Genomic DNA, 922,746 nt, shown 5'->3' with positions numbered 1-922,746 from the left:
ACGACAAGAAAGTTGAGCCTAATAGTAGGCTTGGACAAGCTATGAAATATTGGATAAATAATAAAGAAGGTTTGACCCAATTTTTAAAAATCCCAGTTAGCAATCTTGATAATAATTGGGCTGAGAGATCACTGCGTACCATTATTTTACAAAGGAAGAATTCATTATTCTTTAAAACAATCAATAGTGCTGAGATACATAGTGGTCTGTATAGTATAGTAAAGACTTGTAGTGAGAACGAGATCAATGCCTTTAAATATTTAAATTGGCTACAAGAGCATAGTAGCAAAGCAAAGAAGCATCCTGAGGATTATACGCCTTTTGCCTATGCAAGATATATGAATAATACGGAATTAATCGAGACAGCAGCTTAAACGACAGGAAGCCAATCATTAGAGAATTTGGCAGAACTAGGATCGCCATTATGAATAAGAATGTGTAAGGTTCTATAACAAATTTGGTAAGATGAATTATCAGATGGGAAAAGTTTTGCCGTAAATTTACCTTTGGATAGGCGTTTAGAGCATAGCCAAAAGCCTTGACCGTCAAAGGACAAAATTTTAATGGCAGTTCTGTTTTTATTATAGAATAAAAACAAGGAACCATTAAGAGGGTCAGAAGAAAGTTTTTGTCTACAAACAGCGATTAAGCCATCGATACCCTTGCGAAAATCGATGGCAATAGTGGCAACAAAAATAACTGACGCCGGGGTTAGTTGCAGCATAAAAATGTCTGAATTATAGTTTTTGGCTCTAGTGTTTGGATAATAAGCTTGGTACCATTTGGTTTAATAATGTGACAAGTATAGTGATTTTGCTTGGGAGCAGCTACAGGATCGGTATCTATAGAATTTACTAGTTGAAATGGGAGAAAATTAATATTTTGTTGTAGGGATTGATTTGAAGTTGAGACAGAAGAAGTTTTGATGGTAGGTTCATGGGCTTTTTTAGTTGAACTAATTGTTGCTTTATTAATATTAAGATGTTTAGCTATCTCTTGGTAAGAATAATGATGGAGTAATTGGTGAACTAATTCCTTTAGATGGTTTGGTATAGGATCAAACTTATTAGTTTTAGTTTGACGCCAAGCTTTAAATTGCTGAGCTACTTGCTCAATAGTAATCGATGGTATTTGCATAGTATGAAACCCAAATGTATAAAAAATTCATACTAACAAAAAAATTAGATAAAGTTATGCAGTTTTGCTGCAAGTATACGAAATGGGAGAAAATTAATATTTTGTTGTAGGGATTGATTTGAAGTTGAGACAGAAGAAGTTTTGATGGTAGGTTCATGGGCTTTTTTAGTTGAACTAATTGTTGCTTTATTAATATTAAGATGTTTAGCTATCTCTTGGTAAGAATAATGATGGAGTAATTGGTGAACTAATTCCTTTAGATGGTTTGGTATAGGATCAAACTTATTAGTTTTAGTTTGACGCCAAGCTTTAAATTGCTGAGCTACTTGCTCAATAGTAATCGATGGTATTTGCATAGTATGAAACCCAAATGTATAAAAAATTCATACTAACAAAAAAATTAGATAAAGTTATGCAGTTTTGCTGCAAGTATACGAGAAAATTAATATTTTGTTGTAGGGATTGATTTGAAGTTGAGACAGAAGAAGTTTTGATGGTAGGTTCATGGGCTTTTTTAGTTGAACTAATTGTTGCTTTATTAATATTAAGATGTTTAGCTATCTCTTGGTAAGAATAATGATGGAGTAATTGGTGAACTAATTCCTTTAGATGGTTTGGTATAGGATCAAACTTATTAGTTTTAGTTTGACGCCAAGCTTTAAATTGCTGAGCTACTTGCTCAATAGTAATCGATGGTATTTGCATAGTATGAAACCCAAATGTATAAAAAATTCATACTAACAAAAAAATTAGATAAAGTTATGCAGTTTTGCTGCAAGTATACAAACTTTTTATAAAATTAGATAAAGTTTCAAGGAAATCACTGCCTCTATTACTCCTTAAATCTGATTCATCTACCACCAGCACAAATTTTAGTTGATCTGTAATCTCAAAAAGCCTTTTAATATAAAAGATGTTAGCAATTTCCTGAACAAGATCAGTATCATTAAAGCCAGGGCAATCCCAAATGGTTAGGTCTTTAGCCAAACATTTATTAGGAATTTTGGTTTCGGAAGACATTTTATGACCAATGACAATATCACTAAGTGGTTGTATTGCGTCAATAACCAGCTCGCTAGTTGCATCATCCCTAATAGCTTGCAGTTCATTACCACTAAGAACGTGAACCAGCGTACTCTTGCCAGCCCCAGTCTTACCAACCACCAGTACCGCTTTTTTAACATTCTCCTGTAGGTGGTCGTTACCATCTCGCATTAAATCTGATACTTGCTGGATAGTAGCCTGATCATCATTATCAAACTGATTATCCCTACCTGCTACCTCAAATAATTTTACAGCCGGTATATTGGGGATATATTCTTTTATTTTTGCTTCCTCTATAGCCTTTAATTCAGCTGCTTCTTTTGCCGCCTTGGCTTCCTCTTGCTCTCTAAGCTTTGCCTGTTGCTTAACTCTTTCAGCTTCTTGCTGCCTAACTTGTTCAGCTATGTATTTTTTTACTAGAGCCTCTTGTCTAGCTTGTTCAGCTGCCTCTTGCTCTCTAAGCTTTGCTTCCTTCTCAAGTCTCTCAGCCTCTTTTTGTCTTGTCTGTTCGGCTATTTGTTTTGCTAGAGCCTCTTGTCTAGCTTGTTCAGCTGCCTCTTGCTCTCTAAGCTTTGCCTCCTTTTCAAGTCTTTCAGCCTCTTTTTGCCTTGCCTGTTCAGCTGCTTGTTTTGCTAAAGTTTCTTGTTTGGTCTTTGCAGCAAGTTCGTTATTAATCTGTAAGGCTGTTTCTATCTCTTTCTTTACAATATTTCCTATATTGTTAAAAGCAGTGCCAAAAGTAACAATAGATTTATTGATCTTTAAGGCATCTGCTAGATACTTCACTCCCACAGATCCTATCGGATTACCACGATCAATGTAAAAACTAGTAATAGATTTATTAACTTTTAAGGCTTCTGCTATAGCCTGTGCTCCAGCATCTCCTATCTGGTTACTACGAATGTGAAGATAATTAATAGTGTAATTAACCTTTAAGGCTTCTGCTACAGCCTGTGCTCCAGCATCTCCTATCTGGTTAGTATGAAGGTAAAGAGTAGTAATAGAGTGATTATCCTTTAAGGCTTCTGCTATAGCCTGTGCTCCAGCATCTCCTATTTGGCTATTATAAAGGTCAAGAGTAGTAAGAGAGTGATTAATCTTTAAGGTTTTTGCTAGAGCCTGTACTCCATCATCTCCTATCTTGTTATAGTAAATCAAATTGAATTAGGTGATAAGATGTGGTATAAATAAAGGAAAAAATGTCAACAAGTCCATATAGTCAAGATTTAAGAGAAAAAGTAATAAATTATATAGAAAAAGGTAATAGTCAAGAATCTGCTGCTAGAATATTTGCTATACATAAAAATACAATTAGCCGTTGGAACGTAAGGAGAAGAAAAGAAGGAACAGTGCTGGCAAGAGCTAGACTAGGATTTAAAAGTAAGATTGATAAAAAAGCATTGGAATATTTCGTAACAAATAACCCTAATAGTAAGCTACAAGAAATTGGTAAGAATTTTGGAATTACAGGTTCTCAAGTAGCTAATATATTAAAAAAGTTAGGATTTAGTTATAAAAAAAAACCTTTAGCTATTTGGAAGCAAGTGCAGAGAAACGATCTGATTATTTAGAAAAGATCAGTAAATATGATAAAGATAAAATAGTATATCTTGATGAAAGTGGGATAGATATGACAATTTGCCAAGATAGAGGTTGGGGTAAGATAGGAGAATTATTGATTGGCAAGAAGAGTGGGAAGCATTATCAAAGGACTAATATAATAGCTGGTTTAGTAAATAACAAACCAATAGCCCCTTTTGTTTTTAATAAAACTTGTAATACAGAACTATTTAATAATTGGGTTGAAAAATTTTTGATTAAAGAGTTAACAGCAGGACAGGTTGTAGTGATGGATAACGTTAGTTTTCATAAATCTCAAAAGACAAAAGAGCTAATAGAATCAGTTGGTTGTGAAGTTATTTTTTTACCCCCATATTCTCCAGACTTAAATCCAATAGAAAAATTTTGGGCTAATATGAAGCGATGGATTCGAAACAAAATAGCGGAAATTGGTACATTATCTAAAGCTATTTCTGCATTCTTTGTCACCTAATTCAATTTGATTTACTATATAACGAAGCTCAAGATAAGTAATAGAATAATTAACCTTTAAGGCTTCTGCTAGAGCCTGTACTCCATCATCTTCTATCTGGTTATCAGTAAGCGTAAGCTTAGTAATAGAGCGATTATTCTTTAAGGCTTTTGCTAAATCTCTCATTCCAGCATCTCCTATCTTGTTACGCAAAAGGTTAAGATTAGTAATAGATTTATTAATCTTTAAGGCTTTTGCTAAATCCTTTGCTCCATCCTCTCCTATCTCGTTATCCCCAAGGTAAAGAGTAGTAATAGAGTTACTTGTTATTTGTTGTACAATTTTTTCTTCTAACGGCATTGTTTTTCTCTCTTTTATTTATAGTTAACTAGATTGGTATGACGTCATTGTAAGGGGCTGCTTAGCGGTGACGAAGCAAGCCTGTTTTGTGTAATACCTGCTTCGGTGCGGGATCTAAAATAATGTCCAAAAAACCCTGAATATTATTATAGATACCTGCCTTCGCAGGGATGACATAAAAATGGATTGCTTCGTCGGCTTATGCCTTCTCGCAATGACGTAGTGTTACAAAGCATCTCCTCGCAATGACATTCTTTAGACTCACACGAGTTCTATTCTATGGCATAATAAAATAATCTTTACTATTAAAGTCTAATATACTTTATATAATATTAATATATTTTAACATGTAAAGTGATTTTTAAAGAAATTTGTGGAATATCAAATTTAGTGGTAATTATACAATTAAAAACACGAGGTAAAAATATCACAAAAACGGCACTGAAATTATAACATTTTCTAAGGCTGCATAATTATATCGTCTGGGTGTTAATTCAGGTTAATTCACTATAAAAAAACAAAAAATTATAAAAATTTTGCTAATTAGCTATTAGTGGACAATAAAAAAGTAGTATAATGGATATTATAGTTGGAAGGAACAGATGAGAACAATGATAGAAGAAAAAAATAAAAATAATGTTGATGATCAACCAACCATGTTAGTTGGTACTGATGACTTCAAGACATTATTGCTAAATAGTGATGTATTTGTTGATAAGAGTCTAATGATCAAAGAATTATTAGAAGATAGTGGGGCAGTCACACTCATTACTCGCCCAAGGCGTTGGGGGAAGAGCTTGAATATGGATATGGTGCGAAGATTTCTAGAAATAGAAGTGGATGAGTATGGGATACAATTGCCGCAAGAACAAAGAGTTAATCATAAGCTGTTTAGCGGAGGAGAAGTGGATTTAGGATTTGATGAGACTAAAGAACTAAAGCCATTAAAAATTGCTAGTGTAGCAAACTCTATGAAACGTCAAGGTCAATTTCCAGTTATTCTTATAAGTTTTAAGGGTGTTAGGGGAAGTAGTTATGAGGAAATTGAAAGTAAAATCAATTATCAAGTAATACAGTTATTTAGTAATTATCGTTATTTGGAGACTTATTTAACAGATAAGGAAAATTTATTAAATGATGCACAAAAGAAACAATTAACTAGATATTTTTCTGGAGAATTTAACAAAGTAGAGCTTGAGAATAGTTTGAAATTTTTAAGCGATTTACTTTATAAACATTTTAATCAGAAAGTTTACATACTAATTGACGAGTATGATACGCCAATTAATAGTTCCTATATGGAATTTGGTCATAAAGAAGAATTTAATCAGGTACTTAAACTATTCCGGGCAATATTTGGCAATAGTCTTAAAACCAATGATTCATTACAAAAAGGCGTTATTACCGGCATATTACGGATTGCTAAGGCTAATTTGTTTTCAGATTTGAATAATTTAACTGAATGTAGTCTATTAGACAAAAAATTTGCTAGCAGTTACGGCTTTACCCAAGCAGAAGTTGATGAATTATTGACCATCGTCCCAACTAATACAGATCCAGAAAAGATTAAAAATTGGTATAATGGCTATAATTTTGGTGGAGAAGTCATTTATAATCCATGGTCAATTATGCAATGTTTGGCAAATAAAGGTAAGTTGGATCATTATTGGATTGATAGTGGTGGGACTGATTGGATTGATCATGTATTGCTCTCAGATGAGATGCAAACAGATATTCAGGCTTTAGCCGCAGGAAAAGCTATTACTTCTCCTATTACCAAATATATAAGTTTTGCTGATATCAGTTCACGCGGAGGTTTGTTTAGCTTATTATTATTTAGCGGCTATTTAAACCCAACAACTATTGACCAAGAAGAAAGTATCTATAAATTATCTGTGCCTAATAGAGAAGTAAAAAATATATATAATGCACGATTGCTACAATGGGTTAGTAAACAAATACAAATGGATAGTTCGTTATATTATTCATTAGTTAGCTTACTGCCAGATGGTAAAATTGAGGAGTTTAAAGAGAATATGCAAGAGTTACTACTTAACTCTACTAGTTTTCATCAAACTGGCGAGAAGAAGGCAGAATTGTTTTATAGTGGCTTTATGTTAGGACTGATCAATACTCTATCTTTTCGTTATATAATATCAAGTGAACAAGAATCAGGCGATGGTCGTCCAGATATGATGATGATCCCGAAAGTGGGCAAAGGTGATAAAGCGATGATTATCGAGTATAAAATCGCTAAATCCTCAGAAGATTTAGCAGATATAGCTAAATCTGGCTTACAACAAATTATAGATAAGAAATATGATACTAGGATAAAAGAATATCAGCATGTAAAACAAATACTCAAAATTTCGATGGCATTTTGTGGAAAAAATATGGAGTTAGAATATGAAGTAACGAAGCTCTAATAATAGAGCGTAAGCACTTGTATAATAAGCAATTTGGTATCTGGTTGGGTTCGGAAATTGTTCACTACGCCCCGCCAGTTACTTATTACTCTTTCAGGGATTTTGTAATTTTACTAGAGAATAGTACTCTACAATTTTTTATTTATTTCCTTATGATCAGTAAAAAAGCTGACTGCTAAGAGTCATGGCTTAGAGCTACTTTAGCAGCGACAAAGCAATCCATGAGAATTAGTATAGATACATCAAGACTATATTGCTTCGTCGACCTACGGTCTCCTCGCAATGACGCTGAGGCTAAAGCTATAGCTAACTCTGTTTAATCTTCACATCAGCCATTCTAATATATAATGGCTCGATAGAGTTAGAAAAATTACATTTTTCAGCTATTTTATCAGCTATATATTGACATATATGCCATGCCTTAATTTTAGTGAAACGCGGTAAGATTATTACATTTTCTAAATCCTTAATCTTGTCGTATATCATCTCTAACCCACTACCAGCACAGACTTTAATAATATTATCTTCTGTATTTAATAACTGCCCAACTTGGTCATAATTTATCAATAAAGGAATAGATGACTGTCCATCTTGATCAAAAACCTGGCTATATAATTGCTCTCTATATGCATTAAGAAAAATAAAAAACTTAAAATTAACCTTTTTATTATGGTTATTTACTTGCCTAGTGGCTCTCCGCCAGGAATACTCAAAATTAGATATAGTAGTACCTATGATATTGGTACTTAGCAAAATGCCTTTTGCTACTGACAACCCTACCCTAATACCGGTAAAACTACCTGGACCATTTGTAACGGCTAGGTAATTTAAGTCATGGTAAGAAAGCTTTGCTATTCTCAGAGCTTCTTCAATCATTGGTACTATTGTTTCAGCCTGCATAGAGGGTCTTAAATCCTCGATATAGGCCAAAATAACTTTATCTTCAGAAATCGCAACAGATGCACTATTATTTACCGTATCCAATGCTAAAATTTTCATTTATACTATCAACTCTTTAAATCACTTAATTAGACCTATTGCATAACCTAATCTAATTGGTAATTTTGTTGTCAAAACTCGTCTCCGTTCCTCACGTACATCTTAGTACGCTGCGGTACTCGACTTCGTTTTTCCTAAAAATTCCTCAATTATCTTTAGGTTATGCAAGAGGTCTATTATACTAAAATAGTAATGACAATGGAAATAAATAGAACAATTTTTAGATTGTACGATATTCGTGGAAGCAGTCTGCTGGATATTAATACAACTATTGCTTATAAAATTGGATTTTGTTTTACCAAACTAAATATATCTAAACAAGGGAACAAAATATTGATAGGGCGAGATGGTAGATTAAGCTCCCCTGCCCTTTACCATGCTTTGGTTAATGGCATTATCTCAGCTGGTGGACAGGCTATCTCAATAGGAGTCGCCCCCTCTCCTATGCTATATTTTGCTGATAAGATATTTAAACCACAAGCTAGTATAATGATCACAGGTTCACATAATCCCAAAGATGATAATGGTTTTAAGATGTTATCGCAAGGCAAGTCTTTTTTTGACCAACAAATACAACATTTACTAAATAGCATTCTAAATACTGATTGGTCTATAGCTAACTCAATTAACATTACGCCGTCATTGCGAGAAGCTACTGTAGTAGCGACGAAGCAATCCAAAAGAACGATTAAAAATGGATTGCTTCGTCGGCTTACGCCTCCTCGCAATGACGCCAGTTTACTATGGCTAAATGCTAATCGGATTAGCTATAGTATGGCTGATAAGTTTATAGCCCCAGCTAATGTGCAAAAGTTAAATATCACAGCTCAATACATAGATCGGATTTTACAAGAAATAACTATAGAACCTAAAATAAAAGTAGCATGGGATCCAGCTAACGGTGCGGCTGGAAATATTACTGATCTATTAGCATTAAGGTTACCCAACAAAAATATCGTTATCAATTCGGAAATTGATGGTAATTTTCCTAATCACCACCCAGATCCCACTATTGCTAAAAATCTAGAACAACTAATAGAAGTAGTGAAAACCCAAGATTGCGATATTGGTATTGCATTTGATGGAGATGCCGATCGTATAGCCATTATAAGTAAGAAAGGACGAATAATTTTAGGCGACCAGATTCTTTGTATATTAGCAAAAGATATAATTGACCAAAATCCACAAGCAACTATTATCATGGATATTAAATCAAGTAGCGCCATATTTAATCAGATTAAGTCATATGGTGGAAGACCGATAATGTGGAAAACAGGTCATTCCTTTATTAAAGACAAGATGCAAACAACTAAGGCATTACTGGGCGGCGAAACTAGTGGTCACATATTTTTTGCTGATAAATATTATGGATACGATGATGCAATTTACGCTGCTCTACGGTTTCTTGATTTATTATCAAGATCAGAAAAAACCTTGGACGATATGATAGATGAGCTACCTAAATGTTACAGCACTCCTGAAATTAGCATCCCGGTACCAGATGATCTCAAATTTGATATTATTCAGCAAATAAAAGATGATTTAATTAGCCAAAATATCGCTTTCAATGACATTGATGGTATAAGGATTGACTCATCAATTGACTCTAATGCATGGTGGTTACTCCGAGCCTCTAACACTGAAGCCAAAATTATTGCTAGATATGAATCAGATAGTTTGGAAGGAATGAATAGTATAAAATCTGAACTTTCCTCTTTACTAGCTAAATATGGTTTGAACATATAATTAACCCACCAGCGTAGGCGGGAATCTAGACCTCTACCTTCACAGGGGTGACACTAATTCTAGCAGAGATGACACCTGCCCCTCTCGAGTTAACTATAGGTTATTATCCATTTTTCTATAGTTTAGTGCTTCGGCAATATGTATCTTATAGACATTGCGAGAACCTTCTAGGTCAGCTATAGTTCTTGCAACTCGTAAGATTCTATTATATGCCCGCATTGATATACGAAATTTTGTAGCGGCTTCGTTAAGTAAATCTTTTCCATCATCAACTGGTAGTGCATATTCAATAAGCAGTTGCCCATCCAAACGGTTATTTGTTTTGTATACTTGCAGCAAAACTGCATAACTTTATCTAATTTTTTTGTTAGTATGAATTTTTTATACATTTGGGTTTCATACTATGCAAATACCATCGATTACTATTGAGCAAGTAGCTCAGCAATTTAAAGCTTGGCGTCAAACTAAAACTAATAAGTTTGATCCTATACCAAACCATCTAAAGGAATTAGTTCACCAATTACTCCATCATTATTCTTACCAAGAGATAGCTAAACATCTTAATATTAATAAAGCAACAATTAGTTCAACTAAAAAAGCCCATGAACCTACCATCAAAACTTCTTCTGTCTCAACTTCAAATCAATCCCTACAACAAAATATTAATTTTCTCCCATTTCAACTAGTAAATTCTATAGATACCGATCCTGTAGCTGCTCCCAAGCAAAATCACTATACTTGTCACATTATTAAACCAAATGGTACCAAGCTTATTATCCAAACACTAGAGCCAAAAACTATAATTCAGACATTTTTATGCTGCAACTAACCCCGGCGTCAGTTATTTTTGTTGCCACTATTGCCATCGATTTTCGCAAGGGTATCGATGGCTTAATCGCTGTTTGTAGACAAAAACTTTCTTCTGACCCTCTTAATGGTTCCTTGTTTTTATTCTATAATAAAAACAGAACTGCCATTAAAATTTTGTCCTTTGACGGTCAAGGCTTTTGGCTATGCTCTAAACGCCTATCCAAAGGTAAATTTACGGCAAAACTTTTCCCATCTGATAATTCATCTTACCAAATTTGTTATAGAACCTTACACATTCTTATTCATAATGGCGATCCTAGTTCTGCCAAATTCTCTAATGATTGGCTTCCTGTCGTTTAAGCTGCTGTCTCGATTAATTCCGTATTATTCATATATCTTGCATAGGCAAAAGGCGTATAATCCTCAGGATGCTTCTTTGCTTTGCTACTATGCTCTTGTAGCCAATTTAAATATTTAAAGGCATTGATCTCGTTCTCACTACAAGTCTTTACTATACTATACAGACCACTATGTATCTCAGCACTATTGATTGTTTTAAAGAATAATGAATTCTTCCTTTGTAAAATAATGGTACGCAGTGATCTCTCAGCCCAATTATTATCAAGATTGCTAACTGGGATTTTTAAAAATTGGGTCAAACCTTCTTTATTATTTATCCAATATTTCATAGCTTGTCCAAGCCTACTATTAGGCTCAACTTTCTTGTCGTTAAATAATTCGTCTATTTTGTTATATATGTTTTCTATATATTTACTGCTATGTTCCTGATGATACCCAAGTTTCTCTTCAGGACTCATCTCTTTACATTGATGTTCATTGTGGTAAATCCCACGTGTTTGTTTGAGAAAATATCCGCATTCTTCAGGGTAATATAGTTCATTTTCTGTAAATTTTCTCTGACCATGTGACAAACAATTGATCATCACTATTATTGCCAGTAATTCTTTATCTGCTTCTGATAATACCGGGTTATTATTGTTACTTGCGTCAGTCATTAATTGGATAGAATCTGTTCTATTCTTACGATTCTTTAGTACGTTACCTATATTTTCTCCACCATGCCTATTACCGGTAAAATATAAAACTATTACCTCATTATTTGCAGTCTTAGCACATATTGTAGTAGTATAACAGCTGCGTCCTTTCTTATTTTGAGTACGTAATTTTTTATTGGCTATAGTAATTTCTAAAATCCTAGCTCTAGTATCATCAAGGTTCAGTGAACTACATTCGGCAGCCATTTCCAATAATACCCCGTAAATTTCAGCTCCACCACCTTCTTGCCAAACATCTAAATATTGTTGCCAGAGCGAGCTGTATGCTATAGGAACCCCGCTTAAACTCTGTAGCCTAGATAAACGGTAGAAAGGAGTACCATAGGTCTTTTGTAACACTATTGCACTTCTGCTACTATTTGTCCATTTGTTGATATTTTTATTGTTCATAACTGTATAATCGCAAGCATTACAGCGTAACGTTTTCTTTACATATCTGTTGACTGTAATTGGAGCATTACCTGTAAATTGTAGCAATTTTCTAGCTTCACTATTATATAGTTTGCCATTATAGCAGTGAGGACAGCTATCACCACTACAAAAATTCTCAGGAGTTAAATAGCTGGTATTCGCATCCTTATAATCATCAAACCCATATTTACCTTGCCAATTACTACGATCTATCTTTTTGGGCTTATCGCACTCTCCTTCATTACCACCATTCCCGTTATCAGATTCACCTGGCGGTTCTTTTAATGAATCTGAACTATCTTTTTTTTGTGATCTGCCTTAAAACCAATCAGCATTTCCTTAAGCTTATTTATACTGATATTTGATGATGCTAGCTTGTCTATTAGCTCGTTACAAAATTTCACAAGCTCTACTATCGTTTGCTGTTCATCTCCCGTTAATGAACTTTCCTTGACATGCTGTATTAGTTCTTCTCGTTCTTCAGCACTTAAGGTCGCTACTTTTGGTTTTTTCATTTGATTAATTATCATTATTATTAATATTTCAAATATTATAATATGACTGCTACTTTTTCAACTAGTTTTTTTATTAATCTGTTTTTTATTAATCGGTGATATTTGCATAGTAGAAATCCAAATTTATACAATAAATTCATACTAGCAAAGAAATTAGATAGTGTTACGCAGTTTTGCTGCAAGTATACCTTCGTTAAGTAAATCTTTTCCATCATCAACTGGTAGTGCATATTCAATAAGCAGTTGCCCATCCAAACGGTTATTTGTTTTGATATTATATCCTTCATATCTAGTTTGTTGAATATTGCGAGCTATTTCGACCCTATTGGCTATTTGTTCAGACCCTTCTTCTGTATCATCTCCTATTAAATTATAATTATATGAATCGATAGAGCCTACATTTATATGTAGATCAAATCGATCCATGATTGGACCAGAAATACGCATCTGATAATCACTATAGTAAATCAAATTGAATTAGGTGACAAAGAATGCAGAAATAGCTTTAGATAATGTACCAATTTCCGCTATTTTGTTTCGAATCCATCGCTTCATATTAGCCCAAAATTTTTCTATTGGATTTAAGTCTGGAGAATATGGGGGTAAAAAAATAACTTCACAACCAACTGATTCTATTAGCTCTTTTGTCTTTTGAGATTTATGAAAACTAACGTTATCCATCACTACAACCTGTCCTGCTGTTAACTCTTTAATCAAAAATTTTTCAACCCAATTATTAAATAGTTCTGTATTACAAGTTTTATTAAAAACAAAAGGGGCTATTGGTTTGTTATTTACTAAACCAGCTATTATATTAGTCCTTTGATAATGCTTCCCACTCTTCTTGCCAATCAATAATTCTCCTATCTTACCCCAACCTCTATCTTGGCAAATTGTCATATCTATACCACTTTCATCAAGATATACTATTTTATCTTTATCATATTTACTGATCTTTTCTAAATAATCAGATCGTTTCTCTGCACTTGCTTCCAAATAGCTAAAGGTTTTTTTTTATAACTAAATCCTAACTTTTTTAATATATTAGCTACTTGAGAACCTGTAATTCCAAAATTCTTACCAATTTCTTGTAGCTTACTATTAGGGTTATTTGTTACGAAATATTCCAATGCTTTTTTATCAATCTTACTTTTAAATCCTAGTCTAGCTCTTGCCAGCACTGTTCCTTCTTTTCTTCTCCTTACGTTCCAACGGCTAATTGTATTTTTATGTATAGCAAATATTCTAGCAGCAGATTCTTGACTATTACCTTTTTCTATATAATTTATTACTTTTTCTCTTAAATCTTGACTATATGGACTTGTTGACATTTTTTCCTTTATTTATACCACATCTTATCACCTAATTCAATTTGATTTACTATACCACATTTTGGAGCCCTTGAACATGCTTTATGCGGATCGCTTAAATAACCGCATTTACAAGGATTCATTGCGGCTATTAGCTGAAAGTTAGCTGGATATTTAATATGCGAATTTGATCTAGCAATTAGTATTTCCCCAGTTTCAATTGGTTGCCTTAGAGATTCGATAACATTAGGTGGAAACTCTGGTAATTCGTCTAAAAATAATACCCCATTATGGGCTAATGAAATCTCACCTGGCTTTACTCTTTTACCCACACCACCACCGACCATTGCTGCTATCGAGCAGGAATGGTGAGGAGCACGAAAGGGTCTAACCCTTGATAGTTTGCCATTTGCTAACTTGCCAGCAACACTTGCTATAGTACTGCACTCTAATATTTCTTCGGGTCGCATTTTGGGTAATATCCCAGGTATACATTGTGCCAGCATCGATTTCCCAGTACCAGGTGGACCAAACATTAATAGATTATGGCTACCTGAAGCTGCTATTTCTAAAGCTCGCTTGGCTGTTTTCTGCCCTTTGATCTCTTTAAAGTCAGGGTAATTTATGATGCTAGTGTCAATTTCCAATTCTGGTGATGATAATATTTGCAGACCTTTAAAATGATTAACTAACTCTATTAAATTACTTGCTACCAAAATATTATTATTGCCAGACCAGGCAGCTTCCTGACCATTCTGTTTTGAACAAATTAGCCCTTTATTTCTAGCTGCAGTACCAATAGCAGCAGGCAAAGCTCCACTGACAGGTAATATAGAACCATCTAGAGATAATTCCCCTATTACTAGATATTCTTGCATTTCTCCAGCTGGTAAAATTTTCATACTGCTAAGTATAGCACAAGCAATAGCAAGGTCAAAATGACTACCCTCTTTAACCAAATCGGCTGGAGCTAAATTTATAAGTATTTTCTTGGCAGGTAGGGCAAGACCTATGGAAGACAGAGCTGCCCTAACCCTTTCTTTAGACTCACCAATGGTTTTATCCGCTAGCCCTACTATAGTAAAATTAGGTATACCTGGCGATATCTGTACTTGCACATCGACATCAATAATGTCTATACCACTAAAGGTTAAACTGCCAAGATGAACTATCATTTACAAAATAAATTTTACTAAATCCAGATTTTTGATAATTTTTGATAATTGCTGGTCGACAAAATGCTCCTCCATAACTACCTTTTTTTCTTTCATGTCACTTGCATTAAAACTTATATCCTCCAATAAATTTTCTAAAATAGTATGCAATCTTCTTGCTCCAATATCTTCAATTTCTAAGTTAACTTTTGCTGCATAAGTAGCAATCTTATCTATTGCCTTATCAGTAAATTGTAATTCTACCCCTTCGGTGCCAATTAAGGCTGAATATTGTTTTATTAAACTTGATTCTGGTTCAACCAAGATTTTCACCATATCTTCCTTAGTGAGTGAGTTTAACTCTACTCTAATAGGTAGCCTTCCTTGCAACTCGGGCAATAAATCAGATGGTTTTGATAAATGAAAAGCCCCTGATGCTATAAATAATATATGAGCAGTTTCTACAGGACCATACTTAGTATTAACTGTTGTACCCTCAATAATAGGTAATAAATCCCTCTGTACTCCTTCTCTACTAATCTCTGAGCTTTTTCCCTCAGGTCTTGAAGTGATTTTATCAATCTCATCCAAAAATACTATACCATCATTTTGTACTAGCACTAATGCATCTTGAGTAATTTTTTCTTGATCAATCAATTTATCTGACTCTTCAGCCAAGATAGTTAACATAGCATCTTTAACTAGCATTTTTTTGTTTTTTGTTTTACTAGTACCGATGACTTTGCTGATCATATCAGAAACATTTAACACACCCATAGCCGCTCCTGGCATACCAGGAATTTCAAAATTACTACCAAATATGCTACCTGAATCTGCTATATTGATCTCAATTTCATTATCATCGAGTTCACCTTTTTCAAGCTTAAGACGAAATTTCTCTCTAGTCTCAACTGATGCCGATTTGCCTACTAAAGCGTCCAATACTCTTTCTACAGTTTTTAAAGTTGCATTAGCAATAACTTCTTTTTTAGCATTAGCTTTTTGGGTATTAACAGCTATCTCCACTAAATCTCGTATTATTGACTCAACGTCTCGTCCAACATATCCTACTTCAGTAAATTTAGTGGCTTCTATTTTAAGAAAAGGTGAGCCGCTAAGCTTAGCAAGCCTTCTAGCGATTTCAGTCTTACCTACGCCAGTTGATCCAATCATTAAAATATTTTTTGGAACGATTTCTTGACGAAGTGGCTCGGCTACATTTCTACGCCTACAGCGATTGCGTAAAGCGATCGCCACAGCTTTTTTGGCCTTATATTGTCCAACAATGAATCTATCAAGCTCAGCTACGATTTTAGAAGGAGTTAATCCCATAGATTTAGCAGGAATTTCCACTGATTTAGGTGGAGTTCTTACAGGTTTAACCGAAGTTTTAACAGATTTAGCAGGAGTTCCCGCGGATTTTTTCTTAATACTAGTACTCATATAACTTTTTCTAAAATAATGTTATGATTAGAGAAAACACAAATGTCAGCTGCAATATGCATTGATTTTAAAGCAATCTCTTCTGCAGTTAGGTTATTATCAAAAGACATTAATCCCCTAGCACTTGCCAGGGCATATAATCCACCAGAACCAATGGCAGCAGCATCCCCGTCAGGTTCAACTACATCACCATTACCAGTTAGAATTAATATATTTTTTTTATCTGCAACAATCATCATTGCTTCAAGTTTACGTAAATATTTATCGCTACGCCACTCTTTTGCCAATTCTACTGCACTTCTCAGTAACTGGTATGAATGTTTTTCTAGCTTTAATTCTAGTTTTTCAAATAAAGTTAAAGCATCGGCAGTAGAGCCAGCAAAGCCTGCAATAATACTATTATTGAACATAGTTCTTAATTTTTTGGCTGTCGATTTTAAAATTGTATTACCAAGGGAAACCTGACCATCAGCGGTAATCACGACTTCTCCGCCTTTTCTTAAGCACAGTATAGTAGTCCCGTGTAATGAGTTGTCTGACATAAATAATCTTCTAAATATTGATGTTTAGCTATTGATGTTTAGTTGTTTGTTTATTATTATGATGTTTAAGTAATCATTCAGTATCATAATTACAAGACTCTCCTATGAATATTTATTCAATATATGTTAATCCTCAAAAAAAAGATAATGATTTTATTATTATCAAACAGGGTTTTTCGTTATTTGCTGCATTTTTTAATATATTTTGGGCATTATATCACAGAATGTGGTTAGCACTAATAATTACTTTAATAATAAGTGTAGCTATATCAAGCTTAGGTTTTACTTATCTTACCTTTGCCAGTCGAATAGCTATTATGTTAATATTTGGTTTTTTTGCTGCTGACATGAGAGAATATGATTTGAAACAAAAAAAATACCGACTAACAGAAATAATATTAGCAAAATCTGAGATAGAAGGTATACTTGCAGCAAAACTGCGTAACACTATCTAATTTCTTTGCTAGTATGAATTTATTGTATAAATTTGGATTTCTACTATGCAAATATCACCGATTAATAAAAAACAGATTAATAAAAAAACTAGTTGAAAAAGTAGCAGTCATATTATAATATTTGAAATATTAATAATAATGATAATTAATCAAATGAAAAAACCAAAAGTAGCGACCTTAAGTGCTGAAGAACGAGAAGAACTAATACAGCATGTCAAGGAAAGTTCATTAACGGGAGATGAACAGCAAACGATAGTAGAGCTTGTGAAATTTTGTAACGAGCTAATAGACAAGCTAGCATCATCAAATATCAGTATAAATAAGCTTAAGGAAATGCTGATTGGTTTTAAGGCAGATCACAAAAAAAAGATAGTTCAGATTCATTAAAAGAACCGCCAGGTGAATCTGATAACGGGAATGGTGGTAATGAAGGAGAGTGCGATAAGCCCAAAAAGATAGATCGTAGTAATTGGCAAGGTAAATATGGGTTTGATGATTATAAGGATGCGAATACCAGCTATTTAACTCCTGAGAATTTTTGTAGTGGTGATAGCTGTCCTCACTGCTATAATGGCAAACTATATAATAGTGAAGCTAGAAAATTGCTACAATTTACAGGTAATGCTCCAATTACAGTCAACAGATATGTAAAGAAAACGTTACGCTGTAATGCTTGCGATTATACAGTTATGAACAATAAAAATATCAACAAATGGACAAATAGTAGCAGAAGTGCAATAGTGTTACAAAAGACCTATGGTACTCCTTTCTACCGTTTATCTAGGCTACAGAGTTTAAGCGGGGTTCCTATAGCATACAGCTCGCTCTGGCAACAATATTTAGATGTTTGGCAAGAAGGTGGTGGAGCTGAAATTTACGGGGTATTATTGGAAATGGCTGCCGAATGTAGTTCACTGAACCTTGATGATACTAGAGCTAGGATTTTAGAAATTACTATAGCCAATAAAAAATTACGTACTCAAAATAAGAAAGGACGCAGCTGTTATACTACTACAATATGTGCTAAGACTGCAAATAATGAGGTAATAGTTTTATATTTTACCGGTAATAGGCATGGTGGAGAAAATATAGGTAACGTACTAAAGAATCGTAAGAATAGAACAGATTCTATCCAATTAATGACTGACGCAAGTAACAATAATAACCCGGTATTATCAGAAGCAGATAAAGAATTACTGGCAATAATAGTGATGATCAATTGTTTGTCACATGGTCAGAGAAAATTTACAGAAAATGAACTATATTACCCTGAAGAATGCGGATATTTTCTCAAACAAACACGTGGGATTTACCACAATGAACATCAATGTAAAGAGATGAGTCCTGAAGAGAAACTTGGGTATCATCAGGAACATAGCAGTAAATATATAGAAAACATATATAACAAAATAGACGAATTATTTAACGACAAGAAAGTTGAGCCTAATAGTAGGCTTGGACAAGCTATGAAATATTGGATAAATAATAAAGAAGGTTTGACCCAATTTTTAAAAATCCCAGTTAGCAATCTTGATAATAATTGGGCTGAGAGATCACTGCGTACCATTATTTTACAAAGGAAGAATTCATTATTCTTTAAAACAATCAATAGTGCTGAGATACATAGTGGTCTGTATAGTATAGTAAAGACTTGTAGTGAGAACGAGATCAATGCCTTTAAATATTTAAATTGGCTACAAGAGCATAGTAGCAAAGCAAAGAAGCATCCTGAGGATTATACGCCTTTTGCCTATGCAAGATATATGAATAATACGGAATTAATCGAGACAGCAGCTTAAACGACAGGAAGCCAATCATTAGAGAATTTGGCAGAACTAGGATCGCCATTATGAATAAGAATGTGTAAGGTTCTATAACAAATTTGGTAAGATGAATTATCAGATGGGAAAAGTTTTGCCGTAAATTTACCTTTGGATAGGCGTTTAGAGCATAGCCAAAAGCCTTGACCGTCAAAGGACAAAATTTTAATGGCAGTTCTGTTTTTATTATAGAATAAAAACAAGGAACCATTAAGAGGGTCAGAAGAAAGTTTTTGTCTACAAACAGCGATTAAGCCATCGATACCCTTGCGAAAATCGATGGCAATAGTGGCAACAAAAATAACTGACGCCGGGGTTAGTTGCAGCATAAAAATGTCTGAATTATAGTTTTTGGCTCTAGTGTTTGGATAATAAGCTTGGTACCATTTGGTTTAATAATGTGACAAGTATAGTGATTTTGCTTGGGAGCAGCTACAGGATCGGTATCTATAGAATTTACTAGTTGAAATGGGAGAAAATTAATATTTTGTTGTAGGGATTGATTTGAAGTTGAGACAGAAGAAGTTTTGATGGTAGGTTCATGGGCTTTTTTAGTTGAACTAATTGTTGCTTTATTAATATTAAGATGTTTAGCTATCTCTTGGTAAGAATAATGATGGAGTAATTGGTGAACTAATTCCTTTAGATGGTTTGGTATAGGATCAAACTTATTAGTTTTAGTTTGACGCCAAGCTTTAAATTGCTGAGCTACTTGCTCAATAGTAATCGATGGTATTTGCATAGTATGAAACCCAAATGTATAAAAAATTCATACTAACAAAAAAATTAGATAAAGTTATGCAGTTTTGCTGCAAGTATACGATAGAAGCTGAATTAAAATTTTTAAAACACTTAATGTAGGTAATAAGAATTAGAGTATAATGAATATGTATGACAAAAATAATGTTTTTGCAAAAATTATTGGCAAGTATCTGCCAGCAGAAATAATATATGAAGATGAGAATCTAATAGCGTTTAAAGATATAAATCCTGTAGCTCCGGTACATGTAATAGTTATACCGAAAAAAGAGTATATTGACTATAGCGACTTTATCCTCAAAGCTTCTGGTGATGAAATTAAAGATTATTTTACCAAACTATCTTATATTGCATCTCTAGTAGGTTTAGAGCAAGATGGCTACCGTTTAATTACCAATAAAGGTGTGATATCCGGACAAAGTGTGTTTCATTTTCACTTCCATATTATTGGTGGAAAAACTATTTCTAAGTTGATATAGCTTAAAACTCGATAATCAAGTTTTTTGCAGAGCTTATAAATAGTAGAAGTAAATTGTCATTCCCGCTTCGGTGCGGAATCTATAATATCTCATGGCATTTTTAGATCCCTGCCTTCGTAAGGATGACAACCATTATTCTATATTTTATTCAAATCTACAAAAAAACTTGATTATCGAGTAAAAGCTATATCTATAGCCGAGTAAGCACCCATCATGCTGTCTATTAGAAGAAGGCATAAGCCGACGAAGCAATCCAGGAAAATAATTAAAAATAAGATTGCTTCGACCATTACATGGTCTCGCAATGACGTATATACAACCCAAACGTCATTGCGAGGGGGCGGAAGCCAACGAAGCAATCCAGAAAAGCAACAAATGGTGCTATAATTACTCCTCTTAACTATAACACACTTTCTTCACAGCACTAATAACATCTTCGATAGTTGGTAAGGCTAATTTCTCTAAATTAACAGCATATGGTAGAGGAACATCCTTACCCGAGATAATTTCTATGGGAGCATCTAGATAATCAAATGCCTGACTCATCACCATGCTAGCTATAGTTGCCCCAACCCCGGCAAAAAACCAACCTTCTTCTATAATAACCAATCGGTTAGTCTTTTTGACTGATTGTAATATAGTTTCTATATCCAAAGGCTTGATCGTTCTAAGGTCAATCACCTCACAGTTAATGCCATTATCCTGCAAACTATTTGCCGCATCTAAAGCCAACTTAACTTGCAAGGAAAATGTTACTATGGTAGCATCATCACCTTCAATAAGTTTCTTAGCTTGCCCAAAAGGAATAGGCTCGATTATTTCTGGAACTTCAAAACTATGCCCATAGAGAATTTCATTCTCTAGAAAAATCACTGGACCATCATCACGAATAGCCGTCATTAACAACCCTTTGTGATCTTCTGCACTATAGGGAGCTACTACTTTTAACCCCGGAATATGACTATAACAAGCTGTATAATTTTGACTATGTTGTGCAGCAACTCGACTTGCTGCTCCATTTGGTCCACGAAATACTATTGGACATTTAATAATTCCACCAGACATATAATGAGTCTTAGCTGCAGAATTAACTATTTGATCCATTGCTTGCATAGCAAAATTAAATGTCATAAATTCAACAATTGGACGCAACCCCGAAAAAGCTGCACCAATAGCCACCCCAGCAAAGCCATGTTCTGTTATTGGTGTATCAATTACTCTTTTTGCCCCGAATTGCTCTAACAATCCTTGGGTTACCTTATATGCTCCTTGATACTCGGCAACTTCCTCTCCCATAATAAAGATGCTATCATCCTTCAACATTTCTTCCTGCATTGCCTGACGCAAAGCTTCCCGTACTGTTATTTGTAACATCTTCCTACTCATTCACAACATAAATATTAGTATATAGTTCTTTCTCATCCGGTAAGGCTGAGCTTTCTGAAAACTCAACTGCTTCTGCAATAATATCTTTGACCTCTTTGTCAATTTCTTTCAACTGCTGCTCACTAGCATATTTGTTATCCAGGATTATATCCTTCACTCGCGATAAGGGGTCTTGTTCTTTATAGATATCAACTTCTTCCTTACTACGATATTTAGCTGGATCAGACATTGAGTGTCCTCGATAACGATAACAATCCATTTCTAATATTATTGGTCCGCCACCATTTCTTGTAAACTCTGCAGCTTGCCGAGCATAATCATAAACCAATTCTAATGACATAGCATTTACTTTAAAGCCGGTAATACCACACGACTCCCCTTTTTTGTAAAGGTCAGTCATAAAGGTCGAACGGGCTACTGAGGTACCCATTGAATATTGATTATTTTCAATAATATAAATTATCGGTAAATGCCATAATGCCGCTATATTAAAAGCTTCATATACTTGCCCCTGATTAACTGCCCCATCTCCTAAAAAGGTAAAACACACATTATCAGTATTTCGATATTTTTCAGCAAAAGCCAGACCAGTACCTATCGGCACCTGGGCTCCTACAATGCCATGTCCACCGTAAAATTTGTTTTGTACGTCAAACATATGCATTGAACCACCCTTGCCTTTCGAGCAACCAGTTTCCTTACCCATTAGCTCTGCTAACACATATTTTGCTTCAGTCCCGGCTGAAATAATATGAGCATGATCCCTATAACTGGTAATAGTATTATCACCAGCCTGTTTTACTAAATCTATACCAGTAATTATCGCTTCTTGTCCAATATATAAGTGACAAAACCCACCTATTAGACCCATACCGTATAATTGTCCACATTTTTCTTCAAATCTTCTAAGCAACAATATCTTTTTATAAGATTCGAGATATTGAGTACTATTTAGTTTATATTTCCCAGGAACAATCATCTATGACTCCTCTATATTCTCAACTATTTACAAACTTTATGCCATCCCCTAAAAAACGTTATCCTAACTTTTTTGTCATTCCCACGTAGGCGGGAACCTTAGACCCCTGCTTTCGCAGGGGTAACACTAAGTCAAGTAGGAATGACATCCTACACAGGAATGACAGTAAATCAAGGATTAACTGTCAATTTATGTTTTAGATTTACTAATTTTATATGACAATTAACGCTACATTTAGGATTGGCTACTTTTCTTTGGGCGATACAATTTTCCTTAGGTCTTAAAGCAATATTATGCAAAAATTCTTTAGTATCTTTAGGCATATATTGCACTCTAACCTTTGTTATACCACGTCTTTTAAATCCTAAAATCTCAGCAGATTTTTCTGAAACATCTATAATACGGTTCTTTTTAAAAGGTCCACGATCATTAACCATCACAATCAGGGACTTATTATTACTTAAGTTAGTAACTTTGACCAAACTAGGCATCGGTAAACTACGATGAGCTGCACTTAGCATATGTTTATTATAGATATCACCATTGGCTGTTTTTTTCCCATGAGTATTATCCTTGAAACCATACCAAGATGCCATACCTATTTGATCACAATTAACATCTTCCTTAGGCTGATAAGTTTTACCTTTGATAGTATATTTTTTGCCTATCTTATAATGTCCCTTGTAATGAGTATTTTTAGGATCTTCCTGAGATAATTTTTTATATACGCTAGTCTTTGATGAAGTAGAACAAGAACTAAGCCCCATACAACAAACTATCAACAAAAGAATATATCTAAACTTCATTTTCATTTATATCATGTTCATTATTAATCTTTTTAGTTTCCTTCATTTTAACGTGACAGATTACTCTTTCCACTCCATTAATCTGAGAAGCAATAGAAGTGACCATTTCTAGCTCTTCTTCAGACCTTGCTATACCAAATATATATACTATATTATTAACTGTAATAATGGTGTAATTTACCCACTTTATATCTCTCTTAATAAAAAGCCGAGCTTTAATCTGACTAGTAATCATAGCATCTTTAGTGTATTGCACTAAGTCAAAATGATCACTTTTTTTATCTATTATCAGTTCATTAATAACTTCACTAACTCCTGTTATATCCCAGACAAGTTCTACAGCTTTTAATGCATCTTCTTTTTTATCTATGATTCCAGTCAGTAGCACCCTACCCTGTTCTACCTCAACCTTAATCTTAGTATATAATTCCCTGAAACTATTTTTTATAAAAGAAGCTTTGATCTTTGCCGATATTTTTACGTCATCAATTGTTTCAGTAATGGACTGATCTTTTGCAGCAGCGATAGTAGAACTAGTGGCTGCAGTAAAAATAGCTGGAAGACAACCTGTAAGTATGAAAGATAAGATTATAATAATAAAGTTAATTCTATACATAACCCTCCTTAATTTACGTAATATCTGCCCTTTAAGATAAATCTAACCCTTTAATGTTCTAGATAACATCTTCGTCATTGCAAGACCACGTAGTGATCGTGGCAATCCATTTTTAATCAATGTTTGGATTGCTTCGTCGGCTCACGCCTCCTCGCAATGATGGGATATCTAAAACTTATTCGGATTAGCTACAAAGCTTTCTAAAGAATTTATTATAGTAAATATAATAGTAAGCACAACTAATTTTTGCCCGAAATTCTAATTGCCATGCCCACATAGACACATAAGCGTTAGTTTAAGGAAATAAAGTAGAAAAGTCGTCTATAGTCAATTGATGGGAAGTTGGTGACGTCGTAGCTCAATGCTCGCCTATTATTTATAGGCGTCGCTCCATCGTTCCTGCTACCCAATTCCCCTGAATTGACTATATTAGCAAGCCACCATAGGTAGCGTGGCAATCCTTTCTAATCACTTTTCTGGATTGCTTCGTCGACCTTACGGTCTCCTCGCAGTGACGTTATCTGTCATTGCGAGACCACATAGTGGTCGCGGCAATCCACACTTATTGGATTGCTTCATTCCGATTTCCGCAGTTTTTATTAAGAAAGAGTCCTGTAAGCCTTAATTTATAAGGGTTACAGATTTTTAGGCACAACATTATTTGCTTATTTTAGATATATTTCTGTAGAATTTGAGCATTTAAGATTGAAGATTGAAGATTTTATAAAAATCTTCCTTGTCTCATTTTGTTAGTTAATTTTTGACTGTCAGATAGCTATTCAATATATATCTTAAGCAAAGAGGATGGTGACATATACTTGCAGTTTTACTGCAAGTATATGTTAATGATCTTAAGGACAAAACTAGAATTTAAGCCTTGCACCAATAAGAGCAACAGTACCTCTAGTCTTTTTCTTAGGAGCTTCAACAAAATAAACTGGTCGACCTTTAGCTTGGAAATAAGATATTTCAGCATAAGGCAATAACCCTGGTGTTACTAAATATTGAGTACCAACACTTACTGAATCGACAGTATTTTTATATTTCAACGATCTAAAATAAGAAACACTTGTTTTCATAGGACCCTGCCCATAAGCAATTGCTCCATTATAATATTGTGTGTTACGACCAACTTTATGATAAATTTTTGAAGTCAAACTTTTACCTAAACTACCATAAGAAGCTGCACAAGAAATATTACCATAAGTAAAGACTGCCCCTAAATTGTAAGCAGTTAGATTTGATAGCTTATTTCTAGATAATACATTGCTATCTGGATCTAACACTATAATCTTATCGGCTGGTTTAGCATACTCTCCTGTAACAGCCACCTGTACTGATACATCATCTATAATTTCATATTTATAGGATATCCCAGCAGAGATCGCATCTTTGACATTCTGATTTACAATTATCTGATTGCCTTTGGCACCATTTACGCCTTGTAAATCTACTTTAGTTACCCCAACCCCTAATTTACTCAAACCCTTATCGTCTAAGTTTTTTAGACTACGATTACCACCAGTATTTGCTGAATCAGGAATATAAGAAATACCAAATTGAAAACCTTTCATTTCCGGGGTATAGTAAGAAATTTTTCTAGATGCCTCAGTTCCTTTGCTTATATCATCAAAACTATTGGAGTATGAACTTATCTGAAAAGTATCAGGAAAAGTAATAAAATCTGGTAGCTGACCTTGATACTTCATATTGTCATCATTTAATACGGCAAACTTAGACCAACCACCAGCCCCCGCCACAATTGAACCTGGACCAACACCCATGTTAGAACTAGCATCATGAGGAGTCCCTAACTCTACTTTACCATAGTCTGTTTCTAAGAAAATATGAGAACCATTATAAGCTGCAGAAAGTTTTGGTTTAGTGGTTGTTAGTAAAACTATTTTGGCTCCAACTGTCACATCATTCAATTCTTGTTTGGCAGTAGCCATAAAAGCAGCTTCCGTATAAAATGCAAGATTTTTCCTATTATCAGTAATATTTTTACTTGTTCCTGACAATTTTCCTTGATTTCTATAACCAGATTGGAAACCAAAAAAACCTTCTAATTTTATTTCCGTATCTGAAGCAGCAGCATCAGCTGGAGTAGTGCAACCACTAGCAAATGCTATGCTTGAAAAACAAGAAAAACACAGTAACATTATTAATTTCTTCATTGTAACACCTAAATTTCAATTCTATATTTGCATTTATCGTTATACTTAAAGTACAGACCTATTTTCTTATTATTGAATTATAGCATAAGATAAATCCTTATGTAACTAATAACTTGCAAATAATTGCAATCGCTACCTAAATATACTAGCTTATCATGGCAAAATTACCATTATCATTAGACCTCTTGCATAACCTAATCTAATTGGTAATTTTGTTGTCAAAACTCGTCTCCGTTCCTCACGTACATCTTAGTACGTTGCGGTACCCGACTTCGTTTTTCCTAAAAATTCCTCAATTATCTTTAGGTTATGCAAGAGGTCTAATGATAATTTTTAACTCACTTTACGCATATAGTCAATTAACCTGAATTAATGCCGAATAAGCATCCATCGTGCTGTCATTGCGAGGAGGTGTAAACCTTACAACTGTTGAAAGTTAGAAGAGGAAGCGGTTTTAGACCGGATAGTTTAAAAGTCGTATGTGGTCAACGTCTATTAGCGAGAAAGACCGCAGGTCGACGAAGCAATCCATAAAAGTAACCAAAGATGGATTGCCACGACCACTACGTGGTCTCGCAATGACAGAAAACCTATCTAAAAACCGCTTCCTCTTCTAACTTTCAACAGTTATGGTGTAAACCTCCGAAGCAATCCATTTAATAGTTTTTTTAGATTGCTTCGTCGCTACTTAAAGTAGCTTCTCGCAATGACGCTAAGCTATTTTCTATATGACTTTTAAATGCCATACGTAAGGTGAGTTTTTAATTGTTGCTAATATCACAAAAATATTGTATTTATATGAATAAGTTGATTGTTGTGAAGAGCAAAGGTGGGGTTAACCCACCTTTTTTATTAACGCCTTTAAATATTTTTATTTTGTAATGAAAACTATAGAGCAACAAATTATTAATGCTATCCAGGATAACTTAAAAGACCTTGGTTTTGATTTAGTAAAAGTAACTTTAAAGGGTTCAAGCCATAAAGTACTTGAAGTATTAATAGATAGATTAGATGGCAATAAGGTAAATATAATAGATTGTCGTAATGTTAGTAGAAATATCTCGGCACTCTTAGATGTTGAAGATATAATTAGTGATAAATATTTTTTAGAAATTTGTTCAGCAGGTATCGAACGCCCATTAATAAAATTTGAAGATTATACTAGATTTATCGGTAGAGAAGCTACCATAAAATTAAAAGAATTACTAAATGGTCAAACTCGATATCAGGGAAAGATAATTAAAGCTGAAAATAATAAAGTTTATCTGAATAGTAACGGTAAAGATATAGTATTTTCATTTGATATGATAAAAAAGGCTTCTTTGGTATTAACAGATGAAATGTTCAAAAATTTAATGAATAAAAAATCTTAAAAGGCAGTGACATTATGGTCAATATTGGTAACATAGAAATTTTACAGATTATAGAATCTGTAGCTAGAGAAAAGAACCTTCCTAAAGAAGCTTTACTTTCGGCAATGGAACAGGCTGTACAGGCTGCAGGACGTAAAAAATATGGCAATGAACATAATATAAAAGCTGAAATTAACCGAAAGAATGGTAATATTAGTCTTTTTAGAGTCCTGAATGTAGTAGATAATGTAGAGGATCATTTTACTCAAATTTCTTTAAATGATGCTATCGAAAAGAAAGATGATGCTAAAATTGGCGATGAGATTTATGAACTCTTACCACCTATTGATCTTGGACGTGTTGCAGCTCAAACAGCTAAGCAGATAATAATACAACGTGTTAGTGAAACGGAAAGAGAAAAACAATATGAAGATTTCAAAGATAAGAAAGGTGAGATTTTAAACGGCATTGTTAAGAGAATAGAGTTTAATAATATTATAGTTGACCTTGGTCGTGCTGAGGCAATAATTAAAAAGGATCAGCTAATTAGAGGAGAAAATTTTAAGGTTAATGACCGTATTAAAGCTTATGTACAAGATGTAAGATTAGTGTCTAAAGGTCCGCTAATTTTTCTATCTAGAAGCGATGACCAAATGCTAATAAAATTACTTGAATTAGAGATTCAAGAGATTTATGATAATGTAATTGAGTTGCGAGCTATAGCCCGTGATCCTGGGTCAAAGGCAAAAGTTGCAGTCTTCGCTTCTGACTCCAGCATTGATCCTATAGGTTCATGTGTAGGAATTAAAGGTAATAGGATTAGGGCTATTACTAATGAGCTTAATGGTGAAAAGGTAGATGTAATATTATGGAGCAAGAATATTGCCCAATTTATTATGAATGCACTGGCTCCTGCAGAAATTGCAAAAATCGTCATCGATGAAGATAAGAATATGGTTGACGTAGTCGTATCTCAAGATAATTTGAGTCTGGCAATCGGTAGAAGAGGTCAAAATGTTCGTCTAGCATCTAAGCTTACTGGCTGGAATATTAATATAATGACCGAAGATCAAGAATCTAAACGAAGAAGTGATGAGTTTCGTTCTGCTACCGAGTTATTTATGGAATCATTGGATGTTGAAGAAGTTATAGCCCAACTATTATCTGCTCAAGGTTTTACTTCTTTAGAACAGTTAGCTTCTAGTAAAATTGAAACTTTAATGAATATTGAAGGATTTGAAGAAGAATTAGCAGCTGAGATCATTGAACGATCAATAAATTATGTAAATGCTAAGAATGAAAAAATTATTATTAAGCTTGAGAATCTAGGTGTTGAACAAGAATTAATTGATATATTGGATTTACAACCGGAATTTATATTAAAATTAGCTGAATATGGTATAAAAACTATAGAAGATTTGGGAGAATTAACAGTTAATGAGTTTAAATCATTAGTTCCTAATTCTAATATGGCAGATAACGATATCGAATTACTAATTCGTACGGCTCGTATTGCTGATAATGAGCAAGTTGTTTGAAGTTGGGAAATTATATCCAACAGCGTTATTGCGAGTAAGACCGCATAAGCGTCAATTTAAGAAAACAATAATAGACCGCTTGCATAACCTAAAGATAATTGAGGAATTTTTAGGAAAAACGAAGTCGAGTACCGCAGCGTACTAAGATGTACGCGAGGAACGGAGACGAGTTTTGACAACAAAATTACCAATTAGATTAGGTTATGCAAGAGGTCTAATTGAGAAACCGTTATTGCGAGAATATCTTAGGTCGACAAAGTAATCCAGAAAAGTGATTAGAAATGGATTGCCACGCCACCTACGGTGGCTCGCAATGACAGAGGTGCTTTTACCCAAAAGATGTAATTGTGAGAAGTGCGTAAGCTTTAGTCGTCATTGCGAGGAGACCATAGGTCGATGAAGCAATCCATAAATTGTCATTCCCGCGTAGGCGGATATAAAGTTCTGTACGAAGTAAGAACGACACATTTTTGCTATAGTTAATTCAGGAGAATTTGGCGCTAGGAACGATGGAGCGATGCCTATAAGTAATAGGCGAGCATTGAGCGACGACGTCACCAACTTCTCCTCAATTGACTATATTATGAATAATTTTGCAAATAATTTAATATTAAGTATTAGTGTTAAGGATTTTATTGATATAATTAAAATACTACCAGTAAAGCATTAGCAACAAGATTAGCTAATTCAGAATTAAGGTATATAGTCAATTCAGGGGAATTGGGTAGCAGGAACGATGGAGCGACGCCTATAAGTAATAGGCGAGCATTGAGCGACGACGTTACCAACTTCTCCTCAATTGACTATATCTGATGATTATTCAGATAGCAAAACTATTTACAAAACTTTAGCATATATAATTGCTATTTAAAGGTTTAATATTTATGACGTATGACCAAGAACCTAAACCAAAGAAATTAACACTTGGTGGTTCAAAACTCTCACTTAACAAGCCCTCTCAACCTACTAATGTTACTAGGGGCTTTGTTAGTTCTGCAAAAACCATTGTAGAAGTCAGGAAGAGTAGCACTGCAACTGGTGCTTTATCTTTTAACAAACTTTGGTCTAATAGTTCTACTGCTCAGAGTGGAGAATCTGCTGCTGGGGAGGAATTTAATAGACGGCTAACTATTTTAAAAAAAGCAGCAGAAGATGCAAAATCTAAGATTATTGATACTAAGATTAGTACTCTTAGTAAACTGGCAAGTATCAATCAATCTAAGTCACAAGACGATTTAGAAGATACTATAGAAAATATCCAGCCAGAAAATATTCATTCCCAAACTCCGCAAAATGAGTCACAAAATATTGAAAAGGATTCTGAGGTACTTCCTACGTTAGCAACTCCATCTGTACAAGATAAAAACCCATCTAAGCCATTTGTTAGATCACCAGTGATTGGTTCTCAGAGCCATTTTGGTGTTGCACTTGAAGATATTTCTTCAACAGATAAAGCTGGCGATAATAAAATAGTAGTACCAAAGGTTAAAATTGAGGAGCCTAAAAAATTAAAAAAGGCAGATATTTTCAATATGCTTGATGCAGACGGAAGTGATAATGCCGGTAAGACTAGAAGCCTTGCCTCAATAAGAAGAGCAAGGGAAAAAGAAAAACGTAAAGCTTATCAACAAACACCCGACAAAGTGTATAGAGAAGTTATCATTCCTGAAGCCATTTCTGTCGGAGATCTAGCCAATAGAATGTCTGAGCGGGCAACCGATGTTATAAAAGAATTGATGAAGCTTGGCATCATTGCTACGACCAGCCAAACAATCGATACAGATACAGCTGAACTTATTGCTACGACCTTAGGGCATACAGTAAAAAGGGTACAAGAATCTGATGTTGAGAATATATTGATTAGTGAAGCTGATAAAGAAGAAGATTTAAAACATAGAGCTCCTATTGTAACGATTATGGGACATGTCGATCACGGTAAAACTTCGTTACTTGACGCTTTAAAATCAACTGATTTGGCAAGTCAAGAGGCAGGTGGCATCACCCAACATATTGGTGCTTATCGGATAACATTGCCTGATGGTAGGGCTATTACTTTCATTGATACTCCAGGGCATGAAGCGTTTTCAGAGATGAGGACTAGAGGTGCTAAGGTAACTGATATAGTAGTTATAGTAGTTGCAGCAGATGATGGAATCAAGCCGCAAACGATTGAAGCAATTAATCATGCTAAAGCAGCAAATGTCCCGATAATTGTTGCAATAAATAAGATCGATAAGCCGGATATTAATCTTGACCGAATTAAAAATGATCTGTTAATGTACGATTTAGTTAGTGAAGAATTAGGTGGCGATATTATAATTGTACCGGTTTCTGCTTTGAAGAAAACTAATTTAGATAAGTTAGAAGATGCTATATTATTAGTGGCAGAAATGCAGGATCTTAAGGCTAACTTTAGCGGACTCACTGCTGGTGTAGTTATAGAAGCAAAAGTTGATAAAGGTAAAGGAGCTGTGGCTACTATATTGGTACAACGTGGTACTCTAAGAAATGGAGATATAGTAGTTGCCGGAACAAAATACGGTAAAATTAAGAGAATGAATAATGATAAGGGAGTGGATATTACCGAGGCAGAACCAAGTTTACCAGTAGAGATTTATGGTTTAAATGAAGCTCCGCGTGCAGGAGATCAGTTTAATGTAGTACAGAATGAAAAACAGGCTCGGGATATTATAGAATATCGTGAACGATTGGCAAAAGAAAAGAAAATTTCTGTTACTCAAAGATCAAGCTTAGAAGAATTGTTCCTAAAAGCTTCTGGCAGTGCTGGTATGATAAAAGAGTTACCAATAATTGTTAAAGGTGATGTACAAGGTTCGATTGAAGCAATTGTTACTAGCCTATTAAAGCTACCAAATGATGAAGTTCGTGTAAGAATTTTACACCATGCAGTAGGTGGAATATTGGAGTCAGATGTTACCTTAGCTAAAGCATCCAATGCTATTATTATTGGCTTTAATGTTAGAGCTAATAATAACGCTTTTGCTATGGCTGAAAAAGAAAAAGTGGATATTAGATACTACTCTCTTATTTATAATTTACTAGACGATGTTAAATCAATACTCAGCGGTATGCTTTCACCAATTATTCGTGAGCAATATATTGGTACAGTCGAGATCAGGCAAATATTCACTGTCTCGAAAGTTGGAAAAATTGCTGGGAGTTATGTTACTAAAGGTACTATTAAAAGAGGTGCTAGGGCTCGCTTATTACGAGACAATATCGTTATTCACGAGGGAAAACTTAAAACTCTCAAACGTTTTAAAGATGATGTCAAAGAAGTTCATGAGGGCTTTGAATGTGGTATCGCTTTTGAAAATTATGAAAATATCGAACAATTTGATATTGTAGAAGTTTTTGAAATTATTGAAGAAAAAAAACAATTATTGTAAATGCAAAAAGTTTCTGATAGAGAAAAATCTTCAAGACAAAAAAAAGTTGCATCATTAATAAATGCAGCATTAGTGGAAGTACTAAGACGTGGTAAAATGTTAGATGAACGGTTGATTAATTGTCCAGTAACTATTACCAAAGTCTTAGTTACGGCTGATTTAAAAGTAGCAGATTGTTACTTTTTACCGTTCAATACGGTTTTTAATAAAATACAACTTACTGAATCTTTAAATAATTCGAAATATGCTATAAGAAATTTTATAACTGCTAAAATTAATTTAAAATATTCACCAGAAATTCGTTTTCATTATGATCACGGATTTGATAATGCTGATAAAGTTGATAAATTATTGAAGCAAGCTGAGATTAATCGAACTGATTAGGAAAATGAACTCAAACCTTACCGATCGCAAAGCAATAATTACTGATTTAATAACAATTATTAACTTTTTTTAAAGAATGATTGACTTTAATATGAATATATCTTAAATTTATTTACTCAACGCTTTTTATTAGGAGCAATTATGTCAAAAAATACAAACTGGACAACAGCCCAAATGCAAGCTATTGCACGGCTTAATGCCCACAGAAATGCTAAACTTCTTTATTCCAATCCTGCTAATAGTGACAAAAAGAGCTTAGCTCAGTTGGATTATCCAAAATATCCTGGTTATGATGATGATTTAAAGTTAGTTAAAGGGGATGCTAGTTTTTCTTATTCCATTGATTTTGTCGCAGGTGGCTTTTGGGCCGCTGGAATTCACTTAACTTTCACTGCTAATGGTAAGGCTTTCAGCTATGCTGGAGGAGGTGGAGGTAATATAGTTGGTGGTGCTGCTGGTCACACTTGGTTAAACTCTGATATTGATATTACATCTTTAGTGGATCAATCTAATGCTATTCGGTTTGAATGTGGTTTTGGTGGTCTTGGAGCTGGTGCTGCCCATGTTAATCTTTATCATACTGATGCTGCTGATACGTGGTTTGCTGGTACTGGAACTTTTTTTGTTACTACTACTGGTTGGGGTGAAATTGGAGGAGTTGGTACTCTATCTTACGCTTGATGGTGAATTTGCAGGAGTTGGTTATTCTACGCAGTTTCGCTGCCTTTAGTATATAGTTTTCCCTAGAGGATGATAATAGTATTGTTAAAAATCTTATGGATTATTTGATTTATGCCAATAGAAAATATAAAAAACCTCAAAGACATGGACAAGTTTTTGATTATCAACTAGGGAGAGTTCATGACTATATAAAAATTAATATGATTTACTTTAATAGAGATATGTCTTAAAATTTTACTCAACGCTTTTTATTAGGAGCAATTATGTCAAAAGATACAAACTGGACAACAGCCCAAATGCAAGCTATTGCACGGCTTAATGCCCACAGAAATGCTAAACTTCTTTATTCCAATCCTGCTAATAGTGACAAAAAGAGCTTAGCTCAGTTGGATTATCCAAAATATCCTGGTTATGATGATGATTTAAAGTTAGTTAAAGGGGATGCTAATTTTTCTTATCACGTTCATTTTATCTTGGCTGGGGCTGGATACACTTCTGTTAGTTTATCTTTTTATGATTATCAGAACAGTGACGGTGACTATTTGAATTATACGGCACCAGGAGGTGGACTCAATGTTGGTACCGCTGGTGGTCAAGCTTGGTTAAACTCTAGTATTGATATTACGTCTTTACTGAATCAACATAATGCTATTCGGTTTGAATGTGGTTTTTTTGCTGCTCCATTTGGTGCCGCCCATGTTAATCTTTATCATAGTAATGCTGCTGATACGTGGTTTGCTGGTACTGGAACTTTTTATGTTTCTGGTATTGGTAGTGGTGAATCTGGAGGAATTGGTACTTTAGCTTACGCAAAATGGGTTTAAATTAATATAACTCGATAATCAAGTTTTTTGTAGAGCTTATAAATAGTAGGTTGCTTGAAGGAAACTTGAATGTATCCGAGTTACAACATCTATCTTTAAATGCCAAATTTGTCATATATGGACGAGTGAATTTGTCAACAAAGAAAATAAAAAAATAGAGCCACAAAGGAAGCGGTCATATATTCGGCATCGAGTGCCATAATGGTTTCTGCATTCTTATAAATATCCTTGAGTGACCTCTCATTCCCACGGCTTCTAGAGCCTCGACATAATTACGGATTTTATTCAGAATACTTATTCATTAACTCTTTAACTTTCGTTCTCTTTATTGTTACTATTCTTTACTCACAATATTTATCAATTACCAATTTTTATTTAGTTGACATAGTTTCTTCTTTTTTTCCAACTAAACTAATTTGCAACATATTCGCTACCATTGGTGACTACTGCATAAGCAATCCTTGCTAACTTATTTGCTAAACCAACACATATAATATTATATGATTTATTTTCAGCAAATTTCTTCACTGCCCACTGCACTAGTTTATCTTTTGATTCCTTATCACTTTTTGCTCTTATTGCTATTGTCCTTGCGGCTTGAATCAACATAGTTCTGGCATATCTATCTCCTTGTTTGGTAATCCCTCCTAAAACTATCTTATCTCCTGAGCTATGTTGCTTTGGTACCAAACCAAGCGAAGCAGCAAAATCCCTCGGGGTTGGATAACTTTCTATTGGGGCTACACTCAAACAACTAGCATTGATTGCTCCAATGCCAAAAATTGTCTGCAACCTAGTAGCTTTCTCACTTTGCTTATTATTGCTGATAATCAGCTTTTCTAAAGTTTTTTCTTTGTTACATAAATCCTCAATTTCTTTACATTCTAAAAGTAAAATTGACCTTATCCCAGAATTTATATAACCTTTACTATACGCTAACTCTACCTCCAGCCTACATGATTTGCAAAATTTATTTTTACTTAATTTTGTATTATAGCCATATTCACATAAACTTGATATTGTAGAATTAGTTTTTTGCACACGATCTCTGATCGTATTACTTCTAATTTTATGCAAGAATTTTATATCTTGTTCCTCCTTGCTTTTTAGTAGCACAGTTTTTAATTCTGGATCACGAGCCGCTTTGCATATTGCTAACGCATCGTTATAATCATTTTTCTGTTTCGATGTAGCATAAACTTTTACATCTTTTGTTTTCATTAGTTTGACTTGCAAACCAAGCTTAGCAATTTCCTGTGACCAATAATTAGCTCCTCCACATGCTTCCATAGCTACCAATGAACTTTTATCGAGATTGCTTAAATAGGCTATTAACTCATCTCTTGTAACTTTTTGGTAACCTATTTTTTTGCCATTTTGATCGACTTGCACCAAGTGCATACTATTTTTTGCTAAATCTATTCCTATTATAGTATTTTTTATGCTATTATTTATCATGGTATGGACCTATTAATTAAATTATTATTTAATTTGGAGCAGCTGAAAACTATTTTTCAGCTGACTCCGTACAAGTAAAGCATATTTCGCTTCACTCGTCCATACCATCATTCCCGCTTTGGTGCGGAATCTATAATACCTCAGGGTATTTTTAGATACCTACTTTCGCAGGAATGACAACCATTGTCCTATATTTTATTCAAATCTACAAAAAACTTAATTATCGAGTGAAATGCCCAAAAAGCCTGAGGTATTATAGATTCCGCACCGAAGCTGGAATGACAAATTAGACGTGGGGATGATAACCACAACTGTTGAAAGTTAGAAGGTAAAGCGGGTTTTAGATAGGTTTTCTGTCATTGCGAGACCACGCAAGTAGGTCGTGGCAATCCATCTTTGGTTACTTTTATGGATTGCTTCGTCGACCTGCGGTCTTTCTCGCTAATAGACGTTGACCACATACGACTTTTAAACTATTCGGTCTAAAACCTCTTCCTCTTCTAACTTTCAACAGTTGTGGGATGATAACCTTCGCAGGGATGACACAAAACAGCATTGCCTCAATGCCACTAAAGCGACTCCTCGCAATGCTCTCTGAATTTGGCTTAACACTAATTAGGTTAGCTATAAATCCTCTAAGCTCCATTTTGCTCTAGGGCAGAAATCGAGTGAGTTAGTAAGATTATTTTGCAGCCGTTCTAGCCCAGCATAAGCAATCATAGCCGCATTATCGGTGCATAAATGTGCTGGTGGTACTAAAAGTACATATCCTTGTTTTTCCACTTGATGCTTAAGTATAGTTTTTAAATAACCATTAGCGGCAACTCCACCAGCAAGTACGCAGGTTTTTTGTGGTAATGCCGACTTACTGATAAATTCCTCATACATTTTAAAGCTATTAAGCATTTTTACTGACAAGATTTCTCCAACTACATATTGAAAACTGGCGGCTATATCATTAATTTCTTGTTCACCTATAGGCTGTAATTTAGATATTAATATGCGTACTGCCGTCTTTAAACCTGAAAACGACATGTCACAGCCAGCTTGATGAATAATGGGTTTTGGTAAAACATACTTAGATGGATTGCCAAATTTTGCTCTTTTCTCAATTTCTACGCCTCCAGGAAAAGGCAAATTTAGCATTTTAGCTACTTTATCAAAGCACTCCCCTACCGAATCATCGATAGTCCGTCCTAAAATTTTATATTTACCCAATGCTTGGACTGCAACAAATTGACAATGCCCACCTGAAACTAATAGAAATAAATATGGGTATTCCGCCTTATTAGTTAATCTAGCAGTAAGTAAATGCCCCTCTAAATGGTTAACTGCAATAAACGGCTTTTTTAAGACGCTAGCAACTATTCTGCCAAACATTGAGCCAACTATTACTCCACCTATTAAGCCAGGACCGGAAGTAGCGGCGATTCCATCTATATTAGATAGTTCCAGATGAGTTTCATCTAAAACATACCTAACTGCTTTTTCTAAATTTTGCAAATGTGACCTAGCAGCGATTTCCGGTACCACCCCTTGAAAAGCCTTATGCTCTTGGTATTGGGAAATAACAATATTTGATAAAATCTCTTTATCTGAGGTAACTATTGCTACGCCAGTATCATCACAACTTGATTCAATACCTAATATTTTAATTATTGCAATTTCTCCTTTAATAAAACATTCACTAGGTTAGGATTTGCCTTTCCTTCAGTTTTTTTCATTACCTGTCCAACGAAAAAACCAAATAATTTATCTTTACCACTTCTATAAGAATCAACAGAGTCAGGGTTTTCCAACAATATTCCGTCAATTATAGCAGATAGTATACCACTATCTGACATTTGCACTAAGTCTTTTTCTTCAATAATTTTTTCCGGTTCTTGTCCAGTTTCAAACATAGTTTCAAAAACTACTTTGGCAATTTTGCCGGAAATCACCCCATCTTCTATTAGCTTTACCATTTGAGCAAGCATTTTTGGGGTAATTTTACAGTCACTTAAGCTAATGGAATTTTTATTAAGCTGACCAAATAACTCACTAATAATCCAATTAGCAAGTATCTTTGGATTACATAAGCTAACTGCTGCTTCAAAATAACCTGCCACCTGTTCATCAATTACCAAAACTTCAGCATCATAAGCATTTAAACTATACTCTGTCATATATCTTTGAATTTTTGCATCCGGTAATTCTGGTAGCTCTTGAGCTAATTGTTCTATTAGCTCCTCAGATATAACTATTGGCAATAAATCTGGGTCAGGGAAATATCGATAATCATGAGCTTCTTCTTTTAGACGCATCGTTCTAGTCTCTCCAGTATCTCCATCAAATAATCTAGTTTCCTGTATTATTGTCTGCCCATCTTCAATTAAATTTACTTGCCTATTTGCTTCAAACTCTATTGCTCGCATGATATTACGAATCGAATTGATATTCTTGATCTCACACCTTGTGCCAAGTGGAGCCCCAGGAAGCCTAACCGAAATATTAGCATCACAACGTAATGAGCCTTTTTCCATATCACCATCACAACTTCCTATATATCTCAACAAAGTCCTGAGTTTACGAACAAATTCTGCTGCATCTTCCGGCGAATCAAGGTCTGGCTCAGTAACAATCTCCATTAATCCTACACCAGAACGGTTTAAATCAATGAAGCTATAATGAGCTGATTGATCATGAATGGACTTACCAGCATCTTGTTCTAAATGCAAACGATTAATTCTAATTCTTTTGGTTGTTCTCTGTTCAGTTACTATATCCAAATAGCCCTCTTGGACAATTGGATGATAAAATTGGGAAATTTGATAACCCTGCGGTAGATCAGGATAAAAGTAATTTTTACGATCAAATCTTGAATTAAGATTAATTTTCGCATTAAGTCCAAGACCAGTTTTAATTGCCTGATGAACACAATATTCATTTAACATTGGTAACATTCCAGGCATTGCTGCATCAATCAAAGATACTTGTGAATTAGGAGGAGCGGCAAATTCGTTAGAACTACCAGAGAAAAGTTTGGATTTTGAAGAAATTTGGGCATGTATCTCGACGCCTATCACATATTGCCATTTACCTGTATTACCAATAATATAAGCCATTTAAAATCTCTTTAAGTTTACTAAATATATAACTTTTACCTAACATCATTAGCCGTCATTGCGAGCGAACATATGTGAGCGCGGCAATCCATGCAGCTTGTCATGTGGATTGCTTTGTCAGCTACGCTTCCTCGCAATGACGTATGTACATGTACACCTATAATTGTCATTGCGAGGAGCTACTTTAACAGCATTGATGCAATCCATACAACAAGCTACATGGATTGCCACGCTCACGTATGTTTGCTCGCAATGGCGTATGTAAATTTGGTACAATGCTAATCGGATTAACTGCACATAAGTGTTTATCATATTTTCAATAAAAATTGTAGTTTTTTATAATTTTTTATTTTCTAAAGAACAATTAAGCAATTCACAAAAATATTGAAATTTAATTACTTTTTCGCTTAGTGGAAGAAATTTTTGATATACACTATAGAAATATTAAGAAATTTTATAGTCAATTGATAAGAAATTGGTGACGTTGTCGCTTAATGCTTGCCTATTACTTATAGGCGTTACTCCATAGCTCCTAGCCTCCAATTCTCCTAAATTGACTATAGTTGAAGAATTCTAGAGCTTGTAAAAATATCATAAATTACAGAAAGGTTACTAATTATTGTCTATATTTTAAGAAAAAGTGTTTAATATTACTTGATTATTAAGTATAAATCTGTCTTAATTTAAATTATAGGTTCTTTAGTATAGCTAATTTGTGAGAAAGAAATTTGAAGAAAAAATTAGGCAAAGAACTTCCACTAATAAAATATTTAGTACTATTCTCTGCTTAATTTTAACAACAAAATTACTTTATAATTAAATAAGTTATGCAAGAGTCTGTTACTAAATAATAATTATAATGAATATATGAGAGGATATTATGTCTAAGACCCAAAATGAGACCCCCCTTCAAAATGATAGTGTAGACTCAGCTTCTTTAACAGCCAAAATAAAATTATTAAATACCGAACTTACTTTTTTTCAAGATGAGGGTAATATAAATATAATTAATACCCCTCTAAACAAATCGGAATATCCTAGAATCCTGAAGAAATATAATGACTTAAGTAAAACTGCACAAAAAACTACCCAATTTTCATCAGATAATGAGAAAAATGCATTTTTGTTTGAGTTAAACAAATCTCTAGCTATTATTGCTATTCGGGCAAATGAGAAAAAATCACTAGATACATACTTATCAAATATGCGAAAAAACAACAGCCATAGCACAGATGAGTTTATAGTAGGAATAGAACAGATATTATCTAAACTTCCACCTAAACCTAAAGATACAGCAGAAAATAAAGGAGCAACAGAAAATAATATTAATATACTACACACAGCTTTGTTAGATAATGCCATAAAAGAAGTGGAACAGCTCATTAATAAGGGGAAATATAACGATTCTTTTGAGAAGATAAAGTATTTGCAAACTCATTCCCTCAGTCCTAAAATAGTTGAGACATACATTAAAATTTGTATAGCAGAAGGTAATTCTTTGAAGGATCCAGCAGCAAAAGAAGCTGCATACGAAAAAGTCTTTACAGAGTATGAGTCAATACTACTCGGAAAATTTGCCCCTGGAAAACATAGTGGGCTGTTTAATATATTAACAGAATTATCAAAAAAGTTTGAAGAAATTAATGATTACGAAAATGCAAAAACAGCTACTAACATTGCCGCAAGGTACAACACACCTACTGCTGAAAAAGCAGCTGCAGCTGTGCCTGCAAGCAAGGGTGCACAAAAAGCTCTAGAAGAGAAACAAAGAAAGGAAGAAGAATATAGGAAAAAGGAAGAAGAACTTAAGAGAAAGGGAGACGAATTACAGATTGCTACAGTTAATGCCGAAACAGCAGAAGAGAGAGATGCAGCTAAATTGGCATACGAACGTAATTTAGCAGAAATTGAAGCTAACCGGAAGCTTAAGTTAGCTTCAACTCAAGATACTGTCCCTCAAGCCAGTGCCCCACCTCCATATACTAATAAAATGTCCCCTGATCTTTCTAACTATACTCAAGATACTACAGCTGAGCTTACAGCTAAGCTTACAGCTAAGCTTACAGCTAAGCTTACAGCTGAGCTTACAGCTAAGCTTAAAGCCGAGCTTAAAGCCGAGCTTAAAGCTGAGCTTACAAATACTACAACTACATCCAATATATACCCTAATCTTTCTAGCTATATTTCAAAAGATACTACAGCTGAGCCTTCAAAAGATACTACAACTATAACTACAGATGCTACAGCTGTAACTACAAATACTGCAGCTGTAACTACAGATATTGCAGCTGCAACGACAAATAATACAGCTGTAACTACAGATACTACAACTGTGCCTACAAAAGATACTACAACTGTAACGACAGATACTAATCTCAATACTATTGCCGCTGAAAAGCTAGTACGAGAGGTAACAGATTTGCTTAATTCAAACGAAGAAGATCCTAAAAATCAAGCTATAGTTCTTTGTAATAAAGCTATTAGGACTAATCCTAATATAGATCAAAATATTAAAGATAGCACCATTTTGAAGTTTTTGGCTCTTAGATATTTCGATTTAAATCAGCAGGAAAAAGCTGAAGAAATTTACGATAAAGTTACCCTCACTTCTGATGATGTACCAGCTATGGTGTGTTTAGTTTCTAGCTATTTATCTTCAAATAACTTGAAAAAAGCTCAAGAAATTTGCGATAAAATTATGGCTATAGACCTTAATGCATATATGAGCATTAAGGATCGTAAAGTTTTGGATTGCTTAGCTAAGGTCTATCGTGCTGAAGGACTCTATACCAAGAGTATTGAAACTTGTGAACAATCATATAAGTTAAAAAGTACACCTTCTCTAGAGAATTATCAGTTATTAAAAGAAATAGCACAAAGGTTAGAAAATACCGATACCGATCTTGCTTTGAAAGCTTTAGCACAGGCTGAACTCCAAGCACTCAACAACAAACAGAAAGCTGAGGTTTATGTAGCTAGAGCTAAAATTTATTCTTCTTTAGGAAAGAATACTGAAGCTACAGAAGATTATAAGAAAGCTGTTACGACGGATCCTAAGATATATAAAGATGTTGATATGGAATCTCTAGAGATGTTAAGTAAATATTCAGGAAAGCCTATAGTATCGTATCACTACTTATCTAAACAAAGCAATAATAATTCTGTTGATCTAAATTTTGATCAAAAATTCTTAGATCTTGGCACTAATGTAATGGAAAAAGGGTTTCTTTATGTAGAAACTGTACTGTGTTCTATGAAAGCTTATTTTCTTTCTCACAATAAATATTTATTGTCAACTATTGAAACACAAATAAAATCACTAAAATCTTGTGACGCTTCCTACAATCCACAATTGCAAAAATATTTAGCAGCCCTAAATTTGCCAGATGAAGCACAGAGGGATACGGAGATCATGAAGATAGCTGGAGAGCTTGAACATTCTATAGATTATATATAAAAAACAGCTATATCACTCTCTAAAGCTACCTAAAGCCGGGCGGTATCAACTAATGGTTTAAGTTTTAAAATCATTAGTTGGTGCTACTGACTTATAGTCTATAGCTAACCAGAATAGCATTATAGTCAATTGCTGAGAAAGCGTAAGCCGGTGAAGCAATCCTGTTTTGTGTCATCCCTGCTTTGGTGCGGGATATATTCCTGACTCCTTGTCATTCCCGCGTAGGTGGGAATCTAGCCCCCTGCTTTCGCAGGGGTGACGCTAAATCGAGCAGGGATAACAATTTATGCATTGCTTCATCGATCTACGGTCTTTCTCGCAATGACGACAATTTATTATGGCTAAATGCTATTCGGGTTGCTCTAAATTCTCACTTTCCCAACAAATAAAAAAATAACCAATATCACAAAAATAATGAAAACAGCTATTAGTGGAGCATAAAAATCTGCTATACTTGTATAGTTAGCTATGAGGTACCCCTACGTAGGCAGGAGCCTAGTACTACAGTTGTAGATTGAATGTGAGTGTTCACGGAAAAAAGGTTAAAGTATAAGATGTCATTGCGAGGAGGTTGCCAGACCGACGAAGCAATCCAGGAAAGTGATTAGAAATGGATTGCTTCGTTGACCTTACGGTCTCCTCGCAATGACGCTTGGTGATCAGGTTTTTTTATTCATCACAAAAAAATCGTGAATGCTCATACCAAATCACTATCTAATTAACAAGATACTATCCAATTCCAAGCACATATAGATTTGACAATTGCAGGATTATTTTCATAATAATTACATGCTGTGATTAGTTGATTTTCTATAGCATTCATTGAATCAAAAGCTAGGTTATAAAAGAATTTTTCCCTCATATCATCCCATATATTTTCTTGTGGGTTTAATTGTGGGCTATATGGTGGCAAGTAAGCTAGTTTAATATTATTAGGTAATAATTCTTTATCGAGTTTATGTGCAGCAGCTCCATCGCATACTACTAAAAGAAAATTATCCTTATAACGCTTTGCCATTTCTTGTAGCATTAACATCATCCAATCTTGGTTCATTAAAGGCAAAATAAGGAAACAACTAGCACCGTCAAATGGACAAATTGCCCCATAAGTATAAGTATATTCACGAATAATTTGTTTCTTAAGTAAAGGCCTGATTCCAGCCGGAACCCAGCAACGCCTTAATGAATCGTATACTTGCAGCAAAACTGCGTAACACTATCTAATTTCTTTGCTAGTATGAATTTATTGTATAAATTTGGATTTCTACTATGCAAATATCACCGATTAATAAAAAACAGATTAATAAAAAAACTAGTTGAAAAAGTAGCAGTCATATTATAATATTTGAAATATTAATAATAATGATAATTAATCAAATGAAAAAACCAAAAGTAGCGACCTTAAGTGCTGAAGAACGAGAAGAACTAATACAGCATGTCAAGGAAAGTTCATTAACGGGAGATGAACAGCAAACGATAGTAGAGCTTGTGAAATTTTGTAACGAGCTAATAGACAAGCTAGCATCATCAAATATCAGTATAAATAAGCTTAAGGAAATGCTGATTGGTTTTAAGGCAGATCACAAAAAAAAGATAGTTCAGATTCATTAAAAGAACCGCCAGGTGAATCTGATAACGGGAATGGTGGTAATGAAGGAGAGTGCGATAAGCCCAAAAAGATAGATCGTAGTAATTGGCAAGGTAAATATGGGTTTGATGATTATAAGGATGCGAATACCAGCTATTTAACTCCTGAGAATTTTTGTAGTGGTGATAGCTGTCCTCACTGCTATAATGGCAAACTATATAATAGTGAAGCTAGAAAATTGCTACAATTTACAGGTAATGCTCCAATTACAGTCAACAGATATGTAAAGAAAACGTTACGCTGTAATGCTTGCGATTATACAGTTATGAACAATAAAAATATCAACAAATGGACAAATAGTAGCAGAAGTGCAATAGTGTTACAAAAGACCTATGGTACTCCTTTCTACCGTTTATCTAGGCTACAGAGTTTAAGCGGGGTTCCTATAGCATACAGCTCGCTCTGGCAACAATATTTAGATGTTTGGCAAGAAGGTGGTGGAGCTGAAATTTACGGGGTATTATTGGAAATGGCTGCCGAATGTAGTTCACTGAACCTTGATGATACTAGAGCTAGGATTTTAGAAATTACTATAGCCAATAAAAAATTACGTACTCAAAATAAGAAAGGACGCAGCTGTTATACTACTACAATATGTGCTAAGACTGCAAATAATGAGGTAATAGTTTTATATTTTACCGGTAATAGGCATGGTGGAGAAAATATAGGTAACGTACTAAAGAATCGTAAGAATAGAACAGATTCTATCCAATTAATGACTGACGCAAGTAACAATAATAACCCGGTATTATCAGAAGCAGATAAAGAATTACTGGCAATAATAGTGATGATCAATTGTTTGTCACATGGTCAGAGAAAATTTACAGAAAATGAACTATATTACCCTGAAGAATGCGGATATTTTCTCAAACAAACACGTGGGATTTACCACAATGAACATCAATGTAAAGAGATGAGTCCTGAAGAGAAACTTGGGTATCATCAGGAACATAGCAGTAAATATATAGAAAACATATATAACAAAATAGACGAATTATTTAACGACAAGAAAGTTGAGCCTAATAGTAGGCTTGGACAAGCTATGAAATATTGGATAAATAATAAAGAAGGTTTGACCCAATTTTTAAAAATCCCAGTTAGCAATCTTGATAATAATTGGGCTGAGAGATCACTGCGTACCATTATTTTACAAAGGAAGAATTCATTATTCTTTAAAACAATCAATAGTGCTGAGATACATAGTGGTCTGTATAGTATAGTAAAGACTTGTAGTGAGAACGAGATCAATGCCTTTAAATATTTAAATTGGCTACAAGAGCATAGTAGCAAAGCAAAGAAGCATCCTGAGGATTATACGCCTTTTGCCTATGCAAGATATATGAATAATACGGAATTAATCGAGACAGCAGCTTAAACGACAGGAAGCCAATCATTAGAGAATTTGGCAGAACTAGGATCGCCATTATGAATAAGAATGTGTAAGGTTCTATAACAAATTTGGTAAGATGAATTATCAGATGGGAAAAGTTTTGCCGTAAATTTACCTTTGGATAGGCGTTTAGAGCATAGCCAAAAGCCTTGACCGTCAAAGGACAAAATTTTAATGGCAGTTCTGTTTTTATTATAGAATAAAAACAAGGAACCATTAAGAGGGTCAGAAGAAAGTTTTTGTCTACAAACAGCGATTAAGCCATCGATACCCTTGCGAAAATCGATGGCAATAGTGGCAACAAAAATAACTGACGCCGGGGTTAGTTGCAGCATAAAAATGTCTGAATTATAGTTTTTGGCTCTAGTGTTTGGATAATAAGCTTGGTACCATTTGGTTTAATAATGTGACAAGTATAGTGATTTTGCTTGGGAGCAGCTACAGGATCGGTATCTATAGAATTTACTAGTTGAAATGGGAGAAAATTAATATTTTGTTGTAGGGATTGATTTGAAGTTGAGACAGAAGAAGTTTTGATGGTAGGTTCATGGGCTTTTTTAGTTGAACTAATTGTTGCTTTATTAATATTAAGATGTTTAGCTATCTCTTGGTAAGAATAATGATGGAGTAATTGGTGAACTAATTCCTTTAGATGGTTTGGTATAGGATCAAACTTATTAGTTTTAGTTTGACGCCAAGCTTTAAATTGCTGAGCTACTTGCTCAATAGTAATCGATGGTATTTGCATAGTATGAAACCCAAATGTATAAAAAATTCATACTAACAAAAAAATTAGATAAAGTTATGCAGTTTTGCTGCAAGTATACAATGAATCTATACGACCAAAACGTGCCTCATCTTGGAAGAATATCTTTAATTCCTTGCCTTCAGTTGCTGCTGATACTCTTGCTTCTTTAACCATATCAGGCCACTTTTTTTAAAAGTTTCTACCGCATCCTTCTTTTGTTTAGGATGGTATGGTCTTGGTGCAATTTTACGCCACCCATGCCTATGAAGCAGCCTATAAGCTGTGTAACGTGCTATTTTACTACCAACCGTTTCCTCAAAAATCTTATGCACCTTGCTAATTTCTACTATCCCACCATTAACGGCATTCTGTTCTATCTTTTTAAGCATCTCACGTTCTTGCTCTTGAGTTAGATAACTTCTGTATCTCCCACCTTTCTTCCTGCTACATAGTGCCTTTAAGCCTTTTTTCCGACATTGACTATGGGTTCTGTGAACATGACTTTCTGATAATCCTGTAACTTTAGCAATCAATGATGTCGGCATTTTTTCACTCACTCTTAGATAGATTGATTGATAACGTCTAAATTCTTCTTTAGTCTTTGCTTCATTCATTAATTGTTTCACTTCTTCTACATTAACGTATACTTGCAGCAAAACTGCGTAACACTATCTAATTTCTTTGCTAGTATGAATTTATTGTATAAATTTGGATTTCTACTATGCAAATATCACCGATTAATAAAAAACAGATTAATAAAAAAACTAGTTGAAAAAGTAGCAGTCATATTATAATATTTGAAATATTAATAATAATGATAATTAATCAAATGAAAAAACCAAAAGTAGCGACCTTAAGTGCTGAAGAACGAGAAGAACTAATACAGCATGTCAAGGAAAGTTCATTAACGGGAGATGAACAGCAAACGATAGTAGAGCTTGTGAAATTTTGTAACGAGCTAATAGACAAGCTAGCATCATCAAATATCAGTATAAATAAGCTTAAGGAAATGCTGATTGGTTTTAAGGCAGATCACAAAAAAAAGATAGTTCAGATTCATTAAAAGAACCGCCAGGTGAATCTGATAACGGGAATGGTGGTAATGAAGGAGAGTGCGATAAGCCCAAAAAGATAGATCGTAGTAATTGGCAAGGTAAATATGGGTTTGATGATTATAAGGATGCGAATACCAGCTATTTAACTCCTGAGAATTTTTGTAGTGGTGATAGCTGTCCTCACTGCTATAATGGCAAACTATATAATAGTGAAGCTAGAAAATTGCTACAATTTACAGGTAATGCTCCAATTACAGTCAACAGATATGTAAAGAAAACGTTACGCTGTAATGCTTGCGATTATACAGTTATGAACAATAAAAATATCAACAAATGGACAAATAGTAGCAGAAGTGCAATAGTGTTACAAAAGACCTATGGTACTCCTTTCTACCGTTTATCTAGGCTACAGAGTTTAAGCGGGGTTCCTATAGCATACAGCTCGCTCTGGCAACAATATTTAGATGTTTGGCAAGAAGGTGGTGGAGCTGAAATTTACGGGGTATTATTGGAAATGGCTGCCGAATGTAGTTCACTGAACCTTGATGATACTAGAGCTAGGATTTTAGAAATTACTATAGCCAATAAAAAATTACGTACTCAAAATAAGAAAGGACGCAGCTGTTATACTACTACAATATGTGCTAAGACTGCAAATAATGAGGTAATAGTTTTATATTTTACCGGTAATAGGCATGGTGGAGAAAATATAGGTAACGTACTAAAGAATCGTAAGAATAGAACAGATTCTATCCAATTAATGACTGACGCAAGTAACAATAATAACCCGGTATTATCAGAAGCAGATAAAGAATTACTGGCAATAATAGTGATGATCAATTGTTTGTCACATGGTCAGAGAAAATTTACAGAAAATGAACTATATTACCCTGAAGAATGCGGATATTTTCTCAAACAAACACGTGGGATTTACCACAATGAACATCAATGTAAAGAGATGAGTCCTGAAGAGAAACTTGGGTATCATCAGGAACATAGCAGTAAATATATAGAAAACATATATAACAAAATAGACGAATTATTTAACGACAAGAAAGTTGAGCCTAATAGTAGGCTTGGACAAGCTATGAAATATTGGATAAATAATAAAGAAGGTTTGACCCAATTTTTAAAAATCCCAGTTAGCAATCTTGATAATAATTGGGCTGAGAGATCACTGCGTACCATTATTTTACAAAGGAAGAATTCATTATTCTTTAAAACAATCAATAGTGCTGAGATACATAGTGGTCTGTATAGTATAGTAAAGACTTGTAGTGAGAACGAGATCAATGCCTTTAAATATTTAAATTGGCTACAAGAGCATAGTAGCAAAGCAAAGAAGCATCCTGAGGATTATACGCCTTTTGCCTATGCAAGATATATGAATAATACGGAATTAATCGAGACAGCAGCTTAAACGACAGGAAGCCAATCATTAGAGAATTTGGCAGAACTAGGATCGCCATTATGAATAAGAATGTGTAAGGTTCTATAACAAATTTGGTAAGATGAATTATCAGATGGGAAAAGTTTTGCCGTAAATTTACCTTTGGATAGGCGTTTAGAGCATAGCCAAAAGCCTTGACCGTCAAAGGACAAAATTTTAATGGCAGTTCTGTTTTTATTATAGAATAAAAACAAGGAACCATTAAGAGGGTCAGAAGAAAGTTTTTGTCTACAAACAGCGATTAAGCCATCGATACCCTTGCGAAAATCGATGGCAATAGTGGCAACAAAAATAACTGACGCCGGGGTTAGTTGCAGCATAAAAATGTCTGAATTATAGTTTTTGGCTCTAGTGTTTGGATAATAAGCTTGGTACCATTTGGTTTAATAATGTGACAAGTATAGTGATTTTGCTTGGGAGCAGCTACAGGATCGGTATCTATAGAATTTACTAGTTGAAATGGGAGAAAATTAATATTTTGTTGTAGGGATTGATTTGAAGTTGAGACAGAAGAAGTTTTGATGGTAGGTTCATGGGCTTTTTTAGTTGAACTAATTGTTGCTTTATTAATATTAAGATGTTTAGCTATCTCTTGGTAAGAATAATGATGGAGTAATTGGTGAACTAATTCCTTTAGATGGTTTGGTATAGGATCAAACTTATTAGTTTTAGTTTGACGCCAAGCTTTAAATTGCTGAGCTACTTGCTCAATAGTAATCGATGGTATTTGCATAGTATGAAACCCAAATGTATAAAAAATTCATACTAACAAAAAAATTAGATAAAGTTATGCAGTTTTGCTGCAAGTATACCATTAATTGTTTCACTTCTTCTACATTAACTTCTAATACCTTATACCCTCTAGACATCTTAATTAACACTATACTATCTTAAATAACACACTATAGCATCTATATTATTAAATAGATAGTGATTTGGTATCACATCTAAACTACAACTGTAGTACTAGATTCCCGCCTACGCGAGAATGACAATAGTGGACGGGAATGATGCCTATGCCTCATTGCGAGCTGATATATCCCCACGAAATTGTTGCAAAATAGCAAGAATTGATAGAATATCATCATTATTTAATGATGATGGAGATAGTAGGTTATGGATGTAAAAACAGTATTAAATGAAGTGTATACTTGCAGCAAAACTGCATAACTTTATCTAATTTTTTTGTTAGTATGAATTTTTTATACATTTGGGTTTCATACTATGCAAATACCATCGATTACTATTGAGCAAGTAGCTCAGCAATTTAAAGCTTGGCGTCAAACTAAAACTAATAAGTTTGATCCTATACCAAACCATCTAAAGGAATTAGTTCACCAATTACTCCATCATTATTCTTACCAAGAGATAGCTAAACATCTTAATATTAATAAAGCAACAATTAGTTCAACTAAAAAAGCCCATGAACCTACCATCAAAACTTCTTCTGTCTCAACTTCAAATCAATCCCTACAACAAAATATTAATTTTCTCCCATTTCAACTAGTAAATTCTATAGATACCGATCCTGTAGCTGCTCCCAAGCAAAATCACTATACTTGTCACATTATTAAACCAAATGGTACCAAGCTTATTATCCAAACACTAGAGCCAAAAACTATAATTCAGACATTTTTATGCTGCAACTAACCCCGGCGTCAGTTATTTTTGTTGCCACTATTGCCATCGATTTTCGCAAGGGTATCGATGGCTTAATCGCTGTTTGTAGACAAAAACTTTCTTCTGACCCTCTTAATGGTTCCTTGTTTTTATTCTATAATAAAAACAGAACTGCCATTAAAATTTTGTCCTTTGACGGTCAAGGCTTTTGGCTATGCTCTAAACGCCTATCCAAAGGTAAATTTACGGCAAAACTTTTCCCATCTGATAATTCATCTTACCAAATTTGTTATAGAACCTTACACATTCTTATTCATAATGGCGATCCTAGTTCTGCCAAATTCTCTAATGATTGGCTTCCTGTCGTTTAAGCTGCTGTCTCGATTAATTCCGTATTATTCATATATCTTGCATAGGCAAAAGGCGTATAATCCTCAGGATGCTTCTTTGCTTTGCTACTATGCTCTTGTAGCCAATTTAAATATTTAAAGGCATTGATCTCGTTCTCACTACAAGTCTTTACTATACTATACAGACCACTATGTATCTCAGCACTATTGATTGTTTTAAAGAATAATGAATTCTTCCTTTGTAAAATAATGGTACGCAGTGATCTCTCAGCCCAATTATTATCAAGATTGCTAACTGGGATTTTTAAAAATTGGGTCAAACCTTCTTTATTATTTATCCAATATTTCATAGCTTGTCCAAGCCTACTATTAGGCTCAACTTTCTTGTCGTTAAATAATTCGTCTATTTTGTTATATATGTTTTCTATATATTTACTGCTATGTTCCTGATGATACCCAAGTTTCTCTTCAGGACTCATCTCTTTACATTGATGTTCATTGTGGTAAATCCCACGTGTTTGTTTGAGAAAATATCCGCATTCTTCAGGGTAATATAGTTCATTTTCTGTAAATTTTCTCTGACCATGTGACAAACAATTGATCATCACTATTATTGCCAGTAATTCTTTATCTGCTTCTGATAATACCGGGTTATTATTGTTACTTGCGTCAGTCATTAATTGGATAGAATCTGTTCTATTCTTACGATTCTTTAGTACGTTACCTATATTTTCTCCACCATGCCTATTACCGGTAAAATATAAAACTATTACCTCATTATTTGCAGTCTTATAGTAAATCAAATTGAATTAGGTGATAAGATGTGGTATAAATAAAGGAAAAAATGTCAACAAGTCCATATAGTCAAGATTTAAGAGAAAAAGTAATAAATTATATAGAAAAAGGTAATAGTCAAGAATCTGCTGCTAGAATATTTGCTATACATAAAAATACAATTAGCCGTTGGAACGTAAGGAGAAGAAAAGAAGGAACAGTGCTGGCAAGAGCTAGACTAGGATTTAAAAGTAAGATTGATAAAAAAGCATTGGAATATTTCGTAACAAATAACCCTAATAGTAAGCTACAAGAAATTGGTAAGAATTTTGGAATTACAGGTTCTCAAGTAGCTAATATATTAAAAAAGTTAGGATTTAGTTATAAAAAAAAACCTTTAGCTATTTGGAAGCAAGTGCAGAGAAACGATCTGATTATTTAGAAAAGATCAGTAAATATGATAAAGATAAAATAGTATATCTTGATGAAAGTGGTATAGATATGACAATTTGCCAAGATAGAGGTTGGGGTAAGATAGGAGAATTATTGATTGGCAAGAAGAGTGGGAAGCATTATCAAAGGACTAATATAATAGCTGGTTTAGTAAATAACAAACCAATAGCCCCTTTTGTTTTTAATAAAACTTGTAATACAGAACTATTTAATAATTGGGTTGAAAAATTTTTGATTAAAGAGTTAACAGCAGGACAGGTTGTAGTGATGGATAACGTTAGTTTTCATAAATCTCAAAAGACAAAAGAGCTAATAGAATCAGTTGGTTGTGAAGTTATTTTTTTACCCCCATATTCTCCAGACTTAAATCCAATAGAAAAATTTTGGGCTAATATGAAGCGATGGATTCGAAACAAAATAGCGGAAATTGGTACATTATCTAAAGCTATTTCTGCATTCTTTGTCACCTAATTCAATTTGATTTACTATAGCACATATTGTAGTAGTATAACAGCTGCGTCCTTTCTTATTTTGAGTACGTAATTTTTTATTGGCTATAGTAATTTCTAAAATCCTAGCTCTAGTATCATCAAGGTTCAGTGAACTACATTCGGCAGCCATTTCCAATAATACCCCGTAAATTTCAGCTCCACCACCTTCTTGCCAAACATCTAAATATTGTTGCCAGAGCGAGCTGTATGCTATAGGAACCCCGCTTAAACTCTGTAGCCTAGATAAACGGTAGAAAGGAGTACCATAGGTCTTTTGTAACACTATTGCACTTCTGCTACTATTTGTCCATTTGTTGATATTTTTATTGTTCATAACTGTATAATCGCAAGCATTACAGCGTAACGTTTTCTTTACATATCTGTTGACTGTAATTGGAGCATTACCTGTAAATTGTAGCAATTTTCTAGCTTCACTATTATATAGTTTGCCATTATAGCAGTGAGGACAGCTATCACCACTACAAAAATTCTCAGGAGTTAAATAGCTGGTATTCGCATCCTTATAATCATCAAACCCATATTTACCTTGCCAATTACTACGATCTATCTTTTTGGGCTTATCGCACTCTCCTTCATTACCACCATTCCCGTTATCAGATTCACCTGGCGGTTCTTTTAATGAATCTGAACTATCTTTTTTTTGTGATCTGCCTTAAAACCAATCAGCATTTCCTTAAGCTTATTTATACTGATATTTGATGATGCTAGCTTGTCTATTAGCTCGTTACAAAATTTCACAAGCTCTACTATCGTTTGCTGTTCATCTCCCGTTAATGAACTTTCCTTGACATGCTGTATTAGTTCTTCTCGTTCTTCAGCACTTAAGGTCGCTACTTTTGGTTTTTTCATTTGATTAATTATCATTATTATTAATATTTCAAATATTATAATATGACTGCTACTTTTTCAACTAGTTTTTTTATTAATCTGTTTTTTATTAATCGGTGATATTTGCATAGTAGAAATCCAAATTTATACAATAAATTCATACTAGCAAAGAAATTAGATAGTGTTACGCAGTTTTGCTGCAAGTATACAATGAAGTAATAAAAGAACATTGTCCTTTTATACATAATAATCGTTTAAATGCGTTACTTGATGTTGCAGAAGACTTGACAGTAAAAGATAAAAAGATTTATTCGTATTTTACCCTTGGGAAATTTATTATTGAATTTAATTATTTGCATGCCATAAAACCATTGGTAGAATCCCTGGCATCTATTATAAAGACGGAGCTTTGTCGTGCTTAATTTCGTGGGGATACATCAGCTCGCAATGACGGTTTTTCAGTTATTGTTTTCTTAAACTAAAGCTTATGTGAGTAGGCGGGAATCTAGACCCCTAACCGAAGCAGGGGTGACATTAAGGTAAGCAGGGATGACATTCTACATAGGGGTGACAATCATTGTCTTATATTTTATTCAAAATAGCTGTGAAATAAAAATATGGCTAATCTGAATAAATACTATAGCTAATTCAGAAGAATTTTGTCTGGTAGCGAGGGAGGGATTTGAACCCCCGACATGCGGATTATGATTCCGCCGCTCTAACCAACTGAGCTACCCCGCCATGATGGAAAGAGCTTCAATACAAAAAAGTAAGCCCCTGTCTTCCTCGCAATGACGTTAACCACATACGATTTTTAAAATGTATGCCTAGTATAGTCAATTGATGAGAAGTTGGGGACGTCGTCGCTCAATGCTCGCCTATTACTTATAGGCGTCGCTCCATCACTCCTGCTACCCAATCCTCCTGAACTGACTATATCTTTAACGTTTAGAGAACTGAGTACTTTTTCTAGCTTTATGCTTACCATATTTTTTCCGCTCTACAACTCTTGAATCTCTTGTTAAGAAGCCAGATTTGCGTAGAATACTGTGAAATTCTGGGGCAATTTTATCAAGAGCTCTAGCAACGCCATGTAATACAGCCCCCATTTGTCCTGATTTTCCGCCACCTTTGACAGTACATATTATATCATATTGTCCAGAAGTTTTGGTTACAACGAATGGTTGTAAGAGAGATTTGGTATGAGATTCACGAGTAAAATATTGCTCAACATTTTTTTTGTTAACAATTACTTTACCACTACCACTTTTTAACCAAACTCTAGCAATCGCATTTTTCCTTCTGCCTGTACCGTAAACCTTGTTATCACTGTTTTCTGCAGATGGTTTTTGCTTAACTAACTTACTCTGAACTGGACTATTCTTAGTGTTTTCACTTTGAAGCTTCAATGTTGTCATAATTCACTATTTTTTATTCTTGGTATTTTTGCTTGCAAAATCATAAAATTCTGGTTGTTGAGCTTTATGCGGGTGTTCATTCTCTGCGTAAACATATAGATTACTCATTTGTTTTGATCCCAGAACATTTCTTGTGATCATTCTTTTTACAGAGAGTTTAATGACTCGTTCAGGGTGCTTACCAGCCAGGATTTTTCCGGCAGTTGTATCTTTTATTCCACCCGGGAAACCAGTATGACGATAATAAATTTTACCATCTTTAAGAGCTGATTTTTTACCTGTCAAGCAAATATGTTTGGCATTAATTATTACTACATAGTCCCCACAATCTAAATGAGGAGTGAAGGAAGGTTTATGCTTACCGCGTAAGATTTTAGCCACCTCACTAGCAAGCCTACCTAATACAAGGTCTTTAGCATCTATAACCCACCACTTCTTTTGAATTTGTGATGGTTTTGCAGAATAAGTTTTCACGTTATATATCTTTATTAATTACAATTATACTTGAAAATAGCAAAAAATTGCTGTTTTCACTATCCAAGTAGTGAGCTATATTAAATAGCATTATAACCAGTATTTTGTCAAGACAAATTACAATAAATTATACCATAATATAGCCTCTTGACTAATCTACTAGTATAATTTTTTTATCAGTAGTAAAATACATAGTACCACAGCAGGTTTTGCCATAATATTCAATATTTTTAGTAATTTTACTAATTACCGGAGTGGTGCTTAAATTACCATTAATATCTGATTGGAAAGTATATAATTCACCTTTAGCAGAGATAATATTTAAATTCCAATCTTTTTCTTCTCCCTCTTTTTCCCCCGTTGTTTTAGCAATTATCGGGGCTAAAAATGATGAAGCTTTAACTTTTTTGATATCTTTTCCATCGTTTAAATCTGCTACAAACTTAACTTTACCAAATTCAGTGCTTATAGCAGCTACTTGTCCAGCATTATTTGTTACAAATAAACTATTGCCAGCTAAAGACATTGATTGTACATCATAAGCTTTAATTTGCCATAGGATATTACCGGTTATAATATCTAGCTTTATTATCTTGCCGGCACTATTAGCTATATATAGGTGAGAGTTATTGACAACAGGTTTGCATAATATAAAAGCTGCCTCAAAATTTGGTAAACCTATTTCTTGCTGGCTAGATAAATCGTTAGTCCATAAAATTTTACCACTATTAGATTCTAAAGCAAGAATTTGTCCTGAATTATAGTTTACTATCACATAACCATTTTGTACTATTGGAGCCACATGATAACTTGATGATAAAATTTCAATTATACCTTCATGTTGCCAAACAAAATTTAATCTCTCAGTATTAATCGCTAATATTTGATTAGTTACTGTTTGAACTACAATAGTATGATTATTAATTAATATCGGTTTTATTCTGGTAATATCAGGTAGTTCTTTTCTGATTATTTCATGACCTGATTTACTATCTAAAACTACCAAGAATCTTAAACCATAGGTAACGTATAGTTTATCATTATGGTATAATATTCCGCCACCAACATAATGATCATTTTTGTTGGTGCTTATATTATATGACCAAATAATAGCTTTGTCTTTCATAGAAAAGGCAGAAACATTACCTTTGTTATCGATGGTATAGACAACAGCTTTCTTAAAAATTGGCTCGGCTATTATTTTGTGTTTTGTAACAGTATATTCATTATTCTGAAGCATCTCAGGGCTAAATATATCGGTTTTAGCAGAATCCACTTGAATTGCTTCATTAGTTTCTACAGATAATCTAGGAGTTAATTCTACAATATTTTTTGTTTTTTTACTTATTAGATCACAAGAAGTTAACATTAAAGGTAGTAAAAAAATAATTAATCGTTGTTTTGTCACAAGTTGTTTTGCCATAATCTAGACCTTTATTATTGTAAATTTGCAAGTAAAGCTTTAGCCTGCTCTTTAACTGTTTGAGTTGTACTTTCTAGTGATATCAACTTTTTTAAAGTATCTTCGGCTAAATCTTTTGAGTTGTTATTAATATACCAAATTGCTTTGATAATATTTGCTGTCCCAAAAAATGGTTTATTTTCATCATCAAAATAATTTAAATATTTCTCGATTTCATTAGTGTTTACATCAGATGAATTTGGTTCATCTATCATTAAACTCAACCAAACTAGATGGGCATAGGCATTTGTTAATTCATCATAATTGTTGTTATCGATAACTTTTTTTAATAAAGTTCTTGCTTCAATAAAATCTCCTTGGTGTATTTTGATACTAGCTTGCTCGATAGCAGCTAAACCACTTACTTTATTAGTACTTGTTGTCATTAAATTATCCAAAGACTTTATAGCAAGCTCTTTGTTATCATTAATAAGGGCTATAGATTTAGCTAAAATATCACCTGTCTTTTGGTTATTCTCTATTGCCTTTCTATCACGCCAATTATTTATTAACATAAATAATATTACTATAAGTGTAAGGATTATAGTGATAGGAAGAATTTTTTTAAAGTAATAAAGTTTTTTTTCTTCATTTTTATCACTTAAAACTTCTTGCAAAATGTCAGTCATGATTATTTACCAATTATTATTCATATATCCTAATGTTTACAAGCAAATTTAATTCTTGCCTCCTTAGCTCTTTTTATTGAGGTCGCTGGTCTATTTGGAAACTCTGCTTCAAGTTTATCAAGAATAGAACATGCCTCTTGTCCTTTTTTAAGCTCTCCAAGAGATAATGCTAATTTTAGCAATGAGTCAGAAGCTTTGATCCCTTTTGGCGATTGTTTATAACCTTTTAAATAATTTATTGCGGCTTTATCAAACATCTTACGTCTAAAAAAAGATTCACCATACCAAAAATAAGCATTACTTAACAAAGGACTCTTAGAGTAATTTTTTAAGAAATTTGCAAATTTTTCTTCAGCCTCTGTTAATTTATTATCTTTTAAAGCGGCAAGTGCTAAATCATAAAGTTGTTTATCTGCTGTCACTCCCGAAATAGGTTTTACAACATCAGTAGCAACAACTTCTTTCTCCACTTTTTTAGTAGATGGTATATCAAAGACATCATTAGCCACAGAATCATCTACTGAATTTTTTGATGTATCGCTACTATCTTGGGAATTTGTTACCTCTTGTTTTGTCGAGTTTAAAATTTTCTCTAATTTACCAATAGTATGCTCAATTATTTCAATTCTGCCAAGTAAATGTTGATTTTCTTTTTCTAAACCATCTAATCTTTCCGTATAATCATTAGAGGTATCAAATTTCAAATTTTTTCTAGTAATTTGATTCTCAGCCAATACTTGCGTAGCAATCAAAATAATCAATAAATATATAGAAATTATTTTCATACGTTAATATTTTATTTAAAAGTTATAAAACCAGCTGAGTATACTAGAAATTTTATAGTAATCTATAACTTTTCAGTTCAACTTGATTTTTTATAGTTAACTCAGTTAGCATTTCTTCATAATAAACTGCTGTCATTGCGAGAAAGACCGTAGGTCAATGAAGCAACATAACCTTACGTCCTCAAGCCGTCATTGCGAGAAGGTGTAACTATTTTTCAACGCAAGTGTCATTGCAAGACAACATAGTGGTCGCGGCAATCCACACTTATTGGATTGCTTCGTCGGCTTATGCCTCCTCGCAATGACGCATAGGCATAATTCCCGTCCACTATTGTCATATATGGACGAGTGAATTTGTCAAGAAAGAAAATAAAAAAATAGAGCCACAAAGGAAGCGGTCATATATTCGGCATCAAGTGCCATAATGGTTTCTGCATTCTTATAAATATCCTTGAGTGACCTCTCATTCCCACGGCTTCTAGAGCCTCGACATAATTACGGATTTTATTCAGAATACTTATTCATTAACTCTTTAACTTTCGTTCTCTTTATTGTTACTATTCTTTACTCACAATATTTATCAATTACCAATTTTTATTTAGTTGACATAGTTTCTTCTTTTTTTCCAACTAAACTAATTTGCAACATATTCGCTACCATTGGTGACTACTGCATAAGCAATCCTTGCTAACTTATTTGCTAAACCAACACATATAATATTATATGATTTATTTTCAGCAAATTTCTTCACTGCCCACTGCACTAGTTTATCTTTTGATTCCTTATCACTTTTTGCTCTTATTGCTATTGTCCTTGCGGCTTGAATCAACATAGTTCTGGCATATCTATCTCCTTGTTTGGTAATCCCTCCTAAAACTATCTTATCTCCTGAGCTATGTTGCTTTGGTACCAAACCAAGCGAAGCAGCAAAATCCCTCGGGGTTGGATAACTTTCCATTGGGGCTACACTCAAACAACTAGCATTGATTGCTCCAATGCCAAAAATTGTCTGCAACCTAGTAGCTTTCTCACTTTGCTTATTATTGCTGATAATCAGCTTTTCTAAAGTTTTTTCTTTGTCACATAAATCCTCAATTTCTTTACATTCTAAAAGTAAAATTGACCTTACCCCAGAATTTATATAACCTTTACTATACGCTAACTCTACCTCCAGCCTACATGATTTGCAAAATTTATTTTTACTTAATTTTGTATTATAGCCATATTCACATAAACTTGATATTGTAGAATTAGTTTTTTGCACACGATCTCTGATCGTATTACTTCTAATTTTATGCAAGAATTTTATATCTTGTTCCTCCTTGCTTTTTAGTAGCACAGTTTTTAATTCTGGATCACGAGCCGCTTTGCATATTGCTAACGCATCGTTATAATCATTTTTCTGTTTCGATGTAGCATAAACTTTTACATCTTTTGTTTTCATTAGTTTGACTTGCAAACCAAGCTTAGCAATTTCCTGTGACCAATAATTAGCTCCTCCACATGCCTCCATAGCTACCAATGAACTTTTATCGAGATTGCTTAAATAGGCTATTAACTCATCTCTTGTAACTTTTTGGTAACCTATTTTTTTGCCATTTTGATCGACTTGCACCAAGTGCATACTATTTTTTGCTAAATCTATTCCTATTATAGTATTTTTTATGCTATTATTTATCATGGTATGGACCTATTAATTAAATTATTATTTAATTTGGAGCAGCTGAAAACTATTTTTCAGCTGACTCCGTACAAGTAAAGCATATTTCGCTTCACTCGTCCATACCATCATTCCCGCGTAGGCGGGAATCTAGGCTCCTGCCTACGTAGGGACACCTCCTAGCTAACTATACAAGTATAGCAGATTTTTATGCTCCACTAATAGCTGTTTTCATTATTTTTGTGATATTGGTTATTTTTTTATTTGTTGGGAAAGTGAAAATTTAGAGCAACCCGAATAGCATTTAGCCATAATAAACTGTCGTCATTGCGAGAAAGACCGTAGATCGATGAAGCAATGCATAAATTGTCATCCCTGCTCGATTTAGCGTCACCCCTGCGAAAGCAGGGGTCTAGATTCCCGCCTACAAGGGAATGACAGGGTAAAAACGTCATTGCGAGGAGCTACTTTAGTAGCGACGAAGCAATCCATGAGAATTAGTATAGATACATCAAGACTATAGTATACTTGCAGCAAAACTGCGTAACACTATCTAATTTCTTTGCTAGTATGAATTTATTGTATAAATTTGGATTTCTACTATGCAAATATCACCGATTAATAAAAAACAGATTAATAAAAAAACTAGTTGAAAAAGTAGCAGTCATATTATAATATTTGAAATATTAATAATAATGATAATTAATCAAATGAAAAAACCAAAAGTAGCGACCTTAAGTGCTGAAGAACGAGAAGAACTAATACAGCATGTCAAGGAAAGTTCATTAACGGGAGATGAACAGCAAACGATAGTAGAGCTTGTGAAATTTTGTAACGAGCTAATAGACAAGCTAGCATCATCAAATATCAGTATAAATAAGCTTAAGGAAATGCTGATTGGTTTTAAGGCAGATCACAAAAAAAAGATAGTTCAGATTCATTAAAAGAACCGCCAGGTGAATCTGATAACGGGAATGGTGGTAATGAAGGAGAGTGCGATAAGCCCAAAAAGATAGATCGTAGTAATTGGCAAGGTAAATATGGGTTTGATGATTATAAGGATGCGAATACCAGCTATTTAACTCCTGAGAATTTTTGTAGTGGTGATAGCTGTCCTCACTGCTATAATGGCAAACTATATAATAGTGAAGCTAGAAAATTGCTACAATTTACAGGTAATGCTCCAATTACAGTCAACAGATATGTAAAGAAAACGTTACGCTGTAATGCTTGCGATTATACAGTTATGAACAATAAAAATATCAACAAATGGACAAATAGTAGCAGAAGTGCAATAGTGTTACAAAAGACCTATGGTACTCCTTTCTACCGTTTATCTAGGCTACAGAGTTTAAGCGGGGTTCCTATAGCATACAGCTCGCTCTGGCAACAATATTTAGATGTTTGGCAAGAAGGTGGTGGAGCTGAAATTTACGGGGTATTATTGGAAATGGCTGCCGAATGTAGTTCACTGAACCTTGATGATACTAGAGCTAGGATTTTAGAAATTACTATAGCCAATAAAAAATTACGTACTCAAAATAAGAAAGGACGCAGCTGTTATACTACTACAATATGTGCTAAGACTGCAAATAATGAGGTAATAGTTTTATATTTTACCGGTAATAGGCATGGTGGAGAAAATATAGGTAACGTACTAAAGAATCGTAAGAATAGAACAGATTCTATCCAATTAATGACTGACGCAAGTAACAATAATAACCCGGTATTATCAGAAGCAGATAAAGAATTACTGGCAATAATAGTGATGATCAATTGTTTGTCACATGGTCAGAGAAAATTTACAGAAAATGAACTATATTACCCTGAAGAATGCGGATATTTTCTCAAACAAACACGTGGGATTTACCACAATGAACATCAATGTAAAGAGATGAGTCCTGAAGAGAAACTTGGGTATCATCAGGAACATAGCAGTAAATATATAGAAAACATATATAACAAAATAGACGAATTATTTAACGACAAGAAAGTTGAGCCTAATAGTAGGCTTGGACAAGCTATGAAATATTGGATAAATAATAAAGAAGGTTTGACCCAATTTTTAAAAATCCCAGTTAGCAATCTTGATAATAATTGGGCTGAGAGATCACTGCGTACCATTATTTTACAAAGGAAGAATTCATTATTCTTTAAAACAATCAATAGTGCTGAGATACATAGTGGTCTGTATAGTATAGTAAAGACTTGTAGTGAGAACGAGATCAATGCCTTTAAATATTTAAATTGGCTACAAGAGCATAGTAGCAAAGCAAAGAAGCATCCTGAGGATTATACGCCTTTTGCCTATGCAAGATATATGAATAATACGGAATTAATCGAGACAGCAGCTTAAACGACAGGAAGCCAATCATTAGAGAATTTGGCAGAACTAGGATCGCCATTATGAATAAGAATGTGTAAGGTTCTATAACAAATTTGGTAAGATGAATTATCAGATGGGAAAAGTTTTGCCGTAAATTTACCTTTGGATAGGCGTTTAGAGCATAGCCAAAAGCCTTGACCGTCAAAGGACAAAATTTTAATGGCAGTTCTGTTTTTATTATAGAATAAAAACAAGGAACCATTAAGAGGGTCAGAAGAAAGTTTTTGTCTACAAACAGCGATTAAGCCATCGATACCCTTGCGAAAATCGATGGCAATAGTGGCAACAAAAATAACTGACGCCGGGGTTAGTTGCAGCATAAAAATGTCTGAATTATAGTTTTTGGCTCTAGTGTTTGGATAATAAGCTTGGTACCATTTGGTTTAATAATGTGACAAGTATAGTGATTTTGCTTGGGAGCAGCTACAGGATCGGTATCTATAGAATTTACTAGTTGAAATGGGAGAAAATTAATATTTTGTTGTAGGGATTGATTTGAAGTTGAGACAGAAGAAGTTTTGATGGTAGGTTCATGGGCTTTTTTAGTTGAACTAATTGTTGCTTTATTAATATTAAGATGTTTAGCTATCTCTTGGTAAGAATAATGATGGAGTAATTGGTGAACTAATTCCTTTAGATGGTTTGGTATAGGATCAAACTTATTAGTTTTAGTTTGACGCCAAGCTTTAAATTGCTGAGCTACTTGCTCAATAGTAATCGATGGTATTTGCATAGTATGAAACCCAAATGTATAAAAAATTCATACTAACAAAAAAATTAGATAAAGTTATGCAGTTTTGCTGCAAGTATACAGACTATATGGATTGCTTCGTAGGCTCACGCCTTCTCGCAATGACGTTTTTATGCTGTTTAATACTTATAGAATAAAAATTGTTATGGCCCACAACCACCTACGTTCGCTCGCAATGACCTCTTACACTTTTCTGGAATTTTTGAATTGTCATGGGGTTTATGCGTAAGATGAGTGAATTAACTATATCTAAATTAACCATAGACATCTCCCCTACTCTGAATTTTAATTATATTAACTCTTTTAATTCCTTTAGATTACCAATTGGACAAATTAGGTTACTACTCAGTTTTTCAAGTTTGGAGCAAATTAATTTATTGAATCCTAATTTTGTCGCTTCTTTTATTCTGACTTCTGCTGCAGTTACTTTCCTTATTTCGCCAGATAAACCAATTTCTCCAAAGAAAATACTATGTTCTGGCACAGCTTTATTTTTTGCAGCAGAAATTAAAGCAGCTGCAACAGCTAAGTCTGAAGCTGGGTCTGAAATTTTAAGCCCACCAGCAACGCTCAAATATACCTCATGAGAAGATAAATTAAGACCAAATCGTACATTTAATACAGCTATTATCATTGCTAGCCTATTCAAATCCCAGCCTACAACCGAACGTCTTGGCATTGGTATATTTGACGGAGCAATTAATGCTTGAATTTCGATTAATAAAGGTCTTGATCCTTCGATTCCAGCAAATACTGTTGTACCGCTAACGTTTTTGTCTCTTTTCATCAGAAATAGTTCAGAAGGGCTAGAGACTTCAATAAGACCGCTAGCAGTCATTTCAAAAACACCAATTTCTCCTACTCCACCAAACCTATTTTTAATAGACCGTAAAATCCGAAAATGACTATTATGATCACCCTCAAAATATAGTACGGTATCAACGAGATGCTCAAGTAACTTAGGACCAGCTAATTGCCCATCTTTTGTCACATGACAACTAAGCAAAATAATAATATTATTATGTTTAGCATAGTTAACTAATTCATTAGCACAGGCACGAATCTGGGAAATAGTACCAGGGGGCGATGATAATGTACGAGTTACCATCGTTTGAATTGAATCAATCACTACCAAATCAATATTGTTCTTATCGGCATCAATAGTTGAGATAATATCTTCAATGCTAGTGGCGGCTAAGATGGAGGTTGTTTTATTAGTAAGTCCTAGTCTTAAAGCTCGGAGTTTTATTTGGTCAATAGATTCCTCTCCAGTTACATACAGACAGCACTTCATTGTAACACAAGAGGAGGTTGCCACTAAGTGTAATAATAAAGTTGATTTCCCAATTCCAGGGTCACCGCCAATTAAAATTGCAGAAGAGCATACCAACCCGCCTCCCAACACCCTATTTAATTCCTTTATAGGCGTAGGGATACGTAACGAATCCACTACCACCCCATCCAGCTTTTGTATTTCTTGTTTATTACCTAACTTAACTTGCGTTTGACTAATTATCTCTTCTTCAATCCCTCCCCATAAGCCACAATCAAAACATTGCCCTGTCCATTTTGACGTACTATTACCACAATTTGTACATATATATTGTTTTTTAATTTTGCTCACGCTGCTAATAATTGTTCTAACAAACTATTTGTTTCTTCTATAATATCCTTTCCTACCAATATTTTGCTAAATATTAATTTAGTATCCGGTTTTATTTTGGTTTGCTGAGGATGTTTTATAACAAAATTCATAACCTTACCAACTATATCCGCTTCTTTGTAAAATTTTAAAACAAATCCTCGTTCACCAGAGTCTAAATTTTCAATATTAAGTTTACTGCATTTATGTTTTATTTTCACTATATCAAGTAGATTATTAAACTCTAATGGAATAGGACCAAAACGATCAACCATTTCATCCTTAAAATTTTCAATATCTGTATTGTCAGTTAAATTGCCAATTCGTCTATACAAACTTAGTTTAAGAGAAGAATCTGCAATATAATTATCGGGAATGAAAACAGGTAACCCCAAATTAATTGTCGGAACAAAAGATTTTGGATTTTCAGTAACTTCACCCTTAAAAATTGCTATTTGTTCATCTAACATTTCCTGATAAAGCTCTACCCCTACTTCTTTAATCTGGCCTGATTGTTCCTCCCCTACTAAATTACCAAAACCACGTAAATCCATATCATGGCTAGCAATAGTAAACCCGGAACCAAGAGTGCGGCTACTCTGCATTATTTCTAGACGTTTTATTGAATGGGCAGTCATCTTTTTATAATTTGCTAAGGTTAGATAGGCATAACCTCTGAATTTACTTCGCCCTATCCTCCCCCTGAGCTGATATAACTGACTTAGACCAAGAGTATCAGATTTATGAATAATCATCGTATTAGCTTCGGCAATATCTATACCGGATTCAATTATTGTAGTAGAAACTAGTATATCAAATTTACCATCACAAAATTCACCCATAATCTCATCTATTTTACCAGCTGGCATCTGACCATGAGCAACTTTATATTTTAATTCTGGCACAATTATTTGTAAATATCTTTCTATATCTGGAATATCCTTAATTCTAGGTACCACATAGAAGCTTCTACCACCACGGAAACGTTCTCTAAGTAAAGCATCTCTGATAATTACTTGGTCAAATGGCATCACTGTTGTTCGAACTTCTAACCTATCCATTGGCGGGGTGGCAATGATGCTAAGATCTTTAAGACCAACCATTGACATTTGCATTGTACGAGGAATTGGTGTTGCTGAAAGAGATAGAACATGCATTGTAGCTCTGAGACTCTTTAAATATTCTTTTTGAGCAACACCAAAATGTTGTTCTTCATCAATTATTAATAATCGGAGATTATTAAATTCTATATTTTTACTTAATAAAGCATGCGTGCCAATTATTATATTAGCTGTACCATTTTTGATTTGTTCTTTAATAATTTTAGCATCTTTATTGCTAACCAGACTGGATAATTGTACTATATTTAAACCAAAATCTTTAAATCTTTTAACAAACCTTAAATAATGCTGCTTACCTAGAATAGTAGTTGGTACGATGATCGCTACTTGAGAAGTCATCGTAATTGATTTTGCTACCATAAAGGTTGCTCGTATAGCTACTTCGGTTTTCCCAAAACCAACATCTCCGCAAATTAATCTATCCATTAAAATACCAGAGTCAAAATCTTTTTTAATGTCGTTTATGGCATTTAATTGATCTTCAGTTTCAGTATATTTAAATCTATGACAAAATTGCTCATACTCTGTATGATCAAATTCTATTGGATTTGCTACAGTTAACTTTCTCTTCGCAGCTATCTTTAATAATTGTTCAGCAATTTCTGTAATACGGTTTTTAAGCTTGGCTTTACTTCTTTGCCATGCACTACTACCCAATTTGGCAAGCTGTGCTTCACCACTGCCATATTTTTTAATTAGTTCTATATTTTCAACAGGAATATATAATTTATCATTATTTTCATATAGAATTTTTAGGAAATCATGAGCTTTGCCTTTAACATCCAGTGTTTCAACGTTAAGAAACTGACCAATACCATGATCCTTATGAACAATTAGCTCTCCTTCAGTTAAATTATCTAATTCCATTAAAATGTTTTTGAGCTTACGTTTAGCACCTTGCTGACGAAAATTCACCGCACTTTTTCCTAGAATATCATGAGCGGCAATAAACAAATATTTATCACTATAAAACCCTTGGCTAAGTTGAACATAGGCAAGATTTATAACTGCAATTTTTGCTTGTTGTAAATTGTCTATCTCGATATATTTTCGTGAGTAACTATCTATTAGGCTTTTAAATCTTTCTAAATTACTTTTAGAATGACAAAAAATAATCGGTATTTTATTTTTATTATTTTCTATAATTTCGAATAGCTTATTAAAAACTGTCTTATCCTCCATAAAACTAGTTACCGTAATTTTTTCTAATGAATGGGCATAAGACGAATCTTCTGGTGTAATTAAAATATTATTATCCTGTTCCAAGAACTTTTGTATTTCCTGGCTGGTAAAATAAACTTGTTCGGGAGGCAATGCAGGATAAAAGGTATTTAATTTTATTTTGTTAGACTCAATCCGCGATCTGTAAAGATCCGTATAATTATTTTCCTGCTCAATAATTGATTGCAACGATAAATTATCGTAAATAATAACAGGATCATCCAAGTAATTAATTAGGCTACTGAAAGAATTATAAAATAAAGGAGACAAATGTTCATATCCTTGGAATTTTTTCCCCTCAATCACTGATTCATATAAAGGGGTATTGACATAATTAACTCCAAAAACTTTTAAATAATTATCTCTAAAATTCTTTATTGTTTCTGGATTTAATATCACCTCACTAGCAGAATTAAGTATTAGCTCTGTGCAATTATTAGTAGAAATCTGACTATCAATATCAAATTCTTTTATTGACTCTATGTGATCCCAACTAAAATTAATACGATAAGCTTTAGAACCAGGCAAGACTATATCTACTATCTCTCCTCTTACCGAAAATTCACCACTATCAATACTACTGCTACTCCTAGTAAAACTATTATGTACCAAGAATTCCGCTAATTTATCGGCTGAGAGCTGCATTTTATTATGTAATCTTAAAAAAGACTTAACCAATAACTCTGGAGGAGGTAATTTTGTTAGTAAATTTATAGCACTAGTCACTACCAATTTTGTATCGTTATTACTTGCCAAGTAACTCAATATATTCGCTCTTTCTGATAAAATATTTTGATTTGGCGAAATACGATCATATGGTATAGTATCAAGACTAGGAAAATATAATATGTTGCTAGTTTTAATATTTTGTGCCATAAATAATAATTGTTTATGGCTATTGATTGCATCATCTTCACTGGCAAAGATAAGTAAAATATTCTTGGTACGTTTATTTGATAAATGTTTATTTGATAAATACTCACTAGCAAAAAAACTTTTTGCACTGAGCGGAAGTGGTTGTTGTATCATTATTTACTAAGCTTCTATGTTGTTAATATCAAAACTAAGTATTTGTAACATTACTTTTGAGTTTAAGTGACAAGGAGGAGCAGTTTTACTGGTAATCCAATCATAAATATCTATGTCATTTTGGTTAAGTATTAAAGCAAAATCTGCTAAATTAGCTGCATCCATGTTAGCAAGAAATTTTTCAGCAAATTTACCCAATATTAAGCCAATTTCTTTGCAACCACGATTTTTGCTTTGATATAACAATTTTTTGGTTAAAGATGTTTTGTTAAAATAATCCATATTTACAATATTACAAAAAAACATCATAATATAATTCAGATAGTTTGACAATTACCAAATATAAAATAAAATGTAAACTGTAAAAATGGTGCTAGAACTTAATTGCTCCAAATCTTCTTTATCCAATAATATTTAATATTATAGTGAATTAACTTGAATTGGTAACGTTATAAATCCGATTGGTATTTAGCATCAGCGTCATTGCGAGGAGCCACTTTAGTGGGCGACGAAGCAATCCAAAAAAAACGATTAAATGGATTGCTTCGGAGGCTTACGCCTCCTCGCAATGACGGCACAATTGGTGCTTATTCGACACTAATTTAGGTTAATTTAATATATCAAAGAAACGCTAAACTTTATGAGCATTAAAAATATATCTTCCTTAAAAGCTTATAAGTTGCTAGAAATAGATAATAACAACATGATAATTGATGTTAGGACTGGTGAAGAATGGCAACAAGTAGGCATTCCAAAGCTTGATAAAGATAAAATAATTTTTATTAGTTGGCGTTTATTGCCTAATATGTCACTAAATAACGAATTTAAGAACCAGTTGATGTCGAAAATCAGTAATAAACATACACTATTATTCCTTTGTCGCTCCGGGGGTAGATCCTATGAAGCCGCACAATTTGCTAGTACTCTAGGTTATAAAGAGTGCTATAATATAATTGATGGTTTTGAAGGAGGAACTAATGGAGCTGGTTGGAAACAAAATAATTTACCATGGCAAATTCTGTGAATACTAACCATAATCAATTGACTATAGCAAAGGAAGTGACTTATCATAGAGATATTTGGCAACAAGTTTGCTCTGACCTTAATAAACATTACGGCGATGCCTTATATAAAAGCTGGTTCAGTAAGATTAACTTTTTAGAAGCTGCTACTAATACTGTTATACTTTCTACCCCAACAAATTTTATTCGAGATTGGGTGGAATCTAGGTATGCAAGGGCTATATTGCAATCTTGGCAATCTTATGACAAAGATATCAAATCCATTGAGATCATTACTAAAGAATTATCAGAGCAAAACCAAAATATACCTGAATATTTAGCAAAAGTTCCATCAATAAAAGAAGGAATGGATACCAATTCCGAAGGCATTTTTTCAGCCTTAGACTTACGATTTACTTTTGAAAATTTTGTGGTGGGTGGACCAAATGAATTAGCCTATGCAGCATCTAGAGCAGTTGCTGAGTCGGAAGGAGCCGTAGCTGAATCTAACCCTTTATTTTTATATGGAGGGGTCGGTCTTGGCAAAACCCACTTAATGCATGCCATTGCTTGGTATATAAAACATAATAATCCGACTCGTAAGGTAATTTACATGTCGGCAGAAAAGTTTATGTATCAATTCATCAAGGCACTCCGTAATAAAGATGTTATGTCTTTTAAAGAAGAATTTCGTTCAGTTGACGTATTAATGATCGATGATATTCAATTTATATCAGGTAAAGATAGCACCCAAGAAGAGTTTTTTCATACTTTCAATGCTTTGATTGATAATAATCGTCAAATGGTTATATCGTGTGACCGTTCCCCGTCAGATTTAGATAATATCGAAGATCGAATTAAATCCAGACTTGGCTGGGGATTGGTTGCCGATGTCCACAGTACTACTTATGAACTAAGATTAGGAATCTTAGAATCTAAACTTGAACAAATGAATATCCATATACCTAAAAATGTTGTGGAATTTTTAGCAGCTAAAATAACATCAAATGTCAGAGAGTTAGAGGGAGCTCTTAATAAAGTTATCGCTCATTCTACCTTAGTTGGTAGGGAAATAACTTTAGAAAACACCCAAAATATCTTGCGTGATTTGCTACGTTCCAATGAGAAAATTATCACCATTGAGGATATTCAAAGAAAAGTAGCTGATCGTTATAATATTAAATTTTCTGATATGTCTTCTCCTAGGCGTATTCGCTCAATAGCTAGACCAAGACAAGTAGCTATGTATTTGAGTAAAACATTAACGCCAAAAAGCCTGACTGATATCGGTAAGAAATTTGGCAAAAAAGATCATACTACAATAATGCATGCTATCAAAAAGGTAGAAGAATTATGTGAGATTGATATAGAATTCCGAGAAGAACTTAGTCTATTAATGAAGATATTGCAAAATTAAACTTTTTACAACAATGTCATTGAGGTGCTTATAGGCGTTGCTTATCGCTCCTGCTACCCAATTCTCCTGAGTTGACTATAACCTAAAGAAAATCCTTTTTTATAATATATAGGTAATTTTGAAAATATATTAGACTTAGCTAAATAACTTATCTATATTTATACTTACATAAGATAATATTAAAATCACAAATTAAAGAAGCAGAATTATGACAAGTGGTGAAGTCGAAAGAAAAGAATTAAACTGTTCTTTTTGTGGTAAAAATCAATATGAAGTAATAAAATTAATTGCTGGACCAACAGTATTCATTTGTAATGAATGTATTGAACTTTGTCTTGATATTATAAAAGAAGAAACTAAAGTAGCACTTAAGAAAATTTCATCTTCAATCCCAACACCACAAAAGATTTTTTCTACTCTTAATGATTACGTAATTGGTCAGGATCAAGCAAAAAAAGTCTTATCAGTCGCGGTATATAATCACTATAAACGATTAGAATATATCGAATCAGGTAATAATGATGTCGAATTAAATAAATCAAATATCCTGGTTATTGGCTCTACTGGCTCAGGAAAAACTCTTTTGGCACAAACCTTAGCAAAAATTCTTGATGTACCTTTTACTATGGCAGACGCCACTTCTTTAACCGAAGCTGGTTATGTTGGTGAAGACGTTGAAAATATCTTGCTAAGATTATTACAAGCAGCTGATTTTAATATAGCTAAAGCCCAACGAGGCATTGTTTATATAGATGAAGTAGATAAAATCGCTAGAAAATCCGAAAACCCTTCTATAACAAGAGACGTCTCAGGAGAAGGAGTTCAACAAGCGTTACTTAAAATCATGGAAGGAACTGTTGCATCTGTACCACCACAAGGCGGTAGAAAACACCCACAACAAGATTTTGTGCAAGTAGATACTTCCAATATTTTATTTATATGTGGCGGGGCTTTCATGGGAATAGATACTATCATTAATGCTCGTACCGCTCAAAGTTCAATTGGTTTTGCAGCAAATGTCCAGTCAAAACAAGAAAGAAACCACAGTGAAACACTAAAATCATTAGAAATTGAAGATTTAGTAAAATTTGGATTAATTCCCGAATTTATTGGTAGGCTTCCAGTAGTAGCAACTTTAGATGACTTAGATAAAGCATCCTTAGTGGCAATTCTAACCCAACCAAAGAATGCTGTTATCAAACAATATCATAAATTATTTGAGTTAGACGATGTCGAACTATCAATTGATAATGATGCTTTAGAAGCAATAGCCGAAAAAGCACTAACACGAAAAACCGGTGCTAGGGGACTCCGTTCTATAATCGAAACACTTCTACTTGACAGTATGTATAATGTTACCAATTTGAAAAAAATGCACGTACATATTTCAAAAGATGTGATAGATGGCAAAGCTCAGCCGATAGTCACTCCAAAAAATTATGTAAAAGCTACTAAAAAACGTATAGCGGGTTAGAATAACTTAGTAACAATTAATAGAATATTTATATGTTTCACAATAAAGAATTTATTACTACAGAAGTTGAAATAGCAAAAGCTAAAATAGCAGAAGTTCAAAGAACAGCAAAAGCTAAAATAGCAGAAGTTCAAAGAACAGCAAAAGCTAAAATAGCAGAAGTTCAAAGAACAGCAGAAGCTAAAAGAATAGCAGAAGCTGAATTTGTAGAAGCTAAAATGGCAGCAAAAGATGAAATAGCAAAAGCTAAAATGGCAGTAGAAGCTGAATTTAAACTAGCAAAAACTAAAATAGCAGAAGAAACTAAACTAGCAAAAACTAAAATGATAGCAGAAGCTAAAGCTAAAATGGCAGCAGAATTTGATTTAACCAGTAATGGCATTTATCCATTAAATGAGCTTAAAAAGATATCTTCCGAGGGGGCGTCATCTTTCGATGACAATTCTTCCCATTTATTGGGTAATGGGTCTGAAGAACATCATACAGAGTAATATAGTCTGATACTTACTTTTAGGGATTGATAGATGGCACAGCTCAGACGATAGTCACCAACTTCTTATCAATGACTAAGAATTACTTTAGTTATTTCCGACCAGTCTACTAGTCATGCACAAATGTCTTTAAAAACATTATAACATTAGCGATATCTTGAGGTTTATTTAAACCAGCAAAAGACATTTTTGTACCTGGTATATATTGGTTAGGCTTATGCAGGAAATGAAATAAACTTTCTTCATCCCATATCCCACCTTTGCTAGATAGAGCAGTTGAATATTTATAATTCTCTGCTTTAGCTTTTTCCGTCCCAACGATATTCCATAAATATGGTCCAACCTTATTAGCTTTACTATTGTCAAAGGAATGGCACATTAAGCATTTTTTTGCTATTTCCCTTCCAGCCTCAGCATTAGCAGTTTTCATCAATTCCTCTATATTCACTGGTGCTTCCGCAATCGCGTTCGCATCAGATCCATTAGGCGAATCTTCTGTTACTTCTACTTTGTAGCCTCGAGATTCAGGATGTAAAACTGGCTTATACAGAATATCTGTTATAAACCCTACCATCATTGCAATTAAACTGGCTAATAAAATAGAAGCAGCAATTTTATTTAACTCTATTCCAGACATATTATTAGTGTCGTCTCCGTAGAGAGAATATGTATTACTAATTAGGACAATTTTTGTACTGGAGCGGGTGAAGGGATTCGAACCCTCGACTTCGACCTTGGCAAGGTAGCGCTCTACCCCTGAGCTACACCCGCTTTTAACACACTGCAAATTGTGAATAAAAACAATTATTCTTATCCCAAATTGATGTAAAAAGGCTCACTTGCACAAAAAACAAACCCTAAATATAGGAGATACTATAAAAATATCAAGAAGAAATAGCATCAAAAAAAATTTAATTTTAAATTTTATTTACAAAACCTATAGCTAACCCGATTAGCATTACTCCATGAAGACAACTAATTAATTATCTATCCTAAAATAATATAAAAACATCTTGCTTAAAAGCACTAAATCAACTAAGAATCATTATTTTAATATTAATTTAGTTGGAACAAATTATGGGTCAAAAAAGCAATCCTAATAGTTTAGCAGAGAAGCAAACAAATAATATTAACTATGATGATTTTCCTTACGAAAGCTTTCCTTTTACTTATACAAGACCGGAGCATTTAAGAACTATAGGTCTAGTATTTGGCATGCAACCTCCTATGGTAGAGAATGCTAGGATACTTGATATTGGTTGCGGTGAAGGCGGTAATATGATCAATTTTGCTGAAAGTTACCCACAATCTTATTCTTTAGGTATTGATTTGTCAAAAACACAAATTGATAATGGACTAAAAGTAGTAAATAGTTTAGGTCTAAAGAATATTGAGCTAAAACACTTATCGATATTGGATCTTGATGAATCATTTGGTAAATTTGATTATATAATCTGTCATGGGGTAATCTCTTGGGTACCGGACGAGGTTCGTGAAAAGATTTTTGCCATATCTAGTAAATTATTAAGTCCTAACGGTATTGCCTTTATCAGCTATAATACTCTACCAGGCTGGAATATGCAAAAAACTATTAGAGATATGATGATGTTTCATAGTGCTATCTTTACTGATAAGCATGATAAACTACAACAAGCTAAATTATTATTAGATTTTGTTAGTGATTCTCTAAAAGAAAAAGAGACTCATTATTCTAAGTTTTTACACCATGAAACTAACGCTCTTAAAAATTTATCTAATTCATATTTGTTACATGAATATCTTGGAGAAGAAAATATAGCTTTTTACTTCCAAGAATTTATAAGTAACGCTAGAAAGCATAATTTAAATTATCTTGGAGACTCTTCACTTGCTGCAATGTTTGTCGGTAATTTGCCGGAAAAGACTGCAGAAAAATTACAATCGATAAATGATATTGTAAGAACTGAACAATATATGGACTTTATTAGTAATCGTAAATTTAGAACTACTTTGCTATGTCACGATAATGTCAGGCTCAATAGGGCAATTGAACCAAGTAAATTATCAGACTTTCATACTACTCTTGATATCAGACCAGCCACACCGGAAAATGAAGCAGATATTAGTAATGCAGTAGAATTGGGGTTTTACTGTAGCAATTCAGAATCTCCTGATATTTCAACGTCTTCCCCTATAATGAAAGCAGTTTTCTATACCTATGCTGATAATATTGGTAATCCTTTGACTTTAGATCAAATTACTACATTGGCTATGAAAAAGTTAGAAAAATTGCAGCTTAAAGATTTTAAAGAAGAATTAGATTCTGTAATTATCCAACTGGTGCTACAAGGATATGTACAAATATTTGCAACAAAACCTATTTCAATATATAATATTTCGTCAAAACCAAAAGTAAGTGACTTTGTAAGATATCAGGCTCAAAAATTAGGCGAAACTAATTTGTTTGTGACAAATCGGATTAACCATTTTGTTCCATTGCAGTTACATGAAAAATATATTATTGAATTATTAGATGGTACAAATTCTATCCAGCAGATTGAAGAAAAAATATTTGAAAAATTTGCTTCTGGACTATTAGTGGCGTCTGATAAAAATGGTATAGTAAGTGACGAACAGCTTATAAAGCCATATATTACCCATTGTGTAAATGTTTGCTTACAAAAATGCAAAATGAATTATTTATTAATTGGATAAAATAATGTTAGTTGAAAAAATTACTACCCTAGCTAATAATTCTGAAGAGATAAATGTAATTATCGAGATTCCAATGCAAAGTAATCCGGTAAAATACGAGATGGATAAAAAATCAGGGACACTATTTGTTGATAGATTCATGCAAACTGCCATGTTTTACCCTGGTAATTATGGATTTATCCCACATACTCTGTCAGAAGATGGTGACCCAGTAGATGTATTGGTCATAGCACATTATCCTGTTGTACCTGGTTGCGTAATTAGATCACGCCCCATTGGAGTTTTAATGATGGAAGATGAATCTGGATTGGATGAAAAAATTATTGCTGTGCCTAGCTCTAAGCTAGATATTACTTTTGATTCAATAAAAGATTTAGATGATCTTTGCCCAATGTTAAGACAACGAATAGTACATTTCTTTGAACATTATAAAGATATAGAAAAAGGTAAATGGGTGAAGGTAATTGGCTGGGAAAACGCTCAAAAAGCTAAAGGGTTAATTGATACAGGTATATCAAGGGCAAAGAGTTAGCTTTGATATAGTTGCATATACTCAAAATTGGAATAACAAATGAAAGGCGAGGGATATACATTATTTCGTTCTGGAATTATAATAGCTTTATTTACCTTAATTTCTCGTATATCTGGTCTTGCTAGAGAATTATTTGTCGCTTCATTATTTGGAGCTGGTAGTGTTGCTGATAGTGTTAATGTTGCTTTTAAATTACCCAACCTATTTAGGCGTATTTTTGGCGAGGGGGCTTTATCAGTCGTTTTTGTCCCTATTTTTAATACAAAAATCATAGAATCTCGTGAGGCGGCACGCCATTTCACCGGCGTTATATTTACTATTTTACTAATTACTTTAGTAATGGTAGTAGTACTAATGCAACTTATGATGCCTTCCTTAATGTTTATTATTGCTCCTGGTTTTCATGAATATCCAGAGAAATTTAATTTAACAATTGCTCTGTGCCGTATCACTATGCCATATTTGGTTTTTATTTCGATAGCGGCGATGCTTGGGGGTATTCTAAATTCAGTAAAGAGGTTCGCAGCTTTTGCTTTTTCTCCGATTATTTTAAATATTCTTGTGATTATTACAACGGTAGCGTTACAAGAACGTATATCTGCCCCTATATCGATTAGTTTATCTCTGGTGATTGCTGGCTTATTACAAATCATTTTTATGTTTTATTGTGTCATTAGAGTTGGTTTATCGTTTCCACTAGTTTTTGATCCATATAATAGAGATGTCAAAAAGTTTTTGTCCAATATGGGACCGGCGGTTGTTAGCTCAGGATTTCAGCAGCTTAGCTTATTTATCTCGCAATCAATAGCTAGCTTCATCGAAGGGGCGATTTCAATATTATCTTATGCAGATAGAATATACCAATTTCCTTTATCAATAATAGGGGTAACTTTTGGTACTATATTATTACCAGAATTATCGAAAACCTATCAAATGAATGATTTAAAGAAAGCGGCAAATATCCAGAATAATGCTATTAAAATTGGGCTGTTATTATCTTTACCAGCTACCTTTGGTATTATCGTGCTATCAGAACCAATCATTCATATAATATATCAGCGGGGGGCTTTTACTTATGCTGATACCATTAAAACTGCTGAGGCTATTTCTGCTTTTTCCCTTGGTTTACCAGCTTTTATACTAGCCAAAATTTTAATGCCGATTTTTTATGCTAATCATGATACGAAAACTCCTTTAAAAATAACCTTATATTCCCTTACAGTGAATACTATATTAAATATTGTTATGATGAGGCAATTTGGTCATCTTGGTATAGCTCTTGCCTGTTCTATTACCGCTTGGTATAATGTTTGGTTGTTATACGTACACACAAAGAAATATGGTCTTTCTTTTATTGATGCAAAATTATACACATTTTGTGGCAAGATTTTATTAAGCTGCATAATAATGACACTAGTAATTTGGGTAATTAAACATTATTATGCCCAATATTATTATGCCGAATTCTTATTAGTAAAAGCTTTTATGCTAGCAGCAACAATTATAGTTGGAATAGCAACGTTTTTTCTAATGGTTTTTTGTTTTAAGCTTTATCCAAAGAAATGTATTAATGATGAAAACTGAGTCTAATTATCAAGATTTTTTGAAGACTATAGCCATGATAACTATGGTAATAGATCATTTGGGGTTATATTTTTTTCCTGAGTACGAAATAATGCGAGTTATTGGTCGTACTACTATGCCGATTTTTTGCTTTTTTGCTGGCTATAATTTTCATACAAAACCAAAAATTAGAATTTTGGTAGTTGGAGTTCTGCTATATATTTTTACTACCATATTATTTAGGGAATTTACTGTAACTAATATACTTATCCCTATTTTTTTAGGACAATGCTATCTTTATTATTTTCGTAATAGCTTAAATAATTTTTTCTATAAAGGCTATTGTCATGTTGTTTTCCTTGGCTCTCTTTGGTTCTGTAGTTGGTTCCTTATTGATTACGGAACCTTATCTATGGCTATCATGCTACTTGGCTATATTGCTAAGCATGATCTAGGTAATCTCAGGCTTACCATTGCAATATCTATAATTTTGTCCATAATGCATACCATATCTATTTTTCAGTTTTCGTATATTTACGTATTTATAGTCATTATATTCGGGGTTTTAGGATATATATTTATGATCGCAAGAAATTTTGAGCAGAAAATTGCTGTAAATTTACGGATTATCAGTCATAATGCTTTATATATCTATGCTATACATCTAACAATTTTACAGTTTTTATTTTTTAAACTCTACTTATATAATTAAATCACCTTATGCATATACCTGATCAACTTAGTGTCATCCCTACGAAAGCATGTATCTATACTAGATTCCCGCCTACGCGGGAATGACAAGGGACGCGAGAATGACAATAGTGGGTGGAAATGATGGATTGCCACGCTCACATACATTCGCTCACAATGACTGATATGTACTCCAAAGGTCATTGCGAGAGGGCGTAAGCCGACGAAGCAATCCATAAATTATATTCAATTCAGGAGAATTTTGGGCTAGGAGCGACGACATCACCAACTTCTCATCAATTGACTATATATATAAATCAATTTAAACAACTACTATATGCAAGATATTCCCACTAATATTGAACAGCTTTCTGAATTAGAGGCAAAAGATTTATTAAAACAACTAGCAAATAAGATAGAAGAATATAATAAAGCCTATCACCAAGAGGATGCTCCCCTGATTTCTGATGCTGAGTATGATCAATTATTTAATTTAAATCTTGAACTTGAAAAAAAATTTCCTCATCTGATACTAGAAAATAGCCCAACTAAACAAATTGGTAGTTCTGTAGCAGAGAAATTTTCGAAAGTAACACATATCCATCCGATGTTTTCGCTTAGTAATGCCTTTGATAGTGAAGATGTATCAGAATTTATCAATAGAATAAAGAATTTTCTACGACTTGATGGTTTTCCGGCTATTTTTTGCGAACCTAAAATAGATGGTTTGTCTTTTTCTGCTACCTATGAGAATGGGATACTTACAAGGGCTGCAACAAGGGGTGATGGCTTGATTGGGGAAGATATAACGGAAAATATCAAGACTATCAAGAATTTTCCTCATGCAATAGTTGCGACATCAGCAATTTTAGAAGTAAGAGGAGAGGTTTACATTAATAAGCAGGATTTTCTATTATTAAATCAAGCTCAAGAATTATCCAAAAAAGATAAATTTGCCAATCCGCGTAACGCGGCTGCTGGGTCATTAAGACAGTTAGATTCAAACGTTACGGCAACTAGACCCCTACAATATTTTGTCTATGCTGTGGGGAGTAGCAGTAGCAAAATAGCTGATTCTCAAGATATTTTATTAGATAAGTTAAAAGAGTTAGGGTTTATCGTCAATAATATAGGGAAATTAGCTTGTTCTGAAGATGAGATGAAATCTTTCTATGAATATTTGAATTCATCTAGAGAAGAATTACCTTATGAAATTGATGGTGTTGTATATAAGCTAAATGATTTTGCTTTGCAGCAAAGAATGGGCTTTATTGCAAGGAGTCCAAGATTTGCTATTGCTCATAAATTTCCGGCGATTATTGGTCAAACTAAACTAATTAACATTACTCTACAAGTAGGTAGAACCGGTGTATTAACTCCAGTTGCTGAGTTAGAGCCGCTTTCTATTGGTGGAGTTAGGGTATCACGAGCTACCTTACATAATTATCAGGAAATTATCAGAAAAGACATACGAATCAATGATTATGTATTTTTGCAGAGAGCCGGTGATGTCATACCGCAAATTACTGCTGTAGATTTTACTAAACGTTCTAGTGAATCGTCAAAAATCGATATGCCGAAGCTTTGCCCATCTTGTGGCTCTCAGTTACATTATAATCAAGAAACTATAATTATTCGTTGCGATAATGGTTTAAATTGTCCTGCTCAAAATTATGAACGAATTTGCCATTTTACATCTAAAAATGCTTTAGATATAGATGGTTTGGGGAAAAAGCAAATAGAATTTTTGCTGGAAAAATCTTTAATCGAAAATCCTGTGGATATTTTTTATTTACAAAATAATAATGAAAAAAACTTAGTCAAGCTTGAAAATATGGTAGGATGGGGGCGAAAATCTGTAGAAAACCTATTTGCCAATATTGACAAAGCCAAAACCGTTTCCCTAAATAGATTCATTTATTCCCTAGGAATCAGACATATTGGTGAACAAACCGCCAAATTACTTGCTCGAGAATTTCAGAATTATAATAATTTCATAACAGCTATGGAATCTTTGTTAAAAGGTGAACAGCCAATTTACCAAAGGTTAAATGATCTGGAAGGAATAGGCGATAAGATTTTGCTAGATATTATCGACTTTTTTGATATTAAAGAAAATTTACAAACTATTCAGCAACTGAGTAAAATTCTAAATATTCAAGACCATAATCAACAAACAACTAAAACTGCATTATCTGGCAAGATTGTGGTATTTACTGGATCATTACTAACTCTCTCAAGAGCAGAAGCCAAATCTCAGGCAGAAAAATTAGGAGCTAAAGTAGCCAGTAGCGTTTCGTCTACCACTGATTTAGTAGTGGCAGGTAGCGATGCTGGTAGTAAACTCAAGAAAGCTAAAGAGCTGGGGATTAACATTATTGATGAAGATGAGTGGCAAAAATTAGTACTCTTACGCCCTACTCTATAGTATAAAAAGAGCAAACATGGATTGCTTCGTCGGCTTATGCCTTCTCGCAATGACATCATCTGTCATTGCGAGACCACATAGTGGTCGCGGCAATCCACACTTATTGGATTGCTTCGTCGGCTTATGCCTTCTAGCAATGACGTCATCTGTATTGCGAGACCGTGTAATGGTCGAAGCAATCTATTTCTAATTATTTTCCTGGGTTATTTCGTCAACCTAAAATTTTCCTTGCTAATAAACATTGACCACATACAACTTTTAAACTATCCGGTCTAAAACCCACTTCCCCTTCTAATTTTCGATAGTCGCCACTAAAGCAGCTTTCTGCAATGATACTTTTTAGGAAAAAAATCATCATAAGAAAATAAAATTATTTTACGCTTTATAAGTTGGTTAAGTTGTCTATAATCCGATTTAATTAAATTAATTTGATAAGATCTAGATGAGTAAACCTAAGTCCGTTTTTTTATCAGCAATTTTAGGAAATATACTAGAATATTACGATTTCACAGTATACTCCATATTTTCACTAATGATTGGTCGTACGTTTTTTTCTGAAAGTTCAGAATTTATACAAATAATGTTAAGTCTTTGTGTATTCGCGGTGGGGTTTGTTACTAGACCAATAGGCGGTATATTTTTTGGTTATATTGCAGATAAATATGGTAGGCGGATATCCTTGATTATTTCTATGCTTGGTATGACTATACCCACATTCACTATAGGGTTAATCCCTTCTTATTCTAGTATAGGAATTTGTGCACCTATAATATTGATTATAATGCGTCTCTTACAAGGTTTGTGTATTAGTGGTGAAGGTGCTGGAGCGGCTATTTTTATTCTAGAGCATCATCAAAATTTACGTCCGGGTTTTACGGCTGGTTTAGTGAATGGTTCAAATATTGCTGGTACATTAATTGCTGCTTTTGTCGGAATTATTATTGAGCAATATTTTTATCATCTTGATTTTGCCTGGCGTTTCGCATTTTTATTAGGTGGAGTTCTGGGGTTGGTTGGCTTTTATTTACGCCTTCGTATATCAGAGACTCCCATTTTTAAAATGTTAGCTGAACAGAAAAAAACTTTAAAAGCTCCTTTTATCAACGTAGTCAGGACAGCTTGGAAGGCAATGTTTTTAACATTTTGTATTGGAGCAGTTGCTAGTAGTATCATATATTTAATAAAAACTTATATCAATGTGTATTACCGCAATGTTATGCATTTTGATAATACAACTGCTCTTATTTATTTATTATATGCCAACTTTATATCAATGATATCTATGCCATTATTTGGTGGATTAACTGATATTATAGGAAAATTTAAAGTGCTAGTTTTAGTAAGTATAGCGGTCTTAATACTAATTTTACCTACTATATTATCTATGTCATTACCGTCCATATGGCAACAAATTTTTGCTCTGACTATCTTGGGCATTCTTGGTGGGGCAATAGCTGGAACAGCCTATAGCGTCATTATAGTATTATTTTCTCCTGAACAAAAATTTTCTGGGGTAGCTTTTAGTTACAATTTGGGTATTGCCATGTTTGGTGCCACTTCTACTGTTATTTCGCGTTGGCTTGTTGAAGAAACAGGCTTGTTTTATGCTCCTGCCTTTTATATTATAACTATTTATAGTATATTTTTAGTTATCATTTATTTTATGAGGAATGAAATAAGACGATTAATTAAGGCTAATAACTACAAGAGAGATATTTAAAAATTGTATAAACGTCATTGCGAGGAGACCCTAGGTCGACGAAGCAATCCATTCTAACCACTTTCCTGGATTGCATCAATGCTACTAAAGTAGCTCCTCGCAATAACGCCTGGAATATCTAAAACATTAATAGGTTAGCTATATAAAAAAATTATTTTTTATAAAAGTATTAGTGGAAGAAAATTTTGGGGTATAATGTAAATAAATTGGAAAAATTATGACAACTGATAAAGAAAAAACGATAACATGGTTTAGTGATTTACGCGATCAAGTATGTAGCAAATTAGAAGAAATTGAGCTTGAATATAGTAAGGCGAAAGGTTTAGAACCAGCAAAATTCATACGAACACCCTGGGATAGAAAAAGCGGTGGTGGTGGAGTAATGTCTATAATGCGTGGCAACTTATTTGAGAAAGTTGGGGTAAATATTTCTACAGTTTTTGGAGAATTATCTACAGAATTTAGTAAAAATATACCAGGTACAGAAAATAGTAGGCAATTTTTTGCTACTGGTATTTCTATCGTTGCTCACCTTACTTCTCCATTAGTACCAGCAGTGCATTTCAACACCCGCTATATTGAAACTGCTAATCGTTGGTTTGGCGGTGGTGGCGACCTAACACCATTTTATCCTGATAAGAATGAGACAGCAAAATTTCATACTGCTTTTAAACAAGCTTGTAATAAACATGATCCAAATTATTATCATAAATTTACAAAACAATGCGATGAATATTTTTACTTAAAACATCGGAATGAACCAAGGGGAGTAGGAGGTATATTTTATGATTATTTAAATACCGGAAATTTTAATAATGATTTTTCTTTTACTAAAGACGTAGGACAAGCATTTCTAACAGTATATCCTGAAATTGTTAGAACAAAAATGCTTCTACCCTGGAGCAAGGAACAAAGAGATTATCAATTAGTACGTCGAGGTAGATATGTTGAGTTTAACTTACTATATGATCGTGGTACATTATTTGGCTTAATGACAGATGGTAATGTTGAGGCAATATTAATGTCCCTACCCCCAGAAGTACGTTGGTAGACTGGGTTGCGTAAACATCCCTCCTTAATGTGGAGATTTAAAAGAGGGAGGTTCACGGCAACCTAATCTCTCCTAGCCAAGTAGGCATAGTCATCGTGTTTTAGTAAATCAATATCATACGAAAAGCTTTTATTCGTTATATAATATTCTAGTAATCGTATCATACCTTGTTTATGCCTAGCCAACTCTTCTTTAGTGAGTTCTATCTCTAAAGTTTGGATTATTGGTTTTGAGCTAGAAATTTTTACGTAAACAACCTGTTTAACGTTATGGATTTGCATACCAAAACCACCTTCTTGTAACATTAACGCCTCAATTATTAACTGCGGGGATAACCCAGTTTCTATATCTTTTCTACTCGGTAAGCTACCGGTTTTATAATCGATAATGCTCGCTGCCCCAAACTCATCTATCTCAATTCTATCAGCCACTCCAATTATTGTTAATTCTTGCCCAGCAATATTTAATGAAATTGCTCCTCTAGTTTCAGAATAAATATATTTACAACCATTTCTACGTTGTTCATCAAATTCAACAAAAGACTCAGCAATAGGCATAAATTTTATTTGCCAAATTTTTTGCGTATAGGTTGGTAAGATAACATCTTGTAACAGATTATTACTAATATCCAATATTAAGCCAATTTTGTTATTCTCTAACTTGTTATAATTTTTCGAATATTGCTCTAAAACCTTATGAACAAAACTACCAAATTCAGATATTTTAGGCTCCTGCCCTACCCTATCTCTACTCCTGACATTCAAAATCTTCTTAGCGTAAAAACTATAAGGATTCCGTATTAACATTTCTGTATCAGTAACTGATATTGTATCAGGAAAAATGGGGCTATACACATTATTACTACGATTAATTGACTCAACCATATTAATATTAACATTATTTTGTACATCCACTAAGTCACTTTCTGATAAATATGTTAAATAATTTTCTGAAATCAAACTTTGTTGTGCAATAAGTTGCAATTTTAGTAACAAATTCGATGGTAACAAACCAGATTTACCATCCTGTCTTTTTGATCTAGTAATTATTACTTGGGCATTATGCAGAAATAAATAAAAATAATATTGATCGATAGAAGTTCCAACAACCATATGTAATTTTTTTAACGTTTGCTCATTAATCCATTGCCTGATAGATGAGGATGATGACCAGCATCCTTGATTAAAGTCAGTTAAAATTACTAAATCAAATTTAAGTAATATTAAATCTTCTGCTTTACCAATAATTATATTTTTAGAATAATTATTATGAGCAAAATACTTACAATTAGACATTAAACCCTTCAGTAACTTTGGAAAATCTTTTTTATTATCTAAGGTTAAATTACAATTAGTATTTATTAACTCCGATAAAAAATTTGATAATTCAGCAGCTGACTGCTCATGCCAAATATCTCGGTAAAGTTTTTCAGCAATGCTAATCGAGGATTTTAATATTTTAGCAAAATTATTGCCACTATTGCTATAAAGTAAGTTTATTAGCTTCTTAGACCATTCTATTAATTCATTATCATTGGTTTTTTCTACTAAAAACAGCATTTGGCTAGATTGCCGGATAAAGCGGTTTTTACCACTCGTTAAAATCTCTAATCTTTGAACTAATTTATGATTAATCAAAGGATGCTTTAATAGTAAAAATAACTTTTTTATATCAAAATCATTACATAATATTTCACTAATGGCAATTATTAGAGAGCTAATTAACGTTTCTGATAAATTATTACCTAGCAAATCTTGGAATTCTAGGGAATATTTGGTCAAAAAATTACAATAAAAATTCTTGGTTGTTTGATTATTGACAATAATAGCTATTTTCTTATCACTAGATTGTTGGCAAATCAGACTTATTTGCTTTGCCTCTTGAAAAATATCTTCAAGCTCATAATATTTTATATGATCTACGGCTAATCGTTTAGGCTCATCAGGTATACTCGAATGCTTTGAAGAATTGGCTCCGCAAAACTTCGGGGCATTCGCGTGCTCACGTAGTTCATCTACGCCTAGCCCACTCACCCCTTGTTTTACGTTCCAATTCTCCAGATCATCCGAGTATATATTGTTACAAATTATCCGATCGAAAAGCAAATGATCTGACTGCTGATCACCCAAAAGTTGGGAATCTAATAAATTTTTATTGAGAATTGTCAGTAATTTTTTAAAGTTATATAAGCAATCTTCTTCAGGATTATAGCTATAGTCAAGTTCTCCTAAATTGACTATATCTAGATTCCCGCCTACGCGGGAATGACACATACTAATAGGCGGTAAAATTATAAAACCATCCGGTAAATTAGCAACATTCTTTAAAAAATTCCATGATATGGGATTATGCCCTACTATACCGGCTATTATCAAACTAGTATCAGCTCTTTTCAGCCTTGCTATCTCTGCATCCATCATAGTGACCTGATAATTTAGCCGATCTTGCTTTCCTAACAATTTTATCTTCTCTTGCCATTCAGAATGGACGTATTTAAGAAATTGATAAATAACACTCCAATGTTGCGATGGATTGATTTTTTCTATTTCATTTACCGAATCTATCGATAAATTATTACCAGCTAGCTGGTAAAATAACTCAGATATTGTTGAACAAAATTGCAAAGATTGGGTTATACTGAATTGTAAATCATGATAATTATGAATGATTTCTGCCAGGATAACTTTTTCTTGCAAAAACTTTATTGGCTGTAAATTTTCTGATGCGATAGCAAAAATTTCTTCACCTTCAGCCATAATATTAGACCAAGGAATAATATTTGGCAAAATCGCAATATGCTGTTTGTTAATCAAAATATTTTGTAAATTCCAACAATCGAAACCACTAGGCAATATAACCTTAAGATTGCTAATAGAATTCTTCTCACTGAAATTATCTAAAATAAAATCAGCTAATATATCTAAAAACGATAATGACGGGTTAATTCTATAGAGATTCATTAATTCCTTATTAGTTATATTATATAAATGCTATATATAACCTGGATTTGATATAACAAGTTATACCAATTCCCGAAATTAATTTATGTTGGTAATTTGTGCGTCGATCCGGTACTCGCATCACAACTGTTGAAAGTTAGAAGAGGAAGCGGTTTTAGACCTGATAGTTTAAAAATCGTATGTGGTCAACGTCTATTAGCGAGAAAGACCTTAGGTCGACGAAGCAATCCATAAAAGTAACCAAAGATGGATTGCCACGACCTACTTGCGTGGTCTCGCAATGACAGAAAACCTATCTAAAACCCGCTTTACCTTCTAACTTTCAACAGTTGTGGTACTCGCATCCTCACGTACACTTGAGTACGCTCCGGTGCTGCGTTCCGTGTCTCCTACAAATTTCTCAACCTAAATTAATTTCGAGAACTGGTATTATTCCAAATTAGGCTATATCTATAAATATAACAGATTTTTTTGCTCCACTAATAGCTGTTTTCATTATTTTTGCGATATTGGTTATTTTTTTATTTTTTAATAGTAACTTAATATTTATTTAAGTTTTTGTAATATAAAAAATTTCCCCAGACTGTTTAAGCTTTGTTAATCTTTATGTGAAATTGTTAATTAAAATTTAGTATTTCACTTTTAATATTATTTTTTTTTGTTATCATTAATAACCAAGCTATTGATGGTAAGAAAAATGATAGGCTACCCTCAACAACAAACAAGTTTAAACATAGAACAAAAAGAAGCTTTGGGGTTACTATCAATAGGAACCTTCCTTGAATATTTTGATTTGATGGTTTATGTTCACATGGCAGTATTTCTTAACCCCTTATTTTTTTCCGAAACTGATCCACACACTACTGCTTTGTGTTATGCAGCTACTTTTTGCTCAACTTACTTACTTAGACCATTAGGGGCTTTAATATTTGGATGGATAGGTGATAATATAGGGCGTAAGACCACAGTTATCATCACAACCCTTACAATGGCTTGTTCTTGTGTTGTTATGGCTAATCTGCCTACTTACGAACAAATAGGAAATGTAGCGACTTGGGTAGCGATTATTTGCCGGGCTGTGCAAGGTATTTCTTCTATGGGCGAAATAGTAGGGGCAGAACTTTATCTAACTGAAATGCTTAAACCCCCGGTACAATATGCAAGTGTAGGGTTGATGGGAGCTTTTGCTATCCTAGGAACATTAGCGGCTTTAGGAACGGTCTTACTTGTTACTTTGCATATTTTTAACTGGCGTACAGCATTTTGGATTGGGGCAATAATTGCCTTTGTTGGATCTGTTGCCAGAACCAAACTTAGAGAAGCACCAGAATTTGCCGATGCTAAACGTCGAATAAGAAAAATTTTTAAAAGAACTAATACCGATATAACTATTTTACAAGACCGTCCTATTTGGCAAGAAAGAGTTAATAAAAAAACCGTACTAGCTTTCTTTTTATTACAATGTGCTTTACCAGTATGCGTTTATCTTATTTATATATATTGTGCTAATATTTTAAAAACCACCTTTGGTTACACACTATCTAAAGTTATTCAGCATAATTTTCTTGTCTGTTTTATGGAATTGTTAACCACATTAGTATTATGTTATTTAAGTTTAAAAGTATCTCCATTATTAATCATGAGAATTATACTGATAATATTTTCTATTTTTATGATATTTTGTCCGTATTTATTAAATAATCTTAATTCGCCTTATCAGTTATTTTTCATTCAATTCTTTATAGTCTTATGGAAGAAATGCATAAGCCCTGCTACTCCCATTTTTTTAAAAAGCTTTCCTGTATTTAAACGTTTTACCTGTGCTAGCATGACATTTGCTGTATCTCGTGCTTTGATGTATGTTATTAGCTCTTTTGGTTTTGTCTATCTTATTGAGTGTTTTGGCAATTGGGGAATATGGTTTATTATGATTCCGACAATGATCGCTTTTGCTTATGGATTATCTCATTTTGAAAAGCTGGCAAAACCAGCTAAAAATTATCAATACAAGAAACTTCATAAGTTAGAGTTAGATGGAGCCGTTAGTAGATAAATTTTGGTAACATAGCTTTGTTAATTGTCGCTCGGCTATTGGTATTTCCAATTGGACACAAAGAGTTATAAAATATCCTACAGTCTCTTTAACTATTTTCAGTGCCTTTTCTGATGACTTAGCCCTTAGTGTTTGTAAATTATGAATACGATCAAATAATTTAATTAATATCACATCATATCGTTCTTGTTGGAATAACAAATCTAAAGTTTCTTTGGCACTAATCTTGCCATAAGGCTTAATCCTTGTTAAACCTTCAACTTGGTTAGCAACAATACTCCCAAAAATTCGAGCTATCATCTCTTCGGTAAGGGCTGTATCTTCGATCGTGTCGTGCAATAAACTGGTAACGATCATCTCAGTTTTAAATAATGTGGGAATTTCTTGGGCTGTGTACTGGGCAACCATGTATGCTACTTCTATTGGATGAGAGTAATAAGGTTCACCGGATTGCCGCCTTTGACTACCATGATATTTCTTAGTATAGTAGATAGCTTTGATAATTTCTCTGATATCTACTGGATAAGGTACCTTGTTGTTTAGTAAAATCAATTTATTAAGTAACTTATCAGAATAGTCACAACACTCAAACTTTGACTGCCAATTGCCAATATCTTCCATAAATACCTCTCTAATTAGTTTAATTGTACATTAAATTAAACTAATATTGCCAATAAATTTTGGATATCTTTTTCTCGATAATCAAGTTTTTTGCAGAGCTATCTTTAAACGCAAAATTTGTCATATATGGACGAGTGAATTTGTCAACAAAGAAAATAAAAAAATAGAGCCACAAAGGAAGCGGTCATATATTCGGCATCAAGTGCCATAATGGTTTCTGCATTCTTATAAATATCCTTGAGTGACCTCTCATTCCCACGGCTTCTAGAGCCTCGACATAATTACGGATTTTATTCAGAATACTTATTCATTAACTCTTTAACTTTCGTTCTCTTTATTGTTACTATTCTTTACTCACAATATTTATCAATTACCAATTTTTATTTAGTTGACATAGTTTCTTCTTTTTTTCCAACTAAACTAATTTGCAACATATTCGCTACCATTGGTGACTACTGCATAAGCAATCCTTGCTAACTTATTTGCTAAACCAACACATATAATATTATATGATTTATTTTCAGCAAATTTCTTCACTGCCCACTGCACTAGTTTATCTTTTGATTCCTTATCACTTTTTGCTCTTATTGCTATTGTCCTTGCGGCTTGAATCAACATAGTTCTGGCATATCTATCTCCTTGTTTGGTAATCCCTCCTAAAACTATCTTATCTCCTGAGCTATGTTGCTTTGGTACCAAACCAAGCGAAGCAGCAAAATCCCTCGGGGTTGGATAACTTTCCATTGGGGCTACACTCAAACAACTAGCATTGATTGCTCCAATGCCAAAAATTGTCTGCAACCTAGTAGCTTTCTCACTTTGCTTATTATTGCTGATAATCAGCTTTTCTAAAGTTTTTTCTTTGTCACATAAATCCTCAATTTCTTTACATTCTAAAAGTAAAATTGACCTTACCCCAGAATTTATATAACCTTTACTATACGCTAACTCTACCTCCAGCCTACATGATTTGCAAAATTTATTTTTACTTAATTTTGTATTATAGCCATATTCACATAAACTTGATATTGTAGAATTAGTTTTTTGCACACGATCTCTGATCGTATTACTTCTAATTTTATGCAAGAATTTTATATCTTGTTCCTCCTTGCTTTTTAGTAGCACAGTTTTTAATTCTGGATCACGAGCCGCTTTGCATATTGCTAACGCATCGTTATAATCATTTTTCTGTTTCGATGTAGCATAAACTTTTACATCTTTTGTTTTCATTAGTTTGACTTGCAAACCAAGCTTAGCAATTTCCTGTGACCAATAATTAGCTCCTCCACATGCCTCCATAGCTACCAATGAACTTTTATCGAGATTGCTTAAATAGGCTATTAACTCATCTCTTGTAACTTTTTGGTAACCTATTTTTTTGCCATTTTGATCGACTTGCACCAAGTGCATACTATTTTTTGCTAAATCTATTCCTATTATAGTATTTTTTATGCTATTATTTATCATGGTATGGACCTATTAATTAAATTATTATTTAATTTGGAGCAGCTGAAAACTATTTTTCAGCTGACTCCGTACAAGTAAAGCATATTTCGCTTCACTCGTCCATACCATCATTCCCGCGTAGGCGGGAATCTATAATACCTCAGGGGATTTTTAGATCCCTGCTTTCGCAGGGATGACAACCATGATCCTATATTTTATTCAAATCTGCAAAAAAACTTGATTATCGAATTTTAAAAATTCTTTTGGAATTTATGCCAAAGATTTTCAATTATCTGCTCATAAGCAACAAGCTCTGATATAGTCCAATTAAATTGGTTAAAAATATCATATGCCTTATTTATCTCAGTATTAATAGCAGCTGTATTAAGTTTCTCCTCATATAATAACTCTCTTAGTTTTTCTTCCTATATCTTTTTATAGTTCTTATGGTTAGCGCTACCAGATTCTGCCATATTATGCATCCTGTTAGTCCGTATTTGTATTTCTATGTTACAGTCATAGGTATCTGCTATAACTACGATATGCAAAGAACGGTAACCATTATCCTTAGGGTTAGCAATATAGTCTTTGCTCTTCGCCATATTAACAGGATATATCTTGTAAAGAATAGTCAATAATTTATAACATTCATATTGCTTATTAACTATAATCCTAAAACCAATTAGGTCAGTCAATTCTTTCACAGTAATACCCTTCCTTAGCATCTTCTTTAAAGCAGAATAAGGATCTTTTAATCTGTAACGTATTTCAGCTTCTATATAATTTTTACGCAGATTATCCCTAATATTAGCTATAATCTTGTGTAAATCGTTAGTAGTGGTATCTTGCATAATTAATATCACATGAAAAGGAATCTTTGATATGTTAACAAGTAGTAATTAATTTGTCAATTATCAGAAACTAATTAGTTAATAAATCAATAAAAATTTATCATAAAAAACTCCCAAGCTAAATAATGTAGAAAATTAGATATACTTATAAATATGAGCGTATTATACTAAGAATAGAAACACTAATACTGTTTTATATTTTAAAAAGAATGTTCTAATTTATTTTTTCACATGAGGTAAATGTTATGAATACACTAAAAAAAATTATTGAAGACTTGAAAGCTAAAAAAGATATTAAGGAAATAGATTTGACTTGGTGCTTTGGTATTAATCAGATAGATGACGAGGAAGCGAATCTACTAGCCCAAGCCTTAAAACACAATAACACTGTGACAACAATAAATTTGAGTTGTCACAATATAGGCGATGAGGGAACTAAGGCACTAGCACACATCTTAACAAACAATAAATCTATAACAACAGTAAATTTGGATAGCAACAACATAGGCGATGAGGGAGCTAAGGCACTAGCTCAAGCCTTAGCGAATAATAGCACTGTAATGAAAATAGATTTGAGCTGGAACAAGATAGGCAATGATGGAGCTAAGGCACTGGCTCAAGCCTTAGCAAGTAATAGCACTGTAATGAAAATAGATTTGAGCTGGAACAAGATAGGTGGTGAGGGAACTAAGACAATAGCACAAACCTTAACGAGCAATAGCACTGTGACACATATAGACTTGAGTCACAACAAGATAGGCGATAAGGAAGCAAAGCTACTAGCCCAAGCCTTAGAGAACAATAGCACTGTAACGCAAATAAATTTGAGTTACAACGATATAGGTGGTGAGGGAGCTAAGGAACTAGCTCAAACCTTAAAGAACAATAAAACTGTAACACACCTATATTTGGAAAGTAACAAGATAAGCGATGAGGGAGCTAAGGAACTAGCTGATGCCTTAAAGAGCAATAGCACTGTGACACACATATATTTGAAGAACAACTATATAGGCGATGAGGGAGCTAAGGAACTAGCTCAAGCCTTAGAGAGCAATGATACTGTAACGCACATAGATTTGAAGGACAATAAAATAGGCGATGATGGAGTGAAATCACTAGCTCAAACCCTAGAGAACAATAGTACTGTAACAAAAATAAATTTAAAATACAACAAGATAGGCGATGATGGAGTGAAATCACTAGCTCAAGCCTTAAAGAATAACAAAACTGTAACGGACATAAATTTGAATGAAAATTGCATAGGTGATAAAGGAGCGAAAGAATTAGCAGATACTTTAGCGAACAATAGCACTGTAACAAAAATAAATTTGAACAGCAACCAGATAGGCGATGAGGGAACTAAGGCAGTATCTCAAGCCTTAGAGAACAATAAAACTGTAACGCATATAGTTCTGGGCGGAAACCAGATAGGCGATGAGGGAGCTAAGGCACTAGCACAAGCCTTAAAAAACAATAGTACTATAACAGAAGTGCATTTGTGGGGCAACCAAATAAGCGATGAGGGAGCTAAAGCACTAGCTGATGCCTTAAAGAGCAATAGCACTGTGACAGAAATACATTTGTGGAACAACCAGATAAGCAATAAGGGAGCTAAGGCACTAGTACAAGCCTTACAACACAATAACACTTTGACAATAATGAATTTGTGGGACAACAAAATAGGAGATGATTTACTAGAGAATATAAATAAACTATTAAAGAAAAACGTATTACAAGCAGAAGAATTCAAGGGAAAGCCCTCAATACAAGAAAAACCAACAAATGAGACAGAACATAACTCAGAAATAAAGATTGTGAATGAACATGATCAGGAATTAGCTGTTATAAGTACCGTCGATGCTTTGCCTAAAGATGTGGAAGTTATACCTCTTGGTGCTAATGTTTATCCAGTAGAAAACATTTAAGGTTGCAAAAAAATTCTTTTTATATATTACAAAAACCTGAGGAAATATTAAGCTAATTGTTGTTATTCAGGTTTTTGTATTTATTAGAGATAATAGACCTCTTGCATAACCTAAAGATAATTGAGGAATTTTTAGGAAAAACGAAGTCGAGTACCGCAGCGTACTAAGATGTACGTGAGGAACGGAGACGAGTTTTAACAATAAAATTACCAATTAGATTAGGTTAGGCGAGAGGTCTAATGTTAAACATAGCCCCCTGCCCAATATAAATAAAGATTTAAGGATGTATAATTAATGATTGTAATATTTTGTATTTTTAACTCCCAAAAGTTGTGAGTGTTAATTCACTATAAAAAAACAAAAAATTATAAAAATTTTGCTAATTAGCTATTAGTGGACAATAAAAAAGTAGTATAATGGATATTATAGTTGGAAGGAACAGGTGAAAACAATGATAGAAGAAAAAAATAATATTAATTACCAACCAAGAATGTTTGTTGGTACCGATGACTTCTACGATTTGTTGATTAATAGCGACATATTTGTTGATAAGAGTCTAATGATCAAGGAATTGTTAGAAGATAGTGGTAAAGTCACCTTGATCACCCGCCCAAGGCGTTGGGGTAAAAGTCTGAATATGGATATGGTGCGGAGATTTCTAGAAATAGAAGTGGATAAGTATGGGATACAATTGCCGCAAGAACAAGGAGTTAATCATAAGCTGTTTAGCGGAGGAGAAGTGGATTTAGGCTTTGATGAGACTAAAGAACTAAAGCCATTGAAAATTGCTAATGTAGCAAACTCTATGAAACGTCAAGGTCAATTTCCAGTTATTATTATAAGTTTCAAGGGCGTTAGGGGCAGTAGTTATGAGGAGATTGAAAGTAAAATCAGCTATCAAATAACTAAGTTATTTAGTAATTATCGTTATTTAAAACGTTATGTAAGTGAGAAAGAATATTTATTGGAAGAAGCGGAAAAAGAGCAATTAACTAGATATTTTTCTGGAAAGTTTAACAAAGTAGAACTTGAGAATAGTTTAAAATTTCTAAGCGACTTACTTTATAAACATTTTAATCAAAAGGTCTATATATTAATCGACGAATATGATACACCAATTAATAGCTCCTACATGGAATTTGGTCATAAAGAAGAGTTTAATCAGGTACTTAAACTATTCCGGGCAATATTTGGCAATAGTCTTAAAACCAATGATTCATTACAAAAAGGTGTTATTACCGGCATATTGCGTGTTGCTAAGGCTAATTTGTTTTCAGATTTGAATAATTTAACTGAATGTAGTTTACTAGATGAAAGATTTTCTAACAGTTACGGGTTTACTCAAGCAGAAGTTGATGAATTATTAACTAAAGTACCAACCACTACAAAGCCAGAAGAAATTAAAAATTGGTATAATGGCTATAATTTTGGCGGAGAAATCATTTATAATCCATGGTCGATTATGCAATGTTTGGCAAGTAAAGGCAAGCTTGATCACTATTGGATTGATAGTGGTGGGACTGATTGGATTGATCATGTACTGCTCTCAGACGAGATGCAACAAAATATCCAGGCTTTAGTTGCAGGTAAAACGATTACTTCTTCTATTACTAAACATATAAATTTTGCTGATATTAACAAACCAGAAGGGTTATTTAGCTTATTATTATTTAGTGGTTATCTAAATCCTGCAGCCAAGATGTCAGAACAAGATATTTACGAACTATCTATCCCTAATTATGAGGTAAAATATATCTACCAAAAAAGAATGGTGCAATGGGTTAGTAAACAATTAGATATTGATAATTCTGGCTATTATTCTTTCGTTACTTTATTACCAGATGGTAGAATAGAGGAGTTTAAGGAGCGTCTGCAGGAATTGTTACTTAATTCTACTAGTTTTCATCAAACAGGAAAGAAAAAAGCTGAATTATTTTATAGTGGCTTTATGCTCGGCTTTATTAATATGCTAGGTTCTAATTATATAATATCGAGTGAACAAGAATCAGGGGATGGCAGAGCTGACGTTGTAATGATTCCAAAAATTGGTAAAGGTGATAAAGCGATGATTATCGAGTATAAAATCGCTAAATCCTCAGAAGAGCTAGCAGATATAGCTAAATCTGGTTTACAACAAATTATTAATAAAAAATATGATAGTAAAATAAAAGAGTACTCACATGTAAAACAAATATTAAAAATTTCTATGGCATTTTGTGGAAAAAATATGGAGTTAGAATATGAGGTAACTAAGTTCTAATAATAGAGCTTAGTTACTTGGATAGTAACTTTTATGATTCCTCTCCAGTGCATTCTACTTCATCATCAGGATAATCTTCTGTATTAGTAAAATAATCTTCTGGAAAGATATTGGGCTTTAAAATATCATCCTTTTCCTGTGTATAGGCAGCACCAGAAACTGGTATAACCTTAATGGTATTAAGCTGAAACTCCTTCTTTACAGCAGTATGATTACATTCTTGACCAAATACCATTAAAACAGCCCCATCCTTGTTTTTATAAATTTTTTCTGCCAATAACCTACTATCTTTATTTATTTTAAGCTCTGGTAAATATTTTCCTAATATTTTAACTCCATTATGATTAGAATCTTTTGCAATACCTTTCTCTAAAGCAGTAATAAATGCTTTCTGTTTAAAGATATCTAATGAACCTAACAAATCAGGATCAATTATAGCATAAATATTATGGTGTTTCTTACTACCAATATTTACAATATTTTTATTCTCTGTTGTATATTCTCCCTTGTTAGGAATATTCCAAAGTTGATGTTTTTCTTGATGATAATCAGAAGTCTTATCTTGAGAAAATCGAGCATTTTTTTTAAGATTTTGATAATATTGATGTATAATTGTCCAATGGTTTAAACATTTTGTAACAAAATTTTCTTTATATAAGGAATTTTCTTTAATATCAGCAATATTACTTGCCTCAGTTTCAAACTTTTTTTCAGAGCTATATTCTTCTGAATAAGAATTAGACGAATCAACATCATCGCTCATAGAAGTAACGATTTGTTGTTCTTTACTAACAGTTTGATTTATAATTTCTAAAGAAAAAGTAACTTCATCATCTTCAGCGATTTTATTAATAACGCTTTTAATCTCGTTTTGTAAGTTTGGGGTTGTTGCAGACTCTATTAATAATAGATGATACTGACATATATCCATTATTGTTTGAAAATCACTTAAAAACTCTTGCTTTATGGCATTACATGCACTGTAGGTTTCTTTTATATAACTCAAATTTTCTTTTAAAAATTCTTTATTATTCTCCGCAAATGCCTTTAACACTAACCCTAATTTAACCTCATTAAGGTAAATTTTAGGGCTTATTTCATATTGAGAGGCTTTATAGAATTTTAACGATTTTTCTGCCAAATCTAAATAATGTTTAGTTTGAGCTAAATCTTCAATCGTTAAATATAAATCCGCCACTTTTATGATAGTTATAAAATCTTTTCCTAAATTATCCTTTTTTAAAAGCTTATCTAAAACTTTTTGATAATTTATTTGTTCTATCTCATTTTTAGACCAATATTTTAAACAACTTAAAACCCTCAAGGCAACCTCAGACCCGCCACTCTCAAAGTTCTGGTCATCAACTATCTCTTTGATCGTGCTAACACTACACTCCCCTGTTTGCATGAGGAATCCATCTAAAAACTTTTTAATAGTTACCTGGATTTCTTTGCTTTGTTTTGAAAAAGCTTGCTTAATTATTTCTAGATGGTCCTTTATCCTTAGGACAAACTCTCGATCAAAACTAGGATATAAAAACAAATTCATGAATATTTCTTTAGCTTCGCCAGATAATTCAGATTTATTAACTAAATTATTAACTATCCCATCTTTAAATGTACTACTCTCTATATTATGTAAAGCTATTAGTAGACTATAAAAATCTTCCTCTATCTCAACACCATTAGCATATTCGATTAATTTTAATGATAATTCAATTATCTCTTTAAAATCTGCCTTATACTTACAATAGTTAAGGCGTAGCCTTAAAGCCTCGTGTTTTCCCTCGTTGAGTACATTATTCTCATCAGCCAAGCTTAATTTAACTAGTTCACGAGTATACTCATCTAATAATTTTTCCTCTTGGGCTGTTAATCCTCTCCCGAACCTCTTTTCATATATATTTATTAACTCTTCATAGTGAAACATCTTTAATGAATCTAATGGTATATACTCTATAATAGACTCTATTATTTTTATATAATCAGGATTTGTCTTATCATAACATTTCTTTAGAAATGCATCCATAACCCAAATATCGTACTCTTTATTCCCATGACGTAGAAAAAATAATTTCATGCATCTAGAAATTTCATCTACTCTGTTATTTAAGATAACATAGAAACATTCTAAAAGTTCTACTGACGTCCCTAAAAGCTCTGCTGACTTCTTTTCTTTTTTGGATACAACTGAACATCCTCCTATTTTTTCTGTGGATATAGAGGAATGTTCTTCTAATTTTTGCTTTAATTCCTTTATATTTTTATCGTAGCATTCTTTATTGAAATCTTGCTTTAGTATTTCTGAAGCTTTTTTAGCCCCTTTTTCTTTTAGCCATTTAATTAATTTTTTATTTTTATTTATGTCTGGTTTATTGTTTAATGTCTCATGTAAAGATTCAACCCAATCTAATAATGTTAATCCATCCTTTAATCTATTGGGATTAAATAAATCCTCAGCCCAAATACTCTTCAATAAATATTCGATAATACCTTCTTCATCTTCTTCGCCTTTTTTGCATTTCTTTAAATGCTCACGAGTGAGTATAAAATTATATAATGTCGTCTTACATAATTTAAAGATTCCTGTAGTTTCGTTTGTTTTTGCAGTCCCATCTGTTTTTTTAATAAAACCCAACAAAAATTGCTCGATAAGCTCTACATATTTTATTTTTTGTTTATTAGTTATATCATCTGCACCAAGGGAACATAAAATACGTTCCACTATAAAATCTCCTATAGTAAAATTATCACGCCCCTTTATAGGTGTACATAAAATTTCTTTTAATCGCTCAGAGTGGTTTTGTGCAATACTACTATTATCTGCTGAGCTAGTAGTTGCTGAGCTGCTAATTGATAAGCTAGTAGTTACAACAGTTTTTTTAGAAGTTTTTTGAGGGGGTTTATATTTTTTGGGCATATAAATAAACTTAATAACCAAGGATTAATGATACTATTTAATTTAGAGTCAATTGATGAGAGGTTGGTAACGTCGTCCGCTCACCTATTACTTATAGGCGTTGCTCCATCGCTCCTACTACTCAATTCTCCTGAATTGATATAGCAGCTTGAGAATGTAACGACAAAGCTTACTATCTTACCATATTTAAATAAATTACACAATAAATTCATAGAACAACCAGATTCCCGCCTACGCGGGAATGACAAATTTTACATTTAAAGGTAAATGTTGTGACTCGGATATATTCAAATTCCCTTCAAACAACCTACTAAAATTCATGCAACTGTTGATGCTTTAGGAAATCCTACAGCTTTTCATTTAACCCCTGGTGAGTCTATAAGTATTAAACAGCATAAAACGTCATTGCGAGGAAGACCGTAGGTCGACGAAGCAATCCACAAAATTAACCAAAAATGGATTGCCACGACCACTACGTGGTCTCGCAATGACGAAAAAGCTATCTAAAATCCGCTCCACCTTCTAACTTTCAACAGTTGTGGTATACCGTGGAGAGACTTACCAGAAAGATTTGGAGATTTTAGAGTAATTCATACAAGACATACACGTTGGAGCCAAAAAGAGGTATGGAAGAAGGTTTTTGAACTACTTACACAAGATGCAGATAATGAATATAGTATGATTGATTCAACGATTGTTAGAGTACATCAACATAGTGCCGGAGCTAAAAAAAAGCCATAGTAGATGACCAGCAATAGGTCGTAGTAAAGGCGGTTTATCAACTAAAATTCATGCAACTGTTGATGCTTTAAGAAATCCGGCAGCTTTTTATTTAACCCCTGGTCAGTCGCATGATTTACAAGGCTCTGATGCTTTAATGGAAACTTTGACAAAAGCGGATACCGTAATTGCAGATAAGGCTTATGATGCTGAGGCAAGAATGAGGAATAAGATAAAAGATAAGAATTACACTCCTGTAATTCCATCCAAGAAGAATCGTAAATTTCCTATAGAATATGATATAGAGCTTTATAAGTATCGTCATTTAATTGAAAATTTCTTTGCAAAACTTAAACAATCTCGAGGCATTGCTACGCGTTATGATAAACTAGCTCAGAATTTTCTGGGAGTAATTTATTTGGCTTCTTCTGTAATATTACTTAATTGATGACACGCCCTAGTTTGGCAATTAAAAATATATTATTTTAAGAAACATGTAATAAATGCTTAGCGATGATTCAATTTATGGTATAATATCTAGATATGATATAATGATAAGGAAGATTTTTATGACAGATAGTACTAAATGGTCGTCAAAATATGCAGATTGTAAATATGCTACTAAGTTAATCAATAGATTAGAAGAGCTAAACCAACAAGTAATGCAACCAGTAAATATGAATGAGGTTAAGAGGGCTATCTATTATACCAAAAAATATCATGGTAGCCAAATGCGACTATCCGGGACTCCCTATTACTCCCATCCGATAGAGGTAGCACACATGGTTGCCGAATATACAGGATTAGAAATGCCCAAATACTTCAGGACTGATATGATCATTACCAGTTTACTGCATGATGCTCTTGAAGATACGGAATTAACCGAAAATATTATCTCTCAAGTTTTTAGCAAACAAATTGCCAACCAAGTGCTAGACTTGACTAGGGTTAAAACTCATGAAAAGATCAGCTCAGCAGAAACATTAGAGCTATTATTTCACCAAAAAAAATATGATATAGTATTGATTAAATTATTTGATCGAATTCATAACTTACAAACCATAGGAGCTAAATCACCAGAAAAGGCAATAAAGATCATTAATGAGACAATAAAGTACTTTTTAATTATTTCTACATACTTAGAAGCGCCCCAAGCCGAGCAACAATTAATAAAATTATGTCAAAGCTTTTCGACTAACCAACCAAGTACCAATGAGTTTAAGAATAATCCCCAGACGCTTTTACCAATTCTTCAAAATGCAATAGCCCGTATGCAGAAGATATAATTGACTCAAATAATTGTTTTTTGCGGCTAATTAGCTACTTCCTCTTCCTTATAAACAGCTATGTCCCTATGACTTATAGGATAACCACCACACTCTTTTGTCAACTTTTCAAAATAAAATAGTCCGTAAGTAAAACCAATAATTATCGGAACCATAATAAACCATAATCCCCAATGACCAAAATGGTCAGTAAGGTAGATAAAACCAAAAGCAGTTATTATATACATCAAAGCCCGAGATATAGCAGCTGTAATGCTAGCACAGGTAAAACGTTTAAAGACCGGAAAGTTTTTATAAAAAATGGAACCAGCGGGATTTACGGATACAACTAATAAAATCATAACAAATTGCATTAAAAATAACTGATAAGGAGCATTAAGATGATTCAATAAATACGGACAAAATATGATAAAAATAGAACATATTATGAGCATAATTTTTATGATTAATAATGGATATATTTTTAAACTTAAATAACATAATATTAATGCGGTTAAAAGCTCGATTAGACAGACAATAAAATTATGATGAATAATTTCAGCCATGGTATAACCAAAGTTAGTTTTTAAAATATTAGCACAATATATATAAAGAAAATAAAAACATATTGGTCCAAAACATTGTAATAAAAAAAACGCAATTACGGTTTTTTTATTAACTCTCTCTTGGCAAATAGGATGGTTTATTAAGCTAGCTGTATCAATATTAGTTTTTTCAAAAACTTTTTTAATTCGACGTTTGGCATCAGCAAATTCTGGTGTTTCTCGTAGCTTTGTTCTGGCAGCAGTGCCAATCAATGCCACTGCTGCACCCAGCCAAAATGCCAAACGCCAGTTAAAACCATGCATCGTGACAAGTGAGGCAATACCTAAAGCCCCTAACCCTCCTAAGGCAGCAAAAGCTCCTAATGATCCTACAGTTGCATATTGGATTGGTGGCTTAAGCGTTTCCGTTAAATAAAGCTCTGCCCCTATTATTTCATTCATAGAAGAAATACCTTGAATAACACGGCAGATAGTTAATATCCAAGTAGCTGTCACCCCTATCTGAGCATAAGTAGGTAGATTAGCCATGACAAGACATGAGGTAGCCATCATAAAAGTTGTCATGATTACTGTTGATTTGCGTCCTATAGTATCGCCTAACCAACCGAATATTGCTGCCCCAATAGGTCGAAAAACATAAGTGGAACAAAAAGAAAAAGATATCATTAAAGAGGCGGTCTTAGGATCAGACGGTTCAAAAAATAATTCATTAAGAACTCCTGCCATATGGACATATAGCAGCAGGTCAAAATATTCGAGGAATGTGCCAATTGATAGCAGCCCAACGGATTCTTTTTGTTCTTTGGTAAGGTTAGTCTGCTGATTAGGGATAATCCTGGTATTTTCTTGAACAACTTCACTCATAATTGACCTGGTGTTGTTGTTGACTTCTGATAGCTCATATTTCTCCAGTGATTAATTTTTATATTTTGTGTTAATATATTTAGTATATAACATTTTATCGCTGCACTAAGTGATATAAGAAAAATAAATTTTATTCTGGCGTCATTGCGAGACCACATAGTGGTCGTGGCAATCCACGCTTATTGGATTGCTTCGTCGGCTTACGCCTCCTCACAATGACGTCTTTAACCTTAATAGTTACAATTTTAATTAAATATAACTCGTATTAAATAGTCAACTAGATTTTATGTTAATTTAATAAAAATATGATTTTTTAAATATAAATTAAAATTAGAGGAAAAAAGCTTATGAATACTAAAATTTTAAGAGTACAACCCAGTAACGGGGATAGTAACGTTGCAAAAGTACAAATTTCACTCTACATTCCTCGCAATGACGTTGACCACATATGACTTTAAACTACCTGGTCTAAAACTGCTTCCTCTTCCAACTTTCAACAGTTATGCACGGTATACCAGCACGATATCTATATAATACAGCTTCTACGAATAATCTATTATCTTTGGCACTTGCTCCTACGTCTCCTTCTTTTCCAGGTAAAATATCCTTTATCCTTTCCCATTGATTATCTCTTAAAGCATATCTGTGCATTGGTCACCTTCTTATTTTTTTACCAATATCTAATTGGCCTCATCCTAATATTTATGTCAACTTAATTGATGACACGCCCTAGTTCTCTTGCTATTTCTGTAAGTGTTAACGAGCTGCCTTCTTCTACTAAACGACGAAACGCCAATAAACCAGGTATTTTATGACCATACCCTTTCTGGTATCCCTCCTTTGCCTTTATATCTCCAGTTTCTTTCTTTAATCTAATCCAGTCATAGATTATTGATCGACTAATTTTGAAGGTCTCGCATGTAAGAGCTATTTTCTTATATTTCTCATAATGTTCTATAACTCTAGAACGTAAATCTTAACTGTATGCTGTCGCCCATAGTACCCTACAATTTTTGTAACAATGTAGGGAAGTAGGGATCAAAATCGGTAATTGAGTCATACTCCAAAATTCTTTTTAATACCGCTTTTGCCTTGTTACTTGCCTGTTTCAAGCAGTTCCTTAAATGATCCAATCCGTATGTAAAAAATGACACTAATTGTTTTGGATAAGTTTTCTGAGTTCTAATTCTTATGGGTTTTATCTCGTTTTGTATTAGCCCATTTTTTATTATTAAAGCCGATGCAATAGCACAAACTGTAACTAATTTCACGAATCTATCTGGGTTTGTTATATGACTTTTTTCAATATCAAAGCCACCGCTTTTGAGATGTTTAAACAACCGTTCTATCTTCCATTATTAAAACATCTATAAGTTTTAATTTGACAAATTTAGAACAATCCCCGACACTTAACAAATCAGTATTGCTAAACTTGGTTGATTGGGTAAGAAAATATCATGCAAGGCATTCCTATATTGGAACCAATGAAATGGGAGAGAATCCCCAAAGAGAATCGTCATCGCCTAATAACTCTATTAGCAACATTATCATTGAAAAAATTGCCAAAATCGATAATAAATATGGAGAAGGCAAATGATAGACAAGGAGAAACAATCAACTCAGAGAATATTATCAAGTGGCAAGATTCAAGCCTATCACCACGATCGTCTGGCGATAGTGTATATAAGGCAGTCAACGCTGCAACAAGTAGAACGGCATAGTGAATCTACTAAATTGCAGTATAATTTAGTAGAGAGAGCTTATGCTCTAGGCTGGAGTGCTGATAAAGTACTTATAATAGATGATGATTTGGGGCGGTCTGGTGCAACTGCTGAAGGTCGTCCTGGATTTCAGCGTTTAGTTGCTGAAGTTGGATTAGACCATGTTGGTATAGTACTAGGAATAGAAGTATCGAGGTTAGCACGATCATGCAAAGATTGGTACCAATTACTAGGTTCTGTTGACAAAATTTTTAACGTAACCATATTAAAGCTCCAACAAAATTTAGAAAGGCTAAAAAGGTGGCTGGGGCTTTATCAAACCTAGAAAATATACGCCTAAAATGTTTGATTTTACCAAAGAAACATTCAATTAAATGGCGTTCTTTATAAATATGTTTATCATATTCACGTTGTACTTTACGATTAGATTTTGGTGGGATAACAACCTCGCACCCCTTATTTTCTAAGCTTTCTACAAACGCACTACTATCATATCCTTTATCACCTATCACCGTCGTATTCTGAACATCTTTAGTAAGATTTTCAGCCTGAGTGATATCATTTCTTTGCCCAGCAGTTAGTATAAACTTCAGTGGGTTACCCAATGCATCAACGAGGGCATGAATTTTAGTACTAAAACCACCTTTGCTTCTACCTAAAGCTGCTTCCTCTTGATTACCTTTAATATATCCAGATGAGCAAGCATGTGCTCTTACAATAGTTGCATCAATCATCATTGATTCCATATCTACATCTACTTTAACATGATCCATTAAAGCTTCCCATATACCTTTGTCAACCCATCTCTTAAATCTGCGATAAACACTGTACCAACAACCATAATAATCAGGCAGAAGACGCCATTGACAACCTGTTCTAGCAATAAACCATATTGCTTCAATAAACTGTCTTATTTTTTCCTCATTCTTGTTGTGTATAGCTTTTTTTTTCTTAAAAAATGATAAAATTGCTTCCCATGCTTGGTCTTCTATGTAATACTTCATATCGGTAGTTTCTTGGTTTCGATAACTAGAAACTACCATTTCTTCTTACTATTGCAACTTCTTTATTCTACTCTGATAACTTAACATAAAATTTTGTCAACAGAACCTAGAAGTATGTGCACTTTTTAGAACCATTATTGCTGATACTGATGGTATTTATGATCCGGTATCCTATAATGATCGACTATTATTAGGTCTTAAAGGTACAATGTCTGAAGCAGAGTTACATATAATTAAGCAACGCATGCTACAAGGGAAGAAAGCAAAAGCACGTCGAGGTGAGTTAGGCATGCAAGTTGCTATGGGATATGTTAGACGACCATCTGGCGAAATTGTTAAAGATCCAGATGAGCAAGCACAGGCAACTATTCAGATGGTATTTGAGTTATTTGAAAAATTTTCTACAATTAATGCAGTATTAAAATACTTAGTCAGTCATAAAATAAAAATGCCTTATAGAGAGCGTAGCGGTTTGCAAAAAGGTGAACTAACCTGGCATCGTCCTAATAGGAATACTTTAGGAAATCTATTACATAATCCCATATATGCAGGTGCTTATGTATATGGACGCAGACCAACAGAGGCACATAGAAAAAAACCTGGCAGACGATCTACGGGGCGTATTGTTGCTAAAATGTCAGATTGGCAAGTATTGTTAAAAGACAAAGTTCCTGCTTATATTAGTTGGCAACAATATGAACGTAATGGCAGACAATTATTATCTAACTCCATACAAGGAATTGGTGTAGCAAGGCATGGTAATGCACTATTAGCCGGACTTGTTGTTTGTGGTCGCTGTGGTTTACGAATGGCAACTTGCTATACAAATAATGGTAATAAATTGCGTTATAGTTGTAGCAGAATGTCTGTAGATTATGGTGAAGATGTTTGCCAATCATTGGTTGGCAATGTTTTGGATGAACTAATTGCTAAGCAGGCATTAGAAGTGTTAAAGCCAGAAGCTTTGGAAGTTAGTTTACGAGTGGCAACAGACCTTGAAACCGAACATAATAATTTACAAAAATATTGGCAAAAACAATTAGAGAGAGGACGATATGAAGTTGAGAGGGCATATCGGCAATATAATTCTTCAGAACCTGAGAATCGTCTTGTCACAAGAACTCTTGAGAAAAAGTGGGAAGAATCATTATCTGCAGAAGAAAAGTTAAAACAGGAATATGCCAAATTCTTAGCTGAACAATCAAAAATTCTGTCTGATGTTGAGCGTCAAACTATATATAAATTAGCTTCTGATATTCCTGCTTTATGGTCATCGTCAACTACTACGGTAGAAGAACGCAAAGAAATTTTACGTTTACTAATAGAATGTGTTGTTGTAAAAATAGAAGGTGTAACAGAGAAAGTCTTGGTAGAAATACATTGGGCTGGTGGATATAAAACTAATACTAATCTTGTTCGTCCTGTGGCAAAATTGGAGCAACTTAGTTATTATGGTAAACTGCTTGAACTAGTAGCCAGTCTCAAAAGCCAAGATATGACATTACAGCAAATTGCTGATATTTTAAATCAACAAGAAGGGTGGCGTCCAGCAAAGCTGTTAAATATTTTTAATGAGAACACGGTTAGTAGCCTACTTATACGTAGTGGTGTAACAGCTACTAACAAAAGAACATTATCAGGAGAAATTAATCGTAGGCAAAATGAATTTACTTTTCGTGAATTATCGCAAAAAATCAATATACCAGAACCAACTTTATATAGATGGATGCAAAGAGAGCAATTAAAAGTCAGGAAAGTTTACAACTCATCACAACGTTGGATTTGGCTAATTACAGCCGATGAGCAAGAGATTAAAAGGTTGATCTCATTAAGAGAACAACCGAAACAGTGGATTTACCATTCCAGGGTAAAAAAGGTAGAATAATAAACAAATAACTATTACAGAGGCATTATGACTGGCAAACTTCAATTGACCAGCGAAATTTATATAAAGCAAAAATTTTTACATCAATATCACCACTAGCTGCAACAACCATTAGTTCGCTTTTATCATTTCTATATGCAGATAATGTAACTACATGTCCCCATAACATGCCTTTAATTTCAAGGTATTCAAGGGGTTTTACATTATTAAAACTTTTTCCCACTGGTTTAATTTGCAAAGCATTGATAATTCGAATCAGCATATCTTTTCTAAGAGGAATCGCAAATTTAATTTGTTTGCTATAGTAAATCAAATTGAATTAGGTGACAAAGAATGCAGAAATAGCTTTAGATAATGTACCAATTTCCGCTATTTTGTTTCGAATCCATCGCTTCATATTAGCCCAAAATTTTTCTATTGGATTTAAGTCTGGAGAATATGGGGGTAAAAAAATAACTTCACAACCAACTGATTCTATTAGCTCTTTTGTCTTTTGAGATTTATGAAAACTAACGTTATCCATCACTACAACCTGTCCTGCTGTTAACTCTTTAATCAAAAATTTTTCAACCCAATTATTAAATAGTTCTGTATTACAAGTTTTATTAAAAACAAAAGGGGCTATTGGTTTGTTATTTACTAAACCAGCTATTATATTAGTCCTTTGATAATGCTTCCCACTCTTCTTGCCAATCAATAATTCTCCTATCTTACCCCAACCTCTATCTTGGCAAATTGTCATATCTATCCCACTTTCATCAAGATATACTATTTTATCTTTATCATATTTACTGATCTTTTCTAAATAATCAGATCGTTTCTCTGCACTTGCTTCCAAATAGCTAAAGGTTTTTTTTTATAACTAAATCCTAACTTTTTTAATATATTAGCTACTTGAGAACCTGTAATTCCAAAATTCTTACCAATTTCTTGTAGCTTACTATTAGGGTTATTTGTTACGAAATATTCCAATGCTTTTTTATCAATCTTACTTTTAAATCCTAGTCTAGCTCTTGCCAGCACTGTTCCTTCTTTTCTTCTCCTTACGTTCCAACGGCTAATTGTATTTTTATGTATAGCAAATATTCTAGCAGCAGATTCTTGACTATTACCTTTTTCTATATAATTTATTACTTTTTCTCTTAAATCTTGACTATATGGACTTGTTGACATTTTTTCCTTTATTTATACCACATCTTATCACCTAATTCAATTTGATTTACTATAGTTAGAAAATTAAGCCATTCTTTACTCATAAATTCGCGATCAGCCAATAAATATTTAATTTTATGAACTCCAAAATTATTGATAAATCGCTCTAAAATTTCCTCCATCAACCAGCTAGAACAAGCACCCCCGTGATCTAATGGATACCAATAAATAGGCACAGAAATTTTTCCGAAAACTATAACCAAAAATAATATATTAATATCACTTGTGCCAAATTTCCAGCAAGTTCTATCCAGAGCAATAATGTATTTGTCATTAGCAAAAATATTCAAAATAAACTTAGCAATTTGGTCATAATTAAATATTTGATCCCTAAACAGCCTATATATTCTTTGAATTCTAGAGCTATGTTTAGCTTCACTCTTAATTCCAAGTGCCATGTTTTTACCGCTAACGGAGCAATTCTCAATTAGACTCATAATCATTCCAGAAAGACATTCTAGCCTTGATTTTTTCCAAGAAAAGTTTAGTATCAGTGACTGAAGTAGTATATTGTGCATAGTCAGAAAATACACTCTTATACTACTTCAACCTTCCATATACAATACCTTTGCAGAGTATTTATTACAAAAATTGTAGGGTACTATGGATCGCAAGGACACAAGCTATTTTCTATATGACTTTTAAATGCCATGTGTAAGGTAAGTAGTAAGAAACTATAGGAGATAATGTTTTTCCTTAGCAAGTTAGGCAGAGCTATAACTTGATAGCAACGGAATGACAATCAAAGAAAGAGCTGTTTTTAAAAATTTGATAAACAATCAGTTAAAGGTAGTGACAGCGAAAGTCGAACTTAGGCAAATATTACAAAAGTAATACTTGCTATATTAAGTCTTTAAAGGAGGTAATCCAGCCGCAGGTTCCCCTACGGCTACCTTGTTACGACTTCACCCCAGTCGCTAATTTTACCGTGGTTGGCTGCCTCTTACGTTAGCTCACCACCTTCAGGTAAAACCAACTCCCATGGCGTGACGGGCAGTGTGTACAAGGCCCGAGAACGTATTCACCGCGGCATGCTGATCCGCGATTACTAGCGATTCCAACTTCATGTTCTCGAGTTGCAGAGAACAATCCGAACTGAGATATCTTTTAGGGATTTGCTCCACGTTACCGTATTGCTTCCCTCTGTGGATACCATTGTAGCACGCGTGTAGCCCAACCCATAAGGGCCATGATGACTTGACATCGTCCCCACCTTCCTCCGGCTTATCACCGGCAGTTTCCTTATAGTTCCCGGCATTACCCGCTGGCAAATAAGAATGAGGGTTGCGCTCGTTGCGGGACTTAACCCAACATCTCACGACACGAGCTGACGACAGCCATGCAACACCTGTGTGTGGTCCAGCCGAACTGAAGGGATGCATCTCTGCTTCCCGCGACCACCATGTCAAGGGTTGGTAAGGTTTTTCGCGTAACATCGAATTAAACCGCATGCTCCACCGCTTGTGCGAACCCCCGTCAATTCCTTTGAGTTTTAATCTTGCGACCGTACTCCCCAGGCGGAGTGCTTAATGCGTTAGCTACGAAACCGAAAGAATTTCTCCCGATATCTAGCACTCATCGTTTACGGCGTGGACTACCAGGGTATCTAATCCTGTTTGCTCCCCACGCTTTCGTGCATCAGCGTCAGTTGTAGCCTAGATGACCGCCTTCGCCACCGGTGTTCCTCCTAATATCTAAGAATTTCACCTCTACACTAGGAATTCCATCATCCCCTACTACACTCTAGATTAGTAGTTTTGAAAGCAGTTCCGAGGTTAAGCCTCGGGCTTTCACTTCCAACTTACTAAACCGCCTACGCACTCTTTACGCCCAGTAATTCCGAACAACGCTAGCCCCCTCCGTCTTACCGCGGCTGCTGGCACGGAGTTAGCCGGGGCTTTCTTGGTCAGGTACCGTCATTATCTTCCCTGCTGAAAAGGGCTTTACAACCCTAAGGCCTTCGTCACCCACTCGGTATTGCTGGATCAGGCTTTCGCCCATTGTCCAATATTCCCCACTGCTGCCTCCCGTAGGAGTCTGGGCCGTGTCTCAGTCCCAGTGTGGCTGATCATCCTCTCAGACCAGCTACAGATCGTTGGCTTGGTAGGCCATTACCCTACCAACTACCTAATCTGACGCGGGCTCATCCATCAGCGATAAATCTTTCCTCCGAAGAGAATATACGGTATTAGCATTTATTTCTAAATGTTATTCCGTACTGATGGGCAGATTCCCACGTGTTACTCACCCGTCTGCTACTAACTAATTTAGAGCAAGCCCTAAATTAATCCGTTCAACTTGCATGTGTTAAGCATACCGAAAGCGTTCGTTCTGAGCCAGGATCAAACTCTCAAGTTTGATTCTGTCTACTTTTTATTCAAAAAATTGACAGGTTTAATTTATCACTTTAAGTGATAAGTACATTTTGCTGTCACTACCTATATCTGATTATTTACTTTTAAAAACAGCTTACGAGTTGATGAGTAATCATCTTTTCGTGTGGTAATCATATGCAAAATCTACTATGCTGTCAACTGCTATTTTGATTTTTTTTACAATAACATTCTAATTTTTAAGATTAAACCTTTTACCCATAGCATATTGTTTTAATAAATTCTTAATCGGATCTATATTATCAATAGCTTTAAGCCCTAAACGTCTTAGGTACCATAAGGGTTTTGAATGATTTGAGAAAATACTATTTAGACTCTCAGTAATCATATACATATTACAATTATCATTTTGTCTTAATTTTTGATATCGTTCTAGTACCGCTGCATTTGTACCACTACTTGCAACTAACCCAGTTAAAGTCTCAATATCTTTGATGCCCTGATTTAAGCCTTGACCAGCTAGCGGATGAATTACGTGTGCACTATCTGCCACTACTACTATTTTATTATGAAAATATTTACTAGTTACACGAGCTTTTAAAGGAAAAGAACTAATATCACTATCCACCGCAATAGCTCCTAGAGAATTGCCACAATTTCTACTTACCAAATACTCAAACTCTTCACTCGGCAAACTGGTCAATAACGCCGCCTGCTCTTGGCTGGTAGTCCATACTATCGATGAGGTTTTTTGATCCTTGAGAGGCAAAATGGCAAAAGGACCAGATGGCATAAAATGTTCAATAGCACAATTTTCATGATTTTTCTTATGCCTAATATTAAATGTCAAGGCAGTTTGATTATATGATTTTTCTATTTTATTGAAGAAATAATATTGACGGGCTTTAGAATTATGCCCATCACAAACAATCAATAAGTCACTATTTATAGTTTTCTGATTATCTAAATAGATGATCGAATGATCAGCTTTACTATCGATCTTTTGATAACCACACTGATCAATTATGTTGATTAATGAGTTTTTTTTAACATTTTCTAGTAATATTTGCTTAAATTCACTGTTTTTTACTATATAACCTAATGCATCATTACCTTTGATATTTGGCAAACACAACATTTCTGGTGCCTTATTATCCACAACATAAATTTCCAGCATTTTGCCAGCTACCTGTTCAATCTCAGACCACAAACGAATAGCTTCTAGGAATCGTGAAGAAGCAGGAGTTAAGGCTGTAGTCCTGATATCAGCACAAAAGCTGCTAGAGTTTATTGATTGACACTCAAGGATCGTAGTTTTAATATTCTTCCTGGCAAATGATAATGCCGTAAGCATACCACTTAAACCACAACCTAATATTACTATTTCTTTTTTCATTACATTACATTATTAGACTGACCAATAAAATACTTTAAATATGCTCCGCTTGCTATAAAGCTTAACAGAAAATAAATCAGAGCAATATCTAAATAACAATTATTCATTTTAAATGACCCAAGGAAACAAATGAATAAAGTCATTATACTAGTTAAACTATTCAGCACTAAGAGTTTTACAAAAATATTTCCATTTTTAAGCAATAAATAAATCATTAAAGCAACAAATAAAATATTAATGATTAAATAAAGATTTATCATAGACCTAATTTAAATTAATTAAAAATGGATTGCCACGCTCACATATGTTCGCTCGCAATGACATGTACGACCTCAAACGTCATGGCTCAGAGCTACTTTAGTGGCATTGATGCAATCCAGAAAAATGATTAAAATAGATTGCTACACTCACATACATTCGCTCGCAATGACGTGTATACGCCTCAAACGTCATTGCGAGGAGTGCGGAAACCGCACGACGAAGCAATCCAGATTTATTATAATTTTTGGATTGCTTCGTCGACCTTACGGTCTCCTCGCAATGACGGTTTCTCAATTATTGTTTTCTTAAACTGACGCTTATGTGCCTACGCGGGAATGACAAGAGGAAGCGGGAGTAACAACTTACAATTGCTTCGTCAACCTACGATCCTCCTCGCTAATAGACATTGACTATAAAGTATTTCTATATTTATGGTGCCGATAGAGGGAATCGAACCTCCGACCTACGCGTTACGAATGCGTCGCTCTGCCAACTGAGCTATACCGGCGAGATGTTTATAAACTTGCGTTAGTTTAACATTTTTGACCATTCTGGGTCAGAAGCATCTTGAGGGGTGATAATTTCTCTTTCATTATAACCGGTTAAATCAATGGAATATATACGATTTCTCCCAGCTACTTTGTTTCTAGGAGGCCAACCTTTAGCAAACATAATTATCCTACCATTGGTTGACCAGCAAGGACTTTCAACCAGATACCCGCTAGTTATAATTCTTTCACTATTTTCCTCACCATTAGCAAGAGCTTTCATCACCCCAATGGTAAACCCCTCTCTAGAAATCTTAGTAAAAGCTATATAATCCCCTCTAGGTGACCAACTTGGTGCATAATAATTTCCCCCGCCAAAACTTATACGTTCAACATTTGAACCATCAGAATTCATAATATATAATTGCTTTGATCCACTTCGATCAGAGTTAAAAACTATTTTACTACCATCCGGTGAATAGCTAGGAGAAGTATTAATACCAATACCATTGGTCAATTGTTTAGTCACCATACTATTCAAATCAGTTTCAAAAATATGGGTAGCTCCATTTCTTGCCATTGACATTATAGCCTTATCCCCCTGGGGTGAAAATCTTGGAGCAAAGGACATACCAGGGAAATTACCAACCAATTTTTCTTTACCCGTTTTAAGATCACGAATGTAAACATGTGGTTTTTGCTTTCGTGCATACGATAAATACATAATTTTATCTGCTTGCGGCGAAAATCTTGGAGTAAGAACTAGATTTTTACCATCTGACAGATATTTGTGATTAGCACCATCATGATCCATCATAGCTATTTTCTTTACTCGCTTTAGATAAGGTCCACTCTCTGACACATACACTATTCTCGTATCAAAGTAACCTGAATCTCCAGTAATTTTTTCATAAATTTTATCAGCTATTTTATGTGCCACCCTACGCCATAAATTTGCTGACACTTCAAAAACCTCACCTATAAGATCTTTTTCTAAACTTACATCCCATAATATAAAACTAACCTTTAGCTTGCCAGAAGATAGTTTGATAACTTCACCATTAATTAGCAGATTAGCATTAATTTGTCGCCAAGCAGCAAAAAGAGGCTTATGTTTTATTCCTAGAGTCTGTTCTATAAAAGAAGCAGTAGAAATAGGACGAAACATACCAGAACTTTTTAGGTCATTAGATACTACGCTAATTATATCAGCACCAATTACACTATTGCCACTATTATCTGCATCAAATTTATTGATGGCTATCGGCATTGGATCAACATGTCCACGCTCTATAACTATAGTTTCTATTGCATAGCTATTAAAGTTAGCAACTACTAATAGTATAACAAATAAATACTTGATCACTAATCCCACCTAGATCATTTTTTAACAAATTATATCAATTTTTTTACTAGCTATATTTTATTAGCTACACTATAGCAGATAAATTGTAAAACACTAAGTATTAGAATGTAAAAAATAATAAATTTTGTAAAAATAATGAAGAGATGCTTATACCTTGTTATCGACAGCAAGAATACTAATATTTGACATTCATAAATGATCAAGATACAATCAACATATGTGGCATAAAATGTTATATTATGCACAAATTGCTAGCATGGATATTATGGAAGTTATACGTACAAAATTAGGGGATGGTGGCAGAGTCATTATTCCATCAATCTTTCGTCACAATCTTAATCTAATGGCAGGAGATGACATTATATTACATATGAAGGATGAGACAATTTATATTACCACTCCTAATCAAGCTTTATCCAAACTACAAACAAAGGTGAGAAACCATATTAATGCCACTAATCAAAATGTTTCCCTTGTTGATGAGCTAATAGCCATGAGACGTTTAGAGGCAAAGCGTGAATAATACCGCATTACTCATACCCATATACACTGCTGATAGGGTTTGGACTCAACTACAATTAAATAATGCAGATATTAAATTAATTCGCTGAATTCCTACAAAAATATATCCAGACAAGTTGTAACTGGACATTAAATTAACTTATCTTCTATTCTTTCTAACTGCCAAAAGAATATTTAGTTATTGGAGTATAAAACAGCACTTAATTAATTATCTCCGACAATCAATTAGTCAGATTAGCTATAATTTCGAAAGAAATCCAATGTTAAAAAAATACTGAAAAGATAAAATATTGAATAGGCAAATAATTTCTTAGCCTGTTTATTATCTTTATCACGAAACAAAGAAACAGCATAATATAGAAAAATTAGACCTAATATAAATGCCGTAAGCAAATATAAATGATTACTTATTCCTAAGCAAAATGGCATAAATGTAGTAATAAACATAATTATACTATAGGCAAGAATTTGCTTCTTAGTATAATAATCTCCCTTTACTACCGGCATCATCGGAACATCACAATTTTTGTAGTCTTCTGAACGAAAAATTGCCAATGCCCAAGAATGCGGTGGTGTCCAAGTTAAAATAATCATAAATAAAGAAAAAGAGCCAAGAGAAATCTCATTAGTCACCGTTGCCCAACCAATCATAGGCGGTAATGCACCCGCCACCCCACCAATAACTATATTTTGCATGGTTGAACGTTTTAGCCACATAGTATAAATGAAGACATAATATAATATGGTTATTAATAACAATAAAGCCGATAGCAGATTAACACAAAGACCCATCAGAAAAACTGAAAAGAAGGCAACAACCACACCAAAAGCTAAAGCGTCCTGTGGTTCTATAACCCCGGTAACTAGAGGTCTATTTTGCGTACGTTTCATTATGGCATCAATATCTCTATCATACCACATATTAATAGCTGCACTACTACCAGCTCCAAGCGTAATACAGAGCATAGCAATACACGCTATAAATGGATGAATTACGCCTGAAGCAAGCCATAGACCAGAAAAGCTGGTAAATACCACAAGTGCCATCACTCTAGGTTTCATCAGCATAATATAGTCCATAACCGAGCTATTATAGTCAATTGATGAGAAGTTGGTGACGTCCTTACTCATGCTCGCCCATTACTTATAGGCGTCGCCCCATCGTTCCTAGCACCAAATTCCCCTGAATTGACTATACCGGACTCTAAACTGAAGGGGGGGATTAATATTTTACTCATAACAACCTTGATACTCTGTGAACAAAATTATAGTCAATTGATGAGAAATTGGTAACGTCGTCGCTCAATACTCACCTATTACTTCATAGGCGTCGCTCCATCGCATAAGCGTCAGTTTAAGAAAATAAAGTAGAAAAGTAGTCATTGCGAGACCACGCAAGTAGGTCGTGGCAATCCATCTTTGGTTACTTTTATGGATTGCCACGACCTACTTGCGTGGTCTCGCAATGACTACTTTTCTACTTTATTTTCTTAAACTGACGCTTATGCACTCCATCACTCCTGCTACCTAATTATTATTGCTTTTATTCACTTTTATCAACTAATGCTATAATAGCTAATAAGGTTGAAAGCAAAATAAGTCCTACGCGTAGCCAATGCATCAATTCCCATAGTTTTAATTCATAAACTACTTGCAAAGGATCAATTGTACTATGAGCAAATCCTGCATTTGCTTTGACAAAATATACAAAAAATAACACAAATGTCATACCTAGCGATACTGCAGATGTACACCATAAGTTACGTCTCTTGCCAATTTTATTTTGCATTAATGCCAATATTACAGAGCATTGAGCTATTAGTCCAATAGTTAACATTGTAGCACCAATTGTAAAAGACCAACTGGAAAAATATGACAAAAAATCGGTAGGATTCATACTTTGCCAAAATGGTACTAATACTAAACCAATAACAATACAACCACCGGCAAAGATACTTATTGCTATTAATGCTACTAGCTCTATAATTTTTGGCATGATACCCCCTTTTTTAGTATTTTTATTTAATTAAAACAACTTCCAGACCTCTATATACCTAAGATGTAGCGATTGCAAACGCTACGGAAGTTGGGTAATCATCTGAAATAGACAAATGAATTTTAATTTGTTCAAAATTTTGTCCAGAATTTTGTCCAAATTTGCTCTGATTTTCATGATGATAAATCGATACAAATGGCTTTCCTAAATCATCATTTAATACAGAGATATTTTTAAATTGTAAATTTCTGCCAATCCCAACGCCAAGGGCTTTGCTAATTGCTTCTTTTGCTGCAAACCTTCTTGCCAAGAAACAACCATGTTGATCTTTACTTAGAGAACTTAGCTTTTGTACTTCCTTTTTAGAAAGAATTTTATCTATAAAACGTTGACCATATAGGTTTAATATCCTCTCTATTCTTGGAATTTGTACTATATCTGTACCAATGCCAAGAATCATTTTTGTTCATTATCACTTATATTATCATCAAATACTTGATCATCTAAATCAGAATAATCTTCAGTAATACTGATATCTGCACCACTTGGTAAATAGTCAAAATCTTCTGCAACAGCATCAAGAGAAGCATCGGGATTTTCTTCATCAATAGGATCGACTCTATTTTTTGTTCGAAGGCGTTTTAGTAACTGAGATTTTAAAGAACAAACTGTTACATAACCAGCCGCTATTTCACGTAATGCCAGCACAGTTGCCTTATCACCTTTAACGTTATTAATAGTCATCTTACTGCCAGAATTTATATCATTTGCTCTTTGAGACGATAGAGCTACCAACTCAAACCTATCATGAATTTTCCCAATGCAATCTTCAATCGTTATCCTAGCCATAACCCTCTCTTTTTATTTTATAAAATCCAACTAATTGTACTAAGTATACTAAGTAACTAAGTAGATTTCAAGGATAGAATTTTTATTTATTTACTCACCTTACGCATGGCATTTACAGATCATATATATCTCGTCATTGTGAAGAAGCTTATTTTTGGCAAGTGGCACAATAAAAACTAGCCCTACCGGATTGCTTTATTTTCCTTATTATTCCCTGGCAGTTCAAACATTTCTGATTTTCTCGGGCATAGACCTGTAATTCTTGTTGGAAATAACCAGGTTTACTATCACCGCTAACAAAATCCTTGAGAGTTGTCCCGCCTGCTGATATGGCTTTTGTTAAAACATGTTTGACGGCTAACAACAAATTACTTATTTCGTTATTTGATAAACTACTACCCAGTCTACCTGGATGTATTCTAGCCACAAAAAGACTTTCAGAGGCATATATATTCCCAACACCGACAATAATCCTATTATCCATTAGCAGGTTTTTTATCGGAACAGAGCGATTCAGCAATTTCATTTCTAGATACTCATACGACATATCCTCTGACAAAGGTTCTACGCCTAAATTTGCTAAAAATGTTTCTTCAAGGAGCTTTGTTTGCCCGGTATAAATCATACCGAAACGTCGTGAATCATTAAAAACTAATTTTTTACAACTCCCCAAAAAGAGAATAATATGATCATGCTTTTGTATCTGATAATCGCTAAGTTGTAGTGTTAACCTGCCAGTCATACCAAGATGGACAATAATCGAGTAATAATTATCTAGATCAATTAGCAAATATTTTGCCCTACGCCTTAGGGCGATAATTTTTGCTGATTTTACATCTGACTCTAACTGCTCGCTCAGTCTATAACGTATATTATCCCGCCTTTTATCCAGCTTATTAATGGTAGCCCCTATTATTCGTTGTTCTAGGCAGCGTCTTAATGTTTCAACCTCAGGAAGTTCTGGCATTTTTACATTTTATTACTATTTTAATTTATTATGTATATCACATAAACAACTTAGCACTAATAGTCGAAATAAAATATTTGACAATGGCTGTCATCGATCCTACTACCTAATTCTCATCAATTGACTATATTTGTCACTGATCGACGTAATAGTAATTTAAGCAAAATAATCGCCCCAAAGGCACTGCAAACCCACCATACTTGCCAAATATTAAATGAGATCATACCTATTATATAATAATTTATAAAGCAAGCATAGGCAACAGACTTATAATTTAACGTATCTATATCTATTTCCTTACTTGCTAGATTCATCTTATCATATTTAGAGGACTGCACTAAGCTTATATTACTAATTTTTTGAATATATTTATAAATTAAAGATAAAAATAGTATCAAACCTATTAAGCCCGTTTCAAATAAAATTTGCATTATATTATTATGTGGGTGTAGAGGTAATGGTGACCAAGTCCATTGATGATAGCTAACCATTTGTTCTTTATCAACTTTAAAATTTCTTGACGAAGCAAATCCATAGCCCAAAATTGGTTTCTTGATAATTTGCTTGGCAACAAAGTGCCAAATAAACACCCGATGCTTAGCAGTATCAGGTAGAAATTTAGCATAGTTCTCTAATGCATAATATGGTTGTATTTTATAGCTAATTATCGGCATCATTATCGAACCGATGAGCATAGCCAAGGTAAATAATTTCAAAAAAATAGATTGCAATGCTTTGGTTGCTAACAGCCTATTTGTTAAAAATACTAACCCACCTACGGTAAATGCTAAAAAGCTTGCCAAACTATCTGAGATAAATAATAAATAAAAAATTAACAGATAATATATTAGTGCCAATAGATATTTATGATATAGTATCAGTATAGCAATGAGTAACCAGGAAAGAACTGACAATAAAGAACAGCCCCGATCAAGAAGGAATAAAAAGAACTGACCGGAAGAATTTGGCTGAAAAATAGTACGAAAGGTTCTTGTTATAATACCATGAGATAGATATTCTATAAAGAATAGAGCAATTGCTGCCACTATTCCTATAATAAAATATATTTTTATTTTGGTTGCATTGATCGGTAATTTATCAATATTGCTATTTACGATAAACCCTATTAGAATAACTAAAGAAACTTGTAGATAATTAACTAAAGAGGAAGGATAGTTATGTGAATAAAAATTTGTTACAAGACACCAAAGACAAAATAGTAACTCCAATTTCCAATTGGATAGCAAAGTTTTTTTAACAGCAGCATATTGCAAATTAACAAAAATTTTACCTCTTAAAGTGGTTAATATAGTTAATAACCAAATAGGAACTATTACTGCTGCAGAGAAACCGGAAATTAATCCAACTGCTTGAAATAACATTACTAACACGTAAATCATGGATTGTATCATTCTTAAATATCCTTATAAACAATCTTTAGCAAAAATTTCATAAATTGGATGCTCAAAGGTGGAAACTGAAATGCTTGATGAGATAAGCCATCCTTGGAAAATTAACATAGGGTCTTCATCAATCTTATGTTCTGTAATGGTTAATAGCATGTAATTATCTCCATTGTAAGAATCAAGATTTTTTATACATTTATGCAATTTAATTTGAATGTTACCAAAATATTGTGGTTCATTAAGCTTTAATAACATTTCCTTTGATGTTGCGGTAATTTTATTTAAAGCAATAATTTTGCCCTGCTGGCAAATTTTTAATTCTGAATTTTCAGCATTATTTGGTATATTGGATAAATTATTGTCGTTAACTTGACGGTCTTTAATTTCTAAGGCTTTAATTTCTAACTCGTTACTATCTTCATCGGTAGTATCGAAGAATTCTACATCTTGAACGACGTCTTCGGCTTGTCCATAAGGAGAGAGAACGCATAAAAAACCGATTATACTAGTAAATATAAGACGTTTCATCAATTTTTGTAGCATTCGGAAATAATAATTCTTTGAGTTATATTGGAGTGGTAGTTATACTACCTTGTAATAAAATTGTATATGTAAAAATTTACATTTTTTTATTGTAATTTATTTTTCTATACTCCATATTGGTAGAGTAACTAATATATAATTAGAGTCAATTGATGAGAAGTTGGCTATATCAAGACTTCTTTTAGAAGTCACTTATGTTGAGGAATTTGAAGGAAACTATCCATCCCAAACCAGATTATGGATAAATTTTTCCTGAATCACCTAAGAACCTAATACATTTGAGTAAGACTTAATGCAAGCTATTATCCAACTTATATTAACCAATCCACAAATTAAATCTAAATTTAGGACTGGTTTTTCGTACTTGTCTATATTTATTTTTATGGGCTTTGCTACTTTTGTATCTTCATCGATCAATAAATTCGTTAATGATACTATGTCAATTACCATAGCGGAACCAGAAATAGTTGACCCCTTAAAAGAACTATCGGATGAAATATCCCAAATTGTTACAGTCAAAAAAGGTGATACATTAAAAGCAATACTTTTGCATCAACAAATTCCAAGTAAAGAAATAACCCAAATTATAAAAATAGCAAGAGACAAAAATATTGGATCATCTTTAAAGATAGGGCAACAACTGGTTTTTGATTATGAAACAAAACTTATCGAACAAGATGATCAAGACCTTGCTTCCGAGTCACGTACATTGAAAAAACTAACTATAGCGTATGATAAAATCAAATCTCTAGAAATTATTAGAGAAGGTGAAGACCTTCTTGCGAAAGACGTAACCAAAGTTTTCAATAAGCTCCTAACCAAATCGTCGGTAGTTATTAATTCAAACTTTATGTCAGCTTTAAAATCTTTAGGGTTATCAAGTAATAGTATAAGTGAAATGATTAATTCGTATAGTTATCAAATTGATTTTCAACGTCAAATTAAAAATGGTGACACGGTAACTGTTATCACTGAGAAATTTGTTACCAAAGATGGTAAATTTTCCCATCATGGTAAGGTTCTATATGTATCACTTAATTTATCCGGTAAGGAGTATAATATTTTTCGATATTCTCCAAATAATACAGCAAATAATCATGATTTCTTTTCCGAAGATGGTAAAAGTGTTAAAAGAAGTTTGCTTAGAACCCCTATCAAATTAGTTAGAGTTTCCTCACATTATGGTAATAGACATCATCCTACTTTAGGTTATACCAAAATGCATAAAGGAGTTGATTTTGCAGCTCCAACTGGTACGGCAATTTATGCGGCAGGTAATGGGGTGATAACTGAGATAGGCTGGAAATCTGGTTACGGGAAATTCATACAAATTAAACATAGTCAGAATTTATCAACTGCTTATGCCCACGCTTCTAATTTTGCTAAAAACCTTAAACCAGGAAGTATAGTGAAACAAGGGCAAGTAATTGCATATGTCGGTAGTACTGGTAGGACTACTGGAGCACATTTACATTATGAAGTTAAAATAAGTGGTAAAAACGTAAACCCTATGCATGTTAAATCTACCCCTGGTATAGAACTTAGCGGCAAGCAATTGGCACAATTTAAGCAATTTAAAAATAGTATAAGGTCTTTAAGTAGTGAACTTGATAGTAAATCAGAAATTACTGAAAATTCAGCAACGAAATTTCTTTAAAATTTTATCAAAGAAGCTCTATAATTTAAGTTATTATGACTTCAGACAAGCCAAAACATGACGAAATCTTTCGCAAATCTATGGAGAATCCTATAGTTGCTAAAGAGTTTTTGGCAACTCATTTGCCGAAAGATGTGTTGGCTTTAATCGATAGCACATCTTTAAAATTAGAAAAAGATAGTTTTATTGAGCCAGACCTTTCTGAAACTATTTCAGATGTATTATTTTCTGTTAAGTTTAATGATCAGGATGGCTATATTTTTTTGTTATTGGAACATCAAAGTACTGTTGATAAAATGATGGCATTTAGGTTATTTAAATATATGATTAATATTTGTGATCGATATTTAACTACTAATCCTAAAGCTAAACGCCTTCCAGTAATTTATCCCCTAATAATTTATAATGGCAAGAAGAAATATAACGCATCGCTCAATATATGGAATTTATTTAGCCATCCAGATTTAGCCAGAGGCTTTTGGACAAATGATTATCAGCTTATTAACGTACATGACATCCCCGATGAAGAACTCAAGAAAAAAGTATGGTCTGGAATTTTGTTATTTTTCCTCAAACACATCCACGAACGTCAATTACTGAAAAGATGGCAGGAAATTTCTCATCTCTTGCCTAAATTGAGTAAAATAACAATAGGCCATGACCACATAAGAAATCTATTGAGCTATACTTTGACCTTTATTGAGCAAAGTGATAAAATAGAGTTAGAAAAAATATTAAAAAATAGTTTAACTAAAGAAAAAGGAGAAGAACTTATGCCTAGTATAGCTCAAGTATGGAAAGAAGAAGGGATTCAAATCGGAGAATCTAGAGGTAGAGCCGAGGGTAGAGCCGAGGGTAGAGCCGAGGGTAGAGCCGAGGGTGAAGCTAAATTAATAAAAATGATGATAAACAATGGTAACTCTATTGAGGAAGTAGCAAGAATGACTAGATTATCTATTACAAGAATCAATGAATTACTGAAAGTACAATAAGTAATGAATTATTAGATTAGCTATATAAGCAAATTTTATTATGACTCTAGACAAGCCAAAACATGACGAAATCTTTCGCAAATCTATGGAGAATCCTATAGTTGCTAAAGAGTTTTTGGCAACTCATTTGCCTAAAGATGTACTGGCTTTAATCGATAGCACATCTTTAAAATTAGAAAAAGATAGTTTTATTGAGCCAGACCTTTCTGAAACTATTTCTGATGTATTATTTTCTGTTAAGTTTAATGATCAAGATGGCTATATTTTTTTGCTATTGGAACATCAAAGTACTGTTGATAAAATGATGGCGTTTAGGTTATTTAAATATATGATTAATATTTGTGATCGATATTTAACTACTAATCCTAAAGCTAAATGCCTTCCAGTAATTTATCCCCTAATAATTTATAATGGCAAGAAGAAATATAACGCACCTCTTAATATATGGAATTTATTTAGCCATCCAGATTTAGCCAGAGGCTTTTGGACAAATGATTGTCAGCTTATTAACGTACATGACATCCCCGATGAAGAACTCAAGAAAAAAATATGGTCTGGGATTTTGTTATTTTTCCTCAAGCACATCCACGAACGTCAATTACTGAAAAGATGGCAAGAAATCTCTTATCTCTTGCCTAAATTGAGTAAAATAACAATAGGCTATGACCATATAAGAAATCTATTGAGCTATACTTTGACCTTTATTGAGCAAAATGATAAAATAGAGTTAGAAAAAATATTAAAAAATAGTTTAACTAAAGAAAAAGGAGAAGAACTTATGCCTAGTATAGCTCAAGTATGGAAAGAAGAAGGGATTCAAATCGGAGAATCTAGAGGTAGAGCCGAGGGTAGAGCCGAGGGTGAAGCTAAATTAATAAAAATGATGATAAACAATGGTAACTCTATTGAGGAAGTAGCAAGAATGACTAGATTATCTATTACAAGAATCAATGAATTACTGAAAGTACAATAAGTAATGAATTATTAGATTAGCTATATAAGCAAATTTTATTATGACTTCAGACAAGCCAAAACATGACGAAATCTTTCGCAAATCTATGGAGAATCCCATAGTTGCTAAAGAGTTTTTGGCAACTCATTTGCCTAAAGATGTGCTGGCTTTAATCGATAGTACATCTTTAAAATTAGAAAAAGATAGTTTTATTGAGCAGACCTTTCTGAAACTATTTCTGATGTATTATTTTCTGTTAAGTTTAATGATCAAGATGGCTATATTTTTTTGCTATTGGAACATCAAAGTACTGTTGATAAAATGATGGCATTTAGGTTATTTAAATATATGATTAATATTTGTGATCTATATTTAACTACTAATCCTAAAGCTATAGTCAATTCAGGAGAATTTGGGGCTAGGAACGATGGAGCGACGCCTATAAGTAATAGGCGAGCGACGAGTGACGACGTCACCAACTTCTCATCAATTGACTATAAAAGCCTTCCATTAATTTATCCCTTAATACTTTATAATGGCAAGAAGAAATATAACGCATCGCTCAATATATGAAATTTATTTAGCCATCCAGATTTAGCCAGAGGCTTCTGGACAAATGATTGTCAGCTTATTAACGTACATGACATCCCCGATGAAGAACTCAAGAAAAAAATATGGTCTGGGATTTTGTTATTTTTCCTCAAACACATCCACGAACGTCAATTACTGAAAAGATGGCAAGAAATCTCTCATCTCTTGCCTAAATTGAGTAAAATAACAATAGACCATGACCATATAAGAAATCTATTGAGCTATACTTTGACCTTTATTGAGCAAAATGATAAAATAGAGTTAGAAAAAATATTAAAAAATAGTTTAACTAAAGAAAAAGGAGAAGAACTTATGCCTAGTATAGCTCAAGTATGGAAAGAAGAAGGGATTCAAATCGGAGAAGCTAGAGGTAGAGCCGAGGGTGAAGCTAAATTAATAAAAATGATGATAAACAATGGTAACTCTATTGAGGAAGTAGCAAGAATGACTAGATTATCTATTACAAGAATCAATGAATTATTGAAAGTACAGTAAACTGGCACTTATTAGCAAGGCATTACTTTAGTAGCAACGAAGCAATCTAATGAATGTGGATTGCCACGACCTAGTTGTGTGGTCTAGGTAAAAAACGTCTTGTACTTTTCTGAAATTTTTTAATTGCCACGGTGTTTAATGCTAATCAAGTTAGCTATAATTTACAAACAACTAAGAACTCTATAGGTATCAAAATTATGTTTAAGCAATTAACTAACTTAATCGTATTAGTTTTATCGATTAATACAACAACAGGGTATGCAGAAGATAATCCAACTAAAGTTAATGAAAACGAAATGAACAAAACAATAAGAATACCTGCTCCTATTAAATTTCCTTTATTTAAGGAAGATAAAAAAGATATAGACAGACTTATAAAGAAGTTTAATAACAAGAAAAAACGAGAAATTGTTTTTTCAATATCTAGTGAAGAACCGTTAAATAAATGGCGTCCAGATTTAACTCAAACTATTCATGACACTCCGCGTGTTAACTGTTTTAGTCAAACCCCATGTATTAACCCAGATTATATACCTATTGGCATTAGAATGCCTGAAGATGATGAATATTTTTATGTAAGAAAAAATGAAACTAGTCCGGTGAGACGTTATAAGAAAACCTTAAGGCAAAAGATGGAATCGAAAATTAAATGCATATACTATTAGACCTCTTGCATAACCTAAAGATAACTGAGGAATTTTTAGGAAAAACGAAGTTGAATACCGCAGCGGACGAAGATGTACATGAGGAACGGAGACGAGTTTTGACAACAAAATTACCAATTAGATTAGGTTATGCAAGAGGTCTAATGACATTGGTTATTTTTTACAACTTTTAAGCTACCACAATGACTTCTAAAACTGCTTCCTTTTCTAACTAAGTATATAGAAAATACCTGAATAAAAATAATAAAAATATTTTTCATAAAATACTTAGTGCATATCATAATTAGTATATACTAAAATTATCTAAGGATAAGAGTATAGTCAATTCAAAAGGATTGGGTGCTAGACGTCACCAACTTCTCATTGACTATAGCTACCAAAAAAATAACCTATTGTAAAAAAGATGATTGATATAAACCAGCAACAAATACTAAATAAAATTTCCAGTATTACCTTTAGTGACAATACGAAATTAATCGATATTATATCTAATATTGTAATTAAGGATAAAAATATTGGATTTGCAATTGATATTTTTGGCAAGGATCCTAAGGAAGTTGATGAAATAAAAATTAAAGCTATCAATAAATTAAATGAAATAGCTAATATTGGCAAAATCACTATAGTTTTAACTAGTAGCAAAAATTTATCTAAAAAATCAACTAGTCCAAAAATTAGGCATTTCATTGATGGAGTAAAAAAGGTAATATTGGTGGCATCTGGTAAAGGGGGAGTTGGCAAGTCTACTATAACCGCATTGATAGCCGAGCAGCTAAATCTGGAAGGATATAAGGTAGGAATAGTAGATGCTGATATTTATGGACCATCAATTCCACAAATATTTGGTATTAGTGATGTGCCAGAAATAGTGTATAATAAAATGACCCCTTTAAAATCGCGGGGGATTGAAATTATTTCTATTGGATTTCTTATTCAGAATAATTCTGCTATTGTGTGGCGTGGTCCAATGGCTAGCAAAACCATTTACCAGCTATTATCTCTCACTCATTGGCAGGAGTTAGATTATTTAATTATTGACATGCCACCCGGTACTGGTGATATTCACTTAAGCATTTTAGAGAATTATCACTTAGATGGAGTAATAATAGTAACTACTCCGCAAAAGATGGCGGCAATAGATGTAGTTAGGTCGATTGATTTATACAAAAAATTTAATTTACCAATTTTAGGTATTATAGAAAATATGAGCTATTTAGTTGAAGCAAGTTCAGGAAAGAAAATCGAGATATTTAGTGGCAATAGTGGAGAAAATTTTGCCAAAGAATATAATATACCCTTAATCTGTAAGATTCCTATTGAACCAAAATTATCCTATAATTGTGACAATAGTATTAGTCTTACCGATATAATTAAACTACCAATAAAACAATTTGTTTAATAAGTAGGATTATATGTCAAACATAATCAAAATAGAAGAAGTGCCAGCTATAAAAAGACCTGATTGGATAAAGGTTAAAGCACCAAATTCGTATCAATATCATGAGACAAGAAAGATAATTGAAAATTTAAAATTAAACACAGTCTGTCAAGAAGCAGCCTGCCCTAATATCGGAGAATGTTGGGCAAAAAAACACGCTACAGTTATGATTTTAGGCTCTGTTTGTACTCGTGCTTGCCGTTTTTGTAATGTTAAAACTGGTCGCCCTGATTTACTCGATCCGCATGAACCACAAAGATTAGCTCAAGCTGTGATGAAATTAGGACTTGAACATGTGGTAATTACTTCAGTTGATCGAGATGATTTAGATGATGGTGGAGCTGAACATTTTGCCAATTGTATCAAAGAAATAAGATTAGCTTCACCTAGTACCACAATTGAAGTTTTAACACCCGATTTCCTTAAGAAAGAAGGAGCCGCTGACATAATAGCATCAGCAAAACCTGACGTTTATAATCATAACGTAGAAACAGTGCCTTCTTTATACAAAACTATTAGACCAGGAGCTAGGTACTACAATTCACTAAGTCTTTTGCATAATGTAAAAAAATTAGACCCTGAAATTTTTACTAAATCAGGTATGATGGTTGGTCTTGGAGAGTCGAACGATGAAATTATGCAAGTAATGGACGATTTAAGAGAAGCTAAAGTTGATTTTTTAACTATCGGGCAATATTTACAACCAACCAAAAATCATGCTATAGTTGATAGATATGTTTCTCCAGAAGAATTTAAATATTTTGAAAGAGTTGCCAAAGTTAAAGGATTCTCAATGGTTTCTGCCAGTCCATTAACTCGTTCTTCTTATCATGCTGGTGAGGATTTTCAAAAATTGAAGGATAATATTAGACTTCCCGCATAAGTCTATCAAATCCAAAAATTACTGTAAACATTATAGAAAATGAAAAAAATATCTAAAAAGCATAATACAAAATTATCAGTGATAATATCATTTTTACTCGGTATTGCTACCGGAGTAGGCTATAATGAAATAAATGATACAGCTTCTTGGCATAGTTTTCATACTGAAACTGATAATTTGAATGTCTGCTTTACCCCTCCATCCGGTTGTGGCTCATTAATAGCAGAAGAAATATCTAAGGCTAAGGATAGTATCTATATTCAAGCATTTGGCTTAACTTCGCAAAAGATAGTTGATAAATTAATTAAGGCGAAACAAAACGGTGTTGAAGTAAGGATATTATTAGATCGTAGTAACTTACATGATAGATATTCTAAAATGCATGAATTAAAACGAGCTGGTATTGATGTATCAATAGATAAAGTACCAGGTATAGCTCACAACAAAATTATGATTATTGATAAAAGCAAGGTGATTACCGGTAGCTTTAATTTTACTAACGCAGCTGATAATAGAAATGCTGAAAACGTTTTATTAATAGAGAATAGCGATATTGCAGAAACTTATCTGCAAAGTTGGCTTAGTCGTCGAGCAAAGAATTAATAGGCTCTGTCAATGGCGTCTTTTATAGTCAATTCAGGGGAATTGGGTAGCAGGAGCGACGCCTATAAGTAATAGGCGAGCGACGAGTGACGACGTCACCAACTTCTCATCAATTGACTATAGTAAACCATCTCCATCAGTAAAGTAGAAAAAAAATAAGTGTTTGTAACAGAAATATTTTGACATACTAAAATTATAAACTATAAGAAGACATTAATAATGGAATCTATAGATCAATAATGATCATTGACCATAAATATCCACCAAATAAAAACAATATAGACTAAGAGAACGATTATGAAATATAACCTAGACATACAATATGATGCTATAATAAATGATGAAATGGTACAAAGGCTCGAACAAAATAAAAATATCATAAATTATTTGGAAAATGAAGAGGTTGTTAATGTAACTGTAGATACTAGGAAAGTACCAGAACATTTTACAAAAATAATAATAGCTGCATGTTTAAGTGATCGTTCTCTAACAACTCCTAATTGTGAGTTAATAAAAGTGCTAGGTCTTAGCAATAATAATCCTGCTTTAGAATATATTCACAAGAATGAAGATTTATTAAATTACTTTAAAAATGAATCAAGAGAAGATATTGTTCCTAAATATGGTTCAAATTTAGGAATGTTGATTTTAATGGATAGTCATCATTCGCAAGAAGTGCAAGATGTGCAACTAGAGTGCATGTCTGTAAATAGTTCTATGCAACTTAGTACTTTCTCTCGTAGTAACTTTTTCACAGCTGTTCCAATAAAAGATGAGGAATTAAGTGCAATGATAAATCTATTGTCTGGTAATTCAGGTAATTCAGAAATTGGTTGTACAGCAGCTATAATAGCCCAAACGCTAGTAGAAAATCTAAGTCAAAATCATATATCTTTACAAAAGGGCGATCTGCCTCTCATAGCATGTATGGTATATTATAGGTCTAATCACTCTGAATATCAAAAATTTCGTGATCAGGCACAACAAAAGCTTTCATTAGGTTCAGACAATATATGGCAATTGTTCAGCGTTATTGACGCAATTTCAGATGATCCTGATTTATTAAAGCCAGTAGGTAAATCCAGTATAGAAAGGAAAATTGTAAATGATTTAGTGGAAAAGATTAATTCATCTGTAGGTATTTTAAAAGACCAAGGAAACAGTAGTGGTACTGTCGAAACTCTAGCAAGGTTGCATGATTATTTAAGCAAACTTTATTTTGACCATAATCAAAATATATTTAACATACATTTTCCCCAGGAGACTATTGATTTCTTAGTACAAAATGGATTTAATGAGATATATCCAATTGGAGAGTCTATGACGCCTAATGATTACTAACAAAAAGGCATTATGTCAAGTGGTTGTTATACAGAAGGTAAAAAGAAAAAAATATCCTGTAGGACGTGAGCTTTTAACCAAAAAAGACTTTAACGGTGATACTCCTTTGGAAATTGCTAATAGACGTGGCAACAATTTAGCAGTTAATATTCTAGAGAAAGAATATTTTGAATCAGCTAAAGAACAATTAGCAAAATATTTTAAAACACAGATGGAAGGTAAGGAAGTTATTACTACGGCTCATCAGAATGAAATGAAAAAGGATGTAATAGCGATATTATCTCCTATGATTACAAAAAATGGAAAGTATTATGATATTACAGAAGTTGCCGGATCGATAGTTAGAAAGTCCGCTAAAATTGCTGATAAAAAATTAGATTGGAAACAGAAAATTGCAGAAATAGGTGATATTATAAAGGGCGCATTGCCAAAAATCTTTTTTAACAAGAGAGAACAAAAATTTAAAAATATATTAAATGACAAGAATATTATAACTGAATTACAAAAACTCCGCAAAGATTATCAAGTAAAGAATGATAATAGTAATATAAAAAAAATAACTCCAATATCAGCAGTCAAAACTATAAAAAATAAGGAAGATCAAATCATTAAATCGTGATAGATCATGATTATGATTGCTTTTTGTCCTCCGAGTTTATATCCTAAAATATTTGGGTGGACGAATAAAATTCGTATGATATTTTTACTTACTTGCAATCTTTAATTCCGGTTTACAAAATGTCCTCTGAAAATGCAATATTTTTAGGTAACCATGAAAATGGCAAACCTCTATATGCCGAAGGTTATCAACCTATTTTATTACTAGCACCACATGGCTCTGGTAAAGGGGTATGCTTTGTCCTTCCTACTTTGTTAACTTATTCCGAGTCATGTGTTGTTCATGATATAAAGCTCGAGAATTACCAACTTACAAGTGGATACAGAGCATCGATTGGACATAAGATTTTTGTCTTCAATCCGCTCTCGGGTAAAGACAAAACTCATAGATATAATCCGCTGGATTATATTAATTCGGATTCCAGAGAAATAATCAATGACATTCAAAAGATTGCTGATTTATTGATCAAAGATAATGCTAGTAGCAAAAGCTTATTTACTGGATTGGTTCTATATCTTTGCAACGATACTACCAAAACAAGATCGTTAGGTGAAATAGCAAGAATGTTACAAAGGAATTTAGCTCAAGAACTATCAGATGGAATTGATAAGGCGAAAGTTACAATTCATGAGTATGGTCTTGAAATAATCTCGTCTTTTTTGAGCAAAACTACTAAAGAACAAAATGCTATAATCAAGGAGCTAAGTCATTATCTATATCCATGGACTAACCCATTCATTGATTATGCTACTTCAAAATCAGACTTCGATATTGCCGATTTAAAAGTAAGCAAAATGACTCTTTATGTCGGAGTAAACCCTGCAGACATTAAGAGGCTGCAACCAGTATTGCAATTATTCTACAACCATATGGCAGATAGGTTGATAAATACCGCCCAAAATCTTGGTCATACTGAGAAAAACGTAGGAGTATGCTTATTGATGGATGAGTTTTATTCAGTTGGCAAATTGGAAATGTTTACATCATGTTTACCTTATTTTCGTGGTTACAAAATTAAACTATTCTTGATATCGTCAAATATTGGCAAAATAGAGGAAGTTTATGGTGAAAATGAAACTGAAAATATTATATCAGACTGTCCGTGTAAAATAGCATTTGGGGCTAATAATTATAAAACGGCAAATCTTATATCTGAAATATGCCAAGATCGGGAAAAAAATACAGAACTGCTATCCTGGGAGCAAGTCATGAGTTTGCCAGTAGATTCTCAAATTATTTTAATGGACAAAGAACAACCTGTAATTTTAAAAAAAGTTTTCTATTATGATGACGAGGAAATAAAGAAAAAAATTATTGCTCCAGCGGTGTTGTGGTGATTTGTAGAGCTAACCTGGTTGGCATTATGCCGTCATTAGCGGGAGCCACTTTGTGGTAAAGACAAACAGGCTCTTACTATCCCAAACGTCATTGCGGATCACGCAAGTAGGTCGTGGCAATTCATTTCTAGTCACTATGAACTCTAAAGCGTCATTTTCTAACTTTCGACAGTTGTATCACCTAGAAGGCTGTCTATGATAATTAATTAAACATAAGTGGCAAAACATGAAAAAGTTATTATTTCTAATCTGTTTGTGTTCTACTATTGCTATAGCAAGTGAACCTAACTATTATCCTAATAGGCTTAATTGCTGTAAGATTACTAAGAGTACAATAAATGATTATGAACCGCTAGAGTTTCAATCATCCAATAACTTACTTAGAAGCACAGGTCAACAATCGGTCTATCGTGGTACAAAAATTATAGTGAAGGGTATATTGTTAGACCAGCATTGCGTTCCAGTATCAGATGCAAAAATATATTTATGGCAAGTTGGAAGTGATGGAAAATATCCCTATATACCACTTCGTACTCGTATCAATAAAAAAATGCTAAATCTTGTAAGTAAATCAAGTTTTACCGGGTCTGGTACGGCTACTACCAATAATAAAGGAGAGTTCTATTTTGTTACTATATACCCTAGTAAAATTGGTCGTGAAACTGCTAATGTAAACATTAGAGTTGAGCATTTGGATCTTGGGCAATTACAAACTAAGTTATATTTATCTAACTCAATGGTTGATTTAGATAATTGCGGAGAAGTTAGCCATGTTCTGACTAGTGTTCATAGTGGCATCAAAACTTATGAGTTTAAGGTTGTGATGCCAGGACGAACATTCAAAAGATATTAAAGGTTGGATTATTTACATCCGCAACAATCTTCTACAATGGGCTTTTCTAATGGCTTTTTTAGTCCACAAGAAGTTAAAATTAAGCAGCTTAATAATATTAGAGGTAAAAAAATATTGTTTTTCATGATAATTAATAAATTAGTTGGCAATAATTCTATTGTTTATAGGTATATTAAAAAATATAGTAAACTGTTTTTTTTGATTGTAGCATACTTATTGTGCATCACTAATAGTTTTGCATTAGATTATAGCAAGTCAGGCGTAAAAATGCTTGATTCATCTCCCGTTCCAGATACGGTATTTTTTTTCGATGATAAAGGTGGAAAATATTCTCTTGATAATTTTGAAGGAAAAACGATATTATTGGTATTTTGGGCAACATGGTGTGCGTCTTGTGTTAAGGAAATGCCAGATTTAGATATATTGCAAAAAGATTTTAGAAAGCTGCCATTCGCCATAATTCCTGTATCACAAGACTACCAAGGCATAGAGGTTATACAAAAATATTATAAAAATTATGATATAAGATATTTACCAATCTATCATGATTTTAGGAATCAATTATTTAAAGCTCTTTCAATAGTTGGTATACCAACTGCTATTCTAATTAGTCCAGATGGAAAAATGTTAGCAAGTTTTGTTGGTATTATTAATTGGTACGATACAGAAATTCGGAATATTATTTTGTCAAACATTCCTGGAAATCATCCAGAACCTAAGAATAGTTACCGTGAACAAACGATTAATCAACCGATTAATAAACAGTTAGCACCTAAAGAACAGAAAGATAAAAAACTAGAAGTACAACAAAACATAAAAGAAGATCATAATGCTTCTGAAGAAACAAAAAAGGAGTAACCAATGCGTAAAGCACATAATAAAAATTCAATTGCCGACACGAAATTTGAACAGGTAATTGCTAAACGTCAAGTAGGTAAGTTAGAACAATTATTTTCCTTGTTACCTATAATAGGTTCTGGGGCATCAAAGCCAGTAGTTGCGGTTCTTCGCCTTAGTGGAGTTATCGGTAAAGTAAGCTCAATAAAATCAGGGCTAACTATTGAGTCACTACATGAGTTAATTGACAAGGCTTTTGAAATCAAAAATCTTGAGGCTCTATGTTTAAGTATAAATTCTCCAGGTGGTTCACCTGTGCAATCTGAGCTGATTAGTAAACGTATAAGGTTGTTAGCTCAGGAAAAGAAAATACCCATTTATAGTTTTGTAGAAGATGTAGCAGCATCTGGTGGATATTGGCTTGCCTGCATTGGCGACCAAATATATGCGTCTAGGAGTTCAATTATTGGTAGTATAGGAGTTATTTCGACTGGTTTTGGGTTCCCCGCTGCTATCGATAAGCTTGGTATAGAAAGGAGAGTCTATGCAGAAGGTAAAAATAAATCTATCCTTGATCCATTTCAACCAGTGCAAAAGGAAGATATTAAAATTATTAAGCATCTACAAAAACAGATTCATCAACATTTTATAGATTATGTTAAAGAACGTCGAGTCAGTAAGTTAACTCAAGAAGATGATATTTTATTTAATGGAGAATTCTGGTCTGGACAAACTGCTGTTGATTTTGGTTTAATTGATGGTATAGATGATATGTATAGTTTTATAAAAAAGAAATACGGGGATGTCACTATTAAATATGTAGCTAATAAACAATCATGGATTAAGAGAAAGCTTGGTATGGTAAGGCATGATTTCGTGCAAGAATTTTCTGATAGCTTGATTGAATCGATAGATAATAAAATTACCTATGATAGATTTAATATACGGTAATATAACTAACCCTACAATTTTTATGCTATACTTTAGTTGCTCGTGAAATTATATAGAATAAACAATAAACCATAGTATTTATTACAGTAATTATTGGGGTAATTGGTACATCAAGATATAATGATGCTGTTAAACCAAGGAAATTTACAATTAAAGCCACGATAACTGAATTGATAATCATTTGAGCAGGGTTACTAGAAATCATCCTAGCCGTCATGGTTGGAATCAACAAAATACTAGTGACAAGTAGTGCTCCAACAATTTTAATAGTCGAGAATACTGATAAAGATAAAAGTAACAAAAATGCCAATTCAATGGTTCTTACTTTTATCCCTTTAATTTGAGCAATATCTCTATTAATTACAATTAGAATAATCTGACGGTAGAAATAGCAAATGAAAAAAATAACTAACAGAAATATGACTGATAAAATTAATATATCATTTAAGGAGCTAGATAAAATATCGCCAAATAATAGGCTAGTAATCTTAATCTGTAGTGGATACATATAACTTATTACCAAAGCCAAAGATAACATAAAATTTGATACCAAGATTACCACATTACTACCACCTGATCTATTTTTTAAGGTAAATACTAAGATAGCAAAGATAATAGCGACAATTAATCCCGAATAAACAACAGGCAAATGGATTATAAGGCTAATACTCCCAGCCAGTAAACTAGCATGCGACAAACCATCACCAAAATAAATATATTTTTTCCATAAACTTAGACAACCAAGAGGAGCAAAAATTAAACTAATTAGAATTATAGTTAATATTATTAGAGTCATTTATACGATTTTTAATAAATAAATTGAGAATAGCACTTAGTGCTTAATTATTTTTATGGTTATATATAGCCAATTCAGGAGAATTTGGAAACGTTGCACTCGTTGCTCACCTATTACTTTTATAGGCGTCGCTCTATCGTTTCTACTACCCAATTCTCCTGAATTGACTATAGGCTTCTGGATTGCCACGCTTACGTACGTTCGCTCGCAATGACGTAGGCATCTATAACCCGTCAGTCATTGCGAGGAGTGCAGAAACTGCACAACGAAGCAACCCATATAGTCTTGATGTATCTATACTAATTCTCATGGATTCAACTATGTTACAATATCACCAAACTCATCCCTTAAAAAAGATAGTTTGTCCAAAGCTTGCCATTTTTGAGTAAATGTATCTTTAATCTTATTTGAAATCTCTAAAGTTTTATTTCTATCTAATGGAATAGGTATTAAAAGTTCCTTCCATCTATCTCCTATATTTGGTAGAGTTGTGTCTATGAATATTTTGTTATATAGCTGTTTTTGTGTAATTGAATGAGACATAGCAAATAGAAAATAATACGATGTAATATTGTAAATGTTATGTTGATTAATAATTCTAAAAGTTGTAATTTCATTAGTCAATAAAACATTCGTATCAAATTTTGAAATCATTGCAACAGACCCTATCCTATAACTTCCTCTACGAACAAAGACTACATCCTCTTGTTGTAAAGACAAACCATTCTTACCTTTGATTTTATGATATATATGTTCTGGTACTAATGCAGTTGGGTTCTTGTAAATTTCCCAATTAATTATATCAGCCACTCTAACATAAGGGACTGTTCCAGTCCCTTTATACTCGCTTGGCGGTGAACCGTGTCCGTTAAATGCTTGTAAAATATTTTGCTTTAATAATTCGTTAATTGTAATAAGTTTAAATTTTTGATTATTAGCTATCTCTTTTATTTCTTCTTCTTTTTTTTTCCAGTAATAGCGTGGTACATAAACGTTATTGGTGATATCAGAACTTGAAGTTATAAAGGTATTTTTATTGAATTTTTTAGATAACAACTCATTTCTTATGGTTTCTGTATCGTCCCAAATTTCTTTTGTAAATACCTCATTTGTACTATCGTACCTATAAATTAATCTTCCAGTATGATCATGCCCCATTTCTTCTGCAACAGCCATGATAATATCACTATTTTGTCTTTTGCCTTTTTCTAATACTAATAAACAAGTTTTCGCATTACAATAAGGTCTAAAAGTATTATGAGGTAGGTCTATAACTGCAATAATATTATTTTCTTTAACTAAAAAATCTAGAACGTGTTTTTTAGAAGGGGCATGAAGGTAAGTCTCTGGTAAGACTATTGCAAGTTTACCTCCATCTTTTAATAATTGCAAACATCTTTCTATAAATAACTCTTGAGGTTCAGTTTCTTTTACTTTATTAGTTCTTATAAAAGAATTACCTTCTTTTTTATATTGATGCCCTAGTTCAAAATATTTACAGTCTTCTTTTAGAACCTTGATTTTGCTACCAAATGGAGGATTTGTAACAACAAAATCAAAAGTGTTTAGTTCAATTTCACCGTCTTTTTGAGTTGTAATTAATTCTTTTGTTTTTACCTGGAATTCATGAATTGGATGCAATGTATTTTCTTGAACAATTTTACTCTTACCATCACCTATAATTGTCATATATGCTTTGCATATCTTAACTAAATCTATTTCTTTCTCTAATCCATAAAAACACTTTTCGGCTATTTGCTTTTTTAACCTATTTATATCTGTTGAATTTTTATATGTTCGATCATGATCCATTTTTTTCCAAACATGTTCAAGTGCATATATTAAAAAACCACCACTACCACAAGCAGGGTCTATAATGGTCTGATTTGGGGATGGATCCAAAATTTGCACTGCAAGCTTTACAATTTCTCTAGGTGTAAAAAATTCACCTTTTTCACCAACTAATTTACTTTCTGCAAAAGTTTCAAAAGCCTCCCCTACTATATCTTTTTCAGTTTTTAGTAATGCGATTTGCTCTAGTTCTCCAACTACATAAACAATTGATTTTGCATCAAGTGTTATTTCTTCATTTGTAATAAAAATTCCATCATCTTCTAATTCTTCTTTTACTTTTATAAACAATTTTTGTATTCGTTTTTTAACTTTACCATATTGTGCTATCTTAATTTCTTCATTTTCACTTTTATCATTATTTATTGTCTCCATTTCTTCTGTTGTTATTCTAAAATTTGGCAAACTATCAAGTTCATATTTCTCATCAATAATCTTACAAAAGATTAGTTTAATCATTTCGCTTCCAAGCTTTTCTTTCCTACTAATATTTGTATTAGAATATAAAGTATTTAGTATACGCCTAAAAACAGGTTTTAGATTTTTAACAGGTTTTAATTTATCTTTTGTTATATTACCTATTGCTTCTATCGTTTCTCCTTTTTTCGGTATGTTAAATAGACAATCTTTCTTTACTTCTCCTTTAGAATTTTTATATAAATATTCAATTTCTTCTCCATTAGTCCAAACTCCGAACAAAGCAGAAGTAGCTTGCATATAACTCGTCAGTTGTTCTAAACCGTCTTTTCTACTTTTCTTTTTAACCTCAACAATACCAAGTATATCGCTATATTGATTTCTATTTTTTGATTTATTTTTATATATTACAATATCTGCTTTTTTTACAGCACTACCCATTTGTATTGAAACTTCAATATCTAATTGCTCTTTGTCATAAAAATAGTCGTCATACAATATCTTTTCATATTCTTGTCGTACTTTTTCTTCAGGCTTTTTTAAATCTACAGCTTTGTTTGTTGCAAAGTCATTAATGTATCCATCCTTTAACATACTAATTTTTATTGATTACCCTAACTTATACTTATATTATTCTCATTTGCCATCAGTTGATTTACCATCACTATCGTTAGAATTGTCAGGAGAGTCATAAGGATTGCGATAAGGGAGCATTTCCGGCACAGTTCCATCTTTAGGCAATAACTTCTTTAATCCCTCTTCTAAAGCTTTCTCACCGGTTTCTTCTCTAACCTCATATTTTGGTGGATCTCCTAAACATTTCCAAAAATTGGTTAAATTTTCAAAGTTGGGACCTAATTTTGGAGTACAATGTTGAGCAATTGATTTTGACGTATCAAGAATTTCAGTGGTAGCAGTTGTTATATAGCTGATAAGTCCAATTTGTTCGAGTCCTTTAGCTACCCAAAATAATATTACCAGAGAAGCAACAGCTATCATAACGTACCATTTGGCTATGATAGTCCATAAAAACATTCCCATAGGGTTAGCTGCTATTAGTCTTCTTAAAGCTTGCCACATATATATAATTACCGAAAAATAGTTAAAAAATCTACGAGTAGAAATTACATGAATTGTAAAAAAATAACAATTTTTTTATTAGTGCAAGGGTCAGTATAGTGTATAATTAAAATTAAATGTTGTAAATATTCTTAATTAGATAGGATGAGAGATAAAATATTATTGGTACAAGGACCATATTGATACCAATCATAACAAAAATTAGATTGATATTATCAAAATTTTGTAAAACAAGACCGCTAAGTATGATGTTGGGTATTAGTAGCGGCATGATTAATATTGCTAATAGATTAGTATTTGACCTAAAATAGCTTTGAACAGCTCCAATTAAAACTAATAGGCTACTGGACAAAATTAATAATAGAATTAGATTGATCAAAAGATAGCTTACTGTTAGCATGTCAAGATCGAAGATAATATAAATTATTGGCATATTTAATAAAGCACTGGTGAGGGAACTAACAATTATGGTAATTAATTTAGCGGCAATAATTTCACTCTCATTGAAGCTAGATAATAGTAACTCTAAACTTCCGTCCTCAACATCTTGCTGAAATATTAGACTAGAAAAGCCAATTAGAGCTATCGGTAAAACAATTACTGAAAAAATAATTCCAAATTTTTTAATATCTGTTTGGTCATTAATTAAAGCAGTACTGAAAATACAAAATAAAAAGAATATAAATAGATATTTACTAAGATTATTAATACGATTTTGAATTAAATATTCCCATTTGATCAGCTGTATTAGTTTATGCATATAACTATAGTAGAATTGATTGAATTAAGAGTGGTCTTGGCTCTGTCTGCATATGTTTTCTAATGGAGCTATTATTCTGGTTAATTATAACAAACATAATAATGACTGCAACTTAAGACTTTGGAAAAATTTTTAAATATATAGTAAATTGATGAAAAGTTGGGGACATTGTCACTCGTCACTCCTACTACCCAATTCTTCTGAAATGAAATGACTATAACAAATAATGGAGATATAACTATGCTCAATAATACAGGTGATGGTTTGTCAAAGGATAATAGTTTCTTGAATAGTAAATGGGGCTATTTTACTAAAGGGTTCGGGAGCGTCGTGGTAGTAGCAACTGGATTACTTGTTTGTTTAGGCATACATAAGGTGCTAAAATGTATGATGCCGGATCGTTATTTTAATACTGAAGCAGGGCTGGATCAGTTAGCAGAAGTTCCCTTACAACTTATAAATGGCGGTGTAATAAATGGTGATATACCAACTAATCAAAATAATGATGTAGATGTTCCATTAATGGCCGAAAATGCACTATAAAGAATTCTGTTCACTATCTTATTATGTTTCAACAGTAATAATAGAATATATCAAACACATAACCGATGCAACACAAAGTCCAACACCAATCTCAATGGTAAAAATACCAATATGTTGAGCCAGTTAGCTACATTTTTGTAAGTGACTATAAATGATGCGGCTGACTCTCAACTTTTAACTGGAGTCCTAAAGCAGTTAATAAGGAGCCAATATTATCAAAACTAGGATTTCCTTTACTAGATAATATCTTATATATATGTTGTCTATTTATATGAGTATCTTTAGACATTTTCGTTATCCCCCCACTTGCAATAATAGCTTCTTTTAAAGTAGACAAAAATAATTCCTTATTACGATCTAGAAAATATTGTTCTAAAGCAGCATTCACATACTCCGTAACTTCTGCCTTATTTTCTAATTGTTCTCTTAAGTAATTGGTAAATTTTTCCATATAATCATTCTCTAATTAAGTATATCTATTATTTCTTGTGCTTTTTTGATGTCCCTACTTTGCGTGCCTTTATCGCCTGCATTTAATAAAAGAATTATTTTATTATCCTTTTCAAGAAAATATATTCTATATCCTCTTCCGAAGAAGAACCTTAATTCATATAGATTGTCCTTAATATGCTTATAGTCTCCATATACACCGTATTCCAATCTAACTAGCCTATTATTGATTCGTCCTCGTATTTGAATATCTAGTTTCTGTAACCATTCTTTAATATAGCATTTTCCATTCTTTGTTACAAAAAAATGTATGTCTTTAATTTTTAGCATTAGATTAATTACTTCCGTTATCGTAGGCAACCTCCTAGTATACACAACTTTATTGTCGCACAGAGAAGGCTTCTTGTCTAATGATTTTTAATCTGCTCACTTTTAATAATATTACTTGCAGTAATAATAGAATATATCAAACACATAACCGATGCAACACAAAGTCCAACACCAATCTCAATGGTAAAAATACCAATATGTTGAGCTAGCAATTTATCATCTGCCAAAGAATAATAATTTAAATAATTATCGTCAAATAATATTGATACCATACCGGTTAGGGCATAGATCAATACTCCGATAGTAGCCATACCAACTAGTAAATCAGTAGAGAAATATTGCCGTAATTTAAATTGACCATAAACTAAATCAAAACCAATTATCGTAGAAGCAAATATAGTACCAGCCTGAAATCCGCCCCCTGGTGATGCATCACCATTAATTTGAATATATAGACCGTATAAAAATATATAGGGTAAGATAAAAAGAGTAGAATGTTTTATAATAATAAAATTTCTCAGTATTATTTTAAGCATCTTTAGTAATTTTTTGTGAGAATAGTAATAATACCGATATTCCAGCAATTAAAATGACGGCAGTTTCTCCAAGAGTATCATACCCTCTATAGCTAGCTAATAGGGCTGCAACAAAAGATGGAATACCAATGTCACTTTTAGTATGTTCAATATAATATTTGGTTAGATGGTTTTGCAATGGAGAATCTATCGCTCCATATTCTAATAAATCAATCCCTGCAAAGGTTAATACTACTATAAAAATTATGCATATAATTGCTGAACTTATTACTCGTGTTGGTTTAAGATTAGACCTCTTGCCTAACTCTACTTCTGCTGGTAATTTGGACAATGATGCGGTACTCGAATCCTCACATACACTTAAGTACGCTGCGGTTCTGCGTTCCGCGTCTCCTTCAAATTCCTCAGCATAAGCGAGTTTTGCAGGAGGTCTATTACTTTTCTGTACGGCTGACAGTTTGCTTAGAAACCCTAAAAATACACAGCTAGATAAACAGGCTCCCAGAGCTACTTCAGTCATTGCCACGTCGGGAGCATCCATCAGTAGATAAGATAAACCAATAAGTAAGCTAAACATAGAGTTTATTATCACTGTTTCTAATAAAGAGTTACAAAATATCAGCTTAATTGATACGACAACAAGTAATATCAAGATTCCCACAAGCAACCAGCTAGCTAGTTGGAAATTTATTATGTCTGGTATAACAAATAAGCGATCAATCATTTTAATCCTTTTTGGTTATTTGGGCTTAATAGGGAAGCCTTACCAATTGCATGAGTAGATACCGGATTTAATATTAAAATCAATATAGCCGCAAAAAGCAATTTAAAAGAGCTAGTAAAATCATGTTGTAAAAAAGCAAGCCCAACAAGTGATAAAGGTACTCCACAACATTCAATTACACTGGCAGCATGAATTTTTGTATAAAAGTCAGGAAATCGAAAAAGTCCAACAATGCCAGAAAATATTGCTATAATTCCAAGTAGGGTTAATCCATAACCAATAATAAATATCATAACTATCCTCAAAAATTAAATTTATAACTAACCAGGGTGCTATGGTTAGCTATTCTCCTTGAGCAAGTGAATACCCTGCTTTCCCATCAAATTCAAAAAGATTCTCAATTTTAATAAAATCTATTTCTGCCTGGCTAAGTAGTTCAAGTAAATGGGCTATAGATAAATGGGTTATTCTTTCTCCATCCTTCTTTGCCATAAAGCGACAACACCAATGATCAGATAATAATTCAAATCTCTCATCTCTGGACCATAATTTAAGTCCCATGGAAGATACGGTTTTTAATTCTAAGTCACCTAAACTGATAGTTTGAATTTTTTCTGCTACCTCATGGGCAGTCAATGCCACCATCTGTATGAATACATCACTACCTACCAATTCTTTAACTTCTTTACTATTAATCGAATATATATATTCAATAGTTTGTTGTTGAGCAACTACTGAGGAATATGCGGCTACTTTGAGGGTAGAAGGTTCAGTACCTAGTCTTTTCACTACTTCATCGGCAAATTCCGTAGTACCAACTTTTTTGCTAGATATTTTGTCATTGTAGATATCTCCAGTATGAACCCCATCCTCAATAGTTTTTTTCCAGGCATTCTCTACTAATGCAGCAATATCATGTTGTCCGATGTGAACTAGCATCATAATTGCGGCGTTAAGCAAACCAGAAGGATTAGCTATATTACGACCAGCAATATCTGGGGCAGAACCATGTACAGCTTCAAATAAAGCATAATTCTGCCCTATATTAGCAGAGCCAGCGAGTCCTACTGAACCAGAAATTTCTGCAGATACATCAGATATAATATCACCATACAGATTTGAAGTTACAATGACATCAAATAATTCTGGCTGGGCTGCTAGCCTGGCAGTGCCGATATCTATAAGATAATAGTCACCTTGAATCTGCTTATATTCATTAGCAATTTCCTCAAAAACCTTATGAAAAATCCCGTCAGACATTTTCATAATATTATCTTTACTGAAACATGTGACCTTTTTACGATTATTTTTTATTGCATACTCAAAGGCATATCTAATAATTCTTTCGCTACCAACTCGGCTGATTAGCTTAAGAGACTCATAAACATTGTGAGTTTGGCGATATTCAATTCCTGCATATAAATCTTCAACATTTTCCCGTACTATCACTACGTTTAGATGTGGATGTAGTGTTTTAACAAAAGGAGCATAAGAAATAGCAGGGCGAACATTAGCATAAAGAGATAGGGCTTTTCTAAGAGTTACATTTAGGCTTTTATACCCACCACCTAGAGGGGTGGTAATAGGTGCCTTTAGAAGTATCTTAGTTCTTGCCAATGATTGCCAAGTATCTTGTGCTATCCCTGAAGTATAATGCTTCTGGTATAATTTTTCTCCTACTTCCACTACTTCTATACGTATTCTAGCAGAAGCTTCCTTTAAAATATATAATACCGCTTGCATGATTTCTGGACCTATACCATCACCATAAGCCACTGTAATAGGCGTGAATTCTTTCATTATAGCCTCAAAATTATTCGTATTTAATTATAACATGTTTTAATTGATTATTTAGCTCCGCTATTACTTCTTGGGTAATATTTAAGGTATTTTTAGCAAATAAAATTTGAGTATTAGGTATAACCAAATCAAGATTATGCTTTTCGGCTAAATCATTTATAATTTTTATGATTGTTTCTTGTACCTTACCTATGCCTTCAGCATGAGACTGTTCAAGGCGGGCTTTCCTATCTTGTATTTCTTTTTGTGCTATATTTACTTTTTTATTAAAAGCATTAACTTCTTGCTCAAAAGCTGACTCACTTACAGAATTACGTTTTTCCATTAATAAATTATCTATTTTTTTAAGTTCTATATCCTTTTTTGATAAATCTTGTCGAATTTGTTTACCTATCTGCTCTACAGTCTTTCTTATAGACTGGATTGCTGCAGAATGTTCTAAAACTGATTGTACGTCTACAATAGCAATTTTTGCGTCAAATCTATTATCAACGTTAGTATCAGACGCATAAATAGTTGAGCAGTAGTTAATTACTAAACAACTTATGATTGTTAACCAAATATAATGTTTCATATCTTTAATTTACTAATTCTATAAACCGCTTCGCCACCAAAAAGTGGTTCCTTGCCATGACAATTTATCATTCTCGCTTCCCATTGTCATTCCCGCTTCGGTGCGGAATCTAAAAAAAGTTTGAGGTATAGTCAACTTCTCATCAATTGACTATACCAAAATATTACTAGATTTCAACATGGTAATGGATTATTATTATCCGAGGTTACTCATTATAAATAATTATTACATATGAAAATAACATGTAAGGCTACTAACAAAAAAACCCCAATACAAGAATTCTCATCTTTTATCTTTGTAATATTTTTGGCACTGATGATAAGGTTTTTTGTAATGGAGCTTTTTTTTGTGCCAACAGGTTCAATGAAAGCAACAGTGCTGGAGCATGATTATATTTTTGCAACAAAATATTCTTATGGATATAGCAATTATTCTTTTCCTTTCTATCCTAATATTTTTAATGGTAGAATATTGGCATCGCCGCCACAAAGAGGAGATATAATAGTTTTTCGCCCACCCAATAATATGGATATTCGATATATAAAAAGGTTAATTGGGCTACCTGGAGATAAAATACAATTAATCAATGATGTAGTATATATAAATGATAAAGCTATAGATCGTACTGAAGTTGAGACATATACAAGTGAACAAGGCAGAAATTATATAAAATATAAGGAAATATTACCTAACGGCATAAATTATTTTTCTTATAAATTAAAACAAGATAATCATTTATTAAAAAATCAATATGGTAATACAGAAATCTTTTATGTACCAGAAGGGAAATATTTCTTTCTTGGCGATAACAGAGATGAATCGAATGATAGTAGGATAGATCTAGGATTTGTACCATTTCAAAACTTTATTGCCAAAGGACAATTTATTATTTTTTCGACAAAAGAACAATTATGGCACAGTGATATTGGGATAATTAACCAAATACTCCGTGTTGGTACTTGGCTGGCATCTATTAGATTTAACAGGCTATTTACCTCTCTTTATGCAGATAAAATACAAGAATGAGTACAAAAGAATTAACCCTCTCTGCCCCTGAAAAGCTTGAGCAGGATATAGGATATAGCTTTAATGATAAAAATTTTTTACTGGAAGCGTTAAGCCATCCTTCTTTAAAGCAAAATACCCTAAAGCATGGAATACAAAAGAATTACGAACGTTTAGAATTACTTGGTGACACAATAATTAATTTCGCTATTACTGAAATTTTATTTAAAAATTTCTCTACTTATAATGAGGGCAAATTAGCAAAAATTAGAGCTTATCTAGTCTGTAAAGAATTACTTTGTAAGGTAGCTGCCAAGATCAATTTGTCAGACTATATTATTATGACTTACGGCGAAGAGCTATTAGGAGGAAGACAAAATCCTAATAATATCGAAAATACTATGGAGGCATTAATTGCTGCCATTTATCTTGATAGTAATATTGATACCGTAAAAAAAATAATATATGATTTATGGTATGAATTTATAGATATTATTGATTTAGCTGATTATGATCCTAAAAGTACTCTTCAGGAATTAGCCCAAAAAAAGGGAAGTGAAAAGCCGGTATATCAAGTGATTAAAAGAGAAGGATCCCCTCATGCCGCCATCTTCACTGTATTAGTGCAGATGGATGAATATCAACAAACTGGTACTGGTCATTCAGTTAAGGAAGCAGAAAAAGTCGCTGCTCGTAAATTAATGAATTACCTCAACAATTTATAAGTTGTAAGGCTAGTCCATGGAAATATTTCAAAAGACAATATCCATATCTATCATTGGAAAACCAAATGCTGGTAAATCATCATTATTAAACAAACTTATTGGACAAAAAATATCGATAGTTACTCCTAAAGTTCAAACTACCCGCTCTATTATAACCGGAATAGTTACCATAAAAGATACACAGCTGATAATACTAGATACACCGGGTATATTTGAACCAAAGAAACAGCTGGAAAAAGCAATGGTACGGTGTGCATGGTCAAGCTTACATGGTGTAGATTTAGTATTATTGATCATAGATAGTACGAAACCTATTGATCAATTTACTTTGCAAATACTCAAAAAATTGCAAACTCTTAAAATAAATTTAATATTCTTATTAAACAAAATTGATATTCCTTCTGAATATCTAGAAGAAATAGAAAATACTCTAAATTCTCAGTTCGTAGATAGTTATATATTAAAACTATCCGTTTTATCCGGTAAAAATGTCAATAAATTACTCAATTATATCCAAAGCCACGCTAAAGAATCGCCTTGGCTATACGAAGAGGACGATGTTACTAATCTGCCTATGCGATTTTTAGCAGCTGAGATAACTAGGGAACAATTATTTTTGAATCTCCACCAAGAATTACCTTACAATTTAACCGTCCAAACTGAAATGTGGCAGGAAAATAACGATAAATCTATCAAAATTCATCAAGTAATAGTTGTTTCAAGAGATTCTTATAAGACTATTATTCTAGGAAAAAATGGTTGTAAAATTAAAGAAATAGGTTCTAAGGCAAGAATAGAAATGCAGATATCTTTTGATTGTAAAATTCATCTTTTTCTTTTTGTAAAAGTACGTGAACTTTGGCAAGATGACCCAAACTCATATAGCCATATGCGATTACAACAGACTTGAATATGAATTTTAAAGATATAGGAATAATAATTGGCAAAAAACCATTAAAAGAAAATTCGGCTATTATTACAGTTTTTACTAAAAATCATGGCTTATATTCTGGGGTAATACGAGAAACATCTAGAAAATCTGGCACTATAAATCAGCAAGGTAATATTGTTGATTTTTTTTGGCAAGCTAGATTACACGAGCATATAGGAATGGCTAAATGCGAGTTAATAAAATCTTACGCTGGTCTTTTAATAACTAATAAAATTAAACTATATGCCTTTAATTCAATTATTAGCCTTATTAAAATAGCCTTTCATGAAAGAGAAAATCACAATAATTTTTTCCCAATTTTTGCAAAATATTTAAACAACCTAGCAAATAATTTTATTTTTGAAGAGTATACTAGGTTTGAATTAGCCATACTCCAAGAATCGGGATATGGTCTTGAGTTGGATAAATGTACAGTAACAGGTAGCCAAGAAAATCTGAAATATGTCTCACCAAAATCTGGAAAAGCTGTCTGTTTATCAGCAGGGCTGAAATATCAAGACAGGCTTCTAATCTTACCACAATTCTTAACCTCCACTAAGTGTGAAATTACTAATAATGATAAAAAACAAGCTTTTGAGTTGACTAGCTATTTTTTTAATCGATATTTCTGTACCAAACAGCAACAATTATATGCACGAGATAATTTTATACAATGTATACTAAATTCAAACAATAGGAACGTAACTTAAATGTAACAAAGTATAAAAATTACCATTGTTTAAAACTAATATCTAATAAACTATTGCAAAAATTTTTATTTTTAGTTATTATTTATTTTATTGTTAAAGCAATGTAGTGGATATTTAAATGGAAGATATTAATAATTGGGAAATAAAATATACAGATTGCCAATATACTAAGAGGCTACTAAATAAACTATCCGAGCTAAATCAGCAAGTAACTATACCAGTAAATATTAATGAAATTATAAAAGGTATCTATTACGCCAAGAAATATCATGGTTCGCAAATGCGACAATCCGGCGATCCATATTACTCCCATCCGATAGAGGTAGCATATATGGTTGCTGAACATACAGCATTAAAGGTACCAAAATACTTCAGGACTGATATGATCATTACCAGCTTACTGCATGATACTATTGAGGATACAACTCTTACCGAAGACATGATCACTATGATCTTTAACAAGCAAATCGCTAGGCAAGTGGAAGGTTTAACCAGGGTTAAATCTTATGGAAAAATCAGTGCAGCAGAAACATTGGATATATTATTTCAACAGAAAAAATATGATGTCTTATTGATCAAACTATTTGACCGGCTGCATAATATGCAAACTATTGGTGTAAAATCGCCTGAGAAGATTAAGAAAATTGTAGAAGAGACTTTTAAAAATTTTATAAGCATTAGTATGTATTGTGGAACAAAACAGCTAGAAAATACATTAACTAATTTATGTTACAAACATTTGTTAGGTACTGAATCTCCGTTAGAACCTACAACAATTATTCAACATAAATACCAGCTTCCTTCTCTAATTTTTGAAAATGACGTAAACCAAAAGCAAATCCTACACTTATTGGAATCATAATAATTAACAACCCCCAATGACCAAAATATTTTGTTAAAAATAAAATTCCAAAAGAAGTAATAACATACATCAAAGCCCGTGATACAGCATATATCATACTATTATAAGTATAACGTTTAAAAACTGGGAAATATTTGAAAAATATTGGAACAGCTGGTCCAATATCAATAGCAAACAGTACAAGAAAAATTTGAAATAAAAATAAGTAAAAAGCCTCAGTTATATTATTCAAAATATAAGGGGAAAATAGCACAAAAATAGAAAATACCACTAATTGCACTTTTAGAATTTTCATTGGATATATCTTATAACTTAAATAACTCACAAATAATTTGCCAGCCAACTGTATCATTGATAGAATAAAATTCTGATGTATTACTTGTTCCGCACTATAGCCAAAAGAACTTTTTAGGAGACTGCCACAATGTACATAAGAGAAATAAAAACATACTGGCCAAACGCAATTTACTATAAATAAGTATAGCACTGATTTTTTATTAACTTTTTCATTAACAATGGGATTATTAGCAAGTTCCTTGATATCAATATTATAGTAAATCAAATTGAATTAGGTGACAAAGAATGCAGAAATAGCTTTAGATAATGTACCAATTTCCGCTATTTTGTTTCGAATCCATCGCTTCATATTAGCCCAAAATTTTTCTATTGGATTTAAGTCTGGAGAATATGGGGGTAAAAAAATAACTTCACAACCAACTGATTCTATTAGCTCTTTTGTCTTTTGAGATTTATGAAAACTAACGTTATCCATCACTACAACCTGTCCTGCTGTTAACTCTTTAATCAAAAATTTTTCAACCCAATTATTAAATAGTTCTGTATTACAAGTTTTATTAAAAACAAAAGGGGCTATTGGTTTGTTATTTACTAAACCAGCTATTATATTAGTCCTTTGATAATGCTTCCCACTCTTCTTGCCAATCAATAATTCTCCTATCTTACCCCAACCTCTATCTTGGCAAATTGTCATATCTATCCCACTTTCATCAAGATATACTATTTTATCTTTATCATATTTACTGATCTTTTCTAAATAATCAGATCGTTTCTCTGCACTTGCTTCCAAATAGCTAAAGGTTTTTTTTTATAACTAAATCCTAACTTTTTTAATATATTAGCTACTTGAGAACCTGTAATTCCAAAATTCTTACCAATTTCTTGTAGCTTACTATTAGGGTTATTTGTTACGAAATATTCCAATGCTTTTTTATCAATCTTACTTTTAAATCCTAGTCTAGCTCTTGCCAGCACTGTTCCTTCTTTTCTTCTCCTTACGTTCCAACGGCTAATTGTATTTTTATGTATAGCAAATATTCTAGCAGCAGATTCTTGACTATTACCTTTTTCTATATAATTTATTACTTTTTCTCTTAAATCTTGACTATATGGACTTGTTGACATTTTTTCCTTTATTTATACCACATCTTATCACCTAATTCAATTTGATTTACTATAGCTTTCTCACATTTCTTTTTTAGTCTAAGTTTTGCATCAACAAAATCAGGTGTTTCTCTGAGAGTCGTTCTGGAAACCCCACCAACTAAAGCAATTATTGCTCCTATCCAAAAAGCAAGACGCCAATTCAAGCCATATGATGTAACGAGAGAAGCGACTCCAAGTGCAGCTGTTGTTCCGATAACAGAAGCAACGGCAACAAAAGCTACTGTTGGATATTGTATAGGAGGTTTTATAGTCTCTGTTAAATAAAGTTCTGCTCCTACTAATTCTCCTACTGATGACATACCTTGTAGTACACGACAAACCGTAATTATTATAGAAGCGGTAATACCAATTTGAGCATAAGTTGGAACATTTGCCATTATGACGCATGAAATTGCCATCATAATGGTGGTAATAATAACCGTTGCTTTCCGCCCTGCTCTATCCCCAATATAGCCAAAAATTAATGCACCAATTGGACGAAAAATAAAAGTAGAACAAAATGCAAAAGCCGTTAACATAGATGCGGCAAAAGACTCATATTTAGGGAAAAACAACTCGTTTAATAATACTGCTAAATGCACATAAAGCATCAAATCAAAATATTCTAAAAATGTTCCTATTGAAAGCAACCCCACAGCTTCTTTTTGCTCTCTGGTAAGGCTAGTCTGCCTATCAGGAATAATCCTGGTATTTTCTTGAACAAGCCCACTCATAGTTGAACCAGTTTTGTTATTGATTTCTGATAGTTCATATTTCTCCAGTGATTATTTTGTTAAACATAATTTCCTATTATATATAGTCAATTCAGGAGAATTTGGGGCTAGGAGCGATGGAGCGACGCCTATAAGTAATAGGCGAGCGACGAGCGACAACATCCCCAACTTCTCATCAATTGACTATAGGATTGTCAAATTGAGCAGAATCCGCACCATACTTCTTATTCCATTTATCGCCATCAAAATCATCAGGCATATTATTATGTTTTCACCATGTTTACACTTTATTAGCAAAATTTCGTTAGCAATAGTTACAATTTTAATTAAATATAACCTACACTAAATAGTCAATTAATTTTTTATTTTTTCTTAATAAAAACAATATTTAATAATTCCCTGGCATGGAATAGCATTTTAATGGTTAATAATTCCTTAATCTCATGTGATATTTTAGCAATATCTCTTTTACTCAATAATCAAGTTTTTTGCAGAGCTTATAAATAGTAGGTTGTTTGAAGGAAATTTGAATATATCCGAGTCACAACATCTATCTTTAAACGCAAAATTTGTCATATATGGACGAGTGAATTTGTCAACAAAGAAAATAAAAAAAATAGAGCCACAAAGGAAGCGGTCATATATTCGGCATCGAGTGCCATAATGGTTTCTGCATTCTTATAAATATCCTTGAGTGACCTCTCATTCCCACGGCTTCTAGAGCCTCGACATAATTACGGATTTTATTCAGAATACTTATTCATTAACTCTTTAACTTTCGTTCTCTTTATTGTTACTATTCTTTACTCACAATATTTATCAATTACCAATTTTTATTTAGTTGACATAGTTTCTTCTTTTTTTCCAACTAAACTAATTTGCAACATATTCGCTACCATTGGTGACTACTGCATAAGCAATCCTTGCTAACTTATTTGCTAAACCAACACATATAATATTATATGATTTATTTTCAGCAAATTTCTTCACTGCCCACTGCACTAGTTTATCTTTTGATTCCTTATCACTTTTTGCTCTTATTGCTATTGTCCTTGCGGCTTGAATCAACATAGTTCTGGCATATCTATCTCCTTGTTTGGTAATCCCTCCTAAAACTATCTTATCTCCTGAGCTATGTTGCTTTGGTACCAAACCAAGCGAAGCAGCAAAATCCCTCGGGGTTGGATAACTTTCTATTGGGGCTACACTCAAACAACTAGCATTGATTGCTCCAATGCCAAAAATTGTCTGCAACCTAGTAGCTTTCTCACTTTGCTTATTATTGCTGATAATCAGCTTTTCTAAAGTTTTTTCTTTGTTACATAAATCCTCAATTTCTTTACATTCTAAAAGTAAAATTGACCTTATCCCAGAATTTATATAACCTTTACTATACGCTAACTCTACCTCCAGCCTACATGATTTGCAAAATTTATTTTTACTTAATTTTGTATTATAGCCATATTCACATAAACTTGATATTGTAGAATTAGTTTTTTGCACACGATCTCTGATCGTATTACTTCTAATTTTATGCAAGAATTTTATATCTTGTTCCTCCTTGCTTTTTAGTAGCACAGTTTTTAATTCTGGATCACGAGCCGCTTTGCATATTACTAACGCATCGTTATAATCATTTTTCTGTTTCGATGTAGCATAAACTTTTACATCTTTTGTTTTCATTAGTTTGACTTGCAAACCAAGCTTAGCAATTTCCTGTGACCAATAATTAGCTCCTCCACATGCCTCCATAGCTACCAATGAACTTTTATCGAGATTGCTTAAATAGGCTATTAACTCATCTCTTGTAACTTTTTGGTAACCTATTTTTTTGCCATTTTGATCGACTTGCACCAAGTGCATACTATTTTTTGCTAAATCTATTCCTATTATAGTATTTTTTATGCTATTATTTATCATGGTATGGACCTATTAATTAAATTATTATTTAATTTGGAGCAGCTGAAAACTATTTTTCAGCTGACTCCGTACAAGTAAAGCATATTTCGCTTCACTCGTCCATACCATCATTCCCGCTTCGGTGCGGAATCTATTATACCTCATGGCATTTTTAGATACCTGCTTTCGCAGGGATGACAACCATTATCCTCCCTGTTCGATTTAGTGTACCCCTACTCGACTTAGTGTCATACCTGCGTATGCAGGTATCTAGATTCATAGCTACAATTTTTATTCTATAAGTATTAAGCAACATAAAAACGTCATTGCGAGGAGGCGTGAGCCTACGAAGCAATCCATATAGTCTTGATGTATCTATACTAATTCTCATGGATTGCTTCGTCGCTACTAAAGTAGCTCCTCGCAATGACTCTTAGCAATCAGCTTTTTTACTCATCATAAGGAAATAAATAAAAAATTGTAGGGTACTATGATCTAGATTCCCGCCTACGCGGGAATGACAAAGAGAAGCGAGAATGACAAACATTATCCGGTTAAAATCTTCTAGGATTAGCTATAGATGGAAATGTAAATCATATTTTTTGAATATGATTATTCAATTGTTAATTATTTCCAGGCAATTCTGATTTTATTAAAAATAAGTAATAGACATTTAAAAATTATTATTATACTCTTAATAATAATATTAAAATATTCATGTAAATTATTAATAATAGTATGAAGATTTTTATATAAATTAACTGGATTGGTGGGCATAAAATATATAGTAAACCAAAATCGGATAATTATTTAAAGTGTTATTAATCCAATAACATTCAATTTACAAGTGGAGTGATTCAGTAAAAATTAGGGCAAATTATACTATTATCAACAAAGCCATTCAATATATGGGGGTTATATATGAGTTTAAGAATAAGCATATTATTCAATATTGGGTTAACACAACTAGTATTAATCAGTACATGTAAAGCCGAAGGTGGTATTTCACCACATGCAAAATTTGATGAATCTAGATTATCACCGAAAATTCTTACTAATAGCAATATTGTAAATACTAATACATCATTTACTGATAAAGAAATTGATTTAGAAAACATCTTCTCCAAAGAGAATACTCCACCACTTAAAGATTCTGACAAATCTAACTCATCATCGGAAATTCTTGCTAGTAGCAATAATACTAATGCATCATTTACTGATGAAGAATTTGATTTAGAAAACATTCAACCACTTAAAGATTCTGATAAATCTAACTCATCATCGGAAATTCTTACTAGTAGCAATATTATAAATACTAATGCATCATTTCCTAATAGAAAAACTGACTCAGAAAATATTCCACCATTTAAAGGTTTCAGTAAATCTAAATCATCATCGGGAATTCTTACTAGTAGCAATATTGTAAATACTAATGCATCGTTTCTTAATAGAAAAACTGACTCAAAACATATTCTCTCTAAAGAGAACACTCCACCACTTAAAGATTCTGATAAATCTAACTCATCATCGGAAATTCTTGCTAGTAGCAATATTATAAATACTAATGCATCATTTACTGATAAAGAAATTGATTTAGAAAACATTCAACCACTTACAGGTTTGGGTAAATCTAAATCATCATCGGAAATTCTTACTAGTAGCAATATTATAAATACTAATGCATCATTTCCTAATAGAAAAACTGACTCAGAAAATATTCCACCATTTAAAGGTTTCAGTAAATCTAAATCATCATCGGGAATTCTTACTAGTAGCAATATTGTAAATACTAATGCATCGTTTCTTAATAGAAAAACTGACTCAAAACATATTCTCTCTAAAGAGAACACTCCACCACTTAAAGATTCTGATAAATCTAACTCATCATCGGAAATTCTTGCTAGTAGCAATATTATAAATACTAATGCATCATTTACTAATAAAGAAATTGATTTAGAAAACATTCTCTCTAAAGAGAATACTCCACCACTTACAGGTTTCGGTATTTCAAATCGAAATCAATCTAGATATTTTGCATTTGGAGCAGATGAGAATAGAAGCCCGTCATTATTAACCCAAGAATCTAAGGAATCAACGCCAGAGTTACCTACAATTGCTCGACGGAAAGTGTATAGAGTAAGACTTCCATCTCAAAAAGGAAATCAATCATTAGAAGAAAAAAAGCAAATGGAAATAATAGCACAGAATCCTAACACAATGGTAAGTGAATCATCAAAAGAGGATGTATTAGGTACTGTTACAGCAACATCTAGTACAGAAGTAAAACAATGGGATGCAACTAGTCCATTGCCCTCACATCAAAGTAGCGGCACTAATCTTGGTGGTTCTCCAACTACTAATCTTGCTAAATACGCTACATCAACACCTACTGAAGTTCCAGCAAATCTTGTACTATCACCTTCTAATAATTCTAAATCAGATACATTTAGAGATTATAGAGATGGTCGTGATCCTGTCCTTAAATCTCCTATTAAGGATATAACGAGTACTTCTAATAAACAAAACAATCCATCTAATATAAGTAGAGAATTAAAACCATTATTCGATAATAATGGCTTAAAGAATACAGATTTACTGAGTACAGATAATCAGCTTCAAAAAATACAACCTTGCGAGGATGAAGAACAAGGATTAATTTCTGAATTCAAAAATCTTAGTATTACTGATTTTCCTGATTTAGAAGCATCAAGCTCAGGGGCAACCCAATTGACATTGCCAACAACAGCAACGATGTCCAATACCACCAATCACCGGAATAAATTGAAGAAATTAAAGCAAAGGCATAAAGATAATGAGTTTAAACAAGCAATGAAAAAACAAGAACAAAGGAAGAAAGAAGAAGCTAAAATAACAGCAGATAAGAAGCAGTTGTTGGATATGGTAAAACAAATGAATAAGGAGAGGAGACAGCAGGCACGAGCTGAGCAAAATAATAGAGCAATTGAGCAACAGTCTGTTGTTCCGAAGTCAATATCTCAAGAACCATTAGCTCCTGAAGGTAATAAAATTCCTGATTATACATTTGCTCAAAATAATATGAAATCAAGCACAGTGTTAGATGGAAATGAAGGAGAGTGGCAGGAAGTAGTAAATAAAAGGCAAAAGAGACTCAACAAGAAGAATATTGCTAAATCACTAGAAGTACATACAGAGTTAGTAGTGAAGCAAAATAATGGAATAATTGATCAACAGTCTATTGTTCCTAAGACATTTACCCAACAACCATTAACTCTTGAAACTAATAAAATTCCTGATTATGCATTTGCTCAAGACAAAATTGAACAAAGCATAGTGTCAGATGAAAATGGAGGAGAGTGGCAGGAAGTAGTAAGTAAAAGGCAAAAGAGACTCAACAAGAAGAATATTGCTAAATCAGTAGAAGTGCAACCGGAACCGCCAGCAGTGAAGCCGAAACCACCAGAAATGCAGCCGGAACCGCCAGCAATGAAGCCGAAACCACCAGAAATGCAGCCGGAACCACTACAAATGCAGCCAGCACCACTAGCAATGCAGCCGAAACCACCAGAAATGCAGCCGGAACCACTAGTAGTGCAGCCAGCACCACTAGAAATGCAGCCAGCACCACTAGAAATGCAGCCGGAACCACTAGTAGTGCAGCCAGCACCACTAGCAATGCAGCCGAAACCACCAAAAACAAATTTAGATTTAGAAGGGGAAGAAGACTATGGACTTACTGTACTTTTTAATGATGAAGAATCTGCAACATCGCAAACGTTAAGCCCAGTATCAGTGCCAACATCAACGTCAACTTCAACACTATCAGGAGCAACACGATCTTCAAAATTAAGAACAAGTTCTTTAGCTAATTCATCAAGTACACAGTCAAATTCAACACTAGAAAACTCAGACTCAAATTTAGACTCAGAACTTAACAACAACAAAGACTCAGATCAAAATTCAGAATTAAAAGAAAAAGAAGAGCAAAAACCAAATTCAAAATCAGAACTTGACAACAACCAAGACTCAAAATCAGAAACACCATCGAGTCCAGTATTAAAGCCAAATATATCAGCTGACAACGATATTGCCTCCCGCAATAACAGTGATGCATTAATATTGCAAGAACAGGTAAAAGCATTAGAACAACAAACAGTAGAGGTACAAAAACAAGTAACTTCAGCAACAATAAATTCAGTAGCATCAGTTTTTGATTTTATAGAACAGTCTGTTCAATCAAGATTCCACCAACTTGATCTTGCAGCTCTTGCTTCTGGTGATGAAGATAATATTGTGTCTAAAAATGTCTGGGTTAGTGGTACGATTGGTGTGGCTAAGTATGAGGGGGGTAACATATTAAGTAGATATACCGGCAGAACTAGGGCTGCAACTATTGGGGGTGATATAGAACTGCAAGGTGGTAGCATTATAGGAGGAGCTTATAACTATGTCATTTCTAACTTTAAATACAAAAATCGTACTGACAAAGTTGCTGCCCACGCCCATGTAATATCTATATATGGTCAAACTAATTTGTCTGATAAATTAATACTACAAGGTGTTTTTTCCTTTGCCCTTGGTAATGTTTCTGCAAAAATACCAGTGCAAAACCAGATAGCTAAGGCTAAATTTGATAATACTTCATATAGTAGTAAGATAGTAGTTGCTCACAAGTCACAATTTGGTAAAGTACTAATCACCCCAAATATTGGGTTAAAATATGGAGGATACAATATTGCTGGATATAATGAAAGATTTGAAGCACAGAGTCTATCGGTCGCTGCTACTAATGACAGAAGAGCTTCTGGAATTATAGGATTTGAAGCAGTTATACCAATAAAGATTAGTGATACTACCCAGGTGATTCCTGGATTGCACATGGAAGGTGAGAAATTTTTGCATAATAGGCAACAGAAGGTTCGTATGCAGATAGCGTCAGGTTCCAACAAAAGAGAAGAAGTATTGCTACTTGAAAAACCGGCTAAATATAACTACAAAGTTGGTGGGACTATTACTATAAAACGTGGAGTGACAGAAATTATGGCAGTATATGATTATTTAGCTTCTAATAATAAATACTCTAGCCATCAAGGTTCGATAAAATTGAGAGTATCGTTTTAATTCCGACTCCTAATAAAGTACACCACATAGTAAAATATTGGGGTAGTTGCTATGGTGAAAAACAGTTTGAATAAATAGCTGTTAAATATTAAAGATATCATTTGTTCATAAGGTACAACCCCAATAACTGTAACAAAAATAACTACAATCGATGTATCAATAAATAACGATATGGCACTACTCAAATTTCTTAGAAAAAGGTATTTATTGTTAGTAAGTTTGCGAATTAGTAAATAAAGCCTTATATCTATCATCTGAGCTGTATAACTAGCTGTTATTGAACCAAATAGTGATACGCTATATGCCCCAAATACCGAGTCAAAAGTATTATTGTCAATTTTTGACCAGGTAGTAGCTTGTAGATAACCCATGAAACTGATAATACATAATACCAAAATATTTATACTAGTTGCCAATCTAACGCAAAATTGTGCTTTCTCTTTACCATAAAACTCGGATATTAAGTTAGTTATTAGAAAAGTGACCGGATAAAAAATCGCCCCAACCGATAGTTCAAAGGTATAAATAGAGAAAATAGGTAAATAAACAAATTTCTGATATACTAAGTTACTAACTACTATTAGCACAACAAATAAAGCACATAAAAAAACATAAATTTTTTCTTGTAACTGCATATATAGATAGCCCTAATAAGTTCTTAATATTGAGTTGTAAATTGTCATTTCTTCCCACTATTGTAATTCCCGCATAGGCGAGAATCTAGTACTACAGTTGTAGTTTAGATGTGAGCATTCACGATTTTTTTGTGATGAATAAAAAAACCTGATCACCAAGCGTCATTGCGAGGAGACCGTAAGGTCAACGAAGCAATCCATTTTTAATCACTTTCCTGGATTGCTTCGTCGGTCTGGCAACCTCCTCGCAATGACATCTTATACTTTAACCTTTTTTCCGTGAACACTCACATTCAATCTACAACTGTAGTACTAGATACCTACTTACGTAGATATTACATACTACGCAGGAATAACACAAACAGTATAGATAAATATTAATCGGATTAAGAGTCTATTACACCTCTGAATCATAGTCAATATGCTTTCCTGATACATCAACATTATGTTTTCCTGATGAATCATCAAGACTATCTAAATACTTTAGATTTGTAGCAAGCTGAGTTGGCGTTAACTCACTCAGCATATTTGAGTAGTCATTCCCAGTAACTGTAAGGACTGGCGAGTACTCATACTGCAACTTCTGTAATGCTATTAGAGCTGTATCGATAGTATCATATTTTTCAAAATTAATACATAGTACAGGTACATTAGCTTTTTTAAAACAATCAAATATTTTGTTAATACTAATATTTGGATTCTTCAAGAGCTTAACTACTATAGACTTATAATTATTGATTGCTGCCTTATCAACATTTATTCTGGATGAGTTAAGCTCCTGCTTAAATAAAGCTTCAACTTTCTTATTAGTAAACTCATTAGATTTAACGAGCTGATAAAGGTCGAATTGCAGTGTCTGAGACACATTATTAAACAGGGAACCTATGGCGACAGGGTCTTTATCTCTTATAGCTGCAAGTATCGTAATAGAGTTGCCTATTTCAGTGGGCAACGTCTTTAAAAAAAACCTAACCGGGACGGGGGGATTTTCATCTGATTTATATTGTGTATAAACTTTTTTTCTTTTCATAATTATAATCTATTTTAGTTAAAATATAGGTCATTGCGAGCGAACGCCCGTGAGCGTGGCAATCCACAATTGCTACCTCCTAGCAATGACAGTTTTTAGTTTATTGTGTTCACATCCATATTTGAAAATTCTCCTAATGCGACTACAGCATTTTCATCAACTACATCACTAGTATTTGAATTGGGTGATAGATACGTATGCTCCAAGCTATCTAATTTTTCCAAAGCTTTAGTTATAGTACATTTTTTTCCAAAGTTAGTATATACAGATAAGTTACTATCTACAGATTTAGCTTCGTTAAGTGTTGTGCATATATCGTTAAATTTTGCAAGTTTATTAGTAGAACAATAATACAACACCTGCAAACAATTTTTGATTGCATCCTTGTCATTGTTCTTGGATGATTTAAGCTCCTTCTTAAATAAATCCTCAATTACCTTTTCATCAAAACCCCCCTTAGTAGATGCAAGTTTACATTGTATTTCCTGAGATACACCAAATATATTGCATATTGACCAAATATCTTCAGCAATCTTTTTATTGTTTACAGCTGCAAGTATCGTCTTAGTGTTGTTTATTTCAGTGAGGCGCATTAAATTGGGATTACTGCCGATATAGTGATCTCGAGTTGCTGTATGTTTTTGTTTTGCCATAATTATAATCTTTTTTAGTTAAAATCACTAGGCTATGTGAAGGAAATTTGAATAGATCAGAATAATGATGAGCATCCCTGCTCGACTTAGTGTCATACCTGCGTAAGCAGGTATCCAGATTCCCGCCTACGCGGGAATGACAAAGTAATCAATGTCACCCCTGCTTTGGTGCGGGGTCTTAGATTCTGCACCGAAGCACAAATAACAAAGGGACGAACGCGAATAACAAAGATGCAACCATTATCCCATCGTTCAAGCTTTTACTTAGATATCCTTCACATATCCTAACAAAACGGCTTGTACTACTATTTTAGCTAGGACGCAACAAAAATTTCACAAAAGTAAACAAAGATTTACTTTTATTTAACAATTCAGTGATGTTTTTTTAGCAAATAATTAAATTCTGCACCATATATAAAAATCATGTTAATAATATAAAAGAACATTAGGGTTATTATTATACCACCAAGTGAACCATATATTATGCTTAATTGGTTATAACTTCTTATCCAAGTAGATAATAAATATCCACTTATCACCCATAAAATTACTGTTAATAAAGCTCCAGGAAATACCTCTGTAAAATTTAATGTTATATTAGGGACGATATAATATAATGATGATGAGGTAATAAATAATGAACAAAAAATTATAACATATCGTAAAATAGTTAGAGCTAGCATATGTTCTTCCATTATTTGTAAAATCATCGGCAGTTTTGTCAATATTATTGGCACTATAATTAGAATGAACATAGCAAAAGTAACGAATATGCTGATTACTAAGAACTGTACTATGCTAAGTAATCTTCGTCTTATGTATGGAGGGGGTGATTTTATTTCATATACCCTATTTAAGATTGTTCTTAAACATTCAACAAAAGATGATGCGGTCCATATACTTCCTACTATCGCTACGGTCATTAGACTTTGAGGTGGAGTTTTACTAAGTTCATTTATCCTAGTTTTTATTGAGTCAGTAGCCAGTTCTGGCATACTCTCAAGAAAGATAGTTATAAAGTTCTGCCCGAGTTCTGAGGCACCAATAAAACTTGTTAATGCTAATAAAAAAACTAAAAAAGGAAAAAATGCCATGAGTATCATAAATGACATATACCCTGAATGTTCAACACCATCATGTTCAATTGTTTTTAAAATTGCCTGATATAGGCATCTTATAATTCTTTTCATCAACTGACTTTATTTTGCTTTATATAGTTAAAATAATAACACTCACCTTAATGTTACCCCTGCTCGCCTTAGTGTCATCCCCACAACTGTTGAAAGTTAGAAGAGGAAGCGGGTTTAAACCGGATAGTTTAAAAATCGTATGTGGTCAACGTCTATTAGCGAGAAAGACCTTAGGTCGACGAAGCAATCCATAAAAGTAACCAAAGATGGATTGCCACGACCTACTTGCGTGGTCTCGCAATGACAGAAAACCTATCTAAAACCTGCTTTACCTTCTAACTTTCAACAGTTGTGGTGTCACCCCTGCGTAGGTAGAGGGGTCTAGATTCCGCACCGAAGCGGGAATGACAACTTATTACTCCCCTCACCTATTATGATCATTATTTATGACTGTTAGCAAATAGTTTTTTAAAGCAAGAGCATTTTTATTATATTTTCTAATAAACTCCGGTAGTTTGGAACGTATCATATCAATATTTTGTTGAACCTTTTCTATTGCTTTAAATATGGTCAGCGGACAATCAACGCGATTAACAGTTAACATATCACGTAAAAATTGATCATCATAAATATCTGCTGTAGGACCAACTAAGCAAGGCACTCCTAAACTTAGACTCTCTAAAACTATCATAGGTGAACATTCTGAATTAGTAATGTATAAAGTTAAATTAGTATTGGCAATAAGTTTTATTAGTTCTTGATGTGGTAATTGCTCTGGAAAAACTTTAAGCTCTACATCCTGCATCATCCAACAAGCATGTTTATTGTCATTAAAATGGCAATTAGTGTAACAAGAAACCTTATCTTTCAACATACTTATTGCGGCAAATTGAGGATAGAGATTTTTTATCCATATGCTAGAAGCACTCCATATACCAATTGTAAATTTACTATTCTCTATAGCTATCACCTTTTTTTCAGGCATTGATGGTATGAAGTTTTGTAATAAATAAGATTGAATACCATTAGCTATCAAAAATTGTTCTAGACCTTTCTTCAGGGTGATAATAGCCTTAATCTTATTTTGTTTATATAAATTTAACCATTTATAAAAATCTTGGCAATGATGAGAATCTACCCATTGGGCAGGAGAACCATGCCATAAAAAGTAAATATCTAAATAATTATCAGCCTTAAGCTGATGCAACTTTTCTACTAATTGAGCATGAACATCAAGCCCACCCGATATAACTAATTTTTTAATGCCTGTTTTGATAATTAACTGAGCTATTTTAGTGATAATTTTGTTGGGTAAATATGCATTAATATAATTTAGCAAAATATTTGCTTTGCCTATAGGAAAAGGAATTATTTGGTCAAATAATTCTTTAGTGGAGTTAGCGACTCCAGGAAAAGTACTAGAATATATTACGTAGATATCGTCAATAGACCTCTTGTAAAACTCTACTTCTGCTGGTAATTTGGACAATGATGCGGTACTCGAATCCTCACATACACTAGAGTACGCTTCGGTTCTGCGTTCCGTGTCTCCTACAAATTCCTCAGCATAAGCGAGTTTTGTAAGAGGTCTAATATCCTTTTGCTGTCCTTGGTATTTGATTATAAAATTTTTAAAATTATCATAATCATTTTCTGAAGAACAAGAATAAAGCATTGTAATTATTCGTCTAGCAAGCAATCTAACCCAATAATATCTTAGAAGAGGTTGTGCTATCTTTTTTAACAAACGAATAGAACGGATTTTATCAATTATCGATGGAGCTTCGCCCTTATTAACAAGGTTGATATCTCTTAAAATTTGTTGCTTTATTTGTAAATTTTGTTTTTTGTTATGATTTTTTACTGAAATATCTATAAACGAAAGCCATAAATTTTGCAAATGGGCTTTATCGGCAAAGATTTTTTGATAAGCAAGAAAATTTTGCTGTTTAATTTTTGCTAGTAAATCTCGGTCAACATCTAATTTTTTTATTGCCTCCGTAAGATACGAATGATTTCTATTGATTATAAACTGATGTTGTATATCAGGTAGCACCTCCCGGACAATCCCCACGTCAGTAGTAATAATTGCACAACCAAATGCCATCGCTTCAATAAGCGTCAACGGTGTTCCTTCTTGCACTGAGGCTATTAGCAAAATGTCTGTTTCTTTTAGAGTATCCCAAACTTCTTGTTTTGAGTGTAGTCGCTTATTTTTATCTATTATACATTTTTTGATATGAATTTTCTCATGCTCAAGCTGTTCTAGGGCTGGCATAATTACTGTTTTTAGACCTTTGTAATCGTCAATAGTACTATACCAACTTTCCCAAGCACTATTACCAATCCATGTGATAACTAGCTGACTAGAGGCTAAACCAATTTTAGGATCAAGGGGAATTTGTGAATCTGGAATTAATACATTATCATAAATTACTTGCCACGGTTTTGGATATTCTGGGATATTTGCATAAATATCATACAATCTTTTAGAGCTAGTGTAGTAGTTGTCAATAAATCGGAAAGTTGGTAGATTTTTTAGTATGTCAGATTCATTTTCAATAAATAAATGATCAGGTATGCTAATGGTAATGGCAATATTTAATAATTTTTCAATATTACTATTAGTGTTAATACCATTATCTGCTATAATTTGCAGTAAGTGCGTTAAATACCCGCGATGAAAAAAATGTATTAATTTAATAGAATTATATTGGTTTAAATTAATTAAAAACTCCTCCGATGTTTTATAATCACAACTATAAATTATATGACAATCATATTGATCATTTAACAAAGATTGAACAAACGAAGCAACGTTATCAAAAGCCCACCCCCTAATATCCGCTACTAAAATCAGGGTTTCTTTGGAATTCATAAATTTACGCTAAATAACTCTAATAATCCAGTTGCTAACTCATATGTTGCTTTATAATTTAACATCTGCTGAGCCAATTCTGGGCTGCCAACAGAAGTATTTATACTACCAACTTGAGGTGGTAGATATTTTATTCCTTTGATAACAGCGATTTTATCAATTAATTGAATAAGTTCATTTATAGAATAGGCACGTCCTGTGCAAACATTTAGTACTGGTGCCGATGATGCCACCATAGATAAGGCTCTAACACACATATTTGTTACATCTGAAACATGTATAAAGTCCCGACTTTGATTTCCATCACCAAAAATCACCAACTCTTTACCATCTTTCACTTGTTCTCTAAATATTGATATTACACCAGAATAATCAGAATTTTTAGGTTGTCCTGTACCATAAACATTAAAAAAGCGTAAACCACAACTTTTAAGAGATTTAACCTCGCCAAAAGCCTTAGCTTGTAGCTCGCAGGCATATTTATCCGCCGCATAAGGAGAAAGTGGACTCACTTTGCCATTTTCTTGTAGAGGAAAATCACTGATCTTGCCGTAAACAGCAGCAGATGACGCATATACCACAGGAATATTTTGTTTACTTGCCTGAAGGAAGATATTAATGGTTCCTGTTAAATTTACTTGATGGCTATAGTGCCAATTATTAATTGATTCCTGCACACTTGCCACTGCTGCAAGATGAAAACAACCCTCGATATTTCTAAATACTTTCTTCACAATATCTTGATCTAAAATATTTCCTTGAATAAACTCAATATTTTTATCAAGTGAACTATTAAAGGTACCAGTTGAAAGATCATCCAATATGACAACTTGGTGTCCTTCTTTGGTTAATAATTTAACAAGGTGCGAACCAATGAAACCAGCTCCACCAGTGACTAAATATCTTGACATATACTATATAATAAGTTTAATTCAATTATACTAAAATGATTTGAAGAGTTTGCTCCGCAAGACTGTAGGTAATTCGCGTACTCACCCTTTGGTTATTGTCCCCATTTCCCAAATCATTTGAGTATGATTTTATGTTATAGAGTTATTATAAAGAAAAATAAATGAAAAAAATCATTATTTTTACAAATACAGATTGGCACTTTTATAACCATCTTCTGCCAATTGCTTTGACTGCTAAAATTAAAGGATATGAAGTTAAAGTACTAACAGATATTAGTGAATTTAAAGATAAAATAGAACAGCATAATTTACCAGTAATTCCAATTTCAATAAAGCGTGGAAGTATTAACCTTTTTACTGATTTACTATTATTAATCAAGCTAATCAGAATATTAAATAAGGAAAAACCTGATATATTACATAATTTCACTATAAAACCAATTTTTTATGGAAGTATCAGTGCTTTTCTGTGCAATACACCACAAATCATTAACACTTTTGTTGGTATGGGTTTATTGTTTATCAGCAATAAATTTTTACTAAAATGCCTTAGGAAGATCATAGTTAAAATATTATCCCTAATAAGCTATTATAAAAGTATGTTATTTGTTGTACAAAATGATGATGATTTAGCTTTAGTGGTGAAATTAGGTATAGCAAACTCTATTAGCATTACAGCAAATTCACAAACGTCATTGCGAGGAGCCGCTTTGCGGCGACGCGGCAATCCCAAAATGGTCAGGAATGGATTGCTTCGTCGGCTCATGCCTTCTCGCAATGACCCCAGTTTGCTATGGATAGGTACTAATCAGGTTAGCCATATTGCTCCACCAAATTTAGTCATTAAACAATGTAGTGTCGGTATAGAAACCAAGAAATTCCCTCTCCTACCAGAACCGTTAGGTAATAAAATAGTAGTTGCCTTAGTAGCTAGAATGCTTATTGACAAAGGTGTATATGAATTTATATATGCCGCAAAAATATTAAAACAGAAAAATATCGATGCTGAATTCTGGTTAGTTGGTCAGCCTGAACAAAATAATAAACAATCAATAGCACAATCCATATTGGAAGACTACCAAAATCTAGGATATATCAAATATCTTGGATATCAGAAAGATATAGAAGAAATATGGAAAAAAGCCCACATCGCCGTATTACCCTCCTATCGTGAAGGACTAAGCCGCTCCCTTTTAGAGGCTGGGGCATATGGTAGAGCGATTATTACTACTAACGCTCCAGGTGGCAGAGAATTAATACAAGACAAAATAAATGGGTTATTAGTCAAACCTCAAAATATAGAAGATTTAGCAATAGCTATGGAGCTGCTAATCACTAGACCTTCGTTACGAAAACATCTTGGTGTGCAAATTCGACAAGATATTTTAGAAAAATATGATAACCAATTAATCTCTGAGAAGATGGTTAATTTTTATGGCTAACCCTTAGGCTTTATAGCAAAATTACGTTATTGCAAGCGAATGAATGTGAACGTGACAATAACCTATATTTTAACTAAAAAGATTATAATTATGGCAAAACAACAAGATACTCGATCATTTAGAATTCCTGAATCATTAATGTACGCTGAAATACAAAATTCTAAGATGATACTTAAAACTGTAAAAATTTTGAATATTACAAATCCCAATGTTCTAGAGATACTTGATATATTTGAACAAAATAATATAGCTGTATATACTCGATAATCAAGTTTTTTGCAGATTTGAATAAAATATAGGATCATGGTTGTCATCCCTGCGAAAGCAGGTATCTAAAAATGCCATGAGGTATTATAGATTCCGCACCGAAGCAGGAATGACAAATTTTGCGTTTAAAGATAGATGTCGTGACTCGGATATATTCAAATTTTCTTCAAGCAACCTACTATTTATAAGCTCTGCAAAAAACTTGTTTTCTACTTTATTTTCTTAAACTGACGCCTATGCCCTCACAATGAACATCTGTGAATTTGCTGTAACACTAATTGGGTTAGCTATATTTAATCTCCCTTTTAAAACTTTGATATAAAACTGGAATAACAAATATAGTAAATAGAGTACCAATAGTCATACCACCCACTATTACTAAACCAATAGACTTTTGAGCTTCGGCTCCTGCTCCTGAGGCGATAACTAATGATACTGCCCCAAAAATGGTTGCTAAAGTAGTCATTAGAATTGGTCTAAGCCTTAAGCTAGAAGCTTTAGTTACAGCTTCTCTAATATTTAATCCTTGGCTTCTTAAGTTATTAGTAAATTCTACGATCATAATAGAATTTTTTGTGATCAAACCAATTAAAGTGAGCAAGCCAATACCACTATACATATTAAACGTATTACCAAATATCCAGAGTGCTAATACGCCACCAGTAAATGAAAATGGTACAGCAATAAGGATTAATATCGGATCAGTAAAACTTTCAAATTGTGCTGAAAGCACTAAGTAAATAAACAATAAAGCAAATAAGAACGTAGTAGTCATAGTACCTTCTGATTCAGCCTTTTGCTTAATTTCGCCAATATATTCTAGAATAGTGGTATTATTATCCAATAATTCATTAGCTATGTTATTCACTTGCTTTATTGCATCGGTAATTTTTTGGTTTGGGGCTAAATCTGCCGAGATGGTTACTGATCTAGCATTATTATAATGATTATAAAATTTGATAGATACTTTCTCAACTATATTAGCCACGACATTTAATGGTAATAAATTATTAGTTGGTTTATTGGTTGGTATCAGTATCTTACTAAAGTGATCGATATTACTACGATGTTTTAAATTATACTGCATAGTTATATCATACAATTCATTGCCCATTCTAAAATCACCAAGCTGCTTTCCTGCTAGCAAATATTGCAATGTTAACCCTATATTTTCTAAACTCACACCATAAAGGTAAGCTTTATCTCGGTTAACAATTACGTCAATGATCGGAGAGAAATCTACATTACTATAAACATTCATATTCATAAAAGCTGGTTTTTTCTTCATAGCCTCCACGAATTTCTCTGATATTTGAACTAATTGCTCATATTCAAGCGAGGATTGCAAAGTAAATTCCACAGCATGTCCAGCATTACCACTAATTAATGAACGGTGTGGTCTTGCAAAAGCCGATATTCCAGTTATTTGTTGAAATTGCTTATTAAGTAAGTTTATTATAGTTGTTTGTGACATTGACCTTACCTTCCAGTCTTTAAGAGGCACAAAACCATGACTACCTTCTGGATACGTCATCATCAAATAACCTAATATATCTTTGTAAGAACTAAGTATTTTCTCAACTTCTATTACTGCTTTTTCTGATTGTTCACTATTAGAGCCTTGAGGACTAGAGAAGGAAATCTGCACTAAACCATCATCTTCCTGAGGGATAAACACCTTTGGGACAAAGATAAAACTAACGACCAGCGCCACTAAAGATAGGGCAATAATAAGTGAGAATTGCTTTTTATGATCAAAAGCAAGATTTAAATAGACCAAATACTTGCTTTGGACTAATTTAATAAACTGGTCAAATTTAATTAAAAACCCTAAGGAAGGTTGATCATTTTTGCCAATCATGCGACTTGCCATCATTGGCGTCAAAGTTAAAGCAACAAAACCAGAAACTAACACACAGAATGCTAAGGTCCAAGCAAATTCAATGAATAACTTGCCCATAAATCCATCAATAAAACCTATTGGTAAGAATACTGAGGCAAGTGTTATAGTCATTGCTATAATAGCAAAACCAATTTCCTTAGATGCCAGAGTGGCAGATTCCATAGCAGAATGCCCCATCTCATTGTATCTAAAAATATTTTCCAACATTACTATTGCATCATCTACCACCAAACCAATAGCCAATATCATTGCTAAAAGGGTAAATATGTTAATAGAAAACCCTAAATAATACATGAAAATAAATGTACCAATCAACGATACAGGAATAGTTACAAGTGGTATCAAAGTGATTTTTGCTGATGCCAGGAATAAATATACTACTATTATAACTAAAATTAATGCTTCAAAGATCGTGAAGAATACTGATTTGACTGAGGCATTAACTGGAATTGACGCATCATAAGCTATATCAATTGTTATATTTTTAGGTAGATTATTTTTAATTTTATCTAGTGACGACCTAACTTCTTTAGATAAATCAAGAAAGTTTGCCTTTGATTGTTTTTTTACTGTAAGTGCTACCGAGCTTTTGCCGTTATATCTAAAAGTTACATCATCTTCTAGAGAAGCTAAATATATTTTAGCAATATCTTGTAACCTTAATATACTAGTATCGTTCACTTTTAATATAATTTGTTCAAACTGTTCCGGTTTACTTAAAGAACCATCTAATCTTATATCAAAATCACGACTGGCGGTTTTAATAGTTCCCGCCGGATAAGAAATAGTTTGTTTTTTTATAGCATTTTCAATTTCCAACACCGACATTTTATGCTGATATAATTTTACCGGATCTGGCTCTATCCGCATAGAATAATCTTTACCATGTACTTTAACTTCACCTATTGTTTCAAGCTTATCTAAAACGCTTTTCACACTCTCTTGAACAATTTTAGTTAATTGTAAATCACTATATACATCACTACTAACAGTTAAGATCAAATCAACAAACTTATTTCCATCTTGCTTACTAACACGAGGTGCTTGCATATCTTTTGGCAATATACGACTTATCGCAGCAATTTTAGACCGAACATCGTTTAAGGATACTTCGATATTAGCCGATGATAAAAATGTTAAAAAGATATAGCTACTACCTGTCGCACTTTGGGAAGTGATAGAATCAAGATTTTTTATAGTTTTTAGAACTTTTTCAATACGAGTGGTAATTTCTTTTTCCATATAAAGAGCATCCGCCCCAGGATAATCTGCATGTACTGTTATTACAGGAAAAGAGATATCGGGAATCCCCCTAATTTGCAGTTTAGTAAAAAATACAGCTCCTAAAATAACAATTACTAGGCTCAGAACTGTTGCAAATACTGGACGCTTGATGCATATTTCACTTAAATACATATAAACAAATCTTATTCAATACCAATTGTTAATTTTTTCTCAAGAATTTTGGCTAAGTTACTAATAATTATTACCATAACATAATAACAAAGCCCTGCTATTAACAAAGGCGTAAAATAAGTATAATGTTCCTGTGATACTAGCTGAGCTCTCCGCATTAAATCCATTCCACCGATCATTGATATAATCGATGATTCTTTGATGAGGTTAATAAGCTCATTAACCAGTGAAGGTAAAATATTTCTTATAGCTTGCGGTAAGATGATATCTTTGATCATTAATCTTTCAGGTATGCCTAACGCCTTAGCCGCTTCAATCTGCCCCTTGTCAACAGCATTCATTCCAGCTCTAATTATTTCCGAAACATACGCCCCTGAATTTAATGAGAAAGCTATGGTACCTGCAGCGAATACTCCAAGCTTAATACCAATTACCCCAGGCAAACCAAAATAAATTATGCTAAGTTGGATAAGTAGTGGTGTACCACGAAAAATTGATGTATAAAAATTAGCAAATAACCTTAAGGCATGACTTTTGCTTACCTTACAAATTGCTAGTAAAGTACCGATAATCAATCCAAATAACACTGAAACTAAGCTATATTTCAGTGTTACTACCATCCCTTCTATAATATATAATATAGAAGAGAAATCAAGTAATTGCTCAAACATCTAATATTTCCAACTGTCGGTACAACTAATCCATTCCTTAGTATTACCTATCCGTTCATCTGCTAATTTATAGTCAATTGATGAGAAGTTGGTGACGTCGTCACTCGTCGCTCGTCTATTACTTATAGACGTCGCTCCATCGCTCCTGCTACCCAATTCTCTTGAATTGACTATAGCTAATATTTTCTCATCTAAAGACACTAATAATCGTTTAGCTACCACAAGATCACTCCAATTTATTTATTATTATTATTTAATTGTACCACATTTGTAACTCGATAATCAAATTTTTTGCAGAGTTTTGTCAATTTGTTTTATTTATCATTATAAATTCATTTGCTATAATGTAAACTTTATAATAATTTAAAATTAGTGAAAAATTTTAAATTAAGCTATAGAGATTACGATGAGTAAAAGATTAAACGAAAAAAATACAATTCTTTGTATTTCAGGTGGTGGAGTAAAAGGAATAGCTGCATTAGTTATCCTTGCAAAAATAGAAGAGATTACAGGGCTACCTATATCTAAATTATTTAACATTATTTCTGGTACTAGCGTTGGTGGGTTAATTGCTGCGTTGTTAACGCTCCCTAAAGAACAAGGGTCGAAAGAGCCTCGTTATTCAGCCAAAGAAGCGTTAGAATTATTTGAGAATAGTGCTGCTGAAATCTTCCCTAAAAGTTGCTTTAACTGTGGAATAATAAAACACAAATATAGCCCCGAACCTTTGGAAGAAATGTTGGAAAAACATTTAGGGGACAATAGATTAATCGATACTCTCTGTCGTCTTATTATACCAGTTGCTGATTTGAACGAGGGAAGAGATAGTATCAAGGTCTTTGATAGCAAGGATAAGCATAGCACACATGTTAGAACAAAGTATGTACTTCTTGCAACTACTGCAGCACCGACCTATTTTCCAGTAGTTGCTAATAGTGAAGCTGTACGCGATTATGACTACGCTGCTGGCACGCCTTATGCTTTGGCTGATGGTGGTCTTGGGGCTAATCGCCCAGCTGCTATAGTGCTACAGATACTTAAAGAAGGTCATACTTATCATGAACAAGCAGATATTTTACAGCGTACCACAATTTGTTCTATCAATTTTGTTGTAGATGACAAGGTAAAAGCTCAGATACCGTCAGCTAATTTTGATGGAGTATTAGGGTGGTTGCTTAATGGCTTAGTTGATATGATTATGAAAAATGATGAAGAAGGTGATGCAACTGAGGTTAGGTTAGATTTAACAGGTGAAGGGCAAAATACAGAAATAATGCTGCCTATTACCAAAGAATGTAAAAATTTAGATGATGCTAGTGAAAGTAATATAACAAAATTAAAGCTAATCGCTGAACAATATTTAGCAAATAATTCTAAATTGATGCAAGATCTATGTGACAGATTAGTGGCTAATTACAAAGCTAATCTTGAAGAGGATGAAGGTTTAAATGCAGATTCAAACGCAATGGTAGATGATAAAATTAATGACGAAGGATATGGAAGTGGTGCTATAGTCAATTCAGGGGAATTTGGGGCTAGGAACGATGGAGCGACGAGTGCCAACGTCAGCAACTTTTCATCAATTGACTATATCTCATTTCCCTATGCTCAAGAAATGATGGAACTTGAAGGGGTAGAGACCGACTATATCTCCCAACATTAATCTGATAGTTATGCATTAAGCTATTTTATAGTCAATTCAGGAGAATTTGGGGCTAGTACTACAGTTGTAGTTTAGATGTGAGCATTCACGATTTTTTTGCTATTTTTTTGTGATGAATAAAAAAAACTGATCACCAAGCGTCATTGCGAGGAGACCGTAAGGTCAACGAAGCAATCCATTTCTAATCACTTTCCTTGATTGCTTCGTCGGTCTGGCAACCTCCTCGCAATGACATCTTATACTTTAACCTTTTTTCCGTGAACACTCACATTCAATCTACAACTGTAGTACTAGGAACGATGGAGCAACGCCTATAAGTAATAGGCGAGCGACAAGTGACAACGCCCCAACTTCTCATCAATTGACTATAGCATAAATATAATAATCTCTATGTATTCCTTGCACAATCTCATATTTTTTGAGCAATCCCTCTTTAACAAAATTACATCGTTCCAAAACCTTAATTGAGCGAGTATTGTCAGTTATAACAGTTGCTTGGGTGCGAACAATTCCAGCATATTCGATAAACCTTAAAATAGCTTTGATAGATTTCAGCATAATTCCTTTACCCCAAAATTCCGGATCAAGATCGTAACTTATTTCTGCTTTGAGATGCATTGCAGAAACACTATTAAACCCAACAGTCCCTATAAGTTTATTAGTATCTTTGAGGGAAATAGCCCAGTAAAATCCCCGATGATTATGAAATAAGCTGAACCAATATCTTATCTCATCAGTAGCTTGAGCCGTGTCCGATGGACAATTTTGTTCGGTCAGGAATGGTAGCATTTCTGGCTTATTCATATAGGTAAAATAGTTTTCGGAATCATCACTAGTTAATTCCCTAAGCACTATATTACCTAGGTCTAATACAGGAAATTGATGATATATAGAGTGGTTCAGCATATGTTAAAAAATAATTTATTTTTTATAATTAGTGGGGTCAGTTACGTTATTCTCTTCAAAGGCTTTAAGTCTAGTTAAGCATGAAAGACATGTGCCACAAGATAGCCCATCATCTGATGGATCATAACAAGAAATCGTTTTGGAATAATCTACCCCTAATTCTAGACCGGCCTTGATAATTTCTCCCTTTGACATATTTATTAAGGGAGCATGAATGGTAATTTGTTTACCTGAAACTCCTACAGCAGTTGCCAGATTTGCCAGATTATTAAAAGCTGCTAAATATTCCAGACGGCAATCTGGATAATTAGCGGAATCAGTTGCATGCATCCCTATAAAAATATCAAAAGCTCCTATTATTTCACTAAATCCTAAAGCATAACTTAAAAATATGGTGTTACGTGCTGGTACATAAGTAACTGGTATACTCTTCTGCTTTGAAGAATTGGTTTCGCAAAACTTCGGGGTATTCGCGTACTCACGTACTAAGTGTACGCTCCGCTCGCTCACCCCTTGTTTTACGTTCCAATTCTCCAAATCATTTGAGTATATAATCTGCTGCTTTGAGTATAGATCATTCTGTAATTCACTATGATCTTTATATTTTGGTACGTCTATGGCATTGTCAGTAAGAGCTGATCCGCCAAAGTTACGTAAATCAATATTTACAATTTTATGCTGTTTGATGTTATAGTTGTTAACTAATTGCTTAACCTTCTCCAGTTCAACATTATTGCGTTGAGAATAGTTGAAACTTATGGCATAAATTTCGTAATTCATTTTTTCCATCATGGCTAGTACGGTAGCTGAATCTGCACCACCACTAACTAAAGCTACTGCCTTTTTCATAATAATCTGCATCCGTTTATCATTAATATATATAGCTAATCCGATTAGCACTACTCTGCCTATTAGCGAGCCGTAGTATCACTCGACTAAGCACTTGCAAGTTATCATTCCCACTTCCCTTTGCCCTTCCCGCTTCCCATTGTCATTCCCGCGTAGGCAGGAATCTGGATACCTGCCTACGCAGGTATGACAAAACAGCATTGCTTCATCGCTACTAAGTGGCTTCTCGTAATGACCTATTGGACTTCTATATCTTTGAGTATATAGCAAAATTTTTTTCCACTAAGCTAATTATAGATAATTTTTTAAATATTTTCCAGTATGGCTCTCACTGCAAGCCGCAATATCCTTCGGAGTTCCAGTAACTACTATGCTACCACCTTTATCCCCTCCCTCAGGACCAACATCTATAACGTAATCCGCTGTTTTTACAACATCTAGGTTATGCTCAATAACTACCACCGTATTACCCATGTCAACTAATTTATGTAATACTTTAAGCAATTTATTAATATCATCTATGTGTAAACCTGTTGTTGGTTCATCAAGTATGTATAAAGTTTTACCAGTTGAGCGTTTTGATAATTCCTTAGCTAATTTTATCCTTTGTGCTTCACCCCCAGACAAAGTAGTAGCCGATTGACCAATTTTTATATAACCAAGTCCTACCTCATTTAAAGTAACCAGTTTTTCGTAAATTAATGGTACTTTCTCAAAAAAGCTCATAGCATCTTCAACTGTCATCCTAAGAACATCAGATATAGACTTATCCTTATATTTAATTTCAAGAGTCTCTCTGTTATATCTATCGCCATTACACACATCACATTTTACATAAATATCAGGTAAAAAATGCATTTCTATTTTAATCAGACCATCACCTTGACATGATTCGCATCTTCCACCTTTAACATTGAATGAAAACCTACCAACTTTATAACCCCGAGTTTTTGCAGTTGGTAATTCAGCAAACCAGTCTCTAATATGGGTAAATGCCCCTGTATAAGTTGCTGGGTTTGATCTTGGTGTACGACCTATTGGCGACTGATTGATATCAATAACCTTATCAATATATTCAAGACCAGTAATTGATTTATATTCTCCCGGAAAGACTTTTGAAGATGGTTCTAAAAACTTTAAAGCGGCTTTATATAAAGTATGAATTATTAAGCTTGACTTTCCTCCACCGGATACACCGGTTATTGCTGTAAAACTACCCAAAGGGATCGTAATATTAACATTTTGTAAATTATTAGACACAGCTCCAGTTAAGGCTATTACCTTACCGGAAGAGGGTATTCGAGTATTTGCTGGTACTTCAATAAATTGTTTACCACTTAAATAGCTGCCAGTTATGCTATTTGCACATTGTTTAATTTCCTCAATTGTTCCTCGGGCTACTATATGTCCACCATGAATACCGGCACCTGGTCCAACATCAATAATGTGATCCGATTCATACATTGTTTCTTCATCATGCTCAACAACCAGCACTGTATTACCAAGGTCTCGAAGATTTTTGAGAGTTTCTATTAAGCGAGCATTATCACGCTGATGTAAACCAATTGACGGCTCGTCAAGTACATATAACACCCCACTAAGTCCTGAACCAATTTGTGACGCTAAACGAATACGCTGGCTTTCTCCACCAGATAAAGTACCTGACCCTCTAGACAAAGCAAGATATTCAAGACCAACATTCATAAGAAATTGTAACCTTTCCTTGATTTCCTTTAATATACGCTCGGCAATAGCTACTTGTCTTTTATTAAGCTGTTGGTCTAATTGATTAAACCATTTTTGTAGTTGTAAAATACTCAAGGCAGATACTTGTCCTATATGCATATCAGCAATTTTAATACAAAGAGACTCTGTCTTTAATCTATAACCTTCACAAGCTGTACATTTGTGTTCTGCTTTGTATTTTAATAATTCTTCTTTTACTAAAGAGGAATCAGTCTTACGCTCTTTTTCTTGTAAGCTAGGTATTATTCCGGCAAAAGGCTGCTGAATAATCTGAGATTTAGAACCATCATGATATTGAAAATCTATAACTTCATCACCAGACCCATGGAGCAATATTTGCTGTATCGTATTTGATAATTCTGTAAAGGGCGTGTCTAATGAAAATTTGTAATGAGTTGCTAAGGCTTTTAATGTTTCTAAAAAGAACTTTGAGGATATTTTACCCCAGGGGGCTATAGCTCCATCCTTAATACTAACTCTGCTATCGGGAATAATTAAGTCTTTATCAAGAAATAATTCTTTGCCAAGACCTTCACATTTAGGACAAGCACCAAATGGGCTATTAAAGGAAAAAATTCTTGGTTCTATCTCAGTAATCTGGAAACCAGAAACTGGACAAGAATATTTTTCTGAAAAAATGATTCTCGAGCCTTTAGTAAGGGTGGTATCTACTCCGTTTGGTAAATCAACAATCTCGACATATACTATACCATCTGCCAATTTAAGAGCTATTTCCAAACTATCTGCAAGTCTATTGCCTAAATCACCTTCTAGAGAAATCCTATCAACAATTACTTCAATATTATGTTTTTTATTTTTGTCAAATTTTGGCAGATTATCAATCTCATAAATTTCATTGTTAATTACCAATCTGCCAAAACCCTGTTTTCTAAGATCAAGAATTTCACGTCTAAACTCACCCTTCTGTCCTCGGACAATCGGAGCTAAAATGTATAATTTACTTGCTTTAGGAAAGGCAAGAATGGCATCTATCATCTCTGATATAGTCTGATTCTTGATAGGTAGACCTGTTGCTGGAGAATATGGGACTCCTACTCTTGCATATAGTAATCTCAAATAATCATAAATCTCAGTTATCGTACCCACTGTAGAGCGTGGATTTTTAGATGTAGTTTTTTGATCAATAGCTATTGCCGGCGACAAACCAGAGACTGACTCAACATCAGGCTTATCCTGAAGATGTAAGAATTGTCTAGCATAAGAAGACAGGCTTTCAACATATCTACGTTGCCCTTCAGCATAAATAGTATCAAAGGCTAATGAAGACTTACCAGAACCACTAAGCCCAGTAATTACCACAAACTTATTTCTAGGAATATCAACATTTATATTTTTTAAATTATGCTCCTTAGCACCACGAACTTTAATATATTCTTGCATAATAATTTGTTATAAATTTTTAAGGAACTTTCAAAAAACTTGTAGCATTATAGGTCGTTTTGGATTACTATTGCAATAATAAATTTTTAAATAAATTAGGTAATGATTTGTGGCTGGTAGTTTAAATAAAGCAATATTAATAGGTAATTTAGGACGTGATCCAGAAATTAGGCATACGGCTGACGGTAAAGAGATAGCAAGTTTTAGTGTTGCTACTTCTGAGACATGGAAAGATCGTACTACTGGAGAGAAGAAAGAAAAAACCGAATGGCATAGAGTAGTAGTATTTAGTGAAGGTTTGGTATCTGTTGTAAAGAATTATGCCAAAAAAGGAACTAGAGTTTACTTAGAAGGTATTTTACAAACTAGAAAATGGGTAGATAACCTTGGGCATGAAAAATATACGACAGAAATAGTGCTGCAGAATTTTAACTCACAATTTATATTGTTAGATTCTAAAGGTGTTGGCATTCAAACATCAGATACTGTTGTACCCAAAAATACGGTTACTAACTTTGACCATAGCGATCTAGATGATGAAATACCTTTCTAGAGTTGCGATAGTTTCTTTATCTCTGGCTCTTTCTTCTTGTGTTTCGTCTATAGAAACAAGGGTTGAGGAAGCAGAAAAACTAGCATCAATAAACAGGTTTGAGAAAAAACTTGTTAAGGCTGGGGATTTTGTCATTACAACTTACCAACATATCTCGGATAAAGATAGCCCTTATGTATTTTATATTGAGGGTGATGGAAGTATTGGACGTTATGCCGTCGCTAGCAACCCAACTCCTTCCAAGATTATGTTGTTTAAGCTTGCTACTCTTGATACTAGACCTAATGTAGTTTATATAGCTCGTCCATGCCAATATACACCAGTAGAGCTTAATCCTAATTGTAATCAAGTCTATTGGACAGACAAAAGAATGGCTGAAGAGGTTATAGAATCAACAAACATAGTATAAATAATGATAAGCCAGCTAGTTTAGTTGGTTTCTCTGGTGGGGGAGGTGTTGCTATCTTGGTGGCAGCAAGAAATAAACATATTAAGGATATAATAACTGTAGCCGGTAATCTTGATATTAAAAATTTTAGTGAACATCATAGAGTATATGCATTAAAGAAATCATTAAATCCCATAGATTATGCCATAAAAATCAATAATATCCCACAATTACATATTTCAGGAAGCAAGGATAAAATAGTACCTAGCAGTATTATGCATGACTATATAAAAGCTAGTTCTTCAAATTGTATACAGCAAAAGATTTTTCCTAATATTACTCATACCAAAGGTTGGGATAAGGTGTGGCAGAATGTGCTGAAAATTAATCTTACCTGCAAATATAATAGACCTCTTGCATAGCTTATAAACGCAAAATTTGTCATTCCCGCGTAGGTACATAGGCCACAACTGTTGAAAGTTAGAAGGTAAAGCGGGTTTTAGATAGGTTTTCTGTCATTGCGAGACCACGCAAGTAGGTCGTGGCAATCCATCTTTGGTTACTTTTATGGATTGCTTCGTCGACCTAAGGTCTTTCTCGCTAATAGACGTTGACCACATACGATTTTTAAACTATCCGGTCTAAAACCGCTTCCTCTTCTAACTTTCAACAGTTGTGGTACATAGGCGTCAGCTTAAGAAAATAAGTCGTCATTACGAGCCACCGTAGGTGGCGTGGCAATCCATCTTTGGTTACTTTTGTGGATTGCTTCGTCGACCTAAGGTCTCCTCGCAATCTGATATATCCCCACGAAATTGTTGCAAAATAGCAAGAATTGATAGAATATCATCATTATTTAATGATGATGGAGATAGTAGGTTATGGATGTAAAAACAGTATTAAATGATTTCGCATTGTACTCTTGGGAAATTTATTATTGAATTTAATTATTTGCATGCCATAAAACCATTGGTAGAACCCCTTGCATCTATTATAAAGACGGAGCTTTGTCATGCTTAATTTCGTGGGGATATATCAGCTCGCAATGACGGTTTTTCAATTATTGTTTTCTTAAACTAACGCTTATGTGAGTAGGCGGGAATCTAGACCCCGCACCAAAGCAGGGGTGACACTAAGTTGTAATTTGTCATTCCAGCCCATTTTGCAAAAAAAACTTGATTTCAAGTATTAGTGTAGTTGATTTTTATGATATATTATTATATAGGAAGGATGGAATTTAATAAAAAGCCTATTGCCTAATGTGGATATATTTTATATATCTATATACTTAGATCGCTTGGGTATAGAAACAGAATAAATATGTTGAGTAAAATGCATAAATATAGAACGCATAATTGTAATGAATTGCGATTGAGTGATGTCGGAAAAAGAGTAAAATTATCTGGCTGGGTACATAGAAGAAGGGATCATGGTAATTTGGTATTTATTGATCTTAGGGATCATTTTGGTATCAGCCAATTAGTATTTACTGATCAAGACCCAAGTTTAATGGATGCTGCTAGTCGGTTAAGGTATGAATCGGTTATAACTATTGTTGGTGAAGTAGTAGCAAGGCTTGATGACACAATAAATGATTCATTAACGACCGGTAAAATTGAAATATTGGTAAGTGAGTTTATAATTGAGTCTAATGCCGAAGCTTTACCATTATTGGTGAATTCTGAACAAATTTCTCCCGAAGAAACTAGGCTAAAATATCGTTTCCTAGATCTTAGGCGTGAAAAGTTGCATAATAACATTATGCTAAGATCGCAAATTATTGCTCATCTACGTCAGATTATGACGCAGGGTGGTTTTACTGAATTTCAAACACCAATCTTAACTGCCAGTTCACCAGAAGGGGCTAGGGACTTCTTAGTACCCAGCCGATTACACCCTGGGAAATTTTATGCTTTACCGCAAGCTCCTCAGCAATTCAAACAATTGCTTATGGTATCAGGATTTGATCGTTATTTTCAGATAGCTCCTTGTTTTAGAGATGAGGATGCAAGAGCTGATAGATCGCCAGGTGAATTTTATCAATTGGATATAGAAATGTCTTTTGTTACGCAGGAAGATATATTTAATACTATTGAACCGGTGATGTATGAAATATTTAGCAAATTTTCTGATAAGACAGTATCAAATACCCCTTTTGTCCAGATTCCATATGAAGAAGCAATGTTAAAATATGGTACTGATAAGCCAGACCTTAGAAATCCGCTAATCATTGCCGATGTTACCGAATTATTTAGAGAGTCTAATTTTACTATCTTTAAAGAAAATATAAAAAATGGCTATGTTGTAAGAGCGGTACCAGCTCCTAAAACTTCTACTTTACCGAGAAGCTTCTTTGACAAAATGGCAGAATTTGCAATTTCCGAGGGGGCAAGTGGGCTTGGTTACATCCAGTTTCTAGAAGATGGACAAGTTAAAGGACCTATTGTTAAATTTTTAACAGAGGAGCAACTATTAAATTTAAAGTCTTTAGCAAATCTACAAAATGGTGACACTGTCTTCTTTACCTGTGATAAAGTTGATAAAGCCTCTAAACTTGCTGGTAAGATTCGAACTAAATTAGGCGATGATTTAGCTTTACTTAAAAAAGATTGTTTTGAGTTTTGTTGGATAATAGATTTTCCATTTTATGAATTAAATGACCAAACTAAAAAAATAGATTTTAGCCATAATCCATTTTCTATGCCCCAAGGTGGTATGGAGATATTAGAGTCAGCTAAAACAGTAGATGATCTACTTGCCATTAAAGCATATCAATATGATATTGTTTGTAATGGTATTGAATTATCTAGTGGAGCAATTAGAAATCATAAACCGGAAATAATGTATAAAGCTTTTGAGATTGCTGGATACCCTCCAGAAATTGTTGATAAAAGATTTGGCGGAATGATCAGAGCGTTTAAATTTGGTGCTCCGCCACATGGTGGAATAGCCCCTGGCATAGATAGAATCGTTATGTTATTAACCGATTCAACCAATATTAGAGAGGTGATAGCTTTCCCACTAAATCAACAGGCGGAAGATTTATTGATGAATGCTCCTGATTATATTGATGAAAAAGCTTTAAAGGAGCTTAATATTAACTTATCACCTTCAGTCAGAAATAAATTACTAGCTGAAGGAGCTTAAATAAGATGAGAAGTGAAAGAAAAAACAAAAAATAAAATTATAGGAGCATTCCTAGGAACAATAGTTGAATATTACGACTATAGTTTATACGGTTTTTCTGCTGGAATTATTGCTGTTAAATTTTTTCCAAATACTGATTATATAACTAGTCTAATAAATACTTTTGCTGTTTATGCGATGGCATATCTCTCAAAACCTATTGGTTCGCTAATTTTTGGACGTATAGGGGATATTTATGGGCGTAAGACGGCGTTAACTATTACTATAATAGGAATTGTGATACCTACTATGATTATAGGATGTTTGCCAGACTACTCGTCTATTGGGGTTTGGAGTACGGTAATTCTGGTTTTGTGTCGTATTATACAAGGTATTTTTGTAGCTGGAGAATATGACGGAGCAGCTATTTACGTTATCGAACATTTAGGAGAGAAATATCGATATACCGCTTCGGCGATAACTCGTTGTACTGGAGTTTTAGGCTTATTACTAGGAATTGGGGCAAGCAATTTTTTTAGTTCCCATATTTTTCCAGATTGGGGTTGGCGTATTCCTTTCTTAATTAGTTTACCTTTAGCTTTAGTTACTCTATATTTCCGTCGTAAATTAGATGAAACACCGGAATTTAAGAAAAATCAAGCAAATGGAATAAGGGTTCAAAGCCTAGCTACTTTAGTTAACAAACAGTGGCGGATTATTTTGATGGTAGTATTTCTTGCTGGTGGATTTGGTGTGACTTATCAACTATCCATTATGTTTATGAAACAATATTTGCCTATGATTCTACCACAAACTAGTTTCATTATGAGTGTTTTTTCAGTTCTGATAACTGTGTGTTTTGCAATTGCTATGCCTATTTCTGGCTTATTTGCTGATCGATTTAATCAAATGATAGTGTTTAAGATCAGTCTATTTGGTACACTTGTAGCTAGTTTATTATTTATTATTTCGGTTAATTATCAAATGGTTAATTTGGCTTTAGGTTCTTGTTTAATGCTTGCATGTTTTGTTGCCCCTTTCAATGCTCTTGCCCATGGTACTATGATAAAAGCTTTTGCTGTTAATGATCGCTACCGGGCAATAAGTCTTGGTCATACTATGGGGGCAATGTTGATGTCTGGCAGTGCAAATTATGTATGTCTAGTATTAATGAGATATCTAAACTTTAAATTATTCCCCATGATATATCTTATTTTCTTTGTGATATTAGCCTATTTGATGGTAAAGCGTTTTGAGAAAGATTATAAAAGAAAAATCAAATTACAGCCTGATATTAGCATACAGCTATAAACTCAGTTATATTATTCTATTTCATCACAAAATACTGTACTATCAGTGTTTATATTACGGAGTATAGCTGTTTTATTTTTTGTATGCCATTCATATTGATTTGCCCCATATAGTACTCCACTAGCTGATACCCTACCAGTAAAAATTAAAATTTGATTTTCTTCTGCAATTGGAATAATCGCTAAAGTATTAGCTCCCTTATTCAAATACCGTATATTTATTTTCCTTCCATCTATACAGCTATAATTTACATTCTCAACTTGTAAATTCCCATTCCCAGGAATAATTAAATTTTCTTGATCTTTATAACTTTTGCAAGAAACAAGAATTATAAATATAATTACTAAAAAAATAGTAATTATTATCAGATTATTTTGAAATAGTTCTAAACTAGTTTTATTTATTTTCATAATTTTACCTTGTTTTTCTGTTATACTCGATAATCAAGTTTTTTGCAGAGCTTATAACTGAGGCTAAATACTAATCGGATTTATAACGTCACCAACTTCTCATCAACTGACTATATAATAACATAATTTTATAACACCACTAATAGCTAAAACCCTTATAAAATTTATTTTAGTAAAGCCGGCAATTAAAGGAATGAATTTTCCCCATAATGGTATGAATATAAGCCATAATATCAATATGTTATATTTAAAAAAAAACTGAGATAATAATTGCTGGTTAGTATGAATCTGGGTATTTTTAGAAAAATAAAAAATTCTCCATAACATTATACCAAAAAAATAATTTATACTAGTAGCAACTAATGAAGCAATAGTTGCTACCACCACTATTATTAAATTATTATAAACACCAAACATTTTCATAGAATGAACAATTAGTTCACTATCTAAACTTATAACTAAATTACCTACTAAACTATCGGTAAATAATAACGAATAGGCTTCAAACTGCTCCATAATTCAAACTAGTCTCAGCAATTATAAATTCAAAAATGACAGAGCCTAACAATTCGAGGGTCAGTCATTTTACTCTCTCGATTTGCTCTGCCTTATGTTTAAGTAGCATAGTTTTTGCTATAGCTTTCATTGCTTCGGTTTTACCTTCGACTCTACCTTTGGCTTCAGTCGCTACTAAAGTAATGCCTTGCTAATAAGTGCCAGTTTACTGTACTTTCAGTAATTCATTGATTTTAGTAATAGATAGTCCAGTAATTCTCGCTATTTCTTCAATAGAGCTACCATTATTTATCATCATTTTTATTAATTTAGCTTCTCCGATTCTAATACCATCCTGTACTCCGATTTTAATACCATCTTGCACTCCGATTTGAATCCCTTCTTCTTTCCATACTTGAGCTATACTAGGCATAAGTTCTTCTCCTTTTTCTTTAGTTAAACTATTTTTTAATATTTTTTCTAACTCTATTTTATCACTTTGCTCAATAAAGGTCAAAGTATAGCTCAATAGATTTCTTATGTGGTCATGACCTATTGTTATTTTACTCAATTTAGGCAAGAGATGAGAAATTTCCTGCCATCTTTTCAGTAATTGACGTTCGTGGATGTGTTTGAGGAAAAATAACAAAATCCCAGACCATACTTTTTTCTTTAGCTCCTCATCGGGGATATCATGTACGTTAATAAGCTGACAATCATTTGTCCAAAAGCCTCTGGCTAAATCTGGATGGCTAAATAAATTCCATATATTGAGCGATGCGTTATATTTCTTCTTGCCATTATAAAGTATTAGGGGATAAATTAATGGAAGACGTTTAGCTTTAGGATTAGTAGTTAAATATCGATCACAAATATTAATCATATATTTAAATAACCTAAACGCCATCATTTTATCAACAGTACTTTGATGTTCCAATAGCAAAAAAATATAGCCATCCTGATCATTAAACTTAACAGAAAATAATACATCTGAAATAGTTTCAGAAAGGTCTGGTTCAATAAAACTATCTTTTTCTAATTTTAAAGATGTATTATCGATTAAAGCCAACACATCCTTCGGCAAATGAGTTGCCAAAAATTCTTTAGCAACTATTGGATTCTCCATAGATTTGCGAAAAATTTCGTCATGCTTTGGTTTGTCTGGAGTCATAATACCATTTCCCTATTAATTACTTTAGTTATTTCCTACAACCTCCTAGTTTATAAAGGTTTGACAAAATACTATTTAATACTATAATTTAACACCTTAAAATACAACGTTATTATAATTTAAATTTTTTATGAATACAGCTCTATCCTTGAAAAAACCATTTTTATTATGGTCTCTTGCCAGCATGTTTTTTGCCTTTCAATTTATATTAAGACTTTCGACTGGAATTCTTAGAGAAGAAATTATGCAAAAATTTGCCATTGATACCATAGCATTTGGTACAGTTGCTGGATATTATTATTTAGGTTATGCAGGGATGCAAATACCAATTGGCATAATGCTCGATAAATTTAACTTTAGAATTGTTACATTCATATCTATCTTGGTTACTTCTCTTGGTACTTTAACTTTTGTTGCCAGCGAAAATTTCAATTATTTACTCATTGGTAGATTTATGATTGGAGCTGGTTCTGCTGTTGGGTTTTTATCAGTAGCTAAAATTACTAGAAGCTGTTTTCCAGCTAAATACCACTCCGTAATGCTAGGGCTTTCTTTTACTTTTGGCTTAATTGGAGCAGTATTTGCTATTACTCCAATGAAACTATTATTCACCCATTTTGGTTATGACGTAACTTTTAATAGTTTAGCTGCCATCGGATTTATTATTGGACTAATGATTTTATTGATAAAAAATGATGATGTAAGTAGCAATTCTACTACTACTCTAGATTCCGAATTATCGATATTGAAACTCTTATTAAACCCTACTATTCTGTTAATCGGGATTTTTGGTGGTTTAATGGTAGGAGCATTGGAAGGTTTTGCTGATGTATGGGCTATTCCATTTTTCAAACAAATTTATCAAATGAATGATATGGATAGTAACTTAGCTACCTCATTTGTTTATATAGGGATGTGTCTTGGCGGTCCAATACTTGCTCTTATTGCTAATTTAGTAAAATCATCTGATGCTATAATAACTATCACTGGATTACTGACAATAGTAATTTTTATCATTCTATTATATTGTCCTTCATTAAATTTCTTTACTAGTAGTTCTTTAATGTTTTTATTAGGAATTTTTTGTTGTTATCAGGTTCTAATCTTTACCATTGTCAGTAACCTTGTTACGGAGAAATCTATTGGACTTGCCGTTGCGATAGTCAACTGTATCAACATGTCTTTTGGGCATTTCTTTCACAAAATTATGAGTTATTTAATCTCTTATAATTGGGACGGCTTACTGAGTGAATCTGGCACTCCTATTTATAGTCACTATGATTTTATTGTGGCAATTTCTATAGTTCCCATTTGTTGTCTTATCGGAATTATCGGCTTTTGCTGTTTGTCTAAAAAGTCAAATAAAATATCAATCAAGGGATTTGTGGAAGAACCTGTTTCAGCCTAACAAACGTCATTGCGAAGAGGCACAAGCCGACGAAGTTGATCCAGGAAATTAGTACAAATAATTTAACCTCTTAAAACTTGTTTTACAATTTCAGGTTCCTTTTGAATAATCTTAAGAAGTACCTTTGCTGCCCCAGTTGGTGATCTACGCCCTTGTTCCCAATTACGTAGTGTTGCAATGCTAATTCCAAATGCTGCAGCAAATTGTTTCTGAGTTAGTTTGAGGTGATCTCTTGCCTCATATACATCAATATTTGGTAATGAAATATTGTGTTTTTTTGCTTTTAGCCGACCTTTAGAATATAGGATCGCTTCTTGCATTCCAGCTAGAATACTTTTTTCAGTTCGATTAAATTCTTTTGTACTCATATTTTTTTCCTAATTATATAATTTTATTAAAGTCTTACTCAGGTTTTTTAATTCGTTACAAGTATCCTGACTAATATTCTCCATTTTGCTTTTTATAAAACCAGTTATTAAAAAGACCGGCATATTTTCATTATGATAAAAATAAATTATTCTCATTCCTCCAATTTTACCTTTATTGTTAGTTAGAGCAAATCTTAATTTTCTAATACCACCAGTACCTCTTATTATATTTCCCTGATTAGGATTCGCTGCTATATAGTTAATAATTTCCATACATTCTTTTTCACTCAAGTAATCCTTAGCAAATTTTTGAAATTCTGGAAGTTCAACAATTGAAATAAGTTTTGTATCCATAAAATACACGATATGCCATTGGCATACTTATGTCAAGAGCTAAGTAAGGGAACTGTAAATATTTCTGCAAAGATTTCGCACAAGGCTGTATTTTAATATCTATGTGGGTATAGCCTCATCGGCGTAATCTGTACGAACACGCATAAGCGTCAGCAATTAAGAAAACAATAATTGAGAAACCGTCATTGCGAGGAGACCGTAAGGTCACGAAGCAATCAAGAAAAGTGATTAGAAATCGATTGCCACGCCACCTACGGTGGCTCGCTAATAGACGACTTTTCTACTTTATTTTCTTGCTGACGCCTATAAGTAATAGGCGAGCATTAGAGTGACGACGTCACCAACTTCTCATCAATTGACTATAAATCGTAGGTAGCTTCCTAGAATGGCACAACTGTCGAACATTGGTATTTCTTTTTTATTATTTAAATTCTATTTCCTTAGCATGTCTGATATGAACTACATAAATAGTATCATCATATATTCGATATCGTAGTATGTAACCTGATAAGCCAAATCGAATATATAAATCCCTATAATCTATTAGATTAGTCACAGGTTTACCTATTAAAGGAAATTCTATAAGTTCGATAACTGCTTTCTTTATTACTTCTGCCACTCTCTTTGCAGCATTAGGATTATTTTTATCAATGAATTTTCTTAGCCGTACCAAATCTGTAATTGCCGATTCCAACCATACTAATCTTTCCATTAAGGTCTTTCCTCTTCTTTATCACTTCCCCATCTATCAAGCCACTCAGTTATTTTGTCATTTCCTAAAAATTTACCTTCTTGCATTTCTTGCCAACGCTTTATAGTCTCTTGTTTTAATTGTTCCTCATGTTCCTCTAATTTAAGATAATTAGTAATTGCCTCCTTCATCAGCCAGTGTGTTGAACGTTGCTTAATTTTACCAAGTACTTGCAACCTCTTCTTAATTTGCGGGGCAATTTTAACGCTTACTACAATATTCTCATCAGCTCTTTTCATACGAATTCTCCTTTATAGTATTAAGTATTTATAGGTAATACTATACATTACTTGTTTTGTGTTTGCAATCCATGTTATAGTCAATCGATGAGAGACAACGTTACCAACTTCTCATTATTTATAAAATTATTACTAATAAAGCTTAGTGCAGATTATAATTGTTGTATACTATACTCAAATGATTTGGAGAATTGGAACGTAAAACAAGGGGTGAGCGAGCGGAGCGTACATGAAGTACGTGAGCACGCGAATACCCCGAAGTTTTACGGAGCCAATTCTTCAAATCATTTGAGTATACATAAATATAACAATTTGACCTAATAACAAAATGACTAATAAAAATACTTTATTAATAATTGATGGCTACGGATTTATCTTTAGAGCCTACCATGTTCAGCCACCATTAACTTCTCCGAGTGGCTTAGCTGTTGGAGCACTTTATGGTTTTACTTCAATGTTGTTAAAGCTATTGAATGATTTTAAGCCAGAACATGCTATTGTAGTTTTTGATTCTGGTGGTAAGAATTTTCGTCATCAAATTTATCAGCAATATAAAGCAAATAGACCCCCTATACCAGAGGATTTAAAGAGTCAATTACCACTTATTCGCCTTGCAGCAAATAGCCTAAATTTTCCAATGATTGAGAAAGCTGGTTATGAAGCAGATGATATAATTGCCACTTTAGCCCATAAAGCTTCTGCATTACAACAAAATACTATCATTATTTCTTCTGATAAAGATTTAATGCAATTAATTAATTCGCATACTAAAATGTATGACCCAATAAAAGCAAAATATATTTCCGAAGATGACGTGATAGAGAAATTTGGTGTAGAACCAAGTAAAATCAGGGAAGTAATGGCGTTGATCGGCGATAAGTCTGATAATATACCAGGCGTGCCAAGCATTGGTCCTAAAACTGCAGCAACACTTATTAAACAATTTGGTTCATTAGCAGAGCTATTAAATTCACTCGATCAAATCACTAACGATCGCCAGAGAGCAATCATCAGCTCCTCAAAAGATTTAGCCTTAATTTCCTGGCAATTATTTAGTCTAGATTATAATGTTGATATCGATTTAGATTTTAGTTTATTGCAGTATACCCAACCTGATAGCAAACAAATATCTGATTTTCTGGTAGAATATGGTTTTAAATCTCTAAATAAAAGAGTGGAGAACTTATTCCAAATACAAATTACCAACGAATCTTTACCTACTAAGCAAATTATAATTCAAGAAGTTGCTTCTCAACAACAGCTTGATGCTATGCTAACTAAGGCAGAAGAATATGGGATTGTCAATATTCATTTATCCGATTACCCTGGGCAAACTCCTTCTATAATTTTATCAATTGATGGTAAATGCTACAATATTAAGTTTATTGCTAAAATTTCTGGCAATATGTCTGATTTACTTGCTTACGATTTTCGTCAAAATTACCTGGAACAATGGTTTATGGCTGATATTCTTCAATTGCTAAAGAATAAATCTATTAAGAAAATCACCTATAAGGTTAAATCATTATTAAAATTCTTTATCGATAATGAAGTATATTCATGTGAAGATCTTGAACTAATGCAATATCTAATTTCTGCTGGCAAGCCTCAGAAGAATCCATTTGATGGAATACAGCAGGATAGTTTAGACAATTTAGCGAGAGTAGTTACTGGCTTTAGTGATAATTACCAAAAACTGTTGCTAGAACTAAAAGATAACCATGCCTTAACACTATATCGAGATATTGATTTACCTTTATGTTATATAATAGATAAAATGGAAAAAATTGGGGTTAAGGTCAATTCACCATATCTTAAACAATTATCGGATGAATTTGGCAGTGAAATTACTCAATTAGAACATAATATTTTTGCTATTACCGGAACAAAGTTTAACATCGCTTCACCAAAGCAACTGGGGGAAATTTTATTTGAAAAAATGCAATTACCCTTTGGCAAATTGTCATCAAAAGCAAAATCTTATTCTACTAGTGCAGAAATTCTTGAAAAAATTAGCGAAAGTGGCTTTGCTATTGCTGATTTATTGCTAAAATGGCGTCACTTTACTAAATTAAAAAATACCTATACGGATAGTTTACCTATGCAAGTAAATCCGATAACTCATAGGGTGCATACAACATTTTTACAAACTTCAACTAGTACTGGTAGGCTTAGTTCTCAAGAACCCAATTTACAAAATGTACCAATTCGCTCGAAAGAAGGTAATAAAATCAGAGCAGCTTTTATTGCAGAAGATAAGCATAAATTAATTTCAGCAGACTATTCACAGATTGAACTGCGAATATTAAGTAGCATGGCAGATATACCTTCTTTAAAACAAGCTTTTGTTAATGGTGAGGATATTCATAGTAAAACCGCTTGTAATATATTTAAAATTACTAAAGAGCAGTTAACTTCCGAACATCGGCATAAAGCAAAAGCTATAAATTTTGGCATTATCTATGGTATTAGTGCTTTTGGACTAGCAAAGCAGTTACATATTAGCTCTACACAAGCAGCTGAATATATAAAGAAATATTTTGAAGAATATCCAGAAATTCAAAAATATATGGAATATACAAAAAACTACGCCAGAGAGCATGGTTATGTCCTGAATCTCTTCGGGCGAAAGTGCTTTATTCCCTTAATTTATGATAAAAAACATTCTTTACAGCAATTTGCCGAAAGGGCAGCAATCAACGCTCCAATCCAAGGGACTAGTGCCGACATAATCAAAATAGCGATGATTGATCTTGACCGTAAAATTCAACAACTAAAATTGAAAACCAAGCTAATCTTACAAATCCACGATGAATTACTTTTTGAATCGCCCATTGATGAAGTAGAATTAGCGACACAACTAATTAAAACTACTATGGAAAATTCATCTAAATTAATGGTTCCGCTCATTGTCGAAACCAAGGTAGGAGATAATTGGATAAATATGCATACTATAGTCAATTAATTCTGTCTATTAGCTAGGAGGCATAAGCCTACGAAGCAATCCATATAGTCTTGATGTATCTATACTAATTCTCAGATTTAAGAGATGGGTTGACAAAGGCATATGGAAAGCTTTAATGGATCATGTTAAAGTAGATGTAGATAGGTTATTATACCACCAAAATCTAATCGTAAAGTACAACGTGAATATGATAAACATATTTATAAAGAACGCCATTTAATTGAATGTTTCTTTGGGAAAATCAAACATTTTAGGCGTATATTTTTTTCTAGGTTTGATAAAGCCCCAGCCACCTTTTTAGCCTTTCTAAATTTTGTTGGAGCTTTAATATGGTTACGTTAAAAATTTTGTCAACAGAACCTAGTAAAATAATTTCTTATTAATCCTTTCCAAACAAATCTTTTCCTTCACTACTTTTAATTTAAGCAGACATGTGAAGTAATATTTTAATATGAGAAACATCAATATTTTTTTTGGCATTCCAAATATCATACTGTTGTTGAAGATTAAGCCAGTATTCAGGGCTTGTGTTTGGAAATGCGGCAGATAAACGAATAGCCATAGAAGAACTGATACTAGATTTTTCGTTGATCAGGAATGATAAAGTTTTACGGGTAACTCCAAGCGATATAGATGCTTCAGTGACAGTTAAATTTAAAGGTTCTAAATACAACTCTTTTAATATACTACCTGGGTGTGGAGGATTGAACATATATACCTTGCTTTAATGATAATCTAAATATCAACGTCATAGGCATCTCCATTACTAAAATGAAATATCAGACGCCAATTACCATTAATTTTAACTGACCAGAAGTCTTTCATATTGCCTTGCAGCTTGTGCAGTCCGAGTCCTGGTAAATTCATGTTTTCTACCTTAGTTGCAGCATTTAAGTTAGCCAATAACAATCTGAGTTTTTTTATATGATCACTTTGTATTTTTGTAGTATCACCATAATTAAAGAAATTGCTTAGACCTTTATGGCTGAAAGTTTTGATCATATCATAAATAATATTGCCTTATCATAATTGTAACATATAACGTTATAGTTATCAAGATAATTATCGTCTGGTTAATCTCTCACTCAATAATCAAGTTTTTTGCAGAGCTTATAAATAGTAGGTTGTTTGAAGGAAATTTGAATATATCCGAATCACGACATCTATCTTTAAACGCAAAATTTGTCATTCCCGCGTAGGCAGGTATCTAAAAATGCTCTGAGGTATTATAGATTCCCGCCTACGCGGGAATGACAATTTACTTCTACTATTTATAAGCTCTGCAAAAAACTTGATTATCGAGTCTCATCTCCCAAATCTACATATTCTAGTTCACTTTCTACCCATTTATTCATATCAATACCAACTTTATGATTTCCTTAATTGATATTATTAAACTATTTTTCCACCTCTTGCAACTTATGGGTAAAGATATGCATCTTAATAAGCTGCGGTACTCGACTTCGTTTTTCCTAAAAATTCCTCAATTATCTTTAGGTTATGCAAGAGGTCTAATAAACTGTCTTATTTTTTCCTCATTCTTCTTGTGTATAGCTTTTTTTCTTAAAAAATGATAAAATTGCTTCTCATGCTTGGTTTTTTATGTAATACTTCATATTGGTAGCTCTTTGGTTTCGACAGCTAAAAACTACCATTCCTTCTTACTGTTGCAACTTATTTATTCTCCTCTGATAACTTAACATAAAATTTTGTCAACAGAACCTAGCTCTCTTTTATCATTTTGGCGTTATTTAGTACGATAAATGATCCCATACATCCTGAGTCCATAAAACCATTTGACCAATTATCCCTACATTCTCTTCTTTGACTTCTGGCATTGGCGGTATTATTGCAAGGTCTTGACGAGTTTGAAACAATAATTGCTCGATAGAATGCCCCGCTTCATTAGAAACTAGTAGATTATGATTTTTCCATAGCTCTGCTATCAAGCACGCCAGTTCAGAATGAATAGTTGGGACATCCTGTTTGGAACTAAAACCTACTCCTTCGACTTCAATATGATAACCTTTTTTATCTAATCCATATTTTTGTAATATTTTATCAACTTCTCTTTGAGTAGCAATTGTTTGGCGTTGAATGTAAGGGTTATTGCTGATAAATAAAATAACATAATCTTTTTGCTCACCAAGCCCCCCACTCAAAATCTTATCAACAAGAGTAACTGCAGGCATCATAAGCAGTAGTAGCGGTATTAGGTCTTGAGTTATTGTTGCCCAGTTCGGTATTTATTACTTCAGCTGAGCTTCTCTGCTCCTTATTAAGGAAGTTATTTAATAAATCCTCACTCATCAGGCTTTCTGTGAGCTTTGTTTCATCTGTAGTTGCATAATTAGGATAGACTCTTCCAGGAAAGAAACCTGCAGGACATTCTTCTTTTGTGGTATATTGAATGAAGGGTTGTGTTAGTTCTAAAACAATATTATAACTTTTAGCAAGTGACCCCATATATTCCTTCCCTTCCTCTGTACGAGCTGAATCTTCTCCAACTAATAAAGAAGCATCTAATTTATTGATATCCCCCTTATCTTGCCATATTTTTAGTAATTTATCGTATGTCTCTGGGTTAATACCATCAATATTAGCCCATAATGGTCTTGCTCCGGCTAATACTAATACTGATCCATTAATTTTAATTTGTTCTATTATTTTATTATAGTAAATTATCCGTGCCAATAAGCCAATTCTAGAGGCTCCAGCAATCCAGCTTTCAGCATATTCCTGATGTTGGGGTGGTATTTCATCAATAAGCCCCAATTGTTTGGCAGCATCAATATATTGAGAGGCATATTTAATCATCCAATTTTCATTGGTTAGTTCATTACGTTCCTGACCAACTTTACGATTAAATGCATTCTGAGCAACATATAGTAACCAATCTTCAACATCTCGTACACTCAATTCATTAGTAGCTTTAAATAAATTTTTACGCAATAATTTAGCATCGAATTGATCAGGAGCATCTTGAGTAGCTCGAGATTTAATTAAACTTCTAGAAATTGAAGCAAATATTTTTTCTGAATTACCAGTTTTATCAAAACATGCTAGATCACGCCATAATTTTTCTGGTTGTAAATATCCGGCTAGATGAAGAATCTTTAACAAACTGTCTTGCTGAGTTGGGGAAGTGAAACCTAATCCCTTAGCAGCTATCTCAAATTTAGAAAGTTCTGACGAGCGTTTATAACCTTCATATGTTACCCCAGTAAACATCCCTGTTACTATAATAGGTAGCATCATTTTTTGTAAGAGTTTAGCTTTAGACATATTGTAAATCCTGTAGTTTAATTATTGTGTTATCCATACTAATACTATATGTCACCACTACTCATCTTGTCATACCTACTCTCTTGTCATACCTGCGTAAGCAGGTATCTAGATTCCCGCCTACGCGGCAATGACAAAAAGTCAGGTGTCATGTATGGACGGTTATTACTACAATCCCAGATTTTTTGGATTTTGGTATTTAATCCAAATATCAATTAACAATTTAGTAATAATAATCGCAGAAAACATCGATGATATTATACCAATAGTTAGTGTTACCGCGAAGCCTTTTATAGCACCAACACCAAACATAAAAAGTAAAAATGCCGCTATCAAAGTTGTCACGTTTGAGTCAAGAATTGTCGCAAAAGCTGATTCAAACCCTGTCCTTATAGCATACAGGTTAGATGCACCCTTTTTAAGCTCTTCCCTTATTCTCTCATAAATGAGTACATTGGCATCAACCGCCATGCCAATCGTTAATATTATACCAGCAATTCCCGGTAGAGTTAATGTCGCTTGGAAAAGTGACAATAAAGCTAGAATATAGAGTAGGGCTAGACTTAATGCTATATTGGCAAAAATTCCAAGAATTCCGTACGACCAAATCATAAATATCACCACACTGGCAAAACCAATCATCCCTGCTTTCTTACCTGCCTCTATTGAGTCTGCCCCAAGATTTGGCCCTATGGTTCGTTCCTCTATTATCTTTAAAGGAGCTGGTAACGAACCAGCTCTAAGTAATAAGGCTAATTCATTGGCTGATTCAACAGTAAAATTACCTGAAATTATACCGCTTCCTCCAAGAATTGGTTCATTAATTACTGGAGCACTTAATAATTTATTATCAAGCACGATCGCAAGCCTTTTACCAGAATTATTTTTGGTTATTTCCGCAAATAATTTGCTACCAAGATTATTAAAGGAAAAAGCAACGGCTGGTTGAGTATTTTGGTTAAAAGAAGCTTGAGCAGTTATTAGCTGCTCACCACTAACAATAACTTTTTTCTTAACAACTACATAATATTCTTTTTTATCTGAATTTTCTCCTTTAACTAAGATTGAGCCAGAGGGTAAACGCCCATTTATTGCTTCTTGTATGTTGGCATTTTCGTCAACTAAATGGAAGGTTAATTTTGCAGTTTTACCAAGAATATTTTTCAGTTGTTGTGGGTTTTCCTCACCTGGTACCTGGAGCAATATATGTTTATCGCCTTGCCTCTGTATGTTAGGCTCTTTGGTACCTGTACTATCCACTCTCATTCTAATTATTTCGATTGATTGAGCAATTACTTTTTGCCTTAATTCGGCAAGTTTAGAGTCACCATAGCTAAGCTTAATATTAGAATTATCTTGTTCTACAGTAATTTCTCGGTCAATTTTACCTAAAATCTTTTTTATTGTTTTGTAATCTTCTGGGTTTCTTAATTCAAACTGTACCATGTGATTTTTAGCAATAAGATTTTTATAGCCTACCTTATCTTCCCGTAAATATTTTCGTAAATGGTCAGTCAAACCTTCCATTACATCATTTAAATAGGCGTCAAAATCGACATCTAGCAATAGATGAGCACCACCTCTTAAATCAAGACCAAGATTTACCCTATAATTGGGTAATATTTTTGAATCTATAGTTGTAAAATTAGGTAAAGCACAAATAAATGCTCCTATTGTACATAAAATAGACAAGAATATTTTCCATTTAGCAATATTATGCACAGCTATTTTCCTTTGTCTTTTTTACTTTTATTAACAGCTATAGCTTCTTTTTTATGACGACTTGTAATATCGAGTATTGCAGATTTTAAAACTTTGATTCGTATATTTTCAGATATTTCAAGGTCTATTGTGTTGTCAGTATCGTTAATCTTGCTGACTATACCAAAGATTCCGCTATTAGTTACTACCTCTTCGCCCTTTTTTACGCTACTCACCACACTTTCTTTCTCCTTACGACGTTTTTCTTGCGGTCTAATTAGGAAAAAATAAAATACAATGAAAATTAATACCATCGGCACCATGCTTGTTAATACTGACTGCATAGATGATTCAGGTGCTGCTGGAACTACTTCTACAGTTTCTTTGATTGATATTGTATCGTCATCTGCATAGGCATTTTCTATAAACATAATATATCTCCTGATGTTTATCTTTTACTGTAGTAAAAGTAGTTGTGTTAACTAGCAAACTACGTCATTGCGAGGAGTGTGTAAACACGACGAAGCAATCCATATGATAAGCTTCATGGATTGCCACGCTCACGTACGTTCGCTCGCAATGACAGAAGCGCCTTACCCAAACCTCATTGCGAAGAGCCGCTTTACGGCAACGAAGCAATCCAGGGAAACGATAAATTTGGATTGCTTCGGGCTTTACCCCTCCTCGCAATGACGGTAATGTTAGCTATATAATGACATACTTACTCAAAACAAGCTAGTAAAGATTCGTATCTAGCTATATCTAATTTTATAATATCATTCTTTGTCTCACCCTTTTCTTCGCTTATTTCTTTTTTTAACAATACTATCTTTTCAGCTATTTCATGGGTTTGTAAGTTGTTGGTATCAACAGCAAATTCAGTTACTATATTAACGTTGGTCTTAGTAACTTCAGCTAATCCCGAATAAACAAAATACTTTAATACAGAATTACCTACTGTTATTTTTGTTAAACCAGCTTTTAAACTAGAAATCAGTAACTCATGACCAGGTAAAACACCAAATTCTCCTAATTCTCCATGCATTGTTACTTCTTGAGCTTCCTGGTCAAATACAATACTTGTAGGTGTTACAATTTTAACCCTAATTATTTTGTTCATTTATGCAATCCATTTATGCAATTTTCTCTTTAAGCATTTCAGCTTTCTCTACTGCTTCATCAATACTACCTATCATATAAAAAGCTGCTTCTGGTAAATGATCATATTTGCCAGAAACCAAACCTTGAAACCCTTCAATAGTATCAGCTAAACTGACAAACTTTCCAGACATACCTGTAAATACTTCGGCAACATGGAAAGGTTGCGATAAAAATCGTTGTATTTTCCTGGCTCTGGTAACAGTTAATTTATCTGCTTCCGACAACTCATCCATTCCTAAAATGGCAATTATATCTTGCAGCGACTTATAGGTCTGTAAAACTTTTTGTACCTCTCGAGCCACTGAGTAATGTTTTTCTCCAACAATTGCTGGACTTAGCAATTGTGAACCGCTATCGAGTGGATCTACTGCCGGATAAATACCAAGCTCAGCAATTTGTCGACTAAGTACAGTCGTTGCATCCAAATGAGTAAAAGAGGCAGCAGGAGCAGGATCAGTTAGATCATCGGCTGGCACATAAATAGCCTGTACCGAAGTAATTGATCCAAACTTTGTTGAAGTAATACGTTCTTGCAACTCACCCATATCAGTTGCTAATGTTGGTTGATAGCCCACTGCCGAAGGTATTCTACCTAAAAGGGCTGATACCTCAGAACCAGCCTGAGTGAATCGGAAAATATTATCGACAAAAAACAAGACATCCTGTCCGCCATCTAAATCCCTGAAACTTTCGGCTATAGTGAGTCCAGTTAAAGCAACTCTAGCCCTTGCACCGGGCGGTTCGTTCATTTGCCCATAAACCAGAGCTACTTTAGATTTTTCTGGATTTTCTAGATCAATTACATTGGAATCAATCATTTCATGATACAAATCATTGCCTTCTCTAGTCCTTTCTCCAACTCCAGCAAAAACCGTATATCCTCCATGAGCTTTGGCGATATTATTAATAAGCTCCATAATTAATACTGTTTTTCCTACCCCAGCACCACCAAATAACCCAATCTTTCCTCCTTTTGAATAAGGAGCTAACAGATCAATGACTTTAATTCCTGTAACCAAAATGTTTTTTTCCGTTGATTGATCAACAAAACTGGGAGCTGAGTGGTAAATTGAAGCAGATTTAGTTGAAGTAATGTTACCTCTTCCATCAATCGGCATACCAATTACGTTCATTATACGCCCAAGTGTTGCCGTGCCAACAGGTACCTTAATGGTATCTCCTGTATCTACCACCTCTTGACCTCTTACTAACCCCTCTGTTGGATTCATAGATATGCATCTAACAATATCATCTCCGATATGTTGCGATACTTCTAATATCACCTTTTCTCCATTATTATAGCATTCAAGTGCATTAAGAATTTTCGGCAATTTACCATCATTAATAAACTGTACATCAACCACAGCTGAGATAATTTGCACAATCTTACCAATAGTCTTGCCAATAATTTTTGTCATATTTTACCTTACATTATATTTGTCTATCTATAGTAAATTAGACCCTAATTGTCATTACGAGAAGCTACTTTAGTAACAACAAAGCAATCCATTTCTAATTACCTTTATGGATTGCCACGCTCACATACGTTCGCTCGCAATGACGGAACTGATTTACCAAACGTCATTGCGAGGAGGCGTGAGCCGACGAAGCAATCCATTCGCTCACAATGAGCATCCAGCAACCTAATTAATTTATATAGCTTCTGCTCCTGCAATAATTTCAATTAAATCCCGAGTAATTATATCTTGTCTAGACCTATTCAGCGTTAATGTTAACTTATTAATAAGCTCATCAGCATTTTTTGTGGCATTATCCATCGCTGTCATTCTAGCTCCTTCTTCACTAACTCTACTTTGTAGTAGAGCATAATTAATTTGTGCGGTTACATAAAGATTAATCATATTCAAAACAAGCCCCTCGCCTTCATATTCATAGCTTAAATACTGCTCACTTGAGTATTGCTCACTTGAAGATAGCTGCTGTTCAATTGGTAATATTTGCTGTTTAGTGGCAATCTGGGTTATAGCATTTTTACATTTATTAAAATATATCTGACAACTGCTAATTTTACCACTATCCACCATCTCCGTTATTTTATCTTTAATCTGAAATGCCAAATTATTATTATGATATTTGGGAAAATCATAATAATTGTCAATATAATGGGAATATTGCCATTTGAATAGATCGTAGCCTTTTTTACCAATAATAATAAGCCTTACTTGTTTACCAGCATTTTCCAAATTTGCAATATCAAATTTCACCTGTTTGAACACTGCAAAATTGAAAGAACCACATAAACCGCGTTCCGAGGTAACTACTACCAATAAATGAGGCTTATTTATATTCACATCACTTGAAAAGAATTTTTTTTCTTCTTCAGTCATATTTTGCAAATTATTCCTAGATGCTACATTAGACATTGTATTCCGCAAAATCTCAATATAATCTTCTGAGTCCTTAATTTGGCTTTTGGCTTTGGTAAATTTGGTAGCCGAGACTATTTGCATAGCCTTAGTAATTTTTTGCGTTGATTTAACACTTTTAATACGAGATCTTAATTGTTTTAAACCTGACATAGCTACCCAACTTTATTGTCAGTAAGAAAGTTCTGTACAAATTTTTCTAAGAAAAATTTTAACTTTTCTTCCGTTTCTTTAATGATTTGCCCCTGATTTTTAATGGATAATAAAATATCGTTTTCTTTAAGCTTTATTTCTTGGAGTAATTTAAGCTCAAATTCTTTTACTAACTCAACAGGAATATTATCGAGATAATTTTTCACCCCAGCATAAAGACTTACTACCTGTTCTTCAACAGAGAAGGGAGCATATTGATCCTGCTTCAATATCTCACTTAACCTTGTACCATGTGAGATAAGCTGCTTAGTTGAGCTGTCTAAATCTGAACTAAACTGAGCAAAAGCGGCTAATTCCCTAAATTGGGCTAATTCAAGTTTGACACTTCCTGCTACTTGTTTCATAGATTTTACTTGAGCGGCTGATCCTACCCTACTCACTGATATACCAATATTTACCGCCGGTCTGATACCTTTATAAAATAGTTCATTCTCTAAAAAAATCTGTCCATCAGTAATTGATATAACATTGGTTGGAATATATGCAGAAACATCACCTGCCTGGGTCTCAATAATCGGCAAAGCCGTAAGAGAACCCCCACCATCTTTATCCGACATATTTGCTGCTCGTTCCAGTAACCTAGAATGTAGGTAAAATATATCTCCCGGATATGCTTCACGCCCTGGTGGTCTTCTGAGCAATAGAGAGATTTGTCTATAGGCAACAGCATGTTTACTCAAATCATCGTAAATAACTAATGCATGCATGCCATTATCACGAAAATACTCACCAATACTACAGCCAGTGTAAGGTGCCACATATTGCAACGCAACAGGATCAGAGGCGGTGGCTGCAACAACTACTGTATATTCCATAGCCCCTGAATCTTCCAATTTTTTTACTACCTGTGCGACAGTCGACCTTTTTTGACCAATAGCTACGTAAATACAATAAATCTTATTTTTTTCATCGCCATCAAGATGAGCTTGTCTTTGGTTAATAATCGTATCGATGGCAATAGCCGTTTTTCCTACTTGCCTGTCACCAATAATTAACTCCCGCTGACCTCTACCAATAGGAATTAGGGAATCAATCACTTTGATACCCGTTTGCACCGGGTCTTTAACACTTTGTCTAGAAATGATCCCCGGAGCCTTTTCTTCTATATTCCTGTAGCTATCAGTTATAATTTCACCTTTACCGTCAATAGGACTTGCCATACCATCAACGACCCTACCAAGCAATGCTTTACCGACTGGTACTTGTATAATCTTACCAGTTCTTTTGACCGAATCTCCTTGCTTTACTTCGCGATCGTCACCAATCAATATGATATTTACCGAGTCTGTTTCAAGATTAAGAGCAAGACCTTTCACCCCCGAGGCAAACTCAACTACCTCACCAGCTCCTACATTATCGATACCGTATACTCTAGCTATACCATCTCCAACTGTTATAACTTGCCCTACTTCTTGTAAATCGCTAAATTGTTCAATATTAGCAATTTCTTTTTTTAGTACTTCAGCAAGTTCAACAGCCTTTAATTTTTGGGAAGAACCCATAATTATTTACCTCGTAAATCTTATTTAATAATTTTTAATCCAAACGTCATTGCGAAACCATATAGTGGTCGTGGCAATCCATTTCTAATCACTTTCCTAGATTGCTTCGTCGCCACTAAAGTGGCTTCTCGCAATGACGAAAAGATTTTACCAAACGTCATTGCGAGACCATATAGTGGTCGTGGCAATCCATTTCTAACTATCTATATAACCTAAATCTTTGTAGTTTTTAAGGTTTTTATTATCTTTTTTAACATTCCATCAATAGAGTAATCCCTAACTACGCTATCATATTGTATAATAATACCACCAATAATTGACTGATTCTGACTAAATTTTATCGCAACTTTCTGCTGAAAATCAGTTTCTAAATGTTTTGTTAACCATTGTTTTTCTTCACTATGCAAAATTTTAGCAGAAGTGATTGTTACCATCTTAATATTTCTACTTTTATTAAGTAATTGTTGGTACAATACAACTATATTGGATAAAATAGGCATACGTGAATGTTTTAGTAATATTAATAATAACTGCTTAACTGTAGATTCAACATTAAAGTTTTTTGCAATTAATTCAATTATTTTACATTTATCAATATTTTTCACTATAGGAGAAAATATCGCCTCCTTGATTTGTGCATTATCATTGATAAGCTGATCAATAATCTTAATCTGCTCAAATATTTTATCTTCCAAAGCATTAGCTAGTGCATTATTAAATAACGCAGAAGTATAATTTTGTACTAATTTATTATTGATCATTATACTGTTACATCCATAAAACTCTAATAAGCCAAGCAATAATAAACCACATAAAGCCATGAAAACAAACCATGTAAGACTGCCCATAACACAGAGTGGTTGATGTTAAATGAAATAGCCATAGCCAATGCCGAGCCAAATGATACACCATGCCGCATAACGATATTTATTCGCCGCTTTCGTGGAAAAGTTTCATAATCCTCAGCATTCATCTTACTCATTGCCTGTACCTCATATTTAAATTTAATTGCAAGTTGTTATTCTTGCTCTCTTGTCATCCGCCTCTCTTGTCACCCCTGCGTAAGCAGGGGGCTAGATTCCCGCCTACGCGGGAATGACACAAAACCTTCGCGGGAGTAACAAATAGTACTTATAACACAATCTATCCTTACCACTAAGTATATTTAGAAAAAAATAAATCAAATATGAATGGCTCTACCATAGGCCTGCAATACTGACTCACTCATCATTTCCGATAAAGTTGGGTGAGGGAAAATGGTATTGATTAAATCAAGCTCTGTACCTTCCATAGTTCTAGCAATTACATAACCTTGAATTAGCTCGGTAACCTCTTCGCCTATCAAGTGCGCCCCTAGCAATTCCCCAGTTTTTGTATCAAATATTGTTTTAATCATCCCTTCAGTACACCCATCAACCAGGGCTTTCCCATTAGCGATAGATGGGAATTTGCCAATTTTCACTTGGTAACCAGCTTTTTTCGCTTGTTCTTCAGTAAGCCCTACACTAGCAATCTGCGGTGAGGAATAAGTACAACCTGGAATATTACGATTTTCTAGAGGATGAGCTTTAAGACCGGCAATAGTTTCTACAGCAATAATACCTTCATGAATTGCCTTGTGTGCAAGCCACGGGGGAGATGTGACATCACCTATTGCATAAATTCCTTGTTCATCAGTTTGCATAAACTGATTGGTAACAATATGACCTCTATCTATTTTTATATTAGTTTTTTCTAAATTAAGATTTTCCGTATTGCCAACTATACCAACTGCCATAAGCAAAGTTTCAGCTTGTATTTTGTGGTTCTTACCTTCTATCTCAACTTCAATCATAACATGATCTTGTGTTTGGCTATGATTTAACAACTTACTATTAGTATGAATTTTTATACCCTTTTTCTCAAAAATTTTTCGTGCCATTAAAGAAATTTCTTCATCTTCAGCTTGTAAAATCCTATTTTGTACTTCAATTATGGTGACGTTTGTTCCTAAAGAGTTATAAAATGAAGCAAATTCTATACCAATCGCTCCTGATCCAACTATAATCATAGATTTTGGTAATTTATCCAAAATCATAGCCTCCTTAGAAGTAATAATTTGCTTACCATCTGGTTTAAATCCATCTAAAATCCTAGCTCTTGCACCTGTAGCAATTATTATATCTTGTGCTTTAATTGAAATTTTTTGACCGTTACTATCAATATTTACCACTTTGCCATCTCCAAGTACAGCAGTGCCATCAATTACCGTAACCTTATTTTTCTTTAGTAAGGACTTAATGCCAGATGTTAACTGCGTCGATATATCTCTAGAACGCTGTACTATTTTTTTTAAGTCAAAGCTTGGTTCATTGACTATAATACCATAATCTTGAGCATGCTTAATTTTCTGAAATAATTCAGCTGATTTAAGTAGTGCTTTTGTTGGTATACATCCCCAATTTAAACAAACCCCTCCTAAATGCTCTCTCTCAATCAACACAACTTTTTTATTTAGTTGTGCCGCCCTAATTGCCGCAACATAACCACCAGGCCCACCGCCAATAATTGCTATATCATAATTTTCCATTAATATTTCCACTTATTCATTCATTGCTATTTTTAATGCTTTATTTACTCCAACCAGATTATAGTGAATTAACTTGAATTAGCAACGTTATAAATCCTATTAGTATTTAGCTTCAGCGTCATTGCGAGAAGCCACTTTAGTGGCGACGAAGCAATCCAAAAAACTATTAAAATGGATTGCTTCGGAGGCTTATGCCTCCTCGCAATGACAGTATGATGGGTGCTTATTCGGCACTAATTCAGGTTAATTGACTATAACTTATAACCAGTGGCTAATTGCAGTTAATCTAAGAAAACCTTTTGAAGAGATTTTTTTGCTAATTTTCCTTCAGTAAGAAAGTCCTTATTTAAATGAGTAACTTTATTATTTAATAACCTTAATTGTAAGTAATCACTAATTGCCTGGGTAAATTCACCAATTTTGTTCCGAAAAAAATGATCGGCTCCATGGATGAGCTTATAGTCGACAGTTATATGTTTCTGCTTAGACAGCTTTCCTACCAGTTCAAGTACTGATTCTTCTGACACAATACTATCATTGTCCCCTTGTATTACAAAACCGGAAATAGGGCATTGAGACAAGAAGGAAAAATCATATTTATTTACTGGTGGGGATACCATAATAAAATTATTAATCTCTGGTCTTCTCATGATAAGTTGCATGGCTATCCAGGCTCCAAAAGAAAAGCCTGCTATTAAATTTATACTACCTGTAGGATTGTTAAGCTGCAACCAATCAAGTGCCGTCGCCGCATCAGTCATTTCCCCAATACCATTATCAAACTCTCCTTGAGAGCGTCCAACTCCTCGGAAATTAATTCTGAGTACTGTGAATCCATTCGATACTAGTGTTCTATATACATTATAAACCACTTTGTTATTCATAGTGCCACCGTGAAGTGGATGTGGATGTAATACCAAAGCAAGTGGAGCCTTAGAATCGCTAGATTTAGTATACAGCCCTTCAATCCGACCAGCAGGACCATTAAAAAAAACTTCAGCCATAATTATACACTATCATATATTAATTTATATCGATCGCTAAGCTATATGAATAATTTAAATTTTGTTACATAGCCTAAGAACAATAAGTGAGAATTATAGCACGCTACTTGATATATTTCAAGATAACTAATGTATTCTATTATTTTGGTTTCCTTAAAAAAGCTGGAATATCATGGATATCAACGTCTACATCGCTCTTTTGAGAAATTGGAGGAATATGGTTTTTGATTTGCTCTTGATTTTGATTAGTATTGGATTTTAGTGAATTCCACATTCTACTGAGTAAAGATGCTTTGGCATCATTGCTACTTATAGTTGGCTGATTTGGTATATTAATTGATGTCGCCTGAACGTTTAAGTTTAAAGGCTGTACTCCAGAATCTACTAAACTAGCTTTTTCACCAGTATATTGGGCAAAATCTGGAATTTCTTCTAAAACTGTTGTCTCTATTAAATCATGGTTATTAGCTACTTGTTCACAACTTGTAGGACTACTAGTTACTGATTCAATAGGTTGGGGTTTGTTGCTTATAACTTGATCAGCATCAATACCAGTAGCAACTACCGATACCCGAATAACGCCATTTAATTCTTGATTAAACGTCGAACCAAAAATAATATTAGCATCGCTATCCCCTACTTCTTCTCTAATTCTATTAGCCGCACTATCAACCTCAAATAAGGTCATATCCGCACCACCAGTAATGTTAATTAACACCCCTCTAGCACCACGCATTGAGTTATGATCTAATAGTGGATTAGAGATAGCCGCTTCAGCTGCCTTAACCGCCCTATCCTCACCAGATGCTTCTCCCGTACCCATCATAGCTTTACCCATTTCGCTCATCACTGTTCTAATGTCAGCAAAGTCTAGGTTAATCAGACCTGGCATGATCATCAAATCAGTAACCCCTCTGACTCCGGCATGTAATACATCATCTGCCATTTTAAAGGCATCGGCAAAGGTAGTATTTTCATTTGCTATACGAAATAAATTTTGATTCGGTATTACTATCAAAGTATCAACAAATCTTTGTAGTTCTAGTAAACCTTGTTCAGCAGTTTTAATTCTATGCTTTCCTTCAAAATGAAAAGGTTTAGTAACTACCCCCACAGTAAGAATTCCTAGCTCCTTAGCAATCTTTGCCACAACCGGAGAAGCACCTGTACCAGTACCTCCACCCATACCGGCAGTGATAAACACCATATTGCTACCTTCTAAATGCCCCTTAATCTCGTCAGCTGATTCTTCAGCTGCTAAAGCCCCGATTTCTGGAGACGCACCAGCTCCAAGACCTTTAGTAATCGCAACACCTAACTGTATTTTGTTGTCGCATAAGGAATGTTCGAGTGATTGGGCATCAGTATTGGCAACAACAAAGTTTGCTCCTTGCAATTTGGCAAGTAGCATATTATTTATTGCATTACCACCAGCTCCTCCAACACCAAATACTGTGATAATTGGTTTAAGAATTACATTTTCTGGTGCTTTGAGATGTAAAGCCATAATAATATTTTACCTGTTAAATATAAATTGTTTTTAGTATAATAAAGAATCTGAAAATTTCTACCATAAAATATATTTCATAAAGAGCATCAGTCTAATTATACCATATTTTTTGCTACCACTAAGCGATCAAACTCCTCACCTGATAAAAAATTTAATTTTATAGCAGCTTCTCTTAAAGTTATACCTTCTTGATAGGCTTTTTTTGCAACTTTTGCCGCATTATCATAACCTATATGCGGATTTAAGGCTGTCACTAACATCAGCGATTGCTCTCTCAGCTTATTAATACGTTCTATATTCGGCTCTAAACCTTCAATACAATGCGTAACAAAACTATTGATGCTAGCAGAAATCAACTCTATTGACTGCAAAATATTATATATTATAACCGGCTTAAAGGTATTTAATTCAAGATGACCGTTTGATCCGGCTATAGCTACTGCAAGATTATTGCCCATAACCTGCACGCAAACCATAGTCAATGCTTCAATTTGTGTTGGATTAACCTTACCTGGCATAATTGAAGAACCAGGCTCATTTTCCGGTAAATGTAATTCACCAAAACCACATCTTGGTCCCGATCCTAATAGCCTAATGTCATTAGCCATTTTCATTAAACTTCCTGCTATGGTATTTAGAGTACCAGAAAATTCTACTAATGCATCATGAGTAGCTAATGCTTCAAATTTATTAGCAGCACTTTTGAAAGGATAGTTGGTATATGCAGCAACTTGATCAGAGAATCTTACAGCAAATTCTTTACGACAATTAATACCAGTCCCCACTGCAGTTCCACCTTGGGCTAAAAAATATACTCTTTTTAGTGACTCCTCAACTCGTTCTATGGCATAGGCTATTTGCGTTACATAACCAGAAAATTCTTGCCCAAGCGTTATTGGCGTAGCGTCCTGCAAATGAGTGCGTCCTATCTTAACTATATTATTCCAAGCTGTAGCTTTGGTATTTAACGCCGAATGTAGGCTGGTTAATGCTGGAATTAATTGTTGTTTACTAGCGAGTATGGTTGCGATATGCATAGCAGTTGGAAACGAGTCGTTGGATGATTGTGCCATATTTACATGATCATTTGGATGAATTGGCGATTTACCACCCTTCTTGCCTACTAATTGTTCATTACCAATAGAGGCTATTACCTCATTGATATTCATATTAGTCTGAGTACCAGAGCCAGTCTGCCATACTACTAAAGGAAATTGATCATCAAATTCCCCTTTTAATATTCTAGAGGTAGCTTGATCTATTGCTTCTGATATCTCAGGCTTAAGATCGCCTAATTCTTTATTGACCTTTGCTGCACATTTTTTTAAAATTGCTAGTGCCTTAATCAACTGAATAGGCATTTTTTGCTCGCCTATCTTAAAATTCTCAAGAGACCTTTGAGTTCCCGCCCCCCAGTAAAATTGATCGTCTACTTTGATTTCTCCAAATGAATCGGTTTCAATTCTATAATTTTTCATATAAATTTTTCTTTTTCGCTTTTATTATATTTATAACTAATCCGACTGTCATTGCGAGGAGGTCGCCAGACCGACGAAGCAACCCATTTCTATTCACTTTTTCTTGGATTGCCGCGTCGCCGCTTTTAGCGGCTCCTCGCAATGACAAGTTATAGAAGTATACGTCATTGCGAGACCACATAGTGGTCGCGGCAATCCACACATTATTGGATTGCTTCATCGGTTTACGCCTCCTCGCAATGACGGCTTGAGAACGTAAGGTCTTCTCGCAATGACAAGTCGGGTTAGTCAATTCACTCATCATCAACAGGGTTACCTGAATCATCAGTATTCAAAGATTGTTCATCAAACATGAAGAAAAAGGCTTTAATACTATTATTAGGGGTTTCTATGAATATAGCCCCATCTTGATAAATGCCATTATCTTTACTGTGTGGGTTATAGTTCCCCTGATTCAGATGTATATCATGTATACCTCTAGGAGGAAGTTGAGAATGTTGTTGTTTTAGCTGTAATCCATAAGGTACTACTTCCCTTGTTTCAGTATCATCATAAGACTCACCTAAAATACATATCTTTGTACCACGGATAATATGCATGTCTAGCAAAGATGAAATTTCTTGCCATGATTTTGCTAAACTATTCTTTAAATAATCTACTGGCAAAATTCCACTGCGAAAATAATCAAGTCTATAGGCTTGATTTAACTTATCTAAGCGAAATAATCCCTCATTTCCTAGTTTAGCTAAATTAGTTAACAATTCATTATTATTCAACTGATCGACATAGTATAGTTTAACATTAGCTCTAGAATCAGACTGAATATCTATATTTACTTGATAGTCTAGTTGGTTAGCTTGCACTATAAAATTATGGTGAGTCATTGTGTGTTTTGTACTATCTTCTAAATCCTCTAACACAGTACCTTTTACACATGTATAGTTTTTTAGCATAATAATACCTCATAAGCTTTAATTTATATTATATTAACTTGTTGGTGAGTCAATCTTTTTATAACTATAGTCAATCAGGGTAGCTATATCACTCATCTCCTATTCTAAGAGCAGCTATAAAAGCCGATTGCGGAATTTCAACATTACCAATATTACGCATACGTTTTTTGCCAGCTTTTTGCTTTTCCAATAATTTACGTTTACGAGTTATATCTCCACCATAGCATTTAGATAAAACATCTTTACGCATTGCTTTAACGGTTTCTCTAGCGATTATTCTGCTACCAATAGCAGCTTGAATAGCGATCTGAAATAATTGCCTTGGGATTAAATCGCTAAGGCGTTTACACAATTCTCGACCACGATATTCTGATCGTGATCGATGTACTATAGTAGATAGAGCATCAACTGGCTCGCTATTAACCAAAATAGATAATTTTACCAAATCACTTTCCTCATAACCATCCATTTCCCAATCAAAGCTAGCATAGCCTTTTGTGTAACTTTTTAACTTATCGTAAAAATCAAATACTATCTCATTTAACGGTAATCGGTAAATTACCATAGCCCTACCACCGACATAAGTTAATTCAATTTGTACTCCTCTTTTATCAGTACACAAAGATAAAACATTACCTAAAAACTCATCTGGCACTAATATTGTTGCCTTAACCCAAGGCTCTAACATTGATTCTATATTTTGAGTAACAGGTAAGTCAGCCGGATTATGTATTTCTAATTGATGTCCATCACGCATATTAATCTTATAAACCACACTAGGAGCAGTAGTTATCATATCAAGATCAAATTCACGCTCCAGTCTTTCTTGCACTATTTCAAGATGTAGTAACCCCAAGAAACCGCAGCGAAATCCTAATCCTAAGGCAGTTGAACTTTCTGCTTCAAATTCAAAGCTAGCATCGTTAAGCCTTAATTTAGCTAAAGAATCTTTTAGATGCTCAAATTGTGAAGCGTCTGAAGGATATAATCCACAAAATACTACCGGTAAATGTGGCTTAAAACCAGGCAAAGGCTCCTTACAAGGTCTTTTTTCATCAGTTATTGTGTCACCAACTTTACAGTCAACAACTTGCTTGATTGAAGCAGTAAAAAACCCTATTTCTCCTGAATATAAAATATCTGATATATGTTTCTTAGGAGTAAAATACCCAACATTCTCAACATTATAACTACAATTGCTAGCCATCATTCTAATACGCATATTTTTGCGTAAAGTTCCATCGATAACTCTAACCAAAATTACTACTCCTAGGTAAGAATCGTACCAACTATCAACCAATAATGCCTTTAAAATATCTGTTTGATTAGTTGCAGGACAGGGTAGTCTATTAACAATTGCTTCAAGTACTTCTTCTATTCCTATACCACTCTTTGCCGAAATCAATAATGCATCGCTTGCATCTATACCAATTACGTCCTCTATTTGTTGTTTGACTTTATCAGGATCAGCGGCTGGTAGATCAATTTTATTGAGTACAGGAACAATTTCATGCTTATTATCAATCGCTTGATAAACATTTGCGAGAGTTTGTGCCTCAACACCCTGGCTACTATCTACCACTAATAACGAGCCTTCACAAGCAGCGAGTGACCTACTAACCTCATAAGAAAAATCCACATGACCAGGAGTATCCATTAGGTTTAGATAATAGGTATTACCATCTTTGGCTTTATAAACTAATCTAACAGTCTGTGCTTTGATAGTAATTCCCCGTTCTTTTTCTATGTCCATTGAGTCAAGTACCTGCTGACTCATTTCTCGAGCTACCAATCCTCCACAATATTCAATTAACCTGTCTGCTAAAGTAGACTTACCATGATCAATATGAGCGATGATTGAAAAATTTCTGATAAACTTTTGATTATTCATTGTATATGCGATATAATGTTAAAATTAGAAAAATGCTAACCCGACTGGTCATTGCAAAAAGTAGCAAAGCTCGAACGAAACGATCCAATTTAATAAATAGTGGATTGCCACGACCTAACTTACGTGATCTCGCAATGACGCATAGGCATCAGTTTAAGAAAATAAAGTAAAAAAGTCGTCTATTAGCGAGCCACCGTAGGTGGCGTGGCAATCCATTTTTAATCACTTTTTTGGATTGCTTCGTTGACCTTACGGTCTCCTCGCAATGACAGTTTCTCAATTATTGGCTTCTTAAACTAACACTTATGCACAATGACGTCGGTTTATCTTATCTTTATATAGTAAAATTCCATTTTATAGTAGGAAATAATAGTGCGTGCTGAAATTGAACATTATGTAAAAAAAATCGAACAGTCTTTAGAGCTGCTCAGGAGGTCACTTTGATTTTGATAACGCAACCAAAAGGCTTGTAGAGCTGGAAAATATATCAGAAGATCCAACTTTGTGGGATAATCAGGAAAAGGCTCAAAATATTCTGAAAGAAAAAAGACTTCTAGAGACTAAACTTAATTCGTTTAAACAACTTCAATCTAATCTTACGGAATGTTTAGAACTTGAGGAATTGGCGTTTGTCGAAAATGACCAACAAGTTCTAGAACAAGTTCAAGAAGATTTAAGAAAACTATCTATTATTGCCGGAAAATTTGAGACTGAATGCTTATTTTCTGGGGAATTTGACAGTAATAATTGTTTTCTTGAAATCAATGCTGGAGCTGGCGGTACGGAGAGTCATGATTGGGCATCAATTATGATGCGTATGTATTTGCGTTTCGCGGAAAGGCAGGGTTTTAAAAGCGAAGTTATTCATCTTATTAACGGTGAAGAAGCAGGAATAAAATCATGTACTATTAAAATTAATGGCTACCAAGCATATGGTTGGTTTCGAACAGAATCAGGAGTGCACCGTTTAGTACGGATATCGCCTTTTAATGCAGCGGGCAAAAGGATGACTAGCTTTGCTAGTAGTTGGGTATATCCAGAAATTGATGATAGTATTGCAATTGTAATAGATGAAAAAGACCTTAGAATTGATACTTACCGTTCTTCCGGAGCTGGGGGACAACACGTAAACACTACTGATTCTGCCGTAAGGATTACCCACTTACCTACTAATATCGTAACACAGTGCCAAAATGATAGATCACAGCATAAGAACAAAGCACAGGCTATGAAAATGCTTAAAGCAAGGCTTTATGAACTAGAGTTAAAAAAACGTACTGAGGATATTCAAGAACAGAATGCATCAAAAACTGAGAATGGCTGGGGACATCAAATAAGATCTTATGTATTGCAACCTTATCAAATGGTTAAGGATTTACGTACCAATCATGAGACTTCTGATACTAAAGGTGTACTTGACGGAGATTTAGAAAAATTTGTTTCAGCTAGCCTATCAATTAGTGTTGGTAATATATATAGTTAATTCAGGAGAATTTGGTGCTAGGAACGATGGAGCGACGCCTATAAGTAATAGGCGAGCATTGAGCGACGACGTCACCAACTTCTCATCAATTGACTATAGTTAATTTAGGATAGATTGGCTATATATAATTAAGAAACGTGCTAAAATGTCTATATTTCAAAGAGAAATATAAAATCTATGGATATTTTCTTATCCTTTGTTGACAATTATCAAAAAAAGGAGTACCATGTTTTTTGGGTTTAATAATTAACTCTTTAATAGCATGAAAGCCTTATTTCTGCCTGTCAGTTATTGGGTTTAATTTCTACGGGAGAGTTCGAATTAAGTTCAGATAAGTAACTCTATACTAAAAGGTTTTTATGACTACTAAAGTAGGTAAGGTCAAATGGTTTAATACAACCAAAGGTTTTGGTTTTATTCAACCAGACGATGGTGGGAGCGACGTTTTTGTTCACATCTCAGCTGTAGAGCGTGCCGGGATCCGTAATCTTAATGGAGGTCAAAGTGTAGGCTTTGATCTAGAAGACAATAAGGGAAAAATTTCTGCTGTTAATCTGCAAATAAAATAATATTTATTTAAAACTACAAGCAACTACTCAAAATTTATGAGTGGTTATTAAACTAGTGAATTTTGGGTAGTATCATCTTTTTATACACTCTGTGCATTATCTTTTATAATTCAGTGTTCACTGTAAGTAAAGCTGTAATTTTATTGGACTATTTTAAGTATACTCGAATGATTTGGGGAAATGGATTTTCAAAGCAAAAGAGTATCTATGATAGGATTGTATTTATAATTACAACCGCTTTTACTATACAACAATTAATAACCCGCTTTATAACATAAGAACTTAATCATAAATTTATTTTTTAAGGTATAGAATATATGTTTGCTCAAATGCTTTGAAGATTTGGAGTTTAATTGCATTTAACCTTTCAATTCCTTAAAGCATTTGAGTATTTTTAATTTACGATAAATAACATTGGATTTAATAATGAAAAATTTTAATTTACCAAACGAAGTGATTATATCACTTGAACAGATGAACATCACCTCTCCTACAGAAATTCAAAGAGAGGCTATACCGATTGCGATGCAAGGTAGTGATATTCTTGCTTCTAGTCAAACTGGTTCAGGTAAAACCCTTGCCTATTTACTACCAATCGTCAATTCTTTTATACAGACAAAATCAATGGCTTTGGTACTTGTACCAACTCGGGAATTAGCTAGCCAAGTACGCACTACTTTAACCAATGTAACTACTCAAATTAAGCTTCCTAGTGCGGTTTTAATAGGTGGTGAACCAATGCATAAACAATTTACGCAGCTAAAGGCAAATCCTAAAGTGGTGATTGGAACCCCTGGTCGTATTATAGATCATTTACTACGTGGTACCTTAAAATTAAACACAGTACAATTAGTGGTACTTGATGAGATGGATAGGATGCTTGATATGGGCATGAAAGAACAGTTGGAAGAAATAAATAAATATATACCTGAAAAAAGACAGGTTTTAATGTTTTCAGCTACTATGCCAAAACATATTATTGCACTATCGCAAAAATATGTGATTAACCCTAAACGCATTACTATTGGCTCAACTACTCAGGCTGCTTCTCAAATAAAACAAGAAACTTTGCGAGTTTCTGATAAAGAGAAATTCCCTGAGCTTATAAAGCAATTAAAACAACGTGATGGTTCTATAATTATTTTTGTGAAAACTAAGCGTGGTGCCGATCAGTTGGCAAAAATGTTAAAATTTGAAGATCACAAAGCTGAAGCTATCCATGGTGATTTAACACAAGGTAGAAGGGATCACGTAATTGCATCGTTTCGCTCTTCTCGTCACAGAATTATGGTGGCAACAGATGTTGCGGCTCGTGGCTTAGACATACCACATACACAGCATGTTATCAATTATGATTTGCCAATGTCTCCAGAAGATTATTTACATAGAATAGGTAGAACTGGTAGAGCAGGACTTTCAGGTTGTGCATTATCCTTCATTTCGCCAGAAGATAATATTAGGTGGAAAGCTATTGATCGCCTAATGAACCAAGGTGAGAGTACTTCAAGAGAAGAAATGACCGGAAATAAGAATCGTAGAAGACCATTTAATGGTAATAATAGCAACAATAACAATAATGGTAGAAAAAGTTATTTTCCTCGTAATAATAACGATAAAAAGCCTTATTCTGGTCGCTCTAGAAATAGCCAAGCGTCCTAATTTAGTAAAAGCAGTTATGTTATACCCGATTAGTATTTAGCATCAGCGTCATGGCTCAGAGCCACTTTAGTGGGCGACGAAGCAATCCTGTTTGTGTCATACCTGCGTAGGCAGGTATCCAGATTCCCGCCTACGCGGGAATGACAACTTACAATTGCTTCGAAGGTTTACGCCTCCTCGCTAATAGACAGCACGATGGGTGCTTGTTCGGCACTAATTCAGGTTAATTGACTATAACAAACTTACTATAGCTAAATAACTATAAAAGGAAAAATCAAAAAATTCATTAGACCTTATATCTTGAAAATGTGATATAAGGTCTATTATTTAAGGATAAAAATACAGTGAAAGTAATTAAGATCGCACCTTCATTGCTATCAGCCGATTTTGCTAATTTACAAAAAGAAATCAATTCTTTGGAAGAAGCGGGGGCTGATATGATCCATATAGACGTTATGGATGGTCATTTTGTACCTAACTTAACATTTGGACCTCCTATAATAAAAGCCTTAAAATCTCATACTACCTTGCCGTTTGATATACATTTAATGATTAATAACCCAGAATATTCGATTAAAGAATATGCTAGTAGTGGGGCAGATATTATCACTATCCATCCTGAAACAACTATTCATCTTGACCGAACTTTAGACATTATTCAAAATTTAGGAGTAAAAGTCGGAGTGGCACTGCTTCCTTCCACCAACCCAATTTCTATAGATTATATTATTGATAAAGTAGATTTGATTTTAGTAATGACTGTAAATCCCGGGTTTTCTGGTCAAAAATTTATAGAGAATCAGTTAGAGAAAATCAAAATTATTTCAGAAAAAATCAAAAATTCCAACAAAACTATATTACTTTCTGTAGATGGAGGAATAAATAATATTACCGGTAAAAATTGCATCAACGCAGGAGCTGATATTTTAGTATCAGGTAATTTTATTTTTCAATCAAAAAATTATCAAAAACAAATAGATTTACTAAGACATTAACTATCTCACCTTACGCATAACCCAGAATAATTTAAAAATTGCAAGACGTCTATTAGCAAGGAGCTACTTTATTAGCATTGAAGCAATCCAGAAAGCGACCAACATGGATTGCCACGACGACCACTATGTGGTCTGGCAATGACGCCACAACTATTGAAAGTTGGAAGAGGAAGCAGTTTTAGACCAGGTAGTTTAAAGTCATATGTGGTCAACGTCATTGCGAGGAAGACCGTAGGTCGACGAAGCAATCCATAAAAGTAACCAAAGATGGATTGCCACGACCACTACGTGGTCTCGCAATGACGCATAAGCGTCAGCAATTAAGAAAACAATAATTGAGAAACCGTCATTGCGAGAAAGACCGCAGGTCGACGAAGCAATCCATAAATTGTCATCCCTACTCAACTCAGTGTCATCCCTGCGAAGGCAGGGATCTATACTAGACTCCCGCCTAGGCGGGAATAACAACTTGCTCAACTTTATGTTGATTAACTATAAAGAACAATAATATAAACAAAAAAGGCTTCCTCTTGGAGAAGGAAGCCCTTTTTGTAGTAATAGATAAGTAAACTTAAATGATTAGTTTAGAAGTTTACACGAACTTTTAAAGTACCTTGATGAGCAACATAGTTCTTAGCTAAATTTGCGTCATAACCAGCTCCATACTCCATAACACCAGCTTTAGCAATAACGCCTAAACCAACATTAAATGATGTTTTTGCAGCTTTTTCAGACTTAGTAATAAAGGAATCAGTCATACCCTCTAATCTAACATCAACTTTCCCTGATTTATCACCACCTAACTTTTGTGAAACAAAAGCATGTAATTCAGGAGTCACTACAACACCATCAGTATCTATAGAGGTTGAAACTTTAGCACCAATTATAGCCTCAATGTTATTAATGCCTCTCTCACCAACAATCTTATTTTGATTTGTTGTACCAGTTTCCTTATAACTTTCATCGTTAAACCTTGTATAACGAACTCCAGCCATCGGAGTTAGTAATGCTGAGTCAGCTATTTTAGCGTTGTAACCAAATAACACCTCTCCGCCGTAAGACATAGTGCCATAATCAGCTTTAGCAGTTTCCTGACCACTAGAATGAGTCTTAGTAGAAACTATTCTAGGATCAGTACCTTTAATTTTACTTGAACCCAAAGAAGCCACAGCTTGTACAAAGAAATTTTGAGGAAGTGATTGTGCTGCATAAATAGAACCCATGAAAGTACCTATTTCAGTTTTTCCAGCGTAATCACCTTTGTACTTCATGTCACTCTTAACAAAGCTAACAGCAGCACCAATTGTTAGATCATCATTGACTAAAGTATCAAAACCAACGACTCCACCAAAAGATTTTACTCCATACCCAGCATCATCACCGCTCTTCTTTTGAGTAGCTTGACTATAATATGGCATAGCCCATGCACCCATTAAAGTATCATCAGAACCAGCAGAAACTGCAGCAGCATTAGCTTTAAGCATTCTGTTACGAAGAGCAGCACCAAACATTTCACCAACCTTTGCAACTTGACCAGTTACTTTAGAATTGTCATTTGATTCCATTTTTTCCATTGCAGCAAAACGTTTCTTCTGGCATTCTGATTGCTTTTCCTCGTCATCCTGATCCTCTTGGTCTGGATAAATAAAGCTTATGTCATTCATAAACTTTTTCGCCTTAACAAAGTTATCAATATTTGCTAAATATTTATCACTAGCACCAGCCTTTTTCATGTCCTCTGTAATACCAGCTTTTATATCAACCTTACGCTCAAACACTAATTTGTCACCTTCAGTTTTAATAATCCAATCTATATATGCCCGATCTTTTATTAATCCGTCTTTTACTAGATTGACTGCACCACCCTCTAGAACTAAGTTATTAGTACCATCTATAAGTACAAATTTCTTGTTACTAAACTTGTCTAAGTCAGCTTTGTCAGAAATTCTAACAACAATTCCCAAACCGCTATTAACAGTAACTTTGTCCTTAAGAACTATATTACCAAATGAACCTTCTTCAGTTAAGTCAGTATGAATACTAGTTTTTTCTCCCCAAGTTCCAGATTTTTCAAAGCTCAACTGATTAGATTCTAGATCAATATTTGCATTATTCTGTGAAATACCATGAAGTGCTACCTTGCTAGCAGCAATTTTAATATTTTCATTACCAAAGTTAATATTTTTCGCATGCAAATCAGAAGATTTCAAAGTTGCAGTATGTGTTTCATCACCAGTAAAGTTAATCGTCTCAAAGGCATTTTTAGCTGTACCAAAAGTCTTGCTACTAATTTCAGCATTACCTGCAAAGGCGATGGTATTTTTAGCTCCCACACTGGTCATATCAGCTTTCAGAATAACATTATCTCTGAATTCAACAGAAGCAACACCACCAGCGTCAGTTTCAGTATGACCAAGCTGTATTGCCCCGTCTACTGTTCCACCAGCTGCATAATATACATTATCATGAACAACAACATTATTAGCAAAGGTATCGCCATAGTTTGTGACTTTTGATTTTAAATTTACTAGTTTTAAGTTGTAATTCTTACTACCGAAACCATAAACAACACCATCAACTCCTTTACCCAAATCATAGTTAACAGTACCTTTCTCTTTAACTCCAGTAGTTACACCAATAAAGGCTTTTTGACTCTTAACATCTAAAATAGTATCTGCAGTAAATTCTAAATTAACAGGATGAGCATCACTCCCAATATTTTGACCTGAGATAATTTCATCTTGATTTATTGCACTTGCTAACCGAATTGTAGGTCTTTTTTCTGCAGTACTTTCAACCTCTATCCCACTAAGTTTCATATCATTAGGTAAAATTAAGGTTGAATCCTTGCTAAAAGCAATTTTTTTGAATTTAAAACCATTACCTTTTAATGTAACATTACCACCCTGTAACTCTAATGCCGCTAGTGCCTTAACACCAACAGGAGTACGAACACGACCAGCAGGAGCAGTAATAGTCTTTGTTTCGAATGTTGCTGCACCATTATTGGTAAATCTTAGTATTCCACTACCATCAGTTTTAACAGCAAAGTTTTTAACCTTATAGTCATTATCTACAACTAATACAGAACTATCCCCCAAGGCTATATTTGTGACGTAGGCTTTACCAGATGTAGTTGCTTCAACACTATCATTTACTTGAAGCGTGTTAAAAATCTTACTATATGTTCCTATATTTCCTTTCAAAGCACCAGTTTCAGCAAAAACTATCTTACCTTGATTATCCTTGTGAGTTGTTATAGAGCCAACAGTAATATCCATACCCCCTTTAAGAGTTAAAGTCTTATCTCCTTTAAAATTAATTTCCTCTAGCTTATCGTCACCGGTTGTTTTGGTATTAAGTAATGAGACATCTTCAGAAATTTCAATTTTCGCTTTATTCGCCTTCTTTAATTCTCCCAAAGCATAATCAACACCAGCAGTTTTTAAACCAATTGTTGAAGCTTTTTCATTAAATTCCATTCCAACAATATTAACCGATTTTCCATTTGCAGGCTGTAAATTAAGATTTTGTCCACTCAGTAATATTTTATCTAAAGGCATACTATCATCGATAGCAGGATCAGTCCCTATATTACCAATAATCGTTAAAGTTTTCTTATCTGCCATTTTAGTTGCATCAATATTACCACCAAATGTACCGATTTGCACGGACTCAATGGTTACGTTACCTGCTGAATTAAGAGCCAATGTTCCTTTCGCATTACCAAATACTATAGTATTAGCCTGAATATGAGTACCGCCTACCATTAATGTTTTATCCTGTGCAATATTAATCTCATTAACATTTATAATATTACCAGCAACTTCAGCGTTTTCGAAATTTAAGGTTTGAGCACGTTCAATATTACCAATTAATTTATAATCGTTAACAAACTCAAATATGCTACCACCACCACCAGCTGCTCCCTGTATTTTAGTGACAATATTAGCACCAGCTTTTGTGAATTTCAAAGTACCAGCCGCCGTATGATCAATCAAAGCCAAGTCAGTTACAGTACCATCGAATTCACTATTACCGCTAAAACTCAGTGTTCCGATTTTGTTTTTGAGTCTTTTATTAGCATCACCATAAAAATTCCCAGAAAGATTTTTGCCAGCTCCCACGGTAATTGTACTATTAGCCTTATTCTGGAAGTCTACTTTACCAAGATTAGCATCATCATCAAAAGTTACTGTTGATGCAGCAGTAAAATTCGTGATTCCATCATTACCAACATAAACTGCATCGGTAAAAGTACTTGCTCCACCGTTTAATTCAAGCTCCTTAGTATATACTTTACCTTGAATTGTTGCAGCCCGACCAGCAGTAGCGGTAACTTTGAATTTCTTGGCTCTATTATTTTCATCACGACCTATCACGGTTTTATTAACTGCACTAAGAGTACCATGTTCTAATGTAGTGTTAAAATGGATTACACCATAATCGTCAATAGCACCACCAAGTGAACCATTCACAACTTGAAAGCTAGCAGCACTACCATTACCCCCAGCCTTAGAGGTAAGTAATAATCTACCTGTACCATTATCACCAAAATTGATAACATCCTCACCTTGTTGTTGGAGCTGTAATACAATATTACCAACAGCCATAGACTCAGAATCAAATTGAAGAGTACTGCCATCATTAATATTGATTGTCTTAGCTGTGGCAACTGATGCTTTGTTAAATGTTGTAACATACCCAGTATTAGTAATATCCAATGTCGCATTTTGACCATTATTTATTACAAATTTAGCAAAAACGATATCGTTTGGACTAGTAAGATTAATATGCACAGTAGCTGCACCTGCCGCAAAATCAATTTTACCTAAGCGACTATAATCGTTCTTAAGAACATTAACACCAACATCAAGATGATTCTTAACAGTACCCCCAGTACCGGTTAAATTCAAAGTTGCACCATCGTCCATCGCTATTTCAAGAACATGATTAGCAGAACCACCATCTCTATTAGTTGCAATGATAGAACCAATATTTGCCCTTTGTCCAACCCTTAATGTACCAGGAGCATTACCAGGCGCAGCAGGATCAGACGTCATATTAACATCAATTACCTTAATGGTTACATTATCCATGTCAACGAAAAGTGTATGTGCAGCAGCATGATCATACTGGAGAGTTGAACCTGAGACAAATGGAACATCGGCGGCACCGCCCATCCGATGTAAACCTGCCCCGGTACTAAGAACAGCATCACCTGTTACCCGTCTATTAGCAACACCAAACGCTGAACTACTTGCCCCAACTATTACCGAAGCAACAGAAGCAGTAGTCAGCAAACTTCTTAAAAAATTGCTTTTTTTTCTTTCTTTATTCATAAATTTTTCCTAATTTAAGTTAATTTTTTAAATCGGTTTTTATGTCATTCCCGCGTAGACGGGAATCCAAGACCCCCTACCTTCGCAGGGATGACACAAAACCTTATGCCATTCTTGTGTTCTAATCACACCCTTCCTACCCGAGTCTTTGGTCATTTTTCCTCATCTTATGTCATTGCCGCTTCGATGTGGAATCTAAGGTTTTTTAGCTCCATACCGTTGCCAGGAATGACATCATTTTTGTGGAAATGACGCATTTTTCGTGTAGATGACAGCCTTTTACAGGAATGACATACCTATTCTATATAAAACCTTTTAGAATATCTAGCACGCAGAATACTATATATGCAAAACTAATTAATTACAAGCTACTTAGACTATTTTTTTTGATAAATCCTTATCTATTGTGTTATATTTGAAACAGTACTAATTTAGATAGGTTGTAAAAGCAATCAAAAATGGATTGCTTAGTCGGCTTACGCCTCCTCGTAATGACGTATAAACCTCTCGTCACTGCGAGAAAACATAAGCTTACCACTCGTCATTGCGAGCAAACGTATGTGAGCGTGGCAATCCATCAGACTTGTCATATGAATATACCTACAGCTCCTAGGAATAATATCAATATTACAAGGTATTTTAAATTATTAGTTGACTTATTAGAGATTTGGTATTGTAATAGGTTATAATTTTGTGTATCATAATAAATGTTTTTAATCATTATTAATTGGAGAATTTTAATGCAAGTGTTCGTTGGAAAAGCTGCTCCGGATTTTACAGCTAAAGCTATTATGCCTGATAATAGTATAGAATCTGAATTTAATCTTAGAAATTATGCTAAAAATCATAAAGTGGTATTATTTTTTTACCCGCTTGATTTTACTTTTGTTTGTCCATCAGAAATTATAGCTTTTAATAATAGGTTAGGAGAATTTACTGAGAGAAATACAAAATTAGTAGCAATAAGTGTTGACTCGCATTTTTCTCATTTAGCTTGGAAAAATACCCCTTACAATAAAGGTGGGGTTGGTAATATCCAGATTCCTATGGTGTCAGATATTAAAAAGAGTGCGTCACATAGTTATAATGTACTACATGATGAAGGAATATCGCTGCGTGGTACTTTTGTTATTGATGAAGCATTTATAGTACGGCATTTGCTAGTTAACGATTTGCCAATTGGTAGAAATATTGATGAAGTAATAAGAGTGATCGATGCTATAGACTATAACACCAAACATGGCGAAGTATGTCCAGCTGGCTGGCATAAAGGTGATGAAGGTATTACTCCCTCACATAAAGGAGTGTCACATTACTTAGCTTCTAATGCAGAAAAGTTATAGCTGTAGTCAATTGCTGAACTAGTGCCGAATAGGCACCCATCGTGCTGTAATTGTGCATAAGTGTCAGTTGACGCCTATGTGTCATTGCGAGAAGGCGTAAGCCTTCGAAGCAATCCACTCTTTTATGGATTGCCACGCCACCTACGGTGGCTCGCAATGACGCATAGGTGTCAGTTATTGAGAAACCGTCATTGCGAGGAGACCGTAAGGTCGACGAAGCAATCCATTTTAATCGCTTTTTTGGATTGCTTCGTTGCCACTAAAGTGGCTCCTCGCAATGACGCTTATGTGCAATGACGCTGATGCTAAATACTAACCGGATTTATAACGTTGCCAATTAAAGTTAATTCACTAATATATAGTCAATTGATGCTGAAGGAGCTATTTTTGGATACTAAACCAGTATCTTACACAAAAGAAACTATTGACATCCTAAGATTGATTAGGAGTGAAAATGTTGGCTCAAGAACTTTTTGGAGCTTAATAAAGCTATTTGGTAATAGCAGTGCTGCAATTGACAAAATACAAGAATTTTCTCTGAGGGGTGGGCGTTCTAAGCCCGTAAGGGTATTTTCTCAGAGCGATGCAAGTAAAGAACTTGAATTGTTGCAAAAGCATAATGCTCAGATTATTACCTATAAATCTCCAGGATATTCAAGGTTATTGTTAGAGATTTTTGATTGCCCGCCAATATTAAGTTATAAGGGCAATATTGGGTTATTAGCACACGAAAGATGTTTAGCAATTGTTGGAGCAAGAAATGCTTCAGTAAATGGTCGTGCCTTTGCTGCTAAAATTGCTAAGGAATTGACTGATGCAAATTATATAGTGGTTTCTGGACTTGCCAGAGGTGTTGATACAGCAGTGCATCAAGTAAATACCTCTAAAACAATAGGAGTTATAGCTGGAGGAATTGATTATGTTTACCCCCCAGAGAATGTTAGATTATTTGAGCAAATCCAACAAAATGGCTTGATAATTGCTGAATTACCAGTAGGTTCAAAACCACTTGGGCAACATTTTCCACAGCGTAATCGATTAATTTCTGGTATATCTCTTGGAACAGTAGTGATTGAAGCAAGTCTAAAATCTGGATCGTTAATAACAGCCCGGTTTGCTTTAGAACAGAATAGAGAAGTATTTGCTGTACCAGGATTTCCGCTGGATCCTAGGTGTCAAGGTACTAATAAACTTATCAAGGAAGGAGCTCATATGGTGGAATCTACTGAGGACATAGAGACTAATTTACCACCTTTTAGCAAAATTATCAGTAAATCTAAGGATGTAGCAAATGATTCAATCGAAAATAATCAGTTTAGAACGTTAGATATCAAATATGATAATGTAATTACCAATGATATGCGTATGAGGGTTAAGGAGCTTTTATCTTCAACTCCTATAGATTTTGATTGTTTACATCAAACACAGCTACCTTTGCCGGCTATATATATGATAATATTAGAGCTAGAATTGGCTGGAAAAATAACCAGATATCCTGGCAACAAGATATCTTTAATTTATAAATAAATATGAAATTAGTAATAGTAGAATCGCCGGCAAAGGCGAAAACGATAAATAAGTATCTGGATAGTGATTTTAAGGTTATTGCTTCGTTTGGACATATTAGAGATTTACCATCTAAAAATGGTTCAGTTCTGCCAAATGAAGATTTTTCTATGAAATATGTTATATCAGATAAAGCAGAAAAATATGTTGAAGCAATAACTAAGGATGCTGCCAAAGCTGAAATGGTTTATCTAGCAACAGATCGAGACCGAGAGGGAGAAGCAATTGCCTGGCATGTTGCAGAAATAATAAAAGAAAAAAACTTGATTAAATCTAATGATTTCTTTAAGAGAGTAGCATTTGATGAGATTACCAAAAAAGCTATTTTACATGCAATGGACAACCCAAGAAATATTGATATTGATTTGGTTAATGCTCAACAAGCAAGGAGAGCATTGGATTATTTGGTAGGATTTACTTTATCACCGATATTATGGCGTAAATTACCGGGATGTAGATCAGCAGGTAGAGTTCAGTCTGTAGCACTCCGACTTATTTGTGAGCGAGAAGATGAAATTGAACGTTTTAAATCGCAAGAATATTGGGATATTACCCTTAATGTTCTGAATAGTAATAACGAGCCGTTTTTAGCGAGATTAACTCATGTCAATGGTAATAAATTAGAGAAATTCTCAATTATTAATCAATCGGCAGCTAATGATCTAGTCAAAGAAATAAAATCAAAGAATTTTCATATTGCATCTTTAGAAAAAAAGCAGCAAAAACGTCAGCCTCAACCGCCTTTCATTACTTCTTCGTTACAGCAAGAAGCAGCTCGAAAATTAGGGTTTACTGCTAAAAAAACTATGCAAATTGCCCAAAAACTTTACGAAGGCATGGATATAGGTAATGAAACGATAGGTTTGATCACCTATATGAGAACTGATGGTACTACCCTTGCTAGTGAGGCTGTTGAACAAATACGTCAGTTGATACATAAGAATTTTGGTGATAAATATCTACCAGCTAGCCAGCGAGTTTATAAATCTAGAGCCAAGAATGCTCAAGAAGCTCATGAAGCTATTAGACCAACTGATGTTACTCTATTACCAGAAAAATTAAAGGATACACTAGATAAAGATTATTATAGGCTTTATGACTTGATTTGGAAAAGGACGATAGCCTGCCAAATGGAAAATGTTATTATTGATTTGGTGGTCGCTCAGCTTGATACAGCAAATAAAGAATTCACCGCCAGGGCAACTGGTTCAATTATTGCCTTTGATGGTTTTTACAAAATTTATCGTGAGGGTCTAGATGATGAAACGGAAGAAGAAAATAGGCTTCTACCATTACTACAAGAAGGAGAAAAATTAACTACAACTTCAGTGAATCCAGCACAGCATTTCACCGAACCACCACCAAGATATTCTGAAGCCAGTCTCGTCAAGAAGCTTGAAGAACTTGGAATTGGTCGTCCTTCTACTTATGCTTCTATTATATCAGTATTGCAAGATAGGAACTATGTGGTTGTTGAAAAAAAACGTTTCTTTCCAGAGGAATTAGGGCGTTTAGTGACAACATTTCTGACAGGGTTTTTCAAAAAATATGTTGAATATGATTTTACAGCTGATCTGGAGAATGATTTAGATGAAGTGGCAGAAGGTAAAATAGAATGGAAAAATTTACTAAAAAAATTCTGGGATGGGTTTAATAATAACGTAGAAATAGTTAGTGATAAGAAAATATCTGATATAATCCTTTATGTTGAACAAGCATTAGATTATCACCTATTTGGAGAAAAATCAGAAAGTAACAATTCGAAAAATTGCCCATCCTGTTCTACAGGGCAATTAGGGTTAAAGCTTGGTAAGTTTGGAGCATTTTTAGCTTGCAGTAACTATCCTGAATGTACTTTCAAAAAACAAATTACTTCGAAGAATAGTGATATTGTTGATATGGCTGAAGAGAACAAATTATTAGGAGTAGATAAAGAGGGTCATGATGTTTTATTAAAGAAAGGTCCATATGGTTTTTATGTACAGACTAGCAAACCAGTTGCCAAGGGGGAAAAACCAAAGCGTGTGTCATTGCCACCGTCAGTAGCACAAAATGACGTGACTCTTAGTTTGGCTCTAAGGCTTCTTGAGTTACCGGTTAAGTTATGCCTGCACCCTGAATCTCATCAAGAGATTATACTGGGTATAGGTAGATATGGTCCGTATCTTAAATATCTTGATCGGTTTATTTCAATACCTAAAAGATACGATCCTTTTACCATCACATTAGAAACTGCTGTGGAAATAATTGAGGCTAGTAATAATAGGCTGAAGAATAAACCGGAGAAAGATACTGATAAGCCAGGAGTAGTGGTAACAACAATTCCTAAAAAGAATATTAGGACAAGGACTGGTGCTGCAAAAAAAGTAACAAAAAAGAAAAAAGCAAAATAAGCAGTTAGAAAATTATGAGAAAAGTTATCACAAGATTTGCTCCCTCACCAACTGGTATGTTGCATATAGGTAATACTAGGACAGCTCTGATAAATTGGTTATATGCTAGAAAGCATAATGGCATATTTATTTTAAGGTTTGATGATACTGATCTTGAACGTAGCAAACAACAATATAAACATGCCATTGAAGAGGATTTTAAATTTTTAGGACTTAACTGGGATCAAACTTTTTGCCAATCTGATAGATTTGATAAGTATGAAGCAATAAAAGCATTATTATTACAAAAAAATAAATTATATCCTTGTTTTGAGACCCAGGAAGAGCTGGAATTAAAGCGTAAGTTACAACTATCTAGAGGGCTTCCTCCGATATATGATCGTGCGGCTTTGAACCTTACTGAACAACAAATAAATGACTATATTAGTCAAGGAAGAAAACCGCATTATCGATTCTTGGTATCGCATACTCCAATTATTTGGCAAGATATGATTAAGGGTGAAGTTAAATATGAAGGCAAGAATATTGGTGATCCGATAGTTATCAGAGAAGATAACAGTATGACTTATATGCTTTGTTCGGTTGTTGATGATATTGATTATGGCATTACCGATATTGTTCGGGGCGAGGATCACGTAACTAACACTGCCATTCATGTGCAAATGTTTGAAACTCTAGGGGCAAAGGTACCAAATTTTGCTCATCTTAGTCTAGTTATCAGTCGGGATGAAAAAATATCTAAAAGAACAGGGGGATTTGAGATTGCTGCTCTAAGGGATAAAATTGGATTAGAACCAATGGCAATTAATAGTTTCTTTAGTTTGCTTGGCTCATCATCGCCTATTATACCATTTAAAAATTTAGCTGGGCTAATAAAAGAGTTTGACATTAATAATTTTTCTAAAAGTCCAACAACTTATTTACCAGAAGAGCTAGAGCGTTTAAATCATAAATTACTAATTAGCTTGAGTTTTGATGAAGTAAAAGATCGCTTAAAAGAGATTAAAGCTGAACAAATAAATGAGCAATTTTGGTTGGCAGTTAGAGGTAATTTACAAAAATTATATGAAATAAAAGATTGGTGGAATATTTGTTATTCCCCCTCTAAAGTTGAAGGATTAGATAAAGAGTTTTTAAAACAAGCAGCTACCTTATTAATAGACGAACCAATAACCATCGATAGTTGGAGCATATGGACTAAACGAATTATGGAAATAACTGGTAAAAAAGGTAAAGAAGTATTCCTACCTTTAAGACTTGCTATAACAGGAATGACATCTGGACCAGAAATGTCAGTAATATTACCTCTGCTCAGCAAAGATGAAATTATAAAAAGATTAACAAGTTGATTTATGCAAATATAGTCAATTCAGAAGAATTTGGGGCTAGGAGCGATGGAGTGCATAAGCGTCAGTTTAAAAAATAATAATTGAAAAACCGTCATTGCGAGGAAACCTTAAGGTTGACGAAGCAATCCAGAAAAGTGATTAAAAATGGATTGCCACGCCACTTACGGTGGCTCGCTAATAAACGACTTTTCTACTTTATTTTCTTAAATTAACGCCTATAAGTAATAGGCGAGCATTGAGCAACAACGTCTCCAACTTCTCATCAATTGACTATAGCTCTTCTAATTTTCAACAATTGTGCCTAAGATACCTGAGCTATTTGGTATTCTAGAGCCACTTCTTTACCACAAAAAGCCATAGCAATTTTGATAATTTTCTGAACATGAGAGTGTTCTTTTATTTTAGTCTCATATTTTTTTCTCATGATTTGATCTAGCCCATCTTTTGCGATAGATTCTAGAGTATCAGGAGATTTGCATATTTTATATTCAATAATAATAGCATTATTCTGCTTCCCAGCCTTAGGTAGCAATATAATATCAGCTCTACCACTGCCTGTTTCTCTCTCACTATCTATGACATAGCCAGGAGATAAAGTGTTAATTAAACCTAGCATAAAGCCGCTATAAAATAACTCGGCTTTTTTCTCGCCAGTTTGATGAAAACTAGTAGCATTTAGTAATAACTCTTGTAATTTCTCTTTAAATTCTTCTATTTTACCTGCCGGCAGCAAACTAGCAAAAGAATAATATAAAGAACTATCCATTTGTAACTTGCTACTCACCCATTGTAATAGCCTGGTTTCATATATATACTCTACTTCCTTATTAGGCACTGATAATTCGTAGATATCTTTTGCAGGTTCAACAGCTGTTGGGTTTAAATAACCACTAAATAATAACAAACTAAATAACCCACTTCGTGTATTAATATCGCTGAAACTGATTTGTTTGGTAATAGGTGCGATGATACTTTTACCGCTAGCTAATTGTTGGATATCAATTTGTATTTCATCTGATAACAATGCTTTATCAACAAGCCCAGTGCCACCGCTATCAAGCCAATAATGATCAAGCTTACCTCTAGTATCTAGGCATAACATAATTGACCATGGATTATAGATGATTTCTCCGCCAAAACTATAGCCATTATACCAAGCTTTAATTTGTTCAGGACTTGTGTCAAGTGGTACTTTGGTTAATAACTCATCAACCTCTGCTTGAGTGAAACCATAAAACTTAGCAAATTTTTCATCTAGCAGAGTATATTCACGAACATTATTCAAATCCGAAAATAAATTAGCCTTAGCAACCCTTAATATGCCGGTTATTACCCCTTTTTCTAAATAAGGATTAGTTTTTAAACTACTGCCAAACATCCCGCGAAACATTTCAAGTACCTGTTCAAACTCTTCTGGTTTGTTACCAAACTTAATGTATGAACTATTGATCGGCGTATCGTATTCATCGATCAATATATAAACTTTTTGACCAAAATGTTTGTACAATACTTCACTCAAAACCCGTAAACTATCTTTTAAGTCATTTCTCTCAAGTTTCCCATCAAAATATCTCCTTAGTTTTTCTTTTTGGGCATTATTTAATAGTCCTGTATCTTCTGTTACATGATGATTTAAGTAATGATGACTTGCAAATAATTCTATAATTTGATCCTTTATACCTAGTTCTATTTCCTGATAACTACTACCTTTAACATCTTTAAGATTGAGCAAAATCACCGGAAATTGACCTTGACGTTTCATGCTACTTGCATCACTCACAATTTTCAAAGGTTTTAGCTCTTTAGTTTCGTCAAATCCTAAATCTACTGTACCACCGGTAAATAGCTTGTTATTTACTCTATCCTCTTCAGGTAAAGGCTTACCTCTCTCATCCACCTCTATCTCAAAAAATTTCTGTAGCATGTTCATATTCAAACTTTTACCCCACCGCCTTGGTCTGGTGATTAGGATGACATCTCCACTATCTGCCAATAACTCTTTAATCATTAAGCTTTTATCAACAAATACGTTGCTATTAAGCAATAATTTCTTAAAATCATCAGTACCAACTAACATGGTTGGTTGATCATCAACATTATTTTTTCCTTCTATCATTGTTTCCACGTATTCCTTCCAACTATAATATCCATTATACTACTTTTTTATTCTCCACTAATAGCTAATTAGCAAAATTTTTATAATTTTTTGTTTTTTTATAGTGAATTATAGTAAATCAAATTGAATTAGGTGATAAGATGTGGTATAAATAAAGGAAAAAATGTCAACAAGTCCATATAGTCAAGATTTAAGAGAAAAAGTAATAAATTATATAGAAAAAGGTAATAGTCAAGAATCTGCTGCTAGAATATTTGCTATACATAAAAATACAATTAGCCGTTGGAACGTAAGGAGAAGAAAAGAAGGAACAGTGCTGGCAAGAGCTAGACTAGGATTTAAAAGTAAGATTGATAAAAAAGCATTGGAATATTTCGTAACAAATAACCCTAATAGTAAGCTACAAGAAATTGGTAAGAATTTTGGAATTACAGGTTCTCAAGTAGCTAATATATTAAAAAAGTTAGGATTTAGTTATAAAAAAAAACCTTTAGCTATTTGGAAGCAAGTGCAGAGAAACGATCTGATTATTTAGAAAAGATCAGTAAATATGATAAAGATAAAATAGTATATCTTGATGAAAGTGGGATAGATATGACAATTTGCCAAGATAGAGGTTGGGGTAAGATAGGAGAATTATTGATTGGCAAGAAGAGTGGGAAGCATTATCAAAGGACTAATATAATAGCTGGTTTAGTAAATAACAAACCAATAGCCCCTTTTGTTTTTAATAAAACTTGTAATACAGAACTATTTAATAATTGGGTTGAAAAATTTTTGATTAAAGAGTTAACAGCAGGACAGGTTGTAGTGATGGATAACGTTAGTTTTCATAAATCTCAAAAGACAAAAGAGCTAATAGAATCAGTTGGTTGTGAAGTTATTTTTTTACCCCCATATTCTCCAGACTTAAATCCAATAGAAAAATTTTGGGCTAATATGAAGCGATGGATTCGAAACAAAATAGCGGAAATTGGTACATTATCTAAAGCTATTTCTGCATTCTTTGTCACCTAATTCAATTTGATTTACTATAACCTGAATTAACACCCAGTACGATATAATTATGCAGCCTTAGAAAATGTTATAATTTCAGTGCCGTTGGTAGTTGTTATGTGCAACTCCGCTTTATCCACCTGGCTCGGTATAAAAATCTTTCCGCCCAAATGAAATTTATAGTCAATTCAGGAGAATTTGGGGCTAGGAGCGATGGAGCGACGCCTATAAGTAATAGGCGAGCGACGAGTGACGACGTCACCAACTTCCCATCAATTGACTATATATTCAAATTTCTTTTGAACAACCTACTATTTATAAGCTCTATAAAAAACTTGATTATGGAGTATTACTATTTCATCTATTTTTACCCTGCATTCGTGCCTTGAGATGCTACTATTGACCCAATAAGCTCAACTATTTTTTGTCTAATTTGCGGATTTTGAATTTTGCTAAATACTCTAACAAGATAGGATACTTCCTCTTCTGCATCGTATTTTAAAGGGGCTAAATATTCTGCTCTATCTTCCGCAATAATATCATTCAAAAACTTATGATTGTCTTGTATCTCAAATAAGTAACCATCTGATGCATCAGTAATTTCAGTTGTATCAAGAAAATACTCAATAGATACATTTAATAATTTTGCAAAAAAATACAATATACTACTAGCTATTGGGGTAGTAGCATCTTCATATCTTTGTATCTGCTTTACACTAAGATTAATAGCTGTACTTAATTCTTGTTGGCTTATACCCATCATTATACGACGCTGTTTTAAACGCATACCTATAATCAGGTTTATTCTTTCTTTTGATTTATTAGATTTATTCATTGTTATAATAATTTAATTTTCACTATTTATTTCAACTAATAATAATCTAGTGTCTTAGCTTAATCAAGTAATTTTTCATCTATATTAATAAATTTGAATAATTGGCAAAAATAGTTGCAATAGCATTACAATACAACTCTTTTAGTTGTGTAATTTAAGCAAGGAAAAAAGGGAGAAAGGAAATATCAAGTATAGCTAATCCAAATAGCATTACGCCAAATTCACAAAAGTCATTGTAATTCCCGCTTAAGTGGGAATCTGGATACCTGCTTACGCAGGGGTGACATAAAAAAGTAAATTGTCATTCCCGAGTAGGCGGGAATCTAGTATATATCCCTACCTACGCAGGGATGACACAAAACAGGATTACTTTGTCGGATTACGCATCTTCGCAATGACGCAAGTTTGTTATGGATAACTAATCAGATTAGCTATATACTGATTAGACCTGTTGCATAACCTAATCTAATTGGTAATTTTGTTGTCAAAACTCGTCTCCGTTCCTCACGTACATCTTAGTACGCTGCGGTACTCGACTTCGTTTTTCCTAAAAATTCCTCAATTATCTTTAGGTTAGGCAAGAGGTCTATTAAATTAAGTAGGGTTATTATGTTTAATAGATACAAATTTGCAGAATTTATTGTAACTTTTTTCTATATAGGTAAAATAAAATATTGTCCTGGTACATTTGGCTCTCTGGCTGCTTTCCCTTTGTGCTACTGGATATTATATCTTTCCATGCAAGTAGAACTTATTAGTATCTTTATTATCGCTTTTTTGATTTGCCTGTTACTATTTATATTAGGCACATATTTTTCCTCAATATACATACACTATAGTAAGCGAGAGGATCCAAGAGAAGTGGTGATTGATGAGGTAGTGGGTCAAATGCTAACATTAATATTAAGCTTTCCTTCCGTTTTTTTTATGAATTATTCAGGACTTACAAAATATTTAAGTTCACCTGTACTAAATTTTATCTTTTTATTGGCTTTACCTTTTGCTCTGTTCAGGTTCTTTGATATTATCAAACCATGGCCAATAAATTGGCTTGATGCCAATATTAAAGGTGGTATTGGCGTTATGGTAGATGATATTGCTGCAGCAGTTTTTGCTTCAGTTATGCATTATGCTATCACTTTTAGTCTAATAGATTGGTTTGGTTAAAGCATAAGAGTATACTCCACTGAATCGATTAATGGAGTGACCAATAACTTATAGCCATACTCTGTAATTAAGTAGTAAGTGTAATATTCGTGAACATTTTCTATAGTTATACTGGAATGATCTGAAGAGTTGGCTCCTGTTCCAAGCAAAATATCTGTTTTATTCTGATCAAATTTGAGATTTGTGGCTATTACTACAATTTTCATACCAATAAATTTATCATGTTGTATCTCCAGCTCAACTTTAATAATAGCATTTTTGGATAGATTATTAGATGCTACAACAATTAAACAGATGATAATCTGGGCTATATGGTCATTGATATCTATGCTATATAACCTTGTAAATATTAGTTCAATATTATGATTTTTTGATTTTAAAAAATCAGTAGCTAATCTATTAATTTCTGCAATAGAAATTTTGTTACCCTCAGAAGGCAGAGAATATAAATAACGATAAAACTGTAAATAGCTTATAAGTCTATCGGTACTATCCTGAATCAGTTTAATAGCCTTTTTTTTATAAGCTATAGTTTTTATTAAGCCAATACTATTATCTATAGCACCTATTGTTCCTGCAAAATCGTGACATATTTTTTCATTTAAAGCTTGGCTCAGCCTTATTAAACTTGGGCTTATTGAATTTAACATAAACTGTATTTTTAATAAACTCGTTTAGCTGGCGGAATTGCCGCTACTTCGTCTGTTAAGGTTGTAAGAGTTACCGGTTTATAATCTAGTTTGACATTACCTTGTTCGTCAATCCAAGCCAGTGTATGTTTCATCCACTCCTCGTCGTTACGTTCTAAATAATCTTCTCTAGAATGTGCTCCTCTGCTTTCCTTTCTATTGGCAGCAGAATGCATAGTAATTACTGCTTGGTCTAATAAATTAGCTAATTCTAATGCTTCAACTAAATCACTATTCCATATTAATGATTTATCATTGATCTGAATATCAGCATATTCCTTTCGTGCCTGATCAATCAGCTCTATCCCTTGATCTAGAACTTCTTGAGTTCTGAATACTGCTGCGTGATTTTGCATAATTTTTTGCATTTTGAGTCTTAGATCAGCTACTGGTATTTCTCCTTTAGCATGACGTATACCGTCAAATCTGCTAATTATTTTATCCAATATTGATTGAGGTAGAACCTTATGTGGTTGACCCACTTTAACAATTTCAGCAGCTTTTTTTGCTGCCGCCCTACCAAATACCACTAAATCAAGCAAAGAGTTCGATCCTAATCGATTAGCTCCATGTACTGAAACGCAGGCAGCCTCACCAATCGACATTAATCCAGGAATAATTTTATGATGATTATCCTGATCTTTATCAATAACTTGCCCATGGTAATTTGTTGGTATTCCCCCCATATTATAATGTACTGTTGGTAATACCGGTATTGGCTGGGTGTTAACATTAACCCCAGCAAAAATCTTTGCTGTTTCGGAAATACCCGGTAAACGTTCGTGAAGAATTTCCGGCGACAAATGATCTAAATGTAGGAATACATGATCTTTATGCTCACCTACGCCTCTATTTTCTCTGATTTCCATGGTAATAGCTCTTGAAACCACATCTCTTGAAGCAAGGTCTTTAGCGGCTGGAGCATATCGTTCCATAAATCTTTCACCATTGGCATTTACTAAATAACCACCTTCTCCCCTAGCACCTTCTGTAATTAAGCAGCCAGACCCATATATACCAGTTGGATGGAATTGAACGAATTCCATATCCTGCAAGGCAATGGAGCTTCTTGCCACCATTCCCCCTCCATCACCGGTACAAGTATGAGCACTTGTGGCAGAAAAATAAGCTCTACCATATCCGCCAGTAGCTAATACTACTAAGTGAGAATGAAAACAATGTATTGTCCCGTCATCAAGATTCCAAGCAACTACCCCTACACATTCTCCATTATTCATTAACAAATCAATGGCAAAATATTCAATAAAAAATTGAGCTTTATTTTTTAAAGCCTGTTGGTATAAAGTATGTAATATGGCATGACCCGTACGATCTGCTGCAGCACAAGTTCTTTGGGCAGCTTGCCCCTTGCCATAATTTGTCGTCATACCACCAAAAGGACGCTGATAAATTTTACCTTCTTCTGTTCGTGAAAAAGGTACCCCATAATGTTCAAGCTCTAGTACCGCGGCAGCTGCATGTTTACACATATACTCAATCGCGTCTTGATCACCTAACCAATCCGAACCCTTTACGGTATCATACATATGCCAACGCCAATCATCTTGCCCCATATTACCAAGAGAGGCACTGATACCACCTTGTGCCGCTACAGTATGGCTTCTAGTGGGAAAAACCTTGCTAATACAAGCAGTACTCAACCCCTCTTTTGCCATACCAAAAGTTGCCCTAAGACCAGCTCCTCCAGCTCCAACTACCACTACATCAAATTGATGGTGGACAATATTATAAGATTTAGTAGACATTCATAAATTCCTTTTATTCCAAATAATACTCAAATAATTCTAACCTATAGCTAATCCGGCTAATATTATTCAGTCTATTAGCAAGGAGTAGCGAAACACGATTAAGCAATTACTTTCATGGATTGCCGCGTCGCCACTAAAGTGGCTCCTCGCAATGACGATTTATAAACCCAAGCGTCATTGCGAGGAGACGAAAGCCGACGAAGCAATCCATTTAGCTATAGTATAGCATAAAATAATGCTACCACTAAGAATGCAATCGTTATAATACAAAATATTTGCAAAAATATAATTAACCCAATACGAAGCTTGATACAACTAATATAATCCTCAATTACCACTCGCATACCAAGCATGGCATGATAGAAGGTGGTAATAATCAATATGCCCAAAGGCACAATATTGTAAGGTTTCTGTAAAGTACCAACAAAATGAGTTAAGTCCTTGCCAATATTACATTTAATAAAAACTATTAGCCAAATAGAGCAAATTGCCAAAATAATAGCAGTGATTCTTTGATGTAACCAGTGACTAGAGCCACTTTTTGCCGAACCAACTCCTTTAGCTTTTGCTAAATCTGTCCTTAAATTAGTATTCATATAGAGACCATAAATTAAATTGACTATAACAACCAAAAAGCTAACGTCATAACTATTGAGGCTATTACAACAAACCAGCCTGTGAAGTTAATAGCTCTTATTGAAAAGCAACGCCCACTATCCCAAATTAAGTGACGCACCCCATTACATAAATGGTAAAACCAGGCAAAACTTATAAATATTAGAGGGATTTTAAATAAACTACATTTAAAGAACTGTAAATATTCAGGATTAAATTTGCTAAAAGACAATAAAATAAAACACCATATCAATACTGATAGTGCAAAAAATAATCCTATCCCCGTCATACGATGCAAAATAGACAAAACAGAGCTTATCTGTTTTTTATATATCGTTAAATGAGGAGAAGTTGGTCTGCTATTATAAATTTCCTGCTTTGTTTTTGTCATATATTTTGTCATAAATTACATTTTATATTAGAGAGACCTAAAATGGAATATAACATAATAGGAATAGATGATAAATACTCTTATAATTTATTTTTATGAGTTTGTTCAAATAATATTTGCTTTTCGGTATTAATCACCTGTTCTATCTTTTCAGTAAGGTCTCTAACATCAGATTGTTCTATTTCCTCTACCGAGATAACATCAATTATCTTTACTTGAATTATCCCTGGTTTCTTAACCCAAAAGCCCCTTGGCCAATATACCCCTGCATTGTGTGCCATCATCACTATCGGTACTTTTGCCAATGAAGCTAATTTTACTGCACTAGGTTTAAATTTAGCGTTTTGTTCTGGTTTAAATCTGGTAGATTCAGGAAAGATAACCAACCATAAACCACTTTTTATCTTTTCCTGTCCTTCTCTTAAAATTTGACCAACCGAGATATTAGCGTTACGGTCTACAGCAATTGGCTCAACCATTTTCAACCCCCAGCCGAATAACGGGATATTAAATAACTCTTTTTTTAATACCCAAGAATGTTCAGGTATAATTAATTGTACAAATATTTGTTCCCAGCATGATTGGTGATTAGACAATACTATGGAAGGAGATGAAGGTAATTTGTCTAGACCAACAACTTGGTATTTTAAACCACAAAAGATTTTAACCAGCCAAATAAATACATGAGAAAAAATAAACCCTATCCTGTATCGTATATAATAGTTGACATTGAAAAATGTTACGGGTATGTAACATATAAGGAAGAATGTAATGGTAAATATAGCAAGTAGTGCATAAAATGTTAATACTCTTAGACGCCAAAACATAGTTGGTTAACTCATTTGTTAATAATGAATAGATATATAACAGATATATAATAAATATATAGTATAAGATTACTTTTACATAGCTATAATTAGTAACTATTCGGAGAAATTCAATGAAAAAAACAGCTCTATCCGGATGTCAAGTGACTGGGGATCTACATTTAGGGAACTATCTCGGAGCAATTGTTAATTGGTCTAAGATTCAGGATGAGTATAATTGCTTGTTCTTTTTAGCCGATTTACATGCTATTACTATAGATCGCTCACCCATAGAACTAAACTCTTCTATATTACAAACTGTTGCCATATATATAGCAACAGGGCTTGTGCCAGAGAAAACTACCATATTCGCACAAAGTATGGTGAAGGAACATACGGAACTTGCTTGGATATTAAATTGCGTTACCCCACTTGGTTGGCTTAAACGTATGACTCAGTTTAAAGACAAAGCAGGAAAAGACCAGGAAAATGCTGGCTTAGGATTATTGTCTTATCCAGTATTGATGGCAGCTGATATATTATTATATAATGCTGACATAGTACCTGTTGGTGATGATCAAAAACAGCATTTGGAACTTACCAGAGATATTGCGGCTATTATCAATAGGAAATTCAATCAGGATGTCCTAAAATTACCTGAACCATTAATTCAAGGCTCATCAAGAATAATGAGCTTAAAAGACGGTCGTAAAAAAATGAGTAAATCTGATCCATCTGATTTATCTCGTATTAATTTAAATGATAGCCCAGATCAAATTTACCAAAAAATTAAAAAAGCTAAAACAGATCATTTAGCGGAAATCAGTTATGATCCTCAAAATAGACCAGAAATTAGCAATTTAATTGACATTTATTGCAGTTTATCTGGTACTAATGTTGACAAAATAGTTGATCAGTACCAAAATGCCGGTTTTGCCAAATTTAAGGAGGAGCTAGCTGATATTATCATCACGACTCTAACTCCCATTCATGGTAAATATACAGAGTTAATGAAAAACCAAGATTATTTGATAACTACATTATATAACGGAGCGGATAAAGCTAGAATGACCGCTGCTAAAACTCTGATTGAACTCAAGAAATTAATGGGCTTTGTTGTGTAAAAAACCAATTATGATCTACTAATTTCTATATATAGTAAATTCAGGAGGATTTGGTGTTAGGAGCGATGGAGCGAGGCCTATTACTTATACTCGATAATCAAGTTTTTTGCAGAGCTATCTTTAAACGCAAAATTTGTCATTCCCGCGTAGGCGGGAATCTATAATACTTCAGGGCATTTTCAGATACCTACTTTCGTAAGGATAACAACCATTGCCCTATATTTTATTAAAAACACGTTAGCTATACATAAACTTAACGAGTCCTCTCATTCTTATTATGAGCTAGCTTCTTTGTAACAGATAGGACTCTAGGAGTCACTGGAGGTTTTGTAACTTTATATGCTGGAAGCCCCCTACTTCCGCAGTTTTTATTAAGAGAAAGTCGTGCAGACCTTAGTTTGTAAGGGTTGTAGATTTTTAGGCACAACATTATTTGCTTATTTTAGATATATTTCTACCGCATCTGAGCGTTTAAGATTGAAGGTTTTATAAATCTTCCTCGCATCATTTTTCATGTTGCCTGGTAGCCTATACAAATCTCCTGTTGTTGTATGCCTTAAAATTGAAGATTGTACTCCCATTAACAACTCAACTATATTAGTTATACTGATTTTTTGGGTAAGTGCTACTTTATATTCTATTTGTTTAAGCACAGCAAAACTCATATAGCACATACCAATATGTGCTTCAATTCTCTTACTTGTCCAATGAAAAATTGGTCGCATTTGCAAATTATGCTTATTGATTCTAAATTGTTCTTCAATTACCCATAATCTGCCATATTTGCCAATCGCTTCTTTGGCATTAATGCTTTTATCGTTGGTGATTATTCCATGTAAACCATCCCATTCACTATCTTGTTGGATTTTATCTTCATCAAGATAACTTTTATTATTCTCACTTGAAGTATATTTTTTAACTCCACTATTAGAAATAAGCTTTTTAGTACTTCCAGATTCTCCTATAGTTTTTTTGATTTTATCCAAAATATTTTGCCTTTCTTTTGCATCATTCCTCGCTCTCTTGGCTTTATAGCTAGTGATCAAACGTTTGCCCTCATGCTCAAATTCAGCAATCCATGCAAAATCATTGCCTAATACAGTAGGTACATAATTATCTTCCGCTAAAATCTTTTCCTTTAACTCGTTCTTTAGTGACTTTAACTTTGCTGCTACAATATAACGATAACCAGACTCATCAAGAGCCTGTAGATTAGCTTTACTAAACATTGCTCGGTCAGCTATAAAGCATACATCCTTAACTTTTAAAAAACTTTGCCAACTATTAATAGCTTGCAATAGGGTCTTAACTTCGGCGGTATTACCACTAAATAGCTCATAGCCAAGCGGTAATCCATCTTCATTAGTCGCAAGAGCCAGCACTAATTGAGTAGTATTAAAGCGATGGTCTTTACTATAACCAAACGCCCGGAGTTCATCGACTTCTGTTGATTCAAAATATAATGTTGTAACATCAAAAAACACTAAACTCACCTGCTTGTTGGGGATTAGAGCCAAGGTATTTTTAAAGCATAATTCTTTAATTTTAGGTATCTGCTCCTGCAATTTATCCATCATGCGATATATGGCGTCTAAATCATGGTTTTTGTCAAATTGTTCGCTTAAATATTGTGCTAGACCACGCTTGCTATCCGGCTTTACCATACGGGCTAATACCAAATCACGAAGCATCTCAGAATCACGTTTACGTTGCATTAGTTGGTTGAAATCCATTTGATCGTAAACATATCCGCCTACCTCATGCACCCCTTCTACAAGCCGAGCAGTCTCAACTATTTCGTCTAATTTAACTTGATTAACAGGGATAATATCCGATAGTTGCTTTTTGACTGGGCAACCTTTTTTGTTAGCTAAGCAATCATCAGCAAAGAAGCTACCATGACCGGAAGCTGCTGACCGTTCAGCTTTAATCTTTACAATTAAATCCTCTGCTAATGCAACTAATTTGGCTTCTTCTGCATCATCGAAGAATACCCCTAAATGTCGGACAATACGTTGTTTGACATTACCTTTGCTATCTCGGTATCCTTCAACCACTTGTATTGATTGCCTTGGACTATTTGGTGTTTTTTACGACGTATGTACATGTAGATAATTGTAGAATTAATATGTAATAATATATTTATATCATAACAAAAACCAAAGTCAGCAATAAATTACTCGCTAGGCACAACAGACCGCCTGAAAAAATCATTTCTCAGCTCTATGGCTCCTCCATATCCTCTCTTCCCATCTTTCAACATTTTTTTGCGGAAGTCGGGAGGCTGTATAATCACCAATCGTTGATAAAATTTATCGGCAAAGAAAAAATCAAGGTTTGTGATATTTCTCAATCATCCAATCTATAAATGTATTATCAACAGACTGCTTTTTTAGAGCATATTCGTATACTTCTTTGATTAGAGCCGTAAGATTAGCAAATGAAAAGTTTAAATTCTTCTCAACTAACATATTAATGGTTAAATTAGTGGATTTGCTAAAAATTTTCATCTGATCAACAGTTAGCACCTCAGTGCTTACTTCGCTATCAACAACAAGAGCTGCCAAATTAATATCTAAGGCTTTGGCAATTAATTGTAAATTAGTAGCACTAGGATTTTTTGAACTACCATATAAAATGCTATAAACAGTATTTCTGCTTAATCCAGTTTTTTTCTCTATCTCTATAGCATTGATATTTTTTTGAGTCATTAATGAGTTAAGTTTGGTTTGTAAGTTTACCATAAATAAAGCTTTTTTTATAAAATTAATGTTTCTAAATATTAAGGTATTTTTATAAAAAAGTAAACAACTAATAATTAATCCGATTAGTATTTATCTATAGTAAACTTTTGTTTATCTAGATAGATTAATTTTTGCTACTTCAATAATATTTGATTTTGCAACTTGAATAGATCAGAGGTTGCACTTCTTGCCAATTGTAGCATAGCATAAAATTGTTCTTCAGAAAAGGGGGTTTTTTCAGCTGTACTTTGAATTTCTATTATATTTCCATTGTCGGCAAAAACAAAATTGGCATCTACCTCAGCATTACTATCTTCTAGATAATCAAGATCAACTATTGGCTGCCCTTTATATATACCACATGAAATGGCTGCTACTTGGCTAATTAAAGGGTTAGTTTTAATAATCTTCCTAGCAATTAATGCTCTAATTGCTAAATGAAGTGCAATATAGCTACCAGTAATTGCTGCTGTTCTAGTTCCGCCATCAGCATTAATTACATCACAATCAAGGATGATTTGTTTTTCTCCCAAGGCTTTTAGATCAATTGCCGTACGCATCGATCTGCCAATTAGCCTTTGAATCTCCTGAGTCCTACCTGACTGCTTTCCTTGCGTTGATTCACGCTTCATACGCTGGTGAGTTGAACGTGGTAACATACCATATTCAGCACTTATCCAACCTTGATTTTGCCCTCGTAGAAATGGCGGAACATTTGTTTCATAGGTTGCACTACATATTACATGGGTATTGCCAAACTTAACAAGACACGAACCATCAGCACTAAGCAGAACTGAAGGTTCAATTGAAATGTTACGTAATTGATTATTTTTTCTATCAAAAGCTCTCATAGGTTATTACTTAGTTAAAATTGACTTGAAAATACAAAGATTTACACTATATGTTAAGAAAGTAGATTTTTGCAAGAAAAAAGGCTGTAAATATGGAAAAACAACAAGAGAACAATAATAATCAGGAAATTGGTGCTGACACTGATGAGAAACTAATAAATGAAGTAGAAAACCAGCTTTCCGATGATACCATAATGTTACAAGATAGTTTGCAAGAGATTGCTAGTTTAAAAAACCAAATTGAGATTTTGCAGGATAAGTTGCTAAGGACAATAGCCGAATCTGATAATACTAGGAAACGCCTAGAAAAATCAATTGAAGAGGCAAGAGATTATGCAATTTTTTCTTTTGCTAAAGATTTGCTCAGTGTTAATGATAATCTTTCTAGAGCTTTGGAGCATAAGCCACAAAATATGGAAGGGGATATAGCTAATATTATTACTGGAGTAGAGATGACTAAGGGGGAGCTGACTAGTATACTACAAAAACACGGTTTAGAATCAATAGAACCATTATTAGGGGAAAAGTTTGATTACAATATACATCATGCAATTTCACAGATAGTATCAGAGGAATATGATCAGGATAGTGTCATAGCGGTTATGCAATCAGGATATAAGATAAAAGATAGGTTACTTAGACCTGCTATAGTACAAGTATCGAAAAATGGGTGATTTGCTTTGTTGCTACTATACTCACTTTACGCATTCATTGGATTGCTTCGGCGCCACTAAAGTGGTTCCTCGCTAATAGTGTCAGGTTGTTTTTCCTGTGACTTTTAATGCCATACGTAAAGTAAGGTACCGAATCAGGAAATAAAAAAATAAAATATCGCAAAAATAATGAAAACAGCTATTAGTGGAGCATAAAAATCTGCTATATTTATAGATATAACCATTTGTAAAAAATAAATATAGAGTTAGATTTATGTCAAATATTAGTCCTAGGGTTGATATTGCCTTTAAAAAAATCTTCGGAGTTGAAGAGAATAAGGATTTGCTTATTTCGCTGATCAATTCGATTGTATCTAGAGAAGACCAAGTAACAGAAGTACAACTTCTCAATCCATATAATCCAAAAAATTTCAAGAGCGATAAATTGTCAATTTTAGATATTAAAGCTCAAGGAAAAGATGGCAAAAGATTTAATATCGAAATGCAAATTACTGATGCGGATGATTATGACAAAAGAGCTCTATATTATTGGGCAAAGTTATATACTGAGCAATTAAAGAATGCAGAGGATTATGCTACTTTATCGAAAGCCATTGGTATTCACATATTAAACTTTACCTCTATTTTACATGAAAATAAATATCATAATGTGTTTCATATAGTAGAAAAAGATAGTGGTTTGTTATATTTTAAAGATTTAGAATTGCATACTATTGAGCTAAATAAGTTTACTAATAATCCGAAGGAACAGCTGACGGACATAGTAAAGAAGGTAAAAACCTCTCTTGATAGATGGAGTACTTTTTTAACTAGACATGATTTGCTGAACAAAGATAATTTACCTAAAGAGTTAAATGATGCTAGCCTAAAAAAAGCCCTGACAGTTCTGGATGTGATGAATTTCACTAAAGAAGAACGTGATTCATATGAAGAACACCTGAAATGGCTATGTATTGAAGCTAACACTCTCAAGAAAGCACGAAGGGAAGGCAAAGAAGAAGGTAGAGTAGAAGGTAAAGCTGAATTAATAAAAATGATGATAGAAAATGGCAGTTCTATTGAGGAAGTAGCGAAAATAACCAAACTATCTGTCGCTAAGATCACTGAACTACTGCAAACCCTAAATGGCGGACTATCAGATAAGTTATGATTACTAATTAAATAAATATGAGTTAGCCTTCAAAAAAATCTTTGATGTAGACAATCTCCTAGGAGTGATGGAGCAAAGCCTATATGTAATATGCGAGCAACGAGTAACAACGTCACTAATTTCTCATCAATTGACTATGATATAAGGAAAAGCTATAATTTGCAGTAATTGATAAAAGAAAAGGAACCATCTTGGATAAAACTATTTTTTGGGTTATTGTTGTTGGCACTATTATAGTAACTTTGACTCTGATCTCTAATATATTGATGCCATTTTTTATAGCTGGAATAATATCATATATATTACAGCCTATAATTGATAATCTGTCGTTACGATATAAATTATCTAGAACTATAGTGGTTTCAGTAATTTCCTTTCTATTTTTTAGCATTTTTGCTATAGTAATGGTAGTGTTGCTGCCTATCATATATCAACAAACAACTTTGCTAATTAGTAAAATTCCAGCTTATAAAGATTATTTACAAACTGAATTAATACCTGTTATTACGGCAAAATTTTATTCAATAGCTCCAGATATTGCTGATAATATAAAAAATTCTATTAGTAACTTTGTTAATGGTATATTTTTGTTGATCACAGGGCTTGCTAATAATATTTGGCATGTTACTATGGTAACAATCAATTTATTTGTATTGATTTTATTAATACCACTTATATTATTTTATTTTTTACGAGATTGGTTAACAATGTCAGAAAATATAAACCTTTTACTACCTTTGAAAGGTAAAAAGAAAATTCTAAAAATATTATCAGCCATTAATACTTCCCTGTCTGCTTATATAAGGGGACAGCTAAATGTTTGTTTATTATTATCAATATATTACGGAGCTTCTTTGTCGATTCTTGGTGTAGATTTAGGATTATTGTTAGGGGTTTTGTCTGGTTTTTCAATAATTATACCATTTGTTGGCATCTTAATATCCTTTTCGCTTACCATGATTGTTAGTTATTTTGCTTTTGGTATGGTCAGTACATTATTTTATATAATCATTATTTATTTGGTTGGCACAATAGTTGAAGGATATATTTTATCACCGAAAATTATAGGTGATAAGATCGGTCTACATCCCCTTTGGATAATATTTGCAGTTCTTGCATTAGGTAATATATTTGGTTTCTTGGGTATATTATTTGCTATACCAATTGCCAGTATAATAAAAGTTTTGTTTTTAGCTGCTATCGATTTTTATAAATCTAGTAAGTTTTATAAGAGTTAAAGATTATCTATTAATTATGCGAGATTCCCAGCAATATATATTACCATTATTTGGTAATGATCGATATATTCTAGATAATTTTATTAATTCACCTTCTAATCAAATCGCATACAATTCAATAAAAAATTGGTCGAGAATTTGGGGCAGTAAACCCTATGAGTTTACAATTTTGCTTTATGGACCTCCTTCCTCTGGTAAAACATATCTTAGTAAAATATGGCAAAATTTGTCGAATGCATTTTTTATAAAAAAAGATTCAGATATACTTAGTGCAGAGCATGTTATGAAGTATAATGCTTTTATTATGGAAGATATAGAATTTTGGCAGGAAAGAAATATCCTCCATTGTTTTAATTTAATAAGTGAGTGTCGTAAATATTTGTTGATGACTACAGGAAGTTTAGCTAATAATTTTGCATTACAGGATTTATCATCAAGAATCAATTCTGTTCTAAGGTTAGAAATAAATCAGCCAGATGATGAATTGATGAGCAAATTAATCTTTAAATATTTTTCCGATCAGTCGGTTAAGGTATCTGACTGTGTAATTGAATATTTATTAATTAATTTACCACGACAATTTGATCAAATAATCAAATTATTGGATGTAATAATGCACTATGCATTAGTTCGTAAGCAAGCTGTTACCATCTCTCTCATCAAACATGTACTTAAATAGGAAGTTGGGGTACTCAAATGATTTAAAGAATTGTTTTTTTGAAAATATCAGGGACTCGCATACCATAGCACTATACAATTTTGTGAAAATACTAAAGGTTGTTTGTTGATTATATGAATATGTAAATTTATTAGCTAGGCTAGCTTGTTTGTGTTATGATTTACTTAATAAAGTTTATAATATATTCTTAATATGACAGTAGAATTTTTTGATAATATATCAACCAAAGAAACTAATATTGTTAAAGATAACAATAAGCCACCAAGAATGAGGGTAGGTACCGATGAATTCTATGACCTGCTAGTTAATAGTGATGTCTTTGTTGATAAAAGCTTAATGATCAAAGAATTATTGGAAGATAGTGGTAAGGTTATATTGATCACCAGACCAAGGCGGTGGGGTAAGAGCTTGAATATGAACATGCTCCATAAATTCTTTGAAATAGAGGTGGATGAGAGAGGTAAGCCTTTACCTGAAGAGGATAGAGTAAATAGTAAGCTATTTATCGGGGGTGAAGTAGATTTAGGACTAGTAACAGGTAGAAAGAAGTTACTTAAGAAGTTGAAAATAGCTCAGTACTCAGATGTAATATCTGAGCATCAAGGTCAATTTCCAGTCATCTCTATAAATTTTAAAGATGTTAAAGGCAGTAACTACCAGGAAATTGAGAATGGAATAAAAAATCAAGTAACTAATTTGTTTACAAACCATCGATATTTAAAGCGTTATATAACAACAGATGAAAAATTACTAGATGAGGCACAAAAGGAAAAGTTAAATCGATATTTTACAGGAAAGCTTGATAAGGAAGACTTAAAAGATAGTTTACGGGTTTTGAGTGAAGTATTGTACAAACATTTTGGTCAAAAAGTTTACATATTAATTGATGAATATGACACACCGATCAATAGTTCATACATTGAATTTGGTGATAAATTAAAAGAATTTGATGATGTACTAAAAATATTCCGTGGGATGTTTGGCAGTAGTTTAAAAACTAATCCTTATTTAGAAAAAGGCGTAATAACTGGCATATTACGGGTTGCTAAAGCTAATTTATTTTCGGATTTGAATAATGTTAGTGAGTATAGCTTGCTTGATGAAAAATATTCTAAGTTCTATGGTTTTACTCAAGCAGAAGTTGATGAGTTATTAACCAAAGTACCAACAGCAACTAATCCTGAAAAAATTAAAGCTTGGTATAATGGCTATAGTTTTGGTGGGGAGATCATTTATAATCCATGGTCGATTATGCAATGTTTGGCTCATAAAGGCAAGCTTGATCATTATTGGCTTGATAGTGGGGGGACGGCTCTTGTTGATAAAGCATTATTGTCAGATGGAATGCAACAAGATATTCAGCTACTCGCTAGTGGCAAAAATATTATCTCCCCTATTACCAGACAAATTAGTTTCAGTGATATTAACACACGGTCAGGGCTATTTAGTCTATTACTATTTAGTGGTTATTTAAACCCAATGGTAATCGAGTCAGAAGAGGATATTTATCAATTATCTGCTCCTAATAAAGAGGTAAAACACATATATAATGCAAGATTATTGCAGTGGGTGAGCAACAAGTTACAAATGGATAGTTCTTTATATTATTCATTTGCTAGTTTGCTGCCGGCAGGTAAAATAGAAGAATTTAAAGAAAGGCTGCAAGAATTATTACTAAACGCTACTAGTTTTCATCAAACTGGCGAGAAAAAAGCCGAGCTATTTTATAGTGGCTTTATGCTAGGTTTAATTAACACGTTATCTCTTGGCTATATAATAGACAGTGAAAGAGAAACCGGTAGCGGTAGGGCGGATATTGTGCTACTACCCAAGATAGGTAAAGGTGACAATGCTATTATTATTGAATATAAAATATGTAAATCTCCTGATATTTTAGAATCTGTTGCCAAAGAAGGGTTAGATCAAATCGTGAGAAAAAAATATGAGGCTAAAATAAAAGAACACTCTCATGTTCAGAAAATTATCAAAATTGCTATGGCTTTTTGCGGCAAGGAAGTGGCACTAGAATATCAGATAGATACGATTGCTTAAAGCTTAGTTTAATGTCTTATAGACCAATCACCCAACGCAAAAACCTTTACTTATCGCTGTATTATTGCATAGTATAGTCAATTGAGGAGAAGTTGGTGACGTCGTCGCTCAATACTCGCCTATTACTTATCACACTACTGGACAAAAATGCTAAGTTGATTGTAAATCATATAATTTAAGCAATTTTATAATAACTATCCCAAATGATAAGCCACCGCTTTCAGCGTTGGAATCATAGTGTTTGACATATACTAAAGATATCCCTAAATGATTTTGCTCTCTCTAAAATATTCTATTTGCTAGCCTTTTCAACCCTTGATACATTTTTGTCCAGTAGTGTGATTACTTATAGGCGTCGCTCCATCGTTCCTGCTACCCAATTCCCCTGAATTGACTATACTATAATGTAAAATTTTTAGTTATATCATCATATCTCTTCAATCTAGATAATATAGGTTCTAAATCAGACAGCTTAATCATACAAGGTCCATCACTTGGAGCATTATCTGGCTCTTGATGAACTTCCATAAAAACACCAGCGACTCCAACGCTAACAGCTGCTCTTGCCAGTATTTCAACATATTTCCTCTCGCCACTACTACTATTGCCTATACCACCTGGCTGCTGAACCGAATGGGTTGCATCGAAAATTACTGGAGCCCCAGTTTCTGCCATAATTGGCAAACTACGCATATCTGATACTAATGTGTTGTAACCAAAACATACTCCCCGCTCGGTAAGCATGATATTCTTAGCCCCAAAGCTTTCCAGCTTAGCATGGACATTCTTCATATCCCAAGGAGCAAGAAATTGTCCTTTTTTCACATTAACCACCTTATTGGTCAGTGCGGCAGCCCGCAATAAATCTGTTTGTCTACATAAAAAAGCGGGAATTTGGATTATATCAACAATTTCAGCAACCCTAGCACATTGACCCTCTGTATGAACATCGGTAAGAATGTGACAATTAAAGGTTGATTTTACCTTATACAAAATTTCTAGCCCTTTGTCAAGTCCACTACCACGAAGACCATTAATTGAAGTTCTATTTGCTTTGTCAAATGATGATTTGTAAATAAATGGTATGTTAAGTTTAGCCGTAAGAGTCACAAGCTTGTCTGCCATAAATAGTGCATGATCTAGAGTTTCTATTTGGCATGGGCCAGCAATCAAAATAAATGGTAGAGCATTGCCAATTTTGATATTATGTAAGTCAATTATTTTTTGCATAAGTACATTGGCTCCTTAAATTCTATTTCGCAATAGGCAAGCTAGATTCTTGTTGCTTATCATCAACTTGCTCTATTTTCTTAATTATTCCCGAATTCTTCTTAGAAGACAGATTAGCCAGAATAACAGCGTTAATCATAAATAACGTGGCAAGTACTACCGTAGTTCTAGTCAAGAAATTAACCACCGTCCGACCTGCAACAACACCCATAGTCCCATTACCACCACCAATACCACTTAATCCATCACTACCAGTCTTTTGCATCAAAATTACAATAATTAGCAATATTGCTATCACAATATGAACAAAAAGTAATATATTTATCATTTTTTAAAAACCCTATAATTTAACATTTGAACTAGCATTTGATAATCAAGTGAGGATTTGCCAACCATAACCCCATCAATATTCTGTATACTTAATATCTTTTCTATATTATCTAAATTTACAGATCCACCATATACTAAGCTGATATTATTTGCAACTTGCCTTTGCTTGAGATAATAATTAAGAGCATCAAATATTTCTGTTAATTGTTCTTGTCCAGGAGTAATTCCTGTTCCTATAGCCCAAATTGGTTCATATGCTACTATTAAATTTTGTTCACCTACTATATTTGGTAAAGATTCCTCTAACTGCTTTAATAAAAAATCTTTATAATTATTGTTTTGTCGTATAGCTAAATCCTCTCCAATACAAATAATAGGGGTGACTTGAGACTCCAAACAATTTTCTGCTTTTTGTCTTATTAATGCATTAGATTCTTGTAAGAAATTTCTTCGTTCACTATGACCAACAATAGAATAATTAATTTTACTCAGTTTTAATAGTAAGCTAGAATATTCTCCAGTGTAACTCCCCTGCCCTACAAATCGACTGACATTTTGTCCACAAAACTCTAAAAATTTGAATTTGTCAGATAGATAAGCAAGATAAGGAACAGGAGGAGCTATAATAAGCTGATTATTATACTGTTGTTCTGTAAGCTTAGTACAAAATTTAAATGCCTCATCTAAGCTCATATGCATTTTCCAATTAACAATAATAAGTTTTTTCATAAAAATTACTTGCAGATATTAGTGGACGAACTATTTTAGTGTATTATAAACACTTAAAGAAGAAAAATTTTATATTTATGTTAAATAATATTAGAAACGCTGCTGATAGTTTTGTAATGCGTATTCTACTTGGCGTAATTGCCTTCGCCTTTGTTGGATGGGGAATTAAAGATGTATTACATACTAGCAATAATTTTGATTTGATTACCTTTTCTGATGCAAATAATATTAGCCAAGAAGATTTTCTAAAAGAAAAAGCCGAACAAATTCGGGCTATTCAAAGACAAAGTGGCACAAATCTTAGTGAAGAAGATATAAAACAGTTAAATATTGATAATTTTATTATTAAAAAACTTATCAATAACCGTATTATCAACTATTTAGTTAGCTATTATAATTTAGATTTAACTGATGATACTGTGATCGAGTTAATTAAGGAAAATCCTAATTTTAAGAATGAACAAGGTCTATTTGACATAGAGCGATTTAAAGGTTTTTTAAAAAATTCTTACATTAATGAAGAAGATTATTTGTCTGACATTAAAGAACATACTTTAAAGAATCTTCTAATTAGTATTTTTATAGAATCATTTCCTACACCAAAGATAATGGTCAAAAATATTGTAGATTACATAGCTGAAACAAGAGATGTAGAACTTGTACAAATTGATCTACGACGTCAATCTAAAGACTTAGTAATAACTCCTCCAACCATATCGCAGTTAGAAGATTTATACCAAAACAACCTAACATTGTTTGAAGTACCGGAAAAACGTAATTTGTCTTATGTAAAAATATCAAGTGAAATGTTATGCCAAAAAATTCATAATAATGATAAGGAGTTATTAAATTTTTATCAGGACAACAAAGAAGAATTTGCTAATAAAAAGTTTAGCGAGGTCAAAAAACAAGTTAATGAATTACTGCAACAACAAAAAGCAGAAGAATTGAAACTATTAATGATTAAAAATCTAGAAGATGACGTTGCATCTGGCTCAAGTTTAACAGAAATTGCTGGGAAATATGAATTACCCATACAAAATTTAGAGTCTATAAGTTATCGGGATTTAGCGGTTAATAAAATTGATATTGCCCAAAATGCAGACAGTATTTTCGATCTTGCAGAAGGGGAATTATCATATCCAATAGAATTAACTGAAAAAGGAGCTTTTATATTGGTTGAGATTAAGTCTATTCAACCAAGCAAAGTGCAAGAATTCTCGGTAGTTAAAGAGCAAGTGCAAAAACTATGGGATGACCAATATTTAAAAGGTCTAAATTTAAAAACCATAGAAACTATTGCTAAAGAGTACACCCCAACTAAGAATAAAGAATTTTTGAAAATTATTACTAGCCAATCTACAGCTTTTTCTAGGTCGGAAATTCATAATAATCATCAGCTACCAGCAGAATTATTATCAGCAATTTTCCGGACTAATATTGGCTCCAATACTCCAGTTTTTCAGTCAAAAGATAAGGCGTATTTTGCTTATATAAAATCAAGGAAAATTGATAAGAAAAAAAACCAGGAAATTCAGAAAAAAAATGAGAAGGATATTGCAAGAACCATACAAAACAATGTTATTGATGAGATGATTAGCTATGCTATCAAGAAAAACAAAATGAAACAAATGGGGTCGTGAACTATGCAATAATGAAGATAGATATTTTTGCTTAGGTAAAAAACATATTTTAACTGTTCTATTTACCACTAGAAGGCTGCCTGCAATAACTAATTAATTAGTTATCGTAGGCAGCCTCCTAGCCCCAATTTTTGCTGAATTTACTATATATATGAAAATAATTGATTGCCTAACCATTGCTGTCCTCTAATTGACAGTAGGGGATAAACTTGTTGTTTAATTTTTTGATAATATTGTTTTATATAACGTATTTCATCTTCATTTAGCATTTTATAATCTATTAACTCCTTTGCATAAGGAACCATGGTAAGAGTATCAAACTCTAAATAATTTACATCCTGTAAGCTATTTCTGATATACATCAAATTTTCTATTCTAATACCAAATTCGTTGATTTTATAGTAACCAGGCTCATTAGACACAATCATACCTGGTTGTAAAATCACGTTACTACGTAAATTAATATTTTGTGGTCCTTCATGGACATTTAAAAAGCTACCAACCCCATGACCTGTACCATGCGGATAATCTTGCCCATCCCTCCACAAAAATTGTCGAGCTAATACATCTAAATGGCTTCCTGTAGTAATATTGACCGGAAACTTAATCATCGATAGAGCAATATGTCCCTTAAGAACTTGAGTATAACGTAATTTTTGCTCCTCGGTAGGGTCACCTATAGCAAAGGTTCTGGTTACATCAGTAGTACAGCCTTTATATTGTCCACCAGAATCAATTAATAATATACCTTTACCTAAGATTTTTTTTGCTTGATGGCTTGTTGCTCGGTAATGAATTATCGCACCATTTTCCTTAAAACCACATATAGTTGGGAAACTATTCGTAACATATTGATCTTGCTTAGATCTAAATTCGGTTAATATTTCTCCTAAATCATACTCAGTTTGATCTTGTAAATTTGGTAGCTCAAACAAATATGCCAAGAATTCACATAGTGCCACCGCGTCATTAATATGAAAATTAACTGCGTGTTTAATCTCAATATCATTCTTAATTGCTTTCGATAGTTGACAAGGGTCGTTAATTTTTTCTACTAGTTTATTATTGAGCAAATCCATAATGTAACTTGAGGCAAAATTTTCATCAACGAGAACCTTATTAGCCTGACCCAATATACCGGCAAATCTTTCTTCCGATAAAATAGTTATGTCAGGGCGAGCAATCATAATTTCTTGATTAGCTCTATTCGGGTTAGTAAATAAATATAGTTGGTCTTGAGTGATTAGAACTATAGCGAGCATCAATGGTGAATATGGAGTGTCACTTGCTCTGAGATTTAATAGCCAGCATATTGAATCTGTTGAAGTAACAATCATCGCATCGGCGGAATATTTAGTTAGTAGATTGCGGCATATGGCAATTTTATTACTATATGATTGACCAGAAAATTTATCATCATGAATATATATTTTTGATGATGGCTGATCAGGTTTATCATACCAAATTTGGTCTATCAAATTATCAGATATCTTCTGTAAACGGGATCTTATTTTAGCAAATGTTTGTAACTTAACATTAGTAAAGAGTTTCGAATCATATCCCAATATACCATCATTACCTAAATAGTCATCCCAAGGAAAATGTGCTAAATCTTTAATATCAAAAATCTTAAAAATTTCTTGATCTAGTTCATGTTTACTTTGTTCTAGATAACGACCATCTGTAAAAAATACCGCCTTACCTTTGCAGATCACCGCAATACCATTTGATCCGCTAAAGTTAGTTATATATTGCAGTCGCTTAGCACTTTGATGAACATACTCATTAAGATATTGATCGTTACATGGTACTATATAGCCATCTATTTTATACTTAGCAAATAGTCCTCTAATATTACGGTTACGTTCTTGCATCAAACAACCTACTATTTACCCAAAAGAATTATCTGCTTCTTTCACTATGCGGTTTCTTAGTTACAGAGCTAACATGGCGGGGTGCAGCTTTTTCATCAGCCGGAACCTTAGATATATCATTTTTGATAGATTTGCCGATAAGTTGAGCAGCTTTTAGAACTTCAGGACTTAGGTTTTTTATGTTATCTAAAGGTTTTTCTATCTGCTGTTCTCTTGCGAGATTCGGAGTTCTACCAATCATCCCATCAACAGACACTTTAAAAAAATCGGCAAGAAGTACCAATGTAACACTAGATAGCATTTTTTGAGTATCATCTTCTTTTAAAAAAGGACGTAATGCATCTTCACTAAGACCAAGTTTTTTCCCTAACTCAGACTGAGTTAAATCGTTTTTGCTTAGCTCCTTATTGATAAAACTCCTTAAATTAGCACTTAATTCTTCAGGAGATAGTTTAGCATATTGTTGTTTTTCTCCAGAGTCAAATTCCTCTCTACCCAACAATTCATTGACAGAGCATTTAAAATAATCAGCTAGTTTGAGTATGTTTTTTATCTCAGGACGCCGATTATCTAGCATCTTCCTCATAGTAGTTTCAGGAACATCTGAAGCCTCAGCTAGTTGACCTACCTTTAGCCCTTCCTCCTTCATTTTTTTATTAAGGAAATCCTTTATATTTTCAAACCAACCCATTAAACATAATCTTTTATAAATTTATCCGTGAAAAACGGTTTTTTTCTTGACAGAAAAAAAACCTTATAGTAAAGTTGTTTGTCTTACCAAATAAATTTAATAAATTCTTTTAGTAAGATAAACTTTAGGAATCGTAACCATTTTATATATAAATTCAACCACTTGTCAATATGTATAAGTTGAATATAAGAAAAATGTTACTAACCCTAAAAAACCCAATCATAAAAGGAAATGCTTTATGAATATATACAATATTTATCTGATAATCAAATATATTATTGCTTATTTAGCAACTTTTTTATTAAAAATGCAACCTAATTTATTATTTTACTCAACAATTAATAGGAATATTTTTCCTATTATCATAATCAGGGGGTTTTGTGCAAAATGATCTTGACGAAAAAACATTCGATGCAAAATATGACAAAGATCTAAAACAACTATATAGTAAGATTATAGCTATATCAGGTTACATAATTGCTATGAGATCAGATTGTCTAAAAGAAGCCAGAAAGACTGAGGCTACTCTAAAGATTCTAGTCAGACGTACGTATGACATTAGAGGTGGACTTTGGATATGTTTGATTACTATATGGTTTTTAGTTGTACTTTTTTTGCAAAAAAACTTTTAGCTAATATAGTCAATTTAGGGGAATTGGGTAGCAGGAGCGATGAGGATGCCTATATAGTCAATTGATGAGAAGTTGGTGACGTCATCGCTCAATGCTCGCCTATTACTTATCACACTACTGGACAAAAATGCTAAATTGATTGCAAATCATATAATTTAAGCAGCTTTATAATAACTGAATCAAGAGAATATTTAAAACAACTATAAGATTGTTTAATTAATTTTATTCCTAATTGAAGTACGGAATAAGCCCTGCACCCTAATGCTTTCTTCATTTTGACTGGTTGTTTTAGTTCTTCAATTGACCCTATTTTTATAATTATCGCATAAGCTATAAATATGCATTTAATAAAACTTTCAAATCTCACTTTGTCCTTTATATGGCTATCCTCCATTCGAAACCCATTACTCTTGCATCCTTTAAATGCCGTCTCTATCTTCCATTATTAAAACATCTATAAGTTTTAATTTGACAAATTTAGAACAATCCCCGACACTTAACAAATCAGTATTGCTAAACTTGGTTGATTGGGTAAGAAAATATCATGCAAGGCATTCCTATATTGGAACCAATGAAATGGGAGAGAATCCCCAAAGAGAATCGTCATCGCCTAATAACTCTATTAGCAACATTATCATTGAAAAAATTGCCAAAATCGATAATAAATATGGAGAAGGCAAATGATAGACAAGGAGAAACAATCAACTCAGAGAATATTATCAAGTGGCAAGATTCAAGCCTATCACCACGATCGTCTGGCGATAGTGTATATAAGGCAGTCGACGCTGCAACAAGTAGAACGGCATAGTGAATCTACTAAATTGCAGTATAATTTAGTAGAGAGAGCTTATGCTCTAGGCTGGAGTGCTGATAAAGTACTTATAATAGATGATGATTTGGGGCGGTCTGGTGCAACTGCTGAAGGTCGTCCTGGATTTCAGCGTTTAGTTGCTGAAGTTGGATTAGACCATGTTGGTATAGTACTAGGAATAGAAGTATCGAGGTTAGCACGATCATGCAAAGATTGGTACCAATTACTAGAAGTATGTGCACTTTTTAGAACCATTATTGCTGATACTGATGGTATTTATGATCCGGTATCCTATAATGATCGACTATTATTAGGTCTTAAAGGTACAATGTCTGAAGCAGAGTTACATATAATTAAGCAACGCATGCTACAAGGGAAGAAAGCAAAAGCACGTCGAGGTGAGTTAGGCATGCAAGTTGCTATGGGATATGTTAGACGACCATCTGGCGAAATTGTTAAAGATCCAGATGAGCAAGCACAGGCAACTATTCAGATGGTATTTGAGTTATTTGAAAAATTTTCTACAATTAATGCAGTATTAAAATACTTAGTCAGTCATAAAATAAAAATGCCTTATAGAGAGCGTAGCGGTTTGCAAAAAGGTGAACTAACCTGGCATCGTCCTAATAGGAATACTTTAGGAAATCTATTACATAATCCCATATATGCAGGTGCTTATGTATATGGACGCAGACCAACAGAGGCACATAGAAAAAAACCTGGCAGACGATCTACGGGGCGTATTGTTGCTAAAATGTCAGATTGGCAAGTATTGTTAAAAGACAAAGTTCCTGCTTATATTAGTTGGCAACAATATGAACGTAATGGCAGACAATTATTATCTAACTCCATACAAGGAATTGGTGTAGCAAGGCATGGTAATGCACTATTAGCCGGACTTGTTGTTTGTGGTCGCTGTGGTTTACGAATGGCAACTTGCTATACAAATAATGGTAATAAATTGCGTTATAGTTGTAGCAGAATGTCTGTAGATTATGGTGAAGATGTTTGCCAATCATTGGTTGGCAATGTTTTGGATGAACTAATTGCTAAGCAGGCATTAGAAGTGTTAAAGCCAGAAGCTTTGGAAGTTAGTTTACGAGTGGCAACAGACCTTGAAACCGAACATAATAATTTACAAAAATATTGGCAAAAACAATTAGAGAGAGGACGATATGAAGTTGAGAGGGCATATCGGCAATATAATTCTTCAGAACCTGAGAATCGTCTTGTCACAAGAACTCTTGAGAAAAAGTGGGAAGAATCATTATCTGCAGAAGAAAAGTTAAAACAGGAATATGCCAAATTCTTAGCTGAACAATCAAAAATTCTGTCTGATGTTGAGCGTCAAACTATATATAAATTAGCTTCTGATATTCCTGCTTTATGGTCATCGTCAACTACTACGGTAGAAGAACGCAAAGAAATTTTACGTTTACTAATAGAATGTGTTGTTGTAAAAATAGAAGGTGTAACAGAGAAAGTCTTGGTAGAAATACATTGGGCTGGTGGATATAAAACTAATACTAATCTTGTTCGTCCTGTGGCAAAATTGGAGCAACTTAGTTATTATGGTAAACTGCTTGAACTAGTAGCCAGTCTCAAAAGCCAAGATATGACATTACAGCAAATTGCTGATATTTTAAATCAACAAGAAGGGTGGCGTCCAGCAAAGCTGTTAAATATTTTTAATGAGAACACGGTTAGTAGCCTACTTATACGTAGTGGTGTAACAGCTACTAACAAAAGAACATTATCAGGAGAAATTAATCGTAGGCAAAATGAATTTACTTTTCGTGAATTATCGCAAAAAATCAATATACCAGAACCAACTTTATATAGATGGATGCAAAGAGAGCAATTAAAAGTCAGGAAAGTTTACAACTCATCACAACGTTGGATTTGGCTAATTACAGCCGATGAGCAAGAGATTAAAAGGTTGATCTCATTAAGAGAACAACCGAAACAGTGGATTTACCATTCCAGGGTAAAAAAGGTAGAATAATAAACAAATAACTATTACAGAGGCATTATGACTGGCAAACTTCGATATCCCATCTTCGTCGATATATTTTAGCCCCGTTGCTCATATTTCTCTATATACTACCGATAAATATTCTCCGCTCTCTAATTTGATATGAGCTAATTTTATTGATATGGAATAAAACTGTGTTTCTAGTACTACAGTTGTAGTTTAGATGTGAGCATTCACGATTTTTTTGTGATGAATAAAAAAACCTGATCACCAAGAATCATTGCGAGGAGACCGTCAGGTCAACGAAGCAATCCATTTCTAATCACTTTCCTGGATTGCTTCGTCGGTCTGGCAACCACAACTGTTGAAAGTTAGAAGAGGAAGCGGTTTTAGACCGGATAGTTTAAAAGTCGTATGTGGTCAACGTCATTGCGAGAAAGACCGTAGGTCGACGAAGCAATCCATTTCTAATCACTTTCCTGGATTGCTTCGTCGGTCTGGCAACCACAACTGTTGAAAGTTAGAAGAGGAAGCGGGTTTTAGATAGGTTTTCTGTCATTGCGAGACCACGTAGTGGTCGTGGCAATCTATCTTTGGTTACTTTTATGGATTGCTTCGTCGACCTACGGTCTTTCTCGCAATGACGTTGACCACATACGATTTTTAAACTATCCGGTCTAAAACCCCTTCCTCTTCTAACTTTCAACAGTTGTGGTCTGGCAACCTCCTCGCAATGACATCTTATACTTTAACCTTTTTTCCGTGAACACTCACATTCAATCTACAACTGTAGTATTAGTCGCTACTAAAGTGGCTCTGAACTATGACGTTAAGGCTAAATACTAATCGGATTTATAACGTTGCCAATTCAAGTTAATTCACTATAGTCAATTGATGGGAAGTTGGTGACGTCGTCGCTCAATGCTCGCCTATTACTTATAGGCGTCGCTCCATCGTTCCTGCTACCCAATTCCCCTGAATTGACTATATGTCATCAGCTAATAATGTTACATCATTATTATGCACATTGTCGCATAAAGAATTATCAATAGTAATATCACTCAAGTAATCCTTTATTACTTCAAGTAAGGAGCCTGCATTTTTAGTGAATTCTTTTAAATTACTACTTATCTTAGGTGACAAATGCACTTGTTTATTGGCTAATAGATCGTGCATAGTGCCTATCTCATTATTCCGCAGTACATACCATAAATCTGTGTTTGTTATTTTGGCACCATTATCTAACAGTGTTTTTCTACAATTATGATGGTTGTCTGCAGAGGCCATATTTAATGGTGTCATACCATTATTATTAGTTACATTTGGGTTTGCCTCCCATCCTAATAACATTTCAGCTATACCAGAATAATTATTTTTTATAGCATAGTGTAATGCAGTATTGCCATTTTCATCCTGATTATTTACATTAGCTTTAGTAAGTAAATGATTTGTTAAATCTATATTACCTGTTTTTACAGCGTGAAATAAGCCCTGCTTTTTAAATAACGCTGATACACCACCGTAATATCCTTTATAAAAAAATTGTTTCAATAATTGCATATTTACCTCTTAATTATTAATGATTGCTTTTTTATTCTACCAAAACAACCGTTTAATACGGTTATTTATTGGTGTTATACAATAGTTTTTCACCTTATGCAAGCACTTATTTTAATAATTCTATATTTTTTTGGTTTTTAGCGTATTCTTTATTATTTAAAATCTCTCTTGCTTTAGCGAGTCTTATAAATCGTCCAAAAGCAAGAATCATAGAGTCAACAAAACCATCAAAACCAAATACCCAATATCGTCTTATAAAGAATGATTTTAGAAAATAAAAAATAATTTCTGTAGCAATTCTTATTTTTGATGGATTCCTACCTAGTTTGACGAAATCTTCTGCCTGCTCGGAAGAATAAAAATTTGCCTTAGCTACCATTTGCTCAATTGACATGCCAGACCTATGATAAATTATACCATTTAACTCATAGATTTTGTCTTGTGGGTTAATATCTGGGTTAAATAACACCGAATCATGAGTAGTAGTACTCATATTATTAGAAAAACTACTATATTTACGGTTATATAATCTGATGAATTTATGATAAGGAGCAAAGCGACGAACTTTATGATCGTTACGGTGCAATATAACATTTTTAGTACGATAAGCTAAATAATTATCTTGAATATTTGAAGCAAATATAAATTCTATTTCATCCTGTAATTCTTTTGACAACTCTTCATCAGCATCAATATTTAATATCCAATCATTCTGACATAAACTCTCACCAAAAGCTTTTTGTTTAACATAACCACCCCATTCGTTAAAAATTACTTTGGTTCCTAAATCTCTAGCAATTTGTACTGTATTATCAGTGCTACCACTATCAACAACAATAATCTCATCGACAATGCCCTTAACACTGTTGATAGCTCTTGTCACTCTAGCGGCTTCATTTTTTGTGATAATAAAAGCTGAAATCTTTAGCATATGACCCCTTATACTCGATAATCAAGTTTTTTGCAGAGCTTATAACTATAGTCAATTCTTCTGAATTGACTATAACAATCTACTTAACTGTAAAGGTAAAGACTAGTTCATGTTTTTAATTTTTTGAGATAATTTACTGATTTTACGTGAGGCGGTATTTAACTTGATAATATTCTTTGTTACGCCTTTCATTATTTCAGATTGTGCAACAATCAACGCTAATCTGGCCGATTCTTTTGAACCGCTAGCAACTTCTTGCAAAACTTTTTTTAAATAGGTTTTAATTCTACTCGCTCTATTCTTATTTATTAAAGTTTTTTTAATTGTTTGTCTTATTGCCTTTTTTGCTGATGAATGATTAGCCATATTTATTATTTTCCTACAGATTCATTAATTTTGTTCTTCATGATTATGACTTTCTGCTTGTGGAGTCATACAACCTTTACTATTTACATCTCTATCAACGAACTCAATATAAGCCAGTGGAGCCATATCGCCATAGCGAGAACCAGCCTTTATTATCCTAGTATATCCACCTGGACGTTCACTATATCTTTTACCTAAAACGCTAATAAGTTTTTCAGTTGCCACTTTATCTTTGATTTTAGCAAGCACCATTCTTCTAGTGGCTAAATCAGACTTCTTAGCCTTAGTTACTAGCACCTCAATATAAGGTCTAAGCTCTTTAGCTTTAGGTAAAGTTGTTTTTATTTGCTCATTCATCACAAGTGCCACAGCCATATTAGCAAACATCGCCTGCCTATGACTACTTGTTCTGTTGAGTTTTCTACCCTTAATTTTATGTCGCATATTGTTACCTTAAATTAATATGGATCTTCGTAACGCTTAGATAAATCCTGAATATTTTCAGGAGGCCAGCCTGCTACGTCCATACCAAATTTCAAGCCAAAAGTGGCTAATATATCTTTGATCTCATTAAGAGATTTTCTACCAAAATTTTGAGTTCTCAGCATTTCTCCTTCCGTTTTGATAACAAGATCTCCTATATAAATTATATTATCATTTTTCAAACAATTTTGAGATCTGACAGATAATTCTAATTCCTCAACTTTTTTCAACAAGGCTGGATTAAATGATAATTCTTCTAATTTATCCTGCTTATCTTCCATTTGTTCTTCAAATGTAATAAATAATTGCAACTGATCCTGCAAAATTCTAGAAGCAATGGCTATAGACATTTCAGGAGAAATACTACCATTAGTTTCAACGATCATAGTTAGCTTGTCATAATCTGTAACCTGACCAACACGTGTATTATCAACTTTATAAGTAACCTTCCTTACAGGACTAAATAACGCATCTATTGGGATTACCCCAATAGCAGCTTCTGAATCAACATTACTCACAGCAGGAACATAACCTTTTCCTGTCTCACACACTAGTTCCATTTCAAGCTGGGCTCCTTTTGCCAAGGTACAAATCATATGATTAGGAGTTAATATCTCCACATCATGACCTGCCCCAATCATACCGGCAGTCACCACACAAGGTCCAGTAGCACTTAATCTTACAACCTTCTTTTCGGAAGAATGCATCTTAATGACTAAGGACTTAAGATTTAAAACTACATCAACTAAATCTTCTTTAACACCAGGTATAGCAGAAAATTCATGCACCACCCCTGGTATTTTTATCGAAGTTATTGCAGCACCCTGAAGAGAAGAAAGCAAAATTCTCCTCATAGCATTACCTATTGTTAGCCCAAACCCTCTCTCTAAAGGCTCAACTACAACCTTTACTATATTAGCATTCTTATCAGGACTGTCATACACGATCTTCGGCTTGATCAGTGAGTTCCAGTTTTTATTTAATAATAACATTATTTACTACCTATCTATACTCTTCTTCTCTTTGGCGATCTAACACCGTTATGAGCAACGGCGGAAACATCCAAAATTGAGGTAACTATAAAATTTTGACTAAACACTGCCCGCATAGCCGATTCTCTTTGCGCCCCTGCCCCTTGCACTCTAATTGAAACAGTTTTAAGACCATGCTCTTTTGCTGCTTCTGAGGCTTTATCAACAGTTATTTGAGCAGCATAAGGAGTAGCTTTTCTAGCCCCTTTAAAACCATGTGTACCGGCTGTTGAGAACGCTATAGCATTACCTTGCACATCTGTAAAAGTCACAATAGTATTATTAAAAGTTGTTTTTATATGAACAACACCAAGAGTGATATTTTTTCTTTTTTTCTTGATCTTAGTATTAGCCTGACTCATTATTATACCATATTACTTTGTAACTTTTTTCTTACCGGCAATTGCAATAGCTTTGCCTTTTCTTGTTCTAGCATTAGAATGAGTATTTTGTCCTCGCACAGGCAGTTTTCTTATATGCCTGAGACCTTGGTAACTTCTAATATCTTTTTTCTTCTTGATGTTAAGAGTTACTTCTCTTCTTAAATCACCTTCTACTTTATATTCTTTTTCAATAACACTACGTAAAACAATAAGTTCTTGATCAGTTAAGTCTTTAACCCTTTTACTCTCAGATATCCCAGTCTTCTGACAAATTTTTCCTGCAGCAGAAGAGCCGAGTCCATAAATATATGTTAAACTCACTACTAATCTTTTGTTTGCTGGAATGTTAACACTCGCTATTCTTGCCACAAATAATCTCCAAATTTTGATAACAACCAAAAGGGAATAATATAAAAATATCCCTTAAAGTCAAATAATTTCTAACATTTTATCTAAAACATCTTCTACTTCTTGCTTATCCTTACTTGCATCAACAACATAGAATTCACTATTATCTCTATAATAGCTAAGTAACGGATAAGTTTCTATCTTATATTCTTCTATTCTATGTTTAATAGTCTGTTCATCATCATCTTGTCGATGAATGAACTTATCCGATCCACAAACATCACAAACATTATCAATCTTAGGCTTAATAAAGTAACTATTATAAATTTGTTTACAATTTGCACAACTAAATCTACCCAAAATCCTCTTAATAATTACTTGATCGTCTATCTCAAAAAACACCACTTTAATCTTTTGACTAGCAAATTCTCTAAGAAAGCTAGCTTGCTCTAGATTACGAGGATAACCATCTAGAACATAACCATTTTTATATATATCCTGAGTTAAAAACTTTTTAACTACATTATTTACCAATTGATGAGGGACAAGTTTTCCTTGTGCCATATACTGTTGAATTAACAACCCCTCTTCATTATTGACCTTTACCATTTGTCTAAATATATCGCCTGTAGACACATGAGGTAAATTTAACTTTCCTGCCAATAACTGCCCTTGAGTTCCCTTCCCTGAGCCAGGAGATCCTATAAGCACTATAATCACTTTAAACCCATCTTTAGATATATAACATAATATATACTTACCACTAAGTATAAAAGTACATTATTTTAAGAATTAGCTACAAAAACTCTAAAATATTCACAAAGCAATTTAAAAATCGCAAAAAACAGTCTACAAACCCAAAGAGTCTATTACTCAATAATCAAATTTTTTGCAAAGCTTATAAATAGTAGGTTGTTCGAAGGAAATTTGAAAATTTGAATATATCCGAGTCACAACATCTATCTTTAAACGCAAAATTTATCATTCCAGGCTACTATTGTCATTCCCGCTTCAGTGCGAAATCTAGATACCTGCTTACGCAGATATGACACTAAATCAAGTTTTAGTTTTTTAATTTCATTTTTTTTATTAACCCCTCATATCTATTGCTAAATAAATGAGTTTGAATTTGGGCAAATGTATCTAAAACAACATTAACAACAATTAAAAAACTTGTTCCCCCTAAAGCAAAAGATACAGAATATTTATTCATTAACATTTCAGGAACTATACATATAAAACTTAGATATATACCACCTATGACAGTTAATCTAGTTAGCAAATAATCAAAATATTCCGAAGTATTTTTACCAGGTCTTTTTCCAGGAATATATGCCCCATATTTCCTCAAATTATTTGCTGTTTCTTCTGAATTAAAAACTATTGCTGTATAAAAAAAGCTAAAAAACATTATCAACGCAACATACAACAAAATATATAGAGGTTTTCCATGCCCTAAATGGAAAGTTACTAAATTCATAATTTCCGAATTATTGCTAGAAAAATTAGCTATTGTTACCGGAAACAATAAAATTGCACTAGCAAATATTGGTGGTATTACCCCAGCAGTGTTAAGCTTAAGAGGCATATGAGTTGAATCACCACCATAAATCTTATTACCAACCTGTCTTTTTGGATATTGTACCAAAACTTTCCTTTGAGCCTTCTCAAAGAAAATTATCATGGCTATAATCAAAATAACTCCTAAACAAATAGCCATCACCACGATAGGAGACAATCCTCCACTTCTTGACAACTCAAACATACTTATAATAGCACTTGGTACTCCAGATACTATACCTATAAATATAATCAATGAGGATCCATTACCAATACCTCTACCAGTAATCTGTTCACCAAGCCACATTAAGAACATGGTACCTACAACTAAGGTAATAACAGTAGTAACCTTGAAAAAAAGCCCAGGTATAATCACTACAGGTCCAACATTAGTTACAACATGTTCCAAACTTATTGCCACACCATACGCCTGAAAAGAAGCTAATAAAACAGTTAAATATCTAGATAACTGATTGATTTTTCTTTTACCAGCCTCGCCTTCTTTTTTTAAATTCTCTAACGGCTTGTAGGCTATTGACATCAATTGAATAATAATTGATGCAGTTATATATGGCATAATTGCTAAAGCAAAAATAGACATCCTACCTAGAGAACCACCAGATAGCATGTTAAACATACCAAGTAAACCAGATTGGTTTTGTTCAGCCACACTGCTCAACGCAACCGAATCAATACCCGCTATAGGAATAAATGAACCAAATCTACATATTATAAGAGCTAGAATAGTAAAAATAACTCTATTAGCTAAGTCTTTATTAGATTTTTGTGTGGATTTTAAGCTCATAAATTACAATATTTGACCACCAACTTGCTCAATTATCTTTTTAGCAGATGCCGAATAAGCATCTAATTGAAACGATAAGGGACTATTAAATTCACCGCTGCTAACAGATAATAATTTAACCAACAACTTACTATTCTTAATTAACCCTACTTCAACTAACTTATCTTTTGTGATAACTTCCGTTGAATTCAAACAACTTTCTGATATTAAAAATTCTATATCGGCAATATTCACTACATTATATTTCTTAGAACTAGGACAATTAAACCCTCTCTTTGGTAATCTTTTAATCATTGGCATCTGCCCGCCTTCAAAACCCTTGATAGCTACACCAGATCTAGATTTTTGACCCTTAACACCTCTACCGCATGTTTTGCCTTTACCGCACCCAATACCGCGTCCTACCCTTTTTTTATCTCTCTTGGCACCAAAATTGTTAGATAACTCATTTAACTTCATTTTATAAACTCTAATTTATATTTTCTACTTTTAATAAATGTTGTACCTTTCTGATCATCCCTCTAATAGAGCTTGTATCTTTTAAAATAACAGATTTATGCATTTTATTTAAACCCAAGCCTATCAAGGTTTCTTCTTGATCATATTTACGACCTATAGTACTACCAATTTGGGTAACTTTAACTTTTGCATCATTCATTTTTTCTTTATCACTATTCATAGATTTCTACAACCCAATTATTACTTATAACATTACTTTAACAAGAAACTATAGCTATAGTCAATTGATGAAAAGTTGGTGACGTCATCACTCACCGCTCGCCTATTACTTATAGGCATCGCTCCTAGCACCAACTCCTTCTGAATTAACTATAATGCTTCCTGTCACTAAAATAACTCACTCTAAGTGACTGCTCAATAATAGCCCAGTTTGATTCGCCTCATCCCAGATTTCACTGGTCTTCCACAATTGCGATATCTTTTTATCAGCCCCCTAAAGAATATAGCTCAAATTATTCTGATATTACTTCTTGTTGCCCTTTTATAGACTGAGTCGATATCTCATTTAAGTTCTTCCCTCTCCTTTCAGCAATATTCTTTGGAGAAGAAAGTTGAGATAACGCATCAAAAGTCGCAGCAATCATTGCATATACATTACTAGACCCTAAAGATTTAGCAACAATATCATGAACCCCTAAAGAATCAAAAATAGCCCTCATAGCACCACCAGCAATAACACCAGTACCCGCCTTAGCTCTTCTTAAAATGACCTTTGCTGCTCCACTTTTACCAATAACATCATGGTGAATGGTTCTACTCTGATAAAGAGGAACCCTAATCATATCTTTCCTTGCTTCTTGGGTAGCCTTAGCTCTAGCCTCTGTTACCTCTTTCGCCTTACCATGACCATAACCAACCTTACCAGATTTGTCACCAGCTACAATACAAGCAGAAAAAGAGAATTTTCTTCCACCTTTTACTACTTTAGTAACTCTGTTTACATCCACCAAAGTTTCGGTTAATGCTTCACCCATATTTTTTTTAGCTTTAGCCATTTCTTAAACCTAAAATTAGAAATTTATTTTCTTTCTTGCTGCATCAGCCAATGCCTTAACAACACCGTGATATTTATAACCACCCTTATCAAATACAACCTCTTGCACTCCTTTAAGCGATGCTCTTTCTCCTATCAACTCACCTACTTTTGTAGCTGTACCAACATTACAGCTAGATTTTTTTAACTGTCTAATTTCTTTATCCAAGGTTGAAGCAGAAGCAATAGTAATTGACTGTTTGTCATCTATAACTTGTGCATATATATGCTTTCCAGATTTAAAAATAGACAATCTGATTCTGTTTGATACCCTTGATATCTTAGACCGTACTCTAGCCTTTCTTGTCTCAAATCTTAACTTTGAACTACGCATACTTAACTTTTAACCCTTAAATTTTAGTTTTTCTTACCTTCTTTTCTTTGAACATACTGCCCCTTACGTTTAATACCTTTACCCTTATATGGCTCAGGCGGTCTCTGCTTTATAATAATTGATATAAACTGACCCAGTTTTTCTTTATCAACACTTTGCAATATAATCTGATTCTGTTTAGGAGCGGTAACTTTTATATTCTGAGGTATCTCGATTTTAGTATTATGACTTTTAGCGAGCATTAAGTTTAAATATTTATCTTTCACCAAAGCCTTATAACCAACACCATTTATTTCAAGCTCCTCTGTAAAACCTTCACTAACACCTTTCATCATACCATTTATTATACTTCGTGCCGTACCCCACATCGACCTAGCACTTTTAGTCTCTGCTAATGGTTTAACAACAAGCTGATTATCTTGCAATGAAATTGCTATATTACCGGCAAAAGTCTTTGATAATTCTCCCTTAGGACCGACAACATTGACTTTCAACCCATCAAGCTCAACTTTTACCCCTTCAGGTACAGGGACTGGCAATTTTCCAACACGTGACATTTTTATACCTTAAAACACTTTACAAATTACTTCACCGCCAATCTTTTGGCTATGTGCTTCTCTATCAGATAACACGCCTCTAGAAGTAGAAAGAATATAAATACCCATATTGTTATAATATCCTTTTAATTTATCAATGGAAGAATAAATCCTCTTACCTGGTTTTGAAACTCTATTTATTTCACGTATAGCAGGTTTTCCATTAACAGAATATTTTAAATCCACCTCAATGTGACTTATATTATCATTCTTAACAACTACATACTCTTTGATATAACCTTCCTTTTTTAAAACATCCAAAATGGCACATTTTATTTTTGAAGAAGGTAGAGATATACTCATCAATTTACTTTTTTGACCATTTCTAATTCTAGTCAACATATCTGCTATATTATCTGTCATTGACATACGATAAACCTACTTTTTACCAACTTGCTTTAACTAAACCAGGAACCAATCCCTTACTACCAAGCTCTCTCAGCTTATTTCGTGATAAACCAAATTTACTGTACACTCCTCTTGGACGCCCAGTAAGTTCACACCTATTTCTAACTCTATTCATAGCTGAATTCCTAGGTAACTTAGCCAGAACCATCACTAGCGAAAATCTCTCTTCTAAAGATAAGTTTTTGTCGTAAATCTTGTCTCTTAACTTAGCACGCTTATTATACAAACTTTGTGCCATCTTTCTTCTTCTATTATTCTTTTTTATAGAACTTACTTTAGCCATCTTCTTTCTTCAAAAATTAATTATAAAAAGGCAAATTAAAGCCTGAAAGTAATGATTTACCCTCTTCATTATTTGTAGCACTTGTAACAATCGTAATATCCATACCACGAATTACATCTATCTTATCGTAATTAATCTCTGGAAAAACAATTTGCTCTTTTATCCCAAAAGTAAAATTACCTCTACCATCAAAACTTTTACTTGAAAAGCCTCTAAACTCTTTTATACGTGGTAGAGCAACAAGTACTAGCCTTTCAAGAAAATCATACATTCTATCTTTACGCAAAGTAACTTTGCAACCAACTTTCATACCTTCACGAAGTTTAAAAGTAGCAATAGACTTCTTTGCCTCAGTTACCAAAGGCTTTTGCCCTGAAATTAAAGTTAGATCATTAACAGCATGATTAATTATTTTAGAATCAGCAACCGTTTCACCAACTCCCATATTAACAACAATTTTTATAACCTTAGGTATCTGATGTTTATTATCATAAGCAAACTTTTTTTGTAAGCTTGGGACAATCTCTTTACCGTATAAATCTTTAAACCTGAACAACATTACTTACCTTCCTTACTGATAATTTCACCAGACTTCTTAGCTACTCTTACTTTAGAACCATCATCTAGAAATTTAAAAGCAATTTTTGTACCAGTACCTGTCTTAGGGTCTACATGAGCAACATTGGATATATGTATTGATAATTCCTTTGAAACTATGCCACCTTCACTTGCTTTACTTGGCTTAACATGCTTGCGTGCAATATTTACCCCTGAAACAATGGCTCTATTCTGTTCTGGGAAAACTTTTAACACTTTACCCTTTTTTCCCTTATTTTTTCCGGTGATAACAATAACTTCATCACCTTTCTTGATTTTTAACTTAACCATTACAATACCTCTTCTGCCAGCGACATAATCTTAACGAATTTTTTTGCCCTTAATTCTCTAGTTACAGGACCAAAAACCCTCGTACCTATCGGCTCTCCCTGTTTATTCAAAAGTACTACTGCATTGGAATCAAATTTAATTGTACTACCATCTGCTCTTCTAACACCCTTCTTTGATCTAACAAGCAACGCCATATATATCTCACCTTTCTTTACTTTGCCATTTGGTGACGCTTCTTTTACAGAGACCACAAAGAAATCTGCAAGGTATGCTATCATGCGGTGTGAACCACCAAGCACTTTAATACACATAACTTTTTTAGCACCAGAATTATCAGCAACATCTAAGATGCTCTGCATCTGAATCATAACTTACTCCCACTTGAGAATTTAATAATGCCACAAGATAAACAATCTAAACAACAAAGTCAAAGGATAAAAACTACCTTTCTTTTAGATTTTCTAGAATATTTTTCTAATAAGCATATTTATAAACATTACCATAAGCAAAGAACCGTAACGTACGGAAATACATACGAAAACAGATTTACCAACAAAATAATAACTAACCCTAAGAGGCTGCCCGCGATAACTAATTAATTATCGCAGGCAACCTCCTAGCATTAAAGAGGTATATTTATACCCCTAATACCACCCAAGACTTAGTCTTAGATATAGGGCGACTTTCAACTATACTAACCTTATCACCATCCTTATACGTATTTTCTGGATCATGAGCAGCGTATTTCTTAGAAACTTTTACAATTTTTTTATACATAGGATGCTTAAACCTACGCTCCACTTTAACCGTAATAGTTTTATCTGTTTTTGAACTTACAACAACGCCCTGCAACACTCTTTTCGGCATTTCTCTATTCTCCAGTTTTTGATCTTGTGGTTAATTCTGTATTAATACGAGCTATTGTTTTTTTTACAAAAGAAAACCTACTAGTATTTTCTAATTCACCTAAAGTTTTTTGAAACCTTAGATTAAAAAGCTCTTTTTTAAACAAAATTCTTTTTTCGTGGAGTTCCTCCATGGTTTGTCCAACCAACTCCTTTGGTGATAACCCCAATTTACTCATAACGCCTCACTATCCTTGTTCTTACAGGCAATTTGGCACTAGCAAGCTCAAGTGCCCTGGTAGCTACATCATCTGTAACCCCTTCAATTTCAAACATAATTCTGCCAGGTGATACCCTTACTGCAAAAAATTCAGTAGAGCCTTTTCCTTTACCCATTCTAACTTCCGCCGGCTTCTTTGACACAGGCAAATCAGGAAAAATCTTAATCCATAACCTACCCTGCCTTTTCATACAACGAACAGCTGCCTTTCTTGCAGCCTCTATTTGCCTTGCAGTAACCCTTAAGCCATCCAATGACTTCAAGCCAAAAGAACCAAAAGCTAGCATAGTACCAGATTTTGCCTTTGAGGAAACTCTTCCTTTATGTGCTTTTCTAAATTTTTGTTTTTTTGGAGCTAACATTATCTTACTTCAAAATTAATTATGTTTCTTTCTATTTTCCACATGATCACCCCTATAGACCCAAATCTTTATACCTATAACTCCATAAGTTGTCATAGCTTCAGCAGTCGCATAGTCAATATCAGCTCTCAAAGTATGCAAAGGCACTCTACCTTCTCTATACCACTCTGTTCTCGCTATTTCAGCTCCAGCCAAACGTCCAGAACAAGCCACTTTTATACCTAACCCTCCTTGCTTAAAGCAAGCTTGGATAGCAGTTTTCATAGCTTTTCTAAAAGACACTCTTTTTTCAAGCTGTACAGCAATCGTTTGAGCAATAATAGTAGCGTCTATATTAGGTTTCTTTACTTCATGTATGTTAATATATATTTCTTCTAAACAGGTAATTTTTTGGACATGTTTTTTTAATTTATCAATGTCGTTACCACTTTTACCTATAATAACACCAGGCTTTTTAGCAAAAATATTAATTATAACACTTTTATTAGAAGGTCTTTCTATTAACACTCTACTAACTTGTGCTTGCATATAGTTTTTATTAATCAGATTTCTAACCTCTAAATCTTGAATAAAAAGAACTTTATACTGCTTTTCAGCATATAACACCGAGTCCCAACCTTTAATTAATGTTGGACCAACTCTAAAGCCATGCGGATTAACTTTTTGCCCCATATTTTACTTCCCCTCAACTTCAGTAACTGTAATATATAAATTACTAAAAAATTTATTAATCCTTGTTGCTCTTCCTTTAGCTCTTGGCATAATTCTTTTCATTACCAATGCCTTACCTACCGTTGCAGAAGTAACAAACAACGCATCAATATCTAAACCAAAGTTATTCTCAGCATTAGCAACAGCAGACTGTAAACATTTTTTTACATCTTTAGCAATTCTTTTCGGGGAAAAGGTAAGCTGAACCATAGCTTCCGATACTTTCATATTCCTAATAGAAGTTGCAACCAAATTCAATTTTCTTGGACTCACTCTAAGAGACTTAGCAATTGCTGTAGTCGAACCTTTATTCACCTTTACCATATTTATTTTCTCTTAACTTTTTTATCTGCCCCATGACCATGGAAAGTTCTAGTTGGAGAAAATTCACCTAATTTTTTACCAACCATTTCTTCACTAACAGTGACAGGTATAAATTTATTTCCATTATGCACAGCAAATGTTACTCCAACAAAAAATGGTAAAATTGTTGACCTCCTAGACCAAGTCTGAATCATTTCTGATTTACCGGACTCAATCAATTTTTGTACTTTTTTTATCAGATAACCATCTACAAAAGGTCCCTTCCAAACTGAACGTGCCATAATTACTACCTAATTATTTTCTTCTCTTAATAATAAACTTTGATGTAGACTTATTCTTACGGGTTTTCTTACCCTTAGTTGGGAAGCCCCATGGAGTCACCGGATGACGACCACCAGAAGTTTTTCCCTCTCCACCACCATGTGGGTGATCAACTGGGTTCATTGCAACACCACGAACATGCGGTCTCCAACCTAACCATCTATTTCTTCCAGCCTTACCCAAATTTGTATTTTTTTGATCGGGATTTGAGACAACACCCACCGTAGCTTTACAATCTAACGGCACCAACCTAAATTCTCCAGACCGAAGTTTGATCTGAGCATAACCCGAATCCTTACCTACTAAATTAACCGAAGTCCCCGCCGATCTTGCAATCTGACCACCTTTGCCAATTTTCATTTCCACATTATGCAAAGTAGTCCCAATAGGGATAGATTTCAAAGATAAACAATTTCCAACTTTTATGTCAGCATTATCGCTTGACACTATTCTATCGCCTACAACAAGCTTTTGTGGTGCTATAATATAAGAATACTCACCATCATCAAATTTAATCAAAGCAATGAAAGAAGTTCTATTAGGATCATACTCTATTCTTTCAACTGTAGCGAATATATCTTGCTTATTTCTTTTAAAATCAATTATACGATAAAGCCTTTTATGCCCCCCTCCTCTATGCCAAGAAGTGGTTCTACCAAGATTATTTCTACCACCAGTCTTACATAAACCTTTAGTCAAAGGTTTATGAGGTTTACCTTTCCAAAGATCAGATTTATCAACCTGTATTAATTCTCTAAGAGATGGAGTAACTGGATTAAACTTTTTTAAAGCCATTTTATTTAATACCCCCAGTAAAATCAATAGTATAATCTTTTTCTAGTGTCACGATAGCTTTCTTTTTATCTGATTGTCTACCGTTAACACCTTTGAATCTCTTTTTCTTACCTTTTACATTCATGATGTTAACTTTTTTAACCTTAACCTCAAAAATTTTCTCAATAGCTGTCTTGATAGAAGCCTTTTCAGCACTATCAGCAACATGAAAAGTAAACTTATTTTGTTCAGATAAAATATTGCTCTTCTCAGTGATCACAGGATTCCTAATAAGATCATAATGTTTATAAGATTTCACTTCAACCTCTTTTCTAAAGCATCTACAGCTTCTCTTGATAACAAAACATAATCATGGCGTATTATATCATAAACATTTGTACCAATTTGTGGTACCGAAATAGTATTAGGAATATTTTGTACTGCCAAAGAAAAATTAGTATCAACTTCATTACCACTAACAATAAAATAACTCTTACCATGAAAATTATTTAATAATTTTGCAAGATTAGAAGTTTTTGATTCATCTAATTTTAAAGAATCTAATATTAACAATTTCCCTTCTGTCAATTTTTCTGACAATGCATGTTTTAAACCAAGTTTTCTAACTTTCTTTGGTAATTTTGTAGCATGACTCCTTACTACTGGACCGTGAGAAACCCCACCGCCCCTCATTTGTACAGATCTTAAAGACCCCTGCCTTGCATTACCGGTACCTTTTTGCTTAAAAGGTTTCTTTGTAGTACCAGATACTTGCGATACTGTCTTCGTTTGATGTGTACCAGCCATAGCTTTCGCTCTTTGCCAATCAACAACAAGCTTGATAATATCTTGTCTAACAAAGTCTATGGCAAATACTTCATGATCTAAATCAACCTCACCAACAACTTCATTTTCAAGATTTAATAATTTAGCTTTCATATAGTTTATCCTGCAGCTGTAATGGTTTTCTTAATAGCATCCTTAATGTAGACATAAGATCCTTTCGAGCCTGGGACATTACCACTAACTATGATTATACCTTTTTCTATATTAGTATCAACTATCTTCAAGTTCTGAATAGTAACTCTTGTACTCCCCATGTGTCCGGCCATTTTCTTATTCTTAAATACCTTACCAGGGTCTTGTCTACCACCAGTAGAACCATGTGAACGATGAGACACAGATACACCATGTGAAGCTTCAAGCCCTCTAAAATTGTGCCTCTTCATACTACCAGCAAAACCTTTACCAATAGTAGTACCTACAACATCTACAAACTGCCCAACAACAAAATGATCAACTCGCAATGTAGAACCTATATCAATGAAAAAAGAAGCAGAAATTCTGAATTCCTTCAATTTTTGTTTTGGTGCAACGTTAGCATTAGCAAATACTTGCCTCATTGGCTTTGTTACTTTAGATAATTTCTTATCCTTTACCCCAACAACCAAGGCGTTATAACCATCCCTTTCTTGGGTCTTTTGTCCCACTACTTGACAATCTTCAACTTGCAGAAAAGTAACGGTAGTTCTCTCTCCCTTTTCATTAAAAATTGAACTCATGCCAATTTTTTTAGCGATTAAACCGGTTCTCATCACTCAATACTCTCTAACTTAATCTCAACATCAACACCAGCAGGCAAATCAACTTTCTTTAAAGCATCAACAGTCTGAGGGGTTGGATAACTTATTATTAAAAGCCTTTTCTGAATTCTAATCTCAAATTGCTCCCTTGATTTTTTATTGACATGTGGAGACCTATTAACGGTAAATCTTTCAATTGTCCTTGGAAGCGGAATTGGACCAATTATATCTGCACCAGTTCTTTTAACAGCCCCTACTATCTCTCTAGTACCTTGCTCAAGCGAACGGTGATCAAATGACTTTAGACGAATTTTAATTTTTTGATTATTTTTCATTAACTAAACCTTTTTATAAACAGCCCGACCATCCAAAATACGCTTCTTTAACAGACTTGCTCAAATTTTTTGTAAACATAACTTGAGGCAAGTTCAATTAAACGTATTTTGCCTAGCCATTAAAAAAAAGTAATCATCTTAAATTATTTTAAGATGATTACTCCTCTGTTATTTTATAATCTTTGATACTACACCAGCTCCTACTGTCTTACCACCTTCACGTATAGCAAAACGGACACCTTCTTCCATAGCTATTGGAGAAATCAGGGTAATATTTAGATTCGCATTATCACCTGGCATAACCATCGTTTTACCATCTTTTAAAGCAATCTCCCCAGTCACGTCAGTAGTTCTAAAATAAAACTGTGGACGATACTTATCGGTAAACGCTGTATGACGACCACCTTCTTTAGTGGTAAGCACATAAACCTCAGCTTCAAATTCAGTATGCGGAGTTATACTACCAGGCTTAGCTAATACTTGTCCTCTACACACATCTTCTCTTTTAGTTCCACGTAGCAATATACCAACATTATCACCAGCTTCACCTTGATCCAATAGTTTCTTAAACATTTCCACACCAGTACAAGTAGTTTTTTGAGTATCTCTTATACCAACAATTTCTACCTCTTCACCAACTTTTACTACACCTTTCTCAATTTTACCAGTAACAACTGTACCTCTTCCAGAAATAGAAAAGACATCTTCTATTGGCATTAAGAATGGTTTATCTGTATCTCTCTTTGGTTGTGGTATATATTCATCAATAGCATTCATCAATTCTTTAATTGCAGCTTCTCCTTCAGGCTTTCCTTCTAAAGCCTGCAAAGCTGAACCCCTGATAACTGGTATATCATCTCCAGGAAAACCATACATTGACAGAAGCTCTCTGACTTCCATTTCTACTAAATCAACTAATTCTGGATCATCAACCATATCAACTTTATTCAAGAAGACAACCATTGTAGGCACACCTACTTGCTTAGCAAGCAATATATGCTCCCTTGTTTGAGGCATTGGACCATCACAAGCAGATACTACCAATATTCCAGCATCCATTTGGGCTGCACCACTAATCATATTCTTTATAAAGTCTGCGTGTCCAGGACAGTCAATATGAGCATAATGCCTTTTTTTAGTTTTATACTCAACGTGAGCAGTAGCAATAGTTATACCCCTTTCTTTTTCTTCCGGAGCAGCATCAATTTCATCATAGTTAGTAGCCTTAGCACCACCTTCTTTTGACAATACTAAAGTTATTGCAGCTGTTAAAGAAGTTTTCCCATGATCTACGTGTCCTATAGTACCTACATTACAATGGGGCAGATCCCTCTCAAATTTTACCTTTGCCATAATTCATTCTCCACAATTTAAGATTTATACAAATTTAACAATAAAAACAACAAATTTATCCAATTTCCAATTAACACCAATATTTTGGAGCGGGTGATGGGAATCGAACCCACGTGGCCAGCTTGGAAGGCTGGAGCTCTACCATTGAGCTACACCCGCGTATTTCACCTAACCAATCTGTGGTGGAGGAAGAAGGATTCGAACCTTCGTACGCTCACGCGGGCGGATTTACAGTCCGCTGCCATTGACCACTCGACCATTCCTCCAAAGAATTTACGCAAGCATTAAATAGCCTAATTAAAAGTAAAGCACAACATAAATTTACTGTAAGTGCCAACAAATCTTCTTTGCCATTTTCTTGAGCCTTTTAGATAAGCTAATATTAAACTTATATATTTGATGCAAATCAATAAATAATAAAAGTATAGATAAAAACCTATACAAATAGTTTCTATTAAAATTTACAACAACTTAGAACGTTTATCTAGTTGTAACTTTCTATAATAAATAGTAGTTTGTGTCAAGAATAAATTACTATAGGTTCTAATAAGATGATAAATAAATCTAATATTTCCAAAGATTTCTACTACCTATATGGGAAACATCCAGTACTTGCAGCTTTAAGTAACCCCAAGCGTTATATTCAAAGAGTTTTCTGTACAGAAGATATTTTTAATTTGAACAAAAATTTAATATCTAACCATCAATATGAGATTACCAATACAGATTCCCTAACCCGTCTTCTTGGTGCAAATCATAATCATCAAGGAATAGCCGCTAACGTTAAAAGCATTTTCTCTAATCATATTGAAGATATTGACATAACTACTGCCAATTGTAAAGTAGCTATTTTAGATCAAGTAACCGATCCACAAAATATTGGCGCTATTATTCGTAGTGCGGCTTCTTTTGGTATCACAGCCATAATATTACCCGCCGATAATGCCCCAGATGAAAATGCCACTATAGCAAAAACAGCTTCTGGAGCTTTGGAACTAGTACAAATGGTTAAGGTAACTAATTTAAGGCGGTCAATAGAATATCTAAAGAAACATGGGTTTTGGATTATTGGTCTGGATGGCAAAGCAACCCAATCCTTAGATAATAAAATATTTTCAGATAAAATGGCAATAATACTTGGGTCTGAAGATAAAGGAATAAGGCGGCTAGTTAAAGAACAATGCGATTATCTGGTTAAAATCCCAATTTCCAGTAAGGTAGAAAGCCTAAATGTTTCAAATGCTGCGGCAATATTGTTTTACTTGACTTCATTAATAAGATAGTACCCTACATTTTTTCTACTATTTTTTATGATGAATAAAAAATCTTGTCACCAAGCGTCATTGCGAGGAGATCGTAAGGTCGACGAAGCAATCCAAAGAATAACCAGGAATGGATTGCTTCTTGGCTTAAGCCTTTTCGCCATGACGCTAGGAAACTGCCTGCGATATAGTTAATTCAGGAAAATTTGGTGCTAGGAACGATGGAGCTACGCCTATAAGTAATAGACGAGCATTGAGCGACGACGTCACCAACTTCTCATCAATTGACTATAACTGATTAATTACTTATCTCTATACTGCATAACTAATATCTTAATCTTCTACAGCTTCAACCGATGCCACCTCAGGAATAAAGTGCTTAAGCATTGACTCAATACCATTTTTTAAAGTAATACTCGAACTAGGACAGCCATGGCAAGCTCCGCGAAGCTCTAATTTTACCACCCCATTTTCAAATCCTCGATATATTATATCACCTCCATCCATGGCAACCGAAGGACGTACACGTGTTTCAATAATTTCTATAATCTGCTGTTCGATTTCAGACATCTCGTCCAAATTATTTACACTAGATTTGTCAATAGATATATTATTTTGCACATCAAACACAGTAAAACCAGAAGTAAAATGATCCATCATAATCATCAAAATTTCAGGTTTTAAAACCAGCCAATCACTTTCTTCTTCCTTAGTAATAGTAATAAAGTCACTACCAAGAAACACCGATTTTATGTTATTTACACCGAATAATTGAACTACCAAACTGCTTTTACCTTTTGCCTCATCAAGATTACTAAAATGAAAAGGTTGATTAGGGCTAATGGGTATATTAGGAAAAAATTTTATCGCATTAGGATTAGGAGTAATTTCAGTTTGAATAAACATATACATCTTCCTTGATAAAAAATAAATGGTACCCGCGGCCAGACTTGAACTGGCAAGGGCTTGCACCCCACGGATTTTAAGTCCGTTATGTCTACCATTCCATCACGCGGGCAAGGTAAGTTAGTTCAATCCTAATTGCTTACACAACTAATACATATTGGAGTAACTTGCTATTCCAAATTCATGTAGATTATGCTAGGATTGCACAGACTAATAAAAAAAACATTAAAAAGCAAGTGTTTTTATAAATTACCAGAATTATAAATTCAAAATGTAAAATGCAGTATAGTCAATTCAGGGGAATTGGGTAGCAGGAACGATGGAGCGACGCCTATAAGTAATAGGCGAGCGATGAGAAACGACGCCCACAACTTCTCATCAATTGACTATAATATTAACTTAACAGATGTTAATTTAGATCAATAAGCATCTAATAACATATTAGACAAGTACAGAATGTTAAAATTAATGTACGAACCTATGTGTTAAGTACTATATGATATTGACATAATAGAAGTTTAAGGATATATTGTGGTCTTTCTTAAAGATTTCACTTTTTAGACACTTATAAAAATAAGCACAATAATGTCATCCAAACTCCAGCACAAGGCATGATATAAGGCACCCGTAGCTCAATTGGATAGAGTATATGACTACGGATCATAAGGTTGGGGGTTCGACTCCCTCCGGGTGCGCCAGACTTCTCAAGGCTTACAGGATTTTTCAATTTCTCAAAAGCATTTTTATTTTGGTTTTATTTTGGTTTCCCACCAAAACTCCCCATACTTAACCTACAAAACAGTCTGTTTTTGACCGTTTTTCACGGGGAGGGAATATGACAGAATCGTTAATTTTTTCCGGCGGTTTAGCTGAAAATTCCGATACTATCTTTTATAATATAGTCGGTAATTTCGTCCCACCTGAATGGCGAAACCTTACTAATAATTGTGGTAAGCAATTAAGTAAAACTTCTCGTCAACTTCTATCTTTAATAGTTTCTCGCCTACAGATTTATCAAAAAGATAAACTATCAGAAGAATTACAAGAAGGCTATCATTTTTTCGAAAAAGAGTTAGGTTCTGTTGACAAAATTTTTAACGTAACCATATTAAAGCTCCAACAAAATTTAGAAAGGCTAAAAAGGTGGCTGGGGCTTTATCAAACCTAGAAAATATACGCCTAAAATGTTTGATTTTAGGGGAGTAGACTTAATAGTCACCTATTACGCCCCTCGTTAGAACCACATCGCGCCCTATTAAGGCAATGGACTCAAGATATTACCATAAATAAGAATAGCCTGATTGACTAATAATTTTTTGCTCAGCTAGGGCGTGTCATCAATTAAGTAATATTACAGAAGAAGCCAAATAAATTGCTCCCAGAAAATTCTGAGCTAGTTTATCATAACGCGTAGCAATGCCTCGAGATTGTTTAAGTTTTGCAAAAAAATTTTCAATTAAATGACGATACTTATAAAGCTCTATATCATATTCTATAGGAAATTTACGATTCTTCTTGGATGGAATTACAGGAGTGCAATTCTTATCTTATTCCTCATTCTTGCTTCAGCATCATAAGCCTTATCTGCAATTACGGTATCCGCTTTTGTCAAAGTTTCCATTAAAGCATCAGAACCTTGTAAATCATGCGACTGACCAGGGGTTAAATGAAAAGCTGTCGGATTTCCTAAAGCATCAACAGTTGCATGAATTTTAGTTGATAAACCGCCTTTACTACGACCTATTGCTTGGTCATCTACTATGTTTTTTTAGCTCCGGCACTATGTTGATGTACTCTAACAATCGTTGAATCAATCATACTATATTCATTATCTGCATCTTGTGCAAGTAGTTCAAAAACCTTCTTCCATACCTCTTTTTGGCTCCAACGTGTATGTCTTGTATGAATTACTCTAAAATCTCCAAATCTTTCTGGTAAGTCTCTCCACGGTATACCAGCACGATATCTATATAATACAGCTTCTACGAATAATCTATTATCTTTGGCACTTGCCTCCTACGTCTCCTTCTTTTCCAGGTAAAATATCCTTTATCCTTTCCCATTGATCATCTCTTAAAGCATATCTGCGCATTGGTCACCTTCTTATTTTTTACCAATATCTAATTGGTCTCATCCTAATATTTATGTCAACTTAATTGATGACACGCCCTAGATACCGCATCAAAGCAGGTATGACACTAAGTTGAGCAAGCATAACACCAAGTTAAGCAGGAATGATATTAAATCGAACGGGTGTAAGGCAAACAGAAGCTTCGTTGACATTCATAAATTCTACACGGGTTTACGAGGTTTTCGAAATTTATCCAAAACTATTATATTATCTACTGAATTAGATTTACTTCTAGAATCAACAGTTCTCTTAATTATTTCTCTTTTTTTTGCGTCTGATAATTGATTAGATTTGATTATTTCTGGCTTAAATTTTAGGCTATAACCACTATTAGGATCAATAAAACTGATCAGAGAATCAAATGGTACATTAATCGTTTCTTTGATGCCATCAAAACTAACTGTTACGGAAAAGCCATTATCCCCTACAGTTAAATCCTCAAATTGATATTGCATTACTATAGTTATTTCTTCTGGATAACGTTCTTTTATCCTAGAAGATAATACTACGGCAGGATTGTCAGTTCTATAAGAGATATACAAGAGTTGATTCATCTGCAACTTATCTGTACGAATTCTTGCAAGAATCTTTTTTACAAACTCAAACATGCATTCGTTAAGAAATTGTTGATATGAGATATTCATAGTTATAAAATAAATAAAATAAAACTAATAGTAAAATCTATTGAATTAGATTTTCAATATTTTTGAACATCCTAAAACTAAGTTCAGGATGGTTTGCCAATACTCAATCTAATCTAATTAAATTACTAAGCGGGGCTTTTTCTGTTGCCCGGTTAAGCCCCCAACCGCGTAGGATTAAGCAGCTAGTGCTTGATTTCCTACGAAACGTTCATTATCATTTGCGTTTCTTTTTTTTAACCCAATGACACAAGGTCCGGCGGAATTATACCGAGTAAAAATAATTTTTTTATTAAGCACGTCGATCCTATTTCGCCCCCATAAAGCATTGTTCACAAATATACCACAACTTTCTGGTGGAAGCGCCGGGTACCGCCCCCGGGTCCGCAACCTCTATTCTAAATCACGTTTATTACCATATCTGCAAAAGCAGCAATTCTATGATACATCAATTATAACGGAGTGTAAAGGCTAATTTCAACCAGGGCTATCTGATATAGTCAATTCACGAAAATTTGGGGCTAGGAGCGATGGAGTATATAGGCGTTAGTTTAAGAAAATAATAATTGAAAAACCATTATTGTGAAGAGACCTTAGGTCAACGAAGCAATTCAAAAAAGTGATTAAAAATGGATTGCCACGCTACCTAAGGTGGCTCACAATGACTATTTTTCTACTTTCATTTTCTTGCTGACGCTTATGCGATGGAGCAACTCCTATAAAGTAATAGGCGGGCATTGAGCAACAACGCCTCCAACTTCTCATCAATTGACTATAGATGTCAAGGTTACATTTCATTCACTACCCTTATAATTTGGCAGGATTTTTGCTGTAGCATAGATTTTTAATATATTGTATTTTTCAACTCTTTGGTATACAGTTTATCTGTAAAGATTAATTTTTATTTATCTTTGAAATCATAAAATATCACTATAAGGTTAGCAATTATATCCAGGATAAAAACTGGATTAAATTACTAAAAACTATTTAGAATAATTAAACATTTTTTAATTTATGAGGTAAATAATTATGGCTACACTTGAAAAAATTATCCAAGATTTGAAAAACGGAGAGCAAATTAGTGAAATAAATTTGTTTTACAGAGTTATAGGTGATAAGGGAGCCGAGGAACTAGCAGAAGCCTTACAGAACAATACCACTGTGAAAAAAATAGATTTGATGTCAACCGGCATAGGTAATAAAGGAGTATATGCATTAGCAAAAGTCTTACCGAAGAGTGCTGTAAGAGAAATAGATTTGTCTCACAACAATATAGGTAATGATGGAGTTGAGGCACTAGCAAAAGCCTTAAAGAACAATAGTGCTGTGACAGAAGTATATTTGTCTCACAACCAGATAGGCTATGAGGGGGCGAATGAACTAATAAAAGTCTTACAGAACAGTCATGATGTAACGGAAGTATTTTGGCATGAATACTCATACCATGAAGAAAAGTTAAAAGTATCTCAAGCCTTAAAGAACGATAAGACTGCAGTGATAATAGATTTGGCTAGAAACCAGATATCTAGAAGTGAAATGGGAAAGAAATGGCTAAATAAAGCCTTAGAGCAAATTAACACTGTGCCGGAAATACATTTGATACACAGCTATATAGGTGATGAGGAAATAAAGACACTAGTGGAATCCTTAAATAACAATAGCACTGTGAAAGAACTAAAATTGGGCTGCAATCAGATAGGCAATAAGGGAGCGAAAGCACTAGCAGACTTCTTAAGAAATAACAAAACTGTGGTAAAAATAGACTTGCTTTGCAACCAGATAGGTGATAAGGGAGCCAAGAAACTAGCAGAAGCCTTACAGATCAATAACACTTTGCAAGAACTAAAATTGGAGCACAATCAGATAAGCAATAAATTATTACAGGATATAAATGAACTATTAAAGAAACACGAATTACAAGCCATAGAAGAATTACAAGCAGAAAAATATAATTTAGAATTAAAGGTTGCCAATGATCATACTGAGGTACCGTTTCTTGGTGATGAAGATTATTCAGCAACATTAAACATGTAAGAATTTTTTAAGTAAAATTTCCATATATTACAAAAACCTGAAGAAATATTATGGTAATTTTTATTCTTCAGGTTTTTGTATTTGTTATATAGTCAATTGATGAAAAGTTGGTGACGTCGTCACTCATCGCTTGCCTATTACTTATAGGCGTCTCTCCTGCTACCCAATTCTCCTGAATTGACTATATTTGCCTTTATAATAGGTAATTTACTTTGTAAATAGTTGACTTCGTAATAATATACCATTGCTAAAATAAATTCCCTATAGGTTGCTAATGAAAAATCATAGAAAATGATAACGAAGCCATGCGGTTTTCAAGGAGAAATTTAGTCATTTTTTATAGATGCGACAAAACCAGGAAAAATTATTGATTCATAATTACTTTGTAGTATATTTTTTCCTTTAATAAGGAATAATTAATAGCTATATGAGAATTTTTATTACTATTTTTACATTAATATTTTGTTTTTCAACTTATACTATTGCTGATAGTTCAAGTAGTGCAGTGCTAGTTACTGGATCAACTGGTGCATTTGGAGAGGCAATTTGCTTATCTCTGGCATCAGAAGGATATAATTTATTAATCACTGGCAGAAATGAGAAAAAATTAAAATCTCTCAAAAATAAGTTACAAACAAAATATCCAAGTACAAAAGTTGAAACACTAAAAATAGATTTTTCTGATTTTAAAACTATTAAAGCTGCAGCAAATAAAACAGACGGAGTATCACTCAAAGCAGTTGTGCTGATTGGTCCAAGACCATCATTACGTAAAAATGGTTTTCCAAGTACACAAGAATGGTCTGAAGAATTTCAAAAAACTTTTATTGCTCCACTTGAAGTAGTGCGTATATTTGGAGAGAAGATCGAAAATAATGGTAGTATTGTTATAATATCAGGTAGTAGTTCTAAAAATTATTTGCCTAATTATCAGAATACTAATGTATTACGGCTTGCTTGGATAGGTGAAGTAAAAAACCTTGTACAATTCTTTGCTGTTCGTAAAATTCGTGTTAATGCAGTCTCTCCAGGTATAATTTTAACTGAGTATCACAAAAAGAGAATTGAGGAAAAAGCTAAGTTGAATAATACCACTTTTCAAGCACAGCTATCTTTGGACACAGCGGCTATACCTCTTAGATCATATGGGCATACCGACGATGTAGCCAATTTAATATCTTTTTTAATTTCAGATAAGTCTGTACACCTAAATGGCTCAAATATTCTACTTGATGGGGGTGAATCTACTGCTTATTAGGGATAGTAAATATTTTTAGTGATAATATTTCCTGGTTCTTTTGCGATTCTAGGAGGCTACCTAGGATAACTAATTAATTATATTTTGAGCTATAGTCAATTGATGAGAAGTTGAGGACGTTGTCACTCATAAGTGGCAGTTTAAGAAGGTAATAATTGAAAAATCGTCATTACTAGGAGACCGTAAGGTCACGAAGCAATCCATAGGTTATCATTCCCGCGTAGGCGGGAATCTAGACCCCTGCTTACGCAGGGGTGACATCTCTTTCGCAAGGGATGACACTAAGTTGAGCAAGGATAACAAGAAAGCACAGAAATAACAATTTATGGATTGCCACGCCACCTAAGGTGCATACCCTACAATTTTTTATTTATTTCCTTATGATGAGTAAAAAAGCTGATTGCTAAGCGTCATTGCGAGGAGCTACTTTAGTAGCGACGAAGCAATCTAATGAATGTGGATTGCCACGACCACTTAGTGGTCTCGCTAATAGCGTTTTATACTTTTCTGGAATTTTTAAATTGTCATGGGGTTTATGCGTAATGACGCTGATTGATGGGCTGATTATTCAACGTCAAAATCAAAATACTGATCTTTATAAGGCTCGTCTTGTAAAGTATAATGCCACCATTCAGGAGAATATTCCTCAAAATTATGCTTTTTCATTTTTGCCCGTAAATAATTACGATTTTGTAAGTAACGTGGATCAATTAGGTCACTATCATGACAAGATACTGAATCCATAAGGTCTACAGAACTATACATGTCAACCGTATTATCATCAAAATAAGGTATAGAGCGACCATCATTTGTGATTCTTTTTCTCATTTTAGGCTTGGTATGTAATTGTTTCCCAAGCTCAATAATAGTTAAATCTACCGTACTTCCACGACTATGAGGTGATTGCTTAGCAACATAACCTAACAGAAAAATTTCAGTTTTATTGATATACGGATAATAATACTCTTTCATTTTTTGATCAACATGATCCTCTCCCCAACTAACGAAATGTTGCACAGCTTTTTTGGGTCTATAAGCATCATAAATTACCAAAGAGTAATTATCATTTTTTATATCTTGCTGAACATTCTTTAGGGCAATTGCTGCTTCCTTAGTTAGCACAGCTCTAGGAGCTTTATAGCCCCTGATCTGTTCTCCTATAAAATTATTATTACTATAATACATCATATGTTGTATTATAGTCGGGTCTATTTGATCCAGATACTCAAAGCCTTCAGGCAAATTAGTTGTTTTGTTTAACATCGGTATATTTCTCAATTAACGGCTTTGTAAATATTTCTCTTTAATGGACGATTTTTTTTTGCTGTTTTTGTCCTAGGAGTCTACCTGCAATAACTAATTAATTATATTTTGAGCTATAGTCAATTGATGAGAAGTTGGTGACGTTGTCCATAGCAGTTATCTTTTTTATAAAAACATCATTGCGAGGGGGTGTAAGTCTCCGAAGCAATCTAAAAAGTGACCCAAAATGGATTGCCACGACCACTATGTGGTCTCGCAATGACAGATAACGTCATTGCGAGGGACGTAAGAGCCTCCGAAGTAATCTTTTAATAACTTTTTTGGATTGCTTCAAGATAATTACTATTTTAAAGCTTTTAAACCTTCTTCAAGACCTTTCGTGGAAAATGGCAAATTTACCTGTTGACCGGCTGAATTCATAAAACCTACAATAGGATTACCATCGCTTGATAAAATGGTTTTAAGATCAGTGTCTGATATATCAGCAACAGCCTGGCAAGAATCTTTTGTGCAATTAACGTACTTACCTGGAGCAACTAATTTTTTGGAACTGATAATAGACGTACCTGGAGCAACAGAAACGTCAGGAGGAATTATTTGTATCATTTTTAAATTTCTTTCCTTACCGCTACCAAAATAGCCTATTTGATATATAGCCAACACCTGTTGTTTATCATCTTTAGTAGAATTAAGAGCCTGATTTAAAAAACAAATCCGTTTTTTATCAGCACTTGTGGTGCATTTAACTACCCAATCTGAAAAGGCTTGCCCTTCTTTAACCGCAGCTTCAACTCTGATAGGATTACCAAAAAATAACCCTAAACCTATTACAGCAAGACCGGCTGTAACAAATAATGATTTTTTAACACATTTTGTCATAAATTTTACTAATTTATTATTGGTATTTAAGAGCAAAATATATCTGAATTTAATATGTTTGTCAATCATCCGTGATAAAAAATGTCGATAAGGGGGTATATTTCATGCTTTCAAATTCTATAGTCAATTGATGAGAAGTTGGCGACGTCGTCGCTCAATGTTCACCTATCACTTATAGGCGTTGTTCCACATAAGCGTCAGTTTAAAAAAACAACAATTGAGAAACTGTCATTGCAAGGAGACCGTAAGGTCGACGAAGCAATCCATAGGTTGTAATTCCCGCGTAGGCGGGAATCTAGACCCCTGCTTACGCATTTTCTTAAACTGACGTTTATGCGTCACTCCATCGCTCCTAGCATCAACTTCTTCTAAATTGACTATATAACTCATGACTTCCAAAATTCTTCATGGCTAATACATTCTTCTAGTGGTTCGTTACTAGATTCAAGTATTGATTCCACTAATTTAGGTACAGAATAAATAGCCAGAGTTTCTTGTAATCCTTCGTAGTCTTCTTCTGATATGATGACTGCATTGTTATGTTTTCCTTTTATGTAGATTGGTTCATGTGTTTCGTTTGTCTCTTTGATCAGGGTAAATAGTTTTGCTCGTGCTTGAGTACTAGTGTAAATAGCCATAATATATTCTCATTAATTTATACTAAAAAAGTACACTATATTACGTATATTAAGTCAAACTGACAATATTATGTATTAAAGCATAACTTGTATTGTAGAAAGATTTTTAATATGCTACAAAGACAAAGTAAAATTACGTATTTATAACACTATGTCCATTAGGTTGATATTAGCCCTATATTTGTTTTGCCTTTTTCCTTTATATTCATATGCTAATATGGATGCGGAAATTGCTGAATCACATAAATGTTCAAAGATGTTTCCTTACTTCGAAAAAATATACCAAATTCCTCCTGATATCCTACACTCAATAGCTTTAAAAGAATCTGGTAAAAAACATACTGTACATAAAATCATGGTGGTTTGGCCTTGGACTGTCAATGTTGAGGGGAAAGGGTATCATTTTAATACTAAAAAAGACGCGATAGCTTTTGTAAAAAATCAAATTATTCAAGGCAAAGAAAAGATGGATGTAGGATGTATGCAAATTAACCTAAGACACCATCCAGATGCTTTTAACTCCTTAAATCAAGCTTTTGATCCTGAGCAAAACGTTGCTTATGGTGCTAAATTTCTCAAAGCTAAATATGATCAGTTAGGTAGTTGGCACAAAGCCATCGCCTATTACCATTCAGCTACTCATGATCTTGGCTATAAATATAAACAAGATGTTATCAAGATTGCTAACAATATGGACTTGTATAAAAATTCTGTTAATATGTATAGTGGGAATTACCCTAATAATATAGCTACAACGACCTCAACAAATAAACGAAGATCTTCATTTGTAAGTAATATTAGAAAATATAAGAGTGGTATTATGGTAGCACTACCACGAGCTGGCTAGATTTAGGTAACAATTATATTTGATCGTGATAAGTTAAAATTTAACCGTGAAAAAGTTATTCATAATATCGCTAAATGTTGGTTTTTTCAACATGCAGCAGAAGATATTATTGAACGTTTGAGTATTATTGATAAAAAATTTCCCCATATTCTAGATTTAGGGGGGCGTACTGGTCAATTAACAAAACTATTAGTGCAGAACTATAACTATGCTATAATTGTAGTGACTAATGCATCTAATACTATGTTACAATCCTTTGAGCATAATCCAAAATTGCTGCTTGATGAAGAAAATTTACCTCTTGAAACAGCTAGTTTTGATCTAGTAACTTTTTCCCTAGGTTTACATTGGATCAATGATGTACAAAATTTTCTGTCACAAATAAAACGTATTTTAAAACCAGATGGTCTATTTATTGCTAATTTTATCGGTGGTAACAGCCTAAAGGAACTACGAATGAAATTTATCGAAGCTGAAATAGCAACAAATCGCCCTCACTTCCAACATGTTTCCCCTTTTATACATTTTGATCACGTCACACCTTTGTTACAACAGGCAGGATTTACAGACATTATCGTTGATTATGAAAATATTCAGTTAAGCTATAATAGTCCTTTAGATTTCATTAGAAAGCTAAAGAATATTGGAGAATCTGGGGCATTACGGCAAAACCCTCATAACCTAATATCAAAGCAAATGCTTTCTATTCTAAGTAATACTAAGTCGACTTTCACCGAACAAATTAATATAATTAGTTTCATTGCCTCTCCGACTAAGAATAGCATAAAAACTTGTTACCTCCTAAATTGACATTTATAGCTCAGTACACGACAAGAAGATTAAGGAGAGGATAACGTCTAACCAATTGTCGATTTTTAGAGCAGTAACAGTTTGAAGATCGTAAGTCATTTTAGATTTTCTATTTGAGATTTACTTAACTTAGTGTATTTAATAATTTTTTCCATCGACTCATTGTTTAATAGCATTTCTTTTGCCATAGATATTCTTTCTTCCGCTCTACCTTCTTCTCTACCTTCCTCTTTACCTTCCGCTCTACCTTTATCCTCAAATTTCTTGATAGTATTAGCTTCGATACGCAGCCATTTGAGATGGCCTTCATAAGCCTCTCTTTCTTCATCAGTAAAGTTCATAACATTTAGCACTGTTAGAGCTTTTTTTAAGGCAATGTTGTCCAGTTCTTTAGGCAAATTATCTTTGTTAAGTAGGTCATGTCTTGTTAAAAAAGCTAACCACATATCTAGAGAGTCTTTTACTTTTTTCAGTATATCCGCTAATTCCTCATGAGAATTATCAGTAAACTTATTAAGCTCAATAGTATGTAATTCGAGGTCCTTGAAATATAACAAGCCACTATCTTTTTCGACTATATGGAAAACATTGTGATATTTATCTACTTTAGGAATAGAAGTAAAATTAAGTATATGAATACCAATGGCTTTGCTTAAGGTCGAATAGTCCTGAGCTACCTTTAATTGCTCAGTATATAATTTAGCCCAGTAATATAAAGCTCGCTTATCATAATCAGCTTCGTCGCTAATTTGAATCTCAATATTGAACCTTTTGCCATCAACAGATTTGGCTTTAACGTCTAATATTGACAGTTTATCATTCTTAAAATTTTTAGGGTTATATGGATTAAGCAAAGTTACCTCTGCCACTTGATCCTCTTGTCCAACGATAGAATTAATCAAGGATATCAGCAAATCCTTATTCTCTTCTACACCAAAGATCTTTTTGAAAGCTAAATCCACGCGAGGAGTTATTTTATCCATATATATGCTGCTATTAGTAGTTATTAGTACCTAAGAAACAGTATAGCACAAAAACTATAAAGCACTAAGTAATATAATGTGAAAAATAGACAATTGGTTAGGCGTTATCCACTCTTTTTTCCTCTCCTTAATCTTTTTGTCGGGTACTGAGCATTTATAGTCAATTCAGGGGAATTTGAGGCTAGGAACGATGGAGCGACGCCTATAAGTAATAGGCGAGCTACGAGTGACGACGTCCCCAACTTCTCATCAATTGACTATAGCTAACTAGGATAAATATTATTGCTAATAAAGCACATATATCGCCATATTGGGAGTATAAAGTTTCATATTTCAGCTTATTTGGTAATAAACTATCTATATAACCTACTTCATTGAGAGTTCGTTGTTGAATAATTCTACCTACCGGGTCTATTACAGCCGATATACCATTATTAGCTGTTCTAAGCATAGGAAGACCGTTTTCTATACTACGCATACGACTAATTTGTAAATGTTGGTATGGACCAGAAGAGTTTCCATACCATGTATCATTAGTGACGTTAATAATCACATCTGAAAGTTTATTACTCGTTTGAACGAGATTTGGAAAGATTGCTTCATAACAAATAAGAGGTTTTATGGTTATAGCAGGTTGGTCAATACTAACCAATTGTTTGCTTCCTTCAGTATAATCTAATAACCCAGGGGTTAATTTCTTCAATGGTAATATCCATTTAAGAGGCATATACTCACCAAATGGCACTAAATGAGATTTATGATATTCAAATAATTTGTCCCCTTCTTTTGTTAAAGCGTATAAACTTGTATAAATTTCAAAATCATCTCCCTGTTTACCATTATTTGTTATACCACCAGTAATTAAAATGGTCTTTTTATTTTCTAGCATCTTTAATATTTTCTTTTTGATTGGTTTATAGTCATATGGTACTACCATAGCAGCTTCCGACCATATAATTAGGTCTACGTCACCTGGTTTTTCAGACAATGCAATATGAAGATTTAAATTTTTCCAAAATTCTTCAACGTCCCATTTAGCAATTTGTGGAATAGTTGGCTGAACTAATCGAACTTTTATATTTGAGAAATCGCTAGGATTGTTATGTAGCCTTAATAAACCGTAGGAAGTTATTAGAGAAAATATTATTAATGAATTCACTAATAATATTTTTAATAGATTATATTGTTTAGTAAATAGGTGATAAAAACTAGTTGATATATATATTACAATAAAACTTAAACCATATATTCCTATAATACTAGAAGACTGGATGAGAGTATCGGAAAATGAAAAAGCGTATCCAAGTAAATTCCACGGCAATCCGGTAAATATCCATGATCTTACCCATTCAAAAAATACCCAATAAAGGCAAAATATAAACTGATATAAATTATTATTCTTCGCTAAAAACCCTAAACCGCAGGTTATAGCGATGAAACAAGCAAGAATAACTGGTAAACCAAATAACGCCAATGGTATCGCCCACCAAAATTCATCAATATAAACAGTGACCCCTATACTAATCCAGTACATATTGACTAAAAAATGCCCAAAACCAAATATAAAGCCTAATATAGAGGCTTCTTGCCAACTATTAGCAATTTGTACTTGATAACATAGTAGTGCCAAGAAAAATAACCCAGGTACGAAGAAAGTTGGAGCAAAAACTAAACCGCTAACCATACCTGAAATAAGTAGAAATATTTTGGATAAAAACATTAGTGCTATCTATTATTAGTGTTATACTTTGGTTATATTTTAAAAGTTATTTACAAAAATATACATAATGCTATTGTTTGAGCAAGGTCTAATTATAAAGTATGGAGAATATATGCAAATTGTGGGTTTACTTGATGGTAAAAAAGGACTAATTACAGGCGTCGCTAATAATTTGTCAATATCTTGGGCTATTGCTCAAATGACCAAAGAACATGGTGCAGACTTAGCCCTTACCTATCAAGGAGAAATGCTTGAAAAACGCGTTAAGCCCCTTGCTGAGGAAATTGGTTGTAATTTTGTTGCTCCATGTGACGTAACCGATGAACAGTCACTTGATAATTTATTTAAACTTATTGAACAAAAATGGGGAAAGCTTGATTTTTTAGTTCATTCTATAGCTTTTTCTGATCGAAATGAATTAAAAGGTAGATATATAGATACCACATTACCTAATTTTCTTAATAGTATGAATATATCATGTTATTCTCTAACTGCTATGGCAAAGCGTGCAGAACCTTTGATGAAAGATGGAGGGAGTATCCTGACTCTAACTTATTATGGCTCCCAAAAGGTGGTTCGTAATTATAATGTGATGGGACTTGCTAAAGCTGCATTAGAATGCAGTGTAAGATATCTTGCAACTGATATGGGGTCAAATAACATCCGAGTGAATGCCATATCAGCTGGACCTATTAAAACTCTAGCATCTAGCGGTATTAGTGATTTTAAAACTATGCTCGCTTCCCATGAGGCTACTTCACCGTTACGCAGAAATATTTCGCCTAGTGATGTTGCAGGGTCTGCTTTATACCTGCTAAGTAGCTTATCATCGGGAGTTACCGGTGAGATACATTATGTAGATTGTGGGTTTAACACTATAATAGGAACTGTATTAGCCGAGTAACTCATTGCTTCGTCATTGCGAGGAGGTCGCCAGACCACAACTGTTGAAAGTTAGAAGGTAAAGAGGGTTTTAGATAGGTTTTCTGTCATTGCGAGACCACGTAGTGGTCGTGGCAATCCATCTTTGGTTACTTTTATGGATTGCTTCGTCGACCTGCGGTATTTCTCGCAATGACGTTGACCACATACGACTTTTAAACTATTCGGTCTAAAACCTCTTCCTCTTCTAACTTTCAACAGTTGTGGTCGCCAGACCGACGAAGCAATCCACAAAAGTAACCAAAATGGATTACTTCGACCATTAAATGGTCTCGCAATGACAGCATGATGGGTGCTTATTCGGCACTAATTCAGGTAAATTGACTATAAACAAAAGAGTTGTAATTTCCACGTTATAAATTGTCATCCCTGCTTAACTTAGTGTCACCCCTGCGAAAGCAGGGGTCTAGATTCCCGCCTACGCGGGAATAACAAATTTTGCGTTTAAAAATAGATGTTGTGACTCGGATATATTCAAATTTCCTTCGAACAACCTACTATTTATAAGCTCTGCAAAAAACTTGATTAGACCTCTTGCATAACCCAAAGATAATTGAGGAATTTTTAAGAAAAACGAAGTCGAGTACCGCAGCGTACTGAGATGTACGTGAGGAACGGAGACGAGTTTTGACAACAAAATTACCAATTAGATTAGGTTATGCAAGAGGTCTATTATCGAGTTAAACACTCTAACTTGATAATATGGGCTGCCACATTTGAAGAACTATTAGAGTCAATTGATGAAAAGTTGGTGACGTCGTCGCTCAATGCTCGTCTATTACTTATAGGCATCGCTCCATCGTTCCTGCTACCCAATTCCCCTGAATTGACTATAGAACCTTGAAAGCCTAACTCCCTTAAGATTTTTTGGCTTTCTCTTAGTTGTTCATCTGTTTTTTTTTCATCAACTAATAATGATGTAAGCCTTGCTGCTATATTTGATTTAGTACAGTTAAATTGAATTAATTCTGGTAAAATTTCCTTATTAGCAACAATATTAATCAAAGAAATGTAAGGTATTTTTATTAATAATTTTATTAGAAAAAAACTTACGATATTTAATTTATATGCAACAACCATTGGCGTATTACAAGCAGCAATTTCTAAAGTATTAGTACCAGATTTTGCTAAAGCAAGGTCAGAGGCAGCAAAAATCTTAAGCCGATCACTTGAGAACTGGTAATTGAATGCTGCATCTGATAAAAACGCTTTAATTAAAGACTGATGACTAGGATCGGCCAGGACAAATATCACTTGAATATTAGGGAACTGCTTTGCTAATAAATTAATTGCTTCTATAAAGATAGGGGCATGCCTTATTATCTCACCTTTACGACTACCGCAAGTAACACATAATAATTTTGAATGAATAGGTATTTGTAATTTCTGCTTTAACTGTTGTTTATCTTTATCATCATAAAAATACTGTTCTAATATTGGATGACCAATATACCGACAATCTAGCCCAACTTTTTGGAAATATGGCGGCTCAAATGGCAGCAAAGCTAACAAACAATCGTAAATTTTAGCGTATTTCATAGCTCGAGAAGGTTTGTATGCCCAGACTGATGGGGCAACAATATGCATGATCTTTAAGTTAGGTCTAATTTCTCGAACCTTCTTTGCCACCCTATAAGTAAAGCCTGGTGAGTCTATGGTAATTAATAAATCTGGATTATGTTGAATAATATCGTCAATAGTTTGTTGAATTAACTTAGTGAGCCTAAAAATATGTGGTATAATTTCGACGAAGCCCATAAGATTTATTTGACTAATCGGGAAAAGGCTATGGTGCAATCCCGCTTGTTGCATCTTATCGCCGCCAATACCAACGAACTCTAATTGCATTTCCTCCAATTTATAGAGATTTTTTAGGCTTTGCATCAAACGACTCCCTATAAAATCTCCTGATATTTCGCCAGCAATTAGATAAATCTTAACCATTTGACTTCTTACTACATAGACTTAAGTTCTTTTCAATCACTGCCGAACGGATACCAACACAATCAAGAATCGAATGAAATACATAGTCATGACTAATCTCAGTATCTAAATGACTGGCTATAGAATTCACTAAGTCAGGATGTTTTTTTTTAAATTCATCTGATACCCAAACTAAGAAAGGCACAGTAGTTTGTTCTGGAATCATCGGACCACCGTGACCATAATAACCATGCTCGCCTAAAGATTCAGCGTGATCAGAAACATACATTAAAATAGCGTTGCTATTTTTTAATAAATCTATCACGCTATATAAAAAAAAATCAGTATATAAAATAGTATTATCGTAATCATTAACTAACTGTATAGGATCACAAGTGCTTTGATCTACCATAGTAGTAGAATTACATTTAGGAGTAAATTTTTCGAATTCTTTAGGATATCTAGCAGAATATTTCCAATGACTACCACTTGTATGAACAATTAAGACATCTTTAGTAGCAGAAGAATCTACAATATTTTTAATATAAGGTAACATTTTCTCATCATGATCCAGCCTTGTTAATAGAACCGAACCACCAGGGAGCATACTAAACTTAGCCTGATCATAAATTGTATATGGGTCTTTACTTTTAAAATATTGCACCAAACTTTGAGTACCAATCCAATTAGTATTAAAGTCAAGCATGGTAAAAATTGATAAAAAACTTGTATCTCCTGTAATTTTGTCTATATCCTTAGCAGGATGGCGGGACATAAGAGATGGAACTGAGATACATGTATGATTAGATGAGGATTGTGCTTTAAATGAAAAAAGATTTTCAACAGTGCTTAAATATGGTGTAGTGTCCCTGGAATAACCATTAATACCAAAATGATCAAATCGTGCCGATTCTCCTATAACAACTACAGCTACAATATTTTGATCAGATTGATCGATAAAAGAAAATTTTTCTCTTATATTCTCACGCATGCTGCTTTTGTTGTTACTATTGGATAAGTATAAATATGTATTATGTAGATATTGAATAGGAAAATAACTATTTAGCAACTTGAATTTCGGAGCAATAATATTATTAACAGAAATTAAAAGACAAATTGCTGATAGTAATTTTGTGACAAATAGTTTACTATCTAAAATAGAGAAGTGTTTCATTGTATAAATACAGCTAAACAAACTAAAAATTAACCATACAATCAGCCTGATGCTGATTATTTCGTATAGTTCATTCAAGTCAGTGGAGAAAAAACTACCCATCATTTCTTTTGTAGGAGAAATTTTAAAGAAATATAGGTAATAACTAGCAATTGCCCCTGTTATAAATAAAAATATCGCTCCAATTATAAAAACAAGCCGATGGATAGTTAAACCAAAAAAAATGATAAAGCAAGTAAAGTAAATATATAAAAAGTCTTTACTCAACTCCAATATCGCTTTCAAAAAAGTTATCTTGTAGTAGCTGAATTTGTAACAAGAAACTACTGAATTAAAAAATATGAAATAAATAAGGGCAAAAACTAAAGATAGTTTTATTAATTTACTATCTAGGTGTTTTTGAATTAGTTCTGACATAATAAACACGTACTTTGTATAAATTGTAATTTAGGTATCATGATAATAGCAGTATTGCAAGAATTTTTTCAGCTTCTACAAGCTAATAGACCAATTATTGCCATAGATTATGGAATACGGAAAACAGGCATCGCTATTTCAAATCAAGAACAGACTATTGCTATGCCACTAAAAACTATTTATGAAACGATAGAAGAAAAAAAGATTAAGTCAATATTAGATTTAGTCGCAACTTATTCTATTTGTGGTATAGTCATAGGTTTGCCTATTAGTATGAATGGTAACTCTAGTGAGCAAACTATAATTGTATTAAAATTCAGTGCAACATTAAGTTCTGCAACAAATCTTCCTATATATCTACAAGATGAAAGGCTTACTTCCCTTGCTGCCAATAACTTATTAAAATCGTTAGGAGTTAAAAGACGAGAACGTAACCAAAAAGATGACTCAATTGCAGCAAGTATGATTTTAGAGACTACTTTAGATTCTATTAAGAAACTTCAATAGACCTCTTGCATAACCTAATCTAATTGGTAATTTTGTTGTCAAAACTCGTCTCCGTTCCTCACGTACATCTTAGTACGCTGCGGTACTCGACTTCGTTTTTCCTAAAAATTCCTCAATTATCTTTAGGTTATGCAAGAGCTCTAATAGTATATTGATGAGAAGTTGGTACTAATGGAGTACATATACGTCATTGCGAGACCACGCAAGTAGGTTGTGGCAATCCATTTTAATCGTTTTTTGGATTGCTTCGTCGCTACTAAAGTAGCTCCTCGCAATGACGCTGATGCTAAAATACTAATCGGATTTATACCGTTGCCAATTCAAGTTAATTCACTATAATAGGCGAGCATTGAGTGACGACGTCACCAACTTCTCATCAATTGACTATACATGGTCTTGCAATGACAAAAATCTACCTAAAACTATTTATCTAGTTCAAATAGTTGATGCAAGCAACGTATAGTTTTTTCAGTGTCAAGGTCTTTTATTAGCAGAGAAATTTTAATTTCTGAAATTTGTATCATTTTCACTGATATATTTTGTTTTTCCAGTTCAGTTAATACCATATCAAGAAAATTATGGTCATTTTTAATGCCGTGACCAATAATCGATACTATAGAAATTTGGCTATCGATAATAAAATTATTTATCTGATTAGCATTCTTTAGATCATCTAGCAAATGCTGTAATTTATTTTTATCGGATAATTGGATAATAAAGCTATATTGTCGATATTCCTCGATATTTTCCATTAATTCTAGGTGAATATTATGGTTAGTGATCAGGTTGCATATCTTAGAAAAATTTAATTGAGTGGAATTTACTACTAATTTTAATAAATTTTTGTTGGAAGTAATGCCGGTAATTTTTTTATTTTCCATAATTTTTTCTCTAGATGTTATTAGTGTACCACTATCTTCATGGTATAATGGTAGTGAGAACGACGATAAAACGCGTATGGGTACGTTATATCTAATAGCCGCTTCTAAGGAGCGTGGATGCAACACTTTCGCTCCACAAGATGCAAATTCCAGCATTTCCTCAAAACTAATCTGTGATAATTTCTTTGCTCCAGGAACAATTCGTGGATCAGCAGTAAAAACCCCTTCTACATCAGTGTATATATCACATCTATCAGCTTGCATAGCAGCTGCAATTAACGAGGCAGTAGTATCGGATCCTCCTCGACCAAGCGTTGCTAACCTATTATTATTACTGATACCCTGAAATCCAGCAACTACCGGGATGATGTCTTGTTTAATACATTCTGTTAATAAACTAGTAGAGATTTGCTCAACCAAAGCTTTGCTATAATTATCATTGGTTAAGATTGGTAATTGCCATGCTAGCACAGACCTTGCATCTATGCCTTGTTGTTGTAGCTCAAGGGCAAGTAAGGAGGCTGTTACCATCTCTCCACTACAAAGGGCAGCATCATATTCTGCCAGTTGTGAACTAGTCTTAAGACTAGAAACCTCATTGCATAAAGTAACTAGTTGATTGGTAACACCAGCCATAGCTGAAACTACAATTATTACTTGATTACCATGCTGCTTTTCAAGCTTAATAATGGGAATAATTTCTTTTATTCTTGCAATGTTAGCAACAGAAGTTCCGCCAAATTTTTGAACTATTATGGACATAAATTGAAGAGATGTTGTTAAAAGGTCATTGCAAAAAGGCGTGAATCAAAGAAGTAATCTAACAAATATGGATTGCCACGACCACTATGTGGTCTCGCAATGACGTTTGGCAAAATATTTTCGTCATTGCGAGAAGCCACTTTAGTGGCGACGAAGCAATCCAGATTTATTCTAATGTTTGGATTGTCACGACCACTATGCGATCTCGCAATGACGTGACGTTGAAAGATAAAAACAGTCATTGCAAGAAGGTGTAGCCAACGAATCAATCGACAAGTTAGTATAGACTTAGATTGCCGCATCACTGCAAAGCGACTCCTCGCTAATAGACGCTTGGCGAACAGATTCTTATTCATCATTTTCAAATCCCATTCTTTAAATCATTTGAGCAGACAGGTCTATTTAATAACCTTTGGGATAGCAACTGTACGAGTATGCCATAAAGTATATATACCCTTAGCTATATTCTCGCTAGCAGAATAATACTTAGCTCGTGTATTATTAGGTAAATGAAGATGCATATTCTCATCAATAATTGATACTCTTCCTTCATTAAACTCGTTTTTTATGTGTCTTTTATGGGTTTCATTCATTGTAGAGTTATAATACACTGTAACAGTTTTAGCAGGTAACATATCTACGGTTTCTGAGACCATAGAAGTAGATTCACCTGGTACTATAATCAAGCTATGCTTGTTGTATAAAACAGCTCCAAGAATAGCCTTATACATACTTGGTTGCCCTTTCTTGAAGTCAAATAATTTAAATGGCACACGATTTTTTTGTAGAATTTCTTGGAAACTTGACGTTACCACATCCATTATACTATCTTTTTCATGTACACTAAGTTCTTTATTATGTTGACAATCATATTTTCCTGTACGTGGTCCATTAGATACTAATACAAAATAATTGTTTTTTAGTACAAGATTACTAACATATTCAGCTAACTTCTTTGCTTCTTTACCTGTATAGCAATGATATGTACCATTTTCTGGTACATCCCCTGCTAAAATCACTGCTAAAAATTTATCAGAGGGCTTATCGAAGGAAGAGAACATAGATTTAAATGCAGCATATTCTGATTCAATATCAGATAGTTGCATATTGTGTGCTACCCCATTAGTAGTAAGGAGTATAGTGTTCACACCAGTAAGCTTAGTATTTTGCTTATCTAATGCATGGCTAGGTAAGGCTATTATGTCTGCACCAAAGAAATCATCACGTTTTTCTTGGACAAGTTGCTTGTGTGATAAAGTACCATTATCTAATAGTTGGTGAGAAAGATGTACTGCGATAATCTTCTTTGCCAGTTCAGGATATGACTTTAATTTAGTTATTAATTCTATGCCGTAATAACCAACTGAAACTATAATAGTAAGATTTTTGTTATTGCTAATTTGATCCTTAACGGTTTCTAATTGCGATTTATCGTACTCCTCAACATTTAGTGTAATAGACCTACTTTTAAAGTACTTCTCACTTTCTCTTGCTACTCCTAGTAATTGACTACGATCCCCAACAAAAGCTTTATCGCTTATGATATACAAATTAGCTTTCTTTGTTTCAGCTGCGTGGGTGTGGAGCATAAAAGATGATATTATTAAACCTATAAAAAAAATGTAGCAAGAATATGTTCTAATAATCATAATATCTCAAATATTAACCTTAGATTTGCTTATAAGAAAGAAAAAATGTCATTCATGCTTCAGTACGGGATATAGATTCCACACTGAAGCATATAAGCTTCATTGCAAGGAGACCAGACCTTAGGTCGACGAAGCAATCCAGATTTATCTAATGTTTGGATTGCCACGACCACTATGTGATCTCGCAATGACGTGACGTTGAGAGATAAAAACAGTCATTGCGAGGAGGCGTAGCTAACGAAGCAATCCAAGAACATTAAGCTCGCTTAACCTTCCATCATTTGTTTACGAGCAACTTTTCTCTTCCTTCTTTCTGTTTCTTGATCCTTACGGACACGTTTTACTGAAGGAGGTTCATAGAAACGAGACATTTTCATTGAACGAAAAACAAGCTCTCTTTGCATTTTTCTTTTCAAATTTTTAATTGCTTGCTCACCATTCCCAGCATGAACATTTACTAGTATCACTTTTAATTACCCCCTTTTCGTGCAAATTAGATTGTTGAATGATATGAACATTATCTATATACTAAATGTATATGTCAAGATATATGTCAATATTAAAAGATGCATTTATGACTATTGAAGAGAAATATCATAGTTTAAAAGTACAATTTGTACAGACTTTAGCAAAACTGCTAGTTTTTAACGAGTGGAATGATAAATTATTAGCAGATACGGAAACAGAATGTGGTTTTGTTAAAGGATATTGCCATATAATTTTTCCTGAGGGGATAAGGGAAATAGTTGATTTTTTTGAAAGCTGGCAAGACCAGAAAATGCTGGAGTTATTATCTCAGCAGGAAACTCCGATTAAAATAAGGGATAGAATTGATTTAGCCTTAAAAATCAGAATAAAAGATGGTATAGCTAAACTTGTACATTTGAGGAATCGTAGTTATTTTGCCGTACCATCAAACAGCATATTCGCAACAAAAACAGCCTTTCGTACTTGTGACTTAATTTGGCGTTATGCAGGCGATAAGTCTATAGATTATAATTATTATACTAAGAGAGGTCTGTTACTCAGTGTTTATATAACTTCAATACTCTATTACATTCAAGATGAGTCAGAAGATAATATAGATACTGATAAATATATTACTAAATCTTTATCCAATATCATAACTATATCCTCTAAATGTAAGAATATGTTAAAGCTACCAAACCCTGTCGATATACCAATTATTCGACTATTTTTATAATATACTTTCTGTAATCGAGACTATAATGACTAAAAAACACTACCCAGATATTCAATCTAATGTTGATTTTCCAACAATTGAGAGAAAGATTTTAGCTTATTGGCAAAAGCATAATATTTTTCAAAAAACTATAGATGCTAGACCATCAGTAAAAAATGATAAGAATAACGAATTTATATTTTATGATGGACCCCCTTTTGCCAATGGACTCCCACATTATGGACATTTGCTAACTGGGTTCATCAAGGATGTTTATGCACGTTATCAAACCAGTAGAGGCAAAAGAGTTGAGCGACGCTTTGGTTGGGATTGTCATGGACTACCTGCCGAGATGCAAGCAGAAAAGGAGTTGGGTATTTCTGGTAGAACTGCCATTATCAATTTTGGTATTGATAAATTTAACGAGCATTGTCAATCATCGGTGATGAAATATGCTGATCAGTGGCAGAAATATGTTAATAGGCAAGCAAGATGGGTGGATTTTGACAATTCCTATAAAACTATGGATAAAGCCTTTATGGAATCTGTTTTATGGGCTTTTAAAGAATTATACAATAAAGGGCTTCTTTATGAATCAATGAGGGTAATGCCTTATTCTTGGGCATGTGAAACGCCTTTATCCAATTTTGAAACTAGGCTAGACAACTCATATAGAGAGAGAACTGATAAGGCGGTTACGGTAAGTTTTGTACTTAATGAGAAATTGCCAGGTTCTGTGCAGTATAATGAGTATAGAATGCTGGCATGGACTACGACGCCATGGACTTTGCCGGCTAATTTGGCATTAGCCATTGGAGCAAATATTGAATATGCTTTAGTGCCAAATGGTCAGGTTTGTTATATTTTGGCAAAATTTGCTTTAGAAAAATATCACAAAGAATTAGGGCTTAGTGCTGACACAAATTATGATATAATTGAAGGTAAGTGCTTATTAAACATGAATCTTACTTACCAACCATTATTCGATTATTTTTCCAATCATCCAGGTAGTTTCAAAGTACTTTCTGGAGATTTTGTCGTCGAAGGAGACGGTACCGGTATCGTACATATGGCTCCCGGTTTTGGTGAGGAAGATCAAATTCTTTGTCAATCGCAAGGAATAGAACTCGTTTGTCCTGTAGATAATGCTGGGAAATTTACCAAAGAAATTTATGATTTTGTCGGTTTGCAAATATTTGATGCTAATGATCAAATTATTATTAAGCTAAAAAATCAGGGAAATTGGTTTAAAACTGAGCAATATATTCATAATTATCCGCATTGCTGGCGTACTGATACCCCTCTTATATACAAAGCAGTTCCTTCTTGGTATGTGAAAGTTACCGAATTTAAAGACAGAATGGTTGAATTAAATCAGCAAATTAACTGGATACCCTTGCATATTAGGGATAATCTATTTGGAAAATGGTTAGAAAATGCTAGAGATTGGTCAATTAGCCGTAATAGATTTTGGGGGACGCCTCTCCCAGTCTGGAAGTCGGATGATCCGGCTTATCCTAGAATTGATGTGTATGGTTCAATAGAAGAGCTAGAGAAAGATTTTGGGGTAACAATCGTTGATTTGCATCGACCTTTTATTGATCAGCTAACTAGAAAAAATCCAGACGATCCAACCGGTAAGTCAATGATGCGTCGAATAGAAGATGTATTTGATTGTTGGTTTGAAAGCGGCTCTATGCCTTATGGACAAGTACATTATCCATTTGAAAATAAAGATTGGTTTGAAAAGCATTTTCCTGCTGATTTTATAGTGGAATATTCAGCACAAACACGTGGTTGGTTCTATACTTTAATGGTATTGTCAACTGCCTTATTTGACCAACCACCTTTTTTAAATTGTATTTGCCATGGAGTTATATTAGATAGTACCGGACAAAAATTATCAAAGCGTCTTAATAATTATGCTGATCCATTAGAATTATTTGATAAATATGGTTCTGATGCTCTAAGAGTCACTATGCTTTCTACAAACATAGTTAAAGGTCAGGAATTATTGATCGATAAAGACGGAAAAATGGTTTTTGAGAGCTTACGTTTATTTATTAAGCCTATTTGGAATGCCTACCATTTCTTTACTATGTATGCTAATGCTGACCAAATCAAAGCTGAACTAGACTTTAATTCTCAAAATGTGCTAGATCGTTATATTTTATCAAAACTAAAAATATCAGTACAAAAAATTCAGCATGGGTTAGATAATTTTGACAGTCAAATAGCCTATAGTAACATTGCCGATTTTTTTGAAGTATTAAATAATTGGTATATTAGAAGAAGTAGAAATCGTTTTTGGAAAAGTGAGAAAGATCAAGATAAGAAAAATGCTTATAATACCTTATATAGTTGTATTAAAATAATGTCGTCCGCTCAATCTAGTTTATTGCCATTAATTTCTGAGGAGATTTATTTGGGACTCACCGGGATAGAACCGAAAGGTGAGAGTAGACTTCCTGCAAAAGAGTTTTGTGGGAAGTCTAGTGTTCATTTGACAGATTTTCCTACACTAGATAAGATAGAAGTGGATGATGATTTGGTTAGCACCATGGATCAAATATTAGATATTTGTAGTAATGCTTTATTCATTAGAAGTAGCGAGAATATTCGGACTAGACAACCATTGAGCAGCTTAACAATCATTAGCAGCAATAATGAGCTATTAATAAAATTTGAAGAATTGATTAAAGATGAAATCAATGTTAAAAAGGTAATTTATAAAGATGATGTAGAAAATTATGCCGATCATAAATTATCGATTAACTTTCCTAATTTAGGTAAGCGTCTACCTCATAAGGTCAAAGATATCATAGTAGCTTCTAAAAAGAATCAGTGGCAACTTACTCCTGAGCATCTAATAATAGCCGGAGAGAAGCTGAATAATGATGAATTCTCTCTAGCCTTACAACCTAAAAATGCTAAAGGTACAAAATCTTTAGCTAATAATCAGGGGCTAATATTGCTAGATTTGGAAATAACACAGGAATTATACGAAGAAGGTATAGCGAGAGATTTAATACGCTTTATTCAACAAGCGAGAAAAGATGCTAATTTTGCTATAAATGACAGAATTTTCCTAGAGATTATTGGTAAGCCAGATTTTATGCTAATAGTCCAGCAACATAGTAAATTCATTCTCGAACAAACCTTAAGTGAATTTGCTAGCAATTTTACGCCAGACTATATGACCGATATTGAATTAGATTCAAATACGATAAGCATAAGAGTGTCAAGAGTTTCTAAGCACATAAGCTAACTTTAAACGGAGAATCTGTCATTCCTGCTTCGGTGCGGAATCTATTATACCTCATGGCATTTTTAGTTCCCTGCCTTCTTAGGGATGACAACCATTGTCCTATATTTTATTCAAATCTGCAAAAAACTTGATTATCGAGTAAAAGTTGATTAGAAATGGATTGCTTCGTCGACCTTACGGTCTCCTCGCAATGACATTTGGGGTGCATATACGTCATTGCGAGACCATGTAATGGTCGAAGCAATCCACTCTTTAACCAGTTAAGCTAAATCATTGTCATCCAAATTAGAACCAGTTATAGGTACAATATCCAAAGTATTATCCAAAATTTGCAATATCTGCTCGGTTATATTAGATACAGCTTTTTCTTCTGGTAATTCTTTATCGCATATCTCAATAGTAGATTCTTGTTTTCTCGGAATATCTGTTATGATAATCTTTTCCATAGATTCTTGGTAAATAGGATGTTCTACGAATTGCTTAAAACCAAGGAAAGTAAATAACACTTCTTCTTCAATTGAAGATTTGTCTGTTTCTGGTATTTCGCTAAAAAAAGCATTAAAATCTTCTTTCTGTACATTATTCAGACACCCTTTAGTTGCTGCTATCCAAGTTTTGAAAGACTCATTAATATCAGAATTACCATAATTACTGTTTAGTACTACTTGGAGTTTAGTTTTCAGTGCATCAAAGGCTGTTATAAACTTGTCTGTATCAGGTTTGCTGTGTTGTTGTAGATATATATACGCTGCGTGTTTTGTCTCCTCCCTGTTGTTGCTGGAACCAGAAAGATTTTTGCTCTGTATTTGATACTGTTCGATCAGCTGATAAGCAGCACAAAAATACTGAGCCAACTCCAATACGCTAGATTTTTTGATTTCCTCTACTGACTTTTTCTCAAACTTTGCTCGGATATCTTCTAAAGGGGCTAAAAATTCCTCGCATTTTTGTGTTTCTGCTTCTGTGTTGATAATTTTTTCCAAAATTGCTTGGTAATCAGGAGACTTTAATAATTGCTCATAACGAAGAACAGCAGTAAACAGCTTGTCTCCAATTGAAGAATTAACATCTGATATTTTTTCAAAGGAAGATAAAAGTGTTTCTGACTGTAAGGAATTCAGACTACTTTTTATATCTTCTGCCCAATAAGTAAATGGGACGCTAGGAGCAGTTTCATATGATGTTAACAATTTTAAAGTCTTAATTTTGAGTTCACCAAAAGCTGTTATGAACTTGTCTATGTTAGATTCAGTGTGTTCGTCTAGATAGCTATAAGCTTTCTGTTGTTCTTCCTCACTGCTTTGGGGATCAGAAAATTTCTCGCTCTGTTTTTGATGTTTTATGATAAGCAAATAATCATTACAAAAATACTTAGCCAACTCTAATATGCTAGATTCTTTGATTTCCTCTACTGACTTTTCCTCAAATTCTGCTCGGACATTTTCTAAATATGCTAAAAATTCTTCATGTTTTTTTCTTTCTGCTTCTGTTGTTTCATCACTTATTAAAGAAGCATTATCTTGATTCTTAGACATGGGTTACTCTCCATTTTAAAATTTATAATATGATTATTGATTTATTAATTATCGCAAACAACCTCCTAATAAGTAAAGTTTAGTTACCAATTTCGCTACTGTCAATTGGATTTTTTTGTTAATAGAATACTTGACTAAATTAGTAGGATATTATAAGATATATGTTATAATGGTGGAGTCGTTTGTATGCAATTAACTACAAAAGGGCGATATGCGGTGATGGCAATCTTAGAAATTGCATCACAAATGTCGGATACGCCTGTTACCTTGGCTGAAATTTCAGCAAAACAACATATACCGGTTAATTATTTGGAGCAAATTTTTGCAAAACTGAAGAAAGCTAACATAGTTAGATCAGCTAAAGGTCGAAAAGGTGGTTATATCATTAATGAAAAATTAGATAAAATCAGGATTACTAATATTATTGATGCGGTAGATGAGAATATCGAAATGACCAGATGTTTAGGGAAATCTGGAAATAGTTGTGTACCTAATAAAGTGCAATGTAACGCCCATCATTTATGGTTGGGTTTAAGTCGGCATATAAGGGATTATTTTGATACTATTTCGATAGCTGATATGCTTTAGGTATACTTGACTTCCTATATTAACTAATATAAAAATTATTTTTTTACAACTTTTGTATTAGTGGGCTGAAAATTTATGTTATATTTAGATCATAATGCTACTACTAACATTCATCCTAAGGTTAAAGAGCTGATGGAGAATTTGATGATAGAGACCTATTATAATCCGTCTTCTATTCATACAAAGGGGCGTTATGCTCGAAGTTTAGTAGAAATAGCTAGGCAGCAGGTTGCGAAATCTGTTGGAGCTGATATAAATTCTAGGGAATATCAGGTAATTTTTACTTCCTCTGGTACAGAGAGTAATAATTTGCTGATGAATAATTATTATGATGGAGAAATTTTTGTTTCTAGTATAGAGCATTTATCGATCTTTGATCACACTAAATATCGGGATAATATTAAAATTATCCGCGTTGATAGTGATGGCATTGTTGATATTGAACATTTAGAGCAATTATTATCAACTAGTCAAGCTAGTAAAAAGCTAGTCTCTGTGATGTTGGCTAATAATGAAAGTGGTGTTGTACAAAACATACAGCAGCTAGTTAAAATTGCCCAAAAATATGGAGCGGTATTTCATAGTGATTGCGTGCAAGCAGTTGGCAAAATACCGGTCAATATTAAAGAACTAGCTGTTGATTTTGCTACTATATCAGCTCACAAATTAGGAGGAATGCAGGGTAGTAGTGCGTTGATTGTTAAGGCAGGAAATACGCTTAAAGCGATGATGATTGGCGGAGGGCAAGAGAGGAATATTCGCTCAGGTACAGAAAATGTGCTGGCAATTGCCTCGTTCGGGCTTGCATCATCAATAGTTACTAATGAGCTAGCAGATAGATATAATAAAATGAAGAAATTACAAACATATTTGGAGCAGAATTTACTTAACTATAAAAATGTTAAAATAGTGTCAAAGAATGTTGAAAGACTACCTAATACTACCTTGATGATTGTGCCAGAAACTGATGCACAAACTAAGTTGATAGCTTTTGATTTAAGGGGTATAGCGGTGAGTTCCGGCTCTGCCTGTTCATCAGGAAAAGTTGGCAAGTCACATGTGTTATCTTCTATGGGGGTTAGTGAGGAAGATGCTAGGTCTTCGATTAGAATCAGTTTCGATTATCAACAAACTATTGAAGATGTTGTGACATTTATTAAAGCGTTTGAAGAAGTATACTCAAATGGATAAATTAGAAAAATTAAGACAACAAGTAAAATTAACTGGTAAATCGCTACCAATTTATATGGATTATCAATCAACAACCCCTATGGATCCAAGGGTTCTAGAATGTATGTTGCCGTATTTTACTACTAAATTTGGTAATCCGCACTCTAGGAGTCATTCCTTTGGTTGGGAAGCTGAAGAAGCTGTAGAAATGTCAAGAGAGAAAGTGGCAAGGCTTATTGGTGCTGATTCTAAAGAAATTGTTTTTACTTCTGGTGCTACTGAATCTAACAATTTAGCGATAAAAGGTATTGCTAAATTCTATGGTAGTAAGAAAAATCACATAATAACAGTGATAAGTGAACATAAATGCGTTTTAGATGCTTGTCGGCATTTAGAAAATGAAGGATTTAAGGTAACATATTTGCCAATTCAGGCAAATGGCTTGATTGATTTACAGCAATTAAGAAATGCCATAACCGACCAAACTATGCTGGTATCGGTGATGGCGGTAAATAATGAAATCGGTGTTATTCAGCCAATTAAAGAAATTGGCAAAATTTGTCGGGAATTAGGCGTATTCTTTCACTCAGATATTGCCCAAGGATATGGTAAAATCCCCATAGATGTTAATGATTGTAACATTGATTTGGCAAGTATTTCTGGGCATAAAATTTATGGTCCCAAAGGTATTGGAGCTTTATATGTAAGAAAAAAACCTAGGGTACGATTAGTGCCAATTTTAAATGGTGGTGGACAGGAAAGAGGTATGCGTTCTGGAACTCTCCCAACTCCTTTAATTGTTGGACTCGGGGCAGCAGCTGAATTAGCTCTATCGGAAATGTCGCAAGATTCTAAACTAGTAGAAGAGCTTTTTGATAGATTTTATAATAATATTACTAAACAAATTGCTGATGTCTATTTAAACGGTGATATGCATAAGAGATATAAGGGAAATTTAAATTTAAGTTTTGCTTATGTCGAAGGGGAGTCAATGATATTGGCTATTAAGGATTTAGCCGTTTCATCTGGTTCAGCTTGTACCTCATCTTCACTGGAGCCATCATATGTGTTAAGAGCTATGGGGGTTGACGAAGAAATGGCACATACATCGATTAGGTTTGGTATTGGTAGATTTACCACTAAAGAAGAAATAGATTATGCTGTAGAGTTAATAAAGTCAAAAATTAACAAGTTAAGAGAACTGAGTCCTCTTTGGGAGATGGTTCAAGAAGGTGTTAATTTAAAGCAAATTAAGTGGGCAATACACTAGACTCCCTGCATAAGGCAATCTAGGAGGCTGTCTGCAATCTGCTGGTAATTTGTACGTCGATGCGGTACTCGAATCCTCACGTACGCTAGAGTACGCTGCGGTTCTGCGTTCCGCGTCTCCTTCAAACTCCTCAGCATAAGCGAGTTTTGAAAGAGGTCTAATAACTAAAGTAATGATTTTTTGGATTGCCACGACCACTACGTGTTCTCGCTAATAGATTTGGGTAAGGTGAATATATAAGTAAATTTTATTATGACTCTAGACAAGCCAAAACATGATGAAATCTTTCGCAAATCTATGGAGAATCCCATAGTTGCTAAAGAATTTTTGGCAACTCATTTGCCGAAGGATGTGTTGGCTTTAATCGATAGTACATCTTTAAAATTAGAAAAAGATAGTTTTATTGAGCCAGACCTTTCTGAAACTATTTCAGATGTATTATTTTCTGTTAAGTTTAATGATCAGGATGGCTATATTTTTTTGCTATTGGAACATCAAAGTACTGTTGATAAAATGATGGCATTTAGGTTATTTAAATATATGATTAATATTTGTGATCTATATTTAACTACTAATCCTAAAGCTAAAAGCCTTCCAGTAATTTATCCCCTAATAATTTATAATGGCAAGAAGAAATATAACGCATCGCTCAATATATGGAATTTATTTAGCCATCCAGATTTAGCCAGAGGCTTTTGGACAAATGATTGTCAGCTTATTAACGTACATGACATTCCCGATGAAGAACTCAAGAAAAAAATATGGTCTGGAATTTTGTTATTTTTCCTTAAGCACATCCACGAACGTCAATTACTGAAAAGATGGCAAGAAATCTCTCATCTCTTGCCTAAATTGAGTAAAATAACAATAGGTCATGACCATATAAGAAATCTATTGAGCTATACTTTGACCTTTATTGAGCAAAATGATAAAATAGAGTTAGAAAAAATATTAAAAAATAGTTTAACTAAAGAAAAAGGAGAAGAACTTATGCCTAGTATAGCTCAAGTATGGAAAGAAGAAGGGATTCAAATCGGACTCCAAGATGGTATCAAAATCGGAGAGGCCAGAGGTAAAGCTAGAGGAGAAGCCATAGGAGAAGCTAGAGGAGAAGCTAGAGGAGAAGCTAGAGGTAGAGCCGAGGGTGAAGCTAAATTAATAAAAATGATGATAAACAATGGTAGCTCTATTGAAGAAGTAGCGAGAATTACTGGACTATCTATTACTAAAATCAATGAATTACTGAAAGTACAGTAAATAACGAATTATTAAATTAGCTATAGTCAATTCAGGAGGATTTGGTGCTAGGAGCGATGGAGCGACGCCTATAAGTAATAGGCGAGCGACGAGTGACGACGTCACCAACTTCTCATCAATTGACTATAAAAGCCTTCCATTAATTTATCCCTTAATACTTTATAATGGCAAGAAGAAATATAACGCACCTCTTAATATATGGAATTTATTTAGCCATCCAGATTTAGCCAGAGGCTTTTGGACAAATGATTGTCAGCTTATTATAGTTAAACCCATAAAATTAGGTGACAAAGAACATAGTAATAATTTCAAATAATTTGCTGGTTTCTGTTACCTTATTTTTAATCCATCGTTTCATATTAGCCCAAAACTTCTCTATGGGATTTAAGTCTGGTGAATATGGCGGTAAAAAAATAAGCTTGCAACCAACTGATTCTATTAATTCCTTTGTTTTCTTTGATTTATGGAAACTAGCATTATCCATCACTACAACTTGTCCTGCTTTTAACTCTTTAATTAAAAACTTCTCAACCCAATTATTAAATAACTCTGTATTGCACGTTCCATTAAAAACAAAAGGAGCTATTGATTGATTGTTTACCAAGCCAGCTATGATATTAGTTCTTTGATAGTGTTTCCCACTCTTCTTTCCAATCAGTAATTCTCCTGTTTTACTCCAGCCTCTATCTTGGCAAATACCTGTATCTATACCGCTTTCATCAATATGCACTATTTGCCCTTTATCATATTTATTGATCTCTTCTAAATATTCAGCTCGTCTGTCTACACTTGACTCCATGTAGGTAAAGGTTTTTTTTTATAACTAAAACCTAGCTGTTTTAATATCCTTCCAGTTTGAGACCTCGCAATTCCAAACTCTTTACCAATATCTTGTAATCTCATATTTGGATTATTTCTTACAAAATTTGCTAACTTTTGCTTATCAACTTTACTTTTAAAACCTACTCTAGCTTTTGCTAATATCGTTCCTTCCTTTCTCTTCCTTACGTTCCAGCGACTAATTGTATTTTTATGTATATCGAATATCTTGGCAGCCGCTCTTTGACTATTACCTTTTTCTATATAACTTATTACTTTTTTTCTTAAATCTTTACTATATGGGCTTGTTGACATTTTTTCTCTTATTTATACCATATAATGTCATCTAATTCAACGGGTTTAACTATAACGTACATGACATCCCCGATGAAGAACTCAAGAAAAAAATATGGTCTGGGATTTTGTTATTTTTCCTTAAGCACATCCACGAACGTCAATTACTGAAAAGATGGCAAGAAATCTCTTATCTCTTGCCTAAATTGAGTAAAATAACAATAGGTCATGACCACATAAGAAATCTATTGAGCTATACTTTGACCTTTATTGAGCAAAATGATAAAATAGAGTTAGAAAAAATATTAAAAAATAGTTTAACTAAAGAAAAAGGAGAAGAACTTATGCCTAGTATAGCTCAAGTATGGAAAGAAGAAGGGATTCAAATCGGACTACAAGATGGTATCAAAATCGGAGAGGCCAGAGGTAAAGCTAGAGGAGAAACCATAGGAGAAGCTAGAGGAGAAGCTAGAGGTAGAGCCGAGGGTGAAGCTAAATTAATAAAAATGATGATAAACAATGGTAGCTCTATTGAAGAAGTAGCAAGAATTACTGGACTATCTATTACTAAAATCAATGAATTACTGAAAGTACAGTAAATAACGAATTATTAAATTAGCTATAGTCAATTCAGGAGAATTTGGGGCTAGGAACGATGGAGCGACGCCTATAAGTAATAGGCGAGCGACGAGTGACGACGTCCCCAACTTCTCATCAATTGACTATAAAAGCCTTCCATTAATTTATCCCTTAATACTTTATAATGGCAAGAAGAAATATAACGCATCGCTCAATATATGGAATTTATTTAGCCATCCAGATTTAGCCAGAGGCTTTTGGACAAATGATTGTCAGCTTATTAACGTACATGATATTCCTGATAAAGAACTTAAGGAAAAAGTATGGTCTGGGATTTTGTTATTTTTCCTCAAACACATCCACGAACGTCAATTACTGAAAAGATGGCAAGAAATTTCTTATCTCTTGCCTAAATTGAGTAAAATAACAATAGGTCATGACCATATAAGAAATCTATTGAGCTATACTTTGACCTTTATTGAGCAAAGTGATAAAATAGAGTTAGAAAAAATATTAAAAAATAGTTTAACTAAAGAAAAAGGAGAAGAACTTATGCCTAGTATAGCTCAAGTATGGAAAGAAGAAGGTATAGAGATAGGGCTACAGGATGGTATTAAAATCGGAGAAGCCAAAGGTAGAGCCGAGGGTAGAGCCGAGGGTGAAGCTAAATTAATAAAAATGATGATAAACAATGGTAACTCTATTGAGGAAGTAGCAAGAATGACTAGATTATCTATTACAAGAATCAATGAACTATTGAAAGTACAGTAAACTGGTGCTTATTAGCAAGGCGTTACTTTAGTAATAACACCTATGTATAGCATAATACCTTAAAATTTTTGTTATTTTCATAATAATAAAAAAATTGTAGGGTATAAAAAAATAAGCAATATTGCAAAAATAATGCAAATAACTATTAGTGGGTCAAAAAAATCTGTTATATTTATAGATATATACTCAAATGATTTGGAGAATTGAATTTGAAAATAATGGGCTAGGAGGCAGGCTCCTAGACTATGGCAGCGTATGTTAGTATGCGAGTCCCTGATATTTTCAAAAAAACAATCTTTCAAAGCAGGAGAGTATAGACGTATTAAGGTAGAATAATTATTAATATAGGAATAACATGGGTTATAGTTTAAAAGTACTGGATCATTACGAAAATCCGCGTAACGTTGGATCATTAGACAAAAATGATGCATATGTTGGGACAGGTCTTGTGGGAGCCCCTGCCTGTGGTGATGTAATGAAGCTACAAATTAAAGTTAGTGCAGAGGGAATTATTACAGATGCAAAATTTAAAACATTTGGTTGTGGTTCTGCTATTGCTTCAAGTTCTTTAGTAACGGAATGGGTTAAGGGTAAATCTCTTGACGAGGCTGGTAGTATAAAAAATACAGAGATAGCCAAGGAATTATCTTTGCCACCAGTAAAACTCCATTGTTCTTTATTGGCAGAAGATGCCATAAAAGCAGCAATACTTGATTATAAAACTAAAAACTCATAGTAATTATTATGAAAAATGTTATGTCATTGACTGAGGCAGCAGCTCAACAAATAAAGAGATTGATAGACAGGCGTGATAAACCATCTTTTGGTATTAGGATTGGTGTGAAATCTGGTGGTTGTTCCGGTCTATCTTATTATGTAGAATATGCTGATATCAAAAATAAGTTTGATGAGGTGGTAGAAGATAAAGGTGTACGAATATTAATTGACCCAAAAGCTCTAATGTATCTTTTAGCAAGTGAAATGGATTATGTAGAAGGTAAGTTTAAATCTGGCTTTACTTTTAACAATCCGAATGAAAAAGGTAGTTGTGGATGTGGGAAGTCGTTTAATGTTTAATATGCAATTACTAGATTTTGTTAATAAAAAAAACTATATAGATGGAAATTGGCTAGATTGCCAAGAACAGTTATCAGTTTATAATCCTGCCAATGATAAAGTGGTTGGGTCGATACCAAATTTGCCTAATGATTTAATTATTAGTGCTATTGACAGTTCTGTTAGAGCTTTTAAAATTTGGTCACAAACTTCTTTTGAACAAAGAATAACTATATTAAGAAAATGGCATTCTTTAATATTAGAGAATATTGATCAACTAGCCTATATAATTACCTTAGAACAGGGGAAAATATTAGAAGGTGCAAAGCTTGAGGTATTATATGGTGCGTCTTTTATTGATTGGTTTGCTAGTAACATTCATAACATTCAAGGTAAAATAAAGCCTGGAAAATCAATAACTCACAAGATTATCACCGAATTTGAGCCAATTGGTACGGTTTGTTCAATTACTCCATGGAATTTTCCAAATGCCATGGTAACAAGAAAGGTTGCTCCAGCATTAGCTGCTGGTTGTAGCGTTATACTTAAACCATCGGAATTCACACCTTTTTCTGCATTGGTTTTGGCTAAATTGGCAAATGATGCTGGGATACCAGCTGGAGTACTAAATATTATCACCGGTGATGCCAATAATATTGGACAAATATTTTGTAATGATTTTAGAATTCGTAAATTATCATTTACTGGTTCTACGAGGGTAGGAAAGATGTTATATCAGAATTCTAGTGCTACTATTAAGCGTTTATCTCTAGAACTTGGCGGTAATGCTCCATTTATTATATTAAGTGGTGTTGATTTAGATAAGACTGCCAGTGAGCTTATATTAGGAAAGATAAGGAATAGTGGACAATCTTGCACTTCGCCCAACAGAATATTAATTGAAGAAGCAATTTATGATGAATTTTTACAAATTCTTACTACAAAATTTGCTAATCTGAAAATAGGGGATGGTTTTGATTCTGAATCAGTTATAGGACCGTTGATTAATAAAGCAGCTATAGATAAGATTTTAAAATTGATTGAAGATGCTAAAAATAAAGGTGGAGAAATCTTATGTGGAGGTAAAGCTCATGGTAATTTTTTTGAGCCAACAATTATTAGTAATTGTCAGGATAATATGGAGATTTTTAGCACAGAAATATTTGGTCCCGTTCTTGCATGTTATAAATTTGGCAGTATACAAGAAGTTATAAATAGAGCTAATAATACGGAATATGGTTTGCAAGCTTATATATATTGCAATAATATAGCCATAGCTCAAATAATGGCAACAAAACTTGATTTTGGTATGGTATCAATTAATGATTCGCTGCCTGCTAATTGCAAGGCAGCATTTGCTGGGCGAAAAAATTCAGGGTTTGGAGTGGAAGGTTCAGATGAGGGAATATTTGAGTATTTAAATAGTAAATTTGTAAACTTGCATAATTATGCAGATTCAAGTCAATTAACTTTATTATGAGAAAGATTACCCTTGGTTTAATAGCTGAGTATGTAGCTATTATTATTTACAAAATTAAATTTTATCAAATTCTATATCATCGTAAAAGATATTATGTTGGCGAAATTGATATTATTGCTCTGCGTGGTAAACAACTTGTTTTTATAGAAGTAAAAGCAAGATGTTCTGACGTTGATGATAGAATATTATCAACTCATCAACAGATGAGAATAAAAAGAGCTACCAGTATGTTTTTAAGCTCTAACCCTAAATACCAAAATTATCAGGTTAGATTTGATCTAATAATTATTAAACCTTACAGTATACCCATTATTATTGAGAATGCTTGGTAATTGAGATAAATATATAGCTAACCCGGTTAGTATGATGCCTAATTAACAGACGTCATTGCGAGAAAGTATAAGCCAACGAGGCAATCAAGTTTTTTGTCATTCCCGCGTAGGCGGGAATCTAAACCCCTCTACCTACGCAGGGGTGACACTGAGTTGTAAATTGTCATCTCTGCGAAAGTAGGCATCTAGGATGCAGCCTCCTAGGCTATACTTAAATTGTAGAAATTATGCAAAAACTATTTGATAATAAAATTATCTCTCAGATGAATTCTTGCAGTTTGTGCTGTGACTCTAGACTAGCTAAAGCTGGCGATATATTCTTTGCGATTAAAGGAGCAAGCTCTGATGGTAATAAATTTATCGATGATGTAATAAATAAAGGGGTGAAATTCATTATTACAGATGATGCTGAGAGCTTAAACAACCCCAATATTACCACCAATGATGTACATATAAATCTTGTGAGTGATGCACGGTTGGCACTGAGTCAAGCTGCTAATATTCTCTACCCATTATTACCATCATATATGATAGCTGCTACTGGTACTAACGGTAAAACCTCGGTAGTATCATATTGTAGGCAACTATATACATTATTAGGAGTACCAAGTTGTTCTATTGGGACTATTGGCGTAGAATGTGCCAGTGGTTTGGATTTAAGTGTTCAAGACATTTTAGACAAATCCCCGGCTCTCACTACTCTTGACCCTATAACTTTTAGACATATTTTACATAAGCTAGCTGAGAATAACACAAAATATGTAGCTTTTGAGGCTTCTAGCCATGGTTTAGATCAACAAAGATTATGTGGTGTAAAAGTAAATGCTGCTTGCTTTACTAGTTTTAGTCAAGATCACCTTGATTATCACCAAAATATGGCTAATTATCTTTTAGCCAAACTAAAATTATTTACAGATAATTTATTGCCAACAGGAACGGCTGTGTTAAACTCAGAAATAGCACAATTAGATTATATTAAACATTATTTACAACAACGTAATATAAAGTTTTTAACAGTGGGTATGAATGGCGATCTGAAAATTATCGACAGTACAATTCCTGGACATAAGGTTCCTGGACATAAGGTTTGTGACTATAAAGGGCAAAAATATAATTTTACTACTGATATAGTTGGTAGTTTTCAAGCTAGTAACTTACTGATTGCCGTTATGATGGTGCATTTGACTGGCTTTCCTTTGGAACAAGTTATATCGAAGTTATCGCAAGTTAAAGCAGTTAAAGGGCGTTTAGAGAGAGTAGGTAATAGTAATGTGTTTATCGACTATGCTCATACCCCAGATGCTTTGGAAAAAAGTTTACTGGAGTTAAGAAAAATAAAATCAGATAAGGGGTTATTAAAAGTAATTTTTGGCTGTGGTGGTGATAGAGATAGCAGTAAAAGACCATTAATGGGGCAAGTTGCGGCGAAAATTGCTGATGAGATTATTATTACTGATGACAATCCAAGAAATGAAGATCCAAAATTAATACGGCAGCAAATTATACCAGCTATTATAGCGATCACTAATAGTTTTATAGAAATAAAAAATAGAAAAATAGCAATTACTGAGACGATACATAATTTACAAAAAGATGATATTTTGCTAATTGCCGGCAAAGGTCACGAAAATTATCAGATAATCGGTAATAAAAAACTACCCTTTAACGACTTCGATATAGCCAATAAAGCTCTAGGAGGCTGCATACAATAACGAAAGTAATTCTATATTTGGCTCTTTTTGACTGCGAATAAACATGATTTTTTTGAAATAGGTACACTATTCCTACAAAAATCATATATATTCTCGCCGAAAAATAGCTCAAAATATAATTAATTAGTTATTGTAGGCAGCCTCCTAGAAAATAAACTTATTGACAATTAAAGCAAAATTGGGGTAAGAATTGTCTTGAATGTGAGCGTTCATGGAAAAAGTTAAAGTATAAGCGTCATTGCGAGGAGGTATTTTGCTACACACCGTCATTGCGAGGAGTGGCTAGCGACGAAGCAATCCATAAAAGTAACAAAAAATGGATTGCTTCAACCATTACATGGTCTCGCAATGACATGACGTCTTGTACTTTAACTTTTTTCTGTAAACTCTCACTTTTGAACTTTACGTAAGATATAATATAATGATTTGGTCAGCAAGAGACTTGAATAATGCATTGAATATAGAGGTACATCCTGATATTCATGGTGGACAAGTTCAATTCAATTCTAATTCCGTTACAGATGGTGATTTGTTCATTGCTCTTAAAGGAGCTAATGATGGACATAATTATGCGTTACATGCTCTAGAACGTGGGGCAAATGCGGTAATTATTAGTCAGGAAATAGCAGGGCTGCCTGATGAAAAAGTAATTATGGTTCCTGATACCTTAACTGCTTTGCATCAGATGGCAGAGTATAAACGGCAGAAATCCCAGGCAAAGTTTATTGGGGTTACTGGCAGTAGTGGTAAAACTGGAACTAAGGAAGCAATCAAAACTGTACTAAGTCACTTTGGCTCTACTTTTGCTAGTCGAGGAAATTTCAATAACCATCTTGGTGTACCTATAAATCTTGCTTCTCTACCGGATGATATAGAATATGCTGTTTTTGAAATGGGTATGAATCATCCAGGAGAAATAAGAGCTCTAACAAAAATGGTTAGACCTGATATATCAGTCATTACTACAATATCAGAAGCTCATCTTGAATTTTTTCAGTCTCAACTGCATTTGGTTGATGCTAAATGTGAAATTTTTGAAGGAATGTCAAAAGATGGTATAGCTGTTATAGATTTAGATAGCCCATATTATAACCAAGTTTTACAAAATCTTAAGCAATTATCGATTAATAATATATATAGTTTTGGCACATCACCATATGCAGATTGTAGCTTAATATCATATGAATATCAACAAATTACCCAACAAGTTCGTTTACGTTATTCGATTCATAATACTAAAATAGATATCGAGATTCCCCTTGTACCAGAACATTATGCTAGAAATTATACTATCGCTCTTCAGATGTCAGCCATATTGAACTTAGATATTAATGTAGCAGCAAGACAATTAAACAAAATATTATTAATGGATGGTAGGGGTAAGCTAATCAATGCCAAATATCATGGTCAGGACTACCAAATTATCTGCGATTATTATAATGCTAATCCAGAATCAGTAAAAGCTGCTTTATTATATCTAAAACAGCTTAGTGGTAAGAAAAAAATTGCTATAATAGGTGATATGTTAGAATTGGGAGACAATTCGATAAAATTCCATAAAGATTTAATACCAGCAATTCTCGATTCTGGTGCTAACAGAGTTTTTTTAGTAGGCAATAATACCCAATATATCTATCAATCTTTGCCAGATGAAATAGAAAAAATACATTTTGATAATGTTGATCTGTTAATAGAAAACTTAAGTAAATTACTTAAGGGTAATGAATTAATCTTAATAAAAGGGTCAAATAGTACCCAACTTAGTAAAATCATCCAATCTTTTGAGTTACACTAGTGATATACAACCTCCTTGCCCCCTATATACATAAGTTGCATGTCGCAAATTTATTCCACTATATTACTTTTCGTATCGGACTTGCCATATTATTTAGTTTGACTATTTCTTTTTTGATAGGACCTAGGATAATTAGAGTTTTACGAGATTTACAAAAATATGGTCAACCAATTCGTAATGACGGGCCAGAAACCCACAAAGCAAAAGTAGGGACACCAACTATGGGTGGGATAATGATTATCCTCACCGTTTGTCTTTCTACTCTCTTATTTTCTGACCTTACTAATAAATATATATGGATAGTGTTATTTGTCTTTATTAGCTTTGGTATACTTGGTTTTATGGATGATTACGCTAAAGTAACAAAAAACCACCATAAAGGAGTTAGTGGTAAGAAGAAATTATTATTTCAGTTTACTATTTGTCTAATTGCTTGTTTATTGTTAAGGGATGCCAATAATCAAGGAAATAACCTGCTGACTATTCCATTTTTTAAGAATTTATTGATTGATTTGGGATTATTTTACATTCCTTTTAGTATGTTTGTTATAGTTGGGGCATCAAATGCGGTGAATCTAACTGATGGTCTTGATGGTCTTGCCATCGTGCCGATTGCTATTACTGCAGGTTCTTTTACCTTAATTATTTACTTGGTGGGTAATAGTTTCTATGCAAATTATCTGCAAATTATTTATGTAGCAAATATTTCTGAATTAACTATCTTTTGTGCTTCAATTGTTGGTGCTAGCCTAGGATTTTTATGGTTTAATGCTCAGCCAGCAGAAATCTTTATGGGAGATACTGGTAGCCTAAGCCTCGGTGGTGCTCTTGGTGTTGTTAGCGTTATTGCCAAACACGAATTTGTTCTAGCAATTATTGGTGGATTATTTGTTATTGAAACTTTATCAGTAATTATTCAAGTATATTATTTTAAAGCTACTCGTGGTAAAAGACTTTTCAAAATGGCTCCGTTGCATCACCATTTTGAGAAACATGGCTGGTCAGAGTCAAAAGTTGTGATACGTTTCTGGATTATAGCTATAATATTTGCTCTAATTGGTTTGTCTTCGCTAAAACTAAGATGAAAAACTGCTACGTATAGCTCTACTAGGCATAGATAAGTATTAAGCAGCATAAAAACGTCATTGCGAGAAGGCGTAAGCCTACGAAGCAATCCATATAGTCTTGATGTATCTATACTAATTCTCATGGATTGCTTCGTCGCTACTAAAGTAGCTCCTCGCAATGACGTTTTTACCCTATCATTCCCGCTTCGGTGCGGAATCTAAACCCCTGCTTACGCAGGGGTTACACAACAATAGATTGCTGCGTCACCGCTTTTAGCGGCTCCTCGCAATGACTCTTAGCAGTCAGCTTTTTTACTCATCATAAAAAAATAAAAAAGATAATTGCTATGAAGCAGGGGTCTCAGATTCCGCACCGAAGCGGGAATGATGGTATGGACGAGTGAAGCGAAATATGCTTTACTTGTACGGAGTCAGCTGAAAAATAGTTTTCAGCTGCTCCAAATTAAATAATAATTTAATTAATAGATCCATACCATGATAAATAATAGCATAAAAAATACTATAATAGGAATAGATTTAGCAAAAAATAGTATGCACTTGGTGCAAGTCGATCAAAATGGCAAAAAAATAGGTTACCAAAAAGTTACAAGAGATGAGTTAATAGCCTATTTAAGCAATCTCGATAAAAGTTCATTGGTAGCTATGGAGGCATGTGGAGGAGCTAATTATTGGTCACAGGAAATTGCTAAGCTTGGTTTGCAAGTCAAACTAATGAAAACAAAAGATGTAAAAGTTTATGCTACATCGAAACAGAAAAATGATTATAACGATGCGTTAGCAATATGCAAAGCGGCTCGTGATCCAGAATTAAAAACTGTGCTACTAAAAAGCAAGGAGGAACAAGATATAAAATTCTTGCATAAAATTAGAAGTAATACGATCAGAGATCGTGTGCAAAAAACTAATTCTACAATATCAAGTTTATGTGAATATGGCTATAATACAAAATTAAGTAAAAATAAATTTTGCAAATCATGTAGGCTGGAGGTAGAGTTAGCGTATAGTAAAGGTTATATAAATTCTGGGGTAAGGTCAATTTTACTTTTAGAATGTAAAGAAATTGAGGATTTATGTGACAAAGAAAAAACTTTAGAAAAGCTGATTATCAGCAATAATAAGCAAAGTGAGAAAGCTACTAGGTTGCAGACAATTTTTGGCATTGGAGCAATCAATGCTAGTTGTTTGAGTGTAGCCCCAATGGAAAGTTATCCAACCCCGAGGGATTTTGCTGCTTCGCTTGGTTTGGTACCAAAGCAACATAGCTCAGGAGATAAGATAGTTTTAGGAGGGATTACCAAACAAGGAGATAGATATGCCAGAACTATGTTGATTCAAGCCGCAAGGACAATAGCAATAAGAGCAAAAAGTGATAAGGAATCAAAAGATAAACTAGTGCAGTGGGCAGTGAAGAAATTTGCTGAAAATAAATCATATAATATTATATGTGTTGGTTTAGCAAATAAGTTAGCAAGGATTGCTTATGCAGTAGTCACCAATGGTAGCGAATATGTTGCAAATTAGTTTAGTTGGAAAAAAAGAAGAAACTATGTCAACTAAATAAAAATTGGTAATTGATAAATATTGTGAGTAAAGAATAGTAACAATAAAGAGAACGAAAGTTAAAGAGTTAATGAATAAGTATTCTGAATAAAATCCGTAATTATGTCGAGGCTCTAGAAGCCGTGGGAATGAGAGGTCACTCAAGGATATTTATAAGAATGCAGAAACCATTATGGCACTTGATGCCGAATATATGACCGCTTCCTTTGTGGCTCTATTTTTTTATTTTCTTTGTTGACAAATTCACTCGTCCATATATGACAATAGTTCGCAGAAATGACAAGAATGGGCAGATTTTTCAAATACTAATCAGGTTATTTTAACCCATCCCAACGTTTTATTAAACCAGCATCAATGTCAAAAATATCAAGCACTCGAGTAATTGAGTGATTTATTATATCATCCAAGGTTTCTGGTAAGTTATAAAAAGCAGGCACTGGAGGAGCGATTATCCCGCCATAACTCGTTACTTTCAACATATTCTCTAAATGCCCCCTATGTAAAGGAGTTTCTCTAATCATTAAGACTAATTTTCTTTGTTCTTTCAGTATAACACCTGCTGCTCTACTAATTAAATTATCCTCAATGCTGCAAGCAACTGAGGCGAGAGTTTTCATGCTACATGGAGCTATGATCATACCAAATGTCCTAAAAGAACCACAAGCAATCCTACAACCAATATCAGAAAGATTATAATAATAATCTGCTAGCTCTTGCACTTGTTGTATAGAGTAATCTGTTTCATGTAGTATAGTCAAATGGGCAGATTTTGAGATAATTAAATGACTTTCAATATTTAACTGCCGTAAAATCTCAAGTAACCTTATACCATATATGGCTCCAGAAGCTCCAGAGATTGCCACAAGCAATTTTTTTTTATTATTAGCAGTCATAGTTATATTTTTTCCTTTTAAAATATATTATATTGTATTAAAATAGTATTTGGTTTTATAAAGTTGACCTTATAGAAATCCTAGTTTTTAACTGATTATGGAGTTTAAAAATGAATATCAATAATCATATACAAAGCTTACAAAAAAAACATGACGATTTACAAAGACTAATAAACGCTGCATTTTTACATTTGCAGGATGATACTAAAATCAAACAGTTGAAGAAACAAAAATTAATGCTAAAAGATAAAATTTTGTTGTTATATAAGAACATCACCAGCAATTAAATTTATTGATTCTTTATAAAGCAGAAGGCTGTAATTAAAAAGATTTGTGTACAAACAATTTTTTAGTAAGGGTAATCTGTTTACTTTTTCGTTTCAATCAAAAGATTATTCGAGTATATTCAGAGTCACTGTTATAAAAGAATAATAAATATGGTACTATCTCTGAAAAGTAAAGGATTAACTGTTATTTTATCTTCCCCCTCGGCTGCTGGTAAATCCAGCTTAGCAAGAGCAGCTTTAAAAATAGACAGTAATCTTAGATTATCCATCTCTGCAACCACCAGAACACCTAGGACAGGTGAGATTGATGGAGTAAGTTACTATTTCAAGACCAAAGAGGAATTTAATAAACTAATTGAACAAGATGAATTCCTTGAATATGCAAATATTTATAATAATTATTATGGAACGCCTAAAAAAGTTGTAGAAGAGCTACTAAGTCAAGGGCTAGATGTTTTATTTGATATAGATTGGCAAGGTACAAAATCCATAAAAAAAATCTTATCAAATGTGATTACAATTTTTGTTCTGCCACCAACTCCTAGTGTTTTGCAGCAACGAATTCAAAATAGAGGGCAAGATAGTAAAGAAGCGATAGAGTTGCGTATGAAATTAGCAACCAAGGAAGTACAATATGCTAAATATTATGATTACGTGGTTATTAATGATGATTTTGAGATCACTCTTAAAACAATATATTCGATAATCATCGCTGAACGCGTAAAAAGAATAAGGCTTAATTTAGATAAGTTTTATAGTAATTGGCAACATGCGTTATTATAGAATATATGAATATACGTAATAAGAATCAATAAACTTTCTGCATAAGTTAATCTATAGCTAACCCAAAGCAAATTTATAGTCAATTCAGGAGGATTTGGGACTAGGAGCGACGAGTGACGACGTCACCAACTTCTCATCAATTGACTATACTATGGCTAAATATTAATGTGGTTAGCTATAGGTTATGTTAATAAAATTTAAATATAACTTGTTATATCAAATTCAGCTATGTAAAATGTAAAATTTACAGGAGTTATCGATTATAGTCAATTCAGGAGAATTTGGGCTTAGGACGCCTATAAGTAACAGATGAGCATTGAGTGGCAACGTTACCAACTTCTCATCAATTGACTATATCAGGGCTTCGGTATAATAAATAGACTGTTGCTGATTAAAGGACAAAAATTACTTATTTAAAGAATAATGTTCACAACAGCTTAATATATTTGTAATTTATTTTAATAAAATTACTTGCTCTTATGGAGATAAAATGAGAACATAGCGTGTAACAAAAAGAATAAATTACTAAAGAAAAATTTGTTAAGGAGAAAGACGTAATGAGGGTATTGTTAGTAGAAGATAATAGTGACATAGCTAGTTCTATTGAATTAACGTTAGCTTCAGAGGGAATTATTTGCGAAGTGGTCGAGTTTGGTACAGAAGGAATAGAGATAGCTAGAGTTTATAATTATGATTTGATTATCTTAGATCTTATGCTACCAGACATTAGTGGATTCGAAGTATTGCTAAGATTACGTTCTGCTAAAGTAAAAACGCCCATATTGATTTTATCAGGTATTACTACAGTTGATCAGAAAATCAAAGGGCTTACATGCGGGGCAGATGATTATATCACAAAACCATTTAACCGCGAAGAGTTAATTGCTCGTATTTATGCAATTGTTCGTCGTTCTAAAGGACATTCTGAGTCAGTGGTTAGGTTTGACAAGGTAAGTATTCATCTTGATACCAGAATTGTAGAAGTGGATGGAAAAAAGGTTCATTTAACAAATAAGGAATATGCCATTTTAGAATTATTAGTTTTACGTAGAGGAACAGTATTGAATAAGGAGATGTTCTTAGATCATCTGTATAGTAGTGTTGATGAACCAGAGATTAAGATTATAGATGTATTTGTTTGCAAATTACGTAAGAAATTAGCTGATGCTGCTGGTGGTACAAACTACATTGATACGGTATGGGGGCGTGGTTATATGTTAAAAGAATATGATGAACAAGATCCAATATTACATCATTTTTAAGGAGAAGTTATTAGACCTCTTACCTAATCTAATTGGTAATTTTGTTGTCAAAACTCGTCTCCGTTCCTCACGTACATCTTAGTACGCTGTGGTACTAGACTTCGTTTTTTCTAAGAATTCCTCAATTATCTTTAGGGTTATGCAAGAGGTCTATTGAGCCATCTAGAAACCAAGATAGAAGATTATGATACCTAGCACGATAGAACTAACCGGTAAGGTCTATATTAAATATGTTGATCATATAGTAAATTCATATGTTGGGGATGTTAAGCTTTTGTTAAATGACGATGCATTAAGCCTTAATAAAGGGGATTATGAGAATTTAAAGTCAAGCGGTTATATTAAAGCAAAAATTTTTGATGGACTTGTTTGGCAGAATATTAGTATAAGTGAGTTATGTTCAGAAAAAGAATACAAATTTACTAAAAGACAAAAAGCTATTGACTCAGCCTTATTATGCAAAACTATAATTGAAGAGCGTCGAGGAATTATGTTATATAGAACTTATAGAGGACACTTTACTACTCAAGAATGATTAGCTAATCCTTTCCCTGGATTTGCTTAGTTTGAGTAATTGGTAAATAGGAGGCTAACAAATGGAAACAGATAACAAAAAACCACAAGATTCTAGAAAATTAGCAGACCAAATTAAGGATGCATTGGCAGGTATCACTAATGATGATGAACTTGGATCCGATGAGGCAATGGAAATTTTCAATGAGTTAAGTGCAAACGACGCTTTTGAGCAAGAGATAGAACAAATATTAGCTTGTCTTAACGAACAAACAATGGATCTAACCAAATTACAGACACAGATTATCATATTAATACAAAAATATTTAGGTAAACTCAATAACAAGAAATTAAATCTTAAAGTTGATGAACAACTTATCAGTAAGAATGTTACGGAAGTAAGTAGTTACTTGATGCAACAACATTCACAATTGGTAAAAGAAGCTAACCGAGGCTTGATAAAATCAAAAGACAATCTACATGGTATAAGTCGTCAATCTAGATTGGAAGCAAGGCGTTTAGTTAAAAATTTTGCTTTATACCAAGTTTATAAATTTATGAATCCTAAAAGAATAGCTGGAGAAACAAAAAAAGAAAATTTTGCTTATAATATGATTAAAGGCGGGATGGATTTAGCTACAAAATATGAAGGTGGAGCAAAAAGTGATATTAAATCATATTCTCCAGAATTTCTTAAAAAATTAAACAAGGCTCATCAAAATTTTAAAAGTGGTGGGAAGACAATTTATTGATTAATAATATTTACTTACAAAAATTAAAACTACTAAATTATCGTAATTTTCAGGATTTAGAGATTAATACTGGTAATAACCCTATTATATTAATAGGAGCAAATGGTAGTGGTAAAACTAACATCCTAGAATCAATATCACTATTTTCTCCTGGTAAAGGTTTGAGATCAGCAAAATTAGATGATGTTTGTCAAAGAGGGGCAGAGCATTGTTCGGCTTATGGGCTACTACACAGTAAACTTGGACTAGTTGAAATTTCAACAAATTTAAAACGTCAATCTAATAGGCGACTTACAGAATTTAACGGTGCTAAAATACAAAATAATGAATTGAGCAAGTTCTCTGCTATGATTTGGCTTACTCCCCAAATGGATGGTATTTTCTCTTCTGGTGTTAGTGATAGACGTAAATTCTTTGACAGGATTGTCTATAATTTTAATCCATCGCATGCAGGGATAGTGACTAAATATGAATATTATATGCATGAACGCAGTAAAATCCTATTACAAGATCAAGTTGATACAAATTGGCTTGGAGTAATTGAAGAGAAAATGGCAGAATTATCAATTCAAATTGCTATTAATAGGTTGAAAATTTTAGAACATATTCAAAAAACCATTGATGATTTGGATAATGACTTCCCTAAAGCTATTTTATCAATTAATGGGGTTATAGAAGAAAAAATATCAAAAAATTATGATATAGATGTAGATTTTATAAAAAATGAATTAGTGGGCTGTCGTATTCGTGATAGAATGTCTAATCGTACTAATTTTGGAGTTCATAAAAGTGATTTTATAGTTATTCATAAAGAAAAAAATGCCCCAGCTAAACACTGCTCTACCGGTGAACAGAAGGCTATGCTCATTGCAATAATACTTGCCCAAGTTAATTATTCTATTAAAGAAAATATCGCTATGCCTATTTTACTGTTAGATGAGGTTTTTGTCCATCTTGACAAGAAAAGGCGAGAATATTTAATTGATCTTTTCCTAGAATTAGGATTACAACTATGGGTAACTGCTACTGACTTAAATGGCATAGAATCCTTAACCAAAAAAGCAGAGCTAATAAAACTATAGAACAAAAATAAACAACACGATAGGTGCTTATTCAGCACTAATTAAGGTTAATTGACTATATCATATTCTTGGCAGCTTTTATGCCAGAATTTTTAGCATCTTTTGAATCGGAAGTTTCGCTATGAAAAACTATTTTACTGCCATCAAAATTGGCAAGCATAAACTCCGTATGAATAACCTTATCACGTATACTTAAATCATTTGAGTATACGTATGTTGAATAAGCAGCTATAGGGGTTTTACAATCTGCATCTAGATATTCTAAAAATGCTCTTCCCGCCTTCATTAGTTCCCATGTTTCAAGATGGTTAATTTTATTACATATCTCCTGCATTTTGTTATCATTTTTTCTTATCTCTACCGCTATAACTCCCTGCCCTACAGATGGCAACATCTCTTTTATATCTATTAAGTGGCAATATTTTTCATCAAATAGCCCCAATCTTTTCAAACCACTATAAGCGAGAATGGTCGCATCAACATCACCTTGCATTAATTTTTTTATTCTTGAATCAACATTTCCTCTAAAAGTAACAATTTGTAAATCAGGTCTTTTTCTTTGTATTAGGATTTTTCTACGTACTGAGGATGTACCAACTATACTGGCAAAAGGCAATTCTTCTATTGATTTATAGTTCAAGCAGACAAATACGTCTCGTGCATCTTCTCTCTCAAGTACAGCACATATCATCAATTCTGACGGTAATTTACAAGGTACATCTTTAAATGAATGTACAGCTAAATCAATTTCTTCATTTATAAGAGCAGCTTCTATTTCTTTTAAGAATAAAGCCTTCCCACCTATATCATACAAATTTTTATCCTTAATCAAATCGCCAGAGGTAACTATTGGGACTATTTCATAATTTATCTGTGGATAATGAATTTTAATTTGGTCAATTACTAAACCTGTCTGAATCAAAGCCAGAGTACTTCTTCTTGTACCTATTTTTATTACCTTCTTCATCGATGATTTATTGTCAGTATATTATATTAACTACAACTTCATCATTCTTTAAAACTTGATTTGTTGATGAAAATTCCTCAACAAATTCTATTTTATGAGAAGATGTAACATTTTTAAGGTCTATCGTTAAGTCATTAGGAAGTTTTTCTCCTATAATTTCTAGTACCTTAATATTAGCTTTAACTGACAAATTCTTTTCTGCTTTAGCTTTTCTAACCAAATCTAGTATTTTAATAAGCCTATCAGGTTGAATTTGCTCTACCGGGAAAGAGAATTTTTTGATTTGAGACCAATTACCTCGACTATGGATAGATTTTGTACTATATAATATTTGCCAAATTTCTTCTGTTATATGCGGTAAGAAAGGAGCTAATAATTTGAGTAAAATTTTTATCGAATAATATAAAGTGATTATAGCACTATACTGCCCTCTATTGTCTGAGCCATCCATGTTATAAGCTCGGGTCTTAGTGATTTCAAGATAATTATCACAAAATACTGACCAAAAAAACTTTTCTATTGACTCCATAGCATCGGTATATTCATAATTATGCATATCTGATTCAACTTTATCTACTAACTCAACTAGTTTTACTATTAACCATTGGTCAAACTTGTGACAAATTTTGCTTTCTATATCAGGAATCTGGACATTTTTATCTAATGGATCTAATTTGTCAAAATGAATAGCCGCAAATTTGCAAGCATTCCATAATTTATTAACAAGTCTCTTCCCATTTTTCATTACCTCTTCAGAGTAAACAGTATCAGCTCCAAGCCTAGATTTAGAAGTCCAATAACGCATTACATCAGCCCCATATTGCTCAAGTAATTTTTGTGGTACAATAATATTCCCTTTAGATTTTGACATTTTGCTACGATCGAATGCCAGGCACCACCCACTAATCATAATGTTTTTCCAAGGTAGGGTATTTTCATGCAATTGGGCTTTAAGTACTGTGTAAAAAGCCCAGGTTCTAATAATTTCATGAGCTTGTGGACGCAAATCAGCTGGAAATAATTTGTGGTGACGCTCAGCATCTACGTTAAACTTTTCAGATATACCGTGACTACTTAATTGCGGTGAGATTGCACTAGTAGCCCAAGTATCCATAACATCATAATCTGGCTCTACCTCTTCTCGCGAATAGCCAATTGGCAAATCTTTGGTTGGGTCTACTGGCAGTTGTGTTATATCTGGAAATATAGCTTTGCCTACTTCTCCAACTCGTTTAGAATACCAAACAGGGAATGGCACGCCAAAATAGCGTTGACGACTTATACACCAATCCCATGATAAACCATTTATCCAGTTCTCAAGCCTAATTTTCATATTTTTGGGGTGCCAATTAATTTCATTCGCTCGTTGCATTAAAACATCTTTATGTTTTATCGTGTGAACAAACCATTGCGGTATGGTAAGTATCTCTAGTGGAGCTCCTGAACGTTCAGCACATTTTACTGTTTGAGTGATTTCTACTTGTTTAACTAATAAATTTTTCTCTTTTAAGATTTCTATAATTTTACTTCTAGCATCTTTTATTTTTAAGCCATTTATCTGATTATAAGAAGATGAATTTGATAATTCGTCTGATAAATCTATGATACCTTTTTTATCTATAATAATTTTTATAGGTAAATTATGAACTCTCCACCAAGTTATGTCGGTTACGTCACCAAAAGTACAACACATAACAAGCCCGGTTCCTTTATCTATTTGAACTAAATCATCTGCTAAAATAGGTACTTTAATATCAAATAGCGGTGTTATGGCAAATTGACCTTGCAAATGTTTGTATCTATCATCATTTGGGTTATAAAATACCGCAACGCAAGCTGGTAACAATTCTGGTCTAGTAGTAGCAATAATAATCCTCTCGCCCTTACTGGTCTGAAAAATTACATCATTCATCATTGAAGTTTTTTCTTGGTCTTCGATATCAGCTTGTGCTAAAGCCGTTTGATCAACTGGATCCCACAATATTGGTTGATTATTGCGGTAAACTTCTCCTTTATTTACTAAGTCTAAAAATGACATTTGTGACATTTTTCGTGATAATGGATTAATTGTCTGATATTCCAAAGTCCAATCAACCGATAAAGCCATTTGATTAAATAATGAACGAAATTTTTCTTCTTCAGAAATAACAACTTCTTTACATATTTCAACAAATTGCTCTCTTGCCATATTTGTTGCTTTTATCTGCTTTTGCTTTTCAACTAAACGTTCGGTAGGTAAACCATTATCATCAAAACCGATTGGATAAAAAATATTTTTACCTAGCATCCGTTTGAAACGAACCATGAAATCAGCCTGGGTATAACTATAAACATGTCCTATATGCAGTTGCCCTGAGACTGTTGGTGGTGGAGTATCTACTACAAAACTATTTTCCCTTGTTTCATTTTTATCCCAAAGATAAATTTTTTGTTCTTGCCAAAATTTTTGCCATTTTCTTTCGCTTTCACTAAAGCTATAATCTTTTGGAAATTCCGTCATAATAAGACTATTATAATTAAATTAAACCAAGATATATCATAATTAATAGTAATGCCAAATAAATTTTTCCTAAGTCTCAGTTTAATGAGGCTGCAAAATCCTACTGGATATCTGTTAGTATTCTTCTCAGCATGCTTTGGGGTACTTCTTACCAATATTACAATATATAATTTAGTAAAATTATTACTATTATTCTTTATCGGAAGTGTCGTTACCAGAGGAGCTGGTAGCGTTCTTAACGATATTTTTGACAAAGATTTTGATAAATATGTGTTACGAACAAAAAATAGACCTTTGGCTAATGGCTCATTGAAAGTAAGTGACGCGATGATTTTGTTAATTATATTATCAATTATTTCCTTAGCCATTTTATTATCATTAAATAAAACAGCCATTTACTTAGGGTTTTTCTCCTGCATCATGATCATTTTATATCCACTAATGAAGAGAATTACTTTTTTTCCACAAATATTTCTAGGGCTAACATTTAACGGAGTCTTGATTGGTAATAGTGCAGTAATCGATAAAATATCACTAGAAGCTGTTATTATGTATATTGCCTGCTGTTTTTGGACTATCGGTTATGACATTATTTATGGCTTTATGGACATAGAGTACGATAAAAAGATTAATCTCAAATCAATGCCATTATTTTTAGAAAAGAAAAACTATAAACTGCATCTATATGTTTATTATACCATTTTCATAATATTATTCATAATTGCTAAAATTATAGCAGCTCATCACCTTAACTATATAGCTATCCTTTGTGCTTATATGATGCTGATTTGGCAGGTAATAACATTAGAAATTTCAGACCCACAAAACTGTCTTACTAGATTTAAAAATAACAATTATGTCGGTTTGATTTTGCTCTTAGGTTCGTTAGACTTAGCTATGTGAGTGTTTACGGTTTTTTTTCTTATGATGAATAAAAAATCTGATCGCCAAGCGTCATTGTGCATAAGCATCAGTTTAAGAAAACAATATATTGAGAAACCGTCATTGCGAGGAGACCGTAAGGTCGACGAAGCAATGACGGTTGTGAGGTTAAATTGCTTCTAGGAGGTTGCCTGCGATAACTAATAGGAATCTTGTACTTTAACTTTTTTCTCTGAACGCTCACAATTAATCTTGCTGTCAAAATTACCGATGCTTATTTACCCAAAGATTTCTGGGACTGAGAATGGGCTTGTTGTTCAATATTTGCAGCTCTTGATGTAATTTGTTGCTTAATACCAAGGTCTACTACATGCTCATACTTCATACCGTTATTTAACAATGTGTGACCAAGATGATTTACTAATTCTACATCCTCTTTAGAAAATTTATTAACAATTGATTCTGTAATTTCATATAAGAACTTCCACGATAGCTCAACCTTTTCTTTTAGAGTTAGCTTCTTGATATTATCTGCTTTATTAAATGGTGCATTAAGCTCTTGTGCATTATTAGTATCCTTGATAAGCATACTAACAGACGCATTTTTGCTCTTCTTATAAACAAAGAATATAATAAATACTACAAGTAGACCTACTGCAATGATTATCAAATTAGTATTTTGCATAAGATCCTCCATCTAAAATTAAATCTTAGAAATTTAATCAACAACGTATGAAATTTCTAAATTATCTAACCTTGCTTAGCTTTAAACCTTTTAATTTTCTTGTTTATTACAAGAATTTTACCTTTTCTTTTTACAACCTGGCAATCTTTATCTCTTTTCTTTAGAGATTTTAACGAACTTACAACTTTCATATAAAATTTATCCTTTGATATTATTTAACAAAAACTTTAAAAGTGATAAATCAATTTTTAAAATTTTTCTAGCTTAAATTAGAACTCTTGCATAACCTAAAGATAATTGAGGAATTTTTAGGAAAAACGAAGTCGAGTACCGCAGCGTACTAAGATGTACGTGAGGAACGGAGACGAGTTTTGACAACAAAATTACCAATTAGATTAGGTTATGCAAGAACTCTATTAAAAACAGCAATAGTACTACCTTCCTCAATTTTGTCAACAAAATTTTTCATAGAAGCTGTTTATGCTTATGGTAAGAATCTTGACAAGTAATGATATTATTTTGATAATGGCTCCTTTTCTAATTATAAAAGGTAGATTGTGATAAAAAGAATAATTTTTGCTATTATAATAAATTATATTATTTGTTTATCTTCCTATGCTGAACAGGTTCTTCATACAGTATGGGGTGATTCTATAGTTAATGATCCGATAATAGAGGAATTAATACAAAGTAAAGCTATGCAAAGAATAAAAGAAATTGATCAATCTGGCCCACCCCCTTATTTGGAATTAATGCCATTTTTTAGTCGCTATGATCATAGTATAGGAGTATTTGTTTTATTACAAAAAGCAGGAGTGTCAAAAATTGAACAAATAGCCGGCTTGTTACATGATGTTTCTCATACTGTTTTTTCTCATTTAGGAGATAATTTATTTTATCAACCAAATAGCAGACATTCTTATCAAGATACTATCCATTTATGGTTTCTAAAGAAAATGGATATTGAAAAAATTATCAGTAAATATAACATTTCTATTAGTGAACTAGACCCTGATAATCCCAAATACATAGCATTAGAATCCCCCTTGCCTTCACTTTGTGCAGATCGAATACAATATAATATTCACACAGGCGTTATTCTTAACAAAATTTCAGAAATTGAAGCAAAGGAAATGGTCGAAAATTTACAATTTAAACATAATATATGGTTCTTTACAGATCCTGTGCTTGCTAAACAATTTGCTATGCTTTCTTTAGATTTTACTTGGGAATTTTGGGGTAGCGAATGGAATGCTGTAGTATATGACTGCTTCGTTAAGATATTAAAACGTGCTGTAGATATAAATCTTATTACTAAAGATGAATTACATTTTGGTATAGATAAGCAAGTTTTAACAAAGCTTCAAATGAGTAAAGATGTTAAGTTACGAAAATTATTTAAGGAATATTCTCATAAAGTTAAAACATTTTCAATAGTGGAATTTGGCAAAGGGCAAATAAACATTAAACCAAAATTTAGAGGTATAGACCCTACAGTATATTATGATGGAAAATATCAACTATTATCAAAGATAGATAAAATTTTTAATCATAAGTTTAATCTGGTTAAAGAGTGGTGCCAAAAAGGTTATGGAATTAGTTATAGTAATAAGGCTCCTAATAAGATAGTCCTACCTTATAAACGGGTAGGATAGGTTTATCAGCTAAATCCTATTCCGGTTAGTTATAGAATCTAACTTAACTTGTATAGGAAAATTATTATTGTATTATAGTTTTTTCTTATTAGATATTTATATGTTAACTCCTTCAAAATTGTTCATTATTTGGTTGTTTGGTTTAACTAGCGGATTTACCTTAATGATTACAGGCAATACCTTAAACTATTGGCTTGCTAAAGAAAATATTGATTTACAATCTATTGGAATGTTTGCTGTTATCGTAATACCTTATTCTATCAATTTTTTATGGGCTCCTATTTTTGATACTGTAAAGTTAGGTTGGTTAAGTAAACTACTTGGTCATAGATTATCTTGGATTTGTCTGATTCAAATTTTGTTGGCATTGGCTATTTTTCTTTTAAGTACCATGGATCCTCATCATAGTCTAATATTGTTTGCACTGGTAGGATTGATAATATCATTTTTAAGTTCAGCTAAAGATACTGTCTTAGGAGCATTTAGAACTGAAATTATTGCCAAAGAATCTCAAGGGGTAGCTTCTGGAATTTATATTTTTGGCTATCGTATCGGTATGCTAATATCAGGTTCCGGTGCTATTTATCTATCAAGCTACTTGGGATGGAATAATGTATATAAAATCTTTGCCATTTCTGTACTTGTTTGCTCTGCTATTTTAGTTGTGAGTATCTTACGATTAAAGCATGACTTAATTTCCCAAACTTATCAGGATTATAAGGTAAATAGTTCAAACTTTATACAAAATATCTTGAGACCTGTAGGATCTTTTTATTTAATCTTTTTAATAATAATCTTCCTTATTTTATATAGATTACCAGATAATTTTATTTGTATGATGATTAATCCTTTTCTGATACATATTGGTTATAACGAATTTGAAATAGCTAGTGCAGGGAAATTTTTCGGCATAATATCTGCAATAATTGGTGGGCTAATAGCTAGCTCAGTGATGAGAAAAAAGAATATCTTGGATAGCTTGCTGATATTTGGAGTAATTCATGCCATAGCACATACCTTATTTATTCTGCAAGAGATTTATGGTAAAAATCTACCCTTATTCTTTATTACGACAGGTTTTGAGAGTATAACTGGTGGAATGACTATGACAGCCTACATTGCTTTTATTGCTTCAATTTGTCAAGGTAAATTTCGTGCTACACAATATTCGTTTTTCACTTCTATGATGGGATTTTCACGATCGATTTTTCCAGCTCTTTCAGGATATATTGTTGTACAATTCGGATGGCAAAACTTTTTTACATTTATTATTATCACAACAATCCCCTCCCTCCTTCTGCTACTAAAAATCAGCTCATTACTAAAAGTAAAAATGAAGTGAATGACCTATAGTCAATTGATGAGAAGTTAGTGACGTTGTCCATAGCAATTACCTTTTTTATAAAAACGTCATTGCGAGGGGGCGTAAGCCTACGAAGCAATTCAGTGACCCAAAATGGATTGCCACGACCACTATGTGGTCTCGCAATGACAGATAACGTCATTGCGAAGGGGCATAAGCCACAACTGTTGAAAGTTAGAAGAGGAAGCGGTTTTAGACCGGATAATTTAAAAGTCGTATGTGGTCAACGTCATTGCGAGAAAGACCGTAGGTCGACGAAGCAATCCATAAAAGTAACCAAAAATGGATTGCCACGACCACTACGTGGTCTCGCAATGACAGAAAAGCTATCTAAAACCCGCTTTACCTTCTAACTTTCAACAATTGTGGGGCGTAAGCCTACGAAGCAATCTATTTTTATCGCTTTTTGGATTGCTTCAATGCCACTAAAGTGGCTCTGAGCCATAACGCTTAGGCTAAATACTAATTGGATTTATAACGTTACCAATTCAAGTTAATTCACTATATTCAATAATTAGTAACAAAATTATTGTTAATAAAAAATAATAATTTATTATGCGTTTTTCTACAAACAATGCAATATCTTATTATTGAATTGTTGTGCGATAATATTGTATGTTATTTTAAAATTTTATAAAGAAAATTAGTAACTAATTATGAATGAAATCCTATCAGTACCAAATGGTGAAAATAAAGTTCTATTACATTCCTGTTGTGCTCCATGTTCAGGAGAACTTATGGAGAAAATGTTGATGTCTGGTATTGACTTAACTATTTTTTTCTACAATCCCAATATTCATCCTAAAAAAGAGTATGAAATTCGTAAGAATGAAAATATTCGTTTTGCTGAAAAAATGGGTATCAATTTTATTGATGCAGATTACGACGTACAAAATTGGTTTGCGAGAAGCAAAGGTATGGAATGGGAGCCAGAAAGAGGCAAACGTTGTTCTATGTGCTTTGATATGCGTTTTGAACGTACAGCCCTTTATGCCTATGAGAATGATTTTAAAGTTATTACCAGTTCTCTTGGCATTTCCCGCTGGAAAGACATGAATCAAATTAATGAATCAGGCATTAAAGCTGCCTCTCATTACGATGGAATAACTTACTGGACTTATAATTGGCGAAAATCAGGCGGGAGTAGTAGAATGTACGAAATAGCTAAACGTGAGAATTTTTATAAGCAAGAATATTGTGGCTGTATCTACTCACTAAGGGACAGCAATAATTGGCGTAAGTCAAATAACCGGGCTGAAATTGAAATTGGAGAAGAATATTATAAGGAATAGGAGTTTTTTATATATGCACTGTAACAATTATCTTGATTATCGATAGTAGTAGGGGTAGTTTATAGCTAAGTCTATCTATTAGCGAGAAGTAGTTTTGCTGCGACGAAGCAAAGCCCCTCAGACGTCATTGCGAGAAAGACCGTAGGTCAACGAAGCAATCCATTCCTGATTACTTTTTTGGATTGCTTCGTCGCTACTAAAGTAGCTCCTCGCAATGACGAAGGAAGGGTACCCTAAAATATTGTCGGAAATAACTCTCTATTGATAGGGGGAGTAATTTTTTTAATTATTTATCTTAAAAAGTATTAGTGGTCAATTAGTTATAGTGTATATTATATTTATGAACAATTTTAGAGTTTTATTGGTAGTTTTTTGTCTGTTTTGTACTAATAATTGTGTCTTAGCTTCGCAAAAAACAATAAGAATTGGTTCTGGTTCGATTTTGAAAGGTTATTACTCTATCGGATTGGATTTGTGTAGAACCATGACTTTAGCTGATAAAACTGTAAATTGTGAAGTAGTACCTACCAATGGAGGTGTTGAAAATTTAAATTTGCTAAGAGAAGGTAAGATAGATTTAGCTTTGGTGCAATCCAATATAGCATTGGAAGCGTTTGAAGCTGTTGGGCATTATGCCAATACAGAGAAAATGCAAGAAATGCGTCAGGTGCTTAATTTATATGACGAGCTTTTTACTGTTTTAGTAAAAAGTCAGGATAAGGATAAAATAAAAGGCTTTTCAGATATTGAAGGGAAGAGAATATCAAATGGTTTGTCATTGTCTAGTAATACCATTACTTACGATGCTATCAGGAAGTTATATAATTTTACCAAAGAGCCAATAGATTGCGATGAAATGAGTTACGAAGAGTCAATAAAACAATTTTGTAATGGTAAAATTGATGTGATGATTATGACGGTAGGTCATCCTAATGCTTTAGTAGGATTTACGGCTAATAGTTGTGGGATTGATTTTATACCTATGGAAAATGATAAAATTGAACAATTACTAGCCACTAATAAAGCTTTTCATAAGGGATTGCTGGATAAAAGATTATATCCTGGAATCACTGCAGATTTGAATACAGTGGCAGTAACGGCAATTTTAGTTACTAACAGTAGTATGGATGCTAAATTATTGGATAAATTTATTGGTATGTTTCATAAAAATGTAAAACATTTTAAACATTCTAATTATATGTTATATAATATCGATATTAATCATTTTGCTGATACTAATAACTTTATTTTGCCAAAACATTCAGCAGTCAGAAATAGATAAATCTAAAACACGTCATTGCGAACGAACGTATGTGAGCGAAGTAATCCATTTTTAGTCACTTTCTGGATTGCTTCGTCGACCTTACGGTTTCCTCGCAATAACGTCGTAGGTAAATCTAAAAGCGTAAAATAAATAGATAAATAGATAAATATCGGAGTAGTTGTTAATTGTGTTTAAAAATATAATAATACCATTAGATTTGTCGGATAAACAATCGGTTAAGGCAATATTACCAAAGGCTTTAAGTTTTGCTACTATCTTTAATGCCAAATTACATTTTCTTTATATCATTTCGGATTTTGGTATGAAAATGGTCGAGGATTATTTGCCTAAAAACTGGGCAAAAGACCAAAAAGAAAAATATCGGGTACAGGTAACAGAGCTAATTAGGCAATATGTGCCTGAGGAGATCGAAGTTGAATTACATATTGGTCGAGGGGCGGTCTATGATGAAATAATACAATATGCTAATGAAGTGAAAGCTGATTTAATTATTATTTCAGCAGTACGACCACAGCTTAGAGATTATATGCTAGGTCCTAATGCGTCGAAAATTGTGCGGCATTCTGGGGTGTCTGTTTTAGTTGTCCGAGAATAGTTGGAATATGTATATACAACTTCTTGAAAAATTGATTAGTTTTCAATCAGTAACGCCTAATAGTAGCGGTTGTATTGAATATATTAGTAATTTATTAGAAAAAAATGGTTTTAAGACTGAAACCAAAATATTTGGTGAAGATAATTATAAAGTAACCAACCTTTATGCTGTTTATGGTACTGCCCGTCCTAATATTTGTTTTGCTGGACATGTTGATGTTGTGCCAGCAGGTGATAGAGCATTATGGCTTAATGATCCTTTTATAGCAAGTAAAGTGGGTGAGAAGATTTATGGTAGGGGAACTGTCGATATGAAGGGAGCGATAGCATGTTTTTTGGCTGCTAGCTTGCAGTTCATTGAATGTGTTAAAGTTCCTAATGGTTCAATTAGTTTTCTAATTACTAGTGATGAGGAAGGAAGTGGCAAATATGGCACTGTAGAAATGCTAAAATATTTGCATCGAGATCTAGTCAATTTAGGAGAATTTGGGGCTAAGAGCGATGGAGAGACGCCTATAAGTAATAGGCGAGCGACAAGTGATAACGTCCCCAACTTCTCATCAATTGACTATGATAATAATTTGATCGATCTTGCTATTGTAGGCGAACCAACAAATGAACAGCAAGTAGGGGATACCGTAAAAATTGGTCGACGTGGAAGTATTAACTTTAACTTAGCTCTATATGGTACAGCTGGGCATGTAGCATATCCATTACAAGCCAATAATCCGATTCATCCTTTAGTTCAAATACTTAATGAATTGATTAATTATCGATTAGATGAAGGGAGTAAATTTTTTCAACAGTCAAATTTAGAAATTACTTCTATTGATGTAGGCAATGATATAACTAATGTAATAGCAGGGAAAGTTACAGCAAAGTTTAATATTCGTTTTAATGACGCTCATTCGTCATCTAGCATAACAGATTTGATAGAGCAGATAGTTACCAAATATTGTGCTAAATACCAATTTAAATATGAATTAAGTAGTGTATCTTCAGCTAATTGTTTTATTCAAGAACCAACAGGGTTAATTGCTGATTTTGTTCAAGTAGTATCTAATACAACTCAAATATCTACAAAATTATCTACTAGTGGTGGCACTTCTGATGCGAGGTTTATCAAAAATTATTGTCCTGTTGTGGAATTTGGTTTATTATCTGATACAGCACATAAAATTAATGAATATACAAAAGTTAGAGATTTACAAAGCTTATATCATGTGTATTATAATGCTCTGACAAAATTTCTAGCTAAGACTAGTTGATAAATAGTCAAGATACACTATGCGGGTGTGACGGAATTGGCAGACGTACTAGATTTAGGTTCTAGCGCCGCAAGGCGTGGGGGTTCAAGTCCCTCCATCCGCACCACAAATAAATAAGCAAAAATTGCAGTGATTGGTTTAGCAATTCTTCAAGTTTTTGCATGATATTTTAATATTGCTAATGAGTTTTTAGTATGCAAGTCACAGAACTTAAAAATGAAGGTCTAGATTTTGAAGTGAAAGTTGTCCTTCCTTCTTCTAAAATTGCCAATAAAGTGCAAAAAGAATTAGATAGTTTATCAAAAAAAGTTAAACTTAATGGATTCCGTGCTGGAAAAGTGCCGATCAACATTGTTAATCAAAAATATAGGCAGTCTGTTAGGTCTGATGTGGTAAGCCATGAAATTAATCACGCAGTACAGCATATTATAAAAGATCATAAACTAAAAACAGTAGGTAATCCTCAATTAGAAGATTTATGTGATAAAGATAATGAGGATCTAGAATTTACTCTAAAATTTGAGCTACTACCTGATGTTGAATTACCAGATTTTAAAAAAATTAAAGTTATTTATCCAAAATTAGTAGTTGAGGAAGAGGATATTAATAAGCAAATAGATAAACTTGCATCTATGTCAAAAAATTATACTAAAGAAAATAAAGGGAAAGTAGAAAAATGGCAGGAAGTTACTATTGATGCGATTGGTTATGTCAATAATGAGCCTTTTGAAGGTGGTAAAGTTACAGATTACAAATTAGTAATTGGTAGTGGAACTTTTATTGATGGGTTTGAAGATCAGCTTATTGGTAGTAAAGCTGGAGATGAGGTAGAGGTTAATGTTACATTCCCAAAAGAATATCATATGGAACAAATTGCAGGTCAGCCTGCTAAATTTATTGTTCAGGTAAAGGCGGTACATTCTGCTGATGAAATAGTCGTTGATGATGAGTTTGCTAAGAAATTTAATTGTAAGACAGTTGAAGAATTGCGTACTAATATTTCTAAAAGTATAGCAGATGAATATAGGGAGAATATACATACTTTAATGAAGATGAGATTATTTGATCAATTAGAAGAGATATTAACGTTTAATGTTCCCAAATCTTTAATAGCCCAGGAAGTAAATACTTTAAAATCTCAAACGGAGAAAAGTAACGACTCAGATTCAATATTTAAAGATAAATCAGAAGCAGAAATTAATGAGTACTATAATAAGCTAGCCTTACGTCGTGTTAGAGTAGGTCTGATGTTATCAGAATATATGCAAGTTAAGAATTTACGTATTGAACAGGATGATATTAAAAATGCTATTATAGCTCAAGCAAGGAGATTTCCAGGTCAAGAAAAAGCAATATTAAAGTTCTATCAAGAAAACCCTCGATCTATTGAGCACTTAAAAGGTCCATTATTAGAAGAAAAAACAGTACAACATATTTTTGACAATGAAGTAATCTTAGAAGAAAAAGATTACACAAGAGAAAAGCTGGAGGAATTTTTAACACAAGAAGAAGATCGGGTAGTATAGCTAATCAAAGCTTGTATAGTCAATTGATGAGAGATTGCTGACATTGACGTCGTCACTTTGTTTCGTCTATTACAGGCTTTGCTCCTATGCTCTCTTATCATTCCCGCCTACTATTGTCATTCCCGCGTAGGCGGGAATCTAGACCCCTTCTTACGCAGGGGTGACACTGAGTCGAGCAGAGATGACTAAGTTAAGTAGGGATGGTCTCTAAAACCCTCTCCCTCTTCTAACTTCCGACAGTCTCCTAATCCCAACTTCTAATCAATTGGCTATAGTATTTTTATTTTACTTTCCTTGTTTCTCGTAATTATTAATTTTATTAGTCGTATTTCTATTTAAAGGTACGTTTAATCTATAGTTATAACTTTTTACAACATATAACAACTTAATTTCCTAAGAATAAAACTATAATTGCACTTTTTACTTTGTATTGCTGTGACAACTACGTTAATATTAATTAATTTTTAACAAATAAATTAATTGATAGGTAATGGAATGGTTATATTTAGCATGTTACAAAATTATTTTGTTAATAAATATTTAGTAAAAAAGTATCTAGTTTTTATTTTTTTATTTTTCTTATTGCAAAAATTTGACGTATCTGATGTCTTGGCAGTAGGATTTAATGAAGAAACAGGACAATTTTCTCCCCCACTCCCAATTACTTATATACAACACCTAAAAAATGAAAGAAAAGCAACATGGAGTACTATTGATAAAGTCAGTGATGAATTAAAAGAATTAGAACAAGAACATTCCCAAAAAATAAAATTATTGAATGATCGCAAAAATTTGGAAGAAGAAATTAATTCGCTAGAAATAGAGTATTCATCATTACTTGATCGGCAATACAAATATAATTTAGAAAAACAAAAGAGTGAAGAAATGCTCTCAATTTTACAGCAACAAGAGATCAAAAATTTGCCATTATATAGTAAAGAAACAGAACAAATTTCTTTTGCTGAATTTAAAGAGAACATGGAACAAATATGGTTTATTGTTAATGACACTCATGAGAAATTGAAAAAAGTAGACCCAGAAAACATAATAATAAAACCATCTGAAGATGGAAATAAATTAACGGAAATGCTTGATTTACTAGAAAAAGATTACCTAGCATTACTTAATCCTAAAGAAGACTATAATAGTCAAAAAACAGAACAAAAATTTTCTGTTAAACTTCAAGAAATACAAGGGAAGTTTTTTGATAGAGTTGCAGAAGCAGAAGAAACTTTTTCTGTTAAACTTAAAGTAGCAAACGAACAGTTGAAAAATTTACAGGGAAATATAAGTGACATAGAAGAGCAAATGCCATTGCTCGAACAAAAACTCGACGAACACAACCAACTATTAATTTCTATTGATAAAAAAGCAAATAAAATTACTGAATTAAAAGAAACAAGAGATGACCTTGAATCTAAGTTACATGCTCTAGATGATAATATTAGGTCACTACTCTTAGCTCAGTCAGAAAGGAGAAATATACCTAATGAATTTGAAGAGTTTGTACCGGTAGAGAATGATAAACAGGTGAAACCTAATAAACCTGTGCAACAGTTGAAAGATGAAGGATATGCTTCTTTGGATAATTTAGCAATAAGAGATACTCCATCACCTACAATCACAGAATCTAATCAAACTGCTCCACAACAAATATCTAGAAAAAGAAAAAGGGTAGATTCTGAAGATGAGTCATTAGATGATATACCTCCTACAACAAGAAATTCGTTATCATTGAGAGATGAGTTAGAAGCGGCTAAAAAGGGTATTGTTGGGCATGCAGCTATTGTTCTAATAACAGAACCATCTCCAGTAATGGAGAGAGCTACAGATATGCCCCCAGCAACAAAGACAGCTACGGCTACAGTAACAGTAACCTCTCCAATAACACAAAAGGCTACAGTAATGCCAACTCCAGTAATACATATGGCTCCAATAATCGAGGAAGTTTCAGTAATGGAAATTGCTACAACAACAGATATGCCTCCAGCAACAAAGACGGCTACAGCTACAGTAACAGTAACCTCTCCAATAACACAAAAGGCTACAGTAATGCCAACTCCAGTAATATATATGGCTCCAATAATCGAGGAAGTTTCAGTAATGGAAATTGCTACAACAACAGATATGCCTCCAGCAACAAAGACGGCTACAGCTACAGTAACAGTAACCTCTCCTGTAACAGAAAAGGCTACAGTAATGGCATATCCAGTAATATATATGGCTCCAATAATCGAGGAAGTTTCAGTAATGGAAATTGCTACAACAACAGATATGCCTCCAGCAACAAAGACGGCTACAGCTACAGTAACAGTAACCTCTCCTGTAACAGAAAAGGCTACAGTAATGGCAGATCCAGTAATATATATGGCTCCAATAACCGAGGAAGTTTCAGTAATGGAAATTGCTACAACAACAGATATGCCTCCAGCAACAAAGACGGCTACAGCTACAGCTACAGTAACAGTAACCTCTCCTGTAACAGAAAAGGCTACAGTAATGGCAGATCCAGTAATATATATGGCTCCAATAATCGAGGAAGTTTCAGTAATGGAAATTGCTACAACAACAGATATGCCTCCAGCAACAAAGACGGTTACAGTAGATGCCCATCCTACCCTAGTATCTGAATACACAAATACCGCAGATACAAAAACAGTAGCTACACAAACAGATATAGTAGATGAAGAACAAACCTCAGTAGCTATACAAACAGATGTAGCAGCTGAGAAACCTGGGCATGAAGTAATTCAACAAGCTGCAGTATCTGTAGACGATAATGCAGATGTTGATCCATATGAAATATTTGGAGACAACCTAGGGTTAGAAACATTGTTTGCAGAAGAGGAGCCAATAGCAGCTGAACCTACGGCTCCAGTAGATGACCCTCCGTCTTCAGTAGTTAAACAACCAGACCAAGCAGACGAACAACCAACTTTAGTAGCTAAACAAGCCAATTCAGAAACCGAGCAAATCAATTTAGAATCCGAACAACCAGATTCAAGCACTGAGCAAACCAATTTAGAATCCGAACAACCAAATTCAGTAGCAATTCCATCTTCTCAAACATTAGCTGAAGAAAATAGTTATATTTCACCTATTAACCCTGATGTTGAGCAAGATATATCGAAATATACTACATATATAGAATTTGACTATTTGGATACGATTTCTAATGCTTTAACTAACCATACATTAACAGATAATTCTACGGTAAATGTGGTAGCGTCAGGAGATAATGATTATATTAAAAAAGGAGGATGGATTCAATTTATCAGCTCTATTACCAAACAACAGCAACAAGGAAATATTTTAGCCTTTAAAAATAATCAGCAAGGTTTTATTTTAGGTTTTGATACACGACCCCTGGATAGTTTTATTATAGGAATCGCATATGCTCTTGCAAATTCGTATACTAAATTGCAAACCATCTTTAATGATAAGCAAAATACTATTTTACATGTAGCGGCAATTTATACCCAACATACATTATCACCAAATATATATCTGAATTCTTATCTCAAATATGGTAAAGCCTTTATTAAAAACAAAGGGGGACGGAATAATATTGCAATTAATAGCAAGACTAACGGTTATGTAACACGTGCAAAACTTGAAACTTACTATAAAATGGATTTAGATAAATTTCTGTTCAAACCAATAGTAGGAATAACATTTGATCATTTTTTAATAAACAATTTTACAGAATATAGGAAAGAGTTTAACATTAATGTACCAACTAAGAAAGGCAAAAGAATATTACTTGAAACTGGAATAAGTTTAAGTAAAAATATTTTGGTAGAAAATATTTCAATTATTCCGGAAATTCACGTCAAATTAGACAATACTCTTTTACTAAATAATCCCACAGGCATAATTACTTTTACTAACACATCACATCAAGCCCCAATAGTAGTTCCCATCATAAAACCTGTAGGATCATCTGCAAAGAATGTGAAATATACTTTAGGAGGTTATGTAAACGTACAATCTGTCTTACCATTTAAACTAGGTGCTGGTTATGATTATAGTTTTAAAAAAGACCTTATTACCCACTCTTTCTATTTTAATGGACTAATTAAATTTTAATTCAGGAGAATTTGGGGCTAGGAGAGACGAGTGACGACGTCACCAACTTCTCCTCAATTGACTATAACTAGATACTTCTTTGATGGTTCTTTACTGTTTGATATTATTTCTCTATCTAATAATTTTACAATTACCCCAAATGTGCTATGTTTGTATATGGCATAAATCCTTTAAATTTAGCTATAGATCAAACTAATAAGAAAATAAATTGTAAAACATACTTAGTGCTACAAATTTTTGGTGTATAATGAAATGAAAATAATTAATTACCTGAAGTCTTTTTTGTTATTTGAAATAGTATCAGGGCTTAGTCTAACTTTGAGGTATTTCTTTAAACCTAAAGTAACGATAAATTATCCCTATGAGAAGGGGCGGATAAGCCCAAGATTTAAGGGTGAACATGCATTAAGGCGTTACGCTAATGGTGAAGAGCGTTGTATTGCCTGTAAGCTTTGCGAAGCAATTTGTCCAGCTCAGGCTATTATTATTGAGGCAAAAGAAAGAGCAGATGGTAGTAGGCGTACTACTAGATATGATATTGATATGACTAAGTGCATTTATTGTGGTCTATGCCAAGAAGCATGCCCAGTTGATGCGATAGTGGAAGGTCCTAATTTTGAATTTGCTACTATTAGTCATCAAGAATTGCTTTATGATAAAGAAAAATTATTGAAGAATGGTGATATGTGGGAGCAAGAATTAGCAATTAAGCTACATAATGATTATAAATATAAATAGTTACGGGTAGATAATTATGGAAATGTTTTTTTATTTATTTGCCGGACTAATGGTTATAAGTAGTGTTTTGGTGGTCATGAGTAAAAATCCTGTTTATTCTGTGTTATGGCTGATCTTTACTTTCTGTAACGGTTCAGGGCTAATGATTCTATTAGGAGCAGAATTTTTAGCAATGATGTTGGTTGTAATATATGTTGGAGCGGTAGCAGTATTGTTTTTGTTTGTTATAATGATGTTGAATATTCGTTTTGTGGATATTATTGTACAATTCAAAAAAAACTTATTGATCAGTATGACTGTAGCACTCATTATGTTTGCTGATCTTGTTTTGATAATTTGCTTAGGTGTACAAGGTATAGTGTTAGATAATATGGACTATTCAGAGATAGCTAACCATACTATAGTCAATTCAGGAGAATTTGGGGCTAAGAGCGATGGAGCGACGCCTATAAGTAATAGGCGAGTGACGAGCGACAACGTCTCCAACTTCTCATCAATTGACTCTAATACTCATGCTATTGGGCAGGTACTATATACTGAATATATGTTACCTTTCCAAATTTCAGGTATTATTCTATTTATGGCAATGATATCTTGTATTACTCTAACTATTAGGCATCGTAGTGGAGTTAGGAGGCAGGATATTGCCAAGCAACATGCTAAAAACAAGGATAATTGTATATTAATGGTTAAACCGCGTTTAAGTGAAGGAGTGGAAGAAATTCAATATGATTAGTACTATTACTTTGGAACATTATTTAATTTTGTCGGCACTGATTTTTAGTATAGGAATGGTCGGTTTGTTTATGCATCGTAAGAATGTCATAACAATTCTGATGTCGATTGAATTGATGCTGCTAGCTGTCAACATCAATTTTGTCGCATTCTCTGCTTATGCCCATGAGATATCGGGTCAAATTTTTAGTATAATAATCTTAACAATAGCAGCTGCCGAAACTTCTATAGGTCTTGCAATATTATTAGTTTATTTTAGAAATAAAGGTTCGATAGAGCTGAGTGATATGAATCAGATGAAAGGGTAATTTTAGGAATTGGTATGGTAAATGCATTAGCAATATTCACGGTAATGTTACCATTAATATCTGGTATGATTAATGGTTTGTTTTGTCAGTGTTTTAGCAAGAAGCAAGCAGCTTGCATTGCCACTATTGCAATAAGTTTAGCGGCAATATTCGCTAGCTTTATATTTTATAATGTGGCAATAAACAAAGCCATTATTCATCTAATTTTAGCAAAATGGCTAGTAATTGGTGAGATGAAGATAGATTGGGCAATTTATGTCGATCAGCTGACCGCTATTATGTTTATAGTGGTTACTTGGATTTCAGCGGTGGTACATATTTATTCTCTTGGCTATATGGCAGATGATGAAGGGTTACCTAAATTTCTATCATTTTTATCATTATTTACCTTCTTTATGCTAGCTTTGGTATCAGCCGATAATTTTGTCCAATTATTTTTTGGTTGGGAAGGTGTTGGTTTATGTTCATACTTATTAATTGGTTTTTGGTATCAAAAAGAAGCGGCAAATAAAGCAGCAATTAAAGCCTTTATCGTCAATAGGATAGGGGATTTTGCCTTTATAGTGGGGATTATTACCATTATTGTTTATTTTGGGGTAGTTGATTTTGCTAGTGTATTTGATAAAGCCCAATTATTGTCTAATATACAATTGAGTATATGGGGTTTTACAGTATCGATAATTGACATAGTCTGTTTGCTATTATTCCTTGGATGTATGGGCAAGTCGGCTCAAATTGGCTTGCATATATGGCTACCAGATGCCATGGAAGGTCCAACGCCAGTCTCAGCACTTATTCATGCTGCAACTATGGTAACAGCTGGAGTATTTTTAGTAGCTAGGTGTTCTTATTTATTTGAATATAGTGTAGGGGTATTGAGCTTTATTGCTATTATTGGCGGTATTACCTGTATATTTGCGGCAACTATTGCCATAGTGCAGAATGATATAAAAAAAATTATTGCCTATTCCACTTGTAGCCAGCTTGGCTATATGTTTCTTGCTTGCGGTGTATCAGCTTATAATGCTGGTATTTTTCATTTAGTTACTCATGCATTTTTTAAAGCTTTATTATTTTTATCAGCTGGTAGTGTTATTCACGCTTGTCATCAGCAAGATATTTTTAAGATGGGTGGTTTGAAAGATAAAATGCCAGTTACTTACTGTAATTTCTTAATCGGCTCACTGGCGCTGATCGGTATTTATCCTTTAGCTGGATTTTATTCAAAAGATGCTATTTTAGAGCTAGCATATAGTAGCGGTGGGGTCATAGGTACTACAGTGTTTATTCTTGGAATTGTGGCGGCAATTTTGACTGCCATTTATTCTATGAAAATTATCTTATTAGTATTTCATGGCAAAACTAGATTAACTATAGAGCAATTTAATCACGCTCATGAATCACCCAATATTATGAATCTGCCACTTAATCTTTTAGTGGTAGGTAGTTTTGTTGCGGGGATGATAGGTCATTATATTCTTGCTCTTGACAAACCAAATGGTTATTTCCTTGATAGTATATTCAATATTCATATTTATCAAAGATTAGCAAATCACCCACCTATTTATATAAAATTATTGCCAATGGTTGTGGGATTAATGGGTATTGTTTTGGGTATTTATTTGTATAAGAATATTATTGATAAAGTGAAAATAACATTTATGAGGAAATTGTTAATACATAAATATTATTTTGATGAAGTGTATGACTTGCTGATAGTAAGATTAGTTGCCAACTTAAGTAAGCTATTGAATTTGATCGACCAAAGAGTCATTGATAGATTTGGTCCAAGTAATTTTGCCAAAACAGTAAATTACTTTGGGATTTTGGTAAGTAGATCGCAAACAGGCTACATATTTAATTACACTATGTGTATAGTTTTATTTGTAGTTGCCTATATTACTTTTTTTATAGTTTTTAGGGTGGTTTGAAAGTAAATTGTCTTCCCGCTTCCCATTGTCATTCCCGCGTAGGCGGGAATCTAGACCCCTGCTTACGCAGGGGTGACACAAAACAGGATTACCACGACCAGTATGTAGCCTCGCAATGACGTTTTAGCAAATCATTTAAGTATATTTTTAAGTTATCTCTAACTCATTAATAGAACAATGTAGTATCTGACAAGCATCTACCCATGTTTTTATTACCTGCTCATGAGTTACTACTATTACATACTTATAGTTTAGATATTTTGTTAAAACACCTTCTGTTCTATCTTTTATAGAACTTTTTGATTCCCACGTTTTAAGAATACCTTCTGGGTATATACCATCATTTCTTTTATAATCATCTATTGCACTTTTTAGCTGTAGTTGATTGCTAATTTCTAACCTTAAGTCTGGTTGCCATTCTCTTAAGTCAAATTCTACAGTGATGTTTAAATTAATGTTTTTTGAAAGAATTGCTGCGGTTTGCAACGCCCTAGTATATGGAGAAGATAGAATTAGTTCTGCATGTTCTAATCTCAGATTTTTAGATAGCTCATTGGCTTGTCTAATCCCATTTGGCGTTAAACATGGCAAGTCCCTATATTCACCTTTTAATTGATGTTTTTCATTTAAAGACCAATCTGTTTCACCATGTCGTATTAAAAAGAATATTGTCACAAAAATAACTAAGGATATATTTAATTTAAGTTAGTTCTTCTATTAATGCTATGGTACTAGCTCTTAAATCTAGGTCATAATCTATAGTATTATTTATTATTCGCTTAACATTAGCAAATTTTGTTACCAACCAATCAGGTGAATTGGAAGGTAATTGATTAAATATTTTATTCTCTAATTCATTAAATTCAATATTGATATTGAGCGATTTCTTAGTAATCCTATTAACTAGATATAGCATGCTATAAGCAAAATCTCCCCATAATTCTTTGTTTTTACTGGTAAATTCTTCGATAATATTTAACCTCACTTCAGGGTTTGAACAATTAGCAATATATGTAATGAATTTAACATATATTTCACTCCCCACTAAGCGATTTTGTGATTTTATATTAATTTTAGCACATCTAGATCTTATAGTGCTTATTATGCCAGCAGCTCTTGAGGTAATTAAGAAAATAAAACTATCCTTTGGGGTATCTTCTAAAAGTTTAAGGCAGGAATTTGCCGCATTAAGATTCATTAGATCGGCTTGATAGATAACAGCTACTCTATATTTAGATATTGACGATGTTTTATAAAAAAATTGCTGTAAATCCCTAATTTGGTCAACAGATATGTCTTTGACATTAGCGGAACCAGAATTATCCCTTGCTACTAACCGATAATCTGGATGATTTTTTAATTGAATTTTATCTGCAAACAAACTGCTTTCTATAAATATTAGTAAATTTTCTAAAGCTTTTGCCGTATCATCAACGTCAATCAACCAACTATTATAAAGCCGACCTTGTTTAAATCTATCCTCAAGATATTCTTTGATCATTCTATTTATTCCACTTGTCAATTGCTTATCTTTTAGCTACCCAAAGTAGGGATTATAGTTAGTTCAGGAGAAATTGACTATATCAGCGATTAACCCTGTTATGTTATTATACATGTTAGGTCTTTCATCTTCAGAATCTAACAAATCGCATAAATTTACTAAATCAACTAATTTTGCTTTTTTTTCCCAATCTGAATCTAGTGACTTTGATACTTTTGAGTATCCAGAAGCAAAACTCTCTTTTAGCTGTTTATCGAATAAATGTTTAAACCTAAATAAAGTTGCAATATCACCATATACTGAACCAGAATAAGCAAATTCCCAATCTAATATCCCTGATAAAATTAATGTTCCATCGACATTCTTAACTAAAATATTAGAAGGTTTAAAATCACCATGCACCAATTGATTATTACCTTCCTTTGGAAAAAATTTCTCATATGAAATAATTTTATTTTTTAAACTATCAGAAAGTTGTTTACCTAACTTATCTTTCACTCTGGGCTTAGTTATTTTATCTAAAATATAATTTATAAATACATTATATTCATTATGTTTGGTAGTAATTTTGTTGATTGATAAATTTGCAGTGAGTAAACCACTTTCTTGAAACTTATAGGAGTTCAAATTCCCTAAAAATTCACCAAGTTTACTATATATTACTAGTATTGAGTCTAAAAGCGAAGGATCAGTTAAAAAATCTGATAATAAATTACCTTCACGATATTCTATAAAACTGCAAAAATAGTTTGTTGTTTCATTTATAGGATTAAAACTAAGAAATTTTGGAACTAAAGGTTCATTATGGAGTAAATGTGAAAGTTTAAATTCTTTTTTACCTAACTCTATATCTCGAACATTAATGCGTAATATAAATTTATCTCCATTCTCGAATTCAATAATATAATTTGTATTCGCAAGCCCATGTTTTGCTTTAGTAACAATAAACTTATCTTCCCTAATTAAAAACTTTTTACATAAATTTTTAATTTCTTCAAATTCAAGATCGAAAAACTTACTTCGGCGTTCCCATTCTAACAATTTTTCCATATATTCTTCTTTAATATATAAGAACCTAGAGGATACTGCTGACAATAACTAAAGTAATTCTATATTTGGTTCTTTTGGGCTGCGAATAAACTTAAGGGTAAATCAAACTCAATGGCAAAAGCAGATTTTTCATCAGTAGTGAAACAGCCTTCTGAGACTAATGAACGCTTCCAAATTTCAAGAAACAGTTCAGGTGAACAAGCTTCTTTAATATCTTGTAAATAAGTGCGTTTTTCAAAAAAATTTAAAACCGGGAAGAAGCTCGAGCTATCTAATAAAACCTCTTCAGGCAGACCTTTATAACTATCTATGGTAACCTGCTGCAACTCTTTATCCGAATAAAGCTTCCATAATTCAGGCATTAATATGTTTTCTTCTTGATAAAAATGCAGAAGATTGTCAGACAGAAACTCATCATATGAGGAGCAGATATGGCGACCCTGCACAACTCGCTCTTCATCATCCACGGTTTTTATCGCAGTTTCAAAAAGCCCCTGAAAGACCACCAACTCATTTTGTTGGCTGAAATGTGCTTGCTCAACTTGCTTATGCACGATTGATTGTTTTTTTTCAAATAGTGGGGTAAAATATTTTTCTTCTTTTTGTGCATGCATTTTTAGATCAAATACAATGTTATCAAAAGAATCTTTAATACTAATTATAGCTAATATTTTTCGAAAATCTGTTGTGCCTAGCTTCCCTCCAAACTGGTATAGCTCCTTACGAATGAATTTATGTACACTTCTATACAAATTATATCTTACTATCATTTTATTATACTCATCATTTTTTTGCAATAAGATATACTATTTCCTGCAAAAATCATAATTATTGCAAGCAACCCCTATCGTTTAACCACAGTAAATTAACGTCTATTAGCAAGGAATTGCTTTAATGGCAATTGTAAGTTGTCATCCATAAATTGTCATTCCCACGTAAGTGCATAGGCGTCAGTTTAAGAAAATAAAGTAGAAAAGCTGTCTATTACTCGATAATCAAAATTTGTCATTTCCGCGTAGGCGGGAATCTAGACCCCTGCTTACGCAGGGGTGACATAAAAAGTAAATTGTCATTCCCGCGTAAGCGGGAATCTATATCCCTGCTTTCGCAGGGATGACAACCTTGCAGAGAGACAACCCTTAAAGGGATGGCACAAAACAGGATTGTTTCGTTAGCTTACGTACTCCTCGCTAATAGACAGAACTATATAATCGAACTAGCTCTAAGAAAAACAACTTAAGAATTATTACAAGCTTCTTTCATTTTCTTACCAGCTCTAAATACTGGTTGCTTATAAGCAGCAATATGCATTTTTTCGCCAGTTTTTGGATTACGACCTTCACGTGCGGCTCTACTTTGTATGTGAAAAGAACCAAATCCCACTAGATTAACGTCCTCACCACGACTAAGTGCTTTAAGTACACTATCTACAACCCAAGTAAGGGCTTTTTCTGCATCAGTTTTTGAATGACCCGCTTCAGCCATTAATGCTACTAATTCTCCTTTATTCATATGATCAGCTCTCCAAATAGATTGTTAACATTATCAGACATTAATGTATTTATTATACCAGATGCCAGCAAGATTTATTAATCTCGTTGCATAGATTATATCAAACACTAAATTGACTGCAACTGAGACTTATTCAGAATTTTTGAATATAATTATTTTTATAGTCTAATTACAAAAAATTGTATCTATTTTACATCAAATTAGCTTCTTATCCCGTAATTAGCAAGTAGTTTAATAAGTCTCTATTGGCAATTAAACTCCAAAATTTGGTAAAAAACAACTTTTAAAGTTAGTTTTTAGCATATTTTATGCTGATTAAATGAAATAATTAGTTGAAAATCTAATTGGTTTGTATTATCATGGTTATAAATTAATAGACACTAAGGTAACTTTTATGATCACTAGGATATTATACATATTATTTATTTTAATTTTCAACTTAAATGTTAATGCTAATCCGTCTCCTTTAGGTCTTGAATTAAATAAAGCAACTATCTCAGACGTAGAAAAATTATATCATATCACCAAAAAAGAAAATAACCATTGGGAGGGATATAATTATTATCTCAATGTTGGAGATGTTAAATTAGAGGGACTTACTAAGCTACTAATAATATGTAATGACGATAATATTATTCAAGCAGTAATCTTAACAATAGATAAAAGTAAATTCACAGAGTTTTACCAGTTGCTTTCAGAAAAATACAAACTTACCTATAACCAAAACCCTAGGTTAGGCGATAAAGAAATTAGATTTGCAGATAGTGATTGTACTATAATATTAGAGGCTCCTCATCTTAGCTTTAGTATGGTTCTTATATACATAACAGATGAATTCTTAACAAAATTTAAAGGTAAGCAAAAAGAAGAAGAAAATTTGAAAAAGACAAAAGACAAAGAATTGCTGTAGTTCAATTGGTGATACCAAATCACTATCTAATTAACAAGATACTATCCAATTCCAAGCACATATAGATTTGACAATTGCAGGATTATTTTCATAATAATTACATGCTGTGATTAGTTGATTTTCTATAGCATTCATTGAATCAAAAGCTAGGTTATAAAAGAATTTTTCCCTCATATCATCCCATATATTTTCTTGTGGGTTTAATTGTGGGCTATATGGTGGCAAGTAAGCTAGTTTAATATTATTAGGTAATAATTCTTTATCGAGTTTATGTGCAGCAGCTCCATCGCATACTACTAAAAGAAAATTATCCTTATAACGCTTTGCCATTTCTTGTAGCATTAACATCATCCAATCTTGGTTCATTAAAGGCAAAATAAGGAAACAACTAGCACCGTCAAATGGACAAATTGCCCCATAAGTATAAGTATATTCACGAATAATTTGTTTCTTAAGTAAAGGCCTGATTCCAGCCGGAACCCAGCAACGCCTTAATGAATCTATACGACCAAAACGTGCCTCATCTTGGAAGAATATCTTTAATTCCTTGCCTTCAGTTGCTGCTGATACTCTTGCTTCTTTAACCATATCAGGCCACTTTTTTTAAAAGTTTCTACCGCATCCTTCTTTTGTTTAGGATGGTATGGTCTTGGTGCAATTTTACGCCACCCATGCCTATGAAGCAGCCTATAAGCTGTGTAACGTGCTATTTTACTACCAACCGTTTCCTCAAAAATCTTATGCACCTTGCTAATTTCTACTATCCCACCATTAACGGCATTCTGTTCTATCTTTTTAAGCATCTCACGTTCTTGCTCTTGAGTTAGATAACTTCTGTATCTCCCACCTTTCTTCCTGCTACATAGTGCCTTTAAGCCTTTTTTTCGACATTGACTATGGGTTCTGTGAACATGACTTTCTGATAATCCTGTAACTTTAGCAATCAATGATGTCGGCATTTTTTCACTCACTCTTAGATAGATTGATTGATAACGTCTAAATTCTTCTTTAGTCTTTGCTTCATTCATTAATTGTTTCACTTCTTCTACATTAACTTCTAATACCTTATACCCTCTAGACATCTTAATTAACACTATACTATCTTAAATAACACACTATAGCATCTATATTATTAAATAGATAGTGATTTGGTATGAGAAGTTGGTGACATCGTTACTCGCCTATTACTTATAGGCGTCGCTCCATCGCTCCTGCTACCCAATTCCCACAACTGTTGAAAGTTAGAAGAGGAAGCGGTTTTAGACCGGATAGTTTAAAAATCGTATGTGGTCAACGTCTATTAGCGAGAAAGACCTTAGGTCGACGAAGCAATCCATAAAAGTAACCAAAGATGGATTGCCACGACCTACTTGCGTGGTCTCACAATGACAGAAAACCTATCTAAAACCCGCTTTACCTTCTAACTTTCAACAGTTGTGTCCAATTCCCCTGAATTGACTATAAAATAAAAAATTTTTAATTGCTAATTTTTATCACAGAGTTGTATAAATAGCACATAAATTGATAAATCGAAGAAAAAAGGGGAATGTAATTAAATATAATTACTATTCCCGATTTTAAATATAATTTAATTATTTTCTTTCTTTGTATCTTGACTACTATCGATGGTAGTTGATTGTTGTTGTTTCGCCAACTTGCTCTTTTCTTCTATGGAATTAAGGAAAAAATAAGTAAATGTTAGGAATCCAATTAACATCGGAATAAAAACAAATATAATAGCATTGCGTTTTCTAATAGATTCTTCACGATCTAAACGAGCCTCTTGCTCCTCATATGTTTCCCCTAATTCATTACGCCATATATCTTCTTGATCTGAATTATCTTGTTCTGAACTGTTTTCTAGCATTTTATACCTTTTATTAAATATTATTTATATAACTTAGAGATTAAACTATAAAAAAATTATATACAAGCTTCAATTAAATTAACGTTAAATCCTTGATTATATTAATTTAAATTAAATCTGTTGTAAAGATTATTGAATTTCCAATTAGTTGTAAAATTTTGATAAATCGATAATTTTGTTGATTTATCATATCACAATGGTAGAAAAAGTATATTACTAAAATGCTATAAAATTAATTTTTCTTAGATATATACTTAATTAGTTAAAAATCTACTAATATATCTGTTTATTAACTTAAATTTAATTTTACTAAATTTATAATAAGTTGTATTTTAGTAATTTAAACTATTAGTTGCTGTTTAAGTGAAAATAACAATCATTTTTATATTATTATTTATAATTTCTATAGCAAATAAGGTTTATGGATCAGCTTGGTTAATCGACTCAGGTAGGTATAGATATCTAGCTACTACTGCTACTATCGATAAAAATTCTGAAAATATTAAGCAAATAAGAGCCGATCTCTTTTTACAAATTCAGCGTAAACTAGCCCATTTAAGAGAACGTATCAAGTTGGTTAACAATTCATCAGCTCTGTATAATAAGTTATTTTGCCAAATTCAATCTTTAGAACGTAGCTCAAGAGAAATATCTTCATACCAAGATCAATTAATGAGAATTTTTACTATCGAATATGGCATTAATAATAACCAAAATTTAGCTATTCAATTGCTTTATAAAGAAAATAAATTTCAGGGAAGTAATGATATGAACTACCTATCTAATAATAAAGAAATTGGTATATTTTATAAAATTAAGCTTTTTCAAAATATTCATCGGGTAGTCTCAGTTCAGCCAAGAATATACATAACTCAAGATGGGTGTGAGCAGCAATTTTCTTATGAATTATTATTGTTATCAGCAATATCCAAAAAAATGCGGACAATTTTAGGTGAAACTTCAGTATTTGCTCAAGGTATTTTGAGTTTTGGGCAGAACCTAAATAATCCATATGGCAAAAGAAACCATTATAGTTTTTCCATGTCTAAGGGAGTTGAATTTCAAAATGGCATTATGTTAGTGAGCTTTACCAAATATTATAATAGAAGAAATTATGGTAATATTTATAATAAAACTTTATATAAGCAATTTTCAATTGCAAAAAAGATTAAGTTTGGTAATCTAAAGAAAAATAGTATAACAACACAAATAGGGTATTTTTCGGATAAAAGCCTTATTAAACAGCGTTATAAAATATCGGGAGTAATATTTTCAATATGGATGGATATATAAGGAGCCTGAATATAGAATTTTTAGATATTCTAGCAAAAGAACAGCTAGTTACTGATTTACAAATATCTCATATTAAGCTCAAATTAGCTGAGAATGATTTTTTTAACACGATAATCGAAGAAGGGATTATTAATAATGAGATGATTATAGAAATTTTATATAAGTATAAACTATTACCACTATTAAGTGTCCAGGAATCTCAGGTTAAGATTTATGATTACTCAAAAATTGATCAATATGTCAGAAATGGTTATTTCATTTATGAAAATGATGAAAGTAATGAGGTGCTTGCTATAAATGACCTAGCCTATTTAGGAAAGTTATCAGCCATACATTATAACGTGCAAATTAAGTTGGTTAGAAAGAATGATTTTTATCAATTACTTGAACGAAATTTCAGTCATTTAAATATCATAAAATCCAAATATTTTCTTGAATTTCTCTCATTATACATGATAGCAAAAAACATCAATTACACTAAGTCAATTATCATATTTTTTTTGATATATTTTGCCATATTACTTAATTTTAAACATCTTTTTCATATAATTAATATTATCTGCTATTTTTCACAAAATATTTTAAAAATTATACTATTTAACCAAGCAGCAATTACGCCAGATACCATATTTAAAATTAGTGATCTATATTCCAATGATTCCCTACCTATTTATACTATCTTACTCCCATTATATCAAGAATCAGGCAAACTAAAGTCAATAATTAGTTGTATCACTAATATTAATTATCCTAAACATAAATTAGATGTCAAAATCATTGTTGAAGCAGATGATTATTTAATGATCAAGGAAAGCATTCTATATGAATTACCCTCTTATATACATTTGATTAAAGTACCATTTACTCTACCTAGAACTAAACCGAAAGCTCTTAACTATGCCATGCAATATTGTAAAGGAAAATATGTAGTAATATATGATGCGGAAGATAGACCTGATACTGATCAACTCCTTAAAGCAGTAATAGCCTTTGATAGTTTACCAAAAGAATATGTATGTTTGCAAGCTAAACTTAATTTTTATAACGAGAATGAAAATTTACTCACTAAGCTTTTTAGTATAGAATATTGTTTATGGTTTAAATATCTTCTGAAAGGCTTAAGTTTAATGAACTTACCGGTGACTCTTGGAGGAACTAGCAATCATTTTAAGGTTGATGCTTTACAAAAAATAGGCTTCTGGGATGCTTATAATGTTACTGAGGATGCTGATTTAGGGATTAGGCTATATTCATTTGGCTATAAAGTTCATATGATCGATTCTTATACTTTAGAGGAATCGCCTATAGATATTATCAATTGGATAAATCAAAGGTCTCGTTGGATAAAAGGATTTATCCAAACATTTTTGGTATTCCTTGCCCAAAAAGACAAATATAAAAGGTTTAAATTCTATCAAATAATTACTATTTTCATTTTTATTGGTTTTTCTTCTTATGGTTTTTGTTGTGTACCATTTCTAATAATAACTATTAAAATTAATAAATTGGCTGTAGTTAATTATTTGTGGATAGTTAATAGTTTTTTTGCTTTTTCGTACCTTTATGGTAGTGCTTTTTTTATTTTACTGAGCAAAAAAGGCAAAATAACTAATTTTCGAGTATTAGATGTTGCTGCCTTGTTAGTATGGCCTTTGTATTTTTTGCTACACACGATAGCAAGTTACAAGGCTATTTGGCAGATTGTTTTTATGCCCTTCAAATGGGATAAAACTCAGCATGGGATTAGCACCATAGACCTTGAATAGACTCAGATTAAATTAATTTACAACTGTAGCACTAAAATACACAGCAAAATAGTCATCAAATTTCTATATTTATTCAATAAGCACAATAGTTTTAATTTAACTTGACAATGAATTTTAAATGTATATATCGCATCATGTAAACCGGACAAAACGGAGGACGGTCTAAATTAAGTGAAGAATGGTCGATATTCTGTTTTCTAGCCTGGATATTTCATGAAGGAGGTATTTATAAAAATAAAATGGCAATATCGCTTATAAGTGGTCATGGATATGTTAATTTTCACTTAAATTATGTCTAGATATGCAATTTTTCCTGATTTAAGATAGAATCCACCCTTACCCCCATTTTTTATTGTACCGGGGACAGTACCCTATTATAGTAAATCAAATTGAATTAGGTGACAAAGAATGCAGAAATAGCTTTAGATAATGTACCAATTTCCGCTATTTTGTTTCGAATCCATCGCTTCATATTAGCCCAAAATTTTTCTATTGGATTTAAGTCTGGAGAATATGGGGGTAAAAAAATAACTTCACAACCAACTGATTCTATTAGCTCTTTTGTCTTTTGAGATTTATGAAAACTAACGTTATCCATCACTACAACCTGTCCTGCTGTTAACTCTTTAATCAAAAATTTTTCAACCCAATTATTAAATAGTTCTGTATTACAAGTTTTATTAAAAACAAAAGGGGCTATTGGTTTGTTATTTACTAAACCAGCTATTATATTAGTCCTTTGATAATGCTTCCCACTCTTCTTGCCAATCAATAATTCTCCTATCTTACCCCAACCTCTATCTTGGCAAATTGTCATATCTATACCACTTTCATCAAGATATACTATTTTATCTTTATCATATTTACTGATCTTTTCTAAATAATCAGATCGTTTCTCTGCACTTGCTTCCAAATAGCTAAAGGTTTTTTTTTATAACTAAATCCTAACTTTTTTAATATATTAGCTACTTGAGAACCTGTAATTCCAAAATTCTTACCAATTTCTTGTAGCTTACTATTAGGGTTATTTGTTACGAAATATTCCAATGCTTTTTTATCAATCTTACTTTTAAATCCTAGTCTAGCTCTTGCCAGCACTGTTCCTTCTTTTCTTCTCCTTACGTTCCAACGGCTAATTGTATTTTTATGTATAGCAAATATTCTAGCAGCAGATTCTTGACTATTACCTTTTTCTATATAATTTATTACTTTTTCTCTTAAATCTTGACTATATGGACTTGTTGACATTTTTTCCTTTATTTATACCACATCTTATCACCTAATTCAATTTGATTTACTATAGCTTATTCTATAGCTAATTTTTTCATAACACTATCCCATATATGTTGGTAAGGATAAGATGAAGACAACAAGAATTTAATGCTCCTAGTACTACAGTTGTAGATTGAATGTGAGCATTCACGATTTTTTTGCTATTTTTTTGTGATGAATAAAAAAACCTGATCACCAAGCGTCATTGCGAGGAGACCGTAAGGTCAACGAAGCAATCCATTTCTAATCACTTTCCTGGATTGCTTCGTCGGTCTGGCAACCACAACTGTTGAAAGTTAGAAGGTAAAGCGGGTTTTAGATAGGTTTTCTGTCATTGCGAGACCACGCAAGTAGGTCGTGGCAATCCATCTTTGGTTACTTTTGTGGATTGCTTCGTCGACCTAAGGTCTTTCTCGCTAATAGACGTTGACCACATACGACTTTTAAACTATCCGGTCTAAAACCGCTTCCTCTTCTAACTTTCAACAGTTGTGATCTAGACCCCGCACCGAAGCAGGGGTGACATTTGTCTTCTTTTTATGGATTGCCACGCCACCTACGGTGGCTCGCAATGACGCCAATTATTTTTTTGCAACTTTTAAACTGCCATGATTACCTCTAAAACCTGCATCCTCTTCTAATTTTAACAATTGTGCCTATTACCTTTCCCGTCCTGTGCTTTGGGCTTTGTTATTGCTATTTCCAAGAGCTATTTTCATAGCATTACCAATTTGCACTAGTGTGGATAGCGGTTTTAAAGTAGTTTTTAATGATGTCATATCTTGTAAAAAATGTGCAGGAAGGATATTTTTTGTTTTATCTTTAACTAAATTTACAAAAGTTGAAACGATTTTTTCTCTGTTTGGTGTTAATTTGACTGCTTCTTGTATTTGAGATGTGATAGTAAATATATTTTTTGTTGCTTTATAACAACAATCTAATTTTTCAATGATGCTTTTATTAGGATTTAATGTAGCGAGGAGGTTTTCTTTTATAGCGGATAATTATGGTTCGATTGAATTTTTTAGAGCTTTCTCTTTATTTGGCGTATATCCAAGGATTTTACCCACGCCGTCAGATATGGCACTAATAACCCCAATTATACTACCTTTACTATAGGGAATTTCTTCAGACAAGTCAATAAGTTTTTTAAAAGAATCTTTTTCTTTTGGATCTTGTGCAACCGATTTTTTAACTTTGTTCAAAGAGTCACTATCCAACCCTAATGCCGCTACAGCTACAGGTGAAGCTCCAGTTATCTCTGATATTTCAGCAATTTGTTTTGCTTTGCAGCATTTTTCTTTAAGATCTGGATGCTGTTCTATTTTTACTAATTTTTCTTCAACTGTTCCTAGTTTTGCCTTCCAATTATCTACTGTCTTTGTTAGATTTTCCGTACTGAGAAAAGATTTTACCGAATCTAACAAGCCACTTCCTTTGAGTACCAAACCAACTATCGGCATTTGTATAGATATTAAAGCAATTAATAAATTTCCACAAAAATCGATAATCTTTTCTGACGCTCCAGGATACGAGGCATTTAGTTTATTTTGAAACTGTAAAATGCTTTCAAGAATGTTTATTATGTATTCAATAAAAGTACTTTCAAAAAACCACATTTCCTCTTTTGTTTGTTCTTGTTCGTCAAGATATTTATCTAAATCATCTAAGGAGTTGCCGACTGTTTTTTTAAAAGCTTCAGCTATTTCTCGGGTTTGTTGTTGAGCATGTTGTTGATCATTCGAATCTGAATCTACAAATATGTCATATATATAACCAGCTCTTTTCTTTATGTTTTTTAAGTTACTAGAAAACATTTTGAATGTATTCGTAGAATCAAACTTTAATTGCTGTACAGTAGAAGCAATTGAAGGGTTTGATAAGATACTAGGTAAAGCACTTTTTGCAAGGAAAGAATATAAGTTAGGCATAATAAATTTAATTTAAATTTTTTAATTGATAATCTACCATCTTGTTTAAAGATAATACAAATAAAAACTATAGTTTAACACTGTTATGTTGCTCTTAAGGTTAGTTTTTGATATGTTACATATTAGCTATAATATGTTAGCTTTTGCAATAGGTCAATTTTTAGCTCAATGATAGCTTTAACTTGTTGCAGAATCTACCAATTTTTTAACATAAACATATTTAGAATCAACTATGTATAAATTTACACGTTTTGTTACGCATTTTTCCATTATCATTTTGTTCAATTGTTCAGTTTTGGCTGTCGACTTACCTAGTGCTTTATCTAGTGCGTATGATAATAATGGTGATTTAAATACCCTTAGACAGAATTTTTTAGCTGAGGTTGAGCAATTTTCTGCAGCTTTCTCAGGTTTTATGCCTAGCATATCTTATAATATTGATTATAATGTTAGTGGTAGTAAACCGGATAGTCAATATGCTCATTCTTCTAAAAGAGAGGTAAGATCAAAACAAGGAGCTTTTATTTTAGAACAGCCTATATTTAATGGTGGTAGTAGTGTTGCAGCTTTGAAATCTGCCCAATCAGCTTTCAGGGCATCGCGTGCTAAATATTATGAGGGAGAGCAGAAGGTTCTTTTAAGCTTAATAAAAAATTATCTCGAATGTTATGAAGCAAAAGAAAAATATGAGATTTCTGAAATTAGTGTAAAAACTAACAAACATCAATTAGCAACCATTCAAGAAAAACTAAAATTAGGTGAAGCAACATCAATAGATTTCGCTAGTGCCAAGGCATCTCTTGCAGCATCTGAGACTAATAGATTAAACCTATATGCTAATTATCAAGCAACAAAAGCAAACTTCATTCGTCTGTTTGGTATAGAAGCTGATGATATTGCTATGCCTTCTATGCCGGACAATTTGCCTAATTCATTAGAGGATTTAATACAGAGAGCGGTAAATGTTAATCCTAGCATAGATAGTACAAGACATAGTGTTAGAAGTCATAAAGCTGCCGAGATAGCAGCAAAAGCTGAACTTTTGCCTAAGGTAAGTTTTAAAGTTCAATCTGGTAAAACTTACTATATTCCAGAAAAGCCAATGGATCGCCTCAATAATAGAAGCACCACATCAACCTTATCAGTTAATATACCTATTTATTCTAAGGGTACTGAATATTCAAAAATTAGGAAAGCTAAAAATAGTACTAGGAGCGCTGTTATTCAACTTGATGATACAATAAAACAAATACGGGCAAGTGCTATTGGTAGTTGGGAAGGATTTGAAGCAGCAAAATCTAGAATTATTGCCGCATCGCAAGGGGTAGAAGCTGCCCAAATAGCTTATGATGGGACAATGCAGGAAGAAGTTGTTGGCTCTAAAACAGTCTTAGAAGTTTTTACTGCTGAAGAAAAATTATATAATGCTAAGATAGCAAAAGTTGATGCACATAAAGACTCTATCTTAACGGCTTACCAAATTAAATCTTTATTGGGAGAATTGACGGCAAAAAGCTTGAATTTGAAAGTTAAATATTTTACTCCTGAAGATGAGTTTAAGGGACTTAAGAAAAAGCTTATTATAGGTTTTTAATTATGAGTAAAGATCATAAGAAAAATCAAGATATGTCAATTGAGGAAATATTGAAATCAATTAAAGGGATGATTGATAATCGTAGTGGCAGCCAATCTAATGATGACGATATATTAGAATTGACTAATATAGTAGGTGAGGGGGAAGTCTTGCATGAGAAAATCTGGGTTAAGGAAGACGGACTAGAGGATAATCCCCAGAGCCAATTAACAGAAGAATTATTGCAGGAATCGTTGATATCCGATAAATCGGCAGCAGAAACTACTAAGATTTTTCAACATTTCTCGAAAGCAGCTCAAGAGATTAACGCAAATGCAAACTCTAAGGTTAAAACGTTAGAGGAGCTAGTTGTTGAGATGATAAGACCGCAACTGAGACAATGGTTAGATAAAAATTTGCCTTTATTAGTAAAGCAGGTAGTAGAAAAAGAGATTCAAAAGTTATTGCCAAATGATCAAGCTAAATGAGAGATAGCAAAAATAACTTAGTGCAGGAAGTAAATTATGTTACAATAGACCTCTTGCATAACCTAATCTAATTGGTAATTTTGTTGTCAAAACTCGTCTCCGTTCCTCACGTACATCTTAGTACGCTGCGGTACTCGACTTCGTTTTTCCTAAAAATTCCTCAATTATCTTTAGGTTATGCAAGAGGTCTAATTACAGTGATGTCGTAAGGTTAGTTGAGTTAGCTATACTAATAATATAAAATAATGTGAGAATTCTAATGTACTTTAATAGAACTCTTGAAAATGAGAGTAGGAGTTTTGTCATTCTAAAATTATTAGCTAGATTAAGTTGTAAAAAATTTCTGGTAATATTTCTAATAACTATTTTTTTGTTTACAGATAAGGTTTATTCTGCCCCACCACCTCTTCCTCCAGCATTACCACAATTAGAAAATGATAAAGTCAATAAACATCAAGAAGATTCAGGAGAGACAGATTCTTTGCTGAAAGAAATACAGCAGTTTAAGCACTCCGAGAAAGATGCTCAAATACCAGAATCAGTAAAACCAATACCCACACCACAAGATAGCAGTAAGGAAGAGGGCGAAACAGATTCTTTCATTGATTTAGGAGATAATAAATTACCAATTCTAGAAAATACTCTAGATGATAAAAAAATAAATAACCTAAAAGAATCAGAACAATTAGATAAAATTCCATCTCAGAAAATTGAGCCAGAAGAGTCCAATAAAAACAATAATAATATTAATAACCATTCTACCCTACCACCAGCTGAAAATCATAATACAGAGAGTCAAGATACTGTGCCGCCTATAACTATGCCTGATAAAGAGAAAAATTCAGTAGAGTTGCAGCAAGTAGGTAGTGAAGATAAAAAGGAAGTGGTTACGCCTAATTTAGATATATTACCTTCTTCACAAGAAAAAAAGCCGACTGAGGCTCAAGCAACTCCCCATATCATACCAGCAATATTACCTAAGGAAAGTACTGAACCTAAAGTGACTGAACCTACCATTGTACCTGTTATTCCTAAAGGCTCTCCAGTTTCTGTAATACCGCAAGCTCAAACACCTGTACCAGTATTCGTAAAAGATAATAAGCCATCAGAGCAATCTAGTAAGGTTGTTAAAGAGAGAACAGTAAATAACAAACAGCCTGATAAATCTACTCCAATTGCTAAAAGTTTAACTAGTAGTATTAAAGAAATATCACCGGAAATGGCTCTGTTCATAGAAGATGAAAAACAAATGTTATTTTTGCCAGATGATGATATAGTATTGGGAGAACTTACAGAAGAGGCAAGATTAAATCAAATGGCGATGTATGCATTTATTCAAATGTTTAAGAGAATTTATGATAGTGAGCATAGAGAGAATCAAAGAAAGATAATAAATAGGTTTATTGATAATTATAATAGTGATGTGCATGTTGCTAGTAGTATAGTAAATGATGCAACAGATAGAGCTTTTGAAGCAGTTAGAAAAAATAATTTATTTGCTCTTAGGGTTCTTTTGGATAATTACTCAATCATTCAAAAAAGGGGGAATGATAATTACACTCTTTTACATGAAGCTGCAGAAATTGGCAATTATTATATGGCAAAATTTTTGATTATGCGTGGGATAAACATTAAGGCTACTGATTATCATTATAGAACAGCATTAGGAATTTCTGATGAACAAAATAATAATGTTAGCTGTTTGATAAGGAAGGCAACAGCAAATTAGTTTCGAAAGAAGGAATCATAAAAACTATTACTTTCCCTATCATGTCTTTTTGTGTTTTTTTAAATTTAGATTTTTCCTAATAGTTCGAACATAGTTTTACCGATATCAGCTGGCGATCTAGTGATAGTGACCCCTGCACTCTGTAGTACCTCCAATTTATGTTCAGCTGACCCTTGTCCATTAGAAATAATCGCACCAGCATGCCCCATCCTTTTTCCTTCAGGAGCAGTAATACCAGCAATAAAACTAACTATTGGTTTTTTAATCTTTGAACTTTTTATTAATTCAGCAGCTTTTTCTTCAGCATCTCCACCTATTTCACCAATCATAATAATCGATTCTGTTTCATCATCTTTTAAAAACATTTCAATACAATCAACAAAATCAGTACCATTAACTGGATCCCCACCAATACCAATACAGGTGGATTGACCAAGACCAATAGCTGTAGTCTGTGCTACTGCTTCGTAAGTTAAAGTACCTGACCGAGATATAATTCCAACTCTTCCTCTCTTGTGAATATAACCAGGCATTATACCAATTTTACACTCATCAGGAGTAATAATACCTGGACAATTAGGCCCAATTAATCTAGTTTTTGATCCTACTAATGCCCTTTTGACCTTTATCATATCAAGTACTGGTATACCCTCTGTAATACACACTACTAATTTAATACCTGCATCTATAGCTTCCAAAATTGAATCAGCCGCAAATAGTGGTGGAACATAAACAACGCTGGCAGTAGCCTCAGTTTTTTCAACTGCTTCATGTACTGTATTATATACAGGTAGATCTAAATGAGTATTATCACCTTTTCCAGGTGTCACTCCTCCTACCATCTTAGTGCCATAATTGATGGCTTGTTCAGAATGAAAAGTCCCTTGGGAACCAGTAAAACCCTGGCAAATTACTTTTGTGTTTTTATCAACTAATATTGACATATATACCTTTTCCGTATTTTTTAAGATAATGATTAAAATAGACCTCTTTTGAGACTAAAAAGCTGTAATAAAGTACCCTTTTAATTTTATAAAACATCTTGGGTTATAACAGAACCCAATCTTAATTAGTTCCTAGAAATTAAAAAATTATTTTGTTACAATGATTAATTTAATAATTTACTGTAGTTTCAGTAATTCATTGATTTTAGTAATAGATAGTCCAGTAATTCTCGCTACTTCTTCAATAGAGTTACCATTGTTTATCATCATTTTTATTAATTTAGCTTCACCTCTAGCTTTACCTCTAGCTTCTCCCCTAGCTTCTCCGATTTTAATACCATCCTGTATTCCGATTCTAATACCATCCTGTAGCCCTATCTCTATCCCTTCTTCTTTCCATACTTGAGCTATACTAGGCATAAGTTCTTCTCCTTTTTCTTTAGTTAAACTATTTTTTAATATTTTTTCTAACTCTATTTTATCACTTTGCTCAATAAAGGTCAAAGTATAGCTCAATAGATTTCTTATGTGGTCATGGCCTATTGTTATTTTACTCAATTTAGGCAAGAGATGAGAGATTTCTTGCCATCTTTTCAGTAATTGACGTTCGTGGATGTGCTTGAGGAAAAATAACAAAATCCCAGACCATATTTTTTTCTTGAGTTCTTCATCGGGGATTTCATGTACGTTAATAAGCTGACAATCATTCGTCCAAAAGCCTCTGGCTAAATCTGGATGGCTAAATAAATTCCATATATTAAGAGGTGCGTTATATTTCTTCTTGCCATTATAAAGTATTAAGGGATAAATTAATGGAAGGCTTTTATAGTCAATTGATGAGAAGTTGGGGACGTCGTCACTCGTCGCTCGCCTATTACTTATAGGCGTCGCTCCATCGTTCCTAGCCCCAAATTCTCCTGAATTGACTATAGCTTTAGGATTAGTAGTTAAATATCGATCGCAAATGTTAATCATATATTTAAATAACCTAAACGCCATCATTTTATCAACAGTACTTTGATGTTCCAATAGCAAAAAAATATAGCCATCCTGATCATTAAACTTAACAGAAAATAATACATCAGAAATAGTTTCAGAAAGGTCTGACTCAATAAAACTATCTTTTTCTAATTTTAAAGATGTGCTATCGATTAAAGCCAACACATCCTTCGGCAAATGAGTTGCCAAAAACTCTTTAGCAACTATAGGATTTTCCATAGATTTGCGAAAGATTTCGTCATGTTTTGGCTTGTCTGAGGTCATAATTTCCCAGGATGTTTGGCACTAAAGTTAAAAAATTATTTCGTAATAATGCCTAAGTTCATACAATTACTTTACCGCAGCGACAATTTTAACAGCAGCATCACCTAAATCATTTGCAGCGATTATTTTTAAACCAGAATTTGCTAAAATATTTTTACCTAATTCAAAATTGGTGCCGGCTAAACGTACAACTAGTGGAACTTTAATACCAATCTCTTTTACTGCAGCAATAATCCCTTCAGCAATTATATCGCAACGCATTATACCACCAAAAATATTAACTAAAACTCCCTGTACATGCAGGTCTGATAAAATTATTTTCAGAGCCTCCGTTACTTTTTCACGATCAGCTCCACCGCCAACATCCAAGAAATTTGCTGGTTCAGCCCCATAAAGCTTAATAATATCCATTGTTGCCATAGCTAACCCAGCACCATTTACCATACAACCAATAGTACCATCCATCTTGACATAACTAATACCAAGGCTATTTGCTTGCATTTCAAGAGCATTTTCTTCATCATTATCTCGCATATTTAAAATATCAGGATGTTTAAATAATGCATTATCATCAAAGTTAATTTTAGCATCAAGTGCCAATAAACTACCATCAGGTTTGGTTATTAATGGATTAATTTCAATTTGGTTAGCATCAGTTGCTATAAAAGCCTGATAGGTTGATTCAACAATTTTCATCATTTGTTTAGCTTGTTCATTTTTAAAGCCAAGCTTGTATGCTATTTGACGACAATGAAATGGTTGTATACCCGTTGCCGGATCAACTGATATTTTGATAATTTTCTGTGGGGTATTATGAGCAACCTCTTCAATATCTACACCACCTTCAGTAGAAGCTATAAAAGTTACTTTACTATTACTACGATCAAAAACAGCACTAAAATAATATTCTTTTAGAATATCACAGCCAGATTCAATATATAAACGACGAACCTTTTGCCCAGCAGATGATGTTTGATGAGTTACTAGGTCAATTCCAAACATCGCGTGAGCTGCCTTCTTTGCCTCTTCTTTGCTTTTTACAACTTTTACACCCCCAGCTTTTCCCCTACCGCCTGCGTGAATTTGGGCTTTAACCACATATATTTCTGCCTCTAAATCATCAATTAGTCTATCGATATCTTCTTTTTGCGATATCACAACTCCCTTAGAAGTAGGTATACCATATTGTCTCAAAATCATCTTTGCTTGGTATTCATGAATATTCATTTTGATAATTTTTTAAATAATTTAATCCTATATTCTTATACAATAAATGTTACCCATCTGTAAAGCATCATTTAGTTTTGTCATTATCCCACATCCGCTAATCTAGGAGACTACAGTCAATTGATTATTAATAATTCTACTTCTTCTATTTCTTAGTTGCACCTTATGGTATTTATCATAGTCAGTCAATAATATTGACACACCTGCCAGTACAAAATATAATATACTTTAATATTGTGAGATGTATCCAATTCGCACTTGACATATTATCAAAATAAATCATTATGTTGTAATTTTTAAAATTTATTTAACCCGAATTTATGATTATATACGATTATATAATAGTTGGTAGTGGTTTTGCTGGCTCTATTCTTGCAGAAAGAATAGCCTCGCAACTTAACCAAAGGGTGTTGGTCATAGAGAAAAGACCCCATATCGCTGGTAATATGTATGATTATAAAGATGTTAATAATATATTGGTTCATAAATATGGTCCCCATCTATTTCGCACCAATGAAGATAAAGTAAAAAATTATTTAAGTAATTTTACTCATTGGTATCCATACCAACATAAAGTTTTAGCTAAAATAAACGATCAATTAGTGCCAGTACCATTTAATCTAACCTCTTTAGAACTTCTATTGCCAGTTGAAAAAGCCCTGTTATACAAAGATAAGTTAATTGTAAACTTTGGTATGGAGACTAAAGTATCCGTTTCTAAGCTAAGAAATTTTGATGATGGTGATATAAGAGAGTTAGGGGACTTTATATTTAAAACATTATATTTGAACTATACAGTAAAACAATGGGGCGATAAACCGGAAAATTTGGATTTTGAGACCATAACGGCTAGAGTTCCTGTACATATTTCCTATGATGATAGGTATTTTCAACAAAAATTTCAAGCTTTACCAGTTGAAGGTTATACGGCAATGTTTGAGAAAATGTTAAGTCATGATAATATTGATATTCTACTAAATACCGATTCTAAAGATTTATTGAAAATAGACCTTAATAATAAAGCCATCCTTTTTAAAGGGCAAAAATATGAAGGTAATATAATATATACTGGTCCTATAGATGAATTGTTTAATTATCATTTAGGGGAGTTGCCGTACAGATCATTAAAATTCACAACTGAAACACATGATGAAGCTTTATTACAACGGGTAACTACTGTAAATTACCCCAATACCGAATTATATACTAGGATTACTGAGTATAATCATACTATGAGGGTACCTAATAACAAGAAGACAGTACTGATGTATGAATACCCACAAGAATATGATAGAACTAACCCTGAGAAGGATATACCTTATTATCCAATACCCAAAGATTGTAATAGTGAATTGTTTAATAAATACAAAGAAATAGCTAAAAATTTTTCTAGTCTAAGGCTGATCGGAAGACTAGCTGAGTATCGATATTATGATATGGATGATATAATATTAAGGGCTTTAAAGGAGTTTGAAGATATAGAATCATTAACTAAAATAACAGCTTTATAATTATTTGAGAATGACCCTCCCCATAGACCTAAAACAAAAAATTATTACGTTACCAACTAATAAACTTAATGGTTTATATGTAAAACATAATAAAGAAGATGATAATATCACAATCATTAACTCATCAAATGAACTAAGATCTATAACTATAGATAGGCAGTTTGTCCTATTTAAGGGGGAACAATTTATTAGTTTGCTTAATAAAGGAACTTTGGTTAAGGGTGAAATATCCTTTACAGTTGCTAGAAAATTGACGTTTTTAAATTCAGAATTAGAAGTCCCTTTATCTAATTTAGAATGTTTTAAAATTGTGCTTACCTTAAAAGCTAACACGGAAGTTAAAATAAAACAATTTACTTATTACATAACTAAAAAAAGTAAATTTGACAATCCTGTTTCTACAGCTGATACATTGATAATTTCTCCTGGATATCCTAGTTCTGCAAACCTGTATAATTTTGGTTTTGTTCATACTTCTATTAAAGCTTTTACCAATCATAATATTAAGCCAGAGGTTTTTTGTCATGATGATAATAATAGTTTTGTAAATGAATTTGATGGTGTAAAAGTTTATTATAATAGTTTAAGTTTTTTAAAAAATATAATAACTAATTCTAATTTTAAGAGAGTTATAATTCATTTTATTAATGAGAAATTACAAGATATTATTGATAGTGTAATTTTTTATCATGGTATAAAAATTTATTGTTACATTCATGGTGCGGAAGCACTTTACAGATATCAAGAATCATTTTGTGTGGCGTATGATGGGACATATAATCCCTATATTACGACTTGGCAAATGAGAATAAAAGATTTAATGTATAAAAAATATGCAAATAATAAAAATATAAAATGGATATTTGCAAGCAATTGGTTAAAGGCAGAATCTGAGAAATATATAAATACCAATTTCAATAATTTTGCCATAATTCCAAATGGTATAGATACTGATATATTTAAATATGTTAAAAAATCTTCAGATGATAGGTTAAACATATTTACTTTAAGAAAATTCGATAATTACAATAACTATGCTTTAGATCTAGTAATAGAGACCATCAATATTCTTCAGAATAAAGAATTTTTTAATCAACTAAACTTTTTTATTTATGGAGATGGTTTATTATTTAAAGATTTCTCAGAAAAAATACGATGGTCTAATGTGCATTTTATTCAAGGATTTCATACTCATGCTCAAATTAGCGAGCTTCATAAAAATTGTGGTATAATATTCCATCCAACAAGACTTGATAGTATGGGGGTTAGTTCTTTAGAAGGAGTAAGTTCTGGTTTAGCGTTAGTTAGTTCTAATGTTTGTGGCGTTCCAGAATTTATCAATCCTTCTTATGGTACTTTAAGTAATGATATAGAAAATCCGCAGTCTTATGCCAATATTATTGAGGATTTATTTTACAATCCAGATAGATTTTTAGAGTTAAGCGAGAAAATGTCTTATGATGTTTCTTCTAAATTTTCACGTAAAATGATTTTGGAAAAAGAATTACAATTATTTCAAAATGAACAAGAATTTTATATTAAACCTATAGAACATGAGCAAATAAAATTATTATGTATATGTGTTCCTGTTTACAATATTGAGCGTTATTTACCAAGATGCTTAAATTCTATTTTATCTTGTGAGAATAAGCATTTACTAGAAATATTAGTCATAAATGATGGCTCAACTGATAACACTCAATCAATTGCTGAAGAGTACCAAAATAAATTCCCAACTATTGTAACACTTATAAATCAAAGCAATAAGGGGCATGGTGGAGCAGTAAATACTGGTATTAAACATACTAAGTCAAAATATTTTAAAATAGTGGATGGAGATGATTGGGTAGATACTCAAGGGCTAGATAATTTCCTAAAATATTTAAATATGTTCGATGTTGATTTAATCTTACATGAATTATCGTATGACATGTTAGCTAATAGTACTATAAGAAGTGAGGATTGTTATACCCATCTTCCGTCTAAACAAATCTTAATTCTTGACCAAATAAAATTTGATTATTGGGGACCAATTTTATCAACTTCAACTTATAAAACTGATATTCTTAAGAAATCTAATATTATACTAACTGAAAAATGTTTTTATGTAGATATGGAATATAATGCGAAAGCTATACAATATGTTAAACAGGTTCTGTATTTAGATATACCACTTTATAAATATTATATAGGCAGACCTACCCAATCCATTGCGGCAACAGGATTTAAAATCCATGATCATGAAAAGATAATTCTCAATATTCTAAATTATTTGCAAACTAATGATGCCACCTTATACAATAAGCGATTAATAATGAATAAAATGTTATTTCATATGCTAAAAGGTCATAGAGATCGTATTTTGCAAGTCAGTCCTCTTAGCAAGGCTAATTTAGAATTTTTTAAAAAAGTTAAAGATATTAATAATATAATTAATTGGGATATTAATTCTCATGATATCAGTAGGGAATTAGATAATTACTTATCAAAAATGAGACTCGTTACAATAATAGATATTAAATTTGATAAATGTTTTAGTTATATCAAATTATTTATAAAAAACTTATTAATAACACCTTATACTCTAGGGTTTTTTACTTATAAAATACTAAACACTTATGATATCTATTATTTTAATAAGTATGCAAAAATATTAGCGAATATACTTATGCTACCAAAAAAAATAGCCAGTATAATATTAAAAAGATAATGAAGAAGGAATGAGTTGATCCTGATTAATTTCTTGAATTTACCATTGAATAATTTAGTATAAAAGATATATAGTCAATTAACTTGAATTGGCAACGTTATAAATCTGATTAGTATTTAGCCTTAACGTCATAGCTCAAAGCCACTTTAGTCACAACTGTTGAAAGTTAGAAGGTAAAGCGGGTTTTAGATAGGTTTTTTGTCATTGCGAGACCACGCAAGTAGGTCGTGGCAATCCATCTTTGGTTACTTTTATGGATTGCTTCGGAGGCGTACGCCTCCTCGCTAATAGACAGCACGATGGGTGCTTATTCGGCACCAATTCAGGTTAACTGACTATAGAACTGGTTAGCTACACTTAATTTTTTAACATAATTTATAGTGATTGGATATTTGTATGACCAATAAAGCTCTTGATCTCTTTTTAAGATACTATCTTTTTATAATAGTTGCATTATTAAATGCTGGCTGTTCTCATAAAAGAGTGGAGGCTTTATCTAAGCCGCATCCTGATATTGCAAGCTTTCAAAATGATTTTGCTCATTTACAAAGAGAACTTCCTGTATTGCAAAAGAAAAACTTACTTTTCCTAGCCCCTGTGCCAGTTGCAAATTATGGTGACAGAGAAGGTAAAAAAGTATCAATGGTTATAGTTCACCATACTGGTATATCAACATTAAAAGATACAAAAGAATTGCTAAACAAAATAGGTCTGTCTGCTCATTTTATTGTAGATAAGGATGGCAGTATTACGTTAACGGTTCCTTTAGAAAAGCGAGCATACCATGCTGGTATTAGTTATGCTAAAATTAAAATGGGTGAGCAATTTGAAGAATTAACTGCTTTAAATAATTATTCTATCGGCATAGAAATAGTGAATACTGGGCGTGAATTGTTTTCACAACAGCAAATGGAATCTGTAAAAGAATTACTCCTATATCTTATGAAACGTTTTAAAATAAGAAAAGATATGATATTTAGTCATTCTGAAATAGGAACAATATTGTACAGTAAAGCATTTGATAGTTATGTGCTACGTAAAGTTGATCCGCATAGATTATTTGATTGGGAGTTATTGGAAAGAAATAATATAGGTCTTCATATAAATAATAGAATAGAATCCAACGAGGCTAAACGTTTAATGAATAAAGTATTATATAAAATGGGAGATAAAAACACAGATATTCTAAAATTAAAAGAAAGACTGAATAGATTTTTTTATAAGATACGACCTTGGAATGATAAAGAAGGTAAGGTAGTTTTGCCTGATGATCGTATCAATTATTCAAATGAATTTGATGAGAGTTTTATGTGGGTAGTATATCAGTTTTCGATACATAATCTACCAATAGAAATTAGGAAGGATTTACCCTTAAAACTTGAGCAACAAGATGTATTTCCTAAGTTTTTAGATAAGTATCGAGATAGTATTTATAGTGAATTCAATAATTTACACTCCAAAATTCATATGCTTGTTAAACCACGTGATTTAAATGAAAAAGACTATAAATATTTATTAACTTCCCTTACAAATTATGAACAAGAAGTATCACGTAATACGTTTAATAGCTTAATATATAAAATGGAAATATATTATAATTCTGATTTAAGGTATGATATAATCTTGCCATATAAGACCTTTAAAAACAATTTATTAAATAAAATAGATGTTTTACAACAAGATATTTTATCTTTGAAATCTTTAGATAGTCATAAAATTACTGAGGTTTCAAATTTAATAGCTATGTTCAAAACAAATATTTCTTCTGAATTTCAAAATCTTGAAAGAGAGTATTCTCAACAATATATAAAAGTATGGAAGAAAGAATTCCTACCTCTTATGAAAAAACAAGTTAAATGGACTGCCTTACATGAGGAAATATTAAAATACTTAGAGAAATCTAAATCACAAATTAATGAGACAAACTAAATATAGTCAAATTTTTTAAATAATTTGCATATATCTATTAGCGTAATGAATTTTTGTGATAAAATGTATATATTTATTCACTACGAAATAAACAATCGGATTGTGAGTTATTAGCAGATTGGTTGCTCAACTCAACAAATCTACCATAACTCACAAATTGCGTAACATAAATAAAATTTTATATATGTTTTATCTCACCTAATCTTCTTTAATCAAAGAACGTATCAATGCATTAACAGCTTGTTGATGTGCAGGGTTACGAATCTTCATAAAGTTTCTTGATACTTCTATGCACATACGCTGATGTTGAGTATGTACAGGCTCGACATTATCCGCTCCTTCTAAACCATCATAAAAATAATCGATATTTTTTTCTAGTGCTTTAGCAATAAGAATCAGCCTACCCATTGGTATTCTATTAATGCCCTTTTCATATTTTTGTAACTGTTGATGTGTTACTACTATTACCTTTGCAAGTTGTTGACGTGACAACCCCTTAGCAAGCCTTAAAGAATAGATCTTTTCACCTATAAATTTGTCAGCTTTTTCTATAAAGTCATTCTTTCGTGCCATAGTTAACTCCTTTATGAATGAATTATTAAATTTTTGCAAATATACTTATTAATAAATGCAAAGATTACTGTCATATATTATATAACCTAGAAAGGCAACAATTAAATTAAAATAGGTTTATTTCTATGTAAACTAATCTACTATCAGTAAATATTGATATGTCGTTTGTTTACGCACAAGTAATACTTAATATTTTTTAACTTTTATATAATTATAATGATATTATAGATACTTGCCCGTCTTGTAAATCTATATTTTACAAAGTACAAGATGTCATTGCAAGGAGACCGTAAGGTCGACGAAGCAATCCAGGAAAATGATTAGAAATGGATTGCTTTGTCGACCTTACGGTCTCCTCGCAATCTGATATATCCCCACGAAATTGTTGCAAAATATCAAGAATTGATAGAATATCATCATTATTTAATGATGATGGAGATAGTAGGTTATGGATGTAAAAACAGTATTAAATGATTGGGTTATAGGTGTGGTAGGCTATAGCCAAGGTATGCAAAGAATTTTCCAACCTAACACAGTAAAAGATAAAAAAATTTATTCGTATTGTACTCTTGGGAAATTTATTATTGAATTTAATTATTTGCATGCCATAAAACCATTGGTAGAACCCCTTGCATCTATTATAAAGACGGAGCTTTGTCATGCTTAATTTCGTGGGGATATATTAGCTCGCAATGACGACTAAAGCTTACACATTCATCTCAATAACGCTAAGGCTAAATACTAATCGGATTTATAACGTTGCCAATTCAAGTTAATTCACTATAATTTTAAAAAGCTGGAAAAACTAACTAAAATCACTTAATCAAATAAATTTATAGTTTAGGAGGCTCAGGGTCAATAGATAAGTTTTGGTAACATAGATTTATTAACTGCTGCTCGGCTATTGGTAGTTCCAAGTATGCACAAATAGTTACAAAGTATACTTGCAGCAAAACTGCATAACTTTATCTAATTTTTTTGTTAGTATGAATTTTTTATACATTTGGGTTTCATACTATGCAAATACCATCGATTACTATTGAGCAAGTAGCTCAGCAATTTAAAGCTTGGCGTCAAACTAAAACTAATAAGTTTGATCCTATACCAAACCATCTAAAGGAATTAGTTCACCAATTACTCCATCATTATTCTTACCAAGAGATAGCTAAACATCTTAATATTAATAAAGCAACAATTAGTTCAACTAAAAAAGCCCATGAACCTACCATCAAAACTTCTTCTGTCTCAACTTCAAATCAATCCCTACAACAAAATATTAATTTTCTCCCATTTCAACTAGTAAATTCTATAGATACCGATCCTGTAGCTGCTCCCAAGCAAAATCACTATACTTGTCACATTATTAAACCAAATGGTACCAAGCTTATTATCCAAACACTAGAGCCAAAAACTATAATTCAGACATTTTTATGCTGCAACTAACCCCGGCGTCAGTTATTTTTGTTGCCACTATTGCCATCGATTTTCGCAAGGGTATCGATGGCTTAATCGCTGTTTGTAGACAAAAACTTTCTTCTGACCCTCTTAATGGTTCCTTGTTTTTATTCTATAATAAAAACAGAACTGCCATTAAAATTTTGTCCTTTGACGGTCAAGGCTTTTGGCTATGCTCTAAACGCCTATCCAAAGGTAAATTTACGGCAAAACTTTTCCCATCTGATAATTCATCTTACCAAATTTGTTATAGAACCTTACACATTCTTATTCATAATGGCGATCCTAGTTCTGCCAAATTCTCTAATGATTGGCTTCCTGTCGTTTAAGCTGCTGTCTCGATTAATTCCGTATTATTCATATATCTTGCATAGGCAAAAGGCGTATAATCCTCAGGATGCTTCTTTGCTTTGCTACTATGCTCTTGTAGCCAATTTAAATATTTAAAGGCATTGATCTCGTTCTCACTACAAGTCTTTACTATACTATACAGACCACTATGTATCTCAGCACTATTGATTGTTTTAAAGAATAATGAATTCTTCCTTTGTAAAATAATGGTACGCAGTGATCTCTCAGCCCAATTATTATCAAGATTGCTAACTGGGATTTTTAAAAATTGGGTCAAACCTTCTTTATTATTTATCCAATATTTCATAGCTTGTCCAAGCCTACTATTAGGCTCAACTTTCTTGTCGTTAAATAATTCGTCTATTTTGTTATATATGTTTTCTATATATTTACTGCTATGTTCCTGATGATACCCAAGTTTCTCTTCAGGACTCATCTCTTTACATTGATGTTCATTGTGGTAAATCCCACGTGTTTGTTTGAGAAAATATCCGCATTCTTCAGGGTAATATAGTTCATTTTCTGTAAATTTTCTCTGACCATGTGACAAACAATTGATCATCACTATTATTGCCAGTAATTCTTTATCTGCTTCTGATAATACCGGGTTATTATTGTTACTTGCGTCAGTCATTAATTGGATAGAATCTGTTCTATTCTTACGATTCTTTAGTACGTTACCTATATTTTCTCCACCATGCCTATTACCGGTAAAATATAAAACTATTACCTCATTATTTGCAGTCTTAGCACATATTGTAGTAGTATAACAGCTGCGTCCTTTCTTATTTTGAGTACGTAATTTTTTATTGGCTATAGTAATTTCTAAAATCCTAGCTCTAGTATCATCAAGGTTCAGTGAACTACATTCGGCAGCCATTTCCAATAATACCCCGTAAATTTCAGCTCCACCACCTTCTTGCCAAACATCTAAATATTGTTGCCAGAGCGAGCTGTATGCTATAGGAACCCCGCTTAAACTCTGTAGCCTAGATAAACGGTAGAAAGGAGTACCATAGGTCTTTTGTAACACTATTGCACTTCTGCTACTATTTGTCCATTTGTTGATATTTTTATTGTTCATAACTGTATAATCGCAAGCATTACAGCGTAACGTTTTCTTTACATATCTGTTGACTGTAATTGGAGCATTACCTGTAAATTGTAGCAATTTTCTAGCTTCACTATTATATAGTTTGCCATTATAGCAGTGAGGACAGCTATCACCACTACAAAAATTCTCAGGAGTTAAATAGCTGGTATTCGCATCCTTATAATCATCAAACCCATATTTACCTTGCCAATTACTACGATCTATCTTTTTGGGCTTATCGCACTCTCCTTCATTACCACCATTCCCGTTATCAGATTCACCTGGCGGTTCTTTTAATGAATCTGAACTATCTTTTTTTTGTGATCTGCCTTAAAACCAATCAGCATTTCCTTAAGCTTATTTATACTGATATTTGATGATGCTAGCTTGTCTATTAGCTCGTTACAAAATTTCACAAGCTCTACTATCGTTTGCTGTTCATCTCCCGTTAATGAACTTTCCTTGACATGCTGTATTAGTTCTTCTCGTTCTTCAGCACTTAAGGTCGCTACTTTTGGTTTTTTCATTTGATTAATTATCATTATTATTAATATTTCAAATATTATAATATGACTGCTACTTTTTCAACTAGTTTTTTTATTAATCTGTTTTTTATTAATCGGTGATATTTGCATAGTAGAAATCCAAATTTATACAATAAATTCATACTAGCAAAGAAATTAGATAGTGTTACGCAGTTTTGCTGCAAGTATACGATGCAATAGCACAAACTGTAACTAATTTCACGAATCTATCTGGGTTTGTTATATGACTTTTTTCAATATCAAAGCCACCGCTTTTGAGATGTTTAAACAACCGTTCTATCTTCCATTATTAAAACATCTATAAGTTTTAATTTGACAAATTTAGAACAATCCCCGACACTTAACAAATCAGTATTGCTAAACTTGGTTGATTGGGTAAGAAAATATCATGCAAGGCATTCCTATATTGGAACCAATGAAATGGGAGAGAATCCCCAAAGAGAATCGTCATCGCCTAATAACTCTATTAGCAACATTATCATTGAAAAAATTGCCAAAATCGATAATAAATATGGAGAAGGCAAATGATAGACAAGGAGAAACAATCAACTCAGAGAATATTATCAAGTGGCAAGATTCAAGCCTATCACCACGATCGTCTGGCGATAGTGTATATAAGGCAGTCAACGCTGCAACAAGTAGAACGGCATAGTGAATCTACTAAATTGCAGTATAATTTAGTAGAGAGAGCTTATGCTCTAGGCTGGAGTGCTGATAAAGTACTTATAATAGATGATGATTTGGGGCGGTCTGGTGCAACTGCTGAAGGTCGTCCTGGATTTCAGCGTTTAGTTGCTGAAGTTGGATTAGACCATGTTGGTATAGTACTAGGAATAGAAGTATCGAGGTTAGCACGATCATGCAAAGATTGGTACCAATTACTAGGTTCTGTTGACAAAATTTTTAACGTAACCATATTAAAGCTCCAACAAAATTTAGAAAGGCTAAAAAGGTGGCTGGGGCTTTATCAAACCTAGAAAATATACGCCTAAAATGTTTGATTTTACCAAAGAAACATTCAATTAAATGGCGTTCTTTATAAATATGTTTATCATATTCACGTTGTACTTTACGATTAGATTTTGGTGGGATAACAACCTCGCACCCCTTATTTTCTAAGCTTTCTACAAACGCACTACTATCATATCCTTTATCACCTATCACCGTCGTATTCTGAACATCTTTAGTAAGATTTTCAGCCTGAGTGATATCATTTCTTTGCCCAGCAGTTAGTATAAACTTCAGTGGGTTACCCAATGCATCAACGAGGGCATGAATTTTAGTACTAAAACCACCTTTGCTTCTACCTAAAGCTGCTTCCTCTTGATTACCTTTAATATATCCAGATGAGCAAGCATGTGCTCTTACAATAGTTGCATCAATCATCATTGATTCCATATCTACATCTACTTTAACATGATCCATTAAAGCTTCCCATATACCTTTGTCAACCCATCTCTTAAATCTGCGATAAACACTGTACCAACAACCATAATAATCAGGCAGAAGACGCCATTGACAACCTGTTCTAGCAATAAACCATATTGCTTCAATAAACTGTCTTATTTTTTCCTCATTCTTGTTGTGTATAGCTTTTTTTTTCTTAAAAAATGATAAAATTGCTTCCCATGCTTGGTCTTCTATGTAATACTTCATATCGGTAGTTTCTTGGTTTCGATAACTAGAAACTACCATTTCTTCTTACTATTGCAACTTCTTTATTCTACTCTGATAACTTAACATAAAATTTTGTCAACAGAACCTAGAAGTATGTGCACTTTTTAGAACCATTATTGCTGATACTGATGGTATTTATGATCCGGTATCCTATAATGATCGACTATTATTAGGTCTTAAAGGTACAATGTCTGAAGCAGAGTTACATATAATTAAGCAACGCATGCTACAAGGGAAGAAAGCAAAAGCACGTCGAGGTGAGTTAGGCATGCAAGTTGCTATGGGATATGTTAGACGACCATCTGGCGAAATTGTTAAAGATCCAGATGAGCAAGCACAGGCAACTATTCAGATGGTATTTGAGTTATTTGAAAAATTTTCTACAATTAATGCAGTATTAAAATACTTAGTCAGTCATAAAATAAAAATGCCTTATAGAGAGCGTAGCGGTTTGCAAAAAGGTGAACTAACCTGGCATCGTCCTAATAGGAATACTTTAGGAAATCTATTACATAATCCCATATATGCAGGTGCTTATGTATATGGACGCAGACCAACAGAGGCACATAGAAAAAAACCTGGCAGACGATCTACGGGGCGTATTGTTGCTAAAATGTCAGATTGGCAAGTATTGTTAAAAGACAAAGTTCCTGCTTATATTAGTTGGCAACAATATGAACGTAATGGCAGACAATTATTATCTAACTCCATACAAGGAATTGGTGTAGCAAGGCATGGTAATGCACTATTAGCCGGACTTGTTGTTTGTGGTCGCTGTGGTTTACGAATGGCAACTTGCTATACAAATAATGGTAATAAATTGCGTTATAGTTGTAGCAGAATGTCTGTAGATTATGGTGAAGATGTTTGCCAATCATTGGTTGGCAATGTTTTGGATGAACTAATTGCTAAGCAGGCATTAGAAGTGTTAAAGCCAGAAGCTTTGGAAGTTAGTTTACGAGTGGCAACAGACCTTGAAACCGAACATAATAATTTACAAAAATATTGGCAAAAACAATTAGAGAGAGGACGATATGAAGTTGAGAGGGCATATCGGCAATATAATTCTTCAGAACCTGAGAATCGTCTTGTCACAAGAACTCTTGAGAAAAAGTGGGAAGAATCATTATCTGCAGAAGAAAAGTTAAAACAGGAATATGCCAAATTCTTAGCTGAACAATCAAAAATTCTGTCTGATGTTGAGCGTCAAACTATATATAAATTAGCTTCTGATATTCCTGCTTTATGGTCATCGTCAACTACTACGGTAGAAGAACGCAAAGAAATTTTACGTTTACTAATAGAATGTGTTGTTGTAAAAATAGAAGGTGTAACAGAGAAAGTCTTGGTAGAAATACATTGGGCTGGTGGATATAAAACTAATACTAATCTTGTTCGTCCTGTGGCAAAATTGGAGCAACTTAGTTATTATGGTAAACTGCTTGAACTAGTAGCCAGTCTCAAAAGCCAAGATATGACATTACAGCAAATTGCTGATATTTTAAATCAACAAGAAGGGTGGCGTCCAGCAAAGCTGTTAAATATTTTTAATGAGAACACGGTTAGTAGCCTACTTATACGTAGTGGTGTAACAGCTACTAACAAAAGAACATTATCAGGAGAAATTAATCGTAGGCAAAATGAATTTACTTTTCGTGAATTATCGCAAAAAATCAATATACCAGAACCAACTTTATATAGATGGATGCAAAGAGAGCAATTAAAAGTCAGGAAAGTTTACAACTCATCACAACGTTGGATTTGGCTAATTACAGCCGATGAGCAAGAGATTAAAAGGTTGATCTCATTAAGAGAACAACCGAAACAGTGGATTTACCATTCCAGGGTAAAAAAGGTAGAATAATAAACAAATAACTATTACAGAGGCATTATGACTGGCAAACTTCAATTGACCAGCGAAATTTATATAAAGCAAAAATTTTTACATCAATATCACCACTAGCTGCAACAACCATTAGTTCGCTTTTATCATTTCTATATGCAGATAATGTAACTACATGTCCCCATAACATGCCTTTAATTTCAAGGTATTCAAGGGGTTTTACATTATTAAAACTTTTTCCCACTGGTTTAATTTGCAAAGCATTGATAATTCGAATCAGCATATCTTTTCTAAGAGGAATCGCAAATTTAATTTGTTTGCTAGTTAGAAAATTAAGCCATTCTTTACTCATAAATTCGCGATCAGCCAATAAATATTTAATTTTATGAACTCCAAAATTATTGATAAATCGCTCTAAAATTTCCTCCATCAACCAGCTAGAACAAGCACCCCCGTGATCTAATGGATACCAATAAATAGGCACAGAAATTTTTCCGAAAACTATAACCAAAAATAATATATTAATATCACTTGTGCCAAATTTCCAGCAAGTTCTATCCAGAGCAATAATGTATTTGTCATTAGCAAAAATATTCAAAATAAACTTAGCAATTTGGTCATAATTAAATATTTGATCCCTAAACAGCCTATATATTCTTTGAATTCTAGAGCTATGTTTAGCTTCACTCTTAATTCCAAGTGCCATGTTTTTACCGCTAACGGAGCAATTCTCAATTAGACTCATAATCATTCCAGAAAGACATTCTAGCCTTGATTTTTTCCAAGAAAAGTTTAGTATCAGTGACTGAAGTAGTATATTGTGCATAGTCAGAAAATACACTCTTATACTACTTCAACCTTCCATATACAATACCTTTGCAGAGTATTTATTACAAAAATTGTAGGGTACTATGGCTCACGCCTCCTCGCAATGACGTTTTTATGTTGCTTAATACTTATAGAATAAAAATTGTAGGCTACTTATATCCTATTTCATCAAGTTTTATATCTATCGTTTTAATAACATTACCATTATCAATATTCATAATATTTTTAACATTCTCAAGCAATAATATTAATGGTTTATGATATTGTTCAATTCTAATTATTTCATAAAATAATTTACCATTTATATCATGTAGACCATTTTGTTTACCCGAGATACTAAAAGGTTGACAAGGAAAACCGGCACATAAAATATCATGTTTTGGTATTTTTTGCTCAGAAATCTCAGAAATATCACCCATGGGCTTTTCTCCAAAATTCCTTTTATAAGTTTCTTGCACATCTTTATCAATATCTGATGAAAAAACACACTCCATCCCTTTTTCTTCAAGAGCTATACGAAAACCACCAATATCACAAAATAAATCTATAAATTTGTACATATAGGAGACACATTAATTATATATTGGCATAGGATAAACATTATACAATGATAAAAAAATATTACTCCAAATTGATATCTATAAGTTGTAATTAGAACAATATTACTGTCATTTACATTTTGAATTTATAATTGCTGGTTTGTAATTAAGTTACTTGACATTTTGCCAAATTCTATTTTTAGAAATATAAAAGAAAATTGTAAAAATTACTAAAAATATCATTACCTTCAAACCCATAGATTTACGGTTTTCCATTTCAGGTTCAGCAGCCCATTGTAAAAATACGGTAACATCCATAGCCATTTGTTCTACCGATGAATTTGTTCCGTCTATATATTGTACTTGTCCATCTGTTAGTGGAGCTGGCATGGCAATTTGACTATGCGGAAAGTATGGATTGTAACTTAATCCTGGCATTAATTTAAAATTCTCAGGAGGATTAGTATAACCAGTAAGTATAGAATATACATAATTTGCCCCATCAGGTCTTGCTTTAATGATCAATGATAAATCAGGTGGGTCTGCCCCGTTATTGGCTGCTCTTGCTGCTTGTTCGTTAGGATAGGGGCGAACAAATGGATCAGATGGTAGAGCTGGTCTTTCAAACATTTCTCCTGCATCATTGGGGCCATCTTGCACCGTATAATTTTTGGCTATTTCTTTAATTTCTTCATCTGAAAATCCTATATCTTTAAGATTACGATAATATAAATTATAAAGACCATGACACACACTACATACTTCTTTATAGACTTGAAAGCCACGTTGGGCAGCTTTTCTATCAACGCTAGCAAAAATTCCGTCAAATGACCAAGCAATCTTTTTTGTAGGTAATGCTTCGTTGGCAGTGATAGTATTGGATACTAACAAAATTAACAAACACAGGTAAAATTTGATATAAGAGGTAATTTTATTATCTTTCATATAGAATCCGGTAATGGCAAAGTTTTCTCATACTTGCTAATTAGTGGTACTGCAACGAAAAAATGAAAGAAATAGTAAGTAGCAGCAAATCTACTTAAGGTAATATAAGGGTCTTCGGCTGGTTTTCCTCCAAGATATCCAAGTACCAAACAATCAGCTATGAACAGCCAAAAAGCTATACGGAACATTGGTCGATAATTGGCACTTCTAACTTTTGAGCTATCAAGCCAAGGTAAAATAAATAATAACAAAATACTAGAAAACATTAATATTACCCCACCTAGCTTTGACGGTACTGCCCGTAAAATAGCATAAAATGGCAAAAAATACCATTCTGGAACTATATGAGTTGGCGTAACCAAAGGATTAGCTGGTACGTAATTGTCAGGATGTCCTAAATAATTTGGTTTGAAAAAGACAAAAAAAGCAAATATTAGAAAATAAACACCAAATCCAACAAAATCTTTTACAGTATAATATGGATGGAAAGGAATAGTATCTTTAGGGGATTTAACATCGATACCCTTGGGGTTATTTGAACCATGAACATGTAGGGCTACTAAATGAAGTAAGACTAAAGCTACTATAATAAAAGGCAATAAATAATGTAAAGCAAAGAATCTGTTAAGTGTAGGGTTATCAACTGAAAAACCTCCCCAAAGCCAGGTAACTATCGATTTGCCAATGACAGGTATAGCTGAAAATAAATTGGTGATTACAGTTGCTCCCCAGTAGCTCATTTGTCCCCAAGGCAGCACATATCCCATAAAGGCAGTAGCCATCATGATAAGAAAAATTATTATGCCTATATGCCATAATAACTCTCTAGGTTTTTTGTACGAGCCATAATATAACCCTCTACAGATATGTAAATAAACGACAACAAAAAACATTGATGCCCCAACTGAGTGTATATAACGTATTAGCCAGCCATAATTGACGTTACGCATAATTTTTTCAACACTCTCGAAGGCGTAATCGACGTGAGGGGTATAATGCATAGCCAAAATAATGCCAGTGATTATCTGAATTACTAAGGCAATACCAGCTATTGACCCTAAGTTCCATAGGTAACTCAAATTTTTGGGTGTTCGGTATTCGCCTAGATGTTTAAAGAACGAGAAAATAGGGAGTCGGTAGTCGATCCATTCTATGATCGGATTGGATTTGTTTGGATTGGATTCTTCAGGATAATTACTTTCATTCATAAATAATTATCCGATTTTAATTTTTGTATCGGAAATAAATTCATATGGTGGAACAGCCAAATTTAAAGGAGCTGGTCCTTTGCGTACTCGACCAGATGAATCATACTGAGAGCCATGGCATGGGCAAAACCAACCGTCATAATCGCCTTGGTTTGCAAGTGGTACGCAACCCAAATGGGTGCAAATGCCTATAGTCACCAACCATTTATCATGCCCAGATTTAACTCTATCTTGGTCAAGCTCAGGATCCATTAGCTCGGCGAGATTTACATTTCTTGCTTCAGCGATTTTTTCTGGAGTTCTATTAGTAATAAAAACCGGCTTGCCTTGCCATTTAACAGTAACAGTTTGCCCTGGTTGGATATGAGATAAATCCACTTCTATTGAAGATAGGGCAAGAACATCTGCTGAAGGGTTAAATGAACTAACAAGAGGATAGGTAGCACATGCTGCTCCAACCACAACCATACTGCTAGCAGTTAAGGTTATAAAATCTCTACGAGTTGCCTTATCATAACAATTAGTATTTGACATAAACTGATCAGTATAATTTATAGATATCTACGTAATATGTTACTATAAAAGTAATAAAATATCAAGCATCTCTTCAGCAATTTAATATAAGAATACTTGACACTCCCAAAAAAACAAATATAGTACCGTTTGTTACGATTAGCTAATTTTTGTTAACTAATTACTAAAATCTCAACAAATAATTAAAGGAATTATTTATGCTCTTCCTAAGATCACTGGTATTACCTTAAGATTTAGTGTATACTTGCAGCAAAACTGCGTAACACTATCTAATTTCTTTGCTAGTATGAATTTATTGTATAAATTTGGATTTCTACTATGCAAATATCACCGATTAATAAAAAACAGATTAATAAAAAAACTAGTTGAAAAAGTAGCAGTCATATTATAATATTTGAAATATTAATAATAATGATAATTAATCAAATGAAAAAACCAAAAGTAGCGACCTTAAGTGCTGAAGAACGAGAAGAACTAATACAGCATGTCAAGGAAAGTTCATTAACGGGAGATGAACAGCAAACGATAGTAGAGCTTGTGAAATTTTGTAACGAGCTAATAGACAAGCTAGCATCATCAAATATCAGTATAAATAAGCTTAAGGAAATGCTGATTGGTTTTAAGGCAGATCACAAAAAAAAGATAGTTCAGATTCATTAAAAGAACCGCCAGGTGAATCTGATAACGGGAATGGTGGTAATGAAGGAGAGTGCGATAAGCCCAAAAAGATAGATCGTAGTAATTGGCAAGGTAAATATGGGTTTGATGATTATAAGGATGCGAATACCAGCTATTTAACTCCTGAGAATTTTTGTAGTGGTGATAGCTGTCCTCACTGCTATAATGGCAAACTATATAATAGTGAAGCTAGAAAATTGCTACAATTTACAGGTAATGCTCCAATTACAGTCAACAGATATGTAAAGAAAACGTTACGCTGTAATGCTTGCGATTATACAGTTATGAACAATAAAAATATCAACAAATGGACAAATAGTAGCAGAAGTGCAATAGTGTTACAAAAGACCTATGGTACTCCTTTCTACCGTTTATCTAGGCTACAGAGTTTAAGCGGGGTTCCTATAGCATACAGCTCGCTCTGGCAACAATATTTAGATGTTTGGCAAGAAGGTGGTGGAGCTGAAATTTACGGGGTATTATTGGAAATGGCTGCCGAATGTAGTTCACTGAACCTTGATGATACTAGAGCTAGGATTTTAGAAATTACTATAGCCAATAAAAAATTACGTACTCAAAATAAGAAAGGACGCAGCTGTTATACTACTACAATATGTGCTAAGACTGCAAATAATGAGGTAATAGTTTTATATTTTACCGGTAATAGGCATGGTGGAGAAAATATAGGTAACGTACTAAAGAATCGTAAGAATAGAACAGATTCTATCCAATTAATGACTGACGCAAGTAACAATAATAACCCGGTATTATCAGAAGCAGATAAAGAATTACTGGCAATAATAGTGATGATCAATTGTTTGTCACATGGTCAGAGAAAATTTACAGAAAATGAACTATATTACCCTGAAGAATGCGGATATTTTCTCAAACAAACACGTGGGATTTACCACAATGAACATCAATGTAAAGAGATGAGTCCTGAAGAGAAACTTGGGTATCATCAGGAACATAGCAGTAAATATATAGAAAACATATATAACAAAATAGACGAATTATTTAACGACAAGAAAGTTGAGCCTAATAGTAGGCTTGGACAAGCTATGAAATATTGGATAAATAATAAAGAAGGTTTGACCCAATTTTTAAAAATCCCAGTTAGCAATCTTGATAATAATTGGGCTGAGAGATCACTGCGTACCATTATTTTACAAAGGAAGAATTCATTATTCTTTAAAACAATCAATAGTGCTGAGATACATAGTGGTCTGTATAGTATAGTAAAGACTTGTAGTGAGAACGAGATCAATGCCTTTAAATATTTAAATTGGCTACAAGAGCATAGTAGCAAAGCAAAGAAGCATCCTGAGGATTATACGCCTTTTGCCTATGCAAGATATATGAATAATACGGAATTAATCGAGACAGCAGCTTAAACGACAGGAAGCCAATCATTAGAGAATTTGGCAGAACTAGGATCGCCATTATGAATAAGAATGTGTAAGGTTCTATAACAAATTTGGTAAGATGAATTATCAGATGGGAAAAGTTTTGCCGTAAATTTACCTTTGGATAGGCGTTTAGAGCATAGCCAAAAGCCTTGACCGTCAAAGGACAAAATTTTAATGGCAGTTCTGTTTTTATTATAGAATAAAAACAAGGAACCATTAAGAGGGTCAGAAGAAAGTTTTTGTCTACAAACAGCGATTAAGCCATCGATACCCTTGCGAAAATCGATGGCAATAGTGGCAACAAAAATAACTGACGCCGGGGTTAGTTGCAGCATAAAAATGTCTGAATTATAGTTTTTGGCTCTAGTGTTTGGATAATAAGCTTGGTACCATTTGGTTTAATAATGTGACAAGTATAGTGATTTTGCTTGGGAGCAGCTACAGGATCGGTATCTATAGAATTTACTAGTTGAAATGGGAGAAAATTAATATTTTGTTGTAGGGATTGATTTGAAGTTGAGACAGAAGAAGTTTTGATGGTAGGTTCATGGGCTTTTTTAGTTGAACTAATTGTTGCTTTATTAATATTAAGATGTTTAGCTATCTCTTGGTAAGAATAATGATGGAGTAATTGGTGAACTAATTCCTTTAGATGGTTTGGTATAGGATCAAACTTATTAGTTTTAGTTTGACGCCAAGCTTTAAATTGCTGAGCTACTTGCTCAATAGTAATCGATGGTATTTGCATAGTATGAAACCCAAATGTATAAAAAATTCATACTAACAAAAAAATTAGATAAAGTTATGCAGTTTTGCTGCAAGTATACGATTTAGTACAAGTTTTAGAGTTTCCACAAAATTATTCTTTCTTAGAAGTTCATGCCGCACTTTCTGACCCGAGGAATATATTAAAAAATGATTATTTAAATAAAGCCACAAATCCTGATGTACCTGCAACGTATAATGATAAAGTAAAATTCCTACTAGGTGCATTGCATATGAAAGGACTAGGAGCAAAAGGAGATGAGTTACACCATATCTCAAATATTACTAAAATTTTAGCAAATGGGTTTAATCCAGAAGACTTACCAGAGTTATATATGGACGTAATCCAAAAAGCAAATGACGAGGAAAGAGAGTTGATTTTTAAGCAATGTAAAGATACTACTCATGCTGCTTCAATTTTTGTGCTACTCTATCCAGAGTTTAACACCCCTGAAATAGTAACGCTCTATCCAGATGTTAATGACGCCCCTGAAAATGCCTGTTCAGCCATTGCTGGTGCTGATACCCCACCAATAAGTGCAGAAGATAAATTAAATGAAGATGAAAAATGGCAAATTTGGAATAGTTTTGTAGATAATGAGAACGATAAGGAAGAACTTTTTCAACAGCCCTTCCCGGAAGATGTAAAACCTTCTGGCGATGTATCAAATGCATCTGCATGTATATGATTATTAACCTTATAGCTAAACCTGTATACTGCCTCCTAGACAAATGGGAGCAGTATACTTAGTTATAAAAATTTTGGAAATATATAAGTCATTTGATTATAGCTGATTTTAGCGGATGGCGATCTAAGGCAAGTTTTAAATGCTTTGTTTGGATATGGGTATATATTTGGGTAGTGCTAATATCAGCATGTCCAAGCAGTTCTTGAATCACCCTAAGATCCGCACCACCTTCTAGCAAATGGCTAGCAAAACTGTGACGTAAAGTGTGAGGTGAGATATTATCTGGATTTAACCCAGCCTTAATAGCTGCTTGTTTTAACAGAATTGCAAAATTCTGTCTAGTCATATGACCACTAGCGGCAGAAGAGCAAAATAAGTAAATTTGACTTTTTAAATGTTTTTTGCTGATAAAGTTACTGCGAATAGTTAAATAATCTAGCAAACTGAGGGCAGCCTGTTCATTAATGATCACCATTCTTTCTTTATTGCCCTTACCAGTTATAGAAAATATCTTTTTAATATTTTGCGACATTTTATCTTGCAACATTTGATTTGCTAAAATATCAGTTAGCTTGATACTGACAAGCTCAGAAACGCGTAATCCACTTGCATACAATAAATGAATCATTGCTTTTAGGCGTATGGAATCAGTATCTTTATCTTGTTCGCAATATAAAAGTAAAGTTTTGATTTGATCAATCGATAATGTAGCAGGAAGTTTAGTTTGGTATTTTGGTAAATCTACCATCAAAGTAGGGTTATAATTGGTATGTTTTTCACTAATTAAAAATTCATAATAGTTTTTTATAGTTGATATCTTCCGATTGATCGATCTTGCTTGCAAGCCATTTTCTGCTAAATATTCTACCCAATCTCTAATATTTTCAGCTTTAATATTTAGTTCTGATAATTTATTTTGTAATAAAAATTTTTGAAAATCTAACAGATCACATTGGTAGCTAAGCTTCGAATTATTAGCTACTCCACGCTCAGCTATCATCATTTCTAGGAATTGCTCAATAAACCCCATCATATTAGTATATTTTTTGTGGAGGCCAGGGTCGGAATCGAACCGACGCATTGAGGATTTGCAGTCCACGGCATTACCACTTTGCTACCTAGCCCAAAGATTGTAAATACTATAGTCAATTGATGAGAAATTGGTAACGTCGTCACTCGCCTATTACTTATAGGCATCGCTCCATCGTTTCTAGCCCCAAATTCTCCTGAATTGACTATAATCAATATTAGAGGAAAAGGCAATTAAATTTTATCAATCTGATATTCTAGAGCCACTTCTTTACCGCAAAAAGCCATAGCAATTTTGATAATTTTCTGAACATGGGAGTACTCTTTTATTTTAGCCTCATATTTTTTTCTCACGATTTGATCTAACCCTTCTTTGGCAACAGATTCTAAAATATCAGGAGATTTACATATTTTATATTCAATAATAATAGCATTGTCACCTTTACCTATCTTGGGTAGTAGCACAATGTCCGCCCTACCGCTACCGGTTTCTCTTTCACTGTCTATTATATAGCCAAGAGATAACGTGTTAATTAAACCTAGCATAAAGCCACTATAAAATAGCTCGGCTTTTTTTTCGCCAGTTTGATGAAAACTAGTAGCATTTAGTAATAATTCTTGCAGCCTTTCTTTAAATTCTTCTATTTTACCTGCCGGCAGCAAACTAGCAAATGAATAATATAAAGAACTATCCATTTGTAACTTGTTGCTCACCCACTGCAATAATCTTGCATTATATATGTGTTTTACCTCTTTATTAGGAGCGGATAATTGATAAATATCCTCTTCTGACTCGATTACCATTGGGCTTAAATAACCACTAAATAGTAATAGACTAAATAGCCCTGACCGTGTGTTAATATCACTGAAACTAATTTGTCTGGTAATAGGGGAGATAATATTTTTGCCACTAGCGAGTAGCTGAATATCTTGTTGCATTCCATCTGACAATAATGCTTTATCAACAAGAGCCGTCCCCCCACTATCAAGCCAATAATGATCAAGCTTGCCTTTATGAGCCAAACATTGCATAATCGACCATGGATTATAAATGATCTCCCCACCAAAACTATAGCCATTATACCAAGCTTTAATTTTTTCAGGATTAGTTGCTGTTGGTACTTTGGTTAATAACTCATCAACTTCTGCTTGAGTAAAACCATAGAACTTAGAATATTTTTCATCAAGCAAGCTATATTCACTAACATTATTCAAATCCGAAAATAAATTAGCTTTAGCAACCCGTAATATGCCAGTTATTACGCCTTTTTCTAAATAAGGATTAGTTTTTAAACTACTGCCAAACATCCCGCGGAATATTTTTAGTACATCATCAAATTCTTTTAATTTATCACCAAATTCAATATACGAACTATTGATCGGTGTGTCATATTCATCGATCAATATATAAACTTTTTGACCAAAATGTTTGTACAATACTTCACTCAAAACCCGTAAACTATCTTTTAAGTCTTCCTTATCAAGCTTTCCTGTAAAATATCGATTTAACTTTTCCTTTTGTGCCTCATCTAGTAAATTTTCATCTGTTGTTATATAACGCTTTAAATATCGATGGTTTGCAAATAAATTAGTTACTTGATTTTTTATTCCATTCTCAATTTCCTGGTAGTTACTGCCTTTAACATCTTTAAGATTGAGCAAAATCACCGGAAATTGACCTTGTTGAATCATGGCATATTCATTACCGTTAATCTTTAAAGGCTCTAAAGTTCTTTTTCCCTTAATGCCTAAATCGATTTCTCCACCGGTAAATAGCTTGTTATTTACTCTATCTTCTATAGGTAAAGGAACGCCATTTTGATCCACCTCTATCTCAAAAAATTTCTGGAGCATGTTCATATTCAAGCTCTTACCCCAACGCCTTGGTCTAGTGATCAGGATTACTTCTCCACTATCTTCCAATAATTCTTTGATCATTAGGCTTTTATCAACAAATACATCACTATTTAGCAATAACGTCTCAAAATTATCGGTACCTATCCTCATTCTCGGTGGTTTATTGTTATCTTTAACAATATTAGTTTCTTTGGTTGATATATTATCGAAAAATTCTACTGTCATATTAGAAATATATTATAAACTTTATTAAGTAAATAATAGCACAAACAAGCTAGCCTAGCTAGTAGATTACAGAAAATAAATTACATCGCATGCAGGGTTTTTAAATTGTTGCACATTAATTTAAACTATAATAGTGAACCAATTCAGGAGAAGATTTAAATTTTAAACATCTAAATTAATTACATTCAAGGCATTTGCTTGAATAAATTGTCTTCTAGGTTCAACAATATCTCCCATTAATGTTGAAAAAATTACTTCAGCACTATCTTGTTCATGTACTTTAACTTGCAATAAAGTTCTTCTTTGAGGGTCTAATGTTGTCTCTCCTAACTGATCAGAATTCATTTCTCCAAGACCTTTGAAACGCTGAATAGCTATACCTTTTTTTCCGCTTTCCAATATATAATTCATCAGCATACTAGGCAGTGTAATAATATGTTCCTGGTTTTTAATTAATAACTTTGTTGGCTCAATAAATAAATCTGCAAGCGGAGTAAATGATTTGGCTAGCTGAATAAATTCAAAAGATTCAAGCTGTTCTTTTGATAAAATTTTACTTTCTTTTTGTCCCCGAACAAAGCGGAAAAATTCTATTTTATTGGTGCTAACTACAAATTGCCAATCTGTTTTATCAGGTGATATATCACCAAGATTTAAAATATTCAAAGCCTGGTTTATTTCATTTGTCTTATCTGCCGCAAATATTTGATTACCTAACAAGTCTTTGATAGCTAAACATTCTGCAATTTGTCGATTAAATTTTTTGCCAACTTGATCAAGTAATGTAACGAACCGGATAGCTTTCTTGATTATCTCCTCAAGATCAGAACCACTGATCTCTCGTCCATTATACAACATAATTGTTGCATCACTAATAGTATTTTTTACTAAATAATCTTGCAAAGCTTGTTCATTTTTCAAATAAAAATCGTTATTGCCTTTTTTTACCTTATATAAAGGCGGCTGAGCTATATATAAATATCCTTTATCAATTAATTGCCGCATATGTCGGTAGAAGAAAGTAAGCAATAAAGTTCTGATATGCGAACCATCAACATCAGCGTCAGTCATAATAATTATTTTATGATATCTTAGTTTATCCAAAGAAAAATCTTCATTACCAATAGCTGTCCCAAGAGCTGTTATTAACGTTCCTACTTGCTCAGAATTTAACATTTTATCAAATCTAGCTCTTTCAACATTCAGGATTTTACCTCGTAATGGTAAAATTGCTTGGAACTTTCTGTCTCTACCCTGCTTTGCTGTACCGCCAGCCGAATCTCCTTCAACAATAAACAACTCCGAAAGAGCCGGGTCTTTTTCTTGACAATCAGCAAGTTTTCCAGGCAAGTTTGAAATTTCCAGGGCTGATTTTCGACGAGTTAATTCCCTTGCTCTTTTGGCTGCTTCTCTAGCAGTTGCCGCTTCAATAATTTTATTAATAATTATTTTTGCGTCACTAGGATGCTCTTCAAACCATTCTAAAATCTTAGTATATACAGCATTTTCTACGATAGGACGGACTTCAGAACTAACTAATTTATCTTTAGTTTGTGATGAAAATTTTGGGTCAGGTACTTTTACTGATAAAATACATGACAATCCTTCTCTAGTGTCATCCCCTGTGAAGTTTACTTTACTTTTTTTATTGAGTCCAATATTCTCGGTATAAGTTGTGATAACTCTGGTAAGAGCTGCTTTAAAGGCAATAAGATGCGTACCGCCATCACGTTGTCTTATATTATTAGTAAAACATAAAATATTTTCATGATATGAATCATTCCAATTCATTGCCAATTCAAAAGTAATCCCTGTTGCCTGATTATTAGTATTGAGTGATATACATTTATGTAATGAAGTCTTGGCTTTGTCTATATATTTGACATAAGCTTCTACACCACCAGTAAAGCAAAATTCTACTTCTTGCTGTTCAGCAAAACGGTGATCCTTTAATAATATCCTAACCCCAGAATTTAAAAATGCTAATTCTCTAAGTCTATGCTCTACAGTAGCAAAATTAAACTCTATCATGCTAAAAGTGGTAATAGATGGGAAAAAAGTAATCTCTGTACCGCTTTTTTCTACTGACTCCCCTTTTAGTGTGAGTGATGTTTCAGTAGCTCCATCTCTAAATTTTATAAAATATTCCTTATTATCTCGCCAAATTCTAAGCTCTAACCACTCTGATAGGGCATTTACCACAGATACACCAACACCATGCAACCCACCAGATATTTTATAAGAGTTTTGGTCAAACTTACCTCCAGCATGCAATTGGGTCATAATAACCTCAGCTGCTGATATACCTTCTTCTTCGTGGATATCAACAGGTATCCCACGTCCATTATCACGCACTGTTACAGAGCCGTTGGCATTTAGGATTACTTTAATTAGATCACAGTGACCAGCTAAGGCTTCATCGATGGCATTATCAACAACCTCGTAAATCATATGATGTAATCCTGAACCATCGTCAGTATCACCAATATACATACCAGGTCTTTTCTTAACTGCTTCAAGACCTTTTAAAACTTTGATGGAGTCAGCCCCATATTCTAATTCTGCTATTGATTTTTGTTGATTATTTGACATATCCTACATAAATAATAAAGATAAAAGATAACTATACAGCAAAATTACAGCAAGTGTATATTTTTCAAGTAGTTTATTAACAAATATTATTTTACTAAAAATATTTATTGTTTATTATTCAGTCTAACGTTAAATTATCTTATATAGTCAATTGATGAGAAGTTGATGACGTCGTCGCTCAATGCTCGCCTATTACTTATGGCTTTGTTGCATGAATCAGATTTTGAAAGTGTTGTTTAATTTTTGTCAAAAATCAGGCAAATTTTTTGGTATCCGGCATGCCGAGTTTTGTCATGATATTAAGAATATTAGCAGCTACTTTACTTTCGGTTTTTTGGTTTAAAAAAGTTCTAGATTTTAATTTGTTTCCTATAATTGATTTGTAACGGTAGATAGCGTTTTCTGCTTTGGCTCGCCTGCCGTAGTTGGTATGTTTTTGCCATCGCTTTCGTCCTTGTTCCATAAGACGAATATTGTCTAATCTTAATTTAGAGTCATCGGGCATTTCTGCTCTGAACCCTAAGTTTGGCGGTACTACTGCTTTTATAGGAATTTCATTACCATGTTGATTCTGATGGGCGATTAATGCTTTGTATGTAGAGGGTTGGTCATATGCTCCGTCAGCTAGTACGGTATCTATTGGACTATCAATTTCCTCAAGTAATGTGCCTATCGTAGCACAATCACTAATATTGTGAGTCGTTAATTCAGAGCTTGCAATATATCCGTTTTCATCAACAGCGATATGAAGCTTTCTCCACGATTTCCTTGCTTTCAGTGCGTATTTTTCTTCCTGCCACTCCTGCTCGCCGTAAATCTTTATACCGGTACTATCGACGCAAAGCGTTACGGGATCACGATTTGCCCTACGGTGCCGTGACACTTTAAGTTTTTTTGTTCTTCTTGAAATAGTAGTATAATCAGGCGTTTTGAGCTCGAGATTCAGCAGTTTTATAATTGATTCTACAAAACCTTCGGTTTGCCGTAAATGCTGTTTGTATACTAATCCAAGCCTCACGCATGTCTCAATAGCAAGATCGGAATAGATCGCTTGACCGCCCCGCTTCTTATGTACGGATACGGGATTATTCCATTTTGCTACCGCTTCCCCTGAAAACCAAATTATTAGACTACCACGATTTTTTAATGATTGATCGTACTCACGTGAATTACTGATTTTGTATTTAGCTCGGGCAAATTTATGACGATAAGGATATTGGTGTTTGTTCGGCATATTTACCTTAAAAAAAGAGGATATCTTAACTCCTTAACTTTACTATTTCCACTGCTTTTTTTATTTATTCAAAAACTCGATTTACTCCAAATTCCGATTCATGCAACAAAGCCGCGGGTTTAGACCGGATAGTTTAAAAGTCGTATGTGGTCAACGTCTATTAGCGAGAAAGACCGTAGGTCGACGAAGCAATCCACAAAAGTAACCAAAGATGGATTGCCACGACCTACTTGCGTGGTCTCGCTAATAGCAGAAAACCTATCTAAAACCCGCTTTACCTTCTAACTTTCAACAGTTGTGGATACCGCACCGAAGCATGGATAACACAAAAATCGATATCTATGAGTCCCCTCGCGAATAGACATCTGTAAATTTGGCATAATGCTATAAGGTTAGTTCTAAGTTAATTCAAGAGAATTTTGGGCTAGGAACGATGGAGCGACGCCTATAAGTAATGGCTTTGTTGCATGAATCGGAATTTGGAGTAAATCGAGTTTTTGAATAAATAAAAAAAGCAGTGGAAATAGTAAAGTTAAGGAGTTAAGATATCCTCTTTTTTTAAGGTAAATATGCCGAACAAACACCAATATCCTTATCGTCATAAATTTGCCCGAGCTAAATACAAAATCAGTAATTCACGTGAGTACGATCAATCATTAAAAAATCGTGGTAGTCTAATAATTTGGTTTTCAGGGGAAGCGGTAGCAAAATGGAATAATCCCGTATCCGTACATAAGAAGCGGGGCGGTCAAGCGATCTATTCCGATCTTGCTATTGAGACATGCGTGAGGCTTGGATTAGTATACAAACAGCATTTACGGCAAACCGAAGGTTTTGTAGAATCAATTATAAAACTGCTGAATCTCGAGCTCAAAACGCCTGATTATACTACTATTTCAAGAAGAACAAAAAAACTTAAAGTGTCACGGCACCGTAGGGCAAATCGTGATCCTGTAACGCTTTGCGTCGATAGTACCGGTATAAAGATTTACGGCGAGCAGGAGTGGCAGGAAGAAAAATACGCACTGAAAGCAAGGAAATCGTGGAGAAAGCTTCATATCGCTGTTGATGAAAACGGATATATTGCAAGCTCTGAATTAACGACTCACAATATTAGTGATTGTGCTACGATAGGCACATTACTTGAGGAAATTGATAGTCCAATAGATACCGTACTAGCTGACGGAGCATATGACCAACCCTCTACATACAAAGCATTAATCGCCCATCAGAATCAACATGGTAATGAAATTCCTATAAAAGCAGTAGTACCGCCAAACTTAGGGTTCAGAGCAGAAATGCCCGATGACTCTAAATTAAGATTAGACAATATTCGTCTTATGGAACAAGGACGAAAGCGATGGCAAAAACATACCAACTACGGCAGGCGAGCCAAAGCAGAAAACGCTATCTACCGTTACAAATCAATTATAGGAAACAAATTAAAATCTAGAACTTTTTTAAACCAAAAAACCGAAAGTAAAGTAGCTGCTAATATTCTTAATATCATGACAAAACTCGGCATGCCGGATACCAAAAAATTTGCCTGATTTTTGACAAAAATTAAACAACACTTTCAAAATCTGATTCATGCAACAAAGCCGCTTGACTAAACATAAAACTTACTAATACTTGTAGTCTTTCGATAATCAAGTCTATCATCCCATTTTTATCTTTTTCAGCTAAACCATAAGCTTGGCAGAATAAACATGCTCTTATAATTTGCTCATCTATAGAACCAAATCCATCTTTATTATTGGGATTTGTCAGTGGAACCCATCGGTAAAGGGCATAAGCAACATCCCATAAGCGTGACCCTGGGTGACAAGTGTCAAAATCAATTATTCCAACTGCTTGTTCTCCATTCAAAACAACATTATAAGGAGCAAAATCACCATGACATATTACTTCTTTTGGGTGTCGAGATGGCAGCTGCCAGCATTTTTCATCGGAAACAACTTTAATTAAGAAATTTTGTGATGCATCATGATATTTACGTAGAAGACTAGCAGCAGATGTAAGGGCTTTTATCGATGCAGCATTATTGCTGAGGGGATAGTTACTTACCTCTCCTTTTAAAAAGCTAACTATTTCTCGTCCTGAATTATCAAATCCCACAGGCTTGGGAGCCGAAAGAAAACCTTCACTACGAATATGATCTAGAAGATTGTGAACTTGTTTAGTCCAGAACCCAGCGGGACGGTAAATATAATCGCCAATATTAACTATTTGCTCTTCACGTCTTAGGTGTTGCGAATATTTTTTTTTAATGTGGATAGTACTCACAACAACCTAGATATTTTGATGACAAAACTACCCTAAATATAAGAACTTAGCTAAGTCTAAAGAAATATATTATTACAACTGAGCCTTAGCTTTAGCCACTATATCTGCAAAACCTTGCGGGTTGTTAACTGCCAATTCAGCTAGCACCTTACGATCAATATCTATTGCAGCTTTTTTAAGCCCACCCATAAATTGGGAATATACTAAATCATGCTCACGCACTGCTGCATTAATTCTTTGTATCCAAAGCCCTCTAAAATCACGTTTACGATTTCTACGATCCCTATAAGCATATTGTAGAGCTTTTTCAACTTTCTCAATTGCTACCTTAAAGCAATTATTAGACCGCCCTCTATAACCTTTAGCAAGTTTGAGAATTTTTTTATGGCGATTTTTTGAAATTTTTCCTGATTTTACGCGTGACATATCTCACCTATTTCCTTAGTTAAATTGTTAAATTCCATATGGAAGGAAGAATTTTTTTAAATTCTTTGCATCTTGAGTACAGAGAATCGTTGTTCCTCTAAGGTTACGAAGTTGAGCTTTTGTCCGACGTCTCATGAAGTGTTTTTTACCAGCTTGAGTGGCACAAACTTTACCAGTAGCGGTAAGTTTAAAGCGTTTTTTTACAGCTGATTTGGTTTTTAATTTAGGCATTATAGTTCCTTTATTTGGTATTTTAAGGCTGTATAGCAAAACTAGGCATACCAAAGCCATATTGCTATATGGTGAAATATAATATTTTTTATGAATTATTGCAAGTTAATTTTTATATTATAGTCAATTTAGGAGAAGTTGGTAACATCGTCACTCTTAGGCGTCAGTTTAAAAAAATAAAGTAGAAAAATCGTCATTGCGAGCCACCATAGGTGGCGTAGCAATCCATTTCTATTCACTTTTCTGGATTGCTTCGTGACCTTACGGTCTCCTCGCAATGACGGTTTCTCAATTATTGTTTTCTTAAACTAACGCTTATGCGTCACTCCATCACTCCTGCTATCCAATTTTCCTGAATTAACTATACATTGAGAAAATTTAGCCTATCGAATGTACTTCTTAATATGGGAATGTAGGATTTAATATTATTATAAATTTTATCTGCTAGCTGCTCATCATAAGTATGCGAAGTGATATTTCTATCTAGAAGCATTTTTAGCCATTCTTGTTCATGATCAATCAGATGTCCTTTAAAAGCCTCTCTTAAAACATCTTTAGGATATTGTACTTCTACTCCTTTGCTCTCAAGAATCGCCCTTAATAATTTCCAAAATAATTCTATTGTAAATTCAAATCTTTGAATGCTAGCGTCTATGTTACTTCGATCTTCTTGCTGAGGTTTAGATGCAATATCCTCTAAAGAGGTTAAAGCTCTACTTAATTTTGAGAACCCTAACTCTATTTTAGGATTTTTCATATAATTTCACTCCTTCTCGTATTATAGATAATTTTAAGTCTGATGAATCATCCAATTCATCAAATCTTACACAATCTATTTTTAAAAGTGTATCAGCATTATCAATAATTTCTTGCAACTTTAACCAATCCTTAATGGTAGCATTAGGGCATATTATAGCTAAATCAATATCTGCTCTATCCTGATTATCGTTCCTTGCTCTAGAACCAAATAGCCAAATTTCTTCAACCACATTCTGTGATATTAAATCATTATAAAATTTATAGTCTTGCACTTTCACTTATTTATCCATTCGAGATATATTTTAATTTTCCTAATGACTCCACATTCTGAGTAGTTTTACTATTTGCCTATTCTCATCAATTGACTATAATGCTGTACATAAGTGAGCGACTTATTTATGCAATAGGTCTATTAACCTTTAATTTTAATTCATCAAGGTTAAATGTTATATTGATAATGGCACCACCTTCTAATCTGTTTGCTAACTCTAATGTTGCACAATGATCTTGTGCTATTTTTTTGATAATAGCCAGCCCTAGACCAGTTCCTTTAGATCTAGTTGTTATATAAGCTTCCGTAACCCTATCAATTAAATTTGCTTGGAAACCTACCCCATTATCATCTACTGTAATAATAATCTGATGGTCAGATTTAGTTATAGAAACAGTAATAACACCTTCTTGCAACTTAGTAAGCCCTATAGATTCTTCAGCATTTTTTAATAAATTAACCATAATTTGATTAATTTGAGTTGTGTCACAAATAAAATCTATATACTGATCAGTTGTAATAAACTTATATAATATTTTGTCATTAATTAATTTTCGTGATTCAACCATATTTTTTACAAGAATTACTAAATCACAATCCGTAAATACTGGGGCTGGTAATCTTGCAAAATTAACAAATTCAGAGACAATCTTCTTAATATCTTCAGTGTGACGTACTATCATATTTATGTATTTGTTAAATTCTGCTTTATCTTCAACTTGATTACTGAATTTCCTCAATAATCTTTCAGAAGCAAGATGAATAGGTGTTAAAGGATTCTTAATCTCATGTGCGACTTTCCTGGCAACATCAGACCAAGCAAGTGCACGCTGAGCTATAACTAAATCTCTTTGTTGACGATCAATTTGTTTAATCATCCTATTAAAGGCTGAGGATAAAACGCTTATTTCATCTTTATTAATAACGTCTTCTGGTACCTGGATAGTTAGATCGCCATTTTTAACTTTTTCAGCAGCACTCACTAACTTTCGAATAGGGCTTACTATTTTTATAGCAAAAATCATCCCCCAACTTATTGCAGCTAACAGTAATAATAAAGCAATAAAAATAAATACTATAGAGAATTTGATCTGCATACTGGATATATGCTTTTTAAGACGATAATACTCTTCAGCTGCTCCATTAGTTTTATTAATATGATCGGTAATTTTAGCATCAATCAATCTACCTACCAACAAATATACATCATTCTGCTCTTTAAGTTTTATAAGCATACGAATCTTTGCTGGATCAGATTTTATCTCAACAATCTCTCCTATTTCGGCTCTTTTCATTAAATGAGATGGAATAGTAGCAAATGAAATTGCAAAACTTAAAAAGGTGTTAGCAATAACAGTATTAGTAGGCTTATGTAAAACTATAACTTCGTCAAGAGAACGCATCTCAGCTTCAGAATTTAATGTCTCATTAAATAAAATGGGATTATGTATTAAGTCATAATACATTTCACTTAAATCATAAGCAACAGATAACGCTGTTTCTCGCAATTGCAGTTTATGCTCATTGATATAAGATTCTGCTACTATTATCGATTGATCAAGTACAGCAGAAATCTTTTTATCGAACCAAGACTGAATACCAAAGTTAAAAAAATATGCTGAAAATACTGAAACAATAATCGTTGGAATTGTAGCAACCAAACTAAAGGTAATGATGATACGATTTTGCAATTTTGAAGATTTCTCACCATCTCCTTTATCAACAAAATCTCGTAAAAATTTACGAGCTAATAAAATACCTAAAAATAATAAGATAGTAAGATCTACTAATATCAGCCCTATAACTCTACTTGGGTCTGGACCAAGAGACTTTGGCTCAATCGAAATCACGTAATAAGTTGAGCAAGCCAATATGACGGCTATAATTATTAGGATAAATACTAATTTACCGCTATCACAATATTTTTTAAGATTTTGGTAAAAGTGATTCAACATTTTCAACCTAAACGAACTCTAGTAATACTTGACCACTAACCACCAGATCCTTTTCATTAACTAGGATTTTAGCAATTTTCCCATTACGCTCAGCAACAAGTATATTTTCCATTTTCATAGCAGTTAAAACCATAATCTCTTGACCAACAATTACCTCACTACCTTCCTGCACTTTAATTGCAATAATTTGTCCTGCAAGCGGAGCTTGCATCTCTGTTTGCTCTTCTTGGATATTTTTGGTAATCATCAACGCTTCTAGTTCAGACATCCTTGGAGAACGGACATAAGCTTTAACAGTAATGCCTGAATGCGATAACATATAACCTGTTACGATATTTTGAATTTTTATATTGGCTTTTCTACCATTTACAATACAGGAAAAAAGCCTACTACCTAAGTTCCAATTACTGCGTATGTAGATTCTATCATTTTCTTGTCTTATGTTATAACCGTAATCTACTGAGGTAATTAAAATTGGAAATAGTTTGTCATCAATTGACACAACCCATCGAGTGCCAATTTTATTAGTTTGATCGATTATTTGACCAGAAATTAATGAGGCACGTTTTTGCTCGGTAATATAAACAAAAATGGCCGTAGCGAGGAATATTTTAGTAATTTCAGAAGTTAAACTTGCTCCAGAAAAACCATCTGGATATTCTTCTTCTATAAACGCGGTATTTATATCACCTGCTATAAAGCGAGGATGGGATATTACCGCTTCCAAAAAACTAATATTATGAGAAATGCCTTGTATTATGTAAGAACTTAAAGCAGAACGCATAACTTCAATAGCTTGCTTTCTAGTTTCTCCATAAGTACAAAGTTTGGCAATCATTGGATCATAAAACATACTGACTTCTCCTCCAAGCCCTAAACCAGTATCCACACGAATATTAGCATTTTTTGGCGGTTCTGAATATTCAGTAATTCTACCACTAGATGGCAAAAATCCACGCATTGGATTTTCTGCACAAATTCTCGATTCAAATGCATGCCCCTTTAATTTTATATCTTCTTGGGAAAATGATAATTTTTCACCAGCCGCTATTTTTATCATCTCTTCTACTATATCAATACCAGTTATCAGCTCAGTTACTGGATGCTCAACTTGTAGTCTAGTATTCATTTCAAGAAAATAAAAATTCTTATCTAAATCAACTATAAATTCAACTGTACCGGCAGAGTAATAACCTACTTTACTAGATAAAGCTATGGTTTCTTTATACATTTTCTGCCGTATTTCCTCGGTAATAAAAGAACTTGGAGCTTCTTCAATCACTTTTTGATGATAGCGTTGAATTGAACATTCTCGCTCACCGAGGCAAACACTATTACCATACTGATCAGCTAATAATTGTATTTCAATATGCCTTGGAGATTTTATTAATTTCTCAATGAATAACCTACCATCACTGAAATTATTTACTGCCTCAAGCTTAGCTGATTCAAAGGCATTAGCCATTTCTTCAGAGTTTTTTACCACTCTCATGCCACGCCCACCACCGCCAGCTGTTGCCTTGACTATAACAGGGAAACCTATTCCTTCTGCAATTTCTATTGCCTGATTTATATTGCTAATAGTACCAATATAACCAGGAACTGTACTAACTCCGGCTTCCAAAGCGATTTTTTTTGCTTCAATTTTATCGCCCATTTTCTTAATGGCAGAAGCATTTGGACCTATTAAGGTAACTCCTTCCCTTTTTAAAATATTCGCAAAATTGGAATTTTCCGATAGAAACCCATATCCCGGATGTACTGCCCCAGCCCCGCTCGCTCTAATAGCATTTATAATATTTTTAATTGACAAATAGCTCTCAGTAGCAGGGGAATTACCAATATAATAAGCCTCATCAGCATATTGTACATGCATTGAGTGTGTATCGGCTTCAGAATATACAGCAACTGATTTAATACCCATCTTTTTTAGTGTTCGCATTATTCTTAAAGCTATTTCACCACGATTGGCGATTAAAATTTTATCAAATAATGGTTTGGTCATAAAATCTCGTGCTTAAATATAATATTAGACATTATAACAGATGTTTTGCTCCTCACTAATAGATAATTAAAGAAAATTTTACTAATTTTTATATATAGTCAATTGATGAGAAGTTGGTGACGTCGTCACTCGTCGCTCCTAGCACCAAATCCTCCTGAATTGACTATAAGTCGTCATTGCGAGCCACCGTAGGCATAGTACTCTACAATTTTTTATTTAGTTCCTTATGATGAGTAAAAAAGCTGACTACTAAGCGTCATTGCGAGGAGGCGTAAACCGATGAAGCAATCCAATAATGTGTGGATTGCCGCGACCACTATGTGGTCTCGCAATGACGTATACTTCTATAACTCGTCATTGCGAGGAGCTACTTTAGTAGCGACGAAGCAATCCATGAGAATTAGTATAGATACATCAAGACTATATGGATTGCTTCGTAGGCTCACGCCTTCTCGCAATGACGTTTTTATGCTGTTTAATACTTATAGAATAAAAATTGTAGGGCTATGCACCGTAGGTGGCGTGGTAATCTATTTTTAATCACTTTTCTGGATTGCTTCGTGACCTTACGGTCTCCTCGCAATGACGGTTTTTCAGTTATTGTTTTCTTAAACTGATGCTTATGTTAGTATGCGGGAATCTAAGCCCCCTGCTTTCGCAGGGGTGACACTGAGGTAAGCAGATATGACACTTAAGCTATTCAAAAAACTTGATCATCGGGTAATATGTATATTGTTAGTATCTCAAAAAAGGAACTTCTTGCTATTCTTCGCTCGTCTCTACAAAAATTGTACGAACTATAACAGACATTGCTAAGTCTTTTTTGATAAGATATTTGTGGATAATGTTTAGTAAAGACAACAATATTGTTGTGGTTGGTTGCGGGGGTTGGATTTGAACCAACGACCTTCAGGTTATGAGCCTGACGAGCTACCAGACTGCTCCACCCCACGATAATATGCATAGTCAATTGATAAAAAACTGGTGACGTCGTCGCTCCACATAGTTAAGAAAATAAAGTAGAAAAGTCGTCTATTAGCGAGCCACCGTAGGTGGCGTGGCAATCCATTTTTAATCACTTTTTTGGATTGCTTCGTTGACCTTACGGTCTCCTCGCAATGACGGTCTTTTAATTATTGTTTTCTTAAACTAACGCTTATGCGTCGCTTCATCGTTCCTAGTCCCAAATTCTCCTGAATTGACTGTAAAATACAGCCTAAAAATCTAAAGATTATCCTGCTTGTTAGCAAAAAATTTCCAAAACAAGCAAAACTTGGTTAAACCTTCTTGCCAAAACTAAGCCCAGCAAATTTTTTGTTAAAGTCACTAACATTTTTGTTAGATTGGTTAACAATATTTCCAGATTCTTTAGTCCATGCCGGATGTTTCCTGTAATCAACATCCATCAAAATCTCTTCTGCATGACCACCGGAATTTGTCTCAAAAACATCATTACTAATGATAATTTTGAACTTTTTATATTTCGGATGTATTCCAGCTTTCATAATACAGCACCAACTTTTTTCTCAGCTATCTTTTTTTTAATCACTTGGGCTTTGTCCGAAAGTATATCACTTGATATTTTAAGCATATATTCATCAAAACCACCTACCTTCTCGACAGAACGTAGACATTTAGCATTTACCGAAAGCTTGTATTCCTGCCCAGTAAGCTCACTTGCAAACCTTACCACTCTTAGATTCGGCTCAAAGCGTCTTCTAGTTTTTCTTTGCGAGTGCGACACTTTATTACCGTGTAAAACACCAACTCCACTAAGCTCACATCTACGAGACATCGTGACTCCTATAATTATTCATCAATATTACATAATTATACTACTATTAAGGCTTTATGTCAATATCTACAGCTGTAAATAATACAAATATTTGTTAATTGTTAAAACTTTTGAAGAGATGGCAACATATCGCTCATTGAATAAAGAGCCGGTGGTTTATCAGATATCCAGATTGCCGCCTGAATTGCCCCATCAGCAAAGGACTCTCTTGACCCATGATGTTTCAGAGTAATGGTTTGGTTATCTCCTAAAAATAATACTTCGTGTTCTCCATGCAAACGCCCACCTCTAATAGAAGTAATGCCAATTTCACCAGCCTGTCTTTGTCCTTTTACAGTACGATCAAAGATCGCACATTGATTAAAATCTAAATTTCTAACTTTTGCCACAGCCTTACCTAACATTATCGCCGTACCAGACGGAGCATCCTTTTTCATACGATGGTGACAATCTAAAATCTCTATATCGTAAGTATTATCTAGAATTTCTGCCGCCTTTTTCGCTAGCATCGCTAGTAAATTTGCCCCTAAACTCATATTAGCTGAATAAAATATTGCTAGACTTTTGGAAACTTCATGTAAACGATCAAGTTGATAGTTAGTCAGACCAGTAGTACCAATAACTAATTTGTTGTTGTACATAATGGCATAATCAAGCAGTTTGTCCAATATCTCGCTACTAGAAAAGTCAATAATCACCTCAGAATTTTGACAAAATTCAGCAAAATCCCTTATGCTATTTTTTCTAGAAAATGTAGCAGAAAGCGTACAGCTATTTAATCCATGCATTTTTTTAATTATCATCTGCCCCATTTTACCGGTAGCACCACAAATACCTATAGAAATCATTTTAACTCTCTATATTGCCTTAAACAATGCACCAATGGTTTTAAATTACTTTTTACCATAGTACTTATCACTTTACCAACCAATATAACATGATCCCCCACTTCATATTGACTAAATTTGTTGCACTCAATATGGCAAACTGCTCCTTCAATCAAAGGGCAATTAGTAATTTGTCCTAAATTATATGAAATACCAGCAAATTTATCAGTATTAAACTTAGAAAAATGTCTAGAAATATCCTCTTGATTTTCAGCTAGAACACTAACAGCAAAATACTCACTACCAGTAAAAGCACTCATACTAAAGGATTTTTTATTAATACAAAACAATACCAATGGCGGTAACAAGGAAACCGAGGTAAAAGAGTCTGCCGTAAAACCAAATAGCTTGTTATTGTATAAAGTAGTAATAATAGTAACACCCGTAGGCAAAGTGCTAAGAGCTTGTTTAAATTGTTCAGAATCCACTATTGCAGCCATTTTTTAGTAATGCGACTAATTGTACCATCTTTTTTTAATTCACTAATAGCTTTATCAATATTTTCAACAAGTTTAGAATCTTTTGGCATAGCGATAGCAAGCTCAGATGAGAATTCTGTTAAACTAAAACTAGCAAGATCAGGATTATTCTCAATAAATTTCTTAGATTGCGATTCCTCTAATACTACCACATCTACAACTTTCGATTTCAATTCTTCGACTAGCATTAAATTATTTGACAAATAATTTGTTCTAATATTAAACTGTTTGGCTAAATCCTGAACTATCACTGCCCATGTTGTACCAAGTTGCACACCAACAATTTTATTATCCAAATCTCCAACATTTTTTAAATCATCTGCTGTTCTATATAATACTGATACGTTAGTTGTTACATAAGGGGCTGAAAAGCTAATGTGTTTCTTACGTTCTTCAGTCACTGTTAATCCAGCAATTACTATATCAACATTTTCACTAGCTAAGGATGCAAGTAAGCCATTAAAATCAAAATTTTTAATTATAACTTTCTTCTCTAATTTTTCTCCTATAGCATTAATAATATCAATGTCAAGTCCCACTATTTGCCCATTTTGAATAAATTCGTAAGGGGGATTATCTGCGGAAGTCGCAACTATTAAGTTCTTTTCCTGAGGCTTGTTATCACAACCAACTATCAAAAAAGAACATATAATAAGGAAGAAAAGCTTTATTAATTTCATAAAATTAAATAACTATTTTAATTATTACTATATTATCGCACTTCTTGCACTCATATACAACAGACTTTTTAAAATTAATAACATGATTCTATACCAAAAAGGTATAAGCTAAAGTTAAGAAGGTAAAGAATGCAAATGAATCGGTTATGGTGGTCAGAAATACACCCGAACCAGTGGCGGGATCAATATTTAAATAATGTAGAGTAATTGGTATTGCCGAACCAAAAAGACCAGCAATTAAGAAAGTTAGGATAACAGCTACGGAAAAAATTAAGCTAATCTGTGGATCAGAAAGCATTACTAAGATTAACAATGCCCCAACTAATGCTAATATAGAACCATTAAATCCACATACAACTACTTCCTTAAGGATTACTTTCAGTACGTTACTATGGTGAATATCTTTGTTGGCAAGGGCTCTAACTGTTACAGTCATGGCTTGGGTTCCAGCATTTCCTCCCATAGAAGCAACAATAGGCATGATAGCTGCTAGTGCTATAAATTTAGCAATGGTCATACTGAATTGGTTAATGATTATCGACGTCATACAGGCGGTAATTAGATGGAGAAATAACCAAAGAAATCTATGCCTTACAGTATAAAATAGATTGTAGAATGTATCTTGGGTATGGACGCCCCCAAGTGACATTATATCTTTTTCTGTTTGCTGTTCAATGATATAGAGCATATTGTCTATTGAAATGGTACCTATTAGCTTACCGCTTTTATTGACCACTGGTACAATTGTTAAAGCATATTGTTTGAAAATAAAGCTTAATTCACTTAAGTTGGTAAAGAGATCGGTAATTTTAAACTCAGGGTTCATAAGCTCTTTTACTAATTCATCCCCCTTATGCTTAAGTAAAGTGCTTAGGAGTATACTACCTATAGGGCGATATTTACTATCTATCACAATAGCAGCATGAAAATCTTGGGCTATATGTTGTTCTCTAATAAAATCTATAGCTCTAGCTACTGTCCAATCCTCCTGAAATGATACAAAATGTCTTTCAATTACTCTACCAACAGTATTTTCTGGATAAGTACACCCTTCGATAATTTGTTGTCTTTTTTCTACTTTGAGGTTATCTAAGATCATTTCTTTGGTTATATCATCAAGATCTTCTATAACTTCAACAGCGTCTTCTATAGCAAGTTGATTAATTAAATGTACAGTTTTTTCTATACCCAAAATTTGGATTATTAGGGGTTTTCTACTTACACTAAGCTGCACTAAAGTCTCAGGTTTTAGTGTATCCTGTAATAATGGAAGAATTATTTTATATGTTTTCTGATTTATATTATCTAAAAAATCTGCAAGATCTGCATAATGGAGATTAGCCATAATCTTCACGGCTTTACCAACCTCATCATTATTCAGGAGATTATTAATTTGTTCAAATGTTGCATCAAATTGGTTTTGATGGATCGGTAACATATTTTTTGGTAGATTCTGCATAACTCCTCGTTAGCACAAATTTTTGTCGGCTTACGCCCTCTGCAATTGACGGGCAATGGCAACTGGGTTATAGTCAATTGATGAGAAGTTGGCGATGTCGTCGCTCGCCTATGAATTGACTATAATTGGTGCGGTCGAGAAGACTTGAACTTCCACTCTGTTAAGAACAGCCCCCTCAAGGCTGCGCGTCTACCAATTTCGCCACGACCGCATTAATATAATTGCTTTAGTTATTGCAGGCAACCTCCTAGGAATAAGGATAGTACCTAATTCAATCACTTTTACTACAGTTTGGATTTTGCCTATATATAGCAAATTATTCTATTAATATCAACATATATAGCTAACCTGATTAGTATTTATTCATACAAACTTGCGTCATTGCAAGGAGTGCGTAAACCGCACAACGAAGCAATCCATATAGTCTTGATGTATCTATACTAATTCTTATGGATTGCTTCGTCGTTGCTAAAGCAACTTCTCGCAATGACGCTTAGCAGTAAGCTTTTTTACTCATCATAAGGAAATAAATAAAAAATTGTAGGGTATGAACTCCATCTTTGCTATATGTCTTACATAATAGCCATAAAACTGGCATCTTCTAGCCATAAAATTTTGCAAATAATTTGATTGTCAGGATACAACTTGGCTACTAGATGTCGGTAAAAATTCAATTGATCAATATAAGACTCCTTAACTAGTTGACAATTTTTAGGTGGATTAGCATCGGATTTATAATCAATAATGGTTAACTTTCCCCTATCGATGGCAAGTAAATCAATCCTTCCTATCTTAACATCATCATTTAGACTTATCCCTATCGGTACTTCAGTTTTTAGCTCTTGAGAAATAAGTGCCATAAATTCTAAATTATTCAGTAACTTGTCAATATTTTTGTGAATTTTCTCTTGTAACATTGTTGGTAATTTATCAATAAATGGGTGGGTGTTCATACTAGAAAAATCATTAATCTTTACGGCATCTTCTAGAATCTTATGAAATATTCTACCATATTCCAAATGATCATTAACTATAAGAGGAGAATTGACCGAATAATTTTGTTTGGTATCTTTGGTGATTTTCTTAATAAGAAAAAGATTTGGTAGCCATTTAATGTCATTCTCGCATGGGTGCATTGGTGTCCTGATGAATTTATCCATATAAGCCCCTACCTCTCATTGTTTTAGTCTCTTCTACCCATTCTGACCTATAGTCAATTCAGGAAAATTTGGGACTAGGAGCATTGAGCAACAACGTTCCCAACTTCTCATCAATTAACTATAGCTCAAAATATAACTAATTAGTTATCGTAGACAGTATCCTCTATTGGATTTCCTAAACTGTGGAAACCATATGTCTCTTCTTTTGTTATTATAGTAGGTCCTTTCTTTATTAAATCTATAATATAATAAGTGGCACTGCCAAATATAAAAACATAAACTATCACAAAGGCAATTAATGAAGTAAAGATATATTGCCCTAGTACTGGTGAAGATGCTTCAGATGTTCTGATTATATTATATACTATATAAGGTTGTCTACCAATTTCCGTAACAAACCATCCGGACAACACGGCTACAAAGCCAGTTGGCGTCATCAACATACACCAATATTGGAACCATTTAGTATCAAACAATCTTTTACGTAAATATAAGACTACGGCAATCACCCCAGTAATTATCATCAACATACCGATTCCTACCATTATTCGGAAACATAAAAATACTATTAATACTGGGGGGCGATTTTCTTTTGACCATTCTTTTAGCCCTTGTACTTCTCCATCTAAGCTATGGGTCAGTATTAAACTAGCAATTTTTGGAATATCTATCGTATATTTTGTTGTTTCTTCTTGAGCTGATGGCCAGCCAAAGACCCTAAGGGCAGCACCTTTTTCTGTATCCCAAATACCTTCCATAGCAGCAATTTTTGCAGGCTGATGTTCTAGGGTATTTAACCCGTGTTGGTCGCCAATAAAAAGCTGTATTGGAGCAACAAATACTGCCATCAACATTGCCATACCAAACATGATTTTAGCATGGGCAACAAATTTTCTCTGTACAAGATACCAAGCAGCGACGCCACCAATAACAAAGGCTGTAGTTAAGTATGATGCAACAATCATATGACAGAAACGATATGGAAATGAAGGATTAAAAATAATTTCTAACCAATTTGTTGGATATAAAATATTATCGGCTCGTACTTCATAACCAGTAGGAGTTTGCATCCAGCTATTAGCTGACAGAATCCAAAAGGCAGAGATAATTGTACCAATTGCCACGATTAAAGTAGCAGCAAAATGCATTTTCTTACTAACTTTATTCCAACCAAACAACATCACTCCAAGAAAAGACGATTCCAAAAAGAAGGCAGCAAGCACTTCAAAACCGAGAAGTGGTCCAAGTACATTACCTACCTTATCAGAGAAACCTGACCAATTAGTACCAATTTGGTAAGATAGAACAACGCCGGATACTACCCCCATACCAAAGGTAATAGCAAAAATCTTAATCCAAAATTTATATATTTCTTGGTAAATATTATTGCCAGTTTTGAGCCATAACCCTTCTACTACAGCCAGCCAGCTAGCAAGACCAATTGTGAAGGACGGGAAAATTATATGGAAGCTTACAGTAAAAGCAAATTGTATACGAGATAGTAGATTAGGATCAAATTCCATATTATAAATTAGTTGATTTTGTTGCTATTTTTATCTTTCATTCTAACATATACTATTTGTATAGTATACTCAAATAATTTGAAAAATGAGGACAATAAATAATAGGTAAGCGAGTTTTAGGCAAGAGATATAGTCAATCAACCTGAATTAGTGCCGAATAAGCACCCATTGTGCTGTCTATTGGCTTTGTTGCATGAATCAGATTTTGAAAGTGTTGTTTAATTTTTGTCAAAAATCAGGCAAATTTTTTGGTATCCGGCATGCCGAGTTTTGTCATGATATTAAGAATATTAGCAGCTACTTTACTTTCGGTTTTTTGGTTTAAAAAAGTTCTAGATTTTAATTTGTTTCCTATAATTGATTTGTAACGGTAGATGGCTTTGTTGCATGAATCGGAATTTGGAGTAAATCGAGTTTTTGAATAAATAAAAAAAGCAGTGGAAATAGTAAAGTTAAGGAGTTAAGATATCCTCTTTTTTTAAGGTAAATATGCCGAACAAACACCAATATCCTTATCGTCATAAATTTGCCCGAGCTAAATACAAAATCAGTAATTCACGTGAGTACGATCAATCATTAAAAAATCGTGGTAGTCTAATAATTTGGTTTTCAGGGGAAGCGGTAGCAAAATGGAATAATCCCGTATCCGTACATAAGAAGCGGGGCGGTCAAGCGATCTATTCCGATCTTGCTATTGAGACATGCGTGAGGCTTGGATTAGTATACAAACAGCATTTACGGCAAACCGAAGGTTTTGTAGAATCAATTATAAAACTGCTGAATCTCGAGCTCAAAACGCCTGATTATACTACTATTTCAAGAAGAACAAAAAAACTTAAAGTGTCACGGCACCGTAGGGCAAATCGTGATCCCGTAACGCTTTGCGTCGATAGTACCGGTATAAAGATTTACGGCGAGCAGGAGTGGCAGGAAGAAAAATACGCACTGAAAGCAAGGAAATCGTGGAGAAAGCTTCATATCGCTGTTGATGAAAACGGATATATTGCAAGCTCTGAATTAACGACTCACAATATTAGTGATTGTGCTACGATAGGCACATTACTTGAGGAAATTGATAGTCCAATAGATACCGTACTAGCTGACGGAGCATATGACCAACCCTCTACATACAAAGCATTAATCGCCCATCAGAATCAACATGGTAATGAAATTCCTATAAAAGCAGTAGTACCGCCAAACTTAGGGTTCAGAGCAGAAATGCCCGATGACTCTAAATTAAGATTAGACAATATTCGTCTTATGGAACAAGGACGAAAGCGATGGCAAAAACATACCAACTACGGCAGGCGAGCCAAAGCAGAAAACGCTATCTACCGTTACAAATCAATTATAGGAAACAAATTAAAATCTAGAACTTTTTTAAACCAAAAAACCGAAAGTAAAGTAGCTGCTAATATTCTTAATATCATGACAAAACTCGGCATGCCGGATACCAAAAAATTTGCCTGATTTTTGACAAAAATTAAACAACACTTTCAAAATCTGATTCATGCAACAAAGCCATTACTTATAGGCGTCGCTCCATCGCTCCTAGCCCCCAAATTCTCCTGAATTGACTATAGTGCTGCTCTAAATCAGAATTAAATAATGTATGGTATCAATGATGCCGTTGGCTCTTCTGTTCCCAGTAATTGGGGGTCTAATTCTTCAATTACATTACTGTAATTATGCACTTGTATTGGTTGCATACTTACGTGAAGATATTTTTGTACTGATTTAGGAATTTCAGAATCTAATATGTTCGAGTTATCTTCGATTTGATTCGATTGATGCGCCTTAGATATATTATTAAATTCTCCAGTATCAGTAACTTTTTGATACTTTATCCCTTTAATAAGTGATAACATATTGCCTTTAATATCTGAACCTACTAAAATAGCATGCACACCTATTTTTTGTGCTTCATTTAAATTACGTACATCATCATCTACTAATACTACATTGAAGTAGTCTGTAATACCATTAAGCCTCATTGCCTCTTCAATATGTAAGTTCTTTCCCATTTTTATTCCGCCTGTGGGAACGCCTGTTATTATATCGATTTTTTCAATTTGTTTCTCAGTTAAGCCCATTTTTTTTAATGCTGGTTTAATTGTATCAGGATATCGGGTATGAGAAGTAATAGCCACTTTATAACCTTTGTTTAATAAATAATTAAACGTATCTTTTAATTGATCACGGTGGTTTAATCCAAACTTATCAGAACGTAATAATGGTTTCATTATCTCTTGAATTTGATGTGGATCATAAGTACTATTTATTGTATACCCTTCTTCTATGCTACCGTTTATAATAAGGCAATTTTCATATGTTATAGGTTGAAAATTTTTATGTTTTAATAAAGAATGAATATGCCCGTTTACTACAGTGCAATCAAAATCCCAACATACCAGTATAGTATTTGCTTTATTTTCTTTTTTGGAAAAAACTTTGTATATACAATTTTTTAATTTTGACATTGACTATATTATTTTTCTTGTAACTAAAACTTATAATATATTTTGAATATAATTCAACTATGTTTTTGTTGTTTCTTATGTATAACCCATTAACCCGAATATTATATGAAAGGATTATTAATTCGGGCAAGAAAGCTAAAACGTCCTAGGAGGCTGGCTGCGATAATGAAAGTAATTCCATATTTGGCTCTTTTTGGCTACGAATAAACATGGTTTTCTTGAAATAGCTACACTATTCCGGCAAAAATCATATCTTTTTAATCACTTTTCTGGATTGCTTCATCAGCTTAAGGCTTCCTTTCAACGATGGTTTTTCAATTATTGCTTTCTTAAACTGACGCTTATGTGCTATAGTCAATTTAGGGGAATTTGGGGCTAGGAGCGATGGAGCGACGCCTATAAGTAATAGGCGAGCATTGAGTGACGACGTCACCAGCTTCTCATCAATTGACTATAAGTCTACAAAAAACTTAATAGACTACTTCCCCGCCTTATTTGCCAATACCCAGTTACTATCTAAGTAATCATTGCTATATTTAGCTAAATATTCCTGATATTTACCTTTAAAATCAGTAATAGTTTGGCGGGATAGTGCAATAATCCTTGTGGCTATACTGCTAGCAAAATCTCTATCATGAGTTACCAATATTAGAGTACCTGGGTAGTTAATTAGTGAATTTTTTAGCATATGCTTAGATTCAATATCTAAGTGATTGGTTGGTTCATCTAATACCAATATATTACTTTCTTCTAAGATAATTTTGGCTAATAATAAACGAGCTCCTTCTCCACCACTCAAATTTAAAATATTCTTAGTTACTTCATCTTTACGGAATAATAATTGACCTAATATACTACGCAACGTATTGTCATTCTCAGTAGGTATTTGGTTGGATAACCAATCAATAACGTTGATATTTTCATTGAGTAATTCATGATGATCCTGAGCAAAATAAGAAATTTGAGTTTCGTATCCCCATTCATAACTTCCCAAATCTGAGAATATTTTACCAAGAAGGATTTTTAGTAAAGTAGATTTACCAATACCATTTGGACCAATAATAACAATTTTTTCTCCTCTTGTTACAGTAAAACTTACATTATTTAATATTTTTTTATTCTCATAATTTTTAGAAATACCCTTAACTTGTAGCGCTAATTTTCCAGATGGTCTTTTTTGCTTAAAATTAAAATACGGGCTAATACGTGAACTTTTTTGTATATCAGGTAATTCCATTTTCTCTATTTGCTTTTCTCGTGAGCTACTTTGCTTAGCTCTGTTAGCGGAAGCCCGGAATTTATCAACAAAAACCTGCATAGTAGCAATTTTTTTCTCTATATTAGTAAGATCCTTAAGCTTTTGATCGGCAATTAGCTGTTTATCACGAATAAAAATATCATAATTACCAGTATAAGTTTTGATGGTACCGTAATCTATATCCAAAATATGGGTAGAAATATTATTAAGAAAAGTCAAATCGTGCGAAATAAATACTAAAGCACCTTTGAATTTTTGTTTTAGATAATTTTCTAGCCAATAAATCGATACTATATCAAGATGGTTGGTCGGCTCATCAAGTAATAATATATCAGGATTGTTGAATAAACTTTGGGCTAGTAATACTCTAAGTTTGTAGCCGCCGGATAAAACGGATAATGGTTGATGATGATATTTTTCTTGTATCCCTAAACCTAGAAGTAGCTCAATGGCAAAAATTTCTGAGATATATCCATCATTATCAGCAATAATTTGTTCCAATTCACCTAACCGATAACCGCTTTCCTCATCACATTTCTCCTTCCCTAATATTTTTTCCTTTTCTTGTAGAGCCTGCCATAATTCGCTTCTACCAGCAATAACAGTATTAATAATTGAAGTATTTTCATAAAGAAACTGATCTTGTTTCAAGCAACCAATACGAGCCTTCTTAACTATATTGACTTCACCAATGCTTGCTTCCTCTTCTTTAATTAGAACTTTAAAAAAAGTAGATTTACCAGCACCATTCGCTCCAACAAGCCCATATCTATTACCATTTTTGATATGAACATTTACGTCGGTAAATAATATTTTTGCACCATAACTCATGGCTAAATTAGTTGCGATAATCATAAGGTATAATTAGGTAATAATGCACCATTTTTTAATTTTAATTTAACCTGCTTAAGTGATCTCGGATCTGCCTCGATTACTTCAAGTTCAACCTGTTCCTCAATATCAATTTTAATACCAACCGAAGGCACATTACCTACTTTTGCTAAAACTAAGCCACCAATTGTATCGAATTCATCATTTTCTGTTTTTAACTTCACTCCAAGAGCCAATTCAAGCTCCTCAACCTTCACTCGAGCATTTGATAAAATGGTATTATTATTGATAATTTTGAAATTATCATTATCCGACTTTTTATCATGCTCATCATCTATTCTACCAACTATCTCTTCCATAATATCTTCAATGGTGACAATACCATCAGTTCCACCATATTCGTCAACAACTATAGATATCTGCACACGATCTCTTCGCATTTTCGCTAATAAATCTATCAATTTCATTGAAGGGGCAGAAATGATAGGTTTACGAATTATTCCTTTCAACGATATATCTTGCTTAGTAACAAGTATCTTAAACAAATCTTTTATATGAATAAAACCAATTATATTATCCAACGTTTCATCATAAACTAACGTTCTAGTATGAGGTATTTTGCTATTAAGTATTTTGCTTAACTCCTCCACGCTAGTGGTTAATTTTACTGCCTTAATATCAGATCTAGGAATCATTACATCTTCTACAGTTTTATGACCAAATTTCAAAAGATTCATAAAAATCTTTTTTTCTTCCAATGCCATTTTCTTGCTGTTAGATTTTAGCTTTTTAATAGTATAATAAAAATTATCCTCTATCTTTTCTTTAAGAAACAGACGAAAGAACCAAGATTTAAAAATATCAAATTTTGAAGGATTTGTAAGCATAGCCTTTTTAGAGTTAATAGAGGAAATATCTTCTTTTTTCACATAACCTAGCATAATTGTTAATATGGAGAAACAATAGCAAAATCCTTTAATATTTCTATTTCTAAATTTTCCATAATAGTTGCTTCTTCGTCATTTTGGTGATCGAAGCCAAGTAAATGCAAAATACTATGTACCAAAAGATGTATAAAATGATCCCTAAAGCTTTTATTTTGACTTATCGCTTCACTCTGAATTATTTCATACCCAAAAGCTATGTCTCCCAAATACATATAACCTACATTAGGAGTAAATTCAAGTAAATGCCGAAAGTCTAATTCTATATCAGGAAATGATAGCACATTTGTAGCTTTCCCCTTACCACAAAATTGGCTATTCAAATTTAACATTTCATTATTATCAGTTAGTAATATCGCTAGCTCAAACCTTGCAACTCCTTTAAAATTCTTATATCTACTTAATATAGCACACGCAACCTTCTTGACTAATAGTTTATTGATAAATTTATGATTTTTCCAATCTTGATAAGTGCGAATAATTTCCACATTGATTTTCATAATATAATTTGTTGTTGAATATGGCTGAGCAAATATAGCTTCTGCAGTTGATTTAAGTAGATTTAATTATATAGCTTTATAATAAATTTACACCAAATTTATTTAAATTTTTATTGCGAAACATAGTTGATCCATATTATAGTCAATTCAGGGGAATTTGGGGCTAGGAACGATGGAGCGACGCCTATAAGTAATAGGCGAGCATTGAGCGACAACGTCCCCAACTTCTCATCAATTGACTATACGAGCTTTATGGATTGCCACGCTCACATACGTTCGCTCGCAATGACGCTTAGAGAACAGCTTTTTTCAGACAAAATCTTTAAAAACGTATAAGATATTGCGTAAAAAATTAAATTATATATAATGCACAAAATAATTTTTAAATAGGAAAATATTATGACCGCCCCTAATATACCAAATACCCCAAGAATATTGAGAACAGAAGAAAGAATAGAAGCAGCAGAACCTGCTGTAGTTGTTAGAGATTCGACTTTTGGAGAATCATTAACTGTAAGGGCAGGAGGGCATACTATCTATTTTAGAGGGCATGATTTCCATATCACCGATTTCTCTTTTGCCCCTAATGGTCATGCAAACCTTTACTATAATGGTTCTCATTATAGCATAAACGTTCTAGGGGACATGTATGTTACTTTTATTGGTAATGGCATAGAATTTACAGACGCAGCATAGCACCTAATTCAATAGGTTTTGCTATAGATAAATCTAAGCATTGAAACATAGGCAACGAAGTAATTCAAAAAGTAACTAGAAATTGCTTCGTTGTAGCAAAAATACTATAGTCAATTGATGAGAAGTTGGTGACGTCGTCGCTTGCCTATTACTTATAGGCATCGCTCCTAGCCCCAAATTCCCCTGAATTGACTATACTCGCTAATAAACGTCTTATTCTTGATAATCAAGTTTTTCTCCAAATAGTTGATCCATCTGGTTTATCTTCTAGAATAATGCCATCTTGCAATAAATCTTGGCGAATTTGATCGGCTAATAGCCAATCTTTTTGTAATTTTGCTTGTTGTCTTTGGGCAATAAGCTGCATAATTAATTGATCGCCCTGTTGATCATTTATTGCATAATCGAACCACACGCTAGCTGGCTTGGTCATTAGACCGATAAAATTGCTGCAAGAAAGTAAGTAAGACGCATATTGGTATTTATCTTCTTCTGTGGTACTGGCAAAAACCAATTTGGCATAATCGTTGATTATTTTTATGGCAAGAGGGGTGTTCAGATCATCAAATAAGCTTGAGCAAAATTCTTCTGGAACATTCTGAACATCAAGCTTGTTAATATCTAAATTTTCTATCGCTCTATACCAATAATTTATTGTTTTTTTAGCATCTTCTAAAGCCTTATCGTTGTAATCTAATGGTTTGCGGTAATGGCTGCTCATTAGCAATAACCTAATCACGTCACCTGGGATTTTCTTATCTATCAAATCTTTTACCGTAATAAAATTATTGAGCGACTTACTCATTTTTTCACCATTACAGGTTAAGAATCCATTATGCACCCAATATTTAGCGAAGTAAGAGTTCGGGAAAGCACATGTACTTTGTGCTATTTCATTAGTATGATGAGGAAAAATTAAATCTGCTCCACCACCGTGAATATCAAAATTTTCTCCTAGATATTTATAGCTCATCGCTGAACATTCTATATGCCATCCTGGTCTACCTCTTCCCCAAGGACTATCAAAATTTGCCAATATTTCTTCATCTTTATTGGCTGGTTTCCATAAGACAAAATCATGGGGGTGCTTTTTTGATAGATTATTTTCAATACGTACTCCTTCTAGCATTTCATTAAGATTACGATTTGATAATTTTGTATAATCTGGAGAGGTAGAAATATCAAAATAAACATGGTTATCTGCCATATAAGCATGCTTTAGGTCAAGTAATTTTTGAATAATCATCACCATATCATCAATATGCATAGTAGCTTTTGGTTCGATATTTGGTGTTTTGCAACCTAGATATTGCATATTACAATGAAATTCTTCTGTAATTTTGGCTGTTAAGTCAGCAATAGTTATTTTGAGTTCTCTGGCTCTATTTATTATTTTGTCATCAATGTCGGTAATATTACGGACATATTTTATATGATTTTTACCAAATATTTTACTTAGTGAGCGATATAAAATATCGTATACTACTACGGACCTAGCGTTACCAATATGGGGGTGATCGTAGACAGTTGGACCGCAAACATACATTTTCACTAGATTATTATCTAGCGGTACAAAAACCTCTTTATTGCGAGTTAGTGTGTTATGTAATAATAATTTCATGTTCTTTATCGTTGTGTTAAACTTTGTAGCTAATCCGACTAACATTACACCGTCATTGCAAGGTAGCAAAGCAATTTCTAATTATTTTTTGGGATTGCTTCGTCGCTACTAAAGTAGCTTCTCGCAATGACGTTGGGTAAAAATACTTCCGTCATTGCGAGCGAACGTACGTGAGCGTGGCAATCCATGAAGTTTGTCATATGAACAATTGCTTCGTTGCCACTAAAGTAGCTTCCCGCAATGACTGAGTAATATTATTGGGTTAGCTCTAAAGAGCATAATTATATAATATTTATTATTGTTTTATAGTTAATTTTTATGGATATCTACCTAAAATGTCAATTCAAGGAAATTATTTTGAAAAACTAAAAAAACTACCGATTACTTTAATTATTCTTATTAGCATAATTTGTAGTATTGGTTTTGTTGTACTATATTCCGCTTCGGATAGTAATATTCAACCTTGGGCATATAAGCAGATGATGATTTTTTTTCTGTTTATACCAATTGTGATAATTATTACGATTATTGACATAAAATATATATTTAAGTTTTCATATATATTTTATATTGCAGTTATTATCTTATTAGTTAGTGTTGAGCTTTTTGGCTCTATTGCTATGGGAGCAAAACGTTGGATAGATTTAGGAGTTGTCCGCTTGCAGCCTTCTGAACCGACAAAACTAGCAATAGTGTTAATGTTAGCTAGGTATTTTCATCAATTAAAAACTGAAGATTTTACCAGATTTCATAAGATTTTATTGCCTATAATAGCTGTGATAGTACCAGTTTTACTGATAATAAAAGAGCCGGATTTAGGTACTGGAGTGATTACTATCATTATTGCTAGTGTTATTTTCTTTGCTGTTGGTTTTAGAGTAAGAAATTTTATGATAATTGGTATTATAGTTGTTACTTGCGTACCGGTTATTTGGCAAGTGATGCATGATTATCAAAGAAAAAGAGTCATGGTTTTTTTGGATCCTGAGAAAGATCCGCTTGGAGCTGGCTATAATATTATCCAATCAAAAATCGCTATTGGCTCTGGTGGGTTATGGGGTAAAGGGCTTACCAAAGGTAGTCAAAGCCATCTAAATTTTTTACCAGAGCATCAGACCGATTTTATCTTTGCTACTTTTGCTGAAGAATTTGGTTTTGTTGGTAGTTTGTTTCTATTAATTCTTTATTCGGCAATTATAGTAATTTCATTGATGATTGCTACTAATTGTCGAACAACATTTAGTAAATTGATGGTAATAGGCATAACATCGATCCTATTTAGTCATGTATTTATAAATATAGCTATGGTGATGGGATTATTACCAGTAGTGGGCGTACCTTTACCATTTATATCTTATGGTGGTACAATGATGGTATCAATGCTTATTGGCTTTGGATTGGTAATGAATGCTCAAATACACCAGCATAGTATAGTCAATTGATGAGAAATTGGGGACGTTGTCACTCGTCGCTCGCCTATTACTTATAGGCGTCGCTCCATCGCTCCTAGCCCCAAATTCTCCTAAATTGACTATAGTAGTTTTTAATAGACTTATGCAGGAAATATAATTTTTTTTTAGAGAAAAAACAAGAAAACACTAGACCCTAGACAAAAGATTTGTTATAAGGGTAAGGTAAATGTTCCTCGGTAGCTCAGTGGTAGAGCAAACGGCTGTTAACCGTTCGGTCGCTGGTTCGAGTCCGGCCCGGGGAGCCATTTTAAATATAATTTAATTTAAGTTGTAATGACCAAAGAAGAGCTAATTAATTTTGAAGGGGTTGTCCTTGAGCTTTTACCTAATGCAACTTTTAGAGTGAAGCTAGAAAATGGTCATTTTATTATCGCCCATACTTCTGGTAGGATGCGTAAAAATCGTATTAGGATGCTTGTTGGGGATAAGATAACAGTGGAAATGACTCCTTACGACTTAACAAAAGGTCGTGTTATCCATCGTCATTAAGATTTTTCATATTTATGTCAAATGTAGAAGATACTTCTTTAAAACAACATAATATAGATGTAATTCTAGCATCACAATCACCGGCAAGGCTTGAATTGCTAAAAAGAATCAAAATATTTCCCACCCAAATTATTCCTGCTAATATCAATGAAACAGAATATTTGCGAGAATTACCAAATCAATTAGCGATAAGATTGGCACAGGAAAAGGCAAAAGTTGTTGCCCAACAAATAACTGGTGAAGCTATAATTATAGCAGCTGATACTGTTGTAGCTCGTGGCAGAAAAATATTACCCAAAGCTTTAACAAGTGAAGATGTTAGATATTGTCTTAATATTTTATCTGGAAGACGTCATAGGGTTTATACAGGGGTCTGTATAATAAAAAAAACTTCCGAACAACTCTTAACACGACAAAAAATAGTGCAAACTATAGTCAAGTTTAAAAAACTGAGTCATCAAGAGATAGAATTTTACTGTAGCCTAGATGAAGGAATCAATAAAGCAGGTGGTTGCATGATTCACGGCTATGCTGAAGCTTTTATTCCTAGCATATACGGATCATACTCCAATATTATGGGATTACCACTATTGGAGACTATGCATATGCTTACTTCTTTGGGTTTTAAAAATAATCCTATATAAACAATTCTCCTGAATTGTTTATACTTGCTCCCGCCAAAATCTTTCAATACAAAATATTTTTTAAAATTTTTCATTTTTTTCTATTTTACTTCTTAGTGGTAGCCTATTTGTGTATTATAATATTCCTTAAATATAAAATATCTTACTAATTATGGTGCAATTTGTTACCTTATCAGGTCTTTCAGAATATGAAGATACGGTAAAATTAATGGAAGATAAGGTTGCTAGTTTAATTAATAAATCCTCGAAAGAGGTTGTTTATTTAGTTGAGTATAAGGATATCTATACCGCAGGTACTAGTTTTAAGGCCAATGAATTGCTAGACCCTGGAGATATACCAGTAATTTATACTAATAGGGGGGGGAAGTTTACTTACCACGGTAGCGGACAAAGAGTTATATATCCTATTGTTGATTTAGCATCAGAATGGAGACAAAAAGATTTAAAGCTATATATTAAATTATTGGAAGAATGGATTATAAATAGCCTGTTATATTTTGGAATCAAAGCTTTTACTATTAATGGTATGGTAGGAATATGGGTAAAAGAAAACGGTGTACCGGCAAAGATTGCCTCAATAGGCGTTAGGGTTAGAAAATGGATTGCATATCATGGTATTGCTGTAAATATTTCAACAAATCTTGATATGTTCTCCGGAATTATTGCTTGTGGATTAAGGGATGTGCCGGTAACCTCGTTAAAGAAACTTGGTGTTGATATAACATTAGAGCAATTTGATGAAGTTATTAAGGATAAATTTTTTGAGATTCTAGATAGAAAATGAAAATATTAAGTGTACTATTATGAGTTCAATTTATCATATACTCGATAAGGTTCCTGCTATCTATCCTGAAGATATGCAGATAGAATATGAACAATTAGCTCAGCAATTAATTAAATCGGGTAAACTTAGGATAGATACCGATAATAGTTGTAATTTTGCAAGATTTTCTGATCCCAAATTCAATATTAGTTTGATGGTAAGTAAGGAAGAAATAACAGACCCAGATTTAATTGAACAAACTAATCAGTTATTTAGGTCTTTATATAAATCTTCTATATCCGATAAAAAATTGGCATTGATTTATACAGATTTGAAAAAACAAATTCAAAAATTACAACCAGTTAACCCATTAGTTACTGAAAGATTAACAAGGATTTTTGTTCAGTCAGCCCATCCTATAGTTATTAGGTGGTTACTGCATGATCAGGTTCAAGTATTTATTACTTACTCCCATAATATTGGCGATATGATGGATATAGTTGATTGGCAACGTTCTGGCTCCAATAGTGGTATGCAAAGTACTGACGGCAAGAATGTTGCAGTCTTTGTGTCCTGTGGTGGCAATCCATTTGCTGAAAATGATGAAATTCATCCAACTTATGGTGATGGATGGGCAGCAGTTGCTAGGTTACAAATTATAGCTGGACAAGAGCTTGGGCATTTTGCCGATATTAAAAGAGATGCGAGTGGTCGTCAAATAAGTCGTCATTCAGAAAATTTCTCTGGAACAAAAGCAACGCCTCATGTAAAACAGGCGAGGCAGGATGATATTATTAATTGTAATAAATTATTAGCCAATCTTCTCTCGATGGGGATGAGGCAAATGATTAATTATGAAGAGAAGGTAGAATTTTATAATAAGAACAAGGTTCATGGCATAAGGGTTTATTGGGCAAGATTACTTGCATTGATTTATAAACAGAAATTTTTATTTTCTGTTTATAGGAGAAAATTACTTTTTATTAAGAGGTTCGCAAAAGAACAATATATGGGGCTGATGATTAGAGCTATGATCGAAGATATGAAGTTTAATTTGGCACCAGTCGCAGATGTTTATAAGAGTAGCGACCCTGAAGTCGAAGAAACAATTGCCTGTATCGAAGCTCTAGCCAGAGTACCTCAACAGGTTATGAAATGGGGATATTTAACAACTATGGAAACAATGAAAGGATTATATAAAGTATATTACTATGAAGTTATACCCTCTTTAATTTCTAATTATGTATCAATGACTAAACAAAGCTACAAACGTGATATGTCAAAGCCGCGATCTCTAGCTAATTTTCTTCATAAAATAAACATATTTAGAGAAAAAAAGTTAATATTTAAACAAATCAGGGAGATATAATGGAATAGTTATCGCAGGCAATTTCCTAGCTTCAACGCATCCTTGCTATTTAAAGGTTCTTGCTACGTTATGTTCTAAATTTTAATAGTTTACATATTGTAGCGGATCAACAGCTAGCTTTCCCTGGCGAATAGCAAAATGCAGCTGAGGGTATTCGGCATCTCCAGTACCCCCTACATGTCCTATTACTTCTCCTTGTGAAACTGTTGCTCCTTTTTGAACAATTAGGTCTTGTAAATAAGCATAAGCAACATAAAGGTCGCTATTATCTAATTTTACTATTAGTAAATTACCAAACTTTGTATCATTGCCTGCAAACATTACTTTACCTGAGGCAATAGATTTTACATTAGCACCTTCTTTTGCAGCAATATTAATCCCTTTGCTTTTTCCTTTAGATGTTTGTTCACCAAATTTGATAGTAATTTTACCATCAATTGGTTTGATAAATTTTGTCGCATTTTCCGTTTCTCTTATAGTGCTTTTTCTTATTGATCTTTCTTGATTTTTTTTATTTAACAGCTCAGTATTAACTTTTATCATGATAATTTGAGATTTGCTAAGATGGTATGGGGCAGACATGTTATTTAGCTCAGCTAATTGCTCAACCGTTTGACCATACTCATTGGCTATCGATTCTAACGTTTCTCCTGATTGAACCTCACGATAGATTATCTTATTATCATCTAGTTTTACTTTTGGGACTATTATTATATCGTCCTGATTTTGAGGCTTTATAGCATGGCGTTCTTGTAAGAAACCAGTTGGAGCATCAAACTCTTTTTCTTTCTCGTCAATCTCTCTACCTATTATTTCGCCTTCATCACTTTCTGATATATGGTTATTTTCAGAATATGTGGTAGTTGGTGGTTTTGTAGTTGTAGCTTTTTGGGAAAAATTCTTTCCACGATTATATTCAATAGGAGCTGGAAGTTGAGTAGCACATCCAGAAATCATAAATATTACAAAATAGATAAAAAATATATTGTTTTTCATAACTAACCAAAAAATTTGCAATTTTATTATGCAATAAACTAACTTTAATGTACAATTAATTTTAGTATTTTTTTCACCAAGATTACGTAATTATGAAAACTTACAGCGTTCTAATAGCCAGTGACCATTCCGGATTTTCACTCAAGAATAAAATTATCAGTTATTTAAACAATAAAAATATATCTATCCTTGATTATGGTACTTATAACCAAGAAGCAGTCGATTATCCAGATTATGCTAAAAAAGTTGTTGATGGAATTTTAGAAAATAGAGCTCCTTTAGGAATTTTAATTTGTGGAACTGGTATAGGTATGTCAATTGCTGCAAATCGTACATCTGACATAAGGGCTGCTTTATGTTTTGACTTATTTATGGCAGAAAGATCAAGAGCCCATAATGATGCTAATATAATAGTGTTAGGAGCTAAGATACCAAACGAAGAATTGGCATGTCAAATGGTCGATAAATTTTTAACCACTAAATTTGAAGGTGGGAGACATAGTACTAGATTATCAAAAATAAACTAGGAGGTATATATATAGTCAATTCAGGAGAATTTGGGGCTAGGAACGATGGAGCAATGCCTATAAGTAATAGGCGAGCGACGAGTGACGACGTTACCAACTTCTCATCAATTAGTATTTAGCATCAGCGTCATTGCGAGAAGCTACTTTAGTAGCGACGAAGCAATCTAATGAATGTGGATTGCTTCGACCACTTAGTGGTCTCGCTAATAGCGTTTTGCACTTTTCCGAAATTTTTAAATTGTCATGGGGTTTATGCGTAAGGTGAATTATTTACATAAATTACTCATTAATAATTAAAAAATTTTCTTTTATCCCTTGAACTGTTACAAAATCAAACATATATAGAATACACAATGTGTAAGTATTAATTTTATGGAGGTAAGAATGTCTTTTAGACCGTTACATGATAGAATTGCGGTAAAACCAATTCAACAAGAAGAAAAAACACTCGGGGGAATTATTATCCCTGATACAGCTAAGGAAAAGCCTATGCAAGGGGAAGTAATAGCTGTAGGAAAAGGAGTGAGAGGGGAGAATGGTACTATCCACTCATTAGAAGTTAAAGTAGGCGATAAAGTACTATATGGCAAATGGGCTGGTACTGAAGTTAAAGTTGATGGTTTAGATCTGATAATCATGAAAGAAAGTGATGTCATGGGCATAATTAGTTAATAATTTATCTAAATTATTATAAGAATTATTTAATTTGTAAGGAGAATATAATATGGCAACAAAATTAATAAGACACGGCTCAAATGCACGTGAACAAATGCTAAGAGGTATTGATATTTTAGCTGATACCGTAAAAGTAACATTAGGTCCAAAAGGTAGAAATGTTGCAATTGAACAGTCATTCGGAGCACCAAGATTAACCAAAGACGGTGTGACAGTGGCAAAAGCCATTGAACTAAAAGACAAAGCCCAAAATTTGGGAGCCCAATTAGTAAAATCTGTGGCAAGTAAAACATCTGATGTTGCTGGTGATGGAACAACTACCGCAACTGTTCTAACTCAAGCAATAGCAAGGGAAGGTAACAGATCGGTAGCAGCTGGCTTGAATCCTATGGATATAAAACGTGGTATAGATTCAGCCGTTAATTTAATAGTTGAAGAAATTAAGAAAGCTAGTAAGAAAATCAGCAGCCAAGAGGAGATTGCTCAAGTTGGTACTATTTCATCAAATGGTGATAAAGAAATTGGTGAAAAAATTGCCGTAGCAATGGAAAAAGTTGGTAAAGAAGGGGTAATTACCGTTGAAGAAGCTAAGAATTTTAGTTTTGAAGTAGATGTAGTTGAAGGTATGATGTTTGATAGAGGTTATCTATCACCATATTTTGTTACTAATTCCGAAAAGATGGTAGCTGAATTAGAAAATCCTTTTATCTTATTATTTGAAAAGAAATTATCAAATTTACAGCAAATGTTACCAGTGCTTGAAGCCGTAGTGCAATCAGGACGTCCTTTATTAGTAATTGCTGAAGATGTAGAAGGAGAGGCACTTGCTACCCTGGTAGTGAATAAATTACGTGGTGGGTTAAAAGTTGCTGCAGTTAAAGCTCCTGGATTTGGCGATAGAAAAAAATTCATGATGGAAGATATCTCTATTTTAACAGGTGGTCAGCTTATTAGTGAAGATCTTGGTATGAAGCTTGAAAATGTTAATATCAAAATGCTAGGTACTGCTAAAAAAGTTACTATCTCCAAAGAAAATACTGTCATAATTGATGGTGCTGGTAGTAAGGCAGATATCGCAGCTCGTTGTTCTCAAATTCGAGTACAAATTGATGAGTCTAGTTCAGATTACGATAAAGAAAAATTACAAGAGCGTTTAGCTAAACTTGCTGGTGGCGTAGCTGTCTTAAAAGTTGGTGGTGCTACTGAAGTTGAAGTAAAAGAAAGAAAAGATCGTGTAGAAGATGCTTTGCATGCTACTAGAGCTGCCGTGGAAGAAGGCGTTGTTGCTGGTGGCGGTGTTACTCTTTTCTATGCGGCAAGAGCTTTAGAGTCACTAAAAAGTGCTAATGAAGATCAACAGGCTGGTATTAACATCGTTAAGAAGGCTCTGCAAGCTCCAGTAAGACAAATTGCAGAGAATGCTGGTATGGATGGAGCTATTGTAGTTGGGAAACTTACTGATAGCAAAGATAAAAACTTTGGCTTCAATGCTCAAGATATGACTTATGTTGACATGATTAAAGCTGGTATTATCGATCCAACTAAGGTCGTGCGTACTGCTTTGCAAGATGCAGCATCAGTTGCTTCTTTGATTATTACTACCGAAGCATTTATTATTGATGAACCAGCTGATAAGGATGAATCTGCTATGCCACGTGGTGGTATGGGCGGTGGTATGGGTGGCATGGGCGGTATGGACTTCTAACCGCTTCTTCCCATATTATAAGTTCTAATGTCACCCTTACCCTTCGTAGGGGTGACATTAGAACTGTTGAAAGTTAGAAGAATCAGTTTTAGACCGGGTAGTTTAAAAGTCGTATGTGGTCAACGTCATTGCGAGCTGATGTATCCCCACGAAATTGTTGCAAAATAACACGAGTTGCCAATTAATTGATTTTAGTAAACCCTAGACTTCACAAGGTTTGAAGAACATTTAATCAGGTCAAAAAATGCAATAAATTCTCAAAATTAGAAATTTTTTAAAATACATAGCGTTTTGATTATACTTTTCACGTGTCAAATAGTTCGTAAACTGCTTGACATCTAGGTTTTATGAGCTAACTTAATTGGCAACTCGCGTAAAATAGCAAGAATTTCGTGGGGATACATCAGATTGCTAGGAGCCGCTAAAAGCGGCAACGCGGCAATCCATTTTTGTGTCACCCCTGCGTAAGCAGGGGTCTAGATTCCTGTCTACGCGGGAATGGTAAACTAGATGGATGATTTAAATATCTCTTTATTTTTGATAGCTAAATCAATGGAAAGATCAAAAAGCTATATTGTTCATAAAGCAATTGAAAGCTACATTAAAGAGCAATTACAAGATATAGAGGATGCTGAAGATGCTTTAGCCAGAATGAAAAATCCAAATAGGAAATTTTATACTTCTGAAGAAATGAAGCAAAAATTAAAAGAAAGATATCGTGCAGAGCCTAGTTTATAAGGCTAAATGGGAAGATACAGCTGATACGGATTTAGCAAATAATTTAGTAATTATAAATAAAATAGGGCATAGAAGTAATATTTATTAGAAAATACCACTATATTCTGTGTAGAATAACCTTAAGCAAGGGGTATATATGTCTGTTGTTTATCAGAATAAGTAAAAATTTGCCCTGTTTTTATATCAAAAAACCATAGATGAATAATTAGTTCTTTTCTGCTTACTTGTTCATTGATCCATGGAAACATCATACAATTTTGATATGATTGTTTAAGTGCTAATTTTGTATAATCATCAGCGTTATGTTGTCTAAAATTAGGTGTTTTTATTAGAGAAACCCAGTTGGTTATGAAATCATTGTGCTGTGAATCATCATTAGTTAATAATTCCTGGATTCCTCCACATTGACTATGTCCCAATATAATTAAGTGTTCAACTCTTAAAAAACAAACTCCAAATTCTAAGGCGGCACTCGTACCATGATGATATGTATCTTTTTCATAAGGGGGAACAATATTTGCCACATTACGGACAACAAATAAATCTCCTGGATCACACTGTAATATTAACGCTGGGTCTACTCGTGAATCACAACAAGCAACTACCATAATCTTTGGTTGTTGACCATCACGGGATAGGCTATGCATGACAGATTTATTACCATCCGCATATTTTTTCCTAAAAACTTGATAGCCTTTTAGTATTTTGTTAAAACTTTGTTGCATATGTCAGCCCTAAAAACGTCACTATAACTATAGTTGATTGATGAGAAGTTGGGGACGTTGTTGCCATAGTACCCTACAATTTTTATTCTATAAGTATTAAACAGCATAAAAACGTCATTGCGAGAAGGCGTGAGCCTACGAAGCAATCTATATAGTCTTGATGTATCTATACTAATTCTCATGGATTGCTTCGTCGCTACTAAAGTAGCTCCTCGCAATCTGATGTATCCCCACGAAATTCTTGCTATTTTACGCGAGTTGCCAATTAAGTTAGCTTATAAAACCTAGATGTCAAGCAGTTTACGAACTATTTGACACGTGAAAAGTATAATCAAAACGCTATGTATTTTAAAAAATTTCTAATTTTGAGAATTTATTGCATTTTTTGACCTGATTAAATGTTCTTCAAACCTTTTGAAGTCTAGGGTTTACTAAAATCAATTAATACCAATTGAAATAGTTAAGGAGGTATATTATAATATGGGAATATAAACTTGAGCAGGTACTAAAATGGCAAGAACATTAATATTACCAAAAGGTTTTCATGAGCATGATTTCATATGCCTAATGAAAAACGAGTCGCACGGAAGAAATCGCATACGCTTATTAGCAATGCATCACCTGCAATCAGGCAAGTCATTGAAAACTGTATCGATAATAGTTGGATCGCACTGGAAAACAGTACAATCTTGGCTTAGAAGATTTAGAAACTCTAGCTTTGATGGATTATTTGAATCGCATAGGAGTGGTGCGTTTAGAAAATTCAATAGCTTACAAGAATCTTTTTTGTCTGATAAAATAAATATGTTGAGTGAAAGTAAGACAGGTGGTTATATAACAGGAAAGGAATTACATAATATGTTATTTGAAACATATGGTATTAAATGTAGTTTAAAAACAGTTTATAACACTATACATCGACTTGGTTTTAGCTGGATTACTTCTCGTTCAGTACACCCAAAATCTAATCAAGCAACTCAAAATACATATAAAAAAACTTCGCCAATATGCTATAGTAAATCAAATTGAATTAGGTGATAAGATGTGGTATAAATAAAGGAAAAAATGTCAACAAGTCCATATAGTCAAGATTTAAGAGAAAAAGTAATAAATTATATAGAAAAAGGTAATAGTCAAGAATCTGCTGCTAGAATATTTGCTATACATAAAAATACAATTAGCCGTTGGAACGTAAGGAGAAGAAAAGAAGGAACAGTGCTGGCAAGAGCTAGACTAGGATTTAAAAGTAAGATTGATAAAAAAGCATTGGAATATTTCGTAACAAATAACCCTAATAGTAAGCTACAAGAAATTGGTAAGAATTTTGGAATTACAGGTTCTCAAGTAGCTAATATATTAAAAAAGTTAGGATTTAGTTATAAAAAAAAACCTTTAGCTATTTGGAAGCAAGTGCAGAGAAACGATCTGATTATTTAGAAAAGATCAGTAAATATGATAAAGATAAAATAGTATATCTTGATGAAAGTGGGATAGATATGACAATTTGCCAAGATAGAGGTTGGGGTAAGATAGGAGAATTATTGATTGGCAAGAAGAGTGGGAAGCATTATCAAAGGACTAATATAATAGCTGGTTTAGTAAATAACAAACCAATAGCCCCTTTTGTTTTTAATAAAACTTGTAATACAGAACTATTTAATAATTGGGTTGAAAAATTTTTGATTAAAGAGTTAACAGCAGGACAGGTTGTAGTGATGGATAACGTTAGTTTTCATAAATCTCAAAAGACAAAAGAGCTAATAGAATCAGTTGGTTGTGAAGTTATTTTTTTACCCCCATATTCTCCAGACTTAAATCCAATAGAAAAATTTTGGGCTAATATGAAGCGATGGATTCGAAACAAAATAGCGGAAATTGGTACATTATCTAAAGCTATTTCTGCATTCTTTGTCACCTAATTCAATTTGATTTACTATAAAAGTATTATTACCAAAAGATATTGATTGGAGTAAGGTTGACATTTGGTCACAGGATGAAACTTGAATTGGGCAGCAAGGTAGTTTAAGTCGCATATGGGCTAAACGTGGGAGCAGACCTAGGAAAGTAAGGCAACAACAATTTATCTCAACATACATCTATGGGGCTGCTTGCCATGATACGGGCGAATCTTTTGCGTTAATTTTACCATATACCAATACTGATTCAATGAATAAGTTCTTAGATGAATTTTCTTTGACTATTGATTCTGGTAGGCATGTTGCATTATTAACAGATAATGCCGGGTGGCATGCAGCGAAAAAATTAATTATTCCAAGTAACATTACCTTGGTACCGCTTCCGCCATACGCACCGGAATTAAATGCGATGGAACAAATTTGGCAGTGGATCAAAAATCACTTCCTATCTAATCAATGTTACGGTGTATACGAAGATATCGTTGCTAATGCTTGCTATGCCTGGAATCAACTTAGTAAAAATGTAACTTTAGTAAAATCAATTATGTATAGAGAGTGGATTAATATACCGCGTTAATTATTTCAATTGGTATCAGCCATACAGAAGCCAAGCTGATTGATGGTAAACGTAACCATTTAGCAATTGAAGCTATCGAAAAGTTTAAGATTGCTACTTATGATAACCCTGAACTTTATAGTAGTAATTTACAAGATAGCATAATAGCTATTAGCTCTTTATCATTACTGCCGCAAGAAAAAGAACAAATGCTGATGAATGCTAAACAAGCTTTGGCATTTGCTGCAGCACAAGGTACTTTAAAGCATTCGTCGGATGCTATATTAAATCCCAATATAGTTGCTGAATGGAAAGAAGATTTGTCGCTTGAACAGCGGGTTAAGCTAGAGGGGCAAGCAAATAATCTACTACATCATCAGCAATTAATGAGACAACATCAACTTAGTTCGCTTACCAATGCCCATTTGCACAGTATCCTAAATACTGGCAAAGGTGTTGATGGTATTGAAAATCTACTACAAGCCAGCTTTAATATTGATGATCCACGATTATTGCAATTCAGAACCCAAGAAGCTTTGTATAAGCAGGCTTTTATTGTCTCGCAACAATTAAAATACCTACCATTCAACCAATGTCAGGAAATATTACAACAAATTGCTCCAAAGAGCGGAGATGTTGATTATGACAAAAAAGAGCAAATATATCATATTTTACTAGAGCAGTTTAACAAACAGCTTAAATTGGCTCAACAAGACCCAGCTAGATTGGTTGAGGAGAACGGTGAAATACCTAACAACATACCATTGTTACAACGTTTATTGCTTAGGAAACAATTGCAAGAACAAAAAGGCATTCCTAGTTACGATCAGAGATATTTAATGAACAAAGAACGTGATGAGTATTTAAAAAAGATTGATACTAAAGATGTTAACCAAATTAAACAAGTCACCGATAGTATAATTAGTCTGCGAGATGATGATACAGAAGGCGGGGAACAATATGGCTTGGAGATAATGGACGAAATCTTAAGGGGTAAGGGAGATTTAGAGTGTTTGACTCAATTCTATGCTGAAAGTAGACTTTACGACCGTAAGACTGCGTCAGCCTTTATGCAAATGATCGCACTAGTTAATGAGCTATCATTAAAAAGTCAGCCATTATTTATCAATCATGAAATGACAGAATTTAACAAAGAAATTGACAGAAATGATATATTAAAGCAATGGAGTAAGGATTTAGCTAAAACTGATATTCAAAACGAGACAGAGATTAACCAAACACGGCAAGCCATAAAATATTTAGCTAAATACTACCAACGTACGGAAGATTTACCAATTGACAAAGCAGTAAAAAAAGCAACCCAAGAATTGATTAGTAAGGTCTATATGCGACTAGATAGTAAGAATATAATAATACCCCGTCAGGTGGTAGCACAACGTATGATTATTGATTTGAATGCTGATTACATAGAAAGTAGTCTAGCAGAGCTGCAACTTGCTATTATTAGCGGTAATATCGCTTGTGATTATGGTACTATTGTAGCTAAGGGTAGTGGTAGCCATATTATCGATAATATCAATGACCCAACAGGACAATATGCCGCTGTAAAAGTACGAGAATCTTTACAACAAGGCAGATGGAAACTAACGCCTGACAAAAAGAGTGTCTATTATACTTTCCTGACGAAAGACGGTCAGTATATGCCAGTTATGACAGAAAATGGTAATATATTAAAATTTGATTTGATAGAACTCAACAAGCCTCAAGCTTTAGAGCGACAAAAGCAAAGATTATTACAAGGTATCTCTGAATCATATTCAATAGATTAGTATGATGAAAAATAATGACAGCTTAAATAATTACTTAGATTATCAGGTAAATAGCAAACCAATTCACCAACGTTACTATTCGACCTTATTACCGGAGCGTATATCTTATAATAGTGTCTTTGATTTGTTAGGTAGCAGCAAAATGGATGTTTGGCGGGCAGTTAGTAGCCAAGCTTATGCAGATAGCCCAAGCCTATTAACCTTACTGCAAACTTTTAACCCACAAAATATTATTGATCCTGAATTACAGGATATTGCTGAATATTTTAAAAATTATAATAACAAATTAACCAAGGAAGAATTTGAGCAAAAATATAGTGAATCAGGTTTAAAGTATGACCCTAATTTTACCAATCAACTAGTAGAAGATATTTTAGAGAGGAAAAAACAGCGAGAAATTAATGACTATATTATTGCGGCAGGTAAAGGCGGATTAGTTGAGGCTATTGGCAAATTTGGAGCTGAGATAGTATTTGGTAATTTGTCACTAATTAACATTGCGGCTAGCTTCGTGCCTATTGGTAAACCTGCAATGTGGGCGGCAACTGCTGTAAAATATGGCAAACTTCCAACAACCTTAGCTAAGGGCTTGGTCGGTGGGGCGGTAGGTCAGGCAGCTATCGAACCATTTCTTTATAATGAACGACATACTGAACAAAGACCTTATGACTTGTCAGATAGTTTGGTTAATATTATAGAAAGTGGTTTATTTGGGGCAACGTTGCACGGTGTTGGTTATTCGGCTAAATATTTACGAGACAGATTATACGTGTATTCCAATAAGTTACGTCCGGAAGTTGAGACTTTACATCCGATAGTTGATAGTCAGTTAAAAGATAATATTGATACTGTACTAAAAGAGTCATCTCCTCAATCGATGGAGAAAATAGTGGAAACTGGGCAAGTTGATAGTCAGGTACCAACAAGTAACAGTACCAATATTGAAAGTTCTTTATTAAGTTTAGCTGAGTTGCAAGCAAAGAAGTTACAATTAATTACGGTAGCCGAGCAACAATATCCTTTATATTTTGCTCAACTGCGGAAAATAGCAGAATTACAACAACATATGCAAGACCAGTTTGGTACTAATGGCAAGATTGAGCAAATATATTCGAATGATCTGGAGAATTGGAACGTAAAACAAGGGGTGAGCGAACGGAGCGTACAACTAGTACGTGAGTACGCGAATCCCCCGCAGTTTTGCGGAGCCAATTCTTCAAAGCATTTGAATATACCGAAATGGTTCTTGGATATTTTATTAGAAGAAAAAGGCAAATTACAACAATTACATCAGGAACATATTAATAATCCAGAGTTTCAGGAATATTTGGCAGCAGAAAAACAACTAGATCAGCAAATTATCAATAATTTACAACGTCAACAATGGGAAACTAAAGGTTATGATTTATCGCCAGAGGACTCATATATAGCAAGAAAGCAGCTAGAGGAAGGCAAACATATCAATCTTGATAATCCACAAGAAGCTAAATCTTTTTACCACGGCGATGATGAGAAATTTGATACTAATAATGCCACCCCTAATCTACAAGAGCATCTAGCTTCCTTAGAAGTTGATATAGCCAATCTACCTGAACAAAAAAAGGTTACTTATCAAGCAGAATCCATCCAGCAAGATGTTATTTACCAACAAACCGAAGAAATTTTACGTAAAGTTAAGCAAGGGGCAGCCCCTTCAGAATTAGAGGAGTTATTTAAAACTCTAGCTGTTGTTGATCAACAATTAGTAGATGAGCTAAAAACTATCCATAAAGAGTTTGTCGGACAGGAAAGATTAGATTTGTTAGAAAGAGATAAACAAATAGATAGGTTCATTGATGATTTTAAAAAAGAACACTTTGTAAAAAAAAGAAATAATGCTTTAAACTTAATCAAGATGGCTACCATAGAGAGATTTATTAGAAATCATCTGAATAAGGTTGCTGCGATAAAAGAATATTTACGGCAAACTGATTTACGGCAACAAACTATTGCTAAAGAGCTGTTATATGGTCTTACAAGAGATTTAGAGAAAGCTGGTGTGGTACACGAGCTTGGAGATATTGCTTATGAAAAGGACGTAATACAAGAATTATGGAATATTAGCCATCCTGATAAAAAGCCGACTGGTAGCGAAAGGGCAATGTTAGTCGCTCAAATAATCAATAAATGGCAAATGATTGCTATCAATAGAGCTAATCTAGCAGGTGGTTATATAATACCGCTGGAAGGTTATATTACTCACCAAAGTCACGATAGCTTTAAAATCCGAGAAGCTGGTTATGATGAATGGCTGAAATTTATCTATCCACTACTTGATCACCAAAAGACTAATAAACTAAATGATAAAATAGATTATAAGGCAATATTTAATAATCTTGCCAGTAACATTCATTTAAAAGATACTGACCAATATTTAAATATAGCATTTACTCAAGTTAGAGGTGGTAACCTAGCTGATGTGGCGTCGGCTAGTAGGAAATTACATTTTAAATCGCCAGAAGCTTGGTTAGCATATCAGAAGCAGTTTGGTAATTACAGACAAAATGACTTTGTTGACAAAATCATTAGCCCTCTAATTAAAAGCCGTTCTTTTATTGCTGATTCGATAGTTAGTAACCTTAATATATTAGGTCGAAGCATTGGGGTAATGGAGAATATGGGTTGTAATCCTGAGTTAATGCTACAATCGATCAAAGGTACTTTTACCAGGGAGCTACAAGAGTTAGCGACTAAAGACCCAACTATTTTAGGGCAACTGGCAGTGCTTAGTAATCCAAACAGTTTTATCAATCAGTTAGACCTAATGCTAGGAGTTAAACCACAAATACCCTCAGTTGACCGCATCCTTGGAGCTTATCGCTCTTGGAAATGTATGGCAAATCTTGGCAAAGTGGTACTTTCTTCAATTCCTGATATGATAAGTTTTGTCAGTGAGTTACAGAATAATGGCATACCACTACTGCAATCTTATGCGAATATCTTACAAGTGGCGACGAGAAACTTTAATGGTGAAAAGAAAAAAGAACTTGCTAATTTGCTTGGTGTGGCGGTAGATTCACTGCTTGGTCATAGTCATTGTCGTTTTGCAGGAGAATACCCAGTATCTGGGAGCATATTTAAACTTACCAATGCATTTTTTAAACTAAATTTCATGGAATGGTGGGATAATAGTTGGAAATCGACAATGGGTAATTTGTTATCGCATAATTTAGCGTCACAAGTCAATCAGCCCTTTAGCTCGCTATATCATAATTTACAGACTTTGCTTAATAGATATGGAATTAATGAAAATAACTGGTATCTTTATCAACATTTAGTTCAACAAATAGACAATAAGCCATATTTAATACCCGATATGGCACTATTACCTGATCATTTACTAGACCAACATTTACAACAACAAAATATTCTCAATAGGACTAGGTTCTGTTGACAAAATTTTATGTTAAGTTATCAGAGTAGAATAAAGAAGTTGCAATAGTAAGAAGAAATGGTAGTTTCTAGTTATCGAAACCAAGAAACTACCGATATGAAGTATTACATAGAAGACCAAGCATGGGAAGCAATTTTATCATTTTTTAAGAAAAAAAAAGCTATACACAACAAGAATGAGGAAAAAATAAGACAGTTTATTGAAGCAATATGGTTTATTGCTAGAACAGGTTGTCAATGGCGTCTTCTGCCTGATTATTATGGTTGTTGGTACAGTGTTTATCGCAGATTTAAGAGATGGGTTGACAAAGGTATATGGGAAGCTTTAATGGATCATGTTAAAGTAGATGTAGATATGGAATCAATGATGATTGATGCAACTATTGTAAGAGCACATGCTTGCTCATCTGGATATATTAAAGGTAATCAAGAGGAAGCAGCTTTAGGTAGAAGCAAAGGTGGTTTTAGTACTAAAATTCATGCCCTCGTTGATGATTGGGTAACCCACTGAAGTTTATACTAACTGCTGGGCAAAGAAATGATATCACTCAGGCTGAAAATCTTACTAAAGATGTTCAGAATACGACGGTGATAGGCGATAAAGGATATGATAGTAGTGTGTTTGTAGAAAGCTTAAAAAATAAGGGGTGTGAGGTTGTTATCCCACCAAAATCTAATCGTAAAGTACAACGTGAATATGATAAACATATTTATAAAGAACGCCATTTAATTGAATGTTTCTTTGGTAAAATCAAACATTTTAGGCGTATATTTTCTAGGTTTGATAAAGCCCCAGCCACCTTTTTAGCCTTTCTAAATTTTGTTGGAGCTTTAATATGGTTACGTTAAAAATTTTGTCAACAGAACCTAGGTTGCTGTGTACCTAAATAAAAGAATGCATAAAAATTAGTAAACAAAAAGGTTAAAAAATGATAACGTTTTGATGGCTCAACAAAAGAAATATTACCATAGACAAGTATTACGTATATTTGTGATAATATTGAGGTCATCCTCCTCATCCTTAAGTCTAATAACGTAGATAAATAAAGTAAAAGTAATAACAGGAAAAAATGGAAGAAAAATGAAGGGTAAGTAGACCTGCCATTAGTTTATTATCGTAAAAGATAATTGATTTTACAATAGTTTGATCATTATAGTACATTACTGACAGTTATTTATTATAGTATCCTACATTTTTTATTCCATTGTAAAAATAACAAAAATTTATAAGGCATTATGATACATAACCTCAATTCGGGATAAGAATAAGCCTTTTAAAGAATGATAACAGTAATGTACTGAGTTAGAGAATAAAAAATAAGCAATATCACAAAAATAATGAAAACAGCTATTAGTGGATTAAAAAAATATGTTATAGTAAAGATTATTAAATGAAGATAAGTAATAAAATGTTACAAATATTAATGTTTTCTATAGCACTCTTAATAAATAGTAATGTTTTTGCTATAGATTTTAAAACAGAAAAGGAAAAAGGTGTGTGGATTAAGAATTTCTTTAAAGATAAAGAAATGGCTCCAATAGAATACCCGATGAAAGCTACTGAAGAGGAGAAAAAGTTTGAGCGACAACTAATAAAAGACTTTATTAGTCAAAATGGCATTGAACATATTGAGCCAATCGCAAGAGGCAAAACACTTACAGACCCAGAAATAGCTCAATATAACAAAGCTTGCCCAGGTAAGAAACCTATTGATATGCATAAATGGTGGCCTACCGTGGTTCTTGAAGGAACAGCTGAAGAAATCGAAGAGACCCTGGAAGATGCAGGCGATGAGTTTGCAAGTGCTATTGATATAAAGCGATGTAATGGCAAAATGAAGATTTATCGATTTAATTTATTCAATACTAGTGATAACAAGCAAGAATATATTCTGTATTGTGATGATTATAGGGAAGTTAGAATGAATGGTAAATTATATGATATAAACAGGCAAATGGAAGATTTTAGTATATTAGGATCTTACCTACATTTTGACCCTAATAAATGTTTATATAGTCAAGAAATATTTGTTACCCATCCTTTATGGGGAGAGGCGGCAAGCGGTATTTTTAAGTATCAAGGTAAAAATTATTTGTATGAAATAAGGACAACCAATTTTAGACCAAAAGGTGAAGTAACTAATATTTTCTTGAAGCGTAAAGAAGGTGTATTAAATGCTAAATTTTTTAGTGCAAAAACCAAAGGGAGGTTAAAATGATTACAGAAGAATTTAATAAGAAATTTGCTGAGTTTGTAACAGAACCTGAGGGGGGCGAAAAGCTCAAAATCTATGATGATGGTTATGGAGTACCAACCATTGGTATTGGTTTTGCTCTAATTAATAAAGTACCAAATGGATGGCAAGCATATTCAGAAAATGAATTAAAGGAAAGAGGAATTAATTTAACTTCTGAGCAATATGATATTATTGTAAATTATGCAGATGCGAAATCTCGAGGTCGTGATACATCGCATCTGAAGAAGCAGTTAGATGATCTAGATTTCACCATTGACACTACAATTTCTCAAAGTTTATTAGAATACTCCATTGAACAAAAATATAAGGAGATTAAAAAACAAATAGGAGAGGAATGTTGGGATCGGCTTAATCTAGCACGTCAAGTTGGAGTAATGGATCATGCTTTCCAAAAAGGCAATATTGTAGCATTAAAAGAATCTTTGATTGCTGGGGATTACGTTCAAACAGCGAAAATAATGAGAAATGCTGAGCCTGCTTGGAAAGATAGGGCAGAGCTAAGAGCTGATTTCGTAGAATGTGGAAAAATGGAGTTTGAAGGAATTTATATAGTAAAAAGAAAAGATACCTTTGGTACTATTGCTAAAGCTCATAATATGTCAGCAGAAGAGTTAAGGACGTTAAATCCAAATGTTAAAGATCCAAATAAAATCTCTGTATTACAGAAAATAAATGTACCTTTACCTCTTGTTACTGAAGAAACTCTGATTGTAGATGAAGATAATTCAGTATGTCAGCCTGACTCTGACAGTATCCTTAATAAAAATAGTCTATTTAAAAGTATATTCTATCATTATAAGTATGATTATTTCTTAAATATTCATCATAAGAGTGCTGATGCTTATTCGTATTATACATACTCGGATCATGCAACAAATTTTTCTCTCCCAGCATCTTCTGGATATTTTTATATTAGTTTACAGTCACCTGGTAATCCAGTGTCTTATTTTAGTGGATATCCTTATAACCCAGAATTATATAATTCTGGGTTACCTCAATCTATGATAATGTCATCAGAACAGAAGAAAGCACATTTTGATCTGCAACAATCATCAAAAGATAGTGGTATACAACTTCTTCATACAAAGCGTATAGGGATAACTTCAGAACAATATTTTCTAGCTTGGAAATATGCAATGAAACAAACAAATGGTGCATTTGTGGATAGAGTATATTCTCTTAAAGTACAAGATTGGACGGATTTTGTTCAATCTGTCTATCATGTTGCTGGTCTACCACTCTTTTTTTCTGTTGTTTATAGCTCATCAGAGTTAAGAAGCTTAAATACTCCTGCTGCTTATAGTGTTTTAACAAAATATGGTAGTAAAGATACAGTTGAAGAATATTTTAGTAATGTACAGGCTAATACATCAAAGGAGTTAACTGAAAGATTGAATGTAAGAATTGATCAAGTAGTACAATTATCGAATGGAACAACGCCTTATTTTAAGGTATCAGTAAAAGATTTGTTGTTACCAGAAGATCTTAGTAATATACCACCTATTACACCAAGTGAATGGGCATCTATGTTAAATGATGCCTTCTATAAGCATTTTACTCCTAATCCATCATTACCAAGAATACTATTAACAGGAGCTATGTTATCACAAAATTCCGGATCTTTTATAGAACTATTATATGAACCTATAGAAAAACATATAGAAATTGCACAATTTTTAAAAATGGTAAAAGAATATGAACAATTATTAGCCCAACGGGATGAAATGCTAGCTTATATAAATTTTATAAAATTTAATGATATCATGCAACCTATGAAGTTAAATATTGCTCTATTTAAAATGCAGTGCAAGAATTTATTAGAGAATTCCCAAAATAAATCTTCTGTAGAATGTCAAAAAAAACTTCTAACAATTAATATTAATAACGCAATCGAAGATTTTGGTAATAAAATCAAGCAGTTTAGTGATAATAAAGCCAGGAGTTTTGATTATTTAACAGAAATCTTAAATCAAGATTGGCAAGATGATGTATTAACATTTTGTAAAAATATTACACATCAGGAGAAATTATTCTTAAAAAGAATGGAATTGTTACTAGCAGTGAACACATCTGATCTAGACTTAGATAATCAGAAACATCCTCATCATCATGGAGAGAATAGTTCACATCACATAGTACGTAGAGATAATGGGCTTTGTTGCATGAATCAGATTTTGAAAGTGTTGTTTAATTTTTGTCAAAAATCAGGCAAATTTTTTGGTATCCGGCATGCCGAGTTTTGTCATGATATTAAGAATATTAGCAGCTACTTTACTTTCGGTTTTTTGGTTTAAAAAAGTTCTAGATTTTAATTTGTTTCCTATAATTGATTTGTAACGGTAGATAGCGTTTTCTGCTTTGGCTCGCCTGCCGTAGTTGGTATGTTTTTGCCATCGCTTTCGTCCTTGTTCCATAAGACGAATATTGTCTAATCTTAATTTAGAGTCATCGGGCATTTCTGCTCTGAACCCTAAGTTTGGCGGTACTACTGCTTTTATAGGAATTTCATTACCATGTTGATTCTGATGGGCGATTAATGCTTTGTATGTAGAGGGTTGGTCATATGCTCCGTCAGCTAGTACGGTATCTATTGGACTATCAATTTCCTCAAGTAATGTGCCTATCGTAGCACAATCACTAATATTGTGAGTCGTTAATTCAGAGCTTGCAATATATCCGTTTTCATCAACAGCGATATGAAGCTTTCTCCACGATTTCCTTGCTTTCAGTGCGTATTTTTCTTCCTGCCACTCCTGCTCGCCGTAAATCTTTATACCGGTACTATCGACGCAAAGCGTTACGGGATCACGATTTGCCCTACGGTGCCGTGACACTTTAAGTTTTTTTGTTCTTCTTGAAATAGTAGTATAATCAGGCGTTTTGAGCTCGAGATTCAGCAGTTTTATAATTGATTCTACAAAACCTTCGGTTTGCCGTAAATGCTGTTTGTATACTAATCCAAGCCTCACGCATGTCTCAATAGCAAGATCGGAATAGATCGCTTGACCGCCCCGCTTCTTATGTACGGATACGGGATTATTCCATTTTGCTACCGCTTCCCCTGAAAACCAAATTATTAGACTACCACGATTTTTTAATGATTGATCGTACTCACGTGAATTACTGATTTTGTATTTAGCTCGGGCAAATTTATGACGATAAGGATATTGGTGTTTGTTCGGCATATTTACCTTAAAAAAAGAGGATATCTTAACTCCTTAACTTTACTATTTCCACTGCTTTTTTTATTTATTCAAAAACTCGATTTACTCCAAATTCCGATTCATGCAACAAAGCCATAAGTAATAGGCAAGCATTGAGCGACGACGTCACCAACTTCTCATCAATTGACTATAAAGCATCATCAAGACCATCTAGCCTACGACTCAGAGAAGATAAAATGAGTCTATAGCAACCTGGTTAAATCTTGTCAACAGACCCTAGCTAGCAAAATATGATGCAAGTGGCAAGATAATTGTGGAGCTAGGAAAGAAGGTTGATAGCATTAGTGCTACTGCTAAAACGAACTAGTTTCTGAGGATAGCAAGCTTAGCGGGCTGTGGATTTAGGGATAATTTCTAACGAAGTTCTCCACAATTCCACAGCCACAACTACAGCAATCTAAATTTTAAAAATATTTAAAACACCCAATTATTGTATTTTCAGCAATTCATTAATTTTACTAATAGACATACCTGTCATCTTAGCAATTGACCCCACGGAATTGCCATTCTTTAACAACAGCTTTACCAATTCAGCTTTACCCTCAGCTTTACCTATATAGATACCTCTAGCTTCACCTCTAGCTTCACCTCTAGCTTCGCCTTCTTCGATATATTTTTGTGCAATAGTTCTCATAATAACACCTTGTTCTTCTTCTGATAAATATTTGGCTAGTACTTCCTCCAATTCTGATTGCTTTGCCTCAGGAAGCTTAGCGTCAGTGTACCATAAAAACGATTTTATGTAAATATAGCCTTTTTCCTTATCTATTAATATCTCTAATTTAAACCTTTGAAGAAATTCTTCCCAAAGCTTTATCATATCTCGTTGATGAATATGCTTGAGCATATATTCTAACATCCCAATATGCTTTTTCTTCATTATTTCATCATCAGACATGCTTTGTAAATCGACCAATTGATAATCTTCTGTCATTAATTTCTTGGCTATAATTGCATCGGTAAATAAACTCCATAAATTCCTAGGGGCAGTATACACTTCTTTACCATTATAAATTACTAAATTATATACTAATGGTAATTTCTTTCTTCCTTTCTTATGCCTTTCGCATAATAACAATGTGTATTTCCATAATCGTAGAGCTGTCCAATAATCAACGCTCGACTGAGCCTCAATCAACACATACACAAAAGCCTTACCCTGATTCTTGCTAGCAACTCCATATACTATATCACTATATTTCTTGTTTAACGATTCCTCTATGTAACTTTCTTTTTCTACTGTTATTTTTGATAAATCTACTAAACTCTTAAAATCATTAGGCAAATAATATTCCAAAAATTCTTGAGCTGCCACAGGATCAGCCATTATTGTTTTGACTAATGAATCATGCTTTAACTTTTTTGTCATTTTTATACTTACTTATTAAGCTATTGTTTAGCTAAACTAGTACCTATAATACCTTGATCATGATATTCCAGCAATTGCTTTCTATCAATCTGTCAATAACATTTTAAATTCGAATAAATAATTTGTTGTGCCTGGAAATTTTATCATTCCCTGATCTCTCAGCCACTCTTTGCCACAACAACACTGAAGTCGGGAAACTTAGTTGGGTTAGCTATAGCAGATCATTTAATACATTCTCACTATTTTCACTCCAAGTAGCTAATATCCCTCTGGCATCCTTATTACTAGAATTGTTCCATAATATATCCCATTGTTCTCTGAGAGCAATATTATTTAAAATATCTCCCGTATAATGGATATTAAAAGCCAACATAGCTGATATGGTGCCTTCATCTAATAGACCTAGATTTGAGTTATCTGCTTTTATAATTGGATAACCAAATTTCTCAAGTAATTTCTGTACTTCTTCAATCTTATTCCTATCTTGCTTTGTTTTATCATTATAAGATATTATAACTTTAGGGTTCTCTTTTCTTGAGACAAAAGAATAAAGTCCAAGAGATGCTTTAGCAAAGCTCTCCCAAGGGAAATATATACCAGGATCTATTTTTCTACCTGGAGCCCAATCACTATGACCTATTATTAATTTTGGATTTATTTCATATTTGGATACTAATGTTTTAACTAACTCAATACTGGCATCTATTTGCTGATCAGTAAAAGGTTCCTTACCAGAAGCAATGTGTTCAATACCAATAGACCAGCTGTTCATATCATTATCAAGTATTGAAGTCGCAATATGGGGATTAAGAGTACTATTTTCTTTTAAATTATTTGTTTCATCATCTGATCCATGAACCCCACAAAATTTTGAATTCATAAATGTTGGATCAGCTGGGTCAAGATCACTATCTGCTTCTAATTTTCCTCTACCAGCATGCCAAGCCCTATACTGATCTGGTACAAGTCGATAAATGGTACCATCAGTATTTATTACATAATGAGATGAAACATTTGATGTATTCCTGGTAAATAATGCGATAGTTTCAGCAAAATTACACTCCGTATAATGCATTACTATCCATCCAGCAGTACCATTATTCTTTCTCAAGTTATAATTATTACATTTCCCTGCCTCAGGTTCTACTTGAGGATCAGGTGGGATTTCAAAATTTGTACGTAAATAAGTATTATTAATATTGTTATTGCTCATATTACTATTCCTCTGGTTAAATTAGTTAAAGTATAGTCAATTGATGAGAAGCTGGTGACGTCGTTACTCGTCGCAGTCCAAATTCTCCTGAATTGACTATATTTGTTGACTTCCAATATAGCCCATGATTATTAGTATATAATATTTTATGGTTTGACTAAGGATATTAAGAGAAAATAATGTAAAAAATTGGAATAATAAATTTGAGGGAGGTAACAATATCACATCCGACAGCTTCCTAAGGGAGTTGAGACAGAAAAACTTTAATAGACCTCTTGCATAACCTAATCTAATTGGTAATTTTGTTGTCAAAACTCGTCTCCGTTTCTCACGTACATCTTAGTACGCTGCGGTACTCGATTTCGTTTTTCCTAAAAATTCCTCAATTATCTTTAGGTTATGCAAGAGGTCTAATAACTCATCTTACGCATAAACCACATGGCAATTTAAAAATTCCAGGAAAGTGCAAGATGTCATTGCGAGACCACTACGTGGTCGTGGCAATCGACATTTATTAGATTGCTTTGTCGCTACTAAAGTAGCTTCTCGCGACGCCAAGCTATTTTCTATGTGACTTTTAAATGTCATGCGTAAGGTGGTTTTAAATTCCTAATGGCACTTAAGTTTGTTGTAATATGGTTAAAAATAGACTATTTTGTAGGCTAAATTTTGGGACTTTTGGAGAGAAACCAAAATAAAAATGTTTGAGTGAAGTTGTAGAACCTCGAGAAGGTGGGGCGAATAACGGGACTTGAACCCGCGACCCTCAGATCCACAATCTGATGCTCTAACCAACTGAGCTATATCCGCCATATAATCTGTGCTAAAGTAATTTATTATCACTTGTAAGTCAAGTATATTTAACTTACCTTACGCATGGCATTTAAAAGTTATATAGAAAATAGCTTGGCGTCATTGTGAGGAGCCGCTAAAAGCGGCGACGCGGCAATCCATTTTTGTGTCACCCCTGCGTAGGTAGGGGTTTAAAGATTCCCGCCTATGTGGGAATGATGGTATGGACGAGTGAAGCGAAATATGCTTTACTTGTACGGAGTCAGCTGAAAAATAGTTTTCAGCTGCTCCAAATTAAATAATAATTTAATTAATAGGTCCATACCATGATAAATAATAGCATAAAAAATACTATAATAGGAATAGATTTAGCAAAAAATAGTATGCACTTGGTGCAAGTCGATCAAAATGGCAAAAAAATAGGTTACCAAAAAGTTACAAGAGATGAGTTAATAGCCTATTTAAGCAATCTCGATAAAAGTTCATTGGTAGCTATGGAGGCATGTGGAGGAGCTAATTATTGGTCACAGGAAATTGCTAAGCTTGGTTTGCAAGTCAAACTAATGAAAACAAAAGATGTAAAAGTTTATGCTACATCGAAACAGAAAAATGATTATAACGATGCGTTAGCAATATGCAAAGCGGCTCGTGATCCAGAATTAAAAACTGTGCTACTAAAAAGCAAGGAGGAACAAGATATAAAATTCTTGCATAAAATTAGAAGTAATACGATCAGAGATCGTGTGCAAAAAACTAATTCTACAATATCAAGTTTATGTGAATATGGCTATAATACAAAATTAAGTAAAAATAAATTTTGCAAATCATGTAGGCTGGAGGTAGAGTTAGCGTATAGTAAAGGTTATATAAATTCTGGGGTAAGGTCAATTTTACTTTTAGAATGTAAAGAAATTGAGGATTTATGTGACAAAGAAAAAACTTTAGAAAAGCTGATTATCAGCAATAATAAGCAAAGTGAAAAAGCTACTAGGTTGCAGACAATTTTTGGCATTGGAGCAATCAATGCTAGTTGTTTGAGTGTAGCCCCAATGGAAAGTTATCCAACCCCGAGGGATTTTGCTGCTTCGCTTGGTTTGGTACCAAAGCAACATAGCTCAGGAGATAAGATAGTTTTAGGAGGGATTACCAAACAAGGAGATAGATATGCCAGAACTATGTTGATTCAAGCCGCAAGGACAATAGCAATAAGAGCAAAAAGTGATAAGGAATCAAAAGATAAACTAGTGCAGTGGGCAGTGAAGAAATTTGCTGAAAATAAATCATATAATATTATATGTGTTGGTTTAGCAAATAAGTTAGCAAGGATTGCTTATGCAGTAGTCACCAATGGTAGCGAATATGTTGCAAATTAGTTTAGTTGGAAAAAAAGAAGAAACTATGTCAACTAAATAAAAATTGGTAATTGATAAATATTGTGAGTAAAGAATAGTAACAATAAAGAGAACGAAAGTTAAAGAGTTAATGAATAAGTATTCTGAATAAAATCCGTAATTATGTCGAGGCTCTAGAAGCCGTGGGAATGAGAGGTCACTCAAGGATATTTATAAGAATGCAGAAACCATTATGGCACTTGATGCCGAATATATGACCGCTTCCTTTGTGGCTCTATTTTTTTATTTTCTTTCTTGACAAATTCACTCGTCCATATATGACAGGGTAAAAACGTCATTGAGAGGAGTGCTAAAGCACGACTAAGCAATCCATTAAGTGTGGATTGCCGCGACCACTATGTGGTCTCGCAATGACAGATAACGCTACCCAATTCCCCTGAATTGACTATATTACTTCACTAATTCATCTAGTTTACCTGCTTTTTCAAGTTCATAAAGAGCGTCGCACCCACCAATATGCTTACTATTAATGAATATTTGTGGTAATGTACGTTGTCCACTAGCTTTATGCTGTAGTTCTAATCTTTGCCTCTCATTATAATTATCTACGATTATTTCTTCGTAAGATATATTTTTTTGATTAAGTAGCTTTTTGGCCTTAGTGCAATAGGGGCAATGTGTTAATGTATAAATAATGACCGTGACAAATATGTTTTTCATAAAAGTTATCCTATTTAATTGGTTATAAAACTATTATCTACATATAATAACAAACTAGCAAGTTACAAATTAATGATAAATAATTTTTCGATAGTATCTAAATATAGTCCAGCTGGCGATCAGCCAAAAGCAATTAATGAAATCATTAAGGGGCTTGAATCGGGATTGCCTTCACAAATACTTTTTGGCATTACTGGTTCCGGTAAAACCTTTACTATGGCAAATATTATTGAGAGAACCGGTCGACCGTCACTTATTATGGCTCATAATAAAACGTTAGCTGCCCAAATTTATTCAGAAATGAAGGCGATTTTTCCAAATAATGCCGTTGAATATTTTGTATCATATTATGATTATTTCCAACCCGAAGCATATATTGCAAAAACCGATACTTATATAGAAAAAGATTCTTCGATAAATGAACAGATAGATTTATTAAGACACTCTGCTACTAGGTCTCTTTTAGAACGTAGGGATGTAATTGTTGTATCTTCTGTTTCTTGTATTTATGGTCTTGGTTCACCGGGTCTTTATTATCAGATGACTATAAGTCTTAAGTCTGGGGAAATTTATGCTAGAGATAAATTGCTCAGTGACCTAGTAAGCTTACAATATAAGCGTAATGATGTGGGATTTGAGCGTGGTACGTTTAGGGTAAAAGGTGATAATATTGATATATTCCCAGTACATTATAACGATAAAGCTTGGCGATTATCATTTTTTGATAATAAACTGGAATATATCAGCGAATTTGATCCGCTTACAGGTGAAAAATTAGCTAAATTGGAGCAAGCTGTGATTTATGCTAAATCGCACTTTGTAACACCTAAAGAAGTAGTACAAAACGCCATATCACAAATTGAAGAGGAGTTACAACGACGTTTAGAATTTCTTAATACACATGGTAAGTTAGTAGAAGCTCAAAGGTTAAATCAACGTACTCAATATGATATGGAAATGATGATGGAGACTGGCAGTTGTAAAGGTATTGAAAATTATTCTCGGTTTCTAACTGGTAAAGCAAATGGACAGCCACCACCAACCCTATTTGAATATTTACCTAAAGATGCTTTATTATTTGTTGATGAAAGTCACGTATCTGTTCCACAAATTAGAGCAATGTATAATGGTGATAGGGCTAGAAAAACCGTACTAGTGGAACATGGGTTTCGTCTTCCGTCAGCCTTAGATAATAGACCATTAAAATTTGAGGAATGGCAAGATTTTAGACCTCAAACGGTTTTTGTTTCAGCTACACCGGGATCTTTTGAATTGGACGAAACAGCAGGGGTTATGGTTGAGCAAATCATCAGACCCACAGGGTTACTTGACCCAGAATGTATTATAAAACCAGCAACTAACCAAGTTGAAGATTTGCTAAGCGAAATTCAATCGACAATAAATAAAGGATTTCGTATCTTAGCGATAACATTAACTAAAAAAATGTCAGAAGATTTAACAAATTATCTCCAAGAACTAGGGTATAAAGTATCATATTTGCACTCTAATATTCATACTCTTGAGCGTATTGAAATCATCAAAGATTTACGCCAAGGTACTATAGATATTATTGTTGGTGTTAATCTATTACGAGAAGGTTTAGATATTCCGGAATGTGGACTTGTTGCCATACTCGATGCTGATAAAGAAGGCTTTTTACGCTCGGAAGTTTCGTTAATTCAAACTATTGGTAGAGCTGCAAGGAATAGTCAAGGAAGGGTAATACTCTATGCAGATCGTATTACCAACTCTATTGACAAGGCAGTAAGCGAGACATATAGGAGAAGAAAAATTCAAGAAGAATATAATAGACAGCATTCTATAATACCCCAAACAATTAATAATCATATCCATGCACTAATTAAATTAGAAAAACTGGATAGTAAGTTAGGTAATAAAAAACAAGCTCATATATTATTGGATAATCCAGTAAAATTAAAAGCTCATATCAATAAATTAAAAAAAGAAATGTACTCAAAAGCTAGCAATTTGGAATTTGAACAGGCAGCAAAAATACGAGATCAAATTAATACGCTAGAAGAAGCCGCTTTAGAGCTAACTTAGTTTACTCACCTTATGCATAAACCCCACAACTGTTGAAAGTTAGAAGGTAAAGAGGGTTTTAGATAGGTTTTCTGTCATTGCGAGACCACTACGTGGTCGTGGCAATCCACATTCATTAGGATTGCTTCGTCGCTACTAAAGTAGCTTCTCGCAATGACGCCAAGCTATTTTCTATATGACTTTTAAATGTCATGCGTAAGGTGAGTTAGTTTAAAGTACCTCTCTATAATGTGATGAGTTAGGGGATGAAAAAATAAGCAATATTAGACCTCTTGCATAACCTAAAGATAATTGAGGAATTTTTAGGAAAAACGAAGTCGAGTACCGCAGCGTACTAAGATGTACGTGAGAAACGGAGACGAGTTTTGACAACAAAATTACCAATTAGATTAGGTTATGCAAGAGGTCTATTATAAAAATAATGAAAACAGCTATTAGTGGAGCAAAAAAATCTGTTATATTTATAGATATAGCCGAGAATTTGACATAACTTGGTGAGTATTCACGATTATCATAAATAAAAGGTAACTTATATGTATAAAATTAATCCGGTACACCCTGGCGAAATACTTAAGACTGAATTCCTGGAACCTTTTGGTATTTCGGCTTATAGATTAGCTAAAGATATTGAAGTACCAATTAATAGAATAACAGAGATTGTAAACAAACAAAGAAATATTAGTACTGAAACTGCTCTGTTATTGGCAAAGTATTTCAGCTTATCAGATAGTTTTTGGATTAGGATACAGTCAAGATATGATGAGGCAGTTACTAAGGAAAAAATATTTAACCATCTTGCCTCTATTCATCCTTTAGTTACCATGGGGAAAAGGCATCATATACTCTAATAGGTGGTTTGAATTAGATTATTTGACATAAAGCAAGGAATTGCATACTATACCGCCATTATAATGTCTCTGGAGAAAGCATGTCATCAAATCGGTTATATTTATTTCGAGATACGCGTTTTTTGCCTATCTTCATAGTACAATTTTGTGGTTGTATGAATGATAATATACTAAAGAATGCGTTAATTATATTAATTACCTATAAACTATCTAGTCAATTGGTGGAATCAGCCCAATTACTTGTACTCGCTGCTAATACTATCTTTGTATTACCTTTTGTAATATTTGCAAGTATTGCAGGGCAAGTAGCTGATAGATATGAGCGATCAACTTTAGTTAAAATCATTAAGTTATTTGAACTAATCATAGTGCTTTTTGCTACTTATGGATTTTTTGATAATAGTTTAGTAATACTGTTTTTATCTATATTGTTTATGGGTATACACTCGACATTTTTTGGACCAATCAAATATAGTGTTTTGCCAGATCATTTATACCGAGATGAGTTGTTGGGAGCTAATGGATTCGTTGAGGCGGGAACATTTATTTCCATTTTAGTTGGTACTATTATTGGAGGATACTACACTATAAGTGGCAATTTAATAATCACTATTCTGATAATGATTGCGGTAATTGGCGTTATTGCTAGTTATTTTATGCCAAAATCAAATAATTCTAATTGTGAAATTAAAATAAAATTAAATTTATTTCGCGAAAATATAGAAATGATTAAATATGCCAAATCTAAAAAGCAAGTATATTTAGCAATTCTTGGCATATCTTGGTTTTGGTTTATCAGTGCGGCAATACTTGCCCAAATTCCAGCTCTTGCTAAAAATACTTTTGGAGCAGATGAAAATGTTGCTAATTTGTTTCTTGCGACATTTTCAATTGGAGTAGGGGTTGGTTCTTTTTGGTGTAGTAAGATTTTGGGGAATGAAATTACCACGAAATATGTTTTTGTTTCAGCGATTGGTGTCAGTATATTTGGTATTGATTTATTTTTTGCCAGTCGAATTAGTGCAGTTCATTATGAACCGGAGCAATTAAAGAGTATATTTGTCTTTTTATCTAAAAAGCATAATTGGCGGATTATTATAGATTTATTTTTTATAGCTGCTATTGCGGGGTTATATATTGTTCCGCTTTTTGCAGTATTACAATATCTTAGCTCCTCAGCTCATCGTAGTAGAATAATTGCTATAAATAATTTTGCTAATGCTGTGTTTATGGCTGGGTCTACTGCAATACTTTCGTTGTTATTCTATTGGGAATATTCGATACCATCGGTTATATTATTTATTAGCATACTTAACATAGTGGTAGCTTATTATATTTATCAATTAATTCCTGAAGTAAAAATAGTACCTTTTGCTGTTAACCGAGCTATTTTAAAATTTATTTTTGATTGCATGTACAGAGTGGAAGTAAAAGGTATTGAAAATTTTTATAAAGCTGGCAAAAGATCAGTAGTTATCGCCAATCATATTTCATATCTTGATCCTGCATTACTGGCAACTTATTTACCTGAAGAAATGACTTTTGCCATTAATACAAATATGGCTAAAGTGTGGTGGGTAAAACCATTTTTAACGATGGCAAAAACTCTACCAGTTGACCCCGCTAATGCAATGGCTATAAAGAGTTTGATTAGGGAAGTGCAAAAAGATAAAAAAGTTGCTATCTTTCCCGAAGGAAGAATAAGTATTACTGGTTCCTTAATGAAGATATATGAAGGACCTGGCATGATCGCTGAAAAAGCTGATGCAACAATTTTACCTGTAAGAATAGATGGTACACAATTTACTAATTTTTCCAAACTTAAAAATATACTAAAAACACGGATATTTCCTAAGGTTACTATCACTATTTTACCACCAGTAAAGTCTCCTGCTAATCAGAATATGGATAATAGGGAAAAGCGTAAATATATAGGTCAGGCTCTTTATGATATTATGACTGACATGATATTTGAAAGCTCTGATTACCAGAATACTATATTTCAGTCTCTCCTTGAAACAGCAAAAGCTTATGGTTTTAACAAAACAATAATACAAGATATTGATGATAAGTCTGTTACCTATCGTCAATTAATATTACAATCTTTTACTTTAGCAAATTTAATAAAACAGGATACAGAAGTAGCTGAATATATAGGTATTATGCTACCTAACATGGTTGAAACGATTGTTACTTTTTATGCTATGCAAGCCTGTTCCCGTCGACCGGTCATGATTGATTATATGAGTGATGTTAGCAATGTAGTGACCTCGTGCAAAACAACGTCAGTAAAAACCGTCTATACTTCAAAACAATTTGTTGAAAAAGCTGGATTGCAAGAAATGTTGGCAAATATCTTAGAAGTTAATATAAAAGTCATTTATCTTGAAGATTTAACAACAAGAATTACTTTATATTTAAGAATTAAGGCTATGATAGCTAGCTTTTTCCCACAGAGTTATTATAGTAATATGTGTGCTAGTTATGATGACAATGATCCGTCGGTTGTAGTATTTACTTCAGGCACTTCAGCTTCCCCTAAGGCTGTAGTATTGTCGCATAGAAACCTGCAAGCTAATAGATGCCAGGTTCTAGCTAAGTTACATTTTAGTCTAGATGATTTTGCCTTTATGGCTTTACCATTATTTCACTGTTTTGGTTTATCTGGCACAATAATGATGACGCTTAACGGTATACCAGCCTTTCTTTATCCTTCTCCTTTGCATTATCGGAGTGTTCCTGAGGTAATATATGACATCGGAGCAACAATTATATTTGGTACAGATGTATTTTTATATAATTATGCTACCTGTGCTCATCCTTATGATTTTTATTCTATAAGATACGTGTTTGCCAGTAGTGAGAAACTTAGGAAAGAAACAACGCAATTATGGCTCGATAAATTTGGTATAAGAATTTTTGAAGGATATGGGGCATCTGAAACAGCTCCAATAATAGCGTGTAATACTCCCATGCATTATCGTGGTGGAAGTGTAGGTCGTTTGATGCCCAAAATAGAATATTATATTAAACCAATTAACGGAATAGAAGAGGGGGGGCAATTATTTATTAAGGGACCAAATATCATGCTTGGCTATATGCACTCTAATAATCCTGGAGTTATTCATCCAACATCATCAGAAAATTTGGGTCTGGGCTGGTATGATACTGGGGATGTTGCAAAAATTGATAAAGATGGTTACCTTACCTTATTAGGTCGTGTTCAACAATTTGTTGCAATAGAAGAAGTAGTCTCGTTGGTATTAATAGAGGAATTGGCTAATATGATTGATGTTGATAGTAAAAATGTGGCTATTTGTTCTGATGATGGTATAGTCAATTCAGGGGAATTGGGTAGCAGGAGCGATGGAGCGACGCCTATAAGTAATAGGCGAGCATTGAGTGACGACGTCACCAACTTCTCATCAATTGACTATAATAAAGACAGACAAATTTTTCTCTTTACCACCAGTCAGATTATTAATAGGGAAAATTTTATAGAAATGATGGCTAAAAATTCGCTATATTCGAGACAAAATACTGAATTAACAAAATATTTTCCAGAGATTATCCATGTTAAAGAAATACCGATTCTACCAATAGGTAAAGTAAATTATCGGCAAATAACTAAAATGCTTGAAAATTATGGAAAAGCAACTAGAATGCTGGAATGAGGTAAGGAACCTATATTTAATAGAAAAGAATTATGCATAATGTTATTAGTAAAATATTATTGATTATCGTCGTTGTCCTAATAGCATTATTTGCTTATAAAACTATGAAAACTCCTAATGCTGTCTCTGCTACAGTTTCGATTAATGCTGCAGATCAGTACTCATTAGATAAAAAAGAAAACATAGAGAAAACTGAAAAAATTGTAAAAGAATATTTACTAAATAATCCTGAAGTAATAATTCAGTCAATAGAAGGTCTTCAACGACGTAAAATGCAGGAAATGGAAATAAAAACTGGTGAATATATCAGAGATAATAAATCTGAAATAGAAAATTCTCCTACATCTCCAGTACTTGGTAATCCGAATGGGGATATAATCATTGCTGCTTTTTATGATTATAATTGTGGTTATTGTAAAAAAGGTAGTTATTTTATTAATCAGTTAATTAAATCAGATACGAGCGTTAAAGTCGTTTTGCAACTATATCCACTTCTTGGTGAGGCGTCTAATTATGCAGCAGCTATTGCTTTAGCTGTTTATAAGACCACTCCTGATAAATTTCAGGATATTCATAACGGTTTAATGGAGCTAAAACCTATCACCAAAGAATCTGTAGAAAAATTGCTTCTCGCAAATGATTTAAATATTGAAGTAATCACAGAAGAAATTAATAAGGGGGAGATACAAAAGCTTCTCGAGAAAAATGTTAAATTAGCAAAAGGTTTAAAAATACAGGGAGTTCCTGCCTATATTATTAATGGTAAATTAATTGCAGGAATGATGGATATGGAACAATTGCAAAGAATAATTGCCGATATAAAAAGCCAAAATAAATTATAATGGTATCCTAATTCAGGAGAGGTTGGTGACGTCGTTGCTCAATGCTCATAAGCGTCAGTTCTGGGTTTCCGTTGTCATTACCGCTTCGGTGCGGAATCTAATACTACAGTTGTAGATTGAATGTGAGTGTTCACGGAAAAAAGGTTAAAGTATAAGATGTCATTGCGAGGAGGTTGCCAGACCGACGAAGCAATCCAGGAAAGTGATTAGAAATGGATTGCTTCGTTGACCTTACGGTCTCCTCGCAATGACGCTTGGTGATCAGGTTTTTTTATTCATCACAAAAAAATCGTGAATGCTCACATCTAAACTACAACTGTAGTACTAAGACCTCTGCTTACGCAGGGGTGACACCTAATTTTTTCGCCATCTCCCCGCTTCTTCCCGTTGTCATTCCCGCTTCGGTGCGGAATCTAATACTACGGTTGTAGATTGAATGTGAGTGTTCACGGAAAAAAGGTTAAAGCATAAGATGTCATTGCGAGGAGGTTGCCAGACCGACGAAGCAATCCAGGAAAGTGATTAGAAATGGATTGCTTCGTTGACCTTACGATCTCCTCGCAATGACGCTTGGTGATCAGGTTTTTTTATTCATCACAAAAAAATCGTGAATGCTCACATCTAAACTACAACTGTAGTGCTGAGTCCCCTGCTTACGCAGGGGTGACACTAAGGCAAGTAGGGATGATACAAAAATGGATTGCTTCGAAAGCGGAAACCTCCTCGCAATTACACTTAGCGATCAGCTTTATAGACAACCCCAATTAACACGCCGTATCAACAGCATAATAATGTGCCATCTCTGACCCCCTTCCATCACAAGCTACTTCTTCTGCAGCACGGTATTGATCAGCACAGCTAATAGCTTCATTAATAATATTATCTTCATGTTCAAACATTGAACTGAAAAATTTAAGAAATTTATTCTGAAAATGACTAAGTTCAGATATATTGATATTTTTAAAATTGCCATCAGCAATTAAAGGCAGGTGAGCAGACAAAGCTTCAAGCTGTGCGTCATTTAATCCTTTTAAGAATACTTGCAGAACATCATATTCTTTGGGTGATAATTTCATCAAGCCTTCTTTTAAAGACTCAGCTTGTTTCTCAGTTAAGTTTATCGCTAATTTTGCTTCAAATTCTTCTGATATTACGTGAGTATTAACAGTATCCTTATCTTGTCCTTTTTTGTCAATATTATCGTTCTCTTTATTCTCGCTAAGAACACTAGACTCCTCAACACTTTGTGCCTCATGAAGCTTTAAGCTTTCCTCTCTAGCTTGCACATTCTTAACCAATGTTGCACATAGCTTTTCAATCAATTCTTTATTATCTTCGACATATTTCTTACCAACTTCTTTTAATTTAGCTATATTAGATGGACTAACATTATCTAACTTCGTACATCCTTTTGGCAGATTAAGTACAATTTCTATAAATTGTCCATCTTCCGATAGGTCTCGCCTAACTTCATCCGTAGCATCCTTTTCATTAGCTCTCAGAATTTTATTCACCAGGTTTCCCTTAGTTACCCAACCTATCGAACCATCAAGTTTTTTTGATGGTATCTCTCTTGGTATATCCGGTGGTTCAAAATTAAGAGCACAAATTGTCGTGTTTTTTAGCATTTCTCTTTGTTGCTCAATATTTAATCCTTCTTTAAGCTTTTTTAGGACTGACGCAGCCGGACGATTAGCCCCTAACCCTCCATCAACAAAAGCAGTACCATTATCTTCGTCAATAACAGGTTTAAAATAGGTAGGAGCAGCTGCACTACAACGAGCTGCCCATTTTGCAAGAATACCTTTGTCAGCAGGGTTATCACTATCCCAAAGCTTATTAGGATTATCTTCTTTACCACTTACGTCAAAAGCAGAAATAAAAACACGAGTTACACTATCTCCCAAAGTAGTATCACCTGCATATTCTTCTAGTGCTGCTTTAAGAGGTTTTTGACTATATTGATGCTTAAATATTTTAAGAAACCCTCCTCCAAACTTTGGTGGAAAAATTTCAGCTGCTTTATTTTCAAACATCTCTAAAACTTTTTCTGCTGAAAAAAGCGGTTCTGTTGAGCCTGGTTCTTTAGGGCGTGTCAATGCAACTGTAATTATTGCACCGACACTAGTACCAGCAATACAGTCAAATAATTTACATATAGGCATGCCTGTAATTTTTTCGATTCTTTCAAGCACCATCAACTGAGAGACTCCTTTGATCCCGCCTCCTGAGAGCGAGAGAATCATCTTTTTTTGTAATGTTGGCATGATAACAACCTCATAAAATTTAAGTTTAATAATAAATATTATATAGCTTATTACAGTATAGTAACTATCTTGTTTAAGAAAATCAAGCAATAGATGAAATAAGTTGCTAATTATTAGATAAAAATTAATTATATAGTAACATAATTGTTACTATATAATTAATTATAGTCAATTGATGAGAAGTTGGTGACGTTGTCGCTCAATGCTCGCCTATTACTTATAGGCGTCGCTCCATCGCTCCTGCTACCCAATCCCCCTGAATTGACTATAGTTATCGTAGGCAGCCTCCTAGTTTATTATAATAGTCTTAATAAAAAATCTATCTTTAAACGTAAAATTTGTCATTTCCGCATTCCATTGTCATTCCCGCTTCGGTGCGGAATCTATATTAAATGTCATATGTAAGGTTAATCATTAACTATAGAAACCGCCATAATTTTCAACTTCATCGATAATTCCTTGTATTTCTACTGTTAAACGAGATAATTTCATGGAGATAATCCTAATTTGATATTGATAATTCCGATAATACAATAAGACAAAATCCCCCGGTTGATATTTGATAAAATTTGCCGGCATGATAAATCTTAAAATTTTAGTTTCAGTAGCAGCATTTTTTAGGATTAGCTGCCCTAATCTTTCCGCTTCCAGGCAAGATAGTATAATAGGTAGCCTTAAGACTGGAATAGCTCTATGTGAAAAATTCTCACTATTTATTTGGCAAAAACCATTATTATAATTATCACATCGATCAATAAAGTTTAGCCCTAATTTACTAATAATGCTAGTTTTAGAAATTTCCATTTGTTCTAAATAACTATTGCTTGATAATTTAACCAATATTTTTGAACTAACCTTACAGAGAGGTGAATATCCACGCTTGGTAAATTTAATTTGTTCCTGATAAGCTATGATATCAAAGAAATATATAATCCTTAGAGAGTTAATAATATCAATGCAAGATAACGCTTTATTTAATACCAACCCTTCTACCGCTTCATCAAGAGTAGATATGTCGATGTTCTTTAGTGGAATATTGCATCTATAAGACAATTCAAGAATTATTGCCGCTAAATTACAAGCCCCAAACTTATTATTCACCCAATGTCCTTTTGCCCATAAGTTACCATCTCGCCAAATATTATTATGGGGCCAAGCTGGATAAGGTCTGGCATCCCAAGTCCATAAAAACATTTGTTCGATATATTCTTGTGTTTGCCAATATTCAATAAATCCCCGTATAGCTTTACGCTGAATGGAAAAATCAACTTCACCAGTAGAATATTTTGGTACTCCGCCATCAATACATAAAGGATCAAAGAATATATTAGGTTGATTAGTTGCTTTATCAATAGAAGGGAAACCAAACTCTGTAAACCAAATTTTCTTCATTTTTGGTTGCCATTCTGTTGTTATCCCATCAGGATTGCGATGATAATTCTCCCACCAATATCTTAAATTCTTCCAAGCATAATCTTCTGATAATTGACGTTGACTATTATTGTCATCTACAAAGTAATCATATCCTTCGCCTGATTGCCAACCTTTAATGATTTCTTCTGACGAAATTCTGGAATTTACCGTTCTTGTTACAGGAAAATAAGCATCAATACCAACAAAATCTATATATTCTGAGGCAAATAACTTATCTAAATTATACCATCCGTCTTTGGTATGGTGATATTCTGACCAATCTGCGGCATAAGTCACAAGTACATTATCACCAACGATATTTTTAACTAATTTTGCTAGTTTTATCAGTTCCATAACAGCAGGAAAATTATTATGTTGATCTCTGATACTAGTTAAACCTATTAACTCAGACCCGATTACAAAACTATCAATATGATCCTTAACTAACTCAGCATAATGTAGAATGAAATCATTATAACCTTGATCTTTATTAAAAAAATCTACTACCGAACTTATCGAACCTGTCAAATGACCCCGCCATGGCTTTTGCCAAATATCCAGAAAAAACATTGGATAAAACATGATTTTAAAGTTTCTACGTTTTAATTCCTGTAAGTAACGTATGATACTCGCATCATTGACTGTACCACCATATTTAGGGAAGTTATCTGCATCTCGTGATACTAATCTTGCCGTATCACGTGAATATTTACCAACTTGCCATTGTTCTGAGTATTGGGTATGCGGATCATTAAATTCTACGGCAGGTTTGATAATACAATTTTTAATATCCAAACTATCGCCAAACCAGCATACAACTGGTGCAACCCATTTGATATTAGGACATATAATTTTCATTTGATCCAGACTATAAACACTATCAGCAATGTTATGATAATTATTGGAATTTATTGGTTTTTTATTGATCACACCCCCCAAAGAATTGGTAATGGTTTTATACTGTATTAGGCAATCATAAACAAATTCCCCTGAACCTGGGATAATGTCAATCGCCTCAACCAAATCTTCTACGCTCTTGCCTTCAATATTATCAGGAATATTAGCCTTTCTGGTTACTTCAAAGGAGAAATTTGGTATAGAATTATTAAAATCAGCTAATGGTAGCTCTTCAAATACCGCGTAGCTTAATCCACGGAAAGCTGGTACTTGCCCTTGAGGATCAGTTGCAGCAATTAAAGGATCGGCTATTTGCTCTTCTGACCCTAAATAAAGCCTGAATGTATATTGTTCAAGATTGAGCAACTGATCATTAGCCCATACTCTACTAATTTCAGCAATTTCACCTTCACATATACCAACTGCAAAGGATAAATAATATTCGCATTCTGTTAAATTATGGATGGCGACAGTTCCCTGAGCATCTGATACGCCTGGCTGTGCAACGCTGGTAATCTGCACTTCCTTAATTTGGTTTGCCCAAATTATTTTACCATTGACCCTTGCTGTACCAAAAACTAACGCTATTGGATGTCCATAAACGGCTTTTGATAGAACAAAACTTTCCCTAATATTTTTAAAATGATAATATTCCTCGGGTTGATGATTTAAATATTCTAAATAATCACCTAATGTCTTACCTGCAAATCGTCCAATAGTTGATAATATACCTCCACCAAAAACACCACCTATGCTACTTCCTATGTTACCTAGAATCTGACTAAACATATTAATATCTTATATTTTTTAGTTAATATAAGATACTATATCACATAATATCTCTGCACTAAGTGTATCGACTCATTTAATTTATATTTTTTTGTTAAAACTAAAATTTACCTCTTAACCCTTTACATACATCAATTGACTATAACGACTCATTAAGAGCTTGTAGATTAGCTTTACTAAACATCGCTCGATCAGCTATAAAGCATACATCCTCTATATTATCTTATTTTTATGCATTTAGGATTTGTGAGAAAATATCCATCTTTGAACCTTGCTCAACATAATTTTTTATAATAGTTTTTAGACTTTCTGGCAGAATAACTATATTATCAATTTGGTCTATGGGCTTCCAAATGAAACTATGGAATTTATGATCCATTGCTACAGGTGGATGAGATAAATCTAACCCCTTAATATCAATATTATATACAATATTTAATTCATGATAAATTGATCCTTTACGCTTCCAACTGCATTCCAATATACCGGCAAACTCTGATTCCTCTATCTCTAGATTCATTTCTTCCCATATTTCTCGTTTCAAAGCTTGTAAAGATGGTTCATTATATTCAACATGTCCACCTGGCAAGAAAAAAATATTTGGTGGAAAATTTGGATTATCAGATGTAGCAGTAGTAAGCAATATGTGATTATTATGAATAATTATTCCACGTACTATTACATTGATACCAGTATCAATGTGTTTTGTTTGTGATAATTCTAATTTTTGTACACATGCTGTATGCTTTTCACCAGTGAAGTTTTCTGTAACAAATTTTTCAATTATATCCTGAGATTCTTCTAAAGAGGAGTTTTGGCTACCTAAACATACAACATTTGCATTAAGCTTTTGCCTAGTTTGTATAGAGTCTTCCGTTGATCGTGATATAATTGCCCTTATATGGGTAAATCTATTGAGTGCAATAGCTACTTCTTGACCACTCTCGCATATCATCACCCCTATGTCTTCTGTATTTCGGAGCCTATCTGCTAACAATCTAGAAATATCAACATAATCTAGTGGAGAATCATCATCAATACCTAAATCCTCAGATTCAAAACCACTTAAATTATGCTGATCTATCAGAGCTTTACGCAATTCTATGCCACGATAATCGCTAGCATATACCAACTTTCTACTCATTACAAATTCTCCTAGTATTAATCGATTTATCCTTCAAATCCTTAACTATAGGTGACGTCGTCGCTCAATGCTTGCCTATTACTTATAGGCATCGCTCCTAGCCCCAAATTCTCCTGAATTGACTATATATTATCTGGTATATTGCTATTAAAAAAACCAGTCTATAATATATATTTGGTATTATATCTTAAATTATCTAAATTTTTGTCTAGACAAAGAGAGCAACCTTAGATAATCTTAACATATGGTTAAGTATAGTCAATTGATGAGAAGTTGAGGACGTTGTCACTCGTCGCTCGTCTATTACTTATAGGCGTAGCTTCATCGCTCCTGCTACCCAATTCCCCTAAATTGACTATAATTATAAGTATATATTACAAAATTAGATGCAACGTTTACTTGGTAAAAAATTAACTCCACATATTATCGCTATCTTTATATTTATGGTTTATAATATTAGTATATATCAATGTCTGCAATATAGCCAAAAAGAACAAGATAAGTTGGCTTTGGAAATGGTTCAACATAATATAATCACTTTATTAGCAACAGATATAGAAACAGCTTTAAATTCAAGCGTATTTGATAAAACTTTTTTCATTCTTAAGAAATTTACTAGCCAAGATAGTAATCAAATACTAAACCAAAGTGGATTAGTTAATTTTATTGGTTCTAATAATTCTTTTCTTTATGTTAATAATTTCCAAGATATGTTAGTCTTTGATTTGCAAAATTTAAAAGAAACAATTAGCAAAATACTACCAATTTACCTTATTTATCAGATTGAAATTAATGCTAATGATATAGCAACAAATAATATTGATAACAATGATTATTTAACGAAAAGACACTGTAAAATTAATAATATAAATCTTTTGATTAAATTAGGTATTAGACCTAATTCTGATTATTATTTAAATAATGTTAGCAAGCTATACAAATGTTTATATCTAAATATAGCAATTTCTTTTGTTATCTGCTCGATAATTCTTTACATATATCTGCAAAGAAAACAACGTTTTACTTACAATATAGAACAATTAGAAGATAATTTATTTGCAGCAAATAAATTGAATAATGCCTTAATTTTACATAAAAAATCCAGTAGAAACTTAAATGCTTTTTTTATCAAAAAAGCCACTGAGGAATATATAAGGCAACAATTAGAATTGGATTCTAACCAAAGAATTAAAATGGATAGAGTAGCTCCCAGTAACTATTTATTTCCTATATGTTTCACTAATCATACTCAAGCAGAGATTAACATAAAAGAGTTAATTAATTATTTGGAAAACTATTTTGCTGAACATTTTTTAGATATAGCAATAAAATATGAATATAAGACTGATAAATTGATAGTGGATTGTGGTCAACATGTCTTGTATCAAATAATTTTTAGCTTAATGTATAATTTAATCCATTTTATGGAAGACCAAAGTAGTTTACCTAAAACTTTGATAGTCACGTTTAATGTAAACAATATCATTATTTCTTATGATAGTTTTTTACTTACTGAACAAATGATGATAAATTTATCAAACAGTATGCTTTTAGAAATTATAGATCCATTTTTACTAAGTTGTAATAAAATATTTCAATCTTTAAGAGAACATGGGTTGAACTATAAAATATTCAGTAAAAATAAAATAAATATAATAACAATTACATTACGTAGAACTGTAATTATCAATAAAGAGAAAGGTAAAGTAATAAGTTTTGCCAAATATACACCAAATAAATAAAGAGTTACTTAAATTGAGGTAAAAAAGATGAAAAGATACTTATTAATAATAATGTTGCTAGCTATGCCTTATAATTCATTTGCTCAAATACAAGTATCTAATCTTGTTATACCAGTCAACTATTTTGTTAATCACATTAAGCAATTAACTTTTGTAAAGAGTAATTTAGTTAAATATAGACAAGCAAGCCTTGTTGGTATTAGTGGTATGGGCAAAACTCAGCTTGCTAGAATGTATGCTTATGAGAATAAAAATAATTATAATGTGATTTGGTTTATTGATTGCAATTTAGACATCAATGAAGAATTTGTAAAATTGGCAAAATCAATTAATGCAGTTAGTAAATCTAACCTAATATCAGAAGATGTATTATCCGCAAAGAAAGAGGTGATGTCTTATTTATCCAGTAAAGATAAATGGTTGTTAGTGTTTGATAATTTAAAGATCAAAGAAAATGAAAAAGTACAAGAATTTGTTAACTGGGAACATAATGGTCATATTCTCTTTGGCTCGCAGGATAGTGAATTATTACCTAATATAGTCAAAATGACTGCCTTTGAAAAAAGTGATGCGATAACTCTTGCTAATAATATTTTAGAAAAAGAGAATAATGATGTTAAACTATCAGAGTTCTTAGCCCAAGAATTTGCCGGTTATCCTATATTGATAGTACAAGGGGCTCAATTGTTAAAACAAATACCGGGTTTAGATAAAAAGGAATATAAGAAAGGGCTAGGAAAGTCTACTGATAAAATTAAGTTAAACATTACCTTAGCTATCAAAGAATTAAAACCAAATGCTAGAGAGCTATTAAATAAGATAGCTTTAATTAATAACCAGGCTTTTTCTAAAGATTTACTACGAATTATCACTAATGATAAGAACAGCCTTGATGATGATATTTATCAATTATCTAAATTTGCCTTGATATCTAATATTGATACCAATGAAACTAATTCTATCTTTGAAATGCATGACGTGATTGCTCAGAAAATCGCAGAGATTAATGGGGACAAGAACAATAAGGCTTATTTAGAGGATATTGTTATTAAATTAGTACACTCTATACCACAGGAGCTAGTCAACTCTTACATGTTATTCAGTAAAAAAACTGTCAGAGATAACTTAGAAATAATTACTGAAAATGCACAAAAATACAATATAAATACATACAAACTTTTGGATTTGAATTTACAGCTATTAATGCAATATGTTAATCACTTAGATTTCTATAATGCTAAAAAATTGGTCAATTGGTTCAATAGAAATGATCCAGAAAAAAAATTTACATCATGGATAATAAATAATAATGAAAAATATTTATATGCAGCTTATTTACAAGTAATAGGGTGGTATTATGGAAACCTAACACAGTATAATACAGCTCTTAACTACTACAGAAGAGCTGAAAAGATATTATTTAGTCTTGATGGTTATAATGATTTTAAGTTTAATCTTATATCTCATATAGCAGAATCAGAAGCTTATTTAGGGAATACGAAGGGTGCAGAAGAAAGTCTCAAAAGAATAGAAGATTTGCTTCAAGCAATTAATGAACCTGATTTAAATAAAAGGCATTACATTTATGCTATAACATACTACGCTGAATCGATATTATTATTGACACAGGGTAAGTATGATAAAGCACTGAAAGTCATTAATAAATCTTTAGAGTCATTTATTAAGGGTGGATTAAATCAAAATGATTTTGCTCTTGTAGATCATTATATGATAAAAGTTAGTATATTTAATACTTTAGGTAAGTATCAAAAAGCATATAGCCAAATCCAAAAATTATATGATATATCGGGACATTTAAAAAAAGAAGAGCATGTAGTTTTTGGCAAGATATTTACTCAAATATCCATATTAGAACTAGGTTTAGGCAATGCTAATAAAGCCTTAGAATATGCAAAAAAAGCAAAAATGATCTTTATTAACGATCCAACCAGACTTAATAATAGTAAAGAAACTGTCCTATCACCGGATATATATTTAGCCAAAGCCTTTGTTGCTGAAGCAAATGCTTTAGCATCTCTTGGACAAAATGAGCAAGCAGTTAAATCTTATGCTGATGCAGAAAGCTTATATTGGAATAACTACCAAGAGAATATGGGGAATGTTGATGAAATAAGTATTATGTATTTAAATGCAGCAAAAGCTAGTTGTCATTTAACAGAAAAAGCCTGGTATATTAAGTTTCATGATCAACATGTGAAAAAATTTGGTTCAACTCATCCTAGAAGTATTGAAATATTAAAGATGGATTCCATATGCTATCCTGCATCTCAACGTTGATTGTATTTGTGTTTCAGTACCCATTTAATGAATTTTTCATCAGGGAGAGTTAATTTAGATTCAGAAGAATAATTAAACACTTCGTTAATTATTAAGGTCGCATCATTACAAGAAACACTTAGTTGCTGAGCTTTAATTTCAATTATTACTTGTTCTGCAACTTTAATAAGTAAGTCTAGGTCTTCGGAGGTTAGAAATGGATAACTTTCCGTTGGCATAGTAAAAAGGTCTTTTACTGTTAAGCCGAATACATCAGCTACAGCTTGTAACAATTCTGCAGAAGGTTTTCTTGATATTCCCTTAATAATATTATAAACATTATTTTTTCTAAGCCCCGCCTTTCTTTCTAAATCGGCTATTTGATAATTATGATCTTTAATTAATTTCTCAAGATTTTTTTGTAATGCATTATAAGACATGTAATTACAACTAATTTAGTTTATAAATATAACTTATTATATGCAATATTTTAATTTTTTCAGTAAAAATATATTGATATTAATTGCTTGCTATAATATAGTTACATATATATAGCGTAATAACTGTAATTATTTATAGTAAAGATCGAATAATTAGTTATATATAAATACTAAAATTAAATAAGTGTAAATTCAGTTTTGGGTTTTCACAAATATAGTCAATTCTCCTGAATTGACTATATTCAGCAGAATTATCAACAAATAATCAGACGATGTTGGGCTTGAACAAATTATCAATTAGCAGGTATATCATATGAGTAATAATAATCATGAGCAATGTGCAGCAGAACTCAAAGAGATCAAGAGCAAACTTTTTGCATTATCTGGTATGGTGCAATCTTTGCTATGGACAGTTGGTAACAGTGATTTTAAGCAAGAAAGTTATATGAAGATGCTAATTAAACAACAATCTGATTTGCAACAAAAGATCGATTATATCTGTTGCTATATTGAAGTTAAAAAACAATGGGATGAAGAAGACTATCCTCAAAATTAGTTGAGAATCAATAATTAGTTGAGAATCAATCATAAATTGTTATTCCCGCCCACTATTGTCATTCCCATTTTGGTACGGAATCTAGACCCCACACCAAAGCATAAGCATCAGTTTAAGAAAACAATAATTGAAAAACCGTCGTTGCGAGCCACCATAGGTGGTGTGGCAATCCATTTCTAATCACTTTTCTGGATTGCTTCGTCGACCTTACGACCTTCTCGCAATGACGGTTTTTCAATTTAGGAAGAATTGGGAAATTTGCTATTAATTCTCAAAATGACCATCTTTCATTTCTCTCCAAGCTTCAAGAATCTCTTTTAACACCTCTTTATTTGGTTCAATTTCATGATCGTCAAAATCACTTAATGATTTTATTAAGTCTTCAAGGTCTTTTAGTGTTAATTCAGATATATCTTCATCCGGATAATTTTCTTCTAAACTCATAGCAATTTCGTCAACATCATTCCAATGCATTATTTTCCCCTATATTATTTTTATAGCCAATTACTATTACCATTTAATCAACTCTACCAATAAATAATATATTAGTGCATGTTTATAATAGTATATTATTAAAGGGGGTGAGATTATTATACAACTAATATGCTGTTTTGCTTTGAAGAATTGACCTTGCTTGTTTTTTAGTTTAAACTGACAGCCATTGGATATTATAGTTAATTAGAGGTACATATGTCATTAGCAAAGGAAGGAGAAAATAATGTAGTGTTATTTAATATTGGCGGTAGCCATGAAAGCCAAGAAACTCAGCATAGTACCAATATGTCTAAAATTAGCTCAGCAATATCAACTATTGAGCTTAAACCCTACATGCAAGATGGTAAACTAGATAAGAATCATATAGTAAATGAAATATTGGATAAATCTGAGGATTTAGAAAAAACACCCATACTTAATATACAATTTAATTCAAATATGGAAAAACCATTATTTGATGAAAATGATTTAACGAATTTAAAAAACTTAGGGGTTAAGGTTTGTTTGACCTTTAGTAATTATAATGCACAAGCTCAAAATCTACAATCTAGTTGGCAACCTCTTCTTTCTAATGTTGATCATGTGTTTTTTGCCAATGCTAATGACCAAGTTAGGGCTGTAGATAGAAAACATATAGCTAAAGAAAAAACTTCGCACATCCAATCTATGCCAGTTAGCAATTTAATAGAGTCAGAGATTCTAAACAGACCTCCTAATATATTATTGTCAGGGGGATTACCTAATAAAGAGAGATTAACTGAGGTAGTAAAAGCAGCAAAAGACTTAGGTAATACTAGGGTAATTATAGCCAGCAATCCTTCATCTATCGATGACGTAGCTAATATTATTGCAAACAAATTTGATATCATTAACCAAGATCAACAATTAGGTATTAAGTTAGAAGTTGAAGAAATTTTACAAGATAAAGTTGGTGGTGCTAGAAAACTAGAGAATTATATATCGCAATTATCTCAACAATTCCAAAAAGATATTGGTAGAACAGAAATAAATCCTATTGATATATATTTTGACCTATCTGAGCCGCAAAAACTTCAGAATCTTGCCAAGCAAGCTAAATATACTGTACCGCTTCAACAGGGATACACCATTGAAAATTTTACTAATGGTTGCATCCCATTAGGTCAAGGTCAGGGAAGAAGTTCTGATATTACTGCTGAAGTTAAACAAAGGGAAGATGTTCCTGGCATTAACAGCGTAACTGTTCATTATATGCAAGAGAATCTAAATGAATATAAACCAGAGAATGTCCTTAAGAGAGTTATCAATGCTTTTAAACAAATGGCAAATGAAGGGAGAAAAGCAATACCGATACCAACAAAACAAAACAAGGTAGAATACTCTCAGGAAAATAATCTAACAAAAGAGAATTATTGGTATAATGATTTGGATATATCCAATTTACTAAAAGCCTCATTAAACGAAAATGTTTCTATCCAACCAGCTGTATCACTAGCTTCTGAGCAGTATAACAATGAAATGTTACGACATGTTATGCTTGAAGCTATCGTATCGGTAAATAGTGGAAAAGACTATGCTGTTATGCCAATTAATACGGGACATGAACACTGGGTTAGTTTAGCAATCACTAAGGATAGGGATAATAAGATAGTATTTACCTATAATGATCCTATGGGAACGCCTATAGATCAACGACAGGAGTTACTAGATATGATTAAAGAAGTTTGTCCTGATAATGCTGAAATCGTTGATTTAAAGACTAAACAACAACAAAACGATAAAGATTGTGGACCTTTCATTGTAGATAATTTAATTAAAATGGCAAAAGGCAAGAAGATTCTTACTACTGAACAATCTCAAGATATGGGAGCAAAATTACGTGAGGGGCAAGCAGAAACAATGAACATCGAAAAAATCAAGAAAAAAGCTCGTAGTATGAGAGAAATAATTGGTAGCACATCTAAAACTCTTTCCACTACATCTTGCCGTCCTTCTACATCTCTTGCTATTAAAAGCAATAGCCGCCCTAGAGGGAATAGTATTGCTTAGGGAATTATATAACTGTAGTCAACTGATGAGAAATTGGAAACGTTGTCGCTCAATGCTCGCCTATTACTTATAGGCGTTGCTCCATCGCATAGGCGTCAATTTAAGAAAACAATAATTGAGAACCGTCATTACGAGCCACCGTAGGTGGCGTGGCAATCCATTTTTAATCACTTTTTTGGATTGCTTCGTTGACCTTACGGTTTCCTCGCAATGACGGTTTCTCAATTATTGTTTTCTTAAACTGACGTTTATGTACTCCATCGCTCCTGCTACCCAATTCTCCTTAATTGACTATAATACTCCTAAGAAAATTTATTGTTTTTAGGGAATCCACTAGGAGGGATTTTGCCAACAGAGCCTCGTCGTCCACGAAATGGTAAAAGATCTTTCTCTACCCTAGTCTTTTCTCCTATTTTCCAGCTTAATCCTAAACTACTATCAAATATCTTAACATCCATCAGTTTGGCATCTTTAAATTTTTGCAGAGTTACGCCTTGTCCTCGTTTCATTATTGGTACTTCATTGAGATTAAATACTAATAATTTCCGGTTTTCACCTATACAAGCAAGACAATCGCCATCTACTGGTAAGCAAGTAATACAATAATGATTTTCAGGAACTTGCATAATTTGCTTGCCTAGTTTAGTTTGTGCTACTACTTCATCTGAATCAATAATAAATCCTTTGCCAATACTACTGGCTAGTAAAAGTTTTTGAGTGGGTTGATAAACAAACATACTCACTATTTCTTCATTACCAATATCTATAATCAGCTTTATCGATTCTCCATTGCCTTTCCCTCTAAATATATTATCACCTAGAATAGTGAAAAAACGCCCTGATGCACTAAATATAAGGATTTTGTCAGTAGTATAAGCCTCAAGAATAAAGTTTTCTGCATCGCCTTCTTTGTATTTTACAGTTGATAAATCATTATTATGACCTTTCAAAGAACGAATCCATCCCATTTTGGAACATATTATGGTGATAGGTTCTTTGGTTATGAAAGCTGAAATATCAACAATCTGAGCGACAATATTAGCCTCTTCAAAACTAGTTCGACGCATGCCTAATTTAGTAGTAAAACCAAACTTTGTTTGCACCATTTTTACTTCTTTCTTAACTATTTTCTTTAACTCATTCGGATCCTGTAAAATTTTCTGCAGATTTGCATGTTCTTTTTCTAGCGAAGTATGTTCGTTAATAATTTCTTGTTCTTCCAGTTTTCTTAAAGACCTCAACCTTGTATTGAGAATTGCTTCAACTTGCAGATCAGTTAAACTAAATTTAGCGATCATTATTTGTTTAGGCTCATCTTCTTCACGAATAATTTTGATTATTTCATCCAAATTTAGGTAAGCTATTCTTAAACCTTTAAGAATTTCCAATCTATGTTCAATTTTGCTAATAAGAAATTTGGATCTACGAGTAATAATATTTTGTCGGTGTAATAAAAATTCCTGCAATATTTCCAGTATATTAGCTACTTTAGGAATATTATTTGAACCTATAACATTCATATTAAGCTGGATTCTATTTTCTAGAACAGTTAATTTAAATAATGACTCCATAATTACATTAGGGTCACAATTACGATCTCTAGGTTCAATAATTAACCTTATATCTTCTGTCGATTCGTCCCTGATATTACCGATCAAAGGAATTTTTTTGTCTTTTAACAAGCCAGCTACTTGTTCGATAAGTTTAGATTTTTGTACTTGATAAGGTATTTCAGTAATTACTATCTGATATAAACCATAACTTAAATCCTCTTTGACCCATCTTGCCCTTACTCTAAAACTACCACGTCCTATACTATAGGCTTGATGGATTGAATCAATTCTATCCACAATTATGCCACCTGTTGGAAAGTCAGGGCCTTTGACAAATTGCAAAATATCGTTGACCTTTGATTCAGGATGGTCAATTAAATATATTAGCGCATCACATAATTCATGTAAATTATGAGGGGGGATACTGGTTGCCATGCCAACTGCTATACCTTCTGAGCCATTAGCCAATAAATTAGGAAACATAGCAGGCATAATTACTGGTTCAGTATCTGAATCATCATAGGTAGGACGAAAATCAACAGTATCTTGATCTATATCTGACATTAATAAAGTACAGATTTCTGTCATTCTTGATTCCGTATAACGCATAGCTGCTGCATTATCGCCATCAATAGAACCAAAATTTCCCTGCCCATCAATTAATGGATATCTGAGAGAAAAACTTTGGGCAAGACGTACCAATGTATCATAGACTGCACCATCACCATGTGGATGATATTTACCGATTACATCACCGACAACTCTTGCACATTTCTTATAGCCTGAGGCTGGTTCTAACCTTAATTGCAGCATAGCATATAATAATCTACGATGGACTGGTTTTAACCCATCACGAACGTCAGGCAAGGATCTTGACATAATTGTTGATAGAGCATAAGAGAGATAACGCTCTGATAATGCATTACCAAAATCTATATGTTCTATTTTAGCATCATTGGTCATAAAAAACTTTTTCTTATATTTATTTCCGATAGTATAATACCTTAAATATATACTCACACTAATACAAAAATAGTATTAAATAGTAAAAATTATACTTTTTATTTTAATGGTTCTATTGTTACTCCCCGTTTCGGTGGAGCATCCATAACTGCTGGAGTTAAAAAGAAAGCTAAATTACAACTAAGGGTAATTACCATACAAATCCGTTATTGCTAGGAGGTTGCCAGACCGACGAAGCAATCCATAAAAGTAACCAAAGATGGATTGCCACGACCTACTTGCGTGGTCTCGCAATGACAGAAAACCTATCTAAAACCCGCTTTACCTTCTAACTTTCAACAGTTGTGGTCTGGCAACCTCCTCGCAATGACATCTTATACTTTAACCTTTTTTCCGTGAACACTTACATTCAATCTACAACTGTAGTACTAGTTAGTTATAACTCTTGCACTATACAGATAAATTACTGTACTGAACAATATTAGTAATAATAACATAAAAAATCCTAGCACTAAGTATATTGAATTAAAATATTGCCATAATAACATACAAAAAAATGGCGTTGTCGATGAAAGTATCATTCCACCAAGTGAATGAGATAGGCTACACATTCTAGCCCTAATATTAGTTACAAACATAGATTGGACAATAATTTGTAATGGCACTACGTAAAATGGAGCAAGTCCGATAAGTATTACCGGAAAGTAAATTATCGAGATTTTTATATATAATAGCAATTGGACAATAATTATAACTAGCAAACTTAATGATAATGAGATAATAATTTGTTTTTTGGGATAAAACCTATCGGCTAAAAAACCAGACAATACTGACATAATGGCATAAATGCTTATTAAAACTATATTGATAATTTGAGATTGACTGCTACTCATCACCAATACACTTTTTACGGCAAAGACTCCCCAAAAATAAATGAGAAAATGGTAAATACCCCCTATACAACCACTGATTAATATTGCTAAAATAAATTTGCTAGGCAAATTTTTGATAATCTTTGCCAAATAAAAAAAGTTATAATCAGCAGATTTATGATCTTTTCTAGATTTTAAAAATTCTTCGCTTTCATGAAAATAGTGCCTCAAAAATATAATAATTAAGCCAAAAATTCCACCAATAATAAAATTCGCTCGCCATAAATAAGCAATTGACTCAAACTCTGTAGAAAAATGGTAAATTGCTGCCGCAAGCAATGCTCCAACCTGACTACAAAATGATACAATACCACTAGCACAATTTTTACTTGCCTTACCCACTTTTTCTACAACATAAATTTTTATTGCATCACTTTCTCCTGCTAAACTCATTAAAAATGTCATACGACAAAATATTAAAATTATTGTCGCTACTATACCAATTTTATCAAAATTAGGAGTTAACCCTATAAGAATTGTCGAGATAGTGGCTAAAAATACCGAAATTCTCACTGAGACAACTCTACCATATTTATCACTAATAAAACCAAAAATGATAGAACCAATGGGACGAGCTATTACAGCTATACTAAATATAGCAAAAAATAATAATATTTGTTGATCATTTGATCCTAATGGTAAAAAGTTTTTGGATAAAATAGTTGCTGATAGTCCAAAAAGAGCATAGTCATAATAACGAACAGTTGTTGTAAAAAAAGCAATTAGGAACGCCGGTCTTGTCATACATCTAGACCTATTATTTTTCTCATGGTATAATTTTTTTATCTTATTTGTGCATTGTTGATTTTTTATTGTTGAGTATATACATTTAATGCAAAAAAAGAAAATGTTAGTTATATGCGGACCTACTGCTAGTGGTAAGTCTTATTTGGCACATTATTTAGCCAAAATATATGATGGCGAGATAGTTAACAGCGACTCTATGCAGATATATAAGCATATCCCTATTATTACTGCTTCACCATCACCAATATACCGAAACGAGATACCATATCATCTTTATAACTTTTTATCCGTAGATCAAGAATTTTCAGTAATACAATATGTCAATCATGCTCTTGAGAAAATTACAGACATCCGTAATAGAGGTAAGCTACCAATAATTGTTGGTGGTACGGGGTTATATATTAATTCACTGCTTTTTGGTTATAATGAAATACCGACAATATCTCCAGAGATTAGGCAATATGTTAGAGAATTGCACTCTAAGATTGGCTCATGTCAATTCTTTAATCAACTAAAAGAGCTTGATGTATTGGCTAGCCAGAAATTAAATAAGCATGATAGTCAGAGGGTTATAAGAGCCTATGAAGTATTTATGCAAACCAAGCAATCTATATTTACTTTCCAAGCTACACAGAATATACCCATTCTTCCAGAATTTGACTTTAAAGTAATTTTTCTACATCCGGAGCGAGAATTTCTTTATCAAACATGTAATACTAGGTTAGAAAAAATATTTAATGAAGGAGCAATTGAAGAAATAGCTCTAATTAAAGAAAACTTTCCCGATATAATATCTTCTGCAATAAAAACCATTGGTCTGCGAGAAATATTATCTTATCTAAATAATGAAATTACTTTACAAACTGCCTTAAATCTAGCACAAATTAAAACCAGGCAATATGCAAAAAGACAAATTACCTGGTTTAAAAACCAAATAAAAGACAAGATTACTCTAGAATATTCCAATAATCAACAATTTGAAGAGTTATTAATAGACTTACCTAAATCTATTGATTTGAAAAAAAATTTTAATTTTTTTAAATCTATCTCTTAGTGCTGGAAAATTTTGTGCTATACTAAAAATTATAAAGAACATTAATTTTAAAACAGGCTATATTGAAAATATAAGCTTTTTATGCTAAATATGAGGAAATTATGATATATTGCAACCAATCTAACCAAAAATCCTATCCTTTTGTTTTGCCGGAATTGCCTTATGGTAAAGGGGACTTCGTGCCACATTTTTCCCCTGAAACGTTTGATTACCATCATGGGAAACACCACCAAGCATATGTAACTAACTTGAATAATTTGTTGCAAAATAATCAGGAATTACAAAAGAAGAGTTTGGAGGAGTTAATAATTTACGCAAGTACCAAACCAGATGAAGCCGCCATATTTAATAATGCTGCACAAATATGGAACCATAGTTTCTTTTGGCATTCTATTAAGCCTTCAGGCGGTGGAAAACCTACTGGTATGATGTTAGAGCAGATAAATAAAGATTTTGGTAGTTATGAGAATTTTGCTACTGAATTTAAACAAGCGGCAATAAGTCAATTTGCTAGTGGTTGGGCATGGTTAGTCTCTAATAATGGTAAATTACAGATAGTAAAGACTAGTAATGCTGAAACGCCTATTACTAAGTCTATGAAACCGTTGCTTAACTGTGATGTTTGGGAACATGCCTACTATATAGATTATCGCAATAAGCGTCCGGACTATATTTCAGTTTATATAGAGCATATGATTAATTGGCAATTTGCTGCCAGTAATATTTGAAATTACCAAATATAGAATTACTTATTATTGCAGGTAGCCTCCTAACTTTATGCTCCAATATTTGGTTTATGAAATTAAAAGGTTGTTTAAAGCTTTTTTAACTACTCCATTTAAGGTGTCTCCATGCTGTATAGCATATAAACTTGCTTCTTTGTGTAATTCAGGATCAATTCTAACATTAAAACTACCCTTGAATGGTTGGTCAGGAGCTTTTCCAATATTATTGCAATCTTCTAAATAACTATCTACTGCTTCATGAAAAGCTTTTACCAGAGATTTGGCTTCGAAAGCCTCATAATTTACTAAATCTCTTATAAATTCTATTTTCCCAAAAAAAAGCTCTTCTTGTGAATCAAAATGAACTGATCCATAATAATTTTTGTAACAAATTAAATCAATTTTTGTCATATCAACCTCTCTTTTTCTAGTTTTTTAATTATAGTCAATTGACTATACTTTTTACAAATTTATTGATTGTTCTTGGCAGATTATTTTATAGATTTCACTTTTTTCTAACAATTTAACATGAGTATCCCGAGCAATTAACGTTCCATGATCAATTAGCAAAATTTCATCAGCCTGTTCTATACTTGAAATACGATGAGCAATCGATAATATAGTTTTGCCTTTCATTATTTGTTGCAATTTACTCAATAATTTTTGTTCATTTTCGCTATCTAAGGCACTCATTGCTTCATCTAAAAGTAAAATTTCTGGGTTATATAGAATTGCCCTACTGATAGCTATTCGTTGTTTTTGTCCTCCAGATAATCTAATACCCTTCTCACCAATTTCAGTATCTAATCCTTCTTTAAGATTCTGGACAAAATCCATTATACCGGTGTTATTAGCTGCTTCTATTATTTCTTCCATACTTGCATCAGGTTTAGCAAAAGCAATATTTGACCTAATTGTACCAGAAAAAATACTTGAATCTTGTGGAACATAGGCAATCTTGCGTCTTATCTGATGATCTTGAGTTTTGGATATATCTTGACCAGCAATTCTAATTGTTCCTTTCTCAGGAAAATAAAATTTTAACATTAATTGCATAATAGTACTTTTACCAGCACCCGATCTGCCAACTATACCAATAAACTTACCTTTATCTATCTTAAATGACAGATCATCTATAACTAAATTGTCTAATCTTGATGGATAGACAAAACTTACATTGTCAAACTCTATACTCAAAGAAGATTTATTATCTTGATAATCACCCATTGGAACATTAGTTAGTTGATTTTTGCAAGTATAATCTATAAGAACAAAAACTCTTTCCGAGGCTACAAGAGATGAGTGGACTTCAGTTAAAAGCTCAAAAATACCCCCACTACTTACACCAGCGATGATAGCATAATAAATAAATGATATCATCTGACCTGATGATAAATGCCCCTGCACTATGTCTCTGCTACCTACCCATATAACTATAGTGATGGAGAATAATATAACTGAAATAGCCAAAGCAAAAAATACTGAACGGACTTTTAAACGACTTGCCGCATGTTGTAAATAATCAGAAATTTGCTTATTGAAAGCCGCTACTTTATTTGCCTGCTGATTAAAGGCTTGTATTGCACAAATATTTGATACGCTCTCTTCTAAATTAGCGGTAATATTGGCTTGTGATTGGAGAACATTTTTTGATAAATTTCGTACATATTTACCAAATTTTATTAGTGGTAGCAATAATAATGGTATAATAATAATGACAATCGCAGCGAGTTTAGGACTCTGGCAGAACATTAAGATAATTCCACCAATTAGCATTATTGAGTTACGAACAAAAAAAGAGAGAAAATTGACAATCAACTTATAAATAAGTTCTATATCCACACTCAGGCGAGAAATGATATCACCAATTTTGAGATCCTCAAAACAAACAATATCGAAATTAATTATGTTACTGTAAGCCTCTTGCCTAATTTGACTAACGATTTTTTCAGCAATATTATTAATGAAATAAGAACGGAAAAAACTACCCGTACTAAAAATTAATATTAAAATACTAATATATAATATTGATTGGTTGATTGATTGTAGATAATTTCCTTTCAAACCGCTATCGATTAACTGCCTAAAAGCTCCACCTATTGCTAGCAAAGAAATTGACACACATAATAATGCCAACATGACAATTGCAAGATCTAATTTATAGAACTTTAAATAGTTGATAAATCTACAAGGAATTGTCTTATGCATTACAAAGATAATTTTGTTACTTGCTGTGGTGCCGGATGTCGGATTTGAACTGACGACCTACCGCTTACAAGGCGGTTGCTCTACCACTGAGCTAATCCGGCAAATAAGAAAAAGCTCGTGTGACCTTTAATGTCATTGCAAGGAGATATTTTGCAACACATCGTCATTGCGAGGAGGTGTAAACCTCAATCCTTTCTAATCACTTTTATAGATTGCCACGTCGCCGCTCTGCGGCTCCTCGCAATGACGTTTTTTAGACTTATATTACTTTTTCAGCTTACGCCTTTTCGCAATGACGTATGTATCCATAACCGTCATTGCGAGACCATGTAATGGTCGAAGCAATCCATTTTGGTACCTTTATGGATCGCCACGTCGCCGCTTTGCGGCTCCTCGCAATGACGTTTTTTAGACTTATATTACTTCTTCAGCTTACGCCTTTTCGCAATGACGTATGTATCCATAACCGTCATTGCGAGACCATGTAATGGTCGAAGCAATCCATCCTGGTACCTTTATGGATCGCCACGTCGCCGCTTTGCGGCTTCTCGCAATGACGTTTTTTAGACTTATAATTACTTTTTCAGCTTACGCCATGTTATTTAAGCTTTTTTGGACTCTTTCTTAGGAGGCTTTATTTTACGATTCTTAATTTTTATTTCCATTTTCTTTTTGATCGAGGCTGGGAGTGCTATACCTACTTCTTCAATAAACCTAGCAACACGATCTGTAGGTTGAGCACCAGTACTTAACCAATATTCTATACGATCAGATTTTAGAATTACACGATTTGCATCACCTTTGACAAGCATAGGATTATAAGTACCTACCTTCTCCAAAAAGTCACCATCTCTAGGAGCTGTTTCATTTGCTACAACCACTCTATAATGAGGACGTTTCTTGGTTCCACCTCTTGCCAAACGAATTTTTGTTGCCATATATTCCTACTATTTCACTACTTAATCTTTTCTTCTTTAAAAGGAACGTGTTTCCTAACTACCGGATCATATTTCTTAAATGCTAATTTCTCAGTTTGGGTCTTAGGATTACGTTTCTTTACCAAAAAATACCCTGTACCAGCTGTACTAACAAGTCTTACCAAAACATTTTTATTTTTTTTAGCCACAACTATCAAACCTTTTAGTATTATTTTATAAATTGCCAGTCATCATAAAACTAAGACAACAAATAGTCAAGAGTAAAATAGTTTTCTTACGTCAACTATTGTGCTAGGCTTTTATATCACATTTTCAAGATATAAGAGCCTAGGAGTCTACCTAGGCTTTTTCTTTATCATTACTAGTACTCAACGTCACAAAACGTTGGGCTGAAGTATCTAAAGCACGGCAAGCAATTGATTGAATTTGTTGCGTTGCCATATCGGCTTTTGCAGTTAGTTCTTTCATTAAAATTTCCTGCTTGGTAATTTTATCTTCAAGATAACTAATACTTTGTGCTTGCAATTTTAACTTGCCTTCATATTCCTGCTGTTTAAGTTGCATGTCAAAATCATATTGCTGTGACAACTTACCACGAAGCGATTCTTCTGCATTATTTACCGCCTCTTTTATTATATTTGGAATTTGCCCTACTTGAATTTCTAAGGATTCATAATCACCCTCTTTTTCTACTAAATCAGCTTCTCGTTTTAATAGATTATCTCTTAAATCCGATAATTCTTTCTCCATAATAGCTTTCTTACTATTATATTCATCAATTTCCTTACGACGTTTTAATTCTAATGTATAAATATATTCTTCTTCCTCACGTTTCTTGGTCTTTTCAAGTTTTTCTTTTTGCTCTTTATAATCCCGCTCAAGTTGCTCACTTTGCTGTTGCCACTGAGATTTTTTGGCTGTCATTTCTTGAGTAAAAGTTTGTTTTGTTTGTTCCATTTCTAATTTAAACTGTTCTTTTTGCCCAATTTGGGTTTGTAATAAGGCAGATAAAGTATTAGCTGTTTCATTAATTTGATATAATTCTTGTAAATGTTTTTGCTCTAAATTAATTGCTTCCCGTAAATTTACCAATTTTTCTGATTCTTTAAGCAATTGCTCTGATAAATTATCGATTTGTTTAATTATCTTGGATTTTAAGGCACTAAGATCAGTTAATATAGCATCTGATGAATTGCTAACAGCTTTTGTTATAACAACTTGCTCATCTTGTCGTTGCTTTTGTTCTTGGGGACTAGTTACTTGCTTTTCAGCTAACTGCACTAGTACCTCATTATAGGCTGATAAAATTTGCTCCTTGGTACTTTTAAGCGATAATTGTTCCGGGGTATTGGGTTTTTTCATTATTACCTCATCTCTTACGTAAAGTTTAACAGTCTAGGACGCTATATTAGTGTATTCTTTATTCAATTCTCTAATCACCCACATCCATATAATACAAATTATACCAAATACTATCATTAAATATATAGAAATAGATTGATAAGTTGCACAAGGTAAAATAATAAATATTAAAGACTGGAGAAGAGCACTCGTTGACTTTCCAAGTTTAGTACCAATTACGTCAGCAGCTGCTTTACCTTTTGTCTTAAGCTCAGTATCTAAAGGAACATATGACATTTCTTTAGTAGAATCAAATAGAGTATATTTACTTGATTTACTCAACACGTTGTTGATTAGTCCCATTGTAATAGCAATTGAAGAAGGATCAGTGAGCATAAAGCTAACCACGATTATAGCAGACAATCCATCAAAATTAGATACTAAGAAAAATAGCATGCCAGTTATAAAAACCATTATTGGCGTTATACTTGCTGCGGTAAACCAGCCCAACCTCCTGACAATATTGGAGCCAAGAATAACAAACAAAATGGTAAATATGCCAGTAATACTTAGATAATTGCCAACAAAAGCAGCAAATTCCGTCGGTGTTTTATAAATCTTTGAAGCTGATGCTTTCCAAGGTCCTTCAACTAAGTTTATAGCTATACCATAACAGACAAGCAGTGTAGCAATTAGCCTAATATATCTTGAAGCAATAACCATTTTAAAACTTTCTATAAGGGTTAGCGATTGTTTCTTGACAGAAAATTGCAGTTTTTCTACCTGAGATTTATCTAATATTTTATGATTCAGTATCCAAAAAGTTGCTAATGCTATTGAGCCAAATATCAGTACGCAGCCCAATATAATTTGCACTGAAAGCTCAGTCTCTGTATGTTGCAAACCAAACTTATTAATTAACAATTGATTTAGATAAGATAAGTTTTCTAAAAACTTACCTGATATATAAAGCCCCGTTTGAGCAAAAAGTCCAAATAAAGGATAGAATCTTTTTGATTGTTCCACCGAGGTTATATTATTAACAAACTGCCAAAAAAGTAATGCAAATATCACACTTGGCCATAATTCTGCTATAATATAGAACAAAGAGAAACTCCAATTAGATAAAAGTAATATAAACCATTTTAAATTGGGATAAGACTTTACTAAAATACCAGCATGCTCACTACTCAAATGCAATGCCAAATGATTAGGAAAAATATAAAATGCAAATAAAGCAAAAAATAGTAGAAAAATTGATAATATAAGGTAGAATATATACTCCCCTTTTATGTTATTTACTAATTTCACATAGATTATCGACATCAAAAATGCCGAAGGTAAAACCCCCCAAAATTTAAGAAATGATACAGTTTCGGTACCAATCATGGTATTAATCAGACTGTCTTTTAAGGCTCTGATAATATTTTGTATAAATAAAATACAGAACATCAATAATGTTACATATAGAAATTTAGATAATTCATGCCTTTTGATAGGAAAGATATATTCTGACAATCTATTTGTTAATTTTGAGGTGGGTGATGTATTGTGAGTTATAGAGAGATACGAAAAAACTTTAGAAATTACTGCCATATAAGGCTCTAACCTACTTATTACTTGGTTAGAGCCACATACTAAAGCTTTTTGTCTTGATAGTCAAGGATAATATTTATTAATCAGCTAAATAGACGAGTAATATGGCTCTGAGCAAGCTTTATTTATTATTTTCTCCCTCATTAATCTTATTATCATGCACTTTGTGAACTAAATATAATCCGGCAAATATACATATATAAGCTGCTAATGAATATAGACATTTAAATAATACTTCTTGATAAAAAATCGACAAAACTCTACTTGTAGAGAATATATTTATGAAAAATCCTAACATCACAACACCATCTACAATGGCACACACTATCAAACTAATAAAATTCCTAGTATTAAAAGAATATGCTGATGCTGACTTGAGATGTAAAAATACACTTGTACTACAATATGTTGACAGCAATACAGAGACAGAAGCTGCAAACACAATTCCCTTAATAGCATAACCATTAATATAATAATCTAAATTCCATAACAAACCAAAGCTTACTATTGTACTCAACACTACAGCAATCATAGCTTTTTTCTTGCCATATAGCTCGGATATAATATTGACAGTTAACGTTAAAAAGACAAATACTAAAGAACATTGAGCTATTTTATTAAAGAAATTTAATAAATAAGTAAATATACAAAGTAACGTCACTAATGGCATGTAAAATTTATTATTAATATGGTGCATATTCCTTTCCTCTTTTTTTGGTCTAGTTTTTTGATTTATAATCTTAGATTATAACATAGTTGAATGATTTAAAGAATTGAAATTGAATGACAAGCGTGAAGTTTTAAATACACTCAAATGATTTAGAGAATTAGATTTGAAAATAGACCTCTTGCACAACCTAAAGATAATTGAGGAATTTTTAGGAAAAACGAAGTCGAGTACCACAGCGATGTACGTGAGGAACGGAGACGAGTTTTGACAACAAAATTACCAATTAGATTAAGTTATGCAAGAGGTCTAATGAATAGCAAGCACACGCAATAGTCATGGCACGTGGCAATCCATATAGTCATTGATGAGAAGTTGGTGACGTCGTCGCCCAATGCTCGCCTATTACTTGTAGGTGTTGCTCCTAGCCCCAAATTTTCCTGAATTGACTATAAATTGTCATTTTTAGCAACGGTGGAAATCTAAGATATGCACCAAAACAGGTATGACACAAAACAGGATTGATAACCTTCATAAAAAAATTTGTATTGCAAGCTTGGCAGTGACTTACTCTCCCATGCCTCAGGGCATAGTACCATCAGCGCTACAAGGTTTCACGTTCGAGTTCGGTATGGGATCGGGTGTTTCACTTGTGCTATAACCACCAAGCTAGCAATACAAATTTTTTACATCATAAGTCAACAAATATCTTTTACAACTCTACTTCTGCTGGTAATTTGGACAATGATGCGGTACCTGAATCCTCACATACATTATAGTACGCTGCGATTCTGCGTCCGCGTCCCCTTCAAATCCTTGCACATAAGCGAGCTTTCAAAAGGTCTAGTTGGTAATTTTGGCGTCAAAACTCACCTTCGCTCCTCACGTATGTTTATATACGCTGTGGTACTCGATTTCGTTTCTCCTAAAAATTCATCAACTATCTTTGACAGCCTCCTAGAAGGCAAATAAAAAAATTTAATGTTGATAAAACTAAAAACTTGGTATGTTTTTTACAGAATTAATGCTGCACACAAAGTACAACCTCAGCAAAGTAAATCAATCGAGCTATTAGTACCAGTTAGCTACACACGTTACCGTGCTTCCACACCTGACCTATCAACGTGGTGGTCTTCCACGGCTCTGATAGGGAAGTCTAGTTTTGAGGTAGGTTTCCTGCTTAGATGCATTCAGCGGTTATCCTTTCCGTACTTAGCTACCCAGCTATGCCGCTGGCGCGACAACTGGTCCACCAGAGGTACGTCCACCTCGGTCCTCTCGTACTAAAGGCAGATCCTCTCAAACTTCCTACACCCACGGCAGATAGGGACCAAACTGTCTCACGACGTTCTAAACCCAGCTCACGTACCACTTTAATCGGCGAACAGCCGAACCCTTGGGACCTTCTCCAGCCCCAGGATGTGATGAGCCGACATCGAGGTGCCAAACGATTTCGTCGCTATGGACGCTTGGAAATCATCAGCCTGTTATCCCCGGAGTACCTTTTATTCGTTGAGCGATGACCCTTCCACTCGGGATCACCGGATCACTATGACCGACTTTCGTCTCTGCTCGTCTTGTCAGACTCGCAGTCAGGCTAGCTTATGCCATTGCACTCTAATAGTTGATTTCCGACCAACCTGAGCTAACCATCGCGCGCCTCCGTTACTCTTTGGGAGGCGACCGCCCCAGTCAAACTACCCACCATGCATTGTCTCGGATCCTGATTCAAGGATCGCGGTTAGATATCAAGAATCAAAAGGGTGGTATCTCAAGGGTGACTCCACAGTGGCTTGCGCCACCGCTTCATAGTCTCCCACCTATCCTGCACATCTAATTCCTAATACCAGTGCAAAGCTATAGTAAAGGTTCACGGGGTCTTTCCGTCTAACCGCGGGAACTCCGCATCTTCACGGAGAATTCAATTTCGCTGAGTCGATACTGGAGACAGCGGGGAAATCGTTACGCCATTCGTGCGGGTCGGAACTTACCCGACAAGGAATTTCGCTACCTTAGGACCGTCATAGTTACGGCCGCCGTTCACTGGGACTTCAATTCAGAGCTTGCACCCCTCCTCTTAATCTTCCAGCACTGGGCAGGCGTCAGACCCTATACTTCGTCTATTGACTTTGCAGAGCCCTGTGTTTTTAATAAACAGTCGCTACCCCCTAGTTTGTGCCACCTATAAATGGTTGCCCATTCACAGGTCATCCTTCTCCCGAAGTTACAGATGCAATTTGCCTAGTTCCTTCAGCATCGTTCTCTCAAGCGCCTAGGTATACTCTACCTGTCCACCTGTGTCGGTTTGGGGTACGGTCTTTAACGAGGGTGTTATTTCCTGGAAGATATTCACCGCACACGCAATCCAATAAGCGTATACAATTTACTATCTCCGTCACATCCCTCAGGTTCAGGAATATTAACCTGATTCCCATCGATTACGCCTTTCAGCCTCACCTTAGGAGCCGACTAAGCCTGCGCAGATTAACTTTACGCAGGAACCCTTGGACTTTCGGCGAGAATGTTTCTCACATTCTTTATCGCTACTTATGTCAGCATTCTCACTTCCGATACCTCCAGCAAACTTCACAGTTCACCTTCACAGGCTTACGGAACGCTCCGCTACCATCTGCACTATTAAAGTGCAAATCCGCATCTTCGGTACATGACTTGAGCCCCGTTACATTGTTGGCGCAGGAAAACTTATTTAGACTAGTGAGCTATTACGCTTTCTTTAAATGATGGCTGCTTCTAAGCCAACATCCTAGTTGTTTTGGTTTTCCCACATCCTTTAACACTTAGTCATGATTTAGGGACCTTAGATGGCGGTCTGGGCTTTTTCCCTCTCGACTATGGACCTTAGCACCCACAGTCTGTCTGCTATGCTGTACTCGTCGACATTCGGAGTTTGGTTGAGTTTGGTAAGTCTGTAGAACCCCCTAGCTCATCCAGTGCTCTACCTTCGACGGTAATCGCTATAACGCTCTACCTAAATAGATTTCGCGGAGAACCAGCTATATCCGAGTTTGATTAGCCTTTCACCCCTAGCCACAGCTCATCCCCTACTTTTTCAACAGTAGTGGGTTCGGTCCTTCAGCGGATATTACTCCACCTTCAACCTGACCATGGCTAGATCACTCGGTTTCGGGTCTAATTCATCTAACTAAAATCGCCCTATTCAGACTCGCTTTCGCTACGCCTACACCTAACGGCTTAAGCTTGCTAGATAAACTAAGTCGCTGACCCATTATACAAAAGGTACGCCGTCACAGAACATAAATGTCTGCTCCGACTGCTTGTAAGCATTCGGTTTCAGGTCTATTTCACTCCCCTTGTCGGGGTTCTTTTCACCTTTCCCTCACGGTACTTGTTCACTATCGGTCACTAGAGAGTACTTAGGCTTAGAGGGTGGTCCCCCTATGTTCAAACAGGATTTCACGTGTCCCGCCTTACTCAAGGACTCCAAAACTTTTTACCTATAAGGGGCTATCACCCTCTATGGCCAACCTTTCCATGTTGTTCTAGTTTTTATTCTGAAGCCACTGGCCTGGTCCGCGTTCGCTCGTCACTACTAACGGAGTCTCGGTTGATGTCCTTTCCTCCAGCTACTAAGATATTTCAATTCGCTGGGTTTGCTTCGCATAGCTATGTATTCACTATACGATACCTGCTAAGCAGGTGGGTTTCCCCATTCGGAAATCTTCGGATCAAAGCTTATTCGCAGCTCCCCGAAGCTTATCGCAGCGTATTACGTCCTTCATCGCCTTCTAGTGCCAAGGCATCCACCAAATGCTCTTATTTTATTTACTTTAATTTTTTCAAACTTGAGATTGTACGATGTGTACAGAACTAATTCTGCACCATTACAGTATCCACTCGCGATCATAGAATTTTTATTAATCGCAGTGTGTATTTAGTTTTCAGCTTTATCAACTTGTCAAACAGCTACAGGATTTATTTACCCTGTGTGAAGTTTTATACCGATTATTCAAAACAATGTCAAACATTATTTTATAAATAATTCCGGAGGCAGGCTAAAGTTATAGTCATGTATAGACTTACCCGATAATGCAAGAAAAAAATAATATATAACAGCAAAAAAATCGAATGCAGTCATGTATCCGGCTTATAGTTAATCAATTACTTTAAATTTACCCTATAGCCCTGATGGAATTCGCTGGCTTACAAACTTATACTTATCATTTCTTCGACTTCTAACGAGCCATTGGATTGCTCAGTTTTTTCGTAAGCTAAGGTTAGTCTTATTTACCATCAATATTATCATTCTTTCGCATATTCCAGATTAGAATCTATTAAATTTCTATTTACCTATAATATTATCTCGTCAACAACTAGTTTGTACCAATTCTTTAGCTACAAACTTTACTCTCGGTATAATCATTGCCTGAACTGAGTACCGCAAACACCACCCTTGCTAGTTTGTTAGTTACTGCAACAGTTGTTTTATTATGCCCATTTCGTTCAGATAAATTAATTGTGGAGCTATTAGTTTTACAGTATGACCTAATTTTGTTAATTCTCTTGCCCAATAGCTAGCTCCACCGCAAGCTTCCATGCCTACTAGACATTTTGGTAAGTTAGCCATAAAAGTTAGAACCTGCTCTCTTATTAATTTTTTCTTTAATATTGTCTTACCATTTTTATCTACACCGTGAATTTAAAAAATTCTTTTTGCAATATCTATACCAATTGTGGTAACTTCCATATGAACCTCCTTATTGTTGTTTAGGATTCATTTCCTATCCTAGAAGATTAGCATATGCTTCTCATTCTGTATATAGGGTAGGTCCATACCATTATTTCAGGAGAATTGGGTAGCAGGAATGATGGGACTCGCCTATAAGTAATAGGTGAGCGACGAGTGACTACGTCCACAACTGTTGAAAGTTAGAAGAGGAAGCGGTTTTAGACCGAATAGTTTAAAAATCGTATGTGGTCAACGTCTATTAGCGAGAAAGACCTTAGGTCGACGAAGCAATCCATAAAAGTAACCAAAGATGGATTGCCACGACCTACTTGCGTGGTCTCGCAATGACAGAAAACCTACCTAAAACCCGCTTTACCTTCTAACTTTCAACAGTTGTGGGACGACGTCCCCTACTTCTCATCAATTGACTATATATAAAATAAGAGGTAAGAATATGAGTACCATACCTTTTTGTAAAACCAATTTGCAAACTATTCTACAAAATAGTTTGAGTATTCCTAAAGTTGTTATATATACTGATGGAGCTTGCTCAGGTAATCCTGGACCAGGCGGTTGGGGGGCATTGTTACAATTTAATGGAGTTTGTAAGGAGATATTTGGTCATGAGCTACACACCACTAATAATCGCATGGAAATGACAGCAGCAATTGAAGCGTTAAAAGTTCTTAAAAAATCATGCTGTGTAGAACTTTATACAGATAGTAAGTATTTACAGCTTGGAATAACTCAGTGGATTAACACCTGGGTAAAAAATAACTGGCATAAAAACAACAATGATCCTATCAAGAATGTTGATTTATGGAAAAAATTGTACGACGAACTAGGTAAACACTCTATTATCTGGAATTGGGTTAAAGGTCATGGTAATAATAAGGGAAATCAGATAGCCGATAGTCTGGCTGTCAAAGGAAAAGAAACTGCTATAAAAATGCTCAAATGTCATTCATAGATAATTTTTTTATATCTATTTTCTCTAAGGAAATTGGGAAAGATCAATTTGGTAACAAATATTACGAAAGTAAAAAGCTTGATTATTTAGGTCAAACTAGAAGACAGGTGGTTTATAAAGGTAAAGTAGAAGCATCAAAAGTTCCGCCTATGTGGCATGCTTGGCTGCACTACATGATCAATGAAGTGCCAATCAATAATGATAAATTTGACTGGCAACAAGATTATCTCCCTAATATCACTGGTACTAGCTTGTCGCATAAGATAGTAAAAAATAAGACAACCAAAGCCGAATATAGTAGGTGGCAACCTTTAGACGAATCAAATTTAGGTGAATCAAAATAATGAAACAGAATGTTATAGAAACTTTAGTTGGCTTTATAGTAATATTAGTTGCTATAGGTTTTTTTATTTTTGCTTATAAAATTGGCAACTCATCAAGAGTCGAATCTGGGTATATGCTTAAAGCAAATTTTCAAAACGCTGAAGGGATAGTCAGGGGAAGTGACGTGATGTTAGCTGGTGTAAAAATCGGATCAGTAATTGATATAACTTTAGATAAGACTAGTTTTTTTGCCTTATTAACGATTTGCATCAATAACGATATAAAGTTACCTAAAGACACTAGTATAGCAATAGTTACAGGTGGAATACTTGGTAGTAGATATATATCCGTAACTCCAGGTTCGTCTGAAGAAAATTTGGCGATAGGTGAGCAGATAAAATACACTCAGTCGGCGGTTAATATTGAATCCTTGATAGGTAAATTAATTTATTCCTTTGGTAGTGGTAAGAAGTAATATTAAATTTTATTCAAAATCCTATTAGTGTACATTGCAAATTAGTGTATAATTGTAGTGACAAGGATTATTATATTAACTAGTTATGGAATAAAAAATAAGCAATATCGTAAGAATAATGAAAACAGCTATTAGTGGAGCAGAAAAATCTGCTATATTTATAGATATAACAGATTTTGCCATAACTTGTTATATCGAATTCAGGTTATATTACAAAATGAAATAAGTTATAATCACAATGTTTAAATTAGCTAATATATTAAATACACTGAAATCACCTACCGATTCTACGATAGAACCTAAAAATGTTCAGTCTGGTAACTCTGTTAAAATTACTAGGAATTGGTACGAAGAAAGATCTGATAAAATCATTGTACAGCGTAATATCTTGTTGGTAATATCTATATTACTGATACTTTTAGTAATGGCATCTATAGCAGCGGTAACTATAGTAATAAATTCAAGAGAATTTAGCCCTTTTGTTATCCAAATTGATAATAGTACAGGTATGGCAACGATTGTTAATCCAATATCTTCGGAGATATTAAGTGGCAATGATGCTCTTTCAAGATATTTTATTAAAAAATATTTAATAGCTAGGGAAACATATAATCCTGTTGATTTTGATACTGAAGCACGTAGAAGGGTTAGGTTATTATCTTCAAATTCAGTATATTATAACTATCTTGGCTACATAAAAAATAAAGATATAGATCCAGTTTTAATGTATGGTCAAAATAACACAACTTTCTTACTAATTAAATCTTGGTCAAAATTACAAGAAAATTTACAAGAAAATAAAAATAAATATATGATTAGGTTTTCTATTAATGAAACAGCAGGTGATAGAAAGGTTTTTAATAAAATAGCAGTGGTAAGTTTTGCATATATTCCAATGGAATTAACAGATATAGACCGAGATATTAATCCAGTAGGCTTTCAAATTAATGATTACAGGGTAGATGATGATAATAGCTAGACTTCTTTTTACAGCAATAATATTATTGCATTCGGTTATTGCCAATGCTGATACAAGTAATATGCATGTAGGTAATGATTTAGATGACCTGGCAATAACTACTGATAACAGAATTAAAACTTATATACATAATCCTAATGAGGTTTATTTATTAGTTCTGCATTTTGGGTTTCAGTCAAGTATAGAATTTGCCAAAAATGAGGAAATACAAAATATTGTTCTTGGAGAGTCATATGCTTGGAAAATGACTCCGTTGGCAAACAGATTGTTCATTAAGCCGTTGGAAAAAAACATTAGAACAAATATGACTATAATAACTAATAAAAGAACTTACCAATTCGATGTGGTATCCAAAGAATTGGAAGAAGGACGCGAAAAGGATTTAGTGTATGTAGTTAGGTTTTATTATCCTAAGAAAACCTTTAGTACTTTACAATAAATTTATTGTTAGTTCTAATCGATTGGCATTTAGTTATAGTAAACCTTGCATCATTGTGAGGAGTGCTAAAGCACGACGAAGCAATTGTAAGTTGTCATTCCCGCGTAAGCGGAAATCTATAATATCTCAGAGCTTTTTTGGCTCTATTTTTAGATTCCCGCCTACGCGGGAATGACAATAGTAAGTAGGTGTCACCCCTGCTTCGGTGCGGGGGCTAGATTCCACAACTGTTGAAAGTTAGAAGGTAAAGCGGGTTTTAGATAGGTTTTCTGTCATTGCGAGACCACGTAGTGGTCGTGGCAATCCATCTTTGGTTATTTTTATGGATTGCTTCGTCGACCTACGGTCTTTCTCGCAATGACGTTGACCACATACGACTTTTAAACTATCCGGTCTAAAACCGCTTCCTCTTCTAACTTTCAACAGTTGTGGGCTAGATTCCGCACCGAAGCGGGGATGACAAACATTATCCAGCTAAAACCTTCTTGGGTTAGTTATAGATGATTTTTTTTATAAATTGATATTAATTTAACATGTCAGAACAAGATAATACTACTTCTCAAGTCAATGCAACTGGTGCAGAGGAACAAGATATACCAGAAGTTCAAAATGAGCTATCAAAAGTTGCCACTAATCCTAAGCAAAGTATTGCGATTTTGCTTGTCATTTCTGCGGTTTTTATATTTATTTTTTTTAAACTTTTTATTAGTGATAATAAACCAGAGGAGGTAGTAGTAGCTCCGTCAGCACCTACCGATATTACTAAACCGACACAAGATAACTCTAAAAATATACCAGAAATTCCAAAATTACCAGAAGCCCCTAAGCTTGAAGCCCCTGCGGAGCGTCCACCACCACCACCACCTCCTCCTCCACAACCTATTCTCCCTCAAGTTGCTTTACCTACTGGAGAGAATAATAGTGCTGACAAAGTTACTCTTCCTTCCGTTACGCCAACAGCTCTTCCTGGGAAATTAACTGAAAGTGAGGAGGAAAAGAACCGTCGTGAAGCAAAGAGAAAATCTGCTATAGTATTAATTGCAGGAGTCCCAGAGAAAAAAACACCGGATCAAATTGCCGAAGAAGCAAATTTCCAAGATCGGGGAAATATGGCATTTGTTCTTGCTCGTGGCAAGATAATGGAAGCAGTATTAGAGACCGCTATTAATAGTGATTTAGGTGGAGAAATAAGAGCAATAATTAGCAGAGATGTATTCTCTGAAAAGGAGAAAATTATTTTAATTCCTAAAGGGTCAAAGATTTTTGGTGTTTATGCAACTGGTACTGATGGAGCGTATGGTCGAATTTCCATAATATGGAATCGTATTGATCTATCAAGCGGTTATACCATTAATTTAGATGCTTTGGCTGTTGATAATCTTGGAAGACCAGGCGAACAAGGAAGAGTAGATAATAAATTTAAAGAGCGGTTAACCAATGCTGTATTATCATCAGCATTTAATATTGTACTTGCCAATGCTCTTGACAAAGTGGTAGCTCCGCCAGTTAATGCACAAGCTACTGCTGCTAATACTGCTATCGCTGTTAATATACAGAATTTGGCACAAAGTATTAATAATAGTTCCGGTACTGAGGATGTTAAAATTGCACAGATATGTACTAATGTGATGAATGCCATTACTGATAAAAGCTCAACGGCATATATTTCAATGATGCAGGCTTGCAATATTGCTCGTAATCCAACTGGCTCGCAACCTGGTCAAAGACTTATAGCATTAATGAGTGCAGTAACTAGTGCAGCAGCTAGTTTGTTATCTAGTACGGCAAATGCTAGCACTCCAACTCAGGCACAAGCAGCTTCAAAACAAGCATTTACGGATGTTAGCAATACTGTGAAAGATATGATGAAGCAACAGGCATTTAAACCAACTATTACCATAGATCAAGGTACGTTAATAAAAATTTATGTTAATAAAGATTATAAATTTCCTCAAGCTGTACTAAGAAAATCAAGATTAATAAAATGAGTGATAATTTTGCGGCATTAGAGACTTTTTTATTACCATTTAAAGAATTATTTGCAGAAGATGGTATTAATGAGATCATGGTAAACAAACCAGGAGAAGTATGGGTTGAAAAGAAAGGAGATCAATTTTGTAAATTGGTACCTGAGCTTGATTTCGAACATCTTATATCACTTGGTAGGTTAGTAGCTCAGTCAACTGATCAGATAATTTCCGAAGAAAGACCTTTACTTTCCGCCTCATTACCCAATGGTTACCGTATTCAAGTAGTATTTCCTCCTGCTTGTGAACCGGGTTATGTTGGCTATGCTATCAGGAAAGGTAGTGCAATGAGTCTTACGCTAGATCAATATGACAAGATGGGAGCTTTTGATTCAACATCTACAGGGGAATTGATTGACGAGAATGAAGAAGTATTAAACAACTATCTGAAAGAAAATAAAATTAAAGAATTTATTCGGCATGCGGTAATTTCTAAGAAAAATATTATTATTAGTGGTGGAACATCAACTGGTAAAACAACCTTTACTAACGCTGCCTTAGCAGAAATTCCAAGTAGTGAGCGATTAATTACTGTGGAAGATGCACGAGAGGTAATTCTAACAAGCCATCCTAATAAATTACATCTCCTAGCTTCAAAAGGGGGGCAAGGTCGTGCAAAAGTTACTACTCAGGATTTGATTGAGGCGTGTTTACGTCTAAGACCTGATAGAATTATTGTTGGTGAACTTAGGGGAGCTGAGGCATTTAGTTTTTTACGAGCCATTAATACAGGGCATCCTGGTTCTATATCTACTTTACATGCTGATACACCAGCCATGGCTATAGAACAACTTAAGTTAATGGTTATGCAAGCTAGTTTAGGTATGCCACCGGATGAGGTAAAAAAATATATATTAGCGGTCGTCGATATTGTGGTACAATTAAAGCGAGGTAGTGGCGGTAAAAGATATGTCTCAGAAATATACTATAGTAAGAATAGGCAAGGCTAACGATGGAATGGCATAAAATACAAAAACTTACTCGTAACATTTTAGGGCATGCTATAATACACCCATTGGTAATATTTTGTACGATATGGGTAAGTGGAGCGATAGTTGCATTTATTACTAACGAAACTAGAGTCCTAAATATTGACTTAGTAGCCATAGACATAGCTTATAAGTGGTTTTATTGGTTAGTTAGTGTATGGTCACAATTAGATCTTCAAGCATATAATTACTTGAAAATTAAGTTAATACTAGCCCTGACTATGCCAACAATTATAGTGATCATATTCTACTGGAAGAATTTCAAAAGAATAAAAAGTTTACAATTTTTTACTCAGGCAGAAAAAGTTTATGGTGATGCTAGTTGGGCTACTGAAGATGATGTAAGTAGAGCTAATTTACGTGCAAAACATGGTATGTTACTTGGTACTAATAGTGGTGGATATTTTGTTGCTGATGGGTTTCAACATGCTTTACTTTTTGCTCCAACCGGTTCAGGTAAAGGTGTAGGATTTGTTATTCCCAATTTATTATTTTGGGAACATTCTATAATAGTGCATGATATTAAGCTAGAGAATCATGGTCTTACAAGTGGGTGGCGGCAAAAACAAGGGCAACGTGTTTTTGTTTGGGAGCCATCAAATCCTGATGGGATAACTCATTGTTACAATCCGATAGATTGGGTAAGTACCAAACCAGGTCAAATGGTGGATGACGTACAAAAAATCTCAAATCTGATTATGCCTGAAAAAGATTTTTGGAATAATGAGGCACGCAGTTTATTTCTCGGTGTGGTACTATACTTAATTGCTGATCCGACAAAAACTAAATCTTTTGGCGAAGTGGTAAGAACAATGCGTAGTGATGACGTAGTGTATAATTTAGCAGTAGTTCTAGATACTTTAGGCAAAGTAATACATCCTGTTGCCTATATGAATATAGCAGCATTTTTACAAAAAGCAGATAAAGAACGTTCAGGTGTTATCTCAACAATGAACTCCTCCTTAGAATTATGGGCAAATCCCCTTATTGATGCTGCTACTGCCTCATCTGACTTTAATATACTTGAGTTTAAAAAGATTAAAACAACAGTGTATGTTGGTCTAACTCCTGATAACATACAACGTTTGCAAAAACTGATGCAGGTTTTTTACCAGCAAGCTACAGAATTTTTAAGTCGTAAAATGCCTGATCTAAAAGAAGAGCCTTATGGTGTGATGTTCTTACTTGATGAATTTCCTACTTTAGGAAAAATGGAAACATTTAAGGCTGGTATCGCGTTCTTCAGGGGATATAGAGTTCGCCTATTCTTGATTATCCAAGATACTCAACAGCTCAAAGGAACTTATGAGGATGCTGGTATGAATTCGTTTCTGTCAAATTCTACATATCGTATTACTTTTGCAGCTAATAACTATGAAACAGCTAACTTAATATCTCAGCTAGTTGGTAATAAAACAGTTGAACAACGATCATATAGTAAACCAATATTTTTTGATCTTAATATTTCAACAAGAACGCAGAATGTATCACAAGTTTCAAGAGCTCTGCTTTTACCTCAAGAAGTAATTCAGCTGCCAAAAGATGAGCAAATCGTGTTAATTGAATCTTTCCCGCCTATAAAATCTTTAAAAATTAAGTATTATGAAGATAAGTTCTTTACAAATAGGCTATTACCCCCTACATTTATTCCAACTCAAAAACCTTATGATCCAAATAAAAATAATGTAAATGAGGAACAAGAGAATGTAGATTCTAGCAATACAGATGCTACTACTATAGAAGATTAATTTTTTAAGTAAGAAATAAGATAAATATCTATGCGTTCAGCTATTATTGATATTGGGTATAATGCCGTAAGAGCTGTAGTTTATGAATGTGATAGACTTGGAGCTCCAGAAATTTTTAATGATAAATTTAAAAGTGATATTATTAATTTACTTAATCTAGATAATTTGGAAGTAAAGCATCAAGCATATTTGTCACTACAATATTTAGTACATATTTTTGATAGGTTATCAGTCACAGATGTTAAATGCGTTGCTACTGCTGTACTTAGAGGACATCCAAGAGCTGAAGAATTTAGGGAGATAGTTAAGAGAGAGTTTAATATTGATATTGAAATTATTTCTGGTGAACGTGAAGCTTATCTTACAGCTGCTGGGTTAATTTCTGGTATTAATGATGCTTGTGGTATCGCAGCAGACTTAGGGGGTGGCAGTCTTGAGCTTGTCCAAATCAAAGATAAAAAGGTGGGTATTTTAAAGTCTCTACCTTTAGGCACTAGCCTAATCACTACTAGCATAACCACTAATTTAGTCACTAATACTCACTTTGACAATATTGATATAATTAGTCAAATGATTAAGAAAGAGTTTGAAGGATTACATTGCCCAAATTTATATTTAATAGGAGGGGCTTTAAGATTAATGGGGCGTTCTTATATGGAATTTATTCATTACCCTCTTAAAAACTTACATAACCTTGAAATAAACCGTAAGGAATTTGAGCTATATCTTGAAAGATTGGCTCATGTTAATATGTTGAAAACACAATACAAGTCAAAAATTCATGGTAATGCAATTTTAGTGGCACAATCTATGTTAAATGTCTTTTCACCAGAAAAGGTAATAATTTCAAATTATGGTTTAAAAGAAGGTGTTAGATTTGATTGCCTTCCTGAAGAAGAACAGCAAAAAGATATTATTTATGAACGAATCAAGACATTAGTAAATTTTGACGAGGCTAGTTGCAATATCAAAAATTATACAGAAGTTATTAGACCTATCTTAATTCAACCAGATACCACAACAATTAGTATAATTGCTTTGGTCGTAATGCTTGCACAATATAATAAGAATATTGATAGAACACTGCGTTCTAATTTTATTGTTGAATTTATTCTATCTTCAGATATTCCTTTTACTCATCGTCAACGATTGATGATGAGTAACGCTCTTGCACTTAGCTATACATCCAAAAGTGATACATATATTAATAGGCTGGCAAAAAGAATGATTGATCAGTATGATTATTGTAACAGTCATGTAATAGGTAATTTTATAAAAATTGCTAGGGAAATTGATGGACCAAGATTTCAATCACCATCTTTTTCTTTTGAATTAAAAAATGATAAATATATTGAAATTTCTACACTAAATATTTTACCAAAACCAGTTTTTACCAAACTATGCGAATATCTAAAAGCTATAGGTTTTGCTCGAAAGAATATTTGTTGAATTTCTAAGTAACTTATCTAATACTAAATTAACTTATAAAAAACTTTAACTTTCTAGAATATGGCACAAGAAGCAATTAGAGTACCTGAAATACAGGAAAAGAATTATAGTTTTAGTGAATTTGTGAATAAATTGCCTTGTCAAAAACAAGAACATAATATCTTAAAAAATAGTTTTGATTTAAATAATCAAGCAATTCTATTTGAAGGTGATTGTATGAAATTATTAAAACAGATTTCAGATAACAGTATAAATTTAATAATAACATCACCGCCATATAACATAGGTAAGGAATACGAAAAAAAATTAGATATTAATAAATATTATAATTGGCAAAAAGAAGTCATCAATGAGTGTTATAGAGTGCTAAAAGATGATGGACATATTTGTTGGCAGGTCGGTAATTATGTAGAAAATGGAGAGGTAATACCTTTAGATATTTTATTATATCCTATATTTTCAGAATTAAAAATGAAAATGAGAAATAGGGTTATTTGGCATTTTGGACATGGATTACATGCTTCAAAAAGATTCTCTGGAAGACATGAAACTATTATGTGGTTTAGTAAAACCGACAATTATTACTTTGACTTAGATGCTGTTAGGATACCTCAAAAATATCCTAATAAAAAATATTTTAAAGGTAACAAAAAAGGGGAATTGTCTTGCAATCCAAAAGGTAAGAACTCATCAGATGTTTGGGATATTCCAAATGTAAAAAGTAATCATATAGAAAAAACGGAACACCCGTGTCAATTTCCCGTCGGTTTAGTTGAAAGGTTGGTTTTATCAATGACAAAAAAAGATGATATTGTTTTAGATCCTTTTGTTGGTTCTGGTAGTTCTTTTGTTGCAAGTCTAAAAAATTCTAGAAAATGTATAGGGGCAGAAATAGATGAGAAATATATAAATATTTCAAAAAAAAGAATTAAAGAAACATTAAGCGGAACTAGTAGGGTTAGAGAAATGAATAAACCCGTCTATGAACCTGAAACAGTATGATATGAAAATAGTTTATGAATATTCTCATCTTGGAGGAAAGCAAATTTTACAAGTTGATTATCCTAAAATTTTTCAAGAAGTTCATGAATCAATAAAAGCGATAAATGATATAAAGAAAAACAAAATCAGCAAAGAGAAAGCAAATAAAGGAAAAATGCTTTATTCGCCAAAAGAATTAAATAATGCTTTTGCTCATATTTTTTTAATGAAGATAAGGCTGATGTAGGAATAGAAATAGTACCATGTCATAGTTTACAACAACAAATGTCAACAGGTGTTTCTTATGGAGAACAGCTTGTTTACGATATTGAAAGATTAAAAAGGCATTTCCCTGCTGTTCCTGTTTGTGTAATCCTGGTTGATATAGGGGAAAATATATAATCACCAAAATTACTATAAATTTGGATTGCTTTGTCGCCACTAAAGTGGTTTCTCACAATGACGTTTACACCCTTGCTGACAAAATATTTTTGGGTAATATAAGATACTGAAGAAGAAATTATGATAAAATGTACTCGCAAAATTGAATTTGATGCAGGTCATAGGGTGATCGGGCATAAGAATAAATGTCAATTTTTACACGGTCATCGTTATGTCCTTGAAGTTACCGCTGGATCTGATGTTACCAATAATCTTGGTATGGTTGTAGATTTTAGTTACCTAAAATCAGTAATAAAAAACTGGATAGATGATAATTTTGATCATAATATTATATTACATCAAAATGATAAAGAGATAGGAGATAAAATATGTGATTGGACTGGTCAGAAAATATATTATATGCAACAAAATCCAACGGCAGAAAATATAGCATTACACTTAAAGTTGGATATATTGCCAAAATTATTTACTAATAGTTCCTTTTTTATTACAAAAGTCAAATTATTTGAAACACCTAATTGCTTTGTTGAGGTATAAGTGGTACAAAGATGTTGTGTAATTTTAACTACGACCGATGACCAGCAAGTAGTAGACAAACTAACCATTAGTTTGTTGGAAGCAAATCTAGCTGCTTGCATACAAGTAGACAATATAGTCAGCTATTTTAAATGGGAAGGTAAGATATCTTCTGTACCAGAATTTCGTATTGTAGTAAAAGCCAAGTCTGATAACTACAATGCAATAGAAAAGATGATTATTGATATACACAATTATGATCTTCCTCAAATAATAAAGCTCGACATTCAAGATGGGCTACCGGCGTACTTAAACTTGGTAACTCAAAGTATCTAATTTTAAGAGAGTGTTTATTAGAATTAAGATTTACTCAATTATGGTAAAAAGAGTTGTAATTAGTTAGTACAGCTAGTTTTTATTATAGATATTCACCTGAAATCAGCAAAATAAGTTTAAAACACTCTTTAATTTAATTAAGTATAATAATGAAATTATGGAAAAAAGTTACATTGGGGTTAATCTTAGGTATAGTGTTTGGTATATATTTTCCTGAATATGTATCTTACATAAAACCGCTAGGAGATATTTTCCTGCGTTTGATAAAAATGATTATTGCTCCTTTAATATTTTTTAGTTTAGTAGCGGGTATAACTAGTATGAATGACCCTGCTTCTCTTGGTAGAGTAGGGTTAAAGGCGGTTGCAGCTTTCTTAGGCACGACCTTCTTTGCCGTAGTTTTTGGTATTACAGTTGCTCTTATATTAAAGCCAGGGCATGGTGTACATATTAACTTTGATGTTGCACAAACTATACCGCAAGAAAAATCCTTTAACATACTTAACTTTTTTGTAAGTATTGTGCCTGAGAATGTAGTAGGTTCATTTGCCAATTCTAATGTTTTACAAATTGTATTCTTTGCAATATTTTTTGGACTTGTGATAAATAAAATGGGTATTAGTGCTGAACCAATTAAGAATTTATTTCATATATTATCAAAAGTGGTGTTAAAAATGATCTCAATGATCATTCAGCTTTCTCCATATGGTGCATTTGCTTTAACGGCTTGGATAGTTGGTACTCAGGGCTTTGATGTAATGATTAGTTTGTCCAAATTAGTTGTTGCGGTAGTTATTGCTATGATATGTCAATATGGTATTTTTGGCATGTTAATTTATCTATTCTGTCGAATATCACCATTACCTTTTTATAGAAAAAGTCTAGAATATCAAGTGCTTGCCTTTTCTACTTCTAGTAGTAAAGCAACGCTTGCTACTACTATGCAAGTTTGTCGTGAACGACTAGGTATATCTGAATCTAGCACTTCTTTTGTATTACCACTTGGTGCATCGATAAACATGGATGGGTTTGCAATAAATTTAGCTCTTACCACTATATTCTTTGCCCAAATGATGGGTGTAGATTTAGCATTGCATGATTATTTAGTAATCATTATTACCTCAACTCTCGGGTCTATAGGTGGAGCTGGCATTCCTGGAGCTTCTTTAATAATGCTACCTATGGTACTGTCTTCGATCAATTTACCGATTGAAGGGGTTGCTATAATCGCTGGAATTGATAGGATATTAGATATGTTACGTACGACCATTAATATTACAGGGGATGCAACAATTACCTTGATTATCGATAATAGTGAAGGTACTCTGGATAAAGATACATATAACTCAATATAATTAGAATTTTGGTATTAGTGGACAATAAAAATATGATATAGTAACATGATGGTTAACCCGAGAAGGTGTTAGCAATAGTAAATTGGCATCATTATGAAAAAATGAAGGATATATGAAAGTAGAAAATGTTGAACTAAAAATAGGAGATAAAACCTTTAATTTACCAATCAAAAGAGCCTCAATCGGTCAAGATGTTATTGATGTTAGCAGTATATATTCATTAACAGGCTATTTCACTTACGACCCTGGATTTATGTCTACAGCAGCTTGTAAATCAGCTATGACATATATAGATGGTGATCAGGGGATATTGAGATATCGGGGATATGATATTAAAACATTAGCAGAAAGAAGTAATTTCTTAGAGGTATCCTATTTGCTATTAAATGGTGAATTGCCGACTATTGATCAATATAAATCTTTCTCTCAGAAAATTACTTATCATTCTTTGATTAATGAGCAGCTTAGAAATTTATTTATGGCTTTTTGTCCATCAGATCATCCTATGGCAATTATGCTGGCGGTGGTAGGCTCTTTATCTGCATTCTACCCGGATTTTCTAAATGTAGAAGAAAATGAACGTGAATTGATTTCTATTAGAATGATCGCCAAAATGCCAACTATTGCGGCAATGGCATATAAATATTCAATAGGACAGCCTTTTATCTATCCTGATAATAGTCTAGATTTTACTGAAAATTTTCTCTATATGATGTTTTCAACCCCTTGTGAAAAATATAAGGTGAATCAGGTAGTAAAGAATGCCTTAGATAAAATATTCATCCTTCATGCTGATCACGAGCAGAATGCCTCCACTTCAACAGTACGTTTAGCCGGGTCGTCCGGAGCTAATCCATTTGCTTGTATCAGTACTGGCATAGCTTCTTTATGGGGACCAGCCCATGGTGGAGCTAATGAGGCAGTAATTAACATGTTGAAAGAGATTGGCACCATAAACCGTATTCCGGAATATATCGCACGGGCAAAAGATAAAAATGATCCATTTCGATTAATGGGTTTTGGTCACCGAGTTTATAAAAGTTATGATCCAAGAGCAATTGTACTTAGAGAAACTTGCAAAGAAGTATTAGATGAGTTAGGGAACCGTAATAACCCCTTATTACAAATTGCTACTGAGCTTGAAAAAATTGCTCTCAATGACCAATATTTTATCGATCGCAAGCTTTATCCGAATGTTGATTTTTATTCTGGTATTATTTATCAGGCTATGGGTATACCATCACAGATGTTTACAGTATTGTTTGCTATGGCAAGAACTGTCGGCTGGATGGGGCAATGGAAAGAGATGCATGAAGATCCAGAACAAAAAATTAGCAGACCTCGGCAATTATATACTGGGTATGTACAAAGAGAATTTATGCCTTTTGATAAAAGATAAAAGAGTTTATGTAGCTATTAAGTCAATTGATGAGAAATTGGTGACGTCGTTGCTCCATTGCTCCTTCTACCCAATTTTCCTGAATTGACTATATCCTAACCTAAATTTCTTGTAACTTCCATAATTTTTTGTATAGACTATGTTTATTACGAATTAATGTAGTATGTGTGCCTTCTTCAATAATTACCCCTTTATCTAGCACAATTATCCTATCCATATGTTTTAAAGTAGATAAGCGGTGGGCAATTGCAAGCACAGTCTTTCTTTTATCTTGAATTAGGAAGTTAAGACTATCTTGGATAAAACGCTCGGTTTGACTATCAAGTGCAGAAGTTGCTTCATCTAAGATCAAAATAGGTGCATCTTTTAGAATAGCTCTCGCTATTGCTATCCTTTGCCGCTGTCCACCAGATAATTTGATACCTCGCTCTCCAACATAAGTATTATACTCTTCTGGCAATGTTGTAATAAATTCATGGATATGTGCCTTTTTGCTTGCCTCAATTACTTCCGCCTCAGTTGCTTCTTGGTTCCCATATCTGATATTTTCCATCAGCGTTCGATGAAATAACAAAGTGTCTTGAGGGATTACCGCGATATTTTGTCGTAATGAATCCTGAGTAACATTGTCAATATTTTGTCCGTCTATTAAAATTTGACCATTTGCCACTTTAAAATAACGTAACAAGAGATTAATAAGTGTTGATTTGCCGCTACCAGAATGACCGACTATTCCTACCTTTTCACCAGGACTAATAGAAAAAGTCATATCTTTAAAGATCAGCTCTTTGTTATAACCAAAATTGATATTTTTAAATTCAATAATAGCTTTATCAACTATTAGCGGACTTGCACTAAATTTATCCAAATCCTGCTGGTTGATAGTAACTAGTGACAAAGCACTTTTCAGCTCACCCATTGATCTGGTAAAATTCTGCAATGAAACTGTTGCATCCCAGATATCTTGTGCAACAATCAAGGCAATACCAAAGACAAAAGCAAAATCTCCAACAGAAATTAAGCCATGTATTCTCAAATGCAGCATATAGAATGGAATAAAACCAATTAAAGCAAAATAGAAGCACATAGCTACTATTTGAGTCTTAAAGTTATATTTGTATGCTTTTACCTGTTTGGGAATAAAATCATTTAATATATTATTATCTAGTGCCTTTAATTCTCTTGTCCTAGAAGCAAAAGAAAAAAGTGAAATAATATTAGTAATTTTATCGGCAACTTGTCCAATTATAAAATGCTTACTTTCTGATTCTAAGCAAGATAGTTGGTTTAATTTAGTTGAGAGTTTATACATAATTGGTATGTAAAAACTACACCATATTAGTACAAATATGCCAAGATTTGTGTTAACAAGGCTAAGGGCACAAAAATTTACAACACATTTAAAAAACTTTTGCAGCAATCCGTAATGCATTTCCGCCCAGAATTTATCATATCCATCCAAAATGCCTTTGATTTTGCTGCTGATAGCTCCTGTAAAATTTTCTTGGAAGAACGGATAAGAATGATGCTGAACATAGTCATATGATTGAAGCAATATAGAACACCGAACATAAGGTACCGCTTTCCATTCAGATATGTTACTGATACGCCAAACCAAATCTAATATCACTTGTGCAGACATGAATATTACAATCGGCAGTAGAACTAACTGGTAAGTTAAATTTTCTTGCCCAGCTATTGTATCAAGAAATAATTTAATCGCATAATAATTAGCAGACGGGTAAAAACTACTTACAGTAGGAGCAAGTAGCATAGCCATATAAAACCATTTATATGGTTTTATATGGTGCCAAAAAAATGTAATAATAGATTTATTTTGCATGAGTTATTTTTTGTTTAAGAATTAGAATAACTAATTATTCCAAATTCGGTTATATCTATATATAACAGATTTTTTTGCTCCACTAATAGCTGTTTTCATTATTTTTGCGGTATTGGTTATTTTTTTTTATTCCTTAACTCAGTACATTACTGTTGCAACACATCGTTATTGCGAGAAGGCGTAAGCCGCACAACTGTTGAAAGTTAGAAGAGGAAGCGGTTTTAGACCGAATAGTTTAAAAGTCGTATGTGGTCAACGTCTATTAGCGAGAAAGACCGTAGGTCGACGAAGCAATCCATAAAAGTAACCAAAGATGGATTGCCACGACCTACTTGCGTGGTCTCGCAATGACGTATATGCACCCTAAACGTCATTGCGAGGGGTGCTAAAGTACGACAAAGCAATCCTGTTTTGTGTCACCCCTGCGAAAGCAGAGGTCTTAGATTCCCGCCTACGCGTGAATGACAATGGAAAGCGGGAATGAAATAATTTGTCGGAGAGGTTTATTCATTACTTCCATGACAATATTTATATTTCTTACCGGAACCACAAGGACATATCTCATTTCTAGCCACCTTTCCCCAACTTGATTGATCTGATGGTATTCTATCCTGTGGATTGACTTGAGTTTTAATAGGTTTAAGCTGAGTTTCAATACTAATCCCTGCATTATATTTACTAAAAGCAGGGTCTTCCCTAGTTTCTCGCATGGTCTTTTGCAGTGTTTTGTTTGCCAAAGACATTGATTCTTTTTTAATGTGGCTAGTATCCATATGAAGATGACAAACTTTCTGGATAAATAGCTCCTTCAAATTATCAAGCATTTGTTCAAATAAATTGAACGCTTCTCTTTTATACTCGTTAAGTGGATCTTTCTGAGCATAAGCCCTTAGTGATATACCTTGTCGTAAATGATCTAAATTATGTAAATGATCTTTCCATACTTGGTCTAAAGTTGTTAGTAGAATATATTTAATTGCGTCATTCATCAAGTCAACGCTATATGCTTCATTCTTTGCCTGGTATAGGTCATTTACCATTTGCACAACATTAGATGTCACCTCTATTTCGGTGACATTAGCCTTGGTTATAGATTCTTGATTTAGTTTTACAGCAAAAATACGTTGCAACTCTCCTGTTAAAGCATTTACATCCCAGTCTTCCCTATAAGAACCGGGGGGAATGAAAGTTAATACCACTTTTTCTACTAGTTCTTTTGTCATGCTAGCTAAAAAATCATGGGCAGAGTTTGATGCAATGATATCAGTGCGTTGTTCGTAAACTATCTTACGTTGATCGTTCATAACATCGTCAAAACGTAATAAATTTTTACGTATCTCGTAATTATGTCCTTCAACCTTCTGCTGAGCCTTCTCAAGTGAACGGCTAATCATAGGGTGATGGATTGCTTCACCATCTTTTAAACCTAACGTTCTTAGGACTCCAGAAATACGATCTGAAGCAAAAATACGCATAAGGTCGTCTTCTAGAGACAAGAAGAATTTTGTACTACCTGGATCACCTTGTCTACCGGCTCTTCCTCGCAACTGGTTATCTATTCTACGACTCTCGTGTCTTTCGGTACCTATAACAAATAACCCTCCAGCCTCTATTACCCGCTGCTTCTCTTCAGATATTTGCTCCTTTATTTTGATCATTTCTAATTGATACTGTTCCTCAGGTAGGTTTTGTAGAGAAAGTTGCTCTATTAGCATTTCCGGATTACCACCAAGCATAATATCGGTACCACGACCTGCCATATTTGTCGCAATAGTCACAGCTTTAAATCGTCCAGCTTGAGCTATAATAAACGCTTCCTGTTGATGAAATTTTGCATTTAAAACATTATGGGTTATTTTATTTATGGTAAGTAACTTAGAAATTTCTTCAGACTTCTCTATACTAACCGTTCCAACCAAAACAGGTTGACCGCGATCATAACACTCTTGTATTAATTTTATAATAGCTTGATATTTATCGTGTTTATTGCCGTAAATTTCGTCATCATAATCAATCCTAGTGATTGGATTATGAGTAGGAACAGCTAGTACATCAAGATTATATATGTCCTTTAACTCTGTAGCTTCGGTCATTGCCGTACCAGTCATGCCTGATAATTTGGGATAATTCCTAAAATAGTTTTGAAAAGTAATAGAAGCCAAAGTTTGATTTTCGTTTTGAATTGGCACATGTTCTTTTGCCTCTAGTGATTGGTGTAACCCTTCAGAATAACGTCTACCTTCCATCACCCGCCCAGTAAATTCATCAATAATCATCACTTTACCATCACGCACCAAATAATCAACATCACGATTGAAGAGAATATGGGCTCTCAATGATTGATTGACATAATGAACCAAACTTAAATTCTCAAAATCATAAAGGCTTGAACCTTGTTCAATAAGATTATTGGTCACAAGCATTGATTCTACATGAGTTATACCATCCTCAGTAAGATTAACGGTTCGTAATTTCTCATCTTTTTCGTAATCTTCATCTTTAAATTGACAAACCAATTTATCAATCTTAGTGTATAAATCCGAGCGATCATCTACTGGACCCGATATAATTAGTGGAGTTCTTGCTTCATCAATTAAAATTGAGTCAACTTCATCAATAATAGCGAATTTAAAGGGACGAAGTACCTTAGAGTCTTCGCTATATTTCATGTTATCTCTGAGAAAATCAAAGCCAAGCTCGTTATTAGTTGTATGAGTAATATCTGCTCTATAGGCATCATGTCTCTCTTTGTCACTGATATTAGCAACGATACACCCAACAGATAATCCTAAGAAATTATATATCTTCCCCATCCACTCAGCATCACGTTTTGCTAAATAATCATTTACCGTAACAACATGTACTCCTTCACCAGTAAGAGCATTCAAATATGCCGGTAATGTGGCAACTAAAGTTTTTCCTTCCCCTGTACGCATTTCAGTAATCATCCCACGATGCAATATCAATCCACCAATTAGCTGAACATCAAAATGCCTCATTCCATAGACTCTTCTTGCAGCTTCTCGTACGACAGCAAAAGCTTCATAGGTTAGGTCATCTAATGACTCCCCATTTTTTAATCTTTGCCTAAATTGCTCTGTTTTATTTCTCAATTGATCATCAGAAAGCTTTTGTATCGATGGTTCAAGCAAATTAATCTTTTCAATTTCTAAAAATAGTTTTTTGATATTTCTATCGTTTGCTGTGCCGAATAATTTTTTAAGTAAAGAAAACATTTATATCCTAAATTCTGTAAATAACCTTATAAAATAGGGTATTTTATAATATTTATCAAACAAATTGTAAATAGCTATTGACGTCAGGTGGTTATCATTATAAAATCTAGCCATAATAATAAATATAAATGGATAACAAATGAAAAGAATATCTATAGCTTTTTTATCTGCTAGCTTACTTGCGAGCAGTGCTTTCGCTAACGAAGATAAAGTTGTTGCTACTTATAAAGGTGGCGAAGTAAAAGAATCGCAGATTATGCAGCAATTCCAGTCTTCTTTAGATAACCAACCAAGTGCTAAAGGTAAGAAATTTTCTGATCTTAATGCAAATATACAGAAAATGTTAGTTCATGGTTATATCGATACAAAATTGCTTGAGCAAGAAGCTAAAAATTCTAATATTGAATCTTCAAAAGAATTTCAAGCTAAATTGAATATAGCGAAAAACCAAATGATTCAGCAAGAATTGATGGAGCGTTATGTAAAATCTCATGTTGATGAGAAGATGATTAATGCTGAATATGATAAACTAGTTGCTAGCTTAAAAGGAAAAGAAGAAGTAAAAGTAAGCCATATTTTGCTTGCAACTGAAAAAGAAGCAGTAAATATAAAAAATAGGCTTAATAAAGGAGAAAAATTTGCTAAGCTTGCTAAAGATTTGTCAAAAGATGAAGGTTCTAAAGAAAATGGCGGAGAAATAGGCTATATTACTTCTGGACAATTAGTACCTGAATTTGAAAATAAAGCATTATCAATGAAAGTAAATGAAATCTCTTCTCCGGTTAAAACTCAGTTTGGTTGGCATATTATTATGGTTCTTGACAAAAGACCTGCACAGATACCTTCTAAAGAGGAAGCTACCGCTAATATAACCAATAGGCTTAGTAGGGATGCTATATTAAAGTATGTCGCTGATCTTGAGAGTAAAGCTGATGTCAAAATAATGTTACCACAGTCACAAGTAACAGATGAGACTAAAAAATAGCCTAGTATTATATTCAAAGATGTGCTAAGGGTAGAGATCATGCTTTAAAACAAGTTTTGGTCTCTTTACCTCTTTGCAAACGCTAGACCTTTGTAGTCAATTCAGGAGAATTTGGGGTTAGGAACGATGGAGCCTATAAGTAATAGGCAAGCATTGAGCGATGACGTCACCAACTTCTCATCAATTGACTATAGACCTTTAGTAAAAAACGGCCAGATAGCTCAGTTGGTAGAGCAAAGGATTGAAGATCCTTGTGTCGCTGGTTCGATTCCTGCTCTGGCCACCATCTTTAACAAATGAAATTTGCCAAAAAGCTTCTTGGTCTATTTAGTGACTCGCCTTGCAAATAACCTTCATGGCAATTTAAAAATTGCAGAAAATAATTGATATCATTGCGAGCCATCGTAGGTGGCGTGGCAATCCATAAAAGAGTAGAGATTGCTTCGTCGGCTAACGCCTTCTCGCAATGACAACTTTCTAATTATTACCTTTTTAAACTAACGTATGTGTACGTAAGGTGAGTAACTAATTAATTGAACTATAACACTAATCGGGTTAGCTATATTTAAGTATACGTCTTGATTTGCAATAAAACTCTGATATTATGCAAATTGAAAAATTTAATTGTAACGCATAATTTACAGCTAATTGCATGACAATTAGCAATTGGGATAATCGTCGACTGATGAATGATATCTTCTCTAGTACATTACCTATTCTTTTAATTCCATTACTTGGTAGTATTATCAAAAGGAAATGGTTAACTTCTGAAGAATTTTGGAGGGGGATAGAAAAATTATCGTATTTCTTTCTTTTTCCTATCATGCTTTTCAATAGTATATCCGTAGCTGATTTAAATGCATCTTCTATAATAAGGCTGGTACTTGCATTAATCATCTCCTCTTCTATTATTGCTGTTGCTTTAATTATTTATCAGAAAAAAACCAACTTTGATAAAATTCAGTTTACTTCAACCTTTCAAGGGGCAGTACGCTATAATAATTATATCTTTTTTGGCGTTAGTAGTCCTCTTTTGGGGCAAGAAGGACTTGCTATAGTATCGGCGATTGCATCCTATATGATTATTTTTACCAATATCATATCAGTAATGATTTTCTCACATTATGTTCCTGATAGTTCTGTAGCTCAGAGTTCTAAAACTAGCTTTATATGGACACTTAAATTAATAGTACAAAATCCCTTGATTATCGCTAGTATTATTGGGTTCCTTTTTAATTATTCTAATTTAGAATTACATCTTATCATAAAAAAAACCTTATCTACCCTATCTGATTCTGCTTTAGCTATAGGTATGCTTAATGTTGGAGCAGGTCTTAAATTCTTTATGCGTGGTACGATTCTGAAAAATGTATTATTTACTAGTTTTGTTAAGTTAGTGGCTTTTCCTATTGTTACAATAATAGTATTGTCATTAATGTCAATTACTGGTACTGCTAAATCAGTTGGGGTTCTATATAGTTGTTTACCATGTGCCAGTACCTCTTATGCTTTATCACGTCAGCTTGGTGGAGACCCAGAATCTATGGCATCAATTATTACTTTCACAACACTTTTTTCAATAGTTTCATTGTCAGTTCTGATGTGGATAAATATCTAATAGTAGAAAACTTGAAGTAATTAAGGAGTAACATTTATGGATGAAATGAATAAAATAAATTATCTCAAAGCCTTAGAATATCATAGCAATGGAAAACCAGGCAAAATTGCTATTGCTGCAACTAAGCCTTTGGATACTCAACAGGACTTGGCTTTGGCTTATACGCCAGGGGTAGCAGCACCATGTCTTGAAATTGCTAAGAATATAGATGACGTTTATAAATATACGGCTAGAGGTAACTTAGTTGCTGTAATAACTAACGGTACAGCCATTCTTGGTCTTGGTAATTTGGGGGCAGCTGCGTCAAAACCGGTAATGGAAGGAAAAGCTGTTTTATTCAAGAAATTTGCTGATATTGATTCTATCGATCTTGAAATAGATACTACTGATCCAGATGAGTTTATTAATGCCGTAAAATATCTTGGTTATAGTTTTGGCGGTATTAATTTAGAAGATATTAAATCTCCTGAATGTTTTATAATTGAGGAAAAATTAAAAAGCTGTATGCAGATACCAGTTTTTCATGATGATCAGCATGGAACGGCTATTATTGCTGCAGCAGGTCTTATTAATGCGGCATATATTACCAATCGTTCATTGGATAATTTAAAAATTGTAGTAAGTGGTGCAGGGGCGGCAGCGATTGCTTGTATTGAATTACTAATTGCTCTTAGTGTCGACAAAAAAAATGTTATACTATGTGATAAAATGGGGGTTGTTTACAAGGGTCGAAAAGAAGGGATGAATGAATGGAAGGAATTATACGCTGTCGAAACCGATTTGCGTACCATAAGTGATGCTATGAAGTCAGCTGATGTATTCCTTGGTTTATCTTCTAAAGGTGCGGTATCAAAAGAAATGGTAGCTAGCATGGCTCAAAATCCCATTATTTTCCCGATGGCTAACCCAGACCCAGAAATTACTCCAGAGGATATACAGTCAGTTAGAAGTGATGCGATTATTGCTACAGGACGCTCTGATTACAATAATCAGCTTAATAATGTTATGGGATTCCCGTATATTTTCCGTGGAGCTTTAGATGTTAGAGCTACTACTATCAATCAGGAAATGAAAATAGCTGCAGCCCTTTCTTTAGCGGAGCTAGCAAGACAAGCTGTACCCGATGAAGTTTATAAAGCATATCCTGGTAGAAAAATGATTTTTGGTCCAGAGTATATAATTCCTGTGCCATTTGACCCAAGATTAATTACCACTGTTTCGATGGCAGTAGCTAAGGCAGCTATAGATAGTGGGGTTGCTAGAATTACAGATTTTGACTTCAAGAATTATGCAAAGGAATTGGAGAGCAGACTAAATCCTACCTCGCATTACATGAATCTGTTATTTGAAAGAATCCAACAATCAGTGCCTAAAAGAGTAGTCTTTGCTGAGGGCGAGGAGGAAGAGGTAATTAAGGCTGCTATTATTATGCGAGATGCTGGTTATGCTCACCCTATCCTAGTGGGTAGGTATGATAAAATATCTGCTGTTTTAAATAAAATAGGTATGAATTATGATTTAGATGGTATTACCGTAATGAATGCGGCTATTAACCAAAATCTTAATAAATATATAGATACTCTTTATAGCCAATTACAGCGTAAAGGGTATTTATACCGTGACTGTGCTAGACTTGTTAAAAGTGATAAAAATATATTCTCAGCTATCATGATAGCTTGCGGTGATGCAGATTGTATGGTTACTGGCGTAACAAAGAGCTATTATAATAGTTTAGAGGATATTATGAAGGTGATGGAACCCAAAAAGAATAATAGAATATTGGGATATTCTATTATGATTACCAAGGAACATAATATAATTATTGCTGATAATAGCGTGACTGAACTACCAAGTGAGCAAGATCTTGTAGAAATAACTTTGCAAACTGCCAGTATAGCAAGGAATATAGGAATGACTCCAAAGATTGCTTTACTTTCCTTCTCAACTTTTGGTAATCCAATGAGAGAAAAGGCAAATAGAGTAAGGGAAGCTGTTAGAATCCTAGATAGGATGAATCTAGATTTTGAATATGATGGTGAAATGTCAGCTGATGTTGCTCTAAACCCCAATTTACGTAATTCGTATAAGTTTTGTCGGTTATCAGGTTCCGCTAATGTCTTGATTATGCCTGGTTTGCATTCAGCTGCAATCTCAACACAACTATTACAAGAATTAGCCAGAGGTGTTTTTATCGGACCAATAATTAATGGTTTTGAATATCCGGTACAAATAGTACGAATGGGGGCATCAGCAAGTGAGATAACAAAAATTGCCACATTTGCTTGTATAGATGCAATAAACCTTTAGGATAATTTAGAGACCGCCTGCAATAACTAAAGTAATTCTATTTTTGTTATTCCCGCATAGGCGGGAATCTAGACCCCGCACTGAAGCAGGGGTGACACAAGAAAGTAATTTGTCATTCCCGCTTCGGTGCGGAATCTAGCCCCCTACTTACGCATGGGTGACACTAAGTTAAGCAGGTCAGATGGTTTTATTTCAGGATATTTTTCTGGTCTAGCTAAAAAATAACCAATATTTTCGTTGTCAGAATGCATTTCTATATAAGAGCCATAAATACGATTATCAAAACCACCATCTTTCTGTTTCTTAATAAACCGCTTTGCTTCAATTTGTTCCATCGATAAGTTGTATTCTTTACTTAATGCATAAATTACTTCAAGCAAATCAGCTAGTTCTTCAGAAACTTCATCGGGTGTTTGGGCATCAATCACTTCTTGTGATTCTTCCAACAATTTATCCTTAAGACGCTGGATATATTCATCTTCTTTCATACTACGTTCAAATACCGAAACACCACGAGACCGCATAATTCCTGGTACCAAATCACGAATGAGTTTATCCATTTTAAAACAATATTTTCTTGTCATAATTTTTTCGTTATAATTTTTTGTAATAGTAACTCACCATACACATAACCCTGTTACAAAAATAATTTTCTAAAATAATATCTTTTGTTATTAGTGGCACTAAATATTTATGCTATATTTATTTTATAACTGATATAGGGTATTAATTAAGAGCGTTTTTATGGCAAAAATTAAAATAACAGAAAAAGAGAGAGATAGCTACATATCAAATAAATCATTTTTGGAACATGTTTTCATATATGCTATTAAAGCTGGGGACAATAAAACACTTGAATTGTTAAATAGTAGGTGTCCTAATTTCAATTCTAAAATTAAATCAGAAGATTTATTTCAAGCATTAACGCCCCTAGTCGTAAGTGATAAACATGCAAAGATAGTAAAATTAATAATTAACAAATTTGGTAGTAATTTAAGTCAGCAAAGAGATACAAGAGAGGCAACTTTACTTGATCAAGCTGCTTGCTATGGAGCCGCAAAAATTGTAAAAATCTTACTTGCAAATAAATTTGATCCTAATAATCAAGATTTTTATGGACATACTGCGTTACATCGTGCAGTAACTGTTAATAGTATAAAAACTGTTCGTTTACTGATTAAACATCCTGGAATAGACTTAAATATTCAAGATCAGGACGGCAATACACCACTTCACTTAGCAATTTTTCATAAGGATTATTTAATATTAGGAGAATTAAAAAATGTAGGAGCAAAGCAAAATGTAGCAAATAAAAGAGGTTACAATTATGTTGAACTCCATAAGGCGTTGGTGAAAGAAAGTGCTAAAGTTACAATGCCAAACTTACAACCACCTGAGGAAAAAGAAAACGCCAAATTCTATGAAGGAATGACAAATTTTTATAAGGGTATTTTATCGGATGAAAATCAAGTAGAATATTTTGTTAGGGCTATCAATAGTATAAAAACCTTCCTTAATGGATTGCCAATATCTGACACAAAAGACTTTGCTAGTGAAAGCTTAGTGGCATTAGTTAAATTATATGAATACTATAAATATAAAGATTGTAAAGATAGTAATAAATTACAAAAATATATCATAGATAAAGCAAGAGCTTTGGGGGTGTATGATGTTTTAGCAGTATTACATAATATAAACGAAAAAATTGAGCCTGAGTGTAGTAAACAGGAGTCGGGACTGTTAATTGCATCAATGAGTTTATATGATGATACAGTAGTACCAGTTGGTTCTTTATGCTTTAGTAATGATGATGGTATGAATTTAACTGTAGGATAGATTAGTTTTTTAAGTTATTTTATAAAAAATGGTTCCTATTTTCTTATATTTAGATCATAATCCGTCGTTGTTGTTCATGGGAAAAGATCAAAAAGTAATAATAAATGACTATTGACAAAAATATACCAAATTATCTGACGATAGCTCGTATAGCGGTTATTCCAATTATTGTAATGACCTTTTATCTAGATAGTTCTAAGCTTGCTCATAGAATTGCAGCGATATTATTTATTTTAGCTAGTATTACTGATTTTTTTGATGGTTATCTTGCTAGGAAGTTTGATTTAGTATCAGGATTTGGTAAAATGTTTGATCCTATAGCTGATAAATTATTAGTAGGTTGTGTAATTATAATGTTGGTAAAAAAAGGAGTTGCAGGAGAGATACCGTGTTTATTAATTTTGGCTCGTGAATTTTTGGTGGCTGGGTTACGTGAATTTTTAGCTTTAATTCAAGTAAGTATTCCTGTATCTAGATTAGCTAAGATTAAAACATTTACCCAAATGTTTGCTTTGTCAGTATTAATTCTTGGTTCTAAAGGTTCGGGTATAATTCACATGGATTTAATAGGGCAAATAGCTTTATGGATTGCCGCACTTCTGACTGTCATAACAGGATACTCATATTTGCAGGCTTGCAGTAAATATTTTTAAACAAGTAGGCTTTTGTAAAAAAATTGATTACCAAAAAGCAATATTACTATTAGTTCGTTTTTTCTTTTAAAATAATTATTCATTAACAATGGAAAAAATTAAATTTATTGACATAATAGTAACTTAACGTAGCATAAAAAGTGTGATATATAACTAAATATAGGGGTATTTAAGCTGCGACATGTGGTTATCAAGCAGCTAATGAACCTAAGAGGCTGTCGGGGTAATTATCTTCAACAGTTTCCTAGGGCATTTTGTGTAATTTTCAACTATTAGTTTATTGATTTATGAAAGGGCAAAATTCACCATATCTAGATAAATTAAGAAAAAATTTATTTAAGATATTTACCTTAATTATTATAATTTATAGCACAATTATAATATCATTATATCAATATTATAATGATAAAGTTGAGATGAAAAAAGCACAAATTCTGCAAACCAATTATGACAAAATAGTAGAGGTAAGTATGAATAAACTTTCTTCTTTAGCATATTACTTATCTAGCAATATTCAGGACAAAAACATTTCAATTAACATTACTAGTAGTGAGATTGAGATATGTACTGAAGCACTAAAATGTAAAAATTATAATATTTTCCGTTTTGGGGAACTATTAGATTGGAGTATTCCAGAATTCATTAATTACAAGATAGAACTGAATAAAAATTTTCTTCATTCAAATACTAAAATGCAAAATTATCAAATAGATAAAATATATCATATTAACGATTCTTACCAACTTAATATTAGCCTGGCAATTAATAGTGTATTTTGGCATAAAGTAGAAACAGAGATCAAAAGAAACTTTTGGCTATTAACTGCATTTATTACAGCTAATATGATCTTGTTATATGTTCTATTAAAAATATTATTTAGCAGTTTCAGTAAGTCTTATGCATTACATTATCAAGATGAACATACTGCAGAATTAGAGCAACTCAAACTTAATCATCAAAGAGAATTAAAACATTGTGAAACCTTCCTAATGAAAAAGATTTGGAATAATGATTTTAATAAACAAAAAGATTTGGAAATTAATTGTTTATTTGCTCAGGAAGCTAATCAAATATCGTTGCTTGATAATAATTTCGATAATCAAGAAGATATGCTCAAGGATTATAGGTTAAGAAACTTTGGTGGTAAAGTACCTTGCTCTATAACATTGTACCAAGAAAATAAAATAGAAGAAATTGATACCACTAAATTAGTTGATTTATTTATTGATAGATTTAATCAGGAAGATGAGAATATATCGTTTAAAATTTCCAGTAAAGCAAAAATATTACATTTTTCTTCTAATGCAGCATTGTATCAAATAATTTATAGTGTTATTAGCTATCTATTCTTTTTGTTAAAAAACCAACCTTTTGTTACCAAGCATAATATTAAATTAACTATTGACAGTATAAAGCAAAAGGTGGTACTACATTTTGAATATGATGGTTATCCTATAATGACAGCACAAGAGCTGCTAAAAACGTCAAATAATTTTTTCAAAACCCATGCTAACCCTTTTCTACTTAATCTAAGTCAAGTATTTAATCTATTGCAAACGAATGGTTATAACTATCAAATAAGTCATAATCAAAGTAATGTTATAGAGATTTACTCAAATGATTTGAAGAATTGGAACAACCAACAAGAAGAAAACGTCATTTTATTAAACTCTTTAATTAAGAGAAAAAAATGAATAAGAATTTTTTGCTACTTATAATGTTAATTGTGGTCAATGATTCATTTGCTCAGGAACAAATATCTAATTTGATTATACCAGTTAGTTATTTTGTAAGTCACGAGAAGCAGCGTAATGCACTTAAGGATAGCTTAAGTAAACATAAACAGGTAAGTATAGTAGGCACTAGCGGTATTGGCAAAACGCAATTTGTTAGAATGCATGCCTATGATAATAAGGCTGATTACGATATTATTTGGTTTTTTGATTGTAATGTTGATCTTAATGAGCAATTTGTCAAGTTAGCTAAACAGCTTAATAGTATTAGAAATGCTAATATATCTGAAAATATTACTTTAGCAAAGAAGGAAGTAATATCGTATTTAACTGACAAAAATAAGTGGTTATTAATATTTGATAATCTAAAAATTAATGAAAATAACAAAATTCAAGAGTTTATTGATTGGGAGAGTAATGGAAATATAATATTTTGTTCGCAAGATAGTGAGAAATTACCTAACACTATAGAAATGGCTTTATTTGACAAAGATACTACCGCTATTTTAGCTAGTAATTTATTAAGTAATAAAGACGAAAAAGATATTGAATTTTTAATAAAAGCATTTAATGGTTACCCTATACTTATAGTTCAAGGCATTCAATTATTAAATAAGATCAAAGGTTTAGATAGAGAAGAATATAAGAATAAAATTTATCACTCAGCTGATAAAATAACAACAAATATTAATATGGCTATACAGGGATTAAAGCCTAGTGCAGTAAAGTTACTTAATAAAATAGCTTTACTAAATAATCAGAGTTTCTCAAAGCAACTACTTAGTGTCATTACTGATAGTAAAGATACTCTAGATGACGATATATATAAATTATCTAAGTTCCTACTGATTAGCAGCATTGATCCTAACCAAGGTAATCATATTTTTGAGATGCATGATATTATTGCTAATAAGATCATGGAGCTAAATGGAGCTAAAAACAATAAAATGTATTTAGAAGATATTATTTTAAAACTACCTAAACCTAAAAATTCGGTATTGTTGATACATATATGGAGAGAATCAAAGACTATACGTGAAAATCTGAAAATTCTTTTCAAAAATTCGGAAAAATATAATATTGGCGTATATGCAATGCTTAATTTAAGAGCTGATTTACTCTCTTTATGTATAAATGATAGTAATATATGTAAAGTAAAAGAAATGACAGATTGGTTCGAACAAAAATATAAGGAAGGTAACTTTAAACTTTGGAAAATGTCCGAAAATCAAAAATATCATTATGCTCGATATTTAGGAACAATAGGGGCGTATAATAGAATGTCCTTAACAAATTTTGAAGTGGCTATTTCTTACGTTACTCAAGCATTAAAGATTTTAGATGATCTTAATGATTGTGATGCCTTAAAATTTATTTTAGACTTACACTTATCTAAATCTCAAGTATCTTTAGGTCATATAAAAATTACCGAAGAACGCCTTGAAAAAATGCAAAAATTATTAAAACAAGAACTCCAAGAATCTGATGTATTTGTAATATATTCTTTAAAGGCAAGCTTATTTTTTATCCAAGGTAGATATGATGAGGCTTTAGTTTATATCGATAAAAATATTGAGGTACTTACAAAAAACGGATTACCCCCTAATAATAGATATTATACTTCATCTTATCTACTTAGGGCGGCAATACTAAACTATCTTGGTAGATATCAAGAATCCTATGCTCAAGCTAAACAATTATGTGACATGTATCATTTACAAGGTGAAGGGATTGCTTATGCTTCCAAGCAAGTGGCAAGGATTTATACACAATTGGCAAGAAGTGAATTGGGACTGGGTAAGATGGATGAATGTCTAGATCACATTAATAAAGCTATAGACCTATATTTAGCAAAGAGTAGAGATGTTAATGATACAAATTATTATGAAAATCCGGATCTGGCGGCTAGTTATGTGGTACAAGGTGAGATTTTATTTGCTCAAGATAATATTAAAGAAGCAATAGCATCTTATAAAAAAGCTTATACTATATATCATTATTTATATAAAGATAATCGTCAAAATATTGCACAAGTTAGTTACTTATATAGTCAAGCAGCTATAGCCGCCTGTAAATCAAAAGATTTATATAATTATAAATTCTTTGGTAAATCTCAAGTTAAAGAATTCGGCATACGTCACCCTAATACTACTGCCATGTTTGAATATTGTGAACAATATGACATGGATTTATGGAAAAAGCAAGTTAAGGTTTATAACTAATTCGATAACAAATTATATTATTAAAATATCTTATTTATAACTTAATAATTTAGTCATTGACAGGAAGTGGTAATTTTTATTAATATCTCTAAAATATTATAGAGTAATATGAGTTTTATGTTATATAATTTCCACAAGATTGTCAGTACTATTGGTACTAGTTTGCATGAGAGTTCTATAGTAGAGAACATATCATATAGGCTAAAAGACCCTGCTTCTGTCTTAAAGAAGCTGTTAAGAAAGAATATTGATTTTCATCAATTAACTGATCTAGTGGCTCTTAGAATTATAGTTGATAAGCAAGAAGATTGTTACAAAGTATTGGATATTCTTCATGATCTATATCCTAACAATCTTGAGAAATATAAAGACTATATTATTAATCCTAAGCATAATGGTTATAGTTCTCTGCATGTCGTGCTTGCCGTTGGGACACCTAGTCGTAATGTGGAAATACAGATACGAACCAATCAGATGCATGATATAGCAGAATTTGGTACCGCTAGTCATGGTGAATATAAAAAATCACAAGAAGCGAGAATAGAAGAATTATTTTCTACAACATTATCTAATATAGATGCTATTTATAGAGGGCTAAATAATGCATATAAGCTTTTTGAACAGTTTAATTGGACTATGCTGGAGTTAGTTGCTTATGAACAAGAAATCCAAGATGTTTGGAATAATTGTCAAGATGACTTACAAGCAATACGTGAACAATTATTAGAAGAGTAGGTATAGTCAATTAGGGAAAGATTGGTGACATCCTTTTTGTTGAAACAAATGGCTAATTAGCTATATTAAAATTTAAGTTGAATATAAGCTATTAACAATATAATATGGAGATGTTGAAATTAGATAAGATACAATGATTACTATTACTTTTCCAGATGGAACACAAAAGCAATTTACAAAAAATATTACGGGGTTGGAGATAGCTAGTCAAATCTCTACTTCTCTAGCAAAAGATGCTTTGGTTATTGAGGTAAATAATGAGCTAAAGGACTTAAGCTTGCCGATAGAATTTGATTGTAATTTAAGAATTCTAACCTATAAAGATTCTAAATGCTTAGAGGTAATACGTCATGATGCTGCTCATATAACAGCGGAGGCAGTTAAAGAATTATTTCCCAATATCCAGGTAACTATAGGACCAGCTATTGAAAATGGCTTTTTTTATGATTTTGCTAAGGAGCAACCTTTTTCATCGGAAGATTTGCTGAAGATAGAAGCAAAAATGCATGAGATTGTTAAAAGAAATGATAAAATCACTAGAGAAGTATGGAATCGTGATCAAGCTATAGAATTCTTTAAATCAATTGGTGAACATTATAAAGCTGAAATAATCTCGGAAATTCCGGACAATGAGGATATTACCTTATACCGGCAAGGTAATTTTATTGATCTTTGTCGTGGTCCGCATGCTCCATCAACTGGCTTCATTAAACATTTTAAATTAATGAAAGTAGCAGGAGCATATTGGCGAGGTGATAGTAAGAACCCTATGCTACAAAGAATCTATGGTACAGCTTGGGCAACAAAAGAGCAGTTGGACAATTATCTGTATATGCTTGAAGAGGCAGAGAAACGTGATCATAGAAAATTAGGGCGGGAACTTGATTTGTTCCATTTTCAGGAAGAAGCTCAAGGTATGGTATTTTGGCATGATAAGGGTTGGAACATATACCGCACTATCGAACAATATATCAGAAATAAAATTAGAAAAATGGGGTATATTGAGGTAAAAACTCCGGTACTTGTTGATAAAAGCTTGTGGGAATCTTCTGGTCACTGGGAAAAATTTAGGGAAGATATGTTTGCTCTAAATCTTGCTGATGATAAAACGCTGGCTATGAAACCAATGAATTGTCCATGTCATGTGCAGATTTTTAAGCAAGGTATCAAAAGTTATCGAGATTTACCATTGCGTATGTCTGAATTTGGTTTATGTCATAGAAACGAGGCATCTGGAGCATTGCATGGTTTGATGAGAGTAAAGGCTTTTAGGCAAGATGATGCCCATATTTTCTGTACCGAAGAGCAAATTAACAGCGAGACAGTAAAATTTTGTAGTCTCTTAACCGAGATTTATAAAGATTTTGGCTTTTCGGATATAAAAATTAAATTTTCAGATCGTCCTAAGGTAAGGGCTGGCAGTGATGAAGTTTGGGATAAAGCCGAAAATGCTCTAAAAAATGCCGTAAAAGAAGCCGGTTATTCTTACATATTAAACCCTGGTGATGGAGCATTTTATGGACCAAAACTAGATTTTTGTCTTAAAGATTCAATAGGTAGAGAATGGCAATGCGGTACTCTACAGGTTGATTTTGTCTTACCAGAACGTCTTGATGCCCACTATATTGCAGCAAACGGTGAGAAAAAGAGACCAGTAATGTTGCATAGGGCTGTAATTGGTTCTTTTGAACGATTCATTGGTATATTAATTGAAGAATATGCCGGACGATTCCCTCTATGGTTAGCTCCTGTACAAGTAGCTATTGCTACTATCACTAGTGATTTAAATGATTATGCACTTGAGGTGCATAAATTATTGGTTAGTGAAGGGGTAAGGTCAGATATTGATATTTCGCCTGAAAAGATTAATTATAAAATACGTTGTTTTTCTAATGATAAAGTGCCTATAATAGCTGTTGTTGGTAAACAGGAAATGGCAAATAATACTGTGACTATAAGACAACTCGGATCTGATCAACAAGAAATTATTTCTTTAGAAAATCTAGTAAAGCTTGTGAAAGATCAGAATACCCGCTATTTAACGTAAGTGGTATTTTGAATATAGCTAAATGTCATTGCGAGTCCACTCACTCCTTCATTGCGAGGAGCTGCAAAGTGGCAACGAAGCAATCCATAAAGGTAATTAGAAATGGATTACTTCAATGCTACTAAAGTAGCTTCTCGCAATGACAGTTGAGGTTTATGTACTCCTTGCAATGACGAGTTAACTAGAATGGGTTAGTTATATGCTCAAAATAATTTGAGTAATAATATAATTTTATTTAAACAATAATTATGGAGAAGTTTTATTTCTGGAGTTAAGAGCAGTAATTTTCCGAAGGCTAATAGGGAAATTAGGGCTAGTCAAGTTCGTTTAGTCGGTGAAAATGGTGAGATGCTTGGCATCGTCAGTATTAGGGAAGCTTTGGAGTATGCCGAAAAGGCTGCTTTAGATTTAGTAGAAATTTCACCAAATGCTGAGCCTCCTGTCTGTAAGATATTGAATTTTGGTAAGTTTAAATATGATAGTAAAAAACGTATTCAAGATTCCAGGAAAAAACAAAGAATTATTGTCCTTAAAGAGATGAAGTTTAAGCCAAACATTAGTCAGGGTGATTTTGATGTGAAGCTTCGTAAAATCAAGGATTTTTTGAAGGAAGGTGACAAAGTAAAAATCTCCTTATGGTTCAAAGGTAGAGAGATTATCCATAACGATATTGGTATGAAGTTATTTGACCGTATATTGTTAGAACTAGAAGGTTTGGCTAAGATTGATTCTGCTCCTAAAATGGAGGGTAAACAGATAATTATGTTAGTCAGTCCTAATACCATAAAAATACCAACGAACTAATTAGAACTAATATTATGCCAATTAAGATTCTCATGCCTGCTCTATCCCCAACTATGACTGAAGGGAATGTTAGCAAATGGCTAAAAAAAGAAGGAGATAAGGTTGTTCCAGGGGATGTTATAGCAGAAATAGAGACAGATAAAGCTACTATGGAAGTGGAATCTGTAGATGAAGGGGTTCTTGCTAAAATAATTGTACCACAAGGTACAGAGAATGTAGCGGTCAACTCACTTATTGCTGTATTACTTGAAGAAGGTGAAGATATAAGCTTATTGGATAATTTTATAGCAAGTAGTGATAATGTTGCTAAATCATCTGAAAAGCCGGCAATAGTTGTAGAGGAAAGTAAATCAGTTAATTTAACTCCGGAAAACGAAACAATAAAAGATACTGCTAGAGTATATGCTTCACCTTTGGCTAGAAGATTAGCAGCTATTGATAATATTGATTTGTCAAATATTCAAGGTAGTGGACCACATGGTAGAATAATTAAAAAAGATGTATTATCCTACTTAGTGCAACCAACAAATAGTGGTAAGATTAGGGCGGTGAACAGAAATAACCAGGAATACAGGTCTGTCCCCAATAACAATATTCGTAAAATCATCGCTAAACGTTTACTTGAATCTAAACAAACCATTCCACATTTCTATCTCTCAATAGAATGTAATATGGATAAGTTGCTTGATATTAGAGAAGATATCAATAAATCGCTGATAGAAGAGAGTAATATTAAAATTTCTGTCAATGATTTTGTTATTTTAGCAGTAGCCAAAGCTCTAAAAATTGTACCGGAAGCAAATGCCAGTTGGGATGAATCTGCTATTCGATATTATAATAACGTCGATGTATCAGTTGCTGTAGCAATCGATAACGGTCTTATAACACCTATCGTCAGAAATGCCGATCAAAAAGATTTGGTGACATTATCCCGCGAATTACAAACTCTTATAAAAAAAGCCCGGGATAATAAATTAACTCCTGAAGAATTTCAAGGGGGTGGTTTTTCCGTCTCTAACCTAGGTATGTACGGTGTTAAGAGCTTTAATGCTATAATAAATCCACCACAAAGCTGTATCCTAGCAATAGGAGCAAGTTCAAAACGTCCAATAGTTGACAATGATCAGATAAAAATTGCTACTATGATGGATGTTAGCCTTTCTTCTGATCACAGAGTTGTTGATGGTGCTGTTGGAGCCAAATTTTTGACTTCATTCAAAAAATTTATAGAAAGCCCTGCATTGATGCTTATATAATTTCTGATTTGCATCTTATCTTCATCACAACTTAAAACTTAAATCATAGAATAAATTATGAGCTTTTCTGATAATCTAGTAAAAATCTTAAACAAATATGAAGAAATATCAAAAAAATTAAGCACTGGTATAGTCGGAGAAGAATTTATCAAAGCATCGAAGGAATATGCTGGGCTAGAGCCAATTGTTCAAACAATTAATGAATATAATAAATCTACATCCGAGTTACGCGATATCAAAGAAATGGCACAAGAAGCAAATTTAGACCATGATACACAATCAATGATATATGATGAAATACATCGTTTAGAAGCTCTGATGCCTAAACTAGAAAGGGCGGTAAAACTTTCTTTGTTACCAAAAGACGAAGCTGATACAAAAAATGCTATTATCGAGGTAAGAGCTGGTAGCGGTGGAGAAGAAGCGGCATTATTTGCAGCAACTTTATTTAATATGTATCACAGATACGCCGAATTAAAAAGCTGGCGTTTTGAAATATTATCAATCTCAGATACTGGTATTGGTGGATATAAAGAAGCATCAGCCTTGATTCAAGGACGCGATGTATTCTCTAAACTTAAATTCGAATCAGGCGTCCACCGAGTGCAAAGAGTCCCTGAGACTGAGTCAAGTGGGAGGATCCATACTTCGGCAGCTACCGTTGCTGTCTTGCCTGAAGCAGAAGATGTAGACGTTAAGATCGATGACAAAGATTTACGAATTGATACATATCGAGCATCGGGAGCAGGTGGACAACATGTCAATACCACCGAATCAGCGGTAAGAATTACCCATTTACCAACTGGTATTGTCGTTGCCTTACAAGATGAAAAATCACAGCATAAAAATAAAGCTAAAGCTATGAAAATTCTTCGTTCTAGGGTTTATGAAGCAGAGCGATATAAAAAAGATATGGAAAGAGCCGAAGTACGTAAAGGTCAAGTTGGTTCTGGTGATAGATCGGAAAGAATTCGTACCTATAACTTCCCGCAAGGCAGAGTATCTGATCATAGAATTAACCTAACTCTCTATAAAATAGAAGATGTCGTAAAAAATGGGCAGTTAGACGAATTTATTGAAGCTTTAATATCGGCTGATGAGGCAAAAAAACTTTCAGAAGTTTAACGTTATTAAGAGGAGTCATTTTGTGACAATGAAGTAATCTTAAATTGTTGTTCTTAGCAACGTTGTCATTCGCTTGACTTAGTTTCATCCCTGTGAAAGTAGGTATCTAGTACTACAGTTGTAGTTTAGATGTGAGCATTCACGATTTTTTTGTGATGAATAAAAAAACCTGATCACCAAGCGTCATTGCGAGGAGACCGTAAGGTCAACGAAGCAATCCATTTCTAATCACTTTCCTGGATTGCTTCGTCGGTCTGGCAACCTCCTCGCAATGACATCTTATACTTTAACCTTTTTTCCGTGAACACTCACATTCAATCTACAACTGTAGTACTAGGAAACTAGCAAAATATGATGCAAGTGGCAAGATAATTGTGGAGTTAGGGAAGAAGGTTGATAGCATTAATGCTGCTGCTAAAAAGAGCTAATTTCTGAGGATAGCAAGCTTAGCGGGCTGTAGATTTAGGGATAATTTCTAACGAAGTTCTCCACAATTCCACAGCCACAACTACAGCAATCTAAATTTTCAAAATATTTGGAACACCCAATTATTGCATTTTCAGCTTATTGCATTTTCAGCAATTCATTAATTTTATTAATAGACATACCTGTCATCTTAGCAATTGACCCCACAGAATTGCCATTCTTTAACAACAGCTTTACCAATTCAGCTTTACCCTCAACTTTACCTATATGGATACCTCTGGCTTCACCTTCTTCAATATATTTTTGTGCAACAGTTCTCATAATGTTCCCTTTTTCTTCTTCTGACAAATACTTAGCTAGTAGCTCTTCTAATTCTGATTGTCTTGCCTCAGGTAATTTTATGTCAGTGTACCATAAAAACGATTTTATGTAAATATAGCCTTTTTCCTTATCTACTAATATCTCTAATTTAAACCTTTGAAGAAATTCTTCCCAAAGCTTTATCATATCTCGTTGATGAATATGCTTGAGCATATATTCTAACATCCCAATATGCTTCTTCTTCATTATTTCATCATCAGACATGCTTTGTAAATCAACCAATTGATAATCCTCTGTCATTAATTTCTTGGCTATAATTGCATCAGTAAATAAACTCCATAAATTCCTAGGAGCAGTATACACTTCCCTCCCATTATAAATCACTAAATTATATACTAATGGTAATTTCTTTCTTCCTTTTTTATGCCTTTCACACAATAATAATGTGTATTTCCATAATCGTAAAGCTGTCCAATAATCAACGCCCGACTGAGCCTCAATCAACACATACACAAAAGCCTTACCCTGATTCTTGGTAGCAACTCCATATACTATATCACTACATTTCTTGTTTAAAGATTCCTCTATGTAGCTTTCTTTTTCTACTGTTATTTTTGATAAATCTACTAAACTCTTAAAATCATTCGGCAAATAATATTCCAAAAATTCTTGAGCTGCCACAGGATCAGCCATTATTGTTTTGACTAATGAATCATGCTTTAACTTTTTTGTCATTTTTCTACTTACTTATTAAGCTATTGTTTAGCTAAACTAGTACCTATAATACCTTGATCATGATATTCCAGCAATTGCTTTCTATCAATCTGTCAATAACATTTTAAATTCGAATAAATAATTTGTTGTGCCTGGAAATTTTATCATTCCCTGATCTCTCAGGCACTCTTTGCCACAACAACACTGAAGTCGGAACGCAAAACAGGATTGTTACGACCACTACGTTATCTGGCAATGACTCTTAGAGTTCAGCTTATGTCATCTGTTGAGTCTGGCAGTTTGTTCTTTAAGATAAAAGGTATTTGTAGCAATAGGAAAATGAACATTATAGGTATTGCTCCAAATATTTTAAATATAACCCATGTAGATTCTGCAAAATTACGCCATACTATTTCATTTAATATTGCCATGAACAGGAGGAAAGCCGCGGTTCTATAGCTTAAAATATTCCAATTTTTATCTTCAAGTTGGACAAAATGATTAAACATATATTTCATAAATGCCTTATTTCTTACTGCACTGATAAAAAATGTACCACAAAAAATTAAATATAGAATAGTCGGTTTGATCTTGATATACATAGAGTTACCACTGATCAAAACTATACTAGCTGAGACTAATAACACTCCAGAAGATATTAATAATGATCTTGAAACTTTGCCTTCTATAAAATAACACAAACTAACGCAAATAATTGAAGTAATAAGTATATATAACGTTGCACTTTGCATGCTACCGCCATAAAAATAGCCAATAAAAAACGCTATAAGCGGAGCAATTTCTGATAAAAAATTAAGCATAAATTAGGTTTATTTCTCTGTTACTAGTTTTTTGTGCATCTGATTTTCATTTGTATAAAGATATTAATTAATCCTAGAGTACAAATATAAAAAATGACTTGTAAGCCATTAGGCTTAGCAATATATCCAGTAATCATATTTAGAAATTTACCATAAATGCTGTTATCAGAAACTAGCCATGAGCTATCCCAAAGCTGGTCTGGCAGAATAGTAATAATTCCTGAAGAAGTCAATATACCAGCCGCTTCTGCTGCAAAGCCGCTAGCAATAAGCATTAGTAAAATTGAAGATATACGAAATATATATTGTTGGTTTGCTAATTTTATAAAACCTAAATATATAACGATACCAAGTGTTAGTCCGCTAACCATACCAATAATTAACCCTAGTAGATAACTATTAGCATCAATTACTTCAACTGAGGAAATACTGTAAACTAATAAAATAATTTCCATTCCTTCTCGAAGAATAGTTGCTGCAACAATCAATATTAGCATTATATAACTACTATCGCCGCTACTAATCTTTACAGACAAATCATTAAGATGTCGCTTTATCTTAATACCATAACCTTGCATCCATACTATAGTCCAACCAATTAACACAACTGTTAGTAGAATAACTGCAGAATTAAATATCTCATCCCCCATGCCACTAAATGATATGGATATAGTGCGAGTGAAGAACGCGAATAATGCAGCAGATACTGTGCCAAGCATCACTCCAGCAATTATATAAATTCTAGATTTTTCTAATTGTTTTGTTACAGCAAGTATTACCCCAAGCAACAAAGCTATTTCCAGACATTCTCTAAATACTACTAACGCTATTTTAAACATTTAAACCGTAAATAAATTTAATTAACAATGAGAGACCCTTGAGCCGTCTCTTGGTGAAAATCTCCGAAGAAATCATATTTACCAGGAGCTAAAGGGGCAAGTATTATATTTATAGAATCATTTGGCATAATGATCTTTTCGCGGTGCAGATCATGACTTTCAAACTCCTCTACAGTATTATCTTGATTGTGGATAATAAAACGAATTTTCTTACCACTAGGTACTGTAATAACATCAGGTTCAAATCTATGGTTTTTTATGACCGTTACAATTTCTAACATAGCAGTATCTGTATTATTTTCAGATTCAACTTTATTATTAATTATAAAAATTATTATTCCTGATAATAGAACAACGCCTATAAAGAGTCCAATGGTAGCTTTTCTTTTCATAATTTTAACTCGAAAGCTTTATTAAAGTTACAAAATACACTAATATAATCATAATCACAAGTATATATAGTAGAGTATAGTTTTTTTGTTTCTTATTTTTTGATAATTTCATAAGTATCCTTCCTATATTATACAGTATAATTGTATTACCACTAAGTTAAAAGATCGTGTTTTAATTTTAAATTATTATTTTTATTAATTATAGTCCTATAAACTTGTATATTTTCCAACACACGTTGCACATAATTCCTAGTGTGAGGATATGGTATCAGCTCAATCCAATCAATTACTTGCCATAAATTTTTTAGCTTTCGTGGATCACCAAACAGATCAATCCACTTTGATATGGTATTAGGACCAGCGTTATAAGATGCGATAGTTAGAATATATGACCCATCAAATCGTTGTAACAGTGTTTTTAAATAATTGCTACCTAGCATAATATTATATTCAGGATCAGTGGTTAGTTTTTTAATGTTACATTGATGATTAAGAGATTCTGCAGTATCACAGGCAGCGGCTTTTTCAAGTTGCATTAGCCCATGACCTTTAGCGTCATTAATGGTGTATTGATTAAAACCCGATTCATGTCTGATAATACTATATGTTAAAGCCTCCTCTACAGGAGAGGTTTTTACTGCCTTTATATGCGTGATAGGGAAAGCATAATCTTTAATAAAAACATGATATTGACAAGCGATTCTTGCTATTTCTACCATATGGAAAATATTATCATAGCTACTAATTAGCTTAGTAATTAATAAAATTTCAGATGGCTCTGATGATTTTCTAATAGCCGTATCAGCATATAAAAAAGCTAAACCATACTTACCATATTTAATTAAATGTTTTATGGCTCTAATAATTTCACTATTTTCCAAATTAGGCTTAATGGATTTAGGTTTTTGTGGTAGAATTAAGTGATTCGTTTTAAGCTCAATATTTGCCAACTGCCCATAAAAACGATCAGAATATTTAGCCGCCATATTATAAAATTTATTTGCTTGTTTCATATCCCCTTTTGCTTGATATGTTCTAGCTAGCCAATATTGTCCCCTTGATATACTTAATGGCTTTGTTGTAAGTTTCATAAATTTATTAAAATGACTTAAAGCAAGGTCAGGTTTATGTAAGAATCTAAGAGCAAGCCAACCACTAAGCCACTCTGCTTCTCTGATATATTCATGGCTTACAGTAAGAGGTATAGTAATTGTTTTATAGCTATTGGCAAAATCTTTTTGGTCAATAAATTCTCTGGCGTAATAGGATTGTAGGCGACCCCAACGGGCAGAATGTATGTTATCTGGCTTTACTTTTTTAAATAGAGCGATACTTTTGCTGGTGGGGATATCTTTTTTTTTGGAATCCAAATAGTGAAATAATAAAGCAGGGGTATAATATTTTTCTGATACTTTTTGAAAGAATTTTTCACTGTCACTGGACTGGTTTAGTATAGCAATTTGGGCAAGGAAATTTTGTTTATAGCCATTACTCACATAGTGCATATATTTTTTGGCACTATTAATATCGGTTTCCCATAAATATTGATCAATTTTTTTCACATGATCTTCTTCACGTAATATATTTTTGAAATTAGTTAAATATTGTTTTTCTTCTGGAGCAGTAAAGACGCCATAAATCCAACCGTTTTTTATAATTTTTGCTAATTTCTGTTGATCTTTTATTAATTGTTTAGCAGCTAAAGCGTAGAACTTATAGCCTAAAGGCGTGATTGGTTCGTTTTTATTAAACCAATTTATGATTAAAGTTTTGTCTGTGCCATAATTTAGATATTGTTCAGCTCTCTCTTTTAGTTTGTTGATATGTGGCCAGTGGGGATTATCTTGTATAAAATTTATTACCGATGCAAAATTATTCTTTTTATAATTTTGGTCTAAGAACTGTTGAGACATGACAATTTTGATTAAAGCTTGATCTTTTGAAGCTTTTGCCATCTTTTCACAATCTTGCCATTCTTTGTTGTCTAGATGGGTAAAAGTGTTTTTAATAAAAGTATCTTTATCATAGATCAATGCCATTGACTCTGATGTTAATAGTTCTAGAATGATTAAAATCATTGACAGTATTGTCTGAATTCTCATAATCGGCAGTGGGTAAATTATAATTATTATAAGGTGTTATTATGAATAGAGCATTTGTCTTTCCAGGTCAAGGATCACAAATAGTTGGTATGGGAAAAGAGTTTTATGATAATTTTCAAGTAGCAAGAGAGACCTTTGAAATTGTCGATGATACTCTTGGCAGAAAATTAAGTCATATTATCTTTAACGGATCAAGTGAAGATTTGACTTTAACAATTAATGCCCAACCGGCACTAATGACCATCTCTATGGCAATAGTGAATGTTATTAAACAACAAACAAATAGCAATATTAGTAATCTGTGTTCATATGTTGCTGGTCATTCTTTAGGAGAATATAGCGCATTATGTGCAGCAGAAAGTATAAATCTACAAGTAACTACCGAATTGCTAGCGGTACGTAGTAAGTCCATGCAAGAAGCCTATCCGCTAGGTGAGGGTTTAATGGCAGCATGTATAGGCATTCCTCTGGAAAAGCTGGAACAGATTATGAAAGAAATTACCAATTTTGATATAGCTAACGATAATATAAAAGGGCAAATAGTAATTAGCGGTGAGATTATGGCAGTGCAACGGGTAATGTCTATTGTAAAAGATTTAGGATACAAAGCTATTAAATTAAATGTAAGTAGTCCTTTTCATTGTAGTTTGATGAAGCCAGCAGAAGATAAAATGGCACAAGCTTTAGATAAAATAACAATTAACAAGCCGTTCGTTCCGGTGATACAAAACGTTACAGCCAAACCAACAACTAATCCTATAGAGATAAAGAAAAATTTAATCTCACAGATTTGTGGTAGAGTGAGGTGGCGTCAAACTTTAGATAAATTAGAAAATCTAGAAATAGAACAAATAGTTGAAATCGGTGCAGGTAAGGTTTTGACGAATATGCTGAAAAAAACTGACCATAAATTTAATTTGATTAATGTTTCCACTATAGCAGAATTGGAAGAATTTCTTAAAATTATATGATAATATTATTATCTACAATTAAAGAGTGAGGAATTAATGCCGAAAGTCATTACAGTAACAGATATGGTGCGATCTTTTTTAGACATTATTGGACGAGTGCATTATCAAGGAGAAAGTTTTGATATTAAAAAAGGAACAAAGTATAGTTGCAAGGCTAGTACCAACACAAAACAAGCCGACGCTTACGTTGGGCGAATTAAATGAATTTTTTGAGAATGGACCGCATCTTGATAAAGATGATATAGAGGGATTTGAAGAAGACATTAATGTTATTAAGTCTTTAAAGTTAACGGATTGGGGGAATAAATGGGATTAGTAATTGATAGTTCAGTAATTCTTGTATTTAATGTTAAAATAAAAATCTGCTATAATTTAGATTTTTTTCATTTATTATAATCAGATTCAGTTATAATCACAACTTAATTCAAAAACTAAGAAATACAACATGACAACGCAAGCAAATACTAAATTTCCTATAGAAATTGATAAGAAACGAGATAATTTATTGACTAATTTTGGTAAAGCCGTCCTAAAGGATAGGTACTTATTAGCCGGAGAGGATTTTCAGGATTTATTCGCTAGAGTCGCTAGCTACTATGCTGATAATACCCAACATGCCCAGCAATTATATGAGTATATAAGCAAGCTGTGGTTTATGCCAGCCACTCCAGTTCTGAGTAATGGTGGAACTGATAGAGGGATGCCGGTTTCTTGTTTTTTGAATGAAACAGATGATAGTTTAGAAGGTATTGTAGACCTTTGGACGGAGAATGTTTGGCTAGCTTCGCGTGGTGGTGGTATAGGAAGTTACTGGGGCAACGTTCGTTCAATTAATGAGGAAATTAAAGGCAAAGGCACTTCTTCTGGCATTATTCCATTTGTCAAAGTTGTGGATTCTATGACCTTAGCTATTTCCCAAGGGTCAATTAGACGTGGTAGTGCTGCTATATATTTACCAATTGACCATCCAGAAATTGAGGAGTTTATCGATTTAAGACGTCATACAGGTGGTGATACTAATCGTAAAGCTTTGAACATTCATCATGGTATAGCTATAACAGATGCCTTTATGCAAGCAGTAGAAAATGATGAGGATTTTTCTTTAATTAGCCCTGATACTAAAAAAGTTGTACGGGTAGTTAAGGCAAGAGAGATATGGGTGAAGTTATTAACTACTAGAATAGAAACTGGAGAACCTTACATAATATTTATTGATACTATCAATAAATATATTCCTGAACATCATAAAAAACTTGGGCTACAGGTAAAAACTTCAAATCTTTGTAGTGAGATTACTTTACCAACTGGTATTGATCATTTGGGTAAAGCGAGAACTGCTGTTTGTTGCCTATCTTCGGTAAATTTAGAATATTTTGATGATTGGCAAAATGATCCAGAGTTTATTCCTACCGCCATGCGTTTTCTAGATAATGTTCTTGAAGATTTTATCACTAAAGCCCCAAACACTATGGAGCGAGCAAAATATTCAGCCATGCGTGAACGCAGCGTAGGGTTAGGGGTTATGGGTTTTCACTCATTCTTACAATTAAAGGATGTGCCGGTAGAATCGGTAATGGCAAAGGTTTGGAATAACCAAATATTTGAACATATTCATAAAGAAGTTGATAGAGCTTCCGTAATTTTATCTGATGAACGTGGGTCTTGTCCTGATGCAGATGAAGTAGGTAGTAAAGAGCGTTTTAGTAATAAAACAGCTATTGCTCCGACAGCATCAATCTCAATTATTGCTGGTAATAGTTCGCCTGGAATTGAACCATTTGCGGCTAATAGTTTTATCCAAAAGACTCTTACCGGATCTTTTAATGTACGTAATAAATATTTAGAAAAATTGTTAAATAGCAAAGGTTTTAATAATGATCAAGTTTGGTCATCAATTGCCACGCATGAAGGCTCAGTTCAACATTTAACTTTTTTATCTGCTCATGAAAAAGAGGTTTTTAAAACGGCACATGAGATTGATCAAAATTGGCTTATTGATTTAGCAGCAGATAGGACGCCACATATTTCGCAATCTCAATCTCTAAATCTTTTCTTAGCAGGTAATGTAAGTAAGATGTACTTAAATAATATCCATTTTAGAGCCTGGAAAAAAGGAGTAAAGAGTTTATATTATTGTAGATCAACCTCAATTCAAAGACCCGATAAAGTATCACACGATGTCAAGAAAGTAGATTTTAAAGATATTGAAATAGCTAATAAGAAAAAACAAGAAGAAGAGTCTTCTAAATATGATGAGTGTTTAGCCTGTCAATAATTTTTGATATCTAGGTTTGTCATATAGATTGCTTCGTAGTGCTTACGCACTTCTCGCAATGACGAATTAATAGGTACGTCATTGCGAGCGAACGTATGTGAGCGTGGCAATCCATGAAGCTTGTCATATAGATTGCTTCGTAGTGCTTACGCACTTCTCGCAATGACGAATTAATAGGCACGTCATTGCGAGTGAACGTATGTGAGCGTGGCAATCCATTAAGCTTGTCATATGGATTGTTTCGTCGCTACTAAAGTAGCTTCTCGCAATGACGGTGTTGCAAAGCATCCCCTCGCAATGAGGTGTATAATTAAAATTCGAATAAATTAAAAAGGAAATATAATATGTCTTTACTTGATGCTAGTCCAATCTATAAACCGTTTTCTTATCCATGGGCTTATGAAGCTTGGCATGTTCAACAACGAATTCATTGGTTACCAGAAGAAGTGCCGCTAGCTGATGATATAAAAGATTGGAAATATAATTTAACTCCTGGAGAAAAACATCTATTAACTCAAATATTTCGTTTCTTTACTCAAGCTGATATTGAAGTAAATAATTGCTATATGAAACATTACTCCAGGGTATTTAAGCCAACGGAAGTACTGATGATGTTATCAGCATTTTCTAATATGGAAACAATTCATATTGCGGCTTATTCTCATTTGCTTGATACTGTAGGTATGCCAGAAACTGAATATTCAGCATTTCTTAAATATAGAGAAATGAAAGATAAATACGACTATATGCAACGTTTTGGGGTAGAAACGAAAGAAGATATTGCTACAACTTTAGCAGTATTTGGGGCATTTACTGAAGGATTACAGCTATTTGCTTCATTTGCTATTTTGCTTAATTTTCCTCGTTTTAATAAAATGAAAGGTATGGGGCAAATCATTAGTTGGTCAGTAAGGGATGAGACGTTACATACTGATTCAATCATTATGTTATTTAAAACTTTTATTAGGGAAAATCCTGAAGTATGGACTGAGGAGGTTCGTGGTCGTCTGTATGAAGCGTGTGCTACTATTGTCCATTTTGAAGATGCCTTTATTGAACTAGCATTTGAAGTTGGTGGTATTGAAGGGTTAACTGCTAGAGAAGTAAAACAATATATTCGTTATATTGCTGATCGCCGATTAATGCAGCTTGGACTTAAAGAAATTTATTTAATTGATAATAATCCGTTGCCTTGGCTTGATGAAATCTTAAACGGTATGGAGCTTACTAATTTCTTTGAAGCAAGGGTAACCGAATATACCAAAGCTGCAACTGTTGGATCGTGGGAAGAGGTATTTGCTGATATGGATAAAAAACAAAAAAGCCAGCAAGAGATATAGTTGATTCAGGAGAATTTGGGGCTAAGAGCGATGGGGGGCATAAGCGTTAGTTTAAGAAAACAATAATTGAAGAACCGTCATTGCGAGGAGACCTTAAGGTCGACGAAGCAATCCAGAAAAGTGATTAGAAATGGATTGCCACGCCACCTACGGTGGCTCGCTAATAGACGAATTTTCTACTTTATTTTCTTAAATTAACGCCTATGCGATGGAGCGACGCCGTTCTCAATTTCTCATCAATTGACTATAATATGCTAAATTTATGCTATTTTGTATTAGTGGGGAAGATAATATATAGTATAATATAGAATATACATTGGAGAATAAAATAATATGACTATTGAAATTACAGTTCCATCCCTTGGAGAATCAGTATCAGAGGCTACTATTGCCAAGTGGCATAAAAAACAAGGAGATGTGGTTAAAGTGGATGAGCTACTTTTAGAGCTTGAAACAGAAAAAGTTACGTTGGAAGTAAATGCAGTTTCATCTGGGGTAATAAGCAAAATATTTAAGAATGAGGGAGATACGGTATCTGTCGGTGATAGCGTTGGACAAATTACCGAAGGAGCATTTTCTGCTGTAGCTTTACCTAGCACGTTAGGCAAAGAGGTACAGCAACAGCCGACAAATATAAACAGCATTGCTTCCCCACCTTCTGTACGAAGATTAGTGAGTGAAAATAAACTGTCATTAGATGACATAAAAGGCACTGGTAGAGAGGGTAGGGTAACTAAGGGAGATGTATTAGGATTTATAAATAGTCCAACAACAGCTTCATCTATACAAGCAACTGAATCACCTATTGTGAGCAATATTGCATTAGCAAATGCAGGGGCGGTAGAACGCGTTAGAATGTCGCGACTTCGTAAGACTATTGCAGATCGTTTGAAACAATCGCAAAATACCGCAGCTATTTTAACAACTTTTAATGAAATTGATATGTTGAAAGTTATTAATTTGCGTATGCAGTATCGTGAAGAGTTTGAGAAGAAGCATGGTGTTAAGTTGGGGTTCATGTCATTCTTTGTAAAAGCTACTATTGAAGCTCTGAAAGTAGTAGCTTCGGTAAATGCTGAAATAGAAGGGGATGAGATTCTGTATAAGAATTATTACGATATTGGTGTGGCAGTAGGAACAGAGCAGGGGTTAGTAGTACCAATAGTCAGGCAGGCTGACAAATTGAGTTTTGCTGGTATTGAGAAAGAAATTACCGGTCTGGGTAAAAAGGCTAGAGAAGGAAAGTTATCGATGTCTGATTTATCAGGAGGAACATTTACTATTTCCAATGGTGGTGTTTATGGCTCATTATTATCAACCCCTATTATTAATCCTCCTCAATCAGGTATTTTAGGTCTTCATAAGACCGAAGAAAGACCAGTAGCAATTAATGGCAAAATAGAAATACGTCCGATGATGTATGTAGCTTTATCTTATGATCATCGTATTATTGATGGTAAGGAAGCTGTTACTTTTCTTGTGAAAATCAAGGAATTAATTGAGAATCCAGATCGTTTGTTATTAAATCTCTAAGTTATAGTATGATAAGCACAAAAGTAATTAGGAGTAGAAGTTATGGTAAAAGAAAAATCTGTTTTTGATGATCTTGCTGTTAAAATTGAGAAATATCGTCCTACTATTGAGGATATAGGGCAATATATTGCAGCTCAGCATGCAGCTTTGGCAGACGACCCTAAGGGAAGTTTGAGTCTTAACCAATATTTAAAGAACATATATTTTCCTGATAAGAATGTAGTGGTAGCAGCGGATTTGTCTAATATGATTTTTGGTGCATCTGGTACTATAACCGATCTAAGTGGAGGAGATTTTACTGGTTGTATATTTAAAAATACTACTTTTAGAGGATGTAATTTAGAGGATGCGGTATTTTGCGATGTTGATTTTAATCAGGCTTATTTCGAAAATACCGTTCTAAGAAATGTAGATTTTAGAGGAGCTGATCTTGCTAATTGTCAGTTCTCTGATAATTATAAGGGATATTCTCAAATGGGGAAGGAGCGTGATATTGAAGGAATAAAATACAGTACGACCTCTTCTTTAGGCAGAAAATATGCTGATATAAAAAGTGATTTAGTTCGTCAAAAAGAGCAGAAGGAACTTATAAATAGTAAGACAAAAGAAGTAGCTGATGCATATGCAAATTTAAGTTATATGCAACAAGCAAAGATAGTACTAAAGGGTGAAACTGGTAATCAGCAATATGACAAATTGGTAGAAGAGTTGAAGCTAATGGTTGAGCAAAAAATATTTCCTAGAAAAGATAATGTAATGCATAAAACTTTTCAAAATATTTTTGGCAGTGAGAGCTGTATTTTTGATCCAGCTTATGTACGAGGGTCAACTAAAGAACAGCGGGATCAAGAAACTCAATATGTACGTCTAGCTCGAGAGGATATAGAGAAATATTTAGAGGCGAGAAAGGATGATAAAGATTTAAGTTTAAATGATTTTGCTAAAAGCAAATTAGAGCAATCGCAGATAAAGGCAGGAGCAAGAATTATTGCAGATTGTTCAAGTAGAGTTGATACTTCTACTAATAATGAATGGCATGATAGGGTCGATTTATCTGGCTTAGATTTTTCAGGGGCGGATTTACGAGGGGCTGTTTTTTCAGGATCCGTTTTATCCGGATGTGTGTTTAATGGTACTGATGTTAGTGAAGTAAGCTTTGAAGGTGCGGAGCTGGTAGCGGCTAATTTTGTTGGAGTTAAAGCAGATAACGCCAATTTCTTTAACAGTAATCTAAGTAAATCAACGGTCACTGATAAGAGTCAGTTTGTTCATGCTTTTATGTCTGGTTCTAATGGTCAGGAAGTTTTGATAAGCGACTCTAATTTTGATTATGCGAATATAAAAAATGGTAATTGGGATCGTGCAAAATTTACTAATTCAACATTTAATCATGCAAATTTAGAGGGTATTTCTTTAATCTCAGCAGATTTACGAAAAGTACAAATGCAGCATGCAATATTAGAGCAGGCCATTTTAATGCAGTGTAAAGTTATAGATAGTGATTTATCGAATGCTTTAATGAGTAAAGCTAAGGCACATAAAGCACAATTTCAAAATACTATACTAAACGGTATAGAAGGAAAAGGTATAAATTTATCAGAAGCTGAGTTAGATAGTTTTGTCAAATTGGATGAGGCGAATTTAGAAAAAGCTATTTTAACAAAGATTAATGCTGAAGGGGTGAATTTTATTCGAGCTAATATGAACATGGTGGATGCCCAAAATGCAAATTTTAGGAATGCGATTTTAGAAGATGTTAACATAAAATGTGCTAATTTAACCGAAGCTGTTTTAGAAGGAGCCAAAGGCCACGGAATTAATTTAAGTTATAGTACACTAACAAAAGTTCATGCCAAAAAGGCTGATTTTTCGAATAGTATAATAAGACGTATGGAAGCTCAGCAAGCCGATTTTACTGAGGTAAATTTTACCAATGCTGATCTCACAAGATCAAACCTACAAAAAGCAATATTGGAAAAAGTTCAAGCCGAAAAGGTTAGGTTAGAAGGAGTTAAGTTACGGGCAGCAAAATTAGCTGAGGCTAACATGGCTAAAGCAATAATCGATGTTGATACTAATATTATCGGTAGCGATTTGCGTGATTTACAAGGCAAATTTATTCAAAATGGTCAAGAAATCACCCCGCAGAAGCTTCAAGAACAGCAAATAATACTTGAGCAGGTAGAATTGCAACGGAAAAAAGATAATTCACCGAATATTGCTGTAGGTCTGTTAGAAGAGGCTGGAGCATTTTTTCTTGATGCTATTAATGTATTACCTCCAATTGTTAGTAAGATGCCTGATGTAAATGATATATATGAAAATTTCCTTAAATTTCAAGAAGTGAGATCAAAATTATCAAGTGATGAGTTGCTAGTTGAAGAAAGACAAAAATTACGAACAGAACAAGTGGAGTATGCATCTCATTTGATCAAGGGTGCTGGTACAGTACTTGATAGATATGTTACTAGTTTGACTGAAGAACAATCTAATCTTTTGAAAGATATTATAGCCAAATATTCTGTATTGCCAGTTTTAAAAGCTGTATTAAATCCTGTTGTTGGCAAGAAGAAAGTTGGTACTAATATACTTGATGAAGTAGATAAAGATTTTATTAGAAGAATAGTGCCGTTATCAGTAAATTTAGTAAGTGGGGTGTTAGAAGGAGAATCAAACAAAAAAGTACAAGAAATTTGTAAGGATCTTATAATTCCTGATAAGAAATCAGGACGTAATATCATAAAAAATGCTTTGGAAATATTTGTTAGTCCTCAAGTGGTAGCAGTGGTCAAGAAAGACTTAGTTGAATTTTTACGCAGTCCAGTTAATCAAAAAGAAATTACCCAAATTGCTGAGTACATTTTAGACGATAAATTTACTAGATTCGTGTCAAAAGAGTTTTTGGACGATACTATATCACTGGCAATTAATGCAAGTAGCACAATATTAGATCATACTCCTAAAGTGGTTGGAATCTATGAGTCGTATATGAAGCATCAAGACCTTGCTTTAGAGTTGTTGACTGGTGATGAAAAATTATCTTCTGACAGAAAAGAAGAAATAATACTAACACAAAAAGCTATGGTATCGTCTATTGTGGATAATGTTGATAAGGTTGTTCAAAGTCTATCTTATGACTTAAAACATACTCTACCGCAATATTTTGTTAAAAATAAAGGAAATATTCTAGGGTTTTTGGATAAACCAGAAGTTCAGCAAAATTTACGATTTTATGGTTTGAACCCTAAATTTGTACATGATGCAACAGCCGCAACTATTCCGTTTATTGTTGATGTCTTGCCGATAGTAACAGAACTTGCTGAAAGTTGTTTAAAAGACAAAGATGCTGTAGGGCTAATCATTGAGCAAACTAAAGATATTATGAGTGCACCTAAATCTGAACAATCAGAAAAGGTTAGTAAATTAGTCGATTCTCTTATTAAATTTAATAAAGATAATCCTAATGTCAGAGAGGTTTTACAGAAGAAAATCCCCGATCTTTTAATAAAACATGCTAAAGATCTCGGTCCTGTGGTTGAGAAATTTCTTAATGAAACCAAGATGGGTAAAAAACTAAAATTGAAAGGTGAAGCAGTTGTTAAGGTATTAGGGGATCATTCTAAAGAGCTAGGAGCAATAACTACTGCATATAGTAAAAAAGAATATGGGGCAATGGTTCGTCCATTGATGGGCTTATTATTTGATAAAAAGGTTCTAACTTTAGCTGTAGGAGCTGTAGCTAATATTTTGAAGCATAATTTTCAAAAGCATTTTGTGTCTAATTCAACACGTGGAAAAGTAATTGGTGAAGAAATGAGCAAGATGATTACAGATATTTTGCCTAATCTTAAACCAAATGACAAAAGAGATTTGTCTAAAATTTTTCAGGAGCGGGCTTATCAGTATAGTCAAGAAGCTCGTCTATCTAGTGAATATTCACCGATACTGGATTATTCCTTAAGTAATAAAGATTTAAGAGGATTGTCTTTTGAGACCGTTGATATGAACTTAGATAATTTCAAAGTTGAAGGATTTAACTTTAATAAGGTAACATTAGGCAAATGTTCGATTAAAGGTGCGGTATTTAAAGAATGTTCTTTTAAGAAAGCTATTTTTAAAGAACATATAGACTTTGAAGGGGCTACCATTGATGGCAGTACTTTAATTACACTTCTGCCAGCAATTCAGGAATATAACAAAAAGTATCCAGAAAAAACAATGAATTTAGATAAGATAAAAGTTGTTGGTGATATAAAAGAAGAGGTTAAAGCAAATCCTTTGTTAAAAAATGCAGATTTAACTAAAGCCACTGTAAAAAAAATAGAAATTGCTCCACCAGTATCAGTACCTAAGCCTGGTCAAGCAATATTGACAGAGCAGAGTAAAAGAAAAAATAGTGGAGTTCGAGCAAAATAAGGAAAGCAATTATAATCATTTTTTTTTGGTGCCACGACCACTACGTGGTTTTGCTAATAGATGTGGATAAGGTGAATATATAAGCAAATTTTATTATGACTTCAGACAAGCCAAAACATGACGAAATTTTTCGCAAATCTATGGAGAATCCCATAGTTGCTAAAGAGTTTTTGGCAACTCATTTGCCGAAGGATGTGTTGGCTTTAATCGATAGCACATCTTTAAAATTAGAAAAAGATAGTTTTATTGAGCCAGACCTTTCTGAAACTATTTCTGATGTATTATTTTCTGTTAAGTTTAATGATCAGGATGGCTATATTTTTTTGCTATTGGAACATCAAAGTACTGTTGATAAAATGATGGCGTTTAGGTTATTTAAATATATGATTAATATTTGTGATCGATATTTAACTACTAATCCTAAAGCTAAACGTCTTCCATTAATTTATCCTCTAATAATTTATAATGGTAAGAAGAAATATAACGCACCTCTTAATATATGGAATTTATTTAGCCATCCAGATTTAGCCAGAGGCTTTTGGACAAATGATTGTCAGCTTATTAACGTACATGACATTCCCGATGAAGAACTCAAGAAAAAAGTATGGTCTGGGATTTTGTTATTTTTCCTCAAACACATCCACGAACGTCAATTACTGAAAAGATGGCAGGAAATTTCTTATCTCTTGCCTAAATTGAGTAAAATAACAATAGGTCATGACCATATAAGAAATCTATTGAGCTATACTTTGACCTTTATTGAGCAAAATGATAAAATAGAGTTAGAAAAAATATTAAAAAATAGTTTAACTAAAGAAAAAGGAGAAGAACTTATGCCTAGTATAGCTCAAGTATGGAAAGAAGAAGGGATTCAAATCGGACTACAAGATGGTATCAAAATCGGAGAGGCTAGAGGCGAAGCCAAAGGTAGAGCCGAGGGTAGAGTTGAAGCAATGAAAGTTATAGCAAAAACTATGCTACTTAAACATAATACTATTAATGAGATCATTGAATTAACAGGCTTATCTAAAAAGCAAATCGAGAGACTAAAATATACCTCTTGCAAAACTCTACTTCTGCTGGTAATTTGGACAATGATTCGGTACTCGAATCCTTATTTGCATTGGAGTATGCTGTGGAACCGTATAAGCGTCAGTTTAAGAAAATAAAGTAGAAAAGTCGTCTATTAGCGAGCCACCGTAGGTGGGGTGGCAATTCTTTTTAATCACTTTTCTGGGTTGCTTAGCCGATCTTTACGGTCTCCTCGCAATGACGGTTTCTCAATTATTGTTTTCTTAAACTGATGCTTATGCGTAGGCGGGAATCAAACGGTTAGTCGCACAAAAGGGTGCTCAATACAAAGGTACATATGGCCGTGGATGCGTATGGTATGCCGGTCAGAATTATTGTTACAGAAGGTTCCAGAAATGATTGTACTCAAGCTTGTGAGTTAATCCAGAATATGGAGGCACAACATCTTATGGCTGATAAAGCTTACGATACAAACGCCATAATAGAATCGGCTGTGAATGCAAACATAATTCCTGTAATACCATCAAAAAGAAACAGGAAGATTCAAAGAGAGATAGATAAATATCTATATAAGCTAAGGCACATTATTGAAAATACATTTCAAAAATTTAAAGAATGGCGTGGTATAGCAACAAGATATGCTAAAAATACAAAATCATACATGGCGGGTCTTTGTTTAAGGGCTTTACTAATGTGGCTCAAATCTCGTGACGACACACCCTAAGGTTCACAATTAGGAAGTAATAACTTTAATTCTCTGGCAATAATATTTCTCTTTTACCAGTGTGGTTAGGAGGGGATATTACCCCATTTTGTTCCATTTTCTCCACAAGAGTAGCAGCTCGATTATAACCAATTCGTAAACATCTTTGTATATAGCTAATTGATACTTTTCGTTCTAATTGTACTATTTGTACCGCTCTTTTATATAGAGTCTCGTCACTAGTTGAATCATCTCCAGAACTTTCGACATTTACTTCATCATCATCTAGTTGTTGGGTCACTGCTGAAAGATACTCAGGAGTTCCTGTTGCTCTTAAATATTCGGTTACTTTCTCTACCTCTTTATCATCAACAAATGGACCATGAACCCTGGTAATCTTTGACGAATTACCCATATAAAGCATGTCTCCCATACCTAGTAACTGTTCAGAGCCTTGTTCACCAAGAATAGTTCTACTATCAATCTTAGAAGTTACTTTAAAACTGATACGACTTGGAAAATTAGCTTTAATTACCCCAGTAATAACATCAACAGAAGGTCTTTGAGTTGCCATGATAATATGAATACCTGCAGCTCTTGCCATTTGAGCAAGACGTTGTATCGATAATTCGATATCCTTGCCAGCTACCAGCATTAAATCAGCCATTTCATCAACAATTACTACAATGAACGGTAATTTCTCCATATTCATTTCAATTGTTTCATAAATAGGCTTGCCGGTTTCTGAATCAAATCCTGTTTGGATAGAACGCTCTAATATTTTACCGCTTGACGCAGCTTCCAAAATTTTAGCATTATAACCAGCTATATTTCTTACCCCAATATTTGACATTGCTCTATAACGATTTTCCATCTCTTTTACTGCCCATTTAAGGGCTACTACCGCTTTGTTTGGTTCGGTAACCACTGGGGTTAGAAGATGTGGTATGCCATCATAGGTTGATAATTCAAGCATTTTAGGATCGATCATTATTAACCGACATTCTTCTGGGGTATAACGGTAAAGTAGGGAAATTATCATCGCATTAATTGCCACTGATTTACCTGAACCAGTCGTACCTGCAACTAATAAATGGGGCATTTTTGCTAAGTCTGCAACAAAAGGCTTGCCAGCTAAATCCTTACCTAAAATCAATGGTAGCATAATGCTATTATCTTGATATTCTGGGGTTTCAATTAATTCTCTTAGACAAAAGAAAGCTCGTTGTTTATTTGGTAATTCAATACCTAAGACGTTTCTACCCGGTATTACAGCTATTCTAGTTGATATTGCAGATAATGATCTGGCAATATCGTCTGATAAACCTATAATCCTAGAAGATTTAGTACCGGCAGCTGGTTCAAATTCATATAAGGTTACAACCGGACCTTGATTAATATTAATGACCTGACCTTTAACACCAAAATCATTAAGAACAGTCAACAATATTTGGGCATTATGTTGTAATTCTGATAAAGTTTCCACTTTTATATTTTGGCTATCAGCTTGTTTTAATAATTCGATAGGTGGTAAGTCTGGTAATTGGTCATTTTCTTTTCTTGATGCAGATTGTTTCTTTAAATAATGAGATTGTGGATCATTATTTTTTCCTAAATCCATTTTGTCAGCATATGAAGCTTCTTCTTGATTAACAAAAGGAGCCCTTTTTATCAAAACTGGTTTAGTTGAGTTGCTATTTGTTGATGTTGTAGGTAAGGATATAATTTTTTTATAAGGTATTAGTTTGAGTAATTTAATTATAGCATTCCAAAAAGCTGAAAATTTTATTTCTGCCAGTAAAAATAATAAAATAAACGTGACAATAATTAAAGCATAATCGGCTCTAGCATCTAATTGTTTGACTAGTGGGTAAATAATAGTACCGACTGTTCCGCCGGCACCAGCCGGTAAATAATCAATTTTTATCTTAGTGCAGACTATCGATAATGATATAATTGAAAGCAGCATCACCATTATCCTGATGGTAACCCATTTTTTCTCTAAACGCCACACGCTCAAAGACCAAAAAAAACAACAAATGGGTAAAATAAACGACGCTATACCAAAAAATTGGTAAAAAATATCTGCCAAATAACAACCAAAATAACCTAATAAATTACTTGGATATTTGGCTGTCACAGAATTAAAGGAAGGATCGTCTGGATTATAAGTTACTAGTAATAAAGTAGTAACGCAGCCTACCAACATTAATAGAGCAGACCGCACTCTATTATTAGTAAGAATCCTGTTGATGTAGTATAACACAAAAATTGCCTAAAAAAATGAACCACTTTGGTCGTTGCCTAAGATCCTCAAAGAACCTAGTATATATAAATGGAATCCATATATCTGCATAATAGACTCAGACAGGAATGTTTCCTAATAGTAAAAATTATAGTCCCAGGGCAATACGTTAAGCTCACGAACCAAGTAGCTCGTCTATTACACTCTTCTGTTTTAAAAAGTGTTTTTTAAGTAAATATTCCAAGTATTTTACGATAATATCACTTTCCAATCTTTCGTGCAAGTTCTTCTAAATATCCTGCTATAGTACTTAATGTTTCTGCAAATTTTTCTTCTTCACAAGGTATTTTATCGCCATCGATTTTAGCAATTTTATTAGTCAAATTTTGTACTTGTTCCTGTAAACTTAAGGCAGACATAACTAATAATAGTTCAAATGATGCTGATGGGCTAGCTTTTTTTATCTGGGTAATATTTTCATTTAACTTGGCTGCAAGATTGCACAATTCTTCTTCCGATCCGTCACTACATGCCAGTTGGAAAGTTTTGCTACCTAGTATTATTGTTACTATAGACATCTATATTATGTGTTTTTATGTTTTATTTCTTCCAATTCAGCAATATATACAGCTATTTGCTCAAGTATTTTTGTATAATTATCCTTGAGATATTTATTTTCATCTTTCAGTCTATTAATTTCTTGATGCTGTTCCGCAATATCCGACAAAAGACCTTCAATCCCTTGATCCACTTCTTGCATTAATTTAAGTAACAAATCAGTATTTATTGTCATTCATATGGTAATATTAAGTGAAAAATTATTGGAATTATTATTAATGTTAAAATAGAAATTATAATGAGCTGTTTTTTCCATTTATAATCAGATACCATTGAACCAGCCCTATTTTTGAAATCAATATCTTTAGGGAGTTCCTGCTCATCTTCCTCACCTGTATCCAAAACTATCCCTAAATAATTTGAATATAACTTAAGATAACCTTTCACATAAACTTCCGCTGGCATTGAACTTAGGTCTCCTTCTTCAAGAGCTTCTAAATATTGCTTTCTAATTTTCAAATAATCAGATATCTCTTCAAGAGTTTTGCCAGACTCTATTCTTGCTTGTTTTAGGGATGACGACATAACACGCTACTCAAGTTTACGCAAGAAGGTTTCAAACTTCTTATTTGCTAAAATTAAAATATTTAAGTCAATATTTTCCTGCAATCTAATTGCTTTGACAAAATCTAGGAAAATAGACGCAGAATCTATATTATTATCAATCCATAAATCTAAATCAATATTTACTTTGGATTTGTTAATTATTTTAGTTAATAATTGTCTTTGTTTATCATACAAGTCATCTTTTAATGATTGCGTTGATAATCTATTCCAATAAGAATCATTTAGCTGTTTATCACAAGATTTACGAAGCCAATCAATACTAAATTTGCTACCAGTAGCAAAATATAAACTAGCAACATCATTATTTGTAGCCTGGGTTCTTTTGGCAATATAGATTATGTCAAAAACTGACACTAAGCTATCGAGAGTTGCGACCCTTTGAGCTATCTCGTCTTTCACTCCCAACAAAACATATTGCTTAACTTTATCATCGAATTTATTTTTAGCTTCTCCTAAGAGAAATTTACTCACCACTTTGCTAAGCATTCTAGATGGTTGATAAAATTCATCAATGGTATCGCTAATATTGATAGGATGTTTTATATGCTTTAAAAACCAGGAGATACCTCTACGCATAATTTTAGCAAGTTCAGTAAACATGTCAATTTTAACTTTATATTCTATAGCATTTAGAGATTCCACTATAGTCCATAAATTATCTAAATCAAAAATTTCACAAATAATGGTATATGAACGAACTATATCACAAAGAGCAGCACCAGTGTCACGTTTTATAAGATTAAGTGATGGACCACCTAACTGATTAATAATTTTATTTGTTACAACGGTTCGAATAATTTCATGCTTAAGTGGATGAGATAAAATTTCTTCACGAAATTTCTCTTGCATTAATGCTGGAAAGTAATTAATCAGATAAGACTCAAAATATTTATCTTTTGAGAATGTTGCTGTTATTAAATCATGATAGACTGAGCGTTTACTATAAGAAAGTAATACACAAAGCTCAGGACGAGTTATACTTTCATTATTAAGAGTCCTTCTATTTAACTCTTCCCTAGTTGGTAGGAACTCAACAGTTCGATCAATTAATTTTTCTTCTTCTAAAGTATCAATAAATTGGCTAAATATTTCGATAGTCGAAATACGAGATAATTGCATGATATTAATCGCTTGATTCTGCTTATAATTATCAACTAATACCAACTCTTCAACTTGTTTGGTCATAGCAAACAGTAGTTTATTACGTTCTTCTAAACTGATTTTTTTAGAAACCATAGCTTGATTAAGAGCGATTTTTATATTTACTTCATGATCTGAACAATCAACACCAGCTGAATTATCAATAAAATCAGTATTTATCTGTCCACCGAGCTTGCTATATTCTATTCTACCTTGTTGCGATACGCCAATATTTCCACCTTCCCCTATTACTTTAGCTCTAATATCTTTACCATTGACTCTCAGATTATCATTTGCCTTATCACCTATATCTAGGTGACTTTCTGTCGAAGCTTTTATATAGGTTCCTATACCACCATTCCATATCAAATCAACTTCTGCTTGTAAAATAGCTCTAATCAGCTGTTCTGGGGTTAGTTGGTCAACATCTATCTTTAGCAATGATTTAGCTTCTGCCGATAACAAAATAGATTTACTACTTCGTTCAAAAACCCCGCCACCTTTTGAAATTAACTGTTGATTATAGTCAGACCAATTTGATGTAGGTAACTCAAACAATCTCATACGTTCATTAAAACTAATAATCGGATCGGGTTGTGGATCAATAAATATATGTTTATGATTAAATGCCGCAACAAGTTTTATTGCATTAGACCTAAGCATAGCATTACCAAAGACGTCTCCAGACATATCACCAATACCAACAACAGTAATAGGATCCTTTTGTATATCAAGACCCATAGCATAGAAATGACTTGCTACAGAAATCCACGCTCCTTTTGAAGTGATAGCCATTTTCTTATGGTCATAACCGGCTGATCCCCCGGAAGCAAAAGCATCACCTAACCAAAAATTATATTCAGCAGATATACTATTCGCATGATCTGAGAACGTTGCTGTACCTTTATCTGCTGCAACTACTAAATATGGATCTTCCTGATCATAGATAATAGTGTTTTGTGGTTGGACAATTTTGCCATTAACTATATTATCAGTGATATCAAGTAAACCACGGAGAAAATTCTTATAACATTCTATAACTCTTGCCATATATTCTTGACGAGTCATATTATCATCAGTGAAATTAACGAAAAACCCACCTTTTGAGCCGTCAAAAGGCACAATGACCGAATTTTTGGTACTTTGTGCTTTCATTAGCCCTAATACTTCTATTCTATAATCCTCTCCTCTATCAGACCATCTAATACCACCACGAGATACTTTGCCACCTCGTAAATGAATAGCTTCAAAATCATTAGCATAAACAAATATTTCAGCAAATGGCACTGGCAAAGGTAAATTAGGAACTTTTTTTGAATCAAATTTAAAAGAAAAATAATTTTTACAGACTATATTATGTTTGTTATCTCCATTCTGTAAATTATAGTCAATTGATGAGAAGTTGGGGAGGTTGTCGCTCAATGCTCGCCTATTACTTATAGGCGTCGCTCCATCGCTCCTAGCCCCAAATTCTCCTGAATTGACTATAGAACTAGATTGATAGCAATTAGTTCTAACAATAGCTTCAATAGTACCAAACATATGCCTTAAAACCTTATCCTCACTGCTACTAGTGATTTTATTAAGATAGCTAAGGATACTGTCTTTTATAGTTTTTGTACGTTCATCTGAAAAGTTTGCCGGATTAAATTTAGCATCAAACAAATCAACTAGCATTTTAGTATATAGAAAATGCTTTATTAAGGTCAGTTGAACATAACCCTTACCATAGATAAAGCCTGTTTGATGTAAATATCTAGTTAATGCTTTGACTAACTTAACTTGCCACCAATTAAATCCTGATAACACTATTAATTTACTTAAAGAATCATTATCTAAAAGTCCGAGAGATATTTTATCTAAAGCCTCTTCTACATTGGCTTTAAGCAAATCAATATTGCCTTCAATAGTTATTAATGGTTCGAGAGTGAACTCATATATCCAACTCTCTTTAATAGACTTCCCGCAAAACTCTACTTCTGCTGGTGATTTGTACGTCGAGTCGGTACTCGAATCCTCACGTACCTTTAAGTACGCTGCGGTTCTGCGTGCCAAGTCTCCTTCAAATCCCTCAGCATAAGCGACTTTTGCAGGAAGTCTAATATCTTCTGTTCCTTTTATAGCAAAGCTTTGTTCATCTATAGCCTTGAATCCCAAATTTTCTATAGATGGTAGTAGGTCGGAAAGAGCTAATTTGGGAGCAGGACTGTAAATTTTTAGCCGGAATTCACTATTATTTATAGTAATTAAATTAAATATAGGCTTGTGATAAATACTTGCCTCTTTTAGATACTCAATATCTATTAAAGTTGTTTGCCCATTAAATTTCTCTCTATAATCAATAGGAAAAATTGGATCAAAAAGTTTAAAATTTACTCCTCCCTGATATTCACCAAAATTTTTACATAATTTATGATAAAAATCTTCACTCCAACGAGTGGAAAGTTTATCTAATTCTTGCTCTATTATTTCAACTTCAAAATTAAGGCTATTTTTATTCTGCACCTCTAACGTAACAAATAAATATGAAAAATTTTCTGCTACTTCTGCCATATAATCTGATAATATTACCCCCTTAAGTGTATCGGATAAATAACAATTTATGGCACTATGTACTTCTGGTGTTAAACGATCTCTTGATAAGAATATTATGATATTAATAAAAGAACCAGACCAATCTTGTTGAATAAATAATTTGAGTTTTCTACTCATCATACCTGAAAGTACATGTAAGCACATACAGTATAGATCACCTTCATCAATCTGTATCAAAGCTTCTTTCGGTAGAGATTGAACTATACTTTTAAGCTTTTTGGTATTATATCCATCAGTCGGAAAGGCAGATTTATCTAGAACGAATTGTAGCTTTTGTCTTAATATAGGAATATCAGTAATTAGCTGGTAATATATTGCAGAACTATATAAACCAAAAATTATGCTACCTGAAAGATACTTTTTATCCTGATCGATCTTCTTGATTAAAATATAATCTACTAAGTTATTTCTATGTACACTTGATAGGGTATTAATTTTACCTAAAATGACTAATTTATTGTTATGTAATGGGCTTGCTGAGCGTTCAATAATATCAATAACTTCATTTTTAGTATCTTGTCCTTGCCATATTTTCTGGACACCTTCCTCTGAGGAAAAATCTTTGGAAATTAGATCAAAGTTAATCATACCTAAAAAAGTAAAATTATCATCTTTTAGCCAATTTAAGAAATCTATAGACTCATTATAATCTAAATAGTTATTGTGTAATTGTTGATTATTTTGAATCTCATTTGAAATCGTTGTTACTCTGTTCAATAATTTAGACCACACATTATGAGTAGTATCGACCTGATCTAAAGTTTTATTCAGAGAATTTTCTAAAGAATTGATATCGCTCTGATCAAAATTCCCTAAAATAGTTATATGTACTAAAGATTCGTCACTATCTTGCTTTACATCCAATATTTCTTGTAAATGACCATCATTGTTTCTTACGCAAGCTATAACAGGATGAAGTAAAAATTTAGCTTTCAAGTTGAGAGTTGTTAACAAACAAATAATCGAATCAACTATGAATGATTTATTTTCGTTCAATAACAAAATATTAATAGCAGGATTATTTTCAATTACCGTACTGACAATCTGCAATTTCCTTTTACTAGGTTGCTTTTCTTTAAAGAACTGAAAAGCACTATAAGCAAACTCGCCAAATAATTCTTGTCTATCTCTAAACCTATAATCTACAGGAATATAAACTAAAAATTTTTGTATAAATTTATTAAAAAGTGGCTCTCCATTTTTTACCTTACTTAATGATAAAATTTCTGATTTATAATTAGGCACTTGACAAGTAAGTCTACTTAAAGATAAAGACACTCTCTCTGCAGCCTTATTTATTGTAACTTTTTCTATTGTCATATTGTTACCAAACTTTATTATTGTTTCAAAGATTAAGCATTATATAGCTAACCCCATTAATATTACTCCGCCTATTAGCGAGACCACTGTGTGGTCGCATAGGCGTTAGTTTAAGAAAATAAAGTAGAAAAGTCGTCTATTAGCGAGCCACCGTAGGTGGCGTGGCAATCCATCTCTATCGCTTTTCTGGATTGCTTCGTCGACCTACGGTCTCCTCGCAATGACGTTTTTACCTTGTCATTCCCGCGTAAGCGGGAATCTAGACCCCTGCTTACGCAGGGATAACTTCCTACACTGGAATGACAATTTATAGATCGCCTCGTTCTCTTCACAATAACACCTGTATTCTCAAAAACTTATTTAGATTAGCATAATTCTTATCCCAGACTAAGCTATTTAATGTATTATAATTAAAATAAATTACTTAGCAAGAGGCTCGCACCATCATGGAAACTATTTTTGCTCAAAGCTCTAAACCAGGAAAAGCTGGTGTTGCAGTCTTTCGTATTTCTGGATCTAACAGCTTGGTTGCATTAAAACACCTAATTAAAAATGATAATGCCACGTTTATTCCTAGAGTCATGTACTGTAAAAAACTTATCAACCCTAAGAATCAAGAATTAATTGATGAAGCAGTTGTAGCATACTTCCAAGCTCCAGCTAGCTTTACTGGAGAAGATGTAGTAGAAATATATACTCATGGCAGTATAGCAATTGCTGCTATGCTAACTGAAACATTGTTAACCATCGAAGGTTTAAGAATGGCAGAGCCTGGGGAATTTACCCGTAGGGCTTTTTTAAATGGTAAATTTGATTTAACTGCGGCAGAAGGTATTGCCGATTTAATTGAAGCTGAAACTGTTTGGCAACATAGGCAGGCGGTTAAGCAAGTTGGAGGAGAACTCGAAACACTTTATAATGGGTGGAGACAAACTTTACTGACTATTATTGGTTTACTAGAAGCTTATATTGATTTCCCCGATGAAGATATTCCGCAAGAAATATTAAATAGGGTTATGACTCTTAGTGGTGAACTTAAATATGCTATAATAAAACATCTTGACGATAATAGACGGGGGGAATTACTTCGAACAGGCATTAAATTAACCATTTTAGGAGCTCCTAATGTTGGTAAATCTAGCTTACTTAATTTTTTGATGCAAAGAGATGTTGCCATTGTTTCAAATATTGAGGGAACAACTCGTGACATAATTGAGGGACATCTAGATATTGGAGGATATCCAATTATATTACAAGATACAGCTGGCATAAGGGATAGTAATGATTTAATAGAATTAGAAGGCATCAAACGAGCAATTGAATCAGCAAGAATGGCTGATATCAAAATAGTTATGCTTGATGCGGTAAAATTAAGCAACTCACCCTCATTGGATAATTTAATTGATGACAATACAATAATATTGATCAATAAAATTGATCTGCTAGATGATAAGTGTCAAATAGATATATGTAAAGATACATTAAAGAAAAATTATTTAAAGATTTCTATAAAAGATAATATTGGGATGGATAGTCTGTTAAAGGAAATTGAAAATATTGCTCATAATATAGCTGGTTTAACCGAAACCCCGCATATTACTAGACAACGTCAACGAGCATTTATAGAAAAAGCCTTAGAATATTTAAAAAAATTCAATAATGAGAATTTTAATGGTGAAAATGACTTAGTGTTAGCTACAGAAGATGTTAGAATGGCTATTAGAAGTTTGAGTAATGTTACTGGTAAGATTAGCGTTGAAGAAGTGTTAGGAGAAATATTTAGTAATTTTTGTATAGGTAAATAATCGATGATTCAAAAAAAACAACAAGAAATATTAGAGTTGATAGATAAATGGCAAAAATATCTGAAATTACAAAGAAATTGTTCGGAACATACGATAATTTCTTATAAAAATGATTTAGAAAATTTTCTAAATTTCCTAAATCATTATAACTCGGAAATCATAACCATTAATTCTCTAAGGCAAGTTGATATAAGGCTAGTACGGAGCTGGCTTTCTAAAAGGCAGCAAGATAATTACCTAGCAGCTTCTAATTCTAGAGGCTTGTCGGCGATCAAGAATTTTTATAAATATCTAGAAAAGACCACTAATATTACTTGCCATGCCATTTTTTCCATCAAAAGTCCTAAGAAAGCTAAAATATTACCTAAATCTTTATCGCAGGATGACGCTCAATTATCTATTGAACATATTGATAATTTTACTGATTTAGAATGGGTAGAATGGAGAAATAAAGCCCTATTGGTGCTTATTTATGCTGCTGGGCTTAGAATATCTGAGGCATTATCGATAACTAAATCTCATCTACAAGACTTAGAGTTTATAAAAATAACAGGAAAGGGTAAAAAGGAGAGGATAATACCATGGACGCCAATAGCTAAAGATTTTATAGAACAATATTTAAATAAATTACCTTATAGTATCGGTGAAAAAGATCCAATATTTCTAGGTAAGTTGGGTAAAAAATTACAAGCTCCAGTGTTTAATCGTGAATTAATACGATTACGTCGCTTCTATGGCTTACCGGAACATTTATCAGCTCATTCCTTTAGGCATAGTTTTGCGACACACTTACTTGAAAATGGAGCAGAATTAAGGTCTATTCAGGAATTACTTGGGCATAAAAGCTTATCAACTACCCAGCGTTATACTAAGGTTAGTCTAAAACATTTGGAGAATATTTATAATAATGCCCACCCAATATCAAAATCTGATAGCAAAATATTATAATCTTCTTGCCATAATTTTTAGTTATACGTTATATTATCCATACTTTTAATATTGAGAAACCTATATGTCTAGAATTACCTTACTGGAAGGATATAAGCCTTCTAACGACGAAGAATATATGAACCCTAAACAGTTAGAATATTTTAGACAAAAACTTCTTGAGTGGAAACGTTCTTTGTTGGAAGAATCGCGGGAAACCTTAAACCATCTCAAGGAAGAAAATTGGAATGAACCAGATTTTAATGATCGGGCATCAATTGAAACGGATACGGCGCTAGAGTTACGAACAAGAGACAGGTATCGTAAGCTTATTGATAAAATAGAAGAGGCTTTGGTAAGGATAGAAAAAAATGAATATGGCTATTGCGAAGAAACTGGAGAACCAATTGGTTTAAAACGTTTAGAAGCAAGACCCGTTGCAACTTTGTGTATTGAATCGCAAGAGCGACATGAAAGCTATGAAAAACAGCATATAGATTTATAGTGGTAACTCACCTCCTTATGCATGGCATTTAAAAGTCATATAGAAAATAGCTTGGCGTCATTGCGAGAAGCTACTTTAGTAGCGACGAAGCAATCTAATGAATGTGGATTGCTTCGACCACGTAGTGGTCTTGCAATGACATCTTGCACTTTTCCGGAATTTTTAAATTGTCATGTGGTTTATGCGTAAGGTGAGTTATTCCCAACTTTAGAGAGGATTTGTTGGATAGTTAATGATAAGTCATAAAAATTTTTGATTAGATAATCAATCTTATTTATTTGATTATCTAATAGGTCAGCAGGCTGCTCTAATTCTAGAGGTACAATCTTGTTTGCCATATGGGTCTTCAAATATTCAATATCCTGGCTTGTATAATATCGTCTATTACGTATCTTATGTATAGCTAGGTTTGGCAACATACGCTCTAGATATCTTAGCTGGTGAGAGTGAATATTTAGAAGTTTTGTTACTTCGCTAATGGAGTAATATTTTTTATCCTGCATTTTTATTAATTAATAATTTTAATTTTTTAGCAGGTATAAAACGTATTACTTGTTTTTCTGGAATTATCACCGCCTCTTTTGTATGAAAATTTATACCAGGTCTAGGTTTTTTTATGCTAGTACAAAAGCTGCCAAAACCTACTAACGTCAATCTTTGCTTGCTTGCCATTTGCTGGATATTGCTAAATATTTGTTTGACTATTTCTTCGCATATAAGGTTTGATAGCCCCAATTTATCTTTTAACATACAAGCAATTTTTTCTTTAGTAATAGAAGTAGAATTAATTGATTTGGCTATACGCAAACGACTTGTTCTCAACACATCATTATCAAACTTAACTGAATTATCCTTTGTATCCACTGTCGATATGACCTTTTTAGAGATTTATACTAATTCCCATTTTAACCTATAGTCAATTCAAGAAAATTGGGTAGCAGGAGTAACGAGGGACGACGTCACTAACTTCTCATCAATTGACGATAGTATTTGTTTCAAAATGGAATATAACACAATAGGTATAGATTTAGCAAAAAATATTTTTCATCTTCATACAGTAGATAGAGCTATAAAATGTCAGAATCAGAGGTTAAATCCCCAGACAGTTCTAATGCACTATCTGTTGATTGATCTAAACTATCTTGACTAACTGTACACTTGTCAACTATTTTAAAAGCTTGATCTAAATACTCGGTATCATCTTTGCCAACATGTATTGCATGTATTCCATTGTTAGATGCTATATATCCATTATTGGGATTATCGTCTATTAAAACAACATTTTGATTATCATCAATACCAAAATAGTCCTTAGCTTCTTCTATATGTTTCTGTTTACCCATATTGGACATATCCTTTCCAATGGGATACGACACTACCAGAATTTTTTCACTTGCCTCTTTTCCTAAGAGCTGCTTAAGAGCATATTTGATGGCATCAGGATATGAGCAAAAAGATACAATGGCTATATGACAGCCTGCTTTTAATAGTTTTACTAATAGCTCCTCGTTTTTCCAACCTTTTGTTTCATCTTCTAGGAATCGATCTACATGAGGTATAAAATCTGATGTTTTTCTTAATAGTTCTTTGTTTTGTTCATTTTCTGTTTTATCTGCTAGAAACTTCTCTAAATAATTCGCACTAGGTACAAAGGCATCAATAAGACACTGCTCTAGAGAGTGTTTTACCATTGTTCCATCAAAATCAAAACAGAGTAATGTATTACCAGATTTAATTTTCGGCTCTAGTTTAAGTTTTTTTTTCAAAGGCTCATCTTCTTTTTTAACTTCTAGGTTCTGTTGACAAAATTTTTAACGTAACCATATTAAAGCTCCAACAAAATTTAGAAAGGCTAAAAAGGTGGCTGGGGCTTTATCAAACCTAGAAAATATACGCCTAAAATGTTTGATTTTACCAAAGAAACATTCAATTAAATGGCGTTCTTTATAAATATGTTTATCATATTCACGTTGTACTTTACGATTAGATTTTGGTGGGATAACAACCTCGCACCCCTTATTTTCTAAGCTTTCTACAAACGCACTACTATCATATCCTTTATCACCTATCACCGTCGTATTCTGAACATCTTTAGTAAGATTTTCAGCCTGAGTGATATCATTTCTTTGCCCAGCAGTTAGTATAAACTTCAGTGGGTTACCCAATGCATCAACGAGGGCATGAATTTTAGTACTAAAACCACCTTTGCTTCTACCTAAAGCTGCTTCCTCTTGATTACCTTTAATATATCCAGATGAGCAAGCATGTGCTCTTACAATAGTTGCATCAATCATCATTGATTCCATATCTACATCTACTTTAACATGATCCATTAAAGCTTCCCATATACCTTTGTCAACCCATCTCTTAAATCTGCGATAAACACTGTACCAACAACCATAATAATCAGGCAGAAGACGCCATTGACAACCTGTTCTAGCAATAAACCATATTGCTTCAATAAACTGTCTTATTTTTTCCTCATTCTTGTTGTGTATAGCTTTTTTTTTCTTAAAAAATGATAAAATTGCTTCCCATGCTTGGTCTTCTATGTAATACTTCATATCGGTAGTTTCTTGGTTTCGATAACTAGAAACTACCATTTCTTCTTACTATTGCAACTTCTTTATTCTACTCTGATAACTTAACATAAAATTTTGTCAACAGAACCTAGTTTACTAAAATTAAAATGGAGGGATTTTGATAATAATGATAATCTTTTTGACATCTGTTCTCTTATGTTTAGTTTATTATTTTTGCAATAGGTAGCTTATCGGGAAACCTAAAAACTCATAATCTAATAAACTAAAATTCCAAATTCTACAAGTACAAATTATTACTTAAATGAAGTGTTATAGTTGTTTCCGACAGCCTCCTAGCCCCAAATTCTCCGGAATTGACTATATATAATAAAATTACTATATAAACACTATAAGAACTCTATTCCATTTTGATCCATTATACTATATAATCACCAATTAAAAAAATATATTAAAGGTTTTTGATGTCTGCTATTCGCAATATTGCTATTATCGCCCACGTTGATCATGGTAAAACCACTCTAGTTGATAATATGCTTAAGCAAAGTGGAACTTTCCGAGCAAACCAGGAAGTAGCAGAGCGTGCTATGGATTCAAATGACCTGGAACGTGAACGTGGTATAACCATTTTAGCTAAATGCACCTCCCTGATGTGGAAAGATATCCGTATCAATATAGTTGATACTCCTGGTCACGCTGATTTTGGTGGCGAGGTAGAACGCATTCTTACTATGGTAGATGGGGTCATATTACTAGTTGATTCTTCTGAAGGCACAATGCCTCAGACAAAATTTGTGTTGTCAAAAGCTCTAAAACTTGGTTTAAAACCAATTGTTGTTATCAATAAAATTGACCGCCCCGATAGAAGGGTAAGTGAAGTAGTCGATGAAGTATTTGAATTATTTCTGGCATTAGAAGCAAATAATGAACAATTAGATTTTCCTATTATCTATGCTTCAGGGCGTAGCGGTTGGGCATCGCGTCACTTAGACGATGAGCAAAAAGACCTTGCTCCGCTTTTTGATTTGATAGTATCTCATGTGCCTACTCCTATCGCTGATAGCGAAGCTCCTTTTTCTATGCTTGTTACCACTAGAGAATATAACCCATATTTTGGTCGTGTACTTACTGGTCGTATCCATAGTGGGACAATTAAGACCAACCAAAATGTTAAAGCCCTAAATCGTGATAATATGACAACTGAAAATGCCCGAATAAGCAAAATACTCTCATTCCGAGGATTGGAACGGGTAGCTATCGATGTGGCATATGCTGGGGATATTATTGCTATTGCTGGAATTCAAAACGCTACTGTAGCCGATACGATATGTACTCCTGAGATAATGGTAGCACTGCCATCCTTACCTATAGATCCACCAACATTATCTATGACCTTTGGAGTAAATGACTCTCCTCTTGCTGGACGAGAAGGTTCAAAACTTACTGCTAGAGTTTTAGGCGATAGATTGATGCGAGAGATCGAAAGTAACGTAGCAATACAGGTCAGCCAAACTGAAGAAAAAGATGCTTTTCAAGTTGCAGGTCGTGGTGAGCTACAATTAGGAATATTGATCGAGACTATGAGACGTGAAGGTTTTGAGCTATCAATCAGCAGACCACGCGTATTATTCAAAGAGGACGAACAGGGGAAGAGATTAGAACCAATTGAAGAAATCCAAGTTGATGTTGATGATGATTTTGTTGGGGTTGTGGTTAAGTCACTTGCCATACGTAAAGCAGAAATGACTGATATGCGTCCATCCGGCGGCGGTAAAACTAGAGTAACATTTTTAGGACCATCACGTGGTCTTATTGGCTATCACGGTCAATTCTTAACTGAAACTCGGGGTACCGGTGTTATGAACCGTGTTTTCCATAGCTACGCTCCCTATAAAGGAGCTATTGAAGGAAGGCGTAATGGAGTGTTAATTTCCAATGGAGATGGTGAAGCTGTTGCCTATGCTCTATGGAATCTTGAAGATCGTGGAAAAATGTTTATAAACCCTAATGAACTAGTATATCAGGGAATGATTATAGGAGAACATAATCGGGATAATGATCTAGAGGTCAACCCTCTAAAAGCCAAGCAATTGTCAAATGTTAGGGCTTCGGGTAAGGATGAAGCTATGCGGCTCATTCCACCACTCCTTATGACATTAGAGCAAGCTATCAGCTATATCGAAAATGATGAAAGGGTAGAAGTTACTCCTAAATCAATTAGACTCCGTAAGGCAATGTTGAATCCTAACGACCGGAAGAGATCGGAACGACGCAACGAGGAATAGGAGACTGCCTGCAATAACTAATTAATTATATTTTGAGCTATTTTTTGGTGAGAATAAATATGATTTATGCAGAAATAATGTACCTATTTCAAGAAAATCATGTTTATATGCAGCCCAAAAGAGCCAAATATAGAATTACTTAGTTATTGTAGGCAGACTCCTAGCTTCTTTAGACGAAAGAAAGTGAGATATGAATAAGGTGGTTTTTCTAGTCTGTTAGACAGAAGGATAGGTCATATGCCGCCAAACAAAGTAGCAGTTGATGGATATATGGATTAAGGTAGCATCCTAATTTGATAGTGACAATGGACGATGCTAGGAGACTGCCTGCAACAATTAAAGTAATTCTATATTTGGCTCTTTTTGGTTGCGAATAAACATGATTTTCTTGAAATAGATGACTATTCCTACAAAAGTCATATCTATTCTCGCCGAAAAATAGCTCAAAATATAATTAATTAGTTATCGTAGGCAGCCTCCTAGCCTTGTTACAACTAACTTCCAGATTTGCTATTAATCTGAACTTGATATTCCTTATTAAGTGCTTTAATCGCGTATATCCATAATATTACGATAACAAAAAATATAGCAGCGAAATAAGGGGTAGCTTCAACGAAGGTAAAAGTAGGAAGCAAGATAAAGAATGTTGACTGGATAATACCACCACCAGATTTACCGAACCTACCACCTATCACTTCTACTGCCGCTTGTCCTTTTGTTCTAAGATCCTTATCAATAGGGATATATGCCATATTCTTGGTAGCATCAAATAGTGAATATTTTGTTGCCTTGCTTAAAATATTTTGAATCATTCCAATCATCACTGCTACTGCCAAAGGTCCAGAAGCGAATAGACCAGTAACATACATCGCAATAGTGCTATCAAAGAAAATGAAGGCAAAAAAAGCAACCCCAGTAATTAACATCATCATAGGAGTAATCATCGCGGCAGTGAACCAAGAAACCCTTCTTAAGATATTAGAGCCAACAACCATGAATAATATAGCTGTCACACCTTGCCAAGCCTGAAATTGCCCCATATACATGGTATAGTCTTCTTTGCTTGGATATAGTTGCTGAATCTTTGACTTCCATACACCTTCTACAAGATTTACTGACACACTATAAGATATAATGAGTAAGGCAATAAGCCCTAAATATTTTGAACTAAAAATCATTCTAAAGCTTTCTATAAGAGATAGCTTAACCTTACCTTTCTTGCTTACTTTACTCGTTGCGTCATATAAAGTAGGATCGGTTAAAACATGCTGATTCATCCATCTATACAATAACATGATAATTACAGCACTACCCATCATAATAACAAATAGTGGAGTATATTTCAGATGTTCTGCAACTATTTGAGTTTCTGTGCTTAAAAAATAGCAAAGTATTATGGCAGTAACTGGTAAAGATAAATTTGCTAACATACCAAACATAGAATAAAAGCGTTTTGCCTCTTCAGTCTTAGTAATTTGGTTAGCAAATTGCCAAAATAATAAGCTAAGCATCATACTTCCCCAAAGTTCTGATATAGCATAGAAGACTGCAAAACTCCACTTACCAACTACCCTAATAAACCACTTAAAATTGGGATACGCATTACTTAATGTCTCAATTGTTTCAGGATTAGGATGCACCAACTCTGGATATGGGTATAATACGAAAGTAAATAATACAAAATATGCTAGAAAAAAACTGGTCACAGCGTAAAAAACATTTTCTTGTTTTAAAAAGTCACAGAGTTTTACATAAGCAACCATAAATAGTATTGCCATTGGTAAAACAACATAGGTTTTTACAAAGCTTATTGATTCAGGACCAATAGCTGTTACGACAAATCCATCTTTTATCGACCTAAGGGTGGAATAGTTGAGCAAAATGCAAAACATCATAGCTGCCATAGGCAGAAACTTCTTATTTTCATGCCCTTCAATTGGCCAAACCACTCTTCTTAATTCTGAGAAATAACTATTATCTTTCACCTTATCCATACTGTTTTATTCATTATATAATCAGTACACTTATATAGATTTATGTACAAAAAGTCAAATAAAATGATTAATTCTTTTCGTATATCATACAATTTATGATTAGTGTTAAGAAAGATAATAATGTATATTTATTTTGCTAGTTTTCATATTTAGCAATTAAATTTTAAAAATTATATAAAAGTATTTTTATGGAGTGTATAAATGATAAAAAAAAATAGATTAGACTTTCTGTATAAGGCAATTACTATTGTAGGAGTGCTATTACTAAGCTCATATAGTATAGCAAATACTACGTCACCCACAATGTCAAATGCCAAACAAACTAATATTAATAGTACTACTGTTAATAACGATAATGAATTACAAAAAATTATTGATGAGTTCGGTTCTTATGCTGCAGGAATTTCAGCAGAACTGAGGGAAGAAATAAAACAATATCGAATAGAAGTTGCTAAAATTAACGCTCATAAACGCGAATTATATAAAAAAATCTCACAAGAAGCTCAAAAATATCTTGCTAAAGAACGAGAATATAAAAAAAGAATTTCAGATTTGAAAAAAGATCAAGAAAATCCTAGCTCTACTGAAAAAAAATAATGCTTTATCAACAATTTCAGCAAAATATTGAGCAGCTAATTGGCAATAGACCTCCGAGGTCTGTTGCCTTAGCTGTTTCTGGGGGGTCTGATTCCATAGCCCTTTTAATGTTAACACATAAATGGGTCAGCACTAATAGTATTAATGAAAATATTAGTATGGTTGTGATGTTAGTTGACCATCATTTACGGGAACAATCTAAGCTAGAGCATGAGTATGTTCGGGATTTAAGCCGTAAATTGGGGTATGACTACCATCTACTTCACTTCGATCACCAAAATAATTTTTCTAATTTACAAGCAAGGGCAAGAGAAGGACGTTATCAATTAATGACCGATTTATGTAAAAAATTAGATATATTGACAATTTTGACAGCCCATCATTTGGATGATTATATAGAAAATTATTGTCTGAGATTAGAAAAAAAAAGTAGCATATTTGGACTTAGTGGTAGCCCTATTAATTGGTATAATAATGTTAAAATAGTGAGACCATTGTTTAACATACCAAAACAACGGTTAGTAACGTATTTAATTGCCAATAATATAAAATGGTTTGAAGATGAATCGAATAAATCCGACAAATACCAACGAAATATTATTAGAAAAAAATTATCTCAACAAGGAGAATATGTAAAAAATCAAATAATTTCTGAGCAATCTACAATTAACCAATTAGTAGAAGAAAAATTGCAACCTGAATTAATCGCTTGCATTGCCGAATCAGTAAAAATTTATCAATTCGGTTTTGCTACTATAAATTTATTACAGATTACAAGATTTTCTAGCGAAATAATACTACAGTTAATTAGTTTTGTCCTTATCATTATTAGCGGTAAAAATCGTAGTAGTAGATCAGAGCCAATAAGGATAATAGTGATATTATTACAACAACAAATGAATTTTACTAAAACATTACATGGTTGTGTGATAAAAAAAATTAATAATAATTTAATAATTTGCCGGGAATTTGGCAGAAGTTTGCCGATGGACATTAAACTTAACAATATAGATATTTGGGATGGTAGATTCCGTTTTACAGGAAGCTTTGCAAATAATTCAGGCTACTTAGTAAGTAATTTAACGATCAAGGATTATAGTAAAATAAGAAAAGATTTAGATTTAACAATACTAAAAGAGACAAGTTTCAATAACCATGTTGCTATTTTATTCACTCTACCAGTAGTCAAGATACTTGAAAAAGTTATAGCCATACCCCATATATCCTACTATAATGATGAGGGGTTGAGTAAGGGGCTTGATGTTGCTTTTTCTCCAAATTTTGTATCGCGTTTTACGCATTTCTGTTAGGTGAGTTGTAGATGAATAATCAAGGTAAGAATGTTCTAATTTGGGTATCGATTTTTGTTTTAATGGTGCTTGTTTTTCATGCATTTCAAAATGATGGTTTTATTGGAGGAAAGAGTAATATTTCTTTCTCAGATTTTTTAACCAAAATTGATGAAAAAGCAGTTAGTTCTGTTAAAATTCAGGGTAGAATAATCGATGGAAATCTAAGTGATGGAACAGCTTTTTCAACTTATGCTCCTGACTATCCAGATTTAATAAACCGTCTAAGTAGTAACGGTGTATATATTGAAGTAATACCTCCTGATACCAAAATGAACCTATTGTTTAGCATATTCATTTCGTGGTTCCCAATGATTTTGTTGATAGGTGGCTGGATATTTTTCATGCGTCAAATGCAAGGCGGTGGGAAAGCTATGGGTTTTGGCAAATCTAAAGCCAAGCTAGTTTCAGATAAGGGACCAAAAGTTACTTTTAAAGATGTTGCTGGTATTGATGAAGCTAAAGAAGAATTAACTGAAATTGTTGATTTTCTTAGAGATCCAAGCAAATTCCAGAAACTTGGTGGTAAAATCCCCAAAGGCTGTTTATTAATAGGATCGCCTGGAACAGGTAAAACTCTGTTAGCAAGAGCTATAGCAGGTGAGGCAAATGTTCCGTTCTTTAGTATTTCTGGTTCTGATTTTGTTGAAATGTTTGTTGGTGTGGGTGCAAGCCGTGTACGTGATATGTTCGAACAAGGGAAGCGTAATGCCCCTTGCATAATCTTTATTGACGAAATAGATGCTGTAGGTCGTCACAGAGGTATTGGCATGGGCGGTGGTAACGATGAACGTGAACAAACATTGAATCAGATGTTAGTTGAAATGGATGGGTTTGAAGATAATGAAGGAGTAGTGATTATTGCGGCAACTAACAGACCTGATGTACTTGACACTGCCTTACTAAGACCCGGAAGGTTTGATCGTCAAATTACTGTACCTAATCCAGATATTGATGGTAGAGAACAAATTTTACAAGTACATTTGAAGAAGATAAAATGTGCTAAGAATATAATACCTAGAACCATAGCTAGAGGAACTCCTGGATTCTCAGGGGCAGAGCTTGCTAATCTTGTTAACGAATCGGCATTAATTGCTGCTCGTAAAGGCAAAAAAGAAGTTGATATGCTGGAATTAGAGGAAGCAAAAGATAAGGTGTTAATGGGCGTGGAAAGACGTTCTATGATTATGTCAGATGAGCAGAAAAAACTAACTGCCTATCATGAAGGTGGGCATGCATTAGTTGGGCTTTACTGCCCAGCTTCTGATCCAATTCATAAAGCAACTATTATTCCAAGAGGTAAAGCGCTTGGTATGGTAATGAGATTACCTGAAAATGATCGGTTTTCTATACAGCGTGATAAAATGGAAGCTGACATAGCGGTAGCAATGGCAGGCAGAGTAGCTGAAGAACTTATTTTTGGTAAAGACAAAGTTACTTCTGGTGCTTCTTCTGATATTAAAATGGCAACCAGAATGGCTAGAGCTATGGTAACTGATTGGGGGCTAAGTGATGCAATAGGGCCTGTATATCATGGCTCAAGCAATGAAGATATGTATGCTAGTGGTAGGGGGGAAGGTCATACTTCTGTACATACCGCAGAATTAATTGATAGGGAAGTGAAAAATTTTGTTGAAAAAGGTTACGATTTAGCAAAAAATATACTAACTGAGCATATTAGTGAACTCCATCTATTAGCCAAAATATTAATTGAGCATGAAACATTGTCAGGGCAACAGATTAAAAACTTGCTTAGTGGTAGAGCTATGAATTCAGAAGAGGCAAATTTATTTCCAATGAGCAATGATGATAATGGTACTATAAAAATTAAAAAACCAAGTCGGAAAAAAGACTTGTAGAGTGGGGAATAGATATGGCAGAACTTAGATTACCACCTAATTCTAAAGTCGGTAAAGGTATAGTACATAAATATTCTGGGAAAGCGGTTAAGTTACGTAATGTTAGGATTTATAGGTATGATCCAGATTCTGAGGAAAACCCGAGAATTGATATTTACGAGTTAGATCTAGACAAAACAGGTCCAATGGTTCTAGATGCCTTAATTAAAATAAAAAATGAAATAGATTCTACTTTGACTTTCAGACGCTCTTGTCGTGAAGGGATTTGTGGTAGTTGTGCAATGAATATAGATGGAACTAATACACTTGCCTGCATTAAGCCTATTGAAGAAATTTGTGGTGATATCAAGATATACCCCCTACCACATATGAAGGTAGTAAAAGATTTAGTACCAGATATGTCACATTTCTATGCTCAATATGAATCGATAGAACCTTGGCTAAAAACTGATACTCTTCCTCCTTCCAATAGTGAAAGATTACAGTCGCTTAAGGATAGAGAAAAATTAGATGGGCTATATGAATGTATATTATGTGCATGTTGTTCCACCTCCTGCCCAAGCTATTGGTGGAATGGTGATAAATATTTAGGTCCTGCGATTTTACTACAAGCTTATCGGTGGATTGCTGATTCTAGGGATGAGTATACTGGAGAGCGTTTAGATGCTTTAGAAGATCCGTTTAAGCTATATCGTTGTCATACAATTATGAACTGTACCAAAACTTGTCCAAAAGGTTTAAATCCAGCTAAAGCTATTGCAGAGATAAAAAGCCAAATAATACAACGTCATGGAGTATAAAATAGAACTTTTTTATTGAATTACTCACTTACGCATAACACCCATGACAATTTAAAGATTCCGGGAAAGTACAAGACGTTATTGCGAGGAACTGCTTTAGTAGCGACGAAACCATTATAAGTTAAAAGTATGATATCCATTTTTCTGTCATCCCTGCATAAACAGGGATATAGATTCCCGCCTACGCGGGAATGACAAAGGAACGAATTATGGATTGCCTCCTATAGTCAATTCAGGGGAATTGGGTAGCAGGAGCGATGGAGCGACGCCTATAAGTAATAGGCGAGATTGAGCAACGACGTCACAAACTTCTCATCAATTGACTATTCTATGATAGTACCTATGCTGCGGGGTATAGAGGTAATTTTATTATAGAATGGGAATTGATGGATGGTGATATATCCAGTACACTAAGAATTTCAACAAGAGCTTTGGTAAGATCCTGAATCATTTTATCGGTATGGTTGGGTGTTGGAATGATTCTTAAGCGTTCTGTACCACGTGGTACTGTTGGAAAGTTGATATGCTGAACATAAATATTATAGTCATTCAACAACATATTAGAGGCTTGTTTGGCTTTAATTGGGTCGCCAATAATTATTGGTATAATATGGCTATCATTCTTAAAATAATTCACTTTAGCTTGATCAAAAGATTTTTTTACCTTGGCTATTACCTTTTGATAAGTTTCCCTTTCTATATTAGAATTTTTTAAATGACGAATACTTGCAGTTGCTGCCGAAGCGATAATTGGCGGTAAAGAGGTGGTGAATATAAAACCTGGAGCCGTAAGTCTTATAGAATCGATAATCTGACTATCAGCTGCAATATAGCCGCCAATAACGCCGTAAGCCTTGCCAAGGGTTCCCTGGATAATATTAATTTTATCAGCACAACCTTGAAGATCGGCAATACCAGCACCATGCTTGCCATATAGACCCACTGTATGTACTTCGTCAATAAAAGTTAAAGCATTATATTTTTTAGCTAAATTCACTATTTTTTCTATTGGAGAAAATAATCCGTCCATAGAATAAGCGGATTCAAAAACAATAATCTTTGGTCTATTAATATCTACCTTTTTAAGTAGTTCTTCAAGATGTTGAACATCAATATGTCGATAAATATGTTTTTCAGCTTTTGAGTTACATATACCAGAAATAATAGAAGCGTGATTTAACTCATCTGAGAAAAAAACTATATTAGGCATTATTTTTGCTAGTGTTGCAAGGGTGGTATCATTGGCAACATAACCGGAAGTAAAGACTAAAGCTGATTCTTTATTATGTAAGGTTGCTAGTTCTTGTTCTAATTCTATTATACAGCTATTATTGCCGCCTATATTTCTTGTGCCACCAGAGCCAATGCCATATTTGGCTATAGCCTCTAGAGCAGCTTTGGTAACATCTGGGTGCTTACTCATTCCAAGATAATCATTAATACACCACATGACAATTTCTTTATCAACATACCAAGCGGACGGGAAATTATCTGCCTGCCTTTGAACAGGAACAAATTCACGGTATCTGCCTTCTTGTTTAATTCTAGTTATGTGATTATCAAATATATTATTATAGTTAAACATTATATTAACCTCAATTGCCAGTTGCTAGGAGACCGTCTCCTAGACAAACAAAAAATTATAGAAATTTACTATTTTCATCAAAAATATGAAAACAATTTTTCCAATATTAGTGAGCATTCACGGAAAAAGAGTTAAAGTACAAAACGTCATTGCCAAGAGGCGTAGCCGACGAAGCAATCCATTCCTGAGCATTTTTTGGATTGCCGCGTCGCCGCAAAGCGGCTCCTCACAATGACAGCATGGGGTGCTTATTCGGCACTAATTCCAGTTAATTCACTATATCTATAAATATAACAGATTTTTTTGCTGCACTAATAGTTGTTTTTATTATTTTTGCGGTATTACTTATTTTTTTCATTCCCTAACTCAGTAACTACTATTACCCATTCTTTAAAGGGCTTATTCTTATCCCAAATTAATGGATTATATTAAGCTATCAATAGACCTCTTGCAAAACTCGCTTATGCTGAGGAATTTGAAGGAGACGCGGAACGCAGAACCGCAGCGTACTCTAGCGTACGTGAGGATTCGAGTACCGCATCATTGTCCAAATTACCAGCAAAAGTAGAGTTTTGCAGGAGGTCTAATTATGTACGTCCAAATAATCGCTCAATATCTTTGAGTTTGAGTTCAATGTAAGTTGGTCTACCATGATTACATTGACCTGAAAAAGGGGTTTTCTCCATTTGCCTTAACAATTCATTCATTTCTTCAGAAGATAATTTACGACCTGCTCTGATAGAATAATGACATGCATATGTTTCTGTAACATGTTCAATCAATTGAATCAAGGAAATATTTTCGCCAAGATCAGATAAATTATCTGCTAAGTCTTGAATAAGTTGGCTTATATTGATATCTCCTAATAGGCTTGGAGCCTCTGATACAATGATGGATCGCTCGCCAAATTTTTCTATGCTTAAACCTAATTTAGAAAGGTCTGCCTTCTTATTATATAATAAATCGGCTCTTTTGACATCTGGTAATTCTATTATCTCAGGTATCAGTAATCTCTGCTTAATTAGCCCATTATTACTTATCGTCTGTTTAATTTTTTCATATCCCAAACGTTCATGGGCTGCATGTTGATCTACGATAACAATACTATCTGCTGTTTGTGATATTATATAAGTACCGTGCAATTGTGCTCTTGCCGCTCCGAGTAACCCATTGTTACAATCGCTATGGGTATAGTCAATTGATGAGAAGTTGGTGACGTCGTCGCTCAATGCTCGCCTATTACTTATAGGCGTCGCTCCATCGCTCCTAGCATCAACTTCTCCTGAATTGACTATAGAGTCCTCTACTACCTCTACTTTAGCATGAGGTTCAGTCTTTATTAATGGCTGTTGAATATTAAAACTATTTTGGTTGGATTTAGGGAGAGTTAAATTTTGGGTTCGATAAGTACTGCTATTATCAGATACGCTCAAATTATGTGGAGTTAAATTATCCGGGTATATTTTTTTTGAAGAGCTAGGACTTTTTTGTAATGGTATATTTGTTTTAATAGCATTATTAGTAGTTGCTGTATTTCGAAAAAGACCTAAGGCAGTTGTGGCAATATTCGTTGAAACCATATGACTTTTCGTGGCAAGGGCATCCTTGATAGAGCTTACCAGTAATCCCCGTATGGTATTTGGATCGTGAAACCTTACTTCTGTTTTGGCAGGGTGAACATTAACGTCAACCATTTGGGGATCTATTTGTAGAAACAAAACTGAAACTGGGTGTCTATCCCGAGCTAAGTAATCCTGATATGCTACTCTTAAAGCGATTTGTAGTAATTTATCCTTAACCGGTCTATTATTAACAAATAAAAACTGATCCTCAGCAGAAGCTCTATTAAAGGTAGGAATACTAGTAAAGCCATATACTGAAATTTCTGGTCTTTGTAGATTAATATGAACCGAATTTTCAATAAAATCAGAACCTACTATATCAATTATTCTTTGCTTTAGAATTTCGTCAAAATTACCATCTTGTCCTTTTACTTTTAGAATATTTTTACCATCATGAGATAAATTAATACTGATTTTAGGATGAGCTAATGCAATTTTCTTTATTACATCTAATGAAGCTGCAAATTCGGTTTTATCAGATCTTAAGAACTTTAATCTTGCAGGAGTAGCAAAGAATAAATCTCGTATTTCAATCTTAGTACCTTCGTTGTGAATGGTAGGCTTACTTCCTTTATTACTCCCACCACTAATTTGCATCTGATATGCTCTATCAGCTCCACGTGCCTTTGAAGTAATCAGCATCTTACTTACAGATCCTATAGAAGGTAATGCCTCTCCGCGAAAGCCAAAAGTGTGAATATTTAATAAATCTAGCTCATCAAGTTTAGAAGTAGTATGACGCTCTATGGCAATATTTAGGTCATCCTCAGACATACCTATTCCATTATCAGAAATAACAATAAGATTTTTGCCTGCTTGCTCAAGCATTATATCTATCTTAGTGCTAGCTGCATCAATAGCATTCTCAACTAGTTCTTTTACCACCGAAGCTGGTCGTTCAATTACCTCTCCAGCAGCGATACGATTTATAGTGCTATCTGATAGGAGTTTTATCTTCATTACTTAATTAACACAAATTTTTTACTACAATAAGGACACATAATAGAACCTTTGGTTGAATCAATTTCCAAATAAATTCTTGGATGATCATAAGGCGACTCTCTGCCAGAACATGATATTGATGTAGAGATAGTCTCAATAATTTCTACATTTTGCATAAAATTAAAGCTATATGAGAGTTTTTAGGATGATATCATTATAAAACATAAGTTGCATTTATTCAAAATAAAAATTAGGTAGATTAATGAAAGATTAAAAATCTCATGTATGACTCTACCCAATAATGCAAGAAAAAAAATAATACTTGACAGAAAAAAAGCAAATGCAGTCATGTATTCGACTTGAAGCACAACAAAGTGCTTCAGCCCTGATGGAATTCGCTAACTTACTTTGTCTTATTTACCATCAATATTATCATTTCTCTATATTTTTTGCTAAATCTATTCCTATTGTGTTATATTCCATTTTGGGTCTCCCTATTGTTGTTTTAATATATTAAATCTAGAAGAATAACCATTAATATTCATTCTGTATATAGGGTAGATCCATACCATTACCTTACGCATAAACCACATGACAATTTAAAAATTTCGGAAAAGTACAAAACGTCATTGCGAGCGAACGTATGTGAGCGTGGCAATCCACATATAGATTGCTTCGTCGCTACTAAAGTAGCTTCTCGCAATGACGCCAAGCTATTTTCTATATGACTTTTAAATGCCATGCGTAAGCTGAGAATTTAATTTATCGTTCAAGATGCCGATCTGAAGAATGGCTTCTTTGCAAATTTTTCTGATGAACATTATTCTCTTTTTGCAATAAATCTGACGTAGATTTACTTTTTCGTAATTGTTCTATAACTGCAGGAGTTACTATTTCTTCAGCAGATTTCTTGGCAGCATTCATAGATTTGGTTAATGAATTGTCACCTTTAACTTCAGGTTGTTCATAAAAAGGATCATTTGCCCTACCTAAATCTCTTAAAAAGCTTAGCGTGCCTTTTGCCGCTGATATCAGTCTATTACTACTTTTTTTCTTTTCTTTAGTTTCAGTTTCTTGTTCATTAGATTTTTCTTCAAGCTTATTTACTGTTGCATGAAGCATATCTCGTTTTTGCTCATCGGTTAATTTTCTATAATTTTTGTCGAGCCTTATTTCAGTTAAAGCTTCTTGATACACATCAAATTTATTTTGTTTTTGCTCATCAGTTAACTTGAAATAATCTTTATCTCGCATCAACTCAGTCAGAGCAGTAGTTTGAATATGTTGTTTTTGTACAATCTTACGCAACTCTTGTAAATTATGATAATCTGCAACATCACTCTTATGTAGTTCGTTATTAATATTAATTTTAAATGCTGTAACAAGATCAGCTGATTGTTTTTCAGTTAAACCTGAGGTAATCAAAGTAATCGCTGAAGCTGTACCAGATTTAATCGCTGCAGCAATCTTAGCAGGATTACCAGTGCTAGCTGCAATTATATTGGATGCTAAAGTAGCTGCGTCCTGAATATTCTCCATAAAAAACTTACTTGTATTAAATGCCAGTTCTGCTTTGGAAGATATGTAGTGATAATGTTTATTTTCTTCTGGAGCAGATGTTGGGACGTGTAATTTATTACCCAATAGCTGGGCTAGATTGGGATCCAGTTCTAATAAATATTGTTGTTTACTTATATCTCCTCGATTTTGCATTAATAGATCATTTTCTTGGGCAAGTTTACGAATCTTTCTTGTTTTAATAGCATCAGCTACCATACCTCCAGCTACCCCAGCTAATGTTATTGCTGCCATGGCTAAGGCTGCAGGGGGGGATATCCCAGTTAATGCTACTATTGCAAGCGTTGCCGTAATAGTCCGGCTTACAGCACTACCGAGTGCAATTTTGGCTAATTTTGTATTTAACAACCAATCTATAGCCTTGAAAGCCTTGGTCTTCTTTGTCCACTCCCAAGCAGAAATTATGTAAGAGATAGCTCTTTTTATTTTTGATTCTGTCTTTATTTCTTTATTTTTTTGTTCTAAAGATTTTAGAAATTCATTTGAAATTCTAATCTCATTTGTTTTAATCGACTTTAATTTCTCACTTTGTTCTTGCTCAATTATCGACAAATCATCCTTACTTCTTACCGATTTTGCAGCAGAAGTAGTTTTTAACTTATTGATACGTCCAAGCTCCATATCGTCAAGGCTTTTGATAATTCTTGCTTTTCTTTCTTTTGGTTGAATTATTTGATTATCTACCGAATTACTTAGAGTTTCATCTAGAGGAGATAGTTTTAATTCATTCGGCTTCTCTTTAACGCTAGGAGTATCAATAGTAGATTCGTCAATTGTAGCACTATTTGTTTCTGAATCTTTAAGATTCTCAAACGACGTAGATTCTTTTTCGTTATGTATCATATATATCACACTCTAAATAAAATTAAAGACTGATTCTATAGCTAAATTTCCAATTCACAAACGTCTATAATCAATTGATGAGTTGGTAACGTCTTCACTCGTCATACATATGGGCGTTTTTCCATCGTTCCTATGAGGCAAGTTAGGTTTTTTCGTATCAATTGATAAGGCGTGTAATCCACTAGTTAGCTCATCTGCTAAAAGATTGTTAATCATTTTATGTTGTTCTAGCAAGCTTTTTCCTATAAAAGCTGCTGAAAAAATTTTAACCCTAAAATGGCTCTCAGTAGTTCCACCAGTATGGCTGGCATGTTTGGAACTTTCATCAACTATTTCACAATAATGTGGTTTTAACACATCTAATTTGCTTTTTATTCTATTTATTTTGCTCATAATTTTATAATATAAAATTTTTACTTGTATCATTCTACTAGGATTTTAGTATTTAGTAAATTTATATTATTTGAGTTATGGTGAAATTAGATACGAAAATTAGAAATTTACAATTTGAGCTTGATAAAGTAGAGCGTGGATATTGCATCTCTTTTAAGCTATTAAATTATAACGAATTAAATGCTATGATGGCAAAAGACATTCACATAATTGACAAACTTAATAAAATTATTTCTGAAATTTGCAATGAATTAATTAGCAATTCTGTCACATCAATTTATAAACACATTGAACATGATCGAATATTATTAGTTCTACCGATATTAGACCCAAATCTAGTTAAAGAAATTGCCCTAAAAGCACATTTATTATCCCAGCTTTATGTTGATGATCTATTACCTACAGTTTATATGAATTGTAGTATTGCTAGCATAGAATTTCCCAAATTTAGCAATAAAGCTGAAGAAATTTATAATTTATTGAACTGGCTAATTTCTTATCCAGGTGACCAAAATTATTATCGTGAGTATGACTCTAAATATTATAATATAGAATACATTAAAGAGTCCAATAAACAGCTTAATCTCTTAAGAAAATCCCTATTAAACAAAACAATGGTTTTTGCTTATCAGCCAGTTATTGACCGTAAAACAATGAAAGCTCATTACTATGAATGTTTATTAAGGATTCCTGATACAAATAACTATCTATGTTCTGTAGGAGCAATAATCCCAGAGGCTGAAAAGAAAGGTTTAATTTTTATAGTAGATCAAGTAGTGCTAGAAATGGCAATCAAAGAATTAGATGCTAACCCAGACTTGATGCTATCAGTTAATATTTCAAATATTGGCACATTAGATTCTCCTTTGCTAGTAATAGCAGAAAAATTATTACAAACATATGATGTTTCAGGAAGATTAATTATCGAAATTACTGAGACTAGCCTTAATCAGCATTATCAACAAATAACGTACTTCATGCATAGATTAAGAAAATACGGTTGTAAATTTGCTTTAGATGATTTTGGCTCTGGGTTTACTTCATTTAAGCAATTACAAAATTTGCCAATAGATATTATTAAAATTGATGGTAGTTACGTACGTAACATCACTAGCGATCTGCAAAGTCAAGACTTCATTAAAAGATTAATTAACATCTCTGAGGATTTGGGTATTCAAACTGTAGCAGAATTTGTTGAGAATGGTAAGATTGCCAAATTTTTAATCAATCTAAAAATAGATGCGATGCAAGGCGATTTCTTCTCACCTGCCTCAGTTAATAGAATAAAATAATCAGATATTAGTAAAGCAATTGAATTAGGTGATAGTATATGAATGAGCGTTCACGCATCATTGCGATGAAGCGTGAGCCGAAGAAGCAATCCATAAAAGTGATTAAAAATAGATTGCTTCACGCTACTAAAGTATCTCCTCGCAATGATGCTTGGATGATTTTTTATACAGCAACCAATGGATAATAAAAAATATTAAACTAGTAATTACCCAAGTAGTATTACTAATTAGATTAAATATTGTATCTTTTTCTACTTCTTGCATATAATTTGTTTTTTCAAGATTTATCTTTTTGTCTATTTCTATTTTACTTAATAATCTAATCTTTTCCGCTTCCTGTGGATTCTTCGAATTAATAAAGTTTTCGACAGAGTTAAATTTAGCTATACCATGATTATACTTATATTCTGGTAATACTAGACTTGCAATATTTTGCATAACTTGCACCAATGTGAACATAAGAGTCAGGCTAGCAAAAAGACAAATTACCATGCTGTAAAGTTGTAATAAATTTTTAAACATATTGCGTCACAATTATAAAATGATACTATTTTTTAGTTAGCTCAGATAAATGAGTTTTTCTTTAAACGCATCCATCGTTCTCATTAACTCTCTTTTAGCGAACCAATCACTTTTACTAGTTTAATTTACTTGAATGATTGATGCAACAGAATTTATCTATTACTCGATAATCAAGTTTTTTGCAGAGCTTATAAATAGTAGGTTGTTTGAGGGAAAATTGAATATATCCGAGTCACGACATCTATCTTTAAACGCAAAATTTGTCATATATGGACGAGTGAATTTGTCAAGAAAGAAAATAAAAAAATAGAGCCACAAAGGAAGCGGTCATATATTCGGCATCAAGTGCCATAATGGTTTCTGCATTCTTATAAATATCCTTGAGTGACCTCTCATTCCCACGGCTTCTAGAGCCTCGACATAATTACGGATTTTATTCAGAATACTTATTCATTAACTCTTTAACTTTCGTTCTCTTTATTGTTACTATTCTTTACTCACAATATTTATCAATTACCAATTTTTATTTAGTTGACATAGTTTCTTCTTTTTTTCCAACTAAACTAATTTGCAACATATTCGCTACCATTGGTGACTACTGCATAAGCAATCCTTGCTAACTTATTTGCTAAACCAACACATATAATATTATATGATTTATTTTCAGCAAATTTCTTCACTGCCCACTGCACTAGTTTATCTTTTGATTCCTTATCACTTTTTGCTCTTATTGCTATTGTCCTTGCGGCTTGAATCAACATAGTTCTGGCATATCTATCTCCTTGTTTGGTAATCCCTCCTAAAACTATCTTATCTCCTGAGCTATGTTGCTTTGGTACCAAACCAAGCGAAGCAGCAAAATCCCTCGGGGTTGGATAACTTTCCATTGGGGCTACACTCAAACAACTAGCATTGATTGCTCCAATGCCAAAAATTGTCTGCAACCTAGTAGCTTTCTCACTTTGCTTATTATTGCTGATAATCAGCTTTTCTAAAGTTTTTTCTTTGTCACATAAATCCTCAATTTCTTTACATTCTAAAAGTAAAATTGACCTTACCCCAGAATTTATATAACCTTTACTATACGCTAACTCTACCTCCAGCCTACATGATTTGCAAAATTTATTTTTACTTAATTTTGTATTATAGCCATATTCACATAAACTTGATATTGTAGAATTAGTTTTTTGCACACGATCTCTGATCGTATTACTTCTAATTTTATGCAAGAATTTTATATCTTGTTCCTCCTTGCTTTTTAGTAGCACAGTTTTTAATTCTGGATCACGAGCCGCTTTGCATATTGCTAACGCATCGTTATAATCATTTTTCTGTTTCGATGTATAGTAAATCAAATTGAATTAGGTGATAAGATGTGGTATAAATAAAGGAAAAAATGTCAACAAGTCCATATAGTCAAGATTTAAGAGAAAAAGTAATAAATTATATAGAAAAAGGTAATAGTCAAGAATCTGCTGCTAGAATATTTGCTATACATAAAAATACAATTAGCCGTTGGAACGTAAGGAGAAGAAAAGAAGGAACAGTGCTGGCAAGAGCTAGACTAGGATTTAAAAGTAAGATTGATAAAAAAGCATTGGAATATTTCGTAACAAATAACCCTAATAGTAAGCTACAAGAAATTGGTAAGAATTTTGGAATTACAGGTTCTCAAGTAGCTAATATATTAAAAAAGTTAGGATTTAGTTATAAAAAAAAACCTTTAGCTATTTGGAAGCAAGTGCAGAGAAACGATCTGATTATTTAGAAAAGATCAGTAAATATGATAAAGATAAAATAGTATATCTTGATGAAAGTGGGATAGATATGACAATTTGCCAAGATAGAGGTTGGGGTAAGATAGGAGAATTATTGATTGGCAAGAAGAGTGGGAAGCATTATCAAAGGACTAATATAATAGCTGGTTTAGTAAATAACAAACCAATAGCCCCTTTTGTTTTTAATAAAACTTGTAATACAGAACTATTTAATAATTGGGTTGAAAAATTTTTGATTAAAGAGTTAACAGCAGGACAGGTTGTAGTGATGGATAACGTTAGTTTTCATAAATCTCAAAAGACAAAAGAGCTAATAGAATCAGTTGGTTGTGAAGTTATTTTTTTACCCCCATATTCTCCAGACTTAAATCCAATAGAAAAATTTTGGGCTAATATGAAGCGATGGATTCGAAACAAAATAGCGGAAATTGGTACATTATCTAAAGCTATTTCTGCATTCTTTGTCACCTAATTCAATTTGATTTACTATAGCATAAACTTTTACATCTTTTGTTTTCATTAGTTTGACTTGCAAACCAAGCTTAGCAATTTCCTGTGACCAATAATTAGCTCCTCCACATGCCTCCATAGCTACCAATGAACTTTTATCGAGATTGCTTAAATAGGCTATTAACTCATCTCTTGTAACTTTTTGGTAACCTATTTTTTTGCCATTTTGATCGACTTGCACCAAGTGCATACTATTTTTTGCTAAATCTATTCCTATTATAGTATTTTTTATGCTATTATTTATCATGGTATGGACCTATTAATTAAATTATTATTTAATTTGGAGCAGCTGAAAACTATTTTTCAGCTGACTCCGTACAAGTAAAGCATATTTCGCTTCACTCGTCCATACCATCATTCCCGCTTCGGTGCGGAATCTAGACCCCTCTACCTACGCAGGGGTGACACAAAAATGGATTGCTGCGTCGCCGCTTTTAGCGGCTCATCGCAATGACGTTATCTGTCATTGCGAGACCACATAGTGGTCGTGGCAATCCATTTGGATTGTTTCAATGCTACTAAAGTAGCTTCTCACAATGACGCCAAACTATTTTCTATATGACTTTCAAATACCATGCGTAAGGTGAGTTACTATTTGCATTATTCTGTATAAACAATAAGTAGTCTATTATTTATTATGTAACGATGTAAAAATGTTTTTTGCAAGGGTTTGGCTTATACCATTGACTTTAGATAATTCATCAATAGTGGCATCACATATTGCTTTATATGAGCCAAAATAATGTAACAAGGCTTTCTTTCGGGTGACACCAATTGAACTTATGTCATCTAGACTAGAAACTTTAATGGCTTTGGAACGGCGTAGCCTATGGTTTTTTATAGCAAAATTATGTGCTTCATCCCGCAAAATTTGTAAATATTTCATGACCGGAAGACTCTTATCGATTGTAAAAGCCTCTTTATTAGGCATATGAAATTGTTCACATCCAGCATTTCTGTCAGGTCCTTTTGACATACAAATAACTGGAATTTTAAGATCAAATTCTTTCATTATTTTTTGTACTACAGATAGATGCCCCTTGCCTCCATCGATAATCATTAAAGTTTTATAGTCAATTGATGAGAAGTTGGTACTTGTCTGCTCATTTGGTAGATGTTCTTTTTTTAATCTAGTAAATCTTCTTGTTAAGACGATTCTTAACATCTCATAATCATCACCTTGGGAATTCCCTTGGGGAATAGATATATTAAAAATTCTATATTCTTTTTTATCGAAACCTGATTGGTTAGCAACAATCATGCTACCTACGGCAAATGTTCCCATAATGTGACTATTATCATAAACTTCAATTCTATCTGGTATGGTAGGCAGATCGAATAATTGTTGTATTTGTTGAAAGATAATTTGATTTTTAGCAAATTGTTTTAAATGCTGATTAAGTGATAATTGGGCATTAAACTCAGCATTTTCTAATAATCTTATACTCGAATGCTTTGAAGAATTGGCTCCGCAAAACTTCGGGGGATTGGCGTACTTACATACTTCATATACGCTCCGCTCGCTCACCCCTTGTTTATTGTCCCCATTCTCCAGATCATTCGAGTATAGTCTGATGCTAAATTTGCTATTCCCACTCAATTGTCTAATAGCCTTGGTTACTAATTCTAGATCAATGATAGGATGGTTTATAATTATCTCATTCGGAATTTGAGCATTTTGATAAAATTGATTTATAAATTGTGTCAATATTTCTGATTTATTACTGCCCTCCGTATGAAACGGAAAGTACGCTATATTCCCATAAGACTGACCAAATCTATATACAAATAGCTGAATACAATAATAATTATTCTTTTCAACAATAGCTATAACATCAGCGTTTTTAATAGAATTACTAGATAAAGTTGATTTTAGTTGGATATAACTTAGTGCTTTTATTCGGTCTCGTATTTCGGCAGCTTCTTCAAAACGTAATTGTATACTTAATTCTTCCATTTTGTGAGATAAAGTTTTTTGTAATTCTTTAGTTTTACCATTTAAGAAATTCTTTACTTGGCATACTAGTTCACTATAATTTTCTTTACTAATTTTCTCAACACATGGGGCTGAACATCGACCAATTTGATACTGCAAACAAGGGCGTTTGCGATTATTAAAATAATTATCACTACAAGACCGTAATTTAAAAATTTTCTGTAATTCTTTTAAGGTAGTATCGACTTGCTCTGAGGAAACAAATGGACCAAAAAACTCGCCACCAGATAAGTTCTTTCCTCTATATTTAATTAATTGTGGGTAATCAACATCTAAGCGTAATTTAATATAAGGAAAAGACTTATCATCCTTAAGTAATACATTAAACTTAGGTTGAAATTTTTTAATTAACTGGGCTTCGAGCAATAAAGCTTCAACCTCAGAATTAGTAACATTATACTCTAAATAATGCGTTAGAGAGATCATTAATATTGTTTTATTATCAAGATCAGTTTTAATATAGTTAGTAAGACGTTTTTTTAGATTCTTAGCTTTGCCTACATAGATAACTTGCCGATCAGCTTTCAGCATTTTATAAACTCCAGGCAGGCTAGGTGCATTCTCGAGGTGATATTTTATTAAATCACTGCCTATAAGTTTAGAATTTTGTAACATAACCGAGCCTTTTTCTAAGTAATCCTATGCAAAAAACTAACAAACTACACATAGTACCAATAAAGACACCCTTTAGTCGAAAATTACTAGCAAAAAAATATGTCCAAATGCAGAAAGAGGAGGCTCCACTTAATCCGCATAGAATCATCATTCTTTGTGTTATAGTGATGTTGAAAAAGGCAAATATTAGAGGAACTAATATTATTGGTCCCCAAGACCCGGTGATAAACACTACTAGATCAATTACATTATCAAATTTTAAAGCGATGATTATGGCAAAACTTCCGATTACAACATTAGTAATTCTAGTAATTAGCAATAATTTCTTTTGATTCTGTATTTTAAAAATAGGAGTCAACAAGTCTTTCACTAGAGCTATTGAGGTAACATTTAAATCAGAATCAGCAGTAGACATGACTGATGCAAGTAAGCCAATTATCACAAAGCCTTGTAACCCTGAAGGAACTATTTGATCAATTAGGTGTGGCAATGCTAAATTAGAAGAGTAGTCGGGGTAAAGATTATAGGCGATTAACCCATTTAAGGTTATAAATATTAAAAATATAGCATATATACTTGATTTTATATATATAGCATTACTAGTCTTTTTGGCATTATTGTTAATTAAAGCTCTTTGAATAAAAATAGGATATAAGTTCATTACATAAAATCCTAGCATAGCGGTTATCGTATTAATAAATAGCTCACTGGCAAAGTTATTATGATGGATAAAATATACTTTTTCAATAGGTAATTGGTTGATAAAATCACTAATACCAATTTTGTTAAGACCACATATTGCAATAATTGGCAAAGCAATTATCATCGCGAAGAATTGTAGTAAATTAGTAAACATAATTGATTGTAACCCACCAATAGTTGTGTAGATAATAACAATCCCATAACTTAATAGAGTTCCTTCTAAGTAGTTAATTTTTAAAATATATTGAAAAATATATCCACTAACACTAATTTGGGCAGCAACAAAGCCTATAGATACCATAATAGTTGTGATGCCAGCAATAAAACGTCCTGTTTCTCCATAATATTTTGCCATTATATCGCCAACACTTTCTGCTCCATAATGTTTAGTTATTTGGGGTACAAGATAAATAGCTATTAGTATATCGACTGGTAGAGAGAGTATCAGTCCATAACTATACGATAAATCACCAGAAAAAGCTTTTTCTGCAATACCCAAAGTAGTAGCTCCGCCAACCGATGAAGTAAAAATAGTTGCAACTAATAATATCCTGCTATTTTTAATCTTGTCTTGAACGGTAGCATAATTGGCAAAACCTCTAAGTCTAGATCTATAGTAGATACCAATAACAAGTATCGATATCAAATATAGTAATACAATAATATTATCAATGGTCATTACTAATTATTTTTTGTTGAATTGAAACTCAAACATACTTCGTATAACCTGAATTAGTGTCGAATAAGTACCCATCATGCTGTCATTGCGAGAGTCATAAGCCTCCGAAGCAATCCATTTCTACTTGTTTTCTGGATTGCTTCGTTGCTACTAAAGTAGCTCCTCGCAATGACTCTGAGGTTAAATACTAATCAGATTTATAACGTTACCAACTTCTCATCAATTGACTATAACAGATATTTTTGCTCCACTAATAGCTGTATTCATTATTTTTGTGATATTGCTTATTTTTATCCCGAATTGAGGTTAGATTATGAGAAATGATAAATACTACAAAAGCGTTTATTATCTTCGAGTATTTGTAGATGAATTTTAGTTATAGGTGGCGGTAATATTTCTTCAATTATTTCTGGCCATTCAATTAGACAAATATTGCCCTGCAAGGCTTCTTCTATACCTAGTTCATAAATTTCTTCTAAATAATTTAAACGGTAGAGATCAAAATGATAAATCATAAATTTTGAAGTCTTGTAGACTTGTAGCAAATTAAAAGTAGGGCTGCTGATATTAATATCAGATTCACAAAAATGCTTTATAATCTCTCGACAGATAAATGTTTTTCCACAACCTAAATCACCTGAAAAAGTTATAATTTTATTAGACTCTAAATTTTTAGCGATAGTTTGTGCAAACGATATAGAGTCTTGTTCGTTATTTAAAATAACCGACTCTTTTTGAAACTTCATTAAGCCTTCAAATTTTGATGTTTAATCCACAAGTAAGTATAGTCTAACATATTAATCCTATAAATCAAATATTAACAGTGTTTATTCTAAATTCCTCGATTCTGTTGAATTCAACTAACTATTTAATTAATGGTTTGGGAATTACCCGATTTTCTAAAGGGCCAGTTGGTTTAGCTGGTTCTAATAATTTCGGAGTTAAAATAAATTTAGTCTTTTGTTCAATAGGTGAAAGGGTAACATGAAAATTATGCGGTTGTTGAATTACAGCATATTTATCCCATTCCGGATAAGCTCTATCTAAATTTCCTTTAGATTCATTAGGACCATAAATTTCAATCTCACCAAATTGATATTTTTTCAGTGGAAATAATTCATTTATATAAAAGAAATCATTGGGAAATCTATGTAGTGTTCTAAAATTACTATATAAAAATTTGTTACCTTTTTGGCGAAAGATAAATATATCTATACATCTCTTATCACATATTGTATAAAAATCTTGATGACGAACTTTATAACCTAGCTCTGTGAAATCCGTTAATATATCTTGTAATCTGATTTCATCAGCATGCATTATGCCAATATCTAAGTCATCATCAAAAGGTATAATACCTTGATGTCTTACCGCTCCAAGAAGCGTGCCGCTCTCAATCCAATAATTTATGTTATGTTTAGTCAATATTTCATGAGTGTCTTTCATTAATTGGTATAAGTGTAGGGCTGTATCTGCACTAATTGTATATTTCTGTACTTGTTGGTCGGTAGGAGTCACATACCTCCATTGGTGATCATAAAACTCTACATAACCTCGATACAAACCATAGATAATTATCCCAACTACTTTAAAGAAAAATTTATTAGTTTTTTTATTTTTTTTGTGCGTACAGGTTTCTTATATTTGTTTTTAGTAGACTTGTCATATATTTTATACTATTAATTGAATTAGTTAGAAATTAATACAATTAATAGCGATGAAAATAAAACCAGTAATTATGGCTGGTGGTCTAGGAACAAGATTATGGCCATTATCGAGACAAATGCAACCCAAACAATTCATCAAAATATTTGATAATTTTAGTTTAATCCAAAAAACTTTGATTACCAATAAAACTTTAGGTAAATCAACTTTAATAATTGCTAAGGATTATGAATCAATAGCACAGGAGCAACTTAGAGAGCTAAATATAGAAGCAGATTTAATAATAGAGCCTGTGGCTAAAAATACAGCATCATGTGCGATTATATCAGCTATTCAAGCAAAGAATAATGGCTATGATACGATTATATTGCTGCCTTCTGACCATTATATACACAATGTTAATAACTACTTAGATACTATTAATAAATCTTTGAATTATTTGGCAAAATTTGGTATTTGTACTATTGGCATTAGACCTAGTTTTGCAAATAGCGAATATGGTTATATTAAAATAAAGAAGTTATTAGCAGATGGAATTTATAAAACTGAACAATTTGTAGAAAAACCTACTATTCAACAGGCACAAAATTATTTAGAAGAAAATGACAAATATAAAAATAGCAAATATTTTTGGAATTCAGGAATTTTTATTTTTAATATAGATTTTATTTTAGAGCAGGCTAAATTATGGCAAAAGGAACTATTTAAACATGCATATAAAGCATATTATTCTGCAACTAAAAATTGTGGTAATATAACTCTTGCTTTAGAACCATATCTACATATTACACCAATTTCTTTAGACTATGCTATAATAGAAAATATTAGGCAAATGATTATGATAGAAGCCAATTTTAGTTGGAATGATATTGGTAATTGGCATTCTTTATGGCAAATGCAAGAGAAAGATACAACCAATAATTACTGTGAAGGTGATGTGATCAACATTGATAGTACCAATTCATATATTAGCTCTAATAATAAGCTTACTGCGGTAATAGGAATGGATAATATAATAATTATTAATACTAAAGATGCGTTACTGATCGCAAATAAGTCAGAAATCAGAAAAATAAAGCAGCTGGTAATAGAAATGACCGAAATTGGACGAAAAGAAATATTATGAACTTGCGTGAGAATATAAAAAATTATGTCAGCAATTTTCAAGAAGAAAATGAGTATAAACAAAGGATGTTAGACTTTTTAGATAATTGTGAAAATCCTTTTAGTAGAGAGACAAAAGAAGGGCATTTTACTAGCTCAGGATTTTTGCTTAATTCTAATAAGACAAAATTCTTATTAATGCATCATCGTAAATTGGGTAAATGGTTGCAGCCAGGAGGGCATTGTGATGGTAATAATGATCTTTTAGCTGTAGCAATTAAAGAGGCTCAAGAAGAATCTGGAATTTTAGATATTGAGCCAGTTTCTAAACAAATTTACGATATAGATGTTCATTTTATTCCTACTATAGTCAATTCAGGAGAATTTGGGGCTAGGAGCGATGGAGCGACGCCTATAAGTAATAGGCGAGCGATGAGCGACGACGTCCCCAACTTCTCATCAATTGACTATAATGCTAAAGAGCAGGAGCATTATCATTATGATGTGAGATTTTTATTAAAAACCGTTTGTAACGATTGTTTTGTAAAAAATGCCGAATCACATGATTTAAGATGGCTAGATTTTGCTGGCAATCACGAAGAACTCCTGTTGGATGATTCAGTAAAAAGGATGATCAAGAAATATATCCAAATAATAAGTTAAATTAATGGTAGCAAAAAAGTTTTATAGAAATAAGGAAGATTTTATTTGTGAGATGTGTGGTGAATTTATCCAAGGCAATGGTTATACTAATCATTGCTCAATATGTTTCTACAGTAAGCATGTAGATATTAATCCTGGCGATAGGGCATCTGGATGTAATGGGCTAATGCAACCAATTTCTTATAAAATAGATGGTAAAAAAGGTTTGGTCTTGACCCATAAATGCCTTAAATGTCGAGAATATAAAAATAATAAGCTTGCTGATACTGATAATGTGGAAAATTTGCTAAATATTTTTAGTTATAGCCAACTTAGGAAAAGTTGATGCTAGGAACGATGGAGCGACGCCTATTACTTATAACCCAAATTCTGGGTTAGAAAATTCATAAGAACCTTGATATGCAAGGCTTGCATCGTAGTAAAGCATAATAAAATTGATAATTTACTTACCTTACGCATAACTTTGTGGCAATTTAAAAATTACAGAAAAGTCGTCATTGCGAGACCACGTAGTGGTCGTGGCAATCCACATTTATTGGATTGCTTCGTCGCCACTAAAGTGGCTCCTCGCAATGACGATTTTTCAACTATTGTTTTCTTAAACTGACACCTATATGCAATGATGCCAAGCTATTTTCTATATGCCATACGTAAGATGAATTTATAATTGCTGTTACTCAACCGGCTATCATTAATCTTCAGTAAATACACTATTAAGATGTTTAAAAGCGTCACGGTGAATTTGATAAATATCATCGTCTGTCATTCTATCAGAATTTCTTACTCTATTATCAATCACCAACTTTGCCATATCAATGGTAGACCTGATAATGTTAGGTAAAATACTCATCATTTGTTCTGCATAGAAATCATCCTCTAAATCATGATCATGACCGCACTGACCTTCTTTCATCATATCCATCATTATATTGCCAAACATCGCATCAACCGCCTCTGAATTATTGGTTTTCCGATTAGCAGCAGGTATAATAGGGGTATGAGGTTTTTTCTTTTTTTGCATATTAAACCACTTAATTTATTTTTTAAACATTATTGCAAGTTCTTTTATTATCACAATACGCAGATCCCGCGTTATTTAAAAATAATTCAAGTCTTCCATTATTTGATACATTTTATATCTGAAATTGTCAAAACATTCCTGCTATTGACTTGATATTTTATTATAAGTCTTGCTCAAAATTACTACATAACCCAGTGTACAAAAGGATTATCTGTATTTATAGCCTTACATCTAATCGCCGAGCGATAAATAACAACGTCACCAATTTCTTATCAATTGACTATAACTGTTGATTATTAGAGATCAAACCTTATACCAGCAATCAAGTTATGACCTCTGTAGGTATGTCCTAAAACTACCTTGTTAGGTCCATAAGCATAACCTACCTCTGAAGCCCTCATTTCTTTGTATACTACTTTCCCATAATTTTTCCAGCTATATGCAATCTCAGCCTTTACGCCATTAGTTATATCAGCCGAAACACCGGCAACTATCTGACAAGCAACGTTAGTAGAATTAGCCTTTTCCTCAACATTAAATGTAGTAGAATTAGCTGGGATTTCTACATCTCCTTTGCCCCATATATATAATGTTTCTTTTGAGGTAGTAACAAAATTCACATTAGTTTTTTCTTTTATGTGAGCTAAACCAATACCACCCCCTACAAAGAACTGAAAAATACCTCCTACTTTAGGAGAATCAACATAACCACTGAACAACAATGACGTAATATTAGCTTTACGAATTGCCGTTCCGTTTACCGTTACTTGTTTTTTAAGAGAATGACTACTAATGGTGAAAAAGTCTTTAGCTTCTGAACCGACTAAAGCATTAAGTGTAAATTCTAGTCTGCCATTTTCCATGCAATAATAACCCATACCAACACCAAAAATACCAGCGGTATTTGATTTACTCTTGAACGTTGCTGTTATAGAGAGATTGCTAGGTTCGTCAGACTTTGTTGTATTTAACTTACTTGCACCACCTTCAAATTTTAGATAAAAGCGATGTTCATTTGGATTTGCTTTCATTACATTTGCAGGCTGATTTTCATCGGCAAATGATGCGGCAGAAGTCAAAAGAACCGTACTAGTAGCGATAATTAACAATAATTTTTTCATATATTTGCTCCTAATTGTAAGTAAAAGAAATTTAACAGACTTTCAATTAAACTCTAACAGATTTTCAATTTTTTATGCAATATTTAATTATAAATTAAATATATTTTGTTTTTGTCAAAGACTGAAAAAGCACAAAAAAAAGAGGGCTAAAAAGCCCCCTTCTTTTGTAGAATAAAAATAATGAATCAATAAACTATTTATTAGAGATCAAATCTTATACCAGCCATCAAGTTATGACCTCTGTAGGGGGTTTTGCCTGATTTTTCACTATACACGTCCATATCTTTGATTTTTATATTAATTTCACCAGGCTTTGTCTCTCCATAATCTCTCCAGCTATAGGCAATATCTAGTTTTATACTTTTGGTCAGATTAAAAGAAACCCCAGCAGTCAACTGATAAGCAAAATTATTAGCATTCTTAGAGGAGTCAGAAAATGTTTCTGATATTTTTCCAACTTCATTTTCATCTTCATCTTTAACTTCAGCTTCAACAATAATAGTACCAGTAGTTTTTTCTTTCACTTGTGCCATACCAACACCAGCTCCGGCAAATAATTTAACATTATCTGTAGCATACAAATCAACATAACTATTAAGCAATAATGATTTGACGTTTCCTTTTGTTTTACCTTGCCCAGATATTTTAAGTTTAAACACCTTAATATCAATACCATTAGAAAATGATCCCTTAAATTCTGGATTAGTAAGGAAATTAAGTGTTAGCTCTGTTCTAACATTATCCGTAATATAATAACCGACCCCAACACCCAAAATACCAGTAGCATTAGATTTTACTTTTACACTATAATTTTCAAGTTTCTCTGTATTTAACTTACTTGCACCACCTTCAAATTTTAGATAAAAGCGATGTTCATTTGGATTTGCTTTCATTACATTTGCAGGCTGATTTTCATCGGCAAATGATGCGGAAGAAGTCAAAAGAGCTGTACTGGTAGCGATAATTAACAATAATTTTTTCATATATTTGCTCCTAATTATAAGTAAAAGAAATTTAATAGACTTTCAATTAAACTCTAACAGATTTTCAATTTTTTATGCAATATTTAATTGTAAATTAAATATATTTTGTTTTTGTCAAAGACTGAAAAAGCACAAAAAAAAAGAGGGCTAAAAAGCCCCCTTTTTTTTGTAGAATAAAAATAATGAATCAATAAACTATTTATTAGAGATCAAATCTTATACCAGCCATCAAGTTGTGACTTCTAATGGTGGCTTTAGGCGTCTTGTCCTTATCCTTGCTCTTATCATCTTTGTCCTTTTTTATTTCGCCTGTTTCTCCATAATCTCTCCAGCTATAGCTAAGATCTAGGTTCATGTTATCAGCCAAATTAAAAGAAACACCAGCAGTTAGTTGATAAGCAAAGTTATTAGCCATATCATAGGATAAAGTATCTTTTTCTCCTTTTACAACCTTTCCATCATAAGTTGTAGTAGAAGTAATCTTTTGTTGCACTTGAGCCATACCAACACCAGCTCCGGCAAAGATTTTACCAATACCTGCAAACTCATACACATCAACATAACCACTAAGCAATAATGATCTTACATTTTCTTTAGCTTGAGATTCTACAGATGTGTCCTTATCGTCGTTTGGATTTTTAAAAGTACGAGAACATTTAAATTCTGGATTGGTTAGGAAGTCAAGGGTTAGTTCTATTCTAACATTATCCATCGCATTATAACCAGCACCAACACCAACAAGACCAGAAATAACGGGTTTAGACTTACCAATACCCTTGACTTTATCATCTTTATCATCCTTAAAGCTTAGCTCATTCAACCTAACTACTCCACCTTCAGCTTTAAGATAAAACCCACCTGTTGCAGCAAATGATGTAGCAGAAGTCAAAAGAGCCGTACTGGTAGCGGCAATTAACAATAGTTTTTTCATATATTTCTCCTTAAAATTAATAAACAAGAATCCCTTATAGGCTCTCAAATAAATACCTGTGAAACATAAATTCTTTTCAAATTTCACTTAGGTCACCTAGCTTTAGGTGTATAGCATAATATTTGTCTTCAGCCAACTTAAAAAACTATTATAACATTGGTCAATAATATTATAGCGATAGTTTGTGGTAATAACAACACAATATAAAACCCATATATAGTAAATCAAATTGAATTAGGTGACAAAGAATGCAGAAATAGCTTTAGATAATGTACCAATTTCCGCTATTTTGTTTCGAATCCATCGCTTCATATTAGCCCAAAATTTTTCTATTGGATTTAAGTCTGGAGAATATGGGGGTAAAAAAATAACTTCACAACCAACTGATTCTATTAGCTCTTTTGTCTTTTGAGATTTATGAAAACTAACGTTATCCATCACTACAACCTGTCCTGCTGTTAACTCTTTAATCAAAAATTTTTCAACCCAATTATTAAATAGTTCTGTATTACAAGTTTTATTAAAAACAAAAGGGGCTATTGGTTTGTTATTTACTAAACCAGCTATTATATTAGTCCTTTGATAATGCTTCCCACTCTTCTTGCCAATCAATAATTCTCCTATCTTACCCCAACCTCTATCTTGGCAAATTGTCATATCTATCCCACTTTCATCAAGATATACTATTTTATCTTTATCATATTTACTGATCTTTTCTAAATAATCAGATCGTTTCTCTGCACTTGCTTCCAAATAGCTAAAGGTTTTTTTTTATAACTAAATCCTAACTTTTTTAATATATTAGCTACTTGAGAACCTGTAATTCCAAAATTCTTACCAATTTCTTGTAGCTTACTATTAGGGTTATTTGTTACGAAATATTCCAATGCTTTTTTATCAATCTTACTTTTAAATCCTAGTCTAGCTCTTGCCAGCACTGTTCCTTCTTTTCTTCTCCTTACGTTCCAACGGCTAATTGTATTTTTATGTATAGCAAATATTCTAGCAGCAGATTCTTGACTATTACCTTTTTCTATATAATTTATTACTTTTTCTCTTAAATCTTGACTATATGGACTTGTTGACATTTTTTCCTTTATTTATACCACATCTTATCACCTAATTCAATTTGATTTACTATAGCTTTAGCCTTAATTTTCCGATATTTCTTCTTGCAGGGTATCAACCTGATTATCCTCTAGTTTAAACTCAAGCAGATTAATTGAACCTATATGTATGCCATTATCAGAAAACTCAATATCAAATTTTACCTTTTCATAAGTTGCTACTTCACTATCATCTGTCTTAACCACTTCAGATACAGAAGAATTAGCAACTTTCTCAATTATAGCCTTGATCATTTTTTTAGGTAATAACAAATTATTAGGTATCAACTTATCGATGATATCATGATGATTAGTTAATTCAAAAGATAATTTACCTTTTGGTAAGTTACTCTCAAAAAATTGCAAAAAACCTATTAAAGCTATTTGGGCATTATCATCACAAGAGAAAACTAATCGGTCAATATTTAAATTTTTGATATAATTGATATCTTTACCTTGATCCGTAGAGATATTTATTAGGGTGGCTAAATCAAGCTGAGCTGTTTTGAAATTCAAAAAATCTTCCTCTGCAGCATATGACAAACGTAATTGTAAAGCTACATCTTCGCCATCCTGAAATTTTGCTTTATTGATTAAGAAAACCAAGTCACTAATATTAAAAATTTCCTTATCTTTCTGAATAATTGATAATAATTTATTGTTAACTTGCAAAAGCTTCACGATAGATTTTAGATTATCTCCACTAGACAATCTATATATAGGTTTATTAAATTTAACTAGTGCGGCAATATCTTGCTTCGACTGTACACTATATTCAATTAACTTACCACCAAAATTTTCTTGTTGTTTTATTGTTTGTCCTAAAATCAAGTTAGCTTTTTTAAAACTAAAATCAAATAAAAATGTCATTTTTTCAGCAGATATTTCTTTAGAATTAATATGATCAATAAATTTTATTTTTGGCTCGACTAAACTAATCTGCAAGCGGGAAGGGAAACCAGAAACTTTGACTTGGCTATAAGATATCTTAATATTATCTGTCTCTGAATTATTTATAGTACTTACCACATTACTTTTGATAGTATAAGCAACGGCAAACCATATTATGGTGTAAGTTAAACAAATAAAAAGTAAAATTTTACGTATCACTTTATTATACTCAATTATAAATTAATATTACGGGTAGCAGATGGTAAGCGAACCCTTATACCGTCAAGATCTTCAGTAACAATAATCTGACAACCAAGTCTTGAAGTATGAGTAAGACCAAATGCTAAGTCAAGCATATCTTCTTCTGCCTCGGAAGGACTTTTTAATTTGTGATAAAATTCCTCATCTAAAATAACATGGCAAGTAGCACATGCTAGAGAGCCTTCGCATGCACCTTCAAGATCAATATCGTTTTGATGAGCAATTTCCAAAATAGACAATCCTATAGGGGCGTCCACTATTTTCTCTGTCCCATCTTTATCTACAACAAAAATTACTTTAGGCATTAGTTATCATCCATCTTCAATTCACTTTAGTTTATTTCATTAATATGCTTACCTTTAAGTAAGTCTTCCACCGTGCTATTTAATCTTTCGGCAAGAAAATGCTCTGTTATACTCTCAAAATTTTTGCTACATTCTATAATGTAATCACGATCATTTGAGTCTATTGCTTCTTTTAGAGTTTTAATTGCCATATTAATTTTTTCCATTTCATTTTTTGCAAGAAGATTTGGCATCTCTCTAATAGCATTTTCTATATTATAAAGCAAAGATTTTGTGTTAATAATTGTTTCTTGTAACAATTTCTTATTATGATCACTAGCCGCATTTTGATAAGCATTTTCTAAAATCTCGGTAATCTCACTTTCATTTAAACCATAACTTGGTTTTATTTCAATGTTATGTGAGATATTACTATTTTTTTCTAGAGCTGACACTGACAAAATGCCATCTGCATCAATAGAAAATGTTACTTCTATCCTAACTCCCCCTGCTTTCATTAGTGGCAATTTTAGTTCAAATTTTGCAAGTGACCGACAATCCTCTACCATTTCTCTCTCCCCCTGTACCACATGTAGCTTCATAGAAGTTTGGTTATCCACATAATTGGTAAACTCCTTAGTAACCGATATCGGTATAGGGCTATTACGCAGAATAATTTTTTCAGTAATTCCTCCATTTAGTTCAATACCAAGTGACAAAGGCACTACATCGATTAATAAGGAATTAATATTTGCAGAAGTTAGGTTCTCTGCTTGCAGAGCCGCACCCCATACTACCGCCTTATCTGGGTTAATATCTGAAAAAATAATAGTATTAAATGTTTGCCTTAAACTCTTACTAATTAACGGTATACGAGTTGAACCACCAACCAGGATAATACCTGAAATATCAGGGGTCTTTGCCTGTTCTAGCGTATCTTTAGTAATAGCTATGGTACGTTCTACTAATGGTGTTATTAACCTCTCAAAATTTTCTATATCTAACTCCAACATCTTTTCTTCATATATATAGCTAACCCGATTAGCATTTATCCGTAACAAACTGGTGTCATTGCGAGGAGGGGCGAAGCCCAAACGAGGCAATCCATTTTTGGTTACTTTTATGGATTGCTTCGTCGCTACTAAAGTATCTCCTCGCAATGACGTTTGTAAATTGGGAGCAATACTAGTCGGATTATCTATAATACTACATTTATTTTGTACACTAAGTGTTTCTTTAACTTTTTTTGCTAATTTTATTAATTCGTTAGATGCTACTAATTTATATTTATCACAAAAATACTTCATCACTAAGTGATCAATATCATCACCGCCTAAAATATTATCTCCGCCAGTGGCAATAACCTGAAGTACGCCGGTTTGCATATTGAGAATTGATACATCAAAAGTTCCTCCCCCTAAATCATATACTAAATAACACCCTCTGCTTTCTTTATTGAAACCATACGCATAGGCTGCTGCTGTTGGTTCTGCAATTAACCGTAATACCTCAAATCCAGCAATTTTTGCTGCCAGCATTACTTCTCCTCTAGCAGCATCGTTAAAATGTGCCGGTACAGTTATTACCGCTTTTTTAACTTCTGAGTTTAATCTTTCAGTAGCTTGTTGCCTTAAATAGAGAAAGATTTGGGCGGCAATTTCCGGAACAGTCATCAATTTTCCAGCAAATTGCAGCCGTAATATTTCACTATCTAGGTCAATATAATCTTTCACTAAAGCAAAAAGTGTCGGGTTATTTTGTATATCGGATAGTTTCTTACCGAAGAGCCTTTTTATAGAGCGAAGATTATCGATTATATCATGATTACCCACAATAAAGCTTTCACCATGGAAGGCTATCACTGATGGGATAAGTTCTAAATCTTGATCATTTGTGATAATTTGTACCACTTGTTGATTTGACAAAGCAATTAATGAGTTTGTTGTACCGAAATCAATGCCAACGGCTATGTTCTTATCATTTTCTTTATGCTGGGAAGAGCCAGCCTCACTAATTTCTATTATTTGCATGATTTGATTTTTAGCTGAATATTATTAATTAAGTTTTTAAGATATTTAAATCTTATAGTACTATCAACGACATCTTGCATATTTTGATTTTGGAATGCAGTAGTTAGAGATTTAGTAAGTTGTTGCTTTTCAAGAATCTTGTTATTTAGCATATGTTCTAACTTTGTTAAGTCTTCAGTAGTTTCGACAAACTCTAATTCACTCCACACAACATTCAATTGTTCCTTTGAAATACCTTGCCTAACCGTTAGGTCATCCAAAACTATATTGTTTAACAAGAGAAGATACTCAGCTCGTGCTAAATCGTCTTTAAGTGTTGAATAAGCCTTATTTAGCTCAATAGAGATAGCCAAATTTTTTTGCTTTTCGGTGTTAGAGTTAGTTCTATCCGGATGATATTTTAACTGCATAGCGAAATATTGACGATCCAGATCAGACAATTCAATATCATATTTTTTTTCTATGCCTAATAACTCAAAATAATTGTTCATAATCGCTCCTAGCCCTAAATTCTCCTGAATTGACTATATTAGTGGGTTAATAATTGTCAAACCACGTATAGTTTAGGAGAAGTTGGTGACGTCATTATTTATAACGGCTTAGCGATTAAACTATAAAAAATTATATATTAGTTGTAAATGATTATTGATTTTCTGATTAGGCATTGCAAAAAGTAGCAAATTGTGCCGAATGGCGGAGAGGAGGGGATTCGAACCCCTGACACGTTACCGTGAACACGCTTTCCAGGCGAGCGCCTTAAACCACTCGGCCACCTCTCCATAACTCTATACAAATTCAGCCACAGCTATAAAACTAATAATTTATTACTTCAGAAAATTGTTAGCATAATATTCACAATATTCTTTAACTGGGCAAACGGAACAATTGGGTACTCGTGCTTTACAGATATACCTACCAAGTAATATCAGCCAGTGATGAGCATATTGTAACCATTTTGCATCAATAATTTCAACTAATTCAAATTCCACTTTTTGGGGGGTATCACTACTTGCCAACCCTAATCTTCTAGAAACTCTGAATACATGTGTATCAACTGCCATAGTTGATTTACCAAATAAGCAATTCAATACTACATTGGCAGTTTTTCTTCCAACACCAGGTAATTTAATTAATTCGTCAAAATTGTTTGGCACTTTGCTATCATACTTATCTATCAAAATACGAGAAAGTGCAACAATATTTTTTGCTTTGGTTATAAATAAACCTATTGATCTTATATAATTTTTTAATCCTTCTTCCCCGAGTTCTAATATTTTTTCCGGTGTATTATATTCTTTAAACAAAAATCTTGTTGCTTTATTAACCGAAATATCAGTTGCTTGTGCGGATAATACCACAGCTATTAATAGAGTGAAATTATTAACATATTCTAGTTCTGTTCGGGGATTAGAATTATTCTGGCTTAAAATTTCAAAGATTTTATCAACTATTTGAGCTTGCATAATATAACATTTAAGAGTAAAAAGAAGTCATAATTTTTATCAGGTTTGAGGATGTTAGAGAATAAAAATTTTGATTTTATAAGAAATGAAATTGCTAATAACGATGTTGTGTTGTTTATGAAAGGCACTAGTAATTTTCCTCAATGTAATTTTTCTGCTACCGTTGTTTCTATCTTAAAAAAACTTGGTATAGAATTTCGTGATATTAATGTTTTGACCAGTCTTAGCTTACGTGAGGATATCAAATCCTTCACTGATTGGCCTACCATACCACAGCTTTATATAAAAGGAGAATTTATAGGTGGCTGTGATATAGTACGTGAAATGTATGAAAATGGTGATCTTGTTACATTATTAAAAGATAAACATATAATATAACTCATGTATGGATCTACCCAATAATGCAAGAAAAAAAAAATAATACTTGACAGAAAAAAAGCAAATGCAGTCATGTATTCGACTTGAAGCACAACAAAGTGCTTCAGCCCTGATGGAATTCGCTAACTTACTTTGTCTTATTTACCATCAATATTATCATCTCTCGCATATTCCTTGGTAAGAATTCCTTACTTTATTATTTTATTCCAGCTATGATTTTTTTTTAATTTAAACCTTAATTTAATTAAAAAAATCATTTAGCCATCATAAATTAATAATTAATATTAAACTTTTAATAACATACTTTTATTTCACTGTATGATTGATCATTTCGCAATACTGCGAATACTACTCTTGCTAATTTATTTGCCACTGCTACTACACTAGTATTATAACCTCGTCTCTCTTGCAGCTTGAACATCCAATCTGTAAACCTACTTTTGTTACCTTCTTCTATTTTATCTAATTTCTTAGTTCTTAATACCCTAGCTGTAAAAACAGAACGAGCTCCATATTTATCTACTGCATGAAGATGAAAAATATTTTTTGCTAAATCTATTCCTATTGTGTTATATTCCATTTTGGGTCTCCCTATTGTTGTTTTAATATATTAAATCTAGAAGGATAACCATTAATATTCATTCTGTATATAGGGTAGATCCATACCATTACCTTACGCATGGTATTTAAAAGTCATATAGAAAATAGCTTGGCGTCATTGCGAGGAGCTACTTTAGTAGCGACGAAGCAATCTAATGAATGTGGATTGCCACGACCACGTAGTGGTCTCGCTAATAGCGTTTTGTACTTTTCTAGAATTTTTAAATTGTCATGGGGTTTATGCGTAAGGTGAGTAAATTAATTAGTTATTGCAGACAGCCTCCTAGCCATTTTATTAAGTTATTGGCAAAAATTCTAAAAACTATTCTGCCAAGTATGATAATTATTATGGTGATAAGGAAACTATAAATAATATCAGCTGGGTAGTGCATAGCAAGAGTAATACGTGATATCGCCACTAAAATAACAATCAAAATGGCTATAATTTTTTGTCTGATTGTTATATATGACCAAATACAGTAGGCAACCAATAATGCTAACCCAGAATGACTGCTTGGAAAACTAGACAAACATCTTTCAAGTTCAATATTAGCAATTGTTACAAAACTATTAATAGGCAATGAGCAAAATGGTCTAGGTAGATTAACCGAAAACTTAAGTAGAGCATAAATACAACCGAATATCGTATAAATTATACCAATCATTACCATTTTATTATATATAGCCCAAAATTTGCTCTGACGATGATTAAAATCTTGAATCTTTTTTAGCTGAGTGTAAAAATATATACAATATATCAAATAAGCGATAGCAAAGTTGGTAATATTAAAACAATAAGAGATAATTTGTAGAATATAAGCTATTATGCTAAAATGGTTAGTTATGCCATTGATCCACAAGAATATTTCTTGATTAAGGCCTTGGAAATTATATAAAAGTTCAAACATTTTCAATTTTAATTTTATTTGGTTTAAGTAAATAATATTATGCTAGAAATAACAGTACTAGGATGTGGATCATCGTTTGGTCTACCGGTAGTTAATTGTGATTGCAGTACATGCACCTCAACTTCAAGTTATAATAAAAGAACTAGATCGTCAATATATATGGATGATGGTAATAGTCAAATTCTTGTTGATTTTGGTTTCGACATTAAAGGACAATTACTACGAGAAAATATTAAAAAAGTGGGCAGTGCTATATTAACCCATTATCATGCAGATCATGTTAACGGTATTGATGATCTACGTGTATTTCCATTCTTTCAGAAAAGACCTTTAGAAATTTTTACTGATAATGCTACAGCATTGAGAACTGAGAATTATCACCAACACTTGTTTGCTCCGGATAGACTGATTGCAAGACCGGTAGATTTTTTTGCAAAATTTAAAATTGACACTATAGAGGTACAATTTTTTAGACAGCATCATGGTCCTATAGATAGTTTAGGTATTAGAGTGGATGATTTTGTATATTCTAATGATGTGGTAGATTTTCCGGCAGAATCCAAACCATTCTTAAGAAATATCAAAGTGTGGATATTAGATTGTATGGCATACGAATCTAATGATTGCCATGCAGGATTAGATAAAATCCTACAGTGGGAATATGAATACAAACCGCAACAAATATTATTAACTAATATGAATCATTTTATTGATTATCACGAGATATCAAAAATATTGCCAAGCAATATAAAACCTCTATATGATGGTTACAAATTTATAGTTTAGTATGATAGTAGTTGATAAGGTTTCAAAAAAATATAGTAAAATTTATGCTGTTAAAGATGTTAGTCTTGAGTTCAAAAAAAAGGAAACTATAGCGATTATAGGTTCTTCTGGTAGTGGTAAATCCACTTTATTACGAATTATTAATGCGTTAGAAATACCTACTACTGGACAAGTGTTTATTGATAACAAAAAGTTAACTCAAAAGAATAAAAGGAAGCTTTGCCTTAAAATTGGTATGGTTTTCCAATCTTTTAATCTTTTCCCACACTTAAATGTTCAGGATAATTTAATATATGCTCCTGTTAATATTTTGAAAATGCAGCAGATGACTGCCATTTCTAAGGCGGAGAAATTATTAGAGCAATTTGGTTTAAAACAAAAAGTTACTGCTTTTCCTATCAATCTATCTGGAGGACAAAAACAGCGAGTAGCCATTTGTCGAGCCTTAATGATGGATCCAGAGGTAATGTTATTTGACGAGCCTACTTCAGCTTTAGACCCTGAAAATATTAAAGATATTATTGAAATTATCTCTTTATTAAAAAGTCAAATGACGATGATTGTTGTTACTCACCATATCAAATTTGCCAAAGCGATAGCGGATAGGATAATTTTTATGAATCACGGGCAAGTTCTAGCCGATCAGCCAGCCGCAGAATTTTTTGAAAAGCCAAAATCTCATAGAGCAAGATTATTTTTAGAGAATATAGGTGACTTAATGTGAGCAATAAGAGTCTTATAAAATTAACAATGCTTTTATGTATTAGTATGGTCATTACCTTCTTGATACGTAAATTGGTAGATGCACAATTTACTGGATTCTCTTGGAGTAGCCAGAAAAGTATATCTTGCTTTGTAATGATTTTGATTATTATCAGTATCGTTTATAATTCCTTTAATCAAAAGGGGATAAAGATCGTCTCTATTCAGCTATTAATTTGGGGGCTAATTTTTTTGATCATAATTATTGGTTACGCTTTCAGATTTGAATTAAATTATACCACACAACGAGTCGTATCCGTACTAATACCATCATATAATTGGGTCAATAAACAAGGAGAATTAGTGATTAGCCGTAGTAGCGACGGACATTTTTACATTGACATATTGGTAAATGGAGTAAAAATTAAATTTATGATTGATACCGGAGCAAGTGATGTTGCCCTTACTACTAATGATGCTAAAATGCTAGGGTTTGACTTATCAAAACTACATTACACTAGAATTTACTCGACGGCTAATGGTACTAGTACAGCCGCCCCCGTGAAATTAGATAGTGTAGTAATTGATAACAGAGCTTTCTTTAGAAATATTGAAGCTCATATAGGTACTGGTGGTCTCGATATATCACTACTAGGTATGTCAGTATTAGAGCGTTTTAAAAGTTTCAGAATAGATCGAGATATGTTAATTTTAAGTTGGTGAAGCTATTCAAAAACTAGGAGATTGCAGGCAGTCTCTAGCGATGTATAGTTAATTCAGGAGAATTTGGGGCTAGGAACGATGGAGCGACGCCTATAAGTAATAGGCGAGCATTGAGCGACGACGTCACCAACTTCTTATCAATTGACTATACACCACAATACTTACAAAAATACGTTAATGAGTTCTGTTTTAGATATAATAACAGAGATAATTACGATATATTTAATTTGTTGGTACAACAAGCTTTTTTGTAAAATTGGAATATTCTTTATGTATACTAAAAGATTAGAAGCATCTGTAACGCATGATATCCTGGTTCAACTTGCTAATCTTGGTTGGATTGTCGATGAAAAAGACCCAAGATGTAACGTTTATCAACAAAGAGTGAAACTTACCAAACAAAAAGAATTACTTAACGGTAAAATACCTGACTTTGTACTATACAAGGAAGGAAGTAACGAACCAATAATAATAATTGAGGCAAAAAAACCAAATGAAAGTATACAATTAGCAATGCACCAAGCATTGAATTTGTATGCTAAACCACTAAATACGCCGCTTATATTTGCTTATAATGGAAGTTATATTGAAACCCAATATTTGTATAATGGGCGTAATCTTAAAATTGACGGGGAAGATGTAAGGCAATTTATAAATCACCATACGGCACTCAGATTTGTTAATGAGGGCTCTGAAATACTATCTGCGGTAAATTTCATTCAGCATTCAAGAGACGAACTTATTAGGATCTTTAAAAGTGCGGCTAATTTACTAAGAGAGGATGGATTGCAAGCAGGGCTTGACAGATTTGGGGCATTTTCTGATATTTTGTTTTTAAAAATTCTTGATGAAATTTCCGTTCTAAAGACGTTGGGAGGTGAAGAAAATAAGTTAGATGAGTATCTTAGATGGAGTTCCTTTTCTCAGAAAAAAGGAAACGAGTTGTATCAATATGTGAAAGATGTTGTGTGGATTAAGATTAACAAGAAGTATGGTGATATTTTTAGCGAAGCGTTCCCTATTAATTCCCCTGATATTTTTGAAGAAATTATTTGTGAGCTTTCAAAACTTAACCTCACAGCTTCAGATAGTGATGTGAATGGTGATGCTTTTGAATATTTTTTAAAAAATGCTTACCAAGGCATCAAAATTAAAGATTTAGGCGAATATTTTACACCTAGAAACATTGTAAGAACAATGATAAGTATGGTTAATCCTAAAATTGGCGAAACCATTTATGACCCTTTTTGTGGCACAGGAGGATTTTTAATTGAAGCATTTAGATATTTAAAAATCAGAACTTCGTTTAACGACGAGATGCAAAATATTCTAAGGAAAAAAACAATTTACGGTTCTGAGATTACTATTAATGCAAGAATTGCAAAAATGAATATGATTTTGTTTGGAGACGGACATAGTAATATCAAGAAACAAGACACCCTTTCTGATTATGTAAATCAAAAATATGATATTGTAATTACAAATCCACCATATTCGCAACAAACAAGGTTTGGGTATTTATATCCCATTCAATCAAATAATGGTGACGCTATTTGTCCTTTGCATTGCTTTGAAGCTTTAAAACTAGGTGGTAGAGGCTGTTTACTTGTAAAAGAAAACTTTGTTTCAGATGGGGGCAATGTTGGAAAGGTGAGAGAGTATATTTTTAATAACTCATCAAATGTTTCTATTGTTTCATTGCCAAGAAAGCTTTTTGAACCTTACACCCCAACAAAAACAAGTATTATATATTTCGAGAAAAACAGAAAGATCTCAGACACGTTCTTTTTTGCAATTAATGCGGTTGGTCATGAACTTGGTTCAAGAAAGAAGCCAATTAAGGATAATGATTTACCAGTTGCACTTGATGCTTTCAATAATAAAAAGGCTGTTGCAGAGATTGAATCTGCCATAATACCATCAACTGAAATAGCCAAGAATAGCTATAGTTTATGGATTTATGATTATTTAGATATTTTTGCTAATTTAAAAGGTGATATTATAAAACTTGGTGATTATATTGAGGAGATAACAGAAAAAATAGAACCGTCTTTACAGCCAATTACAGATTTTAGAATTTTAGGGGTAAGTAATAGTATTGGTATTTTTGACAATGAAATTTTAAAAGGTGAGGACATAAACCAAAAATACAAGCAAGTTCAAGCTGGAGATTTGGTATATAATCCGCATAGGATTAACGTTGGCTCTTTAGGTTTAGTTTCTGAGGAGTTAAATGGTGGATATGTAAGTGGTATCTATATCGTATTTAGAGTTTTAAAAAAATTCCAAGATACTCTACCATCCGAATATTTATTACATGTTTTAAAATCAAAATATTATTTAGCCATTATTGGCAAATATGATACAAAGTATGGAGCTGTTAGGGCAAACTTAACTTATGAGCAGCTTTGTAATATACACATACCATTACTTAAAAAAAATGAAATGAAAGAATTTCTAGAAAAAATAAGTAAACTAAATAATATCACGGAAGAATTTCAGAAAATTAAAAATAACCTAAAAGAATCTATACATAAAATTTTACCTAATTTATGAATTAAGTATAATTGTCCTTGAGGATTGGTTGGAAAAATGTAAGTTGACTACTACTTTAAACTTAATAATAATATTAAACTAAAGAAAGTGGATATAAATAGTCTTTATATTATAATTAACAGTACAAATAATAAATTTGGATCTTGGTGGCTTAAAATTACGACTTTTAAACTATCCTGATAAAAACCCCTAAATTTATTCTTCACAATTATTTACCTTCATCTATACTCTCATTTGTAGATATTCTAAGAGTAAATTATGTTACAAACTAGCAATAAAATTTTTTCTAATCTTAGTGGACAGAAAAAATATGATATAATAAGTAGCAAGCAACGTGGAGATTGGGATAATACAAAAGATTTTATTATTAGAGGTAGAGAATGGATAATTGATGAAATAAAAAAATCAGGTTTGCGAGGACGGAGCGGTGCTGGATTTCCAACTGGTCTCAAATGGTCGTTTATGCCTAAAGAACACCCGAAACCTAGCTATTTAGTAGTTAATGCTGATGAATCAGAGCCTGGTACATGCAAGGATCGTGATATTTTAAGACATGAGCCGCACAAATTGCTTGAAGGCTGTTTGCTTGCCAGTTTTGCTATTAACGCACATACTTGCTATATATATATTCGTGGTGAATTTTATAACGAAGCATCCAATGTGCAACGGGCTATAGATGAAGCTTATGATGCTGGTTTTATAGGTGATAATGCTTGTGGTACTGGGTATAAACTTGATATTTATTTGCATAGAGGGGCTGGGGCATATATTTGCGGCGAGGAAACAGCTCTACTCGAGAGTTTAGAGGGTAACAAGGGATTTCCTAGACTGAAACCACCATTTCCAGCTAATTTCGGCTTATATGGTTGTCCAACAACTATTAATAATGTTGAGTCAATTGCCGTTGTACCTACTATACTTAGACGTGGGGGGGATTGGTTTGCTTCAATCGGAAAGCCTAACAGTACCGGCACGAAAATTTTCTGTATTTCTGGTCACGTAAATAGACCATGTAATGTTGAAGAAGCTATGGGCATACCTTTAAAGGAATTGATAGAAAAATATGCTGGAGGTGTACGTGGTGGTTGGGATAATCTGAAAGCTATTATTCCAGGTGGTTCGTCAGTACCATTGTTACCAAAGTCACTATGTGAAGATTTGGCAATGGATTTTGATAGTTTGAAATTAGCTGGCTCGGCTCTTGGGACTGGTGGAATTATTGTTATGGATAATTCTACGGATATTATTTATGCTATTGCCAGGCTTAGTAAATTCTACATGCATGAATCTTGTGGTCAGTGTAGCCCATGCAGAGAAGGCACAGGGTGGATGTGGCGAATTATGATGAGATTAGTACGAGGTCAGGCAAAAATAGAAGAAATAGATCAATTGTTAGACGTGACTAAAATGATCGAGGGGCGTACTATTTGCGGTCTTGGAGATGCCTCTGCTTGGCCTATTCAAGGTTTAATCCGTCATTTTCGTCACGAGATTGAAGAGAGGATATATTCAAAAAAAATGTGAAAACTTTTAGATATAGTTGATTCATGACTGCATCTGCTTTCTTTTTTATCAAATATTATTCTTTTTTATATTTTTGGATATATCGATAAACGCTTTACTATGAAAAGCTATATTTTCTTCAAAAAGAATAAACTTTTTATCAAGCAAATTAAGTTGTTTTTTCTTTTCCTCTTCCGTTAAGAAAGAATATTTAATACTATTATAGACGACTTGTTTTAATTGATCATAAGATGGCTTATAACGACTAATAAATAATAAATATTCTTGAGTTAAATTATTGCGTAATACTCCTGCATCATCAGTGCAGATTACGATTGGCACCCCATAACGCATATATAGCTTGATAGGATGGTCATCACCTACAACTCCTAAAATAAATTCATTACTACTTAAATTAATTTCAATAGGTATATTCTTTTCCACTAATGTTCTTATTAGTTGGTGAGGATTAGATTCATGCATAATACCTACTCCATGACCAATACGATTTGCCCCGGCTATCAATATGGCATCCCAAATATGATGACGTAGCCCTTCTGGAGGAACTAGCCCTAATGCTAATTCACCAGCATGCAAAGATAATTTAACATTAGAAAATTTTTGTTTAAGAAAACGAAACATTTTCATATGTAATATATAATCTTTGATCGCAACAACTGAGTTTTCTGTACCGACTATATTCACCCCAACTATTTTAGGATTATTTTGTGCTAAAGAAAAGGCTGAATACAAACCAGAAAATACCATAGATGGCTTACTTTCACGGAATACATATGGTTGAAACCGCAGAGTAAAGTGATCATTGTCAATATCTTTCGAGGCATCTGTTACTATTGTTGAATAGTGAGTAATAGCTTGGTTTATAACTTTATCCTGCTCTAATAATAACATAGCTTTTGCTAAAACCTGATTAATAGCAAGATCATCTGTATTACTTGTTAACTTATTAATCTCATCTAAAGCAACGTTTGTACTAATAGGAGCAAAAGGAAATATAGTTTCTATATATTGCACATTTTCTGCTTCTGCCCTATTCTTCAAATCTATCAAACCATCTTTAATAATATAGTCTTCTAACCAACCAAAATAGTTAAAACAATCAAAAAATCTGGCATCTGGTGATAATTGTTTGTGATAATGATTGTTAAAATTTTCTATTGACCAAAGTGACACGAGCTGATTATATTTGTGTATATCAGCACGTATCTCATCTACAGTCATACATTTTTTCGTAGGTTTTTTAAGAATTTCATAACTGTTAGGATCAATACAAAATCCCTCCTTCTTAACATAATCTAATAAAGTTTCAGCATAAATAGCACCGATAAAATGATGATGAATATCACCACCCTTGGGCAATATATTTACCAACATACCAAGCTCTGCTATAGGAAGAGCATTAGAGGTGATTAAACTATTGTAATAATCACGTGTAATGAGATAATGATTATTTTCATTTGTTTTTACAGTGTCTGCGTGAGTTTGCATATTAAATATACTACAAATTAATAATAGTGGAGTAATGAGTCTTAGTGAAATTATGGATTTTATGAAATTTAACATTATTTATCATATATTGTTTCTCCTACATGCATGCATCGAATAACCAAAAACTATAGTCAATTGATGAGAAGTTGGTGACGTCGTCGCTCTCAATGCTCACCTATTACTTATAGGCGTCGCTCCATCGTTCCTGCTACCCAATTCCCCTGAATTGACTATATATTCGAATTTTCTTTAATTAATGCAGAAATAGGCGGGGTTATAACATGTTTCTTTTTAAAACACACGCTTTATAACATAATTAGTTTTCAATGCAAACTATATTTTAATGAATTTGCTTAAAAGTGTAATAATTTCACATCCTACGTCTTTCAAGGATTGTTTTTTTTGAAAATATCATGAATTAATGTGCTTTGGGACATTCGTGTGCAAACAATGTTCATTACGCTGTACTCGCTTATAAAAACAAAGTACAGATAAGCTTTTTGTTACGAATAAATATGTCAATTGATAAGAAGCTGATTATATTACTCACCTTACGCATGGCATTTAAAAGTCATATAGAAAATAGCTTGGCGTCATTGCGAGAAGCTACTTTAGTAGCGACGAAGCAATCTAATAAATGTGGATTGCCACGACCACGTAGTGGTCTCGCAATGACATAATTTATTAATCCATGGAGCTCGTTCTGTTTTTACAGCTAGGGTATTAAGAACTAAGAAATTAGATAAAATAGAAGAAGGTAACAAAAGTAGGTTTACAGATTGGATGTTCAAGCTGCAAGAGAGACGAGGTTATAATACTAGTGTAGTAGCAGTGGCAAATAAATTAGCAAGAGTAGTATTCGCAGTATTGCGAAATGATCAATCATACAGTGAAATAAAAGTATGTTATTAAAAGTTTAATATTAATTATTAATTTATGATGGCTAAATGATTTTTTTAATTAAATTAAGGTTTAAATTAAAAAAAAATCATAGCTGGAATAAAATAATAAAGTAAGGAATTCTTACCAAGGAATATGCGAGAGATGATAATATTGATGGTAAATAAGACAAACCTTAGCTTACGAAAAAACTGTTTAACTCACAGGCTCAAAAGAAGCCGTTAAGGTGATTATGTTAAAGTTCGTAAGTTAGAGAATTCCATCAGGGCTGAAGCACTTTGTTGTGCTTCAAGTTGAATACATGACTGCATTTGCTTTTTTTCTGTCAAGTATTATTTTTTTTCTTGCATTATTGGGTAGATCCATACATGAGTTAATTTACAACTATAGTACTAAGACTTAGGTAAATTAGAAAGATATTCTCCCTTCCAAAGCTCCTGATAAATAATAGGATCAATGTTCCCACCTGATATAAGCACTAAAACTTTCTTAGGTTTTGACTGTTTCTTTAACCAATTTACTACTCCAACCATATTTAAAGCACATGATGGTTCACAGGCAATTCGTAGCAAATGAACCAACCAAGCGGTCCAATAATATATAGAATGTTCATCAGCAAGAAAGAAATCATCGAGTTTATTTAGATAATTAAATGTACGTGATGAAACTGCTAAAGTACGCAAACCATCTGCTACAGTACTTGGTGAATCAGTAAACCTATATATCGAACCTTGCTTAATCGATAAGAAAGCATCGTTAGCATTAAGCGGCTCTGAACCTATCAGCAAGCTGGATGGAGAGAGTAATTCTTTCGCTAAATATGATCCTGAAAGCAACCCCCCACCTCCACAAGAAGCAAAAATGGCATCTGGACTGAATCCTAGTTGTTGCAATGCTTCATAACACATCGTACCAGCCCCAGCTATACTAGAATCACTATCGGAAGGATGCAAATAGTAAAAATCATTTTCTATGTCACTCTTTGCTTTATCTTCTGCCATTTGTCTAGTTTTAGTTAGTATAACCTCTGCTCCATAATATTTTGCTGTTTGTTGTTTAATTGGAGAGGTATTTTCTGGTAAATAAATTCTTGCATTAAGGTTAAGGGTTTTTGCTACCCAAGCAAGACCAATTCCATGATTACCTGTACTATATGCAACAACTTTATTTGGTAAACAATTTTGTTCTTGTAACTCTAATAAGTGGTTTAATACCCCTCTAACCTTGAATGCTCCGGTTTTTTGTAACGAGTCTATTTTAAAGAAAATTTCATGACCGAGCATTTTATCTAAAATTTCAGATTGAACTATTGGGGTCAAATGAAGATATTGTTTTACCCTATTGCTTGCTATTGATATGATATTGGAAGATTGAGGTGATGAAGGCATATATAAAACTAAATGTAGCTTGAAATCATAGTAAGGCGATATTATATAGTTACTATCCTCTTTAGTATATAAATTTCTTAAGGTTTTTTAATATGACAAATAAAGAAAAATTGCCCCTAATCGCATTAAAAGACATGGTGATCTTTCCCGGTATGGTTGCTCCTGTATTTGTCGGTAGGACTAAGTCTCTAAAAGCCTTATTTGACACTAAAATTATAGATAATAATAGATATATATTATTAGTATTACAAAAACAACAAGATCAAGATACTCCGGATATTCAAGATCTCCATTCTACAGGAGTAATTGCTAAAATTATACAAACAGTAAGGTTACAGAATAATGCCAAAATTCTAGTTGAAGCAATCGATAAGGTTACCCTACATAACATCACTAATAAAGAGATATTTGAAGCTGAATATAGCATACTACATGATGAAGAGGTAATTGATGTAGAATCTTTAAAAGTTTCCACAGCAAATGTTATTGAGTTATTTACAAAATATACTAAGACTCATAAAAAAATTAATCCAGAAATAATAGAAACGATAACTGGTGAAATAGCAAAAAATCCAACAGATTTTAGTTATGTCACTAATGTACTAGCTTCTTATTTGACTGTACCATTAATAATAAAACAAACTTTGTTAGAGGAGACCAAACCTCAATCACGAATTAAAACTATAATAGATACATTAACATCTAGTATGGCTCAAATAGATGCAGAGCAAGCTTTACAATTGCGAGTAAAAAAACAAATTGAGAAAACTCAGCGTGATTATTACTTGCACGAACAAATGAAAGCTATACAAAAAGAACTCGAACATGATAAATCTGATTTCTCTGATATAGAAAAAAAGATTAAAACCTTAAAACTTTCAAAAGAAGCAAAAGAAAAAGCTGAAGCAGAACTGAAAAAGCTAAAGCTTATGAATCAAATGTCAGGTGAATCATCAGTTGTTCGTAATTACCTTGATACATTATTAGCCATGCCATGGGGGAAATTTGATAATAATAAAACTGATATAAATAAAACTAGAGAAATTTTGGATCGTGATCACTTTGGTCTTGAGAAAGTCAAAGAGCGTGTTATTGAATATTTAGCAGTGTTACAACGTTCTAAAAAAATTAAAGGACCTATATTATGCTTAATCGGTCCACCAGGAGTTGGAAAAACCTCATTGGTCAAATCCATTGCTGAAGCGATGGGTAGGAAATATACTAAATTTGCTCTTGGCGGTATTAGAGATGAATCGGAGATTAGGGGACATCGAAAAACATATCTTGGTTCTATGCCAGGAAAAATTATAAATTTAATAAAAAAAGTTAAAACTAATAACCCCGTTATGTTATTAGATGAAATTGATAAAATGGGTTCTGATTTTCGAGGTGATCCAGCTTCTGCATTACTTGAAGTCTTAGACCCTGAACAAAACAGTCATTTCGTTGATCATTATTTAGAAGTAGAATATGATTTATCAGAGGTAATGTTTATTGCAACAGCTAATTCTTATAATCTGCCCAGAGCTCTAATTGATCGTATGGAGATCATTAACATTTCTGGTTATGTTGAAGAAGAAAAATTACAAATTGCCAAAAACTACTTAATACCAAAGCAATTGAAAATGCATGAAATGAAGAAAAATGAACTCACTATTGATGATGGAGCAATTTTAGAATTAATCAGATATTATACCAAAGAATCAGGAGTAAGATCGCTTGAGAGAGAAATTGGCTCTGTTACAAGAAAAGTATTGCAAAGAATTTTGAGTAACAAAAAAATAAAAAACATATCAATATCATCTGCTAATCTTGAAGAATATTTAGGAGTTAGGAAATATAATTTTGGTCTAGCTGAAAAAGAAGATCAAATAGGTAGTACTACGGGACTTGCTTATACAGAAGTTGGCGGAGAATTACTTACCATTGAAGCTTTGTCATTTCATGGCAAAGGAGACATTAAAACTACTGGTAAACTTGGGGATGTAATGAAAGAATCTGCTCAAGCAGCCTATAGCTGTTTTCGCTCTAGAGCTAGTAGTTTTGGATTAAAATACGAAGATTATAAAGATCTTGATATCCATTTGCACGTACCGGCTGGAGCGATTCCAAAAGATGGTCCATCTGCTGGATGTGCAATATTTACCACTATTGTTTCACTTATGACCAAAATACCGGTAAACAGAACTGTAGCAATGACTGGAGAAATCACCCTAAGGGGGGCAGTATTACCAATTGGGGGGCTAAAAGAAAAATTATTAGCTGCCAGCCGAGGTGGTATACAAACGGTGATAATACCTCAAGATAACGTTAAAGACTTAGAAGATATTCCACCGAATATAAAAAAGAGTTTAGAAATTTTATCAGTATCAACTGTAGATGAAGTGCTAAAATTAGCTTTGGTCAATAATAATTTTACAGTTACTAACTAAAAATAGGTATGATTATATAGTCATGTATGGACTTACCCGATAATGCAAGAAAAAAATAATATATAACAGCAAAAAAATCGAATGCAGTCATGTATCCGGCTTATAGTTAATAAATTACCTTAAAATTACCCTATAGCCCTGATGGAATTCGCTGGCTTACAAACTTATACTTATCATTTCATCGACTTCTAACGAGCCATTGACTATTTCAGTTTTCTCGTAAGCTAAGGTTCGTCTTATTTATAGTTAAACCCATAAAATTAGGTGACAAAGAACATAGTAATAATTTCAAATAATTTGCTGGTTTCTGTTACCTTATTTTTAATCCATCGTTTCATATTAGCCCAAAACTTCTCTATGGGATTTAAGTCTGGTGAATATGGCGGTAAAAAAATAAGCTTGCAACCAACTGATTCTATTAATTCCTTTGTTTTCTTTGATTTATGGAAACTAGCATTATCCATCACTACAACTTGTCCTGCTTTTAACTCTTTAATTAAAAACTTCTCAACCCAATTATTAAATAACTCTGTATTGCACGTTCCATTAAAAACAAAAGGAGCTATTGATTGATTGTTTACCAAGCCAGCTATGATATTAGTTCTTTGATAGTGTTTCCCACTCTTCTTTCCAATCAGTAATTCTCCTGTTTTACTCCAGCCTCTATCTTGGCAAATACCTGTATCTATACCGCTTTCATCAATATGCACTATTTGCCCTTTATCATATTTATTGATCTCTTCTAAATATTCAGCTCGTCTGTCTACACTTGACTCCATGTAGGTAAAGGTTTTTTTTTATAACTAAAACCTAGCTGTTTTAATATCCTTCCAGTTTGAGACCTCGCAATTCCAAACTCTTTACCAATATCTTGTAATCTCATATTTGGATTATTTCTTACAAAATTTGCTAACTTTTGCTTATCAACTTTACTTTTAAAACCTACTCTAGCTTTTGCTAATATCGTTCCTTCCTTTCTCTTCCTTACGTTCCAGCGACTAATTGTATTTTTATGTATATCGAATATCTTGGCAGCCGCTCTTTGACTATTACCTTTTTCTATATAACTTATTACTTTTTTTCTTAAATCTTTACTATATGGGCTTGTTGACATTTTTTCTCTTATTTATACCATATAATGTCATCTAATTCAACGGGTTTAACTATACCATCAATATTATCATTCTTTCGCATATTCCGGATTAGAATCTATTAAATTTCTATTTACCTATAATATTCTCTCGTCAACAACTAGTTTGTACCAATTCTTTAGCTACAAACTTTACTCTCGGTATAATCATTGCCTGAACTGAGTACCGCAAACACCACCCTTGCTAGTTTGTTAGCTACTGCAACAGTTGTTTTATTATGCCCATTTCGTTCAGATAAATTAAACATCCACTCGGTAAACTTGCTATAATCTTTTTTAGATTTTTGCTCTTCCGTGGTAAATCTTATTTTACTATTCAGTACTGCTCTTGCTCCTTGAATCAACAAAGTGCGTAAATATATATCACCTCTTTTACTAATGCCAAGCAACTTATCTTTGCCACCACTAGGTTCTGTTGACAAAATTTTATGTTAAGTTATCAGAGTAGAATAAAGAAGTTGCAATAGTAAGAAGAAATGGTAGTTTCTAGTTATCGAAACCAAGAAACTACCGATATGAAGTATTACATAGAAGACCAAGCATGGGAAGCAATTTTATCATTTTTTAAGAAAAAAAAAGCTATACACAACAAGAATGAGGAAAAAATAAGACAGTTTATTGAAGCAATATGGTTTATTGCTAGAACAGGTTGTCAATGGCGTCTTCTGCCTGATTATTATGGTTGTTGGTACAGTGTTTATCGCAGATTTAAGAGATGGGTTGACAAAGGTATATGGGAAGCTTTAATGGATCATGTTAAAGTAGATGTAGATATGGAATCAATGATGATTGATGCAACTATTGTAAGAGCACATGCTTGCTCATCTGGATATATTAAAGGTAATCAAGAGGAAGCAGCTTTAGGTAGAAGCAAAGGTGGTTTTAGTACTAAAATTCATGCCCTCGTTGATGCATTGGGTAACCCACTGAAGTTTATATAGTTAAACCCGTTGAATTAGATGACATTATATGGTATAAATAAGAGAAAAAATGTCAACAAGCCCATATAGTAAAGATTTAAGAAAAAAAGTAATAAGTTATATAGAAAAAGGTAATAGTCAAAGAGCGGCTGCCAAGATATTCGATATACATAAAAATACAATTAGTCGCTGGAACGTAAGGAAGAGAAAGGAAGGAACGATATTAGCAAAAGCTAGAGTAGGTTTTAAAAGTAAAGTTGATAAGCAAAAGTTAGCAAATTTTGTAAGAAATAATCCAAATATGAGATTACAAGATATTGGTAAAGAGTTTGGAATTGCGAGGTCTCAAACTGGAAGGATATTAAAACAGCTAGGTTTTAGTTATAAAAAAAAACCTTTACCTACATGGAGTCAAGTGTAGACAGACGAGCTGAATATTTAGAAGAGATCAATAAATATGATAAAGGGCAAATAGTGCATATTGATGAAAGCGGTATAGATACAGGTATTTGCCAAGATAGAGGCTGGAGTAAAACAGGAGAATTACTGATTGGAAAGAAGAGTGGGAAACACTATCAAAGAACTAATATCATAGCTGGCTTGGTAAACAATCAATCAATAGCTCCTTTTGTTTTTAATGGAACGTGCAATACAGAGTTATTTAATAATTGGGTTGAGAAGTTTTTAATTAAAGAGTTAAAAGCAGGACAAGTTGTAGTGATGGATAATGCTAGTTTCCATAAATCAAAGAAAACAAAGGAATTAATAGAATCAGTTGGTTGCAAGCTTATTTTTTTACCGCCATATTCACCAGACTTAAATCCCATAGAGAAGTTTTGGGCTAATATGAAACGATGGATTAAAAATAAGGTAACAGAAACCAGCAAATTATTTGAAATTATTACTATGTTCTTTGTCACCTAATTTTATGGGTTTAACTATACTAACTGCTGGGCAAAGAAATGATATCACTCAGGCTGAAAATCTTACTAAAGATGTTCAGAATACGACGGTGATAGGTGATAAAGGATATGATAGTAGTGCGTTTGTAGAAAGCTTAGAAAATAAGGGGTGCGAGGTTGTTATCCCACCAAAATCTAATCGTAAAGTACAACGTGAATATGATAAACATATTTATAAAGAACGCCATTTAATTGAATGTTTCTTTGGTAAAATCAAACATTTTAGGCGTATATTTTCTAGGTTTGATAAAGCCCCAGCCACCTTTTTAGCCTTTCTAAATTTTGTTGGAGCTTTAATATGGTTACGTTAAAAATTTTGTCAACAGAACCTAGAATGTTGCCTTGGTACTAATCCTAGCCATGCTGATAATTGCCTACCATTTTCAAAACAACTAGCATTACCTATTGACGCTATTAAGGCTGTAGCAGTAATTAACCCTATACCTGGTATCGTCATTAGTTGTTGGTGATTACTATACTGGCTAGCTATAATTTTTAATCTTTGTTCTAATTCTTTTATTTTTTTATCATTCTCTAGAAATTCTTCTTTTAACTCACTAAACGTTCGATAACTTAGCTGGCTTAAACCCTCTTCATCTAAAATTTCAGTTAATTTTGTCATAATCTTATTGATTCCTTGCGGTATAACAAAACCAAATTCATGTAATAATCCCCTGATCTCATTAGCAAGTGCAGTACGATTTTTTACCAATCGTTGCCTTACCCTATGAATAAATAAAATATCTTGTTGCTCTACAGTTTTGATAGGCACAAACCTCATATTAGGTCTTGCTACTGCCTCACATATTGCTTCGCTATCTGCTTGATCATTTTTATTAGTTTTAACATAAGGCTTAACAAATTGTGGAGCTATTAGTTTTACAGTATGACCTAATTTTGTTAATTCTCTTGCCCAATAGCTAGCTCCACCGCAAGCTTCCATGCCTACTAGACACTTTGGTACGTTAGCCATAAAAGTTAGAACCTGCTCTCTCATTAATTTTTTCTTTAATATTGTCTTACCATTTTTATCTACACCGTGAATTTGAAAAATTCTTTTTGCAATATCTATACCAATTGTGGTAACTTCCATATGGGCCTCCTTATTGTTGTTTAGGATTCATTTCCTATCCTAGAAGATTAGCATATGCTTCTCATTCTGTATATAGGGTAGGTCCATACCATTAATTCAAGAGAATTTGGGGCTAGGAACGATGGAGCGACGCCTATAAGTAATAGGCAAGCATTGAGTGACGACGTCACCAACTTCCCATTGACTATAGAAAACTCTCTCAAGAATCAGCAATAACATCATCCTTCTTATTGTCTAGTTTCGAAATAGGTCTATCCCAATTCTTTAAACCATTTGAGTATACATCATGAAAATTATGACAAAGATTTTCAATTGCTTGCTCATAAGCAATAAGTTCTGGTATAGTCCAATTAAACTGGACAAAAATATCATATGCACTATTTATCTCAGTATTAATATCAGCAAATTTCACGTTAGAGAATAATTTTCTTAGTTTTGTTTCCTGTGCCTTTTTATATTCATCATGGTTTGCTGTACCAAATTCTGCTATATTATGCATCTCTCTAGTTCTGATTTGTATTTCTATATTACGTCCATAAATATCAACTACAGCTATGACATGCAACGAACGATAGCCATTATTCTTAGGATTATCAATATAGTTTTTAGACTTCTCTATATTAATAGAATAGATATTATAAATAATATCTAATACTTTATAACAATCTTCCTGTTTATCAACTATAATTCTAAAAGCGACTAAGTCAGTTAATTCTTTCAAGGCAATAGTCTTTCGTAATATCTTCTTTACAATAGAATAAGGGTCTTTTAATCTGTAATATATTTCAGCTACTATGTCATTTTCATACAATTTAGCACTGATAGTACCTATGATATTACGTAAATCGTTAGTATTTGTATCTTGCATAATTGATACTCTAGTAAATCATGTAGTGAATTTGTTAAAAATATTAGATAAACAAACAACTAATTATAACATATCGATTTTATCAAAAAATAATTGGCTTGTCAATAACAGGAGGAGATAACATGCCATTAGACAATATGCCATTTGGCAGCACGTAGTAGCGGAGAATATAAATCTTCATCCATAGGAATCAAGATATTTTTCTCTTCTTCTATTGTGGGAGGTCTATCAAGAAAGTAAATTTTAGGTGCATCTTTAATGAAGCAATAGGAGTTTGTTCATTACCTTCACCCATAACAAAAACTGCTGAAGTCGCCAAAGCATCTAAAATATTCACTTGTGTAACCCTTAATGGACTATTATAAAGATCAGGTTTATCAATATATGAATAAATGGGTATAAAACCACACCAACCAAGAGTGATACCGGTTACACCTCGTCTCATGATTGTTGTATGGCTGTCCGTAATCACAACACCAATCTTTTTAAGATTATGTCTCTTTTTTAAATATTCCCATATCCAAATAACTGTTTTTTGAATATTCTCAGGATACAAAACATATACTCCATGTACGTTTGATTCATCTATACCTGCAGAAGGTATAAGTATACCATTCTTGATAGTTAAATAAAGATCATAAGGATTACGGTCTGTTTCCAACACTAAATCTGCTTCTTGCTTAATCAATAAATTCTTACATATACTATCCTTTGAAACTAAACGTCCTTGTATGATGCTAATTATCTTGGATGTTATAGCAACAATATCTTCATCTACAAGCTCTTGGATATATTGATCTAAAATTTGTTCCAAACAATCATTAACCTCAATCCTGTGAGTTTTTATACCTTTAACAAGCATGACATTCTACCATTTTCATCATCCCATCAAGAAAGAACCATAGTAATTTAGCTCCTTCTTTTGCTCCATAAAAAACTTTCTGCTGATCGTTTTTGTTAAGAGACTTTATCAGACTAACCAACTGTTTTGTATGCCATTTATCAGCTTCTTGATGAACAGAAAAAAATTGCAATGTTTTATTATCTTGAATTCCATAATGCTTTTTTAAACCATCAATCTTAGAAGCAGCAACTTCTGGTGTTTGCCTTTCATAGGCATATAAAGCCCCTAATCCCGTCGGATAATCTGTTCTCACTAGCTCCAAATATCCTTCAACTAGTTTGCAAGTTGAAACTAATTCTGGAAAATTTGGGATTGACTCCCTTGATACACCTATCCCTTCAGCAAAGCGTAACCATAATTCAGGATGATTATCATCACCTTTCTCCTCATCAATCAAATTCTCCAGCAAAATTTGTCTTGCTTGAATCTTATCACAAAGAGCATGGATTTGGCTTATATATCTAGGAAAAGCAGAAACATGATGATAGTATTCTTTTACATAGATTTGTAATATTTCATGTTTCAATAATCCTTCATTCCATAACTTATAAAACGGATGTTTAAGTAAATGAAATACCTCAAGAGATGTATTAAGGTTTGTGCAAAATATCATGATATCTCCTTTATATTTGTAAGCTTACAAATAGTATAATTAGGGTGTTCTTTTAAAATTTTTTCATCCCATCCTTTAAAATATCTTAAATCAATGGATGTATCACCAGAATATAAGTGGTGTATTTTTGTTAGTATAAAATGAGAAATCAGATTATGTTCTAAAAATAAATGAGCAATCTCAGCTCCTCCAATCATAAAAAGTTTCTTTACTAAGTTTAAAGATTGAATATATTTTAGAAACTCATTCAATGAACTTACTATCTTTACATCGTTGGAAATACAATGATGATTACGAGAAAAAACAATAATATCTCTATTATAATCAATTGATGAGAAGTTGGTGACGTCGTCACTCGTCACTCGCCTATTACTTATAGGCGTCGCTCCATCGCTCCTAGCCCCAAATTCTCCTGAATTGACTATAGTTAGAGAAGTTTTTGGTATTATGTTATAAGTCTTTCGTCCCATAATCATAATATGTCCACTAGTTGTAGCTCTAAAATGCTCAAGTTCTTCAGGATAACTCCAAGGTAAAGAGTTTCTATCACCAATAACTCCTTGTTGCGTTGCTGCCATGATACCTATTATCTTCATATGATTACCCTATTGATGAAAGCTTTGATAGGTTGTAAAAAATCGCATATGGTTCCTTACATTATGAACACGCAAAAAATCTACCTTATCTTTTAATGCAAGGGAAGTAGCAATAGTTTCAATGTCCCGATTCTTAGCATCAACTGTAGAAAATGCCTGAATATAGGATTTTCTGGAGTGTCCAACCATAATTTGAACATCTAAGCTCCTGAGTTCTTGAACATATCGTAAAATCTCTATGTTTTGATATGACGATTTTCCAAAGCCGATACCTGGATCAAGGATAATATTTTCTTGAGAAAAGCCGATATTTAAGAGACGCTCAATGGACTGCTTTCCCCATTCTTTTATCAAACTAATAGGTCTATGTTCTAAAGATAGAATTAATTCTTGATTAGGTGGAATACTCAATGAATGCATGAAACATAGTTTACAACCTTTCTCAGCAAGGCTCTTCAGAGTTCTATTATCAAAATCACCTTTGACATCATTAATCCAACTAATCTGATAATTTTCAAGAAGTCGTTTAACAGTAGATGACCAAAAACTATCTATGCTAACTTTAAGCATTCCTTTATTTATTAATGTTGTAATCCCATCTAGAACAGGCTTTAATTTATTATATTCCTCCTCTGGTGTATGAATTACAGCACCTGGTCTTGTAGATTGAGCCCCAATTTCAATAATACTAGCACCATCACTAGCTAATTCTTGAATTTGTTCAATTGCTTTATCTGGATTGTTAAATTGTCCTCCATCTGAAAAGGAATCATTTGTAACGTTAACAACCCCCACAATTGCAGGATTTAGAACAAAGCTTTTAGAAAAAGAATTTGTTAAAGGCATCTTTGTCCAGGGCTGTACTTCCATGAGGGCTAAAAGATGTTGTAAGAATGGTCGAGTACTTAATTCTGGATGCGGTATTGTAAGCTGAGGAGTATTGATCTCAAGTTCATCCCAAAGTAAAATATCTAGATCAATAATACGAGGTGCCCATTTTTCATAAATAGCCAATCGCCCCATATCAGATTCTATCGATTTCATGGTTATAAGTAGTGCATCGGGTGATAAATCCGTCTCTCCCGCAACGATCATGTTTAAGAATGGTTTATTCCAAGATGGAGGGGTATTATCTGGCAAAATCGCTTCGGTTTCAAGTATAATTGAAGATTTAGAATTTCGTAAACAGCTTTGTGTTAATAAATTCACAGCCATATTTAAGTTATTAATACGATTTCCTAAATTAGATCCAATGCTAATATAAATCATTGTCCCCTCCTTTACTACATAAAGCAGAGCAGTAAGTAAAAGCAATATCTCCATGAACATCTTGGATGGGCGGTGACATTTTACGTGTTGTTACACTGACAGATTGAACAATATCACGATATCTAAATAAAGATTTATCAATAGCATGATAAACTTCTATCGTTAAATGTTCTATCAGATTAAACTGTTTAGTTTGGCAAAGAAATTTAATACTTTGAACAAGCTCAAGATAACAAATTGTATCTTCAAGTTTGTCGGTAATTGTGCCTTTTGGTGGGGTTGTAAATTCTAATTCAATATTAAAACTAACTAATTGCGAATGAAATTTTTCTTGATCACTACATCCAAGATGAATCCATATCCGTAAATCTGAGATTATAAGTTTTAAAAAATTCTTATTGAAAATTTACCTCTTATATAAGTTTATAAAAAAGACTTGTCTAAAAATGTACATGAAACACCATATCATAGTAACATATAAAATATGCTAAGTCAATAATTTTTTATGTAACTTCTATTGTGAAAACAACCTTGGTACTATATAGCTATGTAACATTAGACCTTTATCTGTAAGATTAATATGACCTTTATCGCCTAATTCCTGATCCCACTGGAGTAAACCTAGCTTTTTATAGTATGTTGCCTTTTGTATATCCAAAATCTCAAATAATTGTTTACTAGTTCTTTTTTGTATAAGGTCAATATTTATACCTTTTTCAAGACGTAGTCCCATCATCAACATTTCTTCGGTTATTTCTTGCATAGAAAGTTTATTGATATGTTGAACGCCACAGCCGAAGCTCTTAACAGTTTGCAACCATTTTTCTGGCTTATGCCACATCATGATACTATAGAGATTAGATGTAAAATCACTATAGTCAATTGATGAGAAGTTGTGGACGTTGTCACTTGTCGCTCGCCTATTACTTATAGGCGTCGCTCCATCGTTCCTAGCCCCAAATTCTCCTGAATTAACTATATCGTACATATTAACTCTACTATGGCTACCTGGACCTATACCTAAATAATTATTATATTGCCAATATGTCAAATTATGCTTACATTCATGACCTAATATAGCATAATTTGATATTTCATACCTAAAATATCCTTGTGACTTTAAGTATAAATTAGTCCATTCATACTGATCAGCCGCTTGATCTGAGCTTGGTATAGTCAGATTCCCATCGTTAAACAATTTATAAAATAACGTACCTTTTTCGATAACTAGTTGATATAATGAGATATGACCTGAGGCAAGTTGCATAGCATTGGTTAGTTCGTCTTGCCAACTTTTTAGAGTTTGGTTACTTCTTGCATAAATTAGGTCAAAAGATATTCTGGGAAAAATGCGACGAGCTGTTTCAATAGTTTTGATTGCTTGTCCCACATCATGTTGTCGCCCTAAACTCTTTAAGTCATTTTCCACTAAAGACTGAACGCCAATTGATACCCTATTTATTCCAGCTAATCTAAAGTCTTTAAATTTCTCGGTCTCAAATGAAGTAGGATTTGTTTCTAAAGTAATTTCTGTGTACTCATCTATTGTTGCTAGATTTGCTATTTTGCTAATGATTCCTTCAACAACAAATGGCTTCATTAAAGATGGGGTGCCACCACCAAAAAAAATAGATTTTATATATTTATGACCTATAGTATCCTTGAAATGATTCAGTTCCAACTCATAACATTTCAGCCAATCATTATGGTCTACTTTATCTGAAACATGAGAATTAAAGTCACAATACGGACATTTTGATAGACAGAATGGCCAGTGTATATATATCGATAATGGTTCTTTCATGTTTATATAGTCAATTGATGAGAAGTTGGGGACGTCGTCGCTCAATGCTCATAAGCGTCAGTTTAAGAAAATAAAGTAAAAAAGTCGTCATTGCGAGCCACCGTAGGTGGCGTGGCAATCCATTTCTAATCACTTTTCTGGATTGCTTCGTCGACCCTACGGTCTCCTCGCAATGACGGTTTCTCAATTATTATTTTCTTAAACTGACGCTTATGCGTTCCATCGCTCCTAGCCCCCAATCCTCCTAAATTGACTATAGCTAACCAGATTAGCATTTATCCATAGTAAACTAACTTAATCCCGGATTAGCCATATAAAATTACTTACCTCGTGACCCACATACTCCTGTACCACAACTAATCCCAACGATATGTACATTGTTAGGATTAATAATATTTATATCTACCTTATCATTATTATTACCACATAGAGCAAGATCAATACTACTACAGTTTTTAGCTACTATATGACCTTTGGTATCTTCACTTACATCACATCCCTTAATCTCTGGTCTAATGCTGCCGGGTGCATAATCAATGTGAAATGTAGGAGAAATCGGTTTGCCATTCTCATCCACAAAGCTGGTACAACTCCGTTCACTACCACCCATTCTTTGATTGGGTAAATCAAAATGACACTTTGCATAGGGTGCAAAATTCCAACTATTCTCAGTAATTTGTGGACATTGGTCTGAACCTAATTTATTAGTCACGTCCTCTTTTTTCTGATCGGCATAACTGCTAAAAGATAACATCACACCAACAACGAACACCACATGGGATAAAGACCATATTTTCATACTTATATCTCCTTAAATTAACAATAACTATCGACTTTGCGACGATCACTAATTAATTGACCCAATCGTCCATTATTATCTTAGCATAAAAATTTATTGTTGTCAATGATATTTACAACAATAACTGCATAAAATATTGAAAAACTACCATTTTCTTTAAAATTTCCTTTGTCATTGCAAGACCACGCAAGTAGGTCGTGGCAATCCATTTTTGGTTACTTTTATGGATTGCTTCGTCGACCTACGGTCTTTCTCGCAATGACGCATAGGCGTCAATTTAAGGAGTAAGTAAAACAGTATATCTGCAACATAAGCGTCATTGCGAGCCACCGTAGGTGGCGTGGCAATCCATAAAAGAGTGGATTGCTTGGTCGACCTTACGGTCTCCTTGCAATGACGACTGATATATCTAAATAGACTTTTAAACAGGTTTTGGCATTTGCTGAAGTATAAAGTTTTTTACTTTCTCAAAAGCGGTGTTTTCAATCTGTCTAATTCTTTCCTTAGAAATTTTATATTCTATACTAAGAATATCGAGGGTTTTTGGGGAATCTGTTAATTTACGCTCAGTGAGAATATGTAATTCACGATCATTTAAGATCTTCATCGCTTGGGTTAACAAGTTATGCTTATTAGCAGAATCTTCTTGGCTAATCAATCTTAGCTCTTGACTTGGGCGAGTTTCTGGTAAAAATTCAATTAATTCGCTACTACTATTATCATCACCATTTACTAAATTGTTCAATGATAAGTCCGGACCAGATAATCTAGCATTCATTTCACTAACTTCATTGGTAGTCACTCCAAGTTCTTGAGCAATTTGAACAAAATCTTGATCTGTGACAGCCCTTGAATATAGGTTGGCAATTTTATGCTTAATTTTACCAAGGCTAAAGAATAATTTTTTTTGTGCTGCTGTAGTACCCATTTTAACCAAAGACCAAGATCTCAAGACATATTCATGGATTGAAGCTTTAACCCACCACAAAGCATAAGTAGACAAACGAAAACCTAAATCAGGATTATATTTCTTTACTGCTTGCATAAGACCTAAATTCCCTTCTGATACAAGCTCATTTAGAGGTAGTCCATAATTTCTATATCTAATGGCAATTTTTGCTACTAATTTCAAGTGGCTAGTTACTAACTTATGTGCAGCTTCTAGATCATTTTGTTCAAGATAGGCTTTAGCAAGTAAAAATTCCTCCTCTTGTGACAGTGATGGAATTTTATTAATTTTTTGCAAATATTGATAAAATCCTGATTCTGCAGAAATTACTGGCACACTGATTTTGTTAGTCATATAATACCTTAAAATAGGTTGTTTTATTAAAACGAGTATATAATATCATAAGTTTAAGATATTTTAAATAGACTTTTCGTAAAAAGTTAAAATTTGATTTTTTACAATAGAGCTAATCCAAATAGAGAGAAATGTTTACAGATTCTAATAGACGTTCCAATAGGAAGTTTGCCTTAGCCTTAGTTAGCTTAGCATTTAGTATGGTTTTTTTAAGCTTTGCATCGATACCAATTTATAATTTATTTTGTAAAGTCACTGGTTATGGTGGCACCACTGTAAAACAGGAATTTAATATATATTCCCCTAAAAAGGGAACTAGAGTGATAACTATAGAATTTGACTCTAATGTTGATAGTAATTTACCTTGGCGATTTATTCCTAAACAAAGAAGGGCTACAGTTATTCCAGGACAAAATACACTAATTTTTTACGAGTCTGAAAATCTAAGCAACGATGATATAATAGGAACTTCCGTTTATAATGTTACACCCAATAAAGCCGGTAAATATTTTGTTAAAATACATTGTTTTTGTTTTGAAGAACAGTTATTAAAAGCAAAAGAGAAAATGTTAATGCCCGTAACATTTTTTATAGACTCTGATTTTGAGGAAGATAAAGAAATGAATGATGTTGAGACAATAACTCTATCTTATAGCTTCTATAAAGTCAGGGTTGTTGAAAAAGATCCAATGAAATTCAAATAATAATTTAAAAAAGTGAAAATTTAGTATATATTTCTACTTTCAATAGATAATTTTAATAAAAAAAGTTAATTATTTTATGACTATAACCATTCATACAGCCGAAGACTTTAAGAAAATGCATATTGCAGGTAAACTTGCTGCGGAAACCTTAGATTTCATTACTAATTATGTAAAACCAGGGGTAAGTACCATTTATTTAAATGATCTTTGCCATGACTTTATTGTATCCAATAATGCAATCCCTGCACCTTTAAACTATAATGGCTTCCCAAAATCAATTTGCACTTCTGTTAACCATGTAGTATGCCATGGTATCCCAAATGATAAACTCCTTAAGAATGGTGATATCATAAACATTGACGTTACCGTAATTGTTGATGGATGGTACGGTGACACTAGTAGAATGTTTTACGTTGGTGATGTAGGAATTAAAGCAAAACGCTTAGTGCAAGTTACTTATGATGCTATGATGATAGGAATTGAACTAGTGAAGCCAGGAGTACATTTAGGAACTATCGGAAATGCTATACAAACTTATGTTGAGAAGCATAATTATTCAGTTGTTAGAAATTATACTGGTCACGGGATAGGGCGTATATTCCATACAAAACCGGATGTTCTACATTACGGGAAAGTTGGCACTGGCTTGGTATTAGAAGAAGGTATGTTTTTTACTATTGAACCAATGGTAAATGCTGGACATCACTCTACCCATCTAAGTAAATTAGACGATTGGACAGTTACCACAAGTGATAAATCATTATCAGCACAATTTGAGCATAGTTTGGGGGTAACCAAAGATGGTTTTGACATTTTTACTTTGTCACCAAAACACTTGACATATCCACCTTATAAAATAGATTTATAATAGAACAATATGAAAGATGATACTCCTCATTATATTGGACATAGACAACGTCTAAGGCAACGTATTGTTATGTCTGCAGAGAATCTTGCGGATTATGAATTACTTGAAATGATATTATTTTCTGTAATACCTAGAAAAGATGTAAAACCATTAGCGAAGGAATTACTAACGCGATTTGGTAGTCTGGCTGATTTAATAAATACAGATAAAGAAAAACTACTTAATATTAAGGGGACTAATGATAATTTATACATAAATTTTGTTACTATGAGTGAATTAACTAATAGAATGCTAAAACAAAAAGTAATAAATCAAAATGTCATTAGCTCTTGGAGCATTCTAATAGATTATCTGAAAGCAACTATGGGTAATATGAAGACAGAACAGTTTCGTATCTTATTTCTAAATAAAAAGAATGTCCTGATTGCTGATGAAGTTTTAAGCCAAGGAACCATAGATCAGGCAACAATATATCCAAGAGAAATAATTAAAAGAGCTTTATTTAATGAAGCTGGTGCAATTATATTAGTACATAACCATCCAAGTGGTGTGAGCAAACCTTCAAATACTGATATAAAACTAACACACAAAATAGTAGAAACTTGTGCTAATGTGAATATATCTGTTCATGACCACGTGATTATCGCAGCTAATGAATATTTCAGTTTTAAATCTAATATGTTGTTATGAGTGATTTTATTAATTATAGTTTTTTATTTTTGTTATCTTTTATAGCAACAAGCTTTTTTACTTGGCTATTGATTTTCAATCTTCCCTCTTTTGGAATGGTGGATATACCGGATCCACGTAGAGTACATAATAGAATTACACCAAGAGGAGGTGGGATTGCTATAGTAATAGTGGTAATAGTTGGTCTTATCTCTTACGAATATTTTACAACAAAAGCACTAATAAATTCGATTAAAATTTTACCTTTATTGCTGATCATTTCTACAATTTCATTTTTAGATGATCTTATCTCCGTTCCCGTATTTATAAGACTAATTATTCATATAATTTGTTCTACAATAAGCATTGTATTATTTTTATCTCCGGCATTATTATTTCATCATGAATTACCATTATATATTGATTTTGTACTATCTATAATATATTTGACTACCTTTTTAAATATCTACAATTTTCTTGATGGGATAGATGGTATTAGTGGTGCCGAATCTATTCATTTATCTATCACTATATTGATACTTTGTTATTTAAAGTATGATACAATAATAAATACAAATTTTATAATTATACTTAACATCATTATATTGGGATGTTCGATAGGTTTCTTGATATTTAACTGGCATCCTGCTAAAATCTTTATAGGGGACGTAGGTAGTATAAGTTTAGGATTCTTACTAGGTTTATGTTTGTTACTTATTTCAGCTTCTAGTATTGATTTGTTTATTGCTTCATCTATTGCTAGTTTATATTACATGACAGATGGAGGGCTAACTATATTAATTAGGCTACTTAATAAGGAGAAGATTTGGCAACCTCATTTAAAGCATTTTTTTCAAAAAGCAGTGAAAAATGGTAAAAGTCATAGGGAAGTAGTGTGTAAAATTATAATATGCAATATATTGCTGATGGTATTATCCATCACTTCTCTGCATTTTCCTTTAGTATCAACTATTTTTGCTGTATTAGTAGTAATGGTTACAATCATTAATTTTGCCCATGAAACCACTCAGCCATGACATCAACATAATTATTAGACGAATCTTTGGCAAACAGCACCCATTGCTTGCAGAAATTATGATTAATTGGAGTAAGATTGTTGGATCAAAATTTAGTAGCAAAACTATTCCTCTAAAAATAGTTAAATCTAAAGAGAAAGGACAGTTAATAAATATTTTACACGTACAAGCAGAAAATTCAAGCATCGCCTTAGAAATATCATACTATCAACAGATAATCATTGAACGTATTTCAGTTTATCTAGGTTTTAAAGCTATACATAGCATAAAAACTACAATATATATACCGTTGAGGAATTAATCATAGTTTTTCCTGCAGAGAATTTTGTTCTAAACGACTCTTAAGCCCTATGAAATCGACTATTTTTGCATCTTGCTCCTGGCAGGCACAAGTAAAAATATATCTATTTTTGTCTGTAATTTTTTGAATACATTGCCCACAAATGCCTTTCATCATACACTGCATAGGAGAATTAATGCTTACTATTAGTTGGGGTTTTTTACCAAAAAAATCATCTTTTTTATCTCTTATAGCTTGCATCATTTCTGAAACACCGGCGGCTATTATCCTATCTATAGCCAAATTCTCCCAGAGAGAACAATACCCCATTATAGCATACAGCAAATTACCCTTAACACTAATATCTTTCGACCGATTTTTTGATAAAATCCCCTCTTCACAACACCAAACTACTATATCAGCTGATTCTTCAATTTTTTCTTGATAAAATCTATCTTGTAAATTTTTATAACCAGCAAAATATATAATTTTACAATTATTATTTTTAAGAGCCTTGGCTATTGAGCATAAAACAGCATTTCCAACCCCTCCTCCAATAAGAACTATATTACTATCTTTCAATATCTCAGTTGGCTTACCATTAGGTCCCATTAGTACTACCTGCTCATTTTTCGATAAATATCTACATAAATTACTTGATTTACCACTTTGCCAAACTATCAAATGAATTAACCCATTTTTTGAATCAACATAAGCTCCAGCAATAGCCAAAGGTTCAATAATTTTTGCAATATCACTAGAATAATTTTGCAAACGGAAAAATTGCCCTGGTTGAAAATTCTTAACAGCAAGAGGAGAATGTATTACAAGCTCTACTATCTTATCAGATAGAATATTAACCTCTTCAATACGACTCGTTAATAGATAATCTAGTTTAGCAAAGAAATCTATATAACTACCAGGAAAAATTGGACTATTTTTGGTAAGTTTTTCTCCTATATTTTTATATCCCTCTTTACTACTTGCTATGGCTTTAACCACACTTCCAGAGTATAAAGGATTACAATCACCAAAATATGTTACATTATAGTCAATTGATGAGAAATTGGGGACGTTGTTACTCGTCGATCGCCTATTAGTTATAGGCGTCGCTCCATCGCTCCTAGCCCCAAATTCTCCTGAATTGACTATATCTTCTAAATGATTATTTACTACCTCTTTATCGATACCTATTGCCATCAGTACAGTTCGTGCCTTAAATTTTTTTCTTACACCTAAATTATCAAACTCTATCGATTGGGTATAGTTGTACTGATCAACATCAATACCTAAAGGTATCATATCCTCAACAAATTTTACCCCATCCCCTATAGCATACATCACTTCCTCAGGGTTTAACTTATAGGCAGGAGAATCTTTTAATTTACCCCTATAACAAATTGTTACTCCGCCTAATTCGTCTAGGATTTGCTTGATAGATTGTCTAGTTTGTGCTTTCTTAAATAATTTTGCATGCAAAATAAATTCTTCAGCTATTAATCTATCCTCATTTGTCCAATGTTGCTCTGTGTGCTTTTTACCATTCTTTACAACTGATAACTGATAGTTCTTTAGAAACTTTTCTACTTGTAATTTATAATAATTTAAGCTTTCAGTTGCTGCATCAATAGCGGTCAATCCACCACCAATAATGATAATAGGCATCCTGATAAGTAAATTAGTGATAGATTGCTCTAAAAAAGCTCCTCCTGATTGCAAGGTCATTAGAAAGTCGGAAGCTGTTCTAACACCTTTTGCAAGAAAATTTCTCATCTCAACGATTTTGGGTTTAGCAGCCCCAGTACACAAGGCAACATGATCAAATCCCAAATGGTATACCTGCTCCATAGTTATATTGCTATCCAGGCTTACACTACCAAAAATCTTAAACCGACTATTTCTTTGTAACATCAGACGTAATATCGTCAAATTATTTTTATCCCATCTTGGAGTAATACCATATTCAGCTACTCCGCCAAAGCCTCCTGGTATTCTCTCTGATAAGTTTTTTTTATAATCAGACCAATATTTAATAGGTTGGTTAACATCAAAAGACAATGGGGTGATTTTTAAACCATCTATGGCTACTACATCATGCCCATCCCGTAATAAATAATGACTTAAACTAAAGCCAGCTGGTCCTTGACCAACTACTAAAACCTTATAATTAGTTGGAAGATTTGGTAAAGGAGCAAAAATGTTAAGCGGATTCCAATTGGTAAGTAATAAATATATTTCTACCCCATAAGGCAGAAGCAGAGTAGTCCCTAAGATATTAGATTCAACAAGAGGAATATCCACAGCTTGTTGCTTTTGATAGATGCAAGCATTGGAACAATCATTACAAATTCTGTGACCAGTAGCAGCTACCATTGGATTATCAATGATAATAATAGCAAGGGCAGCTAGATTAAATCCCTTTGATTTTACATAATTCATCTCAGAGATTTTTTGCTTCAGCGGACATCCTGACTTTGACAGCATACTCTTCTGATTTGAGTATATTGCTGATAATAACCCTTTAGAACATGAGTCTTTTTCTTGTTTATGACAATAGATACAATAATGAGTATTATTTAAAACCACATCTAGATTGGACGTAGAATCTAAATAATCAAATCCTATTCTTGCATTGTTTCTATACTTAGCGACTTTTTCATGGTCTATTAGATTATCTTTATCTATTTTTTGGGGTAGAGAAAATAATTGGCTTTCAACATTATTGTAAACCATAAAAGCCGCATATTTTGCTGCTATATCTAACTCAAAAGCATATTTTTCAGCATCTAATTGCCATTCCATTACTTGATGAGCAAACTTATTTGTAAAATCACTTTTGTCATTCTCATACACTCCTTTGTCATTCCCGCGTAGGCGGGAATCTATATCCCTGCTTTCGCAGGGATGGCACATACCACAAGGATAACATTCTATTCCCAGAAGTTTTTTTAGAGAATTTGACACATTAGTAAAATCAATCTCCTGTAATTTTTCATAAGGATATTTTTTTACCGCGATACGCTGAACAAATTTTCTCTTACATTCATAAATTAGATCAAACTCTTTATGACTAAATCTTATATTGGTTATTTCTTGCTCTATAGCAAATAATTCAGCTAAAAAATCATCTAAAATAGGTGAAATTTCTAATAAAAAATCTGAGTAATATTTCTGATTAACTTGCTCAGGATTGGCTCTTAATGATAAAATAATTTGATAGAGAGAATGATTATGACTACGCAGGAAATTTAAAAAAATGTTATCTAATTTTTTTAGACCTTGTAAATTGTTTAAATCAGCAAAATTTAATCCAAAAGCAAGTGTCATATAGCTGATCCTTTAATGTACTATGAGACTTTAGTTGTAAAATTTGCACTATCTTACAATTATTGATTAAAACATCATACATAATATATGACATTTTTAGCAAAAAACCTATAACTAATATAACTAAAGAAGGTAACAATAACAGCTACAATAATAGACTTGATAATCATGAATGCATCTGGCAGTATTCCTTCTGTTACTAGGAATTGAACTGGTCTTATAACAAGAAAAATAGGATTAATTTCAAAGAGTATCCTTTTTGATTCTGGTACCATAGAATATGGATACACTATTGGTATACTCCAATATACAACACTAAAAATTAGATTTAAAATTTGAGGAACATCTCGTATATATGGGGTTAAAAATGCAAAGGCAATAGAGCTACTACATACAGAAATAATTAACGGTAAGACAAGAATTGGCACAAAAAATATATTTACACTAAGTCTTTCAGGATATAAGATGATAAAAGCTATATACATAGCTGCAAATGAATAAACTAGAGTATAAACTTGTGCCAAACTATCCGATATAGGAAAGATAGTTCTAGAAATTATGATCTTTTTTATAATTCCACTACGACTAATTAATGAATTTGATGATATATTTAAGCTAGTAGTAATAAAAGTCCATAATGGTATAGCTCCAACTAAATTCATAATCATTGTTTCTCTTGGTTGTTTAAGTAAAAATCCAACAAAATATGAAATAGTTATTATATAGACAAAAGGCTGAACTAAACCCCATAATGAACCCAAGAAAGAATCTTTATTTTGACGAGATATAGAAGCTTGGGTTAATAATATTACTGCCAACCAGTATTTTTTGGAAAAAAAATACTTTAACATTAGTAATTCCCACTATTATAAATTTCTAATATTTCACTTGGATTGCCATCCGCGATAATACTACCTTCCTTTAATAATATACATCTATTACAATTATCCCTAATAATATTTTCCTGATGACTTACTAATATTAGAATTGGTATATTTTGTAACTTATTCTTCATAAAATTAGTAGATTTTTCAACAAAATAACTATCACCAGTAGCAAAAATTTCATCTAGCAAAAGAATATCTGCATCTTGAAAAACCGATACAGAGAAAGCTAATCTTGATAACATACCAGAACTATAATTTTTTACTGGTAAATCTATCTTACTACCTAGTTCAGAAAAAATTATAATCTCTTGTTCTAATTCTTTACTGTATCTACTTAACATATTATTATAAAGCATAAGCATTTTAATGTTTTCTCTGCCAGTTTGTTCTAACTCAAATCCTATGCCAGTCTCAATGATAGCGGCAAAATCACCATGAACTTTAACTGTTCCAAATTTTAATGGATAAATTCCAGCAATTACCTTAAGCAAAGAACTTTTTCCAGAACCATTACTACCAATAAAGGCAATTCTTTCACCTGTTTTACAGGAAAAATTTATATTATTTAAGATAGGAATTGACGAAGGAAAAATACTACCACCTTTAATAAGAAAACGCCTTAAGCTTTCTACTCTTTGTTGATTGTTGATTCCTTCAACAAAACCATCAACTATTTCTATAGATACTAGTTTAGACGTCATATGCCAAAAACATGATTTACATTTTTATTGAAGAATCAATCCATTCTTCAATAGCATTTTTAGGAAATAATCCAGTCTTAGTAGCTAATTGTTTGCCATCTTTGAATAGAATCATCGTAGGTATAGCACGGATACCTAAACTTGAAGGTATATTAGGATTTTGCTCTATATCCATTTTAACAATTTTTACCTTTCCTACCAATTCCTTACTCAATTCTTCAATAATAGGAGTCAACATTTTGCATGGTCCACACCATTCAGCCCAAAAATCAACTAATACAGGATCAGTAGATTGTAAAACTTCTTTATCAAAAGAATCATCTGTTATATTACTTGTCATAGTCCCTTAATTATTAATTATCATATATTAGCTATAGAACTTATTCAAATTCAAAATTTATTTTAACAAATTATATGGATTAAAACTCCCATTGTAAATGACTGCTTTAAATTTGCTTAAAAATATTATAATCTATTTTTTAAAAACAGACTTATTACGATCATAATAAAGTTTCATAATCACAGAAGCAGTTTCTTCTACAGATCTTCTTGAAACATCAATTACCGACCATCCTTGTTGTTCACAAATTTGTTTTACTTGCATACATTCTTCCTGGACTACTTTAAAATTAGTATAGCTAGTATTATCACTTATCTGTAAAGAATGCATTCTAGTTTCTCTTATTTCAATCAATCTAGCTGGATCAATAACTAAACCAATTATAAGTTGTTTTGTTACATTTCCTAAAATATCTAAAAATGGATAACCATGTATATAAGGTATATTTGCCGTTTTAAATCCATTATATGCTAAATATACAGAAGTAGGTGTTTTTGACGTTCTAGAAGGACCAACCAGAATAATATCAGCTTCGTCTAATTCACTAGTCATCTGACCATCATCATGTCTAAATGTATAATCAATAGCATGAATTTTATCAAAATAACTTTCATCAAATTCATAATCATAAACTAAACTTCCTTCTGTTTCTACACCTAAAAAAGCTGAAATTTCTTTTACAATTCTACCTACGACAGAAATACAAGGAATTTTCAAATCATAACAAAATTTAGTTAAATTTCTTCTTAGTTCATAATCTAAAATAGTGTATAATACCAAGCCTGGCTTCATTTTAATTTTTCTCAAAACCTCATTCAACAATTCTACATTTCTTAACATTGGCCAATGATATAATTTTGACTCAATTTTACTAAATTGTGACAAAGCAGTATGAGCTGCATGCTTAACTGCTTGTACTGAAGAGTCTGAAACCAAGTGAATAACTAGCTTGTTCATAACTTATTAGTATTTGTGGATAATTTTTTATTCATACTTTAATATCTATATTAAAATTAACCAGTAATTAGGTATATATATCATGTATCAAGAGGTTAATAACCTATAAAATACAAAGAATAACTTTGTGGATAATTTTGTGTGTAAAATGCTAGATATCCAATATCCATCACGTTTCCTAACTTTAAACACATAAATTACTATAATTATCCACTTAAAAAATAATTATATAAATAATGTGAGTAATAATTACAATCAATATATTATACTAAGTAATTTAACAATAAAAAATGTGTATAACTACGTGTATATATAATATATCTACATATAAACAATCTCTACAACAACTAAAAAAATACTATATAACTATATAGATTAATATGGACTATATTTATGAACCAGATATTACAAACTTTTAAGAAAAATAATAATTATACTCCAATTTGGCTAATGCGTCAGGCTGGTAGATATTTACCTGAATACCAAAAAATAAGAAAAACTGTTAGTGATTTCCTAAATTTATGTTATGATGTTAATAAGGCTGTAGAAGTTACCTTACAACCCATAAGAAGATATAATTTTGATGCAGCTATAGTTTTTTCTGATATTCTTGTTTTACCTGATGCACTAGGCTGGGATGTTAAATTTGAAGAAAATATAGGACCAATATTACGTAAATTTCAATCAAAAGAAGATTTTAAATATCTTAAAGAAAATTCTAGTGAAAAATTAAATGTAGTTTATGAGATAATAAATAAAATTAAAGCAAATTTGCCAACTGATACTGTACTAATAGGCTTTGCCGGTAGTCCATGGACGGTAATGACTTATATGCTTGAAGGAAGAGGTAAACAAAATTTTGAGACAAGTAAAAGATTTATTTATGAAAATAATAATTTAGCACAAGAACTTCTAGACTTTATCACTGAGAAGACTATTATCCACTTAATAGGACAAGTAAGAGCTGGAGCGGACTTAGTACAATTATTCGATTCATGGGCAGGGATATTAGAAGAGACAGAATATGACCAGTTTGTTATACAACCAACAAAAAAAATAGTAATAGCTTTAAAAGAACAATTTCCTTACTTACCGATTATAGGTTTTCCAAGAGGTTCTGGGCTTTTATATGAAAAATATATTAATAATACTGGTGTAGATGTTATTGGGGTGGATCAATTTGTACCGGTTAGTTCTATGAAATTATGGAGCGAAAAAATTATTGTACAAGGTAATCTAGATCCTTTTATATTACTTACTAATCAAGAGATTATTGAGGAAAAAGTTAGTAAAATAATTTTAAATTTTAAAAAAAATAACTTTATATTTAATCTTGGACATGGTATATTACCAAATACACCAGTTGAAAATGTTGAGTTTTTAGTTAATTATGTCAGAAAATTTAGATATTAAAATCTCTCAAAAAAAAGTAGCTATTGTACTTTTTAATCTTGGTGGACCAGAGAGTTTAAGCTCAGTTAAGCAGTTCTTATTTAATTTATTTTATGACAGAGCGATTATTAATCTACCAAATCCTCTAAGATTTATTATTGCTAAAATAATATCAATTACCAGAAATAAAAAATCTCAAAAAATATACTCTCTAATAGGTAATAAGTCACCTATTTTACAGGAAACAGAATCTCAGAAAGATGCCATTATAGAAAAGTTAAAAAATACTATAAATGATGATTTTAGAGTTTTTATAGCAATGCGTCATTTTTCTCCTAATTCTGAAGAAGCCGTAAGAAGAATAAATGAATATAATCCTTCAGAAATAATATTATTACCATTATATCCACATTTTTCTAGCACTACTACTGGGTCTTCGATTAAAGATTTTGTATCTTCTTTCCAAAAAAATATACATTCAAATTTAGATATACCAATTAAAACTATTTGTTGTTATCCCATTGATGATCAATTTATTAAATCTCACTTACTGTTAATAAAAAAATCATTAAAAAAGTTAAAAAACAAAGGTATTTTTCGCATATTATTTTCAGCTCATGGATTGCCTACAAAAATAATAAAAGCAGGTGATCCTTATCAATGGCAAATTGAAAAAACTGTAGAAAATATAGTGTCTAATCTTAACATAGATAATTTAGATTATAAAATAACTTATCAAAGCCGTGTTGGTCCGGTGGAATGGTTAAAACCTAACACAGAGGATGAAATTGAAATAGCTGGTAAAGAAAATAAACCTCTTATAATAGTTCCAATAGCATTTGTATCAGAGCATGTTGAAACATTAGTAGAATTAGATATTGAATATAGAAAAATAGCTGACAAATATGGGATAGAATATATTAGAACTCCCACTGTGGGGGTAAATGAATTATTTATTAATAGTCTAACTAAGATGATATCAAATTTAATTGATTGTGGAGAAGAAACGAAAAACTTGATATGTAGTTCAATTAACAGGAAAATATGTCCTGGTAATTTTACTATGTGTCCTTGTATAGTCATGTATGAACCTACCCGATAATGCAAGAAAAAAATAATATATAACAGCAAAAAAATCGAATGCAGTCATGTATTCGGCTTATAGTTAATAAATTACCTTAAATTTACCCTATAGCCCTGATGGAATTCGCTGGCTTACAAACTTATACTTATCATTTCATCGACTTCTAAAGAGCCATTGACTATTTCAGTTTTCTCGTAAGCTAAGGTTCGTCTTATTTACCATCAATATTATCATTCTTTCGCATATTCCGGATTAGAATCTATTAAATTTCTATTTACCTATAATATTCTCTCGTCAACAACTAGTTTGTACCAATTCTTTAGCTACAAACTTTACTCTCGGTATAATCATTGCCTGAACTGAGTACCGCAAACACCACCCTTGCTAGTTTGTTAGCTACTGCAACAGTTGTTTTATTATGCCCATTTCGTTCAGATAAATTAAACATCCACTCGGTAAACTTGCTATAATCTTTTTTAGATTTTTGCTCTTCCGTGGTAAATCTTATTTTACTATTCAGTACTGCTCTTGCTCCTTGAATCAACAAAGTGTGTAAATATATATCACCTCTTTTACTAATGCCAAGCAACTTATCTTTGCCACCACTAGAATGTTGCCTTGGTACTAATCCTAGCCATGCTGATAATTGCCTGCCATTTTCAAAACAACTAGCATTACCTATTGACGCTATTAAGGCTGTAGCAGTAATTAACCCTATACCTGGTATCGTCATTAGTTGTTGGTGATTACTATACTGGCTAGCTATAATTTTTAATCTTTGTTCTAATTCTTTTATTTTTTTATCATTCTCTAGAAATTCTTCTTTTAACTCACTAAACGTTCGATAGCTTAGCTGGCTTAAAGCTCCTTCATCTAAAATCTCAGTTAATTTTGTCATAATTTTATTAATTCCTTGCGGTATAACAAAACCAAATTCATGTAATAATCCCCTGATCTCATTAGCAAGTGCAGTACGATTTTTTACCAATCGTTGCCTTACCCTATGAATAAATAAAATATCTTGTTGCTCTACAGTTTTGATAAGCACAAACCTCATATTAGGTCTCGCTACTGCCTCACATATTGCTTCGCTATCTGCTTGATCATTTTTATTAGTTTTAACATAAGGCTTAACAAATTGTGGAGCTATTAGTTTTACAGTATGACCTAATTTTGTTAATTCTCTTGCCCAATAGCTAGCTCCACCGCAAGCTTCCATGCCTACTAGACATTTTGGTAAGTTAGCCATAAAAGTTAGAACCTGCTCTCTCATTAATTTTTTCTTTAATATTGTCTTACCATTTTTATCTACACCGTGAATTTGAAAAATTCTTTTGCAATATCTATACCAATTGTGGTAACTTCCATATAGGTCTCCTTATTGTTGTTTAGGATTCATTTCCTATCCTAGAAGATTAGCATATGCTTCTCATTCTGTATATAGGGTAGGTTCATACCATTAATTCAGGAGAATTTGGTAGCAGGAGCGACGAGTAACAACGTCACCAACTTCTCATCAATTGACTATAACAATATCAACAACCTATTCGGGGCTATAATATTGCTCGGCTACAACACCTAATAACAATTCCGGATGCTCCCCTGTTCCTAAGCTATTTTCTGTCAGCTGTGTTTGCCCTACTTGCATTGAGGATTGCTCCTTAGATAGCAGCTTTACTTCTCCTATCACGACATCTAATTTTTGATCCATTTCCTTTAATTTCTGTATAATAAGTTCCATAATACCATCCTGCATATCCTGTTTCAATTGTTGTATTCCTTTGGAGATATTTTGGTTTTCTTCTAGCTTTGTACCAGTAACAGGTAATTTTTCTTGTATCGAATCTATTCCTTGATCGCTCTTCTTAGATAAGGTTTCTTCAGCCTTGGCTTCTTCAGCTCGTACTCTATTTTTTTCTAATATTTTATCTATACTTTCTTGTATGCTATAGTCTATCTTGTTAGTAGACAAAGTCTTGTTGTTATGCAAATTTATTTTCGTCAAGGTGTTGTTTTTCCTTATAGCTTTTAGTATCAACCTAGCTCCCTCATCGCCTATCTTGTTGTTGCTCAAATCTATATACGTTACAGAACTATTTTCTTCTAAGAAATGTGCTATCAACCCAGCACCCTCATTGGTTATTCTGTTGCCGTCCAAGTCTATCTCCGTTACGGTGTTATTATACTTCTCTAAGGCTTGCAATAATAACTTAACTTCCTCATTGCCTATCCCGCTCTTATACAAATCTATTTTCTTAATATCTACTCCTGCACGCATATCTTTAATAATGTCAGTAAGTCTAGTCATAATATTTGCCTTATAAATTTAATGTTATCCTTTTCGTTGAGACAAATAGCTACAGTCAATACTGAGCCTCTTTTTATAAAACGATATATTCTATATGATATAGAAATATATTTGATATGTAAAGTATTTTTGTGAAAAAAATTATTGGAAATATCAAGTTTAGTGACAATTATGTAATGATTATTTTCAGATATTTTCTTTTAGCCAGATTAGAAATTTTTTAAACCAACTAGCATCATTATTATCATTAATATCAAAATTATTCTTTTGTATTTTTAAAGATTGGGTTTTTACCATACCTATAGCAGTGGAATATATATGGGGATTATAATCTTCAGCAAAACCTGGTAAAATTTCCGGTTTACCAATTCGTACTTGTTTCTCAAAAATTTTACTTGCTAGCTCTTTTACTCCCCGGAGCATCGCTCCTCCGCCGGTAATAACAATGCGGTAGGCGACCATATTGCCTGCCACAACTCTATCGTGCTGAGCTTGAACCATCAACAATATTTCTTCTACTCTTGGACTGATGACGCATGCAAGATATTTTGAGGTAATTGCTGGTCTACCACTGTCAGGAATTTCCATTTCAAAATCTTCTAAATTAATAATATTATCTTTATCAAGAGAAGATGGCATGGCATTACCATAGAGAATCTTAAGTTTTTCTGCAACGTTCAGGCTTACTGAGAAGACTTTTGCTATATCAGATGTAATATGAAAGCTACCTATATCTATGTAGCTTGTATATATTAACTTGCCTGAGACAAACACGCCAAAAGAGGTAGTTCTTGCCCCCATATCGATTATGATAGAGCCAAGATTTTTTTCATCTTCTGAAAGACAAGCAATTCCTGACGCATAAATTGCTAATATAATATTATTTATTTCCACATGACATTTTGCAAAACAATTGGTAATATTCATTAGCATATTAAAATTTGCTGTGATAATATGTAATTCACACCCTAATTCTTTGCCAAACATTCCGATTGGATCTTCAATAGCATTATTATTATCAAGAGTAAATTCTATAGGGAAATAATGAATAATTTCTTGGTCTTTAATTTTGAATTCCAATAAGGCTTTTTTGATAAGTTTTTTGATATCTTGTGGTGAAATTGGCTGATTAGAAAGTTTTATTTTACTATTTGCATAATAAGACTTAGTGCCATAGCCTGTTAGTGATATAGTTATTTTTTTTATGTTTTTACCGCAATCTTTTTCTAATGCGTAAATCGCTCCGACTATGCTATTTTCCGCATCTTTTAAATCTAATATGACTCCTGATTTAATACCTTTTGAGTGATGCAGAACTTGGCTTACTATTCTTGCATCTTCTCTTTTATCAATATATGCTGCAATACAAGCTATTTTACTACTACCAAGGTCAAGAGTTAAAAAGTTAGACAATCTGGCTTTCATAATTCTTAATATTTTTCTATATAAAACTTACTCAAATCTCGTAAATCTATAGTTTTATAATTTTGATTAAATAATAGATTTTTCATATCCAATCCTGCAAGGTAATCTAAAGCACGATCAAACCCAGAATCTGGCATTTTAACAGTTATACCTTGCTCTAGATTTAAATTCCATCGTCTTTTCCCATAAAGTACCGAAGAGACAATTTTCTTAGCTAGTTCAGGGTATTTTGCTAAATCTTGAATTAATTTGTTAGTATAAATATTAGCATCCAATCCTACAACATGAGGAAGATTAGTGAAAGTACCTATATCAGTAGTAATTTTATATCCTTCTTCATCAATAAGGAAAACTTTCTCGTTAAATTGCCAGATAGCAATTGGCACTCTCTCAGTTAATCTTATGTAAATAGTATTAGGTAATCTTCTCTCAATAATTACAACATTTTTAATCCAAGGATTGCGTTGCAAATTACTCTTTATTGTTCCTAGGTCTAAAGAAAGAATAGGCGTACCCTTATCAGCATTTAAAGTTGCTAATATATCTTCTTCCTTAGTATTATATTGCCCTTCTATTAAAACATTTTCAAGTCTAAAGCTAATATCAGAAGTGAATTCATAAATATTTTGGATAATTTCTTGCCTTACAGGAGCAAAATAGTTGGTAAAGAAAAATGAAGACAACAAAACTACTAGGGTAATTTTAATAAAAAATACCGCTCTAATATACACCATTGCCAACTTTCGTCGTAAAGGTATATTGGCTTTTTTCTTCTTATTAGACGCTTTATTTCTCTTCATGTGTCAATACATGCTGTTTCTAAGATTCTTTCCACTAACGAGCAGAAGTCTATCCCCTGTAAAGCAGCTATTTCTGGTATAATCGATAAGGGAGTCATACCAGGATGGGTATTAATTTCTATAGTAAAAATTTCATTCTTACTTTCGTCAAAAATAAACTCTGCTCTAGCCACACCTCTACAATTCATGGTTTGATATATTCTTTCCGACTCTTCTAGTAACTCATTATATATATTTTGTGGTAATGGAGCTGGACATAAATGCTGGGCAAATCCATCAGTGTATTTAGTATCATAATCATAAAAACGCTGTTTCAGGAGTTTTATTTCCAATACCCCTAAGGATTCGCCGTTTAAAACGGCTACTTGCATTTCTCGCCCCTTAATATATTCTTCAATCATTACCTGATCACCATAAGGAAAATCATAATCAGCAAAGTTAAAATCATCTTCAGCAAATATTACTTCAACGCCTATACTTGATCCCTGGGCAATAGGTTTTATAACATAGGGTCTTGGCATAGGATCAGCCTTAATGTTATCAGATTTATTAACGACAATATGCTTGGCTACCTTAATATCATTAGCAACAAACCATGCTTTTGCATGTATTTTACTAAATGCTAAAGAAGAAGCGAGAACCCCACTATGAGTATAAGGAATTCGCAAGATATTGAGTAACCCAGGCAAACAACCATCTTCGCCATAAGTACCATGTAAACAATTATAAACTATATCCGGTTTTATCTGTAAAAGTACCGAGGCAATGTCTACTCCCATATCTATAAAAGTAACTTTATATCCACTATCTACCAAAGCTTTGTTAACTCCCGAAGATGATACTAAAGAAACTTCTCGTTCAGCCGACATACCGCCACCTACTACCGCCACATGTTTTTTTCCTTTATCACTCAATATTGTAACCTTAGAATTAGCAATAAAACTTGTTTGATATTTATGCATATTTCCCTATTCTTTTAATTTCCCATTTTAGATCAATTCCACTATTTTCAAATACTCTTTTTTTAACAAGATCCCCAAGATTTTCTAAATCACCAGCAGAGGCATTGCCATGGTTTATCATAAAGTTACAATGTAGTTGCGAGATGGAAGCACCACCAATTTTGTATCCCCTCATGCCGGCTTTATCGATTAGTTGCCATGCTTTATGATTTTCTGGATTAGCAAATGTACTACCACCAGTACGTTCTTTAATTGGTTGGCTTGCTAGTCTGTTTTTACTTATTTCATTCATTTTTTCTAGGATCATATTACTGTCCCCCATCGTTGTCTTAAATATAGCTTTGGTTATAATCAAATCTTGTGGTAAATTATTACCTCGATATTTAAAACCTATTTCTTCGTTAGGGATGGTAATAAAATTACCTCTAGAGTCTATTGCTTCAATTGCTAGGATAATATCTTTAAATTCCGAGTTATAGGCACCGGCGTTCATTACCACTCCACCACCTATAGTACCTGGTATACCGCTTAGAAACTCAAAACCAGTAATTGAATGTATTTGACAAAATTTAGCAAGATTAAAATTAAGGCAACTACTTCCTACCGATAGTTGCCCTGCCGGTAATTGGTGGTCTGGCATTAATTCTATATTAGTAAAATTCTGACCAAGTTTTATCACAACCCCCTCTATACCACCGTCTCTAATAATAATATTTGATCCAGCCCCTAAAACAGTTATTGGTCTCTGTTGTTGGTTTTGTGCGACAAAATCTGCTAAGCTTGATGAATCTAATGGTTTAAAAAATATCTCCGCAGGTCCACCAACTTTAAACCAAGTTAAATGACTTAAATTGTAATTATTTTTATATTCACCAGCTATTTGCATAATTATAAAATATCTACTTTACAGATTTATTCTAATTTTTGGATTGCTTCGTCGGCTTACGCCTCCTCACAATGACGTTCTTGGGTAAATTGCTGATGCAAATTATTTGCCCAAGCAGAAATACTTCCAGCACCCATCATAATTATTATATCATTTGGCATAGCTTCCTTGGCAATAAGACCAGCTATATCCTGGTGATTCTCGATAAATGATACCATCGAATGAGATTTAGTATCCTTGATTTTGTCTACTAAAATTCTTCCCGTTATACCGTCTATTGGCTGTTCACCGGCAGCATATATATCTGTGATATACAGCTGATCAGCATCAAAAAAGCAAGTTATAAAATCATCAAACAAATATTTAACCCTTGAGTATCTATGTGGTTGGAAGATTGCTATAACTTTACTATTTTGCTTATTAGCAATATTTCTTGCCGTAGCAAGTGTAGCTTTTACTTCTTCCGGATGGTGAGCATAATCATCAATTATCGTAGCGTTATTATATTCGGCTACTTTAGTGAATCTGCGTTTTATCCCTTTAAAGCTATTAAATCCATTTTTAATAATTTTAATACCAAAATCAAGCTCTACGGCTATCGCGATAGCCGCAAGAGCATTAAGGATATTATGCCTTCCCGGAGTAGGTAAGGTGATGTGTTCGATAGTTGTTACCCCATTTACGTTAGGTAGACTAATTCGCACATCAAAAGTTGATGATTCAATATCAGAGTTTAAATTAAAGGCTTGTATGTTGGCATCATTTGAGTCTATTCCATAAGTTATGATTCTACGCTCAAATATGTCATTTACTAGTTTTCTAACAATTTGGTGATCAATACAAGCCACGGCAAAACCATAAAATGGTAAATTAGTTACAAAACTCTTAAAAGCTTTAATTAAACTATCAAAATCCTTATAAAAATCTAGATGTTCCGGATCGATATTAGTTATTACTGCGATCGTTGATGGTATGTGAATGAAAGTTGCATCAGATTCATCAGCTTCAGCTATTAGATAATTCCCAGATCCAAGATATGCATTGGTGGATATATTATTAATAATACCACCATTAATTAGCGTTGGGCAAAGCCCAGCCGCTTCAAATAAACAGGCAACGAGTGATGTAGTCGTAGTTTTGCCATGCGAACCAGAAATTGCTATGGAACATTTTAGCCTCATTAATTCAGCTAGCATTTCAGCTCGCCTAATTATTGGTATTTTTTTACGTATAGCTTCCTGAATTTCAGGATTATCTTTATTAATAGCCGACGAGACCACTACATATGAAACATCAGTAATATTCTGAGCTTGATGACCAAGGAAAACCTTAATACCATTATTTTCTAGTCTTGTGGTATTATAATTTTCGGCTATGTCAGAACCTTGCACTTTATATCCGAGATTATGTAGTATTTCGGCAATGCCGCTCATACCAATTCCCCCAATGCCGATAAAATGCATAGTGTCAAGAGTCCCATTTATTTTTTTTAACTCTAATAGAAACATGTATATAATAATTAATTGTCTATCTCTTGCATAATCAGTTTTTAACTAAAGGTCAAGCTCTAATGATGAGTATACAACAATTATAGCGTACACTAAGCGTTATTAGAAAAATATTGTAAAAAATCAATGACGAAGTAATATTATATCTGATTATATACTCACCTTACGCATAAACTACATAACAATTTAAAAATTCCGGAAAAGTACAAAACGCTATTAGCGAGACCACTACGTGGTCGAAGCAATCCACATTCATTAGATTGCTTCGTCGCTACTAAAGTAGCTTCTCGCAATGACGCCAAGCTATTTTCTATATTACTTTTAAATGCCATGAGTAAGGTGAGTAAATCATTATTTACATTGACTTCAATATCTATTATATCATACTTTTAACTTACAATTGCCACGACCACGTAGTGGTCTTGCTAATAGCGTCTGTACTCTTTTGGAATTTTTAAATTGTCATGAAGTTTATGCGTAAGGTGAGATAGTAAATCTAAATACAAGGAATGCTACTGATGTTTCATCATAATAATTATTGGCTTAATATCTATAAACCTAAGGGTATCAGCTCAGCAAAGCTTGTTTCTATAGTTAAAAAAAACCTTTTAGGAGTTAAAGTTGGTCATTGCGGAACCTTAGATGTTGAAGCGGAAGGGGTATTACCTTTGGCAATTGGTGAAGCAACAAAATTAGTACGAATTCTGGTAGATGCAAAAAAAACCTACATTTTTACGGTGCAGTTTGGTAAACAAACTGATACAGCAGATGCCTCAGGTAAAGTAATAGCTGTTACTGATCATATTCCTAACGAAACCGATTGTCATAATATCTGTAAAAAATTCATAGCTACGATTAAACAGCGTCCCCCTGCCTTTTCTGCGATAAAAGTTAACGGTGTTAGATCTTATAAATTAGCCCGAGAAAATTTGGCAGTAGAATTAACCCCTAGGAATATCCAAATATATAATTTGGAATGCCTTAATTTTGATCATCAAAATAATCAAGCTACCTATAGGGTAGAATGCTCTAAGGGAACGTATGTAAGAACTTTAGCAGAAGATATTGCTTTATCCTTGCAAAGTTTAGCATTTGTGCTAGAATTACAGCGTACTAAAGTTGGAATATTTACAGCATGTAATGCTATTAAATTAACAGAACTTGATGAACAAAATCAAGGAATAAAAGAATTCCTTGAAAAAAGAAGTATAAAAATTGAAGCAGTACTGGACGACATCCTGGTACTTGATGCTACTACTGACCAAGCTAAAAAAATTATTTATGGTCAGAAATGTTATTTTGATTGTCTTGAAAAGATTGAATTAGTTTGGATTCGATATCAAGACTCTCTGTTGGCAATTGGTAGCTTGAGTGAAAATTGCTTTAATTCTTTACGAGTATTTAACCTATAAAATAAACATGGAGATTACTGATGTCGGTTACAACACAGCGTAAGCAACAATTAATTGCAGAATATGCTACTAAAGAAAATGATACTGGTTCTAGTGAAGTGCAATGTGCAATTCTAACTGAAAGAATCAGCAATTTAACAGAGCATTTTAAAACTAATCACAAAGATTTTTCCTCGAGAAGGGGATTATTAATGTTAGTTGGTCGTAGACGTCGATTATTAGATTACATCAAAAAACAAAGTTTAAGCAGATATTTGTCGTTGATCAATAAACTAGGAATAAGAAAGTAAAATAAAACCCGGCTAAAGAATCAAAAATTAGCCGGGTTTTTTTGTTAATTAAATAAGGAAAAAGAATGTTTGAAGAAATAGTTAAAACAATAGAATTAGGTGGAAGAACACTTGAATTAACGACTGGTAAAATTGCCCGTCAAGCTGATGGAGCAGTTATGGTAAAAATGGGAGGAACTGTCTTATTGTGTACTGCCGTAAGTGCCAAAGAGCCAAAAGAAGGAATAGGATTCTTTCCTCTTACTATCCATTATAAAGAAATGGCATTTGCTGCTGGTAAAATACCAGGGGGGTTTTTTAAAAGAGAAGGTAAAGGATCGGAAAAAGAAGTATTAGTCTCACGCTTGATTGATCGACCAATTAGACCATTATTTCACCCAGCTTTTCTTAATGAAACGCAAGTAATCTGTACTGTTCTTTCATATGACCCTGAGTGTAATAGTGATATATTAGCAATTATTGGAGCATCTGCTGCATTAGCTTTATCTGCAGCACCATATCAACATATAGTAGCAGCCAGCAGAGTCGGTTTGATAGATGGTAATTTTATCCTAAACCCTTCATTTAACCAGTTAAAGACTAGTAAACTAGACTTAGTAGTGGCAGGAACTGACACATCAGTTATGATGGTTGAGTCTGAAGCCGATCTATTGTCCGAAGAGCAAATGTTAGAAGCTATTGAGTTTGGTCACAAGGCATTACAGCCTGTAATCGAATTGATTAATGACTTAGTAAAAATTGCTGGAAAACCTAAATTACAGCCTACTAGCTTGTTCCCTGCTAGCTTAAAAGAACAAATTAGCAGCATAGTGCAAGAAGATATTAAGCGGGCTTTTGCTATTAAATTAAAACAAGAAAGACTATTAGCGGTAAAGAACATTTATGATATAATTAAGCGGCACTTTGCAGAAGATATTGCGAATAATAATCTTACTAACTCACAAATTGAATTTGCTCTTAAAGAAGTAGAATCAGAAGTACTGCGTCAGGACGTATTAAAGAAAAATACTCGTATAGATGGCAGAAAGCCTGCCGACATAAGAAACATAGCTTGTGAAATTGCGATATTGCCAAAAACACATGGTTCAAGCTTATTTACTAGAGGAGAAACACAAAGTTTAGTAGTTACTACACTTGGCACTGGTCAAGATGAACAAATTATTGATAGTTTAGACGGCGAATATAAAGAGCGTTTTATGCTCAACTATATTTTCCCTCCTTATTCAGTAGGAGAAGCAACGCCAGTAAGGGCTCCTGGTCGCAGAGAAATAGGTCATGGCAAACTAGCATGGAGAGCCATTAACCGCATGTTGCCAACTAAAGAACAATTCCCTTATACCATTAGGGTAGTGTCAGAAATTACCTCCTGTAATGGCTCATCATCCATGGCTACTATTTGCGGCGGTTCAATGGCGCTTATGGATGCTGGAGTGCCGATCAAAACCCCTATAGCAGGTATTGCTATGGGCTTGATAAAAGAAGGCGATAAATTTGTAATTTTATCTGATATTATTGGGGATGAAGATAATCTTGGAGATATGGATTTTAAAGTAGCTGGTGGTACGGAAGGCATAACCGCCCTACAAATGGATATTAAGATATCTGGCGTAACATTTGAAATAATGAAGCAGGCTTTAGTTCAAGCAAAGAGTGGTCGTATTCATATTCTACAAGAAATGGATAAGGCTATTAATAAAACCAATAACCATGTTAGCCAATACGCTCCTTGTATTTATAGCTTTAAAATTGATAAAGATAAAATTAGAGATGTTATAGGACCTGGTGGTAAAGTAATACGTGAAATTTGTGATACAACGTCAGCTAAAATTGATATAAGTGACGATGGTAATGTAACCGTTTCTGCGATAGGCAAAGAAAAGCTAGATATGGCAATTGCCAAGATTAAGTTAATTGCCATTGAACCTGAAATTGGCGGTATATTCAATGGAACAGTTGTCAAAATATTAGAATCCGGAGCGTTTATCAATTATTTAGGTAATCGTGATGGATTTATCCATATTAGTGAAATCTCGAAGGAACGTATTGAGTCTGTGTCTAGTGTTTTAAAACATGGTGATGTGGTAAAAGTTAAACTTATTGGTTTTGACAATAAAGGCAAAGCCAAGTTAACCATAAAAAATATTGACGCTACCGTTACTCCAAACGTTACGACTAATCATAAATCTGAGCCTTATAAAGATAACGCTGATATTAATAACAATAAACGGGAATCTGCCAAAAAATGGCAAAATAACAAACCATCTAATGAAGATGAAACAGTAACTAAAGAACGGAAATACTTTAATTAAGACTATTGACTTAATAAAAAATCAATACTAAACTTAAAGTTCTACTTAATTTAGGAGGAGAAGTTATGTCAAAAAAACCAGAAATATTGACAGATTATTTAAGAAATAATGCAGAAGGATTTTCACTTGCTTCAAAAGGACAGGAAAAAGGCATAGAAGATAATAAATGTAATTTTTACACGGATAGGCAAGGCTCCTCTCCTCAATATATTATGCAGACTTATTCTGTTGGCTCTTTAAATAGTGCATTTTCTAAAATGATTTTTCGTGAGGGACAAGACATTACTCAATTAAGAAGTTCAGGCGTATCTGTGCATTACATTATAGATACAGATGGTTTAATATATCAGTTGGTTCCGGATAGTAAAAGTCCTTGGGCTGCAGGAAAGGGATCTTTAAAAACCGGTAGTAAGTTAAATAAAGATATACCAAATGACATGAAGAATGTTATGAATGATTATTGCATAAGTATCATGTCTATAAATAGCGGTAAAGAACCTCTAACGGCAGAGCAAATTGAAGCTAACCTGTTGCTAACTAAATATTTACGTGATGAATATAAAATTGAGAGTGCGAATATAGTTGGTTTAGCAGATTGGGCTGTAGGAAGGCATATTGCACCTGGTCCATATTTTCCATGGAAAGAATTCTCTAAGCATAATTTGGGTTTATGGTCTGACGTAGAGCTTAAAGATTACCCTGAAGTTATAGTATCATGGAAGAAGAAAGCTGACTCTAAAGAGGTCGTAGAAGATATACAACAACAATTTGCAGAATTGGGAATGATAGGAATGACAAAAGGTGATGAAGGATATTTGGATTCTGCTACGTTGTCCAATATGCTTTCTTTCAATTTACATTACTTTGGATCGGAAATTATAAATAATCCTTATCTTAATAGCATGTATGATGAGCATCTTTGGCAAAATTCAAACGATCCTGATGCAAGAGGAGTATTAGGGGAGTGGAATGAAAATAGTCAAGCCGTATTAGATGATATTCTGAGTTAATTGTTTATGAGGTTAGAATCATAGTATGTTAGGAGGCTGCCTACAATAACTAAAGTAATTCTATATTTGGCTCTTTTGGGCTGTGAATAAACATGATTTTTTTGAAATAGGCACACTATTCTTACAAAAATCATATCTATTCTCGCCGGAAAATATAGTCAATCCAGGAGAATTTGGGGCTAAGAGCGGGAGCGACGCCTATAACTCGATAATCAAGTTTTTTTGCAGAGCTTATAAATAGTAGGTTGTTTGAAGGAAATTTGAATATATCCGAGTCACGACATCTATCTTTAAACGCAAAATTTGTCATATATGGACGAGTGAATTTGTCAAGAAAGAAAATAAAAAAATAGAGCCACAAAGGAAGCGGTCATATATTCGGCATCAAGTGCCATAATGGTTTCTGCATTCTTATAAATATCCTTGAGTGACCTCTCATTCCCACGGCTTCTAGAGCCTCGACATAATTACGGATTTTATTCAGAATACTTATTCATTAACTCTTTAACTTTCGTTCTCTTTATTGTTACTATTCTTTACTCACAATATTTATCAATTACCAATTTTTATTTAGTTGACATAGTTTCTTCTTTTTTTCCAACTAAACTAATTTGCAACATATTCGCTACCATTGGTGACTACTGCATAAGCAATCCTTGCTAACTTATTTGCTAAACCAACACATATAATATTATATGATTTATTTTCAGCAAATTTCTTCACTGCCCACTGCACTAGTTTATCTTTTGATTCCTTATCACTTTTTGCTCTTATTGCTATTGTCCTTGCGGCTTGAATCAACATAGTTCTGGCATATCTATCTCCTTGTTTGGTAATCCCTCCTAAAACTATCTTATCTCCTGAGCTATGTTGCTTTGGTACCAAACCAAGCGAAGCAGCAAAATCCCTCGGGGTTGGATAACTTTCCATTGGGGCTACACTCAAACAACTAGCATTGATTGCTCCAATGCCAAAAATTGTCTGCAACCTAGTAGCTTTCTCACTTTGCTTATTATTGCTGATAATCAGCTTTTCTAAAGTTTTTTCTTTGTCACATAAATCCTCAATTTCTTTACATTCTAAAAGTAAAATTGACCTTACCCCAGAATTTATATAACCTTTACTATACGCTAACTCTACCTCCAGCCTACATGATTTGCAAAATTTATTTTTACTTAATTTTGTATTATAGCCATATTCACATAAACTTGATATTGTAGAATTAGTTTTTTGCACACGATCTCTGATCGTATTACTTCTAATTTTATGCAAGAATTTTATATCTTGTTCCTCCTTGCTTTTTAGTAGCACAGTTTTTAATTCTGGATCACGAGCCGCTTTGCATATTGCTAACGCATCGTTATAATCATTTTTCTGTTTCGATGTAGCATAAACTTTTACATCTTTTGTTTTCATTAGTTTGACTTGCAAACCAAGCTTAGCAATTTCCTGTGACCAATAATTAGCTCCTCCACATGCCTCCATAGCTACCAATGAACTTTTATCGAGATTGCTTAAATAGGCTATTAACTCATCTCTTGTAACTTTTTGGTAACCTATTTTTTTGCCATTTTGATCGACTTGCACCAAGTGCATACTATTTTTTGCTAAATCTATTCCTATTATAGTATTTTTTATGCTATTATTTATCATGGTATGGATCTATTAATTAAATTATTATTTAATTTGGAGCAGCTGAAAACTATTTTTCAGCTGACTCCGTACAAGTAAAGCATATTTCGCTTCACTCGTCCATACCATCATTCCCGCTTCGGTGCGGAATCTATTATACCTCATGGCATTTTTAGATACCTACTTTCGCAGGAATGACAACCAAACAGCCTGGAGAGAATGCGGCTTATCGGTCAATGATACAAGTATTAAAGGACGATAGTGCTTATGAGTTTAGAGGTGATATCACTAAGCTAGAGCATATTGTACAAGCTCAAGCAGAAACTATAGTAAATCAAATTGAATTAGGTGATAAGATGTGGTATAAATAAAGGAAAAAATGTCAACAAGTCCATATAGTCAAGATTTAAGAGAAAAAGTAATAAATTATATAGAAAAAGGTAATAGTCAAGAATCTGCTGCTAGAATATTTGCTATACATAAAAATACAATTAGCCGTTGGAACGTAAGGAGAAGAAAAGAAGGAACAGTGCTGGCAAGAGCTAGACTAGGATTTAAAAGTAAGATTGATAAAAAAGCATTGGAATATTTCGTAACAAATAACCCTAATAGTAAGCTACAAGAAATTGGTAAGAATTTTGGAATTACAGGTTCTCAAGTAGCTAATATATTAAAAAAGTTAGGATTTAGTTATAAAAAAAAACCTTTAGCTATTTGGAAGCAAGTGCAGAGAAACGATCTGATTATTTAGAAAAGATCAGTAAATATGATAAAGATAAAATAGTATATCTTGATGAAAGTGGGATAGATATGACAATTTGCCAAGATAGAGGTTGGGGTAAGATAGGAGAATTATTGATTGGCAAGAAGAGTGGGAAGCATTATCAAAGGACTAATATAATAGCTGGTTTAGTAAATAACAAACCAATAGCCCCTTTTGTTTTTAATAAAACTTGTAATACAGAACTATTTAATAATTGGGTTGAAAAATTTTTGATTAAAGAGTTAACAGCAGGACAGGTTGTAGTGATGGATAACGTTAGTTTTCATAAATCTCAAAAGACAAAAGAGCTAATAGAATCAGTTGGTTGTGAAGTTATTTTTTTACCCCCATATTCTCCAGACTTAAATCCAATAGAAAAATTTTGGGCTAATATGAAGCGATGGATTCGAAACAAAATAGCGGAAATTGGTACATTATCTAAAGCTATTTCTGCATTCTTTGTCACCTAATTCAATTTGATTTACTATATCTTAAAACTTAAGTTAGATAATGTTGGTAATTCTTTTAAATACAAAAACAAGCTAATTGCTAATTATGATGAATATAGACCCGAAATAGAGAGTTTTTTACAAAAATATTATCAAAATTATTTGCCTAAGATTATGAATATTTTGGCGATATCTTTTGCCTATCATCGAATATTTTCGCGTATTTATGCGGAATTAGACAATATATTTTTAAATAATCCTGAAAGCTTTGTGACAATCGAGCAATTATTATATGATGGTGAGCGGCTTGGTGGGGATATTATTGAAGCGGTGGAAGGACTAAATGAAGGTGATGTACCAGCTATTTTAAGAGATGGTGGCTTAATGGAATATCTACCTAATAGTGCTTTTTCTTTCCGTCCAACTATTTGTTTGCAAATAAAAAAGCTAAATACCGAGCTAATCAAGTTCATTGCTGGTACGGTACAAGACATTATGGCAACTGCCAAGCAGAATATCGATCTACAGTTTGAAATAAGTAGAGAAATACAAGAAATGCGATCAGCAGTTAGCCATATCAATAAGAAAATATTGCTATATTATGCCCAGCAGGATAATGATAAAAAATCCGGACTGCTAGTTAATTTAAAAAAGTTTTTTGCCAAAACTGGAGTGGATTTTTACCCAGAATTGCTAAATATTGCTCATCCAGAACTGACTAAATATATATTTGGTGAGCAAAGCAAACAATTAATTAGCCAGCAAATTACTGGGTTTGATCAACATACTAACAAGCAACAAATAAATGATAAATTATCAACTATTACCAATCAATTAATCGATAAATTACAGCAAATACATAATGATAACAAGATTAATGAGCTAACCAATTTTAAGAGGCGAGAAGAAATAGTTGTTTGTCTAAGAAGTATCATACTCGATAAACCATTAAGTAAAGATGTTCGGGAATATATTTTGTCTGATAGTTTTAGTCAAACTATCGATAATGTTGTAGATGAAGTAGCCGACAGAATGGCACCGGTAATGGCAAGATAGTGCGACTCCTCATTAGACTTCCTGGATAAGTCAGAGATAGTTGAGGGATTTTTAGGAGAAACGAAGCCGAGTACCGCAGCGTACATAGACGTACGTGAGGAACGAAGGCGAGTTTCGACGACAAAATCACCAACTAGATTGAGTTATCCAGGAAGTCTATTATCGTCCTCTAGAGCGTCGGTATATAGCGAAGAAGATTATACTGATCCACTAGCGGGTAAAATATTTGAGCAAATGCAAGAACTCAAAGAAGGGCTGGCTTATTTGCAGCGGAACATTATTGAATATTGTCAGTTAATTATGCCAAGCTTTCATCCGGCTTTACTGAAAGATATTCTTGAAGATGAGAAGAGCATAAAATTAGAGAAATATTTACTTTTATCAAAAAGATACTTTCCAGTTTTTAAAAAACTATTTCCTGATATTGGTGGTTATGAATTAAGTAGTATAGCTCGCAACTGTCTGCCATCATTCCAACAAATGAATATTGCCACTATATTACCAATCTTTCAGAAAATAGCTGTGTCTATTATTGGTGATGAAGAATTACATGATTTACGAATTATCGATAATGAGCTGATTAAGCTAAAACATCCGGTAAGACATTTGTCGGTAGGTTTTCCTTATTCTTCGATATTACAGACTTTCCCCTTGATATTCCCAGATGAAGTAGAACATGCTCCGAAAAAAGATGCAGAACTTGGCTTGAAGGTCTTTAATAGTAAAGGTGGTTATATTGAAGAAAGGCTTGATAATGGGCAAATAAATCGGCAACATATTAACAGTAGATATGTGGATAGTGATGCATTGATTAGATTGGTCAATGATAAGAAATATTTAACAACATCAACAGCTACTAAACAAGCATGTGACTTATTTACCACTCCTTACCAATCAGGTTGGGTAAATTTTATTATGCACGGGGAAATTAAAACTGATATTGATGTGACTTTTAAGGTCGATAAACCTTATCCTGTTAGTATATTAAAAATCTATGCTAAGGCAAAAATCTTGCCAAATTATAAAGGAGGTATACAATGAAATTAGTACTATAGAAGCAACACTTTAAAGGAGGTTCTTATGTCTAAACAAGTTAATTGGTATGATAAACCAGAAAATTTTAATAATATAGTAGAAATAGCTAATAAAATTACTGAATCTTACCCCAATAGCAGGATTTTTTCTTTGGGACAAAGTCCAGCATGGTTTGTAAAGGCAGAAGAATTATTAGTTAAAGCTAGCCATCATTCAGAGGCAATATTTGATTATATAGCCTTTTCAGGTAAGTTTTACAAAAAATCGGAGTTAGAGCAGGAATTTAAGAAAGAATTCACAATAGACAAGGGCAATGAAGCAAACTACCGCGTTTACTTGAAATCCATTAATATGGATCCAGATTCTATTATTGACTCCTTTAAAGCAGGGCAACAAACTGTTATTGTAGAATATACTCAAATGGGAAGAGGTTTAGCTTCTTTTCTTTCTGTTTTATGTAACTGGGCTAAAGAAGAAGGGAAAAAAGAATTGCTAGAAGATAGCTTTAAAATAGCCATTTTAGCCCAAGATTGCAATGAGATAACAAATATAATCATTCCAGGGGAAGTTTATTTTCAGTGTGATAAATATTTTGTTGATACTGAGTTAATTATTTTGATGTCTGGTGACAAAGCTGGTAAGGTAGACGGAAGGGAAAATTTAGATCGTTTGGTTCCCTATTATCCATATTGGAAATGGAACCAATCACCTACTCCACTAGAAAACAATGAATTGGTAACAGAGATCATAGGAGAATTGCAAGTATCAGTGAATGAATTCTTATCTACGAATTAGTGAAAAGAAGAAGCTCTTTCTTTTTTTCCTTAAAGCAAGAGACCCCTAGTAATATAGGGGTCATAACGCCAACCGAGTTCCCCAGTCCAAGTACCAATCGGATAATGCCCTATTCTTCGAAAGAATCGACTGCTAAAAATGCCCCCAGTTAGGCAGATTTTTCAGCACATTACACAACTAATACTAGTTATAGTATAACATATTTTTGCAACAAATTAAATAGCTAAAAATCTTTAAAAGGTAAAAAATACCAATGTTTAATCTTCTAAATTTTTTCTCGAGTGGAGAGAGTATATTTGCTACAGGAGCATCTTTATTTAATACTTATGCCCAACTCAGGAGTAACAAAGAGAAAACTAAGCAATCTTTATATGAGCAGCGGCATTTATTAAGACAACAACAAGAGAATGTTAGGTTTGACCGTCAACAACTAATCGAAAGAACTGCGGAATATGGAGCAATATCAAGCTATCATGTCGACATGCTGAGGCAGGAGCAGTTATATAATCGCCAGCAGCTGGGCTATAATATCCTGAAAACTGGTATTGGTATCACTGGCACTGATTCAGCTGGCTTGTTGCTAAGGCATATGGCTTACATGGATGAGATGAAGGCAAGAAGCGTCGAAGCTGAACATTTTCACCAAAGACCAAGATCAAACTTAAATACGGCAATGGTTGATTTAAACAAGGAAGCAATTAACCGTAATATTAGTTCGATCAAGTCAGCCTCACCTTGGCAGAATCTTGGTACGGTTTTAAACGGGGTATTTGATCTTGCTAAGATATCAAGAATTAATGAAGGTATAATAGACAAGTAAAAAAAATAAGAATACTGCAAAAATAATGGCAATAGCTATTAGTGGATGATAAAAATCTGTTATAGTTTAATAAAAAAGTGACCAAATAAGATGGAATGGCAAAAAGATGAAATGGCAAGTTATAGCTGGGATAAGTCAGAAGATTAATGAAGAAGCTAAAGGCTATTTGATACGTAAACTGGAGAAAGATGCTAGCGTAGAAATGCCTAATTTATGGGCGGATTTTATTAAAGAGACCACTACACATTTGCATCAATCACAGAGTAATATTGAGGTAGTTAGCGATAACAAAACTGGTGGTTTTGGTTGCTTGACGCAATTTGATGAATTTCATCCGGATTTTTCAGAAAATAACAAACCGTTTATCGAGTATTTTTTAGGCAAGTATGATAAGCGGGCTGTAGATTATCTACAACAAGCCAAAAACCCACTGACCAGGCGGATGTTGCAAGCTAAAATTAATGAATATAAAATATCTTTAGCTGGACATATCAGCCATACAGAAGCCAAGCTGATTGATGGTAAACGTAACCATTTAGCAATTGAAGCTATTGAAAAGTTTAAGATTGCTACTTATGATAATCCTGAACTTTATAGTAGTAATTTACAAGATAGCATAATAGCTATGGAATTATTCACTCAAGCTCTTGATTTTATTCACTATAGCATATATTTCTTTCTTGCTGTAGCTTTTGCTGAAATTTTCATTAGCCGTATCTGTAATACTTTTGGCACTCCATCCTTTAGATAAGTATAAATGTATAAATTTTTCTAAGTCATCTGCTAGATTAGCTGCATTAGCCTCTTCAGAAACACCGGAAATTAGCAATACTATTTCCCCTTTGATAATATTCTGTTTATAGAAATTTATAACGTTTTCTATTAATCCTGACTTTACTTCTTGGTGCAATTTAGTAAGTTCACGTGCTATACATATTTCTCTATTACCAAAAACAGCAAAAGCCGTATGTAACGATTGCTCTATTCTGCTAGCAGTTTCAAAAAAAATCAAAGTTGCTTTTATGCTAGCTAATTCTGTGAAAATCTTCTTTTTACCTTCAATGGTTTTTGGTAAGAATCCAGCAAATAAAAAACGATCTGACGGTAATCCAGAAATGGGTATAGCGGTGGTTAATGCAGAAACGCCAGGTATAACATCTATGTGATAATTAAGTTTTCTCAACTGCCTAACTAGTTTATAACCAGGGTCAGAAATTAACGGTGTTCCAGCATCAGATATTAGGCTGACTATTGCTCCATTATCAATGAGCCTGCAAATAATCTCTCTTGACTGATTATCACTATGATCATTATATACTTGTAACTTGGTCTTTATATTATGTTTTACTAGTAATTTTTTTGATATTCTGGTATCCTCGCACAGTATTACTGTAGAGTTTTTTAGTGCTTCTAAAGCCCGAAATGTTATATCATCTAAGTTACCAATAGGTGTTGAAACAATATATAGTCCTGGTTTAAAGATCATGATTTAACCCCAATTGCCAATTATCCCTAATTAAGATAAAGTAAGTATTATGAACAGTATAAAGCAAAAATTTTTAAATATCACCTTATCATTTATATGTCTTGTCTCTTTATTTTCTTGCCAATCTAATAAAGAGGCTATTGTTACTCCTACAACGAAAGAAGTTGTGCAAGAAACTCTAGAAGTGGCAATTTTAATGCCTCTAACGGGAGAAAATTCTACATTAGGTAGACAATATAACCAATTAATTAAAATGGGTCTAGAAGATGGTTTAAAAACTTATGTCCATGTCACTTCTTATGATGGCTCTAATGAGCAGCAGGTACTTGCTGCAATGGATAAAATATTAGCTCGTAAAACAAAAATTATTCTAGGGCCATTATATTCAAACCTTACTTCTCTAATTGCCAATAAAGCTAAAACGCATAACATTTTTATAATTACCATGTCTAATAATCCTGTATTGGCAGACCAGAAACTTTTGGTATTTGGGCATGCTCCATCAAAGCAGCTTACAAAAATAATTAATTACTTTGCAGATAATGATTATAAAAATTTTATTGCCCTGCTACCTTCAGGGCGTCATGCACAAACAACAAATCAACTTATTCAAAATATATTAATTCAGAAAAATTCTACCTTAGTGCGGAGTGAATTTTATGCTAATATACCAGAATCAATAGAAAAAGCGGTGTTAACTGTCTCAAATACTGTTGATAATTTAAATGAAATGGAGGATACAGAAACTAAACCTGTAATTTATCTGTCGGATGATGGTAAAAATCTAAATTTGCTTTTTGATAGTATTCATAAGCATAATTTAGATAAAAAAGCAATTATAATAGGCGATAACAGAATAAATATTGATTATTCTGAACCGGTGGATATTATCTTTACTGGTTCATTAAATATTGTAAATAGTAATATAATAGAGAGAGCTAAAAATATAGGCATTAATCATTTATCTTTCATGCACGCTGTGGCTTATGATTTAGGAAAAATAACATCAAAATATATAGATACTAACTTTACGGAAGAACGATTTTTAGCAGCGTTGAATAGTACAGCTCCATATATTGGTATATCAGGTAATATTCACTTTATCGATTCAATAGCCCAAAGAGAGTACGATATAATTAAGAAAGAAAATGGCTTGTATAGCACTATTTCAAAAAGTGCTGACAATTTTTAATGTATAGTCAACTCAGGAGAATTGGCTAACAGGAGCGACGCATAAGCGTCAGTTTAAGAAAATGAAAGTAGAAAAGTCGTCTATTAGCGAGCCACCTTAGTACCCTACAATTTTTATTCTATAAGTATTAAACAGCATAAAAACGTCATTGCGAGGAGGCGTAAGCCTCCGAAGCAATCCATATAGTCTTGATATATTTATACTAATTCTCATGGATTGCTTCGTCGCTACTAAAGCAGCTCCTCGCAATAACGCTTAGCAGTCAGCTTTTTTACTCATCATAAGGAAATAAATAAAAAATTGTAGGGTATGCTATTTATGTCATGGCAATTGTCATAACATAAACACATTCAGCTCCAGAATCTTTTAAGATTTTAGCGCATTTGTTAACTGTAGTTCCAGTGGTCAATACATCATCTACTAATAATATTTTTTGACCTATAATCTGATATTTTTTATTGAGTATAAGGCTATTTGATAAGTTTTTTTCTCGTTCTTTTTTAGATAAAAATGTTTGAGATTTAGTCCATTTTGACTTAATTAATACATCCGTACTAAACGACTTTCTTGCTAATTTGCTAATTTCTAAGGCTAGAATCAAAGCAGGATTATACATTCTAAACAACCTCTTGAACCTATTCATGGGAACTGGAATAATTAAGTCAATGTCTTGAATTTCACTATTATAGTGTGTATAAAATAATTTACTAAAAGTTTTAGCAAGAATAGTTTTATCCTGGTATTTAAAGGCATGAATTATTTTTTTGCTATGCTCATTAAATTTAATTAGACTACGAGATTTATCATAACAAGGTTTATGTTGAAAGCATTTTGCACAACACATATTATCTAAAATTGATATATCTAATCTACTACCACAAATAATACAGTAGGGTTTTGTAATAAAATCAAGTTTTTTCCAACAATTTTGACAAAAATCCTCTTTAGTTTCAGTCATTTCGATACAAGACAAGCATCTTGCTGGTAAGATGTAATCTATAAGATAATCATAAAGTCTACTGATTTTGTGTACGTAATGAAGCAAATCTTTAAGCGATGTCAATGGTTAAATTTACTGGTCTACGAACACATGGGTTTCTAATACCAGACGGATCTATTGATTTAATAGATACACAAGGACTTTTAATCTCATAAGGAGGACTAGAGGTACATGATAATAATTGCAATAACACAAAAAAAGGCAGAAGAAATCTTAATAATTTTGTCATAATTGTCATTTAAAATAATTTTAGATTTTATAGGTAAGTTATCCTAGTTTGCAATATATCTCAAGTATATTTGATGAAAAATAAGTTTTAGATATAAAAAACATAATAGCTTGTGGTATTTTTCTTGACAAGGATATATAATGCAAAATTGATAAATCAAGGCAGTGATGGCAAATATACCCTTTAAAGAAAGACCCCCTTATGCAAAAAAGTATAATAGTTGGCGTATTAGAATTTTATATTCGATAATTGTTGGTTACTCGACATTCATACTTTGTCGTCAGAATTTTAATATTGTAATGCCTGCTTTAATGGAGCATTTTGATGTAACCAAAACTCAACTTGGTTGGATTTTAACAACTGCCTCTATATTTTATGGTATAGGAAAGTTATGTAATGGATTCTTAAGTGATAGATCAAATGCTCGTATATTTATGGTAATTGGTCTTATATGTGTAGCTGTTGTAACATTGTTATCGGGGTTTGCTTCCAGTATAACATCACTTGGTATTTTGTGGATTCTGAATAATTGGTTTCAATCTATGGGTTGGCCACCTGCAACACGTATGTTAACTTATTGGTACGCTTCTAAGGAATTAGGAATGAAATGGTCTCTAGGAGCCACTTCTAATCAAATTGGCGGAGCAATCACTATGATAGTATGTGGTTATTTAATAGATGCTTACGGTTGGAAAGCAGCGTTTATAATTCCTGGAATAATTGCATTATTAGTATCATTATTTCTATTCAATAGATTACGTAATTCTCCCAGTGAGGTTAATTTACCTATAGTGGAAGAGTACAAAGAATGTGATATATCTCTTGATAGTGATAATTTATTAACAACTCAATTAATAAAAATTGTATTTTGTAATAGATTAATGTGGTATGTGTGTTTTGCCAACATGTTTATTTATATTGTGCGTTCAGGTATAATTTTTTGGGCTCCTGTATTTTTGTGCGAGCTAAAAAACATTACTATTGCTCAAGCTGGTTGGCAAGTTGCTTCTTATGACATTTTAGGTTTAACTGGTGGTATTGTTGCTGGATGGATGTCAGATAAAATATTTCAGGGACGACGTGGACCAGTTGGTTCAGTATTTATGTTTGCTTTAGCTTTTACTATTATTTTATTTTGGCAAATGCCAAATGAGTATGAAATATTTAGTATTATTACTCTTGCTTTGGTTGGTTTTTTTGTATCTGGACCACAAGTATTAATAGGTGTTGCTACAGCAGATTTTACTAATAAACAAGCCGTTGGTACAGCTAATGGTCTTTCAGGTTTATTTGGTTATCTTGGTGCTGCACTGGCTGGCGTATGTGTTGGTTGGATTTCTGATAACTTAGGTTGGAATGGTGTTTTTTTATTTTTTAGCCTGTCCGCTTTCTTGGGAGCAATAATTCTTTCCTTAACTTGGAATTATAGCTCTAGAAGAACTGCATAACATGTTACCTAGCTGTACTATCAGAATTTACTTGCCAAAAATATATAAATTTATATAAATGTTAATAATAAATTAATAAAGGTTTACTGTGACTCAAGAATATACGTTTTCAATGATTAAGCCAGATGCTACGAAAAGAAATCTAATTGGTAAAATTAATTCTTACTTAGAAAATAATGGGCTAAAAATAGTAGCTCAAAAAATGACTATTTTAACTAGAGATCAAGCAGAAATTTTTTATGCAGAACATAAATCAAGAGCATTTTTTAATAGTTTAATAGAGTCTATTACTTCCGGTCCGGTTGTTTTGCAGGTTCTTAAAGGAGAAAATGCTGTTTTACAAAATCGTAAAATAATGGGAGCTACTAATCCAAATGATGCTGAATTAGGTACTATTAGAAAAGATTTTGCAAAAAATATTGAGGAAAATAGTATACATGGTTCTGATACTTTAGAAAGTGCTGAAAGAGAAGTGAGATTTTTCTTTGCTGAAAAAGAAATTGTAGAATAACACAATGATTATGAAGTATAGCGTTGTAGTTATTGGCGGTGGTCATGCTGGTTGTGAGGCAGCTTCGGCTGCTGCACGTCTTGGCATAGATACTCTTTTAATTACTTTAAAACTAGATAATCTTGGTGAAATGTCTTGCAATCCTGCAATAGGTGGGGTAGCAAAAGGTACTTTAGTAAAAGAGATAGACGCTCTTGATGGACTCATGGGTAAAATTATAGATCAAGCTGGTATCCATTATAAGATGCTTAATGAAAGCAAAGGTCCAGCAGTTTGGGGACCAAGAGCTCAAGCTGATAGAAAGCTTTATAAAAAAGCTATGTATAATGCCTTGATAAATCATCCAAATTTGACAATTTTATGTGCATCTGTAGAAAATATTGAGATACACAACTCTGAAGTAAAAGCATTAACCTTAGATGATGGTACTAGAATTGAATGTCAAAAAGTTATATTAACTACCGGTACATTTTTATCTGGACTCATTCACATAGGAGATAAAAAAATTCCATCGGGTAGAATAGGTGAAAAGCCGTCATACGGTTTATCTAACGCACTAAAATCTTTCGGCTTTGCTCTTGGTAGGTTAAAAACTGGTACTCCTCCAAGAATAGATGGAAGAACAATTGATTATAACGAAATAGAGGTGCAGGCTGGAGATGCTGTGCCACGCCCTTTTTCCGAACTCACAACTTCTGTTAAGATAAAGCAAATAAATTGTTTCGTTACTAGAACAACTGAACAAACTCATGAAATTATTAGGAATAACTTAGATAAGTCAGCTATGTATTCTGGGCAAATCAAGAGTATAGGACCAAGATATTGTCCATCCATTGAAGATAAGGTTACTAGATTCTCTAAAGCAAGTCATCAAATATTTTTAGAACCTGAAGGCTTGGACGACCATACTATATACCCAAATGGCATATCTACATCATTACCTGAAGATATACAGTTAGCATTGCTAAAAACAATTCATGGTCTTAAAAATGCCACTATGTTAAAACCAGGATATGCAATAGAATATGATTATGTTGATCCTAGAGAGTTAAAAATAACGTTAGAAACTAAAAAAATTAAGGGATTGTATTTTGCTGGTCAAATTAATGGCACCACTGGCTATGAAGAAGCCGCGGGACAAGGAATTATGGCTGGCATTAATGCAGCCTTATCACTAAAAAATCAATCAAATTTTATTTTGACTAGAGCAGATGCCTATATTGGTGTTATGATTGATGATTTAATCACTCTTGGTACAATAGAGCCTTATAGAATGTTTACTTCTAGATCTGAATATAGACTTTCGGTTAGGGCAGATAATGCAGATTTAAGACTAACTCAAATGGCTATAGATATTGGTATTATATCTAATTTACGTAAAGAAGTTTTTAGTAAGAAATGTGACGATATTCATAAGGTAGAAAACATTGTAAAAACTATCTCTTTAACAACTACTAAATTAGCCAACCTGGGTGTCTCTATCGCACAAGATGGTTCATATAAAACAGCCTTTGATTTACTAGGATTACCAAATTTTGGTGTTGATAAAACGATAGAAATCTTTCCAGAGCTTATTTCATTAAATAAAAAAATTCTTCATTATCTTTGTATTGAATCAAGATATTCTTCTTATTTGACTAGACAAAATGCAGATATTCAATTATTTAAAGAAGAAGAGCTAGAATTATTAGATGATGATATTGATTACTTCAAAATACCCAGCTTGTCTACAGAAGTAAGGGAAAAACTCCAGTATCACAAACCAGCTACTATTGGTGCGGCTAGAAGAATATCTGGGGTTACTCCAGCTGCTTTAATAGCAATTATAATTTATATAAAAACAAAATATAGACATTAATGTATAATTATAGTAGTGTTTCACGTGAAGTATTAGAAGCTCTTGAGAAGTATCAATCATTAACGTTGAAATGGAATAAAGCTATTAATCTCGTTTCTTGTAATACCAAGAATGATTTTTGGGTGAGACATATCTTAGATTCTTTACAACTAATGAAGTACATAAATGACCAAAATATTCATTTAATAGATGTTGGTTCAGGTGGTGGATTTCCAGGAATAGTTTTGTCTATTGCCGGGATAAAGAATGTTACTTTAGTAGAGTCTGATGTAAGAAAATCTGTTTTTTTATTGCAAGCTTCCAAAATTTCTAGTAATAAAATTAATGTGGTTAATCAACGAATAGAAAGTGTTAAATTAGATTGTGATATATTAACTTCTAGAGCTTGTACTCAGTTAGATAAAATATTGGCTTATACTAAACATATTAATGTAAGAAATAAGTATTTATTATTTAAAGGTGAGAAGTATCAACAAGAAATTGAGATTGCTAAAAAGAGATGGTCTTTTTGTCATTCTATATATGATAGTGAGACTTCTAATAATAGTAAGATTTTAGAAATTAGTAACATATATGACAAAAATAGTTGCGGTAGTTAACCAAAAAGGTGGAGTTGCAAAAAGCACAACTACTGTAAATTTGTCAACAGCTTTATCTGTGATGGGTAAAAAGATTTTGGTAATAGATTTAGACCCTCAGGGAAATAGTAGCACTGGTTTTGGTATAAGCCAACAGGGTAGAAAAGTTACTATTTATCAGGTACTAATTGGTTCAAAAACGATTGAAGAAGCCATAATACAAACAAATATTCCAAATTTACAAATAATTACAGCTAACACTAATTTATCAGGTGCTGAGATAGATTTATTAAGTATACAAAATCGTGAATATTTATTATCAAATTTGTTAAATAAATTAGTCAATAAATATGATTACATTATTATAGATTGCCCTCCTTCTCTTAACTTATTGACAGTTAATGCATTAGTGGCTTGTGACTATGTATTAATCCCTATGCAATGTGATTTTTATTCATTAGAAGGATTAAGTCATTTGCTAAAAACAATTGAAATTGTAGAAAAGAATTTAAATCCCAAAATAAAAATTGCCGGCATTTTATTTACTATGTATGATAAACGCAATCGATTAACTGAGCAAGTAGAGAATGATGTTAGAAAATGCTTAGGAGGATTGGTATTTAAGACAGTTATTCCACGGAATGTAAAACTATCTGAAGCACCATCTCACGGTCAACCAGCAATTATCTACGATCATAAATGTACTGGCTCTATTGCTTATATAGAACTTACAAAAGAGATTTTAGGTAGAAATATATGAAAAATAAAAATTTAGGCAAAGGATTATCAGCTTTGCTTGGAGAAGAAGTTTTTACTGTAGAGAAGGATGAGTTAGTAAAAATTATAGATATTGATAAAATTGAAGCTAGGAATAATCAACCAAGAAAAAAGTTTGAATATGATAAAATAAAAGAATTAGCCGATTCCATAAGTAATAATGGTTTGTTACAACCAATTATTGTTAGCTCAGTCAGTGATGGGAAATATAAAATTATAGCTGGTGAGAGACGTTGGCGTGCTTGTAAGGTGGCTAAGCTTACTGATATTCCTGCTATTATAAAAGATATAGGAGATAAAGAAATTATAGAAATAGCTCTAATTGAAAATATTCAAAGAGAGGAATTATCTGTTATAGAAGAATCGGAAGGATTTGAGAGATTAATAAAAGAGTTTGGTTATACACAAGAGCAATTAGCAGAAAAAGTTAGCAAGAGCCGTAGTCATATAGCTAATTTATTAAGACTAAATCAGTTACCACAATCTATCAAAGATAAAATAAATGAGGGGCTTTTAACTATGGGACATGCAAGATGTCTAATTAATCACCAGCAAGCTGAGGTAATAGCTAATCATATTATTGAGAATGATTTAAGTGTTCGTCAAACTGAAGATATAGTAAGAAATTGGTCTAAAAATGAATATACAAAAACCCCAGAACATGATAAACGTATAGGGAGAGGTCTTCTAAAAGAGAGTAGTAAAGAGAATGATTTACAATTATTAGCTAAATCATTGTCAGAAAGATTTAATATAAAAGTAACTATTGAAGATTACCCAATTGGTGGGAAATTGATATTTCACTATAGTAATTTAGAAGAACTTGATTCAATTTTATCGAGGTTAAATTAAATGCAAATTTTTCTAGATAGTGCTGATATTAAAGAAATTGATGAGATTAACCAATTAGGTATAATTGATGGCATAACTACTAATCCTTCCTTGATGTCTAAGACAAAATACGACTTTGTATCAACTATTGCAGAAATATGTAAGATAATAACTTCTGATGTTAGCGTTGAAGTGGTTGCTAATGATGTTGATACTATGATTAATCAAGGTAATAAAATTTTAGAAATATCCAGTAATATTGCGATTAAGTTACCTATGACATGGGACGGTATTAAGGCGTGCCAATATTTTGTAGGTAAAGGAAAAAAAGTGAATATGACCTTATGCTTTTCTGTTAATCAGGCACTTATCGCTGCAAAAGCTGGAGCATCTTATATATCACCTTTTATCGGTAGACTTGATGATATAGGTCAAAATGGTATTAGTTTAATAAGTGATATAAGACAAGTATACGATAATTATCAGTATCAAACAAAAATCCTTGCTGCATCTATAAGAAGCCCTAACCATGTTTATCAAGCTGCTATGTATAAGGCTGATGTTGCGACAATGTCTGGTAAAATTATTAAGCAATTATTAAATCATCCACTAACAGATTCAGGTTTAGAGATTTTTAATAAGGATTGGACTAAATCGGGGTTAAAAATTTAAGAAAATCATATACTTGTATAACCTAAACATTTAGGTAAATATATTTTTGCAAACTTTACCAATTGTCAAGTTAACTAGATTGTAAGCAGCAATTATAAATTCAAAAAAGTTTAAAAATAGGTATACATTACAATAAATATATTGTAAATGTATGAAGCAAATAGCTATAGCAGAATTGTTGCTGTCATGTGCAAGAAGCAATAAAAATTTAAACTAAATTTATTTAAATTTTTATTGCGAAACATAGTTGATCCAAAAAAGTAACCAAAATTGATTGCCTTGTTCGGACTTTGCACTTCCTCGCAATGACATTGGCTATTTTCCCACAACTTATTAAACTACCATAAAAAAGATGTGGGTAATAAATTAAATAGTATTTATAAATTATAATGCTATAATATAAAGCTTACAGTCCGATTTTTGAACAGCCTTGTTTATTGCAGGATATTATAATAATTACTTAATCTTGTATGAAAACAAAATTCTTACTATCTATTGTCTTTTTTAGCATAATTTCAATAATATTTTTTGCATTATTTGGAAAAAATAAGCTTCCAACTCCTAAAAAAATAATGTTTATAGTACATACAGAAACTAATGGTGGCAAAGGAGTATATACCCTATATAAAGCAATGAAAGAAACAGGGCATGATGTAAAAATTGTTGCTATTCCATTATATAATCGATGCTATAACGTAAATATAGATATGAAGTTTACAGCAAAATTTGATAATAATGATGTACTATATCCTTGCGGAAAGATAGAACCTTATACAAAATGCGAAACTATTGAATCATATAAACCAGATTATATTTTTATCCAGAACCCTTATAATATTTACAATGATTCAATTTTAGATCCTTACTTTATCAATTCAACTCTTAAAAAAATTGCAAAAAAGATAGTATATATTCCTTATGGTCCTCACATTTTTCATCAAGATCACATAAATGATAAAAAATTACCAAATATTATGGATTTAGTATTTGTTGATTCAGAAAGTACAAAAGATATTTATATTAAAAAATATGGCTTTCCAAAAGATCGTATTATTGTTTCAGGATATCAAACTTATAAAGAAGTTAGAGAAGGTATTATCACTAGCTCTAAAAAGGCTCCAGAAACTATTTTATGGTTACCAAGGTGGCAGCTATCCTTTCAATATAGAGACCTATTTGAAGGTGGCTCAACTTTCTTGAATTATCATTATTTTTTTTATAATTATGCACTACAAAATCCAAATATAAATTTTATTATAAGACCTCATCAACATTTATTTTTTTCTACTACTAACTTAGGATTTTTAACCCAAGAAGAAATTAATCAAATTTTTACAAAGTTTAAAAGCTTACAAAATGTTACTATTTCTGATAGTACCAACACTTCTTTAGTAAATGATATAATTTCTGCAGATATTGTAATAAGTGATGGAACTTCTGCTCTTGCAGAGGTAGTTGTAGCAGATAAGCCTATAATTTACTTAAGCAATGGTTGGAATAATGAGTTTAATAGTAATAAATTATCACGCGAATTAAAAAAATATATTTATTTAGCATATAATCCAAATGATATAAGAAGATATATAGATGATATTAGGCAAAATAATTATTCACCTTTCCACGAAAAAGAAGAAAAGAATAGTTATTTTAAGAAAATAAAATGCAAAATAAAATACAATTTATTTGAATCACCATGTAACAGAAAAGAATTTAAGAAAATATTAGATCCAATAAAAAACCCATCCAAGTTTATTGCTGAATATTTATTATATGATAAAACCACTTGACAGGGGTTTTATAATAGTTTAGGTTGCTTGAAAATGAGCATGAGTATTATATGAATGCAGTAGATTCTTCTTTCACTATTTGGAATAGAGCTAGAAATAGTAAATTTAGACACGTTGTTTGGCCTATCAGATCTAACGAGTTAGTAAAGTTTGTGCCTATGGCTTTACTAATATTCTTTATTCTCCTTAACCAGAATCTAGTACGTAGTATGAAAGATAGTCTGGTAATAACATTAATTAGTTCGGAAGTTTTAAGCTTTATAAAACTTTGGGGCGAGATGCCTGCAGGTATCTTATTTGTCATCCTTTATTCCAAACTTTGTAATATTATGACAACTGAACAAGCTTTCAGAATCATATTATCTTTTTTCTTGGGATTTTTCCTATTATTTACCTTTGTTTTGTTTCCATACCGAGAATATTTTCATCCAGACCCTCAAATAATAGAACATTATATTACTACACTTCCACATTTAAAATGGTTTATCATCATTTGGGGAAAATGGAGTATTGTGTTATTTTATATAATAGGGGAATTATGGTCAATGATTGTATGTACACTATTATATTGGCAACTTGCTAATAAGATTACTACTACTGAAGAAGCTCCAAGATTCTATTCGTTTTTCTCCTTATTTGGTCAAACTAATTTGCTAATATCTGGTAGTGTAATTGTCTATTTTGCCAAAGGTAATCACTTCTTATTACCTCTATTTTCTCATCTTAATGACCAAACAGAAATTCTTTTAAAATCATTCATAGTAATCGTTACCATATCTGGACTGATCTGTTTGATTTTACATAGATTTGTTGAATTGAAAATTATAGAAACTACTAAAAATATTAGATATAAAAATAAAAGAACCGATATACTAAAGCTAGGGTTAGTTGAGAGTAGCAAAATAATTCTTAAATCAAAATATTTAGGAATTATTTGTGTATTAATGGTTTCATATTCCATGTCAATCAACTTAATTGAAGGATTATGGATGTCTAAAACCAAGGAGTTATATCCTACTACCCAGGAATTTATAACTTACAGTGGTGAGGTATTTTTTTGGACTGGAATATTTACTTTAATTTGTGCTTTTCTAGGTAGTAGTTTAGTTAGAAATTGTGGTTGGTTTTGGGGAGCTGTACTTACTCCCGTTGCAACGTTATTATCAGGAGCAATGTTTTTTACTTTCGTCTTATTGGAAAAGCCTTTATTGGCAATTACGACTGGTCTTAGTCACATTTCTCCATTAATGATAATTGTTTTTGTAGGTGGCTTGTGGCATGTTTTAGGGAAAGGAGTAAAATATTCGCTTTTTGATTTTACTAAAGAAATGGTCTATATCCCTCTTGATAGTGAAATGAAAACCAAGGGAAAAGCTGCTGTAGATGTACTTGGTGGCAAAATAGGAAAATCCGCTGGAGCAATTGTTCAATTTGTCTCTTTTAGTATTTTTCCAAGTGCTGTACATAATGACCTAGCAGGTTTTCTCATGGTGGTTTTTGTTATTGTTTGTATAGCTTGGATTTTTGGTGTAAAAGTCTTAAATCGATATTATAAAAACTTGCTAGCACAGCAGTAGGTTAGTTGCATTATAACTAACCTGAATTATTATACCGTCATTGCAAGGAGCTACTTTAGTAGCATTAAGACAATCCTGTTTTGTGTTATCTCTACGAAGGATGTCATCCCCACTTGCCTTAGTGTCATCCCTGCGAAAGCAGGGATATAGATTCCCGCCTACGCGGGAATGACAATAGTGGGCGGAAATGACAACTTTTCCGTAGGAGCAAATGTACAAATGTTGGTCAGGTTACTATACATTTGTGCTATAATTATTTATTAAATTAAGGAAAAAATTAATGACATACGTACCAATGGTAATTGAGCAAACCTCTAGAGGGGAAAGAGCCTATGATATATATTCTAGGTTATTAAAGGAACGTATCGTTTTTGTTTGCGGTCAAATTGAAGATTATATGGCAAATGTAGTGGTTGCACAATTACTATTCCTTGAGGCAGAAAATCCAGAAAAAGATATTTCTATGTATATTAATTCTCCTGGTGGCGTTGTAACTTCTGGTTTAGCAATTTATGATACTATGCAATATATTAAACCTAAAATTTCTACTCTTTGTATAGGTCAAGCTTGCTCAATGGGTTCTCTATTGCTTACTGCTGGAGAAAAAGGCATGCGTTATTCCCTGCCGCATAGTCGTATAATGATCCATCAGCCGTCAGGTGGTTACCAAGGGCAGGCTACAGATATCGAAATTCATGCCAAAGAAACCATGAAACTAAAAAGAATGCTTAATCTCTTATATGTCAAGCATACAGGGCAAGAACTAGAGACTATTGAAAAAAGCATGGAACGCGATAATTTCATGGATCCTGAAATAGCCAAATCATTTGGGCTTGTTGATGAAATTATCACCGATAGAGCAAAAATTTTAGTAAAAAAATAAATTAGTACTCTATGAAAAAGAAGACTCCAACACCTAAAAACCATGACCTCCTGCATTTCGAGGTTTAACAGTAATAGCTGGCTTCTTGGATACTTCATTAATTTTATTTTGTAAAAACGCTTGCATCTTTACATTATCTCTAACATTAGCATGTTCTGCTCTCTGTTGTGGCTTTACTATTTCACCCTCTTTACCAGCTCTATTCTCTGTTAGTAATCTAACCGCATCAGCATTCGGCTTTCTTTGTCCGGCTTCGATGTTCCTAAGTTCTTTTCCTCTTTGCTTCGCTGTAGCCTTTAATAACCCCTGCAATAGCTTTGCTTGTTCTTCTTTAGACGTTAATGTGTCTAATTTTGCTTCGATATGTTTCTTTTGTGCATCAAATCCTTTATTTTCTAAATTTGATAGCTCTCCTACCAGTTGTGCAATATCCACATCAGTTTTTCGAGTTGAAGAACCTATATGTTGTGATCTTGATAAACTTGCTTTGATATCTTCAGCCCTATTTCTAACGTCTGTATTTATTAATACAGCTTGAGAGATTTTAGTTGTTTTTGTCTCTGTAATAACATTAACTTTTTCATGAAGATATTCAAGAATATCAGCGGCTGGTTCCATTTTGACCATATCATTAGAGAGCATTGTAGTCTCTGGCACTTTATGCAACTGCGGTGTTTCTTCAATATTTTGTCCAGGAGTTGCGGAATTCATAGATAATGGTACATCGATAAATGGCGAAATATCTACACTATGTTCTAGATTTTTGCTCTCTTCTTGCATCATTATTTTATTTTCTTGCATTTGTTCACCAGGCTTTATATAGTCAACTTCAGATTTAGCTCCTCTAGAGGTTACAGCAAGATCAGGAGCCTCAATAGATTCGATAGATGGTGAAATATTCACTCCCTGTCCTAGATTTTTAGCAACTTCTTGCATCATTGCTCTATATTTTTCTTGCGTTACTGGTAAGGTATAGATTTTTCCACCATGCTCTATATAGCCAACTGCATCAGGACTATTTCCGGTAAACTTAACTGGATGTGGCGAGCTGACCTCAATAAGCTTACCAGCATCATCATAGTGAGCAGTAAAATATACAGCATTACTTGCCGCAATATTTTTACCATACTGATCCTTGACAGCTAACGATAAATGCATCGGACCATTATTATCAAGTTTTATCGGAAAATCTATCGTCCTATAATTGCTAATTGCAACGCTAGTTCCATCACTTTTTTGTACTGTATGAGGAGGATTTATTTGATGGTTTGCTTCTGATAATGTTGCAATCTCATGACCGTTTGCATCTCGTACTATCTGCTTCTTAATAGTGATACCATTAGCATTCTCTACACCCCCATCTTTCCATTCCATAGTACTGAATCTACCAGCAAACTGCGTATGAACGTTTTTATAGCCAGCAATTTCGACTTGCTCTAAAGCATGCTTTAAATTTTGATCTTCTTTTAGAAGTCCACTAATTGTTTCTTTATTTTGTTCATTTTCAAAATACGCTCGAAACTTATTCAGATCGTCAAGCTCTTCTGGTTTTGCTATACTCTTATTTACCAAAGCTGCAGCTATTATCGCTCTTTGCTTAGTTAAGATATGCTCTCTAATTGCTTTGGTTATAGGATCAAGATTATCAGCAGAAAAAGACGGGGCATCAACCGAAGAATTATTTAATTCTAAAGGAGCTTTTTCTTCTCCTGGTAAGCAAAAAATGTCCTGAGTAAGCTCTTGTGGTTTGATAGCAGTAACTATTTCCTCTAGTTCTTCCTTACATTTTTGCCAATTCTCAGAAATTGCTTCATCCTGTATGGGCTGTTCTAATATTTCAGCAAATTCATTAAACACTATGGTTTGTTCTACTATTTTGTCAGATTCTGGCAGCTTGTTTTGTTCTTCTGTCTTATTTTTAATTATTTCAGCAAATCCCTTTAATATGTTCTTTTTCTCGCCAAGACTGCCCGCACTATCTTTTAAGGTTCCCTTTACAATTTCAAACAAAGATTGCTCTATAGATTCAGTTTGCTCATCATTTGTTACTTTACCAATTTCCTCTATTTTTGCTATAAAGTTCTGATAATACTCAAAATATTCTCTAGGATCTCTATCTTTACTCATTTTCCCCACCTCATTCTTAAATTATAACTATATTTAATGCTAGATAATATTCTCCCTTAAAGCAACTAATTTGTTTCTATGAGGCTGTCTACAATAACTAATTAATTATATCATGTTTATTCGCAGCCAAAAAGAGCTAAATATAGAATTACTTTAGTTATTAAGCAGCCTCCTAGTCCTTCACAATAATCTAGAAGCTGTGAAAACAATATTATAACATATAATATGTCAACACTAATAGCATAAGAGCATATTATGCAAAAATAATTAAATTAATTTTTCACTAGCCTAGGCAAAATTTATTACATAAAAGTTGCTAAATATTAACTTAATGGTATTATCCTGTATAAAAATTGTCAAAGATAACTAAAGGAGATACAATAATGAGATTTATTAACAACACAAACATTCTGTCTACCCTTGGGTTGGTGGGAACGATGGTAAGAGATAACCTTGCTGCCCCATTTACTACTACTGATGTTATCTCAGTAAATAATCGAACTGAGGAAGAAACATCAACAGAATTAGTCGCACTCAAAGTTGCCGCAATAGTAGCGGCTGTTCTTGCACTTGGTGCAGCTTGTGGTGTAGCTTCTTTTGCTTGCTCCTACCTACGAGACAAAGGCTGCTACGATAGCAAAGATGACCCCTTAGAGAGTTTACCTGACTGTGATAAGGGTGCCATCATACAGAAATTTTTACATAACCCTAAGGGGTGCGGAGAAGAGAATGAACAGAACGATCCGGAAAGACTAAGTATTTCTATAGTTGACTTACATCATGTTCATGATGATGACAATGATGATAATTTGTCATCTATATCGGCAGCTAGATATGCTCTTCCTGACATAGTTTCTCATACTATACCTAACTTAACATCTGACAGTGATGAAGAATCTTTGATAAGTACTATATTGACAAATGAAGAAGTAGTTATGATTGGTGATATCCAGTAGTATAACTTTTTGAGCGCTATTTTATATCCCTACTTTCGCAGGGATGACAACTACACTTCTTTGTCATATATGGACGAGTGAATTTGTCAAGAAAGAAAATAAAAAAATAGAGCCACAAAGGAAGCGGTCATATATTCGGCATCAAGTGCCATAATGGTTTCTGCATTCTTATAAATATCCTTGAGTGACCTCTCATTCCCACGGCTTCTAGAGCCTCGACATAATTACGGATTTTATTCAGAATACTTATTCATTAACTCTTTAACTTTCGTTCTCTTTATTGTTACTATTCTTTACTCACAATATTTATCAATTACCAATTTTTATTTAGTTGACATAGTTTCTTCTTTTTTTCCAACTAAACTAATTTGCAACATATTCGCTACCATTGGTGACTACTGCATAAGCAATCCTTGCTAACTTATTTGCTAAACCAACACATATAATATTATATGATTTATTTTCAGCAAATTTCTTCACTGCCCACTGCACTAGTTTATCTTTTGATTCCTTATCACTTTTTGCTCTTATTGCTATTGTCCTTGCGGCTTGAATCAACATAGTTCTGGCATATCTATCTCCTTGTTTGGTAATCCCTCCTAAAACTATCTTATCTCCTGAGCTATGTTGTTTTGGTACCAAACCAAGCGAAGCAGCAAAATCCCTCGGGGTTGGATAACTTTCCATTGGGGCTACACTCAAACAACTAGCATTGATTGCTCCAATGCCAAAAATTGTCTGCAACCTAGTAGCTTTCTCACTTTGCTTATTATTGCTGATAATCAGCTTTTCTAAAGTTTTTTCTTTGTCATATAAATCCTCAATTTCTTTACATTCTAAAAGTAAAATTGACCTTATCCCAGAATTTATATAACCTTTACTATACGCTAACTCTACCTCCAGCCTACATGATTTGCAAAATTTATTTTTACTTAATTTTGTATTATAGCCATATTCACATAAACTTGATATTGTAGAATTAGTTTTTTGCACACGATCTCTGATCGTATTACTTCTAATTTTATGCAAGAATTTTATATCTTGTTCCTCCTTGCTTTTTAGTAGCACAGTTTTTAATTCTGGATCACGAGCCGCTTTGCATATTGCTAACGCATCGTTATAATCATTTTTCTGTTTCGATGTAGCATAAACTTTTACATCTTTTTTTTTCATTAGTTTGACTTGCAAACCAAGCTTAGCAATTTCCTGTGACCAATAATTAGCTCCTCCACATGCTTCCATAGCTACCAATGAACTTTTATCGAGATTGCTTAAATAGGCTATTAACTCATCTCTTGTAACTTTTTGGTAACCTATTTTTTTGCCATTTTGATCGACTTGCATCAAGTGCATACTATTTTTTGCTAAATCTATTCCTATTATAGTATTTTTTATGCTATTATTTATCATGGTATGGACCTATTAATTAAATTATTATTTAATTTGGAGCAGCTGAAAACTATTTTTCAGCTGACTCCGTACAAGTAAAGCATATTTCGCTTCACTCGTCCATACCATCATTCCCGCGTAGGCGGGAATCTAGACCCCTGCTTTCGCAGGGGTGACACTAAGGTAAGGGATGACGAATTTTGTCCTATATTCTATTCAAATCTACAAAAAAATTTGATTATCGAGTGTTAAGTTTTCGAAGTATTTTTGAAATTAATTTTTAGCTCCTGTTGTAAAATATCAATCAAATCATCAGATGATTTTGATCGCCATCTTGAGAAATTGGTAACGTCGTCACTCATCGTTCGCCTATTACTTATAGGCGTCGCTCCATCGTTCCTAGTACCAAGTTCTCCTGAATTGGCTATACCAGTAGTGTAATAAAAATGGTAAGGACCACTAATTGGTGAAGATAACCAAATTTCCTTAGCAGCTGAGTGTTTATTAATAACAAATATGCCTTGGTTGGTAGTTAAAGTTAAAATATCACCCTGGAAATCAATATCGATAAGGCAATCCTTATCTTCTGTTTCAATTATTTCTGCAATTAAAGATATAGTTTGTTCAGCTAATTTAGCAAATTCAGTATTATCCATGCTTAAGGTTCCTTCAAAGTTTTACGATAAGCCTTAACGTGCTTACTATGATCATTAAAATTATTAGAAAAATTATGCCCTCCCGCACCGTTACCAACAAAATATAATGAATCAATTTTAGCAGGATTTACCACAGATTCTAGAGATTTTATTCCAGGACAAGAAATAGCTCCAACTGGTAAATTAGCAATATAATATGTATTATAAGGCGATTGCATTGCAAAATCTTTTTTAGTTAATGGTCTTGTTAGTTTATCTTTCCCAAGTGTTACAGCATAAATTGTTGTTACATCTGATTGTAGTTTCATATGTTTTTTTAGGCGATTTAGAAATACAGCGGCAATTGAAGGTTTGTCGGAGTTTAAGCTAGCTTCTTTCTCCACAATGGATGCTAAGATTAATACATCAAGGCGAGTTTTTAATGGAGAATCAGGTGATAATTTTTCCATAATTTTGTCGAGCTGTAAAGACATTAATTTTCGCATTTTATCAATGATTTGCTCTTTTTGATCGCCATATGAAAAGAAATAGGTAGATGGCATTAAAAATCCTTCCGGAATTGTTCCTATAATCTCTCCCATTAATCGTTCTTCGCTATTAATTTTTTTTATTATTTCATGGACAAGCATACCTTCAGGTATAAGCATTTTATGAATAATTGATTTACCACTGGATAATATCCTTAGAGTTTGCATAGGAGAAATATTTTGAGTAAAAATATATTCCCCACTCTTTATAGAATGTTTTAATGAATATATTTTGGCAAGAAAGGCAAATAAAGCAGGATATTTAATGATGTTATGATCATTTAATGTCATAGAAATTTGATCAGTTGACAATCTAGGTTTGATTATTACCGTCTTGTTTTCTACAAGTTCCCCAGGGGCAAATAAGTAAAATATACAAAAATTGATTCCACTGACTAGTAGAATCAATGTAATAGTTACACAAATAAATTTTATTTTTAGTATTTTCTTAAACAAGATACACCTAATAAGAGTTAAACAGATTCTATAATTATATAGCCAATTCAGGAAAATTTGGAGCTAGGAGGCTGCCTACGATAACGTTCCCAATTTCTCATCAATTGACTATAGCACAAAATAAGCTGGCACTAATAGCATATGAAAAAATTTATTATTTTTTATGATTTTCCACTATATTCCCATATTCTGTACTTTTTATTTTTATAAGCTTATCATATTTTACTTTAAGTTCATTTAGGGAATAATTACCATCATAATATCCTTGGATATTAATAATTCTTTCTAAATAAAAGTTCAACTGCTCAACATCATTTTCTACAATATCATTATCAATTTTTAAATCTTTTGTAATATATGTTAATGCCTGATTTTTGACTGCTGAACAGTATAATTTAAATTCTTGGATTTTTTTTATAATCATAGGAATATCTTCTGGCTTTGTTACTATCATTGCTACTAACATAACCACTAATATTTCTCCTATAGACATATTTTATACTAATTTTTTATGACGATATTTAGGATTAATAACATTTTCACCTGTTAAATTAATCATATAATCATGATAATCTTGGTAATTTCCTTCAAACCATGTAGCATTTCCATCTTTATCAAAAGCAATAATATGGGTTGCTATTCTATCTAAAAACCAACGATCATGGCTTATCACTAATACACATCCAGCAAAATCTAAAATAGCATCTTCTAAGGCTCGTAATGTGTCAACATCCAGATCATTCGATGGTTCATCAAGTAAGATAACATTAGCTCCTTCTTTTAATAATTTGGCTATGTGTACCCTATTACGTTCACCTCCAGAAAGTTGCCCTACTTTCTTTTGTTGATCGCCCCCTCTAAAATTAAAGGCTGCACAATAAGCACGACTTTTCATTGATCTAGAACCAAGTTGTAGCTCCTCAAGACCTGAAGAAATTTCATGCCACACAGTATTGTTATCATCTAAACTATCCCTTGATTGATCAACATAACCAAGTTTAACAGTCTGTCCTAATTTAATAGAACCGTGATCTGGGTTGGTTTTACCAGTGATAATATTAAATAAGGTAGATTTGCCGGCTCCATTTGAACCTATAATACCAACAATCGCCCCTGGAACCACCTTAAAACTAAAATCTGATAACAGTACCTTATCATCATATCTCTTTGCTATATGTTCTGCCTCTATGACTAAATCACCTAGACGTGGACCATTAGGTATAATAATTTGTGCCACGCTTGATTTTTGTTCTTTTTGTTTGAGTAACAGATCTTGATAGGCAGTAATTCTAGCCTTGCTTTTTGATTGCCTTGCCTTTGGTGATTGGCGTATCCATTCAAGTTCTCGTTTTAATTGTTTATTCCTATCATCATCTTCTTTATCTTCATTTTCTAATTTTGCTTGCTTTTGTTCAAGCCAAGCACTGTAGTTAGAATGCCATGGAACACATCTACCTCGATCCACTTCTAATATCCAATCCGTTACATTATCAAGAAAATATCGATCATGGGTAATAACTACTACTGTGCCTTTATAATTTTTTAAGTAATTTTCTAGCCAAGAGACCGATTCAGCATCTAAGTGGTTTGTTGGCTCATCAAGTAATAACATATCAGGCTTTTCTAGCAAAAGTTTACATAATGCCACTCGCCTTTTCTCTCCACCTGAGATTTTTGTAACATCAGCATCTTTATCTGGACATCTTAATGCAAACATAGCAATCTCTATTTCTCGCTCTAAGCTCCAAGCATCACAACTATCTATTTTTTCCTGTAGATCAGCCTGTTTTGCTAGAAGTTCATTCATTTCATCATCGGACATTTCTTCAGCAAATTTATTGCTTATTTCATTAAATTCGTCAATTAAGGCTTTTTTATCATTTAAACTTTCCATAACATTATCGAAAACATTTAGAGTAGGATTAAGATATGGCTCTTGAGCTAAATAACCAACTTTAACCCCATTAGCCACAAAAGCCTCACCATCATATTCTTTATCAATAGCTGCCATGATTTTTAGAAGAGTAGATTTACCTGCTCCATTTGGACCAATAATGCCAATTTTTGCCCCTGGTAAGAAGGACAAATAAGTTTCCTTTAAAATTTGTTTACCGTTGATGGTTTTACTTAAACCATTCATAACATAAACATATTGATACGACATAATCCTTAATTCCTTTATTTTTTATATATTTACTTGTAGTTTTTAAATAGTTAGTAGGACATATTATATTAGATATTTTGTTTGTCCAAGTTGTAAATTCAGACATACTAAAAACACCTTTTAAGTTTCCATAAAACTTAACCTTTCCTAACAAGACGATTATTTATAAATACCTCAAGTTCATTTCCTGTTTTATTGGCAATTGATCCACCTTGTGTTTTATTCATAATTTCTAATCAAAACCTCTTCTGCATTTTTCCTTTCATTAGCTTTACAATTAATAGCGCGTGGTGCTTCAATAATCTCTATATAAAAATCTTTATACATCTGCTTTATAAACTGAATATTAGAATTTGAAAGCATAAAATATACCCCCTTATCGTTTAACTCTTTACATTTTTGATAAAGTTTTATCTGATCTGTTTCTGTAAAATCAAGTTTGGTATATTTAGTAAACGATGCATTAATTATAGGATGATAAGGGGGATCAATATAAACAAAATCACCTTTATTTGGAGAAATTTCGCTGAAATCTTGATGTTTTATATCAACATTTTGTAGTAATTTACTACAAGCTATTATATTTGTCTCATCAACTATTGCTGGATTTTTGTACCTTCCTCATAGGCACATTAAATTCACCTTTGTTATTGACTCTATAAAGCCCATTATAACAGGTTTTATTAAGATATATGAAACGTCCAGCAACTTCTATATCATTATCATTAATAAATTGTTTCCGGATTTTGTAATAATACTCTTCACAATGATTTACTTTATGTTTTGCCAGTAGCTTTATTAATTCTTGAGGTTTATTTTTAATCACAGCATATGTAATAACTAAATCTAGGTTTATGTCTGATATAGTTGCACTAGCTGGAGCAAGAGCAAACAAAAGTACTCCTCCCCCTACAAATGGTTCATAATAGCTTTTATAAGTTTGTGGCGTTCTTGAGGATAATTCTTTTATTAAACTTCTTTTTCCACCTACCCATTTTACAAATGGTTTTGCCTTATCGTCGTTTTCAATTATCATGTCATCATTTTTTAGTACAGCTTTTCCTATCCTTGATAAAGCTTCATTAAATGATTCAATTTGCATAAAAATTTACCAAATTATGTTTTACATCTTCAGTCCATTATACAATATTTTTAACGTTCTGCAACTTGCCTTAAATACAGAACCTCCTTTATCTAATAATTTTCTAATGCTATTTTTTATCGGAAGCCAATCATATACTGCACCAAATTTTTATATAATCAATGCAGGGGAATTGGGCAGTATAGTCAATTCAGAGGAATTTGGGGCTAGGAGCGATGGAGCGACGCCTATAAGTAATAGGCGAGCGACGAGTGACAACGTCACCAACTCCTCATCAATTGACTATTAGTACTATAGATTAATTAGATATCTTTACGACCTAAAATTTTAATAGGTTAGCTATACACAATACCTTTTGTCCAAAGTCCAATTCAATTCTTATTGATACAACCCATTTATTGGGTAATTATTAAATAGGTCTTTAACATTTTTATTATTTTAAAATTAAATAATTTTAGAAATAACTTGATTTTTCTGAGGAAATGGGGCAATATCTGCCTTAAGCTGAAGAAGCGGGCGATTAGCTCAGTTGGTAGAGCATCTCGTTTACACCGAGAATGTCGGGAGTTCAAGTCTCTCATCGCCCACCAGTATCTTTGAAATTTACACACTTTTCTGCACAATACCTTCATAAAATTCAGTTATCTTGTCTTTAACCTTAAAGGGATCAAGCATTATATTAACCCCACCTCTAAATTCTGCTGAATTCGCTAAACCACTACTATACCAACCTATATGCTTTCTCGCTAGCTGAACGCCGGTATCGTTCCCGTAATATTCTAGCATGGCATCATAATGACTTAATATCACTTCTAACTGCTCTGCCATTGAAGGGGAGGGTAGTTCTTCTCCTGTTGCAAGATAATGGGCTATTTGAGAAATAAACCACGGTCTACCATATACTCCCCGACCAACCATTATACCATCAGCCCCCGATTTTTGTAAGCATTCCTTAGCTTTAGACAAGGAAGTAATATCTCCATTAGCGATAACGGGAATCTTTACCGCATCCTTAACCTGTCGTATAAATTCCCAATCTGCTTGACCAGAATAAAACTGGCATCTTGTCCTACCATGAATGGTGATCATTTGTATACCAGCATCATAGGCTATTTTTGCCAAATTTGGGGCATTCTTAGTTTGCTCATCCCAGCCAGTACGCATTTTTAAAGTTACTGGGATTTTTACTGCTTTTACTGTAGTTTCTAAGATTTTTGCCGCTAATTTCTCATCTCGCATTAAAGCAGAACCAGAATAGCCGCCAACTACTTTTTTAGCTGGACAACCAAAGTTTAAATCAATAATTTTGGCTCCCATATCCTCATTCATTTTAGCTGATTCTGCTATTATATCAGGCTCACATCCAGCAATCTGTACGCATGAACCAGTAGCATCATCTTGAATAATCGCACATCTTTGTAAAGATTGCCTTGTTTCAATAATCATTGCCCTACTAGCAACCATTTCAGAGATTACCAGACCTGCACCAAATTTTCGTACTAATTTTCTAAATGGTAAATCAGTAACCCCTGACATTGGGGCTAATATCACCGAATGAGGTAGCTGAATATTGCCTATTTTTATCATAACACATTAAAAAGTTATAAATTAATTGCTGTATAGAATAATTATCATAAATTATTTTAATAAGACATAGTCAATTGATAAGAAGTTGGGGTTAGGATAATTCCTATAGTAATACGAGCATTGAGCGACGACGTCACCAACTTCTCATCAATAAGGTTACCAGTAAGTGTATCTTTTTACAGATACCAAGGATAATCATAAAAATCTTATTGATTTAAACTTTTAATTGTATAGAATTTTTATGATCTTGTAAACAGGAATTTTATCGACAATTTATGATATATCCCTTGCAAATATATTGATTAAATATATAATTAACTCTGCTTAAAAATAATAACAAGCAAAATTCACACGTAAGAGTTCAGTTGTTAGTCCAATTTCTTTGGTATCAACTCTTACGGAGGAGTACCTACTGCTAATGTAGGTACATAACTAACATTTCAAGGAGATTAAATAATGTCTAAAATAAAAGCTGTTAATGTCAGAGAATTACTTGATGCTGGGGTGCATTTTGGTCATAAAACCTCACGCTGGAATCCAAAAATGGCACCTTATATTTATGGCGTCAGAGATGATATTCATGTAATTGACTTACAACAAACTGCCGTTCTAATGCAAACGGCTCTCAATGTAATATATGAGACTGTTAAGAAAAATGGTAAAATATTATTTGTCAGCACCAAAGTCCAAGCTAGTGATATAATAGCTGAGTATACAGAAAAATGTGGGCAATATTACGTTAACCACAGATGGCTTGGTGGTATGTTAACCAACTGGGGAACAATTTCTGGCTCAATAAAAAAGCTAGATAGCCTTGAAAAAGTTCTGGAAAATGAAGAGGAATATTCTGTTTATACCAAAAAAGAAATATTGGAAATGACCCGTAAAAAGGATAAATTACTAAAATCCTTAGGTGGTATTAGGCATATTGAGACAAAGCCAAATTTGCTGGTGGTAATTGATACTAATAAAGAGCATTTGGCAATTCAAGAAGCAGTAAAATTAGGCATACCAATAATTGCCATTGTTGACACTAATTCTAATCCAGATAATATAGATCACCCTATTCCTGGTAATGATGATGCAATAAGATCTATTAGACTTTATTGTAGCTTGTTTGCCGATGCTGTACTAGCTGGTATAGAAGAAGCTTTAGTGGCATCTGGTGTTGATTTAGGAAGCATAGCTACTCATGAAGAAAAAAATACCAATATCAAAGCTATTACTAAATTAAAACCGACTAAGAAATTTTCTAAAACTTCTGACCTAAATAACCAAGAGGCAACTAACCAAAAAACAGCAGAGTCAGAGTTTGAAACAGCTTTGGAAATTGCAGAAGTTACTGCGACAGTAAAGTAACTGGAAGTGCTAACCAAATTAGCACTTAGCCATTTGTTTCAATAAAAAGGGTATCGTTCCCGCGTAGGCGGGAATCTATAATATCTCAGGGATTTGAGTATTATTTTATCCCCATTACAGGGATGACAATAGACCTATAGACCTCTTGCATAACCTAAAGATAATTGAGGAATTTTTAGGAAAAACGAAGTCGAGTACCGCAGCGTACTAAGATGTATGTGAGGAACGAAGACGAGTTTTGACAACAAAATTACCAATTAGATTAGGTTATGCAAGAGGTCTATTGATAAATACTAGAGGGGTTAACTATAACCTTTAATTAAGGAGAATAAAATGATAAATGCTGGACTTGTAAAACAATTAAGAGAAAAAACTGGTGCAGGAATTATGGACTGCAAAAAGGCTTTGCTTGAAACAAAAGGAGATTTTGAAACAGCTGTTGATTGGTTAAGAAAAAAAGGATTATCAGCTGCAGCAAAAAAATCAGATAGAGTCGCTGCTGAAGGACTAACAGCAGTGCATATTAAAGATAATGTTGGAGTTATTATAGAAGTAAATTCAGAAACAGATTTTGTGGCAAGAAATGATAAATTTCAACAATTGGTTAAAAATATCGCGACATTAGCTTTGCAAGAGAGTAATTTGCAACCGTTAAATTTATCATCACTAAAATTAGCAAAAACATCAACAGGCCGATCAATTGATGAAGAAATATTAGATAATATTGCTACAATTGGTGAAAATTTAAATCTACGTCGTGTGGATGTCTTAAAGGTCTCAGAAGGGGTGGTAGCATCCTATGTACATAACACTGTTGTTGAGGGGCTAGGTAAAATTTCTGTTGTTGTTGGTTTACAATCGACTAGTAAAGAAAAAGCTAAGCTTCTAGAATTGGGAAAAAAAATCGCTACCCATATAGCAGCAAATAATCCCTATAGCCTTGATGTATCTAGTCTAGATCAGACTTTAGTTGAACGTGAAAAAAATATATTCTTTGAACAATCCAAAGCTTCTGGTAAACCTGATAATATCATCGAAAAAATGGTTGAAGGCAGAATACGTAAGTTTCTTGCAGAAGTTGTTTTGCTTGAGCAAAACTTTTTATTTGACGACAAATTAACAATTTCTCAAGTTATTGATAATATGGCAAAAGAATTAGGAACTTCAATTAAAATTACTCAGTTTATAAGATATGAACTAGGTGAAGGTATAAAACAAGAAGATAAAAACTTTGCAGACGAAGTCGCAGCTGTTATACAAAAATAAGCAAGAAAGAATGTATAGCTAACCTGACTAACATTACTCTGTTATTGCAAAAAAGTATAAGCCGATAAAGCAATCCATTCTTGATTATTTTTATGGATTGCTTCGTCGACCTAAGGTCTTTTTCGTAATGACGGTTGAAGCTTACGCAGTCTTCGCTAATAGACGTTGACCATATACTACTTTTAAAGTATCTTGCCTGAAACCAGCATCTATAGTCATGTATGGACTTACCCGATAATGCAAGAAAAAAATAATATATAACAGCAAAAAAATCGAATGCAGTCATGTATCCGGCTTATAGTTAATAAATTACCTTAAATTTACCCTATAGCCCTGATGGAATTCGCTGGCTTACAAACTTATACTTATCATTTCATCGACTTCTAAAGAGCCATTGACTATTTCAGTTTTCTCGTAAGCTAAGGTTCGTCTTATTTACCATCAATATTATCATTCTTTCGCATATTCCGGATTAGAATCTATTAAATTTCTATTTACCTATAATATTCTCTCGTCAACAACTAGTTTGTACCAATTCTTTAGCTACAAACTTTACTCTCGGTATAATCATTGCCTGAACTGAGTACCGCAAACACCACCCTTGCTAGTTTGTTAGCTACTGCAACAGTTGTTTTATTATGCCCATTTCGTTCAGATAAATTAAACATCCACTCGGTAAACTTGCTATAATCTTTTTTAGATTTTTGCTCTTCCGTGGTAAATCTTATTTTACTATTCAGTACTGCTCTTGCTCCTTGAATCAACAAAGTGCGTAAATATATATCACCTCTTTTACTAATGCCAAGCAACTTATCTTTGCCACCACTAGAATGTTGCCTTGGTACTAATCCTAGCCATGCTGATAATTGCCTGCCATTTTCAAAACAACTAGCATTACCTATTGACGCTATTAAGGCTGTAGCAGTAATTAACCCTATACCTGGTATCGTCAATAGATGCCAGGGATTCTACCAATGGTTTTATGGCATGCAAATAATTAAATTCAATAATAAATTTCCCAAGGGTAAAATACGAATAAATCTTTTTATCTTTTACTGTCAAGTCTTCTGCAACATCAAGTAACGCATTTAAACGATTATTATGTATAAAAGGACAATGTTCTTTTATTACTTCATTTAATACTGTTTTTACATCCATAACCTACTATCTCCATCATCATTAAATAATGAAGATATTCTATCAATTCTTGCTATTTTGCAACAATTTCGTGGGGATATATCAGATTGCGAGGAGCTACTTTAGTAGCGACGAAGCAATCCACATAATAATCTTCATGTTCACTGGTAATGACGAAAAAGCTTATGACTTCTTTACCAATTCATCGATCAATGTATCAAAACCACTATTACTGAGAATATTCATGAACTCTGACTGTTGGGAACTGATCATACTAACACCTTCCGTAATAACATCTGAAACTTTAAAACTAGAATTATCGCTTGCATCTTTTTGACGTACCAAGTAGTTTACTTTAGCTGTTCCTATCAACATTTCTACCATAAACTCACCTTTATCAAGAATACGCACTTGTTCAACTTTAGGCTGTTGACCATGATAATTTTTCACCAAATCAGCATAGACTGTACTGACATAATTACCATAAACTTCTGTAAATTGTTTAATTTGTTCAGGGGTTAAAGTTCTTCTGTAGACCCCAAGGGTAAATTTAGCCATCCAATCTAAATCCAGGTTAGCTAAAATTAGCATCTTACTTTTAGCAATTTTGCCATCTTGAGTTAAATTTTGATCATTAAATACCTCTAGACCATTTTTTATTAGCTGATTAACATAGCTATCAACCCCCGCATTATTATCATTAGCAGTTGAATAGGCTGACAAAGACAGGAAATTTAAAATTAAGCAAACAATAAATTTTTTCATAATTTTCTATAATTTAGTTAGGTTTAGGGCATTTAAATTGTTTAGGATAGGCAATTACAGATTCCCGATTTTGATGCATAGCTGATCTTACAGCTATGTAAGGATCGGTAGAACTACGTGTTATATAGTCAGTAAATGGTAATAATCCTAACCTAGTATCTATAATTTGTACACTAGATACTACCATTTCAAAATTCCTATGTACCCTATACATTATAGGATTTAAATAACTATTTGTAAATACCGGATCTGTGAAGTCTCTTGCATTAGTAGCACCAATAAATGGTAGGACTAAGTATGGTCCAGGCCCTACTCCATAATGAGCTAAAGTATTCCCCAAAGTTTGTTTGGTAACTTTTAAGCCAATTTTACTTGCTACGTCAAATAATCCGCCTATACCAAATGTACTATTGATAAGAAATCTCCATATACTCTTCATAGTTTGATCATAATTCATCTGTAAGCCATAATTGACAGCAGTCAAAGGTATAGTAATGTTATCTAGAAAACTACTCACTCTAGCTTTGGTATAATCATTAGTAAATTGTCTATAGCCTATAGTAATAGGTCGCAAAAACAGATAATCTAAAATGGAGTTAAAGACAAAGATTTTACGATTCAGTTTTTCATAAGGATCATAGACTTGCATACAACCATTCTTGGCACTATAAACATACTGAAAATCATCATTATCTTGAGTATTTTGAACATCCGCTATTGCGGTTAGGTTAAAAAAGTTAAGTATAACTAATGCTAGTAATATAAATCTCTTCATTATAGGTTTCATCAATGATTTTTCTTACAAACCACCATATAGTATTTATCATTTTTTTCTATAACTAATTCCTCACTACTTAATACAGTGAATTTAGTTTGACTTAAAGCTTCCTTGATATCTGTTATAGCAAAAATAAATTCTTTTCTTTTTAATGAAAGATTTGTAACGTTATTTATTGGCAAACAAAATGCAAAATATCCTAATTTATCGACTATTGAATAAATATCATTAAAGTAAGTTGACAGATTCTTAGTAAAAGAAAGAGCGTTAAAACTTAATATCACATCATATTTATTAGAATGTTGCTTAATAAAGTCTGGTATAGAAACTTCTAGTATATTATCATAGATATTCATATTTAGGGCAAAAACATTCATGGCTTCTGAACTTTCTACACCAGTAAAAGTAAAACTATCAGGAAAACGCTTTTTAACCTCAGCCCCCACTAAACCTGTATTACTACCTAGCTCTAAAATGCGGTAATTATCAGGCAAATCTGTTATGCCACTCATAATCCTACTGACAAAATTATGAGGTAGGTATAGTTGCTTATTACTACAAAATTTGTTGTTATAATATTCAGCCGTAAGATTTCTATATTGATGCCAAATTTGCGAAGGAATATCTGACGAATTATTATAATTTTGTAAAAAAGTTCCTAACTTGACTGGATCAGATTCAGAAGCTTTTTGTAGATGATACAAAGCCTTTTGATAATTATTTTTTAAGAAATATGTCCAACCAAGCCAGTAATTAACTTGGCAAGAATTATAGTCAATTGAGGAGAAGTTGGTGACGTCGTCCCTCGTTGCTCGCCTATTACTTATAGGCGTCGCTCCATCGCTCCTAGCCCCAAATTCTCCTGAATTGACTAAAGCTTGGTCTGAATTAGAAAAAAATTTATCAACCAATTTAAACCTTAATATAGCGTCATTTAAGTTATTCTTATATAAATGTTCTATACCAAGCTTTAAATTAGTTTCTTTTAAGTGTGTTACCTTGTATTTTACATCGGTAAAATAATTGATCAACGTAAAAATTTTCTCCATATACCAAGATGGAAAATTTTTGCAAAAATGATAGCATGATTTCATCTTATCCTTTATTAAACCGTAACTGTTATAAATAATTTTGCTGCCAAACATAAAGTCTATGAAATTTGATTTTGTTAATATATATAATAGCATATATATTAACTAGCACTAATGACTTTGTCTATAATTATAGTCAATTGATGAGAAGTTGGGGACGTCGTTACTCGTCGCTCCTAGCCCCAAATTCTCCTGAATTGACTATACATAAAATAAATCTAATATCCCTCTTTGCTCCACCATTTTTTCTCTTCTTGTGGTAATTCTGAATTTAAGGTTTCTGTTATTTCCACCATTTCTTCAATATATTTCTTAGATTTTTTCATAGCAGTAAAACTTTTTACGATAGCAACTTGTTCAGCTGGTAACTGAAAACTACTCAACTCATGTATAATAGCTTGACGAATAAATTCGGTTCTAGATATCCTTAGTTTTTTAGCATCTTCATTACTAGCTTTTGCTATAGTATCTGGTAAAGTAATAGATAAACTTGTCATATTATTATTTCATATCAATTTATATATAAAATAATAATATAATAATTTAACTCGCTCAAGAATTGTTTTTTGAAAACAAATATAGTATATACTCTAATGATTTGAGTATACTTGATAAAATTATATAGGTTCTACTATGTCACTTATTGCTAAACGATTAGATTTAATAAAGCCATCCCCTACTTTAGCCTTAGTCAAAAAAACATTTGAACTAAAAAAACTAGGCAGAGACATAATCTCCCTTGGGGCTGGTGAGCCTGACTTTGATACGCCAAATAATATCAAGGAAGCTGCAATTAAAGCTGTGCGAGATGGTTTAACAAAATATACTAATGTTGATGGTGTATTGGAGCTTAAACAAGCGGTACAGAACAAATTCAAGTATGAAAATAATTTAGATTATGATTTAGACGAGATAATCGTATCCAGTGGAGGAAAACAAGTAATCTATAATTTGTTTATGGCATCCCTTAACCCCGGTGATGAAGTAATTATTCCTAGTCCATACTGGGTTTCATACCCAGATATGGTAATATTAGCTGACGGTATTCCGGTATTTGTTAATTGTAACATGGAAAATAATTTTAAACTTACTGTTAATGTTCTAGAGCGAGTAATTAGCAAAAAAACTAAATGGTTAATTATTAATTCGCCGAGTAATCCAACAGGGGGGGCATATTCTTATCAAGAATTAGCTGATATTGCTGAATTATTACGCAAATATCCCAACATAAATATTATGTCTGATGATATTTATGAGCATATTATTTTTGATGATTTTAAGTTTTACACTTTTGCTCAAGTGGCACCGGATTTAAAAGATCGAATATTTACGGTTAATGGTGTATCAAAAGCTTATTCTATGACAGGATGGCGTATAGGATACGGAGCTGGTACTAAATCATTAATTAAGGCAATGGCTATTATTCAGTCACAAAGTACTTCTAATCCTTGCTCTATAAGCCAAATGGCAGCCATTGAAGCTTTAACTGGCCCTCAAGATTTTATTAAGTCTAATGCAAAAAACTTTCAAGAAAAACGTGACTTAACCTTATCAATCCTAAATGATATCAAGGGTATTAGTTGTTATAAGCCGGCAGGAGCATTCTATTTATTTCCTAAATGTAATGAATTATTTGGGCTTAAAACCCCCTCTAATAAAATTATCAAAGATAGTAATGATTTTGGAGAATATTTGCTTGAAGAATGTAGTGTGGCAGTTGTTCCTGGTATTGCATTCGGTTTAGAAAATTATTTCAGAATTTCTTACGCAACTTCGATAAAAAATTTGGAGCAAGCATGCTTGCGTATAAAAAATGCTTGTCATCAATTAAAATGATCAAGAAACTTCTTAAAAAGAATAATTTTGCACTTAGTGTAGTCACTAAATTATTGTATAGTTATTTGAGAGTGGTTTATTTTACCTGTCGTTGGCAGTTTGTTTTTCCAGATGGTTACAATGAACAGCAATTTTTAGCACAAAAAGGGGCAATTTTTGCTTTTTGGCATAACAGGCTCGCTTTGGGTCCAGGAATATTTACCGGTCATAAAGACATTCATGCCCTTATTTCTCCTCATTCTGATGGTAAAATAATTAGTGATATTGTCAATAAATTCGGCTTTGGGGTAATAAATGGCTCTACTAATAAAAATTCTGTGGTAGCTTTAAAAGCCATTATCAAAAAATTACATAATGGTAGTAATATAGTAATTACCCCAGATGGTCCGCGTGGACCTATTTACAAAATAAATAGTAATATTAACAAAGTGGCTCAAAAATATAATATAAAATTAATACCGGTTTCTTGTAAGGCTTCTAGATATTTTTTACTTAAAAGTTGGGATAAACTGATTATGCCGCTACCTTTTGGTAAAATAACGGCTTTTATAGGTTTGCCACTAATTTTTATGGGCAATGAAAATCAAGATGATATTAATTTAGCCCAAGCATTAAACATCAGTGAAATAAACTCATGATCTATTTATATCATATCTTAAGTTTCCTATTTCTTCCACTATATGTTCTTTTATTGGTATTGAGAGTTATTGTTGGCAAAGAAGATATAAAGCGTATAGGGGAACGTTTTGCTATTGGGCATACACATACTATAATCAATTCAGGAGGATTGGGTAGCAGGAACGATGGAGTGACGCCTATAAGTAATAGGCAAGCGACGAGTGACGACGTCCCCAACTTCTCATCAATTGACTATAAACGAAATGAAACTTTAGTTTGGATACATGCCGCCAGTGTAGGGGAATCTATGATAGCTCTTACCTTAGTCGAAAATATTAATGATCTTTGGCTAAAAAGAACGATGCCAAAAACCACCTTAAAGTTTTTGGTTACTTCAGGAACCAAATCTTCTGCAAAAATATTACAACAAAAGTTACCTGTAAATGCTGTTCATCAACTAATTCCTATAGACAATATTATTTTTGTTAAGAAATTTTTTAGAAATTGGCAACCAACTCTAGGAATCTTTATTGAATCAGAATTATGGCCATGTCTAATTAGCGAAGGGAAGAAACATTGTAAATTATTATTACTAAATGCTCGTATCTCTGATAAATCATTTGCATCATGGAAAAAAATAAGCTCATTTTTTAGGGCAATCACCTCTAATTTTAGTGAAATTATTGTTCAAAGTAACATCGATTATGAAAAATTTATGCAACTTGGTATGAGCAATATAAATAATTTAGGCAATATCAAATTTGCCAACAAAAAATTACCGGTAAATGAACAAGAATTAACAATTTTAGCACAATATATGAGTGCTAAAAGAATTATTGTATTTGCCAGCACTCATCTGGAAGATGAAACAGTATTATTGAATATTATAAAACCAATAAAACAACGATATCCAAATTGCTATTTTATTCTAATTCCACGCCATCCTGAACGTAAAAATGATATAGGGAAAGCGTGTACCCAACTAAATTTAACCTATAGTATCAAGTCTGAACAAAATATACCTATTCTGACTGATGATCTTTACATTGTTGATAAATTTGGAGAACTAGGATTATTTTTTAGCATATCTTATATTTCATTTGTTGGCGGTTCATTTAAACAAGGTGGACATAACGTACTTGAACCAGCATATTTTGCTAATTATATTATATTTGGACCAGATATGAGTAATTTTGCTAATATTGCTAATGAAATGCTTGCAAATAAAGCTGCTACGCAAATTCAAAACAAAAGTGATTTATTGAATAAAATGGAATATTTGCTATCTGAAACTGGTATCGAGGAAGCTAAAATTTATCAGACTAATGCCTTAGAATTTGTTAATAAAAACCAACAGATTTTAGGTAATTATTTAGCTATTATAGAAAAATATTTGTTAGTAGGAGTAAATCATTAATGTCATACTCAAATGAGCGGAGTGTACATTTAGTACATGAACACGCGAATGCCCCGAAGTTTTGCAGAACCAATTCTTCAAAGCATTCGAGTATACATGTGGTATTAGTTGATGAACAAGATAAGATTCTTGGAACAGAGGATAAATTGACGGCTCATAATTCTAATACACCATTGCATAGAGGGGTTTCTGTGTTTCTTTTCAATAGTCAAAAGGACATCTTGATACAAAGAAGAAGCTTACTCAAAAAAACCTGGGGTGGATTTTGGTCTAATAGTTTTTGTGGACATCCACAAATTAACGAAACTTACGAGCAAGCTGTTTATAGGCATGCAAAATTTGAATTAGGCTTGGTCAGCTTGCAGAAAGTATATTTTATTGCTAATTATCGTTATAAATTTGCTATAAATAATATTGTAGAAAATGAGATATGTCCGATATATTTAGCTTTATCAGATGATGTTATCAGAATAAATGAACAAGAAATAGCAGAAGTAAAATTACTTAAATGGCAAGATTTTAAGTTATACACAGAGGAATACTCAGAAGATTTTTCTCCTTGGTGTAAAGAAGAGCTTAAAATATTAGAAAATAGCGAAATATTCAAAAAATTTATGGATTCAGCTTTATAATTATAGTATAAAACTGGACTAATAAGTATATTCTGCAAATAATGTGAATATATATGTCAATTCAGGAGGAGCGGGTAGCATACCGTTACCAACTTCTCATCAATGACTATAGTTAATTCAGGAGAATTTGGGGCTAGGAACGATGGAGCGACGCCTATAAGTAATAGGCGAGCGACGACGTCCCCAATTTCTCATCAATTGACTATATATGGGATATTTTAGGGGTCATAGCTCAGTTGGTAGAGCGTTTGAATGGCATTCAAAAGGTCGGGGGTTCAATTCCCCCTGGCTCCACCAGATATAAAAGCTTTTCAGCAATTTTATAATTCTCTAAAAAAATTTCTATGGCTATTTCATGGCTGTTTTTTTATTAAAACTCCCCAAAATTGACCTACAAAAAGGTCTATTTTTAACCGTTTTATGTTAAGTTATCAGAGTAGAATAAAGAAGTTGCAATAGTAAGAAGAAATGGTAGTTTCTAGTTATCGAAACCAAGAAACTACCGATATGAAGTATTACATAGAAGACCAAGCATGGGAAGCAATTTTATCATTTTTTAAGAAAAAAAAAGCTATACACAACAAGAATGAGGAGAAAATAAGACAGTTTATTGAAGCAATATGGTTTATTGCTAGAACAGGTTGTCAATGGCGTCTTCTGCCTGATTATTATGGTTGTTGGTACAGTGTTTATCGCAGATTTAAGAGATGGGTTGACAAAGGCATATGGGAAGCTTTAATGGATCATGTTAATGTTTTTAGGCAATACCTAACCCAGAATAATTTAAAAATTGCAGAAAAGTACAAGACGTCTATTATAGTTAGTTTAGGAAGATTGGCTATATCAAAGTATATTCAGCTATTGATTGTGACTTTTAATTACTTTGTAAGGGTTGTTTTATATAAATATGTTTGACAAATGTGAAATAATTCGGTAAAGTTGGTTACACTTAGTATCAATTCCCAAAAAATTAATTATCTATCCGGAAATATAAAGAATATTTAATGTTCTGCTAGGAGACTGCCTATGATAATTAATTAGTTATCATAGGTAGCCTCCTAGGAGGTTGCCTTCAATAACTAAAGTAATTCTATATTTGGCTCTTTTTGGCTGCGAATAAACATGGTTTTCTTGAAATAGATATACTATTTCTGCAAAAATCATATCTATTCTCGTCGAAAAATAGCTCAAAATATAATTAATTAGTTATCGCAGGCAGCCTCCTAGTACAAATATACACAAGGATTCCCTCGATTGATTTTGACAACAAAATGATCAAAAGTAATGATCAAAAGCAGAATGCTCTGAGAAAACCAAAACGAGCTGGAAAGAATACAGTTTTTAAAAAGTCTCATCTTAATTAAATCTAAAAAAATAAAATATGACAAGAAATATAGTGACCGACAATAAGGAATCATCTGATAACCATTACAATAATAGTATCAAGTATGATAGCCCTAATAAAGATGGTGTTGTTACCATCAATCTCAAACAATTAAAACGTAAATCACCTGAAGAGTTGCAAGTACAAGCAGAAAATCTTAACATTGAGAACTCTAGTGCTTTGCTAAAGCAAGAGCTAGTCTTTGCTATACTCAAGAAATCTGTTGAACAGGGTGATTTGATTTCAGGAGAAGGTGTACTGGAAATTCTACCTGATGGGTTTGGATTTCTTAGATCCCCAGAGGTAAATTACTCCGCCGGTCCTGATGATATTTATATTTCTCCAAGTCAGATTCGTCGCTTTGGACTACGTACAGGGGACACGGTAGAAGGACAAATTAGGGCTCCAAAACCAGGAGAACGTTATTTTGCATTACTGAAAGTAAATAAAGTTAACTTTGAAGAGCCTTCTAAGGCATATCATAGAGTACATTTTGATAATTTGACTCCACTTTATCCTGAAAAAAAATTATCATTAGAACTAGAAGATAATAGCAAGGATTTTAGTACCAGAATAATTGAATTGGTGGCTCCTATGGGTAAAGGACAACGGGCTTTGATTGTTGCTCCACCAAGAACTGGTAAAACTGTTCTATTACAAAATATCGCCCATGCTATTACCACCAATAATCCAGAAGTATTTTTAATCGTTCTGTTAATCGATGAACGTCCAGAAGAAGTAACCGATATGCAGCGTTCAGTGCGTGGGGAAGTCGTTAGTTCAACTTTTGACGAACCGGCTATTAGGCACGTTCAGCTTGCAGAAATGGTTATTGAGAAAGCTAAGAGATTGGTAGAGCATAAAAGAGATGTGGTAATATTGGTTGACGCAATAACAAGACTTGCCAGAGCTTATAACACTGTTGTCCCATCTTCTGGTAAAGTTCTCACAGGGGGGGTTGATGCAAATGCATTACAACGACCAAAAAGATTCTTTGGAGCAGCAAGAAATATTGAGAATGGTGGTTCATTAACTATAATAGGAACTGCTTTAATTGATACTGGTTCGCGTATGGATGAGGTGATCTTTGAAGAATTTAAAGGTACTGGTAATTCTGAAATAGTTCTCGATCGCAAAATAGCTGATAAACGTATTTATCCTGCGATTGATATTACTAAATCTGGCACACGTAAAGAGGAGTTATTGGTTGATAAAGCCATTCTAACCAAAATGTGGGTTCTTCGTAGAATCATTAATCCAATGGGGACTATAGATGCAGCAGAGTTTTTAATTGATAAACTTAAAAATACTAAAACTAATACAGAATTCTTTGATTCAATGAATTCATAAAATACTTTTCAGGAGGAAGTATGAGTAAAAAAACAAAAATTGCTTTAATTGGTAGTGGCAATATCGGTGGAACACTTGCCCATTTGATAAGTCTAAGAGAACTTGGTGACGTAGTTATGTTTGATATATCTCAAGGCTTTTCGCAGGGTAAGACTTTAGATATAGCACAAGCTGGAGCTATTACAGGTTCAGATGTAATTAGTACAGGTACTAATGATTATAAAGACATAGCAGGTGCAGATGCAATAATTGTTACAGCTGGAGCACCACGTTTACCCGGAATGAGTCGTGATGATTTAATTAATGTTAATAGCACTGTTATCAAAACTGTTGCAGAAAATATTAAACAATATGCACCGAACGCTTTTGTTATTGTTGTAACCAATCCACTTGATGCTATGGTTTATGTAATGTTAAAGGAAAGTGGATTACCTAGCAATAGGGTAGTCGGTATGGCCGGGGTACTTGACTCAGCCAGATTTAACCTTTTCTTAGCCCATGAATTTAATGTTTCTGTAGAAAATGTTAGTAGTTTTGTCCTTGGGGGGCATGGTGATTCAATGGTTCCTTTGATTAGATATTCGACAATTAATGGGATACCAGTGTTAGATTTAGTCGAAATGGGATGGTCAACGAAGGAACGTGTTAATGAGATAATAGATCGTACCAAAAATGGTGGCGGAGAAATTGTTTCGCTACTTAAAACGGGTTCTGCCTATTACGCCCCTGCAACATCTGCTATCGAAATGTTAGAGAGTTATCTAAAAGATAAGCGCAAAATATTAACTTGTGCTGCTTATCTTCAAGGGGAATATGGAGTAAACAATATGTATGTCGGTGTACCGGTTATTATTGGTAAAAATGGTGTGGAAAAAATAGTAGAAATAAAATTAAACGATGAAGAGCAAGATTTATTTAACAAATCAGTAGATGGAGTTAGAAAGTTGCTTGAGTCAGTAAAATAGTATGCTCAGTATAATCTCACCAGCGAAAACTCAAGATTTTACTTCTCAAATAGTGGGGTTGCCATCGATGCAACCCCATTTTTTTACTAAAACACAAGCTCTTTTACAAATATGTAAAAATTTGTCACAAAATCAGATTAAGCAGTTAATGGGGGTTAGTGATAAACTGGCTGAGCTTAATTATCATAGATTTCAAGATTTCGATAACCAACCTCAGAAGCAAGCGATATTTGCCTATGATGGGGATGTTTACAATAACATTGATAGGAAGAATTTTACCGCGGAGCAGTGGGATTTCTTGCAAGGACACACGTTAATTATATCAGGTTTATACGGTGCACTAAGAGTTTTTGAAAAAATAAAACCTTATCGACTAGAAATGTCAACAAAATTGCCAAATTTTGAAAAATTATCAAATTTCTGGCAAGACGATATTACCAATTATATAAATCAAATATTAGCAACTCACCAAAATAAATATCTCATCAACCTAGCATCCAATGAATATTCCTGCGTCATCAATCAAAATGATCTTAAATACCCAATAATTAATATATATTTTAAAGAAAGAAGAAATAATAAATTACAAATAATAGCAATAAATTCCAAAAAGGCTAGGGGCAGCATGTTTAATTTTATTGCAGAAAATCTTATAGACCTACCGGAAAAATTAAAACACTTTTCTAAACAAAATTATCAATATAGCGAAACCGAGTCTTCCAATAACGATTGGATATTTGTTAAAAATGCATAAGTTGCAACATTGTCATTACATTTAAATTTAAAGCTAATAACTTGTAATTATATCTGCTAATTATATTTAAACTTTTTGCTATTTTGATTATTATTTTATTAATGACTTATAAAATTAGTGGAATTATTTATGGAATTTAATCGTAACAAAGCAATTATTGGTTTTATTAAAAGCAAGGAAGGTCAAGAACTTACTGCTGATCAAATAGTTGATTGGTTAATAGAAAAATATCCTGAAGAAATCAAGAAAAAAGCAGAAAGAAGTAAAAATAAATCATTTGTTAGGGCAATTACTGAAAAGCAAAAAAATGGCATTATGCGAAAAATTCTTAAGGGAGAAATGCATAAAAATTGGTTTAAAAGCATACAGAATCAGGAACCTAATATTAAAAAAGAAGACTATCCACTTAGATATTATTATACTATAGTCAATTCAGGAGAAGTAGATAGCAGGAGCGATGGAGCGACGCCTATAAGTAATAGACGAGCATTGAGCGATGACGTCCCCAATTTCTCATCAATTGACTATAAAGAAACTAAGCAGGTAGAGAGAGAATATACTGAAAAAGAACCAAACATAAAAGAAAAAGAGATATACCCAAAGCTTTCAGACTTTCTTTTACAAGAGTTGGGTGTTCATAGCAAAATTATTAATGACAAATGTTCTTCAAACTATAAAGGTACTAACGGTAATAAATGGTTACATCCTGATCTAGTAGGAATGGAGGATCTTACTAAAGATTGGGCATTAGCAATCAAGGATTGTGTGCAACAATTTGCCGATAAAAAAGCTAAGCTTTGGTCTTTTGAGGTAAAGGTTGTAATTAATAGGGCGAATGTACGACAATATTTTTTTCAAGCCCTATCAAATTCCTCATGGGTTCATTATGGATATTTAGTAGCTTCTTCTTTAGTAGAAGGCAAGGGTGGAAGTACTTTACGGGAGCTAGAAATTCTTGCTGCTAGACATGGTATAGGATTTATTTTATTAAATATAAAAGATCAAGTTGAGAAAGGTCGAATACTAATCCCTGCAAAAGAAAGGTTAGAAATTGATTGGGATATGGCTAATAGATTAGTTAAAGAGAATAAGGGATTTGAATCTTTTATAGGAGAGGTTAGAGATTTTTGTATGACAGGGAAAACTAGACTCTCCTAATCGAAAAACAATAATTAGTGAGTCTATAAGGCTCTGTCCAAAAAACTGTGTAAATTTCAAAATAGGTTATATATAAAAATATAACAAAAAAGGAAATTACATGAATAAAAAAACTAGTGAATCAATAAATCAAGCAGTAGATTTATTAATAGATAATAATACAGATGTAAGCACGATAATAAAAGAAGGAGGTTTATTAAAAGAATTGACCAAACGCTTAATAGAGAAGGCACTACAGTCAGAAATGAATAATCATTTAGGCTATGATAAATACAGTCGTGCAGATAATGATAATGCTCGTAATGGTATCACTAGCAAGAAACTAATCTCCGAACATGGGGTTGTTGAGATAGAAGTACCAAGAGATAGGCATTGTACCTTTGAGCCAGCAATACTACCGAAAAGACAGAAACGTTTTGATGGTTTTAATGACAAAGTACTATCATTATATGCTAAAGGTATGAGTGTATCTGATATTAAGATTCAATTACAAGAATTGTACAATGTTGAAGTAAGTGAGAGTTTAATCAGTCAGGTTACCGATGATGTAATGGATGATGTAAAAGCTTGGCAAAGTAGACCATTAGAAGAGATATATCCGATAGTATTTTTTGATTGCTTAGTAGTAAAAGTCAGGCAAGACAAAAGGATAATCAACAAGGCAGTATATGTTGCGTTAGGAATTGATTTATCTGGTAGAAAAGATATATTGGGGTTATGGCTTAGTGAAAATGAGGGAGCAAAATTTTGGCTTGGTAATTTTACTGAGATGAAGAATAGAGGACTAAAAGATATACTGATTGCCTGTAGTGATAATCTTACTGGTATGTCTGAGGCGATAGAAGCAGTTTATCCAAAAACTGAACATCAATTATGTATTGTACATCAGATTAGAAATAGTTTAAAATATGTATCGTATAAAGATAGGAAGCAATTAGCTGGTGATTTAAAGCCGATATATACGGCAGTAACGGAAGAACAAGCCCATTTGGCGTTAGTATCGTTTGAAGAAAAATGGAATAAACAATATCCACAAATTGCCAAATCTTGGTATAATAACTGGAATAATTTAATGATTTTTCTAGGGTATCCAGAGGCAATTAGAAAGGTAATTTATACCACTAATTCAGTTGAATCTGTTAAGTTAATAGTCAATTGCGTAAAGTAACAAATAATAAGCGTGTTTTTCCTAGTGATAATGCTGTGTTTAAAAGTTTATATTTGGCAATTGACTATATGACCAAAAAATGGACTATGCCTATCCAAAATTGGAACGAAGCTATGGCTCATTTGATGATTAAATTTGAGGATAGAATTAATAAAATTTAATGACCTAATTTTGGAATTTTACACAGTTTTTTGGACAGAGCCAAAAATTGCGGAAGTCGGGGGCATTTTTAGATACCTACTTTCGTAGGGATACCATTTTCCTATATTTTATTCAAAACACGTTAGCTATACATAAACTTAACGAGTCCTCTCATTCTTATTATGAGCTAGCTTCCTTGTAACAGGGACTCTAGGAGTCACTGGAGGTTTTATAATTTTATATGCTGAAAGCTTACTTATAGTAGGCTTAAGCTCTATAGGAGTAGGTTCTGTAGTTGAAGATAGTATTTTATCAAATGAGTCTGGGTTTATTTTCCTAAGTTTTACTAACCCTTGGGTTGTAATCTTCTTAAGAGCAACATCTTCTTTTATTCCATCCTTTTTATTCTCATCTAGAAATTTGGATAATTTTGCTTCTAGAACACTGTCAGACATTGCATGAGACCAAATGGCTTCGTTAATTTTGTTTTCAACAAATTTATCGCTTTTCTTTTCTTCAACGCTTTTTACTGCTGCAGAAATTTTTTCTAGTTGGCTATTGTCAACAGTAAACTTCTTATTCCACAAACTAGTATTACCCTTCTTCACAAGCTTGTCTGTAAGATTTTTTGCTAAAATATCTGTATTCTTTTTTAGATATTCAGGATCAAGAGCAGACAAAACTTCTGATAGCTTACTTTCAATTTCTACCCGCTGTTCAGATTTTATTTTGGCATTTTTTTCTTTTAAAATCGCATCAATTGCCTTAGAAATTATCGGCGAGCTTATTTCCTTGTTGATTTTCTTGTTCGGTTTTTCTTCTGGAAGAACAATCGATTCAGGCTTCACTGACTGCTCACTTTTTTTACCATATTTCTCAGTTAGATGATTGAGAACATTGTGTAGTGATTCAGTAGAAATACTCCAATCTTTGAAAAGATTCAAACCAAAAGTTTTATGCTTTTCAATATTTTCTGCAAGCTTCGGTATTATGTCTCTTTTGTCTCTTCGTAGATCATCAGGATCAAGTTTGATCAATTCCTGAAATAATTGTTTAGTAATTTTTTCTTTCTGCTTGTCTGGAATATCATTTCCTGCTTTAATTTTATTAACAACTTCTTGTACTACTTGTTTTACTTCTAATTCAAATGCCTTGCCATCCATATCTTTAAGAATGCTGTTAATAGAATTAGCGAATTGCCGGATATTTTCTGTTGTAATTTTCTTGTCATCTAGTATACCCCAGTTGCCTTCAACACCGCCTACTGTAAAAAATTTAAGAGTTTCTTCATTAATCAACTTGACTAGTTCTGGAAATTTTTGGTGTGATAACATAGACAACATAGCTTTCTCTAGTTCAGGCGGAATATCATGGATATAAGGTGTAATCCTGGAAAAAAATGCTTGTCCCTTGTCGGCATGTAGAAAAGTAGGTTTTCCATTTTCATCCTTGTCCATAATCCTTGCATCTATAAACAGCTGATCAATGAAACGTCTATTTAGAAGCTTCCTAATTCCCTCATTAGTTGATAATCGCCCTGCTACTTCTTCCTGGTAATTTTTCATTTCCTTCTTAAAATCAGCAAAATATTCCGAATCAATACCTTCTTTAACCATTTTTTCAATTTTTGTATTTATGGCTTTTATAGTTTCTGGTAAGCTCTTAACATCTCGTGCATTTTTTCCACCATAATCTTTCTCTGCTTTCTCTTTTGTTAAAAAACTTTTACATGCTGTAGAAAAATCAGACTGGTTAATGTCAATAATCCCTCCATTAGCTCTTGCTGCAGTTGCAAATGCATCCATAAGAAAACCTTCGTTAGATATTAAGTTCTTCCGAAAAGTTTCGATAATATTAGCCACTTTTGTTGCGACGGCACTTTTTTTGCCTTTAACATCAACACCTTCGTCACTATCGTAGCCAGAATCATTACCATCATCATCTATCATAAATACATCCTATCATTATTAAAGGTACGTTATAATTTTGCCAAACACTATCAGTAAAGTGTAATAGCTTTTTAATGTCAAACAAAAAATCGAAAAATAGAGATATTTATTGTACTCTAATCTCATATCTCATATATATATTATGATTTGGAGAATTGGAATATGGTAGAAGATAATTACTCAAAAATAATCTGTTATAATAATACATCATTGTGTAAATATTTAGAAAAAGAGCAACTAGTTTTAGTCGGGGGATGTTTTGATTTATTGCATTATGGTCATATACAATTTTTACGTAAAGCCAAAGCTCAAGGAAAACATTTAATTATAGCTTTGGAACCAGATGAAACTATTACGAATTATAAAAAACGTAGAGCCATCCATAGTCAATTGCAGCGTGCCGATATCTTAAGTAGTTTAAGCTTTGTTGATAAAGTAATTATGTTACCTCTACTTAAAGGTTTTGATGACTATAATCAATTAGTACAAAATATTTGCCCATCGATAATCGCTGTAACAAAGAATGATCCTCAGCTTAGTAATAAGCGTATTCAAGCTAAACTTATAGGAGCCCAACTAATTGAAGTTACTGACTTAGTAAAAAATCAAGAGATACAGGTGGTGTTTAGTACCGATAATATACTCAATATGATTGACTCATATGACCAGAAAATGGACTATGCCTATCCAAAATTGGAACGAAGCTATGGCTCATTTGATGATTAAATTTGAGGAATATATGTTTGGTAAACTAATCCTAGGTTCTGTTGACAAAATTTTATGTTAAGTTATCAGAGTAGAATAAAGAAGTTGCAATAGTAAGAAGAAATGGTAGTTTCTAGTTATCGAAACCAAGAAACTACCGATATGAAGTATTACATAGAAGACCAAGCATGGGAAGCAATTTTATCATTTTTTAAGAAAAAAAAAGCTATACACAACAAGAATGAGGAAAAAATAAGACAGTTTATTGAAGCAATATGGTTTATTGCTAGAACAGGTTGTCAATGGCGTCTTCTGCCTGATTATTATGGTTGTTGGTACAGTGTTTATCGCAGATTTAAGAGATGGGTTGACAAAGGTATATGGGAAGCTTTAATGGATCATGTTAAAGTAGATGTAGATATGGAATCAATGATGATTGATGCAACTATTGTAAGAGCACATGCTTGCTCATCTGGATATATTAAAGGTAATCAAGAGGAAGCAGCTTTAGGTAGAAGCAAAGGTGGTTTTAGTACTAAAATTCATGCCCTCGTTGATGCATTGGGTAACCCACTGAAGTTTATACTAACTGCTAGGCAAAGAAATGATATCACTCAGGCTGAAAATCTTACTAAAGATGTTCAGAATACGACGGTGATAGGCGATAAAGGATATGATAGTAGTGCGTTTGTAGAAAGCTTAGAAAATAAGGGGTGCGAGGTTGTTATCCCACCAAAATCTAATCGTAAAGTACAACGTGAATATGATAAACATATTTATAAAGAACGCCATTTAATTGAATGTTTCTTTGGTAAAATCAAACATTTTAGGCGTATATTTTCTAGGTTTGATAAAGCCCCAGCCACCTTTTTAGCCTTTCTAAATTTTGTTGGAGCTTTAATATGGTTACGTTAAAAATTTTGTCAACAGAATCTAATGTTTGCATAAGATTTCCAGCCCGATAGATTTGCTTTAGTACCGTCAAAATACAAACTCGAGGTTGGTGTATTGAGAGTACCTAACTCATTTGGTAATGCGATTGTCCAAGACTGGGTTGCAGCGACAGAGCGTGCCTGAGTTTGTAGATTAGCGACTTGCGTAGTTAAGCTATTAACAACATTATCTCTTTCTCTTAGGCGTTGTTCTAAATCAGCTATTTTATTAAGCAAGTTCTCGGTTTCATATTCTGCCATAATATCCGATAAATGCAAACTAGCTAGTGAGGTTAAGCTTTGGCTTAAATCTTTACTACTCTCAAGGCTACTTAGGTTGTCATCACTCTTATTATGTGCAACTCTGCTTTATCCACCTGGCTAGGTGTAAAAATCTTTCCGCCCAAATGAAATTTAGCAATATCTGGTAAATGATCGCTATTACTCGCGTAAACATTTTTCATGATTTTTTTAAGATTTTCGATATCTTGTAACTTGTTAAATTTGACAGTAATTTTTCTCATATAAATCCCCTGTAGTATCTGTATTTCAAGGGAATTATTATACCATAAAAAATCACAATTTGCATCATATTTCGTGATATTTTTACCTCGTGTTTTTAATTTTATAATTATCACTAAATTTGATATTCCACAAATTTCTTTAAAAATCACTTTACATGTTAAAATATATTAATATTATACAAAAACTATTAGACTTTAATAGTAAAGATTATTTTGTTATACCATAGAATAGAACTCGTGCGGGTCTAAAGAACGTCATTGCAAATTATGTCATTCTTAGCAACAGCGGGAATTTGGATACCGCACCGAAGCAGGTATGACACAAAACAGACTTGCTTAGTCACCGCTAAGCAGCCCCTAGCAACGACGTCATACTAATCTAGTTAGCTATAAATAAAAGAGAGGAAAAAATGCCATTAGAAGAAAAAATTGCACAACAAATAACTACTAGTAAACTTGACCTTGGTGGTAACCAGATAGGATATGCTGAAGCACAGAAACTAGCAGAAACATTAAAGATTAATAAAACTGTTACTAATCTTAACCTTTATAATAATCAGATAGGAGATGCTGAAGCACAGAAATTAGCAGAAGCCTTAAAGTGTAATAAAACTATTACTAGTCTTGCCCTTTATAATAACCAGATAGGAGATGCTGGGACACAGGCTATAGCAGAAGCCTTAAAGTTTAATACTTCTATTACTAAATTTTACATTCACAATAACCAGATAGGAGATGCTGGGGCACAGGCTATAGCAGAAGCTTTAAAGACTAATCACAATATTACTTATCTTGACCTTCATCAGAACCAGATAGGAGATGCTGGAGCGAAGGCTATAGCAGAAGCCTTAAAGGATAATCACTCTATTACTAATATTTATATTCATAATAACCAGATAGGAGATGTTGTAGCGAAGGAGATAGCAACAGAATTACAGATCAATAGAGATCCTACTGAAAAAGCCGCTAAGAAACTAAAACAGCAACAACAAGCAGAGGCAGCTGAAAAAGCTAGACAAGAGGCTGAAAGACTTGAGCAAGAGGAAGCTAAGGCAGCAAAAGAAGCAGCTGAATTAAAAGCTATAGAGGAAGCAAAAGTAAAAGAATATATCCCCAATATACCGGCTGTAAAATTATTTGAGGTAGCAGGTGAGGATAATCAGTTTGATAATGATGATCAGGCTATTATCAAGGAAGTATTAGATTTAATCCAAGAAGGTAACGACCGCCTGCAGGAACATGGCAAAAAGGGGATATTGTTACTTGGTAATACTGGGGCTGGTAAGAGTACACTCGCTCACTTGCTTAGTGGCATAGAACTGCAGGCGATTAGAGATAATGCAACTAACAAACTGGTTATTGATGCGATGTATCCACTTGAAAATATCGCCATTGGTCATAAAATGACTTCTGAGACTAAAATTCCTAACAAATGTCTCGCTAAAGACCTAATCATTTGGGATTGTCCTGGCTTTAATGATACTGACCCTGTTCAGGAAATCGCTAACAGCTTCTATATTAAAAGGCTCTTTGAGACCACAGATCAGCTAAAATTTGTGTTGGTGGTAGATGAATCAAATTTAAGTAGTAATAGAGGCAGTATTTTCCTTGAAACACTATATAATTTTATAAAAAGTTTTAAGGATATTGAATCTGTAGAGGGCATATCTTTAGTAGTTACCCATGTAGAAAAAGGCACAAATATTCAGCATATCATAAACTCTATATATCCAATATTAAGAGATAATCAAATATTAAAATATATTCAAGGAGCAACAGAGAAATGTAAGGCACTGATTGATAAGCTCAAAGATGGTAATTCAATACATCTATTCCATAGACCAGATAAAGAAGGGGGGTTAACTGTACCTGACTTACTTGCGGAAATAGACAAATCATCCACATATTCTGACGCTAATAGTGAGATGGTCAACATAGCTATTTCAAAGAAAGCTATGGACTGCTCATCGCATCTGTTAAATACTGCAAGTAATAATTTTAACCAACTATTAGAGGTGATAGTTAAAGCTATTGCTGATGCCACTCACTGCTTAAATATTAATCCACTTAATGCATTTTCTGAAAATTATGCTATTGTCAAAGATTTGGTTCCGTCATCAATTAATTACAATGAGCTAAAGCAACATAGTGAAGGTGAATATTTTCCAGAGTTGGAGTTATTATCAAGATTGCAAAAAGTGCTTAACTATAATCAAATAGATAAGATACCAGATGCCTTAATGATCTTGCAGATAGCAGTGGAACTTTTTGCTGAATATGCTGAGTCTGATAATTCTCAGCTTCAACATCAGATACAAGATTACGGTTATTGCTTACAGCAGCAATATGAATATGTGAAATTCTTCGCTAATGTCTGTGGAGCTAATTTGCCTGATCATGCAAAAATTGCAGAGTTAATAACAGCTTGCCATACTAAAGTAACAGAAAATCTTGAGTATCAAGTTAGTAGTTTGAAGATTGATGAGAACCAATCTGACCGAGAGTATTATACTAAAGCTATCGAATATCTGGAAAATTACAAAGACTCTCCTGCCTGCAAAAATCTTAAGGCTATAGCCTATAGTTGCTTAGCTAGTATTGCTGAGCATGATGGTGCTAATGAATCTGCCTTGACTTACTATGCAAAAGCTATAGATGCCAATAGCCACCTACCAAAAATATATGAAGAACTAGGACAACTACTTTTTAACAAGGGTGAATATGCTAAGGCAATTGACTGTTATAAAGTAGTAAATAATGAATTTAGTATAGAAGAATGTTTTAAAGCATGGTTAAAGCAAGATAAAAGAAATCCCGATATAAAGTTAAAGCAGGCTGAGTATTTTGAGTCTATAGGTTTATTTGAAAAAGCTAAAACATATTATCACAATGCATTCAGCCTAAGTCATGATGAGAATTTTAAGGTTGCAGCTTACAAGAAAATTGCTAACATTATGCTTAATGCCACTGCTCAAGGGCAAGATTTTGCCACTAAAGCGGAGGAACATAATTTGTACAATTTTCCCTTGGTAAATGAAGAATTTACCAAAAATTTACTTGGCGACATAGTTGAAAAATGTGATTTGTACTGATTTAGCATTGCTCAATTTACAAACGTCATTGCGGAGCTACTTTAGTAGCGACAAAGCAATTGTAAGTTGTCATTCCCGCTTCGGTGCGGAATCTATAATATCTCAGGGCTTTTTGAGCTGTATTCTAGATCCCGCACTGAAGCAGGGATGACACAGAGATGGATTGCTTCGGAGGCTTACGCATCCTCGCAATCTGATGTATCCCCACGAAATTAAGCACGACAAAGCTCCGTCTTTATAATAGATGCCAGGGATTCTACCAATGGTTTTATGGCATGCAAATAATTAAATTCAATAATAAATTTCCCAAGAGTAAAATACGAATAAATCTTTTTATCTTTTACTGTCAAGTCTTCTGCAACATCAAGTAACGCATTTAAACGATTATTATGTATAAAAGGACAATGTTCTTTTATTACTTCATTTTATACTGTTTTTACATCCATAACCTACTATCTCCATCATCATTAAATAATGATGATATTCTATCAATTCTTGCTATTTTGCAACAATTTCGTGGGGATACATCAGATTGCGAGGAGCTACTTTAGTAGCGACGAAGCAATCCATGAGAATTAGTATAGATACATCAAGACTATATGGATTGCTTCGTAGGCTCACGCCTTCTCGCAATGACGTTTTTATGCTGTTTAATACTTATAGAATAAAAATTGTAGGGTACTATGATCCCAGCCACTAGATGAGCGGATATATCATCTTATAATTGCCATGCTGGCTGTTGTTATGATATGCAACCAGTTAATCTATATGATGCGAACTATCTCCTAAAACCGGTGTTATTGGGTCATCTGTAGCTAAGCCGATTGACGTATGTTCGCTAATATTTGGTAGATGACTATCAGAATGCTGTGCTAAAAGAGCCTCGGCTTCTTTTTGCTCAGGTGTTAATGAACTTTCGTGCAATATATCCAGAGCTGTTTTACCTTTATTATTCTGTTGCTCAACATTAATACACCCTTCTTTTAAAATTTGGGTTGCTAATTGATAGTTACCATTCTGCAAACTAAGGTGCAATAAATTATTACCCTCATCATCTATAAGCAACTTCAATGGTTGATTTACTAGTAATATTTCTACTGCTTTATTATTTATCTGGGATAATTTTGTTAATAAATTAGATTCTAATTTTACTGCAGACCTTAAATTAATGACGGATAACCATGAGACTATATCTTCTATGTTATTGTCTTCTAATGCAGAAGACAAATTCTTAGTTAGTACTGGAGTAGAAAACTCTTTTAACAATTCTTGTATTCGAGGGTTATGTTTAAAAGTATTTTCATCAACATGTTGGTTTAATAGTACCGCAATATTAGGGTAAATAGGTGAGTCACTGTTAAGTAAATTATGCAAGATAGTTCCTGGTATCTTGAGATCAGGATGTTTTTCATACAAATCAGTTAATTGTTGATTATGTTGCCATTCCCCTCTTGTAAATTCATTAGAGAGTAAAATTTGAAGTACGTGATCTGGATCAAATTTATTAGTTGGAACATTAATCACACTCGTGTCAATATTAATCTCGCTTGGATCCATCAAATTATTATTCAATATATCCAACTCTAGCAAAAGCATTTCTTTTACTTCTTCAATAATTTCTACTATCTTAGAGTTAAATTCATTAACAATTTCAGTATTGAATCCTAAATGTTCCAATACTGTCTGCGTTATTTCTGTTAGAGCCTTTGATCTGGCAATAAACGATAATTGTTCTATTCCATCTTGATCAACATATATTGTGCCTTCATATAGAGATTGGGCAATAATCTGTTCTAACACAGGTAAAGGAAATGCCCCATGTTTCTCACTGTAGTTCTTGAGTATCTTCAAGAAACTATTTTGCTCACCGCCTTCTGCGTTCGAAGAGAATAACGGAGTACCATCGGTGTCTAGAGTTATTTTAGATATGATTGGCTTAAATGCTTTACTAATATCTTTTATTTCTTTATTACGTTCTAGTATCTTGTCTATGTCTGGTTCTGTTATCCGTATACCAAAGCTAATAAGGCTAGTATTGTCCTTCAAAACTTTAGCTATTGCAGTTACACATGCATCAGTTATATCATTCTCATGGATATCTAAATAAGTAAGATTAGGCATTGTAGCTATTACAGTTGCACCTATATCAGTTATATTATTATTCTTATGGATATCTAAATAAGTAAGATTAGGCATTGTAGCTATTGCAGTTGCACCTATATCAGTTATATCATTCTCATGGATATCTAAATAAGTAAGATTAGGCATTGTAGCTATTGCAATTGCACCTGCATCAGTTATCTTATTTCCATGGATATCTAAATAAGTAATATTGCTATTATTTATCGATTTTATTAATAATTCAATTTTTCCTATATCCATATCATTAATATTACAATTCTCTAAGTTAAGTGCTGTAATATGGGAGCTATTTTGTATAAATGAACTAAATTCATTTAAGTTATCATCACTACTTAATATCTCAGGCAATATCGTTCCTTTCTCCTTAAAATTCAAACAATTGCCTTCTACATATGCATTAAAATCTATTGTCATTGTTATTACCTATATTAAAAGTTAGTAGTTCTAATGGGATAGATTGCTTTATTTACAATCTATGTGCCGTATCGAACGGATTTTTATTTTATGATGTGTACCGTATCGGATAAAATTAATATTGCAAGCATTATTTTTATAAAAAAGAAATTATTTTATAATCTTAACCTATAATCTTAAAATATACTAATTTATATTAACGAAAACATGATGTAAAAATATCACGAAATATGATGCAAATTGTGATTTTTTATGGTATAGTCAATTCAGGGGAATTGGGTAGCAGGAGCGATGGAGCGACGCCTATAAGTAATAGGCGAGCATTGAGCAACGATGTCACCAACTTCCCATCAATTGACTATATCAGAAAATTGCGATCAAATTTTCTTGAACCGTGTGTTTAATCTCTCATCTCACAAATCTACACATTCTACTTCACTTTCTATCCATTTATTCATACCAATACCAACTTTATGATTTCCTTAGTTGATATTATTACACTATTTTCTCCCTCTTGCAACTTGTGGGCAAAGATATGACATTTGAGTACGCTGCGGTTCGAGGTGAAGCGTCTCCTTCAAATCCTTGTATATACGCGAGTTTTGCAAGAGGTCTATTATTATCTTTTTAAATCTTTGGACATCTTATCAACTGTTTTTAGGCAATGTCATTAACGTTATTCATCTTTCTTCTTATCATCTTTTATTCCTTCCTTAAAAGCTTTAAGACCTTTAGCAAGATCTGACATTACTTGAGGCAATTTACCAGCACCAAACAATACTAAGATAATTAATAAGATCACTAATAAGTGACTGAAGCTCATTCCCATAATATCAATTTTGTAAGTTTTAAGTTAAAGTTATTATAGCAAATATTGTTAATTTTATCTAGTATGAAAGAATCAGATATATCAATATGAAAACATTCAAAACTAATATCATTAATATCTATGGTGATCAAGGTAAAGTTTGGTTAGATGATTTACCAAGAATTGTCGATGAATTGGCTGGAAAGTATGGTTTGTCTGACTTAAAGCCAGTTGAAAATTTGACCTACCACTATGTTCTAGAAGGTTTTCAAGGTAATCAGCCGATCATTTTAAAGTTGGGGCTAGATATTGAAGGGCTTAGGAGAGAATTAGTAGCTTCAAAAGTTTTCTGGGGATTTGGCAGTGTAAAGGTTTTGGCTGAAAACAGTGGTTTATTACTACTTGATAAGGCTATTCCTGGTATATCATTAAAATCCTATTTTCCTACTAAAGATTGTGAGGCTATTCAAATAGCATGTGATGTAATGACAAGATTACACCGAGGATATTTGTTGCCTGTAGAAGGTTTTCCTTGTATTAATGATTGGTTGGCAGTACTAGATAAAGAATGGGATATCCCAACCTATTATTTAGAAAAAGCTCAAAAATTGCGAGATAAGCTACTTAATACATCGTCAAGGTTAGTTTTATTGCATGGCGACTTGCATCATGATAATATTCTGCAAAATGGTGATGATTGGGTAGTTATTGATCCTAAAGGGGTTATTGGTGAACAAGCATATGAGGTAGCAGCCTTTATTCGTAATCCTTTTCCTGAAATCCTTGCCTTAAAAGATGTTGAAAGTATTATTGCAAATCGTATCACTAAATTTGCAACTATCTTAGGTTTAGATACTCAACGAATTAGCAATTGGTGTTTTGTTCAAGCTGTACTCTCCTGGGTTTGGGCTTTGGAAGATAGTTGTGATGGGCTTATTTGGGCAGACCTTACAAAAATTTTTGATGATTTGCTTGTTAATATGAAAATCAATCAGTAGATATAGCTCACCTTTTTGGTGCGTAAATTTAGTATAATATTAGTCGGGTTAGCTACAGGTTAGACAATTTTCTTATATTCAAAGTATATTTTTCTTACCGAGTAAATCCAGGTAATACAAACAACGATAAATACTACCATTAAAAATGGTGAAATAGAACTAAAAGTTGCTGTTGGTACTAATGTAAAAATAACTGACTGTATTAATCCGCTCGAAGATTTACCAACTTTCGAGCTAATAACGTCAACAGCTGCTTTACCTTTGGTTTTTAGCTCCTTATCTAGAGGGATATATAGCATCTCTTTAGAGGTGTCCCAAATTGAATATTTAGTACCTTTCACTAGAATGTTCTGTAAAGCACCAATTGATACCGCAAGAGCAAGTGGGGTCATAAGAATAGCACTGTCAAATAGAGGCAATATTTGATGATCAAACACGATTAAAATAAAGAATAATGTACCAGTAACCATCATGATAATTGGCGAAATTACAGCCGCCACAAACCAGCTATGACTACGCATTATATTGTTGCCTATTATAGTCATTATCATGATAGTAACCCCAGTCCAAAGAATATAAAGACTATTAAATTCTGCATAACTATTAACAGTGGGGTATAATTCTTTTATTTTTGCTTTCCATACGGCTTCTACCAAATTCATTGATAAACCAAAAGCAGCAGAACAAATTAGCATTAATACCAAATCACTATCTAATTAACAAGATACTATCCAATTCCAAGCACATATAGATTTGACAATTGCAGGATTATTTTCATAATAATTACATGCTGTGATTAGTTGATTTTCTATAGCATTCATTGAATCAAAAGCTAGGTTATAAAAGAATTTTTCCCTCATATCATCCCATATATTTTCTTGTGGGTTTAATTGTGGGCTATATGGTGGCAAGTAAGCTAGTTTAATATTATTAGGTAATAATTCTTTATCGAGTTTATGTGCAGCAGCTCCATCGCATACTACTAAAAGAAAATTATCCTTATAACGCTTTGCCATTTCTTGTAGCATTAACATCATCCAATCTTGGTTCATTAAAGGCAAAATAAGGAAACAACTAGCACCGTCAAATGGACAAATTGCCCCATAAGTATAAGTATATTCACGAATAATTTGTTTCTTAAGTAAAGGCCTGATTCCAGCCGGAACCCAGCAACGCCTTAATGAATCTATACGACCAAAACGTGCCTCATCTTGGAAGAATATCTTTAATTCCTTGCCTTCAGTTGCTGCTGATACTCTTGCTTCTTTAACCATATCAGGCCACTTTTTTTAAAAGTTTCTACCGCATCCTTCTTTTGTTTAGGATGGTATGGTCTTGGTGCAATTTTACGCCACCCATGCCTATGAAGCAGCCTATAAGCTGTGTAACGTGCTATTTTACTACCAACCGTTTCCTCAAAAATCTTATGCACCTTGCTAATTTCTACTATCCCACCATTAACGGCATTCTGTTCTATCTTTTTAAGCATCTCACGTTCTTGCTCTTGAGTTAGATAACTTCTGTATCTCCCACCTTTCTTCCTGCTACATAGTGCCTTTAAGCCTTTTTTCCGACATTGACTATGGGTTCTGTGAACATGACTTTCTGATAATCCTGTAACTTTAGCAATCAATGATGTCGGCATTTTTTCACTCACTCTTAGATAGATTGATTGATAACGTCTAAATTCTTCTTTAGTCTTTGCTTCATTCATTAATTGTTTCACTTCTTCTACATTAACTTCTAATACCTTATACCCTCTAGACATCTTAATTAACACTATACTATCTTAAATAACACACTATAGCATCTATATTATTAAATAGATAGTGATTTGGTATAACCATAAATATTTTGATCTTATGATATATAGTTAAACCCGTTGAATTAGATGACATTATATGGTATAAATAAGAGAAAAAATGTCAACAAGCCCATATAGTAAAGATTTAAGAAAAAAAGTAATAAGTTATATAGAAAAAGGTAATAGTCAAAGAGCGGCTGCCAAGATATTCGATATACATAAAAATACAATTAGTCGCTGGAACGTAAGGAAGAGAAAGGAAGGAACGATATTAGCAAAAGCTAGAGTAGGTTTTAAAAGTAAAGTTGATAAGCAAAAGTTAGCAAATTTTGTAAGAAATAATCCAAATATGAGATTACAAGATATTGGTAAAGAGTTTGGAATTGCGAGGTCTCAAACTGGAAGGATATTAAAACAGCTAGGTTTTAGTTATAAAAAAAACCTTTACCTACATGGAGTCAAGTGTAGACAGACGAGCTGAATATTTAGAAGAGATCAATAAATATGATAAAGGGCAAATAGTGCATATTGATGAAAGCGGTATAGATACAGGTATTTGCCAAGATAGAGGCTGGAGTAAAACAGGAGAATTACTGATTGGAAAGAAGAGTGGGAAACACTATCAAAGAACTAATATCATAGCTGGCTTGGTAAACAATCAATCAATAGCTCCTTTTGTTTTTAATGGAACGTGCAATACAGAGTTATTTAATAATTGGGTTGAGAAGTTTTTAATTAAAGAGTTAAAAGCAGGACAAGTTGTAGTGATGGATAATGCTAGTTTCCATAAATCAAAGAAAACAAAGGAATTAATAGAATCAGTTGGTTGCAAGCTTATTTTTTTACCGCCATATTCACCAGACTTAAATCCCATAGAGAAGTTTTGGGCTAATATGAAACGATGGATTAAAAATAAGGTAACAGAAACCAGCAAATTATTTGAAATTATTACTATGTTCTTTGTCACCTAATTTTATGGGTTTAACTATATCTAAAACTTTCGATTAATCCCATTCCATCTTTAGTCGATCTAGCAGATTTAGCCTTTGCATAAAATGTTGGATTGGTAAAAACATTTTTGCTAATAAATCTTACAAGTAAATATGATATAACAGCTGCAACTACCACGAAACTTGTTGATATTTTTACCAATATAGTTTTATTGTCCGGTACGGTAAAAAAATACTTAGCTATAGTGTTAGCAGATGATAAGTTTGACATCAAAAAGCCAACAAATATTAAAGCAGAATTACCAAATAATGAAAAAAGAGTGTAAAACCTTTTTGCTTCTTCTGTTGTAGTAAGCTCATTAGCAAACTGCCAAAATAGTAAAACATAAAAGATATTTGGCCAAAGCTCAGATAATGTATAAAAAACCACATAACTCCAATTACCAATTAAAGCTATATACCATTTTAAATGAGGATAATTCCCCATAATTTGTTCCAGCGAACTTGGATTAATGTGGAAAATATGGACATTAGGATAAATGATGAAAGCAAAAACAATAAAGAAACTAATAAAAAAGGTAATTAAATAGCCATAAATCCTCTCAAAACTATAATGATTAAGCATCTTAGCATAGATTATAACGAATAGAGCCGCTGCAGGTGTTACACAATAAACTTTAGTGAAACTGACTACTTCAGCACTAATCTCTGAAATTAAAATACTATCTTTTAAAATTCTTAATATATTTTGGTTAAATAAGACGCAGAACATCAAACCACACATCGGTATGAATTTCCCGAGTTCATGATTATGGATAGACCAAAAGATAGTTCTGAATTTGCTGCTAAATGAATTTGACTGTATACTAGTCATAATAAGGGTTCCCTAAGACAAAAAAAAACTCAATGCATGTATCAACTTAAAGAATGATCTTTTAATGAGTTGAAAATATTCAAGAGTTCTTCCTTAATTGCTTAAGGATTATTTGTACAAAATATACAGGTTAGGAACTTATATATTATTAACCTTCATATGTCAAGCTATTTAGATTTATCTTGTATAAAAAATCAAAAATTGCTATACCAATTAGTAATACTTTGTATAGGGGGAGAGCAATAGGGTTAGATATATGTGCAAATTGATTTAGGTAAATTAGCAGTGCAAAAATTTTCATTTGATTTACAATCTCAACATAAAAAAGCCAGAACTGGTATTATAACTACTAAGCATGGTCAAATACGTACTCCAGCTTTTATGCCGGTCGGCACGAAAGGTACGGTAAAAGCCATGTTACCAGAAGCAGTTGAATCTACCGGAGCTGATATAATACTTGGTAATACTTATCATTTAATGTTACAACCAGGGGCTGAAAGAGTTGCCAAGTTTGGCGGTTTACGTAAATTTATGAATTGGTCAAAGCCTGTACTTACCGACTCAGGTGGTTTTCAGGTAATGTCCCTGTCAAAATTACGTAAGATTACAGAAGAAGGGGTGATTTTTAACTCGCATATTGATGGTAGTAAGCATATGTTAAGTCCTGAGCGGGCAACAGAGATCCAATATCTTCTAGATAGTACCATTACCATGGCGTTTGATGAATGTACCCCATATCCGGCAACATTTGAGCAAGCAAAATCATCGATGGAATTAACATCTAGATGGGGAGTTCGATCGAGAAAAGCATTTGTTCAAAGAGAAGGTTATGGTCAATTTGGTATTGTACAGGGAAATATCTATCAGGAATTACGTGCCGAGTCAGCAAAGAATTTGGTAGAATTAGATTTTGAAGGTTATGCTATTGGAGGGCTGGCAGTAGGTGAGGGACAAGAAATAATGTTTAAAGTGCTAGATTATGCTCCAGATTTATTACCTAAATATAAGCCCAGATACCTTATGGGGGTTGGTAAACCAGATGATATTATTGGGGCAGTTGCCAGGGGAATAGATATGTTTGATTGTGTTATTCCAACGCGTTCTGGTCGAAATGGTCAAGCTTTCACCAAATATGGTGTAGTAAATATTCGCAATAGTCAGTATAAGGATGATCAGGAGCCGCTTGAAGATGATTGCCCATGCCCAACATGTAAGGATTATAATAAAGCTTACTTGCATCATTTGGTAAAGAGCCAAGAGATTTTAGGAGCAGTACTTATGACTTGGCATAATTTGGTGTATTTCCAAGAATTAATGTCAAGAATAAGGCAATATATTCAACAAGGAAAAGACTTTGATTTTATGCATTAGTTATCGATAATTTTGCATGGTATAGATATTTGAAAGACTATAAATGATTACAGAATGTTGATATATAAACGTTATATAATAAGAAATATAGTACCATCCTTGGTAATAATTATTTTTTCGGTTACTAGCCTTGTATGGATTACCCAGATATTAAAGATGTTGTACTTAATTGATAAGGGCATAAAAGTTCAGGATTTCTTAAATTTAATTATTTTAATAATACCATCTTTGTTGTTTATTTTATTACCTTTTGCAACTATTGTTGCTGTTATTTATACTTATAATGCTTTGAGTGAGAGACGTCAGATAATTATTTTACAAAATTTGGGATTAAATAATATCCAACTAGCTAGCCCAGCATTGATGGTAGCTCTGATGATTACGTTATTTGCTTATTATATTTCGACTAGTTTATTGCCATTATCTTATGGCAAACTTAAATCAGATCTTAATTTTATGAGGAATAATTATGCATCCAATATGTTAGATGAAAAGACATTTAATACAATTTCTAAAGATATAACAGTTTATTTTGATAAGAAATTACCTAATGGTACTATGAAAAGTTTAATCATTTTTGATAATCGTAAGCGTGATAACAATGCAATCTTGTTTTCTAAATCAGGGATGTTTACAATATATAATAACAGCTCATCTTTTCAGTTAAAAGATGGAGTTAGGCAGGCATATGATCATAATGGTAATTTAAGTAACTTATCATTCGAGCTTTTAACCGTAGAATTAGTTAGTAATAATAGTAAAAATTTGGTAAGGGATGAATATAGTCGAGAAATCAATGAGTATTATATTGATGAATTATTAAAACCCAACAATATTTTATCAGAGCAAAGGAAGATTAAATTAATTGCTGAGGGACACCAAAGATTGATTTGGCCTATGTATAATTTTGTACTGGTCTTTCTTACATTATCTGTTTTTTTACGGCAGCCTTATAATAAAAAATCTAGTTTAAGACAGATTCTAATTACGGCAATTTCTGCCATAATTATCACATACTTGCATTTTGTATTACAAAATCTTGCTTCAAAAGATTTAAATTTTATCTTTGCTTGTTATGCTAACATGATTATTGCTATTATTTTAAGTCTATATTTATATTTCTGTAAAATTATATGAGTTTCCAAGATTTACCACAATTTATAGAACTCCTCGAGCAAAATGGACTCCTTAAGCGTATATCCTATCCCGTATCATCTAACCTTGAAATAACAGAAATCAGTAGAAGAATTTTAATACAAGATGGCCCGGCTCTGCTGTTTGAAAATGTTATTAAAAATGATGGAACTAAATCTAATATGCCAGTTCTAACTAATTTATATGCTAGTACTGAGCGAATCGCCTTGGGACTTGGGTTGAAACGTAAAGAAGATTTAAGGAAATTCGGAGAATTGCTAGCTTTTCTTAAAGCCCCCGAACTACCTTCTTCCTTTAAAGAAACCTTTGCCATGTTGCCATTGGCAAAAAGAATGTTGGCTATGTCGCCAAAAATGTTATCAAAAGCTCCCTGCCAGGAAGTTATAATTGATGATCCTGATGTTAATATATTACCGATACAAACCTGTTGGCCTCTTGATATTTCGCCATTAATTACTTGGCCAATAGTTGTTACTAAAGGACCTAGTCTAGAGAAGGTAGATAATTTTAACCTCGGTATATACCGAATGCAAGTAGTTGGGCGTAACAAACTTATTATGCGATGGCTTAAAATGCGAGGTGGAGCACAACAACATAAACGTTGGCAATCATCAGCAAAAAAAGAGCCTTTTCCTGCTGCAGTGGTTATTGGGGCAAGCCCTGCTGTGACTATGGCGGCTGTTATGCCGCTGCCTGATAATATGTCTGAGTATAATTTTGCTGGATTATTAAGAGGCAAGTCAATTGAATTGGTAAATTGTGTTAGTATAGATATGAAAGTGCCAGCTTATAGCGAAATTGTTATAGAGGGGCATGTAAGTTTTGATGAATATCTACCAGAAGGACCATTTGGTGATCATACAGGTTACTATAATGACGTTGAATATTTTCCAGTCTTTAATGTTAAGGCTATTACCATGAAAAAGCAACCTATATATTTAAGCACTTATACTGGTAAAGCTCCAGATGAACCATCGGTACTTGGCGTGGCATTAAATGAAATATTTACTCCGATAATTCAGCAACAATTTCCAGAAATCGTTGATTTTTGGTTACCGCCTGAAGGTTGTTCTTACAGAATTGCCATTGTATCTATCCGCAAGGCTTATCCAGGTCATGCAAAAAGAATAATGATGGGGATTTGGTCGTTTTTAAGACAATTCATGTATACCAAATTTATTATTGTGGTAGATGATGATATAGATATTCGAGATTGGAAGGAAGTAGCTTGGGCAATCTCAACTAGGAGCGATCCTTCTAGAGATAGCACGTTTATTGATAATTCGCCAATAGATTATCTTGATTTTGCATCCCCTGTATCAGGACTTGGTAGTAAAATGGGGATAGATGCAACTAATAAAATGTCCCCAGAGACTAATAGAGCTTGGGGAAAGAAAATAGAAATGACTAGTGAAGTCATTGAAAAAATTGATAAAATTTGGGGTATGCTGGGTATCTGAAATATCATTGCGAGGAGCCGCTTTGCGGCGACGCAGCAATCCAAAAAATGACCATGAATGAATTGCTTCGACCATTATATGGTCTCGCAATGACGAGTTATAGATACATGCGTCATTGCGAGAAGGCGTAGCCGACGAAGCAATCCAGGAAAGTGATTAGAAATGGATTGCCACGACCACTACGTGGTCTCGCAATGACAGAAAACCTATCTAAAACCCGCTTTACCTTCTAACTTTCAACAGTTGTGGGCTACGCCCCCTCGCAATGACATTTTTGAAAGATATAGTCAATTCAGGGGAATTTGGAGCTAGGAACGATGGAGTGACGCCTATAAGTAATAGGCAAGCGACGAGTGATGACGCCCCAACTTCTCATCAATTGACTATAGCCCTCAAATCTCAAATGATACTGTTGTAAACATCTTGACAACTAATCTACTTTAAATATATAATTTTACTCACATTAGGGGTGCCATAGGAAACTAAGGCTGAGAGTTAATAAACAACCCTTTGAACCTGATATTGTTAATACAAACGGAGGGAAATGTGTACAGTATTGAAGAATTTTTTGGCTATATTGCCTTAATTACATCTCTGATAGGTCTATTGCCACAGGTCTATAAAGCATATATAACAAAATCCACACATGATATATCTATGCTAATGCTAGTAAATTACCTTACTTGCTCAGTTGCATGGATTGTTCATGGCTATTGTCAAGGTTCAATATTTGTTGTTCTTAGCAATGTTGCTGGACTCATAATCAGTATAATATCTATTATTCAAAAATGTTACTACGATGCAAGATAGATACAGAGCTTTTTATGAACATATAGATATCGGTCTATACCATTCTATATTGGCTTTAAATGGTGACTTGCCTGATAAGTCATTTTTTGACATTGGCTTGCCTATTATAGCTGCTGATGGAGCAATAAATTCTTTGTACAAGATGGGTATAATACCAAAAGTTGTGATTGGTGATTTAGATTCTGCAAAAGTCGATTTACTGTATACTATAGGCAATTCAGGAGAATTTGGGGCTAGGAACGATGGAGCGACGCCTATAAGTAATAGGCGAGCGACGAGTGACGACGTCCCCAACTTCTCATCAATTGACTATACTGAAGTAATTCGTGTACCAGATCAGAACAGCTGTGATTTTGAAAAATCTCTACAATATCTTGAGAATAAAAATCTGTTACCAGCTATAATTGTAGGAATGAGTGGAGGATATATTGATCATATATTAAATAATATTAGTATTTTTCTTAAAAATGGTAGCATTTTTTATGCACCGTCTATTGTAGGGTACGTAATTAAGGCTGGAGAGACTAGGGTTTTTACATTGTCTGTAGATACCAAAATCTCATTACTTGGATTTTCATCAGCACAAATTTCTACTAAAGGCTTAAAATGGGAATTAAAGCATTATCATATGTCATTTCCGGGTACTAATTCTTCTTTTAATAGAACTATTTGCGAAACTGTTTCTATAGAGGTACATAGTGGTCTATCATTGGTAATGATTTATTTAGAAAAAATGAAAGATTATGGAAGTGATATTATATAGTCAATTAACCTGAATTAGTGCCGACAAGAAAAACGATTAAAATAGATTGCTTCGGAGGCTTACGTCCTCTCGCAATGACTTATAAAGTAAGGATATTTAGGTTAGTATAAAAATAATAAAAATATTTTTCATAAAATGCTTAGTGCGCATCATAATTAGTATATACTACGATGAGTTTGATGAATTATATTAATTAGCATGAAAATTCTTGCAGGTCTTAGTCACAAAAAATTAGCTAGACATTTAGCTAAGGAGCTAAATTGTCAATATGTGGAAACTTACATTACAACTTTTGACGATAGTGAGACAAAAGTACAAATCCTTGAGGACGTACAAGGGTGTGATGTTGTTATAGTGCAATCTACTTCTAGACCAACTAATAACCACTTGATGGAGCTTTTATTATTAGTGGATACGGTAAAAAGGGCAGGAGCCTCAAAAGTGACTGCGGTTATACCCTATTTGGGCTATAGTCGCCAAGATCGTAGATATGATAATTTTTCTCCAGTCCCTGCTCGTCTGGTAGCAAATATGTTGGAAATTGCTGGGGTTGATCGCATAATAACTGTTGATTTGCATTCACAGCAATTAGAGGGATTTTTTAAAATTGCTATACAAAATCTTGAGCCAATCAGTTTATTTGCTCCGATTATTAAGAACTATAATAATGCTATTATTGTGTCTCCAGATATTGGTGGTTTTGTACGTATAGGTGCAGTTAATAAGCTTTTTAACATGAACATGGCTGTTATTAATAAAAGCAGGGATAGCACGGATCAATGCCAAATGTCAGAAATAATAGGTAACGTTTCAGGCAAGCATTGTTTATTAATTGATGATATTGTTGATAGTGGAGAAACCCTTTGTAAGGGGGCTAAGCTATTAATGGCAGTAGGAGCATTATCTGTTGATGCTTTTGTGACTCATCCTGTGCTTTCTGGGTTGTCTAAGAAAAATATTGAAAATTCTGATATAATGAACATCTATATAACCGATACTATAGAAACTACTGATTTACCTTCTAAATTTCATATAATATCCGTTACTCCAATTATTGTAGCAGCATTACAACCTATGCAAGATTATGACAAGATTATGAGGATTTAGGATTTTATTATGCACAATGCTCGTTGTACTCTTGAAATAGATTTAGCAAAAATTCGTACTAATTATCGTATTATTTCTGAAATTTGCAAAAATTCAAAAATTGCTGCTGTGGTAAAGGCTAACAGCTATGGACTTGGAGCCGATATTATCGCACCAGCATTACAGATGGAGAATTGTCAGAATTTTTTTGTAAACTCAGTTAATGAGGGGGTAGAATTACGTAAAGTGTTAGGAGCGAAACCTAATATTTTTGTGTTTCATGGTGTATTTTACAATGATGTTGAGGAATTTGGCAATAGTAACTTAATTCCGGTACTTAATAGTTTGCAACAAATTGCCATATGGCAAAAGTTTGCTGCTAAAAAACAACAAGTATTACGTTGTACAATCCATGTTGATACTGGTATGCATCGTTTGGGAATGGCTGACATAGAGATGCAACGTATCATAGATAACCCTAGCCTATTATCTGGTCTTGAATTACAATATGTTATAAGTCATTTATCTGCCTCTGAAATAGCGGATAATCCTTATAATTTACAACAATTAACAAAATTTAGATATTATCTAAACTATTTACCAACAGCTAAAGCTAGCTTAGCTAATTCTAGTAGTATATTTTTAGGACAAGAATATCATTTTGACTTAATACGTCCTGGTGCGGCATTATATGGGCTTAATCCTTTGGGAATTTCCTCGAAAAATCCGATGCATAACCCAATTAGGCTGACTGCTCCGATAATACAATTACAAGAATTACCGCCAGAAAGTTATATTGGTTATAATATGACTTTTAAAACAAAGCGTAATAGATTGATTGCTACCTTGCCTCTTGGTTATGCTGATGGTTATTCTAGAGCTTTTAGCAATTGTGGAGAAGTTTGTATTGGTTCCTACTTAGCTCCTGTAGTTGGTAGAGTATCGATGGACTTAATTACCATTGATGTTACTGAACTACCACCAAATGAAATATTTTTAGGGCAACAAGTGGAGATTATAGGGGATTACTGTACCCCAGATAAAATAGCTAGTGTAATAAACACCATTGGTTATGAAATTCTTACCATGCTCGGTGACAGATATAAGAGAGTATATAAAAATGATTATTAAGATAGTTAATTTATTCGGCAAACATACTATTGCTTTCGCAAAAACTATAGGAGCTTTTTCTCTATTTACTATAGCGGTAGTTACTAGTATTTTTAGGCGTCCCTTATATGGCAACTTACTATTCAAGCAGTTGTTATCTATAGGCTTTTATTCCCTACCAGTTGTTGCGATGACTACCTTTTTTTCTGGAGCCGTACTGGCATTACAAAGTTATACAGGTTTCTCTCGTTTCTCGGCTGAAAGTTCAATAGCTACGGTGGTAATTCTGTCAATAACTAGAGAACTTGGACCAGTTCTTGCAGGTCTCATGGTGGCTGGTAGGGTTGGTGCATCAATTGCCGCTGAAATAGCTACAATGAGAGTGACGGAACAAATAGATGCTCTTTATACTTTGTCAACTGATCCAATAAAATATTTAGTTTTGCCAAGGGTCCTAGCTGCAGTTATTACCTTACCATGTTTAGTATTAATCGGTGATGTATTAGGAGTAATGGGTGGCTATTTGGTAAGTGTTTATAAGCTTAATTTTAATAGCTCTAGTTATATGGTAAATAGCTTTAAGTTTTTACAATCAATAGATGTTATTTCTGGTTTGGTAAAAGCAGCGGCTTTTGGTTTTATTATTTCAATAATAAGTTGCTATAGCGGATATTGCTCTGGAACAGGAGCAAAAGGAGTCGGAACTGCTACAACTTCGGCGGTAGTAAGTTCTTCGGTGCTGATTTTAATCAGTAATTACTTAATAACAGCATGTTTTTTTTAAAGTTATGAATAACCAATCAAAAATAAAAATACGTTCATTATATAAATCTTTCGGTAACCGAAAGGTACTTGACGGTATAGACTTGGACATAAAGCAGGATAGTTCGATAGTAATCCTTGGCGGTTCGGGAAGTGGTAAATCAGTACTAATTAAGACGATAGTTGGGTTAATACAGCCTGATAAAGGTAGTATAGTTGTTGATGGGGTAGAGACTGTCAATATCTCAAATAAAGATAGATTTAAAATGATGGAAACTATAGGCTTTCTATTCCAGGGTGGAGCTTTATTTGATTCTCTAACTGTTCAAGATAATATTACGTTTTTTGCTGAAAAATTGTATAAATTATCTCCCAAAAATAAACAAGAGTTAGCGGCATCTAAACTTAATTCGGTAGGTTTATCTAGCAAGATACTCAATCTTTATCCATCTGAACTTTCTGGGGGGATGCAGAAAAGAGTATCTTTAGCTAGGGCTATTTGTGGTAATCCTTTGATTCTTTTTCTTGACGAACCAACTACCGGTCTTGATCCTATCATGGCTAATGTTATTAATGAATTAATAATTAAAGTTCAAGAAGAACTAAAAGCTACTACCATTACCATAACCCATGATATGAATAGTGCTTATATGATAGCTAAAGAGGTTGCTATGATTTATCAAGGGAAGATTTTATGGTTTGGAACAAAAGATGAGATAAAAAATAGTGATAATCCCTATTTGCAACAATTTGTTAATGGTTTAACTATTGGACCAATTGAGGTTTAGTATAGTGGGGGTTTAGTATAGGGATATAGGCAAATGATTTGAAGAAGCGTATGCTTGAATATAAATTATTAGAAGAGATGATTGATGTAGCGGTTTGAGGCTAGGAGCGATGGAGCGACGCCACAACTGTTGAAAGTTAGAAGAGGAAGCGGTTTTAGACCGGATAGTTTAAAAGTCGTATGTGGTCAACGTCATTGCGAGAAAGACCGTAGGTCGACGAAGCAATCCATAAAAGTAACCAAAGATGGATTGCCACGACCTACTTGCGTGGTCTTGCAATGACAGAAAACCTATCTAAAACCCGCTTTACCTTCTAACTTTCAACAGTTGTGGGAGCGACGCCTATAAGTAATAGGCGTTCTCTGCTGTTACTCCTGTACAAGGTGCAATACTTTAAACAATAGTCCCATTTTATTGGGAGCAATTAGCCTATCAACTTGTTTTGCTATGATATTTGCCTCTATAATAGGTAATTTACTTTGTAATAGTTGACTTCGTAATAATATACCATTGCTAATTAAGAAATCACGTTGAGTTATTGATCCATACACATTTATTCCTATATTTCTGCTTACTGTCTTTAAGGCATAAAAGTCAACATGTGCTGATAAATCGGCTTCTCCTAAAGTTTCAAGTAGTGGGTAATATTTATGATTTTTTATCGCTTGTAAAGTAGGGTTATATTGGTTACGCGTCCTCTTTATTGGATCTATATCATAACCGTAATCGATAACTAAGCTCGCCCCACCAAATTTCATTATATGCTTGCTAATAAATTTTATGATTTCTAATGATTTAGGTGATTCTTCTATTACTGCTCCATCATGTGCGTTTGAGTACTCTTGCAGTAGATAATGTTGCAAGTTCTTATTAACTTCTATCTTATCGAATTTAATTTTACCATCAGCTGGGTCAATAATAAGTGTTAGCTCGTACCAAAGCTTTTTGCTTTTAATATACTGCTTAATTGGCATAGCATCAAAAAATTCATTAGCTATTATAATAGAAGGAATTTTAGATATATATTGTATGGATTTATAGTGTTTGATAGGGAGACCTGTTAACTTTAGGTTTGTTTTTTGTTTTTTGATAAAATGAGGATTAATATCAATTAATTCTATAGAGAGAGATTGGTAAAATTCTGGAACTAATTTAGCAACATTTAGCAAATCTCGCATTAACACTCCCTGCCCAGGACCCAATTCGACTAAATTAGTTTTCTGTGGGCAACCCATTTTATACCATTGGTCAATAGTCCATAAAGCTATCATTTCACCAAAAAGCTGAGAAATTTCTGGAGCTGTTGTAAAATCTCCTAAGCAACCTAGCTTATCTTGTTTTTGGTAATAGGAAGAAGGGGCTACAGATGTTACTTGGAGCATCATTTCGTCAAGCTTAATACTACCATTTTGCTCAATAAGTTTTCTTATTTTGGAGTCAACTGGCATTTAATTCGTATTATTAAATAAATCCCCATTATTAGCATAGGTAGTGATAAAAATTGCCCTATAGTTACATTGTTAAAAATAAGACTTGCATAGCAATCTTCTGGTTCACGAAACATTTCTATAATAATTCGAAATACCGAATAAAATATTAGAAATATAGCAGAATTTAAACTATAGATATTTATACTTTTATATTTAAAAGTGGTGTAAGCTAGAATTAAGAATAATATAATTCCTTCAAAAAATGCCTCATAAAGTTGACTGGGATGTCTTAGTTGTAGATCGCTATTTGGAAAAATCATTCCCCATGGCATTGTAGTCACTCTGCCATATAATTCCCCATTAATAAAATTGGCTATTCTACCTAAAAATAAACCGATAGGACCAACTGTAGCTACTATATCACCTAAACAAAAGAATTTAATTTTATATTTGCGGCAGAAAAAATAGCATGATAGGGCTATACCAATAATACCACCATGAAAGGACATACCGCCTTCATAGGTTTTGAAAATGGCAATAGGGTTAAAAAAATATTTAATAGGGTCATATAGTAACACGTGACCTAATCTAGCACCTATTACGATGCCCAAAGTAACCCAAGTAATAAAATTTTCGAAAATTTCCGTGGTAATACTAAGTTTGAATTTTTTTATAATGTTGTAAGCATAGAACCACCCAACTAATATACCCAAAACGTAAGCCATGGAGTACCAATAAACGGTAAATGGTCCGATAGAAAAAATAACAGGATTGATATTTGGAAAGAGCATAAGTTTATTATATACACAGACTTTATCGATTGCAAGCAGTATAGTCAATTGATGGGAAGTTGGTGACGTCGTCACTCGTCGCTCGCCTATTACTTATAGGCGTCGCTCCATCGTTCCTGCTACCCAATTCCCCTGAATTGACTATAGTAGGAAAAAATCTTAGGTGTCATTGCGAAAAGTGCGGAAACCACAACACGACGAAGCAATTGTCCATTTTTGTGTCACCCCTGCGTAAGCAGGGGTCTTAGATTCCACAACTGTTGAAAGTTATAAGGTAGAGCGGGTTTTAGATAGCTTTTCCGTCATTGCGAGACCACGTAGTGGTGAAGCAATCCACATTCATTAGATTGCTTCGTCGCTACTAAAGTAGCTTCTCGCAATGACGCCAAGCTATTTTTTATATGACTTTTAAACGCCATGCGTAAGATGAGTCAATAAAAATAATAAAAATATTTTTCATAAAATACTTAGTGCATATCATAATTAGTATATACTAAAATTATCTAAGGATAAGAGTGTAGTCAATTCAGGAGAATTGGGTAGCAGGAGCGATGAGCAACAACATCACCAACTTCTCATCAATTGACTATAGTGGAGTAATACTAATCTGGTTAGCTATATAAATATATCAAATTTGATGTATACATGATATATTTACCATCTTACTTCAAAAATTATTCTAAATGCGAATTTTCTGCAATTTATTGATTATTACTATTAAAATTATTATTTTATTACCAATTGGTAGTTCGGCACAAGCTAAACAGCAAGGAATAAATAAACAGTTTAGCTTTTTGTCAACAGATTATATCGAATATAACCAAAAGGAACAATTTATTTATGCTAAAGGTAATGTTCAAATTATATTAGATAGTTATTTTTTAACAGCCAATTCTTTGATTTACGATATAGAACAAGATACACTCTGGGCTGAGGGTGATGTTAAAATTACAGATCAACAAAATAGAGTTATTTTGGGAGAATTTGTCGTATTAAAAGATAAGCTAAAGGCGGGGATAATTTCAGATTTTATTTTATATCTTGGTGATAATAATCTCTTAGTGTCAAAATTAGCGGAAAGAGTCAATAAAGATGTTTTTCGTTTGCATAATAGTACCTTTACTCCATGTAAAATACTATGTAACCAAAAACCTATTTGGCAAATTTCTGCCAAAAATACTGAAGTAGATCTCAATAAGAACATAATGGTTTATAAGCATCTATTTTTTGAGGTATATGGTATTCCAATCTTCTATACACCCTATTTTTCTCATCCAACACCTAAGGCTCCTGCAAAATCAGGAATATTGATGCCTGGAATACAGGATAGCTCTTTAAGGATACCATTATATTATAGAGCTAAACCTAATCTAGATTTTACTCTAACCCCTAGGATTTTTTGGGAAAAATATACAATTTTTGAACTAGAAGCTCGTTACAAACCAAACAAAAGCGATTATATATCTTTAGAGGCTAATTATGGCAAAGTACCCTACTCCTTAAAGAATGGTGCGATAACGATAAAAAACACTAAGGTAAATTCATATTATATATTAAGCAATGGTGATTTCACCAAAAACGATTATCGATATGGATTTAGGTTGCAACGTACTTCTGATAAAGCTTACTTAAAAAATTATTATAATAATTATACTCCATATTTGACTTCCAAGTTATATTTAGAACATGTCAATAATTACAATTACTTATTAACGGAAGGGATGTATTTTGAAGGATTGGGAACAAATGATTCTAGTAGCACCAGTCCATTAATTTTTCCTAAGGTTAGAACCAAGAATGTCATACCTTTAAATGACGATGAAACTACTAGCATAGTTATTGAGAATAATGCACTAATCTATAAAGAAAGAAGTGGTAGAGAACTAGGGCAAGCTGCATTGCAATTGGCAGTAGATAACAATTTCCTAACTTCATCTGGTCATTTATTTAATGTTACCTTACGGAATAGATCAGATGTATATTTTATTAATCACCTATATCCAAATAATTCTAGGGCTAACAAGGTTCTTGCTAGAAATATACCAGAAATTCAAACTACTTGGCACTATCCATTAGCTGGCTCAATCTTTGATAAAGCTAGTCTATTTGTTGAACCAATTATATCAGCAACTATTGGACGTAAAAATAATTCTAATAAGAAATTTTCTTTTATCGATCCGTCAAAATATGAACTATCAGAAAATAATATATTCAGTTCGAATCGCTATAGTGGTATAGATTATCATGAATTTGGCAATAGATTAAGTTATGGTATTAATTCTTCTATACTTTCAGAGCAAAATTATTCTAGTTTATTCCTAGGACAGACCTATAGTAATAATCTTATTAATAACAAATCTATTGATAATGTTGAAAATGTTGGCAGAATTTCTAGTAATTTTTCTGATACAATAGAGCTGTTCTATAGATTTAGAAAAAGCAAGAATTTTCAGCCAATTAGAGATGAATTAGGTGGCACCCTTAACTCTAAGGCAATTCAGTTAACTGTTGGATTAGCACAAATTTCTAATATACAGAAATATTATTCTACCAATGAATTAATTGATAATAAAGTAAGACAACTTTACTATAACTTCACTTATCAATTAGCAGAAAATTGGTCAGTTGCCTATGATATGAGGGTAGACTGGGCAAAAAATAAAATATATATTCTTTCTAAGAGTATCCAGGTGACATACTTGAATGAGTGTGTTAAAATAGCAGGAAAACTTTCAGACAATTATATGGGAGATAATAGCAGGGGGATAAAAAAGACTTTTGCCGTCCCTACTATTTCTGTAGGTCTAAAAATATTAAATATGTGAGCCTAAAATTATGAAGAAGTTAAATATGAAAAAGTTATTTTGTTTAGTTGCCATCATTTTTAACATAACTATAGCAAAAGCAGAGTTATCCAATATAGTTGCATTAGTTAATAATGAGCCAATTACCTTACATGAATTTCTAGCTAGAAAACACATGATCATGGCACTTAACAATATTCCTAATCCTGATTCTCAAACAAATAAGCAACTTGATAAGATGGCAATTAACAGCATGATTGATGATGTATTACTTTATCAATCTGTAAACGGTAAAAAAAGTTCTGATAGTGAGATAAATGAGTCTATAGAAACCATCGAGCAACGTAATAAAATGCCAAAAGGGCATTTAATAAAGTTCTTGAAGAGTAAATCTGTAGATATTAATAATTTTAAATTTCAGATAGGTGCCGGAATTATCAAAACGAACATTTTATCTAGTATTTCAAGATCAGTTGCTATTAGTGCAAAAGAAGTTAATGATATAATATTAGCGACAAATTCAAAAGATGCAGAAATATCAGCACAGCTTTTTACTTCACAAGATAAAGATGATAAAACTTTGCAGAAGATGTACTGTTTGCAAAAACGTCTTAAAAATTGTTCTGATATCAAAGAATCTTTATACAAAGATTTCTCTACATTAGAGGTAATTAATCAAAATTTAAGTACTCTAGATTCTACGCTGCAAACAATTCTCAGAGATTTAAATACAGGAGAAAAAAGTAATGTTTTCGAGATGCAAGATGGATTTAAATTAATCTTAATGTGCGACAAAAAGATGATTAATGTTACTAGCGATGAAAATAATTACGTAGTAAATTTGTTAGCTAATAAGAAAATGTCGCAAAAAGCACAAAAATACTTTGATGATATGCGTAAAAAAGCATATATCAAAATAATGCTACCTTTGTGATACACTCAAATAATTTGAGTGCTTTACCTTCAATTGCAAAGCATGCTAGCAAACATGGTATTGCTCCTATTAAGAAATATGGTCAAAATTTCATTTTTGATAGTAGCCTATGTGATAAAATAGTTCGAGTTAGTGGGTTGCAAGAAAATGATTTGGTCTTAGAAATTGGTCCTGGTACAGCCGGACTCACTAGAGCTATTCTTGCCTGCAACCCTAAATCTTTAACTGTTATTGAAACTGACGTTAGATGTATACCTTTACTTATGGAAATAAGAGAACTGTTCCCTAATTTGCACATTGTTCATTCGGATGCTACTAAATTTGATCTATCAAGCTTAACTCATGATAAAATAACTATTATTTCAAATTTACCTTACCAAATAGGCACAGAGTTAGTCATAAAATGGTTAAAAAAATTACCATTAATAAATAGTATGACTTTAATGCTGCAAAAGGAGGTTGTAGACCGAATATGTGGTAAAGTTGGAACAAAATCCTACGGAAGATTATCAGTAATATGTCAGTTACTTTGTTCTGTTGAAAAATGCTTTGATGTTAATCCGCAAGCTTTCTATCCGGCACCAAAAGTCCACTCGGCTATAGTTAAACTCGTACCTTATAACAATAATGCATTAACAGCTGAACTAATTGAAAAAGTTGAGTTAATAACTAGACTAGCCTTTGGCAAGCGACGTAAAATGATTAAATCATCTTTAAAGACACTAACCTCGTGTATAGAAGATTTGTTAGCAAAATTAAAAATTGATAATTTTTGTCGATCTGAAAATTTATCACCACAAGATTATTTATCTTTAGCAAAATTATGTTTAGAGTAAAGGTTAGTGACAATAGACCTTATATCACATTTTCAAGATAAAGAGAACGAAAGTAAAAGTTAATGAATAACTCATCTTACGCATGGCATTTACATGTCATATATTATATCTTGCCATTGTTTTGTTACCACTATAGTCAATTCAGGAGGATTGGGTAGCAGGAGCGATGGAGCGACGCCTATAAGTAATAGGCGAGCATTGAGCGACGACGTCACCAACTTCTCCTCAATTGACTATAAAGTGACTTCACGCAATGGCACTTGTGTCCTATGATACCCTACAAAATCATAATTAGGATGTTTATGTTTAAATTATTAAATCCTTATTTTTTTAGTAAGCTAGTACGAACCATGTTACCATTATTGCTAGTTGCAATGTTAGTAGTAATGGGGTTGGGGTTATACCAAGCTTTGATAGTATCGCCACCAGATTACCAACAAGGTGATATGGTTAGGATTATGTATGTTCATGTACCAGCTTCTTGGATGGCACTAGGTATTTATACATTTATAGCTATTTGTAGTTTGTCTAACCTAGTGTGGAAAACTAAAATGTCCTTCTTAATGGCAGTAGCAGGTGCTCCTATTGGGGCAGTTTTCTGTATGATTAGTATAGTAACAGGGGCATTATGGGGAAAGCCTATTTGGGGAACTTGGTGGGTTTGGGATGCTAGACTTACCTCAATGTTCGTATTATTCTTACTATATTTAAGCTATATCGTGGTGGTGAATAGTGGTGATAGGATAAGCCGTACTGAAAAACCAGCCTCGGTGATTGCTTTAATTGGCTTTATCAATGTTCCCATAGTAAAATTTTCGGTAAATATTTGGTATAGTTTACATCAGCCAGCAAGCGTTTTAAGGCTAGGTAGTCCGACTATCGATAATTCTATGTTATTACCCTTAGTGCTAATGTTTATAAGTGCTATACTATATTTTCTATTAGTATTGGGTTTGAGATCTTGCATGTTAATTGCTAAATTCAAGGAGTATGACAATTTATGACTTATGTTGTTACCGATGAGTGCGTAAAATGTAAATATACTGATTGCGTAGAAGTATGCCCTGTCGATTGCTTTTATGAAGGGGAGTTAATGTTGGTAATTAATCCCGACGAATGTATTGATTGTGGAGTATGTGAGAGTGAGTGTCCGGTTAAAGCTATTAAGCCAGAATCAGAACAGCTGATTGACTGGATAGAGAGAGCTAAGTTTTTTTCCAGTAAATGGTCAAATATTACGGTTAAGAAACCAGCCCTACCGGATGCAGATAAATATCAAAACGAGAAAAATAAATTCGAAAAATATATGGGTGAAGTTTAATTTATTGCAAGATTTTTAGTGGAGAAGATGATAAAATAGCATTAGTTATCAATATAGAATTAAGAGGTTGTATTATATGTTTTTATCAAAATTTCTTGACCCTAAAAATGATTTTTGTTTTCGCCAAATTTTTGGCACTGAAAAGAACAAGGATATACTTGTTCATTTTTTAAATGATATTCTCAAATGTAAAGGAAATGAAAAAATAATTGAGGTGACGTTTTTACCAACTATCCAAGACCCTGATATTGCTATTTACAGAAAGTCTATAGTTGATGTGTTATGTAAAGATCAACATGGTAATCAATTCATCGTAGAGATGCAGATAAGTAAGCATCCAGGATTTGAGAAAAGAGCCCAGTATTATGCGGCTAAAGCATATTCTAGGCAAATACTCAAAGAGGATGAAAACCATAAAAAGTTGGCAGTATACGCTAAATTAAAAGGAGTAATATTTTTAGCAATAGCAGATTTTGTGATGTTTGACGATAAAAAACATTGGAAGTCAGAGCATCGTCTTTTAGATACAGAAAGCTACGCCAATGATTTAAAAGATTTTTACTTTGTTTTTTTAGAACTCAAGAAATTTAATAAAATTATCTCTAATCTAGAGACTACAGAGGAAAAGTGGATGTATTTTTTCAAACATGCAGGAGATAGTACATTAACATTAGCCGAAATAGAGCAGTTAATAGGTAAGGATAAAATTATTAGGAGAGCCTTTGAGGCAGTAGACCAAGCAAGCTGGTCAGAAGCGGAGCTTAACACCTATGAGGAAAGAACAAAAGCCTATTTTGATAATTTAGCGGTAGAACAGCAACAAATTGCAGATGCTGAAGCTAAAGGAAAAGCTATAGGCGAAGCTATAGGTGAAGCTATAGGGGAAGCTAGAGGAAAAGCTATAGGTATTAAAGAAAGTACTATAGCCATGGCGAAAGAAATGTTAGCTGATAATGAGCCAATAGAAAAAATAGTTAAATATACAAAACTAACTATTAAGGAAATAGAAGCGTTAAAAAAAGAATAAACCTTAACAAAAATGTAATCGATTGTCTGAATTAAAATTTGATAAAAAGCAGTTATTTCTGCTAGGTAGAATTAAGAATTTTGCTAAGCAAATTGAAGATAAGTCATTTTTGAAATTCTTTAATGGTAATTTATTAGCAAAACAAGGTATCTATTTATATGGTAATGTAGGTAATGGCAAAACTGTATTAATGCAACATTTTTTTCAAATATTGCAAATTAAGAAATTAATGATCCATTACCAGAATTTGATGCAATCGGTACATAAAGATATTTATCAGTTACAAGACAAATCAAAGTCTAAAAATAATATTATAAAAAGCATTGCGACAAATTATGCAAAACAAGCAGCAGTAATATGTATCGACGAGTTTGAAATTAAAGATATAGCTGATGCTATGATAATAGGACCGCTACTTCTTGAACTGATAAAATGTAAGGTATTTATCTTCATTACCAGTAATACCAAACCAGAAGATTTGTATAAAGATGGTTTACAAAGAAATTCTTTTTTGCCAATAATTAAAGAGATTTATCAAAGGTTTGAGGTCATGTACTTAGATAGTGATCATGATTATCGATTAGATAAAATTATGCAAACGGCTAGCAGACGCATAATATATCCAATTAATGAACATAATAAATTCGAGATACAGCAACTTATTGGCAAGTTAAATAATAATAACCAGCTAGTTCCTAAGGATATTGCTGTTTTCGGACGGAAAATATCTTTTAAAATGGCTAGCGAAAAAATATTAGTAACAGATTTTGAAGAGCTATTTGTAAGAGAATTAGGTTATGTTGATTATGTAGATATTTGTCAAAAATTTTCTATTATAATAGTAGAAAATATTCGTATAATAAGTTCTGATAATACCGATTTAGCTGTTAGGTTTATAAATTTTGTTGATAATGCTTATTTTTATAAGGTTGTACTATTTATGACTTTACAAGATGAACCCATAAAAATATATCAGAATGGTTTGCGTAGTAATGAATTTAAGAGAACTATTTCAAGGTTACATGAAATGAATAGTGGTAGTTATGTCAATTAAAAACGGTAAATTTATTACGTTTGAAGGTGGGGAAGGGTGTGGTAAATCTACCCAGAGTGATATGCTACACCAGTATTTATTATCACAAAATATCCGGGCAGATTTAACACATGAAGTGGGCGGAACTATTGCAGCTGAGAAAATGCGTGACATTTTAGTTTATCAAGATTTATTACCTATGTCAGAATTGCTGCAAGTTATGGCGGCACGTTACGAACATGTTCATAAAAGGATTATTCCTAAACTCAATTCTGGGGTCTCAGTTATTTGTGATAGGTTTGTGGATTCTACGGCTTGTTATCAAGGGCAAGAGGTAGGTACTGATTTAGTGTATGAACTTCATAAATCTCTAATATCACCTGTAATGCCTGATATTACTTTTTTTATTGATATAGAGCCAAATATTGCTTTAGCAAGGGCGTGGGCAAGGGGTAATAATAATAAATTTGAAAGTAAGAATATTGAATTTCATCAAAAAGTCTATGATAAATTTCAATATATATCAGATAAATTTCCAGATAGAATAGTAAAAATAAACGCTGCAGATCTTAGTGCAAACGAAATTCATGATATAATTGTAGTGATGCTCACACGAAAGCTTGAAAAAACTATATAATTTTGTCACGTAACTAATTTTGTTAATAGAGAAATATGCTAATTTTCATTGACTTTATTATCATAGAGCTTTAAAAGTGCTAGTGCAGCTTGACCATATATGAAATATAGCCTCTATCTTTAGGTAATTCTTTGTGTAATAATAATGTTACCATTCAAAAATATTTTTTCTAAAATACAGGAAATCATTTGGCCAATAGAGAGGGAGGAGTTGAAACTTTTTCTACCTATGGCATTAATGATGCTCTGTGTTCTTTTTAATTTTGGGGCTCTGAGGTCTGTTAAAGACGGATTAGTTGTGCCATCAATGGGAGCGGAGGTTATCAGCTTTTTAAAACTTTGGCTTGTTTTGCCATCTTCTATATTATTCGCTATATTATATGTAAAGCTCAGTAATCACATCCGTTTTGAATATATTTTTTATATAATAATTTCAAGCTTTTTGTTGTTTTTTCTGATATTTGCCTATGTCATTTATCCTAATCAGGAGTTTTATCATCCAAATACTGAGCAGATAGAACATTTAGTATCTTTGTATCCTAATTTTCGGTGGTTTATCAAGATAATGGGTAAGTGGAGTTACGCTATCATGTATGTTTGTGCAGAATTATGGAGTGCCGTAATTATTAACCTAATGTTCTGGCAATTTGCTAATAATATTTTTGATACAAATAATGCAAAACGTTTTTATCCAATTTTAGGAATGGTAGGCAATGTTGGCTTAATTGTAGCTGGTAATGTATTAGTAGCTTTCTCAAATGTACAAGAGATATCAGATACCCAAATGATAATAGATGAAGATTTACAATATAATTCAGAACTAATGTTACAACCAATTATGTCTATAATAGTATTTGCCGGTATAATTTCAATGTTGTTATTTAGGTTAATTAATTATCTGATTTTGCATGATAAGGGATTAATGGCTGATTTTAAAGTAACTCAAATACAGGCAAAAACCTCTTTACCACTTCTGGATAGTATCAGGCTAATTATTAGCTCAAAATATGTTGGACGCATTGCTTTATTGATAATTTGTTATGGAGCACTAACTAATATAGTGGAAGGTCCGTGGAAAGCTAAAGTAAGAGAACTTAATCCCAATACGTTAGATTATATAAACTTTATGGGCAGGTTTAATATTTGGATGGGAATTTCCTGCGTGACTTTTATGGTAGTTGGCAGTAATGTGATTAGGAAATTTACTTGGTTAGTTTCAGCATTATTAACACCTTTGATGTTTTCGATGACTGGTTTAATGTTTTTCATTTTTGTTATTTTCTCAGAAGATATAGGTTGTGGTATTAAAGACTTTAATCCAATTTATGCTGCTGTAATTATTGGAGGGATACAAAATATTTTAAGTAAATCAACTAAATATTCGTTATTTGATTCAACAAAGGAAATGGCATATATTCCTTTATCATTAGAACTTCGAACAAAAGGTAAAGCTGCTGCTGAGGTTATTAGTACCAAATTTGGTAAGTCTCTAGGAGCTTTTATTCAGTCTTTTATATTCATAATAGTGCCTACTGCCACATGTGATTCAATAGTAGTTTATTTACTAATAATGTTTATTATGATAGTTATTTTATGGTTTTGGGATATAGTGCAGTTAAACCGTGAATATGTAAAATTATGTAATTAGCATGCGAAAAACATTAATATATATATCAGTGATAATTGCTGCAACCCTTTTGATTTATACTGTTTCATGGTTCTTAATTATTAGTTCTATAGCTGGTAAGATCAATCAGCAATATAGTAATCGTTATATCGCTACTAATACGGTAGATAATGAACAAAAATATTTCGTTAAGTTTAATAAAATTACCAGCTATGGCTTTCCATTTAAAATTGCCTTTCAAGTAATTGGCTGGTATGAAGAGGGGGAGAATAGTATAATTGAATTTCATACTCCGATTTATATAGGTTATGACTTACTAAAACAAGTTTGCTTCATTACCTATTCTGGTAACGCAACGGGTCGTTATAAACCTATTCAATCAGGATTTGGGGCAAAATTCGAAAGTGATAATTATTCTTTTACAGCAAAAATTCCCTTGAGCTTAAAGTTATTTAAGATTTTTATACAAAAAAAAGATCCGTTTGAAATTATCAATTTTGTTAAAGAATTGGAATTAAGATCTGACAAAACCAAAATCTTTGATTTAATTGATCAGCAAAAACTATATGATGAAGATCATACAGCTATTTCATTCTCACTGGAAAAGAAAAAATATTATACTGATCTAGAAGATTTTAAAAATAATGTACCGCAAAAATTAAATATTAGTTATTCAACAAACATCTTAGAAAGTAATCTTATCAACAGGAGGGTGCCAGCTGGTCTTTTATTATATAGATTTGCTTGGCCAATGCCTTTTAGTTTTGAAGGTAAGTTTTATATAAAAACAAATAAATCTATATATAGTGAATTTGTTAACGATTTAGCAATAAAAATGATATCCAGCAAATTTTCAAGCAATGTCCAAGACTCTTTGACTAGTTTGTTATATCAAAATAAAGAGGAAGAAAGTCATCGTGCTAGCCATTTGAAGGTTGAATCAACAATTGATTTGAAATCAGGATTTTCCGATAATATATTAAATTCTATCCAGTATTTATTGCCGTATATATCAGCATTGCCTAACAATTTATCGTTAATGGAAGAGTTAGAGTATGTTAACAATAATAAAGATAAATTCAATTTAACTGAATTAGAAAATCATCAATATATTTTTGATTTAGATGTAAATTTTTTTGCTAGAATAAACGATGTAATGAGAGCTCAAATACATAACCTTAGTTTATTTTCTAATAATACTGGATTCCGCTTGTCAAGTGAATGCAAGCTAAATTCATTTGGCAATTTTGATATTAATGGACTCTTGGTTGTTAATAATTATTTAAAGGTAACTGATATTATCACCAATTATTTATTAAATTTAGGTAGATTTAAAACATTTTCTGAAGATAGTCGTATTGTATACAAAGAGGGAATTAATTATTTTCTAAAAACCGTATCAGATCATCCTGACTCTAACTCAGGGGACATAAGTTTTGAGTATAAATTAGATTCCAATAATATAGAAAAAGGAAAAATAGGCACTGTCGATCTTGATAAATTTTTACCATTATATTATCTAGCATTATACAAAAAAGCCTCGGAAAAAATACGGGTTGGTGATATAGTCAATTCAGGAGGAGTTGGTGCTAGGAGCGATGGAGCGACGCCTATAAGTAATAGACGAGCGATGAGTGACGACGTCACCAACTCCTTATCAATTGACTATAGTATAACAAAAAGAATACAAGAGCTAGTGCCTGATTTCAATGAACATCAAAAATTATTAAAACAATTAATGATTCAACCTTTTTTGGAGATTGATAGTGATTTTTGGCAGGAAGTCTATAATGATCCGAATAGCGTTACGCCATAGTAAATTGACTCCCTGCTTGGCTTAGTGCCATACCTGCGAAATCAGGTATCCAGATTCCCGCCGTTGCTAAGAATGGCAAGGAGAAGGGGGAATGATAGGAACGAGCGTACGGAAATCATAAAATAAAAAATAGAGACGTAAATTGGATACTATAAAAATAATACATAAAGACTTAAGCCCAGAACTTTCTGCATTAAATAAGCTTATTATAACCCGCTTAGCTACCAAAGAGGAGCTGGTTAACGTAATAGGTAAATATTTGCTGGAATTTGGTGGCAAAAGAATCAGACCATTACTAACAATTTTAACTAGCAAAATGTTTGGTTATGTAGGGGAAGATAATATAAAGCTTGCTGGGGCTGTAGAGTTTATTCATGCGGCAACTTTATTGCATGACGATGTAGTAGATGAGAGTACCATGAGAAGATCCAAACCTACTGCTAATGTTATCTGGGATAGCAAGGCTAGTATTCTAGTTGGGGATTTTTTATTTAGCCAATCATTTCAGCTAATGGTAGATACAAAATCTATTAAAGCCATGAAATCTTTATCAAGAGCTTCAGCAATTATATCAGAAGGAGAGGTTTCGCAATTGGTGAAATTGAATCAGCGGAGAATTATTGACGAAACAGAATATAATGAAATAATTATGGCAAAAACGGCAGAATTATTTGGCGTATCTTGTGAAGCAGGAGCAATTATTTCTGGTCAATCTAATGAAATTTGTGAAATTTTACAAAAATTTGGTAGAGTTCTAGGCAATGTTTTTCAAATCATTGATGATTTATTTGACTATTTAGGGGATAGTCGTGATATTGGTAAGAATATAGGCGATGATTTTTCAGAAGGGAAAATAACTCTACCACTAATTTTCTTATATAAAAAGCTTGATGATCAGTGGCAGTTAAAAATTCAAGAAATGATTAAGGCAGATAATAGAACTGAAAGTGAGTTTAAACTAATACGAGAATTGATGATAGAACATTGTATTAAGCAGCAAATTATTGACTATTTAGCAGCGATTAACAATGAAGCTAGTAATTTATTAAAACAAATCCCTATACAAAATATTTATAAAGATCATTTAGTTTCTTTATTAGAATTTACTTTAAATAGGTCTTATTAGAAAGGATATCAAAATATAATGAATATTGACATATAATGCAGATTTTGCTACAATTTATTCTTTGGTATTCTTAAATATCATTTTAAAAATATCATCTTTATGAACATTAAAGTTAAAAAATTAGAACATTCTGTAGATATTTTGCCTGGTTATGCTACCCAGCATAGTAGTGGTATGGATCTAATGGCAGCAAATATTGAGCCTATAACTATAAAATCACAACAAGTAGAGTTAGTACCTACAGGAATTTGTATAGCATTGCCTAGTCATTTAGAAGCTCAAATCAGACCAAGATCAGGTTTAGCACTAAAACACGGCATTACCGTACTTAATGCACCTGGTACAATTGATGCCGACTATCGTGGTGAAATAAAAGTAATTTTAGTTAATCATGCTAAAGAAGATTTTGTAATTGAGCGTGGCATGAAGATTGCTCAGATGGTTATTTCTAAATATGAGCAGATATTATGGGACGAGGTGGATTCGTTAGATGAAACTCTTAGAGGTTCTGGTGGATTTGGTTCAACTGGAAAGTTTTAAATAGTCACTCTGCAAAAATAAGTAACCCTTATGGTGGTTTTTCGTACAAATCAACCTATAGGTTAATTATGAAAAGTAATGAATTTATTGAATATATTAAAGATATACTAGCCCCTTTTGGTCAAATCACTACTCGTGCAATGTTTGGTAGTTATGGTATATATAAAGACGGAATAATAATAGGAATAGTTGCAAGAAACGAGTTGTACTTTAAAATGGATAACAAAGTGGTTGGAGATTTAAAATCTTTTGTCTCCGAACCATTTACATATAATAACTCAAATAAGTTGATAACTCTATCATATTGGAAAATATTACCTGAGATTTTAGATCAAGAGGAAAAGTTAGCAAATTTAGTCTCTATGGCATTTGATGTGTCTATTAATTCTTTGGATTAAAAATAATAGAACTGGTATAGTCAATTCAGGAGAATCAGGTAGCAGGAGCGATGGAGTGCATAGACCACAACTGTTAAAAGTTATAAGCTAGAGCTGGTTTTAGGTAGCTTTTCCGCTATTAGCGAGACCATGTAGTCATAGTACCCTACAATTTTTTATTTATTTCCTTATGATGAGTAAAAAAGCTTACTGCTAAGCGTCATTGCGAGGAGCTACTTTAGTAGCGACGAAGCAATCCATGAGAATTATAGTCAATTCAGGAGAAGTTGGTGACGTCGTCACTCGTTGCTCGCCTATTACTTATAGGCGTCGCTCCATCTCTCCTAGCACCAAATCCTCCTGAATTGACTATAGTATAGATACATCAAGACTATATGGATTGCTTCGTAGGCTCACGCCTCCTCGCAATGACGTTTTTATGCTGCTTAATACTTATAGAATAAAAATTGTATGGTACTATGATAAGTAATAGGCGAGCATTGAGCGACGACGTCACCAACTTCTCATCAATTGACTATAGTGGAGATCATAATAGTTCAGGCTCATCTCTAAGACTTTCAACCTTTTCTGGTAAATCTAAATAAGCAGCTATCGCCAAAAATAATCCTAAATATTTTTTAGGATCGACTAAATTTGCTAGATCGTCATAAATTTCCGACGAGTCATTGGTAGAAAATTTCTTATATAATTCTACAATTTCAAAAGATGGGCTTGCTGTGAAGGCAGTTTGTAATAACTCAAGATTCTTATTACTCCATTTAGAGGAGTTTAAAGATAGATAAAGATTTAGTGCTTCAATATGGGAAGCTATAAGTTTAATAGCTGATTCTAAATAATATATCGCCTCTTTTGTTTGGTTAGTCTCTAACATATTTTTAGCAGCTATAACATAATAATCAGCTATTTTGTTTTTAAGCGACTCTAGTTTCTGTCCGTCAACTCTGCTAAGTTTAGATACCACAAAAACAAATTTTGTCCATAGAGAAAGTTTGGCATAACAATTAAGTAAAATTTCTAAAGTTTCACTATCAGATTCATTTAGGTTAAACGATCTAACAGCATAATTCTCAGCTATGTCATACATATTATTCTGATAATGTATTTGTGCGAGTCTTTTGGTAACAAAAGGAATATAATATTTAGATTGTTCTAATTCCTGAAAATATTTTATTTTTACTGAAATATCTAGTTCTGATTCTGCTAAAAGTAAAGTATGAAACACCTTATTTTCCTGGCTTAAACGGTAAGATATTTTTTGGCTCGTTACTGCTGATTTTAATTTTTCACCAGAAACGTATTCTGCCATAGCTTTCATTAGTAAGTAATTATCGTTATTGGCTCTTTTAGCAAAGAAAAGAGCTTTTAAATTAGTAGGTAGATTAATAATTAAACATAATATTTTAAAAGAAATAGCAGTAGAAAGTGTAAGTAATATATATAAAATAACGAAAGTAAAAAATGTTGTTTCTATATAATAGTCATATAAGTTTAAAGTTAATCTTGAGTCAAGTTGATTTAACATAGAAAAACTAAAATATAACAACAAAAATGTAATACAAATTATCAATAATCTTATCATTAGTTTACTCTACGAATTCTTGTTGTAATTTTCTTGTTGTAGTTCTTCTGAATAAAAGAAATTAATAAAATAATCTAGGTTTCCTATTATTTTTAATTTCAGCTTTTCTTTATCTTTGAGGCTACTAGATTTTTCTTCAATTTTGATAAATTGCTTGATCCAGCAATCGGTTTTTGGAAATACCCTTACTAAACCTAAATTATTATCAAGTAAATAATTTTTATTATAATAGTGCATATCTATCAAAATATTTTTTATTTTTGCAGGTAACTCCATAGTTTCAATTTGATAAAGTTGCTCTGTATAATCTTTATCTTGCAGAAAATTCTTTACCAGAAGATTGATGCTAAGTAAATAATTACTGTAAACATTGGAAGGGGCTTTAGATTGTTCTGGTTGGTGGGGGGTACTTACAGAAGAATTATCTTGATTTAAACTATTATCTTCCTGAGGTGCATTCTCCTCTAAATTGGTAGTATCTGAAGATGGGGGGATTTCTTGTATGGTTGTTTCTTGTATTGTTGCGTTATTAGATAACTTAGAATCCGTCTTTTTATTATTTAAAAAAGTCATATAAGTTACCGATATGGCAAATAATACAACCAAAATAATTGTAAAAATAATAGAGTTGTTTCTACGGACTTTTATTATATTAGTTTCTGATTTTTGCATTATTTTGGGCATTATAAATTAATAATTCTAACATTTGCTGAGGTTGTCCATTATCACAATAAACCACATTTTTAGTAAAAGAGCTAATAATATTTGCTACTTTTTTACTTATAGTAATAACTAAACTATTGGCTAAGGATTCTAGCAAATTATTTTTTACTAATAATTCAATAAAAGTCTTAGTGCAGTTCTGTGAATATAGTAGAATAAAATTGATGCCCTTTTCAATTTCTGCTATGTGCTGCAGCTTAGTTGCATATTTTACCTGATAGATAATGTGTCTTTTAATCGCTTGAGGTAAATCTTGGGTGATTTCATTTGACGACAAATATACGGTTTGGTGATATATTTCTGGTGGAATGTTTTCTAGCAGCTCTTGTACATTGCTAGCAACATATTGCACTATAAAATTATTTTGTTCTAGAATTAATTTTGATGAATTACCGACTATCCACATATTCTTCTTTTCGATATTTTGGTGTCCAGCTAGAATTTTAGCAGCAAATTTACTAGTGATAATGATATTAGGATAATCATATAAAAGGGTACCATCTAATGGCAAAGTTTGATATTCCAATAAAGGACAGCATATATAGTTAAAGCTACATTGATGATTACGCTGCAACTCTTGAATAATGTCGTAATTATCTTCTGAACTTCTAGTTAATAGCACCGATTTCATAGAGCCAGATCATTAGATAATTTTTGATAATCTATGGCAAGTGGATTAGGTCCAATGATAGATAAAGTAGGTTTGCTAGCAAATATTTTGTTAGCAATATTTATGATATCTCGGTTTGTTATATTCATAATATATTCAATAGTGTCCTCAATAGGTAAATATTTGCCAAAAACAGCAAAATTCTTACCAATTTCTTCTGACTTATAAGATGAATCTTCTTGGGATATATGGATACTAGTTTTTAATTGTATTTTAGCCCGATCAATTTCTGAATCTTTGATCTCTACAGAAATATTGTTAATTTCATTGACTAATTGTTCTGCAAGAAATGGCAGTTTATCATGACTAGTGGAAACATATATGCCAAAAATCCCACTATCATAGTGTGAGCTATTATAGCTACCAATTGAGTAGGCAAGTCCAAGCTTTTCTCTGATTTGTTGAAATAATCTTGATGACATACCGTTACCAAGTATTAGTGACAGAGCTTGAGTATGATATAATTGCTGTATGTTAAAATAGGGTACACTTTCGAATCCCAGAACCAAGGTAGTTTGTTCAAGTTCTTTGGTAATAACACTATGCCCCCCCGTGTATCTAGCTTTTTCAAAATGATTATTTGGTTTATCTTTTAATGAACAAAATAATTTTTCGGCAAATTCTACAATTTGTTGATGCTCAACATTTCCTGCCACTGATAAGTAAATATTTCCGGCATTATAATGTTTATCAATATAACTGCTAAAATGTTCCTTATCAAATTTTGCTAAACTGTCATAAGTTCCTAAAATTGACCGACCAAGAGCTTGATTTGCATAAGCACTACTGTAAAATTTTTCGTGAATAAGCTCATCGGGATTATCCTGTACACAAGCAATTTCTTGTAAAATCACCTGATATTCTTTGGCTATTTCTTCTTCTGAAAAAACTGAATTTTGCAAGATATCTGCCAATATTTCTAGAGCCGTATAACAATTCTCACTCAATATTTTTGAGTAATAAACAGTCTGTTCATGACCGGTGTAAGCATTAAACTGCCCTCCTATAGAGTCAAATTCTTCAGCAATTTGCTTAGCAGTTCTAGTTGTTGTTCCTTTAAATGCCATATGTTCAAGAAAATGAGATATCCCTATTTCTGAATATTGTTCATAGCGGCTACCTACATTAACAATGAGATTAATAGCTACGGATTTTATATTAGGCATATGGTAAGTAACAACAGTTAGTCCATTGTTAAGTTTGCTTGAGTTAAAGGTCATTTTATCACTTGTTTATTAGTTTAAAGAGTATAGCTTAGTATTACGTTGTCATTGCGAGGATGCATGAGCCAACGAAGCAATCCAGAAAGGTGTTGTAAAATGGATTGCTTCGACCATTACATGGTCTCGTAATGACGCATATGCACCCCAACCGTCATTGCGAGGAGCCACTTTGGTGGTGCAACGAAGCAATTCATTTCTAATCTAATCACTTCATGGATTGCCACGCTCACTTACGTTCGCTCGCAATGACGCTAGAAGGTGGATTGCTTCGTCGACCTATGTCTCCTCGCAATGACGATTGGAGTGCAATGACAGTAATACTAATCAAGTACAGACAAAAAATATAACCATTTACCAACAGTTATGCAAGAGGTCTATTTATTTACTACATATTTTTATATATATTTAGTATAATAGACTTATTGTATAATCTAAAGATATTCTCGTGTTTAAAAAAATCAATTTTGCTAAAATGCATGGATTAGGTAATGATTTTGTGATTATCAATCAGCGTGATTTACCTATAAATTGTGATTTACAGCAATTATCGCTAAATATCTCCAATCGTCGTACTGGTATTGGTTGTGATCAGTTTATTATTTACGATCAAAAAGCTAATTACTATGAAATGGCTGTATATAACCAGAATGGCTCAAGTGCCAAATTATGTGGGAATGCTTCAAGATGTCTTACCAAATTGTTATATCTTGATTTCGGTATAACAGAAGTTACTTTAAGAATATACGGAAAAGAATTGTCTTGTAAGATATTAAGTGACAACGAGATCGAGGTAAATACTGGGATAGTTAGTTTTGAGGAAGATTGGATGCCTTCAGCCGAAAAGATTTGGCCAATTATGGAACGTTATATGATTGATATCAAGGAAGTTATTTGTGCTGATATTGGCAATCCACATTTTATTATTTTTAGTGATTTAGCTACTAAAGATAAAGAAATAATTGGAGAGAAATTACAAGCAAAAGAGTTGTTTACTGATGGGGTTAACGTTAATTTTGCTTCAATCAAGGATAATAAAATTTATTTATCGGTTTGGGAAAGAGGAGTTGGTTTAACTCTTGCTTGTGGTAGTGGGGCATGTGCTAGCTTTGCTTCAGCAGTAAAGCTTGGCTTTGTTAGCTCTCCTTGTCAAGTGGTATTTCAATTAGGTAGTCTACAAATGTCAAAACAAGGGGAGAATATCATAATGCTTGGTTCTGCTGCTTTAGTGGTACGTGGAGAGTTTTTTTATGACTAAACCACAAGAAGTCTTAACTCAAAAGGTTGTAACTTTTGGTTGTCGATTAAATATTTATGAAAGTGAAGTGATTAGAACTAACCTAGCTCTTTCTGGTTTAGAAAATGTCATGGTGTTTAATACTTGTTATGTCACTAAGGAAGCTGTAAAACAATCACGTCAAGCAATTCGTAAAGCTAAGAAAAATAACCCTAATGCAAGAATTATTGTTACTGGTTGTGCTGCTCAAAATAACCCAGATATTTTTGCTAATATGGTTGAGGTCGACAAAGTACTTGGTAATGAGGAAAAATTGATTGCTAGCAATTATCAATTTACTGACGAAAAAGTAGCAGTAAATGATATAATGTCTGTGACGGAAACTGCTAATCATCTGGTGGCTAGCTTTGATGGCAAATCTCGGGCTTTTATTCAAGTACAGAATGGTTGTAATCATCGTTGTACCTTCTGCATTATACCTTATGCTAGAGGCAATAGTCGCTCAGTCCCAATGGGAGTGATAGTACAGCAGTTAAGGACATTAGTAGCTAATGGGTATAATGAAGTAGTATTTACCGGGGTTGACGTTACGGCATATGGACCAGATTTACCAGGAGCTCCAACTTTTGCCCAGATGATTAGAAGGATTATAGGGTTGGTTCCGGAGCTAAAAAGGCTTAGATTATCTTCCATTGATGTAGCTGAAATCGATGATGATTTGTTTGATTTGATGGCTTATGCTCCACAAATTATGCCGCATTTTCATATTAGTTTACAAGCTGGTGATGACATGATACTTAAGCGTATGAAACGTCGCCATAATCGTCAAAATGTTATTGATTTTTGTCATAAATTGCGTAACTTAAGAGCAAATGTATCATTCGGGGCAGACATTATAGCTGGTTTCCCGACGGAAAATGAGGTAATGTTTGAGAATACAAGAAAACTTATCTCTGAGGCGGATTTGCAATATTTACATGTTTTCCCGTATTCTGAGCGTGAGGAAACTCCAGCTGCCAGAATGCCGCAAGTAGCAAAGTCTGTTAGAAAAGCTAGAGCAGAAATTTTAAGGGTAACAGGGAAGCAGCAATTACAACAATTTTTCCAAAGGAATATAGGGCATGAAGTGGAATTACTTGTAGAGCAAAATAACATAGCTCATACAGAAAATTTTATTCCGGTAAAGTTGCAAGGTAATTTTGACGTTGGGCAAATTATTAAAGCTCGGTTAGTTGCTGTAGAGGATAATTATATGATTTCAGAAATTTTGGTATAGTAGACTTACCTAGCATAAGTCAAAATCTGATAGAGATATATGTAGTTTTATCAATTTAATATTCTTTTATGACAAAAAAGTTAAAGCATGATTCATTAGTCAAAACAATAATGGCTGATCCTGTGGCAGCTCAAGAATTTTTGGAATATTATTTGCCTAATGATTTTAAGAGTTTAGTAGATTTATCAAAGATAACAGTAGAAAAAGAAAGCTACATAGAGGAATCGTTAAACAAAAAATATAGTGATATAGTGTATGGAGTTGCGACCAAGAATCAGGGTAAGGCTTTTGTGTATGTGTTGATTGAGGCTCAGTCGGGCGTTGATTATTGGACAGCTCTACGATTATGGAAATACACATTATTATTGTGTGAAAGGCATAAAAAAGGAAGAAAGAAATTACCATTAGTATATAATTTAGTAATTTATAATGGTAAAGAAGTTTATACTGCCCCTAGGAATTTATGGAGTTTATTTACCGATGCAGTTATAGCCAAGAAAGTGATGACAGAAGATTATCAATTGGTTGATTTACAAAGCATGTCTGATGATGAAATAATGAAGAAGAAGCATATTGGGATGTTAGAATATATGTTCAAGCATATTCATCAACGAGATATGATAAAGCTTTGGGAAGAATTTCTGCAGAGATTTAAATTAGAGATATTAGTAGATAAGGAAAAAGGCTATATTTACATAAAATCATTTTTATGGTACACTGATGCTAAGCTTCCTGAGGAAAAGCAATCAGATATTGGAGGAAGTACTAACCAAATATTTATCAGAAGAAGAACAAGGTGTTATTATGAGAACTATTGCACAAAAATATATCGAAGAAGGTGAAGCTAGAGGTATCCAGCTAGGTGAAGCTAGAGGTGAAGCTAGAGGCGAAGCTAGAGGCAAAGCTAGAAGAAATTTCGAAGTGGCAAGAAATCTTCAGAAAGCTGGAATATCGATTGAGATAATATCTCAATCTACTGGGTTAACTAAAGAGCAAATTGAAGAATTAGAATAAATATAAGGATTCTTACAATTGCCACGCCACCTAACTAGGACTCGCTAATAGACGTCTTTTCAACTACTATTTCCTTAGGTTGCCACCTATGTGCAATGACGCTAAGGCTAAATACTAATCGGATTTATAACGTTGCCAATTTAAGTTAATTCACTATATAAATAATTGCTATGAAAAAATTTAAAAGCATTGCTGTCTATGGTGGCGGTAGCTGGGGAACTGCACTAGCCTGTCAAGTGGCAAGGTGCTATGAGGATGTGTCGATATTGGTACGTGAGAATAATATTATCGAGGAAATATTAAAGAATCGAACTAATAGTAAATATCTTGGTTCTGATATTACATTACCAACTAATCTAGTTCCTTGTGATAATTTGTCAGCTTTACTAGACAAAGAAGTAATAATTATTGCGGTACCATCTTTTGTTTTTCAGGAAACTTTGAAGATATTAAAAAACGCTGGGATATCTGAAAGCGTAGCGTTATTAGTTGCAACTAAAGGATTTGGCAGAGACCCTACGGAGTTATTATCTGATAAAGTAAAAGCCATATTACCAGCTAATCCTTTAGCCTTTATAGCTGGACCTAACCTCGCTAAAGAAGTTGCTCAAGATTTATTAACTTCAGTAACCATTGCTTCTTTAGATGTTAATCTTGCCAAACGACTAGCAATTAGCTTGGCATCTCAACAATTTAAGTTGACCATAACTGACTATATGGTAGTGATGCAAGTGGCATCGGCTGTTAAGAATATTATAGCAATAAAGAGTGGTTGGTATGATGCAAAAGGTTACGGACAAAATGCAAAAGCCGGGCTTATAACTCAAGCAATTCAAGAAATAAGAATTTTATCTGAGGCTATTGATGGAGAGCTTGGAGATGCTTCTATTTTGTATGCTCCAGGTATATTAGGGGATTTGGTACTAACTTGTTATTCTAAAGAATCACGAAATACTAGATTTGGTTATGAGCTTGGTAAACATTTAGATGTTGGAAATTTTTTAAATCAAAATTTATACTTAGTGGAAGGGCTAGAATCTGCTAGACTGGTATTGGATCTCATAAGAAAGTATGACCTAGTACTGCCTATTATTGAATCAGTAATTAAAGAACTGAAAATAATATGAAATTCTTTAGCAAATTACCACAAACATTATCACAAATAGTTAGTAAAATAATATTATTAGAATGTTGTTTGTTATTAGTAATTTTTCCACTAGAAAATTTTAGAATTAACACAGAAACTGTTATTTTTCCAGCTTTTGAAGTTAGTTTACTTTACTATTTTGCTACATTTTATCATATTGGTTTTTGGCTAATATTTTTAGTAGGAATAATTTTTGACCAATTATATTCTATGCCAATTGGTACAAATTCCTTGGTTCTTGTAACTGCTCACATAATTTTACAATTTGCTGGAAAATTCTTTATAGTTAGAAGTTATTTAACAAATTTCCTGATTTTTGGGTTATATTATTTTTTTATATTACATTTTAGATATTTGCTAATTTTAACTAAAGGTCTATCTTCCCAAGGGTATCTTACGATGTTAATGCACTATCTTACTACGATATTTTCCTATAATTTGCTACGAATTCCTCTTGATAAGGTATTGTTCCCCAAACGTCAAGGAGAGGAGGTTTAACCCTCAAACGTCATGGCTCAGAGCTACTTTAGTAGAGACAAAGCAATTCAGAAAAGTATTAGAAATGGATTGCTTCGACCATTACATGGTCTCGCAATGACGTTTGGTATCTAGTACTACAAAAACATAATAGGAATCGCTATCAAAAAAATATGCTAAATAATAAAATATTACATAACCAGTTAATATCAAGACGGTCTTTTCTGATAGGTTCAGGAAAACTAACATTATTTTCATTATTGGCTGGAAAAATGTTTTACATGCAGTTATTTGAAAGTGATAAATATCGTACTTTATCTGATAAAAATCGTATAAGTTTTATTCTAGTTCCGCCATTCAGGGGACAAATTTATGATGTTAACGGTAATGTTCTAGCTACCAACCAAACTTGTTTTAGGTTATTACTGGATATGCATGAGGCTACTAATTACAAACAGGAATTAATTCTAGTAGCAAATATCTTGCAACTAACTGAAGAAAAACAAAATTACATTAATCAAAAAATAAAAAAAGCCAATAAACGTGTTCCTTTACTGATATTAGATAATCTTAGCTGGCAACAAATGTCACTCATTGAGGAACAAAAGTTAAATTTAACTTCTATTTTTGTAGATGTCGGTTATGTAAGATTTTACCATTTTTCAGAAGCCGCTTGTCATGTAATAGGTTACACTGGACAGATTAATGAGCAAGAGAAACAAGAGCTAGAAATCAATAATTTAGGGGATTTTAATATTGGTAAATCTGGTGTAGAAAAATATTATGAAGAAAAGTTACGTGGGAAATTTGGTTATAAGCAGATAGAAGTAAATGCTTTAGGCAAACAAGTCAGAGAAATTACCAATCTTCCAAGTCAACAAGGAGAGGACTTACATCTAAATATTGACGCAGAGTTACAACAAAGAGTGCAGCCTTATTTAACTAAACAAGGCTGTTCGGCGATAGTTATTGATACAAATAACGGTAATGTTTTAGTGCTGGCTATGTCGCCGGTATTTGAAGCCAATAATTTTGTAAAATTGTCTCAAGATTATTGGCAAAGTTTAATTAATGATCCTTATAAGCCGTTAATTAATAAAACCATACAAAGTACTTATCCACCTGGTTCTATTTTCAAAATTATTACAATTTTAGCTGGTTTAGAGAGTGGAATTAAACCGGATAAAACGGTTAATTGTACTGGGGATTCGGTATTAGGTACTAATAGCTTTCGGTGCTGGAGTCGTCATGGTCATGGCACAGTGGATATGTATAATTCCATTAAGCATTCTTGTAACTCTTATATGTATGAAATAGCTCGCTTAACAGGTCATAAAAAAATATTAGATATGGCAAGAAATTTTGGTTTCGGTACAAAAACTGGTATTGATTTGATTGGAGAAGCCTCAGGTTTCCTTCCTTCAGAAGAATGGAAAATGAAAAAATTTAACTCTAAATGGACAATTGGTGATACTCTTAACTTATCGATAGGGCAGGGATTTTTATCAGCTACTCCAATCCAGTTAGCTAGGTTTGTAACGGCAATTGCTAATAATGGGAAATTGTATAATCCTAGAATTGCTAAAGATATATCGGTATTTGATCAGGTTAACATCAATCAAAAATACTTAGATATTTTAAAAGAAGGCATGTATAAAGCAGTTAATACTGAAGGAGGAACTTCCTATTATAGTAGGATTTTAGCAGAAGGACATCAATTAGCTGGTAAAACAGGTACCGCACAAGTGCAAGCAAAAGCTAATATAGATGATGATTTAAGCAGTAAATCAGTTGTTTGGCAAAGGCGTAACCATGCTATATTTGCCGGGTTCGCTCCCTATCAACAACCTCGTTACTCTATTCTGGTCTTTGTCGATCATGGCGGAGGTGGAGGCAGGGTGGCAGCTCCTATAGCTAACAAAATTATGACTATGGTACTTGATAAATATATTTAGCATTACTCCGCTATAGTCAATTGATGAGAATTGGGTAGCAGGAGTGCATAGGCGTTAGTTTAAGAAAACAGTAGTTGAAAAACCGTCATTGCGAGGAGACCGTAAGGTCACGAAGCAATCCAGAAAAGTGGTTAGAAGTGGATTGCCACGCCACCTACGGTGGCTCGCAATGACGGAGTAATATTAAATTACATAATTTATGTAAAATTAATATATTTTTTTATTATTCTACTTAGTGCTAGCAATCTTATAGTATATATTAACTATATTAATCTAAGAACCTGAAATATGATAAACCCAATTTTAGAACAATTTATAATTATTTTGCCTGAGATAATGCTGACCTTACTGGCTTTGTTTAGTCAACTATCGGCTGTATTTTTTAGTAACAAAACTAGAATCATCACTAATATTACAATATTATTATCGATTGTATTTTCTATTACTTTGGTGCAGAGTAGAGCGGTAGCTTTTAATGATTCCTTTGCCATTAATAGTTTTACTGGTGTTTGTAAAGTCTTTGCTTTGCTTTTTTCAATAATGACCATAATAATTTATTATGGTTATTGTAAAGTCACTATAGTCAATTCAGGAGAATTTGGGGCTAGGAGCGATGGAACGACGCCTATAAGTAATAGGCAAGCGACAAACAACAACGTCCCCAACTTCTCATCAATTGACTATAATGAAAAATTTAAGCCAGAATTCATAACCTTGGTGTTACTTTCGACCGTTGGTATTTTTATTACTATATCGGCTCGTAATTTCCTACTATTATTTGTGGCTATGGAATTGCAAGCACTAGCAGCATATGTACTAGCTGGCTTTAGTTTGTATAATATTAAATCATCAGAAGGAGCGTTAAAATACTTTATTCTAGGTAGTTTGATTAGTTGTCTGACCTTGTTTGGGATATCCTTTATTTATGGATTTGGTGGTAGTTTAGATTATAGTAATATTCTACAAAAATTAAATCAATCACCGCAGCCAAATATTGGGTTAGTAAGTGGCTTAGTACTTTTTTTAAGTGGTATTTTCTTTAAATTATCTAGTGCTCCTTTGCATGCTTGGACGCCAGATGTATATGAAGGATCACCAATTCCTTCAGTTACCTATTTTGCTGCTGCTACAAAATTTGGCAATGTAGTGGTGTTATTAAATATAATGACGATGGTAGTTGGTGATTATAAACAAATTTCAGTTGATTTAATAAAAATAACAGCAATTTTGTCAATGTTGATTGGGGCAGGTGGGGCTATTAAACAAAACTCTCTCAAAAGGCTAATGGGATACAGCACTATTCTAAATATTGGTTATGTTTTGCTGGGAGTTGCTTTGCATAGTGAGCAAGGTAATAATGCAGCATTAATATATATATTTATTTATGCTGCTTCCGTTTTAGGCTTTTTTGCCTGTTTAATTGCTCTGCTGGGGGGAAAAGCTGATACGGCAAATTTTGATGATATTAAGGGTCTGGCGAATAGTCGTAAGGCTTTGGCTGCTGGGATTACCATTATCATGTTCTCGATGATTGGTATTCCCCCACTGGCAGGATTTTTTGGTAAATATTTCATTTTTTATCAGGCTATTGTAGAGGAACAATTTACTCTAGCATTTATAGCTATTGGTACCAGTATTATAGCAGCTTATTATTACCTCAAAATAGTTAGGTCTATGTACTTTTTTGAGGCAAATAAAAGTTTGCAGCTAGATTTAGTACCAACCCATCAAAGCTTAAAGTTTATAAATTGTTTTATTATAGGATTTTTGTTAATTTTTTCTCTTTTTATAAAGTAATTTGATGAGGAGTTATGTCTTGGCAAAAAAAATATAAGCTACTAGTTTTTGATACAATAGATAGTACTAGCTGCGAAGCTATTAGGATGGCTAAGAGCTGTCCTGATGGTAGTTATGTAATATTAGCAAAAAATCAAACAAAATCGCGTGGAAGAAATAACAAAATTTGGCATTCTAATCTAGGAAATTTGCATGTTAGTATATTATTAAAGCATCAAATTAATCTTAGTTATCTTCCGCAATTATCTTTTGTTATGGCTATTGTTGTGTATAAAACTATTACTTCTCTTACAGCCAGTTCAGTGAATTCTATCAAATTAAAATGGCCCAATGATATTTTGATAAACGACAAAAAAGTATCTGGTATATTGCTTGAATCTATTAGTATAAATAACAATAATTATCTTATTATAAGTGTTGGCATTAACATCAAGGAAAATCCTTTAAATATTGAGCAACTGGCAACCAATTTATCTGATGAGAATATAGAAGTAAAATATCCAGAATATTTATTAGATATCTTGATGATTAATTTTGAAAAATATTTTAGTAGATGGAAAGAACAGGGATTTAGTAAAATAAGACAATATTGGCTTAGAAATGCTTATAAGTTGGGCGAGATGGTTAGTGTAAATGATGGAAACACAAAAATCTCAGGGATTTTTAAAGATATAGATGAAAATGGAGGTATAAGAATTCAGCTTGAGGATGGGAAAATAATTACCTTATGTAGTTTTGAGATATTAGATTTTTTATAAAAATAATAGTTGCGATATTAATTATATTTGATATTATGCCCTCGCAATATTTGACGTCGTCAGATACGGATAAAACTGTAAACAGAAGCGGTCTAGAAGGCTGTCTGTGATAACTAATTAATTATATTTTGAGCCAAAAAGAGCCAAATATAGAATTACTTTACTCACCTTACGCATGGCATTTAAAAGCCATATAAAAAAATAGCTTGGCGTCATTGCGAGAAGCTACTTTAGTAGCGACGAAGCAATCTAATGAATGTGGATTGCTTCGACCATGTAGTGGTCTCGCTAATAGCGTTTTGTACTTTCCCGGAATTTTTAAATTGCCCTGGGTTATGCGTAGGGTGAGATACTAAATCTTTTTTTAACATTAAATTTGAGGAATAATAAATTTTTACCAATCGTTGCCTTACCCTATGAATAAATAAAATATCTTGTTGCTCTACAGTTTTGATAGGCACAAACCTCATATTAGGTCTCGCTACTGCCTCACATATTGCTTCGCTATCTGCTTGATCATTTTTATTAGTTTTAACATAAGGCTTAACAAATTGTGGAGCTATTAGTTTTACAGTATGACCTAATTTTGTTAATTCTCTTGCCCAATAGCTAGCTCCACCGCAAGCTTCCATGCCTACTAGACACTTTGGTAAGTTAGCCATAAAAGTTAGAACCTGCTCTCTCATTAATTTTTTCTTTAATATTGTCTTACCATTTTTATCTACACCGTGAATTTGAAAAATTCTTTTGCAATATCTATACCAATTGTGGTAACTTCCATATGGGCCTCCTTATTGTTGTTTAGGATTCATTTCCTATCCTAGAAGATTAGCATATGCTTCTCATTCTGTATATAGGGTAGGTTCATACCATTATTTCATTTAAAAATTAAGTAACAGGAGATAATATTAATGGCTAGTTATTATTTATGGTTTAAAGCATTCCATCTTATATCGGCAATTTCTTGGATGGTGGGTTTATTATACTTGCCAAGATTATATGTATATCATTCTAGAGTGGCGGTAGGGAGTGAATCTGATAAAACATTTCAGTTAATGGAAAGTAAGTTACTCAGAATAATTATGAATCCTGCTATGATAAGTACCTATACTTTAGGTATAATCAATAGTTATATATATGGGTTAGTAGCTTTAGGAACATGGTTTTATATAAAAATGACAGCAGTTTTAGGCATAACTATTTTTCACGGTTTATTATCTAGATGGCGAAAGAATTTTGTTGATGGAAAAAATAATCATTCCGAGAAATTTTATCGTATGGTCAATGAAGTGCCGGCATTATTGATGATCATAGCGGTTATTATGGTTATTGTTAAACCATTTGATTAATTTTATGCAATTACCTATTAGTGCATTGAAAAAATAATGTATAGTCAATTAATGGGAAGTTAGGGACGTTGCCACTCGTCGCTTGTCTATTACTTATAGGTATTGTTCCTAGCCCCAATGACTATATAGCTTAATATGATAAAATAGTATAAAAATGAATTTTAATGCAAATTGCTAAAATATTATTGCCATTGGCTAATCTTTTTCCATTGGATTATTCAATTCCAAATGAATTAGAATTAGCTATAGGGGATTTAGTAATAGTCCCTTTTAGAAATAAGGAATTAACTGGTATAGTATGGCAGTTAGATATTGAAGTTTCAGAGAAATATAACAAAATCAAATCTATTAAACAGAAAGTACCACTTGAATTTAAACTTAATCAAGAGATATTATCGCTAATTAAGTGGGCTGCTAATTATTACATGGTAGAGCTTGGTTCAATTGCAAAGTTGGTTTTACCAATTGATATTGCTGAGCAACCTATAAAAATAAAACACCAAGAATTAAATAAAGATTTTACTTTACCACCCCTCTCAATAGATCAACAAAAGGCACTTTCTCTATTAAGTCAATCAGATAAACCATCAATTATTAAGGGAGTAACCGGATCAGGTAAAACAGAAGTTTATTTTCATTTATTAGCTAAATATTTGAGGCAAGGTAAGCAAATATTGATAATGTTACCAGAAATTGCTTTAAGTCAACAAATTATAAATCGTTTTATAGAAAGATTTGGCTTTAATCCAATAATATGGAATTCGGCAGTTACTAAAGCTCAGAAAAAGATGATTTTAAGAGGTTTGCTGAACAATGAAATTAAAGTCATAATTGGTGCTAGAAGTAGTTTATTCTTACCGTACCCTAGTCTTGGATTAATTATTATTGATGAAGAGCATGATAGTTCTTATAAGCAAGATGATGGTATATTATATAATGCTCGTGACGTAGCAATATTGCGGGGAAGCCTATCTGCAACAAAAGTAGTATTATGCTCAGCTACTCCATCTATTGAAACAATTTATAATGTAAATACAGATAAATATCAATTAATTGAATTGTCAAGTCGTTACCAAGATGCAACTTTACCAAAAATTCAAATAATAGATATGAAGAAGGAGAATTTACCAAAAAATTCTTATTTATCTACAAAGTTAATAGAGTCAATTCGTGAAAAACTGCCAAGCAAAGAGCAAGTATTATTATTTCTAAATCGTAGAGGTTATGCTCCGTTAATGTTGTGTAAGCTTTGTGGTTATCGTTTTACTTGTAATTATTGTTCTGCTTGGTTAGTGGTACATAAATCTAGTAAAAAACTTGAATGTCACCATTGTGGTTATCAGAGTAGGATTCATATTGTTTGTCCAGATTGTTTAGAAAAAGATTCTTTAACTATCTGTGGTCCTGGAATTGAGAGAATTGAAGAAGAAACTAGGAGTATTTTTCCTGATAGTAAAATTGCTGTAATTAGTAAAGATTATTCTCAAAAACCTAAAGACATACAAGAATTACTATATAAAATGGAGAATTTAGAAATTGATATTTTAATTGGTACTCAGATGATTACTAAAGGTTATCATTTTCCCAATCTTACCTTAGTGGGTGTTATTGATGCTGATCTTGGAACAGTTAATAGTGGGGATTTACGATCAAGTGAACGTAACTATCAGTTACTTCATCAAGTTGGAGGTAGGGCAGGAAGAGAAGATAAAAAAGGTGTAGTATTAATGCAAAGTTATTATCCAGATAATGCTATATTTAGCTATATAAAAAATGGAGGAGATCAATTTTTGCAATATGAGCTTAAAACAAGACAAGCAGAAAATATGCCACCTTTTACCAAAATGGCATCGATAATTTTATCTGGAAAAAGCGAGCATAAAGTGTTTGAAATATCCAGGAATTTAGTTGCCATTGCTCCAAAAAGTTCAGCACGAATACTTGGACCATCTAGTGCATTAATGTCTAAATTATCAGGAAAATTTCGCTATCGTATCTTAATCATAGTAGATAGGAAATTTAATCTACAGAAATTCTTGCAAATATGGTTAAGTTTAATCAAAATCCCCTCTTTTTGTCACTTAAAAATAGACATTGATCCTAAGAGTTTTCATTAATTAGTTATCGCAGGCAATATCCATATATCATACAATTTTTATTTATTTCCTTGTGATGAGTAGAAAGATGATCGATAATAGTTATTGCGAGGAGCCTCTTTGCGGTGGCACGGCAATCCAAAAAATGGTCAGGAATGGATTGCTTTTTGGCTTAAGCCTTTTCGCAATGACGTTGATACTTCAGATGGAGTCAGAAATGATTAACACCAACAATAAATACATAGTTTGATATGAGTAAATATGTAGAACTAAATGATGCTAAGATAAGTTTTTGCCTAGCTCAATCACGGGATGGAAAATTAATAAAATCTTGGTTTGATAAACCACATGTTAAACATTATTGGGACAATAGTAGCGATCTATTGGAAAACCTACAGAATTACTTGCAAGGTACGAAAGATATTTTTGATTATTGGCTAGGCTTTTATGATATGCAACCCTATGCGTTAATAATGACATCAGATGCAAACGACTCTACACCGGAACATCTACTACCTTGGGTTAAACCTAAGGAAATCACTTGGACTATAGATTTTATGATAGGACAAGAAAATTTTCTAGGATTGGGTTTAAGCTCAATGACCTTAGCAAGATTTATAAATACAACAAAACAAGTTAGCACTTGGATAATTGATCCTAGTGAATCAAACCATAAAGCAATTAGTGCCTATAAAAAAGCTGGTTTCAAAATAGTTGATAGTTTTGCTCCATCTACAGGCTACTTTAAGGATGTACCACATTATTTAATGATTCTAAAGAATTATAGCTAATCCGAACGTGTTCTTGATACCATTATTAGTTCCTAAATGTCTATTAGCGAGAACACATAGTGAAAGTGGATATTGATATTGAATTTATAATGGCAAGATATTAGACCTCTTTTGAAACTCTACTTTTGCAATGACTAAAAATAAGAGCAAATACCATGTTAACTAAAGAAACTAAATTAAAACTATACGCTTCTGCTTTGAAAAGTATCAAATTATACAATAAATATATTGCTTCCATACTACTACTATTACCCTTAATGGCAAATGGTAAAATTGTTAAGACTAATAGTTTAGAGCAAATAAATAATGAATATCAAGAATTATGCAATAATTATCCTCCTGAGGATATCCTGTTGGTTATAGGGAGAGACAAAGTTATATTCAAATCATTCTTTCCACCAATTAACCAACTGAATAAAAATGAATTATCTAAACTATCTGAATTATTTAAATCAGTTAAAGCATCAAAGGTAGTTTATATTGATACAATATTGTTTACAGAGTATAAAAATGAGTTATTAGATAGTAATTTACCTAAATTTATAAAAGGTATAATGGATAAAGGCAGTCCAGTAATTGTTAGTGACCGTAGTTTAACTGGTAACTTTAACAATATAAAGAAACTAGAAATATGGAAGGCTGATTATTTAAAAAAATTCAATATTGACTTATCTAATAGTTTCCCTCAACATAATTATCTTATTTTTAATAATATGGAGCCTTTCGATAATACTTATCAGACATTTTATCAAGGTATATTGAGCAGCAATAATAGTCCTCTATTTCGGTTAATATTAAACTTTTTAATAGAAGTGAAGTTCGTGCCAAAAGTTCTAATAATGGTTGATGAAAATTCTAGTGAGCTAATTTCGATGGAAAGTCAACTTAAAAATTATGACGATAATGTAATGTTTATTGGTTATAATTATCGATTATCTGATACAAAAGAATCAATATTTAACTCTCGTGATTTTGTAAAATTATTTAGTGAGTTGATTAATAAGATAAATGCTACAAAAAGAAGCAATGTTAAAATTAAGAATCAGAAAAACATAAATCCATATGACAATAAAAAATAACCTTTTATTAAAATTGTTAGACCTCCTGCATAAGTCAAAATTATTATTAATTCTTGTTATGCTACCATATACGAGTTATGCAATAATCATTCCCACTTATTCTATAGATTCTGTTACGGTAAAAAATTTATTTGAAAAAATTAATGGATCTAGCTTAGTGCTAATCAATATTGATGATACAATAGTTACGCCTAAGTCTAATATGTTTCGTTATGCCAATCCTTATGGGGGGTTTATCGAGGAGCTTGTTGCTTTAAAAAAGTATCGTTCCAATATAGATGAAGTAATTGCTAAGTTGCTACTACAAAGACAAGTTATGTTGGTAGAAGCTAATTGGTCGAAATTTATTGATAAGCTAAAGAGTTCTGGGGCTTTGGTTTTTGGCTTTACTAAAATTAACCCAGCATGTAGAAGGATTGAAAATTATGAGGAATGGCAGTATGAGCAACTAAGTAGGCTTGGTATTAAATTTACTAATAAAGTTAATAATAAAGAAATATTAAAATTTGATGAGACTGATAAAAAATCACCAATTTTTTATAAAGGCATAATATTTACTGATGCTTTAAATAAAGCTCAGGCACTATATGAGTTTATGCGTATCACAAATATTTTACCTGATAACATTATAATTTTTGAGAATAAAAGAAGTGAATTAAAACATATAGATAATTTTCTAAAGACAGTTGACCTAGATTATTATGGAATAGAATATTTAGCTGTTACAAAACTAAAGGGTACTCCACAGGATAATATAGTGAAGTTGCAACAAGAAGTATTATTAAAAACAGGAAAATGGTTAGAAGATGATGAGGCTAAGCAATTTATAGAAAATAACAAATGATGGTTAATTTAATTAGGTCGTTAAAAAGTTTAATTACCGATGCTGGAAGAATTGCTCTAATGACAAGAGATTTAGGGCTAATAGTTTGTTATAAAGATGATAATTCACCTGTAACAAATGCTGATAAAGAAATTAGTGATTTTATATATAATGGTTTAACAAAGTTAACACCAAATATTCCTGTAATTTGTGAAGAGAGAGAGCCAGTTGCTTTAAATAAAGAGCAATTTTGGTTAATTGATCCGATTGATGGGACAAAAAGTTATGTCAAAGGTGAGGATACATATACAGTAAATATTGCCTTGATAAAAAATGGTATGCCTGTTATTGGCTTTATCTATCAACCATCCATACAGAAATTACATTATACAGATGTTAATAATATTTTGCGAGTTGAACAAAATGATGTGGCAGTAAGTTTTGACGTCTTACCTAGAAATCATTATAGTGCTGTTGTTAGCTCACGCTGTTCCAATTCAGAGATTAAGAAATTTTTAGAAAAACATTTAATTACCGAAATAGTTAGCATACCAAGCTCTATTAAATTATGTTTAATAGCAGAAGGGAAAGCCGATATTTACCCCAAATTTGGGACAACTATGGAATGGGATATCGCAGCAGGTCATGCACTAATTAAAGCTAATGGTGGAAATGTTGTTGATCTAGATGGCAATGAATTAGTTTATCAAAAGAAGAATTTCCAGAACCCTCATTTCTATGCTTATAGTCGATATTTCCCTATTCTTACTTCATTGTAATAACAAAGAAAAATATTTATGTTTTTCTTAATGATATAACATGTTATAATATGTTATATAGTAAATAACTAAATAAATAGGAGGTTTAATATGAATTTTAATATTTATATCAACGATCATTTATATAACGAGCTAGAGCAGCAAAGACAATTATCAGGTAGAAGTAGAAATAGCATAATAAATGAAGCATTAACTGACTGGATTAATAGTCATAAACAAACAAAATGGTCAGAAGGCATTTTTAGTTTTGATAAAGACACAAGAGATTTATACCCAGATACAAAGGAATTAAGGCAAAGTATGTTAGAACCAAAAGATCACAAGTTTTAATGAAATATAGGACAACATAATGAAATACCTTCTAGATACTTGCACAATATCCTTTTTTCTCAGAGGGCAGGTTAATGTTATAGAACAAATGCAACAGGTTAGTCCTAGTGACTTAAGTATATCTGTTGTAACTTTATTGGAGATAGAATATGGTTTTAATATAAAACAAAGTCAGCAGATGAATAAGCTGTATAAGAAATGGCAAAGCCTAGTAAGTCTTATTAGTATCTTACCATTTAATGATGGTACTGCAATAATAGCAGCTGCAATTAGAGCATTGCTAAAACAGCAAGGTAAGTCTATAGGAGCATATGATGTTTTAATAGCTGCCACCGCATTAGAGCATAAAATTATTTGTGTTACTAATAACTTATCAGAATTTCAACGTATTAAAGAATTAGAATTATTAGATTGGACTGTTGGCACTTAAAGAAATTAATAGAAGAATATTATGGATTTAGTAATACATACATTTGGTTATATTGACGTGTATTATAGTCAATTGATGAGAAGTTGGTGACGTTGTTACTCGTCGCTCCTAGCCCCAAATTCTCCTGAATTAATGGTATGGACCTACCCTATATACAGAATGAGAAGCATATGCTAATCTTCTAGGATAGGAAATGAATCCTAAACAACAATAAGGAGGTCCATATGGAAGTTACCACAATTGGTATAGATATTGCAAAAGAATTTTTTAAATTCACGGTGTAGATAAAAATGGTAAGACAATATTAAAGAAAAAATTAATGAGAGAGCAGGTTCTAACTTTTATGGCTAACTTACCAAAATGTCTAGTAGGCATGGAAGCTTGCGGTGGAGCTAGCTATTGGGCAAGAGAATTAACAAAATTAGGTCATACTGTAAAACTAATAGCTCCACAATTTGTTAAGCCTTATGTTAAAACTAATAAAAATGATCAAGCAGATAGCGAAGCAATATGTGAGGCAGTAGCGAGACCTAATATGAGGTTTGTGCTTATCAAAACTGTAGAGCAACAAGATATTTTATTTATTCATAGGGTAAGGCAACGATTGGTAAAAAATCGTACTGCACTTGCTAATGAGATCAGGGGATTATTACATGAATTTGGTTTTGTTATACCGCAAGGAATTAATAAAATTATGACAAAACTAACTGAGATTTTAGATGAAGGAGCTTTAAGCCAGCTAAGCTATCGAACGTTTAGTGAGTTAAAAGAAGAATTTCTAGAGAATGATAAAAAAATAAAAGAATTAGAACAAAGATTAAAAATTATAGCTAGCCAGTATAGTAATCACCAACAACTAATGACGATACCAGGTATAGGGTTAATTACTGCTACAGCCTTAATAGCGTCAATAGGTAATGCTAGTTGTTTTGAAAATGGCAGGCAATTATCAGCATGGCTAGGATTAGTACCAAGGCAACATTCTAGTGGTGGCAAAGATAAGTTGCTTGGCATTAGTAAAAGAGGTGATATATATTTACGCACTTTGTTGATTCAAGGAGCAAGAGCAGTACTGAATAGTAAAATAAGATTTACCACGGAAGAGCAAAAATCTAAAAAAGATTATAGCAAGTTTACTAAAGTTACATTTTTACTAATACCAAATCACTATCTATTTAATAATATAGATGCTATAGTGTGTTATTTAAGATAGTATAGTGTTAATTAAGATGTCTAGAGGGTATAAGGTATTAGAAGTTAATGTAGAAGAAGTGAAACAATTAATGAATGAAGCAAAGACTAAAGAAGAATTTAGACGTTATCAATCAATCTATCTAAGAGTGAGTGAAAAAATGCCGACATCATTGATTGCTAAAGTTACAGGATTATCAGAAAGTCATGTTCACAGAACCCATAGTCAATGTCGAAAAAAAGGCTTAAAGGCACTATGTAGCAGGAAGAAAGGTGGGAGATACAGAAGTTATCTAACTCAAGAGCAAGAACGTGAGATGCTTAAAAAGATAGAACAGAATGCCGTTAATGGTGGGATAGTAGAAATTAGCAAGGTGCATAAGATTTTTGAGGAAACGGTTGGTAGTAAAATAGCACGTTACACAGCTTATAGGCTGCTTCATAGGCATGGGTGGCGTAAAATTGCACCAAGACCATACCATCCTAAACAAAAGAAGGATGCGGTAGAAACTTTTAAAAAAAGTGGCCTGATATGGTTAAAGAAGCAAGAGTATCAGCAGCAACTGAAGGCAAGGAATTAAAGATATTCTTCCAAGATGAGGCACGTTTTGGTCGTATAGATTCATTAAGGCGTTGCTGGGTTCCGGCTGGAATCAGGCCTTTACTTAAGAAACAAATTATTCGTGAATATACTTATACTTATGGGGCAATTTGTCCATTTGACGGTGCTAGTTGTTTCCTTATTTTGCCTTTAATGAACCAAGATTGGATGATGTTAATGCTACAAGAAATGGCAAAGCGTTATAAGGATAATTTTCTTTTAGTAGTATGCGATGGAGCTGCTGCACATAAACTCGATAAAGAATTATTACCTAATAATATTAAACTAGCTTACTTGCCACCATATAGCCCACAATTAAACCCACAAGAAAATATATGGGATGATATGAGGGAAAAATTCTTTTATAACCTAGCTTTTGATTCAATGAATGCTATAGAAAATCAACTAATCACAGCATGTAATTATTATGAAAATAATCCTGCAATTGTCAAATCTATATGTGCTTGGAATTGGATAGTATCTTGTTAATTAGATAGTGATTTGGTATAAGTTGATTCCAGGCATAGCAAGCATTAGCAACGATATCTTCGTATACACCGTAACATTGATTAGATAGGAAGTGATTTTTGATCCACTGCCAAATTTGTTCCATCGCATTTAATTCCGGCGCGTATGGCGGAAGCGGTACCAAGGTAATGTTACTTGGAATAATTAATTTTTTCGCTGCATGCCACCCGGCATTATCTGTTAATAATGCAACATGCCTACCAGAATCAATAGTCAAAGAAAATTCATCTAAGAACTTATTCATTGAATCAGTATTGGTATATGGTAAAATTAACGCAAAAGATTCGCCCGTATCATGGCAAGCAGCCCCATAGATGTATGTTGAGATAAATTGTTGTTGCCTTACTTTCCTAGGTCTGCTCCCACGTTTAGCCCATATGCGACTTAAACTACCTTGCTGCCCAATTCGAGTTTCATCCTGTGACCAAATGTCAACCTTACTCCAATCAATATCTTTTGGTAATAATACTTTTAGCATATTGGCGAAGTTTTTTTATATGTATTTTGAGTTGCTTGATTAGATTTTGGGTGTATTGAACGAGAAGTAATCCAGCTAAAACCAAGTCGATGTATAGTGTTATAAAATGTTTTTAAACTACATTTAATACCATATGTTTCAAATAACATATTATGTAATTCCTTTCCTGTTATATAACCACCTGTCTTACTTTCACTCAACATATTTATTTTATCAGACAGAAAAGATTCTTGTAAGCTATTGAATTTTCTAAACGCACCACTCCTATGTGATTCAAATAATCCATCAAAGCTAGAGTTTCTAAATCTTCTAAGCCAAGATTGTACTGTTTTCCAGTGCGATCCAACTATTATCGATACAGTTTTCAATGACTTGCCTGATTGCAGGTGATGCATTGCTAATAAGCGTATGCGATTTCTTCCGTGCAACTCGTTTTTCATTAGGCATATGAAATCATGCTCATGAAAACCTTTTGGTAATATTAATGTTCTTGCCATTTTACTACCTGCTCAAGTTTATATTCCCATATTATAATATACCTCCTTAACTATTTCAATTGGTATTAAACTATTTTTTGAGCTGCGAGGCTCCCCAACCTCAATCCTCAAGAACGAGCAAGAAGTATTACAAATAAGGCAACAACGTAAGATGATGCAAATGCAACAGATACAAGGGCAATGATCAAATGAAACTATCAATTAACTCATCATCCCCATCACCTTTATTAAAAAAAGAGCAATTAAAATCAATTTATTGCAAGCTTTTTAGTGGAGAAGATGGTAAAATAATATTAGAGGATTTAGCTCAGATGAGCGGCATATATCGTAGCAATTTCGTTCGGCAGGAAAGTGAGTACACTGCCTTTCTTGAAGGACATCGAGCGTTGTTCCTATATATATGCTCACAGGCTTCAGAAGATGATGGAGTTAATAATATTGATGGTGCTAAAATGAACCAGATAAATAAAGGCAACATTTAGTAATAATTAAGAGGTTATATTATATGTTTTTATCAAAATTTCTTGACCCTAAAAATGATTTTTGTTTTCGCCAAATATTTGGTACTGAAAAGAATAAAGATATACTTGTTCATTTTTTAAATGATGTCCTAAAATTTGAAGGTAGTGACAAAATAACTAATGTGGTATTTTTACCAACTATCCAAGACCCTGATATTGCTATTTACAGAAAGTCTATTGTTGACGTATTATGCAAAGATCAACATGGTAATCAATTCATAGTAGAGATGCAGGTAAGTGAACATAAAGGATTTGAGAAAAGAGCTCAATATTATGCTGCTAAAGCATATTCTAAGCAAATACTCAAAGAAGATGAAAACCATAAAAAGTTGGCAGTATACGCTAAATTAAAAGGAGTAATATTTTTAGCAATAGCAGATTTTGTGATGTTTGACGATAAAAAACATTGGAAATCAAAACATTGTCTTTTAGATACAGAGAGCTATGCCAATGATTTAAAAGATTTTCATTTTGTTTTTTTAGAACTCGAGAAATTTAATAAAACTATTAATGAGCTGGAAACTATTGAAGAGAAGTGGATGTACTTTTTTAAGCATGCAGGGGATAGTACATTAACCTTAACAGATATAGAGCATTTAATAGGTAAGGATAAAATTATTAGGAGAGCCTTTGAGGCTGTAGACCAAGCTAGCTGGTCAGAAGCAGAACTTAATACTTATGAGGAAATAACTAAAGCCCGTCTTGATAATTTAGCGGTAGAGCAGCAAAAAATTGAAGATGCTGAAGCTAGAGGGGAAGCTAGAGGCGAAGCTAGAGGCAAGGCTGAAGAAAAAGTAGAATTAGCAAAAAAAATGCTGAAAGAAGGCTATCCTATAGAAGGTATAAGTAAATTGACCGGACTAACTCTTGAAAAAATAAAGAAGTTAAAAGAAGAAATGGAAAAGTTAAGAGAAGAATAAGCAGATGAGCAAAGAATTAATTGCTAATAACTATGAAGCTAACAATACTTCCTCTGGTAATGACTGGTTAGATAATATGCCGGAGGAAATACGTAAATCTGAGTCACTGGGTAAATTCAAGGATGTCTCATCTTTAGCTCAGAGCTATTTGGAAGCAGAGAAAAGTTTGAATCAGCGAGTTGCTGTGCCAAAAGATGACAGCTCTGATGAGGAGTGGCATAAATTTTATTGTTGGCTTGGATTGCCTGAAGATAAGAAATATACTGATAAACGCTCCAAGGAAGATGAGGAGTATTTAACTCGTTATGAGGACATGTTTTACCAAAGCGGATTATCTAAAAGGCAAGGTGAAAAGCTGCTTAATTCTCTGTATGGTTTCTCGCAGGATTTGCAGAAACAGCAACAAAATGCTATTGAGCAAACACGTCACTCTCACATTGATTGGCTGAAAAATACTTATGGTAATGCCTTTGATAATAAAATGACAGTGATGCAGGCAGCCTTATCTAAGTTTGGTACTAAGGAATTGGCTGGATTAATTGAAGATTCGCATTACGCACCAGCTTTAGTAGATTTATTAGTACGAGTCGGTGAAACTTTAAAATCTGACTCGTTAGTAACTGGTAAAGAGCTACCTGGCATTAACAGCCGAGAGGCGGCATTGTCAGAGATAGATAAACTTGATTCTGACCCCGAGTTTGTGGTAAAATTAAAGACTAAAGACCATACGGGACATGAGCAAGCTGTTAAACGTATGCAACAATTATATAAAATCGCTTATGATAAAGAACAATAAAAAATAACATAAATTAATGTAACCAACCAATCATTAAAGTCATGAAGTAGGTGACAACTCATTTTAAGGCTGCAACTTCGCAATAACCTAATCATAAAAGAGCCACTAATAGCATATATACCCGAAAGGTCGTTAGCTGCATAGCAGACAAAGACACCTTAAGTTTTTTATTCGAGTATGCATGATATCGCACTTTAAATATTGATAGATTATTTGAGGAGGAAATATGGAACAAATAACAGACGGTCTTAAAGAACAATTTGCCAAAAATATTAGCTTAATTACTCAGCAAGAAGGTTCTAAACTACGAAAATGCGTTACTAATGGTACGCAGGATACAGAGGTAATTAGTTTTGAGTCAATGACTACCCATGAGGTCGAGAGTAGGAATCGACGGGCAATTGATCCTGAAGATCATTTACATGGACATTATACTGATGCTGGAGACCCCGGTAGATTAGAACAAATAGAATTTAAGATACCAACTATTTCAAGACGGTTTTTGACTGCTTCTGCCTATCATTGGAACGCTACTATGGATAGAAATGATAAGTTGAACCTACTAACCGATCCCACTTCGCATTTTCCTAAAATGGCAGGTTGGGCTATGGGTAGACAACAAGATAGAGTAATTATTAGTGCTTTTGCCAGTCCAGTTCGAGCAGGAAGGACAGGTAGCAATGTGATTAACTTTGATGTAGTTAATAATGTGGTACCAGTGGGAATTAAGGTTACTGATACTAATTTTACCTTAAATGCTCAAGCTGCGGTTGCTGCTAATAGAGCGGTCATTGACTCGAAAAGAGCCGGACTAACTGTCGACAAACTAATAAAAGCTCATCATATCTTAAAAAAACGCTCTTTTGGTATGTATGATAAATTATATTTATTATGTTCAAGTAATCAAATCTCAGACTTACTACGCGATCCGCAAATTACCAATTATGACTATAATAACGTTAGAGCCTTAGTAAGCGGTGAAGTTAATAGTTTCTTAGGATTCACTTTTATTACTAGCGAGATGCTGGGTGGTATATATGATAATACTGGGGAGGGGAATCAATCTAGATACGCTGTTAGGGATTGCTATGCCTTTAATGAAGGAGCTATAAGATTTAACACGGTCAGTGGTTCTAACAAGAAGGGCATTGAAGAGCTAGTACAATACCACTATGCCAAGGTGTTATATTACAGTGAAGCCTTTGGAGCTAGCCGTGATAATGAACAAGCAGTAGTGGTAATTAAATGTTTAGAGAATTACGATCGTAACAGCCATCGTGGTGAATTATGGAAAGCAATAGAGGAGATGAATTACAAAAGAGGTGTGCATAGCATAACAATGCCATGGCAGATGTTTGGCAATCAATGTCGGAATAGTGATAATACAGAGGATATTGAAGATAATGATTTAACAGTAATTGCTAATAATAATTTAGCTACTAGGGTACAAGGTTTGGTCATGAGAAGAGCGGCAGCCGAGGATGAATTTGGCGGTGCTATTGTTGAGAGTGAGAATGAGGACGATGCATAACTACAAAATTTATTCAATATAATTCCTGGTGTAACTACCGTGAAATATGAAATTATCAAGAAGGCAGTAGTGTTACTTGGATCAAATGTTAGTATTAGCAGCATTGGTGGTGGTAGAGTATCAAAAGCCGAGGAATTATGTGAGGAATTTGTTAACCCTGCTATTGAAGATACTATATTAATGGTTAAATGGTCATTTGCCTTACGGAGAGTTGATAATATTGAAGCTAACAAAGCTAATAGACACAATTTTACCGAAGTGCCGGAAATTAATGATTGTATTAAATGTGCAGTAATAGTGCCGTCTAATCTACAATTTTATACAGAGGCAGGTAAGATTTACTTTAAGGGCGGTAAACTTACCTCACTGTTTTACTACAGCAGAAATATTGTTGATAATTTACTAAATAACGATACGACTATTTGGCAACAAGTGCCTGCGAGCTTTAAGTTATTAGCGGCTTTATCGTTAGCCTCACAAGTATCATTTGCTATGTATTCAGATAGTTTGTTTGCTGATGGACTAAAGAAACAATATTTAATCAAACTAGAAGAAACAAGAAGGATTTACGCGGTTGATTATAATCTGATTAATTCCGGTGAGGTATAAATAGCTTGAATAAAAATATTGCATAAAATAGAAAATAATTAATTGACAAGCAATTATAAGTAGAATATCTTGCATTAAGATAACAACTAATGATTAAAGAGAACTATAATGTTTGCTAGCAAAAATGAAAGATGCCTTAAATTTTTGTCAGCTTATTATTTATTCGCTCTTTTAAAAATTATATTAACAATTTTTAAAAAAGTGGGAGAGATTATGCAGCAAGAACAATTTGTGTATTCGCAAAAAAATAACTTTTCAGGTGGTGAGTTAACGCCAACCATTGAGGGCAGAACTGAGCTGGCATTATATCAGAATGGCGTTAAAAAGTTGATTAACTTTATGCTACTGCCGTCAGGTGGTATTATGCGTAGACATGGTACACAATTTGTTCATTTGTTCACCGATAATGTACCAAAGAAAATGGCAGCAGTGATGTTCTCAAGGAAATTATCTTACTTGCTGGTTTTTGAATCGCATCAGCTAGAGACTCGTTGCTTATTCTTTGTTGGTGGGGAATTGTTGTTAACTAGTAAAGTTATACAGGATGAGGGGCAAAATTTTCATTTTCGTCCTAAGGATTTTTCTTATGTAGTATTTCAAGGAATTGCTTATATTTCCTTTGGCGATAAGAGACCAATCTTTAAATTCTCCATTGACCCGCAAGTTATTGAGCAATTTTACCAACATATTGAAGAGCAGGCAAGAAAGAGACAGGTAGAATATGTTGAAAGAGCCGAGATAGCCTCTAGTAGCAGCTATGAGCTAGCCAGCAATTTCCCTGGTAAAGAGAAGATGTTTATTATTGAACCACTGAAATGCCAAGTTAATTATTTTACTGTAGGGCAAACTGGATATAATAAAATACAAAAACCTTTTAATGAAGTAATCTATGGAGCGGAAGTAGATAAAATTAACGATACACTAAAAGACCTTTACCAGCGAGCAGCAAGTTTATCATATACTAATCAATCTCCCATCTACCAAGCACAGCAGGAGAAATTATATTGTACTTCAGTGGTTACTTTTGAAAACCGGTTATGGTGCTTTGGAGTCAATAAAAATATTCATTCAATTTGGGCAAGCTATAAGGGAGATTTTAGTGATTTTAGGATGGCATATAGAACCCTGCTAGAGGCTCGTAATCCTTTAAGTGCTTTTTCGGCAACTTTCTCCTCCTCAACTTTTGATAATGTCCTATGGTCGGTGCCTTTTGCCGATGAATTATTATTAGGCACTAGTGATGGCATCTATTTAGTCAAAGAAGGAGATCGAGCTAAGGGAGAATTTGTCAAAATCCATAAAGAGATTGAGCTACCAATATCACCACTGAAACCAGTAATAATCGGTAAGACCATCTTTTTTGTTGAAGGTAATGGTTGTAAAATTAATAGTTTGTATTATTCACAAGAAAAAGGTGGTTTTCAGATATCAGATATCACTGCTTATGCTGAGCATATATTTGCTGGTGGCATTAGACAAATTGTCGGCTGTAATAGTCCCTTTTCAATGATAGTGGCAGTGTTAAAAAATGGCTCTTTTGCTAGTTTTATCTATTCACATGATTTAAAAATTATGGGTTGGTCACAACATTGGCTAGGTGGTAATGGTCAAGTATTAGGCATCACGCCGATTTATGCGGAAAGTGCCGATATGCTATATCTGCACGTTCGGAGAAGTGATGATACTGGTGTAAGCAGCAAGGAATATCTAGAAGTACTGCAAACTCGTTATTTTTCTGCCAAGCATTTTGTTACCGATAAAGCCGTTTATGCTGACTGTCACGTTAATATCCTTGTCCTATATTTCATTCAAATCTGCAAAAAACTTGATTATCGAGTCTTACCTGCCTCCTGTTCTAACTTTCGACAGCTGTGCTGTTTATGATTTTACATATGGATTTTCAGTTTTAGTATAAATAAATCTTATTGGAACACCTGGTAAATTAAAAGCTGCCCGCAAGTTGTTTATAAGGTACCTAGTATAACTATCAGTGATTTTTTCAGGATTATTGGAAAATAGCTTAAAGGTCGGTGGACGAATTTTTGTTTGAGTCATATATTTAATTCTAACACGTCTTCCGCCTTTTTGTAAGGGTAACGGATGCTGTTCAAGGGCAAAACCTAACCAATCATTCAGTTTACTTGTTGTAATTTTTTTATTCCATAAATTATAAATTCTGATAGATTCATCTAGCACCATATTAATATTATGTTTTTTTAAGGCTGATATGAATATTATTGGCAATCCTCTAACTTGTGGTAGATTGGTTTCTATCTTATAAGCAAATTCCTCTTTAAATTTATCCTGATCTCTTCTCTCAATCAAATCCCACTTATTAACTACTATAAGCAAACTTCTGCCTTGATCTATAACATAATTGGCAATATTTAGGTCTTGTTGTTCTAGAGGAGTTCGTGCATCAACCATCAGAATAACTGTATTAGCAAACTTGATGCTATTAATAGCGTCAGAAGATGATAATTTTTCTAAGGATTTAGTAACCGTTCCTTTTTTTCTTAAGCCAGCCGTATCAATTAATTTAAATTTATTATCATTATATAGCCAATCAATTTCTATAGATTCTCTTGTTATACCTGCTTCAGGCCCTGTTAATAACCTTTCATTGTTAATAATGCTATTAATAAAAGTAGATTTTCCTGCATTTGGTCGACCACTCACCACTATTTGTATATAGTTAGCTTTTATTGGATCGGTTAATTGGTCAGTTAATTCTTCCTCTCCATCTTCATTTTCTAATTCTTCAGTTATTGCATCGTATAAATCTGCCATACCAACACCATGCTCAGCAGAAATTGGTACTACATTATCAAAACCAAGCTTGTAATATTCTTTAGCAAAGTCAAATCGTCCTTCACATTTATTAACGATTAACACAGATTTCTTATTATATCTTCTGATAAAATTAGCAAAAAACTGATCTTCAGGTAACACCCCCTCCTTGCCATCTACCACAAGACATAGCAAATCTGCCTCTATAATCGCTTCCATAGTTTGTTGCATCATTCTATATTCTAATTTTTCATCTTCTGCTTCTTCTAAACCAGGAGTATCAATTACCGTAAAATCGAATGGACCAATTTGTGCATCAGCGTATTTTCGGTCGCGTGTTACCCCAGGGAGATCATGTACGATTGCCTTTTTCCTGATAGCTAAACGATTAAAGAGCGTAGATTTTCCGACATTGGGTCTGCCAATAATTGCCACAATTTTTTTAGTCATGTCACTTCATTTTATCATAATAACGCGTTAACACTAATATCAAATCATTTGAATATTAGCAATATTTGCTATATTATTAGCACTTAATTATATAAAGTTAAACAGTTTATTGTACCTATCAGGGATTTTGTATATAGTTATTCAAAATAACATTTTAAATAATATATAATGGCAACAATGAGCACAAATAACAATATTAATGATGTTGTAGAAATTACAGCACAAAGTGGTTCATCAATTTTTTCTCTGATATCGTCATCTGATATCATCGGAAAATCTGTTATGATAATTTTGGTAATTGCCTCAATCTGGGCATGGACTATTATTATAGATAAGATACTCCATTTAATTCAGGTAAGAAGGAAGATTGCAGTTTTTGAAGTTACTTTTTGGTCTGGAACAGTTTTAGACCAATTATATGAAACTACCAAAAGAACAATCAATAATCCTCTTGCTGCAGTTTTTGTAGCCGCGATGAATGAATGTAACCGTCAAAGTTCCAAAAACCTCACTGATGCACTTAAAATTAGTCATAAAGAGCGAATAATACAATCTATGTATTTGATCAGAAATCGTGAAATTGAAAGATTAGAACAAAATTTAGGTTTTTTGGCAACTGTTGCTTCTAGTACACCATTCATAGGATTGTTGGGTACTGTCTGGGGAATTATGCATAGTTTTCAGTCTATTGCAGCATCAAAAAACACCTCACTTGCTGTTGTCGCCCCTGGTATTGCAGAAGCTCTACTTGCAACGGCAATTGGCTTATTTGCGGCAATTCCGGCAGTGATTTTTTATAATTACCTTTCCTCGCAAATAATTAAGATTAACAACAAAATCGATGATTTTATTAATGAGCTTAGTTCTATATTATCAAGAGCTATAGATGAAGGAAAAATGTAATGGCAATACAATTACGCAACTTAGGTAATCAAAGAGCAAGGAGTAATTTAGTCAGCGAGATTAACGTTACACCACTCGTTGATGTTATGCTAGTATTGTTAATTATCTTTATGATAACCTCTCCAATGCTAGTATCAGGTATTAATGTTGATTTACCAGAAACAACTTCTAGCCCACTGTCAGGACAAGATGAGCCGTTAGTGATTAGTATTAACAATAAAGGAGAATTATATTTATTAGAATCTAAAATAGAAAGACAAAATTTGGCTAGCAAGCTAACTAATATTACAAAAGAAAAAAAAGATACTAGAATTTTTGTAAGAGGAGATAAAAATGTATCCTATGGTGAGGTAGTTAGTGTTGTAGCTGAAATCCATGCAGCTGGCTTTTCTAAAGTAGCACTAGTTTCAAATATTAAATATAATGAAAAATAATAATATTGTTTCTGTCTCTTTTATTTGCTCGGTAGTACTTCATTTACTAATAATTTATTTCTTTTTATTTGGTATACCATCATTGTTTAAAAAGCTTCCTGAAGAGCAAGTAATAGTTTTTGAAATGTTACCGATTAGTAATCAATCTAATGTACCCAATAAAACTAAACAGCCTGAAAAAGCTATAGAGAATCAAGATGCAAAAAAGGTAGAGCAAAGTAAACCTGACTATGTAGAAGAGAAAAAACCTGTAGAGAAGGCTGTTGAAGAAAAGAAATTGGTAGAAGACAAACCGGTAGAAGAGAAGAAGTCCATTGAAGAGAAGCCTATTATTGAGGAAAAAAAGCCTATAGAAAAGCCTATTATTGAAGAAGAAAAGCCTCTAGAAGAAAAACCTATTATCGAAAAAAAGAAGGCCATAGAAGAGAAGAAACCTACAGAAGTGAAAAAGCCTCTAGAAGAAAAACCTATTATCGAGAAAAAGAAGGCTATAGAAGAGAAGAAACCTACAGAAGTAAAGAAGCCAATTGAGAAAAAAAAGAAAATTCCTAATAAGAGCGACTTAGATTCTTTGCTTAAAAATTTAGAGCAATCATCTGAAGGCTCTAATGCAAAGTCAAATAAACAAGCAAGAGCCAAAGAAAATAAAGAAACTCAGGAATCGAAAGGTTCATACGATGACACGTTAGCTCTTTCTATCAGTGAAATATCTTTAATTAAGCAACAAATAGAGAGATTATGGAGTAAGCCTATTGGGATACAAAATCTTGAGCAGTTAAGGGTAATTTTGTATATTGCTTTAAATAAAGATGGTAGTGTTAAAGAAGTAAAAGTAAAAGAAACAATATGCCCAAATATAACGAAAACAGCTTGTGACGCTCTATCTGACAGTGCAATGAGAGCCGTATGGCAAGCAAGCCCTATTAATAATCTAGACCCTCAGCGTTACGATAGCTGGAAAGAATTTAATTTTCTTTTTAATCCAAGTAATAGCAATAACTAAAATAATTCTATATTAGAAAATGAAAAAAATAAGCCATATCGTAAAAATAATGAAAATAGCTATTAGTGGATCATAAAAATCTGTTATATTTATAGACATAACCGAGTTTGGAATAACTTGTTATATCGAATTCGGGTTGTATATATGTTCGCAGATTTCAGAAGAAGGAAGTAATTGATATGCAAAAATATTTAGACCCAACAAATGATAGTCTATTTAAGAAAATCTTTAGTGATCTGGAGAGGCTAAAAGAATTTCTTAATAGTATTCTTGATTTACCTGAAAAGCATAGAATTAAGGAAATCAACTTTCTTTCATTAGAACATTTACCTAGAATTCATCAAGGTAAGAGAAGTGTATTTGATTTGAAAGTTAAAGATGAGTCAGATCATTGGTACATTATCGAGATGCAGAAAAGAAATGAAACCGATTATTTAAAAAGATTACAATATTATTCTGCTCATTCATATGTTCAACAACTTACAGAAGGGGTGACTCACAATGATTTATTACCGATAGTAGTAATATCATTAATGAAATCAAAAATATTTGCTGAAGAAGTACCATATATAAGTTTTCATAAAACTATTGAGACCACAACTAAGAAACAGCAACACATATTTGATATATCGTATGTCTTTATAGAGCTTAAAAAATTTAAAGATATTAAGCAACCATTATTGAGTATTGCCGATGAGTGGTTACATCTATTTAAATATGCAACAAAAGAAAATACCCCCCCTGTAGGAATTAAAAGTAGTAAGGTATTAGAAGCTTACCATGTTATCGAGATGCATGGACTAACACCAGCAGAATACGACTTATATGTAAGATGCAAATTGCAGGAAGATGCGGAAGATATTGCTTTAGAAGAAAGCTTTAAAGAAGGCAAAGCTGAGGGTAAAGCTGAAGGTAAAGCTGAAGAAAAAATAACTACAGCAAAAGAAATGTTAATTGATAATCAACCAATAGAAAAAATAGTTAAATATACAAAACTAACCATTGAAGAAATAAAAAAATTAAAAGAAGAATAGCCTATAGTAAAGGAGTAGCTGCTAATAACTATAAAGCTAGGGACTACCTGCAATAACTAAAGTAATTCTATATTTGGCTCTTTTTGGCTGCGAATAAATATGATTTTGAGTCTATAATATACTTGCTTGTTAGGGATTAGAGCCAAGGTATTTTTAAAGCATAATTTAGGCGAGCGACGAGTGACGACGTCACCAACTTCTCATCAATTGACATAGCTTTAATCTTTACAATTAAATCCTCTGCTAATGCAACTAATTTGGCTTCTTCTGCATCATCGAAGAATACCCCTAAATGTCGGACAATACGTTGTTTGACATTACCTTTGCTATCTCGGTATCCTTCAACCACTTGTATTGATTGCCTTGGACTATTTGGTGTTTTTTTACGACGTATGTACATGTAGGTAACTGTAGAATTAATATGTAATAATATAGTTATAGCACAACAAATTGCCTGAAAAAATCATTTCCCAGTTCTATGGCTCCTCCATATCATCTCTTTCCATCTTTCAACATTTTCTTGCGGAAGTCGGGAAGAAGTATACGAATATGCTCTAAAAAAGCAGTCTGTTGATAATACATTTATAGATTGGATGATTGAGAAATATCACAAACCTTAATTTTTTCTTTGCTGATAAATTTTATCAACGATTGGTGATTATACAGCCTTGCTGATTATCAGAGAGTTTCTTGCATATAGCTTTAGCTTGGTTTATATTTTGGTAGTTACCTACTAAGACTAAATAGAAAAAACTCCCTTTATCAGATTGTATCTTTTTGATATTTATCACCGTATTATTAAGGATTTTCGCATATTTTTTTTTGATTCTCTCCCCTTCTTGGTTGGCTTCTGATTCAGATTTTACCGAAGCTATCTGGATTTTATACCCCCCTTGATTTGACTTATTTAATAACTGCGTATCATCGATCTTACGATGCGATTCAGTAACTTTTATTATATTTAGACCCACCTTATTTGAATTAGGCTGTTGTTCTATTAAACTCTCTGTTTGTACCGGTTCGTTTTTTATTATATTAGGTAAAATTACTTCCGTCCCATCTTCATTTTTACTTAGTTTGAGTTTCTTATGCTTAACCTGATCAGTTTCTATTATATCAAATAAGATTGTATCTATAGAATCAGTATCTTCATCACCTTGTACTGATTTTTGTTTAGTAATATTTAATGGCTTTTCCGGTTCAGGTTGCAACGTTATAGGTTTACTAATCTTTTTTTGTTGTAAATTCTCATAAATTATATTATTGGCATTTGGTATTACTATCCCCCCACTATCTTGTGGCTTAACTTTTGTCGGCGATTGATCATGGTAAATCGTCACTACCTGACCACCACTATCTTGATTATAATTAGTATACACTAAATATGTAATAGCACTAAGTATTGAGAGAAAAATAATAATTAGAAAAACACGATTAACCATATTTTTTATAAATAACTTTATCAGACAACGTATAGCTAACCCGATCAGCATTTAGCCATAATAAACTGGCGTCATTGCGAGGAGGTCATAAGACCGACGAAGCAATCCATATAATAAGCTTCATGGATTGCCACGTTCACGTACGTTCGCTCGCAATGACGTTTGTGAATTTGGTGTATACTCAAATCATTTGAGTATAATGCTAATCAGATTAGTTATACTACATTTTATTCATAGGCGTCACCCCTATAACATCAAAACCAACTTTTATAATTTTTTGAATAGATTTTGCTAAAGCAAGGCGGGCAACAGTCAACTCTATATTATCTTCAATTAAAAACCGATAATCATTATTTTCTTTGCCAAAATTCCATAAAGCATGGAATTTTGAAGCTAAATTAATCAAATAAAAAGCTATTCTATGTGGTTCAAAATATTTCGCTGATACTTCTAAAATTTTTGACCATGAAGCAAGCAGCTTAATTATTTCAATTTCCTCTTCAGTAGAAAGCAAAGATAAATCATACTCTTTTTCTAAGAACTTATTATATGCTTTTGGCATAGATTCTTTAGCTTTTTCCAGTATAGACATAGTCCTAACGTAAGCATATTGTACATAAAATACTGGATTATCCTTTGATTGTTCTTTTACTTTTGCTAGATCAAAGTCAAGAGTAATATCATTCTTACGGGTTAGCATTATAAATCTTATTATGTCCTTACCTACCTCGTTTGTTACATCTCGCACATTAGTAAAATTGCCGCTACGTTTTGACATTTTTACAGCAATACCATTTTCCACGAAGTTTACTAACTGGCAAATTTTAACATCAACTTTAATTTTTTCTCCACCAAGAGCCTTAACTATCGCCTCAATTCTTTTTACGTAACCACAATGATCTGCCCCTAGAACATAAACTAGATGATCAAATCCACGATCTATTTTATCCTTAGCATAAGCTAAATCAGAGGCAAAATATGACCAACTACCATCAGATTTTTTTATTGGTCTATCTTGATTATCGCCAAAAGCAGTAGATTTAAACAATCTCTGAGTTCTTGAGTCCCAAAGCTCATCTACATTACCTTTAGGAGGAGGTAACTGCCCATCATATATGAGTCCCATTTTAGTCAGTAACTGAACAACTTCCTCAATCTTGCCACTATCATGCAGTGATTTTTCTGAGAAAAATACTTCGTGTTCAACATCTAGCTCTTTTAAATCGTGCTTAATTATCACTAACATCTCTTCTATTGTAAAATCCTTAACGAGTTCATGGCGTTCGTTATCCGGCATTGTTAATAATTTATCCCCAAATTTCTCTACCAACTTTTGCCCAATATCTACCAAATATTCTCCAGGATAAAGCCCTGCTGGTATCACGATATCTTCTTTTGTTAATGCTTGCTTATAGCGTAACATAACTGAGTTAGCTAAGTCATCCACTTGGGAGCCGGCATCATTAAGGTAATATTCTTTGGTAACAATATAGCCAGTACTATCTAGAACCTTGGCTAAAGCATCACCATACACAGCTCCTCTAGCATGCCCAATATGTAGAGGACCAGTTGGATTTGCAGAGACGTATTCAATATTGACCTTTTGATTATTACCAAAATTAACCTTAAAAAACTCCTCTTTATCTAGCAATATGTCATTAATAGAGTTATGCCACATATCGGCTTTAATAGTAAAATTAATAAACCCTGGACCAGCAACTTCTATAGAGGCAATATATGGCAGGGATGTTAATATTTCCTTAAATCTAATGGCTAAGTCTTTAGGTTTAACATTTTGTTTTGCTGCAACAATCATAGCTATATTGCTTGAAAGATCACCATTGAACTTATCTTTAGGAATTTCAACAGCTGCCAATTGTAACACATCATCATTATCGCATATTTTTTTGCCTGCACTAATGATATCGTTACGTAATTTATTAAATATATTCATAAATTAAATATTATTAGAATTGAAGGAATAAATATCTTGATGCTCTTGAATAGCAAACCGGTCAGTCATGCCGGCTATATAATCTGCTACTATACCAGCTTTAGATTTTGTATTCCCTGGTATAATTAATTCTTTCCAACTAAATGGTAGTAAATCAATATTATCCATATATATCTTAAATAAATCTTGTACGATTCTTTGACACTTTAAAAGCATCGATGTCAATTTATTATGCTTATATACTTTATCATACAAGAATTGTTTAATTTTTACTATACGCTCTTTTGCTTCATCAGTAAAATCAACAAGCTGATAATCAAGATGGCGTATATCATCGGTTGTAATTATTTTCTGTTTCTGTAGATTATTATTTGTTTGTAGTAGTAAATCAGCAATTAAATCGCTGATTAATTTACGTACTACTTCATATATAAGCTGAGTTGTTGTTATATTTTTAAACTGAGACTTAATTTCAAAAGCATATTGATCAATAAATTTAATTTCCGTTAGATGATTAAAGTCAATAATCTTAGCACCAACACTATCTTCTAAATCATGGGAAATATAACTAATATCATCAGCTAACGAAGCAATTTGGGCTTCAGCTGAGGAGTAATGAGTTAAGTCAAGGTTATGTTGTGAATCATACTCTAATATATATTCAGGTATATTATTTATTAAAGGACCATTATGTTTGACAATTCCTTCTAGCACTTCCCATGTCAAATTTAATCCATCATAAGCTGCATATCTTTTCTCTACTTTAGTAAGAATCTTTAATGAATGAGCATTATGGGAGAATCCACCATAATCTTGCATACACTTATTTAGAGCTACCTCTCCTGCATGACCGAAAGGAGTATGTCCAAGATCATGGGCAAGACCTATAGTTTCTGCCAAATCACTTGACAAATTAAGGGTTTTGGCAATAGAACGGGCAACCGTAGAAACTTCAATTGAGTGAGTAAGACGATTTCGATAATGATCGCCTTCATGATTAATGAAAACCTGGGTTTTATATTGCAAACGCCTGAAAGCCTTTGAATGAATTATACGATCATGATCTCGTTCAAATTCATTTCTGTAAGCTGTAGGATATTCGTTAAACAATCTTCCCCTACTATTGCTGGGGTCTACTGCATATGAAGCAAGCATATATTAACTCCTAATATTATGTTCTAGATAACCTCTCTGTCATTGCGAGGAGCTACTTTAGTAGCAACGAAGCAATCCAAAAAGCAACAAGAGATTGCTTCGTCACCTTCGGTTCCTCGCAATGACGTTTTTACCCTGTCATATATGGACGAGTGAATTTGTCATATATGGACGAGTGAATTTGTCAAGAAAGAAAATAAAAAAATAGAGCCACAAAGGAAGCGGTCATATATTCGGCATCAAGTGCCATAATGGTTTCTGCATTCTTATAAATATCCTTGAGTGACCTCTCATTCCCACGGCTTCTAGAGCCTCGACATAATTACGGATTTTATTCAGAATACTTATTCATTAACTCTTTAACTTTCGTTCTCTTTATTGTTACTATTCTTTACTCACAATATTTATCAATTACCAATTTTTATTTAGTTGACATAGTTTCTTCTTTTTTTCCAACTAAACTAATTTGCAACATATTCGCTACCATTGGTGACTACTGCATAAGCAATCCTTGCTAACTTATTTGCTAAACCAACACATATAATATTATATGATTTATTTTCAGCAAATTTCTTCACTGCCCACTGCACTAGTTTATCTTTTGATTCCTTATCACTTTTTGCTCTTATTGCTATTGTCCTTGCGGCTTGAATCAACATAGTTCTGGCATATCTATCTCCTTGTTTGGTAATCCCTCCTAAAACTATCTTATCTCCTGAGCTATGTTGCTTTGGTACCAAACCAAGCGAAGCAGCAAAATCCCTCGGGGTTGGATAACTTTCCATTGGGGCTACACTCAAACAACTAGCATTGATTGCTCCAATGCCAAAAATTGTCTGCAACCTAGTAGCTTTCTCACTTTGCTTATTATTGCTGATAATCAGCTTTTCTAAAGTTTTTTCTTTGTCACATAAATCCTCAATTTCTTTACATTCTAAAAGTAAAATTGACCTTACCCCAGAATTTATATAACCTTTACTATACGCTAACTCTACCTCCAGCCTACATGATTTGCAAAATTTATTTTTACTTAATTTTGTATTATAGCCATATTCACATAAACTTGATATTGTAGAATTAGTTTTTTGCACACGATCTCTGATCGTATTACTTCTAATTTTATGCAAGAATTTTATATCTTGTTCCTCCTTGCTTTTTAGTAGCACAGTTTTTAATTCTGGATCACGAGCCGCTTTGCATATTGCTAACGCATCGTTATAATCATTTTTCTGTTTCGATGTAGCATAAACTTTTACATCTTTTGTTTTCATTAGTTTGACTTGCAAACCAAGCTTAGCAATTTCCTGTGACCAATAATTAGCTCCTCCACATGCCTCCATAGCTACCAATGAACTTTTATCGAGATTGCTTAAATAGGCTATTAACTCATCTCTTGTAACTTTTTGGTAACCTATTTTTTTGCCATTTTGATCGACTTGCACCAAGTGCATACTATTTTTTGCTAAATCTATTCCTATTATAGTATTTTTTATGCTATTATTTATCATGGTATGGACCTATTAATTAAATTATTATTTAATTTGGAGCAGCTGAAAACTATTTTTCAGCTGACTCCGTACAAGTAAAGCATATTTCGCTTCACTCGTCCATACCATCATTCCCGCGTAGGCGGGAATCTAGCCCCCTACCTACGCAGAGGTGACACAAAAATGGATTGCTTTGTTGTGCAGTTTCCGCACTTCTCGCAATGACTTTTGGGGTAGCTACTTTGTCCTTGCGAGAAGGCTTGAGCCGACGAAGCAATCCATAAATTGCCATTCCATCCCACTATTGTCATTCCCACTTCGGTGCGGAATCTAATATCCCTGCTTTCGTAGGGATGACAAAAGACAGGATCGCTTTGTCATGCGATGCTACTTCTTGCTAATATTAATGGCATAATGTTAACCGGATTAGCTATATAGTCAATTGATGAGAAGTTGGTGACGTCATCACTCGTCTCTCCTAGTCCCCAATTTTCCTGAATTGACTATAGTATAGAATCACCTACTAAGCTTTTCAAGGTTTTTAAATGAAGCTGTTGCAAAATTAGCTTTTTAGGATTATTTTAAGGGTCTTTAATAATATAATCATGTCATGTCAATAGAAATTACCGATAATGCTTTTAAAAGAGTGGGCGAGTTAATAAAATTGGAAGATAATCCCAATTTGGTTCTTAGAATAATTGTTGATGGTGGTGGGTGTTCTGGGTTTGTTTATAATTACGCCCTCGTGCCAAGTAATGACATAACAAAAGATGATTGTGTTATAGAGAAAGATAATACTAAAGTGGTTATTGATGCAATATCACAGCCATTCATGGCTGATTGTATAATAGATTTTATCGAAGAGTTAGGTAGTTCCTATTTTGAAATTAGAAATCCCAATGCAAAAACTAAGTGTGGATGTGGCAATTCTTTCTCTGTGTAATTCCCAATTACCTACATTGCGAATACATTCGGTGTAAACGACGAGTTCGGGATTTATTTTTCTTTTGCCCATAAATCCATATCATATTGTTTACAATACTCAAACATAGATAAAGTATTAGGGTGGTTTATGCCAAACTCCTTTATTTGCGGTTTACCAAAGAATTTATAACTATGCAAGTTTTTTGCTTTACATGACGCTTTAGCTCCTTGACTATATAAGTCACTAACTTGAGCCACATTTTTACGATTATCCCTATATAAATAATGATATATGCTATAAGCTTTATTATAGTACTCTATTGCTACTTTTACGTTATCTTGAGCAAATAAAATATCACCTTGGACTACATAGCTTGCTGCTAAATATGGATCTTCCGAATAATCTGCATCTTTGGGATTTCTACGTTCATCAGCTAAAAATATGGAGATAGCCTGGTTAATATGCTCTGAGGCTTGGTCTAGTTTACCCAGCCCTAATTCACTTTTTGCCATTGCAATAAAAGTATAACCAAATACTTCGTCATCTTCTTTTTTAAAGGATTTACACATGTCATATACTTGCTTGGCTATGCACGGCGACCTGATGAACAATTAGTTAAATTGTATTAAGGCATTAATAAAACGCTTTAAGTTATTTGATGACCAACCCATAGTAAGCATCATTTTTGGTTTGGTCTCTCTTTTGGTCTTTATTCTATTTAAAATATTCAATACAAACCTTCGGATAATAGCCATATTTGCAGGAGCATTGCCTTGACGTATGCTGCTCGCATCTTCATTAAATACCACATCGAGTACCCAATGCATAGATTCAATTCCCCAATGAGACCTTATGCTTTTTAACATCGCTTCAGCGGAATTATTAGAACTACTAATATAATAATTTACTGATTCTGATACTTTATTTTTTTCAACTACTTTTCTTTTTACTTGAATAACACAATTCAAACCAGCCCATTGCTCATAACCAAATATTTTTTTAACATCACGTATTACACAGCATTTTCTTTCTTCAACTCTACCATGTCCTTTATCATAAGTTTCTGCTACATCTGTTTCTAGAAACCTAGCTACATCTGACTCAAAGAACTTTTCAACCTCATTATACAATCCAGGATGATTCATCTTTAACCCTAAAATATAGTCAGCTTCTTTTTCTACAATCTGTTTGGCTATGTTTTTTTGACACCCCATGGCATCAATAGTAACTATTGCATTTTTAATATCTAAACATTCTATTGCTTCTGGAATAGCTGTGATTTCATTGTCTTTGCTATCAATTGCTTGACCAAATAAAGTGACCCCTGATTCAACTGCATAGACATTTAAAAAATGCAATGCTCTACTATCTTTACATTTTGAACCTCTAAGCGTCTTACCATCTATTGCATAATGTTTCTCGTTTAAATCATGATTAAAATATTTTATTAACACATTATTTAATTGCTTAGAATCACATCTAGTAATAAAACTTCTAATAGTACAATCACTAGGAGTGCCATTTTTAAAGGGTAAATATTCTCTTAAAGTATCAATATGAGCTTTACCAAATTCTTCAATTTCTTCCCAACTCTCTGCCCTTGCTGCAACCGCTACTACCGCTAAAAACAATAATTCTATTAACGGATAGGCTATTTTACTCTCTTGTCTATGTTCTTTAATATCGCAAAAATGTTCTGCAAAACTCTTGACAAATTCTTTTTCTTTTAACATCAATATCCCTAAAAATAATTATCTTATTTAGAGATTCTTACGTCATTTCTATACTTTTTGCAAAAACTTTATTATTACAATATCATTAACTTTTATTCATCAGACCGCCGTGCTTGGCTATGGCATATGCTTCTTGGTGCTTTTTAAGATAATTTAATATTTCTATTTTAGCATTATAAGAATTTATAAACCATGGGTCATCAGGACTTGTTCCATTTTTAATGGTTGTTTCTATACTTTTATTAACTTGTTCTAATGATTCAGTATATTTCCCTTGGACAAAGAATAGAAGTGCTTTAGCATCATGTATATAAAATATGTCACTTTCATCCATTAAGCCTTTATTAAAAAATTGTTCTATAATTTTAATGTTTTTTTCTGCTTCTTGAACCTGCCCTAATGCAATATTAGATGTTGCTAAGGTAAACAATACAATCCATTTAAAAGATTCATAACCTTCTACATTATCTAATATTTCTTTCGTTCTTGTACAATAATGTATTGCTGTTCTATAATTAGAACAAATTCTATAATACACACCTATTGCTCGTATGTAACTTGCATATGTGTATTTTTCATCATTACTCATTAACCATAATTTAAACTTACCAGTACCCTGTTGATCATTTTTATTAAACCAATTAACGAGTCTTTCTGTATTATGGTGATCGTAAGAGAGAAGATATGCTGATATTAGCTGTCTATTCAGCTGCATAATTTTATATATATTAACGTTATACTTCTCAGCATTCCTAGCAAGGATTTCAAAATTTTCATGCATAGTTTTTGCTTTTCTAAAAATTTGGGCTTTGATAATGCTCTTTGGTACGTAATTCATTAATTTAGTAACTATATCTTCTAAATAAGCTTTATTATTAATACTTCCATTAATCTCAGCCATTTTTTGAGCAATAACATCGTGCATTTCAAAGATCGGATTAGCTTCATGTGAGTCAATGTTAGATATTAAGGAAATTTTAGAGAGCTGATAAATATCATCATTCAATGTACTTTGATCATCCGTAATAAAACTTAGTAAGTCTTTTGAAAAACCTTGATTATTTATTAAGGCTATTTTATTTAGTAAATTTCTAGCACTTGGCTTTAATTCATTGATAGTTAACATAATGTTCAATTGAATTCTATCTGTTGATTGTTGAATTTTTTTCTTATACCCGGCTTTATCTAAACCTTTTACATTATTTAATAATTGTGCTCCTTGTACTATCATGATAGGATAACCAGCAAATTCTTTGCTCAAGAATTCTACTACCTTTGGATCATTATTTTCTAAAATATTGTTAGCAAGAATACTAACGTCACTTTTTGTAAAGGCAGTCATTTGGACTATATTCGGTAATATTTCACTATCTTGGGAACAAAATATAACATGTCCATTATTTTCCCACTCAACAAACTCTTGAACTTTCTTATTTTGACCTACCTTTAGATTATCAAATATCAGTAACCATTTATCTTGGTTTGATAAATAATTCATTAGTTCTTTTCGGACTAATCTTATATCTTCTGATATTAGATTAGATTTAGCAGTACTATTAATAACTTTTGCTAGCTTTAGTAGTTCTTGATTAATATCTAAATTACAGTCAATAAACCAAATAAGCTGATAGTTATTTTGATTTTCATAACAATACATTCTAGCAAGTTGGGTTTTTCCCATGCCACTAGTTCCTACTATGCTTGTTTGTCGATATTTAATTAAGTTATTTGTAAGCAAAGCTAGTTGTTTGACATGATCGACAAAATAAGTAACTGGTACAACAAAATTAAATATCTGGTTAGCCATTTGTTGTTGAGCTAATGAGTTAAGAGGCATTATTAATAATATTAATAGTATCAAATATTTATTCATTGTATTTTGTTAATAAAAGGTTTTAGAAAAACTAGATTGTTAAGATTAACATGATTATGATTTGTTTTGCAATCAAAATTATTTGTAATATAGTAAATTAATTATAAAAACCGTCGGAAAGAACGAATCTTTTAAGGTTAGTTATGTAATCTTACCTTGTTTTAAACTAATATTTTTAAATCTATAATTATTATCAAACAACTATAATACTTGACAAAAATAATAGTTCGACTAGTTTTAATTGTTATAAGATGCTCACCCCACAGCTATCCAATAGGTTTGTGTAGAATTATATAAATCAATAATTTAACAACAATGTAAAATTTATGTCACATTTAAAATATAAACGGGTTTTGCTAAAAGTTTCTGGCGAAGCCTTAATGGGTGACAAGCAATTTGGTCACGAATATTCTGTAATATTAAGGATTGCTGAGGATATAAAGGAAGCAATAGATATTGGTGTACAGGTATGTGTGGTTGTTGGCGGTGGTAATATTTATCGTGGAACTAATTCTGCATTTGGTATTGAAAGAGCTGCCGGTGATTATATTGGTATGCTTGGTACGGTAATAAATGCACTTACTTTACAAAATATTATGGAAAGTTTAGGTGTTCATACTAGAGTTCTTTCAGCAATCCCCATGATGAGTATTTGTGAGCCTTATATACGTCGTAAAGCAAAAAGACATATAGAAAAAGGTAGAGTAGTAATTTTTTCCGGCGGAACTGGTAATCCATTTTGCACTACCGATAGTGCGGGTGTCCTAAGAGCCATTGAAATGAGTTGTGATTTATTATTAAAAGGCACTAAAGTTAATGGTGTATATGATTCCGATCCAACGAAAAACCCTAATGCAGTAAAATATTCCACTATCAGTTATACTGATCTTCTAAAAGAGAACTTACAAGTTATGGATATTGCTGCCGTTGCAGTGGCTAGAGAAAATAACTTGCCAATTAAGGTATTTTCAATTAGAGAGAAAGGTAACTTTGCAAAAGTACTGCAAGGAAAAGGTGAGTATACAAAAATTCAAGAAGATTAATAGATATGGATAAAACAACTATATATAAAGAGTTACAATCAAAAATGGATAGCTCGTTAAAAATATTGGATCACGAACTTAAGGGACTCAGAACTGGTCGAGCTTCAGTTAATTTACTTGATCCGGTATTGGTTGAAGCCTATGGAGATAAAATGCCTTTGTCACAAGTAGCAAGTCTTTCTACTCCAGATGCCAGGACTATCACGGTGCAAGTGTGGGATAAATCTATGATAAAAGCTGTAGAAAAAGCCATTACTGATGCAAATCTAGGTCTAAATCCATCATCAGATGGGCAATTAGTCAGAATTACCATTCCATTACTTACTGAAGAACGTCGCAAAGAGCTTGTTAAATTTGCTCACAAATATGGAGAAAATACTAAAATTGCATTGCGTAATATCAGAAGGGACGGTAATGAGGAGTTAAAAAAGTCAGAAAAAGACAATATCATAACTAAGGACGAACATCATAATTTTTCAGAAGAAATCCAAAAATTAACTGATGAGTATAGTAATAAAGTCGACTCGCATGTTAAGCAAAAAGAACAAGAAATAATGACTGTTTAAGTATATTCAATTCAGTGTCATACCTGCGTAAGCAGGTATCTAGATTCCGTACCGAAGCGGGAATTACCATAGTGGGTGGGAATGACAACTTACAATTTGCTTTGCATCATTTTGACGTATTGGATAAGTTACGTAATCGTCCAATGCAAAATAAGTATAATTATTCTTAAAAAATGACTTCATGCTATTAGTGTAGATATATTTCATGCTATAATATTATTTTAAACAACATTGACTGTAAATATTTGGGTATATAATGATTACAAATGAAGAAGTACAAAGAATAGCAAAACTTGCTAGGTTTGATTTTAGCAAAGAGGAAATAAATAGTTTTTCCCAGCAGCTGACTGAGATCATGAATATGATTAACATTTTAAACGATGTAGATTGTAGTAACGTTCAACAACTTACTTCAGTTTGTGGTATGAACCAAAGAATGCGAAAAGATCAAGTATTGTATGGTGATCTCTCTGATGAGTTATTTGCTAACTTACCAAATGATAAAGCAGAACTTGCCAGAGAAGTAAAATGTTTTGTAGTACCAAAAGTAGTAGAGTAAAATATGTCAGAAATTGTAAAATTAACCATAACCCAAGCCCTGAAAGCACTAAAGAGCAAAGAATTCTCATGTGTTGAGCTAACTAAAGCTCATATTGCAGAAATGGATAAGCATAAAGAGCTGAATGCCTATATTACTGAAACTACAGATACGGCTTTACAGCAAGCTAAAATTGCTGATCAAAATTACCATAAAGGAATAGAAAAGTCATTAGAAGGAATTCCCATCTCTGTAAAAGATCTTTTTTGCACAAAAGGAGTGCTAACTACTGCAGGCTCAAGAATGCTTAGTAAATTTATACCAACATACGAATCGACTGTAAGTAATAAAGTGCAAGAGCATGGTACAATAATGCTTGGTAAGACTAATATGGATGAATTTGCCATGGGTTCTGCTAATATTACCAGCTATTTCGGTAACGTTATTAGTCCTTGGAAGGCTGTAGACGCACCTTCCACTCCACTAGTTCCAGGGGGGTCTTCTGGGGGAGCATCAGCTTCTGTTAGTGCTTTTTTAGCTATGGCAGCTCTTGGAAGTGATACAGGTGGCTCTGTTCGTCAACCTGCCAGTTATACCGGAGTTGTCGGATTCAAACCAACATATGGTCGATGTTCTAGATATGGGATGATTGCTTTTGCTAGTTCGCTTGACCAAGCTGGCGTGCTTACAAGAACTGTTGAAGATAACGCTTTAATGCTACAAGCCATGATGGGATTTGATGAGAAGGATTCTACTTCTATCGACTCCGAGGTACCACAACTAAGGTCAGCATGTAATGCTAGTGTAAAAAATATGAAGATAGGCGTTCCATTTGATCTTATGAGAAAACAGGGTATACAGCCTGACATTATTAAGATGTGGCAAAATACTATTGATATTCTTAAAAATGATGGGGTAGAAATTATTGATATTTCATTACCATATTCTAAATATGCACTATCTGCATATTATGTGATAGCACCTGCTGAAACCTCATCTAATTTATCAAGATATGATGGTGTAAGATATGGTTTTAGGGCAGAAAATGATGGAGTATCTATTGAAGAAATGTATCAAAAAACAAGGAGTGCTGGTTTTGGCTCTGAAGTTAAAAGACGTATTATGATTGGTACTTATTTGCTTTCATCTACTCTTATGGATGCTTATTATTTAAAAGCACAAAAAATAAGACGCTTGATTTCAGATGATTTTAACAAAGCTTTTGGGCGAGTTGAAGCAATAATTTTGCCATCTGCCCCATCCGAAGCCTTTAACTTAGGTGAGAAACAAGATAATCCTGTGACAATGTATTTAAACGATTTATTTACTATTCCAGCTAGTCTTGCCGGTCTTCCTTGTTGTTCTGTACCAGCTGCTTTATCTTCTAGAGGATTACCTCTTGGGATGCAAGTAATAGGCAAAGCCCTTGATGAATATAATACTTTAAAGGTAGCAGCAGCAATTGAGCGTGGTTCGAAAAATATTAGTTTTATATATTCTAATAAACGGAGTTAATTGGATTATTAGAGTTTAGAATGTCAGATTTACCGATCTTATCAATAAGCATTTTTTTGCCTTTACTAAGTGCATTATATATTCTGCTGTTTATTAGACAGAGTAGGTCGGTTAATAAACAAGTTTATGCGATATATGTTGCAGTTTTAAGCTCTGTACTAACATTAATAGCTACTATTTGTTTATTAGTTCAATTTGATAGTACATCAAAACTTTATCAATTTGTCGAATGCTATAATTGGGTTCAATATATAGGTCTTGAATTCCACATTGGAGTCGATGGAATTTCAGTATTTTTTGTTGTTCTGACCAGCTTTTTAACCCTTATCTGTATTATAGCTAGTCTATTTACCGTCAAAAAATATATTAAAGAATTTTTGTTTTGTTTTTTATTAATTGAATCTTTTTGCATTGGGGCTTTTTCCTCAATGAATTTACTATTATTTTACTTATTTTTTGAAGTAATATTAATCCCGATGTATCTAATTATAGGAATTTGGGGAGGTGAAAATAGAGTTTATGCGGCTGTAAAGTTCTTCCTCTATACTTTCTTTGGTTCGGTATTTTTCTTATTGTCGTTGCTATATATTTATAGCCAATTTCACAGCTTTAATATGCTTGTTCTGAACGAATCAATACCTTTATTAGCATTATCGGTACAGAGAGTTTTATGGTTGGCAATCTTTATAGCCTTCGCGGTAAAAGTGCCTATGCTACCATTCCACACATGGCTTCCTGATGCACACGTACAAGCACCAACTGCTGGGTCTGTCATTTTGGCTGGGATATTATTAAAACTTGGAGCATATGGTTTTTTACGAGTGTCATTACCAATGTTTCCAAATATATCAAAAGAATTTGCATTTTATGTATTAGTGCTGAGTATATTTGCTGTAATATATGGTTCATTAGTGGCACTAGCTCAAAGAGATATGAAAAAGATGATAGCTTATTCATCAATAGCTCATATGGGCTATGTTACTGCTGGGATTTTTAGTTTGACAGAAGTGGGAATTAAGGGGGCAATATATCAAATGATTAGTCATGGTGTGGTAGCATCTACTTTGTTTTTGATAGTTGGTACTTTATATGACAGATTGCATACTAAGGAAATAGACCAATATGGTGGTGTAGCAAATAAAATGCCAATACTTGCCACTTTGTTTATGATTGCCATGCTTGGCTCTATAGGTTTACCAGGCACTAGCGGTTTTATAGGAGAATTTTTAAGTTTAATAGGTATTTATCAAGCCAATATAGTGCTAGCTATAATAAGTGCTGTTGGTATTATTCTTGGAGCTGTTTATATGCTAAAACTTTACAAAGAAGTAATGCTAGGACAAATTACTAATGTTCAGGTTGCAAGCTTTAAAGATTTATATCTCTATGAAATGATTGCAATTATACCATTATGTATAACAATAATTTACTTAGGTTTGCTACCAAATGCAATTATCAATATGCTTGATGTGTCAATTCACAAGATTTTGTTACAATTATTTTATGTTGTAAAATAATTAGGGTGTGTCATCAATCAACTGTGGATGCTTTAGGAAGTCCTACAGCTTTTCATTTAACAAAATAAGCTGGATAATAAGTCTAATTTATAGTAGACTCTAAATAAAAAATAAAAATATGAAAAATTTATTATTACTAACAATCATTAGCGTTTCGCTCTTATTTTCTGCTTCCTCTTGGGCCATTGATAATCAATTTTATTTGAAGGTAGAAGTTGGGGCAAATAAAATGAATAATATTAAGTTAAATGATAAAGAGTTACAGCAGAATACTGCTGCTATTGTTGGTGGAGGTGTGGGTTATTATGTTCTAGATAATGTTAGACTTGATCTTATGCTTGATTTTTTTGCTAATCAGCAAGTAAAACACTCTTTTGCCGGTGTGGACTCAAAAATTAAGCCCCAAATTACTACTTTAGTGCTTAGTGGTTATGTCGATATTTTTGATATAAGCATTTGTGAATTATTTATTGGAGCTGGTGCTGGTGTTGGTCATCTGAAAAACGAAATTACCAATAATAAGCTTGGTACTTCAGTTTCTAATAGTAAAAAAAATAACCTAGTATATCACCTTACTTTTGGAGCTGCTGCCAAGTTAGCTCCTGTAATAAAAGTTGAGGTAGCTTATAGCTGGAAAAATCTTGGTAGTACCAAAGAGATAAAGAATCATGTTAAGTCATTGCCTTATAAAGGTCATAATGTAACACTTGGCATTAGGTTTGATGTATAAGTTTACCTGGCTATAGTCTCAATTGATGAGAAGTTGGTGACGTCGTCACTAGTCGCTCGCCTATTACTTATCATAGCTCTAGAATTTTTTATTTATTTCCTTATGATGAGTAAAAAAGCTGACTGCTAAGGGTCATTGCGAGGAGCTGCTAAAAGCGGTGACGCAGCAATCCATTTTTGTGTCACCCCTGCGTAAGCAGGGGGCTAGATTCCACACCGAAGCGGGAATGACAGGGTAAAAACGTCATTGCGAGGAGCTATTTTAGTAGCGACGAAGCAATCCATGAGAATTAGTATAGATACATCAAGACTATATGGATTGCTTCGTAGGCTTACGCCTACTCGCAATGACGTTTTTATGCTGTTTAATACTTATAGAATAAAAATTGTAGGGTGCTGGTCATCCCTACTTCGGTGCGGGATCTATAATAGATTCCCGCCTACGCGGGAATGACAAATTTTGCGTTTAAAGATAGCTCTGCAAAAAACTTGATTATCGAGTAAAAGTAACCAAAAATGGATTGCCACGACCTACTTGCGTGGTCTCACAATGACGTTGAAAGATATTGCAAGCCTCAAAGCCTAATAAAACTAGTTTTGATGGTATAATCTTTATTAGGTCCTGAAATCTTATAACTCAAGTCAAAAGAATCTTTATTTAAGAATATGTAACTAGCTTGATAAATATCTAAGTTACATTGATGGGTAGCTTCAACTTGGCAAGGATTGTTAGAGATAAAATGCATTTGGTAAAATAAAGTATTGTTATTCTCATTAACAAAATACTTTACAATTTTGTCTTGTTCTAGAGAGTATATATATTCCTTAAAGGCTTTTACCTTAGTGCTACTACCGTGATAGTTGACATCAAGTTCTTCTCTATATAATATAGATGGATATTTTGAATATATAGGCTTTTTATCCTCTATAAAATAAGCAATTCCTTTAGCTGTGCCATAATTACCTAAAATTCTCGTAATACTATAGGTTCCAACTAGGTTGTAGAATATATAGTCAATTGATGGGAAGTTGGTGACGTCGTTGCTCAATGCTCGCCTATTACTTATAGGCGTCGCTCCATCGTTCCTAGCCCCAAATTCCCCTGAATTGACTATATGTATCATTTCCCTCATTCCTTAGCGTCCTTATACAATAACCTATCAATAGCATTTTCTTTACCAATTATAGCGATAATTTCAAAAACACTTGGGGAAGTAGTCATACCTGTCATTAAAGCTCTAATATACTGCATGATATCTGCAAGTTTAATATTATTATCCTTGGCAATTTCTTTAAATTTTATTTGAATTGAGTCTTTATCAAAATTTGCTAAATTCTCCAATTCCTTTATAACTTGTCCCACCAAATTTTTATCACAATTATTGATCAGTTCTTTAGCTTCTTCAGAATAGATAATAGGAACATTAACTAAATAAATCCTAGCTAGTTTTGCTAATTCGACTAAATTGGTACTTCTTATTTTCAAACTTGGCATTGCTTGTCTAATATATTCCTTTTCTTTCTCAGTAACTTGATAATTTTCTTGTAAACTCTGACAAGTCATTTCTGTTAATGTTTGGTCATCAAGCTGACGTAAATAATGAGAATTTAAACTATCCATTTTGGCAAAATCAAGACGAGCTGGTGATTTACCTAGCCCATCAAGGTCAAACCATTCTATAGCTTGTGATCTTGAAATAATCTCGTCATCTTTATGACTCCAGCCTAATCTTAGTAAATAATTGCACAAACTCTCAGGTAAATACCCCATATCTTGGTAAGCCTTTACTCCAAGAGCCCCATGTCTTTTAGATAATTTCGCTCCATCATCTCCATGTATTAACGGTATATGTACCATATGTGGTACATACCAGCCAAAAGCTTGATAAAGTATTTTTTGACGAGCCGCATTAGTTAAATGGTCATCCCCCCTGATAATATGGCTAATCTGCATATCGTGATCATCCACCACTACCGCTAACATATAAGTAGCAGTACCGTCACTACGTAACAATACCATATCATCAAGGTGCGAATTTTCAATAGTAACATCTCCTTGTAAAGCGTCATGAATAATTGTTTGCCCAGTTTTTGGGGCTTTCAAGCGGATAACGGGGATACTTTTCTGCTCCTGCGAATTAGAAGATGGTACATCCCGCCAAGGGCTTTCGAACAAAAAATGTTGTTTATTAGCTATGGCACTATCTCGCTGTCTATCTATTTCTTGTTGAGAAGTAAAGCAATAATAAGCTTTCCCCTCATCTACTAACTTCAGAGCAGCTTTTTTGTATAAATCATTTCTTTTAGACTGAAAAATTACTTCTCCATCCCAGTTTAAACCAAGCCATTTCAAGCCGGAAAATATAGCATCTACTGCATCTTTGGTTGATCTTGCTTGATCAGTATCCTCAATTCGCAGCAAAAATTTACCATTATGGTGTTTAGCAAATAAATAATTAAACAACGCCGTCCTTGCCCCACCAATATGCAGGAAGCCAGTAGGAGATGGAGCAAATCTAGTAATTACAGTCATATTTTCCTTTATTTAGTTAAGTAAGCAAAATAATTTACATCTATATCATCACTCAACTGCCAACGTCCATTAACGATATTATAGGTTAAGCCTTTGAGCTCTTTAAGCCCAATATTATTATCATTGAACATCGAGTAAATTTCCGATGGTTTAAGAAATTTACTATGATCATGGGTGTTTTTGGGTACCCAATTAAGTAGGTATTCTGCCATCAAAATAGCTAGCATATATGATTTCACTGTACGATTAATCGTTGAAATTATAATCATACCATTTGGTTTTACTAAGCTAGCCAGGTTTTTTATAAAATCACCAGGATTATCTATATGCTCTATTACTTCTAAACACAGCACCACATCATACTTATACTGTTTTTTATTTAAATCATCTGAGTATACTAATTCCTCAACAGTTGATTTAAGATATTGTATATTCAAACTTTGTTCCGAAGCATACTGTACTGCAATATCTATATTACTTTGTAAAGCATCTATGCCGGTAACTATGCCATTTAATTTACAGAGAGGAGAGGTAATTAATCCTCCTCCACATCCTACATCTAGAATTTTTAAATTTGAACAAGGTAATATGTCATCCTGCACGTTAAAATGATCTTTTATCTTATCTACTACATAACCAACACGAATTGGATTTATTTTATGAAGAATTTTAAATTTTCCATCTTTTTGCCACCATTGGCTAGAAATCTTACTAAATTTTTCTAGCTCTGTTTGATTAATAGAAGATTGTGTAGACATAGTTCCCTACTGGTTATAATATTGACTATACAGCTAAACCGATTAGCATTTATCCATAGCAAACTGACATCATTGCAAGAAAGACCGTAGGTTGACGAAGCAACCCTGTTTTGGGTCATCCCCACAACTGTTGAAAGTTAGAAGAGGAAGCGGTTTTAGACCGAATAGTTTAAAAGTCGTATGTGGTCAACGTCATTGCAAGAAAGACCATAGGTCAATGAAGCAATCCATAAAAGTAACCAAAGATGGATTGCCACGACCTACTTGCGTGGTTTCGCAATGACAAAAAACCTATCTAAAATCCGCTTTACCTTCTAACTTTCAACAGTTGTGGGGTCATCCCTACTTCGGTGCGATATCCAGATTCCCAACCATTGCTAAGAATGACAATAGTGGGCGAGAATGATGGATTGCTTCGCTCTAGAAGGCTGCCTACGATAACTAATTCAAATAGCTTTCTCCACATTAACTATAATAAGAGGCGATTTATTCATTTCATGTTTTAATATTTTGCGAATAGCTGACCTTACAGCATTTTCGACCTGATCATCGAGGAGATTACCTTTTGATTTTCTCTGAATTTCTACTGTTTCAGCAATATTATCTTTGATTAGATTAATTAGCTGTGCATCATCATTAGAGTCAAGAAGTCCTGGCATAGATAAAATAGGTCTACAAGTAAGTTCGCCCTTCTTATTTATTATCAGAGAAGCAACTACTATACCATCATCACGCATACGTCTGCGGGTTCTGAAAATTGATGATTCAGCTGGTAAAAGATAATTGCCATCAACAGCCAAATAACCCGTTGTTACTTTAGTTAAAATACGTGGATTATGAGGATCAAGTAATACTAGGCTACCATTTTCTACTTCAATAGCATGCTTTATACCATTTTTACGAGCTAATTTTGCTTGCTCATGTATGTGTACCGGTTCACCATGTACTGGCACGCAAATCTGAGGTCTAATTAAGGCGTACATTTGCTTGAGTTCGTCAATTGATGGATGTCCAGAAACATGAACGAAATGATCTCGTTCAGTTATCACTTCAATTCCTGCTTTTACGAAAATATTAAACATACGGAAAATTTTCTTTTCATTGCCAGGAATAATTTTTGAAGAGAATATAACTGTATCTTTAGGAGCTAACTTGATACTAGGATGACTATTATTTGCCATTTTGGCAGTAGCTGCTAGAGGTTCCCCTTGACAGCCAGTAGCAATAATTAAAAGTTCTTGCCTTTTAAATCTTGCAACATCCCGCTCATCAATTAAAGGGGCAATATCTTTCATATAACCACTTTCCTGAGCTGCGAGCAAAATTCTATGCAAACTTCTTCCTGATAGCACTACTTTTCTTCCTGCCATCTGACCTGCATGAATTATAGTTTCAAGTCGTGCCAAATTTGAAGCAAAGGTTGTTACCACAATCATTTGGGGGCAACCTGCTATAATATCTATTAAACTTTTACGCACTTCTCCTTCCGAGCCAGAAGTCCCTGCATTAAATACATTAGTTGAATCACAAACTAAAGCTAAAACCCCTTCATCGCCATAGGATTTTAGTAAATCCTTGTTAGCTTTTTCACCGAGTAAAGGATCATGGTCAAACTTCCAATCTCCAGTATGAAAAACATTGCCAGCTTCTGTGCGTATCATAATTGCTTGCATTTCGGGAGCTGAATGGGTAAGCGGTACCATTTCTAATTGGAATGGATCAAGATTTATTTTTGCCGAAGGTTTTACTTCATGAATTTTTATAGTTTTAGCAAAATCATATTCAGCTAATCTAAGTTTCAGAAAATTTGCAGTGAAGGTAGTTGCATATATTGGGCATTTTAGACTGCTCCACAAATATTGGATTGCTCCCAAATGATCTTCATGTGCGTGAGTTAGGACTAAAGCTAACAAATCTTTTTTATATTGTTCGATAAAGCTAATATCAGCAATTATCATATCAACACCTGGTAAATAGTTATCAGCAAAGCCGCTACCACAATCAACCATCAACCACTTTCCCTTATAATGATATAGATTGACGTTTATGCCGATTTCATTTGACCCGCCAAGTGGTAAGAATAGTAAAGCATTTTTATGGTTTTTAATGTTGAATGGCATGTTAACTTCTATATTATGTATGGTTTAAGTATATTTTTATACCTTATTTTCGGCTTTTAGTCTATGATTAATACTAATTTAGTTTATGCGAACATATTTGCTTTTGGTATAGTCTTATTATTGATCGTACTATTTCCTAATTTTGATATAGATTTCTCAAATTTATTCTACGACAGTAAAGATGGATTTATCTACCGTAACAATAGCATTGTCCAATTATTGTTTGAAATTATTCCAATATTAACTAAACTACTACTTACAGTAACATTATTATACTTAATTTACTTAATTGTTAAGTATAAAACTTTTAATAGACTTATTATTTCTGGGAGCTTTTATATAATTTTGTCTACAGCAATAGGTCCTGGATTATTGGTGAATCATCTATTTAAAGAACATTTTGGCAGGGCTCGTCCTGTGCAAATTAAAAATTTTAATGGTTCCAAAAATTTTACTCGAGCTTTTTCAATTTCTAATGAATGTGTACATAACTGCTCATTTTCATCAGGACATGCAGCTATGGGATATAGTTTAACTAGCCTTGCGTATATTGCTCCTGTTATATATTTCTCAAGAATCTACAGTATCACCTTAATTTTCGGCTCATTAATTGGGTTAAGTCGCATATTAATGGGGGGGCATTTTTTAAGTGATGTACTAGCCTCATGTTTTTTTGTATTAATAATTAACCATATATTGTATTTATGTTGGCAAAAACTAAAATTAATATAAATAAAATTGCAATTATTTTTAACAATTCCACGAAATCGTTAGAACTAGTTAAGCAGCTCGAACTATTCTATAAATTCTGCAAAGTGGAAGAAGCAGAAGTAATTATTGTAGTTGGAGGAGATGGCGAATTATTACATGCGATACATCGTTATATGCACCTAAACGTTCCTTTTTATGGAATTAACTCTGGTAATATTGGGTTTTTAATGAATTCAATTATTATAGAAAAATTAATAGATAATTTACAAGAATCAATAGTTTCTCATTTATACCCTTTAGAGACGCAAGTAGAAACTGTAGATAGTAAAACCTATACTGCCCTAGCTATTAATGAAGTCTCGATATTTCGTAAAACCAACCAAGCAGCTAAATTTAAGATTGAAATTGATCAAGTTGAACGTATGAGTGAATTAGTAGCTGATGGGGCAATGGTTGCGACTCCAGCTGGTAGCAGTGCGTACAACTTATCTGCCGGGGGACCTATTTTACCACTTGAGTCAAATGTATTATGTCTAACGCCAATTTGTCCTTTTCGTCCAAGACGTTGGCACGGTGCGTTATTACCATTTTCCACTACTATAAGATTTGAAATTTTAGAAAGTAATAAAAGACCAGTAAATGCAGCTGCCGATTTTCAGGAATTTGACGATATTAAGTCAGTATTAATTAAATCAGCAAAAAACAAGATGATCAAATTACTATTTGATAAAAAAAATAGCCTTGAAAATCGAATTATCAAAGAGCAATTTAATGAGTAACTTATCTTACGCATAAAATCCCCATGGCAATTTAAAAATTGCGGAACGTCATTGTAATCTGATGTATCCCCACGAAACTGTTGCAAAATAGCAAAAATTGATAGAATATCATCATTATTTAATGATGATGGAGATATAGTCAATTGATGGGAAGTTGGTGACGTCGTCACTCGTCGCTCGCCTATTACTTATAGGCGTCGCTCCATCGTTCCTGCTACCCAATTCCCCTGAATTGACTATAATAGGTTATGGATGTAAAAACAGTATTAAATGACGGTAGAATTTCTAAATAAATTAAAGAGTATAATACCCGATGGTAAAAGGGTTATTGTTATTATAACATATTGGGTTATAGGTGTGGTAGGCTATAGCCAAGGTATGCAAAGAATTTTCCAACCTAATACAGTAAAAGATAAAAAGATTTATTCGTATTTTACCCTTGGGAAATTTATTATTGAATTTAATTATTTGCATACCATAAAACCATTGCTAGAACCCCTGGCAATCTATTATAAAGACGGAGCTTTATCATACTTAATTTCGTGGGGACATATCAGCTCGCAATGACGTCAGTTCTAGCTTCTTCTATTACCAAAGAATCTTAAAAGATATAAGAACAAGTTGATAAAGTCTAAATATAAGCTAAAAGCAGCCATTATAGACATTTTTTGTCCTAATTCTCCACCACCAGACATAAAATACATCGACTTAATTTTTTGAGTATCCCATGCAATAAGCCCCATAAATACAGCAACCCCAATTAGAGATGTCGCAAAATATATAGCGGAACTTTGTAAAAATATGTTAACCAACGATACAATGATAATACCAAACAATCCCATAACAAGAAATGATCCCATTGATGTTAAATCTCTATTGGTACTGTAGCCATAAAGACTCATTGCTCCAAAGACAGATGAGCAAATGAAGAAAGTCCGAGCAATTGACTCTCCAGTATAGATAAGCCCAAGAGATGCTAAGGACATACCAGTTAATGCAGCATAAACCCAAAACAATACTTTAGTAGTTTCTAAACTCATCTTGCCAAAGCCCATAAAGAAGTACAAAGCAATCCCCAAAGGAGAAATCATTACCAACGTTCCCAAACCAGTATTGCCTATAAATTGTCCATTTGGTGCAGTCTGAAATAAAAGCCTGGTCAATGGATCGAATGATATAGTAGCAATAGCTGTTACTCCAGTTAGCACAAGAGCTAAAGCCATATAATTATAGACTTTTAGCATGTATTCTCTCAGTCCTGCATCATATGTTTTCTGAGTGGCGGTAAAAGTTTTTGTATAATCAACCATAAGAAACCCCATGAATATGTTATTATCTCTATATAATATAGTATAGGATGCAAACCTTTTCTTTTCAAGAAGAAAATTCTAAAATAAAAATTTAGTTTTAATCAAGTAATTTATTTACATAGTACAAATATCTAGCTATTTTACTGATTAGACATATTTAGCCTCTGTGGTGGAATGGTAGACACAGTAGACTCAAAATCTACAGCCCCAAAGGCGTGCTGGTTCAAGTCCGGCCAGAGGTACCAATATAGTTCTAAAAATCTATGCTATAGTCAGTTCAGGAGAATTTGGGGCTAGGAGCGATGCCTATAAGTAATAGGCAAGCATTGAGTGCATAGGCGTCAGTTTAAGAAAATAAAGTAGAAAATCGTCATTGCGAGCCACCGTAGGTGGCGTGGCAATCCATTTTTAATCACTTTTCTAGATTGCTTCATCGACCTTACGGTCTCCTCGCAATGACGATTTCTCAATTATTGTTTTCTTAAATTGACGCTTATGAGCTTTGAACGATGCCGTCACCAACTGCTCATCAAATTGACTATAAATAATAATTTTTAAAATAATCTTGTATACTCATTGATGTTTCGTGTATAAATTAAGTTTAAAAAACTTATCAAGTTCTATGATGAAATTAGCAAAATTATTATTTTATACAATCACTACCTGCTTAATCCTATCTGGTTGTAAAACTAAGAAGACGGACGAAGACTTAATAGTTCCAGCTCCAGAATTATACAATGATGGTCTTATTTTACTGGAAAAGCAACAATATTTGAAAGCTGCCGAAGAATTTTCGAGGATTTTTTATCAAGATCCTGGTAATAAAATGACTCCTCAAGCTGAGTTGATGCAGTCATATTCTTTATTCCTCGGAGGTCAGTATGAAGAAGCAGTAGATGTACTGGATAGCTTTATTAAGCTTCATCCAATGCATGAAGATATTGCATATGCCTATTACCTAAAGGCATTATCCTATTATATGCAAATCTCGAATGTACAACTTGATCAATCAAGAACCTTTTTAGCTAAAAAGAGTTTTGAAGATGTGATAAGACTTTTCCCAAAAACAAAATATTCAATTGATGCAGCTTTAAAAATCGATTTAGTAAATGATCATTTAGCTGGCAAGGAAATGGACGTAGGTCGTTATTATCTCATGCAGAATAACCCCATAGCTGCTATCAATAGATTCCAGATTATTGTAGATGATTATCAAACTACATCACATATACCAGAAGCACTTTATCGCTTAGTGGAAAGTTATTTAATGCTAGGTCTTAGCAATGAAGCAAAGAAATATGCCGCGGTACTCGGTCATAACTATCCGGACAGTACTTGGTATAAATATTGCTACTCACTAATTAATAACTCTTTAAAAGAATGAAATATAATGTTACAAAGTCTTTCGGTTAAGAACTTTATTCTGATAGACGAATTGGAGATAGAGTTTGAAAAGGGGCTATGTGTAATTACCGGAGAAACCGGAGCTGGTAAGTCTATTTTGCTAGATGCAATTTTGTTCTCTTTAGGTAACAAATTCTCTGATAATGTAATAAAACATGGGAGTGATTACTGTTCGGTTGCTACGACCTTTACTCTCAATGATGATTTAAAAAAGCTTTTGGAGCAATTTAATATTGAGTATGACCAGGAATTATTAATAAAACGTATTCAAAAACCTAACAACCGTAAGAAATTTCTTATTAATGATCAAGTAGTAACGATAAGTACCTTGCAACAAGTAGCAGATTATTTATTTGAACTTCATGGGCAAAATAGTCATACTTCTCTTCTTAGCCCTTCCTTCCACATTAACATTTTGGACGATTATGGAGGGCTTGTAAATTTAAGATCTGAATTATCAAAACATTTTGATATTTTACAGACAACTACCAAAGAAATCAATAAAGTTATCAGAGATAAAGATGCTATAGAACAAGAAATAGATTATTTAACCTTTGTTACCAAAGAATTAGAAGCTCTTGATTATCAAACAGGAGAAGAAGAAAAGCTTGTTACTATAAGGCGTAGTTTACAAAATCGTGATAAAGAAATACAAGTGATCCAAGATATATTATCATATCTTGAAGTCCCTGAAATTAATAAGTCAATTAATAATGCTCAACGTTTGATAAACCGTAATTTACAGCAAAACGAAGAATTTGCCTCTATTTCATTAAATTTAGATGATTGCTATAATAGCTTAGAAGAAGCACGTATAAAATTACAGAATATTATTAATAACATTGATAGAAATGAATTTAACTTAGACGAAGTGGAAGAAAGGCTATTTAAAATTCGTGATATAGCACGAAAATATAATATTTCTTGCGATAAAATACCTGAATTTTTTGATAATTCTAATCAACAATTAAATGCCCTTAAAAATAAAATCAATAATGTTAAAATCCTAGATATTAATAAGCTAGCAGAACATAAAAAATATTTTGAACTAGCTGAAGCTTTATCATGCAAGCGTTCTATTAGTGCAAAAAATCTAGAATTAGCTGTACAAAAAGAGCTTGAACAACTTAAAATGGAAAAGGCGATTTTTAAAGTAGAAATAGCACCTAAAAATAATCCTTCTAACCAAACCAATAATAAAAATTTTGCAGAATTAAACATAAGCGAGGAGTTTTTAGAAGAAACTAAGCAAAATACGGAAGGTAGAACTAGTCAGATGCTATTATGCAAGATGTCTGATGGTATTGATAATATACGTTTCGTTGCCTCAACAAATCCAGGTATGCAACTTGCACCTATTGATAAAATTGCTTCTGGTGGCGAATTATCAAGGTTTATGTTAGCACTAAAAACTTGTCTCTTTGATAAATCACTGAAAGACATTATTATTTTTGATGAGATAGATACCGGGATTGGTGGTATCGTGGCCGATAAAGTTGGAGAAAAACTTAAAAAGCTTAGCTCTATTGCCCAAGTGATTGTTATTACTCACCAACCTCAAGTAGCGGGTAAGGCAGATCAGCATATTATTGTCAACAAACTACAATTGGATGAAACTACTAAAATTACGGTAAAAAGCCTGAATCTTCAGGAAAGACAAGCTGAGCTTGCTCGCATGATTTCAGGAAAATCCATTACCGATGCGAGCCTAAAAGCAGCTAAAGAGTTGCTTAAGCCTTAGGAGGTTGCCTCCTAAGTGATGCACACAAAATTAATGAGATGTATTATATCTTAAAAGTCATTGCGAGAAGGCGTAGCCGACGAAGCAATCCAGGAAAGTAATTAGAAATGGATTGCCACAACCACTACATGGTCTTGCTAAAGACGTATATGCACCTTGCGAGATAGTTGTATCCTTCTTAAGCAACAACTTTTTTCTTATTTATTTTTTTAGTGTTTACTTGAAGTTTTTCTTTAATTCTAGCTGCTTTACCACTTAGGTTTCTTAGGTAATAGAGTTTAGCACGACGTACTACACCATATTTTACAACTTCAATTGCATGTACCATCGGTGAGAAAATCATAAATCGTCTCTCTACGCCTTCACCATGACTGACCTTACGAACTACGCAAGAAGATGCAACTCCACTATTTCTTCTAGCAATTACCACACCTTCATATGCTTGCAGTCTCTCTAACAATTTTTCCTTACCATCTTTCTCAACTGTTCGGTCAATTATCTTTACAGTAACCTTTACAGTATCTCCCGCCTTAAAATCAGGAATTTTTTTATTTTCGGTTAGTTTTGCAATTTGCTGTTGTTCAAATTGCTCAATAATATTCATCGCTTTAAACTCCTATAAAATTTAATAAATCTGGTCTACGTTTTTTAGTAATCTCCATAGACTGATTACTTTTCCAATCTCTAATTAACTGATGATTACCAGACAACAAAACACTTGGAACTTCTCTGTTTTTCCATTTTACTGGTCTCGTATATAAAGGACATTCAAGCAATCCAGCAAACTCACCATTTTTCTCAAAAGACTCTGATTGCAATGTATCTTGGTTTGCTAATACATTCGGAAGTAGTCTAATCAAACAATCGAGAATAGTAAGGGCTGCTACCTCGCCACCAGATAAAATATAATCCCCTATACTAATTTCTCTAACATTATACTCTTCAATTATACGTTCGTCAATCCCTTCAAATCGCCCACATAAAATTATTATTTGTTTTTCTTGTATAATTTGATGAGCAATATTTTGGTTAAATAATTTTCCTCTTGGTGATGGGTAATATATTGGGGTATTAGGACTTGAAGACAAAACATTATCTAAACAACTACCAAGTACATCCGGACGCATTATCAGTCCGCTACCACCGCCATAAGCTTCATCGTCAACATTTTTATGTCTAGTTAACCCAAAATCTTTTATATTAACCACATTATAAGACCAAATACCTTTTTTTAAGGCTTGCCCTGCAAGGGAATATTTCAAAGATCCAGGAAACATTTCTGGAAATATGGTTAATATTGATGCGTGTAATGAAGACATTTGATAAATATGATGATTTTTAAAACAAAAAAATTGATTTGAGTTATATTATAGTCTATATAATTAAACAATATCAATCTAACTTATAGTCAATTGATAAGAAATTGGGGACGTTGTCACTCGTCGCTTGCCTATTACTTATGGGCATCATTCCTAGCCCCAAATTCTCCTGAATTGACTATAACACTTAAGTACTAGGAGATTTTCGTTATCTTCGCCTCCTAGTACTTATTTTGATTTTTATCATTTATTCGGGGCATAGCGCAGTCTGGTAGCGCATCTGGTTTGGGACCAGAGGGTCGGGAGTTCAAATCTCTCTGCCCCGACCATCACTTATCACCTTTCCAGAGTTTTTTTGCTCTTACTAAAAATCTTAAATAATTAGAGAGAAGTTTGGGAAGTTGTTATTAGTCGCTCCTGCTACCCAATTCCCCTAAATTGACTATATATATAAATGGAACTATAGTTCATTTTTGCAATGAGGCTTTAATAGCTCTTTCTTTATTGCTAATATTATTTAGTTCATTCTTAAGATGCAATTTTTTTGCTTGATGTTTAGCTTTACTACAATAATCCAGAGCTTTGTTGAAGTCTCCCTTGCTAAAATAAGCATCTGAATAAGTTAAATAAAAACCCATTTTTATTATATCATCAGCTATTTGTTCAATTAAGTTATTATATTTACTAAACTCTACTATTACTTTATCAATTTGGTTGGTCAAAATAAGTAGTTTTCCATATAATTCTATTGATTGTAAAAAGTCTCTAGTGTTATGAACTTCCTTAAATAGAGCTATTGCTTCTTGAATTGATTTAATAGACGTTTCTATTTCTAGTTTATTTCTATCAATTTTATTTGCTTTTTTATTTTTGGCTAAGACAAGATTAGCTTTATGGTAAAATAATTTCGCCTTTAAACCTCTCACATCATTATTCTTTATTGATTTACCTACTTTTATATTATTATACCTTTTAATTGCTGTATTTATTTTTTGTTCTGCCTTTTGATAATTACCAATTTTACAAAAATATGCCGAATATACATATAGAATTTTACATTTTAATATTTCTAAGCCTTCAGTTTTCTGCAAATATTTATTAACCTTATCAACTATCTTTAGAAAATTTTCATATTTTTCTTGGTGAAAATAGACCGAAGAAATCATCAAGTCCATTGCAGCAAGATCTTCATTATATTTATTCTTAAATTTAGTTTTAAATTGTCGACTAGTTTCAAGAAGTTGTTGAAAAGAATTAGTTAGCTTAAACTCATGCTCATTATCTATAAAAAACCGCAATAATGACTCAAACCATCTTAAATTTAAGGTAGAACAAATATTATCCTTACTGTCTAACGATTGACTAAGTTGATGACGTAATACTGCCTGTACTAGGCGATGAATAGCGATATTATCATTGTCATCATAATTGATCATTGAATATTGCCACAATAGAGCAATATGTTTGTTTAACGTTAATTGTGGAGATGGTAAATGAGGATAAGCTGTTTGTAACCATTTGAGTAATAGTTTACGAGAGATTTTATTTGGTGCTAGGTAAGCACATACTGTTAAAAGCTCAATAGCTATAGGTGGTCTATTATTAATTTTAGTATCTCTAACAATTGCCTCTAAACTAATATTCCAGGTTATTGCTACTGGGTAATTATAGGTATTTGTTTCATCTAAAAAAGTGTTGTCCGATAGTAATTCTGTTTCATACTTTTTATAAAGATCCAAATATTCTAGAATAGTGATATGTTTTTGTTTAACGTAAGCACCAGCTTGCACCAATGCTAAGGGTAAATATCCTAAAACTCCAACTAATTCTTTTATAGTATTTTGTTCTTCTGCTATATTTCGCTGTATTAAGGTCTTTATTGTTTTGATAGCCTCCTCTTCTGTCATGATATCAATAGGCAACACTGAAAACTTTGTTGGCCAATAACGCTGACGAGTTGTTAAAATCACATATCCGCCAGATTCTGGTAAAAATGGTTCGATTTCACGATAATTGTTTACGTTGTCATAAACTAAAAGCCACCCTGGATTTTTAGCTAGCCATTGTTTAACATAAGCGATAATGCTTTCTCTTGTATAGATGACTTCTGCATGTCCTAATAACTTAGCAAATTCAACATATTTGTTATATAAATGATCAATATTTTCTGCAAGAAACCAAACTTTAAGTGTATAAGGATGCTCTGTATAATTTATATATTGCAAGGCTAATTGTGTTTTGCCTATTCCGCCAAGTCCAGCACATGCAGTAATTGCTAAATTACTTGTTACATCAGATGTATGATTGTAATGTAATTTATTATACAAATCCCTCAATAGTTTTTCTCTACCAATAAAAACATGATCTTGTCTAGGTATATTCCAGCTAGTTAGATTTTTAGGAAATATTATTGGATATTGTAGTTTAGACCATTGCACTTCTATTTCTTTACTCTTGACTGTTTTTTTAATAGTTAAATCAAACATTAAAAGATAAGTACTACAAATAATCAGAACCAATACACCAAATATTTGTAAGTAAATATTCTTGGCTTTACTTTTAATATTCTTATCTGTCAAATGAGGTTTAGGAAAAACTGAACAGGTATTATTCGATATAATATTATTATATCTTTCACTAAACTTAAGGATCATGTTGTCTATATTCTCATTAGAAAAAACTTTTGTGATAATTTCTAAAAAAATAAAATGATATTGTTTAGATGGTAAGAGATTAATATATTCAAAATTACTTTGTTTAGGTAGAAATTTTATACATTGCTCTTCCTGCGGTATAAGAAAAAATACCTTGGATATATTCTGCTCATTAGAAATAATAACATGATTATTACCTTGCTGTTGTTTAGCTATATTAGCTTCATTTACAGATAGAACATAGATTATACATTGTCTTGACTGTTTTTTGCCTTTGTTCTTGTGCTTTCCTAAAACTATATGAGCATCAAGATTTTCTCGCAGCTCTACAAAAACTGTTATACCTATAAGTTGTAAATCACTACGTATCTTATTGATCATCAAGTTTAAATCATTGTTTTCTGATCCATTATTTCTCAGGCTTTGTAAAACAATAAAAAATGATATAGCATCAGACTTTGTTAATATAAAAATTTCCTTCAAGATTTTTCTAAATTCTTGTTGGATTAATAAACTTAAATAATAACTTTGTACTAATTTGTATTTATCAGATTCTTCTATAAAATTTATAATACCTTCTCGAGAATTTGTGGCTACTTTCCGTTTGATATTAGAAATATGACTTTCAATAGTTCTCGTCTCGATCTGTTTATCCTCATTTGATAAAAAACTAGCTATTCCTTTTGCATTTTTCCCATGTACAATGCATGCTATTACATCTATTTCTCTTGATGTAAATCTGATATTGTTAATTATTAACAAATGTTTCTCATAAATCTCTTGTGGGTACAAGATATTCTTATTTTCCATAATATATATAATTTATTTAAACTACTATCATCCTATAAATCTTAAAAGATCATTTACTAAAGATTAGAGAATTGTATTTTAAATACAAAACATAATCGCTAATTTTCTGAATTATATCCATGTATTTTTTACTTATGTATAATACTTAATACTTTTTAACAATTGAAATATTTTACAACACTTAATATATTAAAATAATTTTAATATAGGTTTTAATATATTCTTTCAGGTTAAATATTAGCTAAGCTACAACTTAAATTATTAGACTTCCCGCATAAGTCAAAGAAGTCATAAGTATTTTAAACAAGTTCACTGCATTATAGTAGAGTATAATTATGCAAGATACAAATACTAACAACTTACGTAATATCATAGGTGATATTAGTACTAAACTATATAAAAATGATATAGTAGCTGAAATACATTACAGATTAAAAGATCCTTGTTCTGTTTTAAAGAAGATATTAAGAAAAACTATTACTTTAAAAGAATTAACTGATATAATTGCTTTTAGAATTATAGTTGATAAAAAAGAAGATTGTTACAAAGTATTGGCTATTATTTACAATCTCTATTCTGTTAATATCAAGAAGTCTAAAAACTATATTGATAATCCTAAGAATAATGGCTATCGTTCTTTGCATGTTATAGCTGTAGTTGATGTTTATGAACGTAACATAGAAATACAAATACGAACCAGAGAGATGCATAATATTGCAGAATTTGGTACAGCAAACCATGATGAATATAAAAAAACACAGGAAACAGAATTAATAAAAAAGTTATTATCTAATGTAAGACTTAATACAGCTGGTATTAATAGTCAGATCAATAATGCATATAATATTTTCGACCAGTTTAATTGGACTATAGCGGAACTTATTGATTACGAGCAGGCAATTGAAAATGTTTGTCGTAATTTGCATGATGTACAATTGAATAAAGTTATTGAGTAACTTTTGGGCTTTGGACAAAAGCTAAAAAATTAAAAATATATAATTACTTTAGTTATTTTTGACATGTTCATAATATGTCTACGCAAGAATGAATGCCTCCTTTGTAGCTTTATTTTCTTTGTTAACAAACCAACTCGTCCATACATGACATTTTTTTATTTAAGCAAATGGACAAATACTAATCGGGTTAGCTATATTAAACTATGAAAGATATTAAGAGGCATTTTTATTTTCCAATAATTCATTAATTCTGGTAATAGCTAGACCCGTCATTTTCGCTACTTCCTCAATAGAACTGCCATTTTCTATCATCATTTTTATTAATTCAGCTTTACCTTCTACTCTACCTCTGACTTCACCAATTTGGATACCTTCTTCTCTACCTTCTTCTTTGCCTTCCCTCCGTGCTTTCTTGAGAGTGTTAGCTTCAATACGTAGCCATTTCAGGTGTTCTTCATATGAATCACGTTCTTCTTTAGTGAAATTCATCACATCCAGAACTGTCAGGGCTTTTTTTAGGCTAGCATCATTTAACTCTTTAGGTAAATTATCTTTGTTCAGCAAATCATGTCTAGTTAAAAAAGTACTCCATCTATCAAGAGAGGTTTTTACCTTCTTTACTATGTCCGTCAGCTGCTCCTTCGGATTATTAGTAAACTTATTTAGCTCAATAGTATGCAATTCTAAATCTTTGAAATATAACAAACCACTATCTTTTTCTACTATATGAAACACATTATGATATTTATTTTCATGTAAAATAGAGGTAAAGTTTAATATATGAATACCAATGGCTTTCGATAAAGTAGCATAATCTTCTGCATTCTTTAATTGCTCAGTATATAACTTTGCCCAATAATACAGAGCTCTTTTGTCATAATCATCCGCATCAGTAATTTGCATTTCGATATTAAATCTTTTGCCATCTTTTCCTTGAGCTTTAATATCTAAAATTGATAATTTATCGCTCTTGAAATTTTTTGGATTATATGGATTGAGAAGTTGTACTTCTGTTACTTGATCTTCTCTAGATACAATCGAATTGATCAGCGAAATAAGCAAATCCTTATTCTCTTCAACTCCGAAGATTTTTTTAAAGGCAATATCAACCCTAGGACTAATATTTGACATAAATCTAACTCTATATTTATTTTAACTAGTAATCATGACTTTTATACAATCTGCTAAAGGGTATTTTTCTCTTTGCAAACGTATATTATGTTCAAAATATCTGAACATCCCACCGTAACCTTCCATGATGATTTTTCCATCCATAAAATACGAGATTAAACTGTAACATAGGCAGATATGCTCGCTAAAGCCGTTGTCACGGATTACCTCTACATATTCAATTATTTGCTCAACTAACTGAAAATTAACAAAATGTTTATCTGCGGCTAATTTTATTATTTCTTCGCCGTTCTTAGTTTTTGTTAATTTTTCAATAACCTCTTGCATATTTCTATGTTTTTTACTTGTGTACATTTGGAATTGAGCATCTAGAAAATCCACTAGGTTTCCTTCAAGAGTTTGTGGTTTAATTTCCCAGTAATATCCGTCATTATCTTCACTATAATTATAATAATCAAGATTTAGTTCATCGTTTAATCGCCTGGTAATATGCTCAACTGTTATATCTGGATACTTTATGCGTCTCTTATCGACTGCAATATTTTGCACTATGCCAACGGTTAAATATGTTCCCATAAAATTCTCCTATAAAATTCATTTATAAATTAACTAATAAAGGTATTCATTACTTACTCGCCTTACGCATAAACCCCGTGGCAATTAAAAAATTGCAGAATTAAGTACAAGACACCATTACGAGACCACGCAAGTAGGTCGTGGCAATCCACATTCATTGCTTCGTCCACCACCAGTGGCACCTCGCTAATAGTGTCAGGTTGTTTTCCCTATGACTTTTAAATGCCATGCGTAAGGTGAATTATTTTAGCTAGTTTGGTAAATTACCAGTAAACATTAAAACACTTGATACTAACACCACCCAAAATAAAGTAAAAGGTAAAAATACTTTCCAACCTAAACGCATTAACTGGTCGTAACGATATCTAGGTAATGTCGCTCTTATCCATAAGAAACAAAATAATAACAACCCAACTTTTACTATAAACCAAATAAAGCCTGGCATAAAATTCAAGAATTTAATGCCAAAAGGCGGGAAATAACCACCTAAGAAGAATGTTGTGGTCATACCGCTAGCTAAAATCATATTAGCATATTCACCAAGAAAAAATAAGGCAAAACCCATCGAAGAATATTCAACATTATAACCAGCAACCAGTTCAGATTCAGCCTCTGATAAATCAAAAGGCAATCTATTAGTTTCTACAAGTACTGATATGAAGAATATTACTGCCATAGGTAACAACATCAAATCAACCCACCAAGGCAATAATTGTTGCCTTTCTATGATTTCTGAAAGATTAAGAGTTCCCGTCGTTAAAAGTACAGTAACAATCACCAACCCTATAGATACTTCGTATGAAATCATCTGAGCCGACGAACGAATAGCCCCAAGGAAAGCATATTTCGAATTACTTGCCCAACCAGCTATGATTATACCATAAACCCCCAATGATGAGATTGCCATAATATATAAAACACCAACATTGATGTCAGCTAATACCAGTTTTTTATCAAAAGGTATCACTGCCCAACCAATTAAACTAAGCACAAAGGTAACCATAGGAGCCAAGGTGAATAATATTTTATCAGCTTGCTTTGGTATAATTGTTTCTTTAAATAATAGTTTTACTGCATCAGCAATTGGTTGCAACAACCCAAAATATCCAACGACATTTGGACCTTTTCTTAACTGCATTAAACCTATTACTCTTCGCTCAGCATAGGTCAGATATGCTACACACAGCAAAAGAGGAATAGTGATAGATAGGACTTTCAATGCCACAATAATTAACGGCAATAGATATTGTTGAAATAACGATATCATGCAACTTTTTCCCTTTCTTGTTTTGATTCCAAACACTTTGCCATAGTAATAGATGCCCTACTAATTGAATCTGTCATGTAATAATTTATCGGTTTAGTAACTATATCATAGTTAAGTAATTTATCTGTAGAGGTAAATTTTATAAAGTCACCACTCATTATTTCAGAAATATTGTCAAATACTAGAAACTCTGCTGCCAACTTATTTCTTATTTCAACTAAATTATTCATACCAAGATTTAGCCCTAAACCACTGGCTAGGTTATTTATAATAAGCCAATCTTCTTTTGCTTGTCCTACTGGATTAGTTGCCGCCCTAGCATATTGTGGTCTTCCTTCAAAATTTAGGTAAATAGCATCTTTCTCTGTATAGCTACTAGCAGGAAAAATAACATCTGCTGCATTTGCTCCATTATCACCGTGATGCCCTTGATATACAACAAAAGATGATTTGATTTTACTCATATCAATCTCATCACTACCTAGTAAATAGACAAATTTGATATCACCTATTTCTGCCTTTTGTAAAATTTCATAAACCCCATTACCATCCCCCTTAGCACTAGAATTTTTAGGGCTAAAACCTATATCTAAACTACCGACCATTGACGCATGATTATGCAATATATTAAAACCATTCCAATCCTCTCTAACTATCTTATATTTATCCACCATCTGATGAATGAGTGCCAAAATAGCATAACCATCCTCCCGAGAATATACTCCATCACCAATGATTATTATTGGATTTTTTGCGGCTGCCAACTCCTTAGAAAATTGATGGTCTCCTGATATTATTGCTTTAATTATTTCAGGGCTAGCCCCTAATTCATTGATAGAATAAGTTTGATCGCTAATATTACCAATTCGAGCTATTTTTAACTTCCCCTCTCTTTGTAATATACCAATACTAGCATTAAGAACCGGAGCTATTTGCCTAATATTTGCCCCAATTAACAAAGCAAGATCAGCTTTTTTAAGTCCAGAAATCGTTGTGTTAAATAGATAGTTTCCCCTACTAGATCGGTCTATTTTATAATTAAATTGATTACTATCAAAATTATTACATCCTAGCTTCTGTAACAATGTTTTTAATAAAAACATTGATTCGGTACAGGCGAGTGTTCCAGCGATCGCCGCCATTTGATCACCGGCAAGCGATTGTAATTTTTGTGCTACTATGGCAATAGCGTAATTCCAAGAGGCTTCAACTAATTTACCATTTTGTCTGATATACGGAGAATCTAACCTTTGATATTTCAAACCATCATAAGCAAATCGTGCTTTATCGGATATCCACTCATCATTAATGTCATCATTAACCCTAGGTAATATCCTCATTACTTCCTCCCCCCTACTATCGATCCTGATATTACAACCTTGGGCATCAAATACATCTATTGATTCAGTTTTCTTTAATTCCCAACTACGAGCTTTAAAAGAATAAGGCTTTGAATTTAATGCTCCAACTGGACAAACATCGATAATATTGCCTGACAACTCTGAAGCAAGACTACGCTCAAGGTAAGAGGTAACTTCCATATGTTCTCCTCTATAAAGAGCTCCTATTTCCTCAATTCCAGCAATATCAGTGGCAAACCTTATACATCTTGTACATTGTATGCATCTAGTCATTTGGGTTTTAATCAAAGGTCCCATATATTTATCTTTGACTGTCCTTTTATTCTCCAAAAATCTAGAACGTGCTCCACCATATTTAAATGCTTGATCCTGTAGATCACACTCACCTCCTTGGTCACAAATAGGACAATCTAGAGGATGATTGATCAATAGAAACTCCATTACCCCTTCACGAGCCTTTTTAACGCCGATAGTATTAGTATGGATCACCATACCTGGGGCAACAGGCGTAGCACAAGAGGCGATAGGTTTAGGAGATTTTTCCATCTCTACCAGGCACATACGACAATTACCAGCAATTTTCAAACGTTCATGAAAGCAGAAATGGGGGATTTCTATACCAAGCTTGCTGCAGGCACGAAATACGGTTGTACCCTCTTCTACTTCAATTTCAATATCATCTATAGTAAGTTTTATCATTGATGTTCATATTATAGTTTTACATTATGTCAAAATTATATATTCTTCTATAGTCAATTGATAAGAAGTTGGTGACGTCGTCGATCCTAGCCCCAAATTTTCCTGAATTGACTATATAATTCAAATTATTTGAAGTATACCATATTATATACTACTCACTAATCTAAATTTTTCAATTTTGCAAAAATAACTTCTATAGCTAAGTAATTTCCTGGTTACGCCTAAACTCGAAGGTGATATAATCCCTCCTATGATATTCCTATAGTCAATTGATGAGAAGTTGGTGATGGCGTCAATCATCGCTCCTGCTACCTAATTTCCCTGAATTGACTATAACTCTATGGAGCTTTATAGAACTGCCTTATAGTTTTAAGCAATTCTTGATTTTTATATGGTTTGCGGATTATGTATGTTGCTTGCTCTTGTAAAAATTCTTGTATTTCCTGATGATTGCTAGACAAACCACTTTGGAAAATTATAGGAATATGAGCAAGATTTTTATCACTTCTTATCTGTTTATGCACTTCACAACCTGTCATATCAGGAAGAGAAATATCAAGAAATATTAGGTCTATTTTGTTAGTATGTATTTTAAATAAATCAATGCCTTCTTGCCCGGTATAAGCATTGATAATTCTATATTTCTGTTCATGACGTAGCACTAAATTTATCGCGTCATGGCAGATTGGTTCATCATCAACAAAAAGTATAGTAAATACTTTTATAATATTACACTTTGCCAACATTTTATGTCTCTTTTTCATCATATACAGGAATCATGAATTCTACCCTTGTTCCTTTTCTACGGTTATTTTCGGCATAAATATAGCCATTATGAGCTAATATAATTTCCCGGCAAATAGATAAACCAATGCCAGTACCAATAATAGAATTATCATTAGTTCGTGAGCTACGAGTAAATACTTCAAAAACATTTTCAAGCTCTGAGTCTGGGATTCCTATGCCTGTATCGATTAAGCTAAAGGACCAATAAGGCTTATCATCATAATTTTTTAAATTAATTATTGCCACAATTAACCCTTCTTTAGTATATTTGAGTGCATTATTAAATAAATTATTTAATAATTGACTGATCCTAATTTCATCCCCACTAATCATTGCTTTCGTAATCTTATTATTAATAAGAATAATATTGACTTTATCGTTAAATATATTTAATTCTGTAAATTGTTGCACAATATTTTTTATAGAAGATAATAAATCCATAGCAACAAAATTAAAATTCATCCTCCCAGTACTAAATTTAGATAGGTCTAGTAGATCATTAATTAATTTTATAATATGCTGATTATTCTTAGCTATTATACCAACATATTTTATATGCTCTTGCTCATCCATTTTATCCCAATTTTCATATAAAAATTGAGATATACTACTTCCGCCATGTATTGAACTCCTTATTTCATGAGTAACATGATTTAAAATATTATCTTGTTCTGATAATTTCTGTTCTAATGCTAATATTTTAGTCTTTGAATTACTTCTTAAATTGAACCATGAAAACATCGCATACCTGCAAATATAAAAAAATACAGGAATCAAAAATATAACTAAAATAGCCCAAAGAAGTTGGAGCATATGATTATTTTACCTAAAAAAATGATATATTGCTTTGTTTTTAAGAATCACTTTCTCATTTTATCATGAATTTACATGCTCACTAATCTTATTAGTGTTTAATATGTACTCACCATTCAAAATGGAATTCAATTCTTAAGATCAAAGTAGTATAGTGAGGGAAATATAAAATAACTAAGAAAAGGTTAAACTATTTAAATAATCATTTAACAATATATGTAAACAATTTATTATAGTAACCTTGAATAATTCATTAATAGAAGTTATCAAATTATATAACCAACACTTTATGTATAATACCTAATATTTTGATAAAATAAATAACTTTTAATAAATTATTCAAAAGGCTGTCTTAATGTTATTGCAGCAGATAGAGTTCCTTCATCCAAATAGTCCAGTTCTCCGCCTATTGGAATGCCACTAGCTAGTCTTGATATTTTGATGGTGGAATTTTTGAAATATTCAGTAATGAAATAAGCGGTAGTTTGACCTTCTAAAGTAGAATTAGTTGCAATAATTATTTCATTAATGTTCTTATCCTGGCATCTAGCTAATAATTCCGGTAGTCTTAGTGCTTTGGGGTTGTGACCATTAGAAGTTGATAAATTATGCCCTAGTACATGATAATGTCCTTTAAAAATACCACTACGCTCTATTGCCCATAATTCTGTCACTGTCTCAACAATTGCTATGATAGATTCGTTGCGATCATCAGATGAACATACTCTGCAAATATGATGAGAATCTATGTTACCACAAATATTACATTTGACAACATTACTATCTACACAACAAAGAACTGAAATTAGACTTTTTAGCCTAACATCTTTTTCTTGTAAAAGATGTAAGACTATACGCCTTGCTGATCTTTGACCAAGACCAGGTAGTTTAGAGAGAAGATAAACCAACTGATCTATTTCATTTAATTTATTCATAAACATACCTTCACTACTTTAAAAGTTGTTAAAACAACTTATTAACTTACCTTACACATAAACCCCATGACAATTTAAAAATTCCGGAAAAGTACAAAACGTCATTGCCAGACCATGTAATGGGCGAAGCAATCCATTTTTGCTCACTTTCTGGATTGCTTAAACCATTGCATGGTCTTGCCAATGACATTTATGCATTTCAAGCGTCATTGCGAGCCACCGTAGGTGGCGTGGCAATCCATTTCTAATCACTTTTGTGGATTGCTTCGTCGGCTACGCCTTCTAGCAATGACGGTTTCTCAATTATTGTTTTCTTAAACTTCTCCTCAATTGACTATATTAGCAAGGAGCTATAAGTGATGTTCTTGTGGTGATCAAACTTTAACTGGCATAATCACGAAAACGTCTTTAGGATTCTGAAGCGTTTTTAATAACATTGGCGATGATGCATCCAAAAAATATAGGTCAACTTGGTTTGCTTTAGTAGCATTTAATATAGAATTGAGGGCTTCAGTAAGATATTTAGGATTAAAACCTATAGACAAAGATTCTTCATGATCAAAAACACATAAATTATTTTCATCTAGTGAATGTGGTATAGTCTCTTTGGCTGCTCCCCTTGCTTCCCCAGAAGCCGTAATTTCAAGTAAATCTTTTGATAAAGTTAATTTTATTGCTTGAAATTTATCTATAGTTATTGTTGCTACTCTATCTATAACATCAGCTAGCAATTTGGTATTAATAGTAAGCTTATAGTTGTTTTCTACTGGAATAAAACCTTGGTAATCTGGAAAGGTTCCATCAATTAGTTTTGATACCATCATAATATCATTGCAAACAAATTTAACCCTATTCACACTTAGAAAAATTTCTACCTCTAATTGAATATTTTTAGGATCTTTTAATATTTTGACAATTTCTTCGAGAGTTTTTTTAGATAAAATAACGCCAAATTCGCTAACTTCATAGGTCATTTCCACTACTGACACTGATAATCTATGACCATCAGTACTAGCCATATAACATTCTTCATCTTTTACGTAAAAATAAACACCATTAAGATTATAGCGAGTTTCATCAAGAGATACTGAAAACAAAGTACCCTCAATCATCTTAACAAAGTCACGACAAGGTATTTTAAAAGTAGCTTCAACATTAATATCATCTAATGTGGGGAATTGGTCAGCAGGTAAAGTTAGAAGATTAAAAGCACAATTCTTTCCTACAATTTCAAGCTGCTCTGTTTCATTTGACACATTGAGTACTATATCTTTATCAGGTATCTTTTTTACTATATCATTTAATGTTTTAGTAGATACTGTTATTGCCCCCTCACTTATTACTTGAGCAGCTATTTTCTGGCTTAAATATATTTCCATATTAGTAGCCATTAACTCTAGTTTACCATCCTTCGATGATAATTTAATATGACTAAGTTCGGTAACTACATTACGTTTCTCTACTACAGAATTAGCAAAAGTCAGAGCATGAGTTAGGGTTTTGGTCTCAACTATAATCTTTAATTCGTTGTTTCCCATATCTTTAATTGCCTCTTAACAAATCATTTATAGATACTTTACTCCTAGTTCCGGCATCTACCTGCTTAACGATTACGGCACAATATAAACTTGGTTTCCCTGAATCAGCAGGCAAGCTACCAGGTACTACAACTGAATAGGCTGGAACTTTACCATAAATTATTTTGCCACTTTCTCTATCTACTATCTTCGTAGAAGCACCAATAAATACTCCCATACTAATTACGCTTCCCTCTTCTACTAAAACTCCTTCTGCTATTTCTGATCTTGCACCTATAAAACAATTATCTTCGATTATTACCGGATTATTTTGGATTGGTTCTAACACACCACCAATACCTGTTCCACCGGAAATATGACAATTCTTGCCTATTTGGACACATGAGCCTATAGTAGCCCAGGTATCAACCATTGTTCCCTCTCCTATATATGCCCCTATATTAATAAAAGAAGGCATAACAACAACGTTTTTTGCTAAATAGACCCCTGTTCTAATAATTGCTCCGGGAACAATACGACAGCCATCTGTTTGAAATAATTCTGTACTATAATCTGTAGAAAATTTGGGGGCAATTTTATCATACCACCTCATGCAATCTCCAGAGTAAATTTGTGGATCAGTTACCATCATATGTAATAAAATAGCTTTTTTTACCCAATGATTAACTTGCCAATCAGCCCCTTCTTTCTTACAAACCCTGATTACCCCTTGATTCAAACCATTAATAATATCCTGCAATATTTGTTTGGCATAATTAGTTTTTTCTGAATTTTGGGTTAATTTGTCGCGTATTTGCCAAAATTCTTCTATAGTATTAATATGTTTTTGCATAACATCCTTGCTAAATTATAAAAAAAATCATAATTTACTTTATCTTTAAGTCAACCTAATATACTAAAATAATTTGAGTATCTAAATTAGAGTACGTAAATGAGTATTTCTTGCCCAAGTTGTAACACTAACTTTATAGTTTCGAAAGAACAAATAGGTATGACCGGTAGGAAGGTCAAATGTTCACAATGTAACCATATCTGGTATCAGCAAGCAGAGCTTGATGAACAACAACCACCAATTATATCAAATCATCATACAGCAAAAAATGCTAGCACTAATGAAAATAATAAAATATTTTTGACCAAAGGTGCCAATTTACCAGTTTTATTACCACCAAAAACTCCCCAACATTCAAATATTTTACCTATATTATTGTTTAGCGTAATTATTCTTTTATTATTATTGTTATTTCAAGAAAAACTTAACATACCAGCTCTGTATAAAGAAAATGATAATATCCTAACTATAGGAAACATCCATGTTGAACAAAATAAAGAAATAGGACAAATTAAAGTTTCCTACCAGATAACCAATAACTCCGACCGTGATGTGACCATACCATTAATTAGAGTTAGACTGTTAGATAAAAAATATGTAACGGTAAAATCTTATATAATGCATCACAAAAATATCAAACTCCTACCTAAACAACATATTGATATTGCTACGAATCTTGATGTAGTGCCTCGTTCCAGTGAGTTATTAAATATTATGCTTGGTAATGGTTTGGATCTTATATTACATTAGACTTCTTTCGAAAGAGAATTTATAATATAGTCAATTCAGGAGAATTTGGGGCTAGGAGTCTATCGGAAATAATTATACAATATAAGCTAGAAAAAAAAATGAATAAACAAATTATATACCCCAAACTAGTTCCTAGGCTTTTTGCTTCTTGTCTAGATTCATTTTTGTTGTCAATTTTTACAACGCCAATCACTGCCTTTATTTTATCTAGACTATCTTTATTATTTTTTAAAGCTAATATGGCTGATATACTAATAATGGGTAGCAGAAAACCGGAATTACTCCAAAACATAACTGCTAGTGGTATTTTTACATTATTTATTTTAATGCTTATCATTAACTTTGCTCTAGTATCAACATATTTTATTGGTTTTTGGATTTATTGCGGAGCCACACCTGGAAAACTTATTATGCATATGAAAATAGTAGATGCAATAACTCTTGAAAAACCTAGTAAATGCCAATTAATTAAAAGATTTTGTGGATATGTATTAGTGCTAGTTGGTATTTGGTTTATACTATTTTCTAAACAACGCCAAGCTTTACATGACAAAATTGCTGGAACTGTAGTTATTAAGAGTTAAAAAACACTATAACTAATTACTCACCTTACGCATGGAATTTAAAAGCCATATGGAAAATAGTCTGGCGTCATTGCGAGCTGATGTATCCCCACGAAATTCTTGCTATTTTACGCGAGTTGCCAATTAAGTTAGCTCATAAAACCTAGATGTCAAGCAGTTTACGAACTATTTGACACGTGAAAAGTATAATCAAAACGCTATGTATTTTAAAAAATTTCTAATTTTGAGAATTTATTGCATTTTTTGACCTGATTAAATGTTCTTCAAACCTTGTGAAGTCTAGGGTTTACTAAAATCAATTAATTGGCAACTCGTGTTATTTTGCAACAATTTCGTGGGGATACATCAGCTCGCAATGACGCCAAGCTATTTTCTATATGACTTTTAAATACCATACGTAAGGTGACTATATTAAAAAAATACAAAATATTACAAAAATAATGAAAACAGCTATTAGTGGATTAAAAAAATCTGTTATATTATAGATATCAAAGATATTGGGTTTAATGTCACAACTATTAATAAAGCCTTGGTTGGCTGCATGCTGCTGTATGGTGGTTTTTATGATTTTTTGGGGTGGTCTTACTAGGCTTACTGATGCTGGTTTATCAATTGTTGAATGGAAGCCAGTATCAGGTATTGTCCCACCACTCAATAATGCTGAGTGGCAGGATGAGTTTAGTAAATATCAGCAATCAGTCGAATATAAGCAAAAAAATATTAATATGACTCTCTCAGAGTTTAAATTTATTTTTTGGATTGAATTTATTCATCGTTTTGCTGGGAGAGTTGTTGGTTTATTATATCTGATACCGTTGGTATATTTTTTGGTGACTAGGCAAATTGCTAGCAGATCACTACCAGTATATTTGGGGATATTGTTATTATTTGCGGTTCAAGGATTTATGGGTTGGTATATGGTAAAAAGTGGGCTAATTTTGCAGCCATATGTTAGTCATTTCCGCTTAGCTGGGCATTTGATTATAGCGATTATCATCTATAATTTATTGTTCTATCAGCTGATGAATAATAGTTTTGATATTTTACTAAATGAACAAACGATAAGTTTGAGTTCAGCAAAATTATGTTGTTTAGTAACTATTAGTATAGTTTATATACAGATTTTTTTAGGGGGGTTGGTTGCAGGTCTTGATGCTGGGCAGGTATATAATAGCTTTCCATTAATGGGTAATAATTTTATACCTGAAGAACTAACGTTTAAACTACTTACTATAGATAGTTTAAGCGACCCTGTGGTTGTTCAGTTTTTTCATAGAATGGGAGCATATATAGTTTGTATTAGTGCTGGATTTTTAGTAGTGAGCTTAATAAAAACTAAACACCCTAAATTAAATAAAGCAGCTTATTACATTGTTGGTATATTGCTATTACAAATGTTAGCTGGCATAACTACTATTTTATATTCAGTACCTGTATTAATAGCTTTATTCCATCAGATTTGTGCAATTATACTGTTATCTTGTATATTGTGGAGTTATTTTTTATTAAAGAGTGCATAAGTGGCAATATTAAATGTTGATCTAGAACTGCCTTGTAGGTTGGATCGTTACTTAAAAAAATTATATCCTAGTCTTACTCAAGGAGTGATTGAACGCGCCTTAAGGTTTAAGCAGATAATGGTTAATTCTTGTAAGGTAGCAGCCAATCTGCGAATAAATGTTGGTGATCAAATTTTTATAGAGGATAGTTTAAATTTACAAACTCTGAAAACTTCTGATAGGGTTTTTACCAGTTCAGCGATTAAACTAGCTGGTAAATTGTTGAAGGATTATCTAATTTACCAAGATGAGTGGCTTATAGCAATCAATAAGCCGTCAGGTCTTGCCACCCAAGGTGGTAGCAAGATAACTCTATCTATAGATGATGCATTGCAATATTTAAATGGTCGGGGGGCAGATTTTAAGTTAGTTCATAGGTTAGACAAAGATACTTCAGGAATATTGCTAATTGCTAAAAATTATGCAAGTAGTATAAAATTAGTTAAAGCCTTTCAGGAGAAGGATATTCAAAAAACCTATATAGCGGTAGTTTTAGGTAAGCTTCCACAATCCGAGGGAGAAATTAGTGGTATGATAGGTAAGAATAGGGGGGGGGCGTATGAAACTGTGCAAAATGATGAGGAAAATGGTAAATTATCGATAACCCGCTATAAATTCCTTAAGAAGTTAAATAATGATTTGACACTGGTTGAGTTTACTCCTCTTACTGGTAGAATGCATCAACTTCGATTTCATGCGAAAATGTTAGCTTGTCCTATAATAGGGGACAGAAAATACGGCACCTTAGAAGCAATAGCTTTATCCAGGGAAATGTTATTACATGCCAAAAAAGTAATCTTACCTGAGAAAGTACTTGGTAAAGAAATAATAATTGATACGTCTTTACCAAGTTACTTTAGTATTGGTTGTACTATAGTCAATTAATGAGAAGTTGGAGACGTCGTCACTCGTCTCTCGCCTATTACTTATAGGCGTCGCTCCATCGCTCCTAGCCCCAAATTCTCCTGAATTGACTATAATATCCCGCACCGAAGCATGATTCTCCTTGATTGACTATATCTGAAATCTTGGAAATATAGCTTCTGGCTGACTAATGATGCTGCCTGGAGTTAAACTAAACTCCTTGGTTAAATGTTTAAACATTCTCTGGTCCTCTGGCACAGCAAGCTGATCAAGCATTTTACTAGCTGAATCAGGGATAAATGGTTGTAACATTACAGCAATATATCTTAGTGTTTCAAGTAGCGTATATAGCACTTCCGCCATCTTTATAGGATCAGTTTTTTTTAACTGCCAAGGGGCTTCTCGATCTATGTAAATATTTGCTTCTTCAGTTAAAGTAATAATATTTTCTAACACCGAGTTCATATCAAATCTATCCATAAATATTAAATTTTCTGATATAATTTGTTGTGACGTTTTAATTAAAAATGATTCATAAATGCTATTGATAGATTCTTGGCTAATTAACGGAATTTTTGCATCATTATTCTTATAAACAAAGGCTAGAGTTCTTTGCAACAAATTACCAATTTTATTAGATAACTCACTATTGGTTCTATTAACAAAACCACTTCGAGAATAACTTCCATCTGAGCCAAATATTATCTCTCTCATCAAATAATATCTAACTGGGTCTAAACCAAATTCTTTTATTAACTGCAGTGGGTCAATTACATTTCCTATAGATTTCGATATTTTTTGTCCCTCATTAAGCCACCATCCATGTGCCATAATACATTTTGGCAACGGCAACCTTGCTGCCATCAAAAATGCTGGCCAGTATATTGCATGAAAGCGTAATATATCTTTACCAACCACATGCACATCAGCTGGCCAAAATTTATTATATTGGCTTGTATCATTTGGGTATCCTAAAGCTGAAATATAGTTTGTTAACGCATCAAGCCATACATATATTATATGCTGTTTATCATTTGGCACTTTAATCCCCCAGTTAAAGCTAGAACGCGATATAGAAAAATCATGCAGCCCTGATTTCACAAAGCTAATAACCTCGTTACGCCTGGTATTTGGTCTGATGAAATCAGGATTGGCATCGTAAAAATCCAATAATTTATCTTGCCATTTTGATAAAGAAAAAAAGTAACTTGGTTCTTCAAGCCATTCAACAGGAGCTTGAGTTGGAGCTAATCCGTCGGCTGTTAATTCTGATTCATTATAAAATGTTTCGTCACGTACAGAATACCAACCTTTATAGCTACCTAGGTAAATATCACCATTATCAAGTAATGTCTGCCACAAACTACTTACCGCTTGCTTATGCCTAGCTTCTGTGGTTCTAATAAAATCATTATTAGAAATGTTCATTGAATGCATTAATGTCCGAAAAGTTTCAGACAGCGTATCAGTAAATATTTGCGGCTCAACATTTTTGGCAATAGCCGATTTTTCTACCTTCTGACCATGTTCATCAGTACCTGTTAAAAACATTACATCTTTACCTGATAAACGCATAAATCTTGCTATTACATCAGATGCAACACTTGTATAAGCATGCCCTATGTGAGGTATATCATTGACATAATAAATCGGTGTAGTAATGTAATATGTATTTTTCATAATGGTCAATTTATAATAACATAAATTTGTTATAATTAATTATCCAAAAATTGGATAATTGCAATTAACCCGATTAACATTACTTTCAATTCACAACGTCATTGCGAGGAGCTACTTTAGTAGCGACGAAGCAATCCATTTTGGTTACTTTTGTGGATTGCTTCGTCTATCTAAGGTCTTTCTCGCAATGATGTTGTGAATTGAAAGTAATGTTAGTCGAGTTAGTTATATATATAAAAAAATCAAGTTTTTGTATTTATTATAGTGATTTTTGCTAAACTAGTATACTATAAAAATAGTTACAATTAGGGAATAATTATATGAAGCATTATACATTGTTAGAACAAGAATTAGAGCAAATCTTTCAAATTAATAACGTGATTAGTATACTCTATTGGGATATCGCAGTAAACATTTCGCAAGGATCGATTGATAGTAGAACAAACGAAATATCACTATTATCTTCCATAGCACATTCTAGATTAAAATCACCAAAACTCGGTGAATTAATACAGGCTGTTTCTGAAAACCAAGATATGCTAGATATTTGGCAATTAGCAAATTTACGAGAAACAAAAAGACGGATCGTAGAATCTAACTGTATAGATGATGATTTAAGAAAAAAATATGTTACTGCTAGTGCAAAATGTGAGTTAATCTGGCGAAATGCTAAAAAGAATAATGACTATCTATCACTTAAACCTTATCTACAAACAGTATTAGATTGTATACGGGAAATGGCTAAATCTAAAGCCAAAACCCTAAATTGTACTGAATATGATGCTTTACTTGACACATATGACCCTGAGCGTAAACTAGATGAAATTAAAGTAGTTTTTAATAATATTAAAAAAACCATACCGCAATTAATTAGTCAGGTAGTAGAAAAACAAAGCAAAGAACATGTCCTACCTATAGTTGACACTATTAATAAAGAACAACAAAAACTAATTGCCAAAAGGCTTATGGCAATAATGGGGTTTGATTGCACTAAAGGTAGATTAGATGAATCGGCTCATCCATTTTGTCAAGGCACTCCTGATGATATTAGATTAACTAATAGGTATGATGAACGTAATTTTATTTCAGGGATCATGGGAATTATACATGAAACAGGTCATGCTTTATATGAACAAAATCTGCCTAGCAAATATAAGAACCAACCTGTAGGAAAGGCTAAAGGTATGGCTGTCCACGAAAGTCAGTCTTTATTTATGGAAATGCAAGTAGGTAGATCACGAGAATTCTGTGAATTTTTATCAATGCTACTTAAGGACGAATTCGGATTTAAAGGACAAGAATATTCTGGGGAGAATCTTTATAAATTAATGACTAGAGTATCCCCTAGTTTTATTAGAGTAGAAGCAGATGAAGTTACTTACCCAATACATGTAATAGTTAGGCTTGAATTAGAAGAATTATTAATTAGCGGAGAGCTAACTTTGGATGATTTGCCACATTATTGGAATAATAAGATGCAAGAATATTTAGGAATTACTCCACAAACAGATACAGATGGATGCTTACAAGATATACATTGGCCAATGGGCAGCTTTGGTTATTTCCCATCTTATACTAACGGAGCAATTATTGCTTCAATGCTGATGAAAAAAGCACAAGAAGTGAATCATAACATAAAAAAAGAAATCACCAGAGGAGAATTTAAAGGTATAAATCAATTCTTGAATAATAATCTTAGAAACTATGGCTCATTAAAAAGTACTAGTGAATTAATTAAAGACGCTACGGGTGAAGATCGAATTCAATCGGAAATATTTTTAAACTATCTTAAACAAAAATATTTATATTAGTGTCATCCCTGTTCGACTTAGTGTCACCCCTGCGTAAGCAGAGGTCTAGATTCCCGCCTACGCGGGAGTGACAAATTTTGCTTTTAAAGATAGATGTTGTGACTTGGATATATTCCGAACAACCTACTATTTATAATCCCTACAAAAAACTTGATTATCGAGTAATAAACGCACATTTACTATGGCTCAAATATTAATCAAGTTAGGTTAAAAAGAAAATTTGTGCTTTGCCCCTAAATAATTAAGCTGTTTGGTTGAAGAAGTTCTAACACAAACATTATCCGGTATTTCCCTAAGAAATCTAGAAGGAGAAGACCTTATTACTTCATGAAACATAAAACGACTTTCGGCATAAGTAATATACAGCTCTTTCTTTGCTCTAGTAATACCAACATAAGCAATTCTCCGCTCTTCTTCTAAACCTTTCTCTCCATCTTCATTTAGTGATCTTTGATGTGGAAAAACCCCCTCTTCCCAACCGGGCAAAAAAACTAAATCAAATTCAAGACCTTTGGCAGCATGTAGAGTCATAATACTAATAGACCCACCAAAATTTGATTCTAACGTTTCATTTTCCATTACCAAACTCGAATGTTCGATAAATTCTTGAATATTACCAAATTCTGCAATTGCTCTCAGCATTTCATTAATATTCTCAATCCTGCCAATTGCCTCGTCAGTCTTTTCTTCTTGTAACATTGGTAGATAACCTGATTCTTTTAATAAATCTTTTGTCACATTAAGTGCTGGCTCGTTTTGATATTGCAAATTCCAATTATCTATGTTAGTAATTAACTGATTTAAACTATCTTTGACCTTATTTTTAACAACTCCTTCTTGTAACATTTGACGAATAGCAATAAGAATAGGTATGTTATGTTCAGCTGCATAATCTTTTATTTGTTTTAATGTAGTATTGCCAATGGCTCTTCTTGGAACATTTATTATACGCTCAAGAGCAAGACTATCACTATGATTTAAAGTGATACGTATGTAGGAGAGTAGGTCGCGTATTTCCATTCGTTCATAAAACTTAAGACCACCGATTATTTTATACGGTAATGCATTACTAATCAGAACTTCTTCAAATGCTCTAGTTTGAAAACCAGCTCTAACTAATATCGCAACTAAACTGGCATTATACTTACCTTCTGTAACTAATTTGTCAATTTCAGATACAACAAATCTTGCTTCTTCTTTATCGTTCCAACAAGATATAATTTTGACTTTTTGTCCATCATTTTTATCAGTCCACAAGGTTTTACCATGACGATTCTTGTTATTGTCAATTACACTGGATGCCGCTGATAAAATTTCTGAACTAGACCTATAATTTTGTTCTAATTTTATTACTGTAGCATCTGGAAAATCCTTTTCAAAACGTAATATATTACCAATTTCCGCACCGCGCCAACCATATATAGATTGATCATCATCGCCAACGCAACAAATATTCTTTGTGCTACTCGCAAGCATCCTAGCCCAAAGATATTGGACAGCGTTGGTATCTTGATATTCATCAATTAAAATATATTGATATCGTTCCTGATAATGCTTTAATATTGCAGGATTTTTTATAAATAACTCATTATTGTATAGTAGCAAATCTCCAAAATCCACCACGTTAGATGCTAATAAATTTTGCTGATACTCGTCATAGATAGATTTAGCCACTTTATGAATCGGTAACTTAATGTCAGATTCCGAAAGTTTACACGGCAATAATCCTTGATCCTTCCAACGTGAGATAATAATATGCAATACTTTAGGAACATATTTTTTGGGGTCTATATTTTCTTGCTTAACTATGTCTTTAACCAATTTAAGCTGATCATCATGACTAATAATAGTAAATCTACTGTTTAAGTTAAGATTCAAATGATCTGCTTGTTGGCGTAAAATCTTGGCTGCTATAGAATGAAAGGTACCTATGTTCAACCCATAACAATCAATCATTTTACTGATTCGCTCTTGCATTTCTCTAGCCGCTTTATTGGTAAAAGTAACTGCTAAAATATTGCTAGGTGACGCTAAACCCTGATTAATTATGTTGGCTATTCTTGTTGTTAATACTTTAGTTTTACCAGTCCCTGCTCCAGCAAGCACAAGCAGAGAACCACGCACGTGTAGAACCGCTGCTAATTGCTGATGATTTAATGAATCTAGAAAGCTTTGTTGGGTCATTATCTAATGCCAATACCAATGGAAATGTTAATATCAGTGGGTAATGGATAGGTTTAATCCACAAAAAATATTCTAACACATCAATCGCATAACATCAAATATTAATCCTTTATAGCTAAGCCGAATAGGTTGTTTTGATATTAGACCTCTTGCCTACCCTAAAGATAATTGAGGAATTTTTAGGAAAAACGAAGTCGAGTACCGCAGCGTACTAAGATGTACGTGAGGAACGGAGACGAGTTTTGACAACAAAATTACCAATTAGATTAGGTTATGCAAGAGGTCTATTGTTATTGTACGTTCAAATTAAGAATAGCATGTTCTTTAGTAATTACTGGAAAAAATTGTTTGTTAAAAGGAAATAACTCTACTGTTTTATTGCTGGCAAACTCAATTTCAATAATATCACCGGCATTAAAATTAAAAATATTTATAATTTTTCCTATAACGACTAAATTGGCATCTAGTACTAATAAACCTTTTAAGTCTTCAATGTAAAATTCCTCTTCACCTAAGGAAGGAAAATCTGACCTATGACAAAAAATCTTACATCCCTTTAATTGTTCAGCAGAGGTTCTATTATTCACTTGGTTAAATCTACATATTATATCACCTTTAGAATTTTGACTAAGTAGTTTTAGAATAATTTTTTCTCCTAATTCATCAACTAAATTCATTTTAATGATATTAGTATTTGGCATAGTAAAAGATTTTACTATAACATTGCCCTTTATTCCTTGTGCTGATAGTACTACACCAACAAAAATTAAACCTTCTTTAGACATCATTTAACCATATAATACTACCTAATTCATTAAGAGAAACCATTTTTTCTTTTTAGGATAATTTCCAGTTGTTTTCTCTAATTTTTCAAAATGCAATATGCCAAAACTATATCCAATCATGATTGGAATTGTAATAATCAGCAATCCATAATTACCTAAATATTCTGTTAAATAAATAAGCCCAAAAGATGTGATAACATACATTACCGTACGTGACATAGCATGTATAAAAGCACAATAAGTAAAACGTTTAAAGATAGGGAAATATTTGTAAAAAATTGGTGTGGCTGGAACAACATGAATTGCAAAAAATATCATAAATGACTGAAGTAAAAGAATATCAAATGGCGTTCTAACATTATTTAATAAGTATGGATAAATCAAAATAAAACCCCAGAAAATTACTAATCTGATTTTTAAAATCACTATAGGATATATATAATAACTTAAGTATACCGATACCAGAGCTCCTAATATTTCTACCACTGAAACGCAAAAATTGTGATACATGACTTGTTCAACCTTATAGCCAAAATTATTTCTAAGAATTTCTCCACAATGAATAAATGTTAAATAAAAACATACCGGCCACATACAACTCATTAAAAACAAAGATAAGGCTGTGATTTTATCAACTTTCTTTGTCCAAATAGGGTCATTTTTTAGTATATCTTGTTCTTCATTAATATCTGCAAAAATTCTTTTCATTCGACGTTTTGCATCAATAAACTCTGGTGTTTCTCTTAAAGTCGTCCTAGCTACTGAACCAATTAACGCAACTGATGCACCAAACCAAAAAGCATAACGCCAATTGAAATTGTAAGAGATGGCCATAGATGCAATGCCTAAAGCAAATGTTCCCCCTAATGCAGATAAAAAAGCCAATAGTGATACAGCTGGATATTGTTGTGGTGGTTTTATAGTTTCGCTCAAATATAGTATTGCCCCTATTATTTCTCCCATGGAACTCATACCTTGCACAATACGACATATTGATACAATCACAGCAGCAGTGATACCTATCTCAGCATAAGTTGGTAAATTAGCAATGATAAGACAAGAAATTGCCATCATGAAAGTGGTGATAATAACGGTTGATTTACGACCTACATTATCACCAATCCATCCAAAAATTAATGCCCCTATAGGTCTCAATAAATATGTAGCACAAAAAGTAAAGGATAAAAGTAATTGTGCTGCATGCGGATCATATTTTGGGAAAAAAAGTTCATTAAGAACTACCATCATATGTATATAGAGCATCAGATCAAAATATTCTAAGAATGTACCGATTGAGAGTAACAAAACGGCCTTTTTTTGTTTGTTAGTTAGATTGCTTTGAATATGTCCCCCTATTGCTATGTTCTTCCTATTCATCAACGTTAAGTAATTAGTTAAGTGCTTTTAAATTACCTTAATCCTAAACTTTAGGTTATAAGAGTTATTTACTTAACATAAATTCAATATAACAAGTTATTGCAAATTCGGTTATATCTATAAATATAGCAGATTTTTATGCTCCACTAATAGCTGTTTTCATTATTTTTTGGTATTGCTTATTTTTTTCATTCCATAACTCAGTATTACTATCTCACCTTACACATAAACCCCACATAAACGTTAGTTTAAGAAAATAATAATTTAGAAACCGTCATTGCGAGGAACCCGTAAGGTCGACGAAGCAATCCAGAAAAATGATTAGAAATGGATTAGCACGCCGCCTACGGTGGCTCGCTACAACTGTTGAAAGTTAGAAGGTAAAGCAGGTTTTAGATAGGTTTTCTGTCATTGCGAGACCACGCAAGTAGGTCGTGGCAATCCACTTTTGATTACTTTTGTGGATTGCTTCGTTGACCTACGGTCTTTCTCGCTAATAGACGTTGACCACATACGACTTTTAAACTATCCGGTCTAAAACCGCTTCCTCTTCTAACTTTCAACAGTTATGGGTGGCTCGCAATGACGCTAAGCTATTTTCTATATGACTTTTTTAAATGCCATGCGTAAACTATTAACCATATCTTTAAAAGGCTTATTCTTATACCAAATTGAGGTTACTTACCCCTCCCTAACTTCGAGTCAACTTTTTTTTGTTTTTTGCTTTAATATTTGTCACAATTTTAGTTGATTTTGTTCTTTTAATATATTTTTTTGATGGAACTTTTATCAATTTATTAGCCATTGTCTTATTATTGCTCGATTTATCAAAATGCGTATCTAATAGTTTTACCATTTGCAAATTTCTGGACTCAGCAGATCTGCCGCCAGTGACAATAGCAACCAATGATTTGTTTTTTCTAGTTGCAGCAGTAATCAAGTTATAACCAGCTGGAGTGGTATAGCCGGTTTTTAACCCTTCAACTCCTTCATAAGTTTCATTCACTTTATTATGCCCTCGTATAGTTTTACCTCTAAAAACAAAGTTATTTTTAGAAAAATAACTATAATATTTGGGAAAATCTCGCTTAATAGCTATAGATAGTTTAGCAAGATCCCGAGCAGTAGCTTTTTGACAAGGATGATGCCATCCAGAAGCATTTTTAAAATAAGTATCTCTCATACCAAGCTGATGGGCACGAACAGTCATCAACCGAGCAAATTTTTCCTCACTACCTTTAATATTTTCAGCCACAACCATAGCCGCGTCATTTGCCGATTTAACAATTAGACCTAAAATAGCCTCTTTTACAGTAATAGAGTCTTTCTCTTTAAGTCCTAGTTTACTTGGTAACGTTTTTTCTGCATTTTTTGAAACATATAATTTTTGATTTATTGATAACCTACCAGATTCTACTGCTTCAAACAATAAATACAAGGTCATTAGTTTTGTTAATGAAGCCGGATATATTTTAGTAGTAGAATTTTTATCATGCAAGATTCTACCGCTATTGTAATCTACAACAAGACTTGTTGGAGTTGGGGCAGATACAGGTTTTTTTGCAGCATAAGCAGAATATGAGCTTATATTGAATGTTATTATACAGGAAAAAAATAGCAATAGTTGTAATCGCATTAGCATAATTATATGGTTTAAAAATCTTCTTGTTAAGATATAGTCAATTGATGAGAAGTTGGTGACGTCGTCGCTCAATGCTCGCCTATTACTTATAGGCGTCGCTCCATCGCTCCTGCTATCTACTTCTCCTGAATTGACTATAGAATAATATTACGAGTCGGCAAAGTTAAAATTATTGTTTTATAACTGTGGATTTTTTTTTGTTCTCTAAAGCCTTTGTTAATTCAGTTTCATCTAACGTTTTTATAGGTTCTAATATAGTACCCGATGTTTTTATTTTAAGATTTATAGGAGTATTTTGATTACTAGAGTCATTTAAATTAAGTTTTGAGTCTGCTATATAGAAAGATAATATTGAAGATAATGTCATGTCCCAATTATATACATTTACAGCTAATGATGCAGACCCACTAGTATATTTCGTATTAAATACTACATCTTTTATTGTAGCTATGCCATTTTTTAACTGAATGTTGCCACGCAAACTATCTAATTCAGTTTGCCCTTGATACATAGCATAGGCTAAATCTTCTTTTAAATATTTAAGATTATAATCTTTATTATTAACTTTTTCTATAAATGAATCAATGGAAAAGTTACTGATTTTAGCATTTTTTACGACAAACTCTGATTGAGTGCTAAGCTCATATAACAATTTTTTTAAACTATCACCATTAGTGGCGAGTGTTCCATTGATACTCATCCCCCCATAATTGTTTAGTAACCCTTTCGGAAAAATATTAGATAATTGAGCTAAATCAATAGAATTTAGGGCATAAACAAAGCTAAGAGTATATGGATCTAATAAAATATTACCTTCTGCTGCTAATTTACCAGAAAGTAAATTTGCTTCAAGGTTACTGATCTTAAATAGGGCATTGTTATTTGCTAAAGCAAATTTAATATTTTGTAATACTAGATCATTCTGCGTTATTTTTGATAACATGCCATCTAATTTTAACTCTATTTTTTCTAAATCAAATTCATTTAGTAATTTATTTCGTAGATTAAGTAAAGATTCAGCAGTTAAATAGTTAACATTAAGAGAACCATCATTTATTGTAACTTCTAATTGTGGTTTAATATTATTTGCTAACAAATTGGCACTAAGATTGATGTAATCACTATTGGTTCTTATATCAAGATTACTAATTTCAATATTACCTGGCGAAATATTTGCTAATATATATGCTTTCCCAAATGAATTATCTCCCATAATTATATCATTGATCGTGATATCAAAATTACCTAAATAATTAACTGTTCTAATGGGAATATATTTAGCTAAGTATGATTCATCTTTCATATTTTCTGACAAACTTTTGACAAATTTTACCAATGGTGAAATTATTGGATAATCCTCTCTATTTAAATCTATCGAGGAGAAGTCAAGAATAGCTATAAAATGTGGCATAGAACCAATAAATCTAGCCGTAATATTACCGGTAACTTTAGTATTCTCAGTTTTTAGCATAAGATTTTGTAAATATACATCTATTAAAGTTAGTTTTAAATCTGAGGATAAAATAAAAGCTGTAGGCTTTTTACTAACTGCCTGTTGATAACCTAAAGTATTCAATACAGAATTAAGGTCATTATGTTGCAAGTAAATTGTGCCGTCAAATATACTTCTTACTGAGTTTTGAGTTACATTACCTACAAATTGAAAATTTCCTCCGGATTTTATTGTACCAGAAAAATCATTAACCACTAATACCCCTTTGTCTAAATTAAGCAAAATTTTAGTATTATTTAACACCTCATCGTTATTTAATATTATTTGATCAACTAAAATATTGGTGATAATTGATTTATTCTCAAAGAGAAACCTTAACCCAAAAATTGAATTGCTAAATTGTTTAATATTATTTGATGAGGTAATCAGTGATTTTGTATCTATCTTAGGAAAATGTAATTTTATTATACTAGTAACATCATCACTTTTATTCAAATATATTGAACCATTACCTGCTAGTGAATTAGAATCTATAATTATATTTTCTAGTTTAAGTAATTGAGGAGTAGACAAAATGTCAAACTTGATATTTATCTTTTCATTCGGGTTAATTTTTCTAAATAAAGAATCTAAATCTGGTATAAGAATATGTAATATATCAGCTAAATGTTGTATTAGATATTCTGCTTTGCCATTTATCAGTTTAGAGTCTATATAGGTTTCTAACAGGTGAAAATTATAATCACTATTAGCGATAGTAAGGTCAAGATTTATTTGATTAGCATTTCTTTCAAAGAATCCGGATAATTTTCCTACATACCCCCCATTTCCCTTGAATGAAATTTTACTAGAAACAGGGTTGTTTTTAAATAGAGAGCAGTTATTTAAAGTAAGAATAGGTTGGTTATCTTTATTTAAAATAGTCAGATTTTTAACATCAAAATTTATATCTATTATACCATTTATTATCAATGAACTAACTATCCTATCATGGTTTATAATGTCAAAATCCTGCTCATCTGAATATATTGTGGCATTATTTATGGTTACAGCACTAATTTTTGGTCTAAGAATTAATAATGACCATGGAGCAAAGTAAATTTTTATATTTTCTAATTCCAGCCTTCCATCTTCTTTTATACGATCAATAGTCAAATAAGGTATAGGAAATTTAGTTATTTTTATGTTTTTTAGATTTTGAGGAGAAATTTTTAATTCATTGACAAAACTGTTACTGACAGAATTATAGTCAACAAAGTTTACAGCAACTAATATAGAGCATATTAACAATGAAATAGCAATGATAGTAGATATAATTATTTTTCTTATCATAAAAGATTATCCAAGATCCAATATTACTAGGAGATTGTTAGAAATAACTAAAGTAATTATCCCCGATGGTCTCTTAGGTATATATCAAAAACGTTAAAAATAGAAACTATAGTCAATTGATAGGAAGTTGGTGACGTCGTCGCTCAATGCTCGCCTATTACTTATAGGCATCGCTCCATCGTTCCTAGCCCCAAATTCCCCTGAATTGACTATATATCACTGAATTTGGGATATAGCTAATCCGATTAAGAATTTAGCCATTGCGATCTGACGAAGAAGTTATCACCAATTTGCATACGTCCTCTCAAATTGCTGTATAAGCTTTTCCATATAACCGGCAGTTTATGCTTGTTCCTAATCCATTATCTGTACCAGTCTTCAAAGCTTATTAACAGCTGGATAAGTAAAAAGTAAAATATGAGTTAAATTAAGCATAAAATGAACAAGTATACTTGCTTCAATTCTTTTCGTTACTTTATATATCCATCCATATAAAGCTCCAGCTACTGTAGCTAAAATTACGTATTTTAGCCCTCCTGGATAGTGCATCACTCCAAAGAAAAGTGCAGGTATTAGTATGGCTATATCCTTAGAATATTTATATTTTAACTGATTTAATGATTCTTGGAAAAATCCTCTAAATAATCCTTCCTCAGCAACGCATGTAAAAAATAAATTATTGATTACCCATATCCATAAATTTTGTGGTATCTTTGGTGCAAATTTGATGTACTCAAATGCAATAGATAACACTATTATTACTAATAGAATAATTGGTAATCTATAAAAAACTTGCAAGAGTAATATTTTCAGTTCGCTACAAGTAGATGCTAAATCTAAAGTTAAACCTATAATAATTAAACCAACAATTGTCTTATCTAAGTTTAAATATAGTGTAAACGGTAAAGCATCTGGAGTGAGTTGTATTTTATCTAAAACTAATAAATTATCAAATCCTGGAATTAAATGCAGTTCTAACATTAATCCAAGTACGAACACTAAACTCCATAAGACATATTTCAATTTAGTAGAAGATTTATGATACGAAAATACTAAATAAAAAAACAACAAAATTGCTAAAATAGCAAACAGGCTTGCTATATTACTAACAAAAGATAAGACTAGAGAAATAGATAAAAATAATTGCCATGGTTTAAATTTGCCTTTCACAGGAAGCCATAATGATATAACACTAATTAGTAATGTTATATATGTAAGATATTTTAGCCACATATTTCATCTATAATTGATTTGGGGTAATGTTGCACAGCCTATAGCTAACCAGTTTACTGCATTTTCAATAGTTCATTGATTTTAGTAATAGATAGTCCAGTAATTTTCGCTACTTCTTCAATTGAGCTACCATTGTTTATCATCATTTTTATTAATTTAGCTTCGCCTCTAGCTTCTCCGATTCTAATACCATCCTGTACTCCGATTTTGATACCATCTTGTAGTCCGATTTGAATCCCTTCTTCTTTCCATACTTGAGCTATACTAGGCATAAGTTCTTCTCCTTTTTCTTTAGTTAAACTATTTTTTAATATTTTTTCTAACTCTATTTTATCATTTTGCTCAATAAAGGTCAAAGTATAGCTCAATAGATTTCTTATGTGGTCATGACCTATTGTTATTTTACTCAATTTAGGCAAGAGATAAGAGATTTCTTGCCATCTTTTCAGTAATTGACGTTCGTGGATGTGTTTAAGGAAAAATAACAAAATCCCAGACCATATTTTTTTCTTGAGTTCTTCATCGGGGATGTCATGTACGTTAATAAGCTGACAATCATTTGTCCAAAAGCCTCTGGCTAAATCTGGATGGCTAAATAAATTCCATATATTAAGCGATGCGTTATATTTCTTCTTGCCATTATAAATTATTAGGGGATAAATTAATGGGAGGCTTTTAGCTTTATGATTAGTAGTTAAATATAGATCACAAATATTAATCATATATTTAAATAACCTAAATGCCATCATTTTATCAACAGTACTTTGATGTTCCAATAGCAAAAAAATATAGCCATCCTGATCATTAAACTTAACAGAAAATAATACATCTGAAATAGTTTCAGAAAGGTCTTGCTCAATAAAACTATCTTTTTCTAATTTTAAAGATGTACTATCGATTAAAGCCAACACATCCTTCGGCAAATGAGTTGCCAAAAACTCTTTAGCAACTATGGGATTCTCCATAGATTTGCGAAAGATTTCGTCATGTTTTGGCTTGTCTAGAGTCATAATAAAATTTACTTATATAGCTAATCTAATAATTCATTACTTATTGTACTTTCAGTAATTCATTGATTTTAGTAATAGATAGTCCAGTAATTCTCGCTACTTCTTCAATAGAGCCGCCATTGTTTATCATCATTTTTATTAATTTAGCTTCACCTTTAGCTTCGCCTCTAGCTTCTCCCCTAGCTTCTCCGATTCTAATACCATCCTGTACTCCGATTTTAATACCATCTTGCACTCCGATTTTGATACCATCCTGTAGTCCGATTTGAATCCCTTCTTCTTTCCATACTTGAGCTATACTAGGCATAAGTTCTTCTCCTTTTTCTTTAGTTAAACTATTTTTTAATATTTTTTCTAACTCTATTTTATCACTTTGCTCAATAAAGGTCAAAGTATAGCTCAATAGATTTCTTATATGGTCATGACCTATTGTTATTTTACTCAATTTAGGCAAGAGATAAGAGATTTCTTGCCATCTTTTCAGTAATTGACGTTCGTGGATGTGCTTGAGGAAAAATAACAAAATCCCAGACCATACTTTTTCCTTAAGTTCTTCATCAGGAATATCATGTACATTAATAAGCTGACAATCATTTGTCCAAAAGCCTCTGGCTAAATCTGGATGGCTAAATAAATTCCATATATTGAGCGATGCGTTATATTTCTTCTTGCCATTATAAATTATTAGGGGATAAATTACTGGAAGGCATTTAGCTTTAGGATTAGTAGTTAAATATCGATCACAAATATTAATCATATATTTAAATAATCTAAATGCCATCATTTTATCAACAGTACTTTGATGTTCCAATAGCAAAAAAATATAGCCATCTTGATCATTAAACTTAACAGAAAATAATACATCAGAAATAGTTTCAGAAAGGTCTGGCTCAATAAAACTATCTTTTTCTAATTTTAAAGATGTGCTATCGATTAAAGCCAACACATCCTTCGGCAAATGAGTTGCCAAAAATTCTTTAGCAACTATGGGATTCTCCATAGATTTGCGAAAGATTTCGTCATGTTTTGGCTTGTCTAGAGTCATAACTTACATATAAGAAAGAATTTTAGAGAGGTAGGTAACAACATTTTCTACTGTTAACTCTTCTGTTATTCCTGTTTTACGATCTTTTAATTCGACCACATCTTTCTCAGAGTTTTTGGAACCAATAATTATTTGGTACGGTGAACCTATAAGATCATGAGTGGCAAATTTTTTACCAGCTCTCTCATTTGTATCATCGTATAATACCTCTATTTTATTCGCTACAAACTGATCATATAGATTTTGTGATAGTTCATTGCATTTACTATCAAGTATATTCAAATTTAATATTGATACCATAAAAGGAGCAATATTTGGAGGCCATATAATCCCTTTATCATCATGACTTGATTCGATTATAGCGGCTAAAAGTCTTGAAATACCTATACCATAGGAACTCATTTCCACTGGCACAAGACTCCCATCACTAGCATTTACTAGAGCCTTCATTGCTTTAGAATATTTTGTACCAAGATAAAAAATATGCCCAACCTCTATAGCCTTACTACTAGCAAGATTCTCTTCTGTTAACAAACATTTATCATGAACATGTTTTTCTTCTGCTACCGCATATAAGGATTGTAATTTTTCAATATCTAAATTTTCCTGATCTATTAAAGATAGAAATTTTTTGTCATAAAAAATAGTACTCTCACCATTAGTGGCAAGAATATGGAACTCATGGCTTAAATCCCCACCAATCTGACCATTATCAGCAAGTACTGGGATTACACGGAGTCCTATATCACGAAAAGTTTGTATATATGCTAGATACATCTGATTATAAGTTTTTATCGCACTTATTTGGTCTATATCAAAAGAATACGCATCTTTCATTAAGAACTCTCTACCACGCATCACCCCAAAGCGAGGTCTAATTTCATCCCTAAATTTCCACTGAATATGATATAAGTTTTTTGGCAAATCTTTATAGGACTTAATATTATTTTTAAAAATATCGGTAACCATATCTTCATTAGTAGGTCCAAATAATAACGTATTATCATGGCGATCCTGGAATTTTAACATTTCCTTACCGTAATTCTCAAATCTTCCAGATTCCATCCATAAAGATGCTGGTTGAATACAAGGCATTAATATTTCAATGGCACCTACTTTATTCATATTAAGTCGGACAATATTTTCAACATTTTTTAGGGCTTTTAATCCCATAGGCAACCAGCTATAAATTCCAGCAGATTGTTGTCTTATCATACCACTTCTAAGCATCAATCTGTGAGAAACTACTTGAGCCTCTACTGGCTCTTCCTTTAGCACGGGTAAAAAATATTTTGATAGTAACATAGCTCTTTCTTTGATTATTTTTTGGCAATAATATTTAGAAATTCATGACGATATTTCTGCTGCTCTAAATATATACCAGTATAATGCATAGTATTCATAATACTATCATTTTGCATAACACCTCTAAGAGTCATGCAACTATGTAATGCAGAAATCCTGACCGCAACACCCATAGGCTTAATATATTTCTGTAATGTTTCAGCAATTTGTACTGTCATTTTTTCTTGAATCTGTAGTCTTTTTGCAAAAACATCAACTATTCTGGCAAATTTACTGATACCTATTATACAATTATCTGGTATATAAGCTATATCAACCGTACCATTTATTGGTAACAAATGATGTTCACAAAAAGAATTAAACTTTATGTCTTTCAATAGAATGAAGTCCTGAAAGTTACCAGTTTCATAAAATTTAGTAGATAATATTTCTTCTACATTTTTATTGTATCCACAAAACATCTCTTGGTAAGTTTTTATTACTCTATCAGGAGTTTTCGCTAACCCCTCTCTATTTGGATCCTCACCAATAAATCGCAATAAAGTTCTAACTGCCTCTTGGGCTTCTTCTATAGTAGGTTTTTTCAAGGTCATTATTTTTATTATACTAATTATTTCAATACCATCTTTTTACCACAAATAACAACAAACATCAAGCCACCAACAATAGCAATTAGTCCTCCAGCACCCATTGCCCCCATCAGTAACTTACTGCTAATCGTCATTTCTACTCCTGGTGTTTTTCGCATCACCCCATAACCACCAGCAAAAAGAAGAGCTATAATATGTAACATTTGCCCGATAGTTAAAGTAATAATTGCTGCAGAGGAATATGAGTTTTTCTTTTGTTCATTATTACATGCATTGTCACATAAAAGAAAGCTAAATCCCATAAATGCCACACTTATTCCAACAATCGAACCATGATAGTGGGCAGGAACAGTAACGTTCATACTGGTGATTAACACGCCAATAAACCCTCCAGACAAAAATAATATGCTAGAACAAATGATGCTTGCTTTTATAAGAGAATTTACCACTAGTTTATGATTATGACTAACTAGCTCATAAAATATTAGTATCAAAGACAGAACTGGGGCTATTCCGCCACCATATTTCATTTGTTTAGTATAATATTCTTTGAATTCAGCATCTATAATATCATATGATAAGTGTCCCCAAATAGCTGCAATACTTATCAAAAAATTTAAATATAATAATATCAGATATAATTTGTTAAATCTTAGCTCTTTATTTACCCAAGTATTGGATAATACTATCATTACTAATATCATAATTTGTGTGTAAATAAATTGCAATAAATGCCCCCCACTCCAGAAAAGCAATTCATAGTAAAATTCTATATCAACTGGCACAAGCTTAATAACTTGTTGTAGTTGATAATAAGAACAAATAAAACATACCCATAGTAATATCCACATTATTGCAGTAGAAAGGATAGTAAAATTGATCAATTTTTGACTTTTTAGGTTCTTAATCGTTGCTAGGATGACGTTTGATGAAAATAACAATACCGATACGCCAAATAAACTAATTCCAAGAATAAACATTATATTCTCCAGCATTGGTATGTAATTATTCATTACAGGAAGATTTTGTCCACAAAGTGGTGATAAAGCTATTAGTGCAGTGCCAAAAAATGCTATTATTACATATGTTATACTGGAAGTCGTTGGCTGTAAATTATAGCTCCAAATACATGCTGTAACGGATATCAACCAAACTAGGATTGATAAATTAACATGAATAACCAAAGCTGATTTAAAGATTTCTGTATTGGGAAATAGGGTAACTAATATAGGAGTGCGGAGCATTACCAATATTATTGAATACACCCCAGCAAGGGCAAGCGAGATTACCCCATTTCTAAGCCAGCAAATAGCTAATTTATTACGACTTAATTGATCAATTATATTATTCTCAAGATTCATAAAGAATACTTATGATGGTGGGTTTGAGAAGACTTGAACTTCCGACCTCACGCTTATCAGGCGTGTGCTCTAACCAGCTGAGCTACAAACCCATTAGACCTCTTGCAAAACTCTACTTCTGCTGGTAATTTGGACAATGATGCGGTACTCGAATCCTCACGTACATTAGAGTACGCTGCGGTTCTGCGTTCCGTGTCTCCTTCAAATTCCTCAACATAAGCGAGTTTTGCAAGAGGTCTATTACTAGGAGGCGGTCTCCTAGTCTCCGCCTTTAAATATTGGCGGCGGTATTCATATACAACTAAGGGGGTTAACTACCCTGAAGTGGTGGGCTCGCCGGGATTCGAACCCGGGACAACCTGATTAAAAGTCAAGTGCTCTACCAGCTGAGCTACGAGCCCCAAACATAATGCTTAAAGACAAATTGTGTCCCAAAACAATATTCCAACACGCTTTACTTTATCGTTTAAAAAGGCTATCATGTCAACAATTATTTTGGTAAATATCTTTAAATGGTAACTTATGCATTCTGATGTTGCAATTATTATCCCTTCAAGACTTGATTCTGTTAGGCTTCCTAAGAAACCTTTACAATTGATAGGGGAACTGTCAATAATTGAACGCGTTCTAAGACAAGTACACTTAACCAAACTAAAAAATATTTATGTAGCAACTGACTCAGAAATTATAGCTAAAAAAGTTACTGATTGTGGTGGGCAATTGATTATGACAAACCCAGACTGCCAGACTGGTACTGACCGTGTCTATGAGGCATTTCAGGCAATACCTAACAATCATAATATTAATTATATCCTAAATGTCCAAGGTGACATGCCTTTTATAGAACCGGAATCAATTATTAAAGTTATTGAAAGCCTAAAGTCTAGTGACCATGATATTATGACCCCAGTAGTAAAAGTTGGTATAAACGCCGTAAATGGCAATAGTAATGTCAAAGTTATTACTGACCATAATGATAAGGCTCTGTATTTTTCTCGCAGTCTTATTCCTTATGGCTCTGAAGAATTTCTATATCACGTAGGAATGTATGGGTTCCGCAAAGAAGCATTAATTAAATTCATAAACTTACCTGTCTCAACTTTAGAATTAAGCGAAAAATTAGAACAACTAAGAGCCTTACAAAATAATATGTCCATAGGGGTATGTTATGTTAATAATATCCCCATTTCTGTTGATACCCCAGAAGATTTAAACAAAGCTATCAAATTTTATCAACAATTTAATATATAGTCATATAATTAACTATAGCAATAGACCTCTTGCATAACCTAATCTAATTGGTAATTTTGTTGTAAAAACTCATCTCCGTTCCTCACATACATCTTAGTCATATCTTTACCCATAAGTTTTTAATGAGTTAAAAGTTTCTAATGCCAAAGTAAAGTCCTTTAGCCTTTGGAGTCATATCCACATGGATTTAATGCTCGGAGCTTTATCACTTTTTCTATTTAAAAACCCACCGAATCGGGAAATTATCTTATTTATTTTACCAATCGAAGAGACAGTATTAGGTGGCAGCTTTTTGTAAGCAATAATATAGATCGCTTTCCACTCAACTTCTTCATAAAATAATTCACAACTAAGTGACGTATGGGATCTGCCTAAATACTTTGCATTTTTTAACTTTCAACAGTTGTGGGAGCTATGCCTCAGTACCCTACAATTTTTATTCTATAAGTATTAAGCAGCATAAAAACGTCATTGCGAGCTGATGTATCCCCACGAAATTAAGCACGACAAAGCTCCGTCTTTATAATAGATGCCAGGGGTTCTACCAATGGTTTTATGGCATGCAAATAATTAAATTCAATAATAAATTTCTCAAGGGTAAAATACGAATAAATCTTTTTATCTTTTACTGTGTTAGGTTGGAAAATTCTTTGCATACCTTGGCTATAGCCTACCACACCTATAACCCAATATGTTATAATAACAATGGCAGATAGTAACATTAAAACTCCCCATCTATTCACATCTAAAGTTCGAATATATCTTCCAGCAAGACCAAATTGATGACTTTTTATCACTCGAAACGTCTCCTCTATCTTCCATTATTAAAACATCTATAAGTTTTAATTTGACAAATTTAGAACAATCCCCGACACTTAACAAATCAGTATTGCTAAACTTGGTTGATTGGGTAAGAAAATATCATGCAAGGCATTCCTATATTGGAACCAATGAAATGGGAGAGAATCCCCAAAGAGAATCGTCATCGCCTAATAACTCTATTAGCAACATTATCATTGAAAAAATTGCCAAAATCGATAATAAATATGGAGAAGGCAAATGATAGACAAGGAGAAACAATCAACTCAGAGAATATTATCAAGTGGCAAGATTCAAGCCTATCACCACGATCGTCTGGCGATAGTGTATATAAGGCAGTCGACGCTGCAACAAGTAGAACGGCATAGTGAATCTACTAAATTGCAGTATAATTTAGTAGAGAGAGCTTATGCTCTAGGCTGGAGTGCTGATAAAGTACTTATAATAGATGATGATTTGGGGCGGTCTGGTGCAACTGCTGAAGGTCGTCCTGGATTTCAGCGTTTAGTTGCTGAAGTTGGATTAGACCATGTTGGTATAGTACTAGGAATAGAAGTATCGAGGTTAGCACGATCATGCAAAGATTGGTACCAATTACTAGAAGTATGTGCACTTTTTAGAACCATTATTGCTGATACTGATGGTATTTATGATCCGGTATCCTATAATGATCGACTATTATTAGGTCTTAAAGGTACAATGTCTGAAGCAGAGTTACATATAATTAAGCAACGCATGCTACAAGGGAAGAAAGCAAAAGCACGTCGAGGTGAGTTAGGCATGCAAGTTGCTATGGGATATGTTAGACGACCATCTGGCGAAATTGTTAAAGATCCAGATGAGCAAGCACAGGCAACTATTCAGATGGTATTTGAGTTATTTGAAAAATTTTCTACAATTAATGCAGTATTAAAATACTTAGTCAGTCATAAAATAAAAATGCCTTATAGAGAGCGTAGCGGTTTGCAAAAAGGTGAACTAACCTGGCATCGTCCTAATAGGAATACTTTAGGAAATCTATTACATAATCCCATATATGCAGGTGCTTATGTATATGGACGCAGACCAACAGAGGCACATATAGTAAATCAAATTGAATTAGGTGACAAAGAATGCAGAAATAGCTTTAGATAATGTACCAATTTCCGCTATTTTGTTTCGAATCCATCGCTTCATATTAGCCCAAAATTTTTCTATTGGATTTAAGTCTGGAGAATATGGGGGTAAAAAAATAACTTCACAACCAACTGATTCTATTAGCTCTTTTGTCTTTTGAGATTTATGAAAACTAACGTTATCCATCACTACAACCTGTCCTGCTGTTAACTCTTTAATCAAAAATTTTTCAACCCAATTATTAAATAGTTCTGTATTACAAGTTTTATTAAAAACAAAAGGGGCTATTGGTTTGTTATTTACTAAACCAGCTATTATATTAGTCCTTTGATAATGCTTCCCACTCTTCTTGCCAATCAATAATTCTCCTATCTTACCCCAACCTCTATCTTGGCAAATTGTCATATCTATCCCACTTTCATCAAGATATACTATTTTATCTTTATCATATTTACTGATCTTTTCTAAATAATCAGATCGTTTCTCTGCACTTGCTTCCAAATAGCTAAAGGTTTTTTTTTATAACTAAATCCTAACTTTTTTAATATATTAGCTACTTGAGAACCTGTAATTCCAAAATTCTTACCAATTTCTTGTAGCTTACTATTAGGGTTATTTGTTACGAAATATTCCAATGCTTTTTTATCAATCTTACTTTTAAATCCTAGTCTAGCTCTTGCCAGCACTGTTCCTTCTTTTCTTCTCCTTACGTTCCAACGGCTAATTGTATTTTTATGTATAGCAAATATTCTAGCAGCAGATTCTTGACTATTACCTTTTTCTATATAATTTATTACTTTTTCTCTTAAATCTTGACTATATGGACTTGTTGACATTTTTTCCTTTATTTATACCACATCTTATCACCTAATTCAATTTGATTTACTATAGAAAAAAACCTGGCAGACGATCTACGGGGCGTATTGTTGCTAAAATGTCAGATTGGCAAGTATTGTTAAAAGACAAAGTTCCTGCTTATATTAGTTGGCAACAATATGAACGTAATGGCAGACAATTATTATCTAACTCCATACAAGGAATTGGTGTAGCAAGGCATGGTAATGCACTATTAGCCGGACTTGTTGTTTGTGGTCGCTGTGGTTTACGAATGGCAACTTGCTATACAAATAATGGTAATAAATTGCGTTATAGTTGTAGCAGAATGTCTGTAGATTATGGTGAAGATGTTTGCCAATCATTGGTTGGCAATGTTTTGGATGAACTAATTGCTAAGCAGGCATTAGAAGTGTTAAAGCCAGAAGCTTTGGAAGTTAGTTTACGAGTGGCAACAGACCTTGAAACCGAACATAATAATTTACAAAAATATTGGCAAAAACAATTAGAGAGAGGACGATATGAAGTTGAGAGGGCATATCGGCAATATAATTCTTCAGAACCTGAGAATCGTCTTGTCACAAGAACTCTTGAGAAAAAGTGGGAAGAATCATTATCTGCAGAAGAAAAGTTAAAACAGGAATATGCCAAATTCTTAGCTGAACAATCAAAAATTCTGTCTGATGTTGAGCGTCAAACTATATATAAATTAGCTTCTGATATTCCTGCTTTATGGTCATCGTCAACTACTACGGTAGAAGAACGCAAAGAAATTTTACGTTTACTAATAGAATGTGTTGTTGTAAAAATAGAAGGTGTAACAGAGAAAGTCTTGGTAGAAATACATTGGGCTGGTGGATATAAAACTAATACTAATCTTGTTCGTCCTGTGGCAAAATTGGAGCAACTTAGTTATTATGGTAAACTGCTTGAACTAGTAGCCAGTCTCAAAAGCCAAGATATGACATTACAGCAAATTGCTGATATTTTAAATCAACAAGAAGGGTGGCGTCCAGCAAAGCTGTTAAATATTTTTAATGAGAACACGGTTAGTAGCCTACTTATACGTAGTGGTGTAACAGCTACTAACAAAAGAACATTATCAGGAGAAATTAATCGTAGGCAAAATGAATTTACTTTTCGTGAATTATCGCAAAAAATCAATATACCAGAACCAACTTTATATAGATGGATGCAAAGAGAGCAATTAAAAGTCAGGAAAGTTTACAACTCATCACAACGTTGGATTTGGCTAATTACAGCCGATGAGCAAGAGATTAAAAGGTTGATCTCATTAAGAGAACAACCGAAACAGTGGATTTACCATTCCAGGGTAAAAAAGGTAGAATAATAAACAAATAACTATTACAGAGGCATTATGACTGGCAAACTTCTATTTGCATACGTTTGCTATATAACCTCACTATTTCCGCTCCCTTATATTCATCAGAACTTAAGTTAGTTACCAATATCCAAGGTTCTTTTGCAGCTTTGTTATATGAACCATTTGCTGTTTTACTGCTAGTACGATTCCTGCTAACCTTCTGTACTCGCCCCTTATGGACTTTACAAGTTGTAACCATTCTGCAGGAATATTTATGAGCTTTGGTTAGCAGAATCGTACCACATTCCATCGTTTTTGAACCAATTGATAGTATGAAATTTTCAACTGATATCCAATCCTCATTCTTAGCTAATTTTAAATCTTTTCCTCGTCGTACCCGACACACCCAACTCCACCCTTGTTTTTCTATTTCCTTAAACCATTCAATATGAAAGCCAGCGTCCATAATCACAACAACCCTTTTTCCATCAGGTATTATACTCTTTAATTTATTTAGAAATTCTACCGTTCTGCCCTTTAATTCACCTTCTTCAAACACATCTTGATATAAAGGTAAACTCATCCCTCTTGTACAAAATTGAGTACTTAGCATTTGTACCATGCGATCATCTTTAAGATAACATAAATCAATCACAACACTGTCATCATTAGAATGCTTAATAAACTCAAATATGAAATATGATAAAGCACTATAGAGACTATCAACCTCGTTATATAAATGTTTGTTACCTATACATCTATCAACTTTTTTTATTTTATGTTTCACTTTACTATCACCACTCAAGTTCCTGCCAATTGCACTCAAAGACAAATTCTGACTATATCGCAAGCCTTCTGCAACATCAAGTAACGCATTTAAACGATTATTATGTATAAAAGGACAATGTTCTTTTATTACTTCATTTAATACTGTTTTTACATCCATAACCTACTATCTCCATCATCATTAAATAATGATGATATTCTATCAATTCTTGCTATTTTGCAACAATTTCGTGGGGATACATCAGCTCGCAATGACGCTTGGTGATCAGGTTTTTTTATTCATCACAAAAAAATAGCAAAAAAAAATCGTGAATGCTCACATCTAAACTACAACTGTAGTACTAGTAAGAAACATTTCTAGAACAATATTTTCAGCATAACCTAAGTTCGCGGCCGCGAACTTTTTATATTTTTTCTATAATTTTAATCAAATATTTTTTTTAGCTCTTGCCTATCAATATTTGATAGCTTTTGAATCCCCTTTTCTTGAATTTTCATTTTTCCTTGAGAATTTATTATCATTAAGACCGTATTCAAAGTATATAGTTTATCGGTCGCGATCGCGACCGATAAACTAGGAAATTATAAACAATATGTAGCCACTTTGTACCTAATTCAAGTTAATTCACTGTATTCTCAGACTTAAGATAAAATTTTTCAATGCTATCACGATTATTAAGAAGCTATTTTTTTTTGAGTGTTTTGTAAGAATAAAACTAATCATAATCTGGTTAGTTATATACTAAGTTTATTAAATAATCCGATTAACAATCCTCCGGCTATAAGTATAATAGATAGCCAGATAAGACTCATCATCGGTTTGTAATATATTTTTGCATGAATTACATCATCATCAATTTTACTTAACACCGCGTAAAGATCATAAGTTAAATAAGAATATATATTACTTTCTTGGGATAGTTGTTTTTCTATTATATAAAATCTATTTTCAGGCTTTAATATAGTGATATTATTTTGTTGATCCTGAATCCAAAATTCAGCAATTTGCCGATAATAGTTTTGGGCTGATGATACTCTAATATCTTTTAAAGTAACTTCAAATCCCTTTGCTGTCACCTTGTCTCCAACTTTGCCTATAAAATCTACTTCACTTTGTAATAATGAATTAACAGTAATAGTTAAAACAAGTAAGCCAAAGCCTAAATGTCCTAAGATCATGGCAATATTGGCTTTTAGTTTGGTTCTAAAAAAATTGCTCTTTGTTAATACATAATAACAATTTTGTATTATTAGAAAAAGAGAAAATGTTACAGCCCATGCTGAAATGAAGCCATACTGAATTTGGTATGAGCTGATAAACGTTATTGCAAAAGAACAAACTAAAATGAGTAGGTTTTTTTTTCTTATATGATTTCTTTGAGCGATACCAGCTAGTAGAACCGTTGGGATGATAAAAATTATAAAATTATTGATAAAAAATCTTTCACTAATGGTAACAGATTCTTGATATAATAAAGAATAAACTATGGGGTAAATGGTGGAACATAGTAATACTAATAGAGCCGTTAAGAAAAATATACTGCCCCAAACAATAAGCTTGTGCTTGAATTGGTGTTTGTCTAATCCTATCGAATTAGGTTGAGTGATATTTTGCCCTTTTACTAGTAGTAGAACTAAGCTTGATATAGCAATAATAGCAAATATTGCCAGCATATAGATTGCCCGCTCAGCTGATGAGGCAAAAGAGTGAATTGAGGTGATTAGCCCTGAGCGTACCAAGAACGTACTCAAAACTACCAGTAAGAAAGTGATGATTGATAAGGTTATCGTCCAATTTTTCATTCGTCCAGATTTGATTGTTACCAAGATTGAGTGATGTAGAGAGATAGCCGACAACCATGGTAGTAGGGAAATATTTTCTACTGGATCAAAAAACCAAAAGCCACCCCAGCCGAGTTCTCTATAAGCCCACCATGATCCTAGGGCTATTCCTAAGGTTAAAAAAATTATTCCTAAATTGCTAAATATTTTAATAGTTCTAAGATTAGCCGAGTCTAAGTTAGAGGTAAGCAACATAACGCAAGCCGATGTAAAAGGGGCGACATAACAGACCGAACCTAGATATAATATAGGTGGATGTATTATTAGGGCAATATCTTGAAGCATAGGGTTTAAGCCGAGACCCTGAGTGGGACGGAATGATAGGCTGTCAAATGGGTTGGAGGTAAAATAAATGAAGCTACTGAACAGTATTTGTATTAGTGCTAGTACAATTATGTGGTATACTCGAGTTGGACGGCTATTAAATAGCGCAATATAAATAACGCCTATAGTTTGCAATAAACACAGCCACAACAGAATAGACCCCTCATGACTCGCCCAACTAGCCGCGATTTTAAATCCTAAAGGCTTTAATGTACTCGAATTAAAAAAAACATTCTGTATAGAAAAATCCGATATAATAAATCCACATACTAATAGCAAAAAAGATAGTAATGTTGACAGCCAGCTACAGTAAAAAAATAAAGTACCTGTACGATATGAAGCGGTAATAACTGCTAGTATACTGAACAGCATTGCCAATATTTGTAAATAATTACCAAAATTACTAATCACTTTCAGATTCTTTATTTGGTAAAACAATAACTTTTATGCTATCAAGCCTATTGCCTACTTTTTTGCTAATAGTAATACTTAAATTAAATATTTTTATAGACTCCCCTTGATTAGGAATACGCTCAAGTTCATGGATAATTAAGCCGGCTATGGTATTTGCATTATAATCAGGTAAATTCCAATTTAGTTCTCTATTTACATCTCTTATAGTTACAGAGCCGTCAATAATAAATTCCACTTCAGATTTCTTTACAATTGTGTCAATAGGATAATCATGTTCATCAATAATAGGACCAACAATCTCTTCTAAAATGTCTTCTAAAGTAATAATACCTTGTAAATCGCCATATTCGTCAACAACACAAGCAAAATGGTTTTTTCTTTCTCTAAAAGCATGAAGTTGATGAGTGACCAAAGCGTTATCAGGTATAAACCAAGGCTGACTTATCAATTCCTCGATATTAATTTTTTTTACATCATTATTTTTTTCATAAAGAGCTCGGAGCATATCTCGTATGTGAAGTACACCAATTATGTTGTCCTGAGTGTCTTTCCATAATGGTATTCTTGTATGAGGGCTGGACAATAATGCTTTCCTTACTATCTCCTCTTTAGGCAAGTCTATATTGATGGCTACGACATTACTTCGGTGTATCATAATTTCAGATACTGTCATTTTCCTAATATCTAATATACCGCCTAACATATCACGGTCAGATTTATAAACATTACCTTCTTGATGATAATGCTCAATAACTCCCCTAACTTCTTCTGTTCCTGAGATATTTTGTTGCAGATTAATACGAAAAATAAAACAAAACCCTTTAACTATCAATTCAAAGATATAGTTAATTGGTCTCAAAATGTTTAAAAGATATATAATGGCTGGAGAAGTGAATAACGCTAACTGTTCTGCTTTTGCTACAGCAATAGCTTTTGGTATGATTTCACCAAAAACAATTATCAAGAAAGCCATAATTGCTGATGCCGCAATAGTCCCATTATCACCTAGCCAGTCGATAAATATACTGGTAGCAATCGTAGTACAAACAGTATTAAATAAGGTATTACCAATTAATAATGTACCAATTACTTTTTCTTTTTTCTTTAGAACTTGTAATACAATCGTGGCACGTTTGATGCCTTCTGCCTTAAATTTTTGTATTTTCCCAGGAGACGAGGCGGTTATAGCCGTTTCAGTGGCTGAGAGTAGTGCGGAACATCCTATCATTAGAACAATAATGATTATCAAAAAAATAGTCATTGATCTTTGTATAAATTTATTTAGTATAAAGATGATTATATTACTAACTGTAAAATTTCCCTAATACTTTTTTATTTGAAATACTGCAGAAGCTATATACTCCTGAACTCACCTTACGCAGGATCTTTTTTACTATAGTCAATTGATGAGAAGTTGGTGACGTTGTTGCTCAATGCTCGCCTATTACTTATATGCGTCGCTCCTAGCACCAAATTCCCCTGAATTGACTATATTATAAATAATTTTATTTGTTATATAGAGTTTTTTATATGCAACAATTTCATGATTTTATATTTAACTCTCCTAAATTAGGCATTTTTTATCTTGGTGGTAAGATTGAAGGATGTAACATAGAAATACATGATGTGGTTTTTGTAATTGGAAAGTCAAACATAGATATGTCTCAACAGATTAAAAGCAAATGGATTGGTACAGCTGGATCATTACATATTGATTCTTGGTTTATAGCAGATACTATTGATGGTTTTAATATTCATATTGATGAAATAAAACCTACGGTCAGTGAGAATCATCTATTTTTTGTAAATCTTGGTTCCTATAAAAATAATTCCTTTGGAGAGCGTCACTTTATGACCCTGGTAGTTGCCAAATCAAGAAGCAAAGCAATTGAAAAAGCAAGAGAAAAGGCACCGAAAAATGAAGAGATGCAACATAGTGATAATATCTATGATATAGATGAATGCATAAGAATTTCTGAAATTAGCAATTATTATATTGCTCTTGAATATACTGGTATAAAAAAAGAAAGTAGCATAATAAATGGTTACCAACAACTTAGGTAGAATTAGGAAAGATATCTTATTACTCGGTAATCAAGTTTTTTTTGCAGATAATATTGACATTGTCAGATATAAATATAAACTAGTTTAATACTAGTTTATATTTAATTTAATCAGCAAATCTTATGAAAGAAAAGCTTTCTAACCAAATTAGTGCATTTGAAGCAAAAACACATTTTTCTAATCTTATTAAAAGAGTAAAAGATGGGGAAAAATTCACTATTTTAAAACATAATACACCAATTGCAATTCTTATGCCCATTCCTTCCCAACAAAGGTTCAATATTGAAGAAGCAATAAAAAATCTTGGTGAATTTCGTCAAGGAAAAAAACTCGCTGGTTTATCTCTCAAAGAGCTAATAACAGTAGGAAGAAAATAATGACTAAATCTTTTATATTGGATTGCTCCGTTACTATGTCATGGTGCTTTGAAGATGAATTTGATAGTTATTCCGAAATAGTTCTTAACTCTCTTACTCAATCCAAAGCTTTGGTACCACCGCTTTGGAGCCTTGAAGTAATCAACGTTTTGCTTATGGCTGAAAAATGCGGTAGACTAAAAAATGCTGACTCAACTAGGTTTATAGATTTGTTAGGTTCTTTAGCAATATACATTTCTGATTTATCATTTTCTATGTCTGAGATTATAAATACCGCTCGTAGTAATAAACTGACCTCATATGACGCAAATTACTTATTATTGGCTATGCACGAAGGATTAGGTATTGCTACTAAAGACAATGATTTAATAAATGCTTGTCAGATAAATGGAGTAGAGATTTTTTTGGATAGCAGGTAAAAAGATAAAAGTAGGGTGGATTTTGATTAATTCATCAATTGACTATATACCTAGGCTCTGTGAACAAAATTTAAATTACTAGATTTCGACTCTTTTTAGCTGCAAATTATAAGATTTTTTTGAAATAGAACTAACTATTCCGGCAAAAATCTTATTAATTTTCGCTTAAAAATACTCAAAATCTAAACAATTAAAATTTTGTTCACAGAGCCTAGCAATGACGGTTAGTATATTCATTTAGAGATTTCTTGATGTTATTAAGTATGATAAGTTCATTTTTCCTCCTAGTAAATATATAATATATTATTTTGCCTATAGTGGTGCGTTTTTTAACTTGCATAACCAACTCCTGCTGAACAATTTCTTGAATTGTCGTTAAATTACCATTCTTTAGAAATTGCGATAAGAGCTGAAGCTGTTCAACACTAAAAGTTGTTAGCAATATTCTAATGATTACTGTAACATAACCTGAAGGAGTTGTTATATTAGTCCTCCTGACATATTTCTTAAAATTTAAACTAAATGTTTTATTTAAATATTTATCACTAAAAATTTCTACAAAATTTATTTCGCGTAATTGGTTTATTACTATTACCCTTTCTTGTTCAATTATCCTCAACATTTTGACTGAAGTAACATAGCTATTTATCTTATAGTCAGCTGCGATTTTACAGGTTATTATTTGTTGTATAAACTCTACATAATTTAGATCTTTTTTTAACAATGAACTAATATTGCTAAATAGTAGCTGATACCTAGTTTTTAAGGCATTTTTAGTAAAACTATCTAAAGAAATATATCGTTTAATAATTTTAGCTTCAAGTTTTGAAGAAAATTTAGATTCAATAGAAGAAATCATTAAAGAAATAGTATGACCACTTTGAATGTTTTGAGTTAACCCTTTTCTAATATAAGATAGTATATAATTAAGATCAGGGTCTACGGTTATATTAAGTATCCTGATAGCATTTATATGCTTTGTAATATTAATTAAAACTTCATGCATAAAGGTATTTCGCTGGAGTAAAAATCTTTCTACTATAGTAAATTCCGAATTTTCTATCTGATGTATCATAGTATTATAATTTTCAAATAATTCTAAAAGCTCATATCCTGAATTATTCAATTTATTGGAATTTTTTCTAAATTTCGATTCCTCATGTATTTTTATCAAAATATGGTTTATAATATTAGATTTAACACATAAATCTTTTAGCCTATTATATAAGCAAATTAACTTAGCATTAGTTAATTCTATTAATACGTTGTGATCATTTATCAGGAAATTAACAATTCTTTCAAAAGTATATTTATAATCTACGGAGTTCTCTGCTTGCAGTATTAATAATATATTGGCATGGAATAGCAATGGGACAGAGTCTTTCTTTAGATCAATAGTAGAATCAATCTGCCATAATTCTTTAATAAGCAATAATTGATCTAAAAGTAGATTTTGTTGTTCTGTTAATAAATTATAGTTAATTGATGAGAAATTGGTGACGTTGTCACTAGTTACTCGCCTATTACATATAGGCATCGCTTCATCGTTCCTAGCACCTATATCTAAATTTACAATAATTGCAGTCGCCTGTAGATTATTTATAACATCTTGATTCTTAATATCTTCAGTTATCAGTAGGCAACAATGTTGTACAAAATTTTCCGCTAAATCCATTACTGTTTTTAGTGCTTGATTATCTTTTGCCCGATGTGAATTAGAAGAGTTTTCTAAATAATCCAATAATTGCTTAAGAGAAGTAGAAAAATTTGTTATCTCTTCTGTTTGATATTTTTGTTGCTTTAACAGCTCAATAGAAAGTGTTCCGTATTGTTCCAAAATGGAATGCAAGTTCTTTTGGCTATTCGAACTAAGATAATCAAGCAAATCACTATTTTGTTGCAGGATTTTTATAATACTAAAAGTATACAAAGACCTTTTTAAAGTATTAGGATACTTACAAGACACGATATACTCAGAGCTTAAAGAGACGAAGCAGTTTTTTAATCTTTTTTCATACATAACTAATAACCTATTGTATCACTCACCTTACGCATAACCCCTAGCAATTTGAAAATTGCAAAATATCTATTAGCGAGACCACGTAGTATCCATATTAAGTCGGGGCATCAAATAGACCTCTTTCAAAACTCTACTTCTGCTGGTAATTTGTACGTCGATGCGGTACTCGAATCCTCACGTACGCTAGAGTACGCTGCGGTTCTGCGTTCCGCGTCTCCTTCAAATTCCTCAGCATAAGCGAGTTTTGAAAGAGGTCTAATGCAGGGATAACACAAAACATGGTTGCTTCGTCGACCTATAGTCAATTGATGGGAAGTTGGTGACGTCGTCACTCGTCGCTCGCCTATTACTTATAGGCGTTGCTCCATCGTTCCTAGTACCAAATTCTCCTGAATTGATTATACCAGCAATTATAAATTCAAAAATATTAGTTTTAAAACAAAATAACATTACAACTTTAGAGCTAACTATAATGTTAATTACTAATTGTTTAGAGACTTAATTACTCTAAATTTACACCTAGCAATTATAGCTATATTATAGCAATTTATATTTTGAATTTATAATTGCTATCGACCTACGGTCTTTTTTGCAATTTTTAATTACCCTGGGTTATGCGTAAGGTGAGTATATAATCTAATATCGCGATCCTAAAATATGTTTGAGAAACACTGAATTATCAATACCCGCCATTAAACTTTTAATAAATTCAACGTTAATGGTTTTATTCTTATTTAAAGGTAGTAAGAATGAAATATTTTGTAATCTACCTTTGGTTAATCCTAGATTATAACTATACTCTTGCACTGCTAATCTTATAGAGGTAGTCAGAAATAATGCCACATCAGGATCAAGTATTTTATTTGGTAATTTCTCTTCTTTTATTTTTAAAATCCAGATATTTTGACCGGAGCAAAAATCATGATGTTGGTAGAAGGTTGAACCAGTACTACCATCTAAGGCTATTGTTATAGTATTTCCATTATTTATCAAACCATTCGCAGGAATAACATAGTCAGAAACTCCGTTATTTACACCTTTTCTACCGATAAAAGGAATCGCTTTTGGATTAAAAAGGTTAGATAATTCAATGTTTATTTTATCAATTTGTTTTGTTGGCAAAATATCAAAATATGTTATCAGTAATTCTTTAGATAAGTGATTGATAATATCTATAGAATCACCATATTTGTTCTGCGTATTATAATAATCTCTTGGCAAGAATTTAAAATACCTATTTTGCACTAAATATGCAAAATAATTATTTACTGTATTTTGTATATCGTTGATTTTTATTAAATAGTTGAATTCTTTATGTAACGTATAAACCCACTGATCTTTTGCTGTAATAATTTTTTTAAATGAAAATTTTGTTTCAGATTTTTGCTTGTATGCATCTAAGAAATTCTGGTAATTTTGTTCTGCTATGTATTTAGGAGTTCTCATTTTTTGATTTTTAATTAGTTCATAACCATCATTAAATTCAGCAAACCATGTTTCACCAATGTGTTGTGAGTGTGTTTCAAAAACCAAAATAATAGTTTCCGTACCTTTAGGATAAAACAATTGACAGGGCATTTTTATAGAGGCTAAAAGCTTATGCTTGGTAAGAATTCTTTCTTTAATTGATATTAATCCAGAGTGTTTTTTGGTTCTGCTTGATACAGCATTAACAGGGATAATTGCCACTCCGATAGAGTTAGGTAGTAAAACATCTAACATTAATTCTACAAATGAGATTTCAGAATATATCTCGTCCGAATAAGGCGGATTAATAAAGCCAACATTACATTCTTTCTCTAATAATGTATCCTTGATAGCAAAACAATCATCACAATATAGATTAGATCTCCCATCTTTATTAATAAACATATTTAATGCAACTATAGTATAGATGCTAGTTTCTTTCTCTACTCCGATAATATTTTCTTTCCTGAACTTTTCTTTTTCTGAAAATGAATATTTATCATTTAACGATATTTTTTTCCAAGCAGCAGTCAGAAATCCACCAGTTCCAACACATGGATCTAAAATTTTTGAATTAATATTAATATCTGCTAGCTCACAAAATAATTTGGTTATATGGGATGGAGTTAGAACTATCCCTAGGTCAGAACCGCCAGAAGTTGAATAAGACAAGAACACATTAAAAAACAATGCTATTAAATCTAGCTCACTTTTCTTATAATACTCAAATAAAATATTATCGACATTTCTCACTAACTCTAATAAAGTGCCATTTGGGAATTTTTGCCTTGCAGCTTCCTTATCGTTAATCCCTAAATTTTCCAATACTGGTTGTAATTCACTTTTAATGATTTCTTTTTTTCTAAGTCCAGCGTTTTTTATCTTTCTATCTAAAGTTTGATACAAAAATTGTGCAAGTTCTTTATTATTATTAAAAGAAGAATAACACATTTTAAAGGCAGGATCTTCCAAAGCAAAAAGTATTGAGCCAAGTGCGTATAACCTTTTATGTTCCAATACTCCTAAATAACTACGAAGAAATTCATTGATTAATTTAGATTTTTCACTAAGCAGCTTTAATTGCTCAGAATTATTGATAATTCGTTGTTGTTGATGGATCAGATTGCGATAATCTTCAATTTTTTTGATTTGCTTGATGTTAAAATTTGTAAATGTTTCAGCAGATTTTTTCCAACCATATGTATCAATCTTTAATGTTTCAATTGTACTACCAGAAACCCCAATGGCAATAGTATCAAATTGATTCTTTAAAAATGATGCGTACCATAACGCACCATTTACTGCATAATCTGCAACACATTGCACAATATCTTTTTCATATATATGATATTTGATATCACTTTTATTCTCTATAACAATAACTAGATTACTTTCTTGGTCATAAATAATAAACTCTGGATATCCTTGATTACCAGTTTGTTTCTTTGAAGCATTTGATAAGATGTCATTGATTATTGAATTTTCTGCTTTTCTTGCCCAAACTAATACATTTTTATTAATGTTATTAAAATTCCCATCAATATAATTTTGAGAACGTAACATGTTAATAATAATTATATCAGTAACTGCTTCAAGTTTGGACATAGTCATTAGCCTTAAAAAAATAAATCAACCAAGTTACCAATATTATACACCCAATTAGTAAATCAACCAATAACTCATTGAAATTTAATGTAATTCTTACAGATATGGGGGTAAGATAAAATATATTGCCTTAAAAATACAAGTTTTTATTGCTTAAAGGTAAGTAAAACTTTATATTTATATAACATTTGTGTTTTAATTTAATTTCAAAGAATATATCCAGACTATGCATACTATCATTATCATTCTAGTCTCATTATTGTTGATATCATGCTCAGAAGAAAGTGATACATCTAATAATAAAAACAAGTTAGCTGATAATAAGGCAGAGGTAAGTCAGGAGAAAGCACCATCGGAAGAAAATAATGATATAGTCAATTCAGGGGAATTGGGTAGCAGGAGCGATGGAGCGACGCCTATAAGTAATAGGCGAGCGACGAGTGACGACGTCACCAACTTCTCATCAATTGACTATAACCCTGCTAATGATAAATTAGACATAATAGTAGATGATCAGGAAGTAGAACAACAAGATTCTACGATTTCAACTGATACTGAGAAGCCTCTAGAAACAACAAAGAATTCTACAGTTGAATCTGTTGATGGGAAGACTGATGTGCAGGTTGTTAGCCCGAAACAGATATCTTATAAACCAACTTTCAATGTTAGTCAAAATGATATAATACTTGGTAATATTGAGGCAAATGTGGTGGTAGTTGAGTATTTTTCCCCAACTTGCCCGCATTGTGCCTATTATCATGACACAATTCTACCGAAGCTTAAAAAGAAATATATTGACACTAATAAAATTACTTACATAATTCGTGAGTTTATTGGTAATAAACAGGATTTAGATGCAGCAATTTTGCAGCGTTGTCAAAATAATAAAGATAGTTTTCTTAAATTCCAAAGTGTGATATTGTCGCAACAAGATAAATGGGGAGTCAGTAATAGATATCGTGAATTGCTAACAAATATAGCTCAAATTGGTGGAGTGTCAGCAGAAACTTATGCTAAATGTCTTAATGATAACCAAATTGTTGAAACATTACTAGCCAATACTAACCTTGCTGCTAGTGCTCCAAATTTTGTTGGTACACCTGCATTCTTTGTTAATAGTATACAAACCAACGGCTATGATTTACAAACTCTTTCTAAGGAAATTGATAAAGCATTAAGCAGCTCTACTACTCACCCTATTAAATGATAAAAAAGTATATGCTCCTATCATTTGAAGACTGGTAGACGAAGATCAAAATTAGTATGTGACTACTGCGATCTTGAATAACGACAACGCAATTATTGATTTTCTATCTGAGTATACATGGCACAAAAGAAATTAAAAGATATCCAAGAAAGGATTAATAAATTTAAAACAAATAGTCATCAGAGGCGTCCTAAGCCTAATCCAGAAAAGCAAATTGATGCGTTTGTTATTGCACTAGATTTGGTTTCTAGCGTGATGCTGGGGTTGATTGCTGGTTTTGCATTAGATAAGTTGTTTAATTCTAAACCATTTTGTGTTATAATATTCTTATTGATAGGTACGTTTGTTGGGTTTAGAATAATTTGGCAAAAATTAAATAATAAAAAATAATGTCACATAGTCCTTTAGATCAATTTGCAATAAAGAAAATAGTAGAAATTAATTTATTTGGTTTTGATATTAGTTTTACCAACTCCAGTTTGTATATGGTGCTTGCTGGGGTTATAGTTCTGTCGTATTTTTATTTAGCTTTAAAAGCAGAAAAAATTATTCCTTCTAGATTACAGCTTAGTGCTGAAATAATTTATGATATAATTACAGTGACGTTAAGTCAAAATGTTGGAGAGAAGGGGCGTAAATTTATACCATTAATTTTTACTTTGTTTATGTTTATTTTATTATGTAACTTGCTCGGAATGCTTCCTTACGGATTCACTGTTACTAGCCATATAGCGGTAACCTTCGCCTTAGCAATTATGATATTTTTTATGGTGACAATTATTGGTTTTATTAATCATGGTCTGCATTTTTTATCAATATTTTTACCTAAAGGTACGCCTATTTGGTTAGCTCCGCTTATGATCGTAATAGAATTATTTGCATATTTAGCAAGACCCATAAGTTTATCTTTAAGATTAGCGGCTAACATGATGGCAGGACATGTATTATTAAAGGTAATGGCAGGATTTATAGTATCATTGATGATTTTCCTTAAATTTTTGCCAATTCCATTAATTATTATCCTTATTGGATTTGAAATTTTTGTAGCAATACTTCAAGCTTATATCTTTACAATTCTTGCTTGTGTATATTTGAATGATGCTGTAAATTCACATTAGAAATTTTTATATTTAGGAGTTTATATAATATGGACATGACGTCTCTAAAATTTATTGGTGTAGGACTTATGGCTATTGGTATGCTAGGTGCTGCCATTGGTGTAGGTAATATATTCAGTGCATTGCTAAATTCAATTGCTCGTAACCCTTCAGCTAGTGATCAATTACAAAGAGTAGCGTTAATTGGAGCTGGGCTTACTGAAGCTATGGGCTTATTCTCGTTTGTAATTGCAATTTTGTTGATATTTACTTAATATAACTATGCCTCAGTTTGACGTTGCTTTTTATTGTTCACAAATCTTTTGGTTGGTATTTGCTTTCAGCTTCTTATACCTTCTCGTTGATAAATTCATCGTACCGTTAACTGAAAAGATTCTTAAGAATAGGAAATCCTATATAGATACTAATATTGCTAGTGCAGAAAGTCTAGCAGCAAAAGCTGATAGTCTGCACAAGCAATATGCTAGTAAGATGGAAGAAATATCAAATATCGTAGAAAATCTTAAGAAAGAAGCTACAGATGTAATGGAAGCATCTTTTATATCAAAGAAAAAGCAGCTCGATGATCAATTGAAAGTACAAATTGAAAATAATCGTCATGATATAGAGACAATTAACAAATCGTTTTGGCTTGATGAAAATGATTCATGTATCAATTTAGCAAAATTATTAATTCAAAAAATTACCAATCAACAAGTTGATTTAGAATTACTAAGAGAATCTTACAAAAAGATAAAGTAATGGGATGAAATAATGGAATTATTTGATGAAAAATTTTGGTTAGCCATTTGTTTCCTAATTTTTTTGTATTTAGTCTATAGACCGATAAAAAATATAATTTTAAAATCGTTAGATGACAAAATTATTGCTATTAAAAACCAAGTTGCAGAAGCCCAAAAGCTTAACGAAGATATGGTTTTACTATTTGAAGATGCTGTAAAGCAAATACAACAGCTTGATGGTCTAAGAGAAGAGATGCTCAAAAATGGCAAAGAAGCTGCCAATAATCTAATTGAACAACAAAACGCGGAAATTGATAAATTCTTAGAAAGCAAAAAACTTGAGACTATAGATTTAATGAATAGGCAAAAACTAGAAGCTTCTCAAATGCTGCAGTCTGAGTTTTGTGATAAAATGGTAAAATTAGTAGCTATATATATGCAGTCTACAAAAAATAATGGCATGTCAGATAGTGAAATAGCCAAAAATCTCATGGAAAATCTACCATCAAAGTCACAATAGTGCCTATAAAAAAGTCGGTTTCAAAATAGTAGATAGCTTTACTCCATCTACAGGCTACTTTAAGGATGTGCTACATTATATTTAATGATTCTGAAGTTATAGCGATCCGATTAACATTACTTCGTCTACTGTTAGGAGTGTATAAGTTCCAGACGTCATTGCGAGACCACATAGTGGTCGTGGCAATCCATTTTTGGTTGCTTTTATGGGTTGCTTCGTCGACCTAAGGTCTTTCTCGCAATGACGTTAGTCTACATGTGTGGCTAACCTTCTCGGGTTAGCTATATAGTCAATTCAGGAGGATTTGGTGCTAGGAGCGATGGAGCGATGCCTATAAGTAATAGGCGAGCATTGAGCGACGACATCACCAACTTCTCATCAATTGACTATATCCTCACTGTCCGGCAAAAATCCTCTATATTGTGCATCCCAGAGAGTTTTATATAACTCTCCTCTAGCGATTAACATAGCATGAGTACCGTCTTCCACAATTTTACCACGCTTGAATACTAAAATACGATCCATGTGTAAAAGTGTTGATAAACGGTGGGCAACGACTATAGTTGTAGCATTAGTGGTTTCCAAAACTTCATCTATAGATTTTTGAATTAAAGCCTCGGTTGGCGAGTCAAGTGCCGATGTTGCTTCATCTAAAATAAGGATGGGGGCATTTTTTAAAATAGCTCTAGCGATTGCAATTCGTTGCCGTTGCCCGCCGCTTACTTTTACCCCTCGTTCACCAACTATTGAATGATAACCATTGGGCATCTGCAGAATATCATCATGTATTCTAGCTTTTTTACAGGCTTCCTGAATCTCTTGTAAAGTAGCATCATATTTAGCCAGCTGCAAATTTTCTAGGATAGAACGATGAAACATCGTAATATCCTGTGGGATTACTGAAATATTGCTTCTTAGTGACTCTTCCGTTACCTGCGAAATATCATATCCATCAACTAAAATAGTTCCGCTTTGCAAATTGAAATATCTTAGCAAACATTTGATTAAGGTAGTTTTGCCAGCCCCTGATGTCCCAACTATACCAATCCTTTCTCCAGCTTTGATATGTAATGTAAGATTGTCAAATATATTATCTCCACCACTACCATAGTTGAAGGTTACATCTTGATATTTAATATCACCTTTGACAGAAGGAAGCAACTTAGCATTTTCTGTATCGGTGACATTTGAGATAGTATTAATAAAGTTGTATGAAGATTTGATAGCAGCGATTTTAGGATTAATGGAAAATATTATATTATCTAATAATTGATCAATCGCCCATTCAATTCTAAAAGTAATCACCATACTAATGGCAAAATCACCAGCAGTGATTTGTCCAGTTTTATATAAATATGCTACCACAAATATTTGAGCTGCTGCCATTAGAGTAATTAATATGCTATCAGTCAGGTCTACATAATAAGCATCATATACCCGAGTTTTTCGATCCCAACTTTTCCATTGATCAATGGCAGGCAGGAGCTTTAGTTTCAGTTCTGTCCAAACATTGCCAATAACTTTAATACCAAAAATATTAGCAACAGAGTCATTGATAATACCTACCGCTTCTTGTCGTGCCTTAGTATATTCTTCTTGTAACTGTATTTGTTTCTGGAGTAAAACTGATAATATTGGTACATACACCACAATAAAAACAATTAACACTCCGGCTATCTTGTAATTCATTGTACACAAAAATATTATGCCACCTACAACAACTACAATATCTCTCAAAGCACGACAAAGAATAGTGATAACAGTTATAATGCCATCTTGAAAATCAGTGATTTTACTGGCAATTTCTCCCGATAAATGTGAATCAAACCAATGCAAAGAATGTTTCATAGTCTTGTTGTAGGCATATTCAACGATTTCTGCCAGCATCACTGGTTTGTATTTAATGTCAAAAAGCCTAAAGGTAAAATATACCCCGTGGTGCATCATTTTATATAATACAAATATTAAGAGAAGTAGGGTAACATTGTCATGTGGATTCTTGGCAATAGTATTAATAATTTCTCTAATTTGATAATTAACAAAAATATCAAGTAGTGCACCACAGATATATATAAGGACAATGCTAGATAGGTATAGTCGATATTTGTAAGCCAAGGAGTATAAATATGATTTTAATGGATAATTTTGCTGTTTGGTAGAGACCATAAAATATTTCTTTCTAATTATGCAAAAATGCACTTCATTATAACAGGTTATAGCTTCCCCACTAAGCACTTTTTTAGGATTTTTTAATTATTCTATATCATTGACAGAAACCAGACATCACAATATATTTAATAAAATAATTATAATGAGCAGCATAGTGCAAAAATTCCTAAAATATTCGGTGGCGTTATTTATTTTAATAATTGTTATATTGCTGATAACCCCTTTATTTATTTCTTTGGAATCATATAAAAAACTAGCCTCTGATAAGGTCAAAGAAATAACTGGTCGAGAACTACAAATCAATGGAGATATAAGCATTTCTTTGCTGCCCATTCCAACTATTATCGTTAAAGACCTAACACTTGCCTCTCTAGATGGTGCTAACTACCCTTCTTTATTGGATGTTAAGGAAGTAAGTGCTTCTATTTCTATATTATCTCTAATTAAAGGAAAGATCGACATTTCAACGATTGAAATCAACCAACCAGTAATTAATTTAGAACGGATGAGTAATGGTTTAGCCTCTTGGGAATTTGCCAAAATACCAACCAATGTTAGGACAACCCCAACTGATAAAATGAACGATAGCAAAGCTCCATTTTCTTTATATATCAACTTAATTAAAATTGTTAATGCTAAGTTAAATTATGTTGATTTTACTGATAAGACTAAAGGTAATAACGCTTCTCCAACAACCATAGATATTGACAGATTAAAAATCAAAGATCTTCATGGACCATCTGATTTATCCTGTAAGTTTTCTTCTTCTGGCAAGAATTATAATATCAAAGGTAATATACAAGACAAGCAGGGTATCATATCTTTAACAGCAGATTTAAATGCTCTGCAAGAAAAGGTTAATTTTTCAGGTAACTTTGCTTACGATAATATGACTTTTGCTGGACAACTTAAACTGGAAGGAACTGCTAAAAACCTACAAAGTATTTTTCCTGATATGTCTATCCCTAACGATTTAGATCATAAACTAACTTTTAATGTTAATAGTGATAAGAAATTATTAAAAATTAGTGATATTGATTTTACCGTAGGTAAGTTATTAGCTAAAGGTAATGCTAACTTCCACTTTCAAGATAATAAGGTAGATTTAAAAATTAAATTGTTAGATAAGGCAGTTTCTCTGGCAACAAGCTTTGCTTATTTAGATCAAAATTTATCTCTAAATAACCTTAATCTTACTGTAAATAAAGCTAATTTAACAGGTAATGTAGGGGTTAAGGATTGGGATAAAGAGCTAGTTGTTTCTTATAATGTAAAAATTAGTGAGATAGCAGCCATTGCCAGTTTATTTAGCATGACTCTACCGATTAATCTTGGAGATATTTGGCTAAAGGGAGAGACTGTTAAACAACAAAATAAACAACAGAATTCTCTTAAAACTAATATAAATAAATTTACTGTTCAGTTAAAAAAGAATCCTATAAATCTTAGTGGAGTAGTAACTATCAATTTAGCTTCTGCTAAACCAAATATTTTATCAGATATAACAATAGCTTCCTTAAATTTAGATGACTTAAGTGATACACCATCTCCTAATATGGCTGCTAATTCTGTGCAAAATGTAAATCATTCTGTTGTAGATAATTCTGTACCCTGGTCTAAAGATGTTATAGATTTATCATTTTTAAACAAGTTTGATGGAAATTTAACGTTAACTATACAGAAAATTATTAAAGGGAATCTGAACTTTGATAACGTCAAAACTAATATGTTGCTTGCCGGTGGTGTGCTGGATATTAAATCTATAAATGGTAATTTATATGGAGGAACTTTATTTGCTACTGGACAAATTTCTTCGCAAGTTAACCAACCTGTTAGCTTTAAAGCTACTCTTAAAGATGCTAAGTTAAAAAATATAGTTTCGCAAAATATAGCTTCACAGGGAAGTAAAATTAAAGTTACCCAAGGGACTGTTAATTTTGTAACAGATATCAAAACAAAAGGTCAAAGCCAATCTCAATATGTAGGTAACCTATTCGGTACAGCAACATTAACAGCATCTGACGGTATAATTAGTGGATTTGATTTACAAAAACTATTAGATAACCTTAGAAATATTAAAAACCTGGCAACTATTTTAAAAATGCTCGATGTTTTCTTGGCAAGTGGTGAAACAAATTTTCAAAAGCTTGCGGTGGATAGTGAAATAAAAGAAGGGGTAGTTAATATAATAAACGGTAAATTAGATGTTGCTTCGTCAGAAGTCACAATTACTGGAAATGTTAACCTACCTAAATATACCCTTGATATGGATAGTACTATTAATGTAAATATAAATTCAATACCACCATTGAAAGTTCACCTGTACGGCAATCTGAATAATCCACAGCATAAACTTGATGCTAAAGCATTAAAGGAATATCTTACGAAGAATTTAGTAAATAGCGTGGTTGATGGCGTTAAGAAAGGCACAAAGCCTGAAGATCTATTAAAAAATATTATTGGGGGAAGAAAAAATAAACAAGCTACAGGAGAAGAAACACAAAATAATCAACAAAGAGAGCCTTCTAATAATAAGGATCCCATCAATAAAGTAAAATCTACCATTGAAAAAGGGTTAAAAGGATTATTTAAATAATAGTCATCCTGGTACTACAGTTGTAGATTGAATGTGAGTGTTCACGGAAAAAAGGTTAAAGATGTCATTGCGAGCTGATGTATCCCCACGAAATTGTTGCAAAATAACACGAGTTGCCAATTAATTAATTTTAGTAAACCCTAGACTTCACAAGGTTTGAAGAACATTTAATCAGGTCAAAAAATGCAATAAATTCTCAAAATTAGAAATTTTTTAAAATACATAGCGTTTTGATTATACTTTTCACGTGTCAAATAGTTCGTAAACTGCTTGACATCTAGGTTTCATGTAGCAAGAATTTCGTGGGGATACATCAGCTCGCAATGACGGTGTGTTGCACAAAGTGCCTCCTCGCTAATAGCACCAGTTACTATGGATAACATACTAATCGGGTTAGCTATAGATAATTTTTGACAAAAATTTTACGGTCTCTCATGAAAAAGAAAGATTTATCAATTTTAATAGGTAATAGTCTGGATCATTTTGATACGGCTATTTATAGTTTTCTTGCTCCAATTTTATCAATAGTCTTTTTTCCTAAAGATGACCCTATAGTTGCTTTGATCTTAACCTATGGCATGTTAGCAACTTCAATAATTACCAGGCCAATTGGTTCAATAATTTTTAGTATAATTGCAAAAAAACGAGGGGCAACTTTGGCTTTATCCTATTCATTAATAGGTGTGGCTATTACCACTATGTTAATAGGAGTTATACCAACTTATCAAATGATTGGCTGGTTTTCACCATTGATGCTGCTTATTATTCGAATGATGTTAGGAATTTTTGGTGAAGGAGAACATTGTATTGCCAAATTATATATTGTAGAAAATAAGACGCAGAGTCGAGGAGTGAAAGCATCTTACCTATACGAACTATCAACAATGTTTGGGATTATTATTGCCTCTTCTGTCAGTGCAATTCTAATTAGTTCTAGTCACCATGAATATTGGCGTTTATGTTTTATATTAGGAGGTAGTACAGGGATTGTAGGGGTTTATCTTAGACGTTATTCCAATATGTCTCAAAGAGCAATAGAACAAAAATCTTACCCATCAAATGTGATATTGAATAATAAGTACAATATTCTGCGTATATCTATAATTAGTGGCTTTTCCTATATGACATATGTCATACCTTTTGTAGTGATGAATAGTTTTGTCCCTCTTATTACCTCTATATCTTTGGAAGCGATGATGAGTGTTAATACTCTTTTATTAATCGTAGATGCAGCAATGATTCCATTAATAGGGTATTTTGTTAAAAAATATCGTCCTGTGGATGTAATGATCGTAAGTACTAGCATTCTATTTATTAGCATAGTACCATTATGGTTATATATGACTGATGCTTCTATATGGTATGTTAATTTTGTCCGTTTATGGATTATTGCCTTAGGGGTAACTTTCTTATGCCCACTAAATTATTGGCTTAATAGCTTATTTCATGGTTCAGATAAATATATGCTATAGTCAATTGATGGGAAGTTGGTGACGTCGTCACTCGTCGCTCGCCTATTACTTATAGGCGTCGCTCCATCGTTCCTGCTACCCAATTCCCCTGAATTGACTATAGTTAGTATTGGTGATGCTTTAGGTACTTCAATATTTGGACGCTCTGCTCCTGCAGTGTGCATAGCTCTTTGGCACTTTACTGACTCTTCTATATCTATAGGAGTTTATATTGCAATGATTACTTTAGCTACTATATGGGCGGTGAAGAGTCGGTAGCATTACTTGCTTAATATAGCTAATCCAGAAAGTGATCAAAAATGGATCGCTTCGACCATTACATGGTTTCGCAATGACGATTGGGGTGCATATATGTCATTACAAAAAGGCATGAGCCGACGAAGCAATCCATTTTTGGTTACTTTTATGGATTGCTTTGTCGACCTAAGGTCTTATTCGCAATGACGGCTCGACTTACGACTCCTCAAACGCATACGTCATTGCGAGCGAACGTATGTGAGCGTGGCAATCCATCAGACTTGTATATTGCTTCGTCGACCTACGGTCTTCCTTACAATGACTTTGACCATATACTACTTTTAATGACTACTTATTCAATTTGTGTTTATATTTTTTGTAAGAATTTCTGTATTATCCGAACGAAAAGTTAAGTTTGGGATATTATAGTAGTAAACTAAAAGCCTACTAACAAAAGCCCCTACAAATACTGTAATAATAGAGTATTTTATTGTACTATAATCAGGCTTATAAGCATAAGAATCTAATAATATACTAAAGATCGCACCCCACAATATTAATATTTCAAAATTAATTTCTCTAGGTATAGACTCGATATTTTTATCATGTTGACAAATTAAATTTCGGAATATTATACCAACACTAGAAGTCAAACAGGCAAAACATGGTCCCCAGAACTCTAATGGTTCAATTTTTTGTACAATTACAGTTATAACACCAATTATCATAAAAGATGATTGCCCTAAGGAATCACAAACAATAAGAGTATTATTGCGTATTTTTTGGATAAAATCATCCTCATATAATTGCTTGTTATAATAAGCTAGTAATTTAATAGCAAAGAAACCAATAAGCACCGTTATAAAAATACGGCAAGTATAATATGGAGTTAAAATAAGACTGGCATTAACACTATGTACTACAATATCAAGTAAAATACATCCTAGTAAGGATGGTAACATTGCTAATACAAAAGTAACAAACAACGTAGCATTGGTTTTAGCTGATATAATGATACCAGAAATTGCGAATGCTATACTCCCTATAACTCCAATAATATAACACCATGATGAATCGATAGATTTTAGCAGTAGGATATTATATTTATACCTTTCTACAATTTTTTTATATTCGTCGCTATTGATAAATTCATTAATTGAATTGTTAAACCTGGCGACTAAATTAGGAGATACGGTTTTCTTACTAAACATTAAATGTACAGGGGTTTTAATACCAGTATGGATCTCTTCTATTTGATCTTTTTCTATATAGTTTAAAGTAAGAGCTACCCCTGCAATCCTGTCAGCAAGAACCCCATCAATTTCATTACTTAGCAACCCCTTAAATAGCTCTGCATTACTGCCATATTTAATGATGATGTCATTATTACTAGCCTGATTTAGGTACTCAGTAGTTCTGGTATTGCCATAAACAGCTTTTCTAGTTATGCCAAGACGAAAATTTAGTAAACGTATCTGAGCTAAGAATTCATTCGTATTATTAAAATGTAGATGTTTTCTTGCTGAACGTAAAGTAAATAAGGAAATTTCTGCAAGTCGATACGGGATAGAAAAATTGGCAAAGGCTGCTCTTTCCTCGGTATAAGTAAGTCCTGGCACCATATCACTTTTACCTTGTTGGATATTGGATATTACTTGTTCCCAGGCAGAATCAGTATATTGTATGCCAATGTTAATTTTACTACTAATAGCATTGATTAATTCAATATCTAAACCGGTAATATTATGGTGTCCACTTTTAGTTACATGGCTAAATTGGTAGGGTTCCAATGAATAGCAATCAACAAGCAAATGATCTTTATCATTTACCCCTTCAGTACATTGAGTAAAATATGTGTCAAGGGGATTAGATAGTTGATTATTATTCTCCTTATGATTTGCATAGGAAAAAAAGTTTTGTAAGATAATAATAATCGGGATGATACTCTTAAGTATTTGCATGGTGTACAGATCTCCTCATTAAATTCTACTTCAAGCTAATTAGAGTATATAGTCAATTGATGAGAATTTGGGGCTAGGAGCGAAAGTAATAGGCGAGCGACGAGTGACAACGTCCCCAACTTCTCATCAATTGACTATACACTATTTTATAGTGTGGACTAATATATCACCATCAAAAAATTTAATATTAAATTCTTGTTTTTTGCTTGCCATAACTTTTGATGTTATAAATTCTCCATCGGCGGATTTGATTACCGTAAAGCCACGTTTTAGTACGGTTTTGTAGTCTAAACTGGTAAGTAGTAGATTATTTAAATTTAATTGATGATCATAATTTTTTAACTTAGTGCTAATAGATTTTAGTGTATAATTAAATTGATGATCTAATTCTAAAGACTTATAATCAACTATTTTCATAGGATTTAATATTTCTACATTCAGTGAATCAAGTTTTGCCTCTTTGAATTTAAGTAAATTGGGCAAAGACTCTGTTAATCTAAAACTTAGTTCATCAAGAAGCTGTTGATTATAGTCTATATAAGTAGTTAGACTTTTGGAAATATTAGTATTGGAGTTAACGGCTTGCTGTTGATATTTAACTAGCTGAATAATACGGTTAAGTAATGTCTCATAATACGAACTTATTGTGTAATTAAGGCTAGAAAGTACAGGTACGGCAAATTCAGCTGCCGCAGTGGGAGTAGGAGCTCTCTTGTCAGCTACTAAATCAATTAAAGTATTATCTACTTCATGTCCAACTGCCGAAATAATAGGAATATCTGAACTAAATACGCTACGTACTACTACTTCTTCATTGAATGCCCATAAATCTTCTATAGACCCCCCACCTCTTGCAACAATTATAACATCAGGTTTTATATTTTGTTCTAATTTATTAAACCCTTCAATTGCCCCAGCAATTTCACTTGCAGCATTGCCACCTTGAACAGTGACTGGCCATATTAGTATATGAGACGGACAGCGATCATTAATACGGTGTATAATGTCCCTAATTACCGCCCCAGTCATTGAGGTAACTACCCCAATCTTATTAGGCAAGAAAGGTAATGGTTTTTTTGGTTTATCAAAGATACCTTCTTTTTCTAATTTAGCTTGCAGCTCCTTGAGAATTTGCATAATAGCCCCAAGACCTGCAGGCTCAAGAGCCTCTACCGATAGCTGATATCGTGAATTTCCTGCATACCCAGAGAGTTTGCCGATAGCTACCACTTCCATGCCATCAACTGGGGTAAATTGCATTTTGGCAAGTACCGGACGCCAGCAAGTGCAAGCTAGAATCGCTGTATTTTCCTTAAGATTAAAATAACCATGACCAGAAGTTGCTATCTTAAGACCAGAAATTTCTCCCTTTACTCTAATATAACCAAAGTTATTTTCAAGCAATTCCTTAATCTTGCTAGAAATTTCAGTGACTGAGAATTCCTGATTTACTAAATTAGTAATAAAATTATTTTCTATCATACACCTTCTAATATAGTTTTCTAACGTAAATGGTCAACACAATAATAGTATAGTCAATTGATGAGAAGTTGACTATACTGTAAGATTTTCTTTGCAGCCTCACTAGCAGAAAGGTTTGTAACATCAAACTCAAATAAATTAGGATGAGAAATTTGAATTAATGGATATTCTGGATAAACATCTTGTACGTCGATTGATTTATAACGAACTAGCCTATCTAAATGTTGAATTCGCTTAATATTTTCTTCCTGTGAAATTAGTAATTTTACAGGAAGAAACACTGATTTACGATTTATTGCTAGCTGTTGTACTTGGTTAAAAAGCTTACGATCACCATCAACTTCATAGAGACAGTTGGTAAGAACATAATTATTACTAATTTCTTGGCTTAGAAAATTAAAAATACCATCTCGTATAAGCCCAATTGCATCCCAAGCAAATTCTGGAATAGGAGTCAATCCATCATAATTTAGCAGTGAAAAAATAGGATTATTGATATGTTGGTTATCACATATTCTATAACCAGCCCTTGCTATTTCTTTTGCTATAGTATATTTTCCGGTTCCTGGGGTTCCTATTAGGTAAATAATAATAGTCATTTTATGATCTCACTTCTTCAAATTTTCTGCAGTGCATATAAGAACATTACCATCAATTTGTACTATGCGAAGTGTGTCTCCTTTATATGCTGATTTTACAGAATCTTTGCTGAGTTTGGCATTCATAATAGTTCCTGACCACAATACCTGTCCCTTTTCTCCTATTAGCAGTTCATTACTATATAGCTGCACTTCCTGACCTAACATATCAGAATATTCGTACTTATCATGTTTTTTGCCAACATAGAATTTTAGTGGGTACCATAAAATAACCAGCCATAAAAAAGAAATAAACCCAAAAATTATATATTGGTATTTTAAAAGGTCTGAATAATTATTTAATATTATTGCATTAGATATTCCACCTAAACCCAAAAATAAAAAACCAACATTTGGAATGTTAGAAAATTCTATAATTATACAAATAATGCCAGCGATCAGCCACCATTCTACTATTGAAATATTAAATATGGTCATATGATGTCTTCAATTAATCTACAAACTGTAGTATTAAGATTACTTTGTATAGTCAATTAACCTGAATTAGTGCCGAATAAGCACCTATCGTGCTGTCTATTAGCGAGGAGGCGTAAGTTCTCCGAAGCAATCCATTTTAATCGTTTTTTGGATTGCTTTGTCGCCACTAAAGTGGCTCATCGCAATGACGGTTTTTCAATTATTGTTTTCTTAAACTGACACTTATCAAGTTAATTCACTATATAATTTCTACTATAATATTAGATCAAACAATTGTAAACAACCATATAGTCAATTGATGGGAAGTTGGTGACGTCGGCACTCGTCGCTCGCCTATTACTTATAGGCGTCGCTCCATCGTTCCTGCTACCCAATTCCCCTGAATTGACTATATCTTAAACTCCTAGACTTATCGTTTCTATATTTCTATTGTGACAAAGCTTGTTACAAAGAAAAAGATTGTCCTAAATATACCTCCTTTACTTGGCAACTTGTAGCTATTTCTTGTGGTGTTCCTTCTAATAGGACTTTTCCGTTGTAAATAACGTATGCTCTGTCAACTATATTGAGTGTATCTCTCACATTATGATCAGTGATTAAGATGCCAATATTACGGTTACGTAAGTGGACAATTAAATTTTTAATATCCTCGATCGCTAGTGGATCAATACCTGCAAGTGGTTCGTCAAGCATAATAAATTTGGGGTCTAATGCTATTGCTCTTGCAATTTCTAGCCTACGTCTTTCTCCACCGGATAATCCCATTGCCGGCATATCTTTTAGATGGAGAATAGAAAATTCTTTAAGTAAATCTAATATTTTTTGTTCAATAATTTCTTGATCATTTTCTAAAACCTCTAACATTAATCTAATATTATCTCCGACAGATAATCCACGAAAAATTGATGGTTCTTGAGGAAGATAGCTAAAGCCAAACCTAGCTCTTAAATAAATTGGCAAATTGGTAATATCATGATCATTAAAAAATAATGCTCCACTATCTGGCTTGGTAAGCCCTATAATAATACTAAAACAGGTAGTTTTGCCGGCACCGTTTGGACCAAAAAGACCAACTATTTCTCCTGTTTTTAATTGAAGAGATACGTCGTTCAATATCACTCTCTTATTATAAGATTTTGAAATACTATTTACTTGTAATCTATCTATTATTAAATGCGACATACTTCTTTGTTCCAATTAATTCTTGGATTTACTATAATTTACATTATTGAGTTCTGTATAATATACTAACTTGTCGGTTCTTATAATACCGTCCTTATTTTGTACTATTACGTCACCAAGTAGGATTAACTCCTTTCTTTCCACAAAATATTTTGCAGAAGTAGCAATTAATACTTCCTGACCATCATTCCTTTTAGCAGTCAATTTTGACGGTATGGATATGTAATTAATAGTTTTTTTATTATCAACTATTTTATAAAAAATTTCTAAATTAGTCGTTTTTACCATTATATCATCAAACCATAAAGTCACCTCCTCGCCTGTAAAACAAGCTTGCTGTTTTATCTGATCAATTACTAAATTATCAGAATTAATATATAATTTATCCATACTAGAATGTTTTGAGTATGGATGTTCTCCATAAGCTATTGCTGAATTCATTATTAAAAAAAACAGCATATAGCAAATTGTGCTAAAAATCTGATACATCAATAATCGTTGATACGCTACCTTTGAAATTTATAATATTATTATCATTTGTGGAACTAAATTTATTAGAAGTAATTTCACAATTTTTATAGAACAATATCACGCCCATTTTACCAAATGCTTCTTTATTTAGTAAATTTAGTTGGGCTTTTTGTGCTTTTAATATGCCTTCCCCTAAAAAAAATTGGACATCCTCTGTTAATTCTAACATATGACTATTCTCATTCAATATACCATTTTTTGCATTGATTACTAATAGGTTATTACCATTTATTTTATATTTAGCGTTAATTTCTTCTAATGCATATTTATTATCTAAAGTCCTAAATGCTTGCACAGCATTAACTTGGTAAGGATTTAAGTCTTTATTTAAACCCTTGAAAGTTGAATTTAAAATTTTTATTTCATAATTTGTTTTATCATTTGGAGCAAAAGCACTATTTTCGGTATTATTTTCAATTGATTCTAAATTATTATTAATGGGATTAAAATTGATATAAATTAAGTATAAGGTTAGTGCTAGACCTAAAAAAGACAAGATTTTTGATAGATTAATTAAACGTCTATAAGATAAAATGATAGCACTACTACTTTTATCTATGAAGGGAATTTTAACCATAATACTACCAACATTATCATGGACATTCATCAACTAATTCCTGCCCGAAGTAAGTCATGGATATGAACAATACCAATAACTATATTATTTTCAGTTACCGGTATACTAGTAATTGATTTACTATTCATCATCCCTAAAGCCTCTCCCGCTAATTTCGAGGAAGAAATTTGTTGTGGGTTAGCAGTCATTACATCACGTGCATATTTCATATTTATTTGATCATTAATATGTCTACGCAAATCTCCATCTGTTATAATACCAACCAAACTCAAATCTTTATTTACTACTATCGCACATCCAAGGCTTTTTTGGTTCATAACTAATATAGTATCCGTAAATGAAGTATCGACATATACTAATGGCAACTGATCTTTTACCCTCATTAAACTTTCCACCTTGATAAGATTAGCTCCAATCTTTCCTCCAGGATGATATAGTCGAAAATCATCTTCAGAAAAACCTCGAGCTTCATGTACAGAAGTGGTGAGTGCATCTCCAAGGGATAACATCATTATTGCAGAGGTTGTCGGAGCGGCTATATAAGACGCTTCATTAATTCGTGGTATTAATAATAAAAAATCGCTATTGGTTGCTATAGTAGAGTTGACGTTCATAGTCATGGCAACTATCTTTATAGAAAATCGCTTACAATATTTCATTATATCAAATAATTCTTTGGTCTCTCCTGAATTAGATAACATGAAAACTAAGTCACTTTCAGTTACCATTCCAAGATCGCCATGGCTAGCCTCAGCTGGGTGCAAATAAAAAGCAGCCGTACCAGTAGAAGCAAAACTCGCTGCTATCTTATGGGCTATATAACCACTTTTTCCTATACCAGTTAAAATAATTCTACCTTTACAATTAATTATATGATCTACTACATTATCAAAGCTACTTGGAATGTTATTAGATAATTCAATTAGTGCGGCAGATTCTTTTAATATAACTCTTTTAGCAACGTCACGATGATAGTGCATTTTCAATTTAACTCCAACAAATTATATAACTAACCCGATTGTATTTATTCACAGCAAACTGGTGTATATTAGCGAAGATGTTATAAGACCACAATTGTTGAAAATTAGAATATAGTTAATTGATGAGAAGTTGGTGACGTCGTTGCTCAATCCTTGCCTATTACTTACCTTACGCATAACTCCGTGGCAATTTAAAAATTACAGAAAAGTACAAGAGGTCATTGCGAGATCACGTAGTGGTCGTGGCAATCCACATTTTTGGATTGCTTCGTCGCCACTAAAGTGGCTCCTCGCAATCTGATGTATCCCCACGAAATTAAGCACGACAAAGCTCCGTCTTTATAATAGATGCCAGGGGTTCTAGCAATGGTTTTATGGTATGCAAATAATTAAATTCAATAATAAATTTCCCAAGGATAAAATACGAATAAATCTTTTTATCTTTTACTGTCAAGCCTCCTGCAACATCAAGTAACGCATTTAAACGATTATTATGTATAAAAGGACAATGTTCTTTTATTACTTCGATTTAATATTGTTTTTACATCCATAACCTACTATCTCTATCATCATTAAATAATGATGATATTCTATCAATTCTTGCTATTTTGCAACAATTTCGTGGGGATACATCAGCTCGCAATGACGTTTTTATGCTGTTTATAATACTTAGGTACTATAAACTATAGCTCTATCTTTTCTATAATAATAGCCGAATCTGCTTGCTTAGTGATTTTTTCAATCTTCAATCTAGCCGCCTGTAGCTTTTTTTCACAGTGTTCTTTTAGTAACACCCCTCTTTCAAAGCTACTAATCGATGAATCTAAGCTTTCCTCACCAGTATCAATTTTTTTTACAATTTCTTTTAATTCTGCTAAGGCAGCTTCAAAGCTCATATTTTCAATAGATGTCAAGTCTGGCATCGCCCCTCTATTATTATTTGTTGTTTCAATTTTATCTAGTTCCTAACATATTTCCTATCTAGTTCATTATATAATCTATAAATTGCCATCTCACGATCTTTAATTTTTTTACTAGCAATTTTTAGTAATCGCTCTGACGACTCTTCTGTTAACTGAATTGATGAATGTAGTTGTTCAGCAAGCTTTTTCAGTGATTCCTGAATTTCTATAAATGATTTTTGTAATTGCACTTTAATCGATATAGAAGAATTTTCAAGCTCGTTAAGTTTTACATATATTCTTTCTCCCAACTGATTAATTTTATCTTGCAGTAAACTTAATTGTTGCTTTCTTCCCTCTATTAGGTATTTACTAGTCTCATTCACTTTCGCTTGTATCCTAACTTCAGGAGTAACTTCTAAATTCCAAGCCAGCCCTAATTTACTCATCACATATATTATCCATTTATGGACATCAAAATGATACCATTTAGCACCATTACGGTAATCTGATGGGAATGCATGATGGAAATTATGCCAGTTTTCACCTAATAAGAATAATGCCATCCACCAAATATCCCCGGCAGTACCTTTGTAATATTTCTTGCTACCAACAAAATGACATAGAGAATTAACGCAAAAAGTCGCATGTTGTTGTAATGCTCTACCCATACCAATAAACAAGAACCCAGCATAAGCAGAGATGATAGTACCACCAATCAAATAACCTATTAATGCGGGTACTATAGTGTTCATAAATAGAGAAATTTGCCAATAATGCTTTAATTGCCATCTCAGCAATTTATTTTTACCAAGTTTAACCATAGTAACTCGGTCAATGGACTTATAGCTTCCATCAATGATCATCCATCCAACATGTGACCATAAAAACCCTAAAATTCTATTCTCAAACTTTAATGGGCTATGCGGATCTTGATCTTTATCAGTATAAGTATGATGCTTATAATGATTTGATGCCCAAGATAAGACTGGTCCTTGGAAAGTAGCGGCTGACATCATAACAAGAATAAACTCCACCACCTTATTTGTTTTAAAGGCATGATGCGACCATAGACGATGCAATCCAACACCAACAGCAATATTAGAGCCGTAATAGCCAGCTATGAACAAACTTATCTCAAATAGACCTATCTTATAGCTAGCATAGTATTTTACAACCAAGCATGAAAGTATAATTGGGTATATAATTAGAACAAAGAAAATACTCCAAACGATTCTTTTTAGCATATATCTAATCTTTTAATTAAATAAAATTCTTAGGCAGTATTGTAGCATATTATGTCACAATATACAAATAATATGTTGCATTACATTTTACGTTTCCATAATTTATTAAACATACGCTGTCCGAAATAGAAGCTAATAATGCCAGCAAAAATAGCCTGATCGTCTATATTCCATAAAACATCAAGATATTCCACAAGGATTGCCGTACTTTGTATAGTTTTATATTGCACATATTTGACATAGGCATACATAATAAAAAAACTATATGCCAGAACAGGACGAACTGAACCATTTAAGGCATCAACCCAATTAATGCCTGATTTATATGTTGAATATAAAGTATTATTCTCCGCAATGTCTTTGGAAGTGTTAAGCTCTGAGAGCAGTTTGGTATTCCCTAATTTATGGCTTTCAATTTGCCGATCTAAAAGATTAAGCTCATGTTTTTTATCATTTTGATCCTTTAGAATTTTTAAAATTTCTGGAATAATTGAGCTAATAAAGCCCGTTATTGAAGCAAGTAGTGTAATCATAAAAATCTCATTAATTCTTGTATGATTATTATACTAAAAATTTTCTTTGCACTAATAGCTGTTAGTAATTTTTTTTTAATTTTTATTGCAAATATTAGTTGATCCTGTTTTATGTCATACCTGCTTGACTTAATGACACCCCTGCGAAAGCAGGGGTCTAGATTCACGCCTACGCGAGAATAACAATAGTGGGCGAGAATGACAATTTACCTTCTAACTAAGTAATAGAAAATACCTGAATAAAAATAATAAAAATATTTTTCATAAAATACTTAGTGCATATCATAATTAGTATATACTAATTATCTAAGGATAAGAGTATAGTTAATTCATAGCACCAATGTTTAGGCTTTCTTTAGAATAGCATATTTTATCATTTTTTGCATCTCTGCAAAGCTTGATAATTATAAAAAATATTCTTTGCTAAATCTATTCCAATTGTGTTACATTTCAGCTATAGCTTTTCAGAATTTAGGAAAACCATTGATGGGATTATAGTCAATTCAGGAAAATTTGGGGCTAGGAGCGATGAGGGACGACGTCCCCAATTTCTCATCAATTGACTATATTTCTTAATAATCTAAAATTATAGTATAACTTACAAAAAATTTAAGTGAATATGTTTAATATTACTGCAAAAAATAAACAACTAGATAGAGCCAAGGTATCTAGTATTTTTTGCAAACTAGGACAAAAAGAAAAGAAAAAAAAGACAAAAATCAGTGAATTGTTAATTGACTTTCATGAAAATGGTCTTCTATTAATGATGCTTTTCTTTGCCATACCAATTGCCATTCCTCTACCGTATCCTCCGGGTTTTACTACTATAGTAGGGATACCATTAATCATTTTATCTATGCAGATGTTGCTTGGTTTTAGACAGGTTTTTTTACCATCTAAAATTAACAATTATCAAATTAGCAATGATATACTTATCAATATAAGTAACAAGATTGTGCCAAAAATTAAATTGGTAGAAAAATATATACGACCAAGATATAGTTTTGCATCTTCTATATATTGCGAACAATTTATTGGTTTAATATCGTTGATTTGTGCTATTACCATATCAATACCTTTACCTTTAACCAATGCTGTGCCTGCACTTGGTATTACTATAATGACATTAGGTCTTTTAAATCGAGATGGATTAACTATATTTTTGGGGTTTATAGTCTCTATAGTTGGTCTTATTATAGCTGTTATAGCAATTGCTGCTAGCTGGATTAGCATAAAATATTTATTTAATCTCTTTTTTTGACATTATTTTTCCAATGAAACAAAAATTATATCAAGGTTCAAGTAAAGCGCTTTATCAGTCACAAGAAGATTTTGCTTTTATTATGTCCTTTACTGACAAAATTACCTTAGAAAATGGTGAGATTTTTGATATTTCAGGTAAAGGAGTACTGAATAATAATATTTCATCCTTTATAATGAGTAAGCTCGATATGGTGGGGATAGAGAATCACCTAATTGAAAAAATGAATATGCGTGAACAATTAATACAATCTGTGGATATTTTTCCCATTCAAATATCGATTTCTACAGTAGCATGTGGCAGGTTTGTAAAAGATTTCTCTATGGAAGAAGGATATGTATTCGATCACCCAATTATCGATTTTAGAGTTAGAAGCAGAGAATTAAAGCATCCTATAATTAATGAGCATCAAATACTGAATTTTGGTTGGTTAAATAAGCAAGAAATTGATGAAGTGAAGCATCAAGCCATCAGAACCCATGATTTTTTAAGTGGACTATTTGCAGGTATTGGTATAAGACTTGTTGAATGCAGGCTCGAATTTGGTAGAGTGTTTAATGGTGAAGACTTTATGGTAATGTTGGCAGATGAAATCAGCCCTGATAATTGTCGTTTATGGAATATGAATAATAATGAGAAACTTGGGGCAGAAATGATTGCCAGCGATCCAGAAAAAGCTATTAAATCTTATCAGGTAATAGCTGATTTATTAAAAGATAGAGCTTATAGCTCGCAATAACGCATAGGCATCAGTTTAACTCACCTTACGCATGGCATTTAAAAGTCATATAGAAAATAGCTTGGCGTCATTGCGAGAAGCTACTTTAGTAGCGACGAAGCAATCTAATGAATGTGGATTGCTTCGTCGACCTTACGGTCTCCTCGCAATGACGATTTCTCAATTATTGTTTTCTTAAACTAACGCTTATGTGCAATAATATCAGTTTGCTATGGGTTAAATCCGGTTAGCTATAACATATTTTGCTAGGTAAATATGCTCAAAATAAAACGTCGCTTTAATTTATTACTTATATTTATTTGGTTTTATCAATTTTTTATATCTCCCCTAATTGGGGTCAATTGTCGTTTTTATCCGTCATGTTCAGAATATGCTAAGTCAGCAATAATGATACATGGTAATATTAAAGGATTATGGTTATTTATTAAGAGAATAGTCAGATGCAATCCTTTTTGTCATGGCGGATGTGATCCTGTGCCTATAGATATTTTATCTCCAGACAAAGGTAAAAATCTATAGCTAATCCGAATAGCGTCTATCCATTTGTCTCGCGAACAGGATGGCGTTCTTGCTTGACTTGTTTCACCCCTGCGAAAGTAGAGGTCTAGATTCCCGCCTATGCGGGAATGATAATAGTGTGCGGGAATGATAAACTTTACGTTTAAAGATAGATGTTGTGACTCGGATATATTCAAATTTCCTTCGAGCAATCTCCTAGATTTTCAGGCAATTTTTAATTTATGTACTGAGATAGTTGAAATCCTAAAAAAAATTGATATATTAACTATTCAACATATACTTTATTTAGTAAAGTATGGGGCTGTTTTAATTGTCAAGATAAAGATTTGTTAGATAGAAATAGTCATCTAAATTTTTTTGACAGAGCCTAAGTTTAATAAAGAAGTTGTATATATTATTTATTGTATATATAATTTGAGTTTAGTAAATATTGCAAAAAATATAATTTTTACTAACTATATAGTAAAATAATATGATATAATAATGGTAATATGAAAAATAATAGTGCATTAGCAACTCAAGTAGCAAACCCTCTAAATAGTGCTCTTGAAAAGTGCAAGATTGCTTTTTGGATAGTTTTTGGTTTCGCGTTTGTTATTAACTTATTAATGTTGATAACCCCTCTTTATTCATTACAAGTTCTTGATCGAGTTATAGGAAGTGGTAACATATGGACATTAATGTGGTTGTCCATTATTATTGGTACAATCTATTTTATTTATGGGTTATTACAAATTGCTAGATCATTCACTTTAATTAAAGTTGGGGAATGGCTGGATAAAACAGTTGCTCCTGTAATTTTTGGTCACTCTATTTCAGCTGCTGCAACTCGTACTAATACTGGTGCTAGCCAATTACTTCGTGATTTTCAAACAATAAAAACTTTTGTAACTAGTACTGGTATTAACACTTTATTTGATGCCCCTTGGAGTGTTGTCTATATAGTAGTAATTTTCTTAATTCACCCATATATTGGGATTTTAACATTAGTTGGTGCTATTATTATCGTATCTACAGCTTTCTTTAATGCTGCCGCAACTAATAGAACTCTTGGTGAGGCTACTGAATTCTCGATAAAGGGTATGACCCAAGCTGATATTGCTAATAGGAATTCAGAAGTTGTAGAAGCTATGGGGATGATGAAAAATGTCACGGCAAATTGGCATCAATTTAATATTGCTGCTTTGGAGAAACAATCCATTGCTAGTTATCGTAATGGTGCTATCTCTAACTTTTCCAGATTTATTCGTAATATTATGCAAATGCTTGTAACTGGTATTGGTGCTTATGTGGTTGTTAGTACTTCAGGAAGAGATATGACTACTGGTGGTATGATTATGAGTTCTATTATAGTTGGGAGGGCTCTAGCTCCTTTCGATAATGCTATTGAGTTATGGAAAAGTATGAGTAGTGCCATAAAATCTTATAAAAATATCAATCAGTTATTTGCTTCTTATAAATCAAGAGAAGAAGCAATGCCAATTCCAAATGTTGAAGGACATTTAACTGTAGAAAATATTTATTATTCATTTCCAGTCCCTCCATATATGCCACAACCTCCAGTACCAAGATATATTTTAAAGGGTGTATCTTTTGCTGTTCAGCCTGGAGAAGTATTAGCAGTTATCGGACCTTCTGCTGCAGGTAAGTCAACTTTAGCTAAAGTTCTAGTTGGGGTATGGAAAGCCGCATCAGGAACTGTTAGACTTGATAGCGGGGAAATTTATCGCTGGAATAGAGAAGATTTTGGTAAGCATGTAGGATATTTGCCACAAGGGATAGAATTATTTAGTGGTAGCATAAAACAGAATATAGCTAGGATGGCTGAAAATGCTGATCCAGAAAAAGTAATTGAGGCAGCTAAAATTGCTGGAGCTCATGAAATGGTCTTAAGATTACCAGATGGTTATGATTCGGATATTGGAACAGCTGGCTCTAATCTCTCTGGTGGACAAAAACAACGTGTTGGTCTTGCTAGAGCATTTTATGGTAATCCTAAATTAATTATTTTAGACGAGCCCAATGCTAATCTTGATGAGGCGGGTGAAATAGCCTTATCAAATTCTTTAAAGCAAGCAAAAGCTAGGGGTATTGCTGTAGTTGTTATCTCTCATAGACCTTCTGTATTATCAGTGGTAGATAAGATATTGGTATTACAAGATGGAGCCGTAGCTCTTTATGGTACTCAAGAAGAGCTGCAAAATCGAGTTAAACTGTTACAAAACGGTGCAATTCACATTAACAAATAAAGTTTTAAGTATTATGGAAGAAAAGCCAACTAATAAGCCGACATTTACAGCAGAGCAACTTAAACAGATCTTATCGCTACAAAATGATTTGATACACTCGAAAAAAACAAAGGGGGGTGTTCTATCACAAAAGATAGTAGTAGGTATTTCTAAGACAATTCAGAATACATTATATTATCTTGATCGTTTTGTTAATTTTGTTACCAAAAATAATGATGTTGATCGCAATGATGTAGTACAAACTGCTAGAGCTCCAATTCTCTTTGGAGTAGCTATAATAATCTGCTTTGTGTTAGTTGGAGGAATATGGGGAAGTTTTGCTCCTCTTGATAGTGCGGCTGGGGCATCGGGCGTTCTGGTAACATATAGTAATAAGCAAATAATTAATCACCAGGAGGGTGGAATTATAGCTAATATTTTTGTTAAACAAGGCGATAAAGTCAAGGCGGGTGATAAATTAATAAAGTTGGAAGATACAAAAATTAAATCGCAGTACGAAATTACTTTAAGCCAATATAGGCACGCTTTAGCAGCAGAAAGTCGCTTGGTGGCTGAGAGAGATAATCAAGACAAAATTGAGTTTCCCAAATTATTAACAGATGCCATGGATCTACCTGAAGTAGCAAGGGTTATACATACTCAAGAAAGCTTATTTTATTCCAAAAAGGAAATGTATAAAAGTGAGAAAAATGCTTTGCATCAAAAGATCGAGCAATTAAATAAAAAAATTGAAGGTATGCAAGCTAGAAAGATTGCCAATGTCAAAAGTCTAGAAGTTATTAGGGATCGTTTAAAAGCAATAAATACATTACATGATAAAGGTTTTTCTAATAAAGCTGCTTTATTGGAAATTGAAGCTAAGGAAGCTAACTTTAAAAGTGAAATAGCTATGACAGAAAGTGACATTGCGGCTACTAAACATACTATTATAGAGTGTGAGATTAGTATTATTAACCTACAGAATAAATATACAAAGGATACTCTGACTGAATTAAAAGATGCTCAAGGACAAGTATCTCATCTAAAAGAGCAGTTTACTGCTTATAAGGACTCATTAAGTCGTACAGTTATTACGTCTCCTGTTGATGGTATTATCAATGTATTGCACTTTCATACAATAGGCGGAGTAATTCCTAACAACACTACTCCGATTGTAGAAATTTCTCCAACTAATGATACTTTGATAATAGAGGCAAAAGTTCCACAAAAAAACATAGATTCAGTACATGAAGGTTTGTTAGCAAAGATTCGCTTTAGTGCTTTTAAATCTAGAACAACACCATTATTTACTGGTAAAGTCGTTAGAATATCTCCTGACACTGTCCAAGACAGAACTCAAGCACAACAAACTCCAGAGACTTTTTACGTTGCTATAATTGAGATTGATATGGAGGAATTTAATAAGATTGCAAAAGCTAGAAAGTTAGAACTCCATCCTGGCATGCAGGTGGAAGTTCAAATTGTCACTGGCACAAGAACTCTTCTAAGATATCTACTTGATCCTATTACTGACACTATGTTTAGAGCATTTAAAGAAAAATGATAACCTTATATTACAGCCATTGTAAATAATCTTGAGTCCGAGTACTGGTCTTGCTAATTTACTATGGCTGAAATTTTTAAAAAAAAATATTCTAAAAACACTTAGTGCTTCTAACTTTTTACTATATTATTTAGATTTATAGTCAATTGATGAGAAGTTGGGGACGTCGTCACTCGTCGCTCGCCTATTACTTATAGGCGTCGCTCCATCGTTCCTAGCCCCAAATTCTCCTGAATTGACTATATTCGGAAACTTAACCATAATTATGTGTAATTATATATGACCATTATGTCTGATAATTGGATAAGAAAAATGTCTGTAGAACGTAATATGATTGCACCTTTTACCGATACGCAAGTTAAATTAAATAACTCAGAGAGGATTATTTCTTATGGTTTATCGTCGTATGGTTATGATGCAAGAGTCTCAAAAGAATTCAAAATATTTACTAATATCAATTCGGCAATAGTTGATCCCAAAAATTTCACTGAATGCAGCTTGGTAGATAGAGAGGTTGATGTTTGTATTATTCCACCAAACAGTTTTGCTTTAGCAAGAACAATTGAATATTTTAAGATTCCAAGAGATGTATTAGTTATTTGTGTTGGTAAATCAACCTATGCAAGATGCGGTATAATTGTTAACGTAACACCATTAGAACCTGAATGGGAAGGACATGTAACATTAGAATTTTCTAATACTACTCCATTACCGGCAAAAATTTATGCTAATGAAGGAGCGTGTCAATTTTTATTTTTAAAAGGCGATCAAATTTGTAATACATCTTATGCTGATCGTCATGGGAAATATATGAAACAGCAAGGTGTTACCTTGCCAATAACTTAAAAATTTTAATATAAAAGGACTATTTGTTATGAACTCTAATCAACAAGAGATGCCACATATCGCTATTAACGCCCAATACATAAAGGATTTATCTTTTGAAAATCCAGATGCTCCAAAATCTTTAGTATCTTTGGAACGTAATCCACAAATTGATTTGTTCCTAGACCTTAATATTTCTAATTTACCTGAAGAAAACTTTTATGAGGTAGAATTAAGTATAGAAGCTAAAGCAATGAGTGAAAAACATAAGCTATTTATAGTAGACCTAAAATATGCAGGGGTTTTTAACCTGATTAATATAGCGAAAGATCAACACCAGATGATATTAGCAATTCACTGTCCAGCAATGATTTTCCCATTTGCCAGAAAAATTATTTCGGATGTAACGCAGGATGGAGGGTTCCAGCCATTGATGATTGATCCGATTGATTTTGGTGCTTTATATCACAAGAAAATGCGAGAAAGTGAAAATTAACTATAGCTATGTCAATACTATAAGTTTTCCTATATTGCTTTAGGTTAGCAAAAGCGGCTCCCCGCTAATAAGATTTTGTTGGAGAGCCGCTAGAGCTAAAACGATACTGTGGATAACGCTTTTTTATCTATTTAGCAATCTCTGTGATACCACATGTTGCATCAGTTGACCCAGCTACCATATTTATAATGTCAGGAGCTTTAAACAATATTATAACCCCAGTCACAATAACCAGTGCAACTTCCCATTTTAATTGTCCTCTGAGAGTTTGAATTCCTAGTACAACTATACCAATAACTGCTATACCACGAGCCGTATTTCCACGAAATATTTTAATCATATTACACAACACTGTACCTACTGGATCGGCACTAGCAGTCGCAAAAGCATCTGATGCCGCAATAATTACAGCAACGCTGCAAAGAACAAGCAGTAACCGCCAGGCAAAGTTACTATCAGATTGTTCCAAATATGGTCTATAAGTATTCATATTTTACCTCGTTAAATGAATTATTTAAACATGCAGCTGATTCTATACTGTAGCCTTTTAAAATTCAAGGATTTAATATAAAGCGGAATATCTAATTAAAGAATTACTGAGGAATAAAGGTTTATGTGCTGTTTTAGCCATATATGGAGAGTAGTTTGTATAATTCTAAACGAGACTTATAGCCCATACCCTACAATTTTTATTCTATAAGTATTAAGCAGCATAAAAACGTCATTGCGAGGAGGCGTGAGCCTACGAAGCAATCCATATAAGTCTTGATGTATCTATACTAATTCTCATGGATTGCTTCGTCGCTACTAAAGTAGCTACTCGCAATGACTCTTAGCAGTCAGCTTTTTTACTCATCATAAGGAAATAAATAAAAAATTGTAGGGTACTATGGTCATCCCTGCGAAAGCAGGGATCTAAAAATACCCTGAGGTATTATAGATTCCCGCCTACGCAGGAATGACCATAGTATGTAGGAATGACAACCTATGGATTGCTTCGTCGTGCTTTAGCACTCCTCGCAATGACGTTTGGGGTGCATATACGTCATTGCAAGACCATGTAATGGTCGAAGCAATCCATATAGTCTTGATGTATCTTAATTCTCATGGATTGCTTCGTCGTTCTTCACTATTGCTCGCAATGACGTTTTTATGCTGTACCACTTGCTACTATTATACACATTTTTCTGCCTCAGTGGCTGTACCAGCTACCATATTTATAATGTCAGGAGCTTTAAACAATATTATAACCCCAGTCACAATAACCAGTGCAACTTCCCATTTTAATTGTCCTCTGAGAGTTTGAATTCCTAGTACAACTATACCAATAACTGCTATACCACGAGCCGTATTTCCACGAAATATTCTAATCATATTACACAACACAGCCCCTACAGGATCAGAAGTAGTATTAGCAGCATTATTAGCAGCATTATTAGCACCATTCGCAAAAGCATCTGATGCGGCAATAATCAGAGCAACGCTGCAAAGAACAAACAACAAACGCCAGACAAAGTTACTATCAAATTGTTCCAAATATGGTCTATAAACATTCATATTTTACCTCATTAACGAATTATTAGACATGTCGTTGATTCTATATGCTAGCTTTTTACAATTCAAGGATTAATCTACGGATGGGGCTAATCTAGCTAAAGAATAGCCAAAAAATAAAGCCTTGCGTGCTGTTTTAGTCGTAATTTTTACAAATTAGTTAATTTTAAAATTTATTTTCCAAGAACATATATAAAAGTGAATAAAAACAACCATACCACATCGACAAAATGCCAGTACCAAGCGGCAAATTCAAAACCTAAATGACCATTGCCTTTAACAAAATCACCTCTTCGTGCTCTATAATAACAAACAGTTAAGAATATAGTGCCAATTATTACATGAACACCATGAAAACCGGTTGCTAAATAAAAATTAGAAGAATAGATACCGTCTTTAAATTTAAAAGTTGCATGATGATATTCGTAAGCTTGCATTAAACTAAAAAATATCCCCAATATTATGGTCAAACCAAGAGCTGTTACACAATCTCTCTGATTATTTTCCTCAACAGCATAATGTGCCCATGTTACTGTTGTACCAGATAATAAAAGAATCAATGTATTAATAAAAGGGATGTCAAAAGGATCAAATGTTTGAATAGATGCAGGAGGCCATATACCAGGCTTTACTACCCATACACCATCTAGCAATCCTACAGGAAAAAGACTTGCGTTAAAAAAGGATCCAAAAAATGCTGCAAAAAACATTATCTCTGACAAGATAAATAATGCCATACCTATCCTTAAGCCAATTCTTACTGGCTCAGTATGATGTTTTCCAATTAATCCCTCTTTAATTACATCTCTCCACCAGGAAGATAAACAAAAAATCACCGAAAGAATACCGACTCCAAAAACATATGTTCCAAATCGATATTGATGCATAAACATTATGCTACCAATAGCTAAAAGCAATAAGGCAAATGCAGTCAGAATGGGCCAAGGGCTGGGATCGACAAGATGGAATGGATGCTGTTTTCCTGGTACAGAAACAAAACTATTATTTTTAATAGACCCATGTAACATAAATTAAAGACTCATAAACAATTTATTGCTTGGTATATTCTATGCTATCTTCTATAAATATCAACAATAGTCTTTTGGTACTTAGCGATTCTATAGTGAATTAACTTGAATTAGCAACGTTATAAATCCGATTATAGTCAATTCAGGGGAATTTGGGGCTAGGAGCTATACCTATAAGTAATAGGCGAGCATTGAGCGACAACGTCCCCAACTTCTCATCAATTGACTATATCGTTATGCAGCGAGTTTATCCTTCAATACTTCAATTAATTTATTAATTGCCTCATCAGGATTTATGTTTTCAAGAATAGCAAGTTCCCCAGCGAGTCTATTTAATGCTGATTCATAAATTGTTCTTTCGCTATAAGACCTATCACTATCAACGTTTTTGTAGAGATCTCGCACCACTTCTGCCACAGCTACTATATTGCCAGAATTTATTTTACTTTCATATTCTTGTGCTCTTCTACTCCACATCCTATTACCTTGCTTAGCTTTACCCTGAAGTGTTGAGTATATTATAGTCAGGTCAGTTTTGCTAACAAGTTTTCTAAGACCCGAAATAGTTGCTCTATTTACAGGTACTTTTAGAATCATTTTGTCTTGGGGAAACGATATTACATAAACTCTAATATCAGTACCAGCTATCACTTGCTGTTCTACATTTATTATCTCTCCAACTCCATGAGATGGATATACAATTCTTTCTCCTACTTTAAATTCAGATGATGTTGACATGCTTACTCCTTATCCATTATAAAAACTTAGATTATAGTCAACTGAATTAACTATTAGTTCTTTTGCAAACTCACTATACTAAAGATGATAACACAACATTGATTATAACATATTTTGGAAAAATAATAAAGTAGAAGTTATAAAATTTAAAGATGCCGCCATTGAATATAGTTTATTATATTTTCTTAACTATTAAACTTGCATTAGTTCCACCAAAGCCAAATGAGTTAGAAAGTACGTAATTAATTTTTGCCTTTCTAGCTTCTAAAGGAACTAAGTCTATTTTTACTTCTGGTATCGGTTTATGTAAATTTAGAGTTGGTGGAGCAATTTGATCCTGTATGGCAAGAATTGAGTATATTAACTCTACGCTACCAGTTGCTCCGAGCAAATGACCTATAGATGATTTCGTTGACGACATAAGAACTTTCGGGTTGGCATCCAAAAATAATCTTTGGACAGCTAGCAACTCAATAGTATCACCAACCTGGGTAGAAGTCCCGTGGGCATTGATATAATCAATAATACTTGCATCAATTTTTGCATCTTTAAGAGCATTAAACATAGCTTTATAAGCACCTCTTCCATCAGGGTGAGGGGAAGTCATATGATAAGCATCTCCAGTAGAACCATATCCAACAATTTCAGCATAAATCTTAGCATTTCTACTAATAGCATGCTCATATTCTTCCAGTACTACAACTCCAGCTCCTTCCCCCATTATAAATCCATCACGTTCTTGATCCCAGGGTCTTGATGCAGTTTCAGGGGTAGAATTATATTTAGTAGATAACGCCCTTGCAGCAACGAATCCCGCCACTCCAACCGGAGTAACCGGCGCTTCAGCTCCGCCAGCAATCATAACATCCACATTACCATATTGAATCATCCGCATAGCATCTCCTATGGCATGAGCCCCAGTGGAGCAGGCTGTTGCTACTGCTTGATTTGGCCCAGTAAATCCGTATTTAGTGGAAACATGACCTGAAAGGAGATTAATTAATGAGGCTGGAATAAAAAATGGGCTAACTTTGCCATTATTTTCTTTATGAAACTTTACTGACGTCTCTTCGATCATCTTAAGTCCACCGATTCCTGAACCGAGTATTAAACCTGTTCTATCTCCTGATAATTCATCTTGTACTTGCCACCCACTATCCTCGATTGCTTCAGTAGCTGCTGCGATACCATACTGGATGAATAAATCCATCTTATGTACATTACGAGGGTCAATAGATTTTTCCGGATTAAAGCCGCTATCAGTTGAATGATCCACAATACCAGCTATTTTACAAGCAAGGTTAGAAGTATCAAACCCGGTAATTGCCTTAATACCGCTACGCCCCTCTATGATACCATTCCAAGATGGTTTCACCCCAACTCCCAGTGGGGTGACTAATCCAATACCAGTTATAACGACTCTTCTAGTTGACATAATTATAGCTTATGATTAATTTGTTTTTATGATGTATTACGTATTGTATAAGGTCAGCAACGGTTAGAATTTTACTAGCATCATCATCTGGTATATCGCATTTATACTTTGCTTCTATTGCCATCATTAATTCAACTATATCTAAACTATCTGCTTTGAGATCCTCAACAAATCTAGATTCAGGGGTGATTAAATCTTTTTTTACTTTTAATGTATTAGCAACAATTTCAATAATATCTTGTTCGATAGTATCTTGATCGACAGTATTTTGTGCAATATTTTCATCCATAGTTAGAACCTCATAACATAAATTAAATTTCGAATAAATCGATACAACAATTTCAAACTTCTAGCATAAAAATATATTTTATGCCAGTGGAAAATAAACAAGATTTTAGCATTGCCTATAAATCTCCGCATTTAAAGGGATATAATATTATTAATTTTATTCTTTACAATATTAATAAACCAAATTACATACGCCTTTTCTTAATAATAGAGATAATAATGCCAAGAGACAAAAGAATAATTGTCATAGCCAGTGTAGTATAAGATGGAATATCAATAACATGTTCAGCGAATATTTTTATACCAATAAATATTAATATTAATGCTAGCGAATATTTTATATAACTAAATTGCTTAACAACATTAGCTAAGCATAAGAATAAGGCACGCAGACCTAATATGGCAAAAATATTAGAAGTATAAATTATATAAGGATCCTTAGTGATAGCAAATATTGCTGGTATACTATCAATGGCAAACACAATATCCATAACTTCTATCATTATTAATGATGCAAAAAGAGGAGTAATGCTGATACCTTTGCTAGTTTTAACAAAAAATTTGTAACCCGAGATTTTGGGGGTAATGCTAAAGTATTTTTGTAGAATTCTATAAATAGACGATTCTTGCACTTTTAAATTTTTATTTGATAGATAAAAAGTTTTTATACCTGTAGTTATAAGAATAATTGCAAAAACATATAATAACCAAGAAAATTTTGAGATAACAATGACCCCTAAATATATAATTATAGCTCTAGACACTATGACACCTAGAATTCCCAAAAATAATATTCGATGTTGATAGATCAAGGGAATAGAAAAAAACTGGAAAATCATTAAAATAATAAAAATATTATCCAATGACATGGCTTTTTCTATAAAAAAACAAGTGTAATATTCTTGGGCTTTTTCTCTTCCCATATCAAAGAAAATAAAAACACCAAAAAGGCATGCTATAATTAAGTAAAAAAGGCTAAAATAAATGGTTTGGCGAAAGGTTAATACCTTATTTTCTTTGTTAGCAAAACCAAGATCATAGATTAATAAACCTACAATCACTATACAAAAAACAATCCACGTCAAAGTCTCCTCCTATAAGCTATTATAGTTATTCCAAATTTGGTTATATCTATAATATAACAGATTTTTTTGCTCCACTAATAGCTGTTTTCATTATTTTTACGGTATTGCTTATTTTTTCATTTCCTAACTTAGTAACTCACCTTACGCATAAACCCCATGACAATTTAAAAATTTCGGAAAAGTACAAAGCGTCATTGCGAGCGAACGTACGTGAGCGTGGCAATTCACATATAGATTGCTTCGTCGCCACTAAAGTGGCTTCTCGCAATGACGCTGATGCAATGACGCCAAGCTATTTTCTATATGACTTTTAAATGCCATGCGTAAGGTGAGTATAATATTAAGCATTACCCATTCGTGAAGTAAAGTGCGATTCTTTGATGCCAAGATTTTGCAAGGCATTATGCCACTTATGCTCTGGACGACCAGAAAAAATAAAATCTTTATCACAATCTGTTATTATCCACAAATTATCCTTAATCTCTGCTTCAAGCTGTCCTGCTTTCCAAGAAGTATAGCCAATAATAAATAAACTATTTTTAGGACCATTACCAGAAGCAATATCATGAGGGATTTGAGGATTAGAACTAACTGCTAAATGATTTTGAAACTTCAATAATAAATTCTCATTATAGTCATCAGAATGTAAGAAAAAACCACGATCATGCTCAACTGGTCCTCCCAAATAGATAGGCATCATAATATTACCTACCTGATCATCAGATATTTTAAAGAACGATTTTATTTCTATATGATTCACTAAATTATTGAAAATTAAGCCCATCGCTCCCTCTGCTGTATGAGATAGCATATAAACAAGTGATTTATTAAATATACCATCAAGCATATAAGGAGTAGCTATCAAAACCTTACCAGACAAATTATCAAAAATTTTATTGTTTTCATTCATAATATTTATTGTATTGTTAAATTTATTTAGTCTATATATTATATTAATATACTAGCTTTTAGATACATATAGTGTTAAATTATACCTATTCAATAAAATTTTTAAAAGACTTTCGATTGACTTATCTAGGAAGTCTAATTAAATATACTCTATACCTGTGCTAAACCTAAAGTAATTTTTTAAAAAGTCTAATGTTTACTTGGTTTGATATAACAATACTGGCAATTATTACTGCTTCCTCAATGCTCGGAGCTTATAGGGGATTAGCAAAAGTTACTATTAGCTTACTTGGCTTTATATTTTCAATTATTCTTGCCTATTACTTATCTTCATATATTAATGAGGTCATTAGTCGATATTTTATTAACCATATTGCGTTAGTAATTAGCTCTGGGAGTATCTCCTATATTATATCTTGGAGTGTATGCTCTTTCTTAACCCATAAATTTCTTTTGATGATTGCCTTTATAAGTGGCGGAGTCGTTGATAGAACTCTGGGTCTAGGCGTTGGCGTATTTAGAGGTATGATTATTTGTTTATTCCTCTTTCTAGTCCTAACAATTTTCTTTTCTGGCAGTTATCTACAAGCAAAAACGCTAAAAGATGTTATACAAAATACTACTATTGATAAATATCCAGAATGGCTTAAAGAATCCACGACTACTCCCTATCTAGATCAGTTAAGTAAGAATTTTATAAAAACTCTACCACAAAATAGTTTAGAATCCATTAAATTACCCATAAAATCAGAGATTATTGATACTACAAATGTCTTAAAAAAGTCACAACCTAATGAATATCCTGATAAAGTAGAAAAACTTCCTGAAGAACTCAGGCAAGAACTTGATGAAGTATTGTCGCAAGAATTAGAAAAAGATGACTAATTAATTGTATTTTTGCAACCAAAAAGAGCCGAATATAGAGTTACTTTAGTTATTGCAGGTGGTCTCCCAGGAGGCTATAGTCAATACAGGAGGATTGGATAGTAGGAGCGATGGAGCGACGCATAAGCGTTAGTTTAAGAAAATAATAATTGAAAAACCGTCATTGCGAGGAGACCGTAAGGTCGACGAAGCAATCCAGAAAAGTGATTAAAAATGGATTGCCACGCCACCTACGGTGGCTCGCAATTACGACTTTTCTACTTTATTTTCTTAAACTGACTCCTATAAGTAATAGGTGAGCATTGAGCGATGACGTCACCAATTTCTCCTCAATTGACTATACCTACGATAGCGAAACTTTTACAGCAATATATTAATTTATGAAATCATATACCTTTAAAGAACATTTTTTAGAGCTAAAAGCTAGATTTTTACGAGTGTTTGCTGCATTCATTATTGGTTTTATTATTTGTTATTATTTTAGCAGTGAGATATATAATATTTTATTAGAACCCCTTGCAGAATTAAGTCATGCTAATATAAGAAGAGTGATCTATACTGGTCTTACTGAGGCATTCTTTACTTACATAAAACTTGCGGCTTTTGTTTCTTTTATCATGATTATACCAATTATTAGCATAGAATGTTTTTTGTTTATAAAACCTGGACTATATTCACATGAGAAAAAATATGCGGCTTTTATCCTCTTTATGGCACCTATTTTGTTTTGGTGTGGGGGTGTCTTTGTTTTTTACTTTGTTATGCCGCGTGCATGGCAATTTTTTTTGAGCTTTGAAGATCATAATGTCGTTATTCCACTAATTCTAGAAGCTAGAGTTAGCGAATATTTAAATTTAGTAATTCAGCTAATTATTGCTTTTGGTATAGCCTTTCAATTGCCTATTATTATGCTAATATTAAATTTATTAAAAATATTAACAGCAAAAGACTTAGTGAACAAGAGAAGATGGTCTATAATAATTATTTTTGTTATTGCTGGTATTTTGACTCCACCAGATGTACTTAGCCAATTTGCCCTTGCAATACCAATGCTTTTATTATATGAAACTTCAGTTATTATGTGTAAATTTGTAGAAAACCGAGGAAATTAGATGTTAGATATAAAATGGATTAGGGAAAATAAACAGGAATTTGATGATTTACTTATCAAAAGAGGGATTGCCCCAATGTCCGATAAAATTACTAAACTAGATGAAAACAAGCGTCAGTTAACTAATCTCATTCAACAATTCCAGCATGCAAGAAAGAAAAAATCTAAATCTTTAGGTAATATGCCTAACAAGACTAGTAAGGAATTTGAAGAACTAAAGCGTGATGTGGATCATATAAATGAAAAATTAGAAGAACTGACTCTAAAATTAAATAGTAATCATCAGCTCAACGATATGCTGGAAGTACTGCCAAATCTTCCTGAGGATGACGTACCATACGGTACTGATGGAAGTATGAATAAACTGATTAGAACAGTTGGAGATATTACCACCAAAGCATCCCCAGTAATAGCTAAGCAGCATTTTGAGCTTGGTGAGAGTTTAGGGATGATGGATTTTGTACGTACTGCGAAAATGTCTGGTAGTAGATTTGTCACTCTCAAAGGAGATTTAGCAAAGCTAGAGCGAGCATTGATTAATTTTATGATTGATACTCATACTGAGGAATTTGGTTTTATTGAATTATCTCCTCCATCTTTAGTACGACCAATTGCTATGTATAATAGTGGTCAATTGCCAAAATTTGCAGAAGATTCGTTTGAAACGGTGAATAATTACAGGCTAATTCCAACAGGCGAAGTACCTCTTGTTAATATGGTATCTGATACTATAATAGCTAGGGAAGAATTACCTATACGTTATGTTGCTTATACCCCCTGTTACAGATCAGAATCTGGGAGTAGTGGTAAGGATACTAGAGGTATGATACGTATGCATCAATTTGGTAAAGTTGAATTGGTCACAATAACTACTGTAGAAGAGTCTAAATGTGAACATGAGTATATCACTAATGCTGCTGAGACTATTCTAAAAAAACTTGATTTACCATATAGAGTTATGTTGCTTTGTACTGGGGATATGGGGTTTACTGCTCAGAAAACCTATGATTTGGAAGTATGGTTGCCAGGTCAGAATTTATATCGTGAAATTTCAAGCTGTTCTAATTGTGGAGATTTCCAAGCTAGAAGGATGAAAGCTAGATATAAAGAATTTGGTAGCAACGACACTACTTTTGCTCATACGTTAAATGGTTCTGGTTTACCAATTGGTAGAACAATAATTGCAATTCTAGAAAATTACCAGAATGCAGATGGCTCAATAACGGTTCCAGATGTTTTAGTGAGTTATATGGGTGGGTTAGAGCGAATTCATGCTACTAAATGTTAAGTATGAGAGATTAAGATAGTTATGTTACTCACCTTACGCATGACATTTGAAAGTCATATAGAAAATAGCTTGGCGTCATTACGAGAAGCTACTTTAGTAGCGACGAAGCAATCTAATGAATGTGGATTGCTTCGTCCACTACGTGGTCTCGCAATGACGTTCCGAAACTTTTAAATTGTCATGGGGTTTATGCGTAAGGTAAGTTATGTTAAAAACAAAAGAATATAAGTAATATATGTTTATTTAATAGGTATCATTGGTGTTCAAAATAACTAGCAATTCGAGGAAAATTGATAAGGATTTGTATAATAATTCTGCAGAGAATTTCATTCCAATTGCTTGTCATTATAATGAAAATACTTTGTTAACTAAGAATGGGGAATTGCTTCAAACTATCCAAATAAATGGTATTAATGCAGAAAATATCAGTGATAAGTTATTCAATTTACGGGAGGTAGTGCGTAATGCTATCAAGAAAAATGTTCATAATAAAAGTTTTGCATTCTGGATACATACGGTACGGCGTAAGACAAATTTAGATGACACAACTCCGTACAATAAATTGTTACCAGCTAATATTCACAATCTATGGCAACAAAAGAATTATTGGGATGATAAATTTGTTAATACTTTATATATTTCAATAATTTATGATTCTGATAACATTAAAGTTAAAGACTTAAACTCTTTAATAACTTCTTTGTCTTTCGATAAACTTATCAATTACCAAAATAACTACTTAGATAGTGTTTTTAAAATACTAAATAGTACTGTTGATACAATACTTTTGGATTTGCAAGGTTTTGGTGCAGTAAAGTTAGGAATAAGATTTGAAAGAGAGGAATCTTACTCTGATCTGATGTTTTTATATCGCAGAATAGTCCATCTTAACGAGGAATATTGTTTAGTGCCGATTGCCAATTTATCTAATGCTTTAGCCTCTAATCAATATGCAGTTGGTAATGATAAGATTGAAGTAATAAGTCAACATGGTAAAAAATTTGCATCCATTATTTCAATAAAGGAATATCAAGAAGTATCATCGGATGCCCTTGATGGATTCCTACAATTACCTGTAGAATTAATAGCAACAGAAATATTTTATTTCGTTGATAAAAAAGAAGTATCTAAAGCATTTGAAGAACAGGCCTATATTTTACAAGTTAGTAAGGATGCTAAGCTTGCTGAGATTACAGGAATAGATAAGATAATGAATCTTGATGCTTCAATTCCAAACCAATTTTGTAAACAACAAATTTCCATTGCTATTATAGGATCGGACTTGAACAAATTGGATCAATCAATTGCCCAGGCATCTAGGGAACTTGCTAAAATTGGAATTGTTCATGTACGAGAAGATATAAACTTAGAATCGACATTTTGGGCACAACTTCCAGGCAACTTTTCCTATATTAGAAGGTTAGCCCCAACAATTATTGAAAATACAGCTGCCTTAGCTTCATTACATAATTTTCCAACTGGAAGCCAAAATAACATATGGGGTAAAGCGGTAACTTTGCTTAGAACGGAAAAAGGAACGCCTTACTTTATGAATTTTCATGCTAAAAGTAATAATAGAGGAAATGTTTGTATTTTTGGTACAGCTAACACTGGCAAGACCGTATTAACAAATTTTTTGATTTCTGAAGCTACTAAGTATAAGCCAACAATATTGTATCTTTCCAACAATAATGATTCAAAGATTTTTGTTGAATCAATTGAAGGGCAGTGGATTGAAAAGGAAAAAAATCTAATAAATCCATTTATACTAGATGATACTCTAGAATCAAGAAATTTTATTGTTGAATTTCTTAAAATAATTTGTAATCATTCTTTTTATCCTCTAACCGAAATTGAATTAGCTTTTCTAGAAATCTTTGCCGATAAAATTCATAGTTTAGATAATAAGGATCGTAATTTTTCATCCATTTTAAAAGTAATCGATTTTTCAATAGAAGGTGGAGAGTTAATTAAACTAAAATTAACAGATTATGCAGAAGGCGGATTATATGATAGTATATTTGATAGTGATAAATTTCCTTTATCCGAAGGTAATATAATAGGATTTAATTTATATTCTTTTTCTGAAAAATCCTTTATTAAACGTTTTTATCCAACAGATAGAAAACTTTTAGAAGCATTCTCAATGAATTTAACTAAGCATAATAGTTTATGTGTAGGGTTAATATATGCTTTTAATTATCATTTAACTATTACAGGGAAGAGTCCAAAAATATTAGTAATAGATAGTCTTGATTCCTTGTATAGACCAGAAAATTTTGATAACATATCAGAAATGATTTCTGATAGATTAATGAAAAATAATGGGATCATGGTTAGTAATTTTAATTTTAGTTATTTGCAATCGATAAAAACTAGGGTGTTACAAAATTGGTTAGACTTAACAGACACTAAAATTATTTTACCATCAGAAATAAAATTGCAATATTTAGACCAAATTTTAGGATTAAATGAATCAGAAATAAAGAAATTATCGAAATTTACAATTACTTCTAGAATGTTCTTAATAAACCAAGACGATCAATCTATTGCTGTGGAATTAAGTATAGGAAGCTTAATTGGTATTATCAAGATTTTATCCTGTAGAGCTGAGGAATTAAAAATATATCAAAAAATATTACAACAATATCCAGGACATCCTGATAATTGGATTAATCCTTTGTATATGGCATTAAATCGTATTTAGTTAAAAGAGGAATTTGGTGCTAAAAAAATATTATCTAGTATTTTTCTTGTTGATTTACTCAAGCAATAGTTGTGCGTCTTGGGAAGCAGTTGGGGAATGTCTAAAGAATCCTTGCAATTGTGGCTACACTACGATAGATGAAATATGGAATAAAACAATCAAAAGAACAATAAAGCCAAACCCTCTATGTCCACCATGGAATAGACGGGATGGACGTGATGTAGATAATTGCTTGGTTCAATTTGATCCTCCTGAAAATTGGATTGGATTTTATCTGCAGCATTGTGCAGAACGTACAAAAGAAAGCTCTTATTTTTCCCCAAAGATTCGTATAAGAACTCAAAGTTGTAATGCATTTGCCTGCTGGAATCAATCCACTACTTTAAATTGGGATGGTGAATGTGTAGTATGGCCTGGGGCTTATGCCTTACCTTTACTCAGAATTTGTGCTAGAATTGCCGTTCCGGAAGTAGCACCAACTCATCTTAACAAAAAAGGAACGCCAGCAGATCCTGGTTATACTCGTGGAAAACACTTGAATGATGTTGGTTTTACAGAAGATGACGAATTATTTATGGGAGATGATGGAAAACCACTTAAATTTGATAGACCAAAGTTATGTGCATATAGTGATCCTGGTTTAGTAAATCTGGTTTCAGCTACCGGAGTTCACTTAGATCCGTTGGACTGGAACCCAGTAAGACAACCTCTTCATAAAACAGATGAGTTACACCCTCTGGCAAAAGTTCTAAAATTTTTAATAGACATTAAGTCTAATCTAACTATGTCAGCACTATTAGGTAAGTTATTAGATATAATGGGTGCTGAAAATACCCCTGGTCTTGATGTTATAAAAGAAATGGTTAAATGGATAGGATATATTCTTGAGCAAGGATGGATATATACAGCGGCAGGAACTATAGTAGAAGCATTGGGCAAACTAAATAACACTGTTGATAACTATCAATTTGGTTGTATTGAATTACCATTTGGTCCTTTCCCGCCACCATATTGCCCTAAATTAGCCCCATTAGTTATTACCCCCACTACCCAATCTGTATGCAGTAAGAAGAATGAAAACGGTTTATTTGTTCAATCTTCAGATGCCCCATGTGTAGTATCTAAATTAAGGAATAATCTTATTCATAATGTCGTGCGTATTAGTTTAGACAATATGGTACCTCTTTGTAAAAAGGAAGGAAATCTTACAAAAACCGATAAATGTGTAGTAATAAACAATCTTGGTGAATTTTCTTCAGCCAAAAGGATGCATATTGCTACCGCTCAACGTGATGCAATAAAAAAATGTTCAGTTGGTGATACAACACCTTGCATTAACACAAAAATTGACTTTAAATGTAGCATTACTGAAAATGGTTGTGAAGATGGCTTTAGAATAGTTTACGCACAAAAAATAGGCAATCACTCTACACCAAGTAGTTACTATGTTGATGATTTACCTGATTGTAACAGCACGAAGGCAGAGGATAAAGATAAAACTACTTGTCAAGAAATATGGGGGATCAATATTGGTGAGTTTATCGATGCTAATATTGAATTTCCTAAGCTACAAAATCAGGATGATAACAATTTATTAAAACTACAAAAACTCTTTGATCTCAACGATAATAATGACAAGAAGTGGTCTTTTGCTGTGTCAATTGTTAGAAATACTTTTTTAGATACTGATTTAGAACCTAGTTTTCGTCGTGACCCAAAATCTATTTGTGTAATAGAAGGAGATCAGCTAATTGGCTGTGAAAAAAGAGTAACAGATGGCTACCAAATCTTAACCCAAAAATGTGGGGTAATTCCTGAGGTGATTTGCCCTAATAATAGCTATTATACCCCTCAATTTGTTGCGTCAATCCAAGTGTTAGACAAAGAAGGGAAAGTGGTTGATTTAACTAGCACTGTTGTTACTCCATTGTCGATATATTCAACTGAGAAACAAAAGACAGAAGAAATAATAAATTTAGCAGGATATAATTTTACTTCCTTCATGGCATATATTTCTAATACCCCACCAGTTACATATACTGCTATGCCGTTTTCTGGAAAAAAATCTATGAATCCTTTAACAATATATGGTGAATACAAAAACGACAAGGCTCCTTACGATACTGAAGGAAAACTTATTACAGATGCGGTATATTTGAAAGGTCTTGAATATATAAATGGTAAATATCTGCAAGGAGCAACGCATGGTTGTTTACAATTAAAAGATATAGAAAAATGTATTCCTGGAGTAAATAATACTAATTGCGTGCTAGCAAAACTACTTGAATCAGATACCATTGATTGCTTAAAATTCAAGGAAAAAAGCACCCAATATCAAAACTTTCTTCCTCTATGTAAAAATATTACTAATTGTAACTCTATAGAAAATATTGAAGGTATCACAATTTATAAATGCAATACCATGTATTGTTATACAAATAATCGTAAACAAGGTGTTGAAGTATGTAAAGTCTCTGTAGATACTGATAATAGAATTGATCCGGCTCCATCACAAGGAGACAAGATAAATACTGGACAGTATTACAATTTTACCCTTGATCAGAAGAATGAGAAAGCCCTATATAATCAGAAAACTAATACAATCCGAGATAAAACATCCCAGGAATTGGGTCTTTGCACCACAATTGATGCCCCTAAATGCAAAGCAATTTCTACCCCGACTGATATTAGTGGTAATGCAACATGGAAGTCTAATAACATAAGTGATCCAGATACAGAAATAGGTCACTTGGCACAAGGTACTTGCAAGGATGGTTGGGTATTAATTGATCCGAATAAACCACTGCAGCGTTATTGCCTATTAAATATAGCTACTAAAAGCGTTGGTTTTGAAGCCTTATCGGAGGGAGTTGGTTGTAAAGAGAATAATGGTCTTAGTTTCAAATATACAAATGACTTTAAAAGTAATTTTCCTGTAAAAAATAGCTATGATACTTCAACTAAAATTGGCACTTTGGTACTTGGTGGTTCATACAATTCTACAGCCTATCTAATAAATACATTAAATTGGGCAAATTATGAGATTGATGTTCCCAATACTAATATGCTAACCTCTTTTACAATAGGTGGGGCTGATTCGTATTATGATGATTACTTAATGATTAAAGTCAATGATAAAATTATTTATACTGGTCCCCCTAATCATGAGTTTAAGGATATAGAATGTAGAGATTATCAAGCTGACAAATGTGTTGTTTACATTTCTAAAACTGGTAAAAAAGAAGATTTTGCGGAAGCTCCTGATATATATAAATCTACTAAGTTGCCGCAACTTGATCTGATGCCACATTTACGGAATGGTAAGAATAATATTAAGATTTATGTTGGAGTTGTTGGTGGAGGGGTTTTGAATCTTACTATTAAATACCAATTTAAAAAATTACAATAGCAAATTTTGAGAGTATATAGCCAATTCAGGAGGACTGGGTAGTATAGTCAATTGATGAGAAGTTGGGGACGTCGTCACTCGTCGCTCGCTTATTACTTATAGGCGTCGCTCCATCGCTCCTAGCCCCAAATTCTTCTGAATTGACTATATTTAAAGCTCTGCAAGAACCTTGATTATCTAGTACTACAGTTGTAGATTGAATGTGAGTGTTCACGATTTTTTTGCTATTTTTTTGTGATGAATAAAAAAACCTGATCACCAAGCGTCATTGCGAGGAGACCGTAAGGTCAACGAAGCAATCCATTTCTAATCACTTTTCTGGATTGCTTCGTCGGTCTGGCAACCTCCTCGCAATGACATCTTATACTTTAACCTTTTTTCCGTGAACACTCACATTCAATCTACAACTGTAGTACTAGTATAAGTGTAATATTTTGTAACATAATGTAACTTGCATATAATCTGTTAAGGTATTAAAATAGCTTGAATTTCTAAAATAGAAGTAGAACTTATCAATGCAAGTATCAATACTAAACCCTGTAAGTTGTTATGGGGTAGGCGTTCATTCAGGTAACATTACTCAGTTGACTTTAAGACCAGCTGCAGAAAATACTGGCATTGTTTTTGTCAGGACTGATGTGCGGCAAGAAATAAATTTTATTCAAGCTAGTTGTTTGAATGTCTCAGAGACTTCTTTCTCTACTACCATAAAAAATGAACATAATATTTCCGTTTCAACTATAGAGCATTTAATGGCAGCTCTTTGGGGATGTGGAATTGATAATTTAATAATTGAAATCGATGGTTCTGAAGTACCAATAATGGATGGTAGCAGTAAAGCTTTTGTTTTTATGATAGAATGTGCTGGGCGACAATTACAAAATGCTCCAAAAAAATACCTAAAAATCTTAAAAGAAATTAGGGCAATTCACAAAGATTGCGAGTTAGTGTGTAGCCCTGCTCATAGCATGACAGTTGATATGACAATAGATTTTGCTAGTAAAGCTATTGGTAAGCAAAATTTACTCTTCTCAGAAAATGAATCTTTTAAAAATAATATTGCTGATGCTAGAACTTTTGGATTTATCCATGAACTTGAATATTTAAAAAGTAAAGGGCTGGCACGTGGGGCATCTCTCGATAACGCTATAGGTATAGATCAAGATATTATAATAAATCATGATGGACTTAGATATACTGATGAATTCGTGCGGCATAAACTTCTTGATCTATTCGGAGATTTATATACTACAGGAGGGCATCTAATAGCTAACATCACTGGTTATAAAACCAGCCATGCTCTGAACAATCAATTCTTACGACAAGTATTTAGTGATCCTACTGCCTATCAATGGGTTAGTAATAGAGAAATTTAGGCTTGCAGCAGTTCAGGTTTAATATATGGCTAGTAAAGAAAATATAAAGCTCAAGGGATTAGAGAAACAAATTCAACAATTAAAGAAGCAAGTTCAACCGGTAATAGATGCACATAGTGCAACATCTTTTAAAACTGGCTTGGTATCTACTACAGTTGTAGTTTAGATGTGAGCATTCACGATTTTTTTGCTATTTTTTTGTGATGAATAAAAAAACCTGATCACCAAGCGTCATTGCGAGGAGACCGTAAGGTCAACGAAGCAATCCATTTCTAATCACTTTCCTGGATTGCTTCGTCGGTCTGGCAACCTCCTCGCAATGACATCTTATACTTTAACCTTTTTTCCGTGAACACTCACATTCAATCTACAACTGTAGTACTAGAATAACTACTGGTAAGTATTCTTGATATCACGATAAGAACTAATAATACGCAAAATTTGTAGCGGTTTGGTTCGTAAGAAGATGAGTTAAATATTAACTTGGGTTAGCTATAAAAAAATAATTATTTTTCTAAAAACTATTAGTGTTGGTATGTTTATGGTTTATAATGCTATTATTATGGAGGAAAATATATGAAAGAATTTGATTTAATAGTGATTGGTGGTGGTCCGGCTGGTTATACAGGAGCAATAAGAGCAGCCCAGTTGGGTATGAAGGTTGCCTGTATAGAGAAAAGGGTGACGCTTGGTGGTACTTGCCTAAATGTTGGCTGTATTCCTTCCAAAGTATTACTAAATTTTTCGGAGAAATATCATGAAGTATTGAACCATTGTGCCGATATTGGCATTACGACCTCAGCCAAACTTGATTTACAGAAAATGATGACTAAAAAAAGTCAGGTAGTATCAGACTTATGCAAAGGCATAGAAGGTTTGTTTATAAAAAATAAAATCACTAAATTTACAGGAAGTGCCAAGTTTATTTCAGCCAATCTTGTAGAAATTACTAACGATGCATCAGTTGAACAAATATCGGCTAAGAATATTTTAATTGCTACTGGCTCTGATATTATTGAAATGCCCAATATTACTGTTGATGAGGAATATATAGTGTCATCAACAGGAGCCTTGAGTCTTGCTAAAGTTCCGGAAACTATGGTGGTAATTGGTGGGGGGTATATCGGTTTAGAGCTTGGTTCGGTATGGAACAGGCTTGGCTCCAAAGTAACGGTTATTGAATATGCTGAAAGTATTGTGCCAGCTTTAGATAAAGAAATTATCAGTCAATTTACCAAAATCCTACAAAAACAATCTATTGAATTGCGATTAAACACTAAGGTGATATCTGCTGAGAAAAAAGCAGGAAAAGTTATTTTAAATATACAACAAGCAACTGACAATTCAGCACAACAGGTAATAGCAGATATAGTGCTAGTAGCCGTTGGTAGAAAAGCCCATACAACAAATTTAGGTCTAGATAAATTAGCCATTAAAACGGACAAACAAAATAGGATTACGGTTAATGATCAGTTCCAAACAATAATGCCTAATATTTATGCTGTCGGTGATGTAATTGCTGGACCTATGCTCGCTCATAAAGCAGAAGAAGAAGCTGTTGCTGCCGTTGAAATTATGGCAGGTTTAGCAGGTCATGTTAATTACAACCTTATTCCAAGTGTCATCTACACTTATCCAGAAGTGGCAAGTGTTGGCTTAACAGAGGAGCAATTAAAAGAAGCTAAGATTGAGTACAAGGTCGGCAAATTTCCATTTTTGGCAAATAGTCGAGCGAGAAGCACAGGTTGTACTGATGGGATGGTAAAAATATTGGCTGATAGCGTAACGGATAAAGTACTTGGAGCACATATTATAGGCCCTTCAGCTGGTACTATGATTGCAGAGCTTGTAGCATTTATGGAATTTGGTGCTTCTTCAGAAGATATAGCAAGAACTTGTCATGCCCATCCTACCTTAAGTGAAGCCATAAAGGAAGCAGCTTTGGCTGTAGATAGGAGGGCTATTAATTTTTAGGAAGTTTTATATATATAATTATATTTTGAGCTATTTTCGCAACCAAAAAGAGCCAAATATAGAATTACTTTAGTTATTGCAGGTAGCCTCCTAAACTTACCTGCTTGTTGAGGATTAGAGCCAAGGTATTTTTAAAGCATAATTCTTTAATTTTAGGTATCCGCTCCTGCAACTTATTCATCATGCGATATATGGTGTCTAAATCATGGTTTTTGTTAAATTGTTCGCTTAAATATTGTGCTAGACCACGCTTGCTATCGGGCTTTACCGTAAGGGCTAATACCACAACTGTTGAAAGTTAGAAGAGGAAGAGGTTTTAGACCAAATAGTTTAAAAGTCGTATGTGGTCAACGTCATTGCGAGAAAGACCGCAGGTCGACGAAGCAATCCATTATTTTGAATTGCTTCAATGCTACTAAAATAGCTCTTTGCAATGATGTTTTGTATTTTAACTTTTTTTCGTGAACGCTCATGAGTCTATTATGCCTTTGAAAATATCCTGTATAATTCGCTTAGTAAAGTTGCAAAATCAATTTGATCAAAACCTTTCTTAGGAATAATTATTATTGCCCAGCTATTGGGTTTAATTTGTGTTTCTTTACTTAGAAGCCTAATTAAATGTCTGATACGTCTCTTGATTTTATTGCGAATAACAGCATTTCCTAATTTTCTTCCGGCTTTTATGCCAAAAAGCAATAAAACTTCACCAGATTTTTTACATAGCCGTGTTTGATTGGTAGTCTTGCCAGCAGCGTTATTCCCTGCATTTAATTTTGCAAGAAGCTTAGTAAAATCTTTTGCTATTACTGTGATAAAATAAGGACTATGGAACTTTTTGCCTAACTTATTAACTAGGTCAAATTCTTTTTGATTTTTTAGAGATAAAATAAGCACTGCCTATGCTGATAACTTCTTTCTGCCTTTTGCCCGACGCTTCCTTAAAATCTCTCTACCACCAACAGTTGCCATTCTTGCCTTAAACCCATGTCTTCTTTTTCTTACTAAATTGCTAGGTTGAAATGTGCGTTTCATAAATTCATATCCAATACAAAGGAACAGATTTACTTATACAATAATGACACTAAACTGTCAATAAAATATAAATTTATCTTTTAAGGAACTGATAGATTGGTGTATTATATTTCTTGATAGAATAAATTTTAATAACATTATTTAAATGAACTAGGGCGTATGGCAAGACCAGACTTTACCAATTCAAGAAATATCATCAAAGAAATTATTAGAGTGGATCACGCCGGAGAATACGGTGCAAAACGAATTTATGAGGGGCAATTAAATTATTGCAGAAACCATCAAACCTATCCTACAATAAAACATATGATGCAGCAAGAAGAAGTGCATTTAAGCTACTTTACTAACTTGTTATTACAAGGTAATGTTAGACCAACTATCTTAATGCCATTTTGGCATATTATTGGTTATGTACTTGGTAGTGGATCAATATTAATAGGAACAAAAACTGCCATGCTACTAACCCAAAGTGTAGAAGAAGTGATTGAACAACATTATCAGAAGCAAATAGACTATCTCGAAGAATATAATTTAGAAAAAGAATTGTTAGATAGTATAAAGCAATTTCAGTCTGATGAAACGGAGCATAAAGATATAGCTCTAGTGCAAGGTAGTAATGAAGTAGTATTTGCCCCCCTAATTAATAAAATTATCAAGTTAATGTGTAATATAGCTATTAGTTTGAGTAAAAAAATTTAATGATATCATCAATCAGAATCTATAATGGGCTAGGTACATCGAAGGAAAGCTTGTATCATACCTTTAATAGTTTTGTTCATTATGCTTCAACAAAATATCATATAAGTTATATTTCTGCAGAAGAAATTATAAGAGGCGATTGGATTGATAATACTAGTTTACTTATTATTCCAGGAGGGGCGGATAGGTATTATACACAATATCTTAACGGTAAAGGCAATAAGCAAATACAGAAATATTTAATGCAAGGTGGTAGTTTTCTTGGAATATGTGCAGGAGCATATTATAGCGGTACCTACCTAGAATTTGCTAAATCTTCACCAATAGAAGTAATAGGAACTCGAGAACTTGCCATATACCAGGGGGGTGTTATAGGTCCAGCCTTATGTAAGTATTACTATAATTCAAATAAAGGAGCAAGAGCCGCTAGGATAATCTTAAATACTCCTAATCTTCCTGAAGATTCTATGGTTTTTTATAATGGAGGAGGCTATTTTTTAGATGCCCAAAATGTAGCTAATACAAAAATTATTGCTAATTATGAAGATTGTAAGGCAGCTATTATAATTTGTAAATTCGGTAGTGGTAGGGCTATTTTAAGTGGGGTGCATTTTGAGTACGATCCTTATCTAATGCGACATTCTAAATTACTCAATCCTATTATAGGGTCATTAATTAAACATAATAAGTCAAGAATTATGTTAGTTAAACATATTTTAAATATGTTGAGTATTGAAGCAAATGAAAAAAATAAGCAATCTTGCAAAAATAATGTAAACAGCTATTAGTGTAACATAAAAATCTGCTATATTTTATGGATATAACCTAACTTACTAATAAAATGTCAGGTTAATATAGGAGTAATTTTTGATATTAAAAATAATGGATGATTAAAAATCGGGATAAATTATAAATCCTATTGTAATTTATCTATAAAGTTATTATAATGTGTTGCTTCGTTTATCGAGTTGGCAAGATGTATTTACTATAACATAAATTTACTATAAATGCAATGAATAATAGAATAAGTAATCCATCTACAATAGTAGTTGCAATGTCTGGTGGGGTTGATAGCTCAGTAGTGGCTGCTATGCTTTGTGAACAAGGACATAAAGTCATTGGTATAACACTACAATTATACGATCACGGCATAGCCACCAAGAAAAAGAATGCTTGTTGTGCTGGGCAAGACATTTATGACGCAAAAATGGTGGCGGATATGCTAAATATTCCGCATTATGTATTGGATTACGAGTCTAAATTTAAAGAATCAGTAATTTATAACTTTGCCGATAGTTATATTAGAGGCGAAACACCTTCGCCATGTGTACAATGTAACCAGTCAGTTAAATTTAAGGACTTACTAAAAGTAGCAAAAGATTTAGGAGCTGACTGTCTTGCTACTGGTCATTATGTTCGGAAAGTCGAAGGTATAGATGGAGCAGAATTACATACTGGTATTGATATTGCCAAAGACCAAAGTTATTTTTTGTTTGCAACTACTTTAGAACAACTAAATTATCTATCTTTTCCTTTGGGAGAATTAAGCAAAGAGCAAACAAGAAATATTGCTACTAGATTTAACTTAGGCGTTGCAGATAAGCCTGATAGCCAAGATATTTGTTTTGTACCAGATGGTGATTATAGGAAGGTAATTAGTAATATCCGAACCGATGTTAATGAAAAAGGTAAAATAATCCATGTAGACGGCTTTGAACTCGGGACACATAATGGTATTATCAACTATACTATAGGTCAACGTCGTGGACTTGGCATAGCTTTTCATGAACCACTTTATGTAGTAAGAATTGACCCTAATACAAAAATTGTCTATGTTGGTCCAGATTCGGCATTAGATTCTACCGAATTTACCATTAAGAATGTTAACTGGCTTGGTAAAGAAATGGTTGTCCAAGAGGAAGTTGAGGTGCAAGTTAAGATTCGTTCGACTCGTCCTGCTACCTTTGCCAAGATTAGTAGGATAAGTAATACAGAAATTAGGGTAAAGTTAATGTCTGCAGAGAAAGCTGTAACTCCTGGTCAGGCTTGTGTCATATATGATAATGCTCGAGTTCTTGGTGGAGGATGGATTACTAGAGAAATTGCATAAATACTTTTATAGTATCCCGATTAGTATTTATCGTCAACGTCATTGCGAGGAGCCACTTTAGTGGGCGAAGCAATCCAAATTTTATGTCACCCCTGCGTAGGTAGTGGGTTAGATTCCAGCCTACGCGGGAATGACAAGAGTATTTTCTATTATTAAAATTGGAGAGATTAATGAGTTTTTTAACAAGAAAAAGTTTTGAATCAATAAAAGAGCTAGGGAAGACTAGTGGTCTCGCTAAAACCTTAGGAGCATTTGATTTAATATTATTGGGTCTTGGGGCTATAATAGGTACGGGTGTATTTGTAATAACAGGTCTAGTTGCGGCTAAATATTCTGGTCCTGCAGTTATGCTATCATATGCTATTGCTGGTGGAACATGTATTTTTGTTGCTCTTGCCTATACAGAGCTTGCTACCATGTTACCGACTTCTGGCAGTATTTATACTTACTCTTATGTAGCATTTGGTGAGGTATTTGCTTGGTTAATGGGTAGTGTTATCATATTAGAACTTGGTTTTGCTGCTGGAACTGTTGCAGCTTCTTGGTCTGGATATGTTCAGGCAATATTGTCAGCTGGTGGAATAGGTTTGCCTAAAGCTTTAACTACCGTGCCTAGCAATGGTGGAATAATAAATTTACCAGCTTTTCTTATTGTAGTGTTTGTCTCTTTTATTTTGTACTTAGGAACGAAAGATAGTAAAAAACTAAATGCCATTTTAGTATTTATAAAAATGGCAGCTATATTTGCTTTTATTGTGTTTGCCACACCGTATTTTGATGCAACAAATTGGCAAAACTTTTTACCTTTTGGCTTCAATAATATGTTAGTTGGGGCATCTATCCTATTTTTTGCTATGACCGGTTTTGGGACAATAGCCACTACAGCTGAAGAATGCAAAAATCCTAACCGAGATTTAATGATTGGTATTATTGGATCACTAGTAATTGCAACGATAGTATATGTTATAATAGCTGGGCTAGTCACTGGTATAGCCCCTTTTGATCAACTTAATAACGATCAACCACTTGCCTATGCTCTTAGCTTGAACAATAGTAATGTTGGGTCTGCCATAGTTGCTACTGGAGCAGTATGTGGTATGACTACGGTACTAATGATGAATATTTACGCTACATCCCGTATTTTTTATGTAATTGCTCGAGATGGGTTATTGCCAAAAAGTTTTGCAAAACTTCATACAAAATATGATAGTCCTTATATTACTATCTTAATATTTTCTGCACTTGCTGCATTATTAGGAGGATTTTGCCCAACTGAAATTCTTGTTCAGTTATCATCTATGGGATCATTAATAGATTATACAGTGGTTGCTATAATAGTCATATTGTTTAGAATAAAAATGCCAAATGTTCCAAGACCATTTAAATGTCCTGCTGCATGTATCATTATACCATTTGTTTTAATAGCTTGCCTATATTTACTATTTATACAAATATTTGATAGTAACTTTAATTTGATGATTGCAGGGCAATTATTAATATATTGGTTTGCACTAATGTTTGTTCTGTATATTCTTAGATTGTTCTTTATGAAACGACAAGTTTAATTTGTATGAGTAATGCACTACAACCATTACGTGGTACTAAAGACCTACTACCTGCGGATTATATAATTCACGATTATATAATTAACACAGCAAAACATATTGGTGAACTTTATGGTTATCAAGCCATGAGTACGCCGATAATTGAATATACTAAAGTTTTTGACCGTACACTTGGAGAGACTTCTGATGTAATAAGCAAGGAAATGTACAATTTCCTTGATAAGAGTGATAATAATATTTCTCTTAGACCTGAGTTTACAGCCGGTATTATTAGGGCTTTTATCTCTAATAACCTGCAACAAACATTACCTATTAAGTTCTTTTCAAGCGGTCCAGTATTTCGTTATGACCGACCACAGGCTGGTAGACAAAGGCAATTTCATCAAATAAATTTTGAGTATATTGGTGGAGAAGAAGGATCGAGTAACGATGCTGAAACAATTAGGCTTGCCTTAGATATTCTTCAGGCTTTAGAAATAGATAAAGATACAACTTTAGAAATAAACTCAATTGGTTGTGCTGCAACTCGTACCATCTACCAACAAAAGCTGGTAGAGTATTTCAATGATTATAAGTCAGAATTATCAGAAGATAGCCAAAAGCGACTCGTCAAAAATCCGATGCGGATCTTAGATTCAAAAGATGAAAATGATAGAAAAATAGTTGCGAATAGCCCGTTAATGTCTCAATACTATAATAGTGATACTGCAAGATATTTTGACGATGTGTTAAGATACTTAGATTTACTGAATGTAAAATATATCATTAACCCAAGGCTAGTAAGGGGGCTTGATTATTATTGCCATACAACTTTTGAGTTTACTACTAGCAAACTTGGCAGTCAGTCGACAATTCTTGCTGGTGGAAGATATGATGGGTTGAGCAAAATTATGGGCGGGTCAGAGACAAAAGCCATTGGCTTTGCTGCTGGAATCGAAAGGCTTGCTTTAATGAGAGAATACAACATATCTAAAGCCAGACCAGTATTTATCTTTCCTATTAGTGACAATAATTTAGAATATTGTTTAATCTTAGCCAATCAATTACGCCAAAAAAATATTTCTGTTACCTTAGACGCCAAAGGCAAAATAGCCAAGAGAATGATTCGGGCTAATCTACAGAAAGCTAAATATGTTATTTTTGTTGGTGATGATGAACAAATGAGTAATAGCCTTAAATTAAAAGATCTTGATAAAGAACAAGAATATTTATTACAATTTGAGCAAATTGTAGAATTACTTTAGTTATTAGACCTCTTGCATAACCTAAAGATAATTGAGGAATTTTTAAAAAATATAACAAAATTATTGGCAATATTAATTTAATGTACAATTAAATTAATTAGAGAGGTACTTTTATGGAAGATATTGACAATTGGCGGGTAAAGTTCGAATCTTGTAAATATTCTACTAAGCTACTTAATAAATTGATTTTACTAAATGAAAAAGTAAATGATCCAGTAGATATCGACGAAATTACTAAAGCTATCTATTACGCTAAGAAATATCATGGTAGTCAAATGCGACAATCTGGCGACCCCTATTATTCTCATCCAATAGAAGTATCATACATGGTTGCCCAGTACACAGCCCAAGAAATTCCCACATTATTTAAAACTGAAATGATAGTTACCAGCTTACTGCATGATACGATCGAAGATACAATACTTACTGAAGAGATGATAGCTCGAATTTTTGGTAGTCAAGTTGCTAGCCAAGTGGAAGCTCTAACAAGGAACAAGTCTTACGGTAAGATTAGCTCCAAAGATACTTTGGATTTATTATCTCAACAAAAGAGATTTGACGTGGCATTGATTAAATTATTTGACCGCATTCACAACCTACAAACAATAAGGGCTAAATCCCCAGAAAAGGCACTGAAAATAGTTAAGGAAACTATAAGATATTTTGTAACGTATACTTGCAGCAAAACTGCATAACTTTATCTAATTTTTTTGTTAGTATGAATTTTTTATACATTTGGGTTTCATACTATGCAAATACCATCGATTACTATTGAGCAAGTAGCTCAGCAATTTAAAGCTTGGCGTCAAACTAAAACTAATAAGTTTGATCCTATACCAAACCATCTAAAGGAATTAGTTCACCAATTACTCCATCATTATTCTTACCAAGAGATAGCTAAACATCTTAATATTAATAAAGCAACAATTAGTTCAACTAAAAAAGCCCATGAACCTACCATCAAAACTTCTTCTGTCTCAACTTCAAATCAATCCCTACAACAAAATATTAATTTTCTCCCATTTCAACTAGTAAATTCTATAGATACCGATCCTGTAGCTGCTCCCAAGCAAAATCACTATACTTGTCACATTATTAAACCAAATGGTACCAAGCTTATTATCCAAACACTAGAGCCAAAAACTATAATTCAGACATTTTTATGCTGCAACTAACCCCGGCGTCAGTTATTTTTGTTGCCACTATTGCCATCGATTTTCGCAAGGGTATCGATGGCTTAATCGCTGTTTGTAGACAAAAACTTTCTTCTGACCCTCTTAATGGTTCCTTGTTTTTATTCTATAATAAAAACAGAACTGCCATTAAAATTTTGTCCTTTGACGGTCAAGGCTTTTGGCTATGCTCTAAACGCCTATCCAAAGGTAAATTTACGGCAAAACTTTTCCCATCTGATAATTCATCTTACCAAATTTGTTATAGAACCTTACACATTCTTATTCATAATGGCGATCCTAGTTCTGCCAAATTCTCTAATGATTGGCTTCCTGTCGTTTAAGCTGCTGTCTCGATTAATTCCGTATTATTCATATATCTTGCATAGGCAAAAGGCGTATAATCCTCAGGATGCTTCTTTGCTTTGCTACTATGCTCTTGTAGCCAATTTAAATATTTAAAGGCATTGATCTCGTTCTCACTACAAGTCTTTACTATACTATACAGACCACTATGTATCTCAGCACTATTGATTGTTTTAAAGAATAATGAATTCTTCCTTTGTAAAATAATGGTACGCAGTGATCTCTCAGCCCAATTATTATCAAGATTGCTAACTGGGATTTTTAAAAATTGGGTCAAACCTTCTTTATTATTTATCCAATATTTCATAGCTTGTCCAAGCCTACTATTAGGCTCAACTTTCTTGTCGTTAAATAATTCGTCTATTTTGTTATATATGTTTTCTATATATTTACTGCTATGTTCCTGATGATACCCAAGTTTCTCTTCAGGACTCATCTCTTTACATTGATGTTCATTGTGGTAAATCCCACGTGTTTGTTTGAGAAAATATCCGCATTCTTCAGGGTAATATAGTTCATTTTCTGTAAATTTTCTCTGACCATGTGACAAACAATTGATCATCACTATTATTGCCAGTAATTCTTTATCTGCTTCTGATAATACCGGGTTATTATTGTTACTTGCGTCAGTCATTAATTGGATAGAATCTGTTCTATTCTTACGATTCTTTAGTACGTTACCTATATTTTCTCCACCATGCCTATTACCGGTAAAATATAAAACTATTACCTCATTATTTGCAGTCTTAGCACATATTGTAGTAGTATAACAGCTGCGTCCTTTCTTATTTTGAGTACGTAATTTTTTATTGGCTATAGTAATTTCTAAAATCCTAGCTCTAGTATCATCAAGGTTCAGTGAACTACATTCGGCAGCCATTTCCAATAATACCCCGTAAATTTCAGCTCCACCACCTTCTTGCCAAACATCTAAATATTGTTGCCAGAGCGAGCTGTATGCTATAGGAACCCCGCTTAAACTCTGTAGCCTAGATAAACGGTAGAAAGGAGTACCATAGGTCTTTTGTAACACTATTGCACTTCTGCTACTATTTGTCCATTTGTTGATATTTTTATTGTTCATAACTGTATAATCGCAAGCATTACAGCGTAACGTTTTCTTTACATATCTGTTGACTGTAATTGGAGCATTACCTGTAAATTGTAGCAATTTTCTAGCTTCACTATTATATAGTTTGCCATTATAGCAGTGAGGACAGCTATCACCACTACAAAAATTCTCAGGAGTTAAATAGCTGGTATTCGCATCCTTATAATCATCAAACCCATATTTACCTTGCCAATTACTACGATCTATCTTTTTGGGCTTATCGCACTCTCCTTCATTACCACCATTCCCGTTATCAGATTCACCTGGCGGTTCTTTTAATGAATCTGAACTATCTTTTTTTTGTGATCTGCCTTAAAACCAATCAGCATTTCCTTAAGCTTATTTATACTGATATTTGATGATGCTAGCTTGTCTATTAGCTCGTTACAAAATTTCACAAGCTCTACTATCGTTTGCTGTTCATCTCCCGTTAATGAACTTTCCTTGACATGCTGTATTAGTTCTTCTCGTTCTTCAGCACTTAAGGTCGCTACTTTTGGTTTTTTCATTTGATTAATTATCATTATTATTAATATTTCAAATATTATAATATGACTGCTACTTTTTCAACTAGTTTTTTTATTAATCTGTTTTTTATTAATCGGTGATATTTGCATAGTAGAAATCCAAATTTATACAATAAATTCATACTAGCAAAGAAATTAGATAGTGTTACGCAGTTTTGCTGCAAGTATACACTAAATCTTAAGGTAATACCAGTGATCTTAGGAAGAGCATAAATAATTCCTTTAATTATTTGTTGAGATTTTAGTAATTAGTTAACAAAAATTAGCTAATCGTAACAAACGGTACTATATTTGTTTTTTTGGGAGTGTCAAGTATTCTTATATTAAATTGCTGAAGAGATGCTTGATATTTTATTACTTTTATAGTAACATATTACGTAGATATCTATAAATTATACTGATCAGTTTATGTCAAATACTAATTGTTATGATAAGGCAACTCGTAGAGATTTTATAACCTTAACTGCTAGCAGTATGGTTGTGGTTGGAGCAGCATGTGCTACCTATCCTCTTGTTAGTTCATTTAACCCTTCAGCAGATGTTCTTGCCCTATCTTCAATAGAAGTGGATTTATCTCATATCCAACCAGGGCAAACTGTTACTGTTAAATGGCAAGGCAAGCCGGTTTTTATTACTAATAGAACTCCAGAAAAAATCGCTGAAGCAAGAAATGTAAATCTCGCCGAGCTAATGGATCCTGAGCTTGACCAAGATAGAGTTAAATCTGGGCATGATAAATGGTTGGTGACTATAGGCATTTGCACCCATTTGGGTTGCGTACCACTTGCAAACCAAGGCGATTATGACGGTTGGTTTTGCCCATGCCATGGCTCTCAGTATGATTCATCTGGTCGAGTACGCAAAGGACCAGCTCCTTTAAATTTGGCTGTTCCACCATATGAATTTATTTCCGATACAAAAATTAAAATCGGATAATTATTTATGAATGAAAGTAATTATCCTGAAGAATCCAATCCAAACAAATCCAATCCGATCATAGAATGGATCGACTACCGACTCCCTATTTTCTCGTTCTTTAAACATCTAGGCGAATACCGAACACCCAAAAATTTGAGTTACCTATGGAACTTAGGGTCAATAGCTGGTATTGCCTTAGTAATTCAGATAATCACTGGCATTATTTTGGCTATGCATTATACCCCTCACGTCGATTACGCCTTCGAGAGTGTTGAAAAAATTATGCGTAACGTCAATTATGGCTGGCTAATACGTTATATACACTCAGTTGGGGCATCAATGTTTTTTGTTGTCGTTTATTTACATATCTGTAGAGGGTTATATTATGGCTCGTACAAAAAACCTAGAGAGTTATTATGGCATATAGGCATAATAATTTTTCTTATCATGATGGCTACTGCCTTTATGGGATATGTGCTGCCTTGGGGACAAATGAGCTACTGGGGAGCAACTGTAATCACCAATTTATTTTCAGCTATACCTGTCATTGGCAAATCGATAGTTACCTGGCTTTGGGGAGGTTTTTCAGTTGATAACCCTACACTTAACAGATTCTTTGCTTTACATTATTTATTGCCTTTTATTATAGTAGCTTTAGTCTTACTTCATTTAGTAGCCCTACATGTTCATGGTTCAAATAACCCCAAGGGTATCGATGTTAAATCCCCTAAAGATACTATTCCTTTCCATCCATATTATACTGTAAAAGATTTTGTTGGATTTGGTGTTTATTTTCTAATATTTGCTTTTTTTGTCTTTTTCAAACCAAATTATTTAGGACATCCTGACAATTACGTACCAGCTAATCCTTTGGTTACGCCAACTCATATAGTTCCAGAATGGTATTTTTTGCCATTTTATGCTATTTTACGGGCAGTACCGTCAAAGCTAGGTGGGGTAATATTAATGTTTTCTAGTATTTTGTTATTATTTATTTTACCTTGGCTTGATAGCTCAAAAGTTAGAAGTGCCAATTATCGACCAATGTTCCGTATAGCTTTTTGGCTGTTCATAGCTGATTGTTTGGTACTTGGATATCTTGGAGGAAAACCAGCCGAAGACCCTTATATTACCTTAAGTAGATTTGCTGCTACTTACTATTTCTTTCATTTTTTCGTTGCAGTACCACTAATTAGCAAGTATGAGAAAACTTTGCCATTACCGGATTCTATATGAAAGATAATAAAATTACCTCTTATATCAAATTTTACCTGTGTTTGTTAATTTTGTTAGTATCCAATACTATCACTGCCAACGAAGCATTACCTACAAAAAAGATTGCTTGGTCATTTGACGGAATTTTTGCTAGCGTTGATAGAAAAGCTGCCCAACGTGGCTTTCAAGTCTATAAAGAAGTATGTAGTGTGTGTCATGGTCTTTATAATTTATATTATCGTAATCTTAAAGATATAGGATTTTCAGATGAAGAAATTAAAGAAATAGCCAAAAATTATACGGTGCAAGATGGCCCCAATGATGCAGGAGAAATGTTTGAAAGACCAGCTCTACCATCTGATCCATTTGTTCGCCCCTATCCTAACGAACAAGCAGCAAGAGCAGCCAATAACGGGGCAGACCCACCTGATTTATCATTGATCATTAAAGCAAGACCTGATGGGGCAAATTATGTATATTCTATACTTACTGGTTATACTAATCCTCCTGAGAATTTTAAATTAATGCCAGGATTAAGTTACAATCCATACTTTCCGCATAGTCAAATTGCCATGCCAGCTCCACTAACAGATGGACAAGTACAATATATAGACGGAACAAATTCATCGGTAGAACAAATGGCTATGGATGTTACCGTATTTTTACAATGGGCTGCTGAACCTGAAATGGAAAACCGTAAATCTATGGGTTTGAAGGTAATGATATTTTTAGTAATTTTTACAATTTTCTTTTATATTTCTAAAAATAGAATTTGGCAAAATGTCAAGTAACTTAATTACAAACCAGCAATTATAAATTCAAAATGTAAATGACAGTAATATTGTTCTAATTACAACTTATAGATATCAATTTGGAGTAATATTTTTTTATCATTGTATAATGTTTATCCTATGCCAATATATAATTAATGTGTCTCCTATATGTACAAATTTATAGATTTATTTTGTGATATTGGTGGTTTTCGTATAGCTCTTGAAGAAAAAGGGATGGAGTGTGTTTTTTCATCAGATATTGATAAAGATGTGCAAGAAACTTATAAAAGGAATTTTGGAGAAAAGCCCATGGGTGATATTTCTGAGATTTCTGAGCAAAAAATACCAAAACATGATATTTTATGTGCCGGTTTTCCTTGTCAACCTTTTAGTATCTCGGGTAAACAAAATGGTCTACATGATATAAATGGTAAATTATTTTATGAAATAATTAGAATTGAACAATATCATAAACCATTAATATTATTGCTTGAGAATGTTAAAAATATTATGAATATTGATAATGGTAATGTTATTAAAACGATAGATATAAAACTTGATGAAATAGGATATAAGTAGCCTACAATTTTTATTCTATAAGTATTAAGCAACATAAAAACGTCATTGCGAGGAGGCGTGAGCCATAGTACCCTACAATTTTTGTAATAAATACTCTGCAAAGGTATTGTATATGGAAGGTTGAAGTAGTATAAGAGTGTATTTTCTGACTATGCACAATATACTACTTCAGTCACTGATACTAAACTTTTCTTGGAAAAAATCAAGGCTAGAATGTCTTTCTGGAATGATTATGAGTCTAATTGAGAATTGCTCCGTTAGCGGTAAAAACATGGCACTTGGAATTAAGAGTGAAGCTAAACATAGCTCTAGAATTCAAAGAATATATAGGCTGTTTAGGGATCAAATATTTAATTATGACCAAATTGCTAAGTTTATTTTGAATATTTTTGCTAATGACAAATACATTATTGCTCTGGATAGAACTTGCTGGAAATTTGGCACAAGTGATATTAATATATTATTTTTGGTTATAGTTTTCGGAAAAATTTCTGTGCCTATTTATTGGTATCCATTAGATCACGGGGGTGCTTGTTCTAGCTGGTTGATGGAGGAAATTTTAGAGCGATTTATCAATAATTTTGGAGTTCATAAAATTAAATATTTATTGGCTGATCGCGAATTTATGAGTAAAGAATGGCTTAATTTTCTAACTAGCAAACAAATTAAATTTGCGATTCCTCTTAGAAAAGATATGCTGATTCGAATTATCAATGCTTTGCAAATTAAACCAGTGGGAAAAAGTTTTAATAATGTAAAACCCCTTGAATACCTTGAAATTAAAGGCATGTTATGGGGACATGTAGTTACATTATCTGCATATAGAAATGATAAAAGCGAACTAATGGTTGTTGCAGCTAGTGGTGATATTGATGTAAAAATTTTTGCTTTATATAAATTTCGCTGGTCAATTGAAGTTTGCCAGTCATAATGCCTCTGTAATAGTTATTTGTTTATTATTCTACCTTTTTTACCCTGGAATGGTAAATCCACTGTTTCGGTTGTTCTCTTAATGAGATCAACCTTTTAATCTCTTGCTCATCGGCTGTAATTAGCCAAATCCAACGTTGTGATGAGTTGTAAACTTTCCTGACTTTTAATTGCTCTCTTTGCATCCATCTATATAAAGTTGGTTCTGGTATATTGATTTTTTGCGATAATTCACGAAAAGTAAATTCATTTTGCCTACGATTAATTTCTCCTGATAATGTTCTTTTGTTAGTAGCTGTTACACCACTACGTATAAGTAGGCTACTAACCGTGTTCTCATTAAAAATATTTAACAGCTTTGCTGGACGCCACCCTTCTTGTTGATTTAAAATATCAGCAATTTGCTGTAATGTCATATCTTGGCTTTTGAGACTGGCTACTAGTTCAAGCAGTTTACCATAATAACTAAGTTGCTCCAATTTTGCCACAGGACGAACAAGATTAGTATTAGTTTTATATCCACCAGCCCAATGTATTTCTACCAAGACTTTCTCTGTTACACCTTCTATTTTTACAACAACACATTCTATTAGTAAACGTAAAATTTCTTTGCGTTCTTCTACCGTAGTAGTTGACGATGACCATAAAGCAGGAATATCAGAAGCTAATTTATATATAGTTTGACGCTCAACATCAGACAGAATTTTTGATTGTTCAGCTAAGAATTTGGCATATTCCTGTTTTAACTTTTCTTCTGCAGATAATGATTCTTCCCACTTTTTCTCAAGAGTTCTTGTGACAAGACGATTCTCAGGTTCTGAAGAATTATATTGCCGATATGCCCTCTCAACTTCATATCGTCCTCTCTCTAATTGTTTTTGCCAATATTTTTGTAAATTATTATGTTCGGTTTCAAGGTCTGTTGCCACTCGTAAACTAACTTCCAAAGCTTCTGGCTTTAACACTTCTAATGCCTGCTTAGCAATTAGTTCATCCAAAACATTGCCAACCAATGATTGGCAAACATCTTCACCATAATCTACAGACATTCTGCTACAACTATAACGCAATTTATTACCATTATTTGTATAGCAAGTTGCCATTCGTAAACCACAGCGACCACAAACAACAAGTCCGGCTAATAGTGCATTACCATGCCTTGCTACACCAATTCCTTGTATGGAGTTAGATAATAATTGTCTGCCATTACGTTCATATTGTTGCCAACTAATATAAGCAGGAACTTTGTCTTTTAACAATACTTGCCAATCTGACATTTTAGCAACAATACGCCCCGTAGATCGTCTGCCAGGTTTTTTTCTATGTGCCTCTGTTGGTCTGCGTCCATATACATAAGCACCTGCATATATGGGATTATGTAATAGATTTCCTAAAGTATTCCTATTAGGACGATGCCAGGTTAGTTCACCTTTTTGCAAACCGCTACGCTCTCTATAAGGCATTTTTATTTTATGACTGACTAAGTATTTTAATACTGCATTAATTGTAGAAAATTTTTCAAATAACTCAAATACCATCTGAATAGTTGCCTGTGCTTGCTCATCTGGATCTTTAACAATTTCGCCAGATGGTCGTCTAACATATCCCATAGCAACTTGCATGCCTAACTCACCTCGACGTGCTTTTGCTTTCTTCCCTTGTAGCATGCGTTGCTTAATTATATGTAACTCTGCTTCAGACATTGTACCTTTAAGACCTAATAATAGTCGATCATTATAGGATACCGGATCATAAATACCATCAGTATCAGCAATAATGGTTCTAAAAAGTGCACATACTTCTAGGTTCTGTTGACAAAATTTTATGTTAAGTTATCAGAGTAGAATAAAGAAGTTGCAATAGTAAGAAGAAATGGTAGTTTCTAGTTATCGAAACCAAGAAACTACCGATATGAAGTATTACATAGAAGACCAAGCATGGGAAGCAATTTTATCATTTTTTAAGAAAAAAAAAGCTATACACAACAAGAATGAGGAAAAAATAAGACAGTTTATTGAAGCAATATGGTTTATTGCTAGAACAGGTTGTCAATGGCGTCTTCTGCCTGATTATTATGGTTGTTGGTACAGTGTTTATCGCAGATTTAAGAGATGGGTTGACAAAGGTATATGGGAAGCTTTAATGGATCATGTTAAAGTAGATGTAGATATGGAATCAATGATGATTGATGCAACTATTGTAAGAGCACATGCTTGCTCATCTGGATATATTAAAGGTAATCAAGAGGAAGCAGCTTTAGGTAGAAGCAAAGGTGGTTTTAGTACTAAAATTCATGCCCTCGTTGATGCATTGGGTAACCCACTGAAGTTTATACTAACTGCTGGGCAAAGAAATGATATCACTCAGGCTGAAAATCTTACTAAAGATGTTCAGAATACGACGGTGATAGGTGATAAAGGATATGATAGTAGTGCGTTTGTAGAAAGCTTAGAAAATAAGGGGTGCGAGGTTGTTATCCCACCAAAATCTAATCGTAAAGTACAACGTGAATATGATAAACATATTTATAAAGAACGCCATTTAATTGAATGTTTCTTTGGTAAAATCAAACATTTTAGGCGTATATTTTCTAGGTTTGATAAAGCCCCAGCCACCTTTTTAGCCTTTCTAAATTTTGTTGGAGCTTTAATATGGTTACGTTAAAAATTTTGTCAACAGAACCTAGTAATTGGTACCAATCTTTGCATGATCGTGCTAACCTCGATACTTCTATTCCTAGTACTATACCAACATGGTCTAATCCAACTTCAGCAACTAAACGCTGAAATCCAGGACGACCTTCAGCAGTTGCACCAGACCGCCCCAAATCATCATCTATTATAAGTACTTTATCAGCACTCCAGCCTAGAGCATAAGCTCTCTCTACTAAATTATACTGCAATTTAGTAGATTCACTATGCCGTTCTACTTGTTGCAGCGTTGACTGCCTTATATACACTATCGCCAGACGATCGTGGTGATAGGCTTGAATCTTGCCACTTGATAATATTCTCTGAGTTGATTGTTTCTCCTTGTCTATCATTTGCCTTCTCCATATTTATTATCGATTTTGGCAATTTTTTCAATGATAATGTTGCTAATAGAGTTATTAGGCGATGACGATTCTCTTTGGGGATTCTCTCCCATTTCATTGGTTCCAATATAGGAATGCCTTGCATGATATTTTCTTACCCAATCAACCAAGTTTAGCAATACTGATTTGTTAAGTGTCGGGGATTGTTCTAAATTTGTCAAATTAAAACTTATAGATGTTTTAATAATGGAAGATAGAACGGTTGTTTAAACATCTCAAAAGCGGTGGCTTTGATATTGAAAAAAGTCATATAACAAACCCAGATAGATTCGTGAAATTAGTTACAGTTTGTGCTATTGCATCGTATACTTGCAGCAAAACTGCGTAACACTATCTAATTTCTTTGCTAGTATGAATTTATTGTATAAATTTGGATTTCTACTATGCAAATATCACCGATTAATAAAAAACAGATTAATAAAAAAACTAGTTGAAAAAGTAGCAGTCATATTATAATATTTGAAATATTAATAATAATGATAATTAATCAAATGAAAAAACCAAAAGTAGCGACCTTAAGTGCTGAAGAACGAGAAGAACTAATACAGCATGTCAAGGAAAGTTCATTAACGGGAGATGAACAGCAAACGATAGTAGAGCTTGTGAAATTTTGTAACGAGCTAATAGACAAGCTAGCATCATCAAATATCAGTATAAATAAGCTTAAGGAAATGCTGATTGGTTTTAAGGCAGATCACAAAAAAAAGATAGTTCAGATTCATTAAAAGAACCGCCAGGTGAATCTGATAACGGGAATGGTGGTAATGAAGGAGAGTGCGATAAGCCCAAAAAGATAGATCGTAGTAATTGGCAAGGTAAATATGGGTTTGATGATTATAAGGATGCGAATACCAGCTATTTAACTCCTGAGAATTTTTGTAGTGGTGATAGCTGTCCTCACTGCTATAATGGCAAACTATATAATAGTGAAGCTAGAAAATTGCTACAATTTACAGGTAATGCTCCAATTACAGTCAACAGATATGTAAAGAAAACGTTACGCTGTAATGCTTGCGATTATACAGTTATGAACAATAAAAATATCAACAAATGGACAAATAGTAGCAGAAGTGCAATAGTGTTACAAAAGACCTATGGTACTCCTTTCTACCGTTTATCTAGGCTACAGAGTTTAAGCGGGGTTCCTATAGCATACAGCTCGCTCTGGCAACAATATTTAGATGTTTGGCAAGAAGGTGGTGGAGCTGAAATTTACGGGGTATTATTGGAAATGGCTGCCGAATGTAGTTCACTGAACCTTGATGATACTAGAGCTAGGATTTTAGAAATTACTATAGCCAATAAAAAATTACGTACTCAAAATAAGAAAGGACGCAGCTGTTATACTACTACAATATGTGCTAAGACTGCAAATAATGAGGTAATAGTTTTATATTTTACCGGTAATAGGCATGGTGGAGAAAATATAGGTAACGTACTAAAGAATCGTAAGAATAGAACAGATTCTATCCAATTAATGACTGACGCAAGTAACAATAATAACCCGGTATTATCAGAAGCAGATAAAGAATTACTGGCAATAATAGTGATGATCAATTGTTTGTCACATGGTCAGAGAAAATTTACAGAAAATGAACTATATTACCCTGAAGAATGCGGATATTTTCTCAAACAAACACGTGGGATTTACCACAATGAACATCAATGTAAAGAGATGAGTCCTGAAGAGAAACTTGGGTATCATCAGGAACATAGCAGTAAATATATAGAAAACATATATAACAAAATAGACGAATTATTTAACGACAAGAAAGTTGAGCCTAATAGTAGGCTTGGACAAGCTATGAAATATTGGATAAATAATAAAGAAGGTTTGACCCAATTTTTAAAAATCCCAGTTAGCAATC

The 922,746-nt window shown here is 33.1% G+C and carries 865 protein-coding genes, 22 tRNA genes, 3 rRNA genes, 1 other RNA gene, 36 pseudogenes and 1 riboswitch (2 of these 928 cut by a window edge); of the genes and pseudogenes, 446 read left to right on the top strand and 481 right to left on the bottom strand.

Translation table 11 applies throughout. The features are described from left to right. Positions 1–374: the 3' portion of an IS66 family transposase gene (locus ACQH6S_RS05615; RefSeq protein ID WP_425364395.1), read on the top strand. The gene continues 736 nt to the left of window position 1, outside the view; 374 of the gene's 1,110 nt are visible here — the last part of the coding sequence; its start codon lies off the left edge, out of view; it ends in the stop codon at positions 372–374. On the opposite strand, the gene tnpB (ACQH6S_RS05610) is transcribed toward ACQH6S_RS05615, so the two are convergent. Genes tnpB (ACQH6S_RS05610) through ACQH6S_RS05590 form a run of 5 tightly spaced genes read right to left on the bottom strand, consistent with a single transcriptional unit; the run spans position 371 to position 3,339 of the window. Beyond that, positions 371–724, bottom strand: coding sequence for an IS66 family insertion sequence element accessory protein TnpB (gene tnpB, locus ACQH6S_RS05610; protein ID WP_341752109.1), 354 nt, complete (start codon positions 722–724; stop codon positions 371–373). The genes ACQH6S_RS05615 and tnpB (ACQH6S_RS05610) overlap by 4 nt on opposite strands. Further along, a complete protein-coding gene (locus ACQH6S_RS05605; protein ID WP_341758053.1) occupies positions 712–1,137 on the bottom strand; it encodes a hypothetical protein in 426 nt (141 codons plus the stop codon). The genes tnpB (ACQH6S_RS05610) and ACQH6S_RS05605 overlap by 13 nt, the downstream gene beginning before the upstream one ends. Before the next feature lie 44 nt (positions 1,138–1,181). Next, positions 1,182–1,493, bottom strand: coding sequence for a hypothetical protein (locus tag ACQH6S_RS05600; protein ID WP_425364409.1), 312 nt, complete (start codon positions 1,491–1,493; stop codon positions 1,182–1,184). Then, complete coding sequence (locus tag ACQH6S_RS05595) at positions 1,468–1,842, bottom strand: hypothetical protein (RefSeq protein ID WP_425364408.1); 375 nt, start codon at positions 1,840–1,842, stop codon at positions 1,468–1,470. The genes ACQH6S_RS05600 and ACQH6S_RS05595 overlap by 26 nt, the downstream gene beginning before the upstream one ends. 54 nt (positions 1,843–1,896) lie before the next feature. Further along, complete coding sequence (locus tag ACQH6S_RS05590; protein ID WP_425364407.1) at positions 1,897–3,339, bottom strand: hypothetical protein; 1,443 nt, start codon at positions 3,337–3,339, stop codon at positions 1,897–1,899. A 41-nt stretch (positions 3,340–3,380) separates the two neighbouring features. Here ACQH6S_RS05590 and ACQH6S_RS05585 point away from each other — a divergent pair, with 41 nt between their 5' ends. Both ACQH6S_RS05585 and ACQH6S_RS05580 read left to right on the top strand, forming a co-directional pair. Further along, a complete protein-coding gene (locus tag ACQH6S_RS05585) occupies positions 3,381–3,752 on the top strand; it encodes an IS630 transposase-related protein (protein ID WP_425364376.1) in 372 nt (123 codons plus the stop codon). After that, positions 3,716–4,234, top strand: coding sequence for an IS630 family transposase (locus tag ACQH6S_RS05580; protein WP_425364377.1), 519 nt, complete (start codon positions 3,716–3,718; stop codon positions 4,232–4,234). The genes ACQH6S_RS05585 and ACQH6S_RS05580 overlap by 37 nt, the downstream gene beginning before the upstream one ends. Here the strand turns inward: ACQH6S_RS05580 and ACQH6S_RS05575 are convergent. Continuing rightward, a complete protein-coding gene (locus ACQH6S_RS05575; RefSeq protein ID WP_425364406.1) occupies positions 4,199–4,573 on the bottom strand; it encodes a hypothetical protein in 375 nt (124 codons plus the stop codon). The two genes, ACQH6S_RS05580 and ACQH6S_RS05575, sit on opposite strands and share 36 nt — an antisense overlap. Before the next feature lie 611 nt (positions 4,574–5,184). Between ACQH6S_RS05575 and ACQH6S_RS05570 the strand changes: the two genes are divergently transcribed. After that, entirely contained in the window at positions 5,185–6,999 is a 1,815-nt protein-coding gene (locus ACQH6S_RS05570; RefSeq protein WP_425360455.1) for an AAA family ATPase, read from the top strand. Positions 7,000–7,305: 306 nt separating this feature from the next. On the opposite strand, the gene tsaB is transcribed toward ACQH6S_RS05570, so the two are convergent. Then, positions 7,306–7,998: a tRNA (adenosine(37)-N6)-threonylcarbamoyltransferase complex dimerization subunit type 1 TsaB gene (gene tsaB, locus ACQH6S_RS05565; RefSeq protein WP_425360456.1), complete on the bottom strand. Its 693-nt coding sequence runs from the start codon at positions 7,996–7,998 to the stop codon at positions 7,306–7,308. 198 nt (positions 7,999–8,196) lie between these two features. Here tsaB and ACQH6S_RS05560 point away from each other — a divergent pair, with 198 nt between their 5' ends. Further along, on the top strand, positions 8,197–9,744 hold the full coding sequence (locus ACQH6S_RS05560) for a phosphomannomutase/phosphoglucomutase (RefSeq protein WP_425360457.1): 1,548 nt from the start codon (positions 8,197–8,199) through the stop codon (positions 9,742–9,744). 105 nt (positions 9,745–9,849) lie between these two features. Here the strand turns inward: ACQH6S_RS05560 and ACQH6S_RS05555 are convergent. Continuing rightward, positions 9,850–10,068, bottom strand: a pseudogene (locus ACQH6S_RS05555) (YifB family Mg chelatase-like AAA ATPase); the annotation flags it as partial. 79 nt (positions 10,069–10,147) lie between these two features. Between ACQH6S_RS05555 and ACQH6S_RS05550 the strand changes: the two are divergent. Then, entirely contained in the window at positions 10,148–10,573 is a 426-nt protein-coding gene (locus tag ACQH6S_RS05550; protein ID WP_341758053.1) for a hypothetical protein, read from the top strand. After that, positions 10,561–10,914 carry an IS66 family insertion sequence element accessory protein TnpB gene (gene tnpB / locus ACQH6S_RS05545; RefSeq protein ID WP_341752109.1) on the top strand — a complete coding sequence of 118 codons (354 nt, stop codon included), beginning with the start codon at positions 10,561–10,563 and terminating at the stop codon, positions 10,912–10,914. The genes ACQH6S_RS05550 and tnpB (ACQH6S_RS05545) overlap by 13 nt, the downstream gene beginning before the upstream one ends. Here the strand turns inward: tnpB (ACQH6S_RS05545) and ACQH6S_RS05540 are convergent. From ACQH6S_RS05540 to hslV, 8 genes and pseudogenes are all read right to left on the bottom strand, one after another. Next, a complete protein-coding gene (locus ACQH6S_RS05540) occupies positions 10,911–12,020 on the bottom strand; it encodes an IS66 family transposase (RefSeq protein WP_425364395.1) in 1,110 nt (369 codons plus the stop codon). The two genes, tnpB (ACQH6S_RS05545) and ACQH6S_RS05540, sit on opposite strands and share 4 nt — an antisense overlap. A 302-nt stretch (positions 12,021–12,322) precedes the next feature. After that, on the bottom strand, positions 12,323–12,571 hold the full coding sequence (locus ACQH6S_RS05535) for a hypothetical protein (protein WP_341758049.1): 249 nt from the start codon (positions 12,569–12,571) through the stop codon (positions 12,323–12,325). A 174-nt stretch (positions 12,572–12,745) separates the two neighbouring features. Continuing rightward, positions 12,746–13,003 (bottom strand): annotated as a pseudogene (locus ACQH6S_RS05530) (ATP-binding protein); the annotation flags it as partial. Between the two features lie 30 nt (positions 13,004–13,033). After that, complete coding sequence (locus tag ACQH6S_RS05525) at positions 13,034–13,552, bottom strand: IS630 family transposase (RefSeq protein ID WP_425364377.1); 519 nt, start codon at positions 13,550–13,552, stop codon at positions 13,034–13,036. Further along, a complete protein-coding gene (locus tag ACQH6S_RS05520; protein ID WP_425364376.1) occupies positions 13,516–13,887 on the bottom strand; it encodes an IS630 transposase-related protein in 372 nt (123 codons plus the stop codon). Before ACQH6S_RS05520 ends, ACQH6S_RS05525 begins: the two co-directional genes overlap by 37 nt. Before the next feature lie 8 nt (positions 13,888–13,895). Further along, on the bottom strand, positions 13,896–15,041 hold the full coding sequence (locus tag ACQH6S_RS05515) for a YifB family Mg chelatase-like AAA ATPase (protein ID WP_425364405.1): 1,146 nt from the start codon (positions 15,039–15,041) through the stop codon (positions 13,896–13,898). Then, positions 15,042–16,352, bottom strand: a complete 1,311-nt coding sequence (gene hslU / locus ACQH6S_RS05510) for an ATP-dependent protease ATPase subunit HslU (protein WP_425364711.1) — start codon at positions 16,350–16,352, stop codon at positions 15,042–15,044. Between the two features lie 107 nt (positions 16,353–16,459). Beyond that, positions 16,460–17,005: an ATP-dependent protease subunit HslV gene (hslV, locus tag ACQH6S_RS05505; protein ID WP_094648690.1), complete on the bottom strand. Its 546-nt coding sequence runs from the start codon at positions 17,003–17,005 to the stop codon at positions 16,460–16,462. Between the two features lie 104 nt (positions 17,006–17,109). Here hslV and ACQH6S_RS05500 point away from each other — a divergent pair, with 104 nt between their 5' ends. The 3 genes from ACQH6S_RS05500 (at position 17,110) to ACQH6S_RS05490 (ending at position 19,259) form a co-directional block, all read left to right on the top strand. Beyond that, positions 17,110–17,460 carry a DUF2628 domain-containing protein gene (locus tag ACQH6S_RS05500; RefSeq protein WP_425364404.1) on the top strand — a complete coding sequence of 117 codons (351 nt, stop codon included), beginning with the start codon at positions 17,110–17,112 and terminating at the stop codon, positions 17,458–17,460. 138 nt (positions 17,461–17,598) lie between these two features. Beyond that, positions 17,599–17,847 carry a hypothetical protein gene (locus ACQH6S_RS05495; protein WP_341758049.1) on the top strand — a complete coding sequence of 83 codons (249 nt, stop codon included), beginning with the start codon at positions 17,599–17,601 and terminating at the stop codon, positions 17,845–17,847. Between the two features lie 302 nt (positions 17,848–18,149). Then, complete coding sequence (locus tag ACQH6S_RS05490) at positions 18,150–19,259, top strand: IS66 family transposase (protein WP_425364395.1); 1,110 nt, start codon at positions 18,150–18,152, stop codon at positions 19,257–19,259. Here the strand turns inward: ACQH6S_RS05490 and tnpB (ACQH6S_RS05485) are convergent. Then, positions 19,256–19,609 carry an IS66 family insertion sequence element accessory protein TnpB gene (gene tnpB / locus ACQH6S_RS05485; protein WP_341752109.1) on the bottom strand — a complete coding sequence of 118 codons (354 nt, stop codon included), beginning with the start codon at positions 19,607–19,609 and terminating at the stop codon, positions 19,256–19,258. The genes ACQH6S_RS05490 and tnpB (ACQH6S_RS05485) overlap by 4 nt on opposite strands. Further along, complete coding sequence (locus ACQH6S_RS05480) at positions 19,597–20,022, bottom strand: hypothetical protein (RefSeq protein ID WP_341758053.1); 426 nt, start codon at positions 20,020–20,022, stop codon at positions 19,597–19,599. The genes tnpB (ACQH6S_RS05485) and ACQH6S_RS05480 overlap by 13 nt, the downstream gene beginning before the upstream one ends. Before the next feature lie 145 nt (positions 20,023–20,167). On the opposite strand from ACQH6S_RS05480, the gene ACQH6S_RS05475 reads away from it, so the two are divergent. Beyond that, positions 20,168–20,518, top strand: a complete 351-nt coding sequence (locus ACQH6S_RS05475; RefSeq protein ID WP_425360459.1) for an HIT domain-containing protein — start codon at positions 20,168–20,170, stop codon at positions 20,516–20,518. 396 nt (positions 20,519–20,914) lie between these two features. Here the strand turns inward: ACQH6S_RS05475 and ACQH6S_RS05470 are convergent, their stop codons facing one another. The 6 genes from ACQH6S_RS05470 to ACQH6S_RS05445 all read right to left on the bottom strand — a co-directional run bounded on the left by ACQH6S_RS05470 (position 20,915) and on the right by ACQH6S_RS05445 (position 26,482). Then, entirely contained in the window at positions 20,915–21,892 is a 978-nt protein-coding gene (locus ACQH6S_RS05470) for a pyruvate dehydrogenase complex E1 component subunit beta (protein WP_094648688.1), read from the bottom strand. A 4-nt stretch (positions 21,893–21,896) separates the two neighbouring features. Then, positions 21,897–22,883, bottom strand: coding sequence for a pyruvate dehydrogenase (acetyl-transferring) E1 component subunit alpha (gene pdhA / locus ACQH6S_RS05465; protein ID WP_425360460.1), 987 nt, complete (start codon positions 22,881–22,883; stop codon positions 21,897–21,899). Between the two features lie 170 nt (positions 22,884–23,053). Next, positions 23,054–23,650 (bottom strand): septal ring lytic transglycosylase RlpA family protein, encoded by a 597-nt coding sequence (locus ACQH6S_RS05460; RefSeq protein WP_425360461.1) that lies wholly within the window; start codon positions 23,648–23,650, stop codon positions 23,054–23,056. Positions 23,651–23,678: 28 nt separating this feature from the next. Continuing rightward, positions 23,679–24,305: a BON domain-containing protein gene (locus tag ACQH6S_RS05455; protein ID WP_425360462.1), complete on the bottom strand. Its 627-nt coding sequence runs from the start codon at positions 24,303–24,305 to the stop codon at positions 23,679–23,681. Positions 24,306–24,595: 290 nt separating this feature from the next. Beyond that, positions 24,596–24,763, bottom strand: coding sequence for a palindromic element RPE2 domain-containing protein (locus ACQH6S_RS05450; RefSeq protein WP_425360463.1), 168 nt, complete (start codon positions 24,761–24,763; stop codon positions 24,596–24,598). 405 nt (positions 24,764–25,168) lie between these two features. Further along, the gene (locus ACQH6S_RS05445; RefSeq protein WP_425360464.1) at positions 25,169–26,482 is read right to left on the bottom strand and encodes a porin; all 1,314 of its coding nucleotides are present in this window, start codon (positions 26,480–26,482) and stop codon (positions 25,169–25,171) included. A gap of 881 nt (positions 26,483–27,363) precedes the next feature. On the opposite strand from ACQH6S_RS05445, the gene rimP reads away from it, so the two are divergent. The 8 genes from rimP (at position 27,364) to ACQH6S_RS05405 (ending at position 34,671) form a co-directional block, all read left to right on the top strand. Beyond that, the gene (gene rimP / locus ACQH6S_RS05440) at positions 27,364–27,855 is read left to right on the top strand and encodes a ribosome maturation factor RimP (RefSeq protein WP_094648682.1); all 492 of its coding nucleotides are present in this window, start codon (positions 27,364–27,366) and stop codon (positions 27,853–27,855) included. 14 nt (positions 27,856–27,869) lie between these two features. Further along, positions 27,870–29,372, top strand: a complete 1,503-nt coding sequence (nusA, locus tag ACQH6S_RS05435; protein WP_425360465.1) for a transcription termination factor NusA — start codon at positions 27,870–27,872, stop codon at positions 29,370–29,372. A gap of 517 nt (positions 29,373–29,889) precedes the next feature. Further along, the gene (locus ACQH6S_RS05430) at positions 29,890–30,042 is read left to right on the top strand and encodes a hypothetical protein (protein ID WP_425360466.1); all 153 of its coding nucleotides are present in this window, start codon (positions 29,890–29,892) and stop codon (positions 30,040–30,042) included. Positions 30,043–30,092: 50 nt separating this feature from the next. Further along, positions 30,093–30,185 carry a palindromic element RPE2 domain-containing protein gene (locus ACQH6S_RS05425; protein ID WP_410520897.1) on the top strand — a complete coding sequence of 31 codons (93 nt, stop codon included), beginning with the start codon at positions 30,093–30,095 and terminating at the stop codon, positions 30,183–30,185. A gap of 71 nt (positions 30,186–30,256) precedes the next feature. Next, positions 30,257–32,782, top strand: coding sequence for a translation initiation factor IF-2 (infB, locus tag ACQH6S_RS05420; RefSeq protein ID WP_425360467.1), 2,526 nt, complete (start codon positions 30,257–30,259; stop codon positions 32,780–32,782). Next, on the top strand, positions 32,783–33,166 hold the full coding sequence (gene rbfA / locus ACQH6S_RS05415; RefSeq protein ID WP_341748746.1) for a 30S ribosome-binding factor RbfA: 384 nt from the start codon (positions 32,783–32,785) through the stop codon (positions 33,164–33,166). Between the two features lie 141 nt (positions 33,167–33,307). Beyond that, positions 33,308–33,847: a hypothetical protein gene (locus ACQH6S_RS05410; protein ID WP_425360468.1), complete on the top strand. Its 540-nt coding sequence runs from the start codon at positions 33,308–33,310 to the stop codon at positions 33,845–33,847. Between the two features lie 263 nt (positions 33,848–34,110). Beyond that, positions 34,111–34,671, top strand: a complete 561-nt coding sequence (locus tag ACQH6S_RS05405) for a hypothetical protein (protein WP_425360469.1) — start codon at positions 34,111–34,113, stop codon at positions 34,669–34,671. 411 nt (positions 34,672–35,082) lie between these two features. Here the strand turns inward: ACQH6S_RS05405 and ACQH6S_RS05400 are convergent, their stop codons facing one another. The 3 genes from ACQH6S_RS05400 to gatB form a co-directional block, all read right to left on the bottom strand. Next, positions 35,083–36,129: an IS110 family transposase gene (locus ACQH6S_RS05400; protein WP_425360470.1), complete on the bottom strand. Its 1,047-nt coding sequence runs from the start codon at positions 36,127–36,129 to the stop codon at positions 35,083–35,085. A gap of 624 nt (positions 36,130–36,753) precedes the next feature. Next, positions 36,754–37,788: a tRNA (adenosine(37)-N6)-threonylcarbamoyltransferase complex transferase subunit TsaD gene (tsaD, locus tag ACQH6S_RS05395; RefSeq protein WP_425360917.1), complete on the bottom strand. Its 1,035-nt coding sequence runs from the start codon at positions 37,786–37,788 to the stop codon at positions 36,754–36,756. Further along, positions 37,785–39,233: an Asp-tRNA(Asn)/Glu-tRNA(Gln) amidotransferase subunit GatB gene (gene gatB, locus ACQH6S_RS05390; protein WP_341748743.1), complete on the bottom strand. Its 1,449-nt coding sequence runs from the start codon at positions 39,231–39,233 to the stop codon at positions 37,785–37,787. The genes tsaD and gatB overlap by 4 nt, the downstream gene beginning before the upstream one ends. Before the next feature lie 880 nt (positions 39,234–40,113). On the opposite strand from gatB, the gene ACQH6S_RS05385 reads away from it, so the two are divergent. Continuing rightward, positions 40,114–42,690, top strand: coding sequence for a tetratricopeptide repeat protein (locus ACQH6S_RS05385; protein WP_425364403.1), 2,577 nt, complete (start codon positions 40,114–40,116; stop codon positions 42,688–42,690). Between the two features lie 718 nt (positions 42,691–43,408). On the opposite strand, the gene ACQH6S_RS05380 is transcribed toward ACQH6S_RS05385, so the two are convergent. Beyond that, complete coding sequence (locus ACQH6S_RS05380) at positions 43,409–43,894, bottom strand: IS630 family transposase (RefSeq protein ID WP_425364402.1); 486 nt, start codon at positions 43,892–43,894, stop codon at positions 43,409–43,411. A 158-nt stretch (positions 43,895–44,052) separates the two neighbouring features. Between ACQH6S_RS05380 and ACQH6S_RS05375 the strand changes: the two genes are divergently transcribed. Beyond that, positions 44,053–44,301 carry a hypothetical protein gene (locus tag ACQH6S_RS05375; RefSeq protein ID WP_341758049.1) on the top strand — a complete coding sequence of 83 codons (249 nt, stop codon included), beginning with the start codon at positions 44,053–44,055 and terminating at the stop codon, positions 44,299–44,301. A 302-nt stretch (positions 44,302–44,603) separates the two neighbouring features. After that, on the top strand, positions 44,604–45,713 hold the full coding sequence (locus tag ACQH6S_RS05370) for an IS66 family transposase (protein WP_425364395.1): 1,110 nt from the start codon (positions 44,604–44,606) through the stop codon (positions 45,711–45,713). On the opposite strand, the gene tnpB (ACQH6S_RS05365) is transcribed toward ACQH6S_RS05370, so the two are convergent. The 3 genes from tnpB (ACQH6S_RS05365) to ACQH6S_RS05355 form a co-directional block, all read right to left on the bottom strand. Next, positions 45,710–46,063 (bottom strand): IS66 family insertion sequence element accessory protein TnpB, encoded by a 354-nt coding sequence (gene tnpB, locus ACQH6S_RS05365; protein ID WP_341752109.1) that lies wholly within the window; start codon positions 46,061–46,063, stop codon positions 45,710–45,712. The genes ACQH6S_RS05370 and tnpB (ACQH6S_RS05365) overlap by 4 nt on opposite strands. After that, complete coding sequence (locus ACQH6S_RS05360; protein ID WP_341758053.1) at positions 46,051–46,476, bottom strand: hypothetical protein; 426 nt, start codon at positions 46,474–46,476, stop codon at positions 46,051–46,053. The genes tnpB (ACQH6S_RS05365) and ACQH6S_RS05360 overlap by 13 nt, the downstream gene beginning before the upstream one ends. A 125-nt stretch (positions 46,477–46,601) precedes the next feature. Then, positions 46,602–47,132, bottom strand: a complete 531-nt coding sequence (locus tag ACQH6S_RS05355; protein ID WP_425364401.1) for a helix-turn-helix domain-containing protein — start codon at positions 47,130–47,132, stop codon at positions 46,602–46,604. Positions 47,133–47,290: 158 nt separating this feature from the next. Here ACQH6S_RS05355 and ACQH6S_RS05350 point away from each other — a divergent pair, with 158 nt between their 5' ends. Together ACQH6S_RS05350 and ACQH6S_RS05345 are read left to right on the top strand one after the other, a co-directional pair. Then, positions 47,291–47,539: a hypothetical protein gene (locus ACQH6S_RS05350; protein ID WP_341758049.1), complete on the top strand. Its 249-nt coding sequence runs from the start codon at positions 47,291–47,293 to the stop codon at positions 47,537–47,539. A gap of 302 nt (positions 47,540–47,841) precedes the next feature. After that, positions 47,842–48,951: an IS66 family transposase gene (locus ACQH6S_RS05345; RefSeq protein ID WP_425364395.1), complete on the top strand. Its 1,110-nt coding sequence runs from the start codon at positions 47,842–47,844 to the stop codon at positions 48,949–48,951. Here the strand turns inward: ACQH6S_RS05345 and tnpB (ACQH6S_RS05340) are convergent. Continuing rightward, positions 48,948–49,301 carry an IS66 family insertion sequence element accessory protein TnpB gene (gene tnpB, locus ACQH6S_RS05340; protein ID WP_341752109.1) on the bottom strand — a complete coding sequence of 118 codons (354 nt, stop codon included), beginning with the start codon at positions 49,299–49,301 and terminating at the stop codon, positions 48,948–48,950. The genes ACQH6S_RS05345 and tnpB (ACQH6S_RS05340) overlap by 4 nt on opposite strands. Beyond that, positions 49,289–49,714, bottom strand: a complete 426-nt coding sequence (locus ACQH6S_RS05335) for a hypothetical protein (RefSeq protein ID WP_341758053.1) — start codon at positions 49,712–49,714, stop codon at positions 49,289–49,291. The genes tnpB (ACQH6S_RS05340) and ACQH6S_RS05335 overlap by 13 nt, the downstream gene beginning before the upstream one ends. Before the next feature lie 255 nt (positions 49,715–49,969). Here ACQH6S_RS05335 and ACQH6S_RS05330 point away from each other — a divergent pair, with 255 nt between their 5' ends. The 3 genes from ACQH6S_RS05330 to tnpB (ACQH6S_RS05320) all read left to right on the top strand — a co-directional run bounded on the left by ACQH6S_RS05330 (position 49,970) and on the right by tnpB (ACQH6S_RS05320) (position 50,972). Continuing rightward, a complete protein-coding gene (locus ACQH6S_RS05330) occupies positions 49,970–50,107 on the top strand; it encodes a hypothetical protein (RefSeq protein ID WP_157905694.1) in 138 nt (45 codons plus the stop codon). 98 nt (positions 50,108–50,205) lie between these two features. Then, entirely contained in the window at positions 50,206–50,631 is a 426-nt protein-coding gene (locus tag ACQH6S_RS05325) for a hypothetical protein (RefSeq protein ID WP_341758053.1), read from the top strand. Then, positions 50,619–50,972, top strand: coding sequence for an IS66 family insertion sequence element accessory protein TnpB (gene tnpB, locus ACQH6S_RS05320; RefSeq protein WP_341752109.1), 354 nt, complete (start codon positions 50,619–50,621; stop codon positions 50,970–50,972). Before ACQH6S_RS05325 ends, tnpB (ACQH6S_RS05320) begins: the two co-directional genes overlap by 13 nt. Here the strand turns inward: tnpB (ACQH6S_RS05320) and ACQH6S_RS05315 are convergent. Continuing rightward, entirely contained in the window at positions 50,969–51,754 is a 786-nt protein-coding gene (locus tag ACQH6S_RS05315; RefSeq protein ID WP_425364400.1) for an IS66 family transposase, read from the bottom strand. The two genes, tnpB (ACQH6S_RS05320) and ACQH6S_RS05315, sit on opposite strands and share 4 nt — an antisense overlap. A gap of 41 nt (positions 51,755–51,795) precedes the next feature. On the opposite strand from ACQH6S_RS05315, the gene ACQH6S_RS05310 reads away from it, so the two are divergent. Both ACQH6S_RS05310 and ACQH6S_RS05305 read left to right on the top strand, forming a co-directional pair. Beyond that, positions 51,796–52,167, top strand: coding sequence for an IS630 transposase-related protein (locus ACQH6S_RS05310; protein WP_425364376.1), 372 nt, complete (start codon positions 51,796–51,798; stop codon positions 52,165–52,167). Further along, complete coding sequence (locus ACQH6S_RS05305) at positions 52,131–52,649, top strand: IS630 family transposase (RefSeq protein ID WP_425364377.1); 519 nt, start codon at positions 52,131–52,133, stop codon at positions 52,647–52,649. The genes ACQH6S_RS05310 and ACQH6S_RS05305 overlap by 37 nt, the downstream gene beginning before the upstream one ends. On the opposite strand, the gene ACQH6S_RS05300 is transcribed toward ACQH6S_RS05305, so the two are convergent. Both ACQH6S_RS05300 and ACQH6S_RS05295 read right to left on the bottom strand, forming a co-directional pair. Beyond that, entirely contained in the window at positions 52,614–53,003 is a 390-nt protein-coding gene (locus ACQH6S_RS05300; protein ID WP_425364399.1) for a hypothetical protein, read from the bottom strand. The genes ACQH6S_RS05305 and ACQH6S_RS05300 overlap by 36 nt on opposite strands. Before the next feature lie 302 nt (positions 53,004–53,305). After that, positions 53,306–53,554 (bottom strand): hypothetical protein, encoded by a 249-nt coding sequence (locus tag ACQH6S_RS05295; RefSeq protein ID WP_341758049.1) that lies wholly within the window; start codon positions 53,552–53,554, stop codon positions 53,306–53,308. Positions 53,555–53,712: 158 nt separating this feature from the next. On the opposite strand from ACQH6S_RS05295, the gene ACQH6S_RS05290 reads away from it, so the two are divergent. Beyond that, a complete protein-coding gene (locus ACQH6S_RS05290; RefSeq protein ID WP_425364398.1) occupies positions 53,713–53,940 on the top strand; it encodes a hypothetical protein in 228 nt (75 codons plus the stop codon). 242 nt (positions 53,941–54,182) lie between these two features. On the opposite strand, the gene ACQH6S_RS05285 is transcribed toward ACQH6S_RS05290, so the two are convergent. From ACQH6S_RS05285 to ACQH6S_RS05255, 7 genes are all read right to left on the bottom strand, one after another. Then, positions 54,183–54,259, bottom strand: a tRNA-Met gene (locus ACQH6S_RS05285). A 200-nt stretch (positions 54,260–54,459) separates the two neighbouring features. Further along, positions 54,460–54,936 carry a 30S ribosomal protein S9 gene (gene rpsI, locus ACQH6S_RS05280; protein ID WP_425360473.1) on the bottom strand — a complete coding sequence of 159 codons (477 nt, stop codon included), beginning with the start codon at positions 54,934–54,936 and terminating at the stop codon, positions 54,460–54,462. 6 nt (positions 54,937–54,942) lie between these two features. After that, positions 54,943–55,410 (bottom strand): 50S ribosomal protein L13, encoded by a 468-nt coding sequence (rplM, locus tag ACQH6S_RS05275; protein WP_094649573.1) that lies wholly within the window; start codon positions 55,408–55,410, stop codon positions 54,943–54,945. 151 nt (positions 55,411–55,561) lie between these two features. Next, positions 55,562–56,833, bottom strand: a complete 1,272-nt coding sequence (locus tag ACQH6S_RS05270; protein ID WP_425364397.1) for a PQQ-binding-like beta-propeller repeat protein — start codon at positions 56,831–56,833, stop codon at positions 55,562–55,564. A gap of 14 nt (positions 56,834–56,847) precedes the next feature. Then, the gene (locus ACQH6S_RS05265) at positions 56,848–57,489 is read right to left on the bottom strand and encodes a DUF2659 family protein (protein WP_425364396.1); all 642 of its coding nucleotides are present in this window, start codon (positions 57,487–57,489) and stop codon (positions 56,848–56,850) included. A gap of 41 nt (positions 57,490–57,530) precedes the next feature. After that, the gene (gene ybgF / locus ACQH6S_RS05260; protein WP_425360474.1) at positions 57,531–58,286 is read right to left on the bottom strand and encodes a tol-pal system protein YbgF; all 756 of its coding nucleotides are present in this window, start codon (positions 58,284–58,286) and stop codon (positions 57,531–57,533) included. Between the two features lie 634 nt (positions 58,287–58,920). Further along, positions 58,921–59,967 (bottom strand): IS110 family transposase, encoded by a 1,047-nt coding sequence (locus ACQH6S_RS05255; protein ID WP_425360001.1) that lies wholly within the window; start codon positions 59,965–59,967, stop codon positions 58,921–58,923. 674 nt (positions 59,968–60,641) lie between these two features. On the opposite strand from ACQH6S_RS05255, the gene ACQH6S_RS05250 reads away from it, so the two are divergent. Next, positions 60,642–60,890, top strand: a complete 249-nt coding sequence (locus ACQH6S_RS05250) for a hypothetical protein (RefSeq protein WP_341758049.1) — start codon at positions 60,642–60,644, stop codon at positions 60,888–60,890. A 302-nt stretch (positions 60,891–61,192) separates the two neighbouring features. Continuing rightward, entirely contained in the window at positions 61,193–62,302 is a 1,110-nt protein-coding gene (locus tag ACQH6S_RS05245; protein WP_425364395.1) for an IS66 family transposase, read from the top strand. Here ACQH6S_RS05245 and tnpB (ACQH6S_RS05240) read toward each other — a convergent pair. The 5 genes from tnpB (ACQH6S_RS05240) to ACQH6S_RS05220 form a co-directional block, all read right to left on the bottom strand. Further along, positions 62,299–62,652 carry an IS66 family insertion sequence element accessory protein TnpB gene (gene tnpB, locus ACQH6S_RS05240; protein ID WP_341752109.1) on the bottom strand — a complete coding sequence of 118 codons (354 nt, stop codon included), beginning with the start codon at positions 62,650–62,652 and terminating at the stop codon, positions 62,299–62,301. The genes ACQH6S_RS05245 and tnpB (ACQH6S_RS05240) overlap by 4 nt on opposite strands. Then, positions 62,640–63,065: a hypothetical protein gene (locus ACQH6S_RS05235; RefSeq protein WP_341758053.1), complete on the bottom strand. Its 426-nt coding sequence runs from the start codon at positions 63,063–63,065 to the stop codon at positions 62,640–62,642. Before ACQH6S_RS05235 ends, tnpB (ACQH6S_RS05240) begins: the two co-directional genes overlap by 13 nt. Before the next feature lie 307 nt (positions 63,066–63,372). Continuing rightward, positions 63,373–64,707 carry a DNA repair protein RadA gene (radA, locus tag ACQH6S_RS05230; RefSeq protein WP_094648959.1) on the bottom strand — a complete coding sequence of 445 codons (1,335 nt, stop codon included), beginning with the start codon at positions 64,705–64,707 and terminating at the stop codon, positions 63,373–63,375. Then, positions 64,704–68,096, bottom strand: coding sequence for a transcription-repair coupling factor (gene mfd, locus ACQH6S_RS05225; protein ID WP_425360475.1), 3,393 nt, complete (start codon positions 68,094–68,096; stop codon positions 64,704–64,706). The genes radA and mfd overlap by 4 nt, the downstream gene beginning before the upstream one ends. Before the next feature lie 6 nt (positions 68,097–68,102). Further along, positions 68,103–68,429, bottom strand: a complete 327-nt coding sequence (locus tag ACQH6S_RS05220) for a succinate dehydrogenase assembly factor 2 (protein WP_425364394.1) — start codon at positions 68,427–68,429, stop codon at positions 68,103–68,105. A gap of 307 nt (positions 68,430–68,736) precedes the next feature. On the opposite strand from ACQH6S_RS05220, the gene ACQH6S_RS05215 reads away from it, so the two are divergent. The 4 genes from ACQH6S_RS05215 (at position 68,737) to ACQH6S_RS05200 (ending at position 72,479) form a co-directional block, all read left to right on the top strand. Then, a complete protein-coding gene (locus ACQH6S_RS05215) occupies positions 68,737–69,120 on the top strand; it encodes a rhodanese-like domain-containing protein (RefSeq protein WP_094648962.1) in 384 nt (127 codons plus the stop codon). Then, positions 69,105–70,514 (top strand): chromosomal replication initiator protein DnaA, encoded by a 1,410-nt coding sequence (gene dnaA / locus ACQH6S_RS05210; protein ID WP_341748734.1) that lies wholly within the window; start codon positions 69,105–69,107, stop codon positions 70,512–70,514. The genes ACQH6S_RS05215 and dnaA overlap by 16 nt, the downstream gene beginning before the upstream one ends. Positions 70,515–70,722: 208 nt before the next feature. Beyond that, complete coding sequence (clpX, locus tag ACQH6S_RS05205; RefSeq protein ID WP_094648964.1) at positions 70,723–71,988, top strand: ATP-dependent Clp protease ATP-binding subunit ClpX; 1,266 nt, start codon at positions 70,723–70,725, stop codon at positions 71,986–71,988. A 32-nt stretch (positions 71,989–72,020) separates the two neighbouring features. After that, positions 72,021–72,479: a hypothetical protein gene (locus ACQH6S_RS05200; protein WP_425364393.1), complete on the top strand. Its 459-nt coding sequence runs from the start codon at positions 72,021–72,023 to the stop codon at positions 72,477–72,479. Positions 72,480–72,588: 109 nt separating this feature from the next. Here the strand turns inward: ACQH6S_RS05200 and ACQH6S_RS05195 are convergent, their stop codons facing one another. Beyond that, positions 72,589–73,116: a c-type cytochrome gene (locus tag ACQH6S_RS05195; protein WP_094648966.1), complete on the bottom strand. Its 528-nt coding sequence runs from the start codon at positions 73,114–73,116 to the stop codon at positions 72,589–72,591. Between the two features lie 59 nt (positions 73,117–73,175). Next, positions 73,176–73,250, bottom strand: a tRNA-Gly gene (locus ACQH6S_RS05190). Positions 73,251–73,556: 306 nt separating this feature from the next. Between ACQH6S_RS05190 and ACQH6S_RS05185 the strand changes: the two genes are divergently transcribed. From ACQH6S_RS05185 to hemF, 7 genes are all read left to right on the top strand, one after another. After that, on the top strand, positions 73,557–75,173 hold the full coding sequence (locus tag ACQH6S_RS05185) for a methyltransferase regulatory domain-containing protein (RefSeq protein WP_425360478.1): 1,617 nt from the start codon (positions 73,557–73,559) through the stop codon (positions 75,171–75,173). A 4-nt stretch (positions 75,174–75,177) separates the two neighbouring features. After that, positions 75,178–75,705 (top strand): inorganic diphosphatase, encoded by a 528-nt coding sequence (gene ppa / locus ACQH6S_RS05180; protein WP_341748730.1) that lies wholly within the window; start codon positions 75,178–75,180, stop codon positions 75,703–75,705. A gap of 39 nt (positions 75,706–75,744) precedes the next feature. Beyond that, positions 75,745–77,289: a murein biosynthesis integral membrane protein MurJ gene (murJ, locus tag ACQH6S_RS05175; RefSeq protein ID WP_425364392.1), complete on the top strand. Its 1,545-nt coding sequence runs from the start codon at positions 75,745–75,747 to the stop codon at positions 77,287–77,289. Further along, a complete protein-coding gene (locus ACQH6S_RS05170; RefSeq protein WP_425360480.1) occupies positions 77,276–77,980 on the top strand; it encodes a TraX family protein in 705 nt (234 codons plus the stop codon). Before murJ ends, ACQH6S_RS05170 begins: the two co-directional genes overlap by 14 nt. A gap of 315 nt (positions 77,981–78,295) precedes the next feature. After that, complete coding sequence (gene ligA / locus ACQH6S_RS05165; protein WP_425360481.1) at positions 78,296–80,386, top strand: NAD-dependent DNA ligase LigA; 2,091 nt, start codon at positions 78,296–78,298, stop codon at positions 80,384–80,386. A 442-nt stretch (positions 80,387–80,828) separates the two neighbouring features. After that, positions 80,829–82,106: an MFS transporter gene (locus tag ACQH6S_RS05160; protein WP_425360482.1), complete on the top strand. Its 1,278-nt coding sequence runs from the start codon at positions 80,829–80,831 to the stop codon at positions 82,104–82,106. Between the two features lie 217 nt (positions 82,107–82,323). Then, positions 82,324–83,157 (top strand): oxygen-dependent coproporphyrinogen oxidase, encoded by an 834-nt coding sequence (gene hemF / locus ACQH6S_RS05155; RefSeq protein WP_410525752.1) that lies wholly within the window; start codon positions 82,324–82,326, stop codon positions 83,155–83,157. Positions 83,158–83,219: 62 nt separating this feature from the next. On the opposite strand, the gene ACQH6S_RS05150 is transcribed toward hemF, so the two are convergent. Next, on the bottom strand, positions 83,220–86,117 hold the full coding sequence (locus ACQH6S_RS05150) for a PD-(D/E)XK nuclease family protein (RefSeq protein WP_425364391.1): 2,898 nt from the start codon (positions 86,115–86,117) through the stop codon (positions 83,220–83,222). Positions 86,118–86,814: 697 nt separating this feature from the next. Between ACQH6S_RS05150 and ACQH6S_RS05145 the strand changes: the two genes are divergently transcribed. Further along, positions 86,815–88,170 (top strand): MFS transporter, encoded by a 1,356-nt coding sequence (locus ACQH6S_RS05145; protein WP_425364390.1) that lies wholly within the window; start codon positions 86,815–86,817, stop codon positions 88,168–88,170. Here ACQH6S_RS05145 and ACQH6S_RS05140 read toward each other — a convergent pair. The 3 genes from ACQH6S_RS05140 to ACQH6S_RS05130 form a co-directional block, all read right to left on the bottom strand. Further along, complete coding sequence (locus tag ACQH6S_RS05140; RefSeq protein ID WP_425360485.1) at positions 88,147–88,791, bottom strand: HD domain-containing protein; 645 nt, start codon at positions 88,789–88,791, stop codon at positions 88,147–88,149. The two genes, ACQH6S_RS05145 and ACQH6S_RS05140, sit on opposite strands and share 24 nt — an antisense overlap. A 420-nt stretch (positions 88,792–89,211) precedes the next feature. Then, a complete protein-coding gene (locus ACQH6S_RS05135) occupies positions 89,212–90,258 on the bottom strand; it encodes an IS110 family transposase (protein WP_425360001.1) in 1,047 nt (348 codons plus the stop codon). Positions 90,259–90,662: 404 nt separating this feature from the next. Then, a complete protein-coding gene (locus ACQH6S_RS05130; protein WP_425364389.1) occupies positions 90,663–91,088 on the bottom strand; it encodes a bifunctional (p)ppGpp synthetase/guanosine-3',5'-bis(diphosphate) 3'-pyrophosphohydrolase in 426 nt (141 codons plus the stop codon). A 245-nt stretch (positions 91,089–91,333) separates the two neighbouring features. Here ACQH6S_RS05130 and ACQH6S_RS05125 point away from each other — a divergent pair, with 245 nt between their 5' ends. Beyond that, a complete protein-coding gene (locus tag ACQH6S_RS05125) occupies positions 91,334–93,013 on the top strand; it encodes a hypothetical protein (RefSeq protein WP_425364388.1) in 1,680 nt (559 codons plus the stop codon). 451 nt (positions 93,014–93,464) lie between these two features. After that, positions 93,465–95,273 (top strand): AAA family ATPase, encoded by a 1,809-nt coding sequence (locus ACQH6S_RS05120; RefSeq protein WP_425360488.1) that lies wholly within the window; start codon positions 93,465–93,467, stop codon positions 95,271–95,273. Between the two features lie 31 nt (positions 95,274–95,304). Here ACQH6S_RS05120 and ACQH6S_RS05115 read toward each other — a convergent pair whose 3' ends face one another. Both ACQH6S_RS05115 and ACQH6S_RS05110 read right to left on the bottom strand, forming a co-directional pair. Further along, positions 95,305–98,193, bottom strand: coding sequence for a hypothetical protein (locus ACQH6S_RS05115; protein WP_425360489.1), 2,889 nt, complete (start codon positions 98,191–98,193; stop codon positions 95,305–95,307). Between the two features lie 80 nt (positions 98,194–98,273). After that, positions 98,274–98,441 (bottom strand): hypothetical protein, encoded by a 168-nt coding sequence (locus tag ACQH6S_RS05110; protein WP_425364387.1) that lies wholly within the window; start codon positions 98,439–98,441, stop codon positions 98,274–98,276. Between the two features lie 292 nt (positions 98,442–98,733). Here ACQH6S_RS05110 and ACQH6S_RS05105 point away from each other — a divergent pair. Together ACQH6S_RS05105 and ACQH6S_RS05100 are read left to right on the top strand one after the other, a co-directional pair. Continuing rightward, positions 98,734–99,361 (top strand): annotated as a pseudogene (locus tag ACQH6S_RS05105) (IS5 family transposase); the annotation flags it as partial. Between the two features lie 121 nt (positions 99,362–99,482). Next, positions 99,483–100,199, top strand: a complete 717-nt coding sequence (locus tag ACQH6S_RS05100; protein ID WP_425360918.1) for an HD domain-containing protein — start codon at positions 99,483–99,485, stop codon at positions 100,197–100,199. Between the two features lie 26 nt (positions 100,200–100,225). Here ACQH6S_RS05100 and ACQH6S_RS05095 read toward each other — a convergent pair whose 3' ends face one another. The 4 genes and pseudogenes from ACQH6S_RS05095 to ACQH6S_RS05080 all read right to left on the bottom strand — a co-directional run bounded on the left by ACQH6S_RS05095 (position 100,226) and on the right by ACQH6S_RS05080 (position 102,948). Continuing rightward, the gene (locus ACQH6S_RS05095) at positions 100,226–101,608 is read right to left on the bottom strand and encodes an MFS transporter (RefSeq protein ID WP_425360491.1); all 1,383 of its coding nucleotides are present in this window, start codon (positions 101,606–101,608) and stop codon (positions 100,226–100,228) included. Between the two features lie 507 nt (positions 101,609–102,115). After that, positions 102,116–102,259 (bottom strand): annotated as a pseudogene (locus tag ACQH6S_RS05090) (transposase); the annotation flags it as partial. A 61-nt stretch (positions 102,260–102,320) separates the two neighbouring features. Beyond that, the gene (locus tag ACQH6S_RS05085; RefSeq protein ID WP_425364710.1) at positions 102,321–102,539 is read right to left on the bottom strand and encodes a hypothetical protein; all 219 of its coding nucleotides are present in this window, start codon (positions 102,537–102,539) and stop codon (positions 102,321–102,323) included. A 73-nt stretch (positions 102,540–102,612) separates the two neighbouring features. Further along, on the bottom strand, positions 102,613–102,948 hold the full coding sequence (locus ACQH6S_RS05080; RefSeq protein WP_133062908.1) for a hypothetical protein: 336 nt from the start codon (positions 102,946–102,948) through the stop codon (positions 102,613–102,615). A gap of 41 nt (positions 102,949–102,989) precedes the next feature. On the opposite strand from ACQH6S_RS05080, the gene ACQH6S_RS05075 reads away from it, so the two are divergent. Both ACQH6S_RS05075 and ACQH6S_RS05070 read left to right on the top strand, forming a co-directional pair. Then, positions 102,990–103,205 carry a hypothetical protein gene (locus tag ACQH6S_RS05075; RefSeq protein ID WP_425360492.1) on the top strand — a complete coding sequence of 72 codons (216 nt, stop codon included), beginning with the start codon at positions 102,990–102,992 and terminating at the stop codon, positions 103,203–103,205. Continuing rightward, positions 103,202–103,654, top strand: a complete 453-nt coding sequence (locus tag ACQH6S_RS05070; protein ID WP_425360493.1) for a recombinase family protein — start codon at positions 103,202–103,204, stop codon at positions 103,652–103,654. Before ACQH6S_RS05075 ends, ACQH6S_RS05070 begins: the two co-directional genes overlap by 4 nt. On the opposite strand, the gene ACQH6S_RS05065 is transcribed toward ACQH6S_RS05070, so the two are convergent. Then, positions 103,581–104,333, bottom strand: coding sequence for an IS5 family transposase (locus ACQH6S_RS05065; protein ID WP_425360879.1), 753 nt, complete (start codon positions 104,331–104,333; stop codon positions 103,581–103,583). The genes ACQH6S_RS05070 and ACQH6S_RS05065 overlap by 74 nt on opposite strands. A 208-nt stretch (positions 104,334–104,541) precedes the next feature. Here ACQH6S_RS05065 and ACQH6S_RS05060 point away from each other — a divergent pair, with 208 nt between their 5' ends. After that, a complete protein-coding gene (locus tag ACQH6S_RS05060; RefSeq protein ID WP_425360494.1) occupies positions 104,542–106,218 on the top strand; it encodes a recombinase family protein in 1,677 nt (558 codons plus the stop codon). A gap of 25 nt (positions 106,219–106,243) precedes the next feature. Here ACQH6S_RS05060 and ACQH6S_RS05055 read toward each other — a convergent pair whose 3' ends face one another. The 9 genes from ACQH6S_RS05055 to tolB form a co-directional block, all read right to left on the bottom strand. Beyond that, positions 106,244–106,531, bottom strand: coding sequence for a hypothetical protein (locus ACQH6S_RS05055; protein ID WP_425364386.1), 288 nt, complete (start codon positions 106,529–106,531; stop codon positions 106,244–106,246). 6 nt (positions 106,532–106,537) lie between these two features. Further along, the gene (locus tag ACQH6S_RS05050) at positions 106,538–107,056 is read right to left on the bottom strand and encodes an IS630 family transposase (RefSeq protein ID WP_425364377.1); all 519 of its coding nucleotides are present in this window, start codon (positions 107,054–107,056) and stop codon (positions 106,538–106,540) included. After that, positions 107,020–107,391, bottom strand: a complete 372-nt coding sequence (locus tag ACQH6S_RS05045) for an IS630 transposase-related protein (RefSeq protein ID WP_425364376.1) — start codon at positions 107,389–107,391, stop codon at positions 107,020–107,022. The genes ACQH6S_RS05050 and ACQH6S_RS05045 overlap by 37 nt, the downstream gene beginning before the upstream one ends. Positions 107,392–107,399: 8 nt before the next feature. After that, positions 107,400–107,948 carry a hypothetical protein gene (locus tag ACQH6S_RS05040; protein ID WP_425364385.1) on the bottom strand — a complete coding sequence of 183 codons (549 nt, stop codon included), beginning with the start codon at positions 107,946–107,948 and terminating at the stop codon, positions 107,400–107,402. Positions 107,949–108,285: 337 nt separating this feature from the next. Next, positions 108,286–109,788, bottom strand: a 16S ribosomal RNA gene (locus tag ACQH6S_RS05035). Positions 109,789–109,995: 207 nt separating this feature from the next. Further along, positions 109,996–111,159 carry an FAD-dependent monooxygenase gene (locus tag ACQH6S_RS05030; RefSeq protein WP_425360561.1) on the bottom strand — a complete coding sequence of 388 codons (1,164 nt, stop codon included), beginning with the start codon at positions 111,157–111,159 and terminating at the stop codon, positions 109,996–109,998. Then, a complete protein-coding gene (locus tag ACQH6S_RS05025) occupies positions 111,159–111,419 on the bottom strand; it encodes a monovalent cation/H+ antiporter complex subunit F (protein WP_425360562.1) in 261 nt (86 codons plus the stop codon). Before ACQH6S_RS05025 ends, ACQH6S_RS05030 begins: the two co-directional genes overlap by 1 nt. Before the next feature lie 433 nt (positions 111,420–111,852). Further along, positions 111,853–111,928 (bottom strand) — tRNA-Thr (locus tag ACQH6S_RS05020). A gap of 20 nt (positions 111,929–111,948) precedes the next feature. Next, positions 111,949–113,271: a Tol-Pal system beta propeller repeat protein TolB gene (gene tolB / locus ACQH6S_RS05015; protein WP_425360857.1), complete on the bottom strand. Its 1,323-nt coding sequence runs from the start codon at positions 113,269–113,271 to the stop codon at positions 111,949–111,951. 268 nt (positions 113,272–113,539) lie between these two features. On the opposite strand from tolB, the gene ACQH6S_RS05010 reads away from it, so the two are divergent. Beyond that, entirely contained in the window at positions 113,540–113,797 is a 258-nt protein-coding gene (locus ACQH6S_RS05010; protein WP_375330254.1) for a hypothetical protein, read from the top strand. Positions 113,798–114,030: 233 nt separating this feature from the next. Here the strand turns inward: ACQH6S_RS05010 and cyoE are convergent, their stop codons facing one another. The 7 genes from cyoE to ACQH6S_RS04975 form a co-directional block, all read right to left on the bottom strand. After that, on the bottom strand, positions 114,031–114,927 hold the full coding sequence (cyoE, locus tag ACQH6S_RS05005) for a heme o synthase (RefSeq protein ID WP_425360563.1): 897 nt from the start codon (positions 114,925–114,927) through the stop codon (positions 114,031–114,033). Positions 114,928–115,339: 412 nt separating this feature from the next. Then, positions 115,340–115,792 carry a DUF1772 domain-containing protein gene (locus ACQH6S_RS05000; protein WP_094649544.1) on the bottom strand — a complete coding sequence of 151 codons (453 nt, stop codon included), beginning with the start codon at positions 115,790–115,792 and terminating at the stop codon, positions 115,340–115,342. A gap of 58 nt (positions 115,793–115,850) precedes the next feature. After that, entirely contained in the window at positions 115,851–116,252 is a 402-nt protein-coding gene (gene acpS, locus ACQH6S_RS04995; protein WP_250310675.1) for a holo-ACP synthase, read from the bottom strand. Beyond that, positions 116,249–116,641 carry a DNA-directed RNA polymerase subunit omega gene (gene rpoZ / locus ACQH6S_RS04990; protein WP_094649542.1) on the bottom strand — a complete coding sequence of 131 codons (393 nt, stop codon included), beginning with the start codon at positions 116,639–116,641 and terminating at the stop codon, positions 116,249–116,251. The genes acpS and rpoZ overlap by 4 nt, the downstream gene beginning before the upstream one ends. Before the next feature lie 148 nt (positions 116,642–116,789). Beyond that, entirely contained in the window at positions 116,790–117,608 is an 819-nt protein-coding gene (gene mutM / locus ACQH6S_RS04985; protein ID WP_425360564.1) for a bifunctional DNA-formamidopyrimidine glycosylase/DNA-(apurinic or apyrimidinic site) lyase, read from the bottom strand. 116 nt (positions 117,609–117,724) lie between these two features. Then, positions 117,725–119,020 (bottom strand): O-antigen ligase family protein, encoded by a 1,296-nt coding sequence (locus tag ACQH6S_RS04980; RefSeq protein ID WP_425364384.1) that lies wholly within the window; start codon positions 119,018–119,020, stop codon positions 117,725–117,727. A 12-nt stretch (positions 119,021–119,032) separates the two neighbouring features. After that, positions 119,033–119,542, bottom strand: a complete 510-nt coding sequence (locus tag ACQH6S_RS04975; protein WP_425364383.1) for a DUF2155 domain-containing protein — start codon at positions 119,540–119,542, stop codon at positions 119,033–119,035. Between the two features lie 307 nt (positions 119,543–119,849). On the opposite strand from ACQH6S_RS04975, the gene ACQH6S_RS04970 reads away from it, so the two are divergent. From ACQH6S_RS04970 to ACQH6S_RS04905, 14 genes and pseudogenes are all read left to right on the top strand, one after another. Beyond that, positions 119,850–121,214 (top strand): peptidoglycan DD-metalloendopeptidase family protein, encoded by a 1,365-nt coding sequence (locus ACQH6S_RS04970; RefSeq protein ID WP_425360567.1) that lies wholly within the window; start codon positions 119,850–119,852, stop codon positions 121,212–121,214. 35 nt (positions 121,215–121,249) lie between these two features. Beyond that, complete coding sequence (locus tag ACQH6S_RS04965; protein ID WP_425364382.1) at positions 121,250–122,206, top strand: Rpn family recombination-promoting nuclease/putative transposase; 957 nt, start codon at positions 121,250–121,252, stop codon at positions 122,204–122,206. A gap of 40 nt (positions 122,207–122,246) precedes the next feature. Beyond that, positions 122,247–123,179, top strand: coding sequence for an Rpn family recombination-promoting nuclease/putative transposase (locus ACQH6S_RS04960; RefSeq protein ID WP_425364381.1), 933 nt, complete (start codon positions 122,247–122,249; stop codon positions 123,177–123,179). Between the two features lie 40 nt (positions 123,180–123,219). Then, positions 123,220–124,244, top strand: a pseudogene (locus ACQH6S_RS04955) (Rpn family recombination-promoting nuclease/putative transposase). A 131-nt stretch (positions 124,245–124,375) separates the two neighbouring features. Next, positions 124,376–124,909 (top strand): hypothetical protein, encoded by a 534-nt coding sequence (locus tag ACQH6S_RS04950; protein WP_425360570.1) that lies wholly within the window; start codon positions 124,376–124,378, stop codon positions 124,907–124,909. A gap of 403 nt (positions 124,910–125,312) precedes the next feature. Beyond that, a complete protein-coding gene (locus ACQH6S_RS04945; RefSeq protein WP_341759363.1) occupies positions 125,313–126,308 on the top strand; it encodes an Mrp/NBP35 family ATP-binding protein in 996 nt (331 codons plus the stop codon). A 13-nt stretch (positions 126,309–126,321) separates the two neighbouring features. Continuing rightward, positions 126,322–127,230, top strand: a complete 909-nt coding sequence (gene lipA / locus ACQH6S_RS04940; protein WP_341759364.1) for a lipoyl synthase — start codon at positions 126,322–126,324, stop codon at positions 127,228–127,230. Positions 127,231–127,269: 39 nt separating this feature from the next. Then, entirely contained in the window at positions 127,270–127,833 is a 564-nt protein-coding gene (locus tag ACQH6S_RS04935; protein ID WP_425360571.1) for a phospholipase D family protein, read from the top strand. Between the two features lie 297 nt (positions 127,834–128,130). Next, a complete protein-coding gene (locus ACQH6S_RS04930) occupies positions 128,131–129,174 on the top strand; it encodes a hypothetical protein (RefSeq protein WP_425360572.1) in 1,044 nt (347 codons plus the stop codon). Further along, positions 129,164–129,793 (top strand): hypothetical protein, encoded by a 630-nt coding sequence (locus ACQH6S_RS04925; protein WP_425360573.1) that lies wholly within the window; start codon positions 129,164–129,166, stop codon positions 129,791–129,793. The genes ACQH6S_RS04930 and ACQH6S_RS04925 overlap by 11 nt, the downstream gene beginning before the upstream one ends. A 119-nt stretch (positions 129,794–129,912) precedes the next feature. Further along, positions 129,913–131,130 (top strand): type IV secretory system conjugative DNA transfer family protein, encoded by a 1,218-nt coding sequence (locus tag ACQH6S_RS04920; RefSeq protein WP_425360574.1) that lies wholly within the window; start codon positions 129,913–129,915, stop codon positions 131,128–131,130. Positions 131,131–131,356: 226 nt separating this feature from the next. Continuing rightward, a complete protein-coding gene (locus ACQH6S_RS04915; protein ID WP_341759479.1) occupies positions 131,357–131,983 on the top strand; it encodes a dioxygenase in 627 nt (208 codons plus the stop codon). Positions 131,984–132,106: 123 nt separating this feature from the next. Beyond that, entirely contained in the window at positions 132,107–132,841 is a 735-nt protein-coding gene (locus ACQH6S_RS04910) for a TlpA disulfide reductase family protein (RefSeq protein ID WP_425360858.1), read from the top strand. A 3-nt stretch (positions 132,842–132,844) separates the two neighbouring features. Beyond that, positions 132,845–133,771: a S49 family peptidase gene (locus ACQH6S_RS04905; RefSeq protein WP_425360576.1), complete on the top strand. Its 927-nt coding sequence runs from the start codon at positions 132,845–132,847 to the stop codon at positions 133,769–133,771. A 25-nt stretch (positions 133,772–133,796) separates the two neighbouring features. Here ACQH6S_RS04905 and ACQH6S_RS04900 read toward each other — a convergent pair whose 3' ends face one another. From ACQH6S_RS04900 to ACQH6S_RS04880, 5 genes are all read right to left on the bottom strand, one after another. Then, entirely contained in the window at positions 133,797–134,567 is a 771-nt protein-coding gene (locus ACQH6S_RS04900; RefSeq protein WP_425364380.1) for a metal ABC transporter permease, read from the bottom strand. 36 nt (positions 134,568–134,603) lie between these two features. Next, positions 134,604–134,756, bottom strand: coding sequence for a hypothetical protein (locus ACQH6S_RS04895; RefSeq protein ID WP_425360578.1), 153 nt, complete (start codon positions 134,754–134,756; stop codon positions 134,604–134,606). A gap of 129 nt (positions 134,757–134,885) precedes the next feature. Further along, on the bottom strand, positions 134,886–137,429 hold the full coding sequence (locus tag ACQH6S_RS04890) for an N-6 DNA methylase (RefSeq protein ID WP_094649010.1): 2,544 nt from the start codon (positions 137,427–137,429) through the stop codon (positions 134,886–134,888). Positions 137,430–137,471: 42 nt separating this feature from the next. Beyond that, positions 137,472–137,915 (bottom strand): DUF2670 domain-containing protein, encoded by a 444-nt coding sequence (locus tag ACQH6S_RS04885; RefSeq protein WP_425360580.1) that lies wholly within the window; start codon positions 137,913–137,915, stop codon positions 137,472–137,474. A 112-nt stretch (positions 137,916–138,027) separates the two neighbouring features. Further along, positions 138,028–138,675: a heme exporter protein CcmB gene (locus ACQH6S_RS04880; protein ID WP_341748707.1), complete on the bottom strand. Its 648-nt coding sequence runs from the start codon at positions 138,673–138,675 to the stop codon at positions 138,028–138,030. Between the two features lie 210 nt (positions 138,676–138,885). On the opposite strand from ACQH6S_RS04880, the gene ACQH6S_RS04875 reads away from it, so the two are divergent. Further along, on the top strand, positions 138,886–139,218 hold the full coding sequence (locus tag ACQH6S_RS04875) for a hypothetical protein (RefSeq protein ID WP_425364379.1): 333 nt from the start codon (positions 138,886–138,888) through the stop codon (positions 139,216–139,218). A 145-nt stretch (positions 139,219–139,363) separates the two neighbouring features. Here the strand turns inward: ACQH6S_RS04875 and ACQH6S_RS04870 are convergent, their stop codons facing one another. The 8 genes and pseudogenes from ACQH6S_RS04870 to ACQH6S_RS04835 all read right to left on the bottom strand — a co-directional run bounded on the left by ACQH6S_RS04870 (position 139,364) and on the right by ACQH6S_RS04835 (position 143,632). After that, positions 139,364–139,669 carry a DNA-binding protein gene (locus tag ACQH6S_RS04870; RefSeq protein WP_341759690.1) on the bottom strand — a complete coding sequence of 102 codons (306 nt, stop codon included), beginning with the start codon at positions 139,667–139,669 and terminating at the stop codon, positions 139,364–139,366. Positions 139,670–139,680: 11 nt separating this feature from the next. Further along, positions 139,681–139,998, bottom strand: coding sequence for a type II toxin-antitoxin system RelE/ParE family toxin (locus ACQH6S_RS04865; protein ID WP_425360582.1), 318 nt, complete (start codon positions 139,996–139,998; stop codon positions 139,681–139,683). 77 nt (positions 139,999–140,075) lie between these two features. Continuing rightward, positions 140,076–140,534 (bottom strand): Na(+)/H(+) antiporter subunit B, encoded by a 459-nt coding sequence (locus ACQH6S_RS04860; protein WP_425360583.1) that lies wholly within the window; start codon positions 140,532–140,534, stop codon positions 140,076–140,078. Continuing rightward, positions 140,527–140,991 carry a hydrogen gas-evolving membrane-bound hydrogenase subunit E gene (gene mbhE, locus ACQH6S_RS04855; RefSeq protein ID WP_425364709.1) on the bottom strand — a complete coding sequence of 155 codons (465 nt, stop codon included), beginning with the start codon at positions 140,989–140,991 and terminating at the stop codon, positions 140,527–140,529. The genes ACQH6S_RS04860 and mbhE overlap by 8 nt, the downstream gene beginning before the upstream one ends. Before the next feature lie 9 nt (positions 140,992–141,000). Continuing rightward, positions 141,001–141,258: pseudogene (locus ACQH6S_RS04850) on the bottom strand (hydrogenase subunit MbhD domain-containing protein); the annotation flags it as partial. Continuing rightward, complete coding sequence (locus tag ACQH6S_RS04845) at positions 141,255–141,551, bottom strand: Na+/H+ antiporter subunit G (RefSeq protein ID WP_094649016.1); 297 nt, start codon at positions 141,549–141,551, stop codon at positions 141,255–141,257. The gene ACQH6S_RS04845 and the pseudogene ACQH6S_RS04850, both read right to left, overlap by 4 nt. A 49-nt stretch (positions 141,552–141,600) precedes the next feature. Further along, entirely contained in the window at positions 141,601–143,058 is a 1,458-nt protein-coding gene (locus tag ACQH6S_RS04840) for an NADP-dependent isocitrate dehydrogenase (protein WP_425360584.1), read from the bottom strand. A gap of 13 nt (positions 143,059–143,071) precedes the next feature. Next, positions 143,072–143,632: an OmpH family outer membrane protein gene (locus ACQH6S_RS04835; protein WP_094649021.1), complete on the bottom strand. Its 561-nt coding sequence runs from the start codon at positions 143,630–143,632 to the stop codon at positions 143,072–143,074. 231 nt (positions 143,633–143,863) lie between these two features. Here ACQH6S_RS04835 and lepB point away from each other — a divergent pair, with 231 nt between their 5' ends. The 5 genes from lepB (at position 143,864) to ACQH6S_RS04810 (ending at position 147,865) form a co-directional block, all read left to right on the top strand. Further along, positions 143,864–144,658 carry a signal peptidase I gene (gene lepB, locus ACQH6S_RS04830; protein WP_425360585.1) on the top strand — a complete coding sequence of 265 codons (795 nt, stop codon included), beginning with the start codon at positions 143,864–143,866 and terminating at the stop codon, positions 144,656–144,658. Beyond that, positions 144,655–145,362 carry a ribonuclease III gene (gene rnc / locus ACQH6S_RS04825; protein WP_094649023.1) on the top strand — a complete coding sequence of 236 codons (708 nt, stop codon included), beginning with the start codon at positions 144,655–144,657 and terminating at the stop codon, positions 145,360–145,362. The genes lepB and rnc overlap by 4 nt, the downstream gene beginning before the upstream one ends. 16 nt (positions 145,363–145,378) lie before the next feature. Further along, positions 145,379–146,272 (top strand): GTPase Era, encoded by an 894-nt coding sequence (gene era, locus ACQH6S_RS04820; protein ID WP_425360586.1) that lies wholly within the window; start codon positions 145,379–145,381, stop codon positions 146,270–146,272. Between the two features lie 2 nt (positions 146,273–146,274). After that, positions 146,275–147,003, top strand: coding sequence for a DNA repair protein RecO (recO, locus tag ACQH6S_RS04815; protein WP_094649025.1), 729 nt, complete (start codon positions 146,275–146,277; stop codon positions 147,001–147,003). A 118-nt stretch (positions 147,004–147,121) separates the two neighbouring features. Further along, entirely contained in the window at positions 147,122–147,865 is a 744-nt protein-coding gene (locus ACQH6S_RS04810; RefSeq protein ID WP_341748717.1) for an HD domain-containing protein, read from the top strand. Here the strand turns inward: ACQH6S_RS04810 and ACQH6S_RS04805 are convergent. From ACQH6S_RS04805 to ACQH6S_RS04790, 4 genes and pseudogenes are all read right to left on the bottom strand, one after another. After that, on the bottom strand, positions 147,780–148,427 hold the full coding sequence (locus ACQH6S_RS04805; RefSeq protein WP_425364378.1) for an MFS transporter: 648 nt from the start codon (positions 148,425–148,427) through the stop codon (positions 147,780–147,782). The two genes, ACQH6S_RS04810 and ACQH6S_RS04805, sit on opposite strands and share 86 nt — an antisense overlap. A gap of 6 nt (positions 148,428–148,433) precedes the next feature. Further along, on the bottom strand, positions 148,434–148,952 hold the full coding sequence (locus ACQH6S_RS04800; RefSeq protein WP_425364377.1) for an IS630 family transposase: 519 nt from the start codon (positions 148,950–148,952) through the stop codon (positions 148,434–148,436). Further along, positions 148,916–149,287 (bottom strand): IS630 transposase-related protein, encoded by a 372-nt coding sequence (locus ACQH6S_RS04795; RefSeq protein WP_425364376.1) that lies wholly within the window; start codon positions 149,285–149,287, stop codon positions 148,916–148,918. Before ACQH6S_RS04795 ends, ACQH6S_RS04800 begins: the two co-directional genes overlap by 37 nt. Positions 149,288–149,343: 56 nt before the next feature. Further along, a pseudogene (locus ACQH6S_RS04790) lies at positions 149,344–150,042 on the bottom strand (MFS transporter); the annotation flags it as partial. Between the two features lie 13 nt (positions 150,043–150,055). Between ACQH6S_RS04790 and ACQH6S_RS04785 the strand changes: the two are divergent. Beyond that, positions 150,056–150,388 (top strand): palindromic element RPE2 domain-containing protein, encoded by a 333-nt coding sequence (locus ACQH6S_RS04785; protein WP_425364375.1) that lies wholly within the window; start codon positions 150,056–150,058, stop codon positions 150,386–150,388. Positions 150,389–150,915: 527 nt separating this feature from the next. On the opposite strand, the gene ACQH6S_RS04780 is transcribed toward ACQH6S_RS04785, so the two are convergent. Then, on the bottom strand, positions 150,916–151,962 hold the full coding sequence (locus ACQH6S_RS04780; RefSeq protein ID WP_425364374.1) for an IS110 family transposase: 1,047 nt from the start codon (positions 151,960–151,962) through the stop codon (positions 150,916–150,918). A gap of 900 nt (positions 151,963–152,862) precedes the next feature. On the opposite strand from ACQH6S_RS04780, the gene ACQH6S_RS04775 reads away from it, so the two are divergent. Beyond that, complete coding sequence (locus ACQH6S_RS04775; RefSeq protein ID WP_425364373.1) at positions 152,863–157,041, top strand: autotransporter domain-containing protein; 4,179 nt, start codon at positions 152,863–152,865, stop codon at positions 157,039–157,041. Here the strand turns inward: ACQH6S_RS04775 and ACQH6S_RS04770 are convergent. From ACQH6S_RS04770 to ACQH6S_RS04740, 7 genes and pseudogenes are all read right to left on the bottom strand, one after another. Further along, complete coding sequence (locus ACQH6S_RS04770; RefSeq protein ID WP_094649775.1) at positions 157,038–157,676, bottom strand: queuosine precursor transporter; 639 nt, start codon at positions 157,674–157,676, stop codon at positions 157,038–157,040. The genes ACQH6S_RS04775 and ACQH6S_RS04770 overlap by 4 nt on opposite strands. 397 nt (positions 157,677–158,073) lie before the next feature. Further along, complete coding sequence (locus tag ACQH6S_RS04765; protein ID WP_425360591.1) at positions 158,074–158,706, bottom strand: hypothetical protein; 633 nt, start codon at positions 158,704–158,706, stop codon at positions 158,074–158,076. A gap of 95 nt (positions 158,707–158,801) precedes the next feature. Further along, a complete protein-coding gene (locus ACQH6S_RS04760) occupies positions 158,802–159,359 on the bottom strand; it encodes a hypothetical protein (protein ID WP_425360592.1) in 558 nt (185 codons plus the stop codon). A 371-nt stretch (positions 159,360–159,730) separates the two neighbouring features. Further along, on the bottom strand, positions 159,731–160,549 hold the full coding sequence (locus tag ACQH6S_RS04755) for a YihY/virulence factor BrkB family protein (RefSeq protein ID WP_341749132.1): 819 nt from the start codon (positions 160,547–160,549) through the stop codon (positions 159,731–159,733). Between the two features lie 1,380 nt (positions 160,550–161,929). Next, positions 161,930–162,083 (bottom strand): annotated as a pseudogene (locus ACQH6S_RS04750) (palindromic element RPE1 domain-containing protein); the annotation flags it as partial. Between the two features lie 408 nt (positions 162,084–162,491). Continuing rightward, positions 162,492–162,767 (bottom strand): annotated as a pseudogene (locus ACQH6S_RS04745) (glycosyltransferase); the annotation flags it as partial. A 596-nt stretch (positions 162,768–163,363) separates the two neighbouring features. Next, positions 163,364–164,278: an NAD-dependent epimerase/dehydratase family protein gene (locus ACQH6S_RS04740; protein WP_094649404.1), complete on the bottom strand. Its 915-nt coding sequence runs from the start codon at positions 164,276–164,278 to the stop codon at positions 163,364–163,366. Positions 164,279–164,439: 161 nt separating this feature from the next. On the opposite strand from ACQH6S_RS04740, the gene ACQH6S_RS04735 reads away from it, so the two are divergent. Both ACQH6S_RS04735 and ACQH6S_RS04730 read left to right on the top strand, forming a co-directional pair. Next, a complete protein-coding gene (locus tag ACQH6S_RS04735; RefSeq protein ID WP_341749135.1) occupies positions 164,440–165,720 on the top strand; it encodes a glycosyltransferase family 4 protein in 1,281 nt (426 codons plus the stop codon). Positions 165,721–165,771: 51 nt separating this feature from the next. Continuing rightward, on the top strand, positions 165,772–165,987 hold the full coding sequence (locus tag ACQH6S_RS04730; RefSeq protein ID WP_425364372.1) for a hypothetical protein: 216 nt from the start codon (positions 165,772–165,774) through the stop codon (positions 165,985–165,987). A 283-nt stretch (positions 165,988–166,270) separates the two neighbouring features. On the opposite strand, the gene ACQH6S_RS04725 is transcribed toward ACQH6S_RS04730, so the two are convergent. From ACQH6S_RS04725 to ACQH6S_RS04715, 3 genes are read right to left on the bottom strand one after another with little or no spacing between them, the layout of a single operon-like run. Continuing rightward, positions 166,271–169,306 carry an efflux RND transporter permease subunit gene (locus tag ACQH6S_RS04725; RefSeq protein WP_425364371.1) on the bottom strand — a complete coding sequence of 1,012 codons (3,036 nt, stop codon included), beginning with the start codon at positions 169,304–169,306 and terminating at the stop codon, positions 166,271–166,273. 11 nt (positions 169,307–169,317) lie between these two features. Further along, entirely contained in the window at positions 169,318–169,977 is a 660-nt protein-coding gene (locus ACQH6S_RS04720) for an amino acid ABC transporter permease (protein ID WP_425360645.1), read from the bottom strand. Then, the gene (locus tag ACQH6S_RS04715) at positions 169,978–170,199 is read right to left on the bottom strand and encodes a palindromic element RPE2 domain-containing protein (protein WP_425360646.1); all 222 of its coding nucleotides are present in this window, start codon (positions 170,197–170,199) and stop codon (positions 169,978–169,980) included. A 184-nt stretch (positions 170,200–170,383) separates the two neighbouring features. Here ACQH6S_RS04715 and ACQH6S_RS04710 point away from each other — a divergent pair, with 184 nt between their 5' ends. Beyond that, positions 170,384–171,640 carry a patatin-like phospholipase family protein gene (locus ACQH6S_RS04710; RefSeq protein WP_425364370.1) on the top strand — a complete coding sequence of 419 codons (1,257 nt, stop codon included), beginning with the start codon at positions 170,384–170,386 and terminating at the stop codon, positions 171,638–171,640. A 357-nt stretch (positions 171,641–171,997) separates the two neighbouring features. On the opposite strand, the gene ACQH6S_RS04705 is transcribed toward ACQH6S_RS04710, so the two are convergent. The 3 genes from ACQH6S_RS04705 to uvrA form a co-directional block, all read right to left on the bottom strand. Continuing rightward, positions 171,998–172,546, bottom strand: coding sequence for a GNAT family N-acetyltransferase (locus ACQH6S_RS04705; protein WP_425360649.1), 549 nt, complete (start codon positions 172,544–172,546; stop codon positions 171,998–172,000). A 15-nt stretch (positions 172,547–172,561) separates the two neighbouring features. Further along, complete coding sequence (locus tag ACQH6S_RS04700) at positions 172,562–173,395, bottom strand: 7-cyano-7-deazaguanine synthase (protein ID WP_425360650.1); 834 nt, start codon at positions 173,393–173,395, stop codon at positions 172,562–172,564. Positions 173,396–173,686: 291 nt separating this feature from the next. Beyond that, on the bottom strand, positions 173,687–176,545 hold the full coding sequence (uvrA, locus tag ACQH6S_RS04695; RefSeq protein ID WP_425360861.1) for an excinuclease ABC subunit UvrA: 2,859 nt from the start codon (positions 176,543–176,545) through the stop codon (positions 173,687–173,689). A gap of 106 nt (positions 176,546–176,651) precedes the next feature. Here uvrA and ssb point away from each other — a divergent pair, with 106 nt between their 5' ends. The 4 genes and pseudogenes from ssb to ACQH6S_RS04675 all read left to right on the top strand — a co-directional run bounded on the left by ssb (position 176,652) and on the right by ACQH6S_RS04675 (position 181,920). Further along, positions 176,652–177,095 (top strand): single-stranded DNA-binding protein, encoded by a 444-nt coding sequence (gene ssb / locus ACQH6S_RS04690; protein ID WP_094649241.1) that lies wholly within the window; start codon positions 176,652–176,654, stop codon positions 177,093–177,095. After that, positions 177,079–177,905, top strand: a pseudogene (locus tag ACQH6S_RS04685) (alpha/beta hydrolase). Before ssb ends, ACQH6S_RS04685 begins: the two are co-directional and overlap by 17 nt. A gap of 910 nt (positions 177,906–178,815) precedes the next feature. Next, positions 178,816–180,630: an aspartate--tRNA ligase gene (gene aspS / locus ACQH6S_RS04680; protein WP_425360651.1), complete on the top strand. Its 1,815-nt coding sequence runs from the start codon at positions 178,816–178,818 to the stop codon at positions 180,628–180,630. Between the two features lie 12 nt (positions 180,631–180,642). Continuing rightward, a complete protein-coding gene (locus tag ACQH6S_RS04675; protein WP_425360652.1) occupies positions 180,643–181,920 on the top strand; it encodes an MFS transporter in 1,278 nt (425 codons plus the stop codon). An 11-nt stretch (positions 181,921–181,931) separates the two neighbouring features. Here the strand turns inward: ACQH6S_RS04675 and ACQH6S_RS04670 are convergent, their stop codons facing one another. From ACQH6S_RS04670 to ACQH6S_RS04660, 3 genes are all read right to left on the bottom strand, one after another. Continuing rightward, entirely contained in the window at positions 181,932–182,330 is a 399-nt protein-coding gene (locus ACQH6S_RS04670) for an MliC family protein (RefSeq protein ID WP_425360653.1), read from the bottom strand. A gap of 102 nt (positions 182,331–182,432) precedes the next feature. Continuing rightward, a complete protein-coding gene (locus ACQH6S_RS04665) occupies positions 182,433–182,846 on the bottom strand; it encodes a DedA family protein (protein WP_094649490.1) in 414 nt (137 codons plus the stop codon). Between the two features lie 205 nt (positions 182,847–183,051). Continuing rightward, positions 183,052–183,996, bottom strand: a complete 945-nt coding sequence (locus ACQH6S_RS04660) for an Rpn family recombination-promoting nuclease/putative transposase (RefSeq protein WP_425360655.1) — start codon at positions 183,994–183,996, stop codon at positions 183,052–183,054. A gap of 130 nt (positions 183,997–184,126) precedes the next feature. On the opposite strand from ACQH6S_RS04660, the gene ACQH6S_RS04655 reads away from it, so the two are divergent. After that, the gene (locus ACQH6S_RS04655) at positions 184,127–185,404 is read left to right on the top strand and encodes an MFS transporter (protein WP_375333304.1); all 1,278 of its coding nucleotides are present in this window, start codon (positions 184,127–184,129) and stop codon (positions 185,402–185,404) included. Between the two features lie 62 nt (positions 185,405–185,466). Here ACQH6S_RS04655 and ACQH6S_RS04650 read toward each other — a convergent pair whose 3' ends face one another. The 4 genes from ACQH6S_RS04650 to ACQH6S_RS04635 form a co-directional block, all read right to left on the bottom strand. Beyond that, positions 185,467–185,772 carry a helix-turn-helix domain-containing protein gene (locus tag ACQH6S_RS04650; RefSeq protein ID WP_239832795.1) on the bottom strand — a complete coding sequence of 102 codons (306 nt, stop codon included), beginning with the start codon at positions 185,770–185,772 and terminating at the stop codon, positions 185,467–185,469. Between the two features lie 9 nt (positions 185,773–185,781). Next, complete coding sequence (locus tag ACQH6S_RS04645) at positions 185,782–186,126, bottom strand: type II toxin-antitoxin system RelE/ParE family toxin (RefSeq protein WP_425360656.1); 345 nt, start codon at positions 186,124–186,126, stop codon at positions 185,782–185,784. Between the two features lie 421 nt (positions 186,127–186,547). After that, complete coding sequence (locus ACQH6S_RS04640) at positions 186,548–186,838, bottom strand: type II toxin-antitoxin system RelE/ParE family toxin (RefSeq protein ID WP_425360657.1); 291 nt, start codon at positions 186,836–186,838, stop codon at positions 186,548–186,550. Then, on the bottom strand, positions 186,838–187,116 hold the full coding sequence (locus ACQH6S_RS04635) for a CopG family ribbon-helix-helix protein (RefSeq protein WP_425360658.1): 279 nt from the start codon (positions 187,114–187,116) through the stop codon (positions 186,838–186,840). Before ACQH6S_RS04635 ends, ACQH6S_RS04640 begins: the two co-directional genes overlap by 1 nt. An 87-nt stretch (positions 187,117–187,203) precedes the next feature. On the opposite strand from ACQH6S_RS04635, the gene ACQH6S_RS04630 reads away from it, so the two are divergent. The 3 genes and pseudogenes from ACQH6S_RS04630 to ACQH6S_RS04620 all read left to right on the top strand — a co-directional run. Next, entirely contained in the window at positions 187,204–187,437 is a 234-nt protein-coding gene (locus ACQH6S_RS04630) for a hypothetical protein (protein ID WP_425364369.1), read from the top strand. A 7-nt stretch (positions 187,438–187,444) separates the two neighbouring features. Further along, a complete protein-coding gene (polA, locus tag ACQH6S_RS04625) occupies positions 187,445–190,081 on the top strand; it encodes a DNA polymerase I (RefSeq protein WP_425360659.1) in 2,637 nt (878 codons plus the stop codon). Between the two features lie 147 nt (positions 190,082–190,228). Continuing rightward, positions 190,229–190,423, top strand: a pseudogene (locus ACQH6S_RS04620) (IS5-like element ISSoc13 family transposase); the annotation flags it as partial. Between the two features lie 79 nt (positions 190,424–190,502). Here the strand turns inward: ACQH6S_RS04620 and ACQH6S_RS04615 are convergent. The 17 genes from ACQH6S_RS04615 to lepA form a co-directional block, all read right to left on the bottom strand. Next, positions 190,503–190,793 (bottom strand): HigA family addiction module antitoxin, encoded by a 291-nt coding sequence (locus ACQH6S_RS04615; protein ID WP_094649612.1) that lies wholly within the window; start codon positions 190,791–190,793, stop codon positions 190,503–190,505. 23 nt (positions 190,794–190,816) lie between these two features. Next, positions 190,817–191,083 (bottom strand): type II toxin-antitoxin system RelE/ParE family toxin, encoded by a 267-nt coding sequence (locus ACQH6S_RS04610; protein ID WP_425364368.1) that lies wholly within the window; start codon positions 191,081–191,083, stop codon positions 190,817–190,819. A gap of 749 nt (positions 191,084–191,832) precedes the next feature. Then, positions 191,833–192,276: a hypothetical protein gene (locus tag ACQH6S_RS04605; RefSeq protein ID WP_425360661.1), complete on the bottom strand. Its 444-nt coding sequence runs from the start codon at positions 192,274–192,276 to the stop codon at positions 191,833–191,835. Then, positions 192,251–193,366 carry a hypothetical protein gene (locus ACQH6S_RS04600; protein ID WP_425360662.1) on the bottom strand — a complete coding sequence of 372 codons (1,116 nt, stop codon included), beginning with the start codon at positions 193,364–193,366 and terminating at the stop codon, positions 192,251–192,253. Before ACQH6S_RS04600 ends, ACQH6S_RS04605 begins: the two co-directional genes overlap by 26 nt. A 168-nt stretch (positions 193,367–193,534) precedes the next feature. After that, the gene (gene secD, locus ACQH6S_RS04595) at positions 193,535–195,088 is read right to left on the bottom strand and encodes a protein translocase subunit SecD (protein ID WP_425360663.1); all 1,554 of its coding nucleotides are present in this window, start codon (positions 195,086–195,088) and stop codon (positions 193,535–193,537) included. Positions 195,089–195,090: 2 nt separating this feature from the next. Further along, positions 195,091–195,498: a preprotein translocase subunit YajC gene (gene yajC, locus ACQH6S_RS04590; protein WP_094648617.1), complete on the bottom strand. Its 408-nt coding sequence runs from the start codon at positions 195,496–195,498 to the stop codon at positions 195,091–195,093. 290 nt (positions 195,499–195,788) lie between these two features. Continuing rightward, positions 195,789–196,187: an ATP synthase F1 subunit epsilon gene (atpC, locus tag ACQH6S_RS04585; RefSeq protein WP_094648618.1), complete on the bottom strand. Its 399-nt coding sequence runs from the start codon at positions 196,185–196,187 to the stop codon at positions 195,789–195,791. A 13-nt stretch (positions 196,188–196,200) separates the two neighbouring features. After that, positions 196,201–197,634, bottom strand: a complete 1,434-nt coding sequence (atpD, locus tag ACQH6S_RS04580; RefSeq protein ID WP_425364708.1) for a F0F1 ATP synthase subunit beta — start codon at positions 197,632–197,634, stop codon at positions 196,201–196,203. 246 nt (positions 197,635–197,880) lie between these two features. Further along, positions 197,881–198,768: an ATP synthase F1 subunit gamma gene (atpG, locus tag ACQH6S_RS04575; RefSeq protein WP_094648619.1), complete on the bottom strand. Its 888-nt coding sequence runs from the start codon at positions 198,766–198,768 to the stop codon at positions 197,881–197,883. A gap of 2 nt (positions 198,769–198,770) precedes the next feature. Then, positions 198,771–200,330 (bottom strand): F0F1 ATP synthase subunit alpha, encoded by a 1,560-nt coding sequence (atpA, locus tag ACQH6S_RS04570; RefSeq protein ID WP_094648620.1) that lies wholly within the window; start codon positions 200,328–200,330, stop codon positions 198,771–198,773. A gap of 212 nt (positions 200,331–200,542) precedes the next feature. Further along, the gene (gene atpH / locus ACQH6S_RS04565) at positions 200,543–201,178 is read right to left on the bottom strand and encodes an ATP synthase F1 subunit delta (RefSeq protein WP_425360665.1); all 636 of its coding nucleotides are present in this window, start codon (positions 201,176–201,178) and stop codon (positions 200,543–200,545) included. Positions 201,179–201,510: 332 nt separating this feature from the next. Beyond that, a complete protein-coding gene (gene lpdA, locus ACQH6S_RS04560) occupies positions 201,511–202,899 on the bottom strand; it encodes a dihydrolipoyl dehydrogenase (protein ID WP_425360666.1) in 1,389 nt (462 codons plus the stop codon). Positions 202,900–203,180: 281 nt separating this feature from the next. Next, a complete protein-coding gene (locus ACQH6S_RS04555) occupies positions 203,181–203,903 on the bottom strand; it encodes an alpha/beta hydrolase (protein ID WP_094648623.1) in 723 nt (240 codons plus the stop codon). Between the two features lie 139 nt (positions 203,904–204,042). Then, positions 204,043–205,410 (bottom strand): cell division protein FtsZ, encoded by a 1,368-nt coding sequence (ftsZ, locus tag ACQH6S_RS04550; protein ID WP_425360667.1) that lies wholly within the window; start codon positions 205,408–205,410, stop codon positions 204,043–204,045. A 98-nt stretch (positions 205,411–205,508) separates the two neighbouring features. After that, positions 205,509–206,891, bottom strand: coding sequence for a class II fumarate hydratase (gene fumC / locus ACQH6S_RS04545; RefSeq protein WP_341749162.1), 1,383 nt, complete (start codon positions 206,889–206,891; stop codon positions 205,509–205,511). A 293-nt stretch (positions 206,892–207,184) separates the two neighbouring features. Further along, positions 207,185–207,844: a DUF2278 family protein gene (locus ACQH6S_RS04540; protein ID WP_425360668.1), complete on the bottom strand. Its 660-nt coding sequence runs from the start codon at positions 207,842–207,844 to the stop codon at positions 207,185–207,187. Between the two features lie 88 nt (positions 207,845–207,932). Continuing rightward, positions 207,933–209,735 carry a translation elongation factor 4 gene (gene lepA, locus ACQH6S_RS04535; RefSeq protein WP_094648628.1) on the bottom strand — a complete coding sequence of 601 codons (1,803 nt, stop codon included), beginning with the start codon at positions 209,733–209,735 and terminating at the stop codon, positions 207,933–207,935. 372 nt (positions 209,736–210,107) lie between these two features. On the opposite strand from lepA, the gene prfB reads away from it, so the two are divergent. From prfB to rpe, 5 genes are all read left to right on the top strand, one after another. Further along, positions 210,108–211,218, top strand: a protein-coding gene (prfB, locus tag ACQH6S_RS04530) for a peptide chain release factor 2 (protein WP_425360669.1) whose coding sequence is annotated in 2 segments (ribosomal slippage) — positions 210,108–210,176 and positions 210,178–211,218 — 1,110 coding nt in all. Because the reading frame shifts where the segments join, the coding sequence is not laid out codon by codon here. Next, entirely contained in the window at positions 211,199–211,321 is a 123-nt protein-coding gene (locus tag ACQH6S_RS04525) for a palindromic element RPE2 domain-containing protein (RefSeq protein ID WP_425360670.1), read from the top strand. The genes prfB and ACQH6S_RS04525 overlap by 20 nt, the downstream gene beginning before the upstream one ends. Before the next feature lie 256 nt (positions 211,322–211,577). Continuing rightward, complete coding sequence (locus tag ACQH6S_RS04520; RefSeq protein ID WP_094648631.1) at positions 211,578–211,787, top strand: cold-shock protein; 210 nt, start codon at positions 211,578–211,580, stop codon at positions 211,785–211,787. Between the two features lie 426 nt (positions 211,788–212,213). After that, positions 212,214–213,446 (top strand): DEAD/DEAH box helicase, encoded by a 1,233-nt coding sequence (locus tag ACQH6S_RS04515; protein ID WP_341759322.1) that lies wholly within the window; start codon positions 212,214–212,216, stop codon positions 213,444–213,446. A 344-nt stretch (positions 213,447–213,790) separates the two neighbouring features. After that, positions 213,791–214,441, top strand: a complete 651-nt coding sequence (gene rpe, locus ACQH6S_RS04510) for a ribulose-phosphate 3-epimerase (RefSeq protein ID WP_425360671.1) — start codon at positions 213,791–213,793, stop codon at positions 214,439–214,441. Positions 214,442–215,025: 584 nt separating this feature from the next. On the opposite strand, the gene ACQH6S_RS04505 is transcribed toward rpe, so the two are convergent. Beyond that, entirely contained in the window at positions 215,026–219,783 is a 4,758-nt protein-coding gene (locus ACQH6S_RS04505) for an autotransporter domain-containing protein (RefSeq protein ID WP_425364701.1), read from the bottom strand. A 740-nt stretch (positions 219,784–220,523) separates the two neighbouring features. Here ACQH6S_RS04505 and ACQH6S_RS04500 point away from each other — a divergent pair. The 4 genes from ACQH6S_RS04500 to gltX (ACQH6S_RS04485) all read left to right on the top strand — a co-directional run bounded on the left by ACQH6S_RS04500 (position 220,524) and on the right by gltX (ACQH6S_RS04485) (position 226,434). Then, positions 220,524–221,126 (top strand): peroxiredoxin, encoded by a 603-nt coding sequence (locus tag ACQH6S_RS04500; RefSeq protein WP_425360673.1) that lies wholly within the window; start codon positions 220,524–220,526, stop codon positions 221,124–221,126. Positions 221,127–221,513: 387 nt separating this feature from the next. Continuing rightward, positions 221,514–222,653, top strand: a complete 1,140-nt coding sequence (dprA, locus tag ACQH6S_RS04495; RefSeq protein WP_341749170.1) for a DNA-processing protein DprA — start codon at positions 221,514–221,516, stop codon at positions 222,651–222,653. Positions 222,654–222,655: 2 nt separating this feature from the next. After that, on the top strand, positions 222,656–225,085 hold the full coding sequence (gene topA / locus ACQH6S_RS04490; RefSeq protein ID WP_425360674.1) for a type I DNA topoisomerase: 2,430 nt from the start codon (positions 222,656–222,658) through the stop codon (positions 225,083–225,085). A gap of 14 nt (positions 225,086–225,099) precedes the next feature. After that, on the top strand, positions 225,100–226,434 hold the full coding sequence (gene gltX, locus ACQH6S_RS04485) for a glutamate--tRNA ligase (RefSeq protein ID WP_425360675.1): 1,335 nt from the start codon (positions 225,100–225,102) through the stop codon (positions 226,432–226,434). 301 nt (positions 226,435–226,735) lie between these two features. On the opposite strand, the gene ACQH6S_RS04480 is transcribed toward gltX (ACQH6S_RS04485), so the two are convergent. Then, complete coding sequence (locus ACQH6S_RS04480) at positions 226,736–228,550, bottom strand: AAA family ATPase (protein ID WP_425360676.1); 1,815 nt, start codon at positions 228,548–228,550, stop codon at positions 226,736–226,738. 163 nt (positions 228,551–228,713) lie between these two features. Here ACQH6S_RS04480 and ACQH6S_RS04475 point away from each other — a divergent pair, with 163 nt between their 5' ends. From ACQH6S_RS04475 to ACQH6S_RS04465, 3 genes are all read left to right on the top strand, one after another. Further along, positions 228,714–229,085 carry an IS630 transposase-related protein gene (locus ACQH6S_RS04475; protein WP_425364376.1) on the top strand — a complete coding sequence of 124 codons (372 nt, stop codon included), beginning with the start codon at positions 228,714–228,716 and terminating at the stop codon, positions 229,083–229,085. Continuing rightward, on the top strand, positions 229,049–229,567 hold the full coding sequence (locus ACQH6S_RS04470) for an IS630 family transposase (protein WP_425364377.1): 519 nt from the start codon (positions 229,049–229,051) through the stop codon (positions 229,565–229,567). The genes ACQH6S_RS04475 and ACQH6S_RS04470 overlap by 37 nt, the downstream gene beginning before the upstream one ends. A 149-nt stretch (positions 229,568–229,716) precedes the next feature. Next, entirely contained in the window at positions 229,717–229,935 is a 219-nt protein-coding gene (locus ACQH6S_RS04465; RefSeq protein WP_341749174.1) for a palindromic element RPE2 domain-containing protein, read from the top strand. On the opposite strand, the gene ACQH6S_RS04460 is transcribed toward ACQH6S_RS04465, so the two are convergent. Further along, entirely contained in the window at positions 229,914–230,381 is a 468-nt protein-coding gene (locus ACQH6S_RS04460) for a helix-turn-helix transcriptional regulator (RefSeq protein WP_341749175.1), read from the bottom strand. The two genes, ACQH6S_RS04465 and ACQH6S_RS04460, sit on opposite strands and share 22 nt — an antisense overlap. A 609-nt stretch (positions 230,382–230,990) precedes the next feature. Between ACQH6S_RS04460 and ACQH6S_RS04455 the strand changes: the two genes are divergently transcribed. After that, a complete protein-coding gene (locus ACQH6S_RS04455) occupies positions 230,991–231,548 on the top strand; it encodes a phosphatidylglycerophosphatase A family protein (RefSeq protein ID WP_094649483.1) in 558 nt (185 codons plus the stop codon). Here ACQH6S_RS04455 and ACQH6S_RS04450 read toward each other — a convergent pair. From ACQH6S_RS04450 to ACQH6S_RS04430, 5 genes are all read right to left on the bottom strand, one after another. Continuing rightward, positions 231,545–232,198, bottom strand: coding sequence for a histidine phosphotransferase family protein (locus ACQH6S_RS04450; RefSeq protein WP_425360677.1), 654 nt, complete (start codon positions 232,196–232,198; stop codon positions 231,545–231,547). The genes ACQH6S_RS04455 and ACQH6S_RS04450 overlap by 4 nt on opposite strands. An 11-nt stretch (positions 232,199–232,209) precedes the next feature. Beyond that, a complete protein-coding gene (sdhA, locus tag ACQH6S_RS04445) occupies positions 232,210–234,003 on the bottom strand; it encodes a succinate dehydrogenase flavoprotein subunit (protein ID WP_425361342.1) in 1,794 nt (597 codons plus the stop codon). Positions 234,004–234,221: 218 nt separating this feature from the next. Beyond that, positions 234,222–234,602, bottom strand: a complete 381-nt coding sequence (gene sdhD / locus ACQH6S_RS04440) for a succinate dehydrogenase, hydrophobic membrane anchor protein (protein ID WP_094649480.1) — start codon at positions 234,600–234,602, stop codon at positions 234,222–234,224. Positions 234,603–234,625: 23 nt separating this feature from the next. Beyond that, complete coding sequence (gene sdhC, locus ACQH6S_RS04435; protein WP_425360864.1) at positions 234,626–235,012, bottom strand: succinate dehydrogenase, cytochrome b556 subunit; 387 nt, start codon at positions 235,010–235,012, stop codon at positions 234,626–234,628. A gap of 80 nt (positions 235,013–235,092) precedes the next feature. Further along, positions 235,093–235,839 carry a lysophospholipid acyltransferase family protein gene (locus tag ACQH6S_RS04430; protein ID WP_425360679.1) on the bottom strand — a complete coding sequence of 249 codons (747 nt, stop codon included), beginning with the start codon at positions 235,837–235,839 and terminating at the stop codon, positions 235,093–235,095. A 113-nt stretch (positions 235,840–235,952) separates the two neighbouring features. Here ACQH6S_RS04430 and trpS point away from each other — a divergent pair, with 113 nt between their 5' ends. Next, complete coding sequence (gene trpS, locus ACQH6S_RS04425; protein ID WP_094649477.1) at positions 235,953–236,942, top strand: tryptophan--tRNA ligase; 990 nt, start codon at positions 235,953–235,955, stop codon at positions 236,940–236,942. 437 nt (positions 236,943–237,379) lie between these two features. Here the strand turns inward: trpS and ACQH6S_RS04420 are convergent. The 3 genes and pseudogenes from ACQH6S_RS04420 to rph all read right to left on the bottom strand — a co-directional run bounded on the left by ACQH6S_RS04420 (position 237,380) and on the right by rph (position 240,537). Beyond that, positions 237,380–239,049 (bottom strand): annotated as a pseudogene (locus ACQH6S_RS04420) (IS1634 family transposase). 223 nt (positions 239,050–239,272) lie between these two features. Beyond that, a complete protein-coding gene (locus ACQH6S_RS04415) occupies positions 239,273–239,686 on the bottom strand; it encodes a helix-turn-helix domain-containing protein (RefSeq protein WP_094648768.1) in 414 nt (137 codons plus the stop codon). A 134-nt stretch (positions 239,687–239,820) separates the two neighbouring features. Then, positions 239,821–240,537, bottom strand: coding sequence for a ribonuclease PH (gene rph / locus ACQH6S_RS04410; RefSeq protein ID WP_425360680.1), 717 nt, complete (start codon positions 240,535–240,537; stop codon positions 239,821–239,823). 92 nt (positions 240,538–240,629) lie between these two features. On the opposite strand from rph, the gene grpE reads away from it, so the two are divergent. From grpE to ACQH6S_RS04385, 5 genes are all read left to right on the top strand, one after another. After that, a complete protein-coding gene (gene grpE / locus ACQH6S_RS04405) occupies positions 240,630–241,211 on the top strand; it encodes a nucleotide exchange factor GrpE (RefSeq protein WP_425360681.1) in 582 nt (193 codons plus the stop codon). A gap of 253 nt (positions 241,212–241,464) precedes the next feature. Beyond that, positions 241,465–242,361: an Rpn family recombination-promoting nuclease/putative transposase gene (locus ACQH6S_RS04400; protein ID WP_425364700.1), complete on the top strand. Its 897-nt coding sequence runs from the start codon at positions 241,465–241,467 to the stop codon at positions 242,359–242,361. A 191-nt stretch (positions 242,362–242,552) separates the two neighbouring features. Further along, positions 242,553–243,599: an AI-2E family transporter gene (locus ACQH6S_RS04395; protein WP_425360683.1), complete on the top strand. Its 1,047-nt coding sequence runs from the start codon at positions 242,553–242,555 to the stop codon at positions 243,597–243,599. Between the two features lie 16 nt (positions 243,600–243,615). Continuing rightward, positions 243,616–244,278 (top strand): HdaA/DnaA family protein, encoded by a 663-nt coding sequence (locus ACQH6S_RS04390; RefSeq protein WP_425360684.1) that lies wholly within the window; start codon positions 243,616–243,618, stop codon positions 244,276–244,278. Between the two features lie 192 nt (positions 244,279–244,470). Beyond that, positions 244,471–246,330 (top strand): AAA family ATPase, encoded by a 1,860-nt coding sequence (locus ACQH6S_RS04385; RefSeq protein WP_425360685.1) that lies wholly within the window; start codon positions 244,471–244,473, stop codon positions 246,328–246,330. Between the two features lie 399 nt (positions 246,331–246,729). Here the strand turns inward: ACQH6S_RS04385 and kdsA are convergent, their stop codons facing one another. From kdsA to ACQH6S_RS04370, 3 genes are read right to left on the bottom strand one after another with little or no spacing between them, the layout of a single operon-like run. Then, a complete protein-coding gene (kdsA, locus tag ACQH6S_RS04380) occupies positions 246,730–247,560 on the bottom strand; it encodes a 3-deoxy-8-phosphooctulonate synthase (RefSeq protein WP_425364699.1) in 831 nt (276 codons plus the stop codon). Between the two features lie 22 nt (positions 247,561–247,582). After that, on the bottom strand, positions 247,583–247,888 hold the full coding sequence (secG, locus tag ACQH6S_RS04375; RefSeq protein ID WP_094648920.1) for a preprotein translocase subunit SecG: 306 nt from the start codon (positions 247,886–247,888) through the stop codon (positions 247,583–247,585). After that, a complete protein-coding gene (locus tag ACQH6S_RS04370; RefSeq protein WP_094648919.1) occupies positions 247,885–248,619 on the bottom strand; it encodes a triose-phosphate isomerase in 735 nt (244 codons plus the stop codon). The genes secG and ACQH6S_RS04370 overlap by 4 nt, the downstream gene beginning before the upstream one ends. 77 nt (positions 248,620–248,696) lie before the next feature. Between ACQH6S_RS04370 and ACQH6S_RS04365 the strand changes: the two genes are divergently transcribed. Next, positions 248,697–250,262 carry a SurA N-terminal domain-containing protein gene (locus ACQH6S_RS04365; RefSeq protein WP_425360687.1) on the top strand — a complete coding sequence of 522 codons (1,566 nt, stop codon included), beginning with the start codon at positions 248,697–248,699 and terminating at the stop codon, positions 250,260–250,262. A gap of 143 nt (positions 250,263–250,405) precedes the next feature. On the opposite strand, the gene ACQH6S_RS04360 is transcribed toward ACQH6S_RS04365, so the two are convergent. Continuing rightward, positions 250,406–252,136 (bottom strand): M24 family metallopeptidase, encoded by a 1,731-nt coding sequence (locus ACQH6S_RS04360; protein ID WP_425360688.1) that lies wholly within the window; start codon positions 252,134–252,136, stop codon positions 250,406–250,408. A 28-nt stretch (positions 252,137–252,164) separates the two neighbouring features. Continuing rightward, positions 252,165–252,827, bottom strand: coding sequence for a helix-turn-helix domain-containing protein (locus ACQH6S_RS04355; RefSeq protein WP_094648916.1), 663 nt, complete (start codon positions 252,825–252,827; stop codon positions 252,165–252,167). Between the two features lie 380 nt (positions 252,828–253,207). Here ACQH6S_RS04355 and ACQH6S_RS04350 point away from each other — a divergent pair, with 380 nt between their 5' ends. From ACQH6S_RS04350 to ACQH6S_RS04340, 3 genes are all read left to right on the top strand, one after another. Next, positions 253,208–253,459, top strand: a complete 252-nt coding sequence (locus ACQH6S_RS04350; protein ID WP_094648915.1) for a hypothetical protein — start codon at positions 253,208–253,210, stop codon at positions 253,457–253,459. A gap of 468 nt (positions 253,460–253,927) precedes the next feature. After that, on the top strand, positions 253,928–254,143 hold the full coding sequence (locus ACQH6S_RS04345; RefSeq protein ID WP_425360492.1) for a hypothetical protein: 216 nt from the start codon (positions 253,928–253,930) through the stop codon (positions 254,141–254,143). Further along, positions 254,140–256,275 (top strand): recombinase family protein, encoded by a 2,136-nt coding sequence (locus ACQH6S_RS04340; RefSeq protein WP_425360690.1) that lies wholly within the window; start codon positions 254,140–254,142, stop codon positions 256,273–256,275. The genes ACQH6S_RS04345 and ACQH6S_RS04340 overlap by 4 nt, the downstream gene beginning before the upstream one ends. Positions 256,276–257,229: 954 nt before the next feature. On the opposite strand, the gene ACQH6S_RS04335 is transcribed toward ACQH6S_RS04340, so the two are convergent. From ACQH6S_RS04335 to ACQH6S_RS04175, 33 genes are all read right to left on the bottom strand, one after another. Next, positions 257,230–257,805 (bottom strand): ankyrin repeat domain-containing protein, encoded by a 576-nt coding sequence (locus tag ACQH6S_RS04335; RefSeq protein WP_425360691.1) that lies wholly within the window; start codon positions 257,803–257,805, stop codon positions 257,230–257,232. 106 nt (positions 257,806–257,911) lie between these two features. Further along, positions 257,912–258,736, bottom strand: coding sequence for a glycosyltransferase family 2 protein (locus ACQH6S_RS04330; protein WP_425360692.1), 825 nt, complete (start codon positions 258,734–258,736; stop codon positions 257,912–257,914). A 102-nt stretch (positions 258,737–258,838) separates the two neighbouring features. Continuing rightward, a complete protein-coding gene (gene rpsT, locus ACQH6S_RS04325) occupies positions 258,839–259,102 on the bottom strand; it encodes a 30S ribosomal protein S20 (RefSeq protein WP_250310928.1) in 264 nt (87 codons plus the stop codon). Positions 259,103–259,126: 24 nt separating this feature from the next. After that, entirely contained in the window at positions 259,127–259,546 is a 420-nt protein-coding gene (gene rplQ / locus ACQH6S_RS04320) for a 50S ribosomal protein L17 (RefSeq protein WP_094648910.1), read from the bottom strand. Between the two features lie 14 nt (positions 259,547–259,560). Next, the gene (locus ACQH6S_RS04315; protein WP_425360693.1) at positions 259,561–260,577 is read right to left on the bottom strand and encodes a DNA-directed RNA polymerase subunit alpha; all 1,017 of its coding nucleotides are present in this window, start codon (positions 260,575–260,577) and stop codon (positions 259,561–259,563) included. Between the two features lie 14 nt (positions 260,578–260,591). Next, positions 260,592–260,978, bottom strand: a complete 387-nt coding sequence (gene rpsK / locus ACQH6S_RS04310) for a 30S ribosomal protein S11 (RefSeq protein ID WP_094648908.1) — start codon at positions 260,976–260,978, stop codon at positions 260,592–260,594. 12 nt (positions 260,979–260,990) lie between these two features. Continuing rightward, a complete protein-coding gene (gene rpsM / locus ACQH6S_RS04305; RefSeq protein ID WP_341749194.1) occupies positions 260,991–261,368 on the bottom strand; it encodes a 30S ribosomal protein S13 in 378 nt (125 codons plus the stop codon). Positions 261,369–261,428: 60 nt separating this feature from the next. Further along, entirely contained in the window at positions 261,429–262,067 is a 639-nt protein-coding gene (locus ACQH6S_RS04300) for an adenylate kinase (protein ID WP_094648906.1), read from the bottom strand. 343 nt (positions 262,068–262,410) lie between these two features. Continuing rightward, positions 262,411–263,712: a preprotein translocase subunit SecY gene (gene secY, locus ACQH6S_RS04295; protein WP_425360694.1), complete on the bottom strand. Its 1,302-nt coding sequence runs from the start codon at positions 263,710–263,712 to the stop codon at positions 262,411–262,413. A gap of 3 nt (positions 263,713–263,715) precedes the next feature. Then, entirely contained in the window at positions 263,716–264,171 is a 456-nt protein-coding gene (gene rplO, locus ACQH6S_RS04290; RefSeq protein ID WP_425360695.1) for a 50S ribosomal protein L15, read from the bottom strand. A gap of 10 nt (positions 264,172–264,181) precedes the next feature. Next, the gene (rpmD, locus tag ACQH6S_RS04285) at positions 264,182–264,370 is read right to left on the bottom strand and encodes a 50S ribosomal protein L30 (protein WP_375330537.1); all 189 of its coding nucleotides are present in this window, start codon (positions 264,368–264,370) and stop codon (positions 264,182–264,184) included. 313 nt (positions 264,371–264,683) lie between these two features. Next, positions 264,684–265,226, bottom strand: a complete 543-nt coding sequence (gene rpsE, locus ACQH6S_RS04280; protein ID WP_094648902.1) for a 30S ribosomal protein S5 — start codon at positions 265,224–265,226, stop codon at positions 264,684–264,686. A 15-nt stretch (positions 265,227–265,241) separates the two neighbouring features. Next, positions 265,242–265,598 carry a 50S ribosomal protein L18 gene (rplR, locus tag ACQH6S_RS04275; RefSeq protein WP_425360696.1) on the bottom strand — a complete coding sequence of 119 codons (357 nt, stop codon included), beginning with the start codon at positions 265,596–265,598 and terminating at the stop codon, positions 265,242–265,244. Between the two features lie 23 nt (positions 265,599–265,621). Further along, positions 265,622–266,155 carry a 50S ribosomal protein L6 gene (gene rplF / locus ACQH6S_RS04270; protein ID WP_341749199.1) on the bottom strand — a complete coding sequence of 178 codons (534 nt, stop codon included), beginning with the start codon at positions 266,153–266,155 and terminating at the stop codon, positions 265,622–265,624. A 9-nt stretch (positions 266,156–266,164) separates the two neighbouring features. After that, on the bottom strand, positions 266,165–266,563 hold the full coding sequence (gene rpsH, locus ACQH6S_RS04265; RefSeq protein WP_094648899.1) for a 30S ribosomal protein S8: 399 nt from the start codon (positions 266,561–266,563) through the stop codon (positions 266,165–266,167). A gap of 16 nt (positions 266,564–266,579) precedes the next feature. Next, entirely contained in the window at positions 266,580–266,885 is a 306-nt protein-coding gene (gene rpsN / locus ACQH6S_RS04260; RefSeq protein WP_341759454.1) for a 30S ribosomal protein S14, read from the bottom strand. 16 nt (positions 266,886–266,901) lie between these two features. Continuing rightward, a complete protein-coding gene (rplE, locus tag ACQH6S_RS04255; RefSeq protein WP_425360697.1) occupies positions 266,902–267,444 on the bottom strand; it encodes a 50S ribosomal protein L5 in 543 nt (180 codons plus the stop codon). Further along, positions 267,444–267,773, bottom strand: coding sequence for a 50S ribosomal protein L24 (gene rplX, locus ACQH6S_RS04250; RefSeq protein WP_094648897.1), 330 nt, complete (start codon positions 267,771–267,773; stop codon positions 267,444–267,446). Before rplX ends, rplE begins: the two co-directional genes overlap by 1 nt. After that, positions 267,773–268,141, bottom strand: a complete 369-nt coding sequence (gene rplN, locus ACQH6S_RS04245) for a 50S ribosomal protein L14 (RefSeq protein ID WP_094648896.1) — start codon at positions 268,139–268,141, stop codon at positions 267,773–267,775. The genes rplX and rplN overlap by 1 nt, the downstream gene beginning before the upstream one ends. A 268-nt stretch (positions 268,142–268,409) precedes the next feature. After that, positions 268,410–268,640, bottom strand: coding sequence for a 30S ribosomal protein S17 (gene rpsQ / locus ACQH6S_RS04240; protein ID WP_094648895.1), 231 nt, complete (start codon positions 268,638–268,640; stop codon positions 268,410–268,412). 4 nt (positions 268,641–268,644) lie between these two features. Further along, on the bottom strand, positions 268,645–268,857 hold the full coding sequence (gene rpmC, locus ACQH6S_RS04235; RefSeq protein ID WP_094648894.1) for a 50S ribosomal protein L29: 213 nt from the start codon (positions 268,855–268,857) through the stop codon (positions 268,645–268,647). Next, positions 268,850–269,260 (bottom strand): 50S ribosomal protein L16, encoded by a 411-nt coding sequence (rplP, locus tag ACQH6S_RS04230; RefSeq protein ID WP_094648893.1) that lies wholly within the window; start codon positions 269,258–269,260, stop codon positions 268,850–268,852. The genes rpmC and rplP overlap by 8 nt, the downstream gene beginning before the upstream one ends. Before the next feature lie 15 nt (positions 269,261–269,275). Then, the gene (rpsC, locus tag ACQH6S_RS04225; protein ID WP_094648892.1) at positions 269,276–269,932 is read right to left on the bottom strand and encodes a 30S ribosomal protein S3; all 657 of its coding nucleotides are present in this window, start codon (positions 269,930–269,932) and stop codon (positions 269,276–269,278) included. Between the two features lie 3 nt (positions 269,933–269,935). Further along, complete coding sequence (rplV, locus tag ACQH6S_RS04220; protein WP_094648891.1) at positions 269,936–270,295, bottom strand: 50S ribosomal protein L22; 360 nt, start codon at positions 270,293–270,295, stop codon at positions 269,936–269,938. A gap of 2 nt (positions 270,296–270,297) precedes the next feature. Further along, on the bottom strand, positions 270,298–270,576 hold the full coding sequence (gene rpsS, locus ACQH6S_RS04215; protein WP_094648890.1) for a 30S ribosomal protein S19: 279 nt from the start codon (positions 270,574–270,576) through the stop codon (positions 270,298–270,300). 13 nt (positions 270,577–270,589) lie between these two features. Continuing rightward, entirely contained in the window at positions 270,590–271,411 is an 822-nt protein-coding gene (gene rplB, locus ACQH6S_RS04210) for a 50S ribosomal protein L2 (RefSeq protein ID WP_094648889.1), read from the bottom strand. A 1-nt stretch (position 271,412) separates the two neighbouring features. Beyond that, positions 271,413–271,709 (bottom strand): 50S ribosomal protein L23, encoded by a 297-nt coding sequence (locus ACQH6S_RS04205; RefSeq protein WP_425360698.1) that lies wholly within the window; start codon positions 271,707–271,709, stop codon positions 271,413–271,415. Next, positions 271,706–272,329: a 50S ribosomal protein L4 gene (rplD, locus tag ACQH6S_RS04200; RefSeq protein ID WP_375333703.1), complete on the bottom strand. Its 624-nt coding sequence runs from the start codon at positions 272,327–272,329 to the stop codon at positions 271,706–271,708. Before rplD ends, ACQH6S_RS04205 begins: the two co-directional genes overlap by 4 nt. Before the next feature lie 5 nt (positions 272,330–272,334). Next, a complete protein-coding gene (gene rplC / locus ACQH6S_RS04195; RefSeq protein WP_341749202.1) occupies positions 272,335–272,985 on the bottom strand; it encodes a 50S ribosomal protein L3 in 651 nt (216 codons plus the stop codon). Next, positions 272,985–273,308, bottom strand: a complete 324-nt coding sequence (rpsJ, locus tag ACQH6S_RS04190) for a 30S ribosomal protein S10 (RefSeq protein WP_094648885.1) — start codon at positions 273,306–273,308, stop codon at positions 272,985–272,987. Before rpsJ ends, rplC begins: the two co-directional genes overlap by 1 nt. Before the next feature lie 168 nt (positions 273,309–273,476). Next, on the bottom strand, positions 273,477–274,661 hold the full coding sequence (tuf, locus tag ACQH6S_RS04185) for an elongation factor Tu (RefSeq protein ID WP_341749203.1): 1,185 nt from the start codon (positions 274,659–274,661) through the stop codon (positions 273,477–273,479). Between the two features lie 85 nt (positions 274,662–274,746). After that, a tRNA-Gly gene (locus tag ACQH6S_RS04180) sits at positions 274,747–274,820 on the bottom strand. Positions 274,821–274,841: 21 nt separating this feature from the next. After that, positions 274,842–274,927: transfer RNA gene (locus ACQH6S_RS04175), tRNA-Tyr, on the bottom strand. A gap of 285 nt (positions 274,928–275,212) precedes the next feature. Here ACQH6S_RS04175 and rlmB point away from each other — a divergent pair. Further along, positions 275,213–275,944: a 23S rRNA (guanosine(2251)-2'-O)-methyltransferase RlmB gene (gene rlmB / locus ACQH6S_RS04170; RefSeq protein WP_094648883.1), complete on the top strand. Its 732-nt coding sequence runs from the start codon at positions 275,213–275,215 to the stop codon at positions 275,942–275,944. Positions 275,945–276,256: 312 nt separating this feature from the next. Here rlmB and ACQH6S_RS04165 read toward each other — a convergent pair whose 3' ends face one another. Continuing rightward, positions 276,257–276,829, bottom strand: coding sequence for a NifU family protein (locus ACQH6S_RS04165; protein ID WP_425360700.1), 573 nt, complete (start codon positions 276,827–276,829; stop codon positions 276,257–276,259). A 26-nt stretch (positions 276,830–276,855) separates the two neighbouring features. After that, positions 276,856–276,941 (bottom strand) — tRNA-Leu (locus ACQH6S_RS04160). 191 nt (positions 276,942–277,132) lie between these two features. On the opposite strand from ACQH6S_RS04160, the gene ACQH6S_RS04155 reads away from it, so the two are divergent. The 3 genes from ACQH6S_RS04155 to ACQH6S_RS04145 all read left to right on the top strand — a co-directional run bounded on the left by ACQH6S_RS04155 (position 277,133) and on the right by ACQH6S_RS04145 (position 277,997). Next, positions 277,133–277,255, top strand: coding sequence for a hypothetical protein (locus tag ACQH6S_RS04155; RefSeq protein WP_425360701.1), 123 nt, complete (start codon positions 277,133–277,135; stop codon positions 277,253–277,255). A 195-nt stretch (positions 277,256–277,450) separates the two neighbouring features. Next, a tRNA-Arg gene (locus ACQH6S_RS04150) sits at positions 277,451–277,527 on the top strand. A gap of 137 nt (positions 277,528–277,664) precedes the next feature. After that, positions 277,665–277,997: a hypothetical protein gene (locus tag ACQH6S_RS04145; RefSeq protein WP_410520903.1), complete on the top strand. Its 333-nt coding sequence runs from the start codon at positions 277,665–277,667 to the stop codon at positions 277,995–277,997. Positions 277,998–278,166: 169 nt separating this feature from the next. Here ACQH6S_RS04145 and ACQH6S_RS04140 read toward each other — a convergent pair. From ACQH6S_RS04140 to ssrA, 3 genes and pseudogenes are all read right to left on the bottom strand, one after another. Continuing rightward, positions 278,167–278,921 (bottom strand): annotated as a pseudogene (locus ACQH6S_RS04140) (IS5 family transposase). 200 nt (positions 278,922–279,121) lie between these two features. Continuing rightward, a complete protein-coding gene (locus ACQH6S_RS04135) occupies positions 279,122–279,604 on the bottom strand; it encodes a ClpXP protease specificity-enhancing factor SspB (protein WP_094648880.1) in 483 nt (160 codons plus the stop codon). A gap of 128 nt (positions 279,605–279,732) precedes the next feature. Continuing rightward, positions 279,733–280,074, bottom strand: a transfer-messenger RNA (tmRNA) gene (gene ssrA, locus ACQH6S_RS04130). 556 nt (positions 280,075–280,630) lie between these two features. On the opposite strand from ssrA, the gene ACQH6S_RS04125 reads away from it, so the two are divergent. Both ACQH6S_RS04125 and ACQH6S_RS04120 read left to right on the top strand, forming a co-directional pair. Beyond that, the gene (locus tag ACQH6S_RS04125; RefSeq protein WP_425360702.1) at positions 280,631–281,635 is read left to right on the top strand and encodes a hypothetical protein; all 1,005 of its coding nucleotides are present in this window, start codon (positions 280,631–280,633) and stop codon (positions 281,633–281,635) included. Between the two features lie 427 nt (positions 281,636–282,062). After that, entirely contained in the window at positions 282,063–282,893 is an 831-nt protein-coding gene (locus ACQH6S_RS04120; RefSeq protein ID WP_341749208.1) for an SDR family oxidoreductase, read from the top strand. A gap of 564 nt (positions 282,894–283,457) precedes the next feature. Here the strand turns inward: ACQH6S_RS04120 and ACQH6S_RS04115 are convergent. The 3 genes from ACQH6S_RS04115 to ACQH6S_RS04105 form a co-directional block, all read right to left on the bottom strand. Beyond that, positions 283,458–284,156 carry a M15 family metallopeptidase gene (locus tag ACQH6S_RS04115; RefSeq protein WP_094649348.1) on the bottom strand — a complete coding sequence of 233 codons (699 nt, stop codon included), beginning with the start codon at positions 284,154–284,156 and terminating at the stop codon, positions 283,458–283,460. 342 nt (positions 284,157–284,498) lie between these two features. Continuing rightward, a complete protein-coding gene (locus ACQH6S_RS04110; RefSeq protein ID WP_157905674.1) occupies positions 284,499–285,035 on the bottom strand; it encodes an invasion associated locus B family protein in 537 nt (178 codons plus the stop codon). A gap of 386 nt (positions 285,036–285,421) precedes the next feature. Beyond that, the gene (locus ACQH6S_RS04105) at positions 285,422–285,673 is read right to left on the bottom strand and encodes a type II toxin-antitoxin system Phd/YefM family antitoxin (protein WP_094649346.1); all 252 of its coding nucleotides are present in this window, start codon (positions 285,671–285,673) and stop codon (positions 285,422–285,424) included. Between the two features lie 151 nt (positions 285,674–285,824). Here ACQH6S_RS04105 and ACQH6S_RS04100 point away from each other — a divergent pair, with 151 nt between their 5' ends. Then, positions 285,825–286,520, top strand: a complete 696-nt coding sequence (locus tag ACQH6S_RS04100; RefSeq protein ID WP_410520904.1) for a lytic transglycosylase domain-containing protein — start codon at positions 285,825–285,827, stop codon at positions 286,518–286,520. A gap of 123 nt (positions 286,521–286,643) precedes the next feature. Next, on the top strand, positions 286,644–287,330 hold the full coding sequence (locus ACQH6S_RS04095) for a methyltransferase domain-containing protein (protein ID WP_425360865.1): 687 nt from the start codon (positions 286,644–286,646) through the stop codon (positions 287,328–287,330). A 95-nt stretch (positions 287,331–287,425) separates the two neighbouring features. Here ACQH6S_RS04095 and ACQH6S_RS04090 read toward each other — a convergent pair whose 3' ends face one another. After that, positions 287,426–288,313, bottom strand: a complete 888-nt coding sequence (locus tag ACQH6S_RS04090; protein ID WP_425360703.1) for an Rpn family recombination-promoting nuclease/putative transposase — start codon at positions 288,311–288,313, stop codon at positions 287,426–287,428. Positions 288,314–288,533: 220 nt separating this feature from the next. Continuing rightward, positions 288,534–290,033, bottom strand: a complete 1,500-nt coding sequence (gene lnt / locus ACQH6S_RS04085; protein ID WP_425360704.1) for an apolipoprotein N-acyltransferase — start codon at positions 290,031–290,033, stop codon at positions 288,534–288,536. A 112-nt stretch (positions 290,034–290,145) separates the two neighbouring features. On the opposite strand from lnt, the gene ACQH6S_RS04080 reads away from it, so the two are divergent. Next, on the top strand, positions 290,146–290,937 hold the full coding sequence (locus tag ACQH6S_RS04080) for an enoyl-ACP reductase (protein WP_341749216.1): 792 nt from the start codon (positions 290,146–290,148) through the stop codon (positions 290,935–290,937). Between the two features lie 710 nt (positions 290,938–291,647). Here ACQH6S_RS04080 and lpxB read toward each other — a convergent pair. Both lpxB and ACQH6S_RS04070 read right to left on the bottom strand, forming a co-directional pair. Further along, the gene (gene lpxB, locus ACQH6S_RS04075; protein WP_425360705.1) at positions 291,648–292,919 is read right to left on the bottom strand and encodes a lipid-A-disaccharide synthase; all 1,272 of its coding nucleotides are present in this window, start codon (positions 292,917–292,919) and stop codon (positions 291,648–291,650) included. Further along, positions 292,912–294,489: a phosphoethanolamine transferase gene (locus tag ACQH6S_RS04070; protein WP_425364698.1), complete on the bottom strand. Its 1,578-nt coding sequence runs from the start codon at positions 294,487–294,489 to the stop codon at positions 292,912–292,914. The genes lpxB and ACQH6S_RS04070 overlap by 8 nt, the downstream gene beginning before the upstream one ends. Before the next feature lie 39 nt (positions 294,490–294,528). Here ACQH6S_RS04070 and ruvX point away from each other — a divergent pair, with 39 nt between their 5' ends. Continuing rightward, entirely contained in the window at positions 294,529–294,996 is a 468-nt protein-coding gene (ruvX, locus tag ACQH6S_RS04065) for a Holliday junction resolvase RuvX (protein WP_094649362.1), read from the top strand. A 422-nt stretch (positions 294,997–295,418) separates the two neighbouring features. On the opposite strand, the gene ACQH6S_RS04060 is transcribed toward ruvX, so the two are convergent. From ACQH6S_RS04060 to rpsU, 3 genes are all read right to left on the bottom strand, one after another. Then, entirely contained in the window at positions 295,419–296,639 is a 1,221-nt protein-coding gene (locus tag ACQH6S_RS04060; protein ID WP_425360707.1) for an aspartate kinase, read from the bottom strand. Positions 296,640–297,037: 398 nt separating this feature from the next. Continuing rightward, positions 297,038–298,228 carry a hypothetical protein gene (locus ACQH6S_RS04055; protein WP_425364697.1) on the bottom strand — a complete coding sequence of 397 codons (1,191 nt, stop codon included), beginning with the start codon at positions 298,226–298,228 and terminating at the stop codon, positions 297,038–297,040. Between the two features lie 326 nt (positions 298,229–298,554). Then, entirely contained in the window at positions 298,555–298,755 is a 201-nt protein-coding gene (gene rpsU, locus ACQH6S_RS04050; protein WP_094649364.1) for a 30S ribosomal protein S21, read from the bottom strand. Between the two features lie 107 nt (positions 298,756–298,862). Here rpsU and ACQH6S_RS04045 point away from each other — a divergent pair, with 107 nt between their 5' ends. Then, a complete protein-coding gene (locus tag ACQH6S_RS04045) occupies positions 298,863–299,492 on the top strand; it encodes a COQ9 family protein (protein ID WP_375330167.1) in 630 nt (209 codons plus the stop codon). 25 nt (positions 299,493–299,517) lie between these two features. Beyond that, the gene (ileS, locus tag ACQH6S_RS04040; protein ID WP_425360709.1) at positions 299,518–302,739 is read left to right on the top strand and encodes an isoleucine--tRNA ligase; all 3,222 of its coding nucleotides are present in this window, start codon (positions 299,518–299,520) and stop codon (positions 302,737–302,739) included. Positions 302,740–302,999: 260 nt separating this feature from the next. On the opposite strand, the gene ACQH6S_RS04035 is transcribed toward ileS, so the two are convergent. Further along, positions 303,000–304,274, bottom strand: a complete 1,275-nt coding sequence (locus tag ACQH6S_RS04035) for a hypothetical protein (protein WP_425360710.1) — start codon at positions 304,272–304,274, stop codon at positions 303,000–303,002. Between the two features lie 186 nt (positions 304,275–304,460). On the opposite strand from ACQH6S_RS04035, the gene ACQH6S_RS04030 reads away from it, so the two are divergent. The 3 genes from ACQH6S_RS04030 to ACQH6S_RS04020 all read left to right on the top strand — a co-directional run bounded on the left by ACQH6S_RS04030 (position 304,461) and on the right by ACQH6S_RS04020 (position 307,302). Further along, positions 304,461–304,862, top strand: a complete 402-nt coding sequence (locus ACQH6S_RS04030; protein ID WP_341748629.1) for an Rrf2 family transcriptional regulator — start codon at positions 304,461–304,463, stop codon at positions 304,860–304,862. 75 nt (positions 304,863–304,937) lie between these two features. After that, positions 304,938–306,053 carry a cysteine desulfurase family protein gene (locus ACQH6S_RS04025; protein WP_094649487.1) on the top strand — a complete coding sequence of 372 codons (1,116 nt, stop codon included), beginning with the start codon at positions 304,938–304,940 and terminating at the stop codon, positions 306,051–306,053. Beyond that, positions 306,046–307,302, top strand: coding sequence for an IscS subfamily cysteine desulfurase (locus tag ACQH6S_RS04020; RefSeq protein WP_425360712.1), 1,257 nt, complete (start codon positions 306,046–306,048; stop codon positions 307,300–307,302). Before ACQH6S_RS04025 ends, ACQH6S_RS04020 begins: the two co-directional genes overlap by 8 nt. Here the strand turns inward: ACQH6S_RS04020 and ACQH6S_RS04015 are convergent. Then, positions 307,273–307,500, bottom strand: coding sequence for a palindromic element RPE1 domain-containing protein (locus ACQH6S_RS04015; protein WP_425360713.1), 228 nt, complete (start codon positions 307,498–307,500; stop codon positions 307,273–307,275). The two genes, ACQH6S_RS04020 and ACQH6S_RS04015, sit on opposite strands and share 30 nt — an antisense overlap. A 54-nt stretch (positions 307,501–307,554) precedes the next feature. On the opposite strand from ACQH6S_RS04015, the gene ACQH6S_RS04010 reads away from it, so the two are divergent. Together ACQH6S_RS04010 and ACQH6S_RS04005 are read left to right on the top strand one after the other, a co-directional pair. After that, a complete protein-coding gene (locus ACQH6S_RS04010; protein ID WP_425364696.1) occupies positions 307,555–308,559 on the top strand; it encodes an Rpn family recombination-promoting nuclease/putative transposase in 1,005 nt (334 codons plus the stop codon). A gap of 7 nt (positions 308,560–308,566) precedes the next feature. Continuing rightward, on the top strand, positions 308,567–308,875 hold the full coding sequence (locus tag ACQH6S_RS04005) for a palindromic element RPE2 domain-containing protein (protein ID WP_425364707.1): 309 nt from the start codon (positions 308,567–308,569) through the stop codon (positions 308,873–308,875). Here ACQH6S_RS04005 and ACQH6S_RS04000 read toward each other — a convergent pair. Together ACQH6S_RS04000 and ACQH6S_RS03995 are read right to left on the bottom strand one after the other, a co-directional pair. Next, a complete protein-coding gene (locus ACQH6S_RS04000) occupies positions 308,840–309,358 on the bottom strand; it encodes an IS630 family transposase (RefSeq protein ID WP_425360021.1) in 519 nt (172 codons plus the stop codon). The genes ACQH6S_RS04005 and ACQH6S_RS04000 overlap by 36 nt on opposite strands. Next, on the bottom strand, positions 309,343–309,693 hold the full coding sequence (locus ACQH6S_RS03995) for an IS630 transposase-related protein (protein WP_425360020.1): 351 nt from the start codon (positions 309,691–309,693) through the stop codon (positions 309,343–309,345). Before ACQH6S_RS03995 ends, ACQH6S_RS04000 begins: the two co-directional genes overlap by 16 nt. A gap of 107 nt (positions 309,694–309,800) precedes the next feature. On the opposite strand from ACQH6S_RS03995, the gene ACQH6S_RS03990 reads away from it, so the two are divergent. From ACQH6S_RS03990 to ACQH6S_RS03945, 10 genes are all read left to right on the top strand, one after another. Further along, positions 309,801–310,271 (top strand): hypothetical protein, encoded by a 471-nt coding sequence (locus ACQH6S_RS03990; protein WP_425364695.1) that lies wholly within the window; start codon positions 309,801–309,803, stop codon positions 310,269–310,271. Positions 310,272–310,278: 7 nt separating this feature from the next. After that, positions 310,279–311,022 carry an Rpn family recombination-promoting nuclease/putative transposase gene (locus ACQH6S_RS03985; protein ID WP_425364706.1) on the top strand — a complete coding sequence of 248 codons (744 nt, stop codon included), beginning with the start codon at positions 310,279–310,281 and terminating at the stop codon, positions 311,020–311,022. A 355-nt stretch (positions 311,023–311,377) separates the two neighbouring features. Continuing rightward, positions 311,378–311,758 carry a Fe-S cluster assembly scaffold IscU gene (gene iscU / locus ACQH6S_RS03980; RefSeq protein ID WP_094649773.1) on the top strand — a complete coding sequence of 127 codons (381 nt, stop codon included), beginning with the start codon at positions 311,378–311,380 and terminating at the stop codon, positions 311,756–311,758. An 8-nt stretch (positions 311,759–311,766) separates the two neighbouring features. Beyond that, positions 311,767–312,099, top strand: coding sequence for a HesB/IscA family protein (locus ACQH6S_RS03975; RefSeq protein ID WP_094649772.1), 333 nt, complete (start codon positions 311,767–311,769; stop codon positions 312,097–312,099). A 1-nt stretch (position 312,100) separates the two neighbouring features. After that, the gene (locus tag ACQH6S_RS03970) at positions 312,101–313,558 is read left to right on the top strand and encodes an NAD-dependent succinate-semialdehyde dehydrogenase (RefSeq protein ID WP_341759908.1); all 1,458 of its coding nucleotides are present in this window, start codon (positions 312,101–312,103) and stop codon (positions 313,556–313,558) included. Beyond that, on the top strand, positions 313,555–313,890 hold the full coding sequence (locus ACQH6S_RS03965; RefSeq protein ID WP_425360715.1) for a YraN family protein: 336 nt from the start codon (positions 313,555–313,557) through the stop codon (positions 313,888–313,890). Before ACQH6S_RS03970 ends, ACQH6S_RS03965 begins: the two co-directional genes overlap by 4 nt. A 227-nt stretch (positions 313,891–314,117) precedes the next feature. Next, positions 314,118–315,602: a UDP-N-acetylmuramoyl-L-alanyl-D-glutamate--2,6-diaminopimelate ligase gene (locus ACQH6S_RS03960; protein ID WP_425360716.1), complete on the top strand. Its 1,485-nt coding sequence runs from the start codon at positions 314,118–314,120 to the stop codon at positions 315,600–315,602. 421 nt (positions 315,603–316,023) lie between these two features. Then, positions 316,024–317,397, top strand: coding sequence for a UDP-N-acetylmuramoyl-tripeptide--D-alanyl-D-alanine ligase (locus tag ACQH6S_RS03955; protein WP_425360717.1), 1,374 nt, complete (start codon positions 316,024–316,026; stop codon positions 317,395–317,397). Then, positions 317,397–318,482 carry a phospho-N-acetylmuramoyl-pentapeptide-transferase gene (gene mraY, locus ACQH6S_RS03950; RefSeq protein WP_094649654.1) on the top strand — a complete coding sequence of 362 codons (1,086 nt, stop codon included), beginning with the start codon at positions 317,397–317,399 and terminating at the stop codon, positions 318,480–318,482. Before ACQH6S_RS03955 ends, mraY begins: the two co-directional genes overlap by 1 nt. Before the next feature lie 477 nt (positions 318,483–318,959). After that, on the top strand, positions 318,960–320,006 hold the full coding sequence (locus tag ACQH6S_RS03945; protein WP_425360001.1) for an IS110 family transposase: 1,047 nt from the start codon (positions 318,960–318,962) through the stop codon (positions 320,004–320,006). Between the two features lie 353 nt (positions 320,007–320,359). Here ACQH6S_RS03945 and ACQH6S_RS03940 read toward each other — a convergent pair whose 3' ends face one another. Then, positions 320,360–320,938, bottom strand: coding sequence for a UbiX family flavin prenyltransferase (locus ACQH6S_RS03940; RefSeq protein ID WP_094648801.1), 579 nt, complete (start codon positions 320,936–320,938; stop codon positions 320,360–320,362). Positions 320,939–321,048: 110 nt separating this feature from the next. Between ACQH6S_RS03940 and ACQH6S_RS03935 the strand changes: the two genes are divergently transcribed. From ACQH6S_RS03935 to recF, 6 genes are all read left to right on the top strand, one after another. Next, positions 321,049–321,225, top strand: coding sequence for a DUF465 domain-containing protein (locus tag ACQH6S_RS03935; protein ID WP_094648802.1), 177 nt, complete (start codon positions 321,049–321,051; stop codon positions 321,223–321,225). A gap of 150 nt (positions 321,226–321,375) precedes the next feature. Continuing rightward, positions 321,376–322,008, top strand: a complete 633-nt coding sequence (gene gmk, locus ACQH6S_RS03930; protein ID WP_094648803.1) for a guanylate kinase — start codon at positions 321,376–321,378, stop codon at positions 322,006–322,008. 557 nt (positions 322,009–322,565) lie between these two features. Further along, complete coding sequence (gene ctrA, locus ACQH6S_RS03925; protein ID WP_425360720.1) at positions 322,566–323,270, top strand: response regulator transcription factor CtrA; 705 nt, start codon at positions 322,566–322,568, stop codon at positions 323,268–323,270. 184 nt (positions 323,271–323,454) lie between these two features. Then, on the top strand, positions 323,455–323,805 hold the full coding sequence (locus ACQH6S_RS03920; RefSeq protein WP_094648805.1) for a hypothetical protein: 351 nt from the start codon (positions 323,455–323,457) through the stop codon (positions 323,803–323,805). Positions 323,806–323,866: 61 nt separating this feature from the next. Beyond that, positions 323,867–324,535 (top strand): DUF5394 family protein, encoded by a 669-nt coding sequence (locus ACQH6S_RS03915; protein ID WP_341748620.1) that lies wholly within the window; start codon positions 323,867–323,869, stop codon positions 324,533–324,535. Continuing rightward, entirely contained in the window at positions 324,535–325,617 is a 1,083-nt protein-coding gene (gene recF / locus ACQH6S_RS03910) for a DNA replication/repair protein RecF (RefSeq protein WP_094648821.1), read from the top strand. The genes ACQH6S_RS03915 and recF overlap by 1 nt, the downstream gene beginning before the upstream one ends. 55 nt (positions 325,618–325,672) lie before the next feature. Here recF and hemC read toward each other — a convergent pair whose 3' ends face one another. Continuing rightward, positions 325,673–326,584, bottom strand: coding sequence for a hydroxymethylbilane synthase (hemC, locus tag ACQH6S_RS03905; RefSeq protein WP_341748619.1), 912 nt, complete (start codon positions 326,582–326,584; stop codon positions 325,673–325,675). A gap of 13 nt (positions 326,585–326,597) precedes the next feature. Then, positions 326,598–329,084 (bottom strand): valine--tRNA ligase, encoded by a 2,487-nt coding sequence (locus ACQH6S_RS03900; RefSeq protein WP_425360721.1) that lies wholly within the window; start codon positions 329,082–329,084, stop codon positions 326,598–326,600. A gap of 45 nt (positions 329,085–329,129) precedes the next feature. Between ACQH6S_RS03900 and ubiA the strand changes: the two genes are divergently transcribed. Next, the gene (gene ubiA / locus ACQH6S_RS03895) at positions 329,130–329,987 is read left to right on the top strand and encodes a 4-hydroxybenzoate octaprenyltransferase (protein WP_192866912.1); all 858 of its coding nucleotides are present in this window, start codon (positions 329,130–329,132) and stop codon (positions 329,985–329,987) included. A gap of 253 nt (positions 329,988–330,240) precedes the next feature. Here the strand turns inward: ubiA and ACQH6S_RS03890 are convergent, their stop codons facing one another. Next, entirely contained in the window at positions 330,241–330,651 is a 411-nt protein-coding gene (locus ACQH6S_RS03890; RefSeq protein ID WP_425360722.1) for a DUF2660 domain-containing protein, read from the bottom strand. A 65-nt stretch (positions 330,652–330,716) separates the two neighbouring features. Then, complete coding sequence (ykgO, locus tag ACQH6S_RS03885) at positions 330,717–330,842, bottom strand: type B 50S ribosomal protein L36 (RefSeq protein WP_094648811.1); 126 nt, start codon at positions 330,840–330,842, stop codon at positions 330,717–330,719. Between the two features lie 180 nt (positions 330,843–331,022). On the opposite strand from ykgO, the gene ACQH6S_RS03880 reads away from it, so the two are divergent. The 14 genes and pseudogenes from ACQH6S_RS03880 to nuoL all read left to right on the top strand — a co-directional run bounded on the left by ACQH6S_RS03880 (position 331,023) and on the right by nuoL (position 347,435). Continuing rightward, positions 331,023–331,160 (top strand): hypothetical protein, encoded by a 138-nt coding sequence (locus ACQH6S_RS03880; RefSeq protein ID WP_425360723.1) that lies wholly within the window; start codon positions 331,023–331,025, stop codon positions 331,158–331,160. Between the two features lie 48 nt (positions 331,161–331,208). Beyond that, complete coding sequence (locus tag ACQH6S_RS03875; RefSeq protein WP_341748617.1) at positions 331,209–332,306, top strand: hypothetical protein; 1,098 nt, start codon at positions 331,209–331,211, stop codon at positions 332,304–332,306. Between the two features lie 100 nt (positions 332,307–332,406). Further along, positions 332,407–333,648: an AmpG family muropeptide MFS transporter gene (locus ACQH6S_RS03870; RefSeq protein ID WP_425360724.1), complete on the top strand. Its 1,242-nt coding sequence runs from the start codon at positions 332,407–332,409 to the stop codon at positions 333,646–333,648. Between the two features lie 677 nt (positions 333,649–334,325). Continuing rightward, positions 334,326–334,961: an epoxyqueuosine reductase QueH gene (locus ACQH6S_RS03865; protein ID WP_341748615.1), complete on the top strand. Its 636-nt coding sequence runs from the start codon at positions 334,326–334,328 to the stop codon at positions 334,959–334,961. 340 nt (positions 334,962–335,301) lie between these two features. Then, complete coding sequence (locus ACQH6S_RS03860) at positions 335,302–336,243, top strand: TAXI family TRAP transporter solute-binding subunit (RefSeq protein WP_341748614.1); 942 nt, start codon at positions 335,302–335,304, stop codon at positions 336,241–336,243. A gap of 169 nt (positions 336,244–336,412) precedes the next feature. Beyond that, entirely contained in the window at positions 336,413–336,841 is a 429-nt protein-coding gene (locus ACQH6S_RS03855) for a universal stress protein (protein ID WP_341748613.1), read from the top strand. A gap of 7 nt (positions 336,842–336,848) precedes the next feature. Then, positions 336,849–338,108 carry a succinyl-diaminopimelate desuccinylase gene (dapE, locus tag ACQH6S_RS03850; RefSeq protein ID WP_425360725.1) on the top strand — a complete coding sequence of 420 codons (1,260 nt, stop codon included), beginning with the start codon at positions 336,849–336,851 and terminating at the stop codon, positions 338,106–338,108. Between the two features lie 21 nt (positions 338,109–338,129). Continuing rightward, positions 338,130–338,214: transfer RNA gene (locus ACQH6S_RS03845), tRNA-Leu, on the top strand. Positions 338,215–338,302: 88 nt separating this feature from the next. Beyond that, on the top strand, positions 338,303–339,634 hold the full coding sequence (gene tig / locus ACQH6S_RS03840; RefSeq protein ID WP_425360726.1) for a trigger factor: 1,332 nt from the start codon (positions 338,303–338,305) through the stop codon (positions 339,632–339,634). A 495-nt stretch (positions 339,635–340,129) separates the two neighbouring features. Further along, a complete protein-coding gene (locus tag ACQH6S_RS03835) occupies positions 340,130–343,723 on the top strand; it encodes an autotransporter domain-containing protein (protein WP_425364694.1) in 3,594 nt (1,197 codons plus the stop codon). Positions 343,724–343,981: 258 nt separating this feature from the next. Next, on the top strand, positions 343,982–344,461 hold the full coding sequence (nuoI, locus tag ACQH6S_RS03830; protein ID WP_341759858.1) for an NADH-quinone oxidoreductase subunit NuoI: 480 nt from the start codon (positions 343,982–343,984) through the stop codon (positions 344,459–344,461). A 16-nt stretch (positions 344,462–344,477) separates the two neighbouring features. After that, a pseudogene (locus ACQH6S_RS03825) lies at positions 344,478–345,111 on the top strand (NADH-quinone oxidoreductase subunit J); the annotation flags it as partial. Positions 345,112–345,189: 78 nt separating this feature from the next. Continuing rightward, the gene (gene nuoK, locus ACQH6S_RS03820; protein WP_250310654.1) at positions 345,190–345,504 is read left to right on the top strand and encodes an NADH-quinone oxidoreductase subunit NuoK; all 315 of its coding nucleotides are present in this window, start codon (positions 345,190–345,192) and stop codon (positions 345,502–345,504) included. Between the two features lie 14 nt (positions 345,505–345,518). Continuing rightward, positions 345,519–347,435 (top strand): NADH-quinone oxidoreductase subunit L, encoded by a 1,917-nt coding sequence (gene nuoL, locus ACQH6S_RS03815; protein WP_425360728.1) that lies wholly within the window; start codon positions 345,519–345,521, stop codon positions 347,433–347,435. A 147-nt stretch (positions 347,436–347,582) separates the two neighbouring features. On the opposite strand, the gene ACQH6S_RS03810 is transcribed toward nuoL, so the two are convergent. The 5 genes from ACQH6S_RS03810 to ACQH6S_RS03790 form a co-directional block, all read right to left on the bottom strand. Next, positions 347,583–348,110, bottom strand: a complete 528-nt coding sequence (locus ACQH6S_RS03810) for a histidine phosphatase family protein (RefSeq protein ID WP_425360729.1) — start codon at positions 348,108–348,110, stop codon at positions 347,583–347,585. Between the two features lie 25 nt (positions 348,111–348,135). Continuing rightward, complete coding sequence (locus ACQH6S_RS03805; protein WP_341748606.1) at positions 348,136–348,936, bottom strand: DNA polymerase III subunit delta'; 801 nt, start codon at positions 348,934–348,936, stop codon at positions 348,136–348,138. A 63-nt stretch (positions 348,937–348,999) separates the two neighbouring features. Further along, entirely contained in the window at positions 349,000–350,031 is a 1,032-nt protein-coding gene (locus tag ACQH6S_RS03800; RefSeq protein WP_425364693.1) for an aminoglycoside phosphotransferase family protein, read from the bottom strand. Between the two features lie 14 nt (positions 350,032–350,045). After that, complete coding sequence (locus ACQH6S_RS03795) at positions 350,046–350,738, bottom strand: hemerythrin domain-containing protein (RefSeq protein ID WP_425364692.1); 693 nt, start codon at positions 350,736–350,738, stop codon at positions 350,046–350,048. A 484-nt stretch (positions 350,739–351,222) separates the two neighbouring features. Beyond that, complete coding sequence (locus ACQH6S_RS03790) at positions 351,223–351,498, bottom strand: HU family DNA-binding protein (RefSeq protein ID WP_341748604.1); 276 nt, start codon at positions 351,496–351,498, stop codon at positions 351,223–351,225. Between the two features lie 394 nt (positions 351,499–351,892). Between ACQH6S_RS03790 and ACQH6S_RS03785 the strand changes: the two genes are divergently transcribed. After that, entirely contained in the window at positions 351,893–352,408 is a 516-nt protein-coding gene (locus ACQH6S_RS03785) for a hypothetical protein (protein WP_341748603.1), read from the top strand. A 30-nt stretch (positions 352,409–352,438) separates the two neighbouring features. On the opposite strand, the gene ACQH6S_RS03780 is transcribed toward ACQH6S_RS03785, so the two are convergent. From ACQH6S_RS03780 to ACQH6S_RS03770, 3 genes are all read right to left on the bottom strand, one after another. Further along, entirely contained in the window at positions 352,439–352,996 is a 558-nt protein-coding gene (locus tag ACQH6S_RS03780; RefSeq protein ID WP_425360101.1) for an IS630 family transposase, read from the bottom strand. Continuing rightward, on the bottom strand, positions 352,948–353,490 hold the full coding sequence (locus ACQH6S_RS03775; protein WP_425360100.1) for a helix-turn-helix domain-containing protein: 543 nt from the start codon (positions 353,488–353,490) through the stop codon (positions 352,948–352,950). Before ACQH6S_RS03775 ends, ACQH6S_RS03780 begins: the two co-directional genes overlap by 49 nt. Before the next feature lie 506 nt (positions 353,491–353,996). Further along, the gene (locus tag ACQH6S_RS03770) at positions 353,997–354,275 is read right to left on the bottom strand and encodes an RC1041 family protein (RefSeq protein WP_239832694.1); all 279 of its coding nucleotides are present in this window, start codon (positions 354,273–354,275) and stop codon (positions 353,997–353,999) included. Positions 354,276–354,638: 363 nt separating this feature from the next. Here ACQH6S_RS03770 and ACQH6S_RS03765 point away from each other — a divergent pair, with 363 nt between their 5' ends. Both ACQH6S_RS03765 and ACQH6S_RS03760 read left to right on the top strand, forming a co-directional pair. Then, positions 354,639–355,568 (top strand): hypothetical protein, encoded by a 930-nt coding sequence (locus tag ACQH6S_RS03765; RefSeq protein ID WP_425360732.1) that lies wholly within the window; start codon positions 354,639–354,641, stop codon positions 355,566–355,568. Next, entirely contained in the window at positions 355,553–357,334 is a 1,782-nt protein-coding gene (locus tag ACQH6S_RS03760) for a glycosyltransferase family 2 protein (protein WP_425364691.1), read from the top strand. The genes ACQH6S_RS03765 and ACQH6S_RS03760 overlap by 16 nt, the downstream gene beginning before the upstream one ends. A gap of 394 nt (positions 357,335–357,728) precedes the next feature. On the opposite strand, the gene ACQH6S_RS03755 is transcribed toward ACQH6S_RS03760, so the two are convergent. From ACQH6S_RS03755 to ACQH6S_RS03745, 3 genes are all read right to left on the bottom strand, one after another. After that, positions 357,729–358,247, bottom strand: coding sequence for an IS630 family transposase (locus ACQH6S_RS03755; RefSeq protein ID WP_425364377.1), 519 nt, complete (start codon positions 358,245–358,247; stop codon positions 357,729–357,731). Then, on the bottom strand, positions 358,211–358,582 hold the full coding sequence (locus ACQH6S_RS03750) for an IS630 transposase-related protein (protein WP_425364376.1): 372 nt from the start codon (positions 358,580–358,582) through the stop codon (positions 358,211–358,213). Before ACQH6S_RS03750 ends, ACQH6S_RS03755 begins: the two co-directional genes overlap by 37 nt. Before the next feature lie 1,028 nt (positions 358,583–359,610). Next, positions 359,611–360,537, bottom strand: a complete 927-nt coding sequence (locus tag ACQH6S_RS03745) for a hypothetical protein (protein WP_425364690.1) — start codon at positions 360,535–360,537, stop codon at positions 359,611–359,613. Between the two features lie 232 nt (positions 360,538–360,769). Here ACQH6S_RS03745 and ACQH6S_RS03740 point away from each other — a divergent pair, with 232 nt between their 5' ends. The 3 genes from ACQH6S_RS03740 to ACQH6S_RS03730 all read left to right on the top strand — a co-directional run bounded on the left by ACQH6S_RS03740 (position 360,770) and on the right by ACQH6S_RS03730 (position 364,327). Next, positions 360,770–362,131, top strand: a complete 1,362-nt coding sequence (locus ACQH6S_RS03740; RefSeq protein WP_425360736.1) for a TolC family protein — start codon at positions 360,770–360,772, stop codon at positions 362,129–362,131. 2 nt (positions 362,132–362,133) lie between these two features. Further along, a complete protein-coding gene (locus ACQH6S_RS03735) occupies positions 362,134–362,598 on the top strand; it encodes a DUF2497 domain-containing protein (RefSeq protein WP_425360737.1) in 465 nt (154 codons plus the stop codon). 259 nt (positions 362,599–362,857) lie between these two features. Beyond that, positions 362,858–364,327: an ankyrin repeat domain-containing protein gene (locus ACQH6S_RS03730; protein WP_425360738.1), complete on the top strand. Its 1,470-nt coding sequence runs from the start codon at positions 362,858–362,860 to the stop codon at positions 364,325–364,327. A gap of 65 nt (positions 364,328–364,392) precedes the next feature. Here the strand turns inward: ACQH6S_RS03730 and sucD are convergent, their stop codons facing one another. From sucD to sucC, 3 genes are all read right to left on the bottom strand, one after another. Continuing rightward, on the bottom strand, positions 364,393–365,271 hold the full coding sequence (gene sucD / locus ACQH6S_RS03725; RefSeq protein ID WP_425360739.1) for a succinate--CoA ligase subunit alpha: 879 nt from the start codon (positions 365,269–365,271) through the stop codon (positions 364,393–364,395). Between the two features lie 177 nt (positions 365,272–365,448). After that, a complete protein-coding gene (locus ACQH6S_RS03720) occupies positions 365,449–366,534 on the bottom strand; it encodes an Rpn family recombination-promoting nuclease/putative transposase (protein ID WP_425364689.1) in 1,086 nt (361 codons plus the stop codon). 66 nt (positions 366,535–366,600) lie between these two features. After that, on the bottom strand, positions 366,601–367,761 hold the full coding sequence (gene sucC / locus ACQH6S_RS03715; protein ID WP_425360741.1) for an ADP-forming succinate--CoA ligase subunit beta: 1,161 nt from the start codon (positions 367,759–367,761) through the stop codon (positions 366,601–366,603). A 320-nt stretch (positions 367,762–368,081) separates the two neighbouring features. On the opposite strand from sucC, the gene glf reads away from it, so the two are divergent. From glf to ACQH6S_RS03700, 3 genes are all read left to right on the top strand, one after another. Beyond that, positions 368,082–369,272 (top strand): UDP-galactopyranose mutase, encoded by a 1,191-nt coding sequence (glf, locus tag ACQH6S_RS03710; RefSeq protein WP_425360742.1) that lies wholly within the window; start codon positions 368,082–368,084, stop codon positions 369,270–369,272. A gap of 10 nt (positions 369,273–369,282) precedes the next feature. Beyond that, entirely contained in the window at positions 369,283–371,982 is a 2,700-nt protein-coding gene (locus ACQH6S_RS03705) for a glycosyltransferase (protein ID WP_425360743.1), read from the top strand. Between the two features lie 396 nt (positions 371,983–372,378). Next, a complete protein-coding gene (locus ACQH6S_RS03700) occupies positions 372,379–373,911 on the top strand; it encodes an N-acetylmuramoyl-L-alanine amidase (RefSeq protein WP_425360744.1) in 1,533 nt (510 codons plus the stop codon). A gap of 198 nt (positions 373,912–374,109) precedes the next feature. Here ACQH6S_RS03700 and ACQH6S_RS03695 read toward each other — a convergent pair whose 3' ends face one another. Continuing rightward, on the bottom strand, positions 374,110–374,484 hold the full coding sequence (locus ACQH6S_RS03695) for a helix-turn-helix domain-containing protein (protein ID WP_094649399.1): 375 nt from the start codon (positions 374,482–374,484) through the stop codon (positions 374,110–374,112). 448 nt (positions 374,485–374,932) lie between these two features. Here ACQH6S_RS03695 and ACQH6S_RS03690 point away from each other — a divergent pair, with 448 nt between their 5' ends. From ACQH6S_RS03690 to tnpB (ACQH6S_RS03680), 3 genes are all read left to right on the top strand, one after another. Then, positions 374,933–375,151: a hypothetical protein gene (locus ACQH6S_RS03690; protein ID WP_341748519.1), complete on the top strand. Its 219-nt coding sequence runs from the start codon at positions 374,933–374,935 to the stop codon at positions 375,149–375,151. Positions 375,152–375,501: 350 nt separating this feature from the next. Next, a complete protein-coding gene (locus tag ACQH6S_RS03685) occupies positions 375,502–375,927 on the top strand; it encodes a hypothetical protein (RefSeq protein WP_341758053.1) in 426 nt (141 codons plus the stop codon). Then, positions 375,915–376,268: an IS66 family insertion sequence element accessory protein TnpB gene (gene tnpB, locus ACQH6S_RS03680; RefSeq protein ID WP_341752109.1), complete on the top strand. Its 354-nt coding sequence runs from the start codon at positions 375,915–375,917 to the stop codon at positions 376,266–376,268. The genes ACQH6S_RS03685 and tnpB (ACQH6S_RS03680) overlap by 13 nt, the downstream gene beginning before the upstream one ends. On the opposite strand, the gene ACQH6S_RS03675 is transcribed toward tnpB (ACQH6S_RS03680), so the two are convergent. Beyond that, the gene (locus ACQH6S_RS03675) at positions 376,265–377,374 is read right to left on the bottom strand and encodes an IS66 family transposase (RefSeq protein WP_425364395.1); all 1,110 of its coding nucleotides are present in this window, start codon (positions 377,372–377,374) and stop codon (positions 376,265–376,267) included. The genes tnpB (ACQH6S_RS03680) and ACQH6S_RS03675 overlap by 4 nt on opposite strands. A gap of 302 nt (positions 377,375–377,676) precedes the next feature. Then, on the bottom strand, positions 377,677–377,925 hold the full coding sequence (locus ACQH6S_RS03670) for a hypothetical protein (protein WP_341758049.1): 249 nt from the start codon (positions 377,923–377,925) through the stop codon (positions 377,677–377,679). 315 nt (positions 377,926–378,240) lie between these two features. Here ACQH6S_RS03670 and ACQH6S_RS03665 point away from each other — a divergent pair, with 315 nt between their 5' ends. Both ACQH6S_RS03665 and ACQH6S_RS03660 read left to right on the top strand, forming a co-directional pair. Beyond that, on the top strand, positions 378,241–378,456 hold the full coding sequence (locus ACQH6S_RS03665; protein WP_425360492.1) for a hypothetical protein: 216 nt from the start codon (positions 378,241–378,243) through the stop codon (positions 378,454–378,456). Continuing rightward, on the top strand, positions 378,453–378,905 hold the full coding sequence (locus ACQH6S_RS03660; RefSeq protein ID WP_425360493.1) for a recombinase family protein: 453 nt from the start codon (positions 378,453–378,455) through the stop codon (positions 378,903–378,905). The genes ACQH6S_RS03665 and ACQH6S_RS03660 overlap by 4 nt, the downstream gene beginning before the upstream one ends. On the opposite strand, the gene ACQH6S_RS03655 is transcribed toward ACQH6S_RS03660, so the two are convergent. Beyond that, positions 378,832–379,584, bottom strand: coding sequence for an IS5 family transposase (locus ACQH6S_RS03655; protein ID WP_425360879.1), 753 nt, complete (start codon positions 379,582–379,584; stop codon positions 378,832–378,834). The genes ACQH6S_RS03660 and ACQH6S_RS03655 overlap by 74 nt on opposite strands. A gap of 208 nt (positions 379,585–379,792) precedes the next feature. Here ACQH6S_RS03655 and ACQH6S_RS03650 point away from each other — a divergent pair, with 208 nt between their 5' ends. Then, entirely contained in the window at positions 379,793–381,469 is a 1,677-nt protein-coding gene (locus tag ACQH6S_RS03650) for a recombinase family protein (protein ID WP_425360494.1), read from the top strand. A gap of 25 nt (positions 381,470–381,494) precedes the next feature. Here ACQH6S_RS03650 and ACQH6S_RS03645 read toward each other — a convergent pair whose 3' ends face one another. The 5 genes from ACQH6S_RS03645 to petA (ACQH6S_RS03625) all read right to left on the bottom strand — a co-directional run bounded on the left by ACQH6S_RS03645 (position 381,495) and on the right by petA (ACQH6S_RS03625) (position 385,502). Further along, positions 381,495–382,274, bottom strand: a complete 780-nt coding sequence (locus ACQH6S_RS03645) for a transposase (RefSeq protein WP_425360495.1) — start codon at positions 382,272–382,274, stop codon at positions 381,495–381,497. Positions 382,275–382,425: 151 nt separating this feature from the next. Continuing rightward, the gene (locus tag ACQH6S_RS03640; protein WP_425360496.1) at positions 382,426–382,836 is read right to left on the bottom strand and encodes a DNA cytosine methyltransferase; all 411 of its coding nucleotides are present in this window, start codon (positions 382,834–382,836) and stop codon (positions 382,426–382,428) included. A gap of 150 nt (positions 382,837–382,986) precedes the next feature. Further along, on the bottom strand, positions 382,987–383,760 hold the full coding sequence (locus tag ACQH6S_RS03635; protein ID WP_425360497.1) for a cytochrome c1: 774 nt from the start codon (positions 383,758–383,760) through the stop codon (positions 382,987–382,989). Beyond that, entirely contained in the window at positions 383,757–384,968 is a 1,212-nt protein-coding gene (locus ACQH6S_RS03630; RefSeq protein WP_341759693.1) for a cytochrome b, read from the bottom strand. Before ACQH6S_RS03630 ends, ACQH6S_RS03635 begins: the two co-directional genes overlap by 4 nt. 6 nt (positions 384,969–384,974) lie before the next feature. Then, a complete protein-coding gene (gene petA / locus ACQH6S_RS03625) occupies positions 384,975–385,502 on the bottom strand; it encodes a ubiquinol-cytochrome c reductase iron-sulfur subunit (RefSeq protein ID WP_094649207.1) in 528 nt (175 codons plus the stop codon). 411 nt (positions 385,503–385,913) lie between these two features. Here petA (ACQH6S_RS03625) and ACQH6S_RS03620 point away from each other — a divergent pair, with 411 nt between their 5' ends. After that, complete coding sequence (locus ACQH6S_RS03620; RefSeq protein ID WP_341758049.1) at positions 385,914–386,162, top strand: hypothetical protein; 249 nt, start codon at positions 385,914–385,916, stop codon at positions 386,160–386,162. 302 nt (positions 386,163–386,464) lie between these two features. Further along, positions 386,465–387,574 carry an IS66 family transposase gene (locus ACQH6S_RS03615; protein ID WP_425364395.1) on the top strand — a complete coding sequence of 370 codons (1,110 nt, stop codon included), beginning with the start codon at positions 386,465–386,467 and terminating at the stop codon, positions 387,572–387,574. Here the strand turns inward: ACQH6S_RS03615 and tnpB (ACQH6S_RS03610) are convergent. Both tnpB (ACQH6S_RS03610) and ACQH6S_RS03605 read right to left on the bottom strand, forming a co-directional pair. Further along, the gene (gene tnpB / locus ACQH6S_RS03610) at positions 387,571–387,924 is read right to left on the bottom strand and encodes an IS66 family insertion sequence element accessory protein TnpB (RefSeq protein WP_341752109.1); all 354 of its coding nucleotides are present in this window, start codon (positions 387,922–387,924) and stop codon (positions 387,571–387,573) included. The genes ACQH6S_RS03615 and tnpB (ACQH6S_RS03610) overlap by 4 nt on opposite strands. Beyond that, positions 387,912–388,337 (bottom strand): hypothetical protein, encoded by a 426-nt coding sequence (locus ACQH6S_RS03605; RefSeq protein WP_341758053.1) that lies wholly within the window; start codon positions 388,335–388,337, stop codon positions 387,912–387,914. Before ACQH6S_RS03605 ends, tnpB (ACQH6S_RS03610) begins: the two co-directional genes overlap by 13 nt. 64 nt (positions 388,338–388,401) lie before the next feature. On the opposite strand from ACQH6S_RS03605, the gene ACQH6S_RS03600 reads away from it, so the two are divergent. After that, positions 388,402–389,043, top strand: coding sequence for a hypothetical protein (locus ACQH6S_RS03600; RefSeq protein ID WP_425364688.1), 642 nt, complete (start codon positions 388,402–388,404; stop codon positions 389,041–389,043). 88 nt (positions 389,044–389,131) lie between these two features. On the opposite strand, the gene ACQH6S_RS03595 is transcribed toward ACQH6S_RS03600, so the two are convergent. From ACQH6S_RS03595 to ACQH6S_RS03575, 5 genes are all read right to left on the bottom strand, one after another. Next, positions 389,132–390,073 carry a site-specific tyrosine recombinase XerD gene (locus tag ACQH6S_RS03595; RefSeq protein WP_094649209.1) on the bottom strand — a complete coding sequence of 314 codons (942 nt, stop codon included), beginning with the start codon at positions 390,071–390,073 and terminating at the stop codon, positions 389,132–389,134. Positions 390,074–390,092: 19 nt separating this feature from the next. Then, positions 390,093–390,167, bottom strand: a tRNA-Cys gene (locus ACQH6S_RS03590). Positions 390,168–390,306: 139 nt separating this feature from the next. Beyond that, complete coding sequence (locus ACQH6S_RS03585) at positions 390,307–392,154, bottom strand: AAA family ATPase (RefSeq protein WP_425360499.1); 1,848 nt, start codon at positions 392,152–392,154, stop codon at positions 390,307–390,309. A 162-nt stretch (positions 392,155–392,316) separates the two neighbouring features. Beyond that, a complete protein-coding gene (gene gyrB, locus ACQH6S_RS03580) occupies positions 392,317–394,746 on the bottom strand; it encodes a DNA topoisomerase (ATP-hydrolyzing) subunit B (protein ID WP_425360500.1) in 2,430 nt (809 codons plus the stop codon). A 253-nt stretch (positions 394,747–394,999) separates the two neighbouring features. Beyond that, positions 395,000–395,980, bottom strand: a complete 981-nt coding sequence (locus tag ACQH6S_RS03575) for an IS5 family transposase (RefSeq protein WP_094649552.1) — start codon at positions 395,978–395,980, stop codon at positions 395,000–395,002. Positions 395,981–396,549: 569 nt separating this feature from the next. Between ACQH6S_RS03575 and ACQH6S_RS03570 the strand changes: the two genes are divergently transcribed. Next, the gene (locus ACQH6S_RS03570; protein ID WP_094649552.1) at positions 396,550–397,530 is read left to right on the top strand and encodes an IS5 family transposase; all 981 of its coding nucleotides are present in this window, start codon (positions 396,550–396,552) and stop codon (positions 397,528–397,530) included. 13 nt (positions 397,531–397,543) lie between these two features. Here the strand turns inward: ACQH6S_RS03570 and ACQH6S_RS03565 are convergent, their stop codons facing one another. The 17 genes from ACQH6S_RS03565 to ACQH6S_RS03485 all read right to left on the bottom strand — a co-directional run bounded on the left by ACQH6S_RS03565 (position 397,544) and on the right by ACQH6S_RS03485 (position 411,896). Then, positions 397,544–398,266 carry a phosphotransferase enzyme family protein gene (locus ACQH6S_RS03565; RefSeq protein WP_425364687.1) on the bottom strand — a complete coding sequence of 241 codons (723 nt, stop codon included), beginning with the start codon at positions 398,264–398,266 and terminating at the stop codon, positions 397,544–397,546. A 72-nt stretch (positions 398,267–398,338) separates the two neighbouring features. Further along, positions 398,339–398,692 (bottom strand): 50S ribosomal protein L20, encoded by a 354-nt coding sequence (gene rplT, locus ACQH6S_RS03560; RefSeq protein ID WP_094648657.1) that lies wholly within the window; start codon positions 398,690–398,692, stop codon positions 398,339–398,341. 27 nt (positions 398,693–398,719) lie between these two features. Beyond that, positions 398,720–398,923: a 50S ribosomal protein L35 gene (gene rpmI, locus ACQH6S_RS03555; RefSeq protein WP_094648668.1), complete on the bottom strand. Its 204-nt coding sequence runs from the start codon at positions 398,921–398,923 to the stop codon at positions 398,720–398,722. Between the two features lie 361 nt (positions 398,924–399,284). After that, the gene (locus tag ACQH6S_RS03550) at positions 399,285–399,680 is read right to left on the bottom strand and encodes an HI0074 family nucleotidyltransferase substrate-binding subunit (RefSeq protein WP_425360506.1); all 396 of its coding nucleotides are present in this window, start codon (positions 399,678–399,680) and stop codon (positions 399,285–399,287) included. After that, entirely contained in the window at positions 399,667–399,954 is a 288-nt protein-coding gene (locus tag ACQH6S_RS03545; protein WP_239832523.1) for a nucleotidyltransferase domain-containing protein, read from the bottom strand. Before ACQH6S_RS03545 ends, ACQH6S_RS03550 begins: the two co-directional genes overlap by 14 nt. Positions 399,955–400,078: 124 nt before the next feature. Next, complete coding sequence (locus ACQH6S_RS03540) at positions 400,079–401,908, bottom strand: ATP-binding protein (protein WP_425360505.1); 1,830 nt, start codon at positions 401,906–401,908, stop codon at positions 400,079–400,081. Positions 401,909–401,915: 7 nt separating this feature from the next. Further along, positions 401,916–403,913 (bottom strand): acetyl-CoA carboxylase biotin carboxylase subunit, encoded by a 1,998-nt coding sequence (locus ACQH6S_RS03535; protein WP_425360504.1) that lies wholly within the window; start codon positions 403,911–403,913, stop codon positions 401,916–401,918. Between the two features lie 876 nt (positions 403,914–404,789). Next, positions 404,790–404,866: transfer RNA gene (locus tag ACQH6S_RS03530), tRNA-Met, on the bottom strand. A 324-nt stretch (positions 404,867–405,190) separates the two neighbouring features. Next, the gene (gene rpmE / locus ACQH6S_RS03525; RefSeq protein ID WP_425360503.1) at positions 405,191–405,418 is read right to left on the bottom strand and encodes a 50S ribosomal protein L31; all 228 of its coding nucleotides are present in this window, start codon (positions 405,416–405,418) and stop codon (positions 405,191–405,193) included. Next, positions 405,415–405,708: a 50S ribosomal protein L28 gene (gene rpmB / locus ACQH6S_RS03520; RefSeq protein ID WP_341759675.1), complete on the bottom strand. Its 294-nt coding sequence runs from the start codon at positions 405,706–405,708 to the stop codon at positions 405,415–405,417. The genes rpmE and rpmB overlap by 4 nt, the downstream gene beginning before the upstream one ends. 101 nt (positions 405,709–405,809) lie before the next feature. Further along, positions 405,810–406,556 (bottom strand): 4-hydroxy-tetrahydrodipicolinate reductase, encoded by a 747-nt coding sequence (gene dapB / locus ACQH6S_RS03515; RefSeq protein ID WP_425360502.1) that lies wholly within the window; start codon positions 406,554–406,556, stop codon positions 405,810–405,812. Beyond that, complete coding sequence (locus tag ACQH6S_RS03510; protein WP_375330185.1) at positions 406,553–407,035, bottom strand: flavin reductase family protein; 483 nt, start codon at positions 407,033–407,035, stop codon at positions 406,553–406,555. Before ACQH6S_RS03510 ends, dapB begins: the two co-directional genes overlap by 4 nt. Further along, complete coding sequence (locus tag ACQH6S_RS03505; RefSeq protein ID WP_094648650.1) at positions 407,023–407,754, bottom strand: ABC transporter substrate-binding protein; 732 nt, start codon at positions 407,752–407,754, stop codon at positions 407,023–407,025. Before ACQH6S_RS03505 ends, ACQH6S_RS03510 begins: the two co-directional genes overlap by 13 nt. Before the next feature lie 88 nt (positions 407,755–407,842). Continuing rightward, positions 407,843–409,213 (bottom strand): magnesium transporter, encoded by a 1,371-nt coding sequence (mgtE, locus tag ACQH6S_RS03500; RefSeq protein ID WP_094648649.1) that lies wholly within the window; start codon positions 409,211–409,213, stop codon positions 407,843–407,845. Positions 409,214–409,339: 126 nt separating this feature from the next. Then, positions 409,340–409,424, bottom strand: a tRNA-Leu gene (locus tag ACQH6S_RS03495). A 361-nt stretch (positions 409,425–409,785) separates the two neighbouring features. Beyond that, positions 409,786–410,373: a PD-(D/E)XK nuclease family protein gene (locus ACQH6S_RS03490; RefSeq protein ID WP_341749096.1), complete on the bottom strand. Its 588-nt coding sequence runs from the start codon at positions 410,371–410,373 to the stop codon at positions 409,786–409,788. A gap of 140 nt (positions 410,374–410,513) precedes the next feature. Beyond that, a complete protein-coding gene (locus ACQH6S_RS03485) occupies positions 410,514–411,896 on the bottom strand; it encodes a cytochrome ubiquinol oxidase subunit I (RefSeq protein ID WP_425360501.1) in 1,383 nt (460 codons plus the stop codon). Positions 411,897–412,385: 489 nt separating this feature from the next. Here ACQH6S_RS03485 and ACQH6S_RS03480 point away from each other — a divergent pair, with 489 nt between their 5' ends. After that, a complete protein-coding gene (locus tag ACQH6S_RS03480) occupies positions 412,386–413,366 on the top strand; it encodes an IS5 family transposase (RefSeq protein ID WP_094649552.1) in 981 nt (326 codons plus the stop codon). A gap of 131 nt (positions 413,367–413,497) precedes the next feature. On the opposite strand, the gene ACQH6S_RS03475 is transcribed toward ACQH6S_RS03480, so the two are convergent. The 4 genes from ACQH6S_RS03475 to ybeY form a co-directional block, all read right to left on the bottom strand. Beyond that, positions 413,498–414,376, bottom strand: a complete 879-nt coding sequence (locus ACQH6S_RS03475) for an HAD family hydrolase (RefSeq protein WP_425360091.1) — start codon at positions 414,374–414,376, stop codon at positions 413,498–413,500. Between the two features lie 478 nt (positions 414,377–414,854). After that, the gene (locus ACQH6S_RS03470) at positions 414,855–416,465 is read right to left on the bottom strand and encodes an ABC-F family ATP-binding cassette domain-containing protein (protein ID WP_425364686.1); all 1,611 of its coding nucleotides are present in this window, start codon (positions 416,463–416,465) and stop codon (positions 414,855–414,857) included. Between the two features lie 20 nt (positions 416,466–416,485). After that, positions 416,486–417,352, bottom strand: a complete 867-nt coding sequence (locus tag ACQH6S_RS03465) for a hemolysin family protein (protein WP_425360886.1) — start codon at positions 417,350–417,352, stop codon at positions 416,486–416,488. A gap of 59 nt (positions 417,353–417,411) precedes the next feature. After that, positions 417,412–417,909 carry an rRNA maturation RNase YbeY gene (gene ybeY / locus ACQH6S_RS03460; RefSeq protein ID WP_425360093.1) on the bottom strand — a complete coding sequence of 166 codons (498 nt, stop codon included), beginning with the start codon at positions 417,907–417,909 and terminating at the stop codon, positions 417,412–417,414. A 126-nt stretch (positions 417,910–418,035) separates the two neighbouring features. On the opposite strand from ybeY, the gene ACQH6S_RS03455 reads away from it, so the two are divergent. Together ACQH6S_RS03455 and ACQH6S_RS03450 are read left to right on the top strand one after the other, a co-directional pair. Beyond that, entirely contained in the window at positions 418,036–418,245 is a 210-nt protein-coding gene (locus tag ACQH6S_RS03455) for a palindromic element RPE2 domain-containing protein (RefSeq protein WP_094649301.1), read from the top strand. A 63-nt stretch (positions 418,246–418,308) separates the two neighbouring features. Further along, complete coding sequence (locus ACQH6S_RS03450) at positions 418,309–418,605, top strand: hypothetical protein (RefSeq protein WP_425360094.1); 297 nt, start codon at positions 418,309–418,311, stop codon at positions 418,603–418,605. A gap of 226 nt (positions 418,606–418,831) precedes the next feature. Here the strand turns inward: ACQH6S_RS03450 and cysS are convergent, their stop codons facing one another. After that, a complete protein-coding gene (gene cysS, locus ACQH6S_RS03445; RefSeq protein WP_425360887.1) occupies positions 418,832–420,226 on the bottom strand; it encodes a cysteine--tRNA ligase in 1,395 nt (464 codons plus the stop codon). A 341-nt stretch (positions 420,227–420,567) separates the two neighbouring features. Between cysS and rodA the strand changes: the two genes are divergently transcribed. From rodA to ACQH6S_RS03415, 6 genes are all read left to right on the top strand, one after another. Then, a complete protein-coding gene (gene rodA, locus ACQH6S_RS03440; RefSeq protein WP_341759865.1) occupies positions 420,568–421,668 on the top strand; it encodes a rod shape-determining protein RodA in 1,101 nt (366 codons plus the stop codon). Between the two features lie 200 nt (positions 421,669–421,868). Beyond that, positions 421,869–421,943, top strand: a tRNA-Asn gene (locus tag ACQH6S_RS03435). A gap of 28 nt (positions 421,944–421,971) precedes the next feature. Continuing rightward, on the top strand, positions 421,972–422,187 hold the full coding sequence (infA, locus tag ACQH6S_RS03430) for a translation initiation factor IF-1 (protein WP_425364685.1): 216 nt from the start codon (positions 421,972–421,974) through the stop codon (positions 422,185–422,187). A gap of 14 nt (positions 422,188–422,201) precedes the next feature. After that, a complete protein-coding gene (locus ACQH6S_RS03425; protein WP_425360095.1) occupies positions 422,202–422,831 on the top strand; it encodes a Maf family protein in 630 nt (209 codons plus the stop codon). 151 nt (positions 422,832–422,982) lie between these two features. Then, the gene (gene lipB / locus ACQH6S_RS03420; protein ID WP_094649446.1) at positions 422,983–423,615 is read left to right on the top strand and encodes a lipoyl(octanoyl) transferase LipB; all 633 of its coding nucleotides are present in this window, start codon (positions 422,983–422,985) and stop codon (positions 423,613–423,615) included. A 19-nt stretch (positions 423,616–423,634) separates the two neighbouring features. Beyond that, complete coding sequence (locus ACQH6S_RS03415) at positions 423,635–424,963, top strand: DUF2748 family protein (protein ID WP_425360096.1); 1,329 nt, start codon at positions 423,635–423,637, stop codon at positions 424,961–424,963. A gap of 81 nt (positions 424,964–425,044) precedes the next feature. On the opposite strand, the gene ACQH6S_RS03410 is transcribed toward ACQH6S_RS03415, so the two are convergent. Continuing rightward, positions 425,045–425,959 (bottom strand): peptidoglycan DD-metalloendopeptidase family protein, encoded by a 915-nt coding sequence (locus ACQH6S_RS03410; RefSeq protein ID WP_425364684.1) that lies wholly within the window; start codon positions 425,957–425,959, stop codon positions 425,045–425,047. Between the two features lie 92 nt (positions 425,960–426,051). Between ACQH6S_RS03410 and rpiB the strand changes: the two genes are divergently transcribed. From rpiB to ACQH6S_RS03390, 4 genes are all read left to right on the top strand, one after another. Next, a complete protein-coding gene (rpiB, locus tag ACQH6S_RS03405) occupies positions 426,052–426,486 on the top strand; it encodes a ribose 5-phosphate isomerase B (RefSeq protein WP_425360098.1) in 435 nt (144 codons plus the stop codon). A gap of 384 nt (positions 426,487–426,870) precedes the next feature. After that, positions 426,871–427,158 carry a co-chaperone GroES gene (locus tag ACQH6S_RS03400; protein WP_341748667.1) on the top strand — a complete coding sequence of 96 codons (288 nt, stop codon included), beginning with the start codon at positions 426,871–426,873 and terminating at the stop codon, positions 427,156–427,158. 52 nt (positions 427,159–427,210) lie between these two features. Further along, positions 427,211–428,866, top strand: a complete 1,656-nt coding sequence (groL, locus tag ACQH6S_RS03395) for a chaperonin GroEL (protein ID WP_425360099.1) — start codon at positions 427,211–427,213, stop codon at positions 428,864–428,866. A gap of 552 nt (positions 428,867–429,418) precedes the next feature. Further along, a complete protein-coding gene (locus ACQH6S_RS03390; protein ID WP_133062940.1) occupies positions 429,419–429,604 on the top strand; it encodes a hypothetical protein in 186 nt (61 codons plus the stop codon). A 119-nt stretch (positions 429,605–429,723) separates the two neighbouring features. Here ACQH6S_RS03390 and ACQH6S_RS03385 read toward each other — a convergent pair whose 3' ends face one another. Beyond that, positions 429,724–430,329, bottom strand: coding sequence for a carbonic anhydrase (locus ACQH6S_RS03385; protein WP_094649796.1), 606 nt, complete (start codon positions 430,327–430,329; stop codon positions 429,724–429,726). A 510-nt stretch (positions 430,330–430,839) separates the two neighbouring features. Between ACQH6S_RS03385 and ACQH6S_RS03380 the strand changes: the two genes are divergently transcribed. The 9 genes from ACQH6S_RS03380 to ACQH6S_RS03340 all read left to right on the top strand — a co-directional run bounded on the left by ACQH6S_RS03380 (position 430,840) and on the right by ACQH6S_RS03340 (position 442,575). Continuing rightward, positions 430,840–431,358: a helix-turn-helix domain-containing protein gene (locus ACQH6S_RS03380; RefSeq protein ID WP_425364683.1), complete on the top strand. Its 519-nt coding sequence runs from the start codon at positions 430,840–430,842 to the stop codon at positions 431,356–431,358. Between the two features lie 36 nt (positions 431,359–431,394). Continuing rightward, on the top strand, positions 431,395–431,766 hold the full coding sequence (locus tag ACQH6S_RS03375; RefSeq protein ID WP_425364376.1) for an IS630 transposase-related protein: 372 nt from the start codon (positions 431,395–431,397) through the stop codon (positions 431,764–431,766). Then, on the top strand, positions 431,730–432,248 hold the full coding sequence (locus ACQH6S_RS03370; RefSeq protein WP_425364377.1) for an IS630 family transposase: 519 nt from the start codon (positions 431,730–431,732) through the stop codon (positions 432,246–432,248). Before ACQH6S_RS03375 ends, ACQH6S_RS03370 begins: the two co-directional genes overlap by 37 nt. Before the next feature lie 85 nt (positions 432,249–432,333). After that, positions 432,334–432,822 carry an IS630 family transposase gene (locus tag ACQH6S_RS03365; protein WP_425364705.1) on the top strand — a complete coding sequence of 163 codons (489 nt, stop codon included), beginning with the start codon at positions 432,334–432,336 and terminating at the stop codon, positions 432,820–432,822. Between the two features lie 194 nt (positions 432,823–433,016). Then, complete coding sequence (locus ACQH6S_RS03360; protein WP_425360102.1) at positions 433,017–434,591, top strand: hypothetical protein; 1,575 nt, start codon at positions 433,017–433,019, stop codon at positions 434,589–434,591. 4 nt (positions 434,592–434,595) lie between these two features. Continuing rightward, positions 434,596–438,024: a hypothetical protein gene (locus ACQH6S_RS03355; RefSeq protein ID WP_425364682.1), complete on the top strand. Its 3,429-nt coding sequence runs from the start codon at positions 434,596–434,598 to the stop codon at positions 438,022–438,024. A 96-nt stretch (positions 438,025–438,120) separates the two neighbouring features. After that, positions 438,121–438,872, top strand: a protein-coding gene (locus ACQH6S_RS03350; RefSeq protein WP_425360889.1) for an IS5 family transposase whose coding sequence is annotated in 2 segments (ribosomal slippage) — positions 438,121–438,517 and positions 438,517–438,872 — 753 coding nt in all. Because the reading frame shifts where the segments join, the coding sequence is not laid out codon by codon here. A 560-nt stretch (positions 438,873–439,432) separates the two neighbouring features. Next, positions 439,433–440,242: a hypothetical protein gene (locus ACQH6S_RS03345; RefSeq protein WP_425364681.1), complete on the top strand. Its 810-nt coding sequence runs from the start codon at positions 439,433–439,435 to the stop codon at positions 440,240–440,242. After that, positions 440,239–442,575, top strand: coding sequence for a LysM peptidoglycan-binding domain-containing protein (locus ACQH6S_RS03340; RefSeq protein WP_425364680.1), 2,337 nt, complete (start codon positions 440,239–440,241; stop codon positions 442,573–442,575). The genes ACQH6S_RS03345 and ACQH6S_RS03340 overlap by 4 nt, the downstream gene beginning before the upstream one ends. Here the strand turns inward: ACQH6S_RS03340 and ACQH6S_RS03335 are convergent. The 4 genes from ACQH6S_RS03335 to ACQH6S_RS03320 all read right to left on the bottom strand — a co-directional run bounded on the left by ACQH6S_RS03335 (position 442,486) and on the right by ACQH6S_RS03320 (position 446,897). Next, positions 442,486–443,466, bottom strand: a complete 981-nt coding sequence (locus ACQH6S_RS03335; RefSeq protein ID WP_094649552.1) for an IS5 family transposase — start codon at positions 443,464–443,466, stop codon at positions 442,486–442,488. The genes ACQH6S_RS03340 and ACQH6S_RS03335 overlap by 90 nt on opposite strands. A gap of 466 nt (positions 443,467–443,932) precedes the next feature. Beyond that, positions 443,933–444,874 carry an Rpn family recombination-promoting nuclease/putative transposase gene (locus ACQH6S_RS03330; RefSeq protein ID WP_425360089.1) on the bottom strand — a complete coding sequence of 314 codons (942 nt, stop codon included), beginning with the start codon at positions 444,872–444,874 and terminating at the stop codon, positions 443,933–443,935. Between the two features lie 211 nt (positions 444,875–445,085). Beyond that, positions 445,086–446,087: an N-acetylmuramoyl-L-alanine amidase gene (locus ACQH6S_RS03325; protein WP_094649787.1), complete on the bottom strand. Its 1,002-nt coding sequence runs from the start codon at positions 446,085–446,087 to the stop codon at positions 445,086–445,088. Between the two features lie 733 nt (positions 446,088–446,820). Then, a tRNA-His gene (locus ACQH6S_RS03320) sits at positions 446,821–446,897 on the bottom strand. A gap of 308 nt (positions 446,898–447,205) precedes the next feature. Here ACQH6S_RS03320 and ACQH6S_RS03315 point away from each other — a divergent pair. Continuing rightward, on the top strand, positions 447,206–448,252 hold the full coding sequence (locus ACQH6S_RS03315) for an IS110 family transposase (RefSeq protein ID WP_425360001.1): 1,047 nt from the start codon (positions 447,206–447,208) through the stop codon (positions 448,250–448,252). 429 nt (positions 448,253–448,681) lie between these two features. On the opposite strand, the gene grxC is transcribed toward ACQH6S_RS03315, so the two are convergent. Further along, positions 448,682–448,951, bottom strand: coding sequence for a glutaredoxin 3 (gene grxC, locus ACQH6S_RS03310; RefSeq protein ID WP_094649417.1), 270 nt, complete (start codon positions 448,949–448,951; stop codon positions 448,682–448,684). A gap of 75 nt (positions 448,952–449,026) precedes the next feature. Here grxC and uvrB point away from each other — a divergent pair, with 75 nt between their 5' ends. The 4 genes from uvrB (at position 449,027) to ACQH6S_RS03290 (ending at position 456,379) form a co-directional block, all read left to right on the top strand. Further along, a complete protein-coding gene (gene uvrB, locus ACQH6S_RS03305) occupies positions 449,027–451,015 on the top strand; it encodes an excinuclease ABC subunit UvrB (RefSeq protein WP_341759919.1) in 1,989 nt (662 codons plus the stop codon). Between the two features lie 533 nt (positions 451,016–451,548). Then, on the top strand, positions 451,549–451,863 hold the full coding sequence (locus ACQH6S_RS03300; RefSeq protein WP_094649416.1) for a HigA family addiction module antitoxin: 315 nt from the start codon (positions 451,549–451,551) through the stop codon (positions 451,861–451,863). Positions 451,864–451,943: 80 nt separating this feature from the next. Beyond that, positions 451,944–455,537, top strand: coding sequence for an acyl-[ACP]--phospholipid O-acyltransferase (locus ACQH6S_RS03295; RefSeq protein WP_425360088.1), 3,594 nt, complete (start codon positions 451,944–451,946; stop codon positions 455,535–455,537). A 104-nt stretch (positions 455,538–455,641) separates the two neighbouring features. Beyond that, positions 455,642–456,379 (top strand): DsbA family protein, encoded by a 738-nt coding sequence (locus tag ACQH6S_RS03290; protein WP_425364679.1) that lies wholly within the window; start codon positions 455,642–455,644, stop codon positions 456,377–456,379. 764 nt (positions 456,380–457,143) lie between these two features. On the opposite strand, the gene ACQH6S_RS03285 is transcribed toward ACQH6S_RS03290, so the two are convergent. The 4 genes from ACQH6S_RS03285 to ACQH6S_RS03270 form a co-directional block, all read right to left on the bottom strand. Then, positions 457,144–458,646, bottom strand: a complete 1,503-nt coding sequence (locus tag ACQH6S_RS03285) for a patatin-like phospholipase family protein (protein ID WP_425360086.1) — start codon at positions 458,644–458,646, stop codon at positions 457,144–457,146. 414 nt (positions 458,647–459,060) lie between these two features. After that, the gene (locus ACQH6S_RS03280; RefSeq protein WP_425360085.1) at positions 459,061–461,745 is read right to left on the bottom strand and encodes a baseplate megatron protein TIM-barrel domain-containing protein; all 2,685 of its coding nucleotides are present in this window, start codon (positions 461,743–461,745) and stop codon (positions 459,061–459,063) included. A gap of 229 nt (positions 461,746–461,974) precedes the next feature. Continuing rightward, on the bottom strand, positions 461,975–462,889 hold the full coding sequence (locus ACQH6S_RS03275; RefSeq protein ID WP_341748652.1) for an RpiB/LacA/LacB family sugar-phosphate isomerase: 915 nt from the start codon (positions 462,887–462,889) through the stop codon (positions 461,975–461,977). A gap of 248 nt (positions 462,890–463,137) precedes the next feature. Then, positions 463,138–463,230: a palindromic element RPE2 domain-containing protein gene (locus tag ACQH6S_RS03270; protein ID WP_425360084.1), complete on the bottom strand. Its 93-nt coding sequence runs from the start codon at positions 463,228–463,230 to the stop codon at positions 463,138–463,140. A gap of 45 nt (positions 463,231–463,275) precedes the next feature. Here ACQH6S_RS03270 and ACQH6S_RS03265 point away from each other — a divergent pair, with 45 nt between their 5' ends. After that, positions 463,276–464,631: a hypothetical protein gene (locus tag ACQH6S_RS03265; RefSeq protein ID WP_425360083.1), complete on the top strand. Its 1,356-nt coding sequence runs from the start codon at positions 463,276–463,278 to the stop codon at positions 464,629–464,631. A gap of 27 nt (positions 464,632–464,658) precedes the next feature. Further along, positions 464,659–466,929: a tetratricopeptide repeat protein gene (locus ACQH6S_RS03260; protein ID WP_425360082.1), complete on the top strand. Its 2,271-nt coding sequence runs from the start codon at positions 464,659–464,661 to the stop codon at positions 466,927–466,929. Here ACQH6S_RS03260 and ACQH6S_RS03255 read toward each other — a convergent pair. Next, on the bottom strand, positions 466,920–467,348 hold the full coding sequence (locus ACQH6S_RS03255; RefSeq protein WP_094649625.1) for a helix-turn-helix domain-containing protein: 429 nt from the start codon (positions 467,346–467,348) through the stop codon (positions 466,920–466,922). The two genes, ACQH6S_RS03260 and ACQH6S_RS03255, sit on opposite strands and share 10 nt — an antisense overlap. Before the next feature lie 313 nt (positions 467,349–467,661). Between ACQH6S_RS03255 and ACQH6S_RS03250 the strand changes: the two genes are divergently transcribed. Next, positions 467,662–467,904 (top strand): hypothetical protein, encoded by a 243-nt coding sequence (locus ACQH6S_RS03250; protein ID WP_094649624.1) that lies wholly within the window; start codon positions 467,662–467,664, stop codon positions 467,902–467,904. 264 nt (positions 467,905–468,168) lie between these two features. Here the strand turns inward: ACQH6S_RS03250 and iscX are convergent, their stop codons facing one another. After that, a complete protein-coding gene (gene iscX / locus ACQH6S_RS03245) occupies positions 468,169–468,378 on the bottom strand; it encodes a Fe-S cluster assembly protein IscX (RefSeq protein ID WP_094649784.1) in 210 nt (69 codons plus the stop codon). Between the two features lie 216 nt (positions 468,379–468,594). Between iscX and ACQH6S_RS03240 the strand changes: the two genes are divergently transcribed. Then, positions 468,595–470,427 (top strand): Ulp1 family isopeptidase, encoded by a 1,833-nt coding sequence (locus ACQH6S_RS03240; RefSeq protein ID WP_425364678.1) that lies wholly within the window; start codon positions 468,595–468,597, stop codon positions 470,425–470,427. 302 nt (positions 470,428–470,729) lie between these two features. Here the strand turns inward: ACQH6S_RS03240 and parC are convergent, their stop codons facing one another. Together parC and ACQH6S_RS03230 are read right to left on the bottom strand one after the other, a co-directional pair. After that, positions 470,730–472,943, bottom strand: coding sequence for a DNA topoisomerase IV subunit A (gene parC / locus ACQH6S_RS03235; RefSeq protein ID WP_425360080.1), 2,214 nt, complete (start codon positions 472,941–472,943; stop codon positions 470,730–470,732). A gap of 428 nt (positions 472,944–473,371) precedes the next feature. After that, positions 473,372–474,619 (bottom strand): MFS transporter, encoded by a 1,248-nt coding sequence (locus ACQH6S_RS03230; protein ID WP_425360079.1) that lies wholly within the window; start codon positions 474,617–474,619, stop codon positions 473,372–473,374. A gap of 88 nt (positions 474,620–474,707) precedes the next feature. Here ACQH6S_RS03230 and miaA point away from each other — a divergent pair, with 88 nt between their 5' ends. Together miaA and ACQH6S_RS03220 are read left to right on the top strand one after the other, a co-directional pair. Then, positions 474,708–475,676 (top strand): tRNA (adenosine(37)-N6)-dimethylallyltransferase MiaA, encoded by a 969-nt coding sequence (gene miaA, locus ACQH6S_RS03225; protein WP_425360078.1) that lies wholly within the window; start codon positions 474,708–474,710, stop codon positions 475,674–475,676. A 101-nt stretch (positions 475,677–475,777) separates the two neighbouring features. After that, positions 475,778–476,404: a superoxide dismutase gene (locus tag ACQH6S_RS03220; protein ID WP_425360077.1), complete on the top strand. Its 627-nt coding sequence runs from the start codon at positions 475,778–475,780 to the stop codon at positions 476,402–476,404. Between the two features lie 66 nt (positions 476,405–476,470). Here the strand turns inward: ACQH6S_RS03220 and ACQH6S_RS03215 are convergent, their stop codons facing one another. From ACQH6S_RS03215 to ACQH6S_RS03160, 12 genes and pseudogenes are all read right to left on the bottom strand, one after another. After that, positions 476,471–476,812: a type II toxin-antitoxin system HicB family antitoxin gene (locus tag ACQH6S_RS03215; protein ID WP_425360076.1), complete on the bottom strand. Its 342-nt coding sequence runs from the start codon at positions 476,810–476,812 to the stop codon at positions 476,471–476,473. Between the two features lie 51 nt (positions 476,813–476,863). Beyond that, positions 476,864–478,609, bottom strand: coding sequence for an ABC transporter ATP-binding protein (locus tag ACQH6S_RS03210; RefSeq protein ID WP_425360075.1), 1,746 nt, complete (start codon positions 478,607–478,609; stop codon positions 476,864–476,866). A gap of 26 nt (positions 478,610–478,635) precedes the next feature. Further along, positions 478,636–478,710, bottom strand: a tRNA-Thr gene (locus ACQH6S_RS03205). A 501-nt stretch (positions 478,711–479,211) separates the two neighbouring features. Next, positions 479,212–479,547, bottom strand: coding sequence for a 30S ribosomal protein S16 (gene rpsP / locus ACQH6S_RS03200; RefSeq protein WP_425364677.1), 336 nt, complete (start codon positions 479,545–479,547; stop codon positions 479,212–479,214). 17 nt (positions 479,548–479,564) lie between these two features. Beyond that, complete coding sequence (gene rpmG, locus ACQH6S_RS03195) at positions 479,565–479,735, bottom strand: 50S ribosomal protein L33 (protein ID WP_094649033.1); 171 nt, start codon at positions 479,733–479,735, stop codon at positions 479,565–479,567. Between the two features lie 151 nt (positions 479,736–479,886). Beyond that, entirely contained in the window at positions 479,887–480,909 is a 1,023-nt protein-coding gene (locus ACQH6S_RS03190) for a hypothetical protein (RefSeq protein WP_425360074.1), read from the bottom strand. Between the two features lie 33 nt (positions 480,910–480,942). Continuing rightward, on the bottom strand, positions 480,943–482,448 hold the full coding sequence (locus tag ACQH6S_RS03185; protein ID WP_425360885.1) for an Npt1/Npt2 family nucleotide transporter: 1,506 nt from the start codon (positions 482,446–482,448) through the stop codon (positions 480,943–480,945). Positions 482,449–482,605: 157 nt separating this feature from the next. Further along, positions 482,606–483,181: a VUT family protein gene (locus ACQH6S_RS03180; RefSeq protein ID WP_425360073.1), complete on the bottom strand. Its 576-nt coding sequence runs from the start codon at positions 483,179–483,181 to the stop codon at positions 482,606–482,608. Positions 483,182–483,447: 266 nt separating this feature from the next. Then, a complete protein-coding gene (locus tag ACQH6S_RS03175) occupies positions 483,448–483,585 on the bottom strand; it encodes a hypothetical protein (protein WP_425360072.1) in 138 nt (45 codons plus the stop codon). Between the two features lie 120 nt (positions 483,586–483,705). Beyond that, positions 483,706–483,820, bottom strand: a 5S ribosomal RNA gene (rrf, locus tag ACQH6S_RS03170). A 381-nt stretch (positions 483,821–484,201) separates the two neighbouring features. Continuing rightward, a 23S ribosomal RNA gene (locus ACQH6S_RS03165) occupies positions 484,202–486,961 on the bottom strand. A gap of 679 nt (positions 486,962–487,640) precedes the next feature. Further along, a pseudogene (locus ACQH6S_RS03160) lies at positions 487,641–487,829 on the bottom strand (IS110 family transposase); the annotation flags it as partial. A gap of 484 nt (positions 487,830–488,313) precedes the next feature. On the opposite strand from ACQH6S_RS03160, the gene rnhA reads away from it, so the two are divergent. The 16 genes from rnhA (at position 488,314) to ACQH6S_RS03080 (ending at position 502,248) form a co-directional block, all read left to right on the top strand. Next, positions 488,314–488,829: a ribonuclease HI gene (gene rnhA / locus ACQH6S_RS03155; protein WP_094648721.1), complete on the top strand. Its 516-nt coding sequence runs from the start codon at positions 488,314–488,316 to the stop codon at positions 488,827–488,829. Next, positions 488,817–489,173, top strand: a complete 357-nt coding sequence (locus ACQH6S_RS03150; protein WP_425360071.1) for an NADH-ubiquinone oxidoreductase subunit NDUFA12 family protein — start codon at positions 488,817–488,819, stop codon at positions 489,171–489,173. Before rnhA ends, ACQH6S_RS03150 begins: the two co-directional genes overlap by 13 nt. Further along, positions 489,173–489,628 (top strand): outer membrane lipid asymmetry maintenance protein MlaD, encoded by a 456-nt coding sequence (gene mlaD / locus ACQH6S_RS03145; protein ID WP_341748640.1) that lies wholly within the window; start codon positions 489,173–489,175, stop codon positions 489,626–489,628. Before ACQH6S_RS03150 ends, mlaD begins: the two co-directional genes overlap by 1 nt. Positions 489,629–489,866: 238 nt before the next feature. Further along, a complete protein-coding gene (locus tag ACQH6S_RS03140; protein WP_425360070.1) occupies positions 489,867–490,607 on the top strand; it encodes a virB8 family protein in 741 nt (246 codons plus the stop codon). After that, entirely contained in the window at positions 490,594–491,046 is a 453-nt protein-coding gene (locus tag ACQH6S_RS03135) for a TrbG/VirB9 family P-type conjugative transfer protein (protein ID WP_192866910.1), read from the top strand. Before ACQH6S_RS03140 ends, ACQH6S_RS03135 begins: the two co-directional genes overlap by 14 nt. A gap of 533 nt (positions 491,047–491,579) precedes the next feature. Next, the gene (locus ACQH6S_RS03130) at positions 491,580–493,034 is read left to right on the top strand and encodes a TrbI/VirB10 family protein (RefSeq protein ID WP_425360069.1); all 1,455 of its coding nucleotides are present in this window, start codon (positions 491,580–491,582) and stop codon (positions 493,032–493,034) included. Then, on the top strand, positions 493,031–494,023 hold the full coding sequence (gene virB11, locus ACQH6S_RS03125) for a P-type DNA transfer ATPase VirB11 (RefSeq protein WP_094648715.1): 993 nt from the start codon (positions 493,031–493,033) through the stop codon (positions 494,021–494,023). Before ACQH6S_RS03130 ends, virB11 begins: the two co-directional genes overlap by 4 nt. Positions 494,024–494,025: 2 nt before the next feature. Continuing rightward, positions 494,026–495,810, top strand: a complete 1,785-nt coding sequence (locus ACQH6S_RS03120; protein WP_425360067.1) for a type IV secretory system conjugative DNA transfer family protein — start codon at positions 494,026–494,028, stop codon at positions 495,808–495,810. Between the two features lie 30 nt (positions 495,811–495,840). Next, positions 495,841–497,259 carry a Ppx/GppA family phosphatase gene (locus ACQH6S_RS03115; RefSeq protein WP_425360066.1) on the top strand — a complete coding sequence of 473 codons (1,419 nt, stop codon included), beginning with the start codon at positions 495,841–495,843 and terminating at the stop codon, positions 497,257–497,259. Between the two features lie 60 nt (positions 497,260–497,319). Further along, positions 497,320–498,261, top strand: a complete 942-nt coding sequence (locus ACQH6S_RS03110; RefSeq protein WP_425364676.1) for a DNA-methyltransferase — start codon at positions 497,320–497,322, stop codon at positions 498,259–498,261. Next, positions 498,242–498,487 (top strand): hypothetical protein, encoded by a 246-nt coding sequence (locus tag ACQH6S_RS03105; RefSeq protein WP_425364675.1) that lies wholly within the window; start codon positions 498,242–498,244, stop codon positions 498,485–498,487. The genes ACQH6S_RS03110 and ACQH6S_RS03105 overlap by 20 nt, the downstream gene beginning before the upstream one ends. Positions 498,488–498,489: 2 nt before the next feature. After that, positions 498,490–498,642: a hypothetical protein gene (locus ACQH6S_RS03100; RefSeq protein ID WP_425360884.1), complete on the top strand. Its 153-nt coding sequence runs from the start codon at positions 498,490–498,492 to the stop codon at positions 498,640–498,642. Positions 498,643–498,762: 120 nt separating this feature from the next. Next, positions 498,763–499,179, top strand: coding sequence for a 6-carboxytetrahydropterin synthase (locus tag ACQH6S_RS03095; RefSeq protein WP_341748635.1), 417 nt, complete (start codon positions 498,763–498,765; stop codon positions 499,177–499,179). Continuing rightward, a complete protein-coding gene (gene cutA / locus ACQH6S_RS03090) occupies positions 499,180–499,494 on the top strand; it encodes a divalent-cation tolerance protein CutA (RefSeq protein WP_425360063.1) in 315 nt (104 codons plus the stop codon). It begins immediately after the preceding gene. A gap of 149 nt (positions 499,495–499,643) precedes the next feature. Further along, positions 499,644–500,849 carry a dicarboxylate/amino acid:cation symporter gene (locus ACQH6S_RS03085; protein ID WP_341748633.1) on the top strand — a complete coding sequence of 402 codons (1,206 nt, stop codon included), beginning with the start codon at positions 499,644–499,646 and terminating at the stop codon, positions 500,847–500,849. 112 nt (positions 500,850–500,961) lie between these two features. Then, a complete protein-coding gene (locus tag ACQH6S_RS03080; RefSeq protein ID WP_341748632.1) occupies positions 500,962–502,248 on the top strand; it encodes a citrate synthase in 1,287 nt (428 codons plus the stop codon). Positions 502,249–502,348: 100 nt separating this feature from the next. Here the strand turns inward: ACQH6S_RS03080 and ACQH6S_RS03075 are convergent, their stop codons facing one another. After that, on the bottom strand, positions 502,349–504,091 hold the full coding sequence (locus ACQH6S_RS03075) for an ABC transporter ATP-binding protein (RefSeq protein WP_425360062.1): 1,743 nt from the start codon (positions 504,089–504,091) through the stop codon (positions 502,349–502,351). A gap of 503 nt (positions 504,092–504,594) precedes the next feature. After that, positions 504,595–507,327, bottom strand: a complete 2,733-nt coding sequence (gene secA / locus ACQH6S_RS03070) for a preprotein translocase subunit SecA (protein ID WP_425360061.1) — start codon at positions 507,325–507,327, stop codon at positions 504,595–504,597. A gap of 139 nt (positions 507,328–507,466) precedes the next feature. Between secA and ACQH6S_RS03065 the strand changes: the two genes are divergently transcribed. From ACQH6S_RS03065 to ACQH6S_RS03050, 4 genes are all read left to right on the top strand, one after another. Beyond that, positions 507,467–508,312, top strand: a complete 846-nt coding sequence (locus tag ACQH6S_RS03065) for a peptidylprolyl isomerase (RefSeq protein ID WP_341749224.1) — start codon at positions 507,467–507,469, stop codon at positions 508,310–508,312. A gap of 210 nt (positions 508,313–508,522) precedes the next feature. Further along, positions 508,523–508,598 (top strand) — tRNA-Phe (locus tag ACQH6S_RS03060). Between the two features lie 399 nt (positions 508,599–508,997). Next, the gene (locus ACQH6S_RS03055) at positions 508,998–509,930 is read left to right on the top strand and encodes an AEC family transporter (RefSeq protein WP_094648722.1); all 933 of its coding nucleotides are present in this window, start codon (positions 508,998–509,000) and stop codon (positions 509,928–509,930) included. A gap of 36 nt (positions 509,931–509,966) precedes the next feature. Then, positions 509,967–512,237 carry an NADP-dependent malic enzyme gene (locus tag ACQH6S_RS03050; protein WP_341749225.1) on the top strand — a complete coding sequence of 757 codons (2,271 nt, stop codon included), beginning with the start codon at positions 509,967–509,969 and terminating at the stop codon, positions 512,235–512,237. A gap of 143 nt (positions 512,238–512,380) precedes the next feature. Here ACQH6S_RS03050 and ACQH6S_RS03045 read toward each other — a convergent pair whose 3' ends face one another. After that, complete coding sequence (locus ACQH6S_RS03045) at positions 512,381–512,797, bottom strand: nucleoside triphosphate pyrophosphohydrolase (protein ID WP_425364674.1); 417 nt, start codon at positions 512,795–512,797, stop codon at positions 512,381–512,383. 184 nt (positions 512,798–512,981) lie between these two features. Here ACQH6S_RS03045 and ACQH6S_RS03040 point away from each other — a divergent pair, with 184 nt between their 5' ends. The 9 genes from ACQH6S_RS03040 (at position 512,982) to prfA (ending at position 524,648) form a co-directional block, all read left to right on the top strand. Further along, complete coding sequence (locus tag ACQH6S_RS03040; RefSeq protein ID WP_425360059.1) at positions 512,982–514,073, top strand: ankyrin repeat domain-containing protein; 1,092 nt, start codon at positions 512,982–512,984, stop codon at positions 514,071–514,073. Positions 514,074–514,177: 104 nt separating this feature from the next. Further along, positions 514,178–514,726: a CDP-diacylglycerol--glycerol-3-phosphate 3-phosphatidyltransferase gene (gene pgsA / locus ACQH6S_RS03035; RefSeq protein ID WP_094648700.1), complete on the top strand. Its 549-nt coding sequence runs from the start codon at positions 514,178–514,180 to the stop codon at positions 514,724–514,726. A gap of 287 nt (positions 514,727–515,013) precedes the next feature. Further along, positions 515,014–516,420, top strand: coding sequence for a hypothetical protein (locus ACQH6S_RS03030; RefSeq protein WP_425360058.1), 1,407 nt, complete (start codon positions 515,014–515,016; stop codon positions 516,418–516,420). Further along, a complete protein-coding gene (locus ACQH6S_RS03025; RefSeq protein WP_425360057.1) occupies positions 516,417–518,681 on the top strand; it encodes a tetratricopeptide repeat protein in 2,265 nt (754 codons plus the stop codon). The genes ACQH6S_RS03030 and ACQH6S_RS03025 overlap by 4 nt, the downstream gene beginning before the upstream one ends. A 117-nt stretch (positions 518,682–518,798) precedes the next feature. Further along, positions 518,799–519,416 (top strand): bifunctional (p)ppGpp synthetase/guanosine-3',5'-bis(diphosphate) 3'-pyrophosphohydrolase, encoded by a 618-nt coding sequence (locus tag ACQH6S_RS03020; protein WP_425364673.1) that lies wholly within the window; start codon positions 518,799–518,801, stop codon positions 519,414–519,416. Between the two features lie 133 nt (positions 519,417–519,549). Beyond that, positions 519,550–521,463, top strand: a complete 1,914-nt coding sequence (gene thrS / locus ACQH6S_RS03015; protein ID WP_425364672.1) for a threonine--tRNA ligase — start codon at positions 519,550–519,552, stop codon at positions 521,461–521,463. 261 nt (positions 521,464–521,724) lie between these two features. Then, a complete protein-coding gene (gene infC / locus ACQH6S_RS03010; protein ID WP_341749426.1) occupies positions 521,725–522,267 on the top strand; it encodes a translation initiation factor IF-3 in 543 nt (180 codons plus the stop codon). A 14-nt stretch (positions 522,268–522,281) separates the two neighbouring features. Beyond that, the gene (locus ACQH6S_RS03005; RefSeq protein ID WP_425364671.1) at positions 522,282–523,523 is read left to right on the top strand and encodes a pyruvate dehydrogenase complex dihydrolipoamide acetyltransferase; all 1,242 of its coding nucleotides are present in this window, start codon (positions 522,282–522,284) and stop codon (positions 523,521–523,523) included. A gap of 57 nt (positions 523,524–523,580) precedes the next feature. Further along, positions 523,581–524,648 (top strand): peptide chain release factor 1, encoded by a 1,068-nt coding sequence (prfA, locus tag ACQH6S_RS03000; protein WP_341758936.1) that lies wholly within the window; start codon positions 523,581–523,583, stop codon positions 524,646–524,648. A 564-nt stretch (positions 524,649–525,212) separates the two neighbouring features. Here the strand turns inward: prfA and ACQH6S_RS02995 are convergent. The 5 genes from ACQH6S_RS02995 to ACQH6S_RS02975 form a co-directional block, all read right to left on the bottom strand. Then, positions 525,213–526,130, bottom strand: coding sequence for an Rpn family recombination-promoting nuclease/putative transposase (locus ACQH6S_RS02995; RefSeq protein ID WP_425360053.1), 918 nt, complete (start codon positions 526,128–526,130; stop codon positions 525,213–525,215). Positions 526,131–526,378: 248 nt separating this feature from the next. Beyond that, positions 526,379–526,930, bottom strand: a complete 552-nt coding sequence (locus ACQH6S_RS02990; RefSeq protein ID WP_341749234.1) for a septation protein A — start codon at positions 526,928–526,930, stop codon at positions 526,379–526,381. Positions 526,931–526,953: 23 nt separating this feature from the next. Beyond that, positions 526,954–527,769, bottom strand: a complete 816-nt coding sequence (locus ACQH6S_RS02985) for an FTR1 family iron permease (RefSeq protein ID WP_094648934.1) — start codon at positions 527,767–527,769, stop codon at positions 526,954–526,956. Between the two features lie 17 nt (positions 527,770–527,786). Continuing rightward, positions 527,787–528,161, bottom strand: coding sequence for a cupredoxin domain-containing protein (locus tag ACQH6S_RS02980; RefSeq protein ID WP_094648933.1), 375 nt, complete (start codon positions 528,159–528,161; stop codon positions 527,787–527,789). A 152-nt stretch (positions 528,162–528,313) separates the two neighbouring features. Beyond that, the gene (locus ACQH6S_RS02975) at positions 528,314–530,236 is read right to left on the bottom strand and encodes a lytic transglycosylase domain-containing protein (protein ID WP_425360883.1); all 1,923 of its coding nucleotides are present in this window, start codon (positions 530,234–530,236) and stop codon (positions 528,314–528,316) included. A gap of 68 nt (positions 530,237–530,304) precedes the next feature. On the opposite strand from ACQH6S_RS02975, the gene fabD reads away from it, so the two are divergent. The 8 genes from fabD to ACQH6S_RS02935 all read left to right on the top strand — a co-directional run bounded on the left by fabD (position 530,305) and on the right by ACQH6S_RS02935 (position 542,554). Next, entirely contained in the window at positions 530,305–531,234 is a 930-nt protein-coding gene (gene fabD / locus ACQH6S_RS02970; protein WP_425360052.1) for an ACP S-malonyltransferase, read from the top strand. A 118-nt stretch (positions 531,235–531,352) separates the two neighbouring features. Then, positions 531,353–531,550 carry a hypothetical protein gene (locus ACQH6S_RS02965; RefSeq protein WP_375333721.1) on the top strand — a complete coding sequence of 66 codons (198 nt, stop codon included), beginning with the start codon at positions 531,353–531,355 and terminating at the stop codon, positions 531,548–531,550. A 129-nt stretch (positions 531,551–531,679) separates the two neighbouring features. Then, on the top strand, positions 531,680–533,509 hold the full coding sequence (locus ACQH6S_RS02960; protein WP_341759429.1) for a ribonucleoside-diphosphate reductase subunit alpha: 1,830 nt from the start codon (positions 531,680–531,682) through the stop codon (positions 533,507–533,509). Between the two features lie 344 nt (positions 533,510–533,853). Next, on the top strand, positions 533,854–534,849 hold the full coding sequence (locus ACQH6S_RS02955) for a ribonucleotide-diphosphate reductase subunit beta (protein ID WP_341749239.1): 996 nt from the start codon (positions 533,854–533,856) through the stop codon (positions 534,847–534,849). A gap of 333 nt (positions 534,850–535,182) precedes the next feature. Continuing rightward, positions 535,183–536,382 (top strand): 2-oxoglutarate dehydrogenase complex dihydrolipoyllysine-residue succinyltransferase, encoded by a 1,200-nt coding sequence (odhB, locus tag ACQH6S_RS02950; protein ID WP_425360051.1) that lies wholly within the window; start codon positions 535,183–535,185, stop codon positions 536,380–536,382. Positions 536,383–536,424: 42 nt separating this feature from the next. After that, positions 536,425–540,798: a pentapeptide repeat-containing protein gene (locus ACQH6S_RS02945; protein WP_425360050.1), complete on the top strand. Its 4,374-nt coding sequence runs from the start codon at positions 536,425–536,427 to the stop codon at positions 540,796–540,798. Positions 540,799–540,893: 95 nt separating this feature from the next. Next, positions 540,894–541,967, top strand: coding sequence for an Rpn family recombination-promoting nuclease/putative transposase (locus ACQH6S_RS02940; RefSeq protein ID WP_425364670.1), 1,074 nt, complete (start codon positions 540,894–540,896; stop codon positions 541,965–541,967). Positions 541,968–542,188: 221 nt separating this feature from the next. Next, on the top strand, positions 542,189–542,554 hold the full coding sequence (locus ACQH6S_RS02935) for a transposase (RefSeq protein ID WP_425360048.1): 366 nt from the start codon (positions 542,189–542,191) through the stop codon (positions 542,552–542,554). 25 nt (positions 542,555–542,579) lie between these two features. On the opposite strand, the gene ACQH6S_RS02930 is transcribed toward ACQH6S_RS02935, so the two are convergent. From ACQH6S_RS02930 to ACQH6S_RS02900, 7 genes and pseudogenes are all read right to left on the bottom strand, one after another. After that, entirely contained in the window at positions 542,580–544,799 is a 2,220-nt protein-coding gene (locus ACQH6S_RS02930) for a DNA translocase FtsK (RefSeq protein WP_425360047.1), read from the bottom strand. 239 nt (positions 544,800–545,038) lie between these two features. Next, the gene (locus tag ACQH6S_RS02925; RefSeq protein WP_094649410.1) at positions 545,039–545,356 is read right to left on the bottom strand and encodes a cell division protein ZapA; all 318 of its coding nucleotides are present in this window, start codon (positions 545,354–545,356) and stop codon (positions 545,039–545,041) included. Positions 545,357–545,361: 5 nt separating this feature from the next. After that, the gene (locus ACQH6S_RS02920) at positions 545,362–545,571 is read right to left on the bottom strand and encodes a hypothetical protein (protein WP_094649411.1); all 210 of its coding nucleotides are present in this window, start codon (positions 545,569–545,571) and stop codon (positions 545,362–545,364) included. Then, complete coding sequence (locus ACQH6S_RS02915; RefSeq protein WP_094649412.1) at positions 545,568–545,921, bottom strand: helix-turn-helix domain-containing protein; 354 nt, start codon at positions 545,919–545,921, stop codon at positions 545,568–545,570. The genes ACQH6S_RS02920 and ACQH6S_RS02915 overlap by 4 nt, the downstream gene beginning before the upstream one ends. A gap of 6 nt (positions 545,922–545,927) precedes the next feature. Further along, positions 545,928–548,447 (bottom strand): annotated as a pseudogene (locus ACQH6S_RS02910) (NAD-glutamate dehydrogenase domain-containing protein); the annotation flags it as partial. A gap of 147 nt (positions 548,448–548,594) precedes the next feature. Continuing rightward, positions 548,595–550,145: pseudogene (locus ACQH6S_RS02905) on the bottom strand (palindromic element RPE1 domain-containing protein); the annotation flags it as partial. A 381-nt stretch (positions 550,146–550,526) separates the two neighbouring features. Continuing rightward, a pseudogene (locus ACQH6S_RS02900) lies at positions 550,527–551,018 on the bottom strand (hypothetical protein); the annotation flags it as partial. 446 nt (positions 551,019–551,464) lie between these two features. On the opposite strand from ACQH6S_RS02900, the gene mnmE reads away from it, so the two are divergent. From mnmE to dksA, 3 genes are all read left to right on the top strand, one after another. Beyond that, positions 551,465–552,823 carry a tRNA uridine-5-carboxymethylaminomethyl(34) synthesis GTPase MnmE gene (mnmE, locus tag ACQH6S_RS02895; protein WP_094649388.1) on the top strand — a complete coding sequence of 453 codons (1,359 nt, stop codon included), beginning with the start codon at positions 551,465–551,467 and terminating at the stop codon, positions 552,821–552,823. 3 nt (positions 552,824–552,826) lie between these two features. Beyond that, the gene (locus tag ACQH6S_RS02890) at positions 552,827–553,771 is read left to right on the top strand and encodes a tyrosine recombinase XerC (protein WP_094649387.1); all 945 of its coding nucleotides are present in this window, start codon (positions 552,827–552,829) and stop codon (positions 553,769–553,771) included. A gap of 64 nt (positions 553,772–553,835) precedes the next feature. Then, on the top strand, positions 553,836–554,255 hold the full coding sequence (gene dksA / locus ACQH6S_RS02885) for an RNA polymerase-binding protein DksA (protein WP_094649386.1): 420 nt from the start codon (positions 553,836–553,838) through the stop codon (positions 554,253–554,255). Positions 554,256–554,434: 179 nt separating this feature from the next. Here dksA and ACQH6S_RS02880 read toward each other — a convergent pair whose 3' ends face one another. The 5 genes and pseudogenes from ACQH6S_RS02880 to ACQH6S_RS02860 form a co-directional block, all read right to left on the bottom strand. Further along, positions 554,435–554,593, bottom strand: a complete 159-nt coding sequence (locus ACQH6S_RS02880) for a hypothetical protein (protein WP_425364730.1) — start codon at positions 554,591–554,593, stop codon at positions 554,435–554,437. 63 nt (positions 554,594–554,656) lie between these two features. Beyond that, positions 554,657–554,758 (bottom strand): annotated as a pseudogene (locus tag ACQH6S_RS02875) (MerR family transcriptional regulator); the annotation flags it as partial. Then, positions 554,748–555,005, bottom strand: a complete 258-nt coding sequence (locus ACQH6S_RS02870; protein WP_425360882.1) for an HU family DNA-binding protein — start codon at positions 555,003–555,005, stop codon at positions 554,748–554,750. The gene ACQH6S_RS02870 and the pseudogene ACQH6S_RS02875, both read right to left, overlap by 11 nt. A gap of 317 nt (positions 555,006–555,322) precedes the next feature. After that, positions 555,323–556,021 carry a hypothetical protein gene (locus ACQH6S_RS02865; protein WP_425360045.1) on the bottom strand — a complete coding sequence of 233 codons (699 nt, stop codon included), beginning with the start codon at positions 556,019–556,021 and terminating at the stop codon, positions 555,323–555,325. Between the two features lie 45 nt (positions 556,022–556,066). Beyond that, positions 556,067–556,819, bottom strand: coding sequence for an IS5 family transposase (locus ACQH6S_RS02860; protein ID WP_425360879.1), 753 nt, complete (start codon positions 556,817–556,819; stop codon positions 556,067–556,069). Positions 556,820–557,259: 440 nt separating this feature from the next. Here ACQH6S_RS02860 and typA point away from each other — a divergent pair, with 440 nt between their 5' ends. Continuing rightward, positions 557,260–559,080 (top strand): translational GTPase TypA, encoded by a 1,821-nt coding sequence (typA, locus tag ACQH6S_RS02855; protein WP_425364669.1) that lies wholly within the window; start codon positions 557,260–557,262, stop codon positions 559,078–559,080. A 494-nt stretch (positions 559,081–559,574) separates the two neighbouring features. On the opposite strand, the gene ACQH6S_RS02850 is transcribed toward typA, so the two are convergent. After that, positions 559,575–561,074, bottom strand: a complete 1,500-nt coding sequence (locus ACQH6S_RS02850) for an Npt1/Npt2 family nucleotide transporter (protein WP_425360043.1) — start codon at positions 561,072–561,074, stop codon at positions 559,575–559,577. Positions 561,075–561,275: 201 nt separating this feature from the next. Here ACQH6S_RS02850 and ACQH6S_RS02845 point away from each other — a divergent pair, with 201 nt between their 5' ends. Genes ACQH6S_RS02845 through ACQH6S_RS02830 form a run of 4 tightly spaced genes read left to right on the top strand, consistent with a single transcriptional unit; the run spans position 561,276 to position 565,679 of the window. Next, the gene (locus ACQH6S_RS02845; RefSeq protein WP_094649260.1) at positions 561,276–561,671 is read left to right on the top strand and encodes a hypothetical protein; all 396 of its coding nucleotides are present in this window, start codon (positions 561,276–561,278) and stop codon (positions 561,669–561,671) included. Next, positions 561,671–562,981 (top strand): tRNA lysidine(34) synthetase TilS, encoded by a 1,311-nt coding sequence (tilS, locus tag ACQH6S_RS02840; protein ID WP_425360042.1) that lies wholly within the window; start codon positions 561,671–561,673, stop codon positions 562,979–562,981. The genes ACQH6S_RS02845 and tilS overlap by 1 nt, the downstream gene beginning before the upstream one ends. 11 nt (positions 562,982–562,992) lie before the next feature. Continuing rightward, positions 562,993–564,879, top strand: a complete 1,887-nt coding sequence (gene ftsH, locus ACQH6S_RS02835; protein ID WP_425360041.1) for an ATP-dependent zinc metalloprotease FtsH — start codon at positions 562,993–562,995, stop codon at positions 564,877–564,879. Between the two features lie 14 nt (positions 564,880–564,893). After that, on the top strand, positions 564,894–565,679 hold the full coding sequence (locus tag ACQH6S_RS02830) for a succinate dehydrogenase iron-sulfur subunit (RefSeq protein WP_425360040.1): 786 nt from the start codon (positions 564,894–564,896) through the stop codon (positions 565,677–565,679). Between the two features lie 340 nt (positions 565,680–566,019). Here the strand turns inward: ACQH6S_RS02830 and hemA are convergent, their stop codons facing one another. The 5 genes and pseudogenes from hemA to ACQH6S_RS02805 form a co-directional block, all read right to left on the bottom strand. After that, a complete protein-coding gene (gene hemA / locus ACQH6S_RS02825) occupies positions 566,020–567,264 on the bottom strand; it encodes a 5-aminolevulinate synthase (RefSeq protein ID WP_094649256.1) in 1,245 nt (414 codons plus the stop codon). Positions 567,265–567,851: 587 nt separating this feature from the next. Next, complete coding sequence (gene mutL, locus ACQH6S_RS02820; RefSeq protein WP_425360039.1) at positions 567,852–569,846, bottom strand: DNA mismatch repair endonuclease MutL; 1,995 nt, start codon at positions 569,844–569,846, stop codon at positions 567,852–567,854. After that, a complete protein-coding gene (locus ACQH6S_RS02815) occupies positions 569,846–570,004 on the bottom strand; it encodes a zinc-finger domain-containing protein (protein ID WP_094649254.1) in 159 nt (52 codons plus the stop codon). The genes mutL and ACQH6S_RS02815 overlap by 1 nt, the downstream gene beginning before the upstream one ends. Before the next feature lie 586 nt (positions 570,005–570,590). Further along, positions 570,591–572,249 carry a hypothetical protein gene (locus ACQH6S_RS02810; protein ID WP_425360038.1) on the bottom strand — a complete coding sequence of 553 codons (1,659 nt, stop codon included), beginning with the start codon at positions 572,247–572,249 and terminating at the stop codon, positions 570,591–570,593. Between the two features lie 156 nt (positions 572,250–572,405). Beyond that, positions 572,406–572,642 (bottom strand): annotated as a pseudogene (locus tag ACQH6S_RS02805) (BolA family protein); the annotation flags it as partial. A 77-nt stretch (positions 572,643–572,719) separates the two neighbouring features. On the opposite strand from ACQH6S_RS02805, the gene ACQH6S_RS02800 reads away from it, so the two are divergent. Then, positions 572,720–573,934, top strand: coding sequence for an EAL domain-containing protein (locus tag ACQH6S_RS02800; protein WP_425360037.1), 1,215 nt, complete (start codon positions 572,720–572,722; stop codon positions 573,932–573,934). A gap of 126 nt (positions 573,935–574,060) precedes the next feature. Here the strand turns inward: ACQH6S_RS02800 and ACQH6S_RS02795 are convergent, their stop codons facing one another. Further along, positions 574,061–574,372, bottom strand: a complete 312-nt coding sequence (locus ACQH6S_RS02795) for a hypothetical protein (RefSeq protein WP_133062969.1) — start codon at positions 574,370–574,372, stop codon at positions 574,061–574,063. A gap of 647 nt (positions 574,373–575,019) precedes the next feature. Beyond that, positions 575,020–575,811: an IS110 family transposase gene (locus ACQH6S_RS02790; protein ID WP_425364668.1), complete on the bottom strand. Its 792-nt coding sequence runs from the start codon at positions 575,809–575,811 to the stop codon at positions 575,020–575,022. A gap of 41 nt (positions 575,812–575,852) precedes the next feature. Here ACQH6S_RS02790 and ACQH6S_RS02785 point away from each other — a divergent pair, with 41 nt between their 5' ends. Together ACQH6S_RS02785 and ACQH6S_RS02780 are read left to right on the top strand one after the other, a co-directional pair. After that, the gene (locus ACQH6S_RS02785) at positions 575,853–576,224 is read left to right on the top strand and encodes an IS630 transposase-related protein (RefSeq protein ID WP_425364376.1); all 372 of its coding nucleotides are present in this window, start codon (positions 575,853–575,855) and stop codon (positions 576,222–576,224) included. Then, complete coding sequence (locus ACQH6S_RS02780; protein WP_425364377.1) at positions 576,188–576,706, top strand: IS630 family transposase; 519 nt, start codon at positions 576,188–576,190, stop codon at positions 576,704–576,706. Before ACQH6S_RS02785 ends, ACQH6S_RS02780 begins: the two co-directional genes overlap by 37 nt. Here ACQH6S_RS02780 and ACQH6S_RS02775 read toward each other — a convergent pair. From ACQH6S_RS02775 to ACQH6S_RS02765, 3 genes are all read right to left on the bottom strand, one after another. Then, positions 576,671–576,991 (bottom strand): hypothetical protein, encoded by a 321-nt coding sequence (locus ACQH6S_RS02775; RefSeq protein ID WP_425364667.1) that lies wholly within the window; start codon positions 576,989–576,991, stop codon positions 576,671–576,673. The genes ACQH6S_RS02780 and ACQH6S_RS02775 overlap by 36 nt on opposite strands. 381 nt (positions 576,992–577,372) lie before the next feature. Continuing rightward, entirely contained in the window at positions 577,373–579,355 is a 1,983-nt protein-coding gene (gene uvrC / locus ACQH6S_RS02770; protein ID WP_425364666.1) for an excinuclease ABC subunit UvrC, read from the bottom strand. Then, positions 579,339–580,736, bottom strand: coding sequence for a sodium:solute symporter family protein (locus ACQH6S_RS02765; RefSeq protein WP_341749257.1), 1,398 nt, complete (start codon positions 580,734–580,736; stop codon positions 579,339–579,341). Before ACQH6S_RS02765 ends, uvrC begins: the two co-directional genes overlap by 17 nt. A gap of 168 nt (positions 580,737–580,904) precedes the next feature. On the opposite strand from ACQH6S_RS02765, the gene ACQH6S_RS02760 reads away from it, so the two are divergent. After that, positions 580,905–581,060, top strand: coding sequence for a hypothetical protein (locus tag ACQH6S_RS02760; protein ID WP_157905657.1), 156 nt, complete (start codon positions 580,905–580,907; stop codon positions 581,058–581,060). Here the strand turns inward: ACQH6S_RS02760 and tsaE are convergent. Together tsaE and ACQH6S_RS02750 are read right to left on the bottom strand one after the other, a co-directional pair. Continuing rightward, positions 581,048–581,482: a tRNA (adenosine(37)-N6)-threonylcarbamoyltransferase complex ATPase subunit type 1 TsaE gene (tsaE, locus tag ACQH6S_RS02755; RefSeq protein WP_425360035.1), complete on the bottom strand. Its 435-nt coding sequence runs from the start codon at positions 581,480–581,482 to the stop codon at positions 581,048–581,050. The genes ACQH6S_RS02760 and tsaE overlap by 13 nt on opposite strands. A 118-nt stretch (positions 581,483–581,600) precedes the next feature. Next, positions 581,601–582,314 (bottom strand): LicD family protein, encoded by a 714-nt coding sequence (locus ACQH6S_RS02750; protein ID WP_425364704.1) that lies wholly within the window; start codon positions 582,312–582,314, stop codon positions 581,601–581,603. 139 nt (positions 582,315–582,453) lie between these two features. Here ACQH6S_RS02750 and ACQH6S_RS02745 point away from each other — a divergent pair, with 139 nt between their 5' ends. The 3 genes from ACQH6S_RS02745 to ACQH6S_RS02735 are packed head-to-tail and all read left to right on the top strand — an operon-like array spanning position 582,454 to position 584,493. After that, a complete protein-coding gene (locus tag ACQH6S_RS02745) occupies positions 582,454–583,527 on the top strand; it encodes a mannose-1-phosphate guanylyltransferase (RefSeq protein WP_425360034.1) in 1,074 nt (357 codons plus the stop codon). Further along, positions 583,524–584,168, top strand: a complete 645-nt coding sequence (locus ACQH6S_RS02740) for a palindromic element RPE2 domain-containing protein (RefSeq protein WP_425360033.1) — start codon at positions 583,524–583,526, stop codon at positions 584,166–584,168. The genes ACQH6S_RS02745 and ACQH6S_RS02740 overlap by 4 nt, the downstream gene beginning before the upstream one ends. 4 nt (positions 584,169–584,172) lie before the next feature. Further along, positions 584,173–584,493, top strand: coding sequence for an RNHCP domain-containing protein (locus tag ACQH6S_RS02735; RefSeq protein ID WP_341749261.1), 321 nt, complete (start codon positions 584,173–584,175; stop codon positions 584,491–584,493). 366 nt (positions 584,494–584,859) lie between these two features. Here ACQH6S_RS02735 and ACQH6S_RS02730 read toward each other — a convergent pair whose 3' ends face one another. From ACQH6S_RS02730 to nth, 12 genes are all read right to left on the bottom strand, one after another. Continuing rightward, a complete protein-coding gene (locus ACQH6S_RS02730) occupies positions 584,860–585,189 on the bottom strand; it encodes a hypothetical protein (protein ID WP_094649115.1) in 330 nt (109 codons plus the stop codon). 296 nt (positions 585,190–585,485) lie between these two features. Continuing rightward, positions 585,486–586,310, bottom strand: a complete 825-nt coding sequence (locus ACQH6S_RS02725) for a hypothetical protein (protein ID WP_425360032.1) — start codon at positions 586,308–586,310, stop codon at positions 585,486–585,488. 200 nt (positions 586,311–586,510) lie between these two features. Continuing rightward, positions 586,511–587,293 (bottom strand): outer membrane protein, encoded by a 783-nt coding sequence (locus ACQH6S_RS02720; RefSeq protein ID WP_425364665.1) that lies wholly within the window; start codon positions 587,291–587,293, stop codon positions 586,511–586,513. Between the two features lie 202 nt (positions 587,294–587,495). Continuing rightward, positions 587,496–588,224 carry an outer membrane protein gene (locus ACQH6S_RS02715; protein ID WP_425360030.1) on the bottom strand — a complete coding sequence of 243 codons (729 nt, stop codon included), beginning with the start codon at positions 588,222–588,224 and terminating at the stop codon, positions 587,496–587,498. 234 nt (positions 588,225–588,458) lie between these two features. After that, positions 588,459–588,977 (bottom strand): IS630 family transposase, encoded by a 519-nt coding sequence (locus ACQH6S_RS02710; RefSeq protein ID WP_425364377.1) that lies wholly within the window; start codon positions 588,975–588,977, stop codon positions 588,459–588,461. Next, a complete protein-coding gene (locus ACQH6S_RS02705; RefSeq protein ID WP_425364376.1) occupies positions 588,941–589,312 on the bottom strand; it encodes an IS630 transposase-related protein in 372 nt (123 codons plus the stop codon). The genes ACQH6S_RS02710 and ACQH6S_RS02705 overlap by 37 nt, the downstream gene beginning before the upstream one ends. A gap of 63 nt (positions 589,313–589,375) precedes the next feature. Then, complete coding sequence (locus ACQH6S_RS02700) at positions 589,376–590,440, bottom strand: RP198 family tick cell line-upregulated protein (RefSeq protein ID WP_425360029.1); 1,065 nt, start codon at positions 590,438–590,440, stop codon at positions 589,376–589,378. Positions 590,441–590,454: 14 nt separating this feature from the next. Further along, on the bottom strand, positions 590,455–590,787 hold the full coding sequence (locus tag ACQH6S_RS02695) for a ferredoxin family 2Fe-2S iron-sulfur cluster binding protein (RefSeq protein ID WP_094649120.1): 333 nt from the start codon (positions 590,785–590,787) through the stop codon (positions 590,455–590,457). Positions 590,788–590,813: 26 nt separating this feature from the next. Next, the gene (gene hscA / locus ACQH6S_RS02690; RefSeq protein WP_425364703.1) at positions 590,814–592,676 is read right to left on the bottom strand and encodes a Fe-S protein assembly chaperone HscA; all 1,863 of its coding nucleotides are present in this window, start codon (positions 592,674–592,676) and stop codon (positions 590,814–590,816) included. A 110-nt stretch (positions 592,677–592,786) separates the two neighbouring features. Continuing rightward, positions 592,787–593,287, bottom strand: coding sequence for a Fe-S protein assembly co-chaperone HscB (gene hscB / locus ACQH6S_RS02685; RefSeq protein ID WP_425360027.1), 501 nt, complete (start codon positions 593,285–593,287; stop codon positions 592,787–592,789). A gap of 200 nt (positions 593,288–593,487) precedes the next feature. Next, positions 593,488–593,575 (bottom strand) — tRNA-Ser (locus ACQH6S_RS02680). 45 nt (positions 593,576–593,620) lie between these two features. Next, positions 593,621–594,259: an endonuclease III gene (gene nth / locus ACQH6S_RS02675; protein WP_094649426.1), complete on the bottom strand. Its 639-nt coding sequence runs from the start codon at positions 594,257–594,259 to the stop codon at positions 593,621–593,623. 51 nt (positions 594,260–594,310) lie between these two features. Here nth and grxD point away from each other — a divergent pair, with 51 nt between their 5' ends. Further along, positions 594,311–594,637, top strand: coding sequence for a Grx4 family monothiol glutaredoxin (grxD, locus tag ACQH6S_RS02670; RefSeq protein ID WP_094649425.1), 327 nt, complete (start codon positions 594,311–594,313; stop codon positions 594,635–594,637). A gap of 292 nt (positions 594,638–594,929) precedes the next feature. Here grxD and ACQH6S_RS02665 read toward each other — a convergent pair whose 3' ends face one another. Then, a complete protein-coding gene (locus ACQH6S_RS02665) occupies positions 594,930–595,217 on the bottom strand; it encodes a hypothetical protein (RefSeq protein ID WP_341749268.1) in 288 nt (95 codons plus the stop codon). 286 nt (positions 595,218–595,503) lie between these two features. Beyond that, entirely contained in the window at positions 595,504–596,145 is a 642-nt protein-coding gene (locus ACQH6S_RS02660; protein ID WP_341749269.1) for a phosphatase PAP2 family protein, read from the bottom strand. Positions 596,146–596,184: 39 nt separating this feature from the next. On the opposite strand from ACQH6S_RS02660, the gene ACQH6S_RS02655 reads away from it, so the two are divergent. The 5 genes from ACQH6S_RS02655 to nuoF all read left to right on the top strand — a co-directional run bounded on the left by ACQH6S_RS02655 (position 596,185) and on the right by nuoF (position 602,436). Further along, positions 596,185–596,931 carry an MBL fold metallo-hydrolase gene (locus ACQH6S_RS02655; RefSeq protein ID WP_425360026.1) on the top strand — a complete coding sequence of 249 codons (747 nt, stop codon included), beginning with the start codon at positions 596,185–596,187 and terminating at the stop codon, positions 596,929–596,931. A gap of 1 nt (position 596,932) precedes the next feature. Continuing rightward, positions 596,933–597,655, top strand: a complete 723-nt coding sequence (locus tag ACQH6S_RS02650; RefSeq protein WP_094649421.1) for an amino acid ABC transporter ATP-binding protein — start codon at positions 596,933–596,935, stop codon at positions 597,653–597,655. Positions 597,656–597,681: 26 nt separating this feature from the next. Next, positions 597,682–598,356: a TIGR02281 family clan AA aspartic protease gene (locus ACQH6S_RS02645; RefSeq protein WP_425360880.1), complete on the top strand. Its 675-nt coding sequence runs from the start codon at positions 597,682–597,684 to the stop codon at positions 598,354–598,356. 270 nt (positions 598,357–598,626) lie between these two features. Further along, entirely contained in the window at positions 598,627–600,912 is a 2,286-nt protein-coding gene (locus ACQH6S_RS02640; protein WP_425364664.1) for an N-6 DNA methylase, read from the top strand. Positions 600,913–601,170: 258 nt separating this feature from the next. Beyond that, positions 601,171–602,436 (top strand): NADH-quinone oxidoreductase subunit NuoF, encoded by a 1,266-nt coding sequence (gene nuoF, locus ACQH6S_RS02635; RefSeq protein ID WP_425360024.1) that lies wholly within the window; start codon positions 601,171–601,173, stop codon positions 602,434–602,436. A gap of 48 nt (positions 602,437–602,484) precedes the next feature. Here the strand turns inward: nuoF and ACQH6S_RS02630 are convergent, their stop codons facing one another. Both ACQH6S_RS02630 and ACQH6S_RS02625 read right to left on the bottom strand, forming a co-directional pair. Next, positions 602,485–603,924: an adenosine deaminase family protein gene (locus ACQH6S_RS02630; protein WP_425360023.1), complete on the bottom strand. Its 1,440-nt coding sequence runs from the start codon at positions 603,922–603,924 to the stop codon at positions 602,485–602,487. Between the two features lie 1,292 nt (positions 603,925–605,216). After that, positions 605,217–606,212 (bottom strand): serine/threonine dehydratase, encoded by a 996-nt coding sequence (locus ACQH6S_RS02625; protein WP_094649641.1) that lies wholly within the window; start codon positions 606,210–606,212, stop codon positions 605,217–605,219. A gap of 92 nt (positions 606,213–606,304) precedes the next feature. Between ACQH6S_RS02625 and lon the strand changes: the two genes are divergently transcribed. Beyond that, positions 606,305–608,644: an endopeptidase La gene (gene lon / locus ACQH6S_RS02620; RefSeq protein ID WP_425360022.1), complete on the top strand. Its 2,340-nt coding sequence runs from the start codon at positions 606,305–606,307 to the stop codon at positions 608,642–608,644. A gap of 260 nt (positions 608,645–608,904) precedes the next feature. Here the strand turns inward: lon and ACQH6S_RS02615 are convergent, their stop codons facing one another. From ACQH6S_RS02615 to ACQH6S_RS02605, 3 genes and pseudogenes are all read right to left on the bottom strand, one after another. Continuing rightward, entirely contained in the window at positions 608,905–609,423 is a 519-nt protein-coding gene (locus ACQH6S_RS02615; protein WP_425360021.1) for an IS630 family transposase, read from the bottom strand. After that, positions 609,408–609,758, bottom strand: coding sequence for an IS630 transposase-related protein (locus ACQH6S_RS02610; RefSeq protein WP_425360020.1), 351 nt, complete (start codon positions 609,756–609,758; stop codon positions 609,408–609,410). The genes ACQH6S_RS02615 and ACQH6S_RS02610 overlap by 16 nt, the downstream gene beginning before the upstream one ends. Before the next feature lie 155 nt (positions 609,759–609,913). Then, positions 609,914–610,201 (bottom strand): annotated as a pseudogene (locus tag ACQH6S_RS02605) (transposase); the annotation flags it as partial. A gap of 69 nt (positions 610,202–610,270) precedes the next feature. Between ACQH6S_RS02605 and ACQH6S_RS02600 the strand changes: the two are divergent. Genes ACQH6S_RS02600 through ACQH6S_RS02585 form a run of 4 tightly spaced genes read left to right on the top strand, consistent with a single transcriptional unit; the run spans position 610,271 to position 611,987 of the window. Beyond that, positions 610,271–610,735, top strand: coding sequence for an IS5 family transposase (locus tag ACQH6S_RS02600; RefSeq protein ID WP_425364663.1), 465 nt, complete (start codon positions 610,271–610,273; stop codon positions 610,733–610,735). A gap of 49 nt (positions 610,736–610,784) precedes the next feature. Continuing rightward, positions 610,785–611,135 (top strand): IS630 transposase-related protein, encoded by a 351-nt coding sequence (locus ACQH6S_RS02595; RefSeq protein WP_425360020.1) that lies wholly within the window; start codon positions 610,785–610,787, stop codon positions 611,133–611,135. After that, a complete protein-coding gene (locus tag ACQH6S_RS02590; RefSeq protein WP_425360021.1) occupies positions 611,120–611,638 on the top strand; it encodes an IS630 family transposase in 519 nt (172 codons plus the stop codon). The genes ACQH6S_RS02595 and ACQH6S_RS02590 overlap by 16 nt, the downstream gene beginning before the upstream one ends. A 4-nt stretch (positions 611,639–611,642) precedes the next feature. Then, positions 611,643–611,987, top strand: coding sequence for a transposase (locus tag ACQH6S_RS02585; protein ID WP_425364662.1), 345 nt, complete (start codon positions 611,643–611,645; stop codon positions 611,985–611,987). A 20-nt stretch (positions 611,988–612,007) separates the two neighbouring features. Here ACQH6S_RS02585 and ACQH6S_RS02580 read toward each other — a convergent pair. The 10 genes and pseudogenes from ACQH6S_RS02580 to rpoH all read right to left on the bottom strand — a co-directional run. Continuing rightward, positions 612,008–612,769 (bottom strand): annotated as a pseudogene (locus tag ACQH6S_RS02580) (IS110 family transposase); the annotation flags it as partial. A 199-nt stretch (positions 612,770–612,968) separates the two neighbouring features. Further along, a complete protein-coding gene (locus ACQH6S_RS02575) occupies positions 612,969–613,637 on the bottom strand; it encodes a bifunctional (p)ppGpp synthetase/guanosine-3',5'-bis(diphosphate) 3'-pyrophosphohydrolase (protein ID WP_425360019.1) in 669 nt (222 codons plus the stop codon). Between the two features lie 211 nt (positions 613,638–613,848). Continuing rightward, positions 613,849–614,451 (bottom strand): coenzyme F420-0:L-glutamate ligase, encoded by a 603-nt coding sequence (locus tag ACQH6S_RS02570; RefSeq protein WP_425364661.1) that lies wholly within the window; start codon positions 614,449–614,451, stop codon positions 613,849–613,851. Between the two features lie 37 nt (positions 614,452–614,488). Then, positions 614,489–615,154, bottom strand: coding sequence for a CADD family putative folate metabolism protein (locus ACQH6S_RS02565; protein ID WP_425360017.1), 666 nt, complete (start codon positions 615,152–615,154; stop codon positions 614,489–614,491). Then, positions 615,151–615,750, bottom strand: a complete 600-nt coding sequence (locus tag ACQH6S_RS02560; RefSeq protein WP_094649758.1) for a dihydrofolate reductase — start codon at positions 615,748–615,750, stop codon at positions 615,151–615,153. The genes ACQH6S_RS02565 and ACQH6S_RS02560 overlap by 4 nt, the downstream gene beginning before the upstream one ends. Before the next feature lie 9 nt (positions 615,751–615,759). After that, positions 615,760–617,019 carry a dihydropteroate synthase gene (folP, locus tag ACQH6S_RS02555; protein ID WP_425360016.1) on the bottom strand — a complete coding sequence of 420 codons (1,260 nt, stop codon included), beginning with the start codon at positions 617,017–617,019 and terminating at the stop codon, positions 615,760–615,762. Further along, positions 617,006–617,374: a dihydroneopterin aldolase gene (locus ACQH6S_RS02550; RefSeq protein ID WP_425364702.1), complete on the bottom strand. Its 369-nt coding sequence runs from the start codon at positions 617,372–617,374 to the stop codon at positions 617,006–617,008. Before ACQH6S_RS02550 ends, folP begins: the two co-directional genes overlap by 14 nt. A 159-nt stretch (positions 617,375–617,533) precedes the next feature. Beyond that, on the bottom strand, positions 617,534–618,823 hold the full coding sequence (hemW, locus tag ACQH6S_RS02545; protein WP_425360878.1) for a radical SAM family heme chaperone HemW: 1,290 nt from the start codon (positions 618,821–618,823) through the stop codon (positions 617,534–617,536). Between the two features lie 319 nt (positions 618,824–619,142). Further along, the gene (locus tag ACQH6S_RS02540) at positions 619,143–619,622 is read right to left on the bottom strand and encodes a hypothetical protein (RefSeq protein WP_425364660.1); all 480 of its coding nucleotides are present in this window, start codon (positions 619,620–619,622) and stop codon (positions 619,143–619,145) included. 421 nt (positions 619,623–620,043) lie between these two features. After that, positions 620,044–620,925: an RNA polymerase sigma factor RpoH gene (gene rpoH, locus ACQH6S_RS02535; protein ID WP_425360015.1), complete on the bottom strand. Its 882-nt coding sequence runs from the start codon at positions 620,923–620,925 to the stop codon at positions 620,044–620,046. A gap of 131 nt (positions 620,926–621,056) precedes the next feature. Here rpoH and ACQH6S_RS02530 point away from each other — a divergent pair, with 131 nt between their 5' ends. The 5 genes from ACQH6S_RS02530 to ACQH6S_RS02510 all read left to right on the top strand — a co-directional run bounded on the left by ACQH6S_RS02530 (position 621,057) and on the right by ACQH6S_RS02510 (position 624,504). Continuing rightward, positions 621,057–621,629, top strand: a complete 573-nt coding sequence (locus tag ACQH6S_RS02530) for a cytochrome c oxidase assembly protein (protein WP_094649145.1) — start codon at positions 621,057–621,059, stop codon at positions 621,627–621,629. A 76-nt stretch (positions 621,630–621,705) separates the two neighbouring features. Then, on the top strand, positions 621,706–622,497 hold the full coding sequence (gene map / locus ACQH6S_RS02525; protein ID WP_341749368.1) for a type I methionyl aminopeptidase: 792 nt from the start codon (positions 621,706–621,708) through the stop codon (positions 622,495–622,497). Between the two features lie 9 nt (positions 622,498–622,506). After that, entirely contained in the window at positions 622,507–623,187 is a 681-nt protein-coding gene (gene radC, locus ACQH6S_RS02520; RefSeq protein ID WP_425360014.1) for a RadC family protein, read from the top strand. After that, positions 623,184–624,203: a UDP-phosphate alpha-N-acetylglucosaminyltransferase gene (locus ACQH6S_RS02515; protein ID WP_425360013.1), complete on the top strand. Its 1,020-nt coding sequence runs from the start codon at positions 623,184–623,186 to the stop codon at positions 624,201–624,203. Before radC ends, ACQH6S_RS02515 begins: the two co-directional genes overlap by 4 nt. After that, positions 624,184–624,504: a DciA family protein gene (locus ACQH6S_RS02510; protein WP_425360012.1), complete on the top strand. Its 321-nt coding sequence runs from the start codon at positions 624,184–624,186 to the stop codon at positions 624,502–624,504. Before ACQH6S_RS02515 ends, ACQH6S_RS02510 begins: the two co-directional genes overlap by 20 nt. On the opposite strand, the gene ACQH6S_RS02505 is transcribed toward ACQH6S_RS02510, so the two are convergent. The 5 genes from ACQH6S_RS02505 to ACQH6S_RS02485 all read right to left on the bottom strand — a co-directional run bounded on the left by ACQH6S_RS02505 (position 624,505) and on the right by ACQH6S_RS02485 (position 630,695). Further along, entirely contained in the window at positions 624,505–627,810 is a 3,306-nt protein-coding gene (locus tag ACQH6S_RS02505; protein WP_425360011.1) for a palindromic element RPE2 domain-containing protein, read from the bottom strand. A 74-nt stretch (positions 627,811–627,884) separates the two neighbouring features. Continuing rightward, positions 627,885–628,661, bottom strand: a complete 777-nt coding sequence (locus ACQH6S_RS02500) for an ABC transporter permease (RefSeq protein WP_341749373.1) — start codon at positions 628,659–628,661, stop codon at positions 627,885–627,887. Then, the gene (locus ACQH6S_RS02495; RefSeq protein ID WP_094649138.1) at positions 628,661–629,398 is read right to left on the bottom strand and encodes an ABC transporter ATP-binding protein; all 738 of its coding nucleotides are present in this window, start codon (positions 629,396–629,398) and stop codon (positions 628,661–628,663) included. Before ACQH6S_RS02495 ends, ACQH6S_RS02500 begins: the two co-directional genes overlap by 1 nt. Positions 629,399–629,414: 16 nt before the next feature. Beyond that, entirely contained in the window at positions 629,415–629,738 is a 324-nt protein-coding gene (gene trxA, locus ACQH6S_RS02490; protein ID WP_425360009.1) for a thioredoxin, read from the bottom strand. A 132-nt stretch (positions 629,739–629,870) separates the two neighbouring features. Next, positions 629,871–630,695, bottom strand: coding sequence for a pyruvate, water dikinase regulatory protein (locus ACQH6S_RS02485; RefSeq protein WP_425362051.1), 825 nt, complete (start codon positions 630,693–630,695; stop codon positions 629,871–629,873). Between the two features lie 393 nt (positions 630,696–631,088). Here ACQH6S_RS02485 and hemE point away from each other — a divergent pair, with 393 nt between their 5' ends. After that, positions 631,089–632,108, top strand: coding sequence for a uroporphyrinogen decarboxylase (gene hemE / locus ACQH6S_RS02480; protein WP_425360007.1), 1,020 nt, complete (start codon positions 631,089–631,091; stop codon positions 632,106–632,108). Then, positions 632,086–633,189, top strand: a complete 1,104-nt coding sequence (gene hemH / locus ACQH6S_RS02475; RefSeq protein WP_425360006.1) for a ferrochelatase — start codon at positions 632,086–632,088, stop codon at positions 633,187–633,189. Before hemE ends, hemH begins: the two co-directional genes overlap by 23 nt. Before the next feature lie 301 nt (positions 633,190–633,490). Here hemH and ACQH6S_RS02470 read toward each other — a convergent pair. From ACQH6S_RS02470 to murC, 7 genes and pseudogenes are all read right to left on the bottom strand, one after another. After that, positions 633,491–634,539: pseudogene (locus ACQH6S_RS02470) on the bottom strand (IS110 family transposase). Positions 634,540–634,714: 175 nt separating this feature from the next. After that, the gene (locus ACQH6S_RS02465) at positions 634,715–635,479 is read right to left on the bottom strand and encodes a hypothetical protein (protein WP_425364659.1); all 765 of its coding nucleotides are present in this window, start codon (positions 635,477–635,479) and stop codon (positions 634,715–634,717) included. A 186-nt stretch (positions 635,480–635,665) separates the two neighbouring features. Further along, positions 635,666–636,904, bottom strand: a complete 1,239-nt coding sequence (gene ftsA / locus ACQH6S_RS02460; RefSeq protein ID WP_341749296.1) for a cell division protein FtsA — start codon at positions 636,902–636,904, stop codon at positions 635,666–635,668. A gap of 5 nt (positions 636,905–636,909) precedes the next feature. Further along, positions 636,910–637,704 (bottom strand): cell division protein FtsQ/DivIB, encoded by a 795-nt coding sequence (locus ACQH6S_RS02455; RefSeq protein ID WP_341759491.1) that lies wholly within the window; start codon positions 637,702–637,704, stop codon positions 636,910–636,912. Further along, the gene (locus ACQH6S_RS02450; RefSeq protein ID WP_425360004.1) at positions 637,701–638,666 is read right to left on the bottom strand and encodes a D-alanine--D-alanine ligase; all 966 of its coding nucleotides are present in this window, start codon (positions 638,664–638,666) and stop codon (positions 637,701–637,703) included. Before ACQH6S_RS02450 ends, ACQH6S_RS02455 begins: the two co-directional genes overlap by 4 nt. Further along, positions 638,659–639,552: a UDP-N-acetylmuramate dehydrogenase gene (gene murB / locus ACQH6S_RS02445; protein ID WP_094649061.1), complete on the bottom strand. Its 894-nt coding sequence runs from the start codon at positions 639,550–639,552 to the stop codon at positions 638,659–638,661. Before murB ends, ACQH6S_RS02450 begins: the two co-directional genes overlap by 8 nt. A 56-nt stretch (positions 639,553–639,608) precedes the next feature. Further along, a complete protein-coding gene (murC, locus tag ACQH6S_RS02440) occupies positions 639,609–641,060 on the bottom strand; it encodes a UDP-N-acetylmuramate--L-alanine ligase (protein ID WP_341749300.1) in 1,452 nt (483 codons plus the stop codon). A gap of 518 nt (positions 641,061–641,578) precedes the next feature. Between murC and truB the strand changes: the two genes are divergently transcribed. The 4 genes from truB to ACQH6S_RS02420 all read left to right on the top strand — a co-directional run bounded on the left by truB (position 641,579) and on the right by ACQH6S_RS02420 (position 646,081). After that, a complete protein-coding gene (truB, locus tag ACQH6S_RS02435; RefSeq protein ID WP_425360003.1) occupies positions 641,579–642,472 on the top strand; it encodes a tRNA pseudouridine(55) synthase TruB in 894 nt (297 codons plus the stop codon). 20 nt (positions 642,473–642,492) lie between these two features. Continuing rightward, entirely contained in the window at positions 642,493–642,762 is a 270-nt protein-coding gene (gene rpsO, locus ACQH6S_RS02430) for a 30S ribosomal protein S15 (protein WP_341749302.1), read from the top strand. Between the two features lie 65 nt (positions 642,763–642,827). Beyond that, complete coding sequence (gene pnp, locus ACQH6S_RS02425) at positions 642,828–645,071, top strand: polyribonucleotide nucleotidyltransferase (protein WP_375330287.1); 2,244 nt, start codon at positions 642,828–642,830, stop codon at positions 645,069–645,071. Between the two features lie 65 nt (positions 645,072–645,136). Continuing rightward, positions 645,137–646,081, top strand: a complete 945-nt coding sequence (locus tag ACQH6S_RS02420) for an N-acetylmuramoyl-L-alanine amidase (protein WP_425360002.1) — start codon at positions 645,137–645,139, stop codon at positions 646,079–646,081. Between the two features lie 606 nt (positions 646,082–646,687). On the opposite strand, the gene ACQH6S_RS02415 is transcribed toward ACQH6S_RS02420, so the two are convergent. Further along, positions 646,688–647,734 carry an IS110 family transposase gene (locus ACQH6S_RS02415; protein WP_425360001.1) on the bottom strand — a complete coding sequence of 349 codons (1,047 nt, stop codon included), beginning with the start codon at positions 647,732–647,734 and terminating at the stop codon, positions 646,688–646,690. A 173-nt stretch (positions 647,735–647,907) separates the two neighbouring features. On the opposite strand from ACQH6S_RS02415, the gene ACQH6S_RS02410 reads away from it, so the two are divergent. The 8 genes from ACQH6S_RS02410 (at position 647,908) to ACQH6S_RS02375 (ending at position 653,382) form a co-directional block, all read left to right on the top strand. Further along, positions 647,908–648,084 carry a hypothetical protein gene (locus tag ACQH6S_RS02410; RefSeq protein WP_425364658.1) on the top strand — a complete coding sequence of 59 codons (177 nt, stop codon included), beginning with the start codon at positions 647,908–647,910 and terminating at the stop codon, positions 648,082–648,084. An 8-nt stretch (positions 648,085–648,092) separates the two neighbouring features. Further along, positions 648,093–648,464, top strand: coding sequence for an IS630 transposase-related protein (locus ACQH6S_RS02405; protein WP_425364376.1), 372 nt, complete (start codon positions 648,093–648,095; stop codon positions 648,462–648,464). Further along, positions 648,428–648,946, top strand: a complete 519-nt coding sequence (locus tag ACQH6S_RS02400; RefSeq protein WP_425364377.1) for an IS630 family transposase — start codon at positions 648,428–648,430, stop codon at positions 648,944–648,946. The genes ACQH6S_RS02405 and ACQH6S_RS02400 overlap by 37 nt, the downstream gene beginning before the upstream one ends. Before the next feature lie 6 nt (positions 648,947–648,952). Next, positions 648,953–649,981: a hypothetical protein gene (locus tag ACQH6S_RS02395; RefSeq protein ID WP_425364657.1), complete on the top strand. Its 1,029-nt coding sequence runs from the start codon at positions 648,953–648,955 to the stop codon at positions 649,979–649,981. 234 nt (positions 649,982–650,215) lie between these two features. After that, complete coding sequence (locus ACQH6S_RS02390) at positions 650,216–651,022, top strand: hypothetical protein (RefSeq protein ID WP_425364656.1); 807 nt, start codon at positions 650,216–650,218, stop codon at positions 651,020–651,022. 39 nt (positions 651,023–651,061) lie between these two features. Beyond that, a complete protein-coding gene (locus ACQH6S_RS02385; RefSeq protein WP_341749402.1) occupies positions 651,062–651,811 on the top strand; it encodes a hypothetical protein in 750 nt (249 codons plus the stop codon). 253 nt (positions 651,812–652,064) lie between these two features. Next, entirely contained in the window at positions 652,065–652,631 is a 567-nt protein-coding gene (locus ACQH6S_RS02380; RefSeq protein WP_425359998.1) for a hypothetical protein, read from the top strand. A 106-nt stretch (positions 652,632–652,737) separates the two neighbouring features. Then, positions 652,738–653,382 (top strand): hypothetical protein, encoded by a 645-nt coding sequence (locus ACQH6S_RS02375; RefSeq protein ID WP_425359997.1) that lies wholly within the window; start codon positions 652,738–652,740, stop codon positions 653,380–653,382. Here the strand turns inward: ACQH6S_RS02375 and rsmI are convergent. Continuing rightward, positions 653,263–654,117 carry a 16S rRNA (cytidine(1402)-2'-O)-methyltransferase gene (gene rsmI, locus ACQH6S_RS02370; RefSeq protein ID WP_425359996.1) on the bottom strand — a complete coding sequence of 285 codons (855 nt, stop codon included), beginning with the start codon at positions 654,115–654,117 and terminating at the stop codon, positions 653,263–653,265. The two genes, ACQH6S_RS02375 and rsmI, sit on opposite strands and share 120 nt — an antisense overlap. Positions 654,118–654,166: 49 nt before the next feature. Between rsmI and ACQH6S_RS02365 the strand changes: the two genes are divergently transcribed. Continuing rightward, positions 654,167–655,309: a penicillin-binding protein activator gene (locus ACQH6S_RS02365; RefSeq protein ID WP_094648977.1), complete on the top strand. Its 1,143-nt coding sequence runs from the start codon at positions 654,167–654,169 to the stop codon at positions 655,307–655,309. A 316-nt stretch (positions 655,310–655,625) separates the two neighbouring features. Here ACQH6S_RS02365 and ACQH6S_RS02360 read toward each other — a convergent pair whose 3' ends face one another. After that, entirely contained in the window at positions 655,626–656,267 is a 642-nt protein-coding gene (locus tag ACQH6S_RS02360; RefSeq protein ID WP_425359995.1) for a ComF family protein, read from the bottom strand. Positions 656,268–656,358: 91 nt separating this feature from the next. Then, on the bottom strand, positions 656,359–656,538 hold the full coding sequence (locus ACQH6S_RS02355; RefSeq protein WP_425359994.1) for a DUF2706 domain-containing protein: 180 nt from the start codon (positions 656,536–656,538) through the stop codon (positions 656,359–656,361). Positions 656,539–656,705: 167 nt separating this feature from the next. Between ACQH6S_RS02355 and ACQH6S_RS02350 the strand changes: the two genes are divergently transcribed. The 10 genes from ACQH6S_RS02350 (at position 656,706) to clpP (ending at position 667,460) form a co-directional block, all read left to right on the top strand. After that, positions 656,706–657,986, top strand: coding sequence for an MFS transporter (locus tag ACQH6S_RS02350; RefSeq protein WP_094648979.1), 1,281 nt, complete (start codon positions 656,706–656,708; stop codon positions 657,984–657,986). An 88-nt stretch (positions 657,987–658,074) separates the two neighbouring features. Then, positions 658,075–658,497 carry a nucleoside-diphosphate kinase gene (gene ndk / locus ACQH6S_RS02345; RefSeq protein ID WP_094648980.1) on the top strand — a complete coding sequence of 141 codons (423 nt, stop codon included), beginning with the start codon at positions 658,075–658,077 and terminating at the stop codon, positions 658,495–658,497. 7 nt (positions 658,498–658,504) lie between these two features. Next, positions 658,505–660,355 (top strand): tRNA uridine-5-carboxymethylaminomethyl(34) synthesis enzyme MnmG, encoded by a 1,851-nt coding sequence (gene mnmG, locus ACQH6S_RS02340; RefSeq protein ID WP_425360877.1) that lies wholly within the window; start codon positions 658,505–658,507, stop codon positions 660,353–660,355. Then, positions 660,355–660,954 carry a 16S rRNA (guanine(527)-N(7))-methyltransferase RsmG gene (rsmG, locus tag ACQH6S_RS02335; RefSeq protein ID WP_094648981.1) on the top strand — a complete coding sequence of 200 codons (600 nt, stop codon included), beginning with the start codon at positions 660,355–660,357 and terminating at the stop codon, positions 660,952–660,954. The genes mnmG and rsmG overlap by 1 nt, the downstream gene beginning before the upstream one ends. Further along, on the top strand, positions 660,929–661,693 hold the full coding sequence (locus tag ACQH6S_RS02330; RefSeq protein WP_425359993.1) for a ParA family protein: 765 nt from the start codon (positions 660,929–660,931) through the stop codon (positions 661,691–661,693). Before rsmG ends, ACQH6S_RS02330 begins: the two co-directional genes overlap by 26 nt. Then, positions 661,690–662,562 carry a ParB/RepB/Spo0J family partition protein gene (locus ACQH6S_RS02325; protein WP_250311630.1) on the top strand — a complete coding sequence of 291 codons (873 nt, stop codon included), beginning with the start codon at positions 661,690–661,692 and terminating at the stop codon, positions 662,560–662,562. Before ACQH6S_RS02330 ends, ACQH6S_RS02325 begins: the two co-directional genes overlap by 4 nt. Continuing rightward, positions 662,563–663,213, top strand: coding sequence for a fructose-6-phosphate aldolase (gene fsa / locus ACQH6S_RS02320; RefSeq protein WP_341749394.1), 651 nt, complete (start codon positions 662,563–662,565; stop codon positions 663,211–663,213). It begins immediately after the preceding gene. Positions 663,214–663,683: 470 nt separating this feature from the next. Next, the gene (locus ACQH6S_RS02315; RefSeq protein WP_425359992.1) at positions 663,684–665,000 is read left to right on the top strand and encodes a hypothetical protein; all 1,317 of its coding nucleotides are present in this window, start codon (positions 663,684–663,686) and stop codon (positions 664,998–665,000) included. Positions 665,001–665,050: 50 nt separating this feature from the next. Then, complete coding sequence (locus ACQH6S_RS02310; RefSeq protein ID WP_425364655.1) at positions 665,051–666,577, top strand: Npt1/Npt2 family nucleotide transporter; 1,527 nt, start codon at positions 665,051–665,053, stop codon at positions 666,575–666,577. Positions 666,578–666,857: 280 nt separating this feature from the next. Then, on the top strand, positions 666,858–667,460 hold the full coding sequence (gene clpP / locus ACQH6S_RS02305; protein WP_341749391.1) for an ATP-dependent Clp endopeptidase proteolytic subunit ClpP: 603 nt from the start codon (positions 666,858–666,860) through the stop codon (positions 667,458–667,460). Between the two features lie 33 nt (positions 667,461–667,493). On the opposite strand, the gene ACQH6S_RS02300 is transcribed toward clpP, so the two are convergent. Beyond that, positions 667,494–669,587: a Sca4 family protein gene (locus tag ACQH6S_RS02300; RefSeq protein ID WP_425359990.1), complete on the bottom strand. Its 2,094-nt coding sequence runs from the start codon at positions 669,585–669,587 to the stop codon at positions 667,494–667,496. Between the two features lie 383 nt (positions 669,588–669,970). Here ACQH6S_RS02300 and ACQH6S_RS02295 point away from each other — a divergent pair, with 383 nt between their 5' ends. Next, complete coding sequence (locus tag ACQH6S_RS02295; protein ID WP_425359989.1) at positions 669,971–670,543, top strand: hypothetical protein; 573 nt, start codon at positions 669,971–669,973, stop codon at positions 670,541–670,543. 363 nt (positions 670,544–670,906) lie between these two features. Here ACQH6S_RS02295 and ACQH6S_RS02290 read toward each other — a convergent pair whose 3' ends face one another. From ACQH6S_RS02290 to ACQH6S_RS02260, 7 genes are all read right to left on the bottom strand, one after another. Further along, entirely contained in the window at positions 670,907–671,953 is a 1,047-nt protein-coding gene (locus tag ACQH6S_RS02290) for an IS110 family transposase (RefSeq protein WP_425360152.1), read from the bottom strand. Between the two features lie 227 nt (positions 671,954–672,180). Then, positions 672,181–672,588: an iron donor protein CyaY gene (cyaY, locus tag ACQH6S_RS02285; protein ID WP_425359987.1), complete on the bottom strand. Its 408-nt coding sequence runs from the start codon at positions 672,586–672,588 to the stop codon at positions 672,181–672,183. Positions 672,589–672,590: 2 nt separating this feature from the next. Continuing rightward, the gene (mltG, locus tag ACQH6S_RS02280; RefSeq protein ID WP_094649329.1) at positions 672,591–673,571 is read right to left on the bottom strand and encodes an endolytic transglycosylase MltG; all 981 of its coding nucleotides are present in this window, start codon (positions 673,569–673,571) and stop codon (positions 672,591–672,593) included. A 154-nt stretch (positions 673,572–673,725) separates the two neighbouring features. Beyond that, positions 673,726–674,064, bottom strand: a complete 339-nt coding sequence (locus ACQH6S_RS02275; RefSeq protein WP_341749387.1) for a DUF2672 domain-containing protein — start codon at positions 674,062–674,064, stop codon at positions 673,726–673,728. Positions 674,065–674,067: 3 nt separating this feature from the next. Next, on the bottom strand, positions 674,068–675,735 hold the full coding sequence (ettA, locus tag ACQH6S_RS02270) for an energy-dependent translational throttle protein EttA (protein ID WP_094649328.1): 1,668 nt from the start codon (positions 675,733–675,735) through the stop codon (positions 674,068–674,070). A gap of 219 nt (positions 675,736–675,954) precedes the next feature. Beyond that, positions 675,955–676,314, bottom strand: a complete 360-nt coding sequence (locus ACQH6S_RS02265) for a DNA adenine methylase (protein WP_425360876.1) — start codon at positions 676,312–676,314, stop codon at positions 675,955–675,957. A gap of 13 nt (positions 676,315–676,327) precedes the next feature. Continuing rightward, on the bottom strand, positions 676,328–676,837 hold the full coding sequence (locus tag ACQH6S_RS02260; RefSeq protein WP_425359986.1) for a DNA adenine methylase: 510 nt from the start codon (positions 676,835–676,837) through the stop codon (positions 676,328–676,330). 16 nt (positions 676,838–676,853) lie between these two features. On the opposite strand from ACQH6S_RS02260, the gene ACQH6S_RS02255 reads away from it, so the two are divergent. Both ACQH6S_RS02255 and ACQH6S_RS02250 read left to right on the top strand, forming a co-directional pair. Then, complete coding sequence (locus ACQH6S_RS02255) at positions 676,854–677,126, top strand: palindromic element RPE2 domain-containing protein (protein WP_425364654.1); 273 nt, start codon at positions 676,854–676,856, stop codon at positions 677,124–677,126. A 225-nt stretch (positions 677,127–677,351) separates the two neighbouring features. Beyond that, positions 677,352–677,427, top strand: a tRNA-Val gene (locus ACQH6S_RS02250). A gap of 13 nt (positions 677,428–677,440) precedes the next feature. Here the strand turns inward: ACQH6S_RS02250 and dusB are convergent. Continuing rightward, complete coding sequence (dusB, locus tag ACQH6S_RS02245) at positions 677,441–678,424, bottom strand: tRNA dihydrouridine synthase DusB (protein WP_094649326.1); 984 nt, start codon at positions 678,422–678,424, stop codon at positions 677,441–677,443. A 456-nt stretch (positions 678,425–678,880) separates the two neighbouring features. On the opposite strand from dusB, the gene rpsB reads away from it, so the two are divergent. Next, complete coding sequence (rpsB, locus tag ACQH6S_RS02240) at positions 678,881–679,783, top strand: 30S ribosomal protein S2 (RefSeq protein WP_425359984.1); 903 nt, start codon at positions 678,881–678,883, stop codon at positions 679,781–679,783. Between the two features lie 333 nt (positions 679,784–680,116). Beyond that, positions 680,117–681,049 (top strand): translation elongation factor Ts, encoded by a 933-nt coding sequence (tsf, locus tag ACQH6S_RS02235; protein WP_425364653.1) that lies wholly within the window; start codon positions 680,117–680,119, stop codon positions 681,047–681,049. A gap of 539 nt (positions 681,050–681,588) precedes the next feature. Here the strand turns inward: tsf and ACQH6S_RS02230 are convergent. The 6 genes and pseudogenes from ACQH6S_RS02230 to ACQH6S_RS02205 all read right to left on the bottom strand — a co-directional run. Beyond that, positions 681,589–682,005: pseudogene (locus tag ACQH6S_RS02230) on the bottom strand (IS110 family transposase); the annotation flags it as partial. Then, complete coding sequence (locus ACQH6S_RS02225; RefSeq protein WP_341749282.1) at positions 681,944–682,207, bottom strand: hypothetical protein; 264 nt, start codon at positions 682,205–682,207, stop codon at positions 681,944–681,946. The gene ACQH6S_RS02225 and the pseudogene ACQH6S_RS02230, both read right to left, overlap by 62 nt. Positions 682,208–682,369: 162 nt before the next feature. After that, positions 682,370–682,951, bottom strand: coding sequence for an MlaC/ttg2D family ABC transporter substrate-binding protein (locus tag ACQH6S_RS02220; protein WP_094649780.1), 582 nt, complete (start codon positions 682,949–682,951; stop codon positions 682,370–682,372). 13 nt (positions 682,952–682,964) lie between these two features. Beyond that, on the bottom strand, positions 682,965–683,726 hold the full coding sequence (locus ACQH6S_RS02215) for an MlaA family lipoprotein (RefSeq protein ID WP_341759214.1): 762 nt from the start codon (positions 683,724–683,726) through the stop codon (positions 682,965–682,967). Positions 683,727–683,956: 230 nt separating this feature from the next. Continuing rightward, positions 683,957–684,712, bottom strand: a pseudogene (locus tag ACQH6S_RS02210) (palindromic element RPE2 domain-containing protein); the annotation flags it as partial. A 326-nt stretch (positions 684,713–685,038) separates the two neighbouring features. Next, the gene (locus ACQH6S_RS02205) at positions 685,039–685,317 is read right to left on the bottom strand and encodes a ribbon-helix-helix domain-containing protein (protein ID WP_425359982.1); all 279 of its coding nucleotides are present in this window, start codon (positions 685,315–685,317) and stop codon (positions 685,039–685,041) included. Between the two features lie 136 nt (positions 685,318–685,453). On the opposite strand from ACQH6S_RS02205, the gene ACQH6S_RS02200 reads away from it, so the two are divergent. The 11 genes and pseudogenes from ACQH6S_RS02200 to ACQH6S_RS02150 all read left to right on the top strand — a co-directional run bounded on the left by ACQH6S_RS02200 (position 685,454) and on the right by ACQH6S_RS02150 (position 696,263). Continuing rightward, on the top strand, positions 685,454–686,656 hold the full coding sequence (locus ACQH6S_RS02200) for a pyridoxal phosphate-dependent aminotransferase (RefSeq protein ID WP_341749285.1): 1,203 nt from the start codon (positions 685,454–685,456) through the stop codon (positions 686,654–686,656). Then, complete coding sequence (locus tag ACQH6S_RS02195) at positions 686,653–687,294, top strand: lysophospholipid acyltransferase family protein (protein WP_341749286.1); 642 nt, start codon at positions 686,653–686,655, stop codon at positions 687,292–687,294. Before ACQH6S_RS02200 ends, ACQH6S_RS02195 begins: the two co-directional genes overlap by 4 nt. Beyond that, the gene (gene waaA, locus ACQH6S_RS02190) at positions 687,291–688,691 is read left to right on the top strand and encodes a lipid IV(A) 3-deoxy-D-manno-octulosonic acid transferase (protein WP_425359981.1); all 1,401 of its coding nucleotides are present in this window, start codon (positions 687,291–687,293) and stop codon (positions 688,689–688,691) included. Before ACQH6S_RS02195 ends, waaA begins: the two co-directional genes overlap by 4 nt. After that, the gene (idi, locus tag ACQH6S_RS02185; protein ID WP_425359980.1) at positions 688,691–689,323 is read left to right on the top strand and encodes an isopentenyl-diphosphate Delta-isomerase; all 633 of its coding nucleotides are present in this window, start codon (positions 688,691–688,693) and stop codon (positions 689,321–689,323) included. Before waaA ends, idi begins: the two co-directional genes overlap by 1 nt. A gap of 221 nt (positions 689,324–689,544) precedes the next feature. Further along, a tRNA-Ala gene (locus ACQH6S_RS02180) sits at positions 689,545–689,620 on the top strand. Positions 689,621–689,791: 171 nt separating this feature from the next. Next, complete coding sequence (locus ACQH6S_RS02175) at positions 689,792–690,238, top strand: transposase (protein WP_425359979.1); 447 nt, start codon at positions 689,792–689,794, stop codon at positions 690,236–690,238. Positions 690,239–690,716: 478 nt separating this feature from the next. Next, positions 690,717–692,057 (top strand): transcription termination factor Rho, encoded by a 1,341-nt coding sequence (gene rho / locus ACQH6S_RS02170; protein WP_410520913.1) that lies wholly within the window; start codon positions 690,717–690,719, stop codon positions 692,055–692,057. Between the two features lie 20 nt (positions 692,058–692,077). Continuing rightward, complete coding sequence (gene mdh / locus ACQH6S_RS02165; protein ID WP_425359978.1) at positions 692,078–693,022, top strand: malate dehydrogenase; 945 nt, start codon at positions 692,078–692,080, stop codon at positions 693,020–693,022. 1 nt (position 693,023) lies between these two features. Further along, the gene (locus ACQH6S_RS02160; RefSeq protein ID WP_341759649.1) at positions 693,024–693,776 is read left to right on the top strand and encodes a YaaA family protein; all 753 of its coding nucleotides are present in this window, start codon (positions 693,024–693,026) and stop codon (positions 693,774–693,776) included. Between the two features lie 129 nt (positions 693,777–693,905). Next, on the top strand, positions 693,906–694,934 hold the full coding sequence (locus tag ACQH6S_RS02155; protein ID WP_425359977.1) for a hypothetical protein: 1,029 nt from the start codon (positions 693,906–693,908) through the stop codon (positions 694,932–694,934). Positions 694,935–695,034: 100 nt separating this feature from the next. After that, positions 695,035–696,263 (top strand): annotated as a pseudogene (locus tag ACQH6S_RS02150) (IS256 family transposase). A gap of 138 nt (positions 696,264–696,401) precedes the next feature. On the opposite strand, the gene ACQH6S_RS02145 reads toward ACQH6S_RS02150, so the two are convergent. Then, positions 696,402–698,192 carry a hypothetical protein gene (locus ACQH6S_RS02145; RefSeq protein WP_425359976.1) on the bottom strand — a complete coding sequence of 597 codons (1,791 nt, stop codon included), beginning with the start codon at positions 698,190–698,192 and terminating at the stop codon, positions 696,402–696,404. 162 nt (positions 698,193–698,354) lie between these two features. Between ACQH6S_RS02145 and ACQH6S_RS02140 the strand changes: the two genes are divergently transcribed. Then, positions 698,355–698,918, top strand: coding sequence for an adenylyltransferase/cytidyltransferase family protein (locus ACQH6S_RS02140; protein ID WP_425359975.1), 564 nt, complete (start codon positions 698,355–698,357; stop codon positions 698,916–698,918). 141 nt (positions 698,919–699,059) lie between these two features. Continuing rightward, the gene (locus ACQH6S_RS02135; RefSeq protein WP_425360875.1) at positions 699,060–699,812 is read left to right on the top strand and encodes an IS5 family transposase; all 753 of its coding nucleotides are present in this window, start codon (positions 699,060–699,062) and stop codon (positions 699,810–699,812) included. Positions 699,813–699,820: 8 nt separating this feature from the next. Here ACQH6S_RS02135 and ACQH6S_RS02130 read toward each other — a convergent pair whose 3' ends face one another. Both ACQH6S_RS02130 and ACQH6S_RS02125 read right to left on the bottom strand, forming a co-directional pair. Next, entirely contained in the window at positions 699,821–700,090 is a 270-nt protein-coding gene (locus ACQH6S_RS02130; RefSeq protein WP_425360856.1) for a hypothetical protein, read from the bottom strand. 71 nt (positions 700,091–700,161) lie between these two features. Further along, positions 700,162–700,503 (bottom strand): hypothetical protein, encoded by a 342-nt coding sequence (locus ACQH6S_RS02125; protein ID WP_425360855.1) that lies wholly within the window; start codon positions 700,501–700,503, stop codon positions 700,162–700,164. Between the two features lie 260 nt (positions 700,504–700,763). Between ACQH6S_RS02125 and ACQH6S_RS02120 the strand changes: the two genes are divergently transcribed. Next, positions 700,764–703,445, top strand: coding sequence for a hypothetical protein (locus ACQH6S_RS02120; protein ID WP_425364652.1), 2,682 nt, complete (start codon positions 700,764–700,766; stop codon positions 703,443–703,445). A 759-nt stretch (positions 703,446–704,204) separates the two neighbouring features. Here the strand turns inward: ACQH6S_RS02120 and ACQH6S_RS02115 are convergent. Beyond that, positions 704,205–706,001, bottom strand: a complete 1,797-nt coding sequence (locus ACQH6S_RS02115) for a leucine-rich repeat domain-containing protein (RefSeq protein WP_425360853.1) — start codon at positions 705,999–706,001, stop codon at positions 704,205–704,207. 230 nt (positions 706,002–706,231) lie between these two features. Between ACQH6S_RS02115 and ACQH6S_RS02110 the strand changes: the two genes are divergently transcribed. Next, positions 706,232–706,405, top strand: a complete 174-nt coding sequence (locus ACQH6S_RS02110) for a palindromic element RPE2 domain-containing protein (protein ID WP_425360852.1) — start codon at positions 706,232–706,234, stop codon at positions 706,403–706,405. Positions 706,406–706,677: 272 nt separating this feature from the next. On the opposite strand, the gene tatA is transcribed toward ACQH6S_RS02110, so the two are convergent. Further along, positions 706,678–706,830 carry a twin-arginine translocase TatA gene (gene tatA / locus ACQH6S_RS02105; protein WP_341749841.1) on the bottom strand — a complete coding sequence of 51 codons (153 nt, stop codon included), beginning with the start codon at positions 706,828–706,830 and terminating at the stop codon, positions 706,678–706,680. Between the two features lie 86 nt (positions 706,831–706,916). Here tatA and ACQH6S_RS02100 point away from each other — a divergent pair, with 86 nt between their 5' ends. After that, positions 706,917–707,807, top strand: coding sequence for an aminoglycoside phosphotransferase family protein (locus tag ACQH6S_RS02100; RefSeq protein WP_341758878.1), 891 nt, complete (start codon positions 706,917–706,919; stop codon positions 707,805–707,807). A gap of 59 nt (positions 707,808–707,866) precedes the next feature. Here the strand turns inward: ACQH6S_RS02100 and ACQH6S_RS02095 are convergent. From ACQH6S_RS02095 to ACQH6S_RS02085, 3 genes and pseudogenes are all read right to left on the bottom strand, one after another. Continuing rightward, positions 707,867–708,511: pseudogene (locus ACQH6S_RS02095) on the bottom strand (Npt1/Npt2 family nucleotide transporter); the annotation flags it as partial. Between the two features lie 12 nt (positions 708,512–708,523). Beyond that, positions 708,524–709,081, bottom strand: a complete 558-nt coding sequence (locus tag ACQH6S_RS02090) for an IS630 family transposase (RefSeq protein ID WP_425360101.1) — start codon at positions 709,079–709,081, stop codon at positions 708,524–708,526. Then, the gene (locus tag ACQH6S_RS02085; RefSeq protein WP_425360100.1) at positions 709,033–709,575 is read right to left on the bottom strand and encodes a helix-turn-helix domain-containing protein; all 543 of its coding nucleotides are present in this window, start codon (positions 709,573–709,575) and stop codon (positions 709,033–709,035) included. The genes ACQH6S_RS02090 and ACQH6S_RS02085 overlap by 49 nt, the downstream gene beginning before the upstream one ends. 154 nt (positions 709,576–709,729) lie before the next feature. Between ACQH6S_RS02085 and ACQH6S_RS02080 the strand changes: the two genes are divergently transcribed. Beyond that, on the top strand, positions 709,730–710,092 hold the full coding sequence (locus tag ACQH6S_RS02080) for an IS630 transposase-related protein (protein WP_425360850.1): 363 nt from the start codon (positions 709,730–709,732) through the stop codon (positions 710,090–710,092). Beyond that, a complete protein-coding gene (locus tag ACQH6S_RS02075; RefSeq protein WP_425360021.1) occupies positions 710,064–710,582 on the top strand; it encodes an IS630 family transposase in 519 nt (172 codons plus the stop codon). The genes ACQH6S_RS02080 and ACQH6S_RS02075 overlap by 29 nt, the downstream gene beginning before the upstream one ends. A 16-nt stretch (positions 710,583–710,598) precedes the next feature. Here ACQH6S_RS02075 and ACQH6S_RS02070 read toward each other — a convergent pair. After that, a pseudogene (locus tag ACQH6S_RS02070) lies at positions 710,599–711,435 on the bottom strand (Npt1/Npt2 family nucleotide transporter); the annotation flags it as partial. 285 nt (positions 711,436–711,720) lie between these two features. Between ACQH6S_RS02070 and tgt the strand changes: the two are divergent. From tgt to ACQH6S_RS02020, 10 genes are all read left to right on the top strand, one after another. Then, entirely contained in the window at positions 711,721–712,806 is a 1,086-nt protein-coding gene (gene tgt / locus ACQH6S_RS02065; RefSeq protein WP_341759861.1) for a tRNA guanosine(34) transglycosylase Tgt, read from the top strand. Positions 712,807–712,860: 54 nt separating this feature from the next. Then, positions 712,861–713,943 (top strand): LptF/LptG family permease, encoded by a 1,083-nt coding sequence (locus ACQH6S_RS02060; protein WP_425360849.1) that lies wholly within the window; start codon positions 712,861–712,863, stop codon positions 713,941–713,943. Further along, on the top strand, positions 713,940–715,421 hold the full coding sequence (locus tag ACQH6S_RS02055) for a UbiD family decarboxylase (protein ID WP_094649512.1): 1,482 nt from the start codon (positions 713,940–713,942) through the stop codon (positions 715,419–715,421). The genes ACQH6S_RS02060 and ACQH6S_RS02055 overlap by 4 nt, the downstream gene beginning before the upstream one ends. A 274-nt stretch (positions 715,422–715,695) precedes the next feature. After that, the gene (locus ACQH6S_RS02050; protein ID WP_425364651.1) at positions 715,696–715,839 is read left to right on the top strand and encodes a hypothetical protein; all 144 of its coding nucleotides are present in this window, start codon (positions 715,696–715,698) and stop codon (positions 715,837–715,839) included. Positions 715,840–715,876: 37 nt separating this feature from the next. Beyond that, a riboswitch (TPP riboswitch) is annotated at positions 715,877–715,981 on the top strand. Further along, positions 715,968–716,231: a SemiSWEET family sugar transporter gene (locus ACQH6S_RS02045; protein ID WP_094649175.1), complete on the top strand. Its 264-nt coding sequence runs from the start codon at positions 715,968–715,970 to the stop codon at positions 716,229–716,231. (Overlaps the previous riboswitch by 14 nt.) Beyond that, positions 716,221–716,994, top strand: a complete 774-nt coding sequence (locus ACQH6S_RS02040; protein ID WP_425360847.1) for a thiamine diphosphokinase — start codon at positions 716,221–716,223, stop codon at positions 716,992–716,994. The genes ACQH6S_RS02045 and ACQH6S_RS02040 overlap by 11 nt, the downstream gene beginning before the upstream one ends. Positions 716,995–717,192: 198 nt before the next feature. Beyond that, on the top strand, positions 717,193–718,101 hold the full coding sequence (locus tag ACQH6S_RS02035; RefSeq protein WP_341759738.1) for a ribose-phosphate diphosphokinase: 909 nt from the start codon (positions 717,193–717,195) through the stop codon (positions 718,099–718,101). Positions 718,102–718,110: 9 nt separating this feature from the next. Then, positions 718,111–719,211, top strand: coding sequence for an alanine racemase (locus ACQH6S_RS02030; protein WP_094649178.1), 1,101 nt, complete (start codon positions 718,111–718,113; stop codon positions 719,209–719,211). Beyond that, a complete protein-coding gene (locus tag ACQH6S_RS02025; protein ID WP_094649179.1) occupies positions 719,201–719,974 on the top strand; it encodes an MlaE family ABC transporter permease in 774 nt (257 codons plus the stop codon). The genes ACQH6S_RS02030 and ACQH6S_RS02025 overlap by 11 nt, the downstream gene beginning before the upstream one ends. A 4-nt stretch (positions 719,975–719,978) precedes the next feature. Continuing rightward, the gene (locus tag ACQH6S_RS02020) at positions 719,979–720,740 is read left to right on the top strand and encodes an ABC transporter ATP-binding protein (protein ID WP_094649180.1); all 762 of its coding nucleotides are present in this window, start codon (positions 719,979–719,981) and stop codon (positions 720,738–720,740) included. Positions 720,741–721,108: 368 nt separating this feature from the next. On the opposite strand, the gene ACQH6S_RS02015 is transcribed toward ACQH6S_RS02020, so the two are convergent. The 3 genes from ACQH6S_RS02015 to ACQH6S_RS02005 are packed head-to-tail and all read right to left on the bottom strand — an operon-like array spanning position 721,109 to position 723,088. After that, the gene (locus tag ACQH6S_RS02015) at positions 721,109–722,188 is read right to left on the bottom strand and encodes a class I SAM-dependent methyltransferase (protein ID WP_425360846.1); all 1,080 of its coding nucleotides are present in this window, start codon (positions 722,186–722,188) and stop codon (positions 721,109–721,111) included. Continuing rightward, positions 722,167–722,961, bottom strand: a complete 795-nt coding sequence (gene lgt / locus ACQH6S_RS02010; protein WP_425360845.1) for a prolipoprotein diacylglyceryl transferase — start codon at positions 722,959–722,961, stop codon at positions 722,167–722,169. Before lgt ends, ACQH6S_RS02015 begins: the two co-directional genes overlap by 22 nt. Positions 722,962–722,983: 22 nt before the next feature. Next, positions 722,984–723,088, bottom strand: a complete 105-nt coding sequence (locus ACQH6S_RS02005) for a palindromic element RPE2 domain-containing protein (RefSeq protein ID WP_239832648.1) — start codon at positions 723,086–723,088, stop codon at positions 722,984–722,986. 556 nt (positions 723,089–723,644) lie between these two features. Here ACQH6S_RS02005 and ACQH6S_RS02000 point away from each other — a divergent pair. The 15 genes from ACQH6S_RS02000 (at position 723,645) to ACQH6S_RS01930 (ending at position 737,643) form a co-directional block, all read left to right on the top strand. Then, the gene (locus ACQH6S_RS02000; RefSeq protein ID WP_425360844.1) at positions 723,645–725,786 is read left to right on the top strand and encodes an LPS-assembly protein LptD; all 2,142 of its coding nucleotides are present in this window, start codon (positions 723,645–723,647) and stop codon (positions 725,784–725,786) included. Positions 725,787–725,811: 25 nt separating this feature from the next. Beyond that, positions 725,812–726,699, top strand: coding sequence for a SurA N-terminal domain-containing protein (locus ACQH6S_RS01995; protein ID WP_425360843.1), 888 nt, complete (start codon positions 725,812–725,814; stop codon positions 726,697–726,699). Between the two features lie 14 nt (positions 726,700–726,713). After that, positions 726,714–727,535 carry a 16S rRNA (adenine(1518)-N(6)/adenine(1519)-N(6))-dimethyltransferase RsmA gene (gene rsmA / locus ACQH6S_RS01990; protein ID WP_425360873.1) on the top strand — a complete coding sequence of 274 codons (822 nt, stop codon included), beginning with the start codon at positions 726,714–726,716 and terminating at the stop codon, positions 727,533–727,535. A gap of 93 nt (positions 727,536–727,628) precedes the next feature. Continuing rightward, a complete protein-coding gene (locus ACQH6S_RS01985) occupies positions 727,629–727,808 on the top strand; it encodes a palindromic element RPE2 domain-containing protein (protein WP_425360842.1) in 180 nt (59 codons plus the stop codon). A 29-nt stretch (positions 727,809–727,837) separates the two neighbouring features. Further along, positions 727,838–728,539 carry a heme ABC transporter permease gene (locus ACQH6S_RS01980; RefSeq protein WP_341749345.1) on the top strand — a complete coding sequence of 234 codons (702 nt, stop codon included), beginning with the start codon at positions 727,838–727,840 and terminating at the stop codon, positions 728,537–728,539. After that, positions 728,536–728,856, top strand: a complete 321-nt coding sequence (fdxA, locus tag ACQH6S_RS01975; RefSeq protein ID WP_094649188.1) for a ferredoxin FdxA — start codon at positions 728,536–728,538, stop codon at positions 728,854–728,856. The genes ACQH6S_RS01980 and fdxA overlap by 4 nt, the downstream gene beginning before the upstream one ends. Before the next feature lie 76 nt (positions 728,857–728,932). After that, complete coding sequence (locus ACQH6S_RS01970; RefSeq protein ID WP_425364650.1) at positions 728,933–729,883, top strand: Rpn family recombination-promoting nuclease/putative transposase; 951 nt, start codon at positions 728,933–728,935, stop codon at positions 729,881–729,883. Positions 729,884–729,905: 22 nt separating this feature from the next. Continuing rightward, positions 729,906–730,937, top strand: a complete 1,032-nt coding sequence (gene zapE / locus ACQH6S_RS01965; RefSeq protein WP_425360840.1) for a cell division protein ZapE — start codon at positions 729,906–729,908, stop codon at positions 730,935–730,937. After that, entirely contained in the window at positions 730,927–731,553 is a 627-nt protein-coding gene (gene tmk, locus ACQH6S_RS01960; RefSeq protein ID WP_425360839.1) for a dTMP kinase, read from the top strand. The genes zapE and tmk overlap by 11 nt, the downstream gene beginning before the upstream one ends. 144 nt (positions 731,554–731,697) lie before the next feature. After that, positions 731,698–733,200 (top strand): Npt1/Npt2 family nucleotide transporter, encoded by a 1,503-nt coding sequence (locus tag ACQH6S_RS01955; protein ID WP_425364649.1) that lies wholly within the window; start codon positions 731,698–731,700, stop codon positions 733,198–733,200. Between the two features lies 1 nt (position 733,201). Then, entirely contained in the window at positions 733,202–734,995 is a 1,794-nt protein-coding gene (locus ACQH6S_RS01950; protein WP_425360838.1) for a hypothetical protein, read from the top strand. Positions 734,996–735,137: 142 nt separating this feature from the next. Then, on the top strand, positions 735,138–736,121 hold the full coding sequence (locus ACQH6S_RS01945; RefSeq protein ID WP_425360837.1) for a polyprenyl synthetase family protein: 984 nt from the start codon (positions 735,138–735,140) through the stop codon (positions 736,119–736,121). A 90-nt stretch (positions 736,122–736,211) separates the two neighbouring features. After that, positions 736,212–736,661, top strand: a complete 450-nt coding sequence (gene dut, locus ACQH6S_RS01940) for a dUTP diphosphatase (RefSeq protein WP_410520914.1) — start codon at positions 736,212–736,214, stop codon at positions 736,659–736,661. A gap of 68 nt (positions 736,662–736,729) precedes the next feature. Then, entirely contained in the window at positions 736,730–737,059 is a 330-nt protein-coding gene (locus tag ACQH6S_RS01935) for a TfoX/Sxy family protein (RefSeq protein ID WP_094649197.1), read from the top strand. Between the two features lie 446 nt (positions 737,060–737,505). Further along, on the top strand, positions 737,506–737,643 hold the full coding sequence (locus tag ACQH6S_RS01930; protein WP_157905654.1) for a hypothetical protein: 138 nt from the start codon (positions 737,506–737,508) through the stop codon (positions 737,641–737,643). Here ACQH6S_RS01930 and ACQH6S_RS01925 read toward each other — a convergent pair. From ACQH6S_RS01925 to ACQH6S_RS01910, 4 genes are all read right to left on the bottom strand, one after another. After that, positions 737,586–738,638 (bottom strand): heme biosynthesis HemY N-terminal domain-containing protein, encoded by a 1,053-nt coding sequence (locus ACQH6S_RS01925; RefSeq protein WP_425360835.1) that lies wholly within the window; start codon positions 738,636–738,638, stop codon positions 737,586–737,588. The two genes, ACQH6S_RS01930 and ACQH6S_RS01925, sit on opposite strands and share 58 nt — an antisense overlap. A gap of 9 nt (positions 738,639–738,647) precedes the next feature. After that, positions 738,648–739,211, bottom strand: a complete 564-nt coding sequence (locus tag ACQH6S_RS01920; protein ID WP_425362166.1) for a hypothetical protein — start codon at positions 739,209–739,211, stop codon at positions 738,648–738,650. 79 nt (positions 739,212–739,290) lie between these two features. Further along, positions 739,291–739,992, bottom strand: coding sequence for a uroporphyrinogen-III synthase (locus ACQH6S_RS01915; RefSeq protein ID WP_425360834.1), 702 nt, complete (start codon positions 739,990–739,992; stop codon positions 739,291–739,293). After that, entirely contained in the window at positions 739,989–741,251 is a 1,263-nt protein-coding gene (locus ACQH6S_RS01910; protein WP_425360833.1) for a M16 family metallopeptidase, read from the bottom strand. The genes ACQH6S_RS01915 and ACQH6S_RS01910 overlap by 4 nt, the downstream gene beginning before the upstream one ends. 448 nt (positions 741,252–741,699) lie before the next feature. Here ACQH6S_RS01910 and dapF point away from each other — a divergent pair, with 448 nt between their 5' ends. The 9 genes and pseudogenes from dapF to ACQH6S_RS01865 all read left to right on the top strand — a co-directional run bounded on the left by dapF (position 741,700) and on the right by ACQH6S_RS01865 (position 750,912). Then, a complete protein-coding gene (gene dapF, locus ACQH6S_RS01905) occupies positions 741,700–742,509 on the top strand; it encodes a diaminopimelate epimerase (protein WP_425360832.1) in 810 nt (269 codons plus the stop codon). Then, positions 742,502–743,764: a tRNA (N(6)-L-threonylcarbamoyladenosine(37)-C(2))-methylthiotransferase MtaB gene (mtaB, locus tag ACQH6S_RS01900; protein WP_425360831.1), complete on the top strand. Its 1,263-nt coding sequence runs from the start codon at positions 742,502–742,504 to the stop codon at positions 743,762–743,764. Before dapF ends, mtaB begins: the two co-directional genes overlap by 8 nt. 68 nt (positions 743,765–743,832) lie before the next feature. Beyond that, positions 743,833–744,606 (top strand): Rpn family recombination-promoting nuclease/putative transposase, encoded by a 774-nt coding sequence (locus ACQH6S_RS01895; RefSeq protein ID WP_425364648.1) that lies wholly within the window; start codon positions 743,833–743,835, stop codon positions 744,604–744,606. Further along, complete coding sequence (locus ACQH6S_RS01890) at positions 744,569–744,778, top strand: hypothetical protein (protein WP_425364647.1); 210 nt, start codon at positions 744,569–744,571, stop codon at positions 744,776–744,778. The genes ACQH6S_RS01895 and ACQH6S_RS01890 overlap by 38 nt, the downstream gene beginning before the upstream one ends. A gap of 170 nt (positions 744,779–744,948) precedes the next feature. Continuing rightward, a complete protein-coding gene (locus ACQH6S_RS01885; protein WP_425360830.1) occupies positions 744,949–745,905 on the top strand; it encodes an NAD(P)H-dependent glycerol-3-phosphate dehydrogenase in 957 nt (318 codons plus the stop codon). After that, a complete protein-coding gene (locus tag ACQH6S_RS01880) occupies positions 745,902–746,423 on the top strand; it encodes a hypothetical protein (protein WP_425360829.1) in 522 nt (173 codons plus the stop codon). Before ACQH6S_RS01885 ends, ACQH6S_RS01880 begins: the two co-directional genes overlap by 4 nt. A 152-nt stretch (positions 746,424–746,575) precedes the next feature. Then, the gene (gene mrdA, locus ACQH6S_RS01875; protein ID WP_425360828.1) at positions 746,576–748,357 is read left to right on the top strand and encodes a penicillin-binding protein 2; all 1,782 of its coding nucleotides are present in this window, start codon (positions 746,576–746,578) and stop codon (positions 748,355–748,357) included. Between the two features lie 672 nt (positions 748,358–749,029). Beyond that, a pseudogene (locus ACQH6S_RS01870) lies at positions 749,030–750,154 on the top strand (NADH-quinone oxidoreductase subunit N); the annotation flags it as partial. 14 nt (positions 750,155–750,168) lie between these two features. Next, complete coding sequence (locus ACQH6S_RS01865; protein ID WP_425360827.1) at positions 750,169–750,912, top strand: biotin--[acetyl-CoA-carboxylase] ligase; 744 nt, start codon at positions 750,169–750,171, stop codon at positions 750,910–750,912. 392 nt (positions 750,913–751,304) lie between these two features. Here ACQH6S_RS01865 and ACQH6S_RS01860 read toward each other — a convergent pair. After that, positions 751,305–751,693: pseudogene (locus ACQH6S_RS01860) on the bottom strand (IS110 family transposase); the annotation flags it as partial. Positions 751,694–751,823: 130 nt separating this feature from the next. Between ACQH6S_RS01860 and hemJ the strand changes: the two are divergent. From hemJ to ACQH6S_RS01805, 11 genes and pseudogenes are all read left to right on the top strand, one after another. Next, positions 751,824–752,261, top strand: coding sequence for a protoporphyrinogen oxidase HemJ (gene hemJ / locus ACQH6S_RS01855; RefSeq protein WP_375333589.1), 438 nt, complete (start codon positions 751,824–751,826; stop codon positions 752,259–752,261). Between the two features lie 164 nt (positions 752,262–752,425). Beyond that, positions 752,426–754,378 (top strand): primosomal protein N', encoded by a 1,953-nt coding sequence (locus tag ACQH6S_RS01850; RefSeq protein WP_425364646.1) that lies wholly within the window; start codon positions 752,426–752,428, stop codon positions 754,376–754,378. A gap of 230 nt (positions 754,379–754,608) precedes the next feature. After that, positions 754,609–755,148, top strand: coding sequence for a GNAT family N-acetyltransferase (locus tag ACQH6S_RS01845; RefSeq protein WP_341749327.1), 540 nt, complete (start codon positions 754,609–754,611; stop codon positions 755,146–755,148). A 155-nt stretch (positions 755,149–755,303) separates the two neighbouring features. Beyond that, positions 755,304–756,227, top strand: a complete 924-nt coding sequence (locus tag ACQH6S_RS01840; RefSeq protein ID WP_425360825.1) for a DUF2608 domain-containing protein — start codon at positions 755,304–755,306, stop codon at positions 756,225–756,227. Continuing rightward, positions 756,211–757,071 carry a DUF2608 domain-containing protein gene (locus ACQH6S_RS01835; protein ID WP_425364645.1) on the top strand — a complete coding sequence of 287 codons (861 nt, stop codon included), beginning with the start codon at positions 756,211–756,213 and terminating at the stop codon, positions 757,069–757,071. The genes ACQH6S_RS01840 and ACQH6S_RS01835 overlap by 17 nt, the downstream gene beginning before the upstream one ends. Beyond that, entirely contained in the window at positions 757,068–757,829 is a 762-nt protein-coding gene (locus tag ACQH6S_RS01830; RefSeq protein ID WP_425360823.1) for a 3'(2'),5'-bisphosphate nucleotidase CysQ family protein, read from the top strand. Before ACQH6S_RS01835 ends, ACQH6S_RS01830 begins: the two co-directional genes overlap by 4 nt. Before the next feature lie 90 nt (positions 757,830–757,919). Further along, the gene (locus ACQH6S_RS01825) at positions 757,920–758,159 is read left to right on the top strand and encodes a hypothetical protein (RefSeq protein WP_341749324.1); all 240 of its coding nucleotides are present in this window, start codon (positions 757,920–757,922) and stop codon (positions 758,157–758,159) included. A gap of 19 nt (positions 758,160–758,178) precedes the next feature. Further along, positions 758,179–758,589, top strand: coding sequence for a PIN domain-containing protein (locus ACQH6S_RS01820; RefSeq protein ID WP_094649476.1), 411 nt, complete (start codon positions 758,179–758,181; stop codon positions 758,587–758,589). A 224-nt stretch (positions 758,590–758,813) separates the two neighbouring features. Further along, positions 758,814–759,664, top strand: a pseudogene (locus tag ACQH6S_RS01815) (IS110 family transposase); the annotation flags it as partial. Between the two features lie 154 nt (positions 759,665–759,818). After that, the gene (locus ACQH6S_RS01810) at positions 759,819–760,361 is read left to right on the top strand and encodes a helix-turn-helix domain-containing protein (RefSeq protein WP_425360100.1); all 543 of its coding nucleotides are present in this window, start codon (positions 759,819–759,821) and stop codon (positions 760,359–760,361) included. Beyond that, a complete protein-coding gene (locus tag ACQH6S_RS01805; RefSeq protein WP_425360101.1) occupies positions 760,313–760,870 on the top strand; it encodes an IS630 family transposase in 558 nt (185 codons plus the stop codon). The genes ACQH6S_RS01810 and ACQH6S_RS01805 overlap by 49 nt, the downstream gene beginning before the upstream one ends. Here the strand turns inward: ACQH6S_RS01805 and ACQH6S_RS01800 are convergent. Further along, positions 760,836–761,387 (bottom strand): IS630 family transposase, encoded by a 552-nt coding sequence (locus ACQH6S_RS01800; protein ID WP_425360820.1) that lies wholly within the window; start codon positions 761,385–761,387, stop codon positions 760,836–760,838. The two genes, ACQH6S_RS01805 and ACQH6S_RS01800, sit on opposite strands and share 35 nt — an antisense overlap. Then, positions 761,381–761,884 carry a helix-turn-helix domain-containing protein gene (locus ACQH6S_RS01795; protein ID WP_425360819.1) on the bottom strand — a complete coding sequence of 168 codons (504 nt, stop codon included), beginning with the start codon at positions 761,882–761,884 and terminating at the stop codon, positions 761,381–761,383. The genes ACQH6S_RS01800 and ACQH6S_RS01795 overlap by 7 nt, the downstream gene beginning before the upstream one ends. 188 nt (positions 761,885–762,072) lie before the next feature. On the opposite strand from ACQH6S_RS01795, the gene ACQH6S_RS01790 reads away from it, so the two are divergent. From ACQH6S_RS01790 to ACQH6S_RS01765, 6 genes are all read left to right on the top strand, one after another. Further along, a complete protein-coding gene (locus ACQH6S_RS01790; RefSeq protein ID WP_341748509.1) occupies positions 762,073–762,366 on the top strand; it encodes a hypothetical protein in 294 nt (97 codons plus the stop codon). A 23-nt stretch (positions 762,367–762,389) separates the two neighbouring features. Beyond that, positions 762,390–763,325, top strand: coding sequence for an Rpn family recombination-promoting nuclease/putative transposase (locus ACQH6S_RS01785; protein ID WP_425364644.1), 936 nt, complete (start codon positions 762,390–762,392; stop codon positions 763,323–763,325). A 4-nt stretch (positions 763,326–763,329) separates the two neighbouring features. Next, entirely contained in the window at positions 763,330–764,121 is a 792-nt protein-coding gene (locus ACQH6S_RS01780) for a hypothetical protein (RefSeq protein ID WP_425364643.1), read from the top strand. 226 nt (positions 764,122–764,347) lie between these two features. After that, the gene (locus ACQH6S_RS01775; protein ID WP_425360815.1) at positions 764,348–765,652 is read left to right on the top strand and encodes a phage capsid protein; all 1,305 of its coding nucleotides are present in this window, start codon (positions 764,348–764,350) and stop codon (positions 765,650–765,652) included. 39 nt (positions 765,653–765,691) lie between these two features. Then, positions 765,692–766,261 carry a hypothetical protein gene (locus tag ACQH6S_RS01770; RefSeq protein ID WP_341749318.1) on the top strand — a complete coding sequence of 190 codons (570 nt, stop codon included), beginning with the start codon at positions 765,692–765,694 and terminating at the stop codon, positions 766,259–766,261. Between the two features lie 213 nt (positions 766,262–766,474). Beyond that, entirely contained in the window at positions 766,475–768,145 is a 1,671-nt protein-coding gene (locus tag ACQH6S_RS01765; protein ID WP_425364642.1) for a hypothetical protein, read from the top strand. On the opposite strand, the gene der is transcribed toward ACQH6S_RS01765, so the two are convergent. Further along, entirely contained in the window at positions 768,140–769,501 is a 1,362-nt protein-coding gene (gene der / locus ACQH6S_RS01760) for a ribosome biogenesis GTPase Der (protein ID WP_341749305.1), read from the bottom strand. The genes ACQH6S_RS01765 and der overlap by 6 nt on opposite strands. Before the next feature lie 177 nt (positions 769,502–769,678). On the opposite strand from der, the gene tolQ reads away from it, so the two are divergent. From tolQ to ACQH6S_RS01740, 4 genes are all read left to right on the top strand, one after another. After that, positions 769,679–770,404 (top strand): protein TolQ, encoded by a 726-nt coding sequence (gene tolQ / locus ACQH6S_RS01755; RefSeq protein WP_375333609.1) that lies wholly within the window; start codon positions 769,679–769,681, stop codon positions 770,402–770,404. Next, positions 770,404–770,838: a protein TolR gene (gene tolR / locus ACQH6S_RS01750; protein ID WP_094649070.1), complete on the top strand. Its 435-nt coding sequence runs from the start codon at positions 770,404–770,406 to the stop codon at positions 770,836–770,838. Before tolQ ends, tolR begins: the two co-directional genes overlap by 1 nt. Next, entirely contained in the window at positions 770,828–771,841 is a 1,014-nt protein-coding gene (locus tag ACQH6S_RS01745; protein WP_425360813.1) for an energy transducer TonB, read from the top strand. The genes tolR and ACQH6S_RS01745 overlap by 11 nt, the downstream gene beginning before the upstream one ends. Positions 771,842–772,020: 179 nt before the next feature. Then, positions 772,021–772,875 (top strand): Rpn family recombination-promoting nuclease/putative transposase, encoded by an 855-nt coding sequence (locus ACQH6S_RS01740; RefSeq protein WP_341749307.1) that lies wholly within the window; start codon positions 772,021–772,023, stop codon positions 772,873–772,875. Positions 772,876–773,089: 214 nt separating this feature from the next. Here the strand turns inward: ACQH6S_RS01740 and ACQH6S_RS01735 are convergent. The 5 genes and pseudogenes from ACQH6S_RS01735 to ACQH6S_RS01715 all read right to left on the bottom strand — a co-directional run. Next, positions 773,090–773,275, bottom strand: a pseudogene (locus ACQH6S_RS01735) (IS1634 family transposase); the annotation flags it as partial. Positions 773,276–773,519: 244 nt separating this feature from the next. Then, positions 773,520–774,317 (bottom strand): SPOR domain-containing protein, encoded by a 798-nt coding sequence (locus ACQH6S_RS01730; RefSeq protein WP_425360812.1) that lies wholly within the window; start codon positions 774,315–774,317, stop codon positions 773,520–773,522. Positions 774,318–774,537: 220 nt separating this feature from the next. Next, positions 774,538–776,271 (bottom strand): arginine--tRNA ligase, encoded by a 1,734-nt coding sequence (gene argS / locus ACQH6S_RS01725; protein WP_425360811.1) that lies wholly within the window; start codon positions 776,269–776,271, stop codon positions 774,538–774,540. 3 nt (positions 776,272–776,274) lie between these two features. Beyond that, complete coding sequence (locus ACQH6S_RS01720; protein WP_094649310.1) at positions 776,275–777,426, bottom strand: deoxyguanosinetriphosphate triphosphohydrolase; 1,152 nt, start codon at positions 777,424–777,426, stop codon at positions 776,275–776,277. Between the two features lie 461 nt (positions 777,427–777,887). Continuing rightward, a complete protein-coding gene (locus ACQH6S_RS01715) occupies positions 777,888–778,934 on the bottom strand; it encodes an IS110 family transposase (RefSeq protein ID WP_425360001.1) in 1,047 nt (348 codons plus the stop codon). A gap of 589 nt (positions 778,935–779,523) precedes the next feature. On the opposite strand from ACQH6S_RS01715, the gene erpA reads away from it, so the two are divergent. Continuing rightward, positions 779,524–779,856, top strand: a complete 333-nt coding sequence (gene erpA, locus ACQH6S_RS01710) for an iron-sulfur cluster insertion protein ErpA (RefSeq protein ID WP_094649311.1) — start codon at positions 779,524–779,526, stop codon at positions 779,854–779,856. 53 nt (positions 779,857–779,909) lie between these two features. Here the strand turns inward: erpA and ACQH6S_RS01705 are convergent, their stop codons facing one another. The 3 genes from ACQH6S_RS01705 to ACQH6S_RS01695 form a co-directional block, all read right to left on the bottom strand. Next, on the bottom strand, positions 779,910–780,350 hold the full coding sequence (locus ACQH6S_RS01705; protein ID WP_425364641.1) for a tetratricopeptide repeat protein: 441 nt from the start codon (positions 780,348–780,350) through the stop codon (positions 779,910–779,912). 99 nt (positions 780,351–780,449) lie between these two features. Further along, positions 780,450–781,571 carry an ISAs1 family transposase gene (locus ACQH6S_RS01700; protein ID WP_425364493.1) on the bottom strand — a complete coding sequence of 374 codons (1,122 nt, stop codon included), beginning with the start codon at positions 781,569–781,571 and terminating at the stop codon, positions 780,450–780,452. 85 nt (positions 781,572–781,656) lie between these two features. Continuing rightward, complete coding sequence (locus ACQH6S_RS01695) at positions 781,657–783,444, bottom strand: tetratricopeptide repeat protein (protein ID WP_425364640.1); 1,788 nt, start codon at positions 783,442–783,444, stop codon at positions 781,657–781,659. A gap of 326 nt (positions 783,445–783,770) precedes the next feature. Between ACQH6S_RS01695 and pyrH the strand changes: the two genes are divergently transcribed. From pyrH to ACQH6S_RS01665, 6 genes are all read left to right on the top strand, one after another. Further along, the gene (pyrH, locus tag ACQH6S_RS01690; RefSeq protein WP_094649315.1) at positions 783,771–784,487 is read left to right on the top strand and encodes a UMP kinase; all 717 of its coding nucleotides are present in this window, start codon (positions 783,771–783,773) and stop codon (positions 784,485–784,487) included. Positions 784,488–784,492: 5 nt separating this feature from the next. Next, positions 784,493–785,053, top strand: a complete 561-nt coding sequence (gene frr / locus ACQH6S_RS01685) for a ribosome recycling factor (RefSeq protein ID WP_094649316.1) — start codon at positions 784,493–784,495, stop codon at positions 785,051–785,053. Positions 785,054–785,309: 256 nt separating this feature from the next. Further along, entirely contained in the window at positions 785,310–785,612 is a 303-nt protein-coding gene (gene gatC, locus ACQH6S_RS01680; protein ID WP_425364639.1) for an Asp-tRNA(Asn)/Glu-tRNA(Gln) amidotransferase subunit GatC, read from the top strand. 3 nt (positions 785,613–785,615) lie between these two features. After that, complete coding sequence (gene gatA / locus ACQH6S_RS01675) at positions 785,616–787,106, top strand: Asp-tRNA(Asn)/Glu-tRNA(Gln) amidotransferase subunit GatA (RefSeq protein WP_341749312.1); 1,491 nt, start codon at positions 785,616–785,618, stop codon at positions 787,104–787,106. A 20-nt stretch (positions 787,107–787,126) separates the two neighbouring features. Further along, on the top strand, positions 787,127–788,623 hold the full coding sequence (locus tag ACQH6S_RS01670) for an NADH-quinone oxidoreductase subunit M (RefSeq protein WP_375333790.1): 1,497 nt from the start codon (positions 787,127–787,129) through the stop codon (positions 788,621–788,623). 118 nt (positions 788,624–788,741) lie between these two features. Beyond that, positions 788,742–789,353, top strand: a complete 612-nt coding sequence (locus tag ACQH6S_RS01665; protein ID WP_094649003.1) for an outer membrane protein — start codon at positions 788,742–788,744, stop codon at positions 789,351–789,353. Between the two features lie 574 nt (positions 789,354–789,927). Here the strand turns inward: ACQH6S_RS01665 and ACQH6S_RS01660 are convergent. The 4 genes from ACQH6S_RS01660 to ACQH6S_RS01645 form a co-directional block, all read right to left on the bottom strand. Continuing rightward, the gene (locus tag ACQH6S_RS01660) at positions 789,928–790,476 is read right to left on the bottom strand and encodes a DUF6314 family protein (RefSeq protein ID WP_425360808.1); all 549 of its coding nucleotides are present in this window, start codon (positions 790,474–790,476) and stop codon (positions 789,928–789,930) included. A 5-nt stretch (positions 790,477–790,481) separates the two neighbouring features. After that, on the bottom strand, positions 790,482–791,885 hold the full coding sequence (gltX, locus tag ACQH6S_RS01655) for a glutamate--tRNA ligase (protein ID WP_425360807.1): 1,404 nt from the start codon (positions 791,883–791,885) through the stop codon (positions 790,482–790,484). An 8-nt stretch (positions 791,886–791,893) separates the two neighbouring features. Next, entirely contained in the window at positions 791,894–792,643 is a 750-nt protein-coding gene (gene ubiG, locus ACQH6S_RS01650; RefSeq protein WP_425360806.1) for a bifunctional 2-polyprenyl-6-hydroxyphenol methylase/3-demethylubiquinol 3-O-methyltransferase UbiG, read from the bottom strand. A 446-nt stretch (positions 792,644–793,089) separates the two neighbouring features. Beyond that, positions 793,090–794,763, bottom strand: coding sequence for a ribonuclease J (locus ACQH6S_RS01645; protein WP_341748594.1), 1,674 nt, complete (start codon positions 794,761–794,763; stop codon positions 793,090–793,092). 63 nt (positions 794,764–794,826) lie between these two features. On the opposite strand from ACQH6S_RS01645, the gene ACQH6S_RS01640 reads away from it, so the two are divergent. Together ACQH6S_RS01640 and ACQH6S_RS01635 are read left to right on the top strand one after the other, a co-directional pair. After that, positions 794,827–795,495: a phosphatase PAP2 family protein gene (locus ACQH6S_RS01640; RefSeq protein ID WP_341759466.1), complete on the top strand. Its 669-nt coding sequence runs from the start codon at positions 794,827–794,829 to the stop codon at positions 795,493–795,495. Next, complete coding sequence (locus ACQH6S_RS01635) at positions 795,486–796,253, top strand: NAD kinase (protein ID WP_341749448.1); 768 nt, start codon at positions 795,486–795,488, stop codon at positions 796,251–796,253. Before ACQH6S_RS01640 ends, ACQH6S_RS01635 begins: the two co-directional genes overlap by 10 nt. Before the next feature lie 114 nt (positions 796,254–796,367). On the opposite strand, the gene ACQH6S_RS01630 is transcribed toward ACQH6S_RS01635, so the two are convergent. Further along, positions 796,368–796,475: a palindromic element RPE2 domain-containing protein gene (locus tag ACQH6S_RS01630; protein ID WP_410520889.1), complete on the bottom strand. Its 108-nt coding sequence runs from the start codon at positions 796,473–796,475 to the stop codon at positions 796,368–796,370. 48 nt (positions 796,476–796,523) lie between these two features. Between ACQH6S_RS01630 and ACQH6S_RS01625 the strand changes: the two genes are divergently transcribed. Then, entirely contained in the window at positions 796,524–796,820 is a 297-nt protein-coding gene (locus ACQH6S_RS01625) for a hypothetical protein (protein ID WP_094648996.1), read from the top strand. A gap of 8 nt (positions 796,821–796,828) precedes the next feature. Here ACQH6S_RS01625 and ACQH6S_RS01620 read toward each other — a convergent pair whose 3' ends face one another. Continuing rightward, on the bottom strand, positions 796,829–797,563 hold the full coding sequence (locus ACQH6S_RS01620) for a Bax inhibitor-1/YccA family protein (RefSeq protein ID WP_094649008.1): 735 nt from the start codon (positions 797,561–797,563) through the stop codon (positions 796,829–796,831). A gap of 160 nt (positions 797,564–797,723) precedes the next feature. Between ACQH6S_RS01620 and ACQH6S_RS01615 the strand changes: the two genes are divergently transcribed. The 3 genes from ACQH6S_RS01615 to recN all read left to right on the top strand — a co-directional run bounded on the left by ACQH6S_RS01615 (position 797,724) and on the right by recN (position 800,708). Continuing rightward, a tRNA-Leu gene (locus tag ACQH6S_RS01615) sits at positions 797,724–797,808 on the top strand. Positions 797,809–798,188: 380 nt separating this feature from the next. Next, positions 798,189–798,947 (top strand): outer membrane protein assembly factor BamD, encoded by a 759-nt coding sequence (locus ACQH6S_RS01610; RefSeq protein WP_341749447.1) that lies wholly within the window; start codon positions 798,189–798,191, stop codon positions 798,945–798,947. Between the two features lie 6 nt (positions 798,948–798,953). Then, the gene (gene recN, locus ACQH6S_RS01605; RefSeq protein ID WP_425364638.1) at positions 798,954–800,708 is read left to right on the top strand and encodes a DNA repair protein RecN; all 1,755 of its coding nucleotides are present in this window, start codon (positions 798,954–798,956) and stop codon (positions 800,706–800,708) included. A gap of 178 nt (positions 800,709–800,886) precedes the next feature. On the opposite strand, the gene rplS is transcribed toward recN, so the two are convergent. Both rplS and trmD read right to left on the bottom strand, forming a co-directional pair. After that, positions 800,887–801,312: a 50S ribosomal protein L19 gene (gene rplS / locus ACQH6S_RS01600; protein WP_341758947.1), complete on the bottom strand. Its 426-nt coding sequence runs from the start codon at positions 801,310–801,312 to the stop codon at positions 800,887–800,889. A 4-nt stretch (positions 801,313–801,316) separates the two neighbouring features. Next, on the bottom strand, positions 801,317–802,027 hold the full coding sequence (gene trmD / locus ACQH6S_RS01595) for a tRNA (guanosine(37)-N1)-methyltransferase TrmD (RefSeq protein ID WP_094648993.1): 711 nt from the start codon (positions 802,025–802,027) through the stop codon (positions 801,317–801,319). Between the two features lie 252 nt (positions 802,028–802,279). Between trmD and ACQH6S_RS01590 the strand changes: the two genes are divergently transcribed. Beyond that, positions 802,280–802,356, top strand: a tRNA-Pro gene (locus ACQH6S_RS01590). A gap of 138 nt (positions 802,357–802,494) precedes the next feature. Here the strand turns inward: ACQH6S_RS01590 and ACQH6S_RS01585 are convergent. Then, positions 802,495–805,491 carry a LuxR C-terminal-related transcriptional regulator gene (locus ACQH6S_RS01585; protein ID WP_425360803.1) on the bottom strand — a complete coding sequence of 999 codons (2,997 nt, stop codon included), beginning with the start codon at positions 805,489–805,491 and terminating at the stop codon, positions 802,495–802,497. A 335-nt stretch (positions 805,492–805,826) separates the two neighbouring features. Between ACQH6S_RS01585 and ACQH6S_RS01580 the strand changes: the two genes are divergently transcribed. After that, positions 805,827–806,447: a bifunctional (p)ppGpp synthetase/guanosine-3',5'-bis(diphosphate) 3'-pyrophosphohydrolase gene (locus ACQH6S_RS01580; protein ID WP_425364637.1), complete on the top strand. Its 621-nt coding sequence runs from the start codon at positions 805,827–805,829 to the stop codon at positions 806,445–806,447. 213 nt (positions 806,448–806,660) lie between these two features. Here ACQH6S_RS01580 and ACQH6S_RS01575 read toward each other — a convergent pair whose 3' ends face one another. The 9 genes from ACQH6S_RS01575 to dapD form a co-directional block, all read right to left on the bottom strand. Beyond that, complete coding sequence (locus ACQH6S_RS01575) at positions 806,661–807,578, bottom strand: Rpn family recombination-promoting nuclease/putative transposase (RefSeq protein ID WP_425360801.1); 918 nt, start codon at positions 807,576–807,578, stop codon at positions 806,661–806,663. Between the two features lie 21 nt (positions 807,579–807,599). Continuing rightward, complete coding sequence (locus ACQH6S_RS01570; protein WP_425360800.1) at positions 807,600–808,154, bottom strand: hypothetical protein; 555 nt, start codon at positions 808,152–808,154, stop codon at positions 807,600–807,602. A gap of 250 nt (positions 808,155–808,404) precedes the next feature. Further along, positions 808,405–809,421, bottom strand: coding sequence for an NADH-quinone oxidoreductase subunit NuoH (nuoH, locus tag ACQH6S_RS01565; protein ID WP_425360799.1), 1,017 nt, complete (start codon positions 809,419–809,421; stop codon positions 808,405–808,407). After that, positions 809,418–811,481, bottom strand: coding sequence for an NADH-quinone oxidoreductase subunit NuoG (gene nuoG / locus ACQH6S_RS01560; RefSeq protein ID WP_425364636.1), 2,064 nt, complete (start codon positions 811,479–811,481; stop codon positions 809,418–809,420). The genes nuoH and nuoG overlap by 4 nt, the downstream gene beginning before the upstream one ends. Positions 811,482–811,819: 338 nt before the next feature. Beyond that, entirely contained in the window at positions 811,820–812,227 is a 408-nt protein-coding gene (locus ACQH6S_RS01555; RefSeq protein ID WP_157905655.1) for a response regulator, read from the bottom strand. Between the two features lies 1 nt (position 812,228). Beyond that, a complete protein-coding gene (locus ACQH6S_RS01550; RefSeq protein WP_341748582.1) occupies positions 812,229–813,008 on the bottom strand; it encodes a HAMP domain-containing sensor histidine kinase in 780 nt (259 codons plus the stop codon). 407 nt (positions 813,009–813,415) lie between these two features. Next, positions 813,416–814,015: a recombination mediator RecR gene (gene recR, locus ACQH6S_RS01545; protein ID WP_094649100.1), complete on the bottom strand. Its 600-nt coding sequence runs from the start codon at positions 814,013–814,015 to the stop codon at positions 813,416–813,418. A gap of 374 nt (positions 814,016–814,389) precedes the next feature. After that, complete coding sequence (dnaN, locus tag ACQH6S_RS01540; protein WP_094649099.1) at positions 814,390–815,553, bottom strand: DNA polymerase III subunit beta; 1,164 nt, start codon at positions 815,551–815,553, stop codon at positions 814,390–814,392. 4 nt (positions 815,554–815,557) lie between these two features. Beyond that, positions 815,558–816,385 (bottom strand): 2,3,4,5-tetrahydropyridine-2,6-dicarboxylate N-succinyltransferase, encoded by an 828-nt coding sequence (gene dapD / locus ACQH6S_RS01535; protein ID WP_425360796.1) that lies wholly within the window; start codon positions 816,383–816,385, stop codon positions 815,558–815,560. Positions 816,386–816,484: 99 nt separating this feature from the next. Between dapD and ACQH6S_RS01530 the strand changes: the two are divergent. The 5 genes and pseudogenes from ACQH6S_RS01530 to ACQH6S_RS01510 form a co-directional block, all read left to right on the top strand. Next, a pseudogene (locus ACQH6S_RS01530) lies at positions 816,485–816,544 on the top strand (MJ0042-type zinc finger domain-containing protein); the annotation flags it as partial. After that, complete coding sequence (locus ACQH6S_RS01525; protein ID WP_425364729.1) at positions 816,545–817,135, top strand: hypothetical protein; 591 nt, start codon at positions 816,545–816,547, stop codon at positions 817,133–817,135. It abuts the pseudogene before it with no gap. 98 nt (positions 817,136–817,233) lie between these two features. Then, positions 817,234–817,719 (top strand): RDD family protein, encoded by a 486-nt coding sequence (locus ACQH6S_RS01520; protein ID WP_425360795.1) that lies wholly within the window; start codon positions 817,234–817,236, stop codon positions 817,717–817,719. Between the two features lie 506 nt (positions 817,720–818,225). Then, positions 818,226–819,239, top strand: coding sequence for a COX15/CtaA family protein (locus tag ACQH6S_RS01515; protein ID WP_425360794.1), 1,014 nt, complete (start codon positions 818,226–818,228; stop codon positions 819,237–819,239). 6 nt (positions 819,240–819,245) lie between these two features. Beyond that, positions 819,246–820,163, top strand: a complete 918-nt coding sequence (locus tag ACQH6S_RS01510; protein WP_425360872.1) for an RluA family pseudouridine synthase — start codon at positions 819,246–819,248, stop codon at positions 820,161–820,163. On the opposite strand, the gene ACQH6S_RS01505 is transcribed toward ACQH6S_RS01510, so the two are convergent. Next, complete coding sequence (locus ACQH6S_RS01505; protein WP_425360793.1) at positions 820,122–820,268, bottom strand: palindromic element RPE2 domain-containing protein; 147 nt, start codon at positions 820,266–820,268, stop codon at positions 820,122–820,124. The genes ACQH6S_RS01510 and ACQH6S_RS01505 overlap by 42 nt on opposite strands. Positions 820,269–820,292: 24 nt before the next feature. Continuing rightward, positions 820,293–821,822: a methionine--tRNA ligase gene (gene metG, locus ACQH6S_RS01500; RefSeq protein ID WP_425360792.1), complete on the bottom strand. Its 1,530-nt coding sequence runs from the start codon at positions 821,820–821,822 to the stop codon at positions 820,293–820,295. Positions 821,823–822,142: 320 nt separating this feature from the next. On the opposite strand from metG, the gene ACQH6S_RS01495 reads away from it, so the two are divergent. Continuing rightward, on the top strand, positions 822,143–823,633 hold the full coding sequence (locus tag ACQH6S_RS01495; protein ID WP_425364635.1) for a carboxypeptidase M32: 1,491 nt from the start codon (positions 822,143–822,145) through the stop codon (positions 823,631–823,633). 207 nt (positions 823,634–823,840) lie between these two features. On the opposite strand, the gene ACQH6S_RS01490 is transcribed toward ACQH6S_RS01495, so the two are convergent. From ACQH6S_RS01490 to ACQH6S_RS01430, 13 genes are all read right to left on the bottom strand, one after another. Next, the gene (locus ACQH6S_RS01490; RefSeq protein ID WP_425364634.1) at positions 823,841–825,817 is read right to left on the bottom strand and encodes a UvrD-helicase domain-containing protein; all 1,977 of its coding nucleotides are present in this window, start codon (positions 825,815–825,817) and stop codon (positions 823,841–823,843) included. A 290-nt stretch (positions 825,818–826,107) separates the two neighbouring features. Then, positions 826,108–826,605 carry a ribosome maturation factor RimM gene (gene rimM, locus ACQH6S_RS01485; RefSeq protein WP_341748574.1) on the bottom strand — a complete coding sequence of 166 codons (498 nt, stop codon included), beginning with the start codon at positions 826,603–826,605 and terminating at the stop codon, positions 826,108–826,110. Positions 826,606–826,623: 18 nt separating this feature from the next. Then, entirely contained in the window at positions 826,624–827,979 is a 1,356-nt protein-coding gene (locus ACQH6S_RS01480) for an MFS transporter (protein ID WP_425364633.1), read from the bottom strand. Positions 827,980–828,670: 691 nt separating this feature from the next. Continuing rightward, entirely contained in the window at positions 828,671–829,621 is a 951-nt protein-coding gene (locus ACQH6S_RS01475; RefSeq protein ID WP_425360871.1) for a D-alanyl-D-alanine carboxypeptidase family protein, read from the bottom strand. Between the two features lie 169 nt (positions 829,622–829,790). After that, positions 829,791–832,406 carry an AsmA-like C-terminal region-containing protein gene (locus ACQH6S_RS01470; protein WP_425360788.1) on the bottom strand — a complete coding sequence of 872 codons (2,616 nt, stop codon included), beginning with the start codon at positions 832,404–832,406 and terminating at the stop codon, positions 829,791–829,793. Between the two features lie 378 nt (positions 832,407–832,784). Continuing rightward, the gene (locus ACQH6S_RS01465) at positions 832,785–833,639 is read right to left on the bottom strand and encodes a CPBP family intramembrane glutamic endopeptidase (protein ID WP_425364632.1); all 855 of its coding nucleotides are present in this window, start codon (positions 833,637–833,639) and stop codon (positions 832,785–832,787) included. A 53-nt stretch (positions 833,640–833,692) separates the two neighbouring features. Further along, positions 833,693–834,649 carry an Rpn family recombination-promoting nuclease/putative transposase gene (locus tag ACQH6S_RS01460; protein ID WP_425360786.1) on the bottom strand — a complete coding sequence of 319 codons (957 nt, stop codon included), beginning with the start codon at positions 834,647–834,649 and terminating at the stop codon, positions 833,693–833,695. A gap of 40 nt (positions 834,650–834,689) precedes the next feature. Then, positions 834,690–835,694, bottom strand: coding sequence for an Rpn family recombination-promoting nuclease/putative transposase (locus ACQH6S_RS01455; RefSeq protein ID WP_425360785.1), 1,005 nt, complete (start codon positions 835,692–835,694; stop codon positions 834,690–834,692). A gap of 3 nt (positions 835,695–835,697) precedes the next feature. Continuing rightward, positions 835,698–836,999: a proline--tRNA ligase gene (gene proS / locus ACQH6S_RS01450; RefSeq protein WP_425360784.1), complete on the bottom strand. Its 1,302-nt coding sequence runs from the start codon at positions 836,997–836,999 to the stop codon at positions 835,698–835,700. Between the two features lie 14 nt (positions 837,000–837,013). After that, on the bottom strand, positions 837,014–837,592 hold the full coding sequence (folE, locus tag ACQH6S_RS01445; RefSeq protein WP_192866950.1) for a GTP cyclohydrolase I FolE: 579 nt from the start codon (positions 837,590–837,592) through the stop codon (positions 837,014–837,016). Between the two features lie 17 nt (positions 837,593–837,609). Continuing rightward, positions 837,610–838,950 (bottom strand): cbb3-type cytochrome c oxidase subunit I, encoded by a 1,341-nt coding sequence (locus ACQH6S_RS01440; RefSeq protein ID WP_425360783.1) that lies wholly within the window; start codon positions 838,948–838,950, stop codon positions 837,610–837,612. A gap of 15 nt (positions 838,951–838,965) precedes the next feature. Continuing rightward, positions 838,966–839,042 (bottom strand) — tRNA-Ile (locus ACQH6S_RS01435). 233 nt (positions 839,043–839,275) lie between these two features. Then, positions 839,276–839,351, bottom strand: a tRNA-Lys gene (locus ACQH6S_RS01430). Positions 839,352–839,472: 121 nt separating this feature from the next. On the opposite strand from ACQH6S_RS01430, the gene ACQH6S_RS01425 reads away from it, so the two are divergent. Then, entirely contained in the window at positions 839,473–840,201 is a 729-nt protein-coding gene (locus tag ACQH6S_RS01425) for a 3-deoxy-manno-octulosonate cytidylyltransferase (protein WP_341748562.1), read from the top strand. A gap of 171 nt (positions 840,202–840,372) precedes the next feature. Here the strand turns inward: ACQH6S_RS01425 and ACQH6S_RS01420 are convergent. Beyond that, positions 840,373–840,519, bottom strand: a pseudogene (locus tag ACQH6S_RS01420) (IS4 family transposase); the annotation flags it as partial. Between the two features lie 179 nt (positions 840,520–840,698). After that, positions 840,699–840,998, bottom strand: a complete 300-nt coding sequence (locus ACQH6S_RS01415; RefSeq protein ID WP_425360782.1) for a hypothetical protein — start codon at positions 840,996–840,998, stop codon at positions 840,699–840,701. Positions 840,999–841,048: 50 nt separating this feature from the next. On the opposite strand from ACQH6S_RS01415, the gene ACQH6S_RS01410 reads away from it, so the two are divergent. Then, positions 841,049–841,264 carry a hypothetical protein gene (locus ACQH6S_RS01410; RefSeq protein WP_425360492.1) on the top strand — a complete coding sequence of 72 codons (216 nt, stop codon included), beginning with the start codon at positions 841,049–841,051 and terminating at the stop codon, positions 841,262–841,264. Beyond that, complete coding sequence (locus ACQH6S_RS01405; RefSeq protein WP_425364631.1) at positions 841,261–842,154, top strand: recombinase family protein; 894 nt, start codon at positions 841,261–841,263, stop codon at positions 842,152–842,154. The genes ACQH6S_RS01410 and ACQH6S_RS01405 overlap by 4 nt, the downstream gene beginning before the upstream one ends. Here ACQH6S_RS01405 and ACQH6S_RS01400 read toward each other — a convergent pair. Then, entirely contained in the window at positions 842,119–842,637 is a 519-nt protein-coding gene (locus tag ACQH6S_RS01400) for an IS630 family transposase (protein ID WP_425364377.1), read from the bottom strand. The genes ACQH6S_RS01405 and ACQH6S_RS01400 overlap by 36 nt on opposite strands. Then, the gene (locus tag ACQH6S_RS01395) at positions 842,601–842,972 is read right to left on the bottom strand and encodes an IS630 transposase-related protein (protein WP_425364376.1); all 372 of its coding nucleotides are present in this window, start codon (positions 842,970–842,972) and stop codon (positions 842,601–842,603) included. Before ACQH6S_RS01395 ends, ACQH6S_RS01400 begins: the two co-directional genes overlap by 37 nt. Before the next feature lie 41 nt (positions 842,973–843,013). Between ACQH6S_RS01395 and ACQH6S_RS01390 the strand changes: the two genes are divergently transcribed. Further along, entirely contained in the window at positions 843,014–844,321 is a 1,308-nt protein-coding gene (locus ACQH6S_RS01390; protein WP_425364630.1) for a zinc ribbon domain-containing protein, read from the top strand. 25 nt (positions 844,322–844,346) lie between these two features. Here ACQH6S_RS01390 and ACQH6S_RS01385 read toward each other — a convergent pair whose 3' ends face one another. The 3 genes from ACQH6S_RS01385 to ACQH6S_RS01375 all read right to left on the bottom strand — a co-directional run bounded on the left by ACQH6S_RS01385 (position 844,347) and on the right by ACQH6S_RS01375 (position 848,921). Then, positions 844,347–845,240, bottom strand: a complete 894-nt coding sequence (locus ACQH6S_RS01385; RefSeq protein ID WP_425360778.1) for a transposase — start codon at positions 845,238–845,240, stop codon at positions 844,347–844,349. 575 nt (positions 845,241–845,815) lie between these two features. Further along, entirely contained in the window at positions 845,816–847,618 is a 1,803-nt protein-coding gene (locus ACQH6S_RS01380; RefSeq protein WP_425364728.1) for a heme lyase CcmF/NrfE family subunit, read from the bottom strand. Between the two features lie 31 nt (positions 847,619–847,649). Beyond that, entirely contained in the window at positions 847,650–848,921 is a 1,272-nt protein-coding gene (locus ACQH6S_RS01375) for an HlyC/CorC family transporter (protein WP_425360777.1), read from the bottom strand. 269 nt (positions 848,922–849,190) lie between these two features. Between ACQH6S_RS01375 and ACQH6S_RS01370 the strand changes: the two genes are divergently transcribed. From ACQH6S_RS01370 to ACQH6S_RS01360, 3 genes are all read left to right on the top strand, one after another. Beyond that, complete coding sequence (locus tag ACQH6S_RS01370; protein ID WP_425360776.1) at positions 849,191–849,724, top strand: DUF1543 domain-containing protein; 534 nt, start codon at positions 849,191–849,193, stop codon at positions 849,722–849,724. A gap of 122 nt (positions 849,725–849,846) precedes the next feature. Then, positions 849,847–850,101 carry a type II toxin-antitoxin system Phd/YefM family antitoxin gene (locus ACQH6S_RS01365; RefSeq protein ID WP_425360775.1) on the top strand — a complete coding sequence of 85 codons (255 nt, stop codon included), beginning with the start codon at positions 849,847–849,849 and terminating at the stop codon, positions 850,099–850,101. Then, positions 850,101–850,520 carry a type II toxin-antitoxin system VapC family toxin gene (locus tag ACQH6S_RS01360; RefSeq protein ID WP_425360774.1) on the top strand — a complete coding sequence of 140 codons (420 nt, stop codon included), beginning with the start codon at positions 850,101–850,103 and terminating at the stop codon, positions 850,518–850,520. Before ACQH6S_RS01365 ends, ACQH6S_RS01360 begins: the two co-directional genes overlap by 1 nt. Positions 850,521–850,731: 211 nt before the next feature. Here ACQH6S_RS01360 and ACQH6S_RS01355 read toward each other — a convergent pair whose 3' ends face one another. The 3 genes from ACQH6S_RS01355 to ACQH6S_RS01345 all read right to left on the bottom strand — a co-directional run bounded on the left by ACQH6S_RS01355 (position 850,732) and on the right by ACQH6S_RS01345 (position 855,612). Continuing rightward, complete coding sequence (locus ACQH6S_RS01355) at positions 850,732–852,450, bottom strand: hypothetical protein (RefSeq protein WP_425364629.1); 1,719 nt, start codon at positions 852,448–852,450, stop codon at positions 850,732–850,734. 345 nt (positions 852,451–852,795) lie between these two features. After that, positions 852,796–852,990: a palindromic element RPE2 domain-containing protein gene (locus ACQH6S_RS01350; protein WP_341748554.1), complete on the bottom strand. Its 195-nt coding sequence runs from the start codon at positions 852,988–852,990 to the stop codon at positions 852,796–852,798. 186 nt (positions 852,991–853,176) lie between these two features. Next, a complete protein-coding gene (locus ACQH6S_RS01345) occupies positions 853,177–855,612 on the bottom strand; it encodes an N-6 DNA methylase (RefSeq protein WP_425364628.1) in 2,436 nt (811 codons plus the stop codon). Positions 855,613–855,838: 226 nt separating this feature from the next. On the opposite strand from ACQH6S_RS01345, the gene ACQH6S_RS01340 reads away from it, so the two are divergent. The 6 genes from ACQH6S_RS01340 to ACQH6S_RS01315 all read left to right on the top strand — a co-directional run bounded on the left by ACQH6S_RS01340 (position 855,839) and on the right by ACQH6S_RS01315 (position 859,179). After that, on the top strand, positions 855,839–856,819 hold the full coding sequence (locus ACQH6S_RS01340; RefSeq protein ID WP_425360771.1) for a thioredoxin domain-containing protein: 981 nt from the start codon (positions 855,839–855,841) through the stop codon (positions 856,817–856,819). 117 nt (positions 856,820–856,936) lie between these two features. Beyond that, positions 856,937–857,209 carry an AtpZ/AtpI family protein gene (locus ACQH6S_RS01335; RefSeq protein ID WP_341748551.1) on the top strand — a complete coding sequence of 91 codons (273 nt, stop codon included), beginning with the start codon at positions 856,937–856,939 and terminating at the stop codon, positions 857,207–857,209. Then, a complete protein-coding gene (locus ACQH6S_RS01330; protein ID WP_094649517.1) occupies positions 857,209–857,937 on the top strand; it encodes a F0F1 ATP synthase subunit A in 729 nt (242 codons plus the stop codon). The genes ACQH6S_RS01335 and ACQH6S_RS01330 overlap by 1 nt, the downstream gene beginning before the upstream one ends. A gap of 29 nt (positions 857,938–857,966) precedes the next feature. Then, positions 857,967–858,191, top strand: a complete 225-nt coding sequence (locus ACQH6S_RS01325) for a F0F1 ATP synthase subunit C (RefSeq protein WP_094649518.1) — start codon at positions 857,967–857,969, stop codon at positions 858,189–858,191. A 7-nt stretch (positions 858,192–858,198) separates the two neighbouring features. Further along, a complete protein-coding gene (locus tag ACQH6S_RS01320) occupies positions 858,199–858,678 on the top strand; it encodes an ATP F0F1 synthase subunit B' (protein ID WP_250311916.1) in 480 nt (159 codons plus the stop codon). Between the two features lie 12 nt (positions 858,679–858,690). Further along, entirely contained in the window at positions 858,691–859,179 is a 489-nt protein-coding gene (locus ACQH6S_RS01315) for an ATP F0F1 synthase subunit B (protein ID WP_094649520.1), read from the top strand. A gap of 378 nt (positions 859,180–859,557) precedes the next feature. Here the strand turns inward: ACQH6S_RS01315 and ACQH6S_RS01310 are convergent, their stop codons facing one another. After that, complete coding sequence (locus ACQH6S_RS01310; protein WP_425364627.1) at positions 859,558–861,345, bottom strand: ABC transporter ATP-binding protein; 1,788 nt, start codon at positions 861,343–861,345, stop codon at positions 859,558–859,560. Between the two features lie 157 nt (positions 861,346–861,502). Here ACQH6S_RS01310 and ACQH6S_RS01305 point away from each other — a divergent pair, with 157 nt between their 5' ends. Then, entirely contained in the window at positions 861,503–863,944 is a 2,442-nt protein-coding gene (locus ACQH6S_RS01305) for an AsmA family protein (RefSeq protein ID WP_425364626.1), read from the top strand. 410 nt (positions 863,945–864,354) lie between these two features. Further along, complete coding sequence (locus tag ACQH6S_RS01300) at positions 864,355–865,416, top strand: MFS transporter (RefSeq protein ID WP_425364625.1); 1,062 nt, start codon at positions 864,355–864,357, stop codon at positions 865,414–865,416. Here the strand turns inward: ACQH6S_RS01300 and ACQH6S_RS01295 are convergent. The 14 genes from ACQH6S_RS01295 to ACQH6S_RS01230 form a co-directional block, all read right to left on the bottom strand. After that, positions 865,389–865,580 (bottom strand): palindromic element RPE2 domain-containing protein, encoded by a 192-nt coding sequence (locus tag ACQH6S_RS01295; protein WP_425364624.1) that lies wholly within the window; start codon positions 865,578–865,580, stop codon positions 865,389–865,391. The genes ACQH6S_RS01300 and ACQH6S_RS01295 overlap by 28 nt on opposite strands. Positions 865,581–866,009: 429 nt before the next feature. Further along, positions 866,010–867,614 (bottom strand): transporter substrate-binding domain-containing protein, encoded by a 1,605-nt coding sequence (locus tag ACQH6S_RS01290; protein ID WP_425364623.1) that lies wholly within the window; start codon positions 867,612–867,614, stop codon positions 866,010–866,012. A gap of 141 nt (positions 867,615–867,755) precedes the next feature. Continuing rightward, positions 867,756–869,093 carry an exodeoxyribonuclease VII large subunit gene (gene xseA, locus ACQH6S_RS01285; protein WP_425360869.1) on the bottom strand — a complete coding sequence of 446 codons (1,338 nt, stop codon included), beginning with the start codon at positions 869,091–869,093 and terminating at the stop codon, positions 867,756–867,758. 56 nt (positions 869,094–869,149) lie between these two features. After that, positions 869,150–869,695, bottom strand: a complete 546-nt coding sequence (locus ACQH6S_RS01280) for a hypothetical protein (RefSeq protein ID WP_239832658.1) — start codon at positions 869,693–869,695, stop codon at positions 869,150–869,152. 9 nt (positions 869,696–869,704) lie between these two features. Further along, positions 869,705–870,172, bottom strand: coding sequence for an NfeD family protein (locus tag ACQH6S_RS01275; RefSeq protein WP_250311689.1), 468 nt, complete (start codon positions 870,170–870,172; stop codon positions 869,705–869,707). 260 nt (positions 870,173–870,432) lie between these two features. Then, positions 870,433–870,546: a palindromic element RPE2 domain-containing protein gene (locus tag ACQH6S_RS01270; RefSeq protein ID WP_239832656.1), complete on the bottom strand. Its 114-nt coding sequence runs from the start codon at positions 870,544–870,546 to the stop codon at positions 870,433–870,435. A gap of 70 nt (positions 870,547–870,616) precedes the next feature. After that, positions 870,617–871,339: an LPS export ABC transporter ATP-binding protein gene (lptB, locus tag ACQH6S_RS01265; protein WP_094649294.1), complete on the bottom strand. Its 723-nt coding sequence runs from the start codon at positions 871,337–871,339 to the stop codon at positions 870,617–870,619. Between the two features lie 30 nt (positions 871,340–871,369). Then, positions 871,370–871,795: an LptA/OstA family protein gene (locus ACQH6S_RS01260; protein ID WP_157905667.1), complete on the bottom strand. Its 426-nt coding sequence runs from the start codon at positions 871,793–871,795 to the stop codon at positions 871,370–871,372. A gap of 31 nt (positions 871,796–871,826) precedes the next feature. Next, positions 871,827–872,492: an LPS export ABC transporter periplasmic protein LptC gene (gene lptC, locus ACQH6S_RS01255; protein WP_425360766.1), complete on the bottom strand. Its 666-nt coding sequence runs from the start codon at positions 872,490–872,492 to the stop codon at positions 871,827–871,829. Further along, complete coding sequence (locus ACQH6S_RS01250; protein WP_094649287.1) at positions 872,492–873,442, bottom strand: KpsF/GutQ family sugar-phosphate isomerase; 951 nt, start codon at positions 873,440–873,442, stop codon at positions 872,492–872,494. Before ACQH6S_RS01250 ends, lptC begins: the two co-directional genes overlap by 1 nt. Positions 873,443–873,490: 48 nt before the next feature. Then, positions 873,491–873,619 (bottom strand): hypothetical protein, encoded by a 129-nt coding sequence (locus ACQH6S_RS01245; protein WP_425364622.1) that lies wholly within the window; start codon positions 873,617–873,619, stop codon positions 873,491–873,493. Positions 873,620–874,125: 506 nt separating this feature from the next. After that, the gene (locus tag ACQH6S_RS01240; protein ID WP_094649286.1) at positions 874,126–874,365 is read right to left on the bottom strand and encodes an exodeoxyribonuclease VII small subunit; all 240 of its coding nucleotides are present in this window, start codon (positions 874,363–874,365) and stop codon (positions 874,126–874,128) included. A gap of 35 nt (positions 874,366–874,400) precedes the next feature. Next, positions 874,401–875,591, bottom strand: coding sequence for a fatty acid desaturase (locus tag ACQH6S_RS01235; RefSeq protein WP_425360765.1), 1,191 nt, complete (start codon positions 875,589–875,591; stop codon positions 874,401–874,403). Positions 875,592–875,671: 80 nt separating this feature from the next. After that, positions 875,672–876,124: a hypothetical protein gene (locus ACQH6S_RS01230; protein WP_250311086.1), complete on the bottom strand. Its 453-nt coding sequence runs from the start codon at positions 876,122–876,124 to the stop codon at positions 875,672–875,674. A 619-nt stretch (positions 876,125–876,743) separates the two neighbouring features. Here ACQH6S_RS01230 and ACQH6S_RS01225 point away from each other — a divergent pair. The 5 genes from ACQH6S_RS01225 (at position 876,744) to ACQH6S_RS01205 (ending at position 882,435) form a co-directional block, all read left to right on the top strand. Next, positions 876,744–877,385 (top strand): exopolysaccharide biosynthesis protein, encoded by a 642-nt coding sequence (locus ACQH6S_RS01225; protein WP_094648855.1) that lies wholly within the window; start codon positions 876,744–876,746, stop codon positions 877,383–877,385. A 13-nt stretch (positions 877,386–877,398) separates the two neighbouring features. Beyond that, the gene (locus ACQH6S_RS01220) at positions 877,399–878,124 is read left to right on the top strand and encodes a phosphoribosylaminoimidazolesuccinocarboxamide synthase (RefSeq protein WP_094648856.1); all 726 of its coding nucleotides are present in this window, start codon (positions 877,399–877,401) and stop codon (positions 878,122–878,124) included. A 255-nt stretch (positions 878,125–878,379) separates the two neighbouring features. Further along, entirely contained in the window at positions 878,380–878,643 is a 264-nt protein-coding gene (gene yidD, locus ACQH6S_RS01215; RefSeq protein WP_425360764.1) for a membrane protein insertion efficiency factor YidD, read from the top strand. 491 nt (positions 878,644–879,134) lie between these two features. Beyond that, a complete protein-coding gene (locus tag ACQH6S_RS01210) occupies positions 879,135–880,892 on the top strand; it encodes a type I secretion system permease/ATPase (protein WP_425360763.1) in 1,758 nt (585 codons plus the stop codon). A 13-nt stretch (positions 880,893–880,905) separates the two neighbouring features. Beyond that, the gene (locus ACQH6S_RS01205; protein ID WP_425360762.1) at positions 880,906–882,435 is read left to right on the top strand and encodes an HlyD family type I secretion periplasmic adaptor subunit; all 1,530 of its coding nucleotides are present in this window, start codon (positions 880,906–880,908) and stop codon (positions 882,433–882,435) included. A 126-nt stretch (positions 882,436–882,561) separates the two neighbouring features. On the opposite strand, the gene ACQH6S_RS01200 is transcribed toward ACQH6S_RS01205, so the two are convergent. Beyond that, positions 882,562–882,696, bottom strand: coding sequence for a palindromic element RPE2 domain-containing protein (locus ACQH6S_RS01200; protein WP_341748539.1), 135 nt, complete (start codon positions 882,694–882,696; stop codon positions 882,562–882,564). Between the two features lie 18 nt (positions 882,697–882,714). On the opposite strand from ACQH6S_RS01200, the gene dcd reads away from it, so the two are divergent. Both dcd and secB read left to right on the top strand, forming a co-directional pair. Beyond that, positions 882,715–883,281, top strand: coding sequence for a dCTP deaminase (gene dcd, locus ACQH6S_RS01195; protein ID WP_425360761.1), 567 nt, complete (start codon positions 882,715–882,717; stop codon positions 883,279–883,281). A 28-nt stretch (positions 883,282–883,309) separates the two neighbouring features. Then, positions 883,310–883,756, top strand: a complete 447-nt coding sequence (gene secB / locus ACQH6S_RS01190; protein WP_341748538.1) for a protein-export chaperone SecB — start codon at positions 883,310–883,312, stop codon at positions 883,754–883,756. Positions 883,757–883,883: 127 nt separating this feature from the next. Here the strand turns inward: secB and ACQH6S_RS01185 are convergent, their stop codons facing one another. From ACQH6S_RS01185 to ACQH6S_RS01150, 8 genes are all read right to left on the bottom strand, one after another. After that, complete coding sequence (locus ACQH6S_RS01185; RefSeq protein ID WP_425364621.1) at positions 883,884–884,246, bottom strand: TrbC/VirB2 family protein; 363 nt, start codon at positions 884,244–884,246, stop codon at positions 883,884–883,886. Positions 884,247–884,929: 683 nt separating this feature from the next. Then, positions 884,930–885,313, bottom strand: coding sequence for a TrbC/VirB2 family protein (locus ACQH6S_RS01180; protein ID WP_425360759.1), 384 nt, complete (start codon positions 885,311–885,313; stop codon positions 884,930–884,932). A gap of 170 nt (positions 885,314–885,483) precedes the next feature. After that, positions 885,484–886,338 (bottom strand): cytochrome c oxidase subunit 3, encoded by an 855-nt coding sequence (locus ACQH6S_RS01175; protein ID WP_425364620.1) that lies wholly within the window; start codon positions 886,336–886,338, stop codon positions 885,484–885,486. A gap of 234 nt (positions 886,339–886,572) precedes the next feature. Beyond that, the gene (locus ACQH6S_RS01170) at positions 886,573–887,076 is read right to left on the bottom strand and encodes a CarD family transcriptional regulator (protein WP_094648864.1); all 504 of its coding nucleotides are present in this window, start codon (positions 887,074–887,076) and stop codon (positions 886,573–886,575) included. 175 nt (positions 887,077–887,251) lie between these two features. Then, positions 887,252–888,511, bottom strand: a complete 1,260-nt coding sequence (fabF, locus tag ACQH6S_RS01165) for a beta-ketoacyl-ACP synthase II (RefSeq protein ID WP_425360757.1) — start codon at positions 888,509–888,511, stop codon at positions 887,252–887,254. Next, positions 888,501–888,800, bottom strand: coding sequence for an acyl carrier protein (gene acpP / locus ACQH6S_RS01160; RefSeq protein ID WP_425360756.1), 300 nt, complete (start codon positions 888,798–888,800; stop codon positions 888,501–888,503). Before acpP ends, fabF begins: the two co-directional genes overlap by 11 nt. Positions 888,801–888,984: 184 nt before the next feature. Further along, a complete protein-coding gene (locus tag ACQH6S_RS01155) occupies positions 888,985–889,884 on the bottom strand; it encodes a TerC/Alx family metal homeostasis membrane protein (RefSeq protein ID WP_341748534.1) in 900 nt (299 codons plus the stop codon). A gap of 340 nt (positions 889,885–890,224) precedes the next feature. After that, the gene (locus ACQH6S_RS01150) at positions 890,225–890,794 is read right to left on the bottom strand and encodes a YqgE/AlgH family protein (protein ID WP_341748533.1); all 570 of its coding nucleotides are present in this window, start codon (positions 890,792–890,794) and stop codon (positions 890,225–890,227) included. Between the two features lie 191 nt (positions 890,795–890,985). Between ACQH6S_RS01150 and ACQH6S_RS01145 the strand changes: the two genes are divergently transcribed. The 5 genes and pseudogenes from ACQH6S_RS01145 (at position 890,986) to ACQH6S_RS01125 (ending at position 900,193) form a co-directional block, all read left to right on the top strand. Then, the gene (locus ACQH6S_RS01145) at positions 890,986–891,678 is read left to right on the top strand and encodes a CvpA family protein (protein ID WP_425360755.1); all 693 of its coding nucleotides are present in this window, start codon (positions 890,986–890,988) and stop codon (positions 891,676–891,678) included. 380 nt (positions 891,679–892,058) lie between these two features. Then, positions 892,059–892,813, top strand: a pseudogene (tatC, locus tag ACQH6S_RS01140) (twin-arginine translocase subunit TatC). Beyond that, positions 892,791–894,077 carry a serine--tRNA ligase gene (gene serS / locus ACQH6S_RS01135; protein WP_341748532.1) on the top strand — a complete coding sequence of 429 codons (1,287 nt, stop codon included), beginning with the start codon at positions 892,791–892,793 and terminating at the stop codon, positions 894,075–894,077. Before tatC ends, serS begins: the two are co-directional and overlap by 23 nt. 268 nt (positions 894,078–894,345) lie before the next feature. Further along, complete coding sequence (locus ACQH6S_RS01130; RefSeq protein WP_425360868.1) at positions 894,346–896,784, top strand: VirB4 family type IV secretion/conjugal transfer ATPase; 2,439 nt, start codon at positions 894,346–894,348, stop codon at positions 896,782–896,784. A gap of 13 nt (positions 896,785–896,797) precedes the next feature. Then, on the top strand, positions 896,798–900,193 hold the full coding sequence (locus ACQH6S_RS01125; RefSeq protein ID WP_425364619.1) for a hypothetical protein: 3,396 nt from the start codon (positions 896,798–896,800) through the stop codon (positions 900,191–900,193). A 25-nt stretch (positions 900,194–900,218) separates the two neighbouring features. On the opposite strand, the gene ACQH6S_RS01120 is transcribed toward ACQH6S_RS01125, so the two are convergent. Then, positions 900,219–900,407, bottom strand: a complete 189-nt coding sequence (locus ACQH6S_RS01120) for a palindromic element RPE2 domain-containing protein (RefSeq protein ID WP_425360753.1) — start codon at positions 900,405–900,407, stop codon at positions 900,219–900,221. Positions 900,408–900,708: 301 nt separating this feature from the next. Here ACQH6S_RS01120 and lpxC point away from each other — a divergent pair, with 301 nt between their 5' ends. The 3 genes from lpxC to lpdA (ACQH6S_RS01105) all read left to right on the top strand — a co-directional run bounded on the left by lpxC (position 900,709) and on the right by lpdA (ACQH6S_RS01105) (position 903,543). Next, positions 900,709–901,569, top strand: coding sequence for a UDP-3-O-acyl-N-acetylglucosamine deacetylase (gene lpxC / locus ACQH6S_RS01115; protein ID WP_094648872.1), 861 nt, complete (start codon positions 900,709–900,711; stop codon positions 901,567–901,569). Between the two features lie 25 nt (positions 901,570–901,594). Next, a complete protein-coding gene (locus tag ACQH6S_RS01110; RefSeq protein WP_425360752.1) occupies positions 901,595–901,735 on the top strand; it encodes a hypothetical protein in 141 nt (46 codons plus the stop codon). Between the two features lie 410 nt (positions 901,736–902,145). Next, a complete protein-coding gene (gene lpdA / locus ACQH6S_RS01105) occupies positions 902,146–903,543 on the top strand; it encodes a dihydrolipoyl dehydrogenase (RefSeq protein ID WP_425360751.1) in 1,398 nt (465 codons plus the stop codon). Positions 903,544–903,634: 91 nt separating this feature from the next. Here lpdA (ACQH6S_RS01105) and ACQH6S_RS01100 read toward each other — a convergent pair. The 3 genes and pseudogenes from ACQH6S_RS01100 to rpmH form a co-directional block, all read right to left on the bottom strand. After that, positions 903,635–903,829 (bottom strand): annotated as a pseudogene (locus ACQH6S_RS01100) (IS1634 family transposase); the annotation flags it as partial. A gap of 194 nt (positions 903,830–904,023) precedes the next feature. Beyond that, complete coding sequence (rnpA, locus tag ACQH6S_RS01095) at positions 904,024–904,437, bottom strand: ribonuclease P protein component (RefSeq protein ID WP_341748528.1); 414 nt, start codon at positions 904,435–904,437, stop codon at positions 904,024–904,026. Between the two features lie 3 nt (positions 904,438–904,440). Next, a complete protein-coding gene (rpmH, locus tag ACQH6S_RS01090; protein WP_094648876.1) occupies positions 904,441–904,575 on the bottom strand; it encodes a 50S ribosomal protein L34 in 135 nt (44 codons plus the stop codon). 159 nt (positions 904,576–904,734) lie between these two features. On the opposite strand from rpmH, the gene ACQH6S_RS01085 reads away from it, so the two are divergent. From ACQH6S_RS01085 to tnpB (ACQH6S_RS01050), 8 genes are all read left to right on the top strand, one after another. Then, the gene (locus ACQH6S_RS01085) at positions 904,735–905,274 is read left to right on the top strand and encodes a demethoxyubiquinone hydroxylase family protein (RefSeq protein ID WP_425360750.1); all 540 of its coding nucleotides are present in this window, start codon (positions 904,735–904,737) and stop codon (positions 905,272–905,274) included. Further along, positions 905,274–906,062, top strand: coding sequence for a BPL-N domain-containing protein (locus ACQH6S_RS01080; RefSeq protein ID WP_425360749.1), 789 nt, complete (start codon positions 905,274–905,276; stop codon positions 906,060–906,062). The genes ACQH6S_RS01085 and ACQH6S_RS01080 overlap by 1 nt, the downstream gene beginning before the upstream one ends. 224 nt (positions 906,063–906,286) lie before the next feature. Continuing rightward, entirely contained in the window at positions 906,287–907,384 is a 1,098-nt protein-coding gene (mnmA, locus tag ACQH6S_RS01075) for a tRNA 2-thiouridine(34) synthase MnmA (RefSeq protein WP_094649639.1), read from the top strand. A gap of 170 nt (positions 907,385–907,554) precedes the next feature. Then, positions 907,555–908,949, top strand: coding sequence for an amino acid permease (locus tag ACQH6S_RS01070; RefSeq protein ID WP_425360748.1), 1,395 nt, complete (start codon positions 907,555–907,557; stop codon positions 908,947–908,949). Positions 908,950–908,954: 5 nt separating this feature from the next. Beyond that, on the top strand, positions 908,955–910,193 hold the full coding sequence (gene hisS, locus ACQH6S_RS01065; RefSeq protein ID WP_425360747.1) for a histidine--tRNA ligase: 1,239 nt from the start codon (positions 908,955–908,957) through the stop codon (positions 910,191–910,193). A gap of 113 nt (positions 910,194–910,306) precedes the next feature. Then, positions 910,307–910,888, top strand: a complete 582-nt coding sequence (locus ACQH6S_RS01060) for an HD domain-containing protein (RefSeq protein WP_425364618.1) — start codon at positions 910,307–910,309, stop codon at positions 910,886–910,888. 54 nt (positions 910,889–910,942) lie between these two features. Continuing rightward, the gene (locus ACQH6S_RS01055; RefSeq protein ID WP_341758053.1) at positions 910,943–911,368 is read left to right on the top strand and encodes a hypothetical protein; all 426 of its coding nucleotides are present in this window, start codon (positions 910,943–910,945) and stop codon (positions 911,366–911,368) included. Further along, positions 911,356–911,709 carry an IS66 family insertion sequence element accessory protein TnpB gene (gene tnpB / locus ACQH6S_RS01050; RefSeq protein WP_341752109.1) on the top strand — a complete coding sequence of 118 codons (354 nt, stop codon included), beginning with the start codon at positions 911,356–911,358 and terminating at the stop codon, positions 911,707–911,709. The genes ACQH6S_RS01055 and tnpB (ACQH6S_RS01050) overlap by 13 nt, the downstream gene beginning before the upstream one ends. Here the strand turns inward: tnpB (ACQH6S_RS01050) and ACQH6S_RS01045 are convergent. Both ACQH6S_RS01045 and ACQH6S_RS01040 read right to left on the bottom strand, forming a co-directional pair. Further along, positions 911,706–912,815 (bottom strand): IS66 family transposase, encoded by a 1,110-nt coding sequence (locus ACQH6S_RS01045; protein ID WP_425364395.1) that lies wholly within the window; start codon positions 912,813–912,815, stop codon positions 911,706–911,708. The two genes, tnpB (ACQH6S_RS01050) and ACQH6S_RS01045, sit on opposite strands and share 4 nt — an antisense overlap. 302 nt (positions 912,816–913,117) lie before the next feature. Beyond that, positions 913,118–913,366, bottom strand: coding sequence for a hypothetical protein (locus tag ACQH6S_RS01040; RefSeq protein ID WP_341758049.1), 249 nt, complete (start codon positions 913,364–913,366; stop codon positions 913,118–913,120). Positions 913,367–913,777: 411 nt separating this feature from the next. Here ACQH6S_RS01040 and petA (ACQH6S_RS01035) point away from each other — a divergent pair, with 411 nt between their 5' ends. The 5 genes from petA (ACQH6S_RS01035) to ACQH6S_RS01015 all read left to right on the top strand — a co-directional run bounded on the left by petA (ACQH6S_RS01035) (position 913,778) and on the right by ACQH6S_RS01015 (position 917,785). Beyond that, a complete protein-coding gene (gene petA / locus ACQH6S_RS01035; protein ID WP_094649207.1) occupies positions 913,778–914,305 on the top strand; it encodes a ubiquinol-cytochrome c reductase iron-sulfur subunit in 528 nt (175 codons plus the stop codon). Between the two features lie 6 nt (positions 914,306–914,311). Continuing rightward, positions 914,312–915,523 carry a cytochrome b gene (locus ACQH6S_RS01030; protein WP_341759693.1) on the top strand — a complete coding sequence of 404 codons (1,212 nt, stop codon included), beginning with the start codon at positions 914,312–914,314 and terminating at the stop codon, positions 915,521–915,523. Continuing rightward, positions 915,520–916,293 carry a cytochrome c1 gene (locus ACQH6S_RS01025; RefSeq protein ID WP_425360497.1) on the top strand — a complete coding sequence of 258 codons (774 nt, stop codon included), beginning with the start codon at positions 915,520–915,522 and terminating at the stop codon, positions 916,291–916,293. Before ACQH6S_RS01030 ends, ACQH6S_RS01025 begins: the two co-directional genes overlap by 4 nt. A 150-nt stretch (positions 916,294–916,443) precedes the next feature. Further along, complete coding sequence (locus ACQH6S_RS01020; protein WP_425360496.1) at positions 916,444–916,854, top strand: DNA cytosine methyltransferase; 411 nt, start codon at positions 916,444–916,446, stop codon at positions 916,852–916,854. A 151-nt stretch (positions 916,855–917,005) separates the two neighbouring features. Then, entirely contained in the window at positions 917,006–917,785 is a 780-nt protein-coding gene (locus tag ACQH6S_RS01015; RefSeq protein WP_425360495.1) for a transposase, read from the top strand. A gap of 25 nt (positions 917,786–917,810) precedes the next feature. On the opposite strand, the gene ACQH6S_RS01010 is transcribed toward ACQH6S_RS01015, so the two are convergent. Then, a complete protein-coding gene (locus ACQH6S_RS01010; protein ID WP_425360494.1) occupies positions 917,811–919,487 on the bottom strand; it encodes a recombinase family protein in 1,677 nt (558 codons plus the stop codon). Between the two features lie 208 nt (positions 919,488–919,695). Between ACQH6S_RS01010 and ACQH6S_RS01005 the strand changes: the two genes are divergently transcribed. Further along, entirely contained in the window at positions 919,696–920,448 is a 753-nt protein-coding gene (locus tag ACQH6S_RS01005; RefSeq protein WP_425360879.1) for an IS5 family transposase, read from the top strand. On the opposite strand, the gene ACQH6S_RS01000 is transcribed toward ACQH6S_RS01005, so the two are convergent. Both ACQH6S_RS01000 and ACQH6S_RS00995 read right to left on the bottom strand, forming a co-directional pair. Next, positions 920,375–920,827 (bottom strand): recombinase family protein, encoded by a 453-nt coding sequence (locus tag ACQH6S_RS01000; protein ID WP_425360493.1) that lies wholly within the window; start codon positions 920,825–920,827, stop codon positions 920,375–920,377. The two genes, ACQH6S_RS01005 and ACQH6S_RS01000, sit on opposite strands and share 74 nt — an antisense overlap. Next, positions 920,824–921,039, bottom strand: coding sequence for a hypothetical protein (locus tag ACQH6S_RS00995; RefSeq protein WP_425360492.1), 216 nt, complete (start codon positions 921,037–921,039; stop codon positions 920,824–920,826). Before ACQH6S_RS00995 ends, ACQH6S_RS01000 begins: the two co-directional genes overlap by 4 nt. Positions 921,040–921,354: 315 nt before the next feature. Between ACQH6S_RS00995 and ACQH6S_RS00990 the strand changes: the two genes are divergently transcribed. Continuing rightward, positions 921,355–921,603, top strand: a complete 249-nt coding sequence (locus tag ACQH6S_RS00990) for a hypothetical protein (protein WP_341758049.1) — start codon at positions 921,355–921,357, stop codon at positions 921,601–921,603. Between the two features lie 302 nt (positions 921,604–921,905). Further along, positions 921,906–922,746: the 5' portion of an IS66 family transposase gene (locus ACQH6S_RS00985; RefSeq protein ID WP_425364395.1), read on the top strand. 269 nt of this gene lie beyond the right edge of the window; 841 of the gene's 1,110 nt are visible here — the first part of the coding sequence; the start codon lies at positions 921,906–921,908; its stop codon lies off the right edge, out of view.

The sequence above is a fragment of the Candidatus Tisiphia endosymbiont of Mystacides longicornis genome, assembly GCF_964031095.1.
In the GTDB taxonomy this organism is placed as follows: Bacteria; Pseudomonadota; Alphaproteobacteria; order Rickettsiales; family Rickettsiaceae; genus Tisiphia.
Note: the sequence above shows the minus strand (reverse complement) of the source record. Positions and strands in the feature narration are given on the sequence as shown.

What these genes read in the sequence shown, in the direction of transcription:
- tnpB (WP_341752109.1), bottom strand. Translation starts at nt 724, where the DNA reads ATGCTGCAACTAACCCCGGCGTCAGTTATTTTTGTTGCCACTATTGCC.
- ACQH6S_RS05605 (WP_341758053.1), bottom strand. Translation starts at nt 1,137, where the DNA reads ATGCAAATACCATCGATTACTATTGAGCAAGTAGCTCAGCAATTTAAA.
- ACQH6S_RS05600 (WP_425364409.1), bottom strand. Translation starts at nt 1,493, where the DNA reads ATGCAAATACCATCGATTACTATTGAGCAAGTAGCTCAGCAATTTAAA.
- ACQH6S_RS05595 (WP_425364408.1), bottom strand. Translation starts at nt 1,842, where the DNA reads ATGCAAATACCATCGATTACTATTGAGCAAGTAGCTCAGCAATTTAAA.
- ACQH6S_RS05585 (WP_425364376.1), top strand. Translation starts at nt 3,381, where the DNA reads ATGTCAACAAGTCCATATAGTCAAGATTTAAGAGAAAAAGTAATAAAT.
- ACQH6S_RS05575 (WP_425364406.1), bottom strand. Translation starts at nt 4,573, where the DNA reads ATGCCGTTAGAAGAAAAAATTGTACAACAAATAACAAGTAACTCTATT.
- ACQH6S_RS05570 (WP_425360455.1), top strand. Translation starts at nt 5,185, where the DNA reads ATGATAGAAGAAAAAAATAAAAATAATGTTGATGATCAACCAACCATG.
- tsaB (WP_425360456.1), bottom strand. Translation starts at nt 7,998, where the DNA reads ATGAAAATTTTAGCATTGGATACGGTAAATAATAGTGCATCTGTTGCG.
- ACQH6S_RS05560 (WP_425360457.1), top strand. Translation starts at nt 8,197, where the DNA reads ATGGAAATAAATAGAACAATTTTTAGATTGTACGATATTCGTGGAAGC.
- ACQH6S_RS05550 (WP_341758053.1), top strand. Translation starts at nt 10,148, where the DNA reads ATGCAAATACCATCGATTACTATTGAGCAAGTAGCTCAGCAATTTAAA.
- tnpB (WP_341752109.1), top strand. Translation starts at nt 10,561, where the DNA reads ATGCTGCAACTAACCCCGGCGTCAGTTATTTTTGTTGCCACTATTGCC.
- ACQH6S_RS05540 (WP_425364395.1), bottom strand. Translation starts at nt 12,020, where the DNA reads ATGAACAATAAAAATATCAACAAATGGACAAATAGTAGCAGAAGTGCA.
- ACQH6S_RS05535 (WP_341758049.1), bottom strand. Translation starts at nt 12,571, where the DNA reads ATGATAATTAATCAAATGAAAAAACCAAAAGTAGCGACCTTAAGTGCT.
- ACQH6S_RS05520 (WP_425364376.1), bottom strand. Translation starts at nt 13,887, where the DNA reads ATGTCAACAAGTCCATATAGTCAAGATTTAAGAGAAAAAGTAATAAAT.
- ACQH6S_RS05515 (WP_425364405.1), bottom strand. Translation starts at nt 15,041, where the DNA reads ATGATAGTTCATCTTGGCAGTTTAACCTTTAGTGGTATAGACATTATT.
- hslU (WP_425364711.1), bottom strand. Translation starts at nt 16,352, where the DNA reads ATGGGATTAACTCCTTCTAAAATCGTAGCTGAGCTTGATAGATTCATT.
- hslV (WP_094648690.1), bottom strand. Translation starts at nt 17,005, where the DNA reads ATGTCAGACAACTCATTACACGGGACTACTATACTGTGCTTAAGAAAA.
- ACQH6S_RS05500 (WP_425364404.1), top strand. Translation starts at nt 17,110, where the DNA reads ATGAATATTTATTCAATATATGTTAATCCTCAAAAAAAAGATAATGAT.
- ACQH6S_RS05495 (WP_341758049.1), top strand. Translation starts at nt 17,599, where the DNA reads ATGATAATTAATCAAATGAAAAAACCAAAAGTAGCGACCTTAAGTGCT.
- ACQH6S_RS05490 (WP_425364395.1), top strand. Translation starts at nt 18,150, where the DNA reads ATGAACAATAAAAATATCAACAAATGGACAAATAGTAGCAGAAGTGCA.
- tnpB (WP_341752109.1), bottom strand. Translation starts at nt 19,609, where the DNA reads ATGCTGCAACTAACCCCGGCGTCAGTTATTTTTGTTGCCACTATTGCC.
- ACQH6S_RS05480 (WP_341758053.1), bottom strand. Translation starts at nt 20,022, where the DNA reads ATGCAAATACCATCGATTACTATTGAGCAAGTAGCTCAGCAATTTAAA.
- ACQH6S_RS05475 (WP_425360459.1), top strand. Translation starts at nt 20,168, where the DNA reads ATGTATGACAAAAATAATGTTTTTGCAAAAATTATTGGCAAGTATCTG.
- ACQH6S_RS05470 (WP_094648688.1), bottom strand. Translation starts at nt 21,892, where the DNA reads ATGTTACAAATAACAGTACGGGAAGCTTTGCGTCAGGCAATGCAGGAA.
- pdhA (WP_425360460.1), bottom strand. Translation starts at nt 22,883, where the DNA reads ATGATTGTTCCTGGGAAATATAAACTAAATAGTACTCAATATCTCGAA.
- ACQH6S_RS05460 (WP_425360461.1), bottom strand. Translation starts at nt 23,650, where the DNA reads ATGGGGCTTAGTTCTTGTTCTACTTCATCAAAGACTAGCGTATATAAA.
- ACQH6S_RS05455 (WP_425360462.1), bottom strand. Translation starts at nt 24,305, where the DNA reads ATGTATAGAATTAACTTTATTATTATAATCTTATCTTTCATACTTACA.
- ACQH6S_RS05445 (WP_425360464.1), bottom strand. Translation starts at nt 26,482, where the DNA reads ATGAAGAAATTAATAATGTTACTGTGTTTTTCTTGTTTTTCAAGCATA.
- rimP (WP_094648682.1), top strand. Translation starts at nt 27,364, where the DNA reads ATGAAAACTATAGAGCAACAAATTATTAATGCTATCCAGGATAACTTA.
- nusA (WP_425360465.1), top strand. Translation starts at nt 27,870, where the DNA reads ATGGTCAATATTGGTAACATAGAAATTTTACAGATTATAGAATCTGTA.
- ACQH6S_RS05430 (WP_425360466.1), top strand. Translation starts at nt 29,890, where the DNA reads ATGCCTATAAGTAATAGGCGAGCATTGAGCGACGACGTCACCAACTTC.
- infB (WP_425360467.1), top strand. Translation starts at nt 30,257, where the DNA reads ATGACGTATGACCAAGAACCTAAACCAAAGAAATTAACACTTGGTGGT.
- rbfA (WP_341748746.1), top strand. Translation starts at nt 32,783, where the DNA reads ATGCAAAAAGTTTCTGATAGAGAAAAATCTTCAAGACAAAAAAAAGTT.
- ACQH6S_RS05410 (WP_425360468.1), top strand. Translation starts at nt 33,308, where the DNA reads ATGTCAAAAAATACAAACTGGACAACAGCCCAAATGCAAGCTATTGCA.
- ACQH6S_RS05405 (WP_425360469.1), top strand. Translation starts at nt 34,111, where the DNA reads ATGTCAAAAGATACAAACTGGACAACAGCCCAAATGCAAGCTATTGCA.
- ACQH6S_RS05400 (WP_425360470.1), bottom strand. Translation starts at nt 36,129, where the DNA reads ATGATAAATAATAGCATAAAAAATACTATAATAGGAATAGATTTAGCA.
- gatB (WP_341748743.1), bottom strand. Translation starts at nt 39,233, where the DNA reads ATGGCTTATATTATTGGTAATACAGGTAAATGGCAATATGTGATAGGC.
- ACQH6S_RS05385 (WP_425364403.1), top strand. Translation starts at nt 40,114, where the DNA reads ATGTCTAAGACCCAAAATGAGACCCCCCTTCAAAATGATAGTGTAGAC.
- ACQH6S_RS05375 (WP_341758049.1), top strand. Translation starts at nt 44,053, where the DNA reads ATGATAATTAATCAAATGAAAAAACCAAAAGTAGCGACCTTAAGTGCT.
- ACQH6S_RS05370 (WP_425364395.1), top strand. Translation starts at nt 44,604, where the DNA reads ATGAACAATAAAAATATCAACAAATGGACAAATAGTAGCAGAAGTGCA.
- tnpB (WP_341752109.1), bottom strand. Translation starts at nt 46,063, where the DNA reads ATGCTGCAACTAACCCCGGCGTCAGTTATTTTTGTTGCCACTATTGCC.
- ACQH6S_RS05360 (WP_341758053.1), bottom strand. Translation starts at nt 46,476, where the DNA reads ATGCAAATACCATCGATTACTATTGAGCAAGTAGCTCAGCAATTTAAA.
- ACQH6S_RS05350 (WP_341758049.1), top strand. Translation starts at nt 47,291, where the DNA reads ATGATAATTAATCAAATGAAAAAACCAAAAGTAGCGACCTTAAGTGCT.
- ACQH6S_RS05345 (WP_425364395.1), top strand. Translation starts at nt 47,842, where the DNA reads ATGAACAATAAAAATATCAACAAATGGACAAATAGTAGCAGAAGTGCA.
- tnpB (WP_341752109.1), bottom strand. Translation starts at nt 49,301, where the DNA reads ATGCTGCAACTAACCCCGGCGTCAGTTATTTTTGTTGCCACTATTGCC.
- ACQH6S_RS05335 (WP_341758053.1), bottom strand. Translation starts at nt 49,714, where the DNA reads ATGCAAATACCATCGATTACTATTGAGCAAGTAGCTCAGCAATTTAAA.
- ACQH6S_RS05330 (WP_157905694.1), top strand. Translation starts at nt 49,970, where the DNA reads ATGACAATAGTGGACGGGAATGATGCCTATGCCTCATTGCGAGCTGAT.
- ACQH6S_RS05325 (WP_341758053.1), top strand. Translation starts at nt 50,206, where the DNA reads ATGCAAATACCATCGATTACTATTGAGCAAGTAGCTCAGCAATTTAAA.
- tnpB (WP_341752109.1), top strand. Translation starts at nt 50,619, where the DNA reads ATGCTGCAACTAACCCCGGCGTCAGTTATTTTTGTTGCCACTATTGCC.
- ACQH6S_RS05310 (WP_425364376.1), top strand. Translation starts at nt 51,796, where the DNA reads ATGTCAACAAGTCCATATAGTCAAGATTTAAGAGAAAAAGTAATAAAT.
- ACQH6S_RS05300 (WP_425364399.1), bottom strand. Translation starts at nt 53,003, where the DNA reads ATGAACAATAAAAATATCAACAAATGGACAAATAGTAGCAGAAGTGCA.
- ACQH6S_RS05295 (WP_341758049.1), bottom strand. Translation starts at nt 53,554, where the DNA reads ATGATAATTAATCAAATGAAAAAACCAAAAGTAGCGACCTTAAGTGCT.
- rpsI (WP_425360473.1), bottom strand. Translation starts at nt 54,936, where the DNA reads ATGACAACATTGAAGCTTCAAAGTGAAAACACTAAGAATAGTCCAGTT.
- ACQH6S_RS05270 (WP_425364397.1), bottom strand. Translation starts at nt 56,833, where the DNA reads ATGGCAAAACAACTTGTGACAAAACAACGATTAATTATTTTTTTACTA.
- ybgF (WP_425360474.1), bottom strand. Translation starts at nt 58,286, where the DNA reads ATGAAAATAATTTCTATATATTTATTGATTATTTTGATTGCTACGCAA.
- ACQH6S_RS05255 (WP_425360001.1), bottom strand. Translation starts at nt 59,967, where the DNA reads ATGATAAATAATAGCATAAAAAATACTATAATAGGAATAGATTTAGCA.
- ACQH6S_RS05250 (WP_341758049.1), top strand. Translation starts at nt 60,642, where the DNA reads ATGATAATTAATCAAATGAAAAAACCAAAAGTAGCGACCTTAAGTGCT.
- ACQH6S_RS05245 (WP_425364395.1), top strand. Translation starts at nt 61,193, where the DNA reads ATGAACAATAAAAATATCAACAAATGGACAAATAGTAGCAGAAGTGCA.
- tnpB (WP_341752109.1), bottom strand. Translation starts at nt 62,652, where the DNA reads ATGCTGCAACTAACCCCGGCGTCAGTTATTTTTGTTGCCACTATTGCC.
- ACQH6S_RS05235 (WP_341758053.1), bottom strand. Translation starts at nt 63,065, where the DNA reads ATGCAAATACCATCGATTACTATTGAGCAAGTAGCTCAGCAATTTAAA.
- mfd (WP_425360475.1), bottom strand. Translation starts at nt 68,096, where the DNA reads ATGATACAACAACCACTTCCGCTCAGTGCAAAAAGTTTTTTTGCTAGT.
- ACQH6S_RS05215 (WP_094648962.1), top strand. Translation starts at nt 68,737, where the DNA reads ATGAGCATTAAAAATATATCTTCCTTAAAAGCTTATAAGTTGCTAGAA.
- dnaA (WP_341748734.1), top strand. Translation starts at nt 69,105, where the DNA reads ATGGCAAATTCTGTGAATACTAACCATAATCAATTGACTATAGCAAAG.
- clpX (WP_094648964.1), top strand. Translation starts at nt 70,723, where the DNA reads ATGACAAGTGGTGAAGTCGAAAGAAAAGAATTAAACTGTTCTTTTTGT.
- ACQH6S_RS05200 (WP_425364393.1), top strand. Translation starts at nt 72,021, where the DNA reads ATGTTTCACAATAAAGAATTTATTACTACAGAAGTTGAAATAGCAAAA.
- ACQH6S_RS05195 (WP_094648966.1), bottom strand. Translation starts at nt 73,116, where the DNA reads ATGTCTGGAATAGAGTTAAATAAAATTGCTGCTTCTATTTTATTAGCC.
- ACQH6S_RS05185 (WP_425360478.1), top strand. Translation starts at nt 73,557, where the DNA reads ATGGGTCAAAAAAGCAATCCTAATAGTTTAGCAGAGAAGCAAACAAAT.
- ppa (WP_341748730.1), top strand. Translation starts at nt 75,178, where the DNA reads ATGTTAGTTGAAAAAATTACTACCCTAGCTAATAATTCTGAAGAGATA.
- murJ (WP_425364392.1), top strand. Translation starts at nt 75,745, where the DNA reads ATGAAAGGCGAGGGATATACATTATTTCGTTCTGGAATTATAATAGCT.
- ACQH6S_RS05170 (WP_425360480.1), top strand. Translation starts at nt 77,276, where the DNA reads ATGATGAAAACTGAGTCTAATTATCAAGATTTTTTGAAGACTATAGCC.
- ligA (WP_425360481.1), top strand. Translation starts at nt 78,296, where the DNA reads ATGCAAGATATTCCCACTAATATTGAACAGCTTTCTGAATTAGAGGCA.
- ACQH6S_RS05160 (WP_425360482.1), top strand. Translation starts at nt 80,829, where the DNA reads ATGAGTAAACCTAAGTCCGTTTTTTTATCAGCAATTTTAGGAAATATA.
- hemF (WP_410525752.1), top strand. Translation starts at nt 82,324, where the DNA reads ATGACAACTGATAAAGAAAAAACGATAACATGGTTTAGTGATTTACGC.
- ACQH6S_RS05150 (WP_425364391.1), bottom strand. Translation starts at nt 86,117, where the DNA reads ATGAATCTCTATAGAATTAACCCGTCATTATCGTTTTTAGATATATTA.
- ACQH6S_RS05145 (WP_425364390.1), top strand. Translation starts at nt 86,815, where the DNA reads ATGATAGGCTACCCTCAACAACAAACAAGTTTAAACATAGAACAAAAA.
- ACQH6S_RS05140 (WP_425360485.1), bottom strand. Translation starts at nt 88,791, where the DNA reads ATGGAAGATATTGGCAATTGGCAGTCAAAGTTTGAGTGTTGTGACTAT.
- ACQH6S_RS05135 (WP_425360001.1), bottom strand. Translation starts at nt 90,258, where the DNA reads ATGATAAATAATAGCATAAAAAATACTATAATAGGAATAGATTTAGCA.
- ACQH6S_RS05130 (WP_425364389.1), bottom strand. Translation starts at nt 91,088, where the DNA reads ATGCAAGATACCACTACTAACGATTTACACAAGATTATAGCTAATATT.
- ACQH6S_RS05125 (WP_425364388.1), top strand. Translation starts at nt 91,334, where the DNA reads ATGAATACACTAAAAAAAATTATTGAAGACTTGAAAGCTAAAAAAGAT.
- ACQH6S_RS05120 (WP_425360488.1), top strand. Translation starts at nt 93,465, where the DNA reads ATGATAGAAGAAAAAAATAATATTAATTACCAACCAAGAATGTTTGTT.
- ACQH6S_RS05115 (WP_425360489.1), bottom strand. Translation starts at nt 98,193, where the DNA reads ATGCCCAAAAAATATAAACCCCCTCAAAAAACTTCTAAAAAAACTGTT.
- ACQH6S_RS05100 (WP_425360918.1), top strand. Translation starts at nt 99,483, where the DNA reads ATGACAGATAGTACTAAATGGTCGTCAAAATATGCAGATTGTAAATAT.
- ACQH6S_RS05095 (WP_425360491.1), bottom strand. Translation starts at nt 101,608, where the DNA reads ATGAGTGAAGTTGTTCAAGAAAATACCAGGATTATCCCTAATCAGCAG.
- ACQH6S_RS05070 (WP_425360493.1), top strand. Translation starts at nt 103,202, where the DNA reads ATGATAGACAAGGAGAAACAATCAACTCAGAGAATATTATCAAGTGGC.
- ACQH6S_RS05065 (WP_425360879.1), bottom strand. Translation starts at nt 104,333, where the DNA reads ATGAAGTATTACATAGAAGACCAAGCATGGGAAGCAATTTTATCATTT.
- ACQH6S_RS05060 (WP_425360494.1), top strand. Translation starts at nt 104,542, where the DNA reads ATGTCTGAAGCAGAGTTACATATAATTAAGCAACGCATGCTACAAGGG.
- ACQH6S_RS05045 (WP_425364376.1), bottom strand. Translation starts at nt 107,391, where the DNA reads ATGTCAACAAGTCCATATAGTCAAGATTTAAGAGAAAAAGTAATAAAT.
- ACQH6S_RS05040 (WP_425364385.1), bottom strand. Translation starts at nt 107,948, where the DNA reads ATGCACAATATACTACTTCAGTCACTGATACTAAACTTTTCTTGGAAA.
- ACQH6S_RS05030 (WP_425360561.1), bottom strand. Translation starts at nt 111,159, where the DNA reads ATGAAAAAAGAAATAGTAATATTAGGTTGTGGTTTAAGTGGTATGCTT.
- ACQH6S_RS05025 (WP_425360562.1), bottom strand. Translation starts at nt 111,419, where the DNA reads ATGATAAATCTTTATTTAATCATTAATATTTTATTTGTTGCTTTAATG.
- ACQH6S_RS05010 (WP_375330254.1), top strand. Translation starts at nt 113,540, where the DNA reads ATGGAAGTTATACGTACAAAATTAGGGGATGGTGGCAGAGTCATTATT.
- cyoE (WP_425360563.1), bottom strand. Translation starts at nt 114,927, where the DNA reads ATGAGTAAGGACGTCACCAACTTCTCATCAATTGACTATAATAGCTCG.
- ACQH6S_RS05000 (WP_094649544.1), bottom strand. Translation starts at nt 115,792, where the DNA reads ATGCCAAAAATTATAGAGCTAGTAGCATTAATAGCAATAAGTATCTTT.
- acpS (WP_250310675.1), bottom strand. Translation starts at nt 116,252, where the DNA reads ATGATTCTTGGCATTGGTACAGATATAGTACAAATTCCAAGAATAGAG.
- rpoZ (WP_094649542.1), bottom strand. Translation starts at nt 116,641, where the DNA reads ATGGCTAGGATAACGATTGAAGATTGCATTGGGAAAATTCATGATAGG.
- mutM (WP_425360564.1), bottom strand. Translation starts at nt 117,608, where the DNA reads ATGCCAGAACTTCCTGAGGTTGAAACATTAAGACGCTGCCTAGAACAA.
- ACQH6S_RS04980 (WP_425364384.1), bottom strand. Translation starts at nt 119,020, where the DNA reads ATGATACAATCCATGATTTACGTGTTAGTAATGTTATTTCAAGCAGTT.
- ACQH6S_RS04975 (WP_425364383.1), bottom strand. Translation starts at nt 119,542, where the DNA reads ATGAAACGTCTTATATTTACTAGTATAATCGGTTTTTTATGCGTTCTC.
- ACQH6S_RS04970 (WP_425360567.1), top strand. Translation starts at nt 119,850, where the DNA reads ATGCAAGCTATTATCCAACTTATATTAACCAATCCACAAATTAAATCT.
- ACQH6S_RS04965 (WP_425364382.1), top strand. Translation starts at nt 121,250, where the DNA reads ATGACTTCAGACAAGCCAAAACATGACGAAATCTTTCGCAAATCTATG.
- ACQH6S_RS04960 (WP_425364381.1), top strand. Translation starts at nt 122,247, where the DNA reads ATGACTCTAGACAAGCCAAAACATGACGAAATCTTTCGCAAATCTATG.
- ACQH6S_RS04945 (WP_341759363.1), top strand. Translation starts at nt 125,313, where the DNA reads ATGATTGATATAAACCAGCAACAAATACTAAATAAAATTTCCAGTATT.
- lipA (WP_341759364.1), top strand. Translation starts at nt 126,322, where the DNA reads ATGTCAAACATAATCAAAATAGAAGAAGTGCCAGCTATAAAAAGACCT.
- ACQH6S_RS04935 (WP_425360571.1), top strand. Translation starts at nt 127,270, where the DNA reads ATGAAAAAAATATCTAAAAAGCATAATACAAAATTATCAGTGATAATA.
- ACQH6S_RS04930 (WP_425360572.1), top strand. Translation starts at nt 128,131, where the DNA reads ATGAAATATAACCTAGACATACAATATGATGCTATAATAAATGATGAA.
- ACQH6S_RS04925 (WP_425360573.1), top strand. Translation starts at nt 129,164, where the DNA reads ATGATTACTAACAAAAAGGCATTATGTCAAGTGGTTGTTATACAGAAG.
- ACQH6S_RS04920 (WP_425360574.1), top strand. Translation starts at nt 129,913, where the DNA reads ATGTCCTCTGAAAATGCAATATTTTTAGGTAACCATGAAAATGGCAAA.
- ACQH6S_RS04915 (WP_341759479.1), top strand. Translation starts at nt 131,357, where the DNA reads ATGAAAAAGTTATTATTTCTAATCTGTTTGTGTTCTACTATTGCTATA.
- ACQH6S_RS04910 (WP_425360858.1), top strand. Translation starts at nt 132,107, where the DNA reads ATGATAATTAATAAATTAGTTGGCAATAATTCTATTGTTTATAGGTAT.
- ACQH6S_RS04905 (WP_425360576.1), top strand. Translation starts at nt 132,845, where the DNA reads ATGCGTAAAGCACATAATAAAAATTCAATTGCCGACACGAAATTTGAA.
- ACQH6S_RS04900 (WP_425364380.1), bottom strand. Translation starts at nt 134,567, where the DNA reads ATGACTCTAATAATATTAACTATAATTCTAATTAGTTTAATTTTTGCT.
- ACQH6S_RS04890 (WP_094649010.1), bottom strand. Translation starts at nt 137,429, where the DNA reads ATGTTAAAGGATGGATACATTAATGACTTTGCAACAAACAAAGCTGTA.
- ACQH6S_RS04885 (WP_425360580.1), bottom strand. Translation starts at nt 137,915, where the DNA reads ATGTGGCAAGCTTTAAGAAGACTAATAGCAGCTAACCCTATGGGAATG.
- ACQH6S_RS04880 (WP_341748707.1), bottom strand. Translation starts at nt 138,675, where the DNA reads ATGCATAAACTAATACAGCTGATCAAATGGGAATATTTAATTCAAAAT.
- ACQH6S_RS04875 (WP_425364379.1), top strand. Translation starts at nt 138,886, where the DNA reads ATGACTATAACAAATAATGGAGATATAACTATGCTCAATAATACAGGT.
- ACQH6S_RS04870 (WP_341759690.1), bottom strand. Translation starts at nt 139,669, where the DNA reads ATGGAAAAATTTACCAATTACTTAAGAGAACAATTAGAAAATAAGGCA.
- ACQH6S_RS04865 (WP_425360582.1), bottom strand. Translation starts at nt 139,998, where the DNA reads ATGCTAAAAATTAAAGACATACATTTTTTTGTAACAAAGAATGGAAAA.
- ACQH6S_RS04860 (WP_425360583.1), bottom strand. Translation starts at nt 140,534, where the DNA reads ATGCTTAAAATAATACTGAGAAATTTTATTATTATAAAACATTCTACT.
- ACQH6S_RS04845 (WP_094649016.1), bottom strand. Translation starts at nt 141,551, where the DNA reads ATGATATTTATTATTGGTTATGGATTAACCCTACTTGGAATTATAGCA.
- ACQH6S_RS04840 (WP_425360584.1), bottom strand. Translation starts at nt 143,058, where the DNA reads ATGAAAGAATTCACGCCTATTACAGTGGCTTATGGTGATGGTATAGGT.
- ACQH6S_RS04835 (WP_094649021.1), bottom strand. Translation starts at nt 143,632, where the DNA reads ATGAAACATTATATTTGGTTAACAATCATAAGTTGTTTAGTAATTAAC.
- lepB (WP_425360585.1), top strand. Translation starts at nt 143,864, where the DNA reads ATGAAAATAACATGTAAGGCTACTAACAAAAAAACCCCAATACAAGAA.
- rnc (WP_094649023.1), top strand. Translation starts at nt 144,655, where the DNA reads ATGAGTACAAAAGAATTAACCCTCTCTGCCCCTGAAAAGCTTGAGCAG.
- era (WP_425360586.1), top strand. Translation starts at nt 145,379, where the DNA reads ATGGAAATATTTCAAAAGACAATATCCATATCTATCATTGGAAAACCA.
- recO (WP_094649025.1), top strand. Translation starts at nt 146,275, where the DNA reads ATGAATTTTAAAGATATAGGAATAATAATTGGCAAAAAACCATTAAAA.
- ACQH6S_RS04810 (WP_341748717.1), top strand. Translation starts at nt 147,122, where the DNA reads ATGGAAGATATTAATAATTGGGAAATAAAATATACAGATTGCCAATAT.
- ACQH6S_RS04795 (WP_425364376.1), bottom strand. Translation starts at nt 149,287, where the DNA reads ATGTCAACAAGTCCATATAGTCAAGATTTAAGAGAAAAAGTAATAAAT.
- ACQH6S_RS04780 (WP_425364374.1), bottom strand. Translation starts at nt 151,962, where the DNA reads ATGATAAATAATAGCATAAAAAATACTATAATAGGAATAGATTTAGCA.
- ACQH6S_RS04775 (WP_425364373.1), top strand. Translation starts at nt 152,863, where the DNA reads ATGAGTTTAAGAATAAGCATATTATTCAATATTGGGTTAACACAACTA.
- ACQH6S_RS04770 (WP_094649775.1), bottom strand. Translation starts at nt 157,676, where the DNA reads ATGCAGTTACAAGAAAAAATTTATGTTTTTTTATGTGCTTTATTTGTT.
- ACQH6S_RS04765 (WP_425360591.1), bottom strand. Translation starts at nt 158,706, where the DNA reads ATGAAAAGAAAAAAAGTTTATACACAATATAAATCAGATGAAAATCCC.
- ACQH6S_RS04760 (WP_425360592.1), bottom strand. Translation starts at nt 159,359, where the DNA reads ATGGCAAAACAAAAACATACAGCAACTCGAGATCACTATATCGGCAGT.
- ACQH6S_RS04755 (WP_341749132.1), bottom strand. Translation starts at nt 160,549, where the DNA reads ATGAAAAGAATTATAAGATGCCTATATCAGGCAATTTTAAAAACAATT.
- ACQH6S_RS04740 (WP_094649404.1), bottom strand. Translation starts at nt 164,278, where the DNA reads ATGTCAAGATATTTAGTCACTGGTGGAGCTGGTTTCATTGGTTCGCAC.
- ACQH6S_RS04735 (WP_341749135.1), top strand. Translation starts at nt 164,440, where the DNA reads ATGAAAAAAATCATTATTTTTACAAATACAGATTGGCACTTTTATAAC.
- ACQH6S_RS04725 (WP_425364371.1), bottom strand. Translation starts at nt 169,306, where the DNA reads ATGTATTTAAGTGAAATATGCATCAAGCGTCCAGTATTTGCAACAGTT.
- ACQH6S_RS04720 (WP_425360645.1), bottom strand. Translation starts at nt 169,977, where the DNA reads ATGTTTGAGCAATTACTTGATTTCTCTTCTATATTATATATTATAGAA.
- ACQH6S_RS04710 (WP_425364370.1), top strand. Translation starts at nt 170,384, where the DNA reads ATGAGTAAAAGATTAAACGAAAAAAATACAATTCTTTGTATTTCAGGT.
- ACQH6S_RS04705 (WP_425360649.1), bottom strand. Translation starts at nt 172,546, where the DNA reads ATGCTGAACCACTCTATATATCATCAATTTCCTGTATTAGACCTAGGT.
- ACQH6S_RS04700 (WP_425360650.1), bottom strand. Translation starts at nt 173,395, where the DNA reads ATGAAAAAGGCAGTAGCTTTAGTTAGTGGTGGTGCAGATTCAGCTACC.
- aspS (WP_425360651.1), top strand. Translation starts at nt 178,816, where the DNA reads ATGCATAAATATAGAACGCATAATTGTAATGAATTGCGATTGAGTGAT.
- ACQH6S_RS04670 (WP_425360653.1), bottom strand. Translation starts at nt 182,330, where the DNA reads ATGAAAATAAATAAAACTAGTTTAGAACTATTTCAAAATAATCTGATA.
- ACQH6S_RS04665 (WP_094649490.1), bottom strand. Translation starts at nt 182,846, where the DNA reads ATGGAGCAGTTTGAAGCCTATTCGTTATTATTTACCGATAGTTTAGTA.
- ACQH6S_RS04660 (WP_425360655.1), bottom strand. Translation starts at nt 183,996, where the DNA reads ATGACTCCAGACAAACCAAAGCATGACGAAATTTTTCGCAAATCTATG.
- ACQH6S_RS04655 (WP_375333304.1), top strand. Translation starts at nt 184,127, where the DNA reads ATGAATACAGCTCTATCCTTGAAAAAACCATTTTTATTATGGTCTCTT.
- ACQH6S_RS04650 (WP_239832795.1), bottom strand. Translation starts at nt 185,772, where the DNA reads ATGAGTACAAAAGAATTTAATCGAACTGAAAAAAGTATTCTAGCTGGA.
- ACQH6S_RS04645 (WP_425360656.1), bottom strand. Translation starts at nt 186,126, where the DNA reads ATGGATACAAAACTTATTTCAATTGTTGAACTTCCAGAATTTCAAAAA.
- ACQH6S_RS04640 (WP_425360657.1), bottom strand. Translation starts at nt 186,838, where the DNA reads ATGGAAAGATTAGTATGGTTGGAATCGGCAATTACAGATTTGGTACGG.
- ACQH6S_RS04635 (WP_425360658.1), bottom strand. Translation starts at nt 187,116, where the DNA reads ATGAAAAGAGCTGATGAGAATATTGTAGTAAGCGTTAAAATTGCCCCG.
- ACQH6S_RS04630 (WP_425364369.1), top strand. Translation starts at nt 187,204, where the DNA reads ATGAGAGACAACGTTACCAACTTCTCATTATTTATAAAATTATTACTA.
- polA (WP_425360659.1), top strand. Translation starts at nt 187,445, where the DNA reads ATGACTAATAAAAATACTTTATTAATAATTGATGGCTACGGATTTATC.
- ACQH6S_RS04615 (WP_094649612.1), bottom strand. Translation starts at nt 190,793, where the DNA reads ATGTTCAATCCTCCACACCCAGGTAGTATATTAAAAGAGTTGTATTTA.
- ACQH6S_RS04610 (WP_425364368.1), bottom strand. Translation starts at nt 191,083, where the DNA reads ATGATCAAAACTTTCAGCCATAAAGGTCTAAGCAATTTCTTTAATTAT.
- ACQH6S_RS04605 (WP_425360661.1), bottom strand. Translation starts at nt 192,276, where the DNA reads ATGATGCCTGCAGTTACTCTTGTTGATAAGATTTTGAGTGGGGGGCTT.
- ACQH6S_RS04600 (WP_425360662.1), bottom strand. Translation starts at nt 193,366, where the DNA reads ATGTCTAAAGCTAAACTCTTACAAAAAATGATGCTACCTATTATAGTA.
- yajC (WP_094648617.1), bottom strand. Translation starts at nt 195,498, where the DNA reads ATGTTTATAGAAAATGCCTATGCAGATGACGATACAATATCAATCAAA.
- atpC (WP_094648618.1), bottom strand. Translation starts at nt 196,187, where the DNA reads ATGAACAAAATAATTAGGGTTAAAATTGTAACACCTACAAGTATTGTA.
- atpG (WP_094648619.1), bottom strand. Translation starts at nt 198,768, where the DNA reads ATGTCAGGTTTAAAACAATTAAGATCTCGTATTAAAAGTGTTAAATCA.
- atpA (WP_094648620.1), bottom strand. Translation starts at nt 200,330, where the DNA reads ATGGGTTCTTCCCAAAAATTAAAGGCTGTTGAACTTGCTGAAGTACTA.
- atpH (WP_425360665.1), bottom strand. Translation starts at nt 201,178, where the DNA reads ATGGGCAGTCTTACATGGTTTGTTTTCATGGCTTTATGTGGTTTATTA.
- lpdA (WP_425360666.1), bottom strand. Translation starts at nt 202,899, where the DNA reads ATGGAAAATTATGATATAGCAATTATTGGCGGTGGGCCTGGTGGTTAT.
- ACQH6S_RS04555 (WP_094648623.1), bottom strand. Translation starts at nt 203,903, where the DNA reads ATGGCTGAAGTTTTTTTTAATGGTCCTGCTGGTCGGATTGAAGGGCTG.
- ftsZ (WP_425360667.1), bottom strand. Translation starts at nt 205,410, where the DNA reads ATGGCTTTACATCTCAAAGCACCAGAAAATGTAATTCTTAAACCAATT.
- fumC (WP_341749162.1), bottom strand. Translation starts at nt 206,891, where the DNA reads ATGAAAAATTATAGAATTGAAACCGATTCATTTGGAGAAATCAAAGTA.
- ACQH6S_RS04540 (WP_425360668.1), bottom strand. Translation starts at nt 207,844, where the DNA reads ATGCTAAAAAACTATACATGTGTAAAAGGTACTGTGTTAGAGGATTTA.
- lepA (WP_094648628.1), bottom strand. Translation starts at nt 209,735, where the DNA reads ATGAATAATCAAAAGTTTATCAGAAATTTTTCAATCATCGCTCATATT.
- ACQH6S_RS04520 (WP_094648631.1), top strand. Translation starts at nt 211,578, where the DNA reads ATGACTACTAAAGTAGGTAAGGTCAAATGGTTTAATACAACCAAAGGT.
- ACQH6S_RS04515 (WP_341759322.1), top strand. Translation starts at nt 212,214, where the DNA reads ATGAAAAATTTTAATTTACCAAACGAAGTGATTATATCACTTGAACAG.
- ACQH6S_RS04505 (WP_425364701.1), bottom strand. Translation starts at nt 219,783, where the DNA reads ATGAATAAAGAAAGAAAAAAAAGCAATTTTTTAAGAAGTTTGCTGACT.
- ACQH6S_RS04500 (WP_425360673.1), top strand. Translation starts at nt 220,524, where the DNA reads ATGCAAGTGTTCGTTGGAAAAGCTGCTCCGGATTTTACAGCTAAAGCT.
- topA (WP_425360674.1), top strand. Translation starts at nt 222,656, where the DNA reads ATGAAATTAGTAATAGTAGAATCGCCGGCAAAGGCGAAAACGATAAAT.
- gltX (WP_425360675.1), top strand. Translation starts at nt 225,100, where the DNA reads ATGAGAAAAGTTATCACAAGATTTGCTCCCTCACCAACTGGTATGTTG.
- ACQH6S_RS04480 (WP_425360676.1), bottom strand. Translation starts at nt 228,550, where the DNA reads ATGATAGAAGGAAAAAATAATGTTGATGATCAACCAACCATGTTAGTT.
- ACQH6S_RS04475 (WP_425364376.1), top strand. Translation starts at nt 228,714, where the DNA reads ATGTCAACAAGTCCATATAGTCAAGATTTAAGAGAAAAAGTAATAAAT.
- ACQH6S_RS04465 (WP_341749174.1), top strand. Translation starts at nt 229,717, where the DNA reads ATGAAATTTATAGTCAATTCAGGAGAATTTGGGGCTAGGAGCGATGGA.
- ACQH6S_RS04460 (WP_341749175.1), bottom strand. Translation starts at nt 230,381, where the DNA reads ATGAATAAATCTAATAAATCAAAAGAAAGAATAAACCTGATTATAGGT.
- ACQH6S_RS04455 (WP_094649483.1), top strand. Translation starts at nt 230,991, where the DNA reads ATGTTTAATAGATACAAATTTGCAGAATTTATTGTAACTTTTTTCTAT.
- ACQH6S_RS04450 (WP_425360677.1), bottom strand. Translation starts at nt 232,198, where the DNA reads ATGTTAAATTCAATAAGCCCAAGTTTAATAAGGCTGAGCCAAGCTTTA.
- sdhA (WP_425361342.1), bottom strand. Translation starts at nt 234,003, where the DNA reads ATGTCTACTAAATCTTATAATATTGTCCACCATCAATTTGATGTAGTG.
- sdhD (WP_094649480.1), bottom strand. Translation starts at nt 234,602, where the DNA reads ATGAATACTAATTTAAGGACAGATTTAGCAAAAGCTAAAGGAGTTGGT.
- sdhC (WP_425360864.1), bottom strand. Translation starts at nt 235,012, where the DNA reads ATGACAAAAACAAAGCAGGAAATTTATAATAGCAGACCAACTTCTCCT.
- ACQH6S_RS04430 (WP_425360679.1), bottom strand. Translation starts at nt 235,839, where the DNA reads ATGTTTTGGCGTCTAAGAGTATTAACATTTTATGCACTACTTGCTATA.
- trpS (WP_094649477.1), top strand. Translation starts at nt 235,953, where the DNA reads ATGAAAAAAACAGCTCTATCCGGATGTCAAGTGACTGGGGATCTACAT.
- ACQH6S_RS04415 (WP_094648768.1), bottom strand. Translation starts at nt 239,686, where the DNA reads ATGGTAAACTTACAAACCAAACTTAACTCATTAATGACTCAAAAAAAT.
- rph (WP_425360680.1), bottom strand. Translation starts at nt 240,537, where the DNA reads ATGAGAGCTTTTGATAGAAAAAATAATCAATTACGTAACATTTCAATT.
- grpE (WP_425360681.1), top strand. Translation starts at nt 240,630, where the DNA reads ATGGAAAAACAACAAGAGAACAATAATAATCAGGAAATTGGTGCTGAC.
- ACQH6S_RS04400 (WP_425364700.1), top strand. Translation starts at nt 241,465, where the DNA reads ATGTCAAATATTAGTCCTAGGGTTGATATTGCCTTTAAAAAAATCTTC.
- ACQH6S_RS04390 (WP_425360684.1), top strand. Translation starts at nt 243,616, where the DNA reads ATGCGAGATTCCCAGCAATATATATTACCATTATTTGGTAATGATCGA.
- ACQH6S_RS04385 (WP_425360685.1), top strand. Translation starts at nt 244,471, where the DNA reads ATGACAGTAGAATTTTTTGATAATATATCAACCAAAGAAACTAATATT.
- kdsA (WP_425364699.1), bottom strand. Translation starts at nt 247,560, where the DNA reads ATGCAAAAAATAATTGACTTACATAATATCAAAATTGGCAATGCTCTA.
- secG (WP_094648920.1), bottom strand. Translation starts at nt 247,888, where the DNA reads ATGATAAATATATTACTTTTTGTTCATATTGTGATAGCAATATTGCTA.
- ACQH6S_RS04370 (WP_094648919.1), bottom strand. Translation starts at nt 248,619, where the DNA reads ATGAAAAAACTTATTATTGTTAATTGGAAAATGCATATGAGCTTAGAT.
- ACQH6S_RS04365 (WP_425360687.1), top strand. Translation starts at nt 248,697, where the DNA reads ATGTTAAATAATATTAGAAACGCTGCTGATAGTTTTGTAATGCGTATT.
- ACQH6S_RS04360 (WP_425360688.1), bottom strand. Translation starts at nt 252,136, where the DNA reads ATGCAAGAACGTAACCGTAATATTAGAGGACTATTTGCTAAGTATAAA.
- ACQH6S_RS04355 (WP_094648916.1), bottom strand. Translation starts at nt 252,827, where the DNA reads ATGGGTTGGTTTGAAAATATAAAGGATTTCCTTAATAAAAAAATGAAG.
- ACQH6S_RS04340 (WP_425360690.1), top strand. Translation starts at nt 254,140, where the DNA reads ATGATAGACAAGGAGAAACAATCAACTCAGAGAATATTATCAAGTGGC.
- ACQH6S_RS04335 (WP_425360691.1), bottom strand. Translation starts at nt 257,805, where the DNA reads ATGCAATTATTGAAACAATTTTTTTATAAAGGATATTACGGTGGTGTA.
- ACQH6S_RS04330 (WP_425360692.1), bottom strand. Translation starts at nt 258,736, where the DNA reads ATGCTAAAGATTTCAGCTTTTATTATCACAAAAAATGAAGCCGCTAGA.
- rpsT (WP_250310928.1), bottom strand. Translation starts at nt 259,102, where the DNA reads ATGGCTAATCATTCATCAGCAAAAAAGGCAATAAGACAAACAATTAAA.
- rplQ (WP_094648910.1), bottom strand. Translation starts at nt 259,546, where the DNA reads ATGCGACATAAAATTAAGGGTAGAAAACTCAACAGAACAAGTAGTCAT.
- ACQH6S_RS04315 (WP_425360693.1), bottom strand. Translation starts at nt 260,577, where the DNA reads ATGTTATTATTAAATAAAAACTGGAACTCACTGATCAAGCCGAAGATC.
- rpsK (WP_094648908.1), bottom strand. Translation starts at nt 260,978, where the DNA reads ATGAGTCAGGCTAATACTAAGATCAAGAAAAAAAGAAAAAATATCACT.
- secY (WP_425360694.1), bottom strand. Translation starts at nt 263,712, where the DNA reads ATGAGCTTAAAATCCACACAAAAATCTAATAAAGACTTAGCTAATAGA.
- rplO (WP_425360695.1), bottom strand. Translation starts at nt 264,171, where the DNA reads ATGAAGTTAAATGAGTTATCTAACAATTTTGGTGCCAAGAGAGATAAA.
- rpmD (WP_375330537.1), bottom strand. Translation starts at nt 264,370, where the DNA reads ATGAATGATGCAAAAGTTAAAGTTACCCAAATTGGTAGTACTATAGGT.
- rpsE (WP_094648902.1), bottom strand. Translation starts at nt 265,226, where the DNA reads ATGGCTAAAGCTAAAAAAAATATGGGTGAAGCATTAACCGAAACTTTG.
- rplR (WP_425360696.1), bottom strand. Translation starts at nt 265,598, where the DNA reads ATGCGTAGTTCAAAGTTAAGATTTGAGACAAGAAAGGCTAGAGTACGG.
- rplF (WP_341749199.1), bottom strand. Translation starts at nt 266,155, where the DNA reads ATGTCACGTGTTGGAAAATTGCCAGTCCCTGTACCTGAAGGGGTAAAA.
- rpsH (WP_094648899.1), bottom strand. Translation starts at nt 266,563, where the DNA reads ATGTCAATGACAGATAATATAGCAGATATGTTGACTAGAATTAGAAAT.
- rpsN (WP_341759454.1), bottom strand. Translation starts at nt 266,885, where the DNA reads ATGGCTAAAGTAAGTTCTATAAAAAAGAATAATAGAAGAAGAAAGATG.
- rplE (WP_425360697.1), bottom strand. Translation starts at nt 267,444, where the DNA reads ATGTTGTTCAGGTTTAAAGATTTATACGGTAAAGAGATTGTCCCAAGC.
- rplX (WP_094648897.1), bottom strand. Translation starts at nt 267,773, where the DNA reads ATGGTTAAGTTAAAAATCAAGAAAGGTGATGAAGTTATTGTTATCACC.
- rplN (WP_094648896.1), bottom strand. Translation starts at nt 268,141, where the DNA reads ATGATTCAGATGCAGAGCATCTTAGATGTTGCTGATAATTCTGGTGCT.
- rpsQ (WP_094648895.1), bottom strand. Translation starts at nt 268,640, where the DNA reads ATGCCGAAAAGAGTGTTGCAGGGCGTTGTTGTAAGTTCAAAAACAGAT.
- rpmC (WP_094648894.1), bottom strand. Translation starts at nt 268,857, where the DNA reads ATGAGTAAATTGGGGTTATCACCAAAGGAGTTGGTTGGACAAACCATG.
- rplP (WP_094648893.1), bottom strand. Translation starts at nt 269,260, where the DNA reads ATGTTAGCTCCAAAAAAACAAAAATTTAGAAAAGCACATAAAGGAAGA.
- rpsC (WP_094648892.1), bottom strand. Translation starts at nt 269,932, where the DNA reads ATGGGGCAAAAAGTTAATCCGCATGGCTTTAGAGTTGGTCCAACATTA.
- rplV (WP_094648891.1), bottom strand. Translation starts at nt 270,295, where the DNA reads ATGGTAAAGGTGAATAAAGGTTCGACTACAGCAATTGCTAAGTCTCTT.
- rpsS (WP_094648890.1), bottom strand. Translation starts at nt 270,576, where the DNA reads ATGGCACGTTCAGTTTGGAAGGGACCTTTTGTAGATGGTTATCTGATA.
- rplB (WP_094648889.1), bottom strand. Translation starts at nt 271,411, where the DNA reads ATGGCTTTAAAAAAGTTTAATCCAGTTACTCCATCTCTTAGAGAATTA.
- rplD (WP_375333703.1), bottom strand. Translation starts at nt 272,329, where the DNA reads ATGAAAGCTAAATTATTAAATCTTGAAAATGAAGTTGTTGGTGAGGTT.
- rplC (WP_341749202.1), bottom strand. Translation starts at nt 272,985, where the DNA reads ATGAGAACCGGTTTAATCGCTAAAAAAATTGGCATGAGTTCAATTTTT.
- rpsJ (WP_094648885.1), bottom strand. Translation starts at nt 273,308, where the DNA reads ATGAAAAATAATCAAAAAATTAAAATTCGTCTAAAGTCATTTGATCAC.
- tuf (WP_341749203.1), bottom strand. Translation starts at nt 274,661, where the DNA reads ATGGCAAAGGTAAAATTTGAGAGGGATCTGCCCCATTGTAATGTAGGT.
- rlmB (WP_094648883.1), top strand. Translation starts at nt 275,213, where the DNA reads ATGATAAATAAATCTAATATTTCCAAAGATTTCTACTACCTATATGGG.
- ACQH6S_RS04165 (WP_425360700.1), bottom strand. Translation starts at nt 276,829, where the DNA reads ATGTTTATTCAAACTGAAATTACTCCTAATCCTAATGCGATAAAATTT.
- ACQH6S_RS04145 (WP_410520903.1), top strand. Translation starts at nt 277,665, where the DNA reads ATGACAGAATCGTTAATTTTTTCCGGCGGTTTAGCTGAAAATTCCGAT.
- ACQH6S_RS04135 (WP_094648880.1), bottom strand. Translation starts at nt 279,604, where the DNA reads ATGAATATCTCATATCAACAATTTCTTAACGAATGCATGTTTGAGTTT.
- ACQH6S_RS04125 (WP_425360702.1), top strand. Translation starts at nt 280,631, where the DNA reads ATGGCTACACTTGAAAAAATTATCCAAGATTTGAAAAACGGAGAGCAA.
- ACQH6S_RS04120 (WP_341749208.1), top strand. Translation starts at nt 282,063, where the DNA reads ATGAGAATTTTTATTACTATTTTTACATTAATATTTTGTTTTTCAACT.
- ACQH6S_RS04115 (WP_094649348.1), bottom strand. Translation starts at nt 284,156, where the DNA reads ATGTTAAACAAAACAACTAATTTGCCTGAAGGCTTTGAGTATCTGGAT.
- ACQH6S_RS04110 (WP_157905674.1), bottom strand. Translation starts at nt 285,035, where the DNA reads ATGACAAAATGTGTTAAAAAATCATTATTTGTTACAGCCGGTCTTGCT.
- ACQH6S_RS04105 (WP_094649346.1), bottom strand. Translation starts at nt 285,673, where the DNA reads ATGGCTATTTACACTAGTACTCAAGCACGAGCAAAACTATTTACCCTG.
- ACQH6S_RS04100 (WP_410520904.1), top strand. Translation starts at nt 285,825, where the DNA reads ATGTCCATTAGGTTGATATTAGCCCTATATTTGTTTTGCCTTTTTCCT.
- ACQH6S_RS04090 (WP_425360703.1), bottom strand. Translation starts at nt 288,313, where the DNA reads ATGGATAAAATAACTCCTCGCGTGGATTTAGCTTTCAAAAAGATCTTT.
- lnt (WP_425360704.1), bottom strand. Translation starts at nt 290,033, where the DNA reads ATGTTTTTATCCAAAATATTTCTACTTATTTCAGGTATGGTTAGCGGT.
- ACQH6S_RS04080 (WP_341749216.1), top strand. Translation starts at nt 290,146, where the DNA reads ATGCAAATTGTGGGTTTACTTGATGGTAAAAAAGGACTAATTACAGGC.
- lpxB (WP_425360705.1), bottom strand. Translation starts at nt 292,919, where the DNA reads ATGGTTAAGATTTATCTAATTGCTGGCGAAATATCAGGAGATTTTATA.
- ACQH6S_RS04070 (WP_425364698.1), bottom strand. Translation starts at nt 294,489, where the DNA reads ATGTCAGAACTAATTCAAAAACACCTAGATAGTAAATTAATAAAACTA.
- ruvX (WP_094649362.1), top strand. Translation starts at nt 294,529, where the DNA reads ATGATAATAGCAGTATTGCAAGAATTTTTTCAGCTTCTACAAGCTAAT.
- ACQH6S_RS04060 (WP_425360707.1), bottom strand. Translation starts at nt 296,639, where the DNA reads ATGTCCATAATAGTTCAAAAATTTGGCGGAACTTCTGTTGCTAACATT.
- ACQH6S_RS04055 (WP_425364697.1), bottom strand. Translation starts at nt 298,228, where the DNA reads ATGCTCCACACCCACGCAGCTGAAACAAAGAAAGCTAATTTGTATATC.
- ACQH6S_RS04045 (WP_375330167.1), top strand. Translation starts at nt 298,863, where the DNA reads ATGACTATTGAAGAGAAATATCATAGTTTAAAAGTACAATTTGTACAG.
- ileS (WP_425360709.1), top strand. Translation starts at nt 299,518, where the DNA reads ATGACTAAAAAACACTACCCAGATATTCAATCTAATGTTGATTTTCCA.
- ACQH6S_RS04035 (WP_425360710.1), bottom strand. Translation starts at nt 304,274, where the DNA reads ATGTCTAAGAATCAAGATAATGCTTCTTTAATAAGTGATGAAACAACA.
- ACQH6S_RS04030 (WP_341748629.1), top strand. Translation starts at nt 304,461, where the DNA reads ATGCAATTAACTACAAAAGGGCGATATGCGGTGATGGCAATCTTAGAA.
- ACQH6S_RS04025 (WP_094649487.1), top strand. Translation starts at nt 304,938, where the DNA reads ATGTTATATTTAGATCATAATGCTACTACTAACATTCATCCTAAGGTT.
- ACQH6S_RS04020 (WP_425360712.1), top strand. Translation starts at nt 306,046, where the DNA reads ATGGATAAATTAGAAAAATTAAGACAACAAGTAAAATTAACTGGTAAA.
- ACQH6S_RS04010 (WP_425364696.1), top strand. Translation starts at nt 307,555, where the DNA reads ATGACTCTAGACAAGCCAAAACATGATGAAATCTTTCGCAAATCTATG.
- ACQH6S_RS04000 (WP_425360021.1), bottom strand. Translation starts at nt 309,358, where the DNA reads ATGGAGTCAAGTGTAGACAGACGAGCTGAATATTTAGAAGAGATCAAT.
- ACQH6S_RS03995 (WP_425360020.1), bottom strand. Translation starts at nt 309,693, where the DNA reads ATGTCAACAAGCCCATATAGTAAAGATTTAAGAAAAAAAGTAATAAGT.
- iscU (WP_094649773.1), top strand. Translation starts at nt 311,378, where the DNA reads ATGGGTTATAGTTTAAAAGTACTGGATCATTACGAAAATCCGCGTAAC.
- ACQH6S_RS03975 (WP_094649772.1), top strand. Translation starts at nt 311,767, where the DNA reads ATGAAAAATGTTATGTCATTGACTGAGGCAGCAGCTCAACAAATAAAG.
- ACQH6S_RS03970 (WP_341759908.1), top strand. Translation starts at nt 312,101, where the DNA reads ATGCAATTACTAGATTTTGTTAATAAAAAAAACTATATAGATGGAAAT.
- ACQH6S_RS03965 (WP_425360715.1), top strand. Translation starts at nt 313,555, where the DNA reads ATGAGAAAGATTACCCTTGGTTTAATAGCTGAGTATGTAGCTATTATT.
- ACQH6S_RS03960 (WP_425360716.1), top strand. Translation starts at nt 314,118, where the DNA reads ATGCAAAAACTATTTGATAATAAAATTATCTCTCAGATGAATTCTTGC.
- ACQH6S_RS03955 (WP_425360717.1), top strand. Translation starts at nt 316,024, where the DNA reads ATGATTTGGTCAGCAAGAGACTTGAATAATGCATTGAATATAGAGGTA.
- ACQH6S_RS03945 (WP_425360001.1), top strand. Translation starts at nt 318,960, where the DNA reads ATGATAAATAATAGCATAAAAAATACTATAATAGGAATAGATTTAGCA.
- ACQH6S_RS03940 (WP_094648801.1), bottom strand. Translation starts at nt 320,938, where the DNA reads ATGACTGCTAATAATAAAAAAAAATTGCTTGTGGCAATCTCTGGAGCT.
- ACQH6S_RS03935 (WP_094648802.1), top strand. Translation starts at nt 321,049, where the DNA reads ATGAATATCAATAATCATATACAAAGCTTACAAAAAAAACATGACGAT.
- gmk (WP_094648803.1), top strand. Translation starts at nt 321,376, where the DNA reads ATGGTACTATCTCTGAAAAGTAAAGGATTAACTGTTATTTTATCTTCC.
- ctrA (WP_425360720.1), top strand. Translation starts at nt 322,566, where the DNA reads ATGAGGGTATTGTTAGTAGAAGATAATAGTGACATAGCTAGTTCTATT.
- ACQH6S_RS03920 (WP_094648805.1), top strand. Translation starts at nt 323,455, where the DNA reads ATGATACCTAGCACGATAGAACTAACCGGTAAGGTCTATATTAAATAT.
- ACQH6S_RS03915 (WP_341748620.1), top strand. Translation starts at nt 323,867, where the DNA reads ATGGAAACAGATAACAAAAAACCACAAGATTCTAGAAAATTAGCAGAC.
- hemC (WP_341748619.1), bottom strand. Translation starts at nt 326,584, where the DNA reads ATGAAGAAGGTAATAAAAATAGGTACAAGAAGAAGTACTCTGGCTTTG.
- ACQH6S_RS03900 (WP_425360721.1), bottom strand. Translation starts at nt 329,084, where the DNA reads ATGACGGAATTTCCAAAAGATTATAGCTTTAGTGAAAGCGAAAGAAAA.
- ACQH6S_RS03890 (WP_425360722.1), bottom strand. Translation starts at nt 330,651, where the DNA reads ATGCAAAATACTAATTTGATAATCATTGCAGTAGGTCTACTTGTAGTA.
- ykgO (WP_094648811.1), bottom strand. Translation starts at nt 330,842, where the DNA reads ATGAAAGTTGTAAGTTCGTTAAAATCTCTAAAGAAAAGAGATAAAGAT.
- ACQH6S_RS03870 (WP_425360724.1), top strand. Translation starts at nt 332,407, where the DNA reads ATGTTAACTCCTTCAAAATTGTTCATTATTTGGTTGTTTGGTTTAACT.
- ACQH6S_RS03865 (WP_341748615.1), top strand. Translation starts at nt 334,326, where the DNA reads ATGAATGAAATCCTATCAGTACCAAATGGTGAAAATAAAGTTCTATTA.
- ACQH6S_RS03860 (WP_341748614.1), top strand. Translation starts at nt 335,302, where the DNA reads ATGAACAATTTTAGAGTTTTATTGGTAGTTTTTTGTCTGTTTTGTACT.
- dapE (WP_425360725.1), top strand. Translation starts at nt 336,849, where the DNA reads ATGTATATACAACTTCTTGAAAAATTGATTAGTTTTCAATCAGTAACG.
- tig (WP_425360726.1), top strand. Translation starts at nt 338,303, where the DNA reads ATGCAAGTCACAGAACTTAAAAATGAAGGTCTAGATTTTGAAGTGAAA.
- ACQH6S_RS03835 (WP_425364694.1), top strand. Translation starts at nt 340,130, where the DNA reads ATGGTTATATTTAGCATGTTACAAAATTATTTTGTTAATAAATATTTA.
- nuoK (WP_250310654.1), top strand. Translation starts at nt 345,190, where the DNA reads ATGATTAGTACTATTACTTTGGAACATTATTTAATTTTGTCGGCACTG.
- nuoL (WP_425360728.1), top strand. Translation starts at nt 345,519, where the DNA reads ATGGTAAATGCATTAGCAATATTCACGGTAATGTTACCATTAATATCT.
- ACQH6S_RS03805 (WP_341748606.1), bottom strand. Translation starts at nt 348,936, where the DNA reads ATGATCAAAGAATATCTTGAGGATAGATTTAAACAAGGTCGGCTTTAT.
- ACQH6S_RS03790 (WP_341748604.1), bottom strand. Translation starts at nt 351,498, where the DNA reads ATGAATAAAGGAGAATTAGTAGCATTAATGGCTGAAGCGGGTCATTCA.
- ACQH6S_RS03785 (WP_341748603.1), top strand. Translation starts at nt 351,893, where the DNA reads ATGATCACTAGGATATTATACATATTATTTATTTTAATTTTCAACTTA.
- ACQH6S_RS03780 (WP_425360101.1), bottom strand. Translation starts at nt 352,996, where the DNA reads ATGGTTAAAGAAGCAAGAGTATCAGCAGCAACTGAAGGCAAGGAATTA.
- ACQH6S_RS03775 (WP_425360100.1), bottom strand. Translation starts at nt 353,490, where the DNA reads ATGTCTAGAGGGTATAAGGTATTAGAAGTTAATGTAGAAGAAGTGAAA.
- ACQH6S_RS03770 (WP_239832694.1), bottom strand. Translation starts at nt 354,275, where the DNA reads ATGCTAGAAAACAGTTCAGAACAAGATAATTCAGATCAAGAAGATATA.
- ACQH6S_RS03760 (WP_425364691.1), top strand. Translation starts at nt 355,553, where the DNA reads ATGGATGGATATATAAGGAGCCTGAATATAGAATTTTTAGATATTCTA.
- ACQH6S_RS03750 (WP_425364376.1), bottom strand. Translation starts at nt 358,582, where the DNA reads ATGTCAACAAGTCCATATAGTCAAGATTTAAGAGAAAAAGTAATAAAT.
- ACQH6S_RS03745 (WP_425364690.1), bottom strand. Translation starts at nt 360,537, where the DNA reads ATGCCTAACTTATATTCTTTCCTTGCAAAAAGTGCTTTACCTAGTATC.
- ACQH6S_RS03740 (WP_425360736.1), top strand. Translation starts at nt 360,770, where the DNA reads ATGTATAAATTTACACGTTTTGTTACGCATTTTTCCATTATCATTTTG.
- ACQH6S_RS03735 (WP_425360737.1), top strand. Translation starts at nt 362,134, where the DNA reads ATGAGTAAAGATCATAAGAAAAATCAAGATATGTCAATTGAGGAAATA.
- ACQH6S_RS03730 (WP_425360738.1), top strand. Translation starts at nt 362,858, where the DNA reads ATGTACTTTAATAGAACTCTTGAAAATGAGAGTAGGAGTTTTGTCATT.
- sucD (WP_425360739.1), bottom strand. Translation starts at nt 365,271, where the DNA reads ATGTCAATATTAGTTGATAAAAACACAAAAGTAATTTGCCAGGGTTTT.
- ACQH6S_RS03720 (WP_425364689.1), bottom strand. Translation starts at nt 366,534, where the DNA reads ATGACCTCAGACAAGCCAAAACATGACGAAATCTTTCGCAAATCTATG.
- sucC (WP_425360741.1), bottom strand. Translation starts at nt 367,761, where the DNA reads ATGAATATTCATGAATACCAAGCAAAGATGATTTTGAGACAATATGGT.
- glf (WP_425360742.1), top strand. Translation starts at nt 368,082, where the DNA reads ATGATTATATACGATTATATAATAGTTGGTAGTGGTTTTGCTGGCTCT.
- ACQH6S_RS03705 (WP_425360743.1), top strand. Translation starts at nt 369,283, where the DNA reads ATGACCCTCCCCATAGACCTAAAACAAAAAATTATTACGTTACCAACT.
- ACQH6S_RS03700 (WP_425360744.1), top strand. Translation starts at nt 372,379, where the DNA reads ATGACCAATAAAGCTCTTGATCTCTTTTTAAGATACTATCTTTTTATA.
- ACQH6S_RS03695 (WP_094649399.1), bottom strand. Translation starts at nt 374,484, where the DNA reads ATGGCACGAAAGAATGACTTTATAGAAAAAGCTGACAAATTTATAGGT.
- ACQH6S_RS03690 (WP_341748519.1), top strand. Translation starts at nt 374,933, where the DNA reads ATGGATGTAAAAACAGTATTAAATGATTGGGTTATAGGTGTGGTAGGC.
- ACQH6S_RS03685 (WP_341758053.1), top strand. Translation starts at nt 375,502, where the DNA reads ATGCAAATACCATCGATTACTATTGAGCAAGTAGCTCAGCAATTTAAA.
- tnpB (WP_341752109.1), top strand. Translation starts at nt 375,915, where the DNA reads ATGCTGCAACTAACCCCGGCGTCAGTTATTTTTGTTGCCACTATTGCC.
- ACQH6S_RS03675 (WP_425364395.1), bottom strand. Translation starts at nt 377,374, where the DNA reads ATGAACAATAAAAATATCAACAAATGGACAAATAGTAGCAGAAGTGCA.
- ACQH6S_RS03670 (WP_341758049.1), bottom strand. Translation starts at nt 377,925, where the DNA reads ATGATAATTAATCAAATGAAAAAACCAAAAGTAGCGACCTTAAGTGCT.
- ACQH6S_RS03660 (WP_425360493.1), top strand. Translation starts at nt 378,453, where the DNA reads ATGATAGACAAGGAGAAACAATCAACTCAGAGAATATTATCAAGTGGC.
- ACQH6S_RS03655 (WP_425360879.1), bottom strand. Translation starts at nt 379,584, where the DNA reads ATGAAGTATTACATAGAAGACCAAGCATGGGAAGCAATTTTATCATTT.
- ACQH6S_RS03650 (WP_425360494.1), top strand. Translation starts at nt 379,793, where the DNA reads ATGTCTGAAGCAGAGTTACATATAATTAAGCAACGCATGCTACAAGGG.
- ACQH6S_RS03645 (WP_425360495.1), bottom strand. Translation starts at nt 382,274, where the DNA reads ATGCACAATATACTACTTCAGTCACTGATACTAAACTTTTCTTGGAAA.
- ACQH6S_RS03640 (WP_425360496.1), bottom strand. Translation starts at nt 382,836, where the DNA reads ATGTACAAATTTATAGATTTATTTTGTGATATTGGTGGTTTTCGTATA.
- ACQH6S_RS03635 (WP_425360497.1), bottom strand. Translation starts at nt 383,760, where the DNA reads ATGAAAGATAATAAAATTACCTCTTATATCAAATTTTACCTGTGTTTG.
- ACQH6S_RS03630 (WP_341759693.1), bottom strand. Translation starts at nt 384,968, where the DNA reads ATGAATGAAAGTAATTATCCTGAAGAATCCAATCCAAACAAATCCAAT.
- petA (WP_094649207.1), bottom strand. Translation starts at nt 385,502, where the DNA reads ATGTCAAATACTAATTGTTATGATAAGGCAACTCGTAGAGATTTTATA.
- ACQH6S_RS03620 (WP_341758049.1), top strand. Translation starts at nt 385,914, where the DNA reads ATGATAATTAATCAAATGAAAAAACCAAAAGTAGCGACCTTAAGTGCT.
- ACQH6S_RS03615 (WP_425364395.1), top strand. Translation starts at nt 386,465, where the DNA reads ATGAACAATAAAAATATCAACAAATGGACAAATAGTAGCAGAAGTGCA.
- tnpB (WP_341752109.1), bottom strand. Translation starts at nt 387,924, where the DNA reads ATGCTGCAACTAACCCCGGCGTCAGTTATTTTTGTTGCCACTATTGCC.
- ACQH6S_RS03605 (WP_341758053.1), bottom strand. Translation starts at nt 388,337, where the DNA reads ATGCAAATACCATCGATTACTATTGAGCAAGTAGCTCAGCAATTTAAA.
- ACQH6S_RS03595 (WP_094649209.1), bottom strand. Translation starts at nt 390,073, where the DNA reads ATGGGGTTTATTGAGCAATTCCTAGAAATGATGATAGCTGAGCGTGGA.
- ACQH6S_RS03585 (WP_425360499.1), bottom strand. Translation starts at nt 392,154, where the DNA reads ATGACAGTAGAATTTTTCGATAATATATCAACCAAAGAAACTAATATT.
- gyrB (WP_425360500.1), bottom strand. Translation starts at nt 394,746, where the DNA reads ATGTCAAATAATCAACAAAAATCAATAGCAGAATTAGAATATGGGGCT.
- ACQH6S_RS03575 (WP_094649552.1), bottom strand. Translation starts at nt 395,980, where the DNA reads ATGCCGAACAAACACCAATATCCTTATCGTCATAAATTTGCCCGAGCT.
- ACQH6S_RS03570 (WP_094649552.1), top strand. Translation starts at nt 396,550, where the DNA reads ATGCCGAACAAACACCAATATCCTTATCGTCATAAATTTGCCCGAGCT.
- rplT (WP_094648657.1), bottom strand. Translation starts at nt 398,692, where the DNA reads ATGTCACGCGTAAAATCAGGAAAAATTTCAAAAAATCGCCATAAAAAA.
- rpmI (WP_094648668.1), bottom strand. Translation starts at nt 398,923, where the DNA reads ATGCCTAAATTAAAAACCAAATCAGCTGTAAAAAAACGCTTTAAACTT.
- ACQH6S_RS03550 (WP_425360506.1), bottom strand. Translation starts at nt 399,680, where the DNA reads ATGAAAAATCCTAAAATAGAGTTAGGGTTCTCAAAATTAAGTAGAGCT.
- ACQH6S_RS03540 (WP_425360505.1), bottom strand. Translation starts at nt 401,908, where the DNA reads ATGTTGAATCACTTTTACCAAAATCTTAAAAAATATTGTGATAGCGGT.
- ACQH6S_RS03535 (WP_425360504.1), bottom strand. Translation starts at nt 403,913, where the DNA reads ATGACCAAACCATTATTTGATAAAATTTTAATCGCCAATCGTGGTGAA.
- rpmE (WP_425360503.1), bottom strand. Translation starts at nt 405,418, where the DNA reads ATGAAAGCTGGAATACATCCGAAATATAAAAAGTTCAAAATTATCATT.
- rpmB (WP_341759675.1), bottom strand. Translation starts at nt 405,708, where the DNA reads ATGTCTCGTAGATGTGAGCTTAGTGGAGTTGGTGTTTTACACGGTAAT.
- dapB (WP_425360502.1), bottom strand. Translation starts at nt 406,556, where the DNA reads ATGATTTCTATAGGTATTTGTGGTGCTACCGGTAAAATGGGGCAGATG.
- ACQH6S_RS03510 (WP_375330185.1), bottom strand. Translation starts at nt 407,035, where the DNA reads ATGGCTGCAATAGTGGATTCTGAACAATTTAAACAAGCTCTTAGCACT.
- ACQH6S_RS03505 (WP_094648650.1), bottom strand. Translation starts at nt 407,754, where the DNA reads ATGAAATTAATAAAGCTTTTCTTCCTTATTATATGTTCTTTTTTGATA.
- mgtE (WP_094648649.1), bottom strand. Translation starts at nt 409,213, where the DNA reads ATGCAGAATCTACCAAAAAATATGTTACCGATCCATCAAAACCAATTT.
- ACQH6S_RS03490 (WP_341749096.1), bottom strand. Translation starts at nt 410,373, where the DNA reads ATGGATAAATTCATCAGGACACCAATGCACCCATGCGAGAATGACATT.
- ACQH6S_RS03485 (WP_425360501.1), bottom strand. Translation starts at nt 411,896, where the DNA reads ATGGAATTTGATCCTAATCTACTATCTCGTATACAATTTGCTTTTACT.
- ACQH6S_RS03480 (WP_094649552.1), top strand. Translation starts at nt 412,386, where the DNA reads ATGCCGAACAAACACCAATATCCTTATCGTCATAAATTTGCCCGAGCT.
- ACQH6S_RS03475 (WP_425360091.1), bottom strand. Translation starts at nt 414,376, where the DNA reads ATGTCAAAATTAAAAAATTGTATATACAAAGTTTTTTCCAAAAAAGAA.
- ACQH6S_RS03470 (WP_425364686.1), bottom strand. Translation starts at nt 416,465, where the DNA reads ATGAGTTATGGTGCAAAAATATTATTTACCGACGTAAATGTTCATATC.
- ACQH6S_RS03465 (WP_425360886.1), bottom strand. Translation starts at nt 417,352, where the DNA reads ATGCTTACAAATCCTTCAAAATTTGATATTTTTAAATCTTGGTTCTTT.
- ybeY (WP_425360093.1), bottom strand. Translation starts at nt 417,909, where the DNA reads ATGAAAATCAATGTGGAAATTATTCGCACTTATCAAGATTGGAAAAAT.
- ACQH6S_RS03450 (WP_425360094.1), top strand. Translation starts at nt 418,309, where the DNA reads ATGACCGCCCCTAATATACCAAATACCCCAAGAATATTGAGAACAGAA.
- cysS (WP_425360887.1), bottom strand. Translation starts at nt 420,226, where the DNA reads ATGAAATTATTATTACATAACACACTAACTCGCAATAAAGAGGTTTTT.
- infA (WP_425364685.1), top strand. Translation starts at nt 421,972, where the DNA reads ATGACCAAAGAAGAGCTAATTAATTTTGAAGGGGTTGTCCTTGAGCTT.
- ACQH6S_RS03425 (WP_425360095.1), top strand. Translation starts at nt 422,202, where the DNA reads ATGTCAAATGTAGAAGATACTTCTTTAAAACAACATAATATAGATGTA.
- lipB (WP_094649446.1), top strand. Translation starts at nt 422,983, where the DNA reads ATGGTGCAATTTGTTACCTTATCAGGTCTTTCAGAATATGAAGATACG.
- ACQH6S_RS03415 (WP_425360096.1), top strand. Translation starts at nt 423,635, where the DNA reads ATGAGTTCAATTTATCATATACTCGATAAGGTTCCTGCTATCTATCCT.
- ACQH6S_RS03410 (WP_425364684.1), bottom strand. Translation starts at nt 425,959, where the DNA reads ATGAAAAACAATATATTTTTTATCTATTTTGTAATATTTATGATTTCT.
- rpiB (WP_425360098.1), top strand. Translation starts at nt 426,052, where the DNA reads ATGAAAACTTACAGCGTTCTAATAGCCAGTGACCATTCCGGATTTTCA.
- ACQH6S_RS03400 (WP_341748667.1), top strand. Translation starts at nt 426,871, where the DNA reads ATGTCTTTTAGACCGTTACATGATAGAATTGCGGTAAAACCAATTCAA.
- groL (WP_425360099.1), top strand. Translation starts at nt 427,211, where the DNA reads ATGGCAACAAAATTAATAAGACACGGCTCAAATGCACGTGAACAAATG.
- ACQH6S_RS03390 (WP_133062940.1), top strand. Translation starts at nt 429,419, where the DNA reads ATGGAAAGATCAAAAAGCTATATTGTTCATAAAGCAATTGAAAGCTAC.
- ACQH6S_RS03385 (WP_094649796.1), bottom strand. Translation starts at nt 430,329, where the DNA reads ATGCAACAAAGTTTTAACAAAATACTAAAAGGCTATCAAGTTTTTAGG.
- ACQH6S_RS03380 (WP_425364683.1), top strand. Translation starts at nt 430,840, where the DNA reads ATGGCAAGAACATTAATATTACCAAAAGGTTTTCATGAGCATGATTTC.
- ACQH6S_RS03375 (WP_425364376.1), top strand. Translation starts at nt 431,395, where the DNA reads ATGTCAACAAGTCCATATAGTCAAGATTTAAGAGAAAAAGTAATAAAT.
- ACQH6S_RS03360 (WP_425360102.1), top strand. Translation starts at nt 433,017, where the DNA reads ATGAATGCTAAACAAGCTTTGGCATTTGCTGCAGCACAAGGTACTTTA.
- ACQH6S_RS03355 (WP_425364682.1), top strand. Translation starts at nt 434,596, where the DNA reads ATGAAAAATAATGACAGCTTAAATAATTACTTAGATTATCAGGTAAAT.
- ACQH6S_RS03345 (WP_425364681.1), top strand. Translation starts at nt 439,433, where the DNA reads ATGTTACAAATATTAATGTTTTCTATAGCACTCTTAATAAATAGTAAT.
- ACQH6S_RS03340 (WP_425364680.1), top strand. Translation starts at nt 440,239, where the DNA reads ATGATTACAGAAGAATTTAATAAGAAATTTGCTGAGTTTGTAACAGAA.
- ACQH6S_RS03335 (WP_094649552.1), bottom strand. Translation starts at nt 443,466, where the DNA reads ATGCCGAACAAACACCAATATCCTTATCGTCATAAATTTGCCCGAGCT.
- ACQH6S_RS03330 (WP_425360089.1), bottom strand. Translation starts at nt 444,874, where the DNA reads ATGACAAAAAAGTTAAAGCATGATTCATTAGTCAAAACAATAATGGCT.
- ACQH6S_RS03325 (WP_094649787.1), bottom strand. Translation starts at nt 446,087, where the DNA reads ATGAGCAATAACAATATTAATAATACTTATTTACGTACAAATTTTGAA.
- ACQH6S_RS03315 (WP_425360001.1), top strand. Translation starts at nt 447,206, where the DNA reads ATGATAAATAATAGCATAAAAAATACTATAATAGGAATAGATTTAGCA.
- grxC (WP_094649417.1), bottom strand. Translation starts at nt 448,951, where the DNA reads ATGAAAAACATATTTGTCACGGTCATTATTTATACATTAACACATTGC.
- ACQH6S_RS03300 (WP_094649416.1), top strand. Translation starts at nt 451,549, where the DNA reads ATGTATAAAATTAATCCGGTACACCCTGGCGAAATACTTAAGACTGAA.
- ACQH6S_RS03295 (WP_425360088.1), top strand. Translation starts at nt 451,944, where the DNA reads ATGTCATCAAATCGGTTATATTTATTTCGAGATACGCGTTTTTTGCCT.
- ACQH6S_RS03290 (WP_425364679.1), top strand. Translation starts at nt 455,642, where the DNA reads ATGAAAACTCCTAATGCTGTCTCTGCTACAGTTTCGATTAATGCTGCA.
- ACQH6S_RS03285 (WP_425360086.1), bottom strand. Translation starts at nt 458,646, where the DNA reads ATGCCAACATTACAAAAAAAGATGATTCTCTCGCTCTCAGGAGGCGGG.
- ACQH6S_RS03280 (WP_425360085.1), bottom strand. Translation starts at nt 461,745, where the DNA reads ATGTTTAGTCAGATTCTAGGTAACATAGGAAGTAGCATAGGTGGTGTT.
- ACQH6S_RS03275 (WP_341748652.1), bottom strand. Translation starts at nt 462,889, where the DNA reads ATGAGTAGAAAGTTGGTATATGCTAGCGATTATCGTGGCATAGAATTG.
- ACQH6S_RS03265 (WP_425360083.1), top strand. Translation starts at nt 463,276, where the DNA reads ATGCAACGTTTACTTGGTAAAAAATTAACTCCACATATTATCGCTATC.
- ACQH6S_RS03260 (WP_425360082.1), top strand. Translation starts at nt 464,659, where the DNA reads ATGAAAAGATACTTATTAATAATAATGTTGCTAGCTATGCCTTATAAT.
- ACQH6S_RS03255 (WP_094649625.1), bottom strand. Translation starts at nt 467,348, where the DNA reads ATGTCTTATAATGCATTACAAAAAAATCTTGAGAAATTAATTAAAGAT.
- ACQH6S_RS03250 (WP_094649624.1), top strand. Translation starts at nt 467,662, where the DNA reads ATGAGTAATAATAATCATGAGCAATGTGCAGCAGAACTCAAAGAGATC.
- iscX (WP_094649784.1), bottom strand. Translation starts at nt 468,378, where the DNA reads ATGCATTGGAATGATGTTGACGAAATTGCTATGAGTTTAGAAGAAAAT.
- ACQH6S_RS03240 (WP_425364678.1), top strand. Translation starts at nt 468,595, where the DNA reads ATGTCATTAGCAAAGGAAGGAGAAAATAATGTAGTGTTATTTAATATT.
- parC (WP_425360080.1), bottom strand. Translation starts at nt 472,943, where the DNA reads ATGACCAATGATGCTAAAATAGAACATATAGATTTTGGTAATGCATTA.
- ACQH6S_RS03230 (WP_425360079.1), bottom strand. Translation starts at nt 474,619, where the DNA reads ATGACAAGACCGGCGTTCCTAATTGCTTTTTTTACAACAACTGTTCGT.
- miaA (WP_425360078.1), top strand. Translation starts at nt 474,708, where the DNA reads ATGCAAAAAAAGAAAATGTTAGTTATATGCGGACCTACTGCTAGTGGT.
- ACQH6S_RS03220 (WP_425360077.1), top strand. Translation starts at nt 475,778, where the DNA reads ATGATATATTGCAACCAATCTAACCAAAAATCCTATCCTTTTGTTTTG.
- ACQH6S_RS03215 (WP_425360076.1), bottom strand. Translation starts at nt 476,812, where the DNA reads ATGACAAAAATTGATTTAATTTGTTACAAAAATTATTATGGATCAGTT.
- ACQH6S_RS03210 (WP_425360075.1), bottom strand. Translation starts at nt 478,609, where the DNA reads ATGCATAAGACAATTCCTTGTAGATTTATCAACTATTTAAAGTTCTAT.
- rpsP (WP_425364677.1), bottom strand. Translation starts at nt 479,547, where the DNA reads ATGGCAACAAAAATTCGTTTGGCAAGAGGTGGAACCAAGAAACGTCCT.
- ACQH6S_RS03190 (WP_425360074.1), bottom strand. Translation starts at nt 480,909, where the DNA reads ATGAAAAAACCCAATACCCCGGAACAATTATCGCTTAAAAGTACCAAG.
- ACQH6S_RS03180 (WP_425360073.1), bottom strand. Translation starts at nt 483,181, where the DNA reads ATGCACCATATTAATAATAAATTTTACATGCCATTAGTGACGTTACTT.
- rnhA (WP_094648721.1), top strand. Translation starts at nt 488,314, where the DNA reads ATGAGTACCATACCTTTTTGTAAAACCAATTTGCAAACTATTCTACAA.
- ACQH6S_RS03150 (WP_425360071.1), top strand. Translation starts at nt 488,817, where the DNA reads ATGTCATTCATAGATAATTTTTTTATATCTATTTTCTCTAAGGAAATT.
- mlaD (WP_341748640.1), top strand. Translation starts at nt 489,173, where the DNA reads ATGAAACAGAATGTTATAGAAACTTTAGTTGGCTTTATAGTAATATTA.
- ACQH6S_RS03140 (WP_425360070.1), top strand. Translation starts at nt 489,867, where the DNA reads ATGTTTAAATTAGCTAATATATTAAATACACTGAAATCACCTACCGAT.
- ACQH6S_RS03135 (WP_192866910.1), top strand. Translation starts at nt 490,594, where the DNA reads ATGATAATAGCTAGACTTCTTTTTACAGCAATAATATTATTGCATTCG.
- ACQH6S_RS03130 (WP_425360069.1), top strand. Translation starts at nt 491,580, where the DNA reads ATGTCAGAACAAGATAATACTACTTCTCAAGTCAATGCAACTGGTGCA.
- virB11 (WP_094648715.1), top strand. Translation starts at nt 493,031, where the DNA reads ATGAGTGATAATTTTGCGGCATTAGAGACTTTTTTATTACCATTTAAA.
- ACQH6S_RS03120 (WP_425360067.1), top strand. Translation starts at nt 494,026, where the DNA reads ATGGAATGGCATAAAATACAAAAACTTACTCGTAACATTTTAGGGCAT.
- ACQH6S_RS03115 (WP_425360066.1), top strand. Translation starts at nt 495,841, where the DNA reads ATGCGTTCAGCTATTATTGATATTGGGTATAATGCCGTAAGAGCTGTA.
- ACQH6S_RS03110 (WP_425364676.1), top strand. Translation starts at nt 497,320, where the DNA reads ATGGCACAAGAAGCAATTAGAGTACCTGAAATACAGGAAAAGAATTAT.
- ACQH6S_RS03105 (WP_425364675.1), top strand. Translation starts at nt 498,242, where the DNA reads ATGAACCTGAAACAGTATGATATGAAAATAGTTTATGAATATTCTCAT.
- ACQH6S_RS03095 (WP_341748635.1), top strand. Translation starts at nt 498,763, where the DNA reads ATGATAAAATGTACTCGCAAAATTGAATTTGATGCAGGTCATAGGGTG.
- ACQH6S_RS03085 (WP_341748633.1), top strand. Translation starts at nt 499,644, where the DNA reads ATGAAATTATGGAAAAAAGTTACATTGGGGTTAATCTTAGGTATAGTG.
- ACQH6S_RS03080 (WP_341748632.1), top strand. Translation starts at nt 500,962, where the DNA reads ATGAAAGTAGAAAATGTTGAACTAAAAATAGGAGATAAAACCTTTAAT.
- ACQH6S_RS03075 (WP_425360062.1), bottom strand. Translation starts at nt 504,091, where the DNA reads ATGCAAAATAAATCTATTATTACATTTTTTTGGCACCATATAAAACCA.
- secA (WP_425360061.1), bottom strand. Translation starts at nt 507,327, where the DNA reads ATGTTTTCTTTACTTAAAAAATTATTCGGCACAGCAAACGATAGAAAT.
- ACQH6S_RS03065 (WP_341749224.1), top strand. Translation starts at nt 507,467, where the DNA reads ATGAAAAGAATATCTATAGCTTTTTTATCTGCTAGCTTACTTGCGAGC.
- ACQH6S_RS03055 (WP_094648722.1), top strand. Translation starts at nt 508,998, where the DNA reads ATGAATGATATCTTCTCTAGTACATTACCTATTCTTTTAATTCCATTA.
- ACQH6S_RS03050 (WP_341749225.1), top strand. Translation starts at nt 509,967, where the DNA reads ATGGATGAAATGAATAAAATAAATTATCTCAAAGCCTTAGAATATCAT.
- ACQH6S_RS03045 (WP_425364674.1), bottom strand. Translation starts at nt 512,797, where the DNA reads ATGGATAAACTCATTCGTGATTTGGTACCAGGAATTATGCGGTCTCGT.
- ACQH6S_RS03040 (WP_425360059.1), top strand. Translation starts at nt 512,982, where the DNA reads ATGGCAAAAATTAAAATAACAGAAAAAGAGAGAGATAGCTACATATCA.
- pgsA (WP_094648700.1), top strand. Translation starts at nt 514,178, where the DNA reads ATGACTATTGACAAAAATATACCAAATTATCTGACGATAGCTCGTATA.
- ACQH6S_RS03030 (WP_425360058.1), top strand. Translation starts at nt 515,014, where the DNA reads ATGAAAGGGCAAAATTCACCATATCTAGATAAATTAAGAAAAAATTTA.
- ACQH6S_RS03025 (WP_425360057.1), top strand. Translation starts at nt 516,417, where the DNA reads ATGAATAAGAATTTTTTGCTACTTATAATGTTAATTGTGGTCAATGAT.
- ACQH6S_RS03020 (WP_425364673.1), top strand. Translation starts at nt 518,799, where the DNA reads ATGTTATATAATTTCCACAAGATTGTCAGTACTATTGGTACTAGTTTG.
- thrS (WP_425364672.1), top strand. Translation starts at nt 519,550, where the DNA reads ATGATTACTATTACTTTTCCAGATGGAACACAAAAGCAATTTACAAAA.
- ACQH6S_RS03005 (WP_425364671.1), top strand. Translation starts at nt 522,282, where the DNA reads ATGCCAATTAAGATTCTCATGCCTGCTCTATCCCCAACTATGACTGAA.
- prfA (WP_341758936.1), top strand. Translation starts at nt 523,581, where the DNA reads ATGAGCTTTTCTGATAATCTAGTAAAAATCTTAAACAAATATGAAGAA.
- ACQH6S_RS02995 (WP_425360053.1), bottom strand. Translation starts at nt 526,130, where the DNA reads ATGACAAAAAAGTTAAAGCATGATTCATTAGTCAAAACAATAATGGCT.
- ACQH6S_RS02990 (WP_341749234.1), bottom strand. Translation starts at nt 526,930, where the DNA reads ATGCTTAATTTTTTATCAGAAATTGCTCCGCTTATAGCGTTTTTTATT.
- ACQH6S_RS02985 (WP_094648934.1), bottom strand. Translation starts at nt 527,769, where the DNA reads ATGTTTAAAATAGCGTTAGTAGTATTTAGAGAATGTCTGGAAATAGCT.
- ACQH6S_RS02980 (WP_094648933.1), bottom strand. Translation starts at nt 528,161, where the DNA reads ATGAAAAGAAAAGCTACCATTGGACTCTTTATAGGCGTTGTTCTATTA.
- fabD (WP_425360052.1), top strand. Translation starts at nt 530,305, where the DNA reads ATGAATAGAGCATTTGTCTTTCCAGGTCAAGGATCACAAATAGTTGGT.
- ACQH6S_RS02960 (WP_341759429.1), top strand. Translation starts at nt 531,680, where the DNA reads ATGACAACGCAAGCAAATACTAAATTTCCTATAGAAATTGATAAGAAA.
- ACQH6S_RS02955 (WP_341749239.1), top strand. Translation starts at nt 533,854, where the DNA reads ATGTCTTTACTTGATGCTAGTCCAATCTATAAACCGTTTTCTTATCCA.
- odhB (WP_425360051.1), top strand. Translation starts at nt 535,183, where the DNA reads ATGACTATTGAAATTACAGTTCCATCCCTTGGAGAATCAGTATCAGAG.
- ACQH6S_RS02945 (WP_425360050.1), top strand. Translation starts at nt 536,425, where the DNA reads ATGGTAAAAGAAAAATCTGTTTTTGATGATCTTGCTGTTAAAATTGAG.
- ACQH6S_RS02940 (WP_425364670.1), top strand. Translation starts at nt 540,894, where the DNA reads ATGACTTCAGACAAGCCAAAACATGACGAAATTTTTCGCAAATCTATG.
- ACQH6S_RS02935 (WP_425360048.1), top strand. Translation starts at nt 542,189, where the DNA reads ATGCCGGTCAGAATTATTGTTACAGAAGGTTCCAGAAATGATTGTACT.
- ACQH6S_RS02925 (WP_094649410.1), bottom strand. Translation starts at nt 545,356, where the DNA reads ATGTCTATAGTAACAATAATACTAGGTAGCAAAACTTTCCAACTGGCA.
- ACQH6S_RS02920 (WP_094649411.1), bottom strand. Translation starts at nt 545,571, where the DNA reads ATGACAATAAATACTGATTTGTTACTTAAATTAATGCAAGAAGTGGAT.
- ACQH6S_RS02915 (WP_094649412.1), bottom strand. Translation starts at nt 545,921, where the DNA reads ATGTCGTCATCCCTAAAACAAGCAAGAATAGAGTCTGGCAAAACTCTT.
- mnmE (WP_094649388.1), top strand. Translation starts at nt 551,465, where the DNA reads ATGGAAACTATTTTTGCTCAAAGCTCTAAACCAGGAAAAGCTGGTGTT.
- ACQH6S_RS02890 (WP_094649387.1), top strand. Translation starts at nt 552,827, where the DNA reads ATGATTCAAAAAAAACAACAAGAAATATTAGAGTTGATAGATAAATGG.
- dksA (WP_094649386.1), top strand. Translation starts at nt 553,836, where the DNA reads ATGTCTAGAATTACCTTACTGGAAGGATATAAGCCTTCTAACGACGAA.
- ACQH6S_RS02880 (WP_425364730.1), bottom strand. Translation starts at nt 554,593, where the DNA reads ATGGCAAACAAGATTGTACCTCTAGAATTAGAGCAGCCTGCTGACCTA.
- ACQH6S_RS02870 (WP_425360882.1), bottom strand. Translation starts at nt 555,005, where the DNA reads ATGTTAAAAGATAAATTGGGGCTATCAAACCTTATATGCGAAGAAATA.
- ACQH6S_RS02860 (WP_425360879.1), bottom strand. Translation starts at nt 556,819, where the DNA reads ATGAAGTATTACATAGAAGACCAAGCATGGGAAGCAATTTTATCATTT.
- typA (WP_425364669.1), top strand. Translation starts at nt 557,260, where the DNA reads ATGTCTGCTATTCGCAATATTGCTATTATCGCCCACGTTGATCATGGT.
- ACQH6S_RS02850 (WP_425360043.1), bottom strand. Translation starts at nt 561,074, where the DNA reads ATGGATAAGGTGAAAGATAATAGTTATTTCTCAGAATTAAGAAGAGTG.
- ACQH6S_RS02845 (WP_094649260.1), top strand. Translation starts at nt 561,276, where the DNA reads ATGATAAAAAAAAATAGATTAGACTTTCTGTATAAGGCAATTACTATT.
- tilS (WP_425360042.1), top strand. Translation starts at nt 561,671, where the DNA reads ATGCTTTATCAACAATTTCAGCAAAATATTGAGCAGCTAATTGGCAAT.
- ftsH (WP_425360041.1), top strand. Translation starts at nt 562,993, where the DNA reads ATGAATAATCAAGGTAAGAATGTTCTAATTTGGGTATCGATTTTTGTT.
- ACQH6S_RS02830 (WP_425360040.1), top strand. Translation starts at nt 564,894, where the DNA reads ATGGCAGAACTTAGATTACCACCTAATTCTAAAGTCGGTAAAGGTATA.
- hemA (WP_094649256.1), bottom strand. Translation starts at nt 567,264, where the DNA reads ATGTTTAACTATAATAATATATTTGATAATCACATAACTAGAATTAAA.
- mutL (WP_425360039.1), bottom strand. Translation starts at nt 569,846, where the DNA reads ATGAAGATAAAACTCCTATCAGATAGCACTATAAATCGTATCGCTGCT.
- ACQH6S_RS02815 (WP_094649254.1), bottom strand. Translation starts at nt 570,004, where the DNA reads ATGCAAAATGTAGAAATTATTGAGACTATCTCTACATCAATATCATGT.
- ACQH6S_RS02810 (WP_425360038.1), bottom strand. Translation starts at nt 572,249, where the DNA reads ATGATACATAACGAAAAAGAATCTACGTCGTTTGAGAATCTTAAAGAT.
- ACQH6S_RS02800 (WP_425360037.1), top strand. Translation starts at nt 572,720, where the DNA reads ATGGTGAAATTAGATACGAAAATTAGAAATTTACAATTTGAGCTTGAT.
- ACQH6S_RS02795 (WP_133062969.1), bottom strand. Translation starts at nt 574,372, where the DNA reads ATGCAAAATATTGCAAGTCTAGTATTACCAGAATATAAGTATAATCAT.
- ACQH6S_RS02785 (WP_425364376.1), top strand. Translation starts at nt 575,853, where the DNA reads ATGTCAACAAGTCCATATAGTCAAGATTTAAGAGAAAAAGTAATAAAT.
- ACQH6S_RS02775 (WP_425364667.1), bottom strand. Translation starts at nt 576,991, where the DNA reads ATGATAAATAATAGCATAAAAAATACTATAATAGGAATAGATTTAGCA.
- uvrC (WP_425364666.1), bottom strand. Translation starts at nt 579,355, where the DNA reads ATGTTACAAAATTCTAAACTTATAGGCAGTGATTTAATAAAATATCAC.
- ACQH6S_RS02765 (WP_341749257.1), bottom strand. Translation starts at nt 580,736, where the DNA reads ATGACCATTGATAATATTATTGTATTACTATATTTGATATCGATACTT.
- ACQH6S_RS02760 (WP_157905657.1), top strand. Translation starts at nt 580,905, where the DNA reads ATGACTCTGAGGTTAAATACTAATCAGATTTATAACGTTACCAACTTC.
- tsaE (WP_425360035.1), bottom strand. Translation starts at nt 581,482, where the DNA reads ATGAAGTTTCAAAAAGAGTCGGTTATTTTAAATAACGAACAAGACTCT.
- ACQH6S_RS02745 (WP_425360034.1), top strand. Translation starts at nt 582,454, where the DNA reads ATGAAAATAAAACCAGTAATTATGGCTGGTGGTCTAGGAACAAGATTA.
- ACQH6S_RS02740 (WP_425360033.1), top strand. Translation starts at nt 583,524, where the DNA reads ATGAACTTGCGTGAGAATATAAAAAATTATGTCAGCAATTTTCAAGAA.
- ACQH6S_RS02735 (WP_341749261.1), top strand. Translation starts at nt 584,173, where the DNA reads ATGGTAGCAAAAAAGTTTTATAGAAATAAGGAAGATTTTATTTGTGAG.
- ACQH6S_RS02730 (WP_094649115.1), bottom strand. Translation starts at nt 585,189, where the DNA reads ATGCAAAAAAAGAAAAAACCTCATACCCCTATTATACCTGCTGCTAAT.
- ACQH6S_RS02725 (WP_425360032.1), bottom strand. Translation starts at nt 586,310, where the DNA reads ATGAAAAAATTATTGTTAATTATCGCTACTAGTACGGTTCTTTTGACT.
- ACQH6S_RS02720 (WP_425364665.1), bottom strand. Translation starts at nt 587,293, where the DNA reads ATGAAAAAATTATTGTTAATTATCGCTACCAGTACAGCTCTTTTGACT.
- ACQH6S_RS02715 (WP_425360030.1), bottom strand. Translation starts at nt 588,224, where the DNA reads ATGAAAAAACTATTGTTAATTGCCGCTACCAGTACGGCTCTTTTGACT.
- ACQH6S_RS02705 (WP_425364376.1), bottom strand. Translation starts at nt 589,312, where the DNA reads ATGTCAACAAGTCCATATAGTCAAGATTTAAGAGAAAAAGTAATAAAT.
- ACQH6S_RS02695 (WP_094649120.1), bottom strand. Translation starts at nt 590,787, where the DNA reads ATGCCTAAAGTAATTTTTGTTGTAGATAAAGATGGGACAGAGAAAATA.
- hscB (WP_425360027.1), bottom strand. Translation starts at nt 593,287, where the DNA reads ATGAACAATTATTTTGAGTTATTAGGCATAGAAAAAAAATATGATATT.
- nth (WP_094649426.1), bottom strand. Translation starts at nt 594,259, where the DNA reads ATGCAAGCTCAAATAGTTGATAAAATCTTTGAAATTTTAAGCCAGAAT.
- grxD (WP_094649425.1), top strand. Translation starts at nt 594,311, where the DNA reads ATGTTAGAGAATAAAAATTTTGATTTTATAAGAAATGAAATTGCTAAT.
- ACQH6S_RS02665 (WP_341749268.1), bottom strand. Translation starts at nt 595,217, where the DNA reads ATGGAATATAACACAATAGGAATAGATTTAGCAAAAAATATTTTTCAT.
- ACQH6S_RS02660 (WP_341749269.1), bottom strand. Translation starts at nt 596,145, where the DNA reads ATGTTTGAACTTTTATATAATTTCCAAGGCCTTAATCAAGAAATATTC.
- ACQH6S_RS02655 (WP_425360026.1), top strand. Translation starts at nt 596,185, where the DNA reads ATGCTAGAAATAACAGTACTAGGATGTGGATCATCGTTTGGTCTACCG.
- ACQH6S_RS02650 (WP_094649421.1), top strand. Translation starts at nt 596,933, where the DNA reads ATGATAGTAGTTGATAAGGTTTCAAAAAAATATAGTAAAATTTATGCT.
- ACQH6S_RS02645 (WP_425360880.1), top strand. Translation starts at nt 597,682, where the DNA reads ATGCTTTTATGTATTAGTATGGTCATTACCTTCTTGATACGTAAATTG.
- ACQH6S_RS02640 (WP_425364664.1), top strand. Translation starts at nt 598,627, where the DNA reads ATGTATACTAAAAGATTAGAAGCATCTGTAACGCATGATATCCTGGTT.
- nuoF (WP_425360024.1), top strand. Translation starts at nt 601,171, where the DNA reads ATGTTACAAACTAGCAATAAAATTTTTTCTAATCTTAGTGGACAGAAA.
- ACQH6S_RS02630 (WP_425360023.1), bottom strand. Translation starts at nt 603,924, where the DNA reads ATGCAAACTCACGCAGACACTGTAAAAACAAATGAAAATAATCATTAT.
- ACQH6S_RS02625 (WP_094649641.1), bottom strand. Translation starts at nt 606,212, where the DNA reads ATGCCTTCATCACCTCAATCTTCCAATATCATATCAATAGCAAGCAAT.
- lon (WP_425360022.1), top strand. Translation starts at nt 606,305, where the DNA reads ATGACAAATAAAGAAAAATTGCCCCTAATCGCATTAAAAGACATGGTG.
- ACQH6S_RS02615 (WP_425360021.1), bottom strand. Translation starts at nt 609,423, where the DNA reads ATGGAGTCAAGTGTAGACAGACGAGCTGAATATTTAGAAGAGATCAAT.
- ACQH6S_RS02610 (WP_425360020.1), bottom strand. Translation starts at nt 609,758, where the DNA reads ATGTCAACAAGCCCATATAGTAAAGATTTAAGAAAAAAAGTAATAAGT.
- ACQH6S_RS02600 (WP_425364663.1), top strand. Translation starts at nt 610,271, where the DNA reads ATGGTAGTTTCTAGTTATCGAAACCAAGAAACTACCGATATGAAGTAT.
- ACQH6S_RS02595 (WP_425360020.1), top strand. Translation starts at nt 610,785, where the DNA reads ATGTCAACAAGCCCATATAGTAAAGATTTAAGAAAAAAAGTAATAAGT.
- ACQH6S_RS02590 (WP_425360021.1), top strand. Translation starts at nt 611,120, where the DNA reads ATGGAGTCAAGTGTAGACAGACGAGCTGAATATTTAGAAGAGATCAAT.
- ACQH6S_RS02585 (WP_425364662.1), top strand. Translation starts at nt 611,643, where the DNA reads ATGGGTTTAACTATACTAACTGCTGGGCAAAGAAATGATATCACTCAG.
- ACQH6S_RS02575 (WP_425360019.1), bottom strand. Translation starts at nt 613,637, where the DNA reads ATGCAAGATACAAATACTAACGATTTACGTAATATCATAGGTACTATC.
- ACQH6S_RS02565 (WP_425360017.1), bottom strand. Translation starts at nt 615,154, where the DNA reads ATGATATTTTGCACAAACCTTAATACATCTCTTGAGGTATTTCATTTA.
- ACQH6S_RS02560 (WP_094649758.1), bottom strand. Translation starts at nt 615,750, where the DNA reads ATGAAGATAATAGGTATCATGGCAGCAACGCAACAAGGAGTTATTGGT.
- folP (WP_425360016.1), bottom strand. Translation starts at nt 617,019, where the DNA reads ATGATTTATATTAGCATTGGATCTAATTTAGGAAATCGTATTAATAAC.
- hemW (WP_425360878.1), bottom strand. Translation starts at nt 618,823, where the DNA reads ATGAAAGAACCATTATCGATATATATACACTGGCCATTCTGTCTATCA.
- ACQH6S_RS02540 (WP_425364660.1), bottom strand. Translation starts at nt 619,622, where the DNA reads ATGAAAATATGGTCTTTATCCCATGTGGTGTTCGTTGTTGGTGTGATG.
- rpoH (WP_425360015.1), bottom strand. Translation starts at nt 620,925, where the DNA reads ATGACTAACAAAATCAGTGTGCCAGTAATTTCTGCAGAATCAGGATTT.
- ACQH6S_RS02530 (WP_094649145.1), top strand. Translation starts at nt 621,057, where the DNA reads ATGTTTACAGATTCTAATAGACGTTCCAATAGGAAGTTTGCCTTAGCC.
- map (WP_341749368.1), top strand. Translation starts at nt 621,706, where the DNA reads ATGACTATAACCATTCATACAGCCGAAGACTTTAAGAAAATGCATATT.
- radC (WP_425360014.1), top strand. Translation starts at nt 622,507, where the DNA reads ATGAAAGATGATACTCCTCATTATATTGGACATAGACAACGTCTAAGG.
- ACQH6S_RS02515 (WP_425360013.1), top strand. Translation starts at nt 623,184, where the DNA reads ATGAGTGATTTTATTAATTATAGTTTTTTATTTTTGTTATCTTTTATA.
- ACQH6S_RS02510 (WP_425360012.1), top strand. Translation starts at nt 624,184, where the DNA reads ATGAAACCACTCAGCCATGACATCAACATAATTATTAGACGAATCTTT.
- ACQH6S_RS02505 (WP_425360011.1), bottom strand. Translation starts at nt 627,810, where the DNA reads ATGACACTTGCTTTTGGATTAAATTTTGCTGATTTAAACAATTTACAA.
- ACQH6S_RS02500 (WP_341749373.1), bottom strand. Translation starts at nt 628,661, where the DNA reads ATGTTAAAGTATTTTTTTTCCAAAAAATACTGGTTGGCAGTAATATTA.
- ACQH6S_RS02495 (WP_094649138.1), bottom strand. Translation starts at nt 629,398, where the DNA reads ATGACGTCTAAACTAGTATCTATAGAAATAGTTGATGGTTTTGTTGAA.
- trxA (WP_425360009.1), bottom strand. Translation starts at nt 629,738, where the DNA reads ATGACAAGTAATATAACAGATGATTCTTTTGATAAAGAAGTTTTACAA.
- ACQH6S_RS02485 (WP_425362051.1), bottom strand. Translation starts at nt 630,695, where the DNA reads ATGAACAAGCTAGTTATTCACTTGGTTTCAGACTCTTCAGTACAAGCA.
- hemE (WP_425360007.1), top strand. Translation starts at nt 631,089, where the DNA reads ATGAACCAGATATTACAAACTTTTAAGAAAAATAATAATTATACTCCA.
- hemH (WP_425360006.1), top strand. Translation starts at nt 632,086, where the DNA reads ATGTCAGAAAATTTAGATATTAAAATCTCTCAAAAAAAAGTAGCTATT.
- ACQH6S_RS02465 (WP_425364659.1), bottom strand. Translation starts at nt 635,479, where the DNA reads ATGACTAGACTTACTGACATTATTAAAGATATGCGTGCAGGAGTAGAT.
- ftsA (WP_341749296.1), bottom strand. Translation starts at nt 636,904, where the DNA reads ATGAAAGCCAGATTGTCTAACTTTTTAACTCTTGACCTTGGTAGTAGT.
- ACQH6S_RS02455 (WP_341759491.1), bottom strand. Translation starts at nt 637,704, where the DNA reads ATGAAGAGAAATAAAGCGTCTAATAAGAAGAAAAAAGCCAATATACCT.
- ACQH6S_RS02450 (WP_425360004.1), bottom strand. Translation starts at nt 638,666, where the DNA reads ATGCATAAATATCAAACAAGTTTTATTGCTAATTCTAAGGTTACAATA.
- murB (WP_094649061.1), bottom strand. Translation starts at nt 639,552, where the DNA reads ATGCAAATAGCTGGTGAATATAAAAATAATTACAATTTAAGTCATTTA.
- murC (WP_341749300.1), bottom strand. Translation starts at nt 641,060, where the DNA reads ATGTTTCTATTAGAGTTAAAAAAAATAAATGGGACTCTTGACACTATG.
- truB (WP_425360003.1), top strand. Translation starts at nt 641,579, where the DNA reads ATGTTTCATCATAATAATTATTGGCTTAATATCTATAAACCTAAGGGT.
- rpsO (WP_341749302.1), top strand. Translation starts at nt 642,493, where the DNA reads ATGTCGGTTACAACACAGCGTAAGCAACAATTAATTGCAGAATATGCT.
- pnp (WP_375330287.1), top strand. Translation starts at nt 642,828, where the DNA reads ATGTTTGAAGAAATAGTTAAAACAATAGAATTAGGTGGAAGAACACTT.
- ACQH6S_RS02420 (WP_425360002.1), top strand. Translation starts at nt 645,137, where the DNA reads ATGTCAAAAAAACCAGAAATATTGACAGATTATTTAAGAAATAATGCA.
- ACQH6S_RS02415 (WP_425360001.1), bottom strand. Translation starts at nt 647,734, where the DNA reads ATGATAAATAATAGCATAAAAAATACTATAATAGGAATAGATTTAGCA.
- ACQH6S_RS02410 (WP_425364658.1), top strand. Translation starts at nt 647,908, where the DNA reads ATGACAACCAAACAGCCTGGAGAGAATGCGGCTTATCGGTCAATGATA.
- ACQH6S_RS02405 (WP_425364376.1), top strand. Translation starts at nt 648,093, where the DNA reads ATGTCAACAAGTCCATATAGTCAAGATTTAAGAGAAAAAGTAATAAAT.
- ACQH6S_RS02390 (WP_425364656.1), top strand. Translation starts at nt 650,216, where the DNA reads ATGCAAGAACTCAAAGAAGGGCTGGCTTATTTGCAGCGGAACATTATT.
- ACQH6S_RS02385 (WP_341749402.1), top strand. Translation starts at nt 651,062, where the DNA reads ATGTCTAAACAAGTTAATTGGTATGATAAACCAGAAAATTTTAATAAT.
- ACQH6S_RS02380 (WP_425359998.1), top strand. Translation starts at nt 652,065, where the DNA reads ATGTTTAATCTTCTAAATTTTTTCTCGAGTGGAGAGAGTATATTTGCT.
- ACQH6S_RS02375 (WP_425359997.1), top strand. Translation starts at nt 652,738, where the DNA reads ATGAAATGGCAAGTTATAGCTGGGATAAGTCAGAAGATTAATGAAGAA.
- rsmI (WP_425359996.1), bottom strand. Translation starts at nt 654,117, where the DNA reads ATGATCTTTAAACCAGGACTATATATTGTTTCAACACCTATTGGTAAC.
- ACQH6S_RS02365 (WP_094648977.1), top strand. Translation starts at nt 654,167, where the DNA reads ATGAACAGTATAAAGCAAAAATTTTTAAATATCACCTTATCATTTATA.
- ACQH6S_RS02360 (WP_425359995.1), bottom strand. Translation starts at nt 656,267, where the DNA reads ATGACTGAAACTAAAGAGGATTTTTGTCAAAATTGTTGGAAAAAACTT.
- ACQH6S_RS02355 (WP_425359994.1), bottom strand. Translation starts at nt 656,538, where the DNA reads ATGACAAAATTATTAAGATTTCTTCTGCCTTTTTTTGTGTTATTGCAA.
- ACQH6S_RS02350 (WP_094648979.1), top strand. Translation starts at nt 656,706, where the DNA reads ATGGCAAATATACCCTTTAAAGAAAGACCCCCTTATGCAAAAAAGTAT.
- rsmG (WP_094648981.1), top strand. Translation starts at nt 660,355, where the DNA reads ATGTATAATTATAGTAGTGTTTCACGTGAAGTATTAGAAGCTCTTGAG.
- ACQH6S_RS02330 (WP_425359993.1), top strand. Translation starts at nt 660,929, where the DNA reads ATGACAAAAATAGTTGCGGTAGTTAACCAAAAAGGTGGAGTTGCAAAA.
- ACQH6S_RS02325 (WP_250311630.1), top strand. Translation starts at nt 661,690, where the DNA reads ATGAAAAATAAAAATTTAGGCAAAGGATTATCAGCTTTGCTTGGAGAA.
- fsa (WP_341749394.1), top strand. Translation starts at nt 662,563, where the DNA reads ATGCAAATTTTTCTAGATAGTGCTGATATTAAAGAAATTGATGAGATT.
- ACQH6S_RS02315 (WP_425359992.1), top strand. Translation starts at nt 663,684, where the DNA reads ATGAAAACAAAATTCTTACTATCTATTGTCTTTTTTAGCATAATTTCA.
- ACQH6S_RS02310 (WP_425364655.1), top strand. Translation starts at nt 665,051, where the DNA reads ATGAATGCAGTAGATTCTTCTTTCACTATTTGGAATAGAGCTAGAAAT.
- clpP (WP_341749391.1), top strand. Translation starts at nt 666,858, where the DNA reads ATGACATACGTACCAATGGTAATTGAGCAAACCTCTAGAGGGGAAAGA.
- ACQH6S_RS02300 (WP_425359990.1), bottom strand. Translation starts at nt 669,587, where the DNA reads ATGAGTAAAGATAGAGATCCTAGAGAATATTTTGAGTATTATCAGAAC.
- ACQH6S_RS02295 (WP_425359989.1), top strand. Translation starts at nt 669,971, where the DNA reads ATGAGATTTATTAACAACACAAACATTCTGTCTACCCTTGGGTTGGTG.
- ACQH6S_RS02290 (WP_425360152.1), bottom strand. Translation starts at nt 671,953, where the DNA reads ATGATAAATAATAGCATAAAAAATACTATAATAGGAATAGATTTAGCA.
- cyaY (WP_425359987.1), bottom strand. Translation starts at nt 672,588, where the DNA reads ATGGATAATACTGAATTTGCTAAATTAGCTGAACAAACTATATCTTTA.
- ACQH6S_RS02275 (WP_341749387.1), bottom strand. Translation starts at nt 674,064, where the DNA reads ATGTCTATAGGAGAAATATTAGTGGTTATGTTAGTAGCAATGATAGTA.
- ettA (WP_094649328.1), bottom strand. Translation starts at nt 675,735, where the DNA reads ATGTCGTATCAATATGTTTATGTTATGAATGGTTTAAGTAAAACCATC.
- ACQH6S_RS02260 (WP_425359986.1), bottom strand. Translation starts at nt 676,837, where the DNA reads ATGCAAATTGAATCATTTAATGAAGCTTTATCAAGGATAGGAAAAGCT.
- ACQH6S_RS02255 (WP_425364654.1), top strand. Translation starts at nt 676,854, where the DNA reads ATGTTTTACATCTTCAGTCCATTATACAATATTTTTAACGTTCTGCAA.
- dusB (WP_094649326.1), bottom strand. Translation starts at nt 678,424, where the DNA reads ATGATAAAAATAGGCAATATTCAGCTACCTCATTCGGTGATATTAGCC.
- rpsB (WP_425359984.1), top strand. Translation starts at nt 678,881, where the DNA reads ATGTCTAAAATAAAAGCTGTTAATGTCAGAGAATTACTTGATGCTGGG.
- tsf (WP_425364653.1), top strand. Translation starts at nt 680,117, where the DNA reads ATGATAAATGCTGGACTTGTAAAACAATTAAGAGAAAAAACTGGTGCA.
- ACQH6S_RS02225 (WP_341749282.1), bottom strand. Translation starts at nt 682,207, where the DNA reads ATGGATGTAAAAACAGTATTAAATGAAGTAATAAAAGAACATTGTCCT.
- ACQH6S_RS02220 (WP_094649780.1), bottom strand. Translation starts at nt 682,951, where the DNA reads ATGAAAAAATTTATTGTTTGCTTAATTTTAAATTTCCTGTCTTTGTCA.
- ACQH6S_RS02215 (WP_341759214.1), bottom strand. Translation starts at nt 683,726, where the DNA reads ATGAAGAGATTTATATTACTAGCATTAGTTATACTTAACTTTTTTAAC.
- ACQH6S_RS02205 (WP_425359982.1), bottom strand. Translation starts at nt 685,317, where the DNA reads ATGACAAGTTTATCTATTACTTTACCAGATACTATAGCAAAAGCTAGT.
- ACQH6S_RS02200 (WP_341749285.1), top strand. Translation starts at nt 685,454, where the DNA reads ATGTCACTTATTGCTAAACGATTAGATTTAATAAAGCCATCCCCTACT.
- ACQH6S_RS02195 (WP_341749286.1), top strand. Translation starts at nt 686,653, where the DNA reads ATGATCAAGAAACTTCTTAAAAAGAATAATTTTGCACTTAGTGTAGTC.
- waaA (WP_425359981.1), top strand. Translation starts at nt 687,291, where the DNA reads ATGATCTATTTATATCATATCTTAAGTTTCCTATTTCTTCCACTATAT.
- idi (WP_425359980.1), top strand. Translation starts at nt 688,691, where the DNA reads ATGTCATACTCAAATGAGCGGAGTGTACATTTAGTACATGAACACGCG.
- ACQH6S_RS02175 (WP_425359979.1), top strand. Translation starts at nt 689,792, where the DNA reads ATGGTAGTTTCTAGTTATCGAAACCAAGAAACTACCGATATGAAGTAT.
- mdh (WP_425359978.1), top strand. Translation starts at nt 692,078, where the DNA reads ATGAGTAAAAAAACAAAAATTGCTTTAATTGGTAGTGGCAATATCGGT.
- ACQH6S_RS02160 (WP_341759649.1), top strand. Translation starts at nt 693,024, where the DNA reads ATGCTCAGTATAATCTCACCAGCGAAAACTCAAGATTTTACTTCTCAA.
- ACQH6S_RS02155 (WP_425359977.1), top strand. Translation starts at nt 693,906, where the DNA reads ATGGAATTTAATCGTAACAAAGCAATTATTGGTTTTATTAAAAGCAAG.
- ACQH6S_RS02145 (WP_425359976.1), bottom strand. Translation starts at nt 698,192, where the DNA reads ATGATAGATGATGATGGTAATGATTCTGGCTACGATAGTGACGAAGGT.
- ACQH6S_RS02140 (WP_425359975.1), top strand. Translation starts at nt 698,355, where the DNA reads ATGGTAGAAGATAATTACTCAAAAATAATCTGTTATAATAATACATCA.
- ACQH6S_RS02135 (WP_425360875.1), top strand. Translation starts at nt 699,060, where the DNA reads ATGAAGTATTACATAGAAGACCAAGCATGGGAAGCAATTTTATCATTT.
- ACQH6S_RS02130 (WP_425360856.1), bottom strand. Translation starts at nt 700,090, where the DNA reads ATGGCAGAATATGAAACCGAGAACTTGCTTAATAAAATAGCTGATTTA.
- ACQH6S_RS02120 (WP_425364652.1), top strand. Translation starts at nt 700,764, where the DNA reads ATGCCATTAGAAGAAAAAATTGCACAACAAATAACTACTAGTAAACTT.
- ACQH6S_RS02115 (WP_425360853.1), bottom strand. Translation starts at nt 706,001, where the DNA reads ATGACAATAGATTTTAATGCATATGTAGAAGGCAATTGTTTGAATTTT.
- ACQH6S_RS02110 (WP_425360852.1), top strand. Translation starts at nt 706,232, where the DNA reads ATGATGCAAATTGTGATTTTTTATGGTATAGTCAATTCAGGGGAATTG.
- tatA (WP_341749841.1), bottom strand. Translation starts at nt 706,830, where the DNA reads ATGGGAATGAGCTTCAGTCACTTATTAGTGATCTTATTAATTATCTTA.
- ACQH6S_RS02100 (WP_341758878.1), top strand. Translation starts at nt 706,917, where the DNA reads ATGAAAACATTCAAAACTAATATCATTAATATCTATGGTGATCAAGGT.
- ACQH6S_RS02090 (WP_425360101.1), bottom strand. Translation starts at nt 709,081, where the DNA reads ATGGTTAAAGAAGCAAGAGTATCAGCAGCAACTGAAGGCAAGGAATTA.
- ACQH6S_RS02085 (WP_425360100.1), bottom strand. Translation starts at nt 709,575, where the DNA reads ATGTCTAGAGGGTATAAGGTATTAGAAGTTAATGTAGAAGAAGTGAAA.
- ACQH6S_RS02080 (WP_425360850.1), top strand. Translation starts at nt 709,730, where the DNA reads ATGTCAACAAGCCCATATAGTAAAGATTTAAGAAAAAAAGTAATAAGT.
- ACQH6S_RS02075 (WP_425360021.1), top strand. Translation starts at nt 710,064, where the DNA reads ATGGAGTCAAGTGTAGACAGACGAGCTGAATATTTAGAAGAGATCAAT.
- ACQH6S_RS02060 (WP_425360849.1), top strand. Translation starts at nt 712,861, where the DNA reads ATGTTGATATATAAACGTTATATAATAAGAAATATAGTACCATCCTTG.
- ACQH6S_RS02055 (WP_094649512.1), top strand. Translation starts at nt 713,940, where the DNA reads ATGAGTTTCCAAGATTTACCACAATTTATAGAACTCCTCGAGCAAAAT.
- ACQH6S_RS02040 (WP_425360847.1), top strand. Translation starts at nt 716,221, where the DNA reads ATGCAAGATAGATACAGAGCTTTTTATGAACATATAGATATCGGTCTA.
- ACQH6S_RS02035 (WP_341759738.1), top strand. Translation starts at nt 717,193, where the DNA reads ATGAAAATTCTTGCAGGTCTTAGTCACAAAAAATTAGCTAGACATTTA.
- ACQH6S_RS02030 (WP_094649178.1), top strand. Translation starts at nt 718,111, where the DNA reads ATGCACAATGCTCGTTGTACTCTTGAAATAGATTTAGCAAAAATTCGT.
- ACQH6S_RS02025 (WP_094649179.1), top strand. Translation starts at nt 719,201, where the DNA reads ATGATTATTAAGATAGTTAATTTATTCGGCAAACATACTATTGCTTTC.
- ACQH6S_RS02020 (WP_094649180.1), top strand. Translation starts at nt 719,979, where the DNA reads ATGAATAACCAATCAAAAATAAAAATACGTTCATTATATAAATCTTTC.
- ACQH6S_RS02015 (WP_425360846.1), bottom strand. Translation starts at nt 722,188, where the DNA reads ATGCCAGTTGACTCCAAAATAAGAAAACTTATTGAGCAAAATGGTAGT.
- lgt (WP_425360845.1), bottom strand. Translation starts at nt 722,961, where the DNA reads ATGCTCTTTCCAAATATCAATCCTGTTATTTTTTCTATCGGACCATTT.
- ACQH6S_RS02000 (WP_425360844.1), top strand. Translation starts at nt 723,645, where the DNA reads ATGCGAATTTTCTGCAATTTATTGATTATTACTATTAAAATTATTATT.
- ACQH6S_RS01995 (WP_425360843.1), top strand. Translation starts at nt 725,812, where the DNA reads ATGAAAAAGTTATTTTGTTTAGTTGCCATCATTTTTAACATAACTATA.
- ACQH6S_RS01985 (WP_425360842.1), top strand. Translation starts at nt 727,629, where the DNA reads ATGTCATATATTATATCTTGCCATTGTTTTGTTACCACTATAGTCAAT.
- ACQH6S_RS01980 (WP_341749345.1), top strand. Translation starts at nt 727,838, where the DNA reads ATGTTTAAATTATTAAATCCTTATTTTTTTAGTAAGCTAGTACGAACC.
- fdxA (WP_094649188.1), top strand. Translation starts at nt 728,536, where the DNA reads ATGACTTATGTTGTTACCGATGAGTGCGTAAAATGTAAATATACTGAT.
- ACQH6S_RS01970 (WP_425364650.1), top strand. Translation starts at nt 728,933, where the DNA reads ATGTTTTTATCAAAATTTCTTGACCCTAAAAATGATTTTTGTTTTCGC.
- tmk (WP_425360839.1), top strand. Translation starts at nt 730,927, where the DNA reads ATGTCAATTAAAAACGGTAAATTTATTACGTTTGAAGGTGGGGAAGGG.
- ACQH6S_RS01955 (WP_425364649.1), top strand. Translation starts at nt 731,698, where the DNA reads ATGTTACCATTCAAAAATATTTTTTCTAAAATACAGGAAATCATTTGG.
- ACQH6S_RS01950 (WP_425360838.1), top strand. Translation starts at nt 733,202, where the DNA reads ATGCGAAAAACATTAATATATATATCAGTGATAATTGCTGCAACCCTT.
- ACQH6S_RS01935 (WP_094649197.1), top strand. Translation starts at nt 736,730, where the DNA reads ATGAAAAGTAATGAATTTATTGAATATATTAAAGATATACTAGCCCCT.
- ACQH6S_RS01925 (WP_425360835.1), bottom strand. Translation starts at nt 738,638, where the DNA reads ATGATAAGATTATTGATAATTTGTATTACATTTTTGTTGTTATATTTT.
- ACQH6S_RS01920 (WP_425362166.1), bottom strand. Translation starts at nt 739,211, where the DNA reads ATGACTTTTTTAAATAATAAAAAGACGGATTCTAAGTTATCTAATAAC.
- ACQH6S_RS01915 (WP_425360834.1), bottom strand. Translation starts at nt 739,992, where the DNA reads ATGAAATCGGTGCTATTAACTAGAAGTTCAGAAGATAATTACGACATT.
- ACQH6S_RS01910 (WP_425360833.1), bottom strand. Translation starts at nt 741,251, where the DNA reads ATGACCTTTAACTCAAGCAAACTTAACAATGGACTAACTGTTGTTACT.
- mtaB (WP_425360831.1), top strand. Translation starts at nt 742,502, where the DNA reads ATGACTAAACCACAAGAAGTCTTAACTCAAAAGGTTGTAACTTTTGGT.
- ACQH6S_RS01895 (WP_425364648.1), top strand. Translation starts at nt 743,833, where the DNA reads ATGACAAAAAAGTTAAAGCATGATTCATTAGTCAAAACAATAATGGCT.
- ACQH6S_RS01890 (WP_425364647.1), top strand. Translation starts at nt 744,569, where the DNA reads ATGAGAACTATTGCACAAAAATATATCGAAGAAGGTGAAGCTAGAGGT.
- ACQH6S_RS01885 (WP_425360830.1), top strand. Translation starts at nt 744,949, where the DNA reads ATGAAAAAATTTAAAAGCATTGCTGTCTATGGTGGCGGTAGCTGGGGA.
- ACQH6S_RS01880 (WP_425360829.1), top strand. Translation starts at nt 745,902, where the DNA reads ATGAAATTCTTTAGCAAATTACCACAAACATTATCACAAATAGTTAGT.
- mrdA (WP_425360828.1), top strand. Translation starts at nt 746,576, where the DNA reads ATGCTAAATAATAAAATATTACATAACCAGTTAATATCAAGACGGTCT.
- ACQH6S_RS01865 (WP_425360827.1), top strand. Translation starts at nt 750,169, where the DNA reads ATGTCTTGGCAAAAAAAATATAAGCTACTAGTTTTTGATACAATAGAT.
- hemJ (WP_375333589.1), top strand. Translation starts at nt 751,824, where the DNA reads ATGGCTAGTTATTATTTATGGTTTAAAGCATTCCATCTTATATCGGCA.
- ACQH6S_RS01850 (WP_425364646.1), top strand. Translation starts at nt 752,426, where the DNA reads ATGCAAATTGCTAAAATATTATTGCCATTGGCTAATCTTTTTCCATTG.
- ACQH6S_RS01845 (WP_341749327.1), top strand. Translation starts at nt 754,609, where the DNA reads ATGAGTAAATATGTAGAACTAAATGATGCTAAGATAAGTTTTTGCCTA.
- ACQH6S_RS01840 (WP_425360825.1), top strand. Translation starts at nt 755,304, where the DNA reads ATGTTAACTAAAGAAACTAAATTAAAACTATACGCTTCTGCTTTGAAA.
- ACQH6S_RS01835 (WP_425364645.1), top strand. Translation starts at nt 756,211, where the DNA reads ATGACAATAAAAAATAACCTTTTATTAAAATTGTTAGACCTCCTGCAT.
- ACQH6S_RS01830 (WP_425360823.1), top strand. Translation starts at nt 757,068, where the DNA reads ATGATGGTTAATTTAATTAGGTCGTTAAAAAGTTTAATTACCGATGCT.
- ACQH6S_RS01825 (WP_341749324.1), top strand. Translation starts at nt 757,920, where the DNA reads ATGAATTTTAATATTTATATCAACGATCATTTATATAACGAGCTAGAG.
- ACQH6S_RS01820 (WP_094649476.1), top strand. Translation starts at nt 758,179, where the DNA reads ATGAAATACCTTCTAGATACTTGCACAATATCCTTTTTTCTCAGAGGG.
- ACQH6S_RS01810 (WP_425360100.1), top strand. Translation starts at nt 759,819, where the DNA reads ATGTCTAGAGGGTATAAGGTATTAGAAGTTAATGTAGAAGAAGTGAAA.
- ACQH6S_RS01805 (WP_425360101.1), top strand. Translation starts at nt 760,313, where the DNA reads ATGGTTAAAGAAGCAAGAGTATCAGCAGCAACTGAAGGCAAGGAATTA.
- ACQH6S_RS01800 (WP_425360820.1), bottom strand. Translation starts at nt 761,387, where the DNA reads ATGCTAAAAGTATTATTACCAAAAGATATTGATTGGAGTAAGGTTGAC.
- ACQH6S_RS01795 (WP_425360819.1), bottom strand. Translation starts at nt 761,884, where the DNA reads ATGGCAAGAACATTAATATTACCAAAAGGTTTTCATGAGCATGATTTC.
- ACQH6S_RS01790 (WP_341748509.1), top strand. Translation starts at nt 762,073, where the DNA reads ATGAAACTATCAATTAACTCATCATCCCCATCACCTTTATTAAAAAAA.
- ACQH6S_RS01785 (WP_425364644.1), top strand. Translation starts at nt 762,390, where the DNA reads ATGTTTTTATCAAAATTTCTTGACCCTAAAAATGATTTTTGTTTTCGC.
- ACQH6S_RS01780 (WP_425364643.1), top strand. Translation starts at nt 763,330, where the DNA reads ATGAGCAAAGAATTAATTGCTAATAACTATGAAGCTAACAATACTTCC.
- ACQH6S_RS01775 (WP_425360815.1), top strand. Translation starts at nt 764,348, where the DNA reads ATGGAACAAATAACAGACGGTCTTAAAGAACAATTTGCCAAAAATATT.
- ACQH6S_RS01765 (WP_425364642.1), top strand. Translation starts at nt 766,475, where the DNA reads ATGCAGCAAGAACAATTTGTGTATTCGCAAAAAAATAACTTTTCAGGT.
- der (WP_341749305.1), bottom strand. Translation starts at nt 769,501, where the DNA reads ATGACTAAAAAAATTGTGGCAATTATTGGCAGACCCAATGTCGGAAAA.
- tolQ (WP_375333609.1), top strand. Translation starts at nt 769,679, where the DNA reads ATGAGCACAAATAACAATATTAATGATGTTGTAGAAATTACAGCACAA.
- tolR (WP_094649070.1), top strand. Translation starts at nt 770,404, where the DNA reads ATGGCAATACAATTACGCAACTTAGGTAATCAAAGAGCAAGGAGTAAT.
- ACQH6S_RS01745 (WP_425360813.1), top strand. Translation starts at nt 770,828, where the DNA reads ATGAAAAATAATAATATTGTTTCTGTCTCTTTTATTTGCTCGGTAGTA.
- ACQH6S_RS01740 (WP_341749307.1), top strand. Translation starts at nt 772,021, where the DNA reads ATGCAAAAATATTTAGACCCAACAAATGATAGTCTATTTAAGAAAATC.
- ACQH6S_RS01730 (WP_425360812.1), bottom strand. Translation starts at nt 774,317, where the DNA reads ATGGTTAATCGTGTTTTTCTAATTATTATTTTTCTCTCAATACTTAGT.
- argS (WP_425360811.1), bottom strand. Translation starts at nt 776,271, where the DNA reads ATGAATATATTTAATAAATTACGTAACGATATCATTAGTGCAGGCAAA.
- ACQH6S_RS01720 (WP_094649310.1), bottom strand. Translation starts at nt 777,426, where the DNA reads ATGCTTGCTTCATATGCAGTAGACCCCAGCAATAGTAGGGGAAGATTG.
- ACQH6S_RS01715 (WP_425360001.1), bottom strand. Translation starts at nt 778,934, where the DNA reads ATGATAAATAATAGCATAAAAAATACTATAATAGGAATAGATTTAGCA.
- erpA (WP_094649311.1), top strand. Translation starts at nt 779,524, where the DNA reads ATGTCAATAGAAATTACCGATAATGCTTTTAAAAGAGTGGGCGAGTTA.
- ACQH6S_RS01705 (WP_425364641.1), bottom strand. Translation starts at nt 780,350, where the DNA reads ATGGCAAAAAGTGAATTAGGGCTGGGTAAACTAGACCAAGCCTCAGAG.
- ACQH6S_RS01700 (WP_425364493.1), bottom strand. Translation starts at nt 781,571, where the DNA reads ATGTTAAAAGAAAAAGAATTTGTCAAGAGTTTTGCAGAACATTTTTGC.
- ACQH6S_RS01695 (WP_425364640.1), bottom strand. Translation starts at nt 783,444, where the DNA reads ATGAATAAATATTTGATACTATTAATATTATTAATAATGCCTCTTAAC.
- pyrH (WP_094649315.1), top strand. Translation starts at nt 783,771, where the DNA reads ATGTCACATTTAAAATATAAACGGGTTTTGCTAAAAGTTTCTGGCGAA.
- frr (WP_094649316.1), top strand. Translation starts at nt 784,493, where the DNA reads ATGGATAAAACAACTATATATAAAGAGTTACAATCAAAAATGGATAGC.
- gatC (WP_425364639.1), top strand. Translation starts at nt 785,310, where the DNA reads ATGATTACAAATGAAGAAGTACAAAGAATAGCAAAACTTGCTAGGTTT.
- gatA (WP_341749312.1), top strand. Translation starts at nt 785,616, where the DNA reads ATGTCAGAAATTGTAAAATTAACCATAACCCAAGCCCTGAAAGCACTA.
- ACQH6S_RS01670 (WP_375333790.1), top strand. Translation starts at nt 787,127, where the DNA reads ATGTCAGATTTACCGATCTTATCAATAAGCATTTTTTTGCCTTTACTA.
- ACQH6S_RS01665 (WP_094649003.1), top strand. Translation starts at nt 788,742, where the DNA reads ATGAAAAATTTATTATTACTAACAATCATTAGCGTTTCGCTCTTATTT.
- ACQH6S_RS01660 (WP_425360808.1), bottom strand. Translation starts at nt 790,476, where the DNA reads ATGATACATATAGTCAATTCAGGGGAATTTGGGGCTAGGAACGATGGA.
- gltX (WP_425360807.1), bottom strand. Translation starts at nt 791,885, where the DNA reads ATGACTGTAATTACTAGATTTGCTCCATCTCCTACTGGCTTCCTGCAT.
- ubiG (WP_425360806.1), bottom strand. Translation starts at nt 792,643, where the DNA reads ATGTCTACACAATCTTCTATTAATCAAACAGAGCTAGAAAAATTTAGT.
- ACQH6S_RS01645 (WP_341748594.1), bottom strand. Translation starts at nt 794,763, where the DNA reads ATGCCATTCAACATTAAAAACCATAAAAATGCTTTACTATTCTTACCA.
- ACQH6S_RS01640 (WP_341759466.1), top strand. Translation starts at nt 794,827, where the DNA reads ATGATTAATACTAATTTAGTTTATGCGAACATATTTGCTTTTGGTATA.
- ACQH6S_RS01625 (WP_094648996.1), top strand. Translation starts at nt 796,524, where the DNA reads ATGACGGTAGAATTTCTAAATAAATTAAAGAGTATAATACCCGATGGT.
- ACQH6S_RS01620 (WP_094649008.1), bottom strand. Translation starts at nt 797,563, where the DNA reads ATGGTTGATTATACAAAAACTTTTACCGCCACTCAGAAAACATATGAT.
- ACQH6S_RS01610 (WP_341749447.1), top strand. Translation starts at nt 798,189, where the DNA reads ATGAAATTAGCAAAATTATTATTTTATACAATCACTACCTGCTTAATC.
- recN (WP_425364638.1), top strand. Translation starts at nt 798,954, where the DNA reads ATGTTACAAAGTCTTTCGGTTAAGAACTTTATTCTGATAGACGAATTG.
- rplS (WP_341758947.1), bottom strand. Translation starts at nt 801,312, where the DNA reads ATGAATATTATTGAGCAATTTGAACAACAGCAAATTGCAAAACTAACC.
- trmD (WP_094648993.1), bottom strand. Translation starts at nt 802,027, where the DNA reads ATGTCTTCATTACACGCATCAATATTAACCATATTTCCAGAAATGTTT.
- ACQH6S_RS01585 (WP_425360803.1), bottom strand. Translation starts at nt 805,491, where the DNA reads ATGGAAAATAAGAATATCTTGTACCCACAAGAGATTTATGAGAAACAT.
- ACQH6S_RS01580 (WP_425364637.1), top strand. Translation starts at nt 805,827, where the DNA reads ATGCAAGATACAAATACTAACAACTTACGTAATATCATAGGTGATATT.
- ACQH6S_RS01575 (WP_425360801.1), bottom strand. Translation starts at nt 807,578, where the DNA reads ATGTCAAATATTAGTCCTAGGGTTGATATTGCCTTTAAAAAAATCTTC.
- ACQH6S_RS01570 (WP_425360800.1), bottom strand. Translation starts at nt 808,154, where the DNA reads ATGGGAACATATTTAACCGTTGGCATAGTGCAAAATATTGCAGTCGAT.
- nuoH (WP_425360799.1), bottom strand. Translation starts at nt 809,421, where the DNA reads ATGATATCGTTATTTCAACAATATCTATTGCCGTTAATTATTGTGGCA.
- nuoG (WP_425364636.1), bottom strand. Translation starts at nt 811,481, where the DNA reads ATGATAAAACTTACTATAGATGATATTGAAATTGAAGTAGAAGAGGGT.
- ACQH6S_RS01555 (WP_157905655.1), bottom strand. Translation starts at nt 812,227, where the DNA reads ATGTTGGCAAAGTGTAATATTATAAAAGTATTTACTATACTTTTTGTT.
- ACQH6S_RS01550 (WP_341748582.1), bottom strand. Translation starts at nt 813,008, where the DNA reads ATGTTTTCATGGTTCAATTTAAGAAGTAATTCAAAGACTAAAATATTA.
- recR (WP_094649100.1), bottom strand. Translation starts at nt 814,015, where the DNA reads ATGAATAAATTAAATGAAATAGATCAGTTGGTTTATCTTCTCTCTAAA.
- dnaN (WP_094649099.1), bottom strand. Translation starts at nt 815,553, where the DNA reads ATGGGAAACAACGAATTAAAGATTATAGTTGAGACCAAAACCCTAACT.
- dapD (WP_425360796.1), bottom strand. Translation starts at nt 816,385, where the DNA reads ATGCAAAAACATATTAATACTATAGAAGAATTTTGGCAAATACGCGAC.
- ACQH6S_RS01525 (WP_425364729.1), top strand. Translation starts at nt 816,545, where the DNA reads ATGACCGGTAGGAAGGTCAAATGTTCACAATGTAACCATATCTGGTAT.
- ACQH6S_RS01520 (WP_425360795.1), top strand. Translation starts at nt 817,234, where the DNA reads ATGAATAAACAAATTATATACCCCAAACTAGTTCCTAGGCTTTTTGCT.
- ACQH6S_RS01515 (WP_425360794.1), top strand. Translation starts at nt 818,226, where the DNA reads ATGTCACAACTATTAATAAAGCCTTGGTTGGCTGCATGCTGCTGTATG.
- metG (WP_425360792.1), bottom strand. Translation starts at nt 821,822, where the DNA reads ATGAAAAATACATATTACATTACTACACCGATTTATTATGTCAATGAT.
- ACQH6S_RS01495 (WP_425364635.1), top strand. Translation starts at nt 822,143, where the DNA reads ATGAAGCATTATACATTGTTAGAACAAGAATTAGAGCAAATCTTTCAA.
- ACQH6S_RS01490 (WP_425364634.1), bottom strand. Translation starts at nt 825,817, where the DNA reads ATGACCCAACAAAGCTTTCTAGATTCATTAAATCATCAGCAATTAGCA.
- rimM (WP_341748574.1), bottom strand. Translation starts at nt 826,605, where the DNA reads ATGATGTCTAAAGAAGGTTTAATTTTTGTTGGTGTAGTACTATCAGCA.
- ACQH6S_RS01480 (WP_425364633.1), bottom strand. Translation starts at nt 827,979, where the DNA reads ATGAATAGGAAGAACATAGCAATAGGGGGACATATTCAAAGCAATCTA.
- ACQH6S_RS01475 (WP_425360871.1), bottom strand. Translation starts at nt 829,621, where the DNA reads ATGCTAATGCGATTACAACTATTGCTATTTTTTTCCTGTATAATAACA.
- ACQH6S_RS01470 (WP_425360788.1), bottom strand. Translation starts at nt 832,406, where the DNA reads ATGATAAGAAAAATAATTATATCTACTATCATTGCTATTTCATTGTTA.
- ACQH6S_RS01465 (WP_425364632.1), bottom strand. Translation starts at nt 833,639, where the DNA reads ATGTGGCTAAAATATCTTACATATATAACATTACTAATTAGTGTTATA.
- ACQH6S_RS01460 (WP_425360786.1), bottom strand. Translation starts at nt 834,649, where the DNA reads ATGACTCTAGACAAGCCAAAACATGACGAAATCTTTCGCAAATCTATG.
- ACQH6S_RS01455 (WP_425360785.1), bottom strand. Translation starts at nt 835,694, where the DNA reads ATGACTCTAGACAAGCCAAAACATGACGAAATCTTTCGCAAATCTATG.
- proS (WP_425360784.1), bottom strand. Translation starts at nt 836,999, where the DNA reads ATGTTACTATCAAAATATTTTTTACCCGTGCTAAAGGAAGAGCCAGTA.
- folE (WP_192866950.1), bottom strand. Translation starts at nt 837,592, where the DNA reads ATGACCTTGAAAAAACCTACTATAGAAGAAGCCCAAGAGGCAGTTAGA.
- ACQH6S_RS01440 (WP_425360783.1), bottom strand. Translation starts at nt 838,950, where the DNA reads ATGAATCTTGAGAATAATATAATTGATCAATTAAGTCGTAATAAATTA.
- ACQH6S_RS01425 (WP_341748562.1), top strand. Translation starts at nt 839,473, where the DNA reads ATGCATTCTGATGTTGCAATTATTATCCCTTCAAGACTTGATTCTGTT.
- ACQH6S_RS01405 (WP_425364631.1), top strand. Translation starts at nt 841,261, where the DNA reads ATGATAGACAAGGAGAAACAATCAACTCAGAGAATATTATCAAGTGGC.
- ACQH6S_RS01395 (WP_425364376.1), bottom strand. Translation starts at nt 842,972, where the DNA reads ATGTCAACAAGTCCATATAGTCAAGATTTAAGAGAAAAAGTAATAAAT.
- ACQH6S_RS01385 (WP_425360778.1), bottom strand. Translation starts at nt 845,240, where the DNA reads ATGGATGTAAAAACAGTATTAAATGAAGTAATAAAAGAACATTGTCCT.
- ACQH6S_RS01380 (WP_425364728.1), bottom strand. Translation starts at nt 847,618, where the DNA reads ATGCTGTTCAGTATACTAGCAGTTATTACCGCTTCATATCGTACAGGT.
- ACQH6S_RS01375 (WP_425360777.1), bottom strand. Translation starts at nt 848,921, where the DNA reads ATGACTATTTTTTTGATAATCATTATTGTTCTAATGATAGGATGTTCC.
- ACQH6S_RS01370 (WP_425360776.1), top strand. Translation starts at nt 849,191, where the DNA reads ATGCAACAATTTCATGATTTTATATTTAACTCTCCTAAATTAGGCATT.
- ACQH6S_RS01365 (WP_425360775.1), top strand. Translation starts at nt 849,847, where the DNA reads ATGAAAGAAAAGCTTTCTAACCAAATTAGTGCATTTGAAGCAAAAACA.
- ACQH6S_RS01360 (WP_425360774.1), top strand. Translation starts at nt 850,101, where the DNA reads ATGACTAAATCTTTTATATTGGATTGCTCCGTTACTATGTCATGGTGC.
- ACQH6S_RS01350 (WP_341748554.1), bottom strand. Translation starts at nt 852,990, where the DNA reads ATGTTATTTTGTTTTAAAACTAATATTTTTGAATTTATAATTGCTGGT.
- ACQH6S_RS01345 (WP_425364628.1), bottom strand. Translation starts at nt 855,612, where the DNA reads ATGTCCAAACTTGAAGCAGTTACTGATATAATTATTATTAACATGTTA.
- ACQH6S_RS01340 (WP_425360771.1), top strand. Translation starts at nt 855,839, where the DNA reads ATGCATACTATCATTATCATTCTAGTCTCATTATTGTTGATATCATGC.
- ACQH6S_RS01335 (WP_341748551.1), top strand. Translation starts at nt 856,937, where the DNA reads ATGGCACAAAAGAAATTAAAAGATATCCAAGAAAGGATTAATAAATTT.
- ACQH6S_RS01330 (WP_094649517.1), top strand. Translation starts at nt 857,209, where the DNA reads ATGTCACATAGTCCTTTAGATCAATTTGCAATAAAGAAAATAGTAGAA.
- ACQH6S_RS01325 (WP_094649518.1), top strand. Translation starts at nt 857,967, where the DNA reads ATGGACATGACGTCTCTAAAATTTATTGGTGTAGGACTTATGGCTATT.
- ACQH6S_RS01320 (WP_250311916.1), top strand. Translation starts at nt 858,199, where the DNA reads ATGCCTCAGTTTGACGTTGCTTTTTATTGTTCACAAATCTTTTGGTTG.
- ACQH6S_RS01315 (WP_094649520.1), top strand. Translation starts at nt 858,691, where the DNA reads ATGGAATTATTTGATGAAAAATTTTGGTTAGCCATTTGTTTCCTAATT.
- ACQH6S_RS01310 (WP_425364627.1), bottom strand. Translation starts at nt 861,345, where the DNA reads ATGGTCTCTACCAAACAGCAAAATTATCCATTAAAATCATATTTATAC.
- ACQH6S_RS01295 (WP_425364624.1), bottom strand. Translation starts at nt 865,580, where the DNA reads ATGCACACTGCAGGAGCAGAGCGTCCAAATATTGAAGTACCTAAAGCA.
- ACQH6S_RS01290 (WP_425364623.1), bottom strand. Translation starts at nt 867,614, where the DNA reads ATGCAAATACTTAAGAGTATCATCCCGATTATTATTATCTTACAAAAC.
- ACQH6S_RS01280 (WP_239832658.1), bottom strand. Translation starts at nt 869,695, where the DNA reads ATGACTATTATTATTTACCTAATAGGAACCCCAGGAACCGGAAAATAT.
- ACQH6S_RS01275 (WP_250311689.1), bottom strand. Translation starts at nt 870,172, where the DNA reads ATGACCATATTTAATATTTCAATAGTAGAATGGTGGCTGATCGCTGGC.
- ACQH6S_RS01260 (WP_157905667.1), bottom strand. Translation starts at nt 871,795, where the DNA reads ATGAATTCAGCAATAGCTTATGGAGAACATCCATACTCAAAACATTCT.
- lptC (WP_425360766.1), bottom strand. Translation starts at nt 872,492, where the DNA reads ATGAATGTCCATGATAATGTTGGTAGTATTATGGTTAAAATTCCCTTC.
- ACQH6S_RS01250 (WP_094649287.1), bottom strand. Translation starts at nt 873,442, where the DNA reads ATGCACTATCATCGTGACGTTGCTAAAAGAGTTATATTAAAAGAATCT.
- ACQH6S_RS01245 (WP_425364622.1), bottom strand. Translation starts at nt 873,619, where the DNA reads ATGCGTAAGGTAAGTAATAGGCAAGGATTGAGCAACGACGTCACCAAC.
- ACQH6S_RS01240 (WP_094649286.1), bottom strand. Translation starts at nt 874,365, where the DNA reads ATGCCAGACTTGACATCTATTGAAAATATGAGCTTTGAAGCTGCCTTA.
- ACQH6S_RS01235 (WP_425360765.1), bottom strand. Translation starts at nt 875,591, where the DNA reads ATGCTAAAAAGAATCGTTTGGAGTATTTTCTTTGTTCTAATTATATAC.
- ACQH6S_RS01230 (WP_250311086.1), bottom strand. Translation starts at nt 876,124, where the DNA reads ATGATTACACTACTTGCTTCAATAACGGGCTTTATTAGCTCAATTATT.
- ACQH6S_RS01225 (WP_094648855.1), top strand. Translation starts at nt 876,744, where the DNA reads ATGTTTAATATTACTGCAAAAAATAAACAACTAGATAGAGCCAAGGTA.
- ACQH6S_RS01220 (WP_094648856.1), top strand. Translation starts at nt 877,399, where the DNA reads ATGAAACAAAAATTATATCAAGGTTCAAGTAAAGCGCTTTATCAGTCA.
- yidD (WP_425360764.1), top strand. Translation starts at nt 878,380, where the DNA reads ATGCTCAAAATAAAACGTCGCTTTAATTTATTACTTATATTTATTTGG.
- ACQH6S_RS01210 (WP_425360763.1), top strand. Translation starts at nt 879,135, where the DNA reads ATGAAAAATAATAGTGCATTAGCAACTCAAGTAGCAAACCCTCTAAAT.
- ACQH6S_RS01205 (WP_425360762.1), top strand. Translation starts at nt 880,906, where the DNA reads ATGGAAGAAAAGCCAACTAATAAGCCGACATTTACAGCAGAGCAACTT.
- ACQH6S_RS01200 (WP_341748539.1), bottom strand. Translation starts at nt 882,696, where the DNA reads ATGGTTAAGTTTCCGAATATAGTCAATTCAGGAGAATTTGGGGCTAGG.
- dcd (WP_425360761.1), top strand. Translation starts at nt 882,715, where the DNA reads ATGACCATTATGTCTGATAATTGGATAAGAAAAATGTCTGTAGAACGT.
- secB (WP_341748538.1), top strand. Translation starts at nt 883,310, where the DNA reads ATGAACTCTAATCAACAAGAGATGCCACATATCGCTATTAACGCCCAA.
- ACQH6S_RS01185 (WP_425364621.1), bottom strand. Translation starts at nt 884,246, where the DNA reads ATGAATACTTATAGACCATATTTGGAACAATCTGATAGTAACTTTGCC.
- ACQH6S_RS01180 (WP_425360759.1), bottom strand. Translation starts at nt 885,313, where the DNA reads ATGAATGTTTATAGACCATATTTGGAACAATTTGATAGTAACTTTGTC.
- ACQH6S_RS01175 (WP_425364620.1), bottom strand. Translation starts at nt 886,338, where the DNA reads ATGTTACATGGGTCTATTAAAAATAATAGTTTTGTTTCTGTACCAGGA.
- ACQH6S_RS01170 (WP_094648864.1), bottom strand. Translation starts at nt 887,076, where the DNA reads ATGTCAACATCATCTGAATTTAAAGTAGGAGAAAGAATTGTATATCCA.
- fabF (WP_425360757.1), bottom strand. Translation starts at nt 888,511, where the DNA reads ATGTCAACTAGAAGAGTCGTTATAACTGGTATTGGATTAGTCACCCCA.
- acpP (WP_425360756.1), bottom strand. Translation starts at nt 888,800, where the DNA reads ATGGATGAAAATATTGCACAAAATACTGTCGATCAAGATACTATCGAA.
- ACQH6S_RS01150 (WP_341748533.1), bottom strand. Translation starts at nt 890,794, where the DNA reads ATGAATGAAAACAATAAAATTTTTGATAATTTGTCTGGTAAGGTTTTG.
- ACQH6S_RS01145 (WP_425360755.1), top strand. Translation starts at nt 890,986, where the DNA reads ATGTTTACTTGGTTTGATATAACAATACTGGCAATTATTACTGCTTCC.
- serS (WP_341748532.1), top strand. Translation starts at nt 892,791, where the DNA reads ATGTTAGATATAAAATGGATTAGGGAAAATAAACAGGAATTTGATGAT.
- lpxC (WP_094648872.1), top strand. Translation starts at nt 900,709, where the DNA reads ATGCAAGTATCAATACTAAACCCTGTAAGTTGTTATGGGGTAGGCGTT.
- ACQH6S_RS01110 (WP_425360752.1), top strand. Translation starts at nt 901,595, where the DNA reads ATGGCTAGTAAAGAAAATATAAAGCTCAAGGGATTAGAGAAACAAATT.
- lpdA (WP_425360751.1), top strand. Translation starts at nt 902,146, where the DNA reads ATGAAAGAATTTGATTTAATAGTGATTGGTGGTGGTCCGGCTGGTTAT.
- rpmH (WP_094648876.1), bottom strand. Translation starts at nt 904,575, where the DNA reads ATGAAACGCACATTTCAACCTAGCAATTTAGTAAGAAAAAGAAGACAT.
- ACQH6S_RS01085 (WP_425360750.1), top strand. Translation starts at nt 904,735, where the DNA reads ATGGCAAGACCAGACTTTACCAATTCAAGAAATATCATCAAAGAAATT.
- ACQH6S_RS01080 (WP_425360749.1), top strand. Translation starts at nt 905,274, where the DNA reads ATGATATCATCAATCAGAATCTATAATGGGCTAGGTACATCGAAGGAA.
- mnmA (WP_094649639.1), top strand. Translation starts at nt 906,287, where the DNA reads ATGAATAATAGAATAAGTAATCCATCTACAATAGTAGTTGCAATGTCT.
- ACQH6S_RS01070 (WP_425360748.1), top strand. Translation starts at nt 907,555, where the DNA reads ATGAGTTTTTTAACAAGAAAAAGTTTTGAATCAATAAAAGAGCTAGGG.
- hisS (WP_425360747.1), top strand. Translation starts at nt 908,955, where the DNA reads ATGAGTAATGCACTACAACCATTACGTGGTACTAAAGACCTACTACCT.
- ACQH6S_RS01060 (WP_425364618.1), top strand. Translation starts at nt 910,307, where the DNA reads ATGGAAGATATTGACAATTGGCGGGTAAAGTTCGAATCTTGTAAATAT.
- ACQH6S_RS01055 (WP_341758053.1), top strand. Translation starts at nt 910,943, where the DNA reads ATGCAAATACCATCGATTACTATTGAGCAAGTAGCTCAGCAATTTAAA.
- tnpB (WP_341752109.1), top strand. Translation starts at nt 911,356, where the DNA reads ATGCTGCAACTAACCCCGGCGTCAGTTATTTTTGTTGCCACTATTGCC.
- ACQH6S_RS01045 (WP_425364395.1), bottom strand. Translation starts at nt 912,815, where the DNA reads ATGAACAATAAAAATATCAACAAATGGACAAATAGTAGCAGAAGTGCA.
- ACQH6S_RS01040 (WP_341758049.1), bottom strand. Translation starts at nt 913,366, where the DNA reads ATGATAATTAATCAAATGAAAAAACCAAAAGTAGCGACCTTAAGTGCT.
- petA (WP_094649207.1), top strand. Translation starts at nt 913,778, where the DNA reads ATGTCAAATACTAATTGTTATGATAAGGCAACTCGTAGAGATTTTATA.
- ACQH6S_RS01030 (WP_341759693.1), top strand. Translation starts at nt 914,312, where the DNA reads ATGAATGAAAGTAATTATCCTGAAGAATCCAATCCAAACAAATCCAAT.
- ACQH6S_RS01025 (WP_425360497.1), top strand. Translation starts at nt 915,520, where the DNA reads ATGAAAGATAATAAAATTACCTCTTATATCAAATTTTACCTGTGTTTG.
- ACQH6S_RS01020 (WP_425360496.1), top strand. Translation starts at nt 916,444, where the DNA reads ATGTACAAATTTATAGATTTATTTTGTGATATTGGTGGTTTTCGTATA.
- ACQH6S_RS01015 (WP_425360495.1), top strand. Translation starts at nt 917,006, where the DNA reads ATGCACAATATACTACTTCAGTCACTGATACTAAACTTTTCTTGGAAA.
- ACQH6S_RS01010 (WP_425360494.1), bottom strand. Translation starts at nt 919,487, where the DNA reads ATGTCTGAAGCAGAGTTACATATAATTAAGCAACGCATGCTACAAGGG.
- ACQH6S_RS01005 (WP_425360879.1), top strand. Translation starts at nt 919,696, where the DNA reads ATGAAGTATTACATAGAAGACCAAGCATGGGAAGCAATTTTATCATTT.
- ACQH6S_RS01000 (WP_425360493.1), bottom strand. Translation starts at nt 920,827, where the DNA reads ATGATAGACAAGGAGAAACAATCAACTCAGAGAATATTATCAAGTGGC.
- ACQH6S_RS00990 (WP_341758049.1), top strand. Translation starts at nt 921,355, where the DNA reads ATGATAATTAATCAAATGAAAAAACCAAAAGTAGCGACCTTAAGTGCT.